The sequence below is a fragment of the Pseudomonas sp. QE6 genome, from assembly GCF_041379005.1.
Taxonomy (GTDB): domain Bacteria; phylum Pseudomonadota; class Gammaproteobacteria; order Pseudomonadales; family Pseudomonadaceae; genus Pseudomonas.
Genome location: NZ_CP166873.1, coordinates 3680385 through 4595260, shown reverse-complemented (window position 1 = coordinate 4595260; position 914876 = coordinate 3680385). Strand labels below are relative to the sequence as shown.

The following is a 914876-nucleotide window of genomic DNA, read 5'->3' as shown; positions in this document are numbered from 1 at the left end:
TGGAGGAAAAGCAGTTCCGCGAGGACCTCTACTACCGCGTCAACGGCATCAGCGTGAAGCTGCCGGCGCTGCGCGAGCGCGACGACCTCGCCGAGTTGGCCGCCGGCCTGCTGGCGCGTATGGGGGCGCCGAAGGTGAAACTTTCCGCCGAACTGCTCGGGCTGCTGCGCGAGTACCACTGGCCGGGCAACATCCGCCAGCTGGAGATGGTCCTGCGCACCGCGCTGGCCATGCGCGAGGAGGGCGAGGACGTGCTCGGGCTGGACCATCTGCCCGATAGCACCCTGGACGAACTCAGCGCCGGCGAGCGCCCGCAGAGCGGCAGCATCCGCGAGAACGAACTGGAGCTGATCCGCCAGGCGCTGGAACGCCACCAGGGCAACGTCTCCGCCGCCGCCGACGCGCTGGGCATCAGCCGCGCCACGCTGTACCGCAAGCTCAAGCAACTCAAGGTGGGCTGATGTTCTTCACCCGCCTGATCGAGAGCGACGACCCCCAGGCGCTCAAGGCGTCGCTGCGCTGGCTGTACGGTTTCGTGCGACCGCACCGGGCAGCGATTGCCGGCCTGCTCGGCTTGTCGTTCTGCGCATCCCTGCTGGTACTGGCGCAGCCCTGGCTGACCAAGCTGCTGATCGACGACGGCCTGCTGGCGAAGGACTTCCCGGTACTGGTGATGGTGGCCGGCGCGATGATCGTCGTCGGCCTCGTCGGTACGGCCCTGTCCGGCCTCAACCGCTACCTGCACACGCGGCTGTCCGGGCGCATCCTGTTCGCCCTGCGTGATGCGCTCTACCGCCACCTGCAGACCCTCTCGCCAAGCTTCTTCGGTCGCCGGCGCATCGGCGACCTGATGTCCCGGCTGGATGGCGACGTCGCCGAGATCCAGCGCTTCGCCGTGGACTCGCTGTTCTCCGCCGTCTCCAGCGTGATCGGCCTGGTCGGTGCGCTGGTATTGCTGCTCACCCTGTCGTGGAAACTCTCGCTGCTGGTGGCGCTGCTGATCCCGCTGGACGTGCTCTGGCTGCGCTGGATGCGGCGCAAGGTGGAGCGCGAGGCGCGCGGCCTGCGCGAACGCTCGGCGGACCTCTCGTCGTTCTTCGTCGAGACGCTGCCGGCGATGAAGTTCATCCAGTCCGCCGGCCAGCAGAACCGTGAAGCCGGGCGCCTGGAAGGGTTGGGGCAGGGCTACCTCGGGCAACTGCTGCGCCTGCAACTCACCGAATTCTTCACCCAGGCGGTGCCCGGCACGCTGATGTCGCTGTCCCGTGCCTGCGCCTTCCTGGTCGGCGGCTATTGGGTGGTGCAGGGCACCTGGCAACTGGGTTCGCTGATCGCCTTTTCCACTTACCTGGGCATGGCCATCGGGCCTGTGCAGAGCCTGCTAGGCCTGTACGTGGCATTGCAGCGCATGACCGTCAGCCTCGGCCGGGTGATGGAGCTGCGCGGTGAGGAAGCCAGTATCGCTTCGCCGGTAGCGCCACGGCCGATGCCGTCGGTGGGCGAGCTGCGCCTGGAGAACCTGCACTACACCTGGTCGGGCCGCGCGCAGCCGGTTTTGCAGAACGTGCAGGCGGTGATTCCCGCCGGCCTCAAGGTCGCGCTGAGCGGGCCGTCCGGGGTCGGCAAGAGCACGCTGATCGACCTGCTGCAGCGCTTCTACGATCCCGACCAGGGGCGCATCCTGCTCGACGGCATCGACCTGCGCGAACTCGATCTGCACGCCCTGCGCCGGCGCGTGGCGGTGGTCAGCCAGGACATCGTGCTGTTCCGCGGCAGCCTCGCCGACAACCTGGCCTACAGCGCCCCGGAATCCACTCGTGAGGCCATCGAGAAAGCCGCCCGCGCAGCCCAGCTCGACAGCCTGGTCGCCAGCCTGCCCGAGGGTTTCGACAGCCCCCTGGGCGAGCGCGGCCAGCAGCTGTCCGGCGGGCAGAAGCAGCGCATCGCCATTGCCCGCGCGCTGCTGCAGGACCCGCTGATCCTGGTGCTCGACGAGGCTACCTCGCAGGTGGACGAAAGCACCGAGCGCGAGGTGATCGCCGCCATCGACCAACTGTTCGCCGGTCGTACGCGGCTGTTGATCAGCCACCGTACTTCGACGCTGGCCGCCGCCGACCTGCATCTGGAGTTGCAGGATGGACAGATGCGCGTGCGTGAGGCCCGGCCGGTGCAGCGACATGAAGCCTGAGGTGCGCATCGGCGTGGTCGACAGTGGGCATGCTGACGGGCAGGCGAATTTCGTGGTCGGCGGGCGACGCTTCTGCCTGTCCGATGATGGGTTGGACGAACTGCCGCTGACACGTGATCGCCTCGGCCATGGCAGCGCCGTCTGCGAGGCGATTCTTGCGCGGGCGCCCGAGGCGCGCCTGTGCGTCGCCCAGGTGTTCGATGAACGTGGCGTGACCAGCCCGTTGCAGCTCGCCGCCGCCTTGCGCTGGCTGGGCGAGCAGGGCGTGCGGGTGATCAACCTGAGCCTTGGCGTGCGGCAGGACCGGCCGATACTGCACGATGCGGTGGCCGATCTGGTGGCGGCGGGCGTGCTGATCTGCGCGTCGAGCCCGGCGCGGGGTGAGCCGGTGTATCCGGCGAGCTATCCGGGGGTGATCCGGGTGACCGGGGATGCGCGTTGTCGCGAGCGGGAATGGTCCTGGCTGGACAGTTCGCAGGCGGATTTCGGCGCAGCGGTGAGCGTGGCCGGGCGTTCGGGGGCCAGCCTGGGATGCGCGGCGTTCAGTGGGCACCTGGCGTCGATGCTGACGGAGCGACCGGAGCTGTCGAATCTGGAGCTGATCGAGCAGATGCGCGAGCGGGCTCCTTACCACGGCATCGAGCGGAAGGTGGGTTATGAGTAAAGGTCGAGCGCCTTCCCGTCCAGGCATGACCGCAGCCCCCATCCTGATCCTCGGCGCCGGTCCCGCCGGAGCGGCGGTTGCCCTGGGCCTGCGCCGCCTCGGCCATCCCGTCATCGTCATCAGCGAATGGCGCCGCTTCGCCGCCGTCGAAGGCGTGTCCCAGCGCGTGCTGGAGGGGCTGCGTAGCGCCGGACTGCACCACGCCCTGAGCTGCGCCGCGCCCCCATCGCAGCGTCGCGTGCACTGGAACGGCAACGAAAGCGCGCAGAACATCGAATGCATCCTCGACCGTCCGCGTTTCGACGCCGGGTTGCGCGAGGACCTGAAAGCGGCCGGCGTCGAGCTGATCGAAGGGCAGGCGCTGGCCGTCGAACCGGAGGATTCCGGCTGGCGCGTGAAACTCGAAGGTGGCCGGGAAGTGCAGGGCGGCTTTCTCGTCGAAGCCCGTGGCCGCCAGGCGCCGCTGAACCAGAGGGGCCAAAAGGCCCGGCGCGGCCCGGAAACCCTGAGCCTGCTCAACCGCTGGCAGGGCGAACCCGGTCCGTTGGCCAGCGCGGTGGAAAGCCTGCCCGATGGCTGGGCCTGGATGGCGCGGCTGGAGGATGGCCGCTGCTACTGGCAAATGACCCTGGATGTGGCCAGCAGTCAATTGCCGCCGCGCGATCAATTGCTCGATTATTGCCGCGAACGCCGTGGCGCCTCGCAACGGGTGCGGGAATTTTTCGGTGCTGGCGAGGAGCGCGAACTGGACCTGCACGCCCGCAGCAGTACGGCGATCCTTTGCCTGGAAGCCTGCGGCGACAACTGGATTCGCGTGGGCGATGCGGCGATGGCGGTGGACCCGCTGTCGGGCAACGGCATCTTCCAATCGCTGTCCTCGGCCTTGCAGGCGCCGATGGTGATCAACACCCTGCTGCGCGCGCCGGAGCGCGCGGAGTTGGCCAGGCGTTTCCATCAGCAGCGGGTGGAACAGTTGTTCCTGCGCTTCGCCCGCGTGGGGCGCGACTTCTACGCCAGCGAAGAGCGCTGGGCCGACCAGCCCTTCTGGCAGGCCCGCCGCGCCTGGCCGGACGAGCAGCCCAGCCACGCGCCGCCAGATTTCGCCAGCCTGCGCATCGAGCGCGCTCCCGTGCTCAAGGGCGAGTTCGTCGACGAGGCGGAAGTGGTGGTCAGCGCCGACCAGCCGCTGGGCATCTGGCACCTCGACGGTCTGGAGCTGGCACCCTGGCTGCGGCGCCTTCGCGTGGAGCCCGAAGCCCAGGTCCTGGCCGACCTGCCACTGGAGCGCCGCCGGGCGTTCCAGGGCTGGCTCCTGGCGCAGGGCTATCGGCCGCAGTCGTAGGCGCAATCCCTGGGACTGGCTTTTCGTAGGAGCGAGCTTGCTCGCGAAGCAAGGCTCCCGGCGACGCTGGTGCCGGGCAGGTTCACGAGCAAGCTCGCTCCTGCAGTGACTGCGGGGCTTTCGTAGGCGCGGATCAGTCGTCCTTGCCCAGACTGGCCGCCGTCTGCCCGAACAGGATCTTCTTGCCTTCCTCGGTGACCGAGGGCCGCGACTGGAAGGGCTGGCCCTTCTCGTAGGCGCGCAGGGTGGCGGGGCGGGCGGCGATGGTTTCGAACCAGCGCTTCAGGTGCGGGAAGTCGTCGAGGTTCTGCTGCTGGCGCTGCCACGGCACCACCCACGGATAGCTGGCCATGTCGGCGATGCTGTACTGCTCGCCGCCGAGGAAGGGCACCTTCTTCAGCCGCCGGTCCAGTACGCCGTACAGGCGGTTGGTCTCGTTGATGTAGCGCTGCATGGCGTAGGGCAGCTTCTCCGGCGCGTACTGCACGAAGTGGTGGTTCTGCCCGGCCATCGGGCCGAGGCCGCCGACCTGCCAGAACAGCCATTCCAGTACCGTCTTGCGTCCGCGCACGTCGCCAGGCAGGAATTGCCCGGTCTTTTCCGCGAGGTAGACGAGAATGGCGCCGGACTCGAACACCGTGATCGGCTCGCCGCCGTCGGCGGGCGCGGTGTCGATGATTGCCGGCATGCGGTTGTTTGGCGAGAAAGCGAGGAATTCGGGTTTGAACTGGTCGCCGGCGCTGATATCGACCGGGTGGATGCGGTAGTCGAGGCCGGTTTCTTCGAGGAACAGGGTGATCTTGTGGCCGTTGGGAGTGGGCCAGTAATACAACTCGATCATGGAGCCTCCTTGAGTGGAACGCCCCGGCGAAGTGCCGGGGCGGACGACGCCCGCGCCGAGGAGAGCGGCGTAGGGCGAAAGACACGATCTGCTGCGCGTCGGCACAACTGCGTTGGAAGCAGAAAAAGAATGCTCATTTACTGCACGTAAACAGCGCTTCTTTTCCTGCTTCCGCCTTGTTCTGCTCTAGCTCGCGAGATCGTGGAGCAAGGCGACAGGATAAGCCTTTACTTGCGGTCGATCCAAACGGTCTGCGGGTTGAGGAACTCGCGCAGGCCGAAGTGCGACAGCTCGCGACCGAAGCCGCTCTTCTTCACGCCGCCGATCGGTACGCGGGGGTCGGACGCGGAGAAGCCGTTGATGAACACGCCACCGCTGACCAGGCGACGGGCCATCTGCTGGGCGCGGGTCTTGTCGGCGGTCCAGATGGCGCCGGAGAGGCCGAACTCGCTGTCGTTGGCCAGTTCCAGGGCGTGCTCGGCGTCGCGGGCGACGATCAGCGAGGCCACGGGCCCGAAGATTTCCTTCTTGAACGCGGTGTTGCCCGGCTTCACATCGGCCAGCACGGTCGGCGCGTAGTAGTTGCCTTCGCCGTCGAGCTTGTGGCCGCCCAGCAGCAGGGTGGCGCCGTCGGCGATGGCCTGTTGCACCTGGCTGTCCAGTTCGTCGCGCAGATCGAAGCGGGCCATGGGACCTACGAAGGTGTCATCCGCCAGCGGGTCGCCGATCTTCAGTGCTTTCACGGCGGCCAGCAGCTTCTCGGTGAAGGCCGGGGCAATGGATTCTTCCAGGATCATGCGCTTGGCGGCGATGCACACCTGGCCGCAGTTGCCGAAGCGGCTGGCGACGGCTGCCTTCACGGCGGCGTCCAGATCGGCGTCGGCGAGTACGATGAAGGCGTCGGAACCGCCCAGCTCCAGCACGCACTTCTTCAGCGCGGCACCGGCCTGGGAGGCGATGGCGGCGCCCGCGCCCACGCTGCCGGTCACGGCGATGGAGGCGATGCGGTCATCGGCGATGGCCTTGGAGACCAGCGGCGGCTCGACGTTCAGCACTTCGAACACGCCCTCGGGCAGACCGGCCTGCAGCCAGGCGTCGCGCAGCTGGTAGGCGCAGCCCATGACGTTCGGCGCGTGCTTGAGCACGTAGGTGTTGCCGCCCAGGATGATGCTCACCGCGCCGCGCATGACCTGCCAGGTGGGGAAGTTCCACGGCATCACGGCCAGCACCGGGCCCAGCGGCAGGTAGGAGATGTACGCGCCTTCGATCGGGGTCTTCTCGTCTTCGAGCATGGCCGGGCCATGTTCGGCGTACCAGTCGCACAGGTTGGCGCACTTGTTGATCTCGCCACGGGCCTGGGTGACCGGCATGCCCATTTCCTGGGCTTCCATGCGGGCCATCGGCTCGACGTTGGCGCGCAGCACTTCGGCCATCCTGCGCAGCACGGCGACACGTTCGGCGATGCTGGTGCCGCGCCACTGGCGGAAGGCGGCATCGGTGCGGGCCAGCGAGGTTTCCAGCTGAGCGGCGTCTTCGAAGGTGTAGCGGGCCAGTTCCTGCCCGGTGGCGGGGCTGCGGGAGATGGCGGCGGGGATGGCGGCGATCTGGTTCATGGTGAGTCCTGCTTGTTCTGTGAGGCCGCAAGGCCGGTCGTTCGTCCGGGCACTCTGGCGCCGGGATGGAGCAGAAATTAAGATGCGACTTCATTCATGTAAAATGAATAATCAAGAAAGACTCTTTCTCTTGGAGAGAATCATGGACCTCACCCAGCTGGAAATCGTCCGCGCCGTCGCCAACGAAGGCAGCATCACCGCCGCCGCGGCCCGTCTGCACCGCGTGCCCTCGAACCTGACCACGCGGATCAAGCAGCTGGAAGCCGAGCTGGGTACCGAGCTGTTCATCCGCGAGAAACTGCGCCTGCGCCTGTCGCCGACCGGTCGCAGCTTCCTGGACTATGCCGAACGCATCCTCGCGCTGGTGGAAGAGGCCAGGCAGGTGGCGGTGGGCGTCGAGCCCCATGGCAGCTTTTCCCTGGGCTCGATGGAAAGCACCGCTGCCGTACGCATCCCCGAAATGCTGGCGCGCTACCACCAGCATTGCCCGAAGGTGCAGCTGGACCTGTCCACCGGCCCCTCGGGCGAGATGATCGACGGCGTGCTGTCCGGCCGCTTCATCGCCGCTTTCGCCGACGGCCCGGCCAATCACCCGCAACTGGACGGCCAGCCGGTGTACCGTGAGGAGCTGGTGCTGATGAGCGCCAAGTCCCACCCGCCGGTGCGCGACGCGCGGGACGTGGCGGGGGAGACGGTGTTCGCCTTCCGCGATACCTGCTCCTACCGCAAGCGCCTGGAGGGCTGGTTCGCCGAGCACCGGGTGGTGCCGGGCAAGATCGTCGAGATGGAGTCCTACCACGGCATGCTCGCCTGCATCGCCGCGGGCGGTGGGGTGGCGATCATTCCGCGGGCCATGTTCGACAGCCTGGCCGGCGGTCGCAACGTGACCATTCACCGCCTGGCGCCGCATCACGCCAATGCCACCACCTGGCTGTTCTGGCGGCGCGGCACCGATACGCCGGCACTGCGCGCCTTCATCGAGTTGCTGGAGCCCGAGGCGGCGTCCGTGCAGGTGGCCTGAACTCAGCGGCGCATGCTGTTGCCCTCGACCCACAGCTGACGCAGGTCACCGTCTTCGCGCAGCAGGAAGAGAGTGCTCAGGCCGTGCTTACGGGCCATTGCCGGGCCGCATTCGGCGCCCAGCACCATCAGTGCGGTGGCCCAGGCGTCGGCAAGCATGCAGGTCGGCGCCAGCACTGAAACCGAGGCTACGCCATTGTCCAGCGGTGCACCGTGCCGTGGGTCCATGGTATGGGCGTAGCGTGCGCCGCCCAGTTCATGGAAGTGCCGGTAGTCACCTGACGTGGCCAGCCCGCCGTCGCCCATCTGCAATACGCCGAGTGCCTGGCGGATGCCCTCCTGCGGCCGCTCGATAGCCACCGTCCAGGGGTGGCCGCCGGGCTTGCCACCGCGAGCGCGGAACTCGCCGTCGATGCTCACCAGATAGTCGTGGATGCCGTGATCCTCCAGGCTGCGGGCCAACTGGTCGACGCCGAAGCCCTTGGCGATGCCGGACAGGTCCAGGTGTACCGGGAAGCGCTTGCGCACGCGGCCTGCCTGGAAATCGAATTCCAGCGCCATCGCGGCGCTGGCTCGTGGTTGGTCCCTGAGTGCCTCGCGCTGCGCACTGTCGGCCAATCCGCCCTGCGGCCCGAAGCCCCAGGCACCCACCAGATCGCCCACCGCGATGTCGAAGGCGCCGCCGGATTCGGCGCTGACCTGGATGGCGGTCTGCAGCACCCAGAGCAGCTCGGCCGGCAGGGTCATCCAGACGCCCGGTTGCAGAGCGTTGAAACGCATCAGGTCCGAGTCGGAGCGCCAGTTCGACATCTGCTGGTCCACCCGCTCGACGGCGATGCGCAGCTGTCGCGCCAGGTCCTGCTCGTCCAGCGTTCCGAGGTGGTAGAACAGGGCGCGGTAGCGTGTTCCCATGGTGGGGCCGTTGAAATCGTAGCGCTCGGGGGGCCTGGGTTCAGAAAAGGTCTTCACGGTAGCGGCCTCCGGCTCTGAGTTCCTCCACGCTCAGCGCCAACGGGCCGAGCAGTTCGTCCAGCACGTTCCGTACGCCCTCGGCCATGCCGCGTCCGCCACAGACCAGCACCTGGGCGCCGGCGGCCAGGAGCTGGCGCAGCTCCGGTGCGTCCTGGCGCAGTCGGTCCTGTACGTAGGCGTGTTGCGGGCCGGCGGAGAACGCCGTGCGTAGCCCGCTCAGGCGACCCTCGACGAGGGCGCGCTCCAGGTCCTGTTCGAAGGGCACGCCGGCTGCCGGTACCCGGCCCCCCCAATACAGGTAGAGCGGGCGTTCCGGACGGTTCTGACGGACGAAGCCGGCCAGCGGAGCGATGCCGCTGCCCGCGCCGATCAGGATCAGCGGCGCTTCGCCAGGCTGTGGGCGGAAGGCGTGGTGCGGCTGCACCGTGGCGCGGATCGTGTCTCCAGGTTGCAGCCCGTGCAGGTAGTTGGAGCACAGCCCCTCCTTGTGCAGGCGCACGCAGATATCCAGCGCGCCGTCGCGGCTGTCGCTGGCCAGCGAATACTGCCGGGGAGCTTCGGCTCCGGGAGCGTGCACGGCCAGCAGGTCGCCTGCCTGGTATGGAGCGGGGCGCTCCAGCGGGGCAAATCTCAGGATGGCCAGAGGTGTGTCGCCAGGGGCGTCGTGAACTTTCCGCTCGACCAGCCGGAAGCGGGATTCGGCTCGCGGCATGTCCACCTCGACCACGGCCAGCGGTAGCTCCAGTGCCTTGCCCAGCTCGATGGTCCAGGCACGGAAGTCGTCCGGTCGAGCGGCCTCCATGTCCCGTCGCGGCAGCAGACGCTCCAGGCCCAGTCCGGCAAGCGCGGTGTCCACGGTCGCGGCGTACTGGCAGAAGCGCGGGAAGCGTCGGTCGCCGAGGCCGAGTACGGCGAAGCGCGCGCCGGCCGGCAGGCGCAGGTGTTCAAGGTGTTCCAGGAAACCGGCCGCCGACTGCGGAGCACCTCCGTCGCCATAGGTAGCGGTCAGCACCAGCAGTTCGCGCGCGGCCGGAAATTCCCGCGTACCCCGCTTCAGCGGTGCGCTGTACACAGGTCTGCCGGCGGCCGCCAGGGCCGTCTGCAGGGCATTGGCAAACGCCCAGGTACCGTCGGTCTCGCTGCCGACCAGCAGCACGCATTCGGCGTCATCGGCGCTGGCCTGCGATCCGGTGCGTAGCGCGCCGTGTTGGCGACGCAGGAACAGCATGAGACCGGTGAAGCCCAGCAGCGGCACGCCCAGGGCCGCGAGGCCGAGCGTGGGGCTGGCCGCTCCCAGGAGTTCTCCGCTATGCAGCCGGTAGAAGAACTCATAGACATGTCGCGCCGGCGTATGGGGCTGGTAGCCCAGCAACTTGCCGCTGACGGCATCGACATAGCCATCTCCTGCGGCGGTACGCAGCGTGTAGGCGGCCTGGGAGTCAGGCGGGAATTCCAGCTCGCGCAGTTGCCTCAGCGGCACCTGCAGCAAGGCTTCGAGGTGGCCCGGGGCCTGTGCCGTTGCCGGGGTGAGCTGCAAAGGGTAGGGCGGTTCGTCATCCATCCCGTCGGCGATCAGCTCGAAATGGTCCGCCGACAGGTAAAGCCCGCTCAGGCCGAAGATCAGCGCAATGGGCAGCAAGGCGCGCCCAACCTGATTGTGCCAGCGCGACGCCGCTGCGCCGCGAATGGGGCCGGCCAGCTTGCGCCAGCCGCCTTGGCGGCGGGCCAGCAGGGCCAGCCCGGAAACGCCCAGCAACAGCATGCCCAGGGCGCCGCCACCGGCCAGTGCATGGCCCGGCTCGCCCAGCAGCAGCTCACGATGCAAGCCCCGGGCTACACGGTACAGGCTGGACGGCTCGTAGGGGCCCAGCACGCTGCCGTCCCGAGGGGAGATACGGACCGCGCCCTGGTCGCCATGGGCGATCAGCAACCCGGAGGCTCGCCGTTCCAGGCGTTCGACACCAGGTACAGTACGGCTCACCTGATCGGCGATCTGGGCTACGCTCCGCGCCGGCTCCCCGCCCGCCTGCAGGCGCTCGGCCAGGGGCTGGGTGGCGAGCAGGGCGCCGCTGCCGGCCAGGACCAGGAGCAGGGCGGTCAGCAGAATGGCGGACCAGGCGTGCAATCGACGAAGCATGGCGGTCCCCGTCCTCAGAGGTCGTAGCGGAAGGCCGAGACATAACCGCTGCCGGGGTTGACCTTGCCGGCGCCTTCGCGGGTCAGCGGTACCGTCACTTCGGCGCGATTGGAACGCTTGTCCTCCACTGCGCTGTCGATACGGATCTGGTATCCGGCGTCGATCAGGCTGTCGGCCACTTCCACGGAGACGGTCAGGGTGTCGCCGCTGCCGACGCTGGCGCCGCTGAGGCCGTCGAATTCGCCGGGACGCAGACCGCTGCCCCGGGCCCAGTCGCCCAGGTGCCTGTAATACTTGGCCTTGCGCCCGGCCACCCAGAGGGTGCGCTGGTACTGGCCCTGGCCGTCGGTCAGGTAGATGGCCAGGTAGGCCTTGTTGCCCGGGTATTGGGTGAGGGTGGTACTCAGATTGACCTCGCGGGCCTGGGCCAGCGCCGGGCCGGCGAGTGCGCCGGCCACGCCAAGGGTCACTAGGGCGGTCTTCATGAGGGAGCCTCCTATGGGGGAGATTCCACTGTGCAGGGAAGCGCTTAAATCAAGCTGAACCCCTCTGGCACGGAGCTTCAGACTGCCTTCAGACAACTCTGCTACGGCACTGCGGTCATGATGCCGCCCTGGATGGCCGGCGGGCGGCCAGATCGGGCAATGCGCGGGATCGCTGGCAAACACCATTCCTGCAGGGCGGAAGGCCGTGACCGGGCCGATGCCAGCGGGACGGCGAGATGCTTCACCGCCCGTGGCCGGACTGAAATGCCAGCATGGCTGACCACTATCGGACTACCGGACGAGGCGCGATTCGAGGCGGAAATGGCCTGAGGACGGGCTTTTCCGGGCACTGTTTCAGCAGCGCGACGTATCAGCGCGGAGACAGTCGCGAAATACTCGCAATTGCCTCTTGCAGAGCCATCGCGCTGCGCTAACGTGTGTTTCTCTGTCCGTCGTGCGAAGGCGGCAAACGCTCTTCGCGGCAGGGCGCTTTCCTCCCGTTGGGCCAACGCCCGGAGCGCATGATGGACACTCGCAGCAAGAGCCGCCGTGCCAACTCATTCCAGATCGGCGCCATGGGCGCGGGGCTGGTCTGCCTCGCGCTGTTGCTGGCCTGCCTGCTGGTCAGGCTGTGGCCGCAGTCCTATCCGAATTTCCCGCCGCCGGGCTCGGTGGGCGACCCCGGCGTGCAGTGCCTGGCCGGCTGGTGTCCGGGGCCGGACGCGCGGCTGCTGGCGATGGTCATGGTGGCCGGCGGGCTGGGCAGCTTCGTGCACCTCGCCAAGTCCTTCGGCGACTTCGTCGGCAACGAGCGCTTCATGGTCAGCTGGATCTGGTGGTACGTGCTCAAGCCCTTCATCGGCATGATCCTCGCGGTGATCCTCTACCTGTTCATCCGTGGCGCCTTTTTCACCGTCAGCACTAACGGCGAGGCGAGCAGCGTCAACCTGCATGTGCTGATCGGCATCGCCTGCCTGGCCGGCATGGTCTCCAAGCAGGCCACCGACAAGCTTGCGGAGGTTTTCGACGCCCTGTTCCGCATTCGCTCAGTGGCGGGCGACATCAGGCGCAAGGACGAGCTGGAAAACCCCGTCGCCTGCATCGGCGATGCGCAACCGCCGGTCGCCGGCACCCACGCCACCTACATCTGCCTGCGCGGAACGGGGTTCGCCCGTGGCGCGCGGGTGCAGGTAAACGGCGAGGACCGCGAGACGACGATCTCCGACAGTACCCGCCTGGCCTTCCAGTTGGTGCCCGGCGATGTGGCCACGGCGGGGACCCTGGCCGTGGTGGTGGTCAATCCGCCTCCCGGCGGCGGGCCTTCGACACCCTTGTTGCTGCCGGTCGGCGAGCCGGTAACCGCGATCGATACTCCTACCGTGGTAGCCCTGAGGGCGCCCATCGAGGAGGAAATGGCGGCGTACGATCACCGGTAGTGCGAACGCCAGCCTGTAGTAGCGAGGGAGCGGAAAAGAAAAAGCCCCGCAGGTGCGGGGCTTTTTCGTGGACGTCGCCAGGTCAGACGTGGCTGTTTTCCGCCTCGCGCAACTGTCGTTTGTGACCGGGGGCGTGGTGGTCATCGTGATCGTCGTTGATCAGCGGGACCTCCTTGCCGTCGCAGTCGAACAGCTTGCCGTTCTGGAAGTAGTCGCCCTCGTTCAGCGCAGCGATGTCACGGTAGCGCAGGGTGCGTTCCTCGGCTGCGACGAACACCGACTGCTGGTCCGAGTTGCCGGTCTTGAGGTGGTTGAACAGCAGGTTCAGGACGATGGCCATGATGGCGGCTGAGCTGATGCCCGAGTGGAAGATGGTGGCGAACCAGCTCGGGAAGTGCTCGTAGAAGCTCGGCGCTGCGATCGGGATCATGCCGAAGCCGATGGAGGTGGCGACGATGATCAGGTTCATGTTGTTGCGGTAGTCCACGCTCGACAGGGTACGGATACCGCTGGCCGCCACGGTGCCGAACAGCACGATGCCGGCGCCGCCGAGGACCGGAGTGGGCACGGCGGCGATCACGCGGCCCATCACCGGCAGCAGGCCGAGGGCGACCAGGATCAGGCCGCCGGTGGCCACCACGTAACGGCTCTTCACGCCGGTCACGGCCACCAGGCCGACGTTCTGGGCGAAGGCGCTCTGGGTGAAGGAACCGAAGATCGGTGCGATGACGCTGGAGGCCATGTCCGCGCGCAGGCCATTGCCCAGGCGCTTGGAGTCGACCTTGGTGCCGATGATCTCACCGACGGCGAGGATGTCCGCCGAGGTTTCCACCAGGGTCACCATGATCACGATCAGCATCGAGATGATGGCGGCGATGTGGAAGGTCGGCATGCCGAAGTGGAAGATCGACGGAATCGCCACCATCGAGCCTTCGGTCACGCGGGAGAAGTCGGTCATCCCCAGGGCAGCGGCGATCACGGTGCCGATCACCATCGCCAGCAGGATCGACAGGCGCGAGATCGAGGCGCTGCCCAGCTTGCTCAGCAGCAGGACGATCACCAGGGTCATGGCTGCCAGGCCGATGTTGGCCATGCTGCCGAATTCCGGTGCCTTGGGGTTGCCGCCCATGGCCCAGCGTGCCGCGACCGGCATCAGCGTCAGGCCGATGGTGGTGATCACGATGCCGGTCACCAGCGGCGGGAAGAACCGGGTGATGCGTGAGAACACCGGGGTGATCAGGAAGCCGATGAACGACGCCGCCATCACCGCCCCGAGCACGGCGGGCAGGCCGCCGCCCTCATAGCCACCGGAGAGGATGGCGATCATGGTGGCCACGCCGGAGAAGGACACACCTTGCACCAGCGGCAACTGGCAACCGAAGAAGGGCAGGCCAAGGGTTTGCAGGAGGGTGGCCAGGCCACCGGCGAAGAGTGAGGCGGCAATCAGCATGCCGACCTCGCTGGGTGAGAGCCCGGCCGCCTGGCCGAGGATCAGGGGCACGGCGACGATACCGCCGTACATGGTCAGAACGTGTTGCAGGCCGTACGCCAGGTTGGCGCCGATACCGAGGTTCTCGTCTTCCGGACGTGCTCCGGCGGACGCTACAGCTGAACGATCATTCATGGCTGAGGACTCGCTTGTTTTTGTTGTGCGAGCACTGTAGACAAAATCTGTAGGAAATATCTACTGGTTTGTATACATGATTTTGTCCGATGGTCCGAAATCTGACCGGTCGGTTATCGGATGGCGAGTCGCGACGGGGCTCTGGGATGGGAATTTCGTATAGTGGGCTGTGTTGATATTTCTGTGTACGATGATTTTTTGTATTGAATACAAAATTCTAGATTAATGAGTGCATTCTGCCGTTCGCTGGCAGCTGGGCGACTGATTTCGGGGAGGCTTCCAGCCATCGGGAAGCGGCGGTTTGCCTATCGGTAGGGCGTACAACCGTTCGCGGTTGTACGCCGATACGCCCCACCGCCCCCGCGCTGAGGGAGGAAGGTCACCTGTGGGAGCTTGCTCGCGAACCCGCCCGGAGCCGAAGCCGCCGGGAGACTCGTCCGCGAGCAAGGACCAGGCGAAGCATCGGCGTACGGGCTTCGCGGAAAATATCCGCTCTTACGAAAGCAACCCGCCGCAAGGGGCGGCGCCGCGATCTTCCTCACGCCACGCCCAGGGCAACGCTCAGACGGCACTACCTCCCTGTCGGCAGCTCCGCGCTGGCTTCCTGCAGCAGCTGGAACAGGCGATTTCGTACGTATCACCCGGAACCCTTTCTGTGCTGGCGCACGAAAATGACGACAGGACAACGCTTCGGAGTCATTAGCGCCCCTGATTCACCCGGCTCCGCATAAGCAGGACTAATCAATCATTCGGGGATTTCATGGCAGCGGTGGGCGGCTCGGTGTTAGAAATTTCCGGGCGAGGCGCCTGTGCCCGCAAGCCCTTTCCCGCTGCTCAGGAGTAATCCCATGACGTCCGGATGGACTGCTTTTCGTCGCGTGCTGAATACACTTTCCATCGCCTGGGGTGACTACCGGATGCGCAATCTCGTGCGCCGCTGAACTCTGCCGCGACTAGCTGTTTTCCCCCACCTGTCCGCAACCGGACGAGCTACCCCGCAACACGCCAAGGGCCCCGCCATGCAACCGGTCACCCCCATCATCGATCCCGCCATCAGTGACATCGCGCCGGGCTTCCGCGCCCTGAGCATCACGGTGGAGGCAGCGCCCATCACTCGCCCGGAAGTGGCCGAAGCGGCGCTGCAGCGCGCCTGCCAGGAGCTGGCGATGGACGCGCCGGCCTGGGCGCAAGCGCACCTGGAGGCCTGGGGCGAGGTGTTCCGCCGATTCGGCGCCAAGCCCCAGCGCACCCCTTGCTCGGCACTGGCCCTGCGCAAGCGCGTGCTGCGCGACGGCAGCCTGCCGAGCATCGACCCGGTGGTGGACCTGTACAACGCGGTGAGCCTGCGCTTCGCCATCCCGGTCGGTGGCGAGAACCTGGCGGCCTACGCCGGCACGCCGAGGCTGGTGGTCGCCGACGGCAGCGAAATATTCGACACGATGAAGGAGGGTGCGCTGACCCATGAATCACCCGAGGCCGGCGAGGTGATCTGGCGCGACGAGGTAAGCGTCACCTGCCGCCGCTGGAACTGGCGCCAGGGTGTGCGCACCCGCCTGGATGCCGAGGCGCAGCGGATGTGGTTCATCCTCGAAAGCCTGCCGGAAATGCCGCTGGAGGCGCTGCGGGAGGCGGGGGATCAACTGATCGACGGGTTGCAGCGAATGATGCCCGGCATGAAAGCGGAATTGAGGCGGGTGGACGCAGGCGTGGTCGACTGACCGGCTGCGTTCGTTCGCTTATATCCGCCTGATGCAAGGCATATTATTGGCGGACAAGTTCGAAATATTGTCTGCGCCATTTCAATCTTCATTCAGCAATAAAGCGGCGACTCAACTCCGTAGCGGTGGAAGTTTGCCCGCATTCATTGAGCAAAAGTTGCGCTCAATGAATGCGCGATGACTGTTCCGCTATGTTCGTCGTTGGCGTCGGAGCCCCTAAAACCTGCGCTTCTCCGGGTTCGCAAGGGCATTTCCCGACTATCGAGAACCTACGATAGCCAGCCCGATACCTCGTTGGATTTAATTGCCCCCGCCTTGTGTTCCGGATAGAGAGGGTGATTCAAACGGGTTCGATGTTCTTCCGCTTATTCATTCGTTCCGCCATCTGGCGATAAGTGCGCGGTTTCCATTCAGGGAACGGCGCCTGTCCGAATCCAATTCATTTCAAGTTTGTACGGTGGCAGTGGTTGTCATCGGAAAGGAGTTTTCATGCGTGTCGCAAAAGTGATTTCCACCCTGTTCCTGCTGTCGGCCCCGGTGCTGGCGTTTGCCGATGACAGAGGCCTGTACGTGGGGGGCGGTGTCACGCAGGGCGAGATCGACGAGTCGCGCTTCGACGACAAGGACAACAGCTACAAGTTTTACGCGGGCTATCGCCTGAACAACTACCTGGCCTTCGAAGGCGCGGTCGTCGATTTCGGCGAGATGAGCGACGGCGACAAGAAGTTCGAGGGCCAGTCGGTACAGGCCAACGTGCGCTTTGGCGTCCCGGTTGGCGAACGCATTCGCCTGTTCGGCACCGCCGGTGTGCACGGCTGGCGCTCCGACGACGATGACGTGACCGGCAACTCCGAGGACCTGGACGCCCTGTACGGCTACGGTGCCGAGATGGACGTGCTGGGCGGCCTGGGCGTGCGCCTGGAGCAGGAGACCCTGAAGGTCGGTGACGTCGACCTCGACCAGACCACCCTGTCGGCCTACTTCCGCTTCTGATCTGCGCCACCCGTCAGCGCCCGACCCCAGCGGCGCGCTGACCTCCTTCCTGCGGGCGACCCCCAGCGCCCGTTCAGCCCGCCGATTCCCCTATCGGCGGGCGTTTTTTTTAATTTACGCGTGTTGTGTATTCTGATCGGACGTGCCAGTGTGTGCGCCCTGGCGGCCTTATTCGCCTTACTTGCCATACTTCAGCTCCCGGTCTGTCCTCCGGGCGCTGATGGAGGCCGCCGGCCGACGGTAAACTCACACCCGTCGCGCAACAGAAGTACAAGAGAATAGAGATGAACACGCATTTTCCGACTTGCGCCGTCTGGGTCCTTCGCGACGCAGACCTGCCCCTTCCCACCAACCTTCAGCCGACGGTGAAAGCATGATCGAGGTAACCGAAGTTTCCATTGCGCAGCTGCGTGACGCCCTGGAGTCGGGCCGCACCACCGCGGTCGAACTGGTCAAGGCCTACCTCGCGCGCATCGATGCCTACGATGGCCCGACCAAGCTCAATGCCGTGGTCGTGCGCAATCCCGAGGCCCTGAAGGAAGCCGAAGCCTCCGACGCACGCCGCGCCCGTGGCGAGACCCTCGGGCCGCTGGACGGCATTCCCTACACCGCCAAGGACAGCTACCTGGTGAAGGGCCTGACCGCCGCCTCCGGCAGCCCGGCCTTCAAGGACCTGATCGCCTACCGCGATGCCTTCACCATCGAGCGCCTGCGCGCCGCTGGCGCCATCTGCCTGGGCAAGACCAACATGCCGCCCATGGCCAACGGTGGCATGCAGCGCGGCGTCTACGGCCGTGCGGAAAGCCCGTACAACCGCAAGTTCCTCACCGCGCCCTTCGCCTCCGGCTCTTCCAATGGCGCCGGCACCGCGACCGCTGCGAGCTTCTCGGCCTTCGGCCTGGCGGAAGAAACCTGGTCCAGCGGTCGTGGCCCGGCCTCGAACAACGGCCTGTGCGCCTATACCCCGTCCCGTGGCGTGATTTCGGTGCGCGGCAACTGGCCGCTGACCCCGACCATGGACGTGGTGGTGCCTTATGCGCGCACCATGGCCGACCTGCTGGAAGTGCTGGATGTGGTCGTCGCCGAGGACACCGACAAGCGCGGCGACCTGTGGCGCCTGCAGCCGTGGGTGCCGATCCCCGCCGTTTCCGAAGTCCGCCCGGCGTCCTACCTGGACCTGGCTGCCGGTCCCGAAGCCCTGAAAGGCAAGCGCCTGGGCGTGCCGCGCATGTACATCAACAAGGACGAACTGGCCGGCACCAGCGAGAAGCCCGGCATCGGTGGTCCGACCGGCCAGCGCATTCATACCCGCGCGTCGGTCATCGACCTCTGGGAGCAGGCCCGCAAGGCCCTGGAAGCCGCCGGCGCCGAAGTCATCGAAGTGGACTTCCCGCTGGTGTCCAACTGCGAGGGCGACCGTCCCGGCGCGCCGACCGTGTTCAACCGCGGCATCGTTTCCCCGGAATTCCTCCACGATGAGCTGTGGGAGCTGTCGGGCTGGGGCTTCGACGACTTCCTCCGTGCCAACGGCGACCCCAAGCTGAACAAGCTGGCCGACGTCGATGGACCGAAGATCTATCCGCACGATCCGGGCACGCTGCCCAACCGCGAGGACGACCTCTGCGCGGGCATGGACGAGTACGTCAACATGGCCAAGCGCGGCCTGAAGACCTGGGACCAGATCGAGACCCTGCCGGACGGCCTGCGCGGCCTGGAGAAGACCCGCAAGCTGGACCTGGAAGACTGGATGGACGACCTGAAGCTGGACGCCGTGCTGTTCCCCACCGTGGCCGACGTTGGCCCGGCGGACGCCGACGTGAACCCGGAATCGGCCGACATCGCCTGGAGCAACGGCATCTGGGTGGCCAACGGCAACCTGGCGATCCGTCACCTGGGCGTGCCGACCGTCACCGTGCCGATGGGCGTGATGGCCGACATCGGCATGCCGGTGGGCCTGACCTTCGCCGGTCGTGCCTATGACGACTCGGCGCTGCTGCGTTTCGCCGCGGCCTTCGAGGCTACCGGCTCCAGGCGCATGGTGCCGCCGAGCACGCCGCCGCTGAGCTGATCGGTTCATTGCTGAAGAAAATGCCCGCCTTGTGCGGGCATTTTTTTAGGGCGATTCGGAGGTATTTCGGCGCGGGAGTCTGCCCCTCACTCCAGCCCTCTCCCGCGTGCGGGAGAGGGTTAGGGTGAGGGGCTCTTGATCTGGTAGGAGCGGAGCTTCTCCGCGATGCTCTTCTAGGAGGCTGATCCTTCGCGGACAAGGTCCGCTCCTACAGGAGAGCCCAGGCCGGAGCGGCGCTCACTTCGCCGACTTCACATTGCCGTAGCGTACTTCCTTGGACGGCGAGTAGCCGTAGAACGAGGTGTAGCACTTGCTGAAATGGCTGGGCGAGACGAAGCCGCAGGCGAGCGCCACTTCGTACATCGGCAGGTTGGAATGCTGCAGCAGTCGCCGGCTCTCGGTGATGCGCAGTTCGAGGTAGTAGCGCACCGGGGTGGTCCCCAGTTGCTCCTGGAACAGCCGTTCGATCTGCCGCTTGGAGCGGCCGACGTATTGCGACAGCTGGTCCTGGCTCAGCGGTTCCTCGATGTTCGCGCTCATCAGGTTGATCGCTTCGCGCAGCGGCTCGCTGAGCTTCTCGTGCAGGGCGGGGCGGGTGCGGCGGAAGCGTGATTCCTCGAAGGCGAGGATGTCGACGATGGCGTCCACCAGTTCGCGGCCGTGGCGTGCGTTGATCCACTCCAATACCAGGTTGAAGGCGCCGGTGGGGCTGGCGGCGGTCAGGCGGTCGCGGTCGAGCTGGTAGCTCTCGCTGGTGACCTCGCTGTGCCGGGCGATCTCGGCCAGGGCGGCGCGGTGCTCGGGGTGGATGGCGCAGCGGTAGCCGTCCAGCAGCCCGGCCTGACCGAGGAACCAGGCGCCGTTCCACAAGCCGGCCAGGGTGATGCCCCGGTCGGCGGCGATCTGCAGCAGGCGGGTCATTTCCGGCGTTGCGCGCAGCGGCGTGCGCAGGCCACCGCAGACCACCAGCAGGTCCAGTTCGGCGAGCTGCGCCGAGCTCAGCGCAGCACCAGGGCAGATCACCAGGCCGAGGTCGCTGGTGACCGACTCGCCGTCGAGGCTGTAGGTCTGGGTGGCGAAGGTCTCGGCGCGGATCAGGTTGGCGGTGACCAGGGTATCCAGCGCCTGGGTGAAGGCCGGCAGGGAAAAGTGTTCGAGCAACAGAAAGCCCACCCGCGCCTGGCGGGTGGGCTCCTTCTGTTGTTCGCCGATGAAGCGCAGGTTGCGTCCCTGCATGGCACCACTGAATTGCCGCCGTTCGACCAATCGCCACCTCGTTTGTCAGATGCCGTCGCTGTGACGCGCCAGGCCCGGATCAGTTGCCCGCGCCGGTCGCGGCGCGCTGGCCGAGCGACGTTGCGCCGTGGCCCGCCGTCCGCCGGCTGGTCTGGCTCAGCAGGATGATCACCACGGTCAGCGCCAGGGTCGAGCCGACTTCCACGCGGTGCGAAGGCATGATGAACATCACCGTGAGAATGAAGCTGATGATGCCGATTACCAGCCAGGTCAGCCAGGGGAACAGCCACATGCGGAACACCAGCTCGTGGTTGCGCCGGCGCAGGATGCCGCGCATGCGCAGCTGCGAGACGGCGATGGCCAGGTAGACGAGCAGGGCGATGGAGCCGGAGCTGGCGAGCAGGAAGTCGAACAGGCGGCCCGGGGCGAAGAAGTTCAGCAGGGTGGTGGCCATGCCGATCAGGGTGCTGGCAATCACCGCCGCGCGCGGCACGCCGGCCGCCGAGGTGCGCTGGATGAAGGCCGGTGCGTCGTTGCGCCGGCTCAGCGAGTAGATCATCCGCGAGGCGATGTAGACCGAGGAGTTCAGGCAGCTGGCCACGGCGACCAGCACCACCAGGTCCATCATCAGCTTGGCGTGGGGGATGTTCATCAGTTCCAGGGCGCGCTGGTAGGAGCCCAGCTCGACCAGGCGCGGATCATTCCAGGGCACCACCGAGATGATCACCGCGATCGACAGCAGGTAGAACACGCTGATGCGCCAGATCACCGAGCGGGTGGCCTTGGCGATGTTGCGGCTGGGGTCGCTGGATTCGGCGGCGGCAATGGTCACCGCCTCGGTGCCGATGAAGCTGAACAGGGTGGTGATCAGCGCGCTGAAGATCGCCGTCCAGCCGTTGGGCATGAAGCCGCCGTGTTCGCCCATGATCTTCTGCAGGCCGCTGACCTCGTGGCCGGGCAGGATGCCGAACAGGGCGGCCGCGCCCAGGCCGATGAACAGCACGATGGCGGCGACCTTGAGCATGGCGAACCAGAATTCGAACTCGCCGTACTTGGCGACGCTGAACAGGTTGGTGATGGTCAGCAGGAGCGTCATCGACAGGGCGAAGACCCAGGTCTCGACCTGCGGGAACCAGGTGTTGAGGATTACCCCGGCGGCGATGGCTTCGATGGGGATGACCAGCACCCAGAACCACCAGTACAGCCAGCCGATGGTGAAGCCGGCCCAGCGACCAATGGCCTGGTCGGCGTAAGCGGAGAAGGAGCCGGTGTCGGGGCTGGCCACGGCCATTTCCCCCAGCATGCGCATCACCAGTACCACCAGCAGCCCGGAGAGGGCGTAGGCCACTATGGCGGCGGGTCCGGCAGCGGCAATCGCGTGGCCGGAGCCGACGAACAACCCTGCGCCGATGATTCCCGCGATGGAAAGCATGGTTACGTGGCGGGGCTTGAAGCCCTGCACCAGATCGCCATTGGCGCCTTTTGCACTGGGAGCACTCATCTGTCGGCCTTCTTATTGAAATTGTTGTTATGGAGGGCGCGTAGCCACGGGCCGGGGGCGGGTTTCCACCAAGCCGCGATCCCGTTCCTCGCGGGTCGATTGGGGGGCTCGGGAATGCCGCGCAGCTTAGCCAGTATTACGCGGGGCTCAAGCTATGCCAGATGGGCGTCCTGCGAGTTGTTCAGGATCGCCACGGGCATGGCCAAAAACGACATGGTGCATGGCCGGGTAGTGGCGATGGGCCGCTCTGCAACGCGGCTTTTGCTTTGGCGGGCGGTCATCGGAGATGTCGTTAATGCAGGGCATGCGACGCTGCGAACGACCAAAAAAATCCCCCGGCCACTGTGGCAACCGGGGGATGCAAGGAACCGGAGCAGGGGAGCTCCGGTCGAGGTAGACAGCAGAGGGCTTACAGGCGGATCAGCACCGATTTCAGTTCGGTGTAGTGCTCGATGGCGGCAGCGCCCATTTCGCGGCCAAGGCCCGACATCTTGTAGCCGCCGAAGGGCAGCGCCGGGTCCAGCGCGCTGTGGCAGTTGACCCACACCGAGCCGGACTTGATGCGCGGAACCATGCGGTGCACCGCGGCCAGGTCGTTGGACCAGATGCTGGCGCCCAGGCCGTAGGGGCTGTCGTTGGCCAGGCGCAGGGCGTCGTCGATATCGTCGAAGGGCATGGCGACCAGCACCGGGCCGAAGATTTCTTCCTGCACCAGCGGGTTCTTCTGGTCGACGTCGACGATCACCGTCGGTTTGACGAAGTAGCCGGGGCCGAACTGCTCGCCGCCGCAGGCGATGGTGGCACCTTTGCCTCGGCCCAGTTCGATGTAGTCGAACACGCGCTTCTGCTGCTTGGCGGAGATCAGCGGGCCCATGTCGATGCTCGGGTCCAGGCCGTTGCCCAGCTTCATGCCGTTGGCGATGCCGGCGATGTCGGCCACCACGTTGTCGAAGTGCTTGCGCTGTACGTACAGGCGCGAGCCGGCGCAGCACACCTGGCCCTGGTTGAAGAAGATCGCCTGGGCGGCGCCCGCGGCGGCGGTGGCCAGATCGGCGTCGGCCATCACGATGGTCGGCGACTTGCCGCCCAGTTCCAGGGTTACGCGGGTCATGTTGTCCATGGCCGCCTTGCCGATTTCCTTGCCCACCGGGGTCGAGCCGGTGAAGGTCAGCTTGTCCACCAGCGGGTGGTGGGAGAGGGCGGCGCCGGCGGTAATGCCGGTGCCGGTGACGACGTTGAACACCCCGGCCGGGTAGCCCGCTTCCAGGACAAGCTCGGCGAGTTTCAGCGCGGACAGCGGGGTTTCGTCGGCGGGCTTGAGCACCACCGAACAGCCGGTGGCCAGCGCCGGGCCGAGCTTCCAGCAGGCCAGCAGCAGCGGGAAGTTCCAGGCGACGATGGCGCCGACCACGCCGACGGCTTCGCGGCGGATGTAGCCGTGGAAGTCGCCTTCGGGCATCAGCGGCATGGACACGTCCACGGTGGTGCCTTCGATCTTGGTGGCGTAGCCGGCCATGTAGCGCAGGAAGTCGATGGCCAGTTGCACGTCCATCACGCGGGCGACGGCGGCGCTCTTGCCGTTGTTCAGGCATTCCAGTTCGGCCAGCAGGTCGGCGTCGCGCTCCATCAGGTCGGCGAGCTTCCACAGCAGGTTCTGCCGCTCGCGCGGGCGGGTGCGGCTCCAGGCGGAATCATCGAAGGCCTGGCGCGCGGCGCGTACGGCGCGGTCGACATCGGCGGCGGTGCCGGCGGGCACCTGGCACAGCACTTCGCCGGTGGCCGGGTTGCGCAGGTCCATCAGGGCGCCGTCGCTGGCGGAGGTCCAGTCGGCACCGATCAGCATCTTCGGTGCGCGCTGCAGGAAGGCGCGGGATTCGGGCTTGATGGGCAGGGAAGCGAGCATTGCGATTGCCTCTTGTTGGTCTGTTCGTTAGGAGCAGGTTGAGGCGGAGCATCGCAACGGCTGTGCCAAGGCTGGGTGATTTATTCAAGTTATTGAATATAAAGATTTTTATTGATTTTTATGGTGGTCGGGGAGGAAGCCGTTGTCGCACATTGCGACAGCGGCTGAGACGCTGGGGAGGCCGGGTACCGGGTGTATGGCGACCGCGTTTGATCCGAGAACTTCGCACCCGAATGAATCGTAGGAGCCGCGCTTCTCCGGAAATGGACGGCGTACAACCGCGAACGGTCGTACGCCGCATGGGGCCGCCACTCAGCCGTGGTGAATCTCCCGGTCCTTGGTTTCCGGAAGGAAGAAGGTGCCGAGGATCGCCGTCATCACCGCGATGACGATGGGGTACCAGAGGCCGTAGTAGATGTCCCCGGTGGCCGCCACCATGGCGAAGGCCACGGTCGGCAGGAAGCCGCCGAACCAGCCGTTGCCGATGTGGTAGGGCAGCGACATCGAGGTGTAGCGGATACGCGCCGGGAACAGCTCCACCAGCCAGGCGGCGATCGGCCCGTAGACCATGGTCACGTAGATCACCAGCACGGTCAGGAGCAGCAGCATGGCCAGGTGGTTGATCTTCGTCGGGGCGGCCTTCTCGGGGTAGCCGGCGTCCTTCAGGGCAGTGCTCATCTGCGCAGTGAGGGCATCGGACTGCGCCTTGAAGTCCCCGGCCGGCAGACCGGCGCCTTCGAAGCTGGCGATGACCTTGTCGCCGATGTGCACCTGGGCCACGGCGCCGGCGTCGGCCTTGACGTTCTCGTAGGGGATGGCCTTCTTCGCCAGCAGGCTCTTGGCCAGGTCGCAGGAGCTGACGAATTTGGCCTTGCCCACCGGGTCGAACTGGAACGAGCACTGGGCCGGATCGGCGACCACGGTCACCGGGTTCTTCTCCTGGGCGGCGAACACGTCCGGGTTACCGAATTGGGTCAACCCGTGGAAGATCGGGAAGTAGGTCAGCGCGGCGAGGATGCAGCCGGCCATGATGATCGGCTTGCGGCCGATCTTGTCGGAGAGGCTGCCGAAGAACACGAAGAACGGCGTGCCCAGCAGCAGGGAACCGGCGATCAGGAAGTTGGCGGTCTGCGCGTCGATCTTGAGGATCTGCAGGAGGAAGAACAGCGCGTAGAACTGCCCGGTGTACCAGACCACGGCCTGCCCGGCAGTGCCGCCGAGCAGCGACATGATCACCACCTTGAGGTTGTCCCAGCGGCCGAAGGATTCGGTCAGCGGGGCCTTGGACGCCTTGCCTTCCTCCTTGATGCGCTTGAACACCGGCGACTCGGAGAGTTGCAGGCGGATGTACACCGAGACGATCAGCAGCAGGATCGACAGCAGGAAGGGCACGCGCCAGCCCCAGGACTCGAAGGCTTCGGTGCCCAGCGCGGTGCGGCAGGCCATGATCACCAGCAGCGAGAGGAACAGGCCGAGGGTGGCGGTGGTCTGGATCCACGAGGTGAAGAAGCCGCGTTTGCCCTGCGGCGCGTGTTCCGCCACGTAGGTCGCCGCGCCGCCGTACTCGCCACCCAGGGCGAGGCCCTGGAGCAGGCGCAGGGTGATCAGGATGATCGGCGCCGCCACGCCGATGGTGGAGTAGGCCGGCAACAGGCCGACCACGGCGGTGGAGGTGCCCATGATCACGATGGTGATGAGGAAGGTGTGCTTGCGTCCGATCATGTCGCCCAGGCGGCCGAACACGATGGCGCCGAAGGGGCGCACCGCGAAGCCGGCGGCGAAGGCCAGCAGGGCGAAGATGAAGGCGGTGGTCTCGTTGACCCCGGCGAAGAAGTGTTTGGCGATGATCGCCGCCAGTGAACCGTACAGGTAGAAGTCGTACCACTCGAATACGGTGCCGAGGGAGGAGGCGAAGATGACCTTGCGCTCCTCCTTTGTGATGCCGCTGTGGGGGGCGTTGCCCGCGGCCGGGCTGTATGTCTGCGCCATGTTCTTCTCCGTCTTGTTCTTGTGAAAGGCCGGAGTCCTTCCCTACCGTTGTCGCACTCAGGCCAAGGGGCTGATGTCATGCTCATACGGATTGCGCGAAGCGTGAAAACAGGCGGCCCTGCCACGGGGCAAGGTCATGAAAAAGCATAACCGGCATGACTCGGATATCCACTTCTATGACCCGCAAACCCACGGCTGGCGCGAATGAGAACGTTATTTCCGACGCACGGGGTCGGATAATGCCGCTGCGGCAGGCTTTTCCAGGCCCGCATTGCGGCGCTCGCGACCCGGTCATTCGACCATCGTCTAAAACTGTCCCGGATGTCTCAGGCTGATACAGCCGTCGCGAATTGCCACGCTCGCGCGCCCCTGGGCGTGGGCCAATGGATTGTTTCCCAAGGGTTTTCGCTACTGGCACGCAATGTGTGAGGGCAATGCTCAGCACGCCTGCCACGCCAGGCGCGGTCGGAAGGGAGGCTCGCTTGAAGAGGATGTCGTCATCGTATGCAGGGCTGTGCGCCGCGCTTGTGGCTTGCGCGCTGCTCTGGCTATTGCCGTCGCTGGGGAATGCGCTGCTCTGGGCGGTCGCTGCGTTGATCGCCCTGGGGGCGCTGCGGCCGGGCCTGCGCCTGCCGGGCTGGCCGCTGGCGCTTGGGGTGTTGTGCGGGGCCTGCCTGGCGCTGGGATTGCACTTGATAGCCGACCATTTCCAGCTGCGTTACGCCTGGCTCTACAGCAGTGCGGCGCTGCCGGCGTACCTGAAGGCCTCCAACCTCTGGGGTGGCGACGAGGGCACAGTGCTGCTGCTGGCGACTTTCTGCATGGTCGCCGCCCTGAGTGGTCGCCAGTTGGACGGCTGGGCTGGGCGCGGGATGGCGCTGATCGCCGCCTGGTACACGGCCACCGCCGCCTGGCTCGGGCCGTTCAGCGCAACGCCCATGGAATGGCTGGCGCACCAGCCCAGCCAGGGCATGAACGCCCACCTGCAGACCTTCTGGATGTCCTTCCACGCGCCGTTGATTCTCTGTGCCTACGCCTGGGCCCTGGCACCCGCCGGTGCCGCGCTCGGCGCGCTGGGGCAGGGCGGCAGCGCCTATGCCTGGGTGATGCCGCGTTACAGCCGGCGCGCCTGGCTGGTGCTCACGGCCGGTATCGGCGCAGGCATGGCCTGGGCCATGGAAGACTTCACCTTCGGCCAGCTCTGGCACTGGGACCCGGTGCAGACCTCGGCCTTCGTCATCTGGGCGCTGCTCGGCGCGGTGCTGCACGGCGCCCGCCGCTGGCGCGCGGATGGTGCCAACCGCCGCCTGCTGCCGCTGCTCAGCCTGCTGGCGGCGGCCATGGCCTGCGTGGCGATGGCGGTGACCCGCAGCACGGTGTTGGCCAGCTCGCATCGTTACATCGGCACGACGTCGTGGCTCAGTCATCTGGCGCTTGCCCTGATCCTGCTGATCCTCGCAGCCTGCTACCTGGTTGCCGGCCGGCGCGGCGAGAAAATGCGCCGGCGTGGGGCATCGGACTGGACGCTGGACCTGGCCATCTACCTGTTCGCCGGTACCGGACTGCTGGCCCTAGGCGCGCTGGTGCAGGCGCATCTGTACGAGTGGCTGGGGCTGGAGCGGCCCAATGAGCTGAAACCTTTCTTCGAGACCCTGACCGCCTGGGCCACCACCCAGGAGATGGACAGCCTGCGCCGTGCCTTCGACCAGTGGGACGTCAATGGCTACGGACTGGCAAAGGGGCTGCTGCCGGTGCTGGCGCTGCTCGGGCTGATCGGCGGCTACAGCTTCCTCCGCCGCTGTGCCCGGCCCCGGCTGGCGTTGCTGGCAACGTTGGTGATGGCCGGCGTGATGCTCTGGGTCGGCTGGCGCGGTGGCTGGCTGAGCGGCGGCTACAACGGCGAGGGCATGCTCTCCCAGAGCGTGGTGGCGGTGCTGCCCTGGCTGGATGCGGCGCTGCTCGGCGGGGCCTTCCTGATGGGCTGCTGCCTGCTCTGGGGCGCGCTGAGCCTGTGGCGCAGCCGGCGCCTGGGCAACCTGCGTTACAGCGGTGGGCTGGCCCTGGTGCACGGCGGCGCGGTGATCGCCCTGGTCGGCGGATTGGCGGCCACGGCGCTCAATACTTACCAGCAGATCAGCATTGCGCCGGGCACCTCGTTCGAGCAGTGGCACCCGGTGATCGGTGGCATGCAGCTGCGCGTGCTGCCGGATGCCAGCCGCCCGGATTTCTCCGGCTACCACGCGGTGGCGAAGGTGGAGCTGCGCGACGGCGAGCGCACGCTCGCCGGCCATGCGCTGTTCCAGGACAACCGTGGCAACCCGCCGGCCTACCAGGGCCCGGTGCGCCAGCTCTGCGAGATTCTCGACTACCACTACGCACGTTTCGCCTCGGACCGTGGCTACGTGCTGCACCCGTTCATCGTTCGGGGCTGGAGCGGCGACCTGCAGGTCTGGGTGCCGGCCTCGGCGCGCTTGCTGAAGCAGCCCGATGACGAGATCGAAAGCGTGGTGGTGGTCCGCCGTTATCCGTTCCTCTCTCTGGTCTGGGTCGGCCTGCTGGCGATGCTGTTCGGCGCCTTGTTGCTGCCGGCGGGCGGCGCTTTGCCAAAGCGCGGCCATACTGCATCGGACGGCGTCGCACGGGCCGTGTCTCAGAGTTAGACAGCAATCGCGAAATTAGACGCATCGAACCTCGGCCGGAGCGCCGAAGGCCCCTGGAAATCCCGTCGCAGGCCTGATGCGACGGGTCCCGCGAAGGACTGGCACACAACCTGCTAAATCGCTACCAAGCGTTCGACGCAATCGCGCTTAGCCCATCGGTGGGCACGAATAACCAACAAGAATACCGAGGAGGCCTGACCTTGAAGATGACACGACTTCGGCACTGTCTGGGTGCCGGAACCCTGGCCGCACTGGCCCTAGCGCTGCACCAGCCGGCCAACGCCGCCGATGGCCAGGCGATCATCAACGCCAAGTGCCAGGCGTGCCACACGCCCGAAGGCAACAACTCCCTGAGCCGCATCAGCCATCAGCGCAAGACCCCCGAGGGTTGGCTGATGAGCATTGCGCGCATGCAGGTGATGTACGGCCTGAAGATCAGCGACGACGAACGCCGCTCGGTGGTCAAGTTCCTCGCCGACAAGCAGGGCCTGGCGCCGAGCGAGACCGAGGGGGTGCGCTACGCCCTGGAACGCCGGCTGAACACCGTCGAGAAATTCGATACCAACTTCGAGCAGATGTGTGCCCGTTGCCACTCCGGCGCGCGCATCGCCCTGCAGCGCCGCCCGGCGGCGGAGTGGGAGAAGCTGGTGAACTTCCACCTGGGTCGCTGGCCGTCGCTGGAATACCAGGCGCTGTCCCGCGACCGCGACTGGTTCGAGCTGGCCAAGAAAGAAATGGTCCCGGAACTGGCCAAGCGCTACCCGCTGGACAGCAAGGCCTGGAGCGACTGGAAGCAGCACCGTCCGAAGGCCGAGTCGCTGGCGGGCGAGTGGAGCTTCGCCGGGCACATGCCGGGCAAGGGCGACCTCGCCGGCACCATGAGCGTGGCCAAGAGCGGCGATGATGCGTTCAAGGTCAGCGTCAAGGGCCAGTACGCCGATGGCGAGGCCTTCAACGGCGAAGGCAGCGCGGTGCTGTACAACGGCTACGAGTGGCGCGGCAACGTCACCGTGGGCGACCTGAGCATGCGCCAGGTGTTCGCCGCCCTGGACGGCCAGATGCAGGGCCGCATGTTCGACAAGGCCCACGACGAGCGCGGCCTGGACTTCGTCGCGGCCAAGAGCGGCACCAGCCGCGTGCTGGGCGTGCAGCCGGGGTACATCAAGGCGGGCAGCGAGGCCGAAGTCACGGTCGTCGGCACTGGCCTCAAGGGCAAGCCATCGTTCGGCAAGGGCTTGGAAGTGGTGTCGCTGGTTTCCCAGACGCCCGAGCGCCTGACCGTCAAGGTCAAGGCCAGCGATGCGGCGGCGCCCGGCGACCACGACGTCACCGTGGGCACCGCCAAGGGCGGCAACCTGGCCGTGTACAAGGACATCGCCGAAGTGAAGGTGGTGCCGGAGTTCTCCGTCGCCCGCATCGGCGGCAATGGCGGTGCAACGCCCAAGGTCCAGGGCAGCTTCGACGCCGAAGCCTGGGGCAAGGGCGCCGACGGCAAGCCGTTCCGCATCGGCGTGTTCCCCGCGCAGTGGTCGGTGGAGCCGTTCGACGATCGCGCCAAGGAAGACCAGGACGTGAAGTTCGCCGGAGAGATGGATGCCGACACCGGTATCTTCACCCCGGGCGACGCCGGCCCGAACCCGGCGCGCAAGATGATGACCAACAACGCCGGCAACCTGAAGGTGATCGCCGCGGTGGACGACGCGGGCCAGTCGCACAAGGGCGAAGGGCACATGATCGTGACCGTGCAGCGTTGGAACAACCCGCCGATCCCGTAAGGATCGGATGAACCGAACGCATGAGCCCCGCCCTCGGGCGGGCACATCCTGAGAGTTCCGGGAGGTCGCCATGGGCGCCATCTTGAATCTGGTCGAACGCAACCTGCACGAAGTGCGGGTGGACGCCGACCGCCTGTTGTTCCACATCCCCAGCTCCTCGCTGTTCGCCAGTGACGAGCTGACCGGCGGGATCATCGACGCGCTGCGCGGGCATGCCTGCTCGCCGGACGAGCTGACCCAGCGTCTCGGCAGTCGTTTCGCTGCCGAGGAGATCGACGAGACCCTGCGCGAGCTGATCGCGCTGGAGCTGGTCAGCGACGGCTCGCCGCTCACCCCTGAAATCGGCATCAAGAAAGTCGACCGCACCGCCCTCAACACCGTGGTGCTGAACGTCAACACCGGCTGCAACCTGAGTTGCACCTACTGCTACAAGGAAGACCTGGACAAGCCCTCCGCCGGCAAGAAGATGGGCGTGGAAACCGCCGAGGCTTCGGTGGAAATGCTGATCCAGGAATCCCCCGACGAGCCGCGCTACACCGTGGTGTTCTTCGGCGGCGAGCCGTTGTCCAACCGCCCGCTGATCGAGCACATGGTCGCGTACTGCGAGCGGCGCTTCGGCGAGCTGGGCAAGACGGTGGACTTCGTCATGACCACCAACGCCACGCTGCTCACCGAGGAGATCGTCGACTGGCTCAACGCCCATCGCTTCGGACTGTCCATCAGCATCGACGGGCCGAAGACGGTGCACGACCGCAACCGCATCACCGTGGGCGGGCAGGGCACCTATGACGTGGTGCGGCGCAAGGCCGACATGCTGCTGTCGCGCTACACCGCGCGGCCGGTCGGCGCGCGGGTGACCCTGACCACCGGCGTCACCGACGTCGAGACCATCTGGGACCACCTGTTCAACGAGATGGGCTTCGCCGAGGTCGGTTTCGCCCCGGTCACCTCGGGCGACATCAGCAGCTACAACCTCACCGGGGAAGAGCTGAAGGCTGTCTTCGCCAACATGAAGGCCCTCGGCCGGCGCTACCTGGACGAGGCACTGCAGGGGCGCAACATCGGCTTCTCCAACCTGCACCAGCTGATCACCGACATCCACGAAGGGCAGAAGAAGGCCCTGCCGTGCGGCGCCGGTCTGAAGATGCTGGCGGTGGACCACAAGGGCGAGCTGAACCTCTGCCACCGCTTCACCGGCTCATCCTTGCCGACCTTCGGCAACGTGCATGAAGGGGTGAAGCAGGCCGAGCTGAACGACTTCCTCTCGCAGCGCCTGGACCGCACCGACACCGGCTGCGCCAGCTGCCGCATCCGCAACCTCTGCTCCGGTGGCTGCTATCACGAGAGCTACGCCCGCTACGGCGATCCGGCGCATCCCACTTACCACTACTGCGAACTGATGAGGGACTGGGTCGACTTCGGCATCGAGGTCTACAGCCGGATCATGGCTGCCAACCCCGGCTTCATCGACCGCCACATCACTCCGCGGAAGGCGCACTGACATGAAACATCTGAAAGCCATCAACAACAAAGCACAGAAGCTCGAACAGGCCGCCGCTGAAGACCGCATCGAAGACGTGGTGGCGATGAACTCCGTGGCCGGTTGCGCCTCGACCACCGACCCGGGCTGGGAAATCGACGTGTTCGGCGGCGTGTCTTCGCTCTGCCAGCCAATGGAAGCGGACCTCTACGGCTGCTCCGACCCTTGCTGGTGGCCGGCCCAGGTGCCGGACATGATGAGTACCTACCCCGACTGGAACAAGGATGCGCAGGCCTCGGCCGAGAACTGGCGCAACCTCGGCACCGTATTCCCGGACGACAAATGAGCGGACAGAAGAACAAGAGGAAAACCTGCATGTCCAGAAAAGCATTCGCCGCCGCGCTCGGCAGCCTCTCGCTGGCCTGCGCGGTGCAAGCCGTCGCCGCAGACGAGAGCAAGGCGCTGGAAAGTGGCCACGAGTACCTGATCAGCACCAACTACCCCAACAACCTGCATGTCGTCGACATGCAGACCGACAAGCTGTTCAAGACCTGCACCATCCCCGGCGCCTACGGCCCGGGCATGACCCAGCTGTCGCCGGACCGCAAGGTGGTCTACATCCTGAGCAACCACTACGCGGACATCTATGGCATCAAGCTCGATGACTGCCAGCCGGTGTTCCATGCCACCATCGCGCAGAAGCCGGGCGAGAACGCGCGGGCGATGTTTTCCATGACCGTCAGCCATGACGGCAAGGAGATCTACGCCATCGCCAACCCGACGCAGATCCTCGCCGAGCACTACGAGGTGCAGCAGCCGCGCCTGCAGATCTACTCGGTGGCCGACGGCATGAATGCCAAGCCCGTGCGCACCTTCCCGGCGCCGCGCCAGCTGACCATCATGCAGACCGGCGACGACGGCACCCTCTACGTGGCGGGCCCGGACATCTACAAGGTGGACGTGAAGACCGGCAAGTTCGACGTGGCGATCCCCAGCCGCAACTGGAAGCGCCCGAACTACTCGCCGCCGGACGTGCTCTACGTGTGGAACCAGCAGACCTACTCCCGTGATTTCTCGCTGTTCTACACTGCCGCGAAGTTCAAGGATGACAAGCAGGACCCGGCCACCGCCGACTTCCGCTATGGCTTCTTCAACGTGGACCTGGCCACCGGCAAGACCGAGACCCTCGACTTCGGCCCGGTCACCGAGGTGTACTTCAGCGGCATGCGCTCGCCGACCGACCGCAATGTCATCTACGGCGTGCTCAACCGTCTGACCAAGTACGACATCAAGGAGCAGAAGCTGGTCAAGGCCGCGAACCTGGACCACTCCTACTACTGCCTGACCGTCAACAAGGCCGGCACCAAGCTGTATCTCTCCGGCACCTTCAATGACGTGGCCATCTTCGACGCCAACAGCCTGGAGCGCCTCGGTGATCTGAAGCTGCCCGGCGGCGACATGGCGATCACCACCAGCCAGGCCTTCGTGGCCAACTGATCGGCAGGATCGGGCTGCCCGGGGCGCAAGGCCCCGGGCAGCTTCCTCTGTTTCAAGCTGGGGCCGTCAGATTTCCGGCTCAGTGCTCAGCCTTCTTTCCAGCGCCAGGTACCGCTGGGCTCCACAGCGCGCACAGCGCTGGCACAGCATCGGCACGTGGCCGACATCGGTCAGACTTCCTTCGTCCCAACGGCATCCCAGGAAAAAGCAGCGCAATCGCATATGTCCTCCTCCGGGTGTTCCCGGTGTGTAGACAGATAGAAAGGGCGGTGATGCTGCTGGCTTGTTCTTGTGTGCAGGCAGCTAGCAGGCTCGCGCCAGCCGTCTAGAATGGACAATCTAAAGTGTCGAATGGCGTCAGTTGCCTGGCGTTCCCGGCACCATCGCTCGTAGCGAAGGGCGCCCCAGAGCCTTGAGCCACGCGCTGTACAGGGGAGCAGCGTTCAGGCTTTGCAGGATTTGATACTCATGCTTGTCAATAATTTGGCGAAATATTGATATGTGACAATTATTGCGACAAATTAATGCCGCGATCCTGATGCTTTTTTGCTATGATTGACTCCCAGGTTAAGGACAGCTTGCAGAGACTTTCCATGAATACCGCGTCACCCCTGGCCGCCGTTATTGGCAGCACTTCCTCCCGTTATCGCGACAGTGAGCTGGATCATTTCGCTGATCTGGCCGGCCTGCAGTCGGCGCAGACCTACGATGTGCTGCTCCTCGACCTTCCCGGCGTCCAGGCTGGACAGATGCTGCGCAGCCTGCGCCAGGACCCGCGCTATCGTTACGCCCTGATCTATTGCTGCCAGGATCTCGACCCCTGGTGCGATGCGCTGGGCGATGGTGCGCCGCCGGCCGATACGGGCGCCCTCACGCCGCTCTGGCGCCTGTGGCGCGAGCGCTTTGGCCTGTTCAACCAGGGACAGGCGCCGGCGCGCTTCGAGGAACGCGTGCTGGCCTGGCTCTGGCTGCGCTCGCGCGGTGACGTGCATGCCGTGCGCGATACCAGCGTGCCCCAGCATTACCGTTACCCGATTCTCGAGGCCCTGAGCGACAGCGAGGAAGTCCATTCGTTTTCCTGGCTGCAACTGATGGGGCAGCAGGGCTGGCTGGAAGAGGGCCAACTGCTGGACCGCTTGCGCCTGTGCACCGCCTGTGGCTCGGGGCGCCTGAACTACGTGGACGTCTGCCCGGAGTGCCAGGCCCTGGATATCGGCCGCCAGCCGTCATTGCACTGTTTCACCTGCGGGCACGTCGGGCCCCAGGAGCACTTCCTCAAGGACGGCCTGCTGATGTGCCCGAACTGCCTGACGCGACTGCGCCATATCGGCAGTGACTACGACCGCCCGCTGGAGAACTACCGTTGCCGCAGTTGCCAGGCGTTCTTCGTCGACGCCGCCGTGCAGGCGCGCTGCCTGGATTGCGGGCAGACCCACGAACCGGACAAGCTGCGGGTGCGCGAAGTGCGCCATTTCCGCATTGCCGAAGCCGGGCGCCTGCGCTGCCGCGAGGGCTTCGCCGCCACCTCGGCGAACATGGAGCGCTTCGGCAGCCTCAGCCTGCTGCCGCGAAAGGCGTTCCAGGAACTGCTCACCTGGCAGTTGCAATTGACCGCGCGCCACCGCAACCCGCCGTTCTCCCTGCTCGGCCTGCGCTTCGTCAATCTGCTGGAAACCCTCGCCGAACTGGGCGAGATGCGTGGCCACGCCCTGGTGGACGGATTGGTGGAGCGCCTGCAGGAAGCCGTGCGCGAGACGGATCGCTGCTCGCGCATGAGCGAAGAAGTGCTCTGGGTGCTCATGCCCCAAACCGACGCCGCCGGGGTGGAAGTGGTGCGCCAGCGCCTGGCCAAGGGTGCCGAGCGCCTGACGCTGGAGAAGGCGACGCGCATCGAAGTCCGCCTGGTGGCCTTCACCGCGCCGGACGACCAGCTGGAGCAGGAAGACGCCGCCTTGCTGCTGGCCAGGCTGGGGGGACAACTGGGCTGAAGCATGGAAGCGTTCGTCGAACAATGGCTGTTGCTGCTCGGGGAGTTCGCCCGCACTGACGGGTTCTTCCAGGCCGCGTTCATGCTGCTGCCGGCCTTCCTGCTGCTGGAAGTGCCGCTCAACCTGATGGTGCTGATCGGCGTACTGCGCTGGTTCATGCGCAAGCCGTTCGAGCTGCCCAAGGACAACGGCTATCGCCCGCGGGTGTCCTGCATCATCACCTGCTACAGCGAAGGCCTGGATGTTCAGAAAACCTTGCTGAGCCTGTGCGAGCAGACCTATCCGGGCTACATCGAAATGATCCCGGTGGTCGATGGCGCGGCGGTCAACAAACCGACCATGCAGGCGGTACGGGACTTCCGCGTCGACCCGGCGCTGCATCCGCGGCGCCTGCTGCGGCCCATCGCCAAATGGCAGCGTGGCGGCCGGGTCTCGTCGCTCAACGCCGGCCTCGCCCATTGCACGGGCGAAATCATCATGGCGCTGGACGGCGACACCTCCTTCGACAACGACATGGTCAGCCGCATGGTCCGCCATTTCGCCGACCCGGACGTACCGGCGGTGGCGGGCAGCCTGCGGGTGCGCAACGCCTGGGCGTCGCTCACCACGGCGATGCAGGCGCTGGAGTACCAGCTGTCGATCCACATGGCCAAAATCGGCCTCAGTGAATGGAACCTGGTGAACAACGTGTCCGGGGCCTTCGGCGCGTTCCGCCGCAGCTTCCTCGACAAGATCGGCGGCTGGGACACCCACACCGCCGAAGACCTGGACATCACCCTGCGGATCAAGAACTACTTCGGCCGCAGGCCCCTGCGCATCCCCTTCGAGCCGGGTGCCATCGGGCATACCGATGCGCCCGTGAAGTTCCTGCAGTTCCTTCAGCAGCGCCTGCGCTGGGATGGCGACCTGTACTTCCTCTACATCCGCAAGCATCGCCACAGCTTCAACCCGCGCCTGCTGGGCTGGCCCAATTTCCTGATGACGCTGATCACCGGCTTTTTCTTCCAGCTGGTGCTGCCGTTCATCATCTTCGGCTACTGCGTGATCGGCCCCCTGGTCGTGCCGCTGCCGCGCTTCCTCGCCCTGGCGTCGCTGATCTACCTGGTCTACCTGGGCATGACCCTGCTGCTGTACCTGGCCATGCTGGTCCTGGTGTCCGAGCGTCCGCGCCAGGACCTGAAGCTGTTCCCGGTGGTGTTCGTCTTCCCCCTGTTCATGCTGGTCATGCGTCTGTGGAGCGCGGTGGCCATGCTCAACGAGGCACTGCGCCGCGGCCATGAAGAAACCAGCATGGCGCCCTGGTGGGTGCTGCGTAAGGCAAAGAGGTTCTGACTTGATGATGCGTTCCCTGCTACTGGGCTCCCTGCTGCTGGCTGCCGGCCTGTCCCGGGCCGAAGTGCTGCCGTTGTCGCGGGTGCTCGACAGCGCCGACGACAGTGCCGTGCTGCAAGCCAACGCCGCCGACCTGCGGGCCCTGGACGCGCTCAAGGAGCAGCGTGAGGCCGAGGCGGGCTGGCAGTGGTACGGCGCGGGCAGTGCCGGGCACTACCGCGAGCTGGTGACCGAGGATGTGATCGACACCTACTACGGCCGCAGCCTCGCGCTGGGCCTGCGCCACCCCTTGCTGGGCAGCCTGCGGCGCCAGGTGCAGGCGGTATCCGCCGTCGAACTGGAACAGCAGCGGCAGCAGTCGCGTCGCCTGCTGCAGAAGGCCGAGCAGCGGCTGGCGCTGCGCAGCGCCTACGCCGACTGGTGGCGCGCGGAAGAGGAAAATCGCTGGTGCCAGACCCTGTTGCCCGACGCGGCCAGCGCCCGCGAGCGCCTGGCCCTGCGGCAGCGCCAGGGCTGGCTGTTGCCGTCCCAGGGGCGACTGCTCGATGGTCGCTGGCAATCCCTGCAGCGCCGTTGTGCCTCCAGTACGCGGATGATGGATGACACCCGCGCCAGCCTGGCCGAACTCTCCGGCCTGGATATCACCCCCAGCCAGCGGGCCCAGGCGGAAGCGCTGGCGGAACAGGTGCAGCCCCTGACCAGTTGGCGCCAGGCGCTGGAAGGCCATCCGCGCCTGCAGGAGCGCAAGGATGAACTGCGCCTGGCCGAGCAGAACCGCAAGTCGCCCTGGTACGACAGCATCGACTCCAGCTTCAGCGTCGGGCAGAGCTTCGAGGACCGCAGCGGGGCCACCAGCACCGGCAATGGTCTGGTCGCCAGTCTCAACTTCTCCACGCCGTTCGACCTGATGTCCTATGGCCAGGCCCGCGGGCGGGAAGGGGAGGCACGCCACCAGGCGGCCCTGGCAAGGTTGAGTGCCGAGCGACAGCAATTGCTGCGGGACCTGGGCAAGGCCCTGCAGGACCAGCGGCGGGCTGTGGAGGACCTGGAGCGCGAGCGCGAGCAGCTGGCCGTGTCGTCGGTGGCCCTGCGCGAGCAGCGCCTGCGTGCGGATCGTTCGGCCGAAGGCTCGCTGGCCGAGGTGCAGGCGGTGGAGCTGGAGCGCTACGACAACGGTATGCGCCTGATCGCCGCATGGCATGCCGCCTGGTTGCGCGAAGCCGCCTTGCGCATGTTCGTCGACGATGACCAGGCGCTGAGCCCGTTGCTCGGCGTACAGAACCTGAGCTGGCAGCCGCCGGCAGGCGCCCCGGCCAACGCCCCGGCCAAGGCCGGCCCGGCCCGAGAGTCGGCGTGGAGCCAGGGCGTCTACCTGTGGAAGAGCCAGGCCCTGTTGCAGCCCGAGACCCGGCGCGCCGAACTGAAGGCCTTGCGCAGCGCCGGCATGCAGCGCCTGTATGTGGGGCTCGATGCCCACCAGGTGGCGGACATGCCGACCCTGCGCAAGCAGCTCCAGGGCACCCTGGCAGACGCCCGCGCCCAGGGCATGCAGGTCGTGCTGCTGCTGGGCGATCCGGCATGGCTGTCGGCCAGCGGACGCAAGGACCTGCTGGCCCTATTGGGTCAACTGCGCGAAGTGCGCTTCGACGCCGTGCACCTGGACCTTGAGGTCGAGCAGCTCGGCTGGCCGGTGCCCGACAGCCGCCTGCGGGACTGGCTGGATACCCTCGGCGCGGTCGCCCGGCTCGATTACTGGCCGCTGGAGCTGTCCAGCCATCCGCGCTGGTTCGCCGAGCCCGCCAGCGGCACCTGCGTGCCCTGCGCCTTGCCGCAGCGCGGCGTGCGGCAGGTCAGCCTGATGATCTACACCCGCAACCCCGAACGCAGCGCGGAACTTGCGCAATCCATTGCCCGTCGTTGGCCGGCGCTGCGTTTCCGACTGGCGCAGAGCGTCGAGCCGCAATTGCCGGCCGAGGAATCCTGGGCCGGAGCGTCGAGCACCCAGCTGCGGCAGCAGGTGGAGCGCTGGCGTAAGCCTCTGCAGTCGGCCGGCGTGTCCGGCATCGACTGGCAGGACTGGTCCCATTACCCGCATTGAGCATCCCATGAAGATTCGATTCTCCAGCCCCAAGGAACAACAGCCCACTCAGGAGCAGGGCCTCAAGGTGCTTTACGCGCCGGGCAAGCGCATGGCGTTCAAGCTGCGCTGGTATCTGATCCTGCTGGTGGTGACCAGTCCTCTGCTGTTCCTGGTGGGGCGCGAAATGCTCGGCCTCTGGCTGATCGAGGCGCCCGCGCAGCTGCACCTGCCGTCCAGTGAACTGCGCGCCCGCGAGGCGGGGCAGGTGGCGCAGGTGCTGGTGCGGCCCGGCGACAAGGTCGAGGTCGGCCAGTTGCTGATGCGGATGGACAATCCCGAGTGGCGTGCGCGCCTGGCGCTGCTGGCCGATCCGGCGAAGACTACGCCCGTGGCGAGCGGCCGGCGGACCCTCAGCGAACGCGAGCGCGAGCCTCTGGTGCGCCTGCTGGGCAGTGCGGAAAGCCGCCTGCAGCAACTGCGTGGCCTGCTCGCCGCCGGTGCGGCGACCCGCGGCGAAGTACAGCTGGCCCAGGATGAGCGCGACCGCCGCCAGCGCGACCTGGTGGAGTTCGACCGACGCGAGGCGCAGCCGGGGGACGACACCCTGGATCGTCAGCGGCGACTGGAAAGCGACTGGTTGCAGTCGCGTCTGCAAGGGCTCGAACTGAAGGCCAACGACTCCGGCGTCATCAGCGAAGTCCTGGTGGGCGAGGGCGAGAACGTCGGCCCCGGCACCCTGCTGATGCGTCTGCAGCGCCTGGGCGATGCCGAAATCTGGATCTACCTCGATCCGCGCTATGCCGCCTATGCCTCGCCCGGCCAGCCGTTCCGGATTCGCCTGCCGGATGGAAAATGGCTGCCGGCCGAAGTGGTGCGCATGGTGGAGGATGCGGCCCCGGTGCCGGTGGAGCTGCGCGAGGCCTTCAGCGCCCCGAACCGCAACCTGCGCCTGCTGGCTCGGGTCAAGGGCGAATGGCCGGCGTTCTGGCGCGTCGATCGCCTGGGCCTGAAGGCTCGCTTCCCGCACAGCTGGAGCTGGCTCAACCGCTGGGCCGTCCAGGAATGACACCTGCCGGGCGTCGACCTCGATGATGTCCGCTAAGCGACCCGCCGCGTGGTGCCGAGAGCGCCGGCCGCCGGGACCGGGCTGAAAGGCGGAAGTCGTTCCGCTCCCTCTGTTGCTCGGCCCCTTGCCCACCTTCACTTCGCCACGCTCCGACGACTGACGTCGGAGCGCTGGATTCCTTTGCTCTCCTTCCATCTGCCTCTTTCGACGAGGTGTTGACAGATAATATTACATGCATAATATTAATCGTCAGATGACGGCTGTAATCCAATTGGGCCGGACATTTCATACGGCCCTCGGGCCCTGATCAGCCTTGCAGACGGGGCGCATCGCCCCACTGGAGAAGAACCATGAATGCCAAATCCGAACTGGGCCGCGCACTGATCACCGGTGCTTCCTCCGGCATCGGCGCCACCTACGCCCAGCGCCTCGCCGCCCAGGGTTACGACCTGCTGCTGGTGGCCCGCGACCAGCAGCGCCTCGCCGCCCTGGCCGCACGCCTGGGCGAGCAGCATGGCGTCTCGGTGCAGGTGCTGAAGGCCGACCTGACCCGCAAGGAAGATCGCGCCAGCGTGGAGGCCCGTCTGCGTGAGGACGAGAGCATCAGCCTGCTGCTGAACAATGCCGGCGTGGCGATCAACGGCACCCTGCTGGAGACCGACCTGGACCGCCTGGAAAGCATGATCGAACTGAACGTCACCGCCACCGCGCGCCTGGCCGGCGCCGCCGCCAAGGCCTTCGCCGGGCGTGGACACGGCACCATCATCAACGTCGCCTCGGTGCTGGCCCTGGCGCCGGAGCTGTTCAATGGCAGCTACAGCGCCACCAAGGCCTTCGTGCTCAACCTGACCCTGTCCATGCAGCAGGAACTCTCGCCGCTGGGGCTGCGCATCCAGGCCGTGCTGCCCGGAGCTACCCGCACCGAGATCTGGGATCGCGCCGGCACCGATATCTCCGCGCTGCCGGCGGAAATGCTGATGGACGTGAACCACATGGTGGACGCCGCACTGGCCGGCCTGGCCCAGGGCGAGGTGGTGACCCTGCCGGCGCTGCCGGATGCCGGTGAGTTCGACGCCTTCACCGCCGCGCGGCTGAAGATGGCGCCCAACCTGTCCCGCAGCGTGCCGGCGCAACGTTACGGCATAGCCGTCGACTGAATGATTCGTTGAGTGGCGAAAAGCTTGCCCCGGCCTTGCGCCGGGGCTTTTTTATGCGCGCGGGGTGCTCTTCGTGGGAGCGAGGGGGACGCCCAGTTCGTGCTCGCGAACCTGTCAGCCCGCTGCGGGTTTGTTCGCGAGCAAGCTCGCTCCTACAGTCACCGGCTCACTCCGCCGCGCCGATCTCACGCTTGAGATGCCGGCGAGTGCTGTCCAGGATACGGTCGGACAGTTCCGGGTCGGCCACGCTGCGCGACAGCACCAGCGCACCGATCAGGGTGGCGAGGAGGGCGACGCTCTCATCCTCGGCATGTTCGCTGGGCAGCGCCTGCTCGATGGCATCGATACGTGCCTGGACGATGGCGTCGGTGGTGGCGCTGGCGTGGCCACGGGCGCCCAGCTCGGCGGACATGGTCGGCAGCGGGCAGCCCTTGCCCGGCGTATTGCGGTGCCCGGGGGACAGGTACTGGTCGATGAACCCCGGCAGCGGGTCTTCCTTCTCGAACTGCTGGTCGACGATCGGGCGCAGCTGCGCGGCGGCCTGTTGCAGCGCGATCTCCACCAGCTCGTCCTTGGACTTGAAGTGCGCGTAGAAACCGCCGTGGGTCAGGCCCAGCGCCTTCATCAGCGTCTGCAGGCCGGTGGCGTCGACGCCTTCGCTGCGGAAACGCTGTGCCGCCTCGTTGATGATGCGCTCGCGGGTCTGGGCCTTGTGGTCTTCGGAATAACGCATGACCGGTCTCCTGCGGATCATGGAATGCTGGGTGACATTCTAACGCAGGGTGGGCGAGGGGAGGTGATTCAGGGCAGGAACGAGGGACGACTGTAGGAGCGAGGGGGACGCCTAGTCCTTGCTCGCGAACGAACCCTCGCAGCGGAGTCTGGTTCGCGAGCAAGCTCGCTCCTACAAGTCAGGCGGACATCGGAATCACCCGTAGGAGCGGGCCATGCCTGCGATCGCGTACAGGGTGCGCTCCTTCAGGTTCAGCGCACGGCTTCCAGCAGCGTCGCCACGCCCTGTCCACCACCGATGCACTGGGTCGCAACGGCATAGCGCCCGCCGCTTTCCTTCAGCAGCGCCGCCGCCTTGCCGGTGATCCGCGCGCCGGTGGCGCCCAGCGGGTGGCCGATGGCCATGGCGCCGCCGTGCAGGTTGACCCGATCGATATCCAGTTCCAACCCGCGCAGGCAGGCCAGGGCCTGGCTGGCGAAGGCTTCGTTGATTTCCACCAGGTCGATATCGGCCATGCGCAGGCCGGCGCGGTCGAGCAGTTTGCGGGTGGCGTAGAGCGGGCCCATGCCCATGATTTCCGGCGGGCAACCGACCACGGAAACCGCCTTGATCCGCGCCAGGATGTCCAGCCCGTGTTCACGGGCGAAATCCTCGCTGCACACCAGCACGGCCGCCGCACCGTCGGTGAGTGGCGAGGCGGTGCCAGCGGTGACGCTGCCGCCGAAGGCCGGCTTGAGCTGGGCCAGGGCTTCGCGGCTGGTGCCGGGGCGGATGCAGCCGTCTTCGCCGACCACGCCGTTGGGCGTGTCGATCCGCACGATCTCCGCGGCCAGCAGCCCCTGCTCACGGGCACGGGCGGCCTTGGCATGGGAATCCACGGCCATGGCCTCCTGGTCGTCGCGAGAGATGCCGAAACGTTCGGCGACGATCTCGGCGGTCTGCCCCATGGGCATGTAGGCCTGGGGGAATTCCTCCAGCAGGCGCGGGTTGGGCGAAACGTTGAATCCGCCCATGGGCACGCGGGTCATGGACTCCACGCCGGCGCAGATGAACGCGTCACCGGCGCCCAGCTGGATCTGCCCGGCGGCGAAGTGGATGGCGGTCATGGACGAGCCGCAGAAGCGGTTCACCGTGGCGCCGGCCACCGTCTCCGGCAGGCCGGCGAGGAAGCCGGTGATGCGCGCCAGGTTCATGCCCTGTTCGGCCTCGGGATAGGCGCAGCCCATGATCAGGTCCTCGATCAGCCGGGCGTCCAGGCCGCTGCGCGCAACCAGGCCCTTCACCGTCTGCGCGGCGAGATCATCGGGGCGCACATCGATCAGCGCGCCCTTCCTGGCGAAGTGGAAGGGGGAGCGGGCATAACCCGCGATGACGACGGAAGTCATGGTCAGTCTCCTGCAACGAATGGCCTGTCAGCGCCCGAGGATCAGGCAGGTGGTGGAACCGGTGGCGTAGAGGCGGCCGTCCACGTCATAGAGGCGGCCTTCGGCCAGGGCGGTGGAGCGGCCGAGGTGGATCAGCGTGCCTTCGGCTCGGATCGGCCCGGTATCGCGGGTCAGCGCGCGGATGTAGCTGATGCGCAGGTCGGTGGTGGTGTAGCCCAGCCCGGGTTCCAGCTGGGTGTGCACCGCGCAGCCCATGGCCGAGTCGAGCAGGGTGGCGGCATAGCCGCCGTGCACGGTGCCCAGCGGGTTGTAGTGGCGCAGGTCCGGGGTGCCCTGGAAGATGAAGCGGCCGGGCGCCCATTCCATGGGGACGAAACCGATCAGCTCGTTGATCGGCGGGGAGGGCAGCTCGCCATTGCCAATGCCTTTGAAGAAGGCCAGCGGGGTCATGCTGCGCAATGCCTGCAGCCCGATCACGCCGGGTTCGGCGAGGCGCTGGCGCATCTCGGCGGCGGCCGCTTCCCAGACGGCGATCTTCTGTTCTCGGCTCATGTCATTCATTGCAGGACTCCAGCAGCTCATCGAAATATTACGTTCGTCATGCTAGCATTGAATGACGATTGACATATAAGTGATGGAGGCGCCATCCCATAGGACGAAAGCGACAGGGACAAGGGGGAGGAGGCTGGCGGAGCGGACTCCGCCAGCCGGGGGATTACTCTGCGGTGGCGGTGACGCTGGTTGCGCGGGCCTGGTTGCGCTGGGCCTTGTACTGCAGCGCGACGGCGGGCACCGGCGAAGCCTTGCCGGTTTCCACCCAGCGGCGGATGCGGCCGGCGTCGGCCACGTGGGTGCGCTTGCCGAAGGCATCCAGCAGGGCCAGGGCGACCGGGCGGCCGTTCATCATGGTGACCATCACCAGGCAGTGGCCGGCGTCGTTGGTGAAGCCGGTCTTGGTCAGGCGGATGTCCCACTTGCCGTTGCGCACCAGCGGGTTGGTGTTGAAGAAGCTCAGCGAGTAGCCGGGCTTGCTGAAGCGTGCGTCGCTGGTCGCCGTGGTGCTCATCTGGCGGATCTGCGGGTAGGTGTAGGCGGCCTTGGCCAGGCGGATCAGGTCCTGGGCGTTGGAGGTGTTATGGATCGAGAGGCCGGTGGGCTCCACGTAGTGGGTATGGTTCATCCCCAGGGACCTGGCCTTGGCGTTCATCGCCGCGACGAAGGCCTTGGAGCCGCCCGGGTAGCTGTGCGCGAGGCTGGCGGCGGCACGGTTCTCGGAGGACATCAGCGCCAGCAGCAGCATCTTCTCGCGGCTGATCTGGCTGCCCAGGTGCACGCGGGAGAATACGCCCTTCATCTCGGCGGTTTCGGAGATGTCGACGGTGACCATCTCGTTCATCGGCAGCTTGGCGTCCAGCGTCACCATCGCGGTCATCAGCTTGGTCACCGAGGCGATGGGCACGACCAGGCTGGGGTTGCTGGAGTAGATGACCTTGTCGGTCTGCAGGTCCACCACCAGCGCGCTGCCGGAGGCCAGGACCAGTTGATTGGGTTGTGTCGCCTTGGGAGGCGTGGCGGCGAGGGAGTTCGATGTGCAGACAACAGCGGCGCAGGCAAACAGCAGGCTCAGTATCGAACGACGACTAGTCATGAATGTGATTCGCAGGCGTGAGTGGGAAATTCTCTACATCCATGTAGGTAATTTCGCCGGATTTTAATTCATGCCCCGATCCTGCGCACCTGGCGGCGTGAGGAACCTGCTGTATCACTTTGCGACGGCTTGAGACAGCGTGTTCGACGATCGGGCAGGTGCGTGGAGTGGCGGTGGCAGCACGGGGGCGGGCGGCTTTCCAGCTGTTGCGAAATGCAACCGGCACAGGATAGGCCCCGGTAGTTGAAAAACGTGTCAAACCCTCGCCAGCTATGGGTTTTCCATCTGATGGCACGCTTTGTGACTGGCTATCCTCCGATGTACGGATTGCCTGTACGGCATCGATGACGGTGATCCGGGGTTGCGTTTACCTTTACGTTAACGTAAACATGCTTCGCAGCCCACGACCGACCGGTCAGACCGATCGGCCACCTGCAAGCGAGCCCGGCCGCAGACGCTGCCGTGGTCGAACGTTCAGCGTTGATCCCAGAACAAGCACAACAAGGGAAAGCCATGAACCACCTGAGTTACACCCGCGGCTGCCAGGACAAGCCCCTGCTGGCCATGACCGTCGGCGCTGCCTTCGATGCCACGGTCGAGCGATTCCCGCAGCGCGAGGCCCTGGTCGTGCGCCACCAGGACCTGCGCTACACCTGGGCCGAACTGGCCGAGGTGGTCGATGGCATTGCCCGCGCCTTCCTCGCCCTGGGCCTGCGCCCCGGCGATCGCCTGGGGATCTGGGCGCCCAACTGCGCGCAATGGTGCGTGACCCAGTTCGCCAGCGCCAAGGTCGGCGCCGTGCTGGTCAACATCAACCCGGCCTACCGCAGCAACGAGCTGGAGTACGCGCTCAAGCAGTCCGGCTGCCGCTGGCTGGTATGCGCCGATGCGTTCAAGACCTCCGATTACCACGGCATGCTCACCGGCCTGCTGCCAGAACTGGGGCAGGGCCGTCCGGGCGAGCTGTCCAGCGAGCGCCTGCCGGAGCTGCGCGGGGTGATCAGCCTGTCCGACAGCGCGCCCGCCGGCTTCCTGCGCTGGAGCCAGCTGGCGCCGCTGGGAGCCGTCATTTCCGCCGCCGAACTTGCCGAGCGTCAGGCGCTGCTGCAGTTCGACGAGCCGATCAACATCCAGTACACCTCCGGCACCACCGGCTTCCCCAAGGGCGCCACGCTCAGCCACTACAACATCCTCAACAACGGCCTGATGGTCGGCGACAGCCTCGGTCTCACCGAGCACGACCGCCTGGTGATCCCGGTGCCGCTGTACCACTGCTTCGGCATGGTGATGGGTAACCTCGGTTGCCTGACCCACGGCTCCACCATGATCTACCCGGCGCCCAGCTTCGAGCCCGAGGCGACCCTGGCAGCGGTGGCGGAAGAGAAGGCCACCGCACTGTACGGCGTGCCCACCATGTTCATCGCCGAGCTGGACCACCCCAATCGCCGCGACTTCGACCTGTCCAGCCTGCGCACCGGCATCATGGCCGGCGCCACCTGCCCGATCGAAGTGATGCGCCGGGTGATCGACGAGATGAACATGGCCGAGGTGCAGATCGCCTACGGCATGACCGAGACCAGCCCGGTGTCGCTGCAGACCGGTCCGGAGGACGACCTGGAAACCCGCGTCACCACCGTTGGCCGCACCCAGCCGCACCTGGAAAGCAAGATCATCGACGCCGATGGCCGCATCGTCCCGCGCGGCACCATCGGCGAGCTGTGCACCCGTGGCTACAGCGTGATGCTCGGCTACTGGAACAACCCGCAGGCGACGGCGGAAGCTATCAGCCCGGCGCGCTGGATGCTCACCGGCGACCTGGCGGAGATGGACGAAGCCGGCAACGTGCGCATCGTCGGTCGCAGCAAGGACATGATCATTCGCGGTGGCGAGAACATCTATCCGCGTGAGATCGAGGAGTTCCTCTACACCCACCACGCCGTGGCCGACGCCCAGGTGATCGGCATCCCCGACGAGAAATACGGCGAGGAGCTGGTGGCCTGGGTCAAGTTCCACCCCGGCCACAGCGTCGAGGAGGACGAGCTGCGCGCCTTCTGCAAGGCCGCCATCGCCCACTTCAAGGTGCCGCGCTACTTCCGCTTCTGCGACGACTTCCCGATGACGGTGACCGGCAAGATCCAGAAGTTCCGCATGCGCGAGATCAGCATCGAAGAGGTACGCAGCAAGCGTGGCTGATCGATCGATGCACCCTCACGCCCATGTCCGCGAGGCGGCATGGGCGTAGAAAAGGGCACCATCTCCATCCGCCTGGTGAGCGAGGCGCTGGCGGAGTTTCGTCGCCATGGCGGGGACGAGCGACCGTTGCTGGTCGCCGCCGGCATTCCCGCCGAGCTGTTCGACAAGCCCTACGCGCGGGTTTCCAGCCAGGCCTACGCGCGGCTCTGGCGGCGCCTGGCGCGGGCGATGGACGACGAGTTCTTCGGCATGAATGCCCGGCGGATGAAGTCCGGCAGCTTCAACTTCATGGCGGCCGCGGCGATCCGCGAGCCCACCCTGGAGGCCGCGCTGAACGCCGCGCTGCGCTTCATGGGCCTGATCTTCGATGATTTCACTCCGCAATTGAGCCGCCAGGACGGCTTCGCCGCGATCGTCCTCGACGAGCCCGAAGGTCCCGCGCCGCGCGCCTTCTGCTACTTCACCCTGTGGCTGATGCTGCACGGCCTGGCCTGCTGGCTGGTGGGCCGGCGCATCCCGATCCTCGCCATCGAACTGCGCTGTCCGCAGCCGGACTATCTCTCGGACTACCGCGTGATGTTCACCGAGAACCTGCGCTTCGCCCGCCGCCAGTCGCGCCTGCTGTTCAACGCCGAGGCGCTGGACCTGCCGGTGCGCCGCGACGAGCGCGAGCTGCGCCGTTTCCTGAGCGGCGCGCCGGCCAACATCCTGGTGCGCTACCGCGACCCGCAGAGCCTCGCGGCGCGCACCAAGGCCTACCTGCGCAGCCTGAAGTTCGAACGCTGGCCGGACCTCGATGCCCTTGCCGGGCACTTCTACATGGCGCCCTCGACCCTGCGTCGCAAGCTGGCGGCAGAAGGGCAGTCCTACCAGGCGCTCAAGGATCAGCTGCGTCGCGATCTCGCCATCGCCCGGCTGGACAGCGGCGACGGCAACTTCGCCGATCTCGCCGAGGAACTGGGCTTCGCCGATACCAGCGCCTTCTACAAGGCCTTCCGCAAATGGACCGGCTCGACGCCGGGGCAGTATCGCGCGCTGATGCGCCAGGAGCCCTGAGATTCAAGGGGCCGGCTCAAGTAGCCGCCTTTCAAGCCGATAGAACGTCACAGAACCGCTCTTGCCCAAGGACGCCACTCCATGCCCCTGTCCCGCCTTTCGATCCAGTGGAAAATCACGCTGCTGACCGGCCTGTGCCTGCTCTGCATCGTCAGCCTGCTGGTCGGCTTCTCGCTGCTGCGGATGAACCATGACGCCCAACTGATCAAGGCGGCCAACGCCGATATGCTCAAGGACGCGGCCAAGTCGCGGATGCAGGCGCGCAGCGAGCAGCAGGCGGAGATCATCCAGCGCTTCTTCTCCGATGTGTACCACTTCGGCAACCAGTTCTCCCGCCAGGTCGCCCAGCTGCGTGAGCAGTCCACCAAGCACGGCGTGGACGCGGCGAGTGTGCGCAAGGACCTCAACCTGCTGGTGCGCGACGGCCTGAAGAGCAACCCGGACCTGCTCAGTCTCTACGTGGTCTTCGAGCCCGACGCGCTGGACGGCCAGGACGCCGCGTTCCACGACCAGGCCGACGCCGGCAGCAACGAGAAGGGTCGCTTCGGCGCCTACTGGGCGCAGAAGGCCTCCGGTGAGATGACCGGCCTGGCCGTGACCGAGGAAATGATCGCCGACACCACGCCGATGCTCGACGGCAGCCCGTTCAATACCTGGCAGCAGTGTCCGCTGCAGACCCGCAAGGCCTGCGTGCTCAACCCGTATTTCGACAGCGCCTCGGGCACCAAGGTGCTGATGACCACCGTCACCTTCCCGCTGCTCGACCAGGGCAAGGTCATCGCCGTGATCGGCATCGACATCAGCCTCAGCCGCCTGCAGCAACTGGCCGTCGACGGCGACCGGCAGCTGTACGACGGCGCCGGCAGCGTCAGCATCGTCAGCCCGGCCGGCCTGCTCTCCGGCTACAGCAGCGACGAAGCGCTGCTCGGCCAGCCGCTGGAGAAAGCCATTCCCGGCCAGGCGGCGGAGCTGCTTTCCCTGCAGGCCAGCGGCCGTCCGCAAGTGCTGGAGAAGGATGGCCAGCTGCGCGTGATCGAGCCCCTGTTGCCGATACCGGATGCCACCAAGCCCTGGGCCGTGGTGCTCGATGTACCGCAGGACGTACTGCTGGCGCCCGCGCTGGAACTGCAGAAGCAGCTGGATGAACGCAACGCCAGCGGCGCGCTGTGGCAGACCCTGTCCGGCCTGATCGCCGCCGTGGTCGGCCTGCTGCTGGTGTGGCTCACCGCCCGTGGCGTGACCCGGCCGATCCTCAAGGTCGCCGCCATGCTGCGCAACATCGCCAGCGGCGAAGGTGACCTGACCAAGCGCCTGGACTACAGCGGCAAGGACGAACTGGGCGAGCTGGCCGGCTGGTTCAACCGCTTCCTCGACAAGCTGCAGCCGATCATCCGCGACGTGAAATCGTCGGTGCAGGACGCCCGCGCCACCGCCGACCAGTCCTCGGAAATCGCCAGCCAGACCAGCGCCGGTATGCAGCAGCAGTTCCGCGAAGTTGACCAGGTCGCCACCGCCTCCCAGGAGATGAGCGCCACCGCCCATGACGTCGCCAACAGCGCCGCCATGGCTGCCGATGCCGCCCGTGGCGCCGACGGTGCGACCCGCGACGGCCTCAATGTGATCGACAGCACCACGCGCCTGATCGATGCCCTGGCCAGCGACATGAGCAGCGCCATGAGTCAGGTGGAAGGCCTGGCGGCGAGCAGCGAGCAGATCGGTTCGGTGCTGGAGGTGATCCGTGGCATCGCCGAGCAGACCAACCTGCTGGCGCTCAACGCCGCCATCGAGGCGGCGCGTGCCGGTGAGGCAGGGCGCGGTTTCGCGGTGGTCGCCGACGAGGTACGCAACCTGGCCCGACGCACCCAGGACTCGGTGGAGGAAATCCGCCAGGTCATCGAAGGTCTGCAGAACGGTACCCGCGACGTGGTCGGTGCGATGAGCAACAGCCATCGCCAGGCGCAGGACAGCGTGAGCCAGGTGGAGCAGGCGGTGGCCGCGCTCAAGCGCATCGGCGAGGCGGTCAGCGTGATCACCGACATGAACCTGCAGATCGCCAGCGCCGCCGAGGAACAGAGCGCGGTGGCCGAGGAGATCAACCGCAACGTGGCGGGCATTCGTGACGTCACCGAGTCGCTGTCCAGCCAGGCGCAGGAGTCGGCGCAGGTCAGCCAGTCGCTGAACCAGCTGGCCAACCATCAGCAGGGATTGATGGATCAGTTCCGGGTCTGACGCCGGATGCTCTCGTAGGAGCGGAGCTTCTCCGCGAAATCCCGGCGCCGCCGGGACAATCGTTAGCCGGCCTGGCGGCCGGATCGCCGATAAGATCCGCTCCTACAACAGCCAGTTACGCACGAGGTTTACCTGTAGGAGCGTCCGCGATCCGCCGGCAAGGCCGGCGCCAGATCAGGTTCGCGAGCAAGCTCGCTCCTACGAAGATCGCTCCGGTGCAAACCTTGTAGGAGCGAACTTGCGCGCGAACCGCACGACACGAAGTCCACTCCCTCGAAAACTCAACCATCCCGTCACGCCAGGCTGTCCAATCCGCTCATCCAGATTGGCGGCTTTCGACATTGCCCGCGCAACTCTGCGGCGGGAACATCAAGGGACTCCACACAAGAACAACCCAGGAGTTCCGCGATGCGTTCCCATACCGCTGCCACGGCCGAATTCGACTACCGCGCCACCGCCGACGCCACCCTGGCCGGCAACCTCGATGCCCTCAACGCCTGCGTCGAATGCTGCGACCGCCACGCCATTCCCGGCCGCGTCGCGCTGTTCTGGGAGGGCAAGGACGGCGACAGCGCCTCCTATACCTTCACCCAGCTGAAAGAACTCTCCGGCCGCTTCGCCAGCTTCCTGCACAGCCTCGGGGTGCGCCCCGGCGACGTGGTCTCCGGCATGCTGCCGCGCACCCCGGAACTGCTCATCACCGTGCTTGGCACCTGGCGCCTGGGCGCGGTCTACCAGCCGCTGTTCACCGCCTTCGGCCCCAAGGCCATCGAGCACCGCGTGAAGCTGGCCGGCAGCAAGGTGGTGGTCACCGACGGCGCCAACCGCGGCAAGCTCGACGAAGTGCCGGACGCGCCCACGCAGGTCACCGTTGGCGGGTCGAAGGGGCAGGGCATCCGTCACGGCGACTACAGCTTCTGGGCCGAACTGGAACGCCATTCGCCGGACTTCGAGCCGGTAGTGCGTAGCGGCGAAGACACCTTCCTGCTGATGTTCACCTCCGGCACCACCGGGCTGGCCAAGCCGCTGGCCGTGCCGCTCAAGGCCATCGTTGCCTTCGTCGGTTACATGCGTGATGCAGTGGGGCTGCGCGAGGAGGATTCCTTCTGGAACCTCGCCGATCCGGGCTGGGCCTACGGCCTCTACTACGGGGTCACCGGCCCGCTGGCCATGGGGCACCCGATCACCTTCTACGAAGGCACGTTCACGGTGGAAAGCACCTGCCGCATCGTGCGCAAGTACGGCATCACCAACCTGGCTGGCTCGCCCACCGCGTACCGCCTGCTGATCGCCGCGGGCGAGGCGGTGTCCAAACCGCTCAAGGGCCGTCTGCGCGCGGTGAGCAGTGCCGGCGAGGCGCTCACCCCGGAGGTCATCCGCTGGTTCGCCAGCGAGCTGGGCGTGACCATCCATGACCACTACGGCCAGACCGAGCTGGGCATGGTGCTGGCCAACCACCACGAACTGGAGCATCCGGTACACCTGGGCGCCGCCGGCTATTCCATCCCCGGCCACCGCGTGGTGGTGCTGGACGAGCAGGGCAACGAGCTGCCGGTCGGTCAGCCTGGCATCCTCGCCATGGACCGCCGCCAGTCGCCGCTGATGTGGTTCGCCGGCTACCAGGGCATGGAGACCAAGGCCTTCGTCGGCGACTACTACCTGAGCGGCGATACCGTGGAGCTGAACGAGGACGGCAGCATCAGCTTCGTCGGCCGCGCCGACGACCTGATCACCACCTCCGGCTATCGCGTCGGTCCGTTCGATGTCGAGAGCGCGCTGATCGAGCACCCGGCGGTGGTCGAGGCGGCGGTGATCGGCAAGCCGGACCCGGAGCGCACCGAACTGGTCAAAGCCTTCGTGGTGCTCTGTTCGTCCTACCGGCCGAGCGCGGAGCTGGCCGAGGAACTACAACAGTACGTGCGCAAGCGGCTGTCGGCGCACAGCTACCCGCGGGAAGTGGAGTTCGTCGACGAACTGCCCAAGACCCCCAGCGGCAAGATCCAGCGCTTCCTCCTGCGCAACCAGGAGATCGCCAAGCAACGCGAAGCGGCCGAGAAAACGGCGGCTCACTAAGTCCAGCGGAGAGACTTCATGCAGATCCAGAACAAGGTATTCCTGATCACCGGCGGTGGTTCCGGCCTGGGCGCGGCCACCGCGAAGATGCTGGTGGGTGCCGGCGCCAAGGTGGTGCTGGCGGACATCAATGCCGAAGCCGGCGCGGCCCAGGCTGCCGAACTGGGTGAGGCCAATGCGCGCTTCATCCGCACCGACGTGTGCAGCGAGGCTGACGGCAAAGCCGCCGTGCAGCTCGCCCTGGATACCTTCGGCGCGCTGCACGGCCTGGCCAACTGCGCGGGCGTGGCGCCGGCGGAGAAGGTCATCGGCCGCAACGGCGTGCATGGGCTGGAGAGCTTCACCCGCACCATCAACATCAACCTGGTGGGCACCTTCAACATGCTGCGCCTGGCCGCCGAAGCCATGGCGCAGAACGAACCGGACGCCGGCGGCGAGCGCGGCATCATCATCAACACCGCCTCGGTGGCCGCCTTCGACGGGCAGATCGGCCAGGCCGCGTACTCGGCCTCCAAGAGCGCCGTGGTCGGCATGACCCTGCCGATCGCCCGCGAGCTGGCGCGCTCGGGCATCCGCGTGATGACCATCGCCCCCGGCATCTTCGAGACCCCGATGATGGCCGCCATGCCCCAGGAAGTGCGTGACTCCCTCGGCGCCAGCGTACCGTTCCCGCCGCGCCTCGGTCGCCCGGACGAATACGCCGCGCTGGCCCGCCACATCATCGAAAACACCATGCTCAACGGCGAGGTGATCCGTCTCGACGGCGCCATCCGCATGGCCGCGAAGTAAGAGGAGAAAGCTCATGAACGATCCCATCGTCATCGTCAGCGCCGTCCGCACGCCCATGGGCGGCTTCCTCGGCGACTTCAAGGACGTGAATGCCGCCACCCTCGGCGCGGCGGCCATCCGCGCCGCCGTCGAACGCGCCCGCCTGGGCGCGGAAGAAGTGGACGACGCCGTGCTCGGCTGCGTGCTGTCCGCCGGGCAAGGCCAGGCCCCGGCGCGCCAGGCGGTGCTGGGCGCGGGGCTGGCGCGCGGCACGCCGTGCTCCACGGTGAACAAGATGTGCGGTTCGGGCATGAAGGCCGCGATGATGGCCCATGACGCGCTGCTCGCCGGCAGCGCCCGCATCGCCCTGGCCGGCGGCATGGAGAGCATGTCCAACGCGCCGTACCTGCTGGAACGCGCCCGCAGCGGCTACCGCATGGGCCACGGCAAGGTGCTCGACCACATGTTCCTCGACGGCCTCGAAGACGCCTACGACAAGGGTCGCCTGATGGGCACCTTCGCCGAGGACTGCGCCGAGAAGTACGGCTTCACCCGTCAGCAGCAGGACGACTATGCCATCGCCTCGCTGACCCGCGCGCAGAAGGCCATGAGCGAAGGCCGCTTCGCCGACGAGATCGTTCCGCTCACCGTCAAGGCCGGCAAGGAAACCCGTGAAGTCAGCCAGGACGAGCAGCCGCCGAAGGCCAGGCTGGACAAGATCCCGACCCTCAAACCGGCGTTCCGCGACGGCGGCAGCGTGACCGCGGCCAACTCCAGCTCCATCTCCGACGGCGCCGCCGCGCTGGTGCTGATGCGCCTGTCCGAAGCGGAAAAGCGCGGTCTCACCCCGCTGGCGGCGATCCGTGGCCATGCGTCCTTCGCCGATGCGCCGAACCTGTTCCCGACCGCTCCGGTGGGCGCGGTGAACCGCCTGCTGCAACGCACCGGCTGGGCGCTGCACGATGTCGACCTGTTCGAGGTCAACGAAGCCTTCGCCGTAGTTGCCATGGCCGCCATGCGCGAGCTGGACATCCCCCACGACAAGATCAACGTCCACGGCGGCGCCTGTGCCCTGGGCCACCCGATCGGCGCGTCCGGCGCGCGGATCATCGTGACCCTGCTGTCGGCGCTCAAGCAGTACGACCTCAAGCGCGGCGTCGCCGCCGTGTGCATCGGCGGTGGCGAAGCGACGGCCATTGCGGTCGAGCGGTTGAGCTGAGGCTGATCTTAGGAGAGTTCCATGATTCCGAGTGAAGAAGACATCCAGATCCGCGACGTTGCCCGCCAGTTCGCCCAGGAGCGGTTGAAGCCCTTCGCCGCCGAGTGGGACCGCGAGCACCGCTTCCCCGCCGAAGCCCTGAAGGAAATGGCCGACCTCGGTTTCCTAGGCATGCTGGTGGCGGAAGAGTGGGGCGGCGCGCAGACCGGCCACCTGGCCTACGCCATGGCACTGGAAGAGATCGCCGCCGGCGACGGCGCCTGCTCGACCATCATGAGCGTGCACAACTCGGTGGGCTGCATGCCCATCGCCAAGTTCGGCAACGACGAGCAGAAGCGCCAGTTCCTGGTGCCCCTGGCCCGTGGCGAGATGATCGGCGCCTTCGCCCTGACCGAGCCGCAAGCGGGCTCCGACGCGAGCTTCCTCAAGACCCGCGCGCGCCGCGACGGGGACCATTATGTGCTGAACGGCAGCAAGCAGTTCATCACCTCCGGCAGCCACGCCGGGGTGGTGATCGTCTTCGCGGTGACCGATGCGGCGGCGGGCAAGAAGGGTATCAGCGCCTTCATCGTGCCCACCGACACGCCCGGCTACCGCGTGGTGCGCGTCGAGGACAAGCTCGGCCAGCATGCCTCGGATACCTGCCAGATCGCCTTCGACGACGTGCGTATCCCAGCCAGCTACCGGCTGGGCGAAGAGGGGCAGGGCTACGCCATTGCGCTGGCCAACCTGGAAGGCGGGCGCATCGGCATCGCTTCCCAAGCCGTCGGCATGGCCCGCGCGGCGTTCGAATACGCCCGCGACTACGCCCACGAGCGTGAGACCTTCGGCAAGCCGATCATCCAGCACCAGGCCGTGGCCTTCCGCCTGAGCGACATGGCCACCGAGATCGCCGTGGCGCGGCAGATGGTCCACCACGCCGCCAGCCTGCGCGAAGCCGGCCTGCCATGCCTGACCGAAGCCTCCATGGCCAAGCTGTTCGCCTCGGAAATGGCCGAGCGCGTGTGCTCCGCGGCGATCCAGACCCTCGGCGGCTATGGCTATCTGCAGGATTATCCGGTGGAGCGCATCTACCGCGACGTGCGCGTGTGCCAGATCTACGAAGGCACCAGCGACGTGCAGCGGCTGGTGATCGCACGGAGTCTGTAAAAGGTTCGCCCGCAAACCCTGGCCTGTTCGTTGGACAGGCACTTCGGCAGGGCGGGGTTTGCGGGTGGCTTATCAGGCGGGACGGATTGCTATTCGTGGGAGCGAGCTTGCCCGCGAACGGTGCTCGCCGGTAATTCTGCGGCTGGGCGGTTCGCGAGCAAGCTCGCTCCTACAAGGTCAGCCGCATCACGCGATCCAGTCGTGGGAAACCTAGGGTGGCGTGGAGCGAAGCGATACCCATCGATCGATATCGCCCTGAGTATCAGGCCCGTTCCGCCGCTTCCCGCGCTTCCCGCGCCGTCACCTGCTGGCACAACTCGATGATCTGCTCGCGCATCCAGCGGTTGGCCGGGTCCTGGTCGGTGCTTTCGTGCCAGTACAGGTGGGTCTCCAGCTTGGGTACGTCGTTCACCGGCAGGTTGACGAAGTGCAGGCCATGGTGACGGGCGAAGCGTTCGGGGACGGTCACCACCATGTCGGTCTGCTGCACCACGGTGGAAGCCATCAGGTAGTGCTGCGAGCGCAGGGCAATCTTGCGTTGCAGGCCCATCTTGCCCAGCGACAGGTCGACGTAGCCCAGGCCGCTGCGGCGGCTGGAAATCTGGATGTGCGCCACCGACAGGTATTCCTCCAGCGTCAGCTTGTCCTTGGCCAGCGGGTGGCCCTGGCGCATGGCGCAGACGTAGCGGTCTTCCATCAGCTTGACGTGGCGCACCTGCGGGTCGGTGTTCAGCGGGGCGTCCACGGCGAAGTCCAGGCGGCCGGCGGCCAGTTCCTTGGTGGTCTCGCGGCGCTTGGAGAGGAAGCTTTCGATGTGCACGTTCGGCGCCTGGCGACGCAGGCGCTGGAACAGCGGCGGCAGGACGATGGCCTCGGTGAGGTCGGTCATGCTGATGCGGTAGGTCTTGTTCGCCTGGGTGGGGGTGAAGGTACGGCTTTCCTGCACCGAGACGCGCAGCAGCTGCAGCGCGTTGCGCACCGGGCCGATGATGTTCTGGGCCATGGGCGTGGGCACCATCCCCTGTGCGGTACGCACGAACAGCGGGTCGTTGAAGGTTTCGCGAAGGCGGGCGAGGGCGTTGGAGACGGCGGGCTGGGTGATGCCGACGATCTGTCCGGCGCGCGTCAGGTTGGCTTCGGTGTAGATCGCGTCGAAGACAATGAACAGGTTCAGATCGACCTTGCTGAGGTTCATTCCAGGGCTCCGCTTGTAGTTGTTCTGGGGCCGATCATACCCGAACCGACGCTCAGGTCCATACGGGTTATGAATGTTCATTGATTCGGATAATAGGCTGGGTAAATCCTCGTTGCTGTTCTAGCATCATCACCACGACAAACAACTCGCCGCCAGAAGGTAGCCACCCATGGATTTCGCTTATTCCGCCAAGGTTCAGGACCTGCGTGAGCGCGTCACCGCGTTCATGGAAGCCTACGTCTATCCCGCCGAGAAGGTGTTCGATGAGCAAGTGGCCCAGGGCGACCGCTGGCAGCCCACGCCCATCATGGAAGAGCTCAAGGCCAAGGCGAAGGCCGAGGGCCTGTGGAACCTGTTCCTGCCCGAGTCCGAACTGGGCGCCGGCCTGACCAACATGGAATACGCGCCGCTGGCCGAGATCATGGGCCGCTCGCTGATCGGCTCCGAGCCGTTCAACTGCTCCGCGCCGGACACCGGCAACATGGAAGTGCTGGTGCGCTACGGCAGCGAAGAGCACAAGCGCACCTGGCTGGAGCCGCTGCTGCGCGGCGAGATCCGCTCCGCCTTCGCCATGACCGAGCCGGGCGTGGCTTCGTCCGACGCCACCAACATGCAGGCCAACGCGGTACGCGACGGTGACGAGTGGGTCATCAACGGCCGCAAGTGGTGGACCTCCGGCGCCTGCGATCCGCGCTGCAAGATCATGATCTTCATGGGCCTGACCAACCCCGACGCGCCGCGCCACCAGCAGCACTCGATGATCCTGGTGCCCACCGACACCCCCGGAGTGAAGATCCTCCGCCCGCTGCCGGTATTCGGCTACGACGACGCCCCGCACGGCCACGCCGAAGTGCTCTTCGAGAACGTGCGGGTACCTTATGAGAACGTGCTGCTCGGCGAAGGCCGTGGCTTCGAGATCGCCCAGGGCCGCCTCGGCCCGGGCCGCATCCACCACTGCATGCGCTCCATCGGCATGGCCGAGCGCGCACTGGAGCTGATGTGCAAGCGCGCCGTCAGCCGCACCGCCTTCGGCAAGCCACTGGCGCGCCTGGGCGGCAACATCGACCACATCGCCAACTCGCGCATCGAGATCAACCAGGCTCGCCTGCTGACCCTCAATGCCGCGTACATGATGGACACCGCCGGCAACAAGATCGCCCAGAGCGAGATCGCCCAGATCAAGGTGGTGGCGCCCAACGTCGCCCTGCAGGTGATCGACCGTGCAATCCAGATCCACGGTGGCGCCGGCGTCTCCAACGACACGCCGCTGGCATACTTCTACGCCATGCAGCGCACCCTGCGCCTGGCCGACGGCCCGGACGAAGTGCACCGTGCGGCCATCGGCAAATATGAAGTCGGCAAGTACGTGCCCAAGGAGATGCTGCGCAGCGGTCGCTGATCGCACTCCGCAACGAAACAGGCCCGCAGATGCGGGCCTTTTTCATTTTCGCGCCGCATGCTCTTCGTAGGAGCGAGCTTGCTCGCGAACCTGCCCCATAGATCGATAGGACACCTGCTTCGTGCTCACGGAGCTATTCTGGCGCCTGCCGGCGCCGTTCGCGAGCAAGCTCGCTCCTACACGGTGCCGCTCCGACAAAAAGGCCAGCTTTCGCTGGCCTTGTCGTTTCACTGCTCGGGAGAAGGCTCCGGTCCATCTTCCTTCATCTGCGCCAGCCACCATTCCCGCCGGGTGTGCAACTGGGCGGCGAAGGCGCGTGCGGCGGCCTCGTGGGGAAAACGCAGCGCACGACGGCCGAGACGGACCTGCCAGTAGGCCTGGCCGCGAAACTCAATGGCCTCGATCCTCACCTCCAGTGCTTGCATGCACCCTCTCCTGGCTGACGATTTCCAGCGGCTGCTCGCTGGTGCGGCGGGTCTTGATCAACGATAGCAGGATGCCACCGGCGAGCAGGCCGAAGGTTACGCCAAGGGACAGGGCGGCGGGAACCTTGCCGATGAATCCGTGCAGGAAGATTTTCGTGCCGATGAACACCAGCACCAGAGCCAGGGCGTACTTCAGATAGATGAAGCGGTGGATCATCGCCGCCAGCGAGAAGTACAGGGCGCGCAGGCCGAGGATGGCGAAGATGTTCGAGGTATAGACGATGAACGGGTCCTGGGTGATGGCGAAGATCGCCGGCACGCTGTCCACCGCGAACACCAGGTCGGCCAGCTCGATCAGGATCAGCGCCAGGAACAGCGGGGTGGCATAGCGCACCAGCTTGCCCGAGGCGTCCGGCATCCTCACGAAGAAGTGATGTTCGTGGATCTTGTCGGTCATGCGGATGTGCTTGCGCAGGAACTTCAATACCGGATTGTTCGCCAGGTCGGGTTCGTCATCGTGCTTGCTGAACAGCATCTTCACACCGCTGAACAGCAGGAAGGCGCCGAACACGTACATGATCCACTCGAACTCCTTCACCAGCGCGGCGCCCAGGCCGATCATCAGCGCGCGCATGACGATGGCGCCGAGGATGCCCCAGAACAGCACCTGATGCTGGTAGCGGCGGGGGATGCCGAAGAAGCCGAAGATCATCGCCATGACGAACACGTTGTCCATCGATAGCGACTGTTCGACGAGGAAGCCGGTGTAGTACTCCACCGCGCTGGTGGCGCCGAACTCGTACCAGACCCAGCCGCCGAAGGCCAGGCCGCAGGCGAAGTAGCCGGCGGAAAGCATCAGGCTTTCACGTACGCCGATCTCATGGTGATCGCGTTGCAGAACGCCCAGGTCGAGTACCAGCAGGAGAATCACGATGGCCAGGAAGGCCAGCCAGAACCAGGTGGCGGTTCCGAGGAATGGTTCGGTCAAAAAGGCGTGCAGAGCTGTCATTTGGCCCCTCCCTTAGTGTCGTTGTCGAAAAGTGACTCCGACATGGCGGTTGGCAACCGTCAGAGGGGCCCGGCGTCACTCCGGGAACATAGCAGAGCGCTCGGTTCAGACAAGCGGAGGAACGTAACAAGTTCCTACATCAGTCAAGACTGGGCGACCGGCGCCTGCAAAAAGTCTGGATGCTGATCCTCCGACGATCGGCGTCTGAAGGCTCATCGTCGGGTCGGTCAGTAGACCCAGACCTCGACGCGGCGGTTCTTGATCCGCCCGTCATCGTCGTTGTTGGCCGCCACCGGCAAGGCGTCGCCCATGCCGCTGATCTCGCGGAACATCACGCCGTCCTTGGCCAGCTCGCGGCGCACGGCCATGGCGCGAAGCTTGGAGAGCAGCTCGGCGCGCGCGGGGTCCTGTTTCGGATCGCCGAAGCCGACCAGCACCGTCTGCTTGTTCATCTTGCCATTCTGCTGCAGGTAGGCCAGCAGGCGCTCCACGTCGCGCTGGGCCTTGTTGTCGAGGGTGGCGCTGCCCTCGCGGAAGCGGAAGTTCACCGACAGCCGCTGGGCATCGCGCGCCAGGCTCTGGTACGCCTGGGGCATACCGGCCCGCGGCGTCATCTTCACCGCTTGTACGCGCTGGCCGACGAAACCGCTGGCGCTGACCAGCGCCTGGCCCTGGTCGCCCTGGGCGAACTGCAGCAGCGCGTGGGCCCAGCGGTTGCTCTCCTCGGGCTTCATATAGAGGAACAGGCGGCGCGATAGCGGATAGTCCTCGGTGGCGATCAGCGTGGTCGACGGCGGCATCGCCTGCGAGTCGCCGTCGGCAATGCGCAGCGTCTTGGCCTTGCGGATCGACGACAGGCCGACAAAACCGATTCCCTGCGGATCGGCACTGACCTGCTGGGACAACTGGTCGCTCGACTCGAAGCGCTGCGTGCCGTTGGCCAGGGTCTTGCCGTGGCCGGCCAGCACCAGTTCCTTGAAGGTGTCGAAGGTCCCGGAGTTGTCATCGCGGGCGTAGAGGTGGATCGCGCCGCCGCGGCCGCCGAGTTCCTCCCAGGTCTTCACTTCGCCGGAGAAGATGCGCGCCAGATTGTCGGTGGTCAGTTCGTCCAGGGCGTTCGCCGGGTTGACGATGATCGCCAGACCGTCGATGCCGATCACGTGTTCGGCCTTGGCGCTACGCAGGTTTCCCGAGGCCGAAAGGCCTGCCGCTTCCGCGTCCTTGATCGGTCGCGAGGCGGCCGCCAGTTCTGCGCTGTTGTCCTTGAGGGCGACGAAGCCGGTGCTGGAACCATGGGCCGCCAGGTCGACTATGGCTTCCTTGCCGTCGGCGCTGCGGCCGATCACGCGCAGCTCGTTTTCCGCCTTGCCCGGTTGGACGCTGACGTCGGCGTAACCCTCGCTTTGCAGCAGGCCCTTCACCAGCTCCGGAAGCAGATGCGCGCCGATGGTGTTGGAGCCCTGCACCCGCAGCACCGGCTCCCCGGCATGGGACGAGGGCAGCGCGGCGAAGGCCTGCCAGGGGAACGCATAGCAGATGAATCCGATGATGAGCCAGGCGATGGTGACGGGCCAGGCCTGGGCATCGCTGGCGCTCGGCTTGTACGACATTGAGCAACTTCCATTTGAGGCATCGATGGCGCGGCAGAATAAGTCGGAATCATTGCATCGATATGACGCTTGGCTGCATTGCAGGGCCGTTGCCGCGGTCCTCGGACATGACTGATGAAATGCAGGAAGTTTCCGATTTCCGTTCCCTTTGAACGTCGCTATACAGGCGTTCGTGTTGGGGGCCTGGAGATCGAGATGCGTGAGATCGTCGACTTTGCGTCGGTACTGATGAAGCTGGTGATCATCCTGACGCTGCTGATGATGGCTGGCTCGTTTGTCGTGCTGCCGGACAGGGCAGGTGGACTCGTCCTGTCGATGCTCATGCTCATCGCGCCGTTGTTCGTGCTGGCGACGCTGCTGGACCTGGTCAGCCTCCTCAGAGGTCGTGCGGGAGGCGGCGTCTTCTCGAAGCAATCTCGTCGCGGCTGATCCTCCTGCGGCACCTGTCAGGCTTGGGAAAATTCCCCGGACGCATCGGGGGAATCTGATAACGCCGGTTCACTGACCAAGCGACACTTGCGCCGGTTCAAGCTCCCGCTGGAAGGAAATCATGACTCGACACCGTTCGGCTCCCTGGCAACGCCGGGCCGGCCCCGGCCATGGCGTCAGGCTGATTTCGCTGGCTGTACACAACCCCTCCGCTACGTACTGGGGCCGTCCCTGGCGTCGGCACGCACTGAGTCTGCCGGCCCCGCGTGACACGACGTTCAATGGACTCAGGTGGCCTGCGCAGTCCTTGCAGTCATGGCTGCATCTGCTGGCAAAGGCCGGTTTATTGAGCCGGCCCGACGCGCCCACCATTACCCCGATAGAGTCGCAGGAACCAGACGAGAACCCGTCGATTTCGGGCCTGGGTTTCGAACTGTGCACGGACATGGTTCTCGACTTCGCCCAGGTGGCTCGTTTGTCCAGTCTGAAAGACGAAGAAGCACAGGCCGCGCCTCCCAGTGACGAGCCGGATGCTTCCGGGCAGGACCAGATACTTTCCTCTTCCGCCTCTGGTGCAGATGTGCCAGCGATGGCGTTCGCCGAGCAGCAAACGGTGGAGACGCCGAACGTCGCTGCGCAAGGCGAGGCTTTAGAGCGGGATCAGCAGGCCGAGTCGCCGAAGACCGAACCCGTCTGGGCCGACCAGTCTCCGGACCCAGTCTCCGGCGCCGACGAATCGAGCCTGTTCGCGTGCCTCGAAGCGATGATGTCGAGCCTGGAGGCGGCAGGCCACACCGCCGCGATTGGCGCAGCGGCAGCGGCTGCCTCGGACGAGCCGGCAGCACACGCAGTGGACGCCCCCGAGGCGAGAAACAGCAAACTTGAAGCAGCACTTCAGGGGATCTTGATCCACAAGGAATGCGTAATGACCGAAATGCACGATGTGATGCCCGAAGCCGATATGCCCGGTGCCTCTGTTCCGATCGCCTCGGCCGAATTGCAGGAGGTGGAGGCCGCCCTGAGCGTTCCCCAACTCGACGCCGATCCGGACGATGTACTTTCCGATGTACAGAGCACGCTCAACTCGCTCGCCGGCATGGCTCAGGGACTGAGTCAGCAGAAGCAGGCGGCGGGGCGCCTGCAGGAGGAGCTGGACGAGCGGAGCAACCAGTTGCAGGAGCGCGAGCGCCTGGCCAATGACAAGGAAGAGCGACTGCTGCAACTGGAGAACCATCTCAAGGAAGCCAAGGCCAACCTGGATCGCATGGCGGCCGAGAACAATCGCTTGCTGGCGGAGCGTAGCGAAGCGCTGAAGGAGCTGGCCCAGACGGTCGACCTGCGCGACAAGGCTACGCTCAAGCGCGCCGAAGCGATCCAGCTGGAACAACAGCGTATCGACGAGCAGTCGGCCAGCTTGCGCGCCCGCGCCAGTGAGCTGGATGAGCGTGAAAGCGCGCTCAAGCGCAAGAGCGAGGAGCTCGGGATGCGGCTGAGGCAATTGCAGAGTGCCAAGGACAAGTTCAGCGCCATCGTCAAGAGCTTCAACGAGACAGTGCAGTTCAACAGCACCCTGTCGGCCATTTCCAAGTCCGTTGTCGAGTGAACCCGGCGTAAAGGGAGCAATGATCGTTGTTGTCGCCGATGGGGTAACCCTGATGCGATAGATGTTGCCCGGGACAGGGATTGTCCGATGTGCTCCGGTTGCGTTCATCGACGCTCGCGGAATGTTCAGCGGAACCCTGCGCGTCTGGCCTGCACGCCTGCGATCGGCGAAGCGAGGCCTTCGCTACAAGGAGCAACATGGCCCGCATCGTAATCATCGAACCGTCAAGGCGCGACTTCACGGCTATCCGCCGCCTGTTGCAGGCCGGCGGTCACCAGTGCGATCTGCATTTCAAGCTGGGACGGCAGGCTCTGAATCAATTGAAGGCTTCTGATTGCGACCTGCTGGTGGTGACGCTGGAACTACCGGATATCCATGGAATGGAGCTGGTCGCGATGCTTCGCCGTAATGGTCAGCTCGAAGTCTCTACACCGGTGCTGGTCTGCTCCAGCCTCGATACCTCACTGAACATCCAGCGTGCCATTCGAGGCGGTGTATCCGGCTTCCTGCGGCTGGACGATCGCCCGGCCTTGATCGGGCGCGCCATCGAGACCGTCCTGGCGGGAGGGACGATTTTTCCCGAGCACGCGCGGCTGCCGTTGGGGGATGACTCCAGGCTGGAAGCAGCACTGGCGTTTCCCACTCATCAGGTGGCTGTGCTGCATGGCCTGCATCTAGGCGATTCGGTGTCTGCGCTGGCAGCGCTTCTCGAATCGTCGGGAGCGAGCGTCGGGCAGCAGAAAAGGCGGCTGATGCGTAAGCTTTCTGCCAGCTCCCTGGACGAGCTCTTCAGCATCTGCGAAGAGATCGGACTGCTATAGCGGCGTCCATCCGGCGCCGCAACTCCGCTCCTTCCTGCCAGAGTGCTGGCGCCCTGTGCGGAGGTTGGACTGAACGACGACAAAGCCCGGCATTGCCGGGCTTTGTCGTTTGCGCGGATTACTTCAGCTGCAGCCAGATCGGTGCGTGGTCCGACGGCTTTTCCATGCCGCGGATGTCGTAGTCCACGCCGGTGTCGGCGATGCGTCCGCGCAGGGCCTCGGATGCGAGGATGACGTCAATGCGCAGGCCGCGCTTGGGCTCGTCCTCGAACCCGCGGCTGCGGTAGTCGAACCAGCTGAAGCGATCGGTCACCGCCGGGTTCTGCAGGCGGAAACTGTCCACCAGGCCCCAGCCCTTCAGGCGCGCCAGCCACTCGCGCTCCTCAGGCAGGAAGCTGCACTTGCCGGTCTTCAGCCAGCGCTTGCGGTTCTCCTCGCCGATGCCGATGTCGCAGTCTTCCGGCGAGATATTGATATCGCCCATCACCACCAGCGGCTGGCTGGGCTGGAAGCGGGTTTCCAGCAGGTCCTGCAGGTCGGCGTAGAAGCGCTGCTTGGCAGGGAATTTCACCGGGTGCTCGCGGTTCTCGCCTTGCGGGAAGTAGCCGTTCATTACGGTGATCAGCTCGCCCTGGGCATCCTTGAAGGTGCCCCAGATGAAACGGCGCTGCGAATCTTCGCCATCGTTGGGGAAGCCGCGCTGCAGCTCCAGCGGCTCCTGGCGGGAGAGCAGGGCAACGCCGTAGTGGCCTTTCTGCCCGTGGTAGTGCACGTGATAGCCGAGGGCTTCGACTTCCTCGCGAGGGAACTGGTCGTCCGCGACCTTGGTTTCCTGCAGGCCGATCACGTCCGGCTGATGGCGCTCGATGATGGCCTGCAGCTGATGGGGACGTGCGCGCAAGCCGTTGATATTGAAGGAGACGATTTTCATCCTGGACGTCCTGGCAAAAGAACGATGCTAGCCCAAGGTGGCCGATTCTGGCGACCCTGGCGCGCCGCTGCTAGTGTTTCGTGGCTGGAGCGCGAACCATAAGAAGACACCAGAAGAAGAGGCGTCCGCATGCCTGATTCGATCGCCGAAGTGCGCCTGCTCGACAGCGGCTACAGCCGCGAAGTCCGCTCGCTGCTGTATCACGCTTATCGCCATGAACCGACTTTTGCCTACCTGTTCGAAGCCGACCGCCCCGGTTTCGACCAGCGCGTGCGCGCCACGGTGCGCGAGCTGACCAACCAGCACTTCCTCGAAGAGCTGCCGGCCATCGGCCTGTTACGCGAGGACCGCCTGGTGGGCGTGGCCCTGATCGCGCCGCCGCAGCAGCGCCTGGACATCACCGAGAGCTGGGCCTGGCGCATGCGCATGCTGCTCACCACCGGTTTTCGCTGCACCCGCCGTTACCTGGACTATCACGCCGCCGTGCTCGGCTGCCTGCCGCCGGGGCCGTACCACATCCTGCCGCTGATCGGCATTCATCCGGAGTTCCAGGGCAAGCACCTGGGCGAGCAACTGCTCGATGCGCTGCATGTCTGGTGCGCGGAGGAGGGCAGTTCCCAGGGGTTGGTGCTCGACACCGGGAATTCGCGTTACCTGGATTTCTATCGCCGCCACGGCTATGAGGAGCTGGGCGAGGTGGCCCTGGGGCCGATCCGGGAGCACGTGCTGTTCCATCCGAACCCGAGACCGGAAAGCCAGCTGGCCAGCCAGGGCGGATAGCGCTTTTGAGGGTTCCAGCGCTCCGGGAAACGGCCTGATCGCCATTTCCCGTGCTAGCATTCCGCGCCATGAGAGTTGTCCAAGGATTGCTTGGGCTGCTGCTGATAATGGCGTTCTGCTTGCAGGGGGCGCTGGCGGCCGAAGCCCATCTCGACGTTCGCATCACTCCCGCCACCCCTGCGCTCAAGGCCAATATCGAGGCCTATGTGGGCAGCCTTGGCGAGCGTGATCAGGCGGCATTGCGGCGCATGCGGCGCACCGCCGAAGAGCAGGCGCAGAAGGCCGCGCAGGCACTGGGTTACTACCAGGCGCGCATCCGCAGCCGGGTGCGCGACGGACAGCCGCCGACCCTGCGCCTGAACGTGACGCCAGGGGAGCCGGTACACCTGCGCAACGTCACCATCCGGGTAGAGGGCCCGGCAGCCAAGCTCAAGAGCTTCCGGGTGCCCGGTGGCGATGCTCTCAAGCCCGGCGCGCAGCTCAATCACGGTGCCTACGAGGATGCCAAGCGGCTGATCCAGAACCAGGCGTCGCGCTTCGGTTTCTTCCGTGGGCAGTTCAGCCAGCAGCAGTTGCAGGTCGATCCGGTGGCCGGCGTCGCGGACATCGAACTGGTCTACGTCAGCGGGCCGCGTTCGACCCTCGGCAAGGTCGAATTCACTGGTGACTACCCCTTCGACGACGAACTCCTGCAGCGCATGGTGCCGTTCGAGAACGGCACCCCCTACGACTCCGAGCTGATCGCCGACCTCAACCAGGCACTGCAATCCTCCGGCTACTTCGACGGTGTGCGCGTGGACGCGGCGCCGCAGGCCAAGGCCAGTTCCGACGTGATTCCGGTCAATGTCCACCTGCAGGTGCGCAAGCCGCGGACCATGGGCCTCGGCCTGGGCTTCTCCACCGATGTCGGGCCGCGCGCCAAGGCCAACTGGACGCGCCACTGGGTCAACCCGCAGGGACACAGCCTGGGCTGGGAGGCGGAAGTCTCCTCCCCCCGGCAGAACGTCGGCGCCTGGTACGAGATTCCCCTGGACCCGCCGTTGACCGACAAGCTGCGCTTCACCAGCGGCTACCAGAACGAAGACCTGGTGGACACCCAGAGCAAGCTGCTCACCCTCGGCAGCGAATGGCACCACAAGCTCGACAGCGGCTGGCAGCGGGTGGTGTCGCTGAACTGGCAGCGCGAGGAATACAAGCTGGGCGACGACTCGGGCCTGAGCAGCTTCCTCATGCCGGGGATCGGTTATTCGATCCTCGAGGCCGACAACAAGGTCGACCCCAGCCACGGCTATCGCCTGCAGTTCGACGTGAAGGGCGCCAAGCAGGGGTTCCTGGCCGACGCCGACGTCGCCCACGTCAATGCGCTGGCCAAGGGGCTGACCAGCTTCTGGGGCGGCCAGCGTCTGCTCGGGCGCATCCAGCTCGGCGGTATCGCCACCAACGACTATTCCTCGATCCCGCCGTCGCTGCGCTTCTTCGCCGGTGGTGACCAGAGCGTTCGCGGCTACGACTACCAGACGCTGTCGCCGAAGAACTCCGAAGGCGACCGCATCGGTGGACGCTACATGGTCGCCGGCAGCGTCGAGTACCAGTACCCGATTGCCGAGCGCTGGCGGCTGGCGGCCTTCGTCGATCAGGGCAACGCCTTCAACTCGCTGGACTTCCCGTCGATCAAGACCGGCGTGGGCATCGGTATCCGCTGGGTTTCCCCGGTCGGCCCGTTGCGCCTGGATCTCGCCGACGGCCTGGACGAGGACGGCGGCATCCGTATCCACTTCTCCATGGGGCCTGAACTGTGAACCGTGCGGGCTGGATGCGCGCCATGCGCTGGCTGCTGGGCGGGTTGCTCGGCCTGATTCTGCTATCGATCGCGGGCCTGGCCGCCTTGTTGGGTACCGAAGCGGGCAGCCGCATGGCGCTGCAATGGATTCCGGGGTTGACCGTGGACGGCTTCAGCGGCCGCCTGGCCGGCGCCTTCACCGCGAAGCGCCTGGAGTGGAGCGACGGCGCCACCCGCCTGGTGCTCGACGAGCCGGATATCGCCTGGTCGCCGGGTTGCCTGCTGCGCATGGCGCTGTGCCTGGGCCGCGTGGCGGCCAGGGAGATACGGCTGACCCTGCCGCCCAGCGAGGCGAGCGAGTCCTCCGGGCCGATCCAGTTGCCGAGCCTGAACCTGCCGCTGGCCCTGGAACTGGGCGACGTGCGTATCGGCCGCTTCCTGCTCGATGATCAGGAGCAGCTGCGCGACACCAGCCTGGTGGCGAACTGGGACCCTGAAGGTCTGCACATCCAGTCGGCGACGCTGGCGCGGGGTGATCTGCGCCTGTCGCTCTCCGGGCTGCTCAAGCCCACCCAGGGTTGGCCATTGCAGGCACAGGGCAGCCTCGATCTGCCGGCCGTGGGCGGCAAGCCCTGGTCGCTGAAGCTGCAGGTCGACGGCGAACTGCAGGGTCACCTGAAGTTGCAGGCACAGAGCAGCGGCTACCTCAATGGCCAGTTGCAGGGTGATGTGCAGCCGCTGGCGGAGAACCTGCCGGCCCAGGCCCTGGTGCTGGCCGACGGGTTCAAGGCGGATGCCGCGCTGCCCGATACGCTGGCGCTCAATCAGGTTCGCCTGAACGCCAATGGCGACCTGAAGAACGGCTACCAGATCGCCGGCGCGGCCCTGCTGCCGGCCGAAGACAGCCCGGTGGTGCTGACCCTGCGCGGCCGCGTCGATGCCCAGGGGGCGGATATCGCCGCACTCGACCTGACGGCCGCTCAGGCGCAACGCCTGGGCATGCAGGGACGGCTCGACTGGAAGGGGGGCTTCGCTGCCGACGCCACCCTCGACTGGCTGGACTTCCCCTGGCGGCGCCTGTACCCGGCGATCGAGGAACCGCCGGTGAGCGTGCACAGCCTCAAGGCCGAGGTGCAGTATCGCGACGGCGCGTACCTGGGCAATTTCGATGCCGCGCTGAACGGTCCGGCGGGCGCGTTCACCCTGGCCAGTCCGGTCTCCGGCAATCTCTCGGAAGTCTTCCTGCCGTCGCTGCAACTGGTGGCGGGGCAGGGCAAGGCCGAGGGCCATGTGAAGGTCGGCTTCGCCGACACCGTCAGTTGGGACGCCTCCCTCGACCTGCGCGACCTCGACCCCGCCTACTGGCTGGAGCAGATGCCGGGCCGCCTGGGCGGGCCGCTGCGCAGCCAGGGCTCGCTCAAGGACGGCAGCCTGAACCTGACCGCGAACCTCGACCTGCAAGGGCGCCTGCGTGGCCAGCCGGCGTTGCTCAAGGCCCGCGCCGAGGGCGCCGGGCAGTCCTGGAAGGCCGACGAGCTGACCCTGCAACTGGGCGACAACCGCATCACCGGCCAGGCGGCGCTGGACCAGCGCCTCTCCGGCAAGCTGGACCTCGCCCTGAATCAATTGGGCCAACTGTGGCCGCAGCTCGCCGGCCAACTGGGCGGGCGGCTCGACCTGGCCGGCACCCTGCAGGCACCGCAGGGGCAACTGGCGCTCAACGGCCAGCGCGTCGCCTACGCCGGCCAGAGCCTGCGCAGCTTGGCACTGGATGCAGGGCTCGATGCCGCCCAGCGCGGCCGCCTGGACCTGCAGGTGCAGGGCCTGCGCAGCGGCGACACGCGCCTGGGCACGCTCAAGCTGGAAGGCAGCGGCGACAAGCAGCGCCAGCAGCTCTCGCTGAACCTGCAGGGCAAGCCGGTGGTTCTCGCGCTGAACCTCGACGGCACCTGGAACGGCCGCGACTGGCGTGGCCGCCTGGCCCAGGGCGACATCCAGAGCGGCGGGCAGGACTGGCGCCTGCAGCAGCCGGCGAAGTTGGAGCGGCTGGCCGATGGCCGGCTGACTCTGGGCGCGCATTGCTGGGCCTCGGGCCCGGCCAGCCTGTGCGCCGAAGACCAGCGCCTGATGCCCGACCCACGCCTGCGTCTGCATTTGCGCCAGTTCCCGCTGGACAGCCTGGCGCGCTGGCTGCCCGAGGACTTCGCCTGGCGCGGCCAATTGGACGGCGACGTGCAACTGGACCTGCCAGCCAGCGGCCCGAATGGTTCGATCCTGCTCAATGCCGGCAGCGGCACGTTGCGCCTGAAGGAGCAGGACGACTGGGTCGACTTCCCCTACCAGAGCCTGCAACTGGAAAGCCGCCTGACACCCCGGCGCATCGATACCCGCCTGCAGTTCCATGGCGAGAAGCTGGGCACGCTGGATGCCCAGGTGCAGCTCGACCCCCGGCCGAAGTCCAAGCCGCTGAGCGGCAGCTTCAGCCTCAACGGCCTGGACCTGTCTATCGCACGGCCCTTCGTGCCCGCGGTGGAAACCCTCAAGGGACGGCTCCACGGCAACGGGCGGATTTCCGGCGGGCTGTTGGCGCCACGGGTGGATGGCGATCTGCGCCTGGTCGATGGCGAGGTGTCCGGCGGCGACCTGCCGACGCGCCTGGAACAGCTGCAAGTGCAGGCGCGTATCGCCGGCGAACAGGTGGACCTGAGCGGCCACTGGACGGCCGGGGAGCATGGCAACGGCAACCTGTCCGGGCGGATCGCCTGGAACGAGGCGCTGGATGTCGACCTGAACGTGCGCGGCAACCGTCTGCCGGTGACGATCGACCCGTACGCGGAACTGGAGGTCGAGCCGGACCTGGCGATCCGCATGGCCGGCGAGGGCCTGGCCGTTTCCGGCAAGGTGCAGGTGCCCAGCGGCGCCATCACCATTCGCCAGCTCCCGCCGTCGACGGTCAAGGTGTCGGACGACACCGTGATCGTCGGCCAGAAGCAGGAGCAGAAGGCCGCCGCCGTGCTGCACATGGACGTCGACGTGATAGTCGGTGAGGACAAGCTGACCTTCTCCGGCTTCGGCCTGAACGCGGAGCTGGCCGGCCAGGTACACGTGGGCGACAACCTCGACACCCGTGGCGAGCTGCGCCTGAACAAGGGCCGCTACCGTGCCTACGGGCAGAAGCTGACCATCCGCCGTGCGCGCCTGCTGTTCGCCGGACCCATCGACCAGCCGTACCTGGATATCGAGGCGATCCGCAAGGTCGACGACGTGATCGCCGGCCTGCGCCTGACCGGCAACGCTGAGCAGCCGCGCAGCGAGGTGTTCTCGGAACCGGCGATGAGCCAGCAGCAGGCGCTGTCCTACCTGGTGCTGGGCCGGCCGATGAGCACCGGCGAGGACAGCAACATGATGGGCGAGGCGGCGCTGGCGCTGGGCCTGGCCGGAAGCGCGCCGCTCACCGGCGAGGTCGCGCAGAAGCTGGGCATCCAGGACTTCCAGCTGGACACCGAGGGCACCGGCAACAGCACCAGCGTGGTCGCCAGCGGCCAGCTCTCCGACAAGCTCAGCCTGCGTTACGGCGTGGGGGTGTTCGAGCCGGCCAACACCATCGCCTTGCGCTACCTGCTGAGCAAGAAGGTCTACCTGGAGGCGGCCAGCGGCCTGGCCAGCTCGCTGGATATCTTCTACAAGCGCGACTTCTGATACCGCGAGCCCGGCGGATCCCGCCGCCAGCCTTCATTGCGCCTTAAGAAAGGCCCCACAGACTTCCTGTGCCGCCGACTGCCCGGCGGTTACGGGGAGTCAACATGCGCCTGGATCACCTCAGGACCCACCTGCTCGAATTCATCAACAAGGGCTTTCCGGCCCGCCAGTTGCGCCGCCTGGCTGCCCGCGACCTGCTGCGCGGGGCCGCGGCGGGACGGCGGGCGCCCGCGCCGCTGGCCGAAGCCTTGCTGGAGTGGTCGGTGCTGGAACCCCAGGCGGCGCTGGACCGCCTGGGCAGCCGCCGCGAGGGGCTCAGCGAATCCGAGGCGCAAGAGCGACTCATGCGTTCGGGGCCGAACGAGGTGGAGCAGGACCGCCCGATCGGCGCCTGGCTGCACCTCTGGTACTGCTACTGCAATCCCTTCAACCTGCTGCTGAGCCTGCTGGCAGCGATCTCCTGGGTGACTGAGGACGCCGAGGCTGCCGTGGTGATCGGCAGCATGGTGGGGATTTCCACGCTGCTGCGCTTCGTCCAGGAGAAGCGCTCCAATCGCGCCGCCGAGCAACTCAAGGCGATGGTCAGCAACACCGCCACGGTGTTCCGCAGCCCGGACGGCGAAGGTCCGTCGAGCCGGGTTGAGGTGCCGATCCGTCAACTGGTGCCCGGCGATGTGCTGTGGCTCTCGGCTGGCGACATGGTGCCGGCGGACGTGCGCCTGCTCAGCGCCAAGGACCTGTTCGTCGGCCAGGCGGCGCTGACCGGTGAATCGCTGCCGGTGGAGAAGTTTGCCCAGCTGCGCGACGCCCGTCAGGGCAACCCGCTGGAGCGCGACAACCTCTGCTTCATGGGCACCAACGTCATCAGTGGCTCGGCGCAGGCCGTGGTGGTTGGCACCGGCGCACGGACCTATTTCGGCTCGCTGGCCGAGCGGGTGATCGCGACGGACCCGGCACCCACCGCCTTCCAGGCCGGGGTGAACAAGGTCAGCTGGCTGCTGATCCGCTTCATGCTGGTGATGGCGCCGCTGGTACTGCTGATCAATGGTTTCACCAAGGGCGACTGGCTGCAGGCGGCGCTGTTCGCGTTGTCCATCGCGGTCGGCCTGACCCCGGAAATGCTCCCGATGATCGTCACTTCGACCCTGGCCAAGGGCGCGGTGGCGCTGAGCCGGCGCAAGGTGATCGTCAAGCGCCTGGACGCTATCCAGAACTTCGGGGCGATGGACATCCTCTGCACCGACAAGACCGGCACCCTGACCCAGGACCGCATCGTGCTGGAGCGCCATACCGACGCCTTCGGCCAGGCCCAGGACCGCGTCCTGCAACTGGCCTTCCTCAACAGCCACCACCAGACGGGGTTGAAGAACCTGCTGGACGTGGCCGTGCTGGAGCACGTCGAGTTGCGCCATGCGTTGCGGGTGGACAGCCGCTACCGCAAGGTCGACGAGATTCCCTTCGACTTCGCCCGCCGGCGCATGTCGGTGGTGGTCCGCGAGCCGGACGACCGCCACCTGCTGATCTGCAAGGGAGCACTGGAAGAGGTGCTGGATGTCTGCGTCTCGGTGGAGGCTGGCGACACCGTGGAGCCACTGGATGGCGAGCGCCTGGCGAGCATTCGCGCGGTGGCCGAGGGGCTCAACCAGGAGGGCCTGCGAGTGGTCGCAGTGGCGACCCGCGAACTGCCGCCGGAGCGCGATGGGTATGGCGTGGCCGATGAAGCGGGGCTGTGCCTGGCCGGCTACATCGCCTTCCTCGATCCGCCGAAGGAAACCACCGCCCCGGCGCTGCGCGCGCTGGCGGAAAACGGCGTGGCGGTGAAGGTACTGACCGGCGATAACGAGCGGGTCACCCTGAAGGTCTGCCGCGATGTCGGCCTGCCGGTGCAGGGCGTGCTCCTCGGCCCGCAGCTGGACAGCCTCGATGACCTCACGCTGGGCGAGCGTGCCGAGCACACCACGCTGTTCGCCAAGCTCACCCCCGGCCACAAGGAGCGGCTGGTGCGCGTGCTGCGCGAGCGCGGGCACGTGGTCGGTTTTCTCGGCGATGGCATCAACGACGCCCCGGCGCTGCGCACCGCGGACATCGGCATCTCGGTGGACTCGGCGGTGGACATCGCCAAGGAGGCCGCCGACCTGATCCTGCTGGAAAAGAGCCTGCTGGTGCTTGAAGAGGGAGTGATCGAAGGCCGCCGTACCTTCGCCAACATGCTCAAGTACATCCGCATGACCGCCAGTTCCAATTTCGGCAATGTGTTCAGCGTGCTGGTGGCCAGCGCCTTCATTCCCTTCCTGCCGATGCTGCCGTTGCAGCTGTTGGTGCAGAACCTGCTGTACGACCTGTCGCAGATCGCCATTCCCTTCGACCACGTCGACGACGAGCAACTGCGCCGTCCGCAACAATGGAACCCCGGCGGGCTGGGGCGCTTCATGGTGTTCTTCGGGCCGGTCAGCTCGCTGTTCGACATCGCCACTTTCCTGGTCCTGTGGTTCGCCCTGGGCGCCAATGCGCCGCAGCACCAGGCGCTGTTCCAGTCCGGCTGGTTCGTCGAGGGGCTGATCTCGCAACTGCTGGTGGTGCACATGATCCGCACCCGGCGCATTCCCTTCCTGCAGAGCCGCGCGGCGTGGCCGCTGCTGGGCATGACCCTGGCGCTCGTCGCCGTGGCGATCTTCCTGCCCATGGGGCCGCTGGCCCATTCCTTCCACATGCAGGCGCTGCCGCTGGCGTACTGGCCGTGGCTGGCGGGCATCCTGGCGGGGTACATGGTGCTGACCCAGGCGGTGAAGGGCTGGTTCGCGCGCCGCTATGGCTGGGATCGCAGCGAGCGACCGCGTCCACGGGCATCGCTGGCGCTGGGCGAGGGCGCGGAGGCCTGAGTCGAACGCCGGCAGTTTCAGGCAAGTCTGCGCAGGACCAGGCAAACCGCTCGGCGCTTTCTTCGCGTATCGTCGCGGCGCGTGCCGGGCATAGCGCCTAGGCTGAATCGATCCGTGCCGGAGCCTGCGGGTTCTGGCCGCCCCATCACCCGAGGAAGAGGTGAACTCGCAGATGATTACCGTGAACCTGAACGGCAAGGACCATGAATTCGACGCGCCCGGCGAGATGCCGCTGCTCTGGGCCCTGCGCGACGTCGCCGGGCTGACCGGCACCAAGTACGGCTGCGGCATGGCCCTGTGCGGCGCCTGCACGGTGCACATCGACGGCCAGCCGACGCGCTCCTGCGTCACGCCGCTGGCGGCGGTGGCGGGCAAGAAGGTCACCACTATCGAGGCGGTGAACGAGCAGCCCGCCGGCAAGGCGGTCCAGGACGCCTGGCGGCGGCTGGACGTGGTGCAGTGCGGTTACTGCCAGTCCGGGCAGATCATGTCCGCCACCGCGCTCCTTGCCTCCAACAAGGCGCCCAGCGATGCCGACATCGACACGGCCATGAGCGGCAACATCTGCCGCTGCGCCACCTACGCGCGGATTCGCGCGGCCATCCACGACGCCGCCAAGACCCTGGCCTGAGGAGCTTCGACATGCGCGATACCCGCATCGATCAGGAAGAGGCGCAGCAGCGCGGCATCTTCAATCTCAGCCGCCGGCATTTCCTCCGGGGCGCCGGTGGCCTGGCCCTGGGCATCTACTTCGCGCCGCTGCTCGCGCGCATGGGCGAGGCGCAGGCGGCCGGTGATTTCGAACCCAACGCCTTCGTGCGCATCGCCCCCGACGGCACGGTGACAGTGATCGCCAAGCACGTGGAAATGGGGCAGGGCAGCTATACGGGCCTCGCCACGCTGGTGGCCGAGGAACTGGATGCCGACTGGGCCCATGTGCGCGTGGAAGGCGCGCCGGCCGATGCCAAGCGCTACGCCAACCTGGCCTTCGGCAATCTGCAGGGCACCGGCGGCAGTACCGCCACTGCCAACTCCTTCGAGCAGATGCGCAAGGCCGGCGCCAGCGCGCGCGCCATGCTGGTGGCCGCCGCCGCCGAGCAATGGAAGGTGCCCGCCGCGCAGATCGAAGTGCATGACGGCGTGGTGACTCACGCCGCTTCCGGACACAAGGCCGGCTTCGGCGAACTGGCCGAAGCGGCGACCAGGCAGCCGGTGCCCGCCGAAGTGAAGCTGAAGGACCCGAAGGACTTCAAGCTGATCGGCCAGGCGAAGCTGCCGCGCATCGACAGCAGCGGCAAGACCGATGGCTCGGCGGTGTTCACCCAGGACATCCATCTGCCGGACATGCTGGTGGCCGTGGTCGCCCACCCGCCGCGTTTCGGCGGGGTGCCGGCCAAGGTCGACCCGAGCAAGGCCAAGGCGGTGTCCGGCGTGGTCGCGGTGGTGCAGTTCCCCGGCAGCGACAGGCGCTTCGCCGGCGTGGCCGTGCTGGCGAAGAACACCTGGGCCGCCCGCCAGGGTCGCGATGCCTTGCAGGTCGAATGGGACGAGAGCAAGGCGTTCAAGATGGGCAGCAAGGAAATCTTCGCCCAGTACCGCGAGATGGCCGGCAAGCCTGGTTTGGTGGCGCGCAACGTGGGCGATGTCGACAAGGCCCTGAAGCAGCCGGCCAAGCTCATCGAGGCGGAGTACGAGTTCCCGTTCCTGGCCCACGCGGCGATGGAACCGCTGAACTGCGTGGTCCAGCTCAAGGACGACGGTGGTTGCCAGATCTGGAATGGCGAGCAGTGGCAGACCGCCGACCAGGCGGCGGTGGCGCAGTTGCTGGGCGTCAAGCCGGAGCAGGTGTCGATCACCCAGCTGTATGCCGGCGGCAGCTTCGGCCGGCGCGCCAATCCGCATTCGGACTACGTGCTGGAGGCCGCGGCGATCGCCAAGGCCGCCCATGAGCAGGGCATCAAGGCGCCGGTGAAGATGGTCTGGACCCGCGAGGACGATACCCGTGGCGGCTATTACCGCCCGGCGTTCCTGCACCGCGCGCGGCTGGCGGTGGATGCCTCGGGCAACCTGGTGGGCTGGGAGCAGCGGCTGGTCGGCCAGTCCTTCATCCTCGGCACGCCGTTCGAGAAGATCATGGTCAAGGATGGCATCGACAAGATCGCCGTGGAGGGCGCGGACGACCTGCCCTATGCGGTGCCCAACCTGCGCGTCGAGCAGGCGCTGGCCGAGAACGTCACGGTGCCGACCCAGTGGTGGCGCTCCGTGGGGCATACCCATACGGCGTTCTCCACCGAGACGCTGGTGGACGAGGCCGCCATCGCTGCCGGCAAGGACCCCTACGAGTTCCGCCACGCCCTGCTCAAGGACCATCCCCGCCATCGCGGCGTGCTTGAGCTGGCGGCGCAGCGGGCCAACTGGAAGGCGCCGCTGGCGAAGGGCGCTCAGGGCGAGCAGCGTGGCCGTGGCATCGCCGTGCACGAGTCGTTCGGCAGCTTCGTGGCCCAGGTGGTGGAGGTGACGGTCAAGGCGGACCACAGCTTCAAGGTGGACCGCGTGGTCTGCGCGGTGGACTGCGGCCTGGCGATCAACCCGGACGTGATCACGGCGCAGATGGAAGGCGGCATCGGCTTCGCCCTGTCGACGGCGCTGCACAGCGCCATCACCCTGACGGACGGGAAGGTGGACCAGTCCAACTTCCATGACTTCCAGGTCCTGCGCATCAACGAGATGCCGGTGGTGGAGGTGCACATCGTGCCGTCCGCGGTACCGCCGACCGGGGTTGGCGAACCCGGTGTGCCGCCGCTGGCGCCGGCGCTGGCCAACGCGCTGTTCGCCGCCACCGGCAAGCGCATCCGCACCCTGCCGATCGGCAATCAGCTGCAGGCCTGAGGCATCGCCCCTCTCCCGTGAGACGGAGAGGGGCGGCTCCACAGCCTACGCCCCGCGCTTCCCAGCCTCGGCGCGAAACCGCTCCGGTGTCGTCCCGGTGTAGCGCTGGAATGCCCGGTGGAAGCTGGTCACATGCTCGTAGCCGAGCAGGAAGGCGATCTCCTGCAAGGCCATGCGGCTGGCCAGCAGGTAGCGCTGGGCCAGCGCCATGCGCACCTCCAGCACGATGCCCTTGAAGGTCAGCCCGTCCGCGCGCAGCCGCCGTTGCAGCGTATAGGGCGGCATGCGCAGCCAGGCGGCGGTCTGTTCCAGGTCGGGCAGGGGGATGCGGGCGTTCTGCAGCAGATAGAAACGCACGTCGTCCGGCAGCGTCTGGCCGCGCTCGAAGCTGGCCAGGGTCGCTGCGCCCTGGGCCTGGCACAGGCGCGTCACCGTCGGGTTGGCGGTGGAAAAGGGGCGGTCGTGGAATTCCCGGGGAATCCACAGCTGCGCCTGGGCGGCGTTGAACCGGCACTGTCCGGGGAACAGTTCCTGGTAGACCTTCGCATGGGCCGGCGGCGGGTAGGGCAGGTGGACCTGCATGCCGGTGCAGTCTTCCAGCTCCGGCAAGCGCTGACACAGCCAGCGCCAGGTGCTGCTCAGCCATTCCTCGCACAGCGCGTTGCGCTCCACCTCGCTGAACGGCGGCAGTTGCAGGGTCAGGCGGATGTGGCTGGCGTCCTCGTCGCGCTGGGTGTGGATCGGGTGCGGCATCAGGCTGGACGGCTGGCCGAGGGAGATGTCCCAGGAGCGCCGCAGGTTGGCCGCGCTGATCAGCGCATAGCCGATCACGCCCAGGTCGTAGAGGTTGTAGCGCTGGCCGAGGCGCAGGAAGAAGTCGCTGGAGCCCAGCAGCCCGGCGGCCTGTTGCAGCAGGCGGTAATAGCGGGCGAAGTTCATCTCGGCGGCGGCCGCTTCGCCGCCTGGCGGCAGCCCCAGGCCGCCGAGCAGCGGTGCCAGCGCAGGCAGGGCGGGGCGCGCCTGCCATTCTTCGAGGAAGTGACGGAACAGCTGGCGGGCGGCGTAATCGATGTCGAAGGACGCGGTGGGCATGGCGGCGTTCCGGTCGGCTAAGAGATTGTCATCTTGTGCTAGCGAGTTGTCATCTTATGCTAGTCGAGCGGTAAAAGCCGAGCCCTATACTGCGCCCACGGACAAGAACTACAAGGGCTTCCCATGACCGCTCCGGACCGCTTCCGCTCTTCCAATTCCCCCACCGACCGCTTCGCCGAACTGCTGCTGCACAACGGCCGCTTCTACACCCTCGACCCCGCCCAGCCCTGGGCCGAGGCGGTGGCCATTCGTGACGGCCGCCTGCTGGCGGTGGGGCGTCGCGAGGAGATGGAACATCTGGTCGGCCCCGACACCCTGGTGCGCGATCTGGACGGCGCCTTCTGCATGCCCGGCCTGCACGACATGCACACCCACCCGGACCTCGCCCTGGCGCCGCGCTACGCCGATGACCTCGACGTCGGCATCGAGGACCCGACCCCGGAACAACTGGCCAAGGCCATCCGCGAATACGCCGCCAGCCACCCCGGCGACGGCTGGATCTACGGCCAGTACTGGGTCCGCTACACCTTCCGCGAAGCGGGGCTGAAGCCGGGCCGCGAGTGGCTCGACAGCATCATGCCGGACCGCCCGGTGGCGCTGCTCGACCGCATGTGGGGCACCATGATGGTCAACTCCCGCGCGCTGGAGCTGGCCGGCATCGACGCCGACACGCCCGACCCGCGCAATGGCTACCTGGAGCGCGACGAGCTCACCGGCGAGCCCAAGGGCCTGATGATCGACGGCGCCTACGCACTGATCCACGCCGCCATGCCGCCGACCCCGGCCAAGGTGCTGCGCCAGTCCTACCGCGACGGCGTGCACTTCCAGAGCTCCCGTGGCGTCACCGCGGCCAAGTATGTGCACGTCTGCGAGAACCGCCTGGACGCCCTCAAGCACCTGGACGACGCCGGGCAACTGACCCTGCGCGTGGAAGCGGCGATCAGCTGGCAGGACGACATCTTCCCGGTACGCCGGCGCTGGGAGCTGCTCAGCGGCGAGCGTCACTACTACCGCAGCGCGCGGCTGTCGGCGAACGCGGTGAAGTTCCACTTCGACGGCACCGTCGAACCGCGCTCTTCCTTCCTGATCACTCCCTGGCCGGGTGAGAATGCCTGGCGCGGCAAGCTCAACCTGACCCCCGAGCACATCACCGACATGGTGGTGGACATGGATCGCCGCGGCATCCGCGTCATCGCCCACTGCACCGGCGATGCGGCGTCCGACGTGTTCCTCGACGCGGTGGCCGAGGCGCGCCGGCGCAACGGCTTCAGCGGCGTGCGCCATCAGTGCGCGCACAGCACCATCCTGCATCCGGGCAACCTCAAGCGCTTCCGCGAACTGGACGTGATCGCCGAGTTCTCCCCGGCGGCCTGGTACCCGACGCCCTTCGCCAGCGGCGCGCGCTCCGGCTATGGCCCGGATCGCCTCAAGCGCATCTATGATTTCAAGGGGGTGCTGGCCGCCGGAGGCATTGCGGTGTTCGGCACCGACTGGCCGGTGGCGTCCATCGACCCCTGGCTGGCGCTGGAAACCCTGGTCACCCGGCAGAACCCCTGGAACGACGACCCGGCCTGCTTCGGCGAGCCGATCAGCCTGGAGCAGGCGATCCGCGTGGCGACCCTCAACGGCGCCTACGCCATGGGCCTGGAGCACCTGACCGGTAGCCTGGAGGCAGGCAAGTCGGCGGACTTCATCGTCCTCGACCGCGATCTGTTCGCGGCGCCCGCGCGCAACTACATCCACCGCACCGAGGTGCAACTGACCTTCGTCGAAGGGCGCCCGGTGTACGACCGCCTCGGCCAGTTCAGCGACACCCCGCTGGAAGCCGTATGGAAGGGCGAGCCGCCGCGCATCGAGGGCGTCAACGCATGAGTGCGGTGAGCATCCCGGTGACGGTGGTCGCCGGCTTTCTCGGCGCCGGCAAGACCACGCTGCTGCGCAACCTGCTGGAGCGCTGCGAGGGGCGGCGGCTGGCGGTGATCGTCAACGATTTCGGCGAGCTGAACATCGACGCCGGGATGATCGCCGAGCAGACCGAGGCGGTGTACAGCCTGGAGAACGGCTGCATCTGTTGCAGCGTGCAGGACGACCTGCTGGCGCAGCTGGAGCGTCTGGCGAACATGAACCCGCCGCTGGAACAGGTGGTGATCGAGTGCAGCGGCGTGTCCGACCCGCAGCGCATCGTGCAGACCCTGGGCTACCCGAAACTGCGCAAACGCCTGCACCTGGACGCGGTGCTCACGGTGGTCGACGCCGCCCGCCGCGAACCGCTGGAAGGCGAATACGCCCGGCTGGAACGCATGCAGGCGGCGGCCGCCGATCTGCTGCTGCTGAACAAGTGCGACCTGCTGGATGCGGAGACCCTGGCGGCGCAACGCGAGCGCTTCGGCCGTGGCGCTCGGGTGCTGGAGACCATCCAGGCGCAGATTCCCGATGAATTGCTGCTGGGCGAGCCGTCGCGCAAGCTGCGCCCGCACGGGCAGGACGGCGTCGATCACGGCGACCTGTTCGAGAGCTGGAACTGGCAGGGCGACGCGACCTTCGATGGCGCGCGGTTGAAGCACTGGCTGGAGACGCTGCCGCGCGGGCTGCTGCGGCTCAAGGGCCTGGTGCGCCTGGCTGGGCAAGACGGGGCGCTGTGGCTGCAGTACGTGGGCGGCCGCTACCAGTTCCGGCCGGCGACTGACGCAGAAGCGGCGCAAGGCTCGCGCCTGGTGTTCATCGCGGAGAAAGGCGGGCAGTTGCGCGCTGAGCTCGAAGCTGGACTGCGAGCTTGCTTCAGCTCTTTGTAGGATCGAGGGGGACGCCCAGTCCTTGCTCGCGAACGCTCTCCCAGCAGATCCAGAGCTGGGCGGTTCGCGAGCAAGCTCGCTCCTACAAGAACCACACGCGGAAACGAAAAAGCCCGGCTTGCGACCGGGCTTTTTTTCGGGCTGCACCTGGAATCAGGCAGGCATGTGCCACTCTTGCAGGCGGTAGCCTTCGCGGTTCAGCTCATCGCGGGCCTGGACCAGCAGATCCTCGAGCTGTTCCGGGTCGGAATAGGCGGAGCTGGGGATGCGGGTGAGCCCCAGCAGACGGGTGCCGGTCCGGTCGATGACGGACAGGTCGAGGCTGCCGTCGCCCCCCTGATAAACCCAGGTCACGCACTGGAAGGGTTGGAAGGCTCGTCCGGTGATCAGCAGAGCCTCGTTGAAACGAAGGGTCGCATTCATGGTGTGATCTCTCTGCGCGGTAATCCATTGCGAAGATGGCGATGGCGGTCCATCCACCATCGTGTTCGTTCACGCAATTGATGTTTTCAGAAGCGAAGAAAGTCACAACCCATGTCGCGTTCGTACACAAAGTAGTCGCAAATCAATCCGAATGGACCACTGCAGGCCCCGTCAGCCGTGGCCTGCAGCGATGCCTGGGGTGCGCCACCGCCGCACATAGCGTTCGTCAGAGGCGACGGGAGGTCAGGCCTGCATGGCCCAGCCGTCCACGTTCATTGCCGCCTGGCGCAGCGCTTCGGAACGGGTCGGGTGCGGGTGGCAGGTACGCGCGATGTCCTCGGCGGCACCGCGGAACTCCATGGCCACGCAGTATTCCGCGATCATGTCGCCGACGTTCGGGCCGATCATGTGCACTCCGAGGATCTCGTCGCTGCGCTCGTCCGCCAGCACCTTCACGAAGCCTTCGGTCTCGTGGTTGATCTTCGCCCGGCTGTTGGCGGTGAAGGGGAACTTGCCCACCTTGTAGGCGCGACCTTCGGCCTTGAGCTGCTCCTCGGTCTTGCCCACGGTGGCCACTTCCGGGTGGGTGTAGATCACGCTGGGGACCACGTCGTAGTTCACTTCCCCGGCCTTGCCGGCGATCAGCTCGACGCAGGCGATGGCCTCGTCCTCGGCCTTGTGCGCCAGCATCGGGCCGGAAGTCACGTCACCGATCACCCAGATGCCCGGCACGCTGCTGCGGTGCTCGTGGTTCTCCAGCATGCCGCGCTTGTCGGTGGCGAGTCCCACGCTTTCCAGCCCAAGCCCCTGGGTATAGGGACGGCGGCCGATGGCGAGCAGCACGTAATCCGCCTGGATCGACTCCGCCGCGCCGCCGGCGGCCGGCTCCACGCTCAGGGTCACCTGCTTGCCGCTGACCTTGGCCTGGGTGACTTTCGAACCCAGCTTGAAGCTCATGCCCTGCTTGGTCAGCGTGCGCTGGAAGGTCTTGGCGGTTTCCAGGTCCATGCCGGGGCAGATGCGGTCCAGGTACTCGATCACCGTGACTTCCGCACCCAGGCGGCGCCACACCGAGCCCAGTTCCAGGCCGATCACCCCGGCGCCGATCACCACCAGGTGCCTGGGCACTTCGGGGATCGACAGCGCGCCGGTGGAATCGAGGATGCGCTGGTTGTCGACATCCACGCCCGGCAGCGGGGAGGGCTCCGAGCCGGTGGCGATGATGATGTCCTTGGCGGTCAGGGTGCTCTTGCTGCCGTCGGCGGCGGTCACTTGCACCTTGCCCGGTCCTTCGATGCGGCCCCAGCCCTTGACCCAGTCCACCTTGTTCTTGCGGAACAGGAACTCCACGCCCTTGGTCAGCGCGGCGACGCTCTCGGCCTTCTGCTTCATCATCTGCGCCAGGTCCAGCTTCGGCTTGACCTGGATGCCGAGGTTGGCGAACTCGCCGCCGGCCGCCGCCTCGTACAGCTCAGACGCGTGCAGCAGCGCCTTGGAGGGCATGCAGCCAACGTTCAGGCAGGTGCCGCCGAGGGTCTCGCGGCCCTCCACGCAGGCCACCTTCATACCCAGCTGGCCAGCGCGGATAGCGGCGTTGTAGCCGCCGGGGCCGCCACCGATGACGATCACATCGTAAGTGCTCATACAGTGCTCTCCGGGATGGAAAAAGAGGTGAATCGAGGTTAGCCCGTGTCCGTGGGATCACCAGCGCAGGGCTCTGGAATAGCGTTACCTAATTTATATTTCGACCATAATATATCGATTCGCGCAAGTCGCCCCTACATGACAGGCGCGATGGGGAGGGCGAGAATGCAGGGCTTTGGCGCTTCCGTTTCGTGCGCCTACGGAGAATTCATGAAAATCGACTGCGATTTCGACAGCGGCAACATCCAGGTCATCGACGCCAGCGACCCGCGCCACATGCGCCTGGCGCTGCGCCCGGATACCCGGAGCCCGCACTTCCAGTGGTTCCACTTCAAGGCCGAGGGCCTTGAGCCCGGCCAGCAGTACCAGTTCAGCCTGACCAACGCCCCCGGCTCCAGCTACACCGGCGGCTGGCCGGGCTACAACGCCGTGGCCTCCTACGACCAGCGCGACTGGTTCCGCGTACCCAGCACCTACGACTCCAACGGCCTGCACTTCAGCCTCGACGCCGAGCAGCCCCAGGCCTGGTTCGCCTACTTCGAGCCCTACAGCCGAGAGCGCCACGCCGAGCTGGTGAAGCGCGCCCAGGCCAACGGCGCCGAATTGCTCGCCACCGGCCACAGCCTGGAGGGCCGCGAACTGCCGCTGCTGCGTATCGGCAAGGGCGCGGCGGGCGCCCGCAAGATCTGGCTGATCGCCCAGCAACACCCCGGCGAGCACATGGCCGAGTGGTTCATGGAAGGCCTGATCGAGCGCCTGCAATCCGGCGATGCCGATATCCAGCGCCTGCTGGAGCGCGCCGACTTCTACCTGGTGCCGAACATGAACCCCGACGGCGCCTTCCACGGCCACCTGCGCACCAACGCCGCCGGCAAGGACCTCAACCGCGCCTGGGCCGCGCCCAGCGCCGAGGAGAGCCCGGAAGTGCTGTTCGTGCAGGAGCAGATGGCGAAGTACGGCGTCGACCTGTTCCTCGACATCCACGGCGACGAGGAAATCCCCTTCGTGTTCGCCGCCGGCTGCGAAGGCAACCCGGAGTTCACCCCGCGCCTGGACCGCCTGGAAAGCCTGTTCCGCGAACGCCTGGAAGCCAACGGCGAATTCCAGAGCGTGCACGGCTACCCCAAGGACGCGCCGGGCAAGGCCAACCTGACCCTGGCCTGCAATCACGTCGGTCGGACCTATGACTGCCTGTCGCTGACCCTGGAAATGCCGTTCAAGGACCACAACCTGTCGCCCAACGCCCGCACCGGCTGGAACGGCGCACGCTCCAAGGCACTTGCCGGCGCAGTGCTGACCACGGTTGCCAGCCTGTTGGGCGACTTGCGCTGAGCATAGGGCGTACAACCCTTCACGGTTGTACGCCGCTTCACCTGTGCTCTTGTAGGAGCGAGCTTGCTCGCGAACCGCCCAGCGACAGAGTCGCCAGATACCCGATTCGTGAGCAAGCTCGCTCCTACGTTGTTTTCTGGGTCCCCGCGTTCGCGGGGATGACATGTGTGGAGGGGTGGGGTGAGGGGGATGCATCGGCTCGGACTCCCCAGAAGAAGACAGTTGCTCCTACAGCTCCCCGAATTGACCGTTCGATCAGTCCAGCCGCCGATTTCGTTGAATCTTCCCGCCCAGGTGCTAGTCCAAAGGTTGAGGCATTCGCACGAAGGAGGTGCGTATGAATCGACAACGGAAGCTGTTAACCCCGCAGGAGATCGAAGACCTGCAGGAACGCATGGATGCCATGGAAGAACTGGACTTCAGAGAGCGCCGTGAAGTGCGCAAGAACCGCTCGGGCGAACACAGGCCTCGCACCTACGCAGGCGCGGTGGCCTGAGCAACAGGGCCCCAGGGCCCATCCTCACTGGCGCAAGCCACTCGGGAAACACGGCAGGGCCGATCCGGCGCCACTCGCCGGACCGGCCTCCGTGATCTGATTTCCCGGCCCCCCAGAACTCATTCGAAACGCCGCTCGCGGTGCGTCGGTGTGCCCATGCATTGGCGAAAATCTATGAGATTAAAATATCGGATTGAGATATTTGTTTTGCAGTGAGACAAAAATCTCATTAGCGTCATTCCATCGCCCAACCCCCGGAGGGTCCGACCATGGCGCTGCCGCGAGAAGAAATGGATCGCAGGATCGACGAACACTTCCGCTTCGAAGCTGACGACAATGTCGACGGCGTGCTGGCCACCCTGGCCGGTGACGTCGAACACGACATCGTCGGCCATCCCGGCGGCCCCACGTATGGGCGCGAGGCGGCTCGGCCGTTCTACGAAGGCCTGTTCGCCGACCTCGCCGAAGGCCATGTGGAAACCCTGCGCCGACTCTACGGCGAGAACTTCGTGGTCGACGAATCGTTCTGGCGCGGTCGCGCACCAGGTCGTCCCTTCGGCCTCGAGGGACAGGGGCGGCCGCTGCAGTTCCGCCTGCTGCATGTCGTCGAATTCGCCGATTCAGGGGCGATCCAGCGCGAAAACGTGTGGGTCGACCTGGGCGCCATCCAGCGCCAGCTACCCCAGGAGTGATGCATGGAAAGCCGCAAGGCCGAACGTCCGAACCAGAAGCGCCGCACCCGCAAGGACCTGCTGCAGGCGGCCAACCGCCTGCTGCGGCAAGGGCGCAACCCGAGCCTGGAAGAGATCGCCGAGGAAGCCATGGTGTCCCGCGCCACGGCCTATCGCTACTTCCCCGGCGTCGAGGCGCTGTTGCTGGAGGCCGCGCTGGACCTCAGTGTCCCAGAGGCCGCCGAGGTCTTCGCCGGCGCGCCGGTGGATGATCCACTGGCCCGCATCCAGTGCCTCGAGCGCAGCTTCAGCGAATTGATCGAGCACAACGAAGGCGCGATGCGCGCACTGCTCGCCAACAGCTTGCGGCTGGCGGACAGCGGCGAGGAGGAGGGCGCCGCGCCGGTGCGTCAGAACCGCCGCAGCCCGTTGATCGATGCCGCGCTGGAGCCGGTCCGCGACCAGTTCGAGCCACAGGCCCTGGAACGCCTGGGCAAGGCGCTGGCGCTGTTCTTCGGCATCGAGGCGCGGGTGGTGTTCAAGGACGTGCTGCAACTCGATGACGCCGATGCCCGCGAAGTGACCCGCTGGGCCCTGGGCGCACTGGTCGAGGCGGCTCGGCGGAACTGACCTGTCCGCGCGCCGCATCGACATCCGGGCCGGTGCCGGCGGCAGCGCCGGATCATCGGCAACGAGGTATCGACTTCAGCCCCGACATCCGCATCCAGAGGGTGGGAGACCCTTCATCGGATTGCACGTCCGGCAAAGGGGCGCCAGCTGACCCGCATTTCCGACGGAGCCTTCTGAAAGCCGCGAGATAGAGCTTTTTCGATTTGTCCCCGTCGCTTGCCCAGCAACCCGTCTCCCGCAAAAAAGCACCTGAAAACCGGAACCGCATCACATAGAATCGAGTCTTCCGCTTAATCCCGTTTTACCCCGGTAGTCTGACGCGCTCATGGATACCCACAACACCCCCATCGGGCCGGTACCGGCGCACCTGATTCGCGAAGCTGTAGCCAAGAAAACCGGCCTGGGCTGGGTGGTCGAATTCAATGTCGCCACCTGGCTCAATCTCAGCGTTCGCGACGAAACGCCGATAACCCTCAAGGTCACTTACCAGGACGGTGAACGGACCCGCGAAGTGCGGCTCGACAAGAGCAAGATCTTCGGCGGCCAGCGCATCCTGCTGTGCGGCATCGCCCGCCTGGGCGTCAACCAGAAGCTCGAATCCATGAGCCTGTCGCTGGAAACCCAGTCGCCTCTCCAGTCCCTGCTGGTCGAGGAACTCTTCGTCCAGGCCGTGGATCGCCAGACCGAGAAGCGCGGCACTCGCAAATCCCGCTGAGCTCCTGCACGGCGCATTGCAATCGCCCGGCATTCCCGGCGCCAATTGAGCGCCGCCAGGCTTGCGGTCGGCCGGCCGGAGCGGGGAACATCGCCGGGTCCGCCCGTAGCGCCAGGAACTCCCATGCCCCTCGACGTCGACCAGCTCAAGCTCTACACCGCCCACCGCGGCCTCTCCATCCCCCTGCTCGACCTCCTGCAGTTCCGCCATGCCCCGGCGGCGGACGGCAAGGGACCGGGCTGTATAGTGCTGCGGGTCGAGCCGCACCACCTCAACGGCTGGGCCAACGCCCATGGCGGACTGATCATGACCCTGCTCGACGTGGCCATGGCGGTCAACGCCAGCGCGGCGGACGAAGCCGGTCGCGGCGTGGTGACCATCGAGATGAAGACCAACTTCCTGCGCCCCGGCGGCGAGGTGGGCGAGGTGCTCGAAGCCCACGGCAGCGTTCGGCACCACACGCGCTCCATCGCCTTCTGCGAGGCCGAGCTGCGCAACAGCGCCGGCGTGGTGGTGGCTTCCGCGTCCGGCACCTTCAAGTACGTCAACGCGCCGCGCCCGCTGGCCGACGCCTGATCAGTCCTGGCGGGAGGGAACGGTTCCGATTCCCGTGCCGCCCGGTTCCGTGTCCTTCGACAAACCTCCGCCAAAGCCGGCGGCCTTCCATGCGGGCGCCTTATCGGCCTACATGCGCCCGCGCCAACCTGGTCATCTGCGATTCAGTAGCCTGTGACGCTTCATAAGGGCTTCCTGATCCTCACCTTTCAGACCTGGGATGGCTCTAAATCGGGCTCTGAAAGAGTTTTCCTTGCCTTGTTGTAATGAATTCGTCATACAACGTAACTACATTTTTCTGTCATGAAAATGTCACCCACGGATGAACGAGCCAGTGACGGCACAAGGCAACTCTCATGCTGCTCGATGACAAGAACTTCCCCCGGCGCATGCAGCGCGACCTGCTCGACGACCACGACGAAGAACTCGAGCTGGAACTGTTCGACGAACTCTACGACCTCGAAGGCCTGCACCCGGGCAGCCTGCAAACCCACGAAGAACGCCTGGCGCGCCAGCGCTACTTCCACACCCTGTTCCGCCTCCAGGCCGAACTGGTGAAGCTGCAGAGCTGGGTGGTGAAGACCGGCCACAAGGTGGTGATCCTCTTCGAAGGCCGCGACGCGGCGGGCAAGGGCGGGGTGATCAAGCGCATCACCCAGCGCCTGAATCCGCGCGTGTGCCGGGTCGCCGCGCTACCGGCGCCGAACGACCGCGAGCGCACCCAGTGGTACTTCCAGCGTTACGTTTCGCACCTGCCGGCGGCGGGGGAGATCGTCCTGTTCGACCGCAGCTGGTACAACCGCGCCGGCGTCGAGCGGGTGATGGGCTTCTGCTCCGACGACCAGTACGAGGAATTCTTCCGCAGCGTGCCGGAGTTCGAGCGCATGCTGGCGCGTTCCGGCATCCAGGTCATCAAATACTGGTTCTCCATCTCCGACGAAGAACAGCACGACCGCTTCCTCAGCCGCATCTACGACCCGCTCAAGCAGTGGAAGCTCAGCCCCATGGACCTGGAGTCGAGACGGCACTGGGAGGCCTACACCAAGGCCAAGGAAATCATGATCGAGCGCACCCACATCGCCGAGGCGCCCTGGTGGGTGGTGCACGCCGACGACAAGAAGAAGGCCCGGCTCAACTGCATCCACCACCTGCTGAGCCAGATCCCCTACGAAGAAGTCCCCCAGCCCGGCGTCGAACTCCCCGAACGTCAGCGCCACACCGACTACCGCCGCAACCCCACACCGGAAGAGCTGCTGGTGCCGGAGTTCTACTGACCGCGCGCTCTGGTTCCTCGTAGGAGCGAGCTTGCTCGCGAACCCGCATCGCACGGCCTCACCGGCTGATCACACCGATTCGTAGGGCGTACAACCGTTCGCGGTTTTACGCCGATACACCTCAATCTATTACGGCTCCGGGGCGCGTCCGGAGTGCCTTGGGGCCCCGGCTAAACGGCGTATAACGTCGAACGTTATGCGCCCTGCGCCCTAGTTCTTGCTCGCGAACATTCAGATAGAAAAAACTGGAGCGTTGCTGACCGAGGGGCTTTTTTTGCATGACTGAATGTCACGATGGGTTGTGCAAGTTCTGCAGAATGCTTTTCCAGATGTCGGCGTATTTATGTCTCAGGCGTTGAACAAGGACCTTGTCCTTTTGCCGTGTCCAGAAGCTATCCCGTCGTGCCGCCAGCATTTTCTCTATCGCCATGTTCAGGCTGACGGGTTCGAAGGCTGTCCATATCTGAGGTGCTGGAGTACTGAGATTCGAGTCGCAGACTGGGGCAACCTCTGAGAAGAAAATCTCCTCTACGTCTATCCAGTTGAACTGACTGACGGCCTTCGCAATAGCCTTGTAGTCCACCTCGTTGTCAACGAAGGCATCGGAGAGTGCCACTCTGACGGTCTCCCGCTCGGATTGGCTTAGAAAATTTCCCAATGCGAAAGCTCCTCCAGTTCGTCGTCCAACGCATCAGCAGTCAATGATCCGGCAATACCGCCCAGGGCGCTCCCTACCAGCACCACGGCGATTGCACAAAGAGCGCTGCCAGGACCACAGAAAAGCGATGCTCCCCAGGTCAGTGACGCGAGCAGCTGGTTACATCCTCCTGCCAATTGCCTGCGGGCGTGTGATCCCTGTGCATTCCAATGATGCTGACACCCAATTCCAGCGATTGTGACCCACCTGCGCTGGAGGTTCTGATCCAGCCCCGGAAGGGGAATGTCTGAATTTATTTGTTACAAATCCAGATTCTCTAGTGTTCACGCGGGATTGCGCTGAACCGAGCAAAATCTTGCGCACTTCGTACCTGCTACTTTCGCGCGCGACTATCAAGGAGCGCTGCGCCTCCCTGGTCTCCAATCACTCTTTGCAGGGATATGCACCATGAGTGGAAAACCCGCCGCCCGCGTCACTGATCCCACGGCCTGCCCATTACCGGGGCACGGTACCAACCCTATCATTCAAGGTTCTCCCGATGTCGTGTTCGACGGCCTGCCTGCGGCCCGACAGGGCGATGCTTCTGCTTGTGGAAGTCCCATAGCATCAGCGGTTTCAGCGACGGTATTCATCAACGGCCAGCCTGCCGCCACCCTGGGCAGCATCGGTGCCCACGGCAACGTGATCATTGGTGGCTCGGGGACTGTCATCGTCGGTGATGTATTCACTCCCGCTCCCTTCACTCCAGTCACCCCACCATCCAGCGTCACGGCACCGTATTCCGGGCGCTTCCAGCTAATCGACCAGGCAACCGGCAAGCCCGTTTCCGGACGTAGGGTGAAGGTCTGGTCGAGTGGTGGTTTGAGCGCGCTCGATACCACAGATACCGAAGGCATGACCTCGTGGATCAACCACGATGCCTCGGAGACCATCCAGATCGACCTGGTGCCGGGAGGTGACGCATGAGCGATCAGCCCAGCCTCGCTCAGGGCGGCATGAGTCCCGAAGGCAAGACCAACCCTGTTGGCATCCTGGAGCCCAACCTCGATCCGCAGGACAAGAAGGTGCTGTGCTCGGCGATCTGCTATTGCAGCAGCACGCCCAATGTCAGCCAGGATGGCAAGAGCCTCAAGCAAGCCTGTGTGGCCCAGCGCTTGGGAGAACTGGACGAGGTTCTCCAGGGGCGCAGCCCGTACAAGCCCGAGGTCAGTTACGACATGACCAGGAATCCGCCGCAGCCGATTCTCGACAGCCACACCGGGAACAGCCCTCATGGCTGGATACCGGGCTGGATCAGCAAGTACTGGGACGACGACCCGGAGCATCCGCCGTTCAAGCCAGGCCGAGGCATGATTCGTCGACCCGACGTGGTGATCGTCAGAGACCCGACCAAGCCGCCGATCCAGGACAATATCAAGCAGGTGGTGGAAATGAAGTTTCCGCCTGATCCACGTAACAAGGAGCAGATGCAGGACTATGGAAAGATCGCCGGCAACAAGAGCAAGGTCGTTGAGATGCAATCTACCGAATGCGACTGTAGCCAGGAAAATCAGCAGTCCAAGGTTCCCGTCGAGGAACTAGGGTGGGCCGCAGCCATCGCCAGTGGCGTGGTGTACTTCCTGACTCGTGGTCGCTCCCCTCGACCGATGATCCCTGCCTATTGATTCGGAGAAAATCTCATGGAACCGGAATTCAATCTGGCCGAAGAACTGGCCAAGCATCCCCATCTGCTGGAAATGCCCGGTAACCTCTTGATGAAGGGCGGGCGCGAGAACTATATCGGCGCCGTGCTCTGCCTACGCGGCACGCTCTATTTCAAGGAGGCCCATACCCCCCTGGTGCGCGAAGCGCTGTGCCAGTGCTTCGACGAGTTCAAACGCCTGGCCGAGCCCCACCTGACTTGGCTATGGCGTGAAGAGCCCCCGCAGGGAAAGCCACTGACTGCTTATGCTGACACCAAGTCGCTGCGCGAGATGATGGGGGCAATGGACGAAGACGACCATCTCAGCTTCTGCTACACCAGCGGCAAGCAATCTCGCGATGCCAGTGCTTGGCTCTTCGATGTTTTCGGTATGCGCGGCTGGAAGGCGAAGATGGGAGACGAACTAAGCGTGCTGGAGTTCTCTGTGCCGCTGCTGTACCAGGAGCAGAACCCGCTGAATTTCCTACGCCTATTCCTTGACTTCGCACGTCGACTGGCTCCGGAGCAAGGCTATGCCGGGCACGCATACAACCTTTCGCCTACCAGCCGAGACAACAACGAGCCCACCGAAGCCTTCATGGCCGCGCGGATGCCGGGACTGGATGTAGGAACAGCCGGCCTATTGGCCAATATCCCTGAGTTCAAACCGATCAAGATCAAGACCGTCAGTTGGCTGACCGTGCTCGACCAGGCGCGCCTGGAACTGGCCGGAGGCCTCGCGGCACTGCGCGCACAACTGCCATCCAGCCATTTCGCCTTCTACGACTACGGTAACGGTGTGGTGATCCAGGCCGGGGCCTACCCTTACCTGGGGGGCGATGCCGAAGACCCAAGGCCGAGCCCCTACGTGTTGCTCAACCATGTGCTCAAGAGCATCCGTTACGAAACCGTAGGTTCGCTGCACGGCGGCTCTCACGACGGCGAACTACGGCTGGTTGGCTGGTCGGCTGATCAGTGGCTCAAGCGCCTGGATGTGGAGGAGAGCGAGATACCCGCCTGGCGTGCCAAGCTGCTCAGCAATGAACCCTATCTGGATGCCACGAATACCTTGCCGGAACGTCTGTAGAACGGTCGTCACTACACAATCATGGAGGTCCACAGGCTCCAGCGGGCGCCGAGACTTGGGATGAACCAGCGGAAATGCCTGGAGCGCTGGAAGGTGTCGAGGGCATCGACTTCCGGACCTCCACGCTGACCTACCTGATCCATGCCGAGAGTCAGCAGCGTTCGCGACGAAACGCCGATAACCCTCAAGGTCACTTACCAGGACGGTGAACGGACCCGCGAAGTGCGGCTCGACAAGAGCAAGGTCTTCGGCGGCCAGCGCATACCGCTGTGCGGCATCGCCCGCCTGGGCGTCAACCAGAAGCTCGAATCCATGAGCCTGTCGCTGGAAACTCAGTCGCCCCTCCAGTCCCTGCTGGTCGAGGAACTCTTCGTTCTCCAGGGGCGCAGCTCGTACAAGCCCGAGGTCAGTTACGACATGACCAGGAATCCGCCGCAGCCGATTCTCGACAGCCACACCGGTAACAGTCCTCATGGCTGGATACCGGGCTGGATCAGCAAGTACTGGGACGACGACCCGGAGCATCCGCCGTTCAAGCCAGGCCGAGGCATGATTCGTCGACCCGACGTGGTGATCGTCAGAGACCCGACCAAGCCGCCGATCCAGGACAATATCAAGCAGGTGGTGGAAATGAAGTTTCCGCCTGATCCGCTCAACGAAACCCAAGCATTTGCCTACAGAAAGATCGCAGGCAACAAGAGCAAGGTTGTTGAGATGAAGTCCACCGACTGTGACTGTAGCCAGGAAAGCCAGGACTCCAATGTGCCTGTGGAAAAGCTCGGATGGGCTGCGGCCGTTGCAGGAGCGGTGATGTTCATCCTGACGCGTGGACGCTCCTCTCGACCAATGATCCCTGCCTATTGATTCGGAGGAAATCTCATGGAACCAGAACTCAACCTAGCCGAGGAGCTGGCCAAGCACCCCCATCTGCTGGAGATGCCTGGAAACCTGTTGATGAAAGGAGGCCCCGAGGACTATATCGGCGCCGTGCTCTGCCTGCGCGGCACGCTCTATTTCAAGGAGGCCCATACCCCTCTGGTGCGCGAAGCGCTGTGCCAGTGCTTCGACGAGTTCAAGCGCCTGGCCGAGCCGCAGCTCACCTGGCTATGGCGCGAGGAGCCGCCAGAGGGGAAGCCGTTGACAGCTTACGGTGACGCGAAGCCGCTACGTGAAATGCTGGCTGACATGGATGAGGACTACCCGCTGAGCTTCTACTACACCAGTGGCAGGCAATCTCACGATGCTAGTGCTTGGCTTTTCAAGATTTTTGGAAGGCCGGCTTGGGAGGCAAGAATCGGGGATGACTTAAGTTTGTTGGAGTTCTCCGTACCGCTGTTGTACCAGGAGCAACAACCGCTGAACTTCCTACGCCTATTTATCGATTCCGCCCGTCGATTGGCTTCAGAGCAGGGCTATGCCGGGCACGCCTTCAATCTGTCCGTGACGAACAGGGATGACAACGAGCCCACCGAAGCCTTCATGGCCGCGCGGATGCCGGGACTGGATGTAGGAACAGCCGGCCTATTGGCCAATATCCCTGAGTTCAAAGCGACCAAGATCAAGACTGTCAGTTGGCTGACCGTGCTCGACCAGGCGCGCCTGGAACTGGCCGGAGGCCTCGCGGCACTGCGCGCACAACTGCCATCCAGCCATTTCGCCTTCTACGACTACGGTAACGGTGTGATGATCCAGGCCGGGGCCTCCCCTTACCTGGGGGGCGATGCCGAAGACCCAAGGCCGAGCCCCTACGTGCTGCTCAACCATGTGCTCAAGAGCATCCGTTACGAAACCGTAGGTTCGTTGCACGGTGGCTCTCACGACGGCGAGCTACGGCTGGTTGGCTGGTCGGCTGATCAGTGGCTAAAGCGCCTGGATGTGGAGGAGAGCGAGATACCCGCCTGGCGTGCCAAGCTGCTCAGCAACGAACCCTATCTGGATGCCACGAATACCTTGCCGGAACGTCTGTAGAACGGTCGTCACTACACAATCATGGAGGTCCACAGGCTCCACCGGGCGCCGAGACGTGGGATGAACCAGCGCCAATGCCCGGAGCGCTGGAAGGTGTCGAGGACACACCCTCGACTTCCTGACCTCCACGCTGACCTACCTGATCCATGCCGAGAGTCAGCGCCCTCTGCCGGACGCGATATTGATCGACTCGCCGAGCAGCACTGGCAAGCATGTTCAGCGACGCCACATTGGCCGAAGCCATTCTGGATCGGATCACGCACCGCTCGCACCAGATTGTCCTCAAGGGTGAGTCAGTGCGTAAGCAGGCCGCCAAGGCATAAAGCTAAGCAATAGAGGGCGCAGCCCCCTGTCCATTTTCGCACCCGCTAAAAGTTTCTCGGCTCACATTGCCGGCTCGATTTCGAACCGCTGCGTTTGACGACTCCATGATGCTGGAGACAGATACCCGGAAAAGGTGGGTCGGAATTATTAGCGCGGGTGGGCAGAATCACTGGAACAAGGTGTCAGAATCACCCGCGCCTGGCATCCCTGGCGTCAGCTCCGCAATCGCTTCGCCCAGCCACTCCAGCCGCCATGGTCGGCAGCCGGCGAATGGCTGCCGATCATGCGCGGCAGGTCGCCAAAGCTCACCCAGAGCTGATCCTGCCACTCCAGCACGCCCAGGCACTGCTTCTCGAACTGCAACTGCACATGGCTCGGGCTATTGGCCGCGAACTGGCTGCGCACCTGCGGCACCACCGTGCTGCTGATCCAGCGCCGCAGCGAGTCGTAGTCCGGCACGTTGAACAGCACCAGCGCCTGGTGCACGCCGGATTCGCTCACCAGCACGTAGTCGAATTCGAGGCGGCCCTCAGTCAGCAGCCGCTCCTGGCGAATCTGGTCATCGGCCATGCGCATGGCCATGCGTTCTTCGTGCGGGTAGCCCGTCACGCGGCAGAAGTCGGAGAGGATGAACCAGACCTGATCGTCGATCAGCAGCGCGCGCAGTTGGCGGCGATTGGAGATGAAATGGAGCGGGGTGGGGGAGAGTGAATCGTCCTTGGTGGTATTCCTTAGGGAGCCAAAGAATTCGCCACCAGCCGCTGCTAATCGGTAATGGAGGCGAGCCACAAAGGGTTAGCAGTACCGATCCCGAAGGACGTCGGTAGGTCCGAAGAGCTCTCAATGAGGCCGCCAAGGACGGCTATCTCCATGTGAAAACAATCGTCGGGAAGTGCCGTGGCATTGTTCTTATGTGTTTCGGGCTGCTAATCCTGTCCCGTCGATTTCAAGGGGCCGTGCATTCCAAATTCTCCCGGTTTCGAGATGGATAGCTCATCCACTGGCCAGGCTAGTGTTAGAGGAGATGCGGTAAAAGCGGTAAATACCAATAGAATTAGCTCAAAAATCACCTAAATGTTTAATATTCTAAAAGCCATCCTTCTGCATGTATGGGTTACATCCAGTCAAGGGGGTTTGTCGAGCGCATGCTGCCACCATTTAGGCTTGTCTTGCACTCTTCGAGGATGTCTTTTGATATGCCGTCTAGGTTTGGATAGATGAATGAGGTCTTGATTCCGTACTTTCCGAGTTGCCACTTTATTTCTTCGCGGCAATTGGCTGGAAAAATGTATTTTCCAATGGACTTGTTGTTTTCAGATTGCGCATGTGGCGGATGGATGGTGAATAGGCCGGCTTGGTTTATGTAGCGTATGTCGGTATGTTTCGGTCGCAGGCCATATATCTTTTTTATTTGAAATGGATTGTCGTCGGTTGTAAGCCATTCGTGTTGTATCTTTTTGTAGACGGCGAAGTCGGCATCGTGACTTTGATTGGATGCAAAATACAGAGCGATAAGAGGGTTGGTAGTCCAGTCTAATAGTCTTGTCGGTATTCCATAGTGTTGGGCTAGATAGAGCCATTCGATTTTTGTCTTCGGCACGTGCTTGAGGTAAGGAAGTGCTCGGGATTGAAATTCTTCAAATATATCTTGCTCAAATTCCAATAGAGCTTCGGTGTTTTTTGCTGGTACTCTGGCTATCGAAGGTTTCAAATCGTAAGTTGATTTTGGAACTCCTCGAAATATCATTGTATGAGTGTCCCGGAGAGGGCGAGATAGAAACTCCTGCAGATTGTTAAGCCTTAGCTCTCTCATTCATGGTTCCTTAAGCGTTGCTAAAGGGTTAATCGACCATTACTCCCCGCCAACACCATTGCGCTGGTGCCGATAAACACTCACCGCCTCATAAACCGCCTTCCGCAACCGATTGATGCCCCCAATCGGCCGGTGCTCAGGCAGTGCATGCCAGGGGTTGTAGGAGAGGTTGTCGCAGGCGAGGTTCTGCTCGCGGCTGTCGAAGTCCTGGGCGGGGATGCTGACGGTGGCGACGGTCTGGAAGGGGGCGTCCTTTTCGCTCCATTCGACGCTGGTGTCTTCGATGGGCATGTATTTGCTCGGGTCCTGCTTTTGCACTTGCAGGGCGAAGCAGGCGGGCACGCGGTCGACCGAGAGTTGCTGGTACATGGCGGTGCGCAGGAAGTTGGGCTGCTTTTCGTTGAGCTTGGGTAGCTGGTAGGCCGGGCAGCCTTCGGTCATGGGGATGACGCGGTATTTGATGTTGTTCGCCTCGCCCAGTTTGTAGGGGGCGATGCCGCTGTAGCCGGCCTGCAGCGGGCTGTCCGGCGCGGGGGCGAGGGTTTGCAGGGCGATGATCAGGTGGCGGAGTTCCCAGGTGTTGGGCTTCCAGCTGGGGAAGAAGGCGCCGACTTTCTGGCCGCTGGCCTGGGCGGCGAAGTTCTGCCGGTATTCGGCGACGTCGCGGACGAAGAACACCGGGTGGTTGAACATGACGAAGTCCTGCTCGGTGTCGTGGCCCTTGCCGGGCATCAGCTTGGCGCCGGGGACGTCGAGCAGTTTGATGGCCATGCCGCGGGCATCGCGGGCGCTGTCGAACTGCGGGTAGGCGTTACCGTTGGAGAAGCGGACCATGGCCTCCCACTTGTGGCCCGGCTCGGCGAACACGCCCTGGCGCAGGCCGGGGGCGATGTCGCTGGCGACTGTGACCTGGGCCTTCACGCAGCCATGGGCCTTGGCGTGGGCGTCGCGCAGGACGCGGGTGTTGTCGCGGTGCTGTTCGACGATGCGCAGGGCGTCTTCGATGATGGCCTGGGTGAGTTGGGCTTCGCCCAGCGGGATTTCTTCCTTGGCGGAGACGGGGCCGGAGAATTTCCAGGCGTAGTAGAGGCTGCCGATGCCCCAGCCAAGCAGGCCGATGGCGGCGAGGGCGAGCAGCAGGCGGCCGAGCAGTTTGCCGAGGAGGAGCCAGAGGCGGGTGAGCAGGGATTGCATGGCACGGGGTCCTTTCGTGTTCTCTTTTTATGGAGGGGATTCCGTTCCCTGGCCCTTGTGGGTGCAGCGGGGTGGGCCTGGTGCTGGGCGTTTCCCTCTCCCTAGCCCTCTCCCTGAAGGGAGAGGGGACTGGTCCGATGTTTTGTGATGCTGAGGCGTTTGGGGCTAGCTGTAGGAGTGAGCTTGCTCGCGAACAGACTCCCCCGGCGACTCCGGAGTGAAGCAGGTTCGCGAGCAAGCTCGCTCCTACAAAGAGCCCGCTAGCTCGCGTGGCTTACTCGCACTTCGGTCCGGGCGTCCAGGGTTGGGTGGGGACGTTCGGGTCGAGCTTGGCTTCGTATTCGGGGTTGCCCAGCACCTTCAGGTATTCCACCAGCGCCCAGCGTTCTTCCGGACTGAGGGCGCGGCCGATGGCGCCGTCCTTGCGGCAGCCGTCGCGGAATTCGTGGCCGCCGTTGCCGTTGCCCGTCACGCTGGTCTTGTAGAGGAATCCGCCGGGGAAGCGTTCGGTGCGGTAGCCGGCGTACTTGGGGTCGTACTCGAAGCTGCCGACCCAGAATTGGCTGTCGCGCTCGGCCACCGGGGAGAGCAGCTGGAACAGGTTGGGCACCGAGCCGTTGTGCAGGAAGGGCGGGGTGGCCCAGATGCCATCCAGCGGGCGGGCCTTGTAGGCGCGCAGTTCCTGCACGCCGATGGGCAGGCCGTAGCCGTTCATGTCCTGCTGCTGTTCGGCGCCGATGTGGGCGTCGCGGTAGGCGCGCTGTTCGACGAAGGCGGTGACGTAGGCCAGACCCTTGGCGGCGGAGATCTTCGACAGGTCCAGTGGTACGTCGCTCTTCGGGTAGAGGTGGACGTTCATGCCCTGCAGCTCTTCGGCCTTGAGCTTCAGCGGGCGGATGTCGAAGCTGTGGTCGGCGATGTTGTCGGCGGTGGTCGGGTCGGTGCCGATCTCCTTGGTCGGGACCATCTTCATGCGCCACTCGGGCACGCGGGCCGGGGCGATGTAGTCCTTGGCGCCGGGCTCCTTCACGTGCGGGCCGTGGCAGTAGACGCAGTTGGCCTGGAACAGGGCGCGGCCCTGGGAGGCCTTGGCCAGGTCGATCTCGCCGAAGACTTCCTTCGGCCAGGTCGGCGGCTTGAGGTGCTTGAGGGTTTCTTCGATGGTGTAGAGGTCGCGCAGGCGCACGCTGGAGGCGTAGCGTTCGTCGCCCTGCACCGGTTTGCCGTCGGCTTCGAACAGGCGCAGGGTGGCGCCCACGCCGAGGGCTTCGCCGATGTTGCGGGCCATGGGCTGCATGGCGGAGCCGTTCCACTGCACCCAGTCGAATTTCCAGATGTCCCAGACCTGCGGGTAGTTCACCGGGGCGTTGGCGACGCGGTAGTTGGAAGCGTCGATGCCGTCGCCGAACACGCTGTTGGCGATGCGCCCGAAGGCGTCGGCGCGGCCGGGGCCTTCGAGGGTCGGGTAGAGGCCGCGGTGGGTGTCGTTCCAGGCGGTGGAGAGCAGGGTGCCGAGCACGTTGCGCACGTCGCGCTTGAGCGCGGCCTTGCCCTTGGGATAGCGGTCGCCCAGTACGCCCTTGGCGAAGCGGTCGAACTTCCACGGCACGTAGTAGGTGGCCGCGAGGCTCGCGCCCAGCGCCTGGCCGAAGGCGCCGCCGCGCAGTGTGGGCACGGTGGAGGCGATGGAGTGCATGGCGGCGCCGCCGTCGATGCGCACGGCGGTGCCTTTGTAGCGCAGCTCGCCGGTATGGCAGGCGGAGCAGGTGATGTCCAGGTACCAGGCACCCGTCTCGCCATCCTGGTGGCGGGCGAAGCCGACGGGCAGGTTGCCGGGGTTGGTCGGGTTGGCGGCCTGGGTGTCTTCGGCGTCGCGGCCGATCTGCTCGGGCTCGATGAGGAAGCCGAAGCGCGCGAGGTTTTCCGGGCTGGCGAACTTGTCCCTGGAGAAGGGCTGCTCCAGATGGGTGAACCAGTCGTAGCGCAGGCCTTTCACCTGGGTGCCCTGAGGCGTGTAGTAGTAGGTCTGGCGGTCGGCCGGGGTCCACTGGTCAAGGTGGATCATCTTTTCCGGCGGGGTGTACTGCGGCAGGTTGGGATGCGCGGTGTACCAGGCGATGACCGCGCCGATCAGGAGAAGCAGGAACAGGACTGCAAGCAGGACGCGGCCAAGAATGCGCATCGAAACTTCCTTGTTATTTATGCGAAAAGATTCGGACGTTTATGCCAAGTGTGTGGCGGATTGGCAAGGTGATGGCATGCGCGAATCAGGGTTTATCTGTCGGGAGTCGGCTCGCAGGGCGGTTGGGTTGGCACGGTTCAGGGCGCGGGGCGCAGGTCGAGCAGCAGGCTGAGGCTGAGCAATACGCCGATCAGCACGCCGATCACGCAGGCGATGATCAGCGGCCAGCGCAGGCTGCGGCTGTCGTCTTCCTCATCGGGCAGGCGGGCGCGGATGGCAGGCCAGAGTTCGTCCGGCGGCGGCAGCTCCGGCCAGGGTTCGTCGCTGGGGGCGGGCGGCGGCTGGTCGGCACGCTGGTAGAGCAGGGCGATCATCCAGTCCAGGGCGGCGCTGCGGGTGGGGTGGTAGCCGTCGGCGTCGGTCCAGATGTGCAGGAAGGTGTCGAGGAACAGGGCGTCCGCCTCCTCCTGCCGAGGCCGCAGGCGCAACGCCAGCGGGTAGAGTCGCGGTGCGACGCAGCGGTAGAGGGTGGAGAAGGCGCGCAGGTCACCGTCGCCGCTCTCGGCGAGCAGGTGGCTGAGGAAGTTTTCTTCGTCCTGTTCGATGCTGCCCTCCGGCGGTGACGCGGCGAGCGGGGCTGCGTGTGGAGGGTAAGGATAGATGGTGGGGCGCGCAGTGCTTCCTGCCTCGGCTTTCCTTCATCCCGGCAATGGTTGTGCGCACTATTCAGACACGGCTCCGGGCTGCTCTTCGCAGGAGCGAGCTTGCTCGCGAACCGCATGGCAGCGGAGTGCCGGGCAAGCTCTGTTCGCGAGCAAGCTCGCTCCTACAATAAGGGCGGCGCTTCGCCGTTAGATCACGTCCTCGAACGGCAGCCCCACGTAGTTCTCCGCGATGGTCGTGCGTCCGGCCTCGGAGCCGACGAAGTAGTCCAGTTCGGTCTCCAGCATGCGCCGGGTGAAGGCGTCGTTGTCGGGGAAGTTGTGCAGCATCGAGGTCATCCACCAGGAGAAGCGCTCGGCCTTCCAGATGCGCCGCAGGGCGATGGGCGAATACTGTTCCAGCAACTCGGTGCGGCCTTCGCCGTAGACCTTCACCAGGATGCGGTACAGCGTGTTCACGTCGCTGGCCGCCAGGTTCAGGCCCTTGGCGCCGGTGGGTGGGACGATGTGGCCGGCGTCGCCGACCAGGAACAGGCGGCCGTACTGCAGCGGCTCCACCACGAAGCTGCGCAGCGGGGCGATGCTCTTTTCCAGCGAGGGGCCGGTGATCAGCTGGCGCGCGGCGTCTTCCGGAATGCGGCGCTTGAGTTCTTCCCAGAAGCGCTCGTCGGACCAGTCTTCCACCTTCTCCTCCAGCCCCACCTGCAGGTAGTAGCGACTGCGGGTAGCGGAGCGCTGGCTGCACAGGCTGAAGCCGCGCTCGCTGCTGGCGTAGATCAGCTCGTGGTTGACCGGCGGGGTGTCGCTGAGCAAGCCGAGCCAGCCGAAGGGGTAGACGCGCTCGAAGATGCTCAGGCGCTCCGCCGGGATGGTCCGCCGCGCCACGCCGTGGAAGCCGTCGCAGCCGGCGATGTAGTCGCAGTCCAGGCGCACGCGCTCGCCCTGGTGGGTGAAGGTGACATAGGGTGCGTCGCCGGTGACCTCGTGCAGTTCCACATCGACGGCCTCGTACACGCTCAGCGCGCCGCTGGCGGCGCGGACCTGCATCAGATCGCGGGTGACTTCGGTCTGGCCGTAGACCATCACCTGCTTGCCGCCGGTGAGGCCCTTGAGGTCGATGCGTTCGCGGCGGCCGTTCAGTACCAGTTCGAAGCCGTCGTGCAGCAGCCCCTCGGCGTCCATGCGTTCGCCCGCGCCGGCTTGGCGCAGCAGATCGGCGGTGGTCTGTTCGAGCACCCCGGCGCGGATGCGGCCGAGTACGTAGTCGGGGGTCTGGCGTTCGAGGATTACGGTGTCGATGCCAGCCTTGTGCAACAGCTGGCCGAGCAGGAGGCCGGACGGGCCGGCGCCGATGATGGCGACCTGGGTTTTCATGGGGAAGGTCCTTTCGAGTGGCCTGTTGTTTTTGTTACCTGCATTTTTTGTGGATCGGATTGGGCTTTGAAGGTAATTTCCAACAGTCTTCTTGGACTTTTCATGGATGTGTTCGGTGATCGAACAAGCGCGCGACAATCCGGTTCCGGTATTCCGCCTGTATGGCGAGACCGCCGCCTGGCCGACGCCGGACCTGATTCACTGCGAATCCATCGCCTCGCGCAGCCGCCTGCACGACTGGGAAATTCGCCCGCACCGTCACGGTGATCTGGTGCAGCTGCTCTATGTGCAGTCCGGCGAGGCCGAGCTGGAGGTGGAGGGGCAGGTGATGCCGGTTCGCGAGGCGTCGCTGCAGGTCACACCGGCGCTGGCGGTGCATGGCTTCCGCTTCGCCGAGGACGTGCGCGGCTGGGTGCTGAGCATGGGCCTGCCGCTGGCCGAGCAGCTCGGTCGCCTGCTGGAAAGCACGGTGCTGGAGCAGCCGGCGTGCTTCTCCGTGGGCGAGGGCAAGCGCCATCTGGATGCGCTGTTCGAGTCCATCGACCGCGAATACGCGGAGCAGGTGCCGGGCCGCGACCTGATGCTGCAATCGCTGCTCAACATGCTGCTGGTCTGGCTCAGCCGCCGTTCCCAGGAGCAGTCCCGCGCCGAGGCCAGCCAGCAGGATCGCGGCGTCGAGCATGTACAGGCCTTCGCCCGCCTGCTGGAACGGGACTTCCGCGAGCACCGACCGATCGAGCATTACGCGGCGAGGCTGGGCATCAGCGCCGCGCACCTGAACGCCCTGTGCCGGCGCCTGGCCGGGCAGTCGGCGTTGCAGATGATCCACCAGCGCCTGCTGCTGGAGGCCAAGCGGCACCTGGTGTACACGACGCTGACCGTGCAGCAGGTGTCGGACAGCCTGGGCTTTTCCGAGCCCGCTTACTTCTCCCGATTCTTCAAGCGCTACGCCGGGGTTTCGCCCCGCGCGTTCCGCCAGCCCCGTTGAGCCGCCATGAATATCGATTCGCGTATCAAGTTCCGCCACCTGGTGTGTTTTCTCGAAGTGGCCCGGCAGGGCAGCCTGGCCCGCGCGGCGGACTTCCTGGCGGTGAGCCAGCCGGCGATCTCCAAGACGCTCAAGGAGCTGGAGGATCTGCTGGAGGCCAGCCTGTTCGAGCGCGGCAAGAGCGGCGCCAGCCTGACCGAGGCGGGCGTCGCCTTCCTGCGTTACGCCGGCCCTTGCGTACAGGCGCTGCGTGACGGGGTGAACAGCCTGCGCGGCGGCGAGTACGCCTCCAGCACGGTGCGCCTGGGCGTGCTCTCCACCGTGGAAAGCCTGCTGATGCCGGAGGTAGTGCGGCGCCTGCACGAGCGCCATCCGGCGCTGGTGGTCAGCGTGGTCGGGGGGCCCAGCGCGCACCTGTTGTCGCAACTGCGGGTCGGTGAGCTGGACCTGGTGGTCGGGCGCATGACCGAGAGTCCGCAGATCCAGGGCCTGGCCTTCGAGCACCTGTACAGCGAATCCATGACCCTGGTGGCCCGCGCCGGGCACCCGCTGCTGGGGAGTCCGCTGCTGCCTGCGGCGCTGGACGACTGGCCGCTGGTGCTGCCGCTGGCCGGCACCACCATCCGCAAGTCCGCCGACAGCCTGCTGGTGCAGAGCGGCCTGGGCCAGCCGCGCCGGCGGCTGGAAACCCTGTCCACGGTACTCGGCCGCCGTTATGTGCTGAGCAGCGATGCGCTGTGGATCGCTCCGCTGGATTCGGTGCGCCTGGACCTGCGCACCGGCGAGATGGTCGAGCTGCCGCTGAATGTGCAGGAGCCGGGCGGCTCGGTGGGAGTGTGCAGCAACTCGACGCTGCCGTTGTCCCTCGGTGCGCACTGGTGCCTGGAGGTGCTGCGCGAGGTGGGCGAGGCGTACCGCGAGGGGGCTTATCCATAACCGTTTGGTTATGGGTTCCGGGTATCTTTTCAATTTTCCGCGTCGGCCGGGCAGGGGACACTGCGTCGCACTGCCTGATGCAACAGGCTCCTATAAATCCAACAAGAGGAGACCGACATGTCCGATGCGGAAAACAGCCGCTTCGTCATTCGTGACCGAAACTGGCACCCCAAAGCCCTCACGCCCGACTACAAGACGTCCATCACCCGCTCCCCGCGCCAGGCGCTGGTGAGCATTCCGCAGTCGATCTCCGAAACCAGCGGCCCGGACTTCTCGCACCTGAAGATGGGCGAGCACGACAACGACCTGCTGCTGAACTTCAACCACGGCGGCCTGCCCATCGGTGAGCGCATCCTGATTTCCGGCCGGGTCATGGACCAGTACGGCAAGCCCGTGCCGCACACCCTGGTGGAGATGTGGCAGGCCAACGCCGGCGGTCGGTACCGGCACAAGAACGACCGCTACCTGGCGCCGCTGGACCCGAACTTCGGCGGTGTCGGCCGCGCGCTGACCGACAGCGAAGGGCGTTACATCTTCCGCACCATCAAGCCCGGTCCGTATCCCTGGGGCAACGGCCCGAACGACTGGCGTCCGGCGCACGTCCACTTCTCCATCAGCGGTCCGTCGATCTCCACCCGCCTGATCACCCAGCTGTACTTCGAGGGTGACCCGCTGATCCCCATGTGCCCCATCGTCAAGTCCATCGCCAACCCGGACGCGGTGCAGACGCTGATCGCCAAGCTCGACATGAGCAACGCCAACCCCATGGACTGCCTGGCCTATCGCTTCGACATCGTGTTGCGCGGCCAGCGCAAGACTCATTTCGAGAACAAGTGAGGAGGACCGAACATGCCTATCGAACTGCTGCCGGAAACCCCCTCGCAGACCGCCGGCCCCTACGTGCACATCGGCCTCGCCCTGGCGGCCGCCGGCAACCCCGCCCGTGACCAGGAAATCTGGAGCGAGATGGCCAAGCCCGGCGCGCCCGGCGAACACATCGTGCTGATTGGCAACGTCTATGACGGCAACGGCCACCTGATCCGAGATTCCTTCCTGGAGCTGTGGCAAGCCAATCACGAGGGCGTGTACGACAGCGCCTACGATTTGGAAAAGCCCTTCAACAGCTTCGGGCGCACGGCGACCACCTTCGATGCCGGCGAATGGCAGGTGCGCACCATCAAGCCCGGCGTGGTGAAGAACGCCGCCGGAGTGCCCATGGCGCCCCACATCAACCTGTCGCTGTTCGCTCGCGGGATCAACATCCACCTGCAGACGCGCATCTACTTCGAGGACGAGGCGCAGGCCAACGCGGCGGACCCGGTGCTGAACCGGATCGAGCAGCCCGAACGTCGGCAGACGCTGATCGCCAAGCGCTGCGAGGTGGACGGGAAGCTCGCTTACCGCTTTGATATCCGCGTCCAGGGTGATGCGGAAACGGTGTTCTTTGACTTCTGATACGCGACTTCACGTAACCTCCGCCGAAGCGGTCGCCGACCGCGTCCGGCGGCACTTCGCCGCCGCGCTCGACGAGCGCGGCTACCGGGCGGACGAGGCCCAGCTGGCGGCGGTGGACCACCTCGCCAGCTGGCTCGACGATTTCCTCGCCGGTCGCCATGGTTTCCTGCGCAAGCCGGTGGCCGGCGTCTACCTTTGGGGCGGTGTGGGGCGGGGCAAGAGCTTCGTCATGGACCACTTCTTCGCGGCGGCGCCCATCCAGGCCAAGCGCCGCGTGCACTTTCACGCCTTCCTGCAGGAGTTGCAGGGCCGCATGCTGGCGATCACCGGGCAGTCCGACCCACTGGTACGGGTGGCCCGCGCCATCGCCGAGGAAACCCGGCTGCTGTGCTTCGACGAGTTCCACGTGCATGACATCGGCGACGCCATGTTGCTGGGGCGCATGCTCAAGGTGCTGGTGGACGAGGGCGTGGGGCTGGTCTGCACCTCCAACTACCAGCCTGAAAACCTCTGCCCGAATCCGCTGTACCGCGAACGCTTCCGCCCGGCCATCGAGCTGATCGAAAAGCGCTTCGACGTCGTGTCGCTGGATGGCGGCCATGACTACCGCGAGCAGAGCAGCGCACTGGAGGAGTGGGGCAGTTTCCTCTGGCCGGCGACGACGGACGATTTCGATTTGATCCATGACCGCTTGAGGTTGGCGGACGACGCGAACTTCAACGAAGTGCTCAACGTCAACCATCATCCGCTGAGAATCCACGCCCATGATGGCTACAGCGCCTGGATGGATTTCAGCGAGATGTTCGAGCGGCCGCGTTCGGCCAGCGACTACCTGTGGCTGATCGAGCACTTCCCGCGCATGGCCGTCAGCGGTCTCGGCCCCCTGGCGGATTACCCGCCAGATGTGAGCATGCGCTTCCTCAACTTCATCGATATCGCCTATGACCGGCAGCTACGGTTGCAGCTGTTCGCCTCGGTGTCGCTGGAAGAATTGGCAGCCGGCGGGGCGGCGGTGGATTTTGCGCGGACGTTGAGCCGGTTGCGGCAGTTGAAGCTGGAGCCGCTTTAAGCGCGAGTTTCACCTACGGGGCCGGGTGCTGCTGTGGGATTTCGCGGACAAGGTCCGCTCCTACGGGAGCAGATCGGCGCGCGGCGTTGCTTTTCGTAGGAGCAACTGTCTTTTACCGGGTTAATCCCTGCCTGCGCTTCCCCCTCACCCCATCCCTCTCCCTCAGGGAGAGGGAGCCGTCCGTGTCGGCTGACACTACGGTTTCATCCTGCACCGAACAGTCCCCTCTCCCGCTTGCGGGAGAGGGTTAGGGTGAGGGGCCCTTGATCTTGTAGGAGCGGATCTTATCCGCGAAAGGTTTCGTCTGGCGCCGAGGTGTTCAGGAAAAACACAGTTCCCGAGCAGTGATCAGAAGGCCCTCTCGGTCCCGCGAAAACCGGGCGGCCGGTGCGTCACTCAACCTTCGTTCGATAATCGGTCATTTGTGTTGCGATAATCGCCCGCCCGTATCGATAATCGCCCGGAGCCCGCCTGCCAGGACCCACAAGAAATGACCGACGCCCCTCGTGCCAGCTTGCCGCCCCTTGCGCCGCCCATCGTTGCCTCGCCGGCCAAGCGTATCGAAGCCTTCACTGGCGATCCGAACTTCATGACCTCGCTGGCCCGCGGTCTGGCGGTGATCCATGCCTTCCAGGAGCGCAAGCGCCACCTGACCATCGCGCAGATCAGCCATCGCACCGAGATTCCCCGCGCCGCCGTGCGCCGCTGCCTGCATACGCTGATGAAGCTCGGCTACGTCACCTCCGACGGGCGCACCTATTCGCTGCTGCCCAAGGTGCTGACCCTGGGCCACGCCTACCTGTCTTCCACGCCGCTGGCGGTCACCGCCCAGCCGATCCTCGATCGCCTGAGCGAACAACTGCATGAAGCCTGTTCGATGGCCACGCTGGAAGGCGACGAAATCCTCTATATCGCCCGCTCGGCGACACCCCAGCGCCTGATTTCGGTGGACCTCAGCGTCGGTAGCCGGTTGCCGGCCTACTGCACCTCGATGGGCCGCATCCTGCTTGCCGGCCTGGACGATGAGGCGCTGGAGGACTACCTGGCCCACGCCGACCTGCAGGTGAAGACCAGCCGCACCGTGCATACCCCGGACATGCTGCGGGCGAGCATCGCCGAGATCCGCCAGCAGGGCTGGGTGATCATCGACCAGGAGCTGGAGGTCGGCCTGCGCTCCATCGCCGTGCCGCTGAAGGACTCCGCCGGCCAGGTGCTGGCGGCGCTGAACGTCGGCACCCATGCCGGACGGGTGTCGCGCCAGGAGCTGGAAACCCGCTTCCTGCCGGTGCTGCTGGAGGCCAGCCGCGAGCTGGGCACCCGGCTGTTCCATTGAGCGGCGGCATGCCTCCATGGAGGTATGCGCCGTGCCGCCGCAGGGGCGGCGCTGCGGCGTACTGATCCACGGCAACGAAAGCGCCGGGCGGCCAACCTAGACTCCGGGACCGCCCATCCCCGCGAAAGGAGTCACCCATGCACGTGGACATCGCCATCGTCGGCGCCGGCCCTGCCGGGCTGTGCCTGGCCCGCTCGTTGTCCGGCAACGGCCTGTCGGTCCAGTTGATCGAACGCCAACCGCTGGCGGGCCTGGCCGAGCCGGCCGAGGACGGCCGCGAGATCGCCCTGACCCACGCCTCACGCGCCGAGCTGCAGCGGCTGGGGATGTGGTCGCGCATCGACCCGCAGGAAGTCTCGCCATTGCGCGATGCCCAGGTGCTCAACGGTCCGTCGCTGTTTGCGCTGCGCATCGAGGCGGGGCAGGCGGGGGCCGAGCAGTTGGGCTACTTCGTGGCCAACCAGGCGATCCGCCGCGCGGCCTTCGATGCGGTGCACGAGTGCCCGGACGTGTCGCTGGTCTGCGGCCGAGCGCTGCGCTCGCTGCGAGTGGAGCGCGAAGGCGTGCAGCTGACGCTGGACGATGACAGCCAGGTGCATGCGCGCCTGCTGGTCGCCGCCGACAGCCGTTTTTCCGAGACGCGACGGATGCTCGGCATCGGCGCGAGCCTGGAGGATTTCGGCAAGACCATGATGGTCTGCCGCATGGCCCATGAGCGGCCGCACCACAACGTGGCCTGGGAGTGGTTCGGCTACGGCCAGACCCTGGCGCTGCTGCCGATCAATGGCGATCGCTCCTCGGTGGTGCTGACCCTGCCGCAGCGCGAGATGGCGCCGCTGCTGGAGCTGGATGAGGCAGCCTTCGCCCATGAGATGGAGCGGCGCTTCGACCGCCGGCTGGGCGCGATGCAATTGCTCGGGCCGCGCCATAGCTATCCGTTGGTGGGCGTCTTCGCCGATCGCTTCGCCGGCCCGCGCAGTGCGCTGATCGGTGATGCCGCCGTGGGCATGCATCCGGTCACTGCCCATGGTTTCAACTTCGGCTTGCAGAGCCAGCGCCGTCTCGCCGCGGAGGTGCTGGCCACCCACAGGCGTGGCGGCGACATCGGCGGTACCTGGCCGCTGCGCCGTTACGCCACGGCTCATCGCCTGGCGACCTGGCCGCTGTACCAGGCCACGCGGCTGATCGTCGGCATGTACACCGATCCGCGTCCGCCTGTGCGCCTGCTGCGCAATGCGGGTTTGCGCCTGGCGCAGGGCTTGCCGCCGCTGCGGCAGGTGATCGCGCGGCATCTGGCGCAGGGGGCGTGACGGAACGCCGGGCGTATGCAAGCCCTGTAGGAGCGAGCTTGCTCGCGAACCGCCCAGCGCTGGAGTCCTCGGGAAAAACCATTCGCGAGCAAGCTCGCTCCTACAAGAGCCGGCCCGCGTCGTGGGGCAGAAAGAACGATCCAGCCGCCGTCAGAGCGGCCCCTCCTGCGTGCGCAATCCATAACAATCCGATCCAGGGGGAACCATGGCCATCACTTCCAGCGACATCTGCAAGGCCGCCGACGGCCTTTGCGGCTTTGTCGGTTTCAACCGCAAGACCGGCAGGTACATCGTGCGTTTCAGCGAAGACTCCTTTGGCATGGACGTGGCCGAGGACAGCATCCAGCCGGCCTGCGAGTTCGTTTGGGTGCTGCGGGCGGGCGACGTCATGACCCTGAGTCGCGAGTGCCTGGAAATCCTCGCCGCGCAGAACATCAACGACCGCCTCAATTTCAGCGAAGCGCTGCTCACCTACCTGCGGCGCACCGATCTCCCGGAAATCGCCGCGGAACGACGCCTGAAGTAAGCCAATTCGGCGAGGTGGCCGGTTGTGCCGGTCGACCTCGCGTACTGCCGGTGCTGCCCGGCGGCAGGGCGCCGACTCCTGTCGTTCTCCATCTCCTTGGTCGCTTCCACGAGCGCAACCTGCCGTGCCCTGGCCTATGCTGTCCGGGTTCGCCTTGTGTCAGGGTGCAACCTGTTCGTCCTGCGGGTTATACCTTGGTCGCATCCGCCTGTCGGCATGATCCAGTAGGTGGAGAGTGGCTGGGCTCCGTGCACCTTGCGGGCGCACTGAGCCCCAGGGCTTCGGGCGGGTCGCGAAAGAGTGGTTGCACCTGGTTGCACCTTTGTGGGCGGCGGTTTAACCTTGCGCCGCTTTGCACGCTCCAAACTTTTAACAATAGGACGACCCATGGCCACCACTACCCTCGGCGTGAAGCTCGACGACGCCACCCGTGAACGTCTGAAGCTCGCCGCCCAGCAGCTCGACCGTACCCCGCACTGGCTGATCAAGCAGGCGATCTTCACGTACCTCGAACAGGTCGAGGGTGGGCTGACTCCCGCCGAGCACTCCGGGCTGGCCGCCGCCGCAGGCGAAGAATCCGTGGACTCGCTGAGCGAGCAGGGTCTGCAGGTCTTCCTCGATTTCGCCGAAAGCATCCTGCCGCAGTCGGTACTGCGCGCCGCCATCACCTCCGCCTACCGCCGCCCGGAAACCGAGGCGCTGCCGATGCTGCTGGACCTGGCCCGTCTGCCCAAGGAGCAGGCCGACGCCGCCAACAAGATGGCCCTGGGCATCGCCGAGAAGCTGCGCAACCAGAAGAACGCCGGCGGCCGCCAGGGTCTGGTGCAGGGCCTGCTGCAGGAGTTTTCCCTGTCGTCCCAGGAAGGCGTGGCGCTGATGTGCCTGGCCGAAGCGCTGCTGCGCATCCCGGACAAGGCCACCCGTGACGCGCTGATCCGCGACAAGATCAGCAACGGCAACTGGAGCCAGCACCTGGGCCAGAGCCCATCGATGTTCGTCAACGCCGCCTCCTGGGGCCTGCTGATCACCGGCAAGCTGGTGTCGACCCACACCGAGGCGGGCATGTCCTCGGCGCTCAACCGCATCATCGGCAAGTCCGGCGAGCCGCTGATCCGCAAGGGCGTGGACATGGCCATGCGCCTGATGGGCGAGCAGTTCGTCACCGGCGAGACCATCGCCGAGGCCCTGGCCAATGCGGCCACCATGGAGTCCAAGGGCTTCCGCTATTCCTACGACATGCTCGGCGAAGCCGCGCTGACCGACGAGGATGCCAAGCGCTACCTGGCCTCCTACGAGCAGGCCATCCACGCCATCGGCAAGGCTTCCCACGGCCGCGGCATCTACGAAGGCCCGGGCATCTCCATCAAGCTCTCCGCGCTGCACCCGCGCTACAGCCGCGCCCAGTACGACCGCGTGATGGACGAGCTGTACCCAACCGTGCTCGGTCTGGTGAAGATGGCCCGCGACTACGACATCGGCATCAACATCGACGCCGAGGAAGCGGACCGCCTGGAAATCTCCCTCGACCTGCTGGAGCGCCTGTGCTTCGAGCCGAGCCTGGCCGGCTGGAACGGCATCGGCTTCGTCATCCAGGCCTACCAGAAGCGCTGCCCGTACGTGATCGACTACGTGATCGACCTGGCCAAGCGCAGCCGCCACCGCCTGATGATCCGCCTGGTGAAGGGCGCCTACTGGGACAGCGAGATCAAGCTGGCCCAGGTCAGCGGCCTGGAAGGCTACCCGGTCTACACCCGCAAGCCGTACACCGACGTTTCCTACCTGGCCTGCGCACGCAAGCTGCTGGCCGTACCGGAAGCCATCTACCCGCAGTTCGCCACCCACAACGCCCACTCGCTGTCGGCCATCTACAACCTGGCCGGGCAGAACTACTACCCGGGCCAGTACGAGTTCCAGTGCCTGCACGGCATGGGCGAGCCGCTGTACGAGCAGGTGGTGGGCAAGGTCGCCGACGGCAAGTTCAACCGCCCGTGCCGTATCTACGCTCCGGTGGGCAGCCATGAAACCCTGCTGGCGTACCTCGTTCGCCGCCTGCTGGAGAACGGCGCCAACACCTCCTTCGTCAACCGCATCGCCGACCACAGCATCTCCCTCAAGGACCTGGTGCTGGACCCGGTGCTGCAGGTCGAGCAGATGGCCGCGCAGGAAGGCACCCTGGGCCTGCCGCACCCGCGCATCCCGCTGCCGCGCGACCTCTATGGCGACGCTCGCCTGAACTCCGCCGGCATCGACCTGGCCAACGAGCACCGTCTGGGTTCGCTGTCCTCGGCGCTGCTGTCGAGCACCAACCAGGCCTACCTGGCCGCGCCGATCCTCGGTCTGGTCGACGCCGCCCCGGGTGAGCCGCAGCCGGTGCGCAACCCGGCCGATCTGCGCGACGTGGTGGGCCACGTGCGTGAAGCCAGCGAAGCCGACGTCAACAACGCCATCCTCGGCGCGCTGTCCAGCGCGCAGATCTGGCAATCCACCCAGCCGGCCGAGCGTGGCGCCATCCTGCAGCGCGCCGCCGACCTGATGGAAGCCGAAATCCAGTCGCTGATGGGCGTGCTAGTGCGCGAGTCGGGCAAGACCTTTGCCAACGCCATCGCCGAAGTGCGCGAGGCGGTGGACTTCCTGCGCTACTACGGCGCCCAGGCCAGCACCCACTTCGCCAACGACAGCCACCGCCCGTTGGGCCCGGTGGTGTGCATCAGCCCGTGGAACTTCCCGCTGGCGATCTTCAGCGGCCAGGTGGCCGCCGCCCTGGCCGCCGGCAACACCGTGCTGGCCAAGCCGGCCGAGCAGACCCCGCTGATCGCCGCCCAAGCCGTGCGCATCCTGCTGGAAGCCGGCGTGCCGGCCGGCGCCGTGCAGCTGCTGCCGGGCCGTGGCGAAACCGTCGGCGCCCGCCTGGTGGGTGACGAGCGCGTGCGCGGCGTGATGTTCACCGGTTCCACCGAAGTGGCTGGCATCCTCCAGCGCAACATCGCCGGCCGTCTCGACGCCCAGGGCCGCACCATCCCGCTGATCGCCGAGACCGGCGGCCTAAACGCCATGATCGTCGACTCCTCGGCCCTGGCCGAGCAGGTGGTGGTGGACGTGGTCAACTCCGCCTTCGACAGCGCCGGTCAGCGTTGCTCGGCCCTGCGCGTGCTGTGCGTGCAGGCCGACGTCGCCGACCGGGTGATCGCCATGCTCAAGGGTGCGATGGCCGAGTACCGCGTCGGTGCGCCGGAGCGCCTGCACACCGACATCGGTCCGGTGATCGACGAGGAAGCCAAGGGCAACATCGACAAGCACATCCAGACCATGCGCGACAAAGGCCGCAAGGTGTTCCAGAGCGCCCGCGTGGACGCCGAGGAGATCAAGCGCGGTACCTTCGTCGTGCCGACCCTGATCGAGCTGGACAGCTTCAGCGAGCTCAAGCGCGAAATCTTCGGCCCGGTGCTGCACGTGGTGCGCTACGAGCGTTCCGAGCTGGACCAACTGCTGGCGCAGATCAACGCCAGCGGCTACGGCCTGACCCTCGGCGTGCACACCCGCATCGACGAGACCATCGCCCAGGTGGTGGAGAGCGCCCATGTCGGCAACCTCTACGTCAACCGCAACGTGGTCGGCGCCGTGGTCGGCGTGCAGCCGTTCGGTGGTGAGGGCCTGTCCGGCACCGGTCCGAAGGCCGGTGGCCCGCTGTACCTGTACCGCCTGCTCTCCACCCGTCCGCAGGATGCGGTGGCCAAGCAGTTGCAGGGCGACGGTGCGCAGGCGGTGGGGCGTCCGGCCGAGGCGAGCAAGGCGGTGGAGGCGCTGACCCAGTGGGCCAGCCAGAACGAGCCGGCGCTGACCGCGCTGATCGCAGGCTATGCCGAGCTGTCGCAGAGCTACACCGTGCAGGTGCTGACCGGCCCGACCGGCGAGCGCAACACCTACAGCCTGCTGCCGCGCGAACACGTGCTGTGTCTGGCCGAAGACCGCGCCGACCTGCTGGCGCAACTGGCCGCCGTGCTGTCCGTGGGCAGCCGCGCGCTGGTCCTGCAGGCGCAGAGCGAGCTGGTCACCAGCCTGCCGAAGGAGGTGCAGAAGCGCATCGACCTGATCGCCGACTGGGCCGCCACCGACAGCGCCTTCGACGCCATCCTGCACCACGGCGATTCCGATCAGCTGCGTGCGGTCTGCGAGCAGGCGTCCAAGCGCAAGGGTGCCATCGTTGGCGTTACCGGGCTGAATCGTGGGGAAACCGACATTCCGCTGGAACGCCTGCTGATCGAGCGCGCCCTGAGCGTCAACACCGCTGCCGCCGGCGGCAACGCCAGCCTGATGACCATCGGCTGACGTCCGTGCCGGGAGCGTGCCGCAAGGGTGCGCTCCTGGCGAGCTTTCCGGCCATCGCTCGATGGCCATCCGGCCTGCCAGCCTTCGGGTGGAGCTATCCGCTCCGGGCAGTCCGCTTCCCTCGCGCAGTTGCGCACTCCGTATCGGGCCGAGCGCCCGGCACAACGGCGAAGCTATCCGCTTCGCCGTTTTTCTTTCGAATGCTTTCCTGGTCCGCAGGTGCTGCTTGTAGCAGCGCGCCCTGTGCGCGAGGTGCAGGCCATGGTTCGCGAGCAAGCTCGCTGCTGCGAAGAGCGGGTCAGTGCATGCCTGTAGGAGCGAGCTTGCTCGCGAACCGGGGTGACCAGATGAGGACGGGATGTATTGGCGGCACAAGTACCCTTCAGGCCGCGGAGCCCAGTGGCTCCTGGCGAATCAGTTCACGCAGCGCCCGGCGTTCGGCCGGCGGGGTTGCTGCGCGATGCAGGGCCAGGCTGCCGTCCGCTTCGGTGATCGCGATCTGGGTTTCGAACTGCAGTTGCAGGTCGTCCAGGGTGATGTAGGTGATGCGGTAGGCCTCGTCGGTGCGGTTCATGTCGGCTGCTCGATGTGGGAGGGCCGCGGGCCCGATGGCGGAATAATCTCGCCGGGTGGGCTAGGGTTGAAGTGAATAGCCGTGATGGTGAACATCACGGCTGGCGATGGTGCCGGCGAGATTTTCCGGCACTTGTCACGCAGGACGGGTATCCTGCACGGGCGTGTCCAGACGGCCACGCTGACTTACAACTGGAGCAGTGACATGAGCCGCGACAAGCAGCTTTTCCCGGACGACGAAATCGGTGACGCCCTGTGGGCCCTGCAGGAGGACGGTGAGGACCTTTCCGTCGAGCACGAGGTAGAGTTCGCGGTGATCTTCCCGGACGAACAATCCGCCCTGGACTTCGCCATCATGCTGCTGCAGAACGGGCAGAAAGTGGCCTACTCGGAATATGACGGCAATGACCAGCTGCCTTGGCAGGTCCTGGCCTATCCGGTGATGGAGCTCAGCCACGAGCACATCAGCGGCTATGCCGCGCTGCTGTCCGAGCACTCCGCCGACCTGGGCGGCCAGCTGGACGGCTGGTCGGCGCTCTGAGCGGCTGACGTGTCAAGGAACGCGGCGATTTTGCAGGCGGTGTGAAAACGCGCTGACTGCAAGGCCAGGCCAACGCCCCGACAGGTTCGGGGCGTTGGTGTTTCTGGGGAATGGAAAGCCGTGGCTAGCTGCCGTGCAGCAGCAGGAGTCCCCACAGCGCCAGCAATATCCCCGATGCGCGGCTGAGCCAGGTGCCGCCGGGCAGGTACTTCTCCAGCAGCACGTAGGCGCCGATCAGCGCGACCCACAGCAGGTTCATCAATCCCACCACGAACAGCACGCCCATCAGCGCCCAGCAGCAGCCCAGGCAATACAGTCCATGGGCCAGCCCCATGCGCCACGCACCGGATGGGCCTGGCCGCCAGTAAGCCAGCAGGAACTGCAGGGGGGACTGGCAGCGGTGCAGACAGGCATGTTTGGCGGGCAGGAACTGATAGAGGCCGGCGCCCAGCAGGAATGCCGCTCCCAGCCAGTGGTTCTGGCTGCGCATCTCCGTGCTGAGCAGAGCTCGCTGGTCCAGTAGCCATTGCAGCAGCGTGGCGACCAGGCTGAACCCGCCCCAGACCAGCAGATAGGCGCCGCAGAAGAGCAGCAATGCCAGGTTTCGCTGGTCGGCGGGGAGTCGCCGACGAGTGCTGTGCTGATACAGGAGGAACATCGGCGTGGCGCTGGGGAGCATCATGCCGACCATCATGATGCTCCACATGGCGAACATCAGCAGGGCGTCGCGCAGTGTCCAGGGCATCGGCATGCCTTCCATGGCCATCGCCAGCATGCCCCCGGGAGCGGCCATGCGCCGTGCGAGGTCCAGCAGGAACAGCCAGGCGACCCCGGTAAGGGCAGACAGCAGGATCAGCAGCAATGCCGCTTGCCGACTCAACCACCTTGGGGCCGCACGGGGGCCGGAGCTGGACTCCGAGGACACCGTCAGCGCACCACGCCCTGTCCCGTCAAGTGCAGGTGTGCCAGGTGAGCATGGCCGCCTTGCGAGCTGATCCTGATGCCGCCCTGTGCGTCGAAGCTGCCGCTGCCCATTTCCGCCTCGGTGAACTCGAAGCCGTCCGGCAGCGTCAGGCGGGCCCGCTGCGGCTCACCGGTCACCGGATTGCGAATCGGCTCGCCCGTGGCCTCGAGTACGCCAGCGATGCGAGTGTGCGCACTGCGTTCATCGACGTCGATCTGCATTTCGATAGGGACGAAACAAGGCTCGAGCACTTCGCTCAGGGTGGTGCTGAATACCTGGAACACCGTCGCCCCCGGCAGGCTTTCCGCACCTGACAGGATGGTCAGCAGGGCTGCGCGTTGCTCTGGCGTCGCGCGCTCCTCGATGAAGACCTGGCAGCGGCCATTGCCTTGGTGGATGGCGCCAGGCCAGGCAAAGGTGCCGACCCAGCAGAGACCATCGAGCACCTGGTTCTCGAAGTGGCCCTTGTCGATTCGCATGCTCACCACCGCTTCGCACTTGCCGTGGGTCGGAAGTGAGCTGAATTGGCACGGACAACCCCAGTTGCAGTTACAGGACGCAAACTCGACGCCTTCAAGGCGCCAGTCAGCCATTGCCATGGCTCACCTCCTCGCCGCATGGGTTTGATTGCAGCATCTGCCCTGATTAATAACGCTAGCAGAGGCGTTATGCGGCGAAGCGGCAGCCGACCGGGGGTTCATGGGGCGGGGCGCCGTCAACGGGGATGGTCCAGCAAGGCGGACGTTCATCGGCCATGGTGCGGTTGGCATCCGAATGCGACGCGTGTCATTCCGGCAACGGTGCGTTGCGCGCCACCTGGCGCAGTGCCTGCTCGTAGTAGTCCACGCTCTGCGCGCCGGAGATCAGCTGGCGGCCGTTGAGGATCACCGCCGGTACGGCGTGGATGCCGCGGCTGGTGTAGAAATCCTCTTCGGCCACCACCGCGTCGGCAAAGGCGTCACCGTCGAGGATTTCCCGCGCCCGGACGGCATCCAGGCCGACGCTGACGGCCACGTCCAGCAGCTCCCGGGCATCACTCGGGTCGCGTCCCTCGCCGAAGTAGGCGTGCAGCAGGGCCTGCTTGAGGGCCACGTCACGGTGCGACTCCGCCGCCCAGTGCAGCAGGCGGTGGGCATCGAAGGTGTTGTAGATGCGGTTGCGCTTCTTCAGGTCGAAATGCACGCCGACTTCCTCGCCCAGGGTGCGCAGGTGTTCCTGGTTGCGGGCGATCTCTTCGGCGCTGCTGCCATATTTGCGCTGCAGGTGCTCCACCAGGTCCTCGCCCTCGGGCGGCATGTCGGCGTTGAGCTCGAAGGGCTTGATGTGCAGCTCCACGGTCAATTCGCCGTCCACGCGGCGGATGGCTTCCAGCAGGCCGTTCAGGCCAATGGCACACCAGGGGCAGACCACGTCGGAGACGAAATCTATGGTGATGCTATCGCTCATGGTGGCGATCTCCGGCAAATGGGCATGGTTCAAGGATGGACCCGGAAGGGCGGTTCGATCCAGTGGCGGGCTTGGCAGGTTGAGTGGTTGTTTAATGTTATTTCTCTAAAAATATTGTAACTATATGAATTTTAAAGAATTAAATCTCTTGATAAATGACTTTAACAAGGGCGGCTGCCTGAGGCTCGTCTGCGGGAAGCAAAGCCTTGGAACTCCGGCCTTCTGACGCGTATAGGTCGGCTGGAGCGTGAAGCCTATTAGTCATGTAAAGAATTGATTTAAATGTATAAGTATATGATTTATATGGATTATTAATCTTTGGGTGACGAAATTGCCGCGGCGGGCGTTCACAGGCCCTCCGGGTGGCTCTCGGGGAGGCGATGGCTACCGCTGCAGTACGCCAACGGGACGGGGGCCGACGCAGCCGGTCGGACGGCCATGGTTGCCGCGTCGGGTTACTGGAATTGCCACGAAGACGCGCTACCTTGAGCCTGTTGTGCGCAGAGTTTTTTCGTCGCGCACCGCTTCCCGCCGTCCCCGCGCAGGCAACGGACCCGCAGCTGCAGGCCCGGCAGTCAACCAGCAGATACGGAGCACACCATGGCTCGCACCACGCCCATCGAGCTTTACCGCAATATCGGCATCGTCGCCCACGTCGACGCCGGCAAGACCACCACCACCGAGCGCATCCTGTTTTACACCGGGGTGAACCACAAGATGGGTGAGGTTCACGACGGTGCGGCGACCATGGACTGGATGGTGCAGGAGCAGGAGCGCGGCATCACCATCACCTCGGCGGCGACCACGGCCTTCTGGCAGGGTTCCACCAAGCAGTACAACCACAAGTACCGTTTCAACATCATCGATACCCCCGGCCACGTTGACTTCACCATCGAGGTGGAGCGCTCCCTGCGCGTGCTCGACGGCGCCGTGGTGGTATTCAGCGGCGCCGATGGCGTCGAGCCGCAGTCCGAAACCGTCTGGCGCCAGGCCAACAAGTACCACGTGCCGCGCCTGGCCTACGTCAACAAGATGGACCGCCAGGGCGCCGACTTCCTGCGCGTGGTCGCGCAGATCAAGCAGCGCCTGGGCCACACCCCGGTACCGATCCAGCTGGCCATCGGCGCGGAAGAGAATTTCGCCGGGCAGATCGATCTGGTGAAGATGAAGGCCATCGTCTGGAACGAGGCCGATCAGGGCACCAGTTACACCGAGGAGCCGATTCCGGCCGAGCTCCAGGCGCTGGCGGAGGAGTGGCGCGCGCACATGGTCGAGGCCGCCGCCGAAGCCAATGAAGAGTTGATGAACAAGTACCTCGAAGGCGAGGAGCTCTCCATCGAGGAAATCAAGGCCGGCCTGCGCCAGCGCACCCTGGCCAACGAGATCGTCCCGGCGGTGCTGGGCTCCTCATTCAAGAACAAGGGCGTGCCGCTGGTGCTCGACGCGGTGATCGACTACCTCCCGGCGCCCACGGAAATTCCCGCGATCAACGGCACCGACCCGGACGACGAAGAGAAGCACCTGGAGCGCCATGCCGACGACAGCGAGCCGTTCTCCGCGCTGGCCTTCAAGATCGCCACCGACCCCTTCGTCGGTACCCTGACCTTCGCCCGCGTCTATTCCGGTGTACTGAGCAGCGGCGACGCCGTGCTCAACTCGGTGAAGACCAGGAAGGAACGCGTTGGCCGGATGGTGCAGATGCACGCCAACCAGCGCGAGGAAATCAAGGAAGTTCGCGCCGGCGACATTGCCGCGCTGATCGGCATGAAGGACGTCACCACCGGCGACACCCTGTGCGCCATCGACAAGCCGATCATCCTCGAACGCATGGACTTCCCCGATCCGGTGATCTCCGTGGCGGTGGAGCCCAAGACCAAGGCCGACCAGGAGAAGATGGGCATCGCCCTGTCCAAGCTGGCCCAGGAGGACCCCTCGTTCCGCGTCAAGACCGACGAGGAGACCGGGCAGACGATCATTTCCGGCATGGGCGAGCTGCATCTGGACATCATCGTCGACCGCATGCGCCGCGAGTTCAACGTCGAGGCCAATATCGGCAAGCCGCAGGTGGCCTACCGCGAGGCGATCCGCAAGAAGTGCGAGATCGAGGGCAAGTTCGTCCGCCAGTCCGGCGGTCGCGGCCAGTTCGGCCATTGCTGGATTCGCTTCGAGCCGGGCGAGGAAGGCAAGGACGGCCTGGAATTCGTCAATGAAGTTGTGGGCGGCGTGATCCCTCGCGAATTCATCCCGGCGATCCAGAAAGGGATCGAGGAGCAGATGCAGAACGGCGTGCTCGCCGGCTACCCGCTGATCGGCCTGAAGGCCTCGGTGTTCGACGGCTCCTACCACGACGTCGACTCCAGCGAGATGGCGTTCAAGATCGCCGCCTCCATGGCCACCAAGCAGCTCTCGCAGAAGGGCGGCGCGGTGCTGCTGGAGCCGGTGATGAAGGTCGAGGTGGTGACGCCGGAGGACTACATGGGCGACGTGATGGGCGACCTCAACCGCCGGCGTGGCCTGATCCAGGGCATGGAGGACACGCCGGCGGGCAAGGTGATCCGCGCCGAGGTGCCCTTGGGCGAGATGTTCGGGTATGCCACGGACGTGCGCTCCATGTCCCAGGGGCGGGCGAGTTACTCGATGGAGTTCACCAAGTATGCCGAGGCGCCGGCGAATATCGCCGAGGCGATCATCAAGAAGGCCAATGGGTGATCGTGGCTGGATGAACGACGGCGCCCGAGGGCGCCGTTGTTCATTGTGGGGATCGGCACTCCTAGGAGCGGACTTTGTCCGCGATGCTTTTGGGCTTTTGGGTTGCATGTTTCTGCGCCGCTTCGGCGTGCTCGGGGACATTTTGTTTCGCCCCCTCGGGCGAGTCACTTTCTCAAACTACGGATGGCCGCCCCACAGAAAGTAACCAAAGGTCTTTGCCCCATCATCCGGGTCCCGCTTCGCGGGACTCCCCTCGTTCCATCGAAGTTTCAGGGGCCCGCGTCGACGGGCCATCCATGGCCCAACGACGCTCTCGCGGCATCCATGCCGCTCAACCCCTGAAACTCCGATTCCACTCAGCCTCCTGAAGGGGCGTTCCGGCGTGTGCGGAGGTTTCTCTGGAAGTCTTTAAAGCCAGAGCCATGCGGTGCGCAGGCTCCCGTAGGAGCGGACCTTGTCCGCGAATCTTTCAGAGCGCAGGGAGCTCCCGGCGTGCGCGATTCATGCGGTTGTTGGGTACAAAATCCGGATTACGCACAAAAAAGCCCGGCATTGCGCCGGGCTTTTCTTCAGCTGCGATACAGCACCGGCCGCCGCAGGTGCACATAGCTGTACCCCTCGCGTGCCAGGGCGATGCGTTGCGGGTCCAGTTCCGCCACCAGCAGCTCCTCGCTGTGCCTGGCCTGGGTCATGACCTGGCCGTCCGGCGCGACGATGCAGCTCAGGCCGCAGTATTCCAGCTCGCCTTCGTTGCCTGCGTAGTTGGCGTAGGCGAGGAACACCTGGTTCTCGTAGGCGCGAGTGGGCACCAGCACCTGGGCGACGAATTCGTAGGGGCGCATGTTGGCGGTGGGCACCAGCACCAGGTCGGCGCCGGCCAGGGCCAGGGTACGTACGGCCTCGGGGAATTCCACGTCGAAGCAGATCAGCAGGCCGATCTTCCAGCCGTCCAGCTCGAAGATCGCCGGCGGCGTGTCGGAGGCGCTGAACTGGGTGCGGTCGAGGTCGCCGTAGAGGTGGGTTTTGCGGTAGTTGGCGCGGCGCTCGCCCTGGCGGTCGATCAGTTGCACGCTGTTGAAGATGGCGCCGCCTGCGTCGCGCTCGGGGTAGCCGTAGAGAATGCCGATCCTGTGCTGGCGGGCGATTTCGGCGATGCGGGCCGCCGAGGGGCCGTCGCTGGCTTCGGCCAGCTCGGCGACGCGTTTCGCGCCGATGTTGTAGCCGCTGAGGAACATTTCCGGCAGGACCAGCAGGTCCGCGCCATTCTGCACCGCCTGCTGCGCGGCCTGCTCCAGGCGGCGCAGGTTGCCGGCGACGTCGTCCGGGCCGGGTGGGCACTGGTAGAGGGCGAGGTACATGGAGTTCTCCTTCGAACGCGCAAGGCCGGGATCAGGCAGTGTGCGCCCGATCCCGGCCCCGCGCGAGCCGATGTTCAATGAGTGGCGGGAATCAGTCCGGCAGTTCCATCGGGCCGAGCTCGGCGAAGCGATCACCCGGGCCGGGGTTCTCCGGATGAGTGGCGCCGCCGAAGTGCTTCATGATGCCCCACACGGCGTTGAGCGAGGTCTGTACTGCGCCCTCCACCCAGGCCGGGGTCCAGGACACGTCGTCACCGGCGATGAAGATGCCGCGCTGCTCGGCGGGCATGTCGTCCTGCATGAAGTGCGCGTACATGCGCTGGTTGTAGCGGTAGTGGCCCGGCAGCGCACCCTTGAAGGCGCCGAGGAAGTGCGGGTCGGCTTCCCAGGAGACGGTGATGGGGTTGCCGATGACGTGGCTGGCGATGTCGACCTTCGGGTAGACCTTCTTCAGTGCGTCCAGGGCCAGTTGTACGCGCTTCTCCACCGGGTGCGGCAGCATCTTCATGGCGTCGCTCATCCAGGAGTAGGACAGGCAGATCACGCCCGGCTTGTCGTCGCCGTTGTCGAACAGGTAGGTGCCGCGGGTGAGGCGGTCGGTGAGGGTCATACTCATCACGTCGCGGCCGGTTTCCGGGTCCTTGTCCTTCCAGAACGGGCGGTCGACCATCACGAAGGTCTTCGAGGACTGCATGTAGCGGGTGCGGTCCAGGGCCATCCACATCTTCTGCGAGAACAGTGCTTCCTCGCATTCGATCTGGGTGGTCAGCAGCCAGGTCTGGCAGGTCGCCAGGACGGCGGCGTAGTGGCGGGTATCGCCCCAGTAGTCGGTGACGGCGAAGGTGCCATCGGCGGCGCGGGCGATCTTCTTCACGCCCGGGCGCGGTGCGCCGTTGTGCAGCGAGGCGAGAGAGGTGCCGGCCGGCCAGTGCGCGCATTTCTCCGGCACATGGTTCCAGATGCCGCGCGGCACCTGCTCGACGCCGCCGACGACCAGGTGCTGGTGGTCGTCGCAGTTGGTCATCACCACGCGGAAGATTTCCAGCATGGAGTTGGGGAAGTCCGAGTCCCAGCCGCCGGTGCCGAAGCCGACCTGGCCGAAGATCTCGCGGTGGCGGTAGGAGAGGCGGGAGAAGGCCTTGGAGGTGGCGACAAAGTCGTAGAAGGTGCGGTCGTCCCACTTCGGTACCAGCTCGTCCCACAGGGCCTTGAGCTTGACGGTGTCGCGTTCGCGGATGGCGTCCTGGATCTCGGAGAAGCGTGCGCCGTCTTCCAGGGCGTCGGCCCAGGCCTGGGCGACTTCGCGGAAGATTTCCGGCAGGTCGTCGATCTTCTCGGCGTAGTGGCTGGTGCCTTCCAGGTCGACCACGGTGCTGCCCGAGGCCGGCGTCAGCGGGTTGGGGAAGGGTTTGGTTTCCAGGCCGAGCTTGTCGACGTAGTGGTAGAAGGCCGTGCTGGACACCGGGAAGCGCATGCCGCCCAGCTCGGCGATGATGCCGTCGGCGCCTTCGAAGCTCTCCGAGCGCAGGCGGCCGCCCATCTTCGAGGCCTCGTAGACGACGGGCTTGAGGCCCATCTTCATCAGCTCGTAGGCCGCCACCAGGCCGGAGATGCCGGCGCCGACGATGGCCACTTCCTGGCCGTGCTTGTCGGCGGGGATGCTGCCCAGGCCCGCGGGGTGTTCGATCCAGTCGTCGAAGGCGAAGGGGAAGTCCGGACCGAAGATGGTCACCGGTTTCTTGCCGGGGGTGTGGGGATGGCGGTTCTTGTGCATTGGAGGCTCCCGTTTGTTCGGCATGCCGGTTTTCATCAACCAGCTTGGCAAGGCTTTTCGCGGCCCGCAGAGGCCAGTCGATGGATGGCGCGCGGGCAAAGAAATGGCGAGCTGTGAGGGCTCGCCTTGGCGCTCACTATTACAAAGGCGGCCGTTGAAATGAATCCGTAAATCTGCAGAATGCTCAAGACCTTTCAGGCAGATTGATTGACTAAATGAACAAAATAACGAAAAACGCTGACGCCATGCTGCTCAGCCTGCTGCGCGCCAATGCCCGCGAGTCGATTTCCGAGCTGGCGCGCAAGCTGGGCGTATCGCGCTCCACGGTGCAGAGCCGGATCGAGCGCCTGGAGCAGCAGGGCATCATCAGTGGCTATTCGATCAAGGTGTCGGACAGCTATGCGCAGTCGCTAGTGCGCGCTCATGTGCTGGTGACGGCGCTGCCCAAGCTGTCGCACCAGGTGGTGCAGGCGCTGGACAAGATCGCCGAGGTGAAGACCCTGCATTCGGTGAGCGGCAACTTCGACATGATCGTGATCGTCGAGGCGCAGTCGATCCGCGATCTGGATGCGGTGCTGGACCGCATCGGCGCGCTGGACGGGGTGGAGCGGACCATGTCGTCGATCATCCTGTCGACGCGGATCGATCGCTGAGCCTGGCCCCGCCACCAGCGTCCGCGCAGGGCGTACGACCGTTCGCGGTTGTACGCCGTTCCGCCATGATCATCCGTCGGCGCATCGGTTGAATTCGAAGCGCCCGGCGACAGGTGCCCAGTCCGGAAACCCAGGCCGATTGGCCCCATTGGTCTGCCGGTATTGGCGGAAATTGGCTATTCGAAGCGCCGACCTGTGGCGGTAACGTATCGCCATTCCCGCAACTCGCGGACCCACTGGAGAAGATCATGAGTGCACGTATCGATTGGCCCAAGAAGTCCCCCGATGCCTACAAGGCCATGCTCGGCCTGGAGCAGGCCCTGGAGAAATCCGGCCTGGAGCTCCCGCTGCTGGAACTGGTGCGCCTGCGTGCCTCGCAGCTCAACGGCTGCGCCTACTGCATGAACATGCACGCCAACGATGCGCGCAAGGCCGGCGAGACCGAGGCGCGCCTGCAGACCCTGAGCGCCTGGCGGGAAACCCGCTTCTTCACGGAGCGCGAGCGCGCCGCGCTGGCCTGGACGGAAAGCCTGACCCTGCTGGCCGAGAAGCATGCGCCCCAGGATCAGTTCGAAGCCCTGCGCGAGCATTTCGGCGAGGCAGAGATCGTCAATCTGACGCTGGCGATCGCCACCATCAATGCGTGGAACCGCTTTGGCGTGGGGATGGCACTGGTGCCCTGAGCCAGGGCCAATGGAGGAGGGCGTCTGCGGGCGCCTTTTTCGTTTTTGTGGTGGTAATGATGCCGGCCGGCTCGCTCGGAGCGACGGTTTCGTAGGAGCGAACGCTTCAGCGCTTGTAGAGCACTACCGCCGCCCGCAGCTTGCTGCGGCCAAACCGGCTCATCTGCTCGAACTCCCCGTGGCTCACCGGGATGTGCTGGCAGTCCAGCGGCTGGCGGTGCTTGCTGTGGTCGACATCGGGGTCGTGCAGGTAGACGAAGTCCTCGTCGCAGTCGGTGACCACCACCCAATGCGGCGCCTTGGATCGGGTCAGGCGGTAGCTGCTGATCAGCACCAGTGGCTGGCCACCGGCTTCCAGCGCGCTGCCGATGTCGAGCTGATTGACCAGCAGTTGCTCCACGTCGCTCTGCGCCAGTTCGTGGGCGAAGTCCTCATGCACCAGGCGCATCACCGCGCGTTTCTCCTCGCTGCGTACGCCGTCGAGGAACAGCGGTCCGTCCTCCGACAGTTGCAACTGCACGCGGAAGCCCCGGCGCCAGGCGGCCAGGGCCAGACCCTGCGGGCTGCAGCCGCCGTGGCCGGCGGTCATGTAGATGGTGGTGGCTTCGCGCCACAGGCGCAGTTCTTCGCGGCGTTCCAGCACCCGATCGGGCTCCAGCGCGCCCATGGCCATCAGCAGGCAGGAAGGGCCGCAGGTGAACTCGGTGGTCTGGCGGTAGAAGGGCACGTGCCGTGGCGCCTGGCCGCTGATCTGGCGGATGCGTTTCTCGAAGCGCAGCGCTTCGCTATGGTCTTCGTAGTAGTCGCGCACCGTGGCGAAGGGACGATAGCCGTTGCGCTGGTAGAGGATGATGGCGCCGCGATTGTCCGGGCGGACTTCCAGGCGCATGTAGGCGCAGTCGTGTTCGATCGCCTCCGCCTCGGCGCGGTCCAGCAGCTTCTGTCCCAAGCCGATGCCGCGGGCGCGCTCGTCGAGGGCGATGGAGTACAGGCGGGCCAGCGAGGTGCCCTGGTGGAACAGCACCAACACGTAGCCCAGCAGGTTGCGGTCGGCCTCGGCGACGACCAGCGAGGCGTGGGCGCGGCTGATCATCCACTGGAAGTTGCGCCGGGACAGGCGGTCATACTCGAAGCAGCGGTTTTCCAGCTCGACCAGGGCGTTCAGGTCGTCGGCGGTGGCGGCGCGAAGTTGCAGGTTCATACCGGTAAGGATTCGTTAACCTGTAAGGAGCACGTTGGTTGGGGGCGAACGCGAACGTACCGCCCGGCCCCGCGGTCGAAGCAGCGTTCAGCGGAGTATTGTCCCTGGCTCTATGCGCGGCAAGCGCTATCCCGAGTGCCCTGGAGGTGTCGTGAGCAAGCTGTTCATCATCGTCGAACGCAAGGAAGACTGGTCGTCCTACTATCCCAGTGAAGATGTGGTCAGCGCCCAGGAGTACCTGGAGATGCCCATCGATGACGACAGCGGCAAGCGTGTGCAGGTGATCAACCTGTGCCGCAACTACAAATACCTGGGCCACGGCTATTACTGTTCGCTGCTGGCCGAGGCGCGCGGGCACAAGGTGATTCCGTCGGTGCGCAGCATCAGCGAACTGGCGAAGAAATCCCTCTACAGCCTGGCCCTTGAAGACCTGGAAAAGACCCTCGACAAGGCGCTGGCCGACCATCCCTACGGCAACACCGACGGCTTCACCCTGACCCTGTACTTCGGCCGCACCGACATGGAGCCGTTGCAGGACCTGGCGCGCCAGCTGTTCGAGGCCTTTCCCTGTCCGCTGCTGCTGGTGGAGTTCCGCAAGAGCCGCGGCTGGCACATCGAAGGGGTGAAGCCGGGCAACATCCACAAGCTGCGCGAGGACCAGGAAGACCTGTTCGCCAATGCGCTGGACAGCTTCAGTCGGCAGATATGGCGCAAGCCGCGCTCGCGCAAGCAGTACCGTTATGATCTGGCGATTCTCCACGACCCGGAGGAGGCCTTCCCGCCGTCGGATGCCAAGGCGCTGAAGAACTTCATCCGCGTCGGCCGCAGCCTGGGCATAGACGTCGAGCTGATCGAGAGGAAGGACTACTCGCGGCTGGCCGAGTACGACGCGCTGCTGATCCGCGAGACCACCAGCGTCAGCGACCACACCTATCGCTTCGCCAAGAAGGCCGAGAGCGAGGGCATGGTGGTGATGGACGACCCGGTGTCGATCCTGCGTTGCACCAACAAGGTCTACCTGGCGGACCTGCTGCGCAGCCACAGGCTGGGCATGCCGGCCACCGAGATTCTCTACAAGGACAACCCGCAGGAGCTGGAGAAGGTCGGCGAGCGGCTGGGCTTCCCGCTGGTGCTGAAGATTCCCGACGGCAGCTTCTCCCGCGGAGTGATCAAGGTGAGCGACCAGCAGGAACTGCTCAAGGCCAGCGCCGAGCTGTTCGAGCGCTCGGTGCTGCTGCTGGCCCAGGAGTTCTTCTATACCGAATACGACTGGCGCATCGGCGTGCTCAACCAGAAACCGATCTTCGCCTGCCAGTACTTCATGTCCAAGGGCCACTGGCAGATCTACGACCACAGCCCCGATGCCGAGGAGCTCAGCGGCGATTTCCGCACCATGGCGGTCCATGAGGCACCGCGCAAGGTCGTGGAACTGGCGGTGAAGACCGCCAACCTGATCGGCGATGGCCTGTACGGGGTGGACCTCAAGCAGTCCGGTGATCGCGTGGTGGTGATCGAGGTGAACGACAACCCGAATATCGACTGCGGGGTGGAGGATGTGTACCTGGGCGACGACCTCTACAAGCTGGTGCTCGAGGAGTTCATCCGCCGGTTGGAGGTAAAGCGACGCGGACGCGGCTGGTGAGACCGATTCGGCATTGACCTTATAGGAAAACGGTCGATAGACGCCGTCAAGATATTGCTAGCTTTACAATTTAGAGCGCCAAACGACTGTTTTTTAAAGTTTTTCAAAAAAATGGCGCCAAGGAAGGGAGCATGCTTGAGGCGGCATCGAGTCTTCGACGCCTGCTGGTAGTCGATCCTTGCGATGACTGTCGGCGGCTGTTGCCCGGGCTCCGGGCAGCGGGATGGGAGGTGGACAGCTGCGAGCTGGATTCGGCCGGCGAGCATAGCTGCGACGTCGGCTTGCTGCGTCTGCAGCCCGAGCATCTGGACCGCCCCGAATCGATCAAGGAGCTGATCAGTCGCAGCGGCACCGAATGGATCGCAGTGCTCAGTCCCGACATCCTGCCGATCCATGAGGTCGGCGATTTCGTCAGCGAGTGGTTCTTCGACTTCCATACCCTGCCGTTCGACGTGGCGCGGGTGCAGGTCACCCTGGGCCGCGCCTTCGGCATGGCGCGCCTGCGCGGTCGCGGCGGCGTGCACAGCGACGAAGGGCAGCACGAGTTGCTCGGCGAAAGCCGCGAGGTGCGCGAGTTGCGCAAATTGCTGGCGAAGTTCGCGCCGACCGAATCCCCCGTGCTGATCCGTGGCGAGAGCGGCACCGGCAAGGAGCTGGTGGCGCGCACCCTGCACCGCTTGTCGCGGCGCGCGGCACGGCCGTTCGTGGCGATCAATTGCGGCTCGATTCCGGAGAACCTGATCCAGTCGGAACTGTTCGGCCACGAGAAGGGCGCCTTCACCGGCGCGCACCAGCGCAAGATCGGCCGCTTCGAACAGGCCAACGGCGGCACGCTGTTCCTCGATGAGGTGGGCGACCTGCCACTGGAGTTGCAGGCCAATCTGTTGCGGGTGCTGCAGGAGAAGCAGTTCGAGCGGGTCGGCGGCAGTCAGCCGATCGATGTCGACGTGCGGGTCCTGGCGGCGACCCACATCGATCTGGAGGCGGCGATCCGTGCCGGAACCTTCCGCGAGGACCTGTACTACCGCCTCAACGTCCTGCAGGTCTCGACCTCGCCGCTGCGCGACCGCAATGGCGACATGGCGCTGCTGGCCAATCACTTCGCCCACCTGTACAGCGTCGAGACCGGTCGCCGGCCACGGCGTTTTTCCGATGATGCCCTGGCGGCGATGGCGGAGCACAACTGGCCCGGCAACGTGCGCGAACTGGCCAACCGGGTGCGCCGAGGCCTGGTGCTGGCCGAGGGCCGGCAGATCGAGGCGCGCGACCTGGGCCTGGAACGCCAGAAGGGCAAGCCCACGTACCAGCCGCTGGTGACCCTGGAGGAGTACAAGCTCGGCGCCGAGCGCCAGGCGATGTGCGATGCCCTGGCGCGTCATGGCGACAACCTCAGCGTGGCGGCGCGGATGCTGGGTATCTCGCGGCCGACTTTCTATCGGCTGCTGCACAAGCATCAGTTGCGCTAGGGCGGGGCGGCAGCTCCACGCAAAGGGTTATCGGATGTCGCGGCTCTTCGTAGGCGCGAGCTTGCTCACGAATCTCTTGGCACCGTAGCAGCCCGTTCGCGAGCAAGGACCGGGTCGTTCCCCTCGGTCCCGCAGGAGTGCCGTTGTCCGGCCTGGAAATACGTTGCAGGAATAGACGAAGGCCCCGCAATCGGGGCCTTCGTGTTCAGTACAAGATGACGCGCCGGCGGATACGCAGGCTGGGCAGCCAGCGTCGATGGCAGCGGGTGGTTGTGCGGGGAGCCGCCACGGGCTGCCAGGTAGACGCTTGCGTTGTCGGTGTCGGAGCCGGTCAGATGGCCCGGAGTGTGCTGGGCCTGGCGCTCCGCATGGCCGGCGTCGTTGCCCCCGGGGCAGCACGGGCCGCCCCGGGTAATGGGACAGGTATCGCCATGTGCTCGGTGATACCCCAGTAGCCGCCGTCGGCAGCGAAGGTCATGCCGGCTGATGCAGGTCCGGTCTGGATGGTGGCGTTGTCGACGGCGATGTTGCCAGTGCTGGGCTGCGTTGCGCTGCCAGCGGGGTTGGCGTGCTGACCGTAGGGAACGGCTGCCGCTCTGTTGTTTTTCCGTGGGTGATCGCAGTTCGCGATCGGGGTGGTGCGGAAGGTGTCGGTGGTGCGGTTGTGGGCGTTTTCCAGTGTCCGGATAACAGTGGCCGGAGGCACGCTGTCCTGCGCGTTGAGGGCCTGTCGGTCAGCGTCATCGGCAACCCGCATGACGCCGGGATGGCTGATCAGATCGCCATGAGCGTGGCTGGGGCAGCCGTCCTGAGTCACGGCCAACGGCAGCCGCGCAAGCGCTGCGCGGAAGCCTGCGAACCATGACAGGCCGGTGGCGACTTTCCTTGCAATACTCCCCGACATGCCCGTGACTCCTGCGTGACGCGCTGATCGTCGCTCAGCGATACAGCGGTGAAGCAGTTGCTGTGCCGAAATTGAATTGCCTTGAAGAATCAATTAGTTGGAGAATTCGACCGGGGCGTCGGCGAAGGGGGTGTTGCGCCTTCATTACATCCCCGCTGAGGGGAAATCCCGGCAACGGCTCTGGAATCGGGCCTGGATCATGGATGAATCAACCTCTGTATCGTGGCTGAAACACAATGTGGCGCCGAGAGTGACCTTTCCCGGTTCTCCGGGGTTGCGCGGGAGCGACCTGTTTCACCCCCTTTACAGTCGGTCCTGATCATCGGCTTTCCAGAGCGGCTGCGTCATCGCATCACCCTGGATCAGGCATTTTTCGCCGGCGGGCGAACGCAATCCTGCTCGGATGGTCTGCTTCAGGCGAGCGATAGTCGGCCGGGCTGGGGCTGCTGGCGGGATGAGAATTTTTCGTTAAATCCGCAGCAAGCGGCGGGCAATGCATTAGCATGCCGACGCCTTGTCGAGGTCCGTGTCCTGACTTCGTTGGCCGGTCCAGTCGGAACACATCATTAAAAAGCGAGCCATCGAGCCGCGCGGGGGAAGCAGTATGGATTTGTGGAGTGCCTTCCAGGCATTCATTCTCGGGGTGGTCGAGGGGCTGACGGAGTTCCTGCCAATCTCCAGTACCGGCCACCAGATCATCGTGGCGGACGTCATCGGCTTTGGCGGCGAGCGCGCCGAGGCCTTCAACATCATCATTCAGCTGGCGGCCATCCTCGCGGTGGTCTGGGAATTCCGCCGCAAGATCCTCGACATCGTCGTCGGCCTGCCAAGCCAGGCGCGGGCCCAGCGTTTCACCGTCAACCTGCTGATCGCCTTCTTCCCGGCCGTGGTGCTGGGCGTGGCCTTCGCCGACTACATCCATCATTACCTGTTCAACCCGATCACCGTGGCCGTGGCCCTGGTGGTGGGCGGCGTGATCATGCTCTGGGCCGAGAAGCGGCAGCATGTGATCCGTGCCGAGACCGTGGACGACATGACCTGGAAGGACGCCCTCAAGGTCGGCTGCGCCCAGTGCCTGGCGCTGGTGCCCGGCACCTCGCGGTCGGGAGCGACCATCATGGGCGGCTTGCTGTTCGGGCTGTCGCGCAAGGCGGCCACCGAGTTTTCCTTCTTCCTGGCGATGCCGACCATGGTCGGTGCGGCGGTCTACTCGGGGTACAAGTACCGCCATCTGTTCCAGCCCGATGACCTGCCGGTGTTCGCCATCGGCTTCGTGACCTCCTTCATCTTCGCCATGATCGCCGTGCGCGGCCTGCTGAAATTCATCGCCAGCCACAGCTACGCGGCGTTCGCCTGGTACCGTATCGCCTTCGGCCTGCTGATCCTGGCGACCTGGCAATTCGGCCTGATCGACTGGAGCAGCGCCAAACCTTGATGGAAAAAAACGGCATCATCAGCCGCTGGGACGACGACAAGGGCTTCGGCTTCATCCGCCCGCAATCCGGTGGCGAAGAACTCTTCCTGCACATTTCGGCATTTCGCGGCGATCGCCGTCCGCAGCGTGGCGATCAGGTGTGCTACGTCGCGGGCAGCGACAAGCAGGGCCGGCCGCGCGCGGAGCACGCGCGCCTGGCCGGCCTGGCCATCGACATGCCCGATATCCGCCGCAAGCCGGGAGCGCCGGCGACCCGCGAGCGGGCCCGCAACGGGCGGGAAGTGGCTTTCCCGACGCCGCCGCGGCGCTCCATCGGCCGCGTCCTGCTGCTGTTGGCGGTGCTGCTGGCGCTGCCGGTCACGGGTGCCATGGTATGGCTGAAGGACGGCTATTTCGCCTGGTTCCTGCTGCTCTATCCGCTGTTCAGCGTGCTGGCGTTCTTCGCCTACTGGCGGGACAAGCGCAGCGCCGAGCGGGACGCGTGGCGCACCCCCGAGCAGAGCCTGCACCTGCTGGAGCTGCTGGGCGGCTGGCCGGGCGCTTTGCTCGCCCAGCAGCTGTTCCGCCACAAGACCCGCAAGCTGTCGTTCCAGCTGGTGTTCTGGGCGATCGTCGTGGTGCACCAGCTGTTCTGGATCGACTGGCTCAGTGGCGGGCGCCTGCTGGGTTGGGTCGGTGTGCTGATGGGGCTGGGGCAGGGCGCCTCATAACGGCGAATCGTCCTTCGAGAACTCTTCCGCCAGATAGTCCAGCAACGCCCGCACCGCCGGCAGAACACCGCGTCGGTGCGGATAGACCGCCTGCAGGTTGGCTTCGGGCTCGTGCCATTCCGGCAGCACGCGTACCAGGCGGCCATCCGCCAGTTCTTCGATGCAGTAGTAGTTCGGCAGCACGGTCACACCCAGCCCGGCCAGGGCGACATTCTTGCGCAGGTTGAAGTCTTCCGCCGCCAGGCGAGCTTCCATCGCCAGCTCGCAGACTTCCCCCTGCGGCCCGATCAGTTTCATGTGCACCTTGCGGTCGCTCTCGATCGCGCCGAGGACGGGCAGGCTGGCCAGGTCCTGCGGGTGGGTCAGTTGCCGTCCCTGCAGGAGCGCGGGCGCCGCCACCAGCACCGCCTTCGCCCGGCGCAGGCGGCGGGACACCAGGGACAGGTCTTCATCGCCCGGCGCGCGGACGCGCAGGGCCACGTCCACGCCTTCATTGAGCAGGTCGACGCGGCGGTTGGTCAGCAGCAACTCCAGGTTCACCTGCGGATAGGCCGCCAGGAATCCGGGCAGCATCTCGTTGAGCGAGGTTTCCGCCATCGCGACCGGGCAGGACAGCTTGACCCGACCGCGCGGCTCGGCGCTGAGCTGGGCGGCCACTTCATCGGCCATTTCCGCCTCCACCAGCATGGCCTGGCAGTGCCGGTAGTAGCGCTCGCCGAGGTCGGTGAGCGCCAGCTTGCGCGTGGTGCGTTGCAGCAGGCGCACGTTCAGGCGCGCCTCCAGTTCCGCCACACGCCGCGACAGGCGCGACTTGGGCAGCCCCAGCAGGCGGCCGGCGGCGGCGAATCCTCCGCACTCCACTACTTTGGCGAAATAGAAGAGGTCATTGAGGTCCTGCATGGGATTGTCCTACTGGTGAGACGAATTATCACATTTTTGCCGACTTATCGATGATTGGCTACATGCGTAGTCTTGCTTCCAACGACGAATTACTCCCGCCAGCCACCTGGCTAACCCGTTTGGAGAGCTCACACATGAAACTTCTGCACATCGATTCCAGCATCCTTGGCGACAACTCCGCTTCCCGTCAGCTCAGTGCCGAACTCGTAGCCGCCTGGGTTGCCGCCGAGCCGGGCGTTGAAGTCACCTACCGCGACCTGGCCGCCGACGCCATCAGCCACCTGTCTTCCGCCAGCCTGGTCGCCGCCGGCACCCCGGCTGAAATGCGCGACGCCGCGCAGAAGCATGAAGCCGCCCTGGGGGAAACCAGCATCGAAGAGTTCCTGGCTGCCGACGCCATCGTCATCGGCGCGCCGATGTACAACTTCTCCGTGCCCAGCCAGCTGAAGGCGTGGATCGACCGCATCGCCGTCGCCGGCAAGACCTTCCGCTACACCGAAAGCGGCCCGGTCGGCCTGGCCGGTGGCAAGAAGGTGATCATCGTTTCCACCGCCGGTGGCATCCATGCCGGCCAGCCGACCGGTGTCGCCCACGAGAACTACCTGCAGCTGGTGCTGAATTTCCTCGGCATCACCGACATCGAAGTGGTGCGTGCCGAAGGCCTGGCCTACGGTGACGAGCCTCGCCGCAACGCCATCGCCGGCGCCCAGGCAAGCATCGCCAGCCAGTTCGCTGCTGCCTGATCGGCTGACGCACCAGGAAAGAGCCCCGCCTAGCGGGGCTTTTTCATTTCCGGCGTTTGAGAGAGAGACCACTCATCTGCCGATCCAGGCAGCTCCAGGCTGGCGCGTAGTATGCAAGAAATCTCCCAGGCGGCGTCCGAAGCCCCGCAACCTGTGCGGTGGAGCTCCGTGGCGCCTGAGCTGAATGCGCATCGGGGTGGGCTGCACCATGGCGAGGCGTCTGTTGTGGATTCTGTTGCTCGTTACCTTCAGTAGCGGGGCCTGGGCGGTCTCGGGCTGGAACGTGGGCTTTCACCGTCTGCAGGTGAGCGACCCGCTGGACCTGGCGCCGATGAAGGCCATCGCCTTCTACCCGACGCGCGCCCCGGAGCGGCCGCTGCACCTGGGCAACTTCATCCTTGATGTCGCCTACGAAGGCAAGACCGCCAACGGCCACTTCCCGCTGCTGGTGATGTCCCACGGCAACTACGGCACGCCGCTGGCGCACCGTGACCTGATCGAGGCGCTGGTGCGCAAGGGCTTCGTCGTGGTGGCGCTGTTGCACCCTGGCGACAACCTGCATGACCACAGCCGCCTGGGCGCCTTGAGCAATCTCTATGGCCGACCCTTGCAGGTCTCGGAAACCATCAGCGCCGCGCTGTTCGATCCCGAGGTGGCGGGCGTCGTCGATCCGCGCAAGATCGGCGTGATCGGCTACTCCGCCGGCGGCGAGACGGCGCTGATCCTCGCGGGCGCGCAACCGCGCCTGGAGCGCCTGATCAAGTACTGCGAGAAATACCCGAATGACGCCGACGCCTGCAGCGACAAGGGCAAGCTGCGCGCCGACCGTAGCGACCTGGTGCCGATGGCCGACCCCCGCGTCGGCGCCTTGCTGCTGCTGGCGCCGCTGAGCCTGATGTACGGCGCCCGCGAGCTGGAGGATGTACAGGTGCCGGTGCTGCTCTACACCGGCAACCAGGACCATATCCTCGACTGGAAGAAGAACGCCGGTGCCCTGGCACGCAAGCTGCCGCAGCAACCGGACCTGCGGGTGCTCGATGGCGCGGGGCACTTCGTGTTCATGTCGCCCTGTTCCGAGGAGGAACTGGAGGCAACGCCGGATCTGTGCACCGATAATCAGGGGCTGGACCGCAAGGCCATCCACCGCGACCTCGCGGCGTCGGCGGCGGAGTTCTTCGACGTCAGCCTGGGCAGCGCGACGATGCAGACCTCGGGGCGGTGAGGACGATTCTGTCCGGCAGAGGGCGTATAACGCTCCGCGTTATACGCCGATCGATCTTGGCGGTAGCCCGCTCGGGGCCGGCCTGGCTAATCGGCCAATCCTGACCGCCGCGCGAGTGTATCGGCATACAACCGCGAACGGTTGTATGCCCTACGAACGGCGCGCAGAAAAAGCCCCGCATCGGCGGGGCTTCTTCATGGATCGCGAAACGTCAGACGATCACGCCCTGGCTGCGCAGGTAGTCGTCGTAGCTGCCGCTGAAGTCGGTCACGCCGTTCTCGCTCATCTCGACGATGCGGGTGGCCAGGGAGGAGACGAACTCGCGGTCGTGGCTGACGAAGATCAGGGTGCCCGGGTAGTTCTCCAGCGCCAGGTTCAGCGCTTCGATGGATTCCATGTCCAGGTGGTTGGTCGGCTCGTCCATCACCAGCACGTTGGGCTTCTTCAGGATCAACTTGCCGAACAGCATGCGGCCCTGCTCACCACCGGAGATGACCTTCACCGACTTCTTGATGTCGTCGTTGGAGAACAGCATGCGGCCGAGGGTGCCGCGCACCAGCTGCTCGCCGCCCTGGGTCCACTGGGCCATCCAGTCGAACAGGTTGTAATCCTCTTCGAAGTCCTCGGCGTGGTCCTGGGCGAAGTAGCCCACGTCGGCACTGTCGGTCCACTTCACCTCACCGGCGGTTGGTGCCATTTCGCCGACCAGAGTGCGCAGCAGGGTGGTCTTGCCGATGCCGTTCGGGCCGATGATGGCAATGCGCTCACCGGCTTCGACCTGCATGCTCAGGTTCTTGAACAGCGGGGTGCCATCGAAGCCCTGGCTGACCTTCTCCAGGGTCACCGCCTGGCGGTGCAGCTTCTTGTACTGCTCGAAGCGGATGAAGGGGCTGACACGGCTGGACGGCTTGACCTCTTCCAGCTGGATCTTGTCGATCTGGCGGGCGCGGCTGGTCGCCTGCTTGGCCTTGGAGGCGTTGGCCGAGAAGCGGCTGACGAACTGCTGCAGTTCGGCGATCTGCGCCTTCTTCTTGGCGTTGTCCGACAGCAGGCGCTCGCGGGCCTGTTCGGCGGCGGTCATGTACTCGTCGTAGTTGCCCGGGAACAGGCGCAGCTCGCCGTAGTCCAGGTCCGCCATGTGGGTGCAGACGCTGTTCAGGAAGTGCCGGTCGTGGGAAATGATGATCATGGTGCTGTTACGCGCCGTGAGGATATTTTCCAGCCAGCGGATGGTGTTGATGTCGAGGTGGTTGGTCGGCTCGTCGAGCAGCAGCAGGTCCGGATCGGAGAACAGCGCCTGGGCCAGCAGCACGCGCAGCTTCCAGCCCGGAGCCACGGCGCTCATCGGGCCGAAGTGCTGTTCCAGCGGAATGCCCAGGCCCAGCAGCAGCTCGCCGGCGCGGGATTCGGCGGTGTAGCCGTCGAACTCGGCGAACTGGACTTCCAGCTCGGCCACGGCCATGCCGTCTTCCTCGCTCATCTCCGGCAGGGAGTAGATGCGATCGCGCTCGGCCTTGACCTTCCACAGCTCCTCGTGGCCCATGATCACGGTATCGATCACGGTGGACTCTTCATAGGCGAACTGGTCCTGGCGCAGCTTGCCCAGGCGCACGCCGTTCTCCAGCATCACCTGGCCGCTGGAAGGCTCCAGCTCGCCGCCGAGGATCTTCATGAAGGTCGACTTGCCGCAACCGTTGGCGCCGATCAGGCCGTAGCGGTTGCCGTTGCCGAACTTGACGGAAACGTTTTCGAACAGCGGCTTGGCGCCGAACTGCATGGTGATGTTCGCAGTGGAAATCAACTGGGTAACCCTTGGCTGGACATGGTGCGCGCCGGGCGCGGGCGTGCGGGAAGGGCGCTGCGGTCGAGCGGGTCGAGGCGCGCCTGGCAAAGCCGCCTATTATGCCACAGAGGGGCGGCTCCTTGCATGCCGTACGCCTGAAGCGCCCATTCTGCGGGGGCAGGGGAGAAACGAGGCAGTTGAAACCCGCCATTGTCCTGCCTCAGAATTCGGGTGTTCAGAATTCTGGTGGGGGCTGTATGAAAATCCTTAACGCGCAAAACTCGCTCAAGCAGTACCTGGAGCAGGTCAGCGGCAAATTGATCACCGTTGTCTCGGCCTCTGCCAGTGAAACCGAGGCTCTGGTCGAGACCCTGGTGGAGAACGGCAACAAGGTCGATCTGCTGGTCGGCACCATCAATGCCTTCACCTCGCCGGACTTCATCGACTTCTGCGTGCGCGACACCGATGCCAACGTGACCCTGCACGTGGACTTCCGCGCGCAGAACAGCGTGCACTGGAAGCTGATCCTGGTGGAGCCGGACGTGGTGATCCTGGGCAGCGCCAACTTCACCGAGATCGGCCTGAGCCTGACCCGCGACACCTGCACCGTCATCCAGGACGCCGCGCTGTATGCCGACTACCTGGCCCGTGTGGCGGCGATCAAGGGTACCGAAGGCGTAATGCTGGGCGAGGACAGCCCGGTCTTCGACGAGGCGCTGGAAGAGTACCGCCAGACCCATCGCCGCATGCAGGCGAGCCTGGCGCGTGGTGCGCAATATCTGGACGGCGAGAGCTGGCTGGGCGACGAGACCAACCAGAGCATTCCGCTGTTCATCTGGTACAGCGATCATTCCGATGATTCCGAGGAAAAGGCCGAGGCCTTCCTGCGGGCCAGCAGTGATGGCGTGGACTGGGACGATGTGCGCGAGTTCTTCACCTATGAATGCGCCGAGGGCGTGCTGCCCTACGAAGAGGGCGACATGGTGCTGACCGCGCGCTGCAACGGCACGAACATCAGCTTCTACACCTTCGACCGCATCCTCTATCGCAACGGCACCTACTACATCTATTCGTACCGCAAGAAGCGCTACACCCAGCCGTTCAAGCTGGAAGACGCCAAGGAGCGCCTGAAGGAAGTGATTCCTGAGTGGTACGAGGAAATGCGTACCTCGCTCAACCGCCACGACATCAACAGCGTGGTGCGCTGAGTCTCCCGCGCCGCCGTAGGGTCCAGCGCCTTCGTCCCAGGAATGAAAAACGCCCCGTGGCATCGCTGCCACGGGGCGTTTTACGTCAGGCGTCGATCAGTACATCAGAAGATGTTGACCGGATACTCGACGAATACGCGGACTTCGTTGCCATCGTCGTTGTAGGAGCGGGCATCGTTCGATACGCGAACCCAGGAACCGCGCAGCTTGACCGACAGGTCCTTGGCCGGGCCGCTCGGTACGACGTACTTGAGCTGGTTGAAGATTTCGCGCTCTTTGCCGTTGCTGGTCTCGTCGGTCTTGATGTTGTCGCCGTAGACGTAGGCCACGGTGTAGCTCAGGCCCGGAACGCCGTATTCGGAGAAGTCCAGGCTGTAGCTGCCCTGCCAGGAACGCTCGTCCTCGCCGTTGAAGTCCGACCAGTAGGAGTTGGCCAGCCAGATGGTGGTGCCGCCGTCGCCGATGTAGTCGCCGCTCTGGTAACCGCCGTACAGGTAGCCGGTGTCGCCGTTGTTGCGCTGGTGGGCGACCATGAAGGTGTGTACGCCGATGTTGTACGCGGCCGACAGGCTCCAGATGGTGTTGTCGCGGTTGCCGTTGTTGAACTCGTCGGCCCAGTCCTGGTTCAGCTTGGTCTTGTAGCCGTTGAAGTCGAGGGTCAGCGACTCGCGGTCGGCCATCGGGATGACGTAGTTCAGGTTCATGTACTGCTTGCGGGCAACGTCTTGGTTGTCCTGAGCGTACAGGGAGCCGCTGAAGTTGTCGGTGAACTTGTAGCTGCCGCCGTACACGTCGATGCGCTTGAGGCCGCCGCTGTCGTGGCCTTCGGCGCTCTTGCGGACTTCCGAGGTGAAGCGGCCGACGTTGATTTCCAGGCCTTCGATCTCCTTGGAGGTGATCAGGGTGCCGGAGTAGGTTTCCGGCAGCAGGCGGGAGTTGTCGTAGCTGAGCACCGGCAGGGACGGCATCTGGTCGCCGTACTTGATCACGGTGTTGGAGAGGCGGGCTTTCACCGCGCCACCGGCACGGGCCAGGTCGCTTGCCGGGTTGCCATCGCTGTCCTGCTTGAAGAAGTCGATGCCCGCGGCGCCGGCGCGTTTGCCGTTTTCGTCCAGGTTCAGTGCGTACATGCCGAAGACATCGGCGCCAACGCCGATGGTGCCCTGGGTGAAGCCGGAGGTGAAGGTCGCGGTGGCGGCCTGGCCCCACTCGGACTTGTCGTCGCGGCCGTGCTTGTAGTCGCGGTACATGTAGCCGTTGCGGAAGAACAGGTCCATGTGGCTATCTTCGATGAAGCCCTTGGCGGTGGACTGGTCTTCGGCGAGGGCAGCGGTGGACGCTAGAATGCCCAGCGCGAGCAGGCTGATGCGGTGTTGCAGCATGTTGTTTTCCTTGTGCTAATGGTGCAGCGCCGACAAGACGAAAAAGGCGTCCCGCCCCGATGTGTGTCATCAGGGAAGTGGCGTCCTGTGCTGGCTAGTTCTTTTGGTTGTAGTCGGCCTCTGGTGGGCCGCAGCGGCGCGATGATAGCAGAGGATCGAATCTTTTCGGACTCGATGCTCACACAGTTGACAATGTGGCTGATCAGCGGGGGGAGCTCTTCCCGCTGTGCCTGAGTACCGACCTCCGTACCCAGGCGTTCGATCAGTCGCCGAAGGAGCGCTGGTACAGCACCAGGCTGAGCGCCAGCCCGCTGAGCGCCGCCAGCGCGGCGAAGAGGAAGATCGAGCCGAAGCCGAAGGCCCCGGCGATGGCGCCCACCAGCGGACCGGTAATGCCCAGCGACACATCGATGAACAGCGAGTAGGCGCCCAGCGCGGCGCCACGGTTGGAGGCGGGCACCAGGCCGACGGCTTCCACGCCCAGGGCCGGGAACACCAGGGAGAAGCCGAAGCCGCTCAGCGCCGCGCCCGCCAACGCCAGCCAGGGCGAGGGCGCCAGCCACAGCAGCATCAGCCCGAGGCTTTCCACCGACAGGCAGGCAATGGCGACGCGGAAGCCGCCGTGGCGGTTGATCGCCTGGGCGAACAGCAGGCGCGCGCCGATGAAGCAGCCGCCAAAGGCCGTCAGGCAGTACACCGCGTCGCTCCAGCCGCGGCTGCCGTAGTACAGGGTGATGAAGGTGGCGATGGTGCCGAAGCCGATGCCGCCCAGCGCCAGCCCCATGCCGTGGGGAAACACCCGGCCCAGCACATGGTGGAAGGGCATCCGCTCACCGTGCACCAGCGCCGCCGGCCGCTTCGGCCAGGCCAGCGCAAGGCCCAGCGTCGCCAGCAGGATGATGCTTACACCCATGCTGGCCAGGCCCAGATGCTGGACCATCAGCACCCCGAGCGGCGCACCGACGGCCAGCGCGCCGTAGCTGGCGATGCCGTTCCAGGAGATCACCTTGGCGGTGTTTGGCGCGCCGACCCGGTCGATGCCCCAGCTGATGGAGGCACTGCCCACCAGGCTTTCCGAGGTACCCAGTACCAGCCGCGCCACCATCAGTGTCGCCAGGCTGAGCCACGGCACACCCTGGGTCGCCCAGGATGCGAGCATCAGCGCGCCGCTGCCGGCGCAGCCGACCATGCCATAGAGCACCGCGCGCTTGGGACCGAGGGTATCGATCACCCGGCCGGCGTAGGGGCGGGTGAGGAGGGTGGCCAGGTACTGGATGCTGATTACCAGGCCCGCCAGCACCGAGCCGAAGCCAAGGTCCGTGTGCACGTAGCCCGGCAGCACCGCCAGTGGGATGCCGATGGTCAGGTAGGCGAGGAAGGTGAAGAGGACGACGGAAACCACCTGCAGGGTGGTTGCGGCGCTGGAGCGGGATTGGGCGGACATGCGCAGGCTTGATCGGAGCGGCGGGTGGGTAGGACATGATGGACCCGCCCCGGCGTGTAGGAAAGCAAGCTAACGAACTACCTGGCTCGGGTGTGTGCTCCGAGGGCGCCTTTGTAGGAGCGAGCTTGCTCGCGAACCTGGGGCCGCAGTGGGGCGTTGTTCGTGAGCAAGGACTGGGCGTCCCCCTCGGTCCTACAGGGAATGCGGCCCGGATGAATCGAGTAAGCCGGGCAGAGGTTTTGTAGGAGCAACTGTCTGCGCATTCGTAGGGCGTACAACCGTTCGCGGTTGTACGCCCTACGTCGGGCTCGACCTTGACGTACGCCGATTGAATTCAGATCCGCCGGAACAGCGTCGGATAGTCGAGCACCAGCCCGTCATCGTCGACCGTCAGCAGCGCCTGGAAATTCGTGCCTTCGAGGTTTTCGTAGCGGTAGTGCCGCGCATCCACCCGGGTGTAGCCCTGGCGCATGCGCACGGGCTTCAGCGCCGGGGCTTCCAGGTAGACCACGGCCAACTCCGCGCGCTGGCCGTCGGCAAGCTTCAGGCGGCGGATCGGGAAGGTGTTGGTGAAGGGCGTGGGCCAGATGTCGATATCCAGGCATCCGTCCAGCTCGCCCAGCGTCTCGCCCTCGGCGGTGCGCCAATGACCTTCGCCGTCGGTCAGCAGGTGCAGGTGGCGCGCGCCCCGGCCGCCCTCGACGCTGAAGCGTGCCTCGCGCAGACGCCAGTGCTCGTCCCAGTTCAGTTCGTAGTCCAGCTGGTAGGACGGGCCGCCGTTTTCGTCGATGGCGCGCAGCTGGCTCTGCGCGCAGCCATCGCCCAGTTGCAGCGACTCCCAGCTGGCTGTCGGAGCCTGCCAGAGGCCTTCCCAGCTCAGGCCCTTCATCGGGTTTCGTCCAGCAGCAGGCCCAGGCGCTGGCGCTTGGGCAGGCGGGCCACCACCAACTGGTGCGAGCGGGTCAGCGCCTCGCGCAGTTCCGCTTCGCCCATGGGGTAGGGGCGCTGCATGGCGATCCAGAAGGCCCGCGCCAGATAGGGCGCCGGGCGGATGCCGGGACGATCCACATAGCCCAGGAACAGCTCCGGGCCGACCTTGAAGGCCAGGCCGCCGGCGCCTTCGTCGAGAAAGTCGAGGATGGCGAACATCTTGTTGCCGGCCACCGAGAACACGCGGTTGCTGCCCCACTTGATGTCCTCGCGGGCGCCGGGCAGTTGCAGGCAGAAACGGGCGATCTGTTGTGGGGTCATACCGGGCTCAGTCGCGGAAATAGACTTCGACCAGATGGTAGCCGAACTGGCTCTTCACCGGGCCGTGCACCACGCCGACGGGCTTCTTGAAGATCACCTGGTCGATGCTGCGCACCATCTGCCCCGGTCGGACTTCCCCCAGGTCGCCGCCGCGCTTGCCGGAGGCACAGGTGGAATGCTTGCGTGCCAGGGCGGCGAAGTCCTCGCCACGGGCCAGGCGTTGCTTGATCTGCTCGGCTTCGGCGGCGGTCTTGACCAGGATATGGCGGGCCATGGCGACGGGCATCGGTATTACCTCGGAAAGTCAGGCGGAATGGGCATTGTACGGGAGCGGTGACGTACGTCGCATTTTCTGGTGGGTGGCGTTGTGCCTTACTCGGCCGCTGCCTAGAGTCGTCGGAAAATTCCGATATGTAGGACGCCGCTTAGCTGGCGATGTCCGCCCCCCCTCCTTGCGAACGGATGCAGTTCTTATGGATATCCAGTCGATGCTGAAGATCCTGGCCACCCAGGATGGTTCCGACCTCTACCTGTCCACCGGCGCGCCGCCCTGCGCCAAGTTCAACGGCGTGCTCAAGCCGCTGTCCAACGAGCCTCTCAAGGCGGGCGACGTGGCGCGCATCGGCTACGGCTTGATGGACGAGGAACAGCGCGCCGAGTTCGAGCGGGAACTGGAGATGAACCTGGCCATTTCGGTGCAGGGTGTCGGCCGCTTCCGCATCAACCTGTTCAAGCAGCGCAACGAAGTGTCCATCGTGGCGCGCAACATCAAGCTGGACATCCCGCTGTTCGAGGACCTGAAGCTGCCGGAAGTGCTGCTCAAGGTGGTGATGGAGAAGCGCGGCCTGGTGCTCTTCGTCGGTGGCACCGGCTCGGGCAAGTCCACCTCCCTGGCGGCGCTGATCGACCACCGCAACCGCAACAGCGGCGGCCACATCATCACCATCGAGGATCCCATCGAGTACGTGCATCGGCACCGCAAGTCGATCATCAACCAGCGTGAAGTGGGCGTGGACACCCGCAGCTTCCACGCCGCGCTGAAGAACACCCTGCGCCAGGCGCCGGACGTGATCCTGATCGGCGAGATCCGCGACCGCGAGACCATGGAACACGCCCTGGCCTTCGCCGACACCGGGCACCTGGCGATCTCCACCCTGCACGCGAACAACGCCAACCAGGCGCTGGACCGCATCATCAACTTCTTCCCCGAGGAGCGCCGACCGCAGTTGCTCAACGACCTGGGCAACAACCTCAAGGCCTTCGTTTCCCAGCGCCTGGTGCGCACCCAGGACGGCAAGCGCCGCGCAGCGGTGGAAGTGCTGCTGGGCACCGCCACCATCAGCGACCTGATCAAGCGCGGCGACTTCAGCTCGATCAAGGAAATCATGGACAAGTCCCGCGCCCTGGGCATGCAGACCTTCGACCAGGCGCTGTTCGACCTGGCGGTGGAGGGGGCGATCAGCGAAGAAGAAGCGGTGAAGAACGCCGATTCGGCGAACAACCTGCGCCTGAAGCTCAAGCTGTACAAGGACAACCCGGGCATGGTGACCAACTCCGCCGCAGCCACTGCCGCCGCCAGCCCCGCGCCGGCACCCGCCGCAGCGCCTGCACCGGCAGCGGACTCCTCCAGTTGGGGGCTGGAACTGGCGCTGGAAGAGATCGAGGCCGAAGACGCGGAAGGCAAGCCGGCTGGGCAATAAGCCGAGCTCCGATTGAAAAGAAGCCCCGGCATGCCGGGGCTTTTTCATGGGTAATGGTTTTGCACGGAGCGCTTTCGTAGGAGCGGAGCTTCTCCGCGATGCTCTTGAGCGAAGCTGATCCTTCGCGGACAAGGTCCGCTCCTACGGGGCCGGCGGTGTGGGGTTGCTCTTCGCAGGAGCGGACTCCGTCCGCGATCAGGGCGATTACAGCAACGACAACGGATAACTGATGATCAGCCGGTTTTCGTCGAAGCTGTTGGTCCTGCCCCAGTCCCGGCGCATGGTCGAGTTGCGCCACTTCAGGTTCAGCGTCTTGAAGGTGCCACTCTGCACCGTGTACGCCAACTCGCTCTCGCGGCCCCATTCGTGGCCGTCGTCAGTGCTGCTGTTGTGCACCTCGTTGCCCTTGATGTAGCGGTTCATCAAGGTCAGGCCGGGGATGCCGAAGGCGGCGAAGTCGTAGTCGTGGCGCAGCTGCCAGGAGCGCTCCCTGGCGTTGTCGTAGCTGGAGTTGAAACTGTCGTTGGCCAGGGTGCCGCCGCTGGTGCCGTTGACGCGGAACCACTCGTCGTCGCCCATGACCTTCTGCAGGCCGACATAAAAGGTGCTGGCGCCGTATTTCGCCGAGAACAGCCCGGAGAAGGTGCGGTTGTCCAGGTCGCCGGCGCGGGCGCTGCCGTCCTCCTTGCCCCAGAAGTAGCCGATATTCGCACCGAGCACCCAATCACCCAGCGGCTGGCTGTGCTGCAGTTGCAGGTACTGCTGCTGGTAGATGTCCTTCAGCTCGGCATTCCACAGCCCGACCAGGGTGCGCTCGCCGTTGAAGCGGTACTCGCCGCCGACGAAGTTGAAGCGGTCGGAGGTGAAGGCGGGGCGGCTGAACAGCGACATATCCTCCATGCTCGCATCGTTGCGCGGGCTGTTCTGGCGGAACTGGCCGCCGTAGAGGCTCAGGCCATCGATTTCCTTCGTCGTCACCTGGGCGCCCTGGAAGGTCTGCGGCAGCGAGCGACCATCGTCGGAGCGCAGGATCGGCAGCACCACCATCCATTCCCCGGCCTTGAGTTCGGTCTTCGAGACCTTGGCCTTGCCGGCCATCGCCAGGCGCCCGAAGTCGTCGGCGGGGCGGCCGTCGTCGTGCACCGGGAGCAACTGGGTGCCGGCGGTGCCCTTGCCGCCGTCGAGCTTGACGCTGTACAGGCCGAGCACATCCAGCCCCAGGCCGACAGTGCCCTGGGTGTAGCCGGAGCGGGCGTCGAGAATGAAGTTCTGCGTCCATTCCTCGGCCTTGCCCTGGCGGGCGTCGCCGACGAAATTGCGGTTCATGTAGAAGTTGCGCAGCAGCAGGCTGGCCTTGGCGTCTTCGAGGAAGCCTGAGTCATCGGCGCTGGCCAGGACCGGCAGGGCGGGCAGCAGGCAGGCGGCGACGGTGAGATGGGGCAGGTGGCGGGTCATGGGTGTTCCCTCGGCATTCTTGTCGTTGTTCGCGGGCGAACGGGGGCCTCCGCACGGTTCGGCGGATGGGCGATGAAACGATCAACGGGCGTGGATCAGGCGATCAGCCAGGCGCGACGAAAGCGGAGGGTGGGGCGCTGAGGGCGTTGCACGCGCGACGGCGTGCCAGGGAGAGCGTGAGCATGTGAACGGACCTTTCTTATAGTTGTTGGCGCCGCATCGAGGTGGCGGCTTGGGCCATAGTGGTTCCGCCCGACGACTCGCCGCAATTCGTCCCGGGCGTAACCGTTCGCTGTTCGAACGGTAATTAACCAAATAGAACATTCTGTCGGCAGGATTCCGCGTAGGATGCCGTGCACCGGTGTAGCAGCGGACCCGCGGGGTCCGTGTACGGCGGTGGAGCGGGTTCTTTCCCCGATGCAACTTGGTAGGCTGTGCTGCCTCTCGCGCAGCCATTTTCGCCCATTGATTCCCGTGACCCGATGAGTACCAGCCAATCGCCGTTGTCCGGCGTCCACCAGCCTTTCAAGGGCATCCTGCTCATCGTCCTGGCAACCTTCCTGTTCTCCAGCCACGACGCGCTGTCGAAGTACCTGGCGGGCATCTATCCCATCGTCATGGTGGTCTGGGCGCGCTATGTGGTGCACACACTGCTGATGGCGGGCATCTTCCTGCCGCGCGCCGGTTTCGCCGTGCTGCGCACCCGCCATCCGTTCCTCCAGGCGGCTCGCGCGCTCTGCCTGCTGGGCACCAGTTTCCTGTTCACCACCGGCCTGCAGTACATCCCGCTGGCCGAGGCGACCTCGGTGAACTTCCTCGCGCCCCTGCTGGTGACGGCGCTGTCGGTGCCGCTGCTGGGCGAACGGGTCAGCGTGGGGCAGTGGGCGGCGGTGATCGTCGGCTTCATCGGCGTGCTGATCATCGTCCACCCCGGCGGCGCGCTGTTCACGCCGGCGGTGCTGCTGCCGTTCGGTTCGGCGCTGTGCTTCAGCTTCTACCAACTGCTGACACGCAAGCTCAGCCAGGTGGACAGCCCGACCACCAGCAACTTCTTCGCCGGGCTGTGCAACACCCTGATCGTCAGCGCGCTGGTGCCGTTCTTCTGGCAATGGCCGGGGCTGGTCCATGGCCTGATGATGCTGGCCCTGGGCACCTGCGGGATGACGGCGCACCTGTTCCTGACCCAGGCCTTCAAACACGCCGCGCCGGCGCTGCTGGCGCCGTTCAGCTACTGCCAGATCGTCTTCGCCGGGCTGCTGGGCTTCGTGATCTTCGGCCACACGCCGGAGCCGTCGGCGCTGCTGGGCATCGCGGTGATCTGCGGCAGCGGGCTGGCTGCGGCCTGGTTGCAGAGCCGCAAGGGGTAGGGCGGGCACAGTCCCTGTAGGACCGAGGGGGACGCCCAGTCCTTGCTCGCGAACCCCGCCCAGTTTCGAATCGCCGGTTAATCCATTCGCGAGCAAGCTCGCTCCTACGAAGAGCGGAGCTACTCGATCTCGAAAAGACCATGCCGGATCGGCCCCACCGACAACCTCTGGCGCACGTCGTCGTCGATGCGCGGGTCGTCCGGCTGGTACAGCTTCACCTGGCGGTAGGCGGCGATCCGGTTGATCTCCGGCCCCAGGTATTCCCACACCACGCGGGTGCACGCCGGGGTGCGGCGGTCGCCGCTGGAGACGCCGGTCTTCAGGCCGTTCAGGCGGGTAATGCGGCTCTTGAAGCTGGGGATGAGGATGGTCTGGCTCATCTCGTTGACCGTGAGCGACTCGTAGTCCAGCAGGAACACCCGGTCCTGCAACTGGAACGCCGCGCCCAGGTAGCGGCAGCGCACCCAGTCCTCGGCCTGCACGTCGGTGCTGCTGGAGCGTTCCTGGCGTTCCTGGCGCTCGAAGAGGAAGTTGCCGTCCTCCTCGTACAGGTGCACCAGCGACAGCAGTATCGAACCGGGCACCGACATGCAGTTGGAATATTCGAAGTAGTAGCCGCAGTAGCGCGACAGGTTGCCTGCGTGCTCGCGCAACGGGCGGAGCATGTCCATCAGCGGGTCGTCGCGCTGCACGTTCGCCGGCGAGGTGCTCCGTGCACCGATCAGGCGGGCGAACTGTTCCGGTGGCAATTGCAGCTCGTAGTCCTCGACGCCGAAGAAATCCCCAATTCTCTTGAGGTTGTACGCGGTGGGTTGGCTCTGCCCACCGAGGTATTTGTTGAACTGCGCGCGATTGATCGCGAGCTTGCGGCAAACCTCCGAGATAGAGCGGTAGTGAGCGCAAAGCAGTTTGAGATTGGGGCCGAGGTTTTCGGACATTTGTGCCAGGTCCAGGTGATGCGACTGGCGCAATTATAGCGTCAGGTCGCATCAACTCGGAACAAGCCGCGAAATTGTTTCAACAGGCTTCGAGCGCAACCATGCGCCCCCAGTGAGCGGGCCAGCCCCAGGCCCGTGCTCCCACAATAACAATCGAGGCCCCAGCACATGCTCGACGCGATCAACGATTTCCTCTCCGGGAAAGTCCTCATCGTCCTCATCGTCGGACTCGGCGCGTATTTCACCATTCGCTCCCGCTTCGTCCAGTTCCGCCATTTCGGCCACATGTTCGGTGTGTTCAAGGAATCGATCCGCGGCCAGGCTGGCCAACTGAGCTCCTTCCAGGCCCTGATGCTGTCGCTCGCCGGCCGCGTGGGTGCCGGTAACATCGCCGGTGTCGGCATCGCCGTGACCCTGGGTGGTCCGGGCGCCGTGTTCTGGATGTGGGTCACCGCGCTGGTGGGCATGTCCAGCAGCTTCTTCGAGTGCACCCTGGCCCAGGTCTACAAGCGCAGCGACGGCGACGGCCTGTACCGTGGCGGCCCGGCCTACTACATCCAGCACGGCCTGAAGCTGCGCTGGATGGCGCTGACCTTCGCGGTCCTGCTGCTGGTCACCTACGGCTTCGCCTTCAACGGCCTGCAAGCCTTCACCGTGACCCACTCGCTGCAGAACGCCTTCGACATCCCGGTGCTGTACTCCGGCATCGGCCTGGCGGTGCTGCTGGCCATCGTGTTCTTCGGTGGCATCCAGCGCATCGCCGCGGTCTCCGACCTGCTGGTGCCGGTCAAGACCCTGGCCTACATCGCCGTGACCCTGTACGTGATCGTCACCCAGATCGAACTGGTGCCGGGCATGCTGACCACCATCGTCAAGAGCGCCTTCGGCCTTGAGCCGGCTTTCGCGGGCCTCCTGGGCAGCGCCATCGTCATGGGCGTGAAGCGTGGCGTGTTCGCCAACGAAGCGGGCCTGGGCAGTGCGCCGAACGTGGCCGCCGTCGCCGCTGTGCGTCACCCGGCGTCCCAGGGCGTGGTCCAGGCGTTCAGCGTGTTCCTCGACACCTTCGTCATCTGCACCTGCACCGCGCTGCTGATCCTGCTCTCGGGCTTCTACACCCCCGGCTTCGAAGGCGACGGCATCACCCTGACCCAGAACTCGCTGGCCGCCGTGGTCGGTGACTGGGGCCGCATCTTCGTCAGCGTCGCGCTGTCGCTGTTCGTGTTCACCTGCATCACCTACAACTACTACCTCGGCGAGAACGCCCTGCAGTTCATCGTCGGCCGCAGTCGCACCGCGCTGGTCGCCTTCCGCGTCCTGGTGCTGGGCCTGATCCTGTGGGGCTCGATGCAGAACCTGGGCACCGTGTTCGCCTTCGCCGACATCACCATGACCTGCCTGGCCTTCGTCAACCTGGTGGCCCTGGCGATGCTGATCAAGGTCGGCCTGCGCGTGATGCGCGACTACGACGAGCAGCGCGCTGCCGGCATCGAGCGCCCGGTGTTCGATACCAGCAAGTTCGCCGACCTGGACATCGACCACGATGCCTGGCGCGACGCCCACAAGGTCAACTCGACCGCTCCAGCCCACGGCAGCCTGCCCGCCCAGGGCTGATCCGCTGACCTTGGTCTGAAACGCGAGGCCGGGACTTTTCCCGGCCTCGCGGTTTATCCTCTGAACTTTCCTACAAGAGCACTGGCATGCGCCGCGTGAAGAACCTTTTCGTCCTCTATACCGGCGGCACCATCGGCATGCTGCAGACCGCCGAAGGTCTGGCGCCGGCCGGCGGTTTCGAAGCTCGCATGCGTGAACAGCTGCAAGGGCACGGCGAGATTCGCCTCGACTGGTCCTTTGCCGAACTCCAGCCGCTGCTCGACAGCGCCAACATGACCCAGGCCAACTGGCTGGCCATGCGCGACGCCATCGTCGAGGCGGTGGAGCAGGGTGGCCACGACGGCGTGCTGGTGCTGCACGGCACCGACACCCTGGCCTACAGCGCCGCCGCGCTGTCCTTCCTGCTACTGGGTCTGGACGTTCCGGTGGTACTGACCGGCTCCATGCAGCCGATGGGCGTACCGGGCAGCGATGCGCCGGCCAACCTGCTGGGCAGTCTGAAGGCCCTGGAAGCCGGCGTTCTGCCCGGCGTCTGGCTGTATTTCAACGGTCAGCTGATGCATGGCGCCCGCGTCACCAAGCTGCGCAGCGAGGCCTTCGACGCCTTTGCCGTGCTGCCGCGTGAGCGTCATGGCAAGCGCGCCGAATCGATTCCTGCCGCACTGGATTACCGCCAGGCGCGCCAAAGCGTGAACCTCGCGGTGCTGCCACTGTTCCCCGGCCTGCGCGCCGAACACCTGCGTGCGCTGCTGGGCAGTGGCGTGCAGGCGCTGCTGCTGGAGTGCTATGGCAGCGGTACCGGACCGTCCGACAACGAAGAGTTGCTCGGCGCACTGCGTGAAGCCCATGCGCGCGGCGTGGTGCTGGCGGCGATCAGCCAGTGCCCGCAGGGGCATGTGGCGTTCGACATCTACGCTGCCGGTAGCCGCCTGCGTGATGCGGGCCTGGTCTCCGGCGGTGGCATGACCCGCGAAGCCGCGCTGGGCAAGCTGTTCAGCCTGATCGGCAGCGGTCTTGCACCGTCCGAAGTGGAACGCCTGTTCGCCCTCGACCTGTGCGGCGAGCGCGTCGACGGCTGAGCCTCGTCCACACCCCGCTCAGGGGTGGGTATGGACCGGTAGGAGCGAGCTTGCTCGCGAACGCATTGCACCGGACAGTCCGGCGTGACGCGGGGTTCGCGAGCAAGCTCGCTCCTACAACATCCCGCTCCCGGTAGGCCTCGCGCCGATCCCTCAGGCCAAACACCCGTAGGAGCGGACTCCGTCCGCGATGCTCTTGCGTTCGGCCTATCGCGGACAAAGTCCGCTCCTACAACATCCTGCTCCCGGTACGCTATTCCCGTAGGCGAGGCAACTGTTGGAGCGGACCTTGTTTGCCCTGGGCTTCGCTAGAACCCCACCATTTCCCCCACGACCCCCGCCTGCGGATCGTCGCTGCGGCTCACCACCGCATAGTTGTACCCGCCCTGGCTCCAGTAGCGCGTCAGCAGGTCACCATCGGTGCGCTGCCCCTGGGGCAGCATTTCGTGGCGCGGGCCCGGCGGGCGGATGAAGAAGGTCAGGCGACGGCCCTGGCCGTCCTCGTAGATGACCAGCGCCGCCGCGCCCTGTTCGGTGGCGAGCAGGCGCGCGCCGACGGTCTTCAGGCCGACGCGATCCAGCGCCGGTGGCGGCGGGGCGTCCTTCAGGTAGCGGGCCAGCCAGGTGTGCAGGTCGCCGCCATCGCGCAGGTCCAGACCATTCTGGCTGGCATCGGCGAACAGCCGGTAAGCCTGCACCGCGTCCTGCATCGGTACCGTGCTGCGCGCCAAGCTATCGCCGCGCATCTGCCAGCCGCCCATTCCACCCACGCCCAGCGCCACCAGCAGCGCCGCCGCAGTGGCCAGCCGTGAGTGCCGCCGCTGCCGGAGCTCCCGGCGAATCCGCGTCGGTTCGAGCTGCTCGGGCATTGGTCCTCGCCCCTGGCCGGCGAAGGCGGCGCGCAATTGCTGCGCATCCTGCCGCCAGCCGTCCACGCGCCGCGCGTCTTCCGGGTGGGCGGCGAGCCAGGCTTCCACCCACTGGCGGCGGGCCGGGTCGAGCTGGTCGTCGATATAGGCGTGGAGGTCGTGCTCGTCGGGAATGCGTTCGTTCATTTCAGTACCCGCAAAGAGGGAGTCGCCGCCTGTCCTTCGCTCAGCGCGCGCAGCGCTTGGCGCGCGCGGGACAGGCGGGACATGACGGTACCCAGGGGAATATCCAGCGCCTCGGCCGCCTCGCGGTAGCTCAGCCCTTCGACGCTGACCAGCGCCAGCAGCGCTCGCTGTTCGGCGGGCAGGCGCTCGAAGGCCTCCAGGGTCGAGCGGGCGCTGACGATCTCCTCGGGCGAGGCGCTTACCGCGCTGTCCGCGCCGAACAGGCTGAGGATGCGTGCGTAGCGCCGGGCGCGGCGCTGCCCGTCGATGAAGTGGCGGTAGAGGATCGAGAACAGCCAGGCGCGCAGGTCGCCGTCCTCGCGCCGGCCGGTCCAGGCCGACAGCGCCTTCTCCAGGGTCGCCTGGACCAGGTCGTCGGCGCTGCTCGCGCTGCGCGTCAGCGACAGGGCGAAGCGCCGCAGCCGGGGCAGCAGTTCGCGCAGTGAATGGTCGTCCAGTGAGTGCATCGCAACGTCAGGCAGTGGTGGGTTCGAGCGGTAAGGACGAATGCCCCGACGATCTATTCCCGCGGTACGAAAAAATAAATCTTTCGCAGCCCTCGGGAATAACCCGGCACACGGTGCGTCGCACCCGCTCAATGCATTCAGCCTAAGCCTGAGGAGCTGGAAATGACAGAGACTCCCCCCAACGCACCCCTGCGCCTGGCCGTCATCGGCGTCGTGGTGCTCGGCGTGGCCGCCGTCTTCGCCTACACGGCCGGCTGGCTCGACCCGCAGCGCCTCACCCCGGCCAAAGTCGTCGATACCCTGGAAGCCAACGGCGGTGTCCATCCCGGCTACCGGCGCAATCACGCCAAGGGCCTGTGCGTGATCGGCCACTTCGAGAGCAACGGCGGTGCCGCTGCGCTGTCGCGGGCCAGTATCTTCGCGCCGGGCAGTGTACCTGTCGTGGGCCGCCTGGCGATTCCCGGCGGCAACCCGGCGGCCAGCGACGGCGCCGCGCCGATCCGCAGCCTGGCCCTGCGCTTCCTGCCCAAGGACGGACAGGAGTGGCGCACCGGGATGAACGCCATGCCGGTCTTCGTCGTCCGCGATGTCGCCAGCTTCTACGACCTGCAGAAGGCGACGGCTCCGCAACCGGGCACCGGCAAGCCCGACCCGGAAAAGGCTGGCGCCTTCTTCAAGGCGCACCCGGAAACCCAGGCCTTCCTCCAATGGATGAAGTCCTCCACGCCGTCCTCCAGCTACGCCAACAGTGCCTACTACGGCCTCAACGCCTTCTACCTGGTGGACCGGGATGGGCGCGAGCAGCCGGTACGCTGGTCCGTGCAGCCCGTCGCGCCGTACGAGCCGCTGGCGGCGGACAAGCGTGGCGATGCCAACTTCCTCGCCGATGAAGTCGCCCAGCGCCTCGCTGCCGGCCCGCTGCGCTGGCGCCTGCAATTCACCCTGGGCGAGCCCGGCGACAGCACTGCCGACGCCACCCAGGCCTGGCCGAAGGAGCGCCGCCAGGTCGACGCGGGGGAACTGGTGATCGAACGCCTGCAAGCGGAAATCGGCGGCGACTGCCGCGACGTCAACTTCGACCCGCTGATCCTCCCCGACGGCATCCGCGCCTCCGACGACCCGCTGCTCAGCGCGCGCTCGGCCGCCTACTCGGAATCCTTCAACCGCCGCACCCGTGAGCAGGCCCAGGAGACCCACTGATGAAACCGACCTACTTCCCGCTACCCCTGCGCGTCCTTCACTGGCTCATGGCGCCCCTGGTGCTGGCCATGCTGCTCATCGGTCTGGGCATGGTCGCCAGCGTCTCTCCGCGCCACGCCGCGCTGGTGGCCATTCACAAACCGCTGGGTGCCGCGCTGCTGGTGCTCGTCCTGCTGCGCATCGCCGTGCGCCTGACCCACCGGGTGCCGTCGCTGCCTAACGACATGCCTGGCTGGCAGCGCGGCGCCGCGCACCTTTCGCACCTGCTGCTCTACGGCCTGCTGCTCGCCCAGCCGCTGGTGGGCTGGACCATGCAATCCGCGGGCGGCTATCCGGTGGTGCTCTGGGGCGGCTTCGAGCTGCCCGCGCTGATTTCGCCTTCGGTGGAGTTGCACACCCTCCTGCGTGGCGCCCACAGCCTGATTGCCTACGCCTTGCTCGCCACCATCCTCCTGCACCTTGCTGCCGCGCTGTTCCACGGGCTGATCCGTCGCGATGAAGTCCTGCCCAGCATGACCGGCGCGCCCATGCCTCCCGACACGAGCGGAGAACGGCCATGAAAGCACTGATCGCACTGGGTTGCCTCGCCTTCACCGGCGCGGTGTACGCCGCACAGGATGTGCCGCCCGCGCAGGACTACCACTACGGTCAGGCGCTCGATATCCGGCGCGTGGTGCAGCCGGCGGACCTGGGTTTCTGCGGCATCCGTGATGTGGAAATGGTCTACGAGGACAGCGCCGGGCAATTGCATCGCCTGCGCTACCCGGCGTGGGGGCTGTTCTGCGGTAACGAGAACTGACTCGCCGCCGCTCAGGCGGCCTTGCGCTTGCCGGCCAGGATCAGCGCGATGCCGCCCAGCACCGCCAGGGCCGACAGGCCCAGGCGCAGGGTCAGGTGCTCACCCAGCAGCAGCGCGCCGCCGAGCGCCGTGAACACCGGCACGCTGAGCTGCACTGACGCGGCCTGGAGCGCGCCCAGGCCGGTCAGCGCGCTATACCAGATGGCGTAGCCGACGCCCGAGGCCAGCGCGCCGGAGAGCACCGCGTAGATCGCCCCGTGCAGGTCCAGATCCAGCTTCATCGACAGCGCCAGGCACATCGCGGCCGCCATCGGCACGCTGCGCAGGAAGTTGCCGGTGGTGGCCGCCAGCGGATCGCCGCCACGCCGCCCGCGCAGGCTGTACAGCGCCCAGGCCAGGCCGGCGAGGATCATCAGCGCCGCGCTGCCTACCGGCGGCGCACTGGCTCCCGGCAACAGCAACACGACGATCCCGCCCAGCGCCAGGAGCAGCCCCGGCAACTGCCAGCCGCGCAACCGCTCGCCGTTCAGATAGCCCGCCACCAGCATGCCCACCTGCACCGCGCCGAACAGCAGCAGGGCACCGCTGGCCGCGCTCATCTGCACATAGGCCAGGGAAAAGGCGGCGGCGTAGACGAACAGCGCGCACGCACTGCGCCAGTCGCCACCCGCGCGCCAGCCGCCGTCGCGCAAGCGCAGCAGAATGGCCAGGGTGATCGCCCCGGACACCAGGCGCAGGCCGGTAAAACTGGCGGCGTCGATGCTCGTCTCGCGCAAGGCGAGCCGGCACAGCAGGGAATTGCCGGCGAAGGCCAGCATGGCGAGCAGCGTCAGCAGCAGATAGCGGGGATGGGGCATGGGCGTCCTGGCTCGCGGGGTCGCGTCGCGTGCGCCGGGGACGTCTGCAAGGTGCAGCGGCCCCGATTGTTGTTCTTCGGTGCCGTGCAGAGTGCCATGAAACAGCGGGTGAGGGGACGTGGAAGAAGGTCGTAGGCGCCGCCGCCATCAGGAGGATTCCCGGCGCTGGAGGCTTGCGTTCGAAACCGGCGGAAACCAGCCCGCCACCCGAAGGTGGCGGGTAGTTCACTTCAACGGGATCAGGCCAGCGCCTGCGTCGCCGGAGCAGGGGCGCGCTTGTTCACCAGGTGCTGCAGCAGGGCGGAGACCACCACGCCGACCACTGCCAGCACGCTCATCAGGCTGAACACATAGGTGTAGCCCAGTTCACCCGGATAACGGTCGAGCAGCGAGCCGTAGATGATGTAGGCGAACATGCCCGGTGCGTAGCCGATCAGGCAGCCGATGCCGAAGGCCGAGCCGGTGATGCGCGAGGGGATGCCCACCTCGCTCATCGGCGCCCAGAACACCCCGCGCATGGTGAACACCACCAGGGCGAAGGACAGGGTGGCGGCCATGCCGGCGTAGATGTAGCCTTCGCCACGGGGAATGCTGAAGATCACCAGCATCAGCGGCAGCAGTGCGACGAACGCCCATTTCAGGTAACGGCTGGGGCTCTTCAGGCGCTTGTCGGCGATGTAGCCGCCCAGCGGGCCGCCGAGCACCTTGAGGAAGTACTGGTTGATGATGCCGTAGGCGCCCACCAGCGCCACCGGCAGCTGGTACATGTCCTTCAGGTAGGGGATGAAGTAGGTCAGGCCGCAGTAGACGATGTAGACCATGAACACGTTCAGGCTGACCAGCCAGATCCCCGGCGTACGGACCGCTTCCAGCAGGCCGGAAAGGCCCTGGGGTTCGGCCTTGGCAGCGGCGGCGCCGGCCTTCGGCGCTTCGCGCAGCAGGAACAGGGTGAGCACGCCGACCAGGATGTCGATTCCCGAGTAGAACAGGATCGCCGCCTTCAGCCCGGCCGCGCCGGAACCCAGGGCGACGAACACGCCCAGTGCGGAGAAGGCCACCAGGGTATCCACCACGCCGCGTCCGCCTTCGAGGAAGCCGAACATCCGGCTCTGCTCGTCGTCATTGCCCAGGTTGCGGATCGCCTTAAGCAGCGAGGGCCAGAAGATGCAGTCGGCGCAGATCGCCAGCAGGCTGAAGACGATCAGCAACTGGCTGTAGCCGGGGAAGGTGGCCAGGTACAGGCCCAGCCCGCCCATGCCGATCAGGCCGACCGGGATCAGCCGGCGCGTTTCGAAGCGGTCGGCGAGGAAGCCGCCGACCACGAACAGCGCGGTCGCGACTATGGCATTGACGCTAAGCAGGGTGCCGATCTGCGTGTGCGTCAGCCCCATGTGTTCCTGCATGGGGATGTAGAAGGCGTCCTTGAGGTTGGCGAGCTTGTAGATGGTGCCGCCGCCCAGAACCAGGACGATGAAACGGAGCCACTTGGCTTTAGCCTGTGCTGTCATTGTTGTTCTCCACCGTTTACGGATAAGGGGTGGCCGCCGGGGCGGCCGCCGGAATCAGGCGGCGTCGGCCAGGGTCAGTTCGGCCAGCAGGCGCAATTCGTTCAGCAGCCCGCGCACATGGCGCACCTGGTTGTTCGCCCAGCGGTGCTCGTCGGCCAGCATGCGCTCCAGGCTGTAGCCCGGCGGCAGCGGCGTTTCGCTCATCTCGCGATAGGGAATGAAGGGGTCGGCGGCCTCGTCGCTCTGGCGGAAGGACGGGGCGATGTAGTGGTTCTCCTGCTCCAGGATGAAGGCCACCACCTGGGGCGCGCTGTCGCCGAGCAGCAGCAGCTCCAGCAGCATCCGCGCGCCGGGCAACTGGTCCTCGGCGCTGCCCTGCAGCACGCCGTAATGGCCGAAGCCGTTGGCCTCGGGCACCACGCGCACGCCCTTCAGGTGCACCTGGCGGATGAACGGGGCGAGGTGGGCCAGCGCCGGCAGCGGGCGCTCGCAGGCGTTGATCATGTTGCCGAAGTCGAACAGCGCGTTCAGGCGCGGGTGCCCGACCTTGCGCAGCAGGGCGGCGATTTCGTCGCTTTTCAGCTCCTCGTGCTGCTCGAAGTCGAAGTTCAGGTCGTGCGCGTCGGCCAGTTGCGCCAGGCGCCGCAGGTCCAGTTCGATCAGGTCCATCACTCGCGACAGGTGCCCCTCGTAGCGCGAGTAGACGCGGATATTGCGGCTGCCGATGGCCAGCGCCACGGCAACGGCCTGGTCGACGTCCTCGGGACGAGTGCTGCTGATTTCCACGTGCAGGGCCAGACCCAGGCTGCGGGCCTTCTCGCCGAAGGCCGCGAGCTGCTCGGCGGACATCTGCGACAGGCTGTTTTGCTCGCCGTCCAGCAGGTGCAGGGAGAGGCCGTCCAGCTCATGGCGGTAGGCGAAGTCGAGCATGTCCTGGGGCGTGACCTGGCCGTGGGTCAGGTTGGTCAGCAGCGGGTAGCCGTGGGCGAAAAGGCGCAGGCTGTCGAGACGGTCGAGCAGACGGCGGGCGAGTTCGGGAGTCAGCGTGGGAGGGGGCGTATCTGCGGGCGTGGCGTTACGCCCCAGCAGGGCCGCGAATCGGGCTTGGATAGCATTCATTATTGTCATTCCTGATAGCGACGCCGGGGTGGCCGGCAGTGCTTTTATCGCTCCGGAATGGTGCTATCCCTATAGCCATTATTGTTTTGTTCGTATAGCCACTTTGCCGTCCGCTCCAGGTCGGCCTCAGAAACTTTTTACGATCTCGCGAGCTAGAGCAGAACAAGGCGCAACGACCAACAGGAGTATCAGCCGCAGGCTGGCCCGAAGGGTGAGCGCCAGCGAATCAAACAGGCGAGGACGCGGAGTTTACGCGCTGTAAATGAGCAGTCCTCGCCTGTTTTTTACGCAGTTATGCCGACGCGCAGCAGATCGTAAAAAGGTTCTCACAGCTTCCAGCCCAGGGCTTTCAGGGCCTGGGCAAACTCCTGCACACGCCGCCCGGCCTGCTCCTCGGGCACCGCGGCGAAGCCCAGCAGCAGCCCCGGCGGCAATTGGTTGCGCACGCAGTAGTCGCGCAGGGCGTAGGTGTACACCTCGTGTTCGGCCAGGCCGCGGGCGATGGCGGTGTCGTCGCTGCCCTCGGGCAGCCAGCCAATCAGGTGCAGCCCGGCTTCGGCGGGCGTCGGTGTGATGAAGCCGCCCAGCTCGCGCTGCAGCGCCTCCAGCACGCTGGCCTGGCGCGCCTGGTAGAGGCTGCGCATGCGACGGATATGGCCGAGGAAGTGGCCGTCCTCCATGAAGTCCGCGGTGGTCGCCTGGTGCAGCGTCGACGGGCTGCGGTCCATCACCGCGCGGATGGCGCAGAACGGCTCCACCAGCGCCTCCGGCAGGATCACGTAGCCCAGGCGCAGCGAGGGGTAGAGCACCTTGCTGAAGGTGCCGACATAGATCACCCGCTCCCAGGCATCCAGCGCGAACAGCGCCGGCAGCGTGCGGCCCACGTAGCGGAACTCGCTGTCGCAATCGTCCTCGACGATCCAGCCCTGGTTGCGCCCGGCCCAGTCGATCAACTCCTGTCGGCGCGCATAACTCATGGTGCTGCCCAGCGGGTGCTGCCGCGACGGCGTGGTGAACGCCAGGCGCGCATCCGGCCGCTCGCGCAGGCCCTGCTGCACGTCCAGCCCTTCATCGTCGATGCGCAGCGGCACCAGCTGGCAACCCTGCGCCTGGAAGGCGATGCGCGCGGCTATGTGGCCGGGGTCTTCCATCCACACGCTGTCGCCGGGGTTGAGCAGCAGCATGCCGAGCAGGTTGAACGCCTGCTGCGCGCCGGAGGTGATCACCACCTGATCGATGCTGCACTCGATGCCGCGCGCATCGAACACGTACTCGACGATGGCCTCGCGCAACCGTTGCAGGCCCTTGAGCTCGCCGTAGCCGAGCGAATCCTTGGTTCCCTTGCGCAGGTGGCGGTTCATCAGGCGCTTCCACACCAGCATGGGAAAGGCGTCGTAGGCCGGGTGGCTGGGCAGGAAGGAGGTCGGGCAATCCGGCGCCCAGGTGCTGTACGACACCCCGCTGAAATGCTCGGCGCGCAGCGAGTGCACCGCCTGGCTCAGGTTCGACAGGCGCGGCGGCTTGCGCGGCGCATCGGCGGCGCTGCGGCCCTCCCATTCGCTGCCGACATAGGTCCCGGCGCCCGTGCGCGACGCCAGGAAGCCCTCGGCGGTCAACTGGTCGAAGGCGTTGAGCAGCGTGATCCGCGACAGCCCCAGTTCCTTGCACAGCGTTCGCGTCGACGGCAACCGCGTACCGCCGGGCAGCCGGCCGGAGAGGATCTGCTTGCGCACCTGCAGGTACAACTGGCGATAGAGGGGGATCGGGCTGGAGCGATCCAGCTCGATGCCGGTGAGCAGCATGCCGCCGGGCGTCTTCATTCGGGGTGTGCCTTGCGCGATAGCGAGACGAGATGGGCGGATTGTGCCCTGGCGAGGGGGATTTGGGGGAGGGGGATTGCCCGTTGGCGGTGGCGCCGATGGTCGTTCATCGACGCCGAGCAGGTGCCATGACGTGGCAGGGGATTGGGTTCGACGCGTAGAGCCAGTCAGTAGCCGCGCGATTCATCCGGCAGGGGCCCGCTCTCCCGCACACTCGGAACATGCTGGGGCACCGAGCGCGCCTGGCGTTTTCGCGCCCATTTGACCAGTCGGCTCATGGCGATGAAGCCCGCGAGGATCAGCATGGGGTAGGCGTAAAGCAGTTCGCCCAGGCTGTACTTCCAGGCCAGGGGACGGCCTACGCCGAGCAAGGCCGCGTAGAACCAGGAAACCGCCGAAACCGTGCCCGCGAAAATGGACAGGGCGCGCATGCCCGGTTCGAGCTGGAGCAGGGACCCCGCCCGGATCAGGGCGGGCATGACCACCGAATGCAGCAGGCTGCCGTTGACCGTGAGCAGGGCGACGATGAGGACCTTGGCCTGAAGCTTGGGATTGAGGAGGTAGGTCAGCCCTTTGGCGGACATATCCAGCAGAACGATGAGCGCGCCGGAAAACCAGAGCACCTGGAGCGCCAGGGTGATGGTGCGCTTCAGCGTCTCCATGTTCGCCTGTTCGAGGTGAACCGAATCCGAACCTTTCAGGAGCTGCTTGACCATCGCGAAGTCGCTGGTCAGGACCAGGCCGATTGCAACGCAACAGGCGATCAGGTGGGTGTAAACCACACCCAGGCGGACGAACTCCATCGCTGCTTCCTGCGCCAGCAGCGAAGTGACTACGTGAACGAATTCCATGGATTGTCTCTTGTTCTTGGAATGGGCCGCCGGCTGTACGGGGCCTTGACGAAGCGTCGGGTGGGGGAGGGTCTTGCGAGCTGCCGTGCACATTAATCCATGTGAGGCGCAATATTATTTGTAAATAATTCTTACTGTCAAAAACAAAAAGCGGTACCTGCGTGCCGATTTCAATGGCGTCGATGGGCGGCAGCGCATCGCCTGGGTTTACGGGAATCCGGGGCTTTCAGGCAGGGGTAGGACACCGGTCGATCCCGCGCGGCGAAAACGGACGATGCGAGCAGAACGGCCGCAGTCACAGGCAATAGACGCCGTAGGGGTAGTCGTGGCGGCAGTCAGGTTGCGCCGGCCGGCGCTGGAATGGGGCGGGGCATTGCCTCGGCCCCTCGCGCCAGATCGGAGGAGCCGGAATTCAGCGGGAGACCTACAACCACCAGCGCAACAGATAGAACGCCCCCATGCTCAGGATCACGCTGAGCAGCACGTTGCGCGTCCACAGCACCAGCGCCACGGCGACGACGGCGCCGAGCAGGTAGGGGTTGTCCGGCCGCAGGTTCAACTGGTGGTCGGGGAGGAACACGATCGGCCCGCAGATCGCGGTGAGCATCCCCGGCACGGCGAAGCCGAGGAACTGCCGCACGTTGCTGCTCAGGCGGATCGGCAGGCGCGGCTCCAGGAACACGTAGCGGTTGAAGAACACGATCAGGCCCATGCCGAAGATCACTGCCCAGACCATCATGCGCGCACCCCCGAGAATTTCTGGCAGACGAAGCCGGCGAACATCCCCGCCAGGCCCGACAGCACCAGCGCCGAACCCAGCTGCCAGTAGCTGAACAGCACCGAACAGAACAGCGAGACGGCGACGCAGACCACCGTCGGCACGTTCTTCACCACCGGCGCGATCAGCGCGACGAAGGTGGCGGCGATGGAGAAGTCCAGCCCTAGGTGCTCCAGCCCCGGAATGCTGCTGCCCAGCAGCACGCCGGCGAGGGTGAAGAGGTTCCAGGCGATGTAGAAGGTCAGGCCCACGCCCAGGGCGTACCAGCGGTTGAAGGTCTCGCGGTCGTGGTTGCTGGTGAGGGCGAAGAACTCGTCGGTGAGCAGGAAGCCCAGGCCCGCGCGCCAGCGGCCCGGCAGGCCGGAGATCAGCGGGCGCATGGTCATCCCGTAGAGCAGGTGCTGGGAGGTCAGCAGCAGGGTGGTGATCATGATCGAGAAGAACCCGGCGCCGCCCTTGAGCATGCCGATGGCGACCAGCTGCGCGGCGCCGGCGAAGACGATGGCGGACAGCCCCTGGCCGTGCAGCGGCGAGAGCCCGGCGTCGATGGCCAGCGAGCCGGCGAGCAGGCCCCAGGGCAGCACCGCGAGGGACAGCGGCATGATGTCGATGGCGCCCTTGAGGAAGGCGCGGGAGGGGAGCGTGGATTGGGACATGGTGATTCTTTGCAGTCTTTCGTGCCGACAGGGTGGCAGAACGGGGCGCTCGCTGGCTTGAACAATCTTGCTGCGGTTGGACAATTTCCCCGCCGGAAATATTGATCCGCTCCCTCCTGCGCGGCTCCTAAACTTGTTGGTAGGGACGGGGCGCGGTCCCGCGTGTGGTCGGTTATGTCGGGCTCGCGGTTTCGCCGGGCATCGTACTGGCCGGCACGTCCGAACAGCCGCCACGGCTCAGCGCGCACGTCTGCACATCACGGTAGCGGTGCATCCGCCACCGTCCCGGAGCGCGATCATGTTGAGGAAGCTGCAGCTTCAACCTCACCCCTCGGTTCATCGCGCAACCCCTTGGCGGCCGTCGCTGGCCGGGCTGGCCACGCTGCTCTGGGCCTTGTCCGTCGGAGCGCTTGCCGCCGCCGATGCGCCGGAGCCCTCGGCGCCGCCGCAAGCGGAAACCTTCACCCTCGACCCGAACGAGATCCAGAAGCCCTGGACCGGCGACCTGGACGGGATGATCCAGCGCAAGACCATCCGCGTCCTCACCATCTACAGCAAGACCTTCTACTTCACCGACATGGGCGTGCAGCGCGGCGTGACCTATGAATGGTTCACGCTGTTCGAGCAGGAGCTGAACAAGCAGCTGGCCTCCGCCGCGTCGGGCGCCGCCCGGCACCTGAAGGTTCACGTCGTGTTCGTTCCGGTCCGGCGCGACCAACTGATCCCGGCGCTGATCGCCGGCCAGGGCGATATCGCCGCGTCCAACCTCACCACCACGGCGGCACGGCGGGAGCAGGTGGATTTCTCCGTGCCCGGCTACAGCAACGTCAGCGAAGTCATCCTGTCCGGTCCCGCCTCGCCACAGGTCGCCACCCTGGACGACCTGTCGGGCAAGGACGTCTTCGTCCGCAAGTCATCCAGCTACTACGAGAGCCTGCTTGCCCTCAACCAGCGCTTCGCCACAGAGGGGCGCGCCCCGGTGAACATCAAACCGGCGCCGGAAGCGCTGGAGGACGAAGACCTGGTCGAGATGCTCAACTCCGGGCTGATCCCGCTCATCGTCATGGACAAGCACAAGGCGGACCTGTGGAAGCAGGTCTTCCCAGGCGTGACCGTGCATGACGCCATTGTCCTCCGCATGGGCGGCGAAATCGCCTGGGCCCTGCGCAAGAACAGCCCGCAACTCAAGGCAGCCGTCGACGACTTCGTCATGCGTCACCGCGAAGGCAGCCTTGCGGGCAACCTGATCCTGATGCGCTACCTGAAGAATGCGAAATACATCGAGGATGTCGCCTCCGAATCCGAGCGGCGGAAGTTCCTCAAGCTGGTGCAGTTCTTCAGGCAATACGGCGACAAGTACAGCGTGGACTGGTTGCTGATGGCCGCCCAGGGCTATCAGGAATCGCGGCTCGACCAGTCCGTCCGGAGCCCCGTGGGCGCCATCGGCGTCATGCAGGTCATGCCCGCGACCGGCAAGGAACTGAAGGTCGGCGACATCCGCAAGACCCGGGCGAACATCGAAGCCGGGACCAAGTACATGCGCCTGATGATCGACCGCTACTACGGCGACGAACCCATGACCGACCTGGACAAGGCCCTGTTCACCTTCGCCTCCTACAACGCCGGCCCGGCCAGGGTGACGCGGCTGCGCGAGGAGGCCGCGCGGCGCGGGCTCGACCCCAACGTCTGGTTCCACAACGTCGAATACGTCACCGCCGACCAGATCGGCGCGGAGACCGTCACCTACGTCAGCAACATCTACAAGTACTACATCGCCTACCGGCTGATCCTCGACGCGCGGGCGGCGAAGCAGCGCGCCACCGAACAGGTCACGGCCCAGCCCGAGCAGGGTGGCGCGGCTCCGGAAGCGGACTCGGGCGTCAGGTGATCGTGATCACGGGCTAGGAATTGGGCGCCTGAGACGTACCGTGTGGCATCGACTGGGGGCGCCTTGCCTTGCGCAGCTTGCGGGCCGTCTCCACGAAGGGCGTGACGATCAGGCTGTACAGCGTCAGGTAGCGATGATCATCGCGCTCCCCGGCGCCGAACTGGATGCGTTCCGGCGTCGGGGTGGTGATGTAGAGCGTGCCGAACATCCAGTCCCACAGCGACAGATTGATCGCGAAATTCTTGTTGAAGTGCCGGGGCGCATCGCTGTGGTGGATCTGGTGCTGCGCCGGGCTGTTCAGCACGTGCTCGACCACCGGCCCGAACGACAGCCACACATGGCTGTGGCGCAGGTTCACCGCCAGCGCATTGAAGATGAAGATCAGATAGGTCACGCCGAACAGCGTGTAACGGCTGATCTCCCCGCCGCAGGCGTACCAGAAGGCGCCGGCATAGGCGCCGAGGGCGACGGCCCCGGCCAGCTTCGCCGCGAGCTTCTCCACGAAATGGACGCGGCTGGCCGTCGCCGGCACCAGCACCGACGCCGAGTGATGCACCTTGTGGAACGCCCACAGCCAGCGCGAGTGGAAGGCCCGGTGCACCCAATAGTTCTTGAAGTCGCCTACCAGGAACACCCCCAGCCCATAGAGCAGGGACAGGCCGAGGTTCTCACCCACCTGCGGGCGCGCGCCCCACAGCTGGGTGAAGAAGGCCATGTAGTCGCCGGAGCGCAGGATGTAGGGATCGACCAGGCCGATGATGGGCACCATCAATGCCGCATGCAGGATGCCCCGCACGAAGTAGTACTGGTAATCCAGCAACGCCGAACGATGGAAATGCACCCGGTTGCCGCCAATGAACTGCCAGAACGAACGCGCCTCCGTCAGCCCACGGTACTTCCTGAAGCGGTACAGACCATAGGCGACCGCATAGGAGAGGACGAGAAACAACACACCGACGCGACCGTTCAGGTCGAAAAGACCGGCGAAACGGTGGATGACCGGATCGATCACCAGGGTGGTCAGGTGGCTATGGAACGGCAGGAGATCATCCACGGCAGGCGAGTCTTCGGCGAAGGGCAGGGGGCTGGAGATCGGAGCAGGCCAGGAGCGCGGCGCAATCGGCAATCCGCTGCGTGCAATCAACGCTCGGGCTCATGAGCTTCAGCGTAGCTTCGGGCTGCCACGGCGCAGTGACCGGCTGGAAGAAAAGCATGGGGTGTCTCTTGTTCTTGGAGTGGCCCGCCGGTGGGGCCGGGCATCGGACTCGGTGTGGCTGTAATGGTAATTGGTAATAATTCTCACTGTCAAAATTGGTTGCCGGCGCCAGTCGACTCGACGGACTCCTACAGGTCGGCCGGCTTCTGCAGCGGAAAAATGAATCTGTCCCCTTTCGTCCCTGGCCGCCTGGAGCCCATGAAGGCCTGGTGCCCCCTCGAACGGACCCGCGGGGATGCCGGCTTCTTTGGAACCGCGGGGTGGCGGAAGCAGGAGGAGCGGTGAAGCAGGGGGGAACTACCAGAGGGCGAATGCGTAGCTGAAGTAGAGCCGGTAGTTGTCGCGGTCGGCGGCATAGGTGGAGCGCGAAACCGAGTGGCGCAGCTCCGTGCCCAGTCCTCTGAGCGGGCCGCTCTGGACCGCGTACTTGAGGTAGGTGTCGGTTTCGTGCTCCCTGGCTGCCTGGTCCCGGTACTCGCCGTGGTCGCCCTTGTAGTAGCGGACCATCAGGCTCAGGCCCGGGATGCCCTGGGCGGCGAAGTCGTAGTCGTAGCGCAGCATCCAGGTCTGCTCCCCAGCCTGGATGAACTTGCTCACCGCGGCGTTGCTGAAGGAGTACAGGGTGCTGCCGCTGGCATAGGGCAGGGCGGTGTCGCCCCGGAGTTTCTGGTAGCCGAGGCCGACGGCGTGGCCGCCGAGGGCGTAGGTGAACAGGCCGCTGAACATGTTTGCATCGACCTCGCCATTGCGCGCGGCGCCGGCGTCCTCGCTCATGAAGTAGCGCAGGTCGCTGGTCAGCGAGCCGATCTCCAGCGGCTGGCGGTGCAGCATGCCGAAGAACTGCTGGCGATAGAACTCGCGCATTTCGCCGTAGTAGCTGGTGAAGCTGAGCTGCTGGCTCGGCGTGAAGGTTGCTCCGGCGAAGCCGAAATCGGTCCCCCCGTTGCCGGCGTAGCCCTGAGGAACGAGGTCGACGCTGTCGGTTGAGTTGCGCGCCTTGAACTCGTCGAGATGGCCGGCGTGCAGGTACAACCGGTCGAAGCCGCGGTACTCCACCTGGGTGCCGCGGAAGGTCTGTGGCAGCAGGCGACCGTCGTTGTAGACCAGCACGGGAATCTTCGGCAGCAGGGTGCCGGACTTGACCAGCAGGTGGTCGAAACGGGCCTTGGCGGTCAATCCCAGACTGCCGAACTCCTCTGCCGCGCGACCGTCGTCGTGTACCGGCAGCAGGCCGGTGCCTTCCCGTCCACGCCCGGAGTCGAGGCGTACGCCGGACAGGCCCAGGGCATCGACGCCGAGCCCGAGGCGGCCTTGGGTTAAACCGGACTGCAGGTCGAGCAGGAAGCCCTGCGCCCATTCCCGGCGGTCGTCGCCGCCATCGCGGTAGCCGTCGTTGAAGTAGTAGTTGCGCAGGGTAAGGCGACCCTGGGCGTCCTCGACGAAACCGGCGGCCTGCAGGCCGGACGGAAGGGCGCATTCGGCCAGGCCGAGGCAGGCCATGACACCTGTGGTGGTGAACGATCGCATGAATGACTCCTCTGCTGGCTCTTGTGTTGTTGTGGCAGCGGGAAAGCGGGAACCGGACCGCCGGGACGGGGGCGCCGTGCAGGGCAACCCGCTGGACGCGATCGCGATTCGCGGCAGACACTAACGGCCCCCAACGGGCGCCACAACGATATGAGCGATGCGCATTGGGCTATGCGTCCGGTGCGTTGCAGTCGCCAACCGAGAGAGGAGCGAGCGGTGAATCTGAAGCAATTGGAGGCCTTCCTGGCCATCATGGAAACCGGCTCGACCATCGGCGCGGCAACGCGCCTGGGCCTGTCGCAGTCGGCGGTCAGCCGGCTGCTCGGGCAACTGGAGGAGCACCTGGGCTTCGCCATGTTCCTGCGCCGCAAGGGACGGCTGATGGTGACGCCGGAGGCGGAAGCTTTCCTTCCTGCGGTGAGCGACCTGGTGGACCGCCTGCAGCGGGTCCAGCGCCTGGCCGCCGATTTGCGCCACGGCAGCTCCCAACGGACCCTGCTGAAGGTCGGCGTGCCCAACAGCATGGCCCAGCACCGACTGCCGCCCATCGTCGCGAGCTTCCTGCGGGAGCGTCCCGACGTGGTGATCGAGCTGCTCAGCGGCGGTTACGACACTCTCGAACGCGCCGTGCTGGATCGCGACGTGGATTTCGCCTTCGTGCGCCTGCCCACCGAGCTGCAGGGCTTCGAGGTGATTCCTTTGCTCGAGGCGGAGGGCGTCTGCGTGCTGCCCGAGGGGCACCCGTTGTGCGCGAAGGACGAGATCCATGCCGCCGACCTGCGCGACCAGCCGCTGGTGCTCCTGGGGCGGCAGCGCAACCTGCGCCACGAGCTCGAACTGGCGCTGCGCCGCGCCGGCTTCGCGCCGCAGGTACGGGTCGAGGTGCATTCGGTGGGCGCCGCCTGCAGTCTCGTCGCCGAAGGCATCGGGCTGTCGATCATCAACAGCCTGCTGGCGAGGGACTTCGCCCACCTGCCCATCGTCACGCGGCCCTTCCGGCCGCTGCTGTCCTACTCCTTCGGTCTGGTCTTGCGCAGCGACGTGCCGCCCTCGCTGGTCAGCCGCAGCTTCGCCGAACACCTGCGCGAGGCGCTCGGCGCATAGCCTTACCCGCTTCACGCATAAGATTGTGGGGCTCTCCCGCGTTGTTCTAGTGTTCGCTCCGCTTTACCGGCAGACCATAAAAACAACTCGAGGGGCTGAACATGCCAACCGTCCATCAACACCTGGGTGACCCGACACCCGCCAGCGCAGCGCAGGTTTCCACCGGTTCCCGGAAGAGCACTCCGGTCAACCCGGCGATCATCCTGCTGGTGATCGTGCTGCTGGCCGTATTCCTGACCTACGTGGTCGATTCCGGCACCTTCCGCCGCGACGGTATCGCGGTGATCCCCGGCTCCTTCGCCACCCTGGAGAAGGACAGTTCCATCAGCCAGCTGTGGTCGTTCGAGCCACGCAGCAACGGTGACGCGGCGACCCGTCCGGTCTCCCTGAGCGAGGCGTTCATGGCGATTCCCCAGGGCATCGAGAAGCGCGCCGGACTGATCTTCATGGTGCTGTTCATCGGCGGCATGTTCGGCGTGCTGAACAAGATTGGCACCATAGAACTGGGCCTGGAGCGCTTGCTCGGCATGACGCGGGGCAACCTCTACCTCCTGGTGCCCTGTCTGATGCTGATGTTCTCCGCCGGCAGCACCTTCATGGGACTCGCCAAGGAATACATCCTCATCGTTCCGCTGATGGTCGCCATGGCCAATCGCATGGGCCTGCCGAACATCATCGGGCTGGCCATAGTCGCGATCTCGGTGAAAGTCGGCTATCTCGGCTCGATCTCCAACCCGGTGGTGCTCGGCGTCGCCCAGCCGCTGGTCGGCCTGCCGGTGTTCAGCGGGCTTTCCCTGCGCGTGGCGACCTACCTGGTGTTCCTGCTGGTGTCCATCGCTTTTGTCCTCTACAGCATCCGCAGGCTGGGCTTCAGCGGCAGCGCGCAGTTCGACTTCCAGGCCGCGCCGCTGGGACTGCGCCACGGTTCGATCCTGCTGGTGCTGGCGGTCGGCATCGGCTTTCTGGTGTACGCCTCCAACCGCTGGCACTGGAAATACCCGGAACTGTCGGCCTACTACCTCGCCCTCAGTGTGGCATTCGCCGGCCTCGCGCGACTGGCGCCGAGCGCGGCCGCGGCGGCGTTCGTCGACGGCATGAAGAAGGTGCTGATGGCCGGCGTGCTGATCGGCCTGGCGACGGCGGTGGAGATCATCCTCAGCACCGGGCAGGTTCTCGACAGCATCGTCCAGGGTCTGTCCTCGCTGACGGGCGACCACGGTGCGCTGGTTTCCGCCTATGGCATGTTCTTCGCCCAGCTCGGCCTGGACGTGCTGATCCCGTCCACCTCGGGGCAGGCGGCCGTCACCATGCCGATCTTCGGCCCCCTCGGCCACTTGTCCGGGGTCAGCGCGCAGAGCACTGTCTATGCATTCCTGCTTGGCAACGGCCTGACCAACCTGATCACGCCGACCTCCAGCGGCCTGCTGGTCCTGCTCGCCACCGCCCAGGTCGGCTGGGGCCAATGGGCGCGCTTCGTGCTACCGCTGTTCCTGATCTTCCTCATGATTTCCCTCGTCCTGCTCGGCATCGCCGTGTCCATCGGCTACTGAGCCTGTCCCAAAGACTTCGAGCTTTACCCATGCAGATACTCAAGGACCGCATGGTCAGGATGCGCGACGGCGTGCGCCTGGCCACCGACATCTATTTGCCCTCCGTTGGCGCAGGCCCCTGGCCGGTGGTGATCGAGCGCACCCCGTACGACAAGAGCAAGCCCTCGCGCTCGGAAAGGCGCCTGGACGGTCGCCACCTGTCGCGCGAGGACATGGCGCTGAAGTTCACCGAAAGGGGTTTTGCCGCGGTGTTCCAGGACTGTCGCGGGCGGCATGGCTCGGAAGGGCGCTTCATCAAGTACGTCAACGAGGGGCCGGATGGTTACGACAGCCTGGCCTGGATCGTCGAGCAGCCCTGGTGCGACGGCCGGGTGGGCAGCATGGGGCTGTCCTATGCGGCCCATACCCAACTGGCGATGGCCTGCCTCGCCCCGCCCGGGTTGCGCACCATGGTGCTGGACTCCGGGGGTTTCGCCGACGCCTACCAGTGCGGCATCCGCCAGGGCGGGGCGTTCGAGCTGAAGCAGGCCACCTGGGCCTTCAAGCAGGCCAGGGAGAGCCCGGCGGCCAAGGCCGACCCGGCGCTGCGCGCGGCTCTGGAAGCGGAGGACATCCGCGCCTGGTTCGCGCGGATGCCGTGGCGGCGTGGCGACTCGCCGCTGCGGCACCTGCCTGAGTACGAGGACTACCTGTTCGAACAGTGGGAGCGCGGCGACTTCGACGGCTACTGGCAGCAACTGGGCATCTACGCCAAGGGCTTCTACTCGCGGATTCCGGACATGCCGATTCTGTTCATGTCCAGCTGGTACGACGCCTACGTCAGCTCCACGCTGGACAACTACCTCGGCCTCAGCGCCGTGCACGAGAGCCGCCACTGCCTGGTGATGGGGCCGTGGTTGCATGGCGACCGCAACATCAGCCACAGCGGCAACGTCGAGTTCGGCCCGGCGGCGAACTTCGACGGCAACCTCGCCGGGGACTGGCTGGCCTGTCGCATCGACTGGTTCGAAACGCATCTCGCCGGGCGCCCGGGTGCAGGGCTGGCGGCGCCGGTGCAGGTGTTCCTGATGGGCGGCGGCAGTGGCCGGTGCACCGCGGAGAACCGGCTGGACCATGGCGGGAAATGGATCGGCGCCGAGAGCTGGCCGCTGCCCGGCAGTCGGCCACTGGAGCTCTATCTGACGGCCGCCGGCGAGTTGCAGGAGGAACCGCCGGCCGCTGACGGGGCCACCCTCGGCTATCGCTTCGATCCAGACGATCCTGTGCCGACCATCGGTGGGGCGTTGACCTCGGGCGCGCCGGTGTTCGCGGGCGGGGCCTTCGACCAGGTGGATGCGCCGGGCTTCTTCGGCACCCGCGGTACGGGGCGTCCCCTGAACGAGCGGCCCGATGTGCTCAGCTTCAGCACGCCGCCACTGGAGCAAGACCTCCTGGTGGCCGGGCCGCTCACGGTCGAGCTGTGGGTGGAGAGCGACTGCCCCGACACGGACTTCACCGCCAAGCTGCTGGATGTCTATCCGCCCAGCGACGACTACCCCGACGGCTACGCCATGAACCTCACCGACGGGATATTCCGCTGCCGCTACCGCAACGGCTGGAGCGAGCCTGCGGCCATCGTTCCCCGCCAGCGCTTCAGGGTGACGATCGAGCCGTTCGCGACCTGCAACCTGTTTCGCAAGTGCCATCGCCTGCGCCTGGAGATATCCAGCAGCAATTTCCCGCGCTTCGACGTGAACCCCAACAGCGGCGAAGCACCCGGACAGGCCCGACACAAGCGTGTGGCGCGCAACACGCTGCATCTGCATGCGGAAGCAGCTTCGCGGCTGCGCCTGCTGGTGGTCCCGGCAGAGGCTCCGCCTGGACAGCATCCGTCCCGTTGCGCTTGCCCGCAGTGAGCTCCAGCGGCCTGACCATGTGGATTCCGATCCGCGACCCGGAGGAAGTCCCCGGCAAGGCCGAGTGCCTGCCGGGACTGGAAAGGAAGGTGGCGGAACTGAGCGGCGAACTGGAGGGCATCGTCGCTCCCCTCACCCCAGCCCTCTCCCAAGGGGGAGGGGGCCGCTTGCCGTTAACCGGAGGGGGTGGCTGACTAGAAGATGTAGTCCGTGGTCAGGAAGTTGGAGTCGCGGTCGCGGATGATCTGGCTGATCAGTTCCTTGTTTGCGTCGGTGAAGCGGGTGGCGACCAGGGTGCGGATGGAGAAGGTGCGCAGGGCGTCGTGCACGGAGAGGGTGCCTTCGGCGGAGTTCTTGCGGCCGTTGAAGGGGTAGCTGTCCGGGCCGCGCTGGCACTGGGCGTTGATGTTGATGCGGCCGACCTGGTTGACGAAGGCGTCCACCAGCGGGCCGATCTGCGCGGGGTCGTCGCCGAACAGGCTGAGCTGCTGGCCGTAGTCGGACTGCAGCACGTAGTCGATCACTTCATCCAGCTCGCGGTAGGGCACCACGGGCACCAGCGGGCCGAACTGTTCTTCGTGGTAGAGGCGCATGTCCGCGCTGACCGGGCTGAGCAGCGCCGGGTAGAAGAAACTTTCACGGATTTCGCCACCGCCGGGGTTGATGACCTGGGCGCCCTTGGTCAGCGCGTCCTGCAGCAGGCCGTTGAGGAAGTCGACCTTGCCCGGCTCGGGCAGCGGCGTCAGCGCTACGCCCGGTTCCCAGGGCATGCCGGGTTTGAGTTCGGCGAGCTTGGCGCTGAACTTGTCGAGGAAGCGGGGCAGTACGTCTTCGTGGACGAAGAGGATCTTCAGCGCGGTGCAGCGCTGGCCGTTGAAGGAGAGGGCGCCGGTGATGGCTTCGCTGACGGCGTTGTCGAGGTCGACGCTGGGCAGGACGATGCCGGGATTCTTGGCGTCCAGGCCCAGGGCGGCGCGCAGGCGGTGCGGGCGCGGGTGGAGCTTCTTCAGGTCGGCGGCGCCGGAGTGGGTGCCGATGAAGGCGAAGACGTCGACCTTGCCGCTGGCCATGAGTGCGCTGACGGTCTCGCGGCCGCGTCCGTAGATGACGTTGATGACGCCCGGCGGGAAGCTGTCGCGGAAGGCTTCGAGCAGCGGGCGGATCAGCAGCACGCCGAACTTGGCGGGCTTGAAGACCACGGTGTTGCCCATGATCAGCGCCGGGATCAGGGTGGTGAAGGTTTCGTTCAGCGGGTAGTTGTACGGGCCCATGCACAGCGCCACGCCCAGCGGCACGCGGCGGATCTGCCCGAGGGTGCCCTGTTCCAGTTCGAAGCGGCTGGAGCGGCGGTCCAGTTCCTTGAGCGCCTCGATGGTGTCGACGATGTAGTCGCAGGTGCGGTCGAACTCTTTCTCCGAGTCCTTGAGGTTCTTGCCGATCTCCCACATGAGCAGCTTGACCACGGCGGTGCGCTGTTCGCGCATGCGGGCGAGGAAGCGTTCGACGTGGGCGATGCGCTCGGCCACGCGCAGGTTGGGCCACAGGCCCTGGCCGTTGTCGTAGGCGGCGACGGCGGCGTCCAGCGCGGCGAGGGCGGCATCGGCATCCAGCAGCGGGGTGCTGCCGAGGATGACCTGTTCGTCGCCCTGCTCGGTGGCGAGGAAGATCGGGCTGCGCACCGGGGCGAGCGGGCCGTCCCAGCGGCGCAGTTCGCCGTTGACCAGGTATTCGCGCTGCTCGACGGGGGCGTCGGGGCGCCAGGTTTCGGGGATGTCGTTGAGGCAGGGGAACAGGCGGTCGAGTTTGTTGTTGTCGTGCATGACTCATCCTTCGGGAACGGTGGGGACTGGTCTGTTTTAGTCCGTGCGGACGATTAGGTAAATCGATTCAGCAAGCAATGCGACGAATGGGCCGGAATGGGGCCCTTCGTGGGGCGAATAGCCGTACTTGACTATTCGCCGGTGGTTTCGGGGGTTGGGATTCGGCGGATAACGCGTGCCGCGTTATGCGCCCTACGGCTGCGAGGGGACGGGGTTCGGCGCGGGGGCCGGTTGCAGCAGTTCCTGCTGCTCGGCGTAGCGGGCGCGGATGTCGAAGTCGCGGGGCCAGGTGGGTTGCGCGGGTTGGGCTTGCGGAGTTGCGGAGGAAGTCATGGGCGATACCTCGTTGCAGGAATCCGGTAGGCGAACGGCTTGGCGTTCGCCGGGTGGTTTGGAGCCGGAGGTGATGGGTATCGCTGCGCTCCACGCCATCCTGCGGGGCGAGCGGAGCGATACCCATCGATCAATGCATCAGACGAACAGCGACAGCAGCAGGGTGAAGCCCAGGCCGACCACCGAGAGGATGGTTTCCATGGCGGTCCAGGTCTTGAAGGTTTCCATCACGCTCATGTTGAAGTACTGCTTCACCAGCCAGAAGCCGGCGTCGTTGACGTGGGAGAGGATCAGCGAGCCCGCGCCGGTGGCCAGCACCAGCAGTTCGCGGTTGACGCCGGGGATCAGATTGATCACCGGCACCACGATGCCCGCGCCGGTGATGGTGGCGACGGTGGCGGAGCCGGTGGCGATGCGGATCACCGCGGCCACCAGCCAGGCCAGGAGGATCGGCGAGATCTGCGCCTGCACGGCCATGTGGCCGATCACGTCGCCCACGCCGCTGGCCACCAGCATTTGTTTGAAGCCGCCGCCGGCGCCGATGATCATCACGATGGCGGCGGTGGGCGCGAGGCTGTGGTCGAGCAGCTTGAGGATCTTCTTCGAGTCGAAGCCGCGGGCGTAGCCGAAGGTGTAGAGCGACAGCAGCAGGGCCAGGAGCAGGGCGGTGATCGGGTGGCCGATCATGTCCAGCCAGGCGCGGACGACGTGGCCGTCGGCGAGCATGACGTCGGCGAAGGTTTTCAGCAGCATCAGGAACACTGGCAGCAGCACGGTGAACAGGGTGACGCCGAAGCTCGGCAGGTCGCTGGTGTCCGGCTCATGGGCGATCTGCGCCACCAGCTCTTCATTGGGCTGGCCGGGGATCACCCTGGAAATCCACGCGCCGAAGATCGGGCCGGCGATGGCGGCGGTGGGCAGGGCGACCAGCAGGCCATAGAAGATGGTCTTGCCGATGTCCGCGCCGAACACGCCGATGGCCAGCAGCGGGCCCGGGTGCGGCGGCACCAGGCCGTGCACGGCGGAGAGGCCGGCGAGCAGCGGGATACCGATCTTGATCAGCGACACGCCGCTGCGGCGGGCGACGATGAACACCAGCGGCACCAGCAGGATGAAGCCGATCTCGAAGAACAGCGGGATGCCGACGAGGAAGGCGGCGAGCATCATCGCCCAGTGCACGCGCTGCTTGCCGAAGGCCTGGATCAGGGTGCGGGCGATCTGATCGGCACCGCCGGACTCGGCCATCATCTTCCCGAGCATGGTGCCCAGGGCGAGGATGATGCCGACGAAGCCGAGCACGCTGCCGAAGCCGTCCTGGAAGGACTTGACGATGGTCGCCACGGGCATGCCGGAGGTCAGGCCGAGGAAGCCGGCGGCGATGATCAGGGCAATGAAGGGGTGAATCTTCAGGCGCGTGATCAGCAGGATCAGGCCGATGATGGTGACTACCGCATCCAGCAGCAGATAGGTGTCGTGGGACATGCCGAGCATGGGGCTCTCCTGTTGTTGTCGTTTTGCCGGAGCGGCTTTTCTTCTTCAGTTAATCGAGATAGCGCTATCTTTGACGGGCAGGCGCTATCGGCTCAGTCGTGGGAGTGCTGGCGCCACCAGAGGTGCGCGGCTTCGGCCAGTTCTTCCAGCGGGCGGGTGGCGTCCAGGCGCAGAGTCAGCGGTTCGCTCACCGGTGGTTCGAGGGCGGCGAACTGGCTGTCGATCAGGCTGGCCGGCATGAAGTGGCCGGGGCGGGTGGCGACGCGCTTCGCGGCGGTTTCCGGGGTGAGTTCGAGGAACACCACGCCCAGGCCGGGCACGGCGCGGCGCAGGCGTTCGCGGTAGATGAGCTTGAGCGCGGAGCAGGTGAGCACGGGGCGCTGGCCGGCGGCGATGGCTTTCTGCAGCTCGGCGGCGAGGGTGTCGAGCCAGCCGGCGCGGTCCTCGTCGGTCAGCGGGATGCCGGCGCTCATCTTCTGAATATTGGCTTCGGGGTGGAAGGAGTCGCCTTCGATGGCGAACGCGCCGCTGCGCAGGCACAGGGCCTCGCTGACGCTGGACTTGCCGCATCCGGCGACACCCATGATGAGTACGGCATCGATGGCGGGGAGCATGCAGGGCCTCGGTGTTGAGACAGCGCTATCTTTGTTGGGTGTAACGAAAAGCATTGGCTGCCTCCGTATTCTTGTCATTCTAGTCGGTCTGTTCTGGCGGCTTCGGCGCTGCTTGATGACAAGCAAGGGGCCGGCGGGCGAGGGACCGGTGGGGCCGGTCTCAGGCAATTGCCCTGGTCGCGAGACAGCGCTACCTTAGTGCCTCGATTTTTGTTTGGCAAGCCGCCCGATGACCGTCCGGAACAAAGACAAGAAGAACGACAGAAGCTCCCGCACCACCGGCAGACCCACCCTCGACGAGGTTGCGCGCCGCGCGGGCGTCAGCCCCATCACCGCCTCGCGCGCCCTGCGCGGGGTCAGCACGGTGGCCGAGGAACTGGCGCAGAAGGTCCGACAGGCGGCCAGCGAACTGGGCTACGTGGCCAATCCCGCCGCCCGTGCGCTGGCTTCCAAACAGAGCCCCAACGTCGTGGTGCTGGTACCGTCGCTGGCCAACCAGTTGTTCATCGAGACCCTGGAAGCCATCCATGCCGTGATGCATCCGCGCGGCCTGGAAGTGCTGATCGGCAACTATCACTACTCCCGCGATGAAGAAGAGAACCTGCTGCGCAACTACCTCGCGTACCAGCCGCGCGGCCTGCTGCTGACCGGCTTCGACCGCACCGAGAGCGCACGACGGATGATCGAGGCCAGCGCTGTGCCGGCGGTCTACATGATGGACCTGGACCCTGGCGCCGGCCTGCATTGCGTGGGCTTCTCGCAGATTCGCGCGGGGGAGGCGGCGGCCAGGCATCTGCTCAAGAGTGGGCGCAAGCGGCTGGCCTACATTGGCGCGCAGTTGGACCAGCGCACGCTGCTGCGGGGCGAGGGGTACCGTCGCGCGCTGCAGCAGGCGGGCGTCTATGACCCGGCGCTGGAGGTGCTGACGCCGCGTCCGTCCTCGGTTGGCCTGGGCGGCGAGCTGTTCCGCCAGTTGCTGGCCAGCCAGCCGCAGGTGGAAGGCATCTTCTTCGGCAACGACGACCTGGCCCAGGGCGCGTTGCTGGAAGCCATGCGCCATGGCATTCGCATCCCCGAACAGGTGGCGGTGCTGGGCTTCAACGACCTGCCCAGTTCGGAATTCATGGTGCCGCGCCTGTCGAGCATCCGTACACCGCGCAAGGCCATCGGGACGCATGCGGCGGAGCGCCTGCTGGACCTGATCAACGACAAGCCGGTGAGCGCGCCGGTGATGGACCTGGGGTTCGAGTTGATGGTGCGGGAGAGTAGTTGAGGGCGTGGCGGGAGCGCCTGCGGGCGCTTTTCGCGGACAAGGTCCGCTCCTACGGGAACACGCAGCGGTTGGGTAGGGCGTACAACCGTTCGCGGTTATACGCCCTACACGGCTACCCGCTCTGCGCCCTGTTCCTTGTGGCGTATGGGATCTTCAAGTTCGCAGTCGGACGCCGCAGGACGTAGCGTTGCCTGTGCATGGTAGGAGCGAGCTTGCTCGCGAATAGTGCTAGCCGACGGCTCTGTGGCTGGGCGGTTCGCGAGCAAGCTCGCTCCTACGAAAAGCAAAGCGATCAATGCGCCGGCAGAATCCGCCCACGGCATTCGCCGAAGCCGATCGACGGGTAGCCGTCGCGGCGGCAGCGGGCGCGCAGGATGATTTCGTCGCCGTCTTCGAGGAAGCGGCGCTCCTCGCCATTGCTCAGCACCACGGGCTGTTTGCCGCCGGTGGTCAGCTCCAGCAGGCTGCCGAAGCTGTCCGGGGTTTCGCCGGAGAGGGTGCCGGAGCCGAACAGGTCGCCCGGTTGCAGGCGGCAGCCGTTGACGCTGTGGTGGGCAACCATCTGCGCCACGGTCCAGTACATGTTCAGCGTGTTGCTCAGGGCGATGCGTTCCGGCGCCTGGTGCTCGTGGCGCATGCGCGAGGTGAGCAGCAGCACTTCCAGTTCGATGTCCAGCGCGCCGTGCTTTTGGTCGGCCTCGTCATAGAGATACGGCAGCGGCTGCGGGTCGCCTTCCGGGCGGGCCGGCTGGGCGGCGCGGAAGGGTTCCAGCGCCTCGGCGGTCACCACCCAGGGCGAGATGGTGGTGGCGAAGCTCTTCGACAGGAAGGGCCCCAGCGGCTGGTATTCCCAGGCCTGCACGTCGCGTGCGGACCAGTCGTTGAGCAGGCAGAAGCCGGCGATATGCCCCGCGGCGCCGGAAATCGGGATGGCCTTGCCCTGTTCGTTGCCCTGGCCGATCCAGATGCCCAGTTCCAGCTCCAGGTCCATGCGCGCGCAGGGGCCGAATACCGGCACGTCCGTGCCGGCGGGCAGGGTCTGGCCGTTGGGGCGGCGCACTTCGGTGCCCGAGGGCACGATGGTGGAGGCGCGGCCGTGGTAGCCGATGGGCACGTACTTGTAGTTGGGCAGCAGCGGATTGTCCGGGCGGAACAGCTTGCCGACGTTCTTGGCGTGGTGGATGCCGACGTAGAAGTCGGTGTAGTCGCCCACCTTGGCCGGCAGGTGCAGGCGGCACGCGGCCTGGGGCTTGAGCAGCGCGGCGCCCAGGTGCTCCATGCGCTTCTGCTCGCTGCTGCCTTCGCTGAGCAGGTGGATCAGCGCATCGCGCAGGGTGCGGCGGGCGGTGGGGCCGGCGGCGAAGAAGGCGTTGAGGCTGTCGCCGCTGGCGACCAGCGCGGCCTGGTGGGCGGCGCCGTGGAAGAGGCCGGCTTCGCAGGCGGTCTTCAGGTCGAAGATGTAGTCGCCGATGGCGACGCCGCCTCGCGCCGAGTCACCCGGTGGGCTGAACACGCCCAGGGGCAGGTTCTGCAGGGGGAAGTCCGGGTGGCCGTTGGCCGATTCGATCCAGCTTTTTGCGTTGTGGGAGACGCTCATTTCATTGCTCCGAAGAGGGGGCGAAGGTCTTCTGCATGCCGCTCCAGCAGGCATCATAGTCGCGCTGCAGTTGCGGGCAATCGAGGGCGAAGCGGCTGGGGCGCAGCACGCGGCCGGTCTCGAACATGAAGGCCATGGTGTGATCGATCTTGTGCGGTTTCAGGTCGGCGGCGATGGCCTGCCGGGTGGTGGCGTTGTCCGGGCCGTGGGCGCTCATGCAGTTGTGCAGCGAGGCGCCGCCGGGGACGAAGCCGTCGGCCTTGGCGTCGTACACGCCCTGGATCAGGCCCATGAATTCGTTCATCAGGTTGCGGTGGAACCACGGCGGACGGAAGGTGCTCTCGGCCACCATCCAGCGCGGCGGGAAGATCACGAAGTCCATGTTGGCCATGCCGTGGGTGTCGCTGGGCGAGGTGAGCACGGTGAAGATGGACGGGTCGGGGTGGTCGAAGCTCACCGTACCGATGGTGTTGAAGCGGCGCAGGTCGTACTTGTAGGGCACGTTGTTGCCGTGCCAGGCGACCACGTCCAGCGGCGAGTGATCGAGCTGGGTGGCCCAGAGTTCGCCGAGAAATTTCTGCACCAGCTGCACCGGGCCTTCGACGTCCTCGTAATGCGCCACCGGGGCGAGGAAGTCGCGGGGGTTGGCCAGGCCGTTGCTGCCGATGGGGCCGAGGTCGGGCAGGCGCAGGGCGGCGCCGTGGTTCTCCGCCACGTAGCCGGCGGCGGACGCTTCCAGCAGCTCGACGCGGAAGCGCATGCCGCGCGGGATCACGGCAATCTCCAGCGGTTCGATCTCCAGCACGCCAAGCTCGGTGACCAGGCGCAGTCGGCCGGCTTGCGGCACGATCAGCAGTTCGCCATCGGCGTTGAAGAAGGCCCGGCTCATGGAACGGTTCGCGCGGTAGGCGTAGACGCTGACGCCGCTGGTGGCCTCGGCCTCGGCGTTGGCGGCCATGCATAGCAGGCCGTCGACGAAGTCGGTAGGCTCCTGCGGCATCTCGAAACTGTTCCAGCGCAGGCGATTGGGCGTCACCGGGCCCAGGGCGGTGCCGGTGATCTGCCGTTCCAGGCGCTCGTAGCGCGGGTGCGCGGCGGACGGGCGGATGCGGTACAGCCAGGTGCGCCGGGCCTCGCTGCGCGGCACTGTGAAGGCGGTGCCCGAGAGCAGTTCGGCGTAGAGGCCGTAGGGGACGTGCTGCGGTGAGTTCTGCCCGACGGGCAATGCGTTGGGCAGGGCCTCGCTGGCGAATTCGTTGCCGAATCCGGACAGGTAGGCCGGGGCGCGGGAGGCAGTCATGGTGGTTTCACTCTTTTTATCGTAATTGAATTACGATTAACGTAATTTCATGTTGGCAGGCCGTCAAGCCCACCAGGGAGTCCCTTTAAGTTGAAGACCCAGAACGAACCGGAAGAGTCCGCCCCGACGAAGGGCAAGAAGGTGCAGTCCGCCGAGGTCGGCACCGAGATCCTCAAGGCCCTGGCGGACCTGGCGCCGAGTACCTCGCTCAAGCGCCTGGGCGAGTACCTGGAGATGCCGGTGGCCAAGGTTCATCGCTATCTGCAGGCGCTGATCGCCAGCGGCTTCGCCGAGCAGGACCCGGTCACCAACCATTACGGCCTGGGTCGCGAGGCGCTTTACGTGGGACTCGCGGCGATCCGCCGGCTGGACGTGGTGAAGGTGGCCAGTCCCGCGCTGGCCGAGTTGCGCGACAACCTCGGGCAGACCTGCTTCCTGGCCATCTGGGGCAGCCATGGGCCGACCGTGGTGCAGGTGGAGCCGGCGCAGGGCATGGTCACCCTGGTGACTCAAGTGGGTTCGGTGCTGCCTGTGCACGGGTCGTCCACCGGGCTGGTGTTCGCGGCGTTCCGGCCGGGGCTGGAGGAGGGGGCGGATCAGTCAGTGCTGGAGAGCATTCGTGCCGAGGGGCTGCACTCGATCCACGGGCTGCTGATGCCGGGGGTGAATGCGCTGTCGGTGCCGCTGTTTGCCACCGGACGAGAGCTGGCGGGGGTGATTACGGTGGTAGGGTCGGAGGCGAGTTTTTCGGCCGACCCCCATGGCGAGGCGGCGCGGGTGTTGCTGGCGGCGGCGCGGGAGATCAGTTTGCGGATGGGAGGGGAGGTCTGAACCTGCTCTTCGTAGGAGCGAGCTTGCTCGCGAACCTCTCAGCCCCGATGCTGCCGGGAGGTCCGTTCGCGAGCAAGCTCGCTCCTACAGGTATTACAGGTATTATAGGTATTGGGTGCCTTAGCCTCGCCCAACCTGCTTTGTCGCCACATCCTTCCCGCCCAGGTCAAGCACTTCCCGCACCAGCATGGCGATGCTCGACACGCCCATCTTTTCCTTGATCTTGGTGCGGTGCACATCAACGGTCTTCACGCTGATGTTCAACTCGCGGGCGATGACCTTGCTCGCCTTGCCGTCGATCACCATACCCAGCACTTCGCGTTCGCGGCCGGTGAGCAGGTCGAGCTTGCTCTGCAAGTGCTGGCGCTGGGTGGCGCCGGCGTGGACCTGCACGGCGTCCTTCAGTGCGGCCTGGATGCGTTCGAGCATCTGCTGCGGGTTGTAGGGCTTCTCGACGAAGTCGATGGCGCCGTTCTTCATCGCCTTCACCGACATGGGGATGTCGCCGTGGGCCGAGACGAACAGGGTCGGCAGCGCGATGCCGCGCTCGTTGAGGATCTCCTGCAGCTGGAAGCCGCTGGTCTCCGGCATGCGCACGTCCAGCACCAGGCAGGCGGGCTGATCGGGGTCGTAGTGGCTGAGGAATTCGTCGGCGCCGGCGAAGCACAGGGCCTGCACGCTGACCGATTCGAGCAGCCAGGCCAGCGAGGTGCGCAGGTCCTTGTCGTCGTCGACGATGTACACAACGGGTTTACGGGTTTCCATTTCGGGCTACCACGGCATTTCTAATTATTTTTCACCCCGAGGGGCGCAAGGCATGTCAGGGAGAATAACCACTGGAACCCTCGCTGACGATAAAGAAACCCCCTAGATGACTAGCGGCGATCTCCCCCTGGCATGGAGTTCGTCCGAATATTTCCGCCTGGCCCCGGCGCTTACTCTCGTTCCATCAGTCACGGACCGCCTTGCGCGCGGTCCCCCGAGAGGAAGGGTGCCGAGATGGCCGACCTTAGCCAGACCCAGATCGACTTCCGCAACGCCATGGCGCAGCTGCCGGCGGCGGTGAACATCATCACCAGCAACGGCCCCGGCGGGCGCTGCGGCATCACCGCCAGCGCGGTGTGCTCGGTCACCGATTCGCCGCCGACCGTGCTGGTCTGCATCAACCGCAACAGCGCCAGCCACGACGTGTTCCGCGACAACGGCTACCTCTGCGTCAACGTGCTGCGCGGCGAGCAGGAAGAGCTGGCGCGGCACTTCGCCGGAATGACCCGCGTACCGATGGAAGAACGCTTCGCCTGGGACCTGTGGGACAGCGCCTGCCCCGAGGCGCCGGTGTTGCGCGATGCGCTGGTGACCCTGGGCGGACGGATCAGCGAGTGCAAGCAAGTGGGTTCGCACTCGGTGATGTTCGTCGAACTGGACCAGGTCGCCGTGCGCGAGCAGGGCGACAGCCTCGTGTACTTCAACCGCCTGTTCCATCGCGTCGACCGCTCCGCCGCGACGCCCGCCCCCTGAACCGCCAGGAGTAGCGCCGTCATCGAACGCATCGAGTCGGTCATCGCCGACCTGGCGGGCATCCGCCGACGCTGCTCCGCCGACCGTCAATAACAACAAGACGAGGTAACCCCGAATGACCGTGAAGATTTCCCAGTCCGCCGACATCCAGAAGTTCTTCCAGGAGGCCGCAGGTTTCGACAACGACCGGGGCAGCCCACGTTTCAAGGCGCTGATCAACCGTATCCTCATCGATGCCGTGCGCATCATCGAGGACATGCAGGTCACCGAGGACGAATTCTGGATGGCGGTGGACTACCTCAACCGCATGGGCGCGGGTCAGGAAGCCGGCCTGCTGGTCGCCGGTCTGGGCCTCGAACACTTCCTCGACCTGCTGCAGGATGCCCGCGACGAAGAGGCCGGACTCACCGGCGGCACCCCACGCACCATCGAAGGTCCGCTGTACGTGGCGGGCGCGCCGCTGTCTCAGGGCGAGGCGCGCATGGACGATGGCAGCGACGCGGACGTCGCCACGCCGATGTTCCTCGAGGGCCGGGTGCTGGACCTTGACGGCAACCCCGTCGCCGGCGCCACCGTCGACCTCTGGCACGCCAACACCAGGGGGATGTACTCCTACTTCGACCAGAGCCAGTCGGAGTTCAACCTGCGTCGCCGCATCGTCACTGACGCCGAAGGCCGCTACAAGGCGCGCAGCATCGTGCCCAGTGGCTACGGCTGCCCACCGAGCGGCACCACCCAGGAAGCCCTGAATCTGCTCGGTCGTCATGGCCAGCGTCCGGCGCACATCCACTTCTTCATCTCGGCGCCGGGGTATCGCCACCTGACCACGCAGATCAACCTGTCGGGCGATGAGTACCTGTGGGACGATTTCGCCTATGCGACCCGTGACGGGCTGGTGGGCGAAGTGGAGTTCCGCGAGGACGGCGCGCGGGGTGTGGCGGGGCGTTATGCCGACCTGCAATTCAACTTCCAGCTGCAGAAGGCCGTGGGCGCAGACGCCGAACAGCGCAGCCTGCGTCCGCGTGCGTTGCAGGTACAGGGCGCCTGATTTTGCCGCTGCTGCAAGATCGAAGGCCCCTCACCCTGGCCCTCTCCCGCAGGCGGGAGAGGGGACCGATCGGTGCAGGATGAAAATGCGGCGTCAGCCGGTACGGTCTGCCCCTCTCCCTGAGGGAGAGGGTTGGGGTGAGGGGGAAAGTGCAGGCACGGATAGTCCAGAAGTGGACAGTTGCTCCTACGAATGATCGTCCCGCCAACGGCGGGCAGGATCCGCGCCTCAAACCCTGAACCGCTGAATCAACTGCCGCTGGTAATCCGCCATCTCGTTCAACCGATGGCTGACCTGCGCCGACTGTTCCGCCTGCCCCGACAGCGAATGGGTCACGTCGCGGATGGCTTCGATATTGCGGTTGATCTCCTCGGCGACGCAGCTCTGTTCCTCCGCGGCGCTGGCGATCTGCAGGTTCATCTCGCTGATCAGGTTGACCGACGCTGCGATGCGCTGCAGCGCTTCCACCGCCTGCTGCACCTGGCCGACGTTGTGCTGCGCCAGGCCGTGGCTGCCGTGCATGGCCTGGGCGACGTCGCGGGTGCCGGCTTGCAGGTTGGCGATGACCTGGCGAATTTCCTCCACCGAGCTCTGCGTGCGCTGCGCCAGCCCGCGTACTTCGTCGGCGACCACGGCAAAGCCCCGGCCCTGTTCGCCGGCGCGGGCGGCTTCGATGGCGGCGTTGAGGGCGAGCAGGTTGGTCTGTTCGGCGATGGAGCGGATCACCTCCAGCACCTGGCCGATCTGCTCGCTGCGTTCGGCGAGGTCCTGCACCTGGCTCATGGCGGCGGTCATGCCCTGGGCGAGTTCGCCGATGCCGTGGGTGGCATGGGCGATCAAGCCGAGGCCTTCGCGGGCGGCGTGGTCGGCCTGGCTGGCGGCCGCGGCAGCCTGGGCGGCGTTGCGCGCGGAGTCCTGGGCGGTGGCGGACATCTCCTGCAACGCCGTCGCCACCTGGTCGATCTCGCGGAACTGCTGCTGCATGCCGTCGCTGGCCTGGCGGGCGACCAGTGCCGACTGGTCGGCGGTGGAACGGGCGTCGCTCACGGCGCCCTGCAACTGACCGATCACCGGCTGCAGCTTGTCGAGGAAGCGGTTGAAGCCCTGCGCCACCCGGCCCAGTTCGTCGCGGCGGCTGTAGTCGAGGCGCCGGGTGAGGTCACCGTCGCCATCGGCGATCTCCTCGACCATCCCGGCCAGGCGCAGCAGCGGGCGGGTGACGCCGCGCGCGGTGAGCCAGACCAGGGCGATGCCGAGCAGGCTGAGCAGCAGGCCGACACCGAACTCGACCATCGAGCCATGGGCACGTTCGTCATCCATGGCACGCTGCAGGCTCACGGCGGGCGCCATCAGGGTGTCATGCGGCACGCTGAGCAGCACGCCCCACGGCGCGGCGCCGGTGATCGGCTGCAGCGGTTCGAGGACCTGGATCTGTTCGGCGTCGCTGAGGGTGAACGGCTGGTTGCGTTGCTGCGCGTCGAGCAGGTCCTTCGCCCTGGCAGGCTGCACGTCGGGCAGTCGCTTGCCGACAGTGGCGGCGTCCTGGCTGTTGCCGGCGATCACCCCGGCCGGGCTGAGGATGCTGATGCGGCCGCTGCCGTCGTACAGGCCGGCGGCGCTGGTGCGGGCATTCTGCTGCAGGCTGTCGAGGCTGATGTCGAGGCCGACCACGGCGATCACGCGGCCATCCTCCAGCAGCGGGAAGGCGATGCTGGTGACCAGCCGGCGGGAGCCGGAGGCATCGTCGGCGTAGGGATCGAGCACGCACGCCTGGCGGCTGTCGCGCGGGCAGGTGTAGAAGGCGTTGTAGGGCTTGCCGCTGGGACCGGGGGAGGTGTCGGAGAGGGTCTTCTCGTCGCCGATCACCGGCGTCGGCACGCCGCCTGCGCCGCGTACCCAGTAGACGGAGAAGCGTCCGGTCTCGTTGCTGCCGGCCTCGGCGTCGCCGTGGAACTGCGCATCGGCCTTGTCCAGCGCCTGTGGCTCGAAGACCAGGTAGAGGCCGAGCAGGTCGGCCCTTTCGGCGATGGCGTCGCGCAGCTCATGGGTAAGGCGCTGGCGCAGCGTGCGTGCATCGATCTCACCGCGCGCGGACTGGGCGCGCAGGCTCAGCAGCTGGCGGCTGACACCCTGGCCGTAGTCGTAGGTGCGCAGGAACAGGCGTTGCAGTTGCAGCGCCTGCACCTTGCCCTGGGCCTGCAGGTTGGTTTGTGCGGCGCCGGCGAGCATCTGGCGGCTGGCGTCCTTCACGCGGGCAGTGCTCTGCTGGTTCTGGTACAGCGACAGGCCGACCAGCAGGGTGACCACCAGGGTCAGGCACAGGCCGGCGAGCAGGACGATCTTGCGCTGGATATTCAGGATGGGAGCGGGCATGGGGAGGTACCTGATGCGGAAACAGGAACGGGGCGGCGCCTTGCAGCGACCGCCCCGTGGCGTCATGCGCGACCGTGGTCAGTACATGAAGGCGAAGACCACCTGGCTGTACAGGTTGGTGTCGTCGTTACCCAACTGGGTGCCGCCTTGCTCGGCGCTCTTGTCCGGCCGGTAGAGGCCGATCAGCGGCATCACCATCAGGTTCTGGGTGACGCCCCATTCCGCGTACAGGTCCAGTTCCTGGCCGTCGGTGTTGCCCAGGTCCTTGTCGAGGGTCTTGAAGTCGAACAGCATGGCGCCGAGGTTCAGGTTCTCCAGCGGGGAGACCTTGAAGGTGAGCTGCTGGATCTTGCTGTTGCTGTTGAAGGGGCCGGCGTAGTTGCCCGCCACTTCGCCCTGGAACCAGGTGCCGTAGCCGCGGCTGAAACCGTAGAACAGGGTGTCGTAGTTCTCCGAGAAGCGGCTGTAGCGGTAGCTGACGCCCGGCGTCCAGGCCACGTCCTTGAAGGTCCAGCCGGCTTCCAGGTACCAGGCGTTCTCGTTATCCACGTGACGCTTGTCCTGCTCGGCGTATTCGCCGGAGAGGAACAGGTTCTCCACGCCGGCATTGCCGGTGGCGCGCAGGCTGTAGGTCTTCATGTCGCGACGGTCGAGCTGGAGGGGCGAGGCGTATTGCTCGTCGATGTCGGTGACGTCGATGTAGGTCAGGCCGACGGTGCCGGCGTCCGCCACGTGCTCCAGGGTGCCGACATAGAGCTCGGACTTGGCCTGGGCGCGGTTGTCCGACTTCAGCCACATCAGGTCGCTGCGCCAGCCTTGCTTGCCGCCCAGGCGCAGCACGGCGGTTTCGTCGAAGTTCTTGCGCGCCGCCAGGTAGTAGGCGCCGCCCCGGTTGAACTCGCCGTCGGCCACGCCCTTGCCGAGGTTCAGCGCGTCGCCGTCGATCAGGAAGCCGTCGCCGACCACGATGTTCTGCCGGCCGAAGGAGAGGTCCACGCCGTCTTCGCCCAATGCCGGGAACAGGCCGCCGGAACGCCAGCCGAGGGAGGCGTCCTCGATCTTGGTGGTGCGCTCGGAGCCGTCGCTGAAGCCTGCGGCGTCGCCGTCACCCCAGGTGCCGGAACTGAGCAGGCCGAAGGCGCCGTAGGTAGTGCCCGCGCCGGCCAGGCCCTGGTCGAAGCTCAGTCCGTACTTCACGTAGCCTTCGCGCCAGGACGACGAGCCTTCGCTCAGCCGGCCGCTGAGCGCGTAGTTCTCCTGGCTGTGGAAGATGCCGAAGGTCGCTTCCAGGTTGGCGTTCAGGTGGGTGTCGTCGTCGGAATACAGTTCATAGGCGCTGGCACTGCCGGCCCCGGCGATGAGCAGGGCGAGCAGGGTGGGGCGCAGCATGGCGGCGTGGGTCATGGTGAAGGCATCCGTTTCGTTATTGTCGATTGAGGGGATGTGACTTCTGCCGATGCTAAGGAAGGGCTGGCGCTGTGCCGTTGCTCCTGTCTGCCAAGTGATTGTGTGTGATTGCCAGATCGGTGGGCCGTTGCGGCGCCGTCTTTGTAGGAGCGAGCAAGCTCGCTCCTACAGGGGGGCAGGACTTAGCGCGAGCGGGAGATCAGTGACGGCTGTTCGGCGTAGAGGCGCTTGTACAGAGTCGAGAAATGGCTGGAGCTGGCAAAGCCCAGGTCCAGCGCCAGGTGGGTGATGCTCTGCTGCGGCTCCTGCTTGAGCCGTCGCCGCGCCTCGGCCAGGCGCAGGCTGAGGAAGAACTGCTGCGGCGTGCTCTGGCAGATCTGTCGGAAGCAGTACTGCAAGGTGCGCTGGCTGGTGTTCAGGCTCTGGCTCAGTTCCAGTAGCGACAGTGGCTCGGAGAGGTCCGCCTGCATGCGTTCGATGGCGGCCAGCACCAGCCGGCGATGCTGCTGCAGCGAGCGCGGCGCGCCGTCGCGGGCGCTGTCCGGGAGGATTTCCTCCAGTGCCTGCAGCACATTGCTCAATACCAGGGCGACGGCGTGGCCGGCCTGCTGCGGGTCGTCCACTCGCCACGGCCCGCCCTCGAAGGCGGTGATGGCGTCGCACAGGCTGCGACGCAGGTCGCCCGCGCCGGTCGGCGAAAGCTGCAGGCGCCGCTGCTGCAGCGCGCGTTCGAACAGCTCGCGCTCCTCGGCGCCGAGGAGGCAGTCCAGCTGCGCCTGGCTGAAGGTCAGGCCGAGCATGTGGATTTCCCCGGCGGCGCAGATTTCCAGCTCGCGGCCGCCTTCGAGCACCAGCAGGGTGTCGTCGTGCAGGGCCTGGCCGTTGAAGCGCGAATCGCCGCTGGCGCGCAGCGGAATGCCGATGACCAGATGGCCGGCGGGCGGCGCCATGTTCTCGTGCAGGTGCAGGTTGGAATGTTCGTAGATCAGCGAGGCGCCGGGCAGCTGTACATGCAGCAGCTCCGCCTGCAGGCGGCCATGGCCGAGCTGGGTGTAGTCCTGGCTCCAGCCGGCGAGGGCGCAGGCCAGTTCATCGGAGTCGGTTGCCTGGTGGCGGGCTATGCCGGTCATGGCGGTTCACCTCGGTTGTGCGCCGAGTATCGGTCAGTGCTGGCGCGCAGGCTTGTGCCTGCGCGCCAGAGGCTTGCGGCGCTCTGCCAGATTCAGCGGCCGGCGAGGTAGGCGCCGGCCAGTGTACAGGCGCGCTCGATCAGCATCGGGGCCAGTTCCCGTGCGGTTTCGCTGTTGCGCCGGGTGTGCACCCAGCCCAGGTAGGTGGTGCCGCGCAGGGCGAGGAACAGCGGCAGCGTGGCGCGGTCGGCGGCGGACAGCGGCTTGACCGAATCGTACCCGTCCAGCAGCGCCGCCTGGATCTGCGCCAGGCGTGGATCGTCCAGGCAGAAGTACAGCGCGGTGGCCAGCTCGAACATGTGCCAGCCGAAGCCGGCGTCGTCGAAGTCGATCAGTTGCAGTTCACCGCCGTCGAGCAGCAGGTTCTCCGGCACCAGGTCGGCGTGGATCATGCCGAAGTTGTCCAGGCTGCGGCCGTAGCGGCGCAGGTCCAGGCGGGCTTCCTGGCGGGCACGCTGGAGCAGGTCGCGTTGGCCGTCGCTGAGCAGGTCCAGCTCCCAGAATCGCCCCCAGAACGGGTTGGTGCCCAACAGGCCTTCCTCGTCCCAGGCGTGCCGGGTGAATTCGTTGGGTTGCCGCCACTGGGCCGAGTTCAGGTGGATGCGCGCGGCCACGGCGCCAGCCTGGTGGAACAGCGCCTCGATATCGCCATCGGCGCTCAGGCCCTGTTCGGCGGAACCCAGTGTGCTGCCGGAAAGCCAGCCGAGCATGTCGACGAAGCGCGATTCATCGAGTGCCTGGCTGCGCACCTCGGCCAGGTGCTCGCCGCTGCGGGTGCGGATGATGCTCGGAACGCCGATGCCGCCGGCGGCCAGCTGTTCCATCCAGGTCAGCTCGGAGCGCAGCGCCGCCTCGCTGTGGTAGCCGCCGCGATGCACGCGCAGGGCGCTGCGCGTGCCGTCGCTGCGGGTGGCGCAGAACACCGCGTTCTCGCGGTACTTGAGCAGCTCCAGGCCGACGAAATCGCCGTCCCAGTGGCGCAGGGCGTCCAGCGCCAGCTCGCGCAGGCAGGCGATCTGCTGGTCGTGAGTCAGACTCGAAAAGTCGTTCATGGTGGCTCCTCAGAGTTCGCTCAGGACCTGGTCCAGGGTGTCGATGAACAGCTCGCCGTGCTCGGCTTCGAACACCAGCGGCGGGCGGATCTTGAGGATGTTGTCGTCGCCGCCGATCTTGCTGATCAGCACGCCGCGCTGGCGCATGGTGTTGACGATGCGCCGCGCCTCGATGCCGGCCGGCTCGCGGCTGGCGCGGTCGCGCACCAGTTCCACGGCGAAGAACAGGCCCTGGCCGCGCACGTCGCCGATGATCGAATGGCGCTCGGCGAGGCGCTGCAGTTCGGCATTGATCTTCGCGCCCTGGCGCCGGGCGTTGCCTTGCAGGTCCTGCTCGGCGATCACGTCCAGCACCGCCTGGCCGACGGCGGCGGCCACCGGCGAGCCGCCGAAGGTGTTGAAGTACAGGTTGCTGCGGCCGAAGGTCTCTACGCGCTCGCGATTGGTCACCACGCCCGCCAGGGGGAAGCCGTTGCCCATGGGTTTGCCGAGGGTGACGATGTCCGGCACCAGCGGGTGCGACTGGTGCCCCCACAGGTGATCGCCAGTGCGGGCGAAGCCCGATTGCACCTCGTCGGCGATCAGCAGGCCGCCGGCCTCGCGCACCAGCTTCGCCACGCGCTCCAGGTAGCCGGCCGGCAGGCGCGGGATACCTTCGTTGGCGAACAGGGTGTCGATCAGCATGGCGGCCAGGCCGACGCCGGCCGCCTGCAGTTCGGCGATGGCCTCGGCGACCTTCGCCACATAGCGGTCGGCGACCTGCTCGGGTGTGCCGTCCGCGTGGTAGAGGCAGGGGATCGGCACGGCACGGGCATGGGCCGAGAACGGTTCGGAACTGGGCAGCGCGGTGGTCACCGCCGCCAGGGTGGTGGTGTTGCCGTGGTAGTTGTAGTCGCTGACGATCACGCCCTTGTTGCCGGTGGCGAAGCGCGCCATGCGCAGGGCCAGCTCGTTGGCCTCGCTGCCGGTGCAGGTGAACATCAGCGTGTCCAGCGGCTCGGCGAAGGTCGCGGTGAGGCGCTCGGCGTAGCGCACCACGCGCTCGTTGAGGTAGCGCGTGTGGATGTTCAGCGTTGCCGCCTGCTCGGCCATGGCCGCCACCACCCTGGGGTGGCAGTGGCCGACGCAGGGCACGTTGTTGTAGCAGTCCAGGTAGCGCTTGCCGGCGGCGTCGATGAGCCAGACGCCTTCGCCTTTCACCAGCTCCAGCGGCTCGTCGTAGAACAGCGGCGAGGCGTCGCCCATCACCTGGTGGCGGCGTTGCAGCAGGGTCGGTTCAGACATGTTCGGCATTCTCCAGTGGTTTGCCCGCGCGGGCGGCGCGCAGCAGGTAATTGAGGATGAACGCGGCGACCACCAGGGCCAGCGCGCTGAGCATGGCCACTTCCAGCTGGAAGCAGGCGGCGATCACCACCAGCGTCAGCAGCATGCCGACGGCCGCCACCACAGGGCCGCCGCGCAGGCGGAACGGGCGGGCCAGGCCCGGCTGGCTGCGATGCAGGCGCAGGTAGGCGGCGAACAGCACCAGGTGGCAGCTGCCCAGCAGCAGGACGATGCACAGCAGGAGCTTTTCCGGCGGCACCAGGGTCAGCGGCAGGCCGATCACGGTCAGCACCAGCAGCGCGACGTAGGGCGCGCCACGGCGGTTGGTGCGGGCCAGCGCGGCGGGGAAGAAGCCGTCACGGGCGAGGGCGAACAGCTGGCGCGAGGCGGAGAACACCACCGAGAAGAAGGTCGCCAGCAGGCCGCACACGGCACCGGAACCGACCAGCAGCGGCAGCCAGTCACGCTCGCCGTAGAGCCCGCCGTGGGTCATGGCGGCGTACAACGGGTCGCCGGCGTTGCCGACCACCTCCACCCCGGCCGCGCCCGGCGCGCTGATCACCACGGTCAGGGCGGTCAGTAGCAGGGTGCCGACGGCGGCGATGATTCCGCGCGGCATGCTGCGGCCCGGATCGGCGGCTTCCTCGGCGGCGGAGGCGACCTGTTCCAGGCAGATGAACATCCAGATGGCGAAGGGCACGCAGGCGAACACGCCGGCGACGCTCACGCCCGGCAGGGCCGCGTCGGCGCTGGGCAGCAGGTTTTCCCAGTGCACGTGGGGCAGCATGGCGCCGCCGAAGGCCAGCAGCGCGATGGCGGCCACGGCGCCGGCCAGCAGGGTCAGCCCGAGGGCCTCGCCGACACCGATGATGTGGATGCCGATGATCACTGCGAACAGGCCGATGCGCACCGGCCAGCCGCCGAAGCCGAACACCGATTCCATGTAGGCGGCGAGGAAGTTGGCGGCCGCGCCGGTGCCGATGGTCAGCGCCAGCGCACAGGCGGCGCCGACCAGGTAGCCGACGAAGGGCCCGAACGCCAGCTGCGCGTAGGCGAACACGCCGCCGGCGTGGGGCCGCGCGGTGGAGAGTTCGCACACGCACAGCGCCAGGCCGCCGCAGAGCGCGGCCATCAGCAGGGTCGCGACGAGCATGTTGGCCCAGCCGCTGCTGGCCAGGCCGTAGTTCCAGCCGGAGAACTGCCCGGCGATGACCAGCGAAATGCCGAGCCCGGCGATCTGGGGCCAGCGGAGAACGCCTTGTTTGAGCATGGTGATTGTCCCTTGCCTGTGAATGATGTGGGGGTGAACGGCAGTCAGCCGCGCGCGCTGGAGCGCAGCGGGCAAGGGAGTGCGCCGGCGTCGGCCGACGGTTGGATGCGTGGAGTCATGGAATGGGCCCTTCTTGTTGTTTTATGGGGTAAGCACGCGCCCGCCGTCAGCTGCGGCGGGCAGGGAGAAGGTACGAATGGCGCGGGGTGGGGCGATATCAGAAATGCGCAAAGTCGCGGAGTGGGGGGCATTTGCGGGTGCGAGCCTGGTGCCGGCCTTGTCGGCGGATCGCGGAGAAGATCCGCTCCTACGGAACATTTGCGCTCGGGGAAGTGCGGAGGCACGGTCCGCCCGGAGCAGGACAGTTGCTCCTGCAGGTCATCTCACACGCTGTCATCGATACACCGCGCGCAAAAAAAAAAGCCCGCCAGAGGCGGGCTGCAGGAGACCAAAGGAATCACGGCTTGCTGATGCCATCGTCGATGGCGATGCCCTTCGCGCGCATCTGGCTGATCAGCCCGGCGCGGGTCGAGGGCAGGTTGAGCATGGCCTCGTGGCGGATCGCCGCGACTTCCTGCTCGGTGTACGGCTGGTAGTTGGCCGGCATGCTCTTACCGGCCATGCCGTCCTCGCGCATGATCCAGTTGATCAGGTCCGCCAGCTGCGCGTTGCTCAGCGCCGACTGCGACATCCCCGGCACGCGCACGAGGAACTGGCGCCCGCCGTCGACCTTGAGGAAGTTGCCGACGAAGCCCTTCATCCGCGGCGTGTCGTTGGCGGCCGAGCCTTCGCCGTCGCCCAGGTGGCAACCGGCGCACTGCAGCTGGTAGTTCACCGCCGTGCTGTAGTGGGCCTGGGCAATCGGCGTCTGCGGCGACTCGTTGCCCGGAGCGTGTTTCTGGTTCGGGTTGGGGATGGCCCGGGCCATGGCGAGCGGAGCCGCCATGGCGCAGACCAGCCCGACGATCAGCAGCGAGCGCATGGGCGCCTCACACCGCGACGCCGCGGATGATCGAAACGGTGCAGTGGTAGATGTGCGATTTGGCGGCCAGGCACCAGTTCACATCGTTGTTGTTGAACGGACGGTAGGCCGGTTCCTCGCTGTCGTTGCGGGTGCAGGCGCACTGGTTGCAGCTGTGCTTACCGCAACAGTCGTTGTAGGAAATGATGTAGTCCTTGCCATCGGCCGGGTTGCGGCAGGTGCCGATCCAGGTCACCTGGGAGGCCTCGGTGCCCGGCGGGCAGGAGGTCACGCTACCGCCGCAGCAGGAGCAGAGGAAGCCGTCGATGGAGCAGTAGCGCCAGTAGTCGCAGCTGTTCGGGTCACCCGGGTCGCCGGCCTTGGGGGCTTCGGCGGCCAGCGCCTTGCTGGTGCGGTCGATCGGCAGCAGGACCGGGAGGGCGGCGCCGGCGACCATCAGCGAGCCGAGGCGGCCGAGCAGCTTGCGGCGGGAGGTGGTGTCGGCCACGTGACGGGCGGAGCGCTCGAACAGGAGGTCGAGGAGTTTCATGGGGATCTCCTTTCGTTATCGTTATGCGTGGGAGTGCGGGGTGTCGTGGTCGTGCGCGTGGGCATGGCCGTGCAGGTACTGCTGCAGGGTGGCGCTGCCCAGGTGCTCGGCCTCGAACAGGCTGTCCAGGTGCTCGCGGGAGTTGACCAGGCCCTTGGAACGCAGGATGCCGTTCTGGTCGATCAGCGCTGCGTAGGGCAGCTTGCCGATCTGGTAGGTCATGCCGACTTCCGGGCCGACCACGTAGGTCGCGTCTTCCAGCTTGTGTTCGCGGATCAGTGCCTGCTGGGCATCCATGTCGCCATCGCTGACGTACACGACCTCGAGGCGGTCGGCCTGCTGCTTGGCGATGGACTTGATCGCCGGCAGCAGCGACTTGCAGATCGGGCAGGTCGGCGAGAGGAAGAACAGCAGCTGGGCTTTCTCGCCGGCATAGCCGAAGTTGACCGGGCGACCGTTGCGATCAGCCGCGGTGACCTGGGGCGCGGGTTCGTTGACCGCGACGCCCTTGTCGACCATCAGTGCGCCGGCCGGAGCCAGGCGCGAGTGGAGGACGCCGATCTGGCGAACCAGACCCATGACAGCGAAGGCCAGGGCGATCAGCAGCGCCCAGAGCAGGATGTTGGAAACGATCAGAGCTTCCATGGTTCACCTTCCAATGAGTTTGAACAGACGGGGGCCGTTGGACAGCAGGCCTTCGGCGGCGGCATAGATGAGCAGGGCGGTGGCGCTGGCGGCGATGACCACGAAGCCGTCGAACAGACCGAGCTCGCGGGCCTGCGGCGACAGGCCGGCGGCCAGTGCCAGGCCGACCAGGATGGCGTTGCGGGCCAGCAGCACCGGACGCAGCGGTTGCGCCTGGTCCGGGCCGGAGCAGCCGCAGTCGATGTCACGGCGGCCGCGCCACAGGTTGAAGCCGATGGCGGCGGCATACAGCGCCAGCAGCAGCGCGGCGATCAGCGCGGCACCCGCCCGGCTGGCCGGAACCAGCAGGGCGAAGGCGACGCCGATTTCCAGCAGCGGCAGGCCACGGGCGACCGGCTTGAGCAGCGCCCTGGGCAGCAGCTGGTAGTCTTCCAGTTGCTTGGTGAAACGGCCCGGCGCGCGCAACTTGTGGGTGGCGGCGTTGGCCAGGATCACCGAGATGGAGACGGCGCTGGCGATGACGTAGATGGGATCGATGTTCATGAGCTGTGCCTCGCTCAGTGACTCATGATCTGAGTCGCGGTTTTGTGCAGCTTTTCCATGGTCCCGGTGAGCTTGCCGGTCTTCAGGTCGAAGATGTCCACGCCGCCCTCGACGTTGATGCCCAGCAGCAGCGGGTTGGCGTCGCTGGTGGCCTGCAGGCTCCAGATCGGCGCCTTGCCTTCCAGGGTGCCGACCTTCTTGTGGGTCTTCAGGTCGAAGGCCCAGATGATCGGGCTCGGGTCTTCCCACTTCATCGGCTCGTGGGCGTCATGCATCAGCACGTAGAGGCGGTCCAGCTTCGGCGCGACGGCCATCAGCTGCCAGCCGCCCGGCGCCCAGCCGGCCTTCTTCTCTTCGTCGCTGACCAGCGACCATTCGGGCAGGACTTTCGGCTGCTTGCCCGACAGGTCGATGCCACGCACGGTGCCGGTGGTGGTGGTGAAATAGTAGGTGTCGCCAACGTTCACGGCGCGCTCGACCAGCTTCTCCTTGTCCGGGGAGAAGAACGGCGTGCGGGTGCGGGCCGTTTCCTTGCCGTCGTCGCCGAGGGTCACCAGCTGGACGCTGCCGTCGCCGCACAGCGAGGCGATGCCGCGCTTGCCGACCGGGTAGCTGAGCACGCAGCCGGGAATGGCGATTTCGCTGGTGACGGATTTGGCCTGGGTGTCGACCACGGTGATCGAGGTCGACGGAGTGAAGTTGTAGACGTAGACGAAACGGTCATCGGAACTGGTGCCGATGCCGAAACGCTGGGTCAGCGACTCGGCGCGCTTGGACGGGATCACCACTTCCCAGTCCGGCGACAGGGTCGAGGTGTTCCAGGCGGTCAGCACGTCGGTGCGGGTGCCACGGGTGCCGCGCGAATAGAACAGGTCGGCGCTGTACAGCAGCTTGCCGTCGCGGCTCAGGGTCGAGGGCGCGGCGAAGCCGGTGCTGACCATGCCCAGCAGGCGCTTCTGGTCCGCATCGATCACGGTTACCCGGCCGGCGACGAAGCTGTCGAACTCGACGTCGACCACGTAGGCGCGGTGCGGGCTGGGCGGGAACGGGAGGGTGGTCTGGCCGATGCCCTTGTCGGCCGGTAGGTCGGCGAACGCGCCGTGCACGCAAGCAAGCGCCACGCCGAGGGCCAGTGTTGTCTTGGCGAGGATCCTGTTTATTCGCATCAGGTGGACTCCCTGGATTTATTGGAATGGTGGAGCGTCAGAGGTGGCAGGGTTCTACGGATCAAGTCTGCCCGCGACGGTTCGCGGGGGAATTGTTCTGCGTGCCAATCGGTTGTCTGGCCGTGCCACTGCTGCCTGAATGGTCACGGTCGGCGGGTGGGCGAAAGGCGTGCTTGTCCGGGGCGCGCTGCGATGGGTCTAGATGAATGTAGAGCACGTTGGCGGGGGGGCTTGGGGAATCTTTGCGGTGCTATGGCGGGGAGGGGCGCAGGGGTTTGATTTTTTGCCAGATGGGGCAGGGCTGTACGCCCTAGGCAGGTGATTTTTGTAGGAGCGAGCTTGCTCGCGAACAGAGCCCCCCCTGCGATATCGGTGCTGGGCGGTTCGCGAGCAAGCTCGCTCCTACGGGTGTTCATCTGGCAGGCTGGGTGCAGTGGCGGGCTTTTGCGGACAGGGTCCGCTCCCACAGCAAGCCACGATTCCCCCTCAAGCGACACGCAAAAAAAGACCGGCCCGAAGGCCGGTCGAGGATTACACCGGAGTGGAAACCGTCGAGCCTCAGGCGCGCTTGAGCACTAGGGTGAGGATGTCGTAGCTGGCCACCAGCTCGCCGAGCTGGTTGGTGACTTCCACGTCCCAGGCCACCACCCCCTGTGGCTCGCCTTTTGGACTCTTCTTGCCCTGGTCGATCTTGCGCTTGCAGGTCAGGCGCGCCTGGATGGTGTCGCCGATGCCCACCGGATTGATGAAGCGCAGGGTGTCCAGGCCGTAGTTGGCCAGCACCGGGCCGACGCCGGGGGAAACGAACAGGCCGGCGGCCGCCGAGAGCACGAAGTAGCCGTGGGCGATGCGCTTGCCGAACTGCGAGTCCTTGGCGGCCAGTTCGTCGAAGTGCATGTAGAAGTGGTCGCCCGACAGGCAGCCGAAGTTGACCAGGTCGGCTTCGGTGACGGTGCGGCGGTGGGTCAGCAGCGACTCGCCGATCTTCAGGTCGTCGAAATGGCGGCGGAACGGATGCACCTCGGTTTCAACGACCTTGGCGCCGCGCACGTACTCGCCGGTGACGGCCATCAGCATGGTCGGCGAGCCCTGTACGGCGGTGCGTTGCAGGTAGTGCTTCACGGCGCGCAGGCCGCCCAGTTCTTCACCGCCACCGGCGCGGCCGGGGCCGCCGTGCTTGAGCACCGGCAGCGGCGAGCCGTGGCCGGTGGATTCGGCGGCGGATTCGCGGTCGAGGATGTGCAGGCGGCCGTGCAGCGCGCCCATGGCCGGAACGACTTTCGCCGCTACCTGCGGATCGCGGGTGATCAGGCTGGCCACCAGGCTGCCCTTGCCACGGGCGGCGAGAGCGACGGCTTCGTCGATGTCGTCGTAGGCCATCAGGGTGCTGACGGGGCCGAAGGCTTCGATGTCGTGGGCGCCGCCTTCGGCGTGCGGGTCGCGGCTGCGCAGCAGGGTCGGGGCGAAGAAGGCACCTTCGGTCACGCCGTCGCCGCGCGGGGCGAAGCCGTCCTTGGCGCCGAAGACCAGTTCGCTGGATTTCAGCAGGGCTTCCACGCGCTCGGCCACGTCGGACTGCTGGGCGTGGGAGGCCAGGGCGCCCATCTTCACACCTTCCACCGACGGATCGCCGACCACCACCTTGGCCAGACGCTCGCCTAGGCGCTCGGCGACTGCATCGATGTGCCTGGCCGGGACGATGGCGCGGCGGATGGCGGTGCATTTCTGCCCGGCCTTGACGGTCATCTCGCGGGCCACTTCCTTGACGAAGAGGTCGAATTCCTCGTCGTCCGGGGTGACGTCCGGGGCGAGGATGGCGCAGTTCAGCGAGTCGGCTTCGGCGTTGAACGGCACCGAGTTGCGGATCAGGTTGGGGTTCACCCGCAGCTTGGCGGCGGTGTCGGCGGAGCCGGTGAAGGTCACCACGTCCTGGCCCTGCAGACGGTCCAGCAGGTCGCCGGTGCCGCCGATGATCAGCTGCAGGCTGCCGGCCGGGAGCAGGCCGGACTCGTGCATCAGGCGCACGGCGGCTTCGGTGATGTAGCTGGTGGCGGTGGCCGGTTTGACGATGCAGGGCATGCCGGCGAGGAAGCTCGGCGCGAACTTCTCCAGCATTCCCCAGATGGGGAAGTTGAAGGCGTTGATGTGCACCGCGATGCCGCCGCGCGGCACCAGGATGTGGCTGCCGGCGAACTTGCCGGTCTTGCCCAGCGGGATTGCCGGACCTTCATGGACCACGTTGCCGGACGGCAGCTCGCGGCCGCCGACGCCGGCGTAGGCGAACAGGGTGCCGGCGCCGCCTTCGATGTCGATCCAGCTGTCGGCGCGGGTGGCGCCGCTGTGGCGGGAAATCTCGTAGAGCTGTTCCTTGCGCTCGGTCAGGTGCAGCGCCAGGGCCTTCAGGCGCTGGGCGCGCTGCTGGAAGTCCATGGACATCAGTTCCTTGAGGCCCTGCTCGCGGGCATGGGCGACGGCTTCGGCGAAGTCCAGCGCCTCTTCGTGGGTGCGCGCCACGGTCTGCCCGTTGAGCGCGCTACGCAGCGCCTGGGCGCCGTGCTGGCCGACCCAGCGGCCACCGATGAAACTTTGCAGGATTGGCTCTTGGGCCATGGTTGTCTTCCTCCGGATCGCTACGCAAGGGTGCCGGCTGCTGCCGGTGACCGCCGCGCCGGGTGGGCGTCGGCGGCGCGTTGTAAGGTGGCGGTACGAGCCGCCGGATAAGGTCCGCCAAGACCTTGTGGGCCGATGACGGTGGAGCTGTTTGTTGTAGGAACGAGCTTGCTCGCGAACCTGATTGGCGCCGGCCCTGCCGGCGAATCGGGGACAGAGTCCGCTCTTACGAAAAGCGCGTCGGGCTCACCCTGCAGGAGCGGACCTTGTCCGCGTATCCTTCTGCGCACGCCGAAGCAACGGCAGAGTGCGGTTCGCGAGCAAGCTCGCTCCTACAGGCTCTGGATCAGAGCTGGTCGAAATCGAGCACCACGCTATCGCTGACCGGATACGCCTGGCAGCTCAGCACGTAGCCGGCAGCCACTTCGTAGTCCTCCAGGGCGAAGTTGCTGTCCATCTCCACCTCGCCGGACACCACCTTGCACTTGCAGGTCGAGCACACGCCGGCCTTGCAGGAGTAGGGCAGTTCGGCGCCGTGTTCGTTGCCGGCGTCCAGCACGCTGACGCTGTTGCGCGCCAGTTCGAAGGACAGCTCGCGGCCGTCGCTGATCACGGTGATCTGGCTCTTCGCGCTGTCGGTCGCGGCGGCGGCCTGGCGGGCTTCGCGTTTCTCGTTGCTGCCAGCGGCGGCGAAGAGCTCGAAATGGATGCGCTCGGCCGGCATGCCGTTGCCCTTGAGCTGGTCGCGCACGGTCTCGGTCATTGCCTGCGGGCCGCAGATGAAGGCGGCGTCGAGGCTCTTCACGTCGAGCCAGCGGCTGAACAGCTGGCCGCACTTGTCGGCGTCGATGCGGCCGTTGTAGAGGTCCACGTCCTGCTGCTCGCGGCTGAACACGAAGATCAGGTTGAGACGCTGCAGGTAGCGGTTCTTCAGGTCTTCGAGCTGTTCGCGGAACATCGCGGCGTTGCTGGAGCGGTTGCCGTAGAGCAGGGTGACGCGGCTGTTCGGCTCGGTTTCCAGGGTGGTCTTGACGATCGACAGGATCGGCGTGATACCGCTGCCGGCGGCGACCGCCAGGTAGTTGCCGTGGCGCGCCGGGTCCAGTTCGACATTGAAGTGGCCGGCCGGCGGCATGACGTCCAGGCTGGCGCCGACCTTCAGCGACTCGTTGGCGTAGGCAGAAAAACGCCCGCCCGGTACGCGCTTGATCGCCACGCGCAGCTCGCCATCGTTCACGCCGCTGCAGATGGAGTAGGAGCGGCGCACTTCCTCGCCGTCGAGCTGGGTGCGCATCACCAGGTGCTGGCCCTGGGTGAAGCGGAAGCTGTCCTGCAGGTCTGCCGGGATATCGAAGGCGATGGACACCGCATCGCGGGTTTCCGGGCGCACTTCCTTGATTTTCAGGCTATGGAATTTGCTCATTGTTCTTCTCCTGCGGTTTGACCGCGTGGAGGGCGAATACAAACGTCGCGAGCGAAGGTCAGGCGAGGCGGAAGCGGCTTCGGAAGCGGAGTTCACGTCTGTGAATGAGCATTTCGAAGTCGTTTCCAACGATGCATGGCCGAGCGCAGCAGTTTGTCTTCGTCCTCCTAGATGCACTTGAAGTAATCGAAAGGCTCGCGGCAGTCGACGCAGCGGTACAGCGCCTTGCAGGCGGTGGAGCCGAACTGACTGAGTTGCTCGGTGTGCAGGCTGCCGCACTGCGGGCAACGCACTTCCGGGGTCTCGCCGAGCAGGCTGCGCTTGCTGGTGCTGCCGGCCGGCGGAGCGATGCCGTAGTCGCGCAGCGCCTTGCGGCCCTCGTCGCTGATCCAGTCGGTGGTCCAGGCCGGGTTCAGCCGACGCTCCAGTTGCGGCGCGGCGAAGCCGGCATGTTCCAGGGCGTGCCGGATGTCCTGCTCGATGACCTCGGTGGCCGGGCAGCCGGAGTAGGTCGGAGTGACCACCACGTGCAGGTGGCCGTCCTGCCAGTCGAGCCCGCGCACGATGCCCAGATCGACCACGCTGACCACCGGCACTTCCGGGTCCATCACCGCGCCGAGCACGCTCCAGGCGCGGCTGAGGTCGTCAGCCGTGCCGGCGCGGGCGCCGCGATCGCTGGTAATCAGCTCACCAGGTTGCATCGGGGTAGGCTCGCTGGAGGAACTGCATCTCGGCCAGGAGAATGCCCAGGTGCTCGGTGTGCAGGCCGCGGCGGCCGCTGAGGTAGAAATTCACCGCGGGCTCGGGCACAGGCAGGGTCGCGGCGGCGAAGATGTCGGCGACCTTCGACTTCCAGGCGGCGGCCAGCTCGGTCGGATTCGGCGCGACCCCGGCTTCGAACAGGCGCTGCTCGATCTCGTCGGCATTGCACAGCTCGACGGTGAAACGCCACACCTGCGGGATCGCCGCGAGCATGCGCGCATGGCTTTCCTCGGTGCCGTCGCCCAGGCGCTGCACCCACTCGGAAGAACGACGCAGGTGGTAGGTGACTTCCTTCAGGCCCTTGGCGGCGATGGCTTTGACGCGCTCGTCGCTGGAGGCGCTCAGCGCGTGCAGTACATGGAAGTGCCAGGCGTCATAGAGGAACTGCTTGGTCATGGTCACGGCGAAGTCGCCGTTGGGCTGCTCGACCAGCAGCAGGTTGCGGAAGGCGCGCTCGTCGCGGCGGAAGGCCAGGGCGTCGGCGTCGCGGCCGTCGTCCAGCAGTTCCACGGCGTACTCGTACCAGTTGCGCGCCTGGCCCACCAGGTCGAGGCCGACGTTCATCAGCGCCAGTTCTTCTTCCAGCGCCGGGGCGTGGCCGCACCATTCGCACAGGCGCTGGCCCTGGATCAGGGCGCTGTCGGCGAGGCGCAGCAGGTATTCGATCTTGTCAGCGTTCGGGTTCATGCACGCAATCTCACATGTGGCCGACTTCGGGCGGCAGCTCGTAGAAGCTGGCGTGGCGGTAGACCTTGTCCTGCGCCGGGTCGAACAGCGGGTCCTTCTCGTCGGGGGAGGAGGCGGTGATCAGCGCGGACGGCACGACCCACAGGCTCACGCCCTCGTTGCGGCGGGTGTACAGCTCGCGGGCGTTCTCGATGGCCATGGCGGCGTCGGCGGCGTGGACGCTGCCGACGTGCTTGTGGTTCAGGCCGTGTTTGCTACGCACGAATACTTCGAACAAAGTCCACTCGGACATGACTTTTCTCTCCTCGCGACTCAGGCGGCGTCTTTCTTCTGTTGTTGTTTGCGAGCGTAGGCGACCGCGGCTTCGCGGACCCAGGCGCCGTCTTCGATGGCCTTGCGGCGGGTGGCGACGCGCTCGGTGTTGCACGGGCCGTTGCCCTTGAGCACTTCGTAGAACTCTTCCCACTGGATGTTGCCGAAGTCGTAGTGGCCGCGTTCCTCGTTCCACTTCAGGTGCGGGTCCGGGGCGGTGCAGCCGAGCAGTTCCAGTTGCGGCACGGTCTGGTCGACGAAGCGCTGGCGCAGCTCGTCGTTGCTCTGGCGCTTGATCTTCCAGGCCATGGACTGTGCGCTGTTGGGGGAGTCGGCATCACTGGGGCCGAACATCATCAGCGCCGGCCACCAGAGGCGGTTGATGGCGTCCTGGACCATGTCCTTCTGCGCCTGGTTGCCGTGGCGCATCATGGTCAGGAGGATTTCGTAGCCCTGGCGCTGGTGGAAGCTCTCTTCCTTGCAGATGCGGATCATCGCGCGCGAGTACGGGCCGTAGGAGGTGCGCTGGAGCACCACCTGGTTGACGATCGCCGCGCCGTCCACCAGCCAGCCCACCGCGCCCATGTCGGCCCAGTTCAGCGTCGGGTAGTTGAAGATGCTCGAGTACTTGGCCTTGCCGGCATGCAGCTTGGCGATCTCGCTGTCACGGTCGGCGCCCAGGGTTTCCATGGCGCTGTACAGGTACAGGCCATGGCCGGCCTCGTCCTGGATCTTGGCCATCAGTTGCAGCTTGCGCTTCAAGGTCGGCGCGCGGGTGACCCAGTTGCCCTCGGGCAGCATGCCGACGATCTCGGAGTGGGCGTGCTGGGAAATCTGCCGGATCAGCGTCTGGCGGTAGGCGTCGGGCATCCAGTTCTTCGCCTCGATCTTGATCTCGGCATCGATCTTTTCCTGGAAGGCGCGTTCTTCCGGCGACATCTCGTCCAGCGCCTTGATGCGCTTCACGCCGGTCTCAACCAGTTGTGCGTACATGCTGTGTCTCCAGCCTTTTGTCGTGTTCGTGGGACGGCCTTGGCCATGGCTGTAGTTTTAAATGATACAGAAATGAATGTCTAACACTAAATGATGTGTCGTAATTGGATTTTGTATCGCCTTGGCGGGGTTCGGGGGTTTTGGGTTGGCGGGAAACGGTTGGAATTTCGCGATTAATTTGGCGAATTGTATTGAAAATGAAGGTAATGTGCGGGGATTGTCTGCGCGCTTGCTGCGCTTGAATGGCAGGCTGTTCTGAGCTTGGAAGGCGACGAAATGATACAAGAAATATGTTTAGATGAGTTAATTGCTGACGATTGTGTGGGTTTTGTAGGAGCGAGCAAGCTCGCTCCTACAGAAAAGCTGCGGGTGTCAGGCCTGGACGATCACCTGGAAGCCGCCAAAGATCATGCGTTGCCCGTCGAAGGGCATGTCGTTGAGGTCGGTCTTCATCCGGGCGTCTTCCATGAACTTCTTCATGCCTTCGTCCCGTGCGGCCTTGCTGGGCCAGGTGATCCAGGAGAACACCACGGTTTCATCCTCCTTGAGCTTCACGGCCATGGGGAAGGAGGTCACCTTGCCCTCGGGCACGTCATCGCCCCAGCACTCGACGACGCTGATGGCGCCATGCTCCTTGAACAGCGCCGCCGCCTTGCGCGCCACCTCCATGTAGCGCTCCCGGCTGGCGGTGGGTACCGGTACGAGGAAGCCATCGACATAGTTCATCGTTCATCTCCTGCGAGTGGGCGGACGGCGGATGCCGGCTGCCTTTGAGGGATAGTCGAAGGGTGTGGCGGGAAATCGACAGCGACCGGTGCTGAGGCGACGGGTGGTCGCGGTGTGGCGGACAATTCCCGGAATGGGAACTTGCGCCGGTGTTCCAGGTGGCCTGTAGGAGCGAGCTTGCTCGCGAACGGTCTTGCCGGCGGCGTTGGTGTTGGGCGGGTTCGCGAGCAAGCTCGCTCCTACAAAAAAGCGAAAAAGCGAAAAAGCAAAAAGCCCCGCCGAAGCGGGGCTTTTTCATCACGCTGACCGATCAGCCCTTGGGCCGATTGTCATACACGTGGCAGGCCTTGCCTTCCGAGCGCTTGAGGCTGTGGCTCGGCTGCACCAGCACGCGGGCGCTGACGCCGATGTGGGTCTTGATCTGCTTGCCCAGCTCGCTGCCGATGGCCTTCTGCTCGTCCGCCGACAGCCCCTGCAGGTCGTGGCGCAGTTCGACGTGGACGTCGATGCAGTCGAGATTGCCGTTGCGGTGCAGGTGGATCTCGTAGCACTCGGCGAGCTGCTTGATCTTCAGCACCTGTTCCTCGATCTGCGTCGGGAACACGTTCACCCCGCGGATGATCAGCATGTCGTCGCTGCGTCCGGTGATCTTGTCGATGCGCCGCATCGGCCGCGCGGTGCCCGGCAGCAGGCGGGTCAGGTCGCGGGTGCGGTAGCGGATCATCGGCAGCGCTTCCTTGGACAGCGAGGTGAACACCAGCTCGCCGTATTCGCCGTCGGGCAGCACGGCACCGGTGGCCGGGTCGATGATCTCGGGGTAGAAGTGGTCTTCCCAGACGGTCGGACCGTCCTTGGTCTCGGCGCATTCCATGGCCACGCCCGGCCCCATGATTTCCGAGAGGCCGTAGATGTCCAGGGCGGTGATGCCCATGCGCTCCTCGACCGCGCGACGCAGCTCGGCGGTCCAGGGTTCGGCGCCGAAGATGCCCAGGCGCAGCTTGAGGCTGTGCGGGTCGATGCCCTGGCGCTCGATCTCGTCGGCGATGTTGAGCATGTAGGACGGGGTGACCATGATGATGTCCGGCTGGAAGTCGCGGATCAGCTGGACCTGCTTCTCGGTCTGGCCGCCGGACATGGGGATCACGGTGCAACCCAGGCGCTCGGCGCCGTAGTGCGCGCCCAGGCCGCCGGTGAACAGGCCGTAGCCGTAGGACACATGCACCTTGTCACCCTTGCGCCCACCGGCGGCTCGGATGGAGCGGGCGACCACGTTGGCCCAGGTGTCGATGTCGTTCTGCGTGTAGCCGACTACCGTGGGTTTGCCGGTGGTGCCGCTGGAGGCGTGCAGGCGCACGATCTCGCTCTGCGGCACGGCGAACATGCCGTAGGGGTAGTTGTCGCGCAGGTCGTTCTTGCCGGTGAAGGGGAACCTGGCCAGGTCTTCCAGGGACTTCAGGTCGTCGGGGTGGACGCCCGCCGCGTCGAAGCGCTGGCGGTACAGCGGGACGTTGTCGTAGGCATGCTTGAGGCTCCAGCGCAGGCGCTCCAGCTGGTGCTGGCGCAGCTCGTCGACACTGGCGGTTTCCATCGGGTCAAGCAGGGCACGTTCGGCATCATGGTACATGTTCATGGGTTCACTCGATTTGTTCTTGTACGCCAGCCCGCGTGCGGGCTGCGAGTGTCATGGGAGCAGGATAACGCCCCCGTTCGCGGAAAGTTTCGAACCCCTGTCAGAGACTTTGCTCTGTCTGCCAGACGGCGGCTTTCGCGACTGGCGGTGGGGGTGCGAAGCTTCCGTGGGTTCAGATCCGCTCGATGATCAGGGCGATGCCCTGGCCGACGCCGATGCACATGGTGCACAGGGCGTAGCGGCCGCCGCGTTCCTCCAGTTCATGCAGGGCGGTGGTGACCAGGCGTGCGCCGCTCATGCCCAGCGGGTGGCCGAGGGCGATGGCGCCGCCGTTGGGGTTCACCCGCGCGTCGTCGTCCTTCAGGCCCAGCTCGCGCAGTACGGCGAGGCCCTGGGCGGCGAAGGCTTCGTTCAGCTCGATCACGTCCATGTCTTCCAGCGACAGGCCGGCCAGTTCCAGCACCTTGCGGGTGGCCGGCACCGGGCCGATGCCCATGATCCGCGGCTCGACGCCAGCGGTGGCCATGGCGACCACGCGGGCGCGGCCTTTCAGGCCGTGACGCGCGGCGGCGGCCGGGGTTGCCATCAGCAGGGCGCAGGCGCCGTCGTTGACGCCCGAGGCGTTGCCGGCGGTAACGCTGCCGCCTTCGCGGAACGGCGTGCCGAGCCTGGCCAGTTGTTCCAGGGTGGTATCGCCGCGCGGATGCTCGTCCTGCTCGACGACCTTGGCCGGGCCTTTGCGCTGGGGGATTTCCACCGGGACGATTTCCTTCGCCAGGCGGCCATTGGCCTGTGCGGCGGCGGCCTTGTGCTGGCTGCGCAGGGCGAAGGCGTCCTGGTCGGCGCGGCTGATGTTGAACTGCTCGGCGACGTTCTCCGCCGTCTCCGGCATGGAGTCGATGCCGAACTGGTTCTTCATCAGTTTGTTGACGAAGCGCCAGCCGATGGTGGTGTCGAAGATTTCCGCGCTGCGGCCGAAGGCCTGCTCGGACTTGCCCATCACGAAGGGCGCTCGGGACATCGATTCCACGCCGCCGGCCAGCATCAGCCCGGCTTCGCCGCAGCGCAGGGCGCGGGCGGCGCTGCCCACGGCGTCCAGGCCCGAGCCGCACAGGCGGTTGAGGGTGGTGCCGGGCACGGATACCGGCAGGCCGGCCAGCAGCGAGGCCATGTGGGCGACGTTGCGGTTGTCTTCGCCGGCCTGGTTGGCGCAGCCGTAGATCACGTCATCGATGGCGCTCCAGTCCAGCTCCGGGTGGCGCTGCATCAGGGCCTTCATCGGAATCGCCGCGAGGTCGTCGGCGCGCACGCCGGACAGGGCGCCGGCGTAACGGCCGATGGGCGTGCGCACGGCGTCGATGATCAGGGCGTTGGTCATATCGCTCATTCGGAGGTCTCCTGCGCCAGCACGGTGCCGCGCACTTTGTAGGATTTGCCGTGGAACAGGGCGATCAGCTGGCCCTGGGAATTCTCGATGCGCACGTCGTAGTTGCCGGTGCGGCCGCTGCGGCTCTGCTCGCAGGCGCTGGCGACCAGCTCGTCGCCTTCGCGGGCCGGGGCCACGTAATCGATGCTGCAACCGATGGCGACGGTGGCGTCGTTGTAGCTGTTGCAGGCGAAGGCGAAGGCCGAGTCGGCGAGGGCGAACAGGTAGCCGCCGTGGCAGGTGCCGTGGCCCTGGATCATGTCCTCGCGCACGCGCATGGACAGCCTGGCGCTGCCGGGGCCGGCATCCAGCAGCTGGATGCCCATGCGCCGGGTGGCCTGGTCGCGCTCGTACATGGCCTCGGCGCAGGCGCGCGCCAATTGGACGGCGTCAGTCATGGAAAGTCCTCCCTTCGGCATGCAAGCGGCGCAGCAGCAGGGACGGGCGGTAGCGCTCCTCGCCGTAGGCGGCCTGCAGGTTGTCCAGCACACGCAGCACGTTGCCGATGCCGATCTGCCCGGCCCAGGCCAGCGGGCCCTGCGGGTAGTTCACCCCGGCGCGCATGGCGAGGTCGATGTCACCGGCGCTGCCCACGCCCTGGAGCACCGCGTCGGCGCCTTCGTTGGCAAGCATGGCGATGGTGCGCAGCACGGCGAGGCCGGGCGTGTCGCTCAAGTGGCTGGCGGCGATACCGACCCTGGCCAGCAGGGCGACGGCCTGGTCCAGTGCTGCGGGCGTGGTGTCCGCCGAACAGGAGAGGCCCAGGCGCGAGGCCTTGGCGTAATCCAGCGCCAGGTCGATCAGCACCAGGTTGCGCAGGCCGTCTTCCCTGGCGCGCTGGCTGGCGAGGCGGCCGTCGGACAGCGCAATCACCGCGTCACCGACTCGCAGCAGGCCGTTGCCGGCGCGCTGGGTGATCTCGATGCCGGACTCTTTCAGGCGCTGCACCAGCGGCTGTGCCACGCCAAGGTCGCCTTCCAGTACGCAGGCGCTGACGGCAGCGGTGCTGCTCAGGCAGGCCGGCTGCGGGCGCTCGGCGCCTTCGGCGTAGTCGTAGAAGCCGCGACCGCTCTTGCGGCCGAGGCGGCCGGCGTCCACCAGTTCCTTCTGGATCAGCGAAGGCTGGAAGCGGAAGTCGCCGTAGTAGGCGGCGAACACCGAGCAGGTGACGGCGTAGTTGACGTCATGGCCGATCAGGTCGGTCAGCTCGAAGGCGCCCATGCGGAAGCCGCCGGCGTCGCGCATCAGCGCATCCAGCGTCGCGCAGTCGGCGGCGCCTTCCTGCAGCAGGCGCAGGCTCTCGGCGTAGAAGGGGCGCGCCACGCGGTTGACGATGAAACCGGGGGTGGACCTGGTGTGTACCGGCTTCTTGCCCCAGGCCAGCGAGGTGGCGTACAGCCTGTCGGCCAGCACCGGGTCGGTGGCGAGGCCGGAGACTATCTCCACCAGCGCCATCAGCGGTGCCGGATTGAAGAAGTGCATGCCGACCACTTGCCACGGGCGCTTGAAGCCGGCGGCGAGGCTGGTGATGGACAGCGAGGAGGTGTTGCTGGCGAGGATGCAGTCTTCGCCGCACAGCGCTTCGAGCTGCTGGAGCAGGCCGCGCTTGACCTCCAGGTTCTCGACGATGGCCTCGATCACTAGTTTCGAATCGGCCAGCGCCTCGATGGCCTCCACCGGTTGCAGCCGCGCGACTATGGCGCTGTGGGCGGCGGCGTCGAGCTTGCCTTTCTCCACCAGGCGGCCGAGCTGCCGGTCGATGCCATCGATCGCTTGGGCGGCGGCGCCGGGACGGTTGTCGTAGATCTTCACCGGGTGGCCGGCCTGGGCGGCGACCTGGGCGATACCCGCGCCCATGGCGCCAGCGCCGATCACCGCGACTTGCGCATCTTTACTCAAAGCAACAGCGCTCATGTTCAGCGGCCCTTGAAGCTGGGGGTGCGTTTTTCCATGAAGGCGGAGACGCCCTCGCGGTAGTCCTCGCTGCGACCGGCCAGGCGCTGCAGGTCGCGCTCCAGCTCCAGCTGCTCGTCGAAGCTGTTGTTCAGGCTGGCGTTGAGGCTGCGCTTGATCAGTGCCAGGCCGTAGGTCGGCTGGGTGGCCAGGTGGCGGGCAAGCTTCAGGGCTTCCTCGCGCAGGTTGGTGTCATCCACCACCTGGTAGATCAGGCCCCACTGCTCGGCCTGCTCGGCGGAGAGGCGATTGCCCAGCAGCGCGAGCGCCTTGGCGCGGGCCATGCCGACCAGGCGCGGCAAGGTCCAGGTGCCGCCGGAATCGGGGATCAGGCCGATCTTGCAGAAGGCCTGGATGAAGCTGGCCGAGCGCGCCGCCAGCACCAGGTCGCAGGCCAGCGGGATGTTGGCGCCGGCGCCGGCGGCCACGCCGTTGACCGCGCAGATGACGGGCAGCGGCAGGTCGCGCAGGGTGCGGATCAGCGGGTTGTAGAACTGCTCGATGGACTGGCCCAGGTCGGGCACCTCGGCGCCCGGCGCGACGTTGCGGTCGGACAGGTCCTGTCCTGCGCAGAAGCCGCGGCCTTCGCCGGTCAGCAGCAGGACGCGGGCTTCCGGACTCTGCCGGACCTGCTTGAGCGCCTCGCGCACTTCGCCGTGCATGGCGGCGTTGAAGCTGTTCAGCTGCTCCGGGCGGTTCAGGCTGAGGAGGGCGACGCCGTCCTCGATGGAAAACAGGATGTGCTCGAAGTTCATGGGCGGACTCGCTCCATCAATGGGCAGGCTTTTGCCAGAAAAAGAAAGTGGGCTCGCTCAGCGGCCTTGGTAGGTGGCTTTGCGTTTTTCCTGGAAGGCGCGGATGCCTTCATCGCGGTCGGCGGTGCCGGCCAGCAGGGTGAAGGCGTGGCGCTCGAAGCGCAGGCCGCTGGCCAGATCGGTGTCCTGGGCCTTGAGCAGCGCTTCCTTGGCCAGACGCACCGCCAGTGGCGCCTTGGCGGCAATGCTCCCGGCGATCTGCAGGGCGCGCTCGACGGTGAATTCGGGTTGGGTGACCTCGCTGACCAGGCCGGCGCGCTGGGCGTGGCGGGCGTCGATGGCCTCGCCGGTGAGCACCATCTGCATGGCCAGCGGCTTGCCCACGGCGCGCAGCAGGCGCTGGGTGCCGCCGGCGCCGGGCATGATGCCGAGGTTGATTTCCGGCTGGCCGAAGCGGGCATCTTCGCCGGCGACGAGGATGTCGGCGTGCATGGCCAGCTCGCAGCCGCCACCCAGGGCGAAACCGTTGACGGCGGCGATCAGCGGTTTGGAGAAGGCGGCGATGCGCTGCCAGTAGCCGACGCGCGGGTCGTTGAGGATGCCGACCAGGTCGCGCTCGGCCATTTCCTTGATGTCGGCGCCGGCGGCGAAGGCCTTGCGGCTGCCGGTGAGCACCACGGCGCGGGTTTCGCTGTCCTGCTCGGCGGCGTCGAGTTCGGCGGCCAGTTCGCCAAGCAGTTCGGTGTTCAGTGCGTTCAGCGCCTCGGGGCGCTGCAGGGTGATCAGGCGGACGCCCGGCAGGGGTGTCGAGATGACGAGGGTACGAGGCATCTGCATATCCTCAGGCTGCACGCACGGCATCGCTGGCCGGCTCATTGTTGGAATCGCGGGTATGGCCTGCGCGGTAGGCGGAGGTCCCCCGGGTTTTCCGCAGTATATGCCTAAAGCGATACAAAACATCAAGCATGAAATGTATTTATGTGTCTCATATTGGGCGGTTTTCGAAATCGTCTCGTGGAGTGGATTTCAAGTTGTAGGCCAGTAATTACAAGGATTTGTGCCAGGGTTGCCGTTTATCGGTAGCTCTGGCAATGGGCATTGAAAGCGATACGGTAGGCGGTGCTTTCATGTTTCAAAATGATGTGATACAAAATTCGAGGGCAAGTGGATCGCTTTGCGAAATATCGCGTCCCTTGCGTGCATCGCCACAACTACCAGAAGAGGAATCCCCCATGTCGTCCGCCGCCCAGGCCGCCGCCCTCGAACTGTTCGAGCATCACCGCGCCACCCTCGAGCGCTCGGTGGAAGCCATCACCCGCCGCGATTACTGGTCGCCCCACGGGGAGAGCCTGAAGCAGTATCCGGAGGAGTCGGTGAAGGGCGCCCAGTCGGCATTCGAGGGATTGCTGAACCGCCATTTCGAACTGCAGGGACCGCAAGCCGTCGGCCGCATCGGCAGCGAGCGCTCCCCCTATGGCTTCGACCTCGGCGTGACCTATGACCAGTACGACGCCGAGCAGCTACTGGCCCGCCAGCAACAGGCCCTGCCGGCCTGGCGGGATGCAGGAGCGAAGGCGCGTGTCGGTGCCTGCCTGGAGATCGTCCAGCGCCTTGCCGCCCTGAGTCCGACCATGGCCCACGCGGTGATGCATACCAGCGGGCAGGGCTACATGATGGCGTTCCAGGCTGGCGGCGCCCATGCTCAGGACCGCGCCCTGGAAGCGCTGGCCTACGCCTGGCGGGCCATGGCCGAAGTGCCGGAAACGGCCCGCTGGAGCAAGCCGCAGGGCAAGGCCGAGCCGCTGGCGCTGGATAAGCGCTGGCATATCGTCCCGCGCGGCCTGGCGCTGGTGATCGGCTGCGCCACTTTCCCGACCTGGAACACCTACCCAGGCCTGTTCGCCAGCCTGGTCACCGGCAACCCGGTACTGGTCAAGCCGCACCCGGCGGCGATCCTGCCGGTGGCGATGAGCGTCAGAGTGGCCCAGGACGTTCTCGGCGAACTGGGCTTCGATCCGGCGCTGGTCAGCCTGGTGGTGGATAGCGCCGAAGCTCCGGTCAGCCAGGTGCTGGCCCTCGATCCCCGCGTGAAGCTGGTCGATTTCACCGGCTCCAGCGCGTTCGGCAACTGGCTGGAAGACAACGCCCGCCAGGCCCAGGTATTCACCGAGAAGGCCGGCGTCAACAGCGTGATCATCGACAGCGTGCGCGACCTCAAGGCCGTGGCGCGCAACCTGGCCTTCAGCCTCAGCCTGTATTCCGGGCAGATGTGCACCACCACCCAGGCCATCTACGTGCCGCGCGGTGGCATCCGCGCTGGCGAGGAGCACGTCAGTTTCGACGAGGTCGCCCAGGCGCTGGCCGGGGCCGTGCGCAGCTTCCTTTCCGACAACGAACGCGCCTGCAGTGTGCTCGGTGCGATCCAGTCCGAGGCGACCGCCGAACGCATCCTGGCCTGCCGCGAGCTGGGCGAGATCCTGCTGGACAGCGAAAGCCGCGAACACCCGCAGTTCCCCGGCACCCGCGTGCGCACGCCGCTGCTGCTCAAGGTGGATGCCGCCGATCGCGCGGCCTTCGGCGAAGAACGCTTCGGCCCGATCGCCTTCGTCATCGCCACCGATGACAGCGACCACAGTCTGCAGGTGGCCGGTGAACTCCTGAAAGAGAAGGGCGCCATGACCCTTGGCGTCTATTCCACGGACGCGGAATTCCTCGATCGGGCCGAAACCTTTGCCCAGGACGTGGCGGTGTCGCTGTCGGTGAACTTCGACGGCGGCGTGTTCGTCAACCAGTCGGCGGCGTTCAGCGACTTCCATGCCACCGGCGGCAACCCCACGGCAAACGCTTCGATCACCGATGGCGCCTTCGTGACGCGGCGCTTCGTGGTGGTGCAGAGCCGCCGCCATGCACCGCTGGAGGGCGTCTGAGATGCCGTGCTACAGCCTGGACGGGATGACCCCGGTGGTGCATCCGAGCGCCTATGTCCATCCGACCGCCGTACTGATCGGCGACGTGATCGTCGGCCCGGGCTGCTATGTCGGCCCGCTCGCTGCATTACGGGGTGATTTCGGGCGGATTGTCCTCGAAGAAGGGGCGAACCTGCAGGATACCTGCGTGATGCACGGCTTTCCCGACAGCGACACGGTAGTCGAGCGCCATGGCCATATCGGCCACGGCGCGGTGCTCCACGGTTGCGTCATCGGCGCCGACGCGCTGGTGGGGATGAATGCCGTGGTGATGGACAGGGCGCGGATTGGCGAACGTTCCATCGTTTCCGCCGCCGCCTTCGTCAAGGCCGGCTTCGAATGCCCGCCGCAGAGCCTGGTGATGGGCGCGCCGGCCGGGGTGAAGCGTGCGCTGAGCGACGAGGAGGTGGCCTGGAAGCAGCGCGGCACCCGCGAATACCAGGAGCTGACCCGGCGCTGCCTGGCGAGCCTGGTGGAGTGCGCGCCGCTGGCGGAGGTGGAGGCGGACCGCCCGCGCATGGGTGACTCGGGGTTCCGCCCGAAAGGGAACAATTCCCTATGACCACAGGGGTTCACACCAATGGCAAGGCGACCCGGCGGGCAGGTATAGTCGAGCCTTTGTTCGCGCCCAGCCAGACCATGACTGCCCTTGCACCGCTGAACCAACTGATTACCCGCTTCCAGGAACAGACGCCGATCCGCGCCAGTTCGCTGATCATTACGCTATACGGGGATGCCATCGAACCCCACGGCGGCACCGTCTGGCTGGGTAGCCTGATCAATCTGCTGGAGCCCATCGGCATCAACGAGCGGTTGATCCGCACCTCGATCTTCCGCCTGACCAAGGAAGACTGGCTGACCGCCGAGAAGGTCGGTCGGCGCAGCTATTACAGCCTTACCGGCACCGGCCGGCGGCGCTTCGAGAAGGCCTTCAAGCGGGTGTACAGCTCCAGTCTGCCGGCCTGGGATGGTGCCTGGACCCTGGTGATGCTCTCCCAGCTGTCTGCGGACAAGCGCAAGCAGGTCCGCGAAGAGCTGGAATGGCAAGGCTTCGGCGCCATCGCCCCGACCGTCCTGGCCTGTCCGCGCGGAGACCGCGCCGACCTGGTGACGACCCTGCAGGACCTGGACGCACTGGACGACAGCATCATCTTCGACACCCATGCCCAGGACGTGCTGGCCTCCCGCGCCATGCGCCTGCAGGTGCGCGAGAGCTGGAACATCGACGAGCTGGCGAGCCACTACAGCGAGTTCATCCGCCTGTTCCGCCCGCTCTGGCAGGTGTTGCGCGAGCAGGACAACCTGCAGCCGGCGGACTGCTTCCTGGCGCGTATCCTGCTGATCCACGAATACCGCCGGCTGCTCCTGCGTGACCCGCAGCTGCCGGACGAACTGTTGCCCGGCGACTGGGAAGGGCGTGCCGCGAGACAACTGTGTCGCAATATCTACCGGCTGATCTTCGCCAAGGCCGAAGAGTGGCTGAACAGCAATCTGGAAACCGCCGACGGTCCGTTGCCGGACGTCGGTGAAAGCTTCTACCGCCGTTTCGGCGGATTGAAGTGAAGTTGGCCTGAAATGTGCCTTGGCCTGTGCCACCGATCGGTGGCGCGGGCCAAGTGATCGGTCCAGATATCGATCAACGTCGATCCGCCCATCGAGGTGGACGCTGATAACAACAAGAACGCGCGAGGCTTTGCTGGTCATGAATACCTCAACCCAAGCGCGCGGCGATGCCTTCGAGGCATGGCTTGCGCGGATCAACCAGGCATGTGGGCGTTTCGCCGCGCATCCCCTGGGGTCGGAGTTCAGAAGCGAGCTCAAGGAGTTTCAGGGCGGCGCCATCAAGTTGAGCCAGGTCGAACTGGCCCAGATCAACCTGTACCGGACCAGCAAGGAAATCGCGGCCGGCGGCAGCAACAACTATTACGCGGTGTTCCAGCTCGACGGCCGATCGCGCCTGGAGCAGGGTGACAACCGCGTGGAGCTGTCGCGGGGCGATATCACCCTGATCGACGCCAGCCAGCCGAGCAACATGACTTACCTGGAAAAGGCCCGTCAGGTCTCGCTGATCGTGCCGCGCCAGGTCTTCGAGCGTGCGCGCATCACCACGGTGAACTGCGCGACGCGGATTCCCGGCAGCGCGCCGATCGCCGCGCTGGCCAGCGGCATGGTCGGCGAGATCAGCCGCCACGACGGGATCGGCATGCAGGAAAGCGAAGCCACCCTGGACGCTCTGGTCAGCCTGTTGCGCCCGGCCATCAGTGGCCAGGAAAGCGAGTGCGACAGCCATGAGCGGCTGTTCCGCAAGTCGGTGTCCTTCATCGACGAGCACATCAGCGCCGAGGAACTCTGCCCGGAACTGATCGCCCGCGAGGTCGGCGTTTCCGTGCGTGGCCTGTACCGCATGTTCTCGAAGAAGGGCATGGTCGTTGCCCAGTACATCAAGAACCGCCGCCTGGACTTCTGCGCCGAGTCGCTGCGCAACGCACACTTCGAGCAGAAACTGTCGGCGCTGGGGTATGCCTGGGGCTTTTCGGATTCCAGCTACTTCTCCACGGCGTTCAAGTCGCGCTTCGGGGTTTCCCCGGGCGAATACCGCAAGCGTTACGCGCAGTAGGGCGTACGACCGTTCGCGGTTGTACGCCGATACACCGGTATCATCGCCTGCGCTGAGGCCGAACCGGGCCGCCTGATCCGACGGCCGATCCCGAGCGGGGTGAGGCCAAGGCCAATCGGCGTATAACGCAGAGCGTTATACGCCCTACACCGGCATCATCGCCTGCGCCGCTGTTGACTCCGGCATCCCGCTTCTTGGCACCCCCGCCAAACCAACTGGCACACAGAACAAGTCCTGCCTTTCCGGCTCCGGTAACAATCCCCCTCGTTAAGCGCGAATCCCTCGTGCGTGCCGGTACGGTTTCCCAGGCCGGCCTGACTGATTCCGAGGTGGGACCAGATGTCTTTCCACAAATCCCTCAAGGCCGCTGCCGGCGCACTGTTGTTGGCGCTGGCCGCCACCCAGGGCGCTGTCGCCATGGCGGATACCTGCCCGGCCGCCGAAGCCGAGCAGGGCCAAAACGTATTCGCCCGCGACTGCTCCGTCTGCCACTCCGCGCAGAAGGATGGTCCGGGAATGATGGGCCCCAATCTGCACGGCGTAGTCGGCCGCATGTCCGGCTCGCTGGCTGGCTTCAGCTATTCCGAGGCCATGAAGACCAGGGGCGCCGCCTGGTCCCGCGACAGTATCGATGCCTTCATCACCCAGCCCCAGGCCGCGGTGCCCGGCACCTACATGCCCTTCGCCGGCCTTGCGGACTCCGCCGAGCGCCGCGCCGTGACCTGCTGGCTCAGCCAGCAACACTGACCCTTTTTTCGAACGGGCCATCGCGCCCGCTTCCAGCCAGGAGTGAACATGAGCTCGACTGAAATCCTGCCGCAGGTAAGCGCATTCCTCAGCCGCCGCCACGGCTGCTTCATCGATGGTGCCTGGGTGGTGCCAGAAGGCGCGCGCACCGACGTACTGAACCCGGCCACCGGCCAGGCCATCTCCAGCGTCGCCGACATCGACACCGACCTGCTCGACCGTGCGGTACAGTCCGCCCAGGCCGCGTACAAGTCGCGCGTCTGGGCCGACCTGCGCCCGGCCGACCGCGAGCGCATCCTGCTGCGTTTCGCCGACCTGGTGGAAGCCAACGGCGAGGAGCTGGCCCAGCTGGAAACCCTCAGCCAGGGCAAGTCGATCAACATCTCGCGCATGCTCGACGTGGGCGCCACCGTCGAGTTCATGCGCTACATGGCCGGCTGGGCGACCAAGATCGAAGGCCAGTCGCTGAACGTCTCCATCCCGTTGCCGCCGGGGGCCAGGTTCACCGCCTACACCCGCCGCGAGCCGCTGGGCGTGGTGGCCGGCATCGTGCCGTGGAACTTCCCGCTGATGATTGCCGTGTGGAAGCTGATTCCGGCGCTGGCCACCGGCAACAGCGTGGTGATCAAGCCCGCCTCGGAAACCCCGCTGACCGCCCTGCGCCTGGCCGAACTGGCCTTCGAGGCCGGCGTGCCGGCCGGCGTGTTCAACCTGGTGACCGGCGACGGCCCGCGCATCGGTGGCGGCCTGGCCAGCCACAGGCTGGTCAACAAGGTCTCCTTCACCGGTTCCACCGCCGTGGGCCGCAGCGTCGGCCTGGCCGCCGTGCAGAACATGACCCGCTTCGCCCTGGAACTGGGCGGCAAGAACCCGATGATCGTGCTGGCCGACGCCAACATCGACAACGCCGTGCAGGGCGCGCTGCTGGGTGGCCTGCTGAACAACGGCCAGGTCTGCGCCGCGGCCTCGCGCTTCTACGTGCACCGTTCGCGCTACGACGAGTTCGTCGAGAAGCTGGCCGCCGCCGTGGCCGGCATGAGCCTGGGGGAGGGCATGGACCCGACCGCGCAGATCAACCCGCTGGTGTCTGCCAAGCAGCAGCGCAGCGTGCTCGACCATATCGCCCGTGCCGGCGAGCAGGGGGCGCGCATCGTCTGCGGTGGCGAGCAGGTCGGCGGCAACGGCTTCTACGTGCAGCCCACCGTGCTGGCCGATGTGACCATGCAGATGGCCGTGGCCCGTGACGAAGTCTTTGGCCCGGTGCTGGCGGTCCTGCCGTTCGACGAGGACGACCAGGCCATCGAGATGGCCAACGACAGCGAGTACGGCCTGGGCGCGAGCCTGTGGACCAACGACCTGAACAAGGCCATGAACCTGGTGCCGCGCATCGAGTCCGGCACCGTGTGGGTCAACGCCCACGTGCTGCTCGACCCGAGCATGCCCTTCGGCGGCGTCAAGCAGTCGGGCATGGGCCGCGAATTCGGCCGCGCCGTGGTCGAGGCCTATACCGAGATCAAGTCGGTGTGCATCGCGCACTGATTGATGGTGAGAGAGCAACACCCTCGTTTAGCAGCGGGCCTTCGGGCCCGTTTTTTTTGTGTGGATGAACGCTGCGAGAGCGCTCCATGGGCGCGATCGCGGCATGGCCTGCCGCTGCTGTCACCGCGACCCGCCGTCGTAGGATGGTGTGGAGCGAAGCGATACCCATCGTGGCGGAGAACGCTGCGCGTTATTCGCCCTACAAAAGCATCGTGGCCGTGGCTCGCGAGCAAGGACTGGGCGCCCCTGTCGCTCCTAGGAAAAGCGGTTTCCAGAGAAATATCCGCACCCTCCGGAGCACCCCTCCAGGGGGCCGGATGCAGGGGCAAGACCTTTGGTTACTTTGCGTCGTTTGGCAAAGTGACTCGCCCGAGGGGCGAAACAAAATCTCCCAACACACACCGAAGCGACGCTGAACACCCGAACAAAAACCAGAATCATCGCTCCTACAGGAGTACTCGCAGCGCTCAGGCCAACGGCAAGGTAAAGCAGAACATCGCCCCACTGGGCTCGACGTTCTGCGCCCAGATATCCCCTCGATGACGGCCGATGATGTTCTTGCACAGCGCCAGGCCGATGCCGTTGCCGCTGACCTTGGAGCTGAAGAAGCCGTCGAACAGCTTCTCCCGCGCGCCGGCGTCGATGCCGCGGCCGCGGTCTTCCACGCAGAGCCGGGCCATGCCGTCGCTGATACCGGTGTGCATGCGCAGCACGCGTCGCTCGGCGGGCAGGTTGGCCATTTCCTCGATGGCGTTGAACGCCAGGTTGAGGATCACCTGGCCGATCAGCACCTTCTCGCAGCTTACCCGCAGCGGCTCGGCGCCAGGTTCCATCTCCAGGCGAATCCCGGCGTCCTGCGCCTTGAGGCTGATGAAGTAGCGGGCTTCATGCAGCAGGTCGTTGAGGTCGACCACCTGTTCCGCCTGCTCCAGCTTGACCACATATTCGCGCACGCTCTTGATGATCAGCGAGGCGTGCTCGATCTGTCGTACTGCGCTGTCCAGGCCCCAGGCCACCGACGGTTCGACCTCGCCCTGCTGGGCGAGTCGGATGCTGGTGCCTTCGATGAAGTTACGGGTTGCCGCCAGCGGCTGGCTCAATTCGTGGGCGATGGCCACGGCCATCTCGCCCATGGCGTTGTAGCGTGCCAGGTATTCCAGCTTGCGCTCGCTCTGCCGGCGCGCTTCCTCGGCGCGTACCTGTTCGGTGACGTCGCGAAACAGCAGCAGGTGGCCGACCAGGTCGTCCTCGATTTCGATATAGCGGCAGGTCGCATGGTGCCAGCGCCATTCGCCGTCACACCGCTGCAGGTGGTAATGCATGCTGTACGGCGCGCGGTCGGGCGGGTCCAGCGCCAGGCGCGGGGCCAGGCGCTCGCGTGATGGCTCGTCGCACCAGGCGAGGAAACTCTCGCCCAGCAGCGCGTGTTCGTCGCCTTCCAGCAGGCGCGCGGCGGATTCGCTGAGGAAGCGGATGTCGCCGCCGGGGCCGAGCACCGCGACGCCCTCGGCCAGATCCTGCATGAAGGCGCGCAGGCGGCTCTCGGTGCGTTTCAAATCGCGCTTGACCTGTTCTTCGCGGGAGATGTCGCGGAACTGCACCATCAGCACGTCGCGCTCGGCCAGGTGGACCAGGGTGGCGACCGCCTCGGCGAGGATTTCCTCGCCCTGCTTGGAGCGATAGCACCACTCGATGGCGCGCTGGCCGGTGCGCGCCGCGCCTTCCAGCCAGCGCAGGCCGACCGAGCGGCGGTACTGCGGCGCGTGCTTGGTCATGTCCGGCGCCTTCAGCGGGATCAACTCCTCCAGGGTGAAACCCAGCACCGTCAGGGCGGCGCGGTTGGCCCAGAGGATCTCCTTGGTCTGCGCATCGTGCAGGAGGATGCACAGCGGCATGGCTTCGATCAGTTGCTGGAAGTCTTTCTCGGCGGGCTGCATGGCGTGGCTCTCGCGGTGTACCCGCCCGTTATACCCGAGTGGGCATCGGGCGACGCTTGGAATTTACCGTCGCGGGGCTAGGGGAATCCCTTAGTGACCGGGCTGCACGCCCCAATAGAGGGGCCTCGGCCGGGCTCCCTACACTGGTCCCAATCGCCGCCCAAGCGGTATGGCCCAGAACGAAGAACAACAACGGAGATGACGCCCATGCTGAGCCCAGCCGTCGCCGCAACAGAAGCGCCCCGCGAAGCCGTCGCGGACTTCGAGCAGGTTCTCGACGAGGTGCGCCAGCGCCGCCAGGAGTTCGACCTGCGCAGCCACGTCCCGCGCGACATGATCGAGCGCTTCAAGCAGGTCGGCATCTATCGCTCCGCCACCCCGAAATGCTTTGGTGGCTCGGCGATGCCGCCGGCCGAGTTCCTGCGCCTGATCGAGCGCATCTCCGAAGCCGACGGCTCCGCCGGCTGGGTCGCCAGTTTCGGCAGCGCCAGCACCTACCTCGCCGCGCTGCCCAGGGAAAGCCAGGCCGAGCTGTACGCCAAGGGCCCGGACCTGGTGTTCGCCGGCGGCCTGTTCCCGCTGCAACCGGCCGAGCCGGTGGAAGGCGGCTGGAAGGTCACCGGCACCTGGAAGTTCGCCAGCGGCTGCAAGGGCGCCGACGTGCTCGGTGTCGGCATCGGCGCCGCCGGCCCTGGCGGGCGTCCGCGCACCGCGCTGCTGCCGGCCAGCCGTGTGGAAATCGTCGAGAACTGGGACGTGGTCGGCCTCAAGGGCACCGGCAGCCACGACCTGCGTCTGGACGGCGCCTTCGTCGAGGACCGCTGGACCTTCATCCGCGGCGGCGAAGCGACCATCGACGAACCTCTCTACCGCTACCCGACCATCGCCTACGCCGCCCAGGTGCTCGCCGTGGTCAACCTCGGCCTCGGCCGCGCCGCCCTCGACGAAGTGACCCGCATGGCTTCCGGCGGCGGCATCACCGGCGCGCCGAAACTGGCCGACCGCGCCTACGTGCGCATCGAGGTGGGCAAGGCGGAAGCCGACCTGCGCGGCGCCCGCAGCTTCTTCTATGACGCCACCGAAGAAGTCTGGGCCTCCATCCTCGCCGGCAACCCGGTCACCCCCGAGCAGGTCAGCCTGCTGCGCCTGGCCGCCGTACACGTATCCCGCGCCGGCGCGGCTGCGGTTCAGCGCGCCTACAGCCTGGCCGGCACTTCGGCGATCTACCTGGGCAACCCGCTGCAGCGCTACCTGCGCGACTCCATGGTGGTCACCCAGCACGCCTTCCTCAGCGACGGCATGTACGACGGCGCCGGCGCGGTGTTCCTCGGCGTGCCGCCGATCCCCGGTTACCTGTAACCGCCTACCACGAGATCAAGGATTTTCAGCATGACCCAAGCCACCCAGGAACCCTTGCGCGTACTGTTCTGCATCGGCATCACGCAGAACTTCTTCGACCTACCCACCGGCGAAGGCCTCGCCGTGTGGAAGGGCTTCAGCCAGATGATGGGTTCGCTCGGCGCGCTGCCCGGCGTGACCGTGCTCGGTGCGCTGGATGACGACCGCCTGATGGTCGGCGCCTCCACCACCTCGCCGTGGACCGTCTACATAATGGCCGATGTCGACTGCCACCAGACCGTGATCGACGCCTGCAACCTGTTCCGTACCACCCCGGTGAACGAATACAGCCTGTGGAAGTACGCCAAGGTCGAGGCGCGCATCGGCCGTCCGCTGACCATTCCCGAAGCCGCGCGGACCTGAGCCATGAGCGATCTGGCGAACCTGCAACGCCGCCTGGCCGTGCTCGAAGCCGAGGGCCAGGTGCGCCACCTGATGGCGCGCTACATGGACCTCTGCGACGTGCCACGCGCGCCCCGTGCCAGCGAGGCCGAGCTGGCCGCGTTGTTCAGCGAGGATGCCGTCTGGGAAGGCGTCGGCTGCGAGACCGCACAGACCTTCGGCTGCCACCAGGGCCGCGCGGAGGTGGCGGCCTTCGTCGCCGCCTACCTGCCGCCGTCGCCGCACTTCGCACTGAACCTGCACTTCCTCACCAGCGAAGCGATTCGCGTGGAAGGCGAGGGCGCGCGGGGGCAGTGGCTGATGCAGCAGATTTCCACCTACGAAGGTGGCCGTAGCGAACTGTTCGGCACGCGCCTGGACATCGATTTCCGCTGCATCGACGGCACCTGGCTGATCAGCCATTTCCGCACCCAGCGCCTGTATCAGCAGCCGCTCGGCGCGGCCCGCGAGGAGCAACCTGCATGAGCGTATTCGTCAGCGAATTCCAGCTTGGCGGCGACGGTCTGCGCGTCGCGATCAAGGACAGCATCGACATCGCGGGTTATCCCACCCGCTGCGGCAGTCGCGTACTGGCGGACGCCGCGCCGGCAAAACGCAACGCCGAGGTGGTCGACGCGGTGCTGAACGCCGGCTGGCGCATCGTCGGCAAGACCAACCTGCACGAGCTGGCTTTCGGCGTCACCGGCATCAACGACTGGACCGGTACGCCGGGTAACCCGCAGGCGCCGGAACGCGTGCCGGGCGGATCGTCCAGCGGCTCTGCGGTAGCAGTCGCCGCGGGCCTCGCCGATATCGCCCTGGGCACCGACACCGGTGGCTCGGTGCGCGTACCTGCCGCCTGCTGCGGGGTCGCCGGCCTGAAACCGACCTATGGCCGCGTCAGCCGCGCCGGCGTGCATCCCGCCGCCAGCAGCCTGGACTGCGTGGGGCCGTTCGCTGCCGACATGGACCATCTTATCGCCGCGATGCAGGTGATCTGCCCGGGCTTCGGCGACATCGTGGCGCCCGGCGCCGGAGCGCGCGTGGCCCTGCTGGAGGTGGCCGCCGAACCGAACCTGCTGTCGCGCATCGGCGTCGCCGCCGACCGCGCCGGCTGGCGCCGCGACAGCCTGCGCCTGGAGGGCTTCGACGAAGCCTTCGCCGCCGGCCTGACGGTGATCAACCACGAAAACTGGGCGGCGCTCGGCAGCCTGACCGGCAAGGGCCTGCTCGGCGCCGACATCGAGCAGCGCCTGCTGGCTGCCAGCCTCACCGACGCCGTGGCACTGGCCGAAGCGGAAACCGTGCGCCAGCGCTTCAGCCAGGCGGTGGATTCGGCCCTTGAGGACTACGACGTGCTGTTGCTGCCGACCCTGCCGGGCCTGCCGCCGCTGTTGCGCGAAGCCCGCGCCGGTGGACGGATGATCGCCGGCCTGACCGCCCTGGTGCGGCCCTTCAACCTCAGTGGCCATCCGGCGCTGACGGTGCCGGTGGAACTGGAAAGCGGCGGGCTGAAGATCGGCCTGCAGATCGTCGGCCGCAAGGGTGCCGACGAACGCATCTGCGCCTTTGGCGCGCAACTGGAACAAGCACTGGCCGCGGAGCGGCCGGCCAACAAGAAAACGGCTTGAGGAGAAGCGCATGAACCTTATCGCCACCTCGCGCAGCACCGACGAACTGGTCCAGGGCGACCGCGTCGATGTTTCGCTGTACACCGACCCGGCGCTGTTCGAGGCCGAGTTGGAAAAGATCTTCTACCGCACCTGGGTGTGGGTCGCCCACGAGAGCGAAGTCCGCAATCCCGGCGACTTCAAGACCGCCACCATCGGCCGTCGCCCGGTGATCGTGGTGCGCGACAAGAAGGGCAGCATCAACGTCCTGGAAAACCGCTGCCGTCATCGTGGCGCGACCGTGTGCGAGAAGCACAAGGGCAACGCCACCGGCTTCACCTGCCCGTACCACAGCTGGTCCTACGGCCTGGACGGCAAGCTGCGCGCGCTGCCGTACCCGGACGGCTACGAGGACATCCTCGACAAGTCCGAGCTGCCGCTGACCAGCCTGCGCGTGGGCAGCTACGCCGGGATGATCTTCGCCACCTACAACGACCAGGCCGAACCACTGGAAGACTTCCTCGGCGGCGCGAAGCACTGGATGGACCTGTTCATGAAGCAGGGCGCCGGCTACCCGATCAAGACCCAGGGCGAACACAAGTTCACCTTCAAGGGCAACTGGAAGATCCAGCTGGAGAACACCACCGACGGCTATCACTTCCCCATCGTCCACAAATCGTGGATGAGCTCGGTGGATGACGAGACCAGCGAAATGCTCTCGTTCATGACCGACCCGCAGGCGGTGACCCACGCCCTGGGCAACGGCCACAGCGTGATGGTGATGGTCCCCGAGCACGTCGACCTCGACCATGACGACGGTACCGAGCAGCTGCAGGAGCGCTTCGCCCACGTCACCGAGGAACTCTCCAAGACCATGCCGCCGGAACAGGTGCGCCGCATCGTGCGTTCGCTGCACGGCGCCGGCTTCAACCTCAACCTGTTCCCCAACGTCGCCATGTCGATGTCGTTCTTCCGCGTGCTGCGACCGATCTCGGTGACCGAGACGGAAATCCGCCACGTGGCCCTGGGCATGGATGGCGGCCCGGAGATCGCCAACCGCGAGCGGATGCGCATCCACGAACACTTCCAGGGCCCGTTCGGCTTCGGCAGCCCGGATGACGCCGAAGCCTGGGACCGCGTGCAGCGCGGCGCGCAGGCCGGCCCGAACGCGCCGATCCTGGTCAACCGCGGCCTGAACCGCGAAGTGACCGCCGAGAACGGCGACAAGGTATCCCACGCCACCGATGAAGGCGGCATGCGCGAAGCCTATGACATGTGGAAAAGGATGATGAGCCAATGAGCACTCTCGACTCCCTGAACGGTCTGTCCGGCCCGCTGGCCCAGGCCATCGAATTCATCTGGCGCGAGGCCGAGCTGCTGGACCGCAAGGCCTATGCCGAGTGGGCGTCGCTGTGGAGCGAGGAGGGCATCTACGTGGTGCCGATCGACCCGGAGACCACCGACTTCGCGGCCAGCCTCAACTACGCCTATGACGACGCCCGCATGCGCGGCCTGCGCATCGAGCGCCTGATCTCCGGCCATTCGCCCTCGGCGGCGGATGCGGCGAAGACCGTGCGCAGCGTCTCGCGCTTCCGCCTGGTGGAAGCCGCCGGCGACGTGGTTGAAGTGAACTCGGCGCAGATCCTCTACGCCTACAAGCGTGGCGTGCACACCCCGTTCGTGGCCGACCTGACCCACCGCATTAGCTTCAGCAACGGCGTTGCCCGCCTGGAGCAGAAGGTGGTGCGCCTGATCAACTCCACCGATGCGCTCGGCGCGCTCGGCTTCCTGCTGTAAGGAGCGCGTTATGTCCCGAGTCGCACTGATCACTGGCGCGTCGCGTGGCCTCGGCGAATGCATCGCCCGCCGTCTGCACGCCGCCGGCTACCGCGTGGCGCTGGCCGATGTGCGGCTCGACGCCGTGCAGCGCAACGCCGACCTGCTCGATCCGTCCGGTGAAACGGCCATCGCCATCGAACTGGATGTACGCGAGAAGGCCGACTTCCAGCGCGCCCGCGACCTGCTCGCGGAGCGCTGGGGCGGCTGCGATATCCTGGTGAACAACGCCGGGGTGTCGAAGGTCGCGCCGCTGATGGAAATCACCCCGGAAGAGTTCGACGCCTCGATGGCGGTCAACCTGCGCGGCACCTTCGTGGCCTCCCAGGTGTTCGGCGCGCACTTCGCCGAGCGCGGTTTCGGCCGGATCGTCAACATCGCCTCGCTGGCCGGGCAGAACGGCGGCACCGCCACCGGCGCACATTACGCGGCAGCCAAGGGCGGCGTGGCGACCCTGACCAAGGTCTTCGCCCGCGAACTGGCCGGGCGCGGCGTGACGGTCAACAGCATTTCCCCCGGTCCCTTGGACCTGCCGGTGGTGCGCGAGACCGTGGCACCGGAGCGTCTGGAGCAGATCCTGCAGATGATCCCGGTCGGAACCCTCGGCTCGCCCGAGTACATCGCCGACACCGTGCTGCTGCTGGCGTCCGACAACGCCGCCTCGGTGACCGGCGCCTGCTGGGACATCAATGGCGGGTTGTTCATGCGCTGAGGTTTTGGCGCGGGAGATGGGATTTAAGAGCCCCTCTCCCTAACCCTCTCCCTGAAGGGAGAGGGGACCGTACGGCGCAGGATGACACCGCGGTATCAGCCGGCACGGACTGCTCCCTCTCCCTCCGGGAGAGGGCTGGGGTGAGGGAAAACCCTCGCTCCGTTACCTAACCGACGAACCCGTCCGCTCTCCGAAGGGGCCGGGAAGGGGCCACAGAGCCCGCACCAATGCCTTGCAGGGTGATGCAATGATGAAGGTAAGAATCGAAAGGATCGTCGACGAAGCCCTGGATATCCGTTCCTTCCGCCTCGTGCGCAGTGACGGCCAGCCGTTCGACGTCTATGAGCCGGGTGCCCATGTCGATGTGACCGGCCCCACCGGGGTAACCCGCCAGTACTCCCTGTGCAGCCCGCCGGACGACCGCGTCGCCTACCTGGTGGCGGTGAAGAAGGAGGCCGCCTCGCGCGGCGGCTCCAGCGCGCTGCATGAGCAGGTGAGCGAGGGTATGGAGCTGGAGATGGGTGCGCCACGCAACCTGTTCCGCATCGCCCCCGAGGCGAGCGAGCACGTGCTGTTCGCCGCCGGCATCGGCGTAACCCCGCTGCTCTCCATGGCCTACAAGCTCAACGCCAGCGGCCAGCCGTATCGCCTGCACTATTTCGCCCGCTCGCCGGAGCACGCGGCCTTCTCCCGCCTGCTGGAGAGCGAGGCGTTCGCCGGCAAGGTGGAGTTCCACTACGGCGTCGACCCGGCCGATCTCGATGGCGAGCTATCCGCCTGTGTGGAGCGGGCCGGCACGGCGGCTCACGTCTACACCTGCGGCCCGGCGCCGTTCATGAGCAAGGTGGTGGAAGTCGCTTCGCGCACACGCTCCGAGGACAACATCCATCTGGAGCACTTCCAGGCGGCCCCGACGGCCAGTTCCGCTCCGGCAGGTTCGTTCGAGGTCGAGCTGGCCAGCTCCGGCGTGGTGCTGCAGGTGCCGGCGGATTCCAGCCTGGTCGACGTGCTGCAGGCCCATGGCTGCGACATCGACACCGAATGCCGCGAGGGCATCTGCGGGACCTGCATCGTCGAGGTCATCGACGGCGAGCCGGACCATCGCGACAACTGCCTGTCGAACAAGGAAAAGGCCGCCAACAAGCAGATCTGCGCCTGCGTGTCGCGGGCCCGCAGTGCGCGGTTGGTGCTGGATCTGTAACGCCCGAGTGAGCCGTGTATCGGCAGCACGGCTCTCGTAGGAGCAACTGTCTTGTCCCGGCTGAATCTGTGCCAGGGCTTTCCGCCTCACCCCAGCCCTCTCCCTCAGGGATAGGGGGCAGTCCGCGCCGACTGACACCAAGGTTTCATCCTGCTCCGAACGGTTCCCTCTCCCCCTGGGAGAGGGCTAGGGTGAGGCCCGTCCCGAGTGCAGATGTACCTCGTAGAAGCGGACTTCGTCCGCGACGATCTTCGTCGCGAAAAGGCGCAGCGTTAGCCGCCGTGACGTTGAGCTGCGGGACGTCGGCGGGAAGTCACTCCCGCTCCATCCCCTCCCAATCCGTGCCCTGTACCAGCACGTCGCTCAACGCCTGCGCCGCGCTGGAGAGCTTGTGCTCCGCCAGGCAGAACAGCCCGACACGCCGCTCGATGCAGGGTTCGTCGAGGGCCACGCAACGCGCACCCAGTTCCTCCATCTGCTGCCGGCACAGGCGCGGTACGGCACTCACCCCCAAGCCTTCCGCGACCATCCGGCCGACCGTCACCAACTGATGACTTTCGAACGCAACTGGCAAGCGCCCGTGTCGCGAGGCCAGTTTGTCTTCCAGCAGCAAACGCACGGCCGACGGGCGTTGCAGGGTGATGAAGGGCGTTTCCAGCAATTGATCCCAGGTGACCTGGCTGCATTGCCCCAAGGGCGAATCCGCCGGCAGCACGGCGACGAAACGGTCGGTGTAGAAGGGCGTGAATACCAGGCCGTCGAGGCTGTCCGGCTCCAGCGCGATACCCAGCTCCACGCGACGATTGCGCACCATCTCCAGCACCTGCTCGTTGATCACGTCGTGCACCGCCACGTTCACCTTCGGGTGGCGGTCGCGGAAGGTGCGCAGCACGGCGGGCAGCAGGTTGCCGGCGAAGGAGGGCATAGCGGCGATGGAGACTTTGCCCAGCTGCAGGGTGAAGTGCTGGCGCATCAGTTCTTCGGCGTTGTCCCAGTCCGCCAGCAGGCGACGGGCCAGCGGCAGCAGCGTCTCGCCTTCGGGCGTCAGCGCCACGCTGCGGGTGGTGCGCACCAGCAGCTGGCCGCCGAGGGATTCCTCCAGGCTCTTGATCGCCAGGCTCAGCGCCGGCTGTGACAGGTGCAGGCGCTCGCAGGCCTGGGCGAAGCTCAGGCTCTGGGCGACGGCGAGGAAGGCGCGCAGTTGCTTGACTGTCATTGATAAGAAAACCGGATCAATCAATTGGAAAAACAAACTTAACAAATCAGTCTGCGCCGGTGAAGCTGCAACCGCTCTCTGACCGGCTGGTCGGACACCCCAAATAAGAAAGAGGCAGCAACATGGCAGGACTCGACAAGCGTGTAGGCAGTTACGAGGAAGCCCTGGCCGGGCTCACCGACGACATGACGGTGGTGGCCGGTGGTTTCGGCATCTGCGGCATCCCGGAAAACCTCATCGCGCAGATCCGCAAGATGGGCGTGAAGGGCCTGACGGTGGTCTCCAACAATTGCGGCATCGACGGCTTCGGCCTCGGCGTGCTGCTGGAGGATCGCCAGATCCGCAAGATGATCGCGTCCTACGTTGGCGAGAACGCGCTGTTCGAGCAGCAGCTGCTGTCCGGTGAACTGGAGGTCGAACTGACCCCGCAGGGCACCCTGGCGGAAAAACTCCGCGCTGGCGGCGCCGGCATCCCGGCCTTCTTCACTGCCACCGGCTACGGCACCCCGGTTGCCGAAGGCAAGGAAGTGCGCGAGTTCGAAGGCCGCCACTACGTGATGGAGCGCGCCATCACCGGCGACTTCGCCATCGTCAAGGGCTGGAAGGCCGACCATTACGGCAACGTCATCTACCGCCACACCGCGCAGAACTTCAATCCGGTAGTCGCCACCGCGGGCCGCATCACCGTGGTCGAGGTAGAGGAGATCGTCGAGCCGGGCGAACTGGACCCGACCCAGATCCACACCCCCGGCATTTACGTCGATCGCATCATCCAGGGCACCTTCGAGAAGCGCATCGAAAAGCGCACCGTTCGTTCCTGAGCCCACCGGACAAGAGAGACAAGAAGATGGCATTGACCCGCGAACAAATGGCTCAGCGCGTGGCGCGCGAGCTGCAGGACGGCTTCTACGTGAACCTGGGCATCGGCATTCCGACCCTGGTCGCCAACTACGTGCCCGAGGGCATGGAAGTGATGCTGCAATCGGAGAACGGCCTGCTCGGCATGGGCGCGTTCCCCACCGAAGACGAAGTGGACGCCGACATGATCAACGCCGGCAAGCAGACCGTCACCGCCGTGAAGGGCGCGTCGATCTTCTCCTCCGCCGAATCCTTCGCGATGATCCGCGGTGGCCACGTCGACCTCACCGTGCTGGGCGCCTTCGAAGTGGACGTGCAGGGCAACATCGCCTCCTGGATGATCCCCGGCAAGCTGGTGAAGGGCATGGGCGGCGCCATGGACCTGGTGGCCGGCGCGGACAACATCATCGTCACCATGACCCACGCCTCCAAGGACGGCGAGTCCAAGCTGCTGGAGCGCTGCTCGCTGCCGCTGACCGGCGCCGGCTGCATCCGCAAGGTGCTGACCGATCTGGCCTACCTGGAGATCGAGGACGGCGCCTTCATCCTGCGCGAGACCGCGCCGGGCGTGAGCATCGCCGAGATCGCCGAAAAGACCGCCGGCCGCCTGATCGTGCCGGACGATGTGAAGGAAATGACTTTCTGATCTTATGGTAGGAGCGAGCTTGCTCGCGAACCCGCCCAGGCACCGGGGCAAGAGCGTTCGCGAGCAGGCTCGCTCTTACAGGAATGGTCCGCTTTGGAGTGAAACCCATGCAAGACGTAGTGATTGTTGCCGCCACCCGTACCGCCATTGGCGCCTTCCAGGGCAGCCTGGCGAACATTCCCGCCCATGAGCTGGGCAGCCTGGTCATCCGCTCGCTGCTCGAGCGCAGCGGCGTGAAGCCTGAGCAGATCGACGAAGTGATCCTCGGCCAGGTGCTCACCGCTGGCGCCGGGCAGAACCCCGCTCGCCAGGCTTCCATCGGCGCCGGCCTGCCGGTGGAAGTGCCGGCCATGACCATCAACAAGCTCTGCGGCTCGGGCCTGAAATCGCTGTTCCTCGGCGTCCAGGCCATCCGCTGCGGCGACGCCGACGTGGTGATCGCCGGCGGCCAAGAGAGCATGAGCCTTGCACCCTACGTGCTGCCCAAGGCCCGTACCGGCCTGCGCATGGGGCACGCCGAGCTGCAGGACACCCTGCTGCGCGACGGCCTGGTGGACGCCTTCAACGACTACCACATGGGCATCACCGCCGAGAACCTGGCGGAGAAGTTCGGCATCAGCCGTGAGGCGCAGGACGCCTTCGCCGCGCAATCCCAGCTGAAAGCCGCTGCCGCCATCGAAGCCGGTCGCTTCAAGGACGAGATCACCCCGGTGCTGATTCCGCAGCGCAAGGGTGACCCGCTGTCCTTCGACACCGACGAGCAGCCGCGCGCCGGCACCACCGCCGAGTCCCTGGCCAAGCTCAAGCCGGCGTTCAAGAAGGACGGCACCGTCACCGCCGGCAACGCTTCCACCCTCAACGACGGCGCCGCCGCGGTGCTGCTGATGAGCGCCGAGCGCGCACGCAGTCTGAACCTCCCGGTCCTGGCACGCATCCAAGCCTATGCGAGCAGCGGTGTCGATCCGTCGATCATGGGCATCGCCCCGGTCACCGCCACCCGTCGTTGCCTGGAGAAGGCCGGCTGGTCGCTGGACGAGGTCGAGCTGATCGAAGCCAACGAGGCCTTCGCCGCCCAGGCGCTGTCGGTCGGCAAGGAGCTGGGCTGGAACGCCGAGAAGGTCAACGTCAACGGCGGCGCCGTCGCCCTGGGCCACCCCATCGGTGCCTCGGGCTGCCGCGTGCTGGTCACGCTGCTCCACGAAATGCTGCGCCGCGATGCCAGGAAAGGTCTGGCGACCCTGTGCATCGGTGGCGGCCAGGGCGTCGCCCTGGCACTGGCGCGCGACTGACGGCCGCGCGCAACGCGTTATTGGCGAGTTCCGGGCCTGGTTCCCCGACCGGCCCGGTCAGCGTGATGGGAGGTGGCGACACCGACAGACGGCATCACGGTTGAACGGGCCAGGCGATGTTCCCCGGCATCCGCCAAGGCCCTTGCGTCACCGCCCGGCCCCACGCAGGCCGGGCGGTTTTTCATTCCAGAACGGGCATGTCACAAGCGCCCTTCGACGATGAATCATTACAAGAACAACGAGGTAGACCCCTATGAATTCCCACCTGCACACCTCCGGCACTGCCTTGCAGGACAGCCGCTCCGCGCGCTTCGCCATGGCCTGTTCCAACTGGGCCGAGCGCTGGTTCCCCGACTCCTGGGTGTTCGCGGCCCTCGCGGTGCTGATCGTCAGCGTCGCCGCCCTGGCCATGGGGGCGCCGGCCACCGCCACGGCCAAGGCCTTCGGCGATGGCTTCTGGAGCCTGATTCCCTTCACCATGCAGATGGCCTTCGTGGTCATCGGTGGCTACGTGGTGGCCAGTTCCGGCCCGGCCTCCCGACTCATCGACCTGTTCGCCCGCGTGCCGAAGAACGGCCGCTCGGCGGTGGCCTGGGTCGCGCTGATCTCCATGACCGCCTCGCTGCTCAACTGGGGCCTGTCCCTGGTATTCGGCGGCCTGCTGGTTCGCGCCCTGGCGCGCCGCGAAGAGCTGAAGATGGACTACCGCGCCGCCGGCGCCGCTGCTTACCTGGGGCTGGGTGCCGTATGGGCGCTGGGGCTGTCGTCCTCCGCCGCGCAGCTGCAGGCCAACCCGGCCAGCCTGCCGCCGTCGATCCTGGCGATCACCGGGGTCATCCCGTTCACCGAGACCATCTTCCTCTGGCAGTCGGGCGTGATGCTGCTGGCCCTGGTGCTGGTATCGCTGGTCATTGCCTACATGACCGCTCCCGGCGCCAGCAGCGCCCGTGACGCCAAGGCCTGCGGCGTGGACGTCAGCTTCGCGGCGCCGAGCACGCCCAAGCCGAGCCGCCCGGGCGAATGGCTGGAGCACAGCCCGCTGCTGATCCTGCTGCTGGTGGCGCTGGCCGCGGGTTGGCTGGTCAACGAGTTCAGTACCAAGCCGGCGATTCTGGCGATTTCCGGCCTGAACACCTACAACCTGCTGTTCATCATGGTTGGCGCGCTGCTGCACTGGCGCCCGCGCAGCTTCCTCGACGCCGTGGCCCGCGCCGTGCCGACCACCACCGGGGTGCTGATCCAGTTCCCGCTGTACGGCTCCATCGCGGCGATCCTCACCACCGTGAAAGGCGGCGACGGCTCGACCCTGGCGCACCACATCTCCACCTTCTTCGTGCAGATCGCCTCCCACGACACCTATGCGCTGCTGATGGGCGTGTACTCCGCCGTGCTGGGCTTCTTCATCCCCTCCGGCGGTGGCAAGTGGATCATCGAGGCGCCCTATGTGATGCAGGTGGCCAATGACCTGCAGTTCCATCTGGGCTGGGCGGTGCAGATCTACAACGCCGCCGAGGCGCTGCCGAACCTGATCAACCCGTTCTACATGCTGCCGCTGCTGGGCGTGCTGGGCCTGAAGGCGCGCGACCTGATCGGGTTCAGCTTCGTGCAGTTGCTGGTTCACGTGCCGCTGGTACTGTTCCTGCTCTGGGCGCTGGGCACCACCCTGCAGTACCTGCCACCGGTCCAGCCGTAGCTACGCGCTCGGCGCTGGGGACGGCGAGCCCGGATGTCTTTTGGCATTCGGGCTTTTTTATGGGGGATGCTTGGGTATATGGCCAAGCTCGATCAGGGCGATGCGGCGGGCGAGGCGGGGGGTATGTGATGGGGAGCTTGAGCGATCGGTAGGAGCGGACTTTGTCCGCGATGCTTTTGCTTTTCGTAGGGCGAATAATGCCTGAGGCGTTATCCGCCGTCTTGTTTGGTGTTTCCGCGCCGCTTCGGCGTGTGTTGATGTATTTGGTTTCCTACTTTGCCAAACGACGGATGGCCGCCCCACGCAAAGTAGGCAAAAGTCTCTGCCCCTGCATCCGGTTTTTCGCTTAGGCGAAAAATTCCCTCGCTCCATCGAAGTTTCAGGGGCACGAACTAGGCGTCCCCCTTGACGGGCCATTCATGGCCCAACGACGCTCTCGCGGCATCCATGCCGCTCAACCCCTGAAACTCCGATTCCACTCGGCCTCCTGAAGGGGCGCTCCGGAGTGCGCGGATGTTTCTCTGGAAGTCGTCAATAGCCAGAGCCAATGCGGGAGCACGGCGCCCGTAGGAGCGGACCTTGTCCGCGAAAGCCATCGCGGCGAAATCCGCGCTGACAGGGCAGCACCCGGGTTTGTCGCCAACCTGTAGGAGCGAGCTTGCTCGCGAACCGCCTGACGCTGATGTGGCCGGGTAATTCTGTTCGCGAGCAAGAACCAGGCGTCCCCCCTTGGTCCTGTGAATAGCGGACCTAGAACCCACTCTCCCGCAACGCCACCGCCAGCAACCGGGTAACGCCTTCCCCCAGCCAACTGCGCCGCGCTCCATCGATCTGCAGGTGCCCCCGCGTCTCGTGCAGGTTCGGCGGAGCCGCATCGAGCTTCACCAGCACATGGAACAGCGCCGGGTTGGGCACCAGCGCCTCGCCCTGGGCGTTGACGTTCAGCGGGCCGCCGTAACGCGAGGCGAGCATCGGCTGTTCCAGCTGGCTGACGCGGGTGGTGCTGATCAGCAGCACCTGGCCATCGATGGCGCTCGGTACGCCTTCGGGGTAGAAGCGCACATGGCCGCCGTCGGTGAGGCGCTGCACCTCGTCTTGCTTGACGTAGGCGTCCACCAGCCAGGAACTCGGGTCGACCAGCACGCCGATGGGCTCGCGGGTGTTGATCCACTGGCCGGCCTTCCATTCCGGGTTCACGTCCATCCAGCGGCCGTCGAAGGGTGCCTGCAGTGTGAGGCGGGCCATTTCGTTGCGGGCGGCGCGGGCTTGCTGGTATTCGACGCCCAGGCGCTGGCGGGTGACGGCTTCCTCGGAGAGCCCCGACGGGTCGGCGAGCATGCCGGCCAGACGGCCTTCGTAGCCTCGGATGCTGGCCTCGCTGCCGCGTACCTTGGCGGCAATGTCGGGTTCCTCCATCACCGCCAGGGTCTCGCCTCTGGCTACTGCGCCGCCGGGGCGCACGTCGCGCAGCAGCGCAGGGAAGGGCGCGTAGACGTGCAACTGCTGCGCCGCGCGGGCCACGCCCATGGCGTGCACCTGGGTACGCCAGGGCACCGCGAGCAGGAGCAGCACCGCGGCGAGAATCCCCAGGAACACCACCTTGCGCCGCGACTTCATTTCCGCGCGGCGTTCCCACCAGACCTTGAGTTCGCGCCACACGGGCTGAACGATGAACCAGCTGATTTCCACGGCGAACAGGAAGATCCCCAGCAGTTTGAAGAAGAAGTAGTAGACCGCCACGGCGATGCCGAGGAACAGCAGCAGGCGATAGACCCAGGTACCGAAGGCGAAGGCCACCAGCAGGCGGCGCTTGCCGGTGGGGAAGTGCTCCGGCCAGGGCTCGTCCAGCCCCAGCAGGTTGCGTCGCAGGGTGGTGCGGGCCAGGGCGCCGGCGCGTTCGTGCAGGTTGGGGAAGTCCAGCAGGTCGGAGAAGATGAAGTAGCCGTCGAAGCGCATGAACGGGCTGGCGTTCAGCGCCAGGGACAGCGCCCAACTGGTGGTGGCGAGGTACAGCAGGGCATTGCGCAGCGGACCCGGATCGGCCAGCGCCCAGCCCAATGTCGAAAGCCCGGCCAGGCCCAGCTCGGTGACGATCCCCGCGCTGGCGATCGCCAGGCGCTGGCGGTTGCTGCGCAGCTTCCAGCTTTCCCCGGTGTCGGTGTAGAGCATCGGCCACATCACCACGAAGGCGACGCCCATGTGCGCCACCTTCAGCCCCAGCCGCGTGGCCACCAGGGCATGGCCCATCTCGTGCAGCGTCTTGGCCACCACCAGGGCGGCGGCGAAGCTGAGCAGCCCTTCGAAGGAGAAGGACTCCACCACGTCATGGGTGAAGGTGTCCCACTGGTGCGCCACCAGCACGATGCCGGCCAGGCTCAGGAGCAGCACCAGCAGCGCCACGTAGCGGTTGAACAGCCAGTCCAGGCTCCCGGCGATGGCGCGCAGGAAGCGCTGCGGGCGGATCAGCGGAATGCGGAAGAACAGGTAGTGGTGCAGCCACCACTTCCAGGTGGTCCACTGGTTGCCTTCGCTGCGGGCCTGCAGGCGCGCCAGGGCTTCGGGGCCCGAGCGCAGCAGCTGGTGGTGTTCGAGGAACTGGCGAAAGCCCAGCACCTGTTCGGCGTCGGGGTTGAGCGCGGTCTGCTCGGCGATCTGCTCGCTGATCTGCCGGGGCGTCTGCTCCCAGCGCAGCAGGCATTCGAACTCCAGCCAGCCGATGCGATAGAACCGGTTGAGCACGCTGTCCTGGATCACCCACACCGGCTCGCCGTCCGGGCCGGGGGCGGCTTCGGACAGGCGCAGGTCGTCGCGCAGCGGCGGGGTGGGCAGGTCTTCGACGGCGACGTCCATCACCAGCCCGTCCAGGCGCGCAGCGAGGCCAGCGGCCGGCGCAGCAGGTAGTAGCCGAGCACCACGCGCTCGCCATAGAGCTTGGCCGTGCCGTGCAGGCCGAGGCGGGCGTGGGGCGGGGCGTTCTCGACGCTGGCCAGCAGACGGTAGGAGGCCACGCCTTCGTCGCTGGGCTTGGCCTGGTAGCTGGTTTCGAGGATGGCCCCGTGCAGCGGGTCGAGGGGGTAGGCGGTGAGGAACAGGGCAACTTTCGCTCCCGGCTCCAGGGCGATGGCGTCGGCCACCGGCAACTGGATGCGCATGCCCGGTTCGCTCGGGTCGGCCACCTGGAGGATGCGCTCGCCGGTGACCACCGGCTTGCCCAGCCAGTCGTTGGGGTCGCTGTACACGGCGACGCCGGCGCGCGGCGAGAGCACCCGGGTGCGCGCCAGTTGCGCCTGCACGGCGGCCAGTTCGGCGCGGCGCTGGCGGGCGCGGCCGTCGAGCACCGTCAGTTCGCTCTTGCTCTGCGGATTGTCGAAGGCGCGCTGGCTGGCGGCCAGGAGTTCGGCATCGGCCACCGCGACTTCCTTGGCCAGCACTTCGGCGCGGCTGCGCAGGGTGGTTTCGTCGAGTTCGAACAAGGGCGTGCCGACGTCCACCGGCTGGTTGGGCCGCACCAGCATCCGCGCGATCACCCCGTCGATGGGCGAGCTGATTGCCTGGGCGTTGCGCGAGACCACTTCGGCCGGCGCCAGGGCGGTCTGCCGGACCGGGACCAGCAGCAGCGCGCCGAGAGCGATCGCACCGATGAGCAGTTGGCGCTTGCTCGGCCGCCAGAAGCGCAGGCGCGGGCGCGGGCCGAAGGCGGCCCAGGCGTGCGCCCAGGTCTGCCAGATGCCTTGCAGCAGCGGCTGCAGGTTGCGCGCGGGCGCTTCGTCGAGGAGGAACAGCACCAAGCCCTGGCGTTGGCCGGCGCGATCATGCAGCGGCACGCACCAGAGCCCGGCGGGCCACCACTCGGCCCAGCCTTCGGCGATGTCCGGCGGTGGGTCGAGGGCCGCGCGGGCGAGCCAGGCCGGGGCGGCGTCGGGCAATTGCGCGGCGACCCACTGGCTGGCGCGTTCCAGCCAGACCAGGTAGGGCGAGTCTTCCGTGGGCTTGGCCAGGCCGGAGACGGCCAGCAGCTCGTTGCGCGTGTCGTGGCAGGCGAACACCAGTGCCTGGTGGAAGCGCAGCAGCGGGAACAGATCGTTGGCGATGCTGAAGGCCAGGGCGTTCAGCGAGTCGGCCGCCAGCGCCCGGTCGCGTACGTTGGCCAGGCTCAGCAGCAGCTGGGGTGGAGGCAGTAGCTCACTCATGGCTTTCGGGGAAGCGCGCGACCCCACTCATGCCGGCGATCAGTTCGGGGTAGCTGGCATCCAGCTTGGCCTCCAGTTCCACGGTCTGCGCTACGGCGTCGACCCGCGCGTTGATCGCGCTGACCTTGGCCGGGTAGAGCTTGCCGGTTTCGTGGATGTCCACCTGCAGCGGCATGCCCGGTTGCAGGCGCGGCAGCAGCGAGGAGGGCACGTTGAGACGGACCTTCAGGGCGCCGTCGCTGACCAGGTCGAACAGCGGCGTGCCGGCGGAGACGGTCTGGTAGGGCTTGACGTAGACCTTGGCGATGCGCCCGGAGAAGGGCGCGTCGACCAGGCAGTAGCCGGCCTGGGCGCGGGCCAGGGTGAGGGCGCCATCGGCCTTTTCCACCTCGGTGTTGGCCATGGCCACTTCCAGGTCGCCCACGGCGTCGAGCTTGCGCAGGTTGCGCTTGGCCGCGAGGTTGGCGCGGGCCATGTTCAGCTCGGCGGAAGCGACCTTGGCACGGGCGTTCACTTCGGTGCAGCCCAGCTGGGCTAGCTGCGCGTCCTTGGCGACCTTCTCGCCGAGGCTAGCCTTGAGCGCGCCGAGGGTGCCGTTCATCTGTGCGGAGAGGGTGGTTTCCAGGTCGGAGACCAGCAGCACGCGGATCGCCCCCGGATCGTTGTCCGGGGTCGTCGGCAGGGTGGCGCTGGCGTCGGCGGCCAGCGCCGGGTGCAGGAACATCAGGCCGAGCGCGAGGAACAGGTACGAGGATTTATTGCGCGGCATTGGCGCTTCCTTCCTGACTACCAAGGCCACTGCTGGCCAGAAGGTTGGTGCTGGACTGCTGTTCGAGGGTGCGCTGGATTTCGCGGGCGAGGGTCTTCACGTCGTGGCTCTGGATTTCCTTGGGCATCACCTCGAAGCCCACCGAGTTGTACAGCCGGCCCCAGGCGGCCTGGGCGTCGGAGTAGGCAGCCTCGCGCTGGTAGCGCGAGAGCAGGTAGCGGCCTTCGGCGCGGATCAGCTCCAGCTCGCTGCCCAGGGCGGCGCCACGGGCGGACTGGGCATAGCTGAGCAGGCTCTGGTCGACGCGCAGGCTCTCGTCGGCGAACTCCACTTCCTGCCTGGCCAATTGGTAGCGCAGCAGGCCGACGCGGACCTGGGTGAGGATGGCCATGGACAGCGCGGTGCGGCGCATGTCGTCGGTCTTCTCCTGGCTCTCCTCGGCGGCCTTGATGTCCGGGTACTGCAACAGGCGCAGCAGGTTCATCGAGACGTTGATGCCGGTCTGGTTCCAGTCGTTGTTGTAGAGGTACTTGTTGGAGTCGTACTCATAGCCGTAGTTGAAGCTGATGTTGGGCCACAGCTGCGCCTTGGCGATCTTCAGGTCGTTCATGTCGACGCGCTTTCTGTACCACTCTTCCATGATCTCCGGGCGGCGCTCCAGGGACAGGCGTTCGAGCTGCTCGACGTTGTTGGTCACCAGCGGCAGCGGCTGTTCGCCGATGTCGGCCAGCACCATCTTGGTGTTGGGCGGCAGCGACATCAGCGCGGCCAGTTCGGCGCGGGCGAACTCCAGGTCCTGGCGGCGCACGGTGAGCATGTATACCGAATCGAGCAGGGCGCGCTGGTAGGCGAGGATGTCCTGGCGCGGCAGCAGGCCCTTGCCCTCGGCCTCGCGGGCGGCGGTCAGGGCGCGGTGGGTGCGCATCAGCAGGCCGTCCACTTCCGGCAGCAGGCGCTGGGCGCCCAGGGCGCGCCAGTAGGCATTGCGCACGTCCTGCAGGACGTTCTGCGCGACCTTCTCGCGGCGCTCCTCGGCCATCAGCATCTGGTCGTTCTTCTGCTGGGTGCGGTAGTAGGCGACGCCGAAGTCCAGCAGGCTCCAGGACAGGCCGAGGCTGTACAGCGTGCGGTAGCGCTCCTCGGAGGTGGAGGGCCGCAAGCTGACCTGGCGGTCCTCGATACCGATGGAGGTGCCGCCCGAATCGTTGTTGCGCCCGGCGTAACCGGCCGAGGCCACCAGGCGCGGCAGCATCTCGTGACTGGTGACGTCGCGCAGGTCGGAGGCCAGCGCGCTCTCCAGCAGCTTGAGGCGGTAGTCGAGGTTGTATTTCAACGCGCGCGCCGAGGCTTCGTAGAAGGTGATCGGCCCGTTCACCGGCTCCTGTTCCTTGTACATCCGCGCCTGGTCTTCGATGACCCGCTGGCGCATCTCGTCCTGGGTGTAGGGCTTGGGCTCGAACTGCGAGCAGGCGGCCAGCAGCACGCTACTGGCGATCGTGGCGCTCAGGCATTTCAGGGCGTAGGTGGGCATGTTCAGTCTTTGCTCCATCCGCAAGGGCTCCTTCCGTGATTTTTGCGTACGCATCATGGGTTGCCGCTCCGGCGCTGGGCGGCGTCGCGCAGCTGGGCACGGAAGCCCCTTGCGGTCTGCGCGGTCTTGTCGGATTTGGCCACCATGTCGCCGGGCAGGGGCGCCCACAGTGACGGATCGGGCAGCAGGCCGTCGGCGCTGAGGCTGGTGACGCCGTGGCGGCCGTCTACCCAGTTCTTGTCCAGTGCTGCGGCGCGCCGGCTTTCTCCCACGGCGCGGGCGACGAACTGGCCCTTGACCTGGCCGAGCTGGGCGCCGAGGGATTGGCTCTCGATTTCCGGCGTGGCGAAGATGTCGATGTTGCTGCCGTCGGCCCCCCAGTTGGAGAGCGACAGGCGCTCGTCCACGCGCTCCACCACCGGCTGCACGAAGATCGCCGGGTTGACATCGGGAAGGCGATCGCGCGGGTAGCCATCCTCGCCGAAACGCTCGAAGTGCGGGCCGGGCGGGATGTAGGGCGTGGCGATGTCGAGGGTGATGGTCAGTTGCGCCTGGTCGGTGAGCCCGGTCAGGTCGCTGATGGTGTAGGTGAAGTAGTCCTTGAGGACTTGCCCGAGGCCGGCGGCGGCCAGCACTTCGCGGTTGCTCAGGTCGATCGTGTAGGTGTAGCTGCCATCGGCATTGAGCACGAGGGTGCCATAACGGCCGGCGATGGGCTGGCCGACGACACCGGCGGTGCCGCTGCCGTTTTCCTCGCCGGTACGGATGCCGGTCACGCTGATGGCGTCACCGCCGTCCACGTCGCTGTCGTTGGGCAGCACGTTGCCGGTTGCCTGCGGTGCGGGAGTTTCGTCGCTGGCGAAGTTGCTGTCGTCGCGCGCGGTCGGGTTGTCGTCGGCGCCCCGCACGGTCACGGTCAGGCGCGCATCCGAGGTGGCTCCGGCAGTGTCGCGCATGCGGTAGGTGAAGACTTCCCTGAGGGTTTCACCTGCCGTGCGCAGTGCCTGCACGGTAGGGTTGTCGTTGTCCACCCGGTACTCGAAGCTGCCGTCGGCGTTGATCACCAGCTTGCCGTACAGACCCTGCAGCATGCCGCCGGCGGCGACCGTGACGCCGTTCTGGCTGGTGTAGTGCACGACGCTCTTGGTCTCGCCGTACTGCACGCCGTCGACGTCGGTGTCGTTGTCCAGCACGTTGCCGCGCGGATCGACTCCTGGCGTGCCGTTGTTCACGCCGCCGGCCTCGACCGCGATCGTGGTGTCGTCGCTGGCAACCGGCGTGTCGTTGCGCCCGTCGATGGTGATGGTCAGCAGACCGGGAGTGGCGCCGCCCCAGATGTCGGCACCCAGGTAGGTGAATCGGTCCTGGAGGATCTGGCCGCTGGCGCGCAGGGCTTCGACCTCGGGCAGGGAATTGTCCAGCTGATAGCTCCAGCTGCCGTCATCGTTCAGCGTCAGGGTTCCGTACTGGCCGCGCAGACTCTGGCCGGGCACGCTGGCATCGGCGGGCAGCGGACGGTCGCCGGCCCAGAACGACACCACGTGCATCACGTCCTGGGGAATCGTGGTGATGGTGTCCGGGTCGGTGTCGTTGGCCAGCACGTTGCCGGAGGGATTGCTGCCCGGCACGTTGTTGTGCAGGCCGCCGTCCTCCACGGCGGTGCCGAAGTCCGGTTCGGTGACCGGCGCTTCGTTGCGCCCACGGATCAGGATGACCAGGGTCGCCTGGTCGCTCAGATTGCCGTCGTCGGTGACCTGGTAGGTGAATTCCTCGATGGCGAAGGCCAGCGGCCCGAGGGCGATGATGGTGGGGTTGCTGCTGTCGACGAAGTACTGGTAGCGACCGTCGGAATTGATCACCAGGGTGCCGAAGGCGCCCTGGATGGTCTGCGGGCTGCCCGGTACCACCGTCACTGTGTTCACCTGTGCGCCTTCGGGGCCCTTGGCAATGGTGGTGACGCGCATGTGATCGCCGGCATCGACATCGGTGTCGGCGCCGATACCGGCGAAGATACCGGTCAGGCCGGCAATCACGTTGCCGGTGGGGTTGCGACCGCCGCTGCCGTCGAGGTTGGCCACGGCGTAGTTGATGTCGTCGTTGGCCACCGGGGCGTCGTAGCGGCCTTCGATGGTGATGGTCAGCTGCGCGATGGAACTGGCGCCATCGGTGTCGTGCATGCGGTAGGTGAAGGTTTCCACCAGGCTGTCGCCGAGCTTCAGCGCCTGCACCGCCGCCAGGCTGTCGTTCACCACGTAGGTGTAGGTGCCGTTGGCGTTGAGCCTCAGGGTGCCATAGCTGCCGGCGATCACCCCGCCACTGGCGGTGAGGTCGATCAGCGTGCCGCCGGCCGCTTCGGTGCCGGTGCGGGCGGCATCCACCACCCTGGTCTCCCCATAGGCGGCACCATCCACATCGAGGTCATTGGGCAACACGTTGCCGGTGGCCGGGGTGCCGGGCGTGGTGTTCAGCGTGCCGCCAGCCTCGATGGCGGTGCCGCTGTCGTCGGCGGCGATGGGGGTGTCGTTCTGCCCGTGGATGATCACGGTGAAGGTGCGGGTGATGAACTTGCCGCCCGGGTCGCTGACGGTGTAGGTGAAGACCTCGGTCAGTGTGTCGTTGTAGGTGCGCAACGACTGGACGGCAGGGTCGAGGTTGTTGACCAGGAAGCGATAACTGCCGTCGGAATTGAGCAGCAGCGTGCCGTGATTGCCGGCCAGGTCTGCACCCACGGTGCCGTTGGCGCCAGTCGGACTGGTCACGGCGGTGATGGTGAGGACATCGCCGTCCGGGTCGGTGTAGGAGCCGCGAATGCTGCCCGTCGGGTTCAGCCCCGGGAGGTTGTTGAGCAGGCCGCCGGCTTCGGTCGCATGGATCACCACCGGCTGCACGATGGGTGGATCATTCACGCCGGTCACGGTGATCACAAGCTGTGCCTGGTCGGTCAGGCCGCCGGAGTCGTGGATGCGGTAGGTGAAGATTACGTCCAGGGACTGGTTGGCGGTCAGCGCACGGATGGCCGGGTCGGCGCTGTTGACTACGAAGAGGTAGGTGCCGTCGGCGCTGAGGGTGAGCTGGCCGAAGTTGCCGCTGATGATCGTGCCGTTGGCCAGCCGGGCCACGGTGCCGCTGATGAAGCCTGGCGCGCCGCCGCTGACGTTGTTGGGGATGGCGGTGCCGGCGCTTTCCAGGCCACTGCGCACGCCATCCACTTTCAACTTGGCAGCGTTGGGCTGGTCGAGGTTGTCGACGTCGGTATCGGCACCGACGCCGCCCAGCCCCCCGGTGATCACGTTGCCACTGGCGTTGATCGGAGCCGGGCTGTTGTCGCTGGCGCCGGCGGTCGCGGTGTTGTGGTCGTTCACCGCCACCGGCGCATCGTTGGCGCCCTGGATGGTGATGGTCAGGGTGGCGATGGCGCTCAGGCCGCCCTTGTCGGTGACCTGGTAGGTGAACACTTCGGGCAGGGTCTGGCCGGGCGAAAGCGCCTGCACCACGGGATTGTTGTTGTCCACCACGTAGCGGTAGGAGCCGTCGGCGTTGATGGTCAGGGTGCCGTAGAGGACCTGCAGGGTTGCTGGCGCCCCGGGGGCGACCGGGATGATGCGTCCACCGCCGATACCGTCATAGCGCACCAGGCTGACGGCCTTGGTCTCGCCGTAGGTCGTGGAGTCCACATCGCGGTCGTTGATCAGCACGTTGCCGATGGCGTCCGCGCCGGGACTGCCATTGTTGGTGCCACCGGCCTCGACAGCGGTGCCGGTGTCGTTCCGCGCCACTGGGGTGTCGTTGGCGCCGTGGATGTCGATGGTCAGGGAAGTCGAGCTGCCCAGTCTACCGCTGTCTTCGATGAAGTAGCCGAAGGACTCGCGCAATACGTCGCCCGCGCTGCGCAGCGCCTGCACCGCGACGTTGGTATTGTCGACCACATACTGGAAACCGCCGGTGGCGGTGATGTACAGCGTGCCGTAGCGTCCGGCGAGGCTGGCCACGCCGCTGGCGGGTACCAGCACGAAGCCGCCGAGGGAGTTCTCCAGGCGGGTGACCTTGAGGATGTCGCCGTTGGTGGCGATGTCCACGTCGGTGTCGTTGTCCAGCACGTTGCCGGTGGGATCGACGCCTGGCGTCGCATTGTTCAGGCCGCCGGCTTCGATGGCGATGGCGAGGTCGGGGTGGGCGATGGGCGCATCGTTCACCGGATCGATGATGATGTTCAGCGTGTCGGTATCGGTCAGTGCGTCCGCTGGATTCTGGCCGGGAATGCCGTCGTTGTTGGCGTCGCCATAGTTGCCCCGGTCGTTGGTGACCATGGTCAGCGTTTCTGCGGTGTGGGCGGTGTTGAAGTCCTGGTCGCCCTTGTAATAGATCTGGCTGAGCAGCACGTTGATCTGCTGCAGGGTGCCGCTGAGCGTCAGGCTGCGACCGGCGCCGGCGGGCGGCGCGTCGTTGGGTCCCGGCGCCGTCCCCGTCTGCCAGATCACCCCGTGCAGCACGCTGAGGGTGACGGTCATGATGCCGTTGGCGTTGCCGGCGTTGACATCCACATCGCTGGTGGCCAGGCCGACGATGTGCAGCACGGTGTCTTCCTGGCCATGCTGGTCGGCGACGGTATTGATCGGCGCTTCGTTGATATGCACGTAGCCGGCGTTGGCAATGCCGATGGCGCCTTCGCTCAGGTTCAGGTTGATGTTGCCCAGTCCGACGGTGGCGGTGCCGGTGTCGCTGTCGACGCGTACGTGGAAACGGTTGTTGCTCGCCTGCGCGAAGTTCTGCGCCACCGCCACCAGGTAATTGCCCGAAGGCAGGATGGCGAACTGGTAGGTGCCGTCGCTGGCGGTCACCGTGCTGAAGGTGCGGTCGTCGACGGTGCCGAACACGCCATCGTCGCCGGCCCAGCTGAGGTCGACGCCGATGCCGCCCAGGCCTGGTCCATCGGGTGTCACGCTGTTGTTGGCCGAGCGGGTGTCATCCCACAGGGTCCCGCGTACCACGCCCATGCCGGCGCCGTCGCTGAGGATGTAGTTGTTCAGCCCGCTCGCGCCATCCTGGCCGGTGCGTTCGCCATCGACGCCGCCGGCGGTCAGTGGCAGCGAGCCGCCCCAGCCTGCATTCTCGAAGCTGGTGGGCAGGCTGGTCCAGGTCAGCACGGCGGAACTGTTGGCGTCGTCGGGGATGATGGTGTTGGGCAGCGTGACGTTGTAGATCACCTGCACCTTGTCGTTGACGTTCAACTGGTCGAAGGTTAGCACCACCTGGCCACCCACCACGCTGGCGGTGACGCCCGCCGGCAGGTTGCTCGTGGTGTAGCTGGTGTTGTTGATGATGATGCTCTGGATGGCGTAGTCGCTGCCATTGGGGAACTGGTCGCGCAGCACGACGTTGTAGGCCGGCACTTCGCCGTTCTGGGTGAAATCGACCGATACGGTTGCCTTGGTGGTACCGGCGACGCTGCCGGCGGCGATGTCGATGACCGACTTGTCCATGCCGGTGAAGCCAGGTTCCACGACATGCTCGAAGACCGTGGAGCTGTGGCCGCGATCGACCCCGCCATTGAGGCCGACGTGCTCGAACACGTTCATGGCCAGCTGTGCGCCGGCCTGGTTGCTGGCGATGTTGCTGACCCGGACGTTGAACTCGAGGATCACGCCTTCGATATCGCCGTCGTTCACCTCGGTGTTGCTCAGGTTGCCCAGGTTGAAGGTGATGGTCTGGCTACCGTTGGCGTTAGTGACGATCTGCAGCCGGCCGCTGTTGATGTTGAAGACACCGGTGGGCTTGTCGCCGGAAAGGTCGGGGCGGATCGGCAGCGATACGTCGCTGTTCTGGTTGCCGAACATGATCAGCGAGCCGCTGCTGATCAGGTTGGTGGCGTCCGTGGTGAGGCCTCCGCCGGTGGAGCCCAGCGCAATGAGGATGTTGTTGAGGTTGGCGGGAATGAACTCGAGCCCGGGGGCCAGTTCGATGCGGACCTGGTAGTTGGGGTTGTCGCCGGTGGGCACCACGACCGCCACGCGGTAGCGGACGATCTCGCCGACTACCACGGTTTCCTGCAGACCCGCGGTATCGGTGGTGCCCGAGGCGTTGGTCGCCGGTGGTGTGGCATCGAGCCCGCCGACGCGGGACACCTGGATGCCATTGGTGACCGGAATCAGCAGCGAGTTGGCCACCCGGTAGTCGTTGAGTACCCCGGAGTTGAGCACGCCGTCGTCGCCGCCACGCTCGCCGGCCAAGGTGTCGGTGGCGTTGCTCGTGCCGTCCAGGCTGGTCCAGCGCACCACGACGTTGTTCGGGATAACCGCCTGGCCGGCTGCCGTGGCGTTCACCACGCCGGACAGGCTGATGACGATCTTGCCGCCGTTGGCGATGTCGATGTCAGCGCCGTTGGCGGTGACCAGCTGGCCGTTCTGGATGATGAAGTCCACGCCGCCATGGTTGGTGGCACCGCCGGTGTAGGCGATGCCGGTAATCACCATGTTGTTCATCTGCGTGGGCAGCACGTTCAGCAGGCTGAGGTCGAAGGCATTGATGCCTGACATGTTGCTGATGGTGATGTTGAAGGTGACCGTATCGCCTTCGTCGAAGCCGCCGAAGGTGGGGGTGGAGGTGACCTGCTGGGTCACCGTGAGGGTCGGCTCGACGATGGTCACCGACGGTCGTTGGGGGCTGGCGACGGTGCGGTCGACCGCTGTGGCGCCGTTGGGCGTATCGCCATCCGGGTCGCTGTAGGTGATTTGCGCACCGTTGTTCAGGGTCACGCCCTGCTGGTTGCCCTGCACGTTGCTCGCCACCAGCACCAGGCGGATGACGAAGGCGTTGTTGCCGACGTTGTTGTCGGCGTTGGCGCCGGCGGCACTGAACATCAGTTGCAGATCGACACCATCGCTGCCGTTGGGAGAAGACGGAACAACGGTGACAGTACCGTTGAAATTGTCCGTGAGCGCGAGGCTGAACGGCTCTCCGTTAATGACGGCCCTATTGACGATGATCTGGTAGCCCGCTCCGTTGAAAGCCGTGGTATCCAGGCGCAGGCCCGCTGGGATCAGGTCGGAGAGACGCAGGTTGGCGGTGGAGCCTTCAGGCAGGGTGACGACGATGTCGTAGGTCATCTTCTCGCCGATCACCAGGTTGCTGTCGATGGTGTGGCTGGCGCTGGAGTCGTCGGCGGTCAGGCTGCCGTCCTTGTAGACCTTGGTGATGGTCGGTGTGGCGACCTGCTGGTTGGCCAGGTCGACCAGGTCGGTGGGGGTGAAGTCCTGGCCGCCGTTGACGCTCGCGTAGTTGGTCAGTGCGGCGCTGCTCTGCAGGGTGCTCGACGCGAGGATGGCGTTGTTCACCGTGACATCGTAGGTGATCACCACCAGGTTGCGGCCTGCAGCATCGTTGCCGTCGGCGGCGTTGGCGCGGCCGGCGAGGAAGGTCGCCTGGCCGTTGGCATCGAGGAAGGTGATGGTATTGCCGCTGACGTTGTAATCCACCCCGGCAATCAGCTTTGTGCCGTCGCCCCGGTAGATCTGCAGGTTCGCCAGGCTCAGGCTGCCGCCGACGAAGGTTACGCCGGCGGGCAAGGTAATGCTGGTGGTGACATCGTAGGCGCCGCCGCCGCCGGTGTTCTTGATTGCGGTGGCCAGGCGCAGGGTATCTCCGCCATCGATGCCGCTGACGTTGCCGTCCACCGCGGCCAGGCTGGTGACGCTGCCGCCGAAGGGCACGCCGCTGGTGCCCGGTGCCGACCAGCTGCCGGTAGTCCCGGTGACCGTGCCATTGGTGCTGGAAACCACCCCGTGCTTGATGTCCAGCACCGGTTCGGCGACCGACTCGATGACCGCGACATCCGAGGAGATCAGCACGGTCTTGTCGATGGTGGTGGTCTGGCTGGACTGTGCCAGCACGTCCAGCTCGCGCTGGTCGGCAAAGGGCTGGTCGCCCACGCGCATGGTGAACTGCACCTGCACACGGCCGCCGTTCAGGCCGCCGGAGACGAAATTGCCGAAGTTGAAGATGATCGAGTTGCCTGGACCGGTGCGTACGCTGTCGGGCACATCGCCGATGTTGTTGCCGGCGCCGAAGGTCCACTGGCCCACGCCGGTGCCCTGGGTCCAATCGGTGACTTGCGAGGCGAGCAGCGGCAGGGGCAGGTAGGCGGTGAGGGTGAAGTTCTCGTAGTCGGCCACCAGCAGGTCATAGGTGAGCGTGAAGGTCACCACGTCGCCGGGGCGCAACTCGCCGTTGCCCGGCGGGGCGCTGCCGTTGACCTGGGTGAGCTGGATGTCGATGTTGGACGTCTTGATGGTGCTGGTGGTGCTGGAACCGTCGGTCTGCTCGCCGCCGATGTTCAGCGAGTCGCGCAGCACGGTGGCGTCCACCAGCGCATTGTTGCTGACGCTGTCGCCTTCGTTGAGCTGGTCGTGGGGCGGGTGGTCGGAGGTGTAGGTGGTGTCGATGGTCGCGTCATAGATGATGGACATCCGGGTGGCGCCTTCCCGGGCGTCGTCGTCCCACAGGTCGCCGAACAGCGCATAGAGCCCCGGCCCCTGGACCGCGGCGGCAATGGAGGCGCCGATGTCGAAGACCAGGGTGGTGCTGCCATCGGCATTCGCCGTGGCGGTGTAGATCACCGGGATGACCTGTGATGCGCCGTGCTGCTGGATGACGATTCTCGGCGCGTTGGCGGCGGAGAAGGTCTGGCCGTCGCTGAGCTGGTCGGTGACGGTGAAGGTACCTTGGCCGAGGATGTTCTTGCCGAAGGCGTAGAAGTCGGAGATGGCCACGTCCATGGTGTAGCGCAGGGTGTCGCCGGGGGTGATGCCGACAGTGCCGACATCGTTCTGCAGGTTCACCGTCTTGAGCAGCGTGATGGATTTGGCGACGAAGGTGACCCCCGCGCCGTTGCCGGTGACGGTGAAAGGGTAGCCGTCCGGGTCGGTCGGGCGGTCGCGCACGTCCAGCGGGTTCCAGTCGCCGCTCACGGTAGCAGTGCCGAAGGTGATGGTGCGCGGGTTGCCGGTGGCGGGATCGAGCACCGGCCGCCCGGCGGCATCGATCTCCGGCACGTAGAAGCCCACTGTGGTGGTACTGGCGGCGCTGAGGGTGTCGTAGTGGATGCTGTAGCTGGCGACGAAGACGTTGGGGTTGTTTAGAGCCGCGGCGATCAGCGTCGGGTTGGTCAGCACGGTGCCGTCGTGCAGGGTGATGGAGGTCAGGGTGCCGCCAGCGCCGGGGGTGATGGAACTGACACGCACCTGGTCGGGCACCGTCTGGGTCACCGTCACGTTGGTCAGGGTCTGACCGGGCGCCGGGGTCACGGTGACCGTCTCGGTGCGCGTGAAGTTCGGCCCGGTGACGGTCTCGCCCTCCGGCATGTCCACTGTCTGGGTGACCGACAGCAGCGTCGGGGTGACCACGAAACTGTGCAGTGCGGCTTCCACCAGGCTCGGGTCCTGCGTGGGGTTGTTCAGCGAGTCGTTGCCGTACTCGAAGCCGCCGCGGGCGTTGATGGTGAGGTTCGGTGCGCCGTCGGAGTAACTGGTGTCGGCCAGGTTGCTCAGTTGCGCGGTGACCCGGATGTCGATGGCCGGCTGGCCACTGGTGACGCTGCCATAGGGCAGTTGCAGCACGATCATCTGGTCGCCGGGCTTCATGCCGACGCTGGCGGCATTGATCACCAGCGCATTGCCATTGGCGTCCTTGGCGAATGGATGGGTGGCATTGCCGTTGGCGTCGAAGATGACAGGGGTGAACTTCACCGCCTGGCCCAGGTAGGTGGCGGAAACGAAGGTGGCGCCGTCATTGCCGTCGCGGCCGGTGGCCGGCATGAACAGGTCGATGTAGGGGGCATAGCCGACCTGGGTGGACGGGTTGCTGAAGATCACGTCGAAGGTGAAGGTGTCGCCCAGGCGCACCGTCGAGCCGCCGCTGCCCATGGTCACGGTGGGGCTGGCATTGGCCAGCAGGCCCTGGAAGTCCGTCAGGGTGTCCGCGCTCAGGGCGATGGCCTTGTCCAGGTCGCCACTGCGCACTTCCAGGTTCCAGTCACCGCCGGCGCTGCTGGCGCCGGTGGCATTGCTGGAGGCGCCGACGTCGGCCCCGGTCCAGCGTGCCAGCTCGTTGACCAGGGCCTGGCCGGCGCTGCCGGCGCCCACGTCGCAGCCGTAGAGCTGGATGTCCGCGCCGGGGCTGAGTTCGCTGCGCCAAGCGTTCAGGCGTTCGCCGAGCTGGTCGACGGTCTGCGCGGTGAAGGTCTGGTTGCCCAGGGTGAACTGGCCGGTGGCGCCATGGGAGAAGACCTGGATTGAGTCCACCTGGCCCAGTTGCGCCAGGGCATTGCTGATGGCGGCGATGGCGTCCTGCCCGGCGTCGACCACCAGCGCCGTGCTGCCAACCGGCAGGTTGGCGGCCAACTGGTCGCGATTTTCCAGGCGGGCATCGATCACCACCAGGTTGCGCGGTGCCGGCGCGGGCGTTGCGGCCTGGGCGCGTGCTTCCACGGCAGTGGCGGGCGGGGTGCTGTCCTTGGCGTCGCTGGCCTGGGAGTCGTGGTGCTGCTGGTCGACCGCCGCTGCGGCGGCGCCGTCGAAGAGAATGCGTTGCTCCAGAGCCAGAGCGTGGGTGTGGGGGCGAAGAAGGAATGCGGCGCGCGCCTTGCCCTGATTATCCATTTCAGTACCCGTCGGATCGGTCAATGATCACGGCTTGGAACGCAATCTCAAGCACATACGAGCGAAAAGCTTAGACGCAGATTCTCGATAGCGAATAGGAATATGCGTGTGCATTTCACGACATTTTCACAGTCAATTTCTGACTGATCGGGCAGGTGGATGGGATGCATCGCGGCGCCGGGTTTCTGCTTTCCAGCCATTTCCCGAATGGCTACGCTTGCGCTTCAGGGAACGGCCAAGTCCCGGTGAACAAGAGACAGGCCGAAGTCAGGGCAAGGGGAGAGCGGGGAATGCGTCATACGATGTTGCTGTTGTGGGCACTGGTGATCTGGCCGCTGGCGGGATGGGCCGATCCGCTGGGGAGCGATGCTGCCAGTGCGGACAGTGCACCGGCGCCGGTCGAACTGAAGATCGAGAACCGCGCCGTCATGACCTTTCGCGGCAACTTGCTCGGCGAAACCCCGGAGGTCCGGGCGCGCCGGGCGAAGTCGGCCATCGAGGATGCCCTGCAGGGTAGCGGCGAACTGAAGGTCAACATCGATCCGATCCAGAACAGCTACATCGTGCTGCTGGGCTACAGCCGTGCCTTCATCGTCACGCCGCAGGATGTCGACCCGCCGGGCGGCTCGGTGCGCGCCGCGGCGGAGCAGGCGGCGGACAACCTGCGCCGCGTGGTGACCGAGAGCGGCCAGGCCCGCAACCTGCGCTTCCTGCTCATGGCGGCGGGTTATTCGGCGCTGGCCACGGTGATCTACCTCCTGCTGCTGCGTGGTGTCAGCGTCGGGCGGCGCTGGCTGTTCGGCCGCCTGCCGGGCCTGATGAGCCGTCACAAGCAGTGGCTCAAGCTCGGGCATACGCCGCTGTTCGACATGCAGTACCTCTACTACCTGTTCGGCCGCCTGGTCTGGCTGGTCTACTGGGTGGTGGTGTTCCTGCTGAGCTACCAGTGGCTGAGCTTCGTGCTGTCGCAATTCCCCTACACCCGGCCGTGGGGCGAGAGCCTCAACGTGCACCTGATCGACCTGGCGCGCTACCTGCTCAACGGCATTCTCGACGCCATGCCGGGGCTGGCTGTGGCGCTGTGCATCGTGCTGATCGCGCGGGCCATCAGCAGCTTTGCCCGGCGCCTGCTGCAACGCCTGGCGCGCCCCGGCACCCTGGGCTGGCTGACCGAGGAGACGCTGCAGCCGACTACCCGGCTGACCTCCCTGGCGATCTGGCTGTTCGCCCTGGTGATGGCCTATCCCTACCTGCCGGGTTCGGGCACCGAAGCCTTCAAGGGCGTATCGGTGCTGATCGGCCTGATGATCTCCCTCGGCGCCTCCAGCGTGGTCGGCCAGGCCGCCGCCGGATTGATCCTCACGTACTCGCGGACCCTGCGCGCCGGGGAGTTCGTGCGGGTCGGCGAGCATGAGGGCACGGTGACCGAGGTCGGCATGTTCAACACCACCATCCGCACCGGTCTGGGCGAGGTGCTGACCCTGCCCAACTCGATGATCACCGGCTCGGTGACCAAGAACTACTCGCGCATCGTCCAGGGCCAGGGCTATGTGGTGGATACCGTGGTGACCATCGGCTACGACACGCCGTGGCGCCAGGTGGAGGCCATGCTGATCGAGGCGGCGCGGCGCACCGAGGGTATCCTCGAAAGGCCGGCGCCCCACGTCTTCCAGACCGCGCTGTCGGATTTCTACCCCGAGTACCGCCTGGTGGCCCAGGCCATCCCCAGCGAGCCACGGCCCCGCGCGGAGCTGCTGAGCGTGCTGCACGCCAATATCCAGGACGTGTTCAACGAGTACGGCGTGCAGATCATGTCGCCGCACTACCTGGGCGATCCGCAGCATCCCAAGTGGGTGCCCAGGGATCAGTGGTACAGCGCGCCGGCGCGCCCGCCGGCCGATGATGTGTCGCGAAATGAATAATGCGGCCTGCGCCGACTCAATCGGCGCTGCGGCTTTCGAACGCCAGGCCCAGCACCAGGTCGCCGCAGCCCAGGCGGCCTAGCCACCGCTGTGCTTTCGGACCGGACAGGTGCGCCTCCAGCTCGGCCTGGCTGACCCATTGGGTCTGCACCTGCCAGCGGTCGCTCCCCAGGGGTTTCAGCTCGCCGGACTGGCAGCCGGGCTGCTGGCGGACCTCATCCAGCAGCTCGCCCAGGTAGGCACCCAGGGCGGCGGCCTGGCCGGGGAATGCCTGGACACGAACGATGGCAATGGCGGACGGGGACATGGCGGGGCTCCTTTCTGCTGTCTGGATGGCGGCCATTGGGCGCTGGCATCGGTCGACGGTAAAGGCCGGAACCGGCTTTCAAAACCGATGCTGAAAGGTTAAACGCCCCGCATCCTCGCCTGAACCGCCAATTCCGGTGAAAAGCACCGAGCCAATTGGCAGCGCTTCAGCCCAGCTGCTGCAGCAGGTCGCGTAGCTTGTCCAGCGCCGGGTCGATGTCCAGGGTGTCGATGGCGCCGAAGCCCAGCAACAGTCCATCGCGTACCGGCTCCCGGTCGTAGAAGGGCGCCAGGCCGTAGAGGCCGACCTCGACCTTGCGCGCCAGCTCCACCAGCAGCGGCACGTTGGTCGGCTGGCGCAGCAGCGCGCAGAGGTGGAAGCCGGCCACCGTGGGCACCGTCTCCAGCCAGGGCGACATGTCGCCCTCCAGCCGGGCCAGGATACGTTCGCGGCGGCCGGCATAGATGCCGTGGCAGCGGCGGATGTGCTTGAGCAGGTAGCCCTCGGCCATGAACTTGGCCAACGCCCATTGCGGCAGGGTCGAGCTGTGCCAGTCGGAAATCTGCCGGGCGCGCACCACCGCCGGGAACAGTGTGGGCGGCAGGATCAGATAGCCCAGGCGCAGCTCCGGCAGCAGCACCTTGGAGAAGGTGCCGATATAAGCCACCACACCGTGCTGGTCGAGGCTCTGCAGGGCATCGGTGGGGCGTCCTTCGTAGCGGAATTCGCTGTCGTAGTCGTCCTCGATCACCAGTGCGCCCAGCTCGACGGCCCGCGCCAGCAAAGCCTCGCGGCGCGCCGGGCTCATCGGCATGCCCAGCGGGAACTGGTGCGAGGGTGTGGTGTAGATCATCCGCGTGCCGTCGGGAATCCGCCCCACCTGCAGGCCTTCGGCGTCCACCGGCACGCTCACCACCTCGGCGCCGAGCATGCGGAACAGCAGTCGCGCCGGTGGGTAGCCTGGGTCTTCCATGACGACCCTGTCGCCGGGGCGCAGCATCACCCGCGCCAGCAGGTCCAGCGCCTGCTGCGCGCCGTTGCAGACCATCACGTCGTCGAGCTGGCAGTTCACCCCGCGGGCATAGGCAATGTGCCGGGCGATGCCGTCGCGCAATGGAGCGATGCCCTCGGGACGGCTGTAGTGCCCCCGCGGCGTATTCATCTGGCGCAGGGCGTAGTTCACGCAGCGCCGCCATTCCTCCTGGGGGAACTGCAGCTGGGTGGTCGCGCCGCCGATGAAGTCGGCCCGTGCCGTGCCCTCGGCGCCGGGGTGGCTCAGGCGCGTATCGAGCTTGGCCCAGTGGTCGATGTTGGCCTGGCTGGCGAAGCGGAAGTTTTCCTGGCGCCGGTCGTTGCGGGGAATCCGTGTGTTGACGAAGGTGCCGCTGCCGACCTTGCCCACCAGCACGCCCTCGTAGGTCAGCTGGGCGTAGGTGTCGGAAATGGTCTTGCGCGAGATGCCCAGTTGCTCCGCCAGCAGGCGGCTGGGCGGCAGCCGGGTACCGGCGGCGAGGCGGCCGGAGTCGATGGCCTCGCGCAGTTGGCGATAGAGTTGCCCGGCCAGGTCTTTCTGGCCGTGGATGATCAGGTGAAGCTCCAAAGCGGGCTCCGACAGGCATGGCAGAACAGGAAGAGTAGCGCCGGGCGGATTGGCCGGTGAAGTTGCGTGAGGAATTTTCCGCGAATTGGCCACCGGCCGGGCGCCCGCTGCCGCGCACAATGGATCTGTCCCTTCCCCGAGGAAAGCGCCATGCAGCCGCGCCTGGATTACTACACCGCATCGCCCGAGGCCCTGAAAGCAGTACTGGCCCTGGAGGCCGCGATCTTCGAGCTGTCGGTCGAGCGGCCCTTGCTGGAACTGGTGCGCCTGCGCGTCTCGCAGGTGAACAATTGTGCCTTCTGCGCCGACATGCACGCGATGGAAGCACGGCGCGCCGGAGAGACGGAGCGGCGGCTGTTCGCCGTCAGCGTCTGGCGCGAGTCGCCGTTCTTCACCGAGCGCGAGCGGGCGGCGCTGGACTGGTGCGAGGCGGTGACGCTGCTGTCCGAATCGAAGGTGCCGGACGCGGTGTTCGTGCAGGCGCGGGAACAGTTCAGCGAACGCGAACTGGTGGACCTCACCGTCGCCATCGGCGCGATCAATGTGTGGAACCGCCTGGGCGTCTCCTTCCGCCAGCTGCCTCCGGCTTGAGCCGAAGGCGGCTGCAGGAGCGAGCCCGCTCGCGAACAGCCACAGTGACGTGGCTGCCGGTTAATCCATTCGCGAGAAAGGGCTGGGCCGGTCCTACGAGGTTTGCGCCACAGTCGCCCGCCGCAACGGCAGGCAGCACAGTGCGCCAACCAACAAGGCTCCGGAAGCGGTGCCCAGGGCAGGGACAAAGCTGCCGGTCAGGCCGTGCAGACCACTGGCAACGAGCGGCCCGACGATCTGCCCGACGCCATACAACGCGGTCATCGCCGCCAGCATGTTGAAGCGCACCTGGCTGGCCGCCGCGCGGGCCGCCGGCATGGCGATGGTCACGGTGCCCATGAAGCTGCCGCCCACCAGCACCGCGCTGCCCAGGTAAAGAACGGCCGACTCACCCAGCGCCGGCAGCATCACGCCCAGCGCCTGCACCAGCAGGTTGAGCGCCAGCGCGCGGCGGCTGCCGAGCTTCAGGTGCAAGCGGTGCCAGAGGAAGCACGACGGCGCCGCGCCCAGGCCGAACGCTGCCCAGACCTGCAGCGGGTCGATGGCGCCGAGGCTGCTCTTCATCAGCAGCGGCAGGTAGGTGGCGGTGATGATGTAGCCGAAGCCCGCCAGCCCGTAGACCAGCAGGATGATCGGCGCGCCGATCTGCGGCGACAGGCCTTCGGGGGACGCGGCATGCCGCGCGGTGGAAGGGGCCGAGTGCCGCAGCGCCGGAACGGCCAGCAGTGCCAGCAGCAGTCCGGCCACTGCCAGCACGCACCAGATCGCCGCGCTGCCCAGGCCGAAGGCATTGCCGGCGACGATCAGCTCCGCCGAGACGAGGATGCCGATACCCACACCCGCAAACATCATCGGCGCGCCGTGGGTTTCGCCCATGCATTGCAGCAGCCATTGCGCCGCGCCGACCAGCGCCATGGCGCTGAGCACGCCGGCCAGCAGGCGTACGCCAATGGCGAACCCAGTCGGCGCCGGAACGGCCATCGCGGCCAGGGCGACCAATGTACCAGCCAGGGCCAGCACGCAGATGCGCGCGGCGTGGCGCTCATGGCTGCGCGCCAGGAGCAGGGCGCCGAGCAGGTAACCGGCGTAGTTCGCCGAGGCGGCCAGCGACCCGCCGGTGACGCTGAGCAGGCCGTCGCGCACCATCAGCGGATAGAGGCCGGTGAAAGCGAAGCGGCCGAAGCCCATCCCTACGGCGAGGATCAGCGCCGCCGACAACGCGGCGGGCAGGCGGCGCGAGGCGTTCACGGGCGGGCCTCCAGGGTTTCCCGCAAGCGCCGGAAGGCGCCGGTGGCGTAGCCGTCGCGCCAGATCAGCAGGGTGTCCACTTCCAGCATCGACACGACCTGCAGGTTCGGCGTTTCCCGTTGCAGTTCCAGTACCGAGCGCGGCAGTACGCCGATGCAGGAGCCGGCGTTCACGCAGGCGAGGATGCCGTGATAGGAGCCTACTTCCTGCACCGCCAGCGGCGCGCCTTTCAACCAGCGCTCGGCCAGCAGGCGATAGGTGCAACCTCGGGTGAAGCCGGCAAGGGTGCGGATTTGCACATCTTCAGGCTTGCGTACCGGCGGGTGGTTGCCGGGTAGCACCAGCAGCAGTTCCTCGCGGAATACCGGTGCGGCGCGCAGACCTCGCTCCAGCGCCGCCTCGAAACCGGGTTCGGCGCGCAGGATGTCGGGGTGGGCGATCAGCGCGCAGTCGAGCTGGCGGTTCAGTACCTCGTCCAGCAGCTTCTGGCTGTGGCCGGTGCCGACCCGCAGTTCCACCTCGGGATAGTCGCGGTGGAAGCGCGCCAGGGGCTCGGGCAGGCGGCTGGCGGCGGTGGCCTCCATGCTGCCCAGGCGCAGGCTGCCGCTGGCGTTGTCCGGGTGCAGCGACTGGCGCGCCTCGGCCGCCAGGGCCAGCAGTTGTTCGGCGTAGACCAGGAACTCGCGGCCCTGGTCGGTCAGCGTCATGCGCTTGCCATCGCGTAGGAACAGCGCCGCGCCGAGGTCGTCCTCGAGCTGGCGGATGCGCGTGGTGACGTTCGACTGCACCCGTTGCAGGCGTGCGGCGGCGCGGGTGACGCTCTGTTCCTCGGCCACGCAACGGAAGATTTCCAGGCTGGAGAGATCCATGATCAATCTTTAGTAGAGAATATGTTGCGACAAATATTCTCCCCGTGAGATGGTAAGTCAAGCGGCGATACTGCCGGATCGACGACGAGGACCCCGTCATGCGCATCACCGAACTGCTCGGCATCCAGCACCCCATCATCCAGGCGCCCATGGTCGGCGTGTCCACGCCGGCACTGGCGGCGGCGGTGTCCAATGCCGGCGGCCTGGGCTCCATCGGCCTGGGGGCGAGCAACGCCACCCAGGCCCGCGCATTGCTGGAGCAGACCCGCGCGCTCACCGACAAGCCGCTGAACCTCAATCTGTTCTGCCACCGGCCGGCCCAGGTGGACCCTGCGCGCGAAGCCGCCTGGCTGGAGCACCTGCGCCCGCTGTTCGCCGAGTTCGATGCACAGCCGCCGCAGCGGATCACCGAGATCTACCGTAGCTTCCTGGACGACCCGGAAATGCTGGAGTTCCTCATCGAATCGCGCCCGGCGGTGGCCAGCTTCCACTTCGGCCTGCCGCCGCAGGACTGGATCGATCGCCTGAAGGCCGCCGGCATCCGCCTGCTGGCCACCGCCACCTGCCTGGAAGAGGGCCGCACCATCGAGGCGGCGGGCATCGATGCCATCGTCGCCCAGGGCTATGAGGCGGGCGGGCATCGTGGCGTGTTCGAGCCGGAGAAGGACGCGCGCATCGGCACCTTCGCGTTGGTGCGCACGCTGGTAAAAGGCACCGGCCTGCCGGTCATCGCGGCGGGCGGAATCATGGACGGGCAGGGCATGCGTGCCGTGTTCGAACTGGGCGCGCAGGCCGTACAGCTGGGTACGGCGTTCATCTCCGCCAACGAGTCTTCGGCCAACGCCGCTTTCAAGGCGGCGCTGCGTGGCGAACGAGGAGAGCGTACCGAGGTGACGGCAGCCATTTCCGGTCGGGCGGCGCGCGGGCTGGTGAACCGGCTGTTCACCGACGTGGGCCGGGCCGATGCGCCGGCCCTGCCGGACTACCCGATCACCTACGATGCGGCCAAGGCACTGACCGCCGCGGCCACCGCCAAGGGCAACACCGACTTCGCCGTGCAATGGGCCGGGCAGGGCGCACCCCTGGCGCGGGAAATGCCGGCGGCGGAACTGGTGGAAACCCTCATGGCCGAATTCCGTGTCGGTCTTGGCACTGGTGCCGACCTGTAGGAGCGAGCTTGCTCGCGAACGGTTTTCCCGATCACGCCAGCGTCAAGCGATTCGCGAGCAAGCTCGCTCCTACAAAAGCGTTGGCTATGAGCGCCTGAATCAGCGGGCACTGACGGCGGCTGCGGGTTTCTCCCGTGGCCGCCAGAGCTCGGCCAGCAGTACCCCGGCCAGGGTCAGGGCGCCGCCGACCAGGTGGTAGCTGGTCAGCCGCTCGCCCAATACCACGGCGGCGATGGCAGCGGTGAGCACCGGCAGCAGGTTGAAGAACAGCGACATGCGGCTCGGCCCCATGCGCGCCACGCCCTGCATCCAGGACAGCGCGCCGACGATCGAGGCGAACAGGGCGGCATAGAGCACCAGCGGCAGGTTGGCGGCGTTCAGCCCCTGGTGCGGCGAGGCCAGGTACAGCGGCAGCAGCGCGAGGATCGCCACCAGTACCTGCAGGTAGAGCATCACCAGCGGCGGCAGCGGCAAATTCCACTTCTTCAGCAGCACGCCATAGACGCCGTAGGCGAGGGTGGCGACGATCATCATGCCGTCGCCCAGGTTCACGCCGTGGCTGAGCAACTGGTGCGGGTTGCCCTGGGTGATCACCAGCAGCACGCCGGCCAGCGACACCAGCGCGCCGAGCAGCGCCGCGACGCTCATCCGGTGGCCCAGCAGCAGGGCGGCGAGAGCCAGGGACATGAGCGGCATCAGCGACAGGATGATGCCCATGTTGGTCGCCGAGGTCAGCGCGGCGGCGTAGTAGGCCAGGCACTGGTAGACCGCCATGCCGAGCAGGCCGAGGGTGACGATCTTCCAGAGGTTGGCGCGGATCGTCGGCCAGTGGGCGAGGGTGGCGCGCAGCAGGAAGGGCGTGAGCAGCAGTCCGGCCAGCAGCCAGCGGAAAAAGCCGATCTCCGCCGGGGCGATCTGCCCCACGGCGAGCTTGTTGACGACGGTATTGCCGGACCAGATGACCACGGCCAGCAGGGGGAACAGGTAATTCATGGTGGAACGCTTCCGGGGATAACGGTGCGTATTGTCCGCCCGTCCGAATCGAGACGTATAATGAAATCCGGACAATCCACCCCGGCATTCGGACATGACCCGCGCACTGTCGCTCCCGCTTCCCGGCATCGACCGGCTGCCCGCCGATCTCTACTTCCGCTACGACGAGTTCGACGCCGGTACCCATTCGCCCAGCCATCGCCACGCCTGGGGCCAGCTCAACTACGCCTCCCACGGCGTGATGGAACTGGAGGTGGACGGCCAGCGCTTCCTCTCGCCGCCGCAGTACGCCGTGTGGGTGCCGCCGGGGCGGGAGCACAGCTGCTACAACCGCCAGGCCATCGTCTACCGCTCGCTCTACGTGTCCACCGAGCTGTCGCGCAAATTGCCGGCGTCGCCCTGCACCCTGGCGATCAGCGACATCCTCAAGGCCATCCTTTCCGACTTTGCCGCGCGCCAGGTGAATATCCCGCAAAGTGACGCGGACCGCCGTCTGGCGGAAGTGGTGATCGACCAGTTGCAGGCGGCGCAGCCCCACGACGACTACTTGCCCTACGCCAGTGGCGGTGCGTTGGGCGAGGTGCTGGCCGCCCTGCAGGCCGAGCCCGGCGACAACCGCACGCTGGCCCAGTGGGCCGAACACGTGCATAGCACCGAGCGAACCCTGGCGCGGGCCTGCCAGCGGGAGCTGGGGATGTCGTTCGGGGAGTGGCGCCAGCGCCTGCGGTTTCTCGCCGCCATCGAGGCGCTGGCATCGGGGGAAGGGGTGCAGCAGATCGCCTTCAACCTGGGCTACAGCAGCCCGTCGGCGTTCATCGCGATGTTCCGCCGGCTCTCCGGCACGACGCCGGAACAATACCGCGCGACCTTCCGGGCGCTGGAGCAGGCGTGAGGGACTTTTGATCTTGTAGGAGCGAGCTTGCTCGCGAACCTGCCTGACGCCGGCCTTGCCGGCGAATCGCGGAGAAGCTCCGCTCCTACAAGAGCAGCCCCGTGCTGCACAGAGGTTGCGAACGTAGTACCGCCCCCGTAGGAGCAGACTTCGTCCGCGATGCTCTTCAGTAGGCGAGCGGATCAGCCCAGGTTTTCTTCCAGGGCCAGCAGTTCTTCCACGCGCTGGCGACGGCGGATCAGCCTGGCATCGGCACCTTCCAGCAGTACCTCGGCGATCAGCGGACGACTGTTGTAGTTCGATGACATGGAGGCGCCGTACGCGCCGGTGTCGTGGATCAGCAGCAGGTCGCCAACTTGGGCGCGCGGCAGCGCGCGGGGGATGACTACGCCGCCATCACCCTGGGTGAAGACGTCGCCGGACTCGCACAGCGGGCCGGCCACCACGGTGTCGATCACCTCGCGGCTGGCGGTGTCGCCGGCCAGCACGCTGATGCCGTGGTAGCTGCCGTACATGGATGGGCGCATCAGCTCGTTGAAGCCGGCGTCCACCAGCACGAAGTGGTTGCGGCCGGCGTCCTTGGTGGCGCGCACTTCGCTGAGCAGGCAACCGGCCTGGGCGACCAGGTAACGGCCCGGCTCGATTTCCAGGTGCAGCCTGTGCCCGACCACCTCTTCCGCGGCCTTGCGGGCGTTGTCCCAGAGCTGGAAGTAATGCGCGGTGTCCACTTCCGGATCGCCGTCGCGGTAGGGGATGGACAGGCCGCCGCCAGCGGAAATCCCGGACAGGTCATGGCCGGCGTCCTTCACCAGGCGCACCAGGCCGAGCATGGCCTCGCCGACCTGGGCCAGGTGGCCGTAGTCGACGCCCGAGCCGATGTGCATGTGCAGGCCCACCAGGCGCAGACCGCGCTCGCGGATCACGTCCAGGGCGGCGTGCAGGTCGCTGTGCCAGATGCCGTGCTTGGAGTGCTCGCCGCCGGTATTGGTCTTGTTGCTGTGGCCGTGGCCGAAACCGGGGTTGATGCGCAGCCATACCGGGTGGCCGGGGGCGACTTCGCCCAGTTGGCGGAGCATGTCGATGGAGCCGGCGTTCACCGGGATGCCGTGCTCGACCACGGTTTCCAGGGTGGCGCGGTCCAGCAGGTCGGCGGTGAAGACGATCTCGGATTCATCCTCGCGGCACGAATAACCGGCGGCCAGGGCGCGCAGCAGTTCGCCCTGGGACACGGCGTCGACCTTCACGCCCTGTTCGCGCATCAGGCGCAGGATGTGCAGGTTCGAGCAGGCCTTCTGGGCGAAGCGGATGATGTCGAAGCTCTTCAGGCGCTCGATCTGGCCGCGGATGGTGGCGGCGTCGTAGACCCACAGCGGGGTGCCGAATTGCAGGGCGAGCTGTTCGGCGCGGGGCAGGGCGAGGAAGGGCATGAATGAGCTCCGAAGGTAGATGGCGCCAGTCTACCGGGCGTTTCGAAGATCAGATAATGCTGCTTTTTACTTTATCCATTCAAATTGGATATAGGGTGCAATCCACGCCGGCCTCGCGCAGGCGGGCGACCAGCAGCGCGGCTTCGTGCCGCAGCGCCTCCACGAAGCGTTCGCGCAGCGGCGTGGCCGGGCGGTAAAGCGGCTTCACCAGGTTGACCTGGAAGGGCAGCGAGAACGCCAGCGGGCGCAGCTGGATACCCTGGCCCTGGAACATCAGCGCGGTGATCGGGTTGACCACGGCCACACCCAGCCCGGCGCGCACCATGCTGCACACGGACACGGCGCTGTGGGTTTCCACCTGCATCTGTCGCTGCACGCCGGCCGCGAGGAACATGTTGTCGATCAGGTGCCGGTAGTGATCGCCCGGCGCCAGGCTGACGAAGGGCTGGCCGGCGAAGTCCTCCGCCTTAAGACGCTGGCGGGCCAGCAGCGGATGGCTGTCCGGAAGGATGCACACCTCGTCCACCGCCAGCAGCCGCTGCAACTCGGTGCCGCGCGGTGCTTCCTCGTTCTCGATCAGGCCAATGTCGTGACGCTGGGCGCTGAGCTGTTCTTCCAGATGGGGGGATTCCAGCGCCGCTACCTCCAGGCTGATCGCCGGGTTGCCCAGGGTGAAGCGTTTGCAGGCTTCCGGCAGCAGCGCCTGGGACAGCGCTGGCAGACAGCCGATGGAGAACTTGCCCTCGGCGAACTGCCCCAGGCTCCCGGCGAAGGCAACGATGCGGTCGAGCCCGGTGAAGGAGCGCTCCACCTCCTCGAACAGCATCAACGCCCGCGCCGTCGGCGCCAGCCGCCCGCGCTCGCGCAGGAACAGCTCGAAACCGATCAACTGCTCCAGCCGCGCCAGCTCGCGGCTGACGGTGGGCTGGCTGGTATGCAGGAACGCCGCTGCGCGGGTGACGCTGCCGGTGGTCATGACCGCGCGGAAGACTTCGATGTGGCGGAGGGTGATCATGGGGCTGGCCGAAGGGGAGATAGCGGGAGGGTAAGGGGCGCGGGCGCTGCGGGCAAATTCCGATGGCTTGAGGGCCATTGCCTTCAGACCTTTCCTGACAAGATCGTCATCGCGCTATAGCATTGCGCCACTATTTGCAGGGTGGACGCAGGATGCGCAAGGTTTCGGGCTGGTCGATAGGGATGGCACTGGTGTTTGCCACGACGCTGGCGGTGGCGGCCAATACGCCTTGCTCCGGCAGCAAGGGTGGCATCGCCCGCTGCCAGGGCGAGCTCTTCCTGTGCAACGATGGCTCCATCAGCGGCTCGAAGAAGAGTTGCCCGGCTTACCTGGGCGGTGGCAGCTCTGCGACGCCTTCACTTCAGCGCTTCTCCGCCGATGATGGTTCCTGTTCATGCAGCAGCGGCACTTTCTGTACGGGGCCGCGGGGCGGCGTGTATTGCCTGACGCCCAGCGGGAACAAGAGTTATCGGCGGAAATAGTTATGTAGGGCGGTTAACGCCTGGGGCGTTATCCGCCGCAATGGCGGATAACCCGTTCCGGGTTATGCGCCCTACGTTGTCCCGTATTTTGCCGGCAAGGTCTCGCGAGCAAGCTCGCTCCTACGAAGAGCGAGCGGTACAAATCCGACCTGTAGGAGCGAGCTTGCTCGCGAACCGCTTGGTGCAAAGAGTGCATCAATGGAAATCCCGACTCCGCACATCCAGCCCCTCCAGCAACTCGCTCAGATCCGTCAGCCGCCCGGCGATCACATGGCGAACGCCGTCCTTGGCTTCCAGGGTTCCGTCCACCTGCATCAGGCGGGCGCTGAGGAAGGGGCGGCGCTGGCGTTCGGCGAGGTCGCGCCAGACGATGACGTTGATCATGCCGAACTCGTCTTCCAGGGTGACGAAGGTGACGCCGCTGGCGGTGCCCGGGCGCTGCCGGCCGACCACCAGGCCGGCGACGCGCACTGGGCGGTCGGCTTCGAGCTTGAGCAGATCCCGCGAGCTGCGGCAGCGACGAGCCTTGAGCGCGCCGCGCAGCAGGGCCAGCGGGTGCGGGCCGAGGGTGGTGCCGAGGGTGGCGTAGTCGGTGAGCAGGTCTTCGCCGCGGCTGGGCAGCGGCAGGCTGACGGGGGCTTCCTCGGTGACTTGCCCGGCGAACAGCGGCAGCTGCGGCTCGACCCCGGCAATCGCCCAGCGCGCCTTGTGTCGGTGGCCGGCCAGGCCGCGCAGGGCTCCGGCGTCGGCCAGTTGTTCGCGGGAGCGACCATCGAGATGGGCGCGCAGGCAGAGGTCGGCGACGTCGGCGAAAGGGCGTTGTTCGCGCGTCTGGGCTATGGCGTCGGCGACCTCTTCACGCAGTCCGCGCACCATGCGCAGGCCCAGGCGGATCGCCGGCTGGCGCTGGGGAATCGGCTCCAGGGTGCAGTCCCAGTGGCTGTGGCGCACGTCCACCGGACGGATTTCCAGTCCGTGGCGGCGGGCGTCCTGCAAAAGCTGGTCGGGGCTGTAGAAGCCCATGGGCCAGCTGTTGATGAGGGCGCAGGTGAAGGCCGCCGGCTCGTGGCATTTCAGCCAGCAGCTGGCATAGGTAAGCAGGGCGAAGCTGGCGGCGTGGGATTCGGGGAAGCCGTAGCTGCCGAAGCCCTTGATCTGCTCGAAGATGCGCGCGATGTATTCCTGCTGATAGCCCTTGGCGGTCATGCGCTCGAACAGCCGCTGGCGGTGCGGCTCAAGACCGCCGTGGCGTTTCCAGGCGGCCATGGAGCGGCGCAGGTGGTCGGCCTCGCCGGGCGTGTATTCGGCGGCGATGATCGCCAGTTGCATCACCTGTTCCTGGAACAGCGGTACGCCGAGGGTGCGCTCGAACACCGGCTTGAGCTCCTCGGAGGGATACTCGACCGGCTCTTCATCGTTTCGCCGACGCAGGTACGGGTGGACCATATCGCCCTGGATCGGGCCGGGGCGGACGATGGCCACTTCGATCACCAGGTCATAGAAGGTCTTGGGTTTCAGGCGTGGCAGCATGGCCATCTGTGCGCGGGATTCGATCTGGAACACGCCAATGGTGTCTGCTCGGCTGATCATTTCGTAGGTCTTGGGGCACTCCTGCGGCAGCGTGGCGAGCGTCCATCGCGTGCCGCGATAGCCGGCGATCAGGTTGAAGCAGCGGCGTAGCGCGCTGAGCATGCCGAGGGCGAGCACGTCGACCTTGAGCAGGCCGACGGCGTCGAGGTCGTCCTTGTCCCACTGGATCAGGGTGCGCTCGGGCATCGCGGCATTCTCCACCGGCACCAGGGTTTCCAGCGGTTGCTGGGAGATGACGAAGCCGCCGGGGTGCTGCGACAGGTGCCGGGGGAAGCCGACCAGTTGCGACGTCAAGGCCAGCACGCGGCGCAGGACCGGGCTCTCCGGGTCGAAACCGGCTTCCACCAGGCGCTCGGGTGGCGGCGCTTCACGGCTCCAGCTGCCGCAGCAGTCGGCCAGCGCGCCGACCTGGTCTGGCGGCAGCCCCAGCGCCTTGGCCACGTCGCGCACCGCGCCGGCGCCCCGGTAAGTGCTGGCCACGGCGGTGAGCGCGGCGCGGCTGCGGCCGTAGCGACGGAACACGTACTGAATGACCTCCTCGCGGCGGTCGTGCTCGAAGTCGACGTCGATGTCCGGCGGCTCGTTGCGCTCGCGGGAGATGAAGCGTTCGAACAGCAGGTGCACATGTTCACGGGTCGGATCCAGCTCGGTGATGCCCAGGGCGAAACAGACCACCGAGTTGGCCGCCGAGCCGCGTCCCTGGCAGAGAATCTTCTGACTGCGGGCGAAGGCGACGATGTCGTAGACCGTGAGGAAGTAGCTGTCGTACTTCAGCTCGGCGATCAGTGCCAGTTCATCTTCGACGCGTTTGCGAACGGCGGGGGTAGCACCGTCTTTCCAGCGCAGAAGGATGCCTTCCTCGGTCTTCTCCCGCAGCCAGGTGGTGGGCGTATGGCCTCCGGGAACCAGCTCGCGCGGGTACTGGTAATCCAGATCATCGAGATCGAAGGTGCAGCGCTCGGCAATCTTCACCGTCTCCGCCAGCAGCTCGGCGGGGTAGATCGCCGCTAGCACTTCCCGCGGACGCAGATGCCGTTCGCCGTTGGGATAGAGATACTGCCCGGCTTCGTGCACCGGCAGGTGCTGGCGGATGGCGGTCATGCAGTCCTGCAGGGCGCGGCGGCCACGGATATGCATGTGCACGTCGCCGCAGGCCACGGCGGGAATCTCCAGGCGTGCGGCCTGTTCCTGCAGGCGTCGCAGCTTGCCGGCGTCGTCCGGGCCCTTGTGCAGTTCGACGCCCAGCCACAGGCGCTCGGGGAATAGTCCGCGCAACCAGAGGCCGTCGTTGTCCTTATCGTCTCGCGGCAGCCAGATCGCCAGCAGGTGATCGAGGTTGCCCTCGAAGTCCGCGCGCACCAGGCGGTAGCTGCCTTTTTCGGCGCGGCGCCGGGCGTGGGTGAGCAGGCGGCAGAGGTTTTCGTAGCCGCTGAGGTTCTCGGCCAGCAGCACCAGCTTCGGGCCCTGCGAGAGGCTCAGTTCGCTGCCGGTGATCAGCGGCAGCTCGTGTTCCTTCGACGCCTGCCAGGCGCGGACGATGCCGGCGAGGCTGCATTCGTCGGTGATCGCCAGGGCGCGGTAGCCCAGCTTCTTCGCCCGCGCGAACAGCTCGGCCGCGCTGGAGGCGCCGCGCTGGAAGCTGAAGTTGGACAGGCAGTGCAACTCGGCATAGCCGATATCTTCGTTCATGCGAACCAGCCGTGCAGCAGCAGGGGGCCGTCGTCGCCCACCGGGCGGAATACCCAGGCACGCTGGCCGCTGCGGGTGCGTATCTGGTAGTAGTCGCGGCGGATGTCCTCGCCGTCCCACCAGCCGGACTCGATGCGTTCGGGCCCAGTCAGCAAGGTCGGGGCGAACTCGCGCAGGGGCTGCGGTTCGGCCAGCAGCCAGCCGGGGCGCGGGACGTTGGTAACCGGCAGGCGCGGGGTGGAATGGTCCTGCCAGGCGCGCTCCGGGCGATGGTCGGCACGGCCTCCGAGACTGTGTACGGCGTCGTCGCCCAACCGTGCGCGCAGGCGTTCACGCAGTTGCTCCCAGGGCTGCGATTGCTGCGGGCGGTCGTCGAACAGCTCGCGGTGCTGCGGTACGAAGGGCGGCAGGTCGTCAGCCACCAGGCGCACGCTATGCACCGGGGCGCGCAGTTGCAGCTGCTCCAGGCGGCCACGGGTCAGCTCGAAGAGCATTGCCGCCTCGCGTTCGGCGCTGAGCAGGCCGACCGGCATCCGGGTGTCGGTGCCTTCGTGGTGCTCCAGATAGAGGATGAAACGCTGCACGCCGCTGTCGCGCCCGGCGAGGAAGGCCGCGAGGTCGCCGGTCAGGCGGCGCAGCGGGAACAGCAGCGCCTGGGTGGACTCCACGTCGAAATTCAGCTCGATGCGCGACTCGAAACAGTCCGGCGGTCGGTAGAACTCGAGGGCCAGCGGGCGCTGGCCGAGCAGGGTGTCGACCTGCCGCAGCACCTGCGGTGGGAAGCGCCGGGCCAGGCTTTCGCGGGGCAGGACGAGTAGTTGTTGCAGGCTGCGCAGGCCCATGCGGCCCAGGGATGTGGTGGCGTCGCGGTCCAGGCCGAGGCGCTCCAGGGGCATCCTGCCCAGGCACTGGCGCAACTGCTCGTTATCGTGGATCGCCAGCCCGTCGTGGCCGTTGGCGAGGATGCGCGCGGCGGCCGGGTTGGGCGCGGCGGTAATGCGGTGACGGAAGCCCAGACCGTTCAATTCTTCGCGCAGGCGCGCCTCGAAGCGCGGCCAGGGACCGAACAGTTGCAGGCTGGATTGCACCTCCAGCAGCAACGCGCGGGGGTAGTGCTGGCTGACCTGGGAACTGAAGCCGTAGGCCCAGGCGGCCAGCAGGTTCTGCCAGCGCTCCACTTCGCGCAGGTCGTATTCGGCGATGGCGAAATCGCGGCTCAGGGCCTGGGCGGCGGTGAGCGACTGGCCGGGCTTGAGGCCCAGCGCCCGCGCCGCCGGGTTCACCGCCTGCAAGACGCGGCGCTGGGTCGGACCGGCGAGCAGAGCCAGGGGGGCGCCCGGTTCGGCACGACCGCGCAGTACACCGTCCATAGCCAGCTGTGGCAGGAGAATGCAGGCCCAGAGCATGACGGCCTCAGTGCCAGGGCAACGGAATGGGACGCGCCGGCGCCAGGCCGCCCCGGCACTTGAGCACGCGCAGTTGCGCCGGATTGGCGTCCAGCGCCAGGCGCAGCGCGGCCGGGGATGGATTGAGCGCCTCGCGCTGCGAACGATAGGCGATGGCCAGGGTCTGGCCAGTTTCGGCAGCTACCTGCAGGCGGCGCAGGGCGCGGTCGTCGGCCTGCTGCGGCCAGCACAGTACGGCGCCGCAGCTGCCCGAGCGCAGGCACTGCTCGGCGGCCCAGAGAGCGTCGCGGCCGGAGGCTTGGACGATGCTCAGTTGATCGAGCACCACGCCGGCGGCCTGCCACGCGGCCGGGTAGGGCACGTGGGGTGGGGCGACGAGCACGATGCGTTCGCCCGCTGCACTGAGCCGCGCGAGGGTCGGCCAGACCAGTTGCAGTTCGCCGGTACCCTCCTGGGCCAGGAGGATTTCGCTGAGCGCCGCTTCCGGCCAGCCGCCGTTGGGCAGGGCTGCGTCCAGCACGGCGTGGCCGGTGGGCTGCTGGCTGGGTGGCAGGCCCTGGGGTTGGCCTTTCCAGACCTGACGCTGGTGGAACAGGGTGTCGAGCGCGACCACGCTGCCCATCACGGCCTCCCGGCCGCCAAGCGGCGACGGTCATGCGTCCGGCGGGTGGGCCGGGGGAGGAGGATGGGCGGGTATCGCATGGGGGGGCTCGGAAATAACTGTATAGATATACAGTTTATCCAGTGGAATGGTGCCGTCAATGGTGGTTGATCGGGGGCGTGGGGGCTTTCCGTAGGAGTGGAGGACTTTGTCCGCGATGATTTTTGTTTTTGTCTGGGTGTTTCTGCGCCGCTTTGGCATGTGTTGATAGATTTTGTTTCGCCCCCTCGGGCGACCTACTTTGCCAAACGACGCAAAGTAGGCAAAGGTCTCTGCCCCATCATCCGGCCCCGGCTTCGCCGGGGTTCCCTCGCTCCATCGAAGTTTCAGGGGCCCGCGTCGACGGGCCATCCATGGCCCAACGACGCTCTCGCGGCATCCATGCCGCTCAACCCCTGAAACTCCGATTCCACTCGGCCTCCTGAAGGGGCGTTCCGGTGCGTGCGGAGGTTTCTCTGGAAGTCTTTAAAGCCAGAGCCAGAGCGGAGCTGTGCTCCCGTAGGAGAGACGGGGGCACCTAGCCCTTGTCCGCGAAGGCTTGCCACAGCACCCACGTTGCAGGATGAACACCTGTAGGGTGAATAGCGCGCAGCGTTATCCGCCTTGATGGGTTTCGCTTCGCTCTACGCCATCCTACGAAGAGCGATCCAGCATGAAGCAGCCAAAGTTCCAGGCGCGCGCAGAGTCCCGTCAGGAGGCCGAGTGGAGGTATTGCGCAGAGGGGCGAGCGGCATGGATGCCGCGAGAGGCGTAGAGGGCCAAGGATGGCCCTTCTACGCCGACCCTCGGAGCGATACCGGAAGGAGGGCAGTCTGAGCGAAGCGAAGACCCGGATGTCGGGACGAGCCCTTTTGGTTCCTTTTGGGGCTCCAAAAGGGACTCGCCCGAGGGGGCGAAATAAAATCTCGCAGCACACGCGGAAGCGGCGCAGAACACTAAACCCAAAAGCCGCGCGGACAAAGTCCGTTCCTACAACAACAGAAACCCCTGCGGCTCCTTCGACTTCGGCGGATCGGCCACGAACTTCAGCCGCTGCGTCTTCCACCAACTCGGCAGCAACCGCCTCACCGCCGGCTGGTTGAAGCGATCGTCCAGCAGGTAGATCACCCCCGAATCCGTCGGCGTACGGATCACCCGTCCGGCGGCCTGGACGACCTTCTGCAGGCCGGGGAACAGGTAGGTGTAGTCGTAGCCGTCGCCGAACATGCCCTGCATGCGCTGCTTGATCTCCTCGTTGACCTCGTTCACCTGCGGCAGGCCCAGCGTGGCGATGAAGGCGCCGATCAGCCGGTCGCCGGGCAGGTCGATGCCTTCGCCGAAGGCGCCGCCGAGCACGGCGAAGCCGATGCCGCGCGACCCCTTGGTGAAGCGGTCGAGGAAGGCCTGGCGTTCGATCTCGTTCATGCTGCGCGACTGCATCCAGCGGGGGATGTCCGGGTGTTCGGCGGCGAAGTGCTCCAGCGCCTGTTGCAGGTAGGCGTAACTGCTGAAGAAGGCCAGGTAGTTGCCGGGGCGGGCGCGGAATTGGCGGGCCATCAGGGTGCTGATCGGTGCGAGGCTGGCCTCGCGGTGCTGGTAGCGGGTGGAGAGGTTGCTCAGCGCATGGACTTCCAGCTGCTCGGCGCGGAAGGGCGATTCCACCTCGCGCCAGTTGGTGTCTTCCGGCAGGCCGAGCAGGTCCGCGTAGTAATTGGCCGGGTTCAGCGTGGCGGAGAACAGCGTGCTGCTATGCGCGGCTTCGAAGCGTGGTTCAAGGAAGGGCGCCGGCACCACGTTGCGCAGGCACAGCGTGGACAGCGTGCGCTGGCCGCTGCCGTCATGGCGGGTGATGTCGAACAGCGAGTGCGGCCCGTAGGCCTCGGCCAGCCGGCAGAACAGCATGGCGTCGAGGTAGAAGCGCAGCAGCTCGGCCTCGTTGCCGGTGGGCTGGTCGGTGAGGTGGTCGGTGATGGCGCTGACGGCCTTCTGCAGCGCGGCGATGAACAGGTCCGGCACCGTCGGGTAGATCTGGTAGTCCACTTCCTGGTCGCGGTGCATCTGGTTCCAGTGGCGGCCGACGCGCTCCAGCACGCCCTTCAGGCCGGCCGGGGCGACCTTGCGCATCGCATTGAATTCGGTCTGGTCCAGCTCGGCGCTGTACATGCCGCGGCCGCGCTCGATGAGGTTGTGCGCCTCGTCCACCAGCAGCGTGACCTTCCACTCGTTGAGCAGGGTGAGGCCGTAGAGCAGGGCGGTCATGTCGAAGTAGTAGTTGTAGTCGCACACCACCACGTCGGCCCAGCGGCACAGTTCCTGGCTCAGGTAGTAGGGGCAGACCTGATGTTCCAGCGCCACGTCGCGCAAGGCTTCCTGGGTCAGCCAGCGCTGCTTGAGCGCGGCTTCGCGGGCGGCGGGCAGGCGGTCGTAGAAACCCTTGGCCAGGGGACAGGAGTCGCCGTGGCAGGATTTGTCCGGGTGCTCGCAGGCCTTGTCGCGAGCGACGTGTTCCAGCACCCGCAGCGGCTGGCCGGCGTCCTGCTGGCGCAGGGTTGCCAGGGCGTCGAGAGCCAGGCGCCGGCCCGGCGTCTTGGCGGTGAGGAAGAACAAGCGGTCCAGCTTCTGCCCGGGAAAGGCCTTGAGCTGCGGGAACAGGGTGCCGAGGGTCTTGCCGATACCGGTGGTGGCCTGGGCCATCAGCGTCTGGCCGTCGCGGGCGGCGCGGTAGACCGATTCGGCAAGCATGCGCTGGCCCTGGCGGAAATCGGCGTAGGGGAAGCGCAGCGCCTCCAGGCCCTGGTCGCGCTCGACGCGGTGCGCGCATTCCTGTTCGGCCCATTGCACGAAGCGGCTGCACTGCAGTTCGAAGAAGACGCGCAGGTCCTCGGCGGCGAAACGCTCGCGGAACACCGTTTCCTTCTGGGTGATGACGTTGAAGTAGACGACGGCCAGGTCGATGGCGTCGATCTCCAGCGTCTGGCACAGCAACCAGCCGTACACCTTCACCTGCGCCCAGTGCAGCAGCCGGTGGTTCTGCGGAATGCGCGCGACGTCGCCGCGATGGGTCTTGATCTCTTCCAGCAGGTTGGCGTCCGGGTCGTAGCCGTCGGCGCGGCCGCTGACTACCAGCCCCGGATACTCCCCGCGCAGCGGCAGCTCGGCGATGTAGCCCAGGCCGCGACGGGAGACCACCGTGGCGTGCCCGGCCATGCCTTCCTGGGCGGTGGGGGCGGGGGTGAAGCGCAGGTCGAGGTCACCTTCCTTGGCGGTGAATTCGCACAGCGCGCGCACGGCGATGGCGTAGCTCACGCGCTTTCCGCCACTTCGTCCGCCCAGCGCACGTAACAGACTTCCACCGGCATGCCGTGCTCGGCGCAGAAGGCCAGCCAGCGCTTCTGATTGTCCTGCAGGCGGTCGCCGGGGCCTTTCACTTCGATCATCCGGTAGCGGGCCTCATTGGGCCAGAACTGGATCAGGTCGGGCATGCCGGCGCGGTTGGCTTTCGGGTCGGCCAGCAGGCGTTCGAACCACAACTTCAGGTGCGCGGCCGGCAGGCAGTGCAGGGCCTTGTCCAGCAGGTTCTCGTCGAGCAATTCCCAGTGCACGAAGGGCGAAAGGATGCCGAATTTGGCGGCGTAGGTGTCGCGGATCGCCGTCAGATAGGTGTCGCTGTCCAGCAGCGCCAGGCGAGCGGCGAAGGCTTCGGCACGACGGCTGACGAAGTCGCCGCGGTACAGGTCGCTCGGCCCGGCCTGGAAGGGGTGGAAGAAGGCGCCCGGCAGCGGGGCAAAGATCACGTCCCAGCAAAGCAGGCCGAACAGGCTGCAGATCAGCGCGTTCTCAACGTAGTGCACCGGTGCTTCGTCCTCATGGAGTACGGCCTGCACGGCGAACTCGACGTCGACGTCCGGGCGCGGCAGCTCCAGGTCGATGCGCAGCGGCGGCGTCGGTTTGGCGGTCTTTTCTTTCGGCAGGCCGAGCTGGCGGACCAGCCGGGTCAGCGCGCGTTCCACCAGTTGCAGCTCGCCGTCGCTTTCCGGCGCGGCCAGCGCGGCCTGCACCAGGGCGTGGGCTTCCTCGAAGCGCTGCAGGCGTTCCAGCACGCGGATCTGCCGCTGCCGCGAACCTCCGGCGGTGGTGCGCCGGTACAGCGCCAATGCGGCGTCCAGTTCGCCGTCGCGCTCCAGCTGGTAGGCCATGCGGTACAGCAGGCGACCGTGGCGTGCCTGCAGGTAAGGGTTGTCGCTGCGGAAGTCGCCCAGCTCGGCCAGCAGCTCGACGATGGATTCGCCGGCGTCGAAGCGAACCGCGCCGTTCCACAGGTGGATGTAGGCCTCCAGGTCGTCGCGGCGGCGGAAGGCGCGGGAATCGGCGGTGAAAGGGACGGTTTCGTAGCGGAAGATGCCCAGGTCGGCGAGGACGAATTCGGACCAGTCCTGCTGCAGGTTGCCGAAGAACAGCAGGCGCAGGCGGTCGCACAAGGGCGTCAGCATCAGGGTGTAGAGACGGTCGAGGCCGGGGTACCAGTTCCCGAACGGCTGAACCTGCTCGTGGTAGGCGTGCAGGTGCTCGTACAGCTCGGCCTTCTTCAGCGGGCCGCGTGGCAGGTCATCGCGGAAGCGGGCGAGCAGTTCGTCCTTGAGCAGCAGCGGCAGCAACTCTTCCAGCGCCAGCGGCCAGGCGTCGTCCAGCCACCCGAGTTCCAGCAGCGGCGCGGCGGCCGCGGGAATGTCGCCGATCTCGGCGTAGCTCAGCTTGCCGGCGCGGAAGTGCGGCCCCTTGCGCATGACCAGCCGCACCAGCAGCGCCCGTGAAGGCAGCGGCAGCGCGCGGAAATCGGCGATGAACCGGGTTTCCTCGGCCTCGAGCAGGTCGGCGTAGCGTTCGTCGATCCAGTCGAGGGCGCGATGGAAGTTGGTCAGGTAATAGAGGCTGGGGTCGAGCGGCGCAGGCATTGGCGGGCACTGGTTTTACATACAGTGCCAAGGATGGCAAGAGGGGGACTCGGCCGCAAGGGTTGTGGCGGCCTTTTGTCGGGAGATGCCTTGCGCTGGGTTTCAGGATGGCTGTAGGGCCGTGCCCGGACGGCGGATCAATCGAGGCGGAACACCAGCGCCTTCAGGCCGCTATCTTCCTCGATATCGGCGAATTCCGGTGGGTTCTCCAGGCGCTCGACGAAGCGTAGCTGCGGCGCCTCGGCGGCCATGCCCTGGAGGACGAAGTCGACGCCCACCGCCGGGTCATTCACGCAGGCCAGCACGGTGCCGGCGCCGTCCAGCAGCTCCGGCAGGCGGCGCAGGACGCGGGCGTAGTCCTTGTCGAGGACGAAGCTGCCTTTCTGGAAGCTCGGCGGGTCGATGATGATCAGGTCGTAGGGGCCGGACTTCTTCACCTTGCCCCAGGACTTGAACAGGTCGTGGTCGAGGAAACTCACCTTCGACAGGTCGTGGCCGTTCAGGCGGTGGTTGTCGCGGCCACGGCTCAAGGCGGCGCGGGCCATGTCGAGGTTGACCACCTTCTGCGCGCCGCCGGCAATCGCCGCCACGGAGAAGCCGCAGGTGTAGGCGAACAGGTTGAGCACGCGCAGGCCTTCGGCGTTGGCCTGCACCCACTGGCGGCCGTAGCGCATGTCGAGGAACAGGCCGTTGTTCTGCTTGCGGCCCAGGTCCAGCTGGTAGCGCAGGCCGTGTTCGCTGATCTGCCAACCGTCGAAGGCTTCGCCGCAGAGCACTTCCATGGTGCTTTCCAGGGTGTAGCGGTGTTGCAGCATCAGGCTGCGGGCGCCGGTGGCGCGCCAGGTATCGCCTTGCGCCAGTTCCAGCAGCATCGCCCGCAGCGCGGCCAGTTCGTCCTCGGCCGGTTCGCGGAACAGCGACACCAGCAGCACCCCTTCCAGCCAGTCGGCGGTCACCTGCTCCAGGCCCGGCCAGCGCCGGCCGCGGCCGTGGAACAGGCGGCGGGTCTCCACGGGGGCGGGGTTCAGGGCGGCGAGCAGTTGCTCGCGCAGGGTGGCGATGGCTTCGGTGTTCATTGTCTGGGTCTTTCCAATCGGGGCGGCGATTCTACGCGCTCAGGCGCCATGGCGCTGCACCCGCAGTTTTTCCTCCGGACGCGGGGCGACGAAGAAACGATTGAGCGCCTCGTAGCCGGCCGGGTCCAGCGGTGCGGCCAGCGGTGCCAGGGCGTGGCGGGCGAGCAGGCGGTTGCGGCAGGTGTCCGGGTCTATGTCGAGGAAATGCAGACAATGCCCGGCGCCGGCCTGCTGCGCCAGGTCGATCAGCCAGCGGCGGTCGGCCAGGGTGTTGGCGGGGATGTCCAGCACCACGCTGGTGCCGGCTCGCAGCAGGCCGACCACGTGCGGGCCCATCACCTTGCGCACGCGGCGGGCATAGAGCTGGTAGTCGTCCGGGTTGCTGATGCCCCAGGGGAAGAGTTCGGCCAGCCATTGTTCCTCGGCCAGCATCACGGTGCCCGGCGCCTCGGCCAGTTGCCGCGCCAGGCAGGATTTGCCCGACGCCGCCTTGCCACACAGCAGGTGCAATGTGCCCGTACTCATGTCGTCGCCTCCAGCAGGTCGGTGCCGTAGGAGTTGTCCACGGCGCAACGCCAGGCGCCGTCGGCTTCGCGGCGGAAGACGTAGGTGGCGCGGCGGGTCAGCTTGCCGTGGCTGGTGTCCAGCAGGGTTTGCGCGACCACCAGCGCGGTGTCGCCGGTTTCGAGGATTTCCAGGCGGCCCTGGCGCACCCGCAGCTTGTGCCCGAAGTGTTCGGCGATGGCGATGAAGGCGCGGCGGATCTGCTCCTTGCCGCGCGCCAGCAGGCCGGGCTTGACCACCAGCAGTGCGTCGTCGGTGTAGAACGCCAGCAGCGCGTCGAAATCCTCGCGGCCGATGGCTTCATCGGCGGCCTGGATGAGCACTTGCACGGGATGCGGTGCAGGGTGGTTTGCCGGGTCCATCAGTGTCTCCTTGATCGGGAGCCTCGGACGGCGGGCATTAAAAAACCCGCCGGGAGGCGGGTTTGGTTGTTCGCGGAATGCGCTAACCCACCATCGGAGCGATGGTGGTAATAATCTGCTGGAAGGTGCGATTGGCGGCATTCATGGGGCCAGAAGCTAGCAGAAGTTTCGTCCGTCGCGCCAGCACTCTTTTTTTGCTGGTGCCATGGCATGATCGCGGCGCGCCGTGGTCCAACGGCCAAGTCTTTCTCCTCGCTGTAGCGGAGCACCCCCCATGCCATCCCCCCATCCAACCCGCATCCTGCGCGCGCTGGCGCTGCTCGCCGGGTTGGCCGTGTCCGTCGATACCCCTGCCGTCACCTGTCCCCAGGGGCAGCGGCAGGTCTGCCTGGATACCTGCGTCTGCCTGCCGGACCTGGGCGCCGTGCTCGGCCCGGTGATCGCCGACACCCGCAAGATGGCCGGCCAGGCGCTGGGCGTCTGGCTGCAGCAGTCCCGCGACCAGGCGGAGCAGGGCGGCACCCAGCCGATCCCGCTGGAAATCCGCGCGCAGCTGCAGGCCTATTTCCCTGACGAGGTGCTGATGGCGGCGCGCTATTCCACCGGCGCGCTGGATGAGCTGAACGCCGCCCAGACCATGATGCAGAACCCCGACACCGAGGCCGTCACCTTGGTGGACGTGATCGTCTTCCGCCGCGAGGAAGACGCGCAGAAGGACGTCGCCCTCTGGGCCCACGAACTGTGGCACGTGAAGCAGTTCCAGGAATGGGGCGTGCAGGGCTTCGCCAACCGCTACAGCGAGGACTACGACGCCGTCGAGGCGCCGGCCTACGCGATGCAGCGCAAGGTAGCCAAGGACCTGCGCGACAGCCAGCAGACGGCCGCCGCGCAGCACTAGCGGCTCGCGGACTCCCCGGCGGCGGCTTCCGGCACCGGCGTACCGCCGCCAAGCGCCTTGCACAGGGCGATCAGGGTCAGGCGCAGCTGGGTATCGCTGTCCACCAGGTCGCGGCGCGATTGCAGGTAGGCGCGCTGGGCGTCAAGCTCCACCAGGAAGTCGGTCATCCCGCCGGCGTAGCGCACCTTGGCCATGCCGTAGGCGATGTCGGCGCTGCGCTGCTTGTCCTGCAACTGGCGGTTGCGCTGGCGTTCGGCGCCGTACTGGCTGAGGCTGTCGTCGACTTCCTGCCAGGCCTTGAGCACGGTCTGCTGATAGGCCACGGCGGCTTCCTGCTGTTCCAGCTTGCGCAGGTTGATGCTGGAGCGTCGCCGGCCATTGTCGAAGATCGGCACGGAGAGACTCGGGCCGACGCTCCAGGTGCGGCTGCCCCAGTCGCTGATATGGCCGTCCTCGGTGGATTCGAAGCCGAAGCGCGCACCCAGGCGGATGGCGGGGTAGAGATCGGCCACGGCCACGCCAATATTGGCCGTGGCGGCATGCAGCTGGGCTTCGGCGGCGCGGATGTCCGGGCGGCGCCGGGCCAGCTCCGAGGGCAGGCCGAGGCTGAGGTCCGGTGTCTGCGGCTCGGCCTGCGCCACCGGCTTGAGCTCGTCGCGCAGGCTGCCGGGTTCGGCGCCGATCAGCACGCCGATCTGGTTGACCGCCGCGCTTTCGCTGGCCAGCAGTTGCGGCAGGCGCGAGCGCAGATCGGCCAGTTGGCCGCGCTGGCGTTCGACGTCGAAGTCGTCCACCAGGCCGCCATCGGCGCGCACCTGGATCAGTTGCAGGGTTTCCTCGGTGGCGGCCAGGTCCTGGCGCGTCACCGCGATCTGCTGCTGCACGCCGCGCAGCTCGAAGTAGGCGCGGGACAGTTCCGCGGCGACGCCCAGGCGCACTTCGTCGAGCATCGCCGCCTGCGCTGCCACGCTGGCGTCGGCGGACTCGATGGAGCGGCGGATGCGGCCCCACAGGTCCGGCTCCCAGGAGGCGTCGAAGCCGGCCTGGTAGAGGGTGAAGGGCTCGGCGAGGACCTTGCTGATCTGCTCGCTGTTCGCGCCGGGGGCGATGCGCTGGATCATCAGCGCGTTGGCGCCGTTCTCGCTCATGCGCTGGCGATTGACCGCCGCCGAGGCATTGACGTCCACACCGCGCTGGGACGCCACCATCTGCCGCTGCATGCGGCTCTGGGCGAAGCGCAGCACGGCGGTGTTGAGGTCCGGGCTGGCCTTGTCGGCGCGGCGCTGCAGGTTGTTCAGTACCGGGTCGTTGAACAGCGTCCACCAGTCCTCGGCGAGTTGGGTGGTGCCGGCTGCGGGCAGCGCCGCTTCGCCGGAGTGGGCCGCCTGCCAGCTGGCCGGGCTACGGGTCTGCGGCGCTTCATAGTCGGGGCCGACGGCGCAGCCTCCGAGCAGCATCAGGCAGCAGGCGAGCGGAGTGAGGGAGTGATTCATGGGCTTTCTCTCACGTCAGGCGGTGGCGGAACAGCCACGAGGCGAGCGGCAGGGTAACGGCGGCCACCACCAGCATGGGGATGAGGTTGAACGACACGCTGGCGAGGCTGGCGCCTTCCAGGTAGATGCGCTGGATCAGGTCGATGCCGAAGCGCAGCGGGTTGGCGTAGGTGACCACCTGCAGGAATTCCGGCATGTTGCGCACCGGCGTGGCGAGGCCGGAGAGCAGCGTCAGCGGCATGATCAGCACGAAGGTGTAGAGCATCGCCTGCTGCATGTTCAGCGAGATGGCGGAAATCGACATGCCCAGCCCGACGCAGGCGATGGTGAACACCGCCAGCCCGCCGTACAGGTCCAGCAGCGAGCCGGCCATGGGGATGCGGAACCAGAACAGCGCCATCAGCAGCACCAGGCTGGCCTGCGCCAGCCCGATCAGGGTCGGCGGTATGGCCTTGCCGAGCATGATTTCCAGCGGCGTGTAGGGTGTCACCAGGAGCTGGTCGAAGGTGCCCTGTTCGCGCTCGCGGGCCACCGAGAGGGCGGTGAGCATCAGTGTCTGCATCATGCTCAGGGTGGCGATCAGCGCCGGGATCAGCGGCCAGCGGGTTTCCAGGTTGGGGTTGTACCAGGCGCGGCTGACCACGCTCAGCGGCGGTGCCGCCAGGCCCCGGCTGCGGTTGAAGTCGACCACGATGCTGGCCAGCCCCGCGGCGGCGGAACCGGCGGTGTTGGAGTTGCGCCCGTCGAGGATGACCTGGATCGGTGCCGGGTCGCCCAGGGCCAGGCGGGTCTGGAAGTCGGAAGGGATGTGCACCACCAGCAGCGCCTTCTGCTCGTCGATCACCGTCTGGATTTCCTCCACCCGCGTGAGGGTCGCCACCCGGTGGAAGATGCCGCTGCCGTCCAGGCGCGAGGCGAGCTCGCGGGACGCCTCACCCTTGCTGAGGTCTAGCAGGGCGTAGGGGGCGTCGTTGAGGTCGAAGGTCACTGCGTAGCCGAACAGCACGCTCTGCAGCAGCACCGGCACCACCAGCACGATGCGGTTGGCCGGGTCCTTGAGGATCACCAGCAGTTCCTTGCGCCAGAGGTTGAGGATGCGCCAGAAGAATTCCATCGTGCTCTAGTCCAGTCGCTTGCGCGTCACCAGCCGCGCCAGGCCCAGCAGGACCACGGCGTAGGCGGCGAGGATCGCGCAGTCCTTGAGGATCATCGGCCAGAAGTTGCCGGCCAGGAACAGGGATTTCACCAGTTCCATGAAGTAGGTCGCCGGCAGCAGGTCGCCCACCACGCGGATGGCGGTCGGCACGTTGCGCAGGTCGAAGATGAAACCCGAGAGCATCATGGCCGGCAGGAAGCTGGCGAGCAGGGCGATCTGGCTGGCGAGGAACTGGTTCTTGGTCATCGCCGAGATCAGCAGGCCGATGCCCAGGGCCACCAGCATGTAGAGCATGGAGGCGACCACCAGCACCACGAAGGAACCGTACAGCGGCACGTCGAACAGGAAACGCGCGGCGATCAGGCACAGCGCCAGGCCGATCATGCCGATGCCGAAGCAGGGGATGATCTTCGCCAGGAGGATTTCCACCGGTCGCACCGGGGTGACGAACAGCGCTTCCAGGGTGCCGCGCTCCCATTCGCGGGCCATCACCAGGGCGGTGAGGAAAGCGCCCACCAGGGTCATGATCAGCACGATCAGCCCCGGCACCAGGTACCAGGTGCTGGTGTTGGCGGCGTTGAACCACATGCGCTGGACGATGGTAACGGCGCCGCCCCGGGGTTGTCCGTCGGCGCTGCGGTCGGCCTGCTTCTCGCCCCAGCCGGCCAGGGCGCTGCCGACGTAGGTGGCGACGCTGGCGGCGCGGGTGGCGTCCGAGCCCTGCACCAGCACCTGGATCTGCGCGTTGCCTTCATTCAGGCGGCGGGTGAAGTCGGAGGGCACCTGCACCAGGGCGTCCACCTCGCGGGACTTCATCAGCGCCTCGCCCTCGGCGAGGGAGCGCACATGATGTGGCACCAGGTAGTCGGTGCGGCTGATGCTGGCGGCGACGTCGCGGGCGATTGGCGAGGGATCGTCGAGGACGATGGCGATGATGGCGCGCTTCACGTCCAGCGACAGGCCGTAGCCGAAGATCAGGATCAGCGCGATGGGCAGGCCGATGCCGATCAGCAGGTTGCTGCGGTCGCGCACCAGCTGCCGCACTTCCTTGCGGGTCAGCGAGGCGAGGCGCCGCCAGAAGCCGCCGGCGCTCATGCCGTGCCCGCCTTGGCGTGCTGACGGTTGGTTTCCACGATCTCGATGAACGCCTGCTCCATGTTCAGCGTGCTGCCCTGGCCGCCGGCCTGCTCGCGGACTTCCTGCGGGGTGCCCATGGCCAGCAGCTTGCCGGCGTCCTGGATGACGATGCGGTCGCAGTACTCGGCCTCTTCCATGAAGTGGGTGGTGATGATTATGGTGGTGCCGGAGGCCGCCAGCGCCGTGATGCGTTGCCAGAAGCCGCGGCGGGCGAGGGGATCGGCGCCGCTGGTGGGTTCGTCGAGGAAGAGGATTTCCGGTTCGTGGAGCAGACCCACGGCCATCGCCAGGCGTTGTTTGAAGCCGCCGGGCAACTGGCCGCTGGGGGCGTCTTCCTGGCCGCTGAGGTCGAACTGCCGGGACACCGCGTCCATCCGCTGGCTCAGGCGCTTGCCGATCAGGCCATAGGCGCCGCCGAAGAAGCGCAGGTTCTCCGCCACCGAGAGGTTGCCGTAGAGGGAGAACTTCTGCGACACGTAGCCGACCTTGCGCCGCGCCTGGGCCCGCGCGTGGCGCAGGTTGACCCCGGCCACCTGCAGGGTGCCGCTGGTGGCCGGCAGCAGCCCGCAGAGCATGCGGAAGGTGGTGGTCTTGCCGGCGCCGTTGGGGCCGAGCAGGCCGAAGATTTCGCCGCGGCGTACGCTGAAGCTGGTGCTGGCCACGGCGGTGAAGTCGCCGAACTTGCGCACCAGGTCCTTCACTTCGATCACCGCGTCCTCGCCATCCTCATGGCGCTGGGTGCCGCTCTTGAGCGATTCCATGTCCACCGCCTCGGCGTCGCTGCGGGCGCGCAGGAGGAACATGAAGCCGTCTTCCAGCCGTGCCTCCACCGGGCGGGCCGGTGCGCCGTCGAGCAACTGGTCGAGCCTCGACTGCTCGGCGTCGGGCTGGCGGATGAAGCGCACTTCGCCCGACTGCGGCACGGCGTCGACGATGTTCCGGTGGTCCTCCAGCAGCCGCGCCTGCAGGGTGCGCGCGGGCTGCTCCGGCGGCGGCGTGGCGATGAAGCAGAGGTTGTCGGCGTGCTGGCGGATCGACGCCGGGTCGCCCTTGGCCATCAGTTGGCCCTGGTGCAGCAGGAAGACTTCGGCGCAGCGCTCGGCTTCGTCCATGTAGGAGGTGGAGACCAGCACGCTGAGCTGTTCCTGCTCGATCAACTGCTGGATGATTTCCCAGAGCTCGCGGCGCGACAGCGGATCGACGCCCACGGTCGGTTCGTCGAGCAGCAGCAGGTCCGGCGAGCGCACCAGGGTGCAGGCCAGGCCCAGCTTCTGCTTCATGCCGCCGGAGAGCTTGCCCGCCGGGCGCTCGGTGAAGCGCGCCAGGTCGGTCATTTCCAGCAGGCGCTGGTAGCGCTCCTCGCGCTGCCCGTGGGGTACGCCATGGAGGTCGGCGTAGAGGTCGAGGTTCTCCTGCACGCTGAGGTCTTCGTAGAGACCGAAGCGCTGCGGCATGTAGCTGATGCGGTCCTGTACCTGCTGCGGGTGGGCGTGGACGTCCAGGTCCAGCACCGTCAGGCTGCCGGCATCGGCCTGCAGGAGCCCGGCGACCAGGCGCAGGAAGGTGGTCTTGCCGGCGCCGTCCGGGCCGACCAGCGCGGTAAGCTTGCCGCGCGGGATGTCCAGGCTGATGTCCTTGAGCGCCTGCACCGTCTTGCCCGACTCCTTGATCAGGAACTGCTTGGCCAGGCCCTCGGCGCGGATGACCGGGCCTTCGCCGCGAGCTTGCGGACTCGTGGCCATCAGCGCGGCTCGTCGGCGAGACGTACCGTGGCCGGCATGCCCAGGCGCAGGCGGTTGTCGGGGTCGGCCACCAGCACCCGGACTTCGTAGACCAGGCTGGTGCGCAGTTCTTCGGTCTGCACCGATTTCGGGGTGAATTCGGCGACCGAGGAGATAAAGCCGACGTGACCGTCGATGGCCTGGTCCGGGTGGCTATCGGTGAAGACCTGGGCCTTCATGCCTGGCTTGATCCGCCCCAGGTTGATTTCGCTGACATAGGCGCGAATCCATTTCGGGTCGGTCAGCGCCAGGGAGTACACCGGGCGCTGCGGCGAGGCCATGTCTCCGGGTTCCAGCAGGCGCGAGCGCACGGTGGCGTTCTGTGGCGCCTTGAGGTCGGCTTCGTCGAGGTTGTGCTGGAGCAGGGCGAGGTCGGCGCGGGCGGCGGCGAGCTGCGCCTCAGCCTGGGCGATGTCTTCCGCGCGCGGGCCGATCCGGGCCAGGCGCAGGGATTTCTGCCGATCTTCCAGCTGGGCCTGGGCGACCCTCTGCTGGGAGGTGGCGCTATCGATGTCCTGCTGGCTCACGGCGCGGCCGCCGGGGCTGTTGGCGCGGATGTTCTGCAGGCGGCGCAGCTGGGTGTTGGCGAGGTCGAGCTGGGCGCGGGCGGCCTGGTCCTGGGCGCGGGCGCGGTCGATGTCCTCGGGGCGCGTGCCGTTCTTCAGGCGCAACAGGCTTTGTTCCTGGGCGGCGATCTGCGCCCGGGCCTTGTCGATCTGCAGGCGCAGGGCGCGGGTGTCGAGGCTGGCCAGCACGTCGCCGGCCTTCACCTGGTCGCCTTCATCGACGTTCATCCGGGCGATGCGCTCGCTGCCGATGAAGGCCAGCGAAACCTGGCGGATATCGACGTTGCCGTAGAGCACCAGTCCCTTATCTCCGCTTTCGCGGGATTGCAGGTACCACCATGACCCGCCCCCCAGCAACAGCACCAGAACGACGACCAGCAACAGCTTCTTCGGCATGAAGACCTTCCCTGTTTCGTGACAGCCCGGTGAAGGATAGCCAGTTATTCGCTCCCGGAGCAGCAAAATGACGGCTACGGCGCGTCGCAGAGGGGTTCGAGCATCGTTTCGTCAGCTTCGCCGCCGTGGTTGCGTATTGCTGTTAGCGTGGAGAGGCAACCTCAACGGGAGCGCTGTCATGAGCGATCAAGTGAATGGTTCTCAGGCCGCCAAACAGTCCTCTTGCCTGCGTCGCGCGCAGCTGATGCAGTGGTCCGGCATGGTGATGTTCGTCCTGGCCATCGGCCTGGCCGCGCTGACGGACTTCCTGACCCACAGCGAGGGCATGACCACCATCGTGCTCTTCGGTGGGCTCGGGCTGCTGGCGATGGTGTCGGCGCGCTTCATCGCGATGGCTTGCCTGCGGAAGCAGCATCCGTAGGGCGTATAAGGCTCCGCGTAATACGCCGTTTGGCCTGAGCCTCAGACCGCTGCGGGTTCAGTCATGGCGCCAGCAACAGGGCAGGGAGTATCGGCGTACAACCGCGAACGGTTGTACGCCCTACGGACAGCTTTTCGTAGGAGCGAGCTTGCTCGCGAAGGGAGTCTACCGGCAGCACCGGCGCTGGGCGGTTCGCGAGCAAGCTCGCTCCTGCAATAGAGCCGGCGGTTTCAGCGCTGCGGCGCTTGCGGCTGAATCCGCTGCGGGTCGATCCCCTGGTCGCCGATATTGATGTCGTCGGTCATCTGCGGTTTGGGCGGTGGCGCGACGTCGTGCCCGGCGGGCCCGCCGTGGCCGCTGCAGGACGATCCGCCCAGGGCGAGGGCCAGTACGCCCGCCAGTAGCAGCGCGATGAATCTAGGCATCTGCGCGTCCTCCCGTTGGCTGTCCCCCCCTCCAGTGAACGCGCCCTGGGACCTGTCACCCCGCGCGCCTGACGAACGGCGCCACCTCCCTGTCACGAAATGAAAAGCCCCTGTCGTTCGATGTGAAGCGGCTGTCCGGCCCCCTCCCTAGAGTCCGATCCATGGGCATCCGCCCACTAAAAAAACAAGACAGACTGGAGAATCCGGCATGGCCAAAGCCGTTCGTTTCTATGAAACCGGGGGTCCCGAGGTCCTGCGTTACGAGGACGTGGAGGTCGGCGATCCCGGCCCGGGGCAGGTTCGCCTGCGCCACGTTGCCGTAGGGCTGAACTACGCGGACACCTACTTCCGTAATGGGACCTACGCGGTGCCCCTGCCCAGCGGCATGGGTGTGGAAGCCGCCGGGGTGGTGGTGGCGGTGGGCGAGGGCGTGCACAACGTCGTACCGGGCGACCGGGTCACCTACACCGGCTTCATCAATACCCTGGGCGCCTACAGCACCGAGCGCCTGGTGCCCGCCGCACCCTTGATCCGCCTGCCCGAAAGCATCGCCTTCGAGACCGCCGCCGCGATGACCATGCGCGGCCTGACCTCGGCCTACCTGATGCGCCGCATCCATGACTTCAAGCCCGGCGACAGCATCCTGCTGCACGCCGCTGCCGGTGGCGTGGGCCTGATCGTCTCGCAGTGGGCGCGCCTGCTCGGCCTGCGGGTGATCGGCACGGTCTCCAGCGAAGCCAAGGCCCAGGTCGCCCTGGCCCACGGCTGCGCGGAGGTCATCGACTACAGCCGCGAAGACGTTGCCTCGCGGGTCCGCGAGCTGACCGATGGCCGTGGCGTGGACGTGGTGTTCGACAGCGTCGGCAAGGACACCTTCATGTCCTCCCTGGATTCGCTCAAGCGCCGTGGCCTGATGGTCTGCGTCGGCACCGCGTCCGGGCCGATCCCGCCGTTCGACCCGGTCCTGCTGGCGATGAAGGGCTCGATCTTCCTCACCCGCCCGGCGCTGGCCGACTACATCGCCGACCCGGCGGAGAAGGCCGCGCTGCTGGATGAGCTGTTCACCCACGTCGGCGATGGCGACATCCGCATCGAGATCAACCAGCACTATGCGCTGGAAGATGCCGTGCAGGCCCACCGCGACCTGGAGTCGCGCAAGACCACCGGCTCGTCGATCTTCGTCATCTGAGGTGACTCGTCATGCACGTGGAGCAACTGACTTGCAGCATCGGCGCTGAAGTTTCCGGCGTGAACCTGGGCGATGCCGCCCGTGACGATGCACTGTTCGACGAAATGCGCAGCCTGCTGCTGAAGCACAAGGTGCTGTTCCTGCGCGACCAGGACATCAGCCGCGCGGACCACGTGGCCTTCGCTCGCCGTTTCGGCGAGCTGGAGGACCACCCGGTGGCCGGCAGCGACCCGGAGCACCCGGGCCTGGTGCGCATCTACAAGACCCCGGACCTGCCCAACGACCGCTACGAGAACGCCTGGCACACCGACGCCACCTGGCGCGAGGCGCCGCCCATGGGCTGCGTGCTGCGCTGCGTGGAATGCCCGCCGGTGGGTGGCGACACCATGTGGGCGAACATGGCGCTGGCCTACGAGAACCTGCCGGCCGAGATCAAGAGCAAGATCGCCGAGCTGCGCGCCCGCCACAGCATCGAGGCGAGCTTCGGCGCGGCAATGCCGATCGAGAAGCGTCTGGCCCTCAAGGCGCTGTACCCGGACGCCGAGCACCCGGTGGTGCGTACCCATCCGGAGACGGGCGAGAAGGTGCTGTTCGTCAACGCCTTCACCACCCACTTCACCAACTACCACACCGCGCAGAACGTGCGCTTCGGCCAGGACGCCAACCCCGGCGCGCTGGACCTGCTGCGCTACCTGGTGAGCCAGGTCTACATCCCCGAGTACCAGGTGCGCTGGCGCTGGAAGAAGAACAGCGTGGCGATCTGGGACAACCGCAGTACCCAGCATTACGCGGTGATGGATTACCCACCCTGCGTGCGCCGCATGGAGCGCGCCGGAATCATCGGCGACAAGCCGTTCTGATCCTCGGAAAAAAGAGCTCTACAAGAACAATTTACGGAGACTGACATGCAATTTTTCGACGATTCCCTGCACCCGGAGAACCAGGACAAGGTAGTCATCACCGTGGCCCCCTACGGCCCGGAATGGATGCCCGAGGACTTCCCCGAAGACATCCCGGTGACCATGGACGAACAGGTCCAGAAGGCCGTGGACTGCTACGAAGCCGGCGCCACCGTGCTGCACCTGCACGTGCGTGAGCTGGACGGCAAGGGCTCCAAGCGCCTGTCCAAGTTCAACGAGCTGATCGCCGGCGTGCGCGAAGCCGTGCCGGACATGATCATCCAGGTCGGCGGCTCGATTTCCTTCGCCCCGGAAAGCGACGGCGAGGCGGCCAAGTGGCTGTCCGACGATACCCGTCACATGCTCGCCGAGCTGACCCCCAAGCCCGACCAGGTGACGGTGGCGATCAACACCACCCAGATGAACATCATGGAGCTGCTCTACCCGGAGTACCTCAAGGGCACTTCCCTGGAGCACCCGGCCTACCAGGCGGCCTACAGCGAGATGACCGTGCCGGCCGGCCCGGCCTGGGTCGAGGAGCACCTGAAGCGCCTGCAGGCGGCCAATATCCAGCCGCACTTCCAGCTCACCGGCATGCACGCCCTGGAAACCCTCGAGCGCCTGGTGCGCAAGGGCGTCTACAAGGGCCCGCTGAACCTGACCTGGATCGGCATCGGCGGCGGCTTCGACGGCCCCAACCCGTTCAACTTCATGAACTTCGTGCACCGCGCGCCGGACGGCGCCACGGTCACCGCCGAGTCGCTGCTCAAGAACGTCCTGCCGTTCAACATGATGGCCATGGCCATGGGCCTGCACCCGCGCTGCGGCATCGAGGACACCATCATCGGCCAGCACGGCCAGCGCATGACCTCGGTCGAGCAGATCCAGCAGTGCGTGCGCGTTGCCCACGAGCTGGGCCGTGAGGTCGCCAGCGGCCAGGAAGCCCGCGCCATCTACAAAATCGGCGTGCAGTACGACAGCGTCGAGGAAACCCTGCGCATGAACGGCATGGCGCCCAACCGCCAGCCGGGCCAGAAGTCCGTCCCGCTCCGCGCGTGACAGGCTCCGGTGCGGGTTCTGCCAGTAACCCGCACCGGCTTTTACCCCAGAAGAACAACAAGAACCCGATTACTCGCCTGGAGAGGTAGCGTCATGGCCATCCACTCCGTCGCCCTGGGCGACATTTCCGCCACCACGCCCAGCGTGCCGCGTCGTTATGCCTGGGTCGTGTTCGCCCTGACGTTCGGCCTGCTGATTTCCGATTACATGTCGCGCCAGGTGCTCAACGCCGTCTTTCCGCTGATCAAGGGCGAATGGGCCCTGAGCGATGCCAAGCTCGGCCTGCTCAGCGGCATCGTCGCCGTCATGGTCGGCCTGCTGACTTTCCCCCTTTCGCTGCTCGCCGACCGCTGGGGCCGGGTGCGCAGCCTGTCGCTGATGGCCATGCTCTGGAGCCTGGCGACCCTGGGCTGCGCGCTGGCGCAGACCTTCCCGCAGATGTTCGCCGCACGCTTCTTCGTCGGCGTCGGCGAGGCGGCCTACGGCAGCGTTGGCATCGCCGTGGTGATCTCGGTGTTCCCGGCGCACCTGCGCGCCACCCTGACCGGCGCCTTCATGGCCGGTGGTATGTTCGGCTCGGTGCTGGGCATGGGCCTGGGCGGCGTGCTGGCCGCCCACCTGGGCTGGCGCTGGGCGTTCGCCGGCATGGCGCTGTTCGGCCTGTTGCTGGCGCTGCTCTATCCGCTGGTGGTGAGCGAGAAGCGCATCGCACCGGTAGCCGCCGCTGAAGCGCCGCGCCAGGTGGGCGGGCGCTCGCTGCGCAGCCTGTTCGGCAGCCGTTCGGTGATCGCCGCCTACCTGGGCAGCGGCCTGCAGCTGTTCGTCGCCGCCGCCGTGATGGTGTGGATTCCCAGCTACCTGAATCGCTACTACCACCTGGACACCGACAAGGCTGGGCTGATCTCGGCGGTGATCGTGCTGGTGGGCGGCAGCGGCATGGTACTCTGCGGCATCCTCTGCGACCGCCTAGGTCGCGCCAATCCGCCGCGCAAGATCGTCCTCGCCATCGGTTTCTGCCTGGCCAGCTGCCTGCTGCTGTCGGTGGCCTTCCACCTGCCGCCGGGCACGATGCAACTAAGCCTGCTCGCCCTCGGCATGTTGATGGCGGCCGGCACCTCCGGGCCGTCCGGCGCCATGGTGGCCAACCTCACCAGCCCGGCCGTGCACGGCACCGCCTTCGCCACCCTGACCTTGGCCAACAACCTGCTGGGCCTGGCGCCCGGCCCGCTGCTCACCGGCGTGCTGGCCGACGCCGTGGGACTGGACCGCGCGTTCCAGATCGTCCCGCTGCTGAGCATTTTCGCCGCGCTGGTGTTCATCTATGCCCGGCGCCACTACCACAGCGATATCCGCCGCCTGCGCGGCGAGGAGGAGGGCGCATGATGCCGACGCTGAACCTGGACATGACCTTCGACTTCATCTGCCCCTGGTGCCTGATCGGCAAGCGCAACCTGGACACCGCGCTGCGCCTGCTGGCCCGGCAGCGTCCGGAACTGGACGTGCGGGTGAACTGGCTGGGGCTGCAACTGCTGCCCCAGGTACCGATGGAGGGCGAACCCTTCGCCGCGTTCTACCAGCGCCGCCTGGGCGGCAAGCGGGCGGTGCGCGCACGCCAGATGGAAGTGCGCGACGCCGCGCGCCAGGCCGGGGTCGAGATCGACTTCGAGCGCATCCGCAGCATGCCCAATACCACCTACGCCCACCGCGTGTTCCAGCGTGCCGCCCAGCTGGGCAGCCAGTCGCAGCTGGAGCGCCTGCTGGAACTGCTGTTCCGCGCGCACTTCCAGCTCGGCGAGGACATCGGCCAGCGCGATACCCTGCGGCGCCTGCTGCGCGCCTGCGATTACATTCCCGAGCAGTTCGAGGAGGCGCTGGCCGACGGCGCACGTGCCTTCATCGGCCGCCGCGTGGGACTGGCGGACTCCAGCGTGCCGCTGTTCCTGCTCGACGGGCGCGCCTTCGCCCTCGGCGGGCAGAGCCCGGACCAGCTGCTGGTGGCCCTGCTGCGGGCCTTCGATCGGCAGGAGGCGCTGTCGGCATGAGTGGCGCGTTGCACATTCCGAGCGAACGGCTGCCCGCACGGGGCGGCCGCAGCCTGTTCCATCACGAGAAGGGCATCGTCCTGCTGTTCGACGTGGAAGGCTGCCTGTACGCCATCGACGACCGCTGCCCCCACGCCGGAGCCTCGCTGTTCACCGGCCGCCTGGACGGCCGCTGGCTGCAGTGCCCGGCGCATGGGTTGAAGTTCGACCTGGACACCGGCTGCCCGGCGGGCATCAAGGGTTTCGGCGTGCGTCGCTATCCCATCGAATGGCGTGCCGACGAGTGCTTCCTGCTGCTCGACGAAACGATCGCCGAGGGAGTTTCCGCATGAGCACCGCCGTCATCTCGGCGCTCGGCACCCGCAGCCGCACGCTGCTGCCGGGGCTGCTGGTCAGCGCCATGGTCGCCGCCGCGGCGACCTTCCTCTCCGAACACTACGGCGCGCCGGTGATGCTGTTCGCGCTGTTGCTGGGCCTGGCGCTGAACTTTCTCGCCACCGACAGCGTGTGCAAGGCCGGAATAGAATTTACTGCCCGCGAGATCCTGCGTTTGGGTGTGGCGCTGCTGGGCATCCGCATCACCTTCGGGCAGATCGCCGAGCTGGGCTGGCAGCCGGTGGTGATGGTGGTTGTGCTGGTGACGGTGACCATCCTGGTCTCCATCGCTGCCGCCCGCGCCATGGGCTTCAACTTCCTGTTCGGCCTGCTCACCGGCGGCGCCACGGCCATCTGCGGCGCCTCGGCGGCCCTGGCCCTGGCGGCGGCGCTGCCGGCCCATACGCAGAAGGAAAAGGCCACGCTGTTCACCGTGCTCGGTGTCTCGGCCCTTTCGACCCTGGCGATGATCCTCTACCCGATGATCGTCCATGCCCTGGGCCTGCCGCCGTTGCAGGCGGGCATCTTCCTCGGCGGCACCATCCACGACGTGGCCCAGGTGGTCGGCGCTGGCTACAGCATCTCGCCGGAGGTCGGCGACAGCGCCACGGTGGTCAAGCTGATGCGCGTGGCCATGCTGCTGCCGGTGATCCTCTGCGCGGCGATGATCACCCGCGCCCGCGGTGTCGAGCCGGGCGACAAGCGCCCACCGCTGTTGCCCTGGTTTGCCGTGGGTTTCGTGCTGCTGGCGGCGGTCAACAGCACCGGGTTCCTGGCGCCGGTGGTGCAGCAGGCGGGCAGCAAGTTGTCGCAATGGTGCCTGGTGATCGCCATTGCCGCCCTGGGCATGAAGACCCAGCTGCGCGCCCTGGCCACGGTGGGGATCAAGCCGATCCTGCTGATGGTGGGGGAGACGGTGTTCCTGGCGGGGCTGGTGTTGGGGATGTTGAAGATCGCGGGCTGATGAGTGCCCTTGAGTGATCGCGGACTTTGTCCGCGATGCTTTCATAAGGCGGACAACAGCTAAAGCGATACCCGCCGTCTTGTTCGGTGTTTCTGCGCCGCTTCGGCGTGCACTGAGAGATTTTGTTTCGCCCCCTCGGGCGACCTACTTTGGCAAACGACCCAAAGTAGGCAAAGGTCTCGTCCCGACATCCGGGTCCGGCTTCGCCGGACTCCCCTCGCTCCGGTATCGCTCCGAGGGTCGGCGTAGAAGGGCCATCCCTGGCCCTCTACGCCTCTCGCGGCATCCATGCCGCTCGCCCCTCTGCGCAATACCTCCACTCGGCCTCCTGACGGGACTCTGCGCGCGCCTGCAACTTTGGCTGCTACATGCTGGACTGCTTTTGGTAGGAGCGAGCTTGCTCGCGAACAGATTTCCCGGATGCAGCGGAGTCAGGCGGTTCGCGAGCAAGCTCGCTCCTACAAAGGCGGATAACGCTGCGCGTTATTCGTCCTACTGGGGTTCATCCTGCAGTGTGGGTGCAATGACAAAACTTCGCGGACAAGGTCTGCTCCTACGGGAGCAGAGCCAGCTCGGAGCAAGCCCCTGCCTTTGCTTTGCTCTTGAAGACTTCCAGAGAAACCTCCGCGCGCGCCGGAGCGCACCTTCAGGAGGCCGAGTGGAATCGGAGTTTCAGGGGTTGAGCGGCATGGATGCCGCGAGAGCGTCGTTGGGCCATGGATGGCCCGTCGACGCGTGCCCCTGAAACTTCGATGGAGCGAGGGGAGTCCCGCGAAGCGGGACCCGGATGATGGGGCAAAGACCTTTGGTTACTTTCTGTCGTTTGAGAAAGTAACTCGCCCGAGGGGGCGAAACAAAATGTCCTCGAACACGCCGATGCGGCGCTGAACACCAAACCCAAAAGCATCGCGGACAAAGTCCGCTTCTACGAGATACATCTGCACTCGGGTCGGCCCTCACCCTCACCCTAACCCTCTCCCAGGGGGAGAGGGGACCGTTCGGCGCAGGATCAAACCGAGGTGTTAGCCGGCACGGACAGCTCCCTCTCCTGGGGGAGAGGGCAGGGGTGAGGGGGAGCGCAGGCACGGATTATCCAGAAGAAGACAGTTGCTCCTACAAAAGCCCGCCCTGGCGAGCTCTCACTCCAACTCCCGCCCCGTATGCTCCCGCCGCCAGGCCGCCGGCGACATGCCGTACTGAATGGTGAACCAGCGGGTGAACGAACTGGGCATCCCATACCCCAGCAGGTCGGCAATCCGGCTGAGCGAGTAGCGCGGGTTTTCCATGTAGCGCAGCACCAGCTCGCGGCGCACTTCGTTGATCAGGTCGGAGAAGGTCACGCCGTTCTCCTCCAGGCGGCGCTGCAGAGTGCGCACGTTCAGGCCCAGCGACTGGGCGATCTGCTCGATGGTGGCGCGGCCCATGGGCAGCAGCAGGTAGATGGCCTTGCGCACCTCGTTCAGGGTGCTGCCGTCGGTGGCGCCGGGCAGCGAGTCGACGAAGCTGCGCGCGTGGCGGGCCATGGCCGGGTCGGCCATGGGGTTGGCGGCGTCGAGGTCGGCCGCCGGGATCACGATGCCGTTGAACTCGCTGCCGAACTCGATCTTGCAGCCGAACAGGCGCTTGTGCACCTGCAGGTCGGCCGGCGCGTCGTGGGTGAGGTTCACGCTGATCGGCCGCCAGTGCGGGCCGAGGAGGGCGGCGCAGAGTCGGTAGAGGGTGCCGATGGCCAGTTCGATGCCCTGGCGCATGGGCATCGGCGGCACGGTGATGATCTCTTCGCGCAGGATCGCGGTCTTGCCTTCCTGGTCCACGTACAGGGCCAGCGATTCGTTGATCAGGTGGCGGTACTGGACGATGGTGTCGATGGCTTCGCGCAGCGTCGCCTGGTGGGTGATCAGCAGGCTGATCACGCCGAAATCGGCGAGCTGGCGGGATTCGGCCATGCGCAGGCCGAAGGTTTCGCAGCCGCAGGCGCGGGCCGATTCTTCCAGCAGGCTCACCACCGGAGTGATGGGCACACGCTGCTCGGGGTGCTCCAGCATGGACAGGCTCAGACCCACCCGGCTGAGCTGTTGCTGGGGATTCAAGCCGAGGTGGCGGGCCACCTCCAGGTAGTTGGTCAGGGCCGCAATACGAACCATTGGTGTCATGCCGATCGCCTTCTTGTTCTTGTGGCTGCGTCGCGCCGGTGGGGCTGTCACGAAATGACAGGTGCCGAACTCTCACCGGAGCGCGTTTGGCTTGTTCGATGACGACAGATTCTATCGGCGAGTTCAGTAAAGCGTGTACGAACTTTTGTATATCACCCGGCGGCGCTGAATGCCACCGAGAGGCCCTAGCTCGCGTGGTGCGTGGGATCTGCCTGATGAACCGCATGCCGGATGACGTCCGTGCTGTCATCAATTGCGAAGTGCCTGACGTTCTATGCAAAGCAACGCCGCCGGGCTGCCTCTACTGTCTAGTCCAACAAGTTCGAAATAGCTGCAAGGTGACCCGGTGAAACACAACAACTCCACCACCGTCCTCATCGTTCCCGGCCTGCGCGATCACGTGGCCGAACACTGGCAGACCCATCTTCAGGCCCGCCTGCCTAATGCGCGCAGCGTGCCGCCGCTGACCGAGGACAAGCTTGACCTCGATGCCCGCGTCGCTGCCATCCAGCACGAGCTGGCGCAGATCGACGGCCCGGTGATCCTGGTCGCCCACAGCGCCGGCACCCTGATGGTGGCGCACTGGGCTGCCCGTCACGACCGTCCGATCAAGGGCGCGCTGCTGGTGACCCCGCCGGACCTCGAAGGCCAGTGGCCTGACCATTACCCGAGCCCGGCGAGCCTCGCCGAGCGGGGCTGGGCGCCGCTGCCGCAGCAACCTCTGCCGTTTCCGACCCTGGTGGCGTCCAGCGACAACGATCCGCTCGCCACGCCAGAGGCGGTGCAGCGCATGGCCGACACCTGGGGCGCAAGCCTGGTGGCGCTGGGTCGCGTTGGTCACATGAACCCGGCATCCGGCTTCGGTGACTGGCCGGAGGCGGACAACCTGATCCAGATGCTGGATCGCTGATCCCCCGATAGGAAGTTAACGCTCCGGCGCCTGGCGCCGGGGTTTGGCCCCCGTACGCCCTGATGGCGGCGAGGGCGAGGGCCGCGGGACGGGCCCGGATAGCGTCCCGACTACAACAAGAAACGGAGCACACGCATGCACTACCAGAGCAACCCACCGCGGCGGCTGCGCCGCTGCCTGCTCGCCACGGCGATTCTCGGCGCTATCGGCGGCACCTCGGCCCAGGCGTTCGAACTGAACACCGGCAACCCGGACATCGCCGTCCGCTTCGACAACACCGTCAAGCTCAGCTATGGGCAGCGGGTGGAAGCGGCCAACAGCAAGATCGCCGGCACCGCCAACACCAATGACGGCGACCGCAATTTCTCTTCCGGCAGCCCGGTGACCCAGCGCTTCGACCTGCTCAGCGAGCTGGACTTCGTCTACCGCGACAGCATGGGCTTCCGCGTCAGCGCCGCCGGCTGGTACGACAACGCCTACGAAGACGTTGGTTCGAGCAACCCGTTCCCCGGCCAGAAGGGCAACGCCGGCCACCTGGTCACCAAGAACGGCGCCGTGATCGCTCCGCCCGGCGCCAAGGCGTCCACCCACGGCCTGAGCAACTTCGCCGACCGCTACTACAACGGCCCTTCCGGCGAACTGCTCGACGCCTTCGTCTTCGCCAGCCACCAGGTCGGTGACGACATGCTGCTCAGCGGCAAGCTCGGCCGTCACACCGTGTACTGGGGCGAGACCCTGTTCAGCGCCGCCAACGGCATCAACTACGGCCAGTCGGCCCTGGACCTGGGCAAGCTGTACAACGTGCCGGGCACCGAGGCGAAAGAGCTGTTCATGCCGCGCAACCAGCTTTCCGCGTCACTGACGGTGAACCCGGAGCTGACCCTGGCCGCGCAGTATTTCCTCGAGTTCGAGAACTCGCGCTTCCCCGAAGGCGGCACCTACATGGGGCCGTACGACATGCTCAACGACGGCGGCAACGTGTTCTGGCTGCCGCTGCCCGCGCTCAACGCCTTCTACGGCGCGCCGCGCGGTCATGACCGCGAGCCGGACAACACCGGCGACTTCGGCCTGATGGCCAAGTGGAGCCCGGAGTGGCTCGACGGCACCCTCGGCTTCTACTACCGCAACACCTCCGACACCCTGCCGGCGGTGCTGGTGGACGCGCCGAACCTGCAGAAGCCCGGTCTGGCCGGCCTGAAAGGGATGAACTACTTCACCGCCTACGCCGACGACATCGACATCTATGGCATCAGCCTGTCGAAGGAAGTCGGTGGGGTGAGCGTCGGCATGGACCTGAACTACCGCGAGAACATGCCGCTGGCGAGCAACTTCACCACCGTCAATTCCACGCTCTACAACGCCGCGCAGAAGGGGCTGATCAATGGCGCCAACCTGATCGGTTCGCTGCCCAGCGACGGCGACACCGGCCTTGCCCGCGGCAAGACCTTCCATGTGGTGCTCAACGGCCTGGTGACCTTCGGCGCGACCCCGCTGTGGGACGCTTCGTCGCTGGCGGTGGAGGGCACCCTGACGCACCTGATCGACGTCACCGAAGGCGAGCAGACCTTCAAGGGCGACTCCAGCTACCACGGCGTGGACAAGGTCACCACCAATGCCTACGCCATGTCCGCCAACTTCACCCCGACCTGGTACCAGGCCTTCCCCGGCGTCGACCTGTCCATGCCGATGGCCTACAACGTCGGCCTGCACGGCAACTCGGCGGTGCAACTGGGCGGCAACGAAGACGCCGGCAGCTACTCGATCGGGGTGGCGGCGGACTTCCACCAGAAGTACCGCGTCGACCTGAAGTACGTCGACGCATTCGGTCCCTTCGATACCTGCGAAAGCGGACACGACAACAACACCCCCGGGGCTAATGGGCAGTACCAGTGCATCCCCGGGCAGATCACCTCGCAGGGCGGCCTCGCGCCCCTGCTGAAGGACCGCGGCATGGTGACCGCGTCCCTCAAGGCGACCTTCTGATTTCACCCCAGGCTCCTTACCCGGAGCAGGAGAAAAACAGCATGAACTTCAAGCCAACCCTGATCGCCACGGCCCTCGGCCTGGCCCTGTGCGGTGCAGCCCAGGCTGCCGTCTCGCCCCAGGACGCCGCCCAGCTGGGCACCACCCTGACCCTGGTCGGTGCCGAAAAGGCCGCCAGCAGCGACGGTTCGATTCCCGCCTACACCGGCGGTCTGACCAGCGCCCCGGCCGGTTTCAAGGCCGGTGACAGCATGCGCCCGGACCCCTTCGCCGGGGAGAAGCCGCTGCTGGTGATCGACGGCAAGAACGTCGACCAGTACAAGAACGAGCTGACCGCCACCACCGTCGAGCTGGCCAAGCGCTACCCGAGCTTCCGCGTCGACGTCTACCCGACCCACCGCACCGCCGCGCTGCCTGATGCGGTGCTGGAGAACAGCAGGAAGAACGCCGTCGCGACCCAGTCCCTGGAGGGCGGTACCGCCATCGACAACGCGCTGCCAGGCGTGCCGTTCCCGATGCCGAAGACCGGCGCCGAGGCCATGTGGAACTTCCTGCTGCGTTACCAGGGGGTTAACATCAAGGCCAAGTACGACTCCTGGAACGTCGATTCCTCGGGCAGCGCCAACCTCGCCACCACCGGCCAGGCCTTCATCAACTACCCGATCTACGAGAATCTCACCCAGCCGGTGAAGGGCTCCGAGGTCTACTACCAGATGAAGCTGTACTACAGCGGCCCGGCCCGCCGCGCCGGCGAGGCAATGATGCTCAAGGACGCCGCCAACCCGCTGCAGCAGCCGCGCCGCGCCTGGCAGTACCTGCCCGGCCAGCGCCGCGTGAAGCTGGCGCCGAACCTGGCCTACGACACCCCGAACCCCGGCATGGCCGGCGCCGGCACCTACGACGACGTGTTCGTCTTCAACGGCGCGCTGGACCGATACGACTGGAAGCTGGTGGGTAAGCAGGAAATGATCGTGCCCTACAACACCTACCGCCTGACCTACACCAGCGACATCAAGCCGGTGGTCACGCCCAATCACCTGTCGCCGGACTTCGTGCGCTGGGAGAAGCACCGCGTGTGGGTCGTGGAAGGCACGCTGAAGTCCGGTGCGCGGCACATCTACGCCAAGCGCCGCTTCTACCTCGACGAGGACAGCTGGGTGGCCGTGGCTTCCGACCAGTATGACGCCCGTGGCCAGCTCTATCGCGGCTCCTTCGCCTTCCTCAGCCAGAGCTACGACAAGCGCATCCCGGACGCCACGCCGTTCATGATCTACGACCTGACCGCCGGCTCCTACAACATTAACGGCGTCGTCGGCCCGTACGGCGGCATCACCTACATCGATCCGCTGGCCGCCACCCAGTGGTCGCCTGAAGCCCTCGCGGGAAGCGGTATCCGCTAAGCGGATGAGTTCGCGGCGGCCCACAAGGCCGCCGTGTATTTCAGATCGAGGTAGCCGTATGCAATTTCCCCTCAAGCTCGCCCTGGCCTGCGCCGGGCTGGGACTGGCGCTGCTCGCCGGTCACGCCGGCGCCGATGAATTCGTCGACGTGCTGGACCTGCCCTCGCAGCCCACCGCACTGGCCATGAGCGGCCCGCTGGCGGCCATTGCCCGCGCCGACAAGCGCCTGGTGGTGGTCGGCCAGCGCGGCCACATTCTCTATTCCGACAACGACGGCAAGGACTGGCGGCAGGCCGAGGTGCCGGTCAGCTCCGACCTCACCGCCGTGCGCTTCCCCACGCCGCGCGACGGCTGGGCGGTGGGCCACGACGGCGTGGTGCTGCACAGCGCCGACGGCGGCGAACACTGGATCCGTCAGCTCGATGGCCGCGCCATCGGCCAACTGATGCTGGATTACTACACGGCCCACCCCCAGGCGGATAACGAAACCCTGCTGGAGCAGTCGCGGCGCATGAAGGAGGAGGGAGCCGACAAGCCGTTCCTCGACCTCTGGTTCCGCAACACCCAGGAGGGTTTCGTGATCGGCGCCTTCAACCTGATCCTGCACACCACCGATGGCGGGCGCAGTTGGGAGCCCTGGAACCATCGCATCGACAACCCGCAAGCGCTGCACCTGACCGCCATGTCGGCGGTGGGCGGGGACCTGTTCATCGTCGGCGAACAGGGCCTGCTGCTCAGGCTCGACCCGGCGGGCCAGCGCTTCGTGGCGCTGAACTCGCCCTACAAGGGCACCTTCTTCGGCGTGCTCGGCAAGCCCGGCCTGCTGTTCGCCTATGGCCTGCGCGGCAACGCGGTGCGCAGCGTCGACGGCGGCGCGAGCTGGAGTGCGGTGGCCACCGGCCTGCCGGTCAGCCTCACGGCGGCCAGCGAGGGCGCCGACGGCGGCCTCTACCTGTTCAGCCAGGCCGGCCAGGGGCTGGTCAGCCGCGACGACGGCGCCACCTTCAAGCCGCTGACCCTGGCCCAGCGCACGCCCGTCAGCGGCGCCCTGATCAGTGGCGACAGCCTGCTGCTGGTGGGCAATCGCGGCCTGCAACGCAGCGCGTTGCCGCTCACACAATAAGAAAGAGACAGCCTCCTATGGTCGACCTCAAGCAAGGGCAACTGCCCGTCATCAGCGATCTGCGGGACTTCGACGCGCACAGCGGCAGCCTGCTGGAACGCTTGGTGTTCAACCATCGGCTCCTGTTCATCGGCCTGATCGCCCTGGTCACGCTGCTGCTCGGCTGGATGGCGGTGACCCGCCTGGAGATCAAGCCCAGCTTCGAGAAGATGATCCCGCAGAGCCACCCCTACATCCGCAACTACTTGGAGAACCGCGGGGCGCTGCGCGGCCTGGGCAACTCCGTGCGAGTGGTGGTGGAGAGCCGCGACGGCGACATCTTCGCGCCGGCCTACCTGGACACCCTCAAGCAGATCAACGACCAGCTGTTCCTCAGCCCCGGCGTCGACCGCGCCTGGATGAAGTCGCTGTGGTCGCCGGCGGTGCGCTGGACCGAAGTGACCGAGGAGGGCTTCCAGGGCGGCCCGGTGATGCCCGACGGCTATGCCGGCGACGCCCCGAGCATCGCCACGTTGCGCCAGAACATCGCCCGCGCCGGCATCGTCGGCAGCCTGGTGGCCAATGATTTCCGTTCGAGCATGCTGGTGGTGCCGCTGCTGGACCATGACTCGGCCACCGGCAAGGGCATCGACTACCAGCAGTTCTCCCACCAGCTCGACGCGCTGCGCCTGAAGTACGAATACCTGGGTGACCAGCGTGCCTTCGAGGCCGGCGAGCCGGGCAAGGGTGCCATGCGCATCCACGCGATCGGCTTCGCCAAGCTGGTCGGCGACCTGATCGACGGCCTGCTGCGGGTGATGATGTTCTTCGGCCTGGCGGTGGTCTCGGCCTTCGTCATCATCCTGCTCTATACCCGCTGCCTGCGCAGCAGCCTGCTGGTGATCGTCTGCTCGCTGCTCGCGGTGATCTGGCAGCTGGGCCTGATCGCCTGGCTGGGCTATGCGCTGGACCCTTACTCGATCCTGGTGCCGTTCCTGATCTTCGCCATCGGCGTGTCCCACGCCACGCAGAAGATGAACGGCATCATGCAGGACATCGGCCGCGGCACCCATCGCCTTGTGGCGGCGCGCAACACCTTCCGTCGCCTGTTCCTCGCCGGGGTCAGCGCACTGCTGTGCGACGCCGTGGGCTTCGGTGTGCTGATGCTGATCGACATCCCGGTGATCAAGGCCCTGGCGATCACCGCTAGCATCGGCGTGGCGGTGCTGGTCTTCACCTCGCTGCTGCTGATGCCGGTGGCGTTGTCCTTCATCGGCGTCAGCCCGCGCGCCGCCGCCCGCGCCCTGCGCGAGGAGCAGCAGGAAGCCCGCGAGCAGGGCCTGGGCCGCCTGTGGAGCCTGCTCGACCGCTTCACCGAACGGCGCTGGGCGAGCATCGCCCTGGCGGTCGCCGCGCTGATCGGCGCCGGCAGCTTCCTGGTCAGCCAGCGCCTGCAGATCGGCGATCTCGACGCCGGCGCGCCCGAGCTGCGCGCGGACTCGCGCTACAACCGCGACAACGCCTACATCACCAGCCACTACGCGCTCTCCAGCGACCTGTTCGCGGTGATGGTGAAGACGCCCGCCGAAGGCTGCCTGAACTACAAGACCCTGATCCTCGCCGACCGCCTGGGCTGGGCGCTGCAACAGCATCCGGGCGTGCAGGCGAGCGTGTCGCTGGCCGACGCGGTGCGCCAGATCACCGCCGGCACCTACGAGGGCAACCCCAAGTTCGCCAGCCTGCAGCGCAACCAGGACGTGCTCAACTACTCGGCGCAGCAGGCCTCGGTGAATACCCCGGAACTGTTCAACACCGAGTGCTCGGTGATGCCGGTGATCGCCTTCCTCAAGGACCACAAGGCCAGGACCCTGGAGGAAGTGACGACCATCGCCGAGGACTTCGCCAAGGCCAACAGCACCCCGGACCGCCAGTTCCTCCTCGCCGCCGGCAGCGCCGGCATCGAGGCCGCCACCAACAGCGTGGTGCACCAGGCCAACCGCACCATGCTGCTGTACATCTACGGGGCGGTCAGCCTGTTCTGCCTGATCACCTTCCGCAGCTGGCGCGCGACCCTGGTGGCCATGCTGCCGCTGGTGCTGACCTCCATGCTCTGCGAGGCGCTGATGGTGTTCCTCGGCATCGGCGTGAAGGTGGCGACCCTGCCGGTGATCGCCCTGGGCGTGGGCATTGGCGTGGACTATGCGCTGTACCTGTTGAGCGTGCAGTTACAGCTGCAACGGGCCGGCTTCCCGCTGGCGATGGCCTACCAGCAGGCGGTGATCTTCACCGGCAAGGTGGTGGCATTGGTGGGCGTGACCCTGGCCGCCGGGGTGATCACCTGGGCCTGGTCGCCGATCAAGTTCCAGGCGGACATGGGGATTCTGCTGACCTTCATGTTCCTCTGGAACATGCTGGGGGCGCTGCTGCTGATCCCGGCGCTGTCGCACTTCCTGCTGAACGACAGGAAACGCTGAGCGGGGGGGCGGCGACCACAGGGAGTACAACCGTTCGCGGTTGTACTCCGTTTTTCCTAGGGATGGTTGCGATAGCGCTCGGCCAGCGATTGCACGCGAGAGACGTAGGTTTGCGTCTCCGCGTAGGGCGGCACCCCGTTGTACTTGTCCACGGTCATTTCGCCGGCGTTGTAGCCTGCCAACGCCAGCGTCTGATTACCGTTGAAGCGCTTGAGCAGCCAGGCCAGGTAGCGCACTCCACCGCGAATGTTCTGCCGCGCGTCGAACGGATCGTCCACATCGAAGCGTTCTGCGGTCTCGGGCATCAATTGCATCAGCCCCTGGGCGCCGGCCATGGAAACGGCGTTGGGACGAAACGCCGATTCGGCATGGATCACCGCGCGGACCAGCGCCCTGTCGACACCGTAATGGCCCGACGCGGCTTCGATCTCCCGTCGATAGGAGCGGGTATCCAGGCGCAGTGAGGCGACCTTGAAGTCCCTCGGCATCCTGCATAGGTAGCAGCCCTTGATGAAGTTCACCTCGATGACATCGACCCGCGCGGAGATGCCGACAGGGCGTCGACTCACATACTGACGAACGCCATTGTGGACGAAGGTGTACACCTGAATTCGCATGGTGCGGGGATTGTCGCCCTGCTCGATCATCGGCGTGGCCTTTGACCTGGCGCCGATAACCGCGCCAGCCTTGCCGTTCTGGAGAGTGCAGCGGGCGCCGGGAATGGCATGGCGGGTGTGGCTGATGGTTCCGTCCCGTGCCTGGCACTTGAACAGGGCGTCGGCGTAAAGCGGAGCGACCAGCAATGCCAGTCCGATGCAGCCAGGAAGGCTCCTGCGAGCCCATCGCCATGCTCTGGAAGTCATCACACCGCTCCGCGCGCGGGCGCCGATCAGGCTGCGGAGCGCCTGACCTGGGCAAGGGAAAGGCCAACAGGGGCGGTCGATGCAGGGGGATCCTGTCGACCTGCCGCTTCGTTCGGGTAGTTATAGCCCTTTCAACTCGCCGTGGAGTTTGTGCAGACGTACGGCCTGCAGGTGCTTGATGCCTCTGCCTGTGGTTTCCCTCACCCGAGAATGAAATACACCTTGCGCACCGGCGTGAGGTTTTCCCAGGTGCCCTTGAAACCCGCGGCCACCACGAAGGAATCTCCGGGCCCGAAGGTCTTCGCCACGCCGTCGGCATCGGTCAGGCGCACGCTGCCTTCGAGGATGTGGCACAGCTCGTCGTAGTCGCACTCGCACCGTTCCAGGTGCACACCGGCTTCCCAGATGCCGGCGATGGCGTTTTTCTCCGGCGCCGAGAAGTGTCGCCAGCTGCGGCTCCGGTACGGCGCATCGACGATGGCCGGGTCGTTGATTTCGCGCTCTTGGGGCGCGAGGTCGGGGTTGGCGAAGTCGATGACGTGGCGGGGCAGGGTGGACATGAAGTTCTCCATCAGGAATCGAAACCGACGCCGAAGGCATCGAAGGTCTTGAGCAGCAGGTCGCGGCGGCCGGTGCGGTCTTCCTTGGCCAGTGAGCGCTGGGCCAGGCGCACGCCGAGGTAGCGCAGCGGCTCGGGCGGGAAGGGGAAGGGTTTCTGCGAGGTCATGCGCAGTTCGGTGCGTTCGGTGCGTTCGCCGGCCAGTTGGTCGAGCATGTTCAGCGCGGCGAAGCGGCTGGCCGACACGCCCTGGCCGGTGAAGCCGAGTGCGTAGGCCACGCGCCCACCGAGCACGCAGCCGGTGAACAGCGTGGTGCGCGCCGAGGTGTCGATGATGCCGCCCCAGGCGTGGCTGAACTGCACCGGGCCGAGCTGCGGAAAGGCTTCGCGGAACTGGCCGGCCAGGCGCTCGAAGCTTTGCGGACGCTGGGTCAGGGCTTCGTCGCGGCGGCTGCCGAAGTGATAGATGGCGTCGAAGCCGGCCCACAGAATGCGGTTGTCGGCGGTCTTGCGCAGGTAGTGGAACTGGTTGCCGGCATCGGCGATGCCGTAGCGGTCGACCCAGCCGATGGCGCGCAGCTGATCGTCAGTCAGCGGCTGGGTGACCAGCGAGTAGTCGTATACCGGAATCACGCTGGAATTCAGGTGGCCGAGCAGCGGCGGGGCGATGTTGGTGGCCAAGGCGATCTGCCCGGCTTCCAGCTCGCCATGGTCGCAGCGCAGCATCAGGCGGTCGCCAAGCGGGTGCAGTTCCTGGACCGGGGTGTTCTCGAACAGCTCGACGCCTTGCTCCAGGCACACCCGGCGCAGCTCGGCAGCCATCTTCGCCGGGTTGAGCAGCGCGTAGTTGGGTTCGAAGACGCCGGCCTGGTAGGCGGGCGAGTCCAGCCTGCCGGCCAGTTGCGCTTTGTCCAGAAACTCGCAGTCGATGCCGAAACGCTCGTAATTGCGCTGCATGCCGCGCAGGCCGTCGACCTGCCAGGGCTGGGCGGCGACGTTGAGTTTGCCGCGGCGTTCGAACTCGACGTTCATGCCGAAGCGCTGGAGGTCCGCCTCGAACTCATCGAGGTTCTGTCGGCCCAGGCGTACCAGGGTTTCGGCTTCTTCCGGCCAGCGACGCAGGGCGTTGCCTACGCCGTGGGAAATGCTCGGTGCGCAGAAACCGCCATTGCGCCCGCTGGCCTCGCCACCGCAACGACGCGCCTCGACCACCGCGATGCTCGCGCCGGGCCGGCGCTGACGGGCGTGCAGGGCGGTCCACAGACCGGTGAAACCGCCGCCGACCACCACCAGATCGAAGCTGCGATCGGCCTCCAGCGCAGGGGAAGCAGGAGCGAGATCGAGGGTGTCGAGCCAGAAGGGTCTGGGAGTGGTGCGTGCAAGTGAGGCGGATGTCATCGGAAAACTCCGGCAGAATGTCGGAAGAAAAAGCGGCCAGCGGGCCGCGTCCGAAATCTTGTAACGCTCACGGGGGCCAGGCATACGGTCCGCCGCTCTTTGCGGGCACGCCCGGAGCAGGAAAAGCCGGCCGAGACCGGCAGGGGAAAACCATGAGTGACGAACAGGGCTGGAGCGCCACCCTCGAAGGAGCGACCTACCAGCCCGACCCGGCCAGCGCCGCTACCCATGCCGTGGTGATGCGCTACCACCAGGCCTGGCGCCGGCATGACATCGACGCGCTGATGGCGCTGTTCGACCCGCAGGTGGAATACAACGACTTCTTCCAGGGCCGGCGCATCGCCACGGAGGAACTGCGCGGCTACCTGCAGTCGAGCATGCCGGCGGCGGGGGACGAGTCGCAGCTCTACACCGACCGCCTGCGGGTGGACGGCGACACGGCGTTCCTGCAATACCAGGTGACCTTGCGCGGCACCCAGGGGCTGGTGTCCTACCGTGCCACGGAGGCGTACACCGTGCGTGAGGGACGGATAATCCGGGTCAACGAGCACACGGCCCTGGTCGGCCAGCCGCAGAAAACCTCCAGCGAGGCGCCGGAGCGCATGGCCGGCAGCCGCCTGGGGCTTTCCGCGCGGCAACTGAGCCAACTGGGTGGCGACATCCAGCAGTATTTCCAGCAGACCCGGCCCTTCCTCAACCCCGACCTGGACATGCCCCAGGTGGCGGCGGCCACCGGCTACACGCGCAACCAGATTTCCTACTTCCTCAACCAGGTGCTGGGCCTGAGCTTCTACCAGTACCTGAACCAGTTGCGCCTGCGTCATCTGCTGAGCCAGCTCGGTGATACCAACAGCGTCACCCGTATCGACGAACTGGCGCGGGCGGCGGGGTTCCGCTCGCTGTCGACCTTCTACCGCTGCTTCCGCGAGGAGACGGGACTGTCGCCCAAGGCGTATCTGGAGCAGAAGGCAGCTTCGTGATCGGATCGTTCTCTTAGGATGGCGTGGAGCGAAGCGATACCCATCAATCGCTGGCGACCCCGCCGATGGGTATCGCAAGCTCCACCCATACTACGGGGTGCCATGTGCCCGAATGGCTCCTCCGCGCGTGCCCGCATGCACGGCGCCCGCGTTATCAATCCCGCGTCCATTTCCCTATGCTCGGCCGACAAGCATTCCAATACCCTCAGGAGACCTTCGCATGCGCGACCAGCTCTATATCGACGGCCAATGGCAGGCCCCCGCGAAAGGCGGCCGCTTCGAGGTGTACGACCCCTCCAGCGAAGCGGTGCTGACGGAAGTCGCCGCCGCCACCGGCGAGGACGTGGAGCGTGCCGTGCAGGCCGCGCGCCGGGCATTCGATGAGGGCGAGTGGGGGCGCAGCACGGGCAAGGAGCGCGCGGTTTACCTGCGCGCCATCGCCGACAACCTGCGTGGTCGCCGCGAGGACCTGGCCCGTCTGGAAGTGCAGGACAACGGCAAGCCGCTGCCCGAGGCACAGTGGGATATCGACGACGCCATCGGTTGCTTCGACTACTACGCCGAGCTGGCCGAAGGGCTGAGCGACGAGGGTGAAGTGGTCGCGCTGCCGGACGAGCGCTTCGCCTGCCGCGTGCTGCGCGAACCGGTGGGCGTGGCCGGGCAGATCATTCCCTGGAACTACCCGCTGCTGATGGCTTCGTGGAAGGTCGCGCCGGCGCTGGCCGCCGGCTGCACCGCGGTGCTCAAGCCGTCCGAGCTGACCCCGCTGACCTCCCTGGAACTGGCTGCTGCCGCGGACGCCGCAGGCCTGCCCAAGGGCGTACTGAACGTGGTCACCGGCCTGGGCCGTGACGCCGGCTCGCCGCTCTCGGCGCATCCGGGGGTGGACAAGCTGGCCTTCACCGGCAGCGTGCCGACCGGGCGCGCGATCATGCAGGCGGCAGCCCAGGACATCAAGAACGTCAGCCTGGAGCTGGGCGGCAAGTCGGCCTTCATCGTGTTCGACGACGCCGATGTCGAGTCCGCCGTGGAGTGGATTCTGTTCGGCATCTTCTGGAACCAGGGCCAGGTGTGCAGTGCCACCTCGCGCCTGCTGGTACAGGACGGCCTGCATGACCGGCTGATCGAACGCCTGGTGGAGGAAACCCGCCGCATCACCCTCGGCAACGGCCTGGAGCCGGGTGTGCTGCTCGGCCCGCTGGTCAGCGCCGGGCAGCATGCCAAGGTGCTGCAAGCCATCGAAGCCGGCGTGCGCGACGGGGCGAAGCTGGCCACCGGCGGCAAGCGTCCGGCGCATCGCGATAGAGGCTGGTTCGTCGAGCCGACGGTGTTCATCGATTCGCCGTTGGAAAGCGCGCTGTGGCGCGAGGAAGTCTTCGGCCCGGTGCTCGCGGTGCGTCGCTTCAAGGACGAGGCCGAGGCGCTGCGCCTGGCCAATGACAGCCAGTTCGGCCTGGCGGCGGCGGTGATGTCCGCCGACCCGGCGCGCTGCCAGCGTGTCAGCCGTGGCCTGCGCGCCGGCATCGTCTGGGTCAACTGTTCGCAGCCGACCTTCACCCAGGCGCCCTGGGGCGGCTACAAGCAGAGCGGCATCGGCCGCGAGCTGGGCGTGTGGGGGCTGGACAATTACCTGGAGACCAAGCAGGTCACCGAGTACCTCAGCGACCAGCCGTGGGGTTGGTACATCAAGTAAGCCGGGGTACGCCGGCAGGGGCTGCTTGCTCGCGACCCGATCTGGCGCAGGCCTTGCCGGCGAAATCCAGCGCGGATGACTCCATTCTCACAGGTAGACAATGGAGTCTCATGCCTACGTAGGGCGTATAACGTTCGACGTTATACGCCGTTTGACCTCGGTATCAGGGCGCTCCAGGTTCAACGTCGAAGCGGGAGGCGGCGCATGATGCAACGGCGTACAACCGCGAACGGTTGTACGCCCTACGGGTCGTTCAGATCAACCCTTTCCCCTGCAAATGCTCCCGCAGGTACTCGATGAACACCCGCACCTTGCGCGTGCTCCTGCGGTGCGGCAAGTACAGCACATGCACCCAGGGCCCGAAGGCGCTCTGATCGCGCCAGCAATCCGGTAACAGCTCCACCAGCTCGCCGCGCTCGATATAGGGCAGCGCGCTCCATTGCGGGAGAAACTGCAGCCCCTGGCCGTCCAGCAGGCAGGACAGCAGGAAGTCGTAGTTGTCGCTGGACAGCCGCGGCACCGGCTGGCGGATACGAATGCGCTCACCATCGCGTTGCACCCACCAGAAATTCCGATTCAGCAGCGGGTGGCGGAAGATCAGCCAGTCGTGCTGCTCGTAGTTGTCCAGGGTCACGTCCATGCCCTTGCCGGCCAGGTAGGCCGGGCTTGCGCAGAGCATCAGGCGGTTTTCAATCAGCGGCTGGGCGATGACATCGGGCAGGTCGATGGGGCCGTCGCGCAGGGCGAGGTCGTAGCCGCCTTCCACCAGGTCAGCGAATTCGTCTGCCAGGTCCACTTCCAGGCGCACCTGCGGATGTTCGCGCAGGAAGCGGCAGCACACGGCATTGAAGAAGGCCGGGGCGAAGGAGGGCGGGGCGGCGATGCGCAGGCTGCCGCGCAGCTCGGTCTGCAGTTGCTCGACTTCCTCGCTGGCGCGCTGCAACTGCATCAGCGCCTGGCGCGCACCCTCCAGATAGATATGCCCGGCTTCGGTCAACGCCATGCGGCGCGTGGTGCGCTCGAACAGGCGCTGGCCCAGTTCGGCCTCCAGCTGCGCCACGCCCTTGGTGATCGCCGAGGGCGTCTTGCCCAGCTGTTCCGCGGCGCGGCTGAAGCCGCCGTGGTCGGCCGTGGCGACGAACATGGTGAGCGCAGTCATCTTGTCCAAGGATTACTTCCTGATGGGAATAGAAGTTGTGCGGGAAGTCAGTGTTAAAGCCGCAAGGGCTTTTGCTTAATCTTCGTTACAGATCAACAATAACTAAGGATCTGCGATGAAACTACTGATTCCGACGCTGCTGTCCGCGGCCTGCGCTTTTTCCTCGATGGAAAGTATGGCTGCCGCCGACCTTATCCTCCATGGCGGCAAGGTCTATACCGCCGAGCCGGGGCAAGCGCTGCAGCAGGCGGTGGCGGTGGAGAACGGCCGCATCCTCGCGGTTGGTTCCGATGCGCAGATCCTCAAGCTCAAGCAGCCGGAAACGAAGGTCATCGACCTGCACGGCCAGGTGCTGATGCCCGGCTTCATCGATTCCCATACCCACCTGGTCAAGGGCGGTCTGCAGATGCTGCAGGCCAACCTGAACAACGAGGACCTGCCGCTCGCCGAACTGGAGAACAAGCTGCGCCAGTGGCGCGACGATGGCCGCGCGCGGCGCGGGAAGTTCCTCTATGTCGGTGGCATTCCCACCTCGTACTGGGACCGGATCGACGAACTGCAGCAGCGCTTCAACCAGGGCGAGTGGGCCAGGCAGCCGATCCTGCTGGCCGGCGGCGATTACCATACCGGCTGGGCCAACCAGGCGCTGCTGGACCTGGCCGGGGTCGACGCGGCCAAGGTCAAGTCGCTGCAAGGGGAAGAACAGGCCACCATCGGCCACGGCACCGACGGCAAGCCCAACGGCTTCCTGGTGGATGCCGGCCTCTACCCGGTCCAGGCCCTGCTGCCCCTGCCGACCGATGATGAACTGCTCGCCGCCCTGAAAGGCGCTCAGAGCTACTACCTGGGCCTCGGTATCACCGCCTGGATGGAGCCGCTGGCGAACGAGAATCCCGGTGGCGACATCCACAATGACTCCGTCGGCGTGCTGCCGGCCTACAAGGCGCTGTCGGAACAGGGTGGGCTCACCGCGCACGTCGCCGCGCTGCTGATGGCAGACTCCAAGGCCACCCCAGCCGACCTCGACGAACTGGACAAGGTGCGCCAGCAGTTCCAGGGCGTGAGCAACCTGACCCTGCCGGGCATCAAGATCTTCGCCGACGGCGTGGCCGAGATGCCGGCCCAGAGTGCGGCGATGCTCGAGCCCTACAGCAACTCGAAGAAGTCCGGCGAACTGCTGATCGACCCGAAGCACTTCGGCGAACTGGTCAGCGCCGCCGACGCCCGCGGCTGGCTGGTGCATATCCATGCCATCGGCGACCGCGCGGTGCGCGAATCGCTCAATGGCATCGAGCAGGCGCGCAAGGATCGCCACAGCGGCATCCCGCACTCCATCACCCACCTGGAAGTGGTCAACCCGAAGGACTACCCGCGCTTCAAACAACTCGACGTGATCGCTTCGATGCAGCTGTTCTGGGCCGCCGCCGACGAATTGAGCGTCGACCTGTTCAAGCCCTACGTCAGCGCCGCGACCTTCAAGACGCTGTACCCGGCTCATTCGCTGCTGAAGAACGGCGCGACCATCGCCGGCGCCAGCGATTGGCCGATCACCACGCCCGATCCGTGGAAGGCCATCTACCAGGCGCTGGAGCGCGTAGGCCCGAAAGGCGTGCTCAACGCCGCCGAGGAGGTCGACCGCATGACCATGTTCCAGGCCTACACCCTCAATGCCGCGCGCACCCTGCGTCTTGAAGACAGCATCGGTTCGCTCAAGCCGGGCAAGCAGGCCGACCTGATCCTGCTCGACCGCGACGTGTTCAAGGTCGAGCCCGAGGCGCTGCGGGATACCCGGGTGCTCAAGACCTGGTTCGCCGGCCGTGAAGTCTATAGTCGCCCATAGTTGCAAGGACGGAGGACAGACCCTGATCCACCCGGAGCGCTCCGGCGCTCCTGTTCATTGAAACAGCAGTCGTTGAAACAGCAGTCATTGAAATACCCGTCGTTGAAATAGCAATTGCAGGAGCCTTGCCGTGATTCTTCAAACCTTCACCACCGACATCCGCGACCCGCTGCAGCGTGGCCGGCAGATCGGCGAAACCTTCGCCGAGCAGATCCGCCAGACCGTGGCGCTGTACCTGGACTTCTTCCCGCGCGTAGGTGTGGAGATCGACAAGGCCCGTTCCATCGGTGAAGGCAGCCTGGCCGCGCTGGCCGACTGGTGCCCGGCGCTGGCGCAGGAAGTCGAAGGCCTCGCCCTGGGCGTCGGCCTGCCGCTGTGGCAGCTGGCCGCGCTGAACGCACGCACCGAAGTGCTGGCGGTGATGCCGCAGCAGCCGGTAGAAGGCGAGTGCTCCACCTCCATCCACGCACCCGCCGGCGCCGCCGCGCCGCGCAGCCTGCAGACCTGGGACTGGCACGACAGCCTGGTGCCCCAGGGCCTGCTGCTGCAGTTCCCCGGCGCCACCGGCCTGACCGCCAAGCTGTTCACCGAGTTCGGCATGCTCGGCAAGATCGGCGTGAACAGCGCGGGTCTGGGTGTGCACTTCAACATCCTGCACCACGCCAGCGACAACGGCAGTGCCGGCGTACCGGTCCACGCCATCGCCCGCCGCGTGCTGGAAGAAGCCACCAGCGTCACCGAGGCGATCGACATGGCGCGTTCGGCGCGGGTCAGCGCATCCACCGTGCTCAGCGTATTCACCCGTGAAGACGTGCGCGCCCGTGCCGCCAGCATCGAGATGAGCCCGGCGCATACCTCCGTGGTGGTGCCTCGCGAGGATGGCTGGCTGCTGCACACCAACCACTTCCTCGACGGCGAACTGAGCTGGGGCGAGCGTACCGCCGACGTCTCCACCACCTACGCGCGCCTGGACCACCTCAAGGCCGGCACCACCGGGATGACCGGCGTGGCCCTGCGCGAGCGCGCCGCCGCCTTCTGCGGCGCCGAGGGCGACCAGGCCATCGTGTGCTTCCACCCGGACATGTCCGAGCCCGACACCGAGCGCTGGGAAACCCTGCTGAGCATCGGCATCGACACCGAGGGCTGCGCCCTGGAGTACGTCGCCGGCACGCCGAAGAAGCTGGCGGACGAAGGTTTCCTGCGCTTCTGACGTTTTCGTTCCCGCTCCACCCTTGCGCCCCGTGGCGGCCCTCCGGCCGCTACGCGGGTTCCGTGTTGCCACAAAAACAAGAGTGAACCGCCATGATCGATCACACACCCGCCGCACCGGGGTCCCGTTCGGCCTTTCGCACCTTCTGCGTCTCCGGCATGGGCACCGCGCTGGAGTTCTACGATTTCATCATCTATGGCTATGCCGCCGCGCTGGTCTTCCCGCAGCTGTTCTTCCCCGGCATGGATCGCCTCACCGCCGTGCTGATCGCCTTCGCGGCCTTCGGCGCGGGCTTCTTCGCCCGTCCCCTGGGCGGCGTGGTGTTCGGCCACCTGGGCGACCGCTACGGCCGGCAGAAGGCGCTGGTCGCCACCCTGCTGCTGATGGGCACCAGTACCCTGCTGATCGGCTTCCTGCCGACCCATGCGGCGCTCGGCGCCGCCGCACCCATCCTGCTGGTGCTGCTACGCCTGGTGCAGGGCTTCGCCGCCGGCGGCGAGTGGGGCGGGGCGGCGCTGTTCGGCATTGAAGTAGCACCCAAGGGCCGTCGCGGCCTGTGGGGCAGCTTCACCAGCATGGGCATCGGTATCGGCGGCATCTTCGGCTCGGCGGTATTCGCCATCGTCAGCTTCGCCTTCAACGACGACCTCACCGGTATCGGCTGGCGCATCCCGTTCTGGCTCGGCGGCGTGCTGGTGCTGATCGGCCTCTACGCGCGCCTGCAGAACAGCGCGGAGCCGCAGCCCAAGGCCGCAGCCAAGGTCCAGGCGCGCATGCCGCTGATGGAAGCCTTCCGCCGTCGCCCGCGCGAGCTGCTGCTGTGCATCGGCATCGCCTTCGGCTACGTCACCATCGCCTACATCGGCAGCACCTTCTTCCTCGCCTACGCGACCGACATCGGTTACAGCAGCAGCGAAGCCTTGCTGTTCGACTTCTCCCTGTCGGTGGCCATCGTCGTCTCGGCGCCGTTCTTCGGGTACCTGTCGGACCGCCTCGGCCGCCGTAACGTGATGATCTTCGGCGCCGCCATCATGGCCCTGGGGCTGTTCGCCTTCTTCCCAATGATCGGCGCGCACAACCTGGCGCTGGCCCTGCTGGCCTACATTGCCGTGGGCTTCTTCATGGGCGCGACCCAGGGGCCGATCCCGGCGTTCCTGGCCGAGCAGTTCCCGCGCGAGATGCGTTACTCGGGGATTTCCTTCAGCTACCAGATTGGCGCAGCAGTGGGCGGCGGCACGGCATCGAGCATCGCCACCGCCATCCTCATCGCCACCGGACGCAACCCCTTCGGCGTGGCGCTGTATGGCGCGGCGGCCCTGGCGCTGGTGGCGTTCTGCTCCTGGATGCTGCGTGAAACCTCGCGCCTGCCGATGGAAGAGATCGACCGTGACGACGCGGCGCCGGGCGCCGCGCAAGTGCAGGTGGGTTAACGGGCGGCGCGCGGTCTGGCGCTTGGCACCAGCCCCAGGACCAGGGCGCAGCCGGCCAGGATGGTCAGCGCGCCTAGCCCCTGCATCAGCGACAGGCTTTCGCCCAGCACCAGCGCGCCGACCAGCACCGCCACCACGGTGACCACGAATTCCACGCTGATGGTGCGCGTCGCCCCGATTCGCGCCACCAGCTGGAAATACACCACGTAGTTCACCGCGCTCAGCACGCAGCCGCACAGCAGCAGGTAGAGGAAGTCCATCGGCTGCGGCGTGCCGGGCACCGGAACCCAGACCAGCAGCGGCAGGGTCAGCAGGCCGCCGATGAGGAAGGCCCCGCAGGTCACTTCCCAGGGGCCCGCCGCGCGCAGGCGCAGGCTCGCATAGTTGCTGCCGAAGGCCGCGCAGATGGCGCCGAACACGGATGCCGCGCAACCGAGGATGAACTCGTGGGTCACCGGCACCGCCGGGAAACCCACCAGCAACACCATGCCGAAGAAGCCCAGAAGCAGTCCGCCGAGGCCGCTCCAGGTGATCCGTTCCAGCCCCCAGACGCGGCCGATGAGCATGGAGAACAGCGGAATCCCCGCAACGAAGATCGCCGCCATGGCGGTGCCGATGCGCGGGGTGGCGTAGGTCATGCCGATCAGTTGGCCGGCCACCGTGGTGGCACCGACCACGCACAGCGGCTTCCACAGCCCTTCGAAGTTCATCCTGCGCCCGGACAGCTTCGCCACCGCCAGCAGCGTGAAACTGGCGATCAAGGCACGGAAGCTCACTGCGCCGACCCAGCCGAATCCGGCAATGGCCTTGAGCAGCACCAGAAAGGACAGCCCCCAGCCGATCGCGAGGAACAGGTAGGCGGCAAGATCGCGCGGTTGCATGGAGTTTCCAGGGCAGGAAGTTGGGCCACCGAAGCGCGGCGGCGAGTCGGACTATCTTGCCGGTCGCCCGCGATCCTTGGGAAGGCGGCGGATCGACGTTTCTCTGTCTGCCTGCGTCGCTTTACTCACGCTTGCGAAGCCATTGCACTGGTGAGTCGTCCAGTTCTGCCGTGCCTTTCTGCGAACCGTTCGCCTTTGTCGGGGGATTTCTTCTTCGCCGAGCTGCCGGGTGCTTCTCGAATGGCTGTTCATGGCCCAGGTGATTTGCTATCAATCGTCATACCTTCACACTGCTGCCGAAGCTCCTGCATGGACCAGATTCTGTCGTTCCTGTCCGAAACCGTACCCAAGGCCAAAACCGTAGAGCAACTCACACGCCCATTGCTGGCCCTGCTCGAAAGGGTGACGGGAATGGAATCCACTTACCTGACGACCATCGACATCGAACACGGCGTGCAGCGGGTGGAGTTCGCGCGCAACATTGGCAAGATGGAAATTCCCGAGGGGCTGGTGGTTCCCTGGGAAGACACCTTGTGCAAGCGCGCGCTGGAGGAGAAGCGCCTGTACTCCGACGACGTTGCGCAGTGCTGGGGGGATTCGGATGCCGCCAAGGCGCTGGGCATCAGAACCTATGTGAGCGCCCCGATCACCGCCCAGGATGGCCGGGTGCTCGGGACGGTTTGCGCCGCCAGCTCATCGAAGATCGCCCGTACGCCAGAGGTGGAGCCGATCCTGAGGCTGCTTTCCGGACTGTTGGGGTATTCCCTGGAGCGGGAGCTGCTGGTCGAACGGCTGCAAACCGCGAACGCGGAACTGGCGAAGCTGGCGCTGACGGACTCCCTGACGGGGTTGCCCAACCGGCGCGCCATCCTGGGCGAACTCGAGCGTACGTTCGCGCTGGCCAGGCGCGAGCGGATGTACGTACTGGTCGGCGTCGTCGATCTGGATGGGTTCAAGCACATCAACGATACCCATGGTCATCACGCCGGAGATGCCTTTTTGCAGGGCGTTTCCGGCCGGCTGCAGGACAGCCTGCGTTCCAGCGACATTCTGGGGCGTACCGGTGGCGATGAGTTCATCGTGATCGCGCTCGGCTCGTTCGACCCGCGGCAGGCCCCCGAGAACGACATGCTGCATGCAGCCCATCTGCTGCAGGATCGATTGGCGAACGCGACCATCGGGCGTTACCAGTTGGGGGTTGGACACGGGGACATCCAGTACAGCGGCGCCAGCGTCGGCGTCGTTGCGGTGCAACCCGATAGCGTGGACGTGGATAAGGCCATCAAGCTGGCCGATCGGGAAATGTACAAGGTGAAGCAGCAGCGAAAGGTGGCCGGGTAGTCCTCATGGGCGAACGGTCTGCCTGGAGGTCATGCAGGCCGACCGGGCCTGAGAAGGGACAGGCTCCCAGCGAATCACCCACCCTGGCAATGGCGCAAATGGCGAAAAGAGGGGAGCCAGGCGGCAAGTTCCTGGCTCCCGCGCCTGTCAGCCGCGCACGAAGGCGAGCAGGTCGGCGTTGATGGTGTCGGCATGGGTGGTCGGCATTCCGTGCGGGAAGCCGGAGTAGGTCTTCAGCGTGCTGTTGCTGAGCAGCTTCGCCGACAGCAGGCCCGAGTTCTCGTAGGGCACTATCTGGTCGTCATCGCCATGCATCACCAGGACCGGAATGGTCACGCTCTTCAGGTCCTCAGTGAAGTCCGTCTGCGAGAAGGCGACGATACCGTCGTAGTGTGCCTTGGCGCCGCCCATCATGCCTTGCCGCCACCAGTTCCGGATGATGCCTTCCGAAGGTTTGGCGCCTGGGCGGTTGTAGCCGTAGAAGGGGCCGGCGGGGATGTCGTGGTAGAACTGTGCGCGGTTGGCCGCGAGCTGGGCCTGGAGGTCATCGAAAACCTCCTTGGGCAGGCCGCCGGGGTTGCTCGCTGTCTTCACCATCAGCGGAGGGACGGCGCTGATGATGGCGGCCTTGGGAACAGGGTCATCGCGATGCCGGGCGATATAGTGGATGACCTCGCCACCGCCGGTGGAGTGGCCGACATGGATGGCGCCCTGGGTACCCAGATGCTGGACCACCGCGGCCACGTCATCGGCGTAGTGGTCCATGTCGTGGCCATCCCACACCTGGCTCGACCGGCCATGTCCGCGACGATCGTGGGCGACCACGCGGAAACCATTGGCCAGGAAGAACAGCATCTGGGCATCCCAGTCGTCGGCACTGAGTGGCCAACCGTGGTGGAAGTGGATCACCTGGGCATCGCGCGGGCCCCAGTCCTTGTAGAAGATTTCTACGCCGTCCCTTGTCGTGACGTATCCCATGTTTGCATCTCCTGTGGTGGGTGGAGTTCGGCACGCAGCAATCAGCATTGCTGGTCATTGCCGCTCGTTACGGGATTCCTGTTCCGTTCTCGCCGGACAGGGTTCGATCGAGGTGTCGGGCCGCATTGGCAATGGCACCCGTGCTTCAAACTGCATTGTCCAGGCTCCCCCCGGAGAACGGCGCGCTTTCCGGAGCGTGGCCGGTCGGCGCTTGCCGGGGGCTCTTCCATGAGCGGCATTGGCGTTTTCGGTCGCTGTTTCAACGCTTGGCCGTCAGATCACTCTAGGATTAAAGTAAGCTTTAAGGTCAATGTTTTTCGAGGTACGGCATGAGGATTGGAGAGCTGGCGAAGCTCAGTGGGCTGGCGCCGTCGCGCATTCGCTTTTACGAGGCGAGCGGGCTGATCCACTCGGTTGAGCGAAAGGCCAATGGTTACCGCGACTACAGCGAGGACGCCGTCTGGATACTGGAGATCATCACGGGTGCCCAGAGTGCCGGGTTCTCCCTGGAGGAAATCCGTCATCTGCTGCCGCTGAACGCCAATGGCTGGCAGCACGGCGAGTTGCTGGCCGGCCTCAAGCGCAAGGTGGCGGAAATCGAGGCGTTGCAGGTGCGCCTGAAGCAGAGCAAGCAGCAGTTGCTGGTCGCCATCGAGAGCATCGAAAGCAAGCCGGAAGGCATGCAGTGCGCGGACAATACGCAGCGCGTGCTGAACCGGCTGCGTGAGGAAGGGTGCGTGACCACCAAAGCCCGCAAACAACCCGACACTGTCGGCGCTGCCCTGGCGGGGGCCGATGAGCAATAAGGTTTCCCTCGTCGTCGGCATTGCCCTGGAAAATCAGGCCCGAACTGGCCTGACTTCCATGCGCTGAGCGTCAGTCGTTGCCGATCAGCGTGACAAGCGGCTTGGGGGCATAGAGTGCGCTCTGGAATTCCGGAACGTACTCATACTTCATCATCTTCCCCAGTTTCAGCGGCTTGATGTACGCCGAGAGGCTTCCGTCGCCGAGGATCAGCTTCGCCGAGTCGCCATCGGTGCTGCTGGCATGGCTGAGTTGTCGCGACACCGCATACCCATAGGCCAACTCGCCATTCTTGCCGGTATTGGTGAAGCTGTTGGTCACCAACTCGTCGTCCTTCGAAAGCCCGGACAGTTTGTCGGCCTTGAAGACGACATCCACCTTGCCGGTCTGGCTATCGATGATGTCGTAGGAGACCGTGCGCTCGTCTTCCCTGACGTTGATGTCGGTAAGCCACTTGGGCAGGTTGTAACCCACGACACCACGGACCCTTGCCAGTTCGGTGTTCACCGGGAGCTTCAGCACATACCCCCAGTAGTCCTTGGACATCGACTGGCCGATCAGCGTGATGGGACCAAGGTTGGCGCTGCCGGGCTTGTTGGTGATCACCGAGAGCGCGACTTCGTTGTAGCTGTCATTGTCGCAGTAGTGATAGGAGTAGGCGGTAAAGGCGACCAGTCCGCGCCCCGGCCACACCTGGAGTGGCTGAACTTTCTCCAGGACTTCGGCCGGCATCAATGCCTTCAACTTCTCGATGTCCGCCGTGAAGACCGCCGTCACCCTGCTGTTCCTGTAGTAGAAGTTCGGCGAATAGGATTCGAAGCCGATATCCACTTTGGTCTTGGTCAATCCCTTGAACCAGCTCAGGTCGACATCCGGCGCTTCGCTGGCAATGACCGAGAGGGGTGGGTTGGAACGATACCGGTCATACAGGCCGCCCTTGACCACGGGCACTTCATGGCCGGCGATATCGATGATCGTGCTTTCGGCCTGACCGTTCGTTGACGGAACTTCAGCCCATGCGGGGGTCAGCAGGGCATTCAAGAACAGTCCGGTTATTGCGGCAACACTTCCGAGTTTCATGATTCAACTATCTCCAGGGTCATGCGTGGTACTTGCGGCACGCTGGTGGGCAGCTTGCCGGCGGCACCCTAACCTTGAACTTAACTTTAAGGTCAAGGCGGCCAGGGCGTGGCTTTTCGCGTCTGGAGAACTGGGGGCGAGGCGCGTAGATCAGGGGGGTTGAGGCGATTCCTGGGCTTTTGAGTGATGCATAGGGGCCGCCTCAATAAGCCCTGTGAATGCATGCAATAAGGGAAAGGCAGCCTTGACCTTGAAGTTGAGTTCAATCTTAGAGTGATTGTGGCGGGCCAGAAGCGGCGCAGTGCGCGGGCATGGATGTGGTCAAGGTCGCGCAGATCGTATTGAGCCTGCCAACTCCGTTGACGATTCAAGGCACAAGCTGGGGAAACAGAGGACACTCAGGAACATGAGCAAGCGCATTCTTCACGTCGTTACCAATGTCGCTCACTACGCAGACCCGTCCAAGCCAACCGGATTGTGGTTGGGTGAGCTGACCCACGCGTATCACGTCTTTGCCGCAAACGGATATGAGCAGCACCTGGTGAGCCCCAGGGGGGGCGTGTCGCCCCTGGAGCCGCGCTCGCTGAAATGGCCGCTTCTCGACCGCACGGCCAAGGCGTGGCTGAACGACGAGGCGAGCATGCTGCGCTTGTCGACGACCGCGCAACCGGAGGAGATCGACTCCGCCGACTTCGATGTCATCTATTTCACCGGCGGGCACGCCGTGATGTGGGACTTTCCCGATGATGCCGGATTGCAGAGGCTCACCCGTGAAATTTACGAGCGCGGGGGAATCGTGTCTTCCGTTTGCCATGGTTACTGCGGACTGCTGAACACTCAGCTGTCGGACGGCCATCTGCTGGTGGCCGGGCGGCGGCTCACCGGTTATTCCTGGAATGAGGAAGTGCTGGCCGGTGTTGCCAGGCAAGTGCCTTACAACTCCGAAGCAGAAATGAAGCGCCGTGGCGCCCGCTACGAAAAGGCTTTGCTGCCGTTCGTCTCCAATGTCGTTGTCGACGGTCGACTGGTCACGGGGCAGAACCCGCAGTCCGCAAAGGAGACGGCGGAGCGGGTGGTGGCGCTTCTGAAATGACTGCGCTGCGCGCCGCCGCGGAACCTGCCTGGCGCGCAGCGATTGGCTCCTCTGGGATTGGCTTCCTCAGGGATTGGTTTGCCGAGAGGCGAGGGCGGCGACCAGCGCTTTGGCTATCGCCTTGGCGGATTGGGGATTCTGTCCCGTAATGAGCCTGCCGTCCGTGACGACATAGGACGTGAACGGCATCCAGGCCTTCTGATAGCGAGCGCCCTGACCGGCGAGCCGATCATCGAGGAAGATTGGATTTCGGATTGCAATAAGGGGTGGGCGCATCACGCGAGAAACCCTCTTGACATTAAAGTTTGCTTGAAGGTTATGGTGCTGCAGTCGCCAATCCCGGAGCCTGCAATGACAGCGTTCAGTCCGTTGACCCTGCCCAATGGGGCCGTCATTCCCAACCGCCTTGCCAAAGCCGCCATGGAAGAAAACATGGCCGACAAGGACCATGCACCCTCGGAGGCCTTGATCCGCCTCTACCGCACCTGGGCCGAGGGAGAGGCCGGCCTGATCATCACCGGCAACGTCATGATCGATCACCGCGCCATGACCGGGCCGGGCGGCGTAGTGCTGGAGTCCGAGCGCTTTGGCGAGCGCTTCCGGGCCTGGGCGGAAGCCGCCCGCTCGCACGGTGGCGAGGTGTGGATGCAGATCAACCACCCCGGCCGCCAGATGCCGGCTGCGCTGAAGCAGGACACCATCGCACCGTCGGAGGTGCCCATGGACCTGGGGAACTTCTCCAAGCAGTTCATAGCGCCGCGGGCGATGACCGAAGGGGACATTGCGGATGTCAAAGCCCGCTTCGTCCGGACCGCGGCGCTCGCCGAACGCTTCGGTTTCACCGGCGTGCAGATTCACGCCGCGCACGGCTACCTGATCAGCCAGTTCCTGTCGCCGATCACCAACAAGCGCACGGACCGGTGGGGCGGCTCGATCGAAAACCGCGCTCGCCTGTTGCTCGAGGTGGTCAGGGAGGTCCGCGCGAGCGTGGGGTCCAGGTTCGCCGTGGCAGTGAAGCTCAACTCGGCGGACTTCCAGCGCGGCGGGTTCAGCACGGACGATGCGAAGAGGGTCATCGAGCTGCTCAACCCCCTGGGTGTGGACCTGATCGAGCTGTCCGGCGGCAGCTATGAAGCACCCGCCATGCACGGACAGGCCCGCGATGGCCGCACGCTGGCCAGGGAGGCGTACTTCCTGGAGTTCGCCAAGGACATTTCCTCCGTTGCGCAAATGCCGGTCATGGTCACGGGCGGCGTGCGCCGGTTGCCGGTAGCGGAGCAGGTACTGTCGAGTGGCATCGACCTGGTGGGCATGGGCACGGCACTGGCCATCAACCCCAACCTGCCCAGGGAATGGCGGGCGGGGATCGCGAGTGCTCCCGCGCTCAGGCCGATCACCTGGAAGAACAAGGTGCTGGCGTCGATCGGCTACATGGCGATGGTCAAGCACCAACTGCGTCGCCTGAGCCTCGGCAGGGGCACCAACCCGGATGTCGCGCCGGCGCTGGCGTTGCTGGAACAGCAGCTGGATACGCAGGTGCGGACCTGGCGGTATCGGCGTTGGGTCAGGCGTATCGCTGCCTGATTGTGTGGGGCCGTCGGAGTCGGGCTGTCTGCCGGGCTCCGCTGGGGCTCCCGAGGCCCTCCAGCTGTCCCCTATAGCCCCCTTCGCTGGCCGCCAATGCCCTCCGCCGTGAATGGCGCCTGACTTAACCTTGCCCCAGCCCATGACAAGGAATCCGTGCCGTCGGCCGGCGCGGTAGAAGAGGGGGAGCTCCATGCCAGAATCCGCAATACCACTGCTGCCGTTTGCCTTGCTGGTCCTGGTCGGACTGCTCGGCGGCTGTGGCGATGACACCGCGCCACCCGCTCCCCGCAACGCCACCGCTCTGGCTCCCGCCGACCCCGCCCTGGCGAAGATCTACGACAGCAGCTGCAAGCTGTGCCATGCCAACCCGGCGTCCGGGGCGCCGCAGGTCGGCGATGCCAGGGCCTGGAGCCCCCGCGTCGCCCAGGGCACGGACAGCCTGCTGGACCACAGCATCAACGGCTACAAGGGCATGCCGCCGATGGGGATGTGCATGCAGTGCTCGGAGGACGAGTTCCTCGCGCTGATTTCCTTCATGTCCGGCCAGTCAGTCCAATAAGTACAGGGGCCTCCCGATGGCGATTCATCTCACCCGCCGCCAGCTGCTGCAAAGCGCAGGAGTTGCCGGCGCGTTCGCGGCGCTTTCCAGCACGCCGATGGCGGCCGAACTGGCCCGCCAGCCCCGCCTGATTCCCTGGCGCAACTGGTCCGGCGCGCAGAGCTGCCTGCCGCAGGCGCGTCTGGCACCGCAGAGCCTGGACGAGCTGGTGCAGGTCATCCGCGAGGCACAGGGCAAGGTCCGCCCGGTGGGCTCGGCGCATTCCTTCAGCGCCCTGGTACCTACCGATGGCACGCTGGTCTCGCTGGCTTACTTCAACGGACTGCTCGGCCACGATGCCGACACGCTGCAGGCGGAGTTCGCCGCGGGTACGCCGATGTCGCTCATGGGCCCGGCGCTGAAGGCGATCGGCCAGGCGCTGCCGAACATGGCCGACATCGACTAGCCGCGACCGCCATTGGTGACGTCGATCAGGTCCTTGTCGGGGTTGGCGGTTGCCCAGCTGGCGCCGATGGACAGCGTGGAGTCGAATTGCCCCTGGATCTCGCCGATGTTGAAGGACACCGCGAATGCCGAGGGCAGCGTGCCCGATGAAACGGCCGCTGCCAGCAGGCAGCGTTTGAAGCAGGTGATACGCACTGTTCTTATCCTTGTTGTGGTTGTGCCATGTATCCGTAGGCTGCGTGTGGCCAGCCGCCTGTGACTCCGCGCGCGCCGGAGTCAGCCCTGGCTCTTCAGGTAACAGAGCACCGCTTTGCGCTCGTCTGCGTTGCGCAGTCCACCGAAGGCCATGTTGGTGTCGGGGATCATTCGTGCCGGAGCGGTGAGCCACTGGTCGAGGCGCTCCAGGTTCCAGGTCTGCCCGGCGCCGGCCAGGCCCGCGGAATAGGCGTAAGCCTGGACGGCGCCCATGGGCCGGCCGACGATGCCGGACAGGTGGGGGCCGACCTTGTCCTGGTCGAGGGCGTGACAGGCCGCGCATTTGTTCTGGAAGGTCTTCTGCCCGACGATGGCGTCGCATTCGGCGGCGACGGCGAGGTGAGCGAGGAGCAGGCCGAGGGTGCCTGCGGCGATGCGAGCTGCGGTGAGCATGGAGAGAGTTCCCGGTGGTCTTGAGTGCGACCTAAGGTGACATCCGGGAGTTGTTGCGAATCGCTGGGCTACGCCATTGATTTGTCATTCGATGCCAATCGCGTCGGCGCGGCCGGCGATGCGATTGGCGCTGCGGAAAAGACGCTCGGGAGGAACCGGGCGCGCGGCGGCGCCCGGGGTGTTCGGCAGGTGCGGCGTTACTCGATCAGGTTGTGGTTCTTCGCCCAGATCATCGCGTCGTAACGGCTGGAAACACCGAGCTTGGCGAAGATGTTGCGCAGGTTCCACTTCACCGTTTCCAGGGTGATGTCCAGTGTATGGGCGATGCGCTTGCTCGACATGGCCTGGGCCACCAGCGCGAGGATGTCGATCTCGCGCTTGGTCAGCACGGCCTGGGTCTTGGCCGGCAGGGCGCGGCGCGGGCGGGGAGCGCTGGCGTTGACCGCGAAGGGATCGTTGAGCTTGGCGAGCAGCTCTTCGGTGTAGGCCAGCACCTCGCCTTCCAGCGCCTGCTCCTCGACCAGGCGGGCGAGCAGTCTTTCCGCCAGCGGGCCTTCATCGATGAAGGTGCGGACCAGGCCGAACCGCTGTCCGTCGCTGACCGCCTGGCGTGCGCGCTGCAGGGCTTCGTCGGGGCGCTTGAGGTCCTCCAGGGTGGAGGCCGCGAGCAGGTCGGCCAGCACCGCCATGCGGCCGCGATCGAAGGCTTTGGCGTGGGCGCGAACGATCTCCAGCTGAGCCAGGGTCTGTTCCGAGTCCTCGGCCTTGAGGACTCGCGCGCGGGCCAGTGCGGCGATCGCCGGCAGTTCGGCACGGGCGCCGCGCTCGGTGCCATGCTGGCGTGCCAGTTCCTCGAGGGTTTCCAGCAGTTCGCCGGCCCGGCCGCGGCTGCCCTTGAGCAGCAGCACGCGGATTTCCTCGCCCAGCAGATGCGCCACCGGGCGGACCTGGCCAAGGCAACGCAGGTGGGCGATCTGCTGTTCGAGGAACGCCAGCGCGGCCTCGGAGCCCTTCTGCAAGAGATCCAGGCGTACGCGGGTGACGTTGGTGCGCACGATCACGTCCGGCACGGAGGAATGCAGCAGGCCGAAGCGGTTGGCGATGGTCTCGCGGGAGTCGTCGATGCGGTCGAGCTCGTAGAAGACCTCGGTCAGGGCGCTGGCGCAGAGGTTGGCGCAGATGGAGCGGTTGCCACCCTCACGGGTGGAGTGCTCGAGCAGCTGCGAACCGACCTTCTCGAAATCGCGGAAGTTGCCGGCGGCGACCAGGTTGGTGGCGCTGGAGAATTCGGCGACCATGGCCATGTCGTTGCCACGGTCCTCGGGGGGGATCGGGTGCTGGTCGAACAGCCGGCGGGCGTCGCTGTAACGGCCGGCCGCGGAGTAGGCGACGGTCAGCGCCGACAGCAGCACGTAGCGCAGGAAGGGGTTCTCCACGCTGGCATCGCGCAGCGGCTCCAGCAGTTCGATGACCAGATCGGTGTCGTCGTCCTGCACGGCGATGGCGGCACGGATCATCGGCAGGCCGTTGGCGATTTCCGGCAGTCCCTGCAGGTCCGCTGTGCTCAGGTGTTGCAGCCAGGCCTTGGCCCGAGCCGGCCGCGAGGTCAGCGACACCGTCAGGCAGGCGAGGAAGAGCAGGCGCTTGTGGCGCAGCAGCACCTCTTCGGGCAGGCGCTCCAGCAGGTGCAGCGTCGGCCCCAGGTATTCCAGGCTCCAGGTCGAGGGCGCGGTGCGCTCGATGACCTGGGTGGCGAAGTCCAGGTCCTCGCCCAGGCTTGCGTGGCGCACGGCTTCGGTCAGGCAGCGGTGCTCGGCGAACCAGCGTGCCGCGCGCTGGTGCAGTTGCTTCTGCAGGTCGCCGCCGTGGCGGGCCAGGCGGGTGGCGAGAAACTCGCCGAACAGCGGGTGCAGGCGGTACCAGGCGAGGCGGTCGTCGGAGTCGACACGGTAGATCAGCAGGTTCTCGTCCTCCATGCGCTTGATCAGCTCGGCGGCGTCGGCCCGGTCGGTCACCGCGCGGGCCATGGCGGCGTTGAAGCGGCGGAACAGCGACAGCGCCTCGGCGAACTCCACCAGCTCGGCCGGCAGGTGCTCGACCACCTCTTCGCTGAGGTAGGTCTGCAGGTCGCTGGAGCGCCAGATCAGGTCATGCAGGATGGAACGGGTGTCCGGGCGGTTCTTCAGCATGATCACGATCAGCTGCAGGCAGGACGGCCAGCCGCTGGTGAGTTCGTGGATCAGGTTCAGTTCGTCGGCGTTGAGCTTGTCGCGGCCGAGGTTCTCCTCGACGAAGGTGCGCGTCTCGGCGGGGTCGAAGGGCAGGGTGACGCTCTCGATCTCCACCACCTGCTGCATCACTCGCAGGCGCGACAGGCTCAGCGGTGGCGCGACCCGCGAGGCGATCACCAGATGCAGGTTGCCGGGGCCCTGGTCGAGCAGTTTCTGCACCAGCTTGTGGGCCAGCGGCACCTCGACGTGGTGGTAGTCGTCGAGGATCAGGTACAGCTCCTTGGACAGGTTCTCCGCGGCATCGACGATGGCGGCGATGGTGGCGTCCATCGCGGTGGCGGTGCCGTCTTCCTGCAGCAGGTCGAACTCCACGCCCACGCCCAGCCGGCGCAGCGCTTCGATCAGGGCGGTGCAGAAGGGCGCGTAGCCCTTGTCGTCGGCGGTCAGCGAGATCCAGGCGACTTCGGCACCGGCCTTCAGGCGGGCCTGGCGCCACTGCGCCAGCAAGGTGGTCTTGCCGTAGCCGGCGGCGCCGGTGATCAGCGCCAGGCGGCACTCGTGCATCTGGTCGAGCTGGGCGATCAGGTTGGCGCGCGGCACGTGCTTGGTGCCGATGCGCGGCGGCGAGAACTTGGTCGACACCAGGTGTCGGGCGGGATTTATTGTCATTTTTTCCCTGACGCTTGATGGTTGGCCGCGAGCGCCGGTCCTTCGCAGGGGCGGCGGCGCGGTCAGGCATGAAGGTGCAAAGGCGACCGTACTGGAGTGTCCGGAGAGCGTCAAGGACCGTCAATCCTGCCCTTTTTCGAGGTCCCGGCGGACGTCCGCCACCCCCTAAAAAGGGGGTGGGACGCCCGCGCCAGACGCTGCCTAAGCTCGACGGCCGGCCGCAGTGGCCGTACGAATCACGAACCTGGGAGAAGCACGCGCATGAATCTGCACAACAAGGTCGCCATCGTCACCGGGGCCGCTTCGGGGCTCGGCCTCGCCACCTGTCGCGTCCTGGCTGCCGCCGGCGCGCGGGTGGTCGGCCTGGACCTGCAGCAGGAGCGCCTGGACGCCGCGCTGGGCGGCGAAATCCGCGGCATCGCCGTCGACGTGGCCGACGAGGCCAGTGTCAGCGCCGCCATCGAGCAGGTGGTGGGCGAGCACGGCGGCCTGCACCTGGCGGTGAACTGCGCCGGCATCCTCGGCCCGTGCAAGACCCTCTCCAAGGGCCAGCTGTTCCCTACCGAACTGTGGGACCGCGTGCTGGCGGTCAACCTGACCGGCACCTTCAACGTCATCCGCCATGCGGCCCTGGCGATGAGCACCAACGAGCCGGACGAGGGCGGCGAGCGTGGCGTCATCATCAATACCGCGTCCGGCGCTGCGCGCGAAGGGCAGATGGGCCAGGCGGCCTACAGTGCGAGCAAGGCCGGGGTCATCGGCATGACCCTGCCGATCGCCCGTGACCTGGCCGAGCATGGCATCCGCGTGGTGAGCCTGGCGCCGGGCCTGTTCGAGTCGGGCATGTCCGCCGGCATGCCGACGAAGGTCTCCGAAACCATCGTCAACGGCCTGCTGTTCCCCCGGCGCATGGGCCGGCCGGAGGAGTTCGCGGCGCTGGTCCGCCACGTGGCCGAGAATTCCTACCTGAACGCGCTGACCCTCGACATCCAGTGCGGCACCCGCTGAAACCGCCGGGCGGCGCAGGTTGGCGCCGCCCGAGCCTTCAGGCCGGTTCGGCCTGAACCTGCAGGCCTTCCAGCACCTGGCGCAACGCCGCGGGCAGGGGTGCCGGGCGGCGCGTTTCGCGGTCGACATAGACATGCACGAAATGCCCTTTGGCCGCACAGGTCCGCTCGTCATTGCGGAACAGCCCGATCTCGTAGCGCACGCTGGAGTTGCCGATGCTCGCCACGCGCAGTGCGGCGTTGACGGTATCGGGGAAGCTCAGCGAAGCGAAGTAATTGCACTGCGTCTCGATCACCAGGCCGATGGTGTCGCCGGCCAGGTAGTCCAGGACGCCATGGCGGATCAGGTAGCTGTTCACCACGGTGTCGAAGTAGCTGTAGTAGACGACGTTGTTGACATGGCCATAGACGTCGTTGTCCATCCAGCGGGTCGGGATCGGCTGGCTGAAGGCGTAGGCTTCCAGGGCCTCGGGTTGCGGCTTGCTCATGGCTTGGTTTCCTCGGTGGCGGCTTCGCTGCACAGGCGATACCAGGCGACGCCGTCGCTGTCGATCTCGACTTCCAGTTCGCCGCGATGCAGCAGGTGGTTCAGGTGCGCCAGGCTTTCCCCGGTCGCCAGGCTCATCAGGCTGCCGTCGGTCATGGGTATCGGTCGGGAGAACAGCAGTTCGAAGGTATCGATCGCGCGCCGTGGCCGCTGCAGGCCCTGGCGCAGCCGTTGCAGCGTGGCGAGCAGGCTGTCGCGGAGCTGGTCCAGGCGGGCGTGCAGGCCATGGAAGGGTTCGCCATGGGCCGGCAGCACCAGTACGTCGTCGGCGATGCGCTGGCGCAACACCACCAGCGAGACCAGCCAGTCGCCGATCGGGTCGGCGTCGGGTTCGATGGGGTGAACCGAAAGGTTCGACGAAATCCTCGGCAGCACCTGGTCTCCGGTGATCAGCAGACGTCGCGCCGGATCGTACAGACAGGCGTGCTCGGGGGTGTGGCCGGCGCCGACCACCACCTCCCAGTAGTGATTGCCGATCCGCACGGACTCGCCGTCGCGGATGCGCCGGAAGCTGTCGGGCAACTGCCAGATCATCCGGCCGAAATTGCCGAAGCGCGAGCGGTACATCGCCAGGGCATCCTCGTCCCATCCGGCCCGGCGGTAGAAGGCCAGCCCCTCGGGTGGCGCCTCGCGCCCGGTATCGCCGGCCAGTACCCGGCACTGCATGTACTCCAGGCGGGTCATCCACAGGCGGCAGTCGAAGCGATCGCAGAGCCAGCCGGCGAGGCCGACATGGTCCGGATGCAGGTGGGTGACCAGCACTCGCTGCAGCGCCCGCCCGTGCAGTGCGCCATGGAACAGTTGCTCCCAGGTCTGGCGCGCCTCGGGGCTGTTGATGCCGGTGTCGACCAGGGTGTAGCCGCTGTCGTCGTCCAGCAGCCACAGGTTGATCGCTGCCAGGGACGGTGGCAGCGGCATGCGGGTCCACTGCACCCCGGGCGCCACTTCACGCATCTCGCCGAAGGCTGGGCGCGGGCCGCAGGGATAGGTCAGCCCGCCGTCGTGCCGTGGCCGGTTGTCGTTGTCCATCGTCGCTCCTTGGTGATCGCCTGCCGGCGGCGGCTGTGCGCGCCGGCCAGGTTGTCAGGGTGGCCGCGCGAGGAGGGGGGGAGTGCCCCCAAAAAAAGGGGGGGAGTGCTTTCGTCGGCCGCTGGCACCCTTGCTCCACTCGATCACTGATTGAGCGTCTTCCTGGCTTCGCGCCATCGGCCCGCGGCCTGGATATCGAGGGGAGAGAGGACACACACATGGCCAACGACAAGAACAAGATGATGAAGAATCAGCCAGCTGTATCCCAGGCACTGAGCGCGAGCGTCCTGGTGTTGTGCGCTTTGGGTGCGGGCAATGCCCGGGCCATCGAGATCGATACCGGTAACCCGGACCTGCAACTGCGCTTCGACAATACCTTCCGTTACAACCTCGGCAAGCGTATCGACGACCAGAAGCAGGCGATCCTGAAGAACCCCAACAACGACGATGGCGACCGCAATTTCAAGAAGAACAGCATCGTCGCCAACCGCATCGACATCCTCAGCGAGAGCGACCTGGTCTACAAGCAGAAGTACGGTGCGCGCGTGAGCGCCGCGCTCTGGTACGACGATGCCTATGCCGGGAGCCTGGACGGCGACAACACCGCCACGTCCAACCACCTCAACGGCGACGGCCGGCCGGCGCAAGGTCTGAGCCGCTACGCCAACCGCTACTACGAAGGCCCCTCGGGCGAAATCCTCGACGCCTTCGTGTTCGGCTCCTTCAACCTGGGTGACTCGCCGCTGCAGATGCGTGCCGGCCGCCACACCGTCAACTGGGGCGAATCGCTGCTGGGCAGCGGCGCGATCCACGGCATTTCCTACGGCCAGGCGCCGCTGGACCAGGGCAAGGCCCTGGCGCTGCCGGGCATCGAGGCCAAGGAGCTGTACATCCCGCGCACCCAGCTGTCGACCCAGCTGCAGGTCAACCCGGAGCTGTCCTTCGCCGCCCAGTACTTCCTCGAGTGGCGGCCGTCGCGGGTGCCGGAGGCGGGCACCTACCTGGGCTTCTCCGACATCTACCTGCAGGGTGGCGAGTCGTTCATCCTCACCCCGAACCTGCGCGCCACCCATGGCGACGACATCGAGCCGCATGACTCCGGCGACTGGGGCGTCATGGCACGCTGGACCCCGGAGGCGCTGGACGCCACCCTGGGCCTCTACGTGCGTCGCTTCTCCGACACCCTGCCGCAGGTCATCCTGCTGCAGACCCGCAAGCCCCAGTACTTCATGGACTACGGCTCGGACATCGACATGTACGGCTTCAGCCTGTCCAAGGAAGTCGCCGGCATCAGCTTCGGCCTGGACCTGAACTACCGCCACAACATGCCGCTGGTGAGCAGCCCGGCGCGGGTGACCAAACTGTCCGCGCTGCCGGACCGTGGCGACATCCTCGGCGCCCGTGGCGACACCGTGCATGGCGTGCTCAACGCCATCGGCTCGGTCAGCTCCACGCCGCTGTTCGACGCCGCCTCCTGGGCCACCGAACTGACCTGGAGCCGCTGGGTGTCGGTCAACGACGACCCGCTGAACCTGTTCAAGGGCAGCTCGCAGTACAAGGCCGTGTCGACCAACATCGATGCCGTGACCCGCAACGCCTACACCATGGCGGTGAACTTCACGCCGACCTGGTACCAGGTGTTCCCGGGCGGCGACCTGAGCATGCCGCTGAGCTACTCGGTGGGCCTGCAGGGCAACTCGGCGGTCGCCTCCGGCGGCAACGAGGACGCCGGCAGCTATGCCGTCGGCATGGCGCTGGACCTGTACAGCCGCTACCGCTTCGACCTGAAGTACGTCGACTACTTCGGCGACTTCTCGAAGAACGCCAACGGCGCGGCCCTCACTCCCAGCGGCAGTCAGTCCCTGCTCGAAGACCGTGGCGCCCTGTACTTCACCTTCAAGACCAGTATCTGAGTGCAGAGCGTGTCGCGCGCGGAGCCAGCCCGGCTCCACGCGTGAAACGGCGGCGGGCGCCCCGGCGTCCGCCGCACCGCCCCGGCGACTTCCTGCCGGGGCACAACCGATGTGAGGGCAACAGATGTTCAGAAGAATCCTCGGCGTTCCGCTGGCTTTCGGCTTGGCCGTACTGGCGGGTGCGGTCACGGCGCAGCCGGCCTTCGTCGCACCCATGGACGTTCCGGCGCCGGCGAGCGCCCTGGCGCTGAAGGCGCCGCTCAACGCACTGGCCGTGGCCGGGCAGCGCCTGGTGGTCGCCGGGCAGCGCGGGCACATCCTGTATTCCAACGACGGTCAGAGCTGGACCCAGGCCGCGGTGCCGGTCAGCTCCGACCTCAACGCCCTGGCGTTTCCCAGCCCCGAGCAGGGCTGGGCGGTGGGGCACGAAGGCGTGATCCTGCACAGCGCCGACGGCGGCCACAGCTGGACGCGCCAGCTCGACGGCCCGCAGATCGCCGAACTGCTGCAGCGCCAGTACGGCCGACCGGCCAACCCGGACGACCCCGACGCGGCGCGCCTGCAACACGAGGCCGAGCTGGCCGTTGCGCAGGGCGCGGACAAGCCGCTGCTGGACGTGTGGTTCGAAGACGACAAACGCGGCTACGCCATCGGCGCGTTCAACCTGATCCTGCGCACCGAGGACGGCGGCCAGCACTGGACGCCCTGGCTCGACCGCGTGGAAAACCCGCGTGGCATGCACCTGTATGCCATGCGCCCGGCGGCCGGCACGCTGTTCATGGTGGGCGAGCAGGGGCTGGTGCTCAAGTTCGACGCCCGGCAGCAACGCTTCCGCGCACTGGAGCTGCCTTACCAGGGCACCCTGTTCGGCATCGTCGGCACGCCCGAGGTGGTGCTGGTCTACGGACTGCGCGGCAACGCCCTGCGCAGCACCGACGGTGGCGCCAGCTGGCACAAGGTACAGACCGGCACCGACGCCGGGCTCAACGCCGGCACCGTGCTGGCCGACGGTTCGATCGTCCTGGGCAGCCAGTCCGGCGAGCTGCTGCGCTCCACCGACCAGGGCGCCAGCTTCCACCCGCTGAAGGTCGCGCGCGCGGCGCCGAACTTCGCCGTGGCCGCGGCGCCGGGCGCCAAGGTGGCCCTGGTCGGCCTGGGCGGCGTGCGCCTGGAAAGCCTGCAATGAGAACACCAGCATTCGGGGTAACGTGATGGCTATCGACAATTCCACCGACCACCTGCAGACCATCGCCGACCTGCGCGATTTCGATCACGCGTCGGGCAGCCGTCTGGAGCGGTTGATCTTCAACCACCGCCTGGTGGTGGTGCTGCTGTGCCTGCTGGCCACCGCGCTGCTGGCCTGGCAGGCACGCGGGCTGACGCTGAACGCGGCGTTCGAAAAGACCATCCCGCACAACCAGCCGTACATCCGCAACTTCCTGGAGTACCGCGACGAACTCAAGGGCCTGGGCAACGCCGTGCGCGTGGTGGTGGAGAACCGCAAGGGCGACATCTTCGACCCGGCCTACCTGCAGGCCCTCAAGCAGATCAACGACGAACTCTTCCTCACCCCGGGCGTCGACCGCGCCAACGTCAAGTCGCTGTGGATGCCGGTGGTGCGCTGGAACGAGGTGACCGAGGAGGGCTTCGCCGGCGGCCCGGTGATGCCCGACAACTATTCCGGCACCAATCAGGACATCGAGCAGCTGCGGCAGAACATCGGCCGCGCGCAGCTGCTGGGCAACCTGGTGGGCGGCGACTACCGCTCCAGCATGGTGTTCGTGCCGCTGCTGGACAAGGACGCCGACAGCGGCAAGCCGATCGACTACTGGGAGCTGTCCAAGCGCCTGGAGACGATCCGTGCGAAGTATTCCGGAGCCCAGGACGGCGCCGACATCCAGGTGCGCATCGTCGGCTTCGCCAAGGTGGTGGGCGACCTGCTCGACGGTCTGCGGCAGATGGTCCTGTACTTCGCCGTGGCCGCCATCATCGCCGCGCTGATCATCTATGGCTGGACCCGCTGCCTGCGCAGCACCGCGCTGGTGCTGGGCTGTTCCTGCGTGGCGGTGCTCTGGCAACTGGGGCTGATCGCGCTGCTGGGTTACGAGCTGGACCCGTACTCGATCCTGGTGCCGTTCCTGGTGTTCGCCATCGGCGTGTCCCACGGGGCACAGAAGATGAACGGCATCATGCAGGACGTCGGCCGTGGCACCCACCGCCTGGTGGCGGCGCGCTACACCTTCCGCCGCCTGTTCCTCGCCGGGCTGACGGCGCTGGCCGCCGACGCGGTGGGCTTCGCGGTGCTGATGCTGATCGACATCCCGGTGATCCAGGACCTGGCCATCACCGCCTCGATCGGCGTGGCGCTGCTGGTGTTCACCAACCTCATCCTGCTGCCGGTGATGCTGTCCTATACCGGTGTCAGCGCCAGCGCCGCCGCGCGCAGCCTGCGTGCCGAACAGCGCAGCGCTGGTGGCGTCTGGGCCCTGCTGGAGCGCTTCACCGAGCGCCGCTGGGCCACGCCGCTGCTGATCGGCGCCGCTCTGCTGGGCGCCGGTGGCTTTGCCCTGAGCACGCAGCTGAAGATCGGCGACCTCGACGCCGGGGCGTCCGAGCTGCGTCCGAACTCGCGCTACAACCTGGACAACGCCTACATCACCAGCAAGTACTCACTGTCCAGCGACCAGTTCGCGGTGATCGTCAAGACCCCGGCCGAAGGCTGCCTGGCCTACCAGACGCTGGTCGAGGCGGACCGCCTGGGCTGGACCCTGCAGCAGGTGCCGGGAGTGCAGAGCACGGTGTCGCTGGCCGACGCGGTGCGCAAGATCACCGCCGGTTCCTACGAGGGCAGCAACAAGTGGCTGACCCTGTCGCCGAACCAGGACGTGCTCAACTACGCGGCGCGCACCGCCAGCACCACCAACCCGGAGCTGTTCAACACCGAGTGCTCGATCATGCCGGTGGTGGCCTACCTGGCCGACCATAAGGCGCAGACCCTGGAACGGGTGGTCGAGGCCGCCGCGCGCTTCGCCGCCGAGCACAGCACGGCAGAGCACCAGTTCCTCCTCGCCGCCGGCAGCGCCGGTATCGAAGCGGCCACCAACATCGTGGTGAAGAAGGCCAACCTGAGCATGCTGCTGTACGTCTATGCGGCAGTGGTGGTGCTGTGCTTCATCACCTTCCGCAGCTGGCGCGCAGTGATCGTCGCGGTGGTCCCGCTGGTGATCACCTCGGTGCTCTGCGAGGCGCTGATGGTGGTGCTGGGCATGGGCGTGAAGGTCGCCACCCTGCCGGTGATCGCCCTCGGCGTGGGCATCGGCGTGGACTACGCGCTCTACCTGCTGAGCATCCAGCTGGCCAGCCAGCGCGCCGGCGCCACGCTGGTGGAGGCCTACCGCCACGCCCTGCGCTTCACCGGCAAGGTGGTCGCCCTGGTGGGCGTGACCCTGGCGGCCGGCGTAATCACCTGGGCCTTCTCGCCGATCAAGTTCCAGGCCGACATGGGCATCCTGCTCACCTTCATGTTCGTCTGGAACATGCTGGGCGCACTGGTGCTCATCCCGGCGCTTTCCCATTTCCTGCTGCGTGGCGTCGGTGCCTCCGGGCCCCGCGCCGCGTGCAGCGTCGTTACCACGCCGAAGGCCAGCGTGAGCGAGCGGCGCGACGAACCCGTCGCCCGTTGCGTCTGAACCCGCCGCGAACGGCGCCCCTGATGAATTGCACTGTGAGGTAAGCAAGATGAGTGATACGTCCGCGATCTTCCTGAACGAACAGGAGAGGCTGATTCGCGACAGCGCCCGTAAGGTTGCCGCCGAGGTTCTGGCGCCAACCGCCGCCGAGCGCGACCGCACCGGCGCCTGGCCCCGCGAGGAGCTGGCGGCCGTGGCCGAGCTGGGCTTCCTCGGCATGCTGGTGCCCGAAGCCTACGGCGGCTCCGGCGCCAGCTTCGTCGAGTACTGCCTGGCGATCGAGGAGTTCGCCGCCGTCGACACCGGTTTCGCCACCCTGATCCACGTGCACAACTCGGTGGGCCTGACCATCGCCCGCCTGGGAAATGAAGAGCAGAAGCGCAAGTTCCTGCCGGGCATCGCCGACGGCAGCCGGATCGGCGCCTTCCTGCTCAGCGAGCCCCACGCCGGTTCGGACACCGCGGCCTTCCGCACCAGCGCCCGGCGCGAGGGCGACAGCTACGTGCTCAACGGCAGCAAGCAGTTCATCTCCAACGGCAACGAGGCGGGCGTCGGACTGGTGCTGGCGGTGACCGACCGCAACGCCGGGAAGAAGGGCAGCAGCCTGCTGATCGTCGAACCGAAGGTCCACGCCGGCTACGTGGTGGCCCGCGTGGAACACAAGATGGGCCAGCGTTCGGCCCAGGTCGCCGCTATCCAGCTGGACGAGTGCCGGGTACCGGCGGAAAACCTGCTGGGTGCCGAGGGCTCCGGCTACCGCAACGTGATGGGCTCGCTGTCCGAAGGTCGGGTGGCGATCGCCGCCGTGGCCACCGGCACCGCCCGCGCTGCCTTGCAGGCGGCGGTCGGTTATGCGCAGGAGCGCGAAGCCTACGGCGCGCCGATCATCCAGCTGCAGGGCGTGGCCTTCGACCTGGCCGACATGGCCACCCGGGTCGAGCTGTCGCACCAGTACCTGGTGCATGCCGCGCGCCTCTGCGAAATGGGCGTGCCCTGCGCCAAGGAAGCCTCGATGGCCAAGCTGTTCGCCAGCGAGATGGCCGAGAAGGTCTGCTCCGACGCGCTGCAGATCCACGGTGGTTACGGCTACCTGGCGGACTTCCCGGTGGAGCGCTACTGCCGCGACGTACGGGTGACCAGGATCTACGAAGGTACCAGCCACATCCAGAAACTCATCATCGTTCGCCACCTGGCTTGAGGCACGCCCTCCGACAGGTAGGACGCGCATCAGGGTCCGGCTCAGGCCGGACCGGCGCCGGGGTTGCACGGTGGCACCGCACTGGGGAAGGGAGAGGGCAGATGCATAACGAGATGCCGAGCGAAGCACAGCGTCTGGCGGTAGCGAGTTTCCGCAAGTTCCTCGACAGCGAGGTGGTGCCGGTGGCGCGGGAGTTCCGCGACCGCAGCCTGCCCAAGGGGCGCATGCGCGAGTTGGCCCAGGGCATCGCCGAATTCGGCCTGCCCGGCGCGAGCATCGCCGAAGAGCAGGGCGGCCTGGGCCTGGCACGGCTCACCGAGGCCATGCTGTTCGAGGAGCTGGGGACGCTGTCGGCGGACGTGGCCCTGTGCGTGAAGACCAACAAGGCCGTGGCCGCCTTCCTCGCCGGCTTGCCGGCGCAGCGGGTCGCGATTCGCGAACGCTACCTGCCGGATCTTCTCGGCGGCCGCAGCTTCGGTGCCTTCTGCCTTGATACGGGTGCCACGGCGGATACGCCCCGGGTGACGGCCCGCCGCGAAGGCGAGGACTTCATCCTCGACGGCGAGCAGACCTGGGTGGCCAACGGGCACTACGCGGACTTCGTCATCGTCGCTGCGCGCAGCGACGCCGACCAGTGGGTGCACCTGCTGGTGGACCGCCGCGCCCATGGATTCGTCACGCGCAACGCCGAGTGCATCGCGCTGCATTCGCAGTCCACCGCCCAGGTTTTCTTCAGCCAGACGCGGGTGCCCGGTTGCCAGTTGCTCGGCGAGGATGGCGTGGACCTGCAGGAAAGCCTGCGGGCGCTGGACGTGGCGCGCATCGATACCGGCCTGCTCTGCGTGGGGCTGATGCGCGCCGCGCTGGAGGCCAGCCTCGAACCTGCCCGGCAGCGCCTGGCGGGCGGGCCGGACACCTTGCTCGCCGCCCAGCTTGCCGAGATGGCCACCCTGGCCGACGCGGCGCGCCTGCTCTGCCGGCGGGCCTATGGGCTGATCGATGCAGGCCTGCCGTGCGATCCCCAGGTGTCCATGGCCAAATGGTATGCCAGCGAAATGGCCGTGCAGGTCTGTCGCAACGCCGTGCAGTTGCAGGGCGCCGACGGCCTGGCGCGGGCCGGCGAGGTGGAACGCCTGGTGCGCGAGGCCCTCAGCCTGCCGTTGAGCGACGGCGTCACCGATACTCACAAAATGCTGATCGCCCGAACCTTGCTGGGCATCTCTACACCGATATGAGCTACGCCGATCCGAAGCGCAGCGCGCCGGTCGGACATCGACGATAAGGACGTAATGACCATGCAATGCCGATATCTCCCGCTGTCCCTGTTGGCCGCCCTGGTGGCATTCGCCGGCCAGGCTTCGGCCGCCGAGCCGGTCGCGCCGCTGCCGGCGAGCCCGGCCACGATCGCCGCCAACCACGCCGTGCTCGGCCGTCTGCCGTTCGCCGACCGGCAGGACTTCGACGACGCCAAGCGCGGGCTGGTGGCAGCCTTCGCCGGGAGCATCAAGGACGCCCAGGGCAAGGTGGTGTGGGATACCCACCAGTACGATTTCCTCGCCGCCGAGAAGGCGCCGGACAGCGTCAACCCCAGCCTCTGGCGCATGGCGCAGCTCAATACCCATGCCGGGCTGTTCCAGGTCGCCGAGCGGCTCTACCAGGTGCGCGGGCTGGACCTGGCCAACATGACCATCATCGAGGGCGACGACGGCCTGATCATCATCGACCCGCTGATGGTGGCCGAGACCGCCCGTGCCGCCCTCGACCTCTACTACAGCAAGCGCCCGCACAAGCCGGTGGTAGCGGTGATCTACAGCCACAGCCACCTCGACCACTTCGGCGGTGTGCGCGGGGTGATCGACGAGGCCGACGTGCGCGCCGGCAAGGTGCGGGTGATCGCTCCCGATGGCTTCATGGACCACGCCATCAGCGAGAACGTGCTGGCCGGCACCGCCATGCTGCGCCGCGCCATGTATCAGGGCGGCAGCCTGCTGCCGCGTGGCGAGCAGGCGCTGGTGGACAGCGGCCTGGGCAAGGCGGCGCCGCGAGGCGGCAGCGTCGGCCTGATCGCCCCCACCGAACTGATCCGCAAGCCTCAGGAAACTCTGCGGATATCCGGGGTCGAGCTGGAATTCCAGCTCACCCCCGGCACCGAGGCGCCGGCGGAGATGAACCTGTACCTGCCGCAGTGGCATGCCCTGGGCATGGCCGAGAACGCCACCCGCATGATGCACAACGTACTCACCCCGCGCGGCGCGGAGGTGCGCGACGCCAAGGCCTGGTCGAAATTCCTCGACGACAGCCTGGTGCGCTACGGCGACAAGGCCGAGGTGATGTTCGTCCAGCACAGCTGGCCGACCTGGGGTGGCGAGCGGATTCGCACCGAACTGGCCGACCAGCGCGACATGTACGCCTTCATCAACAACCGCACCCTGCACCTGCTGAACCAGGGACTGACGCCGCTGGAGATCGCCGATGCGGTCAAGCAGCTGCCCGGCGAGCTGGACCGCAAGTGGTACCTGCGCGGCTACTACGGCAACCTGGCCTTCAACGTGCGCGCGGTGTACCAGCGCTACCTGGGCTTCTACGACGGCAACCCGGCCAACCTCGCGCCGCTGCCGCCGGAGCAGGCCGACAAGCGCTACGTGGCGGCCATGGGCGGCGCCGACAAGGTGCTGGGCCTGGTGCGCCAGGCCATGGAGCAGGGCGACTACCGCTGGGCCGCCGAGTTGGGCAACCGCCTGGTCTTCGCCGAGCCGGACAACCGCGCCGCCCGCGAGGCCCAGGCCGCCGCCCTGGAACAGCTGGGCTACGCCGCCGAATCGGGCGTGCAGCGCAACATGTACCTGGTCGGCGCCAGCGAGCTGCGCAACGGCCTGCCGCCCTACAAGGGCCGCCCGGTGGAAGACCTGGTGCGCGCCGCGACCCCGGCGATGTTCTTCGACCTGCTGGCCGTGCGCCTGGACTCGGACAAGGCCCTGGGCCACGACATGACCCTGAACTGGGCCTTCGACGAGCCGGCGCAGTCCTTCGCCCTGACCCTGCGCAATGGCGTGCTGACCTACCGCGAGGGGGCCAGCCATGCCAAGCCGGACGTCAGCCTGCGGATGAGCAAGGCGACCCTCGACCGCATCGCCCTGAAGCAGCTGGACTTCCCCACCGCACTCAAGCAGGATGCGCTCAAGTTGGAGGGCGATGCCGGCAAATTCAAGGCACTGATGGCTGCGATGTCGAGCTTCGACCCCATGTTCAACATCGTCACCCCCTGAGTGTCCATGCCCCGCAAGCCCATCGACAAACCAGCGCAGGAACCGGCCGAGCCGGTCCTGCGCGTGGCGCTACCGGCGCCCCAGCGCAAGCGCCCGCGCCAGGCGCGCTCGGTGGCGCTGGTGGCGGCGCTGAAGATCACCGGCCGGGAGATCCTCGAACGCGAGGGCAGGGCGGCGCTCACCGTACACCGCCTCGCCGAACACGCCGGGGTGGCCATCAGTTCCATCTACGAATACTTCCCCACCATGGAATCGCTGGTGGCGGCGATCTTCGACGACTACCGCAGCGAGGCGCGGGTCGAGGTCATCGCCAGCATTCGTGCGCTGCCGGATTCCGCCTGCCTGATGGATGGCATCGAACTGCTCCTGCACACCGGCCTGGCCGCGCTGCAGCGCTGGCTGCGGCTGGACTCCGAACTGAGCATCAAGACCGCCTACCAGGCGGAGCTGGTGCGCCTGGACATGGTGCGCGGGGATGGCTTCTGGGTATCCCAGGTGATCCCCGCGCTGGTCGAGCGATTTTCCACCGAAGTGCGGGTGCGCGACCGCGAGCTGGCGGGCTTTCTCGCCTACCAGGCGGCGACGGCGCTGCCGCGCGCGCTGGTCATCGAGCGCCCCGACTTCCTGCAGCAGGAACAGACTGTCCGCCTGCTGGCGCGCATGCTCCATGGGCTGCTCACCGCGGATTCGGAAAGCACCGCCGAAAGCTGATCAAAGTCGTTTTAATTCAACGACTTGTCGATCACAAGAAACATCGGGAATCCGGAACAGCACAGGCCCGCCAGTTCCTAGACTGGGCTTGCCATGAAGGCTGCCCGCGGCGGGCAGCCGGTCCTTCGTGCCGGCGGCGGTACGGAGGGTGCAAGCGAGGACCCGGAACAATGACAAGAACAATCGACGAAAAGGTCGACCTGCTGCTCAGCGACCCCGTCGCCCTGGTCGGCCATTCCCGCCAGGCCTGGAACGAACTGCCCCGCGCCGAGATCGACGCCCTGCAGATACGAGCCCTGCAACGCCGCTTCACGCAACTGCGCGAGCGCATCCCGGTGCTCAAGCGCCTGGCCGATGCCGAGGGCGTGGAGCGCATCGAGCGGCTCGAAGATGTCGTCCCGCTGCTGTTCGAGCACACCGTCTTCAAGTCCTACCCGCCGTCACTGCTGGACAACAACAACTTCGCCGCGATCAACCGCTGGTTGTCCAAGCTGGTGACCCCGGAGATCGGCGAGGCCCTGCTGGCCGCTGATGTGAGCGACTGCGAGGGGCTGGACGACTGGTTCGAGGCGATCGACGCACAGGTGCCGCAGCTGTGCCTGAGCCATACCTCGGGCACTTCCGGAACCCTGTCGTTCCTGCCGCTGGGCACCCGCGAATTCGAGAAGGCGGCGAGCGTGCGCCGGCTGTTCGCCTGGGACATGCAGGGCCCGGATACCCCCGATCCGCAGTTGCATGCGCTGTACCCGTACTACCGCAAGGGCTACCTGAGCCACGTGCGCGGCAACATGGCGCTGATGCGCGGCCTGCTGCCGAGCCTGGACAACTTCCACCCGGCCTATCCTGCGACCCTCTCCAGCGACGTGCTGCACCTGGGCGCCAAGGTCCGCGCGGCCCAGGCCCGAGGCACCCTCGACCGCCTGCAACTGAGTCCGGCGCTGCTGGCGAAGAAACAGGCCTACGACCAGTTGCAGGCCGAGATGCCGCAGCACCTGGCGGCCTTCTTCGAGGAGATGACCCAGCGCCTGAAGGGCCAGCGCGTCTATATCGGCGGCACCTGGAACCTGCTGCACAACATGGCCAAGGCAGGGCTGGCGCGCGGTCTGGAAGGGGTCTTCCACCCCGGTTCCTTCATCGCCACCACCGGCGGCGCCAAGGGTGTCGTGCAACCGGAGGGTTGGCGCGAAGAGGTACTGCGCTTCACTGGCGCCCAGCGCATCAACGAGACCTACGCGATGTCCGAGGTGGTCAGCGGTTCCCACGCCCTGTGCGACCACGGCAACTACCACTTCGCGCACACCGCGATTCCCTTCGTGCTCGATCCGGAAACCGGTGGAACCCTGCCGCGCAGCGGTCGCCAGACCGGCCGCGCGGCCTTCTTCGACCTGGGTGCGGAACTGCGCTGGGGCGGCTTCATCACCGGCGACGAAGTCACCGTCGAGTGGGACGCGCCTTGCCCCTGCGGGCGCCACAGCCGCTATGTGGTCGGGCCCGTGCAGCGCTACAGCGAGAAGAACGGCGGCGACGACAAGATCACCTGCGCCGCGTCCGAACAGGCCCATCGCGAAGCGATGGACTTCCTCAGCACCCTGGAGGCCTGAGCCATGAGCCATCCCATCGCACCGATGATCATCCGTGGCGAGGTCATCACCGATCACCTGATCGAGGTCGGCGGCCGCGGCGGCGACCTGACCTTCCTCACCCCTGACGCGCACCGCTACCTGGACCGCCTGCCGCTGGGCAACCCGGCGAAGCTGGCCGACCTCTACGCGCTGAGCTTCGAGGACATCCTCGGCTACTGCGAGGCCCTCGCCGAGCGCCTGGACTTCGCCAGCAACCGTTACCTGCAGGAAGCCTGCGAGCTGTCCTACCTGACCGCACCGACCACCCCGACCATGGTGCGCGGCGCCTACATGAACCTGCGCCACCTGCTGACCCGCGAGGCGATCATCGAGATGGCCGAGAGCACCGTCGGCATCCCGTACCTGGAGGGCTGGGTGCGCCAGCGCCTGCTCGACGGCACCGAGCTGGAGACCCGCTGCTTCGGCTCCCGCGCGCTGCACATCGTGGCCGGCAACGCGGTGGCGCTGTCCCTGTGGACCATCGTGCGCAACATGGTCCTGCGCAGCGATGCGATCATCAAGGCGCCGTCCAACGACCCCTTCACCGCCCTGGCCATCGCCCGCACCATGATCGACATGGCGCCCGACCACCCGTTGACCAAGCACCTCAGCGTGGCCTACTGGAAGGGCGGCGACCAGGCCCTGGAGCAGCGCCTGTACCAGCCGCAGAACATCGAGAAGATCGTCGCCTGGGGCGGTTTCGCCGCGCTCAAGCACGTCACCCGCTACATCCAGCCGGGGCTGGAGCTGATCTCCCTGGATCCCAAGCGCAGCGCCAGCATCATCGGCAGCGAGGCCTTCGCCAGCGAGGCCAGCCTGCGCGAGGCGGCGGTGCGCCTGGCCACCGATATCGGCGTGCTGAACCAGAAGGGCTGCGTCTGTTCGCGGGTGGCCTACGTGCAGAGCGGCACCGACAGCGCCGGGCTGGAGCGCCTCAACCGCTTCGGCCAGTATGTCTACGAGGCACTGCTGGCGTTGCCCAACACCGTCAGCACGCGGCCCAAGCGCTATGACCCGGGGCTCAAGGCCCACGTCGACGCGCTGCGTCTGGATGACGACTGGTACCGGGTGATCGGCGGCCGCGCAGGCGAGGGCGCGATCATCTGCTCGCAGCTGCCCGAGGCGGTGTCCTTCGCCGCCAGCCTGGACGACCGCACCGCCAACCTGGTGCCGGTGGATTCGCTGGAGCAGATGCTCGATGCGGTCGACGCCTACACCCAGACCGTCGGCGTCTACCCCGAGGCGATCAAGGACCGGATCAAGGACGTGCTGCCGTTGTACGGCGCACAGCGCATCGTATCCCTGGGCTACGCGGCAGCGATGAAGTTCGCCGCCCCGCAGGACGCCATCGAGCCGATGCGTCGCATGGGCAAGTGGATCAGCAACCAGATCGCATCGCCGGAGACCACCCCGGCGCCCTGGCTGCGTCCATCGCTCTGAGCCCCGATCCCGCCGCCACCCGCACCGGGCGGCGGCGCAACCCCGCATGGCCGGCGCCGCCGGCCCGGTTTTCGTATCAGGAGTCATCCATGTCCCAATGCCTCAGCTACGCCGCCAGCGCTGCCCGCGCGCCGCTGGCTCCGCTGCGCATCGACCGCCGCGAGCTGCGCGCGGACGACGTCGCCATCGAAATCGCCTACTGCGGCGTGTGCCATACCGACCTGCACTACGCGCACAACGACTGGAACAACACCCTGTTTCCCTGCGTGCCCGGCCACGAGATCGTCGGCCTGGTGAGTGCCGTCGGCCCGGCGGTCAGCCGCTACAAGGTGGGTGACCGGGTAGCGGTCGGCTGCCTGGTGGACAGCTGCCAGCACTGCGCTGCCTGCGAAGCGAGCGAGGAGCCGCACTGCGAACACGGCGCCACGCCCACCTACAACGGCCGTGACCGGCAGAACGGCGAAGTGACCCTCGGCGGCTATTCGCAGAACATCGTGGTCAGCGAGCGCTTCGTATTGCGCGTGCCCGAGGCGCTGGACATGCGCTTCACCGGCCCGCTGCTGTGCGCCGGCATCACCGTGTGGACGCCCCTGCGCGAGCACGGCGTGGGGCAGGGCAGCCGCGTCGCGGTGCTCGGCCTGGGCGGCCTCGGCCACCTGGCGGTGAAGCTGGCCGTGGCCCTGGGCGCCGAGGTGACCGTGATCACCAGCTCCCCCGGCAAGGCCGACGACGCCCGTGCCCTGGGTGCCCACGACGTACTGCTGTCCAGCGATGCCCAGGCGATGAAGACGGCGGCGAACCGCTTCGACTTCATCCTCGACACCATCCCCCGGCAGCACAACCTCAACCCCTACCTGATGCTCCTCGGCCGCCACGGCAAGCTGGTGCTGGTGGGCGCGCTGGAGCCGCTGGAGCCGATCCACGGTGCGCTGCTGGCGCGCAACAACCGCTCCATCTCCGGTTCTCTGGTCGGCGGCCTGGCGCAGACCCAGGAACTGCTGGACTTCTGCGCCGAGCATGAGGTGCTGCCGCAGTGCGAGCTGATCGCCATGGAGGACATCAACGCGGCCTTCGAGCGCATGGAGCGCAACGACGTGAAATACCGCTTCGTCATCGACATGGCCTCGCTGCGGGACTGAGGCACAGGCACGATCCCCCCACACGGGGAGGGGCCGGTGAAAGGGAAGGGCGGACTACTCTGCCCTTTCATTCATGCCGGAGAAAACCCTCATGCGGATGCCCCATGCCCTCTGCGCCGTCGCGGCCAGCGTGCTGCTGACGACCTGCCCCGTCGCCCTGGCCAGCGAGGCCGCGCCTGCCGTGGACGCGCAGGTGATCAGCGAGGCCTACGTCTATCTGCTCGGCCGCGCGCTGGTGCTGCGCCAGCAGCGCATCGACCTGAGCGACGGCATGGGCTGGAACAACCTGGTTCATCGCAAGCCCGGTGCGGTGGACTGGCCCAACCCCAACCTCGATGTCGCCTATTCCGAAGCCTGGCTGGCGCTGGACGAGCACAGTTGCACGCTGCTCGGCGTGCCGAAGGTCCAGGGCCGCTACTACACCGCCCAGGTGCTCAACGGCTGGGGCGAGACCCTGGCCAACGTCAACGAGCGCACCTCCCCCGAGCGCCCCGACGGCGAGTTCGCCTTCTGCCTGAAGGACGCGCAGGTGAAGCTGCCCGCCGATGTCCGTCGAATCGACCTGCCGGTGCGTAGCGCGCGCCTGCTGACCCGCGTCGAACTGGGTGCCGACCCGCAGGGCGCCGAACGCCTGCAACGCGCCTTCACCCTGCAGCCCACCGGCAAGCCGGCGTTGCCCCAGGTGCCGCCGGTAGCGGACTTCGCCTGGCCGAAGCTGCCCGGCGTGGAAATCTTCGACGGCGCCGAGGCGGCCCTGGCCGAACCCGATATCAACCCCGGCATGGCGCCGCTGCAAGCCAAGGTGCGCGCCGTTGCCGCCGCGATCGGTGACCCGCAACAGCGCCAGCGCATCGACCAGATCATCCGCAGCCGCGCCTACGCCGACCTCGCCAAGGCCTCGCCGACCCTGGGCGGCGGCACCCAGCGCAACGGCTGGTCGCGGCCGCCGGTCAGCGGCACCTATGGCAGCAACTATCTGACCCGCACGCTGGTGAACTACGGCGGCATCTGGGCCAACACCCGCAATGAGGTGAACTACTTCCGCGGTGCGCTGGATGCCGACGGCAAGCCCCTCGACGGCGGCGCCAGCTACAGCCTGACCTTCCCGGCAGACCAACTGCCAGCCAGCCAGGCAGAGTACTTCTGGTCGATTACCGCGACCGACGCGAAAAGCTTCCGCGTACTGCCCAATCCGCTGCAGCGCTTCCTGCTCAACAACTACTCCCAGCTGACCTACAACGCCGATGGCTCGCTGACCCTGTACTTCGCTCCGCAGAAACCCGCCGGCGCACCCGCCGGCAACTGGCTGCCGACCCGCGCCGACCTGCCATATCGCCTGGTGTTCCGCTACTACGGCGCCAAGGGCGCGGTGGCGGCCGGCAGCTACTTCCCGCCGGCCATCGTCAAAGGTTCCTGATGACATATCGACAAGGAGAACGTCCCATGTTCAAACCCCTGCGCCTCGCGACCACGCTGGCCCTGCTACTGGCGGGCGCCGCCCATGCCGCTGACGCACCGGTGCCGGTCACGCTCGACAACTTCGTGCGTGCCGAGTCGGATCGTTATTTCGCCCTTACCGCGCAGCGCGGCGGCTTCGGCCAGTTCGTCCATTGGCGCGAACTGATGCCGGTGGATGCCAGGACGGTGGTGCGGCCCAACCGCGACACCCTGTATTCCACCGCGGTCTTCGACCTGGACGCCGGGCCGGTCACCGTGGATCTGCCGGAGGCCGGCAAGCGCTACCGTTCGCTGGCGGTGATCGATGAAGATCACCATGTGCTCGCCATGCATTACCGCGCAGGAAGCTACCGTATCGCCCGTGAGGACGTCGGCACGCGCTACGTGCTGCTCGGCGTGCGGACCCTGATCGACCCCGCCAGCAGCGAGGACCTGCAGCAGGCGCATGCATTGCAGGACCGCATCCGCGTGAGCCAGCCCGGCGGCCCCGGCCAGTTCGCCGTTCCCGCCTGGGACAAGACCAGCCAGGACCGTCTGCGCGCCGCGCTGATCGTCCTCGGTACGACAGTGGGGGATTCGCGCGGCATGTTCGGCGCGCCGGGACAGGTCGATCCGCTGCGGCATCTGGTCGGCAGCGCCATCGCCTGGGGCGGCAACCCGGAGCGGGACGCCTTCTACCAGATCGTCACGCCGCCACGGAACGATGGCGCCACCGCCTACCGCCTGGACGTGCCGGCGGTTCCGGTGGGGGCGTTCTGGTCGATCAGCGTCTACGATGCGCAGGGCCGTTTCCAGCGCAACGAACTGGGCGCCTACACCCTGAACAACCTGACGGCGCAGAAGGGCGAGGGCGGCAAGATCAACGTGCGCTTCGGTGAATGCAAGGCGGGGGTGGCGAACTGTCTGCCGATCATGCCGGGGTGGAACTACATGATCCGCTACTACCTGCCGCAGCCGGCGATTCTCGATGGCGGCTGGAAGATGCCGGAGCCGCAGCCGCTGTCCTGAGGTGCGGCTGGCGGAACGCGGACGAAGTCCGCTCCTACGGGGGCAAGAGCCCCTCACCCTGGGGTGAGGGGAGATGTCTGACTGCGGACTTTCCGGAAAAGGAAGCTGCCCCTGATGCCAGGCATCACAGGTACCTGTAGGAGCGAGCTTGCTCGCGAACGGATCCGCAGCGGGGCTGGTTCGCGAGCAAGCTCGCTCCTACGAAAAGCACCTGGATTGTTCGCAGGATGGGAACCGACGTTCCCGCCAACGGCGGATAACCGCGATCGGTTATCCGGCCTACGGTCGAGCATGGAGGGAGCGAGTCCCTCCACCCGGCCTCACGACACTCGCCGCGCCTTGTCCTTCCAGTACTTGTCCCGCACCTGACGGCGCAGCACCTTGCCCACCACGCTCACCGGCAGGGCATCGACCAGGAGGATGGACTTGGGCGCCTTGAAGCGTCCCAGGCGTTCCTTGACGTAGGCCTGCAACTCCTCGACCGAAACCTGCGCGCCGGCCTTGAGCACCACCTCGGCGTGCACCGCCTCGCCCCACTCCTCGTGGGGGATGCCGACCACCGCCGAGTTGGACACCGCCGCGTGGGCGTTCAGCGCCGCCTCGACTTCCACCGCGTAGACGTTGAAGCCGCCGGTGATGATCATGTCCTTCTTGCGGTCGACCAGGAACAGGAAGCCCTGGTCGTCGATGTAGCCAAGGTCGCCGGACTTCCAGAAGCCATTGCTGAACTCGTTGGCAGTGCCTTCGGGGTTGCGGTAGTAACCGCCGATGGTGCCGCGCGAGCGCACCCACAGCTCGCCGGTCTGGCCCAGGGGCAGCTCCTTGCCGTCTTCGTCGACGATGATCACCTCGGCGGCCGCCGCGATGCGCCCGGCGGAGCCCAGTTGCTGCTCGCTGGCGCTCAGGTGCTCGGCCTTGCCCAGGATGGCCACCGCATGCAGGCTCTCGGTGGCGCCGTAGATCTGCATGAAGATGTTGCCGAAGCGCTCCTGGGCCTGGCGCAGCTTGGCCGGGCTCATCGGCGCGGCGCCGTAGGCCAGGGTCTGCAGGGAGCTCAGGTCGTAGTGGCTGGCCTCGGGCATTTCCAGCAGGCGATAGACCATGGTCGGCACCAGCAGGGTCATGGTGATGCGTTCCGCCTCGATGTTGCGGCACAGCTGGACCATGTCGGGCACGTTCTGGGTCACCGTGCAGCCGCCACGGAACAGCGTCGGCAGCAGGCCCAGGCCGGAACCGTGGCTGATCGGCGCCATGTGCAGGAAGCGGGTGTCGGGCTGGTAGGGCTGCTCGCTCTCCATGTACATCGAATCGCGCAGGGCCAGCCAATTGTCGGTGGTGTAGGTGGCGCACTTGCCCTGGCCGGTGGTGCCGCCGGTGAAGCGGTAGACCAGGGCGTCATGCTGGATGTCGTTCTCGACGTCCGGGTTGGCGTCCGAGACGCCTTCGAGCAGGTCCCAGAAATACATCAGGCCGTCGCGCGGCGTCGCCGGCGGGTCCATGCACACCACCAGGATGCCCAGTTCGCGGAGCATGGGGAAATGGCTGTCGAGCAGGGCGTTCTCGATGAACACCACCTTCGGGCGGATGAACTCGACCTGCCAGCGGTGCTCGTCGAAAGCATCGCGGTAATTGGTGTACGCCGCCGCGGCGTCGCCCTTGAGCGCGGTCCAGGCGTGCAGCAGCGCGATGTTGTCGTTTTCCAGGATGCACAGGTAGGCGTCACCGCGACGCAGTTGCAGGCGCTCGCGCATCATGTTGACGATGCGGTTGGTCAGGGCGTGCAGTTGGCGGAAGCTGTAGCGGCGGTTGCGCTCGATGTTGACCAGGGCCTCGCGCTCGCCGAAGCGGACCGCCAGGTTGCCGATGGTTCGCGAGAAATTCATGGTTGTCATTGTTGTTCTCCATCTCGGGGCCGTCGCGGAACCGGCCCATGATAACCGCGCCCCTGGGGGCGCCGCATGGGGTTTGGTCGTTGCGCGGATGTACGAAAGCCCGGCCGCGCGGGCCGGGCTTGCGTTGGCAGTCACCCGCGCCGATCAGGCGCCCTTGAGGGCTTTCATCGCGGTGTCGATGAACAGGCCGACCTGCTGGTTGGCATCGTTGCGCGGGCCGGCGCTGCTCCAGTCGGTGATCTGCTCCAGGTGCGCCTGCACGTCTTCCGGGGTCAGCTCGCTGCCCAGGAACACCGGCGTGGTCTCTTCCATGCGCACGGCGGAGAACACGCCGGCGCCGGCGCCCAGCACCAGCTTGGTCGGTGCCTGCTCGCTGACCAGGAACAGCGCGCCCGGGCTGACCTGCTCGGCGCGGCTGGCCTTGAGCAGCTCTTCCGGCATCACGTCCTCGGTCATGCGGGTGGCGGCCATGGGCGCCAGGGTGTTGACGTGGATGTTGTTCTTGCGGCCCTCGATGGCGAGCATGTTCATCAGACCCACCAGGCCCATCTTGGCCGCGCCGTAGTTGGCCTGGCCGAAGTTGCCGAACATGCCGGCGGCCGAGGTGGTCATCAGGATGCGCCCGTAGTTCTGCTCCCTCATCAGGTCCCAGACGGCCTTGGAGCAGTACATCGACCCCAGCAGGTGGACGTTGAGCACGGCATGGATGTCGGCCAGCTCCATCTTGGCGAAGGACTTGTCGCGCAGGATGCCGGCGTTGTTGATCAGGATGTCGACGCGGCCGAAGGCCTCGACGGTCTGCCGGACCAGGGCCTGGACCTGCTCGTAGTCGGCGACGTTGGCGCCGTTGGCGATGGCGTTGCCGCCGGCCTTGCGGATTTCCTCGACCACGGCCTGGGCGGCGTCGGAGGAGCTGCCGGTGCCGTCGCGGCTGCCGCCGAAGTCGTTGATCACCACCTTGGCGCCGCGCGCGGCGAGTTGCAGGGCGTGGATGCGGCCCAGGCCGTTGCCGGCGCCGGTGACGATGGCGACGCGATCATCGAAACGAATGGTCATGCTGTGGTTCCTCATGGATCTTGTTGTTGTCGCGACGGGAGCGAGGTACCGCTCCCGTCAAGGATAGTGATCAGGCGCGGGCAAAGATGCCGACGTGCTCGGTGGACTCCTCGACGCGCCAGAGGCCGCCGCCGTTGCCCTGCAGGGCGATGCGCGCGCCCTCGACCTGGCGCTTGCCGCAATTGCCACGCAGTTGCTCCACCAGTTCGAAGATCTGCCCGATGCCGGTGGCGCCGATCGGGTGGCCCTTGGATTCCAGGCCGCCCGAGGGGTTGACCGGCAGGCGTCCGCCCAGAGTGAAGTCGCCGCGCTCGGCCATCACGCCGCTCATGCCCGGCTCGCTCAGGCCCAGGGCCTCGATGGAGAGCAACTCGCCGATGGCGGTGGCGTCGTGCACTTCGGCCACGTCGACGTCCTGCGGGGCGATGCCGGCCTGTTCGAAGGCGGCCTTGCCGGCCAGGTGCGTGCAGCCGTTGGCGAAATCGTCGGCGGCGCGCGCGGACGCCGAGCGCACCACGCTGGCCAGGACCTTGATCGCACGGCTCTTGTCGAAGCCGTATTTCTTCAGCGCCGACTCGGTGCAGAGGATCGCGGCGGCAGCGCCGTCGGAGATCGGCGAGCACATCGGCAGGGTGATCGGGTAGGTGATCGGCGGCGCGGCGAGGATTTCCTCGATGCTCATGGCATTGCGGTACTGCGAGCGCTCATTGTGCACCGAGTGCCCGTGGTTCTTCGAGGACACCGCCGCCAGCTGGCGCTGGGTGATGCCGAAGCGCTCCATCAGGCCGCCGCGGCCGAGGGCGGCGTAGACGTCCATGAACGGGCTGTAGGGCTTCTCGGACTGCGAGCCGGGCGGCGGGACGATGCCCTTGCCCATGGCGGCCAGGTAGTTCCTGTTGTCCTCGAAGGTCTCGATGTCCCAGGCCGACTCGAAGGCCGAGAACATCTTCTGCTTGTCGCTGTAGAACATCTTCTCCGCACCGACGGCCAGGGCCACCTCGGCGGCGCCGGCGCGCAGCTGGGTGACTGCCAGGTTGAAGGCGTGGCTGGAGGAGGCGCAGGCGCCCTCGATGTTGAAGATCGGGATGCCGTCCAGGCCCAGGGGCAGCAGGGCGACCTGGCCACGGATCATGTGCTGGCCGTCGAAATGGCCCTGGGTGCAGTTGCCGTAGAAGGCGACCTGGATCGACCGGCGATCGCAGCCGGCGTCCTTCAGGGCGTCCTCGACGGCCCAGGCGGTGAGCTGCTTGACGCTCTTGTCGGCGTGTCGGCCGAAGGCGGTCATGCCGACGCCGACGATATAGATGTTTTCCATCGCTTCCTCGAAATGCTCGGTAGTGGGGCGGGATCAATAGCCCTTGAAGGCCGGTTTGCGCTTCTCGGCGAAGGCGCGCAGGCCCTCGGCGATGTCGTAGGAACGCTGGTGGTTGCGCAGTTCCAGCAGCTCGTGGCGCAGGGCATCGGCGCGGGACTTGTCGGCGGCCTCGTCGGCCACGCGCTTCATCCGCCGCAGCACCAGCGGGCTCTTTTCCGCCAGCTTGTCGCCGATGGCCTGGACGCGGGCCAGCAATTCGCCGTCGGGCACCACTTCGCTGACCAGGCCGTAGGTCTTCATGTCCTGCGCCGGCAGCGAGTCGCCGGTGAACAGCAGGTACTTGGCGACGTTTTCCGGGATCTTGCGCGGCAGGATGGCCGCGCCACCGCCGCCGGGGAACACGCCGAAGTTGGAGTGGGCGTCACCGAAGCGGGCGCTTTCGGCGGCGATCACGAAATCGCAGCACAGCACGGTCTCCAGGCCGCCGGCCAGGGCCAGGCCGTTGACCGCGGCGATCACCGGCTTGGGGAACACGCGCAGGCGGTCGAAGAAGGCGACGATGTTGTCCAGCAGGTCCATTTCGCCGGGCTGCGGAGCGCCGGCGACCTTGAGGTCGGCGCCGGCACAGAACGCCGTGCCGGTGGCGGTCAGCGCCACCACGCGCACGTCGGCGTCGACTTCCCAGGCCTTCAGGCATTCGATCATGGCCTGGAGCATCTCCGGGTTCAGGGCGTTCATCGCCTTGGGACGGGAGAGGGTGATCCAGCCTACCTGGCCTTTCACTTCAAACTTAACGGATTCGCTCATTTCTGCTCCTCGCGGACGGGGGTCGATACGGTCGATTTGCACGTTACGCCAGCCCATCGGCGCCGCTCCCCCCCCCTTGCGGACGGGGTCGGCGGCGCAGGGGCTGGTGCAGGATGGACGTGGCCGTCGAGGAAAGGGCGCGGCGGGGCGGACGGCATGCGCCGGGCCCACCGCGCCTTTGGCCAGTACCCAGAAGAGCGGAGCCACGGGTCTGCGTGCGCTACCGCCGTCCGCCTAACGCCAGAGCAAGGGCTAACAAGAAGATGCAAAGCTCGCTGATGAACTCCGACGACCTGCTGGTCGCCACCAAATTCTCCCCGCCGCGCCTCAATACCCGGCACATTCCGCGCACCCAGCTGCTGGAGCGGCTGCACGAGGCGCGCCTGGGCAACCTCACGCTGATCACTGGCGGCGCCGGCTTCGGCAAGACCCTGCTGCTCGCGCAGTGGCGCCAGGCGCTGCTCAAGGAGGGGCTGGACGTCGCCTGGCTGTCGCTCAGCCATGACGACCGCCAGTACCCCAGCTTCCTCGCCTACCTGCTGGCCGCCCTGCAGCGCCTGGGCATCGCGGTGGAGTCCGGGCTGGCCCTGGACGAAGCCGGGGAATCCACGCTGGCCGCGCTGGTGGCGCTGGTGACCCGCCAGGCCGAGCAGGCCGGGCGCGAGCTGTACCTGCTGATTGATGACTACCACCACGTCGAGGCGCCGCTGGCCCACCGTCTGTTGCAGAAGCTGCTGGACCATTGCCCGGCCAACCTGCACCTGGTGATCGCCTCGCGCAGCACGCCGCCACTGAGCCTGGGGCGCCTGCGCATGCAGGGCCAGGTGGCGGAGATCGACTTCGCCGAGCTGCCCTTCGACCTGGAGGAAACCCGCGCCTTCTTCGAGCACAACCTGGGCAGCCTCAGGCTCACCGCCGACGAGGAGCAACTGATCCACGAGCTGACCGGCGGCTGGCCGGCCAGCCTGCAACCCATTGCCACCATGCTGCGCATCCGCCCGGCGCGGCGCCCCAAGCTGCGCTCGCTGCTGTGGAAGTCCAGCGACCTGCAGGCCTACCTGGCCGAGGACGTGGTGGCGTGCCTGGCGCCGGAACTGATCGGGCTGCTGGAGCAGCTGTCGCCATTCCGTCGCTTCAACGCCGACCTGGCCGCCTTCGTCACTGGCAGCACCCAGGCCGCCGCGCTGATCCAGCGTGCCGAGGACGAGAACCTGCTGATCTACCGGGTCGACTCCGAGGACAGCATGCCCTGGTACCGTTTCCACCCACTGTTCGGCGAATTCCTCGGACAGCGCCTGGCGATGCGCGGCGCGGCGGCGGTGGAGGCGCTGCATCGGCGGGCCAGCCAGTGGTTCGCCGAACATGAGCTGCTGGTGGAGTCAGTGCGCCACGCCAACCTGGGCGGCGACCTCGACTTCGCCGTCGCGGCCATGGAGCAGGCCGCCAGCACCGCCTGGAGCATGGCCTGCATCAGCCCGATGCTGCACCTGCTGGAGCGCCTGCCGCAGGAGACGCTGTTCGACCATCCACGGCTGTTCATCGTCGGCTGCCTGACCTACGCCTTTACCGCGCGCCCGGAGAAGGCCGAGCGCTGGCTGGAGCAGATCCGCCGCACCGAGGCGGCGAAGAATCCTGCGCTGTCCTCGCGCTTTGCCCTGGCCGACGCCGCCATCGCCCTGCAGCTGGACAATCCCCGGAGGGTCATCGGCCTGCTGGAGCCGGCGCAGCGGGCGCCGCTGGAGAACCGCTCGCTGCGCTACATCAGCCTGTCGGCCCTGGCCACCGCCTACCTGCTGCTGGGCCGGGTGGACGCCGTACACCGGCTGCACGAAGACAACCCGATCCTCGCCGAGGACCGCGACAACGACATGGCGCTGGTCTACGAGAGCACCCTGATCCTCGCCCTGCTGCGCGGAGGCGACGCCGCCGAGGCGGCGCGCCTGGGCGGCAACCTGCTGGCGCGCGCCGAGGCGGGCTATGGGCGCAGCTCGGTGTCGGCCAGTCTGTGCGCGGCCAACCTGTGCGACGCCTACTACGAACTGGACCGCATCGACGAGGCCCTGGCGGTGCTGGCCAACCGCAACGGCATCCTGCAGTCGTCGATGCCCGACGTGATGGCCCGTGCCTCGGTGTGTCGCGCACGGATCGCCGCGCTGCGCGAGTCGCCCCAGGCGCTGCAGGAGTTCCTCGAGGCCCAGACCGCGCACTTTCACAAGCTCGGCCTGGATCGACCGCAGGCGCTGATGCTGGCCGAGCAGGCCAAGACCTGGCTGGGCCAGGGGGACTTGCGCCGCGCCTCGGAGCGGGTAGTGCGCCTGGAAACCCTGGCCGAGGGCTACCGTGGCGATTGCCGCGACGAAGTCGCCACGATTGCCGCCTTCGCCAGGGCGCGCCTGGCCCTGGCGGAGCGCGAGCCGGCCCGGGCGCTGGAGTGCCTGGCGCGAGTGGGCGGTTTCGCCGAGCGCTATGGCCGTGGCCGCACGGCGGTGAAGGCGCGGCTGCTGGCGGCCATCGCCCATGCCGACCTGGGCCAGGAACAGCAGGCCCTGGACTGCCTGGCGGCGGTGCTGCAGGACGCCGCGCGCTTCGGCCTGGTGCGCACCCTGCTCGACGAGGGGCCGCGCCTGTTGGCGCTGCTCGAACGAGTGGCCGAGGAGGGCGGGCTGGAAGGCCCTTGCGCCGCTTACCTCGACGAGCTGCTGGCCCGTGGCGGGCGCGACGCGGAAGAGGCGGAGCCGGTAACCGCCCGGCGCGCGCCGGGTGCCGAGCCGCGCAGCATCCTGACCCCGCGCGAAGTGGAAATCCTCGGGCTGATCGCCCAGGCCATGTCCAACAAGCGTATCGCCCTGACCCTCAACATCACCTTCGGCACGGTGAAATGGAACGTGAAGAACATCCTCGCCAAGCTCGGCGTATCCAGCCGCTATGCGGCGATTTCCCTGGCTCGCCAGCAGGGGGTGATTCCCTGACGTCCGGCCGCTCCCCTACCAAGAGGGGAGGCGCGCGCCATGTGGCCGGCGGGCACTCTGGCCACATGGCGCACGTGCCTGCCCGGCTCGTCGCACAGCACCACATCGGCAATCCGCCCCCCTTCGTGAGGAAGAAAATGAGCGATACATCCGCAGTGTTCCTGAGTGAACAGGAAGTCATGATCCGCGACGCCGCCCGCAAGGTGGCCCAGGAAGTGGTCGCGCCGACTGCCGCCGAGCGCGACCGCACCGGCGCCTGGCCGCGTAACGAACTCAATGCCATCGCCGCACTCGGCTATCTCGGCCTGCACATCCCGGAAGAGTACGGCGGTGTCGGCATGGACTTCGTGGAGTACTGCCTCGTCATCGAGGAATTCGCCGCCGTCGACGCGGGCTTTGCCACCGTCCTGCACGTGCACAACTCCGTCGCCTTGGCGATCTTCCACGAAGGTACGGAAGAGCAGAAGCAACAATGGCTGCCTGCCATGATCCGCGGGGAAAGGATCGGCTGCTTCCTGTTGAGCGAACCGCACGCCGGTTCGGATACCGCAGCCTTCCGTACCTCGGCCCGCCGCGACGGCGATCACTTTGTGCTCAATGGCAGCAAGCAGTTCATTTCCAACGGCGGCGAAGCGGGCGTGGCCATCGTGGTGAGCGTCACCAACAAGGACGCCGGCAAGAAGGGCGTCAGCCTGATCATGGTCGATCCCAGCACCCCGGGTTTCTCCGTCACGCGCAACGAGGAAAAGATGGGGCAGCGCACGGCCAACCTGGCGGCGATCCAGATGGAGAACTGCCGTGTGCCGGCGAGCAACCTGCTGGGCGCGGAAGGGACCGGCTACAAACACATCATTGCCAACCTGGACGAAGGTCGTGTGGCGATTGCCGCGCTGGCGACCGGCGTTGCCCGTGCCGCTCTGGAAGCCGCGGTGAAATACGCGAAGGAACGCGAAGCCTACGGCGCACCCATCATCAATCTGCAGGGCGTGGCCTTCGATCTGGCCGACATGGCGACCCAGGTGGAAGTGTCCCACGTATACATGCTGCATGCGGCGCGCCTGTGCCAGGCTGGCATCCGCTGCTCGAAGGAAGCCTCGGCAATCAAGCTGTTCGCCAGCGAGATGGCCGAGAAGGTCTGCTCCGACGCGCTGCAGATCCACGGCGGCTATGGCTACCTCAACGACTTCCCGGTCGAGCGCTATTACCGCGATGCCCGCGTGACCAAGATCTACGAGGGCACCAGCCACATCCAGAAGCTGATCATCGCGCGCAACCTGGGCTGAGCCCGACACGTACGCATTGGGAGAATCGCATGACCGACGCTTCGCTACGCCTTGAGAAGATCGGCAGGACCGCGCTGCTCACCCTGAACCGCCCGCAGCGCCGCAATGCGCTGGACGCCAGCCTGGCCCATGCGTTGCTGGAGGGCGTCGAGGCGGTGCGGGCGGACAACTCGCTACGCTCACTGGTGCTCACCGGCGCCGGCGACTCCTTCTGTTCGGGGGCCGATCTCGCCGATGACGGTGCCCATGAGGACCCGGCGTTCTTCGGCCGTGACCTGGTGCTGAGCCACCAGCGCTGGCACACCGCCCTGGCGACACTGGAGATGCCGGTGATCGCCGCGGTGGATGGTGCCGCGGTGGGGGCGGGGTTCTCCCTGGCCCTGGCCGCCGACTTCGTCTTCATGACGCCGCGCGCCCGGCTGCTGCCGTCCTTCGTCGGCATCGGCCTGGTGCCCGACCTGTCGCTGCTGTATAGCCTGCCGCGCCTGGTGGGTCTGGCCAAGGCCAAGGAAATCCTCTTCTCGGCACGTCCGGTGGCGGCGCAGGAAGCGCTGGAGCTGGGCATCGCCCAGGCGATCCTGCCCGAGGACAGCCTGCTGGAGTCGGCCCTGGCCTATGCCCGGCAGTTCGACGAGGCACCGCCCAGGGCCCTGGGCTTGACCAAGACCCTGCTCAACCGCGCCTTCGAGACCGATCGCGAGGCCATGGCCCAGCTGGAAGCCGCCGCCCAGTCGCTGTGCGGCAACAGTCTCTACCATGCCGAGGCGGTGCGGCGCTTCCTTGGCAAGCAGGGGCCGGCCTACGCCGGGGCGGTACTGCCCGGCTAGCGCCGGCGCCTGCTGTACAAGAAGCCGGGTTTCCCAGGGAAACCCGGCTTTTGCCATTATTGCGCCACGTCGCCTGGGCGCCCATGCGGCCGGCGCCATGTCAGGATGGGACAGATGCGGAGGTAGGGCGGCCGCCACCCCATCCTATTGGGGAGGGGCCGCCCATGGTGGGTATCCCTATGCTGGAGGCTCACTGGCGCAGGCCGGGTCTGGAACCCGCCGCGGGCGCCGCCAACGCAGAGATCGAGGAGAAGCAGATGGGGCAGAAAGTAGTGGTCGCCGGGGTTGGCATGATCCCGTTCGTCAAGCCGGGCCAGAACGAGAACTACGTGGCCATGGGCGAGCAGGCCGTGCGCCTGGCGCTGGCCGATGCCGGCGTCGGTTACGAGTCGATCCAGCAGGCCTACGCCAGCTACGTCTTCGGCGACTCCACCTCGGGCCAGCGCGTGCTCTACAACGTCGGCATGACCGGCATCCCGGTGATCAACGTCAACAACAACTGCGCCAGCGGTTCCACCGCGCTGTACCTGGCCAACCAGGCGATCTCCAGCGGCATGGTCGACATCGTCCTGGCCTTCGGCTTCGAGCAGATGGTGCCGGGCGCCATTCCCAGTTCCTTCGCCGACCGTCCAAGCCCGCTGGAGCTGTTCCTCGACCAGTGCGACGCGGCCATTCCGGGCGCTGCGCAGATTCCGGCGGCCCTGCGGATCTTCGGCAGCGCCGGCGTCGAGCACATGAAGCGCTTCGGCACGCCGCTGGAAACCTTCGCCAAGATCCGCGCCAAGGCCAGCCGCCACGCGGCGAACAACCCCAAGGCGGTGTTCCGCAAGGTGGTCAGCGTCGAGGACGTGATGGCTGACCAGGTGGTCTGGCCGGAAGTCATGACCCGCCTGATGGCCTGCCCGCCGACCTGCGGCGCGGCGGCAGCGGTGCTGTGCAGCGAAGCCTATGCGCGCAAGCACGGCCTCGACGGCAGCGTGTGGATCGCCGGCCAGGCGCTGACCACCGACGGCGCCGAGACCTTCCGTTCCGGCGACATGCGCGACGTGGCGGGTTACTCCATGTCCCGCGCGGCGGCGCAGAAGGCCTACGAGCAGGCCGGCCTCGGTGCCGAGGACGTCAACCTGGTGGAGCTGCACGACTGCTTCGCCCAGAACGAGCTGCTGACCTATGAATCCCTGGGCCTGTGCCCGGAAGGCGGCGCGCAGAAATTCGTCGATGATGGCGACAACACCTACGGCGGCCGTTACGTCGTCAACCCGTCCGGGGGCCTGCTGTCCAAGGGCCACCCGATCGGCGCCACCGGCCTTGCGCAGTGCACCGAACTGGTCCAGCAACTGCGTGGCCAGGCCGAACAGCGCCAGGTGGAAGGCGCGCGCGTGGCGCTGCAGCACAACATCGGTATCGGCGGTGCCTGTGTGGTCACCCTGTATCGCAAAGACTGACCGGAGGCGATGATGGATTTTCAACCTGATGCCAATCTGCAGGTCTTCCGCGAGGAGGTCCGGGCGTTCATCACGTCGCGCGTTCCGAAGGAGCTGACGGGGCTGCCGCGCTGCACGCGCTCCCCTCGCGATCAAGTGCTGCGCTGGCAGAAGCTGCTCAGCGAACAGGGCTGGAGCGCTCCCTATTGGCCCAAGGAGCACGGCGGCAACGGCTGGACGGTGCAGCAGCAGCTGATCTTCGATGAAGAATGCGTCGCCCATGGCACGCCCACGCTCGATGGATTCGTGCACACCCTGCTCGGGCCGGTGTTGAATGTCTTTGCGACACAGGAGCAGCGTGACGAGCATCTGCCCGCGGTGTTCCGGGGGGAGCGCTTGTGGTGCCAGGGCTTTTCCGAGCCGGGTTCCGGATCGGACCTCGCGTCGCTGAAAACCCGCGCAGTGCGAGACGGCGATCATTACGTCGTCAACGGCCAGAAGATCTGGACCAGCTATGCCCACGAAGCCGACTGGATCTTCCTGTTGGTGCGCACCGACACCGAGGTGAAGAAACAGGCGGGAATCAGCTTCCTGCTGGTGGACATGAAATCCCCGGGCGTGAGCGTGCGGCCGATTCGCAGCATCGACGATGCCCATCACCTGAACGAAACCTTCTTCGATAACGTCCGGGTTCCCGTCACGAATCTGGTGGGTACGGAGGGCCAGGGTTGGGCCATTACCAAGTTCCTGCTCAATAACGAACACGCCTTTGCGGCGGACTTGCCCGCGCTCCGGCGCTATATGCGCGAACTCCGTGAGTTCGCCAGCAAACTGCCGGTGGACGGCACGCCGCTGATCGAGCGCCCGGAGTTCGCCTTGAAGCTGGCGCGGCTGGATGCGGAGCTGCAAGCGATCGGGATGCTGGTGCAGCGGGTTGCGCAGCTGGAGCAGCGACACGATCCCTCATCGCCGATTCTGGGGTCGATGCTCAAGATGCGCGGTACGGAGTTGCAGCAGCGCCTCACGGAGGCGCAGGTCGAGGCGCTTGGCAGCTATGGCGCCGTCGCCTATGCGCATCCGCATGCCGAGGCGCCGGAGCGGCCGTACCCCCTGCAGCAACTGGCGCGCGGCATTGCCAACGACATGTTCTTCCGTCGCGCTTCCACTATTTACGGCGGCACCAGTGAGGTGCAGCGCGGCATCATCGTCAAGATGCTGTTCCAACTTTGATCAGGATGGGGTTATGGACTTCGTATTGAATTCTGAGCAGCAGCTCCTCCAGGACAGCGTTCGACGCTATATCGACAAGCAGTACAGCTTCGAGGCTCGCACCGCGCTGGTAAAGGCCGGGCGCAACGGCAGCGCCGACAACTGGGGCATCTTCGCAGCCAATGGCTGGCTGATGGCCGCGCTGCCCGAGGAGCATGGCGGGTTGGGTGGCTCGGTGCTGGACAGCGTGATCATCGCCCAGGAGCTGGGCCGCGGCCTGGTACTGGAACCCTTCCTCGGTTGCGCCGTGCTGGCCGCACAGACGCTGCTGGCCAGCGCCGCCGAGGAACAGAAGGCACGTTTGCTGCCGCAACTGGCCGAGGGCAGCCTGCGCATCGCGCTGGCCTACGCCGAGCCGGCTTCCCGTGGCATGCCGGAGCCTGTGGGCCTGGTCGCCGAGCCCCAGGGCCAGGGTTACCGCCTGAGCGGGCGCAAGACCCTGGTGCTGGGTGCGGTCGATGCCTCGGCGTTCATCGTCTCGGCCAGCATCCCCGGCGTGCCGGGCATCAGCCCCGGCGTGCCGGGCATCAGCCTGCTGCTGGTGGACGGCGCCAGTGCCGGCCTGGGTCGCCAGGCGCTGCGCCTGCATGACGACACCTGGGTCGAAGAACTGACCTTCGATGGCGTGCAGGTCGGCGCCGAGGCGCTGCTGGGCCAGCCCGGCCAGGGCCTGCCAGCACTGCGCGAGGGCCTGGCCCAGGGCACCGTGGTGCTCTGCGCCGAGCTGATCGGGGCGATGGAAAAAACCATCGAAGTCACCGCCGAATACCTCAAGGTCCGCCAGCAGTTCGGCGTGGCCATCGGTAGCTTCCAGGCCCTGCAGCACCGCATGGCCGACATGGCCGCCGAACTGGAACTGGCCCGCTCGATGCTGCACGGGGCGCTGGCCTCGCTGGCCAACGACGACGAGGCGACCCGGCAGAAGACCCTGTCGGCCGCGAAGATGCTGGTCTGCCGCGCCGCCAAGTTCGTCTGCGGCCAGGGCATCCAGCTGCACGGCGGCATCGGCATGACCGAGGAATACCTGGTCGGCCACTACTACAAGCGCGCGATCGTCGCCGACCTGCAACTGGGCAGCAGCGACCGCCACGAAGCCGCCTGCGCCGCCGCCCTGCAGGCGGAACTGCGCGGCTGACGCCCCCAATCCTTGCGAGTGAAAACAATGAAAAAGAGCTACGAAAGCATCGCGCAACTCAAGGCCCTGGTGGGCGAAGTCATCGGCAGCAGCGAGTGGCTGACCATCGACCAGGCGCGCATCAATACCTTCGCCGAGGCTACCGGCGACCAGCAGTGGATCCACGTCGACCCCGAGCGCGCTGCCAAGGGGCCGTTCGGCAAGCCGATCGCCCATGGTTTCCTGACCCTCAGCCTGCTGCCGCCGCTGATGACCGACGCCTTCGAGATCCGCGACGTGAAGATGGGCGTCAACTATGGCTTGAACAAGGTGCGCTTCGTCCAGCCGGTGCCGGTGGACAGCCGCGTGCGCGGGCACTTCCGGGTGCAGGCGTGGGAGCCGCTGGAGGGCAACGGCGCGCAGATCACCTACGAAATGACCGTCGAGATCGAGGGTGCGGCCAAGCCGGCCTGCGTCGCCGAAGCCATCCTGCGGGTGTTCGCCTGAGCCCCGTGGCCGGCGAACCGGAGTGCGAGAACCGATCATGAGTCAAGAACAACAACCCCGCGGCCCGCTGCACGGGCTGCGCATCCTGGAGATCGCCGGCCTGGGTCCGGCGCCGTTCTGCGGCATGCTGCTGGCCGACCTGGGCGCCGACGTGGTGCTGGTGGACCGCCTGCAGGCCGGTCCCGAGGACCTCGACCTGGAGCGCCACGCCGTGACCAACCGCGGCAAGCGCTCCATCGCCCTGGACCTGAAGAGCCCCGAGGGCGTGGCCACCGTGCTGGACCTGGTGGCCAACTGCGACGCGCTGCTCGAAGGCATGCGCCCAGGCGTGATGGAACGCCTGGGTCTGGGCCCGGAGGTCTGCCTGCAACGCAACCCGGCGCTGGTCTACGGCCGCATGACCGGCTGGGGCCAGGAAGGGCCGCTGGCCCAGGCGGCCGGCCATGACCTCAACTACATCGCGCTGTCCGGCGCGCTGTGGTGGTCCGGGCAGCCGGGCGAGGCGCCGATGACGCCGCCCAGCCTGGTCGGCGACATCGGCGGCGGCGCGCTGTACCTGGCGGTGGGCATCCTCGCCGGGGTCATGAACGCCCGCTCCACCGGCCAGGGCCAGGTGGTGGACGCCGCCATCGTCGATGGCAGCGCGCACATGCTGAACCTGATGCTCGGCCTGAAGTCGGCCGGGCAGATGCACAACGAACGCGGCCGCAGCCTGCTGGACGGCCCGCACTGGTACCGGACCTATCGCTGCGCCGACGGCCGCTTCATCTCCGTGGGGTCGGTGGAGCCGCGCTTCCACAAGCTGTTGCTGGAGAAGCTGGGCCTGGCTGACGATCCGTACTACGCCAACGCCTACGATCCGTCGCGCTGGGAGACGCTGCACCAGGGCTTCGCCGAGTTGTTCGCCACCCGCACCCGCGACCAGTGGTGCGAGCTGCTCGAAGGCAGCGACGCCTGCTTCGCGCCGGTGCTGGACATCGACGAAGCCGCGCAGCATCCGCACATGACCGCGCGGGGCGTCTATTCGCGGGTCGACGGCGTGCTGCAGGCCAACCCGGCGCCGCGCTTCTCGGCGACCCCGGCGGCCGCACCGGGGCCCGTGCCGGTGCGCGGCGCGGCCGGCGAGGAGATTTTGTGCGACTGGAACCTGCGCTGAGCGGACCACCCAGGCGCCGGCGCAACGCCGCGCCCCACGCCGCCGGGCGGTGACTTCCGGCGGCGCTGAAACGCTTTAGGAGCGATGCATGGACAACAACAATACGACGACCTTGCTCCATCGATTCCTCCACTGGGAGGAGACCCTGCCCGACGCCGTCTACCTGAGCCAGCCGGTGGGTGAGGACGTATTCGACTACAGCTGGCGCGAAGTCGGCGACCAGGCCCGGCGCATGGCCGCCTACCTGCGCGGCCTGGACCTGCCGGCGGGCAGCGCCGTGGCCATCCTCGGCAAGAACAGCGCGCACTGGATCATGGCCGACCTGGCCATCTGGATGGCCGGCCACGTTTCGGTGCCGCTCTATCCGACCCTCAGTGCCGAATCCCTGGCCTATGTCCTGGATCACGCCAACGTGCGGCTGGCCTTCATCGGCCGCCTGGACGTCTGGGACGAGGGCCGCCAGGCCGCCGTCGCGGGAGTACCGCAGGTCGCCCTGCCGCTGGCGCCGGAGCTGCAGGCGCCGAGCTGGGAAGAACTGGCCGCCAGCCACGCGCCCTTGCGCGAGCTGAGCCTGCCGCGTCCCGAGCAGCTCGCCACCATCATCTACACCTCCGGCACCACCGGCATGCCCAAGGGCGTGATGCACAGCTTCGGCAGCATGTACACCTACGCGCAGCTGGGCGGCGGCGACTTCTGCCAGCTGACGCCCGACGACAGCATGCTGTCCTACCTGCCCCTGGCGCACGCCGCCGAGCGTTCGTCGGTGGAGTCCAACTCGCTCTGCCACGGTGTGCGGGTGCTGTTCAACGAAAGCCTGGAGACCTTTGCCCGCGACCTCTGCCGGGCGCGGCCGTCGGTGTTCATTTCCATGCCCCGGCTGTGGACCAAGTTCTACCAGAGCGTCTGCGCCAGGCTCGGCCATGAGCAGCGCGAGGCCCTGGCCGGCCCCGACTCGGGGCCGCTGAAGCGGCAGATCCTCGGCATGCTCGGCCTGGACCGTACGCGCATCGCCTTCACCGGCTCGGCGCCGCTGCCGGCGGAGATCGTCGACTGGTACCGCAACCTCGGCCTGGAGCTGCTGGAGGTCTACGGCATGTCGGAGAACTTCTGCTACTCGCATTACAGCCGGCCGGGCCAGGTGCGCCTGGGCTACGTCGGCCAGGCCCTGCCCGGCGTGGAGTGCCGGCTTTCGGCGGAAGGCGAGATCCTGGTGCGCAGCCGGACCCAGATGATGGGCTACTACCGCGACCCGGAACTCACCGCGCAGACCCTGACCGAGGACGGCTTCTTCCACACCGGCGACCGTGGCGAGCTGGATGAGCAGGGCCGGTTGCGGATCACCGGGCGGCTCAAGGAACTGTTCAAGACCAGCAAGGGCAAGTACGTCGCGCCTGGGCCGGTGGAGAACCGTCTGGTCAACGATCTGGTGGAAGCCGCCTGCGTCACCGGCATGGGCCAGCCGCAGCCGTTCGCCTTGCTGCTGCTGTCACCCGACGGGCGTACGCGGCTGACCGATGAGGCCGGGAGGGAGACCCTGCGCGGCGAGCTGCTGGCACTGCTGGAGCAGGTCAACGCCAGCCTCGAGCCCCACGAGCAGCTGGACTACCTGGTGGTGGTCAAGGACGTCTGGACGGTCGACAACGGCTTCCTCACGCCGACGCTGAAGATCAAGCGCAGCATCATCGAGGACCAGTACCAGCACCGCGCGGCGGTCTGGCTGGCGGCGGGCGAGCCGATCCTCTTCGAAGCGTCCTGAACGCCCCTCCCGTCCCCTCCGTAGATGGGGGGGAGGGCCCGGGGCTGGGCCCGGTACTGTCGAGTCCATGCCCGGTGGCTGCCTTTAGCGCAGCGCCGGGCTCCGCGAGAAGCCCGCCATGTCGAGCGGCGGCGGTCACGACAGTACAAGGAGCAGGACCGATGAAAGTCAATTTGCCGAGCCAGGAACAGAAGCTGGCGGTGGAGAGTTTCCGCAAGTACCTGGAAGCGGAGGTCCGCCCCGTGGTGCGGGAGTTCCGCGACCAGCACATCCCCAAGGCGCGCATGCGCGAGATCACCCAGGGCATCGCCGAGTTCGGCCTGCCCGGGGTCAGCGTGGCGGAGGAACACGGCGGCCTCGGGCTGTCGCTGGTCACCGAGGCCATGCTGTTCGAGGAACTGTGCGCGGTGTCGGTGGATGTCGGCCTGTGCGTGATGATCAACAAGGGCATGGCGGTCACCCTGGCCGAACTGCCCCCGTCGCAGGCCCACCTGCGCGAGCGCTACCTGGCCGACATCATGGCCGGGCGCACCTTCGGCGGCTTCTGCATCAGCGAGCCGGACGTGGGCTCCAACGTCATCGACATCAAGGCCACCGGCAAGCGCGATGGCGATAGCTTCATCGTCAACGGCGAGAAGACCTGGATCTCCAACGGCCACTACTCGGACTTCCTGATCACCACCGTGCGTACCGGCCCCAACGAGCTGTCGCACATCCTGGTGGACCGCGAGGAGCACGGCTACCAGAGCGCCAACATCGACAAGATCGCCCTCAACGGCCAGTCCACCGCGCAGGTGTTCTTCGACCAGGTGCGGGTGCCGGCGCGCAACGTGGTGTGGGAGGAGGGCTCGGGCCTGAAGAACACCATGAAACTGTTCGAGAAGGCCCGCGCCAATGTCGGCATGCTCTCGGTGGGGCTGATGCGCGCGGCGCTGGAAGCGTCGATCCGTTACTCCCAGGAGCGCCACCAGTTCGGCAAGCCGATCGCCGCGCACCAGCTGGTGGCGGCCAAGATCGCGGAGATGGCGACCCTGCTCGATGCCGCTCGGCTGATGTGTTTCCGCGCGTTCTCGATGATGGATGAAGGGGTGCGTTGCGACGTACAGTCGTCGATGTCCAAGTGGTTCGCCACCGAGATGGCGGTCAAGGTGTGCCGCGACGCGGTGCAACTGCACGGCGGCAACGGCCTGACCAAGGAGTTCGACGTCGAGCGCTTGGCCCGCGAAGCCATCGTCATCCCGATTCCGGACGGCACCACCGAGATCCAGAAACTGATGATCTCCCGTGCCCTGACCGGCATCTCGGCGTTCGTCTGAACGCCCCAGGCCGGCGCCGATCCGTCCTGTTGGGGAGGGGAGGCGCCGGCTGCCGGGCGCCTATGCTCGACCCCGGCACGGCGCGCCGGCCGCAAGGCAAGCGGGCCACGGACCTACCAGAACTGAGGACAAGCACAGATGAGTCAGAAAGTCGTAGTCGCCGGCGTCGGCATGATCCCGTTCATGAAGCCGGGGCAGAACGAGACTTACGTCGCCATGGGCGAGCAGGCCGTGCGCCTGGCGCTGGCCGATGCCGGCGTCGGCTACGAGTCGATCCAGCAGGCCTACGCCAGCTACATCTACGGCGACTCCACCTCGGGCCAGCGGGCGCTCTACAACGTCGGCATGACCGGCATCCCGGTGATCAACGTCAACAACAACTGCGCCAGCGGCTCTACCGCGCTGTACCTGGCCAACCAGGCGATCGCTAGCGGCATGGCCGAGGTGGTGCTGGCGGTGGGTTTCGAGCAGATGAACCCCGGCGCGCTGGGCGACACCTTCCACGATCGTCCGTCGCCGGCCGACCTGTTCCTGCGCCAGACCGAGCGCGTACCCGAGGCCGCGGGGCTGCCCGCCGCGCTGCGCATCTTTGGCAGCGCCGGACTTGAGCACATGAAGCGCTTCGGCACGCCGCTGGATACCTTCGCCAAGATCCGCGCCAAGGCCAGCCGCCACGCGGCGAACAACCCCAAGTCAGTGTTCCGCAAGGTGGTGACCGCCGAGGAAGTGCTGGCTGATCAGGTCCTCTGGCCCGGCGTGATGACCCGCCTGATGGCCTGCCCGCCGACCTGCGGCGCGGCAGCGGTGGTGCTGTGCAGCGAGGCCTACGCCAAGCGCCACGGCCTTGACGGCAGCGTGTGGATCGCCGGCCAGGCGCTGACCACCGACGGCCCGGAGACCTTCGGCGACGACCTGCGCAACATTGCCGGCTACTCCATGTCGCGGGCGGCGGCGCAGCAGGTCTACGAGCAGGCCGGCCTCGGCGCCGAGGACGTCAACCTGGTGGAGCTGCATGACTGCTTCGCCCATAACGAATTGCTGACCTACGAGGCCCTGGGCCTGTGCCCGGAAGGCGGCGCGCAGAAGTTCGTCGACGACGGCGACAACACCTACGGTGGCCGCTACGTGGTCAACCCGTCCGGCGGCCTGCTGTCCAAGGGCCACCCGATCGGCGCCACCGGCCTTGCGCAATGCACCGAGCTGGTCCAGCAGCTGCGCGGCCAGGCCGAACAGCGCCAGGTGGAAGGCGCGCGCGTGGCCTTGCAGCACAATATCGGCATCGGTGGCGCTTGTGTGGTCACCCTGTACCGCAACGACTGACGGGGCCGAGATGGATTTTCAGCCGGGTGCCGGGCTCGAGGCGTTCCGCCTGGAGCTCCGCGACTCCCCGCTGGCGCGCACCGACGTCGACGTGAAGAAGCAGGCCGGTATCAGCTTCCTTCCGGTGCGCATGAAGAGCCCGGATGTCAGCGTCACCAAGGCGCCGTTCCGGCTCTAGACAACGCCTGCAAGCCCCGTTCGACCCGTGCTTGACGCCGCAGCCCGCAAGGGTTGCGGCGTTTTTGCGTGAGGGTTGGGCGGACGCCCGGCGGGCCCCTCCCACCCCCATGCCTATCGGGGGGGGCGAGGGGGCAGGGGGCTTGGATAAAACATCATCCAGGAGCCGGCCATTCCGGCTTGCGCGAGTCGACCGGGCGTCACGCTCCTTCGCCCGGTCGGCAGCCGCCGGCGCCGATCCCGTAGGCAGCGCGCGCCCCAGGGCGACGCTCAACCCCCCAAGACGAATAGGTGGAGACATGCAAAAACCGACAAGAACCCTGCTCGCGGCCGCCCTGCTGGTCGCTCATGCAGGCGTGCTCCATGCGGCGGTATCGGCGGAGGAGGCCAAGGCACTGGGCACTACCCTGACGCCAATAGGCGCCGAGAAGGCCGGCAACCAGGACGGCAGCATCCCGGCCTACAGCGGTGGCCTGACCACGCCGCCGGCCAGCTTCGACAAGGCTTCCGGCGTGCGCCCCGATCCCTTCGCCAACGAGAAGCCGGTACTGTCGATCGACGCCAAGAACGTCGACAGCCACGCCGACAAGCTCACCGAGGGCGCCAAGGCGCTGATCAAGAAGCTGCCGGGCTACCGCATCGACGTGTACCCGACGCACCGCACCGTGGCCTATCCGCAGTTCGTCCTGGACAACAGCGTGAAGAACGCCACCCGCGCTTCCCTGGCCAGCGATGGCTACACGCCGCTGAACGCCGCCGGTGGGATTCCCTTCCCGATTCCGAAGAGCGGCGTGGAGGCGATGATCAACCACATCGCGCGCTACCAGGGGATTTCCTACGTCATTCCCAAATACCTGGCCTTCAACATCGACGCCGCCGGCAAGCGCGTGCTCTCGACTCAGGGTGTGTGGACCCTGGAAAGCCCCTTCTACGACGTTGCCCGCAATCCCGACCCGAGCATCTACAACCGCGCCCGCGCCAACTACACCGGCCCGGCGCGCCGTGTCGGCGAGGCGATCATGACCTTCGAGAGCATCGAAGGCCTGAAGGGCCGCCGCGCCTTCCAGTACCTGCCCGGCCAGCGCCGCGTGCGCCTGGCCCCGGACCTGGCCTACGACACGCCCAACCCGAGCACCTCGGGCATGTCCACCGTGGACGACGTGAACCTGTTCAACGGCCGCATGGACCGCTACGACTGGAAGCTGGTGGGCAAGAAGGAGATGTACGTTCCGTACAATACCTACCGTTTCACCTATGCCACCGACGCGGACAAGGTATTCGGCGCCAAATTCATCAACCCCGACTACGTGCGCTGGGAGCTGCACCGCGTCTGGGTGGTGGAGGCGACTCTCAAGCCCGGCGCGCGCCACATCTACGCCAAGCGTACCTTCTACCTCGACGAGGACAGCTGGGCAGTGCTCGCCGATGACCAGTACGACGGTCGCGGCCAATTGTGGCGCCCCGGCTTCGCCTACCTGACGGCGCTGTACGACGTCCATGCAATCAACACCACCACCGTCGGCCACTACGACCTGATCGCCGGTAGCTACTACATCAACCAATGGCCGAGCGTGGGTGGCCTGAAGGTCTCCGAGACCATGACCTCGGACAACCAGTGGACCCCCGACAGCCTCGCCGGCGCCGGTATCCGTTAAGACCGTTCGCGGTTGAGCAAAAGACAACCGGGGCCCTTGGGCCCCGGTTCTCGTTTCAGCGCAGAGAGAATGGAGGACCGGGCGGCAGGACGCCGCCCGACGGGCTCAGAGGCTGCCGACCAGGTGGCCACCGTCCACCGCCAGCACGCTGCCGGTCATGAAGGCGCCGGCCTGGCTCGCCAGCAGCAGGAAGGGACCTTCCAGCTCGGCCAATTGGCCGAGGCGGCGCAGCGGCACGGCGTCGTTGATATAGGCCTGGCCCTTGGCGCTGTCGAAGTAAGCGTCGTTCATCTCGGTCTTGAAGTAGCCCGGGGCGATGGCATTGACGCGAATCTCGTAGCGCGCCAGTTCCAGGGCCAGCGAGCGGGTCAACTGGACCACCCCGGCCTTGGCCGCGCAGTAGTGGCTGTAGCCGGTACCCACGCGCAGGCCGAGGATCGAGGCGATGTTGACGATGCTCCCGGGCGCGCCGGCACGGACCAGGCGCTGGGCCGCGCACTGGGCAACGCGCCAGACGCCGTCGAGGTTGGTGGCGAGCATGGCGCGCCAGTCCTCCTCGCTGACCTCCAGTACGCGCTGGCCGTTGCCGATGCCGGCATTGTTGAGCACCACGTCGACCACGCCGAAGGCCTCCTCGGCGGCGTTGAAGGCCGCTTCCACGCTGTCGCGACAGGTGACGTCCAGGGGCACGGCGAGGGCGCTGCCGCCCTGGGCGGCAATGTCCTCGGCCAGGTGCGCCAGGCGCTCTACCCGCCGAGCGGCGAGCACCACCCGCGCGCCGGACTGTGCGGCGACTTTGGCCAGATGCGCGCCGATGCCGCTGGACGCACCGGTGACCAGTACGGTTCGGCCGGCGAGGGAGAAGCGCTCGCTCATGGGAACACCTCGAACAGGCCGGCCGCGCCCATGCCGCCGCCGACGCACATGGTCACCACCACGTATTTCACACCGCGGCGCCGGCCTTCGAGCAGGGCATGGCCGACCATGCGCGCACCGCTCATGCCGTAGGGGTGGCCGATGGCGATGGCGCCGCCGTTGACGTTGAGCCGGTCGTTGTCGATGCCCAGCTTGTCGCGGCAGTAGAGGACCTGGCAGGCGAACGCCTCGTTGAGCTCCCACAGGCCGATATCGTCCACCGTCAAACCGTGCTGCCGGAGCAGCCTGGGTACGGCCAGCACCGGGCCGATGCCCATTTCCTCTGGCGCCAGGCCCGCCACGGCGATGCCCCGGTAGGCGCCCAGCGGTTCGAGGTTGCGTTGTTCGGCCAGGCGGCCGTCCATCAGCACGCAGGCGCTGGCGCCGTCGGACAGCTGGCTGGCGTTGCCGGCGGTGATGCAGCCGCCCTCGATCACCGGCTTCAGGCCCTGCAGGTCGCCGAGCACCGTCTGCGGGCGATTGCCCTCGTCGAGCGACAGACTGACCTGCTCGTGGCGGGTAGCCCCGGTGGCCTTGTCCAGTACCTGGCGGGTGACGCTCACCGGGACGATCTCGTCGGCGAACAGGCCGGCGGCCTGTGCCGCGGCGGTGCGCTGCTGGGATTGCAGGGCATAGGCGTCCTGGGCGTCGCGGCTGATGCCGTAGCGCGCCGCCACCAGTTCCGCAGTGCGGAGCATGGGCATGTAGGCGCTGGGCGCCAGGCTAAGCACCTGTGCGTCGTGGTATTCGCCGACCCATTCCATGTGGCGGTTCTGCACCAGGCTGATGTGCTCCTGGCCGGCGCCGATGGCCACCTGCATGCCGCCGACCATGATCTGCTTGGCGGCGGTGGCCACTGCCATCAGCCCGGAGGCGCACTGGCGGTCGAGGGTCTGGCCGCTGACCGACTGCGGCAGGCCGGAGGCCAGCGCGCTCATGCGCCCGAGGTTCCAGCCGGCGGTGCCGGCAGGCATGGCGGTGCCCATCACCAGGTCCTCGACCTCGGCGGCCTCGATGCCGGCGCGTTCGACGGCGGCACGAATGGCGAAGGCGGCCATGCTGGGCGAGGTGGTGATGTTGAAGGCGCCACGAAACGCCTTGGCGATGGGCGTGCGGGCGGTGGAGAGGATGACGGCTTCTTTCATGGGATTTTCCTTGGGGCAGGTGCCGCCACCCGGAGGTGGCGGCGGGAAGGTCAGAAGGTTTCGATGCGGGTGCGGCCGGCGGCCACCAGGCGCTGCAGCAGCGGCGCCGGCTGGAACCAGCGCTGGCCGTGCTCGCCGAGGCTCGCCTGGCAGGCCAGGATGCCGGCGAGCACCTTGTCCAGGCCCAGTTGCTCGGCGTAGTGCAGCGGCCCGCCGAGGTGCGCGGGGAAGCCGTAGCCGTTGATCCACACCAGGTCGATGTCGCTGGCGCGCAGGGCGATGCCCTCGTCGAGCAACTGGATGCCTTCGTTGATCAGCATGAACAGGCAGCGGTCATGGATTTCGCCGGCGTCGATCGGGCGCCTGGGGATCCGTAGCTCGCCAGCCAGGCGCTCGGCCAGCGTCGTCACCGCCGGGTCGTCCAGGCGCTGGCGGCCTTCGTAGCGGAAGAAACCGGAGCCGGTCTTCTGCCCGTAGCGACCCTGGGCGTAGAGTTCGTCGCCCAGGCGGCAGTAGCTGGGATCGTCGGCGAAGGCGGCGTGGTTGGCCTGGCGCACCAGGTAGTTCACGTCGATGCCGGCGAGGTCGAGCATGCTCAGCACGCCCATGTTCAGGTCGATGCCAGTCAGCACCGCGTCCACCTGGGCTGGCGTGGCGCCTTCGAGCACCAGGCGCATGGCTTCGCGGGCATAGGGTTCGAGCATGCGGTTGCCGATGAAGCCGAAGCACACCCCGGAGACCACCGGCAGCTTGCCGATCCGCCGGGCCAGCTTGAGGGTGGTGGCGAGCACCTGCGGCGCGGTCTCGCGGGCACGCACCACTTCCAGCAGGCGCATGACGTTGGCCGGACTGAAGAAGTGCAGGCCGATGACGTCCTGCGGGCGCCGGGTCACCGCGGCGATGGCGTCGACGTCGAGGCTGGAGGTGTTGGTGGCCAGGATGGCGCCCGGTTTGCACACCTCGTCGAGGGTGCGGAACACCTGCTGCTTGACCTCCAGCTTCTCGAACACCGCCTCGATCACCAGATCGGCGTCGGCGATGTCGGCATAGTCGAGCGTGCCCCGCAGCAGGGCCATGCGCTGCTCCAGTTGTTCCTGGCTCAGCTTGCCGCGCTGGACGCTGATCTCGTAGTTGCGCCGCACGTTGCCCAGGCCACGCTGCAGGGCGTCGGCCTGCTGCTCCAGCACGGTCACCGGGATGCCGGCGTTGGCGAAGTTCATGGCGATGCCGCCGCCCATGGTGCCGGCGCCGATCACCGCGACCTGGCGGATCGACCGCAGCTCGATGGCCGGGTCGATGCCGGGCACGCGGCCGGCTTCGCGCTCGGCGAAGAACACGTGGCGCAGCGCCTGCGACTGGCGGGAGGCCTCGGCCTGGCGGAACAGGTCCTGCTCGCGGACCAGGCCTTCATCCAGCGGCAGCACGCAGGCGGCTTCCAGGGCGGCCAGCACCAGGCGCGGGGCGAGGCGGCTTTTCCAGCGCGCCTCGTGCTCGGCGCGGTAGAAGGCGAAGAAGTCCTCCGGCAGCTCTGCGCCCGGGTTGGGGTAGGGCGCGGCGGGCTGCGCCGGGGCACCCCTTGCCAGCAGGTCACGGGCATAGCCGCAGGCCTGCTCCAGCAGTTGCTCGGGACCGTCGGCCAGGCAGTCGAACAGCCCCAGCAGGTGCGCGCGCGAGGCGTCCAGCTGCTCGCCGGAGAGGATCATGTTCAACGCCGACTCGGCGCCGATCAGCCGCGGCAGGCGCTGGGTGCCGCCGGCTCCCGGCAGCAGCCCGAGGTTGATCTCCGGTAGGCCGATGCGCGCGCCGGGCTCGCCGATGCGGTAGCCGCAGGCCAGCGCCAGTTCCAGGCCGCCGCCGAGCGCGAGCTTGCCGACGGCGGCGATCAACGGCTTGTCGATGCGCGTCAGGCGCAGCAGCAGGCCGGGCAGGTCAGGGGCGGCGTGGGAGGCGGGGCTGCCGAATTCGCTGATGTCCGCGCCGGCGCTGAACAGGCCATTGGCGCCATGCAGCACGATGGCTCGCACCGCGGGGTCGGCGGCGGCCCGCTCGCAGGCTTTCAGCAGGGTCGCGCGCAGCGGCTGGCCGAGGGCGTTGACCGGCGGGCGGCTCAGACCGATCAGGGCCAGTTGGCCGTCCAGTCGGTAATGCACAAGGGGATTCATGATGTTTCCTCGTCGGGGTGGAGCGGGCGTCAGAACCAGCGGTCCTGCATGTCGTGGCTCAGGCGGTTGCCGTTGATGAGCAGGCGGGCCTGGGCCTCGATGGGCGCCAGTTCCCAGTCCATGAAGTAGCGCGCCGCCTGCAGCTTGCCGCGGTAGAAATCGGCCTCGCCGCCAGTGGCTCCGGTCTGCAGGGCGCGACTGGCGATCAGAGCCATGCGCAGCCACAGCCAGCCGACCAGCACGCGGCCGAACAGGTCCAGGTAGGCGGTGGCGTTGGCCAGGCCGAGGTTGGCGTCGGCGGCGACCTGTTCGCGTAACGCGGCGGTCGCCTGTTCGAGCAGCTTCAGGGCGGCGCCCAGGGCATGAGCCAGCGGGGCGCAGGTTGCGTCGTCCCGTGCTGCGTCGATGCTCGTGCGCACCAGGGCGAGGAACTGCCGGTAGCCGGCGCCGTCGCGCTGGTCCAGCTTGCGGCCCAGCAGGTCCAGGCCGTGGATGCCTTCGGTGCCTTCGTGGATCGGGTTCAGGCGGTTGTCGCGGTAGTACTGTTCCAGCGGGTACTCGCGGATGTAGCCGGAGCCGCCCAGCACCTGGATGCCGATATCCGAGGCGATCACCCCGTAGCGCGAGGGGTAGGACTTGACCATCGGGATCAGCAGGTCGAGCAGGTCTGCGGCAGCCTGGCGCTCGTCGGCGCTTTCGGCGGTGTGGGCATCCTCGAACAGGCTGCTGGCGTACAGGCACAGTGCGAGGCTGCCCTCGGCGTAGACCTTCTGTTGCAGCAGCATGCGGCGCACGTCGACATGCTCGACGATGCGCACCTGCGGGACCAGCGGGTCCTTGGCGCCCGGCAGGCGGCCCTGGGGGCGCTCGCGGGCGTAGTCGAGGGCGTGGATGAAACTCTGGTAGGCCAGCACCGAGGCGCCCAGGGCAACCCCGATACGCGCCTCGTTCATCATCTGGAACATGTACGCCAGGCCCTTGTTCGGCTCGCCCACCAGGTAGCCGACGGCGCCGTCCCGTTCGCCGAAGTTGAGCACGGTCGAGGTGGTGTTGCGATAGCCCATCTTGTGCAGCAGGCCGGCCAGGGCCACGTCGTTGCGCGTACGGTCGGCGAGGAACTTGGGCACCAGGAACAGCGAGATGCCACGGGTGCCGGCCGGCGCGCTCTCGATGCGGGCGAGGACCATGTGCACGATGTTCTCGGTCAGGTCATGGTCGCCGCCGGAGATGAACATCTTCTGCCCGAACAACCGGTAGCTGCCATCGGCGGCGGGCCGCGCACTGGTGCGCAGGTCGCCCAGCGCCGAGCCCTGGCCCGGCTCGGTCAGCGCCATGGTGCCGCTGAAGCGGCCGTCGAGCATGGCCGGCAGGAAGCGCTGGCGCAGGCTGTCGTCGGCGAAGCTCTTGACCAGGTTGGCCGCGCCGATGGTCAGGAAGGAGTAGGCGACGGTGGCGATGTTGGCGGCATTGAAGTAGGCCATGCTGGCCCGCAGGATCACTTCGGGCAGTTGCAGGCCGCCGTCGGCGCAGTCGTGGTGGGCGGCGAGGAAACCGGCCTCGGCGAAGGCGTTCCAGGCGCGCCGGGTTTCCGGGATCAGCCGGACCTTCTCGCCGTCGAAGGTCGGTTCCTGCTGGTCGCCTTTCTGGTTGTGCGGTGCGAAGTATTCGGCAGCGATGCCTCGCGCCGTCTGCAGGGTCGCATCGAAGACCGCCCGATCGTGTTCGGCGTAGCGCGGGCGTTGGAGCAGTGCTGTGGTGTCGAGCAGCTCGTAGAGCAGGAAGTCCAACTCGCGTTCGTTGAGCAGTTGATCGGTCATGGGGGCCTCGTCGGCAGGCGCGCGTGATGGCGGCCACGGGACCCGCGGCCGGGTTGGCGTCCAGTGAAACAGGAGAGCGGCAGGTGGCGTTCCCCCCTTTATGAGAGGGCGGCGGGATGGCCGGGCGTTCGCGGGGGCGGCAGGCCGGGCATGTCAGCGTGCGGGGCAGGGCGGTGCCGGCGCCCCCCTCCATTAGTGGGGACCCGGTGGGGCAACTGCGTCGCTAGCATCGACGGCGAGCGGTCCCGACGGCTCCATGGCCACAGGGGGCCGGCCTACGCACTTGCAGAGAACGAGCATGAAGACAATCGGAAAACGCCTGGCCGGGCTCGCCCTGGCGGCAACCCTGGCGGGCGCGGCGTCCTTCGCCCAGGCCGCCGACAAACCGAACATCCTGGTGATCTTCGGTGACGACATCGGCTACTTCAACCTGAGCGCCTACAACCAGGGGATGATGGGCTACGAGACGCCCAACATAGACCGCATCGCCAGGGAGGGTGCGCTGTTCACCCATGCCTATGGCGAGCAGTCCTGCACCGCCGGCCGCGCCGCCTTCGCCCTCGGCGAGCACCCGTTCCGCACCGGCCTGCTGACCATCGGCATGCCCGGCGACGAGCACGGCATCCCCGACTGGGCGCCGACCATCGGCGACGTGATGAAGCAGCAGGGCTACGCCACCGGGCAGTTCGGCAAGAACCACCTGGGCGACCGCGACAAGCACCTGCCGACCAACCACGGCTTCGACGAGTTCTTCGGCAACCTCTACCACATGAACGCCGAGGAAGAGCCCGAGACCTACTACTACCCGAAGGACCCGGAGTTCCGGAAGAAGTACGGGCCGCGCGGGGTGATCCACTCCTACGCCGACGGCAGGATCGAGGATACCGGCCCGCTGACCCGCAAGCGCATGGAGAGCATCGACGACGAGTTCCTGCAGGCCGCGGAGAACTTCATCGACAAGTCGCAAAAGGCCGACAAGCCGTTCTTCGTCTGGTTCAACAGCACCCGCATGCACGTCTGGACGCACCTGAAGAAGGAGTCCGAGGGCAAGACCGGCATCGGCCTGTATCCCGACGGCATGGTCGAGCATGACGCGCTGGTCGGGCAGTTGCTGAAGAAGCTGGATGATCTGGGCATCGCCGACAACACCATCGTCATCTACACCACCGACAACGGCGCCGAGAAGGTCAGCTGGCCGGACGGCGGCACCGCGCCGTTCCATGGCGAAAAGGGCAGCACCTTCGAAGGCGGGCACCGTGTGCCCTTGCTGGTGAAGTGGCCGGGCGTGATCAAGCCGGGCAGCCACTTCAACATCATGATCGCGCACAACGACTGGATGCCGACCCTGGCCGCGGCGGCCGGCGACCCTGACCTGGTGGCGGAAATGGCCAAGGGCGGCGCGCTCAATGGCAAGCAGTTCCGCGTGCATCTGGACGGTTACAACTTCCTGCCGTTCTTCAAGGGCGAGACGCAGGACAGCCCGCGCGAGGAGTACTTCTACTTCTCGCAGAACGGCGAGCTCAACGCCGTGCGCTGGAAGGACTGGAAGGTCAGCTTCGCGAAGAACAACGGCAGCATCGCCTCCGGCAGCCGCAACGTCTCCAACTGGCCGGCCCTGACCAACCTCAAGGCCGATCCGTTCGAGTCCGCCGAGGAGGAGTCGAAGATGTTCACCCGCTGGATGGGCGACCAGATGTGGCTGTTCGTACCGATCAAGGCCGAGCTGCAGAAGTTCATGGCGACCATTGCGCCATACCCGTTCCAGCCGGGCGTGAGCATGAACGCCGCGGGCATCAACTACCAGAGCCTGGAAGTGAAGCGGGCGCTGACGCAGTTGCAGAAGCTGTCCTCCTCGGCCGCCGGCAACTGAGCCGGCCATCCCCCCAGCCTCCCTTAGGGGGAGGGGAGCCACGGCGAGGCCCGCCCCTATAGTGGCCACGCTGGCTGGGGCTGGCCCACCTCGGGGCTGTCCCCCTTTACGTGACCGGGCCGCAAGGCCCGGTTCTTTTTTCAGGAGTGCCCCCGATGAAAGTCCTCGTAGCGGTCAAGCGCGTGGTCGATTTCAACGTCAAGGTCCGCGTCAAGGCGGACCAGAGCGGCGTCGATCTCGCCAATGTGAAGATGGCCCTCAACCCCTTCTGTGAAATCGCCGTGGAAGAAGCCGTGCGCCTGAAGGAACAGGGCGTCGCCAGTGAAGTCGTGGTGGTCTCGGTCGGCCCGAACGCTGCCCAGGAGCAACTGCGTACCGCGCTGGCGCTGGGCGCCGACCGCGCCACCCTGGTGGAAACCGAGGCGGAACTCGGCTCGCTGGCCATCGCCAAGGCGCTCAAGGCGCTGGTGGACCAGGAGCAGCCGCAGCTGGTCATCCTCGGCAAGCAGGCCATCGACAGCGACAACAACCAGACCGGCCAGATGCTCGCCGCGCTCTGTGGCTTCGCCCAGGGGACCTTCGCCTCCAGGGTGGAGGTCTGCGGCGACAAGATCAACGTCACCCGCGAAATCGATGGCGGTCTGCAGACCGTCGCGCTGAATCTGCCGGCGATCGTCACCACCGACCTGCGCCTGAACGAACCGCGCTACGCCTCGCTGCCCAACATCATGAAGGCGAAGAAGAAGCCGCTGGCAGTGGTGAGCCCGGACGCTCTGGGCGTTTCCACCGCTTCCACCGTGAAGACCGTGAAAGTCGAAGCTCCGGCTGCCCGTAACGCTGGCATCAAGGTCAAGTCCGTTGCCGAACTGGTCGAGAAACTGAAGAACGAAGCGAAGGTGATCTGATGGCCATCCTGGTTGTTGCTGAACATTCCAACGGCGCGCTGGGCGCTGCCACCCTGAACACCGTTGCCGCCGCACAGAAGATCGGTGGCGACATCCACGTACTGGTCGCGGGCCACGACGTCGCAGGCGTCGCCGGGGCCGCCGCCAGGATCGCCGGGGTTTCCGGCGTGCTGGTCGCCGACAATGTCGCCTATGCCCACCAGCTGCCGGAAAACATCGCGCCGCTGGTGGCCTCCCTGGGGGATGTCAGCCATGTCCTGGCTGCTGCCACCGGCAACGGCAAGAACTTCCTGCCGCGCGTCGCCGCGCTGCTGGATGTCGACCAGATCTCCGAGATCATCGAAGTGGTCAGCGCCGACACCTACAAGCGTCCGATCTACGCCGGCAACGCCATCGCTACCGTGCAGTCCTCGGCGCCGGTCAAGGTGATCAGCGTGCGTACCACGGGCTTCGACGCGGTGAGCGCCGAGGGGGGATCGGCCAGCGTGGAGACGCTCAACAGCGTGTTCGACTCGCGCACGTCGGCCTTCGTCAGCGAGGCGCTCGCCAAGTCCGACCGTCCGGAGCTGACCGCCGCCAAGATCGTGGTTTCCGGTGGCCGCGGCATGGGCAATGGCGACAACTTCAAATTCCTCTACAGCCTCGCTGACAAGCTCGGCGCCGCTGTCGGTGCTTCTCGTGCTGCCGTTGATGCCGGCTTCGTGCCCAATGACATGCAGGTCGGCCAGACCGGCAAGATCGTCGCGCCGCAGCTGTACATCGCCGTGGGCATCTCCGGTGCCATCCAGCACCTGGCGGGCATGAAGGACTCCAAGGTGATCGTTGCGATCAACAAGGACGACGAGGCGCCAATCTTCCAGGTCGCCGACTACGGTCTGGTCGCCGACCTGTTCGAAGCAGTCCCGGAGCTGGAACAGGCCGTCTGAGGCCCAGCCCCATCCCTAAGTACGCCAACCGAGCGGTCCGCTTCAGCCCAGGGGGAAGGGCGGATCGCTCTGCGATTGTCATCCAGGAAAACGGAGGCACCATGCGGACCCTCACTTTCAACACCACCCCTTCGATCTGCATCGAGCGTGGCGCCGCCGGGCGCCTGGCCGAGCGCGTGCGCGCCATGAACTGCCGCTCGGTGCTGCTGGTCACCGACCCGGGCGTGCTCGCCGCCGGGCTGATGCAGCCGCTGATCGACGGATTCGCCAAGGCCGATATCCCGCTGCGCGTGTTCAGTGACGTTCAGGCCGACCCGCCGGAACACGTCATCCAGGCCGCCGTGCAGGCCGCCTTGGCTTGCTCCGCGGACTGCGTGATCGGCTTCGGCGGCGGCAGTTCCCTCGATGCGGCCAAGCTGGCGGCGCTGCTGGCGCGCAGCGGCGAGTCCCTGGCCAGTGTGTACGGCATCGAACAGACCCGTGGCCCGCGCCTGCCGCTGATCCTGGTGCCGACCACCGCCGGTACCGGTTCGGAGGTCACCGCCGTTTCCGTCGTCACCACCGCGTCGGGAGAAAAGAACGTCGTCATCTCGCCGATCCTGCTGCCGGACCTGGCGGTGCTCGACGCCAGCCTGACCCTTGGGCTGCCCACTCACGTCACCGCCGCGACCGGCATCGACGCGATGGTGCATGCCATCGAGGCCTATACCAGCCGCGAGCGCAAGAACCCGATTTCCGATTGCCTGGCACGCGAAGCCTTGCGCCTGCTGGCGGGCAACCTCGAACGCGCGTGCAGCAACGGCGCCGATGTCGAGGCGCGGGAGAACATGCTGCTGGGGGCTTGCCTGGCGGGCATGGCCTTCGCCAACTCACCGGTCGCCGCCGTGCACGCGCTGGCCTACCCCCTGGGGGCTCGCTTCCATGTGCCCCATGGGCTGTCCAACTCGCTGGTGCTGGCTCCGGTGCTGCGCTTCAACCTGGACGCCGTGGCGCCGCTCTATGCCGAACTCGCGGACATCGTCCTTCCCGGCGTGCAGGGCGACGCCCATGGCAAGGCCCGCGCGCTCGCCGAGCATTTCGCCGAGCTGCCGGCGCGGCTGAACCTGCCGACCCGTCTGCGTGAAGTCGGGATTACCGAACAGGACCTCGAAGCCCTGGCGCGGGATGCCATGAACCAGACACGCCTGCTGGGCAACAATCCGCGCGTGGTCAGCCTGGACGACGTGCGGGCGATCTACCGGGAGGTGCTATGAGCGAGCGCAAGCCGCGTCCGCACCGTGGTGACTTCGTGCGTTGCTACGAGATCACCACGCGCTGGGGCGACCATGACTCCTATGGCCATGTGCAGAACGTCGTCTATTACTCGTTCTTCGACTCGGCCATCAGCCAGTTCCTGGTCGAGTGCGGCACGCTGGACATCGCCAGCAGCCCGGTCATCGGTCTGATAGTCGCATCCAACTGCACCTACTTCGCCTCGATCACTTTTCCCGACCGGGTCACCGTGGGCCTGCGCATCGCCCACCTGGGTAACAGCAGCGCACGGTACGAACTGGGTGTGTTCCGCAATGACGAGGACGAAGCCTGCGCGCGCGGGGAAGTGGTCTACGTCTATGTCGAGCGGGACAGCCAGCGATCAGCCAGCATCCCCGAGGCGATTCGCGGCGAGTTGGTCGAACTGGCCAACTGATCGGCCCTCACCGGCTCGACAGGTCGGCGCCGGGTTCCCGGCCGCTCGCGCGGCAGCTCCTGGCAGGATCTTTGGACATTGCCTTCGGTGTGCTCAGTCGGTGCAGATATCGAGAATCGCCCGCGCCGCCGCCGTGGTGCCGCGCGAGGCCTGCATCTGCTCGCGCACGGCGGCCAGGCGTTGGCGCATTGACGGGTCGGCGAGCAGTTCGGCCAGCGCTTCGGGCAGTGCGGCGAGCGGGTCCTCGTAGCGCGGCAGGTAGCGCGCCACACCCACTTCCTCGGCGCGCCGGGCGTTGTCGTGGCCGTCCCAGCAGTAGGGGATGATGACCGACGGCAGGCCGAAATACAGCGCCTCGCAGAAGCTGTTGTTGCCGCCGTGGTGGACGAACAGCTGGCATTCGCGCAATACCGCCGGCTGCGGGAACCAGCTGTCGAGGTAGACGTTGTCCGGCACCGTGTCGTAGTGCTCGCGGTAGGCGCCGACGTTGATCAGGAAGCGGTAGGGCAATTGCGCCACGGCGTTGATCAGCCGGCGCATCATTGCCACGTCGGCGGCGCCGAGGCTGCCGAAGCTGACGTAGATCAGCGGGGCGTCGTCATGCCGGGGGAACTGCGGCGGGATGTAGGGCGCCTCGCTGCGTACGCAGCCGTCGAGGTACAGGTAGCGCTCGGCCGGCAGCGGATTGGTGCGCTCGTAGCGTACCGGCGTCGGCGACAGCAGCAGGTTGAGCCAGGGCGAGTCTTCCAGGAACTGGCCGGCGGGCAGGGCGGGATGGCCGCATTCGGCGAGGAAGCGGGCGAAGCGCTCGTGGGTGGGTTTCACCGCCTGCAAATAGCGTTCGCGGAAGGTCGCGCAGGCCTGCGGGTCCTGGCTGCTGGCCCCGGACAGATAGGGCGGTACGGCCGGGTCCGGCAGTTCGGTCTCGGCGCAGGAGACCATCCGCACCCACGGACAACCGGCGGCGGCGATGGCGGGGAAGGCCACCACGTTGTCCAGCACGATGGCGTCGGGCTTGAGCCGGGCGAGCAACTGCTGCAGCGGTTTTTCCGACTCGATGGCGGTGTCGATGATGGCTTCCCAGGCCGGCGCCACGTAGCTGTCGATCTGCGCCAGCGGCGTCTGGTCGAAGTAGGGCACGTTGCGCTCGATGAAGCGCTCCCAGTAGTGCTGGTGGTCGGCGGCGGAGAGCGGCGAGTCCAGTTGCAGCGGGTACTCGGCGAAACCGTACTCGGCGAAGATGCCCTGGAAGTGCGAGTGGCAGATGAACACCGGGCGCGCGCCGAGCTCGCGCAGCGCCTGGGCGATGCCGATGCAGTTCAGCGCGGCGCCGAAGCTGGCCTCGGGGAAGAAGGCGATGGTTCTTGTTCTTTGCGTCATGGGCGCATCCGGGAGTTGCTCAGAGCCTGTTTACGATCTGCTGCGCGTCGGCATAACTGCGTTAAAAACAGGCTCGGATTGCTCATTTACAGCTCGTAAACTCCGCATCCTCGCCTGTTTTTGCCTTGTTCTGCTCTAGCTCGCGAGATCGTAAACAGGCTCTCACGGGCACTGCGTGAAACTGATACTGCATTTTTTTGCTAAAAAAAACACCGTGATCGAAAAATAGTTACCGGCGTGCTCCGGCGAAGGACTGCGGAATCCCGCGGTTGGCGGTCTGCGGACGCTGTGCCGCGGACAGCCGCAGGTGCAGGCGCATCAGGTCGGCGGCGACTTCCAGCTGGCCACGCTCGATCTGCTCGATGATCCGCAGGTGCTCGCGCAGGGCCTCCTGCAGGCGGTGCACGCTGACCATCGGCAGCAGGTTGGGCAGGCGGCGCAGGCGCTGGTGCTGCAGCAGGGCGTCGCCGACGAAGCGGTTGCCGCAGCCCTGGGCGATCAGTTCGTGGAAGCCGATGTCCAGCTCGCGGAACTGCGCGACGTCGAAGCGCTCGACGGGCGCCCCCAGCAGCTCTTCCATGGCGCCGCGCATGAGCGCCAGGCGCGCCAGGTCCGGGTCGAAGCCGGGGGCGAGCAGGGCTTCGGGTTCGAGGATCAGCCGGTAGCGCAGGCTGTCTTCCAGTGCCGCGAGGTTGTTCAGCAGCGGGCGGAACGACCAGCTCTGCCCGGCGCCGCGCTCCAGCACCTGGTCCTCGCTGAGCTGCGCCAGCACCTTCTGCGCGGCGGCGCGGTTGATGTCGTAGCGGCGCATCAGCTCGCTGGCGCTGAGGCTGTTGCCCAGCCGCCCGGCCATGCGGTCGCGCAGCACCGAGGCGGCCAGGGCTTCTTCCTCGGCCTGGGGCAGGGCAGGGCCGAGCACCTGGGCGGAAGGGTCGGCGGCGAGGCGATAGCCCTTGCCGGGCTCATGGGCCACCAGTTGCTGTTCCAGCAGCAGGTCCAGGCCGGCGCGGATCAGCGTGCGCGATACGCCAAAGGTGCGCGCCAATTGCTGCTCGGACAGGCCGTCGCCATCCCCCAGGCCGGTGTCCTGGGCGTGCTCGATGATCCGCCGGGCCAGTTCCAGGTGGTTGGTGCGTGGTCTTTTCTCGGTGTCCTTGCTCAAGCGGCGTTCTCCAGCGGGGCCCGTGGTAAAGGGGCGACCCCTTATGCCACAGCGAGGGTGGTCCAACAAGAATGTGGAAATGCTTGTAGGAAATTGTTGACTTCGCCAGTAGTTCGGTTTTTATTTTGAAAAAAAGACATGTAGTACGCTTTTCGTTCCGCTGCCGTCGACACAACAACAACCAATCGTCAGGTGCGCAAGATGAAGCTGAAGACCATGCTCTACGCAGGGGCGACCCTCGCGCTCACGCTGTCCGCCACCACCGCCAGCGCCAAGGATCTGGTGATCTCCATCTGGGACGGCTACATGGCCCCGGACAACCTGGAGAAGTTCCAGAAGGCCACCGGCCTCGAAGCTGACAAATCCCTCCACGCCACCAACGAAGAGATCATGGGCAAGCTCATGGCCTCCGGCGGCGAAGGCTACGACGTGGTGTTCGTTTCCTCGCCCTTCGCCGAGATCCTGCACAAGCAGGGCCTGCTCGCCGAGATCGATCCGGCCAAGGTGCCGAACCTCAAGAATCTCTACCCCGAAGCGCAGAAGCTCGAATACGACCCGGGCAACCACTTCTCCGTGCCCTACACCTGGGGCACCACCGGCATCTGCTACCGCTCCGACAAGGTCAGCCCGGCGCCGACCAGCTGGAGCGACCTGCTCAAACCGTCCGACGCCCTCAAGGGCAAGACCACCATGCTCGCCACCGACCGCTGGCTGCTGGGTGCCGGCTTCCTGGCCAACGGCTGGTCGGTGAACGACGGCAATCCGGACCAGATCAACACAGTGCGCGACCAGCTGATCGCCACCAAGAAACGCCTGCTGTCCTTCGACGACACCACCTTCTATTCCAAGCTGGCCTCGGGCGAGGCGCTGATGGCCCATGCCTGGGACGGCTGGTGCAACTACGGCACCCAGGCCAACGAGGCGATCAAGTTCATCGTGCCCAAGGAGGGCTCCGACCTCTGGGTGGACACCATGGTCGTGCTGAAGAGCTCGAAGAATCCCGACGCCGCCTACCGCTTCATCAACTACATGCTGGAGCCGGCCAATCATGCCTGGGTCGCTGAGAACATCCTCTACAAGGTGCCCAACCAGGCGGCGATGGCGACCTTGAAGCCCGATCTGCTGGCCAAGTACCCGAACCTCACCACCACGCCGGCCGAACTGGTCAAGCAACAGCAGTTGCGTGATGTGGGTGGCTCGACGCAGAAGGCCTATACCCGCGCCGTGACCGAGATCATGGCTGCCCAGTAAGCCGGGCCGGCTGCGCGTCGGCGATGCGTCGTTGAGAACAAGCGTGGGCTGCTCATTTACGCCGCGCCCACGCTTGTTCTCGCCTAGCCTCGCTCTAGCTCGCGCGACCCGGAATCGATTTCGATACGACAACCCTGAAGCACCCCGCCTGGCGTGGGGTTGGGGGAACTACGCATGACCGCTTTATCCGCCGACCGCAAATTGTCGGCCTGGCTGCTCGCACCCGGTCTGGGCTGGCTGGCCCTGTTCCTGCTGCTGCCGTGCCTGCTGGTGCTGGTCTACAGCTTCCTGGAGCGCGGTGCCTATGGTGGCATCGACTACGTGTTCACCTGGGAAAACTACCGCCGCGCGGTGGACCCGCTGTACCTCGACATCCTCCTGCGCTCGGCGAAGATCGCCGGCCTGGCCACGCTGTTCGCGGTGCTCATCGGCTACCCCGCTGCCTACGCCATCACCCGTGCCACGCCGCGCCGGCAGGCGGTGTACCTGTTCCTGGTGATGTTGCCGTTCTGGAGCAACTACCTGATCCGCACCTATGCCTGGATCGTGCTGCTCAACCGCGAGGGGCTGCTCAACCGCCTGTTCAGCCTGCTGGGCTACAGCGGCGAGCCGATCAGCATGCTCTACACCGACGCCACCGTGGTGCTGGGGCTGGTCTACAACTACATCCCCTTCGTCATCCTCGCCATCTACAGCTCGCTGTCGCGCATCGACAACGAACTCTGGGAAGCCTCTCGGGACCTGGGCGCTTCCGGCTGGACCACCTTCCGCCGGGTGATCCTGCCGCTCTCGGTGCCCGGCGTGGCGGCCGGTGCAGTGTTCGTCTTCGTGCTCTCCATCGGCAACTTCATCACCGCCGACCTGCTGGGCGGCAAGCAGGTGCAGATGGTCGGCAACCTGATCTACGCGCAGTTCCTTACCGCGCGGGACTGGCCGTTCGGTGCGGCGCTGAGCTTCTTCCTGATCGGCATCATGCTGCTGCTCCTGTTCATCCAGGCCCTGGTCTCGCGCCGGGCCCAGGGCGAGGAGGGCGAACGCCATGCGTAACTCCTCCGGCATCGCCCTCGGCACGCACCTGTGGCTGGTGTACGCGTTCCTGTATGTGCCGATCCTGGTGCTGATCCTGCTGTCGTTCAACGCCAGCGGCCTGCCCACCGCGTGGGGCGGTGCCTCGCTGAAGTGGTACGCCAAGCTGCTGGCCAACGCGTCGATCCAGCACGCGGCGCTGAACACGCTGATCGTCGCGCTGACCTCCACCTTCATCGCCTGCGTGCTCGGCACCTTGCTCGCCCTGGGCGTGGAGATGCGCGCGCGCAACAGCGGCAGGAAGGGAAGCAACCTCGCCGACACCCTGCTGATGGCGCCGATGATCATCCCCGACATCGTCCTGGCCATCGCGCTGCTGAGCTTCTTCAACCTGCTGAAGATGAGCCTGGGGCTGCACTCCATCATCCTCAGCCACGTGGTGTTCAACATCGCCTTCGTCTGCGCGGTGGTGCGCACCCGGCTCAAGCACTTCGACTATTCGATCCTCGAAGCCAGCATCGACCTGGGCGCCGGCTGGTTCACCACCGCACGCCGGGTGCTGCTGCCGGCGATCTTCCCCGGCGTACTGGCGGGCGGGCTGCTGGCGTTCACCCTGTCGGTGGACGAATTCATCATCGCCTTCTTCAACTCCGGTTCCGGCAGCGCGTCCACCACGCTGCCGATGCAGATCTACTCGATGATCCGCTTCGGCGTGACCCCGGAAATCAACGCCCTCGCCACGCTGGTGATGCTGGTCAGCTTCACCGCGCTGTTCGCCTCCCAACGTCTGAACAAGGTGCCCAAAGCCCATGACTAAGTCTTCCGACCTGCTGGTGCTGGACCAGGTCAGCAAATCCTATGGCGAGGGCCTGACGGCGGTGGACCAGGTGTCCCTGGCGATCCGCGAGAACGAGTTCTTCGCGCTGCTGGGCCCGTCCGGCTGTGGCAAGACCACGCTGATGCGGATGATTGCCGGCTTCGAGACGCCGACCTCCGGCGCCATCTACCTGAACGGCCAGGACATCTCGCCGCTGCCGCCGAACAAGCGCCCGCTGAACCTGATGTTCCAGTCCTACGCGCTGTTCCCCAACATGACCGTGCGCGGCAACATCGCCTACGGCCTGGAGATGGAGAAGCTGCCGGCCGCTGAAATCCGCCAGCGCGTCGATGCGGTGCTGGAAACCGCGCAGCTCGGCGCACTGGCCAACCGCCGGCCGGACCAGCTCTCCGGCGGCCAGCGCCAGCGCGTCGCCCTGGCCCGCGCGCTGGTCAAGCGCCCGCGCGTGCTGCTGCTGGACGAACCCCTCGGCGCGCTGGACAAGAAGCTGCGCGAGAAGATGCAGCTGGAACTCAAGCGCCTGCAGCACGAGAGCGGCATCACCTTCATCATGGTCACCCACGACCAGGAAGAAGCCCTGGTCATGTCCGACCGCATGGCCGTGCTGCGCGACGGCAAGGTCTGCCAGTGCGGCAGCCCCAGCGAGCTCTACGAGAACCCGGGCAGCCGCTTCGTCGCCGACTTCATCGGCGTGAGCAACCTGATCGAGGGCCGCCGCGTCGGCACCAATCGCCTGCAGGCGGGCGACCAGGTGCTGAGCATCGAGACCACCGCCGAGTCCAGCCCCGAGAGCGTGACCCTGGCGTTGCGCCCGGAGCGCCTGCGCGTGCTCACCGATGCCACGCCCGCCACCGACAACCAGATCCAGGGCCAGGTGGCGGAAGTCGCCTACCACGGCCTGGACACCAATCTGCACGTGAACACGACGCTGTCCAGCAAGCCGCTGATCGTCCGCGTGCCGTCCTCGGACTACGACTTCCTGCGACTCGCCGCCGGCATGCCGGTGCGCCTGGGCTGGGATGCGCGGCATGGCCGCGTGCTGACTCACTGATTGCTTCAAGAACAAGACCTAGAGGAGAGCTCCATGAGTAGTGAACGCAAGGTCATCGCATTCTTCCCCGAGGCCGCCTACGGCCCGGCGCTTAACTCCGTGGGCATCGCCCAGGCCTGCGAGGCGCTGGGGCACAAGGCGGTGTTCCTCACCGATCCGGGCATGACCGGGGTCTACTCCGCCTACGGCTTCGAGGAGCACTACGTGAACATGTCCGAGCCGATGCCGGCGGAGGAGATGGCGCGCTACTGGACCGACTTCATCAATGGCCACATCCCCAACTTCCGCAAAGCGCCGATCGACCAGCTCGACAACTACGTGAAGGAGTGCTGGGAGGCCATCGTCTCCACCTCCAAGTGGGCGCAGAAGGAGCTGCCGGCGATCCTCGACAAGATCAAGCCGGACCTGATCTGCGTGGACAACGTGATTCTCTTCCCGGCCATCAAGCATTACGGCAAGCCCTGGGTGCGGATCATCTCCTGCTCGGAGAACGAGGTGCATGACCCGGACATCCCGCCCTACCTGTCGGGCATGAGCGTGGACGACAAGGACGGCCACGCGCGCTTCCAGAAACGCTTCGAGGAAGTGATCGCGCCGATCCATGCCGACTTCAACGACTTCCTCGCCCAGTGCGGCGAGCGGCCCTATCCGCTGGGCGTGTTCTTCGAAGAGTCGCCCTACATGAACCTGCTGCTGTACCCGGACCCGGTGAAATTCCAGCGTCGCCATCCGCTGCCGGCGCGGCAGTTCCACTACCTGCAGGGCTGCGTGCGCACCGACAAGCCCTACGAGATTCCCCAGTTCAAGGCGCACAACGACAAGCCGCTGCTGTACGTGAGCTTCGGCAGCCTCGGCTCCGGCGACGTCGACCTCCTCAAGCGCCTGGTCACCGCCATCGGCAAGCTGCCGTACCGCGCGCTGTTCAACGTCGGCGAGCATGTGGAGAAGTACACCGACCTGCCGGACAACGTGATCGTCTCCAACTGGTACCCGCAGCCTTCTGTGATCGCCCAGGTCGACGGGGTGATCCACCACGGCGGCAACAACAGCTTCACCGAGTGCCTGTTCTTCGGCAAGCCGGCCATCGTCATGCCCTACGTGTGGGACGGCCACGACAACGCCATGCGCGCCCAGGAGAGCGGCCACGGCCTGCGCATGGACCGCTACGAGTGGAGCGAGGAGGACCTGGCGCGCAACATCGCCCAGCTGCTGGGCGATGACCTGATGAAGGAGCGCCTGGCGCGTACCAGTGACTACATGCGCTCGCGCAAAGGGCCGGAGGATGCCGCGCGCATCCTCGACCAGCTCATGCAGGGCAAGGCGGTGAACCATGCCTGAGTTCAAGGCCGACAGCAGTGCGCCGCACATCCGCGGCGCCCGCGCATACGACGACCTGGTGGACTGGGGCGTGCAGTCCGATGCGCTGGAAGGCGTGTCGCATTCCAGCGGCCGCCTGCTGTTCAAGGGGCCGAACAACAGCCCTGAGACCGGTCTGTGGGTCTGCACCCCTGGCCGCTGGAGGCTGTCGATCCCGCGCGACGAGTTGTGCCACTTCGTCTCCGGCCGCGCCACCTACCGCTCCGACGAGGGCGAGGTGATCGAAGTCGAGCCCGACACCCTGGTGTTGTTCCCGGCCGGCTGGACTGGCGAATGCACCGTGCACAGCACCATTCGCAACCTCTACATGCTGGCCTGAACCCGTGGGCGGATAACGCTGCCAGCGATATCCGCCATCGATCCTGCGCCGAGCCCATCGGCGGATAACCGCAAGCGGTTATTCGCCCTACGCCTTATCCGACCGCCCGTGTGGGTGGCCATTGCTGGAGAAAGACATGAAGACCCCCGTTATCTACCGCCCGCTGCAAGTCACCGAACTCAAGGACTGGGGCGTGATCCCGACCATGCTGGAGGGCGAGTCGCGCGTTTGCGGCGTGGTCCTGCACAAGGGGCCCGAAGGCCAGTCCGAATGCGGCATCTGGCACTGCACGCCGGGCAAGTGGTTCTGCCACGTCACCAGCGACGAGTTCTGCCATTTCCTCGAAGGGCGCTGCACCTACGTGCACGAGTCCGGCGAGGTGATAGAGATCGAGCCGGACACCGCGGCCTTCTTCCCCAAGGACTGGAAGGGCGTGTGCACCGTGCACGAGACCATCAAGAAGGTCTACATGATCCGGTGATGCCATGAACCTGCCCCTGGAAACCACCCGTGCCGCAGCCCGCGAGATATTTCTCGCCGGCTGCGGCCATGCCGGCCGGCCCTTGCTTGCGCTGCCGGCGGATGCCTCGGCCCGGCGCTACTTCCGTCTGGAAGGGCAAGGCCTGCTGCTGATGGATTCGCCGCCCGGCGCAGAGCCGCTGGCACCCTACCTGCGGGTGGCGCAGTTGCTGCGCGGCTGTGGGCTGTCGGCGCCTGAGGTGCTGGCCGCGGATGTCGAGCTGGGCCTGGCGCTGCTAGAGGACTTCGGTCACGCCACCTACACCCGGCTGCTCGCCATCGGCCATGACGAAGCAGCCCTGTACCGCCTCGCCGTGGACGCCCTGGTACGTCTGCACCGGGCCGGCCCCCAGGCCGCCGAGGGTGTGCCGGCCTATGATGGCCAGAAACTGGGCGAGGAGGCGGCGCTGTTCATCGACTGGTACGCGCCGTTGCTGGCGGGGGAACGCATTCCCGCGCGACTGCGCGAGGCCTACCTCGACACCTTCACCAGGGTATGTCGTGACGTCGCCATGCGCCGCGAGGTGCTGGTGCTGCGGGACTACCACGTCGACAACCTGATGCTGCTGGCCGACCGCGAAGGCGTTGCCGCCTGCGGCCTGCTGGATTTCCAGGATGCCCTCTGCGGCTCGCCGGCCTATGACCTGATGTCCCTGCTCGAAGACGCCCGTCGCGACGTGTCCGAATCGCTGCGTGTGTCCTTGCTGGCCCGCTACCTGAGCCAGCGCCCGGAAATCTATGGCCGCCGATTCATGGCCGACTACCAGGCATTGGCCGCGCAGCGCCACGCCAAGGTGCTGGGCATCTTCGTGCGCCTGGCCCTGCGGGACGGCAAGAGCGGTTACCTGAAGCACCTGCCGCGCGTGCTCGGACTGTTCCGGCGAGCGCTGGACAGCGAGCCCCTGCACCCCTTGCGCGACCTGCTCGATGCCGAACTCCCTTCCTGGCGCCAGCCGCTGCCCGGCGAATTGCTCGTCGAACGCCTGGCCGCCCACTGAATCTTGCGGAGCATTCCATGACCGAGTTCCACAGCGCTTTCCATCCCGATTCGCCCCTGCGCTTCATCGGCCCGCACTACCAGCGCGCCGCGACGCATCGCCTGCGCGACATCATCAACCCCGCCGACCTGACCACGGTCGGCCGCATCGCCCTGTGCGACGCGGAGGACGTGGACGCCGCCATCGACGCGGCCAATGCCGCCCAGCGCGAGTGGAAGCGCGTGGATGCGAAATCCCGCGCGGCAATCCTCCACCAGTTGGCCAACGCCATCGAAACCGACCAGGCCACCCAGCGCGAAGTGGCGCGGCTGATGACCCTGGAAATGGGCAAACCCTTCCCCGAGGCCATGGGCGAGCTGGCCAACTGCGCGCCGATCTTCCGCTACTACGCCGAGATGGCACGCGACGAGGCCGGCAAGGTGGCCGGCACCACGCAGCTCGGCTCCTTCCAGCACGTGCGCTACGAGCCCTACGGCGTCAGCGTGCACATCATGCCGTTCAACTTCCCCATCCTGCTGATGTGCTGGACCCTGGCCGCGTCGCTGGCGGCGGGCAACGCCTGCATCGTCAAGCCGGCGGAAAGCACCACGCTGTGCACGCTGAAATTCATGCAGCACTTCAAGGTGCTGCCGGCGGGGATGGTCAGCTGCGTGCCGGGTGACGCCAGCACCGCGCAGCGACTGGTGCAGTCCGAGCGTACCCACGCCGTGGCCTTCACCGGCAGCGTGGCAGCGGGCAAGGCGGTGGCCGTGGCCTGTGCCGAGCGGATGAAGCCGGCGGTGATCGAGGCGGGCGGCAGCGACCCGATGATCATTTCCCGCCATGCGCCGCTGGAGGTCGCAGCAGCCGGTGCGGTGACGGCAGCCTTCCACCTGACCGGACAGATCTGCACCTCGGCCGAGCGCTTCTTCGTGGTCGATGAGATTCACGATGAATTCGTCGCGCGCTTCGCCGAGCGCACCCGCGCGCTGCGCATCGGTCACGGCCTGGAGCGCTCGGAGATCGGCCCGCTGGTCAGCGAGGCGGCCCGTGCCAAGGTCATCCGCCTGGTGGACGACGCCGTGGCCAAGGGCGCCACGCTGGTCTGCGGCGGGCGCATTCCGCCGCAACTGCCGGTGGGCTGGTACTACGAACCCACTATCCTCACCGACGTCACCCCGGCCATGGCGATCTTCCATGAGGAGTGCTTCGGGCCGGTGGCGGCGATCTGCAAGGTGCAGGACTTCGACGAGGCGCTGCGCCTGGCCAACGACTCGCCCTTCGGCCTGGGCGCCTCGCTGTTCTCCACCGATCTGGCCGAAGCCATGGAAGCGGCGGACCGCCTGGAAGCCGGCATGGTCTGGGTGAACAACCCGCTGATCGACAACGATGCGCTGCCGTTCGGCGGCTGGAAGATGTCCGGCATGGGCCGCGAACTGGGCCGCCAGGGCCTGGATGCGTTCCGCCGCTCGAAGATGGTGATCATCGACCACCAGCCGCAGATTCACTCCTGGTGGTATCCCTACGGGGATGAGGTGTTCTACCAGGGCTGAAATGAGGTTCAGGCGCGGCCCAGTCTTTCCAGGAGCCGCGTCTTCACCTCGGGCCACTCGCTGTCGATGATGCTGAAGCGCACCGAGTTGCGCTTGCGGCCGTCGGGCATGATGCGCTCGTGGCGGACGATGCCCTCCTGCACTGCACCCAGGCGCAGGATGGCGGCGCGGGATTTTTCGTTCAGCTCGTCGGTGGTGAACTGCACGCGCACACAATCGAGTTCCTCGAAAGCGTAAGTGAGCAACAGCAGCTTGGCCTCGGTATTGATCGGCGTGCGCTGCGCCGACAGGGCGAGCCAGGTGTGGCCGATCTCCAGCTTGCGGTTGATACGGTCGACCTTCCAGAAGCGGGTGCTGCCGACGATCTTCCCTGTGCGACGGTCGAGGATGGCGAAGGGCAGGACGGTGCCTTCCTCCAGGCCTTTTTCGGCCTTGGCGAGGTAGCTTTCCACGGTGTCCGGGCCAGGCACCACGGTGACTTTAAGGTTCCACAATTCGCCATCGGCGGCGGCCGCCAGCAGGGCGTCGGCGTGCTCGGCGCGCAGGGGGATGACTTCGACATGATTGCCGGGCAGGTGCGGGCAGGCGAGGGCGGGCATGCTGTTGAGCTCTGGGCGGAACGAGCCTGAAGCCTACCGGAAACGGCGTGCGTTTCGAAGGAGCGGGTCTTGCCCACACAAGTACATGCCGCGGATTGAAACCTTGCAGGTGATTGCCTTGGACGGGCGCCAGATCCATGGGAGTCATTCCTGACAGCTTGGTGCCATGTCCGGATTTCGCGAACGTAGTGGGCTCCTGCGAGAGCCGATCCCTACCTAGGAACGGACTCCCGCCGCGATGGCAGCCGCAGGCCGCCGCCCAAGGCCCGCCCTCAGATATGCCAGATCTGCAGGTCCTTGATCACGCAGACCGAGGCATCGGTGGCCGGCGTGGTGTCGGTGAAGTCTACCTGGTTGTAGACGCCGCCATGGAAATCGAAGGTCTGCGCTGCCCAGCTGGCGTCCAGCGGCATCGTGGGGACGCTGGAAGTGCGGCCATTGCAACTGGCCTGTACGCTGAGCATCAGGCTGGACGTGGCCAGGATCAGGATGTCGAAGTCCGCCCCCAGCGGCACGTTGTCCAGCACCGTGCTGTTTACCGGGGTGGTCTGGTTGAAGTTCTGGCGAAAGCCCATGGTCAGCTTGCCCTTCTGCCAGAACACCTTTAGCAGCGGGCTGTCGTCGTTCTTCACGTGCATCTGGGCCACCACCACCTTCTGCGCGGAATTCACCTGGGTCACCTTCATCAACTGATGGTTCACATGCTCGGTGGCGCCGGTCAGGCTCCAGTAGATGGGCTCCTTCCATTCGCAGCGAGTCCGGTGAACGCTCTTGCTCGCCGCTCCCTTGGTCGGCGCAGTGAGCTGCAGGCTGCCGTCCGGTAGCCGGGTGACCAGCTCCGGATACTGCTCTAGAGCCACGGGACCGGGAACTTCAATAGCCAGCGTGTCGGTAGGTGTCTTTCCCACTGGCAGCGCGATATTGAGGTTGTCGATATTCACGTTCATACCGGCACTCCTTCCTTCGTCGGGGGGTGCTGGCTTTGACCGGACTTCGCCCTGCCGTGTCGATTTTTCGGCCGAGCGGTCATGGTGGCTCTCGGCCCCTGTGAACGCCTTGCGTTACAACAGGCACAGGAAAGCCTTCAGTAGTGGCTTCAGCGGCCCGGCAGCATCGGGGTGAGGTGCAGGATGTTCAGCAGGTGCGGGACGCGCAGCGGGTAGCAGGCCTGCAGGCGCACGCGAGCTTCGGAGAGGGTCATGTGACGGGAGAACGAGCGGAGAACGGTCTTGCCCAGGCAGTGACCGTCCTGAAAATGTACGAGGAATTCATTCATGGCGAAGCGACAGCGGAGAAACACGCACAAAGTGGCGCACAGGCCACGAATGATAGCGGCTCCCGCTGTCCTGGCGTTGCCATAAATCATCCTTTACCGGGCTGCGCCGACAGCTGATCCGACGACCGGCGGGTCGCAAGGCGGTCAACGTTCCGTGGCGTAGTCCAGGCGCATACCGAAGGCATGCATGAAGAACGCTGACAGCTGCAGTTCCAGCGTCTGCGCGTTGAGCGATGCCAGGTGCGAGGGCTGGCGCCGGGTGCGCCGGCTGACCGCGGTGAACTCCTCATGCACGATACCCTGCGTCAGCGGGTCGGCGATGAGGCGATAACAACTGTCCGGCAGGTCCTCGCGCTGCCTGGCGAGCAGGCTGAGCTCGGGGTGGCCGTCGGCGTTGGTGATCAGTTCGACGCTACAGCGCAGGCCTCGGTCGCGGGCGAAGCGTGAGGCTTCTTCGAAAGCGGGCAGGGCCTTCTGCAGGACCTGGATTTCGAAGGCGAGGAAGAACTGATCGTCGAAATCGACTTGCGGGGTGTTCCGGGTTGCCTGGTTATGCATCGCCGGCCTCTCCTGTGTCGATGAATCAATGAAACCCGCTGCGAGCGTCGGGATCGCGTGGGTTTCGTCATCGCGGCATTGCAGCAACTACAACGCGCACATCAGTCAGCCGGCAATGCCATTCTCCTGAACGAAAGGCCATCACACTTAAGCGCCGGCGCACTGTCAATGAGCAATCCCGCATAAGGGTGGGGATGGAAATAGCCAAGCGCTCTGTTCCATGGCGCGGCTCGTGCCGGGAGTAGGAGCGGCGGATTATCGAAGCGGTGTAAAGCCAGCGTTACACGTTGTCGCCACCCGCCCGGACTTCGGACGGGCGGCCAAGGCCGTGGCTGTCAGAACGCGAAGTCATCCATGGCCAGGGCGGCGTCACTGCCGTCGATGATGCTCTGCGCCAGTCCCGGTGCCCGGGTCAGGACGTGCCCGGCGTAGAACTGCGCGGTACGCAGCTTGGCGCGGTAGAAGGCGGCGTCACCGCTGCCGCTGGCCAGGCGCTGCTGGGCGATCCGCGCGGCGCGCGCCAGCTGCCAGCCGCCGGCAACGATGCCGAACAGCTCCAGCAGAGGCACGGAGCCAAGCGCAACCAGGCGTACCTGGCGGTCGTAGTGATTGACGACGAAGGTCACGGCGTCATCCAGGGCATTGACGGCCAGGAACAGGTGGTGCCGGATGCCTGCCAGCTGCGCGTCCTCGTCCGGCAGGCCGCGTTGGGTATCGCGTATCGCCGTGATCAGCGCGGCCGCCGCTTCACCGCGGTCGCGAGCGATCTTGCGACCGATCAGATCGATGGCCTGGATGCCGGTGGTGCCTTCATAGATCGGGGTGATCCGTGCGTCGCGCAGATGCTGGGCTGCGCCGGTCTCCTCGATGAAGCCCATGCCGCCGTGGATCTGTACGCCCAGGGAGGCGATGTCCACGGCATTTTCCGTGCACCAGCCCTTGATCACCGGAATCATCAGTTCGGCGAAAGCCTGTTTCCTGTGGCGCACAGCGGCGGTGGGATGGCCATGGGCCTGGTCCATGGCCAGCGCCACTTCGCAGGCCAGGGCGCGCATGGCCTCGATGCGCGAACGCATCGACATCAGCATGCGACGCACGTCCGGGTGGTGCAGGATGGCCACCTTTTCGCGGCTGGAACTGCCGGTTTCGACGCCCTGGATGCGCTGGCGGGCGTAACTCACCGCGCGCTGGTAGGCGCGCTCGGCCAGGCCGATGCCCTCGATGCCGACCGAGAAGCGGGCGGCGTTCATCATGATGAACATGTATTCCAGGCCATGGTTCTCTTCGCCCACCAGCCAGCCGGTGGCGCCGCCGTGGTCGCCGAAGGCCAGCACGGCGGTGGGGCTGCCGTGGATGCCGAGCTTGTGTTCGATGGACACGCAGCGCACGTCGTTGCGCTCGCCCAGGCGGCCATCGGGGTTCAGCAATACCTTGGGCACCACGAACAGCGATATGCCTTTCATACCCTCCGGCGCTCCGGGTACGCGGGCCAGCACCAGGTGAACGATGTTGTCGGCGAGGTCGTGCTCGCCGTAGGTGATGAATATCTTCTGTCCGAACAGCTTATAGGCGCCATCGTCCCGCGGCTCGGCGCGGCAGCGCACGGCGGCGAGGTCGGAGCCGGCCTGGGGCTCGGTGAGGTTCATGGTGCCGGTCCATTCGCCGCTCACCAGGCGGGGCAGCCAGGTGCGCTTGAGCTCGTCGGAGCCGCGCAGTGCGATGGCTTCGATGGCGCCGCGAGTGAGCATCGGGCAGAGGCCGAAGGCCAGGTTGGCGGCGTTCCACATTTCCTCCACCAACGTCGAGATCAGCCTTGGCGCGCCCTGGCCGCCGAAGTCGGCGGGGCCGGAGAGGGCGTTCCAGCCATTGGCGACGAACTGTTCGTAGGCATTGCGCCAGCCCGGCGCGGTGCTCACCTGGCCATCCTGCCAGCGTGCGCCGTGGCGGTCGCCGACGACGTTCAGCGGCGACAGAACCCCTTGGGCGAAGCGGCCGGCTTCGTTGAGGATGGCCGTTACCAGTTCGGCATTCATGTCCTCGTGGCCCGGCAGTTCGGCGATCGCTTCCAGTGGATGCAACTCATGCAGGAGGAATTGCATGTCGCGCAGCGGTGCGATGTATTCACTCATTTCGGAACCCCTTTGCAGCCAGCTGTGCAGTTTCATGTTCGACGGCGCTTCATGCTTCGAGTGAGTGCGCTAAAGAATGGACCTGCGCTGGGCATCGGAAGTTTTCCCCCCGGTGGAGACTCAAGTCCGGGAAGGAAGGTCTTCTGCAGGAAAATGGCGAAAGCAACGGATGCCCCGGCAGCAGAGCGCCCATTGGTGTCCACTGAGTGCAGATCGCCCGGTAGAGCGGGTCAGGTGCTCGTCATGGCCCAGGTGATCACGCCGGCATTGATCGCCGTGAACACCAATGCGATCAGAAACACCGTGTCGGCCAGGCGCATCATTGGTCGGCCGCGCAGGGTGCGGTGCGCACGCAGGCTCCAGTACGAACAGAAAGCGGAAATCAGATAAAGCATCAGGTTGACCGCGACCAGATCATCGATCACCAGGTCGTCCTGGCGCAGGGTGATGATCACCCGGATGATGCCGATCACCGTCAGGCAGACGCCCACCATGGTGGTCGAGACGGAGAAGATATGGACGCAGATGTCGTCGTCCAGGGAAGGAGTTTCCGGTTCGTTCATGCTCGGGTATCCCAGGGATGATCGATGAGGGTAGCAATCCCGCCGGATCTTGTTCAGGACAGGGCCGCATGGCTCATGGTAGAACTGGCGACCCGCTGATCGTCGACGAACCCTCCCTGCATGATCGAATTCAATAATGTCACCGCCTACCAGCAGCAGACCCGTGTGCTGGATGGTTTTTCCCTGCACATTGGCGAAGGCGAGAAAGTCGCCATCCTCGGCCCCAACGGCGCCGGCAAGAGCACGCTGCTCAAGCTGATCAGCCGCGAGCTCTACCCGGTGGATCGCGAGGGCAGTTCGCTGTCGTTGTTCGGCCTGCAGAACGTCACCCTATGGGACCTGCGCAGCCGCATCGGCTTCGTCTCCCAGGACCTGCAGGAAGACTACACACCCTTCACCCAGGCGCTGGACGTGGTGATTTCCGGCTTCTTCGGTGCCATCGGCAGCCACGGTCACCTGCAGCCCACGCCAGAACAGGTCGAGAAGGCGCGCGAGTTGCTCTCCACCGTGGAGATGGATGGCTACGCCGATCGCATGTTCCAGCGCCTTTCCACCGGGCAGAAGCGTCGCCTGCTGCTGGCCCGGGCGCTGATTCACGAGCCCCGCGCGCTGATCCTCGACGAGCCGGCCAACGGCCTGGACATGGGCGCCAGCCTGCAGATGCTCAAGCTGCTGCGGCGCTTCTGCGGCGAAGAGCACGCCATGATCATCACCACCCACCATATCGACGAGATCATCCCGGAGATCGAGCGGGTGGTGCTGATCGCCCAGGGCCAGGTGGTCGCCGACGGGCCCAAGGCGGAGATCCTCACCAGTGAACACCTGTCCGCGCTGTACCACGTGCCGCTGAAAGTCACCGAGCAGGATGGCTGGTACCGCTGCTGGCATGCGTGAGAAGGAGCGGGCTTCTTTCGAGGTTGGCTTCGTGTCGCGCCATACGGTTCGCGAGCAAGCTCGCTCCTACAGTCAGGCACCGTCAAGCTTTTCGTAGGAGCGAGCTTGCTCGCGAACCCGAGATGGAACCGGATTAACCGGCGGAATCGCGAGCCGGTATTGAACCGGACTAACCGTTATCGAGCTCCCAGACCGCGCAGGTACTCCCACGGGTAGATACCCCGGTCGTGGCCGTCATCGAACACCAGCTGCACGCCGTAGCCTTGCAGGTTCAGCTCCTGCAGGACGACGCTCGCCGGCACCAGATCGATCCGTCCCTGCAGCCGCGCCGCCCGGCATTGCGAGCAGGGACAGGCGCCGCGCAGGCGGGTGAAGGCGATGCACTGTTCGACACCATCGTTCCAGCGGATGCGCAATTCACCGTCGGTACTGGAGCGGTGCAGAGTGACGGGCGTGTTCATGCCGATTGTCCCAGCTGAGTCAGGGCGATGCGCACGGCCTTGCGCACTTCCGGGTCGCCGTCGTGCTCGGCGTTGCGCAGCGCATCGATGGCGTCGCCGCTGCCCAGCTCGCCCAGGGCCAGCGCGGCCTCCTTGCGCAGGTTGCTGATGCCGTGGCCCAGCGCCGTCTTCAGGCCTTCCAGCGCCGGCAGGTAGCGCAGCCTGCCCAGCGAGCGCGCGGCGCGCAGGCGCACCTGCCAGAAGTCGTCTTCCAGTGCCCGCACCAGGGCATCGCCGGCTTCCGGCAGCGCCAGTTTGCCGAGGGTGCCGGCGGCTTCTTCGCGCACCTGCCAGGCCCGGTCGAGCAGCGCCGCCTGCAGGGCCGGCAACACGCTGGCGTCGATGGCCAGGCCCAGGGCGCCGGCGGCGGCACGGCGGACTTCGGCGTCCGGGTCGGCGCGGGTCAGGCGCGCCAGGTGCGGCAGGGCATCGGTACGCTTGAGCCAGCCGAGGATGCCTACGGCTTCGCGACGCACGCCGGCGTCGTTGTCTTCCAGCGCATTCAGGGCGGGTTCCGCGGCATCTTCCAGGCGCAGCTCGCGCAGGGCACGCAAGGCGCTGCGGCGGACGAAGATGTCGGCGTGGGTCGCCCACGGCAGCAGGCGCACCCCGGCTTCGTGTGTTTTCAGTTCGCTCAGGCTCTGCGCGGCGGCTTCGCGCACGTCGTCGTCCGTGTCGGCCAGTGCTCGGCAAAGAGCGTCCACCACTTCAGGTTCTTCCCAGGCTTCCAGCAGGCGCGCGGCCTCGGCGCGGACGCTGGCGGCGGCGTCATGGTTCAGCGCATGGGCGAGCCAGGGCAGGCCGTCGGGCTCTTCCAGGTCGGCCAGCTCGATCAGGGCGATGCGGCGCACGCCGGCATCGGCGTCCTGCAGACGCGGTTGCAGGTCGAGGATATCGGGGTTGTCGGTACTGAGGTCGAAGGCTGTCATATGGCGAATCGCGGTATCCGTTGTTGGGTGGGCAGGCCCAGTGGCGTCAGACGTGGCAGCTGGCGGCCGTCTTCGTGGCGCAGCAGTTCCAGGCAGTGGCGCTTGAGCCGGGAGAATTCAGGGCTGGTGAGCAGGTCGGCGTGGCGTGGGCGCGGGAAGTCGAGGCGGATGTCCTCGAGGATGCGTCCGGGGCGCGGGCTCATCACCAGGATGCGGTCGGCGAGGAACAGCGCCTCGTCGATGTCGTGGGTGATGAACAGCACGCTGGTGCGCAGGCGCGTCCAGATGTCCAGCAGCAGCTCCTGCATCATCATCCGCGTCTGCGCGTCGAGGGCGCCGAAGGGTTCGTCCATCAGCAGCAGGCGCGGCTGGTTGATCAGCACGCGGGCAATTTCCACGCGCTGCTGCATGCCGCCGGAAAGCTGCGACGGCCAACGATCGGCAAAGCCATTCAGGCCGACCAGCTGGAGCATTTCATCGGCCTGCCTATGGCGCTCGGCGCGCGGCACGCCGCGCATCTTCAGGCCGAAGGCGACGTTGTCGCGCACCCGCCGCCAGGGCAGCAGGGTGTGGTGCTGGAACACCATGCCACGCTCCGGCGAGGGGCCGGCGACGGTGCGGCCGTCCACTTCCAGCTGGCCGGCGCTGGGCGTCAGGTGCCCGGCCAGTGCGCCGAGCAGGGTGGACTTGCCGCAGCCGGAGGGGCCAAGCACGCAGACGAATTCGCCTGGTTCGATGGCAAAGCTCAGGGATTGCACGGCCTCGAAGGCGGCGCGACCGCTGCCCAGGTGGATCGACAGGCCGTCGACGCGCACGCGCCCCGGTGCGCTGGCGGGCAGGCTCATCGCTTGCCTCCGGCCTGGCGCTGCCAGGGTGTGACCAGGGCGCCCAGTTGGCGTACCAGCAGGCTGCTGGCCATGCCGAGCACGCCGATCAGCAGCATGCCGACGACGATGTCGGGGTAGTTCTGCAAGGTGTAGGACTCCCAGGTGTAGTAGCCGATGCCCCATTGCCCGGAGATCATCTCGGCGGTCACCAGGCAGAACCACGAGGTGCCCATGCCGATGGCCAGCCCCGTGATGATGCTTGGCGTCGCGCTCGGCAATACCACTTCGCGCAGCAGAGCGAGACGGCCCGCGCCCAGGCTGCGGGCGGAGGCGAGCAGGCGCGGATCGACCGCCTCCACGCCGTGGATGGTGTTGAGCAGGATGGGGAACAGCGCGCCGGTGAAGGTGATGAAGACCATCGACAGCTCGGAGCTGGGGAACATCAGGATCGCCAGGGGAATCCACGCCACCGCCGGGATCGGCCGCAGCACTTCCAGAGGCGGCAGCAGGCTGTCGCGGGCCCAGCGGCCGCGGCCGATGGTCAGCCCCAGGAGGATGCCGGCGACGGCGGCCAGCAGGTAACCGGCGAGCACGCGCAGCAGGCTGCTGCCCAGGTGGCGGCCGAGCTTGCTGGATTGCGCGAGGTTCCAGGCGGCTTCCAGCACGTCGCGCGGGCCGGGTACGTTGGCGAAGGTGACCACGCCGAGGTTCACGTGGCGCGCGCTGAGCACCTGCCAGAGCGCCAGGCACAGCAGCAGCGAGGCCAGGCGCAGGCTCCAGCGGGTGAGAGTGGTGGTGTTCATCTGCGTATCTCCGTCAGCTCCGGCGCCTGGGCGCCGGGGCTGGTCTTCGGGTCAGCGGCCGGCCACGGCCTGCTGGCTGGCGGCGGCGAAGTCGGCTACCTCGCCGCCGTGCTGGCGGGCAAAGGCGTCGGCCTGCTCGCGCAGCAGGAAGGCATCCAGCGCGCCGTCCTTGCCGCGCACGAACCAGGCCTGCCCGGCGAGCAGCTTGATGCCGCTGTCGCTGGCCTGGGCGTACACCGCGCGGATGTCCTTGCCTTGCTTTTTCAGTTCGGCGAGTTGGCCCAGCGCCTCCTGGGCGGAGGCGTAGCTGCGCACCTTGGGCTCGCCACGAACCCAGACCTGCGCGACCTTGCGGGTGTCGCTGATCGGCTTGCCGGTCAGCGCATCGTTGCCCGGCAGCGGCTGCTGAGCGTAGTTCTTCAGCGCCTGGTCATAGTCGGCGCCGGCGGCCTTGAAGGCGGCGCGGATATAGCGGTCGTCGACGAACTGCTCGACGTTCAGGCCGCGGTCGGCCTTCTTCAGCAGCTTGAGGGTGTCGATGGCGGTGGCCACGGCCTGGCGGTATTCCGGCTTCCAGGTCAGGTCGCGGGTCTGCAGGCCGAGCGGGCCGTGGAACAGGTAGTTCACCTCGGCGGGGATGCCGGCGACCTTCTCGATCAGCTCGCTGTATTTCTCCGGGTCCTTCGCCAGCAGCTGGTTGGCCTCATAGGTGGCGCGCAGGTAGGCCTCGACGATTTCCGGGTACTTCTGCGCGTAGTCGGCTTCCACCAGCGCGCCGTGGAAGGTCGGCGCCTTGGCTTGCGAGCCGTCGTAGATCTTGCGGGCGATGCCACGGCTTTCGAACAGCTCGGCGAAGGGCACGAAGTCCGCGTGGGCGGCGATCTTGTTGGCCTGCAGGGCGGAGCCGGCGACTTCCGGCGGCTGCGCGATGATGGTCACGTCCTTCTCCGGGTCCCAGCCCTGGGCGGCGATGGCGCGCAGCAGCAGGCCGTGGGCGGTGGAGGCGAAGGGCACGGAGATGGTCTGCCCCTTGAGCTCGGCCAGCGACTGCACCTTGGACGCGGCGGGCACCACGATGCCGTTGCCGCTGCCCTCGATGCTGCCCGAGAGCACGCTGATGAACAGGCTGCGCTTGCCGGCGGCCTCGTGGGCGACGCCGTTGAGCGAGCCGGGGAAGTCGGCCATGGCGCCGAAGTCGAGCTTGCCGGCGAGCATCTCGTTGGTCAGCGGCGCGCCGCTGGTGAAGTTCTTCCACTGCACGTCGTACTGCGCGTCCTTGTACGGGCCGTCGTGGGGCAGGTACTTGTCGAGCAGGCCGAGTTCGCGGATCAGCAGGCCGCCGGCGGCGCAGTTGATGGTGGTGTCCTGGGTGCCAATGGCGACGCGGATGGTCTCTGAGTGTGCCGAAAGGCTCGCAACGGCGAGCGCGAGGCCGGCCAGGGTGGTGCGCAAGGTCATGGGTGTTCCCCTCGAATCATGAGTGTTGGAATCGTCTCCGCCGCAGGCCTTGCGGTGGGAAACGAGGGGCGGTGCATCAGGCGTCCGGCGGTGGGGCCGGATGGCGTTTCTTATTGCTTTCTGCAGGAGCGAGCTTGCTCGCGATCAGCCCCGCTGCTGGTGTTGGTTCGCGAGCAAGCTCGCTCCTACAAGAGCAACGGCGCCGAGTGGGGCTTAACGCAGCAGGTACGGGATCTCGACCTTCACCGCGCCGGTCGGGCAGTCCTTCTCGCAGGGCATGCAGTACCAGCATTCGTCGAAGGCCATGTAGGCCTTCTGGGTGGCGGGGTTGATCGCCAGCAGGTCCATCGGGCAGACCTCGACGCAGACGGTGCAGCCCTTGTCGGCGATGCACTTGTCCTCGTCCACCGTCACCGGGGCGCTGGAGCGGAAGAAGATTTCCTGGGGTTGGTAGGCCATTGCACGCGGTCCTCATCGTGTTGCTTGCCGGCCGTCGTGACGGTCGGCTGATTCTGTTGGCGGATCAAGCCGCCTCGCTCTTCACCCGCAGCCGCTCGTAGGCCTGCTGCTCGCCCTCGTCCAGGGCGATCACATAAGGCTCGATGGGCTTCTTGAAGCTGGTCATCGCGCCGTCCTCGCCCTTCTTCAGGTGGGCATGGCAGAACCACTCGGCATCGTTGCGCAGCGGGTAGTCCACGCGGTGGTGGTACAGGCCCCAGCGGCTCTCGGTGCGGAACAGCGAGGCACGGGCGGCCATCTCGGCGCAGTCGCGGATCACGCTGACTTCCATGGCGCGCATCAGTTCGTGGGGGTTGTTGGCCTTGAGCTGGTCGAGGTCGCGGGCGATCTCGGCGAAGCGCTGCAGGCCGATCTCCATCTTCTTCGTCACCTTCGGCGGCTGCAGGTAGTCGTTGACCATGCGCCGCAGCTTGTATTCCACCTGGGCCGGCGGCAGGCCGTGTTCGCGCTTGAGCGGGGCGAAGACGCGCTCGCGTTCATGCTCGACCTGGGCCGCGTCGACTTCGCTGAATTCGCGACCGGCCACGTACTGCGCGGCGTTGCTGCCGGCGAACCAGCCGTAGGTGAAGGCGCCGAGCATGTAGTTGTGCGGCACGGCGGCCATGTCGCCGGCCGAGTACAGGCCTTTCACACTGGTCTCGGCCTTCTCGTTGACCCACACGCCCGAAGCCGAATGGCCGGAGCAGAAACCGATCTCGGAGATGTGCATCTCCACCATCTGCTGGCGGTAGTCGGTGCTGCGCCCGGCGTGGAACTGGCCACGGCTGGGGCGCTCGTTGCTGTGGAGGATTTCCTCGATGGTCTGGATGGTTTCCTCGGCCAGGTGGTCCAGCTTGAGGAATACCGGGCCGTTGCCGCCTTCCAGCTCCTGGTGGAACTCCCACATCATCTGGCCGCTCCAGTAGTCGCACTCGATGAAGCGCTCGCCCTTGGAGTTGGCGGTGTAGCCGCCCAGCGGGCCGGTGACGTAGGCGCAAGCCGGGCCGTTGTAGTCCTTGATCAGCGGATTGATCTGGAAGCACTCCAGGTTCGCCAGCTCCGCCCCGGCGTGGTAGGCCATGGCGTAGCCGTCGCCGGCGTTGGTGGGGTTCTCGTAGGTCCCCATCAGGTAGCCGGAGGAGGGCAGGCCCAGGCGCCCGGCGGCACCGCAGGCGAGAACCACGGCCTTGGCGCGGATCACCTGGAACTGCGCGGTGCGGCAGTCGAAGCCGAGCAGGCCGTTGACCGCGCCCTCGGCGTCGGTGAGCAGGCGGGTGACCACCAGGCGGTTGGTGATCTCGATGCGCGCACGCTTGAGCTGGCGGTACAGCACCTTCTTGATGTCGTGGCCCTCGGGCATCGGCAGCACGTAGGCGCCCATGTGGTGGACCTTCTTCACCGCGTAGTCGCCGACCTCGTCCTTCTCGAACTTCACGCCCCAGCGGTCCAGCTGCTGCAGGGTCTCGAAGCTGTGGGTGGCGTAGGCGTAGACCGCCGCCTGGTTGACGATGCCGTCGTTGGCGACGGTGATTTCCTTGGTGTACTGCTCGGGCGTGGCGTGGCCGGGAATGATGGCGTTGTTCAGGCCGTCCATGCCCATGCTGATGGCGCCGCTGCGCTTCACGTTAGCCTTGTCCACCAGCAGCACGCGCAGCTCGCGGTTGGCTTCCTTGGCCTTGATCGCGGCCATCGGACCGGCGGTGCCGCCGCCGATCACCACGATGTCGTAGGCGAGTTGCTTGTCCTCGGGAACCTGGGAAAGGTCGAACTGGCTCATTGGTGCTGTCCCTTGTGGCGGTCGATGCGCAGGCGGTACTGGAAGGCATCGCCGCGGTAGTAGAGGTGTTCGTAGTCCAGCGGCGTGCCGTCGGCGGTGTGGGTCAGGCGCTCGATGCGCATCACCGGCGAGCCTTCCTCCACCTCCAGCGCGCCGGCCAGTTCCGCGTCGGCGAGGATGGCGTCGATGGCGAGGTCGGCATGGCCAAGGGGCAGGGCGCAGTCGTTCTCCAGGATCAGGAAGATGTCGCGGCTGACCAGGTCGGCCTTCTCCAGGCGCTTGCCCACGGCCTCGGGCAGCCAGGTGATTTCCAGAGAAACCAGCTCGCGGTTGACCAGGCGGGCACGCTTGATCTGCACCACGTTCGCGCCCTCGGCGACCTGCAGGCGCGCGGCAACCTGGGCGTCGGCGGGGACGACCTTGAAGCTGCGCAGGCGATTGATCACTTCATAGCCGCGCTGGCTCATGGATTCGCCCAGGCCCTGCAGGGTGCTGACGTTCTGGAAGGCCTTGGGCTTGGCGACGAAGGTGCCCTTGCCGTGAATCTTGAAGATCAAGCCTTCCTTCTGCAGGTCGCCCAGCGCTTGGCGCACGGTGATGCGGCTGACCTCGAAGGCCTTGCCCAGCTCGGCCTCGGAGGGCATGCGGCTGAGCGGCGGATAGGTGCCGTCGAGGATGCGGCTACGCAGCAGCTCCTTGAGCTGGCTGTAGAGCGGAACGGGGGAGAGTGGGAGTAATTCGGCCATAGCTCATAACTTGTTATGACGAGTTGGGCGACTATAGATGGAATAACTGCTCAAGCTAAAGGAACCAATTTGCATATGGTTATGCGGTGAGGCCATCGAGAGCGCCTGCACGCCTCTCGCACGACCGATAGTTGACCGCAACGGTTGGTGAAGCGGGGCCGTTTCTATAGAATGCGCAAACGTTTCAGCAGACCATGCATCCCTCCCACAACAAAAGCCAAAGCCGAAGGCTTTGCGTGTCTCTCTGCGCAGGACGTGTCTCCCGCCCCATCGAACCGGTCCCAGAAGCCGGCGGAGGAGGGAGGTGAGCCCTGTTTCCATCCCGTCGTACTGTCGCCCAGGCTTCCCATGAAGTCCGGGCCTTCACGCTGCATGACGCCGGTGGGGCAGGCCAAGCCCTAACGACGAGAACTCTTCCAATGATCAAGAAAGTGAGCGGGGCGCTGCTGGGCCTTGCTTTGGCAGTGAATTGCGCGCCGGCCTTCGCGGCCGAATCCAAGAAGGTCGATGTGCTGCTGATTGGCGGCGGCATCATGAGCACCACCCTGGGCGTCTGGCTCAACGAGCTGGAACCGGGCTGGTCGATGGAGATGGTCGAGCGCCTGGACGGCGTCGCCCTGGAAAGCTCCAACGGCTGGAACAACGCCGGCACCGGCCACTCCGCGCTGGCCGAGCTGAACTACACGCCGGAAGACAAGGACGGCAAGGTCAGCATCGCCAAGGCCATCGAAATCAACGAATCCTTCCAGGTTTCCCGCCAGTTCTGGGCCTGGCAGGTGAAGAACGGCGTGCTGAAGAATCCCCGCTCCTTCATCAACTCCACGCCGCACATGAGCTTCGTCTGGGGCGAGGACAATGTCGCCTTCCTCAGGAAGCGCCATGAAGCGCTGCAGGCCAGCCCGCTGTTCCGCGGCATGCAGTACTCCGAGGACCCGGCGCAGATCGCCAAGTGGGTACCGCTGATGATGCAGGGCCGCGACCCTGCGCAGAAGGTTGCCGCCACCTGGTCGCCGCTGGGCACCGACGTCAACTTCGGCGAGATCACCCGCCAGTTCGCCGGCTACCTGCAGAGCAAGCCGAACTTCGCGATGAAGCTGTCCAGCGAGGTGGAGAACATCACCCGCAACGACGACGGCACCTGGCGCGTCGAGTACAAGAACCTCAAGGACGGCAGCGTTACCGGGACCGACGCCAGGTTCGTCTTCATCGGCGCCGGCGGCGGCGCGCTGCGTCTGCTGCAGAAATCCGGCATCGAAGAGGCGAAGGACTACGCCGGTTTCCCGGTGGGCGGCTCCTTCCTGGTCACCGAGAACCCGACCATCGCCCAGCAGCACCTGGCCAAGGCCTACGGCAAGGCCTCGGTCGGCGCGCCGCCGATGTCCGTGCCGCACCTGGATACCCGCGTGCTCGACGGCAAGCGCGTGATCCTGTTCGGGCCCTTCGCCACCTTCTCCACCAAGTTCCTCAAGGAAGGCTCCTACCTGGACCTGCTCGCCAGCACCAACGTGCACAACGTCTGGCCGATGACCCGCGTGGGGATCGACGAGTACCCTCTGGTGGAATACCTCGCCGGCCAGCTGATGCTCTCCGACGACGACCGTCTTGCCGCGCTGCGCGAGTACTTCCCGCAAGCCAAGGCCGAAGACTGGCGCCTGTGGCAGGCCGGCCAGCGCGTGCAGATCATCAAGCGTGATGCCGAGAAAGGCGGCGTGCTGAAGCTCGGCACCGAGATCGTGTCCTCCGCCGACGGCAGCATCGCCGGCCTGCTCGGTGCCTCGCCGGGCGCCTCCACCGCCGCGCCGATCATGCTCAGCGTGCTGGAGAAGGTGTTCAAGGACAAGGTCGCCACCCCCGAGTGGCAGGCGAAGATCCACCAGATCGTTCCCAGCTACGGCACCAGACTGAACGAAAGCCCCGAGAAGACCCAGCAGGAGTGGGCCTACACCAGCGAAGTCCTGCAACTGGACCCTCCGCCGGCCATTGACCCGGCTCCCGCCGTGCAGCCCGCCGCTGCCGCACCGGCCGACAAGGCCGCCAACGACATGGCGCTCTGAGCCATGCTGACGAAAACCGGGGCCTGGTGCCCCGGTTTTCGTTTCTATGCCTGGCATTTGGTGGCGAGCGCCCCGCATAAGGTCCAGCGCGGGATTGCTACTTCCAGACTGCAGTCATGGTGGTTGTCCTATAAGCTGGTGCCACATATGGGCACTGGAGAGACAATGAGCATGGGAAAAGGAATGAATCCTCAGGGTGGGGCTGCAAGCGGGGTGTTCCATGCCTGAATGCCTCTCGAGTTTCGTCGTTCGCGTGGCTCAATGGGAAAAGGCCCGGGCGACCCAGTCGCACCTTCTGGTGAATGCTCTGGAGTTGGTGGACGGCGCGCTGTGGCTGGTCGCGGGAGGCAGGCTGTCGCAGGCAGTGTCAGCGCTGCATAACGCCATTGAGCTGGTGTTGAAGGCCGAGCTCGAGCGTGTCCACCGTGCTCTTATCGCCGATCCCAGGAAGCTTGACTACCAGGCGCTCAAGAGCCTGCTGAAAGAAGAGTTCATGGCCCATCCCCACGGCGCCGGATTGGCCATCCCGGAATACGACATGGACAGGACCATCACCTTCAGTGAGGCATTGACCCGAGCCAAGGACTTGTACCCCCTCATCGGCAAGTGGGAGTACGGCTTGAAACGCTTGCAGAGCTGCCGAAATCAAATCGTGCATTACGGAAGCGACAAGGCCAGGCTGGACGAATACGTCGAGCAGAGCTTCATCGTTGCGTTGCCTTTTCTTGCCGAGTTTCTCGCCCACTCCAACGACATCTCTCTGGAGGGGCTCGTGGGGGGCGATATCTATCGAGAAGTCGAGGTGGTGAGGGCCTTCTGTGAAAAGGTCAGAAGTACCGGTGGCTCGAACTACCGTTCGGCACTGACCGCGCTGAACAGAACGATTCTCTACACCAATGTGGAGTTCCCCGAACTGGTGGACCACGAGGGGTATGTGGTGGACAACTTCGATCGCCAGTATGAAATGGCCAGGACGCTGCGGTCGGAGCTGCATGGCCGCTGGCAGGGCATGGTGGTCAGAGTCACCTGCAAAGTCTGTCATTCCATTCACGCATTCGCCGAAGTCGACGAGTGCGAAGAGGGCGAGGAGGTGGTCGATTCGGTTCCCTGGTCGGTTGCCTGCGCGGTCTGCGGACTGGATATCCAGCGGAACCAGGTGCCGTTGGCCGAGCTCCACTACGGCATGGTGCCGGCGAAAGACATTGCAGAGTCGCTAGCGGACGTTCCCTATTGAACGTGCCCGAGAAAAAGCCCCTCAGCCGTCTGGCGAGGGGCTTTCCCGTGTCATGCCGCTAAAGACGTAACTCTCAGCGACGCCAAGCCTTCCAGCGGTGGATCACCAGCTTCTCCAGCTCCACTGCGAAGAACACCGCGATGCCGATCCCCAGTGAGATCAGCCAGCCGCTGAAGGGCAGGGCGACGGTGTGGAAGGCGGTCTGCATGAAGGGCACGTAGATCACGAAGCACTGCAACAGGATCAGCGCCAGGGTCACGGTGAGCAGCGCGCCGTTGCGCAGCAGCGCCAGGTTCAGCGAGAACTCCTCCTGCAGGCGGCAATTGAACAGGTAGGCCCACTGCGCGGTGACCAGGGTGTGCAGGATCATGGTGCGGATGTAGCCGGTATCGTGGCCGTTGCTGAGCAGCCAGGCTTCCAGCAGGAAGGCCGCGGCGGTCAGCAGGCCGCCGACGTAGAGCACTCGCCAGACGGCAAAGCCGTTGAGGATCGACTCCTTCGCGTCGCGTGGCGGCCGGCGCATCATCCCCGCCTCGCCAGGCTCGAAGGCCAGGGCGAAGGAGAGGGTGGTGGAGGTCGCCATGTTCATCCAGAGGATCTGCAGCGGCGCCAGCGGGATCACCGCGCCGGCGAGGATCGCCATGACGATCAGCAGGCCCTGGGCCATGTTGGTCGGCAGGATGAACAGCACGGTCTTCTTCAGGTTGTCGTAGACCCGGCGGCCCTCCCGCACGGCGCCGGCGATGGTGGAGAAGTTGTCGTCGGTGAGCACCATGTCGGCGGCTTCCTTGGTCACCTCGGTGCCCTTGATGCCCATGGCGATGCCGACGTCGGCCTGTTTCAGCGCCGGGGCGTCGTTGACCCCGTCGCCGGTCATGCCGACCACTTCGTCGTTGGCCTGTAGCGCGCGCACCAGGCGCAGCTTGTGTTCGGGGCTGGTGCGGGCGAACACCGAGTACTGCATGGCGAGGGATTTCAATTGCGTGTCGTCGGCCTTCTCCAGCTCCTGGCCGGTCATCGCGTGCAGGTCGTTGCCCATGCCGAGCATGCCGGCGATGGCCACCGCGGTGTCCGGGTGGTCGCCGGTGATCATCTTCACCTGGATGCCGGCGCGCTTGCACAGCGCGATGGCTTCGATGGCCTCCGGGCGCGGCGGATCGAGCAGGCCGGCGACGCCGAGGAAGATCATGCCGTCCTGCACGTCTTCGTGGTCGATCACGCCGTCATCGGGCTGCACCGGCTTGTAGGCGGCGGCGAGCATGCGCAGGCCCTGCCCGGCGATGAAGCTCATCTCGCGTTCCCAGTACGCACGGTCCAGCGGCTCCACGCCACGGGCGCCGAGCTGCTGCTGGCACATGCGCAGCAGCACGTCGGGCGCGCCCTTGAGGTAGATCAGGCTCTGCCCGGCGACGTCGCAGCGGCGGGCCATGTACTTGTAGGCGGAATCGAAGGGAATCTTGCCGAATTTCTGGAACTCGATTTCCGGCAGGTTCGCCTTGCGCGCCAGGACTTTCAGTGCACCCTCGGTGGGTCCGCCGACCACGCCCCAGCGGCCTTCGTCATTGAGCTGCAGGCTGCTGTCGTTGCAGATGTCCACCGCGCGGATGAACGCTTCCAGCGCACCATGCTGCGCCCAGTCGAGCTCGTCGCTGGCGCCGCCGAAGATGATGCGGCCCCTAGGCTCGTAGCTCTGGCCCTCGACGCTGTACAGGCCTCTGGCGAGCAGCACGCTTTTGACGGTCATCTCGTTCATCGTCAGGGTGCCGGTCTTGTCCGAGCAGATCACGCTCATGGCGCCCAGGGTTTCTACGGTCGGCAGCTTGCGGATGATCGCCTTGTTCAGCGCCATGCGCTGCACGCCCAGGGACAGGATGATCGAGACGATGGCCGGCAGGCCCTCGGGCACCGAGGCTACGGCCAGGCTGATCAGCGACAGCAGCAGTTCGCCGAAGGGGTAGTCGTGCCAGAAGAAGCCGATGATGAAAAGCACCAGCATCATGCCGACGATCAGCTGGAAGATGCGCTTGCCCAGCTCGGCGATCTGCCGCAGCAGCGGGGTCTCGCCCTCGTCGACGTTGGCGATCAGCTTGTTGATACGGCCCAGTTCGGTATGCGCGCCGGTCTCGATGACCACGCCACGGGCGTTGCCGGCGCTGACGTGGGTGCCGGAGAAACCCAGGTTGGTGCGCTCGGCCAGCAGCGCTTCCTTGTCCAGCGCCTTGGCCTGCTTGCCGACGGTGAGTGATTCGCCGGTGAGCATGGACTCCTCGACCTGCAGGTGATGCACGTCGAACAGGCGCACATCGGCGGGAATCTTGTCGCCGGGGCGCAGGATCACGATGTCGCCGGGTACCAGTTGCGTGGCGTCGATCTCGATCTTCTTGCCGTTGCGCACCGCGTGGGCAGTGCTGGAGAGCATGCCGCGCAGGGCGGCGAGGGATTGCTCCGCCTTGTTTTCCTGGAAGAAGCCGATGCCGGCATTGATTACCGTTACCAGCAGGATGACGATGGTGTCGGTCCAGTGTCCCATCAGCGCGGTGGCCACGGCGGCGGCCAGGAGGATGTAGATCAGCACGTCGTTGAATTGCCGGGCGAAGCGCAGCCAGAGCGGATCGACCGCCTTGCCCGGCAACGCGTTGGGACCGACGCGCAGCAGCCGTGCGTCGGCTTCATCGGGAGACAATCCCTCCGCGCTGGTCTGCAGCTCGGTCATCGCCTGCTCGACGCTCTTGCGGTACCAGCCCCCCGTACCGGAGTGGGCGGCGTTGCCTCCATCGGGTTGCATTGCGGTCATGTTCGACTCCCGGCCTGTGCCGAAGTAGGAAAGGGCTACCGCAACCCTAACGGCTGATCTGGCAGAAAACGCTGTCATATCTCAATGGCAGCCAGCTTGAGCCTGAACCGCCGCTGAACGAGGAGAGGCTGCGGCAGTGAGGGCTCAAGGTCGCACCATCCAGTGCTCATAGCCTTTTACCGCATCAGCCGATCGATAACTCCAATGGATCGGTCATAGCACCGTCGCTCATTTGATCTATCTTCTGATGGGTTAAGCGAAGCCACAGCGCCGCTGCATGGGCGCAGACGAGGAGCCTCTGATGAGTGACGAGAAGAAAGCCAGCTGCCCGTTCAACCACGCCGCTGGCGGTGGCACCACGAACCGTGACTGGTGGCCGAACCAGCTGAGGCTGGACCTGCTCCACCAGCATTCCTCCAAGTCCGACCCGATGGAGGAATCCTTCAACTACACCGAGGCCTTCAAGAGCCTCGACCTGGCCGCAGTGAAGAAAGACCTGACGGCCCTGATGACCGACTCCCAGGAGTGGTGGCCGGCCGACTTCGGCCACTACGGCCCGCTCTTCATCCGCATGGCCTGGCACGCCGCCGGCACCTACCGCATCGGCGATGGCCGCGGAGGCGCGGGGCGCGGGCAACAGCGCTTCGCCCCGCTCAACAGCTGGCCGGACAACGTCAGCCTGGACAAGGCCCGCCGACTCCTCTGGCCGATCAAGCAGAAGTACGGCAACAAGCTGTCCTGGGCCGACCTGATCGTCCTCACCGGCAACGTCGCGCTGGAATCCATGGGCTTCAAGACCTTCGGCTTTGCCGGCGGCCGTGCGGACGTGTGGGAACCGGACATGGACGTGTACTGGGGCGACGAGAAAACCTGGCTGGGCGACGAGCGCTACACCGGCGCCCGCGACCTGGAAAACCCCCTGGCCGCCGTGCAGATGGGCCTGATCTACGTGAACCCGGAAGGCCCCAACGGCAACCCCGACCCGCTGGCCGCCGCCGTCGACATCCGAGAAACCTTCGCGCGCATGGCGATGAATGACGAAGAGACCGTGGCGCTGATCGTCGGCGGCCACACCTTCGGCAAGACCCACGGCGCCGGCCCGGCCGACAACGTCGGTGCCAACCCCGAAGCCGCCCCGCTGGAAGAGCAAGGCCTGGGCTGGCGCAGCACCTACCAGAGCGGCGTGGGTAAAGATGCCATCACCAGCGGCCTGGAAGTGGTCTGGAGCAACACCCCGACCCAGTGGAGCAACAACTTCCTGAACATCCTGTTCGGCTACGAATGGGAACTGACCAAGAGCCCGGCCGGCGCCCACCAATGGAAGCCCAAGAATGGTGCCGGGGCCGGCACCATTCCCGACCCGTTCGACCCGAACAAGCGCCGCGACCCGACCATGCTCACCACGGACATCTCGCTGCGCACCGACCCGATTTACGAAAAGATCTCCCGGCGCTTCCACCAGAACCCCGACCAGTTGGCCGACGCCTTCGCCCGTGCCTGGTTCAAGCTGACCCACCGCGACATGGGGCCGCGCGCCCGCTACCTGGGTCCGGAAGTCCCCGCCGAAGAGCTGATCTGGCAGGACCCGATCCCCGCCGTCGACCACCCGCTGGTGGACGCCAACGACGTGGCTGCGCTGAAGGCCAAGGTACTGGCCTCCGGCCTGACAGTCTCCGAGCTGGTTTCCACCGCCTGGGCCTCGGCCTCCACCTTCCGGGGCTCCGACAAGCGCGGTGGCGCCAACGGCGCGCGCATCCGCCTGGCACCGCAGAAGGACTGGCCGGTCAACCAGCCGGAACAGCTGGCCAAGGTGCTCAAGGTGCTCGAAGGCATCCAGGCTGATTTCAACAAGTCCGCCTCCGGTGGCAAGAAGATTTCCCTGGCCGACCTGATCGTGCTGGCCGGCGGCGCCGCCGTGGAGAAGGCGGCGAAGGACGGCGGCCACAATGTGACCGTACCCTTCGCGCCGGGACGCATGGACGCCAGCCAGGAGCAGACCGACGTGGACTCGGTCGGCATGCTCGAACCGCGCGCCGATGGCTTCCGCAACTACCTCAAGGCCAAGTACCCGGTCCTGCCGGAACACCTGCTGGTGGACAAGGCCCAGTTGCTGACCCTGACCGCACCGGAAATGACCGTCCTGGTCGGCGGTCTGCGCGTACTGGGCGCGAACGTCGGGCAGTCGCCCCACGGCGTGTTCACCAGCAAGCCGGGCACCCTGAGCAACGACTTCTTCGTCAATCTGCTGGACATGGGCACGGTGTGGAAACCGACCTCGTCCGCCAACGACCTCTACGAAGGCCGCGACCGCAAGAGTGGCGACGTGAAGTGGAGCGGCTCCCGCATCGACCTGGTGTTCGGCTCCAACGCCCAGCTCCGCGCCCTGGCGGAGGTCTATGCCTGCAGCGATTCCAGGCAGAAGTTCGTCGATGACTTCGTCAAGGCCTGGACCAAGGTGATGAACCTGGATCGCTTCGATCTGCGCTGATCCTCGGTAAAACAGCGCCCCGCGAGCAGCATCCGGCTCGCGGGGCGTTTTGTTTTCCAGCAGCGGCCCAGGATCGGCTCGCGTTGATCGGCGCCGCCACATTCCGCATCCGTCGGCGGCAATCAGCGCGGGTTGCGCTCCACCTGCAGCATTTCCCGCGTTCCGGCCGCCACTCATGGAATGTGTCGTTGTTCATCATCCGCTCTGGCCGGCTTTCTGCCGCGCCGCCGGCCCATGCAAAAAAGCCGGCACCTCGCTGGAGGTGCCGGCCCCATGGGCTTGTGCGCTGCCTTACTTGGCGCCGCTCAGGAGGTTGTAGCTGGTGATCAGGTTGCGGTAGTCCGGGATGTGGTTGGAGAACAGCGCGGCCAGGCCTTCGATGTCGTTGCGCCAGTCGCGGTGCAGCTCACAGGCCACGCCGAACCAGGTCATCAGCTGCGCGCCGGCGGCTTCCATACGGCGCCAGGCGGCGTCGCGAGTCATTTCGTTGAAGGTGCCGGAGGCATCGGCCACCACGAAGACGTCGAAACCTTCGGCCAGGGCGGACAGCGCCGGGAAGGCCACGCAGACTTCGGTCACCACGCCGGCGATGATCAGTTGCTTCTTGCCGGTGGCCTTGATCGCCTTGACGAAGTCTTCGTTGTCCCAGGCGTTGATCTGGCCGGGGCGGGCGATGTAGGGGGCGTCCGGGAACATTTCCTTCAGCTCCGGTACCAGCGGGCCATTGGGGCCGGTTTCGAAGCTGGTGGTGAGGATGGTCGGCAGCTTGAAGTATTTGGCCAGGTCGGCCAGGGCCAGCACGTTGTTCTTGAACTTGTCCGGCTCGATATCGCGAACCAGGGAGAGCAGGCCGGCCTGGTGGTCGACCAGCAGGACGGCGGCGTTGTCTTTGTCCAGACGGTTGTAGGTAACGTTGGTCATGTTGAATTCCTCGATTTGCTTTCAGTGGGTGCCCGGCGTACCGGAGGTCGCTGCAGTGCGTCACTGCATGGGGTAAAGATTAAAAACGGCACCCTTGATGCGCTAGACTGCAAAAATCATCTCTAGCGTTCTATTTAAGGAACGGAAATGGAAGACCTGAACTCCCTGTACTACTTCACCCAGGTTGTCGAACACGGCGGTTTCGCCTCGGCCGGGCGTGCGCTGGACATGCCCAAGTCGAAGCTCAGCCGGCGCATCGCGGAGCTGGAGGAGCGCCTTGGCGTGCGCCTGCTGCAGCGCACCAGCCGGCACTGTTCGCTGACCGAGATCGGCCAGGCCTACTACCAGCGTTGCCTGGCCATGCGGGTGGAGGCGGAGGGGGCGGCGGAGGTGATCGAGCGCAACCGCAGCGAGCCGCGCGGGCTGGTGCGCCTGGCCTGCCCGACGACGCTGCTGAACTCCTGGGTGGGGCCGATGCTGTCGCGCTACATGCTCGAGTACCCGGCGGTGGAGTTGTTCATCGAGAGCACCAACCGGCGCGTCGACCTGCTCCACGAGGGTTTCGACGTGGCCTTGCGGGTGCGCTTTCCGCCGCTGGAGAACACCGACATGGTGATGAAGATACTGGCCAACAGCACCCAGTGCCTGGTTGGGCACCCGGACCTGCTGGCCCGGCTGCCTGCGGACTTCCGGCCCGAGGACCTCGGCACGCTGCCGAGCCTGCACTGGGGCGGCTCGCAGCGGGAATACCAGTGGGAGCTGTTCAATCCCGAGGGGGAAGGGTTGGTGATCCCGCACCGACCGCGCATGGTCACCGACGATCTGCTGGCCCTGCGCAACAGCGTGGTGGCGGGTGTGGGCATCGCGCATCTGCCGCGTGTAGCGGTGCGCGAGGATCTGGCCTCCGGTGCGCTGGTGGAACCTTTGCCCGGCTGGATGCCCCGTTGCGGCATCGTCCACGCGATCTTCCCGTCACGGCGCGGCCTGTTGCCCTCGGTGCGCACACTGATCGACTTCCTGGCCGAGGAGTTCGCCCGCAGCGATATGGCCTGAGTGCCGCTCAGCCTCTCAGGATTCGCCCCAATTCCTCGGCGGCCTCGTGGATGGAGGCCTCGTCATAGGGCGCGAAGCCCATCACCAGCCCCGGTGCGCGGGGTGTGGCGCAGTACGGCAGCAGCGGCAGCAGGTCGATGCCGGCCGCCGTGATCCTGGCATAGGCGGCGGCCTCATCGTCCAGTTCCAGTTCGACGGCGATGTCCAGGCCGGCGCGGATTTCCGGCACCCGGATGACGCCGCGCCAGTGCCGGTCGGCGGCCTCGGCGAAGGCTTCCGCCCGCGAGGCATAGAGCTTGCGCATGCGCCGTACATGACGGTCGAAATGGCCCTCGCTGATGAAGTCGGCGAGCACCGCCTGGCCCAGGCTGTTGGCGTGCCGGGCGGTGAGGGCGGCGGCGCGGGTGAAGCTTTCCACCAGTTGCGGCGGCAGCACCAGGTAGGCCAGGCGGATCGCCGGGAACAGCAGTTTGCTGAAGGTGCCGGCGAGGATCACCGAGTGGTTCGCCCCCGGCATCGAACGCAGCGCCGGGATCGGCTTGGCAATGAAGCGATACTCGCTGTCGTAGTCATCCTCGAACACATAGGCGTTGTGTTGGCTGGCCCAGCGCAGCAGGGCCAGCCGGCGCGCCGGGGACATCTCGCCGCCCAATGGCGCCTGCCGCGACGGCGTGACGTAGGCCAGGCGAGCCTCGGCGGCCAGGCGGATGCCGTCTTCCACCCGCAGGCCGTCGTGGTCCACCGGCACGTCCACCCGCGCGACGCCGGAGACTTCCATCAGTTGACGGGCGCCGGGATATCCCGGGTCCTCCATCCAGACCTTTTCCCCTGGCGGCACCAGCAGCCGCAGGCACAGGTCCAGCCCTTGCTGCACGCTGCCGAGAATGATGATGCAGTCGGCGCCCACCTGCACGCCGCGGGCGATGGCCAGGTAGCTGGCGACCGCTTCGCGCAGGGCCGGCAGGCCGCCGGGGTCCGCATCCAGCAGGGCCGGCAGCCTGGAGCTGCGCAACTGGTGCAGGTGCAGCTTGCGCCACAGGTCCACCGGGAAGGCGCCGACATCGCCCCGGTGCGGGAAGAACGGCCGCAGCCCCGGTGTGACGCTGCGCCGGGCGAAGACCGGCTTGATCGCATTCAGCCGTTCTATCCAGGGGGTGGCCGGCAGCGGAAGGGGCGTCTCGGCGGTGGGGATGACCTTGCGTCGGACGTAGCCGCTGCCGAGGGTCGCATCCGGCAGCACCTCGCTGACCTGGGTGCCGCTGCCGGTGCGCGATTGCAGGTAGCCCTCGGACAGCAGCTGCTGGTAGGCCGCCTGCACCGTGCCCCGGGCGACCTTGTAGTGCTGCGCCAGGGCGCGGGTGCTGGGCAAGGTGCTGCCGCCGGGCAGGCGGCCACTGAGAATGGCCTCGCGCAGCGCTTCATACAGCCAGCGCTGCAGGGTGACGCCCGGCTCCGGGGCGCCGAGGGGCAGGGAGACGACCAGAGGAGCGTTCTTGTTGGCAGGCATGGCCGGGCTCTCGAAGTGGATCAATCACTTTAGCGGGAATTGGATCAATACGCTGGCCAAAGTGACTCGCACAATGCGTCCCGTAGTCCGGCATCAGGCCGGTGAGTCTCCCCCACGACCTCTTTCTGGAGCCCATCATGAAACAACAGATCCTGATCATCGGTGCCGGATTCGGCGGCCTCTGGAGTGCCCTCAGTGCGGTGCGCCTGCTCGACCAGCAGCGCGCGGACGTGGCAGTCACGCTGCTCGCGCCGCAGGCCGAACTGCGCATCCGCCCGCGCTTCTACGAACACAACGTCGCCGGCACCACCGCGCCGCTGGGCGAGCTGTTCCAGGCGGTTGGCGTGGAGTTCGTCCAGGGCAGCGCCACCGAGATCGACAGCCAGGCGCGACGCGTTCGCTACAGCAATGCCAGCGGCCAGTCGGGCGAACTGGAGTACGACCGCCTGGTGCTGGCAGCAGGCAGCGAAGTGGCGCGACCCGCCGCCGCCGGTATCGAGCGTCACACTTTCGATGTGGACAGCCTGGAGTCGGCGCTGAAGCTGGAGGAACACCTGCACGCGCTGGCCCGCCTGCCGGACAGTCCGGCACGCAACACTGTGGTGGTGGTGGGCGGTGGCTTCACCGGCATCGAGACCGCCACCGAAATGCCCGGCCGGCTGCGAGCGATCCTCGGTGAGGATGCTGCGGTGAACATCATCATCGTCGATCCGGGCCAGCGCATCGGCGCCGCCATGGGGGATTCGATCGCCGAGATCATCGCCCACGCCAGCGAGACCCTCGGCGTGTCCTGGCGCCTGGGCGCGCCGGTGAGCTCGGTGGACGAGCACGGTGTGACCCTGGCCAATGGCGAGCGCATCGAGACCCGCACGGTGATCTGGGCCGCCGGGGTAAAAGCCTCGCCGCTGACCGCGCAGATCGACGCGCCGCGCGATCCCCGTGGGCGCCTGCACGTCGACCGCAACCTCAAGGTGATGGGCCAGGACCTCATCTACGCTACCGGCGATACCGCCTACGCCGCGACGGACGACCTGGGCAACTACGCGCTGATGACCTGCCAGCACGCCATCTCCCTGGGGCGCTCGGCCGGCAACAACGCCGCCGCCGACCTGCTGGGCGTCGCGCCGATTCCCTACAGCCAGCCCAAGTACGTCACCTGCCTGGACCTGGGCAGTTGGGGCGCGGTGTACACCGAGGGCTGGGACCGCCAGATCAAGCTGACGGGGGAGGAGGGCAAGCAGCTCAAGACCCAGATCAACACCCAGTGGATCTACCCGCCGGCGGCCGATCGCGCGGTGGCACTGGCCGCGGCCGACCCGCTGATCCCCGTGGTGGCCTGATCGATACCAGCCGATAGCGGAAACCAAGGGGCAGAGCCGCACGTGAACAGCGTGCGGCTCTTTTGTTTCCGGCCTCGTCCGCGGGGCGCTTTTACCACCAATCCAGGTGGTTTCGGAGTTCCAGGAATAGAACTGTGAGGGTCATTTCATGGCTCTAGCGGGAGCCGCGTTGCGCAACTACCGTTACTGCCGTCGGTTGTGGGAGATACGCAATATCGCGGTTTCGAGACGGTCACCTTCGTTTACAAGGGCGAGCCGGATCACCGCGATTCCACTGTGATGAACAGCGAAAGCGAGAGAGGTCAGGCAGTTCAGGACTTCGAGAAGGGGCGCTTCGGCCAACTGAACGACTGACGGTCAGGATGCAGGTCAGGCGTGAATCTAACCTGATAAATCCCCGCAGTGGAATGTGAGGTTTGCGCTTCGGTCACCTTGGCCCTGGCGACCTGTTGATGGTCGCACGAGGGCACGGCATCGGGTGACCCCGCACGAAGTACCGGATTCGTGTTTCTGAATCCCCCTTGCCCAACGAGCGACGCTGGGCATTCAACCTGAGAACGAGGAAACGCCATGAGCAAGCCCTACGTCCGTCTCGACAAGACCCAGGCCGCCGTACTGCTGGTCGATCACCAGGCCGGTCTGCTCTCGCTGGTACGCGACATCGAACCGGACAAGTTCAAGAACAACGTCCTGGCCCTGGCCGACCTGGCCAAGTACTTCAAGCTGCCGACCATCCTCACCACCAGCTTCGAAACCGGCCCCAACGGCCCGCTGGTGCCGGAGCTGAAAGACCTGTTCCCCGACGCGCCCTACATCGCCCGTCCGGGCAACATCAATGCCTGGGACAACGAGGACTTCGTCAAGGCGGTCAAGGCCACCGGCAAGAAACAGCTGATCATCGCCGGCGTGGTGACCGAAGTCTGCGTGGCCTTCCCGGCGCTGTCGGCGCTGGAAGAGGGCTTCGACGTGTTCGTGGTGGCGGATGCTTCGGGCACCTTCAACGAAGTCACCCGCGATGCCGCCTGGCGCCGCATGGAAGCCGCCGGCGCGCAGCTGATGACCTGGTTCGGCGTGGCCTGTGAGCTGCACCGCGACTGGCGCAACGACATCGAGGGCCTGGCCGCGTTGTTCTCCGCGCATATCCCGGACTACCGCAATCTGATCACCAGCTACAGCCTGCTGACCGCAGCGAAGTGATCCAACCGCGAGGAGCCATGCCTGAGCGCATGGCTCCTCGCCCGGCCTGACAGGCCCTATCGAATTGGGAATTTCTCCATGGCAGAACCGACAGTCCGTGCGTCCTTTGCAGGCGCGGCATTCCAGGTGAGATTGAGTGACGGCGAACACGAGTGGCTCGGCGATGTTCCCGCCGGGTTGGGCGGTGGCGACACCGGTCCTTCGCCTCACCAGCTCCTGCTGTCAGCCCTGGGCGCCTGCACGTCCATCACGGTGGCCATGTACGCGCAGCGCAAGGGCCTGCCGCTGGAGTCCGTCGATGTGGATTTGAAGGTGCTGCAGGAGCGGCCAGGGCACACGGAGATCGGGCGCGACATTCGCCTGGCCGGTGCGCTGACCGAGGAGCAGCGCACGCGCTTGCTGGAGATTGCCAATGCCTGCCCGATTCACAAGGTACTGAGTGGTGAAATCGTCATCACCAGCCAGCTGGTCGAGTGAGCCGCGGCAGCCGGCAGTCACGGTCGTGAGTATCCCGGTGGCCAGGGAGATCTGATGATGAGTACACACGAAACCCAATGCGAGCTGTCATCTTCCGCCGACTGCCCGATGAATAACGGTGTCCGGGCGATTCAGCGGGTCGTTTCGCGCACTGCCGAGGTCGGCGGCGGCATTCCCGTCAGCCGGCTGCTGCCCTCCCGGCAACGGCGCATGGTCGGGGCCTGGTGCTTCCTGGACCATGCCGGGCCGGCGGTCTTTACCTCTGGGAATGGACTGCGGGTCGGGCCGCACCCGCACATCGGCCTGCAGACCTTCACCTGGATGATCGCCGGTGAAGTGCTCCATCGCGACAGCCTGGGCAATGTCCAGGTGATCCGTCCGGGCCAGGTGAACCTGATGACCGCGGGCCACGGGATCACCCATACCGAAGAATCCTTGCCGGGAGAGGCGCAGCTGCATGCGGTGCAGTTGTGGATCGCCCTGCCGGCCGCCGAGCGTGATCGCCCGCCGGTGTTCGACCACTACGCGCAACTGCCCCGATGGCAGGCGGACGGCTTCGAGCTGACGCTGCTGGCCGGGAGTTTCGGGCAGTACACCGCGCCTGCTCGTACCTTCTCGCCGCTGGTGGGGCTCGACCTGGCCGCGAAGGATTCGGCAGGTACCCGGCTGGCCCTGGAGCAGCGTCATGAATACGGCGTCCTGCCGCTGACCGGCGAGTGGAGTATCAACGGCGAGGTCTTTGCCGCCAACGAGTTCGCCTACCTCGGTCGCGGCCTGACCTCGCTTGATCTTGAGGCATCGGCCGGCGCGCGCGCCGTGCTGCTCGGTGGCGAACCCTTTGCCGAGGAGATTTTCCTCTGGTGGAACTTCGTCGGGCACAGCAAGGCGGAGATCGCCCAGGCCCAGCGCGAATGGGAGGAGGGTGGTGCCCGGTTCGGCGAGGTGGCGGAGTTCGACGGGCCTCGTCTGGTTGCGCCTCAGCTTCCCTGGCGGGCCTGAGGATGCCGGCCATGAAACCCCCGGTTATCGAACGAGGTTTGCCGTTGTGCCCATTGGGACTCGGTTTGCTGCTGGCGTTACCCGCCCAGGCCGACAACTCCCTGGGGCAGAAGGACAACATCTTCACCGGCGTCAACGACCGGCAGGCCGTCGAGCTGACCATCCCGCCGGGGCTGGTGGAGGGTGCGCGACTGGACGGCCTGGTGAGGAATTACTATTTCCAGCGTGACAATCATTCCGACCTGGTCACGAGCAATCCCACGGAGTGGGCGCAAGGCTTCCTGCTTTCCTTCAGGTCCGGCTTCACCGACACGCCGATTGGCGTCGGGGTGGATGCCCACGGCTTCCTGGGGCTCAAGCTGGACGGCGGGGGTGGCAGCGGCGGTGCCGGCCTGCTGCCCCTGGACTCATCCCGCAAGCCCGAGGACGAGTTCTCCAGCGCGGGAGCCGCGCTCAAGCTCAGGTACCTCGACACCCTGGTGAAGGCCGGTGATCAACTGGTGGAAAACCCGCTGGTGGCCAGCGGAACGAGCCGCCTGTTTCCCCAGGCCTATCGCGGCATCACGCTGAAGAATCACGGCCTGCAGGACCTGTGGCTGGATGCGGGTTTCGTGGAGTCCACGCGTTTGCGCAATCAGAGCGGACACAGTCACCTGGTCACCGCCTACGGCGCACGCAACAAGGCCGGCGTGCTGGCGGATCGCGAAAGCTCCCACGTGGGATGGGCGGGCGCCATCTACAGCGACCCCTGGGGCGTGCAGCTCTCGGCCTATGGCGGCCAGCTCACGGACATCTGGAACCAGTACTACCTGGGTATCTCCGATGCCATCCCGGTCACTGACAAGCTGCTGCTCAAGCCCTACCTGCACTACTTCAGGACACGGGACGAGGGCCGCAGCCAGTTGGGAACGATCGACAACGACACCTACAGCGCCGGGCTCGCTGCGACCGCCTACGGACAGACCGTGACCCTCGGGTTGCAGAAGGTCGACGGTCGGACGCCCTTCGACTACCTGACGCAGAACGACCGGATCTTCCTTTACCTGAGCAACTCCCAGCAGTTCGCCGACTTCAACGGCCCGGGAGAAAAATCCTGGCGGGTGCAGTACGAAACGCCCCTGGCCTTCCTGGGTGCGCCGACGCTGCAATTCATCGCCGCCTATACGCGGGGCGAGGCGGACCTGACCCGCGTCGATCCCGGCAGCGCCGGCTATGGCTACATCTACAACCCCGACGGCAAGAACGCCAAGCACTGGGAACGCGACCTGGCCTTCAAGTACCTGGTCCCGTCCGGCCCGGCGAAGGACCTGTCGCTGACCGTGCGCTGGGCGGCCCATCGCGAAGGTAACGGCTATACCGCGCCGGGCAACACCCGTGGCAACTCCAGCGCCGATGAGTACCGCCTGATCGTCGATTACCCGGTCAGCCTGTTCTGAGGCACGGGATGACGTCGCCGTTTCGATGTCATGAGCGAAGGCTTCGATCTGGTCCTGAGCGTTCGCCATCAACCGCTGGAAGGCCGCGAGCCGATCATGCGCAAGCTGGCGCAGTGCCGATACAACCCGGTGGCGGCGCCCAGCGGGCTTTCTGGCGCGGGCGCGGCGGAGGGGGCGGCGGACCTGGTCGAACTGCCCAGTCTCTGCTGGGGCCGAATGTCCAGGAGCATGTCGGGCCGAACGGCGCCTCGGCGTCCATCCACCTGCGGCCACGCATCGTTTCCGACGATGTGTCCGTGCTGCGCGAAGGCGCGCTGGTGTCCCGGAGGAGGTGGTGCGCGAGGACCTGACCAGCGGCAGGCTGGTCAATGTACTCGGCGACTGGGCGCCGAAAATGGGCGACGTGGTCGCGATCTTTTCCTCCCGGCGCGGCCTCATGCCTGCCGTGCGAAGCTGATCGACTTTCTTGCCGAAGCATTTGAAGAGGAGCCGGTGGCTTCCTGAACAACCTGCTGGTTTCTGCCTATTCAGGCGCCGTAGCCGCTTCGGCACGCAGAGCGGCTTGCTGAAGCTGCTCTTCCAGCGCGGCGATCCTGATGGCCTGTTCTCGTGCCTGTTGCTGTGACAGGCGAAGCTCATCGGTCAGTTCCTGGTTTCGCTCCTCGATCTCGATGCGCTGCCCGTCGAGCCGCGCCTTGTCCTGCCGGAGCACTTCGGAGGCCAGCGTTTCCCGCATGAGCTGCTGGTGCTTGGCGTCCTGTTCATTGCGCAGCAAGCGGGCCTCGGTAAGCAGCCGCTCATTGTCGCGATTGAGCTGGGTCAGCTGGTCCTGGCGCACGATCATCGACTGCTGCAGTTGCCGGAGCTCGACACCGAGCTGCTGGACCTGCGCTTCGTGCTGCCGCTGTTCCTGCTCCCGCTGCTCCTTGGCCGCCTGGCGGAAGTGATCCAGCGCCAGGCGCGCATGATTGTGTTTCTCCTCGAGCGAAAGAATCTGTGCATCCCGCTCCCGCAGGCGGGTCTCCAGGTCGCTCCCCAACTGGCGAAGCCGGGCATTGGCAAGGTCGGCCTGATGCTTCTGCTCCTGGGCGGCCTGGAGCTGGCTGCGAGCGCCCTGCAGCTGGGCCTCCATGGCTTGCACGGATTCCTTCAACAGGTCGATCTGCGCCTGGGCGTTGCGCACCTGCTGCTGGTAGTCCAGGCGTTCGCGGGAGAGGGCAGCCCGGTCCTCCGCGACGGACTGACGTGCTTCCTTTTGCAACTGGCTGGCCAGTTGCGCCACCAGTTCGGTCAGGTTGTCACTGAGCGAAGGGCGCTCGCTGCTGCGAGGGGCGTTCTCCGCTTCGATTTCCTTCAGGTAACGGTGGATCGTGGACTTCGACCCCGTGTTGCCCAGCTCGACGCGCAAGGCATCGATACTCGGATTTTCTCCGCGCGCGAGTATGGCTGAGCGTGCCTTCTGTACCAGAGCCTTGGTGATTCCGCCGCGTGCCATGGGGTCTCCGACGATTTCGTAGTGTGGTACGTAATATGTAAATACATAGTATTTTATCAAGAGTAATCAACGTTTGTGCTGAATAAACTGAACTTGGATAATCACGAATTATCACGTGTGATGGTCATGACTGGGCATGAATGACGCCGAGGGCCGGTACAGGTAAAGGAGGAGGGCGGTGATGCCCCACGAGTTGGAGCGCTATATAGAAGCCGCCACGCGCAGCAATACGCGGCGCAGCTACCAGGCCGCCATCGAGCACTTCGAAGTCAGTTGGGGAGGCTTTCTGCCGACCACCAGCGACAGCATTGCCCGCTACCTGGCCGACCATGCCGGGGTGCTCAGCGCCAACACGCTCAAGGCCCGGCTGGCGGCGCTTGCGCAGTGGCACCTCAGCCAGGGTTTTCCAGACCCGACCAAGGCGCCTGTCGTGCGCAAGGTACTGAAGGGGATTCGTGTGCTGCACCCGAGGCCGGAGAAGCAGGCGCAGCCGTTACAGCTTCAGGATCTGGAACTGTGCATTCAGCACCTGGAGCGATCCGCCGTGTCGGCTCACCAGGCGGACGATACGCCACGGCGCCGGCGCAGCCTGCGTGACCGGGCGTTGATCCTCATGGGGTTCTGGCGTGCGTTTCGTAGCGAAGAGCTCTGCCGCCTGCGGATCGAGCACATCGAGGTCACGCCGGGAAAAGGCATGGCGATCTACCTGCCGTGGAGCAAGGCCGACCGGGAAAACCTCGGCCAGACCTTTCATGCGCCGGCATTGGCCCGTTTATGCCCGGTACAGGCCTACCAGGACTGGACAGCCGAGCTTGGTGAACAGCAAGGGCCGGTTTTCCGAAGCATCGATCGCTGGGGACACGCCAGCGATGGCCAACTGCATCCGAACAGCGTCATTCCGATCCTGCGCACGGCATTGCGTGATTGCGGCATTCCTGCGGAACGTTACAGCAGCCATTCACTAAGGCGTGGTTTCGCGACCTGGGCAACTCGCAGCGGTTGGGATCAAAAGACGCTGATGAGTTATGTGGGCTGGCGAGATCCGAAGTCGGCGTTGCGCTATGTCGATCCAGCGGGTTCGTTGCCAGGCCAATTCGCAATAATCTGAGCCGAATGCAAACTGCATCGAGCGTTGCGAGTGACGTGACGAAAGTCGGCGAATCGGGTGCCGGGAATCAGGAGCAAGCGCGGCGGTCGATAAGGCAGCCTGCGAGTGAAGGAACGAGATTCAGTGGAATGGGCCAGGTTTCTGGCGTGAAATCCACAGGTAAGCCCTCGCATTGGTCAATCCGAATATTCGCATAATGTATATTATGTTAAATCACATACTGCGTAATCGTAGTGTGGACCGCTCCAGGTAATGCACTCACCTTCGGCGATGATCGTGGCGTCCTCGATGATCGAGTGTGTCCGCCCTTCATGGTTGCTACGTCGACGATGCTGCCAAAGGTGTTTCATTGCACGCAGTTAAGCGCCGCCGGGTTCGCCAGCAGCTCAGCCATGTGGCGTGAGCGCTGTCGCGGAGCACAAAGCTCATACTCTCTCTTGACGCCCCAGCCACCCGGATGGAGATCAGTTCTCCGTCCGGGCCCCCAATCAGGTCAGGCAACGCTGGAGTCCTGTTTCCCCACCAGATGCTTGCCCAGCGGAGTCTTGCCGAAACCATCTGCGGCCAAAGTCTGCTGTGCCGGCTCTTCCGGGCTCAGGTGCGTGCCCAGAGGCGTTCTGCTGAAGCCATCTTCTGCCAGCTGCGGTACTCCATTCTCGCTAGCCATGGGCGCCAGCTGGAAGCAGATGTCGCCGTCCGCGCAACTTTTCTCGGCAGCGTTCACGTGTACGGCAACACCGGACAGGACGAAGGCGATGGCGGTCAGGCAGGTTTTCAGGTTGTTCATGGCATTGATCCTCGAGCATGGAAGGGAAATCAGGACAGGACCGAGGGCAGCCGGGAGCTGTGCTCTGTGGCGTACGACGATCTCCTGATGGCCCTATTGAATGCCGTCGAGGTATCTCTAGAGTGTCGAAAAGAAGTGCCGCTATGTGCTCAGGTGTCAGAGCAACCTAAGGACACAATGGAATACAAAGCCTTGTCTAGGATGTACTCGCGTCATGCGCAACGGTCTTAGATGGCTCGGGCTGTGCGTCCGTTTTGGATCGAAAACTGCCGCTGACCATCAACACCTTTCGCCTCGAACTGACCAGTCAACTCATGTGTACCGAAGGTTGGTGATATCGATGGAAACCAACAATTGTTCTTCGATCGCCTGGCCGCGCTCATCTCGTCGATAGGCGCGCCGTTTACCAGGAGTGCGCAGCCCATCGGCTTCTATGTAATCGTGAACATACTGGGCAGCAGGCAGCGCTCCGCTGATGTCGACGGAATAGTCGTGCCGCCGCAACAGGAAGTCCTCGCCGAAATAGAAGACCTGAGTCGAGCAGTGCGTAACCACGTTCTCCGGGAAATACACCCTTAACCGACGCCAGTGTTGGTCACCCTCCTCCCAGAGAGAAAGCTCTTCCGCCTTGACACCCGGAAGGGTGAACAGGAATGGCATGGTGAGATAGGACCAGAGCGCATAGCCGTTGAAATACGCTCGATGCAGCGGATCCCACGGCGTCGTTTCGCCGTGCCCGAGGAATGACTCCCGGGGGTTCCACCGTTCCGCCACTACATCACCATTGGTGTTCTCGATGGCGATGCGATTGGGCGTGTAGGCCGTACGTTGATTCGGCGCCCCGAATGGCATGACCGAGGCTCGCTGCTCATGCAGCCAGACAGCCATCTCCCTCGCGGTGCTGTCCTGGGTCAGCCCTTTCATACCCCACAACGAGCCGCCAGTCACAATGCTGGCGCGTACTGTACTGAGAGCATTCCAGCGATCCAGCCCACCGTGGGCGGATACCACGCGATCCAGCAGATCGCAGTTTTCATCGTTCATCGAGGCAACCCTCTAGGATTTGGGTCGAACCAATCCGGCGTCACCGATGATGCTGTTCAGCGCCGCGTGATTCTCCAGGTTGGGTGGAACTGGAGAGCAGAATGCCGCGCCTTGGCAATATCTTAAATGACGGATAGGGGCGTGATTCAGGACATTTCAGGATCGAACATGCACCGTATCGGCGATCTGCTGGTGCACGGATTTCCCTGCCGGCGGCCAGCCTCCTGGCCCTATGTTGAAGCATCGCCGCCATTTTGATTCCCAAAATGTGATTTCTCCTGCTCAGTCTGCGTCAAGGATGCCGCCCCGTGCTGTCGGTGGCTGACTACATACCCGCGCTGGCTGACGTGCCGGCGCAGCAGCTGGGCATCGCCGTTTATGGCAACGATGGCAACTATTACTGTGCGGGCGACGCGTTGGTGCCGTTTTCGGTAATGCTGCGGGCAATTCGCCCGCCGGGATGGTGGCGCTTGAGCTGCTGAGTTTGCGGATCAGGTGGTCGGTGTTCTGATCAACGGACCTCCTTGCTCTGCTCGCGTCTCACTCAAAAAGATGTTGTGCATGCATCGCCACGGCTTTCGCTGAAATCAGCTCGTTGCGCTCACTGGTCCAGGCTCTCTGATAAAGCTCGCGGACAACATCCAGCCAGTGCGCGCTACCGTCCCCGTCGGTCCCCACAAAAATGGCCCCACCATGGGCACGATATTCATCACGGGTGGTCGATGCGACTCGAGCGAACTGCATCGCACGGGTTACCAGTGATCCGTGATCCACGGATGGACAGGTTCCGTTGATCGCAGCGGGAGCCTCGACGAACTGGGCGGAATGCACCGTCACACCGTCCCTGAACAGGAGGCACAGCATTTGATTACCCTGCCCACCTGCGGATTTGGCGGGCGCCGGTATGAATCCCGAGACGGGAAAGACACCGGTCGAAGCCATGATGATGGTTTCGGCCACGGCGTTGACACAAGCGCGCATGTTGCTCGCTCCTGCGTCTTTACAGGCCGTCACCGTCCAGCGGGATAGCTGGTAGATCGAGGGGTTGAGCATATAGGTCTTCACTCGCACGCCGGCGTCAAAGTAATCGCAGCGCTGTACGGGAAAGCCCTCCCAGCGCGGGAAGTCGATGACTGCGGCATCACAGCGACGAGGCTTGCCGCTTAGCCTTGCGCTGAAGATCTTGCGCGCCTCCTCCACCCCCACCCTGTCCCCGGCGTTACGGGTGATAGCGGTTGAGGGGGGTATCGGTACGGTACTCGCTGACGCTGGATGAAGGTCGTTCGGTGGGGAGACTTCGTCCGCTGGTGCCGGATTCTCGACCGGGCTGGGCTGGTCAGGCTTCCGATCGTCGCGATTCCACTCACTGGCCACGGCAGGTGCGGTGAACAGGCTGACGCTGAGCAACAGCAGTAGCGCTTTCATCCCGACCTCCTTGCGGCAGCAAGCGCTCCATGCCGGAGCGTCGTCTGCAGCAATACCGCAACTCTAGTTTCATCCCCATCGCGCTGTGGAATAACCGATCTGTGGTCGTACGAGTCGGCGGAGAGTCTCGTGCCCTACCCCTGCGTTTGGCGCCCTCCTCCTCAGCCTTCGAGATCACCGTGGCGAATGGCGATGGTGATGGCCTGGGCCGTGGTTGCAACGCCAAGACGGCGACGCGCCGAACGCAGATGGTTTTCTACCGTGCGCTCCGACAGCCCCAAGGTTGCGGCGATATCCGCCTGACGTTTTCCTGCAGCAGTCCACGCCAGGACTTCGCGCTCACGCTCGGAAAGTTTTCTGTATACCTCGCCCACTGGCGCCTCGAGCAAGCGGCGCGCGGAGAAGAATGCGGCCCTGGCCACAATGCTCAAGGCCAGGCGAACCCGGGGAGTCGCATCCACCCGCTCGCCGCCAAGGCTCATGGCGCCTTCAAGCCCCAATGGACCGAATACGGGTATTTGCAATCCATGAACGCCGGGGCCTGCCGGGGTGCGAACCACCCGGTAAAGCTCGCCGCCGCTGCCCTTCACCTTGCTCCAGTAAAAGGGCTCACGGGCCTCCAGGATATGGCGGGTGACTGGACAGCGCCGGACATAGGTCTGTGCGTCGACCGTAGCCTGGTCATCGAACCAGTTACCCTCCACCCAGTAGATGCGTTCGACCACTTCGTCCCGTGCCGATGTGGCGGAAAACAGGACGAAGCGGTCGTAACCAAAGGGCATGGCAAAAGCGCGGATCGCCTCCTGGATCACCGAAAGCGTTTGCGCACTCTCGATCGCAAGGACGGCTCGAAATGCCGCCTCGGCCACGTCCTGGATCACCCCGCTGCGACCTCTTTCAGCAACGCGGCGGCCGCCAGCCTGCCCAGGGCGTTGCCCGCGAGTGGGCTGTCGCCGGTGAGCAGTTTCCGGTCCTGGTGGGTTGCACCCGAGATGTCCTTGTTGATGATCTCAACGCCCAGCGCTTTCAGTTCTTCCCCGAACTTCCAGGTCAGATGGCCGGGCATGTAACCGATGTCTGGGGTCTTCGCGTCCAGATCATCGGGAAACGCGCAGATCTTGTAGCCGTTGTAGATGCAGGTGTCCCGGCTTTCACCGATGCCTGCTGCGAGCAGAGCTGCGGGGCCATGACAAAGCGAGATCACGAACTTGTCGTTGGCCGCAGCCCACTGAAGGATCTTTTTCACGTCTTCGCTCTTGGGCAGACCGATCAAGGCCCCGTGACCGCCAGGAATGAACACGCCGATATAGTCGGAGTCTTCGCCCAGCTTCTGCTCGATCACATCGGCCAGCTTGAGTGGAGTCTTGAACTGCTCGCGATACTTGGCGTATTGCCCTTTCACCTCGGCATCTTCGGAGGGCATGGCCCAGTACTCGAATTTGACCGGGTTTCCGGACAGGGTGGCGATATCGAAGGCAAACCCGGCCTTGTCCAGGTGGTACATGGGCAACAAGGTCTCTACGGGGTGGTTTCCCGTGGAAAACAGGGTGCCGTTGTCCGTCAGCAAATAGCGCTCATCGGCCCCGATCATCAGGACCTTCCAACGCCCGCCGCAATAGGGATTCGGATAATCGGCGCCACTGAGGTCGGATCTGGGGGACGTAAACTGGCTGAGCGAGTACGGCGAAGGGAAAAAAGCATTGTCCTCGGCCGGATCAGGGGTCGGGCGCTTGTCGTCAGTCGGTACGGTAGCCATGGTTTTTCTCCGTCGATCGGGTCGATTACCTGGAGCAATGCTAGGGAGGCGTGATACCGCCAGACAATGAGGGATTTCCCTCAACGGTCCATGCGGAGCACGCGAGCCTGACGTTGACCTGAGCTGCGCTGGGTGAGTCTAGTCGAGCAGACGTTGCATCATCCGGCCCTTGACTGACGGGAATTTCAGCCTTGGGCCGCATCGATACCAGACAGCAGGTTCTGTGCGCCCTTCCCCTACCCTTGCACCAGTGAACTCAGCACCGCCCGCAGCTTCCCGGGGCGTACCGGCTTGTTCAGTAGCGGAATGTCGAGCCGTTGCAGCGCGCGCCGGCATTCGTCGCTGCGGTCGGCGGTGATCATCACCGCGGGAATGCTCATTGCGTACTTTTCGCGCAGCGCCTTCACGACCTCGCAGCCGGTGAGGCCGTAGTCCAGGTGATAGTCGGCGACGATGATGTCCGGCGCCCTGGCCTCCAGGGCTGCCACGGCAGTTTCGAGGTCCGTCGCCGTGAGGACTTCGCAACCCCATTGGCCCAGCAGCGCGGACATGCTGTAGAGAATGGCCTCTTCGTTGTCGATCACCAGGAGGCGCCTTCCCGGCAATGGGTCGCCGATACCGGGGCGCGGCGTGCTGGGTGCGGGTTGCTGGACCGGCAGATCGCCAGCCACAGGGACTTCGATGGCGAACAGCGATCCGCGCCCCAGGGTCGAGCGCACCTGGACGCTGCAGCCCAGCAGGCCGGCGATGCGGTCGACGATGGCCAGGCCCAGGCCGACGCCCTGGCGCTCGGCGGCGCGGCCGACATCGAGCTGGTTGAACTCGCGGAAGATCGCCTGCAGTTGATCGGCGGGAATCCCCCGGCCGGTGTCCCAGACCTCCAGGCGCACGCTGCCACCGCGACGGCGGGCCGCCAGTAGCACGCCGCCGCGCTGGGTGTAGCGGCAGGCGTTGCTGAGGAAGTTGCGCAGGATGCGCGAGACCAGGTGGGCGTCGGTGCGTACCCGCAGGTCGGGAATGCGCGCGCGCAGTTGCAGGCCGGAAGCGCGCGCCACGCTGTCGAACTCCGAGGCCAGCGGGCCGAGGAGTTCGTCGAGGTTCAGCGATTCCGGTTCGGCGCGGATCGCGCTCTGATCCAGGCGGGAGATTTCCAGCAGGTCGCTGAGCAGGTTCTCCGCACCCTCCAGCGCCTGATGGGTGCGCTCCACCAGTTGCCGTTCGGACGTTGGCAGTTGCCGCTCGCGGAGGGTCGAAAGCAGCAGTCGCGCGGCGTTCAGCGGCTGCAGCAGGTCATGGCTGGCCGCCGCCAGGTACTTGTCCTTGGACAGGTTGGCCGCCTCGGCGGCGTCACGGGCTTCGCGCAGCTGCTGGTTGAGTGCCTCCAGTTCGCGGGTGCGGGTGGCGACGCGCTGTTCCAGTTCCTCGTTGAGGCTCTGCAGGCGCTGCTGGGCCTGGACGCGTTCGGTGATGTCGGCGACGAAGCCTTCCACCAGCCCTTCTTCGTCCGGTTTGAGCAGCAGGTTCATCAGCACGTCGACATGGCTGCCGTCGCGCCGGAGCAGTCGCGTCTCGTAGCCGAACAGGCCGCCGCGCTCCTGCAACAGGTCGCGGATGCGGCGCATTTCCGCCTCGCCGCCGGCGAACAGCTGGGTCGCCATGCCCTGCAGGTTCCACAGCACCTGCTGCGGATCGTCGTAGCCGAGCATATGCGCCAGGGCCGGGTTTGCCGCCCGCAGGCCCTGGCTCAGGCTGGCCTGGAAAATGCCGTGGACGGCGTTCTCGAACAGCCATTTATAGCGGTTGCGCTCGGTTTCCAGCTCGTCCAGGCGCGCCACCAGCTCGGGGTAGTGGCTCTTGCGCACGGAGTGGCTGCCCAGCCCGAGCAACCCGGCCAGTGCCTGTTGTTGCTGCTCGTCAGAGGGCCTCGCCATACACCACCTCGACATCGCGCTGGCTGGACTCGCGAGGGTTGGTGAGGATGCACGGGTCCTGCATCGCATGGCGCGAGAGGAAGGGAATGTCCGAACTGCCAACGCCGTGCAGGCCGAGGCTCTCGTGGAAGCCCACGGCGTTCTTCAGGGCAATCAGGTGTTCAACCAGGCGCTGGCGGATCTGCGTATGGTTCATCCCCCGACAGTCGATGCCGAAGGTCTCGGCGATGACCTTGAAGCGCTCGGGCGCGGCGCTGTAGTTGAAGGCCACCACGTGCTCCACCAGCACGGCGTTGCACAGGCCGTGCGGCAGGTCGAGGTAGCCGCCCAGGCTGTGGGACATGGCGTGCACCGCGCCGAGGATGGCGTTGGAGAACGCCAGCCCCGCCTGCATGCTGCCCAGCATGATCTTCTCGCGCAGGGCAATGTCCGCCGGATTGGCGATCATCTGCACCAGGTTGCCGTTGATCAGCCGCATGGCCTCCAGCGCGTGGGGGTCGGTGAGCGGGCCGTGGCCGGTGGAAACGAAGGCCTCGATGGCATGCACCAGGGCGTCGATGCCGGTGCAGGCGGACAGGAACGGGTCCATGGTCAGGGTGGTTTCCGGGTCGATCAGCGACACGTCGGGCACCACGGCCTTGCTGACGATGGAGAACTTCATCCGCTCGTCCTGGTTGGAGATGATCACGAACTGCGAGACGTCCGCCGAGGTGCCGGCGGTGGTCGGGATCAGGATCAGCGGCGGACTGGGCACGCGCAGGGTGTCCACACCCTCGAATTCGAGGATGTTGCGACCGTGGGCGGCGACGATACCGATGCCCTTGGCGCAGTCCATGGGGCTACCGCCACCGACCGCGACTATGACGTTGCAACCCTTGCTACGGTAGAAGTCGGCACCGCGCATCACCTCTTCCACGCGCGGGTTGGGCGAAACGTCGGTGTAACGGCAGAAAGGAATGTCCTGGGCGGCCAGGCTGGCTTCGATGTCGGCGACCCAGCCGGCGGCGAGTACACCGGGGTCCGACACCACCAGCACCTTGCGGGCGCCGAAGGTTTTCACGTAATTGGCGACATTGTGCCGGCATCCGGCACCGAAAATGATCTCTGGCGAGACGAATTTGCGCAGCTGGCTGAGCTCGTGGGACATCGGGGGCTCTGTCGTTATTGTTATGGGATGTTTCCGGCAGCCTACTGCATCCGTCAGGTATTGCAATGCGACCTTGGCAGACGCTTCAGACAGCCAGCAGTGCCTGGTAGAAGCGCCACTCCGCTTCCAGCGCATGGGCGAGATTGGCGCCCTGGCGGAATCCATGGCGCTCGCCGGCATAGCGGTGCACCTCTACCGGCACGCCACGTTGGCGCAGGGACTCGACCATGGCGTCGGTCTGCGCCGGCACCACCACGGCATCCAGCTCACCCTGGAAGAAGATCACCGGCGCGTGGATATGCTCCGCCAGCAGCACCGGCGTACGCTCCCGGTAGCGTTCGGCGTCCTGCTGCGGGTCGCCGATCAGCCAGTCGAGGTAATCCGCCTCGAACTTGTGGGTCACACGGGCCAGCGCCTGCGGATCGCTGACGCCATACAGGCTGGCGCCGCCGCGCAGCCCCGGCAGCCGTGCCAGAGCCATCAGCGCGCTGTAGCCGCCGGCACTGGCGCCGCGCACGAAGACCCGTTGGCGGTCGATGCGTCCGGCCTTGGCGAGGAAATCCAGCGCCGCGCCGATGTCCTCCACTTCCACCTGGCCCCAGCCCAGGTGCAGGCGTTCCCGATAGGCGCGGCCATATCCGCTGCTGCCGCGATAGTTGAGGTCCGCCACGGCGAAGCCGCGACGGGTCCAGAACTGGATGCGCCCGTCGAACACCGGGTGGGTGGCCGAGGTCGGGCCGCCGTGCAGGAACACCACCAGGGGCGGTACTTCTACGTCGCCGTAGGGTGGGTAGAAGAAGCCATGGCCACACTCGTCCTCACCCACCGGATAGTGGAAGGCTTCGCCACGGGACAGGTCTGCCTCCGGCACCGGCTGTTCGCCGCCGGCCAGTACCTGGGGGGAACCGTCCACCCGGCGGATAGCCAATAGCGTCGGCAGGCGATCCGGCGCGGCGGCGATGCAGTAGAAGTGCCGCTCATCCGCAGCAAGGGAGCGGAAGCGGCTGTACTCCGGTGCGAGCCGGCGTTCGCCACCGCGCCCGTCGTACAGCACCAGCACGCCGCGGCCTTCTTCATAACGGGTTGCCAGCAGGCTGCCGTCCGCCAGTGGCAGGAAGGTGCGTCCGCCCAGTTGCCAGGGCGCGCTGGCATGGTCCGCCGTCGCAGCCTGCCAATCGCCCAGACCTTCGCGGTACGGCTGCCAGTAGCCGGCGCGGTCGCTCAGCCAGTGCAGCCGGCCATCGTCGGCGAAGCGCGGCTGCTGGATGGATTCGTGCCGGGTCTGCCCGGCCAGGCAGCGTTGTTCGCCGGCGAAGGACTCGACCAGGCGGGTGCGTGTCCAGGGTTGTTCGGGACGGTCCCATTCCACCCAGGCGATTCGTTCGGCACTGCCGTCGGCCACGGGCGAGGCATAGAAATCCGCGCCTGTGGCGATCACCCGCCGCCGGCCATCGGCATCGAGGCGGACGATGCGGTGCTTCACCCCGCCGCTACCACCCTCCTCCTCCACCGCCAGCAGCGCGTTCCAGGCGGCGACGTAATGCAGGTCGCCGTAACGGCAGTCGTCGCGATGGGTGATGGCGCGGGGTTCGCCGCCCAGGCGCAGCCAGCGCACCTGCTGGTCGCCCTCTTCCACCCAGGCCACGCCATCGGTCGTGGCGCAGCAGGAACCGCCGCCGTACTCGTAGACGCGGCTGCGCACCGAGGCGCCGGGCGGCGTCAGTTCGCGGGTCTGCCCTTCACGGCGCAGGAACAGCCGGCAGCGTGCGCTGGCGGGGTCGAAGGCGGCCCACAACAGGCCGCCATGGGCAACGTGCAGCTCGGCGAAGTCCCCGGCGGCGGCCACCGCGTGTTCGGCGCTCCAGTCGTCGCGGCCCACGCTCAGGCCTTGCAGATCAACTGCGAGGCGCGCTCGTTGCGCCAGGTCAGCTGGTCCAGGGCCAACGGCGCCTCCTCGGCCTCGCGGCGGGCGTCGAGGATGATGCCGTGGTGGGCCGACTTGGCGCACACCGGATCGGTCGCCTCGGCGTCGCCGGTGAGCATGAAGGCCTGGCAGCGGCAGCCGCCGACATCGCGTTCCTTCTCGTCGCAGGAACGGCACGGTTCGGGCATCCAGGCATCGCCGCGGAAGCGGTTGAAGCCGAAGGACTCGTACCAGATGTGCTGCAGGCTGTGCTCGCGCACGTTGGGGAACTTCACCGGCAGTTGCCGAGCGCTATGGCACGGCAGCGCGGTGCCGTCCGGGGTGACGTCGAGGAACACGCTGCCCCAGCCGCCCATGCAGGCCTTGGGACGCTCCTCGTAGTAGTCCGGCACCACGAAGATCAGCTTGCACGGATTGCCTTCGGCGACCAGGCGCTCGCGGTACTGCGCGGTGACGCGCTCGGCGTGCTGCAACTGCTCGCGGGTCGGCAACAGGCCGGCGCGGTTGAGCTCGGCCCAACCATAGAACTGGCAGGTGGCGAGTTCGACGTAATCGGCTTCCAGCTCGATGCACAGTTCGATGATGCGGTCGATGCTGTCGATGTTGTGCCGGTGGGTGACGAAGTTGAGCACCATCGGATAGCCGTGGGCCTTTACCGCACGGGCCATGGCGAGTTTCTGGGCGAAGGCCTTGCGCGAGCCGGCGAGCAGGTTGTTCCCCTCCTCGTCGGCGGCCTGGAAACTGATCTGGATATGGTCCAGCCCTGCGTCGGCGAACTCTTTCAGGCGCTGCTCGTTGAGCCCGATGCCGGAGGTGATCAGGTTGGTGTAGAAGCCCAGCCCGCGCGCGGCGGCGATCAGCTCGGCGAGGTCCTGGCGCACCAGCGGCTCGCCGCCGGAGAAACCGAGTTGTGCCGCGCCCATCTCGCGGGCCTGGCGGAATACCTCGATCCATTGCGCGGTAGAAAGCTCCTCGCCGCCCTTGGCGAAGTCCAGCGGGTTGGAGCAGTACGGGCACTGCAGCGGGCAACGGTAGGTCAGCTCGGCCAGCAGCCAGAGCGGCGGGCCCACCGGCGCCTCAGCGCAGCTCGATCCAGAATTGCGCATGGGCCACCTCGAGGAATGCCAGGATGTCTTCGTCGATGCCGGGCACGCCGGGGAAATCGGCGCGCAGGCCGTCGATGATGCCGGCGACGTCGCGCTGGCCGTCGACACGGCCGAGGATCGCCCCGGCGCTGTCGTTGAGCTTCACCATCCCTTCAGGATAGAGCAGCACGTGGCAGCCCTGGGCGGGTTCGAATTGCAGGCGGAAGCCCCGGCGCAGCACCGGTACGCTGTCCAGCGAAGGCAGACTCATCACAGCAACCCCCTGTGCCATACGCGCTCGGTCGTCACCGTGTGGTACGGCGGGCGCTCCAGTTCATAGGCCATGCTCATCGCGTCGAGCATGCTCCAGAGCACGTCGAGCTTGAATTGCAGGATTTCCAGCATGCGTTCCTGGGCCTCGCGGGTGCGGTAATGCTCCAGGGTGATGCGCAGGCCGTGTTCCACGTCGCGCCGTGCCTGGGACAGGCGCTTGCGGAAGTAGTCGTAACCGCTGGCGTCGATCCAGGGGTAGTGCTGCGGCCAGCTGTCCAGGCGCGACTGGTGGATCTGCGGGGCGAACAGCTCGGTCAGCGAGCTGCTGGCCGCTTCCTGCCAACCGGCACGGCGGGCGAAGTTGACGTAGGCGTCCACGGCGAAGCGCACGCCGGGCAGCACCAGTTCCTGGGACAACACCTGCTCGCGGTCCAGCCCCACGGCTTCGGCCAGGCGCAGCCAGGCCTCGATGCCGCCCTCCTCGCCCGGTGCGCCGTCATGGTCGAGGATGCGCTGCAGCCACTCGCGGCGCACGTCGCGGTCCGGGCAGTTGGCGAGGATCGCCGCGTCCTTCAGCGGAATGTTCACCTGGTAGTAGAAGCGGTTGGCCACCCAGCCCTGGATCTGCTCGCGGCTCGCGCGGCCCTCGTACATGGCCACGTGGTACGGGTGGAAGATGTGGTAGCAGGCGCCCTTGGCGCGCAGCGCCTGCTCGAATTCGGCGGGGCTCATGGCTTCACGGGGCATCGCGGCGCTCCTTCTACAAGGGCCGTCAGAGGTAGATGTTCATGCCATCGAACGCCACCTCGATGCCGTGCGCGTCCAGTTCGGCGCGTTCGGGCGAGGCGATGTCGAGGATGGGATTGGTGTTGTTGACGTGGATGAGCACCTTGCGCGGTCCGTCGATGCCGTCGAGCACCTCGATCATGCCGCCGGGACCGCTCTGGGCCAGGTGGCCCATCTCGCTGCCGAGCTTGTCGCCCACTTCGCAGACGCGCATTTCGTCGTCGCGCCAGAGCGTGCCGTCCACCAGCAGGCAGTCGGCGCGGCGCATCCACGCCAGCAGGCCATCGTCCACCTGGCCCAGGCCGGGCGCGTAGAACAGCTTGCCGCCGGTGGACAGGTCTTCGACGAACAGGCCGATGTTGTCGCCCGGATGTGGATTGCCCCGATGCGGCGAATACGGCGGCGCACTGCTGCGCAGGGCAATGGCGGTGATGCGTAGGCCCGGGCAGGCCGGGATGACGAAGGGCTCGGCATCCAGCGCGATGAGGTTGTGCTTCAACCCGCCGTTCCAGTGCAACAGCATGGGGAACAGCGGGAAGCCCGTGGACAGGTCCTGGTGGACCATCTCCGTGCACCACACCTCGTGCGGGCAGCCCTCGCGCAGGCTGAGCAGGCCGGTGGTGTGGTCGATCTGGCTGTCCAGCAGGACGATGGCGGCAATCGCCGAATCGCGCAGGCGCCGCGCCGGCTGCAGCGCCGGGAAGGACGCCAGCTGGGCGCGGATGTCGGGGGAGGCGTTGCAGAGAATCCAGTTCTCGCCATCGTCGGACAGCGCGATGGACGACTGGGTGCGTGGCTGTGCGATCACGCTGCCGTCGCGTACGCCGCGACAGTTGCGGCAATTGCAGTTCCACTGGGGAAAACCGCCGCCGGCGGCCGACCCGAGAATTCGGATGTGCATGACAGTGCCCCGTGGGCAGGGGCCCCGGCGGACCGGGGCCGAGTGGATCAGCGGTTGGCGAAGTACAGGGTCACTTCGAAGCCAAGGCGCAGGTCGGTGAAGCTAGGCTTGGTCCACATGGGTCTGTCCTCTTGTTGTTGGGATGTCTTGCAGGCATCGCACCGGTTGTTCCGGTAGATCGAGTTAAACACCGGGGGCAGAGAGGCCGAATGATACTTTCGAAGGAGATTCCCCCCTGATTTGGTAGCGAGTGCACGGTCCCGCCACGCAGGGCGTAAGACCGTTCGCGGTGGTACGACGTTTAACCATAGTTCGCCGCTGACATCCCGGTCGATTTGGGAGTGTCCTGAAACCCGGCGGTTCGCGAGCAAGCTCGCTCCTACAGGGGCGATACGGTGCTTTTCGTAGGAGCGAGCTTGCTCGCGAACAAAGAGTCATCGGAAAAAAGAAAACGCGACCGGAGTCGCGTTCGACGAAGGCCGTCGCCCGAGGAAGTGGGCACGGAAGCGGACGGCCGCCCGAACGGGCGCGTCGAGACAAGGGATGCCCGGTCGGCGGGCACACCGGAGGTGGGAACCGGCGAGCCCGGTGGGGGAAGGCTCGCCGGCTTACTGCCTGGATCAGCCGGGGATCAGAAGAAGCCCAGCGGGTTGATGTCATAGCTCACCAGCAGGTTCTTGGTCTGCTGGTAGTGGTCGAGCATCATCTTGTGGGTCTCGCGACCCACGCCGGATTTCTTGTAGCCACCGAATGCGGCGTGGGCCGGATACAGGTGGTAGCAGTTGGTCCACACGCGGCCGGACTGGATGCCCCGGCCCATGCGCCAGGCGCGGTTGATGTCGCGGGTCCAGACGCCGGCACCGAGGCCGAACTCGGTGTCGTTGGCGATCGCCAGGGCTTCGGCTTCGTCCTTGAAGGTAGTGACGCCCACCACCGGCCCGAAGATTTCCTCCTGGAACACGCGCATGCCGTTGTGACCTTTGAGCAGGGTCGGCTGGATGTAGTAACCGCTGGCCAGGTCACCCTCCAGGCGCTCGCTGGAGCCGCCGGCGAGCAGCTCGGCGCCTTCGTTCTGGGCGATGTCGAGGTAGGACAGGATCTTCTCGTACTGCTGCTGCGAGGCCTGGGCGCCGACCATGGTCTCGGTGTCCAGCGGGTTGCCGCGCTTGATCGCCTTGACCTTCTTCAGCACCTCGGCCATGAACGGCTCGAAGATGGATTCCTGCACCAGTGCCCGCGACGGGCAGGTGCACACCTCGCCCTGGTTGAAGAAGGCCAGCACCAGGCCCTCGGCGGCTTTCTCGATGAAGGCCGGCTCGGCCTGCATGATGTCCTCGAAGAAGATGTTCGGGCTCTTGCCGCCCAGCTCCACGGTGGACGGGATGATGTTCTCCGCCGCGCAGCGGAGGATGTGCGAGCCGACAGGAGTCGAGCCGGTGAAGGCGATCTTGGCGATGCGCTTGCTGGTGGCCAGTGCCTGGCCGGCTTCGCGGCCGAAGCCCTGGACGATGTTGAGCACGCCCGGCGGCAGCAGGTCACCGATGATCTCGGCCAGCAGCATGATCGACAGCGGCGTCTGCTCGGCCGGCTTGAGCACCACGCAGTTGCCGGCAGCCAGGGCCGGGGCCAGTTTCCAGGCGGCCATCAGCAGCGGGAAGTTCCACGGGATGATCTGACCCACCACGCCCAGCGGCTCGTGGATGTGGTAGGCGACGGTGTTCTCGTTGATCTCGGCGGCGCCGCCTTCCTGGGCGCGGATGCAGCCGGCGAAGTAGCGGAAGTGGTCGGCGGCCAGGGGCACGTCGGCGTTCAGGGTTTCACGCACGGCCTTGCCATTGTCCCAGGTTTCGGCGACGGCCAGTTGTTCCAGGTTCTGCTCGATGCGGTCGGCGATCTTCAGCAGGATCAGCGCGCGGTCCTGTACCGAGGTGCGGCCCCAGGCGTCTGCTGCGGCGTGGGCGGCGTCCAGGGCCAGCTCGATGTCCTCGGCAGTGGAGCGCGGGAACTCGGCGATGACTTCGCCGTTCACCGGCGAGGTGTTGCTGAAGTACTGGCCCAGCACCGGCGGGACGAACTTGCCACCGATGTAGTTGCCGTAGCGCGGCTTGAGGGTGACGACGGCGCCGGGGGCTCCGGGTGGGGCGTAGATCATGGAAAAGCTCTCCTGTCGGGTCCCGGCCTGAATCGGCCGGGTCATGGGGCGATCTTAGGCAGCGCCCTTCCCGGCCCGGAATGCACCCATGGGAGTGATGGGGTACTCATTTGGTAGTAGATGCCGGCGAGTGGCTTTTCGTAGGAGCGAGCTTGCTCGCGAACAGAATTACCCGACCGCATCAGCGTCAGGCGGTTCGCGAGCAAGCTCGCTCCTACAGGTTGGCGATAAGCCCAGACGCTTCCCTGTCAGCACGGATTCCGTCGCGATGGATTCCCGGACAAGGGCTAGGCGCCCCGTCTCTCCTACGAAAAGCGGTTTCCAGAGAAATCTCCGCGCGTGCCGGAGCGCCCTCTTCAGGAGGCCGAGTGGAATCGGAGTTTCAGGGGTTGAGCGGCATGGATGCCGCGAGAGCGTCGTTGGGCCATGGATGGCCCGTCAAGGGGGACGCCTAGTTCGGGCCCCTGACACTTCGATGGAACGAGGGCATTTTTCGCCTAAGCGAAAAACCGGATGCAAGGGCAAGCGCTTTGGTTACTTTCTTGGGGGCGGCCATCCGTCGTTTGAGAAAGTGACTCGCCCGAGGGGGCGAAACCAAATACATCAATACACGCTGAAGCGGCGCAGAAACACCAAAACCCAAAGCATCGCGGACAAGGTCCGCTCCTACAGGTTTGGCCCCCCACGGCGAAACCCGTTTCAACTGGAGCCCCGGCCCATACCGCCTGCGTAGGAGCGGATTCCGTCCGCGATCAGCGCAAAAACAAAGGGCCAGCGCAACGGCCGGCCCCCTGCTCACCTCAACCCCACATCACTTCTTCGCCACCAGATCCTTCGGCAGCTTGAAGGTCCAGATCATCCCGCCCTGATCCAGGTCCTTGATCCGCTTGGCCACCTCGCCGCCCCACAGCGGCACCGCACCACCCCAGCCGGAGAGCACAGTCACATACTGCTCGCCATCCATCTCCCAGGTGATCGGCGAGGCGATCACGCCCGAGCCGGTGTTGAACTCGTAGAGCTTCTTGCCGCTCTTGGCGTCGAACGCCATCAGGTAGCCCTCGGGGTTGCCGGTGAACACCAGGTTGCCATGGGTCGCCAGCACGCCGCCCCACAGCGGCGCGTAGTTCTCGTAGCGCCATACCTGCTTGCCGGTCTTGGGATCGATGGCGCGCAGCACGCCAATGTACTTCTCGTTCAGCGGCTTGATGGTGAAGCCCGCGCCGAGGTACGCCGCGCCCTTCTTGTAGGCAATGTTCTCATTCCACATGTCCATGCCCCACTCGTTGGAGGGCACGTAGAACAGGCCGGTGTCCTGGCTGTAGGCCATGGGCATCCAGTTCTTGCCGCCGAGGAAGGACGGCGAGACGAACACCGAGGAACCCTTCTCGGTCCCCTGCCCCGGCGCGCCCGGACGGTGGGCGTCGTCGTAGATCGGCCGGCCGTCCTTGTCCAGGCCCTTGGCCCAGGTCACCTTGTCGACGAAGGGGAAGCCGCGGATGAACTTGCCGTTGGTGCGGTCGAGCACGTAGAAGAAGCCGTTGCGGTCGGCGGTAGCGGCGGCCTGTACGGTCTTGCCGCCGTCCTGGTAGTCGAAGGACACCAGCTCGTTCACGCCGTCGAAGTCCCAGCCGTCATGCGGGGTGGTCTGGAAGTGCCACTTGATCGAGCCGTCCTCCGGGTTCAGCGCCAGGCGCGAGGAGGAGAACAGGTTGTCGCCCGGACGCAGGTGCGAGTTCCACGGCGAAGGGTTGCCGGTGCCGATGAACAGCGAGTCGGTGCTCGGATCGTAGTAGCCGCCCAGCCAGGGCGCGGCGCCGCCGGTCTTCCACAGGTCGCCCGGCCAGGTCTTGCCCGCTTCGCCGCCGGAGATGCCGTTCTCGATGGCCTTGCCGTCCTTGTAGACGTAGCCCATATGGCCTTCCACGGTCGGGCGGCTCCACAGCAGCTCGCCGTTGGTGGGGTTGTAGGCCTCGATCTTGCCGACCACGCCGAACTCGCCACCGGCCACACCGGTGATCAGCTTGCCCTTGGCGATCAGTGGCGCGGCGGAGATGGAGTAGCCGGCCTTGTAGTCGGCCACGGTCTTCTTCCACACCACCTTGCCGGTGTCCTTGTTCAAGGCGACCAGCTTGGCGTCGAGGGTACCGAAGATCACCAGGTCGCCGTACAGGGCGACGCCACGGTTGATCACGTCACAGCAGGGCATGATGCCGTCGGGCAGGCGCGCGTCGTACTGCCACAGCTTGCGCCCGGTGCGCGCATCCACCGCGAAGACCCGCGAGTAGGAGGCGGTGACGTACATCACGCCGTCCTTGATCAGCGGTTGCGCCTGCTGGCCGCGCTGCTTCTCGCCGCCGAAAGACAGCGCCCATACCGGCCGCAGCTCCTTCACGTTGTCGCTGTTCAGCGTGTTCAGCGGGCTGAAGCGCTGGCCCTGCTGGTTGATGCCGTTGACCACGACCTGGTCGGTGCGCTTGGCCGAATCACTGATGTCCTGGTCGGTGACCCCGGCGTGGGCACCCAGGCTGGCCAGGCTGATGGCGGTGAACAGCACGGTGCGGGCGAAAGGTTGAAGCTGTCTCATGGCGTGCGCCTCTGCGATTGTTGTTGTACCCGGGAAAGTTGCCCGGTCTGTCGCAGATTCTTGGTTTGGTGGCGGTGGCCAACAATTGAACGCAGTACCGAATTTCCTAGTTCCTTGGTAGCAATACCGGGCTGCGCGGCGCGAAATTCGGGGCTTGCACAGGAGCGCAGAGGGTGGATGTCCCCTTGCAGGAGCGAGCTTGCTCGCGAACCAGATTTCCCGGCGGCGACGATGCCTGGGGGTGAGTTCCGAGCCCCTCGCCCCAACCCTTTCCCGAGGAAGAGGGAGCCGTTCGGCGCGATAGGCGGACACAGGAGTTAATCCTGTCGGAAGGTTCGCGAGCAAGCTCGCTCCTACAGGAAGAGCAGATCGGAGCGACGAGCAGCTAAGCCGTCCCAGTCAGCCCCCTCTCCCCCTGGGAGAGGGTTGGGGTGAGGGCAGGCCCGCGCGCAGTAGCATCCGGGGGCAAATACTATTGCTCGTCGACGCGCGGCAGCGCCTTCTGCTCGTAGCGCGGATAGAGATGGCTGACGCTGCGGATCAGTTCATAACGCGTCAGGCTGACCCCGGCGAAGCGCTCGGGAATCGGCGTGCGCAACAGGTCGTTCATGTCCGCGCCCTGGGCAATGCCGTCGCGCATCACGCTATCCAGCCAGCCGAGGTAGTCGCGCATCTGGGCGAAAGGCGCAGCGTCGGTGGCGACGGGGCCATGGCCGGGGACGATGAGCTTCCACGGCAGCTTCTCCAGCGTATCCAGATCCCCCAGCCACACGTCCAGCCCCGGACTGTTGGGCGTGGTCAGCGCACGCTGGTAGAACACGATGTCTCCGGCAAAGAGCACGCCGGTGGTCTCGTCGAGGATCGCCAGGTCCGCGCCGGTATGCCCGCGCAGCCCCACCAGTCGGAACCGGTGACTGCCCATCTGCACGCTGCCCGGCTCCACCGTCTCGGTGGGCAACACCACTTCCGTGCCGCGCATCCAGTCGCCCACCAGGCGGTACATGTTCTCCGCCATGGCGTTGCCCTGCTCCTTGAGCAACCTGCCGGTGCCGGCCAGCGCCCCGATGGGCACATCGGTAAAGGCCTGGTTGCCCAGCACGTGATCGGGGTGATGATGGGTCAGCAGCACGCGCTTCACCGGCTTGCCGGTGGTCTGCTGGATCATCGTGCGCAAGGCTTCGCCATAGCGTTTCGAGGGGCCGGTGTCGATCACCAGCACACCGTCGCCGGTGTCGATGAAGGCGACGTTGACGATGGCGCCGCCATTGTCCTTGCCGAAGTTGTCGGTACTGCCTTCCACCAGCCAGGTGCCCTTGGCGATCTGCCGGGGTTGAAGGTGGTACTGCAGGTCGGCCAGCGCCGGCAGGCACAGGCACGCGAGGGCGATCAGGAGGAAACGCATGGGCACCTCGTTAGCGCAGAGCGGCCTGGAATTGGTTGCCGTTGTTGTCATGCAGCCAGAGTTCGGTGTGCGGGTGGCCACGCACCTCGAAGGTGAAGGTCGGGTTCTCGCTCACCGCCGGGAACAGGTCCAGCCGGGCGAAGACTTCCCCGCCGGGGCCACGCAGCTCGGCGTGGTCCAGGTAGAATTCGGGGATGCCGCCGACCAGGCCGTTGTCCATCGGGTGCGACACCGACAGGCGCACCCGGCTGTATTCGCCCTTGGCATAGGACTCGCCGTGGACCTGGCCAAGCCGATCCTCCCAGCCCGGCTGTGCGCGCACCACGCTGGGCGCCGTGCAGCCGCCGCCGGCGGCGTCGATCCAGGCCGAGCCGACGTGCCAGACGCCCTTCTCGTCCCGCAGCGCGGCGCGGATCGGCGTGGCCTGTTCGATGCGGATGCGCACCGCCAGCAGCGGCTCCAGGTGCTCGCCGGGATAGAGCGTCAGCACATGGGGAATCGGGTTCAACTCGGCCCACAGCAGCAGGCGGTCGAAGCGTTCCGGCAAGGCACGGGCGTCCACTTCCACCGGCACCTGCCGGGAGTCCTCGGCGAACGGCGGCACGCCCAGCTTCACGCGCTCGTCGAAGACATAGGGCTCGCCATTGAGCAGCCGCTTGTGGTGGTACTCCCACATCACCGAGGGCATCGGGTCGCCCTCCACCGCCGCGGCCAGCAGCGGCAATGCGCACATCCCTAACAACACCTGGCGCCTGTGCATCCTGTCTCCCTCACTGCACGTCCTGATAGAGCCCCGGCAGTTCGTAGCGCACGCCGTAGGCCGCGTAGAGCTTTTCCATCTCGCCACTGCGCACCAGGTCCTCCAGTTCGCCGTCCAGAGCGTTGGAGAGCTGGCGATTGCTTTCATGCACCGCCATGCCGATATCCCACTCGGGCTGGCCGAGGTTGGGGTAGGTGTTCTCGGCATTCTTCAGGTGTTCGTCGCCGGCTTGCTTGCGCATCCAGTCCAGCTCGCCGCGCAGGGCCATCACCGCATCCACCTTGCCCGCGCGCATGCCGTCGAAGGCCGCCTGGGTGCTGGGGAAATGCACGGTCATGCGGCTGAGCTGGCCGCCCAGCACCGAGGTCAGGTAGAAGGACGGTACGCTGTCCAGTTCAACGCCGATGGGGTGTTCGCGAAAGGCCGCGATGGTGTCGACCTTCGGCAACCGGCGGTCGTCATTGACCACCTGCCAGCGCTCGCGCTGGTAGGGGCCGAACATCACCACCTGTGCGTTGGCGAACTCGCCGACATCATTGCGCCGGTTGGCGTATTCGCGGTCGTAGGGCACGCGCAGCATCACGTCGGCGACCACGCCGGGGCGCAGGTAATGGCCCTTCCAGATGAAGTTGCGCAGGTCGTCATCCAGGCGCTCGCCCGGCGTGACCCAGAGGAACTCCGCGCGCAGGCCCAGCCCGTTGGCCAGGCGCGTCGCCAGGTCGATGTCGATGCCGCGCGGCTGCTCGCCCTGCATGAAGCTGTAGGGCGGGAAGTTCTCGTACACGGCCACCCGCAGCACGCCACTGGCGACCATGTCCTCGTAGGGGCGGACCCCGGCCTGCGCCTGCCCCAGCAGCAGGCTCAGGACCAGGCTCAGAAATAGCCGGGACAGCAGGCTGGGCAGGCGCATGGCGGTCACTCTTCCACGTGCACGCTGTCCAGGTAGGTGCGGATCGCCCAGAGGCCTTCCTGGCTGATGTAGTCGGCCATCTTCGGCATGTACACGGCGCCGTCGCGCACCGCACCATTGATCACCCGCTCCTTGAACCACTCGTCACCCTCGGCGCCGACGTCGAGCTTGCGCAGGTCGGGGGCAATGCCACCGGACTTGGCTTCCAGGCCGTGGCAACGCGCGCAGTTCTGGTTGTAGGCCGAGGCGCCGATTTCCACCGCCTTGGCGTGGTTGGCGTAGGGCTCGCGGTAGGGGTTGGTGTCGCGCCATTCCTTGCCCAGCGGCTCCAGCCCCGTGGTATCCACTGCCTGGGGCGTCACATTGCCGTGGGACAGGGCCAGACCCGAGGTACCCAGGCCAGCCAGCAACAGCAGGCCGCACAGCACGTTCTTGTTGTTCATCACTTCATCCTCTCATCGAGATGCTTGGCAAGGCTCGGCGCCCGGAGCGGCGACCGTGATGACGATGGTAAGAACGCTTGCCCGCGGGCCGAATCCTGCTTTGGGTGATGCCGCCTACTCCCTTCGTACTAGGGCGGCGGTCGAAGAGGCTTGAATGCCCTCACAACCGTAGGGCGTACCACCGTTCGCGGTTGTACGCCGATACATCTCGCCATGTAGCAGACTCTGGGGTTAAGCCCGGAGCGCCCTCGAACCCAGGTCAAACGGCGTATAACGCGGAGCGTTATACGTCCTACGTTCCATCCCTTCTCCCGCGTGCGGGCGAGGCGGGCTCTTGATCCCGAAGGAGCGGATTTATCCGCGATGCTTTCCGCACCCGCAGCTAAGGCGCGCCCCGACAGCTGTCGACACACCCCACCGGGGCATGCCGCTCGAGCGGACTGGGATAGCTGTTGCGGGCATAGAGGAAATCGAAGCCGAGCAGGCTGAGCATCAACAGGATCGGCAGGACGAGCGTGACGGCGATACGCATGGCGACCTTTCTCTTCGGGTTGTTGTAGGGCCATCCTAGGTCGCGGGCGTGGCGCGCAACCTACTACCTTGGTACTGCCTCAACGGTACTTTCTGCATATTTGCCGCGCCCCGGGCGATTCCTATGCTGGCCGCACAACAACAAGCCGGCCCAAAACAAGGAGTCGCCCATGCGCCAGTTTGTCCTGCACGGCGTGGCCTACCTGCTCGCGGTGGCCTGCGCCGCCCTGCTCAGCCTCGGCGTGCGTGCCGAAGAGGCGCCTGCCCTGGCAATCCGCATCGGCTACCTGGGCTACACGCCCGACCCCGGCCCGCTGCTGTCCAACGTCATCCCCGAACCAATGGACGCCGGCCTGCGCGGCGCGGAGCTGGCGATTACCGACAGCAACAGCACCGGACGCTTCCTCAAGCACCGCTACAGCCTCGAAGCCGCCAGCACCGACAGCCCGGAAAGGCTGCTGGCCGAAGCCAGGCGCCTGCACGACGCCGGCCTGCGCCTGTTCGTGGTCAACGCCCCGGCGGACACCCTGCGCCAACTGGCCGCTGCCCTGCCCGACAGCCTGCTGTTCAACGCTGGCGCCGCCGATGACGAGCTGCGCGCCAGCCAGTGCGCGCCGAACGTGCTGCACACCCTGCCCAGCCGGTTGATGCTGACCGACGCCCTCACCCAGTTCCTGGTGCTGCGCAAGTGGACGCGCTGGCTGCTGATCGTCGGCCAGCGCCCGGAAGACGCTTCCTACGCCAACGCACTGCGCCGCTCGGCCAAACGCTTCGGCGCGAAGATCGTCGAGGAAAAACCTTTCACCTTCGCCAACGACCAGCGCCGCAGCGCCCAGGCCGACATGGCGCTGTTCACCCAATCCGGCGACGACTACGACGCCGTGCTGGTGGCCGACGAGCATGGCGATTTCGGCGAATACGTGCCCTATAACACCTGGCTGCCGCGCCCGGTGGCCGGCACCCAGGGGCTGGTCGCCACCGGCTGGCACAAGACCGTCGAAACCTACGGCGCCGCGCAACTGCAGAAGCGCTTCGAGGAACATGCCGGGCGCTGGATGAACGATCGCGACTTCGCCGCCTGGATCGCCGTGCGCAGCATCGCCAGCGCGGTCACTCGCCTGCGTGATGCCGGCCCCATGGCGATCCGCAAACTGTCGCTCTCCCCCGAGCTGCCGCTGGACGGTTTCAAGGGCTACAAGCTCGGCTACCGGCCCTGGGACGGCCAGCTGCGCCAGCCGATCCCGCTGGTCCAGCCCCGCGCCCTGGTCAGCACCTCGCCGCAGGAAGGCTTCCTGCACCCCGCCAGCGAACTGGACAGCCTCGGCCTCGACGCACCGGAAAGCCAGTGCCACCTCGCCGACGCCCAGCCATAAGGAAACTGCCCATGAGGACCGCTGCCATGCCTTGCCCCGCCCTGCCCCGCCTGCTGGCCCTTGCCTGCCTGGGCGCCGCGCTCTATCAGGCGCTGCCCTCCTTCGCCGCCACCGCCTACGTGTCCAACGAGAAGGACAACAACCTCAGCGTCATCGACCTGGACAGCATGACCGTCACCGGCACCATCGATACCGGCAAGCGCCCGCGCGGCCTGGCGCTGTCCCACGACAACAAGCTGCTCTATATATGCGCGAGCGATTCGGACACCGTGCAGGTGCTGGACCTCGCCACCCGCAAGATCATCAAGCAACTGCCGTCCGGCGCCGACCCCGAACAGTTCGCCCTGCACCCCAATGACCGCTGGCTGTACATCTCCAACGAGGACGATGCGCTGGTCACCGTGGTGGATACCCAGACCGCCCAGGTGCTCGGGCAGATCGATGTCGGCGTCGAGCCCGAAGGCATGGCGGTGAGCCCGGATGGCAAGTGGGCGGTGAACACCAGCGAAACCACCAACATGCTGCACTGGATCGACACCTCCACCCAGAAGCTGGTGGACAGCACCCTGGTGGACCAGCGCCCGCGCCATGCTGAGTTCACCCGCGACGGCTCGCAGGTCTGGGTTTCGGCGGAGATCGGCGGCACCGTCAGTGTGGTGGACACCGCCAGCCGCAAGATTCTCAAGACCCTGCGCTTCGCCATCCAGGGCGTGCACCCGGACAAGGTGCAGCCGGTGGGCGTGAAGCTGACCGACGACGGCAAGACCGCCTTCGTTGCCCTCGGCCCGGCAAACCATGTGGCCGTGGTGGATGCCAGGACCTTCGAAGTCCTCGACTACCTGCTGGTGGGGCGCCGCGTGTGGCACCTGGCGTTCACCCCGGACGAGAAGACCCTGCTGGCCACCAACGGCGTCAGCGGCGATGTCTCGGTGATCGACGTGGCCTCGCGCAAGGTCAGCAAATCCATCAAGGTCGGCCGCTATCCCTGGGGCGTGGTGGTGACGCCATGAACGCGCTCACTGTCCGCGACCTGAGCTTTGCCTACGGCCCCCGGCGCGCCCTCGACGGGCTGGACTTCGAGCTGCCCGCCGGGCGCTTCACCGCACTGCTGGGGCCCAACGGCGCCGGCAAATCCACACTGGTGGCCCTGCTCACCCGCCTCTACGACCTGCAGCAGGGCGAGATCGAGGTGCTCGGCTGCAGTTTGCGCCGCCAGCCGCGCCTGGCCCTGCGCGAACTGGGCGTGGTGTTCCAGCAGAGCACCCTGGACCTGGACCTGAGCGTGGAGCAGAACCTGCGCTACCACGCCGCCCTGCACGGCCTGCCACGCCGCCTGGCGAACGAGCGGATCGACGCCGAACTGGCCCGCCAGCACTTGCAGGAACGCCGCCGCGACAAGGTCCGCGCGCTGAATGGCGGCCACCGTCGCCGGGTGGAAATCGCCCGCGCCCTGCTGCACCGCCCGCGCCTGCTGCTGCTCGACGAGGCCAGCGTCGGCCTCGACCCGGCGGCGCGCCAGGCGCTCAACGAACATGTACGGCGGCTGTGCCGGGAGGATGGCCTGGCGGTGCTCTGGACCACCCACCTGCTGGATGAAGTCCGTGGCGACGACGCATTGCTGGTGCTCGACCGTGGTCGCCTGGTCGCCCGTGGCGAAGCGCGGGACATCTGCGCGCCGGACGCCGGCGACCTGGCACGCACCTTCGACCGCCTGACCCGCCTGGAGGCCTGCGCATGAGCGTCCTGGAAAGCCCGCGGTTCGGCCCGGCCGCCTACTGGCAATGCCTGCGCGGCATCGTCGTGCGCGAATGGCTGCGCTTCGTCCTGCAACGCTCGCGCTTTCTCAGCGCGCTGGTGCGGCCGCTGCTCTGGCTGCTGGTGTTCGCCGCCGGCTTCCGCGCCGCGCTGGGCATCTCGATCATCGAGCCGTACGACACCTACGTCACCTACGAGACCTACATCGTGCCGGGGCTGTGCTGCATGATCCTGCTGTTCAACGGCATGCAGGGCTCGTTGTCGATGGTCTACGACCGCGAGATGGGCAGCATGCGCGTGCTGCTCACCAGCCCGCTGCCGCGTGCCTTCCTGCTGGCCAGCAAGCTGCTGGCCACCGCCCTGGTGTCGCTGCTGCAGGTCTACGCCTTCCTGCTGATCGCCTGGCTGTATGGCGAGCAACCACCGGCCATGGGGCTGGTGGCGGCGTTGCCGGCACTGCTGCTCGCCGCCCTGCTGCTGGGCGCGCTGGGGCTGCTGCTGTCCAACGGCATCCGCCAGCTGGAGAACTTCGCCGGAGTGATGAATTTCGTCATTTTCCCGCTGTTCTTCCTCTCCTCCGCGCTCTACCCGCTATGGAAGATGCGCGAGGCCAGCCAGTGGCTCTACTGGCTGTGCGCGCTCAATCCCTTCAGCCATGCCGTGGAACTGGTGCGCTTCGCCCTCTACGAGCGCTTCAACCCGCTGGCGGCGGGCGTCTGCCTGGGCCTGACCCTGCTCTTCGCCGGGCTCGCCGTGCTGACGTTCAACCCGCAGCACGCGGCGCTGCGCAAGGGGTGAAACCTACTACTTTGGTACTGGTTCGCCCCTCCTGACGTCGAATTTCCAAAGCCGTACAGCTGGCATGTAATGGCCACTACAAAAAGAACGATTAGAGATACCGCCATGCCTCGCCTTGCCACTGCCCTGAATGGCCATGTGAGCGGCTGCCTGTCCGCCTGCCTGCTCAGTCTGGCCCTCGCGCTCCCGACCGCGCAGGCCGACGATGCGCCGCTGTTTTCCGCCGACGGCTATCGCCTCACCCAGTACCGCAGCCCGACGCCGCCGTCCGCCGACCATGCCACCACCCTCGACACCCACGCCCTGCAGGCGCTGCTCAAGGGCGAACCACAGACCCGTCTGGTAGACGTCTACCGCCGCACCTTCCTCAACGGCCAGTTCGTCGAGGACGAGAAGCACCGCAACCTGCCCGGCAGCCTGTGGCTGGCCAACGTCGGCACCGGCACCCTGGAACCGCAGTGGCAGGCCTACTTCGAGCAGAATCTCGCTCGCCTGACCGGGGGCGATAGCCAGCGACCGCTGGTGTTCTACTGCCGCTCCGACTGCTGGATGAGCTGGAACGCCATCCGCCGCGCACACGCGCTGGGCTACGCCCGCCTCTACTGGTACCGTGACGGTATCGACGCCTGGGAACAGGCAGGACTGCCCTTGCAGGACGCACAACCGCAACCGCTGAAGTAGCCTGCGACTGCACGCCGCTCGCCACCCATAACGACAACAACGAGGTGTAGGCCATGTACAAGATCCTGATCGCCGACGATCACCCGCTGTTCCGCGAGGCCATCCACAACGTCATTGCCGAGGGTTTCCCCGGCAGCGAAGTGATGGAGACCGCCGACCTCGACAGCGCCCTGGGTCTGACCCAGGAACACGACGATCTCGACCTGATCCTGCTCGATTTGAACATGCCCGGCATGCACGGGCTGAACGGCCTGATGAACCTGCGCAACGAAGCCCCGACCATTCCCGTGGTGATCGTCTCCGCCGAGCAGGACAAGCAGGTGGTGCTGCAAGCCATCACCTACGGCGCCGTGGGCTTCATCACCAAGTCGTCGCCACGGGTTCAGATGACCGAAGCCATCGAGCAGATCCTCAACGGCAACGTCTACCTGCCCTCCGACATCATCCGCACCCAGCAGAGCTCGCCGAGGCGCAGCAACCATGAGGAGCACGGCATCCCGTCGGAGCTGCTGCAGGCGCTGACCCGCAAGCAGCTGCTGGTGCTGGAGCGGATGACCAAGGGCGAGTCGAACAAGCAGATCGCCTACAATCTGGAGATCGCCGAGACTACGGTGAAGGCCCACGTCTCGGCGATCCTGCACAAGCTCAAGGTGCACAACCGCGTGCAGGCCATCCTCAGCGCCAGCGACATCGACTTCTCCGCCTACCTGCGCCGCTGAAGCTCCGGCCGTACATCATTCCCCGACAAACGAGACGGCTGGCGAACATCGGAAGTTCGCCAGCCGCTTTCCGCCGCATGTAGTCCTGATCAGTCGGTACGATCCAGCAGGTGGCAGAGCGCGGTCTTCAGCTTCATCGGCCTGACCGGCTTGTGCATCAGCATATGGCCGAGCTCGCGGACCTGCTGCTTGAGCTCGTTGCTGTAGTTGGCGGTGATCATCAGCGCCGGTAACGGCGTGCCGCGCCGGGCATTGATCGAGGCGACCGCATCGACACCGTTCAACCCGTCATCCAGGTGGTAGTCGACGATCAGCAGGTCGGATTCGGCGTGGAAGTTGTCCACCTGACGCGCCAGGTCCTCTTCAGACAGCGCGGTCACCACGCGACAGCCCCAGGTTTCCAGCAGCGTACGCATGCCCGCGCAGATCGAGGCGTCGTTATCCAGTACCCACACCCGCGAGCCGCGCAGGCGCTCCACCAGGTCGGCGGCTGGGCGTTCCGGCTCCGGTGCGGCGCGCGCCACGCGGCGCGCCAGGGGCACCTCGACGGCGAAGCGCGAGCCCTTGCCGGGCACGGACTCCACCTGGATGCGATGGCCGAGCATCCGCGCGATCTTCTCGACGATGGCCAGGCCCAGCCCGAGCCCGCGATCCTGGTTCGAGCGCTGCACGTCGCCGCGCTTGAACTCCTGGAATATCTCGCCGAGCTTGTCGGCTGCGATGCCCACGCCGGTGTCCCACACTTCGATCCACAGGCTGTGCCGGCGCCGCCGGCAGCCCAGCAGCACGCGGCCCGACGGCGTATAGCGGATGGCGTTGGTCAGCAGATTGCGCAGGATGCGCGCCAGCAGCTGCATGTCGCTGCGGACCTGGGCGCCACAGGCCACGAAGTCCAGCGCCAGCCCTTCGCTGGCCGCCACCTGGCGGTATTCGGCGGCGAGGTTGTCGAGCAGTTCGCCGACATCGAACGAGGCGATGTCCGGCTTGATCACCCCGGCATCCAGCTTGGAGATCTCCACCAGGGTGCCGAGCAGGTTCTCCACGTCTTCCAGCGACTGGCTGATATTGCGCACCAGGGCCTCGCCGCTGCGCTCCTGCAGCGCACTGGTGAACAGCCGCGCGGCGTTCAGCGGTTGCAACAGGTCGTGGCTGACGGCGGCGAGGAACTTGGTCTTCGACAGGTTGGCCTGCTCCGCCTCGCGCTTGGCCTCACGCAGGCGCGCCTCGACCTGGCTGCGCTCGTCGATCTCGCGCTTGAGCTGGTCGTTCAGGCTGGTGAGCTCGGCGGTGCGTTCGCGCACCCGCTGTTCGAGGTTCTGGTAGGCCTGGTGCAGCGCCTCGGCGGTGCGGCGGCGTTCGGTGATGTCGCGGATCAGCACGAACAGCCCGCTCACCGTGCCGTCGGCCTGGCGGTTGGGTACGTAGGAGCGCTGCATGTAGCGCTCCTGCCCGGAGAGATTGGTCTCGGCGATCTCGAAGGTGACGCTCTCGCCCGACAGCGCGCGCTCGAAGTACGGTTCCAGCCGCTGGCAGTGTTCGGCGCTGTGCACTTCGCGCAGGTTGCGCCCGAGCATCGAGCCGCTGGGCCAGCGGTACCATTCCTCGTAGACCTTGTTGGTGAACTCGTAGTCGAGGTCGGCGGTCAGGTAGGCGATCAGCGCCGGTACCTGGTCGGTGATCAGGCGAATCCAGCGCTCGCTTTCGCGCAGCGCCTCGGCATGCCGGTAGCGTTCGGTGATGTCGGTGAAGGTGTTGACGAAGCCGCCGGTGGGCAGCGCGTGGGTGCGGATTTCCAGCATGCGGCCATCGAACAGGCGCTGTTCGAGCACGCCTTCCGCACTTCCATGGTGGGCGCGGCTGCGTGGGGTCAGCAAAGGCAGTTCGCTGTCGGCCATGACCTCGGCGAAAGGCCGGTGCGCCTCGATCGGCGCCAGCCCGCAGAGTTCGAGGAAACGCCGGTTCCACAACTCCAGCGCGCCATCGGCGCCGACCATGGCCACGCCCTGGGACAGGTTGTCGACGGCGCGCTGCAACAGGTGCGACTTCTGCGCCACCGCCTGTTCGCGGCGGGCCATCTCGCTCTGCTTGATCTCGGTGATGTCGCTGTAGAGCACCACCAGCCCGCCGTCGCGGGTCGGCCGCTCGGTGACGCGCACCCAGCGGTCGTTGCGCAGGCGGTAGAGGGTGTGTTCGTCGTCGCTGCTGCGCTGCTCCTCGACGATCAGTCCGCTGCTCTGTGCCAACCGGCGTACTTCGGTGAGCCGGGTTCCCGCGCCGACACGGGCGCGGGTCTGCGCCCAGAAGGCACGGAAGCGCTGGTTGTAGAGGACGATACGCTGCTGCGGATCGAACAGCACGAAGGCATCGGAGATGCTTTCGATGGCATCCAGCAGGTGCTGGTGCGCGGTCTCGGCGCGCAGGCGCGCATCGCTGAGCAGCTGGTTGCTGGATTTCAGCTCGACCATCGCCTCGCTCAGCGCGTCGGTGCGCTCGCGCACCTGCTCGGCCAGCACCACCGAGTGCTGGAAGGCGCCGTAGGCGTTGTCGCCGCGCGAGGTGGCCGACTCCACGCGTTCGATCAGCGCCGCGTTGATCCGCTGCAGCTTGCGGTTGTCGCGCTCCAGCTCGTCGATGCGGGCGCGCAGCTCAGTGTCCGGCGTTGCCGCGAGGACGGCCAATGGCGACACCGGTGAAGGTCTGGTTGATGTGCATGCCATTGAACTGCTCTCCGTAGGTGTTGAAGCCGATCACCTGCTGGCTTCGGAGAAACTCGGCGGTGGCCTCGGTATCGCCGGCCACTTCCAGCTCCAGGCGGCGCAGGAAGCAGTCGCAGCCGATGGTCAGGAGTGGCGGACCGAGGCGTTCGTGCAGGCGCCGGAACTGTTCCTGCAGCCCCGGCAGCAGTGGCCCGGTACGCATGGCGGTGAGGACGATGCCGTTCTCCACCGCGCAGTAGAAGGTCAGGCTGAGGTCGTCGTTGACCTGCTGGATCGAGCGCACGTAGTACTGGTCGCGCACCCGCACGGCCAGCGGATGGCTGGGGAACAGGGCGAAATCCAGTTGTTCCAGCGGCACCCCGACCAGGCGGGCGAACTCCAGCGCCGCCGGCTCGGCGTTGAGCTCCAGCACACGACGGCTGTCGCTGTCGGCGCGGGTGACCACCAGTTTTTCTTCGCTGGGCAGCACGTGGTGGGTGGTGAACACCTCGAAGTCCAGCCAGGTATTGAACAGCACCACCACCGCCGCGCCGGTGTGGAACTGGCCCTGGTAGTAGACGTGGGTGTGGGTCAGGTGGTTGTCGTCGCCGGCCGAGCCGCCGAAATGCGGGATGGCGCCCAGCGCGGCGCTGAGCGCGGCGAGCACCACTTCCTCGCGGCTGGAGAGGCCGTCAAGCAGGGTCAGGGCGAAGCTGTGGTCCTTGATCGGCGCCAGCCCGGCGCTGCGGCAGTCGGCCACCAGGGACTCGACCATCTGCTGCGCGTCGATCAGGCTGAAGCGCTCCATCTCGTCCACCAGCGCACTGGCAACGGCGAAGCTGCGCAGGTCGAAGCCCACGGCGGTGACGCAGCCGCGGCCGTAGCCCTGCGGGGTGATCTCCCCGGCGGTGGTGCAACCCACCAGGTCGATGCCGCCGAAATACTGCTCCAGCGCGCCGGCCAGGCTCTGCAGGTCGTACTCGGCCGAGCAGAAGAACAGCACGAAGCCCAGATGCGGGTGGATCAGCTGGCGCGCCAGGTCCTGGGCGACTTCCTCGACGTCGCGGGCACTGGACATGCCGCGAACGACCCCTTGTGTTTCGTGCATGGCGTGCGCCTGGTCAGGATATCGACGTTGGCATTCTACGAAGTGGTCGGGGCGCGACCCATGCTACTTGGGGCGTGGTGGGGACCTCCGAAAGTAGTGGGATACCCTCACCGCAGGAGCGGACTCCGTCCGCGATGCTCTTCGTAGGGCGAATAACGCGAAGCGCTATCCGCCGTTTTGGAGTTCGGCATTTCTGCGTCGCTTCGGCATGCTCGGATGTCTTCTGTTTCGCCCCCTCGGGCGAGTCACTTTTCTCAAACGCCAGAAAAGTAACCAAAAGGTCTCGTCCCGACATCCGGGTCCGGCTTCGCCGGACTCCCCTCGCTCCGGTATCGCTCCGAGGGTCGGCGTAGAAGGGCCATCCATGGCCCTTTACGCCTCTCGCGGCATCCATGCCGCTCGCCCCTCTGCGCAATACCTCCACTCGGCCTCCTGACGGGACTCTGCGCGCGCCTGAAACTTTGGCTGCTTCGTGCCAGATTGCTTTTCGTAGGATCGAGGGGGACGCCTAGTTCTTGCTCGCGAACAGAATTACCCGGCCGCATCAGCGTTGAGCGGTTCGCGAGCAAGCTCGCTCCTACAAAAAAGCGGTTTCCAGAGCAGCATCCGCGCACGCCGGAGCGCCCCTTCAGGAGGCCGAGTGGAATCGGAGTTTCAGGGGTTGAGCGGCATGGATGCCGCGAGAGCGTCGTTGGGCCATGGATGGCCCGTCGACGCGGGCCCCTGAAACTTCGATGGAGCGAGGGAACCCCGGCGAAGCCGGGGCCGGATGATGGGGCAGAGACCTTTGCCTACTTTGCGTCGTTTGGCAAAGTAGGTTGCCCGAGGGGGCGAAACAAAAAGTCCTCGCGCACACCGAAGCGGCGCAGAAACACAGAACAAGACAAAAAACATCGCGGACAAAGTCCGCTCCTACGACAACTGATACACCGGAGCCTGCCTGTAGCGAGCCATGCCCGCGAACCGCCGACAAGACCGTCGTCACCCCACCGGCCAGAACATCAACGTCATCCCCAACATCCCCGCATAAAAGCCCGTCTCCACCGTCTCCGTCCATGGCTGAATCCCTCGCAGCGCCCCGTAGACATGCACCACCACCATGAACCCCGCCACCGCCGCCAGCACCTCGAACGTCGTCACCAGCGCCTCCCCCGTCAGCGCCGCCCGCAGCATCAGTCCCTCGACGACCAGGATGAACGCTCCCAGGCAACGCCCGAAGTACAGCGTCAGGTCCGTGTGCTCCGGCAAGGTCCACTGCATCACCCGCGCCCAAGTCAGCGGCACGAGGACGATGGGCAAGGCGAACGCCAGGGTCGTGGCGATGGCTAGAACCAGCAGGTAACTCTGCGCATGCGCGCTCCACAGTCCGATCATGAAAAACCTTCCTTGAGACGAAGAAAAAAGGCGGGCAACCCGAAGGTCGACCCGCCGAAATGGAGCCAAAGGAGTTCGGGGGATTTACCAGTTGAGCACCGCGCCCACGGCGAAGGTGTCGGTGTCCTCGCTGACGGTGGAGCCCTTGCGGCCGTCGATCTCGTAGACGTTGTACTCGGCCACCAGCTTCAGGTTGTCGTTGATGGTGCGGAAGTAGGCGATGCCCTTGGTCGAGTAGTCGGCGGCCGTGCCGAGGCCGTTGCCGTCGTCGCGGGTCTCGCCGAAGGACAGTGCCATGCGGTTCTTGCCCCAGGTGTAGGAGCCCTGCAGCAGCATGCCCCGGCTGTCCACTTCACGCAGCGCGGCTTCGCCGGCGTTATTGGTGAAGAACGGGTTGATGCCCTTGGCGGTGAAGCCCGAGCCGGTCAGCGAGACGCCGCCCATCTTTGCCTGGATGCCATAACCCAGGCCCTTGGAGGTGACGTCGTCGACTTCGTCGTTGGTGTTCTTCGAGGTCTGGTAGGCGCCGTTGACCCAGCTGTAGATCTGCGCGCCGGCCAGGTCGAACTGGTAGCTCACCTCGCTCTCGTAGCGCGGGTTGTCCTGGTAGGCCTTGTCGTCCAGGCCGTCGCTGGCATCCTTGTCGATCTGGTTGGTGTCGATCGGGTCCATGATGCCGACCGCCACACGCAGGCCGTCCACCAGGTTGTTGTTGCGGTAGGTGATCTGCGAGGTCGGGAACGGGTACGGGTAGCCGGTGCCGATGTTGCCGAAGGACACGCCCTTGCCGTCCACCAGGCCCAGGGTGTCGCTGGCGTTGCCGAAGCCGGCGAGCAGTTCGTCGAGGAAGATGTTGGAACGCGAGAACAGGCCGAAGTCCTTGCCGATCAGCACCTCGCCCCAGTCACCGGCGACGTTGCCGTAGAACTGGCGGACGTCGATGGCGGTGTCGGTGCCGTCCTGCTCGCTGTCGTTGATGGTCACCCAGAACGAGGAGCGCCCGGTGAGAGTCAGGTCGTCGATCTTCTTGCCGAAGTTGAAGCCGATGTAGTTCGGCAGGAAACCCATCTTCACCCGTGACTGGCGGCGGTCGTAGGTTTCGCCGTTACGGTCCACGTCGCTGTTGACGTAGAAGGCGTTGAAGTAGCCGTCGGTGGAAAAGGTGGTGTCGTCCTTGTCGTACAGCTTGATGTCGGCGACGGCCGCCTGCAGGAAACCCAGCGCCCCGAGGGAGACCAGGGACAGGGGCAGGAAACGGCGAATGGCGGTGTTGTTCTTGTTCATGACGCGCTCCGCGTGGGTGGGACGACTGCGGTTCAGTCGTGGCGGAGGCGATTATCGAAACGTGCTGACGCCGCCCATACGCTGCCTTCGGCGCGGTTCGCTGCTGCCTTGGCCGGGGCTTGGGGACTGCTGCGCAAGGCCATGGCGCGCTCCCGACGGCGGACCGGCGACCTTGGTCGCGCAGGTACTGGCACCTTGGATGCGCACGAAACGACACCTAGGACGCAGTCCTTGCGGAGCCGGACAAAAGTCGCAGAAAACCTCCGAGGTGCGGGCCCCGGAAGTACTGAAAAGGAGGATGTCAGGCGCGGTTGGCGAGCAGCCACCAGCCGCCGCTGGCGGCCAGCAGCTCGGCGTGGGCGGCCTTGAGGTCGGCGCGGGTCAGGTGGCGTGCGGCATCGATCAGGCGTTCCCGGTGATCGTCGGCGACACCGGCAAGGTGGTCCTGCCAGGCGTCCTCGGGGCCTGCCAGGGTGGCGGCCAGACTCTTCAGGTGCGGTTCGGAAGGGCCGTCCAGCGTTGCAGCGTCGAGGAAGTCCTGAAGATGCCGCAGCAACTCGTCAGGGCCTGCGTGGGGCGATTGCACGGCAAACAGCACGCCACGCCAGCCGGCAACCTGGCGAAAACCACAGTACAGCGCATAGCCCAGGTTCAGTTCGCCGCGCATACGCTGATGGAAACCGGGCTCCAGCACACGGGCGAGCAGCCGCCAGCGGGACTCGCTGGCCGCGTCCCGGTCGGGCACGGGGCAGAACAGCAGCAGGGCAGCCTCCCCCTCGCCCGCCCAGCGCCGCCAGCGGCGCCCGCCGGGCAGCGCCGGCGGAAGCAGCAGCTCGGTTGCACGCACGCCGGGTACGGCGGCGTTTGCCGGAAGCGACGTGTACTGCTCCAGCAGATCCCAGCGGGCAGCCGCCCAGTCGGGGGCTGCCGTGGCGATTCCTGCCAGCGAAAAGGGCAATTCGGCGAGCAACTGGCGTATCGGCAACTCAGCGGCCTGACGCTGGCGCTCACGCTGAAGCAGGCGCTCGCCCTGCTGCAGTACCGCCGAAGGTGGCTGTTGCAAAACCCTCAACGCCTCGACCAAGGGACCGTTCAGCCGGTCGACCGGCCCGCTTGCCGTGAGAGCCCAGTCGGCGCCCTCCTCCTCCAGCTTCAACGCCACCCCGCGCAACCGCGCCAGGCCGGCTAACGGACGCAGGGCCAGGCGCATGGCGAGAAAATGACTGCGGCAAGGGCGCGCCGGGAAGCGCCAGCGCAGGTGCAGCGCACCCGCCCTGGCAGTGCTGGCAGGCGAGGACTCGGCAAAGCGCCAGGGCTGTGGTTCCAGTGCAACGGCTTGCAGACTTGCCTCCTCGAGCATCAGAGGGAAGCCCGCGACCTCGATCGGCCGCCCCTGGACATCCGGCGCCACCAGCAGGCGAATCATCGGCGCCCTGGCGAGCCTTTCCAGCCAAGCGGCATCCGCAGCAGCCGGCAGGCCACGCACACGCAGGCGCAGTTGCTCCAGCGCTGGCAGGCGTTGGAAATCGCCCAGACTGGCCGTGTCGCATGCGCGCAGGGCCCTCAACCAGTCGGGAAACGCGGCTTCCACCATGGCGGCGGCGCCGACCTCCGCCAACTCGAAGGTCACCGCCAGCAGCGCCTGCCCCTGGGCGCGATAGACGACTCTCAGGCCGGCCTCATCCGCCACCCCACGCTCACCCAGCCAGGCCGACAGGCTGCCGGGAGAGTCGTCGCCAAGGCGCTCGCCCAGATTCTCCAAGGCCTGCTCGGCGCGGGCATCCAGACCATCGAGCACGAATGCCAGCACCAGGCGCGGGGCTCCGGGCAGTTGCAGGGCGAGTGAGTCCTGGATCAGCGGCAGCAACGGCGGCGCGGCTCCCCGCGCCGTTACAGGTTGCGCCGGCCAGCCCAGGCAATCCCGCTCGGCCAGTGCCTGCAGCTCATCCAGCGACTGCGGCCCCTGAAGCCAGAGCTCCAGATTGCCGGGTTGGTAGTACACCCGATGGAAGTGGACCAGGGCCTGCTGGAAAGCCTCGCTCTCCACCGGCAGGCTGGCGCGCCGGCCAGCCACGAAGCGGCGCAGCGGATGATCCTTGGCGACGGCGGAGGCCAAGGCGGCATCGATCAAGGTGCCGGCATCCGCCGAGCGGGCGATGTACTCGGCCTCCAGGACTTCTCTCTCGCTCAGTTGCGTGGTCTGATCGAGCAACGGCCGGGCCAGCATATCGACGAGACGCGCCAGTCCATCGCCCAGATCGGTGGGCGTCACTTCGAAGAAATAATCGGTGGTGCGCGCCTGGGTACTGGCATTCAACCGCCCGCCACGTCCCTGCACCCAGGGCATCAGCCGCTGCGTCGAACGATGGTTCGCGCTGTCGAGGAACAACAGGTGTTCGAGGAAATGCGCGAGCCCCGGAAAACCCTCTGGCTCGTCATGAGTCCCCGCCGCGACCCGCGCCAGGGCGGCGGCCTTCGGCGAATCCGGCGCATGCACGAGCACGACGCGCAGGCCGTTGGCCAGGCGCAACTCTCGTGTCGGGGCGGAAACGGCGGTCATTTCGCTGACGGGCTCCGGTGGCAGTGCAACTGCCGCCACCTTAGCGGCATTGCAGGGGAAGAAAAATACTTCCTTCTGCTTGGTGCGGGCTCCGCCCCATGAAGGAATGCGGGCCTGCCTGAGGCGGGTCCGCATTCCTCTTACTTCAGGTGATATCAATTGCGATAGCGTGCGGCCGGCGTACTCATCGACAGATTGGGCATCAGCTTCTGGCGCGCCGCCTCGTAGTCGTTCAGGTCGGCAATTTCCGGAAGGGCCGGAATGGTGGCGAACTCGCCCTGGTCGAAGCCGGCCAGCGCCGCATCCACCATGTCTTCCGCCTTCATCACGATGGCTTCCGGCAGATACTCCAGCGGGGTTCCCGCCACGCCCCAGAAATCGGTGGCCGTCGCGCCGGGCAGCACCACCTGCACCCTGACGTTCTTGTCCGCCAGCTCATGGCGGAGGGACTGGCTGAACGCCAGGACGAACGCCTTGGAACCGCCATACACGCCGTTCAGCACCTCCGGGGCGATGGCGACGATGGAGGCGATGTTGATCAGGGTGCCGCCACCCCGGGCGACGAAGCCCGGCACCGCCGCATAGGTCAGGCGGGTCAGCACGTTCACATTGAGCGCGAGCAGCTCTTCCAGCTTGTCCACGTTGGATTCCAGCAAGGGCCGAGTCGCGCCGATGCCGGCGTTGTTCACCAGCAGGGAGATGCTGGCATCGGTCCTGAGCAGCTCTTCGACCCGCGCCAGGTCGGCTCGGTCGGCCAGGTCGGCGATCACCACCTCGACGGAGCGGCCGGTTTCGTCGCTCAGGCGTTGGGCCAGGGCATTCAGGCGGCCGCGATTGCGGGCGACCAGGATCAGGTCATGGCCACGGCGGGCCAGGCGCTCGGCATAGATGGCGCCGATGCCGGAGGATGCCCCGGTGATCAGGGCGGTGCCGGGATGGGACTGAATCATGTCGGTTCTCCAGGTTGGGGGGGGGACTGGAGATCAGGATGCGACGGCTTGGCGATATCTCAAATGACGTATAAGGTAGTGATTCAGGACATACGAGTATCGACCATGCATCGCATCGGCTACCTGCTGACCGACGGCTTCCAGGTGCTCTCCCTGGCCACCCAGACGGTCTTCGAATTCGCCAACCTGGTTGCCGGGGAGCCGTTCTACAGCGTCGAGAACTTCTCCCCGGCCGGCGGCCTGGTGCGTTCCTCCCTGGGGCTTGCGCTGGAAACCCGCCCTGTGCAGGCGCCGGGGCTGGCCGATACCTGGATAGTGGTCGGGGTCAACGATCCCGTCACCAGCGAGACGCCTACCGCCGTACTCGACTTCGTGCGCCGGGCCGGCGGCCAGGCGCGGCGTACCGTCGGCATCTGCACCGGCGGCTTCATCCTCGCCGAGGCGGGCCTGCTGGCCGGGCGCCGCGCGACCACTCACTGGGCCTACGCCCAGGCCCTGCACAAGCGCCACCCGGACATCACCGTCGAGGACGACCGCATCTACATCGTCGACGGCCCCATCTGGACCTCGGCGGGCATGACCGCCGGGCTCGACCTCGCCGTCGGCATGGTGGAGAAGGACCTCGGCGCGGACGTGGCCCGCTCGGTGGCGCACAAGCTGGTGATGCACCAGCACCGCTCCGGCGGACAGTCGCAGCACTCGGAAATGCTCGACCTCGCGCCCAAGTCGGACCGTATCCAGAGCGCCCTGAACTACGCGCGCAACCACCTCAGCCGCCCACTCAGTGTCGAAGAGCTGGCGGACTTCGTGCACCTCAGCCCACGTCAGTTCACCCGCGTATTCACCGCCGAAACCGGGCAATCCCCGGCCAAGGCCATCGAGGGACTGCGCCTGGAAGCAGCCCGGCTGATGATCGAGCAGAGCCGCCACTCCCTGGACGTAGTGGCACGGGAAGCCGGCTTCCGCGATCGCCGCCACCTGCGCGAAGCCTTCATCCGCGGTTTCGGCGTTCCCCCGCAGGCGGTCCGCCGCGATGCTCGACGGGTGATGGCCGATCGGCCTGGGGCCACCGAGTCGAGTCGATAGCGGACAGGGTCAATTCAGAACGCTCGGATCGCGACCGGACATTAATGGCCCCCTCCTTTGCTGCGGATTGCCGGCGGTAGAAGCAGGGTAAGGAGCTCCGGGACCGCAAGGTCCCGGAGCGGCGGCACGCCTCAGACGGCCGCTTCGAGGCTCGGCACGGCCTCGAACAGATCACCCACCAGGCCGTAGTCGGCGACCTGGAAGATCGGCGCCTCTTCGTCCTTGTTGATCGCAACGATCACTTTCGAATCCTTCATGCCCGCCAGGTGCTGGATGGCACCGGAGATGCCCACCGCGATGTACAGCTGCGGTGCGACGATCTTGCCGGTCTGGCCGACCTGCATGTCGTTCGGCACGAAGCCGGCGTCGACCGCGGCGCGGGAAGCACCGACAGCCGCGCCCAGCTTGTCGGCCAGGGCGTAGAGGATCTTGAAGTTGTCGCCGTTGCCCATGCCGCGGCCGCCGGAAACGACGATCTTGGCAGCGGTCAGTTCCGGACGGTCGGACTTGGCCAGTTCTTCGCCCACGAAGGCGGACTTGCCGGCGTCAGCCGGGCCGGAAACGGCTTCAACGGCAGCGGAACCACCTTCGGCAGCGGCGGCGTCGAAGCCGGTACCACGTACGGTGATGACCTTCACGGCGGCCGAGGACTGCACGGTAGCGATGGCGTTACCGGCGTAGATCGGGCGCTTGAAGGTGTCGGCGCTGACCACTTCGATGATCTCGGAGATCTGGTCGACGTCCAGCAGGGCGGCGACGCGCGGCAGGAAGTTCTTGCCGTTGGTGGTCGCGGCGGCCAGCACGTGGCTGTAGCCCTTGCCCCCCTCTTCTTTCACGACAGCTGCGATCAGCGGAGCGACGTTCTCCGGCAGCTGGTGAGCATAGGCAGCGTTGTCGGCGACCAGCACCTTGGAAACGCCTGCGATCTTGGCAGCGGCTTCGGCCACGCCACCGACGTTCTGGCCAGCGACCAGCACGGCGATATCGCCGCCGATCTTCTGCGCGGCAGCGACGGTGTTCAGGGTGGCAGCGCCCAGAGCGCCGTTGTTGTGCTCAGCGATTACCAGGATAGCCATCAGATTACTTTCGCCTCGTTCTTCAGTTTCTCGACCAGTTCGGCAACGGACTTGACCTTGATGCCGGCGCTACGGGCAGCCGGCGCTTCGACTTTCACGGTCTTCACGGTGGAAGCGGTGGAAACGCCCAGGGCGTCCGGGGTCACCACGTCCAGCGGCTTCTTCTTCGCCTTCATGATGTTCGGCAGCGACGCGTAGCGCGGCTCGTTCAGGCGCAGGTCGGTGGTGACGATCGCCGGCAGGTTCAGCGCGACGGTCTGCAGGCCGCCGTCGATTTCACGGGTGACCTTGACCTTGTCACCAGCCACTTCAACCTTGGAGGCGAAGGTGCCCTGGGCGTAGCCGGTCAGCGCCGCCAGCATCTGGCCGGTCTGGTTGTTGTCGCTGTCGATGGCCTGCTTGCCGAGGATGACCAGCTGCGGCTGCTCTTTGTCGACGATGGCTTTCAGGGCCTTGGCGACAGCCAGGGAATTCAGTTCGTCGTTGCTCTCACCCTTGACGGCCTCGACGAGGATGGCGCGATCGGCACCCAGCGCCAGCGCGGTGCGCAGTTGCTCCTGGGCGGCGTTCGGGCCGACGGAGACCGCAACGATCTCGGTGGCGACGCCTTTCTCTTTCAGGCGAACGGCTTCTTCCACGGCGATTTCGCAGAAGGGGTTCATGGACATCTTGACGTTGGCGAGATCGACGCCGGAGTTGTCCGCCTTGACGCGGACCTTGACGTTGTAATCGACCACGCGCTTGACGGCTACGAGGACTTTCATGGGGACTCCTGGAAAAAAGCCGGGCCTTGCGGCCCGGAACAAGGGTGACTCTGTGCATCTGCGGCTGTTTATTGGGTTCCCACGTTCGCGGGAGCCCGGATGGTGTAACGAGCCCTGGGTTCTGCGGTTGGATCGGGTTCGCGAGCAAGCTCGCTGCTACAGGTTCCGGCTTGCACCGGTGCCCTCTTCGTAGGAGCGAGTGTGCTCGCGAATGGCGTCAGGCCACATCCATCAAACGGACGAAGGTCTGCAGGTGATGGTCGTCGTCGCCGAACTGGTGGCTGATCATCACCAGGTGCTTGGCGTAGTGCGAGCCCAGGTATTCGTCGGTCAGGCCGATGCCACCGTGCAGCTGGATGCATTGCTCGGAGATGAAGCGTCCGGCGCGGGTGACGATGTACTTGGCGGCAGCCAGGGCGCGACTACGTTCGGCGCTGTCCGGCTGGTCGGCGACGCAGGCGGCGAGGATTGCCATGCTGCTGGCCTGGTCCAGCTCGGCGCGCATATCCACCATGCGGTGCTGCAGCACCTGGAAGGAGCCGATGGCGACACCGAACTGCTTGCGGGTCTTCAGGTACTCCAGGGTCAGCTCGCAGGTCGCTTCCATGGCGCCCACGGCCTCGGCGCACTGGGCGGCGATGGCGCGGCCCTGCTGGTAGCGCAGCGCGTCGAAGGCCTTCCCCGGCTCACCCAGCACCTGCTCGGCGGAGACGAAGGCGCCGTCCAGGAACAGTTCGCAAGCCTTGAAGCCATCGGCGGTCGGGTAGACGCGACGCTTCACGCCCGCTTCGGCCGGATCGAGGAGGAACAGGCCGATGCCCTGCTGGTCATGCTCGCTACCGGCGACGCGGGCGGATACCAGGATCAGCCCGGCGCTGTGCCCACCGATCACCGCGACCTTGCGCCCGGACAGCCGCCAGCCGCCGTTCACCGGCTCGGCGCGGGCCGCCACGCTGTTCAGCTCGTAGTGGCTCTGCGGTTCCTCGAAGGCCACCGCCAGCTGCAGCTCGCCGCTGGCGACCCGAGTGAGCAGTTGGTCCTTCTGCGCGTCGCTGCCCAGTTGGGCCAGCAGGCCGCCGGCAAAGACCACCGACTGCAGGTAGGGCTCCAGGCACAGGCCACGGCCCAGCTCGGTATGCACCAGCATGCTGTCCACGCCGCCGCCGAAACCGCCGTAGGCTTCGGGCAGGGACACGCCGGTCAGGCCCAGCTCGCCGAGCTGGCGCCAGAAGTCTGCGCTGAAGCCCAGCTCGCCACGGCGATAGGCCTCGCGCTGTTCGAATCCGTAGGCATCACGCACCAGACGCGCCGCCGTGTCTTGCAGCATCTGCTGCTCTTCAGTGAGTTTGAAGTCCATGGTCGGCTGCCTCTCAGAGTCCGAGGTTCACTTTGGAAACGATGTTCTTCTGGATTTCGTTGGAGCCGCCGTAGATCGAGAGCTTGCGCATGATGAAGTACTGGCTGGCGGCGGTGGCGCTGTAGTCGGTGTGCAGCAGATCACCCGAACAGGCCTCCATTTCCTCTTCGAGGAACGGCAGCGCGTACGGGCCGACGGCCTTGCGCAGCAGGTGGGTGATGGCCTGGCGGATCTCGGTGCCACGCACCTTGAGGATCGAGCTCTCGGCCCCGCTGCCGCCGCCTTCGCGGGCCGCTGCAAGGATGCGCAGGTTGCTCATCTCGGCAGCCATCAGTTGCATTTCCAGCTCGGCGACCTGGGCGCGGAACAGCGGATCGTCGATCAGCGGTTTGCCACCCTTGCACTCGCGGGCGGCGATGGCCTTGAGCTGGCGCAGCAGCTGCTTGGAGAAGCCGATGCCAGCAAGGCCGGTGCGTTCGTGGGTGAGCAGGTACTTGGCGCAGGTCCAGCCGTCGTTCTCCTGGCCGACCAGGTTGGCCACCGGGACCTTCACATTGTCGAAGAAGACTTCGTTGACCTCGTGCTCACCATCCAGGGTGATGATCGGGCGTACTGTGATACCAGGGGATTTCATGTCGATCAGCAGGAAGCTGATGCCGCGCTGGGCCTTGGCCTGCGGGTCGGTGCGCACCAGGCAGAAGATCCAGTCGGCGTGCTGGCCCATGGTGGTCCAGGTCTTCTGGCCGTTGACGATGTAGTGATCGCCCTCGCGCATGGCGCGGGTCTTCAGGCTGGCGAGGTCGGAGCCGGAGCCCGGCTCGGAGTAGCCTTGCGCCCACCAGTCGGTCATGTCGAGGATGCGCGGCAGGTAATGGGCCTTCTGCTCCTCGGTGCCGAACTTGATGATCACCGGGCCGACCATCACCGCGCCGAAGGGCAGCACGCGCGGCGCGCCGAAGATCGCGCATTCCTCCTCGAAGATGTACTTCTGCACCACGCTCCAGCCGGTGCCGCCGTATTCCACCGGCCAGAGCGAAGCGTGCCAGCCGCGATCGTTCAGGGTGCGCATCCAGAAGACGTTGTCTTCCTTGCTCAGGCGCTTGCCGAGCTTGACCTTGGCGGCCAGCTCGGCCGGCAGCTTGTCGCGCAGGAAGGCTCGCACTTCCTCGCGGAAGGCCAGCTCTTCGGGCGTGTAGTGGATGTCCATCGAGGTGTTCCTCAGACCTGTTGTTCTTGTGCGCCGCGCAGGCGCGACGGGTTGGGTTCTGCCATCGAGTATCGGGATGCGGCGCGAGGCTGGCTGTAGTTCGTTCGGACCAATTTCGGGGTGGATTTTTCGGCTGCCGAAAAAGCAGAAAGCCCGCTTGGCATGAGGCCGAGCGGGCTATTCAGGGACGCGGAATTTCACGTAGGGCGTACCACCGTTCGCGGTTGTACGCCGATTCACCAGGATTGCCGGGCACTTCGTAGCCGATCCCGGAACGCCCTGAGGCCAAGCCAAACGGCGTATAACGTCGAACGTTATACGCCCTACGCCTCAAAGCGCTGCTTCGCTCCCCAGGAAGGCCGTGACCTGGCTCGACAGCGTGCCGCCATTGCCATGCAGCAGGGCGATATCGGCCTTCTTCAGTTGTCGCGCGCCCGCCTGGCCACGAATCTGCGTCACCGCTTCGAGGATCAGGAACATCCCGTACATCCCCGGGTGCACGCAGGACAAGCCGCCACCGTTGGTGTTCACCGCCAGCTCGCCGCCGGGAGCGATACGCCCGCCCTGGACGAAGCGGCCGCCCTCCCCCTTGGCGCAGAAGCCGAGGTCTTCGAGGAACAGGAGGGTGTTGATGGTGAAGGCGTCATAGAGCATCACCAGGTCAACATCCGCGTGGCTCACGCCAGCCATCTGCATGGCGCGCGGACCGCTTTCCGAGGCGGCGGTGACGGTCAGGTCGGGCATGCACACCACCGAGCGGTGCCATTGCGCACCGGCAGCGCCGAGGAAGTACGCCGGCTTGTTCGGCAGATCTCGGGCGCGATCGGCGCGGACCATGATGCAGGCGCCGGCGCCATCGGTGACCAGGCAGCAGTCGGCGGCGCTCAACGGATCGCTGACCATCCGCGCGGCAAGGACGTCGTCCATCGTCAGCGGACCACGGGCGAAGGCCTCGGGGTTGAGGTTGGCCCAGCCCCGCGCGGCCAGCGCCACCTCCGCCAGTTGCTCGCGGGTGGTGCCGTATTGGTGCATGTGCCGGCTTGCCGCCAGCGCATAGGACGTAATTGGGTGGCGCGGCTTGTAGGCCGTCTCGTGCCACTGCGGTTCGCTCATCGACACCAGCTTGCCGCCGGCGGTGCGCTGGTTGGAGCCGTAGCAGATCAGCGCCACGTCGCACAGGCCGGCCTGCAGCGCCAGGGTCGCCTGCAGCAGGTGCCATTCGAAGCTGGAACCGCCGACATTGGTGCCATCGACGAATTTCGGCTTGATACCGAGGTATTCGCATACCGACAGCGTCGGGAAGGCATGGGAGCTGGTGGCGGCGAATACCGCATCGACGTCGGAGAGTTTCAGCCCGGCATCGGCAATGGCCTTCAGCGAGGCCTGACCGAGCAGTTCCATGGCGCTGAAACCATGAGCCTCGCCGATGCCGGCGCTGCCGATACCGACGATGGCGGTCTTGCCGCGAAGGGACGCATTCATGCCTGCACCTCATCGATCACGTCGAACACCACGAGCGCCTGCCCGTCTTCCTCGATCACCCGGGCCTTCACGCGACTGTCGATGGGCGCCGTTTCGCGGCCCTCGATGCGCGACATCATGCGTACGCCCTCGTCCAGGTCGATCAGCGCCACGTTGTGGCTGGCGTTGCGTGAGCGGTTCACGGTGATGGCATAGATGCGTCCGGTGCCGGCGGCTTCGACCCATTCCAGATCGGTCTCGCCGGTGCCCGGGATGGCCACGCGAGGGTAGAACACGTAGCGGCCACTGGAGACGCTGCGCTGCAGCATGAAACGGCCCTGCTGGAGGAACCGCTGGTATTGCGCCTCCGGCCCGACGGGCGCGGGGGTTTGGGAAGTCTCGGCCATGACTGGCTCCTGGTTCATTGCGCCCGGCCGTGCAGGCTGCGCGTGTTGTTGATGAAGGTGCCCTTGCCGCGTGCCACCAGGGTATCGCCGTCGAGCAGGCTGCAACTGGCCACGCTGATGCTGCGGCCGAGCTTGTGGATCTGCACCTGGACCTCGATCCAGCGCCCCGGCAGCGCCGGGCTCAGGTAGTCCATGTCGAGGTTGATGGTGGCCGGCGGCAGCTCGGAACCTGCCGTCAGCTTGATCGCGGTGCCAAAGCCGGTGTCGGCCAGGGTCGCGAGGAAGCCGCCGTGGGCAATGCCCAGCGGGTTCAGGTGTTCCGGCAGGATGCGCGCAGCGACCATCCGGCGCTCCAGGTTCACGTACATGCCACCGCAGTTGTTGACGAAGCCGGGACGGGCCATCGGCTCGAAGCCTGACGGCAGCTCCGGCTCGCAACCAGGGGCTAGAGGGTCTTGCGAATTCACGGGAAGATTCATGGCAATGCTCAGAGTCCGAGTATCTGCTTGGCGATGATGTTGCGCTGGATCTCGCTGGTGCCGCCGTAGACGGATGTCTTGCGGTAGTTGAAGTAGCGCGGCAGCAAGGCTGCCAGCTCGGGCGACCCGGGATTGGCCTCCACGTCGCGACCACGGTTCTCGGCCCAGGTATCGCGGACGAAGGGCCAGCCTCGTGGCCCGGCCACTTCGATCGCCAGCTCGCTGATGGCCTGCTTGGTTTCGGTGCCGACCAGTTTGATCATGCTGGAGGCGGCGCCCACCGAACTGCCGGAGCGCTGCCCGGAGAAAAGTCGTAGTTCGGTCGCCTCCACGGCCTCGACACGAATCGCCAGCTCGCAATAGCGCCGCTGGAAATCGGGGTCCTCGGCCATCGGCCGGCCGTCGACGCCGGGCAACCGTTCGGCCAGCTGCATTACCTGTCCCAGCTGGTAGCGCAGTGCCGGGCCGTAGCTGTTACCGCGTTCGAATTCGAGCAGGTACTTGGCGCAGGTCCAGCCTTGGCCTTCCTCGCCGATGCGGTTGGCCAGCGGCACCCGCACATTGTCGAAGAACACCTCGTTGACCTCCTGCTCCCCCGGGTAGGGGCCATCCAGCAAGGGCAGCGGACTGACGCGGATGCCGGGGCTCTTCATGTCCACCAGCAGGAACGAGATGCCGGCCTGCTGCTTCGCCTCCCGACTGGTGCGAACCAGGCAGAACATCCAGTCCGCCCACTGCGCGTGGGTGGTCCAGATTTTGGAACCATTGAGCACGTAGTCGTCGCCATCGCGCTCCGCGCGCATCTTCAGTGCCGAAAGATCGGAGCCCGCTCCCGGCTCGGAGTAGCCCTGGCACCAGAAGATGTCGGACGACAGCGTCGGCGGCAGGAAGCGCGCCTTCTGCGCTTCGCTGCCGAAACCCATGATCACCGGCGCCACCATCTTGATGCCCATCGGCGAGATTGGCGGGCAGCCGGCAGCGGCGATTTCGCACTGGAACAGGTAGCGCTGCGTCGGCGTCCAGCCCGGGCCGCCGTGCTCGGTCGGCCAGTCCGGCGCGGCCCAGCCGCGAGCATGGAGTTTCTTCTGCCAGCACTGCTGGCCCTGCTTGTCGAGGAAGCCGTTCTTCGAGCGTCGCATCAGCGCGCGCAGCTGGTCGTCGAAGGCCTCGCCGATCCAGGCTCGCACTTCCTCGCGGAAACGTTGTTCCTCGATGCCGAATTGCAGGTTCATGCCAGTGCCCTCCGCGGTAGCACCAGGCTGGCGTACCGGCGCACGTGGTGGTCGAGGGAACCGAACTGCTGCTCCATCACCGTGGCCCGCTTGAAGTAGTGCCCCAACGCCAGTTCCTCGGTGATGCCCATGCCGCCGTGGATCTGCACCGCGGCCTGGCCGACGAAGCGCAGGGCCTTGATGGCCTGCGCCGTGGCCGCGCAGGCAGCGAGCGCGAGATCGGTGGGCGACGCCAGGGCACGCATGGCCGCCAGATAGGTCAGCGACAGCGTCTGCTCGATCTGGATATGCATCTCCACCATGCGGTGCTGAAGTACCTGGAAGCTGCTGATGGGCACGCCGAACTGGCGCCGCTCGCGGGCATAGGCCAGGGTGTCGGCGAGCATCCGCTGCATGCAGCCGACCGCCTCGGCGCAATGCGCAAGCCGGGCCTCGTCGAGCACGCCCTGCAACAGGGCAAAGCCCTGACCTTCCGGACCCAGCAAGGCGCTTTGCGGCACCCACAGGTTGTCGAAATGGATATCGGCGGCGCGGCTGCCATCCACTGTCGGATAGTCCAGGCGCCGCAGCACCCTGGCGTCGTTCTCGACCAGGAACAGGCTGATGCCGTCACGATCGCGCAAGGTGCCTGCGGTGCGCGCGCTGACCAGCAAATGGCTGGCCCAGGGCGCGCCCAGCATCAGGCACTTCTTGCCGTTGAGACGGTAGCCCTCGGCCTCCCGCTGCGCGCGACAGGCAACATCGTGCAGGCAGTCGCGCCCCTGCTCTTCCCGCTGCGCGAGGGCGATGCGCAGGTCACCGGCGATGATCTGCGGGATCAGTCGCTGCGCCTGAGCCCCGCCCACCCGCCGGAGCAGGCCGCCACCGATCACCACGGTGGACAGGTACGGTTCGACCACCAGCGCACCGCCGAATGCCTGCATGACCAGCAGGTTTTCCAGCAGGCCGCCACCGAGCCCGCCATGTTCCTCGGCGAAGGACGCCCCCAGGACACCCAGGTCCTCCGCCAGGACCTCCCAGCATTGTGGCCGCCAACCCTCCGCGGAGTTCACCGCTTCCATGCGCTGGGCAAAGCCGTAATGCTTGTCGAGGAAGCATTGCAGGCTGTCCTGCAACAGCTTCTGCTCCATCGTCAGCTCGAAGTCCATGGCGACCTCAGCAAGCCAGTGCCCGTGCACGCTCAAGAGCGGCGCGGCAGTCGCGGACCATGCGTTCGAGCAGTTCGGCGCAGGTCGGGATGTCGTCGATCAGGCCGACGCACTGGCCGGCGGTGACGATGCCGTCGTCGGACGCCCCGTTCTCCAGCGCGGCGCGGCCACGGGCGCCAGCCACCAGGTGGCGGATGTCCTCGAACTTCGCGTTGCCGCGCTGCTCGATGCTCACTACTTCCTCGGAGATCGGGTTGCGCAGCACTCTCGCGGTGTTGTGCAGGGTACGGAAGATCAGCCGGGTGTCGCGCTCGGTGGCGCCGACCAGGGCACGCTTGATGTTCTCGTGGATCGGCGCCTCGCGGGTGGCGCAGAAGCGCGTGCCCATGTTCACCCCTTCCGCCCCCAGTGCCAGGGCAGCGGCCATGCCGTCGCCGTCGGCGATGCCGCCCGATGCGATCACCGGCACCTGCAGGCGGCGCGCCGCCAGCGGAATCAGCACCAGGCCGGGTACGTCGTCCTCGCCGGGGTGGCCGGCGCATTCGAAGCCGTCGATGGACACCGCGTCCACGCCCAGGCTCTGCGCCTTCAGCGCATGGCGCACGGCCACGCACTTGTGGATCACCGTCATCCCGGCGGACTTGGCACGGGCGATGTACTCGCCAGGGTTGTTGCCGGCGGTCTCCAGCACCTTCACGCCACTGGCGATGATGACGTCCAGGTACTGCTCGTAGGGCGGCGGGTTGATCGACGGCAACAGGGTCAGGTTGACCCCGAACGGCTGGTCGGTAAGCGTGCGGCAACGCTCGATCTCGGCGGCCAGCGCCTCCGGAGTCGGCTGGGTCAGCGCGGTGAGGATGCCCAGGCCGCCGGCGTTGGAGACGGCGGCGGCCATCTCGGCGCGGCCGACCCACATCATGCCGCCCTGGATGATCGGATAGCGGATGCCGAGCAGTTCGGTAATGCGTGTCTTCATGGGGTTTCTCCGCGTGTCACTGGTCGAAAACGATGACCGAGCGCGCCAGTTCGCCCCGGCGCAGCTCGTCGAAGCCCTGGTTGATCTGCGCCAGGCCGATGCGCTGGGAGATCAGTTCGTCGAGCTTCAGCCGGCCCTGCAGGTAGAAGTCGACCAGCCGCGGCAGGTCCACCGGGAAGCGATTGGAGCCCATGAACGAGCCCTGGATGCGCCGCTCGGCGAGGAAGTCCAGGCCGCTCAGCTCCAGCTTCACGCCGGGCTTGATCATGCCGATGACGGTGGCGCCGCCGCCGCGCGCGAGCATGGCGAAGGCCTGCTCGGCGGTCTGCTTCAGGCCGATGCACTCGAAGGCGTGCTGCACGCCGCCACGGGTCAGCTCCAGCACCTGCTGCACGGCGTCGCCGTCGGCGGCGTTGATCAGGTCGGTGGCGCCGAAGGTCTTCGCCAGTTCCAGCTTGGAATCCAGCCGGTCGATGGCGATGATCCGCCCTGCCCCGGCCAGTGCCGCGCCATTGATGGTGGACAGGCCGATGCCGCCGCAGCCGATCACCGCAACGGTCTCACCCGGTCGTACCTGGGCGGTGTTGAATACCGCGCCGGTGCCGGTGATCACCGCGCAACCCAGCACGGCGGCACGGTCCAGCGGCATGTCGCGGCGGATGGCGACGCAGGCGTTCTCGTGCACCAGCATCTGCTCGGCGAAGGCCGAGAGGTTCATGAACTGGCTCACCGGCCTGAGGCTGGCGACTTCGCTCAGGCGCGGCGGCTCGTCCTTGCCGCGCTTGGTTTCCGGCGACACGCACAGCGACAGGTGCCCGGACACGCAGTGCGGACAGTGTCCGCAGAAGGCTGAGAGGCAGGTGACGACGTGGTCGCCCGGCTTCACCGAGCGTACTTCGGAGCCCACCTGCTCGACGATGCCGGCGGCCTCGTGGCCGAGGATTACCGGCAGCGGCCAGGGATAGGCACCCTCGATGAAATGCAGGTCGGAATGGCACAGCCCCACCGCACGAGTGCGGATCAGTACCTCACGCGGGCCGGGTTTGCCGATGGCGACTTCCTCGATGCTCAGCGGTGTGCCCGGCTGGCGCAATACAGCAGCTTTCATGGAGCTTCCTCAACGACAGATCATGGCAGCGACGGCCTGGCGTACCGGCTCGACATAGGGCGGGCGCATCAGGTCAGGACCCTCGGCGGGCTTGAAAACCGCCTTGGCGTGACTGAAGGTGCGGAAACCATCGCGGCCGTGATAGGCGCCCATGCCCGACGGGCCGACGCCACCGAACGGCAGGCTCTCGATGCCGACGTGCTTGATCACGTCGTTGATCGTCACCCCGCCCGAGGTGGTACGGCTAAGCACCTGGGCCTGCTCGTCGGCGTCGCTGCCGAAGTAGTACAGGCCCAGCGGGCGCGGATGGGCGTTGATGTAGGCGATCACCTCGGTGATGTCCTTGTAGGGTTTGATCGGCAGCAGCGGACCGAAGATTTCGTCCTGCATCACCTTCAGTTCGTCGCCGGGATTGCGCAGCAGGGTCGGCGCCAGCTTGTGCGCGGCCTGTACGGCGAAATCCTCGTCGGCCGGGTTCAGCTCGATCAGCTCGACGCCCGCTTCGCGCGCCTCGTCCAGGTAGCCCTGCAGGCGCTGCAGGTGACGGGCGTTGATCACCGAGGTGTAGTCGGGGTTGTCGCGCAGGCTCGGGTAGAAGCGCGCGATCGCCTCGCGGGCGCAGGCGATGAAGTCGTCCAGCGATTCTTCGGGGACGAACACGTAGTCCGGCGCCAGGCAGATCTGCCCGGCGTTGTGCAGCTTGCCGGCGATGATCTTCTGCACCGCCGTCTGGAAGTCAGCCGAGCGGGAAATGATGGTCGGCGACTTGCCGCCCAGCTCCAGGGTCACCGGCACCAGGTTCTCGGCGGCGGCGCGCATCACCTGCCTGCCGACGCTGGTGGCGCCGGTGAACAGCAGGTGGTCGAAGGGTTGGGCGCAGAACGCCTGGCCCACTTCCGGCCCGCCGGTGACCACGGCGACCTCGTCCTCGGCGAACACCGAGGCGATCATCCGGGCGGTCAGCTCCGAACTGTGCGGGGTGAACTCCGAAGGCTTGATGATCGCCCGGTTGCCGGCGGCCAGCACTCCGGCCAGGCCGGAGAAGACCATGTTCACCGGGAAGTTCCAGGGGGTGACGATGCCCACCACGCCCAGCGGCTGGTACTCCACCCACGCCTCGCCGCGCTCGCAGTGGCGAGGTTCGGGCTGCATCCAGGCGGCGAGCTGGGCCCTGGTCTGCTTCAGGGTCATCAGCGGCGAGAGCACTTCCACCACGCGGGAGAAGTCGTCGCTGCGCTGGCCGAAATCGGCGCGCACGGCGGCGATGATCTCGTCCTGGTGATCGACCAGCAGGCCGATGGCGCGGTCGATCAGTTCGATGCGCCGCTCGGCGCTCATCGGCTCGCTGGCCAGGTGTGCGGCGCGCTGGCGGTCGAGAATGGCGCGGATGGCGGCGCCGGGGCTGGTCTGGGTCATGGCGGTGGTCTCGCTCGTTATGGTTGTCGTTCAGTCTTCGCGGCGCGACGGCCACTCGTACTGCGGGGCTTCCTTGCGCATGAAGCGCGTGGAAGCCTCCTTCACGTAGCTGGAGGTGAGCGCCAGGGCCTGGGCGGCGGCCTCGGCGTCGAGCTGGGCGGCCAGGTCGCTCTCGAAGCTGCGAGCCAGCAGGCGCTTGCTCATGGCAAAGGCCGGCGGCGACATCTGCGACAGTGCCCGCGCCAGTTCCTCGGCGCGCTCGGCGGCGCGGTCGCCAGTGTGGGTTTCCAGGGCGATGCCCAGCTGAACGGCCTCGCTGGCGCCGATCTCACGGGCCGAATAGAGGATTTCGCGGGCTCGCTGCATGCCCACCAGGCGTGGCAGCAGCCAGGAGGCGGCGAGGTCCGGGACCAGGCCGATGCGGGCGAAGGCCATGCAGAAGCGCGCGCGCTCGCTGGCGATGACGAAGTCGGCGGCCAGCGCGAGGCTGAAGCCGGCGCCGTAGGCCACGCCGTCCACCAGTGCCACCACCGGGCGGTCGAAGTCGGCCAGGGCCGCCAGCAGGCGATTGGTTTCGGCCATGCGCATGCGTACCGCGCTGGCTTCGGGCGTCCCCCCCATGCTGCTGACGTCGCCGCCGGAGCAGAACGCCCCACCGGCGCCGGACAGCAGCAGCGCGCGAACCTCAGGATTGCGGCGCAGCGTGGTGAGCGCGTCGATCAGCTCGGCGACCATGGCCGTGGACAGCGCGTTCTTGCGTTCCGGATTGGCCAGCGTCAGGCGCGCCAATCCGTCTTCGATGCAGAGTTCGATGCTCGACATGCGTACCTCGCGGCAGGCACCCCGGCGGGAATGGCCGGCCCGCGCGCGGCGGCCCGGCCCACCCGCATCACAGGGTGCGGGCGATGATTTCCTTCATGATTTCGTTGGAGCCGCCGAAGATGCGGCCCACCCGGGCGTTGGCGTACATCCGCGCGATGGGGTACTCGAGCATGTAGCCGTAGCCGCCGTGCAACTGCAGACACTCGTCGATCAGCTTGCAGTTCTGCTCGGTGCACCACCACTTGGCCATGGCGGCCGTCTCGCCGGACAGCTCGCCCTTGAGCACCTTGACCATGCAATCGTCGACGAAGGCGCGGGCGATGGTGGCGATGCTCTTGCACTCGGCGAGCCTGAAGCGGGTGTTCTGCAGGTCCAGCAGGGTCTGGCCGAAGACCTTGCGGCTGCGCACGTACTCGGCGGTTTCCTCCACCGCGCGCTCCATGGTGGCCAGCGCGCCGAGGGCGATGATCATGCGTTCCTGGGGCAGCTGCTGCATCAGCTGGATGAAGCCCTTGCCCTCTTCCGGGCCGAGCAGATTGGCGGCCGGCACGCGCACGTCGTCGAAGAACAGCTCGGTGGTGTCCTGGCCCTTCTGGCCGATCTTTTCCAGGATGCGGCCACGGCGGAAGCCGGCCAGGTCCCTGGTTTCGACCACGATGATCGAGGTGCCCTTGGCGCCCTTCTCCGGGTCGGTCTTGGCCACCACCAGGATGATGTCGGCGTGGTAGCCGTTGGTGATGAAGGTCTTCGAGCCGTTGATCACGTAGTGATCGCCGTCACGCACGGCACGGGTCTTGATCGCCTGCAGGTCGGAACCGGCGCCCGGCTCGGACATCGCAATGGCGCCCACCAGCTCGCCACGGGCCATCTTCGGCAGCCAGTCGAGCTTCTGCTGCTCGCTGGCGTAGCGCAGCAGGTAGTGCGCGACGATGCCGCTGTGCACGTTGGTGCCCAGGCTGGTGCACATCGCCCGGCTCTGTTCCAGGGTGACGATGGCGTCGTGGGCGAAGGTGCCGCCACCGCCGCCGTACTGCTCGGGGATGCTGGGCAGCAACATGCCGAACTCGCCGGCCTTCAGCCACATGTCGCGGTCGATGTACTGCTGCTTCCACCAGCGCTCCTCATGGGGCACCAGCTCGTTGGCGATGAAGCGGCGGATGGAGTCCTGGAAGATCACCAGGTCGTCGGTGATCCACGGCGATTGAGTGGCGCTCATGGCGGCTCCTCGGCAAGCGGTTCAGAAAGAAGGCCGGCCGCACGGAGCGGCCGGCAGAGAGACGGTCAGGGACGACCGCCGCCGACAATCAGCACCTGGCCGGAGACGTAGTTCGACTCCGGGATGCAGAACAGGTACACGCCACCGGCGGCCTCTTCCGGGGTGCCGGCGCGGCCCATGGGGATCAGCGCGGCGGCGTTCTTCGCCATCTGCTCGCTGATACCGACCTTCAGCTCGCGGCCGCCGACGTTGATGGTGGCGCCCTCGCCGGCCGCGGCGGAGGTCAGGCGGGTTTCGATCAGGCCGAAGGCGACGCTGTTGACGCACACCTTGTAGCGCCCCCACTCCTTGGCCAGGGCCTTGGTCAGGCCGTTGATCGCGGACTTGGCCGCCGAGTAGTTGGCCTGGCCGGGGTTGCCCATCACACCGGACACCGAGGAGATGTTGACCACCTTGCGGAACACCTCGCGGCCTTCCTCGGCTTCCTTCTTGGCGGCTTCGCGGAAGTGTCCGGAAGCGGCGCGCAGGATGCGGAACGGCGCGGAGACGTGGACTTCCATGATGTCGTCCCACTGCTGGTCGGTCATCTTCTGGATCACGTTGTCCCAGGTGTAGCCGGCGTTGTTGACGATGATGTCGAGGCCGCCGAAGGATTCAAGCGCGGTCTTCACGAAGCGCTCGCCGAAGTCCTTGTCGGTCACGCTGCCGACGCAGGCGACGGCGCGGCCACCTTCGGCGACGATCTGCGCAACCACTTCCTCGGCAGGGGCCGCATCGAGGTCGTTGACCACCACGGCGGCGCCGTCGCGGTGCAGCTTGAGGGCGATTTCACGGCCGATGCCACGGCCGGAACCGGAAACGATGGCGACCTGGCCTGCGAGTTTGTTGCTCATTGCTGTTCTCCTGTTTCAGGCGTCCAGGGCCACGACGGCTTCGCCGGACAGTTTGATTTCACCCGCCTGGTTGCGGGTGGTGATTTCCAGGCGCACGGTGCCGGCAGCCTCGTCCTTCTCCAGCACACGGCCGGAGCAGGTGATGGCGTCACCCAGGTGGGTGATGGCGGCGAAGCGCACCGAGAATTGGCGCAGGCGCTCCTGCGGCACCCAGTTGGTCAGCAGCCGGCCCAGATAGGCCATGGACAGCATTCCGTGGGCGAACACGTCCGGCATGCCGGCCTTCTTCGCGAAGTCGATGTCGACGTGGATCGGGTTGTGGTCCCCCGAGGCGCCGCAGTACAGCGCCAGGGTGGTGCGGTTCACCGGCTCGGTGGTGAAGCTCGGCAGTTCGTCGCCGACGGCGATTGCATTCAGGTTCACGCTCGGCTCCTTTTAGTTGCGTACGACCAGGCTGTTGCGCAGTTCCGCCACCAGCTCGCCGGCGCCGTTGGTGACGCGGGTCTCGCGCACCACGAACTCCAGGGCACCGCCCTTCTTGTCGTAGATGTCGACGATCTTCGTCTCGAAGCTCAGGCGCTCGCCGGCGAAGGCCATGCAGTGGTAGGTGAAGCCCTGCTCGGCATGCAGGATGCGACCGAGGTCGATGTTCAGGCGCTTGAGCACCGAACCCGAACCGCCGGCTTCCATGTCCAGGCAGAAGAGGAAGGTCGGCGGCACCGGCAGGCCGGGGTAGCCAGCGTCACGGGCGGCGGTCTCGTCGCTGTAGCGCGCATCCGCCTGGCCGGTGGCCTTGGCGAAGAAGCGCAGCCGCCCCGCCTCGACCAGTTGCGTGTGGTTGGAAACCACCGCGCCGATATGGCTCTTGTCGATCATGCTCGCGGCTCCCGGATCACTGGCGCTGGAACAGGGTGACGACGCAGGCGCCGCCCAGGCCCAGGTTGTGCTGCAGGGCGAAGCGCGCGCCTTCCACCTGGGTGGCGTCGGCGGTTCCGCGCAGCTGGCGGGTCAGCTCGAAGCACTGGGCCAGGCCGGTGGCGCCCAGCGGATGGCCCTTGGACAGCAGGCCGCCGGAAGGGTTGGTGACGATGCGACCGCCGTAGGTGTTGTCGCCGTCGAGGATGAATTTCTCGGCGGTGCCTTCAGGCGTCAGCATCAGGCCTTCGTAGGTGATCAGTTCGTTGGCGGTGAAGCAGTCGTGCAGCTCAACCACCTGGATGTCCTGCGGACCCACGCCGGCCTTCTCGTACACGGCGGCAGCGGCGTTGCGGGTCATGTCGTAGCCGACGACCTTGCGCATGTCGCCTTCGTCGAAGGTGCTGTTGCGGTCGGTGGTCATGGCCTGGGCGGCGATCACCACGTCGGTGCGCAGGCCGTGCTTCTTCGCGAAGGCCTCGGAGCAGACGATGGCGGCGGCGGCGCCGCAGGTCGGCGGGCAGCACTGCAGGCGGGTCAGCGGGTCGAAGATCATCGGCGACGCCATGACTTCCTCGACGCTGACCACGTTGCGGAATACCGCCAGCGGGTTGCGCGCAGCGTGCTGGCTGGCCTTGACGCGGATGCGGGCGAAGGTCTCGCGGCTGATGCCGTATTCCTTCATGTAGGCGCGCCCGGCGCCGCCGAAGAACTGCGCGGCACGTGGTGCCTGCTCGTCGAAGCCCTGCACCTGCTGCATGGTCTTGGCGAAGCGGTCCATCGGGCCGGTGCGGTCGGTGTAGGCGCCTTTCAGCGCGCCTGGGACCATCTGCTCGAAGCCCAGGGCGATGGCGCATTCCACCGCACCGCTCTCGACGGCCTGGCGAGCCAGGAACAGTGCGGTGGAGCCGGTGGCGCAGTTGTTGTTGACGTTGACCACCGGGATGCCGGTCAGACCTACGCCGTACACCGCGGCCTGGCCGCAGGTGGAATCACCGTAGACGTAGCCGACGTAGGCCTGTTGCACCAAGGCATAATCGACGCCGGCATCGGCCAGCGCGGCCTTGGCCGCGTTGGCGCCCATGATGTGGTATTCGTCGCTCTGGCCCGGCTTGGTGAAGGGGATCATGCCGACCCCGGCCACCACTACTTTATTGCTCATATGTTTCTCCTTGGGGATGGGCGTGTCGCACACCATCAGTTGACGGCGCGTTTCTGGTCTTTCCAGTAGGGGGCGCGCAGGTCGCGCTTGAGGACCTTGCCGGCCGCCGAAAGCGGCAGCGCGGTCACGAACTCGACGGATTTCGGGCACTTGTAGCCGGCGATGTGCTGGGCGCAGTGGGCGCGGATGTCGTCGGCGCAGACGTCGCTGCCCTCGCGCAGCACCACCACGGCGTGCACCGCCTCGCCCCAGCGTTCACTGGGGATGCCGATCACCGCGCAGCTCTGCACGGCCGGGTGGCGGGCCACCACGTTCTCGACTTCGGCGGAGTAGACGTTCTCGCCGCCGGTGACGATCATGTCCTTCAGGCGGTCGACGATGAACAGGAAGCCACGCTCGTCCATATAGGCGCCGTCGCCGGTGTGCAGCCAGCCATTGCGCAGGGCCTTGGCGGTCTCCTCCGGGCGATTCCAGTAGCCGAGCATGACGTTGGGGCCGCAGGCGATGATCTCGCCCACGGTGCCGCGCGGCACCTCGACGCCGTCCTCATCGACGATCTTCACCAGGCCGCCGTAGCCGCCGCGCCCGGCGCTGCGCACCAGGCCGCTGGCGATGCCGTCGGCCTCGTGGGTCCAGTCCGGGCTCACCGAGATCACCGGCGACGACTCGGTCATCCCGTAGGCCTGCATGAAGGCAACGCCGGGGAACTTGGCCAGCGCCTGCTCGAGCACTGGCAGGGCGATCGGCGAGGCACCGTAGGCCATGCGCTTCAGGCAGGACAGGTCGTAGCGCTCGAAGTCCGGGTGGTTGATCACCGCCTGCAGCATGGTCGGCACCAGCAGAATCTCACTGATCCGTTCGCGCTCGATGGTCTGAATCACTTCCAGCGCATCGAACATCGGAACGAACACGTTGACGTCGCCACTGATGACCTGGCTGATGCAGCGGGCCATGGCGGCGGTATGGAACATCGGCGCCGCGTGCAGAGTGCGCGAGTCGGCCTCCGCCGGGTATTCGGCCATGCGCGCCACGGCAGAGGACCAGAGGTTCAGGTGCGACTGCATCACGCCCTTGGGCAGGCCGGTGGTGCCGCCGGTGTACATGATCGACGCCAGGTCATTGCCGCCACGCAGGGCATCGGCGACGGGCGCGTGGCTGGCGATAAGGCCCTCGAAGGAATGCATGCCCTCGGGCGCCGCGCCGTCACCGACGTGGACCAGCAGCGGGGCGCGCTTGGCGCCGGCGCGGATGCCTTCGGCCAGGTGCAGGAAGTGGTCGTCGATCAGCAGGATCTCGGTCTGGCAGTCGTCCAGCGAGTAGACGATTTCCGGCACGCTCCAGCGAATGTTCACCGGGTTGAGCACGCCACCGCCCCACCAGGTGGCCAGCATGTATTCCAGGTAGCGGTCGGAGTTCAGGGCCAGCATGCCGACCCGGTCGCCAACGCGCATGCCCAGCGCTTGCAGGGCCGCGGCCAGGCGCGAGATGCGCTCGCCCTGCTCGCGGAAGGTCCGCGTGCGGCCGCGGAAGATGGTCGCGACGTGGTCCGGGTCCTGCTGCAGCATGCGCTGCAGGCCTTGGGTCAGGTACATGGCAGGTCTCCAATGGATGTTGTTCTTGTGAGTTCGATACTAGGGAGCGGCGCCGGATGCGGCGTCGGTCGAAGGGATGAAGCTGCGGTGGTTTGGCGGATGGTTCGAATGGACTAGAAGCTGGAAGTCGGACCGCATCGGGCGGTTCGCGAGCAAGCTCGCTCCTACAGGCATGCGCCGGACCGCTCTTCGTAGGAGCGAGCTTGCTCGCGAACCCGCCAATGACACCGGCCTTGTCGGCGGATCGCGGATAAAATCCGCTCCTACGGGTTCAGCTCTGCGCGCCCTTTCGTAGGAGCGAACGCTCCAGCGGCGCAATAAAAAAGGGCCAGGCGCCCGAAGCCGCCCGGCCCTCCCCCGTACAACCCTGTATCAGCTCGCCAGCACTTCCCCCAGCGACGCCGCACGGTCCGACGCCATGTCGTTGCGATCGGCCAGCACCAGGTCGGCGCACTTCTCGCCGATCATGATGGTCGGCGCGTTGGTGTTTCCGCCCACCTGCAGCGGGATCACCGAGGCGTCCGCCACCCGCAGCCCCTGCACACCGCGCACGCGAAGCTGCGGATCGACCACCGAGTGCTCGTCGCCGCCCATCCGGCAACTCCCCACCGGGTGGTAAACGTTGTCGCAATGCTCGCGGATCATCTGCTTGACCGCGTCGTCGTCGCTGCCGTCGAACTTCAGGTGACCGTGGAACAGTGGCTTGCCGCCGAAACGCGTGAGCACCGGTTGCTCGAGAATCTGGTGCACCAGCTTGACGCCCTTGAGCATGGTCGCCATGTCGCGCTCGTCCTGCAGCAGGTTCAGCTCGATCCGGGGATCATCGCGCATGTCGGCGCTGGCCAGGCGGATCTGCCCGCGACTGTGCGGACGCAGCACGCAGACATGCACGGAATAGCCGCTGCCGTAATGGAAGGTGCGCCCGTGGTTGTCGCCGGAGGACATCACGAAGTGCAGCTGGATGTCCGGATCGGCCAGGGCGGGATCGGTCTTGAGGAAGGCGCCGGCCTCGGTGAAGGTGCGGGTGAACAGGCCACCGCGCTCGCGCTTGTATTTGCGCCACTGCCAGAGGTAGCTGAGCGCACCGCGAACGGTCACGCCGAACAGGTCGGTGCTGAAGATGCGCTTGTGCAGGATCAGGTCCGGGTGCTCCTGCAGGTTCTGCCCCACCTCGGGCGCATCGTGCAGCGGGGTGATGCCCATCTGGCGCAGGTGCGCGGCCGGGCCGATGCCGGAGACCATCAGCAGTTGCGGCGATACCAGGGAGCCGGCGCAGACGATCACTTCCCGCGACGCGTGCAGCGCCGCTTCCTTGCCTTCGCGCTCCACCAGCACGCCGGTTGCCCGCTTGTCCTGGAACAGGATGCGCAAGGCCCGGGTGCCCGTAAGCACATGCAGATTGGCGCGGCCGCCGTTGTGTACCGCATCCTCGGCCTTGCCACGGTGCAGGTAGGCGCGCGCCGCGTTCCAGCGCTCGCCGTTGAACTGGGTGACCTGGAAGTAGCCCACCCCCTCCTGCTGCGGTCCGTTGAAATCGTGGTTGTACGGATGGCCGGCGGTGGCCGCCGCCTCGATGAAATGACGAGCCCAGGAGCACGGCGAGCGGGGATCGGTCACATGCAGGGGGCCGCTGCCGCCGTGCAGTTCATCATCGCGACCGGCAACGCGTTCGTTGTTCTCGGCGCGCTTGAAGTACGGCAGCACTTCCTTCCAGCTCCAGCCCTCGCAGCCCTGGCTCGCCCAGCCGTCGTAGTCCGAGGGGGTGCCGCGCAGGTAGAGCATGCCGTTGATCGACGAGCTGCCGCCCAGCCCCCGGCCGCGCGGCAGGTAGCTCGCGCGTCCGGCCAGGCTTGGCTGCGCAGTGCTTTCGTAGGCGTAGTTGTACTCGCCCTTGCGCGGAATGGTCAGCACCAGCCCCACCGGCACCGTGACCTTGCCGTGGTGGTCGTGGCCGCCCGTTTCCAGCAGCGCCACCGTGCAGCCGGCATCGGCCAGACGGCCCGCCACGGCGCAACCGGCGGACCCGGCGCCCACCACGATGTAATCGAATAGCCGTTCCATCTGTTTCACCTTTCTTGTTGTTGAGGACGGGGCGCGGGTCAGATGACGCCGGCGCTCTTCAAAGCGGCAATGCGCGTGTCCGGCACACCCCAGTCATACAGCACGGCTTCGCTCTGTGGCTCGCCCTGGGGCTGTGTCGGGGTTGCCGCCGGCGTGCGGCTGAAGCGCGGGGCCGGCGCGGGCTGGAGCACGCCGCCCAGCTCCAGGTAGGTGCCGCGCGCACGGTTGTGCGGGTGTTCGGCGGCCTCGGCCCAGTCCAGCACCGGGGCGAAACAGGCGTCGCTTCCTTCCAGCAGTTCGCACCACTGGGCGCGACTGCGCTGGATGAACAGCGCGGCGAGCTTGGCCTTGAGTTCCGGCCACTGGCGCTTGTCCATCTGCTGCTGGAAGTGCGGATCGTCGATGCCGCAGCGCTGAAGCAGCTCGGCATAGAACTGCGGCTCGATGGCGCCCAGGGCGATGTACCGGCCGTCGGCGCACTGGTAGGTGTCGTAGAAGTGGGCGCCGCCGTCGAGCAGGCTGACGCCGCGCTCGTCACTGAGCCGGCCGGAGGCGCGGAAGCCGTACATCATGGCCGAGAGCAGCGCGGTGCCGTCAGTCATGGCCGCATCCACCACCTGGCCGCGCCCGGACTGTCGCGCCTCCAGCAGCGCGCAGAGCAGCCCGAAGGCAAGCAGCATGCCGCCACCGCCGAAGTCGCCGATGTAGTTGTGCGGCACCACCGGCTTCTCGCCGGGACGACCGATGGCGTGCAGCGCTCCGGCCAGGGCGATGTAGTTGATGTCATGGCCCGCGGCCCGGGCCAGTGGACCGTCCTGGCCCCAGCCGGTCATACGGCCGTAGACCAGTTTCGGATTACGCTCCAGGCACGGCTCCGGGCCCAGGCCGAGGCGCTCCATCACGCCGGGGCGGAACCCCTCGATCAGGGCGTCGGCGCCTTCTACCAGTTGCAGCAGGGTTTCCACGCCTTCTGCCTGGCGCAGGTCCAGAGATATGGCGCGGCGGCCACGGCTGAGCACGTCGAAGCGCGCGCGCTCGCCCAGGGACTGGCCGGGGCGTTGCACGCGGATGACCTCGGCGCCCATGTCGGCCAGCAGCATGGCGCAGAACGGCGCCGGCCCCAGGCCAACCATTTCGATTACCTTCATTCCCGTCAGCGGGCCCGCCATCGCATCGCTCCTGTCTGGCTGCGCAAGCACCGGATCATCCGGCGGGTACCCAGCCTAGCGACGCGCCATCAGCCAACAATGGTTCGAAGGGACGAAAGTCCCGGCTAGTCCTTCGGGCGACTGGCGTGCCTCAAACTTCGCTTAGTTCGAATGGACGACTGCGCCATTTGCGCCGCCCGTGGCAAGATGCCGTATTCGAGAACAACAAATGAGCCGGAGGTGGCGCCCCAGAGCCGCCAACCGACCGGCCAGCGGAGTCATCATGTCTGCCCAAGTCCATCCGCCGCGCATCCTGGCGAGCAAGTTCGCCGTGCCTGTGGCCGCCAGTACCCACCTGCTCCGACAGCACCTGCTGGAGCAGATGGAACAGGCCGATGCCGCGCGTCTGATCCTCGTCCGTGCCGCCGCCGGTTTCGGCAAGACCACCCTGCTGCAGCAGTATCGCGAGCGCTGCCTGGCCACCGGTCGCCAGGTGCTCTGGCTCAACCTCGACGCCGCCGACAACGACCTGCTGCGCTTCGTCGCGCACCTCTCCACCGGCCTGCGCCAGCTGGACGGCGCCGCGCCCATCGAGGAGCCGGGGCGCACGCAGCCGATGCAGGACCTGCTGGAAGAGCTGTCCGACCGTACCCAACCCTTCGCCCTGCTGTTCGACGAGTTCGAAGCCGTGCACAACCCGGCAGTACTCAGCTTCGTCCAGCAACTGATCGACGCCCTGCCCTCCTGCGGCGTACTGTTGATCGCCTCGCGGGCGACCCCGGACATCGGCCTGGGCCGAATCCGCGCCCGCGGCCAATTGCTGGAGATCAACCCCAGCGCGCTGCGCTTCACCATCGAGGAGGCGACCCGCTTCATTCGCGACAAGCGCCAGTTGCCACTGCGCGACAACGAGATCGCCACCCTGCACCGCTGTACCGAGGGCTGGATCACCGCCATCTACCTGGCGAGCCTGTCACTGCAAGGTCGCACCGACCAGGCCGCGTTCGTCGCCAGCTTCTCCGGCAGCAACCTGGAGCTGGCCGAATACCTGGCCGAAGACATCCTTGCCCGGCAGAACGACGAATGCCGAGACTTCCTCCTGCAGACCAGCGTGCTCGACCAGCTCAGCGCGCCGCTGTGCGACGCCGTCACTGGCCTAGGCAACGGCCAGGCCATGCTCGCCTACCTGGAACGCGCCAACCTGTTCATCTTCCCGGCGGACAACGAGCACCAGTGGTTCCGCTACCACAGCCTGTTCGCCAGCTACCTGCGTGATGCCCTGGAGCGCCGCCACCCAGGCCGAGCCAGCACGTTGCACCGCGCCGCCGCACAGTGGTACCTGGCACAGCAACGTCCGGTGCCGGCCATCGACCACCTGTTGCGCGCCGGCGCCCGTGAGGAGGCCACCCGCCACCTGGCCCGGCATATCGCCGATTTCATGGACGTCGGCCGCTCGCGCCTGCTGCTGCGCTGGCTGGACCAGATTCCCGCCGAGGTGCTCAAGGACTACCCGACCCTGTGCCTGGGCTACTCCTGGACCCTCGCCCTGCACCGCCGTTACGCCGACGCCCTGCACAGCATCGGCCTGCTCGAGCGTGAAGCCGCTGGCGGCGAACAACCGGTCGCACTGGAGGCGGAGACCATCCGCTGCCTGCTGCTGGCACTCACCGACCAGGTCGAGGAATGCTGCGAGGCGGGCCTCGCCCACATCCAGCGCATACCCGACGACGAACAGTTCCAGTACGGCGTGATCGCCAACAGCCTGGCCTACAGCCTGGTTTCCACCGGTCGTTACGAGGAAGCGCGGCGTCTGCTGTCACGGGCCATCCTGCGCTGTTCGCAGAGCCGCACCGCGTCCATGGGCAGCGTCGCCAGTTGCATCGAAGGTGTGCTGGACATGATCCAGGGGCGCCTGGGCAACGCCGTGGCGCGCCTCCAGGCAGCGGCGCAACGGCAATCCGAAGGCGGTGTGGAGAAGGTCCTGGCCGGGCGTCCATCGCTGGAGATCACCCTGTCCATCGCGCTGTACGAAACCGATGCACTGGAGGAAGTGGCACAGCTGCTCGGCGAGGTATTGCCCAACGCCAAGGAAAGCAGCCCGCCGGATTCACTGATCTCCTCCCATGTGCTGTTGGCGCGCATCGCCCTGCTGCACGGCGACCGCGACAGCTGGCTGCGCCATCTGGCCGACCTGGAACAGATCGGCCAGCAGGCGGGTTCGGCGCGGGCCATCTGCTCGGCCTGGCTGGAGCGGGCACGCATCGCCACCCTGGAGAATCGCCTGGAAGCCGCCGCGCAGTCGCTGCGCTACGCCGAGCTGCACGGCGACTGGGAGCGCCCTGGCATCCTGCTCAACGGCAACGACGTCGACACACCGAGCATCGCCCGCCTGCGCCTGCGCATCGCCCAGGGCGACTATGCCGAGCCTGAGCGGCTGCTGGGTGAAGCGATGGCCAGCGCCCAACAGCGTCAGCAGCATCGCCGCGAACTCAAGCTGCGCCTGCTCCGTGCCCTGGCGCTGGACGGCCTCGGCCGGGGCGAAGCGGCGTTCGAAGAGCTGACCGAGGCGCTGCGTTTCGCCAGCCACGAAGGCTTCCTGCGCACCTTCCTAGACGAAGGTCCGAGCCTGGGCGCCCTGCTGCAACGCTGGGCCGTGCCCTGCCAGTCGCAGAGCCGCGCCCTGGGCATCGAACCGCGCTTTCTGGCGACCTTGTTGCAACGCTTCGCCGGCACCGGTGAAACCCAGGCGGCGGGCGCGGCGGCAGGAGCCGGCGGTGACGCCCTGACCAGCCGCGAGATCCAGGTGATCCGCCTGCTGGCCGCCGGCCACCGGAACAAGGTGATCGCCGAGAAGATGTTCCTCTCCGAGTTCACCGTGAAATCACACCTGCGCAACATCAACGCCAAGCTCGGGGCGCAGGGGCGGACCGAGGCGGTGGCGATTGCACGGGCGCGGGGATTACTGGACTGAGACCGGAACGGCGTCCGCGATAGCCCCGCGCCGATAACGGATCACGGACGAAGTCCGCTCCTACAAGACAGCTCTTTGCTCGGGTCAGCCCTCACCCTACCCCTCTCCCAGTGGGAGAGGGGTAGGGTGAGGGGATGCATCGGCACGGGCTTCCCTGAAGAAGACCGTTGCTCCTACGAGAGCCCCTCCTCGGCCCTATCCCTAAGGGGACGGGCTGAGGAGTGCGAGACGCGCCGGCACGGCTCAATCGGCAGATGTAGGGCGTATACCGCTTCGCGTCATCCCCCTATCGGCCAGGACTCAGCCTCTGGTGGATTCGAGCGGGGAGCGATCTGCCGGCCCCACGCACAGCGTTTACGATAAATACTGCGTATCGGCGTACAACCGTGAACGGTTGTACGCCCTACCTCGAGCTCAAGCGCCAGCGTTGGCCAGCAGGCGCCGGGCCCGCCCCAGCACCGGAGCATCGACCATCTGCCCATCGACCTGGAACGCCGCCGCGCCACCCTGCGCAGCCTCCAGCACGCGCCGAGCCCAGTCCAGTTCCTCGGCGCTGGGTGCCAGCGCCCCATGGACGACGCCGACCTGCTTCGGATGGATGCACAGCGCGCCCACCAGACCGAGATCGCGGCCATGGCGAATGGTCGCCGCCAACCCTTCGGCATCGTCGAACGCCGGGTAGACCGTATCCAGTGGCGGTTGCAGGTCGTTGACCCGCGAGTGCAGCAACAGGCTCAGGCGCACCTGGTCGTAGACGCTGGCGGCGGCCGCTGTGCCATTGCTCATGCCGATATCCAGGGCGAGGTCGAGCCCGCCGAAGGTCAGACGCTCCACGCCCTCGCACGCAGCGATTTCCCCCAGCGCGAGCAGGCCCCGCGCGCTCTCGATCAAGGGCCAGACCGGCTTGCCACAAGCCACCGCCACGCGAACCTGGGCGGCCCGTTCGGCCTTGGGCAGGAGAATGCCGGCAACGCCCGGCAGACGCCCGCAGAGTTCGAGGTCGGCGGCCTGCTCGGGATCGCCCGCGGCATTCACCCTCACCAGCACCCGCGCGGCCGGCTCGGCGCGGAGGAACTCCGCCAGGTTGTCCCGCGCCAGGGCCTTGAGCCCGGACTCCACGGCATCCTCAAGGTCGACGATCACCGCGTCCGCGCCACAGGCGAGTGCCTTGGCGAAGCGCTCCGGGCGGCTGCCGGGTACGAACAGGGCGGTTCGGACAATGGAATTCATCAGGTTCTCCTGGCTCATGCCGCGCCCTGCTCATGCAGGCGCTGGATGTCACTGGCGGTACAGCCCAGTTCCTGCAACAGACTGTCGGTGTGCTCGCCGAGCGCCGGCACCGGGTCCATGCGCGCGGCGAAGGCGCTGCTTCGGGCCGGCGGCAACAGCGCCGGCAAACGGCCAACCGGGCTGTCGATCTCGCGCCAGCCGTCGCGGGCGGCGAGTTGCGGGTGCTGCCACAGGCCACGCATGTCGTTGACGTGGGCGTTGGCGATCTGTGCCTGTTCGAGACGCTCGACCACTTGCTCCGCCGTCAGATTGGCGAAGGCTTCGACGATCAGCGCGCGCAATGCATCGCGGTTGGCGACCCGCAGGCTGGTGCCCGTGAAACGGACATCGCCGGCCAGTTCCGGGCGCTTCAGCACGACGTCACAGAAGGCTTTCCACTCGCGTTCGTTCTGCACGCCGAGCATCACGCTGCCGCCGTCGCCCACCGGGAACGGGCCGTAGGGATAGATGGTGGCATGGGCGGCGCCGGCGCGCGGCGGCGGGTTCTGGCCTTCGAAGGCGTAGTACATCGGGAAGCCCATCCACTCGGCCATGCTCTCCAGCATGGACACCTCGACCCGGCTGCCCTGCCCCGTGCGCCCACGCAGCAGCAGTGCCGAGAGGATGCCGCTGTAGGCGTACATGCCGGCGGAGATGTCGGCGATGGAGCAGCCGGCCTTGGCCATCCCGTCGGCGCCGGGACTGCCGGTCACCGAGAGGAAGCCGCTTTCGCTCTGGATCAGCAGGTCGTAGGCCTTCTTCTGCTCGTAGGGGCCGCCTTCACCATAGCCGGAGATATCGCAGACGATCAGGCGCGGGAAGCGTTCGTGCAGCACCTCGAACGACAGCCCCATGCGTGCGGCGGCGCCCGGTGCGAGGTTCTGCACCAGTACGTCGGCGCGCTCCAGCAACTGCTCCAGTACGGCCTGCGCCGGCTCCTGCTTGAGGTCCAGGGCCAGGCTCTCCTTGGAACGGTTGGTCCAGACGAAGTGCGAGGCCATACCGCGCACGCGTTCGTCGTAGCCACGGGCGAAGTCGCCGACACCGGGGCGTTCGACCTTGATCACCCGCGCGCCGAGGTCGGCCAACTGGCGGGTACAGAACGGCGCGGCGATGGCGTGTTCCAGGCTGATGACGGTGATCCCGTCGAGGGGACGCGGACTCATGGACAACTCCTGACGCCAGCCGGTTGGCCGGCGCGATGATTCGGAAGGTCCGGGCGGCACCGCCGCCCGGGGCGGGCTCAGGCGAAGTCGTTGACCTGCTCGAGTCCATGCAGGCGCCAGGTGGCATCGATCAGCCGCGCGGCTTCGGCTTCGCCACGGGCGCCGGCGAAGGTCAGCAGTCGGCGGAACTTGTCCTCCAGCTCGTCGCGGCTCAGTGTGTTGCCGGGGTCGCCCTTGGGCTCATCGATGGCTCCTTCGAGGCGGCGGCCGTCGCTGGTCAGCACCTCGACCCGACCCAACCAGCGCTGCGGGTAGGCAGCATCGACCTCGGGGTCGAGCTGCATGGCGACCTTGTCGCGGAAGGCTGCGACACGTGAATCCTGCAGGGCGAATTCCTCGAACTCCACCAGCCCGGCCTTGCCGTGCACGGCGATCAGGCCCAGCACGGTGCCCATGGAGAACTTCGCCTGGTGCACGCTCTGCGGCACCACCACGCGACCAAGCACGTCGATGGCGCCCTGGTGCACACGGGTGGTGACGCGTGCAATGTCCTCGTGGCCCAGGCCCTCACGCTGCATCAACACGAGCAGCGCGTCGGCGGCTGGGTGCGTATGGCGGCAGGAGGCGTGGAACTTGAAGGATGTCTCGGTCAGCGCCCAGCGCGTGCCCAGCCCGTCCACCAGCCAACGCGGGTCGGCGTCACTGGACATCCCGGCGGCCATGCCCTGCTCGCCTTCGAGGATGTTCTGCGCACCGGTCAGGCCGTCGGCGGTCAGGTAGGCGGCCAGCAGGCCATCGGCAGCTGCCTTGGCGGTATGCAGCTGCTTGGAGTCGGCGGCGTCGCGCAGGAACTCCCAGAGCCCGGCGGCCTGGGTTCCGGCGCTGCCCAGGCAGTTCACGAACTGACGGCTGTCGAAGCCCAGTAGCTTGCCTACCGCCACCGCGGCGGCCAGGGTGCCGACCGTGGCGGTGGTGTGGAAGATGCGGTAGTGCGAGCGGCCGAGGAATTCGCCGATGCGGATGCCCGCCTCGTAGCCGGCGACGCTGGCGAGGATCAGTTCACGACCGGACCTGCCCAGATCCTGGGCGGCGGCCAGGGCCGCCGGGAAAACCACGGTGGCCGGGTGCAGCACGGAGCTGTTGTGCAGGTCGTCCTGCTCCACCAGGTGCGAACTGGCGGCGTTCACCAGGGCGGCGAAATAGGCGCTGCTGCCGGTGCCATCGACCAGAATGCGGCTGTTGCCGTCCGCCGGCCCCATCTGGCGGGCGTAGCGCTGGAACAGCGGGATCGGGTGACGGCCCTGGCTGGCCAGGGCCGAGCCCAGCCAGTCGAGGAACAGGTCTTCGGTGCGTTCGATCACCGCCTGAGGCAGGTCCTCAAAGCGCAGGCCGGCAAGGAACTCGGCCAGGGCGTGGGTATTGTTCATGTTGTTCTCGCTCTCGGGTGCGCCGGCGTCAGAAGGAACGCGGCAGTTCGAGCAGGTGCTCGGCCACGTAGGACAGGATCAGGTTGGTGGAGATCGGCGCCACCTGGTACAGGCGTGTCTCGCGGAACTTGCGCTCGACGTCGTATTCGCAGGCGAAGCCGAATCCGCCGTGGGTCTGCAGGCAGGCATTGGCGGCCTCCCAGCTGGCCTTGGCCGCCAGGTACTTGGCCATGTTCGCAGCGGCCCCCGCGTTGCGTCCGGCGTCGTAGTCCGCGCAGGCCTTCCAGCGCATCAGGTCGGCCGCCTCCACTTCGATGTGCGCCTCGGCGATGGGGAACTGCACGCCCTGGTTCTGCCCGATCGGGCGGCCGAACACCACGCGGTCACGGGCGTACTGGCTGGCCTTCTCGATGAACCAGCGGCCATCGCCGATGCACTCGGCGGCGATCAGGGTACGCTCGGCGTTGAGGCCGTCGAGGATGTAGCGGAAGCCCTTGCCCTCCTCGCCGATCAGGCTGCTGGCGGGGATTTCCAGGTTGTCGAAGAACAGCTCGTTGGTCTCGTGGTTGACCATGTTGGCGATGGGCTGCACGGTCAGGCCGTTGCCGATGGCTTCGCGCAGGTCGACCAGGAAGATCGACATGCCCTCGGCCTTCTTCTTCACCTCGGCCAGCGGCGTGGTGCGGGCCAGCAGGATCATCAGGTCGGAGTGCTGGATGCGCGAGATCCACACCTTCTGGCCGTTGATCACATACTTGTCGCCTCGGCGCACGGCGGTGGTCTTGATCTTGGTGGTGTCGGTGCCGGTGGTGGGCTCGGTCACGCCCATGGATTGCAGGCGCAGCTCGCCGCTGGCCAGCTTGGGCAGGTAGTAGGCCTTCTGTTCCTCGCTGCCGTTACGCAGCAGGGTGAACATGTTGTACATCTGCCCGTGAATGGTCCCGGAATTGCCGCCGCAGCGGTTCACTTCCTCGAGGATCACCGAGGCTTCGGCCAGGCCAAGGCCGGAGCCGCCGTATTCCTCTGGGATCATCGCCGACAGCCAACCGGCTTCGGTCATGGCGCTGACGAAGGCCTCGGGGAAGCCCTTCTCGTCGTCGATCCTGCGCCAGTACTCGGCGGGGAACTCCGCGCAAAGGGCGCGCACGCCGTCGCGGATGGCCTGGATTTCTTCGGGGGTGCTGCTCATGCGATGTCCTCGGTACGTCAGGCGGTCGCGATGCGGCCGCGTCAGGTTTTCAGTCGAATTCCACTTCGCCACTCTGGGCGATGCCGGCGCCGTTGCCGGCCCAGACCTCGGCCTTGCCCGGCGCGAGCAGGCGCCCGCCGAGTTCGAAGGCTTCCGGGCAGACCAGCGGGCGCACCCCACGGAAGGCGAAGCGGCGCAGGCGTGCCTGCGGGTTGGCGCGGCAGAAGGCGCGCAGGTTCAGGGTGGCGATCAGCGGGCCGTGTACCACCAGTCCCGGATAGCCCTCGGTTTCGGTGACATAGGGCCAGTCGTAATGGATACGGTGGCCGTTGAAGGTCACCGCCGAGTAACGGAACAGCAGCACCGGTGAAGGCTCCACGGCCTCGCTCCAGGCGCCGGCCGGCAGGGCTTCGCCGCTGGCGAGCCTGGGCGGCGTCGGTTCGCGGTAGACGATGTCCTGCTCCTCGCGAATCGCCAGGCGATCGTCCTGCAGGTAGTCGTGGCGCAGGGTGACGAACAGCAGCGAGCCGGTACGCCCATGCTTCTCCTCGACCTTGAGGATGGTGGTCACCCGGCTGGCCTGGCGGCCCACGCACAGCGGCTCATGGAACTCCATGCGGCCACCGGCCCACATGCGGTTGCGCCCATCCGCCGGCGGCAGGAAGCCACCGCGCGCCGGGTGTCCGTCGGCGCCCAGGCCCGATTCAGGCTCGGCGTCCTGGAAGAACGCCCACTGCCACAAGGGCGGCAGCGCTTCGCCGGCGCCGGGAGCCTCTTCGCCCAGGGTGACGGCGAGACGGCGGACCAGCACCTCGCTCAGTTCCTCGTGGCGCTCCTGGCTACGGCCGATCCAGGAGCTATAGGGGGAATCGCTCATCGCAGGGCTCTCCGTGTTGAAAATTTCATGCAGCATGCAGTGCCTCTTGCGTTCCGAGAATCTGCATTTTCATAACCCAGCGTTAAGTAAATCCGAACGCCAATTTCAGGGCCGACCATGCATTTCGATCTCGCCGACCTGCGTCTCTTCGTCCATATCGCCGAAGCCCCCAGCCTGACCCAGGGCGCCCGCCGCGCGCACCTCTCGGCGGCCGCCGCGAGCGCGCGGATCAAGGCGCTCGAAGGTCAGCTCGACTGCCGCCTGCTGTACCGCGACAACCGTGGCGTCGAGCTGACCCCGGCGGGCCAGCGGCTGCTGCAGCACGCACGCCTGATCCTGCGCCAGGTGGAACACCTGAAGGACGACTTCAGCGAACAGGGCGGCGACCAGGTCGGGCACATTCGCATCTTCGCCAACACCACGGCGGTCACCGAGTTCCTGCCCGAGCTGCTGGCCGGCTTCCTCGCCGTGCGCCCCGGCGTCAGCGTCGATCTGCAGGAGCGCCTGAACCGCGATATCGTCCGCGCCATCCTCGACGGCTCGGCCGACCTGGGCATCGTCGCTGGGGCGGTGCGCGCCGAGGGCCTGCAGGTGGTGCACTTCAGCACCGACCGACTGGTCCTGGCTGTGCCGCCGGGGCATCCGCTGGGCCGGTTGCGCCGGCTCACGCTCGCCGACACCCTGGACTTCGCCCACATCGGCCTGCATGAAGGCAGCACCCTGCAGAGCTTCCTGCGCGAGCAGGTGGAGCGCGTCGGCGGCAGCCTCAACCTGCGCATCCAGGTAGCGAGCTTCGAGGCCATCTGCCGGATGGTCGAGGCCGGGGTGGGCATTGGGGTGATCCCGGAGACGGCGGCGCGTCGCCACAGCCGCACCATGAACCTGCAGATCCTCGCCCTGGACGAGCCCTGGGTGGTGCGCGAACGCAGCGTGCTGGTGCGTGATCGCGAGGCCCTGCCCGGCTGCGCCCGGGCGTTGGTGGAGCTGCTGCGGCAGACTGGCGATGGCCGCTCACCCGAGCAGCCCCAGTGACTTGGCACGGACGATGGCCTGGGTGCGCCGGCGCACGCCGAGCTTCACGTTGATCTTCTTGGTGTGCGTCTTCACGGTATTCAGGGAAATGAACAGGCTGTTGCCAATTTCCTGGTTCGACAGGCCCTCGGCCAGCAGCCGCAACACCGCCACCTCACGTGCGGTGAGGCCGTGCCCGGAGCCCTCGGGGGCACCGCCGGGTCCCGCCGGCAGCAGGCCGGAGAGCTGCTCGATCGGCAGGCTACCGGCAAGGCGTTCCACCGCGTGCTGCGCCTCGCGCGCCAGGCCATAGAGTTCCAGGCACTGGCACTCCTCCTGTAGCTGGCGCAGACGTTCGCAAGCCACCTCCGGGCTGCCGCAGCCGGCCTCGGCGAGCGCCAGCAGATAACGCAGGCGCTGCGGCAGCGACGGCGTGTGCAGCGGCGGCACCGCTTTCTGCGCAGCCAGCGCCTGGCCTTCCTGATGCAGGCGCTGCCACTGTCCCTGGCGCGCCAGCAGGCGCAGCCGCAGGCCCTGCAGGGGCAGCGCGTAGCAAACCGGCTGCACCCGCCAGCGATGCATGCAGCGTTCGGCTTCCTCCATTCGGCGATCGGCGCGCAGTGGATCGCCGCCCCGCGAGGCGACTTCGGCGAGACCGATCAGGCCATGCAGGATGCACGGATCGGCGCAAGCGCGAGCTTGCGCCACGCCCCGTTCGAGGACGGCTTCGGCGCCGGTCATGTCGCCCTGAAGCAGCAGCAGCTCGCCACGCAGGAAGTCCAGGCGACCGATCAGCAACCCGTGTTCCTGACCGGTCGCCGCCACGCGCTCGCAGCAGGCATCCAGCAGTGTCTGGGCCTGCCCCGCCTCGCCGCCGAGCAGGGCCAGGCGGATGCGGTCGCAGTCGAGCAGCACTTCACTGGCCAGGCAGCCACGGCGGCGCGCCAGCTCCAACGCGTCCTGCAGCGTGCGTCGCGCCGCCTGTGGCTGGCCCCCGGCCATGTCCAGGCGCGCCAGGGTGGTCTGGCACAACAGCACCGAGCGCCAGTCGCTCGGGTCGAGCTCTTGCAGGGCGGCACTGCAGCGTTCGCGAGCATCGTCCAGGCGCCCCCGCATGCCGTCCAGCGCGCCCTGCAGCGCCAGCCAGTTGGCCAGCAGGCGGCGGTTGCGCGCGGCCTGGGCTTGCGGCAGGAAGTCGCTGAGGCGCTCGATGCAGGCCTCCGCCTCGTCCAGACGCCAGCTGAACAGCAGCGCACGGGCGTTCAGGCAGATCAGTCGGGGGGTGCTTTCCATCAGCGCGGCGGGGAGCTTTTCGCGCCAATCCAGCAGCAGTCGCAGGTGGTCGCCGGCGAACAGCCAGTCCATGTCCAGGCGGTCCATGTAGCTGGCGGCGACTTCCGGCTGGCCAGCGCCCAGCGCCAGCTCGATAGCCTCGTTCAGCCAACCGGCCTGGCTCAGCACGTTGCAGGCACGCAGGCGCAGGCGGGTAAGCGCCGGCCCCTGCAGGTGGCCTTGCAATGCCTTGGCCACCAGTGGTGGCAGGCGGAAGCAACTGGCCTCGGCATCCAGCGCGAGGAAGAAGCCCTGGCCATGGCGCAGCTGGTCGAAGCGCTCGCCGCCCCCCTCCTCCCAAAGGCCAGCACAGATTTCCCGGTTGAAGCGCGGCAGGTAGGCCAGGCCGCAGAGCATGTCGCCAGTCTCTGCGTCGAGGCGGCCAAGCAGCTCCTGCGACAGGTACGAGCGCAGCCAGGACGCCACTTCACCCGGCGCATGCACGCCGTCACGCGCACTGAGCAACAGGCGTACGCCCGCGCACCACCCCTGGGTGGCAGCCCACAGACGCTCGCGACACTCGGCGTCGTAGCCCTGGGCCAGCGCCAGCGTGTCGCTTTCCTCGCGGCTGAACGCCAGCTGCGCGATGCCCAGCTCGCACAGGCGCTCGTCAAGCAGCAGGCGCGAGAGGTTCCATTGCGGGCGCTGGCGGCAACTGACCAGCAGGTAAAGCGGCGCTTCGCCCAGGCTCAGCAGGCGCTGGAGCCAGGCATCGAGCTCCGCGTCGGGGTCTTGCGGATAGTCGTCCAGCACCAGCCACAGCGGTTGTCGGCGCAACTGCAGGGCCTGCAGCACGCTGGTCGGGTCGGTGTCGTGCAAGCCCAGGCTCCTGGCTATCTGGGTACATGCGACCGCCACTTCCAGCCGCTGACCGGCACAATCCAGCCAGATCCGTGCGCAACTGGCCGGCAGGCGCTCCAGCGCGGCACGGGCCAGCGCACTCTTGCCGTAGCCGGCGGGGGCGCAGAGCAGGTTCAGGCGCCGTGGAGATTCCAGCAGGGCCAGCAGCAGCGGCTCGCGCGGCAGTTGCGTGGCAGGCATGGACACCGGCGCACCGGCGGCAATGGCGGAGAAACTGGACATGGCGACACCCGTTTTCGTTGTAATTCGTGCTGCGTCTGGGTGTCAGCAGAGCATTCGGGAATGGGGGGTAACAATCGGTCGTTCGGACTAGCCGAGGGGACTAGTCCGAGCTACGACGCCGCCGTCTCCCACGGAGGCGGCGGCGTGGGGCTTAGCGGATGCCAGCGTTGCGCAGGGCCGCCGGTGTGAAGTCGGTCATGCTCGGCTGGGCGGTGTAATCGATGCCGCGCCGCGACTCGTTGATCATCGCCATCGCCAGGTAACGGCCGGCGATCAGGTCGTTCAACGCGTTCACCGCATACAGCGCCGTGCCTTGCTGGTAGTCGTTCACCGCGAAGCCTTCACCGACACGCCAGAGCTGGCCGCGTCCGTCATAAGCCTCGGACTCGACGGCCTGCCAGGTGTCCTCGTCGAAGTAGAAGTGACGGGTGGCGTAGATGTGCCGCTGGTTCGGCTTCAGGGTGGCGACCACTTCCCACACCCGGTGCAGCTCGTAGCGTGTCAGGTCGGGATTGACATGGCCAGCCTGGAGTATGTCGGCGTACTTCAGCTTGGGCGACCACAGCCGGTAGTTGTTGTAGGGGACGTACATCTCCTTCTTGCCCACCAGCTTCCAGTCGTAGCGGTCCGGCGCGCCGTTGTACATGTCCGAATCGTCCGAGGTGCGCATGCCGTCGGCGGCGGTGCCGGGGCCGTCATAGGCCACCTGGGGAGCCCGCCGGACACGGCGCTGACCGGCGTTGTAGACCCAGGCCAGACGGGGTTCCTTGACCTGGTCGATGGTCTCGTGCACCAGCAGCACGTTACCCGCCAGGCGTGCCGGCGCGGTGACCCGCTGCTTGTAGAAGAACAGCACGTTCTCGGTCTGCTTAGGATCGGCATCCTTGATCAGCTGCGGGTAGCCCAGGTCTTCCTCGAACGCCACCGCAGTGAACGAGCCGTTGGTCTGCGGCGTGGCCTGCGCACTCAGGCGACGCTGGTTGGGGCCGCGGTAGCGGGTCAGGTGGTTCCAGACAACCTCGACGCCGTTCTTCGGGATCGGGAAGGCATAGTTGCGCCCCTTGAAGTTGGCCAGGCCATTGCCGCCGTCCACTTCCTCGGTATTCAGCGCGCTGACCTTCGCCGCGTCGTAGACAGCCTGCGGACTGGAGGCGGTACGGCGGGTCACGTACACCGGAATGCGGTAGGTGTCCGGATAGCGCTTGAACATGGCCATCTGGCCGTTGCTCAGCTTGTCCTTGTACTTCTCCGCCGTGGCGGCAGTGATCACGAACAGGGGCTTGTCGTCGGGGAACGGGTCGCTGAGGAAGCCATTCACCACCGGCGCTGCGCCCGGTTTCAGGCCGCCGTCCCAGGCCGGGATGCTGCCATCGGCATTGCCGGCCTTCTCGCCGCCCAGCGGCGTCAGGGTGGCACCGAGCTTGGCCGCGTCCTCAGCCGAAACCGCGGCGTGTACCGAACTTGCCAGGAGGCTCAGGCCAAGTATCGTGCCCTTCATCAAATTCATCATGTACATGCTGTTCACCTGCTTAGAAGTTCACGCCGACGCTGACTGACATGTAGTCGCGGTCGGTCATGGTGTTGTAATCCCCACCGAAGTAGTTGGTGTAACTCAGGCTCGCCGTATAGGTGTTCTGGTAGTCGGCATCCAGGCCCAGGCTGACCGCCTTGGCGCCTTCCTCGAAGCTCGGCCCAGTGCCGTTGACGTCATGCGACCAGGCGATGTTCGGCTTGAAGTTGATGCCGGCGATCACGTTCGGGTAATCGAGGATGCCGCGTACGCGGTAGCCCCACGAACTGGTGGTATAGAAACCCTTGCTGTTGCACTCCTGCTGCGGGTTGCTGGCTTTGGGCGTGCCCGCTGCGGTGCCGACGCAGACCGCCGGGTCGATCAGCTCGCCGGCGCCGTAGGTCGGGCTGCGGCCGAAGCGCAGGCTTCCCAGGGAGTTGTCGATGCCGCTGATGTGGTCGTAACCCACCTCTCCCACCAGGGTCAGGCGCTCGGCGCCCAGTACCTGATCGAAGAACTGCGTGGCGGTTACCTGCATCTGGGTGAACGGCAGCCGCTTGTAGCCCTGGATCGCCGACCCCGGCGCATTGACCGCCTGGCCGTCGACGAACACCGGCGACACGGCGGTGGGTACGCCGTTGACCAGGCCGACCTGGTTCACCGCAGCGAGGTTGAGGTCAGCGGTGTTGATCTGCATCGGCATGTTCGGCCGGTAGCTGATCTCACCTCCGAGCGCGACGCCGGACAGGTTGGTCTGGAAGCTCAGGCCATACAGGTGGATGTCTTCGGGGTAGTCGACGAAGTAGCTCGCGCCGCGCACCCGGCTGGCCGTGGTCAGCGCATTGGAGGCTCCCGCGAAGGTAGTGCGGGTGAAGCTCAGGAAGGGGTTGCGGCTGTGATAGTTCATCACGTACGCCCCCAGCTCGGTGTCGTTGAAGTCCGGCAGGAACCAGCGCAGGGCCAGGCCGTACTGACCGGAATCACCCGGTTCGTGGTCGTCGCCACGGGGGATATAGGCGTTGGCGCGATTGCCCGCCACGTCGAGGATGGTGCCGCTGTTGGCACGCGGATCCCCCGGAGCGAAATCCGGACCGGCGATCACCAGGCGGTCGTCACAGCCCTTGGCCACGGCGTCGACGGCGAAGAAGGTGCCGCAGTTTTCGGTAACCGTCTTGTCCCACTTGATCTGATAGAAGCCCTCGGCGGTGACGTTCTCGCTGAGCCCCTGGGAGAGATAGAACAGCTGCACCGGCACCAGCGCCTCCTTGACCTCGGCACCGGGCCGGCGCAGCGCGGAGACGTCCACCGGGTTGATCGAGTTGATCGAGTTGGGGATGAAGGTGCTTTCGCCCCAGCTCACCACCTGTTTGCCGAAACGCACGTTCCCAGGCAGCTCGGCCAGCTGGTAGTTGTGATAGACGAAGGCATCGAGGAACTCCGCGCCCGAGGCCTTGGCCGACTGGTCGCGGCCACGGTCATCGATGTTGTAGTAGCGCAGGTCCTCATCCTTGAGCTCGAAGTCGTACCAGTACTTGCCGCGCAGGAAGGCGCCGGAATCGCCGTACTTGAGCTCCAGGTCGTGGATGCCCTTGAAGATCTTCGAGAAGGTGTCGCCCTTGCTGAAGTTCAGGCGGCCATCGTCAGCGGTACGCGAGGCGGCCTTGCCCTTGGCGCCGACCACATTGAAGTTGGAGACGAAATCCGGATCGGGATTGCGCAGGGCCCAACTGGTACCCAGGGAAAGCGACGAGTCGAACTGCCCTTCGATCTCGCCGATGTTGAAGCTTACGGCTTGCGCCTGTGCAGTCCAGGCAAGCGCCACGGCAACGGCCAGGGCCTGCGGTCGGAAGCTTCCGCGCATTGTTATTGTTGGCATGCGGTACTCCAATGATCCTTGTGTTGGAGTGCGCATGCTGTCAGCCGCCGATACCGCGAAAAACCGCCTGAACAGGTGATTTTTCGCCTCACCCGAGAGGGTGGCAAAGGCCGGTTTCACGGCCATTTATCCATTGCCGGCGGGCATTACCCGCGACGTCAGCGAAACCTACGATACCCTGCGTAACACCCACCAGAAACACCCCGTGTGCACCCTTGGCTAACCACCCCAACGGGTGATTTGCACGCTCTCCCTTGCCGCGTTCAATGATGACCAGTGCCCAATCCCCTGCGGTAAGGGCCAGCCAACCACAACAACAAGCATCACGGAGAACCGTGCTATGACTCGCAATCGCAGCTGGCTGCCGCGGCTCGCCATGGCCGTCGGCCTGCTGGCTGGCGCCGGAGCCCAGGCCGCCGACAAGCCGAACATTCTGGTGATCTTCGGCGACGACATTGGCCAGACCAACATCAGCGCCTATTCGCAAGGGGTCGTCGGCTACCACACGCCGAACATCGACCGTATCGCCAAGGAGGGCATGCTGTTCACCGACTACTACGCGGAGAACAGCTGCACCGCCGGGCGCTCCACCTTCATCACCGGCCAGGCTTCTCTGCGTACCGGCCTGACCAAGGTCGGCATCCCCGGCTCGCCGGTTGGCCTGCAGGATCGCGACATCACCCTGGCCCAGGCCCTCAAGGGGCAAGGCTACGCCACCGGCCAGTTCGGCAAAAACCACCTGGGCGACCGCGACGAATACCTGCCCACCAAGCACGGCTTCGACGAGTTCTTCGGCAACCTCTACCACCTCAACGCCGAGGAAGAGCCCGAGCGTCCGTACTGGCCGAAGGACCCGCAGAACCCCTACGTCCAGCACTTCTCCCCCCGTGGGGTGATCCACTCCTTCGCCGACGGCAAGATCGAGGACACCGGCGCGCTGACCAGGAAGCGCATGGAAACCATCGATGACGAGACCACCCAGGCGGCGATCAACTTCATCGACAAGCAGGCCAAGGCCGACAAGCCGTTCTTCGTCTGGATGAACACCACCCGCATGCACCTCTATACCCACGTGCGCGACTCGATGAAGGGCCAGAGCGGCATGCCCGGCAACGAGTACGCCGACGGCATGCTCGAACACGATGGCGACGTCGGCAAACTGCTCAAGACCCTCGACGACCTGAAGCTTGCGGACAACACCATCGTCATCTACACCACCGACAACGGTCCGAACCGCTTCACCTGGCCGGATGCCGCCACCTCGCCGTTCCGCAACGAGAAGAACTCCAACTACGAAGGCGCCTTCCGGGTGCCGGCGATGATCCGCTGGCCGGGGCATATCGGGGCGGGCCAGGTGTCCAACGAGATGTTCTCAGGGCTGGACTGGTTCCCCACCCTGCTCTCCGCCGTGGGCGTGCCCGACGCCAAGGAGAAGCTGCTCAAGGGCTGGGCGCCGACGTCCGGCGGGCCGACCTTCAAGGTGCACCTGGACGGCTACGACCAGCTCGCCTACCTCACCGGCAAGGCGAAGAAGAGCGCACGCAACGACTTCTACTACTTCAACGACGACGGCCAGCTGGTGGCCATGCGCTTCGGCGACTGGAAGGTGGTGTTCTGCGAACAGCGCAAGCCCGGCGGCTTCGAGGTGTGGAGCGAGCCCTTCGTCTGCCTGCGCGTGCCCAAGCTGTACAACCTGCGCATGGACCCGTATGAGACCGCCGACATCGTCTCCGACCAGTACAACGACTGGCTGGTGAAGAATGCCTACCTGGTGGGCATCGGCACCATGAAATCCACCCAGTTCCTGCAGACCTTCCTCGAATGGCCGCCGAGCCAGCGCCCGGCCAGCTTCACCATCGACCAGGTGCAGCAGTCGATCTATCAGAAGATCGCCGAGAAGATGAAACAGCAGCAGGCCGCTGCGCAGAAGCAGTGATCCACCCGCCACGCCCCGCCGGGGCGTGGCATCCCCTCCCGACAGCCAAAGCCCTCACCCGCAAATCCAGCCGGCACCAGGCAGCGCCCAGTGACGGCATTGACTGGTGCAGCATCCCTCTGCGTTTTCATTTCGCGACAACCCCGTAGCAGACCGTCAATCCAGCCATACTCTTCGGGTCGGCAGCAGGGCATCGTCTGCCGGATGATCTGCCAGGATGGCGTCGGCGCCACCAGCATCGTCTTCGCCATCTGGCCCTCCCCGCCGGTCTGTCGGACAACGTGTTCAAATCCCTGATGCTCGAGCGCGGCGCGGCGCGGCGCGGCGTGGCCGTGCCGATGCCGGTGGTGCTGATCGGCGCGCTGGGCAGGATGATCAGCAATGGCGTCATCGGCCTGTTCATCGGGCCCGTGGTGCTCGCCCTTGGCTATGAGCTGTTCAACTCCTGGGTGGACCAGCTCGTGGTAAGCCCGCCGACAGCGGAGGCCGAAGACGATAAAGCCGAACAGGGTGACAGCGCCCATTGAGCGCCTTGGAGCCTGACGGCAGGTAAATCGCCTCTCTACAGGCTACAAAGGCCCCTGGGCGTCAAGCAACGCCCAGGGGCCTGCCTGTTTCAGGGCCCACCGAGGAACCAGCGGTAGTACGGGTTATCGCCCTCCTCCCGGGCGATCTGCCGTACGTCCCGCGCCCAGGCCTCGCGCTCGCCACGGTAGGCGTGCAGGCTCAGGCCGTAGAAGCGGCGCAGGCTCCGCCATTCATCATCCACCGCGCCACGGAACGAAAGTTCGGCGTTTTCCAGCGGCGGCGCCGAGCGCAGCGCGAGAAGTGTCGGCAGCACCCGGGTGATTTCCCGCGAACGCACCCAGGGCGCGTATTCGATGCGCGGCTGGTCGTCGGTCACTGCCGGGGCGTCGCCGGCATAGCGCTGCAGACCCTCGCGGTCGGTGATCCAGGTGGCCAGCAGGCCTTGTGCCGAATCGACTCCCACGGCGCTCAGGGCCGCCGCGATCTCGGGCTGTTCGAAGCGCTGGCGGATACGCGGGACATCGAGCTGCAGCGGTTGCAGCGACCCCACCAGCAGCATCTCGTGGAACTCGGTGGTCCACAGCGAGGCGTAGGGGAATACGTCGATGAAGCTGCGCACCAGCGAACGGCTGTCTTCGTCGTTCTGCGTCGGCAGCGGCAGCCACTGGGCGACCACTCCATTCTCCTGCAGGCGGCGCGCGGCCAACTGGTAGAAGTCCCGCGAGTACAGATTGACCACGCCGGCCGCCGAGGGTGGCGGCGGTTCCAGGGTGATCATGTCGTAGCGTTCGTCGCTGCGCAGCAGCTCGCGGCGGCCGTCACGCAGGCGAATCTCCAGGCGCGGGTCGTCGATCGCGCCGAAGGTGCCCTGGAAGTTCGGCGCGGCGGCCAGCACTTCGGGCAGCAATTCGGCCACCACCGGATGCTCCAGGTCGCGGTAGCGCAGCATGGCACCGGCGGTGATACCGGTGCCGAAACCGATCACCAGCGAGGAACGCGGCTCGCCCCGGTGGATCAGCAGCGGCAGCAACGCCTGCAGGCGCATGTAGCGCAGCGACGGCATGGCGTCGCCGGTATTGGACACGCCCTGGATGTACAGGCGGTTGAAGCGCCGGTCACCCTTGCCCTGTTCCACCACGGCGACGGTACCGCCACGGCCTTCCTGGTAGAAGGTGATCTGCCCGTTGCGCGCCGCCGGCATCAGTTCGGCCAGGTGGCGTGGCGGCGTCAGCACGGCGGTCGCCAGGGTCGCGCCGGCAATCGCCATGACCGCGATGCGCCCGCCCTTGCCCACTCCGACTCCGCGCCAGACAGCCAGCAGGCCGATGACGGCGGCCAGGATGGCGAGCAGCGCCAGGGTACGTACCAGGCCCACCGCCGGCACCAGCAGGAAACCGGTGAGCACCACGCCAAGGATGCCGCCCAGGGTGTTCAGCGCCACCACCAGCCCGACATCGCGGCCGACATGCCCGGAGTCCACCGACAGGCGCAGCGCCAGGGGAAATGCCGCGCCCAGAAGCGTGGTCGGCAGGAACACCACGCACAGCGCGGCCACCGCGAAGCGCGCGGACATTCCCGCCAGCTCGCTGCCGCCCAGGCTCAGCACCAGCATCTCGACGCCGCTCTGCGCCGCCACCAGCCACTGGCCGAGGCCGGCGATCTGCAGGATGGCGAGCAGGCCGGCCGCGGCGATCAGCACCGCGAATACACCCCAGGGGTCGCGCAGGCGGTCCGCTCGGCGGGCATACAACGCGCTGCCCAGCACCAGGCCGAGCAGATAGGTGGCCAACACCACCGCGAAGGCGAAAGCGCGGGTGCTCATGAATTGCACGATGGACTGTGTCCACACCACTTCGTAGCCCAGGGCGACACCGCCGGCGAGGCAATACAGCGCGGTGGCCAGGCGTGCCGCCGGGCCGCGTTTCCCGGTAGCTGCGACCGGCTCGGCAACGGGCTCGACGGCGCCGCGCTGGGCGATCAGCGCCCCCACCGCGGCCACCAGGTTGAGGACGGCAGCGGCACAGGCGCTACCGATTACGCCCAGTGCCGGCAGCAGCAGAAAAGCTGCCAGCAGGGTTCCCGCGATGGCGCCCGTGGTGTTGGCCGCGTACAGCCCGCCGCCGGCGCGGCCCATCTGCTGGGTGTCGGGTTGCACGGCACGGATCAGCACCGGCAGCGTGCCGCCCATGAAGAAGGCCGGTATGCCCACCAGCAGGAACGGCAGCAGCCAGGCAAGCAGGCCGACGCGGCCCTCCAGGCGCGCGAAGGGTTCGGCGGACACCGAGAGGGCCAGCGTGGCGCCGACGCCGAGAAGCGCCACCAGCAACTCAAGGCCCGCGTACAGGAGCACCGGACGCCGCAGGCGATCGGCCCAGCGTCCGAAGGCCAGGCCACCGAGGGCCAGGCCGGCGAAGAATGCACTGATCGCCGTGGTCACGGCGAAGACCTCGACCCCGACCACCAGCGACAGCTGCTTGACCCACAGCACCTGGTAGACGAGCGCGGCGCCCCCGGAAACGAACAGCAACAGCGCGGGGATCAGCAAGCGCGCCTGTTTGCCCTGGCGGCTGGTGCGTTCTGCGCTGCGCGAAGAACTCATGCGGGAGGAGTCGGCGGCTGAGGACATCGGGTACGCCTTGTCAGACAGAGGAAAGCCCGCGACGGGGAGTCCGTCGCGGGCCTGGTTCGGACGCCTGCGCAGGCGCCCACTACGCGCAACAGGTTACTTGGCCTGCTTCATTTTCGCTTCGATCTTCGCATCCACATCCTTGCGGACCGACTCGATGCTGAAGCTGGCCGGTTTCTGGCTCGGCGGATACTCGACGAAGGTCTGCAGGAAGGCCGCCGCCTTGCGCTCACCCTGGAAGATCAGGTAGTCGTTCTTGGTCAGCCAGTCGTAGTACTGGTCGGAGACCACGTCCGCCCGCTCGTAGGGGTCCATGCGCAGGTTGAACATCTTGGGTACCCGCAGGCAGGTGAACGGCTCGCTCCACACCTTGAGTCCACCGGGTGCGCGCTGCTCGCAGAACACCAGTTTCCAGTCGCCGAAGCGCATGCCCACCAGGTCGCCGTCATCGCTGAAGTAGTAGAACTCGTTGCGGGCGCTCTTGTCGGACTTGCCGGTCAGGTAGTCCAGCTGGTTGTAGCCGTCCAGGTGCACCTTGAAGGTCTTGCCGCCGACATCCGCGCCCTTGAGCAGGCGTTCCTTGATGTCGGTGTCACCCACGGCAGCGAGCAGGGTCGGGAACCAGTCCAGGCCGGAGAACATCTGGGTGGAGACGGTGCCCGGCTTGATGTGGTTCGGCCAGCGGATCATCGCCGGCACCCGATAGGCGCCTTCCCAGTTGGAGTTCTTCTCGTTGCGGAACGGAGTGGTGGCCGCATCCGGCCAGGACCACTGGTTCGGGCCGTTGTCGGTGGTGTAGATGACGATGGTGTTGTCGCCGATCTTCAGGTCGTCCACCGCCTTGAGCAGCTTGCCGACGTCCCCGTCGTGCTCGAGCATGCCGTCGGCGTACTCGTTGCCCGGCATGCCGCTCTGGCCTTGCATGGACTCGCGCACGTGGGTGAAGGCGTGCATGCGGGTGGTGTTCATCCAGACGAAGAACGGCTTGTCGGCCTTCACCTGCTTGTCGATGAAGTTGATGGCGGCCTGGGTGGTGTCGTCATCGATGGTTTCCATGCGCTTCTTGTTCAGCGGGCCGGTGTCCTCGATCTTGCCGTCGGCGAAGGAGTGGATCACGCCGCGTGGCGAAGCGGCCTTGACGAAGGCCTGGTCGTCCTTCGGCCAGTACGGGCGCTCCGGCTCTTCCTCGGCGTTGAGGTGGTAGAGGTTGCCGAAGAACTCGTCGAAGCCGTGGTTCGTCGGCAGGTATTCGTCGCGGTCGCCCAGGTGGTTCTTGCCGAACTGGCCGGTGGCATAGCCGTGGGCCTTGAGCGCCTGGGCGATGGTCACGTCGCGCGCCTGCAGGCCGACCGGCACGCCTGGCATGCCGACCTTGGACAGGCCGGTACGCAGCGCCGACTGCCCGGTGATGAAGGTGGATCGCCCGGCCGTGCAGCTGTTCTCCGCGTAGTAGTCGGTGAACATCATGCCTTCCTTGGCGATGCGGTCGATGTTCGGCGTCTGGTAGCCGACCACGCCGAACGAGTAGGCGCTGATGTTGGTCTGGCCGATATCGTCACCGAAGATCACCAGGATGTTCGGCTTGTCGGCCGCCTGGGCGACGGAGCACGCCACTATCGCCGTCGCCGCGAGGGCGAACCGCGATATCCATTTTCCCGTGCGCTTCATTGATGTTTCTCCATTTCTCTTGCTGAGTCGTATCCGCGACTGCGCGCAGGAAGACGCCGACAGCTCGGCTGGAATCCCCCGTACCCCTGCGGTGTCCTGGCATTCGCCCTGTTACTGGTCGAACGGATAGACGCGCTTCCATTCCGTGGCCATGTCCACGACCACCCAGCCCTTGCTCTTCGCCGTATCGAGCGCCTTGTCCAGGCGCCCGACCTTGCTCTGCCGGTCATAGGCCCATTCACGCTGGGCGTCGGTGTGGTGGACCAGCGCGGCCAGGCGCTTGCCCTTGCCCGCCATGGTCCACTGCAGCATCTGCAGGTCGCCGTCGGAGTTGCCGAAGGCCAGGATCGGCCGGCGGCCGATGATGCTGTCGATGCTTTCCGGCTTGCCCGGACCGTCATCGTTATGGACCAGTTTGGGCAGGCGCTGGATCGACAACTGCCCGTCGCGGTCCTGGAAGCGGCTGCCCAGGGTAGTGCCAATCACCTGCTCGGGCGGAATGCCATAGACCTCCTCGGCGAAGGCGCGCATGAACGCCACTTCACCGCCGGAGACGATGTAGGTCTTGAAGCCATGGGCACGCAGGTAGTCGAGCAGCTCCAGCATCGGCTGGAACACCATCTCGGTGTAAGGCTTGTGGCTGCGGGGATGCTGGGCGCTGGCGAGCCAGCGGCGTGCATTGCCGATGAACTCGTCGGTACTCATGCCTGCATGGGTCGCGGCGACGATTTCCAGGATACCCTTCATGCCGCTTTCGGCGAGGGTCTTCTGGTCGTTCTCCAGCACCGCCTTGAACGGCTGCTGGGTCTTCCATTCCGGATGCTGCGGCGCCTGACGCTTGACCTCTTCCAGGGCGAACAGCACCTGGAAATACATCGGCTGTTCGCTCCACAGGGTGCCGTCGTTGTCGAACACCGCGATGCGTTCGGCCGGCGCTACGTAGTCCGGACCGCCCTCGCGGGTCACCGCCTCGACGAAGCCCACGATGGCCTGGCGCGACGCGCCGTCGTTCCAGGATGGCAAGTCGGCGGCCCGGCTCAGCAGCGGCAAGACCAGCAGGAGGGTGAACAACCAGCGTGAAGCAGCGAGACAGTGCATGTAACGTCCTTTATGGGTACCGACTCGGTTCGATGGCTCCCGGGGTCAGCGGCTTCAGGCCGTGTTTCCCCGAGGAGGTGTTGGAACATTGGGCAGTGGTCTGCCGCAGCTTCGGCAGCGCGTCGATCAGTTCGGCCACGGCGCCCTCACCGCGACCGCGCCCGTAGCGAGTCTCGAGAAAACCTAGCAAAGGTTGGCGCACAGCGGCGGAGAGATCGCCCGTATGCTTTCTCATTTCGCGACAACCGCTCGTCCGGCGAATCCACAAGTACAGCGCGCTCAACTCGGGCGGCGTGCCCTTGAGCTGGCTGCGAACCTGTCGCCAGGCGTATTCCGGAGACTCCAGCCAGGCCTCGCGGCGCGCCTGACGCCAGCGCCTCCAGGTGCCGATCAGCGCGCCTCCCCATGTGCGCCAGGCGTAGCCCGCCCCGCCCACGAGCAGCAGCGCGCCGAGCAGGAACAGCCAGTGCCCGGCGATGCGCACCTGCGTCTTGCGGCCCAGTTCGCGCAGGTCCTCGGTGATCGAGAACGGCGCCTGGTAGCCGGCGGCCGCCGCAGACTCGATCTCAAGAGCAGGCACCGAAACCGTACGGGCCTCGCCGCTGGCGGTGTCCCACCAGTGCAGCTCGATGGCCGGCAGCTGGTACTTGCCCGCCTCCTTGACCACATAGCTCACCGCATCGTCACGGACGCCACCGCTGACGCCGCCGCGACCGTCGCTCAGGGGGCGGACGCTGGGCGGCTGCACGTAGCGCTGCAAGCCGCTGATCTCGGCGAAGCCGGGCGGCGGAATCAGCATCGCCTGCGCGCCCACGGCCTCGACGTGCAGGCGCCGCTCGATGCTGTCGCCAACCCGCAGCGGCTCATGGGAGCGCTTGAGTGTCTGGGTCAGGGTGACCTGCCGCGCCACCAGCCGCTGCTCGCCCTCCCCTGCGCCGGCTGGCTGCCGGGCGACGAATCGTTGCGCAGCGCTGTGCACGGTGACCGGCCCCTTGCCCTGGCCGGGCGTGACCTGGATGTCCAGCGCAGGAATCACGAAGGAACCTGCCTGTTGCGGGGTGATCTGGTAGGTGAAGCGCAGGCCGAAGAACGGCTTGCCGTCGATCTCCTCATTCAGGTGCACGGCCTCGCCACCGGGGTCGGAAACCACCGCGCCATCCAGGCTCAGCTTGGGCAAGCGGGGCGCCGCACTGAACCAGGTGTCCACCAGCAGATCGACCTGCAGGCTGGCGGTGCCGCCGACCAGGACCGAGTCCGCCGGCAGCAGTTGACTGCGGACCCTGATGTCCGGTCCGGCGGTGTCTTCGGCTTCCGCAGCCGGGCCCCAAAGCGTCACCAGCAGCAACAGCAGGACGGCGAGCAGTCTCATGGCGCGGTCTCCCTGGCGGCATCCTGCAACTGGAACTTGCGCCGCAGGAACTGCTCCGGCGACGTCGTCAGGTTGTTCAGCCACAGCTGGTCCGAGCTGGCCTGCTGACGCTTCATTTGCACCGTTTTGCCCTTGCCGGTGTTGTTGTCGAACTCGACCTTGTCGGCCTTCTCGTCCGGCGGCCCGGCCTCCTGCTGGTCGTCGCGGTCCTTTAGCAGCGCCTGGGCCAGGGCAAGGTTGGCCTGGGCTTCGGGGAAGTCCACCTGTACCCGCAACGCCTGCTGATAGGCGGTGATGGCCTGCTCGAACTTCGACAGGCGTACATAGGTGTTGCCCAGATAGAAGTACCCCGGCGCGCTGTCCAGGCGTGCGAAACTGGCCAGCGCAACGTCGAACTCGGCGGCGCGGTAGGCGGCGAGCCCCTTCCAGTAGGCGTCGTCGAAATGCTCCGCCGCCTGCGGATAGTGCCCGCGCTCGAAGGCCCAGCGACCCTGCTGGTCCGGGGTGAGGAAGGCATCGGCCAGGGCGCTGGCCTGCGCGGGTTGCGGCGGAAGGCCCAGGCTCAGGGCCAGCAGCATGCCGCTCAGCCAGTGCACCCGCCAGCCACGGCGCACACTGAACAACGCCAGCAGCAACAGCGGCCAGCACAGCCAGTAGCCGGCGTCTTTCCAGTGCACCGTCTGGTCGTCACCGCGCACCGCCTGGAAGTGTTGCTGGGCATGCAGCTCGACCCAGTCCAGCACGTCGTCGTTCAGGGTCAGGCTCCCCAGCGGCGCATTCGCCGCGTCGGCCAGGCCCTTCAGGCCTTCCGCGTCGAAGCGACCGAGTTGCGGCCGACCCTGCTCATCGAGCCGCGATTGGCCATTGGCACCGGGCAACAGGCCGCCATCCTGGCTGCCGACCGCCAGCACCAGCACCTGCAGGTCGCTGCCCCGCAACTCCTGGCCGATGGCATCGAACTGGCTGGCGTCGGCGCCGTCGGTGACCAGCACCAGGGTGCCCGGGGACTGTTCGGCCGCCAGCAGGCGTCTGGCGAGGCGGATGGCGCCCAGTGCGTCCTTGCCGCTGCGCTCGATCAGGCGGGTCGACAGGGCTTGCAGGAAGCTATCGAGCAGCGCCGGATCGTCGGTGGCCGGCAGTACCAGATGAGCGCCGCCAGCATAGGCGATCAGCGCAACGCGACTCCCCGCGCGGCGCTGGATGAGGTCGTGCAGCTTGTGCTTGGCGGCCGCCAGGCGCGACGGCGGCACGTCGTCGGCGTCCATCGAGGCGGACAGGTCCACCGCGAGAATCAACGGGGCGCGGTTGTCGAGGAAGTCCGGTCTGTCCTGTTCCCAGGTCGGGCCGGCGGCCGCCACACCGCCCAGCACCAGCAGCGCGGCCAGGAGATGCACCGGGCGCAGGCGCTGGTTGTCGCGCGGGGTGATGACCAGATGCTTCAGCAGATGCGGCGCGATGATGCCGTCGAGCCGGCGCATCAGGTCATGGCGACGCGCCCACAGCAGCGGCAGGAGAACACCGGGGATCAGCACCAGCAGCCACAAGGGCCGCAGGAAGTGGAAGGCGCTCAGGTCGATGTCCATCTCAGCCCTCCTCTACCGTCGCTTGCCGCCGGCGCGGCGCCCTGACTCGCGAGGCCAGGGCCGCCACGCCGTGGGCCAGCGACAGCGCGAGCAGCGCCGCTCCCAACGGCAGCCAGAACAGGTCGCGCTTGGGTTGGTGGCTCAGGGTCTTCACCCGGTGCGGGGTGATCCGGTCGAGCGTCGTGTAGACCTGCTCCAGGGCATCGCGGTCGCCGGCGCGGAAGAACCGTCCACCGGTGGTGGTGGCGATGTCCCGCAGGGTTTTCAGGTCGACCTTGGCCTCGCCGGTGGCCTCGGCGTCGCCGATACCGATGGTGTGCACCATGATGCCGCGGTCGCGGGCGATGGCAGCAGCGTGGTCCGGGGTGATTGCGCTGCCGGTATCGTTGCCGTCGGTGAGCAGTACCAGCACCTTTTCCTGTTCCTGGGCGTGGTCCAGCAGTTTCACGGTCAGGCCGATGGCATCGCCCAGGGCGGTGTTCGGCCCGGCCATGCCGATGCCGACTTCGTCCAGCAGGATGCCCAGGCTGGCGTGGTCCAGGGTCAGCGGCGCCTGCGGGTAGGCCGCGGTGCCGAAGACGATCAGGCCGATGCGGTCATCCTTGCGCTTGGCGATGAAATCGCGGACCACGCCCTTCACGGCCGTCAGACGATCCACGCGGGTACCGTCCGGCGCGCTGTAGTCGGTGGTCTGCATGGATTGCGAGATGTCGATGGCCAGCATCAGGTCGCGAATCGGCTGCTCGTGCTCGATGGGCTTTTCCACCAGCACCGGCCGCGCGCAGGCGGCGAGGACCAGCGCCCACACCAGCAGGTTCAGCGGCAGTTGCCAGCGCCCACCGCTGGCACTGCCGTTACCCGGCACCTGTCCGGCAGCCTGGCTCATGGCCGCGAAGAACGGCACGCGCAGCGCGCTGCGAGCCTCGGCGTAGTGCCCCAGGTAGCGGTAGGCCAGCCAGGGCAGCGGCAGCAGGAACAGCAACCAGGGATAGTCAAACTGCCACACGGTGAGCCTCGATCCATTGCCGGCTCGCGCTGAGCAGCGCGTGCACTTCGTGATCCGCCAGCCCCGCGATGCGCTCCGCCGGCGCATAAGCGAGCAGTGCCAGGCGCTGGGCGAAATCCGCCGGCACCGGCGTCGTGCCGTGGCGTTCCAGGAATGCCTGCCACTGGCTGCCCCCCAGGCGCGCCGCCCCTTCTCCCGCCGGCATCGACAGGGCTACGCGCTTGAGCAATTGCGGCAACTCGCGCAGCGCGGCCAGACGGCCCTGCGGTTCGTACAGCGCCTGCGTCAGTTCGTCGAGCCGCGCCAGCGCCTCGCGCCGGTAGCGATCGCGGCGCCAGCGCCGGTATCGCCAGACGCACCCGGCCAGCAGCAGCGCCAGCAGAATGAGCGCCAGCACCAGCCAGCCCCAGGTCTGCGGCCAGTAGCTGGCCGGCGGCGCCGGGAGCGCCAGCTCGCGCAATTGGTCGATGCTGGGGACATTCGCCGTGCTCATCGCAGCCCCCCGGTCAGACGGCCCAGCTCGGCGCGCAGCTGGTCGAGGCTGTCGCGCCCGGTGCTGAACATCATCAGCGGCACCTGGCTGCGCCGCAGCAAGCTGGCCACGTCCTTCAGGCGCCCGGAGAGGAATTCGCCCAGCGGGCGGCGCACCTGGCGCCGCTCCACTTCCAGCTCGACCTGAAGCTCCCCCTGGGTCACCGTCACCCGACCGCGGTCGGGGATCTTCAGCGCCATGGGGTCGAACACCTGCAGGGCCAGCACGTCGTTGTGGCGACTGAGCTGGCGCAGCAGCTGCAAGGTCTGCTCGGAGACCCCGGCGAAGTCGCTGACGATCACGATCAGGTGGTCGTGCCCGGCGATGCCCAGGCATTCGCGCAATACCCGGTCCAGCTGTCCAGGCGATTCGTCCTCGGTGCGCGTGGCATGCAGCGCGTGGTTATGGCGGACGATGGCCGAGCACAGCGCCTCGACCCGCGCGCGGCTGCGCAGCGGCCGCACGTGTTGGACGTGATGGTCATCGAAGACGATGCCGCCCACCCGATCCCCGGCGTGGAACGCCATCCAGGCGCCGATGGCGCCCAATTCGGCGGCGGTTACCGACTTGAAGTTGCGCTGGGAACCGAAGTACATGCTCATGCGCTGATCGACCAGCAACAGGGTCGGCCGGTCGCGCTCTTCGGTGTAGCTGCGCACGAAGGGCTTGCCGTAGCGCAGCGACGCGCGCCAGTCCAGGTGGCGCAGGTCGTCGCCGGGGTTGTACTGGCGCAGCTCGTCGAAACTCAGGCCACGGCCCCGCAGGCGCGCGGCGTGGTTGCCGGACAGCACGCTGGACAGCGGCTGCCGCGAGAGGAAGCTCAGGTCGCGCACCCGATGTTCCAGCAGCATCAACTGCTGCATCGAGGCGTAGACGAACCCGTCGGCGTTGGGGCGTTGCTCCTGCATGGCCGCGCCCTTACGCCGGAACCGCCACTTTATCGAGCAGGCGGTCCAGTACCTGGTCGGCGCTCACGCCATCGGCCACCGCGTCATAGGACAGCAACAGGCGGTGGCGCAGCACCGGATGCAGCACGGCGCGAACGTCGTCGGGCGAGGCGTAGTCGTTGCCGTCGAGCCAGGCGTGGGCACGCGCCACCCGGTCCAGGCTGATGCCGCCGCGCGGGCTGGCGCCCACCCTGATCCAGCGCGCCAGGTCCGCGTCGTAGTCGGCGGGCCGGCGCGTGGCATTGATCAGGTCCATCAGGTAGCGGTCCAGCGGCTCGGACACATGCACCCGGCCCACTTCGCGGCGCGCGGCGAAGATCACTTCCTGCGGCAGTTGCTCGGGCCGCTGCGGCGCCCCGCCGCTCTGCTGGCGTTGCTCCTCTTCGCGCGCCAGGCGCAATACCTGGGTCTCGTCCTCGACCTTGGGGTAATCGATGATCAACTTCATCAGGAAGCGGTCCATCTGCGCCTCGGGCAGCGGATAGGTGCCTTCCTGCTCGATGGGGTTCTGCGTGGCCAGCACCATGAACAGCCCGGGCATGACATGGGTCTGCCCTGCCACGGTGATCTGCCGCTCCTCCATGGCCTCCAGCAGCGCGGCCTGGACCTTGGCCGGCGCGCGGTTGATCTCGTCGGCGAGGATGACGTTGCCGAACAGCGGACCGGGCTGGAACTTGAGCTGGTTGCCCGCCTCGGTCTGCTGGAGGATTTCCCCACCGGTGATGTCGGAGGGCAACAGGTCTGGCGTGAACTGGATCCGGCTCATCTGCGCATCCAGGTGCCTGGAAAGCGCCTTGACCGTGCGGGTTTTCGCCAGCCCCGGGAGGCTCTCCAACAGCACGTGGCCGTTGGCCAGCAAGCCCAGCAGGATATGGCGAATGCCCTGCTGCTGGCCCAGTACCTGCGATCCGATACTGGCTTCCAGGCTGGCGATCTGCTCGCGAATGTCCACCTTGCTCTTCCTTGTTCTGCGTTCGTTCGACTGGGTTGTGCCGCCGCTGCGACGCGCTCCGGCGTCCCCAAGTGACGCGTTAGCATAGCCTCTTAAGCCGGCAGGCAAAGCCTGGAGTGTCCCTGCGGCGTGTCGCGAAATGAATAGATCAATTGGCGTAAATCGCAGACCGGTTCCCCGGAAGGGGCAGACGGGCCGCAGGAGCCGCTTCAGGATGTCATGAAGTCGTCAACGATCAGGGGTATCTGTCGGGGCGCCGTCCTGTCACTACCCGCAATTGCCGTTCTGACGATGGACTGGTTGCACATGCCGCCTACACTCTCCTGTGGCTGGGCGATCTGCAGGCGAGCGATCGGACTCGCACACCGGCACGACGCCGTCGGGGGCTACGAGAATGGCGTGCTGCAGGCATTGGGCGACGGTGCAACGTGGTGATTCTGCGACCAGCCGCAACACATTCATGACAAGCAAACTGCTATCACCTCCCTTGCCTGATCCCATGACCGTTAAGGAGCATTACGATGAAGTCGAAGTTTCTGCTGGCCACGCTGTGCGGCGCGTCCCTTGCGCTGTCGGGTTGTGCGAGCAAGTACGTGGAGCCCGAGCAGTATTCCGGGTTCCTGAAGAACTACAGCATTCTCAAGGAAGAAAAATCGCCCTCCGGCGCAGCGGTCATGCGCTGGATCGATCCGAACGTGGACGTGAAGCGTTTCTCCAGCGTCTATATCGAACCCAGCCAGCTCTACCCGCAGCCGCAGCCCACCGAGAAGATCCCGGCGAGCACCCTGACGGGCATCACCCAGTACTATGACCAGGCGCTGAAGACCCAATTCTCCAAGGCTCTGCCGCTGGCCACCGGCCCCGGCCCGGGCGTGCTGGTGGTGCGCCCAGCGATCACCGCCGTCACCGCATCGACCAAGGGCCTGCAACCCTACGAAGTCATCCCGATCGCCCTGATCGCCGCCGGTATCAGCACCGCCACCGGCATTCGCGACCAGGACACCAGCATTGCCACCGAAGCCGCCTTCCTCGACGGCGGCAGCAACAAGGTGGTCGCGGAGGTCGTGCGCAAGGGCGCCGGCACCGAGCTGGAGAACTCCTCCCAGGTCATGCAGGCCAAGGACGCACGCGCCGTGCTCGATGGCTGGGCCTCGGACATGCTCAAGTCCTACCAGACCCTGAAGAGCAAGTAAGCCAACCGGCCCGGATGCGACCGCGCGTCCGGGCCTCGTTTGCGCTTTTGTGTCGGTCCGTAATACTTTTCCTACTCCGTACCCGAGCCCCTGGCAGGAGCCAGGGCTCGCAGCGCCCCGCTCGACCGCAATTCGAATCAGTGTGATCACATGGACAGTATCCGCGGCACCGCTTTTCTCCAGTTTGGCGAACTGCTCTCCGAGCAGGGCGCATCACTGCGCGACCACCTGGCTCCCCACCACATCGGCCTGGACGTAGTCGGTGATTTCGAGAAGAAGTTTTCCTACAAGAGCCTGGTGCAGATTTTCGAGGGCAGCGCCCACGCCATCCAGATGCCGGAGCTTGGGCTGGAGCTCGCGGCCCGCCAGGGCTCCTCGCTGCTCGGCCCGCTGCAGCACCTGGCCCGCTCGGCGCCCACCGTGGGCGATGGCCTGGTCGCGGTGCTGCGCTACATGCACCTGTACAGCCCGTCGATCCAGTTCCGCCTGGAGCGCCGCCCCGGCTGCGCGATGCTGTATTTCGAGAACACCCTGCCCTGCAACGAGGACATCCCGCAGATCGTCGAGAAGTCGGTCCTGCAAGGCAAACTGCTGATCTGCGAACTGATGGGCGCGGCCTTCCGCCCCCGTTCGGTGCTGCTGCGTCATCAACCCCAGGCCGATATCGCGGTGTATCGGCGCTACTTCGGCTGCCCGGTACTGTTCGGCCAGACCCACAACGCCCTGGCCCTTTCGCCGGTATCGCTGCAACGTCCGTGCATCCAGCACGATGTGGTACTGCACGCCATCGTGCGCTTCTACCTGGAGGCCCAGAGCAGCGATGACGACAACCTGCGCAGCAAGGTGGAGCGCCATATCCAGATGCTGCTGCCCAGGAGCCGCTGCAATCTCCAGCAGGTCGCCCACAACCTGGGCCTGAACCCGCGCACGCTGCAGCGGCGCCTGGCCAGCGACGGCGTCGACTTCGAGGGCCACGTCGAGCAGATCCGCCGCCAGCAGGCCGAGCAGTTGCTGCGCCACACCAACCTGACCGTGGGCCAGATCGCCAGCGAGCTGGGCTACAACCGTACGGCGTCGTTCTGCCGTGCGCACCTGCGCTGGTTCGGCATGTCGCCGTTGGAGCACCGCCGTTTGCATGGCAAGTGCCCGCTGCATAGGCTCGAGTCGGCGAACGACTGATCGGCGCCATAGGCGGCAGCATCGCCTCGGCGAGCTGCCGTGACTTAACAATCCGTGTCTTACAGCGTCTATCATCAAGACCGGTTGCCATCAGACTCACGGATCGAAGCATGGCCAACATACTCCTCATCGATCAGCAGCCGCTGAGCACCCTGGGCGCCGAAACCGCCCTGCGCAACGCCGGCCATGACGTAATCGGCGTCGCCCGGAACGGCCTGGATGGGCTCACCGCCTTTCGCACCCGCGCACCCGACCTGATAGTACTGGAACTGGACATCCCCAAGCTGGGAGGTCTCGATGTCATCAAGCGGATCGTGTCCAGGAAGACCGACACCAAGGTGCTCGTGCTGACAGCGCTGCCCGCCGACGTTTACGAACACCTTTGCCTGGCCTCCGGCGCCGCGGGATTCGTGTCCAAGGACGACACTCTTGAAACCTTCCTCGACGCCGTGGCCAAGGTGCTGTCCGGGCGCACCTATTTCCAGGCCAAGGCCATTCACCTCGAAATCGGCGCAACCGCAGCCGAGGGCGCCGGGGAACAGTTGACGGCGCGCGAAGTGACCGTGCTGCGCTACCTCGCAGAAGGCTACCGGGTGAAGCAGATCGCTGGCGAGCTGGCACTCAGCGACCGTACCGTCAGCACCTACAAGACCCGCCTGCTGGAAAAGACCGGCACCCACTCGCTGGTCGAGCTGCTCCAGGTCGCCGCGCAACGCGGGCTGCTCGACGACAGGCCGGGGATAACGGCGCACGACGTCGCCTCGGAAAAACACACCTCCCGCTTCGCCGCCCTTCTCGACAAGGTCCCCTACCCCATCTGCCTGCGCGCGCCGGACGGCCGGATACTCGCGACCAACCAGGCCTTCCTGAGTTATCTCGGTCTGACGCAGGACGAGGTGCTGAATACCTGGCTACGGGACCAGGGGATCATCGACGAGGAACACATCCTGCATGCACGGGCCACCTTCGAGGACGCCGTCAAGAAGCGCATCCCCTACATGATGCTGATCCCCATGTATCTTCGTGGCCAGCGACGGGTGATCAGGCACAGTGGTCACCCGGTGCTGGATGAGAACGGCGATCTGCTGGGCATGCTCTGCACCTCGGTGGACCTGGACGAGGAAGCGCAGAAGATCCAGACCCTGCGCAATCAGGTCTCCTATTTCTCCTCGCTCCAGAAGCGCCGCGGCATCTACCTGCTGCAGCATGGCGAAGAGGTCGCCAACCTCATCGCCAACGCCCGGATGATCCTTCAGGGACGCCAGAGCCGGGATTACCAGGGCGGCATCACCGCTCTGCTGGACCGCATCCAGGACACTGTGCAGATGGTCACCGAACTGGTGCGCATGGAACAGGGCGAGGTTCCGCTGACGCCCTTCCCCGAGAACCTGAACCATCTGACCCAAGAATCGCTCAAGGTCCTGCCCGGCGATAGCGTCCCGGCCTGGACGCTCATCACCGCCCACGCCCAACCGCACGGCTGGATCGATCCGTCGCGCTATGCCTACCTGCTCAAGGCCCTGCTGCTGCATATGAAGCATGTAGGCGCCGCTAGCGCCACGGTGCGGGTCGAGTCGTTCGAACGGGAAGCCGGCCACCTGGAGTGGACGCTGAACGTCAAGGGCACCACCGCTCCGGACCACCCGGGCGCCACACCGGTCCTCTACCTCGCGCTGGCCGACAAGCTGTGCGATCTACTGCATGGCAGCCTGGAGATCGTCCGCGACGACGACCAGGCCTTCGAGGCAGTCGCCACCCTCTCGATACCCATCGCATCGATGCAACCTGTCGCCTAGGATAGGAATCGCACTACAAGGCATTGCCTGAACGCACGCTTACCCGGCTTCGGCCCGAGGCGAATCATTTCTCCTAGCTAACGCACTCAGGAGATTTCGATGAGCACTCAATCGAAGGCGGGAAAAGGACACCCTTGTTCGCCGCTCACCACCCTCTGCATCGCCGTCGCCCTGGCTTCGGCCGGGGCAAGCTTCCCGGTGACCTACGTACTTGCCGACAACCTGCCGCAAGGCGGCCAGGTCATCGGCGGCCAGGCGACCATCAGCCAGCAGGGCAACGGCGTGGACGTCAACACGTCCAGCGCCCGCACAGCGATCAACTGGCAGCGTTTCAATGTCGGTGAGGATCATAAGATCACCTTCAACCAGCCCGACGGTAAGTCCGTCACGCTGAACCGGGTGATCGGCGGCGACCCGTCGAAAATTTACGGCGCGGTGACCTCCAACGGCCAACTGATCCTGGTCAACCCCAACGGCATCATGGTCGGGCCACAGGCGCATATCTCCTCGAGCGCACTAGTTGCCAGCGCCGGCTTCCTCACTGAAGAACAGGCCAAGCAGTTCGCGCAGACCGGCAAGCTGGACATCGCCCTCACCGGCAGTGTCACCAACCAGGGCCGCATCACGGTGCACGACAATGGCATGGTGGCCCTGCTTGGCGCCCAGGTGAACAACGCCGGGATCATCCAGGCACGCAAGGGCATGGTGCAGTTGGCAACCGGGCCACAGGCCACCCTGGACTTCCACGGTGACGGCCTGTTGAACATTGCCGTGAGCGGCGAGCCTGGCGAGAAAGGCAGCGTCAATTCGGACGTGACCGGTGGTGTCCACAACAGCGGCGAAATCGACGTCGGCAACGGCACCGTGGCCATGAGCTCCGCCCGCGCGGCCAAACACCTCGATTCGGTGATCAACATCGGCGGCAACGTCGTGGCCGACTCGGTCACCAATGATGGCGGCACCATCGTGCTGGGCAGCTCCGCGCAGACCAACGTCTCGGGAAATATCAGCGCCAAAGGCATGAATGGCGGCCAGATCAAGGTGCTGGGTGATGAAGTGAAGGTCGCCGGCACCGCGAAGATTGATGCCAGCGGCACCCAGGGCAGCGGCGGCAAGGTGCTGGTAGGCGGAAGCTTCCAGGGCAAAGGGCCCGAGCAAGCGGCCAAGAACACAACCGTTGCTAAAGGCGCTCAGCTCAAAGCGGACGGTAAAACCGACGGCGGCCAGGTGGTCGTCTGGAGCGATGGCAAGACCCATTTTGGCGGGACAGCCAGCGCCCAAGGCGCCCAAAAAGGCGGCGAGGTCGAGACATCTGGCAAACAGCTGACGATATCGCCAGAGGCGGAGGTCAACGCTTCAGGCGGCCTACAATCGGGCACATGGCTGCTCGATCCGGAAACGGTCAATATCGAAGCAAATGGTGGCGCCCCCGGCAGCGACACTGTATCAGCAGCTGCCATAGTGAACTCGCTGAAAAACCAAAACATCACCATCAGCGCGAATAACCGGATCAACGTCAATTCGGCGATAGTTGCCCAAGATGCTGGCTTCCATGTACTGAAGCTTCAAGCAAACGGCACAGTTAAACCATTGACTGATTATGTGGACACCAATAATCCATTCAATGATGCCAAGCGTAACGATAGCGGCTCGGTGTACATCAACGCGCCAATTCTTCTCAAAGATGGGCATCTCGTCATTCTGGCAACTGGCGATGTCATGCTCAAAAACACTACCGGGCAAGCAGGTGGTGATGCGGGATATATGGGGCGCGCAATCATCGACGTTGGCAGCGGAACCATTTGGATCAAGACATCTAATAGTGGCTCAATTATCCAGGATGACGGAACGGCGCTAATTGGCAAAAAGATTGCTGCTGAAGGTGCCAGCGTTCTGCTTGACAGTTCGCTGAACCATGCCGGGACGTTGGCCGGGAAAGCTAGCAACGGCAAATTCATCTACAACCAAACCTCTTCTGCCTCCGAAGTAAATACTGGAACAGTTGAGAATCCAGGTGTCAATGGAGAGAGCATGACGGGCGTCGGCTCTACTGCCATCAATAAAGTTGGTGAAAAAACATTCAGAGAGAAGAACCAGGAAGTTCATGAATTGGCTCCTGAAGACGGCTCCGAGTTCCAATATCTTGTCTTCGAGTCAGGGACTGCTTTAAGCAATAAACAAATCGAAGTAGCCAAAGACACCTTCTATTACATCACCTCACTCACCTTCGTCGAACCAGGTGTAAATCCCGTGACCTGGGTCATAAGCGCAACAAGCGGCGGTGTAACCGTTACTCGAAATGGCGTTAACACCAACGGCGTGCTACCGCCGGGATTTAGTTTTGGGACTAACCAAGGTCAAGTTTCGTACACAAACAATGGCATTGGCGTACAGAACGGCGCTGGCGACATTAACAATCCAGTCGACCCAAATGGTATCAATCGAAACTATGCAAGCGGCACATCGGACAAGTTATTCGTAGACCTCGGTAGTTCAACAAAATCAGTCACCGCTGATCTTGCCGGGCTTTCTAACGGTAACCCTTACGATCAGGCCGTGGTGACTTTCCTGAGTGGACAAGACACCAGCAAGGTCGGTGGGGTCACGCTAAAAAATCAAACCGCTCAACTTGAAGGCAAAGTGCATGACGTCCAACGGGACTATGGGGACGCCAACCCTGAGTTTCAGGCCTCCGTGGGACTGACTGCCGGCGCATCCGAAAACAGCAAAGCGGTGAAGGGTGTGGACGATTTCGTGGATCGTCAGCTCAACCAGAACCGCTTTGACACCAAGGTCGAAACGAACACTGCTGCCAACGAACATTCCGATGTTGGCCAGTATCAAGTCGACGGCAAGGTGCTGGCAGACGGCTTCGTTGCTAACCGCTACCAGACCTCTGTCCAGGCGGGACAGCTGATCGTAAACCCGGCTGAACTCACTGTGACCGCCAAGGACAAGAGCAAGACCTACGGCGATGCCGATCCGAAACTGGACTATGAACTCTCCGGAGCCAAGCTCGGCCATACCTCGGAAGACTTGCTCAACGGTGGTGCCCTTTCCCGCCAGGCTGGCGAGAATGTTGGCCACTACGGCATCGACCAAGGTCAGCTGGATCTGAACAATGGCCTGGGCGGCAATTACAGGCTGAAGTTTGTTGACGGGCAGCTGCAGATCACCCCCGCGACGCTGGATGTTCCGGCAGATAACCAGAGCAAGGTTTATGGCGATGCCGATCCGTCGCTCACCTACCGGGTCACCGGTCTGAAGAACGGTGATAAGCAGACTGACGTTGTCGGCGGTGGTGGACTGAAACGCGATGCCGGCGAGAACGTGAGTACTTACGGGATCACCCAAGGGGACCTGGCACTACTCAGCAGCAACTACATCCTGCAATTCCACGACGGGATCTTCAGCATCACGCCGGCCAAGCTGACCGTCACGGCCAACGAACAGTCCAAGGTCTACGGTGATTCTGATCCGGCCCTCACCTTCGAGGTGTCAGGCCTCAAGCGCGACGACACCCAATCGAGCGTGCTGAACGGCGGCGCCCTGCAAAGGGATGCCGGCACTGACGTCGGAAAATATGGCATTCACCAAGGCACCCTGGATCTGAACGCAGCAGCCGGTCAGAACTATGTGCTGCACTACGTGGATGGTGATTTCTACATTACCCCCGCCACGCTGACCGTCCAGGCTGATGGAAAGACCAAGGTGTACGGCGATCTCGATCCAGCCCTCACCTACATCGTCAGCGGTCTGAAGAATGGGGATAGCCAGGCCGACGTTCTCGGCGGTGGGCTGGTGCGCGACCAGGGCCAGAATGTCGGCACCTATGGCATCCGCCAGGGAGATCTCGATCTGACGTCTGGGAAAGGCCAGAACTATGTCCTGAGCTTCACGGGCAACGATTTCAAAATCACGCCCGCGACACTGACAGTGTCCGCCGACGACAAGACAAAGGTGTATGGCGAACTCGATCCTGAACTGAGCTATAAGGTCTCGGGCCTGAAAAATGGCGACAAACAGAGCGACGTGCTCAATGGCAAGGGGCTTGGCCGCGACCCCGGTCAGAATGTCGGAGACTACGGCATTCGCCAGGGAGAGCTGGGGCTCAGTGAAAACAGCAACTATGTGCTGACCTTCGTTGACGGAAAACTCGCCATCACCCCGGCCACGCTTAAGGTCAAGGCAGAGGACAAATCCAAGGTCTATGGCGATGCCGACCCTGCGCTGACTCGGATCGTCTCAGGGCTGAAAAACGGCGATACAGCAGCCGACGTGCTGAAAGGCGCGCTCGGTCGGGAAGCCGGCGAGGACGTCCGTGCGGGTGGGTACACCATCCACAAAGGCGAGCTTGGCCTGAACAATACCCAGGGCAAGAACTACGTTCTGGAGTTCGAGGACGGCAAGCTGACCATCACCCCCACTAGCCTCAGGGTAACTGCGGATAACACGGGCAAGGTTTACGGCGATCTGGACCCATCGTTGAGCTATCAGGTCAGCGGCCTGAAAGGCGCGGACACGGCAACCCAAGCACTGGCCGGCCAACTGGTTCGCCAGGTTGGGGAGGATGTCAAGGATGGTGGCTATGCCATCAACCAGGGCAGCCTGGAACTGAACGGCAAGGCCGCACAGAACTACATCCTCAACTACCAGGGCGGCACCTTCACCATTACCCCCGCCACCATCATGGTGCGCGCGGACGACAAGACCAAGGTCTACGGCGAGATCGATCCTGCGCTCAGCTATCAGGTCAGCGGGCTGAAGGGTGGCGACCAGCAGTCTTCAGTGCTCAGCGGGAACATCGCTCGCCAGGCCGGCGAAGATGTGAAGGCCGGCGGCTACGCCATCGGCCAGGGCGACCTGAAGAGCACGAGCCAGAACTACCTGCTGCAGTATGTGGACGGCACTTTCACCATCACGCCTGCCACCCTGCAGATCGATTTCGACGACCACTCCAAGGTCTACGGCGAAATCGATCCGTCCCTGACCTACCGCGTGAGCGGGCTGAAGAATGGCGACAGTGCGGCTTTCGTGATCAGCGGAAGTGCAGGCCGTTCAGCCGGCGAGAACGTGGGCAGCTACGGCATCGGCCAAGGCTCGCTGGGCTCAAACGGCAACTACATCCTGACCTTCAACGAGGGCAAGCTGGCGATCACTCCGGCCGAGCTGACCGTCACCGCCGACCACAAGACCAAGGTCTACGGCGACCTCGACCCGACGCTCACCTACAGCGTCGCCGGCCTGAAGAACGGTGACAGCGCCGCCTCGGTCACCACCGGCAGCCTGGCGCGCATCTCTGGAGAAAACGTCACGCCTGAGGGGTACGCCATCACCCAGGGCAATGTCCGTCTCACCAGCGGCAACTACACAATGGTGTTCAAGGACGGCAACCTGCAGGTCACCCCAGCCCCGCTGCAAGTGACCGCAGACAACAAGACCAAGCGCCAGGGCGAAAGCGACCCCACCCTCACCTACAGCGTTTCAGGCCTGAAAGCTGGCGACTCCGCCAGTGTGATTCAGGGAAAACTGGCTCGTGAACCTGGTGAAGAAGCCGGTAGGTATCGGATTGGCCAGGACGGCAACTTCAGCGCCGGCACCAACTACACCGTGACCTTCAAAGACGGTGCGATGACCATCACTGGCCCGCTGGCTCCGCTGCCTCCAGAGCAACCTGGTCTGCCGCCGCTGCCAGTCACCTCGCAGTCCCCAGGTAACGCGCGCTGTACCGCCGTCGAATCGCCATCTGCCGTCTCGGCCAATTACTCGGTCTCGCCGGCCGTGATTCGCACCTACGCCGTGCAATTGATCTGCAAACCTCGCTCCTACGGCGACAAAACCAGCACCGTGGCGAACATCCAGGACGTGCTGAGCTACGCCAACAGCCACTTCAAGGATGGCAAGTTCATCGTCCCCGATTGGAACCGGAGCGTGATCCCGCATGACCTCAAGGCTCCGGCCAAGGGAGGGAAATAGCCATGAAAACGCATCCGTCGAACTTGAGTAGGCTGGCTGTGGCAGTGCTTTCAGGACTGCTGCTCATCAGCGGAACCAACGCAATCGCTGCCCCCCTGGGGCAGCTCAACCCCGGCCGGATAGAGGTTCCGGACAGGACTGGCAACCGCTCTTCTGCTACGCAGATGCCCGGCACGCTGGAACTGCCTGAAACCGTCATCACTCCTGAAATTGAAGAGGCCCCGCAGGAGATGACCGCCCTACCCGGCCACATGACCCGATTCCTGGTAACCAAGGTGAACATCGTAGGTGCGAACAGCTATCCCGTCGGCACCTTTGACTCGGTGGCCAAACGCTTGGAAGGAAACCAGGTCAACCTGCAGGAGATCCATGCTGTGGTCGACACGATCACGCAACGCTATCGCAAGGCTGGTTTCCTGCTTGCCAAGGCCTACATCCCACAGCAGCGCCTGGAGGGCGGCGTCCTCACCATTCAGGTCTTTGAGGGCAATGTGAACGATGTGACCTTCACTGGCCCGACAAACAAAGCTTTGGAGCGTTACGCCGACAACATCCGCAAAGAGACACCCCCTACGAGCAGGACCATCGAGCGCAACCTACTGCTCATGAACGACGTCTCGGGTAACGATAGTCGTGGGATGCTTCAGGCATCTCCTGTAGAGAACGGCACCGACCTCGCTGTCGAAAACGCCCTCCGTAAGTACGAAGGCTTTTTCGGCTTCGACAACAGAGACAGTCGCTACTTTGGGCCCTGGCAGGTCTACGGTGGGGTCGGGGTCAACGACCTCTCAGGGCGTGGCGACCACCTGGGTATCCGCGCCGGCAAATCGATTGAAGGCGACAAGATGACCTTCTTCGAGGGTCAGTACGAGTTGCCGGTGGGTAGCAAAGGGGACGTGGTGAGCTTCCTGGCCCAGCACAACGATGGCCATGCCGACACCTACTCGTTCCTCAACGCGAACAGCTCCGGCGATACCTTCGCGGTGCGTATCACTCGTCCATGGATTCGCCAACGCGACCAGACGCTCAAGACCTCGGCCGCCTTCACCTACTACAACGGCACTTCCGAGTACCTGGACGACAAGAGCCTGCCGCCTTCCAGCGAAGACCGTATCCGTGCGCTCCGCCTGGGCGCGAGCTATGACTGGTTCGACAGCTTCGGCGGCAAGAACCTGGTCAAGGCTGAATTGAGCAAGGGTCTGGCCATCATGGGCTCCAGCAGCGAAAGCCGGTTGAATCCTTCTCGTGAGGGTGGCGAAACCGACTTCAGCAAGCTCCAGGTCGATGCCCAGCGCCTGCAGGACCTGTCGATGCTCATGGATGGCCTGAACCTCTACATCGCCGGCACCGCGCAGACCGCCTTCGGTCAGCGGCTGCTCTCGCCCGAGCAGTTCGGCGTTGGCGGCAGCGAGTTCGGCCGTGGCTACGACCCTTCCGAGATCACGGGTGACAGCGGCTTCGCGCTCAAGACCGAGCTGCAGTACAACCGCATCCATACCCTGAAGAACTACGCGGTCCCGACCCAGTACTACACCTTCTGGGACTTCGGTAAGGTCTGGAGCAAGGACCCCACCTGGGTCAGCAGCGAAAGCCTGTCCTCCGCCGGGGTCGGCGCCCACTACAACGTCTACCCGGATACCTACGTCTCGCCGGAGGTCGCCTTCCCGCTGACCCGCTCGGTGTCCGCCAAGGAGATCGACCATGACAACGGGAAGGCGCCGCGCTTCTACATCAACTTCCTGAAGCTGTTCTAGGGACGGGAGGACAATGCCATGAAACCGCCATTCGACCCGCCCCGTACCATCCGTAGCGCCTCCTTCAACAACGACATCGCGGCCGAACTGTTGCTGGAGCTGCAGCGCCGCTACCGTCCGCCACCCGCCCTCGCCGCCCGCATCCTGGACATCGTGCAGCACATGGATGATGACGCCCGGGCGCTGGAGGCCCTGTATCAATCCATCGCCCAGCGCGAACTTCTGCTGATCCGCCGGGCCTAGCAGCGCAACGGGACGGTGACACCGGCGAGCCCCGCTTCTCCCGGTTCACCGTTCCGCTGCGGAAGAGGTCAGGAGCTCCTGCCTGCCCCGGTACGTCCTCAGAGATTTTCTTTTCACGACAGCCGATTTTCGGGAATTGAAAAGAACTCACTCCCAACAGCACCGTTCTACCGGGAAATCACCCGATTCCGCATCTTTGCCAAAGTTCTCTCTGAGAACCAATGGCTGTCGTCGAATGTGCACCACCGTCCAGATCGTCTTGCGTCTCATCTCTCAGCTTCTAGGCTGTCGTCCAACACCCGTTATCCACGTCATCCCGGCTCATGGCCCTGCAAGAGCAGCGAGGCAGAGCCTCCCACCGATCCGGATGCGCGGAACCATAGGCCAGAGTCAACAGCAGAGGATGCTCATGAAGGGAAACAGGAACCATGTCGCACGGATCGGTTTGACGTCTCTGTGCGGACTGTTTGCCGGGCATGCATTCGCCGGCGGCATCCTGATCTACGAAGCCGGCCAGGAAGGCGCCGGCCTGGCCAATGCCGGCTCCGCCGCCCTGGCCAGCGACCCCAGCGTGTTGATGAGCAACCCGGCGGGGATCACCGAGCTTGCCGGCACGCAGATCAGCGCCAACGCACAGGTCATCCTGGGGGACGTCCGTTTTTCCCGTGACGACAACAACCAGTTCAGCGGCAACGAAGGCGGCAATGCCCTGCAGTGGTTGCCCGGCGCCAGCCTCTTCATCAGCCACCAGATCGACGAGCGCTCGGCGGTCGGCTTCGGCATGTACGGCAACTTCGGCCTGGCGCTGGACTACGACGATGACTGGGCGGGACGCTATTTCAGCCAGGAAACCGCGATCATCGGCGTCTCCTTCCAGCCCACCATTGCGCACAAGTTCACCGACGACCTGTCCATCGGCATCGGCCCGCGCATCCTCTACGGCTATTACCGCAGCGAAATGGCCATCAACAACAACCTGCTGGGCCTGGTGGACAGGGCCGACGGCCAGCTGGAATACAAGGACACGGACACCGGCGTGGGGGTCAACCTCGGGCTGCTCTACAAGCTCAATGAGCGCACCCAGGTCGGCCTCGCCTACACCAGCAAGGTGAAGCTGGAGTTCGAGGACAGCCCGGACGTGCGCAACGTCAGCAATCCGATCATCAACGCGGCCCTGAACCGCCTCGATGTCGACTCGCTGGAGCTGGACCTGAACGTGCCGCAGACCGTGATGCTGAGCGTGGCGCATCAGCTCGACCCGCAATGGAAGCTGCTCGGCAGCCTGGGCTGGCAGGACTGGAGCGACTTCGGGCAGATCGGCGTGGAGGTGGACGCCAACGCCGCAGGTGTCGACCGCACCGTCGACCGCCAGTACAAGGATACCTGGCACGCCTCCGTCGGCGCGCAATACCAGGCCACGCCGAGGCTGCGCTGGAACATGGGCCTGGGTTACGACAGCTCGGCGGTCGACGACAAGGACCGTACCGTCGACAACCCCATGGCCGAGAACTGGCGCCTGGCGACCGGGATGAATTACCAGGTCGACGAAGGCCTGGACCTGCACCTGGCCTATACCCTGGTGTGGCTGGGCGACATGGACGACGAACAGACCAAGTCGCGCTCGGGCACCACGCTGTCGGGCACCTACAAGAACGCGGCCCTGCACATCATCGGCGGCGGCGCGACCTGGCGTTTCTAGCGGCTCCCTCTTGACCCCACTGAATACCGAAACCCTCCACAAGGAACGTTGTAATGAACTGGAAACTGTTGGCGTTACCGCTCTGCCTGACGGCCCTGACCCTCACGGGGTGTGCCAGCAAGTACGTCGAGCCCGAGAAGTATTCGGGTTTCCTGAAAGACTACAGCGCGCTTGAAGAAGACAAGTCGCCCACCGGTGCGCCGGTCATGCGCTGGATCCAGCCGGACCTGAACGTGAACCGCTTCACCAGCGTTTATGTCGAACCCAGCCAGCTCTACCCGCAACCCCAGCCCACCGAGAAGATCCCGGCGAGCACCCTGCAGGGCATCACCCAGTACTACGACCAGGCGCTGAAGACCCAATTCTCCAAGGCCCTGCCGCTGGCCACCGGCCCCGGCCCGGGCGTGCTGGTGGTGCGCCCGGCGATCACCGCCGTCAGCGCCTCGACCAAGGGTCTGCAGCCCTATGAAGTGATCCCGATCGCCCTGATCGCGGCCGGAGTCAGCACCGCCACCGGCATTCGCGACCAGGACACCAGTATCGCCACCGAAGCGGCCTTCCTCGACGGCGGCAGCGGCCAGGTCGTGGCCGAAGTCGTGCGCAAGGGCGCGGGCGCGGAGCTGGAAAACTCCTCCCAGGTCATGCAGGCCAAGGATGCCCGCGCCGTACTCGATGGCTGGGCCTCGGACATGTTGAAGTCCTTCCAGGCACTGAAGCGGCGCTGACCCCGGACTGACGAATTAGTCCCCGGCCAAGCCGGGGGATCCCCCACACGCTGACGGCGCCCAGCGCGCCCCGGTTGATGAAGTAACACATCAAAAATCGCTGGCAGTTATCTGGAAGGTACAGCGCAAAAGCAAGAAGGAGCTTGTAATGAAAGTCATCGCTCGACCCTCTAACCTGTCCGGCCAACGGACAGCAAGCGGCATGTGGAAACTCAGCGCGTCGGTCCTGCTCGCGGCTTCCATCTCGATGACCACCCAGGGCTGGGCGGCCGAGGCAGCCAAGCCGGCATCGGATGCCACCAAGGCGGCCAACGACGCCTTGCTCCAGGAGCTGCCGTTCAACGACAAGACTTCGTTCGAACTGGCCCACAAGGGTTTCATCGCGCCGCTGCCTCAGGAGCCGATCAAGGGGGCCTCCGGCAACATGATCTGGGATCCGGCCAAGTACGGTTTCATCAAGGAGGGTGAAGCAGCCCCGGCCACCACTAACCCGAGCCTGTGGCGGCAGTCCCAGCTGATCAATATTTCCGGTCTGTTCCAGGTCACCGACGGCATCTACCAGGTGCGCAACTACGACCTGTCGAACATGACCATCGTCGAGGGCAAGAGCGGGATCACCATCTTCGACCCGCTGATCTCGTCCGAAACCGCCAAGGCAGCGCTGGAGCTGTACTACAAGCACCGGCCGAAGAAGCCGGTGGTGGCGGTGATCTACACCCACAGCCACGTCGACCACTATGGTGGTGTTCGCGGCGTGGTGGATGAGAAGGACGTCAAGGCCGGCAAGGTCAAGATCTACGCGCCGCTGGGCTTCCTCGAACACGCCGTGGCCGAGAACGTGATGGCCGGCACCGCGATGAGCCGTCGCGCCAGCTACATGTACGGCAACCTGCTGCCACCGAGCGAGACTGGCCAGCTGGGCGCCGGCCTGGGTACCACCACCTCCGCCGGTACCGTGACCCTCATTCCGCCGACCGACATCATCAGCAAGACCGGTGAGAAGCGGGTGATCGACGGCCTCACCTACGAGTTCCTCTATGCGCCGGGCAGCGAGGCGCCGGCCGAGATGATGTACTACATCAAGGAGAAGAAGGCCCTTAACACGGCCGAGGATTCCACCCACACCCTGCACAACACCTACTCGCTGCGCGGCGCGAAGATCCGCGAGCCGCTGCCCTGGTCCAAGTACCTCAACGAGGCGCTGAAACTGTGGGGCGACGACGTGCAGGTGATGTACGCCATGCACCACTGGCCGGTCTGGGGCAACAAGGACGTTCGCGAGCAACTGTCGTCGCAGCGTGACATGTACCGCTACATCAACGACGAGACCCTGCGCCTGGCCAACAAGGGCTACACCATGACCGAGATCGCCGAGCAGGTGAAACTGCCGAAGTCGATCGCCTCCCGGTTCTCCAACCGTGGCTACTACGGGTCGCTCAACCACAACGTCAAGGCCACCTACGTGCTCTACCTGGGCTGGTTCAACGGCAACCCCGCCACCCTCAACGAGCTGCCGCCGGACGAGGAAGGCAAGCGTTACGTCGACATGATGGGCGGCGCCGATGCCGTGCTGAAGAAGGCCAAGGAGTACTACGACAAGGGCGACTACCGCTGGGTGGCCGAAGTGGTGAACCACGTGGTGTTCGCCGACCCGAGCAACCAGGCTGCGAAGAACCTGCAGGCCGACGCTCTGGAGCAACTGGGCTACCAGGCTGAAAGCGGCCCGTGGCGCAACTTCTACCTCACCGGCGCGAAAGAGCTGCGCGAGGGCGTGCAGAAGCTGCCGACCCCGGACACCGCGAGCCCCGACACCGTGAGGGCCATGGACCTGGACCTGTTCTTCGACTACCTGGCCATGCGCCTGAAAGGCCCGGAGGTGGCGGACAAGCACATCGCCCTCAACCTGGACTTCACCGACCTGAAGAAGAAGTACCTGCTGGAGATGGGCAACGGCGTGCTGAACCACACCGAAGGCCTGCAATCCAAGGACGCCGACGCCACGCTCAAGCTGACCCGCGACACCTTGAACAAACTGATGCTCAAGCAAACCACCCTCAAGGACGCGGTGGCCTCGGGCGAGCTGAAAGTCGACGGCAACCAGGACAAGCTCACCGAACTGATGAGCTACATGGACAACTTCGACTTCTGGTTCAACATCGTCACTCCCTGACGCTCCTACCGATGCCTGGAGGCATCGCCGGCAAACCATCGGCCCTGGCCGATGGTTTGCCTTTTTTAACGACGGGCTGGCGTCATGGGGCAGTCCGGGACTCGCACGGCCCCCAGCGCCGGACGCGTCAAGCAGGAAGCTACAGATCATGGACACAATTCGCGGCACGGCCTTTCTACAATTTGGCGAACTGCTTTCCGAACGTGGCGCATCGTTGCGCACGCACCTTGCGCCCCATCGCATCGGCATGGATGTCGTCGGCGACTACGAGAAGAAGTTCTCCTACAGAAGCCTGGTGCAGATCTTCGAAGGCAGCGCCCATGCCCTGGCGATGCCTGAGCTGGGAATGGAACTGGCGACCCGGCAGAAATCCACCTTGCTCGGGCCGATCCAGCACCTGGCGCAAACCGCCCCGACGGCGGGCGACGGCCTGATCGCGGCCGTGCGCTACATGCGCGTCTACAGCCCCTCGATCATCTTCCATATGGAGCGCCGGGGCGACAGCACCCTGCTCTGCTTCGACAACGCCCTGCCCTGCATCCAGGAAATCCCGCAGATCGTGGAGAAATCCCTGCTGCACGGCAGGCTGCTGATGACCGAGTTGCTGGGCGTGCCACTCAAGCCGAGCGCGGTGCTGCTGCGTCACCAGCCGCAGGCGCCGGCCTCGGTGTACCAACGCTACTTCGGTTGCCCGGCGCTGTTCGGCCAGGACCATAACGCACTGGCGATCAGCCTGCGGGACATGCAACGCCCCTGCGTGCGGCATGATCCCATGCTGCATTCGATCGTGAAGTTCTACCTCGAAGCCCACGCCAACCCCGATGAAAAGCTCGGCTTCGAAGTGGGCCGGCAGATTCAGACGCTACTGCCCAAGTATCGCTGCACCCTGGAGCAGATCGCGCTGATCCTCGACCTGCATCCCCGGACGCTGCAACGGCGACTGGCCAACGATGGTATCGACTTCGAAGAACACGTCGATGAAATCCGCCGGCGCCGGGCGGAACAGTTGCTGGGACAGTCCGATCTCACGGTCGGACAGATAGCCCATGAACTGGGCTATCGGCGGGCCACCTCGTTCTGCCGTGCTCATCAGCGCTGGTTCGGCATGCCGCCACTCGAACACAGGCGGCAGTTGAAAGCGTTGTAAACGCTGCTACGTAAGGTGGAGATCGGGAGACAGCCCTTCAGAGGCTCACTGATCCCCCCGGCAGGAACGCTGGCGCGTCTCGGCCTGCGTCGAGTGATCGGACAGGGCTGCGAGGCCCTGCCCGATCCGGGATTTACTGGGCCTGAACCGGCTTCCAGTCCAGCAGGTGGTGGGTGAACCCGAAGCTGGCCGACTGGTAGTAGCTGATCGCTCGCGCCACCAGAGGATCATCCGATTTCGCAGTCACTTCCTCGCTCGCGCCCAGGGCCTGGTTGTGACGGCGCAGCGCCGCGCGCGGACTCAGGATCGCCAGGTCCTTGCCGTCGAAGAGTCCCAGGTGCTGGTAGTTGCCGATCACCACGCGCGGCGGCAGCGTGTTTTCCGCCATGAGGTTGCGACCGTAGAAAGTCGAGGTGTAGCTCAGGTTGAGGATCGACAGCAGAGTCGGCGCCAGATCGAGCTGGCTCGCCAGCTCCCCGCGCTCTCCGACCGGCAGCAATTTCGGTGCATAGATGAACAGCGGGATCTGGTAGTTCACCACCGGCAGGTCTTCCTTGCCCGCGCTGCCCGCGGTGTGGTCGGCGACGAACACGAAGATGGTGTTGTCGAACCACGGCTTGTCCTTCACCGACTGGAGGAACTTGCCGATCGCGTAGTCGGTGTACTTGACCGCACCATCACGGCCATTGCCCGAGGGAATGTCGATACGGCCATCCGGGTAGGTGTAAGGACGGTGGTTGGAGGTGGTCATCAGTTGCAGCAGGAAGGGTTGGCTCTTGGCGAAGTCCTCGTCCGCGAGCTTGACGGCCTGTGCGTAGAGGTCCTCGTCGCTCATGCCCCACGCATTCTTGAAGTGGATGTCGGACTCCTGGACGCTCGACTGATCGACGATGCGATAGCCGTTGCCGCCAAAGAAGGCATTCATGTTGTCGAAGTAGCCACGGCCGCCGTACAGGAAGACCGCATCGTAGCCGACGGCTTTCAGTTGCTGCCCCAGGCTGCCGAAGCCGCTTTCGCGGCCGATGCGCTTGACGATCGAGCGGCCCGGGGTGGGCGGAATCGACAGGGTGATGGCTTCCAGGCCGCGGTCGGTGCGAGTGCCGGTGGCGTAGAAGTTGTTGAAGTAGAGGCTGTTGCGGCGCAACTCATCCAGGTTCGGCGTGAGGTTCCGCCCGTCGCCATTACTGCCCAGGTACTTGGCGCTGAGACTCTCGATCGTCACCAGGACGATGTTGTGCTTCTTCGGCATGCCCTCGTTGGAGATGGTCCTGCGGATATCCATCGGGTCGGTGCCGATGAACCGCGCATTGGGCTCGGCCAGTTCGGCGCGCATCTGCTGGGCCACCTCCTGCGCAGGCAATGTCGCGTAGAACTGCGGGTAGTCCAGCTCGTTGTTGCGGAATGCCGCGAAGAACTGGTACGGGCCATTGCTCTCCAGCTCGCGGGCATAGGTGTTCCCGCCCTGGGAGCGCGGACGGTCCTGGTCAACCAGGAACCCGGCGAGCAATGCCATCAGCACAAGCCCCGCACAACCCAGGATACGGCGGCGGAACGCCGGCACTTCCGAGGCGCAGATAGCCCGCAAGGCCTTGAGCAGTCCGAGGGTCACGACCAGCGAAGCCCCGGCCAGGACGCTCAGGAGCAGGCCGATGGGGTACGACTCGAGGATGTTGTTCAGGACTTCATCGGAATAGACCAGGTAGTCGACGGCAATGAAGTTGAAGCGAACCCCGAACTCATCCCAGAACAGCCACTCGGCCACTGCCGTGAACAGCATCAGGTAGACGCTGGCGAAGACCACCGCGGCAAGAATCCAGCGCCAGGAGGCCTTGCGCCAGAGTCGCGCCGGCATCATCTGCAGCACTACTCCGAGTGGCAGCAGCGCATAGATCAGGAAGCTCAGGTCGTAGAGCAGGCCAATGGCGAAGACCGCCACATGCGCCGCCCCCAGATCCGACAAGTGGCCCACCATCAGAACCACACGGGTCAGGAAGAAGACGATCAGCCACAACAAGGCAATCAGCGCGAGAAAGCGCGTCGGGGCCGAACGGAAAAATTGCATGGGTACATCCTTATCGTAATGCACCGGCCCTTGCGGCCTCCGGCGCTCTTTGATGTGCCGAAACCGGCAAGTGGCCGAGACTGTACGCCACGGAAAGAAAAGAAATTGTCAAATTGGACGCGAGCCCGGGACGGTCACGGTCCGCTCCGATAACCCGTGTTCGACCAGACAGTCGGGCGCTCTCGGCGGGAGCTGCCCCTGTCGATCGGAGTCACCACGAGTTTTTCACATGCCCTTGACGAGACCTTGATCGCGCCGTTCGATAATGGCGGCACCTGTCGAGCCTGTGCCCATGAACGAACCCCAACGCCTGTTTGCCTCTGCCGGAGACCGCAAGAACGATGGCGTTGCCAACCACACGCTGCGTGCATATTTGCGCACCCGCATTGCTGAATGGCGGAACAGGCGCCTGCTTCGGCTGGCCCTGCGTGTTGCGGAAGAACCGATACTCATGCTCGACGTCTCGCGATCACCAGGCGCCTTCTGGCCCGTGCTGCTGGAACATGGCAACCGGATCATCGTTGCGACCTCTCCAGCCGCCGACTCCCTTCTCGCCACCCACAAGAAGCTGCCCAATGCGATGGCGCAACGCATCAAGGCCATGCCCGGCCCCCTGGACTACTCCGAATTGGGAGCGGGTTCGGTCGACTGCATACTGATCTCCGATGTCCCGCCGACAGAATGCAACGCGGCCACTATCGGTTTGCTGGGTCAGTTGCACCCTGTCACCCGGGACACCGTGATTCTCTTCGCCCGGATCGGCCGCCAGCGCTCTGCGAACGAAATGGAACAGCCCTGCCCCTGCGGATCGGATTCCGAATCCCACGCCACGACTCCGCCCCCTACCAGTGCCAAGGCCCTGGAGCAGGCGTTTCAGCACGTCGGCTTCTCGCAGATCAAGCACTACAACTTTCTGCCCGGCGTAGATGGCATTCGCGTTTACATTCTCAGGAAGTAACGCATTTTCCCACGAGGCTGGCGAAGTCTCGGCGTCCCCTCCTTCCTTATCGCCAGGCGCACCTTCACTCGACAGAACGTTCGCCTATCAAATGAGAATGACAATTTTTTAACAGCATCCGAGCGATCATCATCGCCATTCACCCTGCGACGCCCTCGATTGGGCGTGTGACATCACCTATCCGGAGTGGCGATTGATGAAAGTACGCGGTGCCTCGTGGTTCTTCCTGGGAGCGGCTGGAATAGCCGCACTGCTGGGCACGGGCCCATCCTTCGCCGCGTCGGAAAGCGATGGCATCGTGGTCTACAACGCCCAGCATGAGTCGCTGACCAAGGCGTGGATCGAAGGCTTCACCAAGGAGACCGGCATCAAGGTCACCCTGCGCAATGGCGACGATAGCGAGCTGGGCAACCAGATCGTCCAGGAGGGCAAGGCATCCCCGGCCGACGTCTTCCTGACCGAAAACTCCCCATCGATGGCCCTCGTCGATCACGCGGGACTTTTCGCCCCGGTGGCACCCAGTACCCTTTCCCAGGTTGGCGCGCCTTATCGGCCGGCCAATGGCCACTGGGTTGGCATCGCGGCTCGCTCCACCGTCTTCGTCTACAACAAGAACCTGGTGAAGGAGGCGGACCTGCCCAAGTCGCTCCTCGACCTGGCCGAGCCGCAGTGGATCGGCCGGTGGGCCGCCTCTCCCGCCGGCGCCGATTTCCAGGCCATCGTCGGCGCCCTCCTGGAACTCAAAGGCGAGGCCGCAACCCTCGAATGGCTTGAGGCGATGAAGGCCGGCGCCAAGGTCTACCGTGGCAACAACGCCGTGCTCAAAGCCGTCAACGCAGGCCAGATCGATGGTGGCGTTATCTATCACTACTACTACGTCGGCGATCAGGCCAAGACCGGCGAGAACAGCAACAACGCCGCCCTCCACTACTTCAAGCACAAGGACCCGGGCGCCTTCACCAGCCTGTCCGGCGCTGGTGTCCTGGCATCCAGCAAACACCCCAAGGAAGCCCAGGCGTTCCTGCAATGGATCACCGGCAAGCAGGGGCAGGCCGTGCTGCGCGACGGCAAATCGTACGAATATGCGGTGGGTGAAGGCGCACAATCGAATCCGAAGCTCGTCCCGCTGGATCAGTTGGATGCCCCGCTCGTCGACGTGTCCAGCCTCGATAGCCAGAAGGTCGTGGACCTGATGACCCAGGCAGGCCTGCTGTAAGTGACCGCCCAACAGTTCGGGCCGCGGGCCCGTGCCGATAGTGCCACTGGTGCGGCGACAACCGCACCGGTGGCGCGCTCCCGGCGCCGACTGCGCAATGGTTCCGGTCAGCAATGGATGCTGGCCGTCGCGCTTCTGGTTTCGGCGTTCGCCGTACTCCCACTGATCTTCGTTGCGAGCGCAGGCATTCAGGCCGGTTTTCCGCTCATCGCCAAGCTGGTGTTTAGGCCGAGGGTCGCTGAGCTGCTGCACAACACGCTGCTGCTGATCGCGCTGACCGTCCCGCTCTGCGTAGTCCATGGCGTGGCGATGGCCTGGCTGACCGAACGCACCCGGCTTCCCGGCCGACGGTTCTGGTCCCTGCTGGTCGTCGCCCCGCTGGCGATTCCGGCGTTCGTCCACAGCTACGCCTGGGTCAGCCTCGTGCCGTCACTGCATGGCCTGCTGCCGGCCGTTCTGGTCTCGGTGATCGCCTACTCCCCCTTCATCTATTTACCGGCGGCAGCTGCCCTCCGACGCCTGGACCCGGTCCTTGAAGACGTGGCCGAGTCGTTGGGGGAAAGGCCTTTCACCGTGTTCCGGCGTGTCGTCCTCCCCCAGTTGCGTGTCGCTATCTGGGGCGGATCGCTTCTGGTGGGGCTGCATCTGCTAGCGGAATACGGTCTCTTCGCGCTGATCAGATTCGACACCTTCACCACGGCGATCTTCGACCAGTTCCAGTCGTCCTTCAGCGGCCCCGCCGCGAACATGCTGGCCGGCGTCCTGGCCCTGGCCTGCCTGCTGATGCTCACCCTGGAGTCGGGCACCCGTGGCTCGGCCCGTTATGCGCGCATTGGCGCCGGCAGTCCGCGAGCGCCCCGGCAATACACGCCGGGCAAAGCCTGCTCGAGCATCGCCCTGCTGCTTTGCACTGCCTTCACCGCCCTTTCGCTCGGCGTTCCCCTGGTCACCCTGGGGCGCTGGCTCGCCGCCGGCGGGATCGAGGCCTGGCGCTCCGAGGAACTCCTGGTCTGCCTGGGGCAGACAGTGCTGCTCGGTGCCGCAGGAGCCCTGCTCACGACCATTGCCGCAGTGCCGATCGCCTGGATCTCCGTGCGCGCGCCGAGCAAGCTCCAGCGCCTGCTCGAAGGCAGCAACTACGTAGCCAGCTCGCTGCCGGGAATCGTTGTCGCGCTGGCGCTGGTCAGCCTGACGATCAAGTTCGCCCAGCCGCTGTACCAGACCGTTTTCACCGTGCTGCTGGCTTACGTGCTTATGTTCCTGCCCCGCGCGCTGGTCAGCCTCCGCGCCGGGCTCTCCCAGGCTCCCGTCGAACTGGAGAACATCGCCCGCAGCCTGGGCCGCTCCCCGATGCAGGCCATCTGGGGTGTCACCATCCGCTTTGCCGCACCCGGCGCTGCGGCGGGCGTCGCCCTGGTGTTCCTGGCGATCGTCAACGAGCTCACCGCCACGCTGCTGCTCTCACCCAGCGGCACCGCAACCCTGGCCACGGCCTTCTGGGCGAAGACCAGCGAGATCGACTACGTCGCCGCGGCGCCCTATGCACTGATGATGATCCTGCTGTCCCTTCCGCTGACCGGGCTTCTTTACCAACAATCCAAGCGAGTAGCAGGCCGATGAGCCCTCTTGAACTCAAGTCCGTCTCTCGGTTCTTCGGCGCATTCGCAGCGATCGAAGACTTCAGTTTGTCGGTGCCGGCGGGTGGCCGGGCTGCAATCGTCGGTCCCTCCGGCTCCGGCAAGACCACCCTGCTGCGCCTGATCGCCGGATTCGAAGTCCCCGACCAGGGCACCATCACCCTCGGCGATACGACGCTGGCGGACGCGACCACCTTCATTCCTGCACATCGCCGCCTCATCGGCTATGTGCCGCAGGATGGCGCTCTGTTCCCGCACCTCTCGGTGGCCGAGAACATCGGCTTCGGACTGCCCAGGAACATGGCTACCCGCTCGCAGCGGATCGACGAGTTGCTGGAGATGGTCTCCCTGAACAGCAACATGGCGCAGCGCTGGCCCCACGAACTCTCAGGTGGACAGCAACAGCGAGTGGCGCTGGCCAGGGCCCTGGCGCAAAGCCCCAGGCTGATGCTGCTCGACGAACCCTTCTCCGCCCTGGACAGCGGCCTGCGCGCCTCCATGCGCAAGACAGTCACCCAGGTACTGGGCGATGCCGGCGTCACCGCGATCCTGGTCACCCATGATCAGGAAGAGGCGCTCTCGTTCGGCCATCAACTCGCAGTTATCCGCCAGGGGCGCCTGATCCAGGCAGGCGCCCCTAAGGCGCTGTACTTCCGACCGGTCGACGAAGACACCGCCACCTTCCTGGGGGATGCCCTGGTGTTTTCCGCCGACATCCAGAATGGCTGGGCACAGTCCCCGCTCGGCAAGATCCGGGTCGACAGCCCGAAAGCGAAAGGATACGCGCAGATAATGCTGCGTCCCGAGCAACTCCACCTGCGGCACGGGGAGATGCTTGCCCAAGGTGCGGATGGCTGCTTTGGCACAGTCCTCAGCAGCGACTTCGGCGGCGACAAATGCTCGGTGGTGGTTCAGCTTGAGACTCTGTACGCGGAATCCACTGGCAGATCATCCGCCCTGTCGATTCACGTCAGGGTGCCGGCAATGGACTGTCCCGACATCGGGGCGCGCGTGCACATTGGCGTCAGCGGCGGCGCCCACCTGTTCCCCAACCGATAACCATCGACGCGCGGCATCACCACTCCGATGGTGATGCCGTGCCGACTGATCGATCGCGAAGTCGTAGCCAGGTTTACGTTCTCTCGCCCCCCCAGGCAAACGCCGCTCCTCTGCACCCGCCAGAAGAGTTGTGCCTGCGCCTGTACCTGCGCCGCCTAGCCGTTACGCTCTTGTAAAAGCGAGCTTGCTCGCGAACCTGGTCAGGTGCACACGCCGTCATCGACGATGAATTGAGGCCACGGCGTGCAGCATCGCATGCGCTCCGGCTGAGTATTCCGCCCCGCAGGAGCGGACTCCGTCCGCGATGGCCGCCGTCTTCTCAGCGCACACCGCCGGCACAGGTTGGGTAGAGGACTCCAGCGCCCGGCCGGCTTTCCCGCGCGCAAAAGCAAAGCCCCCGGCCAGCTTTCGCTAACCAGGGGCTTTGGGATAGGAGCTTGACGATGACCTACTCTCACATGGGGAAACCCCACACTACCATCGGCGATGCGTCGTTTCACTGCTGAGTTCGGGATGGGATCAGGTGGTTCCAACGCTCTATGGTCGTCAAGCAATTCTTTAGGACGCTCGTGGCATTCGCACACGCTCATCCGAATTCGGGTATGTGACAGTCATTTGCGGTTCACACGAACTTTCGGTTCGTCGACTTCACCATCGAACACACAAATTGTTTGGGTGTTATATGGTCAAGCCTCACGGGCAATTAGTATCGGTTAGCTCAACGCCTCACAGCGCTTACACACCCGACCTATCAACGTCGTAGTCTTCGACGGCCCTTCAGGGGAATCAAGTTCCCAGTGAGATCTCATCTTGAGGCTAGTTTCCCGCTTAGATGCTTTCAGCGGTTATCTATTCCGAACATAGCTACCCGGCAATGCCACTGGCGTGACAACCGGAACACCAGAGGTTCGTCCACTCCGGTCCTCTCGTACTAGGAGCAGCCCCTCTCAAATCTCAAACGTCCACGGCAGATAGGGACCGAACTGTCTCACGACGTTCTAAACCCAGCTCGCGTACCACTTTAAATGGCGAACAGCCATACCCTTGGGACCGGCTTCAGCCCCAGGATGTGATGAGCCGACATCGAGGTGCCAAACACCGCCGTCGATATGAACTCTTGGGCGGTATCAGCCTGTTATCCCCGGAGTACCTTTTATCCGTTGAGCGATGGCCCTTCCATACAGAACCACCGGATCACTAAGACCTACTTTCGTACCTGCTCGACGTGTCTGTCTCGCAGTCAAGCGCGCTTTTGCCTTTATACTCTGCGACCGATTTCCGACCGGTCTGAGCGCACCTTCGTACTCCTCCGTTACTCTTTAGGAGGAGACCGCCCCAGTCAAACTGCCCACCATACACTGTCCTCGATCCGGATGACGGACCAGAGTTAGAACCTCAAGCATGCCAGGGTGGTATTTCAAGGATGGCTCCACGCGAACTGGCGTCCACGCTTCAAAGCCTCCCACCTATCCTACACAAGCAGGCTCAAAGTCCAGTGCAAAGCTACAGTAAAGGTTCACGGGGTCTTTCCGTCTAGCCGCGGATACACTGCATCTTCACAGCGATTTCAATTTCACTGAGTCTCGGGTGGAGACAGCGCCGCCATCGTTACGCCATTCGTGCAGGTCGGAACTTACCCGACAAGGAATTTCGCTACCTTAGGACCGTTATAGTTACGGCCGCCGTTTACCGGGGCTTCGATCAAGAGCTTCGCTTTCGCTAACCCCATCAATTAACCTTCCGGCACCGGGCAGGCGTCACACCCTATACGTCCACTTTCGTGTTTGCAGAGTGCTGTGTTTTTAATAAACAGTCGCAGCGGCCTGGTATCTTCGACCGACATGGGCTTACGCAGTAAATGCTTCACCCTCATCGGCGCACCTTCTCCCGAAGTTACGGTGCCATTTTGCCTAGTTCCTTCACCCGAGTTCTCTCAAGCGCCTTGGTATTCTCTACCCGACCACCTGTGTCGGTTTGGGGTACGGTTCCTAGTTACCTGAAGCTTAGAAGCTTTTCCTGGAAGCATGGCATCAACCACTTCATCATCTAAAAGACGACTCGTCATCAGCTCTCGGCCTTGAACACCCGGATTTGCCTAAGTGTTCGGCCTACCACCTTAAACTTGGACAACCAACGCCAAGCTGGCCTAGCCTTCTCCGTCCCTCCATCGCAGTAACTAGAAGTACAGGAATATTAACCTGTTTCCCATCGACTACGCTCTTCAGCCTCGCCTTAGGGACCGACTAACCCTGCGTCGATTAACGTTGCGCAGGAACCCTTGGTCTTTCGGCGTGGATGTTTTTCACACCCATTGTCGTTACTCATGTCAGCATTCGCACTTCTGATACCTCCAGCAAGCTTCTCAACTCACCTTCACAGGCTTACAGAACGCTCCTCTACCGCGCATCTTACGATGCACCCGTAGCTTCGGTGTGTGGTTTGAGCCCCGTTACATCTTCCGCGCAGGCCGACTCGACTAGTGAGCTATTACGCTTTCTTTAAAGGGTGGCTGCTTCTAAGCCAACCTCCTAGCTGTCTAAGCCTTCCCACATCGTTTACCACTTAACCACAACTTTGGGACCTTAGCTGACGGTCTGGGTTGTTTCCCTTTTCACGACGGACGTTAGCACCCGCCGTGTGTCTCCCACGCTGACACTTCCAGGTATTCGGAGTTTGCATCGGTTTGGTAAGTCGGGATGACCCCCTAGCCGAAACAGTGCTCTACCCCCTGGAGTGATACGTGAGGCGCTACCTAAATAGCTTTCGAGGAGAACCAGCTATCTCCGAGCTTGATTAGCCTTTCACTCCGATCCACAAGTCATCCCCTACCTTTTCAACGGGAGTGGGTTCGGTCCTCCAGTCAGTGTTACCTAACCTTCAACCTGCTCATGGATAGATCGCCCGGTTTCGGGTCTATACCCAGCGACTAAATCGCCCTATTAAGACTCGCTTTCGCTACGCCTTCCCTATACGGTTAAGCTCGCCACTGAATATAAGTCGCTGACCCATTATACAAAAGGTACGCAGTCACCTAACAAGTAGGCTCCCACTGCTTGTACGCATACGGTTTCAGGTTCTATTTCACTCCCCTCTCCGGGGTTCTTTTCGCCTTTCCCTCACGGTACTGGTTCACTATCGGTCAGTCAGTAGTATTTAGCCTTGGAGGATGGTCCCCCCATATTCAGACAAAGTTTCTCGTGCTCCGTCCTACTCGATTTCACTTCAAAGAACCTTTCACATACGGGGCTATCACCCACTATGGCCGCACTTTCCAGAGCGTTCTGTTAGATTCAAAGAAGCTTAAGGGCTAGTCCCCGTTCGCTCGCCACTACTAAGGGAATCTCGGTTGATTTCTTTTCCTCAGGGTACTTAGATGTTTCAGTTCCCCTGGTTCGCCTCTTGCACCTATGGATTCAGTACAAGATACCTAGGTTATCCTAGGTGGGTTCCCCCATTCAGAGATCTCCGGATCAAAGTCTGTTTGCCGACTCCCCGAAGCTTATCGCAGGCTACCACGTCTTTCATCGCCTCTGACTGCCAAGGCATCCACCGTATGCGCTTCTTCACTTGACCATATAACCCCAAGCAATCTGGTTACTGTCTCGAACGTGAAGACGACATTCGCCGAAAATTCGCGCTTGAACTCGCAAATTTTACCTTGACTTGAATGATCACCAGTGAAAGAGATCATTCAGTCTACTTCTATCACATACCCAAATTTTTAAAGAACAGTTCTGGCACAAAGACCAGACAGCAAGGTTCGTTACACCGAACATTCCTGTCTGAGCTTTCGACGATTTAGAGATGGTGGAGCCAAGGAGGATCGAACTCCTGACCTCCTGCGTGCAAAGCAGGCGCTCTCCCAGCTGAGCTATGGCCCCATCGGATCAGCAGCACACCACAACAATTGGTGGGTCTGGGCAGATTCGAACTGCCGACCTCACCCTTATCAGGGGTGCGCTCTAACCAACTGAGCTACAGACCCAATCGTTCGGGCTTTGGCAGCTTGTCGACCTCACCCGCTCTCTATCCAAGAGCCGGGGGCGCGCTCAAACCAACCGAGCAGCAAACCTATCGTCTAACCAGTGAATCAAGCAATTCGTGTGGGAGCTTATGAAGAAGCTGCGATCTTCGATTAAGGAGGTGATCCAGCCGCAGGTTCCCCTACGGCTACCTTGTTACGACTTCACCCCAGTCATGAATCACTCCGTGGTAACCGTCCCCCTTGCGGTTAGACTAGCTACTTCTGGAGCAACCCACTCCCATGGTGTGACGGGCGGTGTGTACAAGGCCCGGGAACGTATTCACCGTGACATTCTGATTCACGATTACTAGCGATTCCGACTTCACGCAGTCGAGTTGCAGACTGCGATCCGGACTACGATCGGTTTTGTGGGATTAGCTCCACCTCGCGGCTTGGCAACCCTCTGTACCGACCATTGTAGCACGTGTGTAGCCCTGGCCGTAAGGGCCATGATGACTTGACGTCATCCCCACCTTCCTCCGGTTTGTCACCGGCAGTCTCCTTAGAGTGCCCACCCGAGGTGCTGGTAACTAAGGACAAGGGTTGCGCTCGTTACGGGACTTAACCCAACATCTCACGACACGAGCTGACGACAGCCATGCAGCACCTGTGTTCCGATTCCCGAAGGCACCCTCGCATCTCTGCAAGGTTCCGGACATGTCAAGGCCAGGTAAGGTTCTTCGCGTTGCTTCGAATTAAACCACATGCTCCACCGCTTGTGCGGGCCCCCGTCAATTCATTTGAGTTTTAACCTTGCGGCCGTACTCCCCAGGCGGTCGACTTATCGCGTTAGCTGCGCCACTAAAATCTCAAGGATTCCAACGGCTAGTCGACATCGTTTACGGCGTGGACTACCAGGGTATCTAATCCTGTTTGCTCCCCACGCTTTCGCACCTCAGTGTCAGTATCAGTCCAGGTGGTCGCCTTCGCCACTGGTGTTCCTTCCTATATCTACGCATTTCACCGCTACACAGGAAATTCCACCACCCTCTACCGTACTCTAGTCAGGCAGTTATGGATGCAGTTCCCAGGTTGAGCCCGGGGATTTCACATCCATCTTACCAAACCACCTACGCGCGCTTTACGCCCAGTAATTCCGATTAACGCTTGCACCCTTCGTATTACCGCGGCTGCTGGCACGAAGTTAGCCGGTGCTTATTCTGTTGGTAACGTCAAAACAGCAAGGTATTAACTTACTGCCCTTCCTCCCAACTTAAAGTGCTTTACAATCCGAAGACCTTCTTCACACACGCGGCATGGCTGGATCAGGCTTTCGCCCATTGTCCAATATTCCCCACTGCTGCCTCCCGTAGGAGTCTGGACCGTGTCTCAGTTCCAGTGTGACTGATCATCCTCTCAGACCAGTTACGGATCGTCGCCTTGGTAGGCCTTTACCCCACCAACTAGCTAATCCGACCTAGGCTCATCTGATAGCGCAAGGCCCGAAGGTCCCCTGCTTTCTCCCGTAGGACGTATGCGGTATTAGCGTTCCTTTCGAAACGTTGTCCCCCACTACCAGGCAGATTCCTAGGCATTACTCACCCGTCCGCCGCTGAATCATGGAGCAAGCTCCACTCATCCGCTCGACTTGCATGTGTTAGGCCTGCCGCCAGCGTTCAATCTGAGCCATGATCAAACTCTTCAGTTCAATACTGCTTGGGTTTTGCGAAAACCCTAAACTTGGCTCAGCAATCGCATGCTCTATTTAAAGAGCTAAAACTCTCGAATTCACGAGTGTTACTTGCGTTGCTGATAATCAGTCGATCATCAGTCTTACATCACAAGCACCCACACGAATTGCTTGATTCGACTTGTTAAAGAGCAGTTGGTCAAGGCTTTCGTCTCAACCGAGGCGCGCATTCTACAGCAGCGTCTCATCTTGTCAAGCGTTGTTTTCGAAAATTTTCTTTTCTACTCAACCGCTTGCGCTTCAGTGAAGGAAGCCTTCTCATCAGCGGGAGGCGCATTCTACAGCGATCAAACTCACTGTCAAGCACCTCGGCGATCTTCTTTTCGACTCACCGCCGGAGCAGCGAATGAAGAGTGGCAAGTGATTCACCTGCCGGACCACCACTCTCAACTTCGAATCATTGTAAGCTCTTGATTTTCAAGCTCTTTCAGCGCTTCGTCGCTGGGAGTGGTGCGCATTATAGGGACTTAAAAAGACCCGTCAACGACTTTTTGCAGAAAGATGACAAATACCCGCCTGCCCTTCTCTCTATATAAAAGAAGCAGATAGCCAGTGAATGAAGACTCCCCCGGAAATCGCTCCGAGCGAACGGCCCGAACTTCGAGCAGCTTGTATGGCTCGCCGAGCTATCATGATGGCGGCGCCCACCCGCTCCCCGGGCCGGATGGTCTACTAGGAGACCCTGTGTGAATCGGATTCAACTGCTCATCGCCTCCTGCTTGTCAGCGACTTCACTCCTCGCCTTTGCCGAAAGCCCTCAGACATTCCTGCAAGGCCGTGTTTATGAACTGCGCCGGGATACCTCGCCGCCGTTCTGCTACGAATGGGCAACCGGCTTGCCGAATGGCGTCTGGGGCAACGGCGGGGACTATGGGCAGAAGACGGAGAAGCTCATGGGCAATGGTGCAGTCCTGATCGCGTCGGCAACCTACAAGCCCACCGGCGAGGTGGTCTCCCACTCGTTCTATAAAAGCAGGGAAGCCTGCCAGAAGGACCTTTCCAGAAGGCCGGAATCGATTCCACTCGTGGCCGCCACATCGATGCCAGTTAAAACCGACACTCCCGGGCAAAGCTCGACCTACGTCGACCGCTTGCAGCGCGATTTCGGGCAGCGAATCTATTTCAGCTCGCCCACGGCGGAGACGATCATCAAGAAGATCAACATCGACTGCCGGGCCCCGGACGGCCGCTACCTCCCGCTGTACAACGCTCTGCTCGCGCGACTGAATGAAGCGAACACACCCGATGCCTGGATGGAAACCAGCGTGGTCAACAGGGGGAAGAACATCCAGGTCTTCGACAGCGTTCGCCTGAAGAACGGGAAGGAACTCACCCCCCAATTGACCCTGGAAATCAATGAATGGGGGGCCGTCGAAACCCACGGCGTCCGGCCTGAAGCCCTGTCGAATGCCTGCTTCGGCTCATACGGCCCCATCTGGAAGATCTGATCCACATATGCTCCGCTGCGGCCTCGTAAACCTTTGAATCTCTTGCCGTTGTATTACGGGGCAGGCTGATCTCCCCTAAGCTTGCCGGCCGGCAAATTGCCACGGATCACCCATACTCACCCTACGTCATTGATTTGTGGCGCATTCCAACGACGCGTGCCACGTGCCTGAACATCATCTACCGCCTCCTGTCTCGGGCCCCTTGCAAGGGGTTCCCGCAGTGAATGCGTGGAGCTGAGCAGGTGCGGCTTCCAGCCGGTCGAGTGATGTTTGCGGCCCTGCAGCCATCGCTATCGCCACATCAGGAGAGACCATGAAGAAACACGCCGTACTGCTACCTCTGCTCGCTCTTCCGTTGCTGCTGGGCGGCTGCTCAAGCAACAAGGTCTCGAGCGAAGACTATTCCGGCTTCCTGAATGACTACTCGCACCTGAGCGAGCAGGAAAACGCCTCCGGCGCCAAGGTCATGTCCTGGGTCGACCCGAACCTGAATCTGAGCCGCTACACCAGCGTCTACATCGAACCGACGCAGTACTTCCCCAAACCGGCGCCCAACGACAAGGTCTCCCAGCAGACCCTCGACCAGATTTCCGCCTACTACACCCAGGTGCTCAAGCGCGAGTTCGGCCAAGTCCTGCCGGTGGTCAACCAGCCCTCCAGCGACTCGCTGGTGGTGCGCGCCGCCATCACCGGGGTGAGCAGCCATACTCAATCCCTGCATGCGTATGAAGTGATCCCGATTGCCCTGATCGCCGCCGGGGTGAGCACCGCCACCGGCATCCGCGACCAGGACACGGTCATCGCCACCGAAGCCGACTTCCTCGATGGCCGCACCAGCAAGGAAGTCGCCCAGGTCGTGCGCAAGGGCACCGGACAGCCGCTGGAGAACGACAAGCAGGCAATGACCGCCAACGATGTGAAAGGCGTGCTCGACGGCTGGGCCAAGGACATGCGCCTGTCGTACACCAAGTTGCGCGCGCAGCAGTGAGCGTGACTCGGATTACCCGGCCGGAAGACGTCCCGGCCGGGCTTGAGAACAGAATCGGCGCTCGGGGCAGAGAATCCCGGGGAGCCGCAAGGGAGCTGATGAATGCCACATGATGGAAGCCTGTTGCAGGCGACGGTGATTTTCCTGCTGGCAGTGGTCTTTCTGGTGCCACTGGCGCAACGCCTGAAACTTGGTGCGGTGCCGGGCTATCTGCTGGCCGGCATCCTGATCGGTCCCTCGGTGCTGGGGCTGATCAGCAATCCGCAGAACGTCGGCAAGCTCTCCGAAATGGGTGTGGTGATGCTGCTCTTCATCATCGGCCTGGAGCTCTCGCCGCGCCGGCTGTGGATGATGCGCCGCTCGCTGTTCGGCGTCGGCTCCCTGCAGGTGGGCGTGACCGCCGCGGTTCTCGGCCTGCTGGCGTATCTGCTGTTCGGCCAGTCGCCGGCCGCCGCCGTGGTGCTGGGCGTGGGTCTGGCGTTGTCGTCCACCGCCTTCGGCTTGCAGGTGCTGGCCGAACGCAAGGAACTGAACAAGCCCCATGGCCGCACGGCCGTGGGCATCCTGTTGTTCCAGGACATCGCCGCCATTCCGCTGATCGCCATCGTGCCGCTGTTGGGCGGCGCCGGGGACAGCGCCCCGGATGCCGGTATACGGCCGCTGCTGGCGGTAGCAGTCGGGATCGGCGTGGTAATCATCGGCGGCCGTTACCTGCTGCGGCCGGTATTCACCTGGGCGGTTGGCTCCGGACTGCGCGAGCTCTCCACCGCCACCGCCCTGCTGGTGGTCCTGGGCACCGCCTGGATCATGGAGCACGTTGGCGTGTCCATGGCGCTGGGCGCCTTCCTCGCCGGTATGCTGATGGCCGAGTCGCAGTTCCGCCATGAGCTGGAATCGCAGATCGAGCCGCTCAAGGGCTTGCTGCTCGGCTTGTTCTTCGTCGGCGTGGGCATGACCGCCGACCTGCGCCTGCTGTTCGGCCAGCCGCTGCTAGTACTGGGCGTTACCTTGCTGCTGGTGGGCATCAAGCTGCCGCTGCTGGTTGGCCTGGGCCGCCTCTTCGGCGGCCTGAACCGCGCCGGCGCGATCTGCCTGGGCGTGGTGCTGGCATCAGGCGGCGAGTTCGCCTTCGTGGTGTTCAAGCTGGCACTGGATCACGGCCTGCTGGAACAGCAGGTGCACGATGTGCTGGTACTCGCCATCACCCTGTCGATGGCCGTGGTGCCGCTGGTGATGATGGCGCTGGCGCGCCGGATGCGCGACGAGACGACGGATGCCGAGGCTCCGGAAGGAACGCCGGAAGTGGGTGACCAGCCCAGGGTGGTGATCGCCGGCATGGGCCGCATGGGGCGCGTGATCGCCAACCTGCTGCAGGCCCAGAACGTGCCGGTGGTAGCCCTGGACACCTCGGTGGACGCGTTGCGCCGCCAGGGCAAGGAAGGTGGCGTGCCGGTCTTCTACGGCGACCCGACGCGCCCGGAAATCCTCCATGCCGCCAAGGTCGGCGAGGCCGAGCTGGTGATCGTCGCCACCGACGACCCGGAGATCAACCTGAATACGGTCGAAGCCCTCGCCCGCCTGTACCCGCATACGCGGGTGATCGCCAGGGCGAACAACCGCCAGCAGGTCCTGCAGTTGCTCGACCGGGGCGCCAACCCGGTGCGCGAAACCTTCCATTCCAGCCTGGAAATGGGCCGCCGGGCCTTCATCGAGCTGGGCGTGAGCGAGGACCAGGCCGCCGCCTGGGTGCGCCGCTACCGGCAGCAGGAAGCGCAGTGGCTGCTGGAACTGCATCGGCAGGGCCGCAACGACGATCCGGATGGTCGATTCGGCGACGATGGCAACCCCGTCGCCGGCGTTACACCACAGCCCCAGGATCACCCCTTGGAAAGCGCCGCTCGGCGCAATGACCGTCCGACCTGAAGAGTCGATCCGGAGGAAAACCATGCAACCCAGTTTCAAGCTCGATAGCGCCCTGTCGCGGGGAATGCTCGACGTCCTCATCAAGGCCGGACTGATCGCCGCCCTGGTGATCTTCTCCTTCCAGGTGTTCCAGCCCTTCCAGGAGCTGATGATCTGGTCGGTGATCCTCGCCGTCACCCTCTACCCGCTGCAGCGCTGGCTCAAGGTGCGCACCGGGCTGAAGGACGGCCACGTGGCGACATTGATCGTCCTGTTCGTCCTGCTGGTACTGCTGGCGCCGATCTACCTGCTGGCGATCAACATCGGCGACTCCCTGGATAGCGTGGTGACGCTGCTCAAGAGCGACACCCTGAGCATCCCGGCACCGCCCGAATCAGTGGCCACCTGGCCGCTGATCGGCCCGCGCCTGTACGCTGCCTGGCAGTCGGTCTCCGGTGGCCTGAGCCAGGTGGCGCAACACCTGCTGCCCTACCTCAAGGGCACCGGCCGCGTGCTGCTGGGTGCCGCCGCCAGCGCCGGCGGCGCCTTCCTGCTGTTCATCGCGGCGGTCATCATCTCCGGCATCATCATGGCCTTCGGCGAAAACGGCGAGCGCGCGGCGCAACGCATCGCCATACGGGTCTCCAACGTGGAGCGCGGCAAGCACATCGCCACCCTGTGCACTGCCACCATCCGTGCGGTCGCCCAGGGAGTGATCGGCATCGCCTTCATCCAGATGCTGCTGATCGGTGTCGGCTTCGTGGTCAAGGGCGTACCGGGCGCGGGCATCCTGGCGATCGCCATCCTGATCCTGGGCATCGCCCAGGCACCGGCGACCCTGATCACCCTCCCGGTGATCGCCTACGTCCTCTCCACCGAAGGCTTCACCGCCGCAACCATCACCTTCGCCATCTACACCTTCATCGCCGGTCTCGCCGACAACGTGCTCAAGCCGCTGCTGCTGGGCCGCGGTGTCGACGTGCCGATGCCGGTGGTGCTGATCGGTGCCCTCGGCGGCATGGTGGTCAAGGGTATCATCGGCCTGTTCATCGGCCCGGTGATCCTCGCCGTGGCCTACAACCTGTTCTGGCAATGGGTCGACCAGCAGGAACCGGAAAGCGCCTCCGAGTCGCCCGAATAAGCCAAGGATCGCCATGCCAAAGCGCGTCAGACGCTGCACTCTCATCGTCGCAACCCTCCTGGCCGGCTGCACCCAGGTCGGCCCGGACTTCCAGCCGCCGCAGGACCCGTGGCTGGCCGGCTGGAAGACGCCGCTGCTGGAGCAGGCGGGTCGCAATGCCAATGCCCCGGACCTGCGCCAGTGGTGGACGGTGTTCACCGACCCGACCCTGGACGCACTGATCGCCGAAGCCGACGCGCACAACACCAACCTGCGGGTAGCCGGCCTGCGCATCGCCGAGGCGCGCGCGCAGCTGGCCATAGCGGAAACCGGGCGTTATCCGCAGCTGCAGCAGATCCGCGGCGAAAGCCTCTACCTCAAACAGAACCAGTCCGGTGCGCCAACCGCCCGCGACTCGGTGTTCTGGCAATCCAGCGCGGGCTTCGACATCGGCTGGGAGATCGACTTCTGGGGCCGTTTCAGCCGCGCCATCGAATCCGCCGACGCAGCCTACTTCGCCTCAGAGGCCAACTACGCCGACGCCATGGTGCTGCTGCGCGCGCAGGTCGCCGACACCTACTTCGGCCTGCGCACCGCCGAGGCGCGCCTGGACATCGCCCGCGAGAACGCCAAGCGCCAGGAGCGCAGCCTGGAGATCACCGAGCGGCTGTTCCGCCATGGCGAGAACGACGAACTCGACTGGCAGCAGGCGCGCACCCAGTACCTGGCGACCCAGGCCACCATCCCCGAGTTCGAGAACCAGGTGAACGCCCTGCGCAACATTCTCTGCGCGCTGCTCGGGCGGCCGCCGGGAGCGATGCCGGAGCTCGCCGCGCGCCACGGGCAACTGCCGCTGCCGGACCGGGCGATTCTCCAGGACGTGCCCGCCAGCCTGCTGCAGCGCCGACCGGACATCCGTGCCGCCGAGCAGGCGGTAGCGGCGCAGTCGGCGCTGGTGGGTGTCGCCGAGGCCGACCTGTATCCCTCGATCAGCCTGCTGGGCAGCATCGGCTGGAGCTTCGTGTCGGCCAACAACCTGCCGGACAGCTTCAACCTCGCCGCCGGGCCGAGCCTGATCTGGAACCCCTTCGACTATGGCCGGCGCAAGAACGCCGTGCGCGTGGAAGATGCGCGCCTGCAGCAATTGATCGAGCTCTACCACCAGGACGTGCGCAACGCCGCGCGCGAGGCCGACGACGCCGCCAGCGGCCTGGTCCGTTCGCTGCAGAGCGCGGGCATCCGCGAGCAGGCCTCAGAGGCGGCGCAGCGCTCCCTGAGCCTGGCCAGCTCGCAGTACCGCGAAGGCTTCGCCGACTTCCAGCGCGTGCTCGACGCCCAGCAGCTGCTTCTGCAACAGCAGGACGGCTACCTGGTCAGCCGGGGCAACGCCGTCAGCAGCCTGGTGGCCCTGTACAAGGCTCTGGGTGGCGGCTGGGACAGCCAGCGCGCGCCCATCGACCCGGCCACCCGCCAACAGATGCAACAACGAACCGACTGGGGCGACCTGCTCGACGAGCCCGCCCCCCAGAACCCCAGCACCGCAGGAATAGGTGAGCAGAAATGAGCGACGCCCCCGGCACGCCGCCCCCACAACAGCCGGCCCCTACCCCAGGCAAGTCCGCCCCCGACCGCGGAATGCGCCTGGTGTTGCTGCTGATCGCCATCAGCCTGGTCTGGTACCTGCTCGCCGACCGCTTCACCCCCTACACCCAGCAGGCGCGTCTGCAGGCCTATGTGGTCCCGGTCAGTGCCGAGGTGGCGGGCCAGGTGAAGCGCGTGGCGGTGGGCAACAACCAGGAAGTGCGCAAGGGCGACGTGCTCTTCGAGCTGGACCAGGAGCAGTACCGGATCGCCCTGTCGCGAGCCGAGGCCGACCTGGATGCGGTGCGCCGGCAGATCGGCGCCAGCACGGCCGGCATCGACTCGGCCCAGGCGGCTCTGGCCGCGGCCCAGGCCAATGAACGCAAGGCGCGGCAGGACTCCGAACGCCTGCAGCGGCTGTACCAGGAAGACCCCGGCACCGTTTCCGTGCGTCGCCTGGAAAATGCCCAGGCAAACCGCGAACAGGCCGCCAGCCAGGTGGCGGCCGCGCGCGCCGAAGTCGAACGGGCCCGCGAACAACAGGGCGGCCATGACGAGGACAATGCCCAGTTGCGCAGCGCCACGGCGAACGTGCAGAAAGCCCGACTCGACCTGGCCCGCACCGTGGTACGCGCCGACTCGAACGGACTGATCACCGACCTGCGCACCGACGTCGGCCACTACGTCGGCCCCGGCAGCCCGGTGATGACCCTGATCGCCATCCATGACGTGTGGATCAGCGCCGACATGACCGAGAACAACCTCGGCCACCTGAGCACCGGCACCCCGGTGCTGGTGGTGCTCGACGCGCTGCCCGGCGAGCTGCTGCGCGGGCGCATCCGCAGCATCGGCTACGGCGTCAGCGTCGGCCAGAGCACCCCGCCGGGCTCGCTGCCGACGGTGCAGAACAGCCGCGAGTGGCTGCGTTCGGCGCAGCGCTTCCCGGTGATCGTCGAGCTGGACCGCGACCAGTCGCTGAACACCGCCGCCCTGCGTGTGGGCGGCCAGGCGGAAGTCATGGCGCTGCCCAGCGAAGGTAATCCGCTGAACCTGATCGGCCGCCTGTTCATGTGGCTGATGAGCTGGCTGAGCTATGCCTATTGAGCTGCGGCGCCGGCGCGCGCTGAGGCTGGCCTGGGGTGTCGCGCTGTGCCTGGCGGCCAGCTACGGCATCGGGCTGCCGATTCCCTTTCTCGCGCCGGTGCTCGCGGTCCTCCTGCTGGCCATGCGCGCGCAGGCTCTGCCGCTCAAGGCGGCGCCGGCCCTGGCGATACTGGTGCTGCTCACCTGCGGCATCGGTTTGCTGCTGATCCCCCTGCTGCGCCATGCCCCGCTGAGCGGCGTGCTGCTGGTCGGCGTGGGACTGTACCTGGTGTTCCGCTATGCCCTGCGCGGCGGCAACGGCCTGCTGGCGAATCTGCTGGTGGTCGGCCTGACCATGATCGCCGCAGCGGGCACCAGCGACTTCACCCTGGCGTTGTCGGTAGTCGAGGCGCTGGCCAAGGGCATGCTGCTGGCCGTGCTGTGCACCGCCGCGGCCCATGCGCTGTTCCCCGAGCCCGCCAATGCGCCCTCGCCCCCTGCCCCGCCATTGCCCAGCGAGGAAGACGCCGGCTGGATCGCCCTGCGCGCCGTGCTGATCGTGATGCCGGCCTTCCTGCTGGCGATGATCGCGCCGGATCGCTTCATGCCGCTGATCATGAAATCGGTGAGCCTCGGCCAGCAGGCCGGCGAGACCCGCGCGCGCCACGCCAGCCGCGAACTGATCGGCTCCACCCTGCTGGCGGGGCTGCTGGCGATCCTGGTGTGGGGCGCGCTGAGCCTGTTCGTCGACCTCTGGATGTTCTTCCTCTGGGTGCTGCTGTTCACTCTCTGGCAGGGGCGCCGGCTATACGCGGCAGTGGCCACCCGCAAGAGCCCCGCCTACTGGGTCAGTTGCCTGACCACGATGCTGATCCTGCTCGGCCAATCCGTGCAGGACAGCGCGGGAGGCCAGGACGTCTACCGCGCCTTCGCCGTACGCATGGCACTGTTCCTCGCGGTGTCGCTGTACGCCAGCGGCATGCTGGTGTGGATCGACAGCCGCCGCACCCGGACGGGTACGGCCTAGGGCTGCCAGTCGACCCCGGAGTCGCTGAGGTAGGCATCGACAGCCGCGCCAACCGTGGGATGGAAGGCGCTTTCCCCCATGCGTTCGAAGAGTTCGAAGCGCTTCATCTTGTCCTTCACCGGGTCTTTCATCTCCGCGAACTGCAGCTCCACGCCACGCGTCTCCAGGGCTTTGTCCAGCTCCGCGAGCATGTCGGCGGAAGTGATGTCGATGCTGGTCACCGGCTCGGCCGCAATCACCAGGCGCTGCACCGCGGTGGGAGACTGGTCGACGCACATCAGCACCGTGTTCTGGAACTGTTCGGCGTTGGCGAAGAACAGCGGCGCGTCCCAGCGGAACAGCACCAGCCCCGGAATGCGCCGAGCCTGCGGGTAGCGCGTCACGTCGTGGTAGCCACGGGTGCCCTCGACCCGGCCGAGCACCGCGAAGTGCGGGCGCCAGCCATCCCAGAGGAACTCGATCACCGAAATCACCACCGCGATGCAGATCCCCGGAATGGCGCCGAACACCGCAACGCCGACGAAGCAGGTGAAGGACAGCCAGAACTCCCACTGCTGCATGCGGAAGATGCGCTTGAGGTCGGCGAACTCGAACAGCCCCAGCGCCGCCGCGATCACCACCGCCGCCAGCGCGCTGTTGGGCAGGTGTTGCATCAGGTTGGGCGCCACCAGCAGCAGCAGGGTAACCGCCAGGGCGCCGATGATGCCGGTGAGCTGGGTCTTCGAACCCGCCGCCTCGGCTACGGGCGTGCGCGACGAGCTGCTGCTGATCGGGATTCCCTGGAACAGCCCGGAGGCCAGGTTGGCCACACCCAGGCCGAACATCTCCTGGTTCGGGTCTACCGGCGTCTTCATCCGTGCGGCGTAGGTGCGCGACAGCACGCTGGTGTCGGCAAAGGAAACCAGCGCCACCGCCACGCCGCCGAGCACCACTTCCATCAGGTCGATACCGCTCAACCAGGGGATGGAGAAGGACGGCAGCCCCTGGGGCAGCTCGCCGAGCACCTTGACGCCCAGGCTGCCGAGGTCGAACAGACTGACCGACAAGGTCGCCAGGACCACCGCGATGAGAATGCCCGGCAGGCGCTGGTAAGGCTTTAGCAACAGGATCAGCACCAGGCTGCCGGCGCCCACGGCGAAGCTCGGCCAGTTGGCGCGGCCATCGAGCAGCGCCTGTCCCAGGCTCCAGAGATCGCGCAGCGGGCCCTGGCTGTCCACCGACAGACCGAACAGCTTGGGCAACTGGCTGATCAGCACTGTCAGAGCGATGCCGTTCATGTAGCCGTAGCGGATCGGCTTGGACAACAGTTCGGTGATGAAGCCCAGGCGCAGCAAGCCGGCGACCATGCAGACCACCCCGGACACCAGCGCCATCAGGCTGGCGATGGCAATGGCGCGCTGCGGATCGCTCGCGGCGTACTGCACCACCACCGCGAGGATGGGCGCGGCCAGCGCCGAGTCCGGGCCGAGCACCAGAATCCGGCTCGGCCCGAACAACGCATAGGCCAGCAGCGGAATGATGGTCGCGTACAGGCCGTAGATGCCCGGCACGCCGGAAGCCTCGGCGTAGGCGATGCCCACCGGCACCAGCATGGTGGTCAGCACCAGCCCGGCCGCCAGGTCCTTCGGCAACCACGCCACCTGGTAATGCCGCAGGGTGACGAGCCCCGGCAGCCAGCGCTGCCAGTCGAAACCTGAATGTCGTGGATGCGAGGAAGATCCCGGATGGGATGTGTCGGACATGGATGAATGGCTCCAGGGCATGAACGGCGCAGGAAAGGTACCGCACAACGGAGGCCTTCCGTCCTTCAGCGTAGATCAGACCGGCCCATCGTAGCGCTATGCGGCGCTCATGGGTTTTCGGGAGTGGACGGCACTCGTGCCGTTTTCGAGCGGACGGTTTCACTGGTGGCTAGCGGCCAGAAGCGGGCATTCATGGACGGAAACGCTTGCACCATAATCGTCAGGCCACGTCACCAAATTCCAAGGAAAGCGCCCTATGGCCAAATACCTGATTTCCTTCCCCAGCGCGGCGATGATTGTCCCCGACGGCGAGTTGGAGGCAGTAAGCCGCGACGCGCACGCAGTAATCGATGAGGCGAAGGCCGCCGGCGTATATGTCTTTGGCGGCGGCATCGACGAAGACCTGCCGCCCGTGCTCGTCTCGGCTGACGGTTCGGTCGCCAAGGGCGGCTACCCTTGGGCTCCGCCACTGAATGGCGGCTTCACCGTGCTGGAACTGCCCTCTCTCGAGGAAGCCGTCGCATGGGCCGCGCGCATTGCGAAAGCCTGCCGTTGCCAACAAGAGCTCCGCGTCTTCGGGTTCGATCCGAGGTCATAAGGGGCGCTAAATTCCGCCTGACACTCCAGGCAGCGTTGGGTTGCCTGGCGCCAAGGAGGCAGGGATGACTCCCAGGCAGCACGACCCGCCCAGGGCCGTCCCTGCAGGCGCCTTGTCACGCCGAGCGCAAATCGCGCTTGAGCAGCTTGCCGGACGCGTTCAGCGGCAGGCTCCGGACGAACTCGACCTGGCGCGGAACCTTGTAATTGGCCATGTGCTGCCGGCACCAGGCGATCAGCGCGTCCGCCGTCAGGTCGAGGTCGGGGCGCAGTATCACGAACGCCTTGCCCACCTCCCCCTGGCGGGCGTCGGGAACGCCGATCACCGCCACCTGCGCCACCGCCGGATGCTCCATCATCAGACGCTCCACCTCGGCCGGGTAGCAGTTGAAGCCGCCGACGATGAACATATCCTTGAGCCGATCAGTGATCCTCAGGTAACCCCGCTCGTCGATGACACCCACGTCGCCGGTATGCAGCCAGCCGTCGGAGTCGATGGTTTCGGCGGTGGCCTGCGCATCGTTGAAGTAGCCGCGCATCAGGTTGAAACCCCGGATCAGCACCTCCCCCACCTGGCCGCTGGGAAGCGCCCGCCCTGCCCCGTCCACGCAACGGATCTCGATACCCTCCAGGGGCCGGCCGCAGGTGCTGGCCACGGTCTCCACGGCGTCGCCGGGCCGGCACAGGGTCGCCAACCCGCAGCTCTCGGTAAGGCCGTAGGCGGTGAGCACACTGGCGAAGCCCAGCTCGCTGCCCATGCGCTGCACCAGCACCGGCGGCACCGAGGCCGCGCCGGTCACCGCCACCCGCAGCGAGGACAGGTCGAAGTCGCCGCGCCGTGGGTGTTCCAGCATGGCCGAGTACAGCGCCGGCGGTCCGGGCAGGAAAGTCACGCGGTCCTGCTCGACGCGCCGCAACACGTCTTCGGCGTCGAAGGTTCGCTGCGGCAGGATGGTCGCGCCGCGGATCAGCGCCGCCAGCCACCCGGCCTTGAAGCCGAAGGCGTGGAAGAACGGATTGACGATCAGGTAGCGATCCTCGGCGCCCAGGCCTACGGTCTCGCCCCAGTTGTCGAACAGCCGCAGGTTCTGCCCGTGGGCGCAGAGCACGCCCTTGGGATAGCCGGTGGTGCCGGAGGTGAACATCAGGTCGCTGAGGCTGTTCTCGTCCAGCGCAGCGATGCGCGTATCGAGCGCGGCGTCGGGGATTGTTTCGGCGCCGCGGAGGAAATCGTCCCAGCTGGTGTCGCCGTCGCGGGGCTGTTCGATGACCACGGTCCGCTCCAGGTCGACCAGTACCTGGTCGGCCAGCAACTCCGGGTAATAGCTGCCGAGGAACTCGCCGACGCTGAACAGCACCCGCGCGCCGCTGCGACGGAGGATGTCCGCCGCTTCGGCGGCCTTCAGCCGTGTGCTCAGCGGCACCAGCACCGCGCCGGCCATCAGTCCACCGAGGGCCGCCAGCAGCCAGCGATGTCCATTCGGCGCCCACACGGCGACCCGTTCCCCCGGCGCCAGGCCGAGCGCGAGCAGCGCCCGGCCCAACTGCCGGGAGCGGCTTTCCAGCTCGGCGTAGGTCAGGCGCAGGTCGCCCTCGTCGACGGCGATGTGCTCGGGGGCACGCCGCGCACTGAGCGCCAGCGCCGCCGGAATGCTGCGCGCCGGCGTCATGGCCGTACCTCCGCCGATTCGGCGTGCGTCGGGTAGTCGGTGAAGCCACGTGCCCCGGGGGTGTAGAGGGTGGCACGGTCGAACCCGGCCAGGGGATGCCCTGCGCGCAAGCGCGCTACCAGGTCGGGATTGGCGATGAAATGGCGAGCGAACGACACTGCCTCGCCCTGCCCGTCGGCGATCGCCTGGGCGGCGCTCGCACCGTCGAAGCCGTCGTTGAGGATCAGTGCACCACTGAAGTGCCGTCGCGCCAGGTCGAAGGCATCCAGTCCCGGCTGCGGCGAGCGGCTGACCTGCAGGTAGGCCAGGCCCAGCGGATCGACGGCGTCGAGCAAGGCCCCGTAGGTGGCGAGCGGATCGTCGTCCTGCATGTCGTTGTACGGATTGCCCGGGCAGATGCGCAGGCCGACACGCCCTGCCCCTATAGCCTCGGCCATGGCTTCGAGGGTTTCCACGACGAAGCGGATGCGCCGCGTCAGCGAGCCGCCGTAGCCGTCGCTGCGCTGGTTGCTGCAGGCGAGGAGGAACTGCATCGGCAGGTAACCGCTGCTGCAGTGCAGCTCCACCCCGTCGAAGCCGGCCGCGTGGGCGTTCAGGGCGGCCTGCCGATATTCGTCGACGACGCCTGCGACCTCGCTGGTCTCCAGCGCGCGCGGCACCTCCATCGGTACCATGCCGTGGCTGTCGCTGTACAGGCTGCCCCGAGCGGCGATGGCGGATGGTGCCAGCGTCTCGGCGCCTTCCGGCTTGTTATGGCGGCTGGCCGCCCGGCCGACGTGCATCAGCTGGAGCACGCGGCTGGCACCGCCGCGCTCGCCGATGGCGGCGTTGACCCGCCCCCAGGCGGCGACCTGCTTGGCCGTGGCGATACCCGGTGTGCGGCAGTACCCCTTGCCGTGCACGCTCGGGTAGGTGCCTTCGGCGATGATCAGTCCGGCGTCGGCGCGCTGGCTGTAATAGCGCACATGCAGCGCATCGAGGGCGTCGTCGGCGTCGGCGCGGCTGCGCGTCATCGGCGCCATGACGATGCGGTTGGCCAGTTGCAGCTCGCCCAGCTGCAGCGGTTCGAACAGCGCGTCCAGCGCGCGGGAGGAAGAGCCGGCCATCAGCGCACCTTGATCCGCGGCGCGCTGGAGCCCCGGCGCATGCTGTCGAGGAACTGCTCCAGCGGCGCCGGCGCCGCCACCTGCGGCAGGGCATCGTCGGGCTTGTTGTTCCAGAAGCTCTTCCAGGTCGGCCAGAGGTCGTGCCAGGAACCGTCATAGGGCTCGCGGCCCGGCCAGCGCATCTTCTTCTCGCCGATCGGCGGGCGGTTCAGGTCAGTGGCGTAGAGGTAGCACGGCAGGCGGCGGCGGAAGTACCAGCGCCCGTCGATGCGCTGGTAGTCGTCCCAGTAGAGCATCTGCATGATCACCCATTCCGGGCCGGCTTCATGCTCGTTCTTCGAATAGACCACGCCGCTGGCGTTGTCGGCATCACGGAACTCGATGATGTGCCCGCCGATATGGTGCGAGGTGGTGCTGAACTGCAGGCGCAGGGTGTCGTCCATCCAGGCCTTCAAGTGGGCGCGGCCGACCTGCTCCTTGCCGACCCGCACATCTTCCGGGAACAGCCCGACCCAGGCATCGAGATCGCGCATGTCCAGGGCCAGGGCGTACTTGGCCGGCAGCATGCGGATCTGCTCCAGCGATTCCAGGCGATCCAGGCGCTGCTCCAGGCTCATTTCATTCATCGGTTTCTCCATGGCCCGGGCTCAGCGCTGCGAGGAAATGTTGCCGCCGTCGACGACGATTTCCGCGGCATTGATGTAGCTGGCCTCGTCGGACAGCAGGAAGCGCACCACGCGCGCGACTTCATCCGGGCGGCCAAGGCGGCCGAGCAGGATTCGACGTTCGAACGCTCCGGGATTGGCCGCCACGATGGGCGCGACCATGGGCGTGAGGATCTGCCCCGGCGACACCGAGTTGACGCGGATGCCGTCGGCGCCAAGGGCGTCGGCCAGGGAGCGCAGCAGCGACAGCAGGCCGCCCTTGGAGGCGCTGTAGGACGGGATCAGGCCGTTGCCCAGGGTGGCGTTGATCGAGGCGATGCCGACTACCGAGGAGCCAGGGTTGGCGCGCAGGTCCGGCAGCATTTCCTGGACCAGCAGCGCCATGGCCCGCAGGTTCACGTCGAGCACACGGTTCCAGCGCTCCACGGTGAGCTGCTCGATACCGCTCTGGTCGACCATGCCGGCGGCATGCACCAGGCCGCCCGGCGCGCCCAGTGCCGTACGGGTCGCCAGCATGGCCGGCGCGATGGCCGTGGCGTCGCACAGGTCGATGCCCACCCCCACGCAGGCCACGCCAGAGGTCTCGCCCAGGCGCGTGGCGACTTCGGAGGCCTTCTCGGCCTGCAGGTCCCAGATGGCCACGGGGCGGCCGACGGCGGCGAGCGCCTCGGCGCAGGCCAGGCCGATGCCGGAAGCACCGCCGGTCACCACGACCGGGCTGGCGGGGGAATTGAGCTGGATATTCATCGGATCATGCCTCCTGGGCGGCCGCGCGGATTTCAGTCGAAGTCGCCGAGGTGTAGTCGGTGGCGCCCACGTTCAGTTCACAGGTCTTGCCGCCGTCCACCACCAGGCTCTGGCCGGTGATGTAGGAGGCCTCGTCGGAAGCCAGGAAGAGGATCGCGTTGGCCACCTCCTCCGGCTCGCCGATGCGCCCCAGCGGCACGGCGCGGGCGGTGCCCTCGGCCATCTGCGGATTGCGCATCGCCTCGCGGGTGCCTTCGCTCCAGACGATGCCGGGGATCACCACGTTGACGCGGATCCTCTGCATCGCCCCTTCAAGGGCCACCGCACGGCTGAAATTCAGTACGCCGGCCTTGGCCGCGCCGTACGCGCTCAGTCCGGGGCTACCGAGCAACCCGGCCACCGAACCGAGGTTGACGATGGAGCCGCCGCGCCCCTGCATGGCGCGAAACGCCGCGCGGGTGCCGAAGAAGGCCACGTCGAGGCTGCCGCGCAGGCACTTGTGCCACTCGGAGGTTTCCAGCCCCGAGAGCGTGCCCCAGGTGTAGTTCACGGCGTTGTTGACCATCACGTCGAGCCGTCCGAAGCGCTCCACGGTCGCCGCCACGGCGTTGTCCACCGAGGCCTCGTCGGTGACGTCGGCCTGCACCCAGTCGGCCTCGCCGCCCTGCGCGCGAATCTGCGCCACCACAAGTTCCAGCGGCTCGCGGCGACGGCCACAGACCATCACCCGTGCGCCCTGGGCGGCGAACAGCTGCGCCGCCGCCGCGCCAATGCCGGTACCGGCGCCGCTGATCAGCGCCACTTTGTCTTGCAGTCGTCCAGTCATCTGTTCAGGCCTCTTCAAAGCATCAACATGCCGCCGCTGGCGGCGAGGGTTTGTCCGGTGAAAGCGCTGGAGTCGTCGCTGGCGAGGAACAGGCAGGTCTGCGCGATCTCCTCCGGCTCCAGCATCCGTCCCAGCGGTATCGCGCGCTCCAGGGCCTGCGCCCATTCGCGGGAGATCGATTGCATCATCGGTGTGCGGGTCGGCCCCGGACACACCGTGTTGACGCGGATGCCGCGCGGCCCGAGGTCCCGCGCCAGGCACTTGGAGAAGCCGAGCAGCGCCGCCTTGGACGCGCAGTACGCCAGCGGCCCCTCGCCGGTCAGCGCCGACAGGCTGGCGATGTTGACGATCGAGCCGCGGCTGCTGCAGGCGATCATCAGGCGCACCGCCGCGCGGCTGCAGTGGAAGGCGCCGTCGAGGTTGATCTTGTGGATGCGCTGCCAGCCCTCATCGGTGAGGTCGACGATCATGTCGGTGAACACATCCGGCTCCTGCCCCGCGGCGAGTTGCGCAGTGCGCTCGCCCAGGCGTCGCTGGTAGTGCTCGAAGCCATCGCCCGGCACCTGGCCGAGACCGGCGTTGTTGACCAGCACGTCGAGCCGGCCGTAGCGCTCGCGCACCGCCGCGAACAGTCGTTCCACGGCCGCGCCGTCGGCGATGTCGCAGGCCGCCGCCATGCAGCGCTCGCCGCCCGTCAACGCCTGTCGGGCGTTTTCCGCCGCCGCGCCATCGATATCCGCCAGCACCACGCTGGCGCCCTGCTCGGCGAACAGGGCGGCGGTGGCGCGCCCCATGCCCGAGCCCGCGCCGGTCACCAGCGCGACTTTGTCCTTGAGTTTCATCGGCTGCCCTCCGCTCAGATCAGGTGCAGCTGGCTGCGCGCCTGCTCGGGCACTTCGTCGAGCTGGCGCCAGCCGCTGGCGTGACGCTCGAAGACCTTGAGGGTTGGCGCCGGCAGTGCGGCGACGTCGGTATAGAACTGCTCGTACCACTCGCGCAGCTGGTACACCGGGCCGTCGCCATCGCACAGCAGCGGCTTGTCGATCCGGCGCTTGCCATGCCAGATCTCCACGTCCTGGAAGAACGACTTGTGCGCCTGCTCGGCGTAGGCCTCGGCAATGGCCAGGTTCTGCTCCTCGGAGAGCCCCGGCTGCTTGCGCACCTTGACTGCGTAACGCAGCTCGAAGCTGTTCTGGTCTATCGGCACGTGGCAGTTGAGCAGCAGCGTGTCGATGGTCTGCCCGCCGGTTTGCGCGCTCATCCGGGTGACGTGGTAGGCCGGACCGAAGTAGGCGCTGTCGGCGCGCAGGCCGCTGCCGAGCAGCTCGCTCTCCTCGCCCTGGAACATCTGGTAGCCGACGTGGCCATCGAAGGTGTTGCAGAAGTAGCTGGCCGGCGAACCGTGCACCGGGCCGAAGTGTGCGAAGTCGGCGAGGTTGTCCACCAGCTCGCGGCAGTTGGTCTGGATCACCATCTTGCGCATGCGCCAGTCGGTCCACTCCCGCGAGAAGCAGGCCTCGATGCGCGGGATGCGCACCGCCGGATCGGGCGCGCCGCCCTCGGCGTCGTGCCAGACGAACAGCAGGCGGTTTTCCTCCAGGGTCGGCCACGCCTTGATCCGTGCGCGTGGCGGAATGCGCTGGCAGTAAGGGATGGCAGTGCACTTGCCGTCGGCGCCCCACTGCCAATGGTGGAACGGGCACACCACGTCGTTGCCGCGCACCTCGCCACCGCTGAGATCGGCGCCCATGTGCGGGCAGTAGCCGTCGAGGATGCGAATGGTGCCGTCCTCGCCGCGATAGGCGACCAGACGGGTGCCGAAGATGTCCAGGCGATGCGGTTTGCCGTCGGCATAGTCAGCGGCCAGACCCAGGCAGTGCCAGCCACGGGCGAAGCGTTGCGGGTAGAGTGCGGGCGCGTTGGTCGGCGATTCCATGCTGTTCTCCAGGCTGATGGATGTTGGGCCGAACTATCGAACAGCGCCCATCTGGCAACATCCCCGCCGAGGACTAGCCCACACGGGTGAGATGGCCCGCACGCCACCGCACATCCTCCATACGGACGATGCCCGCGGTGCCCGACCGCACCAGCCTTGGGGAGCCCATCAGAAGGCTCACCCAGTTGAGGGAAGAACATGCACGGCACCGATATTTCGCTGGACAGTCTGAGCGCCCTGATCGACCTGATCTACGAAGGCGCCACCGAAGCCCTGCCCTGGCAACAGAGCCTGGAACGCCTGCGCGAAGCCCTGGGCGCCAGCTACGCGACCCTGATCCTGCGCCCGGCGAAACCCGGCGCGCCGGGTTTCATGGTGAATGCCGGCGCGGTCTCGACCTGGGCCGTGGACGCTTACGAAGGCACCTTCTACGCCCTCGATCCCTTCATCGACCTACCCTCGGGCGAGGTCCATACGGTGACGGAAATCCTCGGTGAGGACGGTTGGCGCGAATCGGCCTTCTACCAGCAGTTCAACGCCCCGCTGGACATCTTTCACATCCTCGGCGCAGACATCCCCGGCCCCGACGGAGGCCAATGCCGCCTGCGCATCAGCCGCTCGCACGGGGCCCCGGCCTTCGATGCCGCCGACAAGGCGTTCTGCGCGCGCCTGCTTTCCCACCTGCAACGCGCCCTGAGGTTCTATGGACGGCTGGAACGCAGCGAGGTGGAGCGGCGCCTGTATGCCTCGGCCGTGGAGCGGATGCGCATCGGCACCCTGATCCTCGACGGCCACAAGCAGGTGCTCGAAAGCAATCAGGCCGCCCAGGAGCTGCTCGCGGCCGGCGACGGCCTGCAGGTGCTCGAAGGCTGCCTGCAAGCCAGCGTCGGCCGCGACAATCAGGCCCTGCAGCGGCTGATCAGCCAGGCCCAGCGGCAACGCCAAACCCACGGCCCGCAGGTGGCGGAAGCGATCATGCTGACGCGCCCTTCCGGCCGCCCGGCGCTGGGCGTGGTCGTACAGTGCCTGCCAGGCCGCGAGCCGGCGGAGGGTGGAGAAGCCCGAGTGGCGGTGTTCCTGCGCGATCCGGAACAGACCGCCAGCGTGCCGCAGCAGCCGTTGCGCCAGCTGTTCGGCTTCACCCCCACAGAGGCGGAGCTGGCGGCGCAACTGGCCAACGGGCTGTCGCTGGAGGATGCCTGCATGCGCATGAGCATCAGCCGCAACACCGCCAAGTCGCACCTGAGGGCGATCTTCGGCAAGGCCGGGGTCAACCGGCAGAGCGAACTGGCCTGCACGCTGCACGGCAGCGTTGCCTTTCTCTGCGGCAATCCGTCGGCCGGTTGAGACCCACCCCAGCCACGCAGCCCAAGGCGTAGCTGCGACCTCTTTCCTTTCGAGGCCGCAGAACGATCTGGGCCCGGCGAGCGATGCCGGGCCCAGGTGTATCGCCTGCATGAACAGAGGACCGGCTCGCACTGCCCGATCCCGAATAAAACCCCGGGAGGCGCCCCCCCGCAGGACGCGTGCTGCCGGCTGCCACACTCCCAAGCCCGACATCCTGCGGTCCTCGTTGCGCGCATCCCGGGAAACCCGTCAGCCGTCGAGCAGCTCGCCCTCGACCGGCAACACCGGCGCCTCGCGCTGGCCCACGTCGAGCCACACCGCCAGAGCCGGCAGAAGGAAGATCGCCCCCAGTACATTGACCAGGAACATGAAGGCCAGCAGCACGCCCATGTCGGCCTGGAACTTGAGCGCGGAGAAGGCCCAGGTGCCGACGCCGATGGACATGGTCACGGCGGTGAACGCAGCGGCGGTGCCCCGCTGGCGCAGCGCCTCGTAGAAGGCTTCGCGCAGGCTCCGGCCGTCATGCAGCTCGTGCTGCACCCGTTCGAACAGGTACACGCCGTAATCCACGCCGACCCCGACGCCCAGGGCGATCACCGGCAGCGTGGCGACCTTCAGGCCGATGCCGAGCAGGGCCATGAGCGCATTGCAGAGGATCGTCACCAGCATCAGCGGCACGGTCACGCAGAGCACGCCGCGCCAGGAGCGGAAGGTCACCCAGCAGAGCAGCGTGATGGCGACGAAGATCGACGCCAGCATCTGTACCTCGGCCTGCTCAACCGCCTCGTTGGTGGCCGCCGCCACCCCCGCATTGCCCCCGGCCAGGCGGAAGCGGATCAGCGGGCTGTGCTCGGCGGCGATGAAGCGCTGCACCTCCTCGGTGACGTGCTTGAGCGTCGAGCCCTGGTGGTCGTCGAGGTAGACCTGCACATTGATGGTGTGGCAACCCTCGCTGTTCATCCCCAGCTCCGGGTTGGCCGCGCCACCGCCGATCCGCAGGGCCGCCTCCGAGCGCTGCAGCGCCGCCCAGCGCGGGTTGGCCTCGTTGTTGCCGGCGACGTACAGCTTCACGCCGCCGGCCACACTGCGCACCGACTGCACGCCGGCGACACCGCGCAGGAAGAGGTCCAGACGCTCGACCGCGTTCATCACCTCCCAGTTCAGGCAGGCTTCCTCCAGGCCTGAGGTCTCGGCGTAGATGGACAGCACGTCCATGCTGATCGAGTAGCTGCCGACGATGGCTGCGTTGTCCTGGTTGTAGCGAGACTCGGCGCGCAGCTCCGGGGCACCGGCGCCGATGTCGCCGATGCGCAGAAGACGCGACTCATAGGTGCCGGCGACGAGCAGCACGAGCATTCCGGCCAGGCACAGCAGCGCCGGCTTGGGTTCGGCCAGGGCCGACAATGCCCACCAGACGCGCTGCCGCTGTCCTGCCGGCGCCCTGCGCGCGGCGCGCTCCAGTTGCAGGTGGGAGAGGATGATGGGCAGGAACATCTTGTTGGTCACCACCATCAGGCCCACGCCCAGGCATGCGGTAAGGCCCAGCTCGCGGACGATGGGAATGTCGATGAGCATGATCACCATGAAGCCCAGGGCGTTGGCCAGCAGCGCTACCGTCCCCGGAATCGCCAGCTTGCGGAAGGCCGCCTCGGCGGCCTCGCGCGGCGCGGCGCCGGCCAGTACGTCCTGCTTCCAGGCGTTGGTCATCTGTACCGCATGGGACACACCGATGGAGAAGATCAGGAACGGCACCAGCACCGACATCGGGTCGATGCCGTAGCCCAGCAGCGGCAGCAGCCCGAGCAGCCAGATCACCGGCAGCAGTGCTACGCAGATCGCCAGCAGGGTCAGCTTCAGCGAACGGCAGTAAAGCCACAGCAGCAGCGTGGTGATGATGAAGGCGATGGCGAAGAACGCCAGCACGCCGTTCAGGCCATCCATCACCTCACCCATGATCTTGGCGAAGCCGACGATGCGGATATCGACCTGCTCGCCGGCGTAGCGCGCGCGGATGCTTTCCAGGCGCTTGGCGACCGCCGCGTAGTCGAGCTTCCGCCCGGTCTGCGGGTCGACTTCCAGCAGGTCGGCCTGGACCATCGCCGAACGCAGGTCGTTGGCCACCAGCTGGCCGATCTCGCCGGACTTGGCGACGTTGGTGCGGATCTGCGCGAGCCCGGCCGCATCGGCGATGAAGCGCGACGGCACGACCACGTCGCCGGTGAAGCCGGCCTCGGTGACCTCGATGTAGCGCACGTTGGGGGTGAACAGCGAGCGCACCCGGCTGCGGTTCACGCCTGGGGTGAAGAACACCTCGTCGGTGACCTTGCGCAGCACCTCCAGGAACTCCCGGTTATAGATGTCGCCCGCCCCCTTCCAGTGCACGTCGACGAGGACGCGGTTGGCGCCGGAGAAGGTCGTACCGTGCTCGCGGAAGGCCGCCATGAACGAATGGCTGAGGGGGATCAGCTTGTTGAAGCCGGGGTCCAGGCGGGTGTGCAGCGCCGAGGCGCCCAGGCCCAGGGTGACCAGCACGAACAGCAGGCCCAGGACTTTGCGCCGGGCGATCAGGCCACGGGCCAGGGCGGCGACCAGGCGTTCGGTACGGGTGGGAGCAGCGGACATCAGCGAATCTCCTGTGACGAGGTGGACGCGGTCGTGCCGCTGGCGGCTTGGGTACGCGACGGCAGTGGCAGGCGACGCAGGCCGGCGTCGCTGGCCAGCAGCAACGCACCAGCGGAATCCACCAGCAGGTCGGTCAGGTTTTCCTGGCCGCCGTCGCGCAACACCTGGAACGACAGCCCCCCGTCGCGGCTGCCCAGCACCACGCCGCCCTGCCCTGCGAGCAGCAAGGTGCCGTCTGGGGCGAGCGCGCCGGCATAGAGGGATTCGGAAAGCGGCAGCCGCACCGGGCTCCAGTGCTCGCCACCATCGCTGCTGCGGAATACCTGGCCACGCATTCCATAGGCCACCCAGATATCGCCGCCCAGGCCCACCGCGCCGTACAGCGAGCCGCTGTAGAACGGCTCGATGAGCTGCCAGTGGCCACCGCCGTCCGTGGAGCGCAGCAGGCTGCCAGCCTCGCCGACGATCAGCCACTGGAGCCGGTCGGGCGACGCGGCGATGGCGTTGAGGTGCCAGTCGCCGGGCGCGCCGATGGATTGGCTCGCCCAGGTCTTGCCGCCGTCACCCGAGCGCAGTACGCGACCAAAGGCGCCGATCGCGAGCCAGTCGCCCGAGGGGAGCCGCGCGGCGTCCATCAGCGGTTGCCCATCGCTGTCGGTGAAGGCCGCCTCGCGCCAGTTGCGCCCGCCGTCCGTGCTGCGCAGGATCCAGCCCTCGTGGCCGAGGGCCAGACCCTGGCGGGCGTCGGCGAACACCAGGCGTGTGATCAGCGCCTGACGTTGTGGCGTCACGCTGGCGGCGTGCCAACTGACACCCTGGTCGGTGGAGAAACGTATCAGGCCGAGCTCGCCGGCCAGTACCAGCCCGGCGGCCGTGGACTTGATGCCGTCGATCCGCATGCGCTCCACCGGCACGTCCGTTGGCCGCAGCGAAGGCGCGCTGCGCGGGGAGAAGGCCAGCGCACCGGCCAACGCCAAAACCACGCAGGCCGCCAGTCCGAGAATCATCCTCATGGCAGACCCCACTCAGAAGCTGTACTTGGCGCTGATCGCCAGGTAGTCGCGGTCCGCTAGCGGACGCTTCTCGAGGTCCGCCGAGCCGAGGAAGCCGTTGTAGGTCAGGCCGAGTTCCAGGTTGTTCAGGTACTTGCCGGTGACGCCGACGCTCATGCGCTTGTCGCCCTCGCCCACCAGGCTGCCGAAGGCGCCGCCCACGGCGGCGGTGCCCTGCACCTGCTGGGCGAAGGTCAGCGGCAGGGTCATGTCCCAGCCGTCGATCACGTTGTTCCAGGACGGCGTCACCGAGAGCTGGTAGGCCCAGGCGCTGCGGTCCAGGCTCAGTTGGTCGAAGCTCTGGCCGTTGGAGAGATAGGAATCGACGTCGTTCACGTACAGGTAGCCCACCTCGGCGATGAAGGTGGTCTGGTCGGAGAACCAGCGCGGGCCGAGCAGGTAGATTCCGGACAACTGCGCCTGGGTGGCATCGGCACGGGTGGCGACCTGGCCCAGGTCGGAGTCCACCAGCACCGGCACGCCGTCCTTGTAGCTGACCTCGCCGGCCAGGTTCAGGTCACCCAGGCGCGTGGAGAAGCTCGCCCCGTAGAGGTTGATGTCGTCGAAGTAGATGATGTTGTAGTCGAGCGGGAAACCATCGGCGTAGTTCACCGCCACGTTGGGGTTCTTGTCGTGGTAGCGCAGGTAATACAGGCTCAGCTCGCTCTCGCCGCCCAGGCCGAAGCGCGTGCTCAGGCCCCACTGGCCGCTGTCGCGCGGCTTGTGGTCGGGCCCGCGGTGGATGTCGAAGCCGGGCGCAGCACGAATGAACTGGGCGCCGGGGCCGACCACGTCGGTGTAGGAGAAGTAGGTGCCGACCGGGTCGAGTTCGTTGGCCTTGTACTCGTACTGGTAGTAGGCCGCCACGCCGAAGCTGGGCGTCAGTTGCCACTGCGCCGAGGCCTGGCCGACCGGTAGGAGAATGTCCTTGACCTCAACACCGGGCACGTTGGCCTTGGTCGCGTCCACCGGAGACTGCGCCGCGGCGATGTTGGGGAAGAACAGGCTCTCGCCCCACTGCACGACCTGACGCCCGAGGCGCAGGTTGAGCATCGACTCGTCGCTGGTCTGGAAGCTGCCGTAGACGTAGGAATCGAGGAAACGACTGCGGCTGCCGGACAGGTTGCGCGCCTGGGAGGTGAAGTGATCGTAGGCGCCGCTCTTGTTTACCGTGTCCGGCGAGTCGTTGTCGTTGGAGCGGTTGTAGACATCGTCGTAGAAACTGCTGGCGCGGACGAAGGCACCGTAGTTGCGGTATCTGATGTCCATCTCACCGAGCATCGAGAAGCGGTTGTTGATCAGGCTGCCCTTCTTGAAGTTGCGATCGCCGTCATCGGAGTTGACCGTGCTCGACAGACCGCTCTGCGGATCGACCGGGCCGTTGACCAGGGCCTGGGAGGGATCGCGCAGCCGGTAGGCCAGACCGTAGTTGAGGGTCAGGGTGTAATCGACGGCCACTTCCGAACCCAGGTCAAAGCTGCCGGCCTGGGCCGGGAGCATCGGCGGCAGCAGGCACAGGCCGAGCAGCCACGGGTGGACGACGGCGCCACGCGGCGCCCTGTTCGCGAGATACGGCATGGGGAATCTCCTGTTCGTCGGCGCGCCACTGTCTGTCGGGCGCGCAGCGGCGACCCGCGCGCACGGCCAGGGCCGGGGCGCGAGCAGCAGCGATGAAGTTGAGTTGAAGGCGGACGCGTCGGCGCGGCGCAGCCGCGGGGGCTCAGTGACCGGCCTGGCGCAACATGTCGGTGGTGAACATGAAGGGTTTCAGGCGGTCACCGCCGATCTGCGCGGGGTTGCCCTCGTTGGTCAGGCGGTCGGCCAGGTAGGCGCCGGAAACCAGGTCGTGGTAGACCGTGACGCCCGCGTGGAACACCCGCGCGCCATAGGCGTAGAAGGTGTTCATGAAGTTGGTCCGCCACAGCTCGCCATGGGCGTCGTAGTTGTCGGCCATGATGGCGTTCCAGGTGTCCTCGTCGATGTACAGCACGCGCTTGGCGTACTGGTGGCGATAGCCTTCCTTGAGCGTGGCCTCCAGCACCCAGACCCGGTGCAGTTCGTAGCGCATGTACGTCGGATCGATGCTGCCGTTCTTGAGCAGATCGGCGTACTTGATGTCCGCCTGCTCAAGGCGGTAGCCGTTGTAGGGGACATACAGCTCGCGCTTGCCGACCAGCTTCCAGTTGTAGCGCTCGGGCGAACCGTTGAAGAGGCGGTCGTCGTCGATGGTGCGGAAGCCGCCGACACCCAGCGGGATGTCGAAACCGTAACCCGGCGCCTGGCGCACGCGCCGCGTGCCGGGGTTGTACTGCCAGCTGGTCTGGGCATTACGCGCTTCGTTGAAGTAGGTGTAGGTCAGCGACACCTCGCCCTTCTGCCGGTCAGGCTTGAGGGTGGTCACCCGCGAGTAGGCGAAGATGCCCTCGGTGGGCTGGCCGGCGAATTCCGGTCCACTGGTCTGGTCGAGGATCTCGAAGTGCAGGCGGCCCCAGGCGACCTTGCCATCGGGGTAGACCACGGCCTGGTCGTATATCCCGTCCTCCTGGCTCGGATAGGCCGGCAGCAGGATGTTGCGCATCAGCTCGTCGCCACTCTTCGGGATCGGGAACGGCGTGCCGTTGCGCACCGCGCGCTCGCCCATGTTGCCGTCTTCCAGTTCCGCCGTGGCGGCGTTCTTGCGGGTCATCTCGCAGCGCTGGTCGTCGTAGCGGAAGTCGCGGTGGCTGGGGTAGACCGGGATGGCGAAGGTCTGCGGGTACTTGCGCAGCAGGGCCTTCTGCCCGTCGGACAGCCGCGCCTCGTACTGCGCCATGTTCTGCGCGGTGATGGTGTACAGCGGCTTTTCGCCGGCGTAGGGGTCGGGGTGGCGGCTGCCCAGGCCCTCGAACTTCACGCCCGGCGGGGTGCCCAGCCACTTGCCGGCGAACGGCGGGATGCTGCCGTCGGCGTTGCCGGCCTTCTCTGCGCCAATACAAGTCAGGTCGTTGCCGAGCCTTTCCACTTCGGCGGGGCTGACCGCGGCAAAGGCGATTTCACTGCCCAGCATCAGCGCTGCCGCCAGGGGCAGCGCGCCAAGAATTCGGTGTTTCATGCTTCTGTCCTCTGCAAAGGCCCGACTGCGCTGGGCGCTCGGCCTTGTCGTCATCCTCGGGTGGCGATCAGGCGTGGAGATCGCGCCGTACCCGGGTTTCGCTGGAGATGAAGGTCGCGCCGGTCTCGTCTGCGAAGGCGCGCACGTAGGCTTCGGCGTCCACGCAGCTTTCCGGCGCCAGCAGGCCCTTACCGACGATCAGGCCGTCCAGGTACGCCTCGATGAACAAGCGCGCGCAGGTCGGGGTCGGGTCGGCCGTGGTGTCGTCGGTCTCCTCCACCGGTAGTTCCAGGTGCTGCTCCACGACGCAGCAGACCTCGGCGCCATCGCGCAGGCCGCGGACCTCCACGCGCATGGCCACCGCCCAGGGCTCGCCGGACAGGTCGACGCAGAGTTTCTGGCGCGCCGCTTCGCTGGACAGATGCTGGGTGAGGAACTTGAGCGGCGAGATGCCCAGCGCCTCGATCTTGTCCGGGCTGCCCAGGCCGAGATCGATCATCGATTGCCAGATCTTCGAGCCGGCCTCGGGGAAGAAGCCGATGCGGTTGGTGACCTGCTGCAGCCCAGGGATGCAGTGCGGCAGGGTGACGGTTTCGCCATGGCCGATGAAGTACGCCGGGTAGTGCTTGAACGGCGCCGCGTAAGGCACCTCCAGGCGGCCGCCCCACCCGGGCATCTTGCGGTAGTCACCGTCGACGAACTGCAACACCTCTCCACAGGTGATGTGCATCATGTGGTCGATCACCGCCGGCGACAGCAGGTCGGGCACGAAGGGCACGGCGGTGGCCAGGTGGATCTCCTGGGCGCTGTCCAGGCGGTCGACCAGCATCCGCGCGATCACGTTGCTCAGGCCGGGCGTCGAGCCGCAGCCGAGCACCAGGCGTATCCCCGCTTCCAGCGCACGCTGGTGGTAGGTCGGGTCGAGGTAGAGTGCTTCGGCGACATCGTGGTCGTCGTTGATGTCGATGTAATCGACGCGGGCCCGCAGGGCTGCCTCGATCACCGGCACGGCGCTGCGGTAGAACGGGCCGACCGCGTTGAATACCAGGTCGACGCCATCGAGCAACGCATCCAGGCACGCCGGATCGAGCACGTCGGCGCGGGCGGCATTGACGTTCGGCCCCAGGTCGGCGGCGAGTTTCCGGGCGACTTCAAGGTTCAGGTCGGCCACCAGGTAGTCCACCGAAGGGTGGCGCGGCACCAGCTGGCGCGCGACGTTGGCTCCGACATTCCCACATCCCAACAGCAGGATCTTCATGCTTACCTCTCATTGTGCTTCTTGTTTTTGTGTAAAGCGGTAATCACCCCGGAAGCGACCCTCGCGGACCGCACCGCTCAGACCAGGTCCAGGCGGTCGGCCAGCCTGGCCGCGGGGATCAGCACGCGGCGGATCTTGCTTTCGAAGCGCCCCGGCAGGCGCACCGCCCGGGGCTGTTCCAGGGGTAACAGGGCATCGTCCGGACGGTCGGCCGCCAGTGCACGAGCCAGGTCCATGCCCAGCAGCGGCCCCATGAGGTTCCCCCAGGAGCCCAGGTTCATCAGCGCCAGCACGCCCTGCTCCACCTGGTAGAGCTTCGGGTAGGCGGCGTCGTAGGTGGACGAGGAGTTGGCGGTCATCCCGGTCCAGTAGGACTCAAGCTCGATGGGCGAATCGCCCAAGCCCGGATAGGTACGCCGCAGGTAACGCAGGAAATCGGCGAAATGCACCTCGGCGCATTGCGCCTGGCGGTGCCGCGGGATGGTCGCGGTGATCAGCCGGCCGCGGCCGTCGATGACCAGCGGATAGAGGCCGGCGGGGTACTGCATGAGCGTGACCCGGGCCGGGTTGATGGCATCGAGCACCGCCGTCGGCAGCGGCCGCGTGGCCATGCCGCAGGCGACCAGGGGGAACTGCGTCCGCGCCAGCTCCGGGAAGAACGCATTGCCGGCATGACCGCTGGTACACAGCACCACGCGCGCCGCCCGCACGCTACCGGTGGCGGTGCGCACTCGCCAGCCGCCACCGTCACGCTCGCAGGCCAGCACGCAGGAGTTGCCATAGACCGAGGCGCCGGCGCGCACGGCGGCCGCCGCCATGCCCTGGGTGAAAAGGTAGGGATTGACCCGCCCGCCTTCGCGCCAGTGCAGGCCCTGGGCGTAGAGGCTGGTGCCGAGCATTTCCCGCACGTGCGCTCCGCCGACCAGTTCAACGTCGTAGCCCAACTCCTTCCATTGCTTGGCCTGGCGCTCCAGCGCGGCATGGGGCCGGCGCGCCACTTCGAGCAGGCCGCAGGGTTCCGCGTCCGCCGCAAGGCCAAGCCTGCGGCTGAGTTCGAAGACGATATTGCGTTGTTCGATGAAGGTGTCGAGGAAGCGCTGCCCGTTGTCACCGTGGGCCCGCAGCGGCTCGAAGGAGCTCAGGTAGGGTTGCACGTGCCCGGCATTGCGTCCGGAGGCGCCGCTGGCCGGCTGATCGGCCTCCAGCAGCACGGTGCGTACGCCGCGCTCGGCCAGGTGCAGGGTGAGGGAGGTCCCCGCCAGGCCCGCGCCGACCACCACCACGTCGGCTTCCAGCTCGCCTTCCAGCGCCGCATAGACCGGCGCCGGTTGCGCCGCCGGCCAGCCACTGAAGCGGATCGGTACCACGCCGGCCTCGTAGGCCTGGGCGATGGGAAATTGCGGAACCGGTCCGCATACGGCTTGCCGATCGATGACTGCGCTCACGGGCGACTCCCAGGTATGCGCCGCCGGCCGAGATGGCCGGGGCGGCTCCAGTGGGATCGATCCTAGAGAGAGCGGGAAACACCGCTCCAGTACCAACTGGTACTGGGAATGCAGATTCCCGGGTCAGCGCAGCAAGGCAACGCTGCGGCACATGAGGCGCACCAGGTCCGTTTGCCCCTTGATGCCGAGCTTGGCGTAGATGTTCTTCGAGTAGTTGCGCGCGGCGGCTACCGCGATGTTCATCTGCCCGGCCGCTTCGCTGATGGTCTGCCCGGCGCCCAGCCAGGCCGCCAGGCGCGCCTCCTGTCGGGTCAGGCCGAAGAGCTGGGCGATCAGCTCGGGCGAATGCTCGCGCGGCGCCTGCACGACGGCCTCGCACTGGGACAGTTCGCAGAGATGGAGGATCAGGCTGGGCACCTGTTCGCCCTGGTAGTACGGCTCCGGCGGAACCGGCTCGACCAGGATACCCAGCAGCATCCCGTCTCGCGTCCGCAGTCGGACCAGTTCGCCGGGACAGGCGGCATGGGCCTCCATACGCGCCCGCATGACCTTGGCGATTGCGCCCTCCAGCGCCTGCTGCACGCCGCGTTCCTCGGCCAGCAGACGTCCCTGGCGAACCTCGATGCCGACCTGGCGATCGATGATCGAGCGTGCCGTGCGGTTCACGCAAAGCACCCGGGTGTTGCCGTCGAGCAACAGGCAGCCGAGCGCCATGTGGTCGAGGCTGCCCTCATACACCGCCTTCTCGGCCTCCTCGCGCTTGAGCCGGGCGTACAGCCCCAGCGCCCGCGACAGGTGCGGCAGCACGTCCAGCAGCAGCGCGCGCTCCGCCTCCACGAAGGCCTGCCCGGACACCCGCAGGCCGCGCACCACGTCGATCCAGCAGCGCATGCCGCCGGGCTCGGCGAAACAACTGCGCAGGCAACGCCCGATGCCCAGCGAGGCCATGTAGGCGGCGCAGTCCGGCTCCACGTCCCGCGGCCCGAACTCGATCAGCGTGCCGGGCGCCACTGTTTCCGGACGCAGCAGATCGATGTGCCAGAAGCGCTCGCGGGAGTCCCGTTCGGCGCGATCCCAGTCGGTGCGGTCATGGGCGTCCAGGGCCATCACCTGGATGTCCCTGGGCTGGTCCTCGTGGTGATACAGGGTGATGGTCACGTTGAAGGCGCCGAGCAACTGGCGCAAGCGCTCGGCCAGGGAGAACCAGGGCCGGGCTTCGCTGAGCCCTTCGTAGGCCAGGCCGATCAGCTCGGAGAGCGCCTGTGCGGGGTTCCAGGCCGGCGTTCTCGCGAACTGGACGCTGCTTAACAGGACACTGCCAGCCTCGTCAGCGCGGCCCTGCCCCCTGACCGCCGAATACTCAGCGCCCATGGACTTGCCACCCTGGCAGCACCTGGCCTGCGACCACGCACGACCCGACCTTGGGCCCGGCGCCGAGCAGTGTTCCCTGCTCATTGGTGAAGGCGAACTTCATGGCAGGCGACCTCTGTTGAGTCGGATATTCTCAGTCTGGGGGCACCACCCTGGACGGAAATCGTCCGAATGGACAAGGGCGCCACCGACCGGAGCGCGGATAGCAGGACGCTCCCGGTAGTGATCACCGGGAGCGTCCCATGCAGGCTCAGCCCTGTGTTGCGGCGTGATGGCCGGCCTGGCGGCCGAAGAAGCTGGAGTCCGCCAGCGACAGGCCCGAGCTGTACCCTCCGCCCCAGCGCGGCAGGCCGCAGCTGGTTCTGCCGGCAGCGTAGAGCCCGGCGATGGGCTCGCGCTGCTGGGTGAGCACCTGGCCGGTCGGCAGCGTGTCGAGACCGCCGAGGGTGAAGTGGGGGTAGAAGGCGTAATCGAAGCGGCAATCCAGGGCGACGAAAGGCGGCTCATCCAGCGGCTTGAGCCATTTCGCCGCCTTGTGGAACAGCGGATCGCGGCCTTCGGCGGCATGTCGGTTGAAGAATGCGACGCTCTCGGACAGGGTGCCCGAGGGCAGTCCCAGCTCCTGCTCCACCTCCTCCCAGGTCTCGCCGACGGCGGCGATGTCGATGCGGGTGAATTCGGCCGGGCGCTCGAAGCAGGCGTTGTCGGCCAGCAGGAAGACCCGGTCCCCGCCCTGGCGCAGGATGTGATAGCCGACGCGGCCGTGGTAGCAGTCCTCGTTGATGAAGCGCTGGCCGCGCTGGTTGACGAAGATGCCCTGGACCAGCGATTCCGGGGCGTAGAACGGCAGGCTGACGAAGGCCTCGTCCATGTGGATCGCCGCGCCGCCGACGCTCATGCCCAGCTGGATGCCGCTGCCATCGTCCCCCGGCGTGCCGATCGGGTTTTCGTTGTGCATCAGTTGCGGAGCGTGGCGACGCACCATTTCGCGGTTCATTACGAAGCCACCGGCGCACAGGATCACGCCCTTGCTGGCACGGATGAAGCGCTGCTGGCCGTCGCAACGCGCCACCACGCCGTGCACCTTGCCCTCGTCATCGGCGACCAGGGCCAGTACGCGGCTGTCGTAACTCACCTCGACGCCGAGTTCGACGACACGGGCAGCGAGGATGTCCAACAGCAGGCGACCGCCGCCCCAGCCTTCCCACTGCAGCGTATGGCCTCGCGGACAGGGCTTGGCTTCGGCCGCGAAGGGCCAGGCCTCCTCGCTGCCGGACCAGATCAGGCAGTCGTCGGTGACCGGCTCCACCATCTTCTGCGGGAGGAAGGTGTTCTTGTACGGCACGCCCTGGGCCACCAGCCAGTGGTAGTGGTCCAGGCTGTTATCCGCATAGAGGCGCGCCTTGGCCTCATCGGCGTCCGGCCCGCCGGCCATCATCAGGTAACGGAACAGGTCTTCGGTGTCGTCGCTGAAGCCGGCATTGCGCTGGGCCGGGGTGCCACCGCCGCCGCCGAGGTAGATCTCGCCGCCCGAGAGCGCGCTGGTGCCGCCGCTGCCGGAGGTAGCCTCCAGCAACATCACGCCCCCCCCCCGCAGCGGCGGCCTCGATCGCGGCGCAGGCGCCGGCGGCGCCGAATCCGACCACCAGCACCTCGGTTTCCTGGTCCCAGGCGGGGACTTCATGCAGACGACAGGGACGGTTCACGGAGAACGCGGATGACATGCAGACGCTCCTTCTTCTTGTTGTTCTGGCAAATGGACCTGCGGGCCGAGGTCGAACAGAAGCAGCGGGGATCGGGCGAAGAACAGAGGCCGACGTCGTCCCCCCGGCGAACAGGGACTGCCTCACCTTACCGACAGTGGGCAGGACGGCCCTCGTCCGATTGAACTAGCCCCGGTCGACCGGGCCGGCTGCGCGGAGGCCGCTTGCGGGATGGCGCGTCCCTAGCAACGCGCCTTTGCCACCCATCCCCTGCCTAGCGGGACGGATTGCCTTTTGCCGGAGGCGCCGCTTAATCTCGTCAGCGCTTTCCTACTACAAAAATAAGAAATGGTTCTAATGGCACACTCGCTTTCGCTCGATCAGTTCAGCGGAATGCTCGGCAATCTCTATCAGGGCCCTCTGGAGCCCACGCCGTGGCAATCCTTTCTCAACCAGCTCAACCAGTTCCTCGACGCCAAGTACGTCACCTTCATCCTGCGTCCGCCCAGCGACGAGAACGAAGGGCTGATGGTCAATGCCAACGGCAGTTCCGCCGAAATCGTGGCGTCGTACAGCCGGTACTATTTCAGCCTCGACCCCTTCGTCGACCTGCCCAGCGGCCAGGTCGTGACCATCGATGAATTCATCTCCCAGGAAGCCTGGCTGGCCTCGGAGTTCTACCGCAACTTCGCCGCACCGGCCGGGGTGTTCCATATCCTGGGCGCCGACATCCGCACCAGCGATGGCGCCCTCTGCCGCATCCGCGTCTGCCGCGGCATCGAATCCCCGGGCTTCACCGAAGACGACAAGGCGCGGCTGGCGTATTTCGTGCCGCACCTGGAGCGCTCGGTGGTACTGCACACGCAGATGAACCGCATCGAAACCGAACGCAACCTCTACGCCGGCGCGGTGGACCAGTTCGCCGTCGGCACCATCATCCTCGACGAGACCGGCAAGATCCTGCAGACCAACCAGGTGGCCGAGAACCTGCTGCGCGAGAAAGACGGGCTGAAAGTCAGCGGCGACAACCTGCAGGTCGGCACCACGCGGGACAGCCAGGAGTTCCGCCGCCTGGTGAAGCAGGCCCTGCAATCGCAGAAAGGCTCGCAGCCCTCGGTGGTCGAGGCCATGCGCGTACAGCGCCCGTCGGGCCGTGCGGACCTGGGCATCGTCGTGCGTTCGGTACCGCTGAGCGAGTGGAACGAAGGCAGGCACTGCCCCTCGGTGGTGATCTTCGTCAGCGACCCGGAACAGGAGGCCCGCGCCCCCCAGGAAATCGTCAAGGCGCTGTTCGACCTGACGCCAGCCGAGTCCCAGCTGGCGATGCTGCTGGCCAATGGCCTGACCCTGGACGAAGCCTCCGAGGAGCTGAACATCAGCCGCAACACCGCGCGCGCCCACCTGCGCTCGACCTTCTCCAAGACCGGCGTGACCCGGCAGACCATGCTGGTACGCCTGATACTGCGCAGCGTCGCCTCCCTGGGCTAGTCCCAGCGGACGATTTGGCCGTCGGCCTCCGAGACTACCGTGCAATACCCGGGGTTAGTCGACGAGGCCGCTGCCATGTCCCGATTCATTCCTCTGCTGATCACGATCGTCATCTGCAGCTGCCTGCTGGCCGCGCGCTACATGCTGGACAGGTACGAAGCCTCGGCGAAACAGGCCAGCCTGGAGGAACGGCGATCCCCGGCCGCGCCGTGCAGCGTGGGCAACTGCCTGCGGCAGCTGCCGTGATCCCGCCCCCCAGCCTCACCCTATCCCGGCTACCGGCCCACCGCTCCGCCGAGGGACATCGGTCCACCGCTCCACCCGGCCGGCGACGCCCAGCGGATGCCCCGGCGAACCCTGGCGCCCGTCAGCGCCGCCCCTACCAGCCAAGAGGTGATCGCCATGCGGCGCACGCAGAACACCAGCGCGGAGCTGGACGTGGAATGGCCCCTGCCTTCCGAACCCTCCTTCCCCGCCTGTACCACCCACGCCCCCGATCAGCGGCAGGCCTGGATACTGGTATTCGGACTCACCCTGATGCTCTGCGTCGGTTTCGGCACCACGCTCAACTCCCTGGGCGTGTTCATGCTGCCGATCAGCGCGACCTTCGGCTGCAGCAACGCGCAAGCGGCGTTCCTCGCCACCGCCTTCATTTTCAGCATGACCCTGGCCACCCCCGTGGTCGGCTGGCTGCTGGACCGCATCGCACCGCGCACCGTGATGGTCAGCGGCGCAGCGCTCGCCGCCCTGGCCAACCTGCTGGGCGCACACAGTTCGGATATTGGCCAACTGACGCTGGCCATGGCGTTGAGTGGCGTCGGCATCGGCGCCTCCACCTACGTGCCGGCGATTATCCTGGCCGCACGCTGGATCACCCCACTGCGCCAGGGCCTGGCCTTCGGCGTGCTGCTCGCCGGCGCATCGGTGGGCGCGATGCTGTTCCCCATGCTGCTCACCGAAACCATCGGCCGCCTGGGCTGGCGCGACAGCATGCAGGCTATCGCCCTCCTCCTGCTGCTGACCTGCGTTCCGCTGCCGCTGCTGCTGGCGCGGCTGCCGCCGGCGCAGTCCCCGGAGCAGGCACCCGCGGACGACATCCCCAGCGCCGGATCTGGCATCGGCGACGCCCTGCGCACGCCGGTCTACTGGTGGTGGATCGCCATGCAGACCCTGCTGGTTCTGAGCAGCATCGGCATCTTCATCAACCTGGTGCCTTACCTGGTATCGACGGGCTTCGCCGCGCCAATGGCCGCTCTCGTCCTGGCCGGTACCAGCGGCGCTGCCATGCTCGGAAATTTCGTCTTCGGACTGGTCAGTTCACGCTACAGCGCAAGGAACATACTGTTGCTCGGCACTCTCATCGGCGCGGCGGGGCTCCTCTGCCTGCTGGGCGCCCCCGTTCCCACGCTGGGCACCGGCGCCATCGTCCTGTTCGCCCTCCTCTGGGGCGGCACCTTCAACCTCGTCAACCAACTCGCGCCCCTGCTGCTGGCGGACATCATGGGCCAGCGCAACTTCGGCAGCCTGCTCGGCATCGGCAACCTGATCTCCGGCCTGGTGGCGGCCTTCGGTCCGGAGGCGGTCGGCTACCTGGTCGACCTCACCCACTCCTACACCCCGGCGCTGCTGGCGTGCGGTGCGCTGATGCTCCTCGCCCTGCCCTCCATCGGCAAACAGCGGCCGAAACAGGGATGATGCGAGCCTGGACCCGGTTCCGGCCCCGACGAACTACGGCCGCGAATACACCTTGAACAAGGTCCGGTCCAGTTCGCTGGGGGCCCCGAAGTACTTGCCATAGAGCGCCTGGATGGCGCCGGAGCGATAGACCTGGCTCAGCGCCGTATCTACCTGCAGGCGGAAGTCCTCGTCGCCCCGCGCCATGGCCAGTGCCACCGGGGCGAACTCGAAGCGACGGTCCAGCACCCGCAGGTTGGTGTCGGCGCCGTCCCGCGCCACCAGGCTGCGCAGGGTCATCTGGTCGGCGAAGAACGCATCCACCTTGCCGTCCGCCACCTGCCCGACACCCTCGGCGGGACTCGCCACGGTGCGCAGGGTCACCAGCACCTTGAGCAAGCGCATCCGCTCATGGGCCCAGGTTTCCACCGGCGTACTGCCCTGCACCGCGAAGCTGTAGGCGGCCAGGCCGCGATTGAGTGTCGCGCGCCAGGTTGGACCGCTCTGTTCCACCTCGCCGTTGAGCGCCTTGAGCAGGAACGGCGGCGCATCCTTGCGCACCACCACGCCCAATCCGGCGGTGTACACCGGCAGGGAGAAATCGAGGTCCTGGCGCAGTTTCAGGGTTTCCACCATCGGGCTGCAAAGCAGGTCGACGCCGCCGTCACGCACCAGGTCCGTGGCCTTGTCCGACCTCAGCGGCACGAAACGCACCTTTAAGCGGTCAAGACCCGGCTGGGTCTTGAGTTGGTCCGCCACCTTCTGGCAGAGGTCGATCCCGTAGCCGGCGGCGCCCTCACTTTCGCGGATCGAGAATGGCGGGAGATCCGGCAGGTAGCCCAGGGTCAGGGTGCCGCTGGCGCGGATGCGTTCGAGGGTCTGGGCTGGCGCCAGCAATGGCAGCATGGCCGCCAGCAGGACGGCGACACGAGGGAGCATGCGCTTCATGGCCTGCCCTCCGCGTTGGGCGCCGTCTGCGGTTCGAGGAGCCGGTCGGCGATGTAGCCGAACATCAAGTAGCCCACCGCCGTGACGATCATGCCGCCGAACACCGCTTCCATGCCCGAGGCATAGAGTGCGTAGAAGCTGTAGACCATCGCGACCAGCAGGGCGATGACGTTGCGGTAGCGCGGATAGCCGACCACCCCGGCCTTCTGCATGATCACCAGCAGCGCGGAAAGCGCGGTGATGTAGGGCACGATGTTGGTCACCGCCGCCAGGCTGACCAGCTTGCCGAACTGCTCGGAGGCATTGGGCGAAATGGTGGACACCGCCATGGCGCTTTGCAGCGCGGCGTTCGCCACCAGTCCGGCGATGGGTGCGCCGATCAGGGTGACACGGCTGTAAAGCCTGGGGAACATGCGCTGGTCTGCCGTGACCTTGGCCGTCTGCGCCAGGGTGAACTGCCAGCCCAGCAGCGAGCCGACGCAGGCCATCACCGCCAGTCCCATGATGATGTTGCCGACCACGGGGTTGAACATCTTCGCGTAGACATAGGCGAAAGGCGCGCTGGAATTGGCCAGCTCGGCGTTCGGCACGATGCCCATGATCACCGAGGTGGACAGCACGTAGACGACCGCAGCCCCCAGGGCCCCCAGCAGACAGGCCAGCGGCACGTTGCGCTTTGGATTCTCCACAGCGTCGGAGTTCTGCGCTGCCGACTCCATGCCGAGGAAGGCCCAGAGGGTCAGCGGAATGCTCTGGGTAATGGCCTCGTGGGTGGCGATCCCGTTGGGGTTCCAGGCCGCGTCAAACACCTGTCCGTCGAACCAGAACCAGCCGATCACCGACAGCCCCGCCACGGGAATGATCACGCCCCAGACCGTGAGCGATCCAATCTGCCCCGTCACCTTGGGACCACCGAAATTGGCCAGCGTGGTCAGCCAGATCAGCGCCACCGAACCCACGAACAGCGGCATCGCCCCGGTGCCGAGCCACGGGATGAAAGGCGTCAGGTAGCCCACCGCGGAAATCGCGATGGCCACGTTGCCGATGGCCAGCGACAGGAAGTAGAGGTAGGAGCAGAGGAAGAAGGCCGACTTGCCGTGGGCCTCCTCGGTGTAGGCCGACATCCCGCCCGATCGTGTGCAGTAGATACCGCATTGGGCGAAGCAGTAGGCGATGGCCATCGACCCGACGGCGGTGACGGCCCACGACAACAGCGAAATCGCGCCCAGCTGCGCCATGCTCGTGGGCAGCATGATGATGCCCGACCCCATCATGTTCACCGCGACCAGGGTGGTCAGCCCCGTCAGCGTCATTTTCTTTGCGGAACCTTCCATGTGGAGCCCTGTTTATCGATGGGTATCGCCAGAGGATAGGAGCAGTTCGCCAGCGCTGCCTTTACCCACGACACAGAATTCACCGCCGCCAACGGCCACTCCGTCACAAGGACCCATTTCGATCGGCGCTCCAGGCTGCTGGCTTCCTCAGATTCGCCAGCGCGCTTTCGGGCGAGAGGATCGAGCATAATTACTGCACCCAGCGCAGTTATCATCTGCATTTCAACCATCTAGTTCCCACTTGAATAGTAATTAGACTGCCGATCATCGTTCACAGTCAGAGGCAAAAAACGATGATTGCTCGTGTAACGCTGCAACAGTTCGGCGGGCCGGAGGTGCTGCGGATCAGCCAGGTAGAAAGCCAGCAACCCGGCCCTGGCGAGGTCTGGCTGGAACAGGCGGCCGTCGGCGTCAACCCGCTGGATGCCAGCCAGCGCTCGGGAGCGGTGAAGATTCCCCTGCCGGCCACGCCGGGGCTCGAAGGCGCGGGCATCGTGGCCGCCGTCGGCGCGGGTGTCACCCAGGTAGCGGTCGGCGACCGGGTCGCCTATGCCACCGGCCCCCTGGGCGGCTATGCGAGCGGGCGCCTCTATCCGGCGGAGCGTCTGGTCCGGCTGCCCGACGAGTTGGGCTTCGACGAGGCGGCGGCAGTCCTGTTCAAGGGCATCACCGCGCAGTACCTGCTCAAGACCACCTACCCCGGCGGTCCCGGCACGCGGGTGCTGATCTACGGCGCCGGCGGCGCGCTGGGGCAGATCATGGTGTCCTGGGCGAAGCACCTGGGGGCCTTCGTCATCGGCGTCGTGTCCCGCCAGCAAAGCGTCGAGCGCGCGCGGGCGGCAGGCTGCGACGAGGTGCTGGTATTCGATGCCCAGGCCCTGGCCGGACAGGTGCTCGACCTCACCCAGGGCCGGAAGGTCGACGTTGTCTACGATCCCATCGGCCGGGTGTCCTTCGCCGCTTCGCTGGACTGCCTGCGCCCCCGGGGCCTGCTGGTGAGCTTCGGCATGACCAGCGGCGCGCCACCGGCGGTGGAGCTGGCCACGCTCAACGCCAAGGGTTCGCTGTTCCTCACCCGCCCATCCCTGGCGGCGCACACGGCGACCGCCGAGGAATACCAGGAGCGCGCACGGGACGTGTTGCAGGCCGTCGCCGCGGGTATCATCCGGCCTCGGGTCTGGCAGCGCTACCGGCTCGCCGACGCCGCACGCGCCCATGCCGACCTGGAAGCCGGGCGCTCCGAAGGCGCCATGGTGCTGGTGCCGTGAAGCGTGTACGCCCGATCAATGGATTCGCCAAACCGGGAGCCTTATGGATCTGTTCGATAGTCGACAGGCGGATGAACTCGCCACCCTCCTGGCGCTGTTCGAGCACGGCTCCTTCGCCGCCGCAGGCAGGGCCTTGCAGCGCCACCCCTCGGTGCTGTCGAAACGGCTGAGCGCGCTGGAGCAGCGCCTGGGGGTGCGGCTGGTAGAACGCACCACCCGGCAACTGCGCTTCACCGGCGAAGGCTTGCGCCTGGCCGAGCGCCTGTGCCACGCCGCCAGCCTGATCCAGGAAGCCCAGGAAGAAGCCATGCACAACGCCGCCCAGGTGCAGGGGCGCCTGCGCATCGCGCTGCCGTCGGCGATGGGCCGGCTCTGGCTGAGTCCGATCATCGCCGGCTTCGCCCTCGTGCACCCGAAGGTTGCCCTGGACATGGAGTACTCCGAGCGCATCGTCGACCTGGTCGCCGAAGGCTTCGATGCGGCCATCCGGGTCGGCGAACTGCCCGACAGCCGCCTGGTCGCGCGCAGGCTTTGCGCCAGCCACCGCATCCTCTGCGCCGCGCCGGATTATCTGGAGCGCCACGGCAGTCCCGCAACACCCGCGGAGCTTGCCGGGCACAACTGCCTGGGCTTCACCGGCCTGCAGTCCTATCCCGACTGGAAGCTCACCTGCGACGGTGCCCAGCAGACCGTCAGGATCACCAGCACCCTCACCAGCAACGACAACGAGTCGCTTCTATCGGCTGCACGCGCCGGCGTCGGTATCCTGGTCGGCGGCGAGTGGCTGATGAAGCACGATCTCGATTCCGGGCGACTGGTCCGCGTGCTGCCTGGCTGGCGGCTCGACGCAGACGCCGGGGTCTACCTCGTCCGCCCGTCATCGCGCTACGACACCGCCACCGCCGAAGCGTTTCGCCGCTGGATCGAGGAGCATTTCGCCAACGGCGCGCCCTGGGCGTGAGCTGTGGCGGCTGGCTATGGCGCCTTGTCGGCCAGCGACTCCAGCAGATCGGCGGACGGCACGAAGAACAGGCTGCCCGTCACCGCCCTGCTGTAGTCCAGCAGGCGGTCGTAGTTGCCCGCCGGCCGGCCGATGAACATGTTCTCCAGCATCTCCTCGATCGGCTCCGGCGAGCGGGCGTAGCCGATGAAGTAGGTGCCGAACTCCCCTGACCCAGGCCGGCCGAAGGGCATGTTGTCGCGCAGGATCTTCACCTCCTGCCCGTTCTTCTCCAGGGTGGTCAGGGAGCTGTGCGAGCAGCTCGGCTTCACCGACTCGTCCAGCTCGATGTCCGACAGTTTGGTGCGCCCGATGATGCGTTCCTGGGCCTCGGTGGAAAGCTCGTTCCAGCCCGCCATGTCATGCAGGTACTTCTGCACCAGTACGTAACTGCCGCCAGCGAACTCCGCATCTTCCTCGCCGATCAGGGTGAAGTGTTCCGCCTCGCGGCCGACCGGGTTCTCGGTGCCATCGACGAAGCCGACCATGCTGCGCATGTCGAAATAGCGGAAGCCGTGGACTTCGTCGACCACGCGAACCGCGTCGCCCAGCCGTGCAAGCAGCAGGGTCGCCAGTTCGAAACAGAGGTCCATCTGCTCCGCCCGGAGATGCAGCAGGAGGTCGCCGGGCGTGGAGACCGCGACGCGCTCGCCCGTGCCGATTTCGCGGAACCTATGCAGGGACGCAGGACGCGGAGCACCGAACAAGGCGTCCCACGCCCCGCTGCCAAAACCCACCACGCAGGAAAGATTGCCGGTGGGTACGCGTTTGCCAACGGAGCGGACCAGGGCGGCCACGTCACCGCACAATGAACGCACGGCGTCCTGGTGCTTCTCGCCGGGCGTCAAGGTTGCGACAAGGAAGATCGCGCTACGGGTGATCGGACTATCGACCGCTTGGGGTACCGGAGAGTCGTTGAGCATTTTTCCATCACTCGCCATCGAACTGGGTGCGATTGAGACTATCAGAGCTGGCGAATTACGACGGCTGCGTTCGGTAAACAACGGCGGCTACCGCAGGCCATGGTGCCCGGAATTGAGCTAGTCTCAGGTCGGCTGAACACCATGAGCCAAGGGAATGGCCGGGATGCCGAGAGGGCGGGAAAACCCTCCTTCAGGACCGCCAGGCAGGCTTCCCGTCAACCGCTGATTCAGCAGCATCGCCCAAGGAGGGTAACGACTGGTGCACCCACTCATATTCCCCATGGCCGTCCATGTAGCGCTTGCCGCTCTTCTCTACGTGCTGCTGACCATCGCGCGGGCGCCCAAGGTCTGGGGTATTGGCAAGAGTCCGGATGGGAGCAATCCCTGGGAAACGGTGGAGCGTCGCATCAGCGCCAACCTTTCCAATCAGTTCGAATGGCCGGTGTTCTTCCACGCCGCCTGCCTGCTGCTGATACAGAGTCAACTCGCGGTAGCGGCGCAGCCTGGCTTGCCTGGATTTTCATTCTCGGACGCGTGGCTCACAGCTGTGTGCAGATACTCACGACGAATATCCGGTTGCGGGGTCTGGTCTTCACCATCAACTTCCTCGCCACGCTGGCCATGTGGGGGGTCGTCATTCTTTCTCTCCCAGAGCACAACCTGACAGCCCATTCCATAAGAATGCATGCTATTGCGGGCGTCAGTTCGCACCTGAAGGAAGCTTGGTATGACACACACAAACGACAAGACGGAGTCCGACGAGGATCTGTCGCAGATGATCATTGGCATCGGACCCTGCACCTATCTGTTGCTGCTGCTGATTGGATTGATCCTCGTGTTTCCCTACCTGGAGGAAGGCATACTCCCCCGCACGCTGCTCGGCGTCCTGTTCTCAAGCGTGCTGCTGGTGGGGGCGTTCGCTGGCCCGCAATCTCAGCGAGGGTTAATCCTCAAACTGGGCCTGGCGCTACTGGGGATCGGCCTTCAATGGGCTGCACTGTGGACTGGGAATCTGGCGACTCTGAACCTTGCCGGCATAGCCTATACGGCATCGCTGGCAGTCTCGATCAGCGGCGTGCTTCGCTATGTGCTCAAGCGCGGGCGGATTACCGCCGACAAACTGCATGGTGCGTTGGCGGGGTACATCATGCTGGCCTTCGCCTGGGCCTTCATCTATGCACTGACCGAATTGGACGCCGCCAGCTCATTCGGCCCCGCGCTTCTCGATTTCACACAACCCGGCACCTTCTTCAAGCTGATCTACTTCAGCTTCACCACCCTCACCACCACCGGCTACGGTGACATCGTGCCCCTTACCAATCACGCCCGCTCACTGGTAATGATCGAAGAGTTCACCGGGGTCTTCTACGTGGGCGTTCTGATCGCACGGCTGGCCGGTCTCTATCCATCGCCGTCGCCCCGATGACAGCTGGCCGCGACCAACCCGGGACAAACTTCCGTCGTATTGCCCAATAGCCATCGGAAATCGAAAATAGCGTCGACCCAAAGAGAGGTGACCCGCCATGATCCTGCGCGGTATGGCACAGATGCACATCGACGACCTGCCCGCCCGATTCCAGGCCCTGCTGCGAGAGCAGCCTGGCAGGGAGCCATCGGGTTTCGTCTGGGTGGTGTTCTATCAGGGCCGCCTGTTCGGCGCCTATCCCGATGCCGATCTCGCGTTGCGCAAGGTGACCGAAATCGAGCATTGCATCAGCGAAGACGAAGTGCCCAGGGCGCAATGCTGACGCCCTGCCCGTTACCCTTCCCTCATCCAGCCAGGCGCCTTTAGATGCTCCCCCATGCTCCCACGCCTCGCAGCGCCAAGAGATCCCGACTACATGTATTGCGCGGGCGCGTCGGCTTGGGGCTCGTCGCCGGCCTGTCCGTGCTGGCAGGCATGACCGATGCGATCGGCTTCCTGGCCACGGGCGACTTCGTCTCCTTCATGAGCGGCAACACCACCCGCCTCGCCGTCGCCGTGAACGACCATGACCTGAGCACCCTCGGGCGGCTATCGCTCGCGGTGCTGTGCTTCGTCGCCGGCAACGCCCTGGGTGTCGTCCTGGCCCGCGGCTTCAAGCGGCGCGCCACGCCTTTGCTCATCATCGTCGCGGCGCTGCTTGGCTTCGCCGCCCTCTGGCCCGAGGAGCGGAACCTCCCGGCCTTCGTTGCGGCGATCGTGTCGATGGGGATGCTGAACGCGGTGGTGGAACAGGTGAATGGCATGCCCATCGGCCTTACCTACGTGACCGGTGCGCTGTCACGCTTCGGGCGTGGTCTCGGGCGCTGGCTGCTGGGTGAGCGCAACAATGGCTGGCGGGTTCAACTCGTGCCCTGGAGCGGCATGTTGCTGGGCGGCGCGGCGGGTGCCTTCCTGGAGCATCACCTGGGCTTGGGGGCCATGGCCGTGAGCGGTGCCTTGGCCTGCGCATTGGCCGTGATCGTCTACTTCGTCCCGCGCTCCTGGCAGTTGGGCTACATGCCCCGCTAGACCAGTACCTGCCGGGTGGTAGCGATCAGCTCGTGCACCTGGCGCTCGACCTGCTCGTCCGTGGGGCTTTCCGGGCCCCGGCCACGCGGGCATGGCAGGCTCGGAGTCGTGCCGAACAGGCGGCAGATCAGCGGACGCTCCTCGTACACCTCGCAGCCATGCGGCCCCAGGTGCACGCAGTTCCAATGCGCCAGGGCGGCGTCATGCTCGGCGTCGCTCTTCACGGGCAGGCGCGACATTTCCTCCGACGAGGCGGTCACCGGCCCGCAGCAATCGTGGCAGCCCGGCACGCAGGCGAAACTCGGAATCTGCCGGCGCAAATGGTCGATCTTTCGACGGGTCGTGCAGCTCACAGGATGCCCCAGCCCAAAGCATTGGCCGGCATTCGCGGATAGGGATCGTTCAATGGCATCGCGTCGTCTCCGAATGACTCTGCGGGTTCAGAGATGGATTTCCACGTTCTTGATGCCAAGCTCACGCAGCTCGACGATCAGGCCATCCAGGTGCGCAAACGACTCGACCTGCTCGCTCTCATCCACCAGGAAAAAGCTGCGCCCCGCGTCCTTCTTGAAGAACACGATCCACTCTTTCGTATTGGTCGGGTTTGCGATCACGTGCGTGTCGAAGGAGATGCCTGCGGCATTCCGGGCTTTCACATCGTTGCGCTTCACTCAAATCACCTTGCTACGTCCGTACTTGCATCTGTCCAACAGGATTGCCCTCGACCCGGCGCGACACCGGATCAGCACAGGCTGGCCCGAATCTCGGCCGGCCTGCTTCAAGCGCTTTCCATGATCGTTACATGATAACACCCTGCAACCGAGTCGTTGGCAAGGTGGGTCGTGGGCCATGAGCCCCCCACCCATGGCCGGCCGGAAGTCCCTCCCCCTCATTCATGCGCTTGGGCACGCCATGCCTGCCGAATCTGCGGAAAGTGGATAGAACGGGAACCCGGCTCTCCCCAACACTACCCATGCGTCGACCCAAAGCGAGGTCGACTTCCTTCCTGTGCCTTCCATCTACCCATTAGAGGCTTGCATGAGCACCCCCGCCGATCAGCTGAGTTCCTGGCTGAAGCAACACCAGATCACCGAAGTCGAGTGCGTCGTCAGTGACATGACCGGTATCGCCCGCGGCAAGATTTCCCCGACCAACAAGTTCCTCGGCGAGGGAGGCATGCGTCTCCCCGAGAGTGTGCTGCTGCAGACGGTCACCGGGGACTATGTCGACGACGATATCTACTACGACCTGCTGGACGAAGCGGACATCGATATGGTCTGCCGTCCCGATCCGGACGCGGTGTTCGTGGTGCCCTGGGCCATCGAGCCGACCGCGATGGTGTTCCATGACACCTACGACAAGTACGGCAACCCCGTCGAACTGTCGCCGCGCAACGTGCTCAAGCGCGTGCTGAAACTCTACGCGGACAAGGGCTGGAACCCGATCGTCGCGCCGGAAATGGAGTTTTACCTGACCAAGCGCAGCAGCGACCCGGACTTCCCGCTGGAAGCCCCGGTAGGCCGCTCGGGCCGTCCGGAAAGCGGCCGGCAGAGCTTCTCCATCGATGCCGCCAACGAATTCGACCCGCTGTTCGAAGACGTCTACGACTGGTGCGAAGCCCAGGGCCTGGACCTGGACACCCTGATCCACGAGGACGGTCCGGCGCAGATGGAGATCAACTTCCGTCACGGCAACGCCCTGAGCCTGGCGGACCAGATCACCGTGTTCAAGCGCAGCATGCGTGAAGCGGCGCTCAAGCACGACGTGGCGGCGACCTTCATGGCCAAGCCGATCACCGACGAACCCGGCAGCGCCATGCACATTCATCAGAGCGTGCTGGACATCGCCACCGGCAAGAACATCTTCGCCAACGCCGACGGCTCGATGAGCGAACTGTTCCTGCACTACATTGGCGGCCTGCAGAAGTACATCCCGAAAGTGCTGCCGATGTTCGCGCCGAACGTGAACTCCTTCCGCCGCTTCCTGCCGGACACCTCCGCGCCGGTGAACGTCGAGTGGGGCGTGGAAAACCGCACCGTCGGCCTGCGCGTACCCGCAGCCTCCCCCGAAGCCATGCGCGTGGAAAACCGCCTGCCCGGCGCCGACGCCAACCCCTACCTGGCGCTGGCCGCCAGCCTGCTGTGCGGCTACCTGGGCATGGTCGAGCGGATCAACCCCAGCGCCCCGGTCGAAGGCCGCGCCTACGAGCGCCGCAACCTGCGCCTGCCGATCACCATCGAAGACGCGCTGGCGCACATGGAAGAGTGCCAGGTGCTGGAAGACTACCTGGGCCGCAAGTTCGTCCAGGGCTACGTCGCGGTGAAGCGTGCCGAGCACGAGAACTTCAAGCGCGTGATCAGCTCCTGGGAACGCGAGTTCCTGCTGCTGAGCGTCTGACGCCCGCGCCCGCCAAAGCCTGCCAGCGGCCTCCCGGGCCCGCCGGCAGGCTCCTGAACACCTACAAGAAAAGGAGTCCGCATGAGACTGCTCAAACCCCTTGCGGCGTTGGCATTTGCCGCGCTGGCGCAGAACGCCCACGCCGAGCCGACGGTCAGCATCTACAACTGGACCGACTACATCGCCCCCGACACCCTCGTCGGCTTCCAGAAGAGCACCGGGATCAAGCCGGTCTATGACGTCTTCGACTCCAACGAGACCCTGGAAGGCAAACTGCTGGCGGGCCGCTCGGGCTATGACGTGGTGGTGCCGTCCAACCACTTCCTCACGCGCCAGGTACAAGCCGGGGTCTTCCTGGAACTGGACCGCAGCAAGCTGCCGAACTGGAAGCACCTGGACCCGACGCTGCTCAAGCTGCTGGAGCAGAACGACCCGGGTAACCGCCATTCGGTGCCCTACCTGTGGGGTACCAACGGCATCGGCTATAACGTCGAGAAGGTCAAGCAGGTGCTGGGCGTCGACAAGATCGACTCCTGGTCGGTGCTGTTCGAGCCGGAGAACCTGAAGAAGCTCAATACCTGCGGCGTCGCCTTCATGGACTCCGCCGACGAGCTGATCCCCTCGGTGCTCAACTACCTGGGCATGAACCCCAACAGCAGCAACCCGGCGGACTATGCGAAGGCCGAGGCCAGGCTGATGGAGCTGCGCCCCTACGTCACCTACTTCCACTCCTCGAAGTACATCTCCGACCTCGCCAACGGCAACATCTGCGTGGCCTTCGGCTACTCCGGCGACGTCTTCCAGGCCGCCGCGCGCGCCAAGGAAGCCAAGAACGGCATCGAGATCGCCTACAGCATCCCGAAGGAAGGCGCCAACCTCTGGTTCGACCTGATGGCCATCCCGTCGGACGCGAAGAACCCGGACCAGGCCCTGGCGTTCATCAACTATGTGCTGGAGCCCAAGGTCATCGCCGGGGTCAGCGAGTACGTCGGCTATCCCAACGCCAACGCCGACTCCAAGGCCTTCCTGGACCAGGAGACGCTGAACAACCCCGAGGTCTACCCGAGCCAGGCCGTGCTCGACAAGCTGTACATCTCCAACGCTCCGCCGCCGAAGATCATGCGCTTGATGACTCGCAGCTGGAGCAAGATCAAGTTCAACCAATGACCCGAGAACGTCCCATGAATCATGCCGGCGAACACGTCGCGTCCTATTACGCAGCCACTGCGCGCGACAAGCAGACCTACCCAGTCCTCGAAGGTGAGGTCCAGGCGGAGGTCTGCGTCATCGGCGGCGGTCTGACCGGCGTCAACACGGCACTGGAGCTGGCCCTTCGGGGCCACTCCGTGGTGCTCCTGGAAGGCCGTCGCGTCGGCTGGGGCGCCAGCGGCCGCAACGGCGGGCAGCTGATCCGCGGTATCGGCCACGACGTCAGCGGCTTCGCCAAGTACGTCGGCGAGGACGGCGTGCGCTACCTGAACCAGGCGGGCTTCGACTCGGTGGCGCTGGTGGCGGAACGCATCAAGCAGTTCGACATCACCTGCGACCTGCGCTGGGGCTTCTGCGAGCTGGCCAATACGCCTGCGCAGTTCACCGCCATGGCGGAGGAGCAGCGCGAGTTGCAGTCGATGGGCTATGGGCATCAGACCAGGCTTGTAGGCGCCGGCCAGATCCATGAAGTGGTGGCCAGCAACTGCTATGCCGGCGGTCTGATCGACATGGGCTCAGGCCACCTGCACCCGCTCGACCTGGTGACAGGGGAAGCACGGGCGGCCAGCAGCCTGGGGGTGAAGATCTTCGAGCAGAGCCCGGTCCTGCGCATCAGCCACGGCCATTCGGTCACGGTGCACTGTGCCAACGGCCGCGTGCGGGCGGACAAGCTGGTGCTGGGCTGCAACGCCCACCTGGAAGAACTCGAGCCGCGCCTGACGGGCAAGGTGCTGCCGGCGGGCAGCTACGTCATCGTCACCGAACCGCTCGCCGAAGAGGTCGCGGCAAAGCTGATCCCGCAGAACATGGCGCTGTGCGACCAGAAAGTGGGACTGGACTACTACCGGCTGACCGCCGACCGCCGCCTGCTGTTCGGCGGTGCCTGCCACTACTCCGGGCGGGACCCTGCGGACATCAGCGGCTACATGCGGCCGAAGATGCTGAAGGTCTTCCCGCAACTGGCCAATGTCCGCATCGACTACCAGTGGGGCGGCATGATCGGCATCACCGCCAACCGCTTCCCGCAGGTGGGCCGTCTGGCCCAGCACCCGAATGTGTACTTCGCCCAGGGTTACTCGGGGCACGGCCTGAACGTGACCCACTGGACCGCCAAACTCCTGGCCGAAGCGATTTCCGTAGGCCAGAGCCAGGGGCTGGATGTGTTCAGCGCAGTACCGCACCTGACCTTCCCGGGCGGCAAACTGCTGCGCTCGCCCCTGCTGGCAATGGGAATGCTCTGGTACCGGATACGCGAAATGATTGGCTGAATAGGCCAGGCGGAGCAGCTCGATGCCGAGGGGGCTCCGCTTTTTTTCAGCTCGGCAGCATGCTCACGGCGCAGCGCTCGGCTCCGCGCTTGAGCGTCGCCTTCGGATACTCGCCAAAGAGCGCCTGGTAGGCCTGGGAGAATCGCCCCAGATGCCAGAACGACCAGCGCATCGCGATCTCCGCGACATTGACCCCGGCGCCACCGGCGGCCAGCAGATCACGCCGGGCAGCGTTCAGGCGGCGATTGCGCAGCCAGACGGTGGGCGGCATACCGGCATACTGGACGAACGACTGCTGCAACTGCCGCACCGAGACACCGGCGATCTGAGCCAGCTCCGGGACACCGAAGCTGTCCTGCGGACAGTCGTTGACCACCTCTTTCACCCGCTCGACGACGCGCTTGGCGTGGCGCTCGGAGCGACGACGCTGCCCCACCTCGACCGCCTCTTCCAGCAGCGAGAAGCAGCCCTCGGCGACCTGCTGGGCGAATCCGGGCGCATCCACGTTGACGTTGCCTTCCACGGCCCCGGCCAGCAACTGGCTCAGGGAGGTGGCAAAGGCGCTGCAATTCGCCGAGCGCAGCGGCTGCAGCACCAGGCCCTCGAAGTCTGCGGCGGAGCGTCCCCAGGTGGAGGCGTCCTTCAGGACCACGGCAACTTCACGGTAATTCTCAGGGGTGACCCAGGCGTTGTGCGTGTGCCCATCCAGCAGGTAGAGGGCGCTGTCGTTCATGTCGAAGCTGAACACCAGGGTATCGGCGGGGGCATGGAATTCCTGCTCGACCCGCAGGTTCATGCGCTCTTCGTAGAGCTGGACCTCCCCCGTCTCCGCGTGCACGAGGCGACCGCAAAAGCGACCAGCTGACATCTGCGTGTACTGCTCTTCCCAACCCGGCAGCACCGCACGCGGCTCGTCAACCTCGCGAGCCTCCATCACCTTGATCGCCATCACACACCCGGATATTTATTAATATTATTAACTATCAGACTACCAATCGCTGACATCCGCACGCAACCAGAGCGGTGCCAATCAGCATGGATCGTCAATGTTCTGCACACGGCAGGATTATGACCCAATACGCCGGAATCCGGCACGCTTTACCTGACCGGCTACCCAACGTCCTTGTCATAGAGTTCCGTCATTTCATCCCTGAACGCCTGGATCAGCGGCTCGCGAGTTCGCCCGTTCTTCATGATGAGCGAGAATTCGGCCTGATAGCCAAAGTGCTCTGGTAGGAGCCTGATCAGCCGGCCCTGCATCTCCCACTGCTGAGCCAGATGATCCGGCAGATAGCCGATATAGCTCCCGCACAACACCAGGATCAGCTCGGCCTCCATGCTGTCGATAGTGGCGGAGCACTCCTTGAATCCGTGCCGTGCCACTTCCGCGCTCGACCAGTAGCCCCGTTTGACCAGGGCGTGCTGCCTGATCGTCTCCGGGGTCTTGTGCAACTCCCGTGACAATGGATGCCTGTCGCTGCAATACAGCCAATGTTGCTCGATATAGAGATCGATATATTTCAATCCGCTCATCTTCGTAGGCAACGAGCCGATTGCCAGATCGATCTTGCCTTCCAGGACTTCCCGTTGAAGTTCGAAAGGACTCAGCACTTTAAGATTGACATGCACCTTGGGGTGCTTCGATGCAAAGTTCCCAAGCAGATCCACTATGTTGACCTGCTTGTCGGTGATCATGGAGTCGAGTATCCCTATGGAAATCGTCCCGCGTAACTCGCCCTTCAACTCAAGCACATAGTTCTCGAAACCATCGATCTGGTTCAAGAGATTCTGCGCCTCATCGTAAATCAACTGCCCTTTACTGGTCAGGCTGAACCCTGATCTGCCGCGGCTGCACAGTTGCATGCCTAGCTGCGCTTCGAGCTGGCTCATATAGCCGCTGATGGCCGGCGTCGACATGTTCAGGTCCTGCTGCGCTGCAGAAAATCCCTTGTTCCTGACCACGGCAACAAAAACCCGCAGCAGACGAATATTGTATATGTTCTCTTTCATCCTGCACCGAGCACGCTATTGACCCGCCTTGTTCGCACAATGCCGAAAGCCTGTCAAGAATCATGGAATTATATTCATAATATCATTAACCAAGCACTTCACGATCCGCTATTTATCCCGGACTGAACAGCCGATTAAATGAAGCGCGACGCCATATCGACAGTCCATTGCGCTGAATGCATATGTTTCAAGACTGTTGCCTGGCACTGAACAACAAGAAACGGCAACGCTTTCCAGGCTTGCGGCAACTGCGGGGGTAACCATGTCCGACTCCAAACTCAAAACCAACTTCTCGGACGGGACTTCATACGACCCGCAGAAGCGCCCGAGATTTAACGAAATCGCGAGCTTCATGCGTGCCCCAGTCGCGGACACGCTGGATGGGGTCGATATCGGCCTGATTGGCGTGCCGTTCGATGGCGGCACCTCGTTCAAGCCTGGCGCGCGCCTCGGCCCCCGCGGAGTCCGGCAGCAATCCTGTCTGATGCGCACCCGGAATCACGCCTCGGGCATTGCCCCGTTCGACCTGTGCAACATTCGCGACCTGGGCGACGTTTACCTCGATCGCATGTACAACATCGAGGACGCCCACGCCTGCATCGAGAACTATTACCGGGAGATTTGCGCGCGCAATATCATGCCGCTCACGGTTGGCGGGGACCATTCGATCACCTATCCGATCTTCAAGGCGCTGGCGAAGGACGGCCCTATCGGCATGGTCCACATCGACGCGCATACCGATACCTGGGACAGCCTCTACGGGTCGAAATTCTTCCACGGGGCGCCGTTCCGCAGAGCGGTCGAGGACGGCCTTCTCGATCCACTGCGCACCATCCAGATCGGCATCCGCGGCTCCGAACATTCGGGCACCCCGAACTACAGCCTCGAATGCGGCATGCGGGTCATCTTCATCGAGGAGTTCGACGACCTCGGCGTCGAGGGCGTGCTCAGGGAAGTACGCAGGGTCGTGGGTGACGGCCAGACCTACGTGTCATTCGATGTCGACGGACTCGACCCTGCCTTCGCACCCGGAACCGGCACCCCCGAAGCCGGCGGCATCTCGATGCGGGAAGCCATGCGCCTGTTGAAAGGACTACGCGGACTCAACCTCATCGGAGGCGACGTGGTGGAGGTCGCTCCGGACCTGGACCCTTCCGGAATGACTGCGCTCAATGCCGCGACGCTGATGTTCGAGCTGCTTTGCGTCCTCGCCGATGCACGCGTGAACCGATAGCGGATGCATCCTGTCTTCGCCCTTACAGTGAAATCGCCCCATGACCGACCTGACGTATCGCCCTGCCGTACCTGATGACGCTGCCCTGTGCATCACGATCCGCGGACTGACGAGAGAAAACGCCTTTTCCGAGGAGGAGCTGCGTGCATTGGGCATCACCGCCGAGTCATGGAGCCGTGGAATCCAGGATGGCAGTTGTCCCGGCTTTGTAGCCTGCCGGGAAGGCCGGATGATCGGCTACTGCTTCGGCGACCTGGAATCCGGTGAGATCGTCGTTCTCGCCCTGCTCCCCGCCTACGAGGGACAGGGAATCGGCAAGACCTTGCTCGGACTGATGATAGAGACGCTGGCGCGCCAAGGATTCAGGCGCCTGTTCCTGGCCTGCTCCAGCGATCCGAAGGTTCGCTCCCATGGTTTCTATCGATACCTGGGCTGGGTGCCGACTGGGGAACGGGATGAGTACGGCGACGACATCCTGGAACTCTCGGTCCACTGATCGCTGCTGCCTGTCTTCAGCGGCGTCGTCCACTCGGGCGACGCCCTCAGTTCCAGCCAGGTTTCGCCTCGTAATCTCCCGCCTGACGCCACCCAGGCGCACGAGACCATCGTGGTGTGTTTCCTGGCTCCGCTGGGCGCTCATGGCCTCTGGATACGCTACGCGCAGGCCGTCCAAGGGCCCGTCGGCATCGTGCTGAACCTTTCCGGAAAATCGGGCAGCGCTGTGCCGCCGTGGGTACCGCCTGGCGCGGAAGTCTATCGGGAGAACAAATCTGCTCATCGGGATTGCCAGGGCTCAGGGGCCGCAACTGCCCCCCCGCGTTCGCCGAACACGCGCCTGCGAGCTGAACTTGGAGTGGAGAGCTCTTCTGACTTGTACTCAGGCTGCAGGGCCACCTTTCGATGGCCTGTCAGCGTGAGTGTCCAGCCTCCCTCACCCTACTTGTGCTTATGTTTGTGCTTGTGGCTCGACTTGTGGTTGTCATGGTGGTCGTTGTCATCCGCCAGGCTGTTGCCGACCGCGCTGCCCGCGGCGCCGCCCAGACCGGCACCGATCGCCCCGCCCGTGGAGCCGCCCATGCTGTTGCCGATCACCTGCCCGCCGGCGGCGCCCAGCCCGCCACCGATGGCCGCTTCGGTCTTCTTGCCGTCCTTCGCCGTTACCGCGCCACCGGCGGCGCCACCGACACCTGCGCCAATCGCCGCGCCGGTGCTTCCGCCGACGGCCTGGCCGACCACGCTTCCCAAGGCGCCGCCCAGGCCGCCACCAACCGCGGTGTTGGCGGTTTCGCCCGCGACGACGCCCTGCGACGCCAGAATGGAAAATGCCAGTGCAGTAAATGATTTGCGCATGATTCAAGCCTCAAAGTGTATACAAGAGGCAAAAGTCTGGAGCACGAGACGCGGCAGGACAACGCGTCTTCGGCTGTTCATGGACCTGAGTCAATGATCCTCCGGGACAAACGGCCGCCCGTCGGGCCGGCGCCCTGCGCGACCTGCCGGCACCCGGCTCATGCCAGGCGCCGGCTCCTGCAGTCCTCGGTGCTCACTCATCGTCCCGCGCGGGAATCCACCACTCCTCGCCCCGCACCGTGCGGATGTACTCCGGCCAGCGGAAGCGGTGCGGCACCTGGAAGTCCTTCGGCAACAGCGGCGCCTGCCACTGCGTGCCACCAATGCCACCACCGGTGCGTTCGTCGAACTCGCGGGTGGCCTCGGCCAGCAGGTCGGGCTCGGTGAACAGTTGGATCAGGGTGCTGCCGATGGTCTTCGACGCCACCTCGATCATCGGGTCGATGGTCTCGCGGATGCCGCCCAGGGCGTTGGCGACCCAGTCCGGGTAGGTGTAGCCGGCCGGCGCCGAGAGCATCGGCCGCGCCACGTACAGGCGCACGGTCGGGCAATGCCAGGTGTACTCGGGGTAGTCGTCCGAGGTCAGGTACTTCTGCCAGGCCGGCATCTGCAGGCGCAGCTGACGCTCGCACTCCTGGGGTTCAATCAGGGCTTCGGTGGCCGGCAGGAAGGGTTCGTCCATCGGCTCGAGGCCGAGGTTCACCTGGATCTCGCGAGCAACCGCAATCGCCGCCTCGCCCCAGGTCGGCGCGCCGATTTCTACCAGGTTGTCGTAGCAGGCCTGGGCCAGGGCGTGGTTGGCCAGGCCGCCACGGGATTTGCAGACCCAGGTCTTCTTCCATTTGCAGCCGGTGGCCAGTGCGGCAGCGGCCGCGTTGTTGTCCATCACCGTGGAGATGGTCTCGGCCTGCTCGATGGAGTCGCAGCGCAGCAGGTACTGGATCTGCGAGATGTGCGGCGGCAGGTTGTCGGCGGTGGCTTGCCCGGCGGTGAGGATGGCTTCGTTGAAGCTCCACAGCCCGGTGAACGGCAGCGTCGAGCGGCGCAGGCTTTCGTTCAGGGTGTAGAAGTGCACCAGCGCGTCGTTGGCGCCCGGCGCGCGGGCCGCCAGGTGGTTCTGCGGGATCGGGCTGTAGCGGTCGGCGGCGATCCAGTTCTGCGGGTCTTCGCAGGTGAAGGTGTAGATATACGAATAGGCGATGCCGCAATGGGTGTCCCAGGTGGTGGTGTTGTTCAGCGGCAGCATGTAGGTGGGGTGGAAGCTGACGGCCGCGTCTATGTCGTCGTAGTAGCCCTTGGCGGCATGCACCGGCTTGGAGGCGCGGAGCTTTTCCGCCGGCTCGCCGAAGAACTTGAGGGTGCCCCTGATGCCGAACTCCAGCATCGCCGCCTTGGCCGCCAGCACCCCGCCCAGGGCGCTCATGCCCAGCGCGGAGTGCGGGTCGGTGTGGCCCGGCGCGTACTTCGACAGGCCCTCGCGCGGCATCGGCCGGGTCGCAGCGGCCTGGCAATTGCCGGGCACCGCATCGTACTCGGCGTAGGTGGCGAGCACCGGGCCCTCGCCGTTGCTGAAGGTGGCGACGAAGGCGGTTGGCATGCCGCCGCTACCCTCTTCCACCGTGAAGCCTTCGCGGCGCAGCAATTCCACATACCAGGCACAGGACTTGTACTCGCGGAAGGCCGGCTCGGCGAAATGCCAGATCACCTGGTGCCAGTCGGACAACTGCTGGCGGTGCTCGTCGATCCACTGCTGGACGTAGGCCTTGAACTTCGACATGGAGGGCTTCCTCATCGTTGCCTGTTGTTGTTGTCGTGTGGCCTAGTATTGGTGAAGCCAAACTCACAACAAGCGAAACAATTTGGCCTCTTTGTCCAGATAGTTTCACCATTCACCGGTAGAGCACCGCCCAGGAAGCCCCATGCACTTTCCCTCGATGACCGCCCTGCGCGCGCTGGACGCCGTGGCCCGGCTGGGCAGCGTCTCCGCCGCCGCCACGGAGCTGAACCTCACCCGCAGCGCGGTGAGCCACCGCATCGCGACCCTGGAGGAACGCCTGGGCTTCGCCCTCACCGAGCGCACCGGGCGCGGCATCCGCCTCACCTACCGGGGCGAGCGCTACGCCCGCGACGTGCGGCGCATCCTCGCCGAGGTGCAACTGGCCGGCAGCAACTTCGACGAGCAGCAGGTCAGCGGCCGCCTGTGCGTCAGCTGCAACCCGGGGTTCGCCACCTACTGGCTGTGCCAGCACCTGGGCGACTTCCTCGCGCAGTACCCGCAGGTGCAACTGCACGTGGTCACGCCCCGCGTGCCGCAGGACACCAGCGCGGCGGAGGCCGACCTGTTCATTGCCTACGGCGCCGGCGACTGGCCCAACCAGATCGTCGAGCCCCTCGTCGCCCTGCACTTCTTCCCGGTCTGCAGCCCGCGACTGCTCAATGCCCGCAACGGCCTGAAATCCCCGGGCGACCTGGCCGGCCATACCCTGCTGCACATGAACGACTTCGCCGATTGGCGCCTCTGGCTGGGCGCGGTCGGGGCACGGGACATCGAGTTCACCTCCGGCGTGCTGTTCGCCGACGCCACCAGCACCATCGCCGCCTGCCTCGCCGGCCAGGGCGTGGCCATCGGCGACAACCTGCTCAGCGGCGACGCCCTGAGCCGCGGCCTGCTGGTGCGCCCCTTCGACATCACCATCCAGTCCAACCGCAACTACTACCTGGTGACCGACCCGGTGAAGGCCGAGCGCGCGGTGGTGAAAGCCTTCAGCGAATGGCTCAAGGCCCGCGTCGCCGCCACCACCCAGAGCGCCATCGACCTGGACCAGCCGCCGCTGGTCTTTCCGCAGGAACCCTCTTGAGTCGAGGGCACTGCCGCCCCGCCGAAACCTAGTGGCTCGCCAACGCAATCCCTCCTAGCCGCTCCAGCGCCAGGTCATAGTCGAAATCGTCGATGGCCGTCGCCAGCGCCTGCAGGGCCGTCATCTCCTCCCGGCCCTGGAAAAGACCGCAGAGCCGGCCGACAACCTCTCCGGCGCGGGTGTCGCTGCGCATCAGCAATTCCCGTAACTGACGTATCAGGGCTGCGGCCTGGCCCGGTTCGGCGGCGCCAGACACCGATTCGGCCTCGGTGCTGGCGAGGAAGCTCGCGAGTCCGTTCTGCACGCGCTGCAACTCCGTCTGCACATCCCCCAGCAACCCGGCGATGTGTTCCGCCGGCAGCTGTGTACGGCAGCCCTCCTCCAGTGCCGCCGCGGCCCCCGCCAGCGCAACAGCGCCAATGTTGGCGGCGGCGCCACGCAGGGAGTGGGCGGCCCTGCGCTGCGCAATCGGGTCGGCTTGCCCATCGATGGCCTGGAACTGCGCGATGAAGTCACCGTAGCCGGCCTGGAACCGGCGCAGCAACCGCTCATACAGGGACTGCTTGCCGGAGCAGGTCGCAAGGCCCGCCTGCACATCGATGCCGGGCAGGCTGATGCCCCGTGACTCGACTGCCGTCACCACCTCGACTGGTTTCGTCCGCGCCGCGCGGTAAGGGGTCAGCCAGCGGGACAGGGTGAGGAACATCGTCGGCGGATCGATCGGCTTGGCGATGTGATCGTTCATGCCGGCCAGCAGCGCTTCCTCCCGGTCGCCGGCCATGTTGTTGGCGGTCATGGCGATGATCGGCAAATTTGCCAGTTCCGGTCGCTGCCGCAGCGCGCGAGTCGCCGAATAGCCGTCGAGCACCGGCATCTGGCAGTCCATCAGCACGCAGTCGAAGTCCTGGTCGGCCGCCAGGTGATCGAGTGCCTCCTGGCCGTTGCAGGCCAGCACCACTTCGACGCCGGCGTCCCCCAGCAGCTCCAGCGCAAGTTCCTGATTCAGCGCGTTGTCTTCCACCAGCAGTACGCGGCTGCCGGAGATCTCGGCCAGGGCTTCCGCCGTGGCGCCTTCCCGCTCGCGGCTGCGTGGCTCGGCGGTGCTTTCCTTGCCCAGGGCGATGTTGATCGCTTCCAGCAGGGTCGAGGGCGTTACCGGTTTGGTCAGCACCGTCTCTAGCTGGACACCCCTCTCCTGCACCGCATCCAGGGCTTCTTCGCGACCGAAGGCGGTCACCATGATCACCGCTGGAACGCTCTCGCAATGGCCCGCCTGCAGGCGCGCGACGACCTCGATGCCATCCATGCCCGGCATCTGCCAGTCGACCAGCACCAGCTGATACGGAAGATGCTGCTGCTCGGCTTCGCTGATCCACTCCAGCGCCTCGATGCCGTTGCGCGCGATGTCAACCTCCAATCCGTAGCTCAGCGCCATGCCCGAGAGGATTTCGCGGGCCGAGGCATTGTCATCGACGACCAGCGCCCGCACGCCGAGCAGCTCGTCCGCCCGCAGCATGCGCCGCGGCACGGCGGCCGGATGCACGCCGAAGCGTGCATGGAAATGGAAGACCGAGCCCTTGCCCGGTTCGCTGTCGACCCAGATTCGTCCGCCCATGAGTTCCACCAGGCTCTTGCAGATCGACAGCCCCAGGCCGGTGCCGCCGTAACGGCGCGAGGTCGAGGAGTCGGCCTGGATGAAGGACTGGAACATGCGCCCGCACTGCTCCGCGGTCATGCCGATACCGGTGTCGCGAACCCAGAAGTGCAGCTCCGACTCGTCGCCGTCGAGCGCCACCGGCTCGATACCGAGAACGATCTCCCCGTGCTCGGTGAACTTCACCGCGTTGTTCCCCAGGTTGAGCAGGACCTGGCCCAGGCGCAGTGGATCGCCCACCAGCGCGGTGGGCAGATCGTGGCTGAGCTGGAACAGCAGCTCCAGCGACTTTTCTTCCGCCTTGAAGCCGACCAGGCCGGAGAACTGTTCGAGCACGTCCTCCAGGCGGAACTCGACATGCTCCACCGACATCATTCCGGCCTCGATCTTCGAGAAATCGAGAATGTCGTTGATGATACCGAGCAGCCCCTCGGCGGAGCGATGCACCTTCTGCACATAGTTGTGCTGCCGCGCATCGAGCCCGCTCTTCAAGGCGAGGCTGCTCATGCCGATGATCACGTTCATCGGCGTGCGGATTTCATGGCTCATGTTGGCCAGGAACTCGCTCTTGGCCCGCGTCGCTTCCTCGGCCATCTCCTTGGCGCGGCGCATCTGCTGCTCGGCCAGCTTGCGCTCGGTGATGTCGTACAACCAGGCCAGCACGGCGAACTCCCCGTGGTGGCGGATGGGCAGATAGGTCGCCAGGATGTCCCGCTCCCCGCCCTTGCGGTCGTACATGCGTACTTCGCGCTCCAGCATCCGCTCGCCGGCCTGCATGTGGCCCCAGATCGCGTCGCGCTCCGCCGGGTCGACATAGAGCCCGCGCGCTTCGTCGCCGGCCTTGAGTCCGAAGTTCTCGTGGAAGGCCGGATTGACCAGGTGCAGGTGTTCCTGGGTCGAGATGGCAACGCTGACCGGGCTGCAGTCGAGGATGTATTGCAGGCGCTTTTCGCTCTCCTGCAGGGCCGCTTCCATGGCGCGCCGCTCGCTGATGTCGCGCACCGAGGCGCATACGCAAACGCCATGACCGAGCAGGTCCGGCAGCGGTGCCAGGGCGATCTCCACCGAGAACCGGCTGCCATCCTTGCGCAGGCCATGCAGGTCGGCGATGGCTCGCCCCATCTGCCGGCTGGCCTGCTCCGCGATGAAGCCCTGGCGCTGCTGCACGTGCTGTTCGCGATGGGCCTCGGGCACCAGTTCATCCACCGAGCGCCCGAGCAACTCGCCCTGGGCATAGCCGAACAGCACCTCCAGCTTCGGGTTGGCCAGGATGATCCGCCCGCTCTGCTCCACCACCAGCATGCCGTCGGGCGCCGATTCCAGGATGCCCTGGTACCAGGCCTTGGTGGCCTGGATTTCGTGTTGCTGGGATTCGAGCTCGTGCTTCTGCGCCTGAAGGTCGGCGGCCTGGCGCTCCATCAGCTCGGCCTGGGTCAGGGTTTCGGCCAGGAGCTGCTCGGTGCGCGAGGTGCGCTCGAGGATTTCCAGGTTCATGGCAAGCAGCGGCACGAACTCGTCAAGCAGCGTCCGACGACTCGGACTCAAACCCTCCAGCACTTCCAGCGCCAGTACACCCACCAGCCGCTCGCCGTGAATCAGCGGCAGTACTTCAAGGAACATCGGCGGCGCGTATTCCCCCTCCAGGGAGCGCTCGGGATTGCGCAGGTGGATCGGCTGCCGCTGTTTCGCGCACTGGCCGATCAGCCCCTGGCCCACCGGCACGCGCCGGGGCAGGTCGGCCGGCGCGGCGTAGCTGCCCAGCAGTACCAGCTCATGGCTGTCCTCATCATGGACATGCACCGAGGCACGCCGCAGCACCAGGGACGGCGCCAGGGCCGCCAGCGTCCGGTCGCCCAGTTCGCTGGAGCCGGCCACCGACTGCATTTCGCTGCTCAGCGTCGCCACCTGGGTCTTCACCCAGCGCTGGCTGGCCATCTGCCGGGCCTCGGACTGCAACGCGGTGATCGCCCGCGCCATCTCGCCCACTTCGTTGGGATAATCCTGGAACGGAACTTCCACTCCCAGCTCCCCCTTGCTCAGGGCATCCACCGAGTAGCGCAGCAGGTCGGCCGGCCGGCGGATCGACAGGCTGATCAGGGTGCCGAACAGCAAGCCACCGCCCACCCCCATGGCCAGCAACCAGAAGGTCAGCTGGACACTGCGGTGAAAGCGCTCGGTAGCGAGATTGACCTCCAGATCGGCCCCCTTGCGCTTGATCTGGGCCACCTCGGCCAATGCCTGATTGGCTACCTCGGCAGGCCGCTGCACTGCCGTGGAGGACAGCAGGGCGATGGCCGCGAGATCCGTGGATTTCCCCGGGCTTGTGGGCTGGTCGTTCAACTCCACCACATGATCCACCTGTGACTGGTATTCCTCATAGGCGGCTTCGAAACGGATCAGCTCCTGTTGGGCCCGGGGTCGAGAGATGAGCGGGCGTGCCTGTTCGATTTCCTCGCGCAGGGTCGCCTTGCCCTCGTTGAACTCCTTGATGGCCTGCCCTCTCCCGATCTCGTCGGTGGCAAGCACGATCTGCCGGACGTTTCGGCCCATGCCTGCCAGCGCCACGCGGGCCGCCTCGATGTGCGAGAGGCCGAGCATTTCCAGCTCGTAGATCTGGTTGATCTGTTCGTTCTGCTTGCGCTGCACGTTCAAGCTGTACAGGCCGAGGAACAGGGCCAGCAGCAGGATGCCGCCAAACCCCATCACCAACCGGGTACGCAGCTTCAGACGCTGAAGATAGCCGAGCGGTGTCACCATCGGGCCGCCTCCTGGCAGGGCTGGCGTGTGTCGATGAAGAGGCTTGCCGCCAGCGCCGGATCAGGCCCGCCCGATCAGGTCGCTGTCAGCATCGCAGAAGCGCTCGGCAATGCCGTGGAACTCATCCTGCAAGGTAAGGAAGGCATCGACGATATCCGGATCGAAATGCAGTCCGCGCTGGGAGCGGATGAACTCCACGGCGCCTTCATGGGGCATCCCGGTCTTGTAGACCCGCCGGCTGATCAGCGCGTCGTAGACATCGGCGACCGCCATCAGCCGAGCCGACAGGGGAATCGCATCGCCGGCCAGGCCCTGGGGATAGCCCGAGCCATCCCATTTCTCGTGATGCCCGTAGGCAATCTGCTTGGCCAGCCGGAGGAAGGGAACGTCCATGCCCAGCCGCTCCTCCGCCGTCTGCAGGGCCTCCAGTCCCAGCGTGGTGTGCGTCTTCATCAGTTCGAACTCCTCGGCGGTGAGGCGTCCGGGCTTGAGCAGGATGTGATCCGGGATGCCGACCTTGCCGATGTCGTGCAGCGGCGCCGACTTGAACAGCAAGTGCCGGGTCTCGTCGTCGAGTGCGGCGGCGAAGCGCGGATGCTGCTTCAGGTACTCGGCCAGGGTACTGATGTAGTGCTGCGTGCGGCGGATATGGTTGCCGGTTTCGTTGTCGCGGGTCTCGGCCAGGGAGGCCATGGCGAGGATGGTGACGTCCTGGATGGCCGCCACCTCACGGGTACGCCGCTGCACTTCCTGCTCGAGGAATTCGTTCTGGTCCCGCAAAAAATCGTTGGCCGCCTTGATGCGCAACTGGTTGTCCACGCGCATCAGCACGGTCGGCGGGTTGATCGGCTTGGTGAGGTAGTCCACCGCGCCAAGCTCCAGGCCGCGCACCTCGTCGTCGGTGGCGCCCTGGGAGGTGATGAAGATCACCGGGATATGCCGTGTGCCCGGCTGCTCCCGCAGGCGCCGGCATACCTCGAAGCCGTTCATGCCCGGCATCATCACATCCAGCAGGATGAGATCCGGCGGCTCGTCGGAGCCGGCGATCTGCAAGGCTTTCTCGCCGCTCCTGGCCGCCTTGACCCGGTAAGGCAGCTTGAGCAGCTCCGTCAGCAGCGTGAGATTCTCGGGGGTATCGTCGACGATCAGGACCGTCGGCCTGACAACGGGACCAGGTGCATTCATTGACCATCCTCCGCCGAAGTGGCTGCGCCCGTGGCCGATCCACCCCTGGCGCAGCCCAGAGTATAGCCACTGTCCTGGCGGACAACGGCGCGTCATCGGGGCCCGGCAGAACGAAAAAGCCCCTTGCCCGAACCGGGCAAGGGGCTTTTCTTCGAGGGCAATCAGACTTCCATGCTTTGCTTCAGCGCCGCCAGACCATCGACATAGATGCCGGTGAACAGCGCGGTGGCTTCCGCGTCGCTGATGCCTTCGGCAGTGAACGAGCCGAACCATTCCACGCGGGCGCCCTTGCCATCGCTGCCAGCCACCACGCGCAGGGTCGACTGGTAGTCGCGTACCGGCGCCGGGCCCTGGAGGATGGTGTAGCTGTAGCTGCGGCCGGCTTCGTTGAAGTCCAGCAGACGCTCGATGATGGTTTCTCCGTCGACACTCTTCAGAGTGCGCACTCGGCCCCCTTCGCTGAGGGCGCTCTGCGGGATGAAGGGCAGCCAGTCGGGCAGCGAATCGAAGCCGCCGATCAGTTGCCAGACCTTGTCGGCGTCGGTTTTGAGATCGATGAATGCAGTGGCCTTGGCCATGATGTTTCTCCCGGGGTTCTGGCCCCAATGATTCGATGATTCAGTGAACTGGTGATTCGAGGCTCGCCGCCGGGCATTGTGCCCGGCGGCGCGAGGGTCAAACCGCGGGAACCGGCGCCACGGCGCTGATCAGGCCCTGGGCGCGCAGATCGTTCCAGAACGCGGCCGGGATGATGGCGCTGAGCGCGGCATGGTCCTCGTTGGCGTGCAGCGGACGGGTCGAGCCGGGGATCGCGGCCACCACGGCCGGGTGGGCCAGGGCGAACTGCAGGGCAGCGGCCTTCACGTCCACAGCATGGCCACGGGCCACCGCGCGGATGCGTTCGAGCTTGGCCAGCACGGCCGGGCTGGCCTTCTGGTACTCGAAGTGCTCGCCACCGGCGGTCACGCCGGAGCTGTACGGGCCGCCGACGACGATACCGACGCCCTGCTCCACTGCCTGCGGCATCACACGCTGCAGGGCACGCTCATGGTCCAGCAACGAGTAGCGACCGGCGAGCAGGAAGCCGTCCGGGCGCGGCTCGTCCAGGTCGAGGGTCAGTTCAATCGGCTCGACGCGGTTCACGCCCAGGCCCCAGGCCTTGATCACGCCTTCTTCCCGCAGGCGGGTGAGGACACGGAAAGCGCCGGTGCGGGCGATCTCGAACTGGGTCAGCCATTCGTCACCGTAGAAGTCCTGGGCGATGTCGTGGATCCAGACGATGTCCAGGCGGTCGGTACCCAGGCGCTTCAGGCTGTCCTCGATGGAGCGCAGGGTGGCGTCGGCGCTGTAGTCGTTGACGATACGGTTGCGGTTGCCGTGTTCGAACAGGCCGCTCTTCTCACCCAGTTCGCGGGCGGCCGGGTCTTCCAGTTCGTCGAGGATGATGCGGCCGACCTTGGTGCTCAGTACGTATTCGTCACGCGGACGGTTGGCCAGGGCAGCACCCAGGCGGGTTTCGGACAGACCGGCGCCATAGAAGGGTGCCGTGTCGAAGTAGCGCACGCCGTTGTTCCAGGCGGCGTCGACGGTGGCCTGCACTTCCTCGGCGGGCACGGCACGGAACATGTTGCCCAGCGGCGCGGTGCCGAAACCAAGGCGGGTGGGGATCAGGGACTTGAGACTCATGACGGGGTTCTCCGGGTTTTGGGGAGTCGCTTGTGAACTCCAGTGGCGGCAATCCTATGCCCACCGACTCAAGACCGTCCAAGTCATAATTAGAAAGACTTGAGACCCTCAAGGTCATAACGTATTTCCATGCCCCGCCATAGCGATTTATCCGAAAGCGCCGGTCAGACTTCCGAGCAGGCCAGCACCATCTCACGGAATTCACTCACGATCGGCCGCAGGTCGACCTTGTGCCAGGCAGCCCACAGGCCGGTGCTCTGCCCCAGCCAAGGCAGCTCGCGCAGCACCACGTTGGGATTGCGCTCGCCGCCGATGCTCTGCTGGATCAGCGCCAGGCCCAGGCCGGCGGATACCAACCCGAGGGCGCTCAGCGGCTCGGCCGCCTCCAGGCGGATCTGCGGGGTGAACCCGGCTTCCACGCAACTGGCCAGGAACTGCTCGCGACGGCTCTGCTGCAAGTGGCCCTCGACCATGATCCAGTCCTGCTCGTGCAGGTCGGCCGGTTCGATGACGGCCTTGTCGACCAGCGGATGTCCCAGCGGCAAGGCAAGGTGCAGCGGGTCGTTGAACACCGGCGAGGCCAGCAGGTCCGGGTCGTCGGCCATCGGCGGCTCGCAGACCAGGGCGATATCCAGGCTGCGCTGGCGCAGGCCTTCGAACTGCTCCTGGGCCGAGAGGTTGTAGAGGGCAATGTGGATGCCCGGCCGCTCCTCGCGCACCCGGCGCAGGGCATCGGGCAGCACCCCGGCATGGATGGCATGGCTGACGTAGCCGATGCACAACCCGCCCGTCTCGCCTCGGCCCAGCCGGCGGCCGAGGGACTCCAGGCGCTCGGCGTGCTTGAGCAGCGCCTTGGCCTCATGCAGGAAAGTGCGTCCATCGGACGTCAGGCGCAGTCGCTGTTGGCTACGCTCGAACAGTTGCAGGCCGAGGCGTTCCTCCAGTTGGGCGATCTGCCGGCTCAGCGGAGACTGTGAAATGTGCAATTGCTCCGCCGCCTTGCCCACGTGCTCGACTTCGGCCACGGCGACGAAATAACGAAGTTGTCTGAGATCCAGCATATGACCTTCTAGGACTCAAGTATGTCGAATTAAGTTATGTACGATCTTACAGGGCACCCCTAGGATGTCGCCAGATCCAGTCGATTAGCGGCGCATCCCGTGCCCCCCCTGGATGAGGATTACCAACATGCAGATCGATCTCGGCGGCAAGACCGCCATCATCAGTGGCTCCACCGGCGGCATCGGCCTGGGCATCGCCCGCCAGCTGGCCGCTTCCGGCGCCGAAGTCGTCATCGTTGGCCGTAACGCGGCTTCCGTCGACCAGGCCGTGGCCGGCATTCGCGAAGCCAAGGGCAAGGCCCGTGGCGTGGTCGCCGACCTGGGCAACGCCGCCGGCGCCGAAACCCTGTTCGCCGCCGAGCCCCACGCCGACATCCTGGTGAACAACCTGGGCATCTATAACGATGTCGACTTCTACGACACCGACGACCAGGACTGGCTGGACTTCTACGAAATCAACGTGCTTTCCGGCGTACGCCTGGCCCGCCACTACACCCCCGGCATGGTCGAGCGCGGCTGGGGCCGGGTGATCTTCCTGTCCTCGGAGTCGGGCGTCGCCATTCCCGCGCAGATGATCAACTACGGCGTCACCAAGGCCGCCAACCTGGCCGTGTCCCATGGCCTCGCCAAGCGCCTGGCGGGCACCGGCGTGACCGTCAACGCGGTTCTCCCCGGCCCGACCTTCACCGAAGGCGTGGCGAACATGGTGGCCGATGCCGTACGCCAGTCCGGCCGCACCCCGCGTGAGGAAGCCGACGCCTTCGTGCGCCGCGAACGCCCCAGCTCGATCATCCAGCGCGTCGCCGAAGTCGACGAAGTGGCCGCCCTGGTCACCTACGTCGCCTCGCCCTACTCCTCCGCCACCACCGGCGCGGCACTGCGCGTGGATGGGGGCGTGGTAGATAGCCTGGCGATCTGAGCCAACCTGCATTGAATGAAGCCCCGGCCAGCAGACCGGGGCTTTGGGTTTCTAGGGCATCAACAATTTGTGGGTTGTGAAGCGCACGGAAGTTATCGGCGATCAGTTGGATGGCGTCTCGGCCGGCAGGGCCTGGACCAGTCCTGCACTTCCTTGGGAGAAACGGCACAGCAGGCAGGGTCCAGCCACTGCAGAACTGGATGACCAGAAAGCCGAAGGCATAACGCTGCCACTAATGCTCCTTGCGATAACCCCCGTAGCACACGTTGTGGTAGGCCACGCTGGCTAGATGCCCGCCATAGCCTCCTCAGCCACGGTGGATGTCGTCGAAATCATCCCCTTTGGGGGTCGCCTGGATTCCCTTGGCTTCCTGACTGCGGTAATACGCCTCGACACTGAGCTGAGGGTCGACATGCGGCTCGCGCACGCAGGGTTCCTGCTGCCAGGGATAGGCTTTAACCTTCTCTCGAAGCTGCTTTCCAGAGCCGCGCGACCAGGCTGCGACATCGATGTCACGCCAGTAACGAGGCGGACGCTGGATGGCCATATCGTGAGCAGCGGTGACGGGATCGAGGTGGCGGCTCTGCTCGAGCATCGGCAGGTCCGGCAGCGGCTGTTCGACATCCATGTAGCGCTGCAGGGTGCCCCACACGGCCAGGGCGTTTTCCCGGTCCAGGCCCAGGCTGTGGATCTTGAACGCCAGGCAAAGCTTGTTGCTGGTGTAGCGGTGCCGCAGCCACAGCACATAGTCCCGCCCACCGTGGGGCAGAATCTGCAGTTGCAGTGTCGGGTCGAATTCGTAGAACGGCGCCACGAACGGTTTGCGCCACCAAGTGCGGGCCATGCGCAGCATGCCGTCGCGGCGGTTGAATTCGCTGCCGTCGTGGCGGTAGCAGAGAGCGTACAGAGTCATTAACGCGCCAGCTCCGACGACACCCATTAGCCCCCAACCACCCCCTAGCCAAAAGGCAGTCTGCTCTGACCAAAAACCCCAGAGAGCCTTTTCATGCCAAGCGATATAAGGAAGCCGTTGTTAGCGCTGCCAATCCCATGGCCAACGCAGCGTAACGTCGCCATTCGCTCATCAACCAGAGCCCGGAGAAGGCCCCTGCGACACCTACGACAGTAGGCGCAAACTCCCAAGCCGAGCCCATCTCATTGAGAAGCACTGATACTTTTATGCTCCAGCAGATCCAGGGCAAACCACAACCAGCCAACTGAAGGAGGAAGATCAGCTTGGGAACAATTGCCGAACCGGCGTTATCGAAACGCCAGCGTTCAACATCGCAAGGTGCGAGCTGCTTGCGGCCCTCCTTCGCCTGCGTTTCATAGAGCAGATGCTTGCCTTCCTCCAACTGCTCCTTGATCTGGATGGGAGAATCCAGACCGGCGTAATGCCCCCACTTAAGCGGCGTATCGACGATCCCGCCCGACTCCTCGACAGCGGGCGCCAGGTCTGGCAGCGCGCCGGCCCGGTATGCTGCCGGGCCGTACGGGGTAAAGGATTCCTGTGCACTCACGCTTTGAACTCCGTGACTTCGATCTGCCAGTAAGGCGCATCGCCTGGCTGGGTTTTCAATGGGGCGGACGGAGGTGCGGCACCTTAACCCGCCGACGCCATGCCACCAAATACGCGGCAAAAGTGTGAGATGGCACCAGTTGCGAAATTGCTTCTGACTTACCAACTGATTGCATTGGCCTTGATCGCCGTTTGTATTCAACTTGACCAGCAGTTGCATCGCACTTAGCCACCCATCCTGCTCGCAGGCTGATTCAGTTGGCGCTGTCAGCGGCGAGAAAAACAGCGCCATCGCCGATGGGAAAGCGGCGTCGTTCGCCCGCGCGGGGGCGCTGGTTCTTCAGGTCCAGTTCGTCTTGCTGCTGAGGGGACGCTTTCTTCTTGAACATGGCTTATCCGAATGGCGCCTCAGCCGTCTTGGGCTTGTCGAACTCGGCATTGAAGTGATCCGTGAAGCTCTTGCCCTGGGCATAACTCTTTGCCAGCGCGGCATTTTGCTTGAGCAATTCGGCGCTGGGTTTGGCCCATTGCGCGGCAGGCAGAGGGCGGGACCATTCTTCCACGCTGGCGGGCATGGATTTCATGCTGTAGCGGTGGTCCCACTCAGCCACCCAGTAGGGGAATTTCCACCAGGTCACGACATTCGCCAGGTAGAACCAGAACACCTTGAGCGCCGAGGCGTAACCGTCGCGGTAGTCCTGATGCAGATCGGCGCGCAACTGGTCGAACGTCGCGCGGCTTTCATAGGGCGCTACGCCGGGGCAATGCTCCGAGCCCTTCTCCATGAAGCTGCGAATGGCTTCCCACTTGCCCAGTGCGTGGGCCGGGGTGAGCACGCCGTGGGTGAGGAAGTGCACGCGGTCGGTGACGGGATTGTCCACCGCCAGGCCGAAGGTGTAGGTCGACATCACTGCCGCGCCGGTATAGCCGGCGCTGACCGACATCCAGGCCACCAGGTCCTCCCAGGGCTGGATGATCGGTGTGTCGGAGCCTTCGGGGAGGTAACAGACTTCGCGGCGTTGGCGGTTGAAGCGCAGGGGGCGGGCGCGGGCCTTTTGGCGGGTACTACTGATGACGGCGTATGCCATTAAGGCGCCAAGGACTCCCCCACCCCACAGAGCAATGATGCTGAAAACAGGCAAGCCGCCCCAAACGTTGCCCCAGAAGGTTGTATAGGGGTTGCCTATGGTGGCTAGCCCCACAATCAACGGCAGCACTATCCAGCAGTTTATCCATATAAACATCACTGCCCAGACAGCCATCTGAGCCTGGAAAGCCTTGTTGTAATTGCTGGCCCCCACGTCGAGATATACCTCGTTGACCGCCAGAAAGTTGCCGCCCAGATCCATCGGCGTGGCGCCGGTCGGTGCCGGCAGCGGCGAGAAGAACAGCGCCTCGCCGGTGGGGATGCGGCGCAGTTCGCCCGCGCGGGGGCGCTGGTTCTTGAGGTCCAGTTCGTCTTCCTGCTGAGGGGACGGTTTCTTCTTGAACATAGTTATCCGAGTCACTCCCAGCGCTAAGCGCTAGGTAGTCCGCAGTATGTTTCTCAACAAGAAACAACCCCATCGGCGTCTCGACAGTAGATTGATCTGCCTCCAGAACCTTCATTGGATTCTGCCCGAACTTTACACGAGCTTATTGTAACAGTTGACCAAGACTCATATCAGAGCGACTTCCTTCCCAATTACTGGCTGTCAGCAGCGCTATTTCAGGCAGTATTCTGGAGCTCAAGATCGATCAACCGAGTGGTCGGACCATCCGGACGGAGACGCTCCGCCACTACTTCCGGCCACCCCTTGCGGGCACGACGCTTGGCGACACTGTTGGTGAACTCGTGAACCCAGTTCATTGGATAGAAAAACAGTTCACCAACCAGCATCGCGGCATCCAGCCCACTCAGGTAGTTCTTGCCCTGGTTTTCAGCCTTGTCCTTGCGGATTTTCTCCAGAGTGTATTTGTGCCAGTCGATACGTTTTATCCGCACTGACAACTGGCTTTTCACATAGGCATCGGACTCGCTGTGCTGACCATCCTTGTCAAACCACGGGCCGTTGTTCATGTAGGCGCGGATGTACTCCCAGAGGCTCTTCTGCAGCGACAGCGTCTTGCCCATCGGCAACCCGAGGCTGACCAGAATCTGCTCCTGGGGATGCTCGAAGCGGTGCATCAGTATTTCCAGCGAGGCACAGCGCATACCGCCCATTTGTGGGCCGACCATCATGAACTCGCCGGCAATCGCGCGGATATCGTCCCATGGCGAGTGATAGAGCACGTCGCCTTGCTCGAAATAGACCTCGCGAGTACGTCGATTAAACAAAACAGGGAGGGGCAGCGGGCGAAGGGTTTCCCAAGCAAAGGGAATCAGGAACATCGGAATTCCAAGAGCTAACAACAAGGATAAGGCGTACCACTTGCTGCCGAGTAGCATGACAAGCGATAGGCCGCCGCAAACCATAAGGCTGCCCCCTCCCATCGTTCCAGTTAGTAGCCCTCTATCCGAATCACTTCCAGCGCTAAGCGCTAGGTAGTCTGCCGTATGTGCCTCCGCAAGAAACAAATCCATCGGAGCCTCGCCAGTGGATTGATCTGCCCTCAGAACTTCCATTGGATTCCGCCCGAATTTCATCCGGGCCTGCTGTAGCAATTGGCTGAAACTCATATCCAAGCGGCTTCCTCAATATTTATCGGCGGTAGCGCCAGCCCTGGGACAGGATAGTAAGTGAGTTGTCCGCTGATCTGGTTAAGCTCCTGGCTCTTTTCCTCGTGATAAACGCGTCGGTACGTCGCAACACCCGCTTCCGTCCGCACGCGCGTACCGCCATGCAGGTCGAAGTCACGACCGGTCCATTCCACAACCTTCTTTCGGCTGCCAAAGCCAAATATTCCGCCCCAGACCTCTTCACCCTTGAAGTGAATCATTTCGTCGGTGAGCGACACCTGACCTGGCAGGCGCAGAAGCAGGTAGGTGGTCTGCACCATGCCGGTATAGGGATTGAGTTCATTGAGGCGATAGGCATCGAAACTGACGGGGAACACCACCTTGTAGAACTCCAGCATGCACTTGGTATAGCTACCGGCCCAATCGGCGGGACGGGTGCCAAAGCGAGTACCTTTTACCCAAACCTCTAATGGGGTGTCTTTGGTATAGAGGCGGATGAAGGCGCCTGCGAAGATCGTCAGCGCCAGCCCCAGCGCCTTGGGCGCCAGATGGGGCATTACGCTAAGCCCTCTGGCCATGGCCACAGCTTCGCCAGCCAGCACCGCGGCCCGGGCGGCACGGTAGGCTCGGAAGGCCTGCACCATCAGCGTCAGGTTAGTCGCCGAGACAACCGCGAGCCCTGCGTTGATCGCAGCGGTATCCAGATCACCAGCGCGATAGGCTTCCAGAACCTCCATGCCGTAGACCACGGTATCCAGTCCGGAAACTATGCCCTGCAAAGCAAAGGTGCCGGCCCCTACCCCTAGTGCCTTAGCCAAGGTCGCTTGCGCGGAAACCGACATTCTTCCCGGTGCGTTAACGGCAGCCTCCCAATTTAGCTCGACAACCTTCTGCAGAGTGGCGCTGCCTGCACTGAACACCCCGAAGCCACTACTTGCAGCGTTGAACAGCCCTTTGACTGAGGCTGCATCGTAAAGCTGCTCACCACTCACCGTCAGATTCCAACCCGCCATCATCACCAGCAAACATTTGAGCGGAGCCTGATTCACAGCCTCCTTACTCATACTGAGCAAATCCCGAGGATGAACGGCGGCCAACTGCGAATTCAAAGGCAGCAACTTGGCCGTCTGCGCCGCTTGAGCCGGAACCAGATGGAAGAACGGCAGCGCTTCCTTCACCGCTCCCGCCAAGGGTGTGAGTTTGAAGTTCTTCGGTAGTTGGGAGCGGGTTCCCATCTGCTCGCTAAGCCACTCGCCGATCTGTCGCGGCTCGGCGGCATGTACCGCGAGCCTCTGGCCACTGCGCGCCAGAGAGGCCGCCATGAAGGCCTTGGCCGCAGCATTCAATGGTTGCTCACCATTGGCATTGTGCAGATGCACGCCCGCCACCGGAGATAGTGCGATGAACAACGCTTCCGAGGCACCAGCCAGCTTTCGTTCAGAGAAACTGTTGGCGGCAAGGTTGATCATCGCCGTGAAGGCCAACGCGCGCGCCATCTGAGCACCGGACTGAGCCGTAGCACCGAGGTTGTCGTTCAGGTTGTCCCCGGTATCGAGCAGCGTCTTGAGCTCTGGCACACTCGCGCGCTCATACAGCCCCAGTACCGCCCAGAGCAACCACGGCTTTGCGTCTCCGATGGTGGAGTAATCTAGCGCCTTGCTCAGGGACTTGACCCCGAGGGAGGTCTCCGCCGGGCCGAGGCAGCCGGCGGCGAAATTCGCCTCCAGCAAGGCACGAGCCTCCGGCTGGGTAATGTCGAAGTGGCCACAGGCCGTTTCAAGACTTGCGGGGGTCTTCTGCCCCAGCGTCTCGAACCAGTTCACCCAGAGCGTAGCCAGACGGCGCATGTCGGCAGCATAGGCAGCTTCTTCATCCTGCTGTTGCTTCCACGCGGCTTGCAGTTTGTCGTAGCGGGTCATGCTCGGCATGTTCTGGCGCAGCTGGCTGTCACTTTCGCTCAGTTGCTTGAGAACATCAGCGATAGCCCACTCCTCGGAGTGCTGGGTACGGAATGCATCAAAGCCGGACTTGCGCAGGCGCAGCAAGGACGCGAGGTCCAGCAGGACACCCCATGCATCATCGACCACCGCATAGGCCTGCTGTTCGCAGCGACGCATGCCGTTGAGTGTCTGTGTCCAGTCAGGCGCCGTGGGCGAAGGCTCACAGCTCCACATGAACCCCTTGGGCAATAGATAGTCGCCCAGGGAGGATCGAATACCGTCAGGCTTGCCACTGAACGGTGCAGCTCCGGGCGTCAGGGTGCGCATGATGCGCTGGCGTACCTTCTCGCTCGATTTGGTAGCGCTGAATTGCGCATCGCTCCATTGAGCCGGTGACCATACCAGGCCCAGGCGAGCACCGGCGGGTACCAGGAGATATGGCCGTGAGCTGCTATCGATGACTTTTCCGCCTCGAGCGGTCTCCTTGAGTTGTACCGCGCTGACCTGGAATTCGAGCAGACGCTTCTGCCCATCCTGCCAGACATACAGCCAGCCATCGCGCAGCAACCGGGCGGTGTAATTGAGCGGCTGCCCTTGCCCACCGCCATACGCATCACCCAATGGCGGGAAATTGCCACTCAGCGTAGGTAACTGGAAGGCCGAAGTATCGACGGCAGGCGTAGTGCCAATGGCATAACGCACGGGCCAGACGGCGCTCAGCAAAGGGCATGCCGCTGGTTTGAAGTTGGCAGGAGCCGCCATCAGTCCACCTCCTGTGGATCATTCGCCGACAAGGCCTGGAGCAGCGGCCAATCCAGAACGACCTGGGCCTGCAGCGGATTGTCGGAAGGTCGAGTACAGTCATGCTCGGGCGTTGAGTTGCTCCAGGCGCAATAAGTGCTCCCCTCATGGTGTAGCGAGACTCGGTCAATACCGAACCAGAAACCTTCCGGCCATTGCAGCCCCTCTTTCCATGCCTGGCGCAGAGGCTCTGCCAGCCCCGGTCGCAACCAGAATTCACGTCCGTCCGGTGCAAGAATTCGAAGACGTCGCTGTAACGAAGAGAAAAGTGCCTGGATCGGAATCCAGCTTTCCAGCCAGACAGCATCCGACATGCCATTGGCGCCGGACTGCCAGTGCCGGTGAATGGGGCTGCCGGTGGGCGTTTCGATGAGGATCGTTCCCGCTTCAGCGATGGGCTCATAGTCAGTCCCGCGCAGCAGAAGTAGCGGTGTGAGATCGGAATACTCTTGATACAGCCATTGAATAGCGTCGTCGAACCGCGCCCCATCAATAAGCAACGCAGTAATTGGCTTGTGTCTACTCATGCTCGATCTTCCTTCGCTTTCGCGGCCTCACATACTTCGCAAACACCCGCCTTGCTCTGGCGGAAGACCAGGTTTTGCTTAACCAGAGCCTCCAGAGGCAAGCCCGGTTTATCTGCATCAGCTTGCCGTAACGGCCCCGGCAACAATGGCGCCGCCGGCGTCCCGCTGCCCGGGCTGCCGCCGCTGTTCACCTTCACCGTCGCGCCGCTGAGGACGATCCCACTGGCATCGAGCTTGACGAAACTGCCGCCGGCCTTGAGGGTCAGTTCGCTGCCCGCTTCCATCACCACCTTCAGGCCACCCGACAGGTGAATCTCCTGGCCGGCCTCGACGAACAGGCCGGTGCCGATCTTCACGTGCTGGTTGTTGCCGACGGTGAGGTGGTCGTCGCTGCGCAGTTCGACCTTGCGGTCGCCGTGGGTGGTGCGGTGCTCCTCGGCCTTGAACTCGCTATAGGTATTTGCCTCGACGGTGTCGTGACGCTCGTGGCCGATGCGAATGCGCTGGTCGTTTTCGATGTTCTCGTCCCAGTCGCGCTGGGCGTGGACGAAGATCTGTTCCTGGCCCTTGCGGTCCTCGATGCGCAGCTCGTTGAAACCATCGCCGCCGGGGTAGCTGTTGGTCTTGAACAGGCTAAGGGTCTTGTTCGCCGGAAGCTCGTACGGCACCTGATTCTCGGCGTGGTAGAGGCAGCCGGATACCAGCGGCTGGTCCGGGTCACCCTCGAGGAAGCTGACCAGCACTTCCATGCCCACGCGCGGAATGGCGATCGCGCCGAACTGCTTGCCGGCCCAATTGGAGGCGACGCGCAGCCAGCAGCTGGTCTTGCCGTCGGCCTGGCCCTCGCGGTCCCAGAAGAATTGCACCTTGACCCGGCCGTACTGGTCGCAATGAATTTCCTCCCCGGCGGGACCGGTCACCACAGCGCTCTGGCTGCCGAGGATGCGCGGCTTCGGATGCTCCAGCGGCGGACGATAGGGTACGTTCCAGGGCGTGACGGCGAAGCGGTTGCGATAGCCCTGGTGGAAGTCGTCCTTGAGTTCGGTGGTGTTGCTGGTGATGGACTCTTCCAGCACCTGGGGCTGCTTGCCTTCGTGGTGGATTTCGGTGAGCAGCCAGAGGTCGTTCCAGTCGGCGCGCGGGTGCTCGCTCAACGAGAGGAAATACCCGCTGCGCAAGCTCGGCTGGTCGCTGCGCCCCTCGCCGAGAACGAAGTCGCTGCGGTGGCGTTCCAGCGCGCGCTGGCTGAGGTGCTTGCCGCGTTCGCGGTCGGTGAAGCGGCCGGGGTAGTCGTAGTCTTCGAGGTCCGGCTTGAAGTCGCTGCGGGCGGCGCTTTCGAGGTCTAGCCGTGGCTTCTCGAAATGGTAGTCGCGGCGAGTCGTGCGGCTGGTGCGGGTTTCCAGGCGTTGGCCGAAGCGGCTAACCACCGGTACGTCGGCCACCAGGCCGGAATCCTGCCGGTAGGCCACCGGAGCCAGTTTCGGGAAACAGGTCTGGTCGTCACCGAAGACCAGCAGGTGCTGCTGGGCGCTGTGCTCGAAGTGATAGTGGATGCCCTCCTCCTCGCACAGGCGTTGCACGAAATGCAGGTCGGACTCGTCGTATTGCGTGCAGTAGTCGCGCTTGGGATAGACGGTCGGGCCGAGCTGGAAGCGGTAGGCGTCGGCGAGAATGCCATGCTCCTCCAGAACCTTGCCGATGATCTGCGGCACGGTCAGTTGCTGGAAGATCCGTTGGTTGAATCGATGAGCAAGGTAGGCCAGGCGCGGCACCAGGCTGATCTGGTAGCGGGTCAGACGCTTGCCGGAATCCCCCTGGGCGACCCGGTAGACCTGGCCATGAATCCCGGCTCCATCCTGCCCGATGGCCAGGTAGGCGGCCTTGTGCAGCAGGCTTTCGAGCTCCAGCGCGGGATTGTCGCTGACCAGTTCGAGTTCGAAGCGAAAGGGCTGGTTCAGGGCCTCGCGTCCGGTGAACCCGAGTACCTGCAGTTCACCGCTGGTACCTTCGATGCTCAGGCTGAAATGGGTCTGATTGGCCGGGGCGAACATCCGATGTTCCTCTGTACATTGGTCCGTCATCTCTCATGCCTCACGCAGCATGCAGGACAAATGGACCAGTAGAACGAACATCGGTCAGGACAACCTGACCGATGCGCGTGGCGTCGATCGCTGCGGATCAGGCGGAGATCGGGGTACGCCAGTCGTCCGAGCCGGAAGTGCCGGAGACTTCGTGGGTCCAGACGATCTTGCGGTAGGTGAAGTAGACGTCTTCCAGGTGAGTGAAGTGCGCCATGTTCGGATCCTGGCAGTTCGGCATGCGCGACTGCACGTCGACGATCACCGCGTCTTCCAGTTCGATGGTGAAGTAGTGCTCCTGGGTACCGGTGGAGGAAGTGCGGTACCACTCCAGGCGGCACTTGTTCAGGCGCTCGCCGGAGGTCAGGGCGTTGAAGATCAGCGGCGAGGACTTGTCGAAGACCTTGGTGATCATCAGCGGTTTGTGCACACGCTAGCCAGTCGGTTGGCCGGACTGAGGGTCACGCGGGATGATGACCTGGTGGTTGAAGGCCTGGACCAGGACCTGGTCTTCGTGACCTTCCTGGAAGATGTTGCCGACCGAGTCCTCGGTGAAGGTGCCAGCGGTGATCAGGCCTTGCTTGGTACCTTCGAGGGACAGATACGCGGGGGTTGGCATGAAAGCTCTCCTTGCAAGTACTTGCATGTAAATGGGGTTACCCCAAGGTCATCTACCTCGAGGCAGAAGGCCCCAAACAAGCCGCGTGCCAGAAACCTCCAACCCGTTGCGGGACTAAAGCTCCACCCTCTACGCCGGATTCTTTGCCTCCATTTTTCCGGACGAAAACCTGGAAACTCATGCAAAACTTGCACAGGACTCTGCAACTACTTGCGCATATCAGCGCGCACCACATCAGGTATGGCTTCCAGAACTTTTTTCCTCGTTTTTTTCAATTTTGGGTGACAAAAACTTGCACACGCCCCATCGCCCTCCTTGGCGGAGAGAGGGCGGATTTCGGCGCCGAGATTTGACGCTTGTGCAGGGTGGAGTCACGGTGGAGAGCGTTTTTGCTTGTATGAGCGGCAGGCCCCTTTCCACTCCTCAGCCAGAGAAGCGAAAACCGAAAGCCCACGGGCACGATGCGCCAGGCAAGGTCAGCAGCCCTTCCCGACGAGGAAACAAATGAAAAGGCCGCCTCGCATGGAGACGGCCTTCTCGAACAACCTTCCCGAGCGGAATCAGGCACTGTCGCGCGAGACGCTATCCGCCGTTTCAAGCGTGACCTTCTGCGCCTTCCCCAGCCATACCAGCAGCAGCCCGGCAGCGGCCAGCAAGCCGCCGGCCATGGGCACCGCTGCGTAGCCAAGATTCAGGCTGATCACCCCGCCGCCCAGTGCCGCGCCCACGGCATTGCCAAGGTTGAAGGCACCCACGTTGATCGACGAGGCAAGCCCCGGGGCCTCGGCGGCGGCGTGCATCACACGCATCTGCAGCGGCGGCACCACGGCGAAGGTGGCCACGCCCCACAGCAGCAGGCCCACGGCAGCACCCACATGGCTGCTCAGGATCAGCGGCAACAGCAGCATGATCACCGCCAGCGCGCCAAGGAAGATGCGTGCCGAGCCATCCAGCGACCAGTCGGCAAGACGGCCGCCCAGGCTGTTGCCGAGGGTGAAGCCGACACCGATAAGCACCAGCGCCAGGGTGACGAAGCTGTTCGAGGCGCCGGTCAGCTCGGCCAGCACCGGGGCGACGTAGGTGTAGAGGGTGAACATCGCGCCCGCACCCAGCACCGTGGTTGCCATCGCCAGCAGCACGCTGGGCCGGGCAATCACTGCCAGCTCTCGGCGAACGTGGGGCACCATGCCGCGTTCGCCCTTGGGCAAGGCGAACCACAGCGCCGCCATGGCCAGCACACCGAGCCCGGCGGTGCCGGCGAAGGCCAGGCGCCAGCCAACCTGCTGGCCGACCCAGGTGGCCGCCGGGACCCCGCCGATGTTGGCGATGGTCAGCCCCATGAACATGGTCGCCACCGCGCTCGCCCGTTTGTCCCTGGGCACCACACTCGCCGCCACCACCGCGCCAAGGCCGAAGAAGGCGCCATGGTTGAGGCTGGTGACCAGCCGCGAGGCGAGCAGCGTGTAGTAATCCGGCGCCATGGCCGAAAGCAGGTTGCCGACCGTGAAGATGGCCATCAATGCCATCAATGCGGCGCGCTTGCCGAAGCGACTGAACAGCAGGGTCATCACCGGAGCGCCGACCATGACGCCGACCGCGTAGGCGGTGACCAGCATCCCCGCCGTGGGGATGCTGACCTGCACGCCATCGGCGATCACCGGCAACAGCCCCATCGGAGTGAACTCGGTGGTGCCGATGCCGAACGCGCCAATGGCCAGGGCGAACAGAACCCGACCGGATTTCATTTTCCGCTCTCCTGGGCCCCGTATTCGGCGGGGCCGATTTCCGTCAGCGGGCCCTGCATGCGGTAGAAGCTGAGGTCCGTGGCGGTGAAGAACGCCTGCGAGCGCCCGTTGGCGAAGTCGTCGACGTGGACCACGGTGGCGCCGTCGGCTTCCTGCCAGGAGATCACGTAGACGCCCTCGCCAATTTCCTGCCACTGGCAGGCCGCCTCGCCACGGGCACCGGCGTAGGGGCCGGAGACGATGGCGTAGCGGATGCTGTTGCCGTCCGCCGAATAGACGTTGTGGGCGGACAAGCCGTCGTAGTCGACGCGGAAGCCGCGGCCGGCGAATAGCGGGCGTGAGCTTTGGTCAGGTTTGCTCATTTGATCGCCACCGGATTGATGTTGACCTGGGTCGAACCGACGTACAGCGGCTGACCGAGGACGAAGAGGAACTCCCAGGCCTGGTCGCGCACCAGGGCGCGGCTGTCGATCAGTTCCAGGTTGTAGATGCCGCGCTTGGCAAGCAGGTACTGGTTGACCGGGAACTCGTCCTTGCCATGGGGATTGGGGTAGACCTCCGAGGCCCAGGTGTCGCCACCGAAGGCGACGATGCCCTGGTCGGCCAGCCACTTCGCAGCCTCCATGCCGATGCCCGGCTCGACTTCGAGGAACTGCTTGTTGTCCTTGCCGATCAGCTCCAGCCAGCCGGTGTTGAACAGCACCACGTCGCCCTTGCGCAGGGTCAGGCCTTCCTTCTTCAGCACCGCCTGGATGTCGGCGACGCTGAACTCGGTACCGCCGGGAACGATGGCCTTGCCGTAGTGCGCGGTCATGTCCAGCACCACGCCACGGGTCACGAACGGCGGGACCTTCTCGATGCCGAGCTTCTTCACCCCTTCCACGGTGACGAAGTCGGCGGCCTTGTTGCCGTTGTAGTAAAGGTTGTCGATACCGATATGGCCAATGCCGTTGAGCTGGGTGCCAACGCCGGTCCAGGCGTTCACCAGTTCATCGTTGAAGGTGAACTTGTTCGGGCCGAGGGACTGACCGCCCTGCTCGCCCGGCTGGATGTTGTAGAGGTGGAAGCTGCGGTGGCGGAAGGCCGGCAGGTTCTTGTCCACCGGCACGGCCAGCGGGTAAGTCTTGCCGCTCTTGACCAGTTGCACCGCCTGCTTCGTCACTTCGGGAGTCAGCAGGTTGGCGGCACCGATTTCATCGTTGACGCCGTAGGCGGATGGGTACCAGTCCGCGGCGGAGGCAGTCTGCACGGCCAGCGGCAGCACAGCGGCCAGGGTGAGTGTTGCAAGGGCTTTCATCTTCGAATTCCTGGGTGGGTTCAGGCGGTCGCGGCGACGGCCAGGCTGGGGTAATCGGTGAGGCCATGGGCACCACCGCCGAACAGGGTTTCGCGCTGGTGCGGGTTGAGCGGCGCGCCCTGGCGCAGGCGTTCGGGCAGATCAGGGTTGGCGACGAAGGGCCGGCCGAAGGCGATCAGGTCCGCCCAGCCTTCGTTCAGCGCGGCGTTGGCGCGCTCGGCGGTGTACTTGCCGGCGTAGATCAGGGTGCCGGGGAACACCTCGCGCAGGCGCTGCTTGAATTCCAGCGGCATGTGCGGGGCGTCGTCCCAGTCGGCTTCGGCGATGTGGATGTAGCCCACGCCGATCTCGCCCAGCAGGCGCGCGGCGGCGAGATAGGTGGTTTGCGGATCGGCGTCGACGCAGCCGTTGAGAGTGGTCAGCGGCGCCAGGCGGATGCCGACGCGGCTCTTGTCGCCGGTGCCTTCGACCAGCGCCTGGGCCACTTCGCCGAGGAAGCGCAGGCGGTTCTCCAGCGAGCCGCCGTACTGGTCGGTGCGGTCATTGGCGTTGGAGTCGATGAACTGGTTGACCAGGTAGCCGTTGGCGGCGTGCAGCTCGACACCGTCGAAGCCGGCAGCCATGGCATTGCGCGCGGCCTGGCGGTACTCATCGACGATGCCCTGGATTTCGTCGGTCTTCAGCGCACGCGGTTTGGAGGCCTGGACGAAACCGGGGGTGCCGTCGTTCTCGGCGACGAACACGTTGACGCCCTCGGCCTGCCTGGCCGACGAGGACACCGGCGCCTGGCCATCGAGCAGGCTTATGTGGCTCAGCCGGCCGACGTGCCAGAGCTGCGCGAAGATGCGCCCGCCAGCGGCATGCACCGCCTGGGTGACCTTGCGCCAGCCGGCGACCTGGGCCGGTGAATGGATGCCCGGAGTCCAGGCGTAGCCCTTGCCCAGCGGGGAAATCCAGGTGCCCTCGCTGACGATCAGGCCGGCGCTGGCGCGCTGGGCGTAGTACTCGGCCATCAGCTCATTGGGCACGTCGTCCGGCTGGCTGGCGCGGGAGCGGGTCATCGGCGGCATGACGATGCGGTTGGGCAATTCGAGGCCGCCCAGGGAATGGGGTTGGAACAGCGGGGATGCAGTCTCAGACATTGCAAATCTCCTCCAGCGGCTTGGCCGACGTGGTCGATCGGGCATGGAATTCGGGCAGCACGTACTCGGCGATCTCGTGCAGGGTCTCGTCGAGGGGCCGCAGGTTGCGGCGCAGTTGCAGGCCGACGTGGTCGACGCCGGCGGCACGCAGCGCACGCAGTTCGGCAGCCAGCGCGTCGCGGCCGCCACGGAAACCGAAGCGCCAGCGCCGCAGGGGCTCGTCGGCGCGCTCGGCCAGGTCCAGGTGGATGAAGCTCGAATAGGGCTTGGCCCCGGCCACCGCGCGCCAGTTGGCGACGCGGCGCTGGTGGTCCTCCGGCGTGCCGGGATAGGCTAGGCAGCCGTCGAGGTTCGTACCGATCCAGGCCGGGCTCTGCTGCGCCAGGCCCGCCACCAGCAGCGGCAGCGGTGAAGTCGGCGCCGGCAGCACGGCCATGCCTTCGGGCAGGCTCGACCGCGCGGCATCACGCAGCAGCGCGATCTGCTCGCGGAAGTTGCCGCCACGGCCTTCGAAGTCGCGGCCGAACAGCGGGTATTCCACCGGCCGGTCGCCACTGGCCACGCCGAGCAGCAGGCGGTCGCCGCTCAGGCGCTGCACGGTCGCGGCCGACTTCAGGGTCAGCAGCGGCTCGCGGATCGGCAGCACCACGGCAGCGGTGCCGAGCAGGATGTCGCGAGTGACGCCAGCCAGATAGCCGAGGTAGGAAAACACCTCGAAAACCTGGGCGGCATCGCCGAACGACGGGTCATAGAGCGGCACGTCGCGCACCCACAGGGCACGGAAGCCGAGACGGTCGGCAAGCTGGGCGAGCTTCGCGTGCTGGGCCAGGTCCGGCTCGCCGTGGCGGCGTCCGGCCTGCTGCCGCGCCTGTTCGCCGGCAGGCGTCCAGTCGTTGTCCAGCGGAGCTTCGAGGCCGACACTGAAGCCGCCGGCAGTCAAGCGATCCAGGGGTGCGGACATGGCGATCAATCCCAGATCGGAGCCAGGCCTTCCGGGCTGACTTCACGGCCGTTGCGCTCCAGCGTGGCGATCTTCGCCATGTCGTCGGCATCCAGGCGCAGCTCCTGGGCGAGCAGGTTGCTGGCCAGGTTCTCGCGGCGGGTCGAGGACGGGATCACCGCGTAGCCCAGCTGCAGCGCCCAGGCCAGCGCGACCTGCGCGACGGTGGCGTTGTGCTTGGCGGCGATCTCGGCCAGCAGCGGGTCCTTCAGCACCTTGCCGTAGGCCAGGGTCATGTAGGAGGTGACCTTGATGCCCTGCTCTTTCAGGAACGCGGTCAGCGCCGGGTTCTGCAGGTAGGGGCTGAGTTCGATCTGGTTGGTGGCGATCTCGCCCTCGCCCACGGCGGCGATGGCCTGGCGGGTCAGCTCGATGTTGAAGTTGGAGATGCCGATCTGGCGGGTCAGGCCCAGTTTCTTGGCTTCGACCAGCGCGGCCATGTACTCGGTCAGCTCGACGCCATTGCCCGGCGCAGGCCAGTGGATCAGGGTCAGGTCGACGTGGTCGGTGCGCAGCTTGGCGAGGCTGTCGCGCAGGCTGGGGACCAGCTTGTCGGCGGCGTAGTTCTCCACCCAGATCTTGGTGGTGAGGAACAGCTCGGAGCGCGGCACGCCGCTCTCGGCGATGGCCTGGCCGATGTCGGCCTCGTTGCCATAGATCTGCGCGGTGTCGATGGCGCGGTAGCCCAGCTCGAGCGCGGTGCGTACCGAATCGATGACGGCCTGGCCGGTCAGGCGGAAGGTGCCGAGGCCGAAGGAAGGAATACTCATGTTGGGGCTCCAGGAAGGTTGATCGTTCCAATGGAGCCCAGTCTGCCGGCTTCGCTGTCAGCGATTAAGGCGCCGGCGCGGCAAAGTCTTTTGACTTCAAATCATGAGTGATTGAACTGCACGTGATTCGAACGCAAATCTGATCACCCCAGCGTGGCGGCGAGTTCTTCGAGCTGGGTGATGACAGTGTTCCAGCCGTCGAAGAAGCCCATCTGCTCATGCTGCTCCCGCGAGGCGTCGTCGGGGTGCATGACGTGAGCGGTATAGCGGCAGCCGGCGCCTTCGTCGGTCATCGTGATGATCGCGGTGAAGCCCATCCAGGGCGTGTTCGGCCGCCAGCCTGCGGTGAGCATCGAGGTGAACACCAGGCGCTCGCCCGGTACGACTTCGAGGAAGCTGCCGGGGTTGTCACTGACGCCGCCGTCCGGCCCCTTCATCAGGGTATGGAAGGCGCCGCCGGGCTTCAGCTCGAACGCCAGCACCTCGGTGGTCCAGGGCCTGGGGCACCACCACTGCCTGAGCAGCTCGGGCTCCGACCAGGCGCGCCACAGGGCGCTGCGCGGCGCGTTGAGCACACGGGTGATGATCAGGTCGCGCGAGTCGGCGCGTTCAGCATTCGGGGTCATGGTCCTGCTCCTCCTGGTGTAGTTGTTCGACGAATGTGGCCATGCGGTCCGAACGCGCTTCCCAAAGGGCGCGCTGCTCGGCGAACCATTGCTCGGCCTGGACAAGCCGTTCCGGCACCAGCTCGCAGGTGCGGGTCCGGCCGTTCTTGTGGCTGCGGATGAGCCCGCTGCGTTCGAGCACCGTCAGGTGCTTCATGAAGGACGGCAGCGCCATGTCGAACGGCGCCGCCAGCGTCGACACCGACTGCGCGCCGAAACCGAGCGCGCCAATGATGGCGCAGCGGGTGGGATCCGCCAGCGCCTGGAACACGTCGCTGATTGCCGACTCATAGTTAGCCATACGGCTAACTATAGACCACCAAGGGACTTTGCCAAGGACTTTCTGCGGCATCCGGGGGTTAAACACTACGAAGGATCTTGGATTGCCCCGGACGATAGCCTCATTACCGGCGTCGTTGCGCTTTTCCGACTGCGACCGAAAGTGTTATTGATGCCTTCCAATTATCAATCCTCCGGTCGACCCGATGAGCATCAACTTCGATTTGGATGATCTTCAAGCGTTCCGGGCCATCGTTGAACATGGCAGTTTCCGCAAGGCTGCCGATGCGGTGAAGATCACTCAGCCGGCCCTTAGCCGTCGTATCGAGAAGCTGGAATCCGCTTTGAACGTGCGGCTGTTCGACAGGACGACCCGAAAGGTCAGCCTGACGGCTGTGGGCCGCGCCTTCGTACCGGAAGTCGAGCGAGTGCTCGACCAACTGGACAATGCGTTGATGAGCATTGCGGATGTCGCCTCCAGCAGAATGGAGCGCGTCACCATCGCGTGCGTGCCATCGGCCGCTTACTACTTCATGCCCAACGTGATCAGCGAATTCCATCGGCTGTATCCACGCATCAAGATCATGGTGGTGGATTCCAGCGCGCATGAGGTAAATGTTGCCGTAGCGAGTGGCGAAGCAGATTTTGGCGTCACCTTCAGCGGTAATCTGAGCCCGGAAGTGACCTTCGATCTGTTACTCGAAGAGCGCTACGTGATGGCCTGCCGACGCGATCATCCCCTGGCGGATCGAAACGCGGTGACCTGGTCCGAAATGTATGAGCACGACTACATCTCCCTGGACAAGACATCGGGCAACCGACTCATCCTGAGCCAGGCCTTGAAGCGCCTGTCCCCATCCAGACACAGCATCTGCGAAACGCGACATGTCACGACCGCGATAGGACTGGTGGAGGCTGGCCTGGGCGTGGCGGCCGTGCCGTCCATCGCCATGCCCCGTACCAGCCATCCCATACTCAAGGCCGTTCCCCTGGAGGAGCCTGCAGTCGTGCGGAACGTCGGCCTGATCAAGCGCCGCGGACGCACGCTGACGCCCGCCGCGCTTGAGCTGGAACGGCTTGTCAGAAGTACGCCGGTGAAATCACCGGGGGACTGAGTCCAGACCGGTGGATTGCACGACGGGTTGCGCAGCTGCAGACGACAGGTAAGACAACAGCTCCTTCGCCTTCTCCGGGTGCTTCGCATTGCGGGGAACGCCGGCGGAGTAGCGGGTAACCGATTGCAGGCTTTCAGGAATCTTGCCGACGAAGGTAACCCCGGGAACAGGCAGCAGCTCGGCGACCTGCTGGAAACCGACCTCGTATTGGCCCGACGCAACGACCGAGGCAACCGGAATCCGCTCGATCATCTTCGCTTTCGGGCCGACCTGCTGCTCCAACCCAAGCTTCCTGAACAATTGGCTCTTGATGTAGACCCCGCTGGCACTGTCCGAATAGGCAATGGACCGGGCGTCCAGCAGGCTTTTCCTGAACGCCTCTTCCGTATCGATCCGGGGTTTGGCGGCTCCCCGCCTGACCACCATGCCGATCCGCGAATCCGCCAGCTCCACCTTGGAAGCCGGATCCACCACGCCCTGCCTGATGAGTTCATCTAACGCGTAGCCGACCATGATCACCACATCGGCATTCTCCCCCCGCGCCAGGCGATTGGGGATCGCTTCGCGGGCCTTGCCCATCGACGGACCGAGAATGGTCTGGATCGTGTCGCCACTGTCCTGCGCATACTTCGGGCTCAGCCGCTGAAAGGCCGCGGTGAACCCACCCGAGGTCATGACGTTCAGCTCCTCTGCATGCGCGGCAGTGTTGAGCGTACAAAGGCCAATTGCCAGTACAGCAAGGTGCTTTGCCAGTGTTTTCATTCAGGACGCTCCTCGATCAGGCAGGAATGGGGGTACGCGAGGAGCTTCTGCGATAGAGCATCAGGGTCGAGCAAAGCGCACAGACAGCGGCGAAGGTCATCCAGTATCCAGGAGCGCCTTTATCGCCGCTCAGGTGAATGAGCCAGGTGGAAATCGCGGGGGTGAATCCGCCAAACACGGCAGTTGCCAGGCTGTAAGCCAGGGAGAAGCCCGCGACCCGGACTTCCACCGGCATGATTTCGGTGAGCGCCGGAATCATCGCGCCGTTGTAGAGGCCGTAGATGAACGAAAGCCAGAGCAGTACCTCCAGCATGTGCCCGAAGCTCGGGGCCTGAGCCAGGAATGACAGCGCAGGATAAGCCGTGAAAATAGCCAGCACGGTCATTGCGATGAGCACGGGTTTGCGTCCGAACCGATCACTCAGATGGCCGCCGATGGGCAGCCAGACGAAGTTCGAGATACCGACAAGCAGCGTGACGAGCAAGGCGTCAGTGGTGCTCAGGTTGAGTACCGTTTTGCCGAACGTAGGCGCATATACCGTGATCAGATAGAACGCCGTGGTCGTCATCGCCACCATCAGCAGACCTGCCAGGACGACGCGCCAGTTCTCGCCCAGCGTGGCGAACACCTGCTTCATGGTCGGACGCTGGGAACGCCGGACGAACTCCTCGGTTTCCTCCAGGCTGCGACGAAGCACGAAGATGAACGGAACGATCAGGCAGCCGATCGCAAAGGGGATTCTCCAGCCCCAATCCGCGATCATCGCGGGCGGCATCAGTTGGTTGAGCCCGTAGCCCAAGGCGGCCGCAACGACAATTGCCACCTGCTGGCTGGCGGACTGCCAACTGGTATAGAAGCCTTTTCGCCCGGCAGTCGCCATTTCCGCCAGGTAAACCGAGACGCCTCCCAGTTCGGCGCCGGCGGAAAAGCCCTGCAGCAATCGCCCCACCAGCACGAGCAGAGGCGCCCATGGACCGATGCTGGAATAGCCCGGCACCAGTACGATCAGCAAGGTGCCACTGGCCATGATCGACAGGGTGACGATCAACCCCTTCCTGCGGCCGACATCGTCGATGTAGGCCCCGAGAATCACCGCTCCCAGTGGACGCATCAGAAAGCCTGCGCCAAAGACGGCGAAGGTCATCATGAGCGAGGCAAATTCACTGGATGCGGGAAAGAAAACGGCGGCTATCTGCGTGGCATAGAAGCCGAAGAGGAAGAAATCGAACTGTTCGAGAAAGTTGCCCGAGGTGACGCGAAACACGGCACCCGCCTTGGAGCGGGCAGATGAGGAGCCCGGGTTGGAGGAGGCATGCATAGGTAGTTCTCCAGCGATCTTATTTAGGCTTGTTGGCGCTTTTGGTCGCTGGATTCTGCTCGACACACTTTGAAACGATAAGTGCTATGTTTGCATCCATTGATGCATAGAGCTTATCAATTCGTCATTTTTCCATGTATCAGGTAACAGATCCGATGCCGTCTTTGAAAACCGCTTTCGGCTCGGGCGAGCCATGAACGGGTGGTTCACATCTCCGAGCACCGCGCCGGGAGCACGAGAGCCGAGCAAAGCGCGAATTCGAGCAGAAATGGGCGGCCGACAAGTCAGTCCAAGGCGCCTGGCAGGGGCTTGAATCCGAATCTGTTTTTGGTAAATTTTTTCTGCCGTGTGGTTTGGAGAGCAGCAACCACACGGCAAAAGGCCGTATCGATGGGGTACGGCCTTTCTTGCTTTTGAGTGCTCTGAAGTCTCTCTGCGGAGGTCATCATGAACACGGCCCCTCTCCCTTCGCTTGTCTGCCGCATAAACCAGAACATCAACGCCACCAGCGCCGCTATCCGGGAACTTGCAGCCTGGGCAGAGGCAAGCGGTTCATCAGACACTTCAGAAGCCGTCCGACGCCATCTGATGGTCCTGGAGGCCAACTCCCAACATATCAGCGAAGCGTTGGTAGAATTGATTGCGCGGCAGGCTGGACGATAAGGCTCGGCGCCTGCACCGGAGCGGCTACTCGGCCGAGTGGCCGCTGCCAGCTCATCCATGACTTGGATCGACGCCTGATCAGGCTCGCTATCAGAAACGAGCAAACCTCTGTCGATATTCAGTCGGCGCAAGCCCGATCAACTCAGCTAAGGGTGATTGCAGAGCTCGGGTAGCGGCAGCTTCCGACCCAAGCGGACGTCCATGCAGGTATCTAGACTGTCCTTACCCGCAGCTTTGTTTGATCCGAATCAAATGTCGCAAGGCTGCCAGCGGTAGTGTCTGGCTTACTTGTGCTACGGACTGAGCAGATGACCTGGTTCCGGAACCATCAGTGCACGTTGCTACGCATGGCCATAGTGCTGTGGGTGCTGGCGTTCGGGGTTGCGGCAAGCCATGGTTGTCTGTCGTACCCGGCGCATGATGCCGCAGTCGTCCATGCAGACGTCTCGGCCGGCCCGGATGGTCCAGCGCACCAGCTTCATGCCAGCGGCTGCCTGCAATTCTGCGACGACAGCGCATCTGCCCTCAATCCGACGCCTGACCACCTTTCGCTCAACCAGGTCTTCTGGGTTCTGCTGTTTACGCTTCCCGTACTTGTCCTGCCTGCCATCATCCCGCCGCGCTTCGGCGCACTCGCCACGCATCTGCCTGCGCCGTCCCGGCCGCCGGCCCGCCTGAGCTTCGTCCGCTTCAACGATTGACCCGCCTCCGTGCGCCCGGACCACCGGGCGCACAGTCTTGCTGCGCCTGTACTACCAGGCGTGGCTGCGCTTCATTTCACCCGTTGAAACACTTGGAGATCGCCATGCACATCACCCTCAAATCGCTTGTCGCCGCCTTGCTGATCAGCAGTCCGCTGCTTGCCGTGGCTGTCGACGAACATCACCCCGATCAGGCTCCGGCGAAGGCGGAGAGCAAGTCGGCGCCGGCTCAAGGCCAGGAAAAGGCCATGGCCGAACAGATGCAGAAGATGCAGGCCATTCACGACAGGCTCGCTGCCGCCAAGACCCCGGAGGAGCGCCAGGCGGCCATGCATGAAGGCATGCAGGCGATGAAGGAAGGCCTGGGCATGATGCAGAACGGCTGCGCCGGCAAGGGCATGGGCCAGCACATGAAGATGATGGACTCGAAGATGATGGGGATGATGATGCAAATGATGGATCAGCAGGCCGGTATGATGGACCCGCAGTCAGGCATGAAGGGCATGCCCATGCAGCCACCCATGGGCCAGCCGGCCCAGAAGCCGGCCCAGTAATCACACGGCGCGACTCCGGTCTTGGCCTGCAGGGCGGAAGCCTCCCCAGGCCAAGGCGGGGCACCCCACTTCCGCCCTGGAGAAAACTCATGAACGCTTCGCACTCATCCCATCAGCCGCCGTCCTTCTGGCGCAGCAAGCCCGGCATCGCCCTGGGCATGTTGCTGGTCATTGCCTTGTTCTACCTGGCGCGAGAGCACTACGGTCATATCTCGCTGCTGTTGCCGTACGCGATCCTGTTGCTGTGCCCCCTGATGCACCTGTTCGGCCATCACCACGGCGGCCACGGTCATCATGGCGGAACGGACAATGCCCCCAAGGACGACGAAAGAGGCTGACTCATGCACGGTCATCAACATGCGCACCCATCAACCGGAAACGAAACCTCCTCCGGTGACGTGAAAGACCCGGTCTGCGGGATGACGGTCAAGGCAGACAGCCCCCACCAACTGCAGTTTGCCGGGCAGGTCTATCGGTTCTGCAGCGACAAGTGCCTGTCGAAGTTCAGGGCGGCACCGGAAGCCTACGGCGCCGCTGCGCAGGAGCAGGCGGCCAGCCTCCCGACAGTTGCAAGCGACACCTGGTACACCTGCCCGATGCACCCCGAGATTCGCCAGCTCGGTCCCGGCACCTGCCCAAAATGCGGCATGACCCTGGAGCCGGTTCTGCCGGAGCTGGAGCAGGAAGAGAACCCTGAGCTCCGGGACTTCTCCCGGCGCTTCTGGTGGACCTTGCCCCTGACCGTTGTTGTCACGCTTCTGGCCATGGGCGGGCATGCCTTGAACCTGTTCCATGGCGCCACGCAGAACTGGGTCGAGCTGGTGATCGCCAGCCCGGTGGTGCTCTGGGCGGGATGGCCGTTCTACGTGCGTGGAGTGCGCTCGGTACTCCAGCGCAGCCCCAACATGTGGACGTTGATCGGCCTGGGGACTTCCGCCGCCTATCTCTACAGCCTCGTCGCCACCCTGGCGCCGGCGGTCTTCCCTGCGAACTTCATGATGGAGGGCCGCATTGGCGTCTACTTCGAGGCGGCAGCCGTCATCATCTCGCTCACCCTGCTGGGGCAGATACTCGAACTCAAGGCGCGCTCGCAGACCTCGGCGGCCATCAAGTCGTTACTTGGCCTGGCACCGAAGACAGCCCGGCGGATCAATGCCGATGGCAGCGAAGAGGATATCCCGCAGAGCCATGTGCACCCGGGCGATCGGTTGCGCGTCCGCCCTGGAGAGAAGGTCCCGGTCGATGGCCTGGTCGTACAGGGCGAAAGCGCCGTTGATGAATCCATGCTGACTGGCGAACCTCTGCCGGTACTGAAGCAAATGGGCGATACGCTCATCGGGGCAACCATGAATACCCATGGCAGCCTGGTGATGCAGGCGCAAAAGGTCGGATCGGAAACCATGCTTGCGCAGATCGTGCAGATGGTTGTGCAGGCGCGACGCTCGAAGGCACCCATGCAGCGCCTGGCTGACGTCATTGCCGGCTACTTCGTGATGGTTGTCATCGCCATCGCGGCCCTGACCCTGATTGGTTGGGGCGTCTGGGGGCCGCAGCCCAGTTGGGTGTTCGGCCTGATCAACGCCGTGGCGGTGCTGATCATCGCCTGTCCCTGCGCCCTGGGCCTTGCGACCCCGATGTCGGTAATGGTCGCTACGGGCAAGGCTGCTGGCAGCGGGGTGCTGTTCCGCGATGCGGCCGCCATCGAGAACCTGCGCAAGATCGATATGCTGATCGTCGACAAGACCGGCACCCTCACTGAAGGGCGCCCGGCCTTCCAGAGCGTCGAAGCAGCATCCGGTTTCAGCGCCAAAGAGGTCCTGCGGCTGGCCGCCAGCCTTGACCAGGGCAGCGAGCATCCCCTGGCGCATGCCATCGTCGAGCAGGCCAGGGCCCAGGGGCTGGCGTTGAGCGAAACGGATGAGTTCGAGAGTGCCTCGGGGATTGGTGTACGCGGGAAGGTCGATGGGAGACGCCTGCTGCTGGGCAACACTGCGTTGCTGGAAGATGCGGGCGTGTCCTGTGAGGCCTTGGTGGTACGCGCCGAACAACTGCGCAGCGAAGGCGCAAGCATCATGTACCTGGCTGTGGACGGTACCCTGGCCGGCTTGCTGGCGGTAGCCGACCCTATCAAGCCTACCTCCAGACAGGCCGTCCAATACCTTCAGGACGCTGGCGTCAGGGTCATCATGGCCACCGGCGACGGTCCGACCACGGCGCGTGCGGTGGCCCGCCAATTGGGTATTGAAGAAGTACACGGCGAAGTCAAGCCACAGGATAAGGAGCACTTGGCTGCCAGTCTCCAGGCGGCTGGGCATCGTGTGGCGATGGCCGGAGACGGCATCAACGATGCACCGGCCCTGGCGCGCGCCGATGTTGGCATTGCCATGGGTACCGGTACTGACGTCGCCATGAACAGTGCCCAGGTCACCCTGGTCAAAGGCGACCTGCTCGGCATTCTCCGCGCCCGCAACCTTTCCATGGCGACGGTGCGCAACATGCACCAGAACCTGGCTTTTGCCTTCGCATACAACGCCATGGGCATACCCCTTGCCGCCGGGTTGTTCTACCCCCTGACGGGGCACCTGCTGTCGCCGATCATTGCTGCCCTGGCCATGAGCGTAAGTTCGGCATCGGTCGTCTTCAACGCCGTGCGCCTGCGTAAGGCCTCGCTCGACGGCTAGTTTCGGGAGGCTTGACCTTGCCACCAGGGCAAGGTCGAGGATAGCTCCATGTCCCCGAAAGGTTCAGCCAGTGTTCCGGGCAATAAGGTTACTTGTTGAGGAGTCACCACGATGAAAAGTATTGATCTGCACGTTGAAGGCATGAGCTGCGCTTCGTGCGTCCGCCACGTGAATGCAGCATTGGCGCCAGTCGCCGGGGTTACCGAGGTGTCGGTCGACCTCGCGGCGGGACGGGTGCGCATCAGTGGGGACGCCGATCTCCAGGCGCTGATGGCCGCGCTGCAGGATGCCGGTTATCCGGCCAAGCCCGCAGCATCGACCCAGGCCCCGGAAGGCGGCAAGGCGCGCGGCTGCGGCGGCAGTTCCTGCTGCTGTCACTGAGAGAGGGAGCATCATGCTGGTTCGTACGTTCAATTGGCCCGCACCTGAGCTGACAACCATACCTCCCTCCTGGCCAACCTGACGCACGACGTCAAGTCCGGCGTCACCCAGCTCCGCCGCAGCCCCGCCCAACTCAACGCAGCCACCCTTTTCGTCGCGGATAGAACCTTCCGTCGGTTAAATCAATTACAGCATTTTTATATGCCTAAATTGATTTTGTAGTATCACCGACCACCAGAGGCCACCGCCATGAAACTCGGATCATCGATACTCCTCGCGCTCGTCACCCTGTTCTGCGCCCCCGCCTTCGCCGCCAGCTACGCCAGCACCAGCGCACCCACGGTCTCCGCCGGAGCCCTGGACAACCGCCTGGCCCTGCGGGACCTGTGGCAGGAACACATCTTCTGGATTCGCGACTACGTGCAGGCCAACCAGGCCGGCGACAAGGCCCAGGCCAAAGTCGCCGCCGACCAGGTGGTGAGCAACGCCACGACCATCGCCAACGCCATCGCGCCCCTCTACGGCCAGCCCGCCGCCGACCAGTTGCTCAAGCTGCTGGCCGGCCACTGGACGGCCGTGAAGCACTACAGCGACGCCAGCGTCGCGAAGGATGCCGCCGGGCGCAAAGCCGCGGTTTCCGACCTCACCAGCAATGCCGGCGCCATTGCGAAGTTCCTCGCCAAGGCCAACCCCAACTTGCCCGAGAAGGACCTGGTTGCCATGCTCGGCACCCATGGCGCCCAGCACATTGCCCAGGTCGATCAGTTCGGCGTCCATGACTACGCCGGCGAAGCCAATACCTGGCAGGCCATGCGGCACCATGTCCTGATGCTCGCCGACGCGCTGAGCGCCGCCCTGGTCAAGCAGTTCCCGGACAAGTTCTGAGCGAGGTACGCGAATGCTTCAAGGAATGGGCCGCACCCAGCAAGACCTGCTCGCCGCCCTGCTCTACCGGGCGGGCGGCATGAGCATCGACGAATTGGCCGAACAACTGGCGGTCACCCGCACCGCCGTGCGCCAGCACCTGGCGGCGCTTGAGCGCGACGACCTGGTGGTACGCGGCCCCACGCGCCCCACCGGCCGGCGTCCGGAGCAGCTGTACCTGCTCAGCGCACACGGGCGGGAGCTGTTCCCCCGCCAGTACCAGTTGCTCGCCGACCTGCTGATCGGCGAGATCGCGCAGCTCATCGGGCATGACGCCCTGCTCGGGATAATGCGCAAGCTCGGCGCGCGTCTGGCGGCTGAGCTGGAATCCGAGCAGGTCGCGGAGCCGCGCATCGTCGAGCACCTGAACGACTCCGGCTACGAAGCGCAGATCATCGCACGCAGCTCCGGGGAACTTGAGATCGTCGCGCACAACTGCGTATTCCACCACCTGGCCGATCGCTACCCCGAAGTCTGCGAGCTGGACCTGACGCTGATCGGCACCCTCGGCGGGCACCCCGTCGAACACCTCGAATGCATCCACCGCGACGGCGAAGTCTGCCGCTTCCACCTGAAGAAGCAGGCGGAAGACGACTCCGCCTGATGTGCCCCTTCGGAACTACAGGCTCAACGTCTGCCCATCCCGGGGAATGAGCAACCGACTGGCGTAACCGGCGCCGGTCGACAGCATCGCCAGCACATCGCGGGTAACGGGACAGTGGCTGATCGCCTCCAGGTGGTTCGCGACGACCGTGCCTTGGCTGATGCGCAGGAACTCCAGCACGTCGTCCACGCCCATGATGATGTCTGCACCGATGTCGAAGCGCGCGCCGCCGGCCGGAATCACACTGACCCCGGGTTGATGCCGCAGCACGAAGTCGCGGACGGCAGTGCTGAGCAGGGTATCGCCCGCCAGGTACAGGCTGGGCTCCCCGGGCATCTCGATCAGGTAGCCGACGCCGTGCTCCATCAACCTGCCGATGAACCCCTCGCCGTGGGTGCAGCGGACCGTGCGAATCCACCCGCCCAGGAACGGGCACGGCTGCTCGTGATCGTCCGGCAGCGGCTGCACGTTCAGGCCGCGCTGCGCCAGATGCGGGGCGTCATGGGGCGTGCAGATCACCGGAATCCGACGCTCCCGCAGCCAGCGCGTTCCGGCCCGGTCCAGATGATCGAAGTGGCCTTTCTGGCAGTGCGTGATCAGGCAGTGGGTTACCGATTCGAGCGCCTGCTCCGCCGAATCCGGCAGCTCGACCAACGGGTTTCTTTGCCGGGCGGACAGCACCCGCAGCGGCGGCAACGCGCCTTTGCGCGCCAGCATCGGGTCAACCAGGATGCGCTGCCCGCCCAGTTCAAGAATGATCGTCGCGTTACGGATCTGCTGAATCTTCATCGTGGAACCCTCCTCAGGCAAGGCTCCATGGTGCCGATCCGAATCAGCGGCCATAATGGCAGGATCAGACAGAATCCATTCATTTTTCGCCATGGCGCAGCCCCTACAGATCGGCCTCCTCCTCTTCCCCAACTGCATGCCGGCGGGCCTGCTCGCCTTCGCCGACCTGCTGCATGCCGCCAACCGGCGAACCGGTATCGAGCTCTTCGCCACCCATTACGTCGGCGTGCGCAGCGGGCCGGTCGCGTGTGCCCACGGCCTGGTCCTGCAAGCGGCCCAAGGCATCGCCGAGCGTGCCCTCGACGCCCTGCTGATCCCCGGTTTCTGGGCCGAGTCCGCACAGCATGTCGAGGCGACCCTGGCCAGCAGCACCGAACTGCTGGGCCTGCTCGCCCGGCTCGACAAGCGTTGTCAGGTGTGGAGCTATTGCGTGGGAGTCAGCCTGGCCGCCGCCAGCGGCCGGCTTGACGGCCAAGCGGCGACGGCGACCTGGTGGCTGGCGGACGCCCTGCCGAGGTACTACCCGAGGGTGCGCTGGCAGGGCGAGAAGAACTGCATCGTCAACCCGCGCAACGCCACCGCCAGCGGGGTCAATGGCTACCTGCCGATCGCCCAGTCGCTGATCGAACAGCATGTCAGCGCGGAGGTCCTGCGCGACCTCATCAAGCTGATGGTGCTGCCGCGCCCCGCGCAGTCCCACGACGCCTTCCAGGCCATCAGCCTGATCGGACAACCCAGCGACCTGTTGCGCCGACTCCACGTGCTGGTGGAGCGCCTGCCGGCGGAGCAGCTCACCGTGCAGAAACTGGCGAATGAACTGGGCCTGTCCGAGCGCACGCTGGCGCGCCGGGTCAGTGGCGAAACCGGCACCGCCGTGGCTGCATACGCGCGGCGCATCAAGCTCAGCCAGGTTGGCGAGCGCCTCACGCTGACCTCCGCCTCCATCAGCGCGATCAGCGAGGAACTCGGCTTCAGCAGCGAATCGAACCTGGCGCGGATGTTCAAGGAACTGACCGACTTCACCCCGGCGCAGTACCGGCAGCGGTTCGCCCGGTTCTAGGAGCGCGGGCACTCCATCGCGAGGTCCGTCTAGTTCTCGGAACGCCCCGTGCCATCCCGATCTCGCTCGTAGTGCCGCGAGAACGGAAACGCCGGCAGCCAGGCCTCACGGCGGATGGTCCAGAGTTCGTAGGAGGGAACGAACTGATCCGGGGCATCCAGCGAGCCGAGGTTCACCTCGATCTCATCGCCGCTGCGCCCGAACACCGACGACCCGCAACGGGGACAGAAATGCCGTCCGGCGTAGTCATGGGTTTCGCCTTCGACCGTCACCGCGTCCAGGGGAAAGATCGCCGACGCGTGAAACAACGCGCCATGATGCTTGCGGCAATCCAGACAGTGGCACAGACCGACCCGATAGGGGCGGCCCGTGGCCACAAGGCGGACGTTGCCACACAGGCAACCACCGGTAAATCGTTCCACGCTGCACCTCCTCTGACATCGCGTGTCAGGGCTGTTTACGAGAAAGCCCTTCAGGCTTCGAGAACTCCCATTATTCCTGGATTGACAGGAGCGGCGGAAAGACGGTGACGACTTACAGTGTCGCCTCGACGGCACGAGCCCAGGCCTGCAGGGCCTCGCAGGCGGCCCAGGCAATTTCCTCATCGCTGCGGCCGCTGAACTGCCGCTCCACCGCATCCGCGGCGATAAGCCCGGCGACGGTGGGTTGGCCGACCGCATCGGTCATGTCCAGCCATTCGACCCAACTCGCCGGCGTGTCGTACCAGCGCAGGTAACCCGTGGGAGAGCGTGGCCACCAGCGCTGGTCGAACTGCAGCACGACCTTTTCCAGCGTCCCCATGCCCAGGTGGGCCAATGCATCCTGCTGGGGCTGCGGCAGCTCGGGGAGGAACTCCAGGGTCTTGAGCACGCCAAGCGGCACGGTGCAGATGCAGAAGTCGCCGCGCTCGTCATTCACGCGCACGTCGCCGTCGCGCCAGTCGATCCGCGTAACGGGTTGTCCGAGCCGGATGTCGAGCCCGGTCGCCAGGTGCTCGATGACCTGGCGATAGCCGCCAGGAAGGAAATGATCGTCGTTGCCGACGCCCTCCTCGTCGAGCGACTCCACCGACAATTCCTCCAGCGGCCGGCAGGCCTCGATGATCAGGTTGCCGTCGATGGCGTAACGCGTCGCGCGCGCCTGCTCCGGCGTCAGACCGGCCAGGTAGCGCTCCACCCCCTTGGCCAAGGGAAGGCATCGGTCGATTTCCTGGCGAAGCGCTTCCCAGGCAGCCTCGATGCCAGCGACCGGGCCGTCGCTGGCGGCCGCCAATGGCTGGCTGAAGTCAGTTCTCGCCAGGCGCACCCCGAGACGTTCCGCCTCGCGGGCAACGGCGTTGTCGCAGAACTGCTGCAACCAGGCGGCACCGACGTCGACGATCACCGGCCCCAGTTGCAGGCTGTGCGTGCGGCCGCCAATGCGCGCCCGTGCTTCGAGCACGACGCAGTCGATGCCCTGCGCGCCGAGGTGGCGAGCCGCCCCCAGTCCCGCGCAGCCCGCGCCGATGACGATGACTCGCCGGGCACCGGCGCGCACCGCCAGGTCCGCCGCGCGGACGCCATCGTCCCAGGCGCCATGGACCATGGCCGGCGCCTTGGGGTTGCAGGCCTCGCCGGCGATCACCAGACGACCGCCCAGGCACTCGCCCAGGACCGCGCGATGCGCTGGCGTCCCCCCGGGCAGAAGCGTGCTGTAAGCACCGAGTGAGTACGGATCATGACTCCAATGGGTGACATGCCAGGCGATGGGACGGTGCACAGGCGACTCCTTTTTGGGGGGCAGGCCGTTCATGGGCGAGACCTTCCTTGTGGCTCATGGATCGGGACGCTCAGTTGCCGGCGGAGACGCCACGGTCGATCGCCAGGTCCGCCCCCGTGATCGAGCGCGCATGCGGCTGGCAGAGGAAGAACACCAGTTCGGCCACTTCGCCGGGCTGGATGAACGCTGCCCTCTCGCCCTGGGGGTACTTGGCGAGCAACTCGCGGTAGTAGCCCTCGGGGTCGCCGGCACCGTAGCGCTCCGCCTGGAAGCGCAACATGGGCGTCTCGATGTCGCCTGGCGACACCGTGTTGCAACGAACGCCGAAGGGCGCCAGGTCCAGGGCCAGCGTCTTGCTCAGCAGGGTCACTCCGCCCTTGCTCGCGCAGTAGGCGGCGGCATTGCGGTTGCCCTGGCGGCCGGCATCGCTGGAGATGTTCACGATCGCCCCTTCGCTGTCCTTGAGATGCGGAATCGCCGCCGAGCACATGAAGAAAGTGCCCTTGAGATTGACGTCCACGACGATATCGAAATCCTCTTCGCCGCACGCCTCGACCGGCCCCTCGCGCCATACCCCGGCGGCATTGACCAGCGCATCGAGACGCCCCGTCGCCTGCACCGCGTCGGCCACGATCCGCCGGCATTCGGCAGGCTGGCGGATGTCTCCGGCGCTGTAGCCGGCCAAACGCTTCGAATCATCCAGGCGCCGTAACGCCTCGTCGTCCAGGTCGGTGGCGAACACCTGCCACCCTGAAGCGGCGAAGCGTTGCACCAACGCCTGCCCCACGCCGCCACAGGCGCCGGTTACCAGAACCACTGGCTTGCTCATCGATATCTTCCCTCAAGAACTCGGGCGCGAACCGACAGCCGCCCCAGGCGACCGGGTACGCGCCTGGACGCTCAGGGCGCCTTGTTTTCGATCAGGCAGTTGCCGCCGTCGACGACCAGCACTTCACCGGTCACATAACTCGCCTCCGGCGACGCCAGGAAGGCCACCGCGGCGGCCACTTCATCCGGACGCCCGGCCCTGCCGACGGGGGTGTGACAGCCGGCGACGGCCTCCTCTTCGGTGGAGGACTCGGTGGCGATCCAGCCGGGTGCCACGCTGTTCACGGTGATGCCGTATCGGGCGACTTCCAGCGCCAGCCCCATGTTCATCCCGACCATCCCGGCCTTCGCCGCGCTGTAGGCCGCCTCGCCGGGGTTGCTGCCGCGGGTGCCGGTGGTGGAGCTGACCTGCACGACTCGTCCATAACCCCGCGCCTGCATGCCCCGCAGTACGCCGCGGGTCAGCAGGAAGGCGGTGGTCAGGTTCCGCGACAGCGCCAGGTTCCATGCGCCGAGGTCGGTATCGACCACGTCGGCGAAGGGCTCCGGACTGCCCTGCATGGCCATGCCGGCGTTATTGACCAGAATGTCGATCCGGCCCCAGACGGATTCGGCCCACTCCACCAGCGCGTTCACCTGGGCCTCATCGGTGAGGTCCGCCGTGCGTCCTTCGACCTCGAAACCCTCGGCGCGCAGTTGTGCCACACGGTCGAACAGACGGGCGCTGCTGGCGGTAACGAGGAGCTTCACCCCGCATTGCCCGAGCCGCCGGGCGATCGCCATTCCGATTCCCTGTTCGCTGCCGGCGCCGCTGATCAACGCGACCTGGCCCTGCCATTGTGCATTCGGCATTTCAGCCTCCTTCGATTGCGATGGTGCGAGGCAGATTAGGCTCGTCCTGGCCATCGAAAAAGACGATTACCATCAGTTATTCTGACAACCAACCAGGCTCGTATCGGGCATTCCGCGCGTATCCGCCGTATCGAAGCCGTGGATTCCGATGCCGGCGGAGATCATCATCAGGATTATTGAAAACAATGGCCTTCTCCAGCGACTCCCTCTCGATCTTCCTCGCCGTGCTGGACAGCGGATCTTTCTCCGCTGCGGCGCGCAAGCTCGGGCGCGTGCCATCGGCGGTCAGCATGGCCGTCGCCCAGCTGGAAGCGGAGCTGGACCTCACGCTGTTCGACCGCAGCACGCGCAAGGCATTGCCCACCGCCGCCGCGCTGGCCCTGGAGCCCCAGGCCCGGCAGGTGATCTGCCAGTTGAACCTGCTGGATGCCCAGGCATTGCAGTTGCACAAGGGGCTCGAACAACGGCTGAGCATCGCGATTGCCCCGGAGCTGCAGACCGGGCGCTGGGGCGAGCCGCTGGCGACACTGGCCGAGGAGTTCCCCGGACTGGAAATCGAGGTCCGCTCGGCCACGCAAGCCGAAGCCGTACGCATGCTCCACGAAGGCGCCGTGCAACTGGCGCTGGTGTTCGAGCGCCCCGGCATCGATGAGCGCGAATCCTTCCTCGAAGCGGGCAGCCAGTTGCTCGTCGCGGTCGCGTCTCCGCAGCACCCCGTTGCCCGGCAGGGCGACAGGCCATTGCGCGAGGAAATGCTCGCCGAACAGCGGCAGATCATCGTGTCCTCGGGCACGCCCACCGGGTCGGACCCACGCATGGTGCTGTCGCGGCGCATCTGGTTGACCGACAGCTACCTGGCCACCCTGGAGTTCATCCAGTCCGGCCTCGGCTGGGCCTACCTGCCGCAGCCCCTGGTACAACCGCTGCTCGCTTCGGGCGCGGTCACGGAAGTCCGCTTCGACAACATGGCCAGCAGGCTGCGGCTCTGGGTCGATGTCATCTGGATGAAGTCCCGCCCGCTGGGCCTGGGTGCCCGGCGCTACCTCGACCTCATGCGCCAGGCATTCCGGGACGAGCCACCCAGATCCTGAGTTCCCGTGCATCCCCACGGGCGAAAATCCGCCCCATCTGGCCAGGCACGCCGAAAAAGTGCGAAGATCGCCCAAAATCGTTAACACGAGTAACCGTGACCGCATGGCCAAGAAAAGCGCTTCCGCCCTGCCCCTCGACGACGAGGTCCAAGAGGCCGCCAGCACGGCCCTGAGCTCGCCGCTGGACAACTACGTCGGTTACGCCCTGCGCCGTGCGCAGCTGTCCGTATTCCAGCACCTGGTGAACGAGCTGGCCAGGTTCGACCTGCGCCCGGCACAGTTCACCGCCCTGGCGATCATCGAGAGCAATCCCGGGCTGATGCAGGCTGACCTCGCCCGCGCCCTGAGCGTCGAGCCGCCGCAGCTGGTGCCGCTGCTGAACAAGCTGGAAACCCGTGCCCTCGCGGTGCGCGTGCGCTGCAAGCCGGACAAGCGCTCCTACGGGATCTTCCTCAGCAAGGCGGGCGAAACCCTGCTCAAGCAACTGAAGGACGTCGCCCTGCAGAGTGACCTCGAAGCCACCGCCGGCCTCTCCGACGCCGAACGCGAGCAACTGCTCGGCCTGCTGCAGAAGATCCATACCCCCGCGTAATCTCCCTCCCCGCATTCCCTCCCATTTTCTGATCGCACTCCGTCTACCGCCTCCGGCGGTGGACGGCCGTGGCGTTGACGAATGCATTCAAGCCTCCTAGCATCGGCAAACTAGTTAATTTAGTTAACTTATTTAAGCCTACAACAACTACAAGAGCGCTCTCGGCATGAACGACGTCACCCCCGCTCCGGCGACGCAGCGAACTGCTGCTACTCGTCTCACCATCCTGCTGTGCTTCATCGTGGCCCTGCTGGAGGGCATAGACATCCAGTCCTCCGGCATCGCCGGGCCGGGCATCGCCGCGCATTTCGACCTGGACAAGGTCCAGCTCGGCTGGGTATTCAGCGCCAGCATCCTCGGCCTGCTGCCCGGTGCCTTCGTCGGCGGCTGGCTGGCCGACCGCATCGGCCGCAAGCGCGTGCTGACCGCCGCAGTAACGCTGTTCGGCCTGTTCTCCTTGCTCACCACCCAGAGCTGGAGCCTCGACAGCCTGCTGGCGGCGCGCTTCATGACCGGACTGGGGTTGGGCGCGGCACTCCCCAACCTGATCGCCCTGACCTCCGAGGCCGCCTCCAGCGCCCAGCGCGCCACCGCAGTCAGCCTGATGTACTGCGGGGTGCCGCTGGGCGGGGCGCTGGCCTCGCTGGCGGGGATGTCGGCCGGTGAGCAGCACTGGCAACTGGTGTTCCACATCGGCGGCTGGGCGCCACTGCTGGTGGCGCCGCTGCTCTACCTACGCTTGCCGGAGTCCCCGGCCTACCTGCGCCCGGGCAACGAGCGCCAGCGCATCGGCGTGTACCAGGGACTGTTCCGTTCGGGCCAGGCCCTGCCGACCCTGTTGTTGTGGCTGAGCTGCTTCTTCACCCTGATGGTGGTGTACATGCTGCTCAACTGGCTGCCTTCGCTACTCATGGGCCAGGGCTTCAGCCGCGCCCAGGCCGGCAGCGTGCAGTTGCTGCTGAACCTTGGCATGGCGCTGGGTTCGATCCTGTCCGGCGTGCTGCTCGACCGCTGGCGTCCGACCCTGCTGGTGACCCTGATCTACGCCGGCATCCTCCTCGCCCTCGCCGGCCTGGGCTCGCTGGACGGCTTCGCCAGCATGCTGCTGGTGGGCTTCGCCGCCGGCTTCTTCGTGCTCGCCGCGCAATTGGTGCTCTATGCGCTGGCGCCGCAGTTCTACCCGGCCGGCATCCGCGCCACCGGGGTCGGCTCGGCGGTCGCCGTGGGCCGCCTGGGCTCCATCGGCGGGCCCCTGCTCGCCGGCCAGATGCTCGCCTCCGGCGCCGGAGCAACAGGCCTGATGGCCGTTGCCGCACCCGGTATCCTGCTGGCCGCCGCCGGAATCATCGTCCTGCTGCGACATCGGCCGGCCGGCGCGCACGACTGATCAACTCACGCCCCATCAGGAATCCCCCATGCCCGGACTCTTCAGCGCCTTCGACGACGCCCTGCTCGTCGAGGCCGTTCGCACGCCCTGGATCGACTACCGCGGCGCCCTCTCCACCGTTTCGCCGACCGACCTGGGTATCCATGCAGGGCGCGCCGTGCTGCAGCGCGGCGGCGTGGACCCGGCCGGCATCGACAGCGTACTCGCCGGCAACATGGCCCAGGCCAGCTTTGATGCCTACATGCTGCCGCGCCACATCGGCCTGTATTGCGGCGTTCCCCAGCAGGTCCCGGCGCTGGGTGTACAGCGCATCTGCGGCACCGGCCTGGAACTGCTGCGCCAGGGCGCCGAGCAACTCCAGCGAGGCCAGGCCCGCAGCGTGCTCTGTGTGGCCAGCGAGTCGATGTCGCGCAATCCGATCGTCAGCTACACCCATCGCAACGGTTTCACCCTGGGCCAGCCGGTGGAGTTCAAGGACTTCCTCTGGGAAGCACTGCTCGACCCGGCCGTGGGCCTGAGCATGATGCAGACCGCCGAGAATCTTGCCCGCCGCTATGGCCTGCGCCGTGAAGAAGTCGACGCCTACGCCCTGCGCAGCTTCGAGCGCGCCCTGCGCGCCCAGGCCGAGGGCTGGTTCGCCGGGGAAATCCAGGAAGTGATCGAGCAGACCTTCGAGCAGCCCGGCCTCGCCCCGCGCCGGCTGAAGCTGGCCAGCCGCCAGGCGCGCGCAGCCCAGGACAGCCATATTCGCGAGACCTCCGCCGAAGCACTGGGACGCCTGAACGCGCTCTACCCGGACGGCGTGCAGACCGCCGGCAACAGCTGCGCCGTGGTCGATGGCGCCGCCGCCGCGCTGCTGATGACCCGTGCGGAAGCCGGCAACCGGCCGGTTCTGGCCCACGTGCGTGGCGCCGCCGTGGTGGGTGTAGACCCGGCGTACATGGGCATCGGCCCGGCGCCGGCGATTCGTCGCCTGCTCGATGGCTGCGGGCTGCGTCTGGAGCAGATCGGCCATTTCGAGATCAACGAAGCCCAGGCCGCCCAGGTGCTTGCCGTGCAACGCGAACTGGAACTGGACGACGAACGCCTGAATATCCATGGCGGCGCCATCGCACTGGGTCACCCGCTGGCCGCCACCGGCCTGCGCCTGGCCCAAACCGTGGCCCGGCAGATGGCCGCCAGCGGCCGCCGCTATGGCATCGCCTCCGCCTGCATCGGCGGCGGCCAGGGCATGGCCGTGCTGCTGGAAAACCCGCAGCCCACCGTTTTCAACTGAGCCCCTACTGTGCGGCGCCCTCCCGGCGCCGCCTTTCTTCCGGCCAAATTTCACGCATAAAAAACGGGCCGCCTTGTTCTCACAAGGCGGCCCGTTTCGTTCGCTCAGGCTCAGGGCGCGGGGATCAACCGTGCATCTTCACCCCGGTACAGGCCTTCGATCAGCTCGGCCCGCGAGGCCAGGATGGCGCGCTGGTTCAGCGAACCCTTGTCGGTGATTTCACCGCAATCGATGGATGGAGCCTCATCGAGCAGCGCGGCCCAGCCGAAGAAGTTCGCGTTGCCGGTCGCCTCCCGGTTGAGTTGCCCCAGCCACTCGCTGAACCAGGCGCGCACTTGCACGCTGCCAAGCACCCGGGCATCGCTGGCATCTGCCCCCAGGCCAGCCAGCACACGGCACTCGGCCATGCGCGGGAACACCAGCAGTCCAAGGCTCGGGCGATTGGGCGCCAGCACCACCACATCCTGCACGTAGCGCGCCCCGGCGAGCACCGCGCGGGTGCGCAGCGGGCCGACGTTGACGAACACGCCGGAGGACAGCTTGAAGTCCTCGGCCAGGCGGCCATCGAACATCAGGCCCAGTTGCGGATTGGCCTCGTCCGCCAGGCGCAGGGCGTCGCCGGAGCGGTAGAAGCCTTCCTCGTCGAAGACGTCGGCGTTCTGCTCGGGGCTGCGCCAGTAGCCGCGCATCAGGTTCGGGCCCCGGTAGCGCGCTTCCAGCTTGCCCTCCAGCGGCACCAGCTTGACCTCGCAACCCGGCGCCGGCAGCCCCACGTAGCCCGCCACGGAGAGCGGGCCGGTGGTGAAGGTGCAGGACGGCGCCGCCTCGGTCATGCCCAGGCCGGCCATCATGCGGATGCGTTCGCCGCAATGGGCCTCGGCCAGGCGGTCGAGGCGGTCCCAGATGTCCTGGGACAACCCGGCGGCGGCAAAGAAGAACAGGCGGATGCGGGCGAAGAAACTCTCCCGCAGTTGCGCGTCGCGCTCCAGCGCCCCGGCCAGTTCCTCCCAGCCGCGCGGTACGGTGAGGTAGGCGGTGGGCGAGATTTCCTTGAGGTTGCGCAGCGTTTCGGCGAAGCCCTGGGGCGTCGGGCGGCCGCCATCGATGTAGAAGCTGCCGCCGTTGTAGAGCACGATGCCGAGGTTGTGGCTGCCGCCGAAGGTGTGGTTCCACGGCAGCCAGTCCACCAGCACCGGCGCCTCCCTGGCGAACTCGGGGAAGGTCTGCAACAGCATCTGCTGGTTGGCGCAGAGCATGCGCTGGGTGGTGGGCACCGCCTTGGGCAGCTTGGTCGAGCCGGAGGTGAAGAGGAACTTGGCGATGGTGTCGCCATCGGTGGCGGCGAAGGCGGCGTCCGCCTCGGCGCAATCCCCGGCCTGCAACAGGTCGGCGAAGGCGCGGCACTGCCGGCCGGCGATCTCGCCCCGGCCGAACAGCAGCGGCACCTGGGCATCGATCACGGTTTCGACGGCACGGCGGAACGGTACGGAGTCGGCGGCGAACACCAGGCCCGGCTGCAACAGGTCGACGATATGGCGCAGCTTGGCCAGGTCCTGGGAGACCAGCGAATAGGCCGGCGACACCGGGCAATAGGGAATGCCGGCGTACAGCGCGCCGAAGGCCAGTTGCAGGTGCTCCAGGTCGTTGCCTGAGAGGATCAGCAAAGGACGCTCGGGGCCGAGCCCATAGGCCAGCAGGTTCTGGGCGATACGCCGGGTGCTGTCGAGCATCTGCGCGTAGCTGATGCGGCGCCACTGTCCGGATTCGTCGCGGGCGGCGACGAAGGTCTGTTGCGGCCGCTCGACGGCCCACAGTTGCAGGCGTTCCAGCAGGCGTTCGGGCAGCGGCTCCAGCGCTTCGCGGGCCTGCATGTAGAGGGTGCCGTCGGCCTCGCGCCGGACTTCCACTTCGGGATGGCCGATGGCGACCGGTCGATAACGCGACCGGGAATTGGATTCGAGGTTCATGGAGTGTTCTCCATCGAGACACGCCGCCGGGCCCTTCGGCGCGGCGGCGGAAATCTTGTTCTTGTTCTGCTCGGCGTCCTGCCGGGCGCTCGGATCGGAAACTCAGATTGGATAGTGGCGCGGCGTGGTCTGCAGGGTGATCCAGCGCAGCTGGGTGAAGTGATCGAGCGCGGCGCGGCTGCCGAAGCTACCGTAACCGCTGGCCTTGACGCCACCGAAAGGTATCTGCGCCTCGTCGTGGACGGTCGGGCCGTTGATATGGCAGATACCCGATTCGACGCGCCGCGCCAGGTTCAGTGCGCGGGCCTGGTCGCGGCTGAAGATCGCCGCCGACAAGCCGTACTCGCTGTCGTTGGCCACCCGCAGGGCTTCCTCGTCGCCGTCCACGCGAATCACCGAAAGCACCGGGCCGAAGGACTCCTCGGCATACAGGCGCATGTCCGGTGTCACCCCGTCCAGCAGCGCCGGCTGCATCACCGCGCCCTCGCATTCACCGCCGCAGAGCAGGCGTGCGCCCTTCTCCACCGCGTCGTCGATCAGCGCGCGAATGCGCCGGGCGGAGGCTTCGTCCACCAGGCTGCCAAGCACCGAGTCCGGCGCAGCGGGATGGCCGGCGCGCAGGCTGGCGGTCTTCTTCGCCAGGCGTTCGACGAAGGCATCGGCCAGGCGCGCATCGACGATGACCCGCTCGGTGGACATGCAGATCTGCCCCTGGTTGAAGTAGCCACCGAAGGCAGCAGCCTCAACGGCGGCGTCCAGATCGGCATCGTCCAGCACCAGCAGCGGCGCCTTGCCGCCCAGCTCCAGCAACGCGGGCTTGAGGTGACGCGCGCTGAGCTCGCCGATGATGCGTCCGACGCGGGTCGAGCCGGTGAAGTTGACGCGCTTGACCGCCGGGTTGGCGATCAGCCGGTCGACCAGTGCGGCGGCGTCTTCCGGGGCGTTGCTCAGCACGTTGACCACGCCATCGCCCAGGCCCGCGTCATGCAGCACCTGGCCGATCAGCCGGTGTACCGCCGGGCACTGTTCGGACGCCTTGAGCACCACCGTGTTGCCGCATGCCAGGGCCATCGCCACCGCGCGGGTGGCGAGAATCACCGGGGCGTTCCAGGGGGCGATGCCGAGCACGACGCCCACCGGTTGGCGCATGGCCATGGACAGCGAGCCGGGCACATCGGAGGGGATCACCTCGCCCAGCACCTGGGTGGTCATGCCGGCCGCCTCGCGCAGGATGCCGGCGGCCAGGTGCACGTTGAAGCCGTACCAGTTGGCCATGGCGCCAGTTTCACGGGCGCCGGCGGCGACGAACTCGGCGCTGCGCGCTTCCATCAGCCGCGCCGCTTCCAGCAGGCGCGTGCGACGCTCGCCGGGGCCCAGCGCGGACCAGGCGGGAAATGCCGCAGCGGCGGCGGCTACGGCGGCATCGGCATCGTCGGGGGTGGCGGCGGCCGCGACGCTGGCCGGCGCGCCCGTCAGCGGGTCGAGCCGGGTGAAGGTGCGTCCGTTGCTGGCAGGCAAGGCCCGTCCGCCGATCAACAGCGAGACTTCGTTCATGCAGCGATTCCTCTTGTCGTTGTTCTGGCCGCGGGGCATTCGCCCCGCGGCGGCGGCTCAGCGGCGGTAGGCCTGGAGGCCCGGCTTGATGCTCTTTTCGTCGAGGAATTGCTTGAGGCCCTGCTCGCGGCCATGCTCCGGGTCGCGCAGCTGGGCCTGGTCGAGCTTGGCGTAGAGGTAGTCCTCGTTCTGCTCCCAGGTCAGCTCGCGGCAGCGCTTGAAGCCGTTCTTCGCCGCGCGCAGCACCACCGGGTTCTTGTCCAGCAGGTCGGCGGCCAGTTCCAGCACCGCCTCGCGCAGTTGCGCCAGCGGCACGCTGCGGTTGACCAGGCCCATCTCGGCAGCCTTGCGGCCATCGAAGGTCTTGCCGGTCATGATGTAGTACAGCGACTCGCGGTGGCCCACGGTGTCGGCCATGGCCTTGCTGACCAGGTTGCCCGGCGGGATGCCCCAGTTGATCTCGGACAGGCCGAACACCGCCTCGTCCGCGGCGATGGCCAGGTCGCACGCCACCAGCGGGCTGAAACCACCGCCGAAGCACCAGCCGTTGACCATGGCGATGGTCGGCTTGGAGTACAGGCGCAGTAGCTTCCACTGCCATTCGGAGGCGTCGCGGCGGATACGTTCCTGGAGGATCTCCGGACCGGCGTCCACTTCCCGGAAGTATTCCTTCAGGTCCATGCCCGCGGTCCAGGCCGTGCCGGCGCCAGTCAGCACCAGCACACGCGCGTCGCCATCCTGCTCCACGGTTTCCAGCACGTCGCGCATCTCGCGGTTGAGCGTGGGGCTCATGGCGTTGCGCTTCTCCGGACGGTTCAGGGTAACCCAGGCGATGCCGCCCTCCACTTCCACGGTTACGGTCTGCCAGCGGCCTTCGTACTTGTTCATGTCTCACCTGCGTTCCTGATTGGCTTGGTGAGGGGAAAACTATCCTGCCAAATTAGTTATGTCAATTAACTAAATTTGCCAGTTCGTTTGACGCAAGCATCTGTCTTGGCAGGCGCCATGGATGAAAAACTCAGCACTGAATTGCCAGAACGAGCTGACCACCGACAATGCACTTCGCGAGGCTACTCAGTTAGTTAACAAAAATAATCATGGGAAAATTCAGGGAACGGGACGCGAACCAGACGAGGTGACGCAGCAGAAGCTCGGCATCACTCCATGGGCACTCGGTTGCGAGGGATATGGTTCCTGCCGTGCGGCAGTTATCCAGGCGCAGCGCAAATCAGCGCTCGAAGCGGAGCGAATCCGTCAGCATTCAGCAGGCGAGTGCCGCCCCGGCTCGACGTCGATGCGTCGCCTGGCGCAGGCGATAGCGGCCGCGCACGGGCTCAGTCACGGGCGACTGCGCCCTGCATCGCTCGGAGGAAAACGCCGCGCAAGCAGCCGTGCATCCAGACGATGCAGGCGATGGATGTCGGCGATCAGGGCAACAGCCGGCTGATGGAAGGAACCGGCACGTAGCAGCTGGGGTAGCTGGCGTTGCAGTAGACGGTACTGGCCAGGGCAGCCGGCTTGGGCTGGACCAGTAGCAGGACATAGGCCGCGCAGAATGCACAGAGAACCGCAGCCAGGCAGATTTTTTTTGTTTTCATTGCCTTCACCGCCCTTCAGGGAGAACCAGGGGTGGTTCGAGACTATGAAAAAGGTGCGACGTATCGCCTCGTCCAAATGGACTATCCCCCTCCGCCGCCACGGTCACGACACCCGCCGGCCAGATCTGAACGGACAACAGACGCTCTATATCGAGCATGTCTGGTGAAATCAGCGGCTCGCCGGTTCCCGTTCAAGTCGACGGACGGGCAATTTCCAACTGGGCCTCAACAATCGAGCGAGCGTGCATTGAACGACGTTCGGGGGCTCTGCTACGCTGCGCCGATCCAGGCCGCCACGAAGGACCGTCATGCGCCGGCTCTCCTTTCTCCTTGTCTTCCTGCTTCCACTCACGGGCTGCAGCGGCCCGGGCTATTTCGAACCCATTCCCCCCAGCACTCCGGATCGCGCGACCCTCTACCTGTTCCGCCCCAAGGCCGATAATCCGGGCCGACAGCCCCTGCGCTTCTCCTACCCGGACGTCCTGATCGACGAACAGAGCGTCGGTACGCTCGAGTTCAATTCCTATCGGCGCATCGAGCTGGCGCCGGGCAACCACAACCTGCGCCTGACCGGCCTGACCCGCAAGGCGAGCTGGGAACCCCGCGACATCAAGCAGACCTTCAGCATCGCACCGGGCGAGATCAAGTACCTGAAGCTCGACGTGCGCTTCAACCTGAACGAGATGATGCTCGGCAACCCCGGCCCCAGCTACCTGATCCGCGTGACGCCGATGCGTCCCGACGACGCCATCTACCAGATCCGCGAAACCGAACCTCAAACACCATGAAGCAAGGACCCGCCATGAGTGCATCCCGTTTTCTCTTCCTGCCGCTGGCCGCCGCTGTGCTGGTCGGCTGCCAGACCCAGGCCGACAAGCCGCTGAACACCGAGTACGACCGCAGCGAGACCGTTGCCAAGGGCGTACCGGGCGGCGCGATCACCGAGACGGAGGAGCTGCAGGCCACCGTTTCGGCCATCGACGCAGGCAAGCGCACCTTCACCCTCAAGGACGACCAGGGCAACAGCCGCACCATCCAGGCGCCGCCGGAGATGCGCAACTTCAACCAGCTCAAGGTCGGTGACCGGGTCAAGGCAGCCGTGGTCATGGAGCGCGTGGTCTACCTGCGCAAGCCCGGCGAAGCCGCCGTGGACGGCGCCGCCGGCATGCTGGCCACCTCGCAGCTCGGCGCGAAGCCGGCCATGGTCTCGGCCGACACCATCGAGATCACGGCCCTGGTCAAATCCCTCGACACCACCCAGCGCACCGCCACCCTGCAGCTCGCCGACGGCGGCCTGCACACCGTCAAGGTTCGCCCCGACGTGGAAATGAAACCCGACTACATCGGCCGCCAGGTCGTGTTGCGCATCACCTCCGCCGTCGCTGTCAGCGTCGAGCCGCAGTAACCCCGCAACACCGGCGCGCCGCTCCCGGCTGCCGGTGGTTCCTACCCTATCCGCGCCGCACCGTCCATCCACGCCTGTGGACCCTCCCCCGGTTTTCCCTTCGCCCCCTGCCCGTATCCCGTTGAAACTCACCTATCGTGAATGATGGCGGTCGATCGTTGTCGGCGACTCCGGCACCGCAACGAAGATCGCCCCGTCTCCTCCTGTGGCTTAGCGGCCGCCGGGACAGGGGGCGGCTGTCGGCGGCGCACCCCGCTTCCCGGCAGGGTGGAGGACGCGATGGAAGGCCACATTATTCCTCTCGCCGCAAACCCACCCTGGGCCTCGAAGGCAGCGACACGGCCTTCGGTCTGATGCACAGCCCCATCCTGATGCGCCGTCATCCCTTTCGACGGACAGGGCCCTGGCCACGGCCTGTGGCTGTGCCCTCCCTGCCGGACCGAACGCCAGGAGGAACCCGTACATGAGCGAAATTCACATTCATCCATCCGTGGACAACGGCATCCGCCCGGAACAGCCCGGCTTTGCCGGCGGCACGCTGCAGTGCCTGTGCACGACCGACAAGGTGGAAGTCGCGGTCGGCGCCCAGACCCTGCACAACCACGCCTGCGGTTGCACCAAGTGCTGGAAGCCGGCGGGGGCGACCTTCGCGGTGATCGCCGTGGTACCGCGCGACAAGGTCAGTGTGGTGGCCCACCCTGAAAAGCTGCAGGTCGTCGACGAGAACGCCGTCATCCAGCGGCACGCCTGCCGTGACTGCGGTGTACACCTGTTCGGCCGCATCGAAAACAAGGGGCATGCCTTCTATGGCCTCGACTTCGTGCACACCGAACTCTCCCCACAGGAGGGCTGGTCGGCGCCTGGGTTCGCCGCCTTCGTCTCCTCGGTGATCGAGAGCGGCACGCCGCCCTCGCAGATGGAAGCCATCCGCCAGCGCCTGCGTGAGCTTCACCTGGAACCCTATGACTGCCTGTCGCCGCCGCTGATGGACGCCCTGGCCAGCCACGCCGCCAAGCAGAAAGGCACCTACCGCGACGCCTGACGGCCCTCGCCAACCCGCCGAAGCCGGAACAGGACCTGGACGGCTCCGGCGGTTGCGGCAGGCGCATTTCTTTCCTCTCGCGGACGGTCAACGCCCCCTCTCCGCGCCTCTCTACGGCCCGCTGTCGGTTTCAGGATGCGACGTGTCGTTCAGGTGCAATCCGCCGGCAGGGGGGATGGCAAGCTTCCATACTGTTAAGGACCAGGTGCGCCCAGATGCCTGGCCGGATAACAAGAATGGCGCTCCGAAGAGCCACGCGCCCGTGACGTGGCCGGCACGCCGCAGCCGAAGAGTTCCGAACCGCTGCCGGGGGACGGCAGGCGCGTTCGCGATGTCGAGGTTCGCTGAATGTCTGATGACTCGCTCCACCTGCCCCTGATTCACGACGTGCTGGAACGCCAGAAGGCCACTCCCGGTGCCCTGCTGCCAATCCTCCACGCCATCCAGGACGGCCTCGGGTACATCCCCGATGTCGCCGTTCCCGAGATCGCCCACGCCCTCAACCTCAGCGTCGCCGAGGTGCGCGGGGTGATCAGCTTCTACCACGATTTCCGTACCGCCCCGCCCGCCCGGCATACCCTGCGCCTGTGCCGGGCCGAGTCATGCCAGAGCATGGGCGCCGAAGGCCTCGCCGCGCAGCTGCGCGAGCAACTGGCGCTGGACGACCACGGTACCAGCGCCGACGGCCAGATCGCCCTGCGCCCGGTGTATTGCCTGGGCGCCTGCGCCTGCTCGCCGGCCCTGGAGCTGGACGGCCGCGTGCATGCACGCCTCACCCCCGAACGCCTGCGTGAGCTGGTGAACGGCTGCCTGGAGGACGGAGCATGCTGAAGCTGTTCGTTTCCTGCGATTCGGTCGCCCGCTCGGTGGGCGCCGACGAGGTCGCCGCCGCGCTGGCCGCCGAGGCCGAGCGTCGTCAATTGTCGATTCAGGTGCAACGCACCAGCTCCCGCGGCCTCTACTGGCTGGAGCCGCTGGTCGAGCTGGAAAGCGCCGATGGCCGCCTGGGCTTCGGCCCCATCACCGCAGCCGAGGTTCCGGCTCTGCTCGACGCCCTGGCCGGTGACCCCGCCAGCCATCCCCGCGCCCTCGGTCAGGTGGAAGACATCCCCTACCTGAAGACCCAGCAGCGTCTGCTGTTCGCCCGCGCGGGCATCACCCGGCCGTTGTCGCTGGACGACTATCGCGCCCACGGCGGCTTCGAAGGCCTGACCCGCGCCATCGGCCTGGACGGCGCCGAGGTGGTCGCTGCAGTGCTCGACTCCGGCCTGCGCGGTCGCGGCGGGGCGGCCTTCCCGGCCGGCATCAAGTGGCGCACCGTGCGCGACGCCCAGGCCGCCCGGAAATACGTGGTGTGCAACGCCGACGAAGGCGACTCCGGCACCTTCGCCGACCGCATGCTGATGGAAGGCGATCCCTTCCTGCTGATCGAAGGCATGGCCATCGCCGGCCTCGCCGTCGGCGCGACCCTGGGCTACATCTATGTACGCTCCGAGTACCCGGATTCCATCACCGCCCTCAACCTGGCCATCCAGATCGCCCGCGACGCCGGCTACCTGGGCGAGGACGTGTGCGGCAGCGGCCACGCCTTCGACCTGGAAGTACGGATGGGCGCCGGCGCCTACATCTGCGGCGAGGAAACCGCCCTGCTGGATTCCCTCGAAGGCAAGCGCGGCGTGGTTCGCGCCAAGCCGCCGCTGCCGGCGCTGCAAGGCCTGTTCGGGCTGCCGACGCTGGTGCACAACGTGCTCACCCTGGCCTCGGTGCCGGTCATCCTGGCCAAGGGCGCGCAGTTCTACCGCGACTTCGGCATGGGCCGCTCGCTGGGCACCATGCCCTTCCAGCTGGCCGGCAACATCCGCCATGGCGGGTTGGTCGAGCGCGCCTTCGGCCTGACTCTGCGCGAGCTGGTGGAAGGCTACGGCGGCGGCACCGCCACCGGCCGGCCGCTGAAGGCCGCGCAGGTGGGCGGTCCGCTGGGCGCCTGGGTGCCACCGTCGCAGTTCGACACGCCGCTGGACTATGAAGCCTTCGCCGCCATGGGCGCGATGCTCGGCCACGGCGGTGTGGTGGTGGCTGACGACAGCCTCGACATGGCCCGGATGGCGCGCTTCGCCCTGCAGTTCTGCGCCGAGGAATCCTGCGGCAAGTGCACGCCGTGCCGCATTGGTTCCACCCGTGGAGTGGAGGTCGTCGACCGCCTGCTGGCGGCGACCGACGCCCAGGCGCGGGACGAGCAGGTAATCCTGCTCAAGGATCTCTGCGACACCATGACCTACGGCTCGCTCTGCGCGCTTGGCGGCATGACCGCCTTCCCCGTGACCAGCGCCCTCAAGCACTTCCCCGCCGACTTCGGTCTGGAGTCCCAGGAGGCCGACCAATGATCAACTACTTCGACCCCGCCAGCTCCAGCAGCAGCGACATCGACCTCGGCACCCCGGCCCGCGAGAGCGACGTGCAGGTCAGCCTGAGCATCGACGGCCGCGAAATCAGCGTCCCCGCCGGCACCTCGGTGATGCGCGCCGCGGCGCTGGCAGGCACCAGCATTCCCAAGCTCTGCGCCACCGACAGCCTGGAAGCCTTCGGCTCCTGCCGCATGTGCCTGGTGGAAATCGACGGCATGCGCGGCTACCCGGCCTCCTGCACCACGCCGGTGACCGAAGGCATGGTGGTGCGCACCCAGACGCCGAAACTGGCGAGCCTGCGGCGCAACGTCATGGAACTGTATATCTCCGACCATCCGCTGGACTGCCTGACCTGTCCGGCCAACGGCAACTGCGAACTGCAGACGGTGGCCGGCCAGGTGGGCTTGCGCGAAGTGCGCTACGGCTACGAAGGCGCCAACCACCTGAGCGATACGAAGGACGTCTCCAACCCCTACTTCGACTACGACCCGAGCAAGTGCATCGTCTGCAACCGCTGCGTGCGTGCCTGCGAAGAGACCCAGGGCACCTTCGCCCTGACCATCGACGGGCGCGGCTTCGAGTCCCGCGTGGCGGCAGCCGGCGGCGAGAACTTCCTCGATTCCGAGTGCGTTTCCTGTGGCGCCTGCGTGCAGGCCTGCCCCACCGCCACGCTGATGGAAAAGAGCGTGGTCGAGATCGGCCAGCCCGAGCGCAGCGTCATCACCACCTGCGCCTACTGCGGCGTGGGCTGCTCCTTCCGCGCCGAGATGAAGGGCAACCAGCTGGTACGCATGGTCCCGGACAAGAACGGCCAGGCCAACCACGGCCACTCCTGCGTCAAGGGTCGCTTCGCCTGGGGCTACGCCACCCACCCGGATCGCATCACCAAGCCGATGATCCGCAAGCACATCAGCGACCCCTGGCAGGAGGTCAGCTGGGACGAGGCGGTCACCTACGCGGCCAGCGAATTCCGCCGCATCCAGCAGAAATACGGACGCGACTCCATCGGCGGCATCACCTCCAGCCGCTGCACCAACGAAGAAACCTACCTGGTGCAGAAACTGGTGCGCGCGGCGTTTGGCAACAACAACGTCGACACCTGCGCCCGCGTCTGCCACTCGCCCACCGGTTACGGCCTCAAGCAGACCCTGGGCGAATCCGCCGGCACCCAGAGCTTCGACTCGGTGATGCAGGCCGATGTGGTGCTGGTGATGGGCGCCAACCCCACCGATGCCCACCCCGTGTTCGGCTCCCAGCTCAAGCGCCGCCTGCGTGAAGGCGCGCAACTGATCGTCATCGACCCCCGGCGCATCGACCTGGTGGACTCGCCCCACGCCCGCGCCGAACTGCACCTGCAACTGCGCCCCGGCACCAACGTGGCCATGCTCAACGCGCTGGCCCACGTCATCGTCACCGAAGGCCTGGTCAACCAGGAGTTCGTCGATGCCCGCTGCGAGGCGGCGGAATTCGCCCGCTGGCGCGATTTCGTCAGCCTGCCGGAGAACGCACCCGAGGTGCTCGGCCCGGTCTGCGGTGTGCCCGCCGAAGAAATCCGCGCCGCCGCCCGCCTCTACGCCACCGGCGGCAACGCGGCCATCTACTACGGCCTGGGCGTCACCGAGCACAGCCAGGGCAGCACCGCGGTGATGGGCATCGCCAACCTCGCCATGGCCACCGGCAACGTCGGCCGCGAAGGCGTCGGCGTGAACCCGCTGCGCGGCCAGAACAACGTCCAGGGCTCCTGCGACATGGGCTCCTTCCCCCACGAGTTGCCGGGCTACCGCCACGTCTCCAACGAGGCCGTGCGCGCGCAGTTCGAACAGGCCTGGGGCGTGACCCTGCAGCCCGATCCGGGCCTGCGCATCCCCAACATGTTCGAGGCGGCCCTGGGCGGCACCTTCAAGGCGCTGTACTGCCAGGGCGAAGACATCGCCCAGAGCGACCCCAACACCCAGCACGTCACCGCCGCCCTGTCGGCCATGGAGTGCGTGGTAGTGCAGGACATCTTCCTCAACGAGACGGCGAAGTTCGCCCACGTGTTCCTGCCGGGCAGCTCCTTCCTCGAAAAGGACGGCACCTTCACCAACGCCGAACGCCGCATCTCGCGCGTTCGCAAGGTGATGGAACCGCTGGGCGGCAAGGCCGACTGGGAAGGCACCGTGGCCCTGGCCAATGCCCTGGGCTACCCGATGAACTACACGCACCCGTCGCAGATCATGGACGAGATCGCCCGCCTGACGCCGACCTTCACCCGCGTCAGCTACGAAGAAATCGACCGCCACGGCAGCCTGCAGTGGCCGTGCAACGACGCCGCGCCCGACGGCACCCCGACCATGCACATCGACGAGTTCGTGCGCGGCAAGGGACGCTTCATGCTCACCGGCTACGTGCCCACCGACGAGAAGGTCAACGCCCGCTACCCGCTGCTGCTGACCACCGGGCGCATCCTCAGCCAGTACAACGTCGGCGCCCAGACCCGGCGCACCGACAACGTCGCGTGGCACGAGGCAGACCGCCTGGAGATCCACCCCAGCGACGCCGAGACCCGTGGCATCCAGAATGGCGACTGGGTCGGCGTGGGCAGCCGCGCCGGGCAGACGGTACTGCGCGCCAAGGTCAGCGAGCGCGTGGCGCCCGGCGTGGTCTACACGACCTTCCACTTCCCGGAATCCGGCGCCAACGTGATCACCACCGATAACTCCGACTGGGCCACCAACTGCCCGGAATACAAGGTCACGGCGGTGGAAGTCACGCGTGTCTACGAGCCCTCCGAGTGGCAGAAGCGCTTCCAGTCGTTCAGTGACGAACAGCGGCGCCTGCTCAAGGAACGTCGCCACGCGGAGAAAGCCGAGGCCCGCCGATGAGCATCGAGAACCTGATCAAGATGGCCAACCAGATCGGCCTGTACTTCGCCAGCGAACCGGATCGCGCACAAGCCGTGCGCGGTGTCCAGCAGCATCTGCAGAGCTTCTGGACGCCGGCCATGCGCCGCGACCTGACGGCCTGGCAGGAGCAAAACCCCGACGGCGACCTGCACCCGCTGGTACGCGCCGCGCTGACGGAGGCGACCGAGAAGGCATAAGCCCCCGCCTGCGCCGTGTCTGTCCGGAACCACCGTTCCGGGCAGGCGCGGCGTTGCCCTGCTCCACTTCGATGTTTCCAACCGGCAGCGCTGTCGGCCCCGAACTCACCCCTGCCGGACGATATCGACCGAAATCTCCACCGCCGCCACCGCGCCCCGGTTCTCCAGCCAATGGGTGGTGTTCCGGTCCTCGGGCCAGCCCAACCCCGGCCCGTAGTCCGTGGCGACACCATTGCGATGGTCGGTGATGGTGCCCTGCAGGATGAACACCGTGCCGGGCCTGTCGATATGATTGTGCAGCGGCCCGAACACGCCGCCGGGCTCGATGGTCACCTTGCGCATCCGCAGTTGCCGCCCGGCCATGCCATCGATCTCGGGGCCCAGGTCGAGCGCCGCCAACAACTCCACCGTCACACCATGCGTATCGGGTGCCACCTGTTCGTCGCTCATCGTGATCGCCTCATCGTGCCGAAAAGCCCAGGACTGTTTCTTTCAGTGAAGCTTCGCTTTCAAGAATATCGCGAGTCATGCGAGAGATTTTTCATGGCACGGTGAAACTCCCGCAGGTCAGCTTGGCGGGCGGGCTTGTTCGCATCTGAACGCAGCACTGTCGTCAAATGCTTATAGGGGCGACGAGTACGTTCGCATACCCTTTCCGCTGCCCCTAAAACGCCGGCGGCCCTGCGCGACGAACAATCCCTGTGGCCGGACGACCGAGCCGTTTCAGTCCGCTGAAGGAAATACGCATGCTCAATTATGTAGCGCTAGGAATCCTTATCGCCGTTGCCCTGATCCTGTTCTACGGCATCATCGTTCTCCACGACATCCCCTACGAGATCGCCAGGGAACGCAAGCATCCCCACCAGGACGCCATCCACGTCGCCGGCTGGGTGAGCCTCTTCACCCTGCATGCGATCTGGCCATTGCTCTGGATCTGGGCAACCCTCTACCGCGAAGACCGCGGCTGGGGCATGAGCAGTTCATCAATACCCGCCACCGAGGGAGAGCTGGAGGCGCTCAAGGCCGAGCTGCTGGAGCTCAAACGCACGCTCGGCACCAGCCACGAACAGCCGCACGGGGACGTCTGACATGGAAACGTTGCTGCTGCTCAGCTATGCCGCCCTGTGCGTGGCGATCTTCAAGATCTTCAAGATTCCGAAGAACAAGTGGACCATCCCGACCGCCGCCCTTGGCGGTGTGGTGCTGGTCGGCTGTCTGGTGTTCCTGATGAACTACAACCACCCCTACTCGGAAGTCACCCGCGCCTACTTCATCAGCACGCCGATCTCGCCCAACGTCAGCGGTCAGGTCATCGAGGTGCCGGTCGAGCGCGACCATTCGGTGAAGAAAGGCGAGGTGCTGTTCCGACTCGACCCAACGCCCTTCGAGAGCAAGGTGAAATCGCTGGAGGCGCAACTGGTCTCGGCCAAGGCGGACGTCCAGCGCGCCGCTACCCTGGTCGAGCGCAACGTCGGCAACCGCCGCGACCTGGACCAGGCCACCGCCCGGGTCAACGATCTGGAGGCGCAGCTGATGGGCGCCCGCTACGACCTCGACAGCACCACCGTGCGAGCGCCGGCGGACGGCATCATTTCGCAGTTGTTCCTGCGCCCCGGTGTACGCGCAACCCGCTTCGCAACCCGCCCCTCCATGGTGTTCATCCCCGACCAGGAGCGCTACTACGTTGCCTGGATGCGGCAGAACGGCCAGTTGCGCATCCAGCCCGGCGAGGCGGCGGAGATCGCCTTCGACGGCCTGCCCGGCCAGGTCTTCCAGGCCAAGGTCCGGCGCATGCTGCCGGTGATCGGCGAAGGCGAAATCCAGCCGGGCGGCAGCCTGGTCAGCTTCAGCAACTCACCGCCCCCCGGCCGGGTGCCGGTGATCCTCGACATCACCGACCCTGCCTTCGAGCAGTACCGCGCCGGCCTGCCCGGCGGCTCCTTCGGCCAGGCCGCGGTGTATAGCGAACACGCCCACGAGTTGGCGGTGATGCGCAAGATCCTGCTGCGCATGTCCTCCTGGCTGAACTACATCTACCCCTTCCACTAGCCTCGATCACTGATGTGCCTGCTGGCGGCGTTGGCTCGCCTCGCCGACCAGCCGGCAGGCCACGTAGTACTTGTAGATGTTGCCGACCGCCTCACGCGCGGCGGCATGCTCGACCCGGCAATAGCCTGTCAGCCGCCCAGGGCGATGATCGCGAACAGCAAGGCCGTGCCCACCACTGCCAGCGCGCCGCCGCCCACCCAGGGCGTCCCGCCGGAGTAATGGGCCAGCACCCAACCGGCGAGGAAGAGCATCGCCAGCGCCACCAGGTTGGAGATGCGGATGGCCAATCCGGTCTGGTCGATCAACAGGAACGGAATGACCAACGGGAAGGTCGCCAGCACCACCAGCAGGAAGGTGCCCAGCGCCCCCTTGAAATCATCCAGATCCAGCCGTGCGCGAACCGGGCTTGCGTTGGCCAGCAGGCGAACCCGCAGCATCTCCAGAGCGTCCGTCCCCGCGGCCTGGGCGATGCGTGGCGGCAAGGCCTCGGCGATAAGGCCCTGACCTTCGCGCGGGTCGGTGCCGCTGCCCAGTCGGGCCAGGAGGGTCCGGCTACGCGTGCGCTCGGTCCAGGTACGCAACAGGTAGATGACGGCATCGGCCAGGCCCCATGCCAGGTTGCAGCCCAGGGCCGCGATCAGCATGGTTCGGGCCTCCTCGCGGCCAGCCGTGGCGACACTCAGCGAGCCGATGAAGGTCATTGCCATCAGCAGGCCGAAGATCACTTCGGTGACCCGGTCCACGGGGTCGAGAACCCGCTGCCAGGTTCCAACTCGAGGTCTGTCCATCGCACCCTCCCCAGAGCGGCGGACGAAACGTGCCGTCCACCATGCATTCGCTGAATCAGAGACTGCACAAGCCGTTGTACGGAAGGTACCCGGCGGTCAGCAGGCCAATCGCCCTTGCGGCGAAAATCAACGGCTCCAGGCAAGTAAAGACGCTGCTACCCACTCGCGCTTGCCTTGGCGAACAGAATCTCTCCAGCACAGGGAAAGGCGGGTATTTCATCGAACTGATCCGATTCTGTCGCTCAGCTGCGCCCTTCGGTAGCCAGTGCCTGATTCATGCCTAAACTTCCTCGCAACCCTTCTCGCACAAGCCAGCGGCGTGGCCTGCGGAGAACAGAACTTCCGGAACACTACGAGGACGCCCGGATATGAGCAGTTTGTTCGACGCTATCGTTCTCGGCCTGCTGGCAATACTTCCCCTGATCAACCCACCGACGACGGTGGCGCTGTTCCTGGCCCTGTCCCATGGGTTCAGCCGGGAGGAAAAGAACAGGCAGGCGCTGCTGACCGCCTTCTACGTGTTCATCATCATGATGCTCACCTACTACATCGGTGAACTGATCATGGATGTCTTCAATATCTCCATCCCCGGCCTGCGCATCGCCGGGGGCGGAATCCTCTGCATCATCGGCGGCAGAATGCTGTTTCCCCAGCCCCTTCCCCCCTCCGCCTCGCAGGATGGCAATGCCGAACGCAGCAGCTTTGCCTTCATCCCGCTGGCCATGCCCAGCACGGCCGGCCCAGGCACCATCGCGATGATCATCAGCGCCTCCGCCACGATCAAACACAACACGAGCTTTCCGCAGTGGGTGTTGCTGACCGCGCCGCCACTGATTTTCCTGTCGGCGGCACTGACGCTGTGGGTCTGCCTGCGCGCCTCGGACTGGATCATGAAGATGACGGGCGAATCCGGTATCGACGCCATCTCCCGCTTGATGGGCTTCCTGCTCGTCTGCATGGGCGTTCAGTTCGCCATCAACGGCTCGGTGGAAATCGTGCAGGGCATCATCAACAACAACCTGCACCTCACCCAGCCCTAGCCACCTCCCGCACGTAACGCCAGCCCTGACGGCTGGCGTCGTTCGCCCTGCCCCTCAGGCCCTGACCTGGCGCACCGGTGCCCGGCTGCGCTGCTGCGCCTCCCAGTCACCCACCACGCCCACCGGTACGTCCGCCGGTGCCAGCATCTCGCGGCCGCGCACCAGGTCGGAGGCGCGCTCGGCGAGCATGATGGTCGGTGCGTTGAGGTTGCCGTTGGGCTCGGTGGGGAAGACTGACGAGTCGATCACCCGCAGGCCCTGGATGCCGCGCACGCGCAGTTCGGAATCGACCACCGCCAGCTCGTCCTCACCCATGCGGCAGGAGCCGCAGGGGTGCATGGTGCTTTCCATGTTGGCGCGGACGAAGGCGTCGATCTCCTCGTCGGTCTGCACCTGCGGTCCGGGCGCCAGTTCCTCGCCACGGAAGCGGTCCATGGCCGGCTGGCCGATGATCTCGCGGGTCAGGCGCACGCAGCGGCGGAAGCCCTCGCGGTCCTCCTCGCTCTCCAGGTAGTTGAAGCGGATTTCCGGGTGCTGGTACGGGTCGGCCGAGACGGCGCGCACGTAGCCGCGGCTCTTGGGCTTGTTCGGCCCGGTGAGGATCATGAAGCCGTGGCCCTTGAACGGCTTGTCGCCGTCATAACGCATGGCCGCCGGCAGGAAGTGGAACTGGATGTCGGGCCAGCGCAGGCCTTTGGAGGAGCGGATGAAGCCGCCGGCCTCGAAGTGGTTGCTCGCCCCCAGGCCATCCTTGAACAGCAGCCAGCGCAGGCCAATCAGCGCCTTGCCCAGCAGGCCCATCCTGCCGTTGAGGGTCACCGGCTCCTTGCAGGCGTACTGGATGTAGATCTCCGAGTGGTCCTGCAGGCTCTCGCCGACGCCGGGCAGGTCGTGCAGCACTTCGATGCCGGCCTTGCGCAGCACCGCCGCCGGCCCGATGCCGGAACGCTGCAGCAGGTGCGGCGAGCCGATGGGACCTGAGCTGACCAGCACCTCGCGATTGCAGTAGACGGTGTGGGTCTTGCCGCCCTGGTCGTACTCCACGCCGATGGCGCGCTTGCCTTCGAGGAGGATGCGCCGGCTCATGGCGTGGGTCACCACGGTCAGGTTCGGCCGCTCCATGGCCGGGCGCAGGTAGGCGTTGGCGGTGGACCAGCGAACGCCGTCCTTCACCGTCATGTGCATGGCGCCGAAGCCTTCCTGCATGTAGCCGTTGCAGTCGTCGGTCTTGATGTAGCCCGCCTCGGCGCCGGCCTCGACCCAGGCGCCGTACAAGGGGTTCTGCATGTTGTTGCCGTTGTTGGTGGAGAGCGGGCCGTCGGCGCCCCGGTAGTCGTCGCCGCCGAACTTGTAGCCCTCGGCGCGCTTGAAGTACGGCAGGCAGTTGCGATAGCCCCAGCCCTTGGCGCCGAGGGACTCCCACTCATCGAAGTCGTAGGCATGGCCACGGATGTAGACCAGCCCGTTGATCGACGAGGAGCCGCCCAGCACCTTGCCGCGCGGGCAATGCAGGCGGCGGTTGTCGAGGTGTTTCTCGGCGGCCGTTTCGTAGCGCCAGTTGTACTTCTTGGTGTTCATCGGGATGGAGAAGGCACTGGGCATCTGGATGATCACGCTGCGGTCGCTGCCGCCGAATTCCAGGACCAGGACCGAGGTACGCGGGTCTTCGCTCAGGCGATTGGCCAGGACGCAGCCGGCCGAACCCGCACCAATGATGATGTAGTCGTATTTGTTGGTCATTTCGGATCTCTCTGGCGCGGGGGACGCGCCCGTCGGTTACCAGGCCTTGCCCGTGGAGAAGTGCGGAGTGGTGCTCTCGATGTCGCGGATGAGGCGTTCCTCTTTCGCCAGGTCAAGCGACAGGCACAGCAGGTAGTAGGCGATGCCGGAGACGATCAGGCCGACCAGCCAGGCCATGTCGACGCCGCCGATCATCTTCGCCAGGGGGCCGACGAACACTTCGTCGGTGCCGTTGTAGATAGTGAAGAACGGGATCATCACCACGAAGCCGATCAGGTAGGCGATCAGCCCACGGCTGCCCCAGTGGCCGTAGATGTTGTCGTTGGGCAGGAAGAAGTGCGGGATGGCGTAGCGGCCCTTGCGCACGAAGAAGTAGTCGGTGAGGTTGACGGCGGTCCAGGGCACCAGGAAGTACAGCATCACCACCAGGTACATGTTGAGCACCGACAGGCCGGAGCCCGAGGCATTGATGGTGACGGCCATGCCCAATTGCAGCACCACCACGAAGAGGATCGCCCAGATGCGCACGCGGGGGGTCGGCTTGATCTTCCTGAACGAGTCGACACCGGTGAGGGTGGTGAGCTTGGCGCTGTAGATGTTCATCGCGATCACCGGCAGGAACGCCAGGATGGTCAGCGCCACCATCAAAGTGCCCAGCTGCGGCGCGAAACCGGCGCCCACGGCATTGAGCGCCACCAGTACGTCGGTGGTGTGCAGGTGCTCGGCCAGCCAGCCGCCGACGGCGATCATCCAGGCGCCGGACAGCGAAGCGCCGAGGAACACCGCGAGGATCAGCTTGCCGCTGGAGGTGTTCTTCGGCAGGTAACGCGAGTAGTCCGAAACGTAGGGCGCATAGGCGATGTTGTAGCTGGCGCCGGCGGCGAACTGGGCGACGAAGCCGACCCAGGTGAAGCCCAGGGCGACGGCCTCGGTGCCGCCCGCCGGAGCCGGTGCGGACTGGACCCAGCCCATCAGCACGGCGAGCGAGAGCAGCCCGTAGAGCGGCAGCGAGAGGAACAGCGACCACTTGAAGGTGCGGTGCATCCAGTCGTGGCCGAGGATCGCCAGCAGGGTCGCCGGCACCGTCACCGCCAGGGCCACCTGCATCGGCCCCCACTGGAACAGCGTGTTGAGCCCCTGCATCATCAGCACCAGGTTGACGATGTTGAAGCCGGCGAAGACGAACAGGGTGGCGAACAGCACCAGGATCACGCCGCGATAGCCGAACTGCGCGCGCGACTGGATCATCTGCGGCAGCCCCAGGTGCGGGCCCTGGGAGCCGTGGAAGGCCATGAACAGGGTGCCGAACATGATGCCGAGGGTGCCGGCGATCATGGTCCAGAGGGCGTTCAGGCCGACGCTGGGGCCGACGAAGCCGATGGTCATGGTGAAGAAGGTGAAGTTGCCGACGAACCAGAACGGGCCCTGGGTCGACAGTTTGTCGGTGCGCTCGTGCTCCTCGATGAAATCGATGGAGTGCCCTTCAATTTCCAAGCCGCGCGCGCCTTCGGCAAGGGGAGCTGACTGCGATTCTGCTTTCATGGTTCTCTCCGGATTGTTCTTGTATGGAGTCTCACCAGCAGGCACTGCACCTGAGATCGAGTCTGTTACGACGCGTGCTGCAGGTACAGCGCCCCGTGCATCAACGGTATGGCGATTTGCCAGGCGGCCCGATCAGGGCAAGGTGATCCACACCGCCTTGGTTTCCAGCAGGTAATCCAGCTGTTCCGATCCCATGTCCTTGCCGTAGCCGGACTGCTTGTAGCCGCCGAAGGGCATGCTCGGGTCGAGGGTGCTGTGGGCGTTGACGTAGACGGTGCCGGCACGCAGACGCGGGATCAGGCTATGGACATTGCCCAGGTCGTTCGAGTAGAGGGCCGCGGCCAGGCCGAACTCGGAATCGTTGGCCAGCGCCAGCGCCTCCTCCTCGTCGTCGAAGGGTGCGGTGACCAGCACCGGGCCAAAGATTTCCTCGCGGACCACGCGCATGTCGTTGCGGCAGTTGGCGAAGATGGTCGGCTGCACGAAGAAGCCCGACCCTTCGACCGCCTCGCCGCCGTAATAGACCTCGGCGCCCTCCTCCTTGCCGGCCTGGATGTAGGCCAGCACGCGCTCCTGCTGCTGCCGGGACACCATAGGGCTGATGAAGCAGTCAGGGTCCAGCCCCGGCGCCAGCTTCAGGCTCGCGGTGTAGTCGGCCAGCTCGCGCAGGAATTCGTCATAGACGCTGCGCTGCACGTAGGCGCGGGTGCCGGCGTCGCAGACCTGCCCGGAGTTGAAGAACACGCCGTTGGCCACCGCCTGGGCGGCGGCCTTGATGTCGGCGTCGGCGCAGACGATCACCGGCGACTTGCCGCCCAGCTCCAGGGTCAGGCGCTTCATCTGGTCCATCGCCGACTTGCCGACGTTGCAGCCGACCGGGGTGGAACCGGTGAAGCTCAGTTTGTCGATGCCCGGGTGCTCGGCCATCGCCGCGCCGACCACGCTGCCGCGACCGCTGACGATGTTCACCACGCCATCGGGAATCCCGGCTTCCTGCACCAGCTCGGCGAAACGCAGCGCCGACAGCGAAGTCAGCTCCGCCGGCTTGACCACCACGGTGCAGCCGACCGCCAGCGCCGCGCCGAGCTTCCAGGCCATGGTCTGCAGCGGGAAGTTCCACGGCACGATGACGCCGACCACGCCCACCGGCTCCTTGCGGGTGTAGGCCACGTAGTTGCCCGGCAGCGACGGTTCGACAGTGCGGCCGTGAATCTTGCTGGCCCAGCCGGCGAAGTAGCGGAAGGTGTCGATGGTGCCCTGGATGTCCACGGCCCGCGCCTGGGCCACCGACTTGCCCATGTCGACCGATTCGATCTCGGCCAGCTCATCGCCGTTGGCCTCGATCAGGTCGGCCAGGCGATGCAGCAGGCGCTCGCGCTCCAGCGGCTTGAGCTGGCTCCAGGCGCCGCCGTCGAACTGCGCGCGGGCGGCCTGCACGGCGCGCTCCAGGTCGGCCGCGGTGCCCATGGGGATGCGGGTCAGCGCGGCCTCGGTGGAGGGCTCGATGACCTGGGCCGTGGCGCCGTCGCTGGCGTCTACCCAGGCGCCGGCGATGAACATTTTCTGCGGCTTGGAGAGGAAGCGCTGGGTGGCTTCGGAGATGCCGTAGCGCTGCAGATACTCTTTGACCTTGGTGTCCACTCGGATGTCCTCGTTGCGGGGCGGGCACTCTCGCCCGCCGGTTGCAGGGCAGTGGGCCGGGCTCAGCGAGCCTGGGCGCGGGCGTGGAAGATGAAGCCGATGCTGTTCATCAGCAGCTGCGCGGCGAGGATCGAGGTGACACCGGCGGGGTCATAGGCCGGCGCGACTTCCACCAGGTCCATGCCGACGATGCGGCCGTGGCTGCGCTTGGCCAGTGCCTGGATGATTTCCAGCACCTCGTAGTACTGGAAGCCGCCGTGGCTGGGGGTGCCGGTGCCCGGCGCGATGGACGGGTCGAAGCCATCGATGTCGATGGTGATGTAGTAGTTGCGGTCCTGCGGGATCATGTCCACCACTGCGTCGCAGCCCAGGCGGCGTACATCGCGCACCGAGAGGATCTGCGAGCCGGCGTCGCGGGCGGCGTCGTAGTCGGCGCGGTTGGACGAGGACACGTTGCGGATGCCCATCTGGGTCATGCCGACGATATGGTCCATCTCCGAGGCGCGGCGCAGCGGGTTGCCGTGGCCGAAGCGCACGCCGTGGCGCTCGTCGACGAAGTCAAGGTGCGCGTCGAAGTGCACGATGTGGATCGGCCCGCGCCCTTCGAAGGCCTTGATCACCGGCGCGTGGATCGAGTGGTCGCCACCCAGCACCACCGGCATGGCGCCGGACGCGAGGATCTGCCGCACGGCGGATTCGATGTTGGCGTTACTGGTTTCCATGTCGGTGTGCACGATGTCGGCGTCGCCCACGTCCACCATGCGCACCTGGTCCTCGGTCAGATAGGTGGCGTCGTCTTCGTGGTCATAGGCGCCGGAGTGGCCGAAGGAGAACAGCGTGGATGCCTCGCGGATGCCGCGCGGTCCGAAGCGGGCGCCGGAGCGCCACTGGGTGCCCATGTCGTTCGGTGCGCCGAGGATGGCGACGTCGGCATCGATGGCGTTCCAGTCGGTGCAGATGGGCGACTTGGCGAACGTGCAGTGCCCGACAAAGGGCAGGTTCAGGCGGCCGGACTCGTAACCGTGCTTTGCCATGGTCGTGCTTCTCCATTTCTTGTTCTGTTGAGGAGGTGGGGCGGCGGGGAGCGCCCTTGGATCGACTATGGACGCGGACGGGGGATGGAAAAATGCGCAAGTTCAGATACTCACATCGGCTATCCCGAAGTATTCGCAACACCCCTTCCCTATTCCCCGCGCCCGTGCGCGCCCCTCTACGGCGGTGCTTTCGGCCTGTCTTTACGCTCACCGAAGCCAGCACCGGGCGCGTGTTACAGCAATATTCCGGCGATACGGCAGCGGCGCCTGGCGTTGCGCCGCGCCGGGGCGCCGGTTTACCTTGGCAAAAACAATTCGATCCAGGGCTCATATCAGCTTCTGCGATGTGAAACCGGACAGGAGGCCTGCGTGATCCAGTTGCACGACGTCGACCTGAAACTCCTCAGGGTGTTCGCCACCATCGTCCGCTGCGGCGGCTTTTCCGCCGCCCAGGCCGCGCTCAACGCAGGCCAGTCGACCATCAGCGAGCAGATGACACACCTGGAGACGCGCCTGGGGGTCAAGCTCTGCCAGCGCGGACGCAGCGGCTTCCGCCTCACCGAACAGGGCGTCGCCATCCACGAGGCCACCCAGCGCCTGCTGTCCGCCGTGGAGGGCTTCTGCATGGACGCCGACGTGCTCAAGCAGCACATCAGCGGCAAGCTCAACCTCGGCATCATCGACTCCACCCTGACCGACCCCGACTCGCCGCTGCCGCGCACCACCCAGCGCTTCGTCTCGCGCGGCCACGATGCCCACCTGAACGTCTACATCGGCGCCCCGGCGGAACTGGAGGAGCGCGTGCTGGACGGCCGACTGCACCTGGCCATCGGGCACTTTCCGCTGCGCGTGCCGGGGCTCTCCTACCTGCCGCTGTACCAGGAAGCCCTGGGCCTGTACTGCGGCCGCCGCCACCCGCTGTTCGCCAGCCAGGAGAAGAACGGCCGCCTGCTGGAGGAGGTCCGCGCCAGCCGTATCGTCGCGCGCGGCTACATGCAGCAGTACGATCTGGAACAGCTGGGCGTGAGCAAGGCGGCGGCCACGGTGGAGAACATCGAGGCGGCGGCGATCCTGATCATTTCCGGTGCCTACATCGGCTTTCTTCCGGCACACTTCGCCGAACAGTGGGTGAAGACCGGCGAGATGCGCCGCCTGGGCGCCAGCGCGCTGAACCTGATGTCGCCGTTCGACGCCATCACCCGCCGGGGCGTGGCGCCACCGCCGATCCTGCGCGCCTTCCTCGAAGACCTGGCGGCCTCCTCGCGCCAGAGCGGCCACGCCTGACCCCACACCCGATTCAGTTTTTTCGCAGGCCCCTAAATGCGCATCCACGTCAGCTTCATCGACCGCGTCGGCATCACCCAGGAAGTCCTGGCCCTGCTGGTCGGCCGCAACCTCAACCTCGACGCCGTCGAGATGGTGCCGCCAAACGTCTACATCGACGCCCCGGCGCTCAGCTTCACGGTACTCGACGAATTGCGCGGCGCGCTGCTGCAGGTGCGCGGGGTGGAAGCGGTGACCGTGGTCGACATCCTCCCCGGACAGCGCCGCAGCCTGCAGCTGGACGCGCTGCTGGAAGCGATGAGCGACCCGGTGCTGGCGGTCGACACGGAAGGCCGCGTGCTGCTGGCCAACCCGGCGCTGCTGCAATTCTGCGAGCAGCCGCCGGAGGGCCGCCTGCTGTCAGAGCTGTTCGACGACCCGGCGCTGGCCGCCACCCTGGTTGAACAGGGCTTCCGCCTGCCGCTGGGCGAAGTCACCCTGCGCGGCCAGGCGCTGCTGCTCGACGCCGTGCCGATCCACGAGAACGACAACCTCACCGGCGCCCTGCTCACCCTCTATCCGCCGAACCGCATCGGCGGCCGCCTGGCCGCGCTGCACCACGACCACGCCGAAGGCTTCGATGCGCTGATCGGCGACTCGCAGCCGGTGCGCGCCCTCAAGGCCCGCGCCATGCGCGTGGCCGCACTGGACGCACCGCTGCTGATCCACGGCGAAACCGGCACCGGCAAGGAACTGGTCGCCCGTGCCTGCCACGCCGCCAGCGCGCGCAGCGCCCAGCCGTTCCTCGCGCTGAACTGCGCTGCATTGCCGGAAAGCCTGGCCGAGAGCGAGCTGTTCGGCTACGCCCCCGGCTCCTTCACCGGCGCCCAGCGCGGCGGCAAGCCCGGCCTGCTGGAACTGGCCCACCAGGGCACGGTGTTCCTCGACGAGATCGGCGAGATGTCCCCCTACCTGCAGGCCAAGCTGCTGCGCTTCCTCAGCGACGGCTGCTTCCGCCGTATCGGCGGCGACCGCGAGGTGAAGGTCGACGTGCGCATCCTCAGCGCCACCCACCGCGACCTGGAGAAGATGGTCGGCGAAGGCAGCTTCCGCGAGGACCTGTTCTACCGCCTCAACGTGCTCAACCTGGAAGTGCCGCCGCTGCGCGAGCGCGGCCAGGACATTCTTCAGTTGGCGCGGCACTTCATGCAGCAGGCCTGCACGCAGATCCAGCGCCCGCCGTGCCGGCTGGCCGCCAGTGCCTTCCCCGCACTGCTCGGCAACCGCTGGCCGGGCAACGTGCGCCAGTTGCAGAACGTGATCTTCCGCGCCGCCGCCGTGTGCGAGGGCACGCTGGTGGAGATCCACGACCTGGACATCGCTACCGCCGTGGCGCCCCTGGCCAGTGGCGAGATCGGCAGCCTGGAGGAAGCCGTCGAAGGCTTCGAGAAGGACCTGCTCAGCCGCCTCTACGGCAGCTACCCCTCCACCCGGCAACTGGCCGCGCGCCTGAGCACCTCCCACAGTGCCATCGCCACCCGCCTGCGCAAGTACGGCATTCCCGGCAAGGCCTGAGCCCGCGCCAAGCGCTCAAGGACGGGCCTTGAGCGCAATCGTATTGTTTTAAATACATCGTATCGTTTTCCATACAAAAGCATCCCCACCACGCCCGGCGCGGCTTGTCTGCCGGGCGTTGGAGGCAGATCACGACAAGTCGTATCGAATTCAATACAGAAACATCATCCAGATCACCCTCAATAACGACTAACTTATTGATTTATAAATAGAAGATAAAACTGGCATCCGCCTTGCTCTTTCCTCCTCGACACCGCTCGTTACCCGACACGAGCCCATCCCAAAGGCCGCCCGAAGAAGCGGCGAGTCTGACCCCCGAGGAGTTCCCATGAGCCAAGTGCGCTTTACCGTCGAACACGAATGGCTGCGTCTGGATGCCGATGGCCTGATCACTGTCGGCATCACCCACCATGCCCAGGAAGCCCTCGGCGACGTGGTCTTCGTGCAACTGCCCGAGCCGGGCACCTACAGCGCCGGCCACGAAGTGTCGACCGTGGAATCGGTGAAAGCGGCGAGCAACATCCTCATGCCGCTGGACGGCGAAGTGGTGGAAGTGAACACCACCCTCGAAGGCACCCCGGAGCTGGTCAACGAAGACGCGCAGAACGGCGGCTGGTTCTTCCGCATGCGCCCCAGCGACGCCGGCCAGTTCGCCGCGCTGCTCGACGAAGCCGCCTACCAGCAACTGATCAGCGCCTGAGGAATACACCATGGCCAGCCATGACAATGCCCTGGGCACCCAGGACGAATTCGTCGCCCGCCACATCGGCCCGCGCGACAGCGATGTCCGCGCCATGCTCGAACTGCTCGGCTACGCCGACCTCGACGCGCTGACCGCCAGCGTCATCCCCGACAGCATCAAGGGCACCTCCGTGCTCGACCTGCCGGCCGGCCAGAGCGAGGCCGAAGCCCTCGCCGCGATCAAGGCGATCGCCAGCAAGAACCAGCTGTTCAAGACCCACATCGGCCAGGGCTACTCCCCCTGCCACACCCCGGCGCCGATCCTGCGCAACCTGCTGGAAAACTCGGCCTGGTACACCGCCTACACCCCCTACCAGCCGGAAATCTCCCAGGGCCGCCTGGAAGCGCTGCTGAACTTCCAGACCCTGGTCAGCGACCTGACCGGCATGCAGATCGCCAACGCCTCGCTGCTCGACGAAGCCACCGCCGCCGCCGAGGCCATGACCTTCTGCAAGCGCCTGTCGAAGAACAAGGCCGCCCAGGCCTTCTTCGCCTCCGTGCACTGCCACCCGCAGACCCTCGACGTGCTCCGCACCCGCGCCGAGCCGCTGGGCATCGAGGTGGTGGTCGGCGACGAACAGGCGCTCACCGACTTCAGCCCCTATTTCGGCGCCCTGCTGCAGTACCCGGCGAGCCACGGCGACGTGCTCGACTGCCGCGCGCCCATCAACGGCTTCCATGCCACCGGCGCCCTGGTGGCGGTGGCCGCCGACCTGTTGGCCCTGACCCTGCTCACCCCGCCGGGCGAATTCGGCGCCGACGTGGTCCTGGGCAGCGCCCAGCGCTTCGGCGTGCCGCTGGGCTTCGGCGGCCCGCACGCGGCCTACTTCGCCACCCGCGATGCCTTCAAGCGCGACATGCCCGGCCGCCTGGTCGGCGTTTCCATCGACCGCTTCGGCAACCGTGCGTTGCGCCTGGCCATGCAGACCCGCGAGCAGCACATCCGCCGCGAGAAGGCCACCAGCAACATCTGCACCGCGCAGGTGCTGCTGGCCAACATAGCCAGCATGTACGCCGTCTACCACGGCCCGAAGGGGCTCAAGCACATCGCCCAGCGCATCCACCAGCTGACCGCCACCCTGGCCCTGGGCCTGGCCAAGCTGGGCGTCAGCGTGGAGCAGGAACACTTCTTCGACAGCCTGACCTTGAACCTCGGCCAGGCCGATCAGATCACCGCACTGCATGAGCGGGCGAAGGCCGCGCGGATCAACCTGCGCCGGATCGACGCCTTGCGCGTCGGCATCGCCCTCGACGAAACCACCACCCAGGCGGATGTCGAACAGCTCTGGGCGCTGCTGGCCGGCAGCCAGCCGCTGCCCGACTTCGCCAGCCTCGCAGCTTCGGCCGCCAGCCGCCTGCCGGCCGCGCTGCTGCGCCAGTCGGCCTTCCTCGCCCACCCGGTGTTCAACCGCTATCACTCGGAAACCGAGCTGATGCGCTACCTGCGCAAGCTGGCGGACAAGGACCTGGCGCTGGACCGCAGCATGATCCCGCTGGGCTCCTGCACCATGAAGCTGAACGCCGCCAGCGAGATGATCCCGATCACCTGGGCGGAATTCGGCAACCTGCACCCCTTCGCGCCGGCCGAACAGGCCGAGGGCTACCACGCCCTGACCCAGGAACTGCAGGCCATGCTCTGCGCCGCCACCGGCTACGACGCCGTGTCGCTGCAGCCTAACGCCGGCTCCCAGGGCGAATACGCCGGCCTCCTGGCGATCCGCGCCTACCACGCCAGCCGTGGCGAAGCGCACCGCGATGTCTGCCTGATCCCCTCCTCCGCCCACGGTACCAATCCGGCCACCGCACAGATGGCCGGCATGCGCGTGGTGGTCACCGGCTGCGACGCCAAGGGCAACGTCGACATCGACGACCTGCGCTTCAAGGCCGAGGAATACCGCGACCGCCTGGCGGCGCTGATGATCACCTACCCGTCCACCCACGGCGTGTTCGAGGAAGGCATTCGCGAAATCTGCGCCATCGTCCACGACAACGGCGGCCAGGTGTACATCGACGGCGCCAACATGAACGCCATGGTCGGCCTCTGCGCGCCGGGCAAGTTCGGCGGCGACGTCTCCCACCTGAACCTGCACAAGACCTTCTGCATCCCCCATGGTGGCGGCGGTCCCGGCGTCGGCCCGATCGGCGTGAAATCTCACCTGGCGCCCTTCCTGCCAGGCCACGGCGAGCAGCTGGAACGCAAGGTCGGCGCGGTGAGCGCAGCGCCCTTTGGCAGCGCCAGCATCCTGCCGATCACCTGGATGTACATCCGCATGATGGGTGGCGCCGGCCTGCGCCGGGCCTCGCAGTTGGCGATCCTCAACGCCAACTACGTGGCCCGCCGCCTGGAGGAGCACTACCCGATCCTCTACAGCGGCGGCAACGGCCTGGTGGCCCACGAATGCATCCTCGACCTGCGCCCGCTCAAGGACAGCAGCGGCATCAGCGTCGACGACGTGGCCAAGCGCCTGATCGACTACGGCTTCCACGCCCCGACCATGTCCTTCCCGGTGGCCGGCACCCTGATGGTGGAGCCCACCGAGAGCGAGTCGAAGGAAGAACTGGACCGCTTCTGCGACGCCATGATCCGCATCCGCGAGGAAATCCGCGCGGTGGAAAGCGGCGAGCTGGACGCCAGCGACAACCCGCTGAAGAACGCCCCGCACACCGCGGCGGAACTGGTCGGCGAATGGACACACCCCTACAGCCGCGAGCTGGCGGTGTTCCCGGTCCAGAGCCTGGTCGACGGCAAGTACTGGCCGCCGGTAGGCCGCGTCGACAACGTCCATGGCGACCGCAACCTGATCTGCGCCTGCCCGTCCCTGGAAAGCTACCAGGAAGCCTGAAGCCGCACGGCGCGCCCGGCGGTGGCCGGGCGCGCCTCACCCGACATTCGTGAGGTAACCCCATGTTCAGCAAGCACGACCAGATCCAGGGCTATGACGACGAACTGCTCGCGGCGATGGACGCCGAGGAGGCTCGCCAGGAGGACCACCTCGAGCTGATCGCCTCGGAGAACTACACCAGCAAGCGCGTCATGCAGGCCCAGGGCAGCGGGCTGACCAACAAGTACGCCGAAGGCTACCCGGGCAAGCGCTACTACGGTGGCTGCGAGCACGTCGACAAGGTCGAGCAGCTGGCCATCGACCGCGCCAAGCAGCTGTTCGGCGCCGACTACGCCAACGTCCAGCCGCACTCCGGCTCCTCGGCCAACGCCGCTGTTTATCTCGCCCTGCTCAACGCCGGCGACACCATCCTGGGCATGAGCCTGGCCCACGGCGGCCACCTGACCCACGGCGCCAAGGTCTCCTCCTCCGGCAAGCTGTACAACGCCGTGCAGTACGGCCTGGACACCGCCACCGGCCTGATCGACTACGACGAAGTCGAGCGCCTGGCCGTGGAGCACAAGCCGAAGATGATCGTCGCCGGCTTCTCCGCCTACTCCAAGACCCTCGACTTCCCGCGCTTCCGCGCCATCGCCGACAAGGTCGGGGCGCTGCTGTTCGTCGACATGGCCCACGTCGCCGGCCTGGTCGCCGCTGGGCTGTACCCGAACCCGCTGCCCTACGCCGACGTGGTCACCACCACCACCCACAAGACCCTGCGCGGTCCGCGCGGCGGCCTGATCCTGGCGCGCAGCAACGAAGAGATCGAGAAGAAGCTCAACTCCGCTGTCTTCCCCGGCGCCCAGGGCGGTCCGCTGATGCACGTGATCGCCGCCAAGGCGGTGTGCTTCAAGGAAGCGCTGGAGCCCGGCTTCAAGGACTACCAGGCCCAGGTGATCAAGAACGCCCAGGCCATGGCCTCGGTGTTCATCGACCGCGGCTACGACGTGGTCTCCGGCGGCACCGACAACCACCTGATGCTGATCAGCCTGGTGAAGCAGGGCCTGACCGGCAAGGAAGCGGACGCCGCCCTCGGCCGCGTCGGCATCACGGTGAACAAGAACGCCGTGCCGAACGACCCGCAGAGCCCGTTCGTCACCTCCGGCATCCGCATCGGCACCCCGGCAGTGACCACTCGTGGATTGAAGGAAGAGCAATGCCGCGAACTGGCTGGCTGGATCAGCGACGTGCTGGACCATCTGGGCGACGCCGACGTCGAGGCCAAGATAGCCGGCCAGGTCGCCGGTCTGTGCGCCGACTATCCGGTTTATCGCTGAGATTCCCGCGCCCCTTCTCTTCGTAGGAGCGAGCTCGTGACCCACAGGGATGTGGGGAATGCCGTTATCCGTAGGGAAAGGATTCGGCCTCGCGAACGGCCTCGCAGCGGGGCTGGTTCGCGAGCAAGCTCGCTCCTACAGGAAAAGCGCAGCGATCCGAGACTTCTGGAGCCTCCCCATGTCACTCAGCGTCTTCGACCTGTTCAAGATCGGTATCGGCCCCTCCAGCTCGCACACGGTGGGGCCGATGCGCGCCGCCGCGCGCTTCGTCGACGGCCTGCGCCGCGACGGCCTGCTGGACGCCACCCACAGCCTGCGCGTTGAGCTATACGGCTCGCTGGGCGCCACCGGCAAGGGCCACGGCAGCGACAAGGCGGTGCTGCTCGGCCTGGAGGGCGAGCAGCCCGACAGCGTCGACACCGAAAGCGTCGAGCCGCGCCTGCAGGAAATCCGCCGCAGCGGCCAGTTGCGCCTGGGCGGCGAACGCCTGATCGGCTTCGTCGAGAAGGAGCACCTGGCGCTGATCCGCCGGCCACTGCCCTACCATCCCAACGGCATGATCTTCCGCGCCTTCGACCAGGCCGGCCTGCAAGTGCGCAGCCGCGAGTACTACTCGGTGGGCGGCGGCTTCGTGGTCGACGAGGCAGCGGCCGGCCACGACCGCATCGTCGCCGACCGCACGCCGCTGCGCTACCCCTTCCGCACCGCCGGCGAGCTGCTGGACCAGTGCATCAGCCACGGCCTGTCGATCAGCGACCTGATGCGCGAGAACGAACTGGCCTGGCGTACTGCCGGGGAAACCAGCGCGGGCCTTGCGCGTATCTGGCAGGTGATGCAGGACTGCGTGCGCACCGGCTGCCGCAAGGAGGGCATCATGCCCGGCGGGCTCAAGGTGCGGCGCCGCGCTGCCGGCCTCTACCGCCAGCTCAGCGAGCGCCCCGAGGCCAGCCTGCGCGATAGCCTGAGCGTGCTCGACTGGGTCAACCTCTACGCCCTGGCGGTGAACGAGGAGAACGCCACCGGCGGGCGCGTGGTGACCGCGCCCACCAATGGCGCGGCCGGCATCGTCCCTGCGGTGCTGCACTACTACAGCCGCTTCGTGCCCGGTGCCAGCGACGACGGCGTCGAGCGCTTCCTGCTCTGCGCCGCCGCCATCGGCATCCTCTACAAGGAGAACGCCTCCATCTCCGGCGCCGAGGTCGGCTGCCAGGGCGAGGTCGGCGTGGCCTGCTCGATGGCCGCCGGCGCGCTCTGCGAAGTCCTCGGCGGCACCCCGCAGCAGGTGGAGAACGCCGCCGAGATCGGCATGGAACACAACCTCGGCCTGACCTGCGACCCGGTCGGCGGCCTGGTCCAGGTGCCCTGCATCGAACGCAACGCCATGGGCGCGGTGAAGGCCATCAACGCGGCGCGCATGGCGCTGCGCGGCGACGGCCAGCACTTCATCTCGCTCGACAAGGTGATCCGCACCATGCGCCAGACCGGCGCCGACATGAAGAGCAAATACAAGGAAACCGCGCGCGGCGGCCTAGCGGTCAACATCATCGAATGCTGACCCGGCCGCGCGCCCACTGACAGTCCGTACGATTTGGAACCGGAGCCCGACATGACCACCGAAACCCTCGCACACACCCCGCTGCACGCCCTGCACCTGGAACTCGGCGCCCGCATGGTGCCCTTCGCCGGCTACTCCATGCCGGTGCAATACCCCCTCGGCGTGCTCAAGGAGCACCTGCACACCCGCGAGCAGGCCGGCCTGTTCGACGTCTCGCACATGGGCCAGATCATCCTGCGTGGCGAAGACGCCGCGCGGGCGCTGGAGAGCCTGGTGCCGGTCGATATCGTCGGCCTGCCCGTCGGCCTGCAACGCTACGCGCTGTTCACCGATGCCGAAGGCGGCATCCTCGACGACCTGATGGTGGCCAATGCCGGCGACCACCTGTTCCTGGTGGTCAACGCCGCCTGCAAGCAGCAGGACCTGGCGCACCTGCGCAAGCACCTGGGCGAGCGTTGCGAAATCCAGCCGCTGTTCGAAGAGCGCGCCCTCCTCGCCCTGCAAGGCCCGGCGGCGGTCAGCGTGCTCGCCCGCCTGGCCCCGCAGGTGGCGCAGATGACCTTCATGCAGTTCACCCGCCTGCCGCTGCTGGGAGCGGACTGCTACGTCAGCCGTTCCGGCTACACCGGCGAGGACGGTTTCGAGATCTCGGTGCCGGTCGAGCACGCCGAAGCCCTGGCCCGCGCCCTGCTGGCCGAGCAGGAAGTCCAGCCGATCGGCCTGGGCGCGCGCGACTCGCTGCGCCTGGAAGCCGGCCTGTGCCTCTACGGCCACGACATGAACACCCAGACCACGCCAATCGAAGCCTCGCTCGGCTGGGCGATCTCCAAGGACCGCCGCGCCGGCGGCGCACGTGCCGGCGGCTTCCCCGGCGCCGAGCGGGTGCTGGCGCAACAAGCCGAAGGCGCTGCTCGCAAGCGCGTCGGCCTGCTGGCCCAGGAACGCATGCCGGTACGCGAAGGCGCGGAGCTGGTGGACGCCGACGGCCAGGTGATCGGCCAGGTGTGCAGCGGCGGCTTCGGCCCGAGCCTGGGCGCGCCGGTCGCCCTGGGCTACCTGCCCAGCGAGTTCAGCACCGTGGACACCGAGGTGTGGGCCGTTGTGCGTGGCAAGCGCGTGCCGATGCGGGTAGCGCGCACTCCGTTCGTACCGCAGCGTTACTACCGCGGTTGATCCCCACCGCGTTCCGGGGCCCGCCCCGGAACGCCCGTTGCCAGGAAGCCCCATGAGCACATCAGCACAACCGCAGAAGGTGGAAGTCGGCGTGAAGCTGCGCGGCGCGGAAAAGGTCGCGCGCATTCCGGTGAAGATCATCCCCACCGAGGAACTGCCGAAGAAGCCCGACTGGATTCGCGTGCGCATCCCCGCCTCGCCCGAGGTCGACCGCATCAAGCAACTGCTGCGCAAGCACAAGCTGCACAGCGTCTGCGAGGAAGCCTCCTGCCCGAACCTGGGCGAATGCTTCTCCGGCGGCACCGCGACCTTCATGATCATGGGCGACATCTGCACCCGCCGTTGCCCGTTCTGCGACGTCGGCCACGGCCGGCCGAAGCCGCTGGACGTGGACGAGCCGAAGAACCTCGCCATCGCCATCGCCGACCTGCGCCTGAAGTACGTGGTGATCACCTCGGTGGACCGCGACGACCTGCGTGACGGTGGCGCCCAGCACTTCGCCGACTGCCTGCGCGAGATCCGCCAGCTGTCCCCCGGCATCCAGCTGGAAACCCTGGTCCCGGACTACCGCGGGCGCATGGACATCGCCCTGGAAATCACCGCCCAGGAGCCGCCGGATGTGTTCAACCACAACCTGGAAACCGTTCCGCGCCTGTACAAGTCCTCGCGTCCGGGTTCGGACTTCGAGTGGTCGCTGGACCTGCTGCAGAAGTTCAAGCAGAGGGTGCCGCACGTACCGACCAAGTCCGGCCTGATGCTCGGCCTGGGCGAAACCGACGAGGAAGTCATCGAAGTCATGCAGCGTATGCGCGAGCACGACATCGACATGCTCACCCTCGGCCAGTACCTGCAGCCCTCGCGCAACCACCTGCCGGTGCAGCGCTTCGTCCACCCGGACACCTTCGCCTGGTTCGCCGAGGAAGGCGCGAAGATGGGCTTCAAGAACGTCGCCTCCGGCCCGCTGGTGCGCTCGTCCTACCATGCCGACCAGCAGGCACACGGAACCAGGATCGGCTGATAGCTCGGGCAGGGGCGTCCGCATACAGATCAGCACAGGGATCGAAAGTTGTCGCTGACCTCGGCTCGCCCTTGGCAGGGCGAGCCCAGTCCACTGTCGGCAGCGACAGGCCGGAAGCGGTAGAGAAATTCAATCTGTCCGCTTTTCCGCCTTCACAAGGCTTTCATTTCTGCAATATCACGCACCACCTGATCGGCAGACTGGTCGAACATCGCCTGCTCCTGCGCATCCAGGGGCAACTCGATCACCCGCACCAGTCCCTTCCCTGCCAGCACACAAGGGACACCCATGGCAATATCGGTTCGCCCGTACTCACCCTCGAGAATCGCGACCGTCGGCAAAATGCTGTTTCGCCCATTGGCAATGGCATCCACCATCTGCGCAATGGCCACACCCGGCGCATCGCAGGCGCTCCCCGACTTCTTCAATCCCAGAATCTCGCCGCCCCCCTTGCGTGTGCGCTCCACAATCCGCTCGATCTGCTCACCGGACAGGAAGTGAGACAGCGGCACCGAACCGACTGCGCAATAGCGCATGAGCGGCACCATGCTATCGCCATGTCCGCCCAGCACCAGCGCCGTGATATCCCGAGCGGAAAACCCCGTTTCCTCGGCGATGAAACACTTCATCCGCGCCGTATCCAGCACCCCTGCCTGCCCGAACACCCTGTCGCGTCCCAGCTCACTGAGACTCCAGGCCCGATAGGTCAGCACGTCGACCGGGTTCGACACCACCAACACCGTCGCCGTCGGAGCATGGCGGTTGATGTCCAGCATGATGCCGTCGAGAATCGGCAGATTGATGCTCAATACATCCTGGCGCGACTGGCCAGGCTTGCGGGGCACACCCGCCGTAATCACCACCAGCTCGGAGCCCTGCAGCAATTCGGCATCGGCCCCACCGTAAACCCGGGTATCGGAACCCGACTCGACTGCCGCCTGCCAGACATCGAGCGCCTTGCCTTTTGCCAAGTCACCCTGCACATCGATCAGCGTCAACTCACGACAGAACTCTTCCCGGGCGATGATCTGAGCCGCCGCCTCGCCCACCATCCCGGCACCCACAATTGATAGCTTGTTCACCTGACACCTCCGCGCGGCGCGCGCCACCATCAGTACGCCCGCCTGTACAGAGAAGTATTGCCCGCCAGAACTAAAAGGCCACCCGAAGGTGGCCGAAGGCGAGCGCCAGTGTGGGGCCATGGTTAGAGCTCAGCCCTGTTAATCCATCTCCAGAGCATCATCGACCTCGGTCCCAGACCGAAGGGGCCAGATATATTTTTCCTGCTTTAAAGGTCTGAGCTATGTCAAGCGGCGCGCCTATGCGGCAAGCAGCCAGCGGACTATGCCACCCAGGTGATCGAGCTCTATCGTGCGCCGGCGCTCACCGCCCATTGATCGCATTGCCTGACGTCTGTTTAGGGGCGGTAGCAGCCTCTCAACAGCGCCGGGGATCTTCCAGAAATGACCACCTCGGATCGAACTAGATAAGCAGGCGTTGTCAGGGCACGACTGATACCACTCAAGAAAAACACCCAGGTGCAATTTCGTACCCGGACGCCGGTTCGCCTCAGATGAAGCGATCCAGGTGAGTCTCGCAGCCGAATACCACCTACTGCCAGGCTCCACCACGCAGAAGGAATCACTGGCCTGCGAAACATGATCGCCTCATCGTAAAAACTGTACATTTATAAATTTATGTACAACTATTGCGTAAACAGACGATGAGCGAGTTCCGATGCACCTGTCATCTCTTCCTCGTGCCATTGGCCTGAGCATGTCGCTGTGCTGCGGCTGCTGGAGCGCGCCTGGATGCGCGGATTGGCAGAAGGACCTGCCGCACGCCGAGCAGATCGGCCAAGGCCAGTTCACCTGGTTCGGCGTTCCGGTCTACCACGCGAGCCTCTGGAGTGCCGCCAGGCCGGCTGGATGGGAACACCCCTTCGCGCTGGAACTGGTCTATCGGCGAGACCTGTCGCGGGACACGCTGGTGCAAAGCAGCGTCGATGAAATGCGCCGTCTGGGTACCAGCGACGAGGACCTGCTGACACGCTGGGCCGGCGAGATGCGCAAGGCCTTCGTCGATGTGCGCGCCGGACAAAGGATCACCGGTGTCTACCAGCCGGGCCAAGGCTGCAGCTTCTACGTCGATGGAGCGTTTCGGCACGCAGTGGCTGATAGCGCATTCGCCCGGGCGTTCTTTTCGATCTGGCTGGACCGGCGTACGCGCAATCCCGAACTGCGCCGGGAGTTGCTGGGCCTGAACGGAGTGGATGAACCATGAACCTGAACTTTCGCTTGCTCCTGCTTTCGTGCGCCCTCCTGCTGGGCAGTTGCGGCAACGTCGGGGTCGAGAGATATGCCGCGCAGCGTCCCGTGCTGGACCTGCCGGCATTCTTCTCCGGCCCGGTGCAGGCCTGGGGTATTTTCCAGAAGCCCTCCGGCGAAGTGGTCAAGCGTTTCAAGGTGGATATCACCAGCCGCCGCGAGGGCGAGCGGCTGATCCTCGACGAGCGCTTCCTGTATAGCGATGGCACCCGCCAGCAGCGGGTCTGGACCTTGATGCCGGAGGGACACGGACGCTGGCGTGGGCGCGCCGCCGATGTCGTCGGCGAGGCGTCCGGGGAAATCGCCGGCAATGCCCTGCGCTGGCGCTATCGCCTGAACCTGGAGGTGGATGGCCGGACCTGGGAAGTGAGCTTCGACGACTGGATGTACCTCATGGACGAAGACACCCTGATCAATCGCTCGCGCATGAGCAAGCTGGGCTTCGAGCTTGGCCAGGTGACGCTGTTCTTCCGCCGCCAGGCTGGCGCACCGGGGAGCATCGGATGACGTTGCAGGAACTCCATGAGGCCGCGGCGGCCGGTCGGGTCGAAGGCCTCGACGTCGTCTCCCTGGAAGGTGGCTTTTACATCGTCCAGGTGCGCCAGGCCAACGGCCTGGAACGACTCTGCGACGAAAGCGGACAGGTACAGCACCTGCGCTCCACCACCCAGGTCCGCACCTTGCTGGCCGAGCTTGGACCGCTACCCTGTGAACTGATCCAGCACTGCGTCCACGACGAGATGGGCGCCGCCCGTGAAACGAGCGTGCAGCCCCTGCGCATCCCGATCTCCCTGGGGCCATCGTCGTGACGCACAAGACACGGCGGCTGGGGCTGCTACTGGGCGACCAGCTCAGCTTCGATCTGTCGCTGTTCGATGCACTGGATCCGGCCGAGGACGCGATACTCATGGCGGAGGTGAATGAAGAGGCGCGCTACGTGCCCCATCACCCGCAGAAGATCGTGCTCATCTTCAGCGCCATGCGCCACTTCGCCCAGGCGTTGCGGGAACGCGGCTGGCGAGTGATCTACACCAGGCTGGACGATGCCGACAACAGCGGCAGCATTGCCGGCGAAGTGCTTCGCTGGCATGCCACTCTGGGTGAACCGGCCGTGCATTTCACCGAATGCGGCGAGTGGCGGCTGGAGCAGGCGCTGCGCCAGTGCGGGATACCGCTGGCCTGGCACGAAGATCGCCGTTTTCTCTGCTCCCGAGCCGAGTTCGTCCACTGGGCGGGTGATCGCCAGACGCTGCGCATGGAACACTTCTACCGTGAGATGCGCCGGCGCACCGGCCTGCTGATGGAGCCCGACGGCCAACCCGTGGGCGGGCACTGGAACCTTGACGCCGACAACCGCAAGCCCCTGCCCCGAGGCATGGCAGGGCCGTTCGCAGCCAGCTTCGGCCAGGACGCCATCACCCGCGAAGTGATGACGCTGGTGGCCGAACACTTCAGCAACCATTACGGTCGCCTCGAGCGCTTCGACTATCCGGTGACTCACGAGCAAGCCCGGGAACTCTGGCGGCACTTCCTGGCGTTCGCCCTGCCGGCGTTCGGCGACTATCAGGACGCCATGGCCGAGGGCGAGCCCTATCTCTTCCATGCACGCATCAGCGCTGCGCTGAACATCGGCCTGCTCGACGTTCGCCAACTGGCGGCGGACGTCGAAGAAGCCTATCGCCAAGGGCAAGCCCCGCTCAACGCGGCAGAGGGATTCATCCGCCAACTGATCGGCTGGCGCGAATACGTCCGCGGCATCTACTGGATGCGCATGCCGGATTACGCGGCGCTCAACGGTTTCGGCAATCGCCGGCCGTTGCCCGAGTTCTACTGGACCGGCCAAACGGACATGCGCTGCATGGCCCAGGCGATCGGCCAAACCCTGGAGCTGGGTTACGCGCACCACATCCAGCGGCTGATGGTCACCGGCAATTTCGCCCTGCTGGCTGGCATAGCGCCGGCGGCCATCTGCGACTGGTACCTGGCGGTCTACCTGGACGCCTTCGACTGGGTCGAATTACCGAACACGCTTGGCATGGTGATGCACGCCGACGGGGGCTACCTCGGATCGAAACCCTACTGCGCGAGCGGCCGCTACATCCAGCGGATGTCCGATCACTGTGGCGCCTGTCGCTACCGGGTGGACAAAGCCACGGAAGACGACGCATGCCCGTTCAATGCGCTCTACTGGCATTTCCTCATGCGGCATCGCGACCAGCTCGGCCGAAACCCTCGCCTGGCCATGCCCTACCGTAACCTGCAGCGCATGGGCGATGAGCGCTGCCTCGCCCTCTGGAAACGCGGCGAGGCGTTGCTGGGACGCCTGGACGCGGGGTTGCCGCTATGAAGAAAGCCCACCTGCCGGAAAAGACCTGCGTGATCTGCGGCCGCCCCTTCATCTGGCGGCGACGCTGGGCAAGATGCTGGAATGACGTTCGCTATTGCTCCGAGCGCTGTCGGCGCTCACCAGCGAAGCGCAAGCTTCAGCATCAGGGGTAGCCAGACGGCCCAGACCAGCGCCAATACCACGGCCGTGGCGCCGTTGCCCCAGGGCAGGCCGACGCCGGTCAGCGATGCTCCACCCCAGTAGGCCAGTGGCCCACCCGCCGCGCCCAACAGTCCACCCCGCCACATCGGGCTAGCGGCCCAGGCGAGACAGTGCCGCAGGCCGCTGGCGAACACCAGCCAGAGCAACGCCAGCCACACCGGCAGGATTTCGCCGTGAAAATCGAACAGGCCGAGCACACCCAACAGCCCATCCAGCACACAACCGGCCACGCCAACCGTGAGGATTGCCAGGCGCTCCCCTGCCCTTTGCCGACACAGCCAGAGATGCGCAATCAGCCCAGCCGCCACTGCTACAAGCAAGGCGACATGTTGCGCGCCCAGCACGCACCCCCACCACCCCAGCTGTAGCCACACGGCATTGCCAATCAGCCAGCCACGGCGGTACATCAGGCTTCCAGGTGATCCACCAGGGCCGCCTTGCGCGCCCCCGGCCCCGCCCAGAGCAGGTGCGCCACACCGATGGCGCGCTCTTCGAAGCCGCCCTGGCAGTAGCACAGGTAGAACTCCCACAGGCGCTGAAACTGCTCGTCATAACCCAGCTCCAGCAGCTCGGCACGCGCCTGGCGCAGGTTCTCGCGCCAATGCCGCAGTGTGCGGGCATAGTCGGTGGCGAAGTCTTCGAGCTGCACGAGGTTGAGCCCCGTGTGGTGGGTGGCGGTCTGCAACAGTACGGTGATCGATGGCAGCGCGCCGCCGGGGAAGATGTAGCGCTGGATGAAGTCTACCGAGCGGCAGGCCTGCTCGTAGCGCTGGTCACGAATGGTGATGGCCTGCAGCAGCATCAGTCCGTCGTCCTTGAGCAGCGCCGCACAGCAACGGAAGTACTCGGGCAGGTAGCGATGGCCGACAGCCTCGATCATCTCGATGGAGACCAGCTTGTCGAAGCGACCGCGCAGGTCGCGATAGTCCTCCAGCAGCAACGTGACACGCCCTTCCAGTCCGCACTCACGGATGCGGCGCTCGGCACAGGCGTACTGTTCGCGGGAGAGCGTCGTCGTCGTCACACGGCAGCCATAATGCGTCGCGGCGTACAGCGCCAGGCTGCCCCAACCGGTACCTATTTCCAGCAGATGGTCCTCCGGCCGCAGTTCCAGCTTGCGGCAGATGACATCGAGCTTCTGCAGTTGTGCCTGTTCGAGGCTCTGCTCGGGGCTGGAGAAGATCGCCGAGGAGTACATCAAAGTGGGATCGAGCAGGCGCTCGAACAGGTCATTGCCCAGGTCGTAATGGGCCATGATGTTGCGCTGAGAACCGCGCCGGCTGTTTCGATTCAGCCAGTGCAGCAGCTTGAGCGCCGGGCGCCCCAGCCTGGCCAGCCCGCCCTCCAGAGCATCGAGCGCGTCCAGGTTGGCAACGAACAGGCGGGTTACCGCCGCCAGGTCCGGGCTGCTCCAGTAGCCCTGGATGTAGGCCTCGCCCGCGCCGATCGAACCGTTGCAGGCGACCAAGCCCCATACCGCCTCGTCCCGCACCTCGATCACAGCGCGCAACGGACTGAGCCGGTCACCGAAAACCATCACGCTTTCCCCCTCACGCACCTGCAACCAGCCCTGGCGCAACAGGCGCAGCCGCCCCACGACGGCCTGGCGCAACAGGCTTCCCGCCAGCGGGGCCGCAGTCCCGGTCTTACTGGCGCTCAGGGTGGGTTCGGTCATGGTCGGACTCCTTCTGTGCGATGTGCCCGACACTCAGGCGACCGTCGCTTGCCTGGTGGTCATGCACGGGAATGCGTTTGAGCAGCAGGCGCAAGGCCTGCCAGTAGATGGCGGTGACGGTGCGCAGGCTCATCCAGGGGAACGCCAGCAGATGACGGCGCAGCGCAGCGGCATCCAGCGTCTGGCGTTGCAGGTCGAGGCTGGCCTGGAACATCAATCGCTCCTCATGCCAGTTCTCCATCTGCACGTGCACGCGCGACTCCTCGATCAGGAAGCGCATGCGGTATTGCATGTGCCGGGGCAGGAAGGGGGATACGTGAAACGCCTTCGCCACCGCGAACTCCCGCGATGCGCCAGGCGTAACCGGAAACACATAGTGAAAGCGTTCCCGCCAGGGCGTGTTGCGCACCTCGCAAAGAATGGCGGCCAGACGGCCATCGGCGTCATGACAGAAATAGAAGCTGACCGGGTTGAACCACAGCCCCCAACTGCGCAGTTGGGTCAGCAACTCGATTCGCCCCGTGGGCGCTTCGCCCAGTGCCTCGCGCAACAGACAACGTACCGCCTCCGCCAGCGGCAGCCCCTGGCTCGTCCATGCCGGCAGATAATCGCGCTCACCCCAGCTCAGCGGCGCGAACCGGTTAGCCCGCAGCAACGGCGAGAGCTGCAGTAACTGCGGCTGTTCTGCAAGGTCCAGGAGGATCATGCCGACCGGATAGCGAAAGGCGTGCAGCCGCGGCAGCACCCGCCGGTGGCTGACCCAACCACGGCACAGGCTGCTGTTCACAGCTGCTCTCCGAAGTGATCGGCCACTTCCAGTGCACTGACCACGCCGTCTTCGTGGAAACCGTTGCCCCAGTAGGCACCGCAGAAGTAGCTGTGGTGACGCCCCTGCAACTCGGCGCGGCGCGCCTGTGCCGCCACGCCCGCCAGGCTGAACTGGGGATGCGCATAGTCGAAGCGCGCCAGCACCTGGGTCGGATCGATCTGCTCGCTCTGGTTGAGGCTGACACAGAAGGTCACCGGCGCCTCGATGCCTTGCAGAATGTTCATGTCGTAGGTCAGCGCGGCCGGCGCCTGCGTCAGCCCGCCGAGCCGGTAGTTCCAGCTCGCCCAGGCAAGACGTCGCCTGGGCAGCAGACGCGTGTCGGTATGCAGGACGACCTCGTTGCTGGCGTATGTCAGCGCACCGAGCACATCGCGCTCTTGCGGCGTAGGGGAGTCCAGCAGGCCCAGGGCCTGGTCGCTGTGGCAGGCGAACACCACCTTGTCGAAACGTTCGCAGCCGGCGGCACTGAGAATCTCCACGCCCTGCCCGTCCCGCTTGACCCGCTGCACCGGGCAAGACAGCCGAATGCTCTGGCGAAAGCTCGCGCTCAAGGGGGCTACGTAACTCCGTGACCCACCTTCCACCACCCGCCACTGAGGCCGCTCGCTGACGGAAAGCAAACCGTGATTGGCGAAGAAGCGCACGAAGAACTGCAGCGGGAAATCCAGCATGCGCTCCGGCGACATCGACCAGATGGCGGCGCCCATGGGCACGATGTAATGATCGATGAAGCGGGCGCCGTAGCCACCGGCGCGCAGATAGTCGCCCAGTGTCAAGGATGCCGGAATGCGTTGCTTGGCCAGATCCTCGAGGGTCGTGCGATTGAATCGCAGAATGTCCCGCAGCATTCCCCAGAAGCCCGGAGACAACAGATTGCGCCGCTGGGCGAACAGCGTGTTCAGGTCATGGCCGTTGTACTCCAGCCCGCTGGCCGGATCGTGCACTGAGAAGCTCATCTGCGTGGGCCGCGAGGCAACGCCCAGGTGTTCCATCAGCTGGATGAAACGCGGATAGGTCCAGTCGTTGTAGACAATGAAACCGGTATCCACGGCGTAGCGCCGCCCCTGCCAATCGACGTCGACGGTGTGGGTATGCCCGCCGATCCAGTCAGCGGCCTCGAAGACGGTCAGCTCGTGCCGACGAGCCAGCAGGTAGGCGCAGGTCAGCCCGGAGATGCCGCTGCCAATGATCGCGACGCGCATGGCTCAGGCCTCCGCCGGCGGACGCGCCAGGCGCCGCCCCAGGCCCAGGCGCCAGCGCGCCGGCAGCCGGCCCAGCAGCTTCAGCGCCAGAACGAAGGCAAACGGGAAGGCGATCTCCAGGGGGCGGGAATCCAGCCTCGCGACGATATGTTCGGCGGCGCGCCGGGCTGGCCACAGCATCGGCATGGGAAAGTCATTGCGCCGTGTCAGCGGTGTGTCGACGAAGCCAGGACTGACCAGGGTGAGGTCGATACCCTCCTCCGCCAGATCGATCCGCAACGACTCCACCAGGTACCGCAAGCCCGCCTTGGAGGCACCGTAGGCACCGGCACGCGGCAGGGCCAGCCAAGTCACCGCACTGCCGATGATCACCAGATGCGGGCGCTGGCAGTTGCGCAGCAAGGGCAACGCGGCCTCGATGCAATTCGCCGTGCCGATGAGATTGGTCGTGACAACGCGCTGCACCAAGGCGGCGCTGAAGAGTCCAGGCTCCAGGTATTCGCAGGTTCCGGCATTGAAGATGACGCGATCCAGACCACCCCATGCCTGATCGATGGAGCGGGCTGCCAGGGCGACCTGGCCTGCGTCCGCGACATCCGCGGCGACTATCAGCACCTGCCCCGGATAGCGCTGCGCCAAGGTCTCGAGCGATTCCGCCCAGCGCGCCGTCAGCGCCAGGTGGTGACCGTCCGCGAGCAGCCGTTCGGCCATGGCAGCGCCCATGCCGCTGCTGGCCCCGGTCAGCCAGACGCGGCTCATGCCAGCCTCCGCTTGAGCCAGCCGATGACGCCGCCCATTACCGGCAGATGCTCGTAAAGCAGCGCTCCAGCATCGAAATAATCCCGGTGATAATCGACCCGCTCGCTCCAGCGCAGAAAGCTGCAGCCATCCAATGAGATCAGTCCGCCGCCGGCCAGCCTCCCGTGGCGAAAGTGCAAGGTCCAGCGCAGGTATCCGCTGCCCTGCGCGACTTCGTCAAAACCATGGAAGTCGTAGCGCAGTTCGCGAACATTGAGGTAAATCGATTCGAAATAGCGGCGCAGCTCGGCGAGCCCTTCCACCCGGTGCAGCGGGTCCTGGAAGTGCACATCCCGGCTATACAGCTCATCCAGCCGATGAAGGCTCGTGGCATCCAGCGTGGCAAAGCGTTCGGCGAAGGGCTGCAGGAACGAAGACATGGGAAGCTCCGATAATTTCTGTACAGATTAAAAATTCTGCACAGGTATAATCGAAGCCTACGGCAAAAATTGTACAAATCAAGAGATCTTGTACAGTTATTTTGGTGCAGAGTTGTTCCTTCCCGGGTCGGCGGTAGCCAACTGACGCTTGAGCTCGGCCACTTCCGCCTCCAGTTGCCTGACCCGCTCCAGCGCCGCGATCTCAGTACTGACATCGCGCTGGATGCCGATGAAATAGGTGAGGTGATCCGCCTCGTTGCGTACCGGCGTGATGGAGAGTTCGTTCCAGAACGGCGTGCCATCCTTGCGGAAGTTGCGCAGCACTTCGCGGCAGGGTTGGCCACTGCTTATCGCTTCGCGGATGGCCGCCAGCCCTGGTTGCTGGCGCTCGGCTCCCTGGAGGAACCGGCAATCGCGGTAGAGAATGTCATCCACGGCATAGCCCGTCAGGCGCTCGAAGGCGCGATTGGCGTAGATCAGGATGCTGTCATCACCCTCCTGCTCGGCCACCACGACACCGTCGTTGGAGGCTTCGACCATCAATTGCAGCAGCTTGGCGTTGATCATCGCGGCGTTCCCATCCGGTTTGTAATCATCCGCCTAGGGTAGTCGGCTAGCTTCGCGATGCCCAGCGCGGTCATGGGCGTCGGCGCTGGTTTACAATCCCCGTACCTTCGCCCCCCCCTGGCCACGCCATGAACGACATTCTCGACACCGACCTGCTGCCCATGCGTGAGATCGTACGCCTCACCGGCGTCAATCCGGTGACCCTGCGCGCCTGGGAGCGGCGCTATGGTCTGGTGAACCCGATCCGCACCGAGGGAGGCCACCGCCTGTATACCCGCAGCGATCTGCAGACCATCCAGGACATCCTGCTCTGGTCCGGCCGGGGTATGGCGGTCGGCAAGATCGGCGAACTGCTCGCCAAATCCAGGCGCCAGGAACCGGAGCAGGCCGGTGACGAATTGCTGCAATGGCGCGAAGCGTTCGAGCGGGCCAGTGCGGCATATGACCTGGACGCACTCGATCGTCTCTATGGCCAGGCTTACAGCCTCTATCCGCTCCTCACCCTGCTGGAGGACATCCTCCTGCCACTGTGGCGCTCCCTGCTGACGCTCAATGCCTTTGGCGCGCGCAGCCAGTGGCTGTTTCTCGATGCCTTCCTGCGCGCCCGCGTCCTCATGCGCCTGCAGATGAGCCGCCCCAGTGAAGCCTGTGTCCTGCTGTCGGACGCCACGGGAAACCTCCAGGAGTTCGAGTTGCTGGCGACGGGACTTCTGCTCAGCGATGATGGAATCCAGGTTCAAACCCTTTCACCGGGCGCGCCGCTGGAGGAATTGCCACTGCTCTGCCAAGCGATCCAGCCGGCTGCCCTGGTCCTTTTGGCCCATGTCGCGCTGGCCGGCGAAGGGCTCAAACGCCTGGAGCGCCTGCAACTGGCTATCGACTGCCCGCTGGCAGTGACCGGCGAGGCGGCGCCGGACATATCGAGCGCGCTGCGCGACGTCCCCCTTGCCGATCTCGGCAACAACCCGGCCAGTGCTCGGCAGCGCCTGCGCGCTTTAGTGCAGGGAAAATTGCAGCTTTGATTCGCGCGAACCGCGGACGAATTGGGTAGCCCTCTCATGCAGCCGGCCTGATCGCTGAACTGGTGTATGCGCCCCGGGAGCGCATCGACCAGCTCGCTCTATCGCTCAACCGGATAGTCGACGCGGATACCGGCTCGAAGTTGTTGCACCGGGGACCACCACCACGACCAGTTCGCCGATCAGCGCACCCGCCACATGCGGGAAAACACCCCGTCGCGGTGAATGAGTCCATGCACCAGCGCGGCCGCAGCATGCAGCAGTATCAGGGCGAACAGGGAGAGCCCCAGCCAGCCATGGACGCTGCGCAGCAGTCCATACAGGCTGGCATCCTGCCCCACGAGCGACGGGACCACCCAGCCCGCCAGACGCAGCGGGTAATCCGCGGCGGACTGCATCGCCCAGCCGACCACGGGTTGAACCAGCAACAGGGCATATAGCGCCAGGTGCATCAGTCCAGCCAGCCGGCGCTGCCAGACGCCCACGGTCGACGGAAGCGGCGGCTTGGCGGTGGCGCAGCGAACCAGCAGGCGCATGACGGCGAGCAGCAAGAGGGGCAGCCCTATCTGCTTGTGCCAGCTCACCAGCTGCGGCTGGTAGCTGGCGAGACTCGCGACCATGGCGACGCCGACAAAGAGCATGCCGATCAACAGGATAGCCATGGCGCCATGAAGCAGGCGCAGTATCGGATGGTAGAAACCGACGGGCTGCTTCATGGTTGCGCTCCCCTGTCGATATCGGACGGAAGCCCCTCGGCGGTGCGCCGGCGATAGGACTCCGCATAGGCAGCGGAGCGAGCCCGCAGGATGGCATCGCCACTTGGCTCCACTCCATCGGGCAGTACCAGCGGATCGAAGTTGAACCCGTAACAGTCACCCTCGAGCTGGGTGCGAGCCTGCTCAACCACCAGGGTTCCCGCATCAACCTGTTCGCGCCGAACCGACCAAGAGCGCGTCGGGTCGTCCACCGCATCCGTTGCGCCCGCCAGGGTGAAGCGCCATTGCCAGCGCAGCGGTCCCGCCGCTACGCGCTCCAGCAAGTCCCGTTGAAGCGCGTCGTCGGCAGCCTCCTGTTGCGCCAACGGCGTGGCGGCCAGCTCCGGCACCATCGACCAGCGCACGGCCTGGCGACCGCCAACCGAGTCAACCAGGACAAAAGCGTTGATGCTGTTGAAGCGGGTGCTGGCAAAACTGTCGCTGGGCCGATAGGACGAAACCCAGCTGCGGAACTCCGCGCTTTCCGGATGCGCGTCGAAAAATGCCTGCACGCGGCGTGAATCCGGCTTGCCAGTGACAGGGTCCGGGCGCATGGCGCCCAGTTGCTGATAGAAATCCTCTGGGGTGCGCACGGCCAGCACCGGCGGATTATTCATCGCCATGCGCCACTGCTGGCCATCGGCCTGGCGCAGCAGCAGCGCCATACTGCGCACCGAGACGCTGGTATCGGCGGCGTGGGGATTGCCCGCTCCGACCGAGAACCGTCCGAGAACCTCGATTCGGCCCGCTGCGAGCAACCCCGCGCGGGATGACGACGCCAGGGCGCCGTTGCCCTCGATGTGCCCCTTGAAACAAATGCCGCGGGGATGGGCGCGTCGATACCCTGGGTGCACCCCGGCATTTTCTTCCATGCGCCCGATCAGCCGGGCAGTGGTGAGCCTCTCCGTTCCCAGCCAACCGGCGGCCCAGGCGAAAGCGGCGGCAACGGTGGCAATTCCGGTGGTTATGGCAGCAGCGCGAAGAAGGCGCTGTCTAACGGTCAGTAGTCGAGGTCGTTGCATGGCAATTGCGTTCAGATACTTGGCTCGATGGAAAGTGACAGCCTCAGCGGAGCGATCGCCCGCTGTGGGCAGGTGCGGCAGCTGGATCGTATCCAGTGCAGTACACCAGGTGAGCGACAATTATCTATGCGAGAATATTATCTTGTACACATTTTGCATCCGGATCGTGGGGCAGCTTCCTGCCGCGACCTTGCACTGCCCAGCCCGAACCATGAGCGGATGCCGCCTCCTGTCACGCCAGGGTTGTTCCTGCTGCAACTCGACCTCCGATCTTGTACAGGAAATGATAATTGAATGTCTTTTAAGCCATTTTCAGTGCACTCATGGCGTAATCAGCACCATTGCCTTCATTTTATCTGTACAAAATTATATCTTTGTACAAATAAAGATTGCATACTACCTTCGAGACCAGAGTGCCATCACGCCATGCCGGAGCGGCAAAGGAAGCTCAGCCGGTACGCGAATGCGATAAGGCGTCGTCCGCAACCCTTGGCCCCAGCAGCCCCGAGGTACGAAAGATGAACCCGAATGACATTTCTCCCGTACCGAACCGCCCTGTTGGCTGCCGAAACTGCAGGGACAGCCGGAAGCTGGATTTCAAATTCAGCATGGCGTTCCAACCCATAGTCGACGTCAGGAGCCAACGCATATTCGCCTACGAGTCGCTTGTCCGCGGCACGGATGGAAGTGGCGCCCAGAGAATTCTGGAGAGAGTTTCTGAAGAAAACCGCTATGCCTTTGACCAGGCATGTCGGGTCAAAGCGGTCGAACTGGCTGCGAAACTCGAAGTGCCCTGTTACCTGAGCATCAACTTCCTGCCTAACGCCGTCTACCAGGCTGCAACCTGCATTCGCGCCACGCTGGATGCGGCGCGTCGATTCGACTTTCCGACCAACCGCATAATCTTCGAAATAACCGAAAACGAGCAGGTCGTGGAAAAGCAGCATCTCAAGGAAATAATGCTCGAATACAAGCGGCAGGGCTTCCAAACAGCCATCGACGACTTCGGGGCGGGTTATTCCGGGCTCGGACTGCTGGCGGAGTTCCAGCCCGACATCATAAAGCTGGATATGCAGCTCATCAGGAACATTCATAACGACAAAGCCAGAACTGCCATTACTGAAGGAATTCTCAGTGTCTGCAGAGCACTTGAAATATCGGTGATCGCTGAAGGAGTCGAAACGCAGTACGAATATGCAAGGCTTCGGAGCCTGGGAGTCGAACTATTCCAGGGCTACCTGTTTGCTCGTCCTCATTTCGAAGCGCTTCCCGAGGTGTGCTGGCCGCCTGCGTCGGATGCCATGGAGCAGCAGCAGACATGACCGACATCTGTGATTTCGAGTCAGCCGCACGTGCAGCCCTGGCGTATCTCAAGCAGACCCTTGGCTTCGATCAATGGTTTGTTACCAGGCTCGATGGCGGCGAATGCATCGTCATGGAGGCGCTGGAAAACCAATCCTTGCAGCCCGGCCAAACGTTGGATTGGTGCGACACGCTGTGCTCAAAAATGGTAGATGGCGCAGCACCCCGCATTGCCCCTGACTTAAGAGAACATCCCGGTTATCAGGATGTTCCGTTTCTCCGAAACATTCCGACCCAAGCCTATATGGGATTTCCGCTCTATAAATGCGACGGCGATCTGTACGGGACGATATGCGGTATAGCGTCGAGCCCGCAGACAGTGTTGGGGTCTGAGCATGTGCAACTGTTCGAGTTGATGAGCAGGCTTCTGAATGCGCTGTTGCAGATGGAGATTCGAGCAGAGAGCCAGACCCGTCGCGCTGAACGTTTCGCCGCCCAGGCCTTGCAGGACTCGATGACAGGTTTATTCAACAGGGCCGGCTGGGACCAGTTGATGGCGAAGGAAGAACATCGCTGCCGACGCCACGGCAAGTCTTGCGTCGTGATCGTGATCGACCTCGACGAGCTCAAGCAGATAAACGACAGGGAAGGACACCTTGCCGGAGACTCGCTCATTCGCCGAACGGCGGAAGCCCTGACGGAGGCAGCGAGAAGCGAGGATGTCGTCGCTCGGCTGGGCGGAGATGAGTTCGGAATAATCGGAGTGAATTGCGACCTGGCGAAAGGCCGAGTCTTGATGGCGCGCGTGCTGGATCGTCTGGCGGAGCGCGGCATCGCCGCTTCGGTCGGAATGTCCTCGCGTCCAGCGAAAGGCAACATCAAAGGAGCTTTCATCGAAGCGGACTTGAGGATGTACGAGCAGAAGCGCCTCAAATCATCGAAGAGGTTTGACGCTCGCAGCACGTGAAAGCGGAGTTCCGGAACAGGCGGATCGCCACAGCATAATTCTTAAGGGAGATTCAGATGTACAAATTCTTCCGACACACCCAAGCCGAGGACGTAATAACTGCAATCGAGCGGACCCAGGCGGTCGTCGAGTTTGACCTCGATGGTACGATTCTGCGAGCCAACTCGATATTCCTCGGCATGACGGGTTACTCCCTCGAGGAAGTGCGCGGTCGCCCTCATAGCATGTTCATTCACCCCGATGAAGCAGGTGGAAGGGAGTACTCCTCATTCTGGCAAGAGCTCCGGGAAGGCAAATCTCGAACGGGGACGTTCAAGAGACTCAGCAAGCAAGGCATTGCCCTCTGGATTCGGGCTACTTATACACCTGTTTTTCGAAAGAACAGGGTGACGCGTATCATCAAGTTCGCGACGGACATCACAGCGGAGATGATCGAGCAGGCGCGCATAGAATCTCAGATATCGGCCATCGATCGCGCCCAGGCGATCATCGAATTTAGCCCTGACGGCACCATCCTTGACGCCAACGCCAAGTTTCTCAAGCTGATGGGTTATTCGATTTCAGAAATCGTTGGCAAGAAACACCAGATGTTCGTGCCGGAAGCACAGCGCGAATCGAAGGCCTATGGGCAGTTCTGGCAGAAACTACGCGCTGGCACATATGAGACGGCCGAATTCGAACGTATCACCAAAAGCGGGCGCTCAGTCTGGATCCATGCCACCTATAACCCGATCCTGAGCCCGGAAGGCGAAGTCACCCGAGTAGTGAAGTTTGCCAGCGACATCACGGCAGAGGTCTTGCGCAACAGGGAATTCAAGCTGCTTTCGCTTGTGGCGAACGAAACCGACAACTCGATCGTCATTACCGACAAGAATGGCATTATCCAGTACGTGAATCGCGGCTTCACGAAACTCACCGGGTACGCCTCGGACGAGGTCTGCGGCAAGAAGCCGGGGCCTATTTTGCAGGGGCCGGCGACCAGCCCGGAAACGGTCGAACGAATCGCGGACGCCCTGCGCAATCGCCGGCCGATTTACAGCGAGATCCTGAACTACAAGAAGTCGGGTGAACATTACTGGATATCTCTTGCAATCAACCCGGTCTTCGACGCGCAGGGTGAACTGGCGCAATTCATTTCTATCCAGGCCAACATCACACAGACCAAAGAACGCTCCCTCGAGTCCGAAAAGCGCTTCGCCGCCATTAGCGTCAGCAACGCCGTAGCGGAATGGGAGATCGATGGAAGACTTGTCATGGCAAACGAGTATCTGGTTCGTCACCTGGGACACGAGAGCGCCCCCGGACTGCTCGCCTGCCAGCACAACCTGGCAAAGCTATTGGGTGAGCAAAGATTTTCGCAATTATTGGCGGGGCAGCCGCTTCTTTGTTCCCTCGACTTACCCGACAAGGCGGGCAAACCAATTCGGTTCGATAGTGCCATTTGCCCCATCACTGACTCCGTTGGGCACATCAAGAGATTCGTCACATACGGAATCGACGTACAGGCTAAACACGAGGCTTCCCAGGTCACGGATCGCGAAATGAATCGCGTGCAGGAGTCCAGCGCTCAGATCACGAAAATCATCGACAGCATCAACACCATAACGGAAAAGACCAACCTGCTCGCCCTTAACGCCGCCATCGAGGCCGCGCGTGCTGGCGAATCCGGCCGCGGCTTTGCTGTTGTGGCCGATGAAGTCCGAAAGCTTGCTCAGCAGTCGGCGACCTCAGCGAAGGAAATCACCCAGCTAGTCCAAGAAAGCAGCGCCCGCATCGATCGCCTGAACGCATCGCTGACCCAGCTATTGACGTCGTCCTGATACATCAGACCAAAACTGCGCATGGCTACCTGCAATTGAGCCCGCCATAGCGGATGTCCGCTTTGGGTCGTCGGCTGCCGCTCACTCAGGACACCCCTGCCACCCAGCAACCAGTTTAACCAGGCTGCGCATCCGGCCCCCTGCATGGCAGGTGCAGGGTAAAACTGGTGCCGCTCGCGGCTCCGTTGGCCTCAGGCGCTGCCACGCTTTCCACATGCAGGCGCCCGCCCAGCACCTCGGTCACGATCTGGTGCGAGATATGCAGCCCCAGGCCGGTGTTGCCGCGATGGCGGCCGGTGGTGAAGAAGGGTTCGAGAATGCGCGGCAGCTCGTCACGGGGAATGCCCTTGCCGTTGTCGCTGAATGTGAGCACCACGCCTGCCGGGCCATCGGCGGTGATGGAGATGCTGATGCGCCCTGCCCTGCCGTCGGGGAAGGCATGGTCGAGCGTGTTGCCCAGCAGGTTGGAGATGACCTGCCCCAATGGCCCCGGGTAACTGTCCATTGCGAGTCCCGCAGGCAGGTCGAGCGCCAGTTGCACCGGCTGGTGGGGGTCCCAGCGGCGCAGGCGCACATCGGCGTCGAGTATCGCTTCGGCCAGGTCGAAGCGGCGTTTCTGTAACGTGGTGCGATCCATCGCCACCTGCTTGAAGCGTTGCACCACGCCCGCCGCGCGGGTGGTCTCCGCCTGGGCGATGGCCAGTGCTTCGCGGCTGTCCGCCAGGAAACGGTCCAGGTCGGAGCGACGTAGTCCGCTGTCGAGGCGGCGGAGCAGTTCGTCGAGGCCGCTCTGGGCGGTGGAGAGTGCAAGGCTGGCACCGCCCAGCGGGGTGTTCATCTCATGGGCGACGCCCGCCACCATCAAGCCCAGGGACGACAGACGCTCGACCCGCGCCAGTTCCGACTGCATCGCCTGCATATCGCGCCCGGCTTCGATCAGGGCATTATTGGCCCTTTCCAGCTCGCTGCGTCGCAGGGCTTCGGTCTCCATGCTGCGCATCAGGCGCAGGATGAGGAACCCCGCCAAGCCAATGATGCAGAGCGCCAGCGCGGCAATCAGCAGGGTCCAGCGCCAGCCCAATGTGCCGATGGCAGAATCCGGCACCTCCACCAGCACACGTACCCCGAAACGGCGCGTATCGACCTGCGCGCCCTCGCGGCTGCTCAGCACTTCGGCGCTGTTCAGGTCGATCCACGACCAGTCGCCGCCCTCGCCTACCCAGTGGCCGTCCTTGCGTTCCTGCATCGCCTGCCAGAGACCGGGTTGGCTGACGGCCAAGCGGCGTTCACCATTACCCAGCTGCCAGTTCCATTCGTCCTCGGCGCGCGGCCCGACTATCCAGTAACCCTCGCCATTCACCAGATAGAGATTCACGCCTTGCCGGGAGCCCAGCTGGCGCAGGCGGTCGAGCAGACGCTGGGCGCGGTAGTTGAGCACCACCACGCCCCGTCGGCTGCCTTGGTCCAGCACCGGGCTGGCCACCCGCAGCGTGGGTTGCAGCGGCTGCTCGACGACGCCGTGCTCGGCGTTCAGGTCCAGTTCGGAGAAGTAGATGCTGCCGGCGGGCAGGCCAACCGCCTCGCTGAAATAGGGCGCATCGGCCCGGTTCTGCAGTTGTTCCGACGGCACCAGCTCCACATGGCCGTCACGATTGTCGACGCGCAGGCGCTCGTCGCCGTTCTCGTCGATCCAGCGCACCTGGTCGTAATTGATGGAGCTGCGCGAGAAGCTAAGGAACAGACGGGCCGCCACCGAGTCGGGCCGGGTGTCGGCGCTGATCAGCTCCGGTGGCAGGTCGGCGAGGAACACCACGTCATGGCGCAGCAGGTCCAGCGAGCGGGTCAGTATCTGCACCGTCTCCTCGCGCACGCTGTCGCGGGCGCGCAGGGCCGGCTCGCGGACCACCCGCTCCAGTTCGTTCCACAAGAGCGGCAGGCCCAGCAGCAGGAGCAGTAGCCAGGGCACGACCAGGGTCAGCAGGTGACGCCGGTGCTGCCGCAGGAAGAGCCCATTGAAGCGCAGCCAGCCGCGGCGGTCCGCAGGCTGGATGGCGACCTCTTCAGCTATGCCGTTCACGCAAACGCTCGATGAAGGCATCCAGCGGTTCGGGGCGGCCGAACAGATAGCCCTGGGCACGCTGGCAACCATGCTCGCGCAGCCAGGTCGCCTGCTCGTCGGTCTCCACCCCTTCGGCCAGTACGCACATCTGCATGCGATGGCCGAGGGCGATGATCATGTCGGCGATGCTTCGCTTATCGTCGACCAGGCCGATTTCACGGACGAAGCGCTGGTCGACCTTGAGGGTCGAGGCGCAGATCGAATTCAGGTAGCTCAAGGACGAATAGCCGGTGCCGAAATCGTCGATGGCGATGGAGAACCCGGCCTCTTCCAGGCTGCGCAGGATGTTGCCGCCGGCCTGCTGGTCGCTCATGGCCGCCGATTCGGTGACCTCCAGCTCGATGCGCTGGGGGCGGATGCCGTGCTGGCGGACCACCGCCACCAGCTCCTCGGAAAACTCCTGCCGCGCCAGTTGCAGGGGCGACACGTTGACCGCCAGCGGCAGGTCGGGGAAACCGGCCTGGTCGAGCGCCCGCGCGGCCGCACAGGCCATCTCCAGGATGCGCTTGCCCAGCGGCACGATCAGACCGTTGGCCTCGGCGATGGGGATGAACACACCGGGCGGAACCTCCGTGCCATCGGTGTCGACCCAGCGCGCCAGCACCTCGGCGCCCTGCACCTGTCCCGTGGCCAGGTCCACCTGGGGTTGCAGGACGATGCGGATGCCCTCGGTGTTGCGCAGCGCATGGTAGAGCGCATGGGATTGCTGGAAGCGCTGGCTGGTCTCCTCCTCCATGCCCGGCTGGTATTCGCAGAGCAGCGATGCCTGGCTGCGAGCCCGCTTGAGCAGCAGCAGACCCGCGGCGATGGCGCCCCGTGCCGAGCCGTTGTAGGCGTCCAGGTCCAGGCGTGCCGCGCCGATGCCGATGAAGGGGGAATGGGCGCTCTCGTCGAACAGCTCCAGGCTGCGGACCTGTTGCGTGGAAAGGCGCTGGGTAGGACCGAGGATCGCGAAGGTGTCTTCATGCAGGCGTGCGACCAGGCAGGGTGGCGCGAAGCTGGCGCGCAGGCGCCGGGCCATGCCCTGCAGCATGAGGTCGCCCTGTTCGACACCGAGCGACAGGCTGCCCTCGGCGTACTGGTCGAGGTCCACCAGCAACAGGGTCCGTCCACACGGCGGAGGCAGCGCCAGCACGCTTTCAAGCTCGCGGAGCAAGGCGTTGCCGTTGGGGATCGAGAGCAGTTCGTCCTCGTAGGCGATGCGGTCGAGGCGACTGCTCAGGGCTACATTGATCAGGCCGGAATTGACCTGGGTGGAGAACACCCGCAGCAGTTCGCGTTCGGTCTCGTCGAGGTGCCGATCGGTCGCCAGGTAGGCGGCCGCATGCGGCACGCCCTCGGTGCCGGGGAAGAACAGCACCTGGCTGTCGGCGGTGGCGATGGCCGTCTCGTCCTGCATGGCGCGGCTCAGCAACGCGCGTATCGGCTGGTCGTCCAGCGAGGCCAGCGGCCGGGACAGATTCCCGGCAAAACGCCCGGCTGCCGCGCTGATGCTGGCGTGCAGCGGAGCTTCGTCGGCGTGCCCGGCCTGGACGCAGACCAGGCCATCGGGCTCCACCCCTAGCAGGCCCGACAGCTCGCAGATCATCCGCGCCGAGAAATCCTCCAGCCCCCGGGCCAGGGTCAGGCTGTTGCTGGCTTCGACTATGGCCTGCAAGCCGCGCTTGGCCCGACTCAGCGCGCGAATCTGCTGCCAGGTGCGCAGGTTGCCGGTGAGGATGCTGTGCAGGCGTTCCTGGCTCATGTCGGTCTTGAGCCAGTAATCGCTGATATCCAGGTGGTCCAGCGACGCCTGCATCGGCGCCATGCCGGGTTGGCCGGTCAGGAGGACTATCCGCACGTCGGCATTGCCCTGCACTTCGCGGACATTGCGCACCAGACGCAGGCCGGCGTCGTCGCTTTCCATCACCACGTCGAGCAGCACCACGGCCAGATCCGGTGTTTCCACCATGAGCTTGGCCGCCTCCTCCGCCGACCCGGCGGTCAGCAAGCGCAACGGCTGCTCCTGGTAGCGGTACCCCAGCAGCGCTGCCTGCAACGAACGCTGGAAGCCGGGGTCATCGTCGACGCTGAGGACCAGCAGGGGCTCCGTATCGACCAGCTCTCCTGCCGGCTCCTCCGGGGAAAACTGGAACATGCCCTCGCCGGGTGCCTCGTCATTCCCTCGCATCGCTCTCTCCTTGTCCCGCGTTGCCGGCCTTTGTGGGCCTGCGTGCGTTCGGTATAGAACAGGGGATAGCACTAGGCCAGTCATCCTGGGAGCCCCTTCCTGGCGCTCATGACGGCACAGACCGGGAGAAACACGCTCGGGCCGAGCGCCGGCCTGCGGCGGCGGGCTCGAGGCGTCGCAGCGAAGGTGAAACGTCAGCTGACCAACGGCTGTTTCCCGGCCCATGCAGGAGGTTCAACGCCCGGATGGCCTGCCCCTGGCCCCTCCACCTTCATCGACCTGGTCCTGCGCCACGACACGCAGAAGCGGATGCCTGTCTCAAGCTGCAGGCATGATCAAGGTAGATGCTTGGCACTTCGCAGCGCATTCATGACGATTCACCCTCAAGCCTGACATCGCGGCACGCCAGGAGCAGCGTCAGGTCGTAGAGAACCTTCAGCACACCACAGGCGAGCAGCGGCGCGGTGAGCCAACCCAGCCCGATCAGGCCGCTGGCGATGGTCGGCGCAATGGCGGCGGCAAGACTGCGCGGTACCGCGGTCAGGCTCGCGGCAGCCGCACGCTCCGCGGGTGTGACGACGGCCATGACAAAGGCGCTGCGCGTGGGCACGTCGAGCTGGGACAGCGCGCTGCGCAGCAACAGCATGAGCAAGGCCAGCGGCAACGACGGCATGAATGCTGCCGCGATCAGGCACAGGCTTGAGGGGATGTGCGTGAAGACCATGGTGTTCAGCAGGCCGATCCTGCGCGCCAGCGGCGCCGCCAGCAGTTGCGAGCTCGCGCTGAGCAAGCCGGTGCAGAAAAAGAACTGTCCGGCCGCGCCGATGGAAAGATCGAAGCGCGCCATGAGCCAGAGCGTCAGCAAGGCATTGACTACCAGGCCGCCGGCGAATGCATCGACGCTGAACAGCAGCGCGAGGCGCACGACGATCCAGCGCGATGGCCCAAGCGGCGTGTGAGCACCGGCCGCGGTCGACGGGTGCGTGGGCAGGTGCCGGTACAGCGCGAGGATCGCCAGCCCCGCAACGGCATAGAGGACGAACATGCCGCGCATGGCCGAGAGCGCGGCGACGCCGAGATGGGCAGCGATCCAATCCGGCGCTCCGGCCAATAGCGCGCCCAGGGCGCCGGAGAGCGCGCCGACGAGGCTGTAGCGCGCAAAAAGAGCCGTGCGCGACCGCGCTTCCGAGGCTTCGGCCAGGCAGGCATGCTCGATGGGCAGGAACAGGCTGACATCTCCCGCACTGGGATTCATGGTGCCGAGGAAGGCCACGATGAGCAGCGGCCAGAGCGTCGAGAAGCTGGAAAAGCCGATGCCCGTCGCCACCATCACCCCGGCGGCGACCAGCAGCAGCGAGCGACGCGCAAAGCGATTGCCCAGCATGCCGACCAGCATCGTGGCGATCGCCGAGCCCAGCAACGTCGAGGTGCTGATCAGCCCGACCGAGAGGATCGACATGCCTAGTGCGAGCAAGTAGGCCGGCAGCAGCACCGCAACGAAACCGTCGCAAAAGCCCCGCAGACTCCTCGCCAGCAGCAGCCGCCACACGCCGGTCTCAACGCCTGCCAGCGCCAGCCCAGATCCGAGGCGGGTGATGAGTGGAACCATGGCGGGCCTCCGTGGTGCATCCATCTCTCGAATACGGCTTACCCTTTCGACCAAGCATCACTATAGTAGAGATAACAACCAAATACGTTGAATACTCTACATGAACGTCTGGCTCCTTCTGGTGCTCGGCCTGCCGACTGCCAATTCGACCGAGCGCATGCGTGCCTGGCGAGCGCTCAAGGCCTGCGGCGCGGCGGTGCTGCGCGACGGGGTATACCTGTTGCCAGAGCGCGTTGGCGGACGGGAAGCCCTCGAAGCCATCGAGCAGGAGGTGCTCGCCCTCAATGGCACCGCCTACCTGCTGACGATCAGCGAACCCGGCGAGCGATTCGTTCCGCTGTTCGATCGCAGCGAGGAATACGCCAGGTTGCGCGCCGATATCGCCAACTGCCTCCGCGAACTGACGGACGAGAACGCCCTGCAAACCGCACGGCAGGTCCGCAAGCTGCGCAAGGCCTTCGCCCAGCTGGCTGCCATCGACTTCTTCCCCAGCGAATCCAGGCAGCTCACCGACTCGGCCCTCCAGGCGCTGGAAACCGCCATCAGCCGCGCCCTCGCGCCGGACGAGCCGAGCAGCCATGAAGAGACCATCACGCCCTTGGCGCCAGAAGACTTCCAGGGTCGCCGCTGGGCGACACGCAAACGCCCCTGGGTCGATCGCCTCGCCAGCGCCTGGCTGATTCGCCGCTTCATCGACCCCGCCGCGCAGATTCTCTGGCTGGACTCCCCGCACGACTGCCCTGCCGATGCGCTGGGTTTCGACTTCGACGGCGCCACCTTCAGCCATGTCGGACAGCGCGTCACCTTCGAAACCCTGCTGGCCAGCTTCCAGCTCGAAAGCCCCGCCCTAAAGCGCACCGCCGCCCTCGTGCACTACCTGGACATCGGTGGCAGCCAGCCCGCCGAGGCATCGGGTATCGAGCGCGTCCTGGCCGGTCTGCGAGAAAGCATCGGCGATGACGATCGGCTGCTACAGGCCGCCAGCGGCATCTTCGATGGCCTGTTGACTGCATTCGCTACTGACGAGAAGAACCATGACTGACTCCACCACGCCTGCCGCCGAGAAGGTGATCGCCCCTGGGGCGCCCATCAGCCTGTTCGAGGCCTTCCTGTTCTGGCTGAAGCTGGGCTTCATCAGCTTCGGCGGCCCGGCGGGACAGATTTCGATCATGCATCAGGAACTGGTGGAGCGCCGCCGCTGGATCAGCGAGCGCCGCTTCCTCCACGCGCTGAACTACTGCATGTTGCTGCCGGGACCGGAGGCGCAGCAGCTCGCCACCTACATCGGCTGGCTGATGCATCGCACCTGGGGCGGCGTGATCGCCGGAGCCCTGTTCGTGCTGCCGTCGCTGTTCATCCTGATCGGCCTGTCGTGGGTCTACCTCGCCTTCGGCGAAGTGCCGGTGGTGGCGGGCATCTTCTACGGCATCAAGCCCGCCGTGACCGCCATCGTCGTCCATGCGGCGCACCGCATCGGCTCGCGGGCCCTGAAGAACGCCTGGCTATGGGCCATGGCGGCGGCCTCCTTCGTTGCCATATTCGCGCTCGACGTGCCCTTCCCGGTCATCGTGCTGGTAGCCGCGATCCTGGGCTACATGGGCGGACGCCTGCTGCCGAGCAAGTTCGTCATCGGCGGCAGCCATGGGGCAGCGAAGACCAGCTACGGCCCCGCGCTGATCGACGACGACACCCCGACGCCCGAACATGCGCGCTTTCGCTGGGGGCATCTGCTGCGTCTGGCACTGATCGGGGCTGCGCTCTGGCTGCTGCCCATGGGCCTGCTGACGGCCTCCTTCGGCTGGCAGGGCACCCTGACGCAGATGGGCTGGTTCTTCACCAAGGCCGCCCTGCTGACCTTCGGTGGCGCCTATGCGGTGTTGCCCTATGTCTATCAGGGCGCGGTCGGCCATTACGGCTGGCTGTCACCCACCCAGATGATCGACGGCCTGGCCCTGGGCGAAACCACGCCGGGGCCGCTGATCATGGTGGTGGCGTTCGTCGGTTTCGTCGGCGGCTACGTGCACCCGATGTTTGGCGCGGACCACCCCTTCCTCGCCGGTGCCATCGCCGCGAGCCTGGTCACCTGGTTCACCTTCCTGCCGTCTTTCCTGTTCATCCTCGCCGGCGGGCCGCTGGTGGAGTCGACGCACAACGAGCTGAAATTCACCGCGCCGCTGACCGGCATCACCGCGGCGGTGGTCGGCGTGATTCTCAACCTGGCGGTGTTCTTCGGTTATCACGTGCTCTGGCCGAAAGGTTTCAGCGGCGCGTTCGACTGGCCGTCGGCCGTGATCGCCATCGCCGCGGCGGTGGCGCTGTTCCGCTTCAAGCGTGGTGTGATCCAGGTGTTGCTCGGCTGTGCCCTGGCAGGCCTGGCGGTGCATTTGCTGCGCGGGTGACAGCCTCCGCCGGCCAGCCCGACTGGCCGGCTCACCCGAGACTATCGATGCGTGCGAGAGGTGCACGGCCCGGACTTCAGGCCGAGAGCGTAGTGCTCTTCAGGAGCCTCGCCAGGAGCGTCAGTCCTTCCGTCAAGTCGTCGAGGGACGGACCACCGAGGCACAATCGAATCCCTGCCTCCTGGTCACTACGGTCGACCATGACCGATTCGGGAGGCGTCACCCTGATTCCCACCGAGGCGGCCGCTGCCGCCAGGCGGTCGGCAGCGGCGCGCGGCATTGGCAGCCAGAGGTGATAGGCCTCCGGCTGCGCCACGAGCTCCACCGCGCCGAGGAGCGAAACCGCCAGGCTCGATCGGCGGCGCGCTTCATGGCGCAAGTCCTGCGGGATGGAGGCGATGACGCCGCTGGATAACCACTCCTCCACCACCGCACAGGACAACGGCGACGGCGCCATCGGCACGTCCTGCAAGACTTCCTGCGCCGCAACGGCCATTTCCGCCGGCAGTGTCAGCATGCCGATCCTGAGTCCCGGCCCGATCGACTTGGACAGCCCATTGACGTGGAAGACACGTTCGGGCGCCAGAGCGGCGAGCGTCGGCGCCGAGGGCGGCCCCAGCGCATAGACGCCATCCTCGATGATCCAGGCTCCCGACCTCCGGCAGACATCGACGATAGCCTGCCGACGCGCCACGCCCATGGTGGCCGTGGTGGGGTTGTGCAGCATCGGCGTGAGGTAGACCGCTCTGTTACAGGTGGATTCGAGGCCTTCCAGCGCCGCGCCGAGCGCCTCCGGGACCATCCCCTCGGCATCGATCGCGACGCCTTGCATCCGATAGCCTTTGCGCCGCGCCAGCGCTATCGCCCCGGGGTAGGTGACGCGTTCAGTCAGGATCACCCCCTGCGGTCCGCAGGCCAGATCGAAGGCCAGCGAAATGGCCTGACGGGCGTTGCTGGTCAGCGCCAGGTTCGCCGGATCGACGCTGACACCGAGCGTTTCAAGCCAGCGCGCCAGCAGGCGCCGATGCTCCAGGTGCCCGGCGGGCGGCGAATAGAGATTGAGATGATCGGCGTCGATCTTCCGCGCGACCCCGGCCAGGGTCCGGGCCAGCAGGCGCGCCGAAAGCATGGCCGGCGGCACATTGGACGAAAGATCGATCTCCCGGTCTTCATGCGCCTGGCGGATCGCCACGAACATGCCCCGGCCCTTGACGCTGCGCACCAACCCCCGCCGTTCGAGGGCGGCGTAGGCCTTCGTCACCGTCCCCAGGCCAACCCCCAGCTGCCAGGCGAGGTCGCGATGGGCCGGCAGGCGGTCGCCTCCTTTCAACGGCCCCTCGATGATGTCATCGGCCAGCGCCAGTACCAGCCGCTCGGCGGGACTCGCGTCGATTTCCGCAAGGCGCGGCCTCCAGGGCGATTGAAGAAGCATGCTGACCGTCCAGGCTGACTAATAGTGTCGCGTGACACTATTTAAATTGATCACAAGTGTAACGTGCATTAGGGTCGTCTGCGACCTTCAACCTTTCACCAACCGCCTCGCCGGGATGACGGCGGCAATGGAGAGCCAGATGTTCAGCCATGTGACTGTTGGCGCCCGGAACCTCGAGCGGGCCGGCCGCTTCTATGACGCCCTCCTCTTTTCGACCGCCCGGATGATCGCTTTCTACTCCAGGCTCGGACGCTGGCTTCAAGGACTCTTCTCGGCGCTGTTCGCCGGCGCGGGCCTGAAGCTTCTCGTCTCGCCAGACTGACGCCCGGATACCAGTCGAAGCGACTGAACACCCCTGACAGGAACCCGAGGAGCGCTGTTGTGACCCATGAATTTCAGATGATCGATGTCTTCGGTGCGGAACCTCTCTCCGGCAACCCGCTGGCGGTAGTCCTGGGTGCCGACGCGCTGGAGACCGATGACATGCAGTGCCTGACGCGCTGGTTCAACCTCTCGGAGACAGCCTTCCTGCTATCGCCCACGCACCCGGCGGCCGACTACAGGGTCAGGATATTCACGCTGGAGAGAGAAATGCCCTTTGCCGGGCACCCGACGCTGGGCAGTTGCCACGCCTGGCTGTCCACTGGGCGAGCGCCGATGAAAGAGACGGAAATCGTCCAGGAGTGCGGCGCCGGGCTGGTGACCATTCGCCGTGACCAGGGCCTGCTGTCCTTTGGCGCGCCACCGCTGATTCGTTCCGGCGCTCCCTCGCCGGAAGAACTGAGCGAAGCGATTCAATTCCTCGGCATCGAGCCCCAGGAGGTCGTCGACGCCGCCTGGGTCGACAACGGCCCCGGTTGGCTGGGGATCAGGCTGGCCTCGGCGGAACAGGTGCTCGCCCTGAATCCGCAACGCCACTGGCCGCGCAGGATCGACATCGGCGTGGTCGGGCCGCATTCCCGCGGTGATGCCGCTTTCGAAGTTCGCGCCTTCTTCAACAATCACCTGGGCACCATCGTCGAAGACCCCGTCACGGGAAGCCTCAACGCGTCGCTGGCGCAGTGGCTGTCCTCCACCGGCGTGATCGAAGAGGCCTATGTCGCCGCCCAGGGCACTCGCCTGGGTCGCAAAGGACGCATTCATGTGGCGCGCGACGGCGACGGCCAGTTCTGGATCGGCGGCAAGACCCACACGCAGGTTACCGGCCGACTCCAGGGGATCCCATAAGCGTCAGGCATGACACAAGCCACACAGGAACAAGCGCCGAGGGCCGCTTCGAAGAAGGCCCTTACTCGTCGATTGCGTTCAAACAAGGACTGACAAACATGTCTACGGCTCCGGAAAGCCAACCCATATCCGCCACGGACACCTTGAAAATGCTGATGCGCTACAAGGCCTGGGCGAATCAGCTGACGTTCGAAAGCGTGATGAACCTGCCCGATGGCGAGGCGCTACGCCCGAGGCAAACGCGCTTTGGCAACATGGTGCATACGCTGAACCACGTTTATGTGGTGGACGACATCTTCCGGCATCACCTGCAAGGCAGGAAGCACCCCTACACCGCGCGCAACACCGAACATCCGTCTCCGCTGGGCGACCTCTGGAACGCGGTTCAGGCGATGGACCGCTGGTACATCGAGCTCGTCGACACCTGGTCGGCCGAGGACCTGTCGAAAGTCGTCCATTTCGAGTTCGTCGGAGGGGGAAAGGGCGTCATGACACAGGAAGAAATCGTGCTGCACCTGGTCAATCACGCCACCTATCATCGCGGTTTCGTCGGCGACATGATGTACCAGATTCCCGTTACGCCACCCTCGAACGATCTCCCCGTATTCCTCCGGGACCACTATCGCAAGGCTCGGTGAGTCCCTGCCGCATGGGCGAGCCGGGGGCGCCTTGCCCTTGTCCGCGATGCGCCGGCAAGGCCGGCGCTGTATTGGCTTCGCGAGCACGATGCCCCTCGTGGACAGGTGCCACGCCCCGCACTCACCCCAGAATCAGATAGGCCTTGCGCACCTTCTCGATGATTTCCCACTCGCCCTGGGTATTGGCGGCGAAGTAGATCGAGTCCCCCGCCTTGAAGGCGATGGGCTCGCCGCCGTCCGGGGTGAACACGCCGCGGCCTTCGATGAAGTAGCTGTACTCGGCCTGCATGATGGCGCGGCGCAGACGGCCCGGAGAGCACTCCCAGAAGCCGCTGGAAGCATTCTGCGAGGCGAGTTCCTGGTGCGCGGCAGTGCTGGCCATCGGGATCGGTTCGCCAATCGGGATGCCGGCCGGCGCGGGCTCGGAGAACTGGGCATTGTCGAGACGGAACAGTACGGGGGTCATGGGATTTCCTCAGGCTTTGTCTTCAAGTCCAGCGGGTGCAAACCGGGCCATCAGTACGTCGAACGGATTCGCCGGCTTGCCGTTGAGTTCGGCGCGTTCCTTGCGAATCACGGCCTTGCGCACCATCGAGCCACCGATGAAACGCACCGGCTCGGGCGGGAACGGCTTGCAGCGGCGGCCGACCAGGGCGCAACCGCTCCACGGGTCCTTCCGCCCCAGTGCGAGGCTGGCCAGGATGCGCCCACCCAGGCGGCTCGGGCCGACGCCATTGCCGCTCCAGCCGATGCCGTAGTGGATGTTGTCGCTGCCGGCGATGCGGCCGAACACCGGCAGGCTGTCGTAGGTGCGGTCGATCGGGCCGGACCAGGAATGGGTGATCAGCGCGTCGTTGAGCATCGGGTAGGCGCGGCGCAGGTCGGCTTCGGTCAGGGCGATGCCCTCACGGTCTTCGCTGAACACCGGCCCCATCTTCGAGCCGTAGCTCAGCGAGCCGGTGCCCTTGCCGAAGGCGATGCGCTCGTCGGGCGTGGTGCGGTAGTAGTCGACCAGCAGCTGCGAGTCGGTGATGGCTTCCGCCCCGCTCCACCCCATGCTTTCCAGGCGCTGGCCCAGCGGCTGGGTCACCACGATGGAGCTGCCCACCGGCACGAACAGCTTCGCAAGCTCCGGGATGGCGGCAGACCAGGCGTTGGTCGCCAGCACCACCTGCCCGGCTTCAACCCGGCCGTTCGCCGTGAGGAGACGCACCGGGCGCCCCGGCTGAATCTCGGTAACCGGCGTGTTCTCGAAAATCTCGACACCCGCTTCGAGCGCCACGCGCCGCATGCCACGGACCAGGGCGGCCGGCTGCACGGTGGCATTGCTGCGCTCCAGCACGCCGGCGATGTGCACGTCGGACCCGGAGCGCCTGGCCACCTCCTCGCGGGACAGCCGTTCGAACGGGTGGAAACCCAGGCGCTCGCAGGCGGCCAGGGTGGCGTTCCAGCTATCGACGTGGGCCTGGCAGGTCGCCGTCCAGAGCCAGCCCTTCTGGCGGAAGGCGGCGTCGATCCGGTGGCGTTCGCAGAACTCGCCCAGTTCCTGGATCGCGCGCTCCGCACTGGTCGCCAGGAAGGTCGCCTGCTCGGTGGAGCAGAACGAGGTGAGCGACTGGATCTTCGGCCACCAGGACATCACGAATCCGCCGTTGCGCCCCGACGCACCGCCGCCGCAGATGTCCTGTTCCAGCACCATGACCCGGCAATCGGGCTCGTGCTCCTTGATCGTCAGCGCAGTCCAGAGGCCGACGAAGCCTCCGCCGACGATCACGATATCGGCCCGATGGTTGCCCGAGAGCGGGGACGGCAGTTGCAGGTCGGACTCGGCGCAGAGCATCCAGAAACTGCGTTTCAGCGGCGGCACGGCTGGGAATTTCATGGCGGGTCTCTTGGCAGGTGAAATCGTCGGTCGCGCCAGTCGGGCGATCCCCATCCCGGCAGGACAACCCGGTGGCTGGCGATGGGTCCGGAGGCTATCCGCAGGCAATCTAAAAAACAACGATATTTTTTACTTTGAGAAAATTTGGAAGTTATTTTTTAACAACGCGGATTTCTCCTATTTATCGTCCTTTTCTTCCTAGCCGACCGCTCGCCGGCCCCCGAACAATCTGCCCAGGCCGGATACACCGGCCGTGCTGACAAGACAGGAGGGACCGCCGTGGACATACAGCGCAAGGGCCGCAACGCCCGCTACAGCCAGTGCGTGCGCTTCAACGACTGCATCGAAACCTCGGGCATCGTCGCCCGGGATACGAGCCTGGACATCGCCGGGCAGACCCGCGATGTGCTGGAACAACTGGAGGCCGTCATGGCCCTGGCCGGCGTCGACAGGAGCCGCCTTATCCGGGTGCAGATCTGGCTGGCCGACATGGCCGAGTTCGACGCCATGAATCGCATCTACGACGCCTGGGTCGACCCGCAACATCCGCCGGCGCGCGCCTGCGTCGGCGCGTCCCTGGCCGACAGCCGCTACCGCCTGGAGATCCAGGCCAGCGCGGCGGCCTGACTGCTCCTTCCGTAACAGCTCTCCCCCTCATTAGAAGAACAACCACACCTGGAGGTGCCTGTGCTGCATGACGTCGTCTTCCTCGACCGTGACGCTTTCTCTGCGAGCGTGAAGATCCGGGAACTGCCGTTCCCCCACCGCTGGAGCTGCCACGACTACACCGCGCCCGAGGAGATGGTGGCGCGTCTGTCCACCGCCACCGTGGCCATCACCGGCGGCGTGCCGATCTCGGTGGCGCAACTGGAGCAACTGCCGTCGCTGCGCATGATCTCGCTGGCCCTGACCGGCACCGATATTGTCGACCTGGACTACTGCCGCCAGCGCGGCATCCACGTCACCAACGTCCCCGGCTACGGCACCCACACCGTGGCCGAGCACGCGCTGGCGATGATCTTCGAACTGCTGCGCAACGTCGGCCGCTACCACCGCCTGCTGATGGATGAGCGCCAGCGTGGCCAGGCACTGCAGCCGTTCTACCTCGACTATCCGATCCGCGACCTGCGCGGCAAGGTGCTGGGCATCGTCGGCCATGGCCCCATCGCCCAGCGCCTGGCCGACCTCGCCTCGCGCCTGGAGATGGACGTGTACTTCCACGACCGCGACGGCCACTACCAGGGCGAGCGCTACCTGCCCCTGCAGGCCTTGCTCGCCCGCAGCGACGTGGTCTCCCTCAACTGCCCGCTGACACCGCAGACCCGCGGCCTGCTGGGTCGCCAGCAGTTCGAATGGATGAAGAAGGATGCGGTGCTGATCAACACCGCACGGGGCGCGGTGATCAACGAGCCGGACCTGATCCGGGCACTGCAGCACGGCGAGATCGCCGGCGCGGCACTCGATGTCGTGACCCATGAGCCGCTCACGCTCGATGAACCGCTGCTGCACCTGGCCGCCACCCACAACCTGATCCTCAACCCCCACGTTGCCTGGAGCAGCGCCGAAGCCATGCAAGGGCTGCTGGATGCCGCGCTGGACAACGTCACGGCCTTCGCCACCCGGACGGCCTGATCGCCCTTCCTTACCCTGACAAGAACAACAAGAGGTAAGTCATGCAAAGCGTCGATATCTCGAATTCCCCTGCCACCGAACACTCCCGCGTACGCCCGCTGCACCTCCAGGCCGCGGTCGGCGGTGTCGGCGGCCAGTTCTGCGATGGCTATGTGCTGGGCATCATCGGCATCGCCATCAGCCTGGCGACCACCCCGCTGGGCCTGGATGCCCTGTGGCTCGGCCTGCTCGGCGGCGCGGCCCTGATCGGCCTGTTCCTCGGCAGCCTGCTCACCGGCCCGCTGGCCGACCGCTTCGGACGCAAGCACATCTACCGCTGGAACATGGCGCTGTTCTTCGGCGCCTCCATCGCCCAGTTCTTCGTCCAGGACGCCCAGCAGTTGCTGGTCCTGCGCCTGTTGCTGGGCTTTGCGCTGGGCTCGGATTTCGTCGTCGGCGTCTCGCTGGTGGCGGAGCTGGTGCCCCGGCGTTTCCGCGGCCCCCTGCTGGCGTTGATGGCGGTGTCCTGGACGCTCGGCTTCACCCTCTCCTACATCGTCGGCTACCTGATGCAGTCGTGGGGCGATGAAGCCTGGCGCTGGATTCTCGCCAGCAGCGCGGTGCCGTCCCTGCTGGTGCTGCTGGTGCGCCAGGGCACACCGGAGTCGCCACTGTGGCTGATGAAGCAGGGCCGCCATTCCGAAGCGCAACGGGTCATCGAACGCCTGGGCGGCTGTGACCTGCCGGAGGATGAACGCGGCAAGGCGAAGGCCTCCTGGGGCCAGCTGTTCAGCCCGGAGCACCGGCGCCGCACCCTGGTCGGCATGGTGTTCTACACCTGCCAGGTGATCCCCTACTTCGCCATGAGCACCTTCATCCCGAGGATTCTCGACGCGCTGAAGATCGAGGACAGCTACACCGGCGGGCTGATCTACAACATCTTCCTGCTGGCCGGATCGGTGGTCGGCCTGCTGCTGATCAACCTGCTCACCCGCCGCGCCTTCCTCATCGGCACCTTCAGCATCAACGCCGTCGCGCTGTTCGTCCTGGCGAGCTGGAGCGGCATGCCGGGGCTGTACGTGGTGGGCGTGTTCGCGGTGTTCGCCTTCGTCATGGCCGCCTCCGGGGTGCTGGAGTTCGCCTACACCTCCGAGCTGTTCCCTACCGAACTGCGCGCTTCGGGCGTCGGTATCTCGGTGGCCGCCAGCCGCATCGGCGCCGCCTCCTGCACCTTCATCCTGCCGGTGGTGATGGAACGCTTCGGCGCCTCGGCGGCGATCGGCATCTGCGTCACGGCGCTGGTCATCGGCGCGCTGGTCTGTCAGCGCTGGGCGCCGGAAACCAACCCGCGCTACGTGGGCTGATCCACTGCGCCCACCCGGCCCGCCAGCGCAATGCGTTGGCGGGCCGTTGGCGTTCTCTCATTGCAGACGTTCGGCGTTGTGCCGCAGCTTGCGAAACAGATGCGGCGTCTCGCCATAGCTCTTGCGGAACTGCTGGATGAAGTGCGATGCGTCGGAGAAGCCCGTGGCATAGGCGATCTGCGTCACGTGCAGGCTGGTGTCGCTGAGCAGCTTGCGCGCCTCCTGCAGCCGCAGCTTGCGCCAGAACTGCGCGGGCGGCTGGCCGGCGTTGGCCAGGAAGGCACGGTTCAACTGCCGCTCATTGCTGCCCACTTGCAGGGCCAGTTCCCGGATCGTGCAGTGACTGTCGAGATGCGCACGCATGTAGTCCAGCGCACGGTGCACCAGCGGGTCCTGATAGACATGCGCCACGCTGTTGTCGGTGCCGCGCCGGATGTCCTCGTCGGCCACCAGCAGGTATTCCAGGCTCTTCTGCGCGCGACGCTTGCCGCAGTGACGGCCGATGATCTCCGCCGCCAGCTCGAACGCCGAGCCGCCCGGGCAGGTGAACACACCGCTGTCCTCGATATAACTCTTGTCGACCACGGCCTGGGTCTCGGGGAAAAGCGCGGCGAACCGCTCTTGCACGGTGAAGTGCACCGCACAACGGCGCCCCTTGAGAATACCGGCCAGGCCCAGGGTGAAGTAGGAAGCGCACAGCGCCACCAGCGGCACCTTGCGCGCGTGCAGGCGGCGAATGTAGTCGAGCAGCGCGGGCTCCGGGTTCATCACCCCGGACAGCAGCCCGCCGGCCAGCACCACGTAGTCGTATTCCGCATCCGGGTCCAGGCGTTTGGTCGGCGCAATCGGCAGGCCGCAGCTCGCGCTGACAGGCTCCCCCGTCACGCTCAGCCATTCCCATTGGCAGAGGATCTGCCGGCTGTCGAAGGAACGATCGGCGGCGAAACGCAGCGCGTCGACGAAACCCGCCACCGGGGTCAGGGTGAACTGATCGATGAGGACGATGGCGACCCGCAGGTCGGGCTTGAGCACGTGCTCGAGCGACTCCTCATCTGGCACTGGGTGGCTTGGGCTCATCGGGGTCGGTCGATAGACAGGTCGGGGAGTCATCCTATTCGCAAGCCATGCGGGCGGACAACAAGGGGCACGGCCCCGTACCAATTTCGGATGTCCGGGCTGTTCGACAGACAGACCAGCCACGATTAAGCTGCCGCCCCCCCTCACAAGGAGTGCGAACAGGATGGCCGGGTCTTATCAGGGAAGCTGCCTGTGCGGCTCGATCAACTACGAACTGCTCTCCCCACCCAGGGCCTTGAGCCACTGCCATTGCAGCCAGTGCCGCAAAGGCCACGGCGCGGCATTCGCCAGTTACGCCAGCGTGCCGCGCAGCGACCTGCGCATCCTCCTGGGTGCGGATGCACTCACATCCTACGCGTCGTCCGAATCCGTGCTGCGGCAGTTCTGCAGCCACTGCGGCTCGTCGCTGTTCTGGTCGAGAAGACAGGGGGCGTTTTCCGACTGGATCTCGACAGCCATCGGCACCCTGGATACCGTCTTCACCCCGCACAAGCAAAGACATGTTCAGGTCGCCTCGAAGGCGCCCTGGTTCGAGCTGCCGGATCACTGGGCGCAAACGGAGTGACAGCTTTGGTTTGAACGCGCCCACCTGAAATGCCGGGGAAGAACGGCGGGAGCGAGGGTGCGTGCCCGTCGGCCGCATCAGAATCCGGCTCACGGCGTTCTGTTCAGCCATTCGCTTCCCCCCGTTGCGCAGGCCAATAAAAAGGGCCTTGCGAAAACAAGGCCCTTTTGACTACCGCCATTAGGTTGTTACAGCTCGGCAATACACATCAGGCGCTCACTGCACTCAAGGTAGCGAGTGCCGGACAACTTGAACACCAAATTGACGAGGAACGGGTCATGCAAGCCATGGCGTATAAGCCAGTCCTCATGGAATCTATTGCCTTTACCAACCGGAATGATGTTCACCTTGCGGGCGACCTTGGCGAGAATCTCGCGCATCTTGTCGCAAGTGAAGAAGCGAATATTAAACAACGAGTCACGCTCTCTTTCCGAATTGAAGTAATCCATGAACGACTGATTATGAGCATTATGTACGGTTACGATAAATCGCCCTTTAGTGATACGCGCCTGCTCCCGCGCCATACGATCAATGTCGTCATCCGAAAAATAACCCCATAAACCGTTGTGATAACTGATATCAAAATAGCTGTCTGGGTACTGCAGATCAAAAGCATCCATCACCTGGAAACGTTCCTGCAATGAAGGATAAAGCTTCTTGGCAAGGGCGACCGACTCCGGAGAAAAATCAATACCGTGGCCTTCAACGCCTAGTCGGTTCAGCTGCACAATATCTCGAAAGCTGCCAGCGGCGATTTCCAGAACCCGCGTCTCATGCCTCCTTCGGACGGCATCGATATAGTAAGCATGGCGAATGTCATTCTGATAAATTTTGAAAATTTCCTGCCATTTTTCGTCCCAGTCCTTGGCCGTAATTAGTGCAGCTGGCTCATTGGCTTGGTTCATCTTCACTATCCTGTAATTGATTTTCAATAACGTGACGGCATTTGAAGACGATTTTCTTGTGCGGCAGCAGGCAGCTGGATGGGCTGCTGAATGAAGCAAGAAATAACCGGCGCGGCTCTGTCGACCACGCTTTTTCTGAAGCGTACTCCTGGCGCGCCGGAAGTCGCTAAATATACACGGCGAATGCTTTGCGCCAGTACCACCCCGATCAACGGCCGGAAACTTCCGCAGACTGGCAAACTGCCCTTAAAACGCCACTAGATCGTGCAATTCTATCCACCCAATCATTAGACCTGAATTAACTTTAACTGCATCAATAAAGTCAGAGCACAAAGAGCAACACTATTCGCGCATGCGAATTTGCATCTTTTCGCCTTTACGAACGTCCAGGATTGATAAGTCAGGCCACGGCCCTGGCGAAATTCCGAACCTTACAACAATCTCAACTTCCTGCGATCCCTGTGTTAGACAGCGCGCAATAGGCTCGGGACGACCTATCCCGTGAATCCATGCCCTCGGCTGCGAGGGCCCCGAGCCTCTTCCAAATGTTCGAGCATCTCCCCATCGACCACCAACTGGCGCAGATCTTCCTCACCAGCGCCCGGTGCGCCTGCTTCAGGCAAACCGCCCGCAGCCTGAACCTGCACGTCACGCCGATGCGCAGGAAACTGATGAAACTCGAAGCGAGCATCGGCAGCCCGCTGTTCTACTACGAAAACCGCAAACTGCGCCTGAGCCCTGCCGGAAAGCTGCTGCAACAGGCGCTGATCGAGCGATTCGGCGACCTGCCGCCGGACGTGGTCAGCACCCGCCCGCGCATACGCCTCGCCGTGCAGTCCGACCTGCTGGATGATTTCCTGGCCCGCGACCTGATCGCCTGGCTGCGCAAGGATGCCGCGATGAATCTGGAGATACGCCCCTGGAAGGCATCCCGCAGGAGCCAGCGGAAGTGACGCTCTGGATAGCCGATCCCGATAGCCCGCGCCCCGACCCTGGTTTCGCCATGTCCAGGCCGAGGATGCTCGCGCGCCTGCATTACTGCGCCCACATGGCCAAGCGATACGCCGGGAGCAGGCTACCTCGCGCCGCGTCGGACCTGACGGACTTCATGCTGGCCCAGCACTCGGCCAATGCCTCGATCAAGAGCTTCGAACCCTGGAACAAGCTCTTGTGCCAGCGCCAGAGCTCAGTCACCCAGGTCCACTCCCAGGCCTGGGTCCGGGAGCTGGTCCGCAACTCCGCCTGCATAGGCCTCCTGCCGACCTATGTGGCGAAGCTGGACAAGAATCTGCTGGCCCTGGAGCCGCTGCTCGGGCAGCGAATGGAGCGAGTCGCCTGGCTGTCCGTCGCGCCTCTGGCGGCCAATCTGCGGGAGGTCGAAACGCTCATCTCGATCGTTCTGCGCGCCTTCGAACAACGTCGGGAATGGTTTGCCAGAGACGACTGAAGCGCCTGCGCAGGTCGGAAAACACGCCCCGGTCATCGTTCTGAAACCATCGGATTCCATCGGGAGAAACGCCAACCCCGCGCCACATAGCCCCTTGCGACGGCTCCATCGCACCTGAAACACAACTGACACGCAAAATGCACGGAACCGTCATCCGCCCCTCCGAGCCTGCGCCTCGCCAATCACTACACGTCGCAACGAGGAGAAGCGCATGTTCGGCAAATCCAACTCCCAATGGCCCGATCGCATGGCGCTGGGCCTGCTGTTGAGTACCGCCACCCTGTCGGCACAGGCCGGCACCGTCACCACCGATGGCACCGACATCGTCATCAAGACCAAGGGCGGACTCGAAGTGGCGACCACCGACAAGGAGTTCAGCTTCAAGCTGGGCGGCCGCCTGCAGGCCGACTACGCCCGCTTTGACGACTACTACACCAGGAATGGTAATAGCGCCGACGCGGCCTACCTGCGCCGGGCCTTTATCGATATCGGCGGCACGGCCCACAAGGACTGGAAGTACCAGATCAACTACGACCTCTCGCACAACACCGGCAACGACGACACCGGCTACTTCGACGAAGCCAGCGTCACCTACACCGGCTTTGCGCCCGTCAACCTCAAGTTCGGCCGTCTCTACACCGACTTCGGCCTGGAAAAGGCCACCAGCTCCAAATGGGTGACGGTCCTGGAGGGCAACATCACCTATGACCTGGCCGAGTGGATCAATGACAACACGGCATGGGCGTGCACTGCTTCACCTCGGCCAGTTGCTCCGCGCTCGTCTGGCGAGCCTGCATGACCTGCAGGCGGGCCTGCTCCATGCGGGCGAAGGTGATGTCGCCGCCGCCATCGGCCAGCGCCAGGGAGGACGTGCCCAGCAGGGCGGCGAGCAGGAGTACGCGTTGCAGTTTCATGGCAGTCACCTCGTCGGTGTGGTGGGGAATGACTCCACCTTACGGCGCCGACCCTAACGGCAAGCTGAGGCGAGCATGACGATTCGGTAATCCCGTCGATTCAATCGTTGCCGCCGCACCGGGCCGCCCTCTACACTGCGCACCATGACTCGTCGCCTGCGGCTGTTGATCGTCCTGCTGCTCAGCCTTGCGCTTCCCCTGACCGGGATGGCGGGCATCGAGGCGCCGACCGAACCCTGCCCGATGCAGAGCATGGGCATGGGCCGGATGGCGGGCATGGACCAGGACTGCTGCCAGGACCTGGGCAAGATGACCCAGCACGGCAAGAAGGACTGCAAGAGCGGGCAGGAATGCAAGACCGGCAGCCTGTTGCAGGTCAGCGTCCTGAAGACCGCGCCTCCCGCCGCTACGCCCCAGCGCCCCGCGCCCTATACCGAAGTAGTCCTCAGCCAGGCGCCTGCCGACCTCTGGCGACCTCCCTGCGCCTGATTCCTCTCTCGATCTGAACCCCGCCCGCGCCCCTGGTGGCTGCCGGGTGGCTTGCGCCTATGCGCTGGTTTTCCAGAGGAATCCACATCGTGACTCCCATCCGACTCCATCCGGGCTGGATGCTGTTCGCCCTGCTGTCCAGCCTGTCCGCCGAGGGTGCGTCCCTGTCGCTGGACGACGCCCTGTTGCTGGCCGAACGTAACGCCCCGTCCCTGCTCGCGCAGAGCGAAAAAGTCTCGGCGGCGAAAAGCGCCGCCATCCCAGCCGGGGAATTGCCCGACCCCAAGCTGAACCTGGGCCTGCAGAACGTCCCCATTGAGGGCGATGAGCGCTGGACCACCCAGCGCGACAACATGTCCATGCAGGTGGTTGGCCTGATGCAGGAGGTGCCCAACCGCGACAAGCGCAAGGCCCGCATCGAGACCGCGCAGGCCGCCGTGGAACGCGCCGACGCCGAGGCCGGCGTCGAGCGCCTGAAGGTCCGCAGCGCTTCGGCGCAAGCCTGGATCACCGCCTATACGCTGCAACGCAAGCTGGCCATGTTCGATGATTTCTACCGCGAGAACCGCCTGCTCGATGCCACCGTCCGCGCCCGCCTCGCCAGTGGCGGCGCGAGCACGGTCGATGCGGTGGCGCCGCGCCAGGAAGCCGCGCTGCTGGATGAGCAGAAGGACGACCTGTTGCGCCAGGCCGCCCAGGCGCGGGCAGCGCTCAAGCGCTGGATCGGCCAGGACGCGCCGCCGGAGCTGGCGGGCGACTTCCCGCATTGGCCCATCGATGCCTCCCACTCCTTGCAGGTACTGCACCAGCACCCGGAACTCGCCGCCTACGGCCCCATGACCCGCGAGGCCGAAGCCCTGGTGCGCGAGGCGCTGGCCGAGAAGAAACCGGACTGGAGCTGGGAGGTTGATTACCAGCGCCGTGGCCGTGAGTTCGGCGACATGATGACGCTTCAGGTCAGCTTCGACCTGCCGCTGTTCACCGGCACGCGCCAGGACCCGAAGATCGCCGCGCGGCGCGCCCAGGTCCGGCAACTGGAGGCCGAACGCGAGGCGTTGGCCCGCGAGCACGAGCAGCAACTGGAGGACGACCTGGCCGAATACCGGCGCCTGCAACGCGCCGTCGAGCGCAGCAGCGCAACCCTGGTGCCGCTGGCCGAGGAAAAGGTGCGCCTGGCCCTGGCCGGCTACCGCGCCGGCAAGACCGGGCTCGACGAGGTGGTCAGCGCGCGCCAGCAACAGGTCGAGGCACGGCTGCGACAGATCGACCTGCAAGGCGCCCTGGCACTGGTAGCGGCGCGTCTCTACTTCACCTACGAGGAGGGCCGCGCATGAGCCGTTTCCCTTTGAAAACCTCCATCCTGCTGGTCCTCGCGCTGTCCGCCGGCGGCGCTGGCGGCTACTGGTTCGCCCAGCAAGGGCACGCCCCGGCGAGCGCTGCTCCCGCCAGCACCGAGCGCAAGGCGCTCTACTGGTACGACCCGATGGTCCCGCAGCAACACTTCGATGCGCCGGGCAAGTCGCCATTCATGGATATGCAACTGGTGCCCAAGTATGCCGATTCCGCTGCTGCTACTGGCAGCACGCCATCGGTGCGCATCGAGCCGGGCATCCAGCAGAACCTCGGCATGCGCCTGGCAACGGTCAGCCGTGGCAAGCTCGACCGCAGGCTGCAGGTCACCGGCGTGCTGACCTTCAATGACCGCGACGTGGCCCTGTTGCAGGCGCGCGCCGGCGGCTTCGTCGAGCGCGCCTACGCCCTGGCGCCGGGCGATGTGGTGAAGGCCGGTGCGCCCATCGCCGACATCCTGGTGCCGGAATGGGCCGGCCTGCAGGAGGAATTCCTCGCCCTGCGCGGCGCCGCGGAACCGGCCCTGCTGGCGGCGGCACGGCAACGCCTGCTGCTGGCGGGAATGCCGGCCGCGCTGGTCGAGCAGGTCGCCCGCAGCGGCAAGGCCCGCCCGGTGATCACGCTGGGTTCGCCGATCGCCGGAGTGATCCGCGAACTGGAGGTGCGCCCCGGCATGAGCCTGGCGGCCGGCGCGCCGCTGGCGCGGATCAACGGCCTGGGCCAGGTGTGGCTGGAAGCGGCGGTGCCGGAGAGCCAGGCCGGAGGACTCAAGGTCGGCCAGAGCGTCGATGCCCGTCTGCCGGCGTTCCCGGATCGCCCGGTGACCGGCACCCTGGCCAGCATCCTGCCGGAAAACGACCAGCAGAGCCGCACCCTGCGCCTGCGCATCGAACTGCCCAACCCCGACGGCCAGCTGCGCCCCGGCATGACCGCCCAGGTCAGTCTCGACCTCGCCGGCCAGGCCAGCGTGCTGCAGATTCCAAGCGAAGCGGTGATCCGCACCGGCAAACGCAACCTGGTGATGCTGGCCGAGGACCAGGGCCGCTTCCGTCCGGTCGAGGTTCGCCTGGGCCAGGAAAACGACGGCCTGGTGGCGGTCCTGCACGGGCTGGACGAAGGCCAGCGGGTGGTCACTTCCGGGCAGTTCCTGATCGACTCCGAAGCCAGCCTGAAAGGCATCGAAGTGCGAACCGCCGAGCCTGCGGCCACGGCGCCCGCCGTGCATGAGGCGGATGGCCGCATCGTGGAAATCTCCAACCAGGGCCTGACCATCAGCCACGGCCCGTTCAACACCCTGGGCATGCCCGGCATGACCATGACCTTCGCCCTCGCCCGCCCGGAACTGGCGGCGGGCCTGAAGGCCGGCGACCGCGTCCGCTTCGGCGTCAGCCAGGGCGATGCGGGGTTGGTCATCGAGCAGGAGGACCGGCCATGATCGCCCGACTCATACGCTGGTCGGTGGCCAACCGCTTGCTGGTGCTGCTGGCCACGCTGTTCATCGTCGCCTGGGGCCTGTGGTCGCTGCGCAGCACGCCGATCGATGCGCTGCCGGACCTCTCCGACGTGCAGGTGATCATCCGCACCAGCTATCCGGGGCAGGCGCCGCAGATCGTCGAGAACCAGGTCACCTACCCGCTGGCCACCACCATGCTGTCGGTGCCCGGCGCGAAGACGGTGCGCGGGTTCTCCTCCTTCGGCGACAGCTTCGTCTATGTGCTGTTCGAGGACGGCACCGACCTCTACTGGGCGCGCTCGCGGGTGCTGGAGTATCTCAACCAGGTGCAGTCGCGCCTGCCGCCCACCGCGAAAACGGCGCTGGGCCCGGACGCCACCGGCGTCGGCTGGATCTACCAGTACGCCCTGGTCGACCGCACGGGCCGGCATGACCTCGCCCAGTTGCGTGCCTTGCAGGACTGGTTCCTCAAGTTCGAGCTGAAGACGGTGCCGGACGTGGCCGAAGTGGCCACCGTGGGCGGCATGGTCCGCCAGTACCAGGTCGTGCTCGATCCGGTGCGGCTGGCCAGCCTGGGCATTACCCAGGGGCAGGTGATCGAGGCGCTCGGCAAGGCCAACCAGGAAACCGGCGGCGGTGTGCTCGAACTGGGCGAGGCCGAGTTCATGGTGCGCGCCTCGGGTTACCTGAAGACCCTGGCGGACTTCCGCGCGATTCCCCTGCGCCTGGCCGCCAACGGCAGCCCGGTCACCCTGGGCGACGTCGCCAGCATCCAGCTCGGCCCGGAAATGCGCCGGGGCATCGGCGAACTGGACGGCGAAGGCGAAGCGGTCGGCGGAGTGATCGTCCTGCGCAGCGGCAAGAACGCCCGCGAAGCCATCATCCGAGTGAAGGACAAGCTTCAGGCGCTGAAGAAGAGCCTGCCCGAGGGCGTGGAGATCGTCACCACCTACGACCGCAGCCAGTTGATCGACCGCGCGGTGTCCAACCTCAGCCACAAGCTGATCGAGGAATTCATCGTGGTCGCGCTGGTCTGCGCCGCGTTCCTCTGGCACCTGCGCTCGTCGCTGGTGGCCATTGTCTCGCTGCCGGTGGGGGTGCTCATCGCGCTGATCGTCATGCGCCACCAGGGGATCAACGCCAACATCATGTCCCTGGGCGGCATCGCCATTGCCATCGGCGCGATGGTCGACGCGGCGGTGGTGATGATCGAGAACGCGCACAAGCGCGTCGAGGCCTGGCACGCAAAGCACCCGGACACGCCACTCACGGGCGAGCAGCACTGGCGGGTGATGACCGAGGCGGCCGTGGAGGTCGGCCCGGCGTTGTTCTTCAGTCTGCTGATCATCACCCTGTCGTTCATTCCGGTGTTCACCCTGCAGGCACAGGAGGGCCGCCTGTTCGGCCCGCTGGCCTTCACCAAGACCTACGCCATGGCCGGCGCCGCCGGGCTTTCCGTGACCCTGGTGCCGGTGCTGATGGGCTACTGGATTCGCGGGCGCCTGCCCTCGGAGCAGCGCAACCCGCTCAATCGCTGGCTGATCAGCCTCTACCAGCCGGCGCTGGATGCGGTGCTGCGCCGGCCGCGCGCGACACTGGCGGCCGCGGTGGTGGTCTTCCTCACCGGGCTCTGGCCGCTGTCCCAGCTGGGCGGCGAGTTCCTCCCGCCGCTGGACGAGGGCGACCTGCTGTACATGCCGTCCGCCCTGCCCGGCCTCTCCGCGCAGAAGGCTTCGGAGCTGCTGCAGAGCACCGACCGCCTGATCAGGAGCGTGCCGGAGGTGGCCAGCGTGTTCGGCAAGGCCGGGCGCGCCGAGTCGGCCACCGACCCGGCGCCGCTGGAGATGTTCGAGACCACCATCCGCTTCAAGCCCAGGGATGAGTGGCGGCCGGGCATGACCAGCGAAAAGCTGGTGGAGGAACTGGACCGCGTGGTGCAGGTGCCGGGCCTGACCAACATCTGGATTCCGCCGATCCGCAACCGCATCGACATGCTCGCCACCGGCATCAAGAGCCCCATCGGGGTGAAGGTCGCCGGCACCGACCTGGCCGAGATCGATCGTGCCGCCCTGGCGGTGGAGCGGGTGGCCAAGGGCATTCCCGGAGTGACCTCGGCGCTGGCCGAGCGCCTCAGCGGCGGGCGCTACATCGATGTCGACATCGACCGCCAGGCGGCGGCCCGCTACGGCATGAACATCGCCGACGTGCAGGCCATCGTCGGCAGCGCCATCGGCGGCGAGAACGTCGGCGAGACGGTGGAAGGCCTCGCCCGCTACCCGATCAACGTGCGCTACCCGCGCGAATGGCGCGACTCGCTCGATGCGCTGCAGCAACTGCCGATCTACACCGCCCAGGGCGGCCAGATCACCCTGGGCAGCGTGGCGCGGGTGCGCATCAGCGAGGGACCGCCGATGCTCAAGAGCGAGAATGCCCGCCTCTCCGGCTGGGTCTACGTCGACGTGCGCGGCCGCGACCTGGCCTCGGTGGTGGCGGACCTGCGCCAGGCGGTGGAGCGCGACGTGCGGCTGGCGCCGGGCACGAGCCTGAGCTACTCCGGCCAGTTCGAGTACCTGGAGCGCGCCAACGCCCGGCTCAAGCTGGTGGTGCCGGCGACCCTGGCGATCATCTTCGTGCTGCTCTACCTGACCTTCGGCCGCTTCGACGAGGCGCTGCTGATCATGGCCGCCCTGCCCTTCGCCCTCACTGGCGGCGTGTGGCTGCTGTACCTGATGGGCTTCAACCTGTCGGTCGCCACCGGGGTCGGCTTCATTGCCCTGGCCGGGGTCGCGGCGGAGTTCGGGGTGATCATGCTGATCTACCTGAAGAACGCCTGGGCCGAACGCCAAGGTCCGGGCGACGCCACGGCGCTGCTCGCGGCCATCCGCGAGGGTGCGGTACAGCGTGTACGTCCCAAGGCCATGACCGTGGCCGTGATCGTCGCCGGCCTGCTGCCGATCCTCTGGAGCAGCGGCGCCGGCAGCGAGGTGATGAGCCGCATCGCCGTGCCCATGGTCGGCGGCATGATCACCGCCCCGCTCCTGTCCCTGTTCGTCATCCCCGCCGCCTACTGGCTGATGCGCCGTCGCCAGGCGGATGCGGCAACCCAACCCCACTCTGGAGAAATCGCATGAACATTCGCTACCTCTCGGCAGCCGCCGTACTGCTCGCCCTTTCCGCCCCGGCGATCGCCGAGGACACTGCTGGTATGAACATGGGCGGTATGAAGATGAACCGCACGGACATGAGCGGCATGTCGATGGAACCCCCTCAAGCGACGCCCGCCGCCCACGCCGAAGGCACGATCAGGGCGATCGATGCCGCCCACGGCACGGTCACGCTGGCCCACGGCGCGGTACCGGCCTTGCAGTGGCCGCCGATGACCATGGCGTTCAAGACCCGTGCGGGACAGCTGGATGGCCTGAAGGTGGGCGACAAGGTGGCGTTCGACTTTCGTACCGGCAACGGCGGCGCGTCGATCGTGAACATTCGCAAGCAATGACGCCCAGCTGAGGGCAGCACCTGTCCGCCGCTGCTGCAGTGGGCAGGTGTCTCGGCGCGACAGTCTTTTATTTCTTAAACACCATGACAATTCAGATATATATTCCATCAGGTTATCAGGTAGACCGATTCATTCTTTCTCCGAATACCCCGCTTCCTGCCAGACTCGGCCTCGCCGACGGGCCACCCCCGCGGCTCTATCGCGGGCCTCTCACACCCTGAACGCCCGCTCTCGATCATAGGGAAGCGCGCCGGATTGGCGCGTTCCGAAAGGAGCTGGAAATCCATGAAGAAACTCACTGCCGTTACCGCCCTCGCCCTGGCCGTACTCTCCGGCCTGGCCCACGCCGACCGTCTGGAGGACATCAAGAAGGCCGGCGTGCTGCGAGTCGCCGCGTTCGACAGCAACCCGCCGTTCGGCTTCGTCGATGCCAAAAGCAAGCAGATCGAAGGCCTGGACGTGGATTACGCCAAGGCCCTGGCCGACAAGCTGGGGGTGAAGCTGCAAGTGCTGCCGACCAACCCGGCCAACCGCATTCCGCTGCTGACCGCGAACAAGGTCGACCTGGTGCTGGCCAACTTCACCATCACCCCCGAGCGCGCCCAGCAGGTGGATTTCAGCATCCCCTACTTCTCGTCCGGCCAGCAGTTCATCGTCAAGAAAGGCAGCCTGAAATCGCCGGAAGACCTGAACAAATGGCGCGTCGGCGTGGACAAAGGCACGGTCAACGAAGGCGTGCTGCGGGAGAAATTCCCCGGCGCCAAGGTCATCGCCTACGACGACACCCCCTTCGCCTTCACCGCCCTGCGCAACGGCCAGGTCCAGGCCATCACCCAGGACGGCCCGAAGCTGATCGGCCTGCTGGCCAACGTGCCGGACAAGGACAAGTACGAAGTGCCGCCCTTCACCATTTCCAATGACCTGATCGGCGTCGGCATTCCCAAGGGCGAGACGGCCCTGACCGAGTTCGTCAACCAGAGCCTGCAGGACCTGGAAGCGAACGGCCAGGCGCAGAAGATCTACGACACCTGGTTCGGCGCGGACACCAAGACGCCCCTGGCGCGCCTGTACAGGATCGGCGACAAGAGCTGATTCCGCCGCCCGCACCGCACCACCGCACGCCCCACGCACCGTGGGGCGTTGCCGTTTTTTCCCCTGCATGATGGAAACCTTCCGATGTTCGGCGAACTGCTCGCCCAAACCTATCTGAGCTGGTTGCTCGACGGCTTCCTGCTCACCCTCGGCATTTCCCTGTTCTGCTGCGTATTCGCCACCTTGTCCGGGGCGCCGTTGGCCGTGGCGCGGCAGGCGAAATCCCGCTGGCTGGCCTGGCCGGCGCGAGCCTATCTCGCGCTGTTTCGCAATACGCCGCTGCTGGTGCAGCTGTTCTTCTGGTACTTCGGCGTGCCGGCGCTGCTGCCGGAAGACTTCGTGGTCTGGCTCAACACGCCCCATGAGCTGGGCGGGCTGAGCTGGCCGTCCTTCGAATTCCTCGCTGCCGCCTGGGGCCTGACGCTCTACACCACCGCCTTCATCGCCGAGGAGTTCCGCGCCGGGATCGCCTCGGTCAGCCCGCAACAGCGTGAAGCCGGCATGGCGCTGGGTCTGCGGCCGCTGCAGGTGTGGCGCTGGGTGATCCTGCCGCAGGCATTGCGCACCGCATTGCCGCCGCTGATGGGCCAGTACATGAATGCGCTGAAGAATTCCTCGCTGGCCATGGCCATCGGGCTCGCCGAGCTGTCCTACGCCTCGCGCCAAGTGGAGACGCAGACCTTCAAGACCTTCCAGGCCTTCGGCATCGCCACCCTGCTGTACATCGGCGCCATCGCCTTGATCGAGGCGCTGGGCCAGGCGCTCCAGCAGACTCGCCGCTACCGCCAGGGAGCCTGACATGGACTTCTCCGTCATCCAGGACAACCTGTCCTACTTCCTCATCGGCGCGTACCCGGACGGCCCGCTGGGCGGCGCCGCGCTGACCGTGATCCTGGCGCTGGCCTCCGGCATCGCCTCGGCCATCATCGGCCTGGTGCTGGGCATCGCGCTGTCGGTATTGCGCGGCAAACCACGCCTGCTGCTGGTGGCGTTCCTCGGGTTCTTCCGCGCCATCCCGGTGCTGATGCTGATCTTCTGGACCTACTTCCTGCTGCCCATCGTCCTGCACATCGACGTCCCGGCGCTGGGCACCGTGGTCTGCGCGTTGTCGCTGATCGGCGGGGCCTATCTTGCGCACTCGGTGCATGCCGGCATCGAGAGCCTGCCCAAAGGCCAGTGGGATGCCGCCCGCGCCCTCGGCCTGCGCCCGTGGCAGGTGCTGCGCCTGGTGATCCTGCCGCAGGCGCTGCCGATCATGCTGCCGTCCTTCCTCAACCAGTGGGTCTCGCTGATCAAGGACACCTCGCTGGCCTACGTGATCGGCGTCGGCGAGCTGTCCTTCGTCGCCACCCAGGTAAGCAACCGGGTGATGGTGCATCCCACGGAAGTCTTCCTGTTCGTCGCCCTGCTCTACTTCGTGCTGTGCTCGGCGCTGGACCTGCTGGCGGCGCTGTTCGCGCGGCTGACGCCGGACTACCGCAAGGCCGCCTGAGCACCACCATGAACGAAAAACCCCGCCGGCGAGGCGGGGTTGGTCGTGATCAGAGAATCGAGATCGGGTAGTCGACGATCAGCCGGAACTCGTTGACGTCACCCTCGGCCTGGTCGGCGTTGCCCCGGTGGATCGCCTCGCGCAGGCGCAGCGACAGGTCCTTGGCCGGCCCGGATTGCACCACGTACCTGGCTTCCAGGTTGGTCTCGTGGTGCTTGCCGTCCTCGCCGTAGTTGTAACCACGGTATTGGCTGTCGGCTGCCATCTTCGAGCCGTCGATGCCATGGCCGTTGACGTAGCGCGCCATGAAGCTCAGGCCGGGTACGCCGTAGCTGCTCATGTTGAGGTCGTAGCGCGCCTGCCAGGATTTCTCTTCCGGGCCGTTGAAGTCCGAGTACTGGATCGAGTTGGCGAGGAAGATCGAGTCGGCGGTGTCGCCAGGCCCATTGAGGCCGAAGGCGACGTAGTCGAACGGCGTGTCGCCGTGGACCTTCTGGTAGGCCAGGGTGATCGTGTGCGCGGTGAGGAAGTTGTAGGCGGTGGCGAACGACCAGGTGGTGTTGCTGATATCGCCGGCCTTGGCGCTGCCGTCGTCGTTGGTGCGGTAGATATTGAAGTCGAAGTTCAGCGACTGCTGATCGGCCAGCGGCAGCGTGTAGTTGGCATTGCCGTAGTACTGGCGCCACACGTCTTCCAACTGGGAGGCGTAGAGCGACAGGTTCAGGCTGTCATTCACCGCGTATTTGCCGCCGACGTAGTCGATGCTGCTGGCCTCGACGTTGGCGTAGGACGCCCAGATGCCGTGGTCGCCATTGGTGGTGACCGGCCCGTTGCCGCCGGTGAAGTGACCGCCGTCCAGGTCCAGCCCGTCGATCTCGCTGCTGAGCAGGTTGAAACCGGTAGCCGTCTGCGGGAACAGGCGGCTGCCGCCGGCGGCAAACACCGGCGCCTGGGGTTGCAGGTCGCCCCAGCGCAGTTCGGTCTTCGACACGCGCAGTTTCAGCGCGCCGCCGGCGCGGCCGTATTCGCTTTCGGGTGAGCCGTCGTCGCGCACCGGCAGGTTGCCGGTGCCGGAGGTGCCCGCTCCACCATCCAGGCGGATACCCCAGTTGCCGAACGCCTCGACGCCGAAGCCCACCGTGCCCTGGGTGAAGCCGGAGCTGTAGTTGAGGGTGAAGCCCTGGGTCCAGTCGCGGCGGTCGCGGGCGCCGGACTTGCGGTCGCTGTTGTAGTAATAGTTGCGCAGCAGCAGGTTCGCGCTGCTGCCCTCGATGAAGCCGGTGGCCTCGGACTGGTCGGAAACGGCGGCCGCATGGGCCAACTGGAACGGAATGCCGGCGACCAATGCGCCGAGCATGGAGAGACGGAACGCGGACATCTTCTACCCCTTTGTTGGAATTATCCTGGCAGGTGTTCAAGCGCAACTGACGCAATGGTTCTTATGCTGTTCCTGCACATCGCAGAACGCGCCAAGAGATAACAATCCGGGTACTTCGCCACCAACAAGCCACGTCGATACTCAATATCAGAACAATCGATTAAGTATCCGCCGGGTAGGCCATTAAGATTGGCCCAGATGAACAGCACGTGCTGCCGGACGCCCGCTCCAGAGCGGTCGGCAGACTGCTCCACTTCATCGTCCTTTGGTTTGGCCGCCTCCCCCAGGCGGCTTTTTTTATTGCCCGCAAAAATGCTCAGGACGTACGTTCCGTTATTGATCGGGGGTTTCACGCGATGAACTATCGGCAGCACTTCGCGAGTTGTTATTCGAATCAAGCCTTGCTCTTCGCGCTGAACTGAAGCGCCGCTTCCCACATGTTCCGCCACGGGATCGGGCCACTTGTCTGGCGAAGCATCAGGGTCGTCCCAGTGGCTCGCGAATGCCCGCTTCCGCCGTTCGTCCCTTCCTTTCGGAGTCACTTGCGCAAAGCAAGTCACTGGATTAGATTACAACCATAATATTTAGCCAAGGCGCTTTGCTCTCCGCTTTGCAGAGGCCGTTTCAGAGCGCCCCGATTAGATGACGATATTAATCTAAAGAGGTTGACCGCCATGCGCAGAAGCCGCTTCGACCACATGCCCTGCCCCGTCGCCCAAGCGCTGGACCTGGTCGGCGACAGCTGGAACGTGCTGATCCTGCGCGAAGCCTTCTATGGCTCCAGCCGCTTCGAACAGTTCAGCGCCCACCTGGGCATCGCCAGCAACGTGCTGACCCGCCGGCTGCGTGCCCTGGTCGACAGCGGATTGCTTGTGCGCAGCCGCTACAACGACCACCCGCCGCGCTACGAGTACCTGCTCACCGACGCCGGCCGTGAGCTGCGTCCGGTGCTGCTGACCCTGCTGCAGTGGGGCCAGCGCCACGCCGCCGGGAGCGGCGCGGTGCAACTGATCGATACGCGCAATGGCCAGCCGGTGCAGATCGCCCTGGTCGATGCCGAGAGCGGCGAGCCCATCGGGCCGCAGCACCAGATCCGCCGTCGTGACGGCGCCCTGCTTTCCCCCACCCACGCCTGAACGAACGGTAGCCGCCATGAACCAGCCCGTCTCCATTGTCTCCGCCCCGGCCGCCGACACGGTCAAACCCAGATCGCGCAAGGCGCTCAAGCTGGCCGTCGTTGGCGCGGCGCTACTCGGCGTCGCCGCCTATGCCGGTCACTGGTGGCTCGACGCCCGCTTCCTGGAGGAAACCGACGATGCCTATGTCGGTGGTGACGTCACCGTCATCAGCCCACGCGTGGCCGGCTACATCACCGAGTTGAAAGTCAGCGACAACCAGTTCGTCCACGCCGGCGACCTGCTGGCGCGCATCGACGACCGCGATTACCGCGCGGCACTGGCCAAGGCCGAAGGCGCGGTGCATGCCGAGCAGGCGCTGCTGGTCAACGTCGATGCCCAGGCGGCGCTGCAGGACGCGCTGATCCGCCAGAGCCAGGCGGAAATCGATGCGGCCAGCGCCGAGGAAACCCGCACCCGCGACGACCAGCGCCGCTACGCCACCCTGGTGCGCACCAACGCCGTTTCGGTGGAGGCCGCGCAACGCGCCGACGCCAGCTGGAAAACCGCCCGTGCCAACAGCGACAAGGCCCGTGCCACCCTGCTCGCCGCGCGCCGCCAGCTGGACGTGATCCAGAGCCAGCGGCAGCAGGCCCAGGCCGCCCTGGAGCAGGCCGTCGCCGAACGCGACCGGGCCCGGCTGGACGTGGGCTACACCGAGCTGCGCGCGCCGGTGGACGGCTACATCGGCAACCGCCGGGGCCGGGTGGGCGGTTATGTTTCCGCCGGCACCCAGTTGCTCGCGGTGGTGCCCGCACAAGGACTGTGGGTGGACGCCAACTTCAAGGAGGACCAGTTGGCGCACATGAAGGCCGGCCAGGCGGTGACCATCGAGGCCGACATCCTGCCGGGCAAGGTCTTCCACGGCCACCTGGACAGCCTGGCGCCGGCCACCGGCGCACAGTTCAGCATCCTGCCGCCGGAGAATGCCACCGGCAACTTCACCAAGATCGTCCAGCGCGTGCCGGTGCGCGTGCACCTCGACGCGGCGGACGGCAAGCTCGGCGACCTGCGCCCCGGCCTCTCGGTGGTGGTCGAGGTGGACACCCGCGAACATCGCCATGAAGTCGACCCGCGCGTGGCCCAGGAGCAGCGGCCGTGAACTTCTGGTCGGATGACGTGGTGGCGGTCGAGAGCCTGTCCACCCGGCAGAAGGTGATCGCCTTCGCCTGCATGTGCGTGGGCATGTTCATCGCCCTGATCGACATCCAGATCGTCTCCGCCTCGCTGCGCGACATCGGCGGCGGCCTGTCGGCGGGCGCGGACGACATCGCCTGGGTGCAGACCAGCTACCTGATCGCCGAGATCATCGTCATCCCCCTGTCCGGCTGGTTGTCCAAGGTGATGTCCACCCGCTGGCTGTTCGCCGCCTCGGCCCTGGGCTTCACCCTCACCAGCCTGCTCTGCGCCATGGCCTGGAACATCCAGAGCATGATCGCCTTCCGCGCGCTGCAAGGGTTTCTCGGCGGTTCGATGATCCCCATGGTGTTCACCACCGGCTTCCTCTACTTCGACGGCAAGCAGCGCGTGGTGGTGGCCGCCACCATCGGTGGAATTGCCTCCCTCGCACCAACCATGGGCCCGGTGGTCGGCGGCTGGATCACCGACATTTCCTCCTGGCCCTGGCTGTTCTACATCAATCTGGTGCCCGGCCTGTTCGTCGCCATCGTGGTGCCGATCATGGTGCGCATCGACAAGCCTGACTGGTCGCTGGTGAAAGGCGCCGACTACCCGGCCATGCTGCTGATGGCGGTATTCCTCGGCTGCCTGGAATACACCATGGAGGAAGGCCCGCGGTGGAACTGGTTCAGCGATGACACCATCCTCGCCACCGCCTGGATCTCCGGCCTTACCGGCGTGGCCTTCATCGCCCGCAGCCTGACCTCGAAGAACCCCATCGTCGACCTGCGCGCCCTCAAGGAGCGCAACTTCGCCCTGGGCTGCCTGTTCTCCTTCGTCACCGGCATCGGCATCTTCGCCACCATCTACCTGACCCCGCTGTTCCTCGGCCGGGTGCGCGGCTACAGCGCCCTGGACATCGGCCTGGCGGTGTTCTCCACGGGCATTTTCCAGGTGATGAGCATCCCGATCTATGCGGCCCTGGCCAAGCGCTTCGACCTGCGCTGGATACTGGCGCTGGGCCTGGGCATGTTCGCCCTGTCGATGTGGGAGTTCTCCCCCATCACCCATGACTGGGGCGCCGCCCAACTGATGCTGCCGCAGGCGCTGCGCGGCATGGCGCAGCAGTTCAGCGTGGCGCCCACCGTGACCCTGGCGCTCGGCTCGCTGCCGCCGACACGACTGAAACTGGCTTCGGGGCTGTTCAACCTAATGCGCAACCTGGGCGGGGCCATCGGTATCGCCGCCTGCGCCACCGTGCTCAACGACCGCACCAACCTGCACTTCCTGCGCCTGGCCGAACACCTGAACGCGCGCAACGAAGCCCTCGGCGACTGGCTGGCGCCGCATCTGGACGCCGCCGGGGAAGTCAGCCAGCAGGCCCTGCGGCAGCTGTGGAACCTGACCTTCCGCGAGGCGCAGACCATGACCTTCTCCGACGCCTTCCTGATCATCGGCGCGTGCTTCGCGGTCACGCTGCTGCTGATCCCGCTGATGCACAAGATCGCCCCGCCGTCGCAACCGTCGGCTGACGCCCATTGAACGCGGAGCAAGGCCGGAAATGAAAACAGGGTGATCCCCGATCGCTCGGGAATCACCCTGCTGGTACTGCCGCGTATCAGGTCGGCAGCAGACCGGCCTTGGCCGCCATGGTCAGCGCCAGGTCCTCGATCATGTCTTCCTGGCCGCCCACGGTGCCACGGCGACCCAGCTCCACCAGCAGCTCGCGGGCGGAGATGCCGTAGCGGGCCTCGGCGCGCTTGGCGAACAGCAGGAAGGAGCTGTACACGCCGGCATAGCCCAGGGTCAGCGCATCGCGGTCGAGGCGGATCGGGTGGTCCATCATCGGCACCACCAGGTCCTCGGCGACGTCCATGATGCGGTACAGGTCCACGCCGCTGTCCACGCCCATGCGCTTGAGCACGGCGACGAAGACTTCCAGCGGGGTGTTGCCGGCGCCAGCGCCCAGGCCCGCGACCGAGCCGTCGATGCGCGCGGCGCCGGCCTCGATGGCCGCCAGGGAGTTGGCGATGGCCATGCCCATGTTGTGGTGGCCGTGGAAGCCGACCTCGGTGTTCGCCTTCAGCTCGGCGCGCAGCAGGCCGATCTTCTGGCTGACTTCATCGGGCAGCATGTAACCGGCCGAGTCGGTGCAGTAGATGCAGTTGGCGCCGAAGCTTTCCATCAGCCGCGCCTGTTCCAGCAGCTGCTCGGCGCTGACCATGTGCGCCATCATCAGGAAGCCGACGGTGTCCAGGCCCATCTCGCGGGACATGCCGATGTGCTGCTCGGAGACGTCCGCCTCGGTGCAGTGGGTCGCCACGCGGATGGTGGACACGCCGCAGCCATGGGCCATCTTCAGGTGCTCGACGGTGCCGATGCCCGGCAGCAGCAGCGCCGAGACCTTGGCCTGCTTGAGCTTGGGAATCACCGCCTCGAAGTATTCGCGGTCGGTGTGGGCCGGGAAGCCATAGTTCACCGAGGCGCCGCCCAGGCCGTCGCCATGGGTGATCTCGATCAGCGGCACGCCGGCCTCGTCCAGGCCGGTGGCGACGGAAACCATCTGCTCCAGGCTGATCTGATGGCGCTTGGCGTGCATGCCGTCGCGCAGGCTCATGTCGTGCAGGCGGACCTTCTTACCTTGCAGGTTCATGGTCATTCTCCTTAGCGGGCCGGCAATTGCAGGGCGCCCTGGTGGGCTTGTTCGGCGAACATCTCGGCGGTGCGCAGGCCGGCGGCGGTCATGATGTCGAGGTTGCCGGCGGACTTGGGCAGGTAGTCGCCCAGACCTTCCACTTCCAGGTACACCGAGACGCGGTTGCCGTCGAACACCGGGCCGTTGATCAGCTTGTAGCCCGGCACGTAGCGCTGCACTTCGCGGATCATCTCGTGCACCGAGGCGCGGATGGCCGCCTGGTCCGGCGCGGTCGCGGTCAGGCAGTGGATGGTGTCGCGCATCATCAGCGGCGGCTCGGCCGGGTTGATGACGATGATCGCCTTGCCCTGCTTCGCCCCGCCCACCTGCTCGATGGCGCCGGCGGTGGTGCGGGTGAATTCGTCGATGTTCTTGCGCGTGCCCGGCCCGACCGAACGGGAGGACACGGTGGCGACGATCTCGGCGTAGTCCACCGGCTGCACCCGCGAGACCGCCGCCACCATGGGGATGGTGGCCTGGCCGCCGCAGGTGACCATGTTGACGTTCATCGCCAGGTTGCCGGCATGCTCGGCGAGGTTCACCGGCGGCACGCAGAACGGGCCGATGGCGGCCGGAGTCAGGTCGACCATGATCACGCCCAGCGTGTTCAGCTTGCGGCTGTTCTCGGCGTGGACGTAAGCGGAGGTGGCATCGAAGGCGATGCGGATGTCGTCGTCCAGCACGTGCGGCAGCAGGCCGTCGACGCCGTCGGAGGTGGTCTTCAGGCCGAATTCACGGGCGCGCGCCAGGCCGTCGGAAGACGGGTCGACGCCGACCATCCAGACCGGTTCGATCCACTCGGACCTGCGCATCTTCATCAGCAGGTCGGTGCCGATGTTGCCGGGGCCGATGATCGCGGCCCTGAGTTTCTTGCTCATGGATGACTCCTATGCACGGAAGGACACCTGGGCGCTGCCCAGGCCGTCGATATCCAGTTCGAAACGGTCGCCCGCCTTCGCCGGTTCCAGTGGGACCAGCGAGCCAGAGAGGATGATTTCGCCGGCCTTGAAGGGGATGCCGAAGGCGCCCAGGGTGTTGGCCAGCCAGGCCACGGCGGTGAGCGGATTGCCCTGCACCGCCGAGCCCAGGCCCTCGCTGATCTGCACGCCGTTCTTGCGCACGCGCATGTGCAGGTTGGGCAGGTCCAGCTCACGCGGGTCGCGCTCCACCTCGCCGAGCACGAACACGCCGCAGGAAGCGTTGTCGGCCACGGTGTCCTGGATGCGGATCTTCCAGTCGTGGATGCGCGAGTCGACGATCTCGAAGCAGGCCATCACGCATTCGGTGGCCTCCAGCACGTCGGCCTCGGTGACGCCGGGGCCCTTGAGGTCGCGCTTGAGGCGGAAAGCGATCTCGCCCTCGGCGCGCGGCTGGATCAGGCGGTTTTCCGACAGCGAGATGTCGGCGCCGTTGGCGAACCACATCTTGCGGGTGATGAAACCGAAGTCCGGCTGGTGCACGTTGAGCATGCGCTGCACGGCCTCGGAGGTGACGCCGATCTTCTTGCCCACTAGCTCGTCGCCGTCGGCCAGGCGCCGTTGCAGCATGTGTTGGGAGATGCGGTAGGCGTCCTCGATGCCGATCTGCGCCCAGCGCTCGGTCAGCGGCGCCAGGGTGCGACCCTCGACCAGGGCGGCGTAGAGTTCGTCGGCGTGCTGCCGCTGGAGAACCTCGCTCATGCCGGGGTCTCCTCGAGGAAGGCCAGCACTTCGCGGTTGAACAGCGCTCGGTGCTCGACCATCACCCAGTGCCCGCACTCGCTGAGCAGCACGAAGCGGATGTTGCGGCAGGCGTCCATCAGCGTCTGCGCGCCGCTGGCGGGGCAGAACTTGTCGTTCATGCCCCAGAAGCCGAGGATCGGGCAGGCCAATTCGGCCACGCGCCCGGCCAGGTTCGGCACCTGCATGCGGGTCAGCACGCAGCGCGGCTGCTCCAGCACCACGGCGACGCGCTCGTTGACCGTCTCGTCGCTGATCTGCGAGGGATCGAAGAGCTGCAGCGAAAGCAGGCGGCGCATGCCGTCGGCGTCGTTCAGCTCGCCGTTGGCGAAGGCGGCGCCCATCTTCTGGATGCCTTCCATCTGCAGGTAGTACTGCTCCTTTTCCATCAACCCGCCGGGCGCCATCAGCACCAGGCGCGCGATGCGCTGCGGCTGGTCGAGGGCCATCTTGATGGCGATGGCGCCGCCCAGGGAGTTGCCCACCAGCGTGCAGCGAGGGATGTCCAGGGCGTCGAGCAGGCCGAACATGGCGTCGACGAAGAAGTCCAGGGTGTAGTCGGTTTCCGGCTTGTCGCTGGCGCCGTAGCCGGGCAGGTCCGGGACCAGCACGCGATGGCCGGCGGCGGCGAATTCCGGGTAGTTCAGCTTGAAGTTGCTGTGGCCGCTGGCGCCGGGGCCGCTGCCATGGATGAACAGCACGGCGTCGCCGCTGCCGTTGTCCAGGTAATGCAATCGGAGTCCGTCGTTGAGGGTGACGAAGTGCCCTTGCGGCAAGGCGGCCATGGCGTCGCTCCAGGGAGGGGAATGTGCCGGGATTATTTCGGCGCCTGGGAGGGCGACACATCGTCCGAGAGGACTACGGGGGATTCGGGAGTGTGGACCGTTCCTCTGATGCCTCCGGGGAAGTCCGCGCCTGCGATTCCCCCTCACCCCAGCCCTCTCCCTCAGGGAGAGGGGGCCGTCTAGCGTTGCCGGGAGGCATAGCGCTCGCCGGATGCCATGTCAGTCCCCTCTCCCCCGGGAGAGGGTCAGGGGGCCGCAGGCCAACGCCTGGCTCGCCGCTAACGTAGGGCGTACAACCGTTCGCGGTTGTACGCCGATACACCTCACTTACGGCCAACACCATGGTCGAACAGAGGCGCCGCCCTAGTCCCTTCGGACGTGGGCGCGAGAGGGCATCGCGCCTAGGCTGGAAGCCTTCCCCATCGAGGAGCGGACATGACACGAGCATTGGATTTCAGCGGCCAGGTGGTGCTGGTCACCGGCGGCGGCAAGGGCGTTGGCCGGGGCATCAGCCAGCGCTTCCTGGAACAGGGCGCCGAAGTGGTGATCTGCGGACGCGAAGCGCCCGCGCAGCTGCCCAGCCACGCGGGGCGTGAAGCCTGGTTCATCCCCTGCGACGTGCGCGACTTCGAGCAGTTGCAGGCGCTGATGGCCGCCATCGACGAGCGCCACGGGCGCCTCGACGTGCTGATCAACAATGCCGGCGGTGCACCCTACGCCGATGCCGCCGAAGCCTCGCCGCGCTTTTCCGAGGCCATAGTACGGCTCAACCTGCTGGCCCCGCTGAACCTCTGCCAGCTGGCCAACCAGCGCATGCAGAAGCAGGCCGGCGGCGGCGCCATCGTCAATATCTGCAGCGTCAGCGCCGTGCGCCCCTCCCCCGGCACCGCCGCCTACGGCGCGGCCAAGGCCGGGCTGCTCAACCTGGGCCGTTCGCTGGCGGTGGAATGGGCGCCGAAGGTACGGGTGAACGCCGTGATCGGCGGCCTGATCCGTACCGAACAGAGCCACCTGCACTATGGCGACGAGGCCGGCATTCAGCGCGTGGCCGACACCATTCCGCTGGCGCGCCTGGCGGAGCCGGGCGACATCGGCGATGCCTGCCTGTACCTGGCCTCGTCGATGGCCGCGTATGTCAGCGGCGCCGAAATCGCCGTGCACGGCGGCGGCGAGCGGCCGGCCTTCCTCGAAGCGGCGCAGGGGTAAGCACATGCTCAGCGCCCGTCACGAACTGGTTCTCGACCTCAACCCGGACGCTGCCTGGGCTCGCCTGCGCGACCTCAGCCTGGCGCCGCACTATGTGCCCGGCCTGACCGGCTGCGAATTCCACCCCGGCCCGCGTGACGGGCTGGGCGCCAGCCGCCGGGTGCTGATGAAGCGCGGCTTCCTCGATGAAAGCGTGGTCGAGTGGCACGAAGGCCAGGGCCTGGTGCTGCGCCTGCACCGCGCCGAGCAGGGACCGCCCTTCCCCTTCCGCGAGGCCAGTTTCCGCTATGCGCTGCACCCTGAAAGCGGCGGGCGTACCCGTTTGAGCCTGAGTCTGGATGGCGAGCTGCGTGGCGGTCGTCTTGGCGAATGGTTGCTGGCTGGTGCGCTGAAGAAGACCGTGGCGAAGATCGCGGTGAACCTCAAGGCGTTTTACGAAACGGGCAAGAGCCAGAATCCGGATTACGCTGGCTGACCTTGAGTGTCGTCCGTGAGATGGACGTGCGCAGGAGCGCAGCATCCCTGTAGGAGCGAGCTTGCTCGCGAACAATCCCCGCTGCGGGGCCTGGGTTCGCGAGCAAGCTCGCACCTACGAAGAACAAAAGCACGTCCCGGCGGTTAGTCCCGTGCCACCTCGAAATGCCCGCGGAAGGTCGTCTCGACGATCCGCCACTGGCCGTCGACGCGCCGGTAGCGGTCCTGGTAGAAGCCGCCCAGTTGGCGGGTTGCCCCGGTCTCGCCGTCGCGGTTCTGGTAATGCAGGGCCCAGCGCGCGCGGGCGTTGTCGGCATCCTCCAGCTCGATCTCCGGGTTGGCCGCATGGTGCAAGTCGATCACCCGCGGCACGCAGGCCAGTTCCTGGTACAGCGCCAGGAACGGCTCGCGGCCACGGAATACGCCCAGCGGGCCGTAGTCGATCAGCACCTCGCCGTCAGCGAAGCAGGCGCGAATCGCGTCCACGTCCTTCAGGTCGCAGGCATTGAGGTAGCGGTGCTTGAGTTGGCGGATGGCTTCGAGCGCCTCCAGGCGCTCGAGTCGTTGTTCCAGGTTCATTCCGGTCTCCGTTCCACGTTGAGGTCACCCCAGTAGGCTTTCATCGAACGAATGCGGCCGTGGGCGTCGAATTCCATCACGTCGATCACGTGCAGGCTGCAGGGTTCGCCGTTCCAGTTCAGGTCGACGCGGAACGGCATCGCCCCGCAGCCGTTGCCGGTGACCCGCACCGGCCCGGTGAGCTGGGCGCTCGCCTCGGCGCGGCCCAGGCCCTCGCGGTAGAAACGGGCGATGGCTTCGATCCCGACCAGGGGCTTGGCGCCCACCGGGTCCTCGACCACCGCGTCATCGGCGTAGAGCGACAGGATGCCGTCGATGTCGCCGGCATCCACCAGCTCCACATAGCGCGCCATGCGCCGGCGGACCAGTTGCGCGTCCATCAGGCCACCTCGAACAGCGCTGCCGCGCCCATGCCACCGCCGATGCACATGCTCACCACGACGTAGCGCACGCCGCGGCGACGACCTTCCAGCAGCGCGTGGCCCGCCATGCGCGCACCGGACATGCCGAACGGATGGCCGATGGCGATGGCGCCACCGTTGACGTTCAGGCGCTCCTCGGGGATGCCCAGCTTGTCCTGGCAGAACAGCACCTGGCAGGCGAAGGCCTCGTTGAGCTCCCACAGGCCGATGTCGTCCACCTTCAGGCCGTGGCGCTTGAGCAGCTTGGGCACCGCGAAGACCGGGCCGATGCCCATCTCGTCGGCGTTGCAGCCGGCCACCGCCAGGCCACGGTAGATGCCCAGCGGCTGCAGGCCACGGCGCTCGGCTTCGCGGGCTTCCATCAGCAGCGAGGCCGAAGCGCCATCGGAAAGTTGCGATGCGTTGCCGGCAGTGATGAATTGGCCCGCCCCGGTCCACTGGCCGCCCTGCCATACCGGCTCCAGCGCGGCGAGGCTGGCCAGGGTGGTGTCGGCGCGGTTGCATTCGTCGCGCTCGATCAGCACGGCTTCATGGCGGCTTTCACCAGTGGCCTTATCCACCACCAGGCGCTGCGTGCGCATCGGCAGGATCTCGTCGGCGAACAGGCCGTCACGCTGGGCTGCAGCGGTGCGCTGCTGGCTGCGCAGGGAGTAGGCATCCTGGGCTTCGCGGCTGATGCCGTAGCGGGCGGCGACGATCTCGGCGGTCTCGATCATCGGGATATAGGCCGCCGGGTCGCGTTCCAACACGATCTGCGATTGGTTGCGGTAGGCATTCTTGTGCTTGTTCTGCACCAGGGAGATGGACTCCAGGCCACCGGCCACGGCGATGTCCAGCTCGTTGCAGGCGATCGACTTGGCGGCGATGGCGATGCTCATCAGGCCGGAGGCGCACTGGCGTTCCACCGCCATGCCGGCCACGCTCGACGGCAGGCCGCCGGCGATGGCGCAGAGGCGGCCGAGGTTGTAGGCCTGGGTACCCTGCTGGGCGGCGGCGCCCATGATGACGTCCTCCACCTCGCCCGGCTCGACGCCGGCGCGGCGCACCACCTCGGCCACCACCGCACCGCCCATGGCGGGCGCCTCGGTGTCGTTGAAGGCGCCGCGGAAGGCCTTGCCGATGGCGGTACGGGCGGTGGAGACGATTACGGCTTCTCTCATTGCGAATCCTCGGATTGTTCTAGGTTCGGCCACCCTGTAGGAGCCGGTTAGGCCGGGTAATAACGGCTGATGGTGTCCACCACGCAGCCGGGGCGGTCTTCGCCCTCGATCTCGACGCTGACGCGCACGGTGGACTGCACCGCGCCCTTCACCGCCTCGGCGGCGACCAGCTCGGCGCGGCCGCGCACGCGGGCGCCGGCCTTGACCACGTTGGGGAAGCGCACGCGGTCACAGCCGTAGTTCACGCCCATGGAAATGCCGCGCACCTCGACGATCTGCGGCAGGAACAGGTTGACCAGCGACAGCGTCAGGTAGCCGTGGGCGATGCAGGTGCCGTAGGGGCCACTGGCCGCGCGAACCGGATCGACGTGAATCCACTGGTGGTCGCCGGTCGCTTCGGCGAACTGCTCGATGCGCGACTGCTCGACGGTGATCCAGGCGCTCTCGCCGAGGACTTCGCCGACACAGGCCAGCAGCTCTTCCGGATGTTCGAAGACGCGTGCCATATCAGGCCCTCTGGCTGGAGACCGACAGCACTTCGCCGGTCATGTAGGAGCTGTAGTCGCTGGCCAGGAACATCATCACGTTGGCGATTTCCCAGACCTCGGCGGCGCGGCCGAAGGCTTCGTTGGCGGCCAGCTTGTCCAGCAGCTCCTGCGGCGCGGATTTGCGCAGGAAGTCGTGCAGGGCAATGCTCGGGCTCACCGCATTGATGCGGATGCCGTGCTCGGCCGCTTCCACGGCGGCGCAGCGGGTCAGCGCCATCACCCCGGCCTTGGCCGCGGCGTAGTGGCTCTGCTCCTTCTGCGCGCGCCAGCCGAGCACCGAGGCGTTGTTGACGATGGCGCCGGCGCGGCGCTCCATCATGTACGGCAGCATGGCGCGGGTCATGCGCATGGTGCCGGTGAGGGTGACGTCGAGGACACGGTTCCACTCCTCGTCGGTCATCTCCACCAGCGAGCGCGAGCCGCCCAGCCCGGCGTTGTTGATCAGCACGTCGACGCCATTCAGGCGCTCCTCGGCGGCGGCCACCAGGGTGCGCACCTGTTCCTCGTTGGTGACGTTGCAGACCTGCCCGTACACCGCTTGCAGGCCGCAGGCCTGGCGGATGCGCTCCACCGCCTCGTTCAGGCGGCCCTCGTGGATATCGCTGATCATCAGCGCGCGGCAGCCTTCCTCGGCGGCGCGCAGGGCGGCGGAAAAGCCGATGCCGGCGCCCGCGGCGGCCGTGATCAGCACCGACTTGCCGCGCAGCAGGCCACGGCCGGATACGTATTCGGGTTTGAGCATGGTATGTCTCCTTACTGCGGGACCTGGCGGGCCACCTTGGGTTCTTTGGGCAGGCCGAGGGCACGCTCGGCGATGAGGTTGCGCTGGATCTCGTTGCTGCCGCCGTAGATGGTGTCGGAGCGGCTGAACAGGAACAGGCCCTGCAGGCGGCTCAGCTGATAGGGGCCGCCGTCGAGGATTTCCGCCTCGGCGCCGAGCACGTCCATCGCCAGCTTGCCCAGGCGCGCGTGCCAGTCGGACCAGCACAGCTTGTAGATCAGCGCTTCGCGGCGCAGGCCGGCGTCCTGGCCGCCCGAGAGCATGCGCAGCGAGTTGTAGCGCAGCACCTTGAGCCCGCCCCAGGCCTCGGCCAGGCGCTGGCGCAGCAGCGGGTCGCGGGCGGCGCCGTTGGCGCGGGCGATGCGGATGATCTCGTCCAGCTCGTTCTGGAACTGCATCTGCTGGCCGAGGGTGGACACGCCGCGCTCGAAGCCCAGCAGCGCCATGGCGATCTTCCAGCCGTCGCCCGGCGCGCCGAGCAGGTTCTCGGCGGCGGTCTCGGCGTCGTCGAAGAACACCTCGTTGAATTCGGAGGTGCCGGTGAGCTGCTCGATGGGCCGCACGGTGATGCCCGGCTGGTTCATCGGCACCAGCAGGAAGGCCAGGCCGTGGTGGCCGACGCTGCCCTGCTCGCTGCGGGCGATGACGAAGCACCAGTCCGACTCGTGGGCCAGGGAGGTCCAGACCTTCTGCCCGTTGATGCGCCAGAGGTTGCGCTCGGCATCGAAGGTGGCGCGGGTCTTCACGGCGGCCAGGTCGGAGCCGGCGCCCGGCTCGGAGTAACCCTGGCACCAGAACTCACGGCCGCTGACGATGCCCGGCAGCAGGCGGCGCTTCTGCTCGTCGGTGCCGAAGGCGGCGATGGTCGGACCGGCCAGACCCTCGCCGATGTGCCCCATGCGGCCGGGGCCGCCGGCGCGGGCGTATTCCTCGTGGAAGATCACCTGCTGGTTGATCGACAGGCCGCGACCGCCATGTTCTTTCGCCCAGCCCACGCAGGTCCAGCCGCCCTCGGCGAGCTTGCGTTCCCAGGCTTTGCGCTCCTCGGGGAAGCTGTGTTCGTCGCCCGGGCCGCCACGAAAGCGCAGCGGTTCGAATTCGCCACGCAGGTTGTCCGCCAGCCACTGGGCGACTTCGGCGCGGAAGGCCTCGTCGGCGGCGTCGAATCCGATCTTCATGGGCGGTCCTCCAGGATGGCGGTGGCGATGCGCTCACGGTGCCAGGCCGGCGTGCCGAACAGGCTCTCGCTGGCGCGGGCGCGCTTGAAATACAGGTGCGGGTCGTATTCCCAGGTGAAGCCGACCCCGCCGTGCAGCTGGATCGACTCGGCGGCGCCGTGGAAGAAGGCTTCCGAGGCCTGGGACTTGGCCAGCGCGGCGGCGAGCGGCAGCTCGGCGGCCAGCGCGGCATCGCCCTGCCCGTCCAGCGCCTCCTGGGCCACGCAGGCGGCGTAGTAGAGCGCGGAGCGCGCGCATTCCACCTGCAGCATCATGTCCGCCATGCGGTGCTTGAGGGCCTGGAAGCTGCCCACCGGGCGGCCGAACTGGCGGCGTTCCTGGGTGTAGGCAACGGTCAGGTCGAGTGCCTGCTGAGCGCCGCCGACCTGCTCGGCGGCCAGGGTCACGGCGGCCAGTTGCAGCACCTTGCACAGCGCCGGCCAGGCGTTGCCAGCCGCGCCCAGCAGGGCCTCGGCGGATAGGTAGAGACCGTTCAGCTCGACCTCGGCCAGTTGGCGGGTCTGGTCCAGCGTCGGCAATGCGCGGCGCTGCAGACCTTCGCTGGCGGCAGGCACGGCGAACAGGCAAATGCCCTCCTCGCCTTGGCTGCCGGCCAGGCGTGCGGGGATCAACAGCAGGTCGGCGCTATGGCCGTCGAGCACCGGACGCAGGCGGCCATCGAGGACGAAACCTTCGCCTTCGGGGCGAACCTGCACCTGGACCGAGCCGGCCTCCGGCGCACCTTCGGCACCCAGCGCCAGGGTGGCGGTCAGGCTGCCTTCGGCCAAGCCGGGCAGCCAGCGTGCCTGCTGTTCCTCGTTGCCCAGCACGCGCAGCGCGCACACGGCCAGGGTGCTGGCGAAGAACGGCAGCGACGCCAGGCGACGGCCCAGTTGCTCCTGGACGATAGCCAGCTCGACGAAGCCCAGTCCCAGGCCGCCGTGAGCCTCGGGCACCAGCAGCGCCTGCCAGCCGAGTTCATCGCGAATGCGCTGCCAGAGCGCCAGGTCATGACCGCCGGCGGCCATCGCCGCGCGCACGGCGCTGGAGGGTGAAGCATCGGCGAGGAAGCTTTCCGCGCTGTCGCGGATCATCTCCTGCTCGTCGGTGAAGGCGAATTCCATGGGAAGCGGCCCTGTGGGTTCAGATGCAGGGCAGTCTGGCGGGAGATGGCCGGGCGGGAATCGTCCGAATGGACGTGGGGGAAAGCGATGATTTTTTGGAGATGGTGTAGGGGCGAGCTTGCTCGCGAACCTTGCTTACGCGCCCTGATTCCAGGGATAGGGGTGTTGCTCAGAGAAGCATCAGGGAGCTGAGCACCTGTAGGAGCGAGCTTGCTCGCGAACGGCCCCGCAGCGGGGTCTGGTTCGCGAGCAAGGGCTAGGCGCCCCCCTCGGTCCTACGAAGAGCAGCCCCGTCAGCTGCCGTAGACCCTCTGCGCCGGTACAGCCTGGTCGATCAGCTCGTCCACCACGCCACCGATCTCCTCCGGCAGCCAGCGCGCGCCCTTGTCGCGCTCCGGGCCGCGGCGCCAGCCGTCGCCGATGGAGAGCTTGCCACCTTCCACCTCGAACAGGCGGCCGGTGACGTGCTGGGAGTCTTCGGAAACCAGCCAGGCAATCAGCGGCGCGACGTTTTCCGGGGCGAAGTGGTCGAAGCCGTCTTCGGGCTTCTTCATCACGTCGGCGAACACCTGCTCGGTCATGCCGGTGCGCGCAGCCGGGGCCAGGGCGTTGGCGGTGATGCCGTAGCGCGCCAGTTCCGCCGCCTGGACCAGCGTCAGGGAGGCGATGCCGCCCTTGGCTGCCGAGTAGTTGGACTGGCCGATGGAGCCCTGCAGTCCGGCGCCGGAGCTGGTGTTGATGATGCGCGCCTGCACCTTCACGCCAGCCTTGGCCTGGTCGCGCCAGTGGTGCACGGCGTGGCTGGCGATGCAGAAGTGCCCCTTGAGGTGCACGTTCATTACGGCGTCCCAGTCAGCCTCGGTGAGGCTGGCGAACATGCGGTCGCGGCAGATGCCGGCGTTGTTGACCACGGCGTGCAGGTCGCCAAAGGCGTCGATGGCGGCGCGGACGATTTCGCCGGCTTCGCTGTAGCTGGTGATGTCGTGGCTGTCGCCGATGGCCTGGCCGCCCTGGTCGCGGATCAGGGCGACCACGCCGGCGACGGCTTCGCGGTTGATGTCGTTGACCACGACCTTGGCGCCTTCGGCGGCCAGGGCCAGGGCATAGGCGCGACCGAGGCCGCCGCCGGCGCCGGTGATGATCACGACGCGGTCTTTGCAGATGGACATGGGGTTCTCCTGAGAGTTGAGTGCAGGCCGCGAGCGCCCTCTCCCCAACCCTCTCCCTGAAGGGAGAGGGGGCCGTCCGTGCAGCGGAGAAGGCCTGTCGCCCGGCCCGCCCACGTCGCGTCCTGGGAGAGTGGTCGCGTTACAGCCGTTCGATGATCGTCACGTTGGCCTGCCCACCACCTTCGCACATGGTCTGCAAGCCATAACGGCCGCCGCTGCGTTCCAGCTCGTGGAGCAGCGTGGTCATCAGGCGGGTGCCGGTGGCGCCCAGCGGGTGGCCGAGGGCAATAGCGCCGCCGTGGACGTTGGTGCGTTCGTGCGGGTAGCCGGTTTGCTGCAACCAGGCCATGACCACCGAGGCGAAGGCTTCGTTGATCTCTACCCGGTCGATGTCGTCCAGGCGCATGCCGGCCTTCTTCAGCGCGTACTCGGTGGCCGGGATCGGTGCGGTGAGCATCCACACCGGGTCGTCGGCGCGTACGCTGATGTGGTGGATGCGCGCGCGCGGCGTCAGGTTGTAACGCTTCAGGGCGCGCTCGGAGACGATCAGCATGGCGCTGGCGGCGTCGCAGGTCTGGCTCGATACGCCAGCGGTGACGCGGTCACAGCCGAACAGCGCTTCCAGCTCGGCCATCTTCGCCAGGCTGGTCTGGCGCGGCGTCTCGTCATGCTGCACGCCGGCGAGCGGCACGATCTCGCGGGCGAAGTAGCCGGCCTCGATGGCGTGCAGCGCACGGCGGTGCGATTCCAGCGAGTAGGTTTCCAGCGCCTCGCGACTGAGCTGCCACTTCTCGGCGATCATCTGCGCCGAGCGGAACTGGCTCGGCGGCGTGGAACCGTAGCGCTTCACCCAGCCCTCGGAGCCGCTGAAGGGATCGCTGAAGCCCAGCGGTTCGGCGGCGGTCATGGCCGAGGAGATCGGGATCTGCGTCATGGTCTGCACGCCACCGGCGATCACCACGTCCTGGGTGCCGCTCATCACCGCCTGGGCGGCGAAGTGAACGGCCTGCTGCGAGGAGCCGCACTGGCGGTCGATGGTGGTGCCGGGTACGCCCTGGTCGAGGCCGGCGGCCAGCCAGGCGGTGCGGGCGATGTCGCCGGCCAGCGGGCCGATGGTGTCGACGCAACCGAAGATGACGTCGTCGTAGTCCGCGTCCGGGATGCCGTTGCGCTGTACCAGTTCGCGCAGCACGTGGGCGCCCAGGTCGGCGGCGTGGATCTGTGACAGGCCACCCTTGCGCTTGCCGGTGGGCGTGCGCAGGGCGTCGACTATGTAGGCTTCTGCCATTTCGTTCTCCTCAAACCGCGAAGGTGTGGCCGGCGCCGGCGCTGATCGCCCCGCCGAACAGCGCCCGGCACAGCCGCGCCTTGTGCAGGCTGCGGTCGCCCCAGACCTTGTCCAGGGCCCAGGCACGCTTCATGTAGAGCTGCAGGTCGACTTCCCAGGTGTACCCCATGGCGCCGTGCACCTGGATGGCGTTCCTGGCCGCCAGCTGGGAGGCCTCGGAACAGGCCAGGGCCGCCTGGGACACGTGCAGGTCGGCCTGCGGATGGCCCTGGGCGAGGGACTGCGCGGCGCGATACAGCGGCGCCTTGGCGAACTCGATGAGCACCGCGACGTTGGCCATCAGGTGCTTGACCGCCTGGAAGCTGCCGATGGGCTTGCCGAACTGCTTGCGCTCGAAGCTGTAGTCCACCGCCAGGTCGACCATGCGCCGAGCCAGGCCCAACTGCTGCGCGGCGCAGGCCAGGGCGCCACGCTCGAAGGCGGCGGCCCACAGGGCACGGGCCTGATCGCCGCTGGCCACGCGGGTGGCTTCGCTGGGCGTCCAGGTCACGCTGTACAGATGGCGCGACGGGTCCAGCGCCGGGTTGCGGGTGAGCTGCACGGCTTCGCGCGGTACCGCATGGATCTCGTCGTGGTTGCCGAGGATCAGCAGGTCGGCGACGTGGGCATCGGCCACCAGCAGGTTGTCCGGGTGCCCGACCGCCAGGCGCGCTTCGCCGGCGGCGATGCGGCCCAGCCACTGGCCCTTCAGCGCTTCGTGTTCGGTGCCCAGCGCGGCCAGCAGCGGCGCGCCCACCAGTACGGTGTCCAGCAGCGGTTCGGCCAGCGCGGCGTAGCCGCACTCCTGGGCCGGCAGCATCCAGTCGGTTTCGTCCAGGCCCAGGCCGCCGTAGTTCTCCGGCAGGTTCAGGGCGGTCAGGCCCAGCTCGGCGAGCTGCGCCCAGAGTTCGTCGCTGCGGCCGCTTTCGCTGTCCCACAGTTCGCGCAGGCGCTCCGGGGTCACCTGGTTGGTGAGGAAGGCGCGCACGCTGTCGTGGAAGCTCAGTTGGTCATCGTTGAAAGTGAAGTCCATGGTCCTGGCTCCTCAGGCGCGCGGCATGCCGAGCATGCGTTCGGCGATGATGTTGCGCTGGATTTCGTTGGTGCCGGCGTAGATCGGGCCGGCCAGGGAGAACAGGAAGCCGTCCAGCCAGCGGCCGACCTCGCCCGCCAGCGGCGCTTCGGGCAGCAGTTCGGCGCGGGCGCCGAGGATGCTCAGGGCGGTGTCGTGCATGCGCTGGTCCAGCTCCGACCAGAAGATCTTGTTGGTCGAGGATTCCGGGCCGATGCGGCCGCCCTGCTGCAGGCGCGAGGCGGTCATGTAGGTGCTCAGGGTGTAGGCCTCGGCGTCCAGCCAGGCGCGCATCACCGCTTCGCCGATGGCCGGGTCGCGGTCGGCGGCTTCGCGGTTTTCCAGGTACAGCTGCAGCAGACGCCGCGCGGTCTCCTGGAAACGGGCCGGGGAACGCAGCATCAGCCCGCGTTCGAAGCCGGCGGTGGACATCGCCACGTGCCAGCCCTGCCCTTCGCCACCGAGGACGTTCTCCACCGGCACCTTGACGTCGTCGAAGAAGATCTCGGCGAAGCCCGGCAGGCCGTCGAGCTGGGCGATCGGGCGCACGGTGATGCCCGGCGAGCTCAGCGGCACCAGGATGAAGGTCAGGCCGTGGTGGCGGCTGGAGGCCGGGTCGGTGCGGAACATGCCGAACAGCCAGTCGGCCCAGACCGCGCGGGTCGACCAGGTCTTCTGGCCGTTGATCACGTAGTGGTCGCCGACGCGCTCGGCGCGGGAGCGGATGGCCGCCATGTCGGAGCCGGCGCCCGGCTCCGACCAGCCCTGGGCCCAGACGTCCTGGCCACGCGCCATGCGCGGCAGGAAGCGGGCCTTCTGCTCGTCGGTGCCGAACTCCATCAGGGTCGGGCCGAGCAGGAAGATGCCGTTCTGGTTGACCCGGCCGGGGGCGCCGGCGCGGTAGTACTCTTCTTCGAAGATCAGCCACTGGATCAGGTCGCAGCCGCGGCCACCGTAGGCTTCCGGCCAGGTCACCATGCCCCAGTGACCGTCGTGCAGGCGAGCTTCCCACTCGCGGTGCAGGCGGAAACCCTCTTCGGTGTCGTACGAGGGCAAGGGGTTCTTCGGCACGTTGGCCGCCAGCCAGGCGCGGACTTCCTCGCGGAAGGCCTGTTGCTCTTTGTTGTAGTTAAGGTCCATGGGCTGCTGCCTGTGGTTGATCAGTTGAATTGCGCTTCGCGCTTCTCCACGAAGGAGTCGCGCGCTTCCTGGGAATCCAGCGAGCGGTAGGCTTCAAGGGTGAAGCCCTGCTCCCAGCGGTATTTGTCTTCGAGGTTGCCGTCCTCGATGCCGGTCAGCGCTTCCTTGGCCAGGGCGATCATCGCCGGGCTCTTGGCGGCGATCCTGCGGGCCACGTCCAGCGCTGCGTCGCGCAGCTTGTCGCGCGGCACCACGCGCTCCACCGCGCCCAGGCGGTAGGCCTCGTAGGCGTCGATGGGTTCGCCGGTGAAGTACATGTGGCGCACCTTCTGCACCGGGAACAGGCGCTGCAGGTGGGCGCCGCCGCCCATGGCGCCGCGGTCCACCTCGGGCACGCCGAAGGTCGCGCACTCGCTGGCGACGACGATGTCCGCCGCGCCGCACAGGCCGATGCCGCCCCCCAGGACGAAGCCGTGCACGGCGGCGATCACCGGCTTGGGATTGCGGTGCACGGCCTTGAAGCTGTCGTAGTTGCCCTTGTTCACCGCGACGATCAGGTTGCCGTCGGCGGCCAGTTCCTTGATGTCGACGCCGGCGCAGAAGCCCCGGCCCTCGGCGCGGATGATGATGACCCGCACCGCGTCGTCGCGGCCCAGGCGTTCCAGCTCGGCGGCGATGGCCGCCCAGCCGGCGCAGTTGAAGGCGTTCACCGGCGGACGGTCGAACACCATCTCGGCGATGTGTTCGTTGATCTCAACGCGAAACGGCAGCATGGAGGCTCTCCTGGGAGGGTTGCGGTTCTACCCGGCGGGCCAGCTCGGAGAGCCGTGCCTCGGCCTGGGCGACGATGTCCTGGATGATTTCGGCGCACGGCGGACGGCTGCCGAGCAGCGCGGCGACCTGGCCGGCCGGCAGCACGCCGCCTTCGGGCTGGCCGTCGACCATGGCCTTCTGGATCACCATGGGCGCGTTGGCGGCCAGCAGCGCCTGGGACAGGGTCAGCTCGCCACGGTTGCGCAGGGCCTGGAGCATCTGCCCGATGCTGATGCCGGAGTGACGGCGGTAGGCCAGCGCGCACTGCACGGCGAGGCCCAGGCGGCGCCAGGGGCCGGCGGCCTCCAGGGCGTCGAGCAATTCGTTGCGGATCATCCGCTGCGGCAGGCCGTCGAGGGCGCGGCTGACGATGACCTTGGCCGGGTCTTTCACACCCAGGTAGCGCGCCAGGGTGGCGTCCGGCACTGGGCTTTCCTGGCTCATCAGGAAGCGCGTGCCCATGGCCACGCCCTCGGCGCCCAGAGACAGCGCGGCCACCAGGCCGGCGCCGTCATGGAAGCCGCCGGCGGCCACCACCGGCACCTGCACGGCCTCGCGCACCTGGGCCAGCAGCAGCGAAGTGGGCACCGAACCGGTATGACCTCCGCCCTCCCCGCCCTGCACGGTGACGATATCGGCGCCCATCTCCACGGCCTTCTGCGCGTGCTTGAGCGCGCCGACGGTGGGCATGCAGATCACCCCGGCCTCTTTCAGGCGGGCAACCATCTGCTTGCCCGGCGAGCGGCTGTAGCTCACTGCCTTCACACCGTGGCGCAGCACCAGCTCGACGATCTCGGCGGCGTTGGGCTGGTACATGTGGAAGTTGACGCCGAACGGAGCCGACGTCAGCGACTGGGTCTCCAGGATCGCCGCCTCCATCTGCTGCGGCTCGATGGTGGCGCCGGCGAGGAAGCCGAAGGCGCCGGCATTGCCAGTGGCCGCCACCAGGCGCGGATCGGCCACCCAGCCCATGGCGGTCTGGATGATCGGGTAGCGGCAGCCGAGCAGTTGGGTGACGCGGGTGCTCAGGTCCAGGCTCATCGACCGCCCTCCACCGGCTCGCGCTGCGAGCTGGCCATGGCGCGGGCATCGTAGCCGCCCAGGCGGTCGCCGCTGACCAGTTCGTTGTGGGCGTGGGCGAAGTGGTGCAGGCCGAACACCATGTCCATGGTGGCGCGCTTGCCCATCAGGTCCTCGGCGTTGTTCACCGCCTGCTTGGCCAGCTGCAGGCCCAGGCGCGGCATCTCGGCCACGCGGCGGGCCATGTCCAGGGTCACGTCCAGCAGCACGTCGCGCGGTACCACCTTGTTGACCATGCCCAGTTGCCAGGCGCGGTCAGCCGGCATGCGCTCGCCGAGGAAGAGGAACTCCTTGGCGATGCGCGGGCTGAGTTCATGCACGTGGGCGAAGTATTCGACGCCGGGGATGCCCATGCGCACCACCGGGTCGCGGAAGTAGGCGTCATCGCTGGCGACGATCAGGTCGCAGACCCAGGCCAGCATCAGCCCGCCGGCGATGCAGGCGCCCTGCACCATGGCCACGGTCGGCTTGGGGATGTCCCGCCAGCGCCGGCACATGCCCAGGTAGACCTCCTGCTCGCGGGCATAGAGGAACTCGCCGCCAGGCTTGTTCACGTGGTCGTACCAGAGGCTCGCGCGGTCGAAGCTCTCGTTCACGTCGCGGCCCGGCGTGCCGATGTCGTGGCCGGCGGAGAAGTGCTTGCCGGCGCCACGCAGGACGATGACCTTGATCGAATCGTCATCGCAGGCGCGGCGGAAGGCCGCGTCCAGCGCGTAGGTCATCTTCGAGTTCTGCGCGTTGTGGTACTCGGGGCGGTTCATCGTGACCAGGGCCACCGGGCCCTGCACCTCGTAGAGAACGACCTCTTCGACTTCGCTCATGGCTAGGCTTCCTTGGCGCTGCGCAGCGCCGGCGGGTTGTCCTTGAGCTGACGGCCACGCAGGTTGTGCGGGTCGAGCTGCTGCAGGATCGCCAGCTGCCCGGCCGACGGCATCGCGGTGGTCGGGATCTGCGCCGGCAGGGCCAGGTCGAAGCTGGTGTTGTCCAGCACCTGCGCCAGCTCCACGCCCGGATGCAGCGAGCGAACGCGCATCTGGCGCTGCGGGCCGCCGAAGTCGAGCACGCAGAGGTCGGTGACGATCAGGCGGATGTCGATGTCGTCCAGCGACCAGCCACGGGCCAGGCGCGCCGGGTTGTAGCCGACCGAGGCGACCATGTCGACTTCGCCTTCGACGAACACCCGGCGGCTGTGCGACGGCACGAAGAAGGAGTTGGCGTGGCTGATGGAGTTACCCGGGAAGCCGCGTACGCCGAGCATCTGTGCCTTGGGCTTGGCGTAGTCGCCGATGCAGGAGATGTTGGCCTGGCCGAAGCGGTCGATCTGGGTCGGGCCGACCAGCGCGTGGCGGCGGCCGCCCCAGACGTTGTCGAAGATGCGCGAGAAGCCCATCCAGCTGTCGAACTTCGGCACGTAGCCGTTGCGGGCGCCCAGCGGTACCGGTTCGGCGACCATGAAGGCCTCGGAATCGGTCATCAGCAGATCCGGGTTGCTGGTCAGCATGGCCAGGGAGGCGGCCAGGCGCGGGACCACGCCGATGCCGGTGGCGAGCACTTCGCCGTCGTCACGCCAGCACTCGCTGGCGGCGCAGATCAACAGCTCGGCGAGGCTGCAGGAAGCGTTTGCGTCAGTCATGGTCAGAACACCGGCAGGGGCAGCTTGCGGAGAGACTCGAGCCCACCGACCTTTTCCAGGTAGGCGGCTTCGCCGTCGCGGATGAATTCGTCGTAGTAGTGCTGCCAGCCGTCCTCTTCCTGGACCGAGGCGTTGTAGCGCTGGAAGTGCGGCACGTCGAAGCCGTACAGCGGCGCGCAGGAGCTGGGGTGGGCGCCACCGGGGACGTGCACCACGCCGTCGGTGAGGTTGCGTTCCCAGAACACGGTGCGGGCCGCCTGCGGGTTGGCGTGGAAGTGCGCGGACTCCACCAGCTCGTCGCAGCTGACGAAGGTCCTGGCGGCGGCGCGGACGAACAGGTCGTCCATGTAGTGGTCCGGCCCTTCGATCTGGCAGACGCCACGGGCGTCGGCACGGTCGACGTGGACCAGCGCCGCGTCCAGCTTCAGAGCCGGCATGGCGACCCAGTCGCGACCGTCGGCGTAGGGCGAGGCAACCAGCTTGATCTGCGGGTTGTGCTTGAGCACGTCGGTGCCCAGGCCCACCGCGGTGGGAATGAACGGCACATTCATCGCTGCGGCGCGCAGGCCCAGCAGCATCATGCCTTCGTCGATCTCCATCACCTCCAGCTCGCCGGCCTGGCGGGCCTTGCGGAAGTAGGGTTCGAGCGGGATGAAGTCCAGCGAAACGAAGGCGAACACCAGCTTCTTCACCTTGCCGGCGGCGCACAGCATGCCGACATCGGCGCCGCCGTAGGCCACGACGGTAAGGTCCTTGAGGTCCGAGCGAACGATCTCGCGGATCAGGGCCATGGGTTTGCGGCGCGGGCCCCAGCCACCGATGCCGATGGTCATGCCGTCGCGCAGCTGGGCGACCATCTCGGCCGCCGTCATGCGTTTGTCCATGTTGAACTCCTTACTGGCGGCCGACGCTGAAGTCGTGGCCCCAATGGCTGACCACGGTGCTTTCGAAGGGCGTGTGCTGCTGCCAGTCCACTTCCAGGCCACCGTGGCCGTATTCGATGTCGAACCCGCCGGGGCTCTGCATGTAGAACGACACCATGTGGTCGTTGGTGTGCTTGCCGAGAGTCGCCGAGAGCTTCACGCCGTTGGCGTGCATGCGGTCCAGGGCGCGGCCGACGTCGTCCAGCGACGCGGTCTCGAGCATCATGTGCACGCAGCCGCTGGGGATCGGGCACTCGAAGATCGCCAGGGAATGGTGGCGGGCATTGTTGCAGTGCATGAAGTGGATGCGCTTCTCCGGCTCCTGCGGATCGGGGGTGAAACGCACCTTCATCAGGTCGGAGAGGCCGAAGCCCATCACCTGCTCATAGAAATCGCGGCAGCGCTCGAAGGCCGGCGCCGGCAGCACCACGTGGCCCATGCCCATGGAGCCGGTGACGAAACCGCTGACACCCGCCGGGGAAACGAAGGGACGGAAGTCCTGGCACGGTCCCCAGAACAGCTCGTGGCGGTTGCCGTCGGGATCTCGGAACAGCGCCAGTTCCTGGACCTTGCGCAGCGCGCAGTCGGCGGCACTGCCACGGACAACCTCGACGTCGGCCCGGGCCAGCTCGGCGATGGCCTGCTCGAAGGCGGCCTTGCCGGCCACTTCCCAGCCGCTGGCACCGTAGCCGTCGCGCCCATCCTGCAGCACCAGCACGCGGTAGTGACGCTCGTCCATCTTCAGGTACAGCGCACCTTCCGGCGCGGCGTCGTCCACCATCATGCCCAGCACGTCGCTGGCGTAGCTGCGCCAGCGCGAAAGGTCGCTGGCCAGGACGGTCACGTAGCCCAGTCCTCGGATATCCATGGGTGCTCTCCTCATCGTTATTGCCGCTCCGCCTGGCGGAATGGCTGGTGATGAGGATTCAAACAGCGCGGGCAAAGCCGAACATCGTCCAATGGGACTAGCGCTAAAGGGGCATGGCGCGGGCGCTGCAGGGTAACGACAGGGTATCCGAGGGGCATGACGGCATAGGCCAAACGGACGATTTGCCGTCGGCAGGCCGCATCGATACTCCGCCCACGACTATAAGAAGGACGGGCACGGCACATGAACCCATCCACTCCCGACAGCCAGGCGCTGTGCGCCAGCGCCGGCATCGACGCCGCCGCCCTGGGCGAGCTGCTCGACCTGGTCTACCGCGGCCCGCAGGAAAGCACGCCCTGGGCGAGCCTGCTGGAGCACCTGCGCCAACGTTGCGGCGCCAGCTACTTCACCCTGGTACTGCGCAACCCCGCGCAGCAGCGGCCGGGGCTGATCGTCAACGCCTCGGTACACGGTCCGCACCTGCCCGGCGAGCCGTCGTACAGCGAGCACTACTACGCCATCTGCCCCTTCCTCGACTGGCCAGTGGGCCAGGTGGCCAGCGCCGACCAGGTGATGGGCAGCGAGGTCTGGCTGGAGCACGAGTTCTACCGGCAATACCTCGCACCGCTGGACCTGCGCTACGTACTGGTCGCCCACATGCGCACGCCCGGCGGCATGCACTGCGCGCTATTTGCCTGCCGCGGGCCCGAGGGCGAGGACTTCAACGACGCGGAGCGCGCCCTGGTGCGCCTGCTGCTGCCGCACCTGCAACAGGCCGTGGACCTGCATTCCACGGTGGACCAGCTGGAATCCGAACGCCGCCTCTATGCCCTGACCATCGACCGCCTGCTGGTGGGCACGGCGATCCTCGATACCCAGGGCCGGCTGATGCGCTGCAATGACGCCGCGCAGCGCCTGCTCGACAACCGCGACGGCCTGGAATGCCGGCAGGAACGCCTGCACGCCTTCGGCCGCCAGGACAACCGCAACCTGCAGACCGCCATCCAGGCGCTGCTGCAACGGCGCGAAAACGCCGAGGATGTGGAAGTCCTGGCGCTGTCCCGGCCCAGCGGCGGCATGCCGCTGAACCTGCTGCTACGGCCCCTGGCGCTGAACCACGAAAGCCACGGCGAGGCCCGCCAGCCGGCGCTGGTGGTGTTCATCCGCAACCCGGCCGACTCGCCCCGCGCCTCGCGTACCCTGCTGCGCAGCCTGTTCCAGCTGACCCGCACGGAAACCGAGGTGGCGATGCAGATGATGGACGGCCTGACCCTCGACGAGACCGCCGATGCCCTGGGCGTGTCGCGCAACACCGTGCGCGCGCACCTGCGCGGCGTGTTCGCCAAGACCGGCGTGACGCGCCAGGCGGAGCTGGTGAAGACGCTGCTCAATAGCGTGGCGTCGTTGGCGTAGGGGCTGGCGCGATCCGCATCGTACCGTGCGGTTCGCGAACGCGGATTGGGCGTCCCTCTCGGTCCTACAGGATGGCGGCAAAGACCTGCGCATTGCTGGCAGCACACATTCCGCCGCGATGGATCTCGCGGACAAGGTCCGCTCCTACGGGAATGGAGCTCCGCTCTGGCTTTAAAGACTTCCAGAGAAATATCCACACGCACCGGAGCGCCCCTTCAGGAGGCCGAGTGGAATCGGAGTTTCAGGGGTTGAGCGGCATGGATGCCGCGAGAGCGCTGTCGGGCCAGGGATGGCCCGTCAGCGCGTGCCCCTGAAACTTCGATGGAGCGAGGGTATTTTTCGCCTAAGCGAAAAACCGGATGCGGAGGCACAGACCTTTGCCTACTTTGCGTCGTTTGGCAAAGTAGGTCGCCCGAGGGGGCGAAACAAAATCTCTCAGCACACGCCGAAGCGGCGCAGAAACACCGCCCCCCAAAAACGGCGGATGACACCAGAGACATCGCCCCACGAAAAGAAAGAGCATCGCGGACAGAGTCCGCTCCTACGGGGGGTACGACAATCAGACCGGCAACCCCTCCGGCACATTGAACGCATAGCTCTTCTCCTCACTGCGCCGCTCGATGCGCCAGCCCTCAGCGGTCCGCCGGTAACGATCGTGATACCAGAGCCCGAGGAAAAAGGTCTGCCGGGTGCCATCGGCCAGGTCCATCTGCATCGGGTTGAAGCAGAGGATGCGTCCGCTGGCCTGGTCGCCATCCAGCTGGATGGAGAAGTTGGAGATCATGTGCTGGTAAGCCGGGAAGTGGCCCAGCGCCTCGCGCAGCCAGTTCTTCATCGCCGGGTAGTGCCCGTCGATGCCGCCCATGGCGCGGTAGTCGATGTAGGCGTCGGCGCTGAACACCCGGTCCAGCGCATCGAAGTCACGACTGTCGATGGCGGCGGAGTAATCCACCGCCAGTTGCTGGATTTCCAGCCGATCCGAGATTTCCTGCAGGGACAGCATGTCATCCTCCTCCGGGCTCAATCACGACGTGAGCGATACCCCTGGAGCAGCGGCGTACAACCGCGAACGGTTGTACGCCCTACGCCAGGGTTGAACCTTGTGTAGGGCGTATAACGCTCCGCGTCATACGCCGATTAGCCAGGGTCACGCCTCGCACGAGATCAAGCTGGAAACCATTGCAAGCTCGACCACGACGCAAGCGAAAAGCCCGTAGCCTCAGCCGAAAGTGGCGCCGGCGAGCATGCCGCCGTCGACCACGAACTCGGCGCCGGTGCAGTAGCTGGACTCGTCGCTGGCGAGGAACAGCACCAGCCTGGCCACTTCCTCCGGTTGGCCGATACGCGGAATCGGCAGGCCACTGTAGAAGGCGGAGGGATCGAACTCGGCCATCTCCGGCGGGCGCGCCATGGGCGTATCGATGCCGCCCGGATGCACCGAGTTGACGCGGATGCCGTAGCGCCCCAGCTCCAGCGCAGCGGACTTGGTCATGCCACGCACGGCGAACTTGCTGGCGACGTAGGCGCTGCCGCCCGCCACGCCCTCCATGCCCGCCGTCGAGGAAAGATTGACGATGGAGCCGCCACCGGCGCGCTTGAGCGCCGGCAGCAGCGCCTTAATGCCCAGCCAGCAGCCGACCTGGTTGACTTCGATGACCTTGCGGTAACTCTCCAGCGAGCACTCTTCCAGCGGCGCCAGCAGCAGGATGCCGGCGTTGTTGACCAGCACGTCGAGCCGGCCGAAGTGCGCTTCAGCCGCCTGCACCGCCGCATCCCACTGCTGCGCCGAGGTCACGTCCAGGTGCTGGTAGAGCGCAGCATCACCCAGCTCGTCGGCCAGGCGCGCACCCTCCTCGTCCAGCAGGTCGGCGATCACCACCCGGCCGCCCTGCTCGACGAACAGGCGCGCTTCCGCCGCGCCCTGCCCGCGCGCGGCGCCGGTGATCAGGGCTACCTTTCCTTCCAGTCGCTTCATGCTCTTGCCTCCTCGGCGGCCTGCCCGGCCTTTTGCGGATAGCCAGCCAGCAGACGGCCGGCCAGTTCGTCCAGTTGATCGTCATCGAGATGATTGATGCCGGCCGCGCGGGCCCGCCCGCCGCCGGTGGGAAAGCCCCGGCAGAAGGCGTCCGCCGCCAGCGCTGCGCCCGCCGGAACGCGCAGGCTGAACAGCCAGCCGCCCTCGGCCTTGGCGCTGAGCAGGCCGACGGCCCGCTGCGGTTCGCGGCTCGCCAGCTGGTTGGCCAGCACCCCGCTCACCCGCCGCGCCCAGGCTTCAGTGGGCAGGCGGTAGAGCAGCGCGCCCGGTCCCTCGCGCCAGGGGCTCTGGCCTTGCGCCGCCGCCATGTCGGCGGCGTGGGCGGCACGTAGCGTGGTGAAGCTCGGACTGCTTCGGATGAACCCGAGCGGGTCTGCATAGGGCAGCAGCTCGGCGGCCAGCCGCAACGGATCGAAATGCAGGTCCGCCAGGCTTTCGCCGTAGGCGTTGTAGTTCAGCAGCAACCCCAGCTCCTCCAGCGCCGCGACATCGGCGGCGGCCAGACCATGGTGCTGCGCCAGGGCCCGTGCCGGACCGGCCAGGCCATCGCCGAAGGCCGCCGCCACCGCCCAGCGGTGGAAGCGGCCGTCGAGGTAGCGATCGACCAGGATGCTGGTGCAGACGTCGGCGGCGGTGTCGATGAAGGACTCGAACGCCGCGTGCTCGGGCAGCTCGCCGGCATGGTGGTGGTCGAAGTAGCGCAGGCGCGCGCCGGCCTCCAGCAGGCGCCGGGTGTCGTCGTGGTTCTGCGCGTGGGAGATGTCCAGCACGGTGACCCGCTCGCCAGGGCCTGCCTGGACCCGGCGCAGCAGGTCGATGTCGCGCTTCACCCCGCTGACCAGGCGCACGCCCGCGTCCAGTTCCCCGGCCAGGCGCAGCTGTTGCAGGGCGCAGAGGCCGTCGGCGTCGCCGTTGAAGGCGCAGTGGTCGATCAGGCTCATGTCCGCACCTCAGTACATCAGCTCGCCGCCATTGGCGTCGAGCTGCGCGCCGTTGATCGCGCTGGCGTAGTCCGAGGCGAGGAACAGCGCGGCACGGGCACACTCGTCATCGGTGCGCATGCGCCCACCGGGAACGCCGGCGCTGAACTCGGCGCGCACCTGTTCCTCGCTGACGCCCCGCGCAGCGGCGGTCTGGCGCACCACCGCCTGCACCGGCTCGCCCCACATCCAGCCGCAGGCCAGGGCGTTGACGCGCAGGCCGTGCACCGCCTGTTCGCTCGCCAGGTAGCGCACCGAAGCCGCCAGCGCGGCCTTGGACGCCGCGTAGGCAGCGCCACCCTGGTAGGGCTTGCGCACACCGAGGGTGTTGATCATGACGATGGCGCCGTCGCGTTGCGCCTGCATCGTCGGCAGCACCGCCCGGCTCATGTTCAGCGAACCCAGCAGGTTGACCTCCAGGGCTTCGCGCAGCGGCTCGTTGTCGCCCTCCTCCACGGCCTGGAAGCCGCCGTGGGAGAAGGCGCTGTTGATCAGCGCGTCGATGCGCCCGAAGCGCGCCACGGTGGCCTGGGCGAAGTCATTGCAGGCGGCGGGATCGGTGACGTCGGTGGGCAGGCGCAGCACTTCGCAGTCGGGGGCGATGGCGTGGATGCGCGCCTCGGCCTCGATCAGCCGCGCTTCGTTGCGCGCGCCGATGGCCAGGGCGCTCGCGCCTTCGCGGGCGGCTTCCAGGGCCAGCTTGATGCCCAGTCCCGGACCGATGCCGGAAACCATCACGACCTTGTCTTTCAGCAGCATGGGGAATCTCTCCTCTTCTTGTTGGGGCTCAGGCCTGGATATGCCGGCGGCGGTATTCGGCGTAGTCGCGTTCGAGAGTGGCCTCGTCGAGACCGAACTGTTCGGCGCTGTACTGGTGGGCGGCGCGCTTCTCGCGGCCGTTGTCGGCCAGCCAGCGCTGCATGGCGGCGCGGCAGTCCGGCGTCAGGTCGAGGCCGGCGAAGGCGTAGATGCGCTCGACCACGCCGAGCGGGTCGCTCAAGGTGTCCTCGAAGCGCACGTCGAGGAAACGTCCGGCCGGCAAGTCTTCACGCACCTGCATGGTGTGGCGCAGGGCGCGGGCCATGCGCTGGTTCCACTGGCTGCCGACGGCGCGCGGGTCCACCTGCTCGCTGTAGAGTTGCCAGAGGGTATGGATAAAGCTGGCCAGGGACGGAATGGTCTTGCCCGGATCGCGGTGGGTCAGCACCACCTGGGCGCGGGGGAAGACCTCGAACAGCAGCTCCACGGTGTGCAGGTGCTGCGGGCTCTTCAGCAACCAGCGGCGCCCCGGTGCGATACCCCGGCGTTCCTGCTGCCACTGCAGGAACTGCAGGGTCTTCTTAAGGTAGCGGTAGACCTGGGCCTGGTCCTGGCGATCGAGCCAGGCGGTGTAGCTCGGCACGTTGACGTAGGAGTCCATGGCGCAGAGGAATGAGTGCTCCATGAGCATGAACTCCTCGTCCGGCTGCTCGGCATCCAGCGGGTGGATGGCCAGCAGTTGCGGCAGGAACTCGATCATCCCCGCCACCTCCATGCGCGCCCGCTCGATGCGCTGGACCGGCGCTTCGACCGCCTCGCCGGCCAGCGGCGCCGGGTAGCGGGTTTCCCACCACTGCGCCTTGCTGAACTGCGGGTCCACCGCCAGGGTGCGCTGCAGCAGCGTGGTGCCGGTGCGCGGCAGGCCGACGATCACCAATGGGTCGTCGATGGGCTGCTGGAGGATTTCCGGGTGACGCTTGCAGTAGTCCTCCAGCACCAGGCGGTTGACCAGTTGCGCCAGCAGTTTCTCGCGCAGCAGCGCGCGGCCCTGGGCGGAGAGCCTGGCCTCGTCGCGCAGGGCGACGGCGAGCACGTCCAGCGCCTCGCGGAAGTCGCCTTCGCCGAAGTCGGCGAGACCGCCTGTACGCGCACTGGCCTCGGCCAGCAGGGCTTTTGCGGAAAAATCGTCCATCACATCAGGTCCTTGAGTGCGGCGAGCTTGAGCACGCGGGTCGTCGGGTGCACCGGCTGCTTCGCGCCAACCCAGCGCAGACAGAGGGTGCCGTGGGGGTGGCCGGCGGTTTCCAGCCAGTTGGGCAGGCCCGGGTCGCGGGCACTGAGGACGATGCGCACGCCGCCCTCTCCGTCGAGCTGCGCCGAATGCTTGTTCAGGCAGATGCGGTGGTAGCGGTAGTCCAGCGACTCCATCCAGTAGTTGTTGATCTGCAGATTCCAGAAGTCGCACTCGGGCACCCGGTCCACCTCGATCACCAGCGCCTCGTCCTCGGCCAGCGCCCAGTAGGAGTGGTAGTAGATGATGTTCGGGTCGCCGCCGACCGACTGGCACAGCGCCTGGTCCGCCAGCGGCAGCTCGTTGGCGTGGCCCTGGTAGCCCTGGGCCCAGTCGGCGAACAGCCGCGCGGTGCCCTCGACGAACGAGGCGGCGCGGGTCAGCCCCTGCTGCAGGCGCTGCGGGGTCAACGGCTCGGGGGCCTGGCCGCCATCGAGGCGCTCGATGCGCAGTTGCGCCGGCTGCTCGGCGGCGCGGTCGAGGAAGGTCTGGCGCACCACCAGCGCGTTGCTCGCGGCCTCCATCGGCAGCCAGTTGCCGCGCTCCGGCCGGTGCTGACTGAGGATGATCTCGAAGTTGCCATCGGCGTCGAGCTGCAGCTGGCTGGCGTCGATGAAGCCGGTCTGGATCATCTTGCCGTCGGTCTCGTAGCCGCCCTTCTGGGTGCCGAAGCTCAGGTAGAACACGCTGCCGCGACTGCCGCTGATGCGGTACCGGTGTTCGCCGTTGAGGCGGGCGTAGCGGTACAGGTTGTCCGGGTTGTCGGCGCCGATCTTCGCCGTCTCGTGGGAGGGCGTGATGAAGCCGGGGAAGTCCGGGTCGGCGAACTCCAGGTGCATTTCCAGGGCGATGCGCAAGAGCCGGGTCAGGTAGCGGAAGCCTTCGGCGCGGGTCTGCCCGTCGGCGGGCGCCTCGGCGCGCAGTATCTGTTCGCCGCTGCGGCGCAGTTGTTCGCAGAAGAGGTTCCAGCTTTCGCCGCTGATCACCTCGTGTTCGATCCTGTCTGTGGGCATTTCGGTCTCCTCCAGTGGGCCTGTACAGACCTTAGGGAGGAGCCCGGTGCGGATTCTTCGTCCGAGCGGACGAGGAGCGCGAAGACGCTTGCGCCGAGTATCGACTCTGACGCGTCGCGCGGTGCGACGCGAACGTCTGGAGGAAGACTCCCATGAGCACAGAGAAGAACCTGGTGCGCTCGCTGAGCGTGGAGATCGCGGCGCCTGCCGAGCTGGTCTGGTCGATCCTGGTCGACCTGCCGAGCTATCCGCAGTGGAACCCCTACACCGTCAAGGTGGAATCGAGCCTGCGCCTGGGCGAGCCGGTCAACCTGTTCCTGCCCGACCCAACCCGTCCCGGCGAGTTGTTGCACGTGGTCGAGTACCTGGCCGACTTCGAACCACACCGCCTGCTCGCCTGGGAAATGATCGCCAGCGCCGACAACCCGGATGCCGCGCGCCGCGAGCAGATCATCGAATCCACCGGCCCGAACAGCTGCCGCTACCAGACCACCGATCAGTTCCTCGGCCCTACCGCCGATCAGGTGATGGCCAACCATGGACCATGGGTCAAGCAGGGCTTCGACGCCGTGGCCCTGGCGCTCAAGACGCGCGCCGAGGTACTGCACGCGGTGCCGGCCTGAGTCTGGCCGTCGCGGTTTTTTCGTCCGCTCGGACGAAGAACCCGCGACGGCGCATTACCTACCGTGATGTCACGCCGGCCCCGAGGACGGCAAGACACGAGGAGGTAAGTGATGTTGAGTCATCTGCAACGGCTGGAAGCGGAAAGCATCCAGATCATCCGCGAAGTGGTCGCCGAATGTGAGAACCCGGTGATGCTTTACTCCATCGGCAAGGACAGCGCAGTGATGCTGCACTTGGCGATGAAGGCCTTCGCCCCGGGCAAGCCGCCCTTCCCCCTGCTGCACGTGGACACCACCTGGAAGTTCCGCGAAATGATCGAGTTCCGCGACCAGACCGCCAGGCGCCTGGGCCTGGAGCTGCTGGTGCACGTCAACCCCGAGGGCGTCGAGCGCAACATCAACCCCTTCGAGCACGGCTCGGCGCTACACACCGACATCTGGAAGACCCAGGGCCTGAAGCAGGCGCTGGACCACCATGGCTTCGACGCGGCCTTCGGCGGTGCACGCCGCGACGAGGAGAAATCGCGGGCCAAGGAGCGGGTGTTCTCGATCCGCTCCGAGCAGCACCGCTGGGACCCCAAGCAACAGCGCCCCGAGCTCTGGAAGCTCTACAACACGCGCAAACGCAAGGGCGAGAGCCTGCGGGTGTTCCCGCTGTCGAACTGGACCGAACTGGACATCTGGCAATACATCTTCCTGGAACAGATCCCCATCGTGCCGCTGTATTTCGCCAAGGAGCGCCCGGTGGTGCGCCGCGACGGCACCCTGATCATGGTCGACGACGACCGCCTGCCGCTGCGCGACGGGGAGACCCCGGAAATGCGCAAGGTGCGTTTCCGCACCCTGGGCTGCTACCCGCTCACCGGCGCCATCGACAGCGACGCCGACGACCTGTCGGCGATCATCCAGGAGATGCTCGTCAGCCGCACCTCCGAACGCCAGGGCCGCCTGATCGACAGCGACTCGGCCGGCTCCATGGAGAAGAAGAAACAAGAGGGGTACTTCTGATGAACGCCATCACCCAATCGGTGCGCGACGACCTCGGCGCCTACCTGGCGCAGCAACAGCACAAGCAACTGCTGCGCTTCATCACCTGCGGCAGCGTCGATGACGGCAAGAGCACCCTGATCGGCCGCCTGCTCTACGAATCCAAGGTGCTGTTCGAAGACCAGCTCGGCCAGCTGGAGGCCGACTCGAAGAAGCTCGGGACCCAGGGCGAGGAGCTGGACTTCGCCCTGCTGGTGGACGGCCTGGCCGCCGAGCGCGAACAGGGCATCACCATCGACGTGGCCTACCGCTTCTTCGCCACCGACAAGCGCAAGTTCATCGTCGCCGACACCCCCGGCCACGAGCAGTACACCCGCAACATGGTCACCGGCGCCTCCACCGCGGACCTTGCGGTGATCCTGGTCGACGCCCGCCAGGGCCTCCTGGTGCAGACCCGCCGGCACAGCTACCTGGTGTCCCTGCTGGGCATCCGCAAGGTGGTGCTGGCGATCAACAAGCTCGACCTGATGGACTACTCGCAGGAAGTCTTCGAGCGTATCGAACGCGACTACCGTGCCTTCGCCGCGCAGATCGGCCTCGACGACATCCAGTGCATCCCGCTCTCCGCGCTGCGTGGCGACAACATGCTCGAAGCCAGCCCGAACACCCCCTGGTACCAGGGCCCGAGCCTGCTGCAGTACCTGGAAAGCGTACCGCTGGAGGAATCGCGGCAGAGCCAGGCGGCATTCCGCCTGCCGGTGCAATGGGTGAACCGGCCGAACCTGGACTTCCGGGGTTTCAGCGGCAATATCGCCGCCGGCAGCATCCGCGTCGGCGAACGCATCCGCGTGCTGCCTTCGGGCCAGCAGAGTACGGTCAGCGGCATCCTCGGCACCTCAGGTTCGCAGGAAGAAGCGGTCTGCGGCCAGGCGGTGACCCTGACCCTGGAAGACGAAATCGACATCAGTCGTGGCGACCTGATCACCCCGGCCGATGCACCGGCGGAAGTGGCCGACCAGTTCGAGGCTACCCTGGTGTGGATGGACCAGGACGCCCTTCTGCCCGGCCGTCCCTACCTGCTGAAGATCGGCACCCGCACCGTCGGCATGAGCTGCACCAGCCTCAAGCACCGGGTCGACGTGAACAGCCTGGAGCACCTGGCTGCGCGCACCCTGGAGCTGAACGAGATCGGCGTGTGCAACCTCAACCTTGACCGCCCGATCGCCTTCGATGCCTACGCCGATAACCGCGACACCGGCGGTTTCATCGTCATCGACCGGCTGAGCAACCGCACCGTCGGCGCCGGCATGCTGCACTTCGCCCTGCGCCGCGCGCAGAACGTGCACTGGCAGGCCATCGACGTGAACCGCGAGGCCCACGCCGCGCTCAAGGGCCAGACGCCACGGGTGCTGTGGTTCACCGGGCTGTCCGGGGCCGGCAAGTCGACCATCGCCAACCTGGTGGAGCGCAAGCTGCACGCCCTCGGCCGGCACACCTACCTGCTCGACGGCGACAACGTGCGCCACGGACTGAACCGCGACCTGGGCTTCACCGAGGCCGACCGCGTGGAAAACATCCGCCGCGTGGCCGAGGTGGCGAAGCTGATGCTCGATGCCGGGCTGATCACCCTGGTCTCCTTCATCTCGCCGTTCCGCGCCGAACGCGACATGGCGCGCAACCTGGCCGGCGAAGGCAACTTCCTGGAGATCTTCGTCGACACGCCGCTGAGCCTGGCCGAGGAGCGCGATCCCAAGGGCCTGTACCAGAAGGCCCGGCGCGGCGAGCTGAAGAACTTCACCGGCATCGACTCGCCGTACGAGGCGCCGCTGACGCCAGAGATCCGTATCGATACCCGCCATGAATCGGCGGAAGCGGCTGCGGAGCGGATCGTGGAGATTCTGCTCAAGGGTTGATCCGAGCGGTAAGGCACCCAGGCCCGTCCCCTCACCGGGGCGGGCCTTTGTTTTTCGTAGGGCGGACAACGCCTTAGGCGTTATGCGCCCTACGAAAAGAAAGAGCATCGCGGACGAAGTCCGCTCCTACGAAGGGCATTCCAATCCGCGATGCATCCGCCAACCACCAGGCAAAAAAAAGCCCCGCGGGTAGATTCCCCCGCGGGGCATGACCAGCCAAAGGATTCGGTTGTATCAGCTCGCCGCCAGCTCCCGCAGGGCGGCCTTGGTGACCTTGCCCGCGGCGTTCAGCGGCAGCGCATCGAGCAGCATGGCCCGGCGCGGGGCCTTGTAGTTGGCCATGCGCTCGCGGCACCAGGCGAGGAAGGCGTCGAGGTCGATGGACTGCCCCGCCGCCGGCAGCAGGAAGGCCATGGCCACCTCTCCCAGGCGCTCGTCGGGGATGCCGATCACCGCCGCCTGGGCCACGCCCGGATAGCCGAGAATGGTCTGCTCGATCTCCGCCGGGTACACGTTGAAGCCGCCGTTGATGAACATGTCCTTGAGACGGTCGGTGATGCGCAGGTAGCCGCGCTCGTCGAGCACGCCGACATCGCCGGTGTGCAGCCAGCCGTCGGCGTCGATGGCTTCGGCGGTCGCCTCGGGGTTGCCGAAGTAACCCCGCATCAGGTTGTAGCCACGCACCACCACTTCCCCCGGCTCGCCGGTCGGAACGCTGCGGCCCTGGGCGTCCACGCAGCGCACCTCGACTTCCGGGAAGGCGCGGCCGCTGGTGGTGGCGATGGTCTCGGCGTCGTCACCCGGACGGCAGATGGTGACGAAGCCGCAGGTCTCGGTGAGGCCGTAGGCGGTGACGATGGTCTCGAAGCCCAGTTCACTGCGCATGCGCCGGACCATTTCCACCGGCACTGAGGCGGCGCCGGTGACCGCCACCCGCAGCGAGCTGAGGTCATGGTCGCCACGGCGCGGATGGGCCAGCAGCGACTGGTACAGGGTCGGCGGGCCGGGCAGCACCGTGACACGCTCGGCGGCCACCCGTTCGAGCAGCACGTTCACGTCGAACACCGCCTGCGGCAGGATGCAGCAGCCGCGCATCAGCGCCGCCAGCCAGCCGGCCTTGTAGCCGAAGCTGTGGAAGAACGGATTGACGATCAGGTAGCGGTCGCCCTGGCGCAGGCCGACCATTTCGCTCCAGTCGGACACCAGGCGCAGGTTCTGCCCGTGGGCGGTCATCACGCCCTTGGGCTTGCCGGTGGTGCCGGAGGTGAACAGCAGGTCGCACAGGTCATCGGCGCTGACCTGCGCCTGGCGCTCGGCGAGTTGCGCTTCCCCGACCGTCTCGGCCAGCGCCAGGAACGTATCCCAGCCCAGCGCGCCGGACCGTTCGCCGCGCAGGATCACGCGCTGGCGCAGTGCGGGCAGGTCCTCGCCATCGAGCAAAGCCGGGTAATCGTTGCCGAGGAAATCGCCGATGACGAACAGCAGGCTCGCGCCGCTCTCGCGCAGCACCAGGCCCGCCTCGGCCCCCTTCATGCGGGTGTTCAGCGGCACCAGCACGGCGCCCACGCTGTGCAACGCGGTGGCCGCGACTATCCATTCCCAGTGATTCGGCGCCCATACCGCGACCCGCTCGCCGTGGCCGATGCCCAGCGCCAGGAGCGCGCGAGCGGCGCGGCGGCGCCACTGGTCAAGCTGTCGGTAGCTCAGGCGGACGTCGCCGTCCTCGATGGCCGGCCGTTCGCCATAGGCAGTCGACGCGGCGCTAAGCAACTGGGGGATAGTCAGGGCGGATTGCGGGCAGGTCATGGCAGGGAACTCACGAACGAAAACCGAAGAAGGGCCAGCGTAATGCCGGCCCGATGCCTTGAAGACTCAGGCCTGCGGCGGAGCGAAGCGGCGGCCGGCGGAGAAGCCGCCGTCGACGGCGATCATCTGCCCACTGACGAAGGAGGCGTCGTCGGAGGCGAGGAACAGCGCGGCCTTGGCCACCTCCTCCGGCTGCCCAGCGCGGCTGAGCATGTGCTGCGAAGCGAAGAAGGCATGGAAAGCTTCCTGCTCGCGCACCATCTGGGTCATGGGGGTTTCGATCAGGCCCGGGCAGAGGCCGTTGACGCGCACGTTGGCATGGCCGTAGTCGATGGCCATGGAGCGGGTCAGCTGATTGATGCCGCCCTTGGCGACGTTGTACGCGACGTTGCCGTCGCAACCCTGCAGACCGAAGATCGAGCCGATGTTGATGATCGAGCCGCTACGCTGGGCAACCATCTGCGCCACCGCGTGCTTGCTGGTGAGCATGCTGCCGGTGAGGTTGATGTCCAGCACGCGCTGCCACTCGCTGGTGGGCGAACTGGTAACGCTACCCTGGCTGGCGACGCCGGCGGCATTGACCAGTACGTCGAGGCGACCGTAGCGCGATACCACTTCGCCCATCACCTGCTCGACGTTGCTCTCGTTGCGCACGTCCAGGGCCATGAACAGGCCGGGGAACTCGGCGGGAGCGCTGCCCACATCCAGACCCACTACCTGGGCGCCTTCCGCGGAGAAGCAGCGCGCGCACGCCAGGCCGATGCCCGATGCCGCACCAGTGATCACCGCGACCTTGCCTTGCAGTCGATTCATTGCGTACCTCTGGTCTTGTTGTTCTGAGGGTGTCCTGCGGAGAAAGTCTAATCAGCCGCCGGAGGATGGTGATCGTCCATTGAGACTAGCCAGGTGGCAAGCCCGGACATCGCTCACGCCCGCCGGGGACGCAATGGCCCCGGCGGCGTCTCAACCCGCTACGCCAAACCAGCTCTTCACCACGCGAAAATCCGCCGGGATGGGCGTCGTGACGTTGTCGAGCACGCGGCGGTAGCCGGTCGACAGGATCAGCCAGGCGCCATCGCGCTTGACGTATTCGTCCTGGTAGAACGCCGTGCCCTGCACGATCCAGTCGTTATCGAGATCGATCACCTGGTCTTCCAGGTACCACACGCCACGGGCGCGATCGGGGGCGACGAGTTCGATCTCGGGATGGTGTCCCTGGTGCTTCGACAACAGGGTCGGGCGATCCATCATCCCTTTCAGCCCGGCGATGAAAGCGTCGCGGCCGACGAAGGCGTAGCTGCCGCTGTCCAGCTGGGTGGTGACGTCCTCGGCGAGGCAGCTGGCGAACAGCGCCCAGTCGTGGGTGTCGATGGCGCGGAAGTAACGGTACTTCAGCTGGCGGATCTGCTCGATCTCAAGAAGGACTTCGACGGACTCGGCCATCTGCTTGGCTCCGATGAGGGGGGAATCACGAGCCTGTCAGCGAGCCTGCAGCCGATCATCGTCCAAGGGGACTAGCCCTAGTCCGATCGGCCGATTTCCACCATCCCGAACGATGCAAGTCTGCCCTTCCCTGCCTCACCGCAGGTCCTGCCAGGAGGCTCGCCGCCACCCCATCCGCGACGCTCGGGTGGTTACGGGCGGTGCCGCCTCCTTACAACAACAATAAGGAGACATCACGCATGAACATGCTGCAAGGCAAGGTGGCGCTGGTCACCGGTGGTGGTCAGGGTGTCGGCCAGGGCATTGCCCTCGCCCTCGCCGCCGAGGGTGCCAGGGTCGCCGTGGCGGGTCGCACCCGCGCCACGCTGGAGCAAACAGTGGAAGAAATCCGCCAGCGCGGTGGCGAGGCCCTCGCGGTGGAGTGCGACGTGATGAGCGCAGCCGATCTGGATCGCAGCGTGGCCCAGGTAGTGGAGGCCTTCGGCGGCCTCGACATCCTGGTCAATAACGCGCAGATCGTGCCGCTGGGGCGCATCCTCGACGTCAGCGACGAGGACTTCATGAAGGGCATCGACTCGGGGCCGATGGCCACCCTGCGCCTGATGCGCGCCTGCTACCCCCACCTCAAGGGCAACGGCTCGATCGTCAATCTGGCCTCTTCCGCCGCCGTGCGCTGGGATGCCTCCGGCTACGGCCACTACGCCGCCACCAAGGAAGCCATCCGCTCCCTGAGCCGCGCCGCCGCCTGCGAATGGGGCGTGGACGGCATCCGCGTCAACGTCATCGCTCCTCACGCCCTGTCGCCAGGGTTGCGCGGCTGGGTGGACGCCCATCCGGCGGAGGCCGAGGCGTTCTTCCAGAGCATTCCGCTGCGGCGCGTCGGCGACTGCGAAGCCGACATCGGCCGCACCGTGGCCTTCCTGGTCAGCGACAACGCCCGCTACCTGACCGGCGCCACCATCCCGCTGGATGGCGGCCAGGCCTACTGGGGTTGAACAAGGAGATTTCCATGCAACGTCTGGCAAACAAGATCGCCATCATCACCGGAGGCGCCCGTGGCATGGGCGCCGAAACCGCCCGCCTGTTCGTCGCCGAAGGCGCTCACGTCATCATCGCCGACCTCCTGGAGCAGGAAGGTGCGACCCTCGCCGCTGAGCTGGGCGAAGCAGCCAGCTTCCAGCGCCTGGACGTCAGCTGCGAGGAAAACTGGCAGCGCCTGGTGCAGGCCACCCTGGAGCGTCACGGGCGAATCGACGTGCTGGTGAACAACGCCGCCGTGCTGGTGTTCGGCGCCATCGAGCAACTGTCCAAGGCGGAGTTCGAACGAGCGCTGTCGATCAACCTGACCGGCACCTTCCTCGGCATCCACAGCGTGGCGCCGATCATGCGCGAACAGGGGCGCGGCTCGATCGTCAATATTTCCTCGGTGGACGGGCTGCGCGGCGTCAACGCCCTCGCCGCCTACGTGTCGAGCAAGTGGGGCGTGCGCGGCCTGACCAAGGTCGCGGCGCTGGAGCTCGGGCCACACGGTGTGCGGGTCAACTCGGTGCATCCAGGCGGGGTCGATACCCTGATGTCCAACCCCACAGGCGCCACGCGCGAGGAACTGGCCGGGCAGTACCGCACGGTGCCGCAGCAGCGCATCGGCGCGCCGGAGGAAATCGCCCGCGCCACGCTGTTCCTCGCCAGCGACGACGCCAGCTACTGCAACGGTAGCGAGTTGTCGGTGGATGGCGGCGTGGCGGCCGGCGCCTACTACCCGGGCCTGCCGGGCTCGCCGATCTGAGTTGCTGCGGGCAGCCCCGGACCAAGGGGCTGCCCGCACGACCTCTCGCCAGACCAATCGCCCGCGACCGCTGGCACCACAGCACTCATCCCACTGCCAGCCAGGCCGACCTCCCGAGTCCCCCGGTCAGTTCGCCCGGCCGTCCATAAATCATGCAAAAAAGACCCGGCCGAAGCCGGGTGAAGGAAGGGGCGGCACAAGCCCCACACTCGAGAGCAATTCAACAAAAACCATCAATCCGGGAAGCGCACCCGCACCTCGCGGCTGCCAGCCCGGCCCTGGCAGGCCAGGGTCCAGCCTTCGGCGATCTCGGCGGCGCTGAGCACGTCATTGCGCGGCAGCAGCACCTCGCCCTGCTCCACCTTGCACATGCAGGCGCCGCAGAAGCCCTCCTCGCAGGAGGCGGGCGGCGCAAGGCCGGCGCGACGGCAGCTTTCCAGCAGGGTTTCACCGGGGATGCAGGGCACCTGGTGCTCGGCGCCGTCCAGCGCCACCACCAGGCTTTCCGCGCCGGATTCGGCGGCGGCGCTGCGGGCCTCTTCGCTGGCCGCTTCCAGCGCGTCCGGGTCGGGCGGCGAGACGAAACGCTCGACATGGATGTGCGCCGAGTCGACACCTTCACGCAGCAGCGTGCTTTCCACCGTGTCCATGAACGGACCGGGGCCGCAGATGAAGCATTCGGCCTCTTCCCAGCCGCGCAGCAGGTGGCGCACGTCGCTGGCGGCGAGGAACCCCTGCAGGTTGTCCAGCACGTGGATCACCTGCAGGCGTTCGCCGTGCTCGGAAACCAGGCGGCGCAGCGCGTCGCGGAAGATCACCGAATCGGTGTCGCGGTTGGCGTACACCAGGCGGATGCGGCAGTCGCGGTTGGCCAGCGCCTCGCGCAGGATGGAGAACACCGGGGTGATCCCCGACCCGCCACCGAACAGCAGCAGGTCGCGCGTCGCCTCGCCGAGATGGAAGTGGCCGGCGGGCGGCAGCACGTCCAGTTCGTCGCCCGGACGCACGCGCTCGTTCATCCAGTTCGACACCCGGCCACCGGCCACACGCTTGACCGTCACCCGCAGCGTCTCGTCCAGCCCGGGCGTGCTGGACATCGAGTAGCAGCGCGTCAGGGTCTTGCCGTCGAGCGCCACGCGGAAGCTGAGGAACTGCCCGGCGCGGTACCTGAAGCGCCCGGCCAGTTCCGCCGGCACGCGCAGCACCAGCGAGCGCGCGTCGGCGGTTTCCTCGATGACGTCGGCCACCTCCAGGCGGAAGGTGCCGGCGACGGTTGGCTCCGCTTGCGGCGCCAGGGTCTGCGCACTGCCCATCGCCACGCTCCGTCAGACGCCGCTGATCAGTTGGGCGTTGTCCACGCGCAGCTCGGCGCCGCTGATGAAGCGCGACTCGTCCGAGGCGAGGAACAGCACCACGTTGGCGATATCTCGCGGCGCGCACATGCGGTTCATCGGGTCGGCGTCGAGCGCCTCCTGGGGAATCGGCTGACCACCGGCCAGGGCCTGGGTCATGGGGGTGTTGACGCCGTCCGGGTGCACGCTGTTGCAACGGATGCGGTAGCCCTGCTGCTTGCAGTGCACGGCAATGGAGCGGGTCATGGCCGCCACCGCGCCCTTGGAGGCGGAGTAGGCGCAGAACGCCGCCATGCCGCCCAGGGCCGCCACCGAGGACATGTTGACGATGGAGCCGCCGCCGGTTTCCTTCATCGCTTCGATGGCGTACTTGCAGCCGAGGAAGTAACCGTCGCCATTGATGGTCTGCACCTTGCGCCACAGCTCCAGGCTGGTGTCCTCGATGCTGGCCACGGCCAGGATGGCGGCGTTGTTGACCAGCACGTCGAGACGGCCGAAGCGCTCCACGGTGGTCTTGATCACCTTCTTCCAGTCGCTTTCGCTGGCGATGTCGTGGCGGATGAACAGCGCGTTGTCGCCGATCTCGGCGGCCACGGCGCGGCCGGCCTCCTCGTTGAGGTCGGTGATCACCACGCGGGCGCCTTCGGCGGCCAGCAGCAGGGCGTCCTCGCGGCCGATGCCGCTGGCCGCGCCAGTTACGATGCAGACTTTGCCTTGAACTCGATTCATGCTTGTTTTCCTTCAGGCGGTTTCAGGGATGGCGGCAGGCACGCGGGATGCCGCATGGACGGCGGCGCGACGGCCGGAATACACACAGTCGGCGATGGACAGGCCGGATATGTAGAGGTTGGAGGCAACACCCACGGCGTTGCGGCCGGCGCTGTACAACCCCGGAATCGGCGCACCGGCGTTGTCCAGCACGCGGCCGCTGCGCTCGCAGATGCGCAGGCCGCCGAGGGTGATGGCCGGGCACGGGTAGAGCTTGCTGTCGACGGACAGGTCCAGGGCGTACCAGGGGCCGTCGTCCAGGTCGGCGAGCATCGCCGGGGACTTGCCGAAGGCATCGGTATGCTCGCCGCGGGCGGCGCGGCTGTATTCCTCGAGGGTGTGCCGCAAGTTCTCGGCCGGCACGCCGATGGCGCGGGCCAGGGCGGCGGGCGTATCGCCACGGCGGCGGTTGAACAGCAGGTTGAGCAGCACCGGCAGGCGCTGGAACGACCAGACCTTGCCCGGTCCCACCTGGCGCAGGGACTCCTTGAGCAGCGTGCGGTCGAGGATCAGGATGGCGCGGCCGCCCTGCTCTTCCACCATGGCGTGGCCGAGGGTGGCGCCGTAGACCTCTTCGTTGCAGTAGCGCTCGCCCTGGGCGTTGACGATCACCCCACGGGCCCAGGCCAGCGGCGGGTTGATGAAGCGCCAGGCACTGATCTTCTCCAGGCGCTGCGCCGCGGCGCCCACGCCAAGTCCCAGGCGGATGCCGCTGCCGTCGCACCCCGGCGTGCCCAGGGGCAGCGCGGGCAGGTACTGCGGCGCATGCTCGGCGACCATCTCGCGGTTGAAGACGAAGCCGCCGGCGCTGAGCAGGACGCCCTTGCGCGCGCGGATCAGGATCGGCTCGGCGTGATCCAGTTCGATACGGCGCAGCGCGGCGGTCAGGCGCTCGGCCAGCGGCGGCGCGTAGGGATGCACGGCCGTGGCCATGCGCCCCAGCCAGGCATGGCGGCGCGCCGCCAGGCTGCCCGGCGGCAGGCGCCAGGCTTCGACGCCAACCACCGCGCCACTGGCATCCTGCACCAGCCGGCGCACCTGGCACTGGCTGTAGAGCTGCACGCCGTTTTCCTTGGCGGAGGCGCGCAAGGCACTGAACAGCGCCGCTCCGGACATGCCGGCACCCTTGGTGCGATGACCGCGCGGAGCCGGACGAGCCAGGCTGGCATAGGCCGGCACCGACTCGTTGCCCGAGTAGTAGAGGTAGTAGCGATCGCTCGGATAGGAGGTCTTGTGCGGCGGCACGCTGGCCTCGAAGCGCGCGCCGTGGCGCTCCAGCCAGGCCAGTTGCTCGACGCTGCGCTCGCAGAAATCGCGCAGGGTCTCGGCCTTCACGGCATCGCCGACTTCGCCACGCAGGTAGCTGAACATGGAGTCCGCGTCGTCGTTGTAGCCGGCGCGAGCCTGATACCGCGTACCGCCGCCGGCATAGACCACCCCGCCGCTGCGCGCGGTGGCGCCGCCACCGGTGAAGCGGTCCAGGGCCAGGACTTCCAGACCGCGCTCGCGGGCCTCCAGGGCGGCGCAGGCACCGGCGCCGCCGAAACCGACCACCAGCAGGTCGGTCTGCGCGTGCCAGTCCGGCTGTGCACCCTCGTCCAGGCGCAGCGGGGCGATCGGCCGAGTGCCGCTCATGGTTTTCAACCCGCGGCCGCCACGTTCACCGGTTGCACGGCGACGGCCGTGGTGTAGGTGCCGTTCACGTAGATCAGCGGGGTGATGCGCGGGTTGTTGCGGATCTCGCGGATGCGCCCGATGAAGATGGTGTGGGTGCCGTAGGTGAACTTGCCGTCCTGCTCGCAGATCACGCTGGACTGGGCGTCGGCCAGGTACGGCACGCCGCACTCGGAGGCGCGCCAGTCGCCGCTGGCGAAGCGGCCCTCGCCCTTCACCGGGCCGCTGCACAGGTGCGACAGATGTTCCTGCTCCTGGCCGAGGATGTTCACGCAGAAGTCCGCGCCGGCATCCAGCACGCGGTGCAGCGAGGCGGTCTTGTTCACGCAGATCAGCAGCGACGGCGGCTCGGTCGACAGCGAATCGACGGCAGTGGCGGACATGGCGAAACGCTCGCTGCCATCGCTGGTGGTGATGATGGTCACCGACTTGGCCAGCCGGCGCATCGCCTGGATCATGTCGGCTTTCAGATTGTCTTGGCTCATCGCACGGGACCTCGCTGGGCTGGTTGGCTCTTGGTGTTGTGCGATGAATTCTGTGACCGGCCCCGGGCCGCAACATCGTCCGAGGGGACTAGTCGCCCCGGCGTGCCGAAGCCTCGGCGGATATGGTCCGTTTGTAGGATGTCGAGCCCGTTGTGCGTTGTTCAAATGCCCGTGAAGGCCCCTGCGTAGCTGCGCGGTGGGCAAGCGCAGGCCCTGCGGGGCGACCACAGGAGAACAACAAGATGCTCGACCAGGATTTGATCCGCCAGCGCCTCCGCCAGCGCGCCCGCGAACTGGTGCCGGTGCTGCGCGAACGCGCCGCCGACGCCGCACGCCAGGGCCAGCTGCCGGAGGAAACCATCCGTGATTTCCACGAAGCCGGCTTCTTCCGCATCCTCCAACCGGCGCGCTGGGAAGGCTACGAGCTGGAGCCCAAGGACTTCTTCGAAGTGCAGATGACCCTCGCCGAGGGCTGCATGTCGTCCGCCTGGGTACTGGGCGTGGTGGCCATCCACAACTGGCAGCTGGCGCTGTTCGATGACCGCGCCGCGCAGGACGTCTGGGGCAAGGACTCCAGCGTGCTGATCTCCTCCTCTTATATGCCGGTGGGCAAGGTCACCCCGGTGGAAGGCGGCTTCCGCCTGTCCGGGCGCTGGGGCTTCTCCAGCGGCAGCAAGCACTGCCAGTGGGCCTTCCTGGGCGCCATGGTGCCGCCGAGCGAACCGGGCGGCGCGCCGGACTACCGTACCTTCCTGGTGCCGCGCAGCGACTACCAGATCCTCGACAACTGGAACGTGATGGGCCTGGAAGCCACCGGCTCCCACGACGTGCTCGTCGAAGACGCCTTCGTCCCCGACTACCGCACCCACCGCGCCCTCGACGGCTTCATGCAGAACAGCCCGGGCAATGCGGTGAACACCGCGCCGCTGTTCCGCCTGCCGTTCGGGCAGATCTTCGTGCGCGCGGTGTCTTCCTCGGCCATCGGCGCGCTGCAGGGCGCGGTGAACCTGTTCGTCGAGCACAACCGTGCCCGCGTCGGCGTCAACGATGGCCGCAAGATGGGCCAGGACCCGGGCGCCCAGCAGGCGCTGGCGGACGCCATGGTGGTGGCCGACGAGTGCCGCACTGTGCTGCTGCGCAACTTCGAATTGATGATGCAGCGCGCCCGTGACGGCGAGCCGCTGACCATGCCCGAGCGGGTGAAGATGCGCTACGACTCCGCCCTGGTGGCGGACAAGTGCGCCCGCGCAGCCGGCGCGCTGATGTTCAACAGCGGCGCCTCCACCATCTTCCGCGAGCACCCGATCAACCGCGCCTTCCGCGACATCCACACCGGTCGCGCGCACGTCGCCAACAGCCCGGCCAAGTACGCCTGGAACCTGGGCGGCGTGAGCATGGGCGCGGACTCCACGGACTTCTTCCTCTGACGCAGCCCCCTGGGGCTGAAGAACCATCCGGCATTTCGGCGTAGTCCATTCGGGCGATTCCGAGGTGCCGGCGAACACAGAACATGGTCCACGAGGCTGAGCCTGTCGGCCGCAACTACAACAAGGGACGCATCCCATGAAATTCTCTCTGATCTACGAAGCCCAGACCCTGGACAGCACCCGTGAAGGCGACCGTCGGGTCTTCGACGACACCGTCGAACAGGCCGTGCTGGCCGACAAGCTCGGCTTCGACACCTTCTGGTGCGTGGAGCACACCGCGCTGACCAACTATTCCCACATGTCCGCCCCGGAGACCATGCTGGCCTTCGTCGCCGGCAAGACCGAGCGCATCGGCATCGGCCACGGCGTGGTCTGCCTGCCGCCGGCGATGAACCACCCGGTGAAGGTCGCCGAGCGCATCGCCACTCTCGACCTGCTGTCCAAGGGCCGCGTGCACTTCGGCGTCGGCAAGGGCGGCACCCAGCAGGAAGCCGGCACCTTCGGCTACGACCTGGCCACCCTGCAGCCGCAGATCGACGAAGCCATGTACCTCATCCCGAAGATGTTCGTGCAGGACGAGATCGAGCATGACGGCGAATACGTGAAGATCCCCAAGCGGCCGATCCATCCCAAGCCCTACCAGGACCCGCACCCGCCGATGTACCTGGCCTGCACCAACACCGAGTCGCTGAAGAACGCCGGCGGCCGTGGCATGGGCGCCCTGGTGCTGGGCTTCGGCGGCCCGGAAGAGATCGCCAAGAAAGTGGCCGTGTACCACGAAGCCTGGGACAACCGTGACGAAGCGGACCAGGTCGGCTTCCGCCCCAACCGCCACATCGCCGCGCTCTGCCCGGCCATCGTCCTGGACGACAACGAGAAGGCCCGCGCCATCGGTATCCGTGGCCAGCGCTACTTCATGGAATCCCTGGCCTACTGGTACGCCGGCGGCGAGCGCCCGGACCCAGCCAAGTGGCAGGACGACACCTTCGTCGACGGCAACGGCCAGGCGGTGATCCGCTCGCGCTTCGCCTCCGAGGAAGTCTCCGTGGACTTCTCCGACCCGACCATGGCGATGATGAACCCCAACCACGCCTACGGCACCGTGAACGACTGCATCGGCTACGTGCAGCGCCTGATCGACGCCGGCGCCGATGAAATCCTCTTCATCTGCCAGATGGGCACCGTGCCACAGTGGGCGCAACTGGAAACGCTGAAGAACATCGGCGAGAAGGTCATCCCCTACTTCCGCGACAAGGCCAGGAACGCCTGATTCGAGGATCCGACCCGCCCCTGAAGGGTCGGACAAGGGATGCACTGCACGGGGCGGCGCCGGTTTCGGGCCGCCCCGTTTGCATTGCGCCTCAGCGCATTGCGTCAATCAGCCCGCGGAACTCCTGTTCCGAGAAGCCGCGCAGGGTCTGCGTGCGGATGTTGCCCAGCGACGCCACCTTGAGCAGCAGTGTGGTGGCCACGTCCTCCGCGCCTTCCACGATCAGCACCATGTCGTAGCCGCCCGTCGTCCAGTAGGCGGCCTTTACCGAGATACCGAGTTGCTCGGCCATTGCCCGGAAGGCCATGTAGCGGTCCGGCGAGTCCTTGACGTTGCGGATGCCCTGGTCGGTGAAATTCACCAGGGAAATGAAGGTAGCCATGGTTCAGCTCCTGTCGAGTGCATAGGCGACGGTCGAGGGTGCGGAAGCCACTGCACCGGAAGAAGACCGCCACCCTTCCCGACGTGCATGCACGCGGCATCCCTGCCATCGCGAGCCACGTCGACCATCACCCATCCGACGACCTCCATAGAACAGGCTTAGCAGCCCCGGCGGGCCCTGCACGACCGCTGATCCGTTGCCCCGCGGGCGAGCCTCGAACGCCCACCTATACTTTCCAGCCCAGGGACCGGCCGTTGGCTCCCGCGGCCCGTCCAGACACCCCAAGCCCACACGGAGAACGGAAATGTCCCTACGAATAGGCGATGAAGCCCCCGACTTCAGCGCAGACAGCACCGAAGGCACCCTGAATTTCCACCAGTGGATCGGCGATCACTGGGCGATCCTGTTTTCCCATCCGAAGGACTTCACCCCGGTCTGCACCACCGAGCTGGGCTACGTGGCCCGCCTGAAGCCGGAATTCGACAAGCGCAACACCAAGGTGGCGGGCCTGAGCATCGACCCGGTCAGCGATCACCTCGCCTGGGTCGGCGACATCGCCGAAACCCAGGGCCACGCCGTGAACTTCCCGTTGATCGGCGACGATGACCTGAAGGTGGCCAAGCTCTACGACATGATCCACCCCAACGCCAGCGGCGGCCCGCGCACGGCGGTGGACAACGCGACGGTGCGCTCGGTGTTCCTGATCGGTCCGGACAAGAAGATCAAGGCCACGCTGACCTACCCGATGAGCGCCGGACGCAACTTCGACGAAATCCTCCGTCTGCTCGACGCCATCCAGCTCAACGCCAAGCACACGGTGGCGACGCCGGTGAACTGGAAGCCGGGCGACGACGTGATCATCCCGACCTCGGTGTCCAACGAAGACGCGCAGAAGAAGTACCCGCAAGGCTTCAAGACCCTCAAGCCGTATCTACGGGTGGTCGCCCAGCCCAAGTGACGCCCTAGGCCCTCCCCGGAAGCGGGAGGAAGGCGTCTCACCGGCCGGCTAGTCCGCACAGACGATGGCGCCGGCCGACGCCCCATGCATGGTTGCAGCTCTTCGCCCAAACGGGTCATGTCGAGAACGAGGAGCTTTGCCATGCAGAAGGTCATCTATCTACTGTGGCGTGACAGTCGCACCGACGCCGAGGATTTCTTCCGGCAGTTGCGCACGGAGCTGACCGATCGTCTGGTCCGCCTGGGTGCGCACAACGTGCAACTCAATCTGGATGACGCCGACGTGCGTCCGGCCGACGGCCTGCGCCAGGAGCAGGCCGGCGAGCTGCCTCACGCGGTAGTGAGCTTCTGGGTCGACACCGCCGCCGGCGAATTCCGCCGCCCGTACGACGAGGCGCTGCAGGTCGCCTGTGCACGCAGCGCCGGCTACCTGGTCTGCGAATCGGTGCCGATCCGCAACACCCGCTTCCCGGCCCAGACCGGCCAGCGCACCCACGGTTTCTCCCAGCTGGCTTTACTGCAGCTGCCGTCGCGCCTGACCCACGCGGCCTGGCTGGACATCTGGCAGAACCACCACATGCGGGTCGCCATCGATACCCAGGACAACTTCCTCTACGTGCAGAACCTGGTGGTGCAGGTGCTGACCCCCGGCGCCACGCCCCTGGCGGCGATCGTCGAGGAATGCTTCCCGCCGGCAGCGATGACCGACCCGATGGCCTTCTTCGACGCACCCGGCGACGAGGAGAAGTTCCAGCGCAACCTCGCGCTGATGATGGACAGCTGCCAGCGCTTCATCGACTTCGACCAGCTGGGCGTGGTGCTTACCAGCCAGTACCCGCTCTAACTCCGCACTCCGGGCGGCGCCCAGGCTCCGCCCCTTCGCGGCTGCCATACTCAATGGCATGAATCGCGCCATCTTCCGCTTCTACGAGGAGCTCAACGATTTCCTGCCCGCCGACCGCCGCCGGCGCGAGTTCGCCTGCGCCTGCCCGGACGGGGCGACAGTCAAGCACATGATCGAGGCCCTGGGCGTGCCCCACACCGAGGTGGAGCTGATCCTGCTCGATGGCGAATCGGTGAACTTCGACCGCGCGATCCTCGATGGCGACCGCCTGGCGGTCTACCCGATGTTCGAGCGCCTGGACATCAGCCCGCTGCTGCGTGTGCGGGCCTGCCCCCTGCGGGTCCTGCGCTTCGTCGCCGACGCCCACCTGGGCGGCCTGGCGGCGCTGCTGCGCATGAGCGGCTTCGACACCCTGTACGAGAACGCCTTCGACGACGGCGAGATCGCCGAGATCAGCGCGCACCAGGGGCGCATCGTGCTCACCCGCGACCGCGAGCTGCTCAAGCGCCGGATCATCAGCCACGGCTGCTACCTGCACGCACGCAAGCCACGGGAGCAACTGGCGGAGCTCTTCGAACGACTGGACCTGGCCCGCAGCGCCCGCCCCTTCAGCCGCTGCCTGCGCTGCAACCACCCGCTGCGCGAACTGCCGGCGGAACAGGCACGCTTACGAGTGCCGCCGAAGGTGGCCGAGCGACATGCGCGGTTCCTGTCCTGCGACCATTGTGACCAGGTGTTCTGGCAAGGCTCCCACTGGCGCAGCATGCGGGCATTGCTGGAGCCGCTGCTGCGCGCGGACTGTTCGTAGAGCCAGCAGGAAGGCCTCATGCCCAGCGCTTGTAATCGGCCAGGAACAATCCTTGCCAGTTCCCCAGGGTAGCCCGGAAATTCATTGCGCAAGCCAACGCCTGCGCAATGAACTGGGACTGGTTATCGGTCGCCGGGACGCACCTTCTGCACGCCGAACACTTCCATCAACTCCTCAAGAAAGGCGCTTACCAGCTCACCAGGACGGGATGAGCGACGCATGGCGGCCTGGAAGTCCACTTCATAACGCAGGAGATCAGGATTCAACGCACACAGTTGCTGCTGCTCGACGTGCCTGGTTGCGTAATGCTCGGGCAAGAAGCCCAGGTGCTGGCCGGAAAGTATCAGCAGGGCTGCACCGTCCATGCTGTCGGTCAGCGCGGTGAGTCGCTCCAGTGCCGTGGGGGCCGGCATTTCCGGAAGCGGATGGCTGGGCCAGACCCATTCGTGCTCGGCGACATCGCTGTGGCCCAACTCGCCAGCAGACCGGTACAGGGGATGAGTGACGCCGCAGTAGGCGATCTGGGTCTCACGGAACAACGGCTGATAGTCCAGGGTGTCAAGGCGTCGCCAGAAGTAGCCGATGGCAAGGTCGAGATGCCCGTTGATGAGCTTCTCTTCAAGAAAGGACGAGGACAGTTCGGTGAACTGGAAGAACAGTCCCTGATGGCGCGCGCGCAAGCGTGCGACAGCGAGGGCGATCTGCTTGTTCGCCTGCGGGTCGATCTGCCCCAGCAGGCCGATATTGAGGGTGCCACTGAGGGTACGGTTGATCTGCTGCACTTCGAGCCGAAAGCCCTCGGCGGCAGCGAGCAGACGTCGCGCCGCATCGAGGAACTGGCTGCCCTTGGGCGTCAGGGCGAAGCCCGCACGACCGCGCTGGCAGAGCCGGAAGCCAAGGCGTGTCTCCAGCGATGCCAATTGGGCACTGATGGTCGGTTGAGTGGTATTGAGCGCCCCTTGCGCGGCGGAGATACCGCCCGCCTCGACCACGGCGAGAAACACCCGGATCAGGCGGATATCCAGTTCCGATACGTTACCCAGCATCTCGAACCTCAGGCAGCTTATATAGACAGCGATCTATGTGAACAGTGGGTGCGCGTTATTTTATGGCACGGTAACTACGCCTAGATTCTGACTTCGACGGCACGGATTTGCGCAAGTGTAGGGACGCAAAAAGCAGCTGTCACCGGCGGTTCAGGCTCGGCTGCGCACGACGCGCGCGCCATCCCCCGTCGCTGCAAGCCGCTCAACACGCAGCATAGATGGACTCCATATGTAAGTGGCCGTATCGAATCCTCCACAAGAACAATATCGCGTTTAGCAGGAGCGCTCCCATGTCCGGGTCCAGCCATACCGCCCATACTGCCGAAACCGGCACAGGGCTGGCCATCGAAGGCCATTCCATCGATTACATCCCGCAGTCCGAGCGCCATGCTCGACTCTCCAGCCAGGGGCCATTCTGGTTCCTGGGCAATTTCCATTTCTTCACCATTTCCATCGGTTTCGTCGGACCGGGCCTGGGCCTTTCGGCACTGTGGACGACCCTGGCCGGTGCGCTCGGAATCATGTTCGGCACCCTGTTCATGGCATTCCATGGTTCCCAGGGACCGGAGATGGGGCTGCCGCAGATGATCCAGTCACGAGCCCAGTTCGGTTATCGCGGAGTCGTGCTGGCCCTGTTGGCCACGCTTTTCGTATTCGTCGGTTTCAACGTGGTCAACGTCTCGCTGATCATGGACGGCCTGCACAATGTCTTCGGCCTTGAACCTGTGCCGGTGGCCTGCACCGTCATTGCCGTGGGCGCCCTGCTGTCGATCTATGGCCACGACCTGATGCACAAAGCATTCAAGTGGGCGCTGATACTGACTTTGCCGCTCTACTCGCTGGTGACGCTTGCGCTGATGTTCGGCGCCGGGCAAAGCGATGTACCGGCCGCACAATCGAGCCACCTGGGCTTCAACTGGGTCGCCTTCGCCACCCAGTTCGCCATTGCCGCCAGCTACAACATCTCCTACGCACCCTACGTGTCGGATTACTCGCGTTACCTGCCCAGGCACACCAGCCGCGCCAGGCTGATTGCCGCGGTGTTCCTCGGCGCGTCGCTGTCGGGGGCCTGGATGATCGGTCTGGGCGCCTGGCTGGCGCAGTTGCTGCAAGCATCCGATGCGCTGGTGGCGCTGGATCGGGTCGGGTCTTCGCTGCTGCCAGGGCTGGGCCATGTCCTGGTGCTGGTATCGGTGGCCGGATTCCTGCCGGTGATCGCCCTGAATACCTACAGCGCCATGCTGACCCTGCTCACCGGAGTTGATTCCGTGCGTCGAATCACTCCCACGCCACGCGTCCGGGTGCTGTCGATCCTGGTCATTACCCTGGTCCTCCTGGCGTGCGTCCTGTCGATTCGCGGCAACGGCATTTCCATTCTCAATACCTTCCTGGTGCTGATGCTGTACTTCCTGGTGCCCTGGACCGCGGTGAACCTGGTGGACTACTTCGGCGTGCGCAAGGGGCGCTACGCCATCCCTCACTTCTTCACCCCCAACGGCATTTATGGCGCCTGGCAGATGCGCGGCATCCTGGCCTATGTGGTGGGTTTCGTCTGCATGATCCCGTTCTTCTACATCTACGACGCCGCAGCCGGAAAGGAGGTCTTCGTAGGCCCCATCGCGCGGATGCTCGATGGCGTGGACGTGGCCTGGCTGGTAGGCCTGCTGGTATCCGGCCTGACCTATTTCATGCTCAGCCGCTCCCTGGACCTGGACGCGGAGCGCCGGGTGGTCGACGCCATCAGCGAATCTGACATCCTCGCCATGGCCGGCGAGCGCCAGTGACTCCAACAGCAGGAACCTCATCCATGATTGCTTCGAAACCTGTCACCGTGGCCTGTTGCCAGTTGGCGCCGAGCGTGGGGGACCCCGCCCACAATCGACGCACCAGCGAACGGGCCATACGCACCGCCGCACTGCGGGGCGCACAGGTGATCGTATTGCCCGAACTGGCGCAGAGCGGCTACGTGTTCCGCGACCTGGCCGAGGCGCTTGCGCTTTCCGAAACGCAGGAAGGTCCGACGCTACAGCTGTGGCAGGGACTGGCGCGGGAGTTGGGCATCGTCATCGTTGGCGGCTTCTGCGAGCGGCTGGATGGTGACCGGGTAGCCAACAGCGCAGCACTGGTTGATGCCACTGGCGTGCGTACGGTCTATCGCAAGGCTCATCTGTGGGACGGCGAAAACGCCATCTTCACCGCTGGCAATGACGCGCCGCCGGTCGTTGAAACGGCCTTCGGGCTAATCGCGGTGATGATCTGCTACGACCTGGAGTTTCCCGAATGGGTGCGCCTGCCCGCCCTGGCCGGTGCCGAACTGCTGTGCGCCCCGGTGAACTGGCCCTGGGGTCCTCGCCCGAACCAGGAGCGCCCGGCGGAAGTGGTTCGCGTACAGGCCAACGCGTCGGTCAACCGACTGTTCATCGCCGCATGCGACCGACACGGCAACGAACGCGGAGTGGACTGGGTACAAGGCTCGGTGATCGTCGATGCGGATGGCTTCCCGCAAGCGGGTCCGGCAGAGGACGGCGGCGAGCAGATACTACTGGCCACGCTGAACCTGGCAGAAGCACGAAACAAGCGAATCAGTCGCCACAACCATCTCCACCAGGACCGCCGCCCCCGCCTCTATGACAAACAAGGGTTGCTGGGCACATGAGCGCAGCCAACCCGCCTTCTGGCCTGCGGGCAATCGTCAGCCTCGGGTCGATCGCGGCCGCACGGCTGCTTCTTCTCCCCGAAGCAGCCGTGCGGCCCGCATTCAGATGTCCGTGACGCGCGCCAGTCCGCCGGATTTCCCGGCCAGCTCTTCCCGAGCCCTGCGGCGGGAGACAAGCAGGCCGGAACAGACCACGACGAGCGTCAGCAAACCGGTGGCGATGACTTCGATGCGGTGGTCGGGGCGGAAGAACATGACCACCAGCACGCTGAGGATGAAGGCGATCACCCCCCAGGTCAGCCACGGGAACAGCCACATGCGGTACTGAATGGCCTTGCCCTCGGCGGTCAGGCGCTTGCGCATGCGCAGCTGGGAAATCGCGATCACCAGGTAGACCAGCAGGGCGATGGCGCCGGAGCTGGCCATGAGGAAGCCGAACACCTTGGAAGGAACCAGGTAGTTGGCGATCACGGTCAGGAACGCCGCGCCGGTGGAAAACAGCACGGCGTAGATCGGCGTTCCGCTGCTGGTGGTCGCCTGGACGCACGCCGGCGCGTCGCCACGGCGGCTCAGGGAATAGAGCATGCGCGAGGCGGTGTAGAGGGAAGAGTTCAGGCAGCTGGTGACCGAGGTCAGCACCACCACATCGATGAGCGCCTTGGCGTGGGGCACCCCGAGGATTTCCAGTACGGTGGCGTAGGAGCCATCGCTGGCCAGGCGCGGGTCGGTCCAGGGCACGAGGGCGACGACGATGAAGATCGACAGGATGTAGAACAGCGTGATCCGCCAGATCACCGAATTGGTGGCCTTGGAAATCTGCTTTTCGGCCGCGTCGGATTCGGCGGCGGCAATGGTCACCACTTCGGCGCCGAGGAAGGAGAACATGGTGATCAGCATGGCGCTGAGCACGGCGCCGAAGCCGTTGGGCATGAATCCGCCGGTATCCCACAGGCGCGAAACGCCACTGAGGCCGGTATTCGGCAACAGGCCGAGGATCGCGCAGGCGCCGAGAATGATGAAGCCGACGATGGCCGCCACCTTCACCAGGGCCAGCCAGAACTCGAATTCCCCGTAGTTCTTCACGCTGAACAGGTTGGTCGCGGTGAGCAGCAGGGTGATGGCCAGCGACAGCACCCAGATATCCAGCTGGGGTATCCAGGAGTTGAGGATGGTGGCGGCGATATTGGCTTCGATGGGGATCACCAGTACCCAGAACCACCAGTACAGCCAGCCGATGGTGTAGCCGGCCCATTTGCCGATGGCGTGGTCGGCATAGGTGGAGAAGGAGCCGGTATCCGGCGAGGCGACGGCCATTTCGGCCAGCATGCGCATGACCAGCACCACCAGGGCGCCGGCGAAGATGTAGGCCAGGATGGTGGCAGGGCCGGCTTCGGCGATGGCGCGGCCGGAACCGACGAAGAGGCCGGCGCCGATCACACCGGCGATGGAAAGCATGGTCACGTGGCGGGATTTCAACCCGTGACTCAGGTTGTTCTTGTCTGTCTGCATGGCATTACCTTTGTTCTTGTCGTGCCCGGAGAGCGATGCCGCTCTCCGCAATCACCTGGCGCGAAGCCAAAAAGCCCGCCCTGCCCCGGCCGGTAGCCGGGGCAGAAACGGGTTGAGCAGGGGACCAGGGGTGACGCTCTAAAGCCTTACGCCAACTCGTCGAAGCACTCGCCGATGATGGCCAGCCCACGCTGCAGGTCGGCATCGCTGACGGTCAGCGGAACCAGGATGCGCAGGACGTTGTAGTAGGTGCCGCAAGAGAGCAGGATCAGGCCCTTCTCGCGCGCCTTGGCCACCACCTTTCCGGTCAGCTCGGCGGCCGGCTTGTTCAGGTCGCCGCCTTCGAACAGCTCCACGGCGACCATGGCGCCGAGGTTGCGCACCTCCACCAGGCTCTTGTGGCGCTCGCCGATCTGGCGCAGGCCGCTGCTGAGGATTTCCCCCACGGACTTGGCGCGATCCAGCAGTTTCTCGCTCTCGAAGGCCTCGATCACCGCCAGGGCGGCGGCGCAGGAAACCGGGCTGCCGGCATAGGTGCCGCCCAGGCCGCCAGGGGCCACGGCGTCCATGACCTCGGCGCGGCCAGCCACGCCCGCCAGGGGGAAGCCGCCGGCGATGGACTTGGCGAAGGTGGTCAGGTCGGCGGCGACGCCCATCTGCTCCATGGCGAAGAAGGTACCGGTACGGCCGGCGCCGGTCTGCACTTCGTCGGCGATCAGCAGGATGCCGTGCTCGTCGCACAGGGCGCGCAAGCGGGCCATGAAGTCCTTCGGCGCCACGTTGAAGCCGCCCTCCCCCTGTACCGGCTCGAGGATGATCGCGGCGATGTCGCGAGGCGCGGCGTCGTTCTTGAAGATGCGCTCGATGCTGGCCAGGGACTCGTCGACCGACACGCCGTGGAGCGCGTTCGGGTACTGGGCGCGGAACACGCCGCCGGGCATCAGGCCCAGGCCCGCGGAGTACGGCACCACCTTGCCGGTCAGCGACAGGGTGTACTGGGTGCGGCCGTGATAGGCGCCGGTGAAGGCGATCACGCCGTTGCGGCCGGTGGCGGCGCGGGCGATCTTGATGGCGTTCTCGACGGCTTCGGCGCCGGTGGTGACCAGCAGGGTCTTCTTCTCGAAGTTGCCCGGCAGCAGCTGATTGATCTTCTCCGCCAGGGCCACGTAGGGCTCGTAGCCGAAGACGTGGAAGCAGGTGTGGGTCAGCTTGGCCAGCTGCTCCTGCACGGCGGCCATCACCTTCGGGTGCAGGTGGCCGGTGTTCAGCACGGCGATGCCGCCGGCGAAGTCCAGGTACTCACGACCCTCGACATCCCACACGGTGGCGTTCTCGGCGCGCTCGGCGAAGATCTGGTGGATCTGGCCGACGCCACGGGGAATGGCGTCCATGCGGCGTTGTTGCAGGCTCTGGTTGGTATTCATCGTTGACTCCGGTAGTGCGATCGCCCTGCACGGACCGCGGCCCATGCAGGGAAGGTGGATGGTTGACCGTGCTTACACGCCGAGGCAGAGGTACTTGACCTCGAGGTAGTCCTCGATGCCGTACTTCGAACCTTCGCGGCCCAGGCCCGAGGCCTTGATGCCGCCGAAGGGGGCCACTTCGTTGGAGATGATCCCGGTGTTGACGCCGACGATGCCGTACTCCAGCGCCTCGCCGACACGGAACACACGGGACAGGTCACGGGCATAGAAGTAGGCGGCCAGGCCGTACTCGGTGTCGTTGGACAGGGCGATGACTTCGGCCTCGTCCTTGAAGCGGAACAGCGGCGCCAGCGGGCCGAAGGTCTCGTCCTTGGCCACCAGGGCGGTCTTCGGCACGTCGACCAGGATGGTCGGCTCGAAGAAGGTGCCACCCAGGGCGTGCGGCTTGCCGCCGGCGACCACCCTGGCGCCCTTGGAGACGGCGTCGTCGATATGCAGCTGGACCTTGGCCACGGCCTTGGCGTCGATCAGCGGACCGGTGGTGATACCCTGCTCCAGGCCGTTGCCGATGTTCAGCCTGGCCACGGCGGCCTGCAGCTTCTCGACGAAGGCGTCGTACACCCCGTCCTGGATGTACAGGCGGTTGGCGCAGACGCAGGTCTGGCCGTTGTTGCGGTACTTGGAGACCAGCGCGCCTTCGACGGCGGCGTCCAGGTCGGCATCGTCGAACACGATGAAGGGAGCGTTGCCGCCCAGCTCCAGGGACACTTTCTTGATGTCCTTGGCGCATTCGGCCATCAGCTGGCGACCGATTTCGGTCGAGCCGGTGAAGGTCAGCTTGCGCACGATCGGGTTGCCGGTCAGCTCACCGCCGATTGCACCGGCATTGCCGGTGACGACGCTGAACACGCCCTTCGGAATGCCGGCGCGCTCGGCCAGCTCGGCCAGGGCCAAGGCGGAGTAAGGGGTCTGCAAGGCGGGCTTGAGCACCATGGTGCAGCCGGCCGCCAGGGCCGGACCGGCCTTGCGGGTGATCATCGCGGAGGGGAAGTTCCACGGGGTGATGGCGGCGGTCACGCCGATCGGCTGCTTGATCACCATCAGGCGCTTGTCCGGCTGGTGGCCCGGGATCATGTCGCCGTAGACGCGCTTGGCCTCCTCGCCGAACCACTCGAGGAAGGAGGCGGCGTAGGCGATCTCGCCCTTGGCTTCGGCCAGCGGCTTGCCCTGCTCGATGGTCATCAGGCGGGCCAGGTCGTCCTGGTTCTCGATCATCAGGTCGAACCAGCGGCGCAGCTTGTTGGCGCGCTCTTTCGCGGTCAGCGCACGCCAGGCCGGCAGGGCCTTGTCGGCGGCCTCGATGGCGCGACGGGTCTCGGCGGCGCCCATCATCGGCACGCTGCCGATGATCTCGTGGGTGGCCGGATTGCTGACCTGGACGGTCTGGCCGTTGTCGGCATCGACCCAGGCGCCATCGATGTAGGCCTGCTGGCGGAACAGAGTGGGATCTTTGAGTTGCACGCGTGTCATCCTCGGGGTTGGACGGCGGTGACGTCGGCTCAGCCGGCGGCCCGCTGCTTGTTATCGGTGGCCTTGACGGTGAAGCCGGCCTGGCTGCCGTCGATCTGCTCGCGAACCTTGCCAACGATGTAGGCGCCGATGGGGATCGCCGAGGTCGCAGCGGGCGACGGTGCGTTGCACACGTTCATGCTGCGCGGGGTGTTCACGAAGAGGAAATCGTCGATCAGCTTGCCGTCGCGGGACACCGCCTGGGCGCGAACACCCGCCGGGTAGGCGGTGAGGTCGGCCTTGGTGATGCTCGGGCAGTACTTCTGCACTTCCTTGAGGTAGCCGCCCTTGAACAGGGAGTTCTTCATCTCGATCAGGCCGGGGCGCAGGTTCTTCGCCAGCACCTTGAGGATGCCGGGGGACGTCAGGGTCTCGAACAGGTCGGCGACGGAGATATCGGACTTGCGGTAGCCCTCGCGCTTCATGGCCAGCACCGCATTCGGGCCGACGGTGACGGTGCCGTCGATCATCCGCGTAAGGTGCACGCCGAGGAACGGCATCGACGGGTCCGGGATCGGGTAGATCAGGTGGTTGACGATCTGGTTGTGCTGCTTGGGCAGCAGGTAGTACTCGCCGCGGAACGGGCAGATGATGAAGTTCGGCTCGATGCCGAGCATGCGCACCACGCGGTCGGCCATCAGGCCCGAGCAGGTGATGAGGTAGCGGCCGTGGAATTCGTCGCTGCCCGTGCGCACCACCACTTCGTCGGCGCGCTCGTCGAGTCCGGTGACTTCGGCGTTGTAGCGGATCTCGCCACCGGCGTCCTGGAACTCGCGGCCCATGGCGGCGGTGACTTCGGCGTAGCTGACGATGCCGCTGGAAGGCACGAAGATGCCGCCCATGCCGACGATGTTCGGCTCACGCTCGCGCAGTTCGGCGGCGGACAGCCAGGAGCGCTCCAGGCCATTGGCGGCGGTGCGTTCCCAGAGCGCCTTCATGCGCTCCATTTCCAGCTCGTTGGTGGCCACCAGCAGCTTGCCGCATTCGTCGAAGCGGATGCCGTGCTTGTTGCAGAAGGCCTTGGTGGCCTTGTTGCCTTCCAGGCAGAAGCGCGCCTTGAGGCTGCCCGGCGTGTAGTAGACGCCGGCATGAATCACGCCGCTGTTGTGGCCGGTCTGGTGCCGGGCCGGGCCGGATTCCTTCTCCAGCAGGAGAATCCTGGCGTCCGGGTAAACCTGGGTCAGCTGCATGGCCGTGGACATGCCCACGATGCCGCCGCCGATGATGATGAAATCGTACACAGCCATTACCTCGCGCCGGGGCGCTGCAAATCGATACGCGGTCCGCATCGGCCCAGCCGCCGCAAGGGGGGCCGACGTTTCCGGACACGGCGAAGAGCCGCCCGGGGCGGCCCTCCAGCCTGCTTGCCTGATTACTGACCGCGCAGGTAGCGCGGCTTCTGATAGCTAATGTAGCCACGCTGGCGCATCAGTTCGCGGCGCAGCCCTTCGTGCGGGGTGAAGCGGTCGCGGCCATGCAGCCAGAACAGGTTGTTGATCAGCAGGAAGCTACCCACCGGCACCGGCACCGACAGCTTCTGCGCGCTGCCCTCGAGGGATTCGGACAGCGCGTTCAGCCAGATGCCTTCCTCGAAGTTGGCCGGCTGCACGAACTGGTCGATGTAGCGCATGGTCGGGCGGCCTTCGGCGTCGGTATCGAACACCGGGTGGAACACGTCCTCGGTGACGTTCTTGCTCGGCGGTGCGGTCCAGCGCATTTCGCGGCGGGCCAGCGGGTGGCGGAAGAACTCGTCGCACTGCTCCCAGTCGTCCAGGTGCAGCAGCAGGGAATTGCCGCCTTCCATGTTCTTCTCGTCGATCTTCAGCATCAGCACGTAGTCGGTGATCTGGTTGACGAAGGTGCCGTCGTTGTGCAGCTCCATGACGCGGTGCGGCTGGCGCAGGTAGCTGTCGGAGTTGTCGGTGTTGACCACCACGAAGCGCGCGTAGAACTGGCCGCTCATGGCGTCGTAGTTGGAGCGACCGATCAGGTGGGCGCAGGCGGTGGTGAATTTCACCATGTCCTCGGCCTGGCTCACGTCATCCAGGCCGACGGGCTTGATCAGCATGCCACCGGTGGAACGACCGAGAATCGTGTTCAGCAGCACCGGGCGCAGGGTGCCTTCGCAAAGCTCGTCGAGGATCTCGCCGAAACGGAAGCGCAGGAAGGACTTGTACTCCAGCGCCTGGACCGGCCACTCGGCCACGGCCTTGACGAAGGCGTCGACGGTTTCGCGGGCGAAGGTCAACTCCAGCAGGCGGGGCGACTGCTTCGAGGGGGCGACGGTGTAACCCCGGGTCTCGTGCGGCAGCGGCATCACAAGGTCCTCGATCTTCGTAAAGGCGTTCATGGCGGTGTCCTGGCGTAGGGGATGGATTGGGCCGTCCAGCAATGACCTGGATCAGGCGGTCGATCAAAAAATATCGCTATCAACAAAAAATGTCTACATTTTTATAAAACGAATTCAATTATCTAATCTGTCTATTGTTTTTCGTCCATACGACGTTTCGGTATGATCCGCAAAACGCTTTGAGGAACAGGACTTTGGAAGCTCTCGCCCCCCGTCAAAACTCGGCATTCAGCGGGTATGAGTGGCTCAAGCAGGACATCATCCGCGGGGTGTTCAAGCCCGGTGAAAAGCTGCTGATGAGCGCCCTGAAAGAGCGCTATGACCTGGGCGTCGGCCCCCTGCGCGAGGCCCTTTCGCAGCTGGTGGCGGAAAAACTGGTGGTCGCCATCAGCCAGAAGGGCTACCGCGTGGCGCCCATGTCCCTGGAAGAGATGCAGGACATCTACGATGCCCGCGCGAACCTCGAGGCGATGATCGTCGGCCTCGCCATCGAACGCGGCGACGATGCCTGGGAAGCCTCGGTGCTGGCCCAGTCCCACACCCTGGCCAAGGTGATGGAAGTGAAGACCCGCGAGCAGCGCCTGGATGTCTGGGACCAGCGCCACAAGGCCTTCCACACCGCCATCGCCTCCGGCTGCGGCTCCAAGCACCTGCTGCAGGCGCGCACCTACCTGTTCGACCAGGCCGAGCGCTATCGCCATCTCTGGCTGACCCAGACGGTGTTCTCCGAGCAGGCCCTGGAGCTCAAGCGCCAGGAGCATGCCGCGCTGGTCGACGCCATCCTCGCCCGCGACGCCAAGCGCGCCAGCGAGATGATGCGCACCCACCTGATGACCCCGGTGCCGATCATCGCCCAGATCATGCAGGCGAACGGCACGCGCTGAGCCCCTGCGGGCGGGGTTCACGCTCAATCGCGATAGCTCGAGGCGCCGCATCGCATCGCGATTGAAACCACGCCCCTTCGCCCGATCCGCGTCCCAGAGCGCCTGTGCATCCAGGCGCAAAAAGCCGTACACCCAACGGCAATCCCGCCCGACCGACTTTCCTTACCGTCTTGGAGCCTCCCAACTCCAACAACAAGAAAGGTACGGTCATGGCTGGAGCACTCTCGAACCACGAATCATCCCCTGAACAGTCCCATTCCCAGGGCGCGGTCCCGGACTCGCAACGGCTCGGCCGCGGCTCCCTGACCATGGCCTGGTGGGGCATCTGCAGCGCAATGTTCTACCTGGTGGTGGCCGCCGCCCTGGCCATGGGCTACGGCACGCTGAACGCCATCATCGGCCTGGTGCTGTCGGTGATCAGCTACGGCCTGATCAACGCCGTCATCAGCCGCCACGCCATCGCCACCGGCCTGTCGGTGGCGCAGTTCTCCCAGGTGCTGTTCGGCCGCACCGGCGCCGCGCTGGCCACGCTGATCTTCAGCGCCACGGCCATCTACTACGCGGTCTTCGAAGGCTCGGTGATGGCGGTAGCGCTGCATCGCTACCTGCCGGGCCTCGAACTGCATGCCGCGTTCCTGCTGGTGGTCGTCTACAGCGTGCTGCTGATCTTCGGCAATGCCCTGCGCTGGCTGGACAAGCTCAACGGCGTACTGCTGCCCTTCTACCTGCTCGGGCTGGTGGCGGCGGTGGCCATGGCCATTGGCGAATACGGCTACTCCTCCGCCTGGCTGGCCCTGGCGCCCGAGGGCGGACCGGTGCCCCACGGCTGGTGGAACTGCTTCACCTACTTCATGGGCGTCTGGGTGCTGATGATGTACACCTGGGACTACGCCCGCTTCGGCCGCAAGGAAGACAGCCGCTACCACGCGCGGATCAACTTCGGCATGCCCTTCTACTGCGTGGCCTTCCTGCTCAACGGCCTGGTGGGCATCTTCCTCGCCGCGACCATCCCCACCGAGGGCGGCTTGAGCGAGGTCTCGGTGGTACTGGCGATCATCCAGCTGATGGGGCTGGGCGGCCTGCTCTTCGTCTGGATCAGCCAGACCCGCATCAACACCGGCAACTTCTTCCTCGCCGCCACCAACCTGCAGGCGTTCGCCGGCCACCTGGGCCTGGCCCGGGTTCCCTACGTGGCCTGGGCGCTGCTGACCGGCGCGCTGGTCTACCTGCTGATGCTGTTCGACGTGTTCAGCTACATCCTCCAGGCACTGGCCTACCAGAGCCTGCTGATCGTCGGCTGGGTCGCCATCGCCCTCGCCCACCTGCTGGTCACCCGCAACACCCGCTACCGGCTCGACGGCCTGCCCGCCTTCCGGGCCAGGGGCCTGTTCGCCTGGCTGGTTTCCGCCGCCGCGGGCATCGGCCTGCACCTGTGCGGTGTCGCCGAACTGGCCACCGCCTCGGCGCCGGCCGCCTTCCTCGTGGCCTTCCTCGGCTATCTCGCGCCCCTGCTGTCGCGCCGCGCCCAGCCCCAGGGCGACCTGGGCTGATCTTCGGCCGCCCGCCGGGCGGCCCCTCCCTGCAAGCGAACGTTTCTACAACCACAAGAACATCTGGAGCGGTTCATGCACCCGCAACGCACTCGGCTTATCTCGATTTTCGCCACGCTGTCCGTCCTCGCCCTCGGTCTGGGGCAGCCCGCCGGCGCCGTGGAAATCACCGACAACCTCGACCTCGGCGGCGCCCTGCGCGGGCGTCTGGACCATGACCCCGACCGCGACATTTCCGAGCTCAGCTTCGACACCTTCTTCCTCACCGCCGACTACCACTCCGACAGCTGGATAGCGGCCGCCAAGTACCGTTTCTACGGCGGCGACTACCCCTACGACTACACCGACCGGGTGGGCGACATCGCCTTCGCCGAGTACGCCTGGGTCGGCTACCGCTTCACCCCCGAGCAGCAGCTGCAGGTCGGCCAGACCGCGATCCCCTTCGGCCTGGCGCCCTACTTCGGCAGCACCTTCTTCGAGACCCTGGGCAACGTGATCGGCCTGGAAGACACCCAGGACATCGGCTTCAAGTACCTTGCCCGGCACGGCAGCTGGGACCTGCAGGCGGGGTACTACCCCATCCCCGCCGAGCAGGGCCGCGGCACCAGCCGGGGTGGTCGCACCTACGGCACCAGTGTCGCCAGCGCCGATGACTACGTGGTGGACGGCAGCGACAACCATGAGCAGGACATCCTCGTCGGCCGCCTGGCGCGGACCTACCGGGCCGGCGACTGGAGCGGCGAGACCGGCCTCTCGCTGCTGGCCTCCACCCTGGACAACCAGGACACCGGCCGCGACGGCCACCGCACCGCCGCCGCCCTGCACGCCACCGCGCAGAACGGTCCCTGGGGCTTCCAGGTCCAGGCCGCGCGCCAGCAGATGACCCCGGAGAATCCCGGCGACGACCGCCTGGTGAGCTTCGGCAGCTTCGACGGCACCTTCAACGTCGCCGCCAAGGGCAACCTCTACGTGGCGGACCTCAGCTACAGCCTGCCCGGCCAGTACGGCTGGTTCTCGGGCGTCAAGCTCTACGCCAACTACAGCCTGTTCGACAAGGACGAGTCGGACTTCCGCGACTCCCAGCGCTTCATCGCCGGCAGCTCCTTCACCCTCGGCCCGCTGTGGATCGCCCTGGAATGGCTGCACGGCAGGAACGACCCGTACATCGGCGGCGGCAGCTACACCCAGAGCCTGGGCGCGGGCGGCACCGACCACTGGGAAAACCAGCTGTACAGCAACATCGGTTACTACTTCTGAGGTGCGCCCGTCCCGCACCTGAATCCGCGCGTTCGCCCCCGCCTCGCGGGGGCATCCCCTCGCTGCCTGCTCGCTCGCCTGCGCAGTGCGCCAGAACGCAACAACCAGTGCACCCAGCGACAAGCCAGCCGCCCCCGCCGGCCGTAGCGTATGCAGCCAGGGCCGTACACGAACGACCCTCACCCGAAACATAAAAACAAGCGTTGGTGCCCCATGAAAACAGTTGATCCCATCACTCTCGCGGTCGTTCGCGGCGCGCTGGAAACAGCGCAGCGCGAGATGACCCTGACCCTGGAAAAGACCGGCCGGTCCAGTGTGTTCAACCTGGCCCATGACTATTCCAATTCCCTGTTCGACCACCTCCCCGAGATGATCCTCCAGGGCCAGGACATCCCGATCCACCTGGGCTCGCTGATTCCCGCCATGAAGTGCGTGGCCGGCTTCTTCGGCGACGACATCGCCGAAGGCGACGTGATCTACCACAACGACCCGGCCTACAAGGGCAGCCACATCCTCGACTGCTGCATGTACAAGCCGGTGTTCTACAAGGGCGAACTGGTGTTCTGGACCGTCTGCAAGGGCCACCTCACCGACATCGGCGGCCCGGTGCCGGCCGGCTACAACCCCGACGCCAAGGAAATCTACGCCGAGGGCCTGCGCATCCCGCCGGTCAAGCTGTGGGAAAAGGGCAAGCGTCGCGAAGACGTGATCAACCTGATGCTCACCAACATGCGCGCCCGGCCCTACCAGGAAGGCGACCTCAACGCCCAGTACGGCGCCTGCAAGGTCGGCGAGCGCCACCTGCTGGAGCTGCTCGACAAGTACGGCGTCGAACAGGTCCGCGCCTGCATCGCCGAGCTGAAGAACATGGCCGACCGTCACATGCGCGCCCTGCTGCGCGACGTGCCGGACGGTCACTACAGCGGCACCGCCGTGCTCGAGGACTCCGGCCACGGCCTGGGCGAACTGGCCATCACCGCCCACGTGGAAATCCGCGGCGACGAGGCCCGCATCCGTATCGAGAGCCCGCCCCAGGTGCCCTACTTCATCAACTCCTACGAGGGCAACTCGGTCTCCGGCGTCTACCTCGGGCTGATGATGTTCGCCCAGGTCGCCCCGCCCTACAACGAAGGCCTGTACCGCTGCGTCAGCGTCGACGTCGGCCCCCGGGGCACCCTGTGCAACGCCCAGGAGCCCGCGCCCCACGTCAACTGCACCACCACGCCGATGGAAACCCTGGCCGACGCCGTGCGCCTGGCGCTGGAGCAGGCCTCGCCGCAGCGCGTCACCGCCTCCTGGGGGCATGCCAGCGGCATCAACATCGCCGGCCTGGACCCGCGCAACGCCAACAGCGAATACGTGACCATGGTGCTGGCCTCGATCATCGCCGGCGCAGGCGCCAACAAGGTGATGGACGGCTGGCACGCCTGCGGTCCGCTGTGCTGCTTCGGCGCCCTGATGAGCGGCGATATCGAGCTGCTGGAGCATGCCTACCCGGTGCTGATCCACCGCTACAGCCTGATGGCCGACAGTGGTGGCGCCGGTGAATTCCGCGGTGGCTCCGGCACCCGCCTGGAGATCGAACCGCTGGAGCACGCCATGACCGTGGTCGGCTTCGGCGAAGGCCGCCAGTTGCCCACCGCCGGCGCCGCCGGAGCGCGCAACGCGATGCCCGAGCCCAAGCTCGGCCGTCTGATCCATCGCCATGCCGACGGCGAAGAGGACCACTACGTACAGAACCCGATGCTCACCATCCAGCCCGGCGAGCGGATCATCAACATCAATCCCGGTGGCGGCGGCTACGGCGACCCGTTGCGCCGCCCGGTGGCGGCGGTCCTGCAGGACGTCCGCAATGGCCTGGTCTCGCCCCAGGGCGCAGCCCTGGAGTACGGCGTGATCCTCGACGCCGAAGGCCACCTCGACGAAACCGCCACCCGCGCCGCCCGCGGCCAGTTCTGACCGGAGATCCGACATGCGCAACCAATATCGCCTGGGCATCGACGCCGGCGGCACCTTCACCGACTTCATCCTGGCCGACCGCGACGGCGGCGTGCAGCTGTTCAAGGCACCTTCCACCCCGCAGGACGGCACCCTGGCCATCCGCGCCGGCCTGGCGCAGATCGCCGACGCCACCGGCCGCACCCCGGCGGAGATCATTGCCAACTGCGACCTTTGCATCAACGGCACCACCGTCGCCCTCAACGCGCTGATCGAGCGCACCGGCGTGAAGGTCGGCCTGCTCTGCACCGCCGGCCACGAAGACAGCCTGGAAATCCGCCTCGGCCACAAGGAAGAAGGCCATCGCTACGACGCCCACTACCCGCCGGCGGACATGCTGGTGCCGCGCCACCTGCGCCGCCCCGTCGGCGGCCGCATCCTCGGCGACGGCCGCGAGCACAGTCCCCTGGACGAACGCGCGATACAGGACGCCATCGACTACTTCCGCGCCGAGGGCGTGGAGGCCGTGGCCATCTCCTTCGTCTGGTCGGTGCGCAACCCCAGCCACGAGAAGCGCGCCGCCGAACTGGTGCGCGCAGCGCTGCCGGGAGTGTTCGTCTGCACCGGCTACGAAGTCTTCCCGCAGATCCGCGAGTACACCCGCACCTCCACCACCGTGGTCAACGCCTACCTGAGCCCGGTGATGGCGCGCTACGTCGAACGCATCGACGCGCTGTTCGAGGAACTCGGCACCCAGCAGCCGGTGCGCTACTTCCAGTCCAATGGCGGCCTGGCGCCGGGCAACGTGATGCGCGAGCGGGCGGTGAACGCCATCAACTCCGGCCCGGCCTCCGCGCCCCAGGCCGGTCTCTCGGTGGCGCGCCCCTTCGGCATCGACAACATCATCACCGTGGACATGGGCGGCACCTCCTTCGACATCACCCTGACCAACGCCGGGCGCACCAACTTCAGCAAGGACGTGGACTTCCTCCGCCAGCGCATCGGCGTGCCGATGATCCAGGTGGAAACCCTCGGCGCCGGCGGCGGCTCCATCGCCCACCTCGACGAGTTCGGCATGCTCCAGGTCGGCCCGCGCAGCGCCGGCGCCAAGCCGGGCCCGGTGTGCTACGGCAAGGGCGGCAGCGAACCGACCGTGACCGATGCCAACCTGGCCCTGGGCTACCTGCCGGACGGCGCCCTGCTCGGCGGCACCATCCGCCTGAACCGCCAGGCCGCGCTGGACGCCATCCGGCAGAAGATCGCCGATCCACTGGGCATCAGCATCGAACGCGCAGCCTTCGGCATTACCACCCTGGTCAATCTGAACATGGTCAACGGCATCCGCCGGGTGTCCATCGAACGTGGCCACGACCCGCGCGACTTCGCCCTGATCGGCGCCGGCGGCGCCGCGGGCATGCACGTGGTGCGCCTGGCCGAGGAAATCGGCATCCAGACCGTGCTGATCCCCAAGGTCGCCTCCGGTCTGTGCGCCTTCGGCCAGATCCTCTCCGACGTGCGCTATGACCAGCTGACCACCCTGCCGATGCGCCTGGACGCCGGGCACGTCGACCTGGAGCAGCTCAACCGCGCCCTGGCCGACCTGCGCCAGCAAGGCCTGGTCAACCTGCGCGACGACGGCTTCGGCGACGAAAGCAGCAGCTGCCACTACACCCTGGAAATGCGCTACCTCGGGCAGATCCACGAGTGCAGTGTGGAGCTGGAGGCGCACCAGCTCGACGAGGCCGGCCTGGCCGCCCTCTGCGAGTCCTTCCATGACCGCCACCAGAAGCTGTTCTCCTACAGCGAACGCGAAAGCCCGGTGGAACTGGTCAACCTGGAGTGCTCGGTGATCGGCCACCTGCCGCGACCGCCGCAACTCGAACTGCAGGGCCCGGCCAACCCGCCGCCGGCGGTTCCGGACAGCCTGCGGCCGATGCTGTTCAGCGCCGACGGCGAGTTCCAGTCCACCGCCGTGTTCAACGGCAACCGCCTGCTGCCGGGCCAGACGGTCCAGGGGCCCTGCGTGATCGAGGAGGACACCACCAACATCGTGGTTCCACCGCTCTGGCAGGCGACGCTAGAACCTTCCGCCACTTACCGGGTGACGCGCTGCGCTTGATGCAGTCCTGAATCACGCGGATCATTGGCCGATACACAGCGCGGCGGGCTCGACCTGCCGCGCTGTCCTCACAAGAGCAATAAGCACGAGGACACGCCATGCCCCATGAGTTGTCGACCGCCCGCTGGTCGCAGCATGAACGCCAGGCGCGCTGGGCCGAGGCAATCAGCAGTACCTATTTCCCGCTGTCGCTGCAGTTCGACGGCGACCAGCCCTTCGATGGCCACCTGCAGGTGTGGGATACCCCCAGCAGCCCCGTCAGCCTCTCCCGCCTGCGCTCCAGCACGCTGGGCTATTCGCGCAGCAAGGTCCAGGCCGGCGAAGACCGCGAAGCCTTCTACCTGGTCACCGTGCCCCGCTGTACCGACGTGCATTTCGAACAGGACGGCCGACAGCTGAGCTGCGCCCCTGGCGGCTTCATCGTCGAACGGGGCGACGCGCCGTACCGCTTCCATTACGCTGCCCAGAACGATCTCTGGGTGCTCAAGCTCCCCGAACGTGCGCTCAAGGGCCAACTGCGCGGGCCCGAGCGTTACACCCGCTACTGCTTCGATGCCGAGCGTGGCCTGGGCCGGCTGTTCGTCGAGCAGCTGGCGTTGTGCGCCACCCACTTCGACGCCTGCCCGCCCGCGGCGCACCACCTGCTGCTGGAACAGACCCTGTCCATCCTGCTGCTGGCGCTGCAACAGGACGAGCGCGTGCTCAACAGCGAAAGCTCCAGCCTCAGCGCCCTGCACCTGCAACGGGTCGAACAGTTCGTGGCGCAGAACCTGGGCGACCCGAACCTCTCCCCGCAATCGATCGCCAACGCCTGCGGCCTGTCGCTGCGCTACCTGCACAAGCTCTTCGCCGCCACGCCCTACACCCTGGGCGAATGGGTGCGCCAGCAGCGCCTGGAGGCCGTGCATCGCCAATTGCGCGACCCGCACTGCCACCTCTCCATCGGCGAACTGGCGTATCACTGGGGTTTCAACGATCAGGCCCAGTTCACCCGGGCCTTCCGCCAGCGGTTCGGCTGCACCGCCCGCGAAGTGCGCGGCGCGCACGCCCACTGATCCCGAATGCTGCGAACCACCACGGGGCATTCGCCAGGACAAGCAAGTGCCCCTTCGGGTCGATGACCGCGGGTGACGAGGGCCCTGAAGAACGTCACCGGGTTGGCGGCCGCCTCCGGCCAGGAGCTGCCTGAGGGGGAAGTGCAGGTCGGCCTTGCCCAGGGCTGGCCAGCGGCCGCCGGGAAACGGCAGACTGTCCGTGACGTTCCAGGAGCCCGCCATGAACAGCCACAGCCAGACCACCCTGCGCACCGCACGCTTGCTGCTCACGCCCATTCAGCTCACCGATGCGCCAGCCATCCAGCGCCTGTTCCCGCACTGGGAAGTGGTGCGCTACCTGGACAGCCGCGTGCCCTGGCCCTATCCGGCCGACGGCGCGCGGGTCTATGTGCGCGACGTGGTGCTGCCGGCCATGGCCCGTGGCGAGGAGTGGCACTGGATGATCCGCTTGAACAGCGAGCCGGAAGGCGCCATTGGCAGCATTTCGCTCTACGATCAGCCCGGCAACCATCGCGGCTTCTGGCTGGCGCCAGCGTGGCAGGGCCAGGGCTACATGAGCGAGGCCTGCGAAGCGGTCAATCGCTTCTGGTTCGTGACGCTGGGGCGCCCGCTGATGCAGGTGCCCAAGGCCATCGTCAACGAGGGGTCGAGGCGTATCTCCGAACGCGAGGGCATGCGCCGGGTGGGCCGCGACGAAGGTCACTTCGTCAGTGGCGTGCTGCCACGGGAAACCTGGGAACTGACACGGGAAGAGTGGCTGGCGCGCCATGAAGCCGACTGAACAGGCCTGGCAGGGCGAACTCTGGCTCGGTGCGGACTTCTGCCTCGTCGCCGGTACCACCGGCCATGCGCGGCCCCACGCCCACTATGCACACCAGGTGCTGATGGCCCGCGCGGGCGATGTGAAGGTGCTGATCGATGAACAACCCTGGCAGGGGCCTTTACTGATCATCGCCTCGAACCGGCGCCACGCGATTCTCGACAGCCAGCAGCACGCCGTCACGCTGTTCGCCGAGCCGCTGGCCTTCACGCTGGACGACCTTGAAAGCGTCTGCCGGCGAACCGGACCGGACCTGGAAGCCCTCGCCGCGCAATTGCGGGCACTGCCCCGGCGCGATCTCGATCCACGCCTGGAAAAGGCGCTGCGACGGCTCCGCGCGCTGGATGACGGCGCCCTGCCCGCCCAGTCCCTGGCCGCGGAAGCCTCACTCTCGCTGAGCCAGCTGGAGCGGCTGTTCAGCGGCACGCTGGGTCTGTCGGTGCGTCGCCTGGTGCTCTGGCAGCGGCTCCGCCAGGCACTGCGGCTGGCCATGGCCGGCAACAGCCTGACCAGCGCCGCCATCGCGGCAGGCTTCGCCGACTCCGCGCACTTCTCCCGCAGCGTGCGCAGCCAGTTCGGCATTCGCGCCGACCTGACGCTGCGCCAGTTGAAGCTGCGCCTACTCGATTAGCGCGCGGCGCAGCTCCGCCGACAATAGCGGGGGCAACGCTGCCGCCTGATGTGCTGCATCGACACGGCGAAACGGCTCGGCGAGTTGCGCGAGGTACCCCACCGGGTAGTCGGGGCGGTCGCCGATCCCCAGGTCGTCCTCCGCCAGCCGGTAGTCCGGCAGGTACAGCGCAGTGCCCAGCAGGCGATCCCAGAAGCTGAAGAACAGCGCGAAATTCACGTCCCCGGTCGTGCCGTATTTCAGGTGGTGCAGGCGATGCAGCGGCGCCCAGGCGAACAGGTGTCGCAACGCGCCGATGCGCATGTCGACGTTGCTGTGCTGCAGCAGCAACTGGATGGCGACGGCGAACGCCAGCAGCGCCGCAACCTCCACGGGAATGCCCAGCACCAGCAGCGGCAGCGTGCCGCCCAGCGCTTCGAGCATCTGGTGCAGAGGGTGCTTCATCAACCCATTGAAGCCGTACATCCGCGTGACGCTGTGGTGCACGGCGTGCAACCGCCACAACAGCGGCGAACGGTGACTGGCGTAGTGCACCAGGGTAATGCCCAGGTCGGCGATCAGCAGCGCCACCAGCAACTGCAGCGCCAACGGCCAGTCGCTGGGCCACCCCCCGAAATCCGGCAGCCACAGCGCGACAAGCGGGATCGCGGCGATCCCCAGGACGTTCAGCGTCTCATTGACCAGCGCATGCAACAGGTCGCGGACGCCATCCCCGTGGCTCTCGTTCCAGGCGGTTCGATAGGGCCGGAGCCGCTCCGCCAGGAATGCCAGCAGGATCGCCAGCGGCAACAGCGCCGGCAGGCAGACCAGTGACACGCCTTCGCCGACCAGGTACAGGGCAAGGCCGATGAAACCGAAGAAGAACGCAGGGGCGTAGAGGTATCGCATGGGGCAACTCCAGTGCAGTGGGAGTCGCCAGTGTTGCCGCCGCGCCGTCAGCCGCGCTTGAACAATCCGCGCATGTTCCCTGCTCAGCGCCGCCAGGCACACCCCAGCGCGCTGAGCGCCAGGATCAGCGCCGCGCCAGCGTAGGCCCAGAACGCCGGCACCTGCGGCAACAGTACGCCGGCGAGGATTGGCCCGAGTCCCGCACCGATGTCGCGCCACACGGCGTTGCCAGCCAATGCCTGGATACGCGCCTGAGGGTTGCGCTGCGCCACCAGCGTCACCACCAGCGGCAATTGCAGCGCGCGCAGCACCAGCGCGAAGAAGGCGCCGACGAACAGCCAGTAGCTGCCGAACATCAGCAGTGCCAGCGAGGTGGCCAGCGACAGCACGACCAGCATGCGCAGCGCGCCGAAACGATCGGCCAGGCGACCACCGAAGGGGCTGAAGAGCATCTCGCTCAGATAGCGCACCGCCATCAGGATGCCCGCCACCAATACGCCGGTGCCGCCCAGGTGAATCTGCGCGTACAGCGACAGGCCGAAGACGAACAGGCCGTCCAGCGTCACGCCCTCGATGAAGGACCAGGTGGCAATGCTGTCCGGCAGGCGCAGGCGGCGCCCGCTGCTGACCGGAATCTGGTGGCCCGTGGCAGGCAGCGCGCGGGCGCGCCAGAGCCCGCACAGAGCTGCCACGCACAACACGAAGAACACGCTGCGCGGCCCGAAGGCCTGGGCCATCACCGCACCCAACGGCAGGGCCAGCATCGGGCCGATGGACAGGGTCGCCCGCGAACGCCCGGCGCGGCGCGCGGCGCCCTGGGCCTCGGCGGTGGCGAGGGTCTGGGTGCTCAGGTTGAAGGTGGCGAAACACAGGCCCCAGACCAGGCGGAACACCAACAGCACGGCAAAACCGGAGAGCGTCGCCGAGGCCAGCGCGCAGAAGGCCGTGGCGAACGCGGCAAGGCTGCAGGCGGCGCGGTCGCCGTGGCGACCGTAGAAGCGCACCACCCAGCCATAACCGACGATGCGCACCAGTCGATTCGCCGCCAGCAGGATGCCCGCTTCCACCAGGGTCACACCGAAGTCCGCGGCATACATCGGCAGCAGCAGGTAGAGCAGCACGTCGGCGGGCAGGCACAGGCCGAGCACCTGGGCGGAGTTGCGCGAATCTCGGTCGGCGCGGCGCAGCGGCGCCAGCTCGGCAGCGGACGACATGACAGTCTCGTGACGGCGACGGGGCCCGCAGGATAACCCGGCCCCCGGCCCGCAAGACAAGCCTCGCGCTCGCACCCGCCGTTATCGGTCTGGCCGATGCCCACCTGCGATCAATCGATTGGAACGAAAACGACAAGACCCCGAGCATGGCGGCACGTTCAAACAACAACAAGGAACTGCCCATGCCTGCCCGATTCCACAATCCGGTCGCCACCGTTTTCGGCGGCGGCAGCCTGGACCGCATCGCCGACCTCTGCGAAGGCAAGGTCGCCCTGGTGACCTTCCCCGAAGCCGCGCAGCTGGGGCTGATCGAGCGCGTCCGTGGCCTGCTCGGCGAGCGCCTCGCCTACGTCATCGACGACGTACAGCCCAACCCCGACGTGGCCTGGCTGCGCGACGTACACGAACGTTTCTGGCGCGAAGCGGCGGACTGCACCACCGTCTTCGCCCTCGGAGGCGGCAGCGCCATCGACACCGCCAAGGCGCTGATCGTCGGCACCGCTTCCGGCCGCTTTGACGAACTGCTCGACCTGCTGGCCGCCGGCAAGCCCTTCGTACCGGCGCGGCACAAGACGCTGATCGCCGCGCCGACCACCGCCGGCACCGGCAGCGAAGTGACACCCTGGGCGACCATCTGGGACGCGCAGCAGCAGAAAAAATACTCCCTGCACCTGGACTGCACCTGGCCGAAGGTGGCGCTGATCGATCCGGACCTGATGCTCAGCGTGCCCGCCGGGGTGACCGTATCCACCGGACTGGACGCGCTGTCCCATGCGCTGGAGTCGATCTGGAACCACAACGCCAACCCGATCTCCGACACCTTCGCCGTCTCCGCCATCGAGGACATCCTCGACTGCCTGCCGCGCCTGCAGCAGGACCTGGGCAGCCGCGAACTGCGCTCGCGCATGGCGCTGGCCGCGCTGAAGGCCGGCATGGCCTTCTCCAACACCAAGACGGCGCTGGCACACTCCATCTCCTACGAAATGACCCTGCGCCACGGCCTGCCCCACGGCATCGCCTGCTCCTTCACCCTGCCGCTGGTGCTGGGCCTGGCCTGGGGCCGTGACGCCGACCGCGACCGCACCCTGCAGCGAGTGTTCGGCAGCGACCGCGCGGGCGCGCAGCAACGCCTGCGTGAATTCCTCCATCGCCTCGGGGTCAAGACCGAGTTCGGCGATTACGGCGTGACTGCCGCCGAAGCCGAAGCGATGATCGACTTCGCCATGCAGGGCGCGCGCGGACGCAACTTCATCGGCTCGCAAGCCGCCTGACGCCGTCCCCCAACGGGCGGCCCCAGCGCCGCCATTTCCTGTTGCACCGAACAAGAGTGCCGACACGCCGAGCCTTGCGCCGGCGCGAGCGAACAAGAAGGAAAACGCCATGAACCGTGCACAAACCCTGTCTGGTCCCGTCTCCGCCGTAACACCGTTCCGCGTCGCCCAGTGGCGCATGCTGCTGGCCGCGATGTTCTGCTACCTGTTCTTCTACACCGGCCGCCAGACCTTCGGCTTCGCCATCCCCGGCATCCAGGCCGAATTCGGCCTGAGCAAGGAAACCCTCGGCTGGGCCTCCAGTGCCATGCTGTGGATGTACGCCATCGGCCAGGCCATCAACGGCAACCTCGCCGACAAGTTCGGCGGCCGACGCATCATGAGCCTGGGCGCGGCGCTGTCCTGCGCAGCGAACTGGGTCACCAGCTTCGCCGGCGGCTTTGTCAGCCTGGTCCTGCCGTGGGGCATCAACGGCTACTTCCAGGCCCTGGGCTGGGCACCGGGCAGCCGCCTGCTGTCGAACTGGTGGAGCGCCGCCGAGCGCGGCAAGGTCTATGGCTTCTATGTGTTCGCCGCCGGCTGCGCCTCGGTGCTGTCCTATGTCACCTCCGTGGTGGTGATCGACGTGCTGCACCTGGAATGGCGCTGGATCTTCCGCCTGCCGGTGCTGCTGATGCTCGCCGGCGGCATCGTGTTCTACCTGGTGGCCCGCGAGCGCCCGCAGGACATGGGCTTCGAACCGCTGACAGACACCGGCGTGGCAAACGCCGAAGACCGCGCCAGCGAAGCCGCTCAGGGTGAAGAAGAATCCTCGACGCAGCGCTACCTCGCCGTACTGAAGAACCCGCGCCTGCTGGTGGCGGCGCTGTCCCTGGGCTTCCAGAACGCCGCGCGCTACGGGCTGATCGTCTGGGTGCCGGTGCACTTCCTCGGCGCCAACTGGCAGAAAGGCCAGAGCTTCATCGACCCGAAATGGATCACCATCGCCCTGCCCGTCGGCATGGCCGTCGGCGCGCTGAGCAACGGATGGGTGTCCGACCGCCTGTTCGGCAGCAAGCGCTACCGCGCGATCATGCTCTACATGGTGCTGGGCGCCCTCACCAGCCTGTGGATGTGGAGCCTGCCGGCGCACAGCGGCGTCGGCCTGCTCGCGCTGTTCCTCTGCGGCTTCTTCGTCTACGGCCCGGCGTCGAGCTTCTGGGCGCTCTGCCCGGACCTGGTCGGTGCACGCCGCGCCGGCACCGCCACCGGGATCATGAACTTCTCCTCCTATCTCTTCGCGGGTCTGGCCGAACCCCTGATCGGTCGCATGTTGGACACGACCGGCAATACTTCACTGATCTTCATCGTGGTCACCACGGCCTGCGTGTGCAGCGCGGTGGTCGCCCTGTTCGTCCGGCGCTGAGGGCACGGCCATGCGGCAAGCCCTCCTGAAAGAGAACCTTCATGTACCAGTACCACAAGTGGCTGCGCTCCTTTCACGCGGTGGCGCGCACCGGCAGCTTCACCCAGGCCGCGGCGCTGCTGAGCGTCGGCCAGCCGACCATCAGCGAGCAGGTCAGCGGCCTGGAGAAGCGCTTTTCGGTCGAGCTGTTCCACCGACGCGGGCGCTTCATCGAACTGAGCCCGGCCGGCGAGCAGCTCTACGCGATCACCCAGGGCCTGTTCGGCCAGGAGGACGAGGCCTTGCAACTGCTGCAGAGCTTCCAGCAGCGCAAGCAGGGCATGCTGCGCCTGGGTGCGGTGTCGCCGCCGATCGCCATGAGCCTGACCTACTCGCTGATGCAGCGTTACCCGGACATCGAGCTGGAAACCTCCTTCACCAGCGAGGCCGGCACTCTGGAGCGGCTGTACAACTTCGACATCGACGTGGCGATCCTCGCCCTCTCGGAGTTCGACCAGCGCCTGAGCACGCAGCTCTATCGCACCTGCCCGATCCTCGCGGTGGTGCGCGACGACCATCCGTGGGCGCAGCAGGATGCGGTCAGCGTGCAGGAGATCGCGAAGGAGCGCGTGGTCCTGCGCGAACCGGCCTCGCGCACCCGCCAACTGGTGGAGGAAGGCTGCCGGCGGCACGGCGTGGAACTGGACTGCGCGATGCAGCTGAACAGCCGCGAGGCCATCGTCCATGCGGTGGTGCACGGCATCGGCGTGGGCTTCGTGTCGGCGGTGGAATACGCCGACCGGCCCGGCACGCGCTCCATCGCCTTCGCCGAGGACCCGTTCCACATCAGCTACTACCTGTGCTGCCTGGGCATCCGCCGCAAGCGGCCGATCATCGCCGAGCTGTTCGACTCCACGGCCTGACGCTCACTTTCAAGAACCCATGAACCGGCGAGCCCGCGCCTCGCCGGCCGGGTCTCGCTCATCCTGCTGTCTCTCAACGAATAAACCCCTCACTGGAGTATTGCCATGCACTACCAGCAACCCAAGCAACTGCAGGCCGCCATCCTCGACTGGGCCGGCACCGTGGTCGACTTTGGCTCCTTCGCGCCGACCCAGATCTTCGTCGAAGCCTTCGCCGAGTTCGGTGTCCAGGTCAGCCTGGAAGAGGCCCGCGGCCCGATGGGCATGGGCAAGTGGGACCACATCCGCACCCTGTGCGACATCCCCGCCATCGCCGAGCGCTACCGCGCGGCCTTCGGCCACCTGCCCACCGATGACGACGTCACCGCCATCTACGAGCGCTTCATGCCGCTGCAGATCGAGAAGATCGCCGAGCATTCCGCGCTGATCCCCGGTGCGCTGGACGCCATCGCCGCGCTGCGCAAGCAGGGCCTGAAGGTCGGCTCCTGCTCCGGCTACCCGGCGGTGGTCATGGAGAAGGTGGTGGCCCTGGCCAGGACCAACGGCTACGTCGCCGACCACGTGGTCGCCACCGACGAAGTACCCAACGGCCGCCCGCACCCGGCACAGGCACTGGCCAACGTGATCGCCCTGGGCATCAACGACGTCGCGGCCTGCGTGAAGGTCGACGACACCTGGCCAGGCATCCTCGAAGGCCGCAGCGCCGGGATGTGGACCGTGGCGCTGACCTGCTCGGGCAACGCCCTGGGTCTGACCTATGAGCAGTACAAGGCGCTGCCGGCGGACAAGCTGGAGCAGGAACGCCGCCGCATCGGCCAGATCTTCGAAGGCTCGCGTCCGCACTATCTGATCGACACCATCGCCGATCTGCCGGCGGTGATCACTGACATCAACGCCCGCCTGGCTCGGGGCGAGATGCCGCAGAGCAGCTGATCCATGGAATGAAAAGGCCCGTCAGCGACGGGCCTGAATCTGAACATGACGTCTGCTTCGGGTCGGTAGCTGCCTTCCTCCCGCAGCCGCAACCGGCCACCCGACGAGCCAGGGCCTTCACCATTCCAAACCCCATCCGGAGCCGCCAGCTCAGCAAAGGACGCTGTCGTTTTCCAGGAAGAGTTCCAGGGGAGGAGACCCTGCGACGTCTTGCACAGCTTGGCGTCCAGCGCCGACAACGGTTCGTCGAGCAGCTGCATGGGGTGCGAGGCGATGGCGCGGGACCGGATCTGGATCGGCGGCAAGACCCACACACAGGTGACCGACCGACTTCAGGGCCTGCCATAAGCCGCCGGCATCGCACCTTCCGCACAGGAGTCAGCGTGGTCCGGGCAAACTCCGAGGGCCGCTGTCACCCACGTCTCGATGACACTCGAAAAGGACCGGCAAGCATGCCTTCTCTCCGCAAGCATCCCCTGACTCCGCGACAACCAACCGCCCCGCCGCTCCGTCCGCAGCCGTCACGGACACCTTGAGAATGCTGGTGCGCTACAAGGCCTGGGCGAACGGACTGACGTTCGACAGCGTGATGAACCTGCCCGAGGGCGAGACGCTCCGACCCCGGCAGACCCGCTTCGGGAACATGGTGCACACGCTGAACCATGTGTACGTGGTGGACGATATCTTCAGGCACCATCAGCAAGGCAGGAAGCACTCCTACACCGCCCGCAACACCGAACATCCCGCCCCCTGGGCGAGCTCTGGAGTGCGCTTCAGTCGATGGACCGCTGGTACATCGATCTCGTCGACAGCTGGTCGGCAGAAGATCTGCCGCCGGTCGTGGACTTCGAGTTCGTCGCGGCGGGCAAGGCGCCATGACACGGGAAGGGATCGTCCTGCACCTGGTCAGTCACGCCAGCTATCACCGCGGGTTTTTCGGCGGCATGCTGTACCAGGCTACCGTGACGCCATCTTCGAACAACCTGCCCGTGTTCCTCCGGGATCACTGGCGCAAGGCCCGCTGAACCCGCCCCCCATCGCCCTGGCCCTAAGGGCGGGACCTGTGCTCCGGCCTGCACGAAAGGTCAGCGGCAGGCCTGCGCACGTCCAGCTACCCACGCCGCCGGTACAGGCTGCGCGCCAGCGCATCCAGGGCGAAGCCCAGCACGCCGATCAGCAACACCATGGCCATCAGCTCCGAGTAGGCCAGGCGATCCCGCGTGTCGAGGATGTAGTAGCCGAGCCCGGCGCTGACACCGAGCATTTCGCAGGGCACCAGGACGATCCAGAGGATGCCGATGGCCAGGCGCACGCCGGTCAGCACGTGACCGAGGACGCCGGGGAGGATGACCTTGCGCAGCGTCTCGTACGGTGTGGCGCTCAGGCTCCTGGACAACTGCAACCAGCGTGGGTCGAGCTGGCGAACCCCGGCGGCGGTATTGAGCAGGATCGGCCAGACGGCGGCGAAGGCCAGCAGGAAGTAGATCGGCGAGTCGCCCACGCCCATCAGCATCACCGCGATGGGCATCCAGGATAGCGGCGAGATCATCCGCAGGAACTGGAACGCTGGCGTGGTGGTCGCCTCCAGCTGGCGCGACGCCCCCACCAGCAGCCCCAGCGGCACGCCCACGGCCAGCGCGAGGAGAAGGCCCAGCAGGACACGCTTGAGGCTCACCAGCACGTGTTCGTACAGCTCCGGGCGCACCAGCAGCTCGCCCAGGCTGGTGAAAGTGGCCTGGGGCGAGAACAACTGCCCCAGGCCGTCGCCGCCGAACCACCGCACGCCGAGCCACCACAGGCCGAGCAGCGCGAGCAGCCCGGCCACGCCCAACGCCCAATGGCGGCGCGTGGAAAGCACAACCGGTGTCACGTGGTGATCTCCTCGCGGCGTTCGAAGCTGTCCGGGTAACCGAAGGCGCCCAGGCCGCCGACGCCGGCCAGCGCCTGGCGCACGAAGCGGTCGTCCACCAGGTCCTTCGCCACCTGCGCCGGTTCCAGCGCGGCGAGGAAGCTTTTGTCGCCCTGGATCAGCGTGTCCTTCAGGCGGCGCACCAGTTCCTCGGTGTAGCTGGGGAACGGATACGGCTGGAAGTCGATGCGCTCCTCGTGCCAGTCGGCATGGCGGATCGCCCCGTCGGTCAGGTACTGCTGGCGCTCGCCGGCCGCCGGGGCCAGCACGCGGCCGAGCACGTCCGGCGCATGGGGCGTGTAGCGGTTCTCGCCCTCCTTGGACAGCAGCCTGGCCGCTTCGGCGCGGTTGTCGCGGGTCCACAGCTGCGCCTTGACGATGGCGTTGACCACCTTCTGCGACCACTCCGGCCGGTTGTTCAGGTCGTGCTCGTGCATGAACACCACGCAGCACGCATGGTTGCGCCAGACGTCGCCGGTGAAGCGCTGGATGCGCCCGACCTTGAGGTTCTCCGCCAGGGCATTGAACGGCTCAGCGACGATGTAGCCGGCGATACGCCTGGACGCCAGCGCCGGCGGCATGTCCGACGGCGGCAGCACCACCAGGTTGACCTCGTTGGCAGCCAGCGCGGCGTTGGCCGGCTTGCTCACGGCCCGCAGGCCGTTGTCGCGCAGCAGCGATTGCAGCACCACGTTGTGGATCGAATACCAGAACGGGATTGCCAGCGTCTTGCCGCCCAGCTGCTTCACGTCGCTGATGTCCGGCGCCACGGTCAGGCCCGAGCCGCCGACGTGGTTCCAGGCCACCACCTTGGCCGGCACCTTGCTGCCGTAGCGCGCCCAGATGGTCATTGGCGACAGCAGGTGGATGACGTTGACCTGCCCGGAGATGAACGCCTCGATCACCTGCGCCCAGCTGCGCAGCAGCACCGGGCGTTCGGCCTTGATGCCCTCGGCGTCGAACAGGCCGTTGGCATGGGCCACCAGCAGCGGTGTGGCGTCGGTGATCGGCAGGTAGCCGATGCGCACCGGGGCGTCCGGCTCGCTGGCGGCGCGCGCCTGCAGGCTGGTCAGCAGTGGCAGCGCACCGGCGGCGGACAGCAGCGCGGCGAGTTTGAGGATGTCACGTCGGGAGTGTGTGGGGTCGTCCAGGCACATGGGCAGGCTCCTGCGCAGAAGGGATATTTGCGTGGGTGCGGCTTGCCCGCCGTAGGGTTAGGAGGATCTCGACCCGCAGCGCGCCCAGTTCCTCGACCAGCTCCGCACGAGGTTGCGGCAGATCGATGCGCCACTCGCCCAACGTCCGCGCCGGGGTGTCGCCCAGTAGCAGGATGCGGTCGGAAAGCAGCAGGGCTTCGTCGATGTCGTGGGTGATCAGCACGGCGGCGGTGCGCCGCTGATGGATCACGCCGAGCAGCAGTTGTTGCATGTCGGCGCGGGTGACTTCGTCCAGCGCGCCGAAGGGTTCGTCGAGCAGCAGCACCTGCGGCTGCCGCGCCAGGCAGCGCGCCAGCGCCGTGCGCTGGGCCATGCCGCCGGAGAGCTGCGCGGGCATGAAATCGCGCGCGTGGCTCAGGCCGACGGCGGCGATGGCATCGTCCACGCGCTGCTGCAGCGTGGCCTTGTCGACTGTCGGCTGGCGGGCGAAGTCGAGGCCGAAGGCGACGTTCTTCACCAGGCTCAGCCAGGGCAGCAGGCTCGGGTCCTGGAAGGCCACGGCAACACGCGGGTGCGGGCCATCGATGGGCTGGCCGAGCAACTGCACGCGGCCGGCGGCAGGTTTCTGCAACCCGGCGAGCACGCGCAGCAGGCTGGACTTGCCGACGCCGCTGGGGCCGAGGATGGACACCACCTCCCCCGGCGCCAGCGCCAGCGCGAAGCCTTCGAGCACACTGCGCCAACCGTTGTCGCCGGGGTAACCCAGGGCAACGTCGCTGGCCTGCAGGATTACCTCGCTCATGCGCGCCCCTGCTTCTGCAGCTCGGCGCGCAGCTGCACCAGGCTGGGCGTGACGATGGGCACGAAGGCCGACTCGCGCCAGCGCCGGGCGAACGCCGCGCCATATTCGCTGAGATAGGCCTTGCCGCCGCTGGCTTGCAGCTCCAGCTGCACGGCCGCTGCCGCCCCCTCGGCCAGGCCGATGCGCAGTCGGAACAGCCTCGCCGGCTCGCCGAGGAAGGCGCCACTGTGCAGCCCCTCGCGCAGCTGCGCGATGCGTTCATCGAGTTCGGCGCTCAAGCGCTGTTCTTCCTCGCGCAGCACCGAGCGACGGTCGCTCAGGTGGTTGCGCACGGCTTCCAGGGCCTTGCGGGTGAGGCCGATGGTCATCGCGCATTGCAGGCCGAGAAACGCCGGGCGCACGGCTGGCAGGTACTGTCGGGCATCGTCGTGCAGCAGCCATTCGCGAGGCAGCGCGACGGCGGAGAAATCCAGCGCCGCGGTGTTGCTCGATTGCAGGCCGAGCAGTTGCAGATCGTCCGAGCGGGTCAGGCCGGCGCTGTCGGAAGCGATGGCCGCCACCAGCGGCGCCGCGCCCGGCCGTTCGATGGCAGCGGCCACCACGAAGCGGCCCTTGCGCAGGTTGGTGACCCAGTGCAGGCGGCCGTCCAGGGTCCAGCCATCGCCGGCGGGCGTGGCGGCCACCTGCAGGTTCTCGATGCCGGAGAGGAACTTCATGGCGTTGGAAAGCCCGGTGGCGCCGGCCAGGCTGCCCTCGAGCAATTCGCCCAGCAGGCGGTCGCCCAGTTCGCGATTGGGGCTCTGCAGCAGGTATTCGATGAAGGCGCGCTGGCCCCAGAAGACGAAGGCGGCGGTCAGGGAATGGCTGGCGACGTCGGCGATGGCATCGATCGCATCGAGCAGGTCACCGCCGCTCCCACCGCGCTCGGCCGGCACGCCAATGGCGAACAGGCCGGCAGCGGCGAGTTGCGGCAGTACGCTCTGCGGATCGGTATGGCCGAGGTCGAGGCCCTCGGCGTGCTCATCGAGCCAGCGGCTCAGGGTCGGGTCGAGCATGTCGCTCTCCTTGCAGGGGCGGCGCGGGCCGCCCGGTCACACGAAATCAGGCGGAGGCCTTTCCCCAGCGATAGCGGCCCAGCTCCGGGTTCAGCGGCGTCTGCGCCAGCACGTTGGCGAAGTTGCACAGGGTCGCCAGGCTGATGCCCAGCAGCACTTCCAGGGCGTTGCCATCACTGAAACCGGCGGCGCGGAAGGCCGCGAGGCTCGCGTCGCTGACCGCGCCACGGGTGGCGATGGTCTCGCGGGCGAATGCGGCCAGGGCTTCCAGGCGGGCATCGGGGAGTTCGCGCTGTTCGCGCAGGGCGGCTATGACTTCCTCAGGCAGCTTGGCCTTGTTGTGGGCCACGGCAGTGTGCCCGGCGACGCAGAAGTCGCAGCCGTGGGTGGTGGCGGCGATCAGCTGGACCACCTCGCGCTCTGCCAGGCCCAGGTCGGACTTGCCGTTGAGGCCGGACACGGTCACGTAGGTTTCCAGCGCGGCCGGTGCGTTGGCCAGCACGCCCAGCAGATTGGGGATGAAGCCGGAGCCCTTGAGGGCGTTCTCGAGGAATGGCTTGGCGGCTTCAGGGGCGCTGTCGAGGGTCTGGATGGGCAGGCGGGACATGGTTCGACTCCGTTGAAATGGGGTGTCGAAAAAGTCTGTTGGTAATAAGAAATCCATTCAATATTCTAAAGTCGCTATCACTTGCTCATGAGTCTTTCCATTAGATGATTTCGTCCAGCCCCCTGGTTGATTGGTTATTAGACAGCCTTGAACTGAGCGCCAGCCTGTTCCATGTGGGGCGTTATTGCGGCGGCTGGCACGCCTCGACCCACGGGTTGGCGCGGGCGAGCTTCCACCTGGTGGTGCAGGGACACTGCTGGCTGCATCTGGAGAACGAACCGCCCTGCCGGCTGGACAGCGGCGACGCGGTGTTCATCCTGCGTGACGTGCCGTATCGGCTGTCCAGCGAAGCCAGCGCCGAAGACGCGGCCTGCCAGCCGCGCCAGAGCATGACCGCGCTGGAGTGGCAGGCCGAGGATGGCGTGGGCCTGGTCTGCGGGTTCTTCCATTTCGATTCGGGGCTGTCGGCGCTGATCATCGACGCCCTCCCCGCCTTCCTCGTGCTGCGCGCCGAGGAGCCGTACCAGCGCGCCGCGTGCAGCCTGTTCGAGCTGATCCTGGAGGAGTGCCAGCGCCAGCCCGCGCCATCCCAGCAGATGCTCGAACGCCTGAGCCACCTGCTGTTCCTCTACGTGCTGCGCCAGCAGGTGGTGGCCAACCCGTCCCTCGGCGGGCTGGTCGCCCTCGCCCGCCAGCCGCAGTTCGCCGGCCTGCTGGAGCAGATGATCCAGCAGCCGCAATTGCCCTGGACCCTGGAAGACATGGCGGCGTGCGCCGGGCTGTCGCGCTCGGCCTTTTTCAAGCGCTTCAACGAAACCTGCGGACAGTCGCCCGGCCAGGTGCTGCTGGCCCTGCGCATGGGCCAGGCGTGCCGACTGCTGAAGGCCGACCAAAGCGTGGCGGAAGTCGCCGCGGCGGTTGGCTACCAGTCCATCGCCGCTTTCACTCGCGCCTTCCACAAGGCCACCGGGCAGCAACCGGGCGCCTTCCGCCGGGCGGCGAACTAGGACGCTAAGCGCCAGGCATAACCTTATGCCCGAATGATCTGCAAGATTTCCCGGCCTCGCGCCACAGACACTTCAGCGGACCTCTGTCCGAGCCCTCTGAACTGTCTGGAGCTTCCATGCCATCTGCCCCGCTTGCCGACGCACTGCCGGCGCCCGATTGGGCCCCTCTGCGCGCCGCCCTGGAACGCGACCGCCTGGGATTAGGCGAATGGCCCACCTGGCTGCTGCTGGTCGGCGTCCAGGCCGGCTGGTTCGCGCTGCTGCTGGCCAGCCCCAGGCTCGGCGTGTGGCCGACCACGGCGCTGCTGGTTCCCATCGTCGCGCTGTGGATGTCGGTGCAACACGAACTGATACACGGCCACCCGACGCGCCTGCCGCGGCTGAATGCCCTGCTGGGCTTCATGCCCTACGCACTCTGGTACCCCTACCCGCTGTACCGCGACAGCCACCTGGCCCACCACCGCGACGAGCACCTGACCCTGCCGGGCATCGATCCGGAAAGCCGCTACATCGGCCATACCGGCTGGCAGCGGTTGCCCGCACCGGCGCGCGTGCTGCGCTGGGTGGACAAGACGCTGCTGGGGCGGCTGCTGATCGGCGCGCCCATCGCCCTCTGCGGCCTCGCCATCGAGGAAGGCCGCCGGCTGCGGCATGGCGATCGCCAGGCGTGGCGCATGTGGTCAATCCATGGCGCGTTGTGCGCGGTGCTGCTGATCGTCGTGGAGAGCTTCAGTGCGTTCTCTGCGCTGCACTACATCGTCTGGGTCAGCGTGCCGGCGCTGGCCCTGGGCATGCTGCGCTCCTTCTACGAGCACCGCCCCGCCGCCGCGCCGGAGCAACGCAGCGTGCTCAACGAAGCGGGCTGGCCGTGGCGCTGGCTGTTCCTCAACCTCAACCTGCACCTGGTCCACCACGACCTGCCCTGGGCGCCCTGGTATCGCCTGCCGCAGCTGTACGTCGCGCACCGCGACTACTGGCTGCAGCGCAGCGGCGGCTTCCTCGTGCGCGGCTACGGTGAACTGATCTGCCGCCACGCCGTGCGGCCGGTGGACAGCCCCCGCCACCCCTTCGCCGCAACGGAGCCGAGCGCATGACCCGGGCCCTGGCCGAACTGCCGATGTACACGGCCCCGGAACTCGTCCGCGAGGCCAGCGACGCCTGGATCGCGCGCACCCTGGAATTGCTTGGCATGAGCCGCGAGCCGTGGCAGGGCAATGACCTGCATGCGCTATTCCTGGCCCCGCAGCTGCTCCTCACCCAGACCTGCGGCTATCCCCTGATGACTAGTCTGCGCGGCCGGGTGCGTCTGGTCGGCCGGCCGGACTTCGACCTGCCTTACAGCGCCGCGGGCGAGCATTGCAGCCTGCTGCTGGTGCGCGAAGACGATCCGCGCAACGACCTCGACGCCCTGCGCGGCTGCCGGGGCGCGGCCAACAACCCCGACTCGAACACCGGCATGAACCTGCTGCGCCACGCCCTGGCCCCCTGGCAGCGCGGCAGCCGCTACTTCAGCGAACTGCACTGGAGCGGCAGCCATCGCCAGAGCCTGGCGTGGCTGCGCGAAGGCCGGGTCGACCTGATCGCGATCGACAGCGTCACCTTCGCCTATCTGGCCCTGCATTCGCCGGACGAAACCACCGGCGTCCGCCTGCTGCAACGCAGCGCGCCGAGCCCAGCCCTGCCCTACATCACCGGCGCGAGCGAGGCGCAGGCGAGGGAGATCCGCGACGCCCTGAACCTGGCCCTGGAGCAGCAGCCCGATGTGCGCGCCGCGCTGCGCATCCGCCGCGTCCTGGCGGCTGCCGAGGCGGACTACGAGGTGCTGCTGGACTACGAGCGCGAGGCGGCCGAACGGGGACTGGCGGCGCTGCACCCTGGCCGCTGAAGGCCACCCCGCAGAAACATTTTTAGTTATAAATATCTATTACAAAACTATTTTTAAAGAATAAGACACCTTGCTAGGATGCCTCCACCGGAACACCGGACTCCCCCGCATCACTCACGCTTCTGGAGCCGTCATGTCCGGTGCTGACAATTCCCATGGCCAGTATGTTGGCCTGCTGTTCCGCCAGCACTACGACTGGCTGCAAGGTCGCCTGCGCCGGCACCTGGAATCCGGCGCCAGCGCCGAGGACCTGGCGGCGGAAACCTTCGTCCAGCTGCTGGCAAGCCCCGTGCTGGCGCCGATCCGCGAACCGCGCGCGCTGCTCACCACCATCGCCCGCCGCCTGCTGTTCCAGCTCTGGCGGCGCCGCGACCTGGAGCGCGCCTACCTGCAAAGCCTCGATCCCGAGGCTGCCGACGAGCGTTCGCCGGAGCAGATCGCCGAGCTGCTGGAGGCGCTGCAACGCATCGACCAGTTGCTCGATGGCCTGCCGGCCAAGGTCAAGGCGACCTTCCTGCTGTCGCAGATCGACGGCCTGACCTACCCGGAAATCGCCCGCAGCCTGGGCATCTCCCAGCGCTCGGTGAGCGACTACATGGCCCGGGCCCTGCAACGCTGCCTCAAGGCCAGCCTGTCATGAGCCGGGAAGAACACCAGGCCCTGCTGATCGAGCAGGCCACCCGCTGGCTGGTGCTGCTGCGCTCGGGCCAGGCCAGCCGCGAAGACTGGGAGGCCTTCAGCGCCTGGCGCGAACGGGACCCGCGTCACCAGCAGCTCTGCGAACGGCTGGAACAGACCCTCGGCGCCTTCCGCGTGGCCCAGGCCCAGGGTGTGCGCGGCGAGCAATTGCAGCGCACCCTCAGCGTCGCCGGGGCCAGCCGCCGGCGCCTGCTGCGCGGCGCGCTGGTCGGTGCGGGCGTCATGCTCGGCGCCGGGCTGCTCGCGCAACGGCAACTGCCCCTGGACGAGCTGAGCGCCGACCTGCACACCGCCACCGGCCGGCGCCAGCGCGTCAGCCTCGACGACGGCAGCGAGCTGGTGCTCAACGCGCGCAGCGCCGTGGACATCGACTTCACCCCGCAGCGCCGCCTGCTGCGTTTGCGACGGGGAGAAATCCAGCTGCGAGTGGCCGGCGACCGCCGTCCGATGCTGATCACCAGCCCATTCGGCCAGGTGCTCAGCCAGGGCGGCCGGATGCAGATGCGCCTCGGCGAGGAGCACTGCACAGCCCTGACACTGGAAGGCTCGCTGGACCTGGCTACCCTGGCCGGCGAGCGCCTGCAACTGCCGCGCCGCCAACAGGTGAGTTTCGACCGCTACGCCTTCGCCCGGCCAACGCCCCTGCTGGGTGGCGAAGGCGCCTGGGTGGACGGCCTGCTGGAGGTGCGCAACCAGCCCCTGGCGGAGGTACTCGACGCGCTGCGCGCCTACCGCAGCGGCGTGCTGCGCGTCGACCCGGCCGTGGCGGGGCTGCGCGTCAGCGGGCTGTTCCGCCTGGACGACAGCGACCAGGCGCTGGACGCCCTTGCCCGCACCCTGCCGATCCGCGTCGCGTGGCGCACGGACCTGTGGGTGAGCGTCGGGCCGGCCTGAGGCAACGCGCTCTGCCGCAGCGGTTCTAACGACATAACCAATCGATCTGCAAGGTTCCCGCGGGCCGTTGCACACAGATGACGTAAGCGCCGCCCTTTGCGGCGCATCCTCTGGGGGAGTCATGTCGCGTCATTCCATTTTCACTCGCAAGGCCGGGGCCTTCGCCCTGGGTTCGCTCGCCGCCCTGTTCCTCGGTTCGGCCCTGGCCGCCGGGCCGTCGCAGGCCTACCACATCGCCGCCGGGCCGCTGGACGAGGTGCTGCTGTCGATCAGCCGGCAGAGCGGCCAGGTGATCTCCTTCACCCCGGACGTGGGTCGCTACTCCTCGGCGGCGGTCGACGGCACCTATTCCGCGCGACAGGCGGTGGACGCGGCGCTGCGCGGCACCGGCCTGCAGCTGCAGGTCAGCGAGGACGGCGCCTTCGTCGTCCGCAAGGCGGCGGGCGGCGCTCAACGCGCCAGCGGCGCGGCGACGGAATCGGCCGTGCCGACCCTGGACCGCGTGGTCGCCATCGGCACCCGTCGCCAGGGCGCCACCGCGCTGACCAGCAGCGCGCCGGTGGACGTGATCGACGCCAGCGAGCTGGTGCAGACCGGCGCCACCAGCCTGAACCAGGCGCTGTTCCAGTTGCTGCCCTCGTTCAACTTCCCGCAGAACCAGAGCGCCACCCGCGGCCAGGACCCCAAGGGTGCATCGCTGCGCGGGCTGTCGCCGGACCAGACCCTGGTGCTGGTCAACGGCAAGCGCCGGCATGCCTCGGCGGTGGTGAACATCTCCGGCGGCGTGCCCTTCATCGGCGCGCAATCGGTGGACTTGGACATGATCCCCATCAGCGCCATCGACCACGTCGAAGTGCTGCGCGACGGCGCGTCGGCGCAGTACGGTTCCGACGCCATAGCCGGGGTCATCAACATCGTCCTGAAGGAGCGCGACAGTGGCGGCCAGGCCAACGCGCAACTGGGCAAGTACAGCCAGGGCGACGGCTTCGGCAAGTCCGCCGACGGCTGGTACGGCCTGGCGCTGCCCGGGGACGGCTTCCTCACCCTGAGCTTCAACGGGCTGAACAACAAGCCCGACGACATCGGCGAGACGTACTACGCCGACGGCCAGCGGCAGGACCCGCGCTGGGGCGGCGCGAGCCGGGAGAAGTTCAACCTGGCGGCCAACGGCGAGGTCGGCCTGAGCGACGCTTGGCGTCTCTACAGCTTCGGCACCTTCGGCCGCGACACCTCGTACAACAACACGCCGCCGCTGCTCGCCAGCAGCCCCAACAACGTGCCGGAGATCTACCCCAACGGCACCATCCCGCAGTACCGCTACCACTACGAGGACGCCTCGCTGACCCTCGGCTCGCGCTACGACGACGAAGCCCTAGGGCGCTTCGACCTGTCCGCCACCTATGGCCGCGACCGGCATACCGAGCGCGCCTCGGACACCGTCAACCCGAGCTACGGCGTGGCCAGCCCGACCAGCTTCGACGTCGCCACGCTGACCAACGAGCAGACCAATCTCAACTTCGACTACAGCCGCGACGTCCCCGTGGACTGGGCGTTCAAGCCGCTGACGCTGTCCGCCGGCCTGGCCTGGCGCGACGAGCGCTATCGCCTGGAGGACGGCGACTTCGCCTCCTACTCCTTCGGCGGCATCGATGGCGTGCAGGTCGGCGCGGTGCAGGCCTCGGGGCTGACCCCGGACGACGCCGCCACCTATACCCGCCAGGTCCGCGGCCTCTACCTGGGCCTGGAGAACCAGCTGACCGAGCGCTTCCAGTTCGGCCTCGCCGCCCGTACCGAGCACTACTCGGACTTCGGCGACACCACCACCGGCAAGCTCTCCGCGCGCTACGAACTGACCCCGCAACTGGGCCTGCGCGCGACCATCAACAACGCCTACCGCGCGCCCACCCTCGGGCAGATCGGCACCTCCTGGACCACCACCACCAACGTCGGCGCCGACGGCAACCCGGTGCTGACGCGCATGCTGCCCGTGGACAACCCGGCGGCGCGCGCCCTGGGCGCACAGCCACTCAAGCCGGAGAAGTCCGACAACTACTCCCTGGGCGTGGTGTGGCGGCCCAGCGAGCAGGCGTCGCTGACCGTGGACGCCTACCAGATCGATATCCGCGACCGCATCCTCTACAGCGGCGGCATCTTCGGCCCCGAGGCCGAGCGCATCCTCACCGAGGCGGGCTACGGCCAGTACAGCTGGGCGCAGTTCATGACCAACGCCGCCGACACCCGCACCCGCGGCGTGGACGTGGTCGGCAAGTACAACCTGGAGCTGGGGGCCTACGGCAACCTGGCGCTCTCCGCCGGCTACACCAAGACCCGCACGCGGGTGCAGAAGATCCACGAGAATCCCAACGGCTTCGTCACCGTCACCCGCGAATCCGAGGGCTACCTGGAACATGGCTACCCCGAAGACAAGCTGGTGCTCGGCGCCGTGCACAGCGTCGGCCCCTGGACCTTCAGCCTCTATGAAACCCGCTTCGGCCGCTACCGCAAGTACGCCGCCGACGCCAGCGCGTCGCAGTACGACCAGACCTTCTCCGCGCAGTGGGTCACCGACCTCGACCTGAACTACGCGTTCAACCGCAGCCTGAAGGTCTCGGTGGGCGCCAACAACCTCTTCGACAGCCGCCCGGACAAGTACAACGACCAGCTGCGCCAGACCCCGGCCCAGCAATACAGCTACCTGTCGCCGGCCGCGCCGGAAGGCACCTTCTACTACACCAAGCTCAGCTACGACTTCTGACCGCAACGGGCGTGCCCTGGCACGCCCGCACCTTCACCTGCACGAGGAAACCCTGCATGCAATCGTTCAAACGCTGGTTCGGCGGCGCCGCCCTCGCCCTCGGCCTGCTGGCCGCCGGGGCCCAGGCCGCCGACGAGAGAGCCCCCATTCATTTCGGCGAACTCACCTGGGAAAGCGGCAGCCTGATCACCGAGGTGCTGCGCCTGCTGGTGGAACAGGGCTACGGCTACCCCACCGACACCCTGCCCGGCAGCACCGTCAGCCTGGAAGCGGCCCTGGCGCGCAACGACGTCCAGGTCATCGGCGAGGAATGGGCCGGGCGCAGCCCCGCCTGGGTCAAGGCGCAGGCCGAGGGCAAGGTGTTCGGCCTGGGCGACACGGTGAAGCACGCCGACGAGGGTTGGTGGGTACCCGAATACGTGATCAAGGGCGATGCGGCGCGCGGCATCGCCCCGCTGGCGCCGGACCTGCGCTCGGTGGCCGACCTGCCGCGCTACCACGAGGTGTTCCGCGACCCCGAAGCGCCGGACAAGGGCCGCTTCCTCAACAGCCCCACCGGCTGGACCTCGGAAATCGTCAATTCGCAGAAGCTCAAGGCCTATGGCCTGGAGAACAGCTACGTGAACTTCCGCAGCGGCTCGGGCGCGGCGCTGGACGCCGAAATCGCCTCGTCGATCCGCCGTGGCAAGCCAGTGCTGTTCTACTACTGGTCGCCGACCCCGCTGATGGGCCGCTACAAGCTGGTGCGCCTGGAAGAACCGCCGTTCGACGCCGAGGCCTGGAAGACCCTGAGCGATGCGAAGAACCCCAACCCGCGCGGCACCCGTTCGATGCCGGCGCGGCTGTCGGTGGGCGTCTCGGCCGCCTTCCACCGGGACTACCCGGAACTGGTCGCGGTGTTCGAGAAAGTCGACTTCCCCATCGGCCTGCTCAACGCCTCCCTGGCGAAGATGAGCGAGACGCGCCAGCCGCCGCGCGAAGCCGCCCGTGACTTCCTCAGGGCCAACCCGCAAGTCTGGCACCCCTGGGTCAGCGACGACGTGCGCAGCAAGGTCGAGGCCGCGCTGTGAGTTCGAGCTTTCCCCAGGGGCTGCACCACTCAATCGCCGCGCCGGTGAACCAGTGGGTGGACAGCCTGGTGCTGAACTACGGCGACCAGTTGCGGCAGCTGTCCGACAGCCTGCTGCACCTGGTGACGCTGCTGGAGGGCCTGCTGCGCCTGCCACCCTGGTGGCTGCTGCTGGCGCTGCTCGGGTTGCTCGCCTGGCACGCCGGGCGCAGCTGGAAGCGCGCGCTACTGCTGGTGGCGCTGCTGTTCCTGATCGGCGTGGTCGGGCTCTGGGACAAGCTGTTGCAGACCTGCGCCCTGGTGCTGGTCGCCACCGGCCTGTGCGTGCTGATCGGCGTGCCGCTGGGCGTGCTGCTGGCGTACCGACCGCTCGCCCGCCGCGTGCTGATGCCGCTGCTGGACGTCATGCAGACGCTGCCCAGCTTCGTCTACCTGATCCCGGTGCTGATGCTCTTCGGCCTGGGCAAGGTGCCGGCGATCTTCGCCACGCTGATCTACGCCCTGCCGCCGCTGGTCCGCCTTACCGACCTGGGCCTGCGCCAGGTTGACCCGTCGGTGCGCGAAGCCGCGCGCTGCCTGGGCGCCAGCCGCTGGCAGCGGCTGCGCCACGTGGAGCTGCCGCTGGCGCTGCCGAGCCTGATGGCCGGGCTGAACCAGACGGTGATGATGGCGCTGTCGATGGTGGTGGTCGCTTCGATGATCGGCGCGCGCGGCCTGGGCGAGGATGTGCTGGTGGGCATCCAGACCCTCGATGTCGGGCGCGGCGTGGAGGCAGGTCTGGCGATCGTCGCGCTGGCCGTGGTGATCGACCGGGTGACGCAGGGTTACGGACGGGCGGCCCGCTAGCGAGCCATGGGAAGGATTCCTCCGGCAATCGTCACTCGGGACTGGCTGAGGATGGGTCGATCAAAGGTGTGGTCAGTTGCTCGCGACGTCCGGCTGCCACACCTGCACCGCGCGGGCATCCACCGGCTTGGGCTGCAGGCCCTCGGCAAGCGTCGGCGATGCGCTGCTGCACGTCGTAGCTGCGGCGCGCGTTGGCCTGCTCGGCGGTGGCGACATCCGGGTCCAGCTGGGCTGTGCCCTGACCGGGTTGGCAGTGCATCTGATGCCGAAACACCTGTCGATGATTGAGGTGGTGAGTAGGAGGTATGGAGCGGTGGCTGCCTCTGAACAACGGCAGCCAACAGCCAGGAGCGGACATATACCGACGCGGCCCTGGACGAGGCCTGACCGGACTCAGATTTGCCGCGCGCGTAGCTTTCGCCATTCGCTCCAACAGTCCTCCGCGACAATATCCGCATAACCGCGTTTGCCTTCCGTCTCGAGCGCAGCGCTGAAGGGGACGGCGATGCAAGCCGCCCGGTCGCGAATAGTACAAAGCTCGTCTTCTGTGAGCGGGGAGCGTTTTCTGCTCTCGGCGGCGGTGAGTAGGACCACCAACGGGGGAACAAAAACGAGGCATAGTGGATCGGCCGGCATCATAGAACTCCGCAGTTATCGACTGACCATATCGGCCGTGCTTGGGCAGAGTAGATGCATTTACCCGGTCATGGCAGGCGCGCTCAAGGCGACAGGAATTTACGAATCGCCTGGATCGTCTGAGCAGGCGCCTCCTCCATCAGCCAGTGCCCTGCGCCGGCCACCACCACTTCGGTGACGTTATCGGCAGCATTGCGCATGACGATGGCTTCGTTGGCGCCGAAGGACTTCTCACCGCCGACCGCAAGCACCGGCATCGTCAGGCGCGTCTTGTTCGACGCTTCGTTGTCCACGGCATCCTGACGGATGCTGCGGAACTGGGAGAAGGCGGCGTGCATCGCGCCAGGACGGGCGTAAAGTTTCGCGTAATGCTCGCGAGTGGCTTCGTCCACCTTGTGGGGATCGCCGGCGAAATCATTCCAGAAACGATCCAGATAGATCCGCTCGCGCCCGGCCACCAGTCGCTCCATATCGGCGCCGCCGAAGTCGAAGTGCCAGAGCAGCGGGGAACGGACGATGTCATTCCAGGGCGGGATTCCGGGGACCGGAGCGTCCATGACCACCAGCCGCTCGGTCCGCTGCGGATAACGCGCCGCATAGGCGTAGGCCACCATGGTGCCGATGTCATGGCCGATGACCACCGAATGTTCGATACCCAGCGAAGCCAACACGGCGCGGACATCGCCCGCCTGGGTCTTCTTGTCGTAGCCGCCGGCCGGGATCGATGACAAGCCCATGCCGCGCAGGTCCGGGACCACGACGGTGTGGTCCTTGGCCAGATCCCTGGCCAGCGGAGCCCACATGTCGCCGGTATCGCCAAACCCATGGAGGAGCACCACGGCCGGCCCGGCCCCACCGACGCGCACGTGAAGGGTTGCGCCCTCTACCGCAACGTCCTGGGTACGAAAGGAGGTTGGGAACGCTACTACCCCGGCCAGGGCCGGAATGCTCAGGGTCACCAGCAGCGAAGCGCTCAGCAGGGTGCGAATCATCGTGGCATCTCCGGGGTGTCGACTGATGGAGCGTAGTTCGCTTTGCGACGCCTACACGGGATTGCTCTGACGTCCTGAACCGCTACGGGAGCTGAGCGCCAGTGAGTGAGCTGTCCGGGCGCTCGGACACTCAATGCAGCCACCCATGCACCAGAAAGCAGCGCAATGCCTCTTTCAGGAGCGCTGATCAGAGGAAAAGGCTCTTCGCAATCCACCTGGATGCATTGCAACCGCGCTGGAATGGCGGTTTTCCGGAGTTGGCACGGCATTCGCTTTTACCGATGCGTGCAGGAGTCATCCGGACCACCGGAAAGCGGCACCACAATCTGACAATGGATGACTAGGGTTCCGGCTCGCGCAGCGAGCGGCTGGTCCGAGAGTCATCGACCTCCAGCGAGGTTACACGGCGGGACAAAAGCCCGGGAGACGAGAGCGCCATTGTGCCGCCCGACTCCTGCCCGCCCGACAACCGACCTGGAGATTGTCCATGCGCAAGCCCCTTCTGACCGCTCTGCTCGCCGCCGGTCTCGCCGCTTTCAGTCTCGGCGCCAGCGCCGCCGCGAAGAACAGCTTCAACCTCTGCTGGACCATCTACGCCGGCTGGATGCCATGGGAATACGCGGCCAGCCACGGCATCGTCGACAAGTGGGCGAAGAAGTACGGCATCGAGATCAAGGTCACCCAGCTCAACGACTACATCGAGTCGATCAACCAGTACACCGCCGGCCAGTTCGACGGCTGCACCATGACCAACATGGACGCCCTGACCATTCCCGCGGCCGGCGGCGTCGATTCCACCGCGCTGATCGTCAGCGACTTCTCCAACGGCAACGATGGCATCGTGCTCAAGGGCGAAGGCAAATCCCTGGCCGACCTCAAGGGCATGAACGTCAACCTGGTGGAACTCTCGGTCTCCCACTACCTGCTCGCCCGCGCGCTGGAAAACGCCCGCCTGACCGAGAAGGACGTGAAGACGGTGAATACCTCCGACGCCGACATCGCCGCTGCCTTCAACACCGAGGAGGTGCAGGCGGTGACCACCTGGAACCCGATGCTCGCCGAAGCCCGTGCCAAGCCGGGCACCACCGAGGTGTTCAACTCCAGCCAGATCCCCGGCGAGATCATGGACATGATGGTGGTCAACAGCGCCGTGCTGAAGGACAACCCGGCGCTGGGCAAGGCGCTGACCGGCGCCTGGTTCGAAACCGTCGCGCTGATGCAGGGCGACAGCGCCGAGACCCGCGCCGCGCTGGAGCACATGGCCAAGGCCTCGGGCACCGATCTCGCCGGCTACCAGAGCCAGCTGGCCACCACCAGGCTATTTGCCACGCCGCAGGAGGCCCTGGCCTTCGCCACCAGCCCGAAGCTGCCGGCGACCATGGACAAGGTCGCGGCCTTCTCCTTCGCCCACGGGCTGCTCGGCGAAGGCGCCAAGAGCGCCGAAGCGATCGGCATGAGCTTCGCCAAGGGCATCGCCACCGGCGATGCACAGAACCTAAAGCTGCGCTTCGACCCGACCTACGTGCAGATGGCGGCTGACGGCAAGCTCTGACGCTCTTCGTAGGAGCGAGCTTGCTCGCGAACCGCACGGCGCCTTAGCACCAAGCGAAACGCCGTTCGCGAGCAAGCTCGCCCCTACAGGTTATCGACCAACAGGTACGAAGCATGCGCCTGATCAACCGAACCCCCGACCGCAGCGGCCGCCTGTTCCTGGTGCTGCTGCCCTTCGCCCTGCTGCTGTTCGCCTACTTCACCGGGTCGGCGTCACGGCTGGCGGAGAACCCCCACGACAAGCTGCTGCCCAGCGCCGCGCAGATGGCCGACGCGGTGAACCGCCTGGCCTTGAGCGAAGACAAGCGCACCGGCGACGTGCTGTTCTGGCAGGACACCGGCGCCAGCCTGCAACGCCTGGGTCTGGGCCTCTCCATCGCCGCCCTGCTCGGGCTGGTGCTGGGCATCGCCGCCGGCAGCGTGCCGCTGTTCGGCGCACCGCTCTCGCCACTGCTCACCGTGCTGTCGATGATCCCGCCGCTGGCGATCCTGCCGGTGCTGTTCATCGTCTTCGGCCTGGGCGAGTTGTCCAAGGTGGTGCTGATCGTCATCGGCGTCGCCCCCTGCATCGCCCGCGACATCGAACAGCGCGCCCGGGAAATCCCCCGCGAACTGCTGATCAAGGCGCAGACCCTGGGCGCCAGCACCTGGACGCTGATCCTGCGCGTGGTGCTGCCGCAGCTGCTGCCGCGCCTGCTGATCTCCCTGCGCCTGATGCTCGGCTCGACCTGGCTGTTCCTCATCGCCGCCGAAGCCATCGCCTCCACCGACGGCCTGGGCTACCGCATCTTCCTGGTGCGCCGCTACCTGGCCATGGACGTGATCCTGCCCTACGTAGGGTGGATCACCGCGCTGGCCTGGTTGATGGACTGGGCGCTGCGCGCGCTCACCCGCCGCGCCTTCCCCTGGTACGAAGGAGGCAAGGCATGAGCTTCATTTCCGTGAAGAATATCTGGCAGGAATACGACGGCAACGTGGTGCTCGAACGCCTCAACCTCGAGGTGAACGAAGGCGAGTTCTGCACCCTGGTCGGCGCCTCCGGCTGCGGCAAGTCCACCTTCCTGCGCCTGCTGCTCGGCCAGGAGCGCCCCAGCCGCGGCGAGCTGCTGCTCGAAGGCCAGCCGCTGCCGGGCGAACCCGACCCCAGCCGGGGCGTGGTGTTCCAGCGCTACTCGGTATTCCCGCACCTGTCCGTGCTGGACAACGTCGCCCTCGGCCTGGAACTGCCGCACTCGCCACTGCTCGGCCGGCTGCTGGGCGGTGCCAAGCGCGAGGCCCGCGAAAAGGCCGCCGCCCTGCTCCAGCGCGTCGGCCTCGGCCATGCGCTCAAGCACTACCCAAGCGCCCTCTCCGGCGGCATGCAGCAGCGCCTGGCCATCGCCCAGGCGCTGGTGATGAAGCCCCGCGTGCTGCTCCTCGACGAACCCTTCGGCGCCCTCGATCCCGGCATCCGCAAGGACATGCACGCCCTGCTGCTGGAGCTGTGGCAGGAAACCCGGCTCACCGTGTTCATGGTCACCCACGACCTGGCCGAGGGCTTCAGCCTGGGCACCCGCCTGCTGGTCTTCGACAAGGTCCGCCACGACCCGCAGGCGCCGAGTGCCTACGGCGCCCGCATCACCTACGACATCCCGCTCAACGCCGACCGCAAGGCCGCCCGCGCCGCCCTGCCCGAACCGCTCGCCGCGCGCCTGGAAACGGCCGCGCCGCTGCTCACGCCGGCCTACTGAGGAATCCCACATGAATGACCTGCGCACCACTCTCTACGAAGAAACCGTCCCCGGCGGCGGCCACACCTCCTTCGTCCTCAAGCGCGGCCAGGTTCTACGCCTGACCGACCTGGAAGGCGGCGGCAACGCCAGCATCCTGCTGTTCAACGCCGCCGAGAAAAGCGAGCGGCTGAACCTGCCCGACACTCTCAAGTGCCAGCACACCGCCAGGCTCACCGCCGGCCATTGCCTGTACTCGGACATGGGCCGCGTGCTCGCCGCCATCACCGCCGACAGCTGCGGCTGGCACGACAGCTTCGGCGGCGTGCTGAACGCCGCCGAGGTGCAGGAAAAATACGGCCAGGGCCGCTACCAGGAACTGCGCAACGGCTTCCATCGCAACGGCGCAGATAACCTGCTGGTGGAAATGGGCAAATGGGACATGCGCCTGCAGGACCTATTGATGTGCCTGAACCTGTTCAGCCGCGTGGACGTCGACGCCGACGGCTGCTTCCACTTCGCCCAGGGCAACTCCAGGGCCGGCGACTTCGTCGAACTCTATGCGCCAATGGACACCCTCGTGGTGCTCACCGCCCTGCAACACCCCATGGACCCGACCCCGCACTACGCGCCCAAGCCCATCGGGCTGACCTGGCAGCAGGTCGCGTCCGACGGCATCAGCGTGCTCTGCCGCACCTCGCGCGCGGAGAACGGCCGCGGCTTCCACAACACCGAACGCCTGTTCATCTGAAGGAGCGCGAACATGCCCATCGTCCCCAGCGACAAACACCCCGAAGCCTGCGTCTCGCGCACCCTGATTCCCGCTGGCGAGCCCAGCCTCACCGAATTGAAAGCCGGGCAGACCCTGCGCATCCTCGACCTGGAAGGCAACCAGGCGGTGGACACGCTGTTCTTCAGCGCCGCCAACCCGCGCGAGCGCTATGACGTGCAGCGCACCCTGCGCAAACAGGGGCGGGTCTACCTCAGCGCCGGCAGCGTGCTCTGGTCCAACCTCGGCAACCCGATGCTGACAATCGTCGCCGACACCTGCGGCCGCCACGACACCCTCGGCGGCGCCTGCGCCCAGGAGAGCAACACCGTGCGCTACGCCCTGGACAAGCGCTACATGCACAGCTGCCGCGACAACTTCCTGCGCGCCAGCCTGCAGGACGGTCGCCTGACCAAGGCCGACATCAGCCACAACATCAACTTCTTCATGAACGTACCGGTCACCGCCGAAGGCGGCCTGACCTTCGAGGACGGCATCTCCGGTGCCGGCAAGTACGTCGAGCTGCTCGCGCACATGGACGTCATCGTCCTGATCTCCAACTGCCCGCAGCTCAACAACCCCTGCAACGGCTGGAACCCGACCCCGGCGGAGCTGCTGGTATGGGACTGACCGCGCGCCTGCGCCAGTGGTTGTTCACGCTCTGCCAGAGCCGCAGCGCCCAGTGCAGCCCGACGCTGCGGGACACCAGTACGTGTAGGAGCGAGCTTGCTCGCGAACAGACTCCGCCCCAGCTCCGGAGTTAAGCGGGTTCGCGAGCAAGCTCGCTCCTACGCAAAGCGCTTCAGCGCCACGGACGACCGTGGCGCGCACCGAATGACGGCGGGACGGCCCGCCACCCCATGGGGACTTCCTCATGTTCGACAAGCTCCTGATCGCCAACCGCGGCGCCATCGCCTGCCGCATCCTGCGCACTCTTCGCGAGTTGCGCATCGGCGGCGTGACCGTCTACTCCGAAGCCGACGCCGCCAGCTTGCACATCCAGCAGTCCGACCAGGCCATCAGCCTCGGCGATGGCCCGGCCTCCAGCACCTACCTGGTGGTGGAGAAAATCCTCGCAGCCGCCCGCGACAGCGGCGCCCAGGCGATCCACCCCGGCTACGGCTTCCTCTCCGAGAACGCCGCCTTCGCCGAAGCCTGCGAAGCCGCCGGCATCGCCTTCGTCGGCCCGACGCCGGAACAGCTGCGCCTGTTCGGCCTCAAGCACACCGCCCGCGCGCTGGCCCGCGAACAAGGCGTGCCGATGCTCGAAGGCACCGACCTGCTGCCCGACCTGGAAGCCGCGTTGCTCGCCGGCGAACAGGTCGGTTACCCGGTGATGCTCAAGAGCACCGCTGGCGGCGGCGGCATCGGTATGCGCGTGTGCCGCTCGGCGGACGAACTGTGCGACGCCTTCGATGCGGTGAAGCGCCTGGGGCAGAACAACTTCAGCGACTCCGGCGTGTTCATCGAGAAGTACATCCAGCGCGCCCGCCACCTGGAAGTGCAGGTGTTCGGCGACGGCCAGGGCGAGGTGATCGCCCTCGGCGTGCGCGACTGCTCGGTACAGCGGCGCAACCAGAAGGTGCTGGAAGAAACCCCCGCCCCCAACCTGCCCGCTGGCATGGCCGAGCAGCTCTGCGCGGCGGCGATCCAGCTAGCCAGAGCCGTCCGCTACCGCAGCGCCGGCACCGTGGAATTCGTCTACGACAGCGAGGCGCAGCGCTTCTACTTCCTCGAAGTGAACACGCGCCTGCAGGTGGAACACGGTGTAACCGAACAGGTGTGGGGCGTCGACCTGGTGCGCTGGATGATCGAGCTGGCCGCCGGCGACCTGCCGCCGCTGGCCGAAATCGTTGCCGAGCTGAAACCCAGCGGCCACGCCATCCAGGCGCGTCTCTATGCGGAAGACCCCGGCCGCGACTTCCAGCCCTGCCCCGGCCTGCTCACCGCGGTGCAGTTCCCGGCGGCGGATGGCAAGGCGCTGCGCATCGACACCTGGGTCGAGGCCGGCTGCGAGATTCCGCCCTGGTTCGACCCGATGATCGCCAAGCTCATCGCCTGGGCGCCGAGCCGCGAGCAGGCCAGCGCCGGCCTCGATCGTGCGCTCGCCGAGAGCCTGCTTTACGGCGTTGAGTGCAACCGCGACTACCTGCGGCAGATTCTCGCAGACGCACCCTTCGCCAGCGGCTCGCCGTGGACGCGCTGCCTGGAAGGCCTGCGCTATCGCGCCCATACCTTCGAAGTGCTCAGCGCCGGTACCCAGACCAGCGTGCAGGACTACCCCGGCCGCCTCGGCTACTGGGCCGTGGGAGTGCCGCCGTCCGGGCCGATGGACGACCGCGCGCTGCGCCTGGGCAACGCCCTGCTGGGCAATCCCGAAGGCGCTGCCGCGCTGGAAATCACCATGAGCGGCCCGAGCCTGCGCTTCAACACCGACGCCGTGGTGGCCGTCACCGGCGCGGCGTTGCCGATCAGCCTTGATGGCGTCGAGCAGCCGATGGACACGTCGCTGTTCGTAGCCACCGGGTCCACGCTCAGCCTCGGCACGGTCGGCGGCGCCGGCGCGCGCAGCTACCTGTGCCTGCGCGGCGGCGTGCAGGTGCCGGACTACCTGGGCAGCAGGAGCACCTTCACCCTCGGCCAGTTCGGCGGCCACGGCGGCCGCGCCCTGCGGGCCGGCGACGTACTGCATCTCGCGGAGCTGGCCGACGACAGCCACGGCGCCAGCCTGCCGCCCGAGCTGCGCACCGATCTGCCAGCCGTGCGGCAAATCCGCGTGATCTATGGACCCCATGGCGCGCCGGAATATTTCACTCCGGCCTACATCGACACCTTCTTCGCCACCGACTGGGAAGTGCACTTCAACTCCAGCCGCACCGGCGTGCGCCTGATCGGCCCGAAGCCGGAATGGGTCCGCGAGAGCGGCGGCGAGGCCGGCCTGCACCCGTCGAACATCCACGACAACCCCTACGCCATCGGCGCGGTGGACTTCACCGGCGACATGCCGGTGATCCTCGGCCCGGACGGCCCGAGCCTGGGTGGCTTCGTCTGCCCGGCGACTGTGATCGAGGCCGATCTCTGGCGGCTCGGCCAGCTCAAGGCGGGGGACAGGGTGCGGTTCGTGCCTGTATCCATTTCCGAAGCTCGTGAACTGGCAGCTCTTCGTAGGACCGAGGGGGGCGCCCCAGCCCTTGCTCGCGAACAGAGTTCTGCCTGGCACCCCGGTGACATGCGGTTCGCGAGCAAGCTCGCTCCTACAGTTGCACAGCCCCGCCCCGCTGCCGCCGAACTCCCCTCCCCCATCGTCCTGGACCTCGGCCAGGACGACACCCGCCTGGTCGCCCGTCTCTCCGGCGACACCCATCTGCTGCTGGAAATCGGCCAGCCCGAGCTGGACCTGGTCCTGCGCTTCCGCGCCCACGCGCTGATGCAGGCGCTGGAAGCGAAAGAGCTCGACGGCGTAATCGACCTCACCCCCGGCATCCGCTCGCTGCAGGTGCACTACCAGCCGGAAACCCTGCCACTGAACGTGCTGCTGGAAACCGTCGCCGGCCTGTGGGATGCCGTGTGCGCCGCCCAGGACCTCAAGGTGCCGTCACGGATCGTCCACCTGCCGCTGTCCTGGGACGACCCGTCCTGCCAGTTGGCCATCGAGAAGTACATGACCACCGTGCGCAAGGACGCACCCTGGTGCCCGAGCAACCTGGAGTTCATCCGCCGCATCAACGAACTGCCGGACCTGGAAGCCGTATACCGCACCGTGTTCGAGGCCAGCTACCTGGTGATGGGCCTGGGTGACGTCTACCTCGGCGCGCCGGTGGCCACGCCGCTGGACCCGCGCCACCGTCTGGTCACCACCAAGTACAACCCGGCGCGCACCTGGACCGCGGAAAACTCCGTGGGCATCGGCGGCGCGTACCTGTGCGTCTACGGCATGGAAGGCCCCGGCGGTTACCAGTTCGTCGGCCGCACCCTGCAGATGTGGAACCGCTACCGCGAAGTCGCTGCGTTCAACGGCAAGCCCTGGCTGCTGCGCTTCTTCGACCAGATCCGCTTCTACCCGGTGTCGGCGGACGAACTGCTGCGCATCCGCCGCGACTTCCCGCTGGGCCGCTACCCCCTGCGCATCGAGGAAAGCGAACTGCGCCTGGCCGACTACCAGCAGTTCCTCGCCGAGGAAGCCGACAGCATCGCTGCCTTCCGCGGCCACCAGCGGGCCGCCTTCGATGCCGAGCGCGAACGCTGGATCGCTTCCGGCCAGGCGCACTTCGAGAGCGAGGAAGCCGCCGTCGACAGCAGCGAGGACGCCCCGCTCGGCGCCGGCCAGCACGCCATCGAAAGCCATATCGCCGGCAACCTCTGGCAGGTGCAGGTGGAGGCCGGCGCCAGCGTGAAGGCCGGCGACATCCTGGTGATCCTCGAATCCATGAAGATGGAAATCCCCCTCACCGCCCCGCGCGACGGCGTGGTGCGCGAAGTGCGCGTGCAGCCCGGCTCGCCGGTGCGTGCCGGGCAGCGGGTGGTGGTGATGGAGGAGGCGTGAGCTGACACCGCAGATGTTGCGAAGCCCCCCTCTCCCTAACCCTCTCCTTGAAGGGAGAGGGGACTGTTCGGAGCGGGGTTGAAGCATTGATTCATCCTGGAACCACGGCCTGTCCGTGGTTCGAACCCGACACCGCGCCGGACGCTCTTCCCCCTCTCCCTTCAGGGAGAGGGCCGGGGAGAGGGTATCCGCCCAGCACAGGAATCCCGACCATGCCCACCACCTTCGACCTCCGCCTCGCCACCCTGCGCACCGCCTACCGCGAAGGCCGCACCACGCCGCGCCAGTTGATCGCCGAGTTGCGCAACAAGGCCGCCGCGCTGAACCCCGACTACCACCTGTTCATCCACCTGCTGGCGCCGGACGAACTGGAGCCCTACCTCGCCGCGCTGGACAACCAATCCCCAGACAGCCTGCCGCTCTACGGCATCCCCTTCGCCATCAAGGACAACATCGACCTTGCCGGCATCCCCACCACCGCCGCCTGCCCCGCCTTTGCCTACACGCCGAAGACCTCGGCGACGCTGGTGCAGCAGCTGATCGACCTGGGCGCCATCCCGCTGGGCAAGACCAATCTCGACCAGTTCGCCACCGGTCTCAACGGCACCCGCTCGCCCTACGGCGAATGCCGTAACAGCGTGCTGCCGGAATACCCGTCCGGCGGCTCCAGCGCCGGCTCCTCGCTGGCCGTGGCGCTGGGCGTGGCGAGCTTCGCCCTGGGCACCGACACCGCCGGCTCCGGCCGTGTGCCGGCGGCGCTCAACGGCCTGTTGGGGCTCAAGCCGAGCAAGGGCCTGCTGTCCAACCACGGCCTGGTGCCGGCCTGCCGCACCCTGGACTGCATCACCTACTTCACCGCCAGCGCCGCCGAGGCCAGCGAGCTGCTGGGCCTCACCGCCCGGCTCGACCCGAGGGACGGCTACAGCCGCGCCAATCCCGCCTGGAACGACGCCGGCGCCTTCGGTGCGCCCCGGCCCTTCCGCTTCGGCGTTCCGCGCGCCGACCAGCTGGAGTTCTTCGGCTGCCATGAAGGCCCGGTGTTGTTCACCGACGCCATCGACCAGCTCAAGGCTCTCGGCGGCGAGGCCCGGGAAATCGACTTCGCGCCTTTCCTCGAAGCCGCGCGCCTGCTCTACGAAGGCCCCTGGGTGGCCGAGCGCTACAGCGTGGCCGGCGAGCTGATCGAACGCGACCCACAGGCGGTGCTGCCGGTGATCCGCGACGTGCTGGCCAAGGCGCCCGGCGCCACCGCCGTGCAGGCCTTCCGTGCGCAGTACCGGCTGCAGGAGCTAAAGGCGCAGTGCGACGCGATCCTCGCCGACCTCGACTGCGTGCTCACCCCCACCATCGGCCGCCCGGTGACGCTGGAGGAGCTTCACGCCGAACCGGTGAAGCGCAATTCCGAGCTGGGTTACTACACCAACTTCATGAACCTGCTGGACTACGCCGCCGTCGCCGTGCCCAGCGCGATCATGGACAACGGCCTGCCCTGGGGCGTGACGCTGTTCGGCCGCGCCTTCACCGACCAGTACCTGCTCGGCATCGCCGACGCACTGCAGCGCCGGCACAACCTGCCGCTCACCGGTGGTAACCCGGTCTGCCCCGCCTCTTCCGCCAACCCTGCGCGCAATGACCGCGCGCGCCTGGTGGTGTGCGGCGCGCACCTCGACGGCCTGGCGCTGAACGGGCAACTGCGCCAGCGCGGCGCTCGCCTGCTGCGCGCCACTCGCAGCGCGCCGGCCTACAAGCTCTACGCCCTCGCCGGCGGCCCGCCTCTGCGCCCCGGCATGCTGCGCGTGGCCGAAGGCGGCGTGGCCATCGAAGTGGAAGTCTGGGAACTGCCCAGCGCCGAGCTGGGTTCCTTCCTCACCGGCATCCCCGCGCCCCTGGGGCTGGGCAAGGTGCAGCTGGAGGATGGCAGCTGGGAAACCGGCTTCATCTGCGACGCCTGGGGACTGGATGACGCCGAGGACATTAGCCGCTTCGGTGGCTGGCGGGCGTGGTTAACAAGCCGCGGATAACGCCGCGACCGCTCTCGACGTTTCGAGGCCGCCGCCCGCGAGTCGCTGCCAGGATCAGCGGTTCGATCGATTGTTGCGCCGGCTCTGGCCAGGCCGGCGCCGGCTGACAGGGAGTCAATGGCGGCCCCATCCAGACGTCTGGAGCCCCATGGACGACCCACGGCCTGCCATGGTCCGAACGAACCTGGCAGAAGCAGTCCATGGACAAGCTGCCACCGGCTTCGTCATCTCCGTCTCCCGCCTGCCAGGCTGGAGTCAGTCCGGAACAGGAGATTGAAATTGATGCGGCTTGATCGAGGGCTGGCTGTTCACCATGCAGTACAGCGCCCCTGCGAGTACCAGACCCACCACCCAACTGATGTCCGCCCCCAGCCAGTCCGCTACGAAGCCGGTGTAGAACGAAAGCTTCATGAATGGGATAGTGCCGATGATCGAGACGGCATAGACCATTAGCGTGCGGCGATTGAAGCGCCCGTATCGCCCTTGGGGATCGTACAGCTCGCCCACCTCATAGTGACCGCGACACACCCAGTAGTAGTCAGCCAGGTTGATCGCACTCCAGGGGATCAGCAGGTAGAGCTGTCCAATCAGAATGTCGGCAAAGAAGGTGTCAAAGTGATACTGGGTGGCGATGGCGATCAGGGTTGCGGCTACGGTCAGCACGGCCATCACCAGCGCCTTTGCAGAAGCGGTGACGTATCGCAGCCCGCCAAAGGCTCCGAAGATCGTCACCGAAGACATGTAGGCGCTGTACAGGCAGAGCACGTTGTACTGGATCACCCCGAGGGCAATCACGCCCAACGCCAATGGCGCCCAGGGGCCGAACAGCGTGGCAATCGCGGTTGCGGGATCATGCCCAAGCGCTGCCGGGATAGCGACGGCCAGCAGAGCGCCCAGGGCCATCATGGCGAAAGAGCCCAGCGCGCAGCCGCAGTAGGTTGTCCAGAACGTGGCGCGAGTGCTGACATTGGCCGGAAGGTAACGCGAGTAATCCGCGACGTAGGGGCCGTAACCCAAGGTCCAGGACGCCGCCTGCGCGACAACCAGGTTGAAGGCAATCAGCGAAAAGCCCGCGCCCGTTGCCGTTGTCGATATCGCATCGCCGGGGTGCAACAGGATCAATGCCAGTGCGCTGGCGAATACCAGTGTCGACATCAGGCTCATCCACGCCCCCAGACGGTGGATCAGCTCATAGCCTACGAAGCCGATGATGAAGGTCAGAATGCCCACCACCACGATGGCCTGGTCATCGCTGATGGGTAGCAGTGCCTTCAAGGCATCGCGCATCAGGACGCCACTGGCGGCCAGGAACAGCACCGCCGCCGTGACCATCACCAGCAAGGGAATCGCAGCGCCGTAGACGCCGAATTGCGCGCGGCTCTGAATCATCTGCGGGACGCCCAGATGCGGGCCCTGGGCGGAGTGGGCGGCCATGAAGATGGTGCCGACGAGATTGCCGATCAGCAGGCCGAGCAATGTCCAGGCGAAGCTCAGCCCTGAAGCGATGCCCAACATGCCGACGAACAGAGCGGTCACTTGGAAATTCGAGCTGAACCAGATAGTGAACAACCGCCTGGGTGTGCCATAGCGCTCAGAGTGAGGAACGAACTCAATACTTCGCTTTTCAAGCTTCACGACCGCCTCCTGATTTATCCCGGCGATTATCAGGTGACGATCGAGAGCTCTTCGGCCCGACTACGAACACCTCGTAGCTACTAACGACCCATGCGAACAGCGGTTCGTCCTCCCTTGAATAGCCTCCATCAGCTTCGGGGCGGCGGCCGTCCCCGGCCAGAACCCGCTACTTCCCCCAAACGGTCACTCATGCACAGCAGGTATCGGCCGATGGGGTCGGGTGAGTCCCGACTGGGAATCGGCCGGTGTTACGAAGGCGCTCGCTGCGCACCGGAACGAGGCAGCGCGGTTACGTTCCGCCCCAGGCCGCACCGCCCCCGCATCACCGCCCTTCCCTGCCTATCTCATTCAAATCAATTACTTGAGTGTGTTTCTCGCACCTGGCACGGCTCGTGCATTTTTGAATACATGGATAATTGGATCCAAACATCCAAAGGAGCAATCCCATGCGCCTGGTACCCACGCCGCGCCAACCCATGAGTGCCGAAGACGAGGCCTACGATTACCTCCTCGAGGCCATCTGCACCGGCCGCTTCAAGACGGGCGACCGCCTCGTCGCCGAAGACATCGCCAACGACATCGGCATGAGCCGCATGCCGGTGCGCGGCGCCTTCAAGCGTCTGGATGCCGAAGGCCTGGTCACCCTGCGGCCGAATCGGGGCGCCATCGTCAGCGGCCTGAACATCGAGGAAATGCACGAAGTCTTCGAGATGCGCAGCGCTCTCGAAGGCCTGGCTATCCGCGTTGCCGTTCCCAGGCTCACCGAGCGCGACATCGCCCGCCTGGAACGCATGCTCGACGAGATGGACGACTACCGCGACGACAGCGCCCAGTGGGTCAGCCGTCACCGCGCCTTCCACGAATACCTCTGCAGCCTCGCCGGACGCCCGCGGCTGATGCGCCAGATCACCGCGCTGTACTCGGTGATCGAACCGCACATGCGCCTGTGGCTGCAGCACGTCGACAAGCCCATGAGCGCCCGCGAGGAGCACGCCGTGATCCTCGAAGCCCTGCACTCGGGCGATGCCCGCGAGGCCGAGCGGGTGATTCGCGAGCACATCGAGGGAACCATTCCTTCCCTGGCGAGATTCCTGGAGGCGCGGACCTCCTGAGGCGCAAGCCTTGTGAAAACCGAGCAAGTCCTTCGAAGCAACGGGCGCCCAGACCCGTACTTCTGTGTCCCTGAACTGCCCCTGGCAACCCACCCCGGAGAGCAACATGTTCGAACGCAGGATCCCGCAGTGCCTTCTCGCCCTTTGCCTGGCCGCCCCGTTGGCGCATGCCGATGTGAAGATTCCCGAGCGCTTGCAGAATGTCGACAAGGTGACCTTCTGCGGCGGCATGGACTCCCCGCCCATGGGTTTCTATGACGCCAACCAGAAGCTCACCGGCGTCACCATCGACCTGGGCGAGGCCATCGCCAAGCGACTGGGCGACAAGAAGATCGAATGGCGCATCACGCCCTTCTCCGGGCTGATCCCGGCGCTGCTGGCCAAGCAGTGCGACATGCTGGTGGACCAGCTGTTCGACAAGCCCGAACGGCGCGAAGTGATCGACATGGTCAACTACATGTATTCCAGCCAGGCCGTGGTAGTCGCCAAGGGCAACCCCGAGGGCATCCGCAGCCTGGACGACCTCTCCGGCAAGAAGGTCGCGGTGCTCAACGGCTCCACCATCCGCACCCTGCTCGACGCCCACAACGAGAAACTGGCCAAGGCCGGCAAGCCGCCGATGAAGGTGGTGGTCTACAACACCGACACCGACGCCTTCCAGTCCCTGCGCATCCGCCAGACCGACGCCTACGGCACCACCGTGGAAACCGCCGGCTACTACCAGAGCATGGCGCCGGACCTGTTCGAGATCGGCGTGCCGGCCTTCGCGCGCATCCTCACCGGGCTGGGCATCCGCAAGGAAGACAAGCAGCTCAGCGAAGCCGTCACGCAGATCATCAAGGACATGCAGGCCGACGGCAGCTACACCACGCTCCTGGCCAAGTGGCACATCGAAGGCGACAAACTGGACTGAGGTAACGAGACATGAACTTCAGTTGGGACGTGTTCTGGCAGTACCTGCTGCGACCGAGCGACATCTACCTCTACGGCCTCTGGCTGACCTGCGTGATCGCCGTCAGCGCCATGCTCCTGGGCTGCGTGCTCGGGCTGCTGGCGGCGCTGATGCGGCTGTCCTCCAAACCGCTGCTGCAATACCCGGTGCGCTTCTACGTGTGGCTGATGCGCGGCACGCCGCTGCTGGTGCAGATCGTCTTCCTCTACACCGCGCTGGCCGCCGGCGGCGTCTTCCGCTTCGAGGACCTGGACCTGGGGCTGTTCATCCTGCCCGGCAACATCCAGGCGGCGATCATCGCCCTGGGCCTCAACGAAGGCGCCTACATGGCCGAGATCATCCGCGCCGGCATCGGCGCGGTGGACAAGGGCCAGTACGAGGCCGGCAAATCCCTGGGGATGACCTTCCCCAGGCTGATGCGCCGCATCGTGCTGCCCCAGGCCTTCCGGGTGATAGTTCCGCCGCTGGGCAACGAGTTCAACGTGATGCTGAAGAACACCACCCTGGTCAGCGTGATCGGCGTGCAGGAACTGCTGCTGAGCACCCAGATGGTCACCTCGGCGACCTTCCGCGTGTTCGAGCTGTACCTGGTCGTGGCCATCTACTTCCTCGCCCTGACCACGCTGTGGGGCTTCTTCCAGCGCTGGCTGGAAGCGCGCTTCGGCAAATCCGACGGCCAGGCCGCCGCACCGAACCGCATGTTCGGCCGGCAGGCGATGAAACTGCTGAGGGGGCGTTGAGATGATCCCGGACATGAAAGACGTGGTGATCCAGGCCCGCGACGTGCACAAGGCCTTTGGCGACCTGGAAATCCTCAAGGGCGTCTCCCTGGAAGTACGCCGTGGCGAAGTGGTGGTGCTGATCGGCGCCTCGGGCTCGGGCAAGACCACCTTCATCCGTTGCATGAACCACCTGGAAGACATCCAGGGCGGCAGCATCCGCGTCAACGGCGAGCTGATGGGCTACCGCGAGCGCCCGGACGGCAAGCTGGTGCGCGACTCGGAAAGCAATATCGCCCGCCGCCGCCGCGACATCGGCATGGTGTTCCAGCGCTTCAACCTGTTCCCGCACATGACCGTGCTGGAGAACATCATCGAAGCGCCGACCCAGGTGCTCGGCGTGCCGCGCGGCGAAGCGCTGGACCAGGCGCGCCGGCTGCTGGCGCGGGTGCGCCTGTCGGACAAGGCCGAGCACTACCCCGGCCAGCTCTCCGGCGGCCAGCAACAGCGCGTGGCCATCGCCCGCGCCCTGGCGATGAAGCCCCAGGCCATGCTCTTCGACGAACCCACCAGCGCGCTGGACCCGGAGACCGTGGGCGAAGTGCTGCAGGTGATGAAAGAGCTGGCCGACGAAGGCATGACCATGGTGGTCGTCACCCACGAGATGGGCTTCGCCCGCGAAGTGGCCGACCGCGTGGTGGTGCTGCACCAGGGCGAACTCATCGAGGAAGGCCCGCCGGCGCAGGTCTTCGGCAATCCGCACCACCCGCGCACGCGGGAATTCCTCAGCCGCGTTCTCTGATCGCCCATGCCTCTGACGACCTGCCGCCGAAAACCCAGCGCGTGATCACCCGCGAATGGACCCGAATCAAGACTGACCGCTGAACCGAAGAGAGTTTTCCATGCTGAGCTTCTCTGCCCACGAATATCCCTACGCCTCCCAGCGCCAGAGCGTGTTTGCCCGCAACGGCATGGTCGCCACCTCGCAGCCGCTGGCGGCCGAGGCCGGCATCGCCATGTTGCGAGCCGGCGGTAATGCCATCGACGCCGCCATCGCCAGCGCCGCCGCGCTGACCGTGGTCGAACCCACCGGTTGCGCCATTGGCGGCGACGCCTTCGCCCTGGTCTGGGTCAAGGACCAGCTGCACGGCCTGGACGCCAGCGGCCACGCGCCCGCCTCCATCTCCATCGACAAGGTGAAAGCCGCAGGCTTTGAGAAGATGCCGGTACACGGCTGGCTGCCGGTCACCGTGCCGGGCATTCCCTCGGCCTGGGCGGAGCTGTCCGCGCGCTTCGGCAAGCTGCCCTTCGCCGATCTGCTGCAACCGGCCATCGCCCTCGCCCGCGACGGTTTCCCGGTGTCCCCGGTGGTCGCCCACCAGTGGGAAATCGCCCGTCGCGAATACCAGGAAAGCCGCGCCGCCGTACCAGCGCTGGAAGCCTGGTTCGACACCTTCACCGTCAACGGCGAAGCGCCGCACGCCGGCCAGCTGTTCCGCAACCCGGCCCAGGCGAAAACCCTCGCCGAGCTGGCCGAGACGAAGTGCGAAAGCTTCTACCGGGGCGCCCTCGCCCAGCGCCTGGCTGCGCACTCCGCCGCCACCGGCGGCGAGCTGAGCGCGGCGGACCTGGCCGGTTACAAGCCCAAGTGGGTCGAGCCGATCAGGACCCGCTACCGCGGCTACGACGTCTGGGAAATCCCGCCCGCCGGCCAGGGGCTGATCGCCCTGATGACCCTGAACATCCTCCAGGGCTACGACTTCGACCAGCGCGACAGCCAGCTCACCTGGCACCGCCAGCTCGAAGCGATGAAGAAGGCCTACGCCGACGGCCTGCACTACATCACCGACGCCGAGCACATGCGCGTCAGCACCGCAGCGCTGCTCTCCGACGACTACGCCGCGCGCCGCCGCGCCGAGATCGGCGAATACGCCGCCGAGCCCAGGCACGGCGACCCGCACGCCAGCGGAACCGTGTACATCGCCGCCGCCGACGGCGAAGGCAACATGGTCTCCTTCATCCAGAGCGCCTACCACGGCTTCGGCTCCGGCGTGGTGCTGCCCGACAGCGGCATCGGCCTGCAGAACCGTGGCTCGGAATTCAGCCTCGACCCTGCGCACTCCAACGCTCTGGCGCCGGGCAAGAAGACCTTCCACACCATCATCCCCGGCTTCCTCAGCAAGGACGGTGTGGCTGTCGGCCCGTTCGGCGTGATGGGTGGCTACATGCAGCCCCAGGGGCACGTGCAGATGGTGATGAACCTGGTGGACTTCGGCCTCAACCCGCAAGCCGCGCTGGACGCCCCGCGCTGGCAGTGGCTGGGAGGGATGAAGGTGGGCATCGAGCAGACGGCCTCGCGCGACCTGGCCTTCGCCCTCGCCCGCCGCGGTCACCAGGTGGAGGTGAGCTGCGACCTGACCGACTACGGCCGCGGCCAGATCATCGTCCGCGACCCGGAGACCGGCGTGCTCTGCGGCGGTACGGAACCCAGGGCCGACTCGCATATCGCGGTCTGCTGACAGCCATTGGCCAGGAGCCAACATGATCCTCAAAGCCATGCCGGCCAGCGAACTGGCCATTTCCCCGCTCGTCCTGGGCGGCAACGTGTTCGGCTGGACGATCGACGAGCCCCGCTCGCTGCGCCTGCTCGACGCCTTCCTCGACGCCGGCCTGAACAGCATCGACACCGCGGACATGTATTCGGCATGGGTGCCGGGGCACAGCGGCGGCGAGTCGGAGTCCATCATCGGCAAGTGGCTCGCACGCCATCCTGGCCAGCGCGACCGCATCACGCTGTTCAGCAAGGTCGGCGCCGAACTCTCGTCGACCCGCAAGGGTCTGTCGCGACGCTGGATACTGCAGGCCGCGGAGGATTCGCTGCGGCGCCTGCAGACCGACTACATCGACCTCTACTTCTCGCACTACCCGGACCCGGAAACGCCGCACGAGGAAACCCTGCGCGCCTACGAGGAACTGATCGCCGCCGGCAAGGTACGCGCCATCGGCGCCTCCAACTTCAGCCCGGCGCAGTTGCAGGCGGCCAAGGCAACCGCCGACGAGCTGATGCTGCCGCACTACTCGGCGCTGCAGGTGGAATACAACCTCTACGACCGCGCCGGATTCGAGTCCGACATCCAGCCGCTGGCCATCGACCAGGGCTGTGCGGTGGTCACCTACTTCAGCCTCGCCTCCGGCTTCCTCTCGGGGAAATACCGCCGCCTCGCCGACCTCGGCGACAGCGCCCGTCGCGAAGACCTGGAGAAATACTTCGACGATCGCGGCATGCGCATCCTCACGGCGCTGCACCGGGTCGCCAATGAGCATGGCGCCTGCCCTGCAGAAGTCACCCTCGCCTGGTTGCGGCAACAACCGGGGGTCAGCGCGCCGATCGCCAGCGCCACCAGCGAAACCCAGCTGGCCGCCCTGGTTCGCGCCAGTCGCCTGAAGCTTGATGGCGAAAGCCTGGCGTTGCTCGACCACGCCAGCCGGGCGGAGGCGTAGGTTGCTTGCACGCCGCGTGGAGGGGCGCACAGATACCTGTCAGAGTGCGACGACTACGCCCCGCAAATCCCAACGCGGTGGCCTCTTCTCCTCTGGCGCGCGCAATGGGCCAGTCCGCTGATCAGAACACCGACCACCCAATCCGCGAACTAAGCAGTTCGAGCGCCGCCATCCCGGCGTAGGAGTTACCCGCGGCATTCAACTCCGGCGACCACACGCATACGGTAAATTGACCCGGCACTATCGCCACGATCCCGCCACCCACGCCACTCTTGCCCGGCAACCCCACGCGGTAGGCGAAATTCCCTGCTTCGTCATACAGCCCGCTGGTGGCCATGATCGAGTTCACCTGCTGGGTCTGGCGCCGGGTCAGAATCTGCTCGCCACTGTGCTTGCAGAACCCATCGTTGGCCAGAAAACAGAAGGCTCGGGCCAGATCGAGGCAATTCATCTGCAGCGCGCAGTAGCTGAAATAGCTGCGCAACACCGTCTCGACCTCGTTATGGAAGTTGCCGAACGACTGCATCAGGTAAGCCATGGCGGCGTTGCGCGCGCGGAACTGATACTCCGAATCGGCTACACGGGTATCGATCGATATGTGGGGATTGCCCGACAGGCGCCGCACGAAATCGCGCATCGACAGAATGGGGGCTGCAAAGCGCGATTGGTTGATGTCGCAGATCACCAACGCCCCCGCGTTGATAAAGGGATTACGTGGGCGCCCGCGCTCGAACTCCAACTGCACCAGCGAGTTGAACGGCTGGCCCGAGGGCTCATGTCCCAGCCGTTCCCAGATGGCTTCACCGGAGTGGCCAATCGCCTGAACCAGACTGAACACCTTGGAAATGCTTTGCACCGAAAACGGCACCAACGCGTCGCCTGCGCAGTAATAGCTGCCATCGTTGCCATAAACCGCGATGCCCAGCTGATGGGCCGGGACATCAGCCAGCGCGGGGATGTAGTCAGCCACTTTACCCTTGCCGATCAAGGGACGTACTTCTTCGAGAATCTCGTTCAACAGCGTTTGCATGGAAGGCCCTGTTATCAGACCCCAGACGACGGCACGGGGCAGCATCCTTGACGCAGACCGAGCAGGAGAGATCACACATTCGACATCAAAATGGCGGCGGTGTATTTGCAGGATGAAATCCAACCGACCTGGAAACGAAAAAGCCCCGCATTAGCGGGGCTTTCGACTTTGGCTTGGCCGTTACAAAGCCTGCACCTGATCGGCCTGAGGGCCTTTCGCGCCGTTGGTCACGTAGAAGCTGACGCGCTGACCTTCGTCCAGCGTTTTATAGCCAGTACTCTCGATCGCTCGGAAATGAACAAAGACGTCCGCACCACTTTCGGGGGTGATGAAACCAAAACCCTTTTCAGGGTTGAACCACTTTACGGTACCAGTTTGACGAGTAGTCATGATGAATCTCCAAAAAGTTCATGCCATGCAACATGCGAGGCACGACTGGATGCGAAGTGAAGAGGGGCCGCAAAGATGGAGAATCACGAAGACAAAACATCGATCGGTGCCGCTAAACCGAGCAGGCAGGAGGTCACCATACAGACTTTGCATGGAATAGATAGGGAAATCTCAGGAATTTGCCGATATCGGTCGGACGGTCGGGAGTGAGCACAATATGTGCGTATAGTGGGTCGCTAGCCACCAACGTGGTGGCTCATCACCTCAGGTGAACTGATGTCCAATTCAGAAATCAAAACCGAGCGTTCGGAGCTGGATAAGAAAATTTCAGCATTTCTTTCTAAAGGCGGAGAGATTCAGGAAATTCCCGCCGGCAGGTACGGCCGCAAGGAGCCGTTCAAGCGTGCCGAGTGGACCATAGGCAAGAAAAAGCCGGAGGCTTGATCCTCCAGAAATGGAAAAGGCCGCACCTATCGATGCGGCCTTCTTGTTATGTGGCTCTCCTGAAGTTCGCCATGGGCCACGCCGAGCAAAGGCAGATTCCGGCCAGGAGCGGACATATAAGACCGAGAAGAAAGGATTGTCGGCGGCATGGTTGATCCTTGCCGCTCGATGTCGGACGGAACGGCCCCCCCCATCGCCAGTACCCGCATTGGAGCAGCCAATGGCGCCCGCAACCTCTCCTGTTTCAGAGACCGAGCAACGGAAAACGCTTGGCGATGTCGTCGCCGGTGAACTTGGCGACCCAGCCCTCGGCGTTGTTGAACAGGCGGATCGCCACGAAGTGCGGGCGCTCACCCATGTCGAACCAGTGGCGGGTGCCGGCCGGCACCGAGATCAGGTCGTTCTTCTCGCACAGCACGGCATAGACGTGATCCTCGATGTGCAGGGTGAACAGCCCGCGACCGGCAACGAAGAAGCGCACCTCGTCCTCGCCGTGGCGGTGTTCATCGAGGAACTTGGCGCGAAGTTCGTCCTTCTGCGGGTGATCGGCGCTCAGGCTGACCACGTCCACGGTGACGTAGCCCTCCTCCTCCTGCAGGCGGCGGATCTCGTGCTGGTAGGCGGCGAGCACCTCCTCCTGGCTGGCGCCGGGGGCGATGGGCGCATTGGCCTGCCAGCGCTGGAAACGCACGCCGACGGCGCCCAGGGTCGAGGCGATGTCCTCGGCATGAGTCAGCAGCTTCAGCGGCTGCTCGGGGCTCGATTCGTGGTAGACGGTCAGGCTGCTCATGGACGGTTCCTCAGATCGCTGAATTCGCCCAGCGAAGGCTCAATATTTTCAGTTCGCATTCGAAGAGAAACTCGAAGGCTTCCACCTGGCGCAAGGCATCGGCCATGCGCGCCCCCCATGTGTACAGGCCATGGCCACGAATCAGATAACCGGGGCAGTTGGGATGGGCGTCGAGCCAGGGCTGCACCTTGGCGGCCAGGCGGGCGATGTCCTGGTCGTTGTCGAAGATCGGCACGGTGACGCGGCCTTCGTGGGTGGTGACGCCGGCGAAGGCCTTCTGCAGTTCGTAGTCTTCCAGCTCCAGGCGATCGCCGGGCGTGAGACGCGAAAGCACGGTGGCATTCACCGAATGGGTGTGCAGCACCGCGCCGATCTCCGCGCGCCAGGCGTAGAGCTGGGTGTGCAGCAAGGTTTCCGCCGACGGCTTCTTGCCCGGCTCCAGGCTGTTGCCGGCCAGATCGGTCTCCAGCAGGTCATCGACGCCCAACTGGCCCTTGTGCTTGCCCGAAACGGTGAGCAGCGCGCGGTCGGCCGCCAGGCGCGCCGAGTAGTTGCTGCTGGTGGCCGGCGACCAGCCGCGGCCGTGGAGGAAGCTCCCGGCTTCGATGATCTGCTGGGTGAGTGAATGGCGGGTATCGGTCATGAAAGGTCGCAGAGGCTGCTGGAGTGGGAATAGGCCGCCACTTTATCGACGACCCTGTACAACCCTAAATACCTTAATCGCATGAGGTAATAACCCGGCGGGAGGCCAGAAGGCCTGAGCCAGAGCGATCCTCGCCGCTCAGCATGGCAGTGGCTGCATTGCGAAGCGTGTTGATCAGCACGAGCGTCCGGCGACCTTTTTTATTCCTTACAATTATAAAAACCAGTAAAAATCATATTGGTATATACCAAATACTCTCCCCTTCAATACGCCCCATCGCAGTTGCCGGCCGCTGGCCGTATCGGAGAAAGGTTCCATGTTTGCCTTGCGGGTCATGCTCGAATACTTCCACCCCTGGCCCAATTCGGCCGGTTTCTACCTCGCCCGTGAACGCGGCTGGTACCGCGAGGCGGGGCTGGACGTAGAACTGGTGGTGCACGACCCCTACCACGGCGACACCCTCGACCACCTGGCGCGTGGCGCCGCCGCGTTCGGCGTGTTCCCCAGCAACCGACTGCTGGTGCGCCGCGAGCTGGGCCAGCCGCTGATTGGCGTGGCGGCGATCAACCACCGTGGCCTGGAGTCGATCCAGACCCTCACCGACAGCGGCATCCAACGGCCGCGCGACCTGCAGGGCAAGCGCCTGGCGCTCAACCCTACACCGCGCGGCCTGGCCATGGTGCGCCATCTGGTAAGCCAGGACGGCGGCGATCCCGATGCAGTGGAGCTGGTGGATGCCGGCTTCCGCGAGCTGCGCCCCGAGGACCTGGCCGCCGGCCTCGCCGACGCCAGCTTCGGCGGCTACTGGGCCTGGGAAGCCTTGCTGCCCAGTTCCATCGCCAACGAACGCCGCGTGGTGCTGCCGGTGGACGAGATCGGCGCGCCGCCCTATCACAGCTACCTGCTGGGTGCTCGCGAGGACTGGCTGGACGCCAATGCGGACATCGCGCGGCGCTTCCTCGCCGTCACGGCACGTGGTTTCCTGGCGGCAGCGGCGGATCCCGAGGCCGCGCTGCCGGTCTACGAACGCACCATTCCCTACTTTCCCCACCAGATGCTGGCAGAATCCCTGCGGCGCATCGCGCCCAGCTGGCTGCATCAAGGCCGCTGGGGCGAACAGCGCGAAGAACTGCTGCAGCCCTATGCCCAGTGGCTGCATGAATACGGTGTGCTGCGCGACCCGGAAGTCTGGCGCGGCGCCACCAGCAATGCCTGGCAAGTGGAGAATCCAGCATGACGAAACGCCTGAGCCACGGCATGGGCCTGGAACCGGTGGAGGCCGACTGGCCGGCGCTGGCCGAAGCGGAAGTCCGCGCGCTGCTCGCTGACTTTCCGGCCGCCGGCGACGAGGCCCGCCTGACCTGGCACAGCCCCCGGCCCTTCTCGGCCGCCGTGCTGGTGGAGACCGGCAGCGGCCCGCTGTTCGTCAAACGCCACCACCCGAGCGTGCGCACGGCTGAATGGCTGGCGGAGGAGCATGACTTTTTGGACCACCTGGCGCGCCGTGGCGCACCGGTCGCCCAGGTGCTGCGCGATGGCCAGGGCCGCAGCGCCATCGAGCGCGACGGCTGGACCTATGAAGTCCATCGAAAGGCCGAGGGCCTGGACCTGTACCGCGACGCGCTGTCCTGGACGCCGTTCCAGCACAACGCCCACGCCTTCGCCGCCGGCGCCACGCTGGCGAAGCTGCACCGCGCCGCCGAGGGTTTCGACGCACCGCCCCGCAGCGCCGGCGTGCTGGTCAGCAACCTGAACCTGTTCGGCGCAACGGACCCGCTGGCCGCCATCGAAGCGACCTTCCCCCAGGCGCCCGCCCTCGCCGACTACCTGCAGGCGCGCCCATGGAAGGAAACCCTCAGCGAGCTGCACCTGCCGCTGCAACGCGAACTGCTGCCCTACCTGCAGCGCCAGCCAGCTCTGTGGACCCACAACGACTGGCACGCCTCGAACCTGCTGTGGAGCGAGGACGGCCCGCAGGCGCAGGTGGTCTCGGTGCTGGACTTCGGCCTGAGCGACCGCAGCTTCGCGCTGTTCGACCTGGCCACCGCCATCGAACGCAACCTGGTGCCCTGGCTGGAGCTGGACCAGGGCCGCGCCGCCGTGGCCGACCTCGATGCACTGGACGCCCTGCTGCAGGGCTACGCCAGCGTGCGCCCGCTGAGCCGCGACGACCTGCTCGCGCTGGCCGCGCTATTGCCGCTGGTGCACGCGGATTTCGCGCTGTCGGAAGTCATCTACTTCCACGGCATCCTCGGCTCGGCCGAGAGCGCTTCGCTGGCCTACGAAAACTACCTGATCGGCCACACCCGCTGGTTCCTCGACAGCGAAGGCCAGCGCCTGCTGGACCATGTTCGCCAGCTGGCGGCGAAGGTGAACTGAGATGAGCGAACCCCTGGTCACCGCGCACTGGCTGGCCGCCGCGCTGGACGACCCGCGCCTGTGCCTGCTGGATGCCAGCGTGGAGCTGGCCGCCCCGGCATTCGACGGCGACTACCGCGTCGAAAGCGGCTACGCCGGCTGGCTCGCCGGGCACATTCGCGGTGCGCGGCATGCCGATCTGCTGGACGATCTGGCCGCTGCCGATGCGCCCTTCAGCTTCGCCTTGCCGGAGGCGCAATCAGCGCTGGATGCCTTGCAGGGACTGGGTATCCATGACGACTCGCTGATCGTGATCTACGACCGCAGCGACGGTTTCTGGGCCGCGCGCCTGTGGTGGATGCTGCGCAGCCTGGGCATCGACGCGGCGGTGCTGGATGGCGGCCTGCGCGCCTGGATCGCAGCCGGTTTTTCGCTGGAAGCAGGCGAATCACCCGCTGCCCGACGCAGGAAACTGTCGGCCCCGGCGCAGTACCGGAACGGCTTCTGGATCGACCGCCGCGACGTTGAACACGTCGTGGCGGGCGAAGCTGGCGGCACACTGGTCTGCGCGCTGTCCGCCGCCCTGTTCGATGGCAGCGCCGTCACCCGCTATGCCCGCCGCGGGCATATCCCCGGCAGCCGCAACCTGCCCGCACGCAGCCTGTTCGACGAGAACGGCTGCTACCGGCGCGGCGCGGCACTCAGCGAGGCCCTCGACGGGCTACGCGCGGCCGAGCCGCCGCTGTTGCTGTACTGCGGCGGCGGCATCTCCGCCGCCGCCCTCGCCCTGGCTTTGACCCTGACGGGGGAAACCCGAGTCGCGATCTACGACGGCTCGCTGCAGGAGTGGGCCGCAGAGCCTTCCCTGCCATTGACCACCGGAGCAGCTCCGGCCTGAGACCCCGTCAGCGGGCGATCACGACCAACACCCAAGGCCATCCGTTTCGCGCGGGAGGGGCTCGGCCCCGTGCATTCCCGGCGCACGCCCTGGCGATTTTCAGGAGCGTTCCATGCAGTACCTGCCGCGCCCCGCGCGCACGCGATTTCCCCTCAGCCTGCTGACCCTGGCCGTGCTGCTGGCCAGCAGTCCCGGCCATGCCGAGGACACCACTCTGGACACCGTCACGGTAACCGGCCACGACACCGACAGTTACGCCAGTAACCGCGCCTCGGTCGGTGGCTTCGGCGAGGCGCCGCTGCTCGACACGCCCGCGTCCATCTCGGTGTTCAACCAGGCCCTGCTCAAGGACCAGCAGGCGCGCCTGCTCAGCGACGTGCTGAAGAACGACGCCTCCACCGGCGAGGCCTACGCGCCGGTGGGCTATTACGAGAACTTCGAGATTCGCGGCTATTCGCTCAACGCCGCGAGCAGCTACAAGATCAATGGCCGCACCATCACCGGCGAGCAGAACGTGGCGCTGGAGAACAAGGAGCAGGTCGAGGCACTCAAGGGCTTGTCCGGCCTGCAGAGCGGCGTGTCCGAGCCGGGCGGGCTGATCAACTACGTCAGCAAGCGTCCGCAGGACGTGCGCTCGGTGACGCTCGGCACGGACGACGAAGGCGGTCGCTACGTCGCCACCGACGTCGGTGCCTGGCTCGACAGCGAGCAGACCGTCGGCGTGCGGCTCAACCTCGCCCACGACGACCTGCGCTCCTACATCGACCACACCGACGGCAATCGCGACTTCGCCTCGCTGGCGCTGGACTGGAACCTCTCGCCCAACGCCCTCTGGCAGTTCGACGCCGAGTACCAGAACCGCCGCCAGCCTTCGGCGCCGGGTTACCAGTTGCTCGGAGGCACGGAGCTGCCCCACGGCATCGACCCCCACGACCGCCTCGGTTACCAGAGCTGGGCCAATCCGGTGCGCATCGAGTCGCTGAACCTCAACACGCGCTTCGAATACCGCTTCGACGACGCCTGGACCGGCACCCTCAGCGCCTCGCGCAGCCGCGTGGTGATCGACGACTACAGTGCCTTTCCCTGGGGCTGCTACGGCGTGCCCAGTTGCGCGGCTTCTGCCGTGCCCAACTACTTCAGCCCCGAAGGCGACTACGACCTCTACGACTTCCGCAGCCCGGACGACACGCGGCGCAACGACGAACTGGAGGCCGCGCTGCACGGCCAGTTCGCCACCGGCTGGTTGCGCCACGAGCTGACCGTCGGCACTTCGGCCTTCCGCCGCGTGCTGGACAGCCGCCCGGAACTCAACGAGTGGGTCGGCACCGGCAACATCTACACTGGCATCGGCGCCGTGGCGCCTGCCGATGGCGAGCCCGGCCACAGCTATCGCCACCTCGACAGCCGCCAGTACGGCCTGTTCGCCAGCGACCGCCTCATCCTCGATGACCAGTGGCAGGTGGTCCTTGGCGGGCGCCAGGTGCACCTGGACGAACGCACCTTCGACAGAGAGGGCGACACCACCCGGCATACCCGCCGCTCGGAATTCCTGCCCAATGGCGCGCTGATCTTCAAGCCGCGCGAGGACATCTCGATCTACGGCAGCTACAGCAAGGGGCTTTCCCTGGGCGGCGAGGCACCCTGGTTCGCCAGCAACGCCGGCGACACCCTGGCGCCCACCTCCTCGCGCCAGGTCGAGTTCGGCATCAAGCAGGAGCTGGCCAGCTTCGACTGGAGCGCCGCGCTGTTCCAGATCCACCAGGCCTACCAGTTCGCCCGGCCCAACGGCGACGGTACCTTCACCTACGTGCAGCAGGGCCAGCAGAAGAACAGCGGGCTGGAGTTGTCCGCCAGTGGCCGGGTAACCTCCGCGCTGCAATTGAGCGGCAGCCTCGCGGCGATCCGTTCGCGGGTGGTGAACAGCGGCACGGACGACTACGAAGGCCACCAGGCGATCAACGTCCCGCGCCTGCGCGCCAGCCTGCAGGCCGACTATGCGTTGGCCGAGGTACCGGGGCTCTCGCTGCTCGGCGCGGCGCGCTGCAGCGGCGCCAAGTACGCCGACCGCGACGGCGCGGTGGAGGTTGGCGGCTACACCCTGTATGACGCCGGCGCGCGCTTCAGCACGCAGATCGGGGGCTACCCGACCGTGTTGCGGCTGAGCGTCGACAACCTGTTCGACAAGCGCTACTGGCGCGATGTCGGTGAATATTTCGGCGACGGTTACCTGTTCCAGGGTGCGCCGCGCACGGCTCGCCTGACGGCGAGCGTCAACTTCTGAGGTAAGCGCAACATGTCTGCTCTGGAAATCATCGCGGTGATCGTCAACGTGCTCGGCGTCTGGCTCACCGCCCGGCGCATCCGCTGGTGCTGGCCGGTGAACGTGGTGGCGGTGCTGCTCTACGCATGGATCTTCTTCAGCGTGAAGCTCTACTCCGACATGCTCCTGCAACTGATCTTCGTGGTGCTGCAGTTCTATGGCTGGTGGCAGTGGAGCCAGGGTGGCAGCGACCACGGCAAGGTGCGGGTAGAGCGCCTGCCGCTGGCCACCGCCCTCTCCAGTTGCCTGGCCGGCGCCGTCGGCGCCCTCGCCCTGGGCTGGGCGATGCATACCCACACCGACGCCGCCCTGCCCTGGCTGGACGCCGCGCTGACCGCCTTCAGCCTGGTGGCGAGCTTCTGGGCCGCGCGCAAGTACGTCGCCAGCTGGTGGCTGTGGATCATCCTCGACGTGGTCTACACCGGGGTCTTCCTCTACAAGGCGCTGTACCTCACCGCCGGGCTCTACGCTGGCTTCGTGGTGCTGGCGATCTACGGCCTGCTGGCCTGGCAGCGCGAACTGCGCGACGAACCGCCCAGCGCTCCGGCGCTGGCCGCCGGCAACTGAGGGCCGCCATGCTCTACCAGGCCACTCCACCGCACTACGCGCGCATCCGCGACCAGCTGGCCGCGGACATCGCCCAGAAGCGCTTCCTCGCCGGACAGAAACTGCCGCCCGAGCGCGACCTCGCCGAGCGCTTCGAGTGCACCCGCGTCACCCTGCGCCAGGCCCTGCAGCAACTGGAAACCGAGGGGCTGATCTACCGCGAGAACCGCCGCGGCTGGTACCTCAGCCCGCCGCGCATCGACTACGACCCGACGCGGCTGGTCAGCTTCATGGACTACGTGCGCCTGCAAGGCCGAGAACCGCTCACCGAATGCCTCAGCGCCGAACGCCGCCGCGCCGGGGCCTGGCTGGCCGCGCGAATGAACCTGCCGTCACCGGACGAACCGGTGTTCCGCCTGCACCGCCGCCGGCTGATCGACGGCCGCCCGGTGCTGGTGGAGATCAATACCCTGCTCGCCAGTTGGTGCCCCGACCTGCTCGACGCGCGCCTGGACCGCTCGCTGACCACCGTGCTGCGCGAGCGCTTCGGCAAGGTGCAGATGCGTTGCACGCTCAACCTGCGCCTGGGCACCGTGAACGACGACCAGGCCGAGCTGCTGCAACTGGCCTCCGGCGCCAGCAACCTGGTGCTGGAACGGCTGAACTACGCCGAGGATGGCCTGCTGGTGGAGTTCGACCAGGAATTCTGGCGGCCGGACGCGGTGTCCGTGGCGGTCCAGGCGGACTTCCCGTCGCGGCCGTTATAGCTTAATAAGTAATTACCAAATGCTAATTCAGTATTTCTGGTTCTAACAGAATCGCGGCTAGGCTAGCTCCAACTTCACCGCAACCGGCTTGTCTGCAAGCCTTCTGGAGCCGCCATGGACCGCACCGACAACGTCATCGATCTTGCCCGCCACCGCACGCGCCGCCAGGCACGCCGCCAGGCCGAGCTGATGTGGATGCTGTACGCGCAGCGCGCCGGCTACGACGCCTTCCAGATCGTCCAGCAGAGCCGCGACAGCGGCCTTCGCGAGGCCTGAGCCATGGGCCTGCCGCTCGCCACGGAGTTGCCCGCCGTGGCGTTCGACGCCACGACCGGCACACCCGAAGACCCCATCGGCGAACGGGTCGCCAGCAACCTGCTGCGCCTGCGCGCCAAGCGCAACCTCTCCCTCGACGGCCTGGCGCGCCTTTCCGGCGTGAGCCGGACCATGCTCGCGCAGATCGAATCCGGCCGCAGCGTTCCGTCGATCAAGGTGCTGTGCAAGATCGCCCAGGGCCTGAAAGTCTCGGTCGCCGCCTTCCTCGACGACCGCGCCTTCGAAGGCGTGGCCGTGCTTCCGGCACGGGAGAGCAAACGCCTGGTCAGCGGCGACGGCGCCTTCGTCAGCCGCGCGCTGTTCCCCTTCGACGTCTCGCGCCAGGTGGAATTCTACGAGTTGCGCCTGCAGGGCCTGGCCATCGAGCACTCCACCGGCCACGCGCCGGGCACCCAGGAAAACCTGGTGGTCGCCCAGGGCGTGCTGGAAATCAGCGTCAACGAGGAACGCTTCCTCCTCGGCACCGGCGACTCCATCCTGTTCTTCGCCGACCAGCCGCACAGCTACCGCAACCCCGCCGACAGCGACGCGGTCGCCTACCTCGTCACTACCTACGCCGAACGGCTGGACTGATTCCACCCGTCAAAAAACCAAAGGCCCGGCGGGTTTCCCCACCGGGCCTTTTCATTTCAGTGCGCCGCTATCAGCAGGTGCAGCACATCATCGGCATGCCGTTGCAGCTCATCATCATCGGCATGCCGCACTCCATCATCTTGTTCATCAGCATGCAGCAGTTCTTGAACATCTCCATGTTCATGCCCTGCATCGGCATCATCTTGCACATCATCATGTCGCCCTGCATGGAGCACTCCATCATGCACTTCATGGCCGGCATGCCCATGTTCATGCCCATCATCGGCATAGACATCATCGGGTTCATCATGCCCATCATCGGCATCATGGCCATGGCGGACTGAGACATGCCCATCATCATCATGTTGCCGCAGTGCATCATCATCGGCATGCCGCAGTTCATCATCATCGACATCATGTCGGCGCTGTTGCGGAACATGGCCATTTCCATGCCCATGGCCGGCTTCATCTTGCACATCATGCCGTCGTCGAGCATCTCGCATTCCATGGTCGCCATCATCATCGGCATGCCCATCATCGGCATCATGGCGTTGCTGTTCATCGGCATCTGCATGGCGTTCATCATGGTGGAGCTCCCTGAATCGATAGAGTTGAGTGACTGCGAATGGGGCCGATTCTAGGAATGCGCGGCGACGGAACAAGATGGCGAGGAAGCGGTGGGTTTCGCTGCATCAACTCGCGATTCTGTCTCGATGATGCCGGGCATGTTCGTTATGGTTTCATTTGCGTAGCGATAACGAACTCCAACACTTGAAGAGCGATCTTTTCGGCGTCATGGATATCTCATCCAGTGCTTAGCAAAGAACCGTAGTGAATATTGAATCTAACCAGCTCGCAAAAACTTCGGTGCCGGCTGCAACCCACGGCCTAGAGCGCCTCGATGCACATTTTATAAATGCAAAATCAGATATATGAGAATGCGTTTTTAATATTTAATGAAATAACAGATGACCTTCTATAGTGGCGGTTTGGTTCAACTGTCATCACCGCAAGGAAGTCCCATGTTCCGCCATCTGCTCGCCGCCAGCCTCGCCCTGGCGCTGTTTGGCTGCGCCACCCCGCCCGCCCCTTCCGTTCATACCACCAACCCTTCCAGTTCGACCCTGCAAGGCGACCCGACCCGGCCGGCGCAGGCGCAGTGGCTACGCACCGAGCTGTACTTCGCGCTGGGCCAGGAGGACGGCAAGGACAGGATCAGCGAGCAGCGCTGGCGACAGTTCCTCGACCAGGAAGTGACGCCGCGCTTCCCGGACGGTTTCACCGCCTACGATGCCTACGGCCAGTGGCGTGACCACGGCGCGCCGGCGCCGGAGCGGCTGAGCACCAAGGTGATCGTGGTCCTGCATGAAGACAGCGCGGCGCGTGGCAAGGACATCGAAGCCATTCGCCTGGCCTGGAAGCGCATCACCGGCGACCTCTCCGTGCTGCGGCTGTCGCAACCGGCGCAGGTGTCGTTCTGATGTTCCGCGAGACGCTGCACGACGGTTACGCGCAGGCGCTGACCATCGATGAACCCATCTACCAGGGCAACACCGGCCAGCAGGACGTGCAGGTGTTCCACAACCGGCGCTTTGGCCGCGTGCTGACGCTGGATGGCGTGGTGCAGACCACCGAGGCCGACGAGTTCGTCTACCACGAGATGCTCGCCCATGTGCCGATCCTCGCCCATGGTGCGGTGCGCCGCGTGCTGGTGATCGGTGTGGGCGACGGCGGCATCCTACGGGAGATTGTCCGCCATGCCGGCATCGAGGAGATCATCGCGGTGGAGATCGATCCGCAGGTGGTCGAGCTGTGCCGCGAGCTGCTGCCGAGGCATTCGGCCGGCGCGCTGGACGATCCGCGCCTGCGGCTGATCTACGCCGATGGCCTGGAGTACCTGGCGCAGAGCCGCGAAACCTTCGACCTGATCCTCTGCGACTCCACCGACCCGGGCGGTCCGGCGGCGAGCCTGTTCACCGACGCCTTCTACCGCAACTGCCAGCAGCGCCTGGGCGGCGATGGCATCCTCGCCACGCAGAATGGCGTGCCCTTCTTCCAGCCGGAGGAACTGGGCGGCACGGCGCGGCGACTGGCGGAGTCCTTCGCCGACTGGGGCTTCTTCCACGCGGCGGTGCCGACCTACATCGGCGGCAGCATGGCCTTCGGCTGGGCGTCCAACAGCGAGAAGGCCCGCCGCACCGCGCTGGAAACCCTGCGCCAGCGCTTCACGAATAGCGGCCTGGTGACCCGTTACTACACCCCCGAGGTACACCAGGCCGCGTTCGCCCTGCCGCGCTACATGCTCGACCTGATCGAGGCCGGGCTTCAGCGCGACAGCTGAGGGTTGTCCAGGCGTTGCGGCGTCCAGTCCGGGTCGCGGGCGCGAACCGGACTGCTGACCTGCAGCACCGCCGTGCCGAAGCGTTTCTTGAAGTCCGCGCCGATCTGCGCCAGCGCCTGGCGCGTGTAGGGGTTGTCGGCATGGATGAGGATCAGCATCCGCGACGGCAGCTTCTCCGGCCCGCCGCTGGGGCCGCGCCACTGACCGTGCAGGTCGAGCCAGCTGAGGCCATCGGGGAAGCGCGGCGTCACCTCGCGGGCGAGGAAGTCCTCCCACTGCGACAGCTCCACCGCCTCCAGGTACAGCTCCGTGCGCAGCATGCGCCGGCCGCTCGCCTCACCGCTGGCGCTGACCTTAGGCTCATTCAGCCAAAGCCCTACCAGGGCCGCCAGCAGCACGGTCACGGCGCCGTTGCGCCAAAGTCGCTTCGCGCGCATTAGGCGCCCTCTCCCTGCCAGTCTTCGGACTGCGCCGCGCGCGGGCGCAGGGTCAGTTGCAGCAACCCGCCGAGCATCAGCACCGCCAAGCCCAGCAAGGCGCCCCAGCCGACGTAGGCGACGCTGGAATACAGCATGTACAGGCACACCGCGAGGAAGCCCAGCGGCAGCCAGGGATAGAGCGGCACGCGGATCGGCCGGGGCACGTCCGGATGGCGGCGGCGCAGGACGATCAGCGCCATGCTGCTCAGGCTGAGGAACAGCCAGTACACCGGCGTCATGTACTCCACCATGGTGTTGAAGCCATGACCGCTCCAGCCACCCACCAGGATCAGCAGCAAGGCCACCACGCCTTCGGCGAGCAGTGCGGCGCGCGGTACGCCGTGACGCACATCCCAGCGGCCGAGGGCGCGCAGTGCCGGAACATCCCGCGCCGCGGCGTAAGTCGTGCGGCTGCCGACGATCAGCGTCGAGTTGATGCTGGCGACGGCGGACACCACCACCACCGCCATGATCAGGCCGACACCCGGCGCGCCGAAGGCCAGCCCGAGCAGTTCCAGCGCCGGCGCGCCGCTGGCGGCCAGGCCGTCGAAGCCCAGGCCGCAAATGAACGCCCAGTTCAGCGCCAGGTAGATCAGCAACAACGCCGCCAGCGCACCGAGCATGGCGGTGAAGATACCGCGGCGGCTGTCACGCAGCTCCGCCGACAGCGTCGCCGCATCGCTCCAGCCACCGAAGGCGAGGAAGACATAGATGAGCGCAGCAGAGAAACCGGCAACGCCCACCTGCTCCGGCTCGACCGGCGCCACGGGGAGCGGGACGAAGCCGCGCCACTCCAGCCACAGGCCGGCACCGACGATGCCGAGGAAACCGGCCGCCACCAGCGCCACCAAACCGGCCTGGGTGCCGAGGCTCACGCGCCAGCCGATGAGATTGAGCGCCACCAGCGCGGCGACCAGCCCGCCCGCCAACAGCACGTTGCCCAGTTGGCCAAGGCCGAGCAAGGCGCTGAAATGATCGGCGAACAGGAACGCCATCAGTGCGATCCAGCCGGTGTGCAGGATGGCGAAGCGCGACCAGGCGAACAGGAAGCCCACCCGCTGACCGTAGGCGCGTTCGAGGAAGTGGTAGTCGCCGCCCGGATGGGCGAAGGCCGAAGCCATCTCCACGTAGCACAGCGCACCGACCATCGACAGCAGGCCGCCGAGAATCCAGACCCCGTAGAAGTGCTCCTGACCGACGTTGAGCGCCACGGTGGGCGCGGTTTTCAGAATGTCGCTGGTGATCACCATGCCCAGCGTCAGCAGCAGCGCGTGAATGGCACCCAGGTGCCGGCGCGGGCCGGCGTCGTTGTCAGCCATGAATCGACTCCGGAAAGCAGCGGGGCCGCAACGCGGCCCCCTGCGTCAGATCAGAAGGAGTAAGTGGCGCGGGCGTAGTAATACGCACCGTTCGAACCGATCGGCGAGAGCACGTCGTACGGCAAGTTGCCGCCGTAGTTGATCTCCGAGCTGGAACGTTCCGGGTAGTTGTCGGTGATGTTGTTGCCACCCACCGCCAGGCTGAACTGCGGGGTGAACTTGTAGGCCACCTCGGCATCCAGTTGCCACACCGCGCCATAGGTCTGCTCCGGGTGGTAGCCGTCGCCGAAGTCGAACACGCGGGTGGTCTCGCCCTGCCGGGTCAGGCGGCCGAGCAGGCTCCACTGCGCATCGCTCCAGATGGTGGTGAGGATGAAGCGGTCCTTGGGCGCAGCGTCGGTGAGGGTGTTGCGCTCCTCCACGCCCACCAGTGCGTCCTCGCCGATGCCGAGGTTGGAGAGCTGCTGCGGCGTGCCCTTGGTGCTGCGTACCTTGGTGTGGTTGTAGGTGTACGCGGTGGTCACGCCCAACTGGCCGCCGACGAAGGGCTGGTGGTAGTTGAGCACCAGCTCCGCGCCATCGGTGCGAGTGTCGGCGGCGTTGGTGAAGAAGTTCACGTCATGCACGCCGGCCACGCCGAAGTTGTCCTGGATGAACTGCTCCATGGCGTCGCTGCCGATGCGCTGGGACAGGGTGATGCGGTCGTCGACGTCGATGCGGAACACGTCGAAGGACAGGTCGAAGCGCTCGTTCAGCTGCGCGGTCAAGCCCAGGCTGAAGTTCTTCGAGGTTTCCGGGTCGAGACTTTCCGCACCGAGCGCGCGGGCGATGGGATCGTTCACCGAGAGCACGCGGATATCGGTGAGCGTGCCGCCGTCACCGAAGTTGCTGGTGGTGTTCTGGAAGCCGACCTGGGCCAGCGACGGCGCGCGGAAGTTGGTGGACGCCGCGCCACGCAGGGCCAGCACCGGGGTCAGCTGATAGCGCCCGCTGAGCTTGCCGGTGAGCTTGCTGCCGGCGTCGTCGTAACGTTCCCAGCGGGCGGCGGCATCGACGAAGAGCTGGTCGGTGAGGTCGCCCGAGAGATCGACGTAGGTGCCGAAGACGTTGCGGTCGATGTCCACTTCCTCGCTCGGGCGCAGGCCGGCGGCGCCGTCCGCGCCGACACCGTAGTACGAGGCCGCATCGCCGGCGGTGGTGATGTAGTTTTCGTAGCGGTACTCGCCGCCCAGCGCCAACACGAACGGCCGCCCGGCCAGGCTCAGCTCGCGGCTGAGATCGAGGTTGGCGACGCTCTGGCGCAGTTCGTAGTCGCCGGTGTCGAACCTGGTCGGCGTGTCTTCGCCAAGGGACGCGTTGAGGGTACGGCGAGTGGACGACTCGAAGCGGTTGCGACCGTGGGTGACGCTGGCGTCATAGTCCCAGGTGTCGGCGATCAGGCCCTTGTAGCCGAGGCTGGTGGAGAGGTCCAGGTTGTCCCCCAGCGATTGCGGCAGGTAGCCGTTGGGGTAGATCTCCGGGTGTTCGTCCGGGTAGCGGTAGAACTCCGCGCCGGTGGTGTGGCGTTCGTTGTACAGGCCGAAGGCGTAGGCCTTGCCGTCGCCCAGCGCCAGGTCGCCGTTGAACCAGGCGTTGACGTCCCGCGCCACGCCATCGCCCATCACGTAGTTGCGCTGTTCCGGGGTGTCGGCGAAGCCGTCGAAGCCTGCGCGGTTGGTGGGGTTGCGGTTGATGTATTCGGCGCCGCCGCGGATGAAGCCCTCCTCGCCCAGCCGGGTGCCGGCCTTGGCGCTGGTGTAGGAGTTCTGCCCGTCGGTCGTGGTGCGGTCGATGGCGTCCTGATGGGTATGGTAAGCGCCATAGCTGGTGGAGACTTCGCCACCTTCCGGGGCATCGTCGAGGATGATGTTGATCACCCCAGCGATGGCGTCGGAGCCGTACTGCGCACCGGCGCCATCGCGCAGCACTTCGATGCGCTTGATGGCGCTGATGGGAATCGAGTTGAAGTCCACCGGGGCGGTGCCGCGGCCGATCTTCGAGGAGTCGTTGACCAGCGCGGAGGTGTGCTGGCGCTTGCCGTTGATCAGCACCAGCACCTGGTCCGGACTCATGCCGCGCAACTGGGCGGCGCGTACGTGGTCGGCGCCGCCGGAGTTGGATTGGCGCGGGAAGTTGAAGGACGGCAGCAACGTCGCCAGGGCCTGGCCCAGCTCGCCGCCTACCGCGCCGGTGGACTTGAGGTCCTCGGCGGTGAGCACGTCCACCGGTACCGGGGAATCCAACAGGGTACGGTGGTTACCGCGGGCGCCGGTGACCAGGACGGTTTCCAGCTTGGTGGTGGCCTCGGGGGTCGCCGGGGCTTCCTCGGCGCGTGCGGAGGCCTGGGCGATGACCGAGGCCACCGCAACGGCAATAAGGGAACGGGATAACACGCGAAATACTCCTGTCTCGCTTAAAGAGCGCCACTCGCCGTTGGCGGCGAGTCCGGAACTCCGCTTGGGATTTTTTTGACTCGAGCGGTTGGTGTCGGAAGTCCGGAAACCGCGAGCCACTGTTCCCCTCAGGAGGGAGAAAACAGTGCTCGGGAAAGCGCTCCAGGTGTCATGGCCGGTCACTTTTCGTGATGAGCGAAAAGGCGCGGCTTCTCGGTATCGCCGGTCATCCCTGACCAGATGGGGAAGACGTCATCCTAGCTAGTGGCAGAATGCTTTCAAATGAATAAAAAATGCTTTGGTTATAACTGGTTATGGTGTTCTTAGAGCAACAGCACCAGGTGTTCGCCCGGCAACAGTGGCGCACGTCAATCGAAGGCTTTGCGCTCCCATTCGTCCTCGGGAATATCCAGCGCCGCGCCGGAAAAACGCTCCTCGCGAAAAGGCTCGCCCTTGTTGTGGAAGCCGTTGCGCTCCCAGAATCCGGGGCGGTCAGCCTCGCTGAACTCCAGTTCGCGCAACCACTTCGCGCTCTTCCAGAAATAGCGCCCGGCGATCACCAGCCGCAGCGGCCAGCCATGCACCGGGGTCAGCGGCTCACCGGCGTAATGTGTAGCGAGCAGGCTGTCCGGGCGCAGCAGGTCTTCCAGCAGCAGGTTGGTCTGGTAATCGTGGTCGGCGTGGGCCATGACGAACGCCCCGGACGGTATCACGCCGTAGTGTTCGATCAGGTCGGACAGGTGTACGCCACGCCAGGCGGTGTCGAACTTCGACCAGCGCGTGACGCAGTGGATATCGCAAACCAGCTCGCGCTGCGGCAGCGCCAGCAGTTCGTCCAGGCTCAACTCCAGCGCTTGCGACAGAGCACCGGTGAGACGCAGACGCCAGGCCTCGCGCGAATAGTCCGGCACCTCGCCTTCATGAAGGATCGGAAAGCGCTCCGTCAGCACCTGTCCCGGCGGCAGGCGTTCGCCGTAACGCGGGTCGCCGGCCGGCGAGCGCGCCTTCTTCAGGCGCCTGGCCTTGTCGTGCATCCCCTGCCCCCTCAGTTCGCCAGCGGAATCCACGGCGCCTGCGCCACCTTCTGCGCCTCGCCGAAGGCCGGCACCTTGCGCGCCAGGTCGCGGACGTTTTTCACGTCCAGGTCCAGCAGCTGCTGGCGGGTGATCAGGGTCGGCGGCACCAGTACCTGCTCGCCCGGATTCTCACCGGCGATGCGCAGCGCCAGGCTGCGCACGCTGATGGCGCCGGCCACTTCCGGGTTGACCGCGGCGGTGGCGCTCCAGGCGCTGCCCTCCTCCTTCATGATCTGGATGTCGGCGGTGGAAATGTCGGCGCTATAGATCTTCACCTTCTTGCCCAGCCCGGCTTCGTCCACGGCGATCTTCACGCCCTTGGCGAACTCGTCGAAGGGCGCGAAGAACACCGTGATGTCCGGGTTGGCGCGCAGCACCGCGCTGGCCTGGTCGGCCACCGAGTTGGCGATGGGCGCGTTGAGCGTGCCGAAGCGCGCCTTCTCGACGATGCCGGGGTTCTCGGCCTTCACCTGGCGCCAGATTTCGTCGCGGCGCTCCATGGGGGTGAAGCCGTCGATGTACACGTAGCCGGCGTCGAAGGCGCTGCCGTTGTCCTGCAGCACCTGCTTGAGCGCCAGGCGCGCCAGTTCGCGGTGATCCTGCTCGACGCGGGTAATGCGCGGGTCGTCCACGTCGACGTCGAAGGTCACGACCTTGATGCCCTTGGCCAACGCCTTGTCGATCGAATCCTTGAGGGTTTCGGCGAGACCGAGCTGGACGATGATGCCGTCCACGCCCAGGTCGATGGCCTGCTCCAGCATCTCGCGCTGGGTGGCGGCCTGCTGGCGCGCGTCGAAGACGCGCAGCTTCACGTCCAGCGCGCTGGCCTGCTTCTCCACGCCGCGCAGGTAGGCTTCGGGGAAGTCGCCGGAGAACAGGTAGCCGACCAGGGCGATCTGCACGCCGCCCTTGTCGAAGGGTGCTGGCGCGCCGGGCAGCCCGGCCGCTTCGGCCGAGATGGCGCCGGACAACAACAGCCCGGCGGCGAACAGCGCGCGCAGGGATTTGGCGGGGGTGAATTTCATCCGTTGAATCTCCGAAAAAAGTGCGATCAGCGCCCGCGCCGGGCCAGACCGAAGGTGAACATGAGGGCCGAGACCAGCACCGCGCCCTTGACGAAATCCTGTGCGTAATAGGGTGCATTGAGCATGGTCAGGCCGTTGAGCAGGGTCGCCACCAGCACCGCGCCCACCAGCGTTCCAAAGGCGTTGGGCTTCTGCGCGCCGAGCACGGCGAAGCCGATCAGCGCCGCACCGAGGGCATCGAGCACCAGGCCGTTGCCGGAGCTGACATCGCCGCGCCCGAGGCGCGCCGCCAGCAGCAATCCACCCAGCGAAGCGAGCAGCGCCGAAAGCACGTAGGCGAGCAGCTTGTAGCGCTCCACCGCCGCACCGGCCAGGCGTGCGGCCTGCTCGTTACCGCCAATGGCATAGAACAGCCGCCCAGGCCGCGTGCGTTCGAGGAACAGCCAGACCAGCAGCGCGCAGCCGAGCATGATCACCACGGGCACCGGCACGCGGTCCCACAACTGGGCACGGCCGAGGGCGAGGAACCAGCCGGCGAAGGCGCCCGGCGCTTCATCGCCACTGGGCAGGGTCATGCCGACGGCGATGGAGCGACCGCCGGTGGGGATCAGTTGCACGCCGACCACCAGGAACATGCTGCCGAGGGTGGCGAGGATGTCCGGCACGCGCATGCGCACGATCAGCCAGCCATTGAGCAGCCCGACCAGGGTGCCGAGGCCGAGGCTGATGAGGATCGCCGCCAGAGGGCCCCAGTCCAGCACCACCATGACGTAGCTGGCGCTCATCAGGCTCAGCGCGGCGACCGCGCCGATGGACAGGTCCAGCCCGCCCACGGCCATGCTCAGGGTCACGCCCAGGGCCAGCAGCGCGACGATGGACACCGACTGCAACACCAGGAACAGGTTGCCGACCCGCAGGAAGGCCGGCTCCAGCAGGGCGAACACCAGCACCAGCAGGGCCAGCAGCAGGAGCAGCGCGTAGTGGATGAGGAAGTCGAGCAGGCGTGCGACGGCTATGGTCGCTCCGCTGCTCACGGCAGTTCTAGACACGCACGGCTCCTTGGCGTGAAGGGATATTCGGAGTGAGATGGGCGACGATCTCGCTGCGCTGCAGGTTTTGCCGAGGCAGCTCGGCGACCACCGCGCCGTCGCGCACGACGAGGATGCGGTCGGCGATTTCCAGGGCCTCGTCCGGATCACTGCAGATCACAAGCGTCGCGCGGCCTGTAGCACTGGCGCGGATGCGCAGGCCGATGTCGCGGCGGGCGCGAACGTCGACGCCCTGGAAGGGTTCGTCGAGGATCAGCACGCGGCCCCGCCCCAGCAGCCAGCGGGCAAGAATGACTTTTTGCTGGTTGCCGCCGGAGAGCAGATCCAGCGGGTGTTCAGGACCGGGCCCCTTGATGTCGAGTGCGGCGATCTGCTCGGCGACCTTGGCCCGCTCCACGTCGCGGTCGATGAAGCCCAGGCGCGTGAAGCTGCGCAGGAACGGCAGCGTCATGCTGGCGCGCACCGAGAATCCCGGCACCCGCGAGTTGCGCGCGCGGTCCTCGGCGGCAAAGAACACGCCGGCGGAGATGGCTTCACGCGGGGTGCGCGGCAGCCAATCGTGCCCGTCGAGGCGGATCGATCCGGCGTGGTGCCTGCGCAGGCCGAACAGGACTTCGGCGATCTCGCTCTTGCCGGCGCCGAGCAGGCCGGTCAGGGCAACCACTTCGCCTTCATGCAGGTCCAGGTCGAAGGCCGCGCTCTGTGCTTCGAGCTGCCAGCCGCGCAGGGAAAGCACGCTTTCGCCCCGCTCCAGCGGCTGCAATTCCACCTCGCCCAACGCAGCGCCGAGCATGGATTCCACGGCGGCGGCAAGGTCCAACGGCGCCGTGAATTCGCCCACCAGACGGCCGTCGCGCAGCACCAGCGCACGGTCCGCCACGCGTTGCAGATCGGACAGCCGGTGGGAGATGTAGAGGATCGCCACGCCGCGCTCGCGCAGCCGGTCGATCAGAGCGAACAGGCGCTCGGCTTCGTGGGTCGAGAGCGATGCGGTGGGTTCGTCGAGGATCAGCAGACGTGGCCTGAGCGCCAGCGCGCGGGACAGGATCACCAATTGCCGCTCGGCGGTCCCCAGTGTTTCGATGGGCGCCTCCAGCGGCAACTGGAGGTCAAGCCCGGCGGCAATTTCGGCGGCGCGCTGCAGGGCCGTACGCGGTCGAAACAGCAGCGCGCCGGATGCGCCGCAGAGCTCGTCGAGCAGGAGATTCTCCGCCACGCTCAGCCCAGGCACCACGCCCTGCTCGACCTGCTGGTGCACCGCGACTATCCCGTGGCGCCTGGCGTCCTGAGGCGAGGTGAAGCGCACAACCTGGTCGTCGATGCACAGCTGCCCGGCGTCATGCGGATGGGAGCCGGCCAACACCTTCACCAAGGTCGACTTGCCCGCACCGTTGGCGCCCAGCAGTGCAAGCACTTCGCCCCGGCGGATGTCCAGATTCACGTCGTCCAGCACCCGATTGCCCGCAAACGCCTTGCCCACGTTCTGGAGGCGGAAAAAAACGGTGGAATCGGGTTGACCGGACATGAATATCTCGCTGAGACACAAGAGCGAGAGCGCCGTTTCAGAGCTTCGCCGTGGGGATTTCCGGCGATTCTTTTATTTCTAAATGAATTGAATCAACAAATTTTTAATATTATTTATGCATATACTAAAAACCATCTGCTCGACATGGCAATGCACTGTCCGTCCAGCACCAGCCACTCACCGAGCTGCAACACTTGTGCATCGGATGCCAACGACAATTTCACCTCGGTCTCCTGTCCCTACGCGACCTTCCGCTTAGATTTTGGCGTGATCGGAATTAGTCATGGCGCTTTGTGCTAGTGCTCCGCCAAAGCCCAATCCTTAGCATCTCCCCGTCCAATCATTGGGTCGCAACCCAGGAGATGTCATGAATTCCAGAACTGCATTGATCACCGGGGCATCGAGCGGCATCGGGCTTGAACTGGCGCGCATCCACGCAAGCAAGCATGGCGATGTCGTCCTGGTAGCGCGTTCGCGCGACAAGCTTGAGTCCATTAAGCAGGAACTCCAGACACAGTACGGCGTGAAGGCGTACGTAATCGTGGAGGATCTGGCCGACCCCAGGTCGGCGGATCGAATCTTCTCTGCCACTGAAGCCTTGGGGTTGTCGATCGACGTTCTGATCAACAACGCCGGTTTCGGCGGGCATGGCAAGTTCGTAGAGCGCGACCTCAGTGCTGATCAATCCATGATGCAGGTGAACATGGCGACGCTTACCTCGCTGACCCATCACTATCTGAAGGGCATGGTGTCGCGTCGGCGCGGGCGCATCCTCAATGTCTCGTCGACCGCATCGTTCATGCCGGGCCCGTTGCAAGCGGTGTACTACGCAACCAAGGCCTACGTGACTTCCTTCACTCAGGCCATCGCCGAGGAGGTAAGGGAATACGGTGTGACTGCCACTGTTTTATGTCCAGGAGCGGTAGCCACCGGTTTCGTCGCCGCAGGCGATTTGCGGGGCGTGGAAGTCTGGAAAAATGCCAAGACGGCAGAGTCTGTGGCGCAGTGCGGTTACAAGGCTATGGAGCGTGGGGAGCTGGTTGCCTTTAACGAATGCAAGTTGCGCGTCATGCTCGACTGGATCGTTCCGCTGCTGCCTCGCAATCTGGTGCTCAAGGTCTCACGCCAGGCGATGGAAAAGGCTTGAGAAGCCTTGAGCTACAGCACCTTTCGCCCGGCGTGCTGGCCTCTATCCTTGCCTTCCAAGCAAGAGCACCGCGCTTCCCTGGAGACATCTCGACCATGAAACAAGCCAAGCATTTTACCGTGCACGCCGGGTGGAAACTGATCATTTCTGACTTGGGGATAGCACCTGGAGACTTGCTGGCCCTGGCGGAGCTACCTGCCGATTTATTCAGCCGCAAGGATGCTTCGCTTTCCCCCTCTGAGTATTTTCGACTCTTTCAAGGCCTTGAGCAGTTGGTCGGTGAGTCCCACTTGCCGCTGCGACTCGGAGGCGCCATTTCAGTCGAAGCCTTTGATCCATCTCTGTTTGCCTGCCTGTGCAGTCCTGACCTCAACGTCGCACTCACCCGGCTGGCCGAATACAAGCGCCTGTGCGGGCCTTTAGCGCTGGATGTCTTCGTCAGCGAGGCTCACACGGAGATTTTCATCGAATGCTACGGTTACGACCGCCCGCTGCCGCGTAGCCTTTGCGCGATGGAACTCATCTTCCTTACTCACTTGGCGCGCCTCGCCACACGTCAGAAGATCAGCCCGTTAGAGGCAGAGCTGGTAGCTCTGCCGAGCCAGGTGGAGCCGTGCGAAGCCTTCCTCGGCTGTCACCTGCAACCAGGCGACCGTAATCGGATTCGTTTCTCGGCAGAAGATGCTGCTCGCCCATTCCTGACCGAAAACATTGCCATGTGGCAGTTCTTCGAGCCGGAACTTCAGACGCGGCTTTCGAAGCTTGAGTCCGGGGCCAGCACGCGTGAGCGAGTACGAAGCGCACTACTCGACATGCTGCCTAGCGGCCGGAGCGGCATCGACGATGTCTCTAACCGTCTGGCGATGAGCAAACGTTCGCTTCAACGCCATCTTGCAGACGAGGCACTGAGCTATCAGGACGTGCTCAACGACACACGAGAGGATCTGGCCCGCTATTACCTGTCCCGCTCGCCCCTCTCTCCGGGAGAGATTTCCTTCCTGATAGGCTTTCAAGATGCCAACTCTTTTTTACGTGCCTTCAAGGCCTGGACGGGCCTGACACCCGGTGAGTACCGAAGTCAGCACAACCAGTAAGGATTGGAGGCTGAACGTCCGCTTCGGGTCGTTAACGGCCTCTCCGCTGGGGCACCTATCAGCCATTATCGGACCGTCTTGCTGCCATGATCCAGTTTGTTCAGGTATTCAGCGACCTCATCCGTCAGCCAATTGGAGAACACCCGCTGCTTTGTTTCCGAACGCTCGCGGTTGGGCAATACCAGCCAATACGGGTAGGGATAGGGCGCAATCACCGGGGAGAGCTGCACCAACTCCCCTCGCTGGATCGCGTCGTGCACCAGGCTGCGGCGCTCCAGGGCGATCCCCTGCCCCAGACGCACGGCTTGCAGTACCAGGTTGGAGTCATTGCTGCACAGGCCGCTGCGTGGGACGTCGATATCCAGCCCTGCGGCCTGGCACCACGGTCGCCATGACTCCATGTTGAAGATGATCCTGCTGCTGAGGATCTCTTCAGGGCTCTGCGGCAGTTCCCCGCCATTGAAGTGCGGAGCGGCAACCACCAGCGCCTCGTCATGGAACAACAGACGTTTTTCCACCCCATCCCAGTCGCCCTTGCCCATGCGGATTCCGACATCGACGGATTCCCGGCTCAGGTTCGATACCGTCAGGTTGGCCTGTAGCCGGATGCTGATGTGCGGCTGCAATTGCTGGAAGCGTGGCAAGCGCGGCAGCAGCCAGTTGAAACCGAACGAAGGGAGAACGGCGACCACCAGTTCCGTTGACTTGGGCTGGGTCTTGATCAGCTGTGTGGCTTCGGCGATTCGGCTCAATGACTCACGGACCTGCAAGGCATACAGCCGTCCATCCTCGCTCACCCGCAGCCCCCGTCCCTCACGGACGAACAGGATGACGCCGATCATCTCCTCCAACACCTTGATCTGCTGACTGATGGCCGAATGGGTCACGTGAAGTTCCCTGGCGGCGGCGGTGACGCTTCCCAGCCTTGCAACCGCTTCGAAACTGCGCAGGCAGGTGATTGGAGGAATGTTCGACATGTAAGTATTTCTTACTAATTTTGGAAAAAAATATCGATATATAAGCGTCAAGGCTCTCACTAATGTAAGGGACGGTAAAGTCTTGGACTGGTAAGAGGATGGCTGCCATGGGCGCTGCATGGAGAGCACGGCAAATGACCACGGGAGGTCCCGACGCTGACGATCACCCGTGGCTGCAGGTTTCATTGACCAGAGCGCAATTGCTCTCGGTGCGTTCTGCCTGCGACATCTACACGCGTGTGGTGAGCGGCAAGCATTGGATCAGCGCCAACGGTGTCGACTTCTCGATCGGCCCCGGCGAGCGCGTGAAATTGTCAGCCGGGCTGGCGCTGATTGACGGCGAAGGAGTTCTGCAACTGGCTCCAGTCAAGGCGGAGAAACAGCGCCAGGCGTATCCGCTCCCATGGCCGCTGCCCCAGCTTTTCAAGCGCCGGACCACGGCATTAGAGATCAATATCAATCAAGGAGAATGATGGATGAAACTCATCGGCATGCTGGACTCACCGTACGTTCGCCGGGTGGCCATATCCCTGGACCTTCTAGGCATCGAGTTCGAACATGACCCGTTGTCGGTGTTCAGCACCTTCGAGGAGTTTTCCCGGATCAACCCGGTAGTCAAGGCACCGACCCTGCTGCTAGATGACGGCTCCGTACTGATGGACTCGACGCTGATCATCGATTATTTCGAGACCCTCAGTGCCCCCGACAGGAAGCTGTTGCCGAGCCAACCGCAGGCATTGGCCGGTGCCTTGCGTACTTTGGGCCTGGCGTTGGCGGCATGCGAGAAGACCGTCCAGATCGTCTATGAACACAAGCTTCGTCCGGCGGAAAAGCTTCACCAGCCCTGGGTCGAGCGCGTCACCCGGCAGCTGCTGGCGGCGTGCTCCGAGCTTGACAGGCAATTGGCGGCACAACCGTCGCAAGGCGTGCGCCCCGACCAGGCTGAGGTCACTTGTGCAGTGGCCTGGTCGTTCATGCAGTTGATGCTGCCCGCCGTGGTCAAGGCCGACGATTTCCCGGCTATCAAGGCCCATGCGGCCCGCCTGGAACAAACCGATCTGTTCAGGCGTTATCCGATTACCTGAACCCGGACGCGGTTCGAGCCAGGCTCGACCGCGCCAATTTTCCCTCCCGCCAGCGCCTGGCTTTTGCGAGCCGTTGCCCTGTACACACTCCATTTCGCGCCGACGGCCAATGGTCACAAGATCCTGATCATGCTCGAGGCGCTTGGCGTGCCTTACCGGATCCGCCGGATAAACCTGGCGCTGGGTGAGCAGCACCAGCCGGACTTCGCCCGCCTGACCCCGCATGGAAAGATCCCGCTGCTGGTCGATCACGAGCAGGAACTAACCCTGCCCGAGTCCGGAGCCATCCTTCAATACCTGGCGGAAACGCACTTGCGGTTCCTGCCGACTGCGGGGCCCGAGCGCTATGTCGAAGCGCACGGGCGGGAGTCGACCGCCGAGCAAAAGTTCTTCCGCGATGCATGGCGCTGCGCCTCGCTGGCCCCTGAACGGGGCTCTGGCACGGACCGGCGCGCCGTTCGCCAGCACACATTCAGATTCGTCTTAAAGTGTTCCGCCAGCTCCGCGGAGAAGATGGGCGTGGGAAAAAACCCTGACCATGGAGCTCAAGAGAATGAAACTTCGCACAACCGCCCTGGCTGTCGCAGCAACCTTCGCCGTACCGGGCTTTGCCTTCGCCGCCAACACCATCAACTTCAGTGGTGAAGTGACCGACCAGACCTGCTCGGCCGTGGTCGACGGCAACACCGACCCGACCGTCATCCTCGACAGCGTCCCGGTCAGCGCCCTGAACGGTTCTGTCGGCCAGACCACCGGCGAGACCAGCTTCACCCTGCAACTGACCGGGTGCGCCGCCCCCAGCGGTGCCGACGAACACTTCACCACCCTGTTCCAGGCCACCAACGCCACTGCCTCGGGCAACCTCACCAACACCGCCACCGGCGGTGCTACTGGTGTCGCCTTGCAGCTGCTCGACGCTCCGGCCGGCAACCCGGTGAACCTGGCAGGCGGCGCAGCCGTGGCTGCCGGTGACATCGTCCTCGCCGACGGAGAAACCAGCGCCAGCTACGACTACGCCGTGCAGTACATCTCCGAGAATTCCACCGTGACCCCCGGTCCAGTACTCGGCTCGGTGACCTACACCCTGCGCTACGAGTGATACCCCGCGGCACCGCCTCCGGTGTCGCTTCCCCGCATTGCGCCGCGTCGTTCAGGGGTGACCGCCCCGAACGACCCGGCAAGACAGGTGAACCGGATGAACGCCCTCCCACTGCGCCCGCTTCGCGCGGCGACGCTCGCGCTCGCCCTGCTGGCATCCTTCACCGCCACGCTTGCCCAGGCCAGCGTGGTGATCACCGGCACCCGTGTCATCTACCCAGGCGACGCCCGGGAAAAGACCGTGCAGATGACCAACAAGGACGGCTTCCCCAACGTCATCCAGGCCTGGATCGACGTCGACGATCCCGCGTCTACCCCCGATACCGCCAAGGCCCCGTTCGTGGTGAACCCTTCGGTATCGCGCATGGCACCCGGCAGCGGCCAGACCCTGCGCATAATCTACACCGGCTCCGGCCTGCCCAAGGACCGCGAATCGCTGTTCCACCTCAACGTGCTGCAGATTCCGCCGCGCAACGCCGCCAAGGCCGACCAGAACCAGATGCTGCTGATGCTGCGTAACCGTCTGAAGCTGTTCTTTCGCCCGGCAAGCATTGCCGGCAGCCCGGAACAGTTGCCCGAGAAGCTGCGCTTTTCCCTGGTGCAGAGCGGCAGCGGCTGGAACGTGAAAGTCGAGAACCCGACCGGTTACCACGCCTCCTTCGGCGGCGCGACGCTCAGCGTTGGCGAGCGCCAATGGAAGTTGCGGCCGAGCATGGTCGCCCCCATGGGCCTGGCCCAGTGGCAGGCGGAAAAGCCCACGGCACTGCCCGCAGGCCCCGTACGGTTGTCCGCCCTGCTGATCAACGACTACGGCGCAAGAGTGGAACTTCGCCATGATCTGCCGCGTTGATCCGCTACGCGGACCGCTGCTGCCCTTCGCTCTCGGAACCCTCGCCATGGTGGTCGCGGGACTGGCCCAGGGCGAGGCGGACTACCGCTTCGACGACAGCCTGCTGATGGGCTCGGGCCTGGCCGGCGGCAGCCTGGAGCGCTTCAACCGCGCCGACCAGGTGGACCCCGGCACCTACCACGTCGACCTCTACCTCAATAGCCAGTACGCCACCCGCGCCGAGGTGGAAATGCGCCAGCACGGCGAGCGCGCCGAGCCCTGCTTCAGCGAGCGCTTCCTGCGCCAGAGCCTGGGCGCGCGCCCGGACCCGCGGGCTGGCAAGGACGACCAGGGCATCTGCCACTGGCTCGGCGAACGGCTGCCGGGATCGACCTGGAACCTCGACACCGCGCGCCTGCGCCTGGACCTCTCGGTGCCCCAGGCGCTGCTCGACATCAAGCCGCGCGGCTACGTCAGCCCGGACGAATGGGATGCCGGTAGCACCATGGGCTTCGTCAACTACGATGCCAACCTCTACCGCTCGAGTTTCGAAGGCTCCGGCAGCGGCGGCGATTCGGACTACGGCTACCTCGGCCTGAACGGCGGAGTGAACCTCGGCCTGTGGCGCCTGCGCCACCAGTCCAACTACACCTATTCCAGCTACGCGGGGAACACCCGCAGCGACTGGAACAGCATCCGCACCTATGCCCAGCGCGCGCTGCCTGGCCTGCGCAGCGAACTGACCCTGGGCGACAGCTACACCGAGGGCAACCTGTTCGGCAGCATGGGCTACCGTGGCGTGCGCCTGGCCACCGACGACCGCATGCTGCCGGACTCGCAGCGCCAATACGCGCCCCAGGTGCGCGGCACCGCGAACACCAATGCGCGGGTGGTCATCAGCCAGAACGGCCGGAAAATCCAGGAAACCACCGTGGCGCCCGGCCCCTTCGTCATCGACGACCTCTACGGTACCGCCTACGACGGCGACCTGGACGTGCAGGTGATCGAGGCCGACGGCAGCGTCTCGCGCTTTTCCGTGCCCTTCTCCGCCGTGCCCGAGTCCATGCGCCCGGGCCTGTCGCGGTACAGCGCCACCATCGGCCAGGCGCGCCAGTACGGCGACGGCAACGACCTGTTCGGCGACCTGACCTACCAACGCGGCCTGACCAACGCTCTCACCGCCAACCTCGGCGCACGCGTGGCCGAGGACTATCTGGCGGTGCTCGGTGGCGGCGTGCTGGCCACGCCCTACGGCGCCTTCGGCATGAACACCACCTTCTCCAGCGCCACCGTGGAGAACAACCAGCGCAAGCAGGGCTGGCGCGTCGGCCTGAACTACAGCCGGACCTTCCAGCCGACCCAGACCACGCTCACGCTGGCCGGCTACCGCTACTCCACCGAAGGCTACCGCGACCTGGGCGACGCCCTCTCCGCGCGCGATGCCAGCGACCACGGCGACACCTGGGATTCGAGCAGCTACAAGCAGCGCAACCAATTCACCCTGCTGGTCAACCAGGGCCTGGGGCAATACGGCAACCTGTATCTGTCCGGCTCCACCAGCGACTACTATGACGGCAAGAGCCGCGACACCCAGCTGCAGGTCGGCTACTCCAACACCTGGCGCCAGCTCAGCTACAACCTCGCCTACTCGCGCCAGCAGACCACCTGGTACCGCGACGTGAACGACGACTATGATCCGTCGCAGCCGCCGCAGTACAACCTGCAGCACGGCAGCAACCGCAACAACACGCTGACCCTGAGCCTCTCCATGCCACTGGGCTCCACCAGCAGCGCGCCGAACCTGAGCGCCATGGCCTCGCGGCGCTCCGGCGACACCAGCGGCAGCACCTACCAGACCGGCCTGAGCGGCACCCTGGGCAAGGCCCGCACCCTGAGCTACGCGCTTTCCGCCGGGCGCGACAGCGAGGGCCAAGGCACCGACTTCAACGGCAGCATCCAGCAGCAGACCTCGGTGGCCACGGTCAACGCCGGCTATGCCGAAAGCTCCAGCTACCGCCAGGTCAACGGTGGTGTGCGCGGCGCAGCGGTGCTGCACAGCGGCGGATTGACCCTGGGCCCCTACGTCGGCGACACCTTCGCCCTGGTGGAGGCCAAGGGCGCCAGCGGCGCCGGCGTACGCGGCGGCCAGGGCGCGCGGGTGGACGGTAACGGCTACGCCGTGGTGCCCTCGCTGTCGCCGTATCGCTACAACCCCATCAGCCTTGACCCGCAAGGCATCGACGAGAACGCCGAGCTGGTGGAGACCGAACGCAAGATCGCCCCTTATGCCGGCGCCGCCGTGAAGGTCGAATTCAAGACCCTCACCGGCCACCCCTTGCTGATCCAGGCGACACTCCCCGATGGCCAGCCGCTGCCTCTTGGCGCCGACGTGCTCGACGGTAACGGCGTGAACATCGGCATGGTCGGCCAGGGCGGACAGGTCTATGCCCGGGCCGAAGGCGAGAAAGGCCTGCTGCGCGTGCAATGGGGCGAGCGTGCCGAAGACAGTTGCCAGCTCCCCTATGACCTCAAGGGCGCCGACCTCGACCAGGTGCTGGTGCGCCTGCAAGCGACCTGCCTACCGGAGGCCCCATGACCCCCATCCTGCGCGGCTTGCCGCTACTCGCCCTGGTGCTTGCACCGAGTGCCTGGGCTACCTGCTACAAGGTCACCGGCGTGGGTAGCGCGACCACCACCCTGACCTACCAGATTCGCCCCGGCGAAGGCGTGGCCGGCGCCTGGCCCGGTGATGGCGCCTGCGATACCTGCAATGGCTCCCTCGGCCTGCCCAGCGTGATCAACGTCAGCGATGCCAGCTTCCAGCCCGACGGCACGCTGATCGCCAGTGCCGTGTCGCCCATCACCCAGTACGGCAATTCCGCCGGCTACGACGCCGAGCGCGTGTTCTTCCGCTGCGCGCCGGAAGACACCGTGTACGAGATGTTTTCCACCAACGCCGACGACCTCTACAGCGGCTGGTACCAGGGTGGCGACGGCGTGGGCAACTCCATCGGCCTGCAATCCGCCTACCGCACCGCCTGGCCCAACGTGCTGCTGCGCCTGACACACGTGGAAACCGGCCAGTACTTCACCGACGTCTGGCGCGAGCGCCAGCTCAGCGGCCTGGACATCGACTCGCGCGGTTTCCAGCTGGTCAAGGCGAAGAACCTCAGCGCGGTGCGCGCAGAACTCTTCAGGGCGCCGCTGGAGGCCACCCAGGGCTATTCACCGAACACGAAATCGCAGCTGTACGGCCGCACCCAGCCCGCCGGCTACATCGCCATCAAAGGGCCGGGGTTGGCCTACCCGAATGTCGGCCAGACCCACTACGGTAACTACAGCGGCTGGCACTACAACTGGCCGGGCGCCATCGGCCTGTACGGCGATGTCACACTCAAGCGCTACCCGACCTGCGCCGTCACCAATGTCACGCCGCACGTGGTGTTTCCATCGATCTCGATCGGTGAGATCAACGCCGGGGCCAGCCGCGAAATGCCCTTCCAGGTCGACTTCAAATGCCAGAGCGGCGTACTCAGCAGCACCACGCCCAGCACCAGCCAATCAGGCACCAGCGGCACCGCCCTGGGCATCAAGGTCTCGGCCGGAGCGCTGGCGGCCTCCTCCGGGCTAGGGCTGGTCAATGCCAGCGGCGGGCTCTCTTACCTGGTTTCCGACCGCTATGGCGAGCCGGGTATGGCCCAGGGCGTGGGTATCCGCCTGCTGCGCAACGGCAGCGCGATGAACCTGCTGGCCAGCGAGGATTCGGCCAATGGCAGCAACGCCGAAGCACGCGGCTGGTACCCGGTCATCGGCAACGCCTCGAACAAGACGGGTGAAGTGGGCGGTATCTCCCAGTACAGCGAGACGTTCCGCGCCCGCCTGGAGAAGCTCAGCCTCGGCAGCATGCCTACCGTCACCCCTGGCCGCGTGGAAGCTACCGCGCAGGTAGTGATCCGTGTCCAGTAACTGGCTGCGCGCAGCCCTGCTCGGCCTGGCCGTGCTGGTTGGCGCCAATGCCCACGGCGGCGTCACCGCCGAGCGCACGCGGGTGATCTTCGATGAAGGCAAGCGCGAGGCGTCCCTGGCGCTGGTGAACCAGAACAGCTACCCGGTCATCGTGCAGACCTGGGTCGACGACGGCGACCTCGACAGCGCGCCGCAGACCGCACAAGCGCCGATCATGCCGCTGCCGCCAGTATTCCGCCTGAACCCCGGCCAGATGCGCAGCCTGCGCCTGCTCTACACCGGCGATGCGCTGCCGCAAGACCGCGAGTCGCTGTACTGGCTGAACCTCTACGAGATTCCGCCCCAGTCCGACGAACCGTTGGGCGAAGGGCAATCGCGCCTGACCGTTACCCTGCGCACACAGATGAAGGTCATCTACCGCCCGCGCGCACTGGCGAAAGATGCTGAAGAGGCTCCCCGCAAACTGCTCTTCCGCAGGGCCGGCAATGCGCTGCAGGTGGAAAATCCCACCGCCTATTTCATCACCCTGGCCGGCGCAGAAGTGCGCCAGGGCAACACCGGCTCGCCGCTGCCGGGCGAGCTGCTGCCGCCGTTTTCGCAGCGCGTGCTCACGCCACCCCAGGCCCTGTCGGCGAGCGGTGGCGAGGTGCGTTACCTGTGGATCGACGATGGCGGGAACAGCCAGCAGGGCACTGCGGCGCTGCGCTGATCATTCAGGATTCAAGGGGAGTTCGGAGTTGGGCGGTTCGCGAGCAAGCTCGCTCCTACGAAGAGCCACCCCATCTGGCTCCGGCTCTTGAAGATTTCCAGCGAAACATCCGCACGCACCGAATGCCCCGTTCAACGAGGGTATTTTTCGCCTGAGAGAAAAACCGTATGTCCGGGGCAAGACCTTTGCCTACTTTGGGTCGTTTGCCAAAGTAGGTCGCCCGAGGGGGCGAAGCCCGGACTCCCAGCGCACGCCGGAGCGACGCAAAGACGCCCAAGCCAACGCAGCACACCTGTCACACCCGCGCAAAAGAGAGCGCCGGCTTGGCCGGCGGATCGCGGGCTTGGCCCGCCCCTGCACTGCGATCCTACTGAAACAGATTGGCCATCACACAGAACGTCAGCAGCGCCTGGTCGGTATCCACGTCCAGCTTGCGCATGGCGGAAATCTTCTGCGCACTCACGGTCTTCACGCTGCGGTTGAGCAGCAGCGCGATGTCGCGCACGCTCATCCCCGAGACGAAGTGGCGCAGCACCTCGTACTCCTTCACCGACAGGCTGGCGATACGCCCCTCCACGTCGTCGCCGCTGGCCAGCACGCTGCTGGTGGACTGCATGCCCGGCCCACGGTAGATGCGGTCCTGGGCCAGCGCCTTGAGCGCCACCAGGATCTCGTCGAGATCGCCGTTCTTCAGAATCACGCCGGACACCCCCAGGTCGTAAAGGCTGGAGAGGATCAGTGGGTTGGACAGCATGGTGAGGATGAGTATGCGGGTGTCGGGAAAGTTGCGCAGCAGGAACTCGATGAGCTTGAGGCCGTCGCCGTAGGTCTGGTCGCCCGGCATGTTGTAGTCGGTGATGACGATGGCCGGGCGCTGCTCGCGGTACAGGGCCACCAGCTCGCTGGAGTTGTGCGCCTCACCGATCACCTCGAAGCGATCGTCCCGTTCGATAACTTCGCGAACCCCCATCAGGACGATGGGATGGTCGTCCGCTAGTGCCACTCTGACTTTTTCCATGAGTTTCTTGAGTCCCAACGTTTGCGATCGTCGGCCGGCCACAGGGCACGGCCACTTTTCCAGAGTAACCCCGGTTACCGGACAGGCTCTCAGAGGCTGGCCAGGGCCGCCTCGATTCGTCCCATCAGCGTCGTCACCGCCGCAGACAGTTCCGGCCCAGCGGGCTGCGCGATCAGCGCTTGCTCCACCGCACCGCAGGCGTCACTGAGCCCATGGGCCTGGACCACCGCCAGCGCGCCGCGCAGGCGATGCACCTGCTGACGGACGGTCGCCAGGTCATTGACCTGCAGGGCGTCGGCTACGCCCTGCATATCCTGACGCATGGTACGCAGGAACAGCTCGCGCATCTTCTCCGAGACCTCGATGCGATCCGGCTCCGGTGCCGCCGACGGCTCCTCGCCTGGTACGGGCTCGGCGGGCAGATGGCCGCACACCTTGAGCAACCCGTCGTGCAAGGTGCGCAGGCTCATCGGCTTGACCAGCCAGAGGTTCATGCCCACCGCCATGCAACGCTCGCCCTCCTCGCGCAGGGCGTTGGCGGTGACGCCGATGATCGGCAGCCAGCTGTCCTGGCGGCGCAGCTCGCCCACCAGCTCGTAGCCATTCATCACCGGCATGTTCACATCGGTCAACAGCGCGTCGAAGGCGCCCGGCGCCCAGCGCTGCAAGGCCTCGCGACCGTTGCTGGTGAGGGTGACGCGGCAGCCCAGCTCTTCCAGCTGCTCCTTGAGCAGCGCCTGGTTGATGGGGTTGTCCTCGGCCACCAGTACCCGCAGGCCAAGCTTGCCCAACCGGGCTACACGGGGTGCCTGACGCGCCTCGCCGCTTCCGCCCTGCTGCGCCAGGCGCAGCGCCTGGGCGATGCCGGCCAGGTGGTAGAGGCTGACCTCCCAGCCCAGCGCGGAAGCCTGCGGCTGCACTCCGCCGTCGGTCAGCGCACGCACCCGCGGACCGCTCCACTGCGGCTCGCCAGCGGCTTCGAGCAGTTCCAGCAGTACCGCACCGGGCGGCACGTCCGGTGGCAGTTCATCCTGGACCAGCGCCGAACCGCCCCAGCAATCGATCCAGTCGGCCAGGCTCTGCGCCAGCTCCTTCACCGGCGCTCGCACGTAGACGGGCTGCGGCAGCAACGGCTTGCCCTCGGCCAGCGGTTGGGCACGCTCCAGCACCGGAAGCGCCAGGGTGAAGGTGAAGCTGCTGCCCAGCCCGGTTTCGCTCACCACGCGCAACCGCCCTCCCATGAGCTGGCTCAACCGCGCGCAGATCGACAGGCCCAGGCCGGTTCCGCTGACCGTATGCTCATGGCCGTGGGCCTGGTAGAAAGGCTCGAAGAGACGCTGCTGCTGGGCGTCGGACATGCCGATGCCGGTGTCCGTCACCTGCCACTGCAGGGCCGTCTCGCCCGCCTCGCCCGGCAGGACGCGCAAACGCAGCACCACGCGGCCGATGTCGGTGAACTTCAGCGCGTTGCTCAGCAGGTTGGCGAGAATCTGCCGGATGCGCGCGGCATCGCCGCGCACCAGGCCGGGGACGTTCGAGTCGATGCAGGCGTAGAGCTGCAGTTCCTTGCCCTCGGCCACGCCGGCATAACCGGCGACCGCGTCCTCGGCCAGTTCCAGCGGGTTGAACTCCACCGCCTCCAGCGCCATCTGCCCGGCCTCGATCTTGGACACGTCGAGGATGTCACTGATCAATTGCAGCAGGGTCGATGACGAGCGCTGGATGGTCGACAGGTAATCGCGCTGCTGCAGGGTCAGCTCGGTCAGCCCGAGCAGCTCCAGCGTGCCCAGCACGCCATAGAGCGGCGTGCGGATTTCGTGGCTCATGGTGGCGAGGAACACCGATTTCGCCTCGCTGGCGGCATCCGCCGACAGCTTGGCGTCGGCCAGCATCTGCTGCGCCTGCTTGTGCGCACTGATGTCGTTGAAGGCGCAGAGCACCACGTTCTCGCCGCGGTAGCGGGTCGGCGCGAAGCTGGCGTGCAGGGCGCGCCCTTCGACCTCGAAGACCAGCTCACCATCGCCTCCGCCGATTCTGCCGCTCAGGTCCCAGTCGCGGCTGATGTGGGTGATGGCTTCGGCGTCGCCCAGCCACTGCTCGGCCAGGCGGTTCTGCATCACCACCTGGTGACTGCCGTGGCGCAGCACGCACAGGGCGACCGGCGCGGTCTGGATCACTGCGCGGCTGAAGGCGTCGCTCTCGACTATCTCCAGGTGCGCGCGGCGCGCCGGCCTGATCACCCGCCGCGAGTACCAGCGGATGGCGAACCAGCCGCCGGCCAGGCTGCCGAGGATCAGCGCCAGGCCGCCAAGGAACTGCCACTTGGCGTAGCGGAAGAAGCTGGCGTAGCTCAGGCGATAGAGGGCGGCCCAGCCGCCGTTGAACCCGCTACGGACCTTGAACACCAGGCCGTCGGCGCTGAAATTCAGGCCGTCCTGGTAGTCCTTCTCGCCGCCGGGGAAGTCGATCAGCACCTGGCCGCCCGGCGAAACCAGTTCCAGCTCATCGAACACCGGACGGTCGAGCACCTGCTCGAGGTCGTTGATGCGTCCCAGGTCCAGCAGCGACACCGCCACCACGCGGCGGTCCAGGTCCGACTCCCACCACAGCGCGTCGGGCAGGTCGAGGCTGACGTAGGCCAGCAGCTCGCGGTTCTCGCCACCGGTATAGGGCTGCGCCAGTGCCCAGTGCACCTGGGTGTCGCTGCGCTTGGGCGAGCGCGCCTCCAGGGCTTCGCGCACGCGCTCGATCACCGTCAGGTAGTTGCCCCGCGTCAGCGGCCGTTGCCCGCGGAAGTTGCCAATGGCGGGTACCGCAAGACTGGTCGCGCCTTGCAGATCCAGCACCAGCACTTGCGGCGAGGGATAGGACGAGGCGCTCCAGTAGCTGCTGTAGAAGTTCGCCAGCATCACCCCGAGGGAGAAGGTGCCGGGCCGTTCCTGCGGGCTGGCGTGGCGCAGGAGGTGCGCCAGGGTGAAGGACATGGCGAAGGAGAACTCGCGCCCCTCATGAATCTCCATGCCGTTCTCGCGAATCAGCAGGCGCCGCTGCAGCGGGATCATATCGAGGTCCTGGCGCTGGGTGGATTCGTCGCTCTGCAGAGCGATGCGGTTGAGGAAGGCCTCGTGTTCGTGGATGTTCCCCACCAGCCGGCTGAAATGGAAGTGCACCTTGTCGCGCTCTTCCTGCACCACCCGCCCCAGGGCCCAGTAGCACGCGCCCACCAGCATCAGGGCGAGGGAAACCGCGCACAGCAGGACGACGTTCAGGCGCAGCGAAGTGCTGGCCAGTTTACCAATCGAGCCGTGATCATGTTCCTTCATGCAAAGCATCCGGTGTCGCGGGAGAGTGGCGGCGGAGGGCCCGCCGGATACCAGCAGACTGTAGATGTGAGTACGCGATAAGGCGACCCGCCAGCCCCCGGGAGGCCGACGATCGCCCACGCATCTACGATGTATCTGCCGTGGATCAATGAGCCATGGCGGAACGCTCCTGGAGCAACTGGCGAGTGAACACGGCGGGCGGCACCGCCTCGGAGAACAGGAAGCCCTGGGCGCAGTCGCAGCGCAGCCGGCGCAGCAGGGCCAGCTCGTCCGGGTGTTCGACCCCTTCGGCTATCACCTCCAGCCCCAGCTGCCGGCCCAGCTTGACGATGCTTTCCAGTGCCGCTGCCAGGCCCTCGTCGTCCACGCAACCATGCACCAGCGCGCGGTCGATCTTCAGCTCCGTGAAGGGGGTCGAGACCAGATTGTACAGCGAGCTGTAGCCCTGACCGAAATCGTCCTGGGCCAGGCCGAAGCCCTTCATGCGCAGGCGGCAGGTGCCCGCGTAATAGTTGGCCGGTGTCGCCGTGCTGCTGCATTCGAGCAGCTCGAAGACGACGTGCGCCGGCACTCCGCTCCGGACGGCAACGAAGGCGGCGAGACGGTCGGGCAGCTCGGGATCGTCCAACAGGTGCGTAGGCAGGTTCACCGCCACCGACAGGTGAAAGCCCAGCCGGCCCCAGTCGGTCTGTGCCTGCAGCGCCTGCTCGAGCACCACCCAGAGCAGCGCCTCGTCCAGGCCGGCAGCGGTCAGCGCGGCCATGAAGCTGGCCGGCAGCAACACGCCGTGGCGTGGATGCTCCCAGCGCACCAGCGCCTCCGCCGCGACGATGCGCCCATCTATCAGCGAAGCCTTCGGCTGGAACCAGGCGCGGAACTGCCGTTGCTCCAGCGCCTGCTCCAGCTCTTCGCGGGTTGGCGCGGGAACGGCCGGGGCGCGGTGCTGCTCGGCGCGCGCCTGGCGCGAGACGAGCTTTTCCAGCAGGCGGCGGATCACCGGAGCGCGGGCGGGCTTGGCGATCTGCTCGAGCACGGTGATGCCGTGGGCGCGCGCCACCATGCAGGCACTGCCCATCAGCGGGCGCGAAGCCGAAGTCATGATCGCCAGCAGCGGCGGATGGCTCAGCGCGGCCAGCCGCTGGATCAGCTGCACGCCGTCCAGGCCGGGCATCAGCAGGTCGCTGACCACCAGGTCGAAGCGTTCTCGCTCCAGCCAGCGCAAGGCTTCGGCGCCATCCTCGGCGGCACGCAGATGCTCCACACCCTGCTCGCGGAACAGGTTGACCAGGTACTCACGCTGGAAGGGCTGGTCTTCGACGATCAGGATTCGCTGATGTCGCACGGCGGCACCTCCGCGGGCAGGCTGGTCAGGCATTGGCGCAGGGTGCGCAGGTCCACCGGCTTGAGCAGGCAGATGTTCATGCCGGCGGCCAGGCACCGTTCGTTTTCCTCGTGCATGGCGTTGGCGGTGGCGCCGATGATCGGCCCTCGATAGCCGCGCTGGCGCAGGGCCCGGGCCAGTTCGTAACCGTTGAGGTGAGGCATGTTGACGTCGGTGAGCACCACGTCGAAGGCGTCCGGCTGCCAGCGCGCGAGGGCCTGGCGGCCGTCGACGGTGAGCTCGACCGCACAGCCGAGGGCCTCCAGCTGGTCCTGCAGGATCAGCTGGTTGATCGGGTTGTCCTCCACCAGCAGCACGCGCAGGCCCAGGCCGATGTCGGGCAGGATCTCGGCCAGGCGCGCCGCCTCGCCGCTGGCGCAGCCCTGCGCCGCCGCCAGGGCGCGGCGCAATCCTTCGAGGTTGTAGCGGCCGACATGCCAGTCGCAGCCCTCCTGGCGCGGCAGCTCGCCGCCCAGGTCGGTGACCAGTACCCGGCAGCCCCGCCAGGCGGGCAGCGGCTTGCGATCATGGGGATTGAAGCGCAGGTCCACCAGCACACTGGCGGGGTCGTCCTCGATCGGCTGGTCGCAGGCCACCACCTGGGCCCGCGCGCCCCAGCGGGTGATCCAGCCGCAGAGGCTCTCGGCCAGCTCGCGGGTCGGCGCGTGCACCCACACCAGGGAGTTGCACAGGCGGGGTTCGCTGGCACTCTGCCGGTCGACACACTGCAGCGGCAGGCTGAGGGAGAAACTGCTGCCTAGGCCGACGTCGCTGACCACCCGCAGCTGTCCCCCCATCAGCTCGGTGAGACGCTTGCAGATCGACAGGCCGAGCCCCGTGCCGCCGGCCATGCGCGCATTGCCCGAGACCTGGTAGAAGGCGTCGAAGAGGTTCGCCTGCTGGTCATCGGGGATACCGATGCCGGTGTCCGCCACCTGCCAGTGCAGGGTGTCGTGCCAGCCCTCGCCGGGCTCGGAACGCACGCGCAGAACGATGCGCCCGCTGTCGGTGAACTTCACCGCGTTGCTCAGCAGGTTGTTGAGGATCTGGCGGATGCGCGTGGCGTCGCCCAGCACCCGCTCCGGCATCAGGCAGTCGCAGCAGGCGTAGATCTGCAGGCCCTTGGCGCGGGCGGCGGCGGCATAGGACTGGACGCTGTCGAGGGTGAGCTCCAGCGGCGAGAACTCCACCGGCTCCAGGCCCAGCTGGCCGACCTCGATCTTCGACACGTCGAGCACGTCGCTGATCAGCTGCAGCAGCGTCGAGGACGAGCGCTGGATGGCCCGCAGGTAGCCGGACTGCTGGTGGTCCAGCGCGGTACGGCCGAGCAGTTCGAGGGTGCCCAGCACGCCGTACAGCGGGGTGCGGATCTCATGGCTCATGGTCGCCAGAAACAGCGTCTTGGCCTCGTTGGCGGCGTCGGACAGGCGCTTGGCCTCAGCCAGCGCGGCTTCGGTCTGCTTGCGCGCGCTGATGTCGCTGAAGGCGCAGCAGAGCACTTCCTCGCCCTTGTAACGGGTCGGCGTGTAGCTCAAGTACAGGTGCCGCCCGGTACGGGTTTCCACCTCCTCCGAACCGCCCTCCTCGCCGCTGCTGAAGCCGCGCTCCAGCCAGCCGTGGCTCCAGTAGCGACGCGTGTCACCACTGCCCAGCCACTGCTGGGCGAGGCGGTTCTCCAACACCACCTCGGCGTCGCTGCGGCGCAGCACGCAGAGCGCCACCGGCGCGGTCTGGATCATGGCGCGGGAGAAGCTTTCGTTCTCCACCAGGGCATTCAGGCGGTGCTGCGCCGGACCGATCAGGCGCCGGTTGATGCGCCGGCACATGGCCCAGACCAGCAGCGAGCCGCCCAGTAGGAAAGCCAGCGCAGCGAGCATCCGCGGCCACATCGGCAGCAGCAGGTCGGAGAGGTTGCAGTAGTAGATCAGCGACCAGTCGGAGCTGCCCAAGTGCTTGAGCAGCGCCAGGTGACTGGGCAGCAGGCCGGGACCGCTGAAGGCAAAATTGTCGCCCTCCCACAGGTCGCTGAACTGCAGGCCCAGCTGAGGCGTCACGGCGCTGCCGAGGATCGCCCGGTGCTCACGGTCCAGCAGCAGGAAGCGGCCGGCCTCGGGCACGCCGAACGCCGCGGAGAGGTCGGCACCGAACAGCTCCAGCCCCAGCCAGCCGTTGTCCTGCTCGCGGGTCACGCGGGTGAACAGGTACTGCCGCGCCTGCGGGTCGGTCGGGTCGGCAAGCCAGCGCACCTGCCGCTCTTCCTTTGGCGTTCCGGGTCGCCCCAGCGCCTCCAGCACCGCCGGCGGCACCACGGCGTTGAGAGCCGGGGCCCCGTACAGGCGCGCAACGGCGCGATCAGGGGCGGGAGAGACATAGATCAGATTGAGCCGCCTGGACTCCATCTCCGCGAAATCGCTGCCGGACAGTGCCAGGCTCCAGCTGGAACCTGGCTCGCCAAGGGACACGAAGACCTGCTCATGGGGCGGCACCGGAACGTTCATCTGGCGCCACTGCACCAGCGGTTGTCGGGCCTTCCAGGTCACGCCGCGGCTGATGTGTTCCAGCAGCGACTCGCGCTGGCCGAGGTAATCCTGGGCCTCGTACATGGCGGCATTCATCTGCCGGCGCAGCTGCGACACTTCGCTGTTGAAACTCGCGGCGAGAAACAGACTCAAGGTGAAGAACAGGCAGGCGATCACCACCCATGCCAGCAGACGAAGGAGCTTTCGGGCCGCCTTCGGGGTGGAAAAGGATGAATCCTGACGACGAAGGAACTGCTTGAGTTTCATGGCCATCAGCCTGGCGAAAAGCGGGCCAGGGCGACATCAGACAAATCTAAAAAGTTCGGGAATGCGAGGTCGGACAGGTTCAGCGCCTGGCAGTCGAGGAACCGGATCTGCGTCGATTATTTCAGGGCGAACGGCCTAACCGAAGATCACCCAAATGCCCGCAATGGGTTGTGGACTCAACCGCTCGAGGCAACCGATCAGAAGGGACATCACGCGTCTCCTGGCAGACGCGATCCCCCAACTCATGCCGGATCGGGAATCACAGCCCCCAACCGTGGCGAGGCCCAGTCAATGAACTGCCGCACCCGCGCCGACAACAACCGGGCGTGCGGATACACCATCTGGATGGGTATGTCAGGTAGCTCGAACGCCGGCAGCACCCGCACCAGCCGGCCATCGGCCAACTCGTCGGCGACCTGGTAATGCAGCAACCGGCTGATACCGACACCTTGCTGGCAGGCCAAGCTGGCGACCTGGATCTGGTTGGTGGTCATGCGCGCCGGAACAGCCCGGGGCACGACATTGCCCTGTTCCAGGAATTGCCATTGCTTGCCCTGGGGTGCAAAGGCAACGCAGGCATGATCCAGCAGGTCCGAAGGCTCCTGTGGTGTGCCGTTGGCATGCAGGTATTCCGGACTTGCGCAATGTACCAGGCGGGTATGTCCCAACGGCGTCGTCACCAGTGAAGAGTCCGGCAACTGCCCGATGCGAACCGCCAGCTCTATGCCCTCCTCCAGCAGGTCGACCAGGCGATCGAGCAGGATCAGCTCGACCTGGATGGTCGGATGCAAAGCCAGGAACTCGTTGACCAGTGGCGCGACGTACCGGCGCCCAAACTCCACCGGTGCAGTGATGCGCAGCAGGCCACCCGGGCTTTTACGCCGGGCGTCGAAGCCGTGCTCGACCTCATCGAACTCAGCCAGTATCCGTCGGCTCCAGGCAAGGAATTCAGCGCCTTCGTCGGTCAACGCCAGGCGCCGGGTATTGCGATTGAGCAGCCGCGTGCCAAGGTGTTTTTCCAGCGCTGCGAGGGTCCGGACCACCGATGCGGTGGACTGTCCGGTGGCAGTCGCCGCAGCACTGAGGCTACCGCTGTCGACAATCCGCACCAGGGTTGCCATAGCTTTCAATCGGTCCAATTTCGGGCCTCGTCTGTGCAGCAAGTGCAATAGTGTTGTCAGCTTACAGGCATTGGTGAAACAGCGGCCAAAGGACACACTGGGCGCATCCAGAGACTGTGTGGTTTCCCGCCATGAATGCCGACGCCTCAGCCAGCATGCACAACCCGTCGCCCATCGTAGCCTATGATCACATCGGCATCCGCGTCAGCGACCGCAGCCGAGCCCTTGCGTTCTACGAGGCGCTGGGGTTCGTCGAAAGCATGCGGTTCAGCGACTACGAAGCGAATGAGATGCTTGCCCTCAGCGGCGTGCGCATCAACCTGATCTTCAACGGTGCCCGCCAGCGTCATGCCCACAATGTGCTGCTGGATGCACCCATCAAGCTGCCCGGCATCACCCATCCGGCCTTCATCGTGGAAGACCTGGAAGCACTGCAGGGCTGGCTGTTGCAACGCGGCATCGCCATCACCGAAGGGCCGCACCGGATCGGGCCACGTCGCATTGCGCTGTTCATCCGCGACCCCGACGGCAACGTCCTGGAATTCAACCAGCTATTGGCCAATAACAAGGAAACGCCATGAAGCTCTATGACCTGGAACTGTCCGGCAACTGCTACAAGGTCCGCCTGTTCGCCCACTTGGCAAACCTGGACCTGGAAATCATCCCCGTGGACTTTCTCGGCGGCGAGCACAAGCGAGCGCCGCTGATCGACCTCAACCCCTGGGGCGAGCTGCCTATCCTGGTGGATGGGCAGCGGGTTCTACGCGATTCACAGGCAATCCTGGTGTACCTGGCCGGCACCTACGGGGGTGCTGCCTGGTGGCCGGTGGAGCCCCACCTGCAAGCGGAAATCATGCAATGGCTTTCGACCGCGGCCAACGAGATCCAGAACGGTCCCTGCGCCGCACGGCTCGTGGACAAGTTCGGCTACGGCATCGACAAGGCCGACACCCTCGCCCGGGCCGCCCGCATCCTGCCACTGCTGGACGCGCACCTGGCGAAGCACGACTGGCTGGCACTTTCCCGCCCGACCATCGCCGATTGCGCAGTGTTCCCCTATGTTGCGCTGGCGCCCGAAGGTGGTATCGACCTGGCGCCCTACCCCCACCTCCGGCGCTGGATCGACAGGATCCAGCAGTTGCCCGGGTTCGTGCCAATGCCGGGGATCTGACGGGACCTACCAGAGCTGGATGCGTGCACCGGGCCCGTCCCCGACGGTAAGACGCGTATTTGCGATGAATGCCTGTCCGAGGCGACAGCTTCGGACAGGGTTGAAGTGAAAGCCGCTCGCCCCTTCAGGGAGAGCGGCTGGGAGCGAGGGCCGCTTCTTGCAAAGCGCGCCAGTCCACTACACGAGGAAAGGCCCCGGCCTCGGCCACGGGCAGCCCCGGCGCCACCAGGAAACCCTGCATATAGGTGCAGCCATGCTCGAGCAGCCAGTCGCGCTGGGCTGCGGTTTCCACACCTTCGGCGATGACTTCCAGGCCCAGATGGCGGCTGAGGTCGATGATGGTGCTGACCACCGCGGCATCGCGCCGCGATTCCAGCATGTTGGAGATGAACAGGCGGTCGATCTTCAGGGTATCCAGCTCGAAATGGCGCAGGTAGGCCAGGGACGAATAGCCGGTGCCGAAGTCGTCGATGGCGATGCGCACGCCCAGGGCGCGCAGTTGCCGGAGCTGTTCGCGGGTCAGTTCCAGATCCTGCATCAGCGCGCTTTCGGTGACCTCCACTTCCAGTTGCGCGGGCCGCAGGCTGAAGTTGTCCAGCACCCGCCGCAGGTCGTCCACCAGTTGCGGCATGCCGAACTGCAGCGGGCAGACGTTGAGGCTGACCACCAGGTCGTCGCCGAAGCTCTGCCTCCAGGCACTGCACTGGCTGGCCCCTTCCCGCAGCACCCAGTCGCCCAGGCGGTTGATCAGGCGGGTTTCCTCCAGCAGCGGAATGAACACATTGGGCGCCACCGTGCCGGCCACCCGGTGCTCCCAGCGCAGCAGCGCCTCGAAGCCGCGCAGGCGGCCAGTCTCGAGGTGGATCTGAGGCTGGTAGACCAGATGAAAGTCGTTTTGCTCGATGGCATTGCGCAGGCTCTCTTCCAGCATCAATCGGGAGCGGGCTCGGCCATTCATTTCCGGCGAGTAGAAGCGGTACTGCTGGCGGCCGGCGCGCTTGGCCTCGTACATGGCGATATCCGCCGCGCGCAACAGGCCGTCCACAGTCTGTCCGCACTCGGGGAAGCTGGCGATGCCGACGCTGGCGCCAATGGTGACGTCGATGCCTTCGATGCGATGACGCACCGAAACCATCTCGATCAGTTTCTCCGCCACCCGCGCGGCGTCTTCGGGGTGGTCGAGGCTGTCGAGCAGCGCAGTGAACTCGTCGCCCCCCATGCGCGCCAGGATGTCGTAGGGGCGCAGGCAGTTCTTCAGCTGTTCCCCTACCCGTCGCAGTACACGGTCGCCGGCCTCGTGGCCGAGGGAATCGTTGATCAGCTTGAAACCGTCCAGATCCAGGTAGAGCACAGCCATGCGCTTGCCGTTGCGCTCGACGCGAGCCAGGGAGGCTTCCAGCGCCTTGTGGAAGCCGCGGCGGTTGAGCAGCCCGGTAAGGGCATCGGTGATGGCCTGGGATTCCAGTTGCGCGTGGAGGTGGTGCACCACCGACATATCCAGGGCGATGACCACCATGGAGCGTTGCAGCCGTGGCAGGGGCGACGCCGACAGCGCCACCGGCAAGCGCTCGCCGCTCATGGTCTTGAGACTGGCGTCGTGCAGGCGGTAGGTTTCGTTCCGCTTCCAGTGGCGGTAGAAATCCGACAGCTTCCACTCGCCGCTCATCTCCGGGTGAGCGATCAGGTTCAGCAGCGGCTTGCCCTCCAGATCCCCCACCGAGCCCTGGAACATTTGCGCCGAGGCCGGGTTGGCAAAGCTGATGAGCCCATCCTCGCCGACCACCAGGATGCCTTCGGCGGCGTTCTCCAGCACCGAGGCGTTGAAGGCGCGGGCGCTGTCCAGTTGCTGGCTGAGCTGCAGCAGGTCGCGCCGGTTGCGTTCATGGGCCAGCAGGGACTGGATCTTGAGGCGCAGCACCTCGGGGTCGAAGGGCTTGAGGATGAAATCCACCGCCCCGGACGAATAACCGTGCAGCACGGCCTCATGGGTGTGGGCGATGGCGGAAATGAAGATGATCGGCGTATAGCGGGTCAACGGACTGCTGCGCATCAGCCGCGCCACCTCGAAACCGTCCATGCGCGGCATCTGCACATCCAGCAGCACCAGGCCGACCTCCTCCTCCAGCAGGCATTTCAGCGCCGCCTCGCCGGAATCCACGGTGAGTACCTGCCATTCACCGCCCTCCAGCAACGCTTCCATGGCGGTGAGGTTTTCCTGGCGGTCGTCCACCACCAGCAGGGTGTTGGCCGCGGGGACCTCCTTAAGCTGCAGGTGCGCCATGGCGTGCTCCCGGTTGTTCCAGCCAGCGGTAAAGCATGTCCAGCAATTCCTGGCGACTCACCGGCTTGGCCAGGTAATCGTCGGCGCCGGCGGTGATGCATTTCTCCCGGTCGCCCTTCATCGCATGGGCGGTCAGGGCGATGATCGGGATGCTGCAGCCGTGCTCCTGCTTGAGCACGCGGATGGCGGTGTAGCCGTCCATGTTGGGCATGGCCATGTCCATCAGGATCAGGTCGAAGGGTTCGCGCTGGAAGCAGTCGATGGCCTCCAGGCCGTCGCGGGCGGCGGTGACCGTCAAGCCGGTTTCATCCAGCAGGGCGCTGAGGGCGTAAATGTTGCGCACATCATCGTCCACCAGCAGCACGCGGCTCCCTTCCAGCGGGTCCGACCATGGGCTGGTCTGCGGTTCATGCAGGCCGGCGAGGAATCCCTGGACAGCCGAACTGAGGTTTTTGAGGTCCCCGCCCGCCTTGGGCACCACCACCGCCGAATAGCGGCGCAAGCGTTGCAGGTTCTGCTGATTGACGTCGACACCGGTGTTGATGACCACCCGCGAACCATCCAGCGGGCGTTCGCGGTGAAGGCTGTCGAGCAGTTCGAAACCATCCTGGTCAGGCAGGTCGAGGTCAATCACCAGGGCGGAGAAATTGCCCTCCGCGTAGGCCTTGCGGGCACCCTCGCCATTGGCACTGGCCACCACCTTGAAGCCCAGTTGCTCCAGGTGCTCGCGATAGTGCTCACGCTCCACGTCCACGTCCTCCACCAGCAACAGCTTGCGCTCCGCCGACGAGCGGCCGCCTTCCAGGTCCTGGAACACCTGCTCCAGGTCCTCGCGAGCGATGGGTTTGACCAGGTAGCGGGTAGCGTCCTCGTGCCAGTCCTGGGGCTGGGGCACGCAGGAAATGATATTGACCGGGGTCGCGCGGTGGTTCGAATGGCTGCGCAAACGCCGGTAGATCTGCCAGCCACTGACGTCCGGCAACAGGATGTCGAGGATGACGGCAGCGAAGCGCTCGTTCTGCAGCAACTCGATAGCCTGCTTGCCGCTGCGGCAGTGGACGCTGGAGAAGCCACGGGTCTGGGCTTCCTCGGCTATCACCGAGGCGAAGTTGACGTCGTCTTCGACGATCAGCACCGCCGGCCCCTGGCCGCCACGCACCGGTTGTGCGGGGGGGGCATCGGCCTTCGGCTGGGTCGCGCTCACCGCCACCGGCAGCCGGACGCTGAAGCGCGACCCCTGCCCCGGCACGCTTTCCAGGGTGATGGTGCCGTCCAGGGCAAGCACCAGCTGGCGGGTGATGGCCAGGCCCAGGCCGGTGCCGCCGAAGCGCCGGCTGGTGGAACCGTCGATCTGCTGGAAGGCCTGGAAGATGCGTTCGTGCTGGTCCTCGGGGATACCGACCCCCGTATCACGGACGACGAAGCACAGCACTTCGCGTTCATCGATCGCCGCCGTGGGGTCCAGCTCCACGGACAGCTCCACCTCGCCCTGCTCGGTGAACTTGAGGGCGTTGGACAGCAGGTTGCGCAGGATCTGGTGCATGCGCACCCGGTCGCTATGGATAACCCTTGGCACGCCGGCCTGGACATGGGTGGACAGGCGCAGGCCCTTGACCTCGGCCATGGGCCGCAGGCTGCCGTCCAGTTCGGCAAGCATGTCCTGCACATTGAGTGGCTCCAGCTTGAGCTGCATGCGCCCTGCCTCGACCTTGGCCAGGTCGAGCACGTCGTTGATCAATTGCAGCAGGTCACTGCCGGCGCGGTGGACGATATCGGCGTGACGGGTCTGCTTCTCGGTGAGGTTGCCGGCCATGTTCTGCCGCAGCTGATCGCTGAGGATCAGGATGCTGTTCAGTGGCGTGCGCAACTCATGGGACATGTTGGCGAGGAACTCCGACTTGTAGCGGTTGGCGAGCATCAGTTGCTCGGCCTGGTCACGCAGTCGCTGCTCGGCGGCCTTGCGCTCGCTGATGTCGATGATCACGGCCTGCACCAGCAGTTCGCGGCCGGCGCGGATCGGCGACAGGCCCACCTCCAGGGGGATCATGCGGCCGTCCCGATGCTGGCCGAACAGCTCCCGGTTGTTGCCCATGCGCCGCTGCTCGGGCTTGCGCTGGAAGCTTTCGCGCAATGCCACATGGGCCTCGCGCAGGGCCTCGGGAAGGAGCATTTCCACGGACGATTCGAGCAGGTCGTGACGGCTATGGCCAAACAGTTGTTCGGTCTGGCGATTGACCATGGCGATCCGACCACGGGTATCCACCAGGACGATGGCGTTGGGCGAGGCTTCGACCACCAGGCGGAAACGCTCCTCGGCGCTCTTGCGCGCCTGCAGGTCCACAAGGCTGAGCAGGTAGCGCTGGTCATTGCCGTGGTTGAAGGTGCTCAGGCTGAACGCCACGGCAACCCGCTCACCATCCTCCTGCAAGGCCTCGATCTCCGTCAGGTCGGTGGGCGCCTGCCTGGCCAATTGTTGCGGCAGGTCCACCAGACTCGGCACGAACCGGCGCAGGTTCTGCCCCACCAGGCTCTCCGCCGCACAGGCGAACAGTTCTCCGGCGCGGGCATTGGCCATCTCGATGCGGCCATTCTCCCCGCAGGTCAGGGTGGCCACCGGCAGATGCTGCAGCAGCAGGCGGAAACGCTCCTCGCGCTCGGTCAGTTCGGCGGTCGCTGACAGGCTGAGCTGCAGACTCCGCTCTCGCTGGTAGAGGTAGCCCCCGACCAACAGAGCCAGCAAGAGCGCGGCAGACAGGCCGGTCCAGAGGCTGAAGGTGATGCGATTGTTGCTCAGCATGGCCTCGTACTCGGCCGTGCTGCCCACTCCCAGGGCCCAGGTGCGACCGAACAGCTTCAGCTCCTCGACCTGGTGGAAGCGTGGCTGGTGGCCTTTGTCGGACACCTGCAGCATGGACTCGGAACTGCCGACATCCCTGAGATCGATGCTGTAGAGGCTGCTCTGGGCCCCCAGGATGCCGGCCATCAGGTCGTTGATCCGAAAGGCACCGCAGACCATGCCAAGCAGCGCGGCGCGGCGCTCGTCGACCGAGGTGCTGGGCGCGTCCGGGCGGTACACCGGCATATAGAGGATCACACCGCTCTGCGCCTGCTGCTCGGTTTCCTGCCTGAGTTTCAGCGGCCCGGTGAGACTCACCTCGCCGCTTTCCCGGGCGAGGTCGAGAGCCGCACGGCGCACCGGCTCGGTCAGCATGTCGAAACCCAGGGTGCGGCGGTTGCGCCAGTCCATGGGGCTGCTGTACTGCACCACGATGTACTCGTCCCGCGGCTCCGGAGGGATGATGCGGAAATCGCGGCGGCCCTGCTCCCAGATCTCGCTGACGAACTCGTTGGCTTCTTCGCGCTTCAGGTAGCGCGCCCACGCCAGCGCCTGGATGCCCGGATAGCGGTCCTGCAACTGCAACTGGTCAGTAGCCCGCGCCCAGTCCTCGGCCGACACCGCGTTAGTGCCGACGATCAGGCCGGACATACCGCGCAGAACCATCTCGTAGGAGCGCATCCGGTTGCTGACGCGATGGGCGATTTCCTCGGCCTCGAGCTTGAAGCGCTGCTCGTACTCGGTACGGTTGCGCGCTTCCAGATCCAGCCACTGCCAGAGCACCAGCCCCCCGAAAACGAGCATCAGGGCGAGGGTTACCAGCAATGGCAGCAGGTATTGGCGGGATTGTGGGAATTGACGTCCGTCCATGTAGTCTCCTGTCCTTTCCCTGGCGGCCGCGCCTCTGGGGATGAGGGATGGCGGCTAAGGCGGGGCTCGATAAGGCCCTGCATCGCAGTCTAGACAGGAATGTAGGAACTGGCGTTGAGCCAGCATTCAAGCGACGAGCGGCAACAGCGCGACCAACGCCAGTCGTCTTCAGTCCCGTCTCGGATTCAGGATCGGAACTTCACAAAAACAAGTTCAGGATCGCCCTCGTCCAGATTCTCTATCTGGCCGCTCCTGATAAAGCCGAGCTTCCCAAGCAGTCCCTGCATCGGCTCATTCGAGCGGTTCGTCGAGGTGAACAGTTTCGGCCCCCTGCACTGCGACTCCAGTACGCGGAGAATGGCGGAGCCGACACCATGACGCCGCGCCGAATCCCTCACTACGACGAGCGGAATGAAGGGCTGCTCAAAGAAGGAGTCGTTCAGCACGCCGTACCCCATCAGTACTGTGGCGTCGCTTGCATCCGCTGCTACCCAGCATTGGCCACTGGCGACCGCGCGTGCAATGTATGTCCGTCGCCCCGCTTCGCGCCGGGCGATCGCATCCAGTTCAAATAGAGCATCGAGGTCGTCGCCCTGGGCGAGCCGCACGCTTGATTGGGGAACCATTGCTGCACCCTGCAGGGGATGGGGACGGCCAGTGTAATCGCCTACCAGACGACCAGGCTCCCCAATCGCCCCGCGACTGCACGGCAGCACAATGCATTGGGTATCAGCGTGGGGCTGACTCCAGGCCTTCATGACTGCCCGCCAACCGCCGCAATTCGCTCACGTCGGCGAACCACTCATGGGATTGAAGCGTGCGGAATGCTTCATAGGTCCCATATCCCCACGCAACCGCGCCAAACGCGATACCGGCCGTTGATGCCGCTTCCCCATCCGTCGGTTGGTCACCTATGTAGATGACCTCCTCTCGCGCCACACCAAACTTCCGCATGACCCGGCGCAGGCGCGATGCCTTGCCGAAAATGGAAACCCCGCACTCGAGGGCCCGTATATGCCGACCACTGGAGCCCAGAATCTGCGTGACATTCTCTCTGGAGTTGGAGGACACCACCGCGAGAATCACGCCCTTCTCATCCAGATGGCTCAGGGTATCGGCGATGTCTTCGAAAAGCCGGATCGAGCTTCGATGCGCCTTCATCAGGCCCATGAAGGTTCGCGCCACCAGAGGCAGCTTCCAGCGCGGCATTCCGATATGGGACATGATCTCCCGGGCCCCTTGCTTGCGCAAAGCGTCCAACTCTTCCGGGTGAATCCGGCCGAACGCGTGCTTGTCAGCGACCTGGTTGAACACCGCGACAAAGAAAGGAAAGGAATCCGCGAGCGTGCCGTCGAAGTCGAAAATGGCAAGTCGGTATGACATATGAGCGTTCCTTCCTGGAGTGCTGGCAGCCGTATCCGGACGGCTGCGGGTGCTGGGTGATCAACCCACCCGATGGGTGGCGGCATTATCCCCGCTTCGCAATCGGCCCGCCACGAACCGCAAATACCTGCACCTCGACCAGGTACCCCTCCCCCAGGTCGGCGCCAACGCAGGCGCGAACCGGTTTCGGATAGCCCTGCAGCCAGGCGTCGTAAATCTCGTTGACCCGATCGAAGTGGCTGTAATCCGCGATCCAGATCTGTACGCGGGTCAGTCGCTCCTTGCCGATGCCGGCCTCGGCCATCAGCGCGTCAATAGTCGCCAGTACCTGCCGCAGCTGCCCCTGGACATCCTCGCGCGTATCGTCCGCCGCCACCCCGGCAGTCTCGAACATGGCGCCGTAGCTGACCGCCATGGACATCCTGTTGCCCGACGCATAACGCGTGATCATCGACGACTCCCTTATCCATCAAGTAGCGGAAAAAAGCACCGGGCGGCGCGGCGAGCGACCCACCCGGTGAAAATGACGGCCGTGAAGGGTCGTCTCCCGAAACCTCAACCCAGCTGGTTGATGCACACCACCTTGGGCTGGGTCATGTCCTCGTAGGCGAAGCGCACGCCCTCGCGCCCCAGGCTGCCGTATTTGGAGCCGCCGAAGGGCATGGCGTCGAAGCGATAGTCCGACGAGTCGTTGACCATCACCCCGCCGGCCTCGATGCGCCGCGACAGGCTGAGCGCCTTCGACAGATCACGGGTGAACAGCCCTGCGTGCAGGCTGTACTCCGGCGCGTTGGCGAGGGAAATCGCCTGTTCCAGATCCTCGAACGGCGCCAGCATCACCACCGGCGCGAACACTTCCTCGCGCCACAGCTGACTACCGTGGTCGACACCTTCCAGCACCGTGGGGGCATAGGCGGCTCCCTGGCGCTGGTGGCCGCAGAGCAGGCGGGCACCCTCGCCCAGCGCCTGGTTCACCAGATGCTCGGCCCGGCGAGCGGAGGCTTCGGTGATCATCGGCCCCATATCGGTCTCGCGCCGGCCCGGATCACCCAGCACCATCGCGCGGGTCAGTTCGACGAAGCGCTCGCGGAAGGCCGCATAGATCGACGCATCGACCAGGATCCGCTGGGTCCCGATGCAGTTCTGCCCGGCGGCCCAGAAGGCGCCGGAAACGCAGGACTCCACGGTGGCCTCGAGGTCGCAATCCTCCAGCACCAGCACCGGCGCGTTGCCGCCCAGGTCCATGGCGAGTTTCTTAAGGCCGGCATTGCGGGCGATCTGCTCGCCCGTGGCGAAGCCGCCGGTAAAGGAAATCATGCGGACCTCGCGCACGGCGACCAGGGCCTTGCCCAGCTCCACGCCGCCGGTTGCCACCGTCACCACGGACTCGGGCAGACCGGCCTCGACCAGGTACTGCACCAGCTTGAGCGCAGACAGCGGCGCCAGCTCCGACGGCTTGAGGATCACCGCGTTGCCACCGGCAATCGCCGGCCCCAGCTTGTGAGCCACCAGGTTCAACGGGTCGTTGTACGGGGTGATGGCAAGGATCAGTCCCAGGGGTTCTCGGGTGAACCAGCCCTGGCGCGATTCCGAGCCTTCGTAGGCATCGAAGGGTACCACCTCGCCGGCGTTGCGGCGGGCTTCTTCCGCGGAGAGCTTCAGCGTGTTGATGCAGCGCTTCACCTCCTTTTCCGCCTGGCGCAGCGTCTTGCCGGCTTCATCGACGATCAGGCCGGAGAAATCCGCAGCGTCTCGCTCGATCAGTTGGGCGGCCCGTTCGAGGATGCTCGCGCGGCGATGCCGGGGCTGCGCGGCGCTGTCACGCACGCCCTGGCGAGCGAGCGTGAGCAGTCGGGGGACGTCCTGGGCACCCAGGTTCGGAACGCTGCCGACCAGCGTGCCGTCGAAGGGGCTGAACACGTCGATCTGAGTCGTCTCGGGAACAAGGGATACGGAAGTCAGGCTCATGCACTTCACTCCTCAGGCCTGGCGGCCGGACGCGTGGATGGCGACGATGTCCGACAGCAGGGCGAACGCCGTCTCGACACGGCCGGCACCGGGGCCGGAGACCGTTACTGCGCCCAGCAGCTCGGTGTCGAAGGCTACGGCGTTGGTGGCGCCGGAAATGCCCACCAGGGGATGCCAGCTCGGCAGCAGGCGGGCCTCCACGCTGGCACTCACCGCGCCATCGGCTTCGCGGCGGGCGGAGCCGATCAGCTTCCAGCGTGCCCCCGACTCGCGGATCTTCTCGATATCGCTGCTGCTGATGCCGCTGATGCCGCTGCAGGCGACATCACTGACCTGCAGGTGCGCGCCGAGCAACTCGTTGGCGAGGATCACCACCTTCAGGCGCACGTCATGCCCTTCCACGTCGGCCGTCGGGTCCGCCTCGGCGTAGCCCAGCTCTTGCGCCTTGGCCACGGCCTCGGCGAAACCGAGCCCTTCTTCCATGCGCGTCAGCACGTAGTTCGAGGTCCCGTTGAGAATGCCTTCGAAACCCTGGACGCCGGAGCCCGCCAGGGTCTGCCGTGCCAGGCGCAGCACCGGCGTGCCGCTCATTACCGAGCCTTCGTACTCGAACGACACCCCATTGGCCTTGGCCAGGCGCTTGAGCTCCTCGCCGTGCAGCGCGATCGGACCCTTGTTGGTGGTGACCACGTGCTTGCCCGCCTCCAGGGCCCAGCGGCAGAAGGTCGCCGCCGGCTCGCCATCCTTCGGATTGGTGAAGGTGGCTTCGGCGATGATGTCGGCCCCGGACTGCTTGATCACCGACTCGTTGAAGGCTTGCGCAGTGCCTTCCGGCATCTGCGCGAAGGCGCCCTTGACGGCCGGTAGCGCGGCGAGACTGGCCGCATCCAGGCCATTGCGGTCGATCACCGAGCCCAGGAAGAGATCGGTGACACCAACGATCTTCAGGCTGAAACCCAGCTCCTGCTGCCAACGTGCGTTGCGCTCGGCGATCAGTTGAGCCAGGGCGCGGTTCACACCACCAAAGCCAACGAGGGCGATCTTGTATTCGGTCATTATTTGCCTTCCTTCTCAGGCGTTGTTCGATGGGGATCAGCCTAAGAGCCGCGCCCTGCCAGTTGAATATGGCAATGCGCTGTATTTATTGGGCAATCTGACCAGCGCCGGAGCGACGCGATGCCAGGACGCAGAATGCAAAACGCCGCCCGGACGAAGGTCCGGGCGGCGTTGGTTTTCCAGCGAGAGACAGCCGGTTCAGATCACGGTGGACAGCACGAACGAGGTCACCGTGTTCTCGACCCCCGGCATCGCCGCGATCTCCCGCCAGACGTGGTGCACGCGTTCTGGACTGGCGGCCTCGACGCGGAGCATCAGGTCGAACTCGCCACTGAGCACTTCGCACTGCACGATCTCCGGGATCGTCCGCAGCGCGGCCAGCACCTCCTCGCCGCGCATGCGGTCGTATCGGTAGACGAAGATCACCGCATTGATCAGCGACGAGGGACGCCGCCCCTCGCCCACCCTCAGGGTGTAACCCTGGATGGCGCCGTCACGTTCCAGGCGCTCGATGCGCTGGCGCACCGCGTTGCGCGACAGGTTGACCTTGAGTCCGAGCTCCGCATGGGCGATGCGCGCGTTGGCGGTGAGTTCGGCGAGGATGCGCTCGTCCAGCGGGTCGAGTATGCGTTTCATCGGCCGGCCCGCATCTGCATCAGCACCTCGTGCAGCCCCGCCAGGTCATCGCGCGCCAGCACAGGTCCGCCGGCCTCGCCGCCAGCCGGCGACGGCACCGTTCCATGCCAGGCCCCCAGCTCCGCCAGCAGCGCCGCCGACTTCTCCGGCGCGAACTGCCCCAGGGTCACGATGGGCGCGCCGATGTTTCGCCGGTGCAGCCGCCCGGCGTAGGCGCCCGTCGCGGTATGCGGGTCCACCGCGCTGCCGGTCTCGCGGAACAGCGTGATGATCTCTTCGCGGATCAGCGCATCGTCCACGGCATAGGAGTCGAACAGCATGCGCGCCTGCAACCACTGGCGGTTACCGATGCTCAGCTCGCCACAGTCGTCGAAGTGTTCCATCAGCGTCCGCGTCGCTTCACCGTCGCGCTCATACAGCTCCCAGACGAAGCGTTCGAGGTTGGAGAACAGCGAGAAGTCCATGGCCGGCGACAGGGTGCGGCTGGCCGAACCCCGGCTGTAGCGATTGCAATGGATGAACCGGTGCAGGGCATCGTTGCGGTTGGTGGAGATGATGATCTGGTTGATCGGCAGCCCCATTTTCTGCGCGATGAAGCCGGCGTAGATCTCGGCGAAACTCGCCGCGGGAATGCTGAAGCCCACCGGGCGGATGCCGCCGCCCAGCTGCAGGGCCGCATGGAAATAGAAGACGATCTGCGCCAGCACGCCGATCCAGTTGGTCGAATTGAAGCTGATCGGCATCAGCTCGGGACAGGGCCATTCCCGCAGCAATCGCGAAACCAGCGATTGGCAATCGTCGAAACTGCCCTCCACGGCGACGCTGCGCACGCTGTCGGAGTCCGCCCTGCGCATGACCTCCGACCGGTCCGCCGGCGTCCCGGCCAGCGGATAGAGCGCCAGCAGGCGAGCCGTGGGACAGTGCCCCAGGGCATCGATGGCCGCCACGGCGGTATCGCCATTGCTGGCGCCGACCAGTACCGCCCGCTCGCACTCCTGGCCCAGGAAGTGCCGGATCAACCGCGCCTGCAATTGTGCGGCGAAGTCCTTGGAGGAACGGGTCGGGCCGTGGAACAGCTGCAGGACCCACTCGTTGTGGCCGATCTGCTGCAGCGGCGCAATGGCTCGATGGCGAAACCCCCGATAGCTGTCGCTGACCAGTGCCCTCAGGCTCGGCTCGTCGAGCGTGTCGCCGACGAAGGGAGCGATCACCCGCCAGGCCAGTTCGTCGAACGGCAGCCAGGACCAGCTGGCGATTTCCTGCGGGCTGAACAACGGCAGCGACGACGGCACGTAGAGCCCGCCGTCCCCGGCGAGCCCGGAAAGCAGCGCCCTGCGAAAGTCCACGCTTGTCTCGGCGCCACGGGTGGTTGTGTACTGCATCGTCACTCCAGGTGGGTACTACTCATGATTGGCGGTGAACCAGGGTCACCAGCCAGTTGGAAAAGGCCTGGGCGTCCGGGGACAGCGCCCGCCCCAGGCCACGCACCAGGTAAAACGACTCACTGGCCTCGATGCGCTGGGCAAAGGGCGCCACCAGGCGCCCTTCCCGCAGGAGATCCTCGACCAGTGACGAGCGCGCCAGGGCAACACCCAAGCCCAACTCCGCCATGCGCAGGGTGGAGACCAGGGTGTCGAACTGCAGGCCGCTCGAGTAATCCAAGTCATCGGCGCCGGCCCGCTTCAGCCAGTAGCCCCAGCCCTCCTCGTAGCCCAGCACATGCAGCAGCGGCAGGTGCGCCAGGTCGCGCGCCTCGCGTAAGGGCCGGTCGGCGATCAGCGCGGGCGAGCAGACCGGGACCAGCAGGTCCCAGGTCAGGCGCTGCGCCTCGACACCCGGCCATTGCCCGCTGCCCCAGCGAATCTCCAGATCGTCCTCGGCATCGAGCTCCTTGACCCACAGGTTACTGATGTAGCGGATATCGACCTGCGGATGGGCGCGACGGAACTCGGCCAGCCGGGGCGCCAGCCAGAAGTGCAGGAACGAGAGACTGCCCCGCACCTTCAAGGGCCGCCGCTGGCGTTGCCCGAAGATTTCGTTGGTGCCTACCGCCAGCCGGCTGATGGCATCCTGCACGACCGGCAGGTAGGACTGGCCCTCTTCCGTCAGCCCCAGCCCCCGGGGCAGGCGCTTGAACAACGCCACCCCGAGCTGGCTCTCCAGCTGGCGAATCTGCTGGCTCACGGCCCCCTGCGTGAGGTGCAGCTCCTCCGCCGCGTGGGTGAAGTTCAGGTAACGCGCCGACACCTCGAAGGCTCGAAGCCAGTTCAGGGGGGGCAAGGCTTTCTGGCTCAACGGCGGATCCTCATGGCAACTGTTCAAGCGGCCTAGTATCGCGCTGCTCAGGCGGCCTCGGAACCACTCGCCACGACGTCCAGCGACATCTGCCGACGCTCCCGGCTCTTGCGGGTCAGCCAGAACACGAAGTAGCACCAGGCGATGAAGGGCAAACCGAAGTACAGGGCCACCCGCTGGGCCGGGTCGAAGGCGATGCCGACGCAGGACAGCGCGCAGCAGAACAGCGCCGCCAGCGGTACGAAGGGATAGCCGCGCACGCGGAACTTCAGGTCCTCGACCTTGCCGCCGTTGGCCACATAGTGACGTCGGAAGGCGATCTGGCTGGCGGCGATGCTCATCCACACCACCACCACGGCCAGTCCGGAAATCGAGACCAGGGCGAGGTAGATGGTGTCCGGCGCGAAGACGCTGCTCAGCAGCGACGCCATGCCGCCGGCCATGCTCAGGACGATGGCGTTGAACGGCGTGCCCCGGCGCGACAGCGACGCGTAGCTGCGCGGCATGTTGCCCTGGTCGCTGAGCGTCCAGAGCATGCGCGCGGCGGCGTAAAGCCCGGAGTTGGCGGCGGACAGCAGCGCGGTGATGATGACGAAGTTCATGATGTCCGCGGCGTAGGGAATGCCGATCATCTCGAAGACCATCACGAATGGGCTCTCCACCACGCCAGCCTGCTCACGCGGCAGCAGGGTCGCCAGCACGAAGATGGTGCCGATGAAGAACAGCGCCAGGCGCAGCACCGTGGTCCGGATGGCCTTGGGCACGTTCTTCTCCGGATCGCGGGTCTCGCCGGCGGCGATACCGATCAGCTCGGTCCCGGAGAAGGCGAAGGACACCGCCAGCAGGGTCATGGCGATCGACCAGAAGCCCGTCGGGAACAGCCCCTCGCGGGTGAAGTTGCCCAGCCCGATGCTGTGCGCCTGCTTGATCTCGAAGACCCCGAGGATGGCACCACCGCCGACGATCAGGAAGGCGATCACCGCGAGCACCTTGACCAGCGACAGCCAGAACTCGGTCTCGGCGAAGGTCCGCACCGATACGATGTTGCTGATGAATACGGCGGCTCCGAACAGCGCACTCCAGATCCACACCGGCGTATCCGGGAACCAGCGCACCATGAGCATGCCGGCGGCGGTGAATTCCGAGCCGATGGCCACCGTCCAGGTCAGCCAGTACATCCAGGCCACCGTGTAGCCGGTGCCCGGCCCCAGGTAGCGGGTCGCATAGCTGCTGAACGAACCGACTTCCGGCATCTGCACGGCCAGTTCGCCCAGGCACATCATGACCAGGTAGACCATGACCGCGCCGATGATGTAGGCGATCACCGCGCCCAGCGGGCCGGCCTGGTTGACGGTGTAGCCCGAGGTCAGGAACAGGCCGGTACCGATGACGCCGCCCAGCGCCAGCATGACGATGTGGCGGGTCTGCATATCCTGCTTGAAGGAATGCGCCGAAGCATTTTTGCTTGTTGTTGTCTGCACGGACATGGTTGGACTCTCATGAAAGTTGGCGGGCAAGGACGTTGCTACGACCTCGTCTGGGCAGAGCGAATCGAGTTGCCTTGCGTCTTGTTGTTGTTCGATTTCATGAAGTGACGCCCGCCGCGATCGGCGAGCGCCACGCCGCAGGTCTCAGACCTGCAGCTCGATCGACCGGTTGACCACGTCGCCGTGCCCTTCCGGTTCGCCGTCCCTGGCCTGTTCCCGGCGAACCGCGGCGCACGCTTGTGCGAGGTCCGCAAGCAAGTCATCGGTGTCCTCGATGCCCACGGAGATGCGTACCAGTCCTTCGGAAATGCCCAGGGCCAGGCGCTCCTCCAGGGTGTTCTCGACGTGACTGGTGGTGCGCGCCGGACCGTAGATGGTTTCCACGGCACCCAGGTTGCCGGCGCGGTGGGCGTACTTCAGGCGCGGCAGCAGGCGCGCCACGGTGTCCATGCCGCCCTTGAGCACGAAACTGACGATGGCGCCGAAGCCGCGCATCTGCGACCGGGCTATCGCGTGGCTCGGATGCTGAGGCAAACCGGGATAGTTGACCGCCTCCACCAGGGGCTCGGTGCACAGGTATTCGGCCAACGCCCGCGCACTGGCCTGCTGCTGGCGCAGCCGGACGGCCAGGGTCTTGATGCCGCGGATGATCAGGTAGGCGGAAAACGGGTCCAATGCCGCCCCGTTGATTTCCCGGTAATGGCGAACCTGCGCCAGCAGCGACTCCGCGCCGCAGACCACGCCGCCCAGTACGTCACCATGCCCGGAGAGGAACTTGGTCGCGCTGTGCACCACGACATCGACGCCCATCGTCAGCGGGTTCTGGTTCAGCGGCGTGGCGAAGGTGTTGTCGGCCACCACCAGGGCGCCGACCTTCCGCGCTGCCGCAACCAGACGGCGGATGTCCAGCACCTTGAGCGTCGGATTGGTGGGGGTTTCCAGGTAGAGCAGATCGCAGCCGGCGGCGATCTCGCGCTCGATGGCCTCGGTATCCAGGGTGTCGCACAGGCACACCTGCACGCCCATGCGCGGCAGGAACTCCTCGAAGATCTTGTTGGTGCCGCCGTAGCTGTCACGGGTCGAGACCACCCGCTTGCCGCTCGACAGGAAGGTATGCAGCACCGCGCTGATGGCGGCCATCCCGCTGCTGAAGGCAACCGCCGATTCCGACTGTTCCAGCTCGCACAGCTTCGCTTCCAGCGTGGCGACGGTCGGGTTGCTCATGCGGCTGTAGATGTAGCCGGGAAGCTTGCCCAGGGCAACGTCGTACCAGGCGTCGATGTCCTGGTAGCCATAGGCGGCGCTTACCACGATAGGGGTCTGGGTCGCGTTGTAGGGGTGCTGGACCTGCTCTCCGCTCCAGACCACCCGGGTACCGACTCCGGCACCGCTGCTGCGCTCGACATCTTCGTTCTTGTTCATATCCGGTTCCCGCACGACTGAGTTGACTACACCGATCCCGGATCGGTTTGCGGGGACTATAGGGACGCGCTCCGGATCTGAAAAACGATGGAATCCGGGTCTGAGAGGCGTTTTTTTTAATGGCTCCGGGTCAGGCCTCCGGCGTCCGACAGAACTCTGCACGACCTGGCTTGCCATGGGCGCTACGAGCGCTTCGCTTCGCTTCTATCGACGCAAGGCAGACAAGACCAGGCGTCGACGTTGCGAGAGGTAGTAATCGGCCAGAAGCAAAAGTTCAGCGGGCGTCAGCTGGGGACACCGTCCAGGCTGGCGCTGTCTATCAGCCAGTCGATGAGGCGAACCACGTCCGGCACGTGCCGTTGTTCCTCGGGACACAGGCAGAAATAGCCGAGCCCGGCAGGCACGGCGAGGGCGAAGGGGCGGACGAGGAGCCCCTGATCCAGATCCCGGCGCGAGTTGAACTCATCCGAAAGAGCCACGCCATAACCGTCACAGGCGGCCTGCAGGGCCATGCTGAAACTTTCGATCTGCAGATCCGAGTCGCCGGGATAGGGCACACGGGCTTCCAGCAGCCAGCGCCGCCAAAGGGTGCCGTCATCCTCATGCAGCAAGCGCTGATGCACCAGATCGTAGGGCTGGCGCAGCGCATTGCGCCCCTGCAGCAGCCGCGGGCTGCACACCGGGAACATATGCAGATTGCGCAGGGGCCGCCACCACAATCCTTCCCAGGGAGGGGCCGCATACAGCAACGCGACGTCAGCCCTCCTCCAATCCACCTCCGAGGCGTGGCTGGCCTCGATAATGCGCAGACGGATGTGCGGGTGGGCCGCTTTGAAGGCGAATAACCGCGGCAGCAGCCAGGACGCGCCGAACACCGGTTCGGTCGAAATGGTCAGCGTGGTCGTCGGCAAGGCCTGTTGCGACTGGCTGATGGCATGCCTGAGCCCTTCACTGATTTCCTCCATGCCCTTGGCGACCGAACGGTGCAGCGACAGGCCCGCCGGCGTGAGGACCAGATGCCTCCCTTGCCGATTGAACAGTCGCACCCCCAGTGAGGATTGCAGGCTCTTGATCTGCTGGCTGACGGCGCCCGGAGTGATATGCAGCTCCGCAGCCGCCGCCCCCATATGCCCCAGACGGGCGACGGATTCGAAGACACGCAGGTTGTTCAGCGCTGGAATAGGCATGGCTTTCATTTAGATTTGCTAAACGATAATTCATTAAAACATATAGCTTGTCTGATCTTTGTCCTGACGCGAAAAATCGGCCACGACCTCTGAGCTGGTGAATTGCCGATGAAAAACCTCCGTTCCATTTCCGTGCTCGCGATGGCAGCGACAGGCATGCTGATGACTACCTCGAATGCCATTGCCGCCGATGCGGCACGCACCGTCAACGTCTATGGATGGGCAGGCTACGTCGCCCCCGGGACCCTGACACGCTTCGAGCAGCAGACTGGCATCCGGGTGAACTACGACAGCTTCGATAGCGCGGACGTCCTGGAAGCGAAATTGCTGACCGGACACAGCGGCTACGACGTGGTTATACCGGGCGTTGCCATGCTCGATCGCCTGATTCACGCCAAGGCGCTCCAGGTAACCGAGATGCAGCGGTACAAGACCGCAAACCAGTACGATCCCCAGCTGCTCGGCCAACTCGCACGGGTCGATCCCGGCAATCTCTACGCGGTGCCCTATGCCTGGGGCACCACTGGTCTGGCGTATAACCAGGAGGCCGTTGAAAAACGCATCCCTGGCGCCCCCCTCGACAGCTTCGACCTGCTGTTCAAGCCGGAGTACGCCAGCAAGTTGAAGGACTGCGGGATCGCCATCATCGACTCGCCCCAGGAAGTCATGAGCATCGCCCTGCACTACCTCGGCAAGAACCCGTACAGCCAGCACTCCAGCGACTATGAAGATGCCAAGCGGCTGCTCGAACAGTTGAGGCCGAACCTGCGCTACATCGCATTTGGCAAGCAGAGCAATGATCTGGCGAACGGCGACCTGTGCCTGGCCCTGAGCTACAACGGCGACGCCATGGTCGCCAGAGGTCAGGCGAGAGCGGCGGCCAAGCCCTTCACTATCGGCTACCAGGTTCCCAGGGAAGGTACCCTGGCCTGGATCGATACACTGGCGATTCCTGCGGATGCGCCCCATGTGGAGGAAGCCAAGGCATTCATCGAGTTCGTGACCGATGCCGAGTCGATGGCCGAGATGACCAACTCGCTGTATTACGCCAACGCCAATCGGACATCGCTCGACAGGGTCGTCCCGGAGCTGCGCGACGATGAAACGCTGTTCCCCTCTGCTGAGCGCCGCCAGAGCCTGTTCAGCGAGGAACCGTTGCCCGCCCGGACGCTCCGCGAGCGTACCCCGGCGTGGACGAGCTTCAGAACCCAGGTTGGCGGGGAGTAGGCTCATGGCGCTCAAGGTGGCGGGTTCCTGGTTCGACAGGAGAACACTGGCCGACGGCATCACCCTGCTGTGGGAGCCTCACGTGCACCCCATGTTGCGCTGCAATATCTGGCATGTGCCCGGTCGCGATCGCGATCTGCTGATCGATACCGGGCTGGGGGTTGGCAGCCTTCGCGAGGCGGCGCGCGATCTGTTCCACAAGCCGGTATGCGCAGTGGCAACCCACAGTCATCTCGACCACATGGGCGGCCTGCACGAATTCGAGTGCCGGCTATGCCATGCTGCCGAAGCACCCTACTTCATCCAACCCGACAGCGATAACCGTCTGGTCATCGACGATGACCACTGGCTGGCGATGTACATGCCCGCCCTGAATGCCGACAGGCTCATGATCGATGCCCTGCCGGCCCCCGGATTCGATCCTGCACTATGGACGTTGCCGCCGGCGGTGCCGACCGGATACCTGTCCGACCGGGACATAGTCGACCTGGGGGACCGCCACTTCGAGGTGCTTCATCTGCCCGGCCACTCGCCTGGCAGCATTGCCTTGTTCGAGCACCGGACGGGAACGTTGTTTTCGGGAGACGTCGTGTATGACGGGGAACTGCTCGATGCAATTCCTCGCGCCAACATCAGCGATTACGCCACCTCCCTGCAACGTCTGCGCGACTTGCCGATCGAGGTGGTGCATGCCGGCCACGAAGCCAGTTTTGGCCCCGAGAAGTTGCTGGTCATGATCGATACTTACCTCGATCGCTGGGATAGAGACATGCAAAAGCTACGACACGAGCAGGATCTTCCCTAGGTCGAAGATCCCCGGTCGCCATACCGGGCCCGTAACGAGGGGCGGTAGCCAGTGTCCGCGTTTGTCCAGGGTCAGGAAACCTTCTGCAGATTTCACCTAGCGGGGTGAGCCTCGAAACTGAGCGGGCGCTCCTCCACAGCCTGGATCGATAGCAGACCTCGAGCAGCGGCGGCTTCCGATTCCGGGCGGACATCGACATCATCGGGCAAACGGGCGCGCCGACTCTCGCGGTGGCCGGCAGCCTTCAATAAGTGAAAGGCCCGGCGCATGCCGCGCCGGGCCCTTACCCCTTCGGGGAAGAATTTCCTGGCGGCGCTCCCGCGAGCCGCCTGGCGATTCGATGTCAGCCGGCGAGAAATTCCCGGCGCTGCGCCTCGTCCTGCTCGACCTGGCGCTCCAGGCCGATGAAGCGCATCACCCGCTCGCCGCATTCGCCAGCGCGGATACTCGCCGGTGCGGCGTCGACCTGCACCTGGCCGTGCTCCATGAAGATTACCCGGTCGGAAATCGACATGGCGAAGTCCATCTCGTGGGTGACGATCACCATGGTCATGCCTTCCTTCGCCAGATCGCGGATCACGTTGAGCACATCGCCCACCAGTTCCGGGTCCAGCGCCGAGGTCGGCTCATCGAACAGCATGATCGCCGGCGCCATGGCCAGCGCACGGGCGATGGCCACACGCTGTTGCTGGCCGCCGGAGAGCTGGTGCGGGTACTTGTGCGCATGGGCCAGCAGGCCGACCTTGTCCAGCAGCGCCAGTGCCTTCTGTTCGCAGATGTCGCGCCCGGCCAGGCCGTGGAAGCGCGGCGCCAGGGTGACGTTGTCGAGGATGGTACGGTGCGGGAACAGGTTGAAGTTCTGGAACACCATGCCGATGTGCTGCACGCCTTCACGCAGGCGCGCCGGGTTCGGCCTGCCGGCTTCGATGTAGGGCTTGCCGAAGAGCTGGGTGGCGCCGCCGTCGATGCCTTCCAGGCCGTTGACGGTGCGAATCAGCGAGGTCTTGCCGGAGCCGGACGGGCCGATGATCGACACCACCTCGCCGTTGCCGACGCTCAGGTCGACGCCCTTGAGGACTTCGTGGGTGCCATAGCTCTTGCGGATGCCCTTGAGCTGCAACGCGGGCGGTGCACCGGCCGGGGCGGCCTCGCGGCTGGCCACGGGGGTTGCCGGGAGGTTCTTGCGCAGGCTTTCCAGGCGCTCGCCGGCCAGGGTTTCCGGCTTGCGGGCGTTGAGGTCCAGGCGGTGCTCCAGGTACTGCAGGCCCCAGCCGAACAGGGTCACGATCAGAACGTAGTAGATGGCGACCGCGGACAGGGTTTCCATCACCAGGAAGTTCTGCGCATAGAGGCGCTCGCCGACCTGCAGCAGCTCGGTGAGGGAGATCACCGAGACCAGCGAGGTCAGCTTGACCACGGTGACGTACTCGTTGATCAGCGTCGGCAGCGAGATGCGGAACGCCTGCGGAATGACGATCAGGCGCTGGATGCCAATGCCGCCCATGGCCAGGGCGCGACCGGCTTCCTTCTGGCCCTTGGCCACGGAGATCAGGCCGCCGCGATGGATTTCGGCCATGTACGCCGCTTCGGTCAGCACCAGGGCGAGCAGGCCGGAAATGAATGGATCGGACAGCAGCGCGCCGCTGGCCGGGAAGAGTTGCGGCAGGTTGTAGACGAACACCACCAGCACCAGCAGCGGCACGCTGCGGAAGAACCAGATGTACAAGGCCGTCGGCATGCGCAGCCAGCGCGAGCCGGAGAGCTTGGCACAGGCGAGGAGGAAGCCCAGGACCATGCCGATCAGCCAGGTCAGGGCGCTCAGTTCGATCACCGTGACGCAGGCCTTCCAGAAATCCGGCAAGGAGAAAAGGGAGAAGAAGTAGGACCAGTCGAATTGCATGGAGACCTCGGCGAACGGGGCTGGCGCGAGGCCAGCCCCGTCTTTCATGTTGCGTTAAAGCGGAATCACTCGGTTGCCGGAGCGTCTTCGAGAGCGTACTTCTTCAGCAGGGCAGCGAATTCGCCGCTGTCCTTGGTCTTCTGGAAGGCGGTCTTGAGTGCGTCGTACAGCTCCTGGTTGCCCTTCTTCACGTACATGCCCAGGGTCTGCTTGTAGATCAGCTCGGTGGAGCTGACCACCACGCGGCCCTTGGAGCGCTCGGCGATCATGTGCGCGGCGCCGGAAATCTCCACCTGAGCCTGAACGTTCTTCGACAGCAGCGCCTGGGTCACTTCCGGCGCGGACGGGTATTCGCTCACGCTGATGGCACCCTTGCCGTTGGGCACGCAGTAGGTCTTGGACAGCTCCTCGAATTTCGGCACCCAGGTGGTGCCCTTCTCCAGGCCGATCTTCTTGCCGCAGAGGTCTTCAGGCTTCGCCGGGCGCTCCTTGCTGTCGGCCGGGACCATGATGGCTGCGCCGGTCTGCGCGTAGGGGATCGCCATGGCCTGGGTGGCACGCTCGGGGGTGACGTACATGCCGGAGATCACCGCGTCGAAGTGACCGGCATTCAGGCCCAGGATCAGCCCGGAGAACTTGGTGTTCACGAAGCTCGTCTTGAGGTCCATGTGCTTGGCCAGCAGTTCGGCCAGCTCGGGGTCGGAACCCACCACCTTGTCGCCGTCATAGGACTCGAAGGGCGGATAGGTGATTTCCATGCCGACCTTGAACTGCCCCGGCGTGGCAGTCAGGGCGGCGCTGGCGGATTGCAGTGTGCACAACAGGGTGGCGCCGACAACGGCTGCGGCCAGGAGGGTGCGGGTGGTTTTCAGCATCGTGATTGCTCCAGTCTAGGGTTGCGCGCGGCTCAGGAAGGCTGCGTCTGTTTTTTCAGATGGCCGAAGCTGGACGGTTTGCGCGCCCGCTCCGGCAGTGCCAGTTCGCCGTCGGCGACCTTGCGGCGCAGGTAGCTGTATGTCTGCAGCGCCTGGCTCCACATGTGCTCGCCGATGGCGATGGTTTCGTACTCCCGGCTGCCGTTGTCGAACTGCGGCAGCGGACGGATCTGCGTGTGGTAGTCGCAGGCGTAGAACAGCGGGAACGAGTAGCGCTCCTCGCGCACAGTGCGTACGCGGTGCGCGGTGGCCACGAAGGCGCCGTTGGTCATCACCTCCAGCATGTCGCCGATGTTCACCACGAAGGCACCCGGCACCGGCGGTGCGTCGATCCACTCGCCGTCCTCGTTCATCACTTCCAGGCCCGGCTGGGTGGCATGCAGGATGGTGAAGCACTCGTAGTCGGTATGTGCCCCGATGCCCGGTGCATCCTGCGCTTCGCCATCGAAGGGGTAATGGATCAGGCGCAGCTTCGACGGCGGCCGACTCACCAGCGGGTCGAAGTAGCCCTCCTCCAGGCCCAGGGCCAGGGCGAAGCCGTCGAACAGCTTGCGGCCGAGGGCGAACACCGCCTGGTAGTAGGCGCTCACCTGCTGCTGGAAGCCGGGCACTTCCGGCCAGCGGTTCGGCCCCAGCAGCGGCGTGCCGGCCAGCACCAGCGGATCCTCGGCGGCCACTTCGAAGCCGACGTCGAAGGCTTCCTTGTGGTCCGGCTTGCCCTTGGCGTAGACCTCCTCGCCCTCCGGGACGAAGCCCTTGTGGCTTTCCGAGACGCCGATGTAATGGCGCATCTTGGCTTCCAGCGGCTGGGCGAAGTAGGCCCGCGCGGCGACTTGCAGGCCCTCGATCAGCTTCGGATCCAGGCCGTGGTTGCGGATATAGAGGAAGCCCACTTCACGGGCCGCCTTGCCCAGTTCGGCCGCCACCGCCTGGCGCTCTTCCAGGCGTGCGCTGAACAGCCCGCCGATGTCGATGATGGGAATGGAGGTGAAGGCCCTGCTCGCGTGCTCCTGCATGTTCGATGGCTCCATCAGTTCAGAATCCGGATTGGAGGAACCGCTGGAAGTGGCGACGCTCTTCGTCGGCCATCCAGCGGTTCAGCGCCCACAGATCGGCGATCGGGGCATTGGTGAAAGGCAGGTGATGCAAGTAGCCGTCCGGACCGAATTCCGGGGTCAGGGTGGTGATCTGCTGGCCGCGAGCCTGCTGGGCGCGCCATACGGCTTCCCAGTGCTTCTGGTGGAAGGCCAGTGCATTGCTGTATTCCGGCGCGCCGGGGTGCGGCACTTGCGGCCCCTGGTCGTAGCCGACGCGGGCCTGGATGTGCTGCACGCGCTCGACGAAGGGCGTGAGGTCGTCGGCGGGGTCGTCGAGCAGGCGCTCGCAGACCACCACCCAGTGGCTGATGTCGGTGGTGAAGCGCAGCTCGGGAACCTGGCGGATCAGCTCGAGGGTCACCCAGGGGCTGTACAGCGAGCGCGCACGGTGAATCTCGAAGAGACAGGTCAGCTCCTGCGCGGCGGCCAGCTCCAGGGCGCGGCCGAAGAAGTCGACCTGCGCAGCCAGCGACCAACGATCGTTGCCGGCCAGGGTGTTGACCAGGCGCGGCGACAGCTCGGCGGCATAGCCCAGCTTGCGCTGCAGGTCGTCCAGATGCACCTGCGGGCCGGCCGACTGGTCGGGCAGCACGTCGTGGGCGGTGAACAGGGTCGCGATGTAGGGCACCTCTTCCGCGGCCAGCAGCCGTGCGTACTCGGCACGAAGGGCGGGATCCAGCGGCAGGCGCGCTTCCAGGCCGTCGAAGCCGGCCTCGCGCAGTTCGGCGATGGCCTGCGGCCAGCCATGGGTATAGCCCCACAGGGTGCGGAAGATCTCGAGTCGCATGAACGAACTCCGGACAGGGTAAACCGCGCCGTCGGGCACGGCGAAGCATTCGGCAGGAGGTTCAGCGCGCGGGCGCGGCGGCTGAGAGCGTCAGACGGCGAAACGAATCAGCGGACGTTGGGGAGGATGTCGAACGGGAGAACTGCGCAAGGATGGGCATGGTGATATTCCTCTGACAGACCGCAGCTTCGCGGGCCTGTACTCGCCGATTGTTGTTGTGTGCCCTGGCGTGTCGCCATCGGGCTTTGGCAGTAAGGAACAGCAGCACGGCCGGAGATTTTCAGACCCTCCGGTCCGCGTAAACCAAGACCTCTGCGGCTTGGTGTGGGTGCAGTTTTCGCAGCTTGGTGCGATAGGAAAAATAGCGCGATGCAAATAATTACTTCAGATTTTTCAAAAGTAATTTCCCTAATATGACGTGGAAAATTCGCTCAGTCGAAAGCAACGACGAGCAGGCTCTCTAAGTCGCGGCTCTTCATGGTGGCGAGGCGGAGAACGCCTGACACCGAAGCGGCATCAGGCGGCCGGCTGCTCCTGTGGCTCGGCCGCTTGCAACAACAGCCAGTCGATCAGCTCGCGCAATTGCGGCGACGTCTCGCGGCGTTCGGGATAAACCAGATAGTAAGCCGCACCGGTGCGTACCTTCAGCTCGAACGGCGCGACCAGGCGCCCGGCGCGAAGATCGTCGCCGATCAGCGCCCAGTCGCCCATCGCCACGCCGGCTCCCTGCGTGGCCACCGAAACGGCCAGGTCCAGGGTGTCGAAGTGCTGACCCTTGCCCATGTTGCTGACCCGGGTGCCGGCCGCACACAACCAGGCCTCCCAGTCGCGCTGGTCGCGGGTCGGGTGCAGCAGCATGTGCCGCTCCAGGTCCTCCAGCGCGCCCAGGGGGAGCGGACCGTCGAGCAGCTGCGGGGCGCAAACCGGGGTCAGCTGCTCGTCGAACAGACGGTGGCAAGCCGGGCCGTCTTTCTTCTGCAGGCTGTAGACCACCGCGGCGTCGAACTCCTCGCTACGGAAATCCACGGAGTGCTGCATGGTGGTGGTCAGCTCCACCGGCACGTCCGGGCGCTCTGCCTGCCATTGCAACAGGCGCGGCAACAGCCAACGCATGATGCAGGTGGGAGCCTTGAGCTGCAGCGCCTCACGCTTGCCGCCAACCTCTTCCACTGCTTCCTCGATCAGCGCGAACACCTGCTGGATACGCGGCAGCAGGTCGCGGCCCTGGGGCGTGAGGGTCAGGCCACGCGCCTGACGCTGGAACAACGAATAGCCCAGATGGCTTTCGAGACCGGCGATCTGCCGGCTCACCGCCCCCTGGGTGATGTGCAGCAGACCGGCCGCGCGGGTGAAGTTGCAGCATTGCGCGGTGACCAGAAAGGTGTGCAGGGCAGGCAAAGGAGGTAAGCGCTTCATCGTGGCTCAGGCATGAGGTGAAGACATACCTAGTATGACAAATTTTGGTTTGTCAGCGCCCTCGGCCGACAGGTCCAATGCCGTCTCCCAGCGCGCACCTCGCCCGTACATGCTCGGCCCCGGTTTCCCTGGCGGATACACCGGGATGGCGCGCCAGACCGACGACCAACAATAAGGATGAAGTCCATGGCCACATGCGGCGAAGTACTGGTGAAATTGCTCGAAGGCTACGGTGTCGAGCAGGTGTTCGGCATCCCCGGCGTGCATACCGTGGAACTCTATCGCGGGCTCGCCCGCTCGAAGATCCGCCACGTCACGCCGCGCCACGAACAGGGCGCCGGCTTCATGGCCGACGGCTATGCGCGCACCAGTGGAAAGCCCGGCGTGTGCTTCATCATCACCGGCCCGGGCATGACCAATATCGCCACGGCCATGGCCCAGGCCTACGCGGACTCCATTCCCATGCTGGTGATCTCCAGCGTGCAGGCGCGCAGCCAGCTCGGCGGCGGGCGCGGCAAGCTGCACGAGCTGCCGTCGCAGAGTGGCCTGGTCGCCGGTTGCAGCGCCTTCTCCCACACGCTGATGTCAGCCGCCGAACTGCCGGCGGTGCTGGCCCGCGCCTTTGCCCTGTTCCAGGCCGGCCGACCGCGTCCGGTGCATATCGAGATTCCCCTCGACGTGCTGGTGGAAAATGCCGACGCGCTGCTGTCGAGCCAGCCGGTCAAGGTAGCCCGCGCTGGCGCAGCGCCCGAGGCTGTGGCCGAAATGGCCGACCTGCTCGCAGGCGCACGGCGCCCGCTGATCCTCGCCGGCGGCGGCGCCGTCGATACAGGCCCGGCCCTCCAGCGCCTGGCTGAACGACTGCACGCGCCGGTGGCGCTGACGATCAACGCCAAGGGCCTGCTGCCCGCGCAACATCCTCTGCTGATCGGCTCGACGCAGTCCACCGACGCCACCCGCGAACTGGTCAACGAGGCCGACGTGGTGCTCGCGGTTGGCACAGAGCTGGGCGAAACCGATTACGACGTGACCTTCGCCGGCGGCTTCAAGATTCCGGGCGCCCTGCTGCGCATCGATATCGACCCGGATCAGACGGTACGCAACTATCCGCCGCGAGCCGCGCTGGTGGCCGATGCCGGGCTGGCTCTGGAAGCCCTGCTGGGAGCCCTGGAAGGCCAGAGCCTGGTCGTCGATACGACGCACTGGGGCAGCGGCCGCGCCGCCAGAGTGCGTGAAGGGGTATTGGCCACTCTGGATGACAACCTGCGCGGCCAGACCCGCTTCCTGCATGTTGCGCTGGAGGAGCTGCCCGAAGCGGTACTGGTCGGCGATTCGACCCAACCGGTGTACACCGGCAACCTGACCCTGGACCTTGAAAAGCCGCGACGTTGGTTCAACTCCTCGACCGGCTACGGCACCCTCGGCTATGCATTGCCGGCCGCCATCGGTGCCTGGCTGGGTGACGCCACGCGACGCCCGGTGCTGTGCCTGATCGGCGACGGCGGGCTGCAGTTCACCTTGCCGGAACTGGCCAGCGCGGTGGAAGCGCACGTCCCGCTGATCGTCCTGCTGTGGAACAACCACGGCTACGAGGAAATCAAGCGCTACATGGTCAACCGCGACATCGAGCCGGTCGGCGTCGACATCTACACCCCCGACTTCGTCGGCGCGGCCAAGGCACTGGGTTGCAAGGCGCATCGTGCGAGCGACGAAGCGGCACTGCGCGCCGCGTTGCGCGAAGCCAGCGCCAGCTCGCTGCCGACCCTGATCGAGATCGACCAGGCGACCTGGATGAGCAGCCAGGGCTGACACGTCCCTCTCCCTGCCGCACCCGGGCGGCAGGGATCTTTCCGGGGAACTTTCCCCGCCACGCGCCGGCTTCACGGCGCGTCTTTTTTCGTTGAACCGCTCTGTTGCGGGCCTTTCAGGGAAGGTCTGCGGTCCGCGCATGGGCGCACGCCAGCCATGCATGCAGAACATGGCTTCGATGACATTTTTTCGATTGTTGGCGCCACGCCGAGGTCGCAGGATGACCCCGCCGAACAGCTTGCGCCCCCGGATTCCGGGACCGCCAGACGTATCCGGCAGGCGGGGGGGGCGACAGCCCCGACCTCCCGCCGCACACCCGCGACCTTCCTAAACAAAAGCGATAAGAGCAAAGGAGTCCCCGATGGGCGAGCGTGATTTCAGCAGAAGGCAATTCATCAAAACGGTAGGCGCTGCCTCGGTGGCTGCGGCTGCCCTGTCCATGCCTTTCATCCGGGCCAGCGCCAGCGATAACCGCTTCCAGGGCAAGACCCTGCGCCTGCTCACCTGGTCCGACGACACCGGCCTTGCGGCGCTGCGCAACATCGCCGCGACCTTCGAGGCCAAGACCGGCGCCAAGGTCATCGCCGACCGTACCGGCAGCACCTCGGAGATGGTCGCCAAGCTCAAGGCCGGCGGCGACCGCCCGCAGTACGACGTCATCACCCTGGCCGGCGTCGGCGCCGAGGGCCTGGCCAGCGCCGGGCTGCTGGAAAAACCCGACCTCAACCGCATCCCCAACCTCAAGGACGTTCCAGCCAAATACCAGACCGGCGCCGACGGCCACGGCATCGGCTACCTGCTGTGGTGCAACAGCCTGGTGTACAGCACGCGCACGGTGAAGGACGTGCCGGACAGCTACGCGGCCCTGTGGGATGAGAACTACGCCGGACGCCTGTTCCTGCCGCCGCCGAACTGGACCGAGGCCATGGACCTGATCATCATCGCCGCCAAGCTGGCCGGCGGCGACGAGCACAACATCGAACCCGGTTTCAAGAAGCTCGAAGAGCTCAAGGACCGCGTCATGACCCTGGGCGAAAACCCCAACCAGGTCGCCGAGCTGTTCCGCACCGGCTCGCTGGATATCGGCGGTCTCTACGCGCCGGCGTTCTTCCCCAAGCAGATCCGCGACCCCAACTACGGCCTGGGCGCCACCTTCGGCATGAAGGAAGGCTTCTACACCGACCTGATGCTCTCGGTGCTGCCGAAGAACCGTCCGGGCGACAGCGACCTGGCCCACGCCTTCATCGACCACTCCCTCGACCCCTACGTGCAGGGCAAGATGGCCGAGGACATCTTCAACGGCCCGGTCAACGCCAAGGCGATCATTTCCGCCGAAGCGCGCAAGAGCCCCTACATCCTCACCCCCGAGCAGATCGCAGAGAAGGCGATCATGCACGACAACGCCTTCCTCTCCACCGTCCACGAACAGTGGATCCGCCGCTACACGGAAATCTTCTCTTCCTGATGCAGCCATGGCCGCCACGGCGGCCATGAATCATCGCGCGCAAGTGGCCGGAACCACCTGCGCTCGATGCGGACATTCTCCGTTCTGACGAGAGACGCACTATGCAATCGAGCAATCCGACCCGCCCGGTCGGCGTGGCGCCCCTGCGCCCGGCCCGGGCATTTTCACCGACGGCGCGTGCCTGGCTGTTCCTCACGCCGTCCCTGTGCTTCCTCATCGTGCTGATCGCCGCCAGCCTGCTGGTGGTACGCATGAGCGTCGGCGAGAAAGGCGCCGAATGGAGCGGCTTCAGCCTGGCCAGCTATGCCCAGCTGCTGCAGCCCTACTACCTCAAATCCCTGCTGCTGACGTTGCGCCTCGCCTTCGTCAGTGCGTTGATTGCCGTGCTGCTGGCGATCCCGGTCGGCTACAGCATGTCGCGCCTGCAATCGGCCCTGCTGCGGCGGATCTTCCTCGCCGCCGTGCTGTTGCCGCTGCTGGTCAACCTGCTGCTGCAGAGCTACGGCTGGCTGGTGATCCTCGGCCCGGCGGGCATGCTCAACAAAGCCTTGCTGGCCCTGGGTCTGATCAAGCGTCCGGTGATGCTGCTGTACAACCAGAATGGCGTGCTCATGGGGCTGGTGCAGACCGCTTTCCCGCTCGCCGTGCTGCCCATTGCCAGCGCCATGCGCGGCATTTCGCGCAGCTACGAGGAGGCAGCCGCGACCCTCGGCGCCAGCCGTTTCCAGGTGTTCCGCCAGGTGGTGCTGCCGATGAGCCTGCCGGGCATCCTCACCGGCGCCACCCTGGTGTTCGCCTACAACGCCAGCAGCTTCGTGGTTCCGCTGCTGCTGGGCGGGCGGCGCGTGCCGATGCTCGCGGTGATGGTCCACGACCAGATCGCCCCGCTGATGAACTGGCCGGCCGCCTCCGCCGCCGGCGTGGTGCTGATCGTCACCACCCTGGCGATCATGACCCTGTCGGAAGTCGTCACCGGCCGTCGCCGACGCATCCTGGAGGCCTCGCAATGAGCAACCTGTCCCGTCGCCAACCCACCCTGCCGGGCGACACCGGCCGCTTCGCCCTGGTGCTCTCCGGCATCATCCTGCTGCTCGCCGTGCTGCCGATCCTGACCATGATCGTGATGTCCTTCAGCGGCGCGGCGAACCTCGACTTCCCGCCCAGCAGCTACAGCCTGCAGTGGTATCAGGCCGCCTGGCACACCTTCGTCTCGCCCGACGCCAGCGACGTGCTCAGCCTCGGCAAGGCGCTCACCACCAGTCTGCTGGTGTCCTGCCTGACGATGGTCCTCGCCACCCTGGTCGCCGTCCCCGCGGCCTACGCACTGACCCGCTGCGAGTTCCGTGGCAAGGCCGTCGCCCTGCAATTGATGTCGCTGCCGTTGGTGTTCCCCATGGTGGTGCTGGGCCTGGCGCTGCTGCTGGTGTTCGACAGCCTGCCGCTGCACCTGGACACCTCGCGCCTGGTCATCGCCCACGTGATCCTCGCCCTGCCCTTCGTGGTGAAGAACTGCACGGCGGCCATGGTCGCCATCGGCAGTGAGGTCGAGGAAGCCGCGCAGATGCTCGGCGCCCCGCCACTGCGCGCCATCGTCGACGTGGTCGTGCCGCTGATGCGCTCGGGCATCCTCGCCGGGATGCTGCTGGCCTTCATCGTCTCGTTCAACGAATTCACCGTGACCTACTTCCTCTACAACATCGACGTGATGACCGTGCCGATCTGGATGTACAGCCGCACCGTGTCCTCGCTCGACCCCACCGTTTTCTCGTTCGCCGTGCTGATCGTGCTGATCGACTTCGTCCTCATCTGGGCGCTGGAGAAGCTGGTTGGCGAAGGTGGCGTGTCGTTCTGATTCGAGGTGAAAAAATGAATGGATTGAATCTGCAAAACGTCGAGAAGCACTACGGCACCGCCTGCGCCGTGAAGGACGTTAACCTGCACCTGCCGCAGGGCAAGCTGGTCTGCTTCCTCGGCCCCTCAGGCTGCGGCAAGACCACGCTGCTGCGGATGATCGCCGGCCTGGAAAGCCTCAGCGGCGGCGAGATCCTGCTGGACGGCGAAGACATCAGCCACGTCCCGGCGCACCAGCGCAACTTCGGCATGGTGTTCCAGTCGCTGGCGCTGTTCCCGCACATGACCGTCGGCGAGAACATCGCCTATCCGCTGAAGCTGCGCGGTGTCGGCAAGGCCGAGCAGCAGGCGCGCGTCGTCGAGCTGCTGCAGATGATCCAGTTGCAGCAGATGGTCGACCGGCCGGTGGCCAAGCTGTCCGGCGGCCAGCGCCAGCGCGTGGCCATCGCCCGCGCCATCGCCGCGCACCCCAAACTGCTGCTGCTCGACGAGCCGCTGTCGGCCCTCGATGCCAAGCTGCGCGAGTCGATGCAGGTGGAGATCCGCCAGCTGCAGCAGCGCCTGAATATCACCACCATCATGGTCACCCACGACCAGCGCGAGGCCATGACCATGGCCGATGTCGTGGTGGTGCTGGGCGAGCACCGCATCCAGCAGGTCGGCACGCCGATCGAGATCTACCGCAATCCGGCCAACGCCTTCGTCGCCGACTTCATCGGCTCGGGCAATATCTTCCCGGCGACCGTGCTGGGCCATGGCCGGGTCGAATTGCCGGGCGGCGCGGCACTGCATGCCGCCCATTGCCCCAGCATCCAACCGGGCGCCAGCGTGCGCATGCTGGTGCGCCCGGAGGACCTGCAACTGTCGACGGCACAGGCACCGGCGGCCAATCGCCTGGACGCTACCGTGACCTTCATCCGCGACATCGGCGCGACCATCGAGACCACTGTCGAGTGTTCCGGCGTCTCCCTGACCGCCCTCAGCACGCCCTGCCAGGACATTGGTCTGCGTGTAGGTCAGGCCGTGTCGGTGACCATTCCGGAACATGCCTGCCGCGTACTCAGCGCTTGACGCCACCGCGCTGGCGGTCCAGGGACCGTCGGCGCGGATGACCACTGAATGCCCCACTCCGTACAACGCCTGTTCGAGAACGGCTGCCCCTGATCCGGGGAGGCTGCTCCGGACCTGGCTTCGGCGTCGTGCAGGCACTGACTCGCGAAAGCATGCGCATTTGCCTGTTCGCGCGACGCTACGCCTGGTTGGCCGATAGCGGCCTTTTGTGAACGGCCGCTATGGGTCGGTTAGCGCCCCTGGATCGGGCTGACCATCCTTGTCCTCCCTCACGTGGAGGACAATCCATGAACGCCATTACGACCTACGGCCATCAACCTTGGAACAAGGGAAAATTGGTCGGGCAGAAAGCCCCGCTCCGACTCAAAGATATCTGGGCCATTCGGGTAAGGCTCCAAATCGCGGAGGAAACCCGGGATTTGGCTCTCTTTGATCTGGCCATCGACAGCAAGCTACGAGCCTGCGATCTGACCAAGCTTCGCGTACGCGATGTTGCCCACGGGGATCATGTGTCATCGCGAGCAATCGTGATGCAGCAGAAACCCAGCGACCAGTGCAGTTTGAGATTACAGAGCAAACGCGGGTGGCTCTGGAGGCCTGGATACATCAAGCCCATCTCCATAGCGAGGATTGCCTTTTTCCAAGCCGGATACATGCCTCAATGCATCTCTCCACCCGGCAATACGCCCGAATCGTCAAAGCATGGGTAAAGCTATTGGCCTTGATCCAGCCATGTATGGCACCCACAACGATGAGACGTACGAAGGCATCGCTGATCTATCGCAGGACAAAGAACCTGAGAGAAGTTCAGCTCCTGCTCGGCCATACGAAGCTTGAGAGCACGGTGCGATACCTAGGCATTGAGGTCGATGACGCATTGGAGATGGCGGAGCAGACGGAGGTCTGACGACGCACAGCGACGGTCGAGGTATGACCGTCGCTATCCGCCCCATTGCGGCCGCTCGCGGATGGCCTAAATCGGCCAGAAGCAGACGTTTAG

The 914876-nt window shown here is 66.0% G+C and carries 770 protein-coding genes, 2 tRNA genes, 3 rRNA genes, 14 pseudogenes and 1 riboswitch (1 of these 790 only partly in view); of the genes and pseudogenes, 386 read left to right on the top strand and 403 right to left on the bottom strand.

The genetic code is table 11. From position 1 onward, the window contains the following. The 4 genes in view from ACAW63_RS20935 to ACAW63_RS20920 are tightly spaced (at most 25 nt apart) and all read left to right on the top strand, a layout consistent with a single transcriptional unit that may run on beyond the window. Positions 1–461, top strand: partial view of a sigma-54-dependent Fis family transcriptional regulator gene (locus ACAW63_RS20935; protein WP_371228348.1) — the 3' end only. Its footprint begins 1438 nt before the window's first position; the window shows 461 of its 1899 coding nt (coding positions 1439–1899); the start codon falls outside the window, past its left edge; it ends in the stop codon at positions 459–461. After that, complete coding sequence (locus tag ACAW63_RS20930; protein WP_371228346.1) at positions 461–2188, top strand: ABC transporter ATP-binding protein; 1728 nt, start codon at positions 461–463, stop codon at positions 2186–2188. The genes ACAW63_RS20935 and ACAW63_RS20930 overlap by 1 nt, the downstream gene beginning before the upstream one ends. Then, complete coding sequence (locus ACAW63_RS20925; protein WP_371228344.1) at positions 2178–2852, top strand: S8 family serine peptidase; 675 nt, start codon at positions 2178–2180, stop codon at positions 2850–2852. The genes ACAW63_RS20930 and ACAW63_RS20925 overlap by 11 nt, the downstream gene beginning before the upstream one ends. 25 nt (positions 2853–2877) lie before the next feature. Next, complete coding sequence (locus ACAW63_RS20920) at positions 2878–4194, top strand: NAD(P)/FAD-dependent oxidoreductase (protein WP_371228342.1); 1317 nt, start codon at positions 2878–2880, stop codon at positions 4192–4194. Between the two features lie 133 nt (positions 4195–4327). Here ACAW63_RS20920 and ACAW63_RS20915 read toward each other — a convergent pair whose 3' ends face one another. Together ACAW63_RS20915 and ACAW63_RS20910 are read right to left on the bottom strand one after the other, a co-directional pair. Continuing rightward, complete coding sequence (locus tag ACAW63_RS20915; RefSeq protein ID WP_371228340.1) at positions 4328–5035, bottom strand: glutathione binding-like protein; 708 nt, start codon at positions 5033–5035, stop codon at positions 4328–4330. 227 nt (positions 5036–5262) lie between these two features. Further along, positions 5263–6648, bottom strand: a complete 1386-nt coding sequence (locus ACAW63_RS20910) for an NAD-dependent succinate-semialdehyde dehydrogenase (RefSeq protein WP_371228338.1) — start codon at positions 6646–6648, stop codon at positions 5263–5265. 142 nt (positions 6649–6790) lie between these two features. Between ACAW63_RS20910 and ACAW63_RS20905 the strand changes: the two genes are divergently transcribed. Further along, positions 6791–7669, top strand: a complete 879-nt coding sequence (locus ACAW63_RS20905; protein ID WP_371228336.1) for a LysR substrate-binding domain-containing protein — start codon at positions 6791–6793, stop codon at positions 7667–7669. Between the two features lie 2 nt (positions 7670–7671). On the opposite strand, the gene ACAW63_RS20900 is transcribed toward ACAW63_RS20905, so the two are convergent. Genes ACAW63_RS20900 through ACAW63_RS20890 form a run of 3 tightly spaced genes read right to left on the bottom strand, consistent with a single transcriptional unit; the run spans position 7672 to position 11262 of the window. Then, positions 7672–8580 carry an FAD:protein FMN transferase gene (locus ACAW63_RS20900; protein ID WP_371228334.1) on the bottom strand — a complete coding sequence of 303 codons (909 nt, stop codon included), beginning with the start codon at positions 8578–8580 and terminating at the stop codon, positions 7672–7674. Between the two features lie 40 nt (positions 8581–8620). Continuing rightward, positions 8621–10777 carry a PepSY domain-containing protein gene (locus ACAW63_RS20895; protein WP_371228332.1) on the bottom strand — a complete coding sequence of 719 codons (2157 nt, stop codon included), beginning with the start codon at positions 10775–10777 and terminating at the stop codon, positions 8621–8623. Positions 10778–10791: 14 nt separating this feature from the next. Continuing rightward, complete coding sequence (locus tag ACAW63_RS20890; RefSeq protein ID WP_371228330.1) at positions 10792–11262, bottom strand: DUF2271 domain-containing protein; 471 nt, start codon at positions 11260–11262, stop codon at positions 10792–10794. A 524-nt stretch (positions 11263–11786) separates the two neighbouring features. On the opposite strand from ACAW63_RS20890, the gene ACAW63_RS20885 reads away from it, so the two are divergent. Continuing rightward, positions 11787–12698: a hypothetical protein gene (locus ACAW63_RS20885; protein ID WP_371228328.1), complete on the top strand. Its 912-nt coding sequence runs from the start codon at positions 11787–11789 to the stop codon at positions 12696–12698. An 82-nt stretch (positions 12699–12780) separates the two neighbouring features. On the opposite strand, the gene ACAW63_RS20880 is transcribed toward ACAW63_RS20885, so the two are convergent. Next, complete coding sequence (locus ACAW63_RS20880; protein ID WP_371228326.1) at positions 12781–14322, bottom strand: nucleobase:cation symporter-2 family protein; 1542 nt, start codon at positions 14320–14322, stop codon at positions 12781–12783. Between the two features lie 1019 nt (positions 14323–15341). On the opposite strand from ACAW63_RS20880, the gene ACAW63_RS20875 reads away from it, so the two are divergent. The 3 genes from ACAW63_RS20875 to ACAW63_RS20865 all read left to right on the top strand — a co-directional run bounded on the left by ACAW63_RS20875 (position 15342) and on the right by ACAW63_RS20865 (position 19101). Next, positions 15342–16040 (top strand): B3/4 domain-containing protein, encoded by a 699-nt coding sequence (locus ACAW63_RS20875; RefSeq protein WP_371228324.1) that lies wholly within the window; start codon positions 15342–15344, stop codon positions 16038–16040. A 489-nt stretch (positions 16041–16529) separates the two neighbouring features. Further along, positions 16530–17033, top strand: coding sequence for an outer membrane beta-barrel protein (locus ACAW63_RS20870; RefSeq protein WP_371228322.1), 504 nt, complete (start codon positions 16530–16532; stop codon positions 17031–17033). Positions 17034–17406: 373 nt separating this feature from the next. After that, on the top strand, positions 17407–19101 hold the full coding sequence (locus ACAW63_RS20865; RefSeq protein WP_371228320.1) for an amidase: 1695 nt from the start codon (positions 17407–17409) through the stop codon (positions 19099–19101). Positions 19102–19338: 237 nt separating this feature from the next. On the opposite strand, the gene ACAW63_RS20860 is transcribed toward ACAW63_RS20865, so the two are convergent. The 4 genes from ACAW63_RS20860 to ACAW63_RS20845 all read right to left on the bottom strand — a co-directional run bounded on the left by ACAW63_RS20860 (position 19339) and on the right by ACAW63_RS20845 (position 25730). Continuing rightward, entirely contained in the window at positions 19339–20337 is a 999-nt protein-coding gene (locus tag ACAW63_RS20860; RefSeq protein ID WP_371228318.1) for a GlxA family transcriptional regulator, read from the bottom strand. A 79-nt stretch (positions 20338–20416) separates the two neighbouring features. After that, a complete protein-coding gene (gene gabP, locus ACAW63_RS20855; RefSeq protein ID WP_275611510.1) occupies positions 20417–21838 on the bottom strand; it encodes a GABA permease in 1422 nt (473 codons plus the stop codon). A gap of 409 nt (positions 21839–22247) precedes the next feature. Beyond that, on the bottom strand, positions 22248–23741 hold the full coding sequence (locus tag ACAW63_RS20850) for an aldehyde dehydrogenase (RefSeq protein WP_371228316.1): 1494 nt from the start codon (positions 23739–23741) through the stop codon (positions 22248–22250). A 312-nt stretch (positions 23742–24053) separates the two neighbouring features. Beyond that, positions 24054–25730, bottom strand: a complete 1677-nt coding sequence (locus ACAW63_RS20845; RefSeq protein ID WP_371228314.1) for an MFS transporter — start codon at positions 25728–25730, stop codon at positions 24054–24056. Positions 25731–26221: 491 nt separating this feature from the next. Between ACAW63_RS20845 and ccsA the strand changes: the two genes are divergently transcribed. From ccsA to peaD, 5 genes are all read left to right on the top strand, one after another. Next, positions 26222–28390 (top strand): cytochrome c biogenesis protein CcsA, encoded by a 2169-nt coding sequence (ccsA, locus tag ACAW63_RS20840; protein ID WP_371228312.1) that lies wholly within the window; start codon positions 26222–26224, stop codon positions 28388–28390. Between the two features lie 206 nt (positions 28391–28596). Further along, positions 28597–30165, top strand: coding sequence for a quinohemoprotein amine dehydrogenase subunit alpha (gene peaA / locus ACAW63_RS20835; protein ID WP_371228310.1), 1569 nt, complete (start codon positions 28597–28599; stop codon positions 30163–30165). A gap of 70 nt (positions 30166–30235) precedes the next feature. Beyond that, positions 30236–31666, top strand: coding sequence for a quinohemoprotein amine dehydrogenase maturation protein (peaB, locus tag ACAW63_RS20830; RefSeq protein WP_371228308.1), 1431 nt, complete (start codon positions 30236–30238; stop codon positions 31664–31666). A 1-nt stretch (position 31667) separates the two neighbouring features. Then, entirely contained in the window at positions 31668–31991 is a 324-nt protein-coding gene (gene qhpC / locus ACAW63_RS20825; RefSeq protein WP_152223974.1) for a quinohemoprotein amine dehydrogenase subunit gamma, read from the top strand. A 29-nt stretch (positions 31992–32020) separates the two neighbouring features. Next, positions 32021–33142, top strand: a complete 1122-nt coding sequence (peaD, locus tag ACAW63_RS20820) for a quinohemoprotein amine dehydrogenase subunit beta (protein WP_371228305.1) — start codon at positions 32021–32023, stop codon at positions 33140–33142. Positions 33143–33208: 66 nt separating this feature from the next. Here peaD and ACAW63_RS20815 read toward each other — a convergent pair whose 3' ends face one another. Continuing rightward, the gene (locus tag ACAW63_RS20815; RefSeq protein ID WP_371228303.1) at positions 33209–33364 is read right to left on the bottom strand and encodes a PSPA7_2676 family Cys-rich small protein; all 156 of its coding nucleotides are present in this window, start codon (positions 33362–33364) and stop codon (positions 33209–33211) included. A gap of 371 nt (positions 33365–33735) precedes the next feature. On the opposite strand from ACAW63_RS20815, the gene ACAW63_RS20810 reads away from it, so the two are divergent. The 5 genes from ACAW63_RS20810 to ACAW63_RS20790 all read left to right on the top strand — a co-directional run bounded on the left by ACAW63_RS20810 (position 33736) and on the right by ACAW63_RS20790 (position 40765). Then, a complete protein-coding gene (locus ACAW63_RS20810; RefSeq protein ID WP_371228301.1) occupies positions 33736–35130 on the top strand; it encodes a diguanylate cyclase domain-containing protein in 1395 nt (464 codons plus the stop codon). Between the two features lie 3 nt (positions 35131–35133). Beyond that, positions 35134–36462, top strand: coding sequence for a glycosyltransferase (locus ACAW63_RS20805; RefSeq protein ID WP_371228299.1), 1329 nt, complete (start codon positions 35134–35136; stop codon positions 36460–36462). Between the two features lie 4 nt (positions 36463–36466). Next, positions 36467–38560 (top strand): TolC family protein, encoded by a 2094-nt coding sequence (locus ACAW63_RS20800; protein WP_371228297.1) that lies wholly within the window; start codon positions 36467–36469, stop codon positions 38558–38560. Positions 38561–38567: 7 nt separating this feature from the next. Continuing rightward, the gene (locus ACAW63_RS20795; RefSeq protein WP_371228295.1) at positions 38568–39608 is read left to right on the top strand and encodes an efflux RND transporter periplasmic adaptor subunit; all 1041 of its coding nucleotides are present in this window, start codon (positions 38568–38570) and stop codon (positions 39606–39608) included. A 350-nt stretch (positions 39609–39958) separates the two neighbouring features. Continuing rightward, positions 39959–40765, top strand: coding sequence for an SDR family NAD(P)-dependent oxidoreductase (locus tag ACAW63_RS20790; RefSeq protein WP_371228293.1), 807 nt, complete (start codon positions 39959–39961; stop codon positions 40763–40765). 166 nt (positions 40766–40931) lie between these two features. Here the strand turns inward: ACAW63_RS20790 and ACAW63_RS20785 are convergent, their stop codons facing one another. The 4 genes from ACAW63_RS20785 to pbpG all read right to left on the bottom strand — a co-directional run bounded on the left by ACAW63_RS20785 (position 40932) and on the right by pbpG (position 44531). Beyond that, on the bottom strand, positions 40932–41498 hold the full coding sequence (locus ACAW63_RS20785) for a TetR/AcrR family transcriptional regulator (protein ID WP_371228291.1): 567 nt from the start codon (positions 41496–41498) through the stop codon (positions 40932–40934). Positions 41499–41749: 251 nt separating this feature from the next. Beyond that, the gene (locus ACAW63_RS20780; protein ID WP_371234735.1) at positions 41750–42889 is read right to left on the bottom strand and encodes an acetyl-CoA C-acyltransferase; all 1140 of its coding nucleotides are present in this window, start codon (positions 42887–42889) and stop codon (positions 41750–41752) included. A gap of 21 nt (positions 42890–42910) precedes the next feature. Further along, entirely contained in the window at positions 42911–43444 is a 534-nt protein-coding gene (locus tag ACAW63_RS20775) for a PaaI family thioesterase (protein ID WP_371228289.1), read from the bottom strand. 154 nt (positions 43445–43598) lie between these two features. Beyond that, positions 43599–44531: a D-alanyl-D-alanine endopeptidase gene (pbpG, locus tag ACAW63_RS20770; protein ID WP_371228287.1), complete on the bottom strand. Its 933-nt coding sequence runs from the start codon at positions 44529–44531 to the stop codon at positions 43599–43601. A 513-nt stretch (positions 44532–45044) separates the two neighbouring features. Between pbpG and ACAW63_RS20765 the strand changes: the two genes are divergently transcribed. From ACAW63_RS20765 to ACAW63_RS20730, 8 genes and pseudogenes are all read left to right on the top strand, one after another. After that, the gene (locus tag ACAW63_RS20765) at positions 45045–46724 is read left to right on the top strand and encodes an AMP-binding protein (RefSeq protein ID WP_371228285.1); all 1680 of its coding nucleotides are present in this window, start codon (positions 45045–45047) and stop codon (positions 46722–46724) included. 39 nt (positions 46725–46763) lie between these two features. Continuing rightward, positions 46764–47780 carry an AraC family transcriptional regulator gene (locus ACAW63_RS20760; protein ID WP_343573473.1) on the top strand — a complete coding sequence of 339 codons (1017 nt, stop codon included), beginning with the start codon at positions 46764–46766 and terminating at the stop codon, positions 47778–47780. An 81-nt stretch (positions 47781–47861) separates the two neighbouring features. Then, positions 47862–49103: pseudogene (locus ACAW63_RS20755) on the top strand (chemotaxis protein); the annotation flags it as partial. Between the two features lie 150 nt (positions 49104–49253). Then, positions 49254–50009, top strand: coding sequence for a methyl-accepting chemotaxis protein (locus tag ACAW63_RS20750; protein WP_371234734.1), 756 nt, complete (start codon positions 49254–49256; stop codon positions 50007–50009). A 408-nt stretch (positions 50010–50417) separates the two neighbouring features. Continuing rightward, positions 50418–52082, top strand: coding sequence for an acyl-CoA synthetase (locus tag ACAW63_RS20745; protein WP_371228283.1), 1665 nt, complete (start codon positions 50418–50420; stop codon positions 52080–52082). An 18-nt stretch (positions 52083–52100) separates the two neighbouring features. After that, positions 52101–52871 (top strand): 3-hydroxyacyl-CoA dehydrogenase, encoded by a 771-nt coding sequence (locus ACAW63_RS20740; protein WP_371228281.1) that lies wholly within the window; start codon positions 52101–52103, stop codon positions 52869–52871. Between the two features lie 13 nt (positions 52872–52884). Then, a complete protein-coding gene (locus ACAW63_RS20735; protein ID WP_331319740.1) occupies positions 52885–54069 on the top strand; it encodes an acetyl-CoA C-acyltransferase in 1185 nt (394 codons plus the stop codon). A gap of 21 nt (positions 54070–54090) precedes the next feature. Next, entirely contained in the window at positions 54091–55218 is a 1128-nt protein-coding gene (locus ACAW63_RS20730) for an acyl-CoA dehydrogenase family protein (protein WP_275611531.1), read from the top strand. A 262-nt stretch (positions 55219–55480) separates the two neighbouring features. Here the strand turns inward: ACAW63_RS20730 and ACAW63_RS20725 are convergent, their stop codons facing one another. Continuing rightward, positions 55481–56413 (bottom strand): LysR family transcriptional regulator, encoded by a 933-nt coding sequence (locus ACAW63_RS20725; protein WP_275611532.1) that lies wholly within the window; start codon positions 56411–56413, stop codon positions 55481–55483. A gap of 169 nt (positions 56414–56582) precedes the next feature. Between ACAW63_RS20725 and ACAW63_RS20720 the strand changes: the two genes are divergently transcribed. Next, positions 56583–57812: an acyl-CoA dehydrogenase gene (locus tag ACAW63_RS20720; RefSeq protein ID WP_371228278.1), complete on the top strand. Its 1230-nt coding sequence runs from the start codon at positions 56583–56585 to the stop codon at positions 57810–57812. A gap of 227 nt (positions 57813–58039) precedes the next feature. On the opposite strand, the gene ACAW63_RS20715 is transcribed toward ACAW63_RS20720, so the two are convergent. The 3 genes from ACAW63_RS20715 to ACAW63_RS20705 form a co-directional block, all read right to left on the bottom strand. Continuing rightward, positions 58040–58237, bottom strand: a complete 198-nt coding sequence (locus tag ACAW63_RS20715) for a hypothetical protein (protein WP_275611534.1) — start codon at positions 58235–58237, stop codon at positions 58040–58042. Next, positions 58203–59246: a TerC family protein gene (locus ACAW63_RS20710; RefSeq protein ID WP_371228276.1), complete on the bottom strand. Its 1044-nt coding sequence runs from the start codon at positions 59244–59246 to the stop codon at positions 58203–58205. The genes ACAW63_RS20715 and ACAW63_RS20710 overlap by 35 nt, the downstream gene beginning before the upstream one ends. 227 nt (positions 59247–59473) lie before the next feature. Beyond that, positions 59474–60856, bottom strand: coding sequence for a substrate-binding domain-containing protein (locus ACAW63_RS20705; protein ID WP_371228274.1), 1383 nt, complete (start codon positions 60854–60856; stop codon positions 59474–59476). Positions 60857–61051: 195 nt separating this feature from the next. On the opposite strand from ACAW63_RS20705, the gene ACAW63_RS20700 reads away from it, so the two are divergent. The 3 genes from ACAW63_RS20700 to ACAW63_RS20690 all read left to right on the top strand — a co-directional run bounded on the left by ACAW63_RS20700 (position 61052) and on the right by ACAW63_RS20690 (position 63709). Continuing rightward, complete coding sequence (locus ACAW63_RS20700; RefSeq protein ID WP_371228272.1) at positions 61052–61285, top strand: hypothetical protein; 234 nt, start codon at positions 61052–61054, stop codon at positions 61283–61285. Positions 61286–61592: 307 nt separating this feature from the next. Continuing rightward, on the top strand, positions 61593–62888 hold the full coding sequence (locus ACAW63_RS20695; RefSeq protein ID WP_371228270.1) for a hypothetical protein: 1296 nt from the start codon (positions 61593–61595) through the stop codon (positions 62886–62888). A 197-nt stretch (positions 62889–63085) separates the two neighbouring features. After that, positions 63086–63709, top strand: a complete 624-nt coding sequence (locus ACAW63_RS20690; RefSeq protein ID WP_371228268.1) for a PleD family two-component system response regulator — start codon at positions 63086–63088, stop codon at positions 63707–63709. Positions 63710–63827: 118 nt separating this feature from the next. Here the strand turns inward: ACAW63_RS20690 and xthA are convergent, their stop codons facing one another. Next, the gene (xthA, locus tag ACAW63_RS20685) at positions 63828–64640 is read right to left on the bottom strand and encodes an exodeoxyribonuclease III (protein WP_371228266.1); all 813 of its coding nucleotides are present in this window, start codon (positions 64638–64640) and stop codon (positions 63828–63830) included. A 129-nt stretch (positions 64641–64769) separates the two neighbouring features. Here xthA and ACAW63_RS20680 point away from each other — a divergent pair, with 129 nt between their 5' ends. From ACAW63_RS20680 to ACAW63_RS20655, 6 genes and pseudogenes are all read left to right on the top strand, one after another. Further along, positions 64770–65420 carry a GNAT family N-acetyltransferase gene (locus ACAW63_RS20680; protein WP_371228264.1) on the top strand — a complete coding sequence of 217 codons (651 nt, stop codon included), beginning with the start codon at positions 64770–64772 and terminating at the stop codon, positions 65418–65420. 68 nt (positions 65421–65488) lie between these two features. Then, positions 65489–67219: an autotransporter assembly complex family protein gene (locus tag ACAW63_RS20675; RefSeq protein ID WP_371228262.1), complete on the top strand. Its 1731-nt coding sequence runs from the start codon at positions 65489–65491 to the stop codon at positions 67217–67219. Between the two features lie 14 nt (positions 67220–67233). After that, positions 67234–70899, top strand: coding sequence for a translocation/assembly module TamB domain-containing protein (locus tag ACAW63_RS20670; RefSeq protein WP_371234732.1), 3666 nt, complete (start codon positions 67234–67236; stop codon positions 70897–70899). 104 nt (positions 70900–71003) lie between these two features. Continuing rightward, positions 71004–73715, top strand: a pseudogene (gene mgtA / locus ACAW63_RS20665) (magnesium-translocating P-type ATPase); the annotation flags it as partial. Positions 73716–73950: 235 nt separating this feature from the next. Next, positions 73951–74409, top strand: coding sequence for a (2Fe-2S)-binding protein (locus ACAW63_RS20660; RefSeq protein WP_343573500.1), 459 nt, complete (start codon positions 73951–73953; stop codon positions 74407–74409). Positions 74410–74420: 11 nt separating this feature from the next. Continuing rightward, positions 74421–76667: a molybdopterin cofactor-binding domain-containing protein gene (locus tag ACAW63_RS20655; protein WP_371228259.1), complete on the top strand. Its 2247-nt coding sequence runs from the start codon at positions 74421–74423 to the stop codon at positions 76665–76667. 45 nt (positions 76668–76712) lie between these two features. On the opposite strand, the gene ACAW63_RS20650 is transcribed toward ACAW63_RS20655, so the two are convergent. Continuing rightward, positions 76713–77759, bottom strand: a complete 1047-nt coding sequence (locus ACAW63_RS20650) for an AraC family transcriptional regulator ligand-binding domain-containing protein (RefSeq protein ID WP_371228257.1) — start codon at positions 77757–77759, stop codon at positions 76713–76715. A 123-nt stretch (positions 77760–77882) separates the two neighbouring features. Here ACAW63_RS20650 and ACAW63_RS20645 point away from each other — a divergent pair, with 123 nt between their 5' ends. Next, a complete protein-coding gene (locus ACAW63_RS20645) occupies positions 77883–79631 on the top strand; it encodes an amidohydrolase (protein ID WP_371228255.1) in 1749 nt (582 codons plus the stop codon). Further along, positions 79628–80551: a GTP-binding protein gene (locus tag ACAW63_RS20640; RefSeq protein WP_371228253.1), complete on the top strand. Its 924-nt coding sequence runs from the start codon at positions 79628–79630 to the stop codon at positions 80549–80551. The genes ACAW63_RS20645 and ACAW63_RS20640 overlap by 4 nt, the downstream gene beginning before the upstream one ends. A 153-nt stretch (positions 80552–80704) precedes the next feature. Here the strand turns inward: ACAW63_RS20640 and ACAW63_RS20635 are convergent, their stop codons facing one another. Both ACAW63_RS20635 and lpdA read right to left on the bottom strand, forming a co-directional pair. After that, positions 80705–80974 carry a hypothetical protein gene (locus tag ACAW63_RS20635; RefSeq protein ID WP_275611549.1) on the bottom strand — a complete coding sequence of 90 codons (270 nt, stop codon included), beginning with the start codon at positions 80972–80974 and terminating at the stop codon, positions 80705–80707. A 243-nt stretch (positions 80975–81217) separates the two neighbouring features. Next, the gene (gene lpdA, locus ACAW63_RS20630; protein ID WP_371228251.1) at positions 81218–82618 is read right to left on the bottom strand and encodes a dihydrolipoyl dehydrogenase; all 1401 of its coding nucleotides are present in this window, start codon (positions 82616–82618) and stop codon (positions 81218–81220) included. Between the two features lie 210 nt (positions 82619–82828). On the opposite strand from lpdA, the gene ACAW63_RS20625 reads away from it, so the two are divergent. From ACAW63_RS20625 to ppk2, 7 genes are all read left to right on the top strand, one after another. After that, positions 82829–83950, top strand: coding sequence for a M14-type cytosolic carboxypeptidase (locus tag ACAW63_RS20625; RefSeq protein WP_371228249.1), 1122 nt, complete (start codon positions 82829–82831; stop codon positions 83948–83950). A 337-nt stretch (positions 83951–84287) separates the two neighbouring features. Beyond that, on the top strand, positions 84288–84446 hold the full coding sequence (locus tag ACAW63_RS20620) for a hypothetical protein (protein WP_275611552.1): 159 nt from the start codon (positions 84288–84290) through the stop codon (positions 84444–84446). A 269-nt stretch (positions 84447–84715) separates the two neighbouring features. Continuing rightward, entirely contained in the window at positions 84716–85138 is a 423-nt protein-coding gene (locus ACAW63_RS20615; protein WP_371228247.1) for an ester cyclase, read from the top strand. 3 nt (positions 85139–85141) lie between these two features. Then, positions 85142–85747: a TetR/AcrR family transcriptional regulator gene (locus ACAW63_RS20610; protein ID WP_371228245.1), complete on the top strand. Its 606-nt coding sequence runs from the start codon at positions 85142–85144 to the stop codon at positions 85745–85747. Positions 85748–86072: 325 nt separating this feature from the next. Then, positions 86073–86462, top strand: coding sequence for a hypothetical protein (locus tag ACAW63_RS20605; RefSeq protein ID WP_275611555.1), 390 nt, complete (start codon positions 86073–86075; stop codon positions 86460–86462). Between the two features lie 123 nt (positions 86463–86585). Further along, a complete protein-coding gene (locus ACAW63_RS20600; RefSeq protein WP_371228243.1) occupies positions 86586–87038 on the top strand; it encodes a PaaI family thioesterase in 453 nt (150 codons plus the stop codon). 335 nt (positions 87039–87373) lie between these two features. Continuing rightward, positions 87374–88291 carry a polyphosphate kinase 2 gene (ppk2, locus tag ACAW63_RS20595; protein ID WP_371228241.1) on the top strand — a complete coding sequence of 306 codons (918 nt, stop codon included), beginning with the start codon at positions 87374–87376 and terminating at the stop codon, positions 88289–88291. Positions 88292–88580: 289 nt separating this feature from the next. Here ppk2 and ACAW63_RS20590 read toward each other — a convergent pair whose 3' ends face one another. Beyond that, the gene (locus ACAW63_RS20590; protein WP_371228239.1) at positions 88581–88907 is read right to left on the bottom strand and encodes a hypothetical protein; all 327 of its coding nucleotides are present in this window, start codon (positions 88905–88907) and stop codon (positions 88581–88583) included. A 489-nt stretch (positions 88908–89396) separates the two neighbouring features. Between ACAW63_RS20590 and ACAW63_RS20585 the strand changes: the two genes are divergently transcribed. The 6 genes from ACAW63_RS20585 to ACAW63_RS20560 all read left to right on the top strand — a co-directional run bounded on the left by ACAW63_RS20585 (position 89397) and on the right by ACAW63_RS20560 (position 94008). Beyond that, positions 89397–89915, top strand: a complete 519-nt coding sequence (locus tag ACAW63_RS20585) for a PAAR domain-containing protein (protein WP_371228237.1) — start codon at positions 89397–89399, stop codon at positions 89913–89915. Beyond that, a complete protein-coding gene (locus ACAW63_RS20580) occupies positions 89912–90613 on the top strand; it encodes a VRR-NUC domain-containing protein (RefSeq protein ID WP_371228235.1) in 702 nt (233 codons plus the stop codon). Before ACAW63_RS20585 ends, ACAW63_RS20580 begins: the two co-directional genes overlap by 4 nt. A 15-nt stretch (positions 90614–90628) precedes the next feature. Further along, positions 90629–91717 carry a DUF3396 domain-containing protein gene (locus ACAW63_RS20575; RefSeq protein WP_371228233.1) on the top strand — a complete coding sequence of 363 codons (1089 nt, stop codon included), beginning with the start codon at positions 90629–90631 and terminating at the stop codon, positions 91715–91717. 141 nt (positions 91718–91858) lie between these two features. After that, complete coding sequence (locus ACAW63_RS20570) at positions 91859–92581, top strand: VRR-NUC domain-containing protein (protein ID WP_371228231.1); 723 nt, start codon at positions 91859–91861, stop codon at positions 92579–92581. A 15-nt stretch (positions 92582–92596) separates the two neighbouring features. Continuing rightward, the gene (locus ACAW63_RS20565) at positions 92597–93685 is read left to right on the top strand and encodes a DUF3396 domain-containing protein (protein WP_371228229.1); all 1089 of its coding nucleotides are present in this window, start codon (positions 92597–92599) and stop codon (positions 93683–93685) included. Between the two features lie 212 nt (positions 93686–93897). Beyond that, positions 93898–94008: an ATP-binding protein gene (locus tag ACAW63_RS20560; RefSeq protein ID WP_371228227.1), complete on the top strand. Its 111-nt coding sequence runs from the start codon at positions 93898–93900 to the stop codon at positions 94006–94008. A 214-nt stretch (positions 94009–94222) separates the two neighbouring features. On the opposite strand, the gene ACAW63_RS20555 is transcribed toward ACAW63_RS20560, so the two are convergent. The 6 genes from ACAW63_RS20555 to pobA all read right to left on the bottom strand — a co-directional run bounded on the left by ACAW63_RS20555 (position 94223) and on the right by pobA (position 101234). Next, on the bottom strand, positions 94223–94798 hold the full coding sequence (locus ACAW63_RS20555) for a BRO family protein (RefSeq protein WP_371228225.1): 576 nt from the start codon (positions 94796–94798) through the stop codon (positions 94223–94225). A 325-nt stretch (positions 94799–95123) separates the two neighbouring features. Further along, the gene (locus tag ACAW63_RS20550) at positions 95124–95822 is read right to left on the bottom strand and encodes an FRG domain-containing protein (RefSeq protein WP_371228223.1); all 699 of its coding nucleotides are present in this window, start codon (positions 95820–95822) and stop codon (positions 95124–95126) included. A gap of 39 nt (positions 95823–95861) precedes the next feature. Continuing rightward, a complete protein-coding gene (locus tag ACAW63_RS20545; RefSeq protein ID WP_371228221.1) occupies positions 95862–97016 on the bottom strand; it encodes a catalase family protein in 1155 nt (384 codons plus the stop codon). A gap of 274 nt (positions 97017–97290) precedes the next feature. After that, entirely contained in the window at positions 97291–99198 is a 1908-nt protein-coding gene (locus ACAW63_RS20540) for a di-heme-cytochrome C peroxidase (RefSeq protein WP_371228219.1), read from the bottom strand. Between the two features lie 137 nt (positions 99199–99335). Next, positions 99336–99686: a hypothetical protein gene (locus ACAW63_RS20535; RefSeq protein ID WP_371228217.1), complete on the bottom strand. Its 351-nt coding sequence runs from the start codon at positions 99684–99686 to the stop codon at positions 99336–99338. Between the two features lie 363 nt (positions 99687–100049). Next, complete coding sequence (pobA, locus tag ACAW63_RS20530) at positions 100050–101234, bottom strand: 4-hydroxybenzoate 3-monooxygenase (RefSeq protein WP_371228215.1); 1185 nt, start codon at positions 101232–101234, stop codon at positions 100050–100052. A gap of 106 nt (positions 101235–101340) precedes the next feature. Between pobA and ACAW63_RS20525 the strand changes: the two genes are divergently transcribed. The 9 genes from ACAW63_RS20525 (at position 101341) to putA (ending at position 113177) form a co-directional block, all read left to right on the top strand. Then, a complete protein-coding gene (locus ACAW63_RS20525) occupies positions 101341–102222 on the top strand; it encodes a helix-turn-helix domain-containing protein (RefSeq protein WP_371228213.1) in 882 nt (293 codons plus the stop codon). Between the two features lie 6 nt (positions 102223–102228). Further along, on the top strand, positions 102229–103158 hold the full coding sequence (gene pcaQ / locus ACAW63_RS20520) for a pca operon transcription factor PcaQ (RefSeq protein ID WP_371228211.1): 930 nt from the start codon (positions 102229–102231) through the stop codon (positions 103156–103158). Between the two features lie 117 nt (positions 103159–103275). Next, positions 103276–103995, top strand: coding sequence for a protocatechuate 3,4-dioxygenase subunit beta (gene pcaH / locus ACAW63_RS20515; RefSeq protein ID WP_371228209.1), 720 nt, complete (start codon positions 103276–103278; stop codon positions 103993–103995). Between the two features lie 12 nt (positions 103996–104007). Next, a complete protein-coding gene (gene pcaG / locus ACAW63_RS20510; protein ID WP_371228207.1) occupies positions 104008–104613 on the top strand; it encodes a protocatechuate 3,4-dioxygenase subunit alpha in 606 nt (201 codons plus the stop codon). Continuing rightward, positions 104603–105682, top strand: coding sequence for a cell division protein ZapE (zapE, locus tag ACAW63_RS20505; RefSeq protein ID WP_371228205.1), 1080 nt, complete (start codon positions 104603–104605; stop codon positions 105680–105682). Before pcaG ends, zapE begins: the two co-directional genes overlap by 11 nt. A 490-nt stretch (positions 105683–106172) precedes the next feature. After that, positions 106173–107015 (top strand): IclR family transcriptional regulator, encoded by an 843-nt coding sequence (locus tag ACAW63_RS20500; RefSeq protein ID WP_275611571.1) that lies wholly within the window; start codon positions 106173–106175, stop codon positions 107013–107015. A gap of 137 nt (positions 107016–107152) precedes the next feature. Then, entirely contained in the window at positions 107153–108325 is a 1173-nt protein-coding gene (gene ubiM, locus ACAW63_RS20495; RefSeq protein WP_371228202.1) for a 5-demethoxyubiquinol-8 5-hydroxylase UbiM, read from the top strand. Between the two features lie 205 nt (positions 108326–108530). Next, a complete protein-coding gene (locus ACAW63_RS20490) occupies positions 108531–108851 on the top strand; it encodes a DUF2025 family protein (protein ID WP_371228200.1) in 321 nt (106 codons plus the stop codon). Positions 108852–109238: 387 nt separating this feature from the next. Then, positions 109239–113177, top strand: a complete 3939-nt coding sequence (gene putA / locus ACAW63_RS20485) for a trifunctional transcriptional regulator/proline dehydrogenase/L-glutamate gamma-semialdehyde dehydrogenase (RefSeq protein WP_371228199.1) — start codon at positions 109239–109241, stop codon at positions 113175–113177. A 382-nt stretch (positions 113178–113559) separates the two neighbouring features. On the opposite strand, the gene ptrC is transcribed toward putA, so the two are convergent. Continuing rightward, entirely contained in the window at positions 113560–113751 is a 192-nt protein-coding gene (gene ptrC, locus ACAW63_RS20480) for a type III secretion system co-regulatory protein PtrC (RefSeq protein WP_275611575.1), read from the bottom strand. A gap of 204 nt (positions 113752–113955) precedes the next feature. Here ptrC and ACAW63_RS20475 point away from each other — a divergent pair, with 204 nt between their 5' ends. Next, entirely contained in the window at positions 113956–114291 is a 336-nt protein-coding gene (locus ACAW63_RS20475; protein WP_152223940.1) for a ribonuclease E inhibitor RraB, read from the top strand. A gap of 124 nt (positions 114292–114415) precedes the next feature. Here ACAW63_RS20475 and ACAW63_RS20470 read toward each other — a convergent pair whose 3' ends face one another. The 3 genes from ACAW63_RS20470 to ACAW63_RS20460 form a co-directional block, all read right to left on the bottom strand. Further along, entirely contained in the window at positions 114416–115153 is a 738-nt protein-coding gene (locus ACAW63_RS20470; protein WP_371228198.1) for a DUF2182 domain-containing protein, read from the bottom strand. 65 nt (positions 115154–115218) lie between these two features. After that, entirely contained in the window at positions 115219–115848 is a 630-nt protein-coding gene (locus ACAW63_RS20465) for a DUF1326 domain-containing protein (protein WP_371228196.1), read from the bottom strand. Positions 115849–116041: 193 nt separating this feature from the next. Next, positions 116042–116701, bottom strand: a complete 660-nt coding sequence (locus ACAW63_RS20460) for a DsbA family oxidoreductase (RefSeq protein ID WP_371228194.1) — start codon at positions 116699–116701, stop codon at positions 116042–116044. Positions 116702–117301: 600 nt separating this feature from the next. Here ACAW63_RS20460 and fusA point away from each other — a divergent pair. Continuing rightward, a complete protein-coding gene (fusA, locus tag ACAW63_RS20455; RefSeq protein ID WP_371228192.1) occupies positions 117302–119410 on the top strand; it encodes an elongation factor G in 2109 nt (702 codons plus the stop codon). 569 nt (positions 119411–119979) lie between these two features. Here the strand turns inward: fusA and ACAW63_RS20450 are convergent. Then, the gene (locus tag ACAW63_RS20450) at positions 119980–120768 is read right to left on the bottom strand and encodes a carbon-nitrogen hydrolase family protein (protein WP_371228190.1); all 789 of its coding nucleotides are present in this window, start codon (positions 120766–120768) and stop codon (positions 119980–119982) included. A 91-nt stretch (positions 120769–120859) separates the two neighbouring features. Then, complete coding sequence (locus ACAW63_RS20445; protein WP_275611581.1) at positions 120860–122542, bottom strand: NAD(P)/FAD-dependent oxidoreductase; 1683 nt, start codon at positions 122540–122542, stop codon at positions 120860–120862. Positions 122543–122757: 215 nt separating this feature from the next. Between ACAW63_RS20445 and ACAW63_RS20440 the strand changes: the two genes are divergently transcribed. Next, entirely contained in the window at positions 122758–123195 is a 438-nt protein-coding gene (locus ACAW63_RS20440; protein WP_275611582.1) for an Lrp/AsnC family transcriptional regulator, read from the top strand. A gap of 248 nt (positions 123196–123443) precedes the next feature. Then, positions 123444–123878, top strand: a complete 435-nt coding sequence (locus ACAW63_RS20435) for a carboxymuconolactone decarboxylase family protein (RefSeq protein WP_371228188.1) — start codon at positions 123444–123446, stop codon at positions 123876–123878. A 106-nt stretch (positions 123879–123984) separates the two neighbouring features. Here ACAW63_RS20435 and ACAW63_RS20430 read toward each other — a convergent pair whose 3' ends face one another. Then, positions 123985–125079, bottom strand: coding sequence for a GNAT family N-acetyltransferase/peptidase C39 family protein (locus ACAW63_RS20430; RefSeq protein WP_371228186.1), 1095 nt, complete (start codon positions 125077–125079; stop codon positions 123985–123987). 151 nt (positions 125080–125230) lie between these two features. On the opposite strand from ACAW63_RS20430, the gene ACAW63_RS20425 reads away from it, so the two are divergent. Continuing rightward, positions 125231–126721 carry a RimK family protein gene (locus ACAW63_RS20425; protein ID WP_371228184.1) on the top strand — a complete coding sequence of 497 codons (1491 nt, stop codon included), beginning with the start codon at positions 125231–125233 and terminating at the stop codon, positions 126719–126721. A gap of 131 nt (positions 126722–126852) precedes the next feature. Beyond that, entirely contained in the window at positions 126853–128187 is a 1335-nt protein-coding gene (locus tag ACAW63_RS20420; protein ID WP_371228182.1) for a sigma 54-interacting transcriptional regulator, read from the top strand. A gap of 331 nt (positions 128188–128518) precedes the next feature. Here ACAW63_RS20420 and ACAW63_RS20415 read toward each other — a convergent pair whose 3' ends face one another. Next, positions 128519–129091, bottom strand: a complete 573-nt coding sequence (locus ACAW63_RS20415) for a hypothetical protein (RefSeq protein ID WP_371228180.1) — start codon at positions 129089–129091, stop codon at positions 128519–128521. Between the two features lie 604 nt (positions 129092–129695). On the opposite strand from ACAW63_RS20415, the gene ACAW63_RS20410 reads away from it, so the two are divergent. Both ACAW63_RS20410 and ACAW63_RS20405 read left to right on the top strand, forming a co-directional pair. Then, positions 129696–130526, top strand: a complete 831-nt coding sequence (locus ACAW63_RS20410; protein WP_371228178.1) for an undecaprenyl-diphosphate phosphatase — start codon at positions 129696–129698, stop codon at positions 130524–130526. Continuing rightward, entirely contained in the window at positions 130526–131236 is a 711-nt protein-coding gene (locus ACAW63_RS20405) for a DUF1294 domain-containing protein (protein WP_371234730.1), read from the top strand. Before ACAW63_RS20410 ends, ACAW63_RS20405 begins: the two co-directional genes overlap by 1 nt. Here ACAW63_RS20405 and ACAW63_RS20400 read toward each other — a convergent pair. Continuing rightward, on the bottom strand, positions 131231–132136 hold the full coding sequence (locus tag ACAW63_RS20400; protein ID WP_275611590.1) for a LysR substrate-binding domain-containing protein: 906 nt from the start codon (positions 132134–132136) through the stop codon (positions 131231–131233). The two genes, ACAW63_RS20405 and ACAW63_RS20400, sit on opposite strands and share 6 nt — an antisense overlap. A gap of 134 nt (positions 132137–132270) precedes the next feature. Between ACAW63_RS20400 and ACAW63_RS20395 the strand changes: the two genes are divergently transcribed. Both ACAW63_RS20395 and ACAW63_RS20390 read left to right on the top strand, forming a co-directional pair. Further along, positions 132271–132879 carry an FMN-dependent NADH-azoreductase gene (locus ACAW63_RS20395; RefSeq protein ID WP_207886870.1) on the top strand — a complete coding sequence of 203 codons (609 nt, stop codon included), beginning with the start codon at positions 132271–132273 and terminating at the stop codon, positions 132877–132879. A gap of 208 nt (positions 132880–133087) precedes the next feature. Beyond that, positions 133088–134101, top strand: a complete 1014-nt coding sequence (locus tag ACAW63_RS20390) for an alpha/beta hydrolase family protein (RefSeq protein ID WP_371228175.1) — start codon at positions 133088–133090, stop codon at positions 134099–134101. 211 nt (positions 134102–134312) lie between these two features. Here the strand turns inward: ACAW63_RS20390 and ACAW63_RS20385 are convergent, their stop codons facing one another. Continuing rightward, positions 134313–135902 (bottom strand): ABC-F family ATPase, encoded by a 1590-nt coding sequence (locus ACAW63_RS20385; RefSeq protein WP_371228173.1) that lies wholly within the window; start codon positions 135900–135902, stop codon positions 134313–134315. A gap of 239 nt (positions 135903–136141) precedes the next feature. On the opposite strand from ACAW63_RS20385, the gene ACAW63_RS20380 reads away from it, so the two are divergent. Continuing rightward, positions 136142–137092, top strand: a complete 951-nt coding sequence (locus ACAW63_RS20380) for a phospholipase D family protein (RefSeq protein ID WP_371228171.1) — start codon at positions 136142–136144, stop codon at positions 137090–137092. Between the two features lie 104 nt (positions 137093–137196). On the opposite strand, the gene ACAW63_RS20375 is transcribed toward ACAW63_RS20380, so the two are convergent. The 5 genes from ACAW63_RS20375 to ACAW63_RS20355 form a co-directional block, all read right to left on the bottom strand. Then, positions 137197–138474: an OprD family porin gene (locus ACAW63_RS20375; protein WP_371228169.1), complete on the bottom strand. Its 1278-nt coding sequence runs from the start codon at positions 138472–138474 to the stop codon at positions 137197–137199. A 262-nt stretch (positions 138475–138736) separates the two neighbouring features. Further along, positions 138737–139918 carry an MFS transporter gene (locus ACAW63_RS20370; protein ID WP_371228167.1) on the bottom strand — a complete coding sequence of 394 codons (1182 nt, stop codon included), beginning with the start codon at positions 139916–139918 and terminating at the stop codon, positions 138737–138739. 334 nt (positions 139919–140252) lie between these two features. Continuing rightward, the gene (locus ACAW63_RS20365; RefSeq protein WP_371228165.1) at positions 140253–140807 is read right to left on the bottom strand and encodes a putative glycolipid-binding domain-containing protein; all 555 of its coding nucleotides are present in this window, start codon (positions 140805–140807) and stop codon (positions 140253–140255) included. Beyond that, on the bottom strand, positions 140804–141169 hold the full coding sequence (locus tag ACAW63_RS20360) for an MmcQ/YjbR family DNA-binding protein (protein WP_371228163.1): 366 nt from the start codon (positions 141167–141169) through the stop codon (positions 140804–140806). The genes ACAW63_RS20365 and ACAW63_RS20360 overlap by 4 nt, the downstream gene beginning before the upstream one ends. A gap of 7 nt (positions 141170–141176) precedes the next feature. After that, positions 141177–141455 carry a peptidylprolyl isomerase gene (locus tag ACAW63_RS20355; RefSeq protein ID WP_152223913.1) on the bottom strand — a complete coding sequence of 93 codons (279 nt, stop codon included), beginning with the start codon at positions 141453–141455 and terminating at the stop codon, positions 141177–141179. Positions 141456–141642: 187 nt separating this feature from the next. Between ACAW63_RS20355 and ACAW63_RS20350 the strand changes: the two genes are divergently transcribed. Continuing rightward, entirely contained in the window at positions 141643–142869 is a 1227-nt protein-coding gene (locus ACAW63_RS20350) for a PilT/PilU family type 4a pilus ATPase (protein WP_371228161.1), read from the top strand. A 204-nt stretch (positions 142870–143073) separates the two neighbouring features. On the opposite strand, the gene ACAW63_RS20345 is transcribed toward ACAW63_RS20350, so the two are convergent. Beyond that, positions 143074–144324, bottom strand: coding sequence for an OprD family porin (locus ACAW63_RS20345; protein ID WP_371228159.1), 1251 nt, complete (start codon positions 144322–144324; stop codon positions 143074–143076). A 482-nt stretch (positions 144325–144806) separates the two neighbouring features. Here ACAW63_RS20345 and ACAW63_RS20340 point away from each other — a divergent pair, with 482 nt between their 5' ends. Beyond that, positions 144807–145691: a DMT family transporter gene (locus ACAW63_RS20340; protein WP_371228157.1), complete on the top strand. Its 885-nt coding sequence runs from the start codon at positions 144807–144809 to the stop codon at positions 145689–145691. Positions 145692–145810: 119 nt separating this feature from the next. On the opposite strand, the gene ACAW63_RS20335 is transcribed toward ACAW63_RS20340, so the two are convergent. Next, on the bottom strand, positions 145811–146629 hold the full coding sequence (locus tag ACAW63_RS20335) for a helix-turn-helix transcriptional regulator (RefSeq protein ID WP_331319522.1): 819 nt from the start codon (positions 146627–146629) through the stop codon (positions 145811–145813). A gap of 168 nt (positions 146630–146797) precedes the next feature. Here ACAW63_RS20335 and ACAW63_RS20330 point away from each other — a divergent pair, with 168 nt between their 5' ends. Next, a complete protein-coding gene (locus ACAW63_RS20330; protein ID WP_371228155.1) occupies positions 146798–148240 on the top strand; it encodes an alanine/glycine:cation symporter family protein in 1443 nt (480 codons plus the stop codon). An 86-nt stretch (positions 148241–148326) separates the two neighbouring features. Next, on the top strand, positions 148327–149319 hold the full coding sequence (locus ACAW63_RS20325) for an asparaginase (protein WP_371228153.1): 993 nt from the start codon (positions 148327–148329) through the stop codon (positions 149317–149319). Positions 149320–149627: 308 nt separating this feature from the next. Here the strand turns inward: ACAW63_RS20325 and ACAW63_RS20320 are convergent, their stop codons facing one another. Both ACAW63_RS20320 and ACAW63_RS20315 read right to left on the bottom strand, forming a co-directional pair. Continuing rightward, the gene (locus ACAW63_RS20320; RefSeq protein WP_371228151.1) at positions 149628–150374 is read right to left on the bottom strand and encodes an anti-sigma factor; all 747 of its coding nucleotides are present in this window, start codon (positions 150372–150374) and stop codon (positions 149628–149630) included. Beyond that, positions 150371–150880, bottom strand: coding sequence for a sigma-70 family RNA polymerase sigma factor (locus ACAW63_RS20315; RefSeq protein WP_275611607.1), 510 nt, complete (start codon positions 150878–150880; stop codon positions 150371–150373). The genes ACAW63_RS20320 and ACAW63_RS20315 overlap by 4 nt, the downstream gene beginning before the upstream one ends. Positions 150881–151042: 162 nt before the next feature. Here ACAW63_RS20315 and ACAW63_RS20310 point away from each other — a divergent pair, with 162 nt between their 5' ends. Genes ACAW63_RS20310 through ACAW63_RS20300 form a run of 3 tightly spaced genes read left to right on the top strand, consistent with a single transcriptional unit; the run spans position 151043 to position 152879 of the window. Then, the gene (locus ACAW63_RS20310; RefSeq protein WP_371228149.1) at positions 151043–152080 is read left to right on the top strand and encodes a catalase family peroxidase; all 1038 of its coding nucleotides are present in this window, start codon (positions 151043–151045) and stop codon (positions 152078–152080) included. Then, the gene (locus ACAW63_RS20305; RefSeq protein ID WP_371228147.1) at positions 152080–152640 is read left to right on the top strand and encodes a cytochrome b; all 561 of its coding nucleotides are present in this window, start codon (positions 152080–152082) and stop codon (positions 152638–152640) included. The genes ACAW63_RS20310 and ACAW63_RS20305 overlap by 1 nt, the downstream gene beginning before the upstream one ends. Then, positions 152637–152879: a DUF2790 domain-containing protein gene (locus ACAW63_RS20300; protein ID WP_371228145.1), complete on the top strand. Its 243-nt coding sequence runs from the start codon at positions 152637–152639 to the stop codon at positions 152877–152879. Before ACAW63_RS20305 ends, ACAW63_RS20300 begins: the two co-directional genes overlap by 4 nt. Positions 152880–152890: 11 nt before the next feature. Here the strand turns inward: ACAW63_RS20300 and ACAW63_RS20295 are convergent, their stop codons facing one another. The 7 genes from ACAW63_RS20295 to ACAW63_RS20265 form a co-directional block, all read right to left on the bottom strand. Next, on the bottom strand, positions 152891–153736 hold the full coding sequence (locus tag ACAW63_RS20295; protein WP_371228143.1) for a DMT family transporter: 846 nt from the start codon (positions 153734–153736) through the stop codon (positions 152891–152893). Between the two features lie 239 nt (positions 153737–153975). After that, entirely contained in the window at positions 153976–155244 is a 1269-nt protein-coding gene (locus ACAW63_RS20290; protein ID WP_371228141.1) for an MFS transporter, read from the bottom strand. A gap of 54 nt (positions 155245–155298) precedes the next feature. Then, positions 155299–156366, bottom strand: a complete 1068-nt coding sequence (locus tag ACAW63_RS20285; RefSeq protein WP_371234729.1) for a sugar phosphate isomerase/epimerase family protein — start codon at positions 156364–156366, stop codon at positions 155299–155301. Positions 156367–156689: 323 nt separating this feature from the next. Continuing rightward, the gene (locus ACAW63_RS20280) at positions 156690–158183 is read right to left on the bottom strand and encodes a PLP-dependent aminotransferase family protein (protein ID WP_371228139.1); all 1494 of its coding nucleotides are present in this window, start codon (positions 158181–158183) and stop codon (positions 156690–156692) included. A 167-nt stretch (positions 158184–158350) separates the two neighbouring features. Continuing rightward, positions 158351–159034, bottom strand: a complete 684-nt coding sequence (locus ACAW63_RS20275; RefSeq protein WP_371228137.1) for a hypothetical protein — start codon at positions 159032–159034, stop codon at positions 158351–158353. Positions 159035–159458: 424 nt separating this feature from the next. Beyond that, the gene (locus ACAW63_RS20270) at positions 159459–159773 is read right to left on the bottom strand and encodes an AzlD domain-containing protein (RefSeq protein ID WP_331319514.1); all 315 of its coding nucleotides are present in this window, start codon (positions 159771–159773) and stop codon (positions 159459–159461) included. After that, positions 159770–160468 (bottom strand): AzlC family ABC transporter permease, encoded by a 699-nt coding sequence (locus ACAW63_RS20265; RefSeq protein ID WP_371228135.1) that lies wholly within the window; start codon positions 160466–160468, stop codon positions 159770–159772. The genes ACAW63_RS20270 and ACAW63_RS20265 overlap by 4 nt, the downstream gene beginning before the upstream one ends. A gap of 298 nt (positions 160469–160766) precedes the next feature. Between ACAW63_RS20265 and ACAW63_RS20260 the strand changes: the two genes are divergently transcribed. After that, positions 160767–162356: a transglycosylase SLT domain-containing protein gene (locus tag ACAW63_RS20260; protein WP_371228133.1), complete on the top strand. Its 1590-nt coding sequence runs from the start codon at positions 160767–160769 to the stop codon at positions 162354–162356. A 13-nt stretch (positions 162357–162369) separates the two neighbouring features. Here ACAW63_RS20260 and ACAW63_RS20255 read toward each other — a convergent pair whose 3' ends face one another. Continuing rightward, entirely contained in the window at positions 162370–163410 is a 1041-nt protein-coding gene (locus ACAW63_RS20255) for a sterol desaturase family protein (protein ID WP_371228131.1), read from the bottom strand. A 459-nt stretch (positions 163411–163869) separates the two neighbouring features. Then, a complete protein-coding gene (locus ACAW63_RS20250) occupies positions 163870–165099 on the bottom strand; it encodes an OprD family porin (RefSeq protein ID WP_371228129.1) in 1230 nt (409 codons plus the stop codon). A gap of 216 nt (positions 165100–165315) precedes the next feature. Here ACAW63_RS20250 and ACAW63_RS20245 point away from each other — a divergent pair, with 216 nt between their 5' ends. The 3 genes from ACAW63_RS20245 (at position 165316) to ACAW63_RS20235 (ending at position 169648) form a co-directional block, all read left to right on the top strand. Then, positions 165316–166203 carry a LysR family transcriptional regulator gene (locus ACAW63_RS20245; RefSeq protein ID WP_371228127.1) on the top strand — a complete coding sequence of 296 codons (888 nt, stop codon included), beginning with the start codon at positions 165316–165318 and terminating at the stop codon, positions 166201–166203. Between the two features lie 95 nt (positions 166204–166298). Continuing rightward, positions 166299–167753 carry a YfcC family protein gene (locus ACAW63_RS20240; RefSeq protein WP_371234727.1) on the top strand — a complete coding sequence of 485 codons (1455 nt, stop codon included), beginning with the start codon at positions 166299–166301 and terminating at the stop codon, positions 167751–167753. 29 nt (positions 167754–167782) lie between these two features. Then, on the top strand, positions 167783–169648 hold the full coding sequence (locus ACAW63_RS20235; RefSeq protein ID WP_371228125.1) for a CocE/NonD family hydrolase: 1866 nt from the start codon (positions 167783–167785) through the stop codon (positions 169646–169648). Positions 169649–169842: 194 nt separating this feature from the next. On the opposite strand, the gene ACAW63_RS20230 is transcribed toward ACAW63_RS20235, so the two are convergent. The 4 genes from ACAW63_RS20230 to ACAW63_RS20215 all read right to left on the bottom strand — a co-directional run bounded on the left by ACAW63_RS20230 (position 169843) and on the right by ACAW63_RS20215 (position 173906). Further along, the gene (locus tag ACAW63_RS20230) at positions 169843–171468 is read right to left on the bottom strand and encodes an NADP-dependent glyceraldehyde-3-phosphate dehydrogenase (RefSeq protein WP_371228123.1); all 1626 of its coding nucleotides are present in this window, start codon (positions 171466–171468) and stop codon (positions 169843–169845) included. 192 nt (positions 171469–171660) lie between these two features. Next, positions 171661–171801, bottom strand: coding sequence for a hypothetical protein (locus ACAW63_RS20225; protein WP_371228121.1), 141 nt, complete (start codon positions 171799–171801; stop codon positions 171661–171663). A gap of 138 nt (positions 171802–171939) precedes the next feature. Beyond that, positions 171940–173292, bottom strand: coding sequence for a GntP family permease (locus ACAW63_RS20220; protein WP_371228119.1), 1353 nt, complete (start codon positions 173290–173292; stop codon positions 171940–171942). A gap of 92 nt (positions 173293–173384) precedes the next feature. Continuing rightward, a complete protein-coding gene (locus ACAW63_RS20215) occupies positions 173385–173906 on the bottom strand; it encodes a gluconokinase (RefSeq protein WP_275611626.1) in 522 nt (173 codons plus the stop codon). Positions 173907–174135: 229 nt separating this feature from the next. Here ACAW63_RS20215 and ACAW63_RS20210 point away from each other — a divergent pair, with 229 nt between their 5' ends. Further along, a complete protein-coding gene (locus ACAW63_RS20210; protein ID WP_371228117.1) occupies positions 174136–175179 on the top strand; it encodes a LacI family DNA-binding transcriptional regulator in 1044 nt (347 codons plus the stop codon). Positions 175180–175471: 292 nt separating this feature from the next. Here ACAW63_RS20210 and fahA read toward each other — a convergent pair whose 3' ends face one another. Further along, positions 175472–176776, bottom strand: a complete 1305-nt coding sequence (gene fahA / locus ACAW63_RS20205; RefSeq protein ID WP_371228115.1) for a fumarylacetoacetase — start codon at positions 176774–176776, stop codon at positions 175472–175474. A 1-nt stretch (position 176777) separates the two neighbouring features. After that, positions 176778–178076: a homogentisate 1,2-dioxygenase gene (hmgA, locus tag ACAW63_RS20200; RefSeq protein WP_371228113.1), complete on the bottom strand. Its 1299-nt coding sequence runs from the start codon at positions 178074–178076 to the stop codon at positions 176778–176780. 90 nt (positions 178077–178166) lie between these two features. Here hmgA and ACAW63_RS20195 point away from each other — a divergent pair, with 90 nt between their 5' ends. Next, positions 178167–178907, top strand: a complete 741-nt coding sequence (locus tag ACAW63_RS20195) for an IclR family transcriptional regulator (protein WP_371228111.1) — start codon at positions 178167–178169, stop codon at positions 178905–178907. A 120-nt stretch (positions 178908–179027) separates the two neighbouring features. On the opposite strand, the gene ACAW63_RS20190 is transcribed toward ACAW63_RS20195, so the two are convergent. Then, positions 179028–179672 (bottom strand): response regulator transcription factor, encoded by a 645-nt coding sequence (locus ACAW63_RS20190; protein ID WP_371228109.1) that lies wholly within the window; start codon positions 179670–179672, stop codon positions 179028–179030. Between the two features lie 234 nt (positions 179673–179906). On the opposite strand from ACAW63_RS20190, the gene hpaC reads away from it, so the two are divergent. Both hpaC and catA read left to right on the top strand, forming a co-directional pair. After that, the gene (hpaC, locus tag ACAW63_RS20185) at positions 179907–180425 is read left to right on the top strand and encodes a 4-hydroxyphenylacetate 3-monooxygenase, reductase component (RefSeq protein WP_371228107.1); all 519 of its coding nucleotides are present in this window, start codon (positions 179907–179909) and stop codon (positions 180423–180425) included. 115 nt (positions 180426–180540) lie between these two features. Beyond that, positions 180541–181473: a catechol 1,2-dioxygenase gene (catA, locus tag ACAW63_RS20180; RefSeq protein WP_371228105.1), complete on the top strand. Its 933-nt coding sequence runs from the start codon at positions 180541–180543 to the stop codon at positions 181471–181473. A 228-nt stretch (positions 181474–181701) separates the two neighbouring features. Here the strand turns inward: catA and ACAW63_RS20175 are convergent. From ACAW63_RS20175 to paaF, 25 genes and pseudogenes are all read right to left on the bottom strand, one after another. After that, positions 181702–182217: pseudogene (locus ACAW63_RS20175) on the bottom strand (methyl-accepting chemotaxis protein); the annotation flags it as partial. A 390-nt stretch (positions 182218–182607) separates the two neighbouring features. Then, positions 182608–183702: pseudogene (locus tag ACAW63_RS20170) on the bottom strand (cache domain-containing protein); the annotation flags it as partial. 222 nt (positions 183703–183924) lie between these two features. Beyond that, on the bottom strand, positions 183925–185250 hold the full coding sequence (locus ACAW63_RS20165) for a hypothetical protein (protein WP_371228103.1): 1326 nt from the start codon (positions 185248–185250) through the stop codon (positions 183925–183927). A gap of 185 nt (positions 185251–185435) precedes the next feature. Continuing rightward, positions 185436–186383 (bottom strand): helix-turn-helix domain-containing protein, encoded by a 948-nt coding sequence (locus tag ACAW63_RS20160; protein ID WP_371228101.1) that lies wholly within the window; start codon positions 186381–186383, stop codon positions 185436–185438. Positions 186384–186475: 92 nt separating this feature from the next. After that, positions 186476–187495 carry a phosphotransferase enzyme family protein gene (locus ACAW63_RS20155; protein WP_371228099.1) on the bottom strand — a complete coding sequence of 340 codons (1020 nt, stop codon included), beginning with the start codon at positions 187493–187495 and terminating at the stop codon, positions 186476–186478. Between the two features lie 9 nt (positions 187496–187504). Continuing rightward, the gene (locus tag ACAW63_RS20150; protein ID WP_371228097.1) at positions 187505–188779 is read right to left on the bottom strand and encodes an aspartate aminotransferase family protein; all 1275 of its coding nucleotides are present in this window, start codon (positions 188777–188779) and stop codon (positions 187505–187507) included. Beyond that, positions 188772–190088, bottom strand: a complete 1317-nt coding sequence (locus ACAW63_RS20145) for an amino acid permease (protein WP_371228095.1) — start codon at positions 190086–190088, stop codon at positions 188772–188774. Before ACAW63_RS20145 ends, ACAW63_RS20150 begins: the two co-directional genes overlap by 8 nt. A 457-nt stretch (positions 190089–190545) precedes the next feature. Next, positions 190546–191070: a cytochrome C gene (locus ACAW63_RS20140; protein ID WP_331319492.1), complete on the bottom strand. Its 525-nt coding sequence runs from the start codon at positions 191068–191070 to the stop codon at positions 190546–190548. A gap of 7 nt (positions 191071–191077) precedes the next feature. Next, positions 191078–191599, bottom strand: a complete 522-nt coding sequence (locus ACAW63_RS20135) for a methylamine dehydrogenase light chain (RefSeq protein WP_331319491.1) — start codon at positions 191597–191599, stop codon at positions 191078–191080. 21 nt (positions 191600–191620) lie between these two features. Further along, on the bottom strand, positions 191621–192244 hold the full coding sequence (mauD, locus tag ACAW63_RS20130) for a methylamine dehydrogenase accessory protein MauD (RefSeq protein WP_371228093.1): 624 nt from the start codon (positions 192242–192244) through the stop codon (positions 191621–191623). A gap of 3 nt (positions 192245–192247) precedes the next feature. Further along, on the bottom strand, positions 192248–192787 hold the full coding sequence (locus tag ACAW63_RS20125) for a MauE/DoxX family redox-associated membrane protein (RefSeq protein WP_343573680.1): 540 nt from the start codon (positions 192785–192787) through the stop codon (positions 192248–192250). A 14-nt stretch (positions 192788–192801) separates the two neighbouring features. Continuing rightward, positions 192802–193953, bottom strand: coding sequence for an amine dehydrogenase large subunit (locus tag ACAW63_RS20120; RefSeq protein WP_371228091.1), 1152 nt, complete (start codon positions 193951–193953; stop codon positions 192802–192804). 558 nt (positions 193954–194511) lie between these two features. Continuing rightward, positions 194512–196563, bottom strand: coding sequence for a phenylacetic acid degradation bifunctional protein PaaZ (paaZ, locus tag ACAW63_RS20115; protein ID WP_371228089.1), 2052 nt, complete (start codon positions 196561–196563; stop codon positions 194512–194514). A 346-nt stretch (positions 196564–196909) separates the two neighbouring features. Then, positions 196910–197986, bottom strand: coding sequence for a 1,2-phenylacetyl-CoA epoxidase subunit PaaE (paaE, locus tag ACAW63_RS20110; protein WP_371228087.1), 1077 nt, complete (start codon positions 197984–197986; stop codon positions 196910–196912). Between the two features lie 167 nt (positions 197987–198153). Next, on the bottom strand, positions 198154–198687 hold the full coding sequence (paaD, locus tag ACAW63_RS20105) for a 1,2-phenylacetyl-CoA epoxidase subunit PaaD (protein ID WP_371228085.1): 534 nt from the start codon (positions 198685–198687) through the stop codon (positions 198154–198156). Continuing rightward, positions 198674–199435 (bottom strand): 1,2-phenylacetyl-CoA epoxidase subunit PaaC, encoded by a 762-nt coding sequence (gene paaC / locus ACAW63_RS20100; RefSeq protein ID WP_371228083.1) that lies wholly within the window; start codon positions 199433–199435, stop codon positions 198674–198676. Before paaC ends, paaD begins: the two co-directional genes overlap by 14 nt. Before the next feature lie 10 nt (positions 199436–199445). Beyond that, the gene (paaB, locus tag ACAW63_RS20095) at positions 199446–199727 is read right to left on the bottom strand and encodes a 1,2-phenylacetyl-CoA epoxidase subunit PaaB (protein ID WP_024764426.1); all 282 of its coding nucleotides are present in this window, start codon (positions 199725–199727) and stop codon (positions 199446–199448) included. A 20-nt stretch (positions 199728–199747) separates the two neighbouring features. Continuing rightward, a complete protein-coding gene (gene paaA / locus ACAW63_RS20090; RefSeq protein WP_371228080.1) occupies positions 199748–200740 on the bottom strand; it encodes a 1,2-phenylacetyl-CoA epoxidase subunit PaaA in 993 nt (330 codons plus the stop codon). A gap of 372 nt (positions 200741–201112) precedes the next feature. Continuing rightward, entirely contained in the window at positions 201113–201466 is a 354-nt protein-coding gene (locus ACAW63_RS20085; protein WP_371228078.1) for a DUF1428 domain-containing protein, read from the bottom strand. Positions 201467–201776: 310 nt separating this feature from the next. After that, complete coding sequence (gene paaK, locus ACAW63_RS20080) at positions 201777–203096, bottom strand: phenylacetate--CoA ligase PaaK (protein ID WP_371228076.1); 1320 nt, start codon at positions 203094–203096, stop codon at positions 201777–201779. 172 nt (positions 203097–203268) lie between these two features. After that, positions 203269–204474: a 3-oxoadipyl-CoA thiolase gene (gene pcaF, locus ACAW63_RS20075; RefSeq protein ID WP_371234726.1), complete on the bottom strand. Its 1206-nt coding sequence runs from the start codon at positions 204472–204474 to the stop codon at positions 203269–203271. Between the two features lie 5 nt (positions 204475–204479). Further along, the gene (paaI, locus tag ACAW63_RS20070; RefSeq protein ID WP_371228074.1) at positions 204480–204920 is read right to left on the bottom strand and encodes a hydroxyphenylacetyl-CoA thioesterase PaaI; all 441 of its coding nucleotides are present in this window, start codon (positions 204918–204920) and stop codon (positions 204480–204482) included. Continuing rightward, complete coding sequence (paaH, locus tag ACAW63_RS20065) at positions 204913–206436, bottom strand: 3-hydroxyacyl-CoA dehydrogenase PaaH (protein ID WP_371228072.1); 1524 nt, start codon at positions 206434–206436, stop codon at positions 204913–204915. The genes paaI and paaH overlap by 8 nt, the downstream gene beginning before the upstream one ends. 2 nt (positions 206437–206438) lie before the next feature. Beyond that, the gene (paaG, locus tag ACAW63_RS20060) at positions 206439–207230 is read right to left on the bottom strand and encodes a 2-(1,2-epoxy-1,2-dihydrophenyl)acetyl-CoA isomerase PaaG (RefSeq protein WP_371228070.1); all 792 of its coding nucleotides are present in this window, start codon (positions 207228–207230) and stop codon (positions 206439–206441) included. 57 nt (positions 207231–207287) lie between these two features. Then, positions 207288–208061 carry a 2,3-dehydroadipyl-CoA hydratase PaaF gene (gene paaF / locus ACAW63_RS20055; RefSeq protein WP_371228068.1) on the bottom strand — a complete coding sequence of 258 codons (774 nt, stop codon included), beginning with the start codon at positions 208059–208061 and terminating at the stop codon, positions 207288–207290. Positions 208062–208462: 401 nt separating this feature from the next. Here paaF and paaN point away from each other — a divergent pair, with 401 nt between their 5' ends. The 6 genes from paaN to ACAW63_RS20025 all read left to right on the top strand — a co-directional run bounded on the left by paaN (position 208463) and on the right by ACAW63_RS20025 (position 215099). Beyond that, positions 208463–210157: a phenylacetic acid degradation protein PaaN gene (paaN, locus tag ACAW63_RS20050; RefSeq protein WP_371228066.1), complete on the top strand. Its 1695-nt coding sequence runs from the start codon at positions 208463–208465 to the stop codon at positions 210155–210157. 1 nt (position 210158) lies between these two features. Continuing rightward, on the top strand, positions 210159–210758 hold the full coding sequence (paaY, locus tag ACAW63_RS20045) for a phenylacetic acid degradation protein PaaY (RefSeq protein WP_371228064.1): 600 nt from the start codon (positions 210159–210161) through the stop codon (positions 210756–210758). A 77-nt stretch (positions 210759–210835) separates the two neighbouring features. Beyond that, complete coding sequence (gene paaX, locus ACAW63_RS20040) at positions 210836–211759, top strand: phenylacetic acid degradation operon negative regulatory protein PaaX (protein ID WP_371228062.1); 924 nt, start codon at positions 210836–210838, stop codon at positions 211757–211759. Positions 211760–211898: 139 nt separating this feature from the next. Beyond that, positions 211899–212813 (top strand): transcriptional regulator FeaR, encoded by a 915-nt coding sequence (gene feaR / locus ACAW63_RS20035; protein ID WP_371228060.1) that lies wholly within the window; start codon positions 211899–211901, stop codon positions 212811–212813. Positions 212814–213152: 339 nt separating this feature from the next. Then, the gene (locus tag ACAW63_RS20030) at positions 213153–213560 is read left to right on the top strand and encodes a cytochrome c family protein (protein ID WP_371228058.1); all 408 of its coding nucleotides are present in this window, start codon (positions 213153–213155) and stop codon (positions 213558–213560) included. A 48-nt stretch (positions 213561–213608) separates the two neighbouring features. Beyond that, positions 213609–215099 (top strand): aldehyde dehydrogenase family protein, encoded by a 1491-nt coding sequence (locus ACAW63_RS20025; RefSeq protein ID WP_371228056.1) that lies wholly within the window; start codon positions 213609–213611, stop codon positions 215097–215099. Positions 215100–215566: 467 nt separating this feature from the next. Here ACAW63_RS20025 and ACAW63_RS20020 read toward each other — a convergent pair whose 3' ends face one another. Then, positions 215567–217036, bottom strand: a complete 1470-nt coding sequence (locus ACAW63_RS20020; RefSeq protein WP_371228054.1) for a PAS domain S-box protein — start codon at positions 217034–217036, stop codon at positions 215567–215569. A 207-nt stretch (positions 217037–217243) separates the two neighbouring features. On the opposite strand from ACAW63_RS20020, the gene ACAW63_RS20015 reads away from it, so the two are divergent. The 8 genes from ACAW63_RS20015 to ACAW63_RS19980 all read left to right on the top strand — a co-directional run bounded on the left by ACAW63_RS20015 (position 217244) and on the right by ACAW63_RS19980 (position 224174). Beyond that, complete coding sequence (locus tag ACAW63_RS20015) at positions 217244–218395, top strand: acyl-CoA dehydrogenase family protein (protein ID WP_371228052.1); 1152 nt, start codon at positions 217244–217246, stop codon at positions 218393–218395. A gap of 30 nt (positions 218396–218425) precedes the next feature. Beyond that, positions 218426–218797: a hypothetical protein gene (locus tag ACAW63_RS20010; protein ID WP_207887365.1), complete on the top strand. Its 372-nt coding sequence runs from the start codon at positions 218426–218428 to the stop codon at positions 218795–218797. Positions 218798–218800: 3 nt separating this feature from the next. After that, positions 218801–219301: a nuclear transport factor 2 family protein gene (locus ACAW63_RS20005; protein WP_371228050.1), complete on the top strand. Its 501-nt coding sequence runs from the start codon at positions 218801–218803 to the stop codon at positions 219299–219301. After that, the gene (locus ACAW63_RS20000; protein WP_371228048.1) at positions 219298–220446 is read left to right on the top strand and encodes an amidase; all 1149 of its coding nucleotides are present in this window, start codon (positions 219298–219300) and stop codon (positions 220444–220446) included. The genes ACAW63_RS20005 and ACAW63_RS20000 overlap by 4 nt, the downstream gene beginning before the upstream one ends. Before the next feature lie 10 nt (positions 220447–220456). Beyond that, complete coding sequence (locus ACAW63_RS19995) at positions 220457–221725, top strand: aromatic ring-hydroxylating dioxygenase subunit alpha (protein ID WP_371228046.1); 1269 nt, start codon at positions 220457–220459, stop codon at positions 221723–221725. Further along, positions 221722–222222, top strand: coding sequence for an aromatic-ring-hydroxylating dioxygenase subunit beta (locus tag ACAW63_RS19990; protein ID WP_371228044.1), 501 nt, complete (start codon positions 221722–221724; stop codon positions 222220–222222). Before ACAW63_RS19995 ends, ACAW63_RS19990 begins: the two co-directional genes overlap by 4 nt. A 10-nt stretch (positions 222223–222232) precedes the next feature. Then, positions 222233–222973: an SDR family NAD(P)-dependent oxidoreductase gene (locus ACAW63_RS19985; protein WP_371228042.1), complete on the top strand. Its 741-nt coding sequence runs from the start codon at positions 222233–222235 to the stop codon at positions 222971–222973. A 247-nt stretch (positions 222974–223220) separates the two neighbouring features. Further along, the gene (locus tag ACAW63_RS19980) at positions 223221–224174 is read left to right on the top strand and encodes a 2Fe-2S iron-sulfur cluster-binding protein (protein WP_371228040.1); all 954 of its coding nucleotides are present in this window, start codon (positions 223221–223223) and stop codon (positions 224172–224174) included. A gap of 313 nt (positions 224175–224487) precedes the next feature. Here the strand turns inward: ACAW63_RS19980 and ACAW63_RS19975 are convergent, their stop codons facing one another. Beyond that, positions 224488–225390 (bottom strand): LysR family transcriptional regulator, encoded by a 903-nt coding sequence (locus tag ACAW63_RS19975; RefSeq protein WP_371228038.1) that lies wholly within the window; start codon positions 225388–225390, stop codon positions 224488–224490. Between the two features lie 122 nt (positions 225391–225512). Between ACAW63_RS19975 and ACAW63_RS19970 the strand changes: the two genes are divergently transcribed. From ACAW63_RS19970 to ACAW63_RS19955, 4 genes are all read left to right on the top strand, one after another. Then, positions 225513–226211 (top strand): CoA transferase subunit A, encoded by a 699-nt coding sequence (locus ACAW63_RS19970; RefSeq protein ID WP_275611633.1) that lies wholly within the window; start codon positions 225513–225515, stop codon positions 226209–226211. Between the two features lie 26 nt (positions 226212–226237). Next, positions 226238–226894, top strand: a complete 657-nt coding sequence (locus ACAW63_RS19965) for a CoA transferase subunit B (RefSeq protein ID WP_275611634.1) — start codon at positions 226238–226240, stop codon at positions 226892–226894. Positions 226895–227001: 107 nt separating this feature from the next. Beyond that, positions 227002–228183 carry an acetyl-CoA C-acetyltransferase gene (locus ACAW63_RS19960; protein ID WP_275611635.1) on the top strand — a complete coding sequence of 394 codons (1182 nt, stop codon included), beginning with the start codon at positions 227002–227004 and terminating at the stop codon, positions 228181–228183. A gap of 253 nt (positions 228184–228436) precedes the next feature. Continuing rightward, positions 228437–229876, top strand: coding sequence for a short-chain fatty acid transporter (locus ACAW63_RS19955; RefSeq protein WP_371228035.1), 1440 nt, complete (start codon positions 228437–228439; stop codon positions 229874–229876). A gap of 750 nt (positions 229877–230626) precedes the next feature. Here ACAW63_RS19955 and ACAW63_RS19950 read toward each other — a convergent pair. Genes ACAW63_RS19950 through ACAW63_RS19930 form a run of 5 tightly spaced genes read right to left on the bottom strand, consistent with a single transcriptional unit; the run spans position 230627 to position 247018 of the window. Further along, on the bottom strand, positions 230627–232726 hold the full coding sequence (locus ACAW63_RS19950) for an HlyD family efflux transporter periplasmic adaptor subunit (protein WP_371228033.1): 2100 nt from the start codon (positions 232724–232726) through the stop codon (positions 230627–230629). Then, positions 232726–234066: an efflux RND transporter periplasmic adaptor subunit gene (locus ACAW63_RS19945; protein WP_371228031.1), complete on the bottom strand. Its 1341-nt coding sequence runs from the start codon at positions 234064–234066 to the stop codon at positions 232726–232728. Before ACAW63_RS19945 ends, ACAW63_RS19950 begins: the two co-directional genes overlap by 1 nt. Beyond that, complete coding sequence (locus ACAW63_RS19940) at positions 234059–234835, bottom strand: efflux RND transporter periplasmic adaptor subunit (RefSeq protein WP_371228029.1); 777 nt, start codon at positions 234833–234835, stop codon at positions 234059–234061. The genes ACAW63_RS19945 and ACAW63_RS19940 overlap by 8 nt, the downstream gene beginning before the upstream one ends. Next, the gene (locus ACAW63_RS19935; RefSeq protein ID WP_371234724.1) at positions 234822–236366 is read right to left on the bottom strand and encodes a TolC family protein; all 1545 of its coding nucleotides are present in this window, start codon (positions 236364–236366) and stop codon (positions 234822–234824) included. Before ACAW63_RS19935 ends, ACAW63_RS19940 begins: the two co-directional genes overlap by 14 nt. Positions 236367–236419: 53 nt before the next feature. Beyond that, the gene (locus tag ACAW63_RS19930; protein ID WP_371228027.1) at positions 236420–247018 is read right to left on the bottom strand and encodes a VCBS domain-containing protein; all 10599 of its coding nucleotides are present in this window, start codon (positions 247016–247018) and stop codon (positions 236420–236422) included. Positions 247019–247308: 290 nt separating this feature from the next. Here ACAW63_RS19930 and ACAW63_RS19925 point away from each other — a divergent pair, with 290 nt between their 5' ends. After that, on the top strand, positions 247309–248940 hold the full coding sequence (locus ACAW63_RS19925; protein ID WP_371228025.1) for a mechanosensitive ion channel family protein: 1632 nt from the start codon (positions 247309–247311) through the stop codon (positions 248938–248940). Between the two features lie 16 nt (positions 248941–248956). Here ACAW63_RS19925 and ACAW63_RS19920 read toward each other — a convergent pair whose 3' ends face one another. Together ACAW63_RS19920 and ACAW63_RS19915 are read right to left on the bottom strand one after the other, a co-directional pair. Further along, positions 248957–249247, bottom strand: a complete 291-nt coding sequence (locus tag ACAW63_RS19920) for a putative quinol monooxygenase (protein ID WP_371228023.1) — start codon at positions 249245–249247, stop codon at positions 248957–248959. A gap of 166 nt (positions 249248–249413) precedes the next feature. Next, positions 249414–250847: a PLP-dependent aminotransferase family protein gene (locus tag ACAW63_RS19915; protein ID WP_371228021.1), complete on the bottom strand. Its 1434-nt coding sequence runs from the start codon at positions 250845–250847 to the stop codon at positions 249414–249416. A 150-nt stretch (positions 250848–250997) separates the two neighbouring features. Here ACAW63_RS19915 and ACAW63_RS19910 point away from each other — a divergent pair, with 150 nt between their 5' ends. Next, positions 250998–251438, top strand: coding sequence for a carboxymuconolactone decarboxylase family protein (locus ACAW63_RS19910; protein ID WP_371228019.1), 441 nt, complete (start codon positions 250998–251000; stop codon positions 251436–251438). Between the two features lie 93 nt (positions 251439–251531). On the opposite strand, the gene ACAW63_RS19905 is transcribed toward ACAW63_RS19910, so the two are convergent. Further along, positions 251532–252686, bottom strand: a complete 1155-nt coding sequence (locus tag ACAW63_RS19905) for a YbfB/YjiJ family MFS transporter (protein ID WP_371228017.1) — start codon at positions 252684–252686, stop codon at positions 251532–251534. Next, positions 252683–253555, bottom strand: a complete 873-nt coding sequence (locus tag ACAW63_RS19900; protein ID WP_371228015.1) for a LysR substrate-binding domain-containing protein — start codon at positions 253553–253555, stop codon at positions 252683–252685. The genes ACAW63_RS19905 and ACAW63_RS19900 overlap by 4 nt, the downstream gene beginning before the upstream one ends. Before the next feature lie 98 nt (positions 253556–253653). On the opposite strand from ACAW63_RS19900, the gene ACAW63_RS19895 reads away from it, so the two are divergent. Further along, a complete protein-coding gene (locus tag ACAW63_RS19895; protein WP_371228013.1) occupies positions 253654–254724 on the top strand; it encodes an NAD(P)H-dependent flavin oxidoreductase in 1071 nt (356 codons plus the stop codon). 99 nt (positions 254725–254823) lie between these two features. On the opposite strand, the gene ACAW63_RS19890 is transcribed toward ACAW63_RS19895, so the two are convergent. Beyond that, entirely contained in the window at positions 254824–255717 is an 894-nt protein-coding gene (locus ACAW63_RS19890; protein ID WP_371228011.1) for a DMT family transporter, read from the bottom strand. A gap of 94 nt (positions 255718–255811) precedes the next feature. Here ACAW63_RS19890 and ACAW63_RS19885 point away from each other — a divergent pair, with 94 nt between their 5' ends. Further along, the gene (locus ACAW63_RS19885; RefSeq protein ID WP_331319454.1) at positions 255812–256609 is read left to right on the top strand and encodes a helix-turn-helix transcriptional regulator; all 798 of its coding nucleotides are present in this window, start codon (positions 255812–255814) and stop codon (positions 256607–256609) included. A gap of 182 nt (positions 256610–256791) precedes the next feature. On the opposite strand, the gene lysA is transcribed toward ACAW63_RS19885, so the two are convergent. After that, positions 256792–258036, bottom strand: a complete 1245-nt coding sequence (lysA, locus tag ACAW63_RS19880) for a diaminopimelate decarboxylase (RefSeq protein WP_371228009.1) — start codon at positions 258034–258036, stop codon at positions 256792–256794. Between the two features lie 79 nt (positions 258037–258115). Further along, entirely contained in the window at positions 258116–259051 is a 936-nt protein-coding gene (locus ACAW63_RS19875; protein ID WP_371228007.1) for a LysR family transcriptional regulator, read from the bottom strand. Between the two features lie 152 nt (positions 259052–259203). On the opposite strand from ACAW63_RS19875, the gene ACAW63_RS19870 reads away from it, so the two are divergent. Beyond that, complete coding sequence (locus ACAW63_RS19870; protein WP_371228005.1) at positions 259204–259533, top strand: hypothetical protein; 330 nt, start codon at positions 259204–259206, stop codon at positions 259531–259533. Between the two features lie 195 nt (positions 259534–259728). Here the strand turns inward: ACAW63_RS19870 and ACAW63_RS19865 are convergent, their stop codons facing one another. The 8 genes from ACAW63_RS19865 to ACAW63_RS19830 form a co-directional block, all read right to left on the bottom strand. Continuing rightward, positions 259729–262812 carry an error-prone DNA polymerase gene (locus ACAW63_RS19865; protein ID WP_371228003.1) on the bottom strand — a complete coding sequence of 1028 codons (3084 nt, stop codon included), beginning with the start codon at positions 262810–262812 and terminating at the stop codon, positions 259729–259731. Then, positions 262809–264218, bottom strand: coding sequence for a DNA polymerase Y family protein (locus ACAW63_RS19860; protein WP_371228001.1), 1410 nt, complete (start codon positions 264216–264218; stop codon positions 262809–262811). Before ACAW63_RS19860 ends, ACAW63_RS19865 begins: the two co-directional genes overlap by 4 nt. A 7-nt stretch (positions 264219–264225) precedes the next feature. Beyond that, positions 264226–264840 (bottom strand): translesion DNA synthesis-associated protein ImuA, encoded by a 615-nt coding sequence (imuA, locus tag ACAW63_RS19855; RefSeq protein WP_371227999.1) that lies wholly within the window; start codon positions 264838–264840, stop codon positions 264226–264228. A gap of 1008 nt (positions 264841–265848) precedes the next feature. Next, positions 265849–268164: an ATP-dependent DNA helicase gene (locus ACAW63_RS19850; RefSeq protein ID WP_371227997.1), complete on the bottom strand. Its 2316-nt coding sequence runs from the start codon at positions 268162–268164 to the stop codon at positions 265849–265851. After that, entirely contained in the window at positions 268161–269810 is a 1650-nt protein-coding gene (locus ACAW63_RS19845; protein ID WP_371227995.1) for a VRR-NUC domain-containing protein, read from the bottom strand. Before ACAW63_RS19845 ends, ACAW63_RS19850 begins: the two co-directional genes overlap by 4 nt. Positions 269811–269947: 137 nt before the next feature. Then, positions 269948–270886 carry a class I SAM-dependent methyltransferase gene (locus tag ACAW63_RS19840; RefSeq protein WP_371227993.1) on the bottom strand — a complete coding sequence of 313 codons (939 nt, stop codon included), beginning with the start codon at positions 270884–270886 and terminating at the stop codon, positions 269948–269950. A gap of 39 nt (positions 270887–270925) precedes the next feature. Beyond that, positions 270926–271411 carry an ATP-binding protein gene (locus ACAW63_RS19835; RefSeq protein WP_275611659.1) on the bottom strand — a complete coding sequence of 162 codons (486 nt, stop codon included), beginning with the start codon at positions 271409–271411 and terminating at the stop codon, positions 270926–270928. Continuing rightward, positions 271408–271812 (bottom strand): SgcJ/EcaC family oxidoreductase, encoded by a 405-nt coding sequence (locus ACAW63_RS19830; protein WP_371227991.1) that lies wholly within the window; start codon positions 271810–271812, stop codon positions 271408–271410. Before ACAW63_RS19830 ends, ACAW63_RS19835 begins: the two co-directional genes overlap by 4 nt. 274 nt (positions 271813–272086) lie before the next feature. Here ACAW63_RS19830 and ACAW63_RS19825 point away from each other — a divergent pair, with 274 nt between their 5' ends. Further along, positions 272087–272710 (top strand): DUF4157 domain-containing protein, encoded by a 624-nt coding sequence (locus tag ACAW63_RS19825; protein ID WP_371227989.1) that lies wholly within the window; start codon positions 272087–272089, stop codon positions 272708–272710. Here the strand turns inward: ACAW63_RS19825 and ACAW63_RS19820 are convergent. From ACAW63_RS19820 to ACAW63_RS19800, 5 genes are read right to left on the bottom strand one after another with little or no spacing between them, the layout of a single operon-like run. After that, a complete protein-coding gene (locus tag ACAW63_RS19820) occupies positions 272707–274203 on the bottom strand; it encodes an efflux transporter outer membrane subunit (protein ID WP_371227987.1) in 1497 nt (498 codons plus the stop codon). The genes ACAW63_RS19825 and ACAW63_RS19820 overlap by 4 nt on opposite strands. Before the next feature lie 10 nt (positions 274204–274213). Then, positions 274214–275317: an ABC transporter permease gene (locus ACAW63_RS19815; RefSeq protein WP_371227985.1), complete on the bottom strand. Its 1104-nt coding sequence runs from the start codon at positions 275315–275317 to the stop codon at positions 274214–274216. Positions 275318–275323: 6 nt separating this feature from the next. Next, complete coding sequence (locus ACAW63_RS19810) at positions 275324–276454, bottom strand: ABC transporter permease (protein ID WP_371227983.1); 1131 nt, start codon at positions 276452–276454, stop codon at positions 275324–275326. Continuing rightward, positions 276451–278238, bottom strand: coding sequence for an ATP-binding cassette domain-containing protein (locus ACAW63_RS19805; RefSeq protein ID WP_371227981.1), 1788 nt, complete (start codon positions 278236–278238; stop codon positions 276451–276453). Before ACAW63_RS19805 ends, ACAW63_RS19810 begins: the two co-directional genes overlap by 4 nt. Continuing rightward, complete coding sequence (locus ACAW63_RS19800) at positions 278238–279239, bottom strand: HlyD family efflux transporter periplasmic adaptor subunit (protein WP_371227979.1); 1002 nt, start codon at positions 279237–279239, stop codon at positions 278238–278240. Before ACAW63_RS19800 ends, ACAW63_RS19805 begins: the two co-directional genes overlap by 1 nt. 178 nt (positions 279240–279417) lie before the next feature. Between ACAW63_RS19800 and ACAW63_RS19795 the strand changes: the two genes are divergently transcribed. Then, complete coding sequence (locus ACAW63_RS19795) at positions 279418–279660, top strand: hypothetical protein (protein WP_331319440.1); 243 nt, start codon at positions 279418–279420, stop codon at positions 279658–279660. Positions 279661–279890: 230 nt separating this feature from the next. Here the strand turns inward: ACAW63_RS19795 and ACAW63_RS19790 are convergent, their stop codons facing one another. Then, complete coding sequence (locus ACAW63_RS19790; RefSeq protein WP_371227977.1) at positions 279891–280085, bottom strand: hypothetical protein; 195 nt, start codon at positions 280083–280085, stop codon at positions 279891–279893. Positions 280086–280293: 208 nt separating this feature from the next. Here ACAW63_RS19790 and ACAW63_RS19785 point away from each other — a divergent pair, with 208 nt between their 5' ends. The 7 genes from ACAW63_RS19785 (at position 280294) to ACAW63_RS19755 (ending at position 286613) form a co-directional block, all read left to right on the top strand. Then, the gene (locus tag ACAW63_RS19785) at positions 280294–281274 is read left to right on the top strand and encodes a quinone oxidoreductase (protein WP_371227975.1); all 981 of its coding nucleotides are present in this window, start codon (positions 280294–280296) and stop codon (positions 281272–281274) included. 11 nt (positions 281275–281285) lie between these two features. After that, positions 281286–282134 (top strand): TauD/TfdA family dioxygenase, encoded by an 849-nt coding sequence (locus ACAW63_RS19780; RefSeq protein ID WP_331319439.1) that lies wholly within the window; start codon positions 281286–281288, stop codon positions 282132–282134. A 45-nt stretch (positions 282135–282179) separates the two neighbouring features. Further along, complete coding sequence (locus ACAW63_RS19775; RefSeq protein ID WP_275611670.1) at positions 282180–283232, top strand: 3-keto-5-aminohexanoate cleavage protein; 1053 nt, start codon at positions 282180–282182, stop codon at positions 283230–283232. Between the two features lie 93 nt (positions 283233–283325). Beyond that, complete coding sequence (locus ACAW63_RS19770) at positions 283326–284615, top strand: MFS transporter (protein ID WP_371227973.1); 1290 nt, start codon at positions 283326–283328, stop codon at positions 284613–284615. Continuing rightward, the gene (locus ACAW63_RS19765) at positions 284612–285274 is read left to right on the top strand and encodes a DsbA family protein (RefSeq protein ID WP_371227971.1); all 663 of its coding nucleotides are present in this window, start codon (positions 284612–284614) and stop codon (positions 285272–285274) included. The genes ACAW63_RS19770 and ACAW63_RS19765 overlap by 4 nt, the downstream gene beginning before the upstream one ends. Next, on the top strand, positions 285271–285606 hold the full coding sequence (locus tag ACAW63_RS19760; protein ID WP_371227969.1) for a Rieske (2Fe-2S) protein: 336 nt from the start codon (positions 285271–285273) through the stop codon (positions 285604–285606). Before ACAW63_RS19765 ends, ACAW63_RS19760 begins: the two co-directional genes overlap by 4 nt. After that, positions 285603–286613 carry a YeiH family protein gene (locus ACAW63_RS19755; protein WP_371227967.1) on the top strand — a complete coding sequence of 337 codons (1011 nt, stop codon included), beginning with the start codon at positions 285603–285605 and terminating at the stop codon, positions 286611–286613. The genes ACAW63_RS19760 and ACAW63_RS19755 overlap by 4 nt, the downstream gene beginning before the upstream one ends. A 1139-nt stretch (positions 286614–287752) precedes the next feature. On the opposite strand, the gene ACAW63_RS19750 is transcribed toward ACAW63_RS19755, so the two are convergent. Beyond that, positions 287753–288757 (bottom strand): AraC family transcriptional regulator, encoded by a 1005-nt coding sequence (locus ACAW63_RS19750; protein WP_275611942.1) that lies wholly within the window; start codon positions 288755–288757, stop codon positions 287753–287755. Positions 288758–289112: 355 nt separating this feature from the next. Here ACAW63_RS19750 and ACAW63_RS19745 point away from each other — a divergent pair, with 355 nt between their 5' ends. The 5 genes from ACAW63_RS19745 to ACAW63_RS19725 all read left to right on the top strand — a co-directional run bounded on the left by ACAW63_RS19745 (position 289113) and on the right by ACAW63_RS19725 (position 296635). Then, positions 289113–289676, top strand: a complete 564-nt coding sequence (locus ACAW63_RS19745) for an RBBP9/YdeN family alpha/beta hydrolase (protein ID WP_371227965.1) — start codon at positions 289113–289115, stop codon at positions 289674–289676. 135 nt (positions 289677–289811) lie between these two features. Continuing rightward, on the top strand, positions 289812–291659 hold the full coding sequence (locus ACAW63_RS19740; RefSeq protein WP_371227963.1) for a DUF1302 domain-containing protein: 1848 nt from the start codon (positions 289812–289814) through the stop codon (positions 291657–291659). 41 nt (positions 291660–291700) lie between these two features. After that, a complete protein-coding gene (locus ACAW63_RS19735; protein WP_371227961.1) occupies positions 291701–293059 on the top strand; it encodes a DUF1329 domain-containing protein in 1359 nt (452 codons plus the stop codon). Positions 293060–293117: 58 nt separating this feature from the next. Then, positions 293118–294182 carry a WD40/YVTN/BNR-like repeat-containing protein gene (locus ACAW63_RS19730; protein WP_371227959.1) on the top strand — a complete coding sequence of 355 codons (1065 nt, stop codon included), beginning with the start codon at positions 293118–293120 and terminating at the stop codon, positions 294180–294182. Positions 294183–294199: 17 nt separating this feature from the next. After that, positions 294200–296635 carry an RND family transporter gene (locus ACAW63_RS19725; protein ID WP_371227957.1) on the top strand — a complete coding sequence of 812 codons (2436 nt, stop codon included), beginning with the start codon at positions 294200–294202 and terminating at the stop codon, positions 296633–296635. Between the two features lie 56 nt (positions 296636–296691). Here the strand turns inward: ACAW63_RS19725 and ACAW63_RS19720 are convergent, their stop codons facing one another. The 3 genes from ACAW63_RS19720 to ACAW63_RS19710 all read right to left on the bottom strand — a co-directional run bounded on the left by ACAW63_RS19720 (position 296692) and on the right by ACAW63_RS19710 (position 299455). Then, the gene (locus ACAW63_RS19720) at positions 296692–297498 is read right to left on the bottom strand and encodes a lytic transglycosylase domain-containing protein (protein WP_371227955.1); all 807 of its coding nucleotides are present in this window, start codon (positions 297496–297498) and stop codon (positions 296692–296694) included. A 200-nt stretch (positions 297499–297698) separates the two neighbouring features. Then, complete coding sequence (locus tag ACAW63_RS19715; RefSeq protein WP_371227953.1) at positions 297699–298058, bottom strand: cupin domain-containing protein; 360 nt, start codon at positions 298056–298058, stop codon at positions 297699–297701. Between the two features lie 11 nt (positions 298059–298069). Next, on the bottom strand, positions 298070–299455 hold the full coding sequence (locus ACAW63_RS19710; protein WP_371227951.1) for an NAD(P)/FAD-dependent oxidoreductase: 1386 nt from the start codon (positions 299453–299455) through the stop codon (positions 298070–298072). Positions 299456–299694: 239 nt separating this feature from the next. Here ACAW63_RS19710 and ACAW63_RS19705 point away from each other — a divergent pair, with 239 nt between their 5' ends. Together ACAW63_RS19705 and ACAW63_RS19700 are read left to right on the top strand one after the other, a co-directional pair. Beyond that, positions 299695–300435 (top strand): helix-turn-helix domain-containing protein, encoded by a 741-nt coding sequence (locus ACAW63_RS19705; protein WP_371234722.1) that lies wholly within the window; start codon positions 299695–299697, stop codon positions 300433–300435. A gap of 220 nt (positions 300436–300655) precedes the next feature. Next, positions 300656–302128 carry an aldehyde dehydrogenase family protein gene (locus ACAW63_RS19700; protein ID WP_371227949.1) on the top strand — a complete coding sequence of 491 codons (1473 nt, stop codon included), beginning with the start codon at positions 300656–300658 and terminating at the stop codon, positions 302126–302128. Positions 302129–302381: 253 nt separating this feature from the next. On the opposite strand, the gene ACAW63_RS19695 is transcribed toward ACAW63_RS19700, so the two are convergent. After that, on the bottom strand, positions 302382–303296 hold the full coding sequence (locus ACAW63_RS19695; protein WP_371227947.1) for a LysR family transcriptional regulator: 915 nt from the start codon (positions 303294–303296) through the stop codon (positions 302382–302384). Between the two features lie 106 nt (positions 303297–303402). Between ACAW63_RS19695 and ACAW63_RS19690 the strand changes: the two genes are divergently transcribed. The 3 genes from ACAW63_RS19690 to ACAW63_RS19680 all read left to right on the top strand — a co-directional run bounded on the left by ACAW63_RS19690 (position 303403) and on the right by ACAW63_RS19680 (position 307767). Further along, positions 303403–305127, top strand: coding sequence for an amidohydrolase (locus tag ACAW63_RS19690; RefSeq protein ID WP_371227945.1), 1725 nt, complete (start codon positions 303403–303405; stop codon positions 305125–305127). Positions 305128–305257: 130 nt separating this feature from the next. Further along, positions 305258–306337 (top strand): C45 family autoproteolytic acyltransferase/hydolase, encoded by a 1080-nt coding sequence (locus tag ACAW63_RS19685; protein WP_371227943.1) that lies wholly within the window; start codon positions 305258–305260, stop codon positions 306335–306337. Positions 306338–306429: 92 nt separating this feature from the next. Next, positions 306430–307767 (top strand): MFS transporter, encoded by a 1338-nt coding sequence (locus ACAW63_RS19680; RefSeq protein ID WP_371227941.1) that lies wholly within the window; start codon positions 306430–306432, stop codon positions 307765–307767. On the opposite strand, the gene ACAW63_RS19675 is transcribed toward ACAW63_RS19680, so the two are convergent. After that, entirely contained in the window at positions 307764–308648 is an 885-nt protein-coding gene (locus ACAW63_RS19675) for a DMT family transporter (protein WP_371227939.1), read from the bottom strand. The genes ACAW63_RS19680 and ACAW63_RS19675 overlap by 4 nt on opposite strands. 309 nt (positions 308649–308957) lie before the next feature. Here ACAW63_RS19675 and ACAW63_RS19670 point away from each other — a divergent pair, with 309 nt between their 5' ends. Further along, positions 308958–309989 carry a diguanylate cyclase gene (locus tag ACAW63_RS19670; protein WP_371227937.1) on the top strand — a complete coding sequence of 344 codons (1032 nt, stop codon included), beginning with the start codon at positions 308958–308960 and terminating at the stop codon, positions 309987–309989. 147 nt (positions 309990–310136) lie between these two features. Here ACAW63_RS19670 and ACAW63_RS19665 read toward each other — a convergent pair whose 3' ends face one another. After that, a complete protein-coding gene (locus ACAW63_RS19665; protein WP_371227935.1) occupies positions 310137–310967 on the bottom strand; it encodes an alpha/beta fold hydrolase in 831 nt (276 codons plus the stop codon). A gap of 329 nt (positions 310968–311296) precedes the next feature. Between ACAW63_RS19665 and ACAW63_RS19660 the strand changes: the two genes are divergently transcribed. After that, positions 311297–311773, top strand: a complete 477-nt coding sequence (locus tag ACAW63_RS19660; RefSeq protein WP_371227933.1) for a MerR family transcriptional regulator — start codon at positions 311297–311299, stop codon at positions 311771–311773. Between the two features lie 70 nt (positions 311774–311843). On the opposite strand, the gene ACAW63_RS19655 is transcribed toward ACAW63_RS19660, so the two are convergent. Then, complete coding sequence (locus ACAW63_RS19655; RefSeq protein WP_371227931.1) at positions 311844–312851, bottom strand: acetoacetate decarboxylase (ADC); 1008 nt, start codon at positions 312849–312851, stop codon at positions 311844–311846. Positions 312852–313257: 406 nt separating this feature from the next. On the opposite strand from ACAW63_RS19655, the gene ACAW63_RS19650 reads away from it, so the two are divergent. Further along, complete coding sequence (locus ACAW63_RS19650; protein WP_371227929.1) at positions 313258–313944, top strand: type 1 glutamine amidotransferase domain-containing protein; 687 nt, start codon at positions 313258–313260, stop codon at positions 313942–313944. Positions 313945–314010: 66 nt separating this feature from the next. Here the strand turns inward: ACAW63_RS19650 and ACAW63_RS19645 are convergent. Beyond that, a pseudogene (locus tag ACAW63_RS19645) lies at positions 314011–314190 on the bottom strand (type 1 glutamine amidotransferase domain-containing protein); the annotation flags it as partial. A gap of 105 nt (positions 314191–314295) precedes the next feature. On the opposite strand from ACAW63_RS19645, the gene ACAW63_RS19640 reads away from it, so the two are divergent. From ACAW63_RS19640 to ACAW63_RS19630, 3 genes and pseudogenes are all read left to right on the top strand, one after another. Next, positions 314296–315528, top strand: coding sequence for an NADH:flavin oxidoreductase/NADH oxidase family protein (locus tag ACAW63_RS19640; protein ID WP_371227926.1), 1233 nt, complete (start codon positions 314296–314298; stop codon positions 315526–315528). Positions 315529–315721: 193 nt separating this feature from the next. Beyond that, positions 315722–316090, top strand: a complete 369-nt coding sequence (locus ACAW63_RS19635) for a cytochrome c5 family protein (RefSeq protein ID WP_371227924.1) — start codon at positions 315722–315724, stop codon at positions 316088–316090. A 97-nt stretch (positions 316091–316187) separates the two neighbouring features. After that, positions 316188–316532: pseudogene (locus ACAW63_RS19630) on the top strand (FAD-binding protein); the annotation flags it as partial. A 2-nt stretch (positions 316533–316534) separates the two neighbouring features. Here the strand turns inward: ACAW63_RS19630 and ACAW63_RS19625 are convergent. The 3 genes and pseudogenes from ACAW63_RS19625 to ACAW63_RS19615 all read right to left on the bottom strand — a co-directional run. Further along, positions 316535–316723: pseudogene (locus tag ACAW63_RS19625) on the bottom strand (DUF1302 family protein); the annotation flags it as partial. Between the two features lie 87 nt (positions 316724–316810). Next, positions 316811–317182 (bottom strand): cytochrome c family protein, encoded by a 372-nt coding sequence (locus ACAW63_RS19620; protein WP_371227922.1) that lies wholly within the window; start codon positions 317180–317182, stop codon positions 316811–316813. Positions 317183–317379: 197 nt separating this feature from the next. Continuing rightward, the gene (locus ACAW63_RS19615; RefSeq protein WP_371227920.1) at positions 317380–320082 is read right to left on the bottom strand and encodes a LuxR C-terminal-related transcriptional regulator; all 2703 of its coding nucleotides are present in this window, start codon (positions 320080–320082) and stop codon (positions 317380–317382) included. A gap of 261 nt (positions 320083–320343) precedes the next feature. Here ACAW63_RS19615 and ACAW63_RS19610 point away from each other — a divergent pair, with 261 nt between their 5' ends. Continuing rightward, positions 320344–321090 (top strand): SDR family NAD(P)-dependent oxidoreductase, encoded by a 747-nt coding sequence (locus ACAW63_RS19610; protein WP_371227918.1) that lies wholly within the window; start codon positions 320344–320346, stop codon positions 321088–321090. 37 nt (positions 321091–321127) lie between these two features. Here ACAW63_RS19610 and ACAW63_RS19605 read toward each other — a convergent pair whose 3' ends face one another. Further along, positions 321128–321577, bottom strand: a complete 450-nt coding sequence (locus tag ACAW63_RS19605) for an acyl-CoA thioesterase (RefSeq protein WP_371227916.1) — start codon at positions 321575–321577, stop codon at positions 321128–321130. Further along, positions 321574–322665 (bottom strand): MBL fold metallo-hydrolase, encoded by a 1092-nt coding sequence (locus tag ACAW63_RS19600; RefSeq protein ID WP_371227914.1) that lies wholly within the window; start codon positions 322663–322665, stop codon positions 321574–321576. The genes ACAW63_RS19605 and ACAW63_RS19600 overlap by 4 nt, the downstream gene beginning before the upstream one ends. Positions 322666–322883: 218 nt before the next feature. Here ACAW63_RS19600 and ACAW63_RS19595 point away from each other — a divergent pair, with 218 nt between their 5' ends. The 12 genes from ACAW63_RS19595 (at position 322884) to ACAW63_RS19540 (ending at position 340109) form a co-directional block, all read left to right on the top strand. Continuing rightward, complete coding sequence (locus tag ACAW63_RS19595) at positions 322884–324578, top strand: DUF1302 domain-containing protein (protein ID WP_275611718.1); 1695 nt, start codon at positions 322884–322886, stop codon at positions 324576–324578. 124 nt (positions 324579–324702) lie between these two features. Then, positions 324703–325764, top strand: coding sequence for a YCF48-related protein (locus ACAW63_RS19590; protein ID WP_371227912.1), 1062 nt, complete (start codon positions 324703–324705; stop codon positions 325762–325764). A gap of 25 nt (positions 325765–325789) precedes the next feature. Then, positions 325790–328267 carry an RND family transporter gene (locus tag ACAW63_RS19585; protein ID WP_371227910.1) on the top strand — a complete coding sequence of 826 codons (2478 nt, stop codon included), beginning with the start codon at positions 325790–325792 and terminating at the stop codon, positions 328265–328267. Positions 328268–328316: 49 nt separating this feature from the next. Continuing rightward, positions 328317–329465, top strand: coding sequence for an acyl-CoA dehydrogenase family protein (locus tag ACAW63_RS19580; RefSeq protein ID WP_371227908.1), 1149 nt, complete (start codon positions 328317–328319; stop codon positions 329463–329465). A 101-nt stretch (positions 329466–329566) separates the two neighbouring features. Further along, positions 329567–330700, top strand: a complete 1134-nt coding sequence (locus ACAW63_RS19575) for an acyl-CoA dehydrogenase family protein (protein WP_371227906.1) — start codon at positions 329567–329569, stop codon at positions 330698–330700. 60 nt (positions 330701–330760) lie between these two features. Next, positions 330761–332731, top strand: a complete 1971-nt coding sequence (locus ACAW63_RS19570) for an alkyl/aryl-sulfatase (RefSeq protein ID WP_371227904.1) — start codon at positions 330761–330763, stop codon at positions 332729–332731. Between the two features lie 6 nt (positions 332732–332737). Continuing rightward, entirely contained in the window at positions 332738–333442 is a 705-nt protein-coding gene (locus ACAW63_RS19565) for a TetR family transcriptional regulator (RefSeq protein WP_371227902.1), read from the top strand. Positions 333443–333612: 170 nt separating this feature from the next. Continuing rightward, positions 333613–335043 (top strand): hypothetical protein, encoded by a 1431-nt coding sequence (locus ACAW63_RS19560; protein WP_371227900.1) that lies wholly within the window; start codon positions 333613–333615, stop codon positions 335041–335043. Positions 335044–335046: 3 nt separating this feature from the next. Further along, positions 335047–336504 carry an acyl-CoA reductase gene (locus ACAW63_RS19555; RefSeq protein ID WP_371227898.1) on the top strand — a complete coding sequence of 486 codons (1458 nt, stop codon included), beginning with the start codon at positions 335047–335049 and terminating at the stop codon, positions 336502–336504. Between the two features lie 89 nt (positions 336505–336593). After that, the gene (locus ACAW63_RS19550) at positions 336594–337643 is read left to right on the top strand and encodes an NAD(P)-dependent alcohol dehydrogenase (RefSeq protein ID WP_371227896.1); all 1050 of its coding nucleotides are present in this window, start codon (positions 336594–336596) and stop codon (positions 337641–337643) included. A gap of 91 nt (positions 337644–337734) precedes the next feature. Further along, positions 337735–339060, top strand: coding sequence for a DUF1214 domain-containing protein (locus tag ACAW63_RS19545; RefSeq protein WP_371227894.1), 1326 nt, complete (start codon positions 337735–337737; stop codon positions 339058–339060). 26 nt (positions 339061–339086) lie between these two features. Continuing rightward, positions 339087–340109, top strand: a complete 1023-nt coding sequence (locus ACAW63_RS19540) for a DUF1254 domain-containing protein (protein ID WP_371227893.1) — start codon at positions 339087–339089, stop codon at positions 340107–340109. A 320-nt stretch (positions 340110–340429) separates the two neighbouring features. On the opposite strand, the gene ACAW63_RS19535 is transcribed toward ACAW63_RS19540, so the two are convergent. From ACAW63_RS19535 to ACAW63_RS19520, 4 genes are all read right to left on the bottom strand, one after another. After that, positions 340430–342001 (bottom strand): AMP-binding protein, encoded by a 1572-nt coding sequence (locus ACAW63_RS19535; protein WP_371227892.1) that lies wholly within the window; start codon positions 341999–342001, stop codon positions 340430–340432. A gap of 144 nt (positions 342002–342145) precedes the next feature. After that, entirely contained in the window at positions 342146–343057 is a 912-nt protein-coding gene (locus tag ACAW63_RS19530) for an SDR family oxidoreductase (protein WP_331319398.1), read from the bottom strand. 70 nt (positions 343058–343127) lie between these two features. Next, on the bottom strand, positions 343128–344372 hold the full coding sequence (locus tag ACAW63_RS19525; protein ID WP_331319397.1) for a thiolase family protein: 1245 nt from the start codon (positions 344370–344372) through the stop codon (positions 343128–343130). Positions 344373–344405: 33 nt separating this feature from the next. Next, the gene (locus ACAW63_RS19520) at positions 344406–345179 is read right to left on the bottom strand and encodes an enoyl-CoA hydratase/isomerase family protein (RefSeq protein WP_371227890.1); all 774 of its coding nucleotides are present in this window, start codon (positions 345177–345179) and stop codon (positions 344406–344408) included. A gap of 263 nt (positions 345180–345442) precedes the next feature. Here ACAW63_RS19520 and ACAW63_RS19515 point away from each other — a divergent pair, with 263 nt between their 5' ends. From ACAW63_RS19515 to ACAW63_RS19455, 13 genes are all read left to right on the top strand, one after another. Next, positions 345443–348148 carry a LuxR C-terminal-related transcriptional regulator gene (locus tag ACAW63_RS19515; protein WP_371227888.1) on the top strand — a complete coding sequence of 902 codons (2706 nt, stop codon included), beginning with the start codon at positions 345443–345445 and terminating at the stop codon, positions 348146–348148. A 137-nt stretch (positions 348149–348285) separates the two neighbouring features. Further along, the gene (locus ACAW63_RS19510; protein WP_371227886.1) at positions 348286–349431 is read left to right on the top strand and encodes an acyl-CoA dehydrogenase family protein; all 1146 of its coding nucleotides are present in this window, start codon (positions 348286–348288) and stop codon (positions 349429–349431) included. 29 nt (positions 349432–349460) lie between these two features. Then, entirely contained in the window at positions 349461–350258 is a 798-nt protein-coding gene (locus ACAW63_RS19505; RefSeq protein ID WP_371227884.1) for an enoyl-CoA hydratase/isomerase family protein, read from the top strand. A gap of 257 nt (positions 350259–350515) precedes the next feature. Beyond that, the gene (locus ACAW63_RS19500; RefSeq protein WP_275611944.1) at positions 350516–351703 is read left to right on the top strand and encodes a lipid-transfer protein; all 1188 of its coding nucleotides are present in this window, start codon (positions 350516–350518) and stop codon (positions 351701–351703) included. 12 nt (positions 351704–351715) lie between these two features. Continuing rightward, entirely contained in the window at positions 351716–352912 is a 1197-nt protein-coding gene (locus tag ACAW63_RS19495) for an acyl-CoA dehydrogenase family protein (RefSeq protein ID WP_371227882.1), read from the top strand. A gap of 13 nt (positions 352913–352925) precedes the next feature. Then, positions 352926–354086, top strand: a complete 1161-nt coding sequence (locus tag ACAW63_RS19490) for an acyl-CoA dehydrogenase family protein (protein WP_371227880.1) — start codon at positions 352926–352928, stop codon at positions 354084–354086. 27 nt (positions 354087–354113) lie between these two features. Further along, positions 354114–354572 carry a MaoC family dehydratase gene (locus tag ACAW63_RS19485; RefSeq protein WP_371227878.1) on the top strand — a complete coding sequence of 153 codons (459 nt, stop codon included), beginning with the start codon at positions 354114–354116 and terminating at the stop codon, positions 354570–354572. Positions 354573–354609: 37 nt separating this feature from the next. Then, entirely contained in the window at positions 354610–355728 is a 1119-nt protein-coding gene (locus tag ACAW63_RS19480) for a CaiB/BaiF CoA transferase family protein (RefSeq protein ID WP_371227876.1), read from the top strand. 88 nt (positions 355729–355816) lie between these two features. Then, positions 355817–357484: an AMP-binding protein gene (locus tag ACAW63_RS19475; protein WP_371227874.1), complete on the top strand. Its 1668-nt coding sequence runs from the start codon at positions 355817–355819 to the stop codon at positions 357482–357484. Between the two features lie 161 nt (positions 357485–357645). After that, on the top strand, positions 357646–358800 hold the full coding sequence (locus ACAW63_RS19470) for an acyl-CoA dehydrogenase family protein (protein ID WP_275611741.1): 1155 nt from the start codon (positions 357646–357648) through the stop codon (positions 358798–358800). Between the two features lie 138 nt (positions 358801–358938). Next, positions 358939–360120 carry a lipid-transfer protein gene (locus tag ACAW63_RS19465; protein WP_371227872.1) on the top strand — a complete coding sequence of 394 codons (1182 nt, stop codon included), beginning with the start codon at positions 358939–358941 and terminating at the stop codon, positions 360118–360120. 10 nt (positions 360121–360130) lie between these two features. Continuing rightward, positions 360131–360298: a hypothetical protein gene (locus tag ACAW63_RS19460; RefSeq protein WP_371227870.1), complete on the top strand. Its 168-nt coding sequence runs from the start codon at positions 360131–360133 to the stop codon at positions 360296–360298. Positions 360299–360596: 298 nt separating this feature from the next. After that, positions 360597–361952: a DUF1329 domain-containing protein gene (locus ACAW63_RS19455; protein ID WP_371227868.1), complete on the top strand. Its 1356-nt coding sequence runs from the start codon at positions 360597–360599 to the stop codon at positions 361950–361952. 105 nt (positions 361953–362057) lie between these two features. Here ACAW63_RS19455 and ACAW63_RS19450 read toward each other — a convergent pair whose 3' ends face one another. Genes ACAW63_RS19450 through ACAW63_RS19435 form a run of 4 tightly spaced genes read right to left on the bottom strand, consistent with a single transcriptional unit; the run spans position 362058 to position 367991 of the window. Continuing rightward, on the bottom strand, positions 362058–362828 hold the full coding sequence (locus tag ACAW63_RS19450; protein WP_371227866.1) for an SDR family NAD(P)-dependent oxidoreductase: 771 nt from the start codon (positions 362826–362828) through the stop codon (positions 362058–362060). Further along, positions 362825–364012: an acetyl-CoA C-acyltransferase gene (locus ACAW63_RS19445; protein ID WP_371227864.1), complete on the bottom strand. Its 1188-nt coding sequence runs from the start codon at positions 364010–364012 to the stop codon at positions 362825–362827. Before ACAW63_RS19445 ends, ACAW63_RS19450 begins: the two co-directional genes overlap by 4 nt. 50 nt (positions 364013–364062) lie before the next feature. Next, positions 364063–366174 carry a 3-hydroxyacyl-CoA dehydrogenase NAD-binding domain-containing protein gene (locus tag ACAW63_RS19440; protein WP_371227862.1) on the bottom strand — a complete coding sequence of 704 codons (2112 nt, stop codon included), beginning with the start codon at positions 366172–366174 and terminating at the stop codon, positions 364063–364065. Positions 366175–366203: 29 nt separating this feature from the next. Beyond that, the gene (locus ACAW63_RS19435) at positions 366204–367991 is read right to left on the bottom strand and encodes an acyl-CoA dehydrogenase (protein WP_371227860.1); all 1788 of its coding nucleotides are present in this window, start codon (positions 367989–367991) and stop codon (positions 366204–366206) included. Positions 367992–368289: 298 nt separating this feature from the next. Here ACAW63_RS19435 and ACAW63_RS19430 point away from each other — a divergent pair, with 298 nt between their 5' ends. From ACAW63_RS19430 to ACAW63_RS19410, 5 genes are all read left to right on the top strand, one after another. After that, positions 368290–369861 (top strand): arylsulfatase, encoded by a 1572-nt coding sequence (locus ACAW63_RS19430; RefSeq protein WP_371227858.1) that lies wholly within the window; start codon positions 368290–368292, stop codon positions 369859–369861. 155 nt (positions 369862–370016) lie between these two features. Further along, positions 370017–370766 carry an electron transfer flavoprotein subunit beta/FixA family protein gene (locus tag ACAW63_RS19425; RefSeq protein ID WP_371227856.1) on the top strand — a complete coding sequence of 250 codons (750 nt, stop codon included), beginning with the start codon at positions 370017–370019 and terminating at the stop codon, positions 370764–370766. Beyond that, on the top strand, positions 370766–371692 hold the full coding sequence (locus ACAW63_RS19420; protein WP_371227854.1) for an electron transfer flavoprotein subunit alpha/FixB family protein: 927 nt from the start codon (positions 370766–370768) through the stop codon (positions 371690–371692). Before ACAW63_RS19425 ends, ACAW63_RS19420 begins: the two co-directional genes overlap by 1 nt. 101 nt (positions 371693–371793) lie before the next feature. After that, positions 371794–372945 (top strand): iron-containing alcohol dehydrogenase, encoded by a 1152-nt coding sequence (locus ACAW63_RS19415; protein ID WP_331319385.1) that lies wholly within the window; start codon positions 371794–371796, stop codon positions 372943–372945. Beyond that, on the top strand, positions 372942–373379 hold the full coding sequence (locus tag ACAW63_RS19410) for an acyl-CoA thioesterase (protein WP_371227852.1): 438 nt from the start codon (positions 372942–372944) through the stop codon (positions 373377–373379). Before ACAW63_RS19415 ends, ACAW63_RS19410 begins: the two co-directional genes overlap by 4 nt. Positions 373380–373472: 93 nt before the next feature. On the opposite strand, the gene ACAW63_RS19405 is transcribed toward ACAW63_RS19410, so the two are convergent. Continuing rightward, complete coding sequence (locus ACAW63_RS19405; protein WP_371227850.1) at positions 373473–374759, bottom strand: glycosyltransferase; 1287 nt, start codon at positions 374757–374759, stop codon at positions 373473–373475. Positions 374760–374988: 229 nt separating this feature from the next. After that, a complete protein-coding gene (locus tag ACAW63_RS19400) occupies positions 374989–375921 on the bottom strand; it encodes an FCD domain-containing protein (RefSeq protein WP_371227848.1) in 933 nt (310 codons plus the stop codon). Positions 375922–376122: 201 nt separating this feature from the next. On the opposite strand from ACAW63_RS19400, the gene ACAW63_RS19395 reads away from it, so the two are divergent. The 9 genes from ACAW63_RS19395 to ACAW63_RS19355 all read left to right on the top strand — a co-directional run bounded on the left by ACAW63_RS19395 (position 376123) and on the right by ACAW63_RS19355 (position 384832). Beyond that, positions 376123–377172, top strand: coding sequence for a spermidine/putrescine ABC transporter substrate-binding protein (locus ACAW63_RS19395; RefSeq protein ID WP_370599298.1), 1050 nt, complete (start codon positions 376123–376125; stop codon positions 377170–377172). A 174-nt stretch (positions 377173–377346) separates the two neighbouring features. Continuing rightward, a complete protein-coding gene (locus tag ACAW63_RS19390) occupies positions 377347–378219 on the top strand; it encodes an ABC transporter permease (protein WP_331319382.1) in 873 nt (290 codons plus the stop codon). Then, the gene (locus tag ACAW63_RS19385; RefSeq protein WP_371227845.1) at positions 378212–379015 is read left to right on the top strand and encodes an ABC transporter permease; all 804 of its coding nucleotides are present in this window, start codon (positions 378212–378214) and stop codon (positions 379013–379015) included. Before ACAW63_RS19390 ends, ACAW63_RS19385 begins: the two co-directional genes overlap by 8 nt. Beyond that, positions 379008–380087, top strand: a complete 1080-nt coding sequence (locus ACAW63_RS19380; RefSeq protein WP_371227843.1) for an ABC transporter ATP-binding protein — start codon at positions 379008–379010, stop codon at positions 380085–380087. The genes ACAW63_RS19385 and ACAW63_RS19380 overlap by 8 nt, the downstream gene beginning before the upstream one ends. A 33-nt stretch (positions 380088–380120) precedes the next feature. Further along, positions 380121–381425: a nucleotide disphospho-sugar-binding domain-containing protein gene (locus ACAW63_RS19375; RefSeq protein WP_371227841.1), complete on the top strand. Its 1305-nt coding sequence runs from the start codon at positions 380121–380123 to the stop codon at positions 381423–381425. Beyond that, positions 381418–381783, top strand: coding sequence for a cupin domain-containing protein (locus tag ACAW63_RS19370; protein WP_371227839.1), 366 nt, complete (start codon positions 381418–381420; stop codon positions 381781–381783). Before ACAW63_RS19375 ends, ACAW63_RS19370 begins: the two co-directional genes overlap by 8 nt. Before the next feature lie 136 nt (positions 381784–381919). After that, complete coding sequence (locus tag ACAW63_RS19365; RefSeq protein WP_371227837.1) at positions 381920–382264, top strand: cupin domain-containing protein; 345 nt, start codon at positions 381920–381922, stop codon at positions 382262–382264. A 4-nt stretch (positions 382265–382268) separates the two neighbouring features. Further along, entirely contained in the window at positions 382269–383300 is a 1032-nt protein-coding gene (locus ACAW63_RS19360; RefSeq protein ID WP_371227835.1) for an aminoglycoside phosphotransferase family protein, read from the top strand. Between the two features lie 17 nt (positions 383301–383317). Further along, positions 383318–384832, top strand: a complete 1515-nt coding sequence (locus ACAW63_RS19355; RefSeq protein WP_371227830.1) for an aldehyde dehydrogenase — start codon at positions 383318–383320, stop codon at positions 384830–384832. Between the two features lie 8 nt (positions 384833–384840). Here the strand turns inward: ACAW63_RS19355 and ACAW63_RS19350 are convergent, their stop codons facing one another. From ACAW63_RS19350 to ACAW63_RS19325, 6 genes are all read right to left on the bottom strand, one after another. Continuing rightward, complete coding sequence (locus ACAW63_RS19350; RefSeq protein WP_371227828.1) at positions 384841–385431, bottom strand: GNAT family N-acetyltransferase; 591 nt, start codon at positions 385429–385431, stop codon at positions 384841–384843. 272 nt (positions 385432–385703) lie between these two features. After that, positions 385704–386378, bottom strand: a complete 675-nt coding sequence (locus ACAW63_RS19345; RefSeq protein ID WP_371227826.1) for a polysaccharide lyase family 7 protein — start codon at positions 386376–386378, stop codon at positions 385704–385706. Positions 386379–386527: 149 nt separating this feature from the next. After that, positions 386528–386707 carry a hypothetical protein gene (locus tag ACAW63_RS19340; RefSeq protein WP_207887598.1) on the bottom strand — a complete coding sequence of 60 codons (180 nt, stop codon included), beginning with the start codon at positions 386705–386707 and terminating at the stop codon, positions 386528–386530. Between the two features lie 144 nt (positions 386708–386851). Continuing rightward, positions 386852–387265: a hypothetical protein gene (locus tag ACAW63_RS19335; protein WP_371227824.1), complete on the bottom strand. Its 414-nt coding sequence runs from the start codon at positions 387263–387265 to the stop codon at positions 386852–386854. A 335-nt stretch (positions 387266–387600) separates the two neighbouring features. Continuing rightward, the gene (locus ACAW63_RS19330; protein WP_371227822.1) at positions 387601–389394 is read right to left on the bottom strand and encodes an acyl-CoA dehydrogenase; all 1794 of its coding nucleotides are present in this window, start codon (positions 389392–389394) and stop codon (positions 387601–387603) included. A 230-nt stretch (positions 389395–389624) separates the two neighbouring features. Beyond that, positions 389625–389957, bottom strand: coding sequence for a hypothetical protein (locus tag ACAW63_RS19325; protein ID WP_371227820.1), 333 nt, complete (start codon positions 389955–389957; stop codon positions 389625–389627). Positions 389958–390077: 120 nt separating this feature from the next. Between ACAW63_RS19325 and ACAW63_RS19320 the strand changes: the two genes are divergently transcribed. Beyond that, positions 390078–390851, top strand: a complete 774-nt coding sequence (locus tag ACAW63_RS19320) for an ABC transporter ATP-binding protein (RefSeq protein WP_371227818.1) — start codon at positions 390078–390080, stop codon at positions 390849–390851. A 176-nt stretch (positions 390852–391027) separates the two neighbouring features. On the opposite strand, the gene ACAW63_RS19315 is transcribed toward ACAW63_RS19320, so the two are convergent. The 8 genes from ACAW63_RS19315 to ACAW63_RS19280 all read right to left on the bottom strand — a co-directional run bounded on the left by ACAW63_RS19315 (position 391028) and on the right by ACAW63_RS19280 (position 398389). Next, positions 391028–391312 carry a gamma-butyrobetaine hydroxylase-like domain-containing protein gene (locus tag ACAW63_RS19315; protein ID WP_275611768.1) on the bottom strand — a complete coding sequence of 95 codons (285 nt, stop codon included), beginning with the start codon at positions 391310–391312 and terminating at the stop codon, positions 391028–391030. After that, positions 391309–392280 (bottom strand): HEAT repeat domain-containing protein, encoded by a 972-nt coding sequence (locus tag ACAW63_RS19310; protein WP_371227816.1) that lies wholly within the window; start codon positions 392278–392280, stop codon positions 391309–391311. Before ACAW63_RS19310 ends, ACAW63_RS19315 begins: the two co-directional genes overlap by 4 nt. Continuing rightward, positions 392277–393125, bottom strand: coding sequence for an ABC transporter ATP-binding protein (locus ACAW63_RS19305; RefSeq protein WP_371227814.1), 849 nt, complete (start codon positions 393123–393125; stop codon positions 392277–392279). Before ACAW63_RS19305 ends, ACAW63_RS19310 begins: the two co-directional genes overlap by 4 nt. Beyond that, the gene (locus tag ACAW63_RS19300) at positions 393122–393910 is read right to left on the bottom strand and encodes an ABC transporter permease (RefSeq protein WP_371227812.1); all 789 of its coding nucleotides are present in this window, start codon (positions 393908–393910) and stop codon (positions 393122–393124) included. The genes ACAW63_RS19305 and ACAW63_RS19300 overlap by 4 nt, the downstream gene beginning before the upstream one ends. 51 nt (positions 393911–393961) lie before the next feature. Beyond that, the gene (locus ACAW63_RS19295; RefSeq protein WP_371227810.1) at positions 393962–395368 is read right to left on the bottom strand and encodes an ABC transporter substrate-binding protein; all 1407 of its coding nucleotides are present in this window, start codon (positions 395366–395368) and stop codon (positions 393962–393964) included. Between the two features lie 213 nt (positions 395369–395581). Then, the gene (locus ACAW63_RS19290) at positions 395582–395827 is read right to left on the bottom strand and encodes a ferredoxin family protein (protein ID WP_081517023.1); all 246 of its coding nucleotides are present in this window, start codon (positions 395825–395827) and stop codon (positions 395582–395584) included. Between the two features lie 64 nt (positions 395828–395891). Next, positions 395892–397643, bottom strand: a complete 1752-nt coding sequence (locus tag ACAW63_RS19285; protein WP_371227808.1) for a fumarate reductase/succinate dehydrogenase flavoprotein subunit — start codon at positions 397641–397643, stop codon at positions 395892–395894. Continuing rightward, a complete protein-coding gene (locus ACAW63_RS19280) occupies positions 397640–398389 on the bottom strand; it encodes a GntR family transcriptional regulator (RefSeq protein WP_371227806.1) in 750 nt (249 codons plus the stop codon). Before ACAW63_RS19280 ends, ACAW63_RS19285 begins: the two co-directional genes overlap by 4 nt. A 419-nt stretch (positions 398390–398808) precedes the next feature. Here ACAW63_RS19280 and mqo point away from each other — a divergent pair, with 419 nt between their 5' ends. Both mqo and ACAW63_RS19270 read left to right on the top strand, forming a co-directional pair. Continuing rightward, positions 398809–400443: a malate dehydrogenase (quinone) gene (gene mqo / locus ACAW63_RS19275; RefSeq protein WP_371227804.1), complete on the top strand. Its 1635-nt coding sequence runs from the start codon at positions 398809–398811 to the stop codon at positions 400441–400443. A 220-nt stretch (positions 400444–400663) separates the two neighbouring features. Next, entirely contained in the window at positions 400664–401677 is a 1014-nt protein-coding gene (locus ACAW63_RS19270; protein WP_371227802.1) for a hypothetical protein, read from the top strand. A gap of 73 nt (positions 401678–401750) precedes the next feature. Here the strand turns inward: ACAW63_RS19270 and ACAW63_RS19265 are convergent, their stop codons facing one another. Beyond that, positions 401751–404471: a cation-transporting P-type ATPase gene (locus ACAW63_RS19265; RefSeq protein ID WP_371227800.1), complete on the bottom strand. Its 2721-nt coding sequence runs from the start codon at positions 404469–404471 to the stop codon at positions 401751–401753. Positions 404472–404772: 301 nt separating this feature from the next. Here ACAW63_RS19265 and katG point away from each other — a divergent pair, with 301 nt between their 5' ends. Further along, on the top strand, positions 404773–406959 hold the full coding sequence (gene katG, locus ACAW63_RS19260) for a catalase/peroxidase HPI (RefSeq protein ID WP_371227798.1): 2187 nt from the start codon (positions 404773–404775) through the stop codon (positions 406957–406959). Between the two features lie 291 nt (positions 406960–407250). Here the strand turns inward: katG and ycaC (ACAW63_RS19255) are convergent, their stop codons facing one another. Then, the gene (gene ycaC / locus ACAW63_RS19255) at positions 407251–407880 is read right to left on the bottom strand and encodes an isochorismate family cysteine hydrolase YcaC (RefSeq protein WP_371227796.1); all 630 of its coding nucleotides are present in this window, start codon (positions 407878–407880) and stop codon (positions 407251–407253) included. Positions 407881–408027: 147 nt separating this feature from the next. Here ycaC (ACAW63_RS19255) and ACAW63_RS19250 point away from each other — a divergent pair, with 147 nt between their 5' ends. Beyond that, entirely contained in the window at positions 408028–408933 is a 906-nt protein-coding gene (locus ACAW63_RS19250; protein ID WP_371227794.1) for a LysR substrate-binding domain-containing protein, read from the top strand. A gap of 7 nt (positions 408934–408940) precedes the next feature. Here the strand turns inward: ACAW63_RS19250 and ACAW63_RS19245 are convergent, their stop codons facing one another. Continuing rightward, positions 408941–410440 carry a PLP-dependent aminotransferase family protein gene (locus tag ACAW63_RS19245; RefSeq protein WP_371227792.1) on the bottom strand — a complete coding sequence of 500 codons (1500 nt, stop codon included), beginning with the start codon at positions 410438–410440 and terminating at the stop codon, positions 408941–408943. 137 nt (positions 410441–410577) lie between these two features. Between ACAW63_RS19245 and ACAW63_RS19240 the strand changes: the two genes are divergently transcribed. The 6 genes from ACAW63_RS19240 to ACAW63_RS19215 all read left to right on the top strand — a co-directional run bounded on the left by ACAW63_RS19240 (position 410578) and on the right by ACAW63_RS19215 (position 416346). Next, positions 410578–411780, top strand: coding sequence for an NAD(P)/FAD-dependent oxidoreductase (locus ACAW63_RS19240; protein ID WP_371227790.1), 1203 nt, complete (start codon positions 410578–410580; stop codon positions 411778–411780). A 570-nt stretch (positions 411781–412350) separates the two neighbouring features. After that, entirely contained in the window at positions 412351–412977 is a 627-nt protein-coding gene (gene ycaC / locus ACAW63_RS19235) for an isochorismate family cysteine hydrolase YcaC (RefSeq protein WP_371227788.1), read from the top strand. Positions 412978–413055: 78 nt separating this feature from the next. Then, positions 413056–413454 (top strand): OsmC family protein, encoded by a 399-nt coding sequence (locus tag ACAW63_RS19230; RefSeq protein ID WP_371227786.1) that lies wholly within the window; start codon positions 413056–413058, stop codon positions 413452–413454. Between the two features lie 57 nt (positions 413455–413511). Further along, the gene (locus ACAW63_RS19225) at positions 413512–414453 is read left to right on the top strand and encodes a pirin family protein (RefSeq protein ID WP_371234719.1); all 942 of its coding nucleotides are present in this window, start codon (positions 413512–413514) and stop codon (positions 414451–414453) included. Positions 414454–414464: 11 nt separating this feature from the next. Further along, complete coding sequence (locus tag ACAW63_RS19220; protein ID WP_371227784.1) at positions 414465–415889, top strand: OprD family outer membrane porin; 1425 nt, start codon at positions 414465–414467, stop codon at positions 415887–415889. Positions 415890–416223: 334 nt separating this feature from the next. Then, complete coding sequence (locus ACAW63_RS19215; protein WP_371227783.1) at positions 416224–416346, top strand: hypothetical protein; 123 nt, start codon at positions 416224–416226, stop codon at positions 416344–416346. 66 nt (positions 416347–416412) lie between these two features. On the opposite strand, the gene ACAW63_RS19210 is transcribed toward ACAW63_RS19215, so the two are convergent. After that, positions 416413–417384: a DNA-binding protein gene (locus ACAW63_RS19210; protein WP_371227782.1), complete on the bottom strand. Its 972-nt coding sequence runs from the start codon at positions 417382–417384 to the stop codon at positions 416413–416415. Between the two features lie 181 nt (positions 417385–417565). Between ACAW63_RS19210 and ACAW63_RS19205 the strand changes: the two genes are divergently transcribed. Beyond that, the gene (locus tag ACAW63_RS19205) at positions 417566–418492 is read left to right on the top strand and encodes a site-specific integrase (protein WP_371227781.1); all 927 of its coding nucleotides are present in this window, start codon (positions 417566–417568) and stop codon (positions 418490–418492) included. A gap of 493 nt (positions 418493–418985) precedes the next feature. On the opposite strand, the gene ACAW63_RS19200 is transcribed toward ACAW63_RS19205, so the two are convergent. Continuing rightward, complete coding sequence (locus ACAW63_RS19200; protein WP_371227780.1) at positions 418986–419279, bottom strand: hypothetical protein; 294 nt, start codon at positions 419277–419279, stop codon at positions 418986–418988. Positions 419280–419591: 312 nt separating this feature from the next. Next, complete coding sequence (locus ACAW63_RS19195; RefSeq protein WP_371227779.1) at positions 419592–420323, bottom strand: hypothetical protein; 732 nt, start codon at positions 420321–420323, stop codon at positions 419592–419594. Between the two features lie 278 nt (positions 420324–420601). On the opposite strand from ACAW63_RS19195, the pseudogene ACAW63_RS19190 reads away from it, so the two are divergent. Continuing rightward, positions 420602–420757: pseudogene (locus ACAW63_RS19190) on the top strand (glutaminase); the annotation flags it as partial. 106 nt (positions 420758–420863) lie between these two features. On the opposite strand, the gene ACAW63_RS19185 reads toward ACAW63_RS19190, so the two are convergent. The 18 genes from ACAW63_RS19185 to ACAW63_RS19100 form a co-directional block, all read right to left on the bottom strand. Next, positions 420864–421748 (bottom strand): hypothetical protein, encoded by an 885-nt coding sequence (locus tag ACAW63_RS19185; protein WP_371227778.1) that lies wholly within the window; start codon positions 421746–421748, stop codon positions 420864–420866. A 161-nt stretch (positions 421749–421909) separates the two neighbouring features. Further along, positions 421910–422629 carry a PA1136 family autoinducer-binding transcriptional regulator gene (locus ACAW63_RS19180; RefSeq protein WP_371227777.1) on the bottom strand — a complete coding sequence of 240 codons (720 nt, stop codon included), beginning with the start codon at positions 422627–422629 and terminating at the stop codon, positions 421910–421912. Beyond that, the gene (hchA, locus tag ACAW63_RS19175) at positions 422626–423504 is read right to left on the bottom strand and encodes a glyoxalase III HchA (RefSeq protein ID WP_371227775.1); all 879 of its coding nucleotides are present in this window, start codon (positions 423502–423504) and stop codon (positions 422626–422628) included. Before hchA ends, ACAW63_RS19180 begins: the two co-directional genes overlap by 4 nt. 236 nt (positions 423505–423740) lie before the next feature. Further along, positions 423741–425435, bottom strand: coding sequence for a NahK/ErcS family hybrid sensor histidine kinase/response regulator (locus ACAW63_RS19170; RefSeq protein WP_371227773.1), 1695 nt, complete (start codon positions 425433–425435; stop codon positions 423741–423743). Beyond that, a complete protein-coding gene (gene ercA, locus ACAW63_RS19165) occupies positions 425419–426582 on the bottom strand; it encodes an alcohol dehydrogenase-like regulatory protein ErcA (RefSeq protein WP_371227771.1) in 1164 nt (387 codons plus the stop codon). Before ercA ends, ACAW63_RS19170 begins: the two co-directional genes overlap by 17 nt. An 85-nt stretch (positions 426583–426667) precedes the next feature. Continuing rightward, positions 426668–428461, bottom strand: coding sequence for an alpha/beta hydrolase family protein (locus tag ACAW63_RS19160; RefSeq protein WP_371227769.1), 1794 nt, complete (start codon positions 428459–428461; stop codon positions 426668–426670). Between the two features lie 2 nt (positions 428462–428463). Beyond that, positions 428464–429612 carry a pyrroloquinoline quinone biosynthesis protein PqqE gene (gene pqqE, locus ACAW63_RS19155; RefSeq protein WP_371227767.1) on the bottom strand — a complete coding sequence of 383 codons (1149 nt, stop codon included), beginning with the start codon at positions 429610–429612 and terminating at the stop codon, positions 428464–428466. Next, positions 429584–429862 carry a pyrroloquinoline quinone biosynthesis peptide chaperone PqqD gene (pqqD, locus tag ACAW63_RS19150; RefSeq protein ID WP_371227765.1) on the bottom strand — a complete coding sequence of 93 codons (279 nt, stop codon included), beginning with the start codon at positions 429860–429862 and terminating at the stop codon, positions 429584–429586. The genes pqqE and pqqD overlap by 29 nt, the downstream gene beginning before the upstream one ends. Continuing rightward, positions 429862–430611: a pyrroloquinoline-quinone synthase PqqC gene (gene pqqC, locus ACAW63_RS19145; protein WP_371227763.1), complete on the bottom strand. Its 750-nt coding sequence runs from the start codon at positions 430609–430611 to the stop codon at positions 429862–429864. The genes pqqD and pqqC overlap by 1 nt, the downstream gene beginning before the upstream one ends. A 25-nt stretch (positions 430612–430636) precedes the next feature. After that, complete coding sequence (gene pqqB, locus ACAW63_RS19140; RefSeq protein ID WP_371227761.1) at positions 430637–431551, bottom strand: pyrroloquinoline quinone biosynthesis protein PqqB; 915 nt, start codon at positions 431549–431551, stop codon at positions 430637–430639. A gap of 47 nt (positions 431552–431598) precedes the next feature. Beyond that, positions 431599–431670 carry a pyrroloquinoline quinone precursor peptide PqqA gene (gene pqqA, locus ACAW63_RS19135; RefSeq protein ID WP_003106462.1) on the bottom strand — a complete coding sequence of 24 codons (72 nt, stop codon included), beginning with the start codon at positions 431668–431670 and terminating at the stop codon, positions 431599–431601. Between the two features lie 512 nt (positions 431671–432182). Then, the gene (locus ACAW63_RS19130; RefSeq protein ID WP_371227759.1) at positions 432183–433703 is read right to left on the bottom strand and encodes an aldehyde dehydrogenase family protein; all 1521 of its coding nucleotides are present in this window, start codon (positions 433701–433703) and stop codon (positions 432183–432185) included. Positions 433704–434514: 811 nt separating this feature from the next. Beyond that, on the bottom strand, positions 434515–436287 hold the full coding sequence (locus tag ACAW63_RS19125) for a methanol/ethanol family PQQ-dependent dehydrogenase (RefSeq protein ID WP_371227757.1): 1773 nt from the start codon (positions 436285–436287) through the stop codon (positions 434515–434517). Between the two features lie 472 nt (positions 436288–436759). Next, the gene (locus ACAW63_RS19120; RefSeq protein WP_371227755.1) at positions 436760–437689 is read right to left on the bottom strand and encodes a quinoprotein relay system zinc metallohydrolase 1; all 930 of its coding nucleotides are present in this window, start codon (positions 437687–437689) and stop codon (positions 436760–436762) included. A gap of 10 nt (positions 437690–437699) precedes the next feature. Continuing rightward, the gene (locus tag ACAW63_RS19115) at positions 437700–438449 is read right to left on the bottom strand and encodes a quinoprotein dehydrogenase-associated SoxYZ-like carrier (RefSeq protein WP_371227753.1); all 750 of its coding nucleotides are present in this window, start codon (positions 438447–438449) and stop codon (positions 437700–437702) included. 10 nt (positions 438450–438459) lie between these two features. Then, the gene (locus ACAW63_RS19110; RefSeq protein WP_371227751.1) at positions 438460–439359 is read right to left on the bottom strand and encodes a substrate-binding periplasmic protein; all 900 of its coding nucleotides are present in this window, start codon (positions 439357–439359) and stop codon (positions 438460–438462) included. Positions 439360–439364: 5 nt separating this feature from the next. Then, on the bottom strand, positions 439365–439802 hold the full coding sequence (gene pedF / locus ACAW63_RS19105; protein ID WP_371227749.1) for a cytochrome c-550 PedF: 438 nt from the start codon (positions 439800–439802) through the stop codon (positions 439365–439367). Positions 439803–440184: 382 nt separating this feature from the next. Then, complete coding sequence (locus tag ACAW63_RS19100; protein WP_371227747.1) at positions 440185–440334, bottom strand: hypothetical protein; 150 nt, start codon at positions 440332–440334, stop codon at positions 440185–440187. 169 nt (positions 440335–440503) lie between these two features. On the opposite strand from ACAW63_RS19100, the gene ACAW63_RS19095 reads away from it, so the two are divergent. The 6 genes from ACAW63_RS19095 to agmR all read left to right on the top strand — a co-directional run bounded on the left by ACAW63_RS19095 (position 440504) and on the right by agmR (position 445659). Beyond that, positions 440504–441706: an ABC transporter substrate-binding protein gene (locus ACAW63_RS19095; RefSeq protein ID WP_371227745.1), complete on the top strand. Its 1203-nt coding sequence runs from the start codon at positions 440504–440506 to the stop codon at positions 441704–441706. 11 nt (positions 441707–441717) lie between these two features. Beyond that, positions 441718–442716 carry a YVTN family beta-propeller repeat protein gene (locus ACAW63_RS19090; RefSeq protein ID WP_371227743.1) on the top strand — a complete coding sequence of 333 codons (999 nt, stop codon included), beginning with the start codon at positions 441718–441720 and terminating at the stop codon, positions 442714–442716. After that, positions 442713–443444 (top strand): ABC transporter ATP-binding protein, encoded by a 732-nt coding sequence (locus tag ACAW63_RS19085; RefSeq protein WP_371227741.1) that lies wholly within the window; start codon positions 442713–442715, stop codon positions 443442–443444. The genes ACAW63_RS19090 and ACAW63_RS19085 overlap by 4 nt, the downstream gene beginning before the upstream one ends. After that, complete coding sequence (locus ACAW63_RS19080; protein ID WP_371227739.1) at positions 443441–444259, top strand: ABC transporter permease; 819 nt, start codon at positions 443441–443443, stop codon at positions 444257–444259. Before ACAW63_RS19085 ends, ACAW63_RS19080 begins: the two co-directional genes overlap by 4 nt. Positions 444260–444364: 105 nt before the next feature. Further along, a complete protein-coding gene (locus tag ACAW63_RS19075; protein ID WP_275611812.1) occupies positions 444365–444940 on the top strand; it encodes a PQQ-dependent catabolism-associated CXXCW motif protein in 576 nt (191 codons plus the stop codon). Between the two features lie 53 nt (positions 444941–444993). Next, entirely contained in the window at positions 444994–445659 is a 666-nt protein-coding gene (gene agmR, locus ACAW63_RS19070) for a response regulator AgmR (protein ID WP_275611813.1), read from the top strand. A gap of 89 nt (positions 445660–445748) precedes the next feature. Here agmR and nahK read toward each other — a convergent pair whose 3' ends face one another. The 6 genes from nahK to ACAW63_RS19040 form a co-directional block, all read right to left on the bottom strand. Beyond that, on the bottom strand, positions 445749–448376 hold the full coding sequence (gene nahK / locus ACAW63_RS19065; protein ID WP_371227737.1) for a hybrid sensor histidine kinase/response regulator NahK/ErcS': 2628 nt from the start codon (positions 448374–448376) through the stop codon (positions 445749–445751). Then, a complete protein-coding gene (gene nosP, locus ACAW63_RS19060) occupies positions 448306–449463 on the bottom strand; it encodes a nitric oxide-sensing protein NosP (RefSeq protein ID WP_371227735.1) in 1158 nt (385 codons plus the stop codon). The genes nahK and nosP overlap by 71 nt, the downstream gene beginning before the upstream one ends. A 981-nt stretch (positions 449464–450444) precedes the next feature. Further along, the gene (locus ACAW63_RS19055) at positions 450445–450837 is read right to left on the bottom strand and encodes a hypothetical protein (RefSeq protein WP_371227733.1); all 393 of its coding nucleotides are present in this window, start codon (positions 450835–450837) and stop codon (positions 450445–450447) included. 84 nt (positions 450838–450921) lie between these two features. After that, positions 450922–452121, bottom strand: coding sequence for a porin (locus ACAW63_RS19050; RefSeq protein WP_371227731.1), 1200 nt, complete (start codon positions 452119–452121; stop codon positions 450922–450924). A 301-nt stretch (positions 452122–452422) separates the two neighbouring features. After that, a complete protein-coding gene (gene pqqF, locus ACAW63_RS19045; protein WP_371227729.1) occupies positions 452423–454681 on the bottom strand; it encodes a pyrroloquinoline quinone biosynthesis protein PqqF in 2259 nt (752 codons plus the stop codon). Positions 454682–454836: 155 nt separating this feature from the next. Then, positions 454837–455631 (bottom strand): SDR family NAD(P)-dependent oxidoreductase, encoded by a 795-nt coding sequence (locus ACAW63_RS19040; RefSeq protein WP_371227727.1) that lies wholly within the window; start codon positions 455629–455631, stop codon positions 454837–454839. Positions 455632–455736: 105 nt separating this feature from the next. On the opposite strand from ACAW63_RS19040, the gene ACAW63_RS19035 reads away from it, so the two are divergent. Next, positions 455737–456717, top strand: coding sequence for a GlxA family transcriptional regulator (locus tag ACAW63_RS19035; protein WP_371227725.1), 981 nt, complete (start codon positions 455737–455739; stop codon positions 456715–456717). Positions 456718–456848: 131 nt separating this feature from the next. Here ACAW63_RS19035 and ACAW63_RS19030 read toward each other — a convergent pair whose 3' ends face one another. The 21 genes from ACAW63_RS19030 to ACAW63_RS18930 form a co-directional block, all read right to left on the bottom strand. After that, the gene (locus tag ACAW63_RS19030; protein WP_371227723.1) at positions 456849–457793 is read right to left on the bottom strand and encodes an electron transfer flavoprotein subunit alpha/FixB family protein; all 945 of its coding nucleotides are present in this window, start codon (positions 457791–457793) and stop codon (positions 456849–456851) included. After that, complete coding sequence (locus ACAW63_RS19025; protein WP_371227721.1) at positions 457793–458557, bottom strand: electron transfer flavoprotein subunit beta/FixA family protein; 765 nt, start codon at positions 458555–458557, stop codon at positions 457793–457795. The genes ACAW63_RS19030 and ACAW63_RS19025 overlap by 1 nt, the downstream gene beginning before the upstream one ends. Before the next feature lie 217 nt (positions 458558–458774). Further along, positions 458775–459914 (bottom strand): acyl-CoA dehydrogenase family protein, encoded by a 1140-nt coding sequence (locus ACAW63_RS19020; RefSeq protein WP_371227719.1) that lies wholly within the window; start codon positions 459912–459914, stop codon positions 458775–458777. 13 nt (positions 459915–459927) lie between these two features. Further along, positions 459928–461121 (bottom strand): acyl-CoA dehydrogenase family protein, encoded by a 1194-nt coding sequence (locus tag ACAW63_RS19015; RefSeq protein ID WP_371227717.1) that lies wholly within the window; start codon positions 461119–461121, stop codon positions 459928–459930. Between the two features lie 330 nt (positions 461122–461451). After that, positions 461452–462603 carry a thiolase gene (locus ACAW63_RS19010; RefSeq protein WP_371227715.1) on the bottom strand — a complete coding sequence of 384 codons (1152 nt, stop codon included), beginning with the start codon at positions 462601–462603 and terminating at the stop codon, positions 461452–461454. Then, positions 462600–462989, bottom strand: coding sequence for a Zn-ribbon domain-containing OB-fold protein (locus ACAW63_RS19005; protein ID WP_371227713.1), 390 nt, complete (start codon positions 462987–462989; stop codon positions 462600–462602). The genes ACAW63_RS19010 and ACAW63_RS19005 overlap by 4 nt, the downstream gene beginning before the upstream one ends. 14 nt (positions 462990–463003) lie before the next feature. Then, entirely contained in the window at positions 463004–463456 is a 453-nt protein-coding gene (locus tag ACAW63_RS19000) for a PaaI family thioesterase (protein WP_371227711.1), read from the bottom strand. A gap of 20 nt (positions 463457–463476) precedes the next feature. Next, positions 463477–464700, bottom strand: coding sequence for an acyl-CoA dehydrogenase family protein (locus ACAW63_RS18995; protein WP_371227709.1), 1224 nt, complete (start codon positions 464698–464700; stop codon positions 463477–463479). Beyond that, a complete protein-coding gene (locus ACAW63_RS18990) occupies positions 464697–465848 on the bottom strand; it encodes an acyl-CoA dehydrogenase family protein (protein ID WP_371227707.1) in 1152 nt (383 codons plus the stop codon). Before ACAW63_RS18990 ends, ACAW63_RS18995 begins: the two co-directional genes overlap by 4 nt. Before the next feature lie 7 nt (positions 465849–465855). Further along, complete coding sequence (locus ACAW63_RS18985) at positions 465856–466824, bottom strand: NAD(P)H-dependent flavin oxidoreductase (RefSeq protein WP_371227705.1); 969 nt, start codon at positions 466822–466824, stop codon at positions 465856–465858. Positions 466825–466840: 16 nt separating this feature from the next. Then, positions 466841–467932, bottom strand: a complete 1092-nt coding sequence (locus tag ACAW63_RS18980) for a Zn-dependent alcohol dehydrogenase (RefSeq protein ID WP_371227703.1) — start codon at positions 467930–467932, stop codon at positions 466841–466843. A 9-nt stretch (positions 467933–467941) separates the two neighbouring features. Further along, positions 467942–469348, bottom strand: coding sequence for a coniferyl aldehyde dehydrogenase (locus ACAW63_RS18975; protein ID WP_371227701.1), 1407 nt, complete (start codon positions 469346–469348; stop codon positions 467942–467944). A gap of 30 nt (positions 469349–469378) precedes the next feature. Continuing rightward, positions 469379–470170 carry an enoyl-CoA hydratase/isomerase family protein gene (locus ACAW63_RS18970; RefSeq protein WP_371227699.1) on the bottom strand — a complete coding sequence of 264 codons (792 nt, stop codon included), beginning with the start codon at positions 470168–470170 and terminating at the stop codon, positions 469379–469381. Between the two features lie 67 nt (positions 470171–470237). Then, positions 470238–471386, bottom strand: a complete 1149-nt coding sequence (locus ACAW63_RS18965) for an acyl-CoA dehydrogenase family protein (protein WP_371227697.1) — start codon at positions 471384–471386, stop codon at positions 470238–470240. Positions 471387–471451: 65 nt separating this feature from the next. After that, positions 471452–472279: an SDR family NAD(P)-dependent oxidoreductase gene (locus ACAW63_RS18960; protein ID WP_371227695.1), complete on the bottom strand. Its 828-nt coding sequence runs from the start codon at positions 472277–472279 to the stop codon at positions 471452–471454. Positions 472280–472294: 15 nt separating this feature from the next. Then, positions 472295–472702 (bottom strand): MaoC family dehydratase, encoded by a 408-nt coding sequence (locus ACAW63_RS18955; RefSeq protein ID WP_371227693.1) that lies wholly within the window; start codon positions 472700–472702, stop codon positions 472295–472297. A gap of 12 nt (positions 472703–472714) precedes the next feature. Next, positions 472715–473155: a MaoC family dehydratase N-terminal domain-containing protein gene (locus ACAW63_RS18950; protein ID WP_371227691.1), complete on the bottom strand. Its 441-nt coding sequence runs from the start codon at positions 473153–473155 to the stop codon at positions 472715–472717. A 16-nt stretch (positions 473156–473171) separates the two neighbouring features. Next, complete coding sequence (locus ACAW63_RS18945; RefSeq protein ID WP_371227689.1) at positions 473172–474356, bottom strand: lipid-transfer protein; 1185 nt, start codon at positions 474354–474356, stop codon at positions 473172–473174. Between the two features lie 35 nt (positions 474357–474391). Beyond that, on the bottom strand, positions 474392–475948 hold the full coding sequence (locus ACAW63_RS18940; RefSeq protein WP_371227687.1) for a long-chain fatty acid--CoA ligase: 1557 nt from the start codon (positions 475946–475948) through the stop codon (positions 474392–474394). A 372-nt stretch (positions 475949–476320) separates the two neighbouring features. Continuing rightward, positions 476321–478009 carry a GMC family oxidoreductase gene (locus tag ACAW63_RS18935; RefSeq protein WP_371227685.1) on the bottom strand — a complete coding sequence of 563 codons (1689 nt, stop codon included), beginning with the start codon at positions 478007–478009 and terminating at the stop codon, positions 476321–476323. 38 nt (positions 478010–478047) lie between these two features. Next, a complete protein-coding gene (locus tag ACAW63_RS18930) occupies positions 478048–479178 on the bottom strand; it encodes a CaiB/BaiF CoA transferase family protein (RefSeq protein WP_371227683.1) in 1131 nt (376 codons plus the stop codon). 262 nt (positions 479179–479440) lie between these two features. Between ACAW63_RS18930 and ACAW63_RS18925 the strand changes: the two genes are divergently transcribed. Then, positions 479441–482128, top strand: a complete 2688-nt coding sequence (locus tag ACAW63_RS18925) for a LuxR C-terminal-related transcriptional regulator (protein ID WP_371227681.1) — start codon at positions 479441–479443, stop codon at positions 482126–482128. A 414-nt stretch (positions 482129–482542) separates the two neighbouring features. Here ACAW63_RS18925 and ACAW63_RS18920 read toward each other — a convergent pair whose 3' ends face one another. The 5 genes from ACAW63_RS18920 to ACAW63_RS18900 form a co-directional block, all read right to left on the bottom strand. Then, positions 482543–483361: a CoA ester lyase gene (locus tag ACAW63_RS18920; RefSeq protein WP_371234717.1), complete on the bottom strand. Its 819-nt coding sequence runs from the start codon at positions 483359–483361 to the stop codon at positions 482543–482545. Between the two features lie 11 nt (positions 483362–483372). Continuing rightward, positions 483373–484563, bottom strand: a complete 1191-nt coding sequence (locus ACAW63_RS18915; RefSeq protein WP_371227679.1) for a CaiB/BaiF CoA transferase family protein — start codon at positions 484561–484563, stop codon at positions 483373–483375. 77 nt (positions 484564–484640) lie between these two features. Then, positions 484641–485990 (bottom strand): MmgE/PrpD family protein, encoded by a 1350-nt coding sequence (locus ACAW63_RS18910; RefSeq protein ID WP_371227677.1) that lies wholly within the window; start codon positions 485988–485990, stop codon positions 484641–484643. A gap of 28 nt (positions 485991–486018) precedes the next feature. Then, positions 486019–487179 (bottom strand): acyl-CoA dehydrogenase family protein, encoded by a 1161-nt coding sequence (locus ACAW63_RS18905; RefSeq protein ID WP_371227675.1) that lies wholly within the window; start codon positions 487177–487179, stop codon positions 486019–486021. 49 nt (positions 487180–487228) lie between these two features. Beyond that, complete coding sequence (locus ACAW63_RS18900; RefSeq protein ID WP_371227673.1) at positions 487229–488056, bottom strand: MaoC family dehydratase N-terminal domain-containing protein; 828 nt, start codon at positions 488054–488056, stop codon at positions 487229–487231. 117 nt (positions 488057–488173) lie between these two features. Here ACAW63_RS18900 and ACAW63_RS18895 point away from each other — a divergent pair, with 117 nt between their 5' ends. Then, positions 488174–489088: a LysR substrate-binding domain-containing protein gene (locus tag ACAW63_RS18895; RefSeq protein WP_371227671.1), complete on the top strand. Its 915-nt coding sequence runs from the start codon at positions 488174–488176 to the stop codon at positions 489086–489088. Here the strand turns inward: ACAW63_RS18895 and ACAW63_RS18890 are convergent. The 3 genes from ACAW63_RS18890 to ACAW63_RS18880 all read right to left on the bottom strand — a co-directional run bounded on the left by ACAW63_RS18890 (position 489068) and on the right by ACAW63_RS18880 (position 494868). Next, positions 489068–491482, bottom strand: coding sequence for a LuxR C-terminal-related transcriptional regulator (locus ACAW63_RS18890; RefSeq protein WP_371227669.1), 2415 nt, complete (start codon positions 491480–491482; stop codon positions 489068–489070). The two genes, ACAW63_RS18895 and ACAW63_RS18890, sit on opposite strands and share 21 nt — an antisense overlap. A gap of 151 nt (positions 491483–491633) precedes the next feature. Then, a complete protein-coding gene (locus ACAW63_RS18885; RefSeq protein ID WP_371227667.1) occupies positions 491634–492998 on the bottom strand; it encodes a DUF1329 domain-containing protein in 1365 nt (454 codons plus the stop codon). Positions 492999–493011: 13 nt separating this feature from the next. Next, a complete protein-coding gene (locus tag ACAW63_RS18880) occupies positions 493012–494868 on the bottom strand; it encodes a DUF1302 domain-containing protein (RefSeq protein WP_371227665.1) in 1857 nt (618 codons plus the stop codon). A 340-nt stretch (positions 494869–495208) separates the two neighbouring features. Here ACAW63_RS18880 and ACAW63_RS18875 point away from each other — a divergent pair, with 340 nt between their 5' ends. Next, positions 495209–496804 (top strand): arylsulfatase, encoded by a 1596-nt coding sequence (locus ACAW63_RS18875; protein WP_371227663.1) that lies wholly within the window; start codon positions 495209–495211, stop codon positions 496802–496804. 281 nt (positions 496805–497085) lie between these two features. Continuing rightward, entirely contained in the window at positions 497086–497331 is a 246-nt protein-coding gene (locus ACAW63_RS18870; RefSeq protein ID WP_371227661.1) for a hypothetical protein, read from the top strand. Between the two features lie 89 nt (positions 497332–497420). Here the strand turns inward: ACAW63_RS18870 and ACAW63_RS18865 are convergent, their stop codons facing one another. The 9 genes from ACAW63_RS18865 to ACAW63_RS18825 form a co-directional block, all read right to left on the bottom strand. Next, entirely contained in the window at positions 497421–499931 is a 2511-nt protein-coding gene (locus ACAW63_RS18865; protein WP_371234715.1) for a fused MFS/spermidine synthase, read from the bottom strand. A gap of 123 nt (positions 499932–500054) precedes the next feature. Further along, the gene (locus ACAW63_RS18860) at positions 500055–501626 is read right to left on the bottom strand and encodes an arylsulfatase (protein WP_371227659.1); all 1572 of its coding nucleotides are present in this window, start codon (positions 501624–501626) and stop codon (positions 500055–500057) included. 111 nt (positions 501627–501737) lie between these two features. Beyond that, on the bottom strand, positions 501738–502724 hold the full coding sequence (locus ACAW63_RS18855; RefSeq protein WP_371227657.1) for an HAD family hydrolase: 987 nt from the start codon (positions 502722–502724) through the stop codon (positions 501738–501740). A 10-nt stretch (positions 502725–502734) separates the two neighbouring features. Next, positions 502735–504093, bottom strand: a complete 1359-nt coding sequence (locus ACAW63_RS18850; RefSeq protein ID WP_371227655.1) for a hypothetical protein — start codon at positions 504091–504093, stop codon at positions 502735–502737. Next, positions 504090–505676: a VWA domain-containing protein gene (locus ACAW63_RS18845; RefSeq protein ID WP_371227653.1), complete on the bottom strand. Its 1587-nt coding sequence runs from the start codon at positions 505674–505676 to the stop codon at positions 504090–504092. Before ACAW63_RS18845 ends, ACAW63_RS18850 begins: the two co-directional genes overlap by 4 nt. Position 505677: 1 nt before the next feature. After that, the gene (locus ACAW63_RS18840; RefSeq protein ID WP_371227651.1) at positions 505678–506682 is read right to left on the bottom strand and encodes a VWA domain-containing protein; all 1005 of its coding nucleotides are present in this window, start codon (positions 506680–506682) and stop codon (positions 505678–505680) included. Further along, the gene (locus ACAW63_RS18835) at positions 506669–507175 is read right to left on the bottom strand and encodes a DUF4381 domain-containing protein (protein WP_371227649.1); all 507 of its coding nucleotides are present in this window, start codon (positions 507173–507175) and stop codon (positions 506669–506671) included. The genes ACAW63_RS18840 and ACAW63_RS18835 overlap by 14 nt, the downstream gene beginning before the upstream one ends. Beyond that, the gene (locus tag ACAW63_RS18830; protein WP_371227647.1) at positions 507172–508122 is read right to left on the bottom strand and encodes a DUF58 domain-containing protein; all 951 of its coding nucleotides are present in this window, start codon (positions 508120–508122) and stop codon (positions 507172–507174) included. The genes ACAW63_RS18835 and ACAW63_RS18830 overlap by 4 nt, the downstream gene beginning before the upstream one ends. 10 nt (positions 508123–508132) lie before the next feature. Continuing rightward, positions 508133–509113 carry an AAA family ATPase gene (locus ACAW63_RS18825; protein ID WP_371227645.1) on the bottom strand — a complete coding sequence of 327 codons (981 nt, stop codon included), beginning with the start codon at positions 509111–509113 and terminating at the stop codon, positions 508133–508135. A gap of 521 nt (positions 509114–509634) precedes the next feature. Here ACAW63_RS18825 and ACAW63_RS18820 point away from each other — a divergent pair. The 10 genes from ACAW63_RS18820 to ACAW63_RS18775 all read left to right on the top strand — a co-directional run bounded on the left by ACAW63_RS18820 (position 509635) and on the right by ACAW63_RS18775 (position 526995). Next, entirely contained in the window at positions 509635–510306 is a 672-nt protein-coding gene (locus tag ACAW63_RS18820) for a DUF3313 domain-containing protein (protein ID WP_371227643.1), read from the top strand. Positions 510307–510456: 150 nt separating this feature from the next. Then, positions 510457–511485 carry an AraC family transcriptional regulator ligand-binding domain-containing protein gene (locus ACAW63_RS18815; RefSeq protein WP_371227641.1) on the top strand — a complete coding sequence of 343 codons (1029 nt, stop codon included), beginning with the start codon at positions 510457–510459 and terminating at the stop codon, positions 511483–511485. 110 nt (positions 511486–511595) lie between these two features. Next, the gene (locus ACAW63_RS18810) at positions 511596–513281 is read left to right on the top strand and encodes a LuxR C-terminal-related transcriptional regulator (RefSeq protein WP_371227639.1); all 1686 of its coding nucleotides are present in this window, start codon (positions 511596–511598) and stop codon (positions 513279–513281) included. A 99-nt stretch (positions 513282–513380) separates the two neighbouring features. Further along, positions 513381–519257 carry an MBG domain-containing protein gene (locus ACAW63_RS18805; RefSeq protein ID WP_371227637.1) on the top strand — a complete coding sequence of 1959 codons (5877 nt, stop codon included), beginning with the start codon at positions 513381–513383 and terminating at the stop codon, positions 519255–519257. Between the two features lie 2 nt (positions 519258–519259). After that, complete coding sequence (locus ACAW63_RS18800; protein ID WP_371227635.1) at positions 519260–521011, top strand: ShlB/FhaC/HecB family hemolysin secretion/activation protein; 1752 nt, start codon at positions 519260–519262, stop codon at positions 521009–521011. Between the two features lie 18 nt (positions 521012–521029). Beyond that, a complete protein-coding gene (locus ACAW63_RS18795) occupies positions 521030–521254 on the top strand; it encodes a hypothetical protein (RefSeq protein ID WP_275607092.1) in 225 nt (74 codons plus the stop codon). A 403-nt stretch (positions 521255–521657) separates the two neighbouring features. Next, the gene (locus tag ACAW63_RS18790; protein WP_371227633.1) at positions 521658–522953 is read left to right on the top strand and encodes an OmpP1/FadL family transporter; all 1296 of its coding nucleotides are present in this window, start codon (positions 521658–521660) and stop codon (positions 522951–522953) included. A 53-nt stretch (positions 522954–523006) separates the two neighbouring features. Next, entirely contained in the window at positions 523007–523678 is a 672-nt protein-coding gene (locus ACAW63_RS18785; RefSeq protein WP_370599367.1) for a DUF3313 domain-containing protein, read from the top strand. 202 nt (positions 523679–523880) lie between these two features. Further along, a complete protein-coding gene (locus tag ACAW63_RS18780) occupies positions 523881–525848 on the top strand; it encodes an alkyl/aryl-sulfatase (protein WP_371227631.1) in 1968 nt (655 codons plus the stop codon). 148 nt (positions 525849–525996) lie between these two features. Then, entirely contained in the window at positions 525997–526995 is a 999-nt protein-coding gene (locus ACAW63_RS18775) for an AraC family transcriptional regulator ligand-binding domain-containing protein (RefSeq protein ID WP_371227629.1), read from the top strand. Between the two features lie 133 nt (positions 526996–527128). Here the strand turns inward: ACAW63_RS18775 and ACAW63_RS18770 are convergent, their stop codons facing one another. Beyond that, positions 527129–529057 carry an LTA synthase family protein gene (locus ACAW63_RS18770; RefSeq protein WP_371227627.1) on the bottom strand — a complete coding sequence of 643 codons (1929 nt, stop codon included), beginning with the start codon at positions 529055–529057 and terminating at the stop codon, positions 527129–527131. Between the two features lie 292 nt (positions 529058–529349). On the opposite strand from ACAW63_RS18770, the gene ACAW63_RS18765 reads away from it, so the two are divergent. The 4 genes from ACAW63_RS18765 to ACAW63_RS18750 all read left to right on the top strand — a co-directional run bounded on the left by ACAW63_RS18765 (position 529350) and on the right by ACAW63_RS18750 (position 533927). After that, positions 529350–530015 (top strand): hypothetical protein, encoded by a 666-nt coding sequence (locus tag ACAW63_RS18765; protein ID WP_371227625.1) that lies wholly within the window; start codon positions 529350–529352, stop codon positions 530013–530015. Between the two features lie 196 nt (positions 530016–530211). Beyond that, a complete protein-coding gene (locus ACAW63_RS18760) occupies positions 530212–531231 on the top strand; it encodes an iron ABC transporter substrate-binding protein (RefSeq protein ID WP_371227622.1) in 1020 nt (339 codons plus the stop codon). Positions 531232–531348: 117 nt separating this feature from the next. Next, a complete protein-coding gene (locus ACAW63_RS18755; protein WP_371234713.1) occupies positions 531349–532851 on the top strand; it encodes an ABC transporter permease in 1503 nt (500 codons plus the stop codon). Then, entirely contained in the window at positions 532848–533927 is a 1080-nt protein-coding gene (locus ACAW63_RS18750; protein ID WP_371227619.1) for an ABC transporter ATP-binding protein, read from the top strand. The genes ACAW63_RS18755 and ACAW63_RS18750 overlap by 4 nt, the downstream gene beginning before the upstream one ends. Before the next feature lie 435 nt (positions 533928–534362). Here the strand turns inward: ACAW63_RS18750 and rrf are convergent. The 5 genes from rrf to ACAW63_RS18725 form a co-directional block, all read right to left on the bottom strand. Then, positions 534363–534478 (bottom strand): 5S ribosomal RNA (gene rrf, locus ACAW63_RS18745). Positions 534479–534609: 131 nt separating this feature from the next. Beyond that, positions 534610–537500 (bottom strand): 23S ribosomal RNA (locus ACAW63_RS18740). Between the two features lie 232 nt (positions 537501–537732). Next, positions 537733–537808, bottom strand: a tRNA-Ala gene (locus tag ACAW63_RS18735). 27 nt (positions 537809–537835) lie between these two features. Then, positions 537836–537912 (bottom strand) — tRNA-Ile (locus ACAW63_RS18730). Between the two features lie 151 nt (positions 537913–538063). Continuing rightward, positions 538064–539599, bottom strand: a 16S ribosomal RNA gene (locus ACAW63_RS18725). The 16S, 23S and 5S rRNA genes sit together here with 2 tRNA genes alongside, the layout of an rRNA operon. Positions 539600–540327: 728 nt before the next feature. On the opposite strand from ACAW63_RS18725, the gene ACAW63_RS18720 reads away from it, so the two are divergent. From ACAW63_RS18720 to ACAW63_RS18690, 7 genes are all read left to right on the top strand, one after another. Further along, positions 540328–541089: a hypothetical protein gene (locus tag ACAW63_RS18720; RefSeq protein WP_371227617.1), complete on the top strand. Its 762-nt coding sequence runs from the start codon at positions 540328–540330 to the stop codon at positions 541087–541089. Between the two features lie 313 nt (positions 541090–541402). Then, positions 541403–542077, top strand: a complete 675-nt coding sequence (locus tag ACAW63_RS18715) for a DUF3313 domain-containing protein (RefSeq protein ID WP_371227615.1) — start codon at positions 541403–541405, stop codon at positions 542075–542077. A 102-nt stretch (positions 542078–542179) separates the two neighbouring features. Further along, a complete protein-coding gene (locus tag ACAW63_RS18710; protein WP_371227613.1) occupies positions 542180–544000 on the top strand; it encodes a monovalent cation:proton antiporter-2 (CPA2) family protein in 1821 nt (606 codons plus the stop codon). Positions 544001–544022: 22 nt separating this feature from the next. Continuing rightward, positions 544023–545120: an AI-2E family transporter gene (locus ACAW63_RS18705; RefSeq protein WP_371227611.1), complete on the top strand. Its 1098-nt coding sequence runs from the start codon at positions 544023–544025 to the stop codon at positions 545118–545120. 13 nt (positions 545121–545133) lie between these two features. After that, complete coding sequence (locus ACAW63_RS18700) at positions 545134–546663, top strand: efflux transporter outer membrane subunit (protein WP_371227610.1); 1530 nt, start codon at positions 545134–545136, stop codon at positions 546661–546663. Beyond that, complete coding sequence (locus ACAW63_RS18695) at positions 546660–547784, top strand: HlyD family secretion protein (protein WP_371227608.1); 1125 nt, start codon at positions 546660–546662, stop codon at positions 547782–547784. The genes ACAW63_RS18700 and ACAW63_RS18695 overlap by 4 nt, the downstream gene beginning before the upstream one ends. Beyond that, on the top strand, positions 547774–548790 hold the full coding sequence (locus ACAW63_RS18690; protein WP_371227606.1) for a DUF2955 domain-containing protein: 1017 nt from the start codon (positions 547774–547776) through the stop codon (positions 548788–548790). The genes ACAW63_RS18695 and ACAW63_RS18690 overlap by 11 nt, the downstream gene beginning before the upstream one ends. On the opposite strand, the gene ACAW63_RS18685 is transcribed toward ACAW63_RS18690, so the two are convergent. Next, positions 548787–550532: a SulP family inorganic anion transporter gene (locus ACAW63_RS18685; protein WP_371227604.1), complete on the bottom strand. Its 1746-nt coding sequence runs from the start codon at positions 550530–550532 to the stop codon at positions 548787–548789. The two genes, ACAW63_RS18690 and ACAW63_RS18685, sit on opposite strands and share 4 nt — an antisense overlap. 256 nt (positions 550533–550788) lie before the next feature. On the opposite strand from ACAW63_RS18685, the gene ACAW63_RS18680 reads away from it, so the two are divergent. Beyond that, positions 550789–551130 carry a transcription initiation protein gene (locus ACAW63_RS18680; RefSeq protein WP_331319964.1) on the top strand — a complete coding sequence of 114 codons (342 nt, stop codon included), beginning with the start codon at positions 550789–550791 and terminating at the stop codon, positions 551128–551130. A 115-nt stretch (positions 551131–551245) separates the two neighbouring features. Here ACAW63_RS18680 and ACAW63_RS18675 read toward each other — a convergent pair whose 3' ends face one another. From ACAW63_RS18675 to ACAW63_RS18645, 7 genes are read right to left on the bottom strand one after another with little or no spacing between them, the layout of a single operon-like run. Further along, the gene (locus tag ACAW63_RS18675) at positions 551246–552799 is read right to left on the bottom strand and encodes a FadD3 family acyl-CoA ligase (protein WP_371227602.1); all 1554 of its coding nucleotides are present in this window, start codon (positions 552797–552799) and stop codon (positions 551246–551248) included. Then, a complete protein-coding gene (locus ACAW63_RS18670; protein WP_371234711.1) occupies positions 552796–553881 on the bottom strand; it encodes an alkene reductase in 1086 nt (361 codons plus the stop codon). Before ACAW63_RS18670 ends, ACAW63_RS18675 begins: the two co-directional genes overlap by 4 nt. A gap of 23 nt (positions 553882–553904) precedes the next feature. Further along, positions 553905–554531 (bottom strand): nuclear transport factor 2 family protein, encoded by a 627-nt coding sequence (locus tag ACAW63_RS18665; protein ID WP_371227600.1) that lies wholly within the window; start codon positions 554529–554531, stop codon positions 553905–553907. 21 nt (positions 554532–554552) lie between these two features. Continuing rightward, positions 554553–555317, bottom strand: coding sequence for an SDR family NAD(P)-dependent oxidoreductase (locus ACAW63_RS18660; RefSeq protein WP_371227598.1), 765 nt, complete (start codon positions 555315–555317; stop codon positions 554553–554555). Positions 555318–555321: 4 nt separating this feature from the next. Beyond that, positions 555322–556143, bottom strand: a complete 822-nt coding sequence (locus ACAW63_RS18655; RefSeq protein WP_371227596.1) for an SDR family NAD(P)-dependent oxidoreductase — start codon at positions 556141–556143, stop codon at positions 555322–555324. Positions 556144–556157: 14 nt separating this feature from the next. Then, positions 556158–556985: an SDR family NAD(P)-dependent oxidoreductase gene (locus ACAW63_RS18650; RefSeq protein WP_371227594.1), complete on the bottom strand. Its 828-nt coding sequence runs from the start codon at positions 556983–556985 to the stop codon at positions 556158–556160. A 14-nt stretch (positions 556986–556999) separates the two neighbouring features. Then, complete coding sequence (locus ACAW63_RS18645) at positions 557000–558079, bottom strand: Rieske 2Fe-2S domain-containing protein (protein WP_371227592.1); 1080 nt, start codon at positions 558077–558079, stop codon at positions 557000–557002. A gap of 198 nt (positions 558080–558277) precedes the next feature. Between ACAW63_RS18645 and ACAW63_RS18640 the strand changes: the two genes are divergently transcribed. After that, positions 558278–559426 carry a helix-turn-helix transcriptional regulator gene (locus tag ACAW63_RS18640; RefSeq protein ID WP_371227590.1) on the top strand — a complete coding sequence of 383 codons (1149 nt, stop codon included), beginning with the start codon at positions 558278–558280 and terminating at the stop codon, positions 559424–559426. A gap of 249 nt (positions 559427–559675) precedes the next feature. Here the strand turns inward: ACAW63_RS18640 and ACAW63_RS18635 are convergent, their stop codons facing one another. The 8 genes from ACAW63_RS18635 to ACAW63_RS18600 all read right to left on the bottom strand — a co-directional run bounded on the left by ACAW63_RS18635 (position 559676) and on the right by ACAW63_RS18600 (position 571844). Further along, the gene (locus ACAW63_RS18635) at positions 559676–562048 is read right to left on the bottom strand and encodes an RND family transporter (RefSeq protein WP_371227588.1); all 2373 of its coding nucleotides are present in this window, start codon (positions 562046–562048) and stop codon (positions 559676–559678) included. Further along, the gene (locus ACAW63_RS18630) at positions 562048–563061 is read right to left on the bottom strand and encodes a WD40/YVTN/BNR-like repeat-containing protein (RefSeq protein ID WP_371227586.1); all 1014 of its coding nucleotides are present in this window, start codon (positions 563059–563061) and stop codon (positions 562048–562050) included. The genes ACAW63_RS18635 and ACAW63_RS18630 overlap by 1 nt, the downstream gene beginning before the upstream one ends. 12 nt (positions 563062–563073) lie before the next feature. Continuing rightward, a complete protein-coding gene (locus ACAW63_RS18625; RefSeq protein WP_371227584.1) occupies positions 563074–564678 on the bottom strand; it encodes a DUF1302 domain-containing protein in 1605 nt (534 codons plus the stop codon). A gap of 142 nt (positions 564679–564820) precedes the next feature. Next, positions 564821–566191 carry a DUF1329 domain-containing protein gene (locus tag ACAW63_RS18620; RefSeq protein WP_371227582.1) on the bottom strand — a complete coding sequence of 457 codons (1371 nt, stop codon included), beginning with the start codon at positions 566189–566191 and terminating at the stop codon, positions 564821–564823. A gap of 67 nt (positions 566192–566258) precedes the next feature. After that, positions 566259–567449 (bottom strand): saccharopine dehydrogenase family protein, encoded by a 1191-nt coding sequence (locus tag ACAW63_RS18615; protein ID WP_371227580.1) that lies wholly within the window; start codon positions 567447–567449, stop codon positions 566259–566261. Positions 567450–567526: 77 nt separating this feature from the next. Further along, positions 567527–568894, bottom strand: coding sequence for an NAD(P)/FAD-dependent oxidoreductase (locus tag ACAW63_RS18610; RefSeq protein WP_371227578.1), 1368 nt, complete (start codon positions 568892–568894; stop codon positions 567527–567529). Between the two features lie 123 nt (positions 568895–569017). Then, the gene (locus ACAW63_RS18605; protein ID WP_371227576.1) at positions 569018–570265 is read right to left on the bottom strand and encodes a helix-turn-helix transcriptional regulator; all 1248 of its coding nucleotides are present in this window, start codon (positions 570263–570265) and stop codon (positions 569018–569020) included. A 250-nt stretch (positions 570266–570515) separates the two neighbouring features. Next, on the bottom strand, positions 570516–571844 hold the full coding sequence (locus tag ACAW63_RS18600) for an FAD-dependent oxidoreductase (RefSeq protein ID WP_371227574.1): 1329 nt from the start codon (positions 571842–571844) through the stop codon (positions 570516–570518). A gap of 481 nt (positions 571845–572325) precedes the next feature. Between ACAW63_RS18600 and ACAW63_RS18595 the strand changes: the two genes are divergently transcribed. The 3 genes from ACAW63_RS18595 to ACAW63_RS18585 all read left to right on the top strand — a co-directional run bounded on the left by ACAW63_RS18595 (position 572326) and on the right by ACAW63_RS18585 (position 575151). After that, positions 572326–573456, top strand: a complete 1131-nt coding sequence (locus tag ACAW63_RS18595; protein ID WP_331319980.1) for a helix-turn-helix transcriptional regulator — start codon at positions 572326–572328, stop codon at positions 573454–573456. A 75-nt stretch (positions 573457–573531) separates the two neighbouring features. After that, positions 573532–573702 (top strand): hypothetical protein, encoded by a 171-nt coding sequence (locus ACAW63_RS18590; RefSeq protein WP_331319981.1) that lies wholly within the window; start codon positions 573532–573534, stop codon positions 573700–573702. A 156-nt stretch (positions 573703–573858) separates the two neighbouring features. After that, positions 573859–575151 (top strand): MFS transporter, encoded by a 1293-nt coding sequence (locus tag ACAW63_RS18585; RefSeq protein ID WP_371227572.1) that lies wholly within the window; start codon positions 573859–573861, stop codon positions 575149–575151. A 33-nt stretch (positions 575152–575184) separates the two neighbouring features. Here ACAW63_RS18585 and ACAW63_RS18580 read toward each other — a convergent pair whose 3' ends face one another. After that, positions 575185–576078 (bottom strand): amino acid ABC transporter substrate-binding protein, encoded by an 894-nt coding sequence (locus tag ACAW63_RS18580; RefSeq protein ID WP_371227570.1) that lies wholly within the window; start codon positions 576076–576078, stop codon positions 575185–575187. Further along, the gene (gene potE, locus ACAW63_RS18575; protein WP_371227568.1) at positions 576075–577412 is read right to left on the bottom strand and encodes a putrescine-ornithine antiporter; all 1338 of its coding nucleotides are present in this window, start codon (positions 577410–577412) and stop codon (positions 576075–576077) included. Before potE ends, ACAW63_RS18580 begins: the two co-directional genes overlap by 4 nt. A gap of 293 nt (positions 577413–577705) precedes the next feature. Between potE and ACAW63_RS18570 the strand changes: the two genes are divergently transcribed. Both ACAW63_RS18570 and ACAW63_RS18565 read left to right on the top strand, forming a co-directional pair. Further along, on the top strand, positions 577706–578680 hold the full coding sequence (locus tag ACAW63_RS18570; RefSeq protein ID WP_371227566.1) for a quinone oxidoreductase: 975 nt from the start codon (positions 577706–577708) through the stop codon (positions 578678–578680). Positions 578681–578723: 43 nt separating this feature from the next. Continuing rightward, entirely contained in the window at positions 578724–579641 is a 918-nt protein-coding gene (locus ACAW63_RS18565; protein WP_371227564.1) for a LysR family transcriptional regulator, read from the top strand. A 14-nt stretch (positions 579642–579655) separates the two neighbouring features. Here ACAW63_RS18565 and ACAW63_RS18560 read toward each other — a convergent pair whose 3' ends face one another. Beyond that, positions 579656–580603, bottom strand: a complete 948-nt coding sequence (locus ACAW63_RS18560) for a Dyp-type peroxidase (protein ID WP_371227562.1) — start codon at positions 580601–580603, stop codon at positions 579656–579658. A gap of 280 nt (positions 580604–580883) precedes the next feature. Here ACAW63_RS18560 and ACAW63_RS18555 point away from each other — a divergent pair. The 5 genes and pseudogenes from ACAW63_RS18555 to ACAW63_RS18535 form a co-directional block, all read left to right on the top strand. Further along, a pseudogene (locus ACAW63_RS18555) lies at positions 580884–581024 on the top strand (hypothetical protein); the annotation flags it as partial. A gap of 14 nt (positions 581025–581038) precedes the next feature. After that, a pseudogene (locus ACAW63_RS18550) lies at positions 581039–581182 on the top strand (hypothetical protein); the annotation flags it as partial. Positions 581183–581330: 148 nt separating this feature from the next. Next, on the top strand, positions 581331–582029 hold the full coding sequence (locus ACAW63_RS18545; protein ID WP_371227560.1) for a potassium channel family protein: 699 nt from the start codon (positions 581331–581333) through the stop codon (positions 582027–582029). Positions 582030–582126: 97 nt separating this feature from the next. Then, on the top strand, positions 582127–582351 hold the full coding sequence (locus ACAW63_RS18540; RefSeq protein ID WP_331319999.1) for a hypothetical protein: 225 nt from the start codon (positions 582127–582129) through the stop codon (positions 582349–582351). A 44-nt stretch (positions 582352–582395) separates the two neighbouring features. Continuing rightward, positions 582396–583097 (top strand): YoaK family protein, encoded by a 702-nt coding sequence (locus tag ACAW63_RS18535; protein WP_371227558.1) that lies wholly within the window; start codon positions 582396–582398, stop codon positions 583095–583097. On the opposite strand, the gene ACAW63_RS18530 is transcribed toward ACAW63_RS18535, so the two are convergent. Continuing rightward, entirely contained in the window at positions 583094–583450 is a 357-nt protein-coding gene (locus ACAW63_RS18530) for a YkgJ family cysteine cluster protein (protein WP_331320001.1), read from the bottom strand. The two genes, ACAW63_RS18535 and ACAW63_RS18530, sit on opposite strands and share 4 nt — an antisense overlap. A gap of 87 nt (positions 583451–583537) precedes the next feature. Continuing rightward, a complete protein-coding gene (locus ACAW63_RS18525) occupies positions 583538–583768 on the bottom strand; it encodes a hypothetical protein (RefSeq protein ID WP_331320002.1) in 231 nt (76 codons plus the stop codon). 367 nt (positions 583769–584135) lie between these two features. Between ACAW63_RS18525 and ACAW63_RS18520 the strand changes: the two genes are divergently transcribed. The 3 genes from ACAW63_RS18520 to ACAW63_RS18510 all read left to right on the top strand — a co-directional run bounded on the left by ACAW63_RS18520 (position 584136) and on the right by ACAW63_RS18510 (position 587971). Beyond that, complete coding sequence (locus ACAW63_RS18520; RefSeq protein WP_275607131.1) at positions 584136–585494, top strand: glutamine synthetase family protein; 1359 nt, start codon at positions 584136–584138, stop codon at positions 585492–585494. 81 nt (positions 585495–585575) lie between these two features. Next, on the top strand, positions 585576–586661 hold the full coding sequence (locus ACAW63_RS18515; protein WP_371227556.1) for a polyamine ABC transporter substrate-binding protein: 1086 nt from the start codon (positions 585576–585578) through the stop codon (positions 586659–586661). 14 nt (positions 586662–586675) lie between these two features. Beyond that, the gene (locus ACAW63_RS18510) at positions 586676–587971 is read left to right on the top strand and encodes an NAD(P)/FAD-dependent oxidoreductase (RefSeq protein WP_371227555.1); all 1296 of its coding nucleotides are present in this window, start codon (positions 586676–586678) and stop codon (positions 587969–587971) included. A gap of 46 nt (positions 587972–588017) precedes the next feature. On the opposite strand, the gene ACAW63_RS18505 is transcribed toward ACAW63_RS18510, so the two are convergent. Next, complete coding sequence (locus ACAW63_RS18505) at positions 588018–588920, bottom strand: helix-turn-helix domain-containing protein (RefSeq protein WP_371227554.1); 903 nt, start codon at positions 588918–588920, stop codon at positions 588018–588020. Between the two features lie 161 nt (positions 588921–589081). Continuing rightward, a complete protein-coding gene (locus ACAW63_RS18500; protein WP_371227552.1) occupies positions 589082–589981 on the bottom strand; it encodes a LysR family transcriptional regulator in 900 nt (299 codons plus the stop codon). Between the two features lie 262 nt (positions 589982–590243). Between ACAW63_RS18500 and speB (ACAW63_RS18495) the strand changes: the two genes are divergently transcribed. Together speB (ACAW63_RS18495) and ACAW63_RS18490 are read left to right on the top strand one after the other, a co-directional pair. Beyond that, positions 590244–591215 carry an agmatinase gene (gene speB / locus ACAW63_RS18495; RefSeq protein WP_371227550.1) on the top strand — a complete coding sequence of 324 codons (972 nt, stop codon included), beginning with the start codon at positions 590244–590246 and terminating at the stop codon, positions 591213–591215. Positions 591216–591255: 40 nt separating this feature from the next. Beyond that, positions 591256–591711 (top strand): N-acetyltransferase family protein, encoded by a 456-nt coding sequence (locus ACAW63_RS18490; RefSeq protein ID WP_371227548.1) that lies wholly within the window; start codon positions 591256–591258, stop codon positions 591709–591711. A gap of 440 nt (positions 591712–592151) precedes the next feature. Here the strand turns inward: ACAW63_RS18490 and ACAW63_RS18485 are convergent, their stop codons facing one another. Beyond that, positions 592152–592565, bottom strand: a complete 414-nt coding sequence (locus tag ACAW63_RS18485; RefSeq protein WP_275607138.1) for a glycine zipper domain-containing protein — start codon at positions 592563–592565, stop codon at positions 592152–592154. 193 nt (positions 592566–592758) lie between these two features. Then, positions 592759–594342 (bottom strand): amidohydrolase, encoded by a 1584-nt coding sequence (locus ACAW63_RS18480; RefSeq protein WP_371227546.1) that lies wholly within the window; start codon positions 594340–594342, stop codon positions 592759–592761. Positions 594343–594484: 142 nt separating this feature from the next. On the opposite strand from ACAW63_RS18480, the gene ACAW63_RS18475 reads away from it, so the two are divergent. Beyond that, a complete protein-coding gene (locus ACAW63_RS18475) occupies positions 594485–595423 on the top strand; it encodes a LysR substrate-binding domain-containing protein (protein ID WP_371227543.1) in 939 nt (312 codons plus the stop codon). A gap of 28 nt (positions 595424–595451) precedes the next feature. Here the strand turns inward: ACAW63_RS18475 and ACAW63_RS18470 are convergent, their stop codons facing one another. From ACAW63_RS18470 to ACAW63_RS18450, 5 genes are all read right to left on the bottom strand, one after another. Beyond that, positions 595452–599834: a response regulator gene (locus tag ACAW63_RS18470; protein WP_371227540.1), complete on the bottom strand. Its 4383-nt coding sequence runs from the start codon at positions 599832–599834 to the stop codon at positions 595452–595454. Between the two features lie 60 nt (positions 599835–599894). After that, the gene (locus tag ACAW63_RS18465) at positions 599895–601019 is read right to left on the bottom strand and encodes a two-component system response regulator (RefSeq protein WP_371227537.1); all 1125 of its coding nucleotides are present in this window, start codon (positions 601017–601019) and stop codon (positions 599895–599897) included. Positions 601020–601180: 161 nt separating this feature from the next. After that, positions 601181–601597, bottom strand: a complete 417-nt coding sequence (locus ACAW63_RS18460) for an SRPBCC family protein (protein WP_371227535.1) — start codon at positions 601595–601597, stop codon at positions 601181–601183. 97 nt (positions 601598–601694) lie between these two features. Beyond that, positions 601695–602705, bottom strand: coding sequence for an aldo/keto reductase (locus ACAW63_RS18455; RefSeq protein ID WP_371227533.1), 1011 nt, complete (start codon positions 602703–602705; stop codon positions 601695–601697). A gap of 164 nt (positions 602706–602869) precedes the next feature. Next, the gene (locus ACAW63_RS18450) at positions 602870–603766 is read right to left on the bottom strand and encodes a LysR substrate-binding domain-containing protein (protein WP_371227531.1); all 897 of its coding nucleotides are present in this window, start codon (positions 603764–603766) and stop codon (positions 602870–602872) included. Positions 603767–603893: 127 nt separating this feature from the next. Here ACAW63_RS18450 and ACAW63_RS18445 point away from each other — a divergent pair, with 127 nt between their 5' ends. Continuing rightward, positions 603894–604685 carry an SDR family NAD(P)-dependent oxidoreductase gene (locus ACAW63_RS18445; protein WP_371227529.1) on the top strand — a complete coding sequence of 264 codons (792 nt, stop codon included), beginning with the start codon at positions 603894–603896 and terminating at the stop codon, positions 604683–604685. Positions 604686–604992: 307 nt separating this feature from the next. Here ACAW63_RS18445 and ACAW63_RS18440 read toward each other — a convergent pair whose 3' ends face one another. The 17 genes and pseudogenes from ACAW63_RS18440 to ACAW63_RS18360 all read right to left on the bottom strand — a co-directional run bounded on the left by ACAW63_RS18440 (position 604993) and on the right by ACAW63_RS18360 (position 621748). After that, positions 604993–605625 carry a hypothetical protein gene (locus ACAW63_RS18440; RefSeq protein ID WP_371227527.1) on the bottom strand — a complete coding sequence of 211 codons (633 nt, stop codon included), beginning with the start codon at positions 605623–605625 and terminating at the stop codon, positions 604993–604995. Between the two features lie 64 nt (positions 605626–605689). Then, positions 605690–606205: a hypothetical protein gene (locus ACAW63_RS18435; protein ID WP_371227525.1), complete on the bottom strand. Its 516-nt coding sequence runs from the start codon at positions 606203–606205 to the stop codon at positions 605690–605692. A 253-nt stretch (positions 606206–606458) separates the two neighbouring features. Continuing rightward, a complete protein-coding gene (locus ACAW63_RS18430; RefSeq protein ID WP_371227523.1) occupies positions 606459–606593 on the bottom strand; it encodes a hypothetical protein in 135 nt (44 codons plus the stop codon). A 3-nt stretch (positions 606594–606596) separates the two neighbouring features. After that, positions 606597–607697, bottom strand: a complete 1101-nt coding sequence (locus ACAW63_RS18425) for a DUF6708 domain-containing protein (protein ID WP_371227521.1) — start codon at positions 607695–607697, stop codon at positions 606597–606599. Positions 607698–607912: 215 nt separating this feature from the next. Next, positions 607913–608863: a hypothetical protein gene (locus ACAW63_RS18420; RefSeq protein ID WP_371227519.1), complete on the bottom strand. Its 951-nt coding sequence runs from the start codon at positions 608861–608863 to the stop codon at positions 607913–607915. Continuing rightward, complete coding sequence (locus ACAW63_RS18415) at positions 608860–611565, bottom strand: toxin VasX (RefSeq protein ID WP_371227517.1); 2706 nt, start codon at positions 611563–611565, stop codon at positions 608860–608862. Before ACAW63_RS18415 ends, ACAW63_RS18420 begins: the two co-directional genes overlap by 4 nt. Then, positions 611565–612131, bottom strand: coding sequence for a DUF4123 domain-containing protein (locus ACAW63_RS18410; protein ID WP_371227515.1), 567 nt, complete (start codon positions 612129–612131; stop codon positions 611565–611567). The genes ACAW63_RS18415 and ACAW63_RS18410 overlap by 1 nt, the downstream gene beginning before the upstream one ends. Then, a complete protein-coding gene (gene tssI, locus ACAW63_RS18405) occupies positions 612128–614182 on the bottom strand; it encodes a type VI secretion system tip protein TssI/VgrG (RefSeq protein ID WP_371227513.1) in 2055 nt (684 codons plus the stop codon). The genes ACAW63_RS18410 and tssI overlap by 4 nt, the downstream gene beginning before the upstream one ends. A gap of 127 nt (positions 614183–614309) precedes the next feature. Then, a pseudogene (locus ACAW63_RS18400) lies at positions 614310–614828 on the bottom strand (Hcp family type VI secretion system effector). A 560-nt stretch (positions 614829–615388) separates the two neighbouring features. Further along, a complete protein-coding gene (locus ACAW63_RS18395) occupies positions 615389–616573 on the bottom strand; it encodes an MFS transporter (protein ID WP_371227511.1) in 1185 nt (394 codons plus the stop codon). Beyond that, a complete protein-coding gene (locus ACAW63_RS18390; RefSeq protein ID WP_371227509.1) occupies positions 616570–616935 on the bottom strand; it encodes an adenylate cyclase in 366 nt (121 codons plus the stop codon). Before ACAW63_RS18390 ends, ACAW63_RS18395 begins: the two co-directional genes overlap by 4 nt. Next, positions 616932–617870 carry a cyclase family protein gene (locus ACAW63_RS18385; protein WP_371227507.1) on the bottom strand — a complete coding sequence of 313 codons (939 nt, stop codon included), beginning with the start codon at positions 617868–617870 and terminating at the stop codon, positions 616932–616934. Before ACAW63_RS18385 ends, ACAW63_RS18390 begins: the two co-directional genes overlap by 4 nt. 20 nt (positions 617871–617890) lie before the next feature. After that, positions 617891–619012: an alkene reductase gene (locus tag ACAW63_RS18380; protein ID WP_371227505.1), complete on the bottom strand. Its 1122-nt coding sequence runs from the start codon at positions 619010–619012 to the stop codon at positions 617891–617893. After that, the gene (locus tag ACAW63_RS18375) at positions 619005–619973 is read right to left on the bottom strand and encodes a TIGR03571 family LLM class oxidoreductase (protein ID WP_371227503.1); all 969 of its coding nucleotides are present in this window, start codon (positions 619971–619973) and stop codon (positions 619005–619007) included. Before ACAW63_RS18375 ends, ACAW63_RS18380 begins: the two co-directional genes overlap by 8 nt. Positions 619974–619978: 5 nt before the next feature. Beyond that, positions 619979–620782 carry a 2,5-didehydrogluconate reductase DkgB gene (dkgB, locus tag ACAW63_RS18370; RefSeq protein WP_371227501.1) on the bottom strand — a complete coding sequence of 268 codons (804 nt, stop codon included), beginning with the start codon at positions 620780–620782 and terminating at the stop codon, positions 619979–619981. A gap of 143 nt (positions 620783–620925) precedes the next feature. Next, complete coding sequence (locus ACAW63_RS18365; protein ID WP_371227499.1) at positions 620926–621408, bottom strand: SRPBCC family protein; 483 nt, start codon at positions 621406–621408, stop codon at positions 620926–620928. Beyond that, positions 621392–621748, bottom strand: coding sequence for an ArsR/SmtB family transcription factor (locus ACAW63_RS18360; RefSeq protein ID WP_371227497.1), 357 nt, complete (start codon positions 621746–621748; stop codon positions 621392–621394). Before ACAW63_RS18360 ends, ACAW63_RS18365 begins: the two co-directional genes overlap by 17 nt. Before the next feature lie 184 nt (positions 621749–621932). Here ACAW63_RS18360 and ACAW63_RS18355 point away from each other — a divergent pair, with 184 nt between their 5' ends. After that, on the top strand, positions 621933–622841 hold the full coding sequence (locus ACAW63_RS18355; RefSeq protein ID WP_371227495.1) for a LysR family transcriptional regulator: 909 nt from the start codon (positions 621933–621935) through the stop codon (positions 622839–622841). Here ACAW63_RS18355 and ACAW63_RS18350 read toward each other — a convergent pair. Both ACAW63_RS18350 and ACAW63_RS18345 read right to left on the bottom strand, forming a co-directional pair. Continuing rightward, entirely contained in the window at positions 622827–623603 is a 777-nt protein-coding gene (locus ACAW63_RS18350; RefSeq protein WP_371227493.1) for a substrate-binding domain-containing protein, read from the bottom strand. The genes ACAW63_RS18355 and ACAW63_RS18350 overlap by 15 nt on opposite strands. Positions 623604–623619: 16 nt before the next feature. After that, positions 623620–624921, bottom strand: a complete 1302-nt coding sequence (locus ACAW63_RS18345) for an MFS transporter (RefSeq protein ID WP_371227491.1) — start codon at positions 624919–624921, stop codon at positions 623620–623622. A 447-nt stretch (positions 624922–625368) separates the two neighbouring features. Here ACAW63_RS18345 and ACAW63_RS18340 point away from each other — a divergent pair, with 447 nt between their 5' ends. From ACAW63_RS18340 to ACAW63_RS18305, 8 genes are all read left to right on the top strand, one after another. Further along, entirely contained in the window at positions 625369–625584 is a 216-nt protein-coding gene (locus ACAW63_RS18340) for a hypothetical protein (protein WP_371227489.1), read from the top strand. Between the two features lie 308 nt (positions 625585–625892). After that, a complete protein-coding gene (locus ACAW63_RS18335; RefSeq protein ID WP_371227487.1) occupies positions 625893–626285 on the top strand; it encodes a hypothetical protein in 393 nt (130 codons plus the stop codon). 104 nt (positions 626286–626389) lie between these two features. After that, positions 626390–626839, top strand: a complete 450-nt coding sequence (locus ACAW63_RS18330) for a hypothetical protein (protein ID WP_371227485.1) — start codon at positions 626390–626392, stop codon at positions 626837–626839. Positions 626840–626928: 89 nt separating this feature from the next. Continuing rightward, positions 626929–627177: a DUF2933 domain-containing protein gene (locus tag ACAW63_RS18325; protein WP_371227483.1), complete on the top strand. Its 249-nt coding sequence runs from the start codon at positions 626929–626931 to the stop codon at positions 627175–627177. Positions 627178–627258: 81 nt separating this feature from the next. After that, the gene (locus ACAW63_RS18320) at positions 627259–629520 is read left to right on the top strand and encodes a heavy metal translocating P-type ATPase (protein ID WP_371234710.1); all 2262 of its coding nucleotides are present in this window, start codon (positions 627259–627261) and stop codon (positions 629518–629520) included. 111 nt (positions 629521–629631) lie between these two features. Continuing rightward, positions 629632–629901, top strand: a complete 270-nt coding sequence (locus ACAW63_RS18315) for a heavy-metal-associated domain-containing protein (RefSeq protein ID WP_371227481.1) — start codon at positions 629632–629634, stop codon at positions 629899–629901. Positions 629902–630150: 249 nt separating this feature from the next. After that, positions 630151–630786 carry a hypothetical protein gene (locus tag ACAW63_RS18310; protein WP_371227479.1) on the top strand — a complete coding sequence of 212 codons (636 nt, stop codon included), beginning with the start codon at positions 630151–630153 and terminating at the stop codon, positions 630784–630786. A gap of 13 nt (positions 630787–630799) precedes the next feature. Next, on the top strand, positions 630800–631429 hold the full coding sequence (locus tag ACAW63_RS18305) for a helix-turn-helix transcriptional regulator (protein WP_371227477.1): 630 nt from the start codon (positions 630800–630802) through the stop codon (positions 631427–631429). Positions 631430–631444: 15 nt separating this feature from the next. Here the strand turns inward: ACAW63_RS18305 and ACAW63_RS18300 are convergent, their stop codons facing one another. After that, positions 631445–632218 carry an MBL fold metallo-hydrolase gene (locus tag ACAW63_RS18300; RefSeq protein ID WP_371227475.1) on the bottom strand — a complete coding sequence of 258 codons (774 nt, stop codon included), beginning with the start codon at positions 632216–632218 and terminating at the stop codon, positions 631445–631447. Positions 632219–632309: 91 nt separating this feature from the next. Here ACAW63_RS18300 and ACAW63_RS18295 point away from each other — a divergent pair, with 91 nt between their 5' ends. Continuing rightward, on the top strand, positions 632310–633278 hold the full coding sequence (locus ACAW63_RS18295; RefSeq protein ID WP_371227473.1) for a GlxA family transcriptional regulator: 969 nt from the start codon (positions 632310–632312) through the stop codon (positions 633276–633278). Between the two features lie 29 nt (positions 633279–633307). Here the strand turns inward: ACAW63_RS18295 and ACAW63_RS18290 are convergent, their stop codons facing one another. The 4 genes from ACAW63_RS18290 to ACAW63_RS18275 all read right to left on the bottom strand — a co-directional run bounded on the left by ACAW63_RS18290 (position 633308) and on the right by ACAW63_RS18275 (position 636716). Then, entirely contained in the window at positions 633308–633700 is a 393-nt protein-coding gene (locus ACAW63_RS18290) for a GFA family protein (protein ID WP_371227471.1), read from the bottom strand. A 112-nt stretch (positions 633701–633812) separates the two neighbouring features. Then, complete coding sequence (locus ACAW63_RS18285) at positions 633813–635069, bottom strand: FAD-dependent oxidoreductase (RefSeq protein WP_371227469.1); 1257 nt, start codon at positions 635067–635069, stop codon at positions 633813–633815. Between the two features lie 37 nt (positions 635070–635106). Next, positions 635107–635865, bottom strand: a complete 759-nt coding sequence (locus tag ACAW63_RS18280; RefSeq protein WP_331320137.1) for an SDR family oxidoreductase — start codon at positions 635863–635865, stop codon at positions 635107–635109. Between the two features lie 71 nt (positions 635866–635936). Continuing rightward, a complete protein-coding gene (locus tag ACAW63_RS18275; protein WP_371227465.1) occupies positions 635937–636716 on the bottom strand; it encodes an SDR family NAD(P)-dependent oxidoreductase in 780 nt (259 codons plus the stop codon). Between the two features lie 185 nt (positions 636717–636901). On the opposite strand from ACAW63_RS18275, the gene ACAW63_RS18270 reads away from it, so the two are divergent. The 4 genes from ACAW63_RS18270 to ACAW63_RS18255 all read left to right on the top strand — a co-directional run bounded on the left by ACAW63_RS18270 (position 636902) and on the right by ACAW63_RS18255 (position 641062). After that, complete coding sequence (locus ACAW63_RS18270) at positions 636902–637807, top strand: LysR family transcriptional regulator (protein WP_331320139.1); 906 nt, start codon at positions 636902–636904, stop codon at positions 637805–637807. Positions 637808–637910: 103 nt separating this feature from the next. Continuing rightward, the gene (locus tag ACAW63_RS18265; protein WP_371227463.1) at positions 637911–638399 is read left to right on the top strand and encodes a MarR family winged helix-turn-helix transcriptional regulator; all 489 of its coding nucleotides are present in this window, start codon (positions 637911–637913) and stop codon (positions 638397–638399) included. A 166-nt stretch (positions 638400–638565) separates the two neighbouring features. After that, positions 638566–639786 (top strand): 3-(3-hydroxy-phenyl)propionate transporter MhpT, encoded by a 1221-nt coding sequence (mhpT, locus tag ACAW63_RS18260; protein ID WP_371227461.1) that lies wholly within the window; start codon positions 638566–638568, stop codon positions 639784–639786. A gap of 28 nt (positions 639787–639814) precedes the next feature. Next, positions 639815–641062 carry a thiolase family protein gene (locus ACAW63_RS18255; RefSeq protein ID WP_371227459.1) on the top strand — a complete coding sequence of 416 codons (1248 nt, stop codon included), beginning with the start codon at positions 639815–639817 and terminating at the stop codon, positions 641060–641062. A gap of 110 nt (positions 641063–641172) precedes the next feature. Here ACAW63_RS18255 and ACAW63_RS18250 read toward each other — a convergent pair whose 3' ends face one another. From ACAW63_RS18250 to ACAW63_RS18240, 3 genes are all read right to left on the bottom strand, one after another. Next, positions 641173–643029 carry a feruloyl-CoA synthase gene (locus tag ACAW63_RS18250; protein WP_331320143.1) on the bottom strand — a complete coding sequence of 619 codons (1857 nt, stop codon included), beginning with the start codon at positions 643027–643029 and terminating at the stop codon, positions 641173–641175. 102 nt (positions 643030–643131) lie between these two features. Next, the gene (locus ACAW63_RS18245) at positions 643132–644583 is read right to left on the bottom strand and encodes an aldehyde dehydrogenase (protein WP_371227457.1); all 1452 of its coding nucleotides are present in this window, start codon (positions 644581–644583) and stop codon (positions 643132–643134) included. Positions 644584–644640: 57 nt separating this feature from the next. Next, positions 644641–645471, bottom strand: a complete 831-nt coding sequence (locus tag ACAW63_RS18240; RefSeq protein ID WP_275607168.1) for a p-hydroxycinnamoyl CoA hydratase/lyase — start codon at positions 645469–645471, stop codon at positions 644641–644643. Between the two features lie 121 nt (positions 645472–645592). Here ACAW63_RS18240 and ACAW63_RS18235 point away from each other — a divergent pair, with 121 nt between their 5' ends. Further along, positions 645593–646030 carry a hypothetical protein gene (locus ACAW63_RS18235; protein WP_371227455.1) on the top strand — a complete coding sequence of 146 codons (438 nt, stop codon included), beginning with the start codon at positions 645593–645595 and terminating at the stop codon, positions 646028–646030. Here the strand turns inward: ACAW63_RS18235 and ACAW63_RS18230 are convergent. Then, positions 646011–646181 (bottom strand): hypothetical protein, encoded by a 171-nt coding sequence (locus tag ACAW63_RS18230; protein WP_275607169.1) that lies wholly within the window; start codon positions 646179–646181, stop codon positions 646011–646013. The genes ACAW63_RS18235 and ACAW63_RS18230 overlap by 20 nt on opposite strands. Before the next feature lie 308 nt (positions 646182–646489). Here ACAW63_RS18230 and ACAW63_RS18225 point away from each other — a divergent pair, with 308 nt between their 5' ends. The 7 genes from ACAW63_RS18225 (at position 646490) to ACAW63_RS18195 (ending at position 654115) form a co-directional block, all read left to right on the top strand. After that, entirely contained in the window at positions 646490–646969 is a 480-nt protein-coding gene (locus ACAW63_RS18225; protein ID WP_371227453.1) for a hypothetical protein, read from the top strand. A gap of 14 nt (positions 646970–646983) precedes the next feature. Beyond that, entirely contained in the window at positions 646984–647586 is a 603-nt protein-coding gene (locus ACAW63_RS18220) for a hypothetical protein (protein ID WP_371227451.1), read from the top strand. A gap of 463 nt (positions 647587–648049) precedes the next feature. Beyond that, a complete protein-coding gene (gene gfa / locus ACAW63_RS18215; RefSeq protein ID WP_371227449.1) occupies positions 648050–648628 on the top strand; it encodes an S-(hydroxymethyl)glutathione synthase in 579 nt (192 codons plus the stop codon). Between the two features lie 348 nt (positions 648629–648976). After that, entirely contained in the window at positions 648977–649459 is a 483-nt protein-coding gene (locus ACAW63_RS18210; RefSeq protein WP_275607173.1) for a formate dehydrogenase subunit gamma, read from the top strand. Continuing rightward, positions 649453–651012 (top strand): formate dehydrogenase beta subunit, encoded by a 1560-nt coding sequence (locus ACAW63_RS18205; RefSeq protein WP_371227446.1) that lies wholly within the window; start codon positions 649453–649455, stop codon positions 651010–651012. The genes ACAW63_RS18210 and ACAW63_RS18205 overlap by 7 nt, the downstream gene beginning before the upstream one ends. Next, on the top strand, positions 651009–653897 hold the full coding sequence (fdhF, locus tag ACAW63_RS18200) for a formate dehydrogenase subunit alpha (protein WP_371227444.1): 2889 nt from the start codon (positions 651009–651011) through the stop codon (positions 653895–653897). The genes ACAW63_RS18205 and fdhF overlap by 4 nt, the downstream gene beginning before the upstream one ends. Then, positions 653894–654115 carry a formate dehydrogenase subunit delta gene (locus ACAW63_RS18195; RefSeq protein ID WP_371227442.1) on the top strand — a complete coding sequence of 74 codons (222 nt, stop codon included), beginning with the start codon at positions 653894–653896 and terminating at the stop codon, positions 654113–654115. The genes fdhF and ACAW63_RS18195 overlap by 4 nt, the downstream gene beginning before the upstream one ends. Before the next feature lie 105 nt (positions 654116–654220). Here ACAW63_RS18195 and ACAW63_RS18190 read toward each other — a convergent pair whose 3' ends face one another. Beyond that, on the bottom strand, positions 654221–654565 hold the full coding sequence (locus ACAW63_RS18190; protein ID WP_331320151.1) for a cupin domain-containing protein: 345 nt from the start codon (positions 654563–654565) through the stop codon (positions 654221–654223). 296 nt (positions 654566–654861) lie between these two features. On the opposite strand from ACAW63_RS18190, the gene ACAW63_RS18185 reads away from it, so the two are divergent. Both ACAW63_RS18185 and ACAW63_RS18180 read left to right on the top strand, forming a co-directional pair. Further along, positions 654862–655203, top strand: coding sequence for a DUF3302 domain-containing protein (locus ACAW63_RS18185; RefSeq protein ID WP_331320152.1), 342 nt, complete (start codon positions 654862–654864; stop codon positions 655201–655203). A gap of 1 nt (position 655204) precedes the next feature. Next, on the top strand, positions 655205–656164 hold the full coding sequence (locus tag ACAW63_RS18180; protein ID WP_331320153.1) for a biotin/lipoyl-binding protein: 960 nt from the start codon (positions 655205–655207) through the stop codon (positions 656162–656164). Between the two features lie 128 nt (positions 656165–656292). Here the strand turns inward: ACAW63_RS18180 and ACAW63_RS18175 are convergent, their stop codons facing one another. Further along, complete coding sequence (locus ACAW63_RS18175; RefSeq protein ID WP_371227439.1) at positions 656293–656952, bottom strand: hypothetical protein; 660 nt, start codon at positions 656950–656952, stop codon at positions 656293–656295. A 368-nt stretch (positions 656953–657320) separates the two neighbouring features. Between ACAW63_RS18175 and ACAW63_RS18170 the strand changes: the two genes are divergently transcribed. Beyond that, positions 657321–657992: a MarC family NAAT transporter gene (locus tag ACAW63_RS18170; protein ID WP_331320155.1), complete on the top strand. Its 672-nt coding sequence runs from the start codon at positions 657321–657323 to the stop codon at positions 657990–657992. 54 nt (positions 657993–658046) lie between these two features. Here the strand turns inward: ACAW63_RS18170 and betA are convergent, their stop codons facing one another. The 4 genes from betA to speB (ACAW63_RS18150) all read right to left on the bottom strand — a co-directional run bounded on the left by betA (position 658047) and on the right by speB (ACAW63_RS18150) (position 663949). Continuing rightward, the gene (gene betA / locus ACAW63_RS18165; protein WP_371227437.1) at positions 658047–659732 is read right to left on the bottom strand and encodes a choline dehydrogenase; all 1686 of its coding nucleotides are present in this window, start codon (positions 659730–659732) and stop codon (positions 658047–658049) included. A gap of 36 nt (positions 659733–659768) precedes the next feature. Then, positions 659769–661274 (bottom strand): cytosine permease, encoded by a 1506-nt coding sequence (locus ACAW63_RS18160; protein ID WP_371227435.1) that lies wholly within the window; start codon positions 661272–661274, stop codon positions 659769–659771. A gap of 132 nt (positions 661275–661406) precedes the next feature. Next, positions 661407–662915: an aldehyde dehydrogenase gene (locus ACAW63_RS18155; RefSeq protein ID WP_371227433.1), complete on the bottom strand. Its 1509-nt coding sequence runs from the start codon at positions 662913–662915 to the stop codon at positions 661407–661409. A 62-nt stretch (positions 662916–662977) separates the two neighbouring features. Next, positions 662978–663949, bottom strand: coding sequence for an agmatinase (speB, locus tag ACAW63_RS18150; RefSeq protein ID WP_331320159.1), 972 nt, complete (start codon positions 663947–663949; stop codon positions 662978–662980). A gap of 369 nt (positions 663950–664318) precedes the next feature. On the opposite strand from speB (ACAW63_RS18150), the gene ACAW63_RS18145 reads away from it, so the two are divergent. The 8 genes from ACAW63_RS18145 to lipA all read left to right on the top strand — a co-directional run bounded on the left by ACAW63_RS18145 (position 664319) and on the right by lipA (position 675433). Next, entirely contained in the window at positions 664319–665233 is a 915-nt protein-coding gene (locus ACAW63_RS18145) for a LysR family transcriptional regulator (protein WP_331320160.1), read from the top strand. A 36-nt stretch (positions 665234–665269) separates the two neighbouring features. After that, positions 665270–666787: a sigma-54-dependent transcriptional regulator gene (locus tag ACAW63_RS18140; RefSeq protein ID WP_331320161.1), complete on the top strand. Its 1518-nt coding sequence runs from the start codon at positions 665270–665272 to the stop codon at positions 666785–666787. A gap of 328 nt (positions 666788–667115) precedes the next feature. Continuing rightward, entirely contained in the window at positions 667116–667487 is a 372-nt protein-coding gene (gene gcvH, locus ACAW63_RS18135) for a glycine cleavage system protein GcvH (protein WP_331320162.1), read from the top strand. Positions 667488–667497: 10 nt separating this feature from the next. Further along, the gene (gcvP, locus tag ACAW63_RS18130; protein WP_371227430.1) at positions 667498–670371 is read left to right on the top strand and encodes an aminomethyl-transferring glycine dehydrogenase; all 2874 of its coding nucleotides are present in this window, start codon (positions 667498–667500) and stop codon (positions 670369–670371) included. A 62-nt stretch (positions 670372–670433) separates the two neighbouring features. After that, complete coding sequence (glyA, locus tag ACAW63_RS18125) at positions 670434–671687, top strand: serine hydroxymethyltransferase (protein ID WP_371227428.1); 1254 nt, start codon at positions 670434–670436, stop codon at positions 671685–671687. A 178-nt stretch (positions 671688–671865) separates the two neighbouring features. Continuing rightward, the gene (locus tag ACAW63_RS18120) at positions 671866–673242 is read left to right on the top strand and encodes an L-serine ammonia-lyase (protein WP_371227426.1); all 1377 of its coding nucleotides are present in this window, start codon (positions 671866–671868) and stop codon (positions 673240–673242) included. Positions 673243–673293: 51 nt separating this feature from the next. Continuing rightward, entirely contained in the window at positions 673294–674415 is a 1122-nt protein-coding gene (gene gcvT / locus ACAW63_RS18115) for a glycine cleavage system aminomethyltransferase GcvT (protein WP_371227424.1), read from the top strand. Between the two features lie 52 nt (positions 674416–674467). After that, a complete protein-coding gene (lipA, locus tag ACAW63_RS18110) occupies positions 674468–675433 on the top strand; it encodes a lipoyl synthase (RefSeq protein WP_371227422.1) in 966 nt (321 codons plus the stop codon). Positions 675434–675585: 152 nt separating this feature from the next. Here the strand turns inward: lipA and ACAW63_RS18105 are convergent, their stop codons facing one another. Further along, on the bottom strand, positions 675586–676515 hold the full coding sequence (locus tag ACAW63_RS18105) for a malate dehydrogenase (protein ID WP_371227420.1): 930 nt from the start codon (positions 676513–676515) through the stop codon (positions 675586–675588). 694 nt (positions 676516–677209) lie between these two features. Between ACAW63_RS18105 and ACAW63_RS18100 the strand changes: the two genes are divergently transcribed. Genes ACAW63_RS18100 through ACAW63_RS18080 form a run of 5 tightly spaced genes read left to right on the top strand, consistent with a single transcriptional unit; the run spans position 677210 to position 680259 of the window. Continuing rightward, complete coding sequence (locus ACAW63_RS18100; protein WP_371227418.1) at positions 677210–677716, top strand: chalcone isomerase family protein; 507 nt, start codon at positions 677210–677212, stop codon at positions 677714–677716. Next, a complete protein-coding gene (locus ACAW63_RS18095; RefSeq protein ID WP_371227416.1) occupies positions 677713–678267 on the top strand; it encodes a DUF3833 domain-containing protein in 555 nt (184 codons plus the stop codon). The genes ACAW63_RS18100 and ACAW63_RS18095 overlap by 4 nt, the downstream gene beginning before the upstream one ends. After that, entirely contained in the window at positions 678264–678569 is a 306-nt protein-coding gene (locus tag ACAW63_RS18090) for a DUF6482 family protein (RefSeq protein WP_371227415.1), read from the top strand. Before ACAW63_RS18095 ends, ACAW63_RS18090 begins: the two co-directional genes overlap by 4 nt. Continuing rightward, the gene (locus tag ACAW63_RS18085; RefSeq protein ID WP_371227413.1) at positions 678566–680107 is read left to right on the top strand and encodes a cryptochrome/photolyase family protein; all 1542 of its coding nucleotides are present in this window, start codon (positions 678566–678568) and stop codon (positions 680105–680107) included. Before ACAW63_RS18090 ends, ACAW63_RS18085 begins: the two co-directional genes overlap by 4 nt. Then, positions 680104–680259: a DUF2256 domain-containing protein gene (locus ACAW63_RS18080; protein ID WP_371227411.1), complete on the top strand. Its 156-nt coding sequence runs from the start codon at positions 680104–680106 to the stop codon at positions 680257–680259. The genes ACAW63_RS18085 and ACAW63_RS18080 overlap by 4 nt, the downstream gene beginning before the upstream one ends. Here the strand turns inward: ACAW63_RS18080 and ACAW63_RS18075 are convergent. From ACAW63_RS18075 to ACAW63_RS18045, 7 genes are all read right to left on the bottom strand, one after another. After that, complete coding sequence (locus ACAW63_RS18075) at positions 680224–680715, bottom strand: DUF2878 domain-containing protein (protein WP_371227409.1); 492 nt, start codon at positions 680713–680715, stop codon at positions 680224–680226. The genes ACAW63_RS18080 and ACAW63_RS18075 overlap by 36 nt on opposite strands. After that, the gene (locus ACAW63_RS18070) at positions 680715–681983 is read right to left on the bottom strand and encodes a class I SAM-dependent methyltransferase (protein ID WP_371227407.1); all 1269 of its coding nucleotides are present in this window, start codon (positions 681981–681983) and stop codon (positions 680715–680717) included. The genes ACAW63_RS18075 and ACAW63_RS18070 overlap by 1 nt, the downstream gene beginning before the upstream one ends. Next, positions 681955–682770, bottom strand: coding sequence for a DUF1365 domain-containing protein (locus ACAW63_RS18065; protein WP_371227405.1), 816 nt, complete (start codon positions 682768–682770; stop codon positions 681955–681957). Before ACAW63_RS18065 ends, ACAW63_RS18070 begins: the two co-directional genes overlap by 29 nt. Then, the gene (locus ACAW63_RS18060; RefSeq protein ID WP_371227403.1) at positions 682767–684014 is read right to left on the bottom strand and encodes an NAD(P)/FAD-dependent oxidoreductase; all 1248 of its coding nucleotides are present in this window, start codon (positions 684012–684014) and stop codon (positions 682767–682769) included. Before ACAW63_RS18060 ends, ACAW63_RS18065 begins: the two co-directional genes overlap by 4 nt. Positions 684015–684017: 3 nt before the next feature. Next, entirely contained in the window at positions 684018–684773 is a 756-nt protein-coding gene (locus ACAW63_RS18055; protein WP_371227401.1) for an SDR family NAD(P)-dependent oxidoreductase, read from the bottom strand. Then, positions 684770–685192 (bottom strand): nuclear transport factor 2 family protein, encoded by a 423-nt coding sequence (locus tag ACAW63_RS18050; protein ID WP_371227399.1) that lies wholly within the window; start codon positions 685190–685192, stop codon positions 684770–684772. Before ACAW63_RS18050 ends, ACAW63_RS18055 begins: the two co-directional genes overlap by 4 nt. Before the next feature lie 96 nt (positions 685193–685288). Beyond that, positions 685289–685759, bottom strand: coding sequence for a PAS domain-containing protein (locus ACAW63_RS18045; protein WP_371227397.1), 471 nt, complete (start codon positions 685757–685759; stop codon positions 685289–685291). A 128-nt stretch (positions 685760–685887) separates the two neighbouring features. Here ACAW63_RS18045 and ACAW63_RS18040 point away from each other — a divergent pair, with 128 nt between their 5' ends. After that, positions 685888–686781: a MerR family transcriptional regulator gene (locus tag ACAW63_RS18040; protein WP_371227395.1), complete on the top strand. Its 894-nt coding sequence runs from the start codon at positions 685888–685890 to the stop codon at positions 686779–686781. Between the two features lie 179 nt (positions 686782–686960). Here ACAW63_RS18040 and ACAW63_RS18035 read toward each other — a convergent pair whose 3' ends face one another. Beyond that, positions 686961–687494 carry a cytochrome b gene (locus ACAW63_RS18035; RefSeq protein ID WP_371227393.1) on the bottom strand — a complete coding sequence of 178 codons (534 nt, stop codon included), beginning with the start codon at positions 687492–687494 and terminating at the stop codon, positions 686961–686963. Then, positions 687491–688555, bottom strand: coding sequence for a catalase family peroxidase (locus ACAW63_RS18030; protein ID WP_371234709.1), 1065 nt, complete (start codon positions 688553–688555; stop codon positions 687491–687493). The genes ACAW63_RS18035 and ACAW63_RS18030 overlap by 4 nt, the downstream gene beginning before the upstream one ends. A gap of 518 nt (positions 688556–689073) precedes the next feature. Between ACAW63_RS18030 and ACAW63_RS18025 the strand changes: the two genes are divergently transcribed. The 3 genes from ACAW63_RS18025 to ACAW63_RS18015 are packed head-to-tail and all read left to right on the top strand — an operon-like array spanning position 689074 to position 692644. After that, positions 689074–689877, top strand: a complete 804-nt coding sequence (locus ACAW63_RS18025; RefSeq protein WP_371227391.1) for an EAL domain-containing protein — start codon at positions 689074–689076, stop codon at positions 689875–689877. Next, positions 689874–690824, top strand: a complete 951-nt coding sequence (locus tag ACAW63_RS18020; RefSeq protein ID WP_371227389.1) for a diguanylate cyclase — start codon at positions 689874–689876, stop codon at positions 690822–690824. Before ACAW63_RS18025 ends, ACAW63_RS18020 begins: the two co-directional genes overlap by 4 nt. 56 nt (positions 690825–690880) lie before the next feature. After that, positions 690881–692644: a PAS domain S-box protein gene (locus tag ACAW63_RS18015; protein WP_371227387.1), complete on the top strand. Its 1764-nt coding sequence runs from the start codon at positions 690881–690883 to the stop codon at positions 692642–692644. 115 nt (positions 692645–692759) lie between these two features. Here ACAW63_RS18015 and ACAW63_RS18010 read toward each other — a convergent pair whose 3' ends face one another. The 3 genes from ACAW63_RS18010 to ACAW63_RS18000 all read right to left on the bottom strand — a co-directional run bounded on the left by ACAW63_RS18010 (position 692760) and on the right by ACAW63_RS18000 (position 698542). Then, the gene (locus ACAW63_RS18010; protein ID WP_371227385.1) at positions 692760–694721 is read right to left on the bottom strand and encodes an ATP-binding protein; all 1962 of its coding nucleotides are present in this window, start codon (positions 694719–694721) and stop codon (positions 692760–692762) included. Further along, a complete protein-coding gene (locus ACAW63_RS18005; RefSeq protein ID WP_371227383.1) occupies positions 694705–696933 on the bottom strand; it encodes an EAL domain-containing protein in 2229 nt (742 codons plus the stop codon). Before ACAW63_RS18005 ends, ACAW63_RS18010 begins: the two co-directional genes overlap by 17 nt. A gap of 367 nt (positions 696934–697300) precedes the next feature. Further along, entirely contained in the window at positions 697301–698542 is a 1242-nt protein-coding gene (locus ACAW63_RS18000) for an MFS transporter (RefSeq protein ID WP_371227381.1), read from the bottom strand. A gap of 100 nt (positions 698543–698642) precedes the next feature. Between ACAW63_RS18000 and ACAW63_RS17995 the strand changes: the two genes are divergently transcribed. Continuing rightward, complete coding sequence (locus ACAW63_RS17995) at positions 698643–699584, top strand: chromate resistance protein ChrB domain-containing protein (protein WP_371227379.1); 942 nt, start codon at positions 698643–698645, stop codon at positions 699582–699584. Further along, positions 699577–700941 (top strand): chromate efflux transporter, encoded by a 1365-nt coding sequence (gene chrA / locus ACAW63_RS17990; RefSeq protein ID WP_371227377.1) that lies wholly within the window; start codon positions 699577–699579, stop codon positions 700939–700941. The genes ACAW63_RS17995 and chrA overlap by 8 nt, the downstream gene beginning before the upstream one ends. 76 nt (positions 700942–701017) lie before the next feature. On the opposite strand, the gene ACAW63_RS17985 is transcribed toward chrA, so the two are convergent. Continuing rightward, complete coding sequence (locus ACAW63_RS17985) at positions 701018–702373, bottom strand: PLP-dependent aminotransferase family protein (RefSeq protein WP_371227375.1); 1356 nt, start codon at positions 702371–702373, stop codon at positions 701018–701020. A gap of 139 nt (positions 702374–702512) precedes the next feature. On the opposite strand from ACAW63_RS17985, the gene ACAW63_RS17980 reads away from it, so the two are divergent. From ACAW63_RS17980 to ACAW63_RS17970, 3 genes are all read left to right on the top strand, one after another. Continuing rightward, positions 702513–702695, top strand: a complete 183-nt coding sequence (locus ACAW63_RS17980; protein WP_371227373.1) for a hypothetical protein — start codon at positions 702513–702515, stop codon at positions 702693–702695. A gap of 77 nt (positions 702696–702772) precedes the next feature. Then, positions 702773–703600 (top strand): PhzF family phenazine biosynthesis protein, encoded by an 828-nt coding sequence (locus ACAW63_RS17975; protein ID WP_371234708.1) that lies wholly within the window; start codon positions 702773–702775, stop codon positions 703598–703600. A gap of 149 nt (positions 703601–703749) precedes the next feature. Next, a complete protein-coding gene (locus tag ACAW63_RS17970; protein WP_371227371.1) occupies positions 703750–704238 on the top strand; it encodes a DinB family protein in 489 nt (162 codons plus the stop codon). Between the two features lie 121 nt (positions 704239–704359). On the opposite strand, the gene ACAW63_RS17965 is transcribed toward ACAW63_RS17970, so the two are convergent. Beyond that, positions 704360–704704, bottom strand: a complete 345-nt coding sequence (locus ACAW63_RS17965) for a cupin domain-containing protein (protein ID WP_331314743.1) — start codon at positions 704702–704704, stop codon at positions 704360–704362. Positions 704705–704713: 9 nt separating this feature from the next. Next, positions 704714–706120 (bottom strand): NAD(P)/FAD-dependent oxidoreductase, encoded by a 1407-nt coding sequence (locus ACAW63_RS17960; protein ID WP_371227369.1) that lies wholly within the window; start codon positions 706118–706120, stop codon positions 704714–704716. Positions 706121–706399: 279 nt separating this feature from the next. Between ACAW63_RS17960 and ACAW63_RS17955 the strand changes: the two genes are divergently transcribed. The 3 genes from ACAW63_RS17955 to ACAW63_RS17945 are packed head-to-tail and all read left to right on the top strand — an operon-like array spanning position 706400 to position 709095. Continuing rightward, positions 706400–706747 carry a RidA family protein gene (locus ACAW63_RS17955; RefSeq protein WP_371227367.1) on the top strand — a complete coding sequence of 116 codons (348 nt, stop codon included), beginning with the start codon at positions 706400–706402 and terminating at the stop codon, positions 706745–706747. A gap of 60 nt (positions 706748–706807) precedes the next feature. Then, a complete protein-coding gene (locus ACAW63_RS17950) occupies positions 706808–707752 on the top strand; it encodes an NAD(P)-dependent oxidoreductase (protein WP_371227365.1) in 945 nt (314 codons plus the stop codon). A gap of 41 nt (positions 707753–707793) precedes the next feature. Beyond that, positions 707794–709095 (top strand): MFS transporter, encoded by a 1302-nt coding sequence (locus tag ACAW63_RS17945; RefSeq protein ID WP_371227363.1) that lies wholly within the window; start codon positions 707794–707796, stop codon positions 709093–709095. A 57-nt stretch (positions 709096–709152) separates the two neighbouring features. Here the strand turns inward: ACAW63_RS17945 and ACAW63_RS17940 are convergent, their stop codons facing one another. Beyond that, positions 709153–710127: a GlxA family transcriptional regulator gene (locus ACAW63_RS17940; RefSeq protein ID WP_371227361.1), complete on the bottom strand. Its 975-nt coding sequence runs from the start codon at positions 710125–710127 to the stop codon at positions 709153–709155. Positions 710128–710335: 208 nt separating this feature from the next. Here ACAW63_RS17940 and ACAW63_RS17935 point away from each other — a divergent pair, with 208 nt between their 5' ends. Beyond that, positions 710336–710737, top strand: a complete 402-nt coding sequence (locus tag ACAW63_RS17935) for a GFA family protein (protein WP_371227359.1) — start codon at positions 710336–710338, stop codon at positions 710735–710737. Positions 710738–710925: 188 nt separating this feature from the next. Here ACAW63_RS17935 and ACAW63_RS17930 read toward each other — a convergent pair whose 3' ends face one another. Beyond that, on the bottom strand, positions 710926–711642 hold the full coding sequence (locus ACAW63_RS17930; protein ID WP_371227357.1) for a class I SAM-dependent methyltransferase: 717 nt from the start codon (positions 711640–711642) through the stop codon (positions 710926–710928). 545 nt (positions 711643–712187) lie between these two features. Between ACAW63_RS17930 and ACAW63_RS17925 the strand changes: the two genes are divergently transcribed. From ACAW63_RS17925 to ACAW63_RS17915, 3 genes and pseudogenes are all read left to right on the top strand, one after another. Then, positions 712188–712595: a LysR family transcriptional regulator gene (locus tag ACAW63_RS17925; RefSeq protein ID WP_371227355.1), complete on the top strand. Its 408-nt coding sequence runs from the start codon at positions 712188–712190 to the stop codon at positions 712593–712595. Beyond that, on the top strand, positions 712592–713089 hold the full coding sequence (locus ACAW63_RS17920; RefSeq protein ID WP_371227353.1) for a hypothetical protein: 498 nt from the start codon (positions 712592–712594) through the stop codon (positions 713087–713089). The genes ACAW63_RS17925 and ACAW63_RS17920 overlap by 4 nt, the downstream gene beginning before the upstream one ends. 247 nt (positions 713090–713336) lie before the next feature. Beyond that, a pseudogene (locus tag ACAW63_RS17915) lies at positions 713337–713816 on the top strand (porin); the annotation flags it as partial. Here the strand turns inward: ACAW63_RS17915 and ACAW63_RS17910 are convergent. Next, complete coding sequence (locus ACAW63_RS17910) at positions 713812–714003, bottom strand: co-regulatory protein PtrA N-terminal domain-containing protein (protein WP_371227351.1); 192 nt, start codon at positions 714001–714003, stop codon at positions 713812–713814. The pseudogene ACAW63_RS17915 and the gene ACAW63_RS17910 overlap by 5 nt on opposite strands. A 144-nt stretch (positions 714004–714147) precedes the next feature. Between ACAW63_RS17910 and ACAW63_RS17905 the strand changes: the two genes are divergently transcribed. From ACAW63_RS17905 to ACAW63_RS17870, 8 genes are all read left to right on the top strand, one after another. After that, positions 714148–714492, top strand: coding sequence for a hypothetical protein (locus ACAW63_RS17905; protein WP_371227349.1), 345 nt, complete (start codon positions 714148–714150; stop codon positions 714490–714492). 89 nt (positions 714493–714581) lie between these two features. After that, the gene (locus ACAW63_RS17900; protein WP_371227347.1) at positions 714582–715826 is read left to right on the top strand and encodes a TolC family protein; all 1245 of its coding nucleotides are present in this window, start codon (positions 714582–714584) and stop codon (positions 715824–715826) included. Next, complete coding sequence (locus ACAW63_RS17895; RefSeq protein WP_371227345.1) at positions 715823–717277, top strand: efflux RND transporter periplasmic adaptor subunit; 1455 nt, start codon at positions 715823–715825, stop codon at positions 717275–717277. Before ACAW63_RS17900 ends, ACAW63_RS17895 begins: the two co-directional genes overlap by 4 nt. Beyond that, complete coding sequence (locus ACAW63_RS17890) at positions 717274–720426, top strand: efflux RND transporter permease subunit (RefSeq protein ID WP_371227343.1); 3153 nt, start codon at positions 717274–717276, stop codon at positions 720424–720426. The genes ACAW63_RS17895 and ACAW63_RS17890 overlap by 4 nt, the downstream gene beginning before the upstream one ends. Further along, on the top strand, positions 720423–720794 hold the full coding sequence (locus ACAW63_RS17885) for a copper-binding protein (RefSeq protein WP_371227341.1): 372 nt from the start codon (positions 720423–720425) through the stop codon (positions 720792–720794). The genes ACAW63_RS17890 and ACAW63_RS17885 overlap by 4 nt, the downstream gene beginning before the upstream one ends. Positions 720795–721079: 285 nt before the next feature. Then, positions 721080–721886, top strand: a complete 807-nt coding sequence (locus tag ACAW63_RS17880; protein WP_371227339.1) for an ABC transporter substrate-binding protein — start codon at positions 721080–721082, stop codon at positions 721884–721886. Between the two features lie 84 nt (positions 721887–721970). After that, complete coding sequence (locus ACAW63_RS17875) at positions 721971–722684, top strand: amino acid ABC transporter permease (protein ID WP_371227337.1); 714 nt, start codon at positions 721971–721973, stop codon at positions 722682–722684. A gap of 1 nt (position 722685) precedes the next feature. Beyond that, positions 722686–723378 (top strand): amino acid ABC transporter permease, encoded by a 693-nt coding sequence (locus tag ACAW63_RS17870; protein WP_275607271.1) that lies wholly within the window; start codon positions 722686–722688, stop codon positions 723376–723378. A gap of 49 nt (positions 723379–723427) precedes the next feature. Here ACAW63_RS17870 and ACAW63_RS17865 read toward each other — a convergent pair whose 3' ends face one another. Continuing rightward, positions 723428–724735, bottom strand: coding sequence for an OprD family porin (locus tag ACAW63_RS17865; RefSeq protein ID WP_371234706.1), 1308 nt, complete (start codon positions 724733–724735; stop codon positions 723428–723430). A 41-nt stretch (positions 724736–724776) separates the two neighbouring features. Further along, the gene (locus tag ACAW63_RS17860; RefSeq protein ID WP_371227335.1) at positions 724777–725205 is read right to left on the bottom strand and encodes a hypothetical protein; all 429 of its coding nucleotides are present in this window, start codon (positions 725203–725205) and stop codon (positions 724777–724779) included. 225 nt (positions 725206–725430) lie between these two features. Between ACAW63_RS17860 and ACAW63_RS17855 the strand changes: the two genes are divergently transcribed. The 3 genes from ACAW63_RS17855 (at position 725431) to ACAW63_RS17845 (ending at position 728592) form a co-directional block, all read left to right on the top strand. Next, entirely contained in the window at positions 725431–725892 is a 462-nt protein-coding gene (locus ACAW63_RS17855; protein ID WP_371227334.1) for a winged helix-turn-helix transcriptional regulator, read from the top strand. 16 nt (positions 725893–725908) lie between these two features. Further along, positions 725909–727033, top strand: coding sequence for an HlyD family secretion protein (locus tag ACAW63_RS17850; protein ID WP_275607275.1), 1125 nt, complete (start codon positions 725909–725911; stop codon positions 727031–727033). A gap of 71 nt (positions 727034–727104) precedes the next feature. Beyond that, positions 727105–728592: a DHA2 family efflux MFS transporter permease subunit gene (locus ACAW63_RS17845; protein ID WP_371234705.1), complete on the top strand. Its 1488-nt coding sequence runs from the start codon at positions 727105–727107 to the stop codon at positions 728590–728592. 76 nt (positions 728593–728668) lie between these two features. Here ACAW63_RS17845 and dmpG read toward each other — a convergent pair whose 3' ends face one another. The 4 genes from dmpG to ACAW63_RS17825 are packed head-to-tail and all read right to left on the bottom strand — an operon-like array spanning position 728669 to position 732248. Beyond that, entirely contained in the window at positions 728669–729703 is a 1035-nt protein-coding gene (gene dmpG, locus ACAW63_RS17840) for a 4-hydroxy-2-oxovalerate aldolase (RefSeq protein ID WP_275607276.1), read from the bottom strand. Between the two features lie 11 nt (positions 729704–729714). After that, complete coding sequence (locus ACAW63_RS17835) at positions 729715–730623, bottom strand: acetaldehyde dehydrogenase (acetylating) (RefSeq protein WP_371227331.1); 909 nt, start codon at positions 730621–730623, stop codon at positions 729715–729717. Between the two features lie 9 nt (positions 730624–730632). Then, positions 730633–731424, bottom strand: coding sequence for a fumarylacetoacetate hydrolase family protein (locus tag ACAW63_RS17830; protein ID WP_275607277.1), 792 nt, complete (start codon positions 731422–731424; stop codon positions 730633–730635). Next, entirely contained in the window at positions 731421–732248 is an 828-nt protein-coding gene (locus ACAW63_RS17825) for an alpha/beta fold hydrolase (protein ID WP_371227328.1), read from the bottom strand. Before ACAW63_RS17825 ends, ACAW63_RS17830 begins: the two co-directional genes overlap by 4 nt. 435 nt (positions 732249–732683) lie before the next feature. Here ACAW63_RS17825 and ACAW63_RS17820 point away from each other — a divergent pair, with 435 nt between their 5' ends. Then, entirely contained in the window at positions 732684–733454 is a 771-nt protein-coding gene (locus tag ACAW63_RS17820; protein WP_371227326.1) for an SDR family oxidoreductase, read from the top strand. Positions 733455–733458: 4 nt separating this feature from the next. Then, complete coding sequence (locus tag ACAW63_RS17815; protein ID WP_331314691.1) at positions 733459–733929, top strand: SRPBCC family protein; 471 nt, start codon at positions 733459–733461, stop codon at positions 733927–733929. A gap of 143 nt (positions 733930–734072) precedes the next feature. Here the strand turns inward: ACAW63_RS17815 and ACAW63_RS17810 are convergent, their stop codons facing one another. From ACAW63_RS17810 to ACAW63_RS17730, 17 genes are all read right to left on the bottom strand, one after another. Then, positions 734073–734507: a nuclear transport factor 2 family protein gene (locus ACAW63_RS17810; RefSeq protein WP_371227324.1), complete on the bottom strand. Its 435-nt coding sequence runs from the start codon at positions 734505–734507 to the stop codon at positions 734073–734075. Next, positions 734504–734890 carry a nuclear transport factor 2 family protein gene (locus ACAW63_RS17805; RefSeq protein WP_371234703.1) on the bottom strand — a complete coding sequence of 129 codons (387 nt, stop codon included), beginning with the start codon at positions 734888–734890 and terminating at the stop codon, positions 734504–734506. Before ACAW63_RS17805 ends, ACAW63_RS17810 begins: the two co-directional genes overlap by 4 nt. Beyond that, positions 734887–736089: an acetyl-CoA C-acyltransferase gene (locus ACAW63_RS17800; RefSeq protein WP_371227322.1), complete on the bottom strand. Its 1203-nt coding sequence runs from the start codon at positions 736087–736089 to the stop codon at positions 734887–734889. The genes ACAW63_RS17805 and ACAW63_RS17800 overlap by 4 nt, the downstream gene beginning before the upstream one ends. A 47-nt stretch (positions 736090–736136) precedes the next feature. Then, a complete protein-coding gene (locus tag ACAW63_RS17795; protein WP_371227320.1) occupies positions 736137–736595 on the bottom strand; it encodes a MaoC family dehydratase in 459 nt (152 codons plus the stop codon). Position 736596: 1 nt separating this feature from the next. Continuing rightward, a complete protein-coding gene (locus ACAW63_RS17790) occupies positions 736597–737379 on the bottom strand; it encodes an SDR family oxidoreductase (protein ID WP_371227319.1) in 783 nt (260 codons plus the stop codon). Positions 737380–737390: 11 nt separating this feature from the next. Beyond that, positions 737391–738596, bottom strand: coding sequence for an acyl-CoA dehydrogenase family protein (locus tag ACAW63_RS17785; RefSeq protein WP_371227317.1), 1206 nt, complete (start codon positions 738594–738596; stop codon positions 737391–737393). After that, the gene (locus ACAW63_RS17780; protein ID WP_371227315.1) at positions 738593–739759 is read right to left on the bottom strand and encodes an acyl-CoA dehydrogenase family protein; all 1167 of its coding nucleotides are present in this window, start codon (positions 739757–739759) and stop codon (positions 738593–738595) included. The genes ACAW63_RS17785 and ACAW63_RS17780 overlap by 4 nt, the downstream gene beginning before the upstream one ends. 293 nt (positions 739760–740052) lie before the next feature. Then, a complete protein-coding gene (locus tag ACAW63_RS17775; RefSeq protein ID WP_371227313.1) occupies positions 740053–740928 on the bottom strand; it encodes an SDR family oxidoreductase in 876 nt (291 codons plus the stop codon). 139 nt (positions 740929–741067) lie between these two features. Next, positions 741068–742216: an acetyl-CoA C-acetyltransferase gene (locus ACAW63_RS17770; protein WP_371227311.1), complete on the bottom strand. Its 1149-nt coding sequence runs from the start codon at positions 742214–742216 to the stop codon at positions 741068–741070. 10 nt (positions 742217–742226) lie between these two features. Next, positions 742227–743288 (bottom strand): acyl-CoA dehydrogenase family protein, encoded by a 1062-nt coding sequence (locus tag ACAW63_RS17765; RefSeq protein ID WP_371227309.1) that lies wholly within the window; start codon positions 743286–743288, stop codon positions 742227–742229. A 12-nt stretch (positions 743289–743300) separates the two neighbouring features. Beyond that, positions 743301–744467 (bottom strand): acyl-CoA dehydrogenase, encoded by a 1167-nt coding sequence (locus ACAW63_RS17760; RefSeq protein ID WP_371227307.1) that lies wholly within the window; start codon positions 744465–744467, stop codon positions 743301–743303. A 20-nt stretch (positions 744468–744487) separates the two neighbouring features. Further along, a complete protein-coding gene (locus ACAW63_RS17755) occupies positions 744488–745240 on the bottom strand; it encodes an enoyl-CoA hydratase family protein (protein ID WP_371227305.1) in 753 nt (250 codons plus the stop codon). After that, the gene (locus ACAW63_RS17750; RefSeq protein WP_371227303.1) at positions 745221–746321 is read right to left on the bottom strand and encodes an NAD(P)H-dependent flavin oxidoreductase; all 1101 of its coding nucleotides are present in this window, start codon (positions 746319–746321) and stop codon (positions 745221–745223) included. Before ACAW63_RS17750 ends, ACAW63_RS17755 begins: the two co-directional genes overlap by 20 nt. Next, a complete protein-coding gene (locus ACAW63_RS17745; protein ID WP_371227301.1) occupies positions 746318–747181 on the bottom strand; it encodes an enoyl-CoA hydratase in 864 nt (287 codons plus the stop codon). Before ACAW63_RS17745 ends, ACAW63_RS17750 begins: the two co-directional genes overlap by 4 nt. Positions 747182–747183: 2 nt before the next feature. Continuing rightward, on the bottom strand, positions 747184–747993 hold the full coding sequence (locus ACAW63_RS17740) for a CoA-transferase subunit beta (RefSeq protein ID WP_370599501.1): 810 nt from the start codon (positions 747991–747993) through the stop codon (positions 747184–747186). A gap of 2 nt (positions 747994–747995) precedes the next feature. Next, positions 747996–748877 carry a CoA transferase subunit A gene (locus ACAW63_RS17735; protein WP_371227299.1) on the bottom strand — a complete coding sequence of 294 codons (882 nt, stop codon included), beginning with the start codon at positions 748875–748877 and terminating at the stop codon, positions 747996–747998. Between the two features lie 10 nt (positions 748878–748887). Beyond that, positions 748888–749784 (bottom strand): VOC family protein, encoded by an 897-nt coding sequence (locus ACAW63_RS17730; protein WP_371227297.1) that lies wholly within the window; start codon positions 749782–749784, stop codon positions 748888–748890. A gap of 243 nt (positions 749785–750027) precedes the next feature. Here ACAW63_RS17730 and ACAW63_RS17725 point away from each other — a divergent pair, with 243 nt between their 5' ends. Beyond that, entirely contained in the window at positions 750028–751197 is a 1170-nt protein-coding gene (locus ACAW63_RS17725) for a helix-turn-helix transcriptional regulator (RefSeq protein WP_371227295.1), read from the top strand. Positions 751198–751756: 559 nt separating this feature from the next. On the opposite strand, the gene ACAW63_RS17720 is transcribed toward ACAW63_RS17725, so the two are convergent. The 6 genes from ACAW63_RS17720 to ACAW63_RS17695 all read right to left on the bottom strand — a co-directional run bounded on the left by ACAW63_RS17720 (position 751757) and on the right by ACAW63_RS17695 (position 757275). Continuing rightward, the gene (locus tag ACAW63_RS17720) at positions 751757–752200 is read right to left on the bottom strand and encodes a nuclear transport factor 2 family protein (RefSeq protein WP_371227293.1); all 444 of its coding nucleotides are present in this window, start codon (positions 752198–752200) and stop codon (positions 751757–751759) included. A gap of 216 nt (positions 752201–752416) precedes the next feature. Continuing rightward, positions 752417–753172, bottom strand: coding sequence for a glucose 1-dehydrogenase (locus ACAW63_RS17715; RefSeq protein WP_371227291.1), 756 nt, complete (start codon positions 753170–753172; stop codon positions 752417–752419). After that, positions 753169–754173, bottom strand: coding sequence for an acetyltransferase (locus ACAW63_RS17710; RefSeq protein ID WP_371227289.1), 1005 nt, complete (start codon positions 754171–754173; stop codon positions 753169–753171). Before ACAW63_RS17710 ends, ACAW63_RS17715 begins: the two co-directional genes overlap by 4 nt. Before the next feature lie 9 nt (positions 754174–754182). Next, a complete protein-coding gene (locus tag ACAW63_RS17705; protein WP_275607302.1) occupies positions 754183–754971 on the bottom strand; it encodes an SDR family oxidoreductase in 789 nt (262 codons plus the stop codon). A 28-nt stretch (positions 754972–754999) separates the two neighbouring features. Next, positions 755000–756163, bottom strand: coding sequence for a sulfotransferase (locus ACAW63_RS17700; protein WP_371227287.1), 1164 nt, complete (start codon positions 756161–756163; stop codon positions 755000–755002). Continuing rightward, on the bottom strand, positions 756163–757275 hold the full coding sequence (locus tag ACAW63_RS17695; protein WP_371227285.1) for a DUF1214 domain-containing protein: 1113 nt from the start codon (positions 757273–757275) through the stop codon (positions 756163–756165). The genes ACAW63_RS17700 and ACAW63_RS17695 overlap by 1 nt, the downstream gene beginning before the upstream one ends. A gap of 152 nt (positions 757276–757427) precedes the next feature. Between ACAW63_RS17695 and ACAW63_RS17690 the strand changes: the two genes are divergently transcribed. The 3 genes from ACAW63_RS17690 (at position 757428) to cysN (ending at position 760798) form a co-directional block, all read left to right on the top strand. Then, positions 757428–757898 carry an SRPBCC domain-containing protein gene (locus ACAW63_RS17690; protein WP_371227283.1) on the top strand — a complete coding sequence of 157 codons (471 nt, stop codon included), beginning with the start codon at positions 757428–757430 and terminating at the stop codon, positions 757896–757898. A 111-nt stretch (positions 757899–758009) separates the two neighbouring features. Continuing rightward, a complete protein-coding gene (cysD, locus tag ACAW63_RS17685; protein ID WP_371227281.1) occupies positions 758010–758906 on the top strand; it encodes a sulfate adenylyltransferase subunit CysD in 897 nt (298 codons plus the stop codon). Beyond that, a complete protein-coding gene (gene cysN / locus ACAW63_RS17680; RefSeq protein ID WP_371227279.1) occupies positions 758906–760798 on the top strand; it encodes a sulfate adenylyltransferase subunit CysN in 1893 nt (630 codons plus the stop codon). Before cysD ends, cysN begins: the two co-directional genes overlap by 1 nt. Positions 760799–761032: 234 nt before the next feature. On the opposite strand, the gene ACAW63_RS17675 is transcribed toward cysN, so the two are convergent. The 3 genes from ACAW63_RS17675 to ACAW63_RS17665 form a co-directional block, all read right to left on the bottom strand. After that, a complete protein-coding gene (locus ACAW63_RS17675; protein ID WP_371227277.1) occupies positions 761033–762604 on the bottom strand; it encodes a FadD3 family acyl-CoA ligase in 1572 nt (523 codons plus the stop codon). A 66-nt stretch (positions 762605–762670) separates the two neighbouring features. Beyond that, positions 762671–763417 (bottom strand): SDR family NAD(P)-dependent oxidoreductase, encoded by a 747-nt coding sequence (locus ACAW63_RS17670; RefSeq protein WP_275607309.1) that lies wholly within the window; start codon positions 763415–763417, stop codon positions 762671–762673. A 150-nt stretch (positions 763418–763567) separates the two neighbouring features. Continuing rightward, on the bottom strand, positions 763568–764047 hold the full coding sequence (locus ACAW63_RS17665) for a nuclear transport factor 2 family protein (protein ID WP_371227275.1): 480 nt from the start codon (positions 764045–764047) through the stop codon (positions 763568–763570). A gap of 239 nt (positions 764048–764286) precedes the next feature. Here ACAW63_RS17665 and ACAW63_RS17660 point away from each other — a divergent pair, with 239 nt between their 5' ends. Both ACAW63_RS17660 and ACAW63_RS17655 read left to right on the top strand, forming a co-directional pair. Continuing rightward, complete coding sequence (locus ACAW63_RS17660) at positions 764287–765042, top strand: SDR family NAD(P)-dependent oxidoreductase (protein ID WP_275607311.1); 756 nt, start codon at positions 764287–764289, stop codon at positions 765040–765042. Positions 765043–765056: 14 nt separating this feature from the next. Next, complete coding sequence (locus ACAW63_RS17655; protein WP_371227273.1) at positions 765057–765833, top strand: glucose 1-dehydrogenase; 777 nt, start codon at positions 765057–765059, stop codon at positions 765831–765833. A gap of 233 nt (positions 765834–766066) precedes the next feature. On the opposite strand, the gene ACAW63_RS17650 is transcribed toward ACAW63_RS17655, so the two are convergent. The 4 genes from ACAW63_RS17650 to ACAW63_RS17635 are packed head-to-tail and all read right to left on the bottom strand — an operon-like array spanning position 766067 to position 770112. After that, a complete protein-coding gene (locus ACAW63_RS17650) occupies positions 766067–767146 on the bottom strand; it encodes a 2Fe-2S iron-sulfur cluster-binding protein (protein WP_371227271.1) in 1080 nt (359 codons plus the stop codon). A gap of 12 nt (positions 767147–767158) precedes the next feature. Then, positions 767159–767914 carry a glucose 1-dehydrogenase gene (locus ACAW63_RS17645; protein WP_371227269.1) on the bottom strand — a complete coding sequence of 252 codons (756 nt, stop codon included), beginning with the start codon at positions 767912–767914 and terminating at the stop codon, positions 767159–767161. Positions 767915–767926: 12 nt separating this feature from the next. Continuing rightward, positions 767927–769588: an FAD-binding protein gene (locus ACAW63_RS17640; protein WP_371227267.1), complete on the bottom strand. Its 1662-nt coding sequence runs from the start codon at positions 769586–769588 to the stop codon at positions 767927–767929. A 5-nt stretch (positions 769589–769593) separates the two neighbouring features. After that, positions 769594–770112 carry a flavin reductase family protein gene (locus ACAW63_RS17635; protein WP_371227265.1) on the bottom strand — a complete coding sequence of 173 codons (519 nt, stop codon included), beginning with the start codon at positions 770110–770112 and terminating at the stop codon, positions 769594–769596. A gap of 242 nt (positions 770113–770354) precedes the next feature. On the opposite strand from ACAW63_RS17635, the gene ACAW63_RS17630 reads away from it, so the two are divergent. Then, positions 770355–771539, top strand: a complete 1185-nt coding sequence (locus ACAW63_RS17630; RefSeq protein WP_371227263.1) for a flavin-dependent monooxygenase — start codon at positions 770355–770357, stop codon at positions 771537–771539. Between the two features lie 136 nt (positions 771540–771675). Further along, a complete protein-coding gene (locus ACAW63_RS17625; RefSeq protein ID WP_331314623.1) occupies positions 771676–772809 on the top strand; it encodes an LLM class flavin-dependent oxidoreductase in 1134 nt (377 codons plus the stop codon). Positions 772810–772900: 91 nt separating this feature from the next. On the opposite strand, the gene ACAW63_RS17620 is transcribed toward ACAW63_RS17625, so the two are convergent. Further along, positions 772901–773191: a GYD domain-containing protein gene (locus ACAW63_RS17620; RefSeq protein WP_331314621.1), complete on the bottom strand. Its 291-nt coding sequence runs from the start codon at positions 773189–773191 to the stop codon at positions 772901–772903. A gap of 304 nt (positions 773192–773495) precedes the next feature. Here ACAW63_RS17620 and ACAW63_RS17615 point away from each other — a divergent pair, with 304 nt between their 5' ends. The 3 genes from ACAW63_RS17615 (at position 773496) to ACAW63_RS17605 (ending at position 775800) form a co-directional block, all read left to right on the top strand. Next, on the top strand, positions 773496–774149 hold the full coding sequence (locus ACAW63_RS17615; RefSeq protein ID WP_370601486.1) for a peroxiredoxin: 654 nt from the start codon (positions 773496–773498) through the stop codon (positions 774147–774149). A gap of 141 nt (positions 774150–774290) precedes the next feature. Next, positions 774291–774992, top strand: coding sequence for an EthD domain-containing protein (locus tag ACAW63_RS17610; protein ID WP_371227260.1), 702 nt, complete (start codon positions 774291–774293; stop codon positions 774990–774992). Positions 774993–775050: 58 nt separating this feature from the next. Beyond that, the gene (locus ACAW63_RS17605) at positions 775051–775800 is read left to right on the top strand and encodes a Mut7-C RNAse domain-containing protein (protein WP_371227258.1); all 750 of its coding nucleotides are present in this window, start codon (positions 775051–775053) and stop codon (positions 775798–775800) included. A gap of 122 nt (positions 775801–775922) precedes the next feature. Here ACAW63_RS17605 and ACAW63_RS17600 read toward each other — a convergent pair whose 3' ends face one another. After that, positions 775923–776846 (bottom strand): LysR family transcriptional regulator, encoded by a 924-nt coding sequence (locus ACAW63_RS17600; RefSeq protein WP_371227256.1) that lies wholly within the window; start codon positions 776844–776846, stop codon positions 775923–775925. A gap of 290 nt (positions 776847–777136) precedes the next feature. Between ACAW63_RS17600 and ACAW63_RS17595 the strand changes: the two genes are divergently transcribed. Further along, entirely contained in the window at positions 777137–778630 is a 1494-nt protein-coding gene (locus ACAW63_RS17595) for a cytosine permease (RefSeq protein ID WP_275607323.1), read from the top strand. A 23-nt stretch (positions 778631–778653) separates the two neighbouring features. After that, on the top strand, positions 778654–779502 hold the full coding sequence (locus ACAW63_RS17590) for a nitrilase family protein (protein ID WP_275607324.1): 849 nt from the start codon (positions 778654–778656) through the stop codon (positions 779500–779502). Positions 779503–779604: 102 nt separating this feature from the next. On the opposite strand, the gene gabP (ACAW63_RS17585) is transcribed toward ACAW63_RS17590, so the two are convergent. The 5 genes from gabP (ACAW63_RS17585) to glaH all read right to left on the bottom strand — a co-directional run bounded on the left by gabP (ACAW63_RS17585) (position 779605) and on the right by glaH (position 786354). Next, positions 779605–781011 (bottom strand): GABA permease, encoded by a 1407-nt coding sequence (gabP, locus tag ACAW63_RS17585; RefSeq protein WP_371227253.1) that lies wholly within the window; start codon positions 781009–781011, stop codon positions 779605–779607. Between the two features lie 146 nt (positions 781012–781157). Continuing rightward, positions 781158–782435, bottom strand: coding sequence for a 4-aminobutyrate--2-oxoglutarate transaminase (gabT, locus tag ACAW63_RS17580; RefSeq protein WP_370601481.1), 1278 nt, complete (start codon positions 782433–782435; stop codon positions 781158–781160). 72 nt (positions 782436–782507) lie between these two features. Next, positions 782508–783956: an NADP-dependent succinate-semialdehyde dehydrogenase gene (gabD, locus tag ACAW63_RS17575; RefSeq protein WP_371227251.1), complete on the bottom strand. Its 1449-nt coding sequence runs from the start codon at positions 783954–783956 to the stop codon at positions 782508–782510. Positions 783957–783994: 38 nt separating this feature from the next. Further along, positions 783995–785245 (bottom strand): L-2-hydroxyglutarate oxidase, encoded by a 1251-nt coding sequence (gene lhgO, locus ACAW63_RS17570; protein WP_275611958.1) that lies wholly within the window; start codon positions 785243–785245, stop codon positions 783995–783997. A 131-nt stretch (positions 785246–785376) separates the two neighbouring features. Beyond that, positions 785377–786354 carry a glutarate dioxygenase GlaH gene (glaH, locus tag ACAW63_RS17565; RefSeq protein WP_371227250.1) on the bottom strand — a complete coding sequence of 326 codons (978 nt, stop codon included), beginning with the start codon at positions 786352–786354 and terminating at the stop codon, positions 785377–785379. 194 nt (positions 786355–786548) lie between these two features. Between glaH and csiR the strand changes: the two genes are divergently transcribed. From csiR to ACAW63_RS17525, 8 genes are all read left to right on the top strand, one after another. Further along, a complete protein-coding gene (gene csiR, locus ACAW63_RS17560) occupies positions 786549–787238 on the top strand; it encodes a DNA-binding transcriptional regulator CsiR (protein WP_152223552.1) in 690 nt (229 codons plus the stop codon). A 209-nt stretch (positions 787239–787447) separates the two neighbouring features. Further along, positions 787448–788788: a cytosine permease gene (locus ACAW63_RS17555; protein WP_371227248.1), complete on the top strand. Its 1341-nt coding sequence runs from the start codon at positions 787448–787450 to the stop codon at positions 788786–788788. 75 nt (positions 788789–788863) lie between these two features. Further along, positions 788864–790045 (top strand): hypothetical protein, encoded by a 1182-nt coding sequence (locus ACAW63_RS17550; RefSeq protein ID WP_371227246.1) that lies wholly within the window; start codon positions 788864–788866, stop codon positions 790043–790045. A gap of 279 nt (positions 790046–790324) precedes the next feature. Continuing rightward, a complete protein-coding gene (locus ACAW63_RS17545) occupies positions 790325–792004 on the top strand; it encodes a hydantoinase B/oxoprolinase family protein (RefSeq protein WP_370601667.1) in 1680 nt (559 codons plus the stop codon). A gap of 13 nt (positions 792005–792017) precedes the next feature. Beyond that, a complete protein-coding gene (locus ACAW63_RS17540; protein WP_371227244.1) occupies positions 792018–794102 on the top strand; it encodes a hydantoinase/oxoprolinase family protein in 2085 nt (694 codons plus the stop codon). 98 nt (positions 794103–794200) lie between these two features. Further along, positions 794201–795157 carry a helix-turn-helix domain-containing protein gene (locus ACAW63_RS17535; RefSeq protein WP_371227242.1) on the top strand — a complete coding sequence of 319 codons (957 nt, stop codon included), beginning with the start codon at positions 794201–794203 and terminating at the stop codon, positions 795155–795157. Between the two features lie 220 nt (positions 795158–795377). Beyond that, a complete protein-coding gene (locus tag ACAW63_RS17530) occupies positions 795378–795938 on the top strand; it encodes a GNAT family N-acetyltransferase (RefSeq protein ID WP_371227240.1) in 561 nt (186 codons plus the stop codon). Beyond that, positions 795925–796608 carry a helix-turn-helix domain-containing protein gene (locus ACAW63_RS17525; protein WP_371227238.1) on the top strand — a complete coding sequence of 228 codons (684 nt, stop codon included), beginning with the start codon at positions 795925–795927 and terminating at the stop codon, positions 796606–796608. The genes ACAW63_RS17530 and ACAW63_RS17525 overlap by 14 nt, the downstream gene beginning before the upstream one ends. Here ACAW63_RS17525 and ACAW63_RS17520 read toward each other — a convergent pair. Continuing rightward, entirely contained in the window at positions 796597–797496 is a 900-nt protein-coding gene (locus ACAW63_RS17520; protein WP_371227236.1) for a sterol desaturase family protein, read from the bottom strand. The genes ACAW63_RS17525 and ACAW63_RS17520 overlap by 12 nt on opposite strands. An 83-nt stretch (positions 797497–797579) precedes the next feature. After that, positions 797580–798710 carry an MFS transporter gene (locus ACAW63_RS17515; RefSeq protein WP_371227234.1) on the bottom strand — a complete coding sequence of 377 codons (1131 nt, stop codon included), beginning with the start codon at positions 798708–798710 and terminating at the stop codon, positions 797580–797582. Positions 798711–798892: 182 nt separating this feature from the next. Here ACAW63_RS17515 and psrA point away from each other — a divergent pair, with 182 nt between their 5' ends. The 6 genes and pseudogenes from psrA (at position 798893) to ACAW63_RS17485 (ending at position 804246) form a co-directional block, all read left to right on the top strand. Continuing rightward, on the top strand, positions 798893–799981 hold the full coding sequence (gene psrA, locus ACAW63_RS17510) for an iron-containing alcohol dehydrogenase PsrA (RefSeq protein WP_371227232.1): 1089 nt from the start codon (positions 798893–798895) through the stop codon (positions 799979–799981). A 109-nt stretch (positions 799982–800090) separates the two neighbouring features. Further along, complete coding sequence (locus ACAW63_RS17505; RefSeq protein WP_371227230.1) at positions 800091–801386, top strand: MFS transporter; 1296 nt, start codon at positions 800091–800093, stop codon at positions 801384–801386. A 41-nt stretch (positions 801387–801427) separates the two neighbouring features. After that, entirely contained in the window at positions 801428–802288 is an 861-nt protein-coding gene (locus tag ACAW63_RS17500) for a LysR substrate-binding domain-containing protein (RefSeq protein WP_371227228.1), read from the top strand. Between the two features lie 105 nt (positions 802289–802393). After that, positions 802394–803221, top strand: a complete 828-nt coding sequence (phnX, locus tag ACAW63_RS17495; RefSeq protein ID WP_371227226.1) for a phosphonoacetaldehyde hydrolase — start codon at positions 802394–802396, stop codon at positions 803219–803221. Between the two features lie 538 nt (positions 803222–803759). After that, positions 803760–803867 (top strand): annotated as a pseudogene (locus ACAW63_RS17490) (damage-inducible protein DinB); the annotation flags it as partial. Between the two features lie 229 nt (positions 803868–804096). Beyond that, positions 804097–804246, top strand: coding sequence for a hypothetical protein (locus ACAW63_RS17485; RefSeq protein ID WP_371227224.1), 150 nt, complete (start codon positions 804097–804099; stop codon positions 804244–804246). An 86-nt stretch (positions 804247–804332) separates the two neighbouring features. On the opposite strand, the gene ACAW63_RS17480 is transcribed toward ACAW63_RS17485, so the two are convergent. From ACAW63_RS17480 to ACAW63_RS17460, 5 genes are read right to left on the bottom strand one after another with little or no spacing between them, the layout of a single operon-like run. After that, positions 804333–805079, bottom strand: coding sequence for an ABC transporter permease (locus ACAW63_RS17480; RefSeq protein WP_371234700.1), 747 nt, complete (start codon positions 805077–805079; stop codon positions 804333–804335). Between the two features lie 8 nt (positions 805080–805087). Beyond that, positions 805088–806287, bottom strand: coding sequence for an ABC transporter substrate-binding protein (locus tag ACAW63_RS17475; RefSeq protein WP_371227222.1), 1200 nt, complete (start codon positions 806285–806287; stop codon positions 805088–805090). Beyond that, on the bottom strand, positions 806253–807089 hold the full coding sequence (locus ACAW63_RS17470; RefSeq protein ID WP_371227220.1) for an ABC transporter ATP-binding protein: 837 nt from the start codon (positions 807087–807089) through the stop codon (positions 806253–806255). The genes ACAW63_RS17475 and ACAW63_RS17470 overlap by 35 nt, the downstream gene beginning before the upstream one ends. Then, positions 807086–808144 (bottom strand): acyl-CoA dehydrogenase family protein, encoded by a 1059-nt coding sequence (locus tag ACAW63_RS17465; protein ID WP_371227218.1) that lies wholly within the window; start codon positions 808142–808144, stop codon positions 807086–807088. The genes ACAW63_RS17470 and ACAW63_RS17465 overlap by 4 nt, the downstream gene beginning before the upstream one ends. 46 nt (positions 808145–808190) lie before the next feature. Next, positions 808191–808751: a carboxymuconolactone decarboxylase family protein gene (locus ACAW63_RS17460; protein WP_371227216.1), complete on the bottom strand. Its 561-nt coding sequence runs from the start codon at positions 808749–808751 to the stop codon at positions 808191–808193. A 104-nt stretch (positions 808752–808855) separates the two neighbouring features. Between ACAW63_RS17460 and ACAW63_RS17455 the strand changes: the two genes are divergently transcribed. From ACAW63_RS17455 to ACAW63_RS17420, 8 genes are all read left to right on the top strand, one after another. Beyond that, a complete protein-coding gene (locus tag ACAW63_RS17455) occupies positions 808856–809758 on the top strand; it encodes an AraC family transcriptional regulator (protein WP_371227214.1) in 903 nt (300 codons plus the stop codon). Positions 809759–809874: 116 nt separating this feature from the next. Continuing rightward, positions 809875–810852 (top strand): fatty acid desaturase, encoded by a 978-nt coding sequence (locus ACAW63_RS17450; protein ID WP_371227212.1) that lies wholly within the window; start codon positions 809875–809877, stop codon positions 810850–810852. After that, positions 810849–811643 carry a phosphate/phosphite/phosphonate ABC transporter substrate-binding protein gene (locus tag ACAW63_RS17445; protein ID WP_371227210.1) on the top strand — a complete coding sequence of 265 codons (795 nt, stop codon included), beginning with the start codon at positions 810849–810851 and terminating at the stop codon, positions 811641–811643. Before ACAW63_RS17450 ends, ACAW63_RS17445 begins: the two co-directional genes overlap by 4 nt. 133 nt (positions 811644–811776) lie before the next feature. After that, positions 811777–812283 carry a sigma-70 family RNA polymerase sigma factor gene (locus tag ACAW63_RS17440; protein ID WP_371227208.1) on the top strand — a complete coding sequence of 169 codons (507 nt, stop codon included), beginning with the start codon at positions 811777–811779 and terminating at the stop codon, positions 812281–812283. Next, entirely contained in the window at positions 812280–813236 is a 957-nt protein-coding gene (locus ACAW63_RS17435; RefSeq protein ID WP_371227207.1) for a FecR domain-containing protein, read from the top strand. Before ACAW63_RS17440 ends, ACAW63_RS17435 begins: the two co-directional genes overlap by 4 nt. 121 nt (positions 813237–813357) lie before the next feature. Then, entirely contained in the window at positions 813358–815991 is a 2634-nt protein-coding gene (locus tag ACAW63_RS17430) for a TonB-dependent receptor domain-containing protein (RefSeq protein ID WP_371227205.1), read from the top strand. 56 nt (positions 815992–816047) lie between these two features. After that, a complete protein-coding gene (locus ACAW63_RS17425) occupies positions 816048–817061 on the top strand; it encodes an ABC transporter substrate-binding protein (protein ID WP_371227203.1) in 1014 nt (337 codons plus the stop codon). Then, the gene (locus tag ACAW63_RS17420) at positions 817058–817906 is read left to right on the top strand and encodes an ABC transporter permease (RefSeq protein ID WP_371227201.1); all 849 of its coding nucleotides are present in this window, start codon (positions 817058–817060) and stop codon (positions 817904–817906) included. Before ACAW63_RS17425 ends, ACAW63_RS17420 begins: the two co-directional genes overlap by 4 nt. A gap of 72 nt (positions 817907–817978) precedes the next feature. Here ACAW63_RS17420 and ACAW63_RS17415 read toward each other — a convergent pair. From ACAW63_RS17415 to ACAW63_RS17405, 3 genes and pseudogenes are all read right to left on the bottom strand, one after another. Further along, a pseudogene (locus ACAW63_RS17415) lies at positions 817979–818123 on the bottom strand (ABC transporter substrate-binding protein); the annotation flags it as partial. A gap of 176 nt (positions 818124–818299) precedes the next feature. Further along, positions 818300–818542: a hypothetical protein gene (locus ACAW63_RS17410; protein WP_371234698.1), complete on the bottom strand. Its 243-nt coding sequence runs from the start codon at positions 818540–818542 to the stop codon at positions 818300–818302. Positions 818543–818625: 83 nt separating this feature from the next. Then, positions 818626–819534, bottom strand: a complete 909-nt coding sequence (locus tag ACAW63_RS17405) for an alpha/beta hydrolase (RefSeq protein ID WP_371227199.1) — start codon at positions 819532–819534, stop codon at positions 818626–818628. Between the two features lie 329 nt (positions 819535–819863). Beyond that, positions 819864–819962: riboswitch (guanidine-I (ykkC/yxkD leader) on the top strand. Between the two features lie 59 nt (positions 819963–820021). Between ACAW63_RS17405 and ACAW63_RS17400 the strand changes: the two genes are divergently transcribed. From ACAW63_RS17400 to atzF, 7 genes are all read left to right on the top strand, one after another. After that, entirely contained in the window at positions 820022–821086 is a 1065-nt protein-coding gene (locus ACAW63_RS17400) for a putative urea ABC transporter substrate-binding protein (protein WP_371227197.1), read from the top strand. 113 nt (positions 821087–821199) lie between these two features. Further along, complete coding sequence (locus tag ACAW63_RS17395; protein WP_371227195.1) at positions 821200–822015, top strand: ABC transporter permease; 816 nt, start codon at positions 821200–821202, stop codon at positions 822013–822015. Next, positions 822012–822815, top strand: a complete 804-nt coding sequence (locus ACAW63_RS17390; protein ID WP_371227192.1) for an ABC transporter ATP-binding protein — start codon at positions 822012–822014, stop codon at positions 822813–822815. Before ACAW63_RS17395 ends, ACAW63_RS17390 begins: the two co-directional genes overlap by 4 nt. A gap of 10 nt (positions 822816–822825) precedes the next feature. After that, positions 822826–823545, top strand: a complete 720-nt coding sequence (locus tag ACAW63_RS17385; protein ID WP_371227190.1) for an urea amidolyase associated protein UAAP1 — start codon at positions 822826–822828, stop codon at positions 823543–823545. A gap of 12 nt (positions 823546–823557) precedes the next feature. Continuing rightward, the gene (locus ACAW63_RS17380) at positions 823558–824193 is read left to right on the top strand and encodes an urea amidolyase associated protein UAAP2 (RefSeq protein WP_371227188.1); all 636 of its coding nucleotides are present in this window, start codon (positions 823558–823560) and stop codon (positions 824191–824193) included. A 244-nt stretch (positions 824194–824437) separates the two neighbouring features. Further along, positions 824438–828106, top strand: coding sequence for an urea carboxylase (uca, locus tag ACAW63_RS17375; RefSeq protein ID WP_371227186.1), 3669 nt, complete (start codon positions 824438–824440; stop codon positions 828104–828106). A gap of 212 nt (positions 828107–828318) precedes the next feature. Then, positions 828319–830127: an allophanate hydrolase gene (gene atzF / locus ACAW63_RS17370; RefSeq protein ID WP_371227184.1), complete on the top strand. Its 1809-nt coding sequence runs from the start codon at positions 828319–828321 to the stop codon at positions 830125–830127. Positions 830128–830382: 255 nt separating this feature from the next. Here the strand turns inward: atzF and ACAW63_RS17365 are convergent, their stop codons facing one another. Continuing rightward, positions 830383–831762, bottom strand: coding sequence for a cytosine permease (locus tag ACAW63_RS17365; RefSeq protein ID WP_371227182.1), 1380 nt, complete (start codon positions 831760–831762; stop codon positions 830383–830385). Between the two features lie 446 nt (positions 831763–832208). On the opposite strand from ACAW63_RS17365, the gene ACAW63_RS17360 reads away from it, so the two are divergent. The 6 genes from ACAW63_RS17360 (at position 832209) to ACAW63_RS17335 (ending at position 838046) form a co-directional block, all read left to right on the top strand. Beyond that, on the top strand, positions 832209–832874 hold the full coding sequence (locus tag ACAW63_RS17360; protein WP_371227180.1) for a GntR family transcriptional regulator: 666 nt from the start codon (positions 832209–832211) through the stop codon (positions 832872–832874). A gap of 106 nt (positions 832875–832980) precedes the next feature. Beyond that, a complete protein-coding gene (locus ACAW63_RS17355; RefSeq protein ID WP_371227178.1) occupies positions 832981–833787 on the top strand; it encodes an ABC transporter substrate-binding protein in 807 nt (268 codons plus the stop codon). Between the two features lie 11 nt (positions 833788–833798). Then, positions 833799–834566 (top strand): amino acid ABC transporter permease, encoded by a 768-nt coding sequence (locus ACAW63_RS17350; RefSeq protein WP_371227176.1) that lies wholly within the window; start codon positions 833799–833801, stop codon positions 834564–834566. 1 nt (position 834567) lies between these two features. Further along, the gene (locus ACAW63_RS17345; protein ID WP_371227174.1) at positions 834568–835347 is read left to right on the top strand and encodes an amino acid ABC transporter ATP-binding protein; all 780 of its coding nucleotides are present in this window, start codon (positions 834568–834570) and stop codon (positions 835345–835347) included. Between the two features lie 100 nt (positions 835348–835447). After that, positions 835448–837064, top strand: coding sequence for a gamma-glutamyltransferase family protein (locus ACAW63_RS17340; RefSeq protein ID WP_371227172.1), 1617 nt, complete (start codon positions 835448–835450; stop codon positions 837062–837064). A gap of 22 nt (positions 837065–837086) precedes the next feature. Continuing rightward, entirely contained in the window at positions 837087–838046 is a 960-nt protein-coding gene (locus tag ACAW63_RS17335; RefSeq protein WP_371227171.1) for an aldo/keto reductase, read from the top strand. Positions 838047–838167: 121 nt separating this feature from the next. On the opposite strand, the gene glsB is transcribed toward ACAW63_RS17335, so the two are convergent. Both glsB and ACAW63_RS17325 read right to left on the bottom strand, forming a co-directional pair. After that, on the bottom strand, positions 838168–839076 hold the full coding sequence (gene glsB, locus ACAW63_RS17330) for a glutaminase B (RefSeq protein WP_371227170.1): 909 nt from the start codon (positions 839074–839076) through the stop codon (positions 838168–838170). Between the two features lie 180 nt (positions 839077–839256). Beyond that, positions 839257–839466, bottom strand: coding sequence for a cold-shock protein (locus ACAW63_RS17325; protein ID WP_207887261.1), 210 nt, complete (start codon positions 839464–839466; stop codon positions 839257–839259). Positions 839467–839742: 276 nt separating this feature from the next. Here ACAW63_RS17325 and ACAW63_RS17320 point away from each other — a divergent pair, with 276 nt between their 5' ends. Then, complete coding sequence (locus ACAW63_RS17320; RefSeq protein WP_275607377.1) at positions 839743–839910, top strand: hypothetical protein; 168 nt, start codon at positions 839743–839745, stop codon at positions 839908–839910. A gap of 244 nt (positions 839911–840154) precedes the next feature. Here ACAW63_RS17320 and ACAW63_RS17315 read toward each other — a convergent pair whose 3' ends face one another. Together ACAW63_RS17315 and ACAW63_RS17310 are read right to left on the bottom strand one after the other, a co-directional pair. After that, positions 840155–840700 carry an acireductone dioxygenase gene (locus tag ACAW63_RS17315; RefSeq protein WP_371227169.1) on the bottom strand — a complete coding sequence of 182 codons (546 nt, stop codon included), beginning with the start codon at positions 840698–840700 and terminating at the stop codon, positions 840155–840157. Between the two features lie 10 nt (positions 840701–840710). Further along, entirely contained in the window at positions 840711–841343 is a 633-nt protein-coding gene (locus tag ACAW63_RS17310; RefSeq protein ID WP_371227168.1) for a methylthioribulose 1-phosphate dehydratase, read from the bottom strand. 316 nt (positions 841344–841659) lie between these two features. On the opposite strand from ACAW63_RS17310, the gene ACAW63_RS17305 reads away from it, so the two are divergent. From ACAW63_RS17305 to ACAW63_RS17270, 8 genes are all read left to right on the top strand, one after another. Next, positions 841660–842580, top strand: a complete 921-nt coding sequence (locus ACAW63_RS17305; protein WP_371227166.1) for an ABC transporter substrate-binding protein — start codon at positions 841660–841662, stop codon at positions 842578–842580. Next, positions 842577–843722, top strand: coding sequence for a phosphotransferase enzyme family protein (locus ACAW63_RS17300; protein WP_371227164.1), 1146 nt, complete (start codon positions 842577–842579; stop codon positions 843720–843722). Before ACAW63_RS17305 ends, ACAW63_RS17300 begins: the two co-directional genes overlap by 4 nt. 1 nt (position 843723) lies before the next feature. Beyond that, a complete protein-coding gene (locus ACAW63_RS17295) occupies positions 843724–844599 on the top strand; it encodes a sulfurtransferase (protein WP_371227162.1) in 876 nt (291 codons plus the stop codon). Positions 844600–844711: 112 nt separating this feature from the next. Then, complete coding sequence (locus ACAW63_RS17290; protein WP_371227160.1) at positions 844712–846880, top strand: TonB-dependent siderophore receptor; 2169 nt, start codon at positions 844712–844714, stop codon at positions 846878–846880. A gap of 12 nt (positions 846881–846892) precedes the next feature. Beyond that, complete coding sequence (gene pnuC, locus ACAW63_RS17285; RefSeq protein WP_371227158.1) at positions 846893–847486, top strand: nicotinamide riboside transporter PnuC; 594 nt, start codon at positions 846893–846895, stop codon at positions 847484–847486. An 8-nt stretch (positions 847487–847494) separates the two neighbouring features. After that, a complete protein-coding gene (locus ACAW63_RS17280; protein ID WP_371227156.1) occupies positions 847495–848232 on the top strand; it encodes a UTRA domain-containing protein in 738 nt (245 codons plus the stop codon). Between the two features lie 114 nt (positions 848233–848346). Further along, positions 848347–848508, top strand: coding sequence for a hypothetical protein (locus tag ACAW63_RS17275; protein WP_371227154.1), 162 nt, complete (start codon positions 848347–848349; stop codon positions 848506–848508). Positions 848509–848511: 3 nt separating this feature from the next. Then, positions 848512–849141: a helix-turn-helix domain-containing protein gene (locus ACAW63_RS17270; protein WP_371227152.1), complete on the top strand. Its 630-nt coding sequence runs from the start codon at positions 848512–848514 to the stop codon at positions 849139–849141. A 70-nt stretch (positions 849142–849211) separates the two neighbouring features. On the opposite strand, the gene ACAW63_RS17265 is transcribed toward ACAW63_RS17270, so the two are convergent. Then, positions 849212–849727, bottom strand: coding sequence for a hypothetical protein (locus tag ACAW63_RS17265; RefSeq protein ID WP_371227150.1), 516 nt, complete (start codon positions 849725–849727; stop codon positions 849212–849214). Between the two features lie 436 nt (positions 849728–850163). On the opposite strand from ACAW63_RS17265, the gene ACAW63_RS17260 reads away from it, so the two are divergent. Both ACAW63_RS17260 and speE read left to right on the top strand, forming a co-directional pair. Continuing rightward, the gene (locus ACAW63_RS17260; protein ID WP_371227148.1) at positions 850164–850622 is read left to right on the top strand and encodes a DUF3574 domain-containing protein; all 459 of its coding nucleotides are present in this window, start codon (positions 850164–850166) and stop codon (positions 850620–850622) included. Next, positions 850622–851482: a polyamine aminopropyltransferase gene (gene speE / locus ACAW63_RS17255; RefSeq protein WP_371227146.1), complete on the top strand. Its 861-nt coding sequence runs from the start codon at positions 850622–850624 to the stop codon at positions 851480–851482. The genes ACAW63_RS17260 and speE overlap by 1 nt, the downstream gene beginning before the upstream one ends. Here speE and ACAW63_RS17250 read toward each other — a convergent pair. From ACAW63_RS17250 to ACAW63_RS17220, 7 genes are all read right to left on the bottom strand, one after another. Then, positions 851467–851919: a DUF3574 domain-containing protein gene (locus ACAW63_RS17250; protein WP_371227144.1), complete on the bottom strand. Its 453-nt coding sequence runs from the start codon at positions 851917–851919 to the stop codon at positions 851467–851469. The genes speE and ACAW63_RS17250 overlap by 16 nt on opposite strands. Then, positions 851919–853280 carry an APC family permease gene (locus ACAW63_RS17245; protein WP_371227142.1) on the bottom strand — a complete coding sequence of 454 codons (1362 nt, stop codon included), beginning with the start codon at positions 853278–853280 and terminating at the stop codon, positions 851919–851921. The genes ACAW63_RS17250 and ACAW63_RS17245 overlap by 1 nt, the downstream gene beginning before the upstream one ends. A gap of 50 nt (positions 853281–853330) precedes the next feature. Further along, positions 853331–855712: a TonB-dependent receptor plug domain-containing protein gene (locus tag ACAW63_RS17240; protein ID WP_371227141.1), complete on the bottom strand. Its 2382-nt coding sequence runs from the start codon at positions 855710–855712 to the stop codon at positions 853331–853333. A 368-nt stretch (positions 855713–856080) separates the two neighbouring features. After that, on the bottom strand, positions 856081–856746 hold the full coding sequence (locus ACAW63_RS17235) for a sulfite oxidase-like oxidoreductase (RefSeq protein WP_371227139.1): 666 nt from the start codon (positions 856744–856746) through the stop codon (positions 856081–856083). An 11-nt stretch (positions 856747–856757) separates the two neighbouring features. Beyond that, entirely contained in the window at positions 856758–857813 is a 1056-nt protein-coding gene (locus tag ACAW63_RS17230) for a substrate-binding domain-containing protein (protein ID WP_371227136.1), read from the bottom strand. Positions 857814–857839: 26 nt separating this feature from the next. Next, complete coding sequence (locus ACAW63_RS17225; protein WP_371227134.1) at positions 857840–858862, bottom strand: ABC transporter permease; 1023 nt, start codon at positions 858860–858862, stop codon at positions 857840–857842. Continuing rightward, entirely contained in the window at positions 858855–860387 is a 1533-nt protein-coding gene (locus ACAW63_RS17220) for a sugar ABC transporter ATP-binding protein (RefSeq protein WP_371227132.1), read from the bottom strand. Before ACAW63_RS17220 ends, ACAW63_RS17225 begins: the two co-directional genes overlap by 8 nt. 367 nt (positions 860388–860754) lie before the next feature. Between ACAW63_RS17220 and ACAW63_RS17215 the strand changes: the two genes are divergently transcribed. Continuing rightward, positions 860755–861534: an SDR family NAD(P)-dependent oxidoreductase gene (locus ACAW63_RS17215; protein WP_371227130.1), complete on the top strand. Its 780-nt coding sequence runs from the start codon at positions 860755–860757 to the stop codon at positions 861532–861534. Between the two features lie 95 nt (positions 861535–861629). Continuing rightward, on the top strand, positions 861630–862628 hold the full coding sequence (locus ACAW63_RS17210; protein WP_371227128.1) for an AraC family transcriptional regulator ligand-binding domain-containing protein: 999 nt from the start codon (positions 861630–861632) through the stop codon (positions 862626–862628). 65 nt (positions 862629–862693) lie between these two features. Here the strand turns inward: ACAW63_RS17210 and ACAW63_RS17205 are convergent, their stop codons facing one another. After that, positions 862694–863605, bottom strand: a complete 912-nt coding sequence (locus tag ACAW63_RS17205; protein WP_371227126.1) for a LysR substrate-binding domain-containing protein — start codon at positions 863603–863605, stop codon at positions 862694–862696. 134 nt (positions 863606–863739) lie between these two features. On the opposite strand from ACAW63_RS17205, the gene ACAW63_RS17200 reads away from it, so the two are divergent. The 8 genes from ACAW63_RS17200 to ACAW63_RS17165 all read left to right on the top strand — a co-directional run bounded on the left by ACAW63_RS17200 (position 863740) and on the right by ACAW63_RS17165 (position 871292). After that, a complete protein-coding gene (locus tag ACAW63_RS17200; RefSeq protein ID WP_371227124.1) occupies positions 863740–864078 on the top strand; it encodes a hypothetical protein in 339 nt (112 codons plus the stop codon). 3 nt (positions 864079–864081) lie between these two features. After that, on the top strand, positions 864082–864690 hold the full coding sequence (locus ACAW63_RS17195) for a glutathione S-transferase (protein ID WP_371227122.1): 609 nt from the start codon (positions 864082–864084) through the stop codon (positions 864688–864690). 129 nt (positions 864691–864819) lie between these two features. Next, positions 864820–865335 carry a glutathione S-transferase N-terminal domain-containing protein gene (locus ACAW63_RS17190; RefSeq protein ID WP_371227120.1) on the top strand — a complete coding sequence of 172 codons (516 nt, stop codon included), beginning with the start codon at positions 864820–864822 and terminating at the stop codon, positions 865333–865335. Next, positions 865244–865789 (top strand): fimbrial protein, encoded by a 546-nt coding sequence (locus tag ACAW63_RS17185; RefSeq protein ID WP_371227118.1) that lies wholly within the window; start codon positions 865244–865246, stop codon positions 865787–865789. The genes ACAW63_RS17190 and ACAW63_RS17185 overlap by 92 nt, the downstream gene beginning before the upstream one ends. A gap of 96 nt (positions 865790–865885) precedes the next feature. Further along, positions 865886–866638 carry a molecular chaperone gene (locus tag ACAW63_RS17180; RefSeq protein WP_371227116.1) on the top strand — a complete coding sequence of 251 codons (753 nt, stop codon included), beginning with the start codon at positions 865886–865888 and terminating at the stop codon, positions 866636–866638. Then, a complete protein-coding gene (locus ACAW63_RS17175; protein ID WP_371227114.1) occupies positions 866622–869213 on the top strand; it encodes a fimbria/pilus outer membrane usher protein in 2592 nt (863 codons plus the stop codon). The genes ACAW63_RS17180 and ACAW63_RS17175 overlap by 17 nt, the downstream gene beginning before the upstream one ends. Then, the gene (locus ACAW63_RS17170; RefSeq protein ID WP_371227112.1) at positions 869210–870583 is read left to right on the top strand and encodes a fimbrial protein; all 1374 of its coding nucleotides are present in this window, start codon (positions 869210–869212) and stop codon (positions 870581–870583) included. Before ACAW63_RS17175 ends, ACAW63_RS17170 begins: the two co-directional genes overlap by 4 nt. Further along, positions 870573–871292, top strand: a complete 720-nt coding sequence (locus ACAW63_RS17165) for a molecular chaperone (protein WP_371227110.1) — start codon at positions 870573–870575, stop codon at positions 871290–871292. The genes ACAW63_RS17170 and ACAW63_RS17165 overlap by 11 nt, the downstream gene beginning before the upstream one ends. Positions 871293–871659: 367 nt before the next feature. On the opposite strand, the gene ACAW63_RS17160 is transcribed toward ACAW63_RS17165, so the two are convergent. From ACAW63_RS17160 to ACAW63_RS17140, 5 genes are all read right to left on the bottom strand, one after another. Next, on the bottom strand, positions 871660–872310 hold the full coding sequence (locus ACAW63_RS17160; protein WP_371227108.1) for a response regulator: 651 nt from the start codon (positions 872308–872310) through the stop codon (positions 871660–871662). Between the two features lie 89 nt (positions 872311–872399). Continuing rightward, positions 872400–875633: an ATP-binding protein gene (locus ACAW63_RS17155; protein ID WP_371227106.1), complete on the bottom strand. Its 3234-nt coding sequence runs from the start codon at positions 875631–875633 to the stop codon at positions 872400–872402. 145 nt (positions 875634–875778) lie between these two features. Beyond that, the gene (locus ACAW63_RS17150; protein WP_371227104.1) at positions 875779–876975 is read right to left on the bottom strand and encodes an EAL domain-containing protein; all 1197 of its coding nucleotides are present in this window, start codon (positions 876973–876975) and stop codon (positions 875779–875781) included. Further along, positions 876954–879800, bottom strand: a complete 2847-nt coding sequence (locus tag ACAW63_RS17145) for an ATP-binding protein (RefSeq protein ID WP_371227102.1) — start codon at positions 879798–879800, stop codon at positions 876954–876956. The genes ACAW63_RS17150 and ACAW63_RS17145 overlap by 22 nt, the downstream gene beginning before the upstream one ends. A 242-nt stretch (positions 879801–880042) precedes the next feature. Next, positions 880043–880939 (bottom strand): LysR family transcriptional regulator, encoded by an 897-nt coding sequence (locus ACAW63_RS17140; protein ID WP_371227100.1) that lies wholly within the window; start codon positions 880937–880939, stop codon positions 880043–880045. A gap of 113 nt (positions 880940–881052) precedes the next feature. On the opposite strand from ACAW63_RS17140, the gene ACAW63_RS17135 reads away from it, so the two are divergent. Then, complete coding sequence (locus tag ACAW63_RS17135; protein ID WP_371227098.1) at positions 881053–881502, top strand: VOC family protein; 450 nt, start codon at positions 881053–881055, stop codon at positions 881500–881502. Then, complete coding sequence (locus ACAW63_RS17130) at positions 881499–882092, top strand: glutathione S-transferase family protein (protein ID WP_371227096.1); 594 nt, start codon at positions 881499–881501, stop codon at positions 882090–882092. The genes ACAW63_RS17135 and ACAW63_RS17130 overlap by 4 nt, the downstream gene beginning before the upstream one ends. 124 nt (positions 882093–882216) lie before the next feature. On the opposite strand, the gene ACAW63_RS17125 is transcribed toward ACAW63_RS17130, so the two are convergent. The 13 genes from ACAW63_RS17125 to ACAW63_RS17065 all read right to left on the bottom strand — a co-directional run bounded on the left by ACAW63_RS17125 (position 882217) and on the right by ACAW63_RS17065 (position 899522). Further along, positions 882217–884373, bottom strand: coding sequence for a putative bifunctional diguanylate cyclase/phosphodiesterase (locus ACAW63_RS17125; protein WP_371227094.1), 2157 nt, complete (start codon positions 884371–884373; stop codon positions 882217–882219). Further along, a complete protein-coding gene (locus tag ACAW63_RS17120; protein WP_371227092.1) occupies positions 884354–888079 on the bottom strand; it encodes a response regulator in 3726 nt (1241 codons plus the stop codon). The genes ACAW63_RS17125 and ACAW63_RS17120 overlap by 20 nt, the downstream gene beginning before the upstream one ends. Positions 888080–888264: 185 nt before the next feature. Continuing rightward, the gene (locus ACAW63_RS17115; protein ID WP_371227090.1) at positions 888265–888705 is read right to left on the bottom strand and encodes an N-acetyltransferase family protein; all 441 of its coding nucleotides are present in this window, start codon (positions 888703–888705) and stop codon (positions 888265–888267) included. 103 nt (positions 888706–888808) lie between these two features. After that, a complete protein-coding gene (locus ACAW63_RS17110; RefSeq protein WP_371227089.1) occupies positions 888809–889462 on the bottom strand; it encodes an HAD hydrolase-like protein in 654 nt (217 codons plus the stop codon). 85 nt (positions 889463–889547) lie between these two features. Beyond that, positions 889548–889913: a RidA family protein gene (locus ACAW63_RS17105; RefSeq protein ID WP_371227087.1), complete on the bottom strand. Its 366-nt coding sequence runs from the start codon at positions 889911–889913 to the stop codon at positions 889548–889550. A 104-nt stretch (positions 889914–890017) separates the two neighbouring features. Then, positions 890018–891430, bottom strand: a complete 1413-nt coding sequence (locus ACAW63_RS17100) for an aldehyde dehydrogenase family protein (RefSeq protein WP_371227085.1) — start codon at positions 891428–891430, stop codon at positions 890018–890020. Positions 891431–891442: 12 nt separating this feature from the next. Continuing rightward, complete coding sequence (locus ACAW63_RS17095) at positions 891443–892486, bottom strand: homoserine dehydrogenase (protein WP_371227083.1); 1044 nt, start codon at positions 892484–892486, stop codon at positions 891443–891445. A gap of 198 nt (positions 892487–892684) precedes the next feature. Beyond that, the gene (locus ACAW63_RS17090; protein ID WP_207886659.1) at positions 892685–893122 is read right to left on the bottom strand and encodes an Lrp/AsnC family transcriptional regulator; all 438 of its coding nucleotides are present in this window, start codon (positions 893120–893122) and stop codon (positions 892685–892687) included. Further along, positions 893119–894504 carry a threonine synthase gene (locus ACAW63_RS17085; RefSeq protein ID WP_371227081.1) on the bottom strand — a complete coding sequence of 462 codons (1386 nt, stop codon included), beginning with the start codon at positions 894502–894504 and terminating at the stop codon, positions 893119–893121. The genes ACAW63_RS17090 and ACAW63_RS17085 overlap by 4 nt, the downstream gene beginning before the upstream one ends. Before the next feature lie 22 nt (positions 894505–894526). Next, positions 894527–895417, bottom strand: a complete 891-nt coding sequence (locus tag ACAW63_RS17080; RefSeq protein ID WP_371227079.1) for a LysR substrate-binding domain-containing protein — start codon at positions 895415–895417, stop codon at positions 894527–894529. Between the two features lie 47 nt (positions 895418–895464). Then, positions 895465–896904 carry an amino acid permease gene (locus ACAW63_RS17075; protein ID WP_371227077.1) on the bottom strand — a complete coding sequence of 480 codons (1440 nt, stop codon included), beginning with the start codon at positions 896902–896904 and terminating at the stop codon, positions 895465–895467. Between the two features lie 144 nt (positions 896905–897048). Continuing rightward, the gene (locus ACAW63_RS17070) at positions 897049–898326 is read right to left on the bottom strand and encodes a cystathionine gamma-synthase family protein (protein ID WP_371227075.1); all 1278 of its coding nucleotides are present in this window, start codon (positions 898324–898326) and stop codon (positions 897049–897051) included. 284 nt (positions 898327–898610) lie between these two features. After that, a complete protein-coding gene (locus ACAW63_RS17065) occupies positions 898611–899522 on the bottom strand; it encodes a LysR substrate-binding domain-containing protein (protein ID WP_371227073.1) in 912 nt (303 codons plus the stop codon). Positions 899523–899654: 132 nt separating this feature from the next. Between ACAW63_RS17065 and ACAW63_RS17060 the strand changes: the two genes are divergently transcribed. Together ACAW63_RS17060 and ACAW63_RS17055 are read left to right on the top strand one after the other, a co-directional pair. After that, a complete protein-coding gene (locus ACAW63_RS17060) occupies positions 899655–900740 on the top strand; it encodes an extracellular solute-binding protein (protein ID WP_371234696.1) in 1086 nt (361 codons plus the stop codon). A 4-nt stretch (positions 900741–900744) separates the two neighbouring features. Beyond that, a complete protein-coding gene (locus ACAW63_RS17055; protein ID WP_371227071.1) occupies positions 900745–901545 on the top strand; it encodes an MBL fold metallo-hydrolase in 801 nt (266 codons plus the stop codon). A gap of 343 nt (positions 901546–901888) precedes the next feature. On the opposite strand, the gene ACAW63_RS17050 is transcribed toward ACAW63_RS17055, so the two are convergent. The 5 genes from ACAW63_RS17050 to ACAW63_RS17030 form a co-directional block, all read right to left on the bottom strand. Next, positions 901889–903445, bottom strand: a complete 1557-nt coding sequence (locus ACAW63_RS17050) for an amino acid ABC transporter permease/ATP-binding protein (protein ID WP_371227069.1) — start codon at positions 903443–903445, stop codon at positions 901889–901891. A gap of 65 nt (positions 903446–903510) precedes the next feature. Continuing rightward, the gene (locus tag ACAW63_RS17045) at positions 903511–904317 is read right to left on the bottom strand and encodes an ABC transporter substrate-binding protein (RefSeq protein ID WP_370601665.1); all 807 of its coding nucleotides are present in this window, start codon (positions 904315–904317) and stop codon (positions 903511–903513) included. Between the two features lie 35 nt (positions 904318–904352). After that, the gene (locus ACAW63_RS17040) at positions 904353–905396 is read right to left on the bottom strand and encodes an isopenicillin N synthase family dioxygenase (RefSeq protein ID WP_371227067.1); all 1044 of its coding nucleotides are present in this window, start codon (positions 905394–905396) and stop codon (positions 904353–904355) included. A gap of 19 nt (positions 905397–905415) precedes the next feature. Then, positions 905416–906264, bottom strand: a complete 849-nt coding sequence (locus tag ACAW63_RS17035; protein ID WP_371227065.1) for a sugar phosphate isomerase/epimerase family protein — start codon at positions 906262–906264, stop codon at positions 905416–905418. Between the two features lie 516 nt (positions 906265–906780). Beyond that, positions 906781–907680, bottom strand: a complete 900-nt coding sequence (locus ACAW63_RS17030) for a LysR substrate-binding domain-containing protein (protein ID WP_371227062.1) — start codon at positions 907678–907680, stop codon at positions 906781–906783. 186 nt (positions 907681–907866) lie between these two features. Here ACAW63_RS17030 and ACAW63_RS17025 point away from each other — a divergent pair, with 186 nt between their 5' ends. The 7 genes from ACAW63_RS17025 to ACAW63_RS16995 all read left to right on the top strand — a co-directional run bounded on the left by ACAW63_RS17025 (position 907867) and on the right by ACAW63_RS16995 (position 914783). Further along, on the top strand, positions 907867–909489 hold the full coding sequence (locus ACAW63_RS17025) for a 5-guanidino-2-oxopentanoate decarboxylase (RefSeq protein ID WP_371227060.1): 1623 nt from the start codon (positions 907867–907869) through the stop codon (positions 909487–909489). A gap of 361 nt (positions 909490–909850) precedes the next feature. Next, a complete protein-coding gene (locus tag ACAW63_RS17020; RefSeq protein ID WP_371227058.1) occupies positions 909851–910954 on the top strand; it encodes a PotD/PotF family extracellular solute-binding protein in 1104 nt (367 codons plus the stop codon). Positions 910955–911055: 101 nt separating this feature from the next. Then, complete coding sequence (locus ACAW63_RS17015; protein ID WP_371227056.1) at positions 911056–911964, top strand: ABC transporter permease; 909 nt, start codon at positions 911056–911058, stop codon at positions 911962–911964. Next, entirely contained in the window at positions 911961–912806 is an 846-nt protein-coding gene (locus ACAW63_RS17010) for an ABC transporter permease (RefSeq protein ID WP_370601419.1), read from the top strand. Before ACAW63_RS17015 ends, ACAW63_RS17010 begins: the two co-directional genes overlap by 4 nt. Positions 912807–912820: 14 nt before the next feature. Continuing rightward, positions 912821–913876, top strand: a complete 1056-nt coding sequence (locus ACAW63_RS17005; RefSeq protein WP_371227054.1) for an ABC transporter ATP-binding protein — start codon at positions 912821–912823, stop codon at positions 913874–913876. A 287-nt stretch (positions 913877–914163) separates the two neighbouring features. Further along, positions 914164–914586 carry a hypothetical protein gene (locus tag ACAW63_RS17000; protein WP_371234828.1) on the top strand — a complete coding sequence of 141 codons (423 nt, stop codon included), beginning with the start codon at positions 914164–914166 and terminating at the stop codon, positions 914584–914586. Further along, positions 914478–914783, top strand: a complete 306-nt coding sequence (locus ACAW63_RS16995; protein WP_371234695.1) for a tyrosine-type recombinase/integrase — start codon at positions 914478–914480, stop codon at positions 914781–914783. Before ACAW63_RS17000 ends, ACAW63_RS16995 begins: the two co-directional genes overlap by 109 nt. Positions 914784–914876 lie beyond the last annotated feature (93 nt).

What these genes read in the sequence shown, in the direction of transcription:
- ACAW63_RS17790 (WP_371227319.1), bottom strand. Translation starts at nt 737,379, where the DNA reads ATGCTCAAACCCGAATACGTATCCGGCCGTGGCCTGCTGCGCGGCAAG.
- ACAW63_RS18545 (WP_371227560.1), top strand. Translation starts at nt 581,331, where the DNA reads ATGACACACACAAACGACAAGACGGAGTCCGACGAGGATCTGTCGCAG.
- ACAW63_RS18490 (WP_371227548.1), top strand. Translation starts at nt 591,256, where the DNA reads ATGACCGACCTGACGTATCGCCCTGCCGTACCTGATGACGCTGCCCTG.
- ACAW63_RS20705 (WP_371228274.1), bottom strand. Translation starts at nt 60,856, where the DNA reads ATGTCGTACAAGCCGAGCGCCAGCGATGCCCAGGCCTGGCCCGTCACC.
- ACAW63_RS19575 (WP_371227906.1), top strand. Translation starts at nt 329,567, where the DNA reads ATGCATAACGAGATGCCGAGCGAAGCACAGCGTCTGGCGGTAGCGAGT.
- ACAW63_RS19240 (WP_371227790.1), top strand. Translation starts at nt 410,578, where the DNA reads ATGAAACAACAGATCCTGATCATCGGTGCCGGATTCGGCGGCCTCTGG.
- ACAW63_RS19605 (WP_371227916.1), bottom strand. Translation starts at nt 321,577, where the DNA reads ATGAGCAAGCCGCAACCCGAGGCCCTGGAAGCCTACGCCTTCAGCCAG.
- ACAW63_RS19470 (WP_275611741.1), top strand. Translation starts at nt 357,646, where the DNA reads ATGAAAGTCAATTTGCCGAGCCAGGAACAGAAGCTGGCGGTGGAGAGT.
- ACAW63_RS20905 (WP_371228336.1), top strand. Translation starts at nt 6,791, where the DNA reads ATGGACCTCACCCAGCTGGAAATCGTCCGCGCCGTCGCCAACGAAGGC.
- ACAW63_RS20380 (WP_371228171.1), top strand. Translation starts at nt 136,142, where the DNA reads ATGAAAATCCTTAACGCGCAAAACTCGCTCAAGCAGTACCTGGAGCAG.
- ACAW63_RS18255 (WP_371227459.1), top strand. Translation starts at nt 639,815, where the DNA reads ATGCCCGGACTCTTCAGCGCCTTCGACGACGCCCTGCTCGTCGAGGCC.
- ACAW63_RS17475 (WP_371227222.1), bottom strand. Translation starts at nt 806,287, where the DNA reads ATGTGCCTGGACGACCCCACACACTCCCGACGTGACATCCTCAAACTC.
- ACAW63_RS19465 (WP_371227872.1), top strand. Translation starts at nt 358,939, where the DNA reads ATGAGTCAGAAAGTCGTAGTCGCCGGCGTCGGCATGATCCCGTTCATG.
- ACAW63_RS19955 (WP_371228035.1), top strand. Translation starts at nt 228,437, where the DNA reads ATGAATTCCCACCTGCACACCTCCGGCACTGCCTTGCAGGACAGCCGC.
- ACAW63_RS20725 (WP_275611532.1), bottom strand. Translation starts at nt 56,413, where the DNA reads ATGAACCTCAGCAAGGTCGATCTGAACCTGTTCATTGTCTTCGACGCG.
- qhpC (WP_152223974.1), top strand. Translation starts at nt 31,668, where the DNA reads ATGAAACATCTGAAAGCCATCAACAACAAAGCACAGAAGCTCGAACAG.
- paaE (WP_371228087.1), bottom strand. Translation starts at nt 197,986, where the DNA reads ATGAGCAAATTCCATAGCCTGAAAATCAAGGAAGTGCGCCCGGAAACC.
- ACAW63_RS18760 (WP_371227622.1), top strand. Translation starts at nt 530,212, where the DNA reads ATGAAAGTACGCGGTGCCTCGTGGTTCTTCCTGGGAGCGGCTGGAATA.
- ACAW63_RS20710 (WP_371228276.1), bottom strand. Translation starts at nt 59,246, where the DNA reads ATGACAGCTCTGCACGCCTTTTTGACCGAACCATTCCTCGGAACCGCC.
- ACAW63_RS17770 (WP_371227311.1), bottom strand. Translation starts at nt 742,216, where the DNA reads ATGGCAGAAGCCTACATAGTCGACGCCCTGCGCACGCCCACCGGCAAG.
- ACAW63_RS20405 (WP_371234730.1), top strand. Translation starts at nt 130,526, where the DNA reads ATGGAAAAAAACGGCATCATCAGCCGCTGGGACGACGACAAGGGCTTC.
- ACAW63_RS17205 (WP_371227126.1), bottom strand. Translation starts at nt 863,605, where the DNA reads ATGTCGAACATTCCTCCAATCACCTGCCTGCGCAGTTTCGAAGCGGTT.
- pqqC (WP_371227763.1), bottom strand. Translation starts at nt 430,611, where the DNA reads ATGCCCCGTGAAGCCATGAGCCCCGCCGAATTCGAGCAGGCGCTGCGC.
- ACAW63_RS19830 (WP_371227991.1), bottom strand. Translation starts at nt 271,812, where the DNA reads ATGGACCCGGCAAACCACCCTGCACCGCATCCCGTGCAAGTGCTCATC.
- ACAW63_RS20765 (WP_371228285.1), top strand. Translation starts at nt 45,045, where the DNA reads ATGAACCACCTGAGTTACACCCGCGGCTGCCAGGACAAGCCCCTGCTG.
- ACAW63_RS19640 (WP_371227926.1), top strand. Translation starts at nt 314,296, where the DNA reads ATGACAGCGTTCAGTCCGTTGACCCTGCCCAATGGGGCCGTCATTCCC.
- ACAW63_RS19015 (WP_371227717.1), bottom strand. Translation starts at nt 461,121, where the DNA reads ATGGACATCCACTACACGCCCGAAGAGCTGGCCTTCCGCGAGGAAGTG.
- ACAW63_RS19480 (WP_371227876.1), top strand. Translation starts at nt 354,610, where the DNA reads ATGAGTCAAGAACAACAACCCCGCGGCCCGCTGCACGGGCTGCGCATC.
- ACAW63_RS19185 (WP_371227778.1), bottom strand. Translation starts at nt 421,748, where the DNA reads ATGAAAGCGCTACTGCTGTTGCTCAGCGTCAGCCTGTTCACCGCACCT.
- ACAW63_RS20210 (WP_371228117.1), top strand. Translation starts at nt 174,136, where the DNA reads ATGACCGTCCGGAACAAAGACAAGAAGAACGACAGAAGCTCCCGCACC.
- ACAW63_RS19095 (WP_371227745.1), top strand. Translation starts at nt 440,504, where the DNA reads ATGCGCCAGTTTGTCCTGCACGGCGTGGCCTACCTGCTCGCGGTGGCC.
- ACAW63_RS18310 (WP_371227479.1), top strand. Translation starts at nt 630,151, where the DNA reads ATGAAACTCGGATCATCGATACTCCTCGCGCTCGTCACCCTGTTCTGC.
- ACAW63_RS18420 (WP_371227519.1), bottom strand. Translation starts at nt 608,863, where the DNA reads ATGAGTTTCAGCCAATTGCTACAGCAGGCCCGGATGAAATTCGGGCGG.
- ACAW63_RS17670 (WP_275607309.1), bottom strand. Translation starts at nt 763,417, where the DNA reads ATGAATCGACTGCAAGGCAAGGTCGCGGTGATCACTGGTGCGGCATCG.
- ACAW63_RS18075 (WP_371227409.1), bottom strand. Translation starts at nt 680,715, where the DNA reads ATGTACCGCCGTGGCTGGCTGATTGGCAATGCCGTGTGGCTACAGCTG.
- ACAW63_RS17740 (WP_370599501.1), bottom strand. Translation starts at nt 747,993, where the DNA reads ATGACTGACGCAAACGCTTCCTGCAGCCTCGCCGAGCTGTTGATCTGC.
- ACAW63_RS18225 (WP_371227453.1), top strand. Translation starts at nt 646,490, where the DNA reads ATGCGCCGGCTCTCCTTTCTCCTTGTCTTCCTGCTTCCACTCACGGGC.
- ACAW63_RS17640 (WP_371227267.1), bottom strand. Translation starts at nt 769,588, where the DNA reads ATGAGCGGCACTCGGCCGATCGCCCCGCTGCGCCTGGACGAGGGTGCA.
- fdhF (WP_371227444.1), top strand. Translation starts at nt 651,009, where the DNA reads ATGATCAACTACTTCGACCCCGCCAGCTCCAGCAGCAGCGACATCGAC.
- ACAW63_RS17705 (WP_275607302.1), bottom strand. Translation starts at nt 754,971, where the DNA reads ATGCTGCTGAAAGACAAGGTCGTGATGGTTTCCGGCATCGGTCCGGGA.
- ACAW63_RS19590 (WP_371227912.1), top strand. Translation starts at nt 324,703, where the DNA reads ATGTTCAGAAGAATCCTCGGCGTTCCGCTGGCTTTCGGCTTGGCCGTA.
- peaA (WP_371228310.1), top strand. Translation starts at nt 28,597, where the DNA reads ATGACACGACTTCGGCACTGTCTGGGTGCCGGAACCCTGGCCGCACTG.
- ACAW63_RS19990 (WP_371228044.1), top strand. Translation starts at nt 221,722, where the DNA reads ATGAGCACTCTCGACTCCCTGAACGGTCTGTCCGGCCCGCTGGCCCAG.
- ACAW63_RS19555 (WP_371227898.1), top strand. Translation starts at nt 335,047, where the DNA reads ATGAGCCATCCCATCGCACCGATGATCATCCGTGGCGAGGTCATCACC.
- gfa (WP_371227449.1), top strand. Translation starts at nt 648,050, where the DNA reads ATGAGCGAAATTCACATTCATCCATCCGTGGACAACGGCATCCGCCCG.
- ACAW63_RS18170 (WP_331320155.1), top strand. Translation starts at nt 657,321, where the DNA reads ATGAGCAGTTTGTTCGACGCTATCGTTCTCGGCCTGCTGGCAATACTT.
- ACAW63_RS20540 (WP_371228219.1), bottom strand. Translation starts at nt 99,198, where the DNA reads ATGCGCATTCTTGGCCGCGTCCTGCTTGCAGTCCTGTTCCTGCTTCTC.
- ACAW63_RS18195 (WP_371227442.1), top strand. Translation starts at nt 653,894, where the DNA reads ATGAGCATCGAGAACCTGATCAAGATGGCCAACCAGATCGGCCTGTAC.
- ACAW63_RS17295 (WP_371227162.1), top strand. Translation starts at nt 843,724, where the DNA reads ATGAGCGAACCCCTGGTCACCGCGCACTGGCTGGCCGCCGCGCTGGAC.
- ACAW63_RS20420 (WP_371228182.1), top strand. Translation starts at nt 126,853, where the DNA reads ATGCTTGAGGCGGCATCGAGTCTTCGACGCCTGCTGGTAGTCGATCCT.
- ACAW63_RS17625 (WP_331314623.1), top strand. Translation starts at nt 771,676, where the DNA reads ATGAAATTCTCTCTGATCTACGAAGCCCAGACCCTGGACAGCACCCGT.
- ACAW63_RS17170 (WP_371227112.1), top strand. Translation starts at nt 869,210, where the DNA reads ATGACCCCCATCCTGCGCGGCTTGCCGCTACTCGCCCTGGTGCTTGCA.
- pcaG (WP_371228207.1), top strand. Translation starts at nt 104,008, where the DNA reads ATGCCTATCGAACTGCTGCCGGAAACCCCCTCGCAGACCGCCGGCCCC.
- ACAW63_RS20225 (WP_371228121.1), bottom strand. Translation starts at nt 171,801, where the DNA reads ATGACTTCCTCCGCAACTCCGCAAGCCCAACCCGCGCAACCCACCTGG.
- ACAW63_RS20000 (WP_371228048.1), top strand. Translation starts at nt 219,298, where the DNA reads ATGAGCGTATTCGTCAGCGAATTCCAGCTTGGCGGCGACGGTCTGCGC.
- ACAW63_RS18470 (WP_371227540.1), bottom strand. Translation starts at nt 599,834, where the DNA reads ATGGTGACACCGCTCGGCTATCTTCAGCGTCTGAAGCTGCGTACCCGG.
- ACAW63_RS17615 (WP_370601486.1), top strand. Translation starts at nt 773,496, where the DNA reads ATGTCCCTACGAATAGGCGATGAAGCCCCCGACTTCAGCGCAGACAGC.
- ACAW63_RS19935 (WP_371234724.1), bottom strand. Translation starts at nt 236,366, where the DNA reads ATGCCCACCTACGCCCTGAAATGCCTGAGCGCCACGATCGCCAGTAGC.
- ACAW63_RS17035 (WP_371227065.1), bottom strand. Translation starts at nt 906,264, where the DNA reads ATGCGACTCGAGATCTTCCGCACCCTGTGGGGCTATACCCATGGCTGG.
- ACAW63_RS18030 (WP_371234709.1), bottom strand. Translation starts at nt 688,555, where the DNA reads ATGCAACGACCTCGACTACTGACCGTTAGACAGCGCCTTCTTCGCGCT.
- ACAW63_RS19530 (WP_331319398.1), bottom strand. Translation starts at nt 343,057, where the DNA reads ATGACCATTCGTTTCGATGATCGCGTCGCCATCGTCACCGGCGCCGGC.
- ACAW63_RS17390 (WP_371227192.1), top strand. Translation starts at nt 822,012, where the DNA reads ATGAGCTTCATTTCCGTGAAGAATATCTGGCAGGAATACGACGGCAAC.
- ACAW63_RS18940 (WP_371227687.1), bottom strand. Translation starts at nt 475,948, where the DNA reads ATGTACCTGACCCAAGGCCTGCAGCGCATGCTGCAGCAGGACCCGGAC.
- ACAW63_RS17875 (WP_371227337.1), top strand. Translation starts at nt 721,971, where the DNA reads ATGTTCGGCGAACTGCTCGCCCAAACCTATCTGAGCTGGTTGCTCGAC.
- ACAW63_RS19565 (WP_371227902.1), top strand. Translation starts at nt 332,738, where the DNA reads ATGCCCCGCAAGCCCATCGACAAACCAGCGCAGGAACCGGCCGAGCCG.
- phnX (WP_371227226.1), top strand. Translation starts at nt 802,394, where the DNA reads ATGCACTACCAGCAACCCAAGCAACTGCAGGCCGCCATCCTCGACTGG.
- ACAW63_RS18820 (WP_371227643.1), top strand. Translation starts at nt 509,635, where the DNA reads ATGAAGTCGAAGTTTCTGCTGGCCACGCTGTGCGGCGCGTCCCTTGCG.
- ACAW63_RS19610 (WP_371227918.1), top strand. Translation starts at nt 320,344, where the DNA reads ATGAATCTGCACAACAAGGTCGCCATCGTCACCGGGGCCGCTTCGGGG.
- ACAW63_RS20260 (WP_371228133.1), top strand. Translation starts at nt 160,767, where the DNA reads ATGTTGAGGAAGCTGCAGCTTCAACCTCACCCCTCGGTTCATCGCGCA.
- ccsA (WP_371228312.1), top strand. Translation starts at nt 26,222, where the DNA reads ATGTCGTCATCGTATGCAGGGCTGTGCGCCGCGCTTGTGGCTTGCGCG.
- ACAW63_RS17675 (WP_371227277.1), bottom strand. Translation starts at nt 762,604, where the DNA reads ATGACCTGCCCGCAATCCGCCCTGACTATCCCCCAGTTGCTTAGCGCC.
- ACAW63_RS18560 (WP_371227562.1), bottom strand. Translation starts at nt 580,603, where the DNA reads ATGCTCAACGACTCTCCGGTACCCCAAGCGGTCGATAGTCCGATCACC.
- ACAW63_RS19325 (WP_371227820.1), bottom strand. Translation starts at nt 389,957, where the DNA reads ATGAACGAACCGGAAACTCCTTCCCTGGACGACGACATCTGCGTCCAT.
- ACAW63_RS17435 (WP_371227207.1), top strand. Translation starts at nt 812,280, where the DNA reads ATGAGCCGGGAAGAACACCAGGCCCTGCTGATCGAGCAGGCCACCCGC.
- ACAW63_RS17055 (WP_371227071.1), top strand. Translation starts at nt 900,745, where the DNA reads ATGGCGCTCAAGGTGGCGGGTTCCTGGTTCGACAGGAGAACACTGGCC.
- ACAW63_RS17785 (WP_371227317.1), bottom strand. Translation starts at nt 738,596, where the DNA reads ATGAAGATCGGATTCGACGCCGCCGACGAGGCCTTCCGCGCCGAAGTC.
- ACAW63_RS20165 (WP_371228103.1), bottom strand. Translation starts at nt 185,250, where the DNA reads ATGACCCACGCCGCCATGCTGCGCCCCACCCTGCTCGCCCTGCTCATC.
- ACAW63_RS17235 (WP_371227139.1), bottom strand. Translation starts at nt 856,746, where the DNA reads ATGCACGACAAGGCCAGGCGCCTGAAGAAGGCGCGCTCGCCGGCCGGC.
- ACAW63_RS20430 (WP_371228186.1), bottom strand. Translation starts at nt 125,079, where the DNA reads ATGAACCTGCAACTTCGCGCCGCCACCGCCGACGACCTGAACGCCCTG.
- paaA (WP_371228080.1), bottom strand. Translation starts at nt 200,740, where the DNA reads ATGTACGCACAACTGGTTGAGACCGGCGTGAAGCGCATCAAGGCGCTG.
- ACAW63_RS18580 (WP_371227570.1), bottom strand. Translation starts at nt 576,078, where the DNA reads ATGAAGCGCATGCTCCCTCGTGTCGCCGTCCTGCTGGCGGCCATGCTG.
- ACAW63_RS20120 (WP_371228091.1), bottom strand. Translation starts at nt 193,953, where the DNA reads ATGCGAATAAACAGGATCCTCGCCAAGACAACACTGGCCCTCGGCGTG.
- ACAW63_RS20400 (WP_275611590.1), bottom strand. Translation starts at nt 132,136, where the DNA reads ATGCAGGACCTCAATGACCTCTTCTATTTCGCCAAAGTAGTGGAGTGC.
- ACAW63_RS18595 (WP_331319980.1), top strand. Translation starts at nt 572,326, where the DNA reads ATGGCACACTCGCTTTCGCTCGATCAGTTCAGCGGAATGCTCGGCAAT.
- ACAW63_RS17745 (WP_371227301.1), bottom strand. Translation starts at nt 747,181, where the DNA reads ATGAGCGAAGTCGAAGAGGTCGTTCTCTACGAGGTGCAGGGCCCGGTG.
- ACAW63_RS18770 (WP_371227627.1), bottom strand. Translation starts at nt 529,057, where the DNA reads ATGCAATTTTTCCGTTCGGCCCCGACGCGCTTTCTCGCGCTGATTGCC.
- ACAW63_RS18055 (WP_371227401.1), bottom strand. Translation starts at nt 684,773, where the DNA reads ATGAGCCGCGTCTGGCTGACCGGGGCCAGCAGCGGCATGGGCGCTGCC.
- ACAW63_RS19430 (WP_371227858.1), top strand. Translation starts at nt 368,290, where the DNA reads ATGAAGACAATCGGAAAACGCCTGGCCGGGCTCGCCCTGGCGGCAACC.
- ACAW63_RS18945 (WP_371227689.1), bottom strand. Translation starts at nt 474,356, where the DNA reads ATGAGCAATAAAGTAGTGGTGGCCGGGGTCGGCATGATCCCCTTCACC.
- ACAW63_RS17105 (WP_371227087.1), bottom strand. Translation starts at nt 889,913, where the DNA reads ATGATCACGCGTTATGCGTCGGGCAACAGGATGTCCATGGCGGTCAGC.
- pedF (WP_371227749.1), bottom strand. Translation starts at nt 439,802, where the DNA reads ATGAACAACAAGAACGTGCTGTGCGGCCTGCTGTTGCTGGCTGGCCTG.
- ACAW63_RS20730 (WP_275611531.1), top strand. Translation starts at nt 54,091, where the DNA reads ATGATTCCGAGTGAAGAAGACATCCAGATCCGCGACGTTGCCCGCCAG.
- ACAW63_RS18250 (WP_331320143.1), bottom strand. Translation starts at nt 643,029, where the DNA reads ATGAACCTCGAATCCAATTCCCGGTCGCGTTATCGACCGGTCGCCATC.
- peaB (WP_371228308.1), top strand. Translation starts at nt 30,236, where the DNA reads ATGGGCGCCATCTTGAATCTGGTCGAACGCAACCTGCACGAAGTGCGG.
- ACAW63_RS17445 (WP_371227210.1), top strand. Translation starts at nt 810,849, where the DNA reads ATGACCCGGGCCCTGGCCGAACTGCCGATGTACACGGCCCCGGAACTC.
- ACAW63_RS19030 (WP_371227723.1), bottom strand. Translation starts at nt 457,793, where the DNA reads ATGGCTATCCTGGTAATCGCTGAGCACAACAACGGCGCTCTGGGCGCT.
- ACAW63_RS18320 (WP_371234710.1), top strand. Translation starts at nt 627,259, where the DNA reads ATGACGGTCAAGGCAGACAGCCCCCACCAACTGCAGTTTGCCGGGCAG.
- ACAW63_RS18715 (WP_371227615.1), top strand. Translation starts at nt 541,403, where the DNA reads ATGAAGAAACACGCCGTACTGCTACCTCTGCTCGCTCTTCCGTTGCTG.
- hpaC (WP_371228107.1), top strand. Translation starts at nt 179,907, where the DNA reads ATGGCCGACCTTAGCCAGACCCAGATCGACTTCCGCAACGCCATGGCG.
- ACAW63_RS19455 (WP_371227868.1), top strand. Translation starts at nt 360,597, where the DNA reads ATGCAAAAACCGACAAGAACCCTGCTCGCGGCCGCCCTGCTGGTCGCT.
- ACAW63_RS18830 (WP_371227647.1), bottom strand. Translation starts at nt 508,122, where the DNA reads ATGCAGGAGCAACGCCCCAACGCCGACGGGTTCGTCTACGCCTCGATG.
- ACAW63_RS20560 (WP_371228227.1), top strand. Translation starts at nt 93,898, where the DNA reads ATGTTCAGCGACGCCACATTGGCCGAAGCCATTCTGGATCGGATCACG.
- ubiM (WP_371228202.1), top strand. Translation starts at nt 107,153, where the DNA reads ATGCACGTGGACATCGCCATCGTCGGCGCCGGCCCTGCCGGGCTGTGC.
- ACAW63_RS18515 (WP_371227556.1), top strand. Translation starts at nt 585,576, where the DNA reads ATGAGACTGCTCAAACCCCTTGCGGCGTTGGCATTTGCCGCGCTGGCG.
- ACAW63_RS20580 (WP_371228235.1), top strand. Translation starts at nt 89,912, where the DNA reads ATGAGCGATCAGCCCAGCCTCGCTCAGGGCGGCATGAGTCCCGAAGGC.
- ACAW63_RS19665 (WP_371227935.1), bottom strand. Translation starts at nt 310,967, where the DNA reads ATGGGATACGTCACGACAAGGGACGGCGTAGAAATCTTCTACAAGGAC.
- ACAW63_RS17440 (WP_371227208.1), top strand. Translation starts at nt 811,777, where the DNA reads ATGTCCGGTGCTGACAATTCCCATGGCCAGTATGTTGGCCTGCTGTTC.
- katG (WP_371227798.1), top strand. Translation starts at nt 404,773, where the DNA reads ATGAGTGACGAGAAGAAAGCCAGCTGCCCGTTCAACCACGCCGCTGGC.
- ACAW63_RS18935 (WP_371227685.1), bottom strand. Translation starts at nt 478,009, where the DNA reads ATGGAACGGCTATTCGATTACATCGTGGTGGGCGCCGGGTCCGCCGGT.
- ACAW63_RS17795 (WP_371227320.1), bottom strand. Translation starts at nt 736,595, where the DNA reads ATGGCACGCGTCTTCGAACATCCGGAAGAGCTGCTGGCCTGTGTCGGC.
- glaH (WP_371227250.1), bottom strand. Translation starts at nt 786,354, where the DNA reads ATGAACGCCTTTACGAAGATCGAGGACCTTGTGATGCCGCTGCCGCAC.
- ACAW63_RS17750 (WP_371227303.1), bottom strand. Translation starts at nt 746,321, where the DNA reads ATGAGCCTGGACCTGAGCACCCGCGTCACCCAACTGCTCGGCTGCCGC.
- ACAW63_RS20635 (WP_275611549.1), bottom strand. Translation starts at nt 80,974, where the DNA reads ATGAATGCGACCCTTCGTTTCAACGAGGCTCTGCTGATCACCGGACGA.
- ACAW63_RS19405 (WP_371227850.1), bottom strand. Translation starts at nt 374,759, where the DNA reads ATGACGCAAAGAACAAGAACCATCGCCTTCTTCCCCGAGGCCAGCTTC.
- paaF (WP_371228068.1), bottom strand. Translation starts at nt 208,061, where the DNA reads ATGCCTCGTACCCTCGTCATCTCGACACCCCTGCCGGGCGTCCGCCTG.
- ACAW63_RS19490 (WP_371227880.1), top strand. Translation starts at nt 352,926, where the DNA reads ATGGACTTCGTATTGAATTCTGAGCAGCAGCTCCTCCAGGACAGCGTT.
- dkgB (WP_371227501.1), bottom strand. Translation starts at nt 620,782, where the DNA reads ATGAGTATTCCTTCCTTCGGCCTCGGCACCTTCCGCCTGACCGGCCAG.
- ACAW63_RS17665 (WP_371227275.1), bottom strand. Translation starts at nt 764,047, where the DNA reads ATGGCCGAGTCCGTCGAAGTCCTTCTTGAGATCGAGCAGATCCGCCAG.
- ACAW63_RS17725 (WP_371227295.1), top strand. Translation starts at nt 750,028, where the DNA reads ATGAACCCATCCACTCCCGACAGCCAGGCGCTGTGCGCCAGCGCCGGC.
- ACAW63_RS20675 (WP_371228262.1), top strand. Translation starts at nt 65,489, where the DNA reads ATGAGAGTTGTCCAAGGATTGCTTGGGCTGCTGCTGATAATGGCGTTC.
- ACAW63_RS19345 (WP_371227826.1), bottom strand. Translation starts at nt 386,378, where the DNA reads ATGAACGTGAATATCGACAACCTCAATATCGCGCTGCCAGTGGGAAAG.
- ACAW63_RS18865 (WP_371234715.1), bottom strand. Translation starts at nt 499,931, where the DNA reads ATGAGTTCTTCGCGCAGCGCAGAACGCACCAGCCGCCAGGGCAAACAG.
- ACAW63_RS17395 (WP_371227195.1), top strand. Translation starts at nt 821,200, where the DNA reads ATGCGCCTGATCAACCGAACCCCCGACCGCAGCGGCCGCCTGTTCCTG.
- ACAW63_RS20775 (WP_371228289.1), bottom strand. Translation starts at nt 43,444, where the DNA reads ATGAATGACATGAGCCGAGAACAGAAGATCGCCGTCTGGGAAGCGGCC.
- ACAW63_RS17760 (WP_371227307.1), bottom strand. Translation starts at nt 744,467, where the DNA reads ATGGACCTTAACTACAACAAAGAGCAACAGGCCTTCCGCGAGGAAGTC.
- ACAW63_RS18540 (WP_331319999.1), top strand. Translation starts at nt 582,127, where the DNA reads ATGATCCTGCGCGGTATGGCACAGATGCACATCGACGACCTGCCCGCC.
- ACAW63_RS19200 (WP_371227780.1), bottom strand. Translation starts at nt 419,279, where the DNA reads ATGAACAACCTGAAAACCTGCCTGACCGCCATCGCCTTCGTCCTGTCC.
- ACAW63_RS19355 (WP_371227830.1), top strand. Translation starts at nt 383,318, where the DNA reads ATGACCGAGTTCCACAGCGCTTTCCATCCCGATTCGCCCCTGCGCTTC.
- ACAW63_RS19130 (WP_371227759.1), bottom strand. Translation starts at nt 433,703, where the DNA reads ATGATCTACGCCCCACCCGGAGCCCCCGGCGCCGTCGTCACCCTCAAG.
- ACAW63_RS19040 (WP_371227727.1), bottom strand. Translation starts at nt 455,631, where the DNA reads ATGATTCAGTCCCATCCCGGCACCGCCCTGATCACCGGGGCATCCTCC.
- ACAW63_RS17215 (WP_371227130.1), top strand. Translation starts at nt 860,755, where the DNA reads ATGAATTCCAGAACTGCATTGATCACCGGGGCATCGAGCGGCATCGGG.
- ACAW63_RS19210 (WP_371227782.1), bottom strand. Translation starts at nt 417,384, where the DNA reads ATGGCACGCGGCGGAATCACCAAGGCTCTGGTACAGAAGGCACGCTCA.
- ACAW63_RS18805 (WP_371227637.1), top strand. Translation starts at nt 513,381, where the DNA reads ATGAGCACTCAATCGAAGGCGGGAAAAGGACACCCTTGTTCGCCGCTC.
- ACAW63_RS17600 (WP_371227256.1), bottom strand. Translation starts at nt 776,846, where the DNA reads ATGCTGGGTAACGTATCGGAACTGGATATCCGCCTGATCCGGGTGTTT.
- ACAW63_RS17825 (WP_371227328.1), bottom strand. Translation starts at nt 732,248, where the DNA reads ATGGCCGCCTTGCCGCAAGGGCACTTCGTCACCCTCAACGACGGACTC.
- ACAW63_RS18035 (WP_371227393.1), bottom strand. Translation starts at nt 687,494, where the DNA reads ATGAAGCAGCCCGTCGGTTTCTACCATCCGATACTGCGCCTGCTTCAT.
- ACAW63_RS19370 (WP_371227839.1), top strand. Translation starts at nt 381,418, where the DNA reads ATGCCTGAGTTCAAGGCCGACAGCAGTGCGCCGCACATCCGCGGCGCC.
- ACAW63_RS20870 (WP_371228322.1), top strand. Translation starts at nt 16,530, where the DNA reads ATGCGTGTCGCAAAAGTGATTTCCACCCTGTTCCTGCTGTCGGCCCCG.
- ACAW63_RS19460 (WP_371227870.1), top strand. Translation starts at nt 360,131, where the DNA reads ATGGATTTTCAGCCGGGTGCCGGGCTCGAGGCGTTCCGCCTGGAGCTC.
- gabT (WP_370601481.1), bottom strand. Translation starts at nt 782,435, where the DNA reads ATGAATACCAACCAGAGCCTGCAACAACGCCGCATGGACGCCATTCCC.
- ACAW63_RS17700 (WP_371227287.1), bottom strand. Translation starts at nt 756,163, where the DNA reads ATGGACGATTTTTCCGCAAAAGCCCTGCTGGCCGAGGCCAGTGCGCGT.
- ACAW63_RS17985 (WP_371227375.1), bottom strand. Translation starts at nt 702,373, where the DNA reads ATGCTTCTTCAATCGCCCTGGAGGCCGCGCCTTGCGGAAATCGACGCG.
- ACAW63_RS18885 (WP_371227667.1), bottom strand. Translation starts at nt 492,998, where the DNA reads ATGTACATGATGAATTTGATGAAGGGCACGATACTTGGCCTGAGCCTC.
- ACAW63_RS20885 (WP_371228328.1), top strand. Translation starts at nt 11,787, where the DNA reads ATGGACACTCGCAGCAAGAGCCGCCGTGCCAACTCATTCCAGATCGGC.
- ACAW63_RS20150 (WP_371228097.1), bottom strand. Translation starts at nt 188,779, where the DNA reads ATGTCTGAACCGACCCTGCTGCAACGCCGCCACCAGGTGATGGGCGAC.
- ACAW63_RS19785 (WP_371227975.1), top strand. Translation starts at nt 280,294, where the DNA reads ATGGCCAAAGCCGTTCGTTTCTATGAAACCGGGGGTCCCGAGGTCCTG.
- ACAW63_RS19170 (WP_371227773.1), bottom strand. Translation starts at nt 425,435, where the DNA reads ATGGCGAGGCCCTCTGACGAGCAGCAACAACAGGCACTGGCCGGGTTG.
- ACAW63_RS17635 (WP_371227265.1), bottom strand. Translation starts at nt 770,112, where the DNA reads ATGAGCCAAGACAATCTGAAAGCCGACATGATCCAGGCGATGCGCCGG.
- ACAW63_RS20265 (WP_371228135.1), bottom strand. Translation starts at nt 160,468, where the DNA reads ATGTCCCAATCCACGCTCCCCTCCCGCGCCTTCCTCAAGGGCGCCATC.
- ACAW63_RS19280 (WP_371227806.1), bottom strand. Translation starts at nt 398,389, where the DNA reads ATGGCCGAATTACTCCCACTCTCCCCCGTTCCGCTCTACAGCCAGCTC.
- ACAW63_RS18845 (WP_371227653.1), bottom strand. Translation starts at nt 505,676, where the DNA reads ATGGACATCGACCTGAGCGCCTTCCACTTCCTGCGGCCCTTGTGGCTG.
- mqo (WP_371227804.1), top strand. Translation starts at nt 398,809, where the DNA reads ATGATCAAGAAAGTGAGCGGGGCGCTGCTGGGCCTTGCTTTGGCAGTG.
- ACAW63_RS18980 (WP_371227703.1), bottom strand. Translation starts at nt 467,932, where the DNA reads ATGAAAGCTGCTGTATTGCGCCAGCCGGGCACACCGCTGAGCATCGAG.
- ACAW63_RS17130 (WP_371227096.1), top strand. Translation starts at nt 881,499, where the DNA reads ATGAAGCTCTATGACCTGGAACTGTCCGGCAACTGCTACAAGGTCCGC.
- ACAW63_RS18415 (WP_371227517.1), bottom strand. Translation starts at nt 611,565, where the DNA reads ATGGCGGCTCCTGCCAACTTCAAACCAGCGGCATGCCCTTTGCTGAGC.
- ACAW63_RS18090 (WP_371227415.1), top strand. Translation starts at nt 678,264, where the DNA reads ATGACGTTGCAGGAACTCCATGAGGCCGCGGCGGCCGGTCGGGTCGAA.
- ACAW63_RS18915 (WP_371227679.1), bottom strand. Translation starts at nt 484,563, where the DNA reads ATGAGTCCGCGTCCCCTCGACGGGATCACCGTCATCAGCCTGGAACAC.
- lpdA (WP_371228251.1), bottom strand. Translation starts at nt 82,618, where the DNA reads ATGAGCACTTACGATGTGATCGTCATCGGTGGCGGCCCCGGCGGCTAC.
- ACAW63_RS18205 (WP_371227446.1), top strand. Translation starts at nt 649,453, where the DNA reads ATGCTGAAGCTGTTCGTTTCCTGCGATTCGGTCGCCCGCTCGGTGGGC.
- ACAW63_RS19760 (WP_371227969.1), top strand. Translation starts at nt 285,271, where the DNA reads ATGAGTGGCGCGTTGCACATTCCGAGCGAACGGCTGCCCGCACGGGGC.
- ACAW63_RS19980 (WP_371228040.1), top strand. Translation starts at nt 223,221, where the DNA reads ATGATGAAGGTAAGAATCGAAAGGATCGTCGACGAAGCCCTGGATATC.
- ACAW63_RS18350 (WP_371227493.1), bottom strand. Translation starts at nt 623,603, where the DNA reads ATGAAAACACTGGCAAAGCACCTTGCTGTACTGGCAATTGGCCTTTGT.
- ACAW63_RS17535 (WP_371227242.1), top strand. Translation starts at nt 794,201, where the DNA reads ATGCCCCATGAGTTGTCGACCGCCCGCTGGTCGCAGCATGAACGCCAG.
- pqqD (WP_371227765.1), bottom strand. Translation starts at nt 429,862, where the DNA reads ATGAGTCTGCCTTCGCTGGACAGCGTACCGGTGCTGCGCCGGGGCTTC.
- ACAW63_RS17315 (WP_371227169.1), bottom strand. Translation starts at nt 840,700, where the DNA reads ATGAGCAGCCTGACCGTCTACCACGAATCGAGCCCCGAGCAGCCGCTG.
- ACAW63_RS17655 (WP_371227273.1), top strand. Translation starts at nt 765,057, where the DNA reads ATGCAACGTCTGGCAAACAAGATCGCCATCATCACCGGAGGCGCCCGT.
- ACAW63_RS18630 (WP_371227586.1), bottom strand. Translation starts at nt 563,061, where the DNA reads ATGAGGATGATTCTCGGACTGGCGGCCTGCGTGGTTTTGGCGTTGGCC.
- ACAW63_RS17360 (WP_371227180.1), top strand. Translation starts at nt 832,209, where the DNA reads ATGCGCCTGGTACCCACGCCGCGCCAACCCATGAGTGCCGAAGACGAG.
- ACAW63_RS17450 (WP_371227212.1), top strand. Translation starts at nt 809,875, where the DNA reads ATGCCATCTGCCCCGCTTGCCGACGCACTGCCGGCGCCCGATTGGGCC.
- ACAW63_RS19655 (WP_371227931.1), bottom strand. Translation starts at nt 312,851, where the DNA reads ATGAAACTCGGAAGTGTTGCCGCAATAACCGGACTGTTCTTGAATGCC.
- ACAW63_RS19320 (WP_371227818.1), top strand. Translation starts at nt 390,078, where the DNA reads ATGATCGAATTCAATAATGTCACCGCCTACCAGCAGCAGACCCGTGTG.
- ACAW63_RS18635 (WP_371227588.1), bottom strand. Translation starts at nt 562,048, where the DNA reads ATGTCCGCTGCTCCCACCCGTACCGAACGCCTGGTCGCCGCCCTGGCC.
- ACAW63_RS18800 (WP_371227635.1), top strand. Translation starts at nt 519,260, where the DNA reads ATGAAAACGCATCCGTCGAACTTGAGTAGGCTGGCTGTGGCAGTGCTT.
- ACAW63_RS19820 (WP_371227987.1), bottom strand. Translation starts at nt 274,203, where the DNA reads ATGAATCACTCCCTCACTCCGCTCGCCTGCTGCCTGATGCTGCTCGGA.
- paaB (WP_024764426.1), bottom strand. Translation starts at nt 199,727, where the DNA reads ATGTCCGAGTGGACTTTGTTCGAAGTATTCGTGCGTAGCAAACACGGC.
- ACAW63_RS20355 (WP_152223913.1), bottom strand. Translation starts at nt 141,455, where the DNA reads ATGCCCGTCGCCATGGCCCGCCATATCCTGGTCAAGACCGCCGCCGAA.
- ACAW63_RS18755 (WP_371234713.1), top strand. Translation starts at nt 531,349, where the DNA reads ATGCTGGCCGTCGCGCTTCTGGTTTCGGCGTTCGCCGTACTCCCACTG.
- ACAW63_RS19330 (WP_371227822.1), bottom strand. Translation starts at nt 389,394, where the DNA reads ATGAGTGAATACATCGCACCGCTGCGCGACATGCAATTCCTCCTGCAT.
- ACAW63_RS18045 (WP_371227397.1), bottom strand. Translation starts at nt 685,759, where the DNA reads ATGATCAACGCCAAGCTGCTGCAATTGATGGTCGAAGCCTCCAACGAC.
- agmR (WP_275611813.1), top strand. Translation starts at nt 444,994, where the DNA reads ATGTACAAGATCCTGATCGCCGACGATCACCCGCTGTTCCGCGAGGCC.
- ACAW63_RS19750 (WP_275611942.1), bottom strand. Translation starts at nt 288,757, where the DNA reads ATGGTTCGTATTGCGGCCCTGACCAACTACCTGGAGGTGGCCCGCCAC.
- gcvH (WP_331320162.1), top strand. Translation starts at nt 667,116, where the DNA reads ATGAGCCAAGTGCGCTTTACCGTCGAACACGAATGGCTGCGTCTGGAT.
- ACAW63_RS19500 (WP_275611944.1), top strand. Translation starts at nt 350,516, where the DNA reads ATGGGGCAGAAAGTAGTGGTCGCCGGGGTTGGCATGATCCCGTTCGTC.
- ACAW63_RS20310 (WP_371228149.1), top strand. Translation starts at nt 151,043, where the DNA reads ATGACAGAGACTCCCCCCAACGCACCCCTGCGCCTGGCCGTCATCGGC.
- ACAW63_RS20585 (WP_371228237.1), top strand. Translation starts at nt 89,397, where the DNA reads ATGAGTGGAAAACCCGCCGCCCGCGTCACTGATCCCACGGCCTGCCCA.
- ACAW63_RS18275 (WP_371227465.1), bottom strand. Translation starts at nt 636,716, where the DNA reads ATGCCGAATGCACAATGGCAGGGCCAGGTCGCGTTGATCAGCGGCGCC.
- ACAW63_RS17995 (WP_371227379.1), top strand. Translation starts at nt 698,643, where the DNA reads ATGAACGTCTGGCTCCTTCTGGTGCTCGGCCTGCCGACTGCCAATTCG.
- ACAW63_RS18765 (WP_371227625.1), top strand. Translation starts at nt 529,350, where the DNA reads ATGAACGAACCCCAACGCCTGTTTGCCTCTGCCGGAGACCGCAAGAAC.
- ACAW63_RS17430 (WP_371227205.1), top strand. Translation starts at nt 813,358, where the DNA reads ATGTCGCGTCATTCCATTTTCACTCGCAAGGCCGGGGCCTTCGCCCTG.
- ACAW63_RS19770 (WP_371227973.1), top strand. Translation starts at nt 283,326, where the DNA reads ATGGCCATCCACTCCGTCGCCCTGGGCGACATTTCCGCCACCACGCCC.
- ycaC (WP_371227796.1), bottom strand. Translation starts at nt 407,880, where the DNA reads ATGACCAACGTTACCTACAACCGTCTGGACAAAGACAACGCCGCCGTC.
- ACAW63_RS19360 (WP_371227835.1), top strand. Translation starts at nt 382,269, where the DNA reads ATGAACCTGCCCCTGGAAACCACCCGTGCCGCAGCCCGCGAGATATTT.
- ACAW63_RS18390 (WP_371227509.1), bottom strand. Translation starts at nt 616,935, where the DNA reads ATGAGCAAACCTGACCAAAGCTCACGCCCGCTATTCGCCGGCCGCGGC.
- ACAW63_RS17515 (WP_371227234.1), bottom strand. Translation starts at nt 798,710, where the DNA reads ATGTCGTCCGCTGCCGAGCTGGCGCCGCTGCGCCGCGCCGACCGAGAT.
- ACAW63_RS20790 (WP_371228293.1), top strand. Translation starts at nt 39,959, where the DNA reads ATGAATGCCAAATCCGAACTGGGCCGCGCACTGATCACCGGTGCTTCC.
- ACAW63_RS18500 (WP_371227552.1), bottom strand. Translation starts at nt 589,981, where the DNA reads ATGAAAGAGAACATATACAATATTCGTCTGCTGCGGGTTTTTGTTGCC.
- ACAW63_RS17325 (WP_207887261.1), bottom strand. Translation starts at nt 839,466, where the DNA reads ATGACTACTCGTCAAACTGGTACCGTAAAGTGGTTCAACCCTGAAAAG.
- ACAW63_RS20785 (WP_371228291.1), bottom strand. Translation starts at nt 41,498, where the DNA reads ATGCGTTATTCCGAAGACCACAAGGCCCAGACCCGCGAGCGCATCATC.
- pcaH (WP_371228209.1), top strand. Translation starts at nt 103,276, where the DNA reads ATGTCCGATGCGGAAAACAGCCGCTTCGTCATTCGTGACCGAAACTGG.
- ACAW63_RS19720 (WP_371227955.1), bottom strand. Translation starts at nt 297,498, where the DNA reads ATGACTTCCAGAGCATGGCGATGGGCTCGCAGGAGCCTTCCTGGCTGC.
- ACAW63_RS19475 (WP_371227874.1), top strand. Translation starts at nt 355,817, where the DNA reads ATGGACAACAACAATACGACGACCTTGCTCCATCGATTCCTCCACTGG.
- ACAW63_RS17020 (WP_371227058.1), top strand. Translation starts at nt 909,851, where the DNA reads ATGGGCGAGCGTGATTTCAGCAGAAGGCAATTCATCAAAACGGTAGGC.
- ACAW63_RS19805 (WP_371227981.1), bottom strand. Translation starts at nt 278,238, where the DNA reads ATGGCCACGAGTCCGCAAGCTCGCGGCGAAGGCCCGGTCATCCGCGCC.
- ACAW63_RS18835 (WP_371227649.1), bottom strand. Translation starts at nt 507,175, where the DNA reads ATGAGCACGGCGAATGTCCCCAGCATCGACCAATTGCGCGAGCTGGCG.
- ACAW63_RS20250 (WP_371228129.1), bottom strand. Translation starts at nt 165,099, where the DNA reads ATGCGATCGTTCACCACCACAGGTGTCATGGCCTGCCTCGGCCTGGCC.
- ACAW63_RS19945 (WP_371228031.1), bottom strand. Translation starts at nt 234,066, where the DNA reads ATGAGTGAGCTACTGCCTCCACCCCAGCTGCTGCTGAGCCTGGCCAAC.
- ACAW63_RS18900 (WP_371227673.1), bottom strand. Translation starts at nt 488,056, where the DNA reads ATGAGCGATTCCCCCTATAGCTCCTGGATCGGCCGTAGCCAGGAGCGC.
- feaR (WP_371228060.1), top strand. Translation starts at nt 211,899, where the DNA reads ATGAATACCTCAACCCAAGCGCGCGGCGATGCCTTCGAGGCATGGCTT.
- ACAW63_RS18315 (WP_371227481.1), top strand. Translation starts at nt 629,632, where the DNA reads ATGAAAAGTATTGATCTGCACGTTGAAGGCATGAGCTGCGCTTCGTGC.
- ACAW63_RS19780 (WP_331319439.1), top strand. Translation starts at nt 281,286, where the DNA reads ATGCACGTGGAGCAACTGACTTGCAGCATCGGCGCTGAAGTTTCCGGC.
- ACAW63_RS19545 (WP_371227894.1), top strand. Translation starts at nt 337,735, where the DNA reads ATGCGGATGCCCCATGCCCTCTGCGCCGTCGCGGCCAGCGTGCTGCTG.
- betA (WP_371227437.1), bottom strand. Translation starts at nt 659,732, where the DNA reads ATGACCAACAAATACGACTACATCATCATTGGTGCGGGTTCGGCCGGC.
- paaN (WP_371228066.1), top strand. Translation starts at nt 208,463, where the DNA reads ATGTCGTCCGCCGCCCAGGCCGCCGCCCTCGAACTGTTCGAGCATCAC.
- ACAW63_RS18795 (WP_275607092.1), top strand. Translation starts at nt 521,030, where the DNA reads ATGAAACCGCCATTCGACCCGCCCCGTACCATCCGTAGCGCCTCCTTC.
- ACAW63_RS19395 (WP_370599298.1), top strand. Translation starts at nt 376,123, where the DNA reads ATGAAGCTGAAGACCATGCTCTACGCAGGGGCGACCCTCGCGCTCACG.
- glsB (WP_371227170.1), bottom strand. Translation starts at nt 839,076, where the DNA reads ATGCAAACGCTGTTGAACGAGATTCTCGAAGAAGTACGTCCCTTGATC.
- ACAW63_RS19845 (WP_371227995.1), bottom strand. Translation starts at nt 269,810, where the DNA reads ATGCCTGCGCCGCTCGACCCCAGCCTCTATTACCTGACCAACTTCCAT.
- ACAW63_RS19525 (WP_331319397.1), bottom strand. Translation starts at nt 344,372, where the DNA reads ATGGAAAACATCTATATCGTCGGCGTCGGCATGACCGCCTTCGGCCGA.
- tssI (WP_371227513.1), bottom strand. Translation starts at nt 614,182, where the DNA reads ATGTTCGCCCCGGCCAATCAGACCCATTTCAGCCTGAGCATCGAAGGT.
- ACAW63_RS17425 (WP_371227203.1), top strand. Translation starts at nt 816,048, where the DNA reads ATGCAATCGTTCAAACGCTGGTTCGGCGGCGCCGCCCTCGCCCTCGGC.
- ACAW63_RS19115 (WP_371227753.1), bottom strand. Translation starts at nt 438,449, where the DNA reads ATGCACAGGCGCCAGGTGTTGTTAGGGATGTGCGCATTGCCGCTGCTG.
- ACAW63_RS20135 (WP_331319491.1), bottom strand. Translation starts at nt 191,599, where the DNA reads ATGAAACTCCTCGACCTCCTGTTCGAGCGCTCCGCCCGTCACGTGGCC.
- ACAW63_RS17245 (WP_371227142.1), bottom strand. Translation starts at nt 853,280, where the DNA reads ATGGCTGACAACGACGCCGGCCCGCGCCGGCACCTGGGTGCCATTCAC.
- ACAW63_RS20640 (WP_371228253.1), top strand. Translation starts at nt 79,628, where the DNA reads ATGAGTGCGGTGAGCATCCCGGTGACGGTGGTCGCCGGCTTTCTCGGC.
- ACAW63_RS19090 (WP_371227743.1), top strand. Translation starts at nt 441,718, where the DNA reads ATGAGGACCGCTGCCATGCCTTGCCCCGCCCTGCCCCGCCTGCTGGCC.
- ACAW63_RS17960 (WP_371227369.1), bottom strand. Translation starts at nt 706,120, where the DNA reads ATGAAATTCCCAGCCGTGCCGCCGCTGAAACGCAGTTTCTGGATGCTC.
- ACAW63_RS17310 (WP_371227168.1), bottom strand. Translation starts at nt 841,343, where the DNA reads ATGACCGATACCCGCCATTCACTCACCCAGCAGATCATCGAAGCCGGG.
- fusA (WP_371228192.1), top strand. Translation starts at nt 117,302, where the DNA reads ATGGCTCGCACCACGCCCATCGAGCTTTACCGCAATATCGGCATCGTC.
- ACAW63_RS18305 (WP_371227477.1), top strand. Translation starts at nt 630,800, where the DNA reads ATGCTTCAAGGAATGGGCCGCACCCAGCAAGACCTGCTCGCCGCCCTG.
- ACAW63_RS17385 (WP_371227190.1), top strand. Translation starts at nt 822,826, where the DNA reads ATGAATGACCTGCGCACCACTCTCTACGAAGAAACCGTCCCCGGCGGC.
- ACAW63_RS18990 (WP_371227707.1), bottom strand. Translation starts at nt 465,848, where the DNA reads ATGGACTTCGAGCTGACGATGGAGCAGAAGCTGTTGCAGGACAGCCTG.
- paaK (WP_371228076.1), bottom strand. Translation starts at nt 203,096, where the DNA reads ATGAACATGTACCATGATGCCGAACGTGCCCTGCTTGACCCGATGGAA.
- paaX (WP_371228062.1), top strand. Translation starts at nt 210,836, where the DNA reads ATGACTGCCCTTGCACCGCTGAACCAACTGATTACCCGCTTCCAGGAA.
- ACAW63_RS19950 (WP_371228033.1), bottom strand. Translation starts at nt 232,726, where the DNA reads ATGGACGTCGCCGTCGAAGACCTGCCCACCCCGCCGCTGCGCGACGAC.
- ACAW63_RS19385 (WP_371227845.1), top strand. Translation starts at nt 378,212, where the DNA reads ATGCGTAACTCCTCCGGCATCGCCCTCGGCACGCACCTGTGGCTGGTG.
- ACAW63_RS18100 (WP_371227418.1), top strand. Translation starts at nt 677,210, where the DNA reads ATGTCGCTGTGCTGCGGCTGCTGGAGCGCGCCTGGATGCGCGGATTGG.
- ACAW63_RS18930 (WP_371227683.1), bottom strand. Translation starts at nt 479,178, where the DNA reads ATGGCGGGCCCGCTGACGGGAATGAAGGTAATCGAAATGGTTGGCCTG.
- ACAW63_RS18210 (WP_275607173.1), top strand. Translation starts at nt 648,977, where the DNA reads ATGTCTGATGACTCGCTCCACCTGCCCCTGATTCACGACGTGCTGGAA.
- paaG (WP_371228070.1), bottom strand. Translation starts at nt 207,230, where the DNA reads ATGAACTTCGAGCACATCCTGTTTTCCATCGAGGACGGCGTCGCCCTC.
- ercA (WP_371227771.1), bottom strand. Translation starts at nt 426,582, where the DNA reads ATGTCCCACGAGCTCAGCCAGCTGCGCAAATTCGTCTCGCCAGAGATC.
- ACAW63_RS18985 (WP_371227705.1), bottom strand. Translation starts at nt 466,824, where the DNA reads ATGAAGACACGCATTACCGAACTGCTCGGCATCCGCTATCCGATCATC.
- speE (WP_371227146.1), top strand. Translation starts at nt 850,622, where the DNA reads ATGTTCCGCGAGACGCTGCACGACGGTTACGCGCAGGCGCTGACCATC.
- pcaQ (WP_371228211.1), top strand. Translation starts at nt 102,229, where the DNA reads ATGAATATCGATTCGCGTATCAAGTTCCGCCACCTGGTGTGTTTTCTC.
- ACAW63_RS19450 (WP_371227866.1), bottom strand. Translation starts at nt 362,828, where the DNA reads ATGAGCGAGCGCTTCTCCCTCGCCGGCCGAACCGTACTGGTCACCGGT.
- ACAW63_RS20545 (WP_371228221.1), bottom strand. Translation starts at nt 97,016, where the DNA reads ATGCAATCCCTGCTCACCCGCCTCTGGCTCCTCCTCGGCAAACTGCTC.
- ACAW63_RS18000 (WP_371227381.1), bottom strand. Translation starts at nt 698,542, where the DNA reads ATGGTTCCACTCATCACCCGCCTCGGATCTGGGCTGGCGCTGGCAGGC.
- ACAW63_RS19245 (WP_371227792.1), bottom strand. Translation starts at nt 410,440, where the DNA reads ATGCCTGCCAACAAGAACGCTCCTCTGGTCGTCTCCCTGCCCCTCGGC.
- ACAW63_RS17355 (WP_371227178.1), top strand. Translation starts at nt 832,981, where the DNA reads ATGTTCGAACGCAGGATCCCGCAGTGCCTTCTCGCCCTTTGCCTGGCC.
- ACAW63_RS20880 (WP_371228326.1), bottom strand. Translation starts at nt 14,322, where the DNA reads ATGAATGATCGTTCAGCTGTAGCGTCCGCCGGAGCACGTCCGGAAGAC.
- ACAW63_RS18855 (WP_371227657.1), bottom strand. Translation starts at nt 502,724, where the DNA reads ATGCACTGTCTCGCTGCTTCACGCTGGTTGTTCACCCTCCTGCTGGTC.
- pqqB (WP_371227761.1), bottom strand. Translation starts at nt 431,551, where the DNA reads ATGCACATCCGAATTCTCGGGTCGGCCGCCGGCGGCGGTTTTCCCCAG.
- ACAW63_RS19595 (WP_275611718.1), top strand. Translation starts at nt 322,884, where the DNA reads ATGGCCAACGACAAGAACAAGATGATGAAGAATCAGCCAGCTGTATCC.
- ACAW63_RS18345 (WP_371227491.1), bottom strand. Translation starts at nt 624,921, where the DNA reads ATGCATGCCTCCTCCAACCCGGGCTCCTCATCTGCCCGCTCCAAGGCG.
- ACAW63_RS19975 (WP_371228038.1), bottom strand. Translation starts at nt 225,390, where the DNA reads ATGACAGTCAAGCAACTGCGCGCCTTCCTCGCCGTCGCCCAGAGCCTG.
- ACAW63_RS20155 (WP_371228099.1), bottom strand. Translation starts at nt 187,495, where the DNA reads ATGAACGACTTTTCGAGTCTGACTCACGACCAGCAGATCGCCTGCCTG.
- ACAW63_RS18965 (WP_371227697.1), bottom strand. Translation starts at nt 471,386, where the DNA reads ATGAGCGCCACTCAATCGCCGTGGATCACCGACGACCTGGTGATCTTC.
- ACAW63_RS20700 (WP_371228272.1), top strand. Translation starts at nt 61,052, where the DNA reads ATGCGTGAGATCGTCGACTTTGCGTCGGTACTGATGAAGCTGGTGATC.
- ACAW63_RS19205 (WP_371227781.1), top strand. Translation starts at nt 417,566, where the DNA reads ATGCCCCACGAGTTGGAGCGCTATATAGAAGCCGCCACGCGCAGCAAT.
- ACAW63_RS18790 (WP_371227633.1), top strand. Translation starts at nt 521,658, where the DNA reads ATGCTCATGAAGGGAAACAGGAACCATGTCGCACGGATCGGTTTGACG.
- nahK (WP_371227737.1), bottom strand. Translation starts at nt 448,376, where the DNA reads ATGGCATGCACATCAACCAGACCTTCACCGGTGTCGCCATTGGCCGTC.
- ACAW63_RS19445 (WP_371227864.1), bottom strand. Translation starts at nt 364,012, where the DNA reads ATGAAAGAAGCCGTCATCCTCTCCACCGCCCGCACGCCCATCGCCAAG.
- ACAW63_RS19660 (WP_371227933.1), top strand. Translation starts at nt 311,297, where the DNA reads ATGAGGATTGGAGAGCTGGCGAAGCTCAGTGGGCTGGCGCCGTCGCGC.
- ACAW63_RS17100 (WP_371227085.1), bottom strand. Translation starts at nt 891,430, where the DNA reads ATGAGCCTGACTTCCGTATCCCTTGTTCCCGAGACGACTCAGATCGAC.
- ACAW63_RS18360 (WP_371227497.1), bottom strand. Translation starts at nt 621,748, where the DNA reads ATGGCTAACTATGAGTCGGCAATCAGCGACGTGTTCCAGGCGCTGGCG.
- ACAW63_RS17190 (WP_371227120.1), top strand. Translation starts at nt 864,820, where the DNA reads ATGCTCGAGGCGCTTGGCGTGCCTTACCGGATCCGCCGGATAAACCTG.
- ACAW63_RS17110 (WP_371227089.1), bottom strand. Translation starts at nt 889,462, where the DNA reads ATGTCATACCGACTTGCCATTTTCGACTTCGACGGCACGCTCGCGGAT.
- ACAW63_RS20800 (WP_371228297.1), top strand. Translation starts at nt 36,467, where the DNA reads ATGATGCGTTCCCTGCTACTGGGCTCCCTGCTGCTGGCTGCCGGCCTG.
- ACAW63_RS20465 (WP_371228196.1), bottom strand. Translation starts at nt 115,848, where the DNA reads ATGGCTGACTGGCGCCTTGAAGGCGTCGAGTTTGCGTCCTGTAACTGC.
- ACAW63_RS18695 (WP_371227608.1), top strand. Translation starts at nt 546,660, where the DNA reads ATGAGCGACGCCCCCGGCACGCCGCCCCCACAACAGCCGGCCCCTACC.
- ACAW63_RS17735 (WP_371227299.1), bottom strand. Translation starts at nt 748,877, where the DNA reads ATGGACAAACGCATGACGGCGGCCGAGATGGTCGCCCAGCTGCGCGAC.
- ACAW63_RS17350 (WP_371227176.1), top strand. Translation starts at nt 833,799, where the DNA reads ATGAACTTCAGTTGGGACGTGTTCTGGCAGTACCTGCTGCGACCGAGC.
- ACAW63_RS17250 (WP_371227144.1), bottom strand. Translation starts at nt 851,919, where the DNA reads ATGCGCGCGAAGCGACTTTGGCGCAACGGCGCCGTGACCGTGCTGCTG.
- ACAW63_RS17075 (WP_371227077.1), bottom strand. Translation starts at nt 896,904, where the DNA reads ATGTCCGTGCAGACAACAACAAGCAAAAATGCTTCGGCGCATTCCTTC.
- ACAW63_RS19675 (WP_371227939.1), bottom strand. Translation starts at nt 308,648, where the DNA reads ATGCAACCGCGCGATCTTGCCGCCTACCTGTTCCTCGCGATCGGCTGG.
- ACAW63_RS17410 (WP_371234698.1), bottom strand. Translation starts at nt 818,542, where the DNA reads ATGCCGGCCGATCCACTATGCCTCGTTTTTGTTCCCCCGTTGGTGGTC.
- ACAW63_RS18385 (WP_371227507.1), bottom strand. Translation starts at nt 617,870, where the DNA reads ATGAAAGCCCTTGCAACACTCACCCTGGCCGCTGTGCTGCCGCTGGCC.
- ACAW63_RS17710 (WP_371227289.1), bottom strand. Translation starts at nt 754,173, where the DNA reads ATGAGCCTGATCGACCACTGCGCCTTCAACGGCGACGCCGACGGCCTC.
- ACAW63_RS19225 (WP_371234719.1), top strand. Translation starts at nt 413,512, where the DNA reads ATGAGTACACACGAAACCCAATGCGAGCTGTCATCTTCCGCCGACTGC.
- ACAW63_RS17455 (WP_371227214.1), top strand. Translation starts at nt 808,856, where the DNA reads ATGATTTCGTCCAGCCCCCTGGTTGATTGGTTATTAGACAGCCTTGAA.
- ACAW63_RS17320 (WP_275607377.1), top strand. Translation starts at nt 839,743, where the DNA reads ATGTCCAATTCAGAAATCAAAACCGAGCGTTCGGAGCTGGATAAGAAA.
- pqqE (WP_371227767.1), bottom strand. Translation starts at nt 429,612, where the DNA reads ATGCGCAATTCTGGATCGAGCTGCGCTGAGGCGCCGGTGGGCCCGCCG.
- ACAW63_RS17970 (WP_371227371.1), top strand. Translation starts at nt 703,750, where the DNA reads ATGCTGATGCGCTACAAGGCCTGGGCGAATCAGCTGACGTTCGAAAGC.
- ACAW63_RS19995 (WP_371228046.1), top strand. Translation starts at nt 220,457, where the DNA reads ATGAACCTTATCGCCACCTCGCGCAGCACCGACGAACTGGTCCAGGGC.
- ACAW63_RS20600 (WP_371228243.1), top strand. Translation starts at nt 86,586, where the DNA reads ATGCCCCTCGACGTCGACCAGCTCAAGCTCTACACCGCCCACCGCGGC.
- ACAW63_RS20620 (WP_275611552.1), top strand. Translation starts at nt 84,288, where the DNA reads ATGAATCGACAACGGAAGCTGTTAACCCCGCAGGAGATCGAAGACCTG.
- ACAW63_RS18020 (WP_371227389.1), top strand. Translation starts at nt 689,874, where the DNA reads ATGACCGACATCTGTGATTTCGAGTCAGCCGCACGTGCAGCCCTGGCG.
- ppk2 (WP_371228241.1), top strand. Translation starts at nt 87,374, where the DNA reads ATGCTGCTCGATGACAAGAACTTCCCCCGGCGCATGCAGCGCGACCTG.
- ACAW63_RS20305 (WP_371228147.1), top strand. Translation starts at nt 152,080, where the DNA reads ATGAAACCGACCTACTTCCCGCTACCCCTGCGCGTCCTTCACTGGCTC.
- ACAW63_RS20335 (WP_331319522.1), bottom strand. Translation starts at nt 146,629, where the DNA reads ATGTCCGAAAACCTCGGCCCCAATCTCAAACTGCTTTGCGCTCACTAC.
- ACAW63_RS18050 (WP_371227399.1), bottom strand. Translation starts at nt 685,192, where the DNA reads ATGTCTTCGTTCCTGCAGCCCTTCGCCGAACGCTTTGCCACGCTGGAT.
- ACAW63_RS20215 (WP_275611626.1), bottom strand. Translation starts at nt 173,906, where the DNA reads ATGCTCCCCGCCATCGATGCCGTACTCATCATGGGTGTCGCCGGATGC.
- ACAW63_RS19865 (WP_371228003.1), bottom strand. Translation starts at nt 262,812, where the DNA reads ATGAACGAAGATATCGGCTATGCCGAGTTGCACTGCCTGTCCAACTTC.
- ACAW63_RS20860 (WP_371228318.1), bottom strand. Translation starts at nt 20,337, where the DNA reads ATGCAGGGACGCAACCTGCGCTTCATCGGCGAACAACAGAAGGAGCCC.
- paaZ (WP_371228089.1), bottom strand. Translation starts at nt 196,563, where the DNA reads ATGGCCCAAGAGCCAATCCTGCAAAGTTTCATCGGTGGCCGCTGGGTC.
- ACAW63_RS18995 (WP_371227709.1), bottom strand. Translation starts at nt 464,700, where the DNA reads ATGAACCTGCAATTCGGCATCGAGGAACAACGTTTCCGCGAGGAAGTG.
- ACAW63_RS18665 (WP_371227600.1), bottom strand. Translation starts at nt 554,531, where the DNA reads ATGAATGAAATGAGCCTGGAGCAGCGCCTGGATCGCCTGGAATCGCTG.
- ACAW63_RS20845 (WP_371228314.1), bottom strand. Translation starts at nt 25,730, where the DNA reads ATGGCGCAGACATACAGCCCGGCCGCGGGCAACGCCCCCCACAGCGGC.
- ACAW63_RS17000 (WP_371234828.1), top strand. Translation starts at nt 914,164, where the DNA reads ATGAACGCCATTACGACCTACGGCCATCAACCTTGGAACAAGGGAAAA.
- ACAW63_RS20020 (WP_371228054.1), bottom strand. Translation starts at nt 217,036, where the DNA reads ATGCAGCCCGCCGAGAAAGACTTCCAGCAACTGATCGAAGCCATGCCG.
- ACAW63_RS19970 (WP_275611633.1), top strand. Translation starts at nt 225,513, where the DNA reads ATGGCAGGACTCGACAAGCGTGTAGGCAGTTACGAGGAAGCCCTGGCC.
- ACAW63_RS20345 (WP_371228159.1), bottom strand. Translation starts at nt 144,324, where the DNA reads ATGACCCGCCACCTGCCCCATCTCACCGTCGCCGCCTGCCTGCTGCCC.
- ACAW63_RS19305 (WP_371227814.1), bottom strand. Translation starts at nt 393,125, where the DNA reads ATGAGCCTGCCCGCCAGCGCACCGGGGCGCGTGCGCGTCGACGGCCTG.
- ACAW63_RS17695 (WP_371227285.1), bottom strand. Translation starts at nt 757,275, where the DNA reads ATGCCCACAGACAGGATCGAACACGAGGTGATCAGCGGCGAAAGCTGG.
- ACAW63_RS20395 (WP_207886870.1), top strand. Translation starts at nt 132,271, where the DNA reads ATGAAACTTCTGCACATCGATTCCAGCATCCTTGGCGACAACTCCGCT.
- ACAW63_RS19285 (WP_371227808.1), bottom strand. Translation starts at nt 397,643, where the DNA reads ATGAGCCAGTTCGACCTTTCCCAGGTTCCCGAGGACAAGCAACTCGCC.
- ACAW63_RS17620 (WP_331314621.1), bottom strand. Translation starts at nt 773,191, where the DNA reads ATGGCTACCTTCATTTCCCTGGTGAATTTCACCGACCAGGGCATCCGC.
- ACAW63_RS17090 (WP_207886659.1), bottom strand. Translation starts at nt 893,122, where the DNA reads ATGAAACGCATACTCGACCCGCTGGACGAGCGCATCCTCGCCGAACTC.
- ACAW63_RS17755 (WP_371227305.1), bottom strand. Translation starts at nt 745,240, where the DNA reads ATGCTGCCGTTTCGCGTTGAGATCAACGAACACATCGCCGAGATGGTG.
- ACAW63_RS17520 (WP_371227236.1), bottom strand. Translation starts at nt 797,496, where the DNA reads ATGCGATACCTCTACGCCCCTGCGTTCTTCTTCGGTTTCATCGGCCTT.
- ACAW63_RS17540 (WP_371227244.1), top strand. Translation starts at nt 792,018, where the DNA reads ATGCGCAACCAATATCGCCTGGGCATCGACGCCGGCGGCACCTTCACC.
- ACAW63_RS17185 (WP_371227118.1), top strand. Translation starts at nt 865,244, where the DNA reads ATGAAACTTCGCACAACCGCCCTGGCTGTCGCAGCAACCTTCGCCGTA.
- ACAW63_RS17595 (WP_275607323.1), top strand. Translation starts at nt 777,137, where the DNA reads ATGTCCGGGTCCAGCCATACCGCCCATACTGCCGAAACCGGCACAGGG.
- ACAW63_RS20440 (WP_275611582.1), top strand. Translation starts at nt 122,758, where the DNA reads ATGAACAAAATAACGAAAAACGCTGACGCCATGCTGCTCAGCCTGCTG.
- ACAW63_RS19810 (WP_371227983.1), bottom strand. Translation starts at nt 276,454, where the DNA reads ATGAGCGCCGGCGGCTTCTGGCGGCGCCTCGCCTCGCTGACCCGCAAG.
- ACAW63_RS18120 (WP_371227426.1), top strand. Translation starts at nt 671,866, where the DNA reads ATGTCACTCAGCGTCTTCGACCTGTTCAAGATCGGTATCGGCCCCTCC.
- paaY (WP_371228064.1), top strand. Translation starts at nt 210,159, where the DNA reads ATGCCGTGCTACAGCCTGGACGGGATGACCCCGGTGGTGCATCCGAGC.
- ptrC (WP_275611575.1), bottom strand. Translation starts at nt 113,751, where the DNA reads ATGAACCGCACCGACGAGGCCTACCGCATCACCTACATCACCCTGGAC.
- ACAW63_RS18425 (WP_371227521.1), bottom strand. Translation starts at nt 607,697, where the DNA reads ATGTTCAAGAAGAAACCGTCCCCTCAGCAGGAAGACGAACTGGACCTC.
- ACAW63_RS18600 (WP_371227574.1), bottom strand. Translation starts at nt 571,844, where the DNA reads ATGTTGCTGGAGGCTACCTCCGGCAGCGGCGGCACCAGCGCGCTCTCG.
- ACAW63_RS18660 (WP_371227598.1), bottom strand. Translation starts at nt 555,317, where the DNA reads ATGAATATCCAGCTCAATTCCCCCGCCAGCCCGGTCGTGGTGACCGGC.
- ACAW63_RS19965 (WP_275611634.1), top strand. Translation starts at nt 226,238, where the DNA reads ATGGCATTGACCCGCGAACAAATGGCTCAGCGCGTGGCGCGCGAGCTG.
- ACAW63_RS18810 (WP_371227639.1), top strand. Translation starts at nt 511,596, where the DNA reads ATGGCCAACATACTCCTCATCGATCAGCAGCCGCTGAGCACCCTGGGC.
- ACAW63_RS19335 (WP_371227824.1), bottom strand. Translation starts at nt 387,265, where the DNA reads ATGCATAACCAGGCAACCCGGAACACCCCGCAAGTCGATTTCGACGAT.
- ACAW63_RS17870 (WP_275607271.1), top strand. Translation starts at nt 722,686, where the DNA reads ATGGACTTCTCCGTCATCCAGGACAACCTGTCCTACTTCCTCATCGGC.
- ACAW63_RS18700 (WP_371227610.1), top strand. Translation starts at nt 545,134, where the DNA reads ATGCCAAAGCGCGTCAGACGCTGCACTCTCATCGTCGCAACCCTCCTG.
- ACAW63_RS20565 (WP_371228229.1), top strand. Translation starts at nt 92,597, where the DNA reads ATGGAACCAGAACTCAACCTAGCCGAGGAGCTGGCCAAGCACCCCCAT.
- ACAW63_RS18860 (WP_371227659.1), bottom strand. Translation starts at nt 501,626, where the DNA reads ATGAAGCGCACGGGAAAATGGATATCGCGGTTCGCCCTCGCGGCGACG.
- ACAW63_RS20295 (WP_371228143.1), bottom strand. Translation starts at nt 153,736, where the DNA reads ATGCCCCATCCCCGCTATCTGCTGCTGACGCTGCTCGCCATGCTGGCC.
- ACAW63_RS18330 (WP_371227485.1), top strand. Translation starts at nt 626,390, where the DNA reads ATGCACATCACCCTCAAATCGCTTGTCGCCGCCTTGCTGATCAGCAGT.
- ACAW63_RS20340 (WP_371228157.1), top strand. Translation starts at nt 144,807, where the DNA reads ATGAGTACCAGCCAATCGCCGTTGTCCGGCGTCCACCAGCCTTTCAAG.
- ACAW63_RS18570 (WP_371227566.1), top strand. Translation starts at nt 577,706, where the DNA reads ATGATTGCTCGTGTAACGCTGCAACAGTTCGGCGGGCCGGAGGTGCTG.
- ACAW63_RS18190 (WP_331320151.1), bottom strand. Translation starts at nt 654,565, where the DNA reads ATGAGCGACGAACAGGTGGCACCCGATACGCATGGTGTGACGGTGGAG.
- ACAW63_RS19600 (WP_371227914.1), bottom strand. Translation starts at nt 322,665, where the DNA reads ATGGACAACGACAACCGGCCACGGCACGACGGCGGGCTGACCTATCCC.
- ACAW63_RS19835 (WP_275611659.1), bottom strand. Translation starts at nt 271,411, where the DNA reads ATGAGTACGGGCACATTGCACCTGCTGTGTGGCAAGGCGGCGTCGGGC.
- ACAW63_RS18705 (WP_371227611.1), top strand. Translation starts at nt 544,023, where the DNA reads ATGCAACCCAGTTTCAAGCTCGATAGCGCCCTGTCGCGGGGAATGCTC.
- ACAW63_RS20085 (WP_371228078.1), bottom strand. Translation starts at nt 201,466, where the DNA reads ATGAACTATGTCGATGGCTTCCTCGTACCGGTACCCACCGCCAGCCGG.
- cysN (WP_371227279.1), top strand. Translation starts at nt 758,906, where the DNA reads ATGAACGCCATCACCCAATCGGTGCGCGACGACCTCGGCGCCTACCTG.
- ACAW63_RS19505 (WP_371227884.1), top strand. Translation starts at nt 349,461, where the DNA reads ATGACCGACGCTTCGCTACGCCTTGAGAAGATCGGCAGGACCGCGCTG.
- ACAW63_RS20550 (WP_371228223.1), bottom strand. Translation starts at nt 95,822, where the DNA reads ATGAGAGAGCTAAGGCTTAACAATCTGCAGGAGTTTCTATCTCGCCCT.
- ACAW63_RS19925 (WP_371228025.1), top strand. Translation starts at nt 247,309, where the DNA reads ATGCGTCATACGATGTTGCTGTTGTGGGCACTGGTGATCTGGCCGCTG.
- ACAW63_RS18430 (WP_371227523.1), bottom strand. Translation starts at nt 606,593, where the DNA reads ATGTTCAAGAAGAAAGCGTCCCCTCAGCAGCAAGACGAACTGGACCTG.
- ACAW63_RS20370 (WP_371228167.1), bottom strand. Translation starts at nt 139,918, where the DNA reads ATGTCCGCCCAATCCCGCTCCAGCGCCGCAACCACCCTGCAGGTGGTT.
- ACAW63_RS17010 (WP_370601419.1), top strand. Translation starts at nt 911,961, where the DNA reads ATGAGCAACCTGTCCCGTCGCCAACCCACCCTGCCGGGCGACACCGGC.
- ACAW63_RS18640 (WP_371227590.1), top strand. Translation starts at nt 558,278, where the DNA reads ATGCACGGCACCGATATTTCGCTGGACAGTCTGAGCGCCCTGATCGAC.
- ycaC (WP_371227788.1), top strand. Translation starts at nt 412,351, where the DNA reads ATGAGCAAGCCCTACGTCCGTCTCGACAAGACCCAGGCCGCCGTACTG.
- ACAW63_RS19350 (WP_371227828.1), bottom strand. Translation starts at nt 385,431, where the DNA reads ATGCCCGCCCTCGCCTGCCCGCACCTGCCCGGCAATCATGTCGAAGTC.
- ACAW63_RS20325 (WP_371228153.1), top strand. Translation starts at nt 148,327, where the DNA reads ATGCGCCGCGTGAAGAACCTTTTCGTCCTCTATACCGGCGGCACCATC.
- ACAW63_RS20360 (WP_371228163.1), bottom strand. Translation starts at nt 141,169, where the DNA reads ATGACCCCACAACAGATCGCCCGTTTCTGCCTGCAACTGCCCGGCGCC.
- ACAW63_RS18655 (WP_371227596.1), bottom strand. Translation starts at nt 556,143, where the DNA reads ATGACTGGACGACTGCAAGACAAAGTGGCGCTGATCAGCGGCGCCGGT.
- ACAW63_RS19775 (WP_275611670.1), top strand. Translation starts at nt 282,180, where the DNA reads ATGCAATTTTTCGACGATTCCCTGCACCCGGAGAACCAGGACAAGGTA.
- glyA (WP_371227428.1), top strand. Translation starts at nt 670,434, where the DNA reads ATGTTCAGCAAGCACGACCAGATCCAGGGCTATGACGACGAACTGCTC.
- ACAW63_RS19895 (WP_371228013.1), top strand. Translation starts at nt 253,654, where the DNA reads ATGCGCATCACCGAACTGCTCGGCATCCAGCACCCCATCATCCAGGCG.
- ACAW63_RS19300 (WP_371227812.1), bottom strand. Translation starts at nt 393,910, where the DNA reads ATGAACACCACCACTCTCACCCGCTGGAGCCTGCGCCTGGCCTCGCTG.
- ACAW63_RS17545 (WP_370601667.1), top strand. Translation starts at nt 790,325, where the DNA reads ATGACCCTGACCCTGGAAAAGACCGGCCGGTCCAGTGTGTTCAACCTG.
- ACAW63_RS19100 (WP_371227747.1), bottom strand. Translation starts at nt 440,334, where the DNA reads ATGCGTATCGCCGTCACGCTCGTCCTGCCGATCCTGTTGATGCTCAGC.
- ACAW63_RS20910 (WP_371228338.1), bottom strand. Translation starts at nt 6,648, where the DNA reads ATGAACCAGATCGCCGCCATCCCCGCCGCCATCTCCCGCAGCCCCGCC.
- mauD (WP_371228093.1), bottom strand. Translation starts at nt 192,244, where the DNA reads ATGGAAGCTCTGATCGTTTCCAACATCCTGCTCTGGGCGCTGCTGATC.
- catA (WP_371228105.1), top strand. Translation starts at nt 180,541, where the DNA reads ATGACCGTGAAGATTTCCCAGTCCGCCGACATCCAGAAGTTCTTCCAG.
- ACAW63_RS19380 (WP_371227843.1), top strand. Translation starts at nt 379,008, where the DNA reads ATGACTAAGTCTTCCGACCTGCTGGTGCTGGACCAGGTCAGCAAATCC.
- ACAW63_RS20610 (WP_371228245.1), top strand. Translation starts at nt 85,142, where the DNA reads ATGGAAAGCCGCAAGGCCGAACGTCCGAACCAGAAGCGCCGCACCCGC.
- ACAW63_RS18485 (WP_275607138.1), bottom strand. Translation starts at nt 592,565, where the DNA reads ATGCGCAAATCATTTACTGCACTGGCATTTTCCATTCTGGCGTCGCAG.
- ACAW63_RS19295 (WP_371227810.1), bottom strand. Translation starts at nt 395,368, where the DNA reads ATGACCTTGCGCACCACCCTGGCCGGCCTCGCGCTCGCCGTTGCGAGC.
- ACAW63_RS19425 (WP_371227856.1), top strand. Translation starts at nt 370,017, where the DNA reads ATGAAAGTCCTCGTAGCGGTCAAGCGCGTGGTCGATTTCAACGTCAAG.
- ACAW63_RS17775 (WP_371227313.1), bottom strand. Translation starts at nt 740,928, where the DNA reads ATGTCCATCTGCAAAGACCGCGTCGTGATCATCACCGGCGCCGGCGGC.
- ACAW63_RS19495 (WP_371227882.1), top strand. Translation starts at nt 351,716, where the DNA reads ATGGATTTTCAACCTGATGCCAATCTGCAGGTCTTCCGCGAGGAGGTC.
- ACAW63_RS19900 (WP_371228015.1), bottom strand. Translation starts at nt 253,555, where the DNA reads ATGGATCTCTCCAGCCTGGAAATCTTCCGTTGCGTGGCCGAGGAACAG.
- ACAW63_RS17485 (WP_371227224.1), top strand. Translation starts at nt 804,097, where the DNA reads ATGACACGGGAAGGGATCGTCCTGCACCTGGTCAGTCACGCCAGCTAT.
- ACAW63_RS17910 (WP_371227351.1), bottom strand. Translation starts at nt 714,003, where the DNA reads ATGAAACTGCAACGCGTACTCCTGCTCGCCGCCCTGCTGGGCACGTCC.
- ACAW63_RS17115 (WP_371227090.1), bottom strand. Translation starts at nt 888,705, where the DNA reads ATGGTTCCCCAATCAAGCGTGCGGCTCGCCCAGGGCGACGACCTCGAT.
- ACAW63_RS19440 (WP_371227862.1), bottom strand. Translation starts at nt 366,174, where the DNA reads ATGAATCCCCTTGTGCATTACCGACTGGACGGCCAACTGGCCCTGATC.
- mhpT (WP_371227461.1), top strand. Translation starts at nt 638,566, where the DNA reads ATGAACGACGTCACCCCCGCTCCGGCGACGCAGCGAACTGCTGCTACT.
- pbpG (WP_371228287.1), bottom strand. Translation starts at nt 44,531, where the DNA reads ATGACTAGTCGTCGTTCGATACTGAGCCTGCTGTTTGCCTGCGCCGCT.
- ACAW63_RS18265 (WP_371227463.1), top strand. Translation starts at nt 637,911, where the DNA reads ATGGCCAAGAAAAGCGCTTCCGCCCTGCCCCTCGACGACGAGGTCCAA.
- paaH (WP_371228072.1), bottom strand. Translation starts at nt 206,436, where the DNA reads ATGAGCGCTGTTGCTTTGAGTAAAGATGCGCAAGTCGCGGTGATCGGC.
- ACAW63_RS17280 (WP_371227156.1), top strand. Translation starts at nt 847,495, where the DNA reads ATGCTCTACCAGGCCACTCCACCGCACTACGCGCGCATCCGCGACCAG.
- ACAW63_RS19585 (WP_371227910.1), top strand. Translation starts at nt 325,790, where the DNA reads ATGGCTATCGACAATTCCACCGACCACCTGCAGACCATCGCCGACCTG.
- ACAW63_RS19125 (WP_371227757.1), bottom strand. Translation starts at nt 436,287, where the DNA reads ATGAGACAGCTTCAACCTTTCGCCCGCACCGTGCTGTTCACCGCCATC.
- ACAW63_RS17935 (WP_371227359.1), top strand. Translation starts at nt 710,336, where the DNA reads ATGGCCGGGTCTTATCAGGGAAGCTGCCTGTGCGGCTCGATCAACTAC.
- ACAW63_RS17040 (WP_371227067.1), bottom strand. Translation starts at nt 905,396, where the DNA reads ATGCAGGAGCACGCGAGCAGGGCCTTCACCTCCATTCCCATCATCGAC.
- ACAW63_RS20925 (WP_371228344.1), top strand. Translation starts at nt 2,178, where the DNA reads ATGAAGCCTGAGGTGCGCATCGGCGTGGTCGACAGTGGGCATGCTGAC.
- ACAW63_RS20570 (WP_371228231.1), top strand. Translation starts at nt 91,859, where the DNA reads ATGCCGAGAGTCAGCAGCGTTCGCGACGAAACGCCGATAACCCTCAAG.
- ACAW63_RS20375 (WP_371228169.1), bottom strand. Translation starts at nt 138,474, where the DNA reads ATGCTGCAACACCGCATCAGCCTGCTCGCGCTGGGCATTCTAGCGTCC.
- ACAW63_RS17605 (WP_371227258.1), top strand. Translation starts at nt 775,051, where the DNA reads ATGAATCGCGCCATCTTCCGCTTCTACGAGGAGCTCAACGATTTCCTG.
- ACAW63_RS19515 (WP_371227888.1), top strand. Translation starts at nt 345,443, where the DNA reads ATGCAAAGCTCGCTGATGAACTCCGACGACCTGCTGGTCGCCACCAAA.
- ACAW63_RS19560 (WP_371227900.1), top strand. Translation starts at nt 333,613, where the DNA reads ATGACAAGAACAATCGACGAAAAGGTCGACCTGCTGCTCAGCGACCCC.
- ACAW63_RS17210 (WP_371227128.1), top strand. Translation starts at nt 861,630, where the DNA reads ATGAAACAAGCCAAGCATTTTACCGTGCACGCCGGGTGGAAACTGATC.
- ACAW63_RS18970 (WP_371227699.1), bottom strand. Translation starts at nt 470,170, where the DNA reads ATGTCGAGCATCGAACTCTGCATCGAAGACGGATTGGCGCGCCTGACG.
- ACAW63_RS19080 (WP_371227739.1), top strand. Translation starts at nt 443,441, where the DNA reads ATGAGCGTCCTGGAAAGCCCGCGGTTCGGCCCGGCCGCCTACTGGCAA.
- ACAW63_RS18850 (WP_371227655.1), bottom strand. Translation starts at nt 504,093, where the DNA reads ATGAGACTGCTCGCCGTCCTGCTGTTGCTGCTGGTGACGCTTTGGGGC.
- ACAW63_RS20445 (WP_275611581.1), bottom strand. Translation starts at nt 122,542, where the DNA reads ATGCACAAGAACCGCCATCCCCACACCCCCGGCAAGAAACCGGTGACC.
- ACAW63_RS17300 (WP_371227164.1), top strand. Translation starts at nt 842,577, where the DNA reads ATGACGAAACGCCTGAGCCACGGCATGGGCCTGGAACCGGTGGAGGCC.
- ACAW63_RS17265 (WP_371227150.1), bottom strand. Translation starts at nt 849,727, where the DNA reads ATGATGAACGCCATGCAGATGCCGATGAACAGCAACGCCATGATGCCG.
- ACAW63_RS20160 (WP_371228101.1), bottom strand. Translation starts at nt 186,383, where the DNA reads ATGACCGGCATAGCCCGCCACCAGGCAACCGACTCCGATGAACTGGCC.
- ACAW63_RS17715 (WP_371227291.1), bottom strand. Translation starts at nt 753,172, where the DNA reads ATGAAGCGACTGGAAGGAAAGGTAGCCCTGATCACCGGCGCCGCGCGC.
- lipA (WP_371227422.1), top strand. Translation starts at nt 674,468, where the DNA reads ATGAGCACATCAGCACAACCGCAGAAGGTGGAAGTCGGCGTGAAGCTG.
- ACAW63_RS19635 (WP_371227924.1), top strand. Translation starts at nt 315,722, where the DNA reads ATGCCAGAATCCGCAATACCACTGCTGCCGTTTGCCTTGCTGGTCCTG.
- ACAW63_RS18095 (WP_371227416.1), top strand. Translation starts at nt 677,713, where the DNA reads ATGAACCTGAACTTTCGCTTGCTCCTGCTTTCGTGCGCCCTCCTGCTG.
- ACAW63_RS18140 (WP_331320161.1), top strand. Translation starts at nt 665,270, where the DNA reads ATGCGCATCCACGTCAGCTTCATCGACCGCGTCGGCATCACCCAGGAA.
- ACAW63_RS20660 (WP_343573500.1), top strand. Translation starts at nt 73,951, where the DNA reads ATGATTACCGTGAACCTGAACGGCAAGGACCATGAATTCGACGCGCCC.
- ACAW63_RS17340 (WP_371227172.1), top strand. Translation starts at nt 835,448, where the DNA reads ATGCTGAGCTTCTCTGCCCACGAATATCCCTACGCCTCCCAGCGCCAG.
- ACAW63_RS20230 (WP_371228123.1), bottom strand. Translation starts at nt 171,468, where the DNA reads ATGCACGACAACAACAAACTCGACCGCCTGTTCCCCTGCCTCAACGAC.
- ACAW63_RS19055 (WP_371227733.1), bottom strand. Translation starts at nt 450,837, where the DNA reads ATGATCGGACTGTGGAGCGCGCATGCGCAGAGTTACCTGCTGGTTCTA.
- ACAW63_RS19825 (WP_371227989.1), top strand. Translation starts at nt 272,087, where the DNA reads ATGCCATCCCCCCATCCAACCCGCATCCTGCGCGCGCTGGCGCTGCTC.
- ACAW63_RS18650 (WP_371227594.1), bottom strand. Translation starts at nt 556,985, where the DNA reads ATGAAACTCAAGGACAAAGTCGCGCTGGTGACCGGCGCGGGCTCGGGC.
- ACAW63_RS19085 (WP_371227741.1), top strand. Translation starts at nt 442,713, where the DNA reads ATGAACGCGCTCACTGTCCGCGACCTGAGCTTTGCCTACGGCCCCCGG.
- ACAW63_RS18450 (WP_371227531.1), bottom strand. Translation starts at nt 603,766, where the DNA reads ATGCTGGATCTCAGACAACTTCGTTATTTCGTCGCCGTGGCCGAAGTC.
- ACAW63_RS20865 (WP_371228320.1), top strand. Translation starts at nt 17,407, where the DNA reads ATGATCGAGGTAACCGAAGTTTCCATTGCGCAGCTGCGTGACGCCCTG.
- ACAW63_RS17830 (WP_275607277.1), bottom strand. Translation starts at nt 731,424, where the DNA reads ATGAGCGAGGTTCTCCAGCGGCAGCACGCCGACGAACTCTACGCCGCC.
- ACAW63_RS18180 (WP_331320153.1), top strand. Translation starts at nt 655,205, where the DNA reads ATGGAAACGTTGCTGCTGCTCAGCTATGCCGCCCTGTGCGTGGCGATC.
- ACAW63_RS17525 (WP_371227238.1), top strand. Translation starts at nt 795,925, where the DNA reads ATGAAGCCGACTGAACAGGCCTGGCAGGGCGAACTCTGGCTCGGTGCG.
- ACAW63_RS20140 (WP_331319492.1), bottom strand. Translation starts at nt 191,070, where the DNA reads ATGCGCTCGCTGCTGATCGTCGGGCTGGTCTGCGCCATGGCGGCTCCG.
- ACAW63_RS19670 (WP_371227937.1), top strand. Translation starts at nt 308,958, where the DNA reads ATGGACCAGATTCTGTCGTTCCTGTCCGAAACCGTACCCAAGGCCAAA.
- ACAW63_RS20350 (WP_371228161.1), top strand. Translation starts at nt 141,643, where the DNA reads ATGGATATCCAGTCGATGCTGAAGATCCTGGCCACCCAGGATGGTTCC.
- gabP (WP_275611510.1), bottom strand. Translation starts at nt 21,838, where the DNA reads ATGAGTGCTCCCAGTGCAAAAGGCGCCAATGGCGATCTGGTGCAGGGC.
- ACAW63_RS17270 (WP_371227152.1), top strand. Translation starts at nt 848,512, where the DNA reads ATGGGCCTGCCGCTCGCCACGGAGTTGCCCGCCGTGGCGTTCGACGCC.
- ACAW63_RS20320 (WP_371228151.1), bottom strand. Translation starts at nt 150,374, where the DNA reads ATGAACGAACGCATTCCCGACGAGCACGACCTCCACGCCTATATCGAC.
- ACAW63_RS19035 (WP_371227725.1), top strand. Translation starts at nt 455,737, where the DNA reads ATGCATCGCATCGGCTACCTGCTGACCGACGGCTTCCAGGTGCTCTCC.
- ACAW63_RS17060 (WP_371234696.1), top strand. Translation starts at nt 899,655, where the DNA reads ATGGCAGCGACAGGCATGCTGATGACTACCTCGAATGCCATTGCCGCC.
- ACAW63_RS19710 (WP_371227951.1), bottom strand. Translation starts at nt 299,455, where the DNA reads ATGACATCCGCCTCACTTGCACGCACCACTCCCAGACCCTTCTGGCTC.
- ACAW63_RS19265 (WP_371227800.1), bottom strand. Translation starts at nt 404,471, where the DNA reads ATGACCGCAATGCAACCCGATGGAGGCAACGCCGCCCACTCCGGTACG.
- ACAW63_RS18235 (WP_371227455.1), top strand. Translation starts at nt 645,593, where the DNA reads ATGAAAAACTCAGCACTGAATTGCCAGAACGAGCTGACCACCGACAAT.
- ACAW63_RS20015 (WP_371228052.1), top strand. Translation starts at nt 217,244, where the DNA reads ATGCTGAGCCCAGCCGTCGCCGCAACAGAAGCGCCCCGCGAAGCCGTC.
- ACAW63_RS17645 (WP_371227269.1), bottom strand. Translation starts at nt 767,914, where the DNA reads ATGAATCGAGTTCAAGGCAAAGTCTGCATCGTAACTGGCGCGGCCAGC.
- ACAW63_RS19930 (WP_371228027.1), bottom strand. Translation starts at nt 247,018, where the DNA reads ATGGATAATCAGGGCAAGGCGCGCGCCGCATTCCTTCTTCGCCCCCAC.
- ACAW63_RS17030 (WP_371227062.1), bottom strand. Translation starts at nt 907,680, where the DNA reads ATGAAGCGCTTACCTCCTTTGCCTGCCCTGCACACCTTTCTGGTCACC.
- ACAW63_RS18480 (WP_371227546.1), bottom strand. Translation starts at nt 594,342, where the DNA reads ATGTCGAAGTTCAAGGCCTACGTCCAGCAGTGGATCGACGAGCACCGC.
- ACAW63_RS19615 (WP_371227920.1), bottom strand. Translation starts at nt 320,082, where the DNA reads ATGACAATAAATCCCGCCCGACACCTGGTGTCGACCAAGTTCTCGCCG.
- ACAW63_RS17810 (WP_371227324.1), bottom strand. Translation starts at nt 734,507, where the DNA reads ATGAACCTGGAACAACGACTCGAGCGCCTGGAGGCGCTCGAAGCCATC.
- ACAW63_RS19110 (WP_371227751.1), bottom strand. Translation starts at nt 439,359, where the DNA reads ATGCGCCTGCCCAGCCTGCTGTCCCGGCTATTTCTGAGCCTGGTCCTG.
- ACAW63_RS19390 (WP_331319382.1), top strand. Translation starts at nt 377,347, where the DNA reads ATGACCGCTTTATCCGCCGACCGCAAATTGTCGGCCTGGCTGCTCGCA.
- ACAW63_RS17500 (WP_371227228.1), top strand. Translation starts at nt 801,428, where the DNA reads ATGTACCAGTACCACAAGTGGCTGCGCTCCTTTCACGCGGTGGCGCGC.
- ACAW63_RS19875 (WP_371228007.1), bottom strand. Translation starts at nt 259,051, where the DNA reads ATGATCACCCTCCGCCACATCGAAGTCTTCCGCGCGGTCATGACCACC.
- ACAW63_RS20760 (WP_343573473.1), top strand. Translation starts at nt 46,764, where the DNA reads ATGGGCGTAGAAAAGGGCACCATCTCCATCCGCCTGGTGAGCGAGGCG.
- ACAW63_RS19025 (WP_371227721.1), bottom strand. Translation starts at nt 458,557, where the DNA reads ATGAAAGTCCTCGTAGCCGTCAAGCGCGTGGTCGATTACAACGTCAAG.
- ACAW63_RS18185 (WP_331320152.1), top strand. Translation starts at nt 654,862, where the DNA reads ATGCTCAATTATGTAGCGCTAGGAATCCTTATCGCCGTTGCCCTGATC.
- ACAW63_RS17465 (WP_371227218.1), bottom strand. Translation starts at nt 808,144, where the DNA reads ATGCTCGACCCGACCCTGAGCCGCTGGCTCGATGAGCACGCCGAGGGC.
- ACAW63_RS20875 (WP_371228324.1), top strand. Translation starts at nt 15,342, where the DNA reads ATGCAACCGGTCACCCCCATCATCGATCCCGCCATCAGTGACATCGCG.
- ACAW63_RS20900 (WP_371228334.1), bottom strand. Translation starts at nt 8,580, where the DNA reads ATGGGAACACGCTACCGCGCCCTGTTCTACCACCTCGGAACGCTGGAC.
- ACAW63_RS18160 (WP_371227435.1), bottom strand. Translation starts at nt 661,274, where the DNA reads ATGAAAGCAGAATCGCAGTCAGCTCCCCTTGCCGAAGGCGCGCGCGGC.
- paaC (WP_371228083.1), bottom strand. Translation starts at nt 199,435, where the DNA reads ATGAACCCGAACGCTGACAAGATCGAATACCTGCTGCGCCTCGCCGAC.
- ACAW63_RS19680 (WP_371227941.1), top strand. Translation starts at nt 306,430, where the DNA reads ATGATCGATCACACACCCGCCGCACCGGGGTCCCGTTCGGCCTTTCGC.
- ACAW63_RS18565 (WP_371227564.1), top strand. Translation starts at nt 578,724, where the DNA reads ATGGATCTGTTCGATAGTCGACAGGCGGATGAACTCGCCACCCTCCTG.
- ACAW63_RS18645 (WP_371227592.1), bottom strand. Translation starts at nt 558,079, where the DNA reads ATGGAATCGCCGACCAACGCGCCCGCACTCTACCCGCAACGCTTCGCC.
- ACAW63_RS18355 (WP_371227495.1), top strand. Translation starts at nt 621,933, where the DNA reads ATGAGCATCAACTTCGATTTGGATGATCTTCAAGCGTTCCGGGCCATC.
- ACAW63_RS19050 (WP_371227731.1), bottom strand. Translation starts at nt 452,121, where the DNA reads ATGAACAAGAACAACACCGCCATTCGCCGTTTCCTGCCCCTGTCCCTG.
- ACAW63_RS19580 (WP_371227908.1), top strand. Translation starts at nt 328,317, where the DNA reads ATGAGTGATACGTCCGCGATCTTCCTGAACGAACAGGAGAGGCTGATT.
- ACAW63_RS17800 (WP_371227322.1), bottom strand. Translation starts at nt 736,089, where the DNA reads ATGAGAGAAGCCGTAATCGTCTCCACCGCCCGTACCGCCATCGGCAAG.
- ACAW63_RS19940 (WP_371228029.1), bottom strand. Translation starts at nt 234,835, where the DNA reads ATGCCGCGCAATAAATCCTCGTACCTGTTCCTCGCGCTCGGCCTGATG.
- ACAW63_RS17085 (WP_371227081.1), bottom strand. Translation starts at nt 894,504, where the DNA reads ATGCAGTACACAACCACCCGTGGCGCCGAGACAAGCGTGGACTTTCGC.
- ACAW63_RS19910 (WP_371228019.1), top strand. Translation starts at nt 250,998, where the DNA reads ATGCAGCCGCGCCTGGATTACTACACCGCATCGCCCGAGGCCCTGAAA.
- ACAW63_RS20605 (WP_275611555.1), top strand. Translation starts at nt 86,073, where the DNA reads ATGGATACCCACAACACCCCCATCGGGCCGGTACCGGCGCACCTGATT.
- ACAW63_RS19195 (WP_371227779.1), bottom strand. Translation starts at nt 420,323, where the DNA reads ATGAACGATGAAAACTGCGATCTGCTGGATCGCGTGGTATCCGCCCAC.
- ACAW63_RS17120 (WP_371227092.1), bottom strand. Translation starts at nt 888,079, where the DNA reads ATGGACGGACGTCAATTCCCACAATCCCGCCAATACCTGCTGCCATTG.
- ACAW63_RS18060 (WP_371227403.1), bottom strand. Translation starts at nt 684,014, where the DNA reads ATGCGCGTCGCGATCATTGGCAGCGGCATCTCCGGGCTGACCTGCGCC.
- pcaF (WP_371234726.1), bottom strand. Translation starts at nt 204,474, where the DNA reads ATGACCAACGCCCTGATCATCGACGCCGTGCGCACGCCCATCGGCCGT.
- ACAW63_RS20450 (WP_371228190.1), bottom strand. Translation starts at nt 120,768, where the DNA reads ATGTACCTCGCCCTCTACCAGTGCCCACCCGGCCCGGACGACGTCGCC.
- ACAW63_RS18675 (WP_371227602.1), bottom strand. Translation starts at nt 552,799, where the DNA reads ATGACGCCGGCGCGCAGCATTCCGGCGGCGCTGGCGCTCAGTGCGCGG.
- ACAW63_RS18460 (WP_371227535.1), bottom strand. Translation starts at nt 601,597, where the DNA reads ATGGCCAAGGCCACTGCATTCATCGATCTCAAAACCGACGCCGACAAG.
- ACAW63_RS20500 (WP_275611571.1), top strand. Translation starts at nt 106,173, where the DNA reads ATGACCGACGCCCCTCGTGCCAGCTTGCCGCCCCTTGCGCCGCCCATC.
- ACAW63_RS20190 (WP_371228109.1), bottom strand. Translation starts at nt 179,672, where the DNA reads ATGGAAACCCGTAAACCCGTTGTGTACATCGTCGACGACGACAAGGAC.
- hchA (WP_371227775.1), bottom strand. Translation starts at nt 423,504, where the DNA reads ATGGCTACCGTACCGACTGACGACAAGCGCCCGACCCCTGATCCGGCC.
- ACAW63_RS19790 (WP_371227977.1), bottom strand. Translation starts at nt 280,085, where the DNA reads ATGCCTAGATTCATCGCGCTGCTACTGGCGGGCGTACTGGCCCTCGCC.
- ACAW63_RS17155 (WP_371227106.1), bottom strand. Translation starts at nt 875,633, where the DNA reads ATGAAGGAACATGATCACGGCTCGATTGGTAAACTGGCCAGCACTTCG.
- ACAW63_RS17780 (WP_371227315.1), bottom strand. Translation starts at nt 739,759, where the DNA reads ATGGAATTCGCCTTCACCGACGAGCAGGAGATGATCCGCGACAGCGCG.
- ACAW63_RS18750 (WP_371227619.1), top strand. Translation starts at nt 532,848, where the DNA reads ATGAGCCCTCTTGAACTCAAGTCCGTCTCTCGGTTCTTCGGCGCATTC.
- ACAW63_RS17160 (WP_371227108.1), bottom strand. Translation starts at nt 872,310, where the DNA reads ATGGAAAAAGTCAGAGTGGCACTAGCGGACGACCATCCCATCGTCCTG.
- ACAW63_RS17050 (WP_371227069.1), bottom strand. Translation starts at nt 903,445, where the DNA reads ATGCAATTCGACTGGTCCTACTTCTTCTCCCTTTTCTCCTTGCCGGAT.
- ACAW63_RS18690 (WP_371227606.1), top strand. Translation starts at nt 547,774, where the DNA reads ATGCCTATTGAGCTGCGGCGCCGGCGCGCGCTGAGGCTGGCCTGGGGT.
- ACAW63_RS18410 (WP_371227515.1), bottom strand. Translation starts at nt 612,131, where the DNA reads ATGAGTAGACACAAGCCAATTACTGCGTTGCTTATTGATGGGGCGCGG.
- ACAW63_RS18505 (WP_371227554.1), bottom strand. Translation starts at nt 588,920, where the DNA reads ATGGCGATCAAGGTGATGGAGGCTCGCGAGGTTGACGAGCCGCGTGCG.
- ACAW63_RS18895 (WP_371227671.1), top strand. Translation starts at nt 488,174, where the DNA reads ATGCATTTCGATCTCGCCGACCTGCGTCTCTTCGTCCATATCGCCGAA.
- ACAW63_RS18605 (WP_371227576.1), bottom strand. Translation starts at nt 570,265, where the DNA reads ATGGGCGCTGAGTATTCGGCGGTCAGGGGGCAGGGCCGCGCTGACGAG.
- ACAW63_RS20315 (WP_275611607.1), bottom strand. Translation starts at nt 150,880, where the DNA reads ATGCACTCACTGGACGACCATTCACTGCGCGAACTGCTGCCCCGGCTG.
- potE (WP_371227568.1), bottom strand. Translation starts at nt 577,412, where the DNA reads ATGGAAGGTTCCGCAAAGAAAATGACGCTGACGGGGCTGACCACCCTG.
- pobA (WP_371228215.1), bottom strand. Translation starts at nt 101,234, where the DNA reads ATGAAAACCCAGGTCGCCATCATCGGCGCCGGCCCGTCCGGCCTCCTG.
- ACAW63_RS19290 (WP_081517023.1), bottom strand. Translation starts at nt 395,827, where the DNA reads ATGGCCTACCAACCCCAGGAAATCTTCTTCCGCTCCAGCGCCCCGGTG.
- ACAW63_RS18300 (WP_371227475.1), bottom strand. Translation starts at nt 632,218, where the DNA reads ATGAAGATTCAGCAGATCCGTAACGCGACGATCATTCTTGAACTGGGC.
- ACAW63_RS18005 (WP_371227383.1), bottom strand. Translation starts at nt 696,933, where the DNA reads ATGCGAGGGAATGACGAGGCACCCGGCGAGGGCATGTTCCAGTTTTCC.
- ACAW63_RS19960 (WP_275611635.1), top strand. Translation starts at nt 227,002, where the DNA reads ATGCAAGACGTAGTGATTGTTGCCGCCACCCGTACCGCCATTGGCGCC.
- ACAW63_RS18880 (WP_371227665.1), bottom strand. Translation starts at nt 494,868, where the DNA reads ATGCCAACAATAACAATGCGCGGAAGCTTCCGACCGCAGGCCCTGGCC.
- chrA (WP_371227377.1), top strand. Translation starts at nt 699,577, where the DNA reads ATGACTGACTCCACCACGCCTGCCGCCGAGAAGGTGATCGCCCCTGGG.
- hmgA (WP_371228113.1), bottom strand. Translation starts at nt 178,076, where the DNA reads ATGACTGCCTCCCGCGCCCCGGCCTACCTGTCCGGATTCGGCAACGAA.
- ACAW63_RS18295 (WP_371227473.1), top strand. Translation starts at nt 632,310, where the DNA reads ATGGCGCAGCCCCTACAGATCGGCCTCCTCCTCTTCCCCAACTGCATG.
- ACAW63_RS18015 (WP_371227387.1), top strand. Translation starts at nt 690,881, where the DNA reads ATGTACAAATTCTTCCGACACACCCAAGCCGAGGACGTAATAACTGCA.
- ACAW63_RS18040 (WP_371227395.1), top strand. Translation starts at nt 685,888, where the DNA reads ATGAACGACATTCTCGACACCGACCTGCTGCCCATGCGTGAGATCGTA.
- ACAW63_RS18620 (WP_371227582.1), bottom strand. Translation starts at nt 566,191, where the DNA reads ATGAAACACCGAATTCTTGGCGCGCTGCCCCTGGCGGCAGCGCTGATG.
- ACAW63_RS19230 (WP_371227786.1), top strand. Translation starts at nt 413,056, where the DNA reads ATGGCAGAACCGACAGTCCGTGCGTCCTTTGCAGGCGCGGCATTCCAG.
- ACAW63_RS17125 (WP_371227094.1), bottom strand. Translation starts at nt 884,373, where the DNA reads ATGGCGCACCTGCAGCTTAAGGAGGTCCCCGCGGCCAACACCCTGCTG.
- ACAW63_RS19340 (WP_207887598.1), bottom strand. Translation starts at nt 386,707, where the DNA reads ATGAATGAATTCCTCGTACATTTTCAGGACGGTCACTGCCTGGGCAAG.
- ACAW63_RS18365 (WP_371227499.1), bottom strand. Translation starts at nt 621,408, where the DNA reads ATGACCCCGAATGCTGAACGCGCCGACTCGCGCGACCTGATCATCACC.
- ACAW63_RS19415 (WP_331319385.1), top strand. Translation starts at nt 371,794, where the DNA reads ATGCGGACCCTCACTTTCAACACCACCCCTTCGATCTGCATCGAGCGT.
- ACAW63_RS18950 (WP_371227691.1), bottom strand. Translation starts at nt 473,155, where the DNA reads ATGATCGACAAGAGCCATATCGGCGCGGTGGTTTCCAACCACACGCAA.
- ACAW63_RS17845 (WP_371234705.1), top strand. Translation starts at nt 727,105, where the DNA reads ATGTGCGTGGGCATGTTCATCGCCCTGATCGACATCCAGATCGTCTCC.
- ACAW63_RS18080 (WP_371227411.1), top strand. Translation starts at nt 680,104, where the DNA reads ATGAAGAAAGCCCACCTGCCGGAAAAGACCTGCGTGATCTGCGGCCGC.
- ACAW63_RS20125 (WP_343573680.1), bottom strand. Translation starts at nt 192,787, where the DNA reads ATGAACATCGATCCCATCTACGTCATCGCCAGCGCCGTCTCCATCTCG.
- pnuC (WP_371227158.1), top strand. Translation starts at nt 846,893, where the DNA reads ATGTCTGCTCTGGAAATCATCGCGGTGATCGTCAACGTGCTCGGCGTC.
- ACAW63_RS18960 (WP_371227695.1), bottom strand. Translation starts at nt 472,279, where the DNA reads ATGAGCAACAAACTCGCAGGCCAGGTCGCCATCGTTTCCGGTTCCGGC.
- putA (WP_371228199.1), top strand. Translation starts at nt 109,239, where the DNA reads ATGGCCACCACTACCCTCGGCGTGAAGCTCGACGACGCCACCCGTGAA.
- ACAW63_RS18685 (WP_371227604.1), bottom strand. Translation starts at nt 550,532, where the DNA reads ATGTCCGACACATCCCATCCGGGATCTTCCTCGCATCCACGACATTCA.
- ACAW63_RS20415 (WP_371228180.1), bottom strand. Translation starts at nt 129,091, where the DNA reads ATGTCGGGGAGTATTGCAAGGAAAGTCGCCACCGGCCTGTCATGGTTC.
- ACAW63_RS20655 (WP_371228259.1), top strand. Translation starts at nt 74,421, where the DNA reads ATGCGCGATACCCGCATCGATCAGGAAGAGGCGCAGCAGCGCGGCATC.
- ACAW63_RS17550 (WP_371227246.1), top strand. Translation starts at nt 788,864, where the DNA reads ATGCACCCGCAACGCACTCGGCTTATCTCGATTTTCGCCACGCTGTCC.
- ACAW63_RS17095 (WP_371227083.1), bottom strand. Translation starts at nt 892,486, where the DNA reads ATGACCGAATACAAGATCGCCCTCGTTGGCTTTGGTGGTGTGAACCGC.
- ACAW63_RS19890 (WP_371228011.1), bottom strand. Translation starts at nt 255,717, where the DNA reads ATGAATTACCTGTTCCCCCTGCTGGCCGTGGTCATCTGGTCCGGCAAT.
- ACAW63_RS18925 (WP_371227681.1), top strand. Translation starts at nt 479,441, where the DNA reads ATGTCTGCCCAAGTCCATCCGCCGCGCATCCTGGCGAGCAAGTTCGCC.
- ACAW63_RS19815 (WP_371227985.1), bottom strand. Translation starts at nt 275,317, where the DNA reads ATGGAATTCTTCTGGCGCATCCTCAACCTCTGGCGCAAGGAACTGCTG.
- ACAW63_RS19510 (WP_371227886.1), top strand. Translation starts at nt 348,286, where the DNA reads ATGAGCGATACATCCGCAGTGTTCCTGAGTGAACAGGAAGTCATGATC.
- ACAW63_RS17555 (WP_371227248.1), top strand. Translation starts at nt 787,448, where the DNA reads ATGGCTGGAGCACTCTCGAACCACGAATCATCCCCTGAACAGTCCCAT.
- paaD (WP_371228085.1), bottom strand. Translation starts at nt 198,687, where the DNA reads ATGCAACCTGGTGAGCTGATTACCAGCGATCGCGGCGCCCGCGCCGGC.
- ACAW63_RS17290 (WP_371227160.1), top strand. Translation starts at nt 844,712, where the DNA reads ATGCAGTACCTGCCGCGCCCCGCGCGCACGCGATTTCCCCTCAGCCTG.
- ACAW63_RS19620 (WP_371227922.1), bottom strand. Translation starts at nt 317,182, where the DNA reads ATGCTCACCGCAGCTCGCATCGCCGCAGGCACCCTCGGCCTGCTCCTC.
- ACAW63_RS18240 (WP_275607168.1), bottom strand. Translation starts at nt 645,471, where the DNA reads ATGAACAAGTACGAAGGCCGCTGGCAGACCGTAACCGTGGAAGTGGAG.
- ACAW63_RS19735 (WP_371227961.1), top strand. Translation starts at nt 291,701, where the DNA reads ATGAACTTCAAGCCAACCCTGATCGCCACGGCCCTCGGCCTGGCCCTG.
- ACAW63_RS17720 (WP_371227293.1), bottom strand. Translation starts at nt 752,200, where the DNA reads ATGCTGTCCCTGCAGGAAATCTCGGATCGGCTGGAAATCCAGCAACTG.
- ACAW63_RS17400 (WP_371227197.1), top strand. Translation starts at nt 820,022, where the DNA reads ATGCGCAAGCCCCTTCTGACCGCTCTGCTCGCCGCCGGTCTCGCCGCT.
- ACAW63_RS20805 (WP_371228299.1), top strand. Translation starts at nt 35,134, where the DNA reads ATGGAAGCGTTCGTCGAACAATGGCTGTTGCTGCTCGGGGAGTTCGCC.
- ACAW63_RS17305 (WP_371227166.1), top strand. Translation starts at nt 841,660, where the DNA reads ATGTTTGCCTTGCGGGTCATGCTCGAATACTTCCACCCCTGGCCCAAT.
- ACAW63_RS19435 (WP_371227860.1), bottom strand. Translation starts at nt 367,991, where the DNA reads ATGACCGATCAACTGCTCAACGAACGCGAGTTGGACTTCCTGCTCTAC.
- ACAW63_RS18285 (WP_371227469.1), bottom strand. Translation starts at nt 635,069, where the DNA reads ATGAACGGCCTGCCCCCCAAAAAGGAGTCGCCTGTGCACCGTCCCATC.
- ACAW63_RS20010 (WP_207887365.1), top strand. Translation starts at nt 218,426, where the DNA reads ATGACCCAAGCCACCCAGGAACCCTTGCGCGTACTGTTCTGCATCGGC.
- ACAW63_RS17530 (WP_371227240.1), top strand. Translation starts at nt 795,378, where the DNA reads ATGAACAGCCACAGCCAGACCACCCTGCGCACCGCACGCTTGCTGCTC.
- ACAW63_RS20270 (WP_331319514.1), bottom strand. Translation starts at nt 159,773, where the DNA reads ATGATGGTCTGGGCAGTGATCTTCGGCATGGGCCTGATCGTGTTCTTC.
- ACAW63_RS17470 (WP_371227220.1), bottom strand. Translation starts at nt 807,089, where the DNA reads ATGAGCGAGGTAATCCTGCAGGCCAGCGACGTTGCCCTGGGTTACCCC.
- ACAW63_RS19535 (WP_371227892.1), bottom strand. Translation starts at nt 342,001, where the DNA reads ATGACAACCATGAATTTCTCGCGAACCATCGGCAACCTGGCGGTCCGC.
- ACAW63_RS20220 (WP_371228119.1), bottom strand. Translation starts at nt 173,292, where the DNA reads ATGCTCGGCATGTCCCACGACACCTATCTGCTGCTGGATGCGGTAGTC.
- ACAW63_RS17855 (WP_371227334.1), top strand. Translation starts at nt 725,431, where the DNA reads ATGCGCAGAAGCCGCTTCGACCACATGCCCTGCCCCGTCGCCCAAGCG.
- ACAW63_RS20750 (WP_371234734.1), top strand. Translation starts at nt 49,254, where the DNA reads ATGCAGCAGCAGTTCCGCGAAGTTGACCAGGTCGCCACCGCCTCCCAG.
- ACAW63_RS17905 (WP_371227349.1), top strand. Translation starts at nt 714,148, where the DNA reads ATGACTCGTCGCCTGCGGCTGTTGATCGTCCTGCTGCTCAGCCTTGCG.
- ACAW63_RS19010 (WP_371227715.1), bottom strand. Translation starts at nt 462,603, where the DNA reads ATGAATGCGTCCCTTCGCGGCAAGACCGCCATCGTCGGTATCGGCAGC.
- ACAW63_RS17765 (WP_371227309.1), bottom strand. Translation starts at nt 743,288, where the DNA reads ATGGACTTCACTTTCAACGATGACCAACTGAGCTTCCACGACAGCGTG.
- ACAW63_RS19120 (WP_371227755.1), bottom strand. Translation starts at nt 437,689, where the DNA reads ATGCGTTTCCTCCTGATCGCCCTCGCGTGCCTGTGCCTGCCGGCGCTG.
- ACAW63_RS18475 (WP_371227543.1), top strand. Translation starts at nt 594,485, where the DNA reads ATGCACTTTCCCTCGATGACCGCCCTGCGCGCGCTGGACGCCGTGGCC.
- ACAW63_RS18025 (WP_371227391.1), top strand. Translation starts at nt 689,074, where the DNA reads ATGAACCCGAATGACATTTCTCCCGTACCGAACCGCCCTGTTGGCTGC.
- ACAW63_RS20720 (WP_371228278.1), top strand. Translation starts at nt 56,583, where the DNA reads ATGGATTTCGCTTATTCCGCCAAGGTTCAGGACCTGCGTGAGCGCGTC.
- ACAW63_RS18440 (WP_371227527.1), bottom strand. Translation starts at nt 605,625, where the DNA reads ATGGGTGTCGTCGGAGCTGGCGCGTTAATGACTCTGTACGCTCTCTGC.
- ACAW63_RS17730 (WP_371227297.1), bottom strand. Translation starts at nt 749,784, where the DNA reads ATGGATATCCGAGGACTGGGCTACGTGACCGTCCTGGCCAGCGACCTT.
- ACAW63_RS19690 (WP_371227945.1), top strand. Translation starts at nt 303,403, where the DNA reads ATGAAACTACTGATTCCGACGCTGCTGTCCGCGGCCTGCGCTTTTTCC.
- ACAW63_RS18245 (WP_371227457.1), bottom strand. Translation starts at nt 644,583, where the DNA reads ATGAACGAAGTCTCGCTGTTGATCGGCGGACGGGCCTTGCCTGCCAGC.
- ACAW63_RS20365 (WP_371228165.1), bottom strand. Translation starts at nt 140,807, where the DNA reads ATGAAGGGCCTGAGCTGGGAAGGCCTCTGGCAGGCTCCGACAGCCAGC.
- ACAW63_RS20680 (WP_371228264.1), top strand. Translation starts at nt 64,770, where the DNA reads ATGCCTGATTCGATCGCCGAAGTGCGCCTGCTCGACAGCGGCTACAGC.
- ACAW63_RS19860 (WP_371228001.1), bottom strand. Translation starts at nt 264,218, where the DNA reads ATGCTCTGGGCCTGCATTCTCCTGCCACAGCTGGCTATGGACGGTGTA.
- ACAW63_RS18270 (WP_331320139.1), top strand. Translation starts at nt 636,902, where the DNA reads ATGGCCTTCTCCAGCGACTCCCTCTCGATCTTCCTCGCCGTGCTGGAC.
- ACAW63_RS19485 (WP_371227878.1), top strand. Translation starts at nt 354,114, where the DNA reads ATGAAAAAGAGCTACGAAAGCATCGCGCAACTCAAGGCCCTGGTGGGC.
- paaI (WP_371228074.1), bottom strand. Translation starts at nt 204,920, where the DNA reads ATGACTGACGCCGTCCAATTGGCGCGCGCCTGCGCCGAGGCCATGTAC.
- ACAW63_RS20460 (WP_371228194.1), bottom strand. Translation starts at nt 116,701, where the DNA reads ATGAGCGATAGCATCACCATAGATTTCGTCTCCGACGTGGTCTGCCCC.
- ACAW63_RS19220 (WP_371227784.1), top strand. Translation starts at nt 414,465, where the DNA reads ATGAAACCCCCGGTTATCGAACGAGGTTTGCCGTTGTGCCCATTGGGA.
- ACAW63_RS19700 (WP_371227949.1), top strand. Translation starts at nt 300,656, where the DNA reads ATGCGCGACCAGCTCTATATCGACGGCCAATGGCAGGCCCCCGCGAAA.
- ACAW63_RS18395 (WP_371227511.1), bottom strand. Translation starts at nt 616,573, where the DNA reads ATGAAATCCGGTCGGGTTCTGTTCGCCCTGGCCATTGGCGCGTTCGGC.
- ACAW63_RS20005 (WP_371228050.1), top strand. Translation starts at nt 218,801, where the DNA reads ATGAGCGATCTGGCGAACCTGCAACGCCGCCTGGCCGTGCTCGAAGCC.
- ACAW63_RS20810 (WP_371228301.1), top strand. Translation starts at nt 33,736, where the DNA reads ATGAATACCGCGTCACCCCTGGCCGCCGTTATTGGCAGCACTTCCTCC.
- ACAW63_RS20815 (WP_371228303.1), bottom strand. Translation starts at nt 33,364, where the DNA reads ATGCGATTGCGCTGCTTTTTCCTGGGATGCCGTTGGGACGAAGGAAGT.
- ACAW63_RS17820 (WP_371227326.1), top strand. Translation starts at nt 732,684, where the DNA reads ATGACACGAGCATTGGATTTCAGCGGCCAGGTGGTGCTGGTCACCGGC.
- ACAW63_RS19705 (WP_371234722.1), top strand. Translation starts at nt 299,695, where the DNA reads ATGCGCTACCACCAGGCCTGGCGCCGGCATGACATCGACGCGCTGATG.
- ACAW63_RS20300 (WP_371228145.1), top strand. Translation starts at nt 152,637, where the DNA reads ATGAAAGCACTGATCGCACTGGGTTGCCTCGCCTTCACCGGCGCGGTG.
- ACAW63_RS20490 (WP_371228200.1), top strand. Translation starts at nt 108,531, where the DNA reads ATGGCCATCACTTCCAGCGACATCTGCAAGGCCGCCGACGGCCTTTGC.
- ACAW63_RS17895 (WP_371227345.1), top strand. Translation starts at nt 715,823, where the DNA reads ATGAGCCGTTTCCCTTTGAAAACCTCCATCCTGCTGGTCCTCGCGCTG.
- ACAW63_RS20625 (WP_371228249.1), top strand. Translation starts at nt 82,829, where the DNA reads ATGAAAATCGACTGCGATTTCGACAGCGGCAACATCCAGGTCATCGAC.
- ACAW63_RS18590 (WP_331319981.1), top strand. Translation starts at nt 573,532, where the DNA reads ATGTCCCGATTCATTCCTCTGCTGATCACGATCGTCATCTGCAGCTGC.
- ACAW63_RS17335 (WP_371227171.1), top strand. Translation starts at nt 837,087, where the DNA reads ATGATCCTCAAAGCCATGCCGGCCAGCGAACTGGCCATTTCCCCGCTC.
- ACAW63_RS18520 (WP_275607131.1), top strand. Translation starts at nt 584,136, where the DNA reads ATGAGCACCCCCGCCGATCAGCTGAGTTCCTGGCTGAAGCAACACCAG.
- ACAW63_RS17975 (WP_371234708.1), top strand. Translation starts at nt 702,773, where the DNA reads ATGATCGATGTCTTCGGTGCGGAACCTCTCTCCGGCAACCCGCTGGCG.
- ACAW63_RS17610 (WP_371227260.1), top strand. Translation starts at nt 774,291, where the DNA reads ATGCAGAAGGTCATCTATCTACTGTGGCGTGACAGTCGCACCGACGCC.
- nosP (WP_371227735.1), bottom strand. Translation starts at nt 449,463, where the DNA reads ATGCACGAAACACAAGGGGTCGTTCGCGGCATGTCCAGTGCCCGCGAC.
- ACAW63_RS18375 (WP_371227503.1), bottom strand. Translation starts at nt 619,973, where the DNA reads ATGTCCGCACCCCTGGATCGCTTGACTGCCGGCGGCTTCAGTGTCGGC.
- ACAW63_RS18380 (WP_371227505.1), bottom strand. Translation starts at nt 619,012, where the DNA reads ATGTCTGAGACTGCATCCCCGCTGTTCCAACCCCATTCCCTGGGCGGC.
- ACAW63_RS17065 (WP_371227073.1), bottom strand. Translation starts at nt 899,522, where the DNA reads ATGAAAGCCATGCCTATTCCAGCGCTGAACAACCTGCGTGTCTTCGAA.
- ACAW63_RS18070 (WP_371227407.1), bottom strand. Translation starts at nt 681,983, where the DNA reads ATGACCGAACCCACCCTGAGCGCCAGTAAGACCGGGACTGCGGCCCCG.
- ACAW63_RS18875 (WP_371227663.1), top strand. Translation starts at nt 495,209, where the DNA reads ATGACTCGCAATCGCAGCTGGCTGCCGCGGCTCGCCATGGCCGTCGGC.
- ACAW63_RS19920 (WP_371228023.1), bottom strand. Translation starts at nt 249,247, where the DNA reads ATGTCCCCGTCCGCCATTGCCATCGTTCGTGTCCAGGCATTCCCCGGC.
- ACAW63_RS18680 (WP_331319964.1), top strand. Translation starts at nt 550,789, where the DNA reads ATGGCCAAATACCTGATTTCCTTCCCCAGCGCGGCGATGATTGTCCCC.
- atzF (WP_371227184.1), top strand. Translation starts at nt 828,319, where the DNA reads ATGCCCACCACCTTCGACCTCCGCCTCGCCACCCTGCGCACCGCCTAC.
- ACAW63_RS19715 (WP_371227953.1), bottom strand. Translation starts at nt 298,058, where the DNA reads ATGTCCACCCTGCCCCGCCACGTCATCGACTTCGCCAACCCCGACCTC.
- ACAW63_RS17200 (WP_371227124.1), top strand. Translation starts at nt 863,740, where the DNA reads ATGACCACGGGAGGTCCCGACGCTGACGATCACCCGTGGCTGCAGGTT.
- pqqF (WP_371227729.1), bottom strand. Translation starts at nt 454,681, where the DNA reads ATGACCGCCGTTTCCGCCCCGACACGAGAGTTGCGCCTGGCCAACGGC.
- ACAW63_RS19375 (WP_371227841.1), top strand. Translation starts at nt 380,121, where the DNA reads ATGAGTAGTGAACGCAAGGTCATCGCATTCTTCCCCGAGGCCGCCTAC.
- ACAW63_RS20745 (WP_371228283.1), top strand. Translation starts at nt 50,418, where the DNA reads ATGCGTTCCCATACCGCTGCCACGGCCGAATTCGACTACCGCGCCACC.
- ACAW63_RS17650 (WP_371227271.1), bottom strand. Translation starts at nt 767,146, where the DNA reads ATGGGCAGTGCGCAGACCCTGGCGCCGCAAGCGGAGCCAACCGTCGCC.
- ACAW63_RS17690 (WP_371227283.1), top strand. Translation starts at nt 757,428, where the DNA reads ATGAGCACAGAGAAGAACCTGGTGCGCTCGCTGAGCGTGGAGATCGCG.
- ACAW63_RS17260 (WP_371227148.1), top strand. Translation starts at nt 850,164, where the DNA reads ATGTTCCGCCATCTGCTCGCCGCCAGCCTCGCCCTGGCGCTGTTTGGC.
- ACAW63_RS20895 (WP_371228332.1), bottom strand. Translation starts at nt 10,777, where the DNA reads ATGCTTCGTCGATTGCACGCCTGGTCCGCCATTCTGCTGACCGCCCTG.
- ACAW63_RS17885 (WP_371227341.1), top strand. Translation starts at nt 720,423, where the DNA reads ATGAACATTCGCTACCTCTCGGCAGCCGCCGTACTGCTCGCCCTTTCC.
- ACAW63_RS19520 (WP_371227890.1), bottom strand. Translation starts at nt 345,179, where the DNA reads ATGAGCGAATCCGTTAAGTTTGAAGTGAAAGGCCAGGTAGGCTGGATC.
- ACAW63_RS18465 (WP_371227537.1), bottom strand. Translation starts at nt 601,019, where the DNA reads ATGAATGCACCTGGTCCCGTTGTCAGGCCGACGGTCCTGATCGTCGAC.
- ACAW63_RS18335 (WP_371227487.1), top strand. Translation starts at nt 625,893, where the DNA reads ATGACCTGGTTCCGGAACCATCAGTGCACGTTGCTACGCATGGCCATA.
- ACAW63_RS17660 (WP_275607311.1), top strand. Translation starts at nt 764,287, where the DNA reads ATGAACATGCTGCAAGGCAAGGTGGCGCTGGTCACCGGTGGTGGTCAG.
- speB (WP_331320159.1), bottom strand. Translation starts at nt 663,949, where the DNA reads ATGGCAAAGCACGGTTACGAGTCCGGCCGCCTGAACCTGCCCTTTGTC.
- ACAW63_RS18510 (WP_371227555.1), top strand. Translation starts at nt 586,676, where the DNA reads ATGAATCATGCCGGCGAACACGTCGCGTCCTATTACGCAGCCACTGCG.
- ACAW63_RS19800 (WP_371227979.1), bottom strand. Translation starts at nt 279,239, where the DNA reads ATGCCGAAGAAGCTGTTGCTGGTCGTCGTTCTGGTGCTGTTGCTGGGG.
- ACAW63_RS17070 (WP_371227075.1), bottom strand. Translation starts at nt 898,326, where the DNA reads ATGAACAAGAACGAAGATGTCGAGCGCAGCAGCGGTGCCGGAGTCGGT.
- ACAW63_RS17965 (WP_331314743.1), bottom strand. Translation starts at nt 704,704, where the DNA reads ATGACCCCCGTACTGTTCCGTCTCGACAATGCCCAGTTCTCCGAGCCC.
- ACAW63_RS18905 (WP_371227675.1), bottom strand. Translation starts at nt 487,179, where the DNA reads ATGAGCAGCACCCCCGAAGAAATCCAGGCCATCCGCGACGGCGTGCGC.
- xthA (WP_371228266.1), bottom strand. Translation starts at nt 64,640, where the DNA reads ATGAAAATCGTCTCCTTCAATATCAACGGCTTGCGCGCACGTCCCCAT.
- gcvP (WP_371227430.1), top strand. Translation starts at nt 667,498, where the DNA reads ATGGCCAGCCATGACAATGCCCTGGGCACCCAGGACGAATTCGTCGCC.
- ACAW63_RS17015 (WP_371227056.1), top strand. Translation starts at nt 911,056, where the DNA reads ATGCAATCGAGCAATCCGACCCGCCCGGTCGGCGTGGCGCCCCTGCGC.
- ACAW63_RS17180 (WP_371227116.1), top strand. Translation starts at nt 865,886, where the DNA reads ATGAACGCCCTCCCACTGCGCCCGCTTCGCGCGGCGACGCTCGCGCTC.
- ACAW63_RS20920 (WP_371228342.1), top strand. Translation starts at nt 2,878, where the DNA reads ATGACCGCAGCCCCCATCCTGATCCTCGGCGCCGGTCCCGCCGGAGCG.
- ACAW63_RS19550 (WP_371227896.1), top strand. Translation starts at nt 336,594, where the DNA reads ATGTCCCAATGCCTCAGCTACGCCGCCAGCGCTGCCCGCGCGCCGCTG.
- ACAW63_RS18615 (WP_371227580.1), bottom strand. Translation starts at nt 567,449, where the DNA reads ATGAAGATCCTGCTGTTGGGATGTGGGAATGTCGGAGCCAACGTCGCG.
- ACAW63_RS17145 (WP_371227102.1), bottom strand. Translation starts at nt 879,800, where the DNA reads ATGAAACTCAAGCAGTTCCTTCGTCGTCAGGATTCATCCTTTTCCACC.
- ACAW63_RS19740 (WP_371227963.1), top strand. Translation starts at nt 289,812, where the DNA reads ATGCACTACCAGAGCAACCCACCGCGGCGGCTGCGCCGCTGCCTGCTC.
- ACAW63_RS20795 (WP_371228295.1), top strand. Translation starts at nt 38,568, where the DNA reads ATGAAGATTCGATTCTCCAGCCCCAAGGAACAACAGCCCACTCAGGAG.
- ACAW63_RS18325 (WP_371227483.1), top strand. Translation starts at nt 626,929, where the DNA reads ATGAACGCTTCGCACTCATCCCATCAGCCGCCGTCCTTCTGGCGCAGC.
- ACAW63_RS18455 (WP_371227533.1), bottom strand. Translation starts at nt 602,705, where the DNA reads ATGAGTCTCAAGTCCCTGATCCCCACCCGCCTTGGTTTCGGCACCGCG.
- ACAW63_RS20645 (WP_371228255.1), top strand. Translation starts at nt 77,883, where the DNA reads ATGACCGCTCCGGACCGCTTCCGCTCTTCCAATTCCCCCACCGACCGC.
- ACAW63_RS20735 (WP_331319740.1), top strand. Translation starts at nt 52,885, where the DNA reads ATGAACGATCCCATCGTCATCGTCAGCGCCGTCCGCACGCCCATGGGC.
- ACAW63_RS19725 (WP_371227957.1), top strand. Translation starts at nt 294,200, where the DNA reads ATGGTCGACCTCAAGCAAGGGCAACTGCCCGTCATCAGCGATCTGCGG.
- ACAW63_RS19250 (WP_371227794.1), top strand. Translation starts at nt 408,028, where the DNA reads ATGGAAGACCTGAACTCCCTGTACTACTTCACCCAGGTTGTCGAACAC.
- ACAW63_RS20915 (WP_371228340.1), bottom strand. Translation starts at nt 5,035, where the DNA reads ATGATCGAGTTGTATTACTGGCCCACTCCCAACGGCCACAAGATCACC.
- ACAW63_RS17945 (WP_371227363.1), top strand. Translation starts at nt 707,794, where the DNA reads ATGCAAAGCGTCGATATCTCGAATTCCCCTGCCACCGAACACTCCCGC.
- ACAW63_RS17275 (WP_371227154.1), top strand. Translation starts at nt 848,347, where the DNA reads ATGGACCGCACCGACAACGTCATCGATCTTGCCCGCCACCGCACGCGC.
- ACAW63_RS17195 (WP_371227122.1), top strand. Translation starts at nt 864,082, where the DNA reads ATGAAACTCATCGGCATGCTGGACTCACCGTACGTTCGCCGGGTGGCC.
- ACAW63_RS19310 (WP_371227816.1), bottom strand. Translation starts at nt 392,280, where the DNA reads ATGACAGCCTTCGACCTCAGTACCGACAACCCCGATATCCTCGACCTG.
- ACAW63_RS17890 (WP_371227343.1), top strand. Translation starts at nt 717,274, where the DNA reads ATGATCGCCCGACTCATACGCTGGTCGGTGGCCAACCGCTTGCTGGTG.
- ACAW63_RS19795 (WP_331319440.1), top strand. Translation starts at nt 279,418, where the DNA reads ATGAGCGATCAAGTGAATGGTTCTCAGGCCGCCAAACAGTCCTCTTGC.
- ACAW63_RS18220 (WP_371227451.1), top strand. Translation starts at nt 646,984, where the DNA reads ATGAGTGCATCCCGTTTTCTCTTCCTGCCGCTGGCCGCCGCTGTGCTG.
- ACAW63_RS17925 (WP_371227355.1), top strand. Translation starts at nt 712,188, where the DNA reads ATGTTCGAGCATCTCCCCATCGACCACCAACTGGCGCAGATCTTCCTC.
- ACAW63_RS20850 (WP_371228316.1), bottom strand. Translation starts at nt 23,741, where the DNA reads ATGCTCGCTTCCCTGCCCATCAAGCCCGAATCCCGCGCCTTCCTGCAG.
- speB (WP_371227550.1), top strand. Translation starts at nt 590,244, where the DNA reads ATGTCCGACTCCAAACTCAAAACCAACTTCTCGGACGGGACTTCATAC.
- ACAW63_RS18445 (WP_371227529.1), top strand. Translation starts at nt 603,894, where the DNA reads ATGCAGATCGATCTCGGCGGCAAGACCGCCATCATCAGTGGCTCCACC.
- ACAW63_RS20690 (WP_371228268.1), top strand. Translation starts at nt 63,086, where the DNA reads ATGGCCCGCATCGTAATCATCGAACCGTCAAGGCGCGACTTCACGGCT.
- uca (WP_371227186.1), top strand. Translation starts at nt 824,438, where the DNA reads ATGTTCGACAAGCTCCTGATCGCCAACCGCGGCGCCATCGCCTGCCGC.
- ACAW63_RS20890 (WP_371228330.1), bottom strand. Translation starts at nt 11,262, where the DNA reads ATGAAGACCGCCCTAGTGACCCTTGGCGTGGCCGGCGCACTCGCCGGC.
- ACAW63_RS20670 (WP_371234732.1), top strand. Translation starts at nt 67,234, where the DNA reads ATGCGCGCCATGCGCTGGCTGCTGGGCGGGTTGCTCGGCCTGATTCTG.
- ACAW63_RS17405 (WP_371227199.1), bottom strand. Translation starts at nt 819,534, where the DNA reads ATGATTCGCACCCTGCTGAGCGCTTCGCTGCTGGTGACCCTGAGCATT.
- ACAW63_RS19650 (WP_371227929.1), top strand. Translation starts at nt 313,258, where the DNA reads ATGAGCAAGCGCATTCTTCACGTCGTTACCAATGTCGCTCACTACGCA.
- cysD (WP_371227281.1), top strand. Translation starts at nt 758,010, where the DNA reads ATGTTGAGTCATCTGCAACGGCTGGAAGCGGAAAGCATCCAGATCATC.
- ACAW63_RS17005 (WP_371227054.1), top strand. Translation starts at nt 912,821, where the DNA reads ATGAATGGATTGAATCTGCAAAACGTCGAGAAGCACTACGGCACCGCC.
- ACAW63_RS19765 (WP_371227971.1), top strand. Translation starts at nt 284,612, where the DNA reads ATGATGCCGACGCTGAACCTGGACATGACCTTCGACTTCATCTGCCCC.
- gcvT (WP_371227424.1), top strand. Translation starts at nt 673,294, where the DNA reads ATGACCACCGAAACCCTCGCACACACCCCGCTGCACGCCCTGCACCTG.
- ACAW63_RS20615 (WP_371228247.1), top strand. Translation starts at nt 84,716, where the DNA reads ATGGCGCTGCCGCGAGAAGAAATGGATCGCAGGATCGACGAACACTTC.
- ACAW63_RS19985 (WP_371228042.1), top strand. Translation starts at nt 222,233, where the DNA reads ATGTCCCGAGTCGCACTGATCACTGGCGCGTCGCGTGGCCTCGGCGAA.
- ACAW63_RS18340 (WP_371227489.1), top strand. Translation starts at nt 625,369, where the DNA reads ATGAACACGGCCCCTCTCCCTTCGCTTGTCTGCCGCATAAACCAGAAC.
- ACAW63_RS17980 (WP_371227373.1), top strand. Translation starts at nt 702,513, where the DNA reads ATGTTCAGCCATGTGACTGTTGGCGCCCGGAACCTCGAGCGGGCCGGC.
- ACAW63_RS20390 (WP_371228175.1), top strand. Translation starts at nt 133,088, where the DNA reads ATGGCGAGGCGTCTGTTGTGGATTCTGTTGCTCGTTACCTTCAGTAGC.
- ACAW63_RS19075 (WP_275611812.1), top strand. Translation starts at nt 444,365, where the DNA reads ATGCCTCGCCTTGCCACTGCCCTGAATGGCCATGTGAGCGGCTGCCTG.
- ACAW63_RS17505 (WP_371227230.1), top strand. Translation starts at nt 800,091, where the DNA reads ATGAACCGTGCACAAACCCTGTCTGGTCCCGTCTCCGCCGTAACACCG.
- ACAW63_RS18975 (WP_371227701.1), bottom strand. Translation starts at nt 469,348, where the DNA reads ATGACCCAGACCAGCCCCGGCGCCGCCATCCGCGCCATTCTCGACCGC.
- lysA (WP_371228009.1), bottom strand. Translation starts at nt 258,036, where the DNA reads ATGCCCTTCCTCGCCCTGCCCCGCGCCGAACAGCTCGCCCTGCAATTC.
- ACAW63_RS19570 (WP_371227904.1), top strand. Translation starts at nt 330,761, where the DNA reads ATGCAATGCCGATATCTCCCGCTGTCCCTGTTGGCCGCCCTGGTGGCA.
- ACAW63_RS19270 (WP_371227802.1), top strand. Translation starts at nt 400,664, where the DNA reads ATGCCTGAATGCCTCTCGAGTTTCGTCGTTCGCGTGGCTCAATGGGAA.
- imuA (WP_371227999.1), bottom strand. Translation starts at nt 264,840, where the DNA reads ATGGGCAGCGTGGTCGCGCTCGACACCCTGTTCCACCAGCGTCAGGTC.
- ACAW63_RS18890 (WP_371227669.1), bottom strand. Translation starts at nt 491,482, where the DNA reads ATGTCCAGTTTCTCCGCCATTGCCGCCGGTGCGCCGGTGTCCATGCCT.
- ACAW63_RS17835 (WP_371227331.1), bottom strand. Translation starts at nt 730,623, where the DNA reads ATGAGCAAGAAACTCAGGGCCGCGATCATCGGCCCCGGCAACATCGGC.
- ACAW63_RS19005 (WP_371227713.1), bottom strand. Translation starts at nt 462,989, where the DNA reads ATGGCCGAGACTTCCCAAACCCCCGCGCCCGTCGGGCCGGAGGCGCAA.
- ACAW63_RS19410 (WP_371227852.1), top strand. Translation starts at nt 372,942, where the DNA reads ATGAGCGAGCGCAAGCCGCGTCCGCACCGTGGTGACTTCGTGCGTTGC.
- ACAW63_RS17220 (WP_371227132.1), bottom strand. Translation starts at nt 860,387, where the DNA reads ATGTCCGGTCAACCCGATTCCACCGTTTTTTTCCGCCTCCAGAACGTG.
- ACAW63_RS20025 (WP_371228056.1), top strand. Translation starts at nt 213,609, where the DNA reads ATGAGCTCGACTGAAATCCTGCCGCAGGTAAGCGCATTCCTCAGCCGC.
- ACAW63_RS17865 (WP_371234706.1), bottom strand. Translation starts at nt 724,735, where the DNA reads ATGCTCGGCGCATTGGTCGCCGGCATTCCGTTCCAGTTGGCCCATGCG.
- ACAW63_RS17135 (WP_371227098.1), top strand. Translation starts at nt 881,053, where the DNA reads ATGAATGCCGACGCCTCAGCCAGCATGCACAACCCGTCGCCCATCGTA.
- ACAW63_RS20740 (WP_371228281.1), top strand. Translation starts at nt 52,101, where the DNA reads ATGCAGATCCAGAACAAGGTATTCCTGATCACCGGCGGTGGTTCCGGC.
- ACAW63_RS20030 (WP_371228058.1), top strand. Translation starts at nt 213,153, where the DNA reads ATGTCTTTCCACAAATCCCTCAAGGCCGCTGCCGGCGCACTGTTGTTG.
- ACAW63_RS20145 (WP_371228095.1), bottom strand. Translation starts at nt 190,088, where the DNA reads ATGCTCAAACAAGGCGTTCTCCGCTGGCCCCAGATCGCCGGGCTCGGC.
- ACAW63_RS17630 (WP_371227263.1), top strand. Translation starts at nt 770,355, where the DNA reads ATGCTCGACCAGGATTTGATCCGCCAGCGCCTCCGCCAGCGCGCCCGC.
- ACAW63_RS17460 (WP_371227216.1), bottom strand. Translation starts at nt 808,751, where the DNA reads ATGTCCCGCCTGCCCATCCAGACCCTCGACAGCGCCCCTGAAGCCGCC.
- ACAW63_RS19540 (WP_371227893.1), top strand. Translation starts at nt 339,087, where the DNA reads ATGTTCAAACCCCTGCGCCTCGCGACCACGCTGGCCCTGCTACTGGCG.
- ACAW63_RS17880 (WP_371227339.1), top strand. Translation starts at nt 721,080, where the DNA reads ATGAAGAAACTCACTGCCGTTACCGCCCTCGCCCTGGCCGTACTCTCC.
- ACAW63_RS20575 (WP_371228233.1), top strand. Translation starts at nt 90,629, where the DNA reads ATGGAACCGGAATTCAATCTGGCCGAAGAACTGGCCAAGCATCCCCAT.
- ACAW63_RS20435 (WP_371228188.1), top strand. Translation starts at nt 123,444, where the DNA reads ATGAGTGCACGTATCGATTGGCCCAAGAAGTCCCCCGATGCCTACAAG.
- ACAW63_RS18775 (WP_371227629.1), top strand. Translation starts at nt 525,997, where the DNA reads ATGGACACAATTCGCGGCACGGCCTTTCTACAATTTGGCGAACTGCTT.
- ACAW63_RS17815 (WP_331314691.1), top strand. Translation starts at nt 733,459, where the DNA reads ATGCTCAGCGCCCGTCACGAACTGGTTCTCGACCTCAACCCGGACGCT.
- fahA (WP_371228115.1), bottom strand. Translation starts at nt 176,776, where the DNA reads ATGAGCGTCTCCCACAACGCAAAAAGCTGGATCGAATCGGCCAACGGC.
- peaD (WP_371228305.1), top strand. Translation starts at nt 32,021, where the DNA reads ATGTCCAGAAAAGCATTCGCCGCCGCGCTCGGCAGCCTCTCGCTGGCC.
- ACAW63_RS18780 (WP_371227631.1), top strand. Translation starts at nt 523,881, where the DNA reads ATGTGGAAACTCAGCGCGTCGGTCCTGCTCGCGGCTTCCATCTCGATG.
- ACAW63_RS19840 (WP_371227993.1), bottom strand. Translation starts at nt 270,886, where the DNA reads ATGAACACCGAAGCCATCGCCACCCTGCGCGAGCAACTGCTCGCCGCC.
- ACAW63_RS20330 (WP_371228155.1), top strand. Translation starts at nt 146,798, where the DNA reads ATGCTCGACGCGATCAACGATTTCCTCTCCGGGAAAGTCCTCATCGTC.
- ACAW63_RS19870 (WP_371228005.1), top strand. Translation starts at nt 259,204, where the DNA reads ATGCGCAAGGTTTCGGGCTGGTCGATAGGGATGGCACTGGTGTTTGCC.
- ACAW63_RS18280 (WP_331320137.1), bottom strand. Translation starts at nt 635,865, where the DNA reads ATGAGCAAGCCAGTGGTTCTGGTAACCGGCGCCTGTGGCGGCGTGGGG.
- ACAW63_RS18815 (WP_371227641.1), top strand. Translation starts at nt 510,457, where the DNA reads ATGGACAGTATCCGCGGCACCGCTTTTCTCCAGTTTGGCGAACTGCTC.
- ACAW63_RS20650 (WP_371228257.1), bottom strand. Translation starts at nt 77,759, where the DNA reads ATGCCCACCGCGTCCTTCGACATCGATTACGCCGCCCGCCAGCTGTTC.
- ACAW63_RS20410 (WP_371228178.1), top strand. Translation starts at nt 129,696, where the DNA reads ATGGATTTGTGGAGTGCCTTCCAGGCATTCATTCTCGGGGTGGTCGAG.
- ACAW63_RS19020 (WP_371227719.1), bottom strand. Translation starts at nt 459,914, where the DNA reads ATGGACTTCAAACTCACTGAAGAGCAGCAGATGCTGCAAGACACGGCG.
- ACAW63_RS20930 (WP_371228346.1), top strand. Translation starts at nt 461, where the DNA reads ATGTTCTTCACCCGCCTGATCGAGAGCGACGACCCCCAGGCGCTCAAG.
- ACAW63_RS17590 (WP_275607324.1), top strand. Translation starts at nt 778,654, where the DNA reads ATGATTGCTTCGAAACCTGTCACCGTGGCCTGTTGCCAGTTGGCGCCG.
- ACAW63_RS20715 (WP_275611534.1), bottom strand. Translation starts at nt 58,237, where the DNA reads ATGCAAGCACTGGAGGTGAGGATCGAGGCCATTGAGTTTCGCGGCCAG.
- ACAW63_RS19885 (WP_331319454.1), top strand. Translation starts at nt 255,812, where the DNA reads ATGACCCGCGCACTGTCGCTCCCGCTTCCCGGCATCGACCGGCTGCCC.
- psrA (WP_371227232.1), top strand. Translation starts at nt 798,893, where the DNA reads ATGCCTGCCCGATTCCACAATCCGGTCGCCACCGTTTTCGGCGGCGGC.
- ACAW63_RS20275 (WP_371228137.1), bottom strand. Translation starts at nt 159,034, where the DNA reads ATGGAATTCGTTCACGTAGTCACTTCGCTGCTGGCGCAGGAAGCAGCG.
- ACAW63_RS19730 (WP_371227959.1), top strand. Translation starts at nt 293,118, where the DNA reads ATGCAATTTCCCCTCAAGCTCGCCCTGGCCTGCGCCGGGCTGGGACTG.
- ACAW63_RS17025 (WP_371227060.1), top strand. Translation starts at nt 907,867, where the DNA reads ATGGCCACATGCGGCGAAGTACTGGTGAAATTGCTCGAAGGCTACGGT.
- dmpG (WP_275607276.1), bottom strand. Translation starts at nt 729,703, where the DNA reads ATGAACCTGCAAGGTAAGAAGGTCCGCCTGCACGACATGAGCCTGCGC.
- ACAW63_RS19420 (WP_371227854.1), top strand. Translation starts at nt 370,766, where the DNA reads ATGGCCATCCTGGTTGTTGCTGAACATTCCAACGGCGCGCTGGGCGCT.
- ACAW63_RS18585 (WP_371227572.1), top strand. Translation starts at nt 573,859, where the DNA reads ATGCGGCGCACGCAGAACACCAGCGCGGAGCTGGACGTGGAATGGCCC.
- ACAW63_RS20235 (WP_371228125.1), top strand. Translation starts at nt 167,783, where the DNA reads ATGCAGATACTCAAGGACCGCATGGTCAGGATGCGCGACGGCGTGCGC.
- ACAW63_RS20290 (WP_371228141.1), bottom strand. Translation starts at nt 155,244, where the DNA reads ATGACAGCACAGGCTAAAGCCAAGTGGCTCCGTTTCATCGTCCTGGTT.
- ACAW63_RS18910 (WP_371227677.1), bottom strand. Translation starts at nt 485,990, where the DNA reads ATGAACAATACCCACGCCCTGGCCGAGTTCCTTGCCGGCCTGCGCTTT.
- ACAW63_RS18710 (WP_371227613.1), top strand. Translation starts at nt 542,180, where the DNA reads ATGCCACATGATGGAAGCCTGTTGCAGGCGACGGTGATTTTCCTGCTG.
- gabP (WP_371227253.1), bottom strand. Translation starts at nt 781,011, where the DNA reads ATGCAGACAGACAAGAACAACCTGAGTCACGGGTTGAAATCCCGCCAC.
- ACAW63_RS17230 (WP_371227136.1), bottom strand. Translation starts at nt 857,813, where the DNA reads ATGAAATTCACCCCCGCCAAATCCCTGCGCGCGCTGTTCGCCGCCGGG.
- ACAW63_RS17175 (WP_371227114.1), top strand. Translation starts at nt 866,622, where the DNA reads ATGATCTGCCGCGTTGATCCGCTACGCGGACCGCTGCTGCCCTTCGCT.
- ACAW63_RS18785 (WP_370599367.1), top strand. Translation starts at nt 523,007, where the DNA reads ATGAACTGGAAACTGTTGGCGTTACCGCTCTGCCTGACGGCCCTGACC.
- ACAW63_RS20525 (WP_371228213.1), top strand. Translation starts at nt 101,341, where the DNA reads ATGTGTTCGGTGATCGAACAAGCGCGCGACAATCCGGTTCCGGTATTC.
- ACAW63_RS18175 (WP_371227439.1), bottom strand. Translation starts at nt 656,952, where the DNA reads ATGGACAGACCTCGAGTTGGAACCTGGCAGCGGGTTCTCGACCCCGTG.
- ACAW63_RS20280 (WP_371228139.1), bottom strand. Translation starts at nt 158,183, where the DNA reads ATGAAGACGCCCGGCGGCATGCTGCTCACCGGCATCGAGCTGGATCGC.
- ACAW63_RS19315 (WP_275611768.1), bottom strand. Translation starts at nt 391,312, where the DNA reads ATGAACACGCCCGTCACTCTGCACCGCTCCAGTACCGACGGTGAATTG.
- ACAW63_RS17850 (WP_275607275.1), top strand. Translation starts at nt 725,909, where the DNA reads ATGAACCAGCCCGTCTCCATTGTCTCCGCCCCGGCCGCCGACACGGTC.
- ACAW63_RS19365 (WP_371227837.1), top strand. Translation starts at nt 381,920, where the DNA reads ATGAAGACCCCCGTTATCTACCGCCCGCTGCAAGTCACCGAACTCAAG.
- ACAW63_RS20475 (WP_152223940.1), top strand. Translation starts at nt 113,956, where the DNA reads ATGAGCCGCGACAAGCAGCTTTTCCCGGACGACGAAATCGGTGACGCC.
- ACAW63_RS18535 (WP_371227558.1), top strand. Translation starts at nt 582,396, where the DNA reads ATGCTCCCCCATGCTCCCACGCCTCGCAGCGCCAAGAGATCCCGACTA.
- ACAW63_RS19755 (WP_371227967.1), top strand. Translation starts at nt 285,603, where the DNA reads ATGAGCACCGCCGTCATCTCGGCGCTCGGCACCCGCAGCCGCACGCTG.
- ACAW63_RS17930 (WP_371227357.1), bottom strand. Translation starts at nt 711,642, where the DNA reads ATGAACCAAGCCAATGAGCCAGCTGCACTAATTACGGCCAAGGACTGG.
- ACAW63_RS18230 (WP_275607169.1), bottom strand. Translation starts at nt 646,181, where the DNA reads ATGAAAACAAAAAAAATCTGCCTGGCTGCGGTTCTCTGTGCATTCTGC.
- ACAW63_RS17380 (WP_371227188.1), top strand. Translation starts at nt 823,558, where the DNA reads ATGCCCATCGTCCCCAGCGACAAACACCCCGAAGCCTGCGTCTCGCGC.
- ACAW63_RS17345 (WP_371227174.1), top strand. Translation starts at nt 834,568, where the DNA reads ATGATCCCGGACATGAAAGACGTGGTGATCCAGGCCCGCGACGTGCAC.
- ACAW63_RS18625 (WP_371227584.1), bottom strand. Translation starts at nt 564,678, where the DNA reads ATGCCGTATCTCGCGAACAGGGCGCCGCGTGGCGCCGTCGTCCACCCG.